Origin of the sequence: Enterococcus sp. AZ063 (genome assembly GCF_051715045.1) — a bacterium.
GTDB classification, from domain to species: Bacteria; Bacillota; Bacilli; order Lactobacillales; family Enterococcaceae; genus Enterococcus_D; species Enterococcus_D casseliflavus.
The window spans coordinates 1,099,855-1,985,000 of record NZ_JBIOTA010000001.1; the positions used below are offsets into that span (position 1 = coordinate 1,099,855).

825 protein-coding genes, 2 tRNA genes, 1 other RNA gene, 1 pseudogene, 2 riboswitches and 4 other annotated features (1 of these 835 running past the window's edge) are annotated in these 885,146 nt (G+C 42.3%); of the genes and pseudogenes, 546 read left to right on the plus strand and 283 right to left on the minus strand.

Annotated elements, in window-relative coordinates; genetic code table 11:
* Positions 1-229: 229 nt before the first annotated feature.
* Positions 230-424 carry a hypothetical protein gene (locus IGK61_RS05045; protein WP_438844724.1) on the plus strand — a complete coding sequence of 65 codons (195 nt, stop codon included), beginning with the start codon at positions 230-232 and terminating at the stop codon, positions 422-424.
* A gap of 261 nt (positions 425-685) precedes the next feature.
* On the opposite strand, the gene IGK61_RS05050 is transcribed toward IGK61_RS05045, so the two are convergent.
* Complete coding sequence (locus IGK61_RS05050; protein ID WP_438844725.1) at positions 686-1,081, minus strand: hypothetical protein; 396 nt, start codon at positions 1,079-1,081, stop codon at positions 686-688.
* 466 nt (positions 1,082-1,547) lie between these two features.
* Here IGK61_RS05050 and IGK61_RS05055 point away from each other — a divergent pair, with 466 nt between their 5' ends.
* The 30 genes from IGK61_RS05055 (at position 1,548) to IGK61_RS05200 (ending at position 24,434) form a co-directional block, all read left to right on the plus strand.
* Entirely contained in the window at positions 1,548-1,907 is a 360-nt protein-coding gene (locus IGK61_RS05055; RefSeq protein WP_438844726.1) for a hypothetical protein, read from the plus strand.
* Positions 1,907-2,068 carry a hypothetical protein gene (locus tag IGK61_RS05060; RefSeq protein ID WP_438844727.1) on the plus strand — a complete coding sequence of 54 codons (162 nt, stop codon included), beginning with the start codon at positions 1,907-1,909 and terminating at the stop codon, positions 2,066-2,068. The genes IGK61_RS05055 and IGK61_RS05060 overlap by 1 nt, the downstream gene beginning before the upstream one ends.
* Positions 2,069-2,307: 239 nt before the next feature.
* Positions 2,308-2,904: a DUF5052 family protein gene (locus IGK61_RS05065; RefSeq protein ID WP_438844728.1), complete on the plus strand. Its 597-nt coding sequence runs from the start codon at positions 2,308-2,310 to the stop codon at positions 2,902-2,904.
* 197 nt (positions 2,905-3,101) lie between these two features.
* Positions 3,102-3,866 carry a phage antirepressor KilAC domain-containing protein gene (locus tag IGK61_RS05070; protein ID WP_438844729.1) on the plus strand — a complete coding sequence of 255 codons (765 nt, stop codon included), beginning with the start codon at positions 3,102-3,104 and terminating at the stop codon, positions 3,864-3,866.
* A gap of 844 nt (positions 3,867-4,710) precedes the next feature.
* On the plus strand, positions 4,711-5,115 hold the full coding sequence (locus IGK61_RS05075; protein ID WP_438844730.1) for an ArpU family phage packaging/lysis transcriptional regulator: 405 nt from the start codon (positions 4,711-4,713) through the stop codon (positions 5,113-5,115).
* Positions 5,116-5,725: 610 nt separating this feature from the next.
* On the plus strand, positions 5,726-5,809 hold the full coding sequence (locus tag IGK61_RS05080; protein ID WP_438844975.1) for a putative holin-like toxin: 84 nt from the start codon (positions 5,726-5,728) through the stop codon (positions 5,807-5,809).
* 195 nt (positions 5,810-6,004) lie between these two features.
* On the plus strand, positions 6,005-6,331 hold the full coding sequence (locus IGK61_RS05085; protein ID WP_438844731.1) for a hypothetical protein: 327 nt from the start codon (positions 6,005-6,007) through the stop codon (positions 6,329-6,331).
* The gene (locus tag IGK61_RS05090; protein ID WP_438844732.1) at positions 6,331-6,648 is read left to right on the plus strand and encodes an HNH endonuclease; all 318 of its coding nucleotides are present in this window, start codon (positions 6,331-6,333) and stop codon (positions 6,646-6,648) included. Before IGK61_RS05085 ends, IGK61_RS05090 begins: the two co-directional genes overlap by 1 nt.
* A gap of 188 nt (positions 6,649-6,836) precedes the next feature.
* Positions 6,837-7,196, plus strand: coding sequence for a P27 family phage terminase small subunit (locus tag IGK61_RS05095; RefSeq protein WP_438844733.1), 360 nt, complete (start codon positions 6,837-6,839; stop codon positions 7,194-7,196).
* 4 nt (positions 7,197-7,200) lie between these two features.
* The gene (locus IGK61_RS05100) at positions 7,201-8,988 is read left to right on the plus strand and encodes a terminase large subunit (protein ID WP_438844734.1); all 1,788 of its coding nucleotides are present in this window, start codon (positions 7,201-7,203) and stop codon (positions 8,986-8,988) included.
* Between the two features lie 21 nt (positions 8,989-9,009).
* Entirely contained in the window at positions 9,010-10,212 is a 1,203-nt protein-coding gene (locus tag IGK61_RS05105) for a phage portal protein (protein WP_438844735.1), read from the plus strand.
* A complete protein-coding gene (locus IGK61_RS05110; RefSeq protein WP_438844736.1) occupies positions 10,209-10,781 on the plus strand; it encodes an HK97 family phage prohead protease in 573 nt (190 codons plus the stop codon). Before IGK61_RS05105 ends, IGK61_RS05110 begins: the two co-directional genes overlap by 4 nt.
* Positions 10,782-10,793: 12 nt before the next feature.
* Complete coding sequence (locus IGK61_RS05115; protein ID WP_438844737.1) at positions 10,794-12,062, plus strand: phage major capsid protein; 1,269 nt, start codon at positions 10,794-10,796, stop codon at positions 12,060-12,062.
* A gap of 2 nt (positions 12,063-12,064) precedes the next feature.
* Entirely contained in the window at positions 12,065-12,226 is a 162-nt protein-coding gene (locus IGK61_RS05120; protein ID WP_438844738.1) for a HeH/LEM domain-containing protein, read from the plus strand.
* 10 nt (positions 12,227-12,236) lie between these two features.
* Positions 12,237-12,503, plus strand: a complete 267-nt coding sequence (locus IGK61_RS05125) for a hypothetical protein (RefSeq protein WP_438844739.1) — start codon at positions 12,237-12,239, stop codon at positions 12,501-12,503.
* Positions 12,504-12,505: 2 nt separating this feature from the next.
* Positions 12,506-12,826: a phage head closure protein gene (locus IGK61_RS05130; RefSeq protein ID WP_438844740.1), complete on the plus strand. Its 321-nt coding sequence runs from the start codon at positions 12,506-12,508 to the stop codon at positions 12,824-12,826.
* The gene (locus tag IGK61_RS05135) at positions 12,819-13,202 is read left to right on the plus strand and encodes an HK97 gp10 family phage protein (protein WP_438844741.1); all 384 of its coding nucleotides are present in this window, start codon (positions 12,819-12,821) and stop codon (positions 13,200-13,202) included. Before IGK61_RS05130 ends, IGK61_RS05135 begins: the two co-directional genes overlap by 8 nt.
* The gene (locus IGK61_RS05140; protein ID WP_438844742.1) at positions 13,199-13,516 is read left to right on the plus strand and encodes a hypothetical protein; all 318 of its coding nucleotides are present in this window, start codon (positions 13,199-13,201) and stop codon (positions 13,514-13,516) included. Before IGK61_RS05135 ends, IGK61_RS05140 begins: the two co-directional genes overlap by 4 nt.
* Positions 13,517-13,533: 17 nt before the next feature.
* Positions 13,534-14,133 (plus strand): major tail protein, encoded by a 600-nt coding sequence (locus tag IGK61_RS05145; RefSeq protein WP_438844743.1) that lies wholly within the window; start codon positions 13,534-13,536, stop codon positions 14,131-14,133.
* 2 nt (positions 14,134-14,135) lie between these two features.
* Positions 14,136-14,498 carry a hypothetical protein gene (locus tag IGK61_RS05150; RefSeq protein WP_438844744.1) on the plus strand — a complete coding sequence of 121 codons (363 nt, stop codon included), beginning with the start codon at positions 14,136-14,138 and terminating at the stop codon, positions 14,496-14,498.
* 8 nt (positions 14,499-14,506) lie between these two features.
* Positions 14,507-14,710 (plus strand): hypothetical protein, encoded by a 204-nt coding sequence (locus IGK61_RS05155; protein WP_438844745.1) that lies wholly within the window; start codon positions 14,507-14,509, stop codon positions 14,708-14,710.
* An 18-nt stretch (positions 14,711-14,728) separates the two neighbouring features.
* Entirely contained in the window at positions 14,729-17,251 is a 2,523-nt protein-coding gene (locus IGK61_RS05160) for a phage tail tape measure protein (RefSeq protein WP_438844746.1), read from the plus strand.
* A 5-nt stretch (positions 17,252-17,256) separates the two neighbouring features.
* On the plus strand, positions 17,257-18,006 hold the full coding sequence (locus IGK61_RS05165) for a phage tail protein (RefSeq protein ID WP_438844747.1): 750 nt from the start codon (positions 17,257-17,259) through the stop codon (positions 18,004-18,006).
* Positions 18,003-20,771 carry a phage tail spike protein gene (locus IGK61_RS05170; RefSeq protein ID WP_438844748.1) on the plus strand — a complete coding sequence of 923 codons (2,769 nt, stop codon included), beginning with the start codon at positions 18,003-18,005 and terminating at the stop codon, positions 20,769-20,771. Before IGK61_RS05165 ends, IGK61_RS05170 begins: the two co-directional genes overlap by 4 nt.
* 17 nt (positions 20,772-20,788) lie before the next feature.
* Positions 20,789-21,598: a phage baseplate upper protein gene (locus tag IGK61_RS05175; RefSeq protein WP_438844749.1), complete on the plus strand. Its 810-nt coding sequence runs from the start codon at positions 20,789-20,791 to the stop codon at positions 21,596-21,598.
* Positions 21,591-22,208 carry a hypothetical protein gene (locus tag IGK61_RS05180; protein ID WP_438844750.1) on the plus strand — a complete coding sequence of 206 codons (618 nt, stop codon included), beginning with the start codon at positions 21,591-21,593 and terminating at the stop codon, positions 22,206-22,208. Before IGK61_RS05175 ends, IGK61_RS05180 begins: the two co-directional genes overlap by 8 nt.
* Positions 22,209-22,211: 3 nt before the next feature.
* Positions 22,212-22,571 (plus strand): hypothetical protein, encoded by a 360-nt coding sequence (locus tag IGK61_RS05185; RefSeq protein ID WP_438844751.1) that lies wholly within the window; start codon positions 22,212-22,214, stop codon positions 22,569-22,571.
* A complete protein-coding gene (locus IGK61_RS05190; RefSeq protein WP_438844752.1) occupies positions 22,571-23,068 on the plus strand; it encodes a phage baseplate protein in 498 nt (165 codons plus the stop codon). Before IGK61_RS05185 ends, IGK61_RS05190 begins: the two co-directional genes overlap by 1 nt.
* A 79-nt stretch (positions 23,069-23,147) precedes the next feature.
* Positions 23,148-23,591 (plus strand): phage holin family protein, encoded by a 444-nt coding sequence (locus IGK61_RS05195; protein WP_438844753.1) that lies wholly within the window; start codon positions 23,148-23,150, stop codon positions 23,589-23,591.
* A 36-nt stretch (positions 23,592-23,627) separates the two neighbouring features.
* Positions 23,628-24,434 (plus strand): peptidoglycan recognition protein family protein, encoded by an 807-nt coding sequence (locus IGK61_RS05200; RefSeq protein WP_438844754.1) that lies wholly within the window; start codon positions 23,628-23,630, stop codon positions 24,432-24,434.
* A 157-nt stretch (positions 24,435-24,591) separates the two neighbouring features.
* Here IGK61_RS05200 and IGK61_RS05205 read toward each other — a convergent pair whose 3' ends face one another.
* The gene (locus IGK61_RS05205; protein WP_438844755.1) at positions 24,592-25,083 is read right to left on the minus strand and encodes a hypothetical protein; all 492 of its coding nucleotides are present in this window, start codon (positions 25,081-25,083) and stop codon (positions 24,592-24,594) included.
* Between the two features lie 618 nt (positions 25,084-25,701).
* On the opposite strand from IGK61_RS05205, the gene IGK61_RS05210 reads away from it, so the two are divergent.
* The 3 genes from IGK61_RS05210 (at position 25,702) to IGK61_RS05220 (ending at position 27,313) form a co-directional block, all read left to right on the plus strand.
* The gene (locus tag IGK61_RS05210) at positions 25,702-26,586 is read left to right on the plus strand and encodes a hypothetical protein (RefSeq protein ID WP_438844756.1); all 885 of its coding nucleotides are present in this window, start codon (positions 25,702-25,704) and stop codon (positions 26,584-26,586) included.
* Positions 26,567-27,151 (plus strand): hypothetical protein, encoded by a 585-nt coding sequence (locus IGK61_RS05215; RefSeq protein WP_438844757.1) that lies wholly within the window; start codon positions 26,567-26,569, stop codon positions 27,149-27,151. Before IGK61_RS05210 ends, IGK61_RS05215 begins: the two co-directional genes overlap by 20 nt.
* Before the next feature lie 88 nt (positions 27,152-27,239).
* A tRNA-Ile gene (locus IGK61_RS05220) sits at positions 27,240-27,313 on the plus strand.
* Positions 27,314-27,404: 91 nt separating this feature from the next.
* Here IGK61_RS05220 and IGK61_RS05225 read toward each other — a convergent pair.
* The 3 genes from IGK61_RS05225 to IGK61_RS05235 all read right to left on the minus strand — a co-directional run bounded on the left by IGK61_RS05225 (position 27,405) and on the right by IGK61_RS05235 (position 30,144).
* A complete protein-coding gene (locus IGK61_RS05225) occupies positions 27,405-28,700 on the minus strand; it encodes an ISL3-like element ISEfa11 family transposase (RefSeq protein ID WP_271822259.1) in 1,296 nt (431 codons plus the stop codon).
* 233 nt (positions 28,701-28,933) lie between these two features.
* Positions 28,934-29,314 (minus strand): PH domain-containing protein, encoded by a 381-nt coding sequence (locus tag IGK61_RS05230; protein ID WP_368263953.1) that lies wholly within the window; start codon positions 29,312-29,314, stop codon positions 28,934-28,936.
* Positions 29,315-29,688: 374 nt separating this feature from the next.
* Positions 29,689-30,144 (minus strand): type II toxin-antitoxin system HicB family antitoxin, encoded by a 456-nt coding sequence (locus tag IGK61_RS05235; RefSeq protein WP_074535002.1) that lies wholly within the window; start codon positions 30,142-30,144, stop codon positions 29,689-29,691.
* 311 nt (positions 30,145-30,455) lie between these two features.
* Between IGK61_RS05235 and IGK61_RS05240 the strand changes: the two genes are divergently transcribed.
* The gene (locus IGK61_RS05240; protein ID WP_005234725.1) at positions 30,456-30,749 is read left to right on the plus strand and encodes a hypothetical protein; all 294 of its coding nucleotides are present in this window, start codon (positions 30,456-30,458) and stop codon (positions 30,747-30,749) included.
* Positions 30,750-30,890: 141 nt separating this feature from the next.
* Here IGK61_RS05240 and IGK61_RS05245 read toward each other — a convergent pair whose 3' ends face one another.
* Positions 30,891-31,097: a hypothetical protein gene (locus IGK61_RS05245; RefSeq protein WP_034857684.1), complete on the minus strand. Its 207-nt coding sequence runs from the start codon at positions 31,095-31,097 to the stop codon at positions 30,891-30,893.
* A gap of 128 nt (positions 31,098-31,225) precedes the next feature.
* Positions 31,226-31,534, minus strand: coding sequence for a DUF5960 family protein (locus tag IGK61_RS05250; protein ID WP_240934852.1), 309 nt, complete (start codon positions 31,532-31,534; stop codon positions 31,226-31,228).
* 159 nt (positions 31,535-31,693) lie between these two features.
* Here IGK61_RS05250 and IGK61_RS05255 point away from each other — a divergent pair, with 159 nt between their 5' ends.
* Positions 31,694-32,044, plus strand: coding sequence for a hypothetical protein (locus tag IGK61_RS05255; RefSeq protein ID WP_074535004.1), 351 nt, complete (start codon positions 31,694-31,696; stop codon positions 32,042-32,044).
* A 119-nt stretch (positions 32,045-32,163) separates the two neighbouring features.
* On the opposite strand, the gene IGK61_RS05260 is transcribed toward IGK61_RS05255, so the two are convergent.
* Positions 32,164-32,907, minus strand: a complete 744-nt coding sequence (locus IGK61_RS05260; RefSeq protein WP_074535005.1) for an NADPH-dependent oxidoreductase — start codon at positions 32,905-32,907, stop codon at positions 32,164-32,166.
* Positions 32,908-33,256: 349 nt separating this feature from the next.
* Between IGK61_RS05260 and IGK61_RS05265 the strand changes: the two genes are divergently transcribed.
* The gene (locus IGK61_RS05265) at positions 33,257-35,908 is read left to right on the plus strand and encodes a cation-translocating P-type ATPase (RefSeq protein ID WP_074535117.1); all 2,652 of its coding nucleotides are present in this window, start codon (positions 33,257-33,259) and stop codon (positions 35,906-35,908) included.
* Between the two features lie 58 nt (positions 35,909-35,966).
* Here IGK61_RS05265 and IGK61_RS05270 read toward each other — a convergent pair whose 3' ends face one another.
* The 5 genes from IGK61_RS05270 to IGK61_RS05290 all read right to left on the minus strand — a co-directional run bounded on the left by IGK61_RS05270 (position 35,967) and on the right by IGK61_RS05290 (position 43,152).
* A complete protein-coding gene (locus IGK61_RS05270) occupies positions 35,967-38,105 on the minus strand; it encodes a transglutaminase-like domain-containing protein (protein ID WP_074535006.1) in 2,139 nt (712 codons plus the stop codon).
* Positions 38,102-39,145: a DUF58 domain-containing protein gene (locus tag IGK61_RS05275; RefSeq protein WP_074535007.1), complete on the minus strand. Its 1,044-nt coding sequence runs from the start codon at positions 39,143-39,145 to the stop codon at positions 38,102-38,104. The genes IGK61_RS05270 and IGK61_RS05275 overlap by 4 nt, the downstream gene beginning before the upstream one ends.
* A 2-nt stretch (positions 39,146-39,147) precedes the next feature.
* Entirely contained in the window at positions 39,148-40,086 is a 939-nt protein-coding gene (locus tag IGK61_RS05280) for an AAA family ATPase (protein ID WP_005225502.1), read from the minus strand.
* A gap of 191 nt (positions 40,087-40,277) precedes the next feature.
* Positions 40,278-42,119 (minus strand): FAD/NAD(P)-binding protein, encoded by a 1,842-nt coding sequence (locus IGK61_RS05285; RefSeq protein ID WP_074535008.1) that lies wholly within the window; start codon positions 42,117-42,119, stop codon positions 40,278-40,280.
* A 37-nt stretch (positions 42,120-42,156) separates the two neighbouring features.
* Positions 42,157-43,152, minus strand: a complete 996-nt coding sequence (locus tag IGK61_RS05290) for an ROK family protein (RefSeq protein WP_005225505.1) — start codon at positions 43,150-43,152, stop codon at positions 42,157-42,159.
* A 172-nt stretch (positions 43,153-43,324) separates the two neighbouring features.
* On the opposite strand from IGK61_RS05290, the gene IGK61_RS05295 reads away from it, so the two are divergent.
* A complete protein-coding gene (locus IGK61_RS05295) occupies positions 43,325-44,131 on the plus strand; it encodes a Cof-type HAD-IIB family hydrolase (RefSeq protein ID WP_074535009.1) in 807 nt (268 codons plus the stop codon).
* A gap of 85 nt (positions 44,132-44,216) precedes the next feature.
* Here IGK61_RS05295 and IGK61_RS05300 read toward each other — a convergent pair whose 3' ends face one another.
* Together IGK61_RS05300 and IGK61_RS05305 are read right to left on the minus strand one after the other, a co-directional pair.
* Positions 44,217-46,367, minus strand: a complete 2,151-nt coding sequence (locus tag IGK61_RS05300) for a GH92 family glycosyl hydrolase (RefSeq protein ID WP_074535010.1) — start codon at positions 46,365-46,367, stop codon at positions 44,217-44,219.
* Positions 46,368-46,372: 5 nt separating this feature from the next.
* Positions 46,373-47,425 (minus strand): GntR family transcriptional regulator, encoded by a 1,053-nt coding sequence (locus tag IGK61_RS05305; protein WP_074535011.1) that lies wholly within the window; start codon positions 47,423-47,425, stop codon positions 46,373-46,375.
* Positions 47,426-47,580: 155 nt separating this feature from the next.
* Between IGK61_RS05305 and IGK61_RS05310 the strand changes: the two genes are divergently transcribed.
* The 17 genes from IGK61_RS05310 to IGK61_RS05390 all read left to right on the plus strand — a co-directional run bounded on the left by IGK61_RS05310 (position 47,581) and on the right by IGK61_RS05390 (position 68,580).
* Positions 47,581-48,870, plus strand: a complete 1,290-nt coding sequence (locus IGK61_RS05310) for a glycoside hydrolase family 125 protein (RefSeq protein ID WP_074535012.1) — start codon at positions 47,581-47,583, stop codon at positions 48,868-48,870.
* A gap of 73 nt (positions 48,871-48,943) precedes the next feature.
* A complete protein-coding gene (locus tag IGK61_RS05315; RefSeq protein WP_438844758.1) occupies positions 48,944-51,622 on the plus strand; it encodes an alpha-mannosidase in 2,679 nt (892 codons plus the stop codon).
* 3 nt (positions 51,623-51,625) lie between these two features.
* Positions 51,626-52,501: an ROK family protein gene (locus IGK61_RS05320; protein WP_081091708.1), complete on the plus strand. Its 876-nt coding sequence runs from the start codon at positions 51,626-51,628 to the stop codon at positions 52,499-52,501.
* Positions 52,494-53,885, plus strand: coding sequence for a glycoside hydrolase family 1 protein (locus IGK61_RS05325; RefSeq protein WP_074535015.1), 1,392 nt, complete (start codon positions 52,494-52,496; stop codon positions 53,883-53,885). Before IGK61_RS05320 ends, IGK61_RS05325 begins: the two co-directional genes overlap by 8 nt.
* A gap of 240 nt (positions 53,886-54,125) precedes the next feature.
* Positions 54,126-55,007: an ABC transporter permease gene (locus tag IGK61_RS05330; protein WP_086294872.1), complete on the plus strand. Its 882-nt coding sequence runs from the start codon at positions 54,126-54,128 to the stop codon at positions 55,005-55,007.
* 13 nt (positions 55,008-55,020) lie between these two features.
* Positions 55,021-55,941 carry a carbohydrate ABC transporter permease gene (locus IGK61_RS05335; RefSeq protein ID WP_005225516.1) on the plus strand — a complete coding sequence of 307 codons (921 nt, stop codon included), beginning with the start codon at positions 55,021-55,023 and terminating at the stop codon, positions 55,939-55,941.
* Between the two features lie 27 nt (positions 55,942-55,968).
* Complete coding sequence (locus IGK61_RS05340) at positions 55,969-57,438, plus strand: ABC transporter substrate-binding protein (RefSeq protein WP_005225517.1); 1,470 nt, start codon at positions 55,969-55,971, stop codon at positions 57,436-57,438.
* Between the two features lie 279 nt (positions 57,439-57,717).
* Positions 57,718-58,338, plus strand: coding sequence for a DUF624 domain-containing protein (locus IGK61_RS05345; RefSeq protein WP_074535016.1), 621 nt, complete (start codon positions 57,718-57,720; stop codon positions 58,336-58,338).
* Complete coding sequence (locus tag IGK61_RS05350; protein WP_074535017.1) at positions 58,331-60,079, plus strand: sensor histidine kinase; 1,749 nt, start codon at positions 58,331-58,333, stop codon at positions 60,077-60,079. The genes IGK61_RS05345 and IGK61_RS05350 overlap by 8 nt, the downstream gene beginning before the upstream one ends.
* Positions 60,072-61,556 (plus strand): response regulator transcription factor, encoded by a 1,485-nt coding sequence (locus IGK61_RS05355; RefSeq protein ID WP_005225520.1) that lies wholly within the window; start codon positions 60,072-60,074, stop codon positions 61,554-61,556. Before IGK61_RS05350 ends, IGK61_RS05355 begins: the two co-directional genes overlap by 8 nt.
* Positions 61,557-61,663: 107 nt before the next feature.
* Positions 61,664-62,263 carry a YczE/YyaS/YitT family protein gene (locus tag IGK61_RS05360; RefSeq protein WP_005225521.1) on the plus strand — a complete coding sequence of 200 codons (600 nt, stop codon included), beginning with the start codon at positions 61,664-61,666 and terminating at the stop codon, positions 62,261-62,263.
* A gap of 188 nt (positions 62,264-62,451) precedes the next feature.
* Positions 62,452-63,672 (plus strand): MFS transporter, encoded by a 1,221-nt coding sequence (locus tag IGK61_RS05365; RefSeq protein ID WP_074535018.1) that lies wholly within the window; start codon positions 62,452-62,454, stop codon positions 63,670-63,672.
* A 123-nt stretch (positions 63,673-63,795) separates the two neighbouring features.
* Positions 63,796-65,127, plus strand: coding sequence for an APC family permease (locus IGK61_RS05370; protein ID WP_010747783.1), 1,332 nt, complete (start codon positions 63,796-63,798; stop codon positions 65,125-65,127).
* Positions 65,124-66,083 (plus strand): D-2-hydroxyacid dehydrogenase, encoded by a 960-nt coding sequence (locus IGK61_RS05375; RefSeq protein WP_074535019.1) that lies wholly within the window; start codon positions 65,124-65,126, stop codon positions 66,081-66,083. The genes IGK61_RS05370 and IGK61_RS05375 overlap by 4 nt, the downstream gene beginning before the upstream one ends.
* Before the next feature lie 168 nt (positions 66,084-66,251).
* On the plus strand, positions 66,252-67,283 hold the full coding sequence (locus tag IGK61_RS05380; RefSeq protein ID WP_074535020.1) for a YibE/F family protein: 1,032 nt from the start codon (positions 66,252-66,254) through the stop codon (positions 67,281-67,283).
* The gene (locus tag IGK61_RS05385; protein ID WP_074535021.1) at positions 67,280-68,041 is read left to right on the plus strand and encodes a YibE/F family protein; all 762 of its coding nucleotides are present in this window, start codon (positions 67,280-67,282) and stop codon (positions 68,039-68,041) included. Before IGK61_RS05380 ends, IGK61_RS05385 begins: the two co-directional genes overlap by 4 nt.
* Before the next feature lie 17 nt (positions 68,042-68,058).
* Complete coding sequence (locus tag IGK61_RS05390; protein ID WP_074535022.1) at positions 68,059-68,580, plus strand: GNAT family N-acetyltransferase; 522 nt, start codon at positions 68,059-68,061, stop codon at positions 68,578-68,580.
* Positions 68,581-68,662: 82 nt separating this feature from the next.
* Here IGK61_RS05390 and IGK61_RS05395 read toward each other — a convergent pair whose 3' ends face one another.
* Positions 68,663-69,661, minus strand: coding sequence for a LacI family DNA-binding transcriptional regulator (locus IGK61_RS05395; protein ID WP_016621569.1), 999 nt, complete (start codon positions 69,659-69,661; stop codon positions 68,663-68,665).
* 255 nt (positions 69,662-69,916) lie between these two features.
* On the opposite strand from IGK61_RS05395, the gene IGK61_RS05400 reads away from it, so the two are divergent.
* From IGK61_RS05400 to IGK61_RS05415, 4 genes are all read left to right on the plus strand, one after another.
* A complete protein-coding gene (locus IGK61_RS05400; RefSeq protein ID WP_081343845.1) occupies positions 69,917-71,188 on the plus strand; it encodes an extracellular solute-binding protein in 1,272 nt (423 codons plus the stop codon).
* Positions 71,189-71,327: 139 nt separating this feature from the next.
* Positions 71,328-72,563, plus strand: coding sequence for a carbohydrate ABC transporter permease (locus IGK61_RS05405; protein ID WP_016613570.1), 1,236 nt, complete (start codon positions 71,328-71,330; stop codon positions 72,561-72,563).
* Position 72,564: 1 nt separating this feature from the next.
* Positions 72,565-73,419, plus strand: a complete 855-nt coding sequence (locus IGK61_RS05410) for a sugar ABC transporter permease (RefSeq protein WP_438844759.1) — start codon at positions 72,565-72,567, stop codon at positions 73,417-73,419.
* A gap of 9 nt (positions 73,420-73,428) precedes the next feature.
* Positions 73,429-75,486, plus strand: coding sequence for a beta-galactosidase (locus tag IGK61_RS05415; protein WP_074535023.1), 2,058 nt, complete (start codon positions 73,429-73,431; stop codon positions 75,484-75,486).
* A gap of 91 nt (positions 75,487-75,577) precedes the next feature.
* Here IGK61_RS05415 and IGK61_RS05420 read toward each other — a convergent pair whose 3' ends face one another.
* Entirely contained in the window at positions 75,578-77,092 is a 1,515-nt protein-coding gene (locus IGK61_RS05420; protein ID WP_074535024.1) for a flavocytochrome c, read from the minus strand.
* Between the two features lie 572 nt (positions 77,093-77,664).
* Between IGK61_RS05420 and IGK61_RS05425 the strand changes: the two genes are divergently transcribed.
* Together IGK61_RS05425 and IGK61_RS05430 are read left to right on the plus strand one after the other, a co-directional pair.
* Positions 77,665-78,387, plus strand: coding sequence for a metal ABC transporter ATP-binding protein (locus IGK61_RS05425; RefSeq protein ID WP_010747795.1), 723 nt, complete (start codon positions 77,665-77,667; stop codon positions 78,385-78,387).
* 1 nt (position 78,388) lies between these two features.
* Positions 78,389-80,146 carry a metal ABC transporter permease subunit gene (locus tag IGK61_RS05430; protein ID WP_005225531.1) on the plus strand — a complete coding sequence of 586 codons (1,758 nt, stop codon included), beginning with the start codon at positions 78,389-78,391 and terminating at the stop codon, positions 80,144-80,146.
* Positions 80,147-80,174: 28 nt separating this feature from the next.
* On the opposite strand, the gene IGK61_RS05435 is transcribed toward IGK61_RS05430, so the two are convergent.
* The 3 genes from IGK61_RS05435 to IGK61_RS05445 all read right to left on the minus strand — a co-directional run bounded on the left by IGK61_RS05435 (position 80,175) and on the right by IGK61_RS05445 (position 82,233).
* Positions 80,175-80,348, minus strand: coding sequence for a hypothetical protein (locus IGK61_RS05435; protein ID WP_010747796.1), 174 nt, complete (start codon positions 80,346-80,348; stop codon positions 80,175-80,177).
* 134 nt (positions 80,349-80,482) lie between these two features.
* A complete protein-coding gene (locus tag IGK61_RS05440) occupies positions 80,483-81,343 on the minus strand; it encodes a metallophosphoesterase (RefSeq protein WP_015509322.1) in 861 nt (286 codons plus the stop codon).
* A 173-nt stretch (positions 81,344-81,516) separates the two neighbouring features.
* Positions 81,517-82,233 carry a hypothetical protein gene (locus tag IGK61_RS05445; RefSeq protein WP_015509323.1) on the minus strand — a complete coding sequence of 239 codons (717 nt, stop codon included), beginning with the start codon at positions 82,231-82,233 and terminating at the stop codon, positions 81,517-81,519.
* 185 nt (positions 82,234-82,418) lie between these two features.
* On the opposite strand from IGK61_RS05445, the gene IGK61_RS05450 reads away from it, so the two are divergent.
* The 15 genes from IGK61_RS05450 to IGK61_RS05520 all read left to right on the plus strand — a co-directional run bounded on the left by IGK61_RS05450 (position 82,419) and on the right by IGK61_RS05520 (position 96,655).
* On the plus strand, positions 82,419-83,189 hold the full coding sequence (locus IGK61_RS05450) for a TatD family hydrolase (protein WP_005225534.1): 771 nt from the start codon (positions 82,419-82,421) through the stop codon (positions 83,187-83,189).
* Positions 83,182-83,754 (plus strand): ribonuclease M5, encoded by a 573-nt coding sequence (gene rnmV, locus IGK61_RS05455; protein ID WP_016608225.1) that lies wholly within the window; start codon positions 83,182-83,184, stop codon positions 83,752-83,754. The genes IGK61_RS05450 and rnmV overlap by 8 nt, the downstream gene beginning before the upstream one ends.
* Positions 83,751-84,638 carry a 16S rRNA (adenine(1518)-N(6)/adenine(1519)-N(6))-dimethyltransferase RsmA gene (rsmA, locus tag IGK61_RS05460; RefSeq protein ID WP_074535027.1) on the plus strand — a complete coding sequence of 296 codons (888 nt, stop codon included), beginning with the start codon at positions 83,751-83,753 and terminating at the stop codon, positions 84,636-84,638. The genes rnmV and rsmA overlap by 4 nt, the downstream gene beginning before the upstream one ends.
* 117 nt (positions 84,639-84,755) lie before the next feature.
* Positions 84,756-85,367, plus strand: a complete 612-nt coding sequence (locus IGK61_RS05465) for a hypothetical protein (protein WP_167826808.1) — start codon at positions 84,756-84,758, stop codon at positions 85,365-85,367.
* 136 nt (positions 85,368-85,503) lie between these two features.
* On the plus strand, positions 85,504-86,274 hold the full coding sequence (locus IGK61_RS05470) for a C39 family peptidase (protein WP_074535029.1): 771 nt from the start codon (positions 85,504-85,506) through the stop codon (positions 86,272-86,274).
* Between the two features lie 398 nt (positions 86,275-86,672).
* A complete protein-coding gene (locus tag IGK61_RS05475) occupies positions 86,673-87,641 on the plus strand; it encodes a homoserine O-succinyltransferase (protein ID WP_074535030.1) in 969 nt (322 codons plus the stop codon).
* Positions 87,631-88,830 (plus strand): MalY/PatB family protein, encoded by a 1,200-nt coding sequence (locus tag IGK61_RS05480; RefSeq protein ID WP_074535031.1) that lies wholly within the window; start codon positions 87,631-87,633, stop codon positions 88,828-88,830. Before IGK61_RS05475 ends, IGK61_RS05480 begins: the two co-directional genes overlap by 11 nt.
* Positions 88,820-89,914, plus strand: a complete 1,095-nt coding sequence (locus IGK61_RS05485; RefSeq protein WP_074535032.1) for an aminotransferase class I/II-fold pyridoxal phosphate-dependent enzyme — start codon at positions 88,820-88,822, stop codon at positions 89,912-89,914. The genes IGK61_RS05480 and IGK61_RS05485 overlap by 11 nt, the downstream gene beginning before the upstream one ends.
* Before the next feature lie 256 nt (positions 89,915-90,170).
* Positions 90,171-91,001, plus strand: coding sequence for a MetQ/NlpA family ABC transporter substrate-binding protein (locus tag IGK61_RS05490; RefSeq protein ID WP_074535033.1), 831 nt, complete (start codon positions 90,171-90,173; stop codon positions 90,999-91,001).
* A gap of 50 nt (positions 91,002-91,051) precedes the next feature.
* A complete protein-coding gene (locus IGK61_RS05495; RefSeq protein WP_074535034.1) occupies positions 91,052-92,632 on the plus strand; it encodes an ABC transporter substrate-binding protein in 1,581 nt (526 codons plus the stop codon).
* A 72-nt stretch (positions 92,633-92,704) separates the two neighbouring features.
* Positions 92,705-93,664, plus strand: a complete 960-nt coding sequence (locus tag IGK61_RS05500) for an ABC transporter permease (RefSeq protein ID WP_005234830.1) — start codon at positions 92,705-92,707, stop codon at positions 93,662-93,664.
* Entirely contained in the window at positions 93,664-94,494 is an 831-nt protein-coding gene (locus IGK61_RS05505; RefSeq protein WP_005234832.1) for an ABC transporter permease, read from the plus strand. The genes IGK61_RS05500 and IGK61_RS05505 overlap by 1 nt, the downstream gene beginning before the upstream one ends.
* 3 nt (positions 94,495-94,497) lie before the next feature.
* On the plus strand, positions 94,498-95,376 hold the full coding sequence (locus IGK61_RS05510; RefSeq protein WP_074535035.1) for an ABC transporter ATP-binding protein: 879 nt from the start codon (positions 94,498-94,500) through the stop codon (positions 95,374-95,376).
* Positions 95,376-96,266 carry an ATP-binding cassette domain-containing protein gene (locus tag IGK61_RS05515; RefSeq protein ID WP_002316738.1) on the plus strand — a complete coding sequence of 297 codons (891 nt, stop codon included), beginning with the start codon at positions 95,376-95,378 and terminating at the stop codon, positions 96,264-96,266. Before IGK61_RS05510 ends, IGK61_RS05515 begins: the two co-directional genes overlap by 1 nt.
* A complete protein-coding gene (locus IGK61_RS05520; protein ID WP_010747810.1) occupies positions 96,263-96,655 on the plus strand; it encodes an OsmC family protein in 393 nt (130 codons plus the stop codon). The genes IGK61_RS05515 and IGK61_RS05520 overlap by 4 nt, the downstream gene beginning before the upstream one ends.
* Before the next feature lie 54 nt (positions 96,656-96,709).
* Here IGK61_RS05520 and IGK61_RS05525 read toward each other — a convergent pair whose 3' ends face one another.
* Complete coding sequence (locus IGK61_RS05525; RefSeq protein ID WP_008378905.1) at positions 96,710-97,366, minus strand: Crp/Fnr family transcriptional regulator; 657 nt, start codon at positions 97,364-97,366, stop codon at positions 96,710-96,712.
* 222 nt (positions 97,367-97,588) lie between these two features.
* Between IGK61_RS05525 and IGK61_RS05530 the strand changes: the two genes are divergently transcribed.
* From IGK61_RS05530 to IGK61_RS05545, 4 genes are all read left to right on the plus strand, one after another.
* Complete coding sequence (locus tag IGK61_RS05530; protein WP_074535036.1) at positions 97,589-98,854, plus strand: MFS transporter; 1,266 nt, start codon at positions 97,589-97,591, stop codon at positions 98,852-98,854.
* Positions 98,855-98,885: 31 nt separating this feature from the next.
* Positions 98,886-99,068, plus strand: coding sequence for a hypothetical protein (locus IGK61_RS05535; RefSeq protein ID WP_005225550.1), 183 nt, complete (start codon positions 98,886-98,888; stop codon positions 99,066-99,068).
* 229 nt (positions 99,069-99,297) lie between these two features.
* Positions 99,298-99,399, plus strand: a riboswitch (THF riboswitch).
* A gap of 26 nt (positions 99,400-99,425) precedes the next feature.
* A complete protein-coding gene (locus IGK61_RS05540; protein WP_005225551.1) occupies positions 99,426-99,956 on the plus strand; it encodes a folate family ECF transporter S component in 531 nt (176 codons plus the stop codon).
* A 130-nt stretch (positions 99,957-100,086) separates the two neighbouring features.
* A complete protein-coding gene (locus IGK61_RS05545) occupies positions 100,087-101,313 on the plus strand; it encodes a glycoside hydrolase family 3 protein (protein ID WP_074535037.1) in 1,227 nt (408 codons plus the stop codon).
* 72 nt (positions 101,314-101,385) lie between these two features.
* Here IGK61_RS05545 and IGK61_RS05550 read toward each other — a convergent pair whose 3' ends face one another.
* The 9 genes from IGK61_RS05550 to IGK61_RS05590 all read right to left on the minus strand — a co-directional run bounded on the left by IGK61_RS05550 (position 101,386) and on the right by IGK61_RS05590 (position 106,606).
* The gene (locus IGK61_RS05550) at positions 101,386-102,237 is read right to left on the minus strand and encodes an Rgg/GadR/MutR family transcriptional regulator (RefSeq protein WP_074535038.1); all 852 of its coding nucleotides are present in this window, start codon (positions 102,235-102,237) and stop codon (positions 101,386-101,388) included.
* A 404-nt stretch (positions 102,238-102,641) separates the two neighbouring features.
* Entirely contained in the window at positions 102,642-102,830 is a 189-nt protein-coding gene (locus tag IGK61_RS05555; protein WP_005225554.1) for a hypothetical protein, read from the minus strand.
* A 223-nt stretch (positions 102,831-103,053) separates the two neighbouring features.
* Positions 103,054-103,476 carry a glyoxalase gene (locus IGK61_RS05560; protein ID WP_074535039.1) on the minus strand — a complete coding sequence of 141 codons (423 nt, stop codon included), beginning with the start codon at positions 103,474-103,476 and terminating at the stop codon, positions 103,054-103,056.
* Positions 103,477-103,579: 103 nt separating this feature from the next.
* Positions 103,580-104,164, minus strand: a complete 585-nt coding sequence (locus IGK61_RS05565) for an AAA family ATPase (RefSeq protein ID WP_074535040.1) — start codon at positions 104,162-104,164, stop codon at positions 103,580-103,582.
* Positions 104,165-104,248: 84 nt separating this feature from the next.
* Entirely contained in the window at positions 104,249-104,758 is a 510-nt protein-coding gene (locus tag IGK61_RS05570) for a YybH family protein (protein WP_231434972.1), read from the minus strand.
* The gene (locus IGK61_RS05575) at positions 104,701-105,072 is read right to left on the minus strand and encodes a hypothetical protein (protein ID WP_074535041.1); all 372 of its coding nucleotides are present in this window, start codon (positions 105,070-105,072) and stop codon (positions 104,701-104,703) included. Before IGK61_RS05575 ends, IGK61_RS05570 begins: the two co-directional genes overlap by 58 nt.
* Positions 105,073-105,298: 226 nt before the next feature.
* A complete protein-coding gene (locus IGK61_RS05580; protein WP_074535042.1) occupies positions 105,299-105,784 on the minus strand; it encodes a tetratricopeptide repeat protein in 486 nt (161 codons plus the stop codon).
* A gap of 57 nt (positions 105,785-105,841) precedes the next feature.
* Complete coding sequence (locus IGK61_RS05585) at positions 105,842-106,369, minus strand: GNAT family N-acetyltransferase (protein WP_074535043.1); 528 nt, start codon at positions 106,367-106,369, stop codon at positions 105,842-105,844.
* Positions 106,370-106,393: 24 nt separating this feature from the next.
* A complete protein-coding gene (locus IGK61_RS05590; RefSeq protein WP_005225563.1) occupies positions 106,394-106,606 on the minus strand; it encodes a hypothetical protein in 213 nt (70 codons plus the stop codon).
* 675 nt (positions 106,607-107,281) lie between these two features.
* Positions 107,282-107,335: a sequence feature (sodium ion sensor (DUF1646 type); this cis-regulatory element may regulate processes involved in with the transportation of sodium ions), on the plus strand.
* Positions 107,336-107,444: 109 nt separating this feature from the next.
* Here IGK61_RS05590 and IGK61_RS05595 point away from each other — a divergent pair.
* The 10 genes from IGK61_RS05595 to IGK61_RS05640 all read left to right on the plus strand — a co-directional run bounded on the left by IGK61_RS05595 (position 107,445) and on the right by IGK61_RS05640 (position 117,318).
* On the plus strand, positions 107,445-107,777 hold the full coding sequence (locus IGK61_RS05595; protein ID WP_015509344.1) for a hypothetical protein: 333 nt from the start codon (positions 107,445-107,447) through the stop codon (positions 107,775-107,777).
* On the plus strand, positions 107,755-109,716 hold the full coding sequence (locus IGK61_RS05600; protein ID WP_074535044.1) for a V-type ATP synthase subunit I: 1,962 nt from the start codon (positions 107,755-107,757) through the stop codon (positions 109,714-109,716). Before IGK61_RS05595 ends, IGK61_RS05600 begins: the two co-directional genes overlap by 23 nt.
* A complete protein-coding gene (locus tag IGK61_RS05605) occupies positions 109,713-110,183 on the plus strand; it encodes a V-type ATP synthase subunit K (RefSeq protein ID WP_005225567.1) in 471 nt (156 codons plus the stop codon). Before IGK61_RS05600 ends, IGK61_RS05605 begins: the two co-directional genes overlap by 4 nt.
* Before the next feature lie 13 nt (positions 110,184-110,196).
* Complete coding sequence (locus IGK61_RS05610; protein WP_005225568.1) at positions 110,197-110,781, plus strand: hypothetical protein; 585 nt, start codon at positions 110,197-110,199, stop codon at positions 110,779-110,781.
* Between the two features lie 3 nt (positions 110,782-110,784).
* Positions 110,785-111,771 (plus strand): V-type ATPase subunit, encoded by a 987-nt coding sequence (locus IGK61_RS05615; RefSeq protein WP_074535045.1) that lies wholly within the window; start codon positions 110,785-110,787, stop codon positions 111,769-111,771.
* A complete protein-coding gene (locus IGK61_RS05620) occupies positions 111,761-112,069 on the plus strand; it encodes a V-type ATP synthase subunit F (RefSeq protein WP_005225570.1) in 309 nt (102 codons plus the stop codon). Before IGK61_RS05615 ends, IGK61_RS05620 begins: the two co-directional genes overlap by 11 nt.
* 15 nt (positions 112,070-112,084) lie before the next feature.
* Positions 112,085-113,872 carry a V-type ATP synthase subunit A gene (locus IGK61_RS05625; RefSeq protein ID WP_074535046.1) on the plus strand — a complete coding sequence of 596 codons (1,788 nt, stop codon included), beginning with the start codon at positions 112,085-112,087 and terminating at the stop codon, positions 113,870-113,872.
* Entirely contained in the window at positions 113,856-115,253 is a 1,398-nt protein-coding gene (locus IGK61_RS05630) for a V-type ATP synthase subunit B (RefSeq protein WP_438844760.1), read from the plus strand. The genes IGK61_RS05625 and IGK61_RS05630 overlap by 17 nt, the downstream gene beginning before the upstream one ends.
* Positions 115,234-115,863: a V-type ATP synthase subunit D gene (locus IGK61_RS05635; RefSeq protein WP_010747829.1), complete on the plus strand. Its 630-nt coding sequence runs from the start codon at positions 115,234-115,236 to the stop codon at positions 115,861-115,863. The genes IGK61_RS05630 and IGK61_RS05635 overlap by 20 nt, the downstream gene beginning before the upstream one ends.
* A gap of 78 nt (positions 115,864-115,941) precedes the next feature.
* Positions 115,942-117,318, plus strand: a complete 1,377-nt coding sequence (locus tag IGK61_RS05640; protein ID WP_034869953.1) for a TrkH family potassium uptake protein — start codon at positions 115,942-115,944, stop codon at positions 117,316-117,318.
* Positions 117,319-117,361: 43 nt separating this feature from the next.
* Here the strand turns inward: IGK61_RS05640 and IGK61_RS05645 are convergent, their stop codons facing one another.
* Complete coding sequence (locus IGK61_RS05645; protein ID WP_074535047.1) at positions 117,362-118,018, minus strand: hypothetical protein; 657 nt, start codon at positions 118,016-118,018, stop codon at positions 117,362-117,364.
* Between the two features lie 308 nt (positions 118,019-118,326).
* Here IGK61_RS05645 and IGK61_RS05650 point away from each other — a divergent pair, with 308 nt between their 5' ends.
* The 9 genes from IGK61_RS05650 (at position 118,327) to IGK61_RS05690 (ending at position 129,001) form a co-directional block, all read left to right on the plus strand.
* Positions 118,327-118,698, plus strand: a complete 372-nt coding sequence (locus tag IGK61_RS05650) for a MarR family winged helix-turn-helix transcriptional regulator (protein ID WP_010747832.1) — start codon at positions 118,327-118,329, stop codon at positions 118,696-118,698.
* 172 nt (positions 118,699-118,870) lie between these two features.
* A complete protein-coding gene (locus IGK61_RS05655; RefSeq protein WP_074535048.1) occupies positions 118,871-119,983 on the plus strand; it encodes an NADH-dependent flavin oxidoreductase in 1,113 nt (370 codons plus the stop codon).
* 171 nt (positions 119,984-120,154) lie between these two features.
* Complete coding sequence (locus IGK61_RS05660; protein ID WP_275851230.1) at positions 120,155-121,465, plus strand: ABC transporter substrate-binding protein; 1,311 nt, start codon at positions 120,155-120,157, stop codon at positions 121,463-121,465.
* Positions 121,466-121,495: 30 nt separating this feature from the next.
* Positions 121,496-122,380 (plus strand): carbohydrate ABC transporter permease, encoded by an 885-nt coding sequence (locus IGK61_RS05665; protein WP_074535050.1) that lies wholly within the window; start codon positions 121,496-121,498, stop codon positions 122,378-122,380.
* 21 nt (positions 122,381-122,401) lie between these two features.
* Complete coding sequence (locus tag IGK61_RS05670; RefSeq protein WP_015509354.1) at positions 122,402-123,217, plus strand: carbohydrate ABC transporter permease; 816 nt, start codon at positions 122,402-122,404, stop codon at positions 123,215-123,217.
* A gap of 241 nt (positions 123,218-123,458) precedes the next feature.
* Complete coding sequence (locus tag IGK61_RS05675) at positions 123,459-124,505, plus strand: hypothetical protein (protein WP_172462567.1); 1,047 nt, start codon at positions 123,459-123,461, stop codon at positions 124,503-124,505.
* Between the two features lie 227 nt (positions 124,506-124,732).
* Positions 124,733-125,569, plus strand: coding sequence for a BglG family transcription antiterminator LicT (gene licT, locus IGK61_RS05680; RefSeq protein ID WP_074535051.1), 837 nt, complete (start codon positions 124,733-124,735; stop codon positions 125,567-125,569).
* A 116-nt stretch (positions 125,570-125,685) separates the two neighbouring features.
* Positions 125,686-127,557, plus strand: a complete 1,872-nt coding sequence (locus IGK61_RS05685) for a beta-glucoside-specific PTS transporter subunit IIABC (RefSeq protein WP_218212784.1) — start codon at positions 125,686-125,688, stop codon at positions 127,555-127,557.
* A 16-nt stretch (positions 127,558-127,573) separates the two neighbouring features.
* On the plus strand, positions 127,574-129,001 hold the full coding sequence (locus IGK61_RS05690) for a 6-phospho-beta-glucosidase (RefSeq protein ID WP_074535053.1): 1,428 nt from the start codon (positions 127,574-127,576) through the stop codon (positions 128,999-129,001).
* 81 nt (positions 129,002-129,082) lie between these two features.
* Here the strand turns inward: IGK61_RS05690 and IGK61_RS05695 are convergent, their stop codons facing one another.
* Positions 129,083-130,030: an AraC family transcriptional regulator gene (locus IGK61_RS05695; RefSeq protein ID WP_074535054.1), complete on the minus strand. Its 948-nt coding sequence runs from the start codon at positions 130,028-130,030 to the stop codon at positions 129,083-129,085.
* Between the two features lie 117 nt (positions 130,031-130,147).
* Between IGK61_RS05695 and IGK61_RS05700 the strand changes: the two genes are divergently transcribed.
* The 4 genes from IGK61_RS05700 to yicI all read left to right on the plus strand — a co-directional run bounded on the left by IGK61_RS05700 (position 130,148) and on the right by yicI (position 135,527).
* Complete coding sequence (locus tag IGK61_RS05700) at positions 130,148-131,422, plus strand: ABC transporter substrate-binding protein (protein ID WP_074535055.1); 1,275 nt, start codon at positions 130,148-130,150, stop codon at positions 131,420-131,422.
* A 71-nt stretch (positions 131,423-131,493) separates the two neighbouring features.
* On the plus strand, positions 131,494-132,360 hold the full coding sequence (locus tag IGK61_RS05705; protein ID WP_008378847.1) for a carbohydrate ABC transporter permease: 867 nt from the start codon (positions 131,494-131,496) through the stop codon (positions 132,358-132,360).
* The gene (locus tag IGK61_RS05710; protein ID WP_008378845.1) at positions 132,357-133,232 is read left to right on the plus strand and encodes a carbohydrate ABC transporter permease; all 876 of its coding nucleotides are present in this window, start codon (positions 132,357-132,359) and stop codon (positions 133,230-133,232) included. Before IGK61_RS05705 ends, IGK61_RS05710 begins: the two co-directional genes overlap by 4 nt.
* A gap of 12 nt (positions 133,233-133,244) precedes the next feature.
* Positions 133,245-135,527 (plus strand): alpha-xylosidase, encoded by a 2,283-nt coding sequence (gene yicI / locus IGK61_RS05715; RefSeq protein WP_074535056.1) that lies wholly within the window; start codon positions 133,245-133,247, stop codon positions 135,525-135,527.
* A gap of 109 nt (positions 135,528-135,636) precedes the next feature.
* On the opposite strand, the gene IGK61_RS05720 is transcribed toward yicI, so the two are convergent.
* A complete protein-coding gene (locus tag IGK61_RS05720; RefSeq protein ID WP_074535057.1) occupies positions 135,637-137,340 on the minus strand; it encodes a sensor histidine kinase in 1,704 nt (567 codons plus the stop codon).
* Positions 137,337-138,860 carry a response regulator transcription factor gene (locus tag IGK61_RS05725; RefSeq protein ID WP_438844761.1) on the minus strand — a complete coding sequence of 508 codons (1,524 nt, stop codon included), beginning with the start codon at positions 138,858-138,860 and terminating at the stop codon, positions 137,337-137,339. Before IGK61_RS05725 ends, IGK61_RS05720 begins: the two co-directional genes overlap by 4 nt.
* A 168-nt stretch (positions 138,861-139,028) precedes the next feature.
* Here IGK61_RS05725 and IGK61_RS05730 point away from each other — a divergent pair, with 168 nt between their 5' ends.
* From IGK61_RS05730 to IGK61_RS05755, 6 genes and pseudogenes are all read left to right on the plus strand, one after another.
* Positions 139,029-140,318 carry an ABC transporter substrate-binding protein gene (locus IGK61_RS05730; protein ID WP_016608159.1) on the plus strand — a complete coding sequence of 430 codons (1,290 nt, stop codon included), beginning with the start codon at positions 139,029-139,031 and terminating at the stop codon, positions 140,316-140,318.
* Between the two features lie 61 nt (positions 140,319-140,379).
* On the plus strand, positions 140,380-141,255 hold the full coding sequence (locus tag IGK61_RS05735) for a carbohydrate ABC transporter permease (protein ID WP_010747841.1): 876 nt from the start codon (positions 140,380-140,382) through the stop codon (positions 141,253-141,255).
* A gap of 2 nt (positions 141,256-141,257) precedes the next feature.
* Positions 141,258-142,073: pseudogene (locus tag IGK61_RS05740) on the plus strand (carbohydrate ABC transporter permease); the annotation flags it as partial.
* Positions 142,074-142,113: 40 nt separating this feature from the next.
* Positions 142,114-144,306 carry an alpha-galactosidase gene (locus tag IGK61_RS05745; RefSeq protein ID WP_074535059.1) on the plus strand — a complete coding sequence of 731 codons (2,193 nt, stop codon included), beginning with the start codon at positions 142,114-142,116 and terminating at the stop codon, positions 144,304-144,306.
* A gap of 191 nt (positions 144,307-144,497) precedes the next feature.
* Positions 144,498-144,776: a (4Fe-4S)-binding protein gene (locus IGK61_RS05750; RefSeq protein ID WP_015509363.1), complete on the plus strand. Its 279-nt coding sequence runs from the start codon at positions 144,498-144,500 to the stop codon at positions 144,774-144,776.
* Positions 144,764-145,036: a GNAT family N-acetyltransferase gene (locus tag IGK61_RS05755; RefSeq protein WP_010747845.1), complete on the plus strand. Its 273-nt coding sequence runs from the start codon at positions 144,764-144,766 to the stop codon at positions 145,034-145,036. The genes IGK61_RS05750 and IGK61_RS05755 overlap by 13 nt, the downstream gene beginning before the upstream one ends.
* A 67-nt stretch (positions 145,037-145,103) precedes the next feature.
* Here the strand turns inward: IGK61_RS05755 and IGK61_RS05760 are convergent, their stop codons facing one another.
* From IGK61_RS05760 to IGK61_RS05780, 5 genes are all read right to left on the minus strand, one after another.
* Entirely contained in the window at positions 145,104-146,858 is a 1,755-nt protein-coding gene (locus IGK61_RS05760; RefSeq protein ID WP_438844762.1) for an ABC transporter ATP-binding protein, read from the minus strand.
* On the minus strand, positions 146,855-148,585 hold the full coding sequence (locus IGK61_RS05765) for an ABC transporter ATP-binding protein (protein ID WP_074535061.1): 1,731 nt from the start codon (positions 148,583-148,585) through the stop codon (positions 146,855-146,857). The genes IGK61_RS05760 and IGK61_RS05765 overlap by 4 nt, the downstream gene beginning before the upstream one ends.
* 15 nt (positions 148,586-148,600) lie before the next feature.
* On the minus strand, positions 148,601-149,140 hold the full coding sequence (locus IGK61_RS05770; protein ID WP_074535062.1) for a GNAT family N-acetyltransferase: 540 nt from the start codon (positions 149,138-149,140) through the stop codon (positions 148,601-148,603).
* A gap of 149 nt (positions 149,141-149,289) precedes the next feature.
* Positions 149,290-149,649, minus strand: coding sequence for a hypothetical protein (locus tag IGK61_RS05775; protein ID WP_074535063.1), 360 nt, complete (start codon positions 149,647-149,649; stop codon positions 149,290-149,292).
* A 74-nt stretch (positions 149,650-149,723) separates the two neighbouring features.
* On the minus strand, positions 149,724-150,656 hold the full coding sequence (locus IGK61_RS05780) for a helix-turn-helix transcriptional regulator (RefSeq protein WP_074535064.1): 933 nt from the start codon (positions 150,654-150,656) through the stop codon (positions 149,724-149,726).
* 77 nt (positions 150,657-150,733) lie between these two features.
* Between IGK61_RS05780 and IGK61_RS05785 the strand changes: the two genes are divergently transcribed.
* The 8 genes from IGK61_RS05785 to IGK61_RS05820 all read left to right on the plus strand — a co-directional run bounded on the left by IGK61_RS05785 (position 150,734) and on the right by IGK61_RS05820 (position 159,000).
* Positions 150,734-151,198, plus strand: a complete 465-nt coding sequence (locus IGK61_RS05785) for a VOC family protein (protein ID WP_074535065.1) — start codon at positions 150,734-150,736, stop codon at positions 151,196-151,198.
* A 193-nt stretch (positions 151,199-151,391) separates the two neighbouring features.
* A complete protein-coding gene (locus IGK61_RS05790; RefSeq protein WP_034868433.1) occupies positions 151,392-152,546 on the plus strand; it encodes an LCP family protein in 1,155 nt (384 codons plus the stop codon).
* A gap of 175 nt (positions 152,547-152,721) precedes the next feature.
* A complete protein-coding gene (locus IGK61_RS05795; RefSeq protein ID WP_074535066.1) occupies positions 152,722-153,636 on the plus strand; it encodes a cation diffusion facilitator family transporter in 915 nt (304 codons plus the stop codon).
* A 766-nt stretch (positions 153,637-154,402) separates the two neighbouring features.
* Positions 154,403-157,069 (plus strand): cation-translocating P-type ATPase, encoded by a 2,667-nt coding sequence (locus IGK61_RS05800; RefSeq protein WP_074535067.1) that lies wholly within the window; start codon positions 154,403-154,405, stop codon positions 157,067-157,069.
* A 209-nt stretch (positions 157,070-157,278) separates the two neighbouring features.
* Positions 157,279-157,686 carry a MarR family winged helix-turn-helix transcriptional regulator gene (locus tag IGK61_RS05805; RefSeq protein ID WP_074535068.1) on the plus strand — a complete coding sequence of 136 codons (408 nt, stop codon included), beginning with the start codon at positions 157,279-157,281 and terminating at the stop codon, positions 157,684-157,686.
* A 14-nt stretch (positions 157,687-157,700) separates the two neighbouring features.
* A complete protein-coding gene (locus tag IGK61_RS05810; protein WP_008378805.1) occupies positions 157,701-158,336 on the plus strand; it encodes a nitroreductase family protein in 636 nt (211 codons plus the stop codon).
* A gap of 14 nt (positions 158,337-158,350) precedes the next feature.
* Complete coding sequence (locus tag IGK61_RS05815) at positions 158,351-158,638, plus strand: putative quinol monooxygenase (protein ID WP_005225610.1); 288 nt, start codon at positions 158,351-158,353, stop codon at positions 158,636-158,638.
* Between the two features lie 2 nt (positions 158,639-158,640).
* Complete coding sequence (locus tag IGK61_RS05820; RefSeq protein ID WP_016613516.1) at positions 158,641-159,000, plus strand: DUF1304 domain-containing protein; 360 nt, start codon at positions 158,641-158,643, stop codon at positions 158,998-159,000.
* A 132-nt stretch (positions 159,001-159,132) separates the two neighbouring features.
* Here IGK61_RS05820 and IGK61_RS05825 read toward each other — a convergent pair whose 3' ends face one another.
* Positions 159,133-159,735 (minus strand): ECF transporter S component, encoded by a 603-nt coding sequence (locus IGK61_RS05825; protein ID WP_005225613.1) that lies wholly within the window; start codon positions 159,733-159,735, stop codon positions 159,133-159,135.
* Between the two features lie 110 nt (positions 159,736-159,845).
* Here IGK61_RS05825 and IGK61_RS05830 point away from each other — a divergent pair, with 110 nt between their 5' ends.
* The 3 genes from IGK61_RS05830 to IGK61_RS05840 all read left to right on the plus strand — a co-directional run bounded on the left by IGK61_RS05830 (position 159,846) and on the right by IGK61_RS05840 (position 164,236).
* On the plus strand, positions 159,846-160,466 hold the full coding sequence (locus tag IGK61_RS05830; RefSeq protein ID WP_074535069.1) for a TetR/AcrR family transcriptional regulator: 621 nt from the start codon (positions 159,846-159,848) through the stop codon (positions 160,464-160,466).
* Between the two features lie 368 nt (positions 160,467-160,834).
* The gene (locus IGK61_RS05835) at positions 160,835-162,325 is read left to right on the plus strand and encodes a PcsB-like coiled-coil domain-containing protein (RefSeq protein WP_074535070.1); all 1,491 of its coding nucleotides are present in this window, start codon (positions 160,835-160,837) and stop codon (positions 162,323-162,325) included.
* Between the two features lie 33 nt (positions 162,326-162,358).
* The gene (locus tag IGK61_RS05840; RefSeq protein WP_074535071.1) at positions 162,359-164,236 is read left to right on the plus strand and encodes a glucosaminidase domain-containing protein; all 1,878 of its coding nucleotides are present in this window, start codon (positions 162,359-162,361) and stop codon (positions 164,234-164,236) included.
* 61 nt (positions 164,237-164,297) lie between these two features.
* On the opposite strand, the gene IGK61_RS05845 is transcribed toward IGK61_RS05840, so the two are convergent.
* Positions 164,298-164,921 (minus strand): hypothetical protein, encoded by a 624-nt coding sequence (locus IGK61_RS05845; RefSeq protein ID WP_074535072.1) that lies wholly within the window; start codon positions 164,919-164,921, stop codon positions 164,298-164,300.
* A 487-nt stretch (positions 164,922-165,408) separates the two neighbouring features.
* Here IGK61_RS05845 and IGK61_RS05850 point away from each other — a divergent pair, with 487 nt between their 5' ends.
* The 3 genes from IGK61_RS05850 (at position 165,409) to IGK61_RS05860 (ending at position 168,097) form a co-directional block, all read left to right on the plus strand.
* Entirely contained in the window at positions 165,409-165,786 is a 378-nt protein-coding gene (locus IGK61_RS05850; RefSeq protein ID WP_005234961.1) for a DUF7006 family protein, read from the plus strand.
* A gap of 138 nt (positions 165,787-165,924) precedes the next feature.
* On the plus strand, positions 165,925-166,692 hold the full coding sequence (locus IGK61_RS05855) for a putative ABC transporter permease (RefSeq protein WP_034868446.1): 768 nt from the start codon (positions 165,925-165,927) through the stop codon (positions 166,690-166,692).
* 205 nt (positions 166,693-166,897) lie between these two features.
* The gene (locus IGK61_RS05860) at positions 166,898-168,097 is read left to right on the plus strand and encodes a 3D domain-containing protein (protein ID WP_015509381.1); all 1,200 of its coding nucleotides are present in this window, start codon (positions 166,898-166,900) and stop codon (positions 168,095-168,097) included.
* Positions 168,098-168,319: 222 nt separating this feature from the next.
* Here the strand turns inward: IGK61_RS05860 and IGK61_RS05865 are convergent, their stop codons facing one another.
* Positions 168,320-169,789 (minus strand): helix-turn-helix domain-containing protein, encoded by a 1,470-nt coding sequence (locus IGK61_RS05865; protein WP_074535073.1) that lies wholly within the window; start codon positions 169,787-169,789, stop codon positions 168,320-168,322.
* An 854-nt stretch (positions 169,790-170,643) separates the two neighbouring features.
* On the opposite strand from IGK61_RS05865, the gene IGK61_RS05870 reads away from it, so the two are divergent.
* The 21 genes from IGK61_RS05870 (at position 170,644) to IGK61_RS05970 (ending at position 191,198) form a co-directional block, all read left to right on the plus strand.
* On the plus strand, positions 170,644-171,513 hold the full coding sequence (locus tag IGK61_RS05870; protein ID WP_074535074.1) for a hypothetical protein: 870 nt from the start codon (positions 170,644-170,646) through the stop codon (positions 171,511-171,513).
* 49 nt (positions 171,514-171,562) lie between these two features.
* Positions 171,563-172,495, plus strand: coding sequence for an LCP family glycopolymer transferase (locus tag IGK61_RS05875; RefSeq protein ID WP_074535075.1), 933 nt, complete (start codon positions 171,563-171,565; stop codon positions 172,493-172,495).
* Between the two features lie 15 nt (positions 172,496-172,510).
* Positions 172,511-173,290, plus strand: a complete 780-nt coding sequence (locus IGK61_RS05880) for a YveK family protein (protein WP_008378786.1) — start codon at positions 172,511-172,513, stop codon at positions 173,288-173,290.
* A 9-nt stretch (positions 173,291-173,299) separates the two neighbouring features.
* Positions 173,300-174,007 (plus strand): CpsD/CapB family tyrosine-protein kinase, encoded by a 708-nt coding sequence (locus tag IGK61_RS05885; protein WP_005234973.1) that lies wholly within the window; start codon positions 173,300-173,302, stop codon positions 174,005-174,007.
* A 23-nt stretch (positions 174,008-174,030) separates the two neighbouring features.
* Positions 174,031-174,795: a tyrosine-protein phosphatase gene (locus tag IGK61_RS05890; protein WP_074535076.1), complete on the plus strand. Its 765-nt coding sequence runs from the start codon at positions 174,031-174,033 to the stop codon at positions 174,793-174,795.
* Positions 174,796-174,807: 12 nt separating this feature from the next.
* Positions 174,808-176,625, plus strand: a complete 1,818-nt coding sequence (locus tag IGK61_RS05895) for a polysaccharide biosynthesis protein (RefSeq protein WP_074535077.1) — start codon at positions 174,808-174,810, stop codon at positions 176,623-176,625.
* Positions 176,609-177,283 carry an acetyltransferase gene (locus tag IGK61_RS05900; protein ID WP_074535078.1) on the plus strand — a complete coding sequence of 225 codons (675 nt, stop codon included), beginning with the start codon at positions 176,609-176,611 and terminating at the stop codon, positions 177,281-177,283. The genes IGK61_RS05895 and IGK61_RS05900 overlap by 17 nt, the downstream gene beginning before the upstream one ends.
* Complete coding sequence (locus IGK61_RS05905; protein WP_074535079.1) at positions 177,270-177,761, plus strand: hypothetical protein; 492 nt, start codon at positions 177,270-177,272, stop codon at positions 177,759-177,761. The genes IGK61_RS05900 and IGK61_RS05905 overlap by 14 nt, the downstream gene beginning before the upstream one ends.
* A gap of 2 nt (positions 177,762-177,763) precedes the next feature.
* A complete protein-coding gene (locus tag IGK61_RS05910; RefSeq protein ID WP_074535080.1) occupies positions 177,764-178,882 on the plus strand; it encodes a DegT/DnrJ/EryC1/StrS family aminotransferase in 1,119 nt (372 codons plus the stop codon).
* Positions 178,875-179,501, plus strand: a complete 627-nt coding sequence (locus tag IGK61_RS05915) for a sugar transferase (RefSeq protein WP_074535081.1) — start codon at positions 178,875-178,877, stop codon at positions 179,499-179,501. The genes IGK61_RS05910 and IGK61_RS05915 overlap by 8 nt, the downstream gene beginning before the upstream one ends.
* 12 nt (positions 179,502-179,513) lie before the next feature.
* Complete coding sequence (locus IGK61_RS05920) at positions 179,514-180,665, plus strand: glycosyltransferase family 2 protein (RefSeq protein ID WP_074535082.1); 1,152 nt, start codon at positions 179,514-179,516, stop codon at positions 180,663-180,665.
* A 10-nt stretch (positions 180,666-180,675) separates the two neighbouring features.
* A complete protein-coding gene (locus IGK61_RS05925) occupies positions 180,676-181,458 on the plus strand; it encodes a glycosyltransferase family 2 protein (RefSeq protein WP_081343846.1) in 783 nt (260 codons plus the stop codon).
* A 15-nt stretch (positions 181,459-181,473) separates the two neighbouring features.
* Complete coding sequence (locus IGK61_RS05930; protein WP_238703026.1) at positions 181,474-182,673, plus strand: hypothetical protein; 1,200 nt, start codon at positions 181,474-181,476, stop codon at positions 182,671-182,673.
* Positions 182,674-183,029: 356 nt separating this feature from the next.
* Complete coding sequence (locus IGK61_RS05935) at positions 183,030-184,139, plus strand: glycosyltransferase family 4 protein (RefSeq protein WP_137231623.1); 1,110 nt, start codon at positions 183,030-183,032, stop codon at positions 184,137-184,139.
* A 115-nt stretch (positions 184,140-184,254) separates the two neighbouring features.
* Complete coding sequence (locus IGK61_RS05940; protein ID WP_016628439.1) at positions 184,255-185,115, plus strand: glycosyltransferase; 861 nt, start codon at positions 184,255-184,257, stop codon at positions 185,113-185,115.
* 47 nt (positions 185,116-185,162) lie between these two features.
* Positions 185,163-186,329 (plus strand): nucleotide sugar dehydrogenase, encoded by a 1,167-nt coding sequence (locus IGK61_RS05945; protein ID WP_074535084.1) that lies wholly within the window; start codon positions 185,163-185,165, stop codon positions 186,327-186,329.
* Between the two features lie 36 nt (positions 186,330-186,365).
* A complete protein-coding gene (gene rfbA / locus IGK61_RS05950) occupies positions 186,366-187,235 on the plus strand; it encodes a glucose-1-phosphate thymidylyltransferase RfbA (RefSeq protein ID WP_074535085.1) in 870 nt (289 codons plus the stop codon).
* An 11-nt stretch (positions 187,236-187,246) separates the two neighbouring features.
* Positions 187,247-187,819 carry a dTDP-4-dehydrorhamnose 3,5-epimerase gene (gene rfbC, locus IGK61_RS05955; RefSeq protein WP_308169238.1) on the plus strand — a complete coding sequence of 191 codons (573 nt, stop codon included), beginning with the start codon at positions 187,247-187,249 and terminating at the stop codon, positions 187,817-187,819.
* 18 nt (positions 187,820-187,837) lie between these two features.
* The gene (gene rfbB, locus IGK61_RS05960) at positions 187,838-188,866 is read left to right on the plus strand and encodes a dTDP-glucose 4,6-dehydratase (protein ID WP_074535087.1); all 1,029 of its coding nucleotides are present in this window, start codon (positions 187,838-187,840) and stop codon (positions 188,864-188,866) included.
* 55 nt (positions 188,867-188,921) lie between these two features.
* Positions 188,922-189,764 (plus strand): dTDP-4-dehydrorhamnose reductase, encoded by an 843-nt coding sequence (gene rfbD, locus IGK61_RS05965; protein WP_074535088.1) that lies wholly within the window; start codon positions 188,922-188,924, stop codon positions 189,762-189,764.
* Between the two features lie 15 nt (positions 189,765-189,779).
* Entirely contained in the window at positions 189,780-191,198 is a 1,419-nt protein-coding gene (locus tag IGK61_RS05970) for a lipopolysaccharide biosynthesis protein (RefSeq protein ID WP_074535089.1), read from the plus strand.
* 320 nt (positions 191,199-191,518) lie between these two features.
* Here IGK61_RS05970 and IGK61_RS05975 read toward each other — a convergent pair.
* Positions 191,519-192,681 (minus strand): IS3 family transposase gene (locus IGK61_RS05975; protein ID WP_139152374.1). Its coding sequence is split into 2 segments (ribosomal slippage): positions 191,519-192,405 and positions 192,405-192,681, totalling 1,164 coding nucleotides; the frame shifts between segments, so codons are not numbered across the junction.
* 70 nt (positions 192,682-192,751) lie between these two features.
* Here IGK61_RS05975 and IGK61_RS05980 point away from each other — a divergent pair.
* Positions 192,752-192,949, plus strand: coding sequence for a MucBP domain-containing protein (locus IGK61_RS05980; RefSeq protein ID WP_275855253.1), 198 nt, complete (start codon positions 192,752-192,754; stop codon positions 192,947-192,949).
* A gap of 81 nt (positions 192,950-193,030) precedes the next feature.
* Positions 193,031-193,240 carry an LPXTG cell wall anchor domain-containing protein gene (locus IGK61_RS05985; RefSeq protein ID WP_438844763.1) on the plus strand — a complete coding sequence of 70 codons (210 nt, stop codon included), beginning with the start codon at positions 193,031-193,033 and terminating at the stop codon, positions 193,238-193,240.
* A gap of 78 nt (positions 193,241-193,318) precedes the next feature.
* On the opposite strand, the gene IGK61_RS05990 is transcribed toward IGK61_RS05985, so the two are convergent.
* The gene (locus tag IGK61_RS05990; protein WP_074535092.1) at positions 193,319-193,993 is read right to left on the minus strand and encodes a CPBP family intramembrane glutamic endopeptidase; all 675 of its coding nucleotides are present in this window, start codon (positions 193,991-193,993) and stop codon (positions 193,319-193,321) included.
* Positions 193,994-194,227: 234 nt separating this feature from the next.
* Between IGK61_RS05990 and IGK61_RS05995 the strand changes: the two genes are divergently transcribed.
* On the plus strand, positions 194,228-195,790 hold the full coding sequence (locus IGK61_RS05995) for a polysaccharide deacetylase family protein (protein WP_175445270.1): 1,563 nt from the start codon (positions 194,228-194,230) through the stop codon (positions 195,788-195,790).
* A 69-nt stretch (positions 195,791-195,859) separates the two neighbouring features.
* Here IGK61_RS05995 and IGK61_RS06000 read toward each other — a convergent pair whose 3' ends face one another.
* Both IGK61_RS06000 and IGK61_RS06005 read right to left on the minus strand, forming a co-directional pair.
* Complete coding sequence (locus tag IGK61_RS06000; RefSeq protein WP_074535094.1) at positions 195,860-196,744, minus strand: helix-turn-helix domain-containing protein; 885 nt, start codon at positions 196,742-196,744, stop codon at positions 195,860-195,862.
* A gap of 216 nt (positions 196,745-196,960) precedes the next feature.
* Positions 196,961-198,979 (minus strand): hypothetical protein, encoded by a 2,019-nt coding sequence (locus tag IGK61_RS06005; RefSeq protein WP_275851111.1) that lies wholly within the window; start codon positions 198,977-198,979, stop codon positions 196,961-196,963.
* 986 nt (positions 198,980-199,965) lie between these two features.
* Between IGK61_RS06005 and IGK61_RS06010 the strand changes: the two genes are divergently transcribed.
* The 20 genes from IGK61_RS06010 to IGK61_RS06105 all read left to right on the plus strand — a co-directional run bounded on the left by IGK61_RS06010 (position 199,966) and on the right by IGK61_RS06105 (position 238,499).
* Positions 199,966-209,358 carry an Ig-like domain-containing protein gene (locus tag IGK61_RS06010; protein WP_438844764.1) on the plus strand — a complete coding sequence of 3,131 codons (9,393 nt, stop codon included), beginning with the start codon at positions 199,966-199,968 and terminating at the stop codon, positions 209,356-209,358.
* A gap of 102 nt (positions 209,359-209,460) precedes the next feature.
* Positions 209,461-210,930 (plus strand): adhesive domain-containing protein, encoded by a 1,470-nt coding sequence (locus IGK61_RS06015; protein ID WP_074535097.1) that lies wholly within the window; start codon positions 209,461-209,463, stop codon positions 210,928-210,930.
* 14 nt (positions 210,931-210,944) lie between these two features.
* Positions 210,945-211,253 carry a hypothetical protein gene (locus IGK61_RS06020; RefSeq protein ID WP_074535098.1) on the plus strand — a complete coding sequence of 103 codons (309 nt, stop codon included), beginning with the start codon at positions 210,945-210,947 and terminating at the stop codon, positions 211,251-211,253.
* Complete coding sequence (locus IGK61_RS06025; RefSeq protein WP_074535099.1) at positions 211,250-211,897, plus strand: WxL domain-containing protein; 648 nt, start codon at positions 211,250-211,252, stop codon at positions 211,895-211,897. Before IGK61_RS06020 ends, IGK61_RS06025 begins: the two co-directional genes overlap by 4 nt.
* A gap of 111 nt (positions 211,898-212,008) precedes the next feature.
* Positions 212,009-213,052, plus strand: a complete 1,044-nt coding sequence (locus tag IGK61_RS06030) for a DUF916 and DUF3324 domain-containing protein (RefSeq protein ID WP_074535100.1) — start codon at positions 212,009-212,011, stop codon at positions 213,050-213,052.
* Positions 213,053-213,710: 658 nt separating this feature from the next.
* Positions 213,711-214,439: a LytTR family DNA-binding domain-containing protein gene (locus IGK61_RS06035; protein ID WP_005235024.1), complete on the plus strand. Its 729-nt coding sequence runs from the start codon at positions 213,711-213,713 to the stop codon at positions 214,437-214,439.
* A 28-nt stretch (positions 214,440-214,467) separates the two neighbouring features.
* The gene (locus tag IGK61_RS06040) at positions 214,468-220,398 is read left to right on the plus strand and encodes a bacterial Ig-like domain-containing protein (protein ID WP_074535101.1); all 5,931 of its coding nucleotides are present in this window, start codon (positions 214,468-214,470) and stop codon (positions 220,396-220,398) included.
* Between the two features lie 259 nt (positions 220,399-220,657).
* Positions 220,658-222,334, plus strand: coding sequence for a potassium-transporting ATPase subunit KdpA (gene kdpA, locus IGK61_RS06045; RefSeq protein ID WP_074535102.1), 1,677 nt, complete (start codon positions 220,658-220,660; stop codon positions 222,332-222,334).
* Between the two features lie 12 nt (positions 222,335-222,346).
* The gene (gene kdpB, locus IGK61_RS06050) at positions 222,347-224,377 is read left to right on the plus strand and encodes a potassium-transporting ATPase subunit KdpB (RefSeq protein ID WP_074535103.1); all 2,031 of its coding nucleotides are present in this window, start codon (positions 222,347-222,349) and stop codon (positions 224,375-224,377) included.
* 41 nt (positions 224,378-224,418) lie between these two features.
* Positions 224,419-224,955: a potassium-transporting ATPase subunit C gene (locus tag IGK61_RS06055; protein ID WP_074535104.1), complete on the plus strand. Its 537-nt coding sequence runs from the start codon at positions 224,419-224,421 to the stop codon at positions 224,953-224,955.
* A 12-nt stretch (positions 224,956-224,967) separates the two neighbouring features.
* On the plus strand, positions 224,968-227,568 hold the full coding sequence (locus tag IGK61_RS06060) for a sensor histidine kinase (RefSeq protein ID WP_074535105.1): 2,601 nt from the start codon (positions 224,968-224,970) through the stop codon (positions 227,566-227,568).
* 11 nt (positions 227,569-227,579) lie between these two features.
* Entirely contained in the window at positions 227,580-228,272 is a 693-nt protein-coding gene (locus tag IGK61_RS06065) for a response regulator transcription factor (protein ID WP_074535106.1), read from the plus strand.
* A gap of 219 nt (positions 228,273-228,491) precedes the next feature.
* Positions 228,492-229,514 carry a LacI family DNA-binding transcriptional regulator gene (locus IGK61_RS06070; RefSeq protein WP_074535107.1) on the plus strand — a complete coding sequence of 341 codons (1,023 nt, stop codon included), beginning with the start codon at positions 228,492-228,494 and terminating at the stop codon, positions 229,512-229,514.
* A gap of 136 nt (positions 229,515-229,650) precedes the next feature.
* On the plus strand, positions 229,651-230,916 hold the full coding sequence (locus tag IGK61_RS06075) for an ABC transporter substrate-binding protein (protein WP_074535108.1): 1,266 nt from the start codon (positions 229,651-229,653) through the stop codon (positions 230,914-230,916).
* Positions 230,917-230,966: 50 nt separating this feature from the next.
* Positions 230,967-231,863 (plus strand): carbohydrate ABC transporter permease, encoded by an 897-nt coding sequence (locus tag IGK61_RS06080; RefSeq protein WP_074535109.1) that lies wholly within the window; start codon positions 230,967-230,969, stop codon positions 231,861-231,863.
* A 14-nt stretch (positions 231,864-231,877) separates the two neighbouring features.
* Entirely contained in the window at positions 231,878-232,699 is an 822-nt protein-coding gene (locus IGK61_RS06085) for a carbohydrate ABC transporter permease (RefSeq protein WP_008378727.1), read from the plus strand.
* Between the two features lie 19 nt (positions 232,700-232,718).
* Positions 232,719-234,029: an alpha-glucosidase/alpha-galactosidase gene (locus tag IGK61_RS06090; protein ID WP_438844765.1), complete on the plus strand. Its 1,311-nt coding sequence runs from the start codon at positions 232,719-232,721 to the stop codon at positions 234,027-234,029.
* 228 nt (positions 234,030-234,257) lie between these two features.
* A complete protein-coding gene (locus IGK61_RS06095) occupies positions 234,258-235,097 on the plus strand; it encodes a PRD domain-containing protein (RefSeq protein ID WP_074535111.1) in 840 nt (279 codons plus the stop codon).
* A 95-nt stretch (positions 235,098-235,192) separates the two neighbouring features.
* Positions 235,193-237,079, plus strand: coding sequence for a beta-glucoside-specific PTS transporter subunit IIABC (locus IGK61_RS06100; protein ID WP_074535112.1), 1,887 nt, complete (start codon positions 235,193-235,195; stop codon positions 237,077-237,079).
* A gap of 13 nt (positions 237,080-237,092) precedes the next feature.
* Positions 237,093-238,499, plus strand: coding sequence for a glycoside hydrolase family 1 protein (locus IGK61_RS06105; RefSeq protein WP_074535113.1), 1,407 nt, complete (start codon positions 237,093-237,095; stop codon positions 238,497-238,499).
* 158 nt (positions 238,500-238,657) lie between these two features.
* Here IGK61_RS06105 and IGK61_RS06110 read toward each other — a convergent pair whose 3' ends face one another.
* Positions 238,658-239,089, minus strand: coding sequence for a GNAT family N-acetyltransferase (locus tag IGK61_RS06110; RefSeq protein ID WP_074535114.1), 432 nt, complete (start codon positions 239,087-239,089; stop codon positions 238,658-238,660).
* Positions 239,090-239,373: 284 nt separating this feature from the next.
* Here IGK61_RS06110 and IGK61_RS06115 point away from each other — a divergent pair, with 284 nt between their 5' ends.
* The gene (locus IGK61_RS06115) at positions 239,374-240,714 is read left to right on the plus strand and encodes a peptidoglycan DD-metalloendopeptidase family protein (RefSeq protein ID WP_010747909.1); all 1,341 of its coding nucleotides are present in this window, start codon (positions 239,374-239,376) and stop codon (positions 240,712-240,714) included.
* A gap of 95 nt (positions 240,715-240,809) precedes the next feature.
* Here IGK61_RS06115 and IGK61_RS06120 read toward each other — a convergent pair whose 3' ends face one another.
* Positions 240,810-242,105 carry an ISL3-like element ISEfa11 family transposase gene (locus IGK61_RS06120; RefSeq protein WP_074536952.1) on the minus strand — a complete coding sequence of 432 codons (1,296 nt, stop codon included), beginning with the start codon at positions 242,103-242,105 and terminating at the stop codon, positions 240,810-240,812.
* A gap of 208 nt (positions 242,106-242,313) precedes the next feature.
* Positions 242,314-242,682, minus strand: coding sequence for an iron chaperone (locus tag IGK61_RS06125; protein ID WP_005225664.1), 369 nt, complete (start codon positions 242,680-242,682; stop codon positions 242,314-242,316).
* Between the two features lie 418 nt (positions 242,683-243,100).
* On the opposite strand from IGK61_RS06125, the gene IGK61_RS06130 reads away from it, so the two are divergent.
* From IGK61_RS06130 to IGK61_RS06240, 23 genes are all read left to right on the plus strand, one after another.
* Positions 243,101-243,613 (plus strand): hypothetical protein, encoded by a 513-nt coding sequence (locus tag IGK61_RS06130; RefSeq protein WP_034878497.1) that lies wholly within the window; start codon positions 243,101-243,103, stop codon positions 243,611-243,613.
* Positions 243,597-244,952, plus strand: coding sequence for a PTS cellobiose transporter subunit IIC (celB, locus tag IGK61_RS06135; protein WP_010747912.1), 1,356 nt, complete (start codon positions 243,597-243,599; stop codon positions 244,950-244,952). Before IGK61_RS06130 ends, celB begins: the two co-directional genes overlap by 17 nt.
* A 101-nt stretch (positions 244,953-245,053) precedes the next feature.
* The gene (locus IGK61_RS06140; RefSeq protein WP_074536894.1) at positions 245,054-245,782 is read left to right on the plus strand and encodes a GntR family transcriptional regulator; all 729 of its coding nucleotides are present in this window, start codon (positions 245,054-245,056) and stop codon (positions 245,780-245,782) included.
* 789 nt (positions 245,783-246,571) lie between these two features.
* The gene (locus tag IGK61_RS06145; protein WP_167826742.1) at positions 246,572-247,657 is read left to right on the plus strand and encodes a DivIVA domain-containing protein; all 1,086 of its coding nucleotides are present in this window, start codon (positions 246,572-246,574) and stop codon (positions 247,655-247,657) included.
* Positions 247,658-247,794: 137 nt separating this feature from the next.
* Positions 247,795-249,102 (plus strand): hypothetical protein, encoded by a 1,308-nt coding sequence (locus IGK61_RS06150; RefSeq protein ID WP_422704420.1) that lies wholly within the window; start codon positions 247,795-247,797, stop codon positions 249,100-249,102.
* On the plus strand, positions 249,099-249,473 hold the full coding sequence (locus tag IGK61_RS06155; protein ID WP_005235091.1) for a hypothetical protein: 375 nt from the start codon (positions 249,099-249,101) through the stop codon (positions 249,471-249,473). The genes IGK61_RS06150 and IGK61_RS06155 overlap by 4 nt, the downstream gene beginning before the upstream one ends.
* Positions 249,406-250,785, plus strand: coding sequence for a glucosaminidase domain-containing protein (locus IGK61_RS06160; protein ID WP_438844766.1), 1,380 nt, complete (start codon positions 249,406-249,408; stop codon positions 250,783-250,785). The genes IGK61_RS06155 and IGK61_RS06160 overlap by 68 nt, the downstream gene beginning before the upstream one ends.
* Positions 250,778-251,821: a hypothetical protein gene (locus IGK61_RS06165; protein WP_061054321.1), complete on the plus strand. Its 1,044-nt coding sequence runs from the start codon at positions 250,778-250,780 to the stop codon at positions 251,819-251,821. Before IGK61_RS06160 ends, IGK61_RS06165 begins: the two co-directional genes overlap by 8 nt.
* 13 nt (positions 251,822-251,834) lie before the next feature.
* On the plus strand, positions 251,835-253,289 hold the full coding sequence (locus IGK61_RS06170; RefSeq protein ID WP_422704418.1) for a hypothetical protein: 1,455 nt from the start codon (positions 251,835-251,837) through the stop codon (positions 253,287-253,289).
* Positions 253,290-253,327: 38 nt separating this feature from the next.
* Entirely contained in the window at positions 253,328-253,651 is a 324-nt protein-coding gene (locus IGK61_RS06175; protein ID WP_016610400.1) for a hypothetical protein, read from the plus strand.
* A 25-nt stretch (positions 253,652-253,676) separates the two neighbouring features.
* Complete coding sequence (locus tag IGK61_RS06180) at positions 253,677-254,372, plus strand: type IV pilus modification PilV family protein (protein WP_061054319.1); 696 nt, start codon at positions 253,677-253,679, stop codon at positions 254,370-254,372.
* Positions 254,373-254,415: 43 nt separating this feature from the next.
* Positions 254,416-255,102: a type II secretion system protein gene (locus IGK61_RS06185; RefSeq protein WP_074536892.1), complete on the plus strand. Its 687-nt coding sequence runs from the start codon at positions 254,416-254,418 to the stop codon at positions 255,100-255,102.
* Positions 255,089-257,137: a phage head-tail adapter protein gene (locus tag IGK61_RS06190; protein WP_074536891.1), complete on the plus strand. Its 2,049-nt coding sequence runs from the start codon at positions 255,089-255,091 to the stop codon at positions 257,135-257,137. The genes IGK61_RS06185 and IGK61_RS06190 overlap by 14 nt, the downstream gene beginning before the upstream one ends.
* A gap of 14 nt (positions 257,138-257,151) precedes the next feature.
* Entirely contained in the window at positions 257,152-258,726 is a 1,575-nt protein-coding gene (locus tag IGK61_RS06195) for a GspE/PulE family protein (protein WP_008378687.1), read from the plus strand.
* A 91-nt stretch (positions 258,727-258,817) separates the two neighbouring features.
* Positions 258,818-260,128 carry a type IV pilus twitching motility protein PilT gene (locus IGK61_RS06200; protein ID WP_081343911.1) on the plus strand — a complete coding sequence of 437 codons (1,311 nt, stop codon included), beginning with the start codon at positions 258,818-258,820 and terminating at the stop codon, positions 260,126-260,128.
* A 3-nt stretch (positions 260,129-260,131) separates the two neighbouring features.
* A complete protein-coding gene (locus IGK61_RS06205) occupies positions 260,132-261,343 on the plus strand; it encodes a type II secretion system F family protein (RefSeq protein ID WP_074536890.1) in 1,212 nt (403 codons plus the stop codon).
* An 80-nt stretch (positions 261,344-261,423) separates the two neighbouring features.
* Positions 261,424-261,942, plus strand: coding sequence for a prepilin-type N-terminal cleavage/methylation domain-containing protein (locus IGK61_RS06210; protein ID WP_074536889.1), 519 nt, complete (start codon positions 261,424-261,426; stop codon positions 261,940-261,942).
* A 71-nt stretch (positions 261,943-262,013) separates the two neighbouring features.
* Complete coding sequence (locus IGK61_RS06215; RefSeq protein ID WP_008378680.1) at positions 262,014-262,766, plus strand: prepilin peptidase; 753 nt, start codon at positions 262,014-262,016, stop codon at positions 262,764-262,766.
* Between the two features lie 107 nt (positions 262,767-262,873).
* Positions 262,874-263,920 carry a type IV pilus biogenesis protein PilM gene (pilM, locus tag IGK61_RS06220; RefSeq protein WP_074536888.1) on the plus strand — a complete coding sequence of 349 codons (1,047 nt, stop codon included), beginning with the start codon at positions 262,874-262,876 and terminating at the stop codon, positions 263,918-263,920.
* Between the two features lie 2 nt (positions 263,921-263,922).
* A complete protein-coding gene (locus IGK61_RS06225) occupies positions 263,923-264,546 on the plus strand; it encodes a hypothetical protein (RefSeq protein ID WP_438844767.1) in 624 nt (207 codons plus the stop codon).
* On the plus strand, positions 264,539-265,165 hold the full coding sequence (locus IGK61_RS06230; protein WP_015509438.1) for a hypothetical protein: 627 nt from the start codon (positions 264,539-264,541) through the stop codon (positions 265,163-265,165). Before IGK61_RS06225 ends, IGK61_RS06230 begins: the two co-directional genes overlap by 8 nt.
* 21 nt (positions 265,166-265,186) lie before the next feature.
* Positions 265,187-269,230 (plus strand): pectate lyase-like adhesive domain-containing protein, encoded by a 4,044-nt coding sequence (locus tag IGK61_RS06235; RefSeq protein ID WP_074536886.1) that lies wholly within the window; start codon positions 265,187-265,189, stop codon positions 269,228-269,230.
* Positions 269,231-269,478: 248 nt separating this feature from the next.
* Positions 269,479-270,186 (plus strand): demethylmenaquinone methyltransferase, encoded by a 708-nt coding sequence (locus IGK61_RS06240; protein WP_074536885.1) that lies wholly within the window; start codon positions 269,479-269,481, stop codon positions 270,184-270,186.
* A 103-nt stretch (positions 270,187-270,289) separates the two neighbouring features.
* Here IGK61_RS06240 and IGK61_RS06245 read toward each other — a convergent pair whose 3' ends face one another.
* From IGK61_RS06245 to IGK61_RS06265, 5 genes are all read right to left on the minus strand, one after another.
* The gene (locus IGK61_RS06245; protein ID WP_074536884.1) at positions 270,290-272,095 is read right to left on the minus strand and encodes an ABC transporter permease; all 1,806 of its coding nucleotides are present in this window, start codon (positions 272,093-272,095) and stop codon (positions 270,290-270,292) included.
* 13 nt (positions 272,096-272,108) lie between these two features.
* Entirely contained in the window at positions 272,109-272,861 is a 753-nt protein-coding gene (locus IGK61_RS06250) for an ABC transporter ATP-binding protein (RefSeq protein WP_074536883.1), read from the minus strand.
* Positions 272,862-272,868: 7 nt separating this feature from the next.
* Positions 272,869-273,231, minus strand: coding sequence for a YxeA family protein (locus IGK61_RS06255; RefSeq protein WP_074536882.1), 363 nt, complete (start codon positions 273,229-273,231; stop codon positions 272,869-272,871).
* Positions 273,232-273,398: 167 nt separating this feature from the next.
* Positions 273,399-273,749 (minus strand): hypothetical protein, encoded by a 351-nt coding sequence (locus IGK61_RS06260; RefSeq protein ID WP_005225673.1) that lies wholly within the window; start codon positions 273,747-273,749, stop codon positions 273,399-273,401.
* Positions 273,746-275,047 carry a DUF1576 domain-containing protein gene (locus tag IGK61_RS06265; protein WP_074536881.1) on the minus strand — a complete coding sequence of 434 codons (1,302 nt, stop codon included), beginning with the start codon at positions 275,045-275,047 and terminating at the stop codon, positions 273,746-273,748. The genes IGK61_RS06260 and IGK61_RS06265 overlap by 4 nt, the downstream gene beginning before the upstream one ends.
* A gap of 376 nt (positions 275,048-275,423) precedes the next feature.
* Here IGK61_RS06265 and IGK61_RS06270 point away from each other — a divergent pair, with 376 nt between their 5' ends.
* On the plus strand, positions 275,424-277,217 hold the full coding sequence (locus tag IGK61_RS06270; RefSeq protein WP_194194713.1) for an oligopeptide ABC transporter substrate-binding protein: 1,794 nt from the start codon (positions 275,424-275,426) through the stop codon (positions 277,215-277,217).
* A 169-nt stretch (positions 277,218-277,386) separates the two neighbouring features.
* On the opposite strand, the gene IGK61_RS06275 is transcribed toward IGK61_RS06270, so the two are convergent.
* Positions 277,387-278,937: an IS1182 family transposase gene (locus IGK61_RS06275; RefSeq protein WP_074536951.1), complete on the minus strand. Its 1,551-nt coding sequence runs from the start codon at positions 278,935-278,937 to the stop codon at positions 277,387-277,389.
* 312 nt (positions 278,938-279,249) lie between these two features.
* On the minus strand, positions 279,250-280,113 hold the full coding sequence (locus tag IGK61_RS06280) for a helix-turn-helix domain-containing protein (protein ID WP_074535630.1): 864 nt from the start codon (positions 280,111-280,113) through the stop codon (positions 279,250-279,252).
* 1,063 nt (positions 280,114-281,176) lie between these two features.
* Here IGK61_RS06280 and IGK61_RS06285 point away from each other — a divergent pair.
* From IGK61_RS06285 to IGK61_RS06295, 3 genes are all read left to right on the plus strand, one after another.
* Positions 281,177-282,019 carry a PRD domain-containing protein gene (locus IGK61_RS06285; protein ID WP_005225677.1) on the plus strand — a complete coding sequence of 281 codons (843 nt, stop codon included), beginning with the start codon at positions 281,177-281,179 and terminating at the stop codon, positions 282,017-282,019.
* Positions 282,020-282,189: 170 nt separating this feature from the next.
* Complete coding sequence (locus IGK61_RS06290) at positions 282,190-284,091, plus strand: beta-glucoside-specific PTS transporter subunit IIABC (protein WP_074535631.1); 1,902 nt, start codon at positions 282,190-282,192, stop codon at positions 284,089-284,091.
* Between the two features lie 91 nt (positions 284,092-284,182).
* Positions 284,183-285,652 (plus strand): glycoside hydrolase family 1 protein, encoded by a 1,470-nt coding sequence (locus tag IGK61_RS06295; RefSeq protein WP_438844768.1) that lies wholly within the window; start codon positions 284,183-284,185, stop codon positions 285,650-285,652.
* Positions 285,653-285,703: 51 nt separating this feature from the next.
* On the opposite strand, the gene IGK61_RS06300 is transcribed toward IGK61_RS06295, so the two are convergent.
* Together IGK61_RS06300 and IGK61_RS06305 are read right to left on the minus strand one after the other, a co-directional pair.
* On the minus strand, positions 285,704-285,889 hold the full coding sequence (locus IGK61_RS06300; RefSeq protein ID WP_010747923.1) for a hypothetical protein: 186 nt from the start codon (positions 285,887-285,889) through the stop codon (positions 285,704-285,706).
* A gap of 331 nt (positions 285,890-286,220) precedes the next feature.
* On the minus strand, positions 286,221-286,478 hold the full coding sequence (locus tag IGK61_RS06305) for a hypothetical protein (protein ID WP_005225681.1): 258 nt from the start codon (positions 286,476-286,478) through the stop codon (positions 286,221-286,223).
* Between the two features lie 572 nt (positions 286,479-287,050).
* Between IGK61_RS06305 and IGK61_RS06310 the strand changes: the two genes are divergently transcribed.
* A complete protein-coding gene (locus IGK61_RS06310; protein ID WP_005235175.1) occupies positions 287,051-287,938 on the plus strand; it encodes an SDR family oxidoreductase in 888 nt (295 codons plus the stop codon).
* An 82-nt stretch (positions 287,939-288,020) separates the two neighbouring features.
* Here the strand turns inward: IGK61_RS06310 and IGK61_RS06315 are convergent, their stop codons facing one another.
* Positions 288,021-289,526 (minus strand): helix-turn-helix domain-containing protein, encoded by a 1,506-nt coding sequence (locus tag IGK61_RS06315; protein ID WP_074535633.1) that lies wholly within the window; start codon positions 289,524-289,526, stop codon positions 288,021-288,023.
* A gap of 184 nt (positions 289,527-289,710) precedes the next feature.
* Here IGK61_RS06315 and IGK61_RS06320 point away from each other — a divergent pair, with 184 nt between their 5' ends.
* The 5 genes from IGK61_RS06320 to IGK61_RS06340 all read left to right on the plus strand — a co-directional run bounded on the left by IGK61_RS06320 (position 289,711) and on the right by IGK61_RS06340 (position 295,222).
* A complete protein-coding gene (locus IGK61_RS06320) occupies positions 289,711-290,286 on the plus strand; it encodes a WxL domain-containing protein (protein ID WP_205821223.1) in 576 nt (191 codons plus the stop codon).
* A gap of 16 nt (positions 290,287-290,302) precedes the next feature.
* Positions 290,303-291,352, plus strand: coding sequence for a DUF916 and DUF3324 domain-containing protein (locus IGK61_RS06325; protein ID WP_074535635.1), 1,050 nt, complete (start codon positions 290,303-290,305; stop codon positions 291,350-291,352).
* Positions 291,353-291,370: 18 nt separating this feature from the next.
* Positions 291,371-293,533, plus strand: coding sequence for a lectin-like domain-containing protein (locus IGK61_RS06330; protein ID WP_074535636.1), 2,163 nt, complete (start codon positions 291,371-291,373; stop codon positions 293,531-293,533).
* 680 nt (positions 293,534-294,213) lie between these two features.
* Complete coding sequence (locus IGK61_RS06335; protein WP_015509452.1) at positions 294,214-294,582, plus strand: DUF7006 family protein; 369 nt, start codon at positions 294,214-294,216, stop codon at positions 294,580-294,582.
* A 277-nt stretch (positions 294,583-294,859) separates the two neighbouring features.
* Positions 294,860-295,222, plus strand: coding sequence for a hypothetical protein (locus IGK61_RS06340; RefSeq protein WP_074535637.1), 363 nt, complete (start codon positions 294,860-294,862; stop codon positions 295,220-295,222).
* Positions 295,223-295,297: 75 nt separating this feature from the next.
* On the opposite strand, the gene IGK61_RS06345 is transcribed toward IGK61_RS06340, so the two are convergent.
* Entirely contained in the window at positions 295,298-295,732 is a 435-nt protein-coding gene (locus tag IGK61_RS06345) for a MarR family winged helix-turn-helix transcriptional regulator (protein WP_010747933.1), read from the minus strand.
* Between the two features lie 58 nt (positions 295,733-295,790).
* A complete protein-coding gene (locus tag IGK61_RS06350; protein ID WP_026008061.1) occupies positions 295,791-296,201 on the minus strand; it encodes an organic hydroperoxide resistance protein in 411 nt (136 codons plus the stop codon).
* A 185-nt stretch (positions 296,202-296,386) separates the two neighbouring features.
* On the opposite strand from IGK61_RS06350, the gene IGK61_RS06355 reads away from it, so the two are divergent.
* Complete coding sequence (locus IGK61_RS06355; protein ID WP_016620494.1) at positions 296,387-296,662, plus strand: hypothetical protein; 276 nt, start codon at positions 296,387-296,389, stop codon at positions 296,660-296,662.
* On the plus strand, positions 296,659-297,618 hold the full coding sequence (locus IGK61_RS06360) for an SPFH domain-containing protein (protein ID WP_074535638.1): 960 nt from the start codon (positions 296,659-296,661) through the stop codon (positions 297,616-297,618). Before IGK61_RS06355 ends, IGK61_RS06360 begins: the two co-directional genes overlap by 4 nt.
* Before the next feature lie 66 nt (positions 297,619-297,684).
* On the opposite strand, the gene mprF is transcribed toward IGK61_RS06360, so the two are convergent.
* Entirely contained in the window at positions 297,685-300,231 is a 2,547-nt protein-coding gene (mprF, locus tag IGK61_RS06365; RefSeq protein WP_074535639.1) for a bifunctional lysylphosphatidylglycerol flippase/synthetase MprF, read from the minus strand.
* Between the two features lie 2 nt (positions 300,232-300,233).
* Complete coding sequence (locus tag IGK61_RS06370; protein WP_438844769.1) at positions 300,234-300,959, minus strand: alpha/beta fold hydrolase; 726 nt, start codon at positions 300,957-300,959, stop codon at positions 300,234-300,236.
* A gap of 266 nt (positions 300,960-301,225) precedes the next feature.
* Here IGK61_RS06370 and IGK61_RS06375 point away from each other — a divergent pair, with 266 nt between their 5' ends.
* The 3 genes from IGK61_RS06375 (at position 301,226) to IGK61_RS06385 (ending at position 303,628) form a co-directional block, all read left to right on the plus strand.
* Positions 301,226-302,251: an NAD(P)/FAD-dependent oxidoreductase gene (locus IGK61_RS06375; protein WP_074535640.1), complete on the plus strand. Its 1,026-nt coding sequence runs from the start codon at positions 301,226-301,228 to the stop codon at positions 302,249-302,251.
* 199 nt (positions 302,252-302,450) lie between these two features.
* A complete protein-coding gene (locus IGK61_RS06380) occupies positions 302,451-303,326 on the plus strand; it encodes a cation diffusion facilitator family transporter (RefSeq protein WP_074535641.1) in 876 nt (291 codons plus the stop codon).
* Positions 303,327-303,457: 131 nt separating this feature from the next.
* Complete coding sequence (locus IGK61_RS06385) at positions 303,458-303,628, plus strand: hypothetical protein (RefSeq protein ID WP_005225698.1); 171 nt, start codon at positions 303,458-303,460, stop codon at positions 303,626-303,628.
* A gap of 116 nt (positions 303,629-303,744) precedes the next feature.
* Here IGK61_RS06385 and IGK61_RS06390 read toward each other — a convergent pair whose 3' ends face one another.
* Entirely contained in the window at positions 303,745-304,008 is a 264-nt protein-coding gene (locus IGK61_RS06390) for a hypothetical protein (RefSeq protein WP_074535642.1), read from the minus strand.
* Positions 304,009-304,176: 168 nt separating this feature from the next.
* Between IGK61_RS06390 and IGK61_RS06395 the strand changes: the two genes are divergently transcribed.
* The 8 genes from IGK61_RS06395 to IGK61_RS06430 all read left to right on the plus strand — a co-directional run bounded on the left by IGK61_RS06395 (position 304,177) and on the right by IGK61_RS06430 (position 311,607).
* Positions 304,177-304,662 (plus strand): GNAT family N-acetyltransferase, encoded by a 486-nt coding sequence (locus IGK61_RS06395; protein WP_074535644.1) that lies wholly within the window; start codon positions 304,177-304,179, stop codon positions 304,660-304,662.
* A 306-nt stretch (positions 304,663-304,968) separates the two neighbouring features.
* The gene (locus IGK61_RS06400) at positions 304,969-306,264 is read left to right on the plus strand and encodes a PTS sugar transporter subunit IIC (RefSeq protein ID WP_074535645.1); all 1,296 of its coding nucleotides are present in this window, start codon (positions 304,969-304,971) and stop codon (positions 306,262-306,264) included.
* 28 nt (positions 306,265-306,292) lie between these two features.
* Positions 306,293-306,544: a hypothetical protein gene (locus IGK61_RS06405; RefSeq protein WP_005225703.1), complete on the plus strand. Its 252-nt coding sequence runs from the start codon at positions 306,293-306,295 to the stop codon at positions 306,542-306,544.
* Between the two features lies 1 nt (position 306,545).
* Complete coding sequence (locus tag IGK61_RS06410) at positions 306,546-307,640, plus strand: DUF871 domain-containing protein (protein ID WP_074535646.1); 1,095 nt, start codon at positions 306,546-306,548, stop codon at positions 307,638-307,640.
* Between the two features lie 4 nt (positions 307,641-307,644).
* A complete protein-coding gene (locus tag IGK61_RS06415; RefSeq protein ID WP_074535647.1) occupies positions 307,645-308,757 on the plus strand; it encodes an amidohydrolase/deacetylase family metallohydrolase in 1,113 nt (370 codons plus the stop codon).
* The gene (locus tag IGK61_RS06420; protein WP_438844770.1) at positions 308,741-309,847 is read left to right on the plus strand and encodes a DgaE family pyridoxal phosphate-dependent ammonia lyase; all 1,107 of its coding nucleotides are present in this window, start codon (positions 308,741-308,743) and stop codon (positions 309,845-309,847) included. The genes IGK61_RS06415 and IGK61_RS06420 overlap by 17 nt, the downstream gene beginning before the upstream one ends.
* Positions 309,844-310,593: a 2-dehydro-3-deoxy-phosphogluconate aldolase gene (gene dagF / locus IGK61_RS06425; RefSeq protein WP_074535649.1), complete on the plus strand. Its 750-nt coding sequence runs from the start codon at positions 309,844-309,846 to the stop codon at positions 310,591-310,593. Before IGK61_RS06420 ends, dagF begins: the two co-directional genes overlap by 4 nt.
* 9 nt (positions 310,594-310,602) lie before the next feature.
* Positions 310,603-311,607: a sugar kinase gene (locus IGK61_RS06430; protein WP_074535650.1), complete on the plus strand. Its 1,005-nt coding sequence runs from the start codon at positions 310,603-310,605 to the stop codon at positions 311,605-311,607.
* Positions 311,608-311,713: 106 nt separating this feature from the next.
* On the opposite strand, the gene IGK61_RS06435 is transcribed toward IGK61_RS06430, so the two are convergent.
* The 8 genes from IGK61_RS06435 to IGK61_RS06470 form a co-directional block, all read right to left on the minus strand.
* Positions 311,714-312,292 carry a TMEM175 family protein gene (locus IGK61_RS06435; protein ID WP_074535651.1) on the minus strand — a complete coding sequence of 193 codons (579 nt, stop codon included), beginning with the start codon at positions 312,290-312,292 and terminating at the stop codon, positions 311,714-311,716.
* Positions 312,293-312,391: 99 nt separating this feature from the next.
* Positions 312,392-312,952 (minus strand): TetR/AcrR family transcriptional regulator, encoded by a 561-nt coding sequence (locus IGK61_RS06440; protein ID WP_010747950.1) that lies wholly within the window; start codon positions 312,950-312,952, stop codon positions 312,392-312,394.
* A 2-nt stretch (positions 312,953-312,954) separates the two neighbouring features.
* Positions 312,955-313,878 carry a phytoene/squalene synthase family protein gene (locus tag IGK61_RS06445; RefSeq protein WP_074535652.1) on the minus strand — a complete coding sequence of 308 codons (924 nt, stop codon included), beginning with the start codon at positions 313,876-313,878 and terminating at the stop codon, positions 312,955-312,957.
* Entirely contained in the window at positions 313,868-315,355 is a 1,488-nt protein-coding gene (locus tag IGK61_RS06450; RefSeq protein WP_005235239.1) for a phytoene desaturase family protein, read from the minus strand. Before IGK61_RS06450 ends, IGK61_RS06445 begins: the two co-directional genes overlap by 11 nt.
* Positions 315,352-316,068, minus strand: coding sequence for an ABC transporter ATP-binding protein (locus IGK61_RS06455; protein WP_074535653.1), 717 nt, complete (start codon positions 316,066-316,068; stop codon positions 315,352-315,354). Before IGK61_RS06455 ends, IGK61_RS06450 begins: the two co-directional genes overlap by 4 nt.
* 11 nt (positions 316,069-316,079) lie before the next feature.
* Positions 316,080-317,144 (minus strand): ABC transporter permease, encoded by a 1,065-nt coding sequence (locus tag IGK61_RS06460; protein WP_074535654.1) that lies wholly within the window; start codon positions 317,142-317,144, stop codon positions 316,080-316,082.
* Between the two features lie 314 nt (positions 317,145-317,458).
* The gene (locus tag IGK61_RS06465) at positions 317,459-318,118 is read right to left on the minus strand and encodes an HD domain-containing protein (RefSeq protein ID WP_010747954.1); all 660 of its coding nucleotides are present in this window, start codon (positions 318,116-318,118) and stop codon (positions 317,459-317,461) included.
* Positions 318,108-319,031: a dihydrodipicolinate synthase family protein gene (locus IGK61_RS06470; RefSeq protein ID WP_074535655.1), complete on the minus strand. Its 924-nt coding sequence runs from the start codon at positions 319,029-319,031 to the stop codon at positions 318,108-318,110. The genes IGK61_RS06465 and IGK61_RS06470 overlap by 11 nt, the downstream gene beginning before the upstream one ends.
* A gap of 336 nt (positions 319,032-319,367) precedes the next feature.
* On the opposite strand from IGK61_RS06470, the gene IGK61_RS06475 reads away from it, so the two are divergent.
* From IGK61_RS06475 to IGK61_RS06485, 3 genes are read left to right on the plus strand one after another with little or no spacing between them, the layout of a single operon-like run.
* The gene (locus tag IGK61_RS06475) at positions 319,368-321,200 is read left to right on the plus strand and encodes a beta-glucoside-specific PTS transporter subunit IIABC (RefSeq protein ID WP_074535656.1); all 1,833 of its coding nucleotides are present in this window, start codon (positions 319,368-319,370) and stop codon (positions 321,198-321,200) included.
* A gap of 47 nt (positions 321,201-321,247) precedes the next feature.
* Positions 321,248-322,711: a glycoside hydrolase family 1 protein gene (locus IGK61_RS06480; protein WP_015509472.1), complete on the plus strand. Its 1,464-nt coding sequence runs from the start codon at positions 321,248-321,250 to the stop codon at positions 322,709-322,711.
* A 20-nt stretch (positions 322,712-322,731) separates the two neighbouring features.
* On the plus strand, positions 322,732-323,580 hold the full coding sequence (locus tag IGK61_RS06485; protein WP_010747958.1) for a PRD domain-containing protein: 849 nt from the start codon (positions 322,732-322,734) through the stop codon (positions 323,578-323,580).
* A 65-nt stretch (positions 323,581-323,645) separates the two neighbouring features.
* Here the strand turns inward: IGK61_RS06485 and IGK61_RS06490 are convergent, their stop codons facing one another.
* Positions 323,646-324,050: an HIT family protein gene (locus IGK61_RS06490; RefSeq protein WP_438844771.1), complete on the minus strand. Its 405-nt coding sequence runs from the start codon at positions 324,048-324,050 to the stop codon at positions 323,646-323,648.
* A gap of 171 nt (positions 324,051-324,221) precedes the next feature.
* Between IGK61_RS06490 and IGK61_RS06495 the strand changes: the two genes are divergently transcribed.
* From IGK61_RS06495 to IGK61_RS06510, 4 genes are all read left to right on the plus strand, one after another.
* Positions 324,222-325,202: an aldo/keto reductase gene (locus tag IGK61_RS06495; RefSeq protein WP_005225721.1), complete on the plus strand. Its 981-nt coding sequence runs from the start codon at positions 324,222-324,224 to the stop codon at positions 325,200-325,202.
* A gap of 75 nt (positions 325,203-325,277) precedes the next feature.
* Positions 325,278-325,685: a MerR family transcriptional regulator gene (locus IGK61_RS06500; RefSeq protein WP_074535658.1), complete on the plus strand. Its 408-nt coding sequence runs from the start codon at positions 325,278-325,280 to the stop codon at positions 325,683-325,685.
* A 60-nt stretch (positions 325,686-325,745) separates the two neighbouring features.
* Positions 325,746-326,306, plus strand: coding sequence for an NAD(P)H-binding protein (locus tag IGK61_RS06505; protein WP_074535659.1), 561 nt, complete (start codon positions 325,746-325,748; stop codon positions 326,304-326,306).
* A gap of 164 nt (positions 326,307-326,470) precedes the next feature.
* Positions 326,471-327,094: a YitT family protein gene (locus tag IGK61_RS06510; RefSeq protein ID WP_016610336.1), complete on the plus strand. Its 624-nt coding sequence runs from the start codon at positions 326,471-326,473 to the stop codon at positions 327,092-327,094.
* Positions 327,095-327,196: 102 nt separating this feature from the next.
* Here the strand turns inward: IGK61_RS06510 and IGK61_RS06515 are convergent, their stop codons facing one another.
* Genes IGK61_RS06515 through IGK61_RS06530 form a run of 4 tightly spaced genes read right to left on the minus strand, consistent with a single transcriptional unit; the run spans position 327,197 to position 330,276 of the window.
* Positions 327,197-327,961, minus strand: a complete 765-nt coding sequence (locus tag IGK61_RS06515) for an ABC transporter permease subunit (RefSeq protein WP_074535660.1) — start codon at positions 327,959-327,961, stop codon at positions 327,197-327,199.
* Positions 327,958-328,869 carry an ATP-binding cassette domain-containing protein gene (locus IGK61_RS06520; protein WP_438844772.1) on the minus strand — a complete coding sequence of 304 codons (912 nt, stop codon included), beginning with the start codon at positions 328,867-328,869 and terminating at the stop codon, positions 327,958-327,960. The genes IGK61_RS06515 and IGK61_RS06520 overlap by 4 nt, the downstream gene beginning before the upstream one ends.
* On the minus strand, positions 328,866-329,093 hold the full coding sequence (locus IGK61_RS06525; RefSeq protein WP_010747962.1) for a PLD nuclease N-terminal domain-containing protein: 228 nt from the start codon (positions 329,091-329,093) through the stop codon (positions 328,866-328,868). The genes IGK61_RS06520 and IGK61_RS06525 overlap by 4 nt, the downstream gene beginning before the upstream one ends.
* Complete coding sequence (locus IGK61_RS06530; RefSeq protein ID WP_074535662.1) at positions 329,086-330,276, minus strand: helix-turn-helix domain-containing protein; 1,191 nt, start codon at positions 330,274-330,276, stop codon at positions 329,086-329,088. The genes IGK61_RS06525 and IGK61_RS06530 overlap by 8 nt, the downstream gene beginning before the upstream one ends.
* Before the next feature lie 170 nt (positions 330,277-330,446).
* Between IGK61_RS06530 and IGK61_RS06535 the strand changes: the two genes are divergently transcribed.
* Positions 330,447-331,598: a glycerate kinase family protein gene (locus tag IGK61_RS06535; RefSeq protein ID WP_074535755.1), complete on the plus strand. Its 1,152-nt coding sequence runs from the start codon at positions 330,447-330,449 to the stop codon at positions 331,596-331,598.
* 74 nt (positions 331,599-331,672) lie between these two features.
* Here IGK61_RS06535 and IGK61_RS06540 read toward each other — a convergent pair whose 3' ends face one another.
* Positions 331,673-332,011: a RidA family protein gene (locus tag IGK61_RS06540; protein WP_074535663.1), complete on the minus strand. Its 339-nt coding sequence runs from the start codon at positions 332,009-332,011 to the stop codon at positions 331,673-331,675.
* Between the two features lie 269 nt (positions 332,012-332,280).
* Here IGK61_RS06540 and IGK61_RS06545 point away from each other — a divergent pair, with 269 nt between their 5' ends.
* On the plus strand, positions 332,281-334,845 hold the full coding sequence (locus IGK61_RS06545; RefSeq protein ID WP_438844773.1) for an HAD-IC family P-type ATPase: 2,565 nt from the start codon (positions 332,281-332,283) through the stop codon (positions 334,843-334,845).
* 16 nt (positions 334,846-334,861) lie between these two features.
* On the opposite strand, the gene IGK61_RS06550 is transcribed toward IGK61_RS06545, so the two are convergent.
* Positions 334,862-336,313 carry a helix-turn-helix domain-containing protein gene (locus IGK61_RS06550; protein ID WP_074535665.1) on the minus strand — a complete coding sequence of 484 codons (1,452 nt, stop codon included), beginning with the start codon at positions 336,311-336,313 and terminating at the stop codon, positions 334,862-334,864.
* 862 nt (positions 336,314-337,175) lie between these two features.
* Positions 337,176-337,388, plus strand: a binding site (T-box leader).
* A gap of 66 nt (positions 337,389-337,454) precedes the next feature.
* Positions 337,455-337,701: a binding site (T-box leader), on the plus strand.
* A gap of 58 nt (positions 337,702-337,759) precedes the next feature.
* Here IGK61_RS06550 and trpE point away from each other — a divergent pair.
* From trpE to trpA, 7 genes are read left to right on the plus strand one after another with little or no spacing between them, the layout of a single operon-like run.
* Positions 337,760-339,166 (plus strand): anthranilate synthase component I, encoded by a 1,407-nt coding sequence (trpE, locus tag IGK61_RS06555; protein ID WP_074535668.1) that lies wholly within the window; start codon positions 337,760-337,762, stop codon positions 339,164-339,166.
* Positions 339,147-339,725, plus strand: coding sequence for an aminodeoxychorismate/anthranilate synthase component II (locus tag IGK61_RS06560; RefSeq protein ID WP_074535669.1), 579 nt, complete (start codon positions 339,147-339,149; stop codon positions 339,723-339,725). The genes trpE and IGK61_RS06560 overlap by 20 nt, the downstream gene beginning before the upstream one ends.
* A gap of 17 nt (positions 339,726-339,742) precedes the next feature.
* On the plus strand, positions 339,743-340,777 hold the full coding sequence (trpD, locus tag IGK61_RS06565; RefSeq protein ID WP_074535670.1) for an anthranilate phosphoribosyltransferase: 1,035 nt from the start codon (positions 339,743-339,745) through the stop codon (positions 340,775-340,777).
* Positions 340,778-340,803: 26 nt separating this feature from the next.
* Complete coding sequence (gene trpC, locus IGK61_RS06570; RefSeq protein ID WP_074535671.1) at positions 340,804-341,562, plus strand: indole-3-glycerol phosphate synthase TrpC; 759 nt, start codon at positions 340,804-340,806, stop codon at positions 341,560-341,562.
* Positions 341,559-342,206 (plus strand): phosphoribosylanthranilate isomerase, encoded by a 648-nt coding sequence (locus IGK61_RS06575; RefSeq protein ID WP_074535672.1) that lies wholly within the window; start codon positions 341,559-341,561, stop codon positions 342,204-342,206. Before trpC ends, IGK61_RS06575 begins: the two co-directional genes overlap by 4 nt.
* The gene (trpB, locus tag IGK61_RS06580; RefSeq protein WP_074535673.1) at positions 342,203-343,396 is read left to right on the plus strand and encodes a tryptophan synthase subunit beta; all 1,194 of its coding nucleotides are present in this window, start codon (positions 342,203-342,205) and stop codon (positions 343,394-343,396) included. The genes IGK61_RS06575 and trpB overlap by 4 nt, the downstream gene beginning before the upstream one ends.
* Entirely contained in the window at positions 343,393-344,169 is a 777-nt protein-coding gene (gene trpA, locus IGK61_RS06585) for a tryptophan synthase subunit alpha (RefSeq protein ID WP_074535674.1), read from the plus strand. Before trpB ends, trpA begins: the two co-directional genes overlap by 4 nt.
* A gap of 148 nt (positions 344,170-344,317) precedes the next feature.
* Here the strand turns inward: trpA and IGK61_RS06590 are convergent, their stop codons facing one another.
* Positions 344,318-345,175, minus strand: a complete 858-nt coding sequence (locus tag IGK61_RS06590) for a PhzF family phenazine biosynthesis protein (RefSeq protein ID WP_074535675.1) — start codon at positions 345,173-345,175, stop codon at positions 344,318-344,320.
* 114 nt (positions 345,176-345,289) lie between these two features.
* On the opposite strand from IGK61_RS06590, the gene IGK61_RS06595 reads away from it, so the two are divergent.
* Positions 345,290-345,826: an AAA family ATPase gene (locus IGK61_RS06595; protein ID WP_074535676.1), complete on the plus strand. Its 537-nt coding sequence runs from the start codon at positions 345,290-345,292 to the stop codon at positions 345,824-345,826.
* A 39-nt stretch (positions 345,827-345,865) separates the two neighbouring features.
* Here IGK61_RS06595 and IGK61_RS06600 read toward each other — a convergent pair whose 3' ends face one another.
* The 3 genes from IGK61_RS06600 to IGK61_RS06610 all read right to left on the minus strand — a co-directional run bounded on the left by IGK61_RS06600 (position 345,866) and on the right by IGK61_RS06610 (position 347,546).
* Complete coding sequence (locus IGK61_RS06600; RefSeq protein WP_074535677.1) at positions 345,866-346,288, minus strand: HIT family protein; 423 nt, start codon at positions 346,286-346,288, stop codon at positions 345,866-345,868.
* A 340-nt stretch (positions 346,289-346,628) separates the two neighbouring features.
* Positions 346,629-346,702, minus strand: a tRNA-Arg gene (locus IGK61_RS06605).
* A gap of 145 nt (positions 346,703-346,847) precedes the next feature.
* On the minus strand, positions 346,848-347,546 hold the full coding sequence (locus IGK61_RS06610) for an O-methyltransferase (protein WP_005225745.1): 699 nt from the start codon (positions 347,544-347,546) through the stop codon (positions 346,848-346,850).
* Positions 347,547-348,122: 576 nt separating this feature from the next.
* Here IGK61_RS06610 and IGK61_RS06615 point away from each other — a divergent pair.
* Genes IGK61_RS06615 through leuD form a run of 4 tightly spaced genes read left to right on the plus strand, consistent with a single transcriptional unit; the run spans position 348,123 to position 352,654 of the window.
* Positions 348,123-349,643 carry a 2-isopropylmalate synthase gene (locus tag IGK61_RS06615; RefSeq protein WP_074535678.1) on the plus strand — a complete coding sequence of 507 codons (1,521 nt, stop codon included), beginning with the start codon at positions 348,123-348,125 and terminating at the stop codon, positions 349,641-349,643.
* Positions 349,640-350,704 carry a 3-isopropylmalate dehydrogenase gene (gene leuB / locus IGK61_RS06620; RefSeq protein ID WP_438844774.1) on the plus strand — a complete coding sequence of 355 codons (1,065 nt, stop codon included), beginning with the start codon at positions 349,640-349,642 and terminating at the stop codon, positions 350,702-350,704. The genes IGK61_RS06615 and leuB overlap by 4 nt, the downstream gene beginning before the upstream one ends.
* Entirely contained in the window at positions 350,685-352,067 is a 1,383-nt protein-coding gene (gene leuC, locus IGK61_RS06625; RefSeq protein ID WP_074535680.1) for a 3-isopropylmalate dehydratase large subunit, read from the plus strand. Before leuB ends, leuC begins: the two co-directional genes overlap by 20 nt.
* Entirely contained in the window at positions 352,067-352,654 is a 588-nt protein-coding gene (gene leuD / locus IGK61_RS06630) for a 3-isopropylmalate dehydratase small subunit (protein WP_074535681.1), read from the plus strand. Before leuC ends, leuD begins: the two co-directional genes overlap by 1 nt.
* 17 nt (positions 352,655-352,671) lie before the next feature.
* Here the strand turns inward: leuD and IGK61_RS06635 are convergent, their stop codons facing one another.
* Positions 352,672-353,325, minus strand: coding sequence for a uracil-DNA glycosylase (locus IGK61_RS06635; protein WP_005225750.1), 654 nt, complete (start codon positions 353,323-353,325; stop codon positions 352,672-352,674).
* A gap of 169 nt (positions 353,326-353,494) precedes the next feature.
* Positions 353,495-353,565, plus strand: a sequence feature (ribosomal protein L21 leader region).
* Between the two features lie 19 nt (positions 353,566-353,584).
* Here IGK61_RS06635 and rplU point away from each other — a divergent pair.
* The 17 genes from rplU to IGK61_RS06720 all read left to right on the plus strand — a co-directional run bounded on the left by rplU (position 353,585) and on the right by IGK61_RS06720 (position 368,028).
* Positions 353,585-353,893, plus strand: coding sequence for a 50S ribosomal protein L21 (gene rplU / locus IGK61_RS06640; RefSeq protein WP_005225751.1), 309 nt, complete (start codon positions 353,585-353,587; stop codon positions 353,891-353,893).
* Between the two features lie 26 nt (positions 353,894-353,919).
* Positions 353,920-354,264 (plus strand): ribosomal-processing cysteine protease Prp, encoded by a 345-nt coding sequence (locus IGK61_RS06645; RefSeq protein WP_005225752.1) that lies wholly within the window; start codon positions 353,920-353,922, stop codon positions 354,262-354,264.
* Between the two features lie 12 nt (positions 354,265-354,276).
* A complete protein-coding gene (gene rpmA, locus IGK61_RS06650) occupies positions 354,277-354,570 on the plus strand; it encodes a 50S ribosomal protein L27 (RefSeq protein ID WP_003126181.1) in 294 nt (97 codons plus the stop codon).
* 109 nt (positions 354,571-354,679) lie between these two features.
* Positions 354,680-355,144: a GNAT family N-acetyltransferase gene (locus tag IGK61_RS06655; protein WP_074535682.1), complete on the plus strand. Its 465-nt coding sequence runs from the start codon at positions 354,680-354,682 to the stop codon at positions 355,142-355,144.
* Between the two features lie 460 nt (positions 355,145-355,604).
* The gene (gene phnD / locus IGK61_RS06660; protein ID WP_005235326.1) at positions 355,605-356,540 is read left to right on the plus strand and encodes a phosphate/phosphite/phosphonate ABC transporter substrate-binding protein; all 936 of its coding nucleotides are present in this window, start codon (positions 355,605-355,607) and stop codon (positions 356,538-356,540) included.
* 95 nt (positions 356,541-356,635) lie between these two features.
* The gene (gene phnC / locus IGK61_RS06665) at positions 356,636-357,424 is read left to right on the plus strand and encodes a phosphonate ABC transporter ATP-binding protein (protein WP_016610305.1); all 789 of its coding nucleotides are present in this window, start codon (positions 356,636-356,638) and stop codon (positions 357,422-357,424) included.
* Positions 357,421-358,203 carry a phosphonate ABC transporter, permease protein PhnE gene (gene phnE, locus IGK61_RS06670; protein WP_074535683.1) on the plus strand — a complete coding sequence of 261 codons (783 nt, stop codon included), beginning with the start codon at positions 357,421-357,423 and terminating at the stop codon, positions 358,201-358,203. Before phnC ends, phnE (IGK61_RS06670) begins: the two co-directional genes overlap by 4 nt.
* On the plus strand, positions 358,200-358,991 hold the full coding sequence (gene phnE / locus IGK61_RS06675) for a phosphonate ABC transporter, permease protein PhnE (protein ID WP_010747988.1): 792 nt from the start codon (positions 358,200-358,202) through the stop codon (positions 358,989-358,991). Before phnE (IGK61_RS06670) ends, phnE (IGK61_RS06675) begins: the two co-directional genes overlap by 4 nt.
* Positions 358,992-359,138: 147 nt before the next feature.
* The gene (locus tag IGK61_RS06680) at positions 359,139-360,047 is read left to right on the plus strand and encodes a diacylglycerol/lipid kinase family protein (protein ID WP_074535684.1); all 909 of its coding nucleotides are present in this window, start codon (positions 359,139-359,141) and stop codon (positions 360,045-360,047) included.
* A 96-nt stretch (positions 360,048-360,143) separates the two neighbouring features.
* A complete protein-coding gene (locus IGK61_RS06685; RefSeq protein ID WP_005225759.1) occupies positions 360,144-360,677 on the plus strand; it encodes a GNAT family N-acetyltransferase in 534 nt (177 codons plus the stop codon).
* Positions 360,678-360,907: 230 nt separating this feature from the next.
* A complete protein-coding gene (locus IGK61_RS06690; RefSeq protein ID WP_074535756.1) occupies positions 360,908-363,682 on the plus strand; it encodes a sigma-54-dependent transcriptional regulator in 2,775 nt (924 codons plus the stop codon).
* A 229-nt stretch (positions 363,683-363,911) separates the two neighbouring features.
* Complete coding sequence (locus IGK61_RS06695) at positions 363,912-364,406, plus strand: PTS system mannose/fructose/N-acetylgalactosamine-transporter subunit IIB (protein ID WP_026008065.1); 495 nt, start codon at positions 363,912-363,914, stop codon at positions 364,404-364,406.
* Positions 364,407-364,475: 69 nt separating this feature from the next.
* Positions 364,476-365,468 carry a mannose/fructose/sorbose PTS transporter subunit IIA gene (locus IGK61_RS06700; protein WP_005225763.1) on the plus strand — a complete coding sequence of 331 codons (993 nt, stop codon included), beginning with the start codon at positions 364,476-364,478 and terminating at the stop codon, positions 365,466-365,468.
* A gap of 30 nt (positions 365,469-365,498) precedes the next feature.
* Entirely contained in the window at positions 365,499-366,302 is an 804-nt protein-coding gene (locus tag IGK61_RS06705) for a PTS mannose/fructose/sorbose transporter subunit IIC (RefSeq protein WP_438844775.1), read from the plus strand.
* 20 nt (positions 366,303-366,322) lie between these two features.
* Positions 366,323-367,234, plus strand: a complete 912-nt coding sequence (locus IGK61_RS06710) for a PTS system mannose/fructose/sorbose family transporter subunit IID (RefSeq protein ID WP_005225765.1) — start codon at positions 366,323-366,325, stop codon at positions 367,232-367,234.
* Between the two features lie 114 nt (positions 367,235-367,348).
* Positions 367,349-367,714: a DUF956 family protein gene (locus IGK61_RS06715; protein ID WP_005225766.1), complete on the plus strand. Its 366-nt coding sequence runs from the start codon at positions 367,349-367,351 to the stop codon at positions 367,712-367,714.
* Positions 367,715-367,788: 74 nt separating this feature from the next.
* Positions 367,789-368,028, plus strand: a complete 240-nt coding sequence (locus IGK61_RS06720; protein ID WP_005225767.1) for a GlsB/YeaQ/YmgE family stress response membrane protein — start codon at positions 367,789-367,791, stop codon at positions 368,026-368,028.
* A 147-nt stretch (positions 368,029-368,175) separates the two neighbouring features.
* Here IGK61_RS06720 and IGK61_RS06725 read toward each other — a convergent pair whose 3' ends face one another.
* The gene (locus IGK61_RS06725; protein ID WP_081343870.1) at positions 368,176-370,119 is read right to left on the minus strand and encodes a BglG family transcription antiterminator; all 1,944 of its coding nucleotides are present in this window, start codon (positions 370,117-370,119) and stop codon (positions 368,176-368,178) included.
* A 186-nt stretch (positions 370,120-370,305) separates the two neighbouring features.
* Between IGK61_RS06725 and IGK61_RS06730 the strand changes: the two genes are divergently transcribed.
* The 25 genes from IGK61_RS06730 to IGK61_RS06850 all read left to right on the plus strand — a co-directional run bounded on the left by IGK61_RS06730 (position 370,306) and on the right by IGK61_RS06850 (position 393,246).
* Positions 370,306-370,629: a PTS sugar transporter subunit IIB gene (locus IGK61_RS06730; protein ID WP_074535685.1), complete on the plus strand. Its 324-nt coding sequence runs from the start codon at positions 370,306-370,308 to the stop codon at positions 370,627-370,629.
* A 58-nt stretch (positions 370,630-370,687) separates the two neighbouring features.
* Positions 370,688-371,935 (plus strand): PTS sugar transporter subunit IIC, encoded by a 1,248-nt coding sequence (locus IGK61_RS06735; protein WP_074535686.1) that lies wholly within the window; start codon positions 370,688-370,690, stop codon positions 371,933-371,935.
* 21 nt (positions 371,936-371,956) lie between these two features.
* On the plus strand, positions 371,957-372,295 hold the full coding sequence (locus tag IGK61_RS06740; protein WP_074535687.1) for a PTS lactose/cellobiose transporter subunit IIA: 339 nt from the start codon (positions 371,957-371,959) through the stop codon (positions 372,293-372,295).
* Entirely contained in the window at positions 372,292-373,728 is a 1,437-nt protein-coding gene (locus tag IGK61_RS06745) for a glycoside hydrolase family 1 protein (RefSeq protein WP_074535688.1), read from the plus strand. The genes IGK61_RS06740 and IGK61_RS06745 overlap by 4 nt, the downstream gene beginning before the upstream one ends.
* 25 nt (positions 373,729-373,753) lie before the next feature.
* A complete protein-coding gene (locus IGK61_RS06750; protein ID WP_074535689.1) occupies positions 373,754-375,193 on the plus strand; it encodes a glycoside hydrolase family 1 protein in 1,440 nt (479 codons plus the stop codon).
* Between the two features lie 157 nt (positions 375,194-375,350).
* The gene (locus IGK61_RS06755; RefSeq protein ID WP_005225769.1) at positions 375,351-376,415 is read left to right on the plus strand and encodes a M24 family metallopeptidase; all 1,065 of its coding nucleotides are present in this window, start codon (positions 375,351-375,353) and stop codon (positions 376,413-376,415) included.
* A 209-nt stretch (positions 376,416-376,624) separates the two neighbouring features.
* The gene (locus tag IGK61_RS06760; protein ID WP_005225770.1) at positions 376,625-377,050 is read left to right on the plus strand and encodes an Asp23/Gls24 family envelope stress response protein; all 426 of its coding nucleotides are present in this window, start codon (positions 376,625-376,627) and stop codon (positions 377,048-377,050) included.
* The gene (gene nusB / locus IGK61_RS06765; RefSeq protein ID WP_034858046.1) at positions 377,043-377,507 is read left to right on the plus strand and encodes a transcription antitermination factor NusB; all 465 of its coding nucleotides are present in this window, start codon (positions 377,043-377,045) and stop codon (positions 377,505-377,507) included. The genes IGK61_RS06760 and nusB overlap by 8 nt, the downstream gene beginning before the upstream one ends.
* Before the next feature lie 293 nt (positions 377,508-377,800).
* Entirely contained in the window at positions 377,801-378,652 is an 852-nt protein-coding gene (locus tag IGK61_RS06770; RefSeq protein ID WP_005235351.1) for a bifunctional methylenetetrahydrofolate dehydrogenase/methenyltetrahydrofolate cyclohydrolase, read from the plus strand.
* Positions 378,653-380,005: an exodeoxyribonuclease VII large subunit gene (xseA, locus tag IGK61_RS06775; protein WP_010747995.1), complete on the plus strand. Its 1,353-nt coding sequence runs from the start codon at positions 378,653-378,655 to the stop codon at positions 380,003-380,005.
* Complete coding sequence (locus tag IGK61_RS06780) at positions 379,986-380,207, plus strand: exodeoxyribonuclease VII small subunit (protein ID WP_005225774.1); 222 nt, start codon at positions 379,986-379,988, stop codon at positions 380,205-380,207. The genes xseA and IGK61_RS06780 overlap by 20 nt, the downstream gene beginning before the upstream one ends.
* A complete protein-coding gene (locus IGK61_RS06785) occupies positions 380,204-381,100 on the plus strand; it encodes a polyprenyl synthetase family protein (RefSeq protein WP_074535690.1) in 897 nt (298 codons plus the stop codon). The genes IGK61_RS06780 and IGK61_RS06785 overlap by 4 nt, the downstream gene beginning before the upstream one ends.
* Positions 381,097-381,918 carry a TlyA family RNA methyltransferase gene (locus IGK61_RS06790; RefSeq protein ID WP_074535691.1) on the plus strand — a complete coding sequence of 274 codons (822 nt, stop codon included), beginning with the start codon at positions 381,097-381,099 and terminating at the stop codon, positions 381,916-381,918. The genes IGK61_RS06785 and IGK61_RS06790 overlap by 4 nt, the downstream gene beginning before the upstream one ends.
* A gap of 97 nt (positions 381,919-382,015) precedes the next feature.
* The gene (gene argR / locus IGK61_RS06795; RefSeq protein ID WP_005225777.1) at positions 382,016-382,465 is read left to right on the plus strand and encodes an arginine repressor; all 450 of its coding nucleotides are present in this window, start codon (positions 382,016-382,018) and stop codon (positions 382,463-382,465) included.
* A gap of 15 nt (positions 382,466-382,480) precedes the next feature.
* Positions 382,481-384,154 (plus strand): DNA repair protein RecN, encoded by a 1,674-nt coding sequence (gene recN / locus IGK61_RS06800; protein WP_074535692.1) that lies wholly within the window; start codon positions 382,481-382,483, stop codon positions 384,152-384,154.
* A gap of 95 nt (positions 384,155-384,249) precedes the next feature.
* The gene (locus tag IGK61_RS06805) at positions 384,250-384,981 is read left to right on the plus strand and encodes an alpha/beta hydrolase (RefSeq protein WP_175445282.1); all 732 of its coding nucleotides are present in this window, start codon (positions 384,250-384,252) and stop codon (positions 384,979-384,981) included.
* 401 nt (positions 384,982-385,382) lie between these two features.
* Positions 385,383-386,237: a phosphate ABC transporter substrate-binding protein PstS gene (locus IGK61_RS06810; RefSeq protein WP_010748000.1), complete on the plus strand. Its 855-nt coding sequence runs from the start codon at positions 385,383-385,385 to the stop codon at positions 386,235-386,237.
* A gap of 97 nt (positions 386,238-386,334) precedes the next feature.
* Positions 386,335-387,255 carry a phosphate ABC transporter permease subunit PstC gene (pstC, locus tag IGK61_RS06815; RefSeq protein WP_005225781.1) on the plus strand — a complete coding sequence of 307 codons (921 nt, stop codon included), beginning with the start codon at positions 386,335-386,337 and terminating at the stop codon, positions 387,253-387,255.
* Positions 387,255-388,139 carry a phosphate ABC transporter permease PstA gene (pstA, locus tag IGK61_RS06820; RefSeq protein WP_005225782.1) on the plus strand — a complete coding sequence of 295 codons (885 nt, stop codon included), beginning with the start codon at positions 387,255-387,257 and terminating at the stop codon, positions 388,137-388,139. Before pstC ends, pstA begins: the two co-directional genes overlap by 1 nt.
* Positions 388,140-388,152: 13 nt before the next feature.
* Positions 388,153-388,959, plus strand: a complete 807-nt coding sequence (pstB, locus tag IGK61_RS06825) for a phosphate ABC transporter ATP-binding protein PstB (protein WP_005225783.1) — start codon at positions 388,153-388,155, stop codon at positions 388,957-388,959.
* A gap of 31 nt (positions 388,960-388,990) precedes the next feature.
* Entirely contained in the window at positions 388,991-389,749 is a 759-nt protein-coding gene (gene pstB / locus IGK61_RS06830; protein WP_005235379.1) for a phosphate ABC transporter ATP-binding protein PstB, read from the plus strand.
* Between the two features lie 11 nt (positions 389,750-389,760).
* Complete coding sequence (phoU, locus tag IGK61_RS06835; protein ID WP_005225785.1) at positions 389,761-390,438, plus strand: phosphate signaling complex protein PhoU; 678 nt, start codon at positions 389,761-389,763, stop codon at positions 390,436-390,438.
* A 528-nt stretch (positions 390,439-390,966) separates the two neighbouring features.
* A complete protein-coding gene (liaX, locus tag IGK61_RS06840) occupies positions 390,967-392,529 on the plus strand; it encodes a daptomycin-sensing surface protein LiaX (protein ID WP_010748005.1) in 1,563 nt (520 codons plus the stop codon).
* A gap of 49 nt (positions 392,530-392,578) precedes the next feature.
* Positions 392,579-392,887 carry a PspC domain-containing protein gene (locus IGK61_RS06845; RefSeq protein WP_005225787.1) on the plus strand — a complete coding sequence of 103 codons (309 nt, stop codon included), beginning with the start codon at positions 392,579-392,581 and terminating at the stop codon, positions 392,885-392,887.
* Positions 392,887-393,246 (plus strand): phage holin family protein, encoded by a 360-nt coding sequence (locus tag IGK61_RS06850; protein WP_005225788.1) that lies wholly within the window; start codon positions 392,887-392,889, stop codon positions 393,244-393,246. The genes IGK61_RS06845 and IGK61_RS06850 overlap by 1 nt, the downstream gene beginning before the upstream one ends.
* Positions 393,247-393,308: 62 nt before the next feature.
* Here IGK61_RS06850 and IGK61_RS06855 read toward each other — a convergent pair whose 3' ends face one another.
* On the minus strand, positions 393,309-395,009 hold the full coding sequence (locus tag IGK61_RS06855; RefSeq protein ID WP_016610290.1) for a M3 family oligoendopeptidase: 1,701 nt from the start codon (positions 395,007-395,009) through the stop codon (positions 393,309-393,311).
* 157 nt (positions 395,010-395,166) lie between these two features.
* On the opposite strand from IGK61_RS06855, the gene hprK reads away from it, so the two are divergent.
* The 6 genes from hprK to IGK61_RS06885 all read left to right on the plus strand — a co-directional run bounded on the left by hprK (position 395,167) and on the right by IGK61_RS06885 (position 400,267).
* Positions 395,167-396,102 carry an HPr(Ser) kinase/phosphatase gene (gene hprK, locus IGK61_RS06860; RefSeq protein WP_005225790.1) on the plus strand — a complete coding sequence of 312 codons (936 nt, stop codon included), beginning with the start codon at positions 395,167-395,169 and terminating at the stop codon, positions 396,100-396,102.
* Between the two features lie 14 nt (positions 396,103-396,116).
* Complete coding sequence (gene lgt / locus IGK61_RS06865; protein WP_074535694.1) at positions 396,117-396,947, plus strand: prolipoprotein diacylglyceryl transferase; 831 nt, start codon at positions 396,117-396,119, stop codon at positions 396,945-396,947.
* A 75-nt stretch (positions 396,948-397,022) separates the two neighbouring features.
* Positions 397,023-398,051 carry an NAD(P)H-dependent glycerol-3-phosphate dehydrogenase gene (locus tag IGK61_RS06870; RefSeq protein ID WP_167826706.1) on the plus strand — a complete coding sequence of 343 codons (1,029 nt, stop codon included), beginning with the start codon at positions 397,023-397,025 and terminating at the stop codon, positions 398,049-398,051.
* A 17-nt stretch (positions 398,052-398,068) separates the two neighbouring features.
* Positions 398,069-398,986, plus strand: coding sequence for a UTP--glucose-1-phosphate uridylyltransferase GalU (gene galU, locus IGK61_RS06875; RefSeq protein ID WP_074535696.1), 918 nt, complete (start codon positions 398,069-398,071; stop codon positions 398,984-398,986).
* Between the two features lie 160 nt (positions 398,987-399,146).
* Positions 399,147-399,572: a DUF948 domain-containing protein gene (locus tag IGK61_RS06880; protein WP_005235398.1), complete on the plus strand. Its 426-nt coding sequence runs from the start codon at positions 399,147-399,149 to the stop codon at positions 399,570-399,572.
* 14 nt (positions 399,573-399,586) lie between these two features.
* Positions 399,587-400,267: a YtxH domain-containing protein gene (locus IGK61_RS06885; RefSeq protein ID WP_074535697.1), complete on the plus strand. Its 681-nt coding sequence runs from the start codon at positions 399,587-399,589 to the stop codon at positions 400,265-400,267.
* An 83-nt stretch (positions 400,268-400,350) separates the two neighbouring features.
* On the opposite strand, the gene IGK61_RS06890 is transcribed toward IGK61_RS06885, so the two are convergent.
* The gene (locus tag IGK61_RS06890; protein WP_074535698.1) at positions 400,351-401,229 is read right to left on the minus strand and encodes an NAD-dependent epimerase/dehydratase family protein; all 879 of its coding nucleotides are present in this window, start codon (positions 401,227-401,229) and stop codon (positions 400,351-400,353) included.
* A gap of 54 nt (positions 401,230-401,283) precedes the next feature.
* Positions 401,284-402,384, minus strand: a complete 1,101-nt coding sequence (locus tag IGK61_RS06895; RefSeq protein WP_005225797.1) for a M24 family metallopeptidase — start codon at positions 402,382-402,384, stop codon at positions 401,284-401,286.
* A 194-nt stretch (positions 402,385-402,578) separates the two neighbouring features.
* On the opposite strand from IGK61_RS06895, the gene ccpA reads away from it, so the two are divergent.
* The gene (gene ccpA, locus IGK61_RS06900; protein ID WP_008378470.1) at positions 402,579-403,577 is read left to right on the plus strand and encodes a catabolite control protein A; all 999 of its coding nucleotides are present in this window, start codon (positions 402,579-402,581) and stop codon (positions 403,575-403,577) included.
* Between the two features lie 144 nt (positions 403,578-403,721).
* On the opposite strand, the gene IGK61_RS06905 is transcribed toward ccpA, so the two are convergent.
* The gene (locus IGK61_RS06905; protein ID WP_074535699.1) at positions 403,722-406,166 is read right to left on the minus strand and encodes a transglycosylase domain-containing protein; all 2,445 of its coding nucleotides are present in this window, start codon (positions 406,164-406,166) and stop codon (positions 403,722-403,724) included.
* A 262-nt stretch (positions 406,167-406,428) separates the two neighbouring features.
* Here IGK61_RS06905 and tyrS point away from each other — a divergent pair, with 262 nt between their 5' ends.
* From tyrS to IGK61_RS06925, 4 genes are all read left to right on the plus strand, one after another.
* Positions 406,429-407,691, plus strand: coding sequence for a tyrosine--tRNA ligase (gene tyrS / locus IGK61_RS06910; RefSeq protein ID WP_010748012.1), 1,263 nt, complete (start codon positions 406,429-406,431; stop codon positions 407,689-407,691).
* Between the two features lie 69 nt (positions 407,692-407,760).
* Entirely contained in the window at positions 407,761-408,672 is a 912-nt protein-coding gene (locus tag IGK61_RS06915) for an AEC family transporter (RefSeq protein ID WP_074535700.1), read from the plus strand.
* An 89-nt stretch (positions 408,673-408,761) separates the two neighbouring features.
* Positions 408,762-409,655, plus strand: a complete 894-nt coding sequence (locus tag IGK61_RS06920) for a deoxyribonuclease IV (protein WP_005225802.1) — start codon at positions 408,762-408,764, stop codon at positions 409,653-409,655.
* Positions 409,656-409,700: 45 nt separating this feature from the next.
* A complete protein-coding gene (locus tag IGK61_RS06925; protein ID WP_074535701.1) occupies positions 409,701-410,087 on the plus strand; it encodes a cytidine deaminase family protein in 387 nt (128 codons plus the stop codon).
* Between the two features lie 135 nt (positions 410,088-410,222).
* Here the strand turns inward: IGK61_RS06925 and IGK61_RS06930 are convergent, their stop codons facing one another.
* Positions 410,223-410,840: an FMN-dependent NADH-azoreductase gene (locus IGK61_RS06930; RefSeq protein WP_005225804.1), complete on the minus strand. Its 618-nt coding sequence runs from the start codon at positions 410,838-410,840 to the stop codon at positions 410,223-410,225.
* 162 nt (positions 410,841-411,002) lie between these two features.
* Between IGK61_RS06930 and IGK61_RS06935 the strand changes: the two genes are divergently transcribed.
* From IGK61_RS06935 to garR, 11 genes are all read left to right on the plus strand, one after another.
* Entirely contained in the window at positions 411,003-411,698 is a 696-nt protein-coding gene (locus tag IGK61_RS06935; protein ID WP_167827428.1) for a response regulator transcription factor, read from the plus strand.
* Entirely contained in the window at positions 411,695-412,642 is a 948-nt protein-coding gene (locus tag IGK61_RS06940; RefSeq protein WP_154694402.1) for a sensor histidine kinase, read from the plus strand. The genes IGK61_RS06935 and IGK61_RS06940 overlap by 4 nt, the downstream gene beginning before the upstream one ends.
* An 89-nt stretch (positions 412,643-412,731) precedes the next feature.
* Complete coding sequence (locus tag IGK61_RS06945; RefSeq protein ID WP_016610278.1) at positions 412,732-413,508, plus strand: ABC transporter ATP-binding protein; 777 nt, start codon at positions 412,732-412,734, stop codon at positions 413,506-413,508.
* Positions 413,480-415,570: an ABC transporter permease gene (locus IGK61_RS06950; RefSeq protein WP_074535704.1), complete on the plus strand. Its 2,091-nt coding sequence runs from the start codon at positions 413,480-413,482 to the stop codon at positions 415,568-415,570. The genes IGK61_RS06945 and IGK61_RS06950 overlap by 29 nt, the downstream gene beginning before the upstream one ends.
* A 305-nt stretch (positions 415,571-415,875) precedes the next feature.
* Positions 415,876-417,777 (plus strand): Ig-like domain-containing protein, encoded by a 1,902-nt coding sequence (locus IGK61_RS06955; RefSeq protein WP_430606482.1) that lies wholly within the window; start codon positions 415,876-415,878, stop codon positions 417,775-417,777.
* Positions 417,778-418,462: 685 nt separating this feature from the next.
* Complete coding sequence (locus IGK61_RS06960; protein WP_074535706.1) at positions 418,463-419,815, plus strand: enolase C-terminal domain-like protein; 1,353 nt, start codon at positions 418,463-418,465, stop codon at positions 419,813-419,815.
* A 109-nt stretch (positions 419,816-419,924) separates the two neighbouring features.
* Positions 419,925-421,235: an SLC13 family permease gene (locus IGK61_RS06965; protein WP_010748022.1), complete on the plus strand. Its 1,311-nt coding sequence runs from the start codon at positions 419,925-419,927 to the stop codon at positions 421,233-421,235.
* A gap of 120 nt (positions 421,236-421,355) precedes the next feature.
* Positions 421,356-422,684: an enolase C-terminal domain-like protein gene (locus IGK61_RS06970; RefSeq protein ID WP_175445283.1), complete on the plus strand. Its 1,329-nt coding sequence runs from the start codon at positions 421,356-421,358 to the stop codon at positions 422,682-422,684.
* 49 nt (positions 422,685-422,733) lie between these two features.
* Positions 422,734-423,630, plus strand: a complete 897-nt coding sequence (locus IGK61_RS06975) for a dihydrodipicolinate synthase family protein (protein ID WP_074535710.1) — start codon at positions 422,734-422,736, stop codon at positions 423,628-423,630.
* Between the two features lie 32 nt (positions 423,631-423,662).
* On the plus strand, positions 423,663-424,808 hold the full coding sequence (locus IGK61_RS06980) for a glycerate kinase (protein ID WP_074535712.1): 1,146 nt from the start codon (positions 423,663-423,665) through the stop codon (positions 424,806-424,808).
* Positions 424,809-424,820: 12 nt separating this feature from the next.
* Positions 424,821-425,705 carry a 2-hydroxy-3-oxopropionate reductase gene (garR, locus tag IGK61_RS06985; RefSeq protein ID WP_074535714.1) on the plus strand — a complete coding sequence of 295 codons (885 nt, stop codon included), beginning with the start codon at positions 424,821-424,823 and terminating at the stop codon, positions 425,703-425,705.
* Between the two features lie 319 nt (positions 425,706-426,024).
* On the opposite strand, the gene IGK61_RS06990 is transcribed toward garR, so the two are convergent.
* On the minus strand, positions 426,025-427,152 hold the full coding sequence (locus IGK61_RS06990; protein ID WP_074535717.1) for a CdaR family transcriptional regulator: 1,128 nt from the start codon (positions 427,150-427,152) through the stop codon (positions 426,025-426,027).
* Positions 427,153-427,455: 303 nt separating this feature from the next.
* Here IGK61_RS06990 and IGK61_RS06995 point away from each other — a divergent pair, with 303 nt between their 5' ends.
* The 9 genes from IGK61_RS06995 (at position 427,456) to IGK61_RS07035 (ending at position 439,605) form a co-directional block, all read left to right on the plus strand.
* Positions 427,456-428,508, plus strand: a complete 1,053-nt coding sequence (locus tag IGK61_RS06995; RefSeq protein ID WP_438844776.1) for an LPXTG cell wall anchor domain-containing protein — start codon at positions 427,456-427,458, stop codon at positions 428,506-428,508.
* A 297-nt stretch (positions 428,509-428,805) separates the two neighbouring features.
* Positions 428,806-430,329, plus strand: coding sequence for a helix-turn-helix domain-containing protein (locus IGK61_RS07000; protein ID WP_074535722.1), 1,524 nt, complete (start codon positions 428,806-428,808; stop codon positions 430,327-430,329).
* Between the two features lie 240 nt (positions 430,330-430,569).
* Positions 430,570-431,478: an ABC transporter ATP-binding protein gene (locus tag IGK61_RS07005; RefSeq protein WP_074535724.1), complete on the plus strand. Its 909-nt coding sequence runs from the start codon at positions 430,570-430,572 to the stop codon at positions 431,476-431,478.
* A gap of 2 nt (positions 431,479-431,480) precedes the next feature.
* A complete protein-coding gene (locus IGK61_RS07010) occupies positions 431,481-432,284 on the plus strand; it encodes an ABC transporter permease (RefSeq protein ID WP_010748033.1) in 804 nt (267 codons plus the stop codon).
* 107 nt (positions 432,285-432,391) lie between these two features.
* Positions 432,392-432,613: a YneF family protein gene (locus tag IGK61_RS07015; protein WP_005225816.1), complete on the plus strand. Its 222-nt coding sequence runs from the start codon at positions 432,392-432,394 to the stop codon at positions 432,611-432,613.
* Positions 432,614-432,813: 200 nt separating this feature from the next.
* Positions 432,814-434,562 carry an ABC transporter ATP-binding protein gene (locus IGK61_RS07020; protein ID WP_060792801.1) on the plus strand — a complete coding sequence of 583 codons (1,749 nt, stop codon included), beginning with the start codon at positions 432,814-432,816 and terminating at the stop codon, positions 434,560-434,562.
* Positions 434,562-436,337, plus strand: a complete 1,776-nt coding sequence (locus IGK61_RS07025; RefSeq protein ID WP_010748035.1) for an ABC transporter ATP-binding protein — start codon at positions 434,562-434,564, stop codon at positions 436,335-436,337. Before IGK61_RS07020 ends, IGK61_RS07025 begins: the two co-directional genes overlap by 1 nt.
* A gap of 305 nt (positions 436,338-436,642) precedes the next feature.
* Positions 436,643-437,485, plus strand: coding sequence for a BglG family transcription antiterminator LicT (gene licT / locus IGK61_RS07030; RefSeq protein ID WP_005225819.1), 843 nt, complete (start codon positions 436,643-436,645; stop codon positions 437,483-437,485).
* Between the two features lie 200 nt (positions 437,486-437,685).
* Positions 437,686-439,605 carry a beta-glucoside-specific PTS transporter subunit IIABC gene (locus IGK61_RS07035; RefSeq protein WP_438844777.1) on the plus strand — a complete coding sequence of 640 codons (1,920 nt, stop codon included), beginning with the start codon at positions 437,686-437,688 and terminating at the stop codon, positions 439,603-439,605.
* 78 nt (positions 439,606-439,683) lie between these two features.
* On the opposite strand, the gene IGK61_RS07040 is transcribed toward IGK61_RS07035, so the two are convergent.
* Positions 439,684-440,604 carry a MurR/RpiR family transcriptional regulator gene (locus IGK61_RS07040; protein WP_074535728.1) on the minus strand — a complete coding sequence of 307 codons (921 nt, stop codon included), beginning with the start codon at positions 440,602-440,604 and terminating at the stop codon, positions 439,684-439,686.
* Between the two features lie 259 nt (positions 440,605-440,863).
* Between IGK61_RS07040 and IGK61_RS07045 the strand changes: the two genes are divergently transcribed.
* On the plus strand, positions 440,864-442,255 hold the full coding sequence (locus IGK61_RS07045; RefSeq protein ID WP_005225822.1) for a 6-phospho-beta-glucosidase: 1,392 nt from the start codon (positions 440,864-440,866) through the stop codon (positions 442,253-442,255).
* 20 nt (positions 442,256-442,275) lie between these two features.
* The gene (locus tag IGK61_RS07050) at positions 442,276-443,709 is read left to right on the plus strand and encodes a 6-phospho-beta-glucosidase (RefSeq protein ID WP_008378424.1); all 1,434 of its coding nucleotides are present in this window, start codon (positions 442,276-442,278) and stop codon (positions 443,707-443,709) included.
* A 237-nt stretch (positions 443,710-443,946) separates the two neighbouring features.
* Here the strand turns inward: IGK61_RS07050 and IGK61_RS07055 are convergent, their stop codons facing one another.
* Together IGK61_RS07055 and IGK61_RS07060 are read right to left on the minus strand one after the other, a co-directional pair.
* Positions 443,947-444,417 (minus strand): glutathione peroxidase, encoded by a 471-nt coding sequence (locus IGK61_RS07055; RefSeq protein ID WP_074535729.1) that lies wholly within the window; start codon positions 444,415-444,417, stop codon positions 443,947-443,949.
* A 152-nt stretch (positions 444,418-444,569) separates the two neighbouring features.
* Positions 444,570-445,955, minus strand: coding sequence for an MATE family efflux transporter (locus IGK61_RS07060; RefSeq protein ID WP_010748039.1), 1,386 nt, complete (start codon positions 445,953-445,955; stop codon positions 444,570-444,572).
* Between the two features lie 185 nt (positions 445,956-446,140).
* On the opposite strand from IGK61_RS07060, the gene trxB reads away from it, so the two are divergent.
* The 6 genes from trxB to thrB all read left to right on the plus strand — a co-directional run bounded on the left by trxB (position 446,141) and on the right by thrB (position 452,783).
* On the plus strand, positions 446,141-447,073 hold the full coding sequence (trxB, locus tag IGK61_RS07065) for a thioredoxin-disulfide reductase (protein WP_015509534.1): 933 nt from the start codon (positions 446,141-446,143) through the stop codon (positions 447,071-447,073).
* Positions 447,074-447,220: 147 nt separating this feature from the next.
* The gene (locus tag IGK61_RS07070; protein WP_074535731.1) at positions 447,221-448,948 is read left to right on the plus strand and encodes a phospho-sugar mutase; all 1,728 of its coding nucleotides are present in this window, start codon (positions 447,221-447,223) and stop codon (positions 448,946-448,948) included.
* Between the two features lie 247 nt (positions 448,949-449,195).
* Positions 449,196-449,489, plus strand: coding sequence for an ArsR/SmtB family transcription factor (locus tag IGK61_RS07075; protein ID WP_005225828.1), 294 nt, complete (start codon positions 449,196-449,198; stop codon positions 449,487-449,489).
* A 116-nt stretch (positions 449,490-449,605) separates the two neighbouring features.
* Complete coding sequence (locus IGK61_RS07080) at positions 449,606-450,856, plus strand: homoserine dehydrogenase (RefSeq protein ID WP_438844778.1); 1,251 nt, start codon at positions 449,606-449,608, stop codon at positions 450,854-450,856.
* 2 nt (positions 450,857-450,858) lie between these two features.
* Positions 450,859-451,917: a threonine synthase gene (gene thrC, locus IGK61_RS07085; protein WP_005225830.1), complete on the plus strand. Its 1,059-nt coding sequence runs from the start codon at positions 450,859-450,861 to the stop codon at positions 451,915-451,917.
* Positions 451,914-452,783 carry a homoserine kinase gene (gene thrB, locus IGK61_RS07090; protein ID WP_005225831.1) on the plus strand — a complete coding sequence of 290 codons (870 nt, stop codon included), beginning with the start codon at positions 451,914-451,916 and terminating at the stop codon, positions 452,781-452,783. The genes thrC and thrB overlap by 4 nt, the downstream gene beginning before the upstream one ends.
* A gap of 84 nt (positions 452,784-452,867) precedes the next feature.
* Here thrB and IGK61_RS07095 read toward each other — a convergent pair whose 3' ends face one another.
* Positions 452,868-453,755: a pyruvate, water dikinase regulatory protein gene (locus IGK61_RS07095; RefSeq protein WP_010748043.1), complete on the minus strand. Its 888-nt coding sequence runs from the start codon at positions 453,753-453,755 to the stop codon at positions 452,868-452,870.
* Positions 453,756-453,850: 95 nt separating this feature from the next.
* Here IGK61_RS07095 and IGK61_RS07100 point away from each other — a divergent pair, with 95 nt between their 5' ends.
* The 9 genes from IGK61_RS07100 (at position 453,851) to recO (ending at position 461,121) form a co-directional block, all read left to right on the plus strand.
* On the plus strand, positions 453,851-454,282 hold the full coding sequence (locus tag IGK61_RS07100) for a Fur family transcriptional regulator (protein WP_005225833.1): 432 nt from the start codon (positions 453,851-453,853) through the stop codon (positions 454,280-454,282).
* A 160-nt stretch (positions 454,283-454,442) separates the two neighbouring features.
* Positions 454,443-454,619, plus strand: coding sequence for a 30S ribosomal protein S21 (gene rpsU, locus IGK61_RS07105; protein WP_002356740.1), 177 nt, complete (start codon positions 454,443-454,445; stop codon positions 454,617-454,619).
* 33 nt (positions 454,620-454,652) lie between these two features.
* Positions 454,653-455,102 (plus strand): GatB/YqeY domain-containing protein, encoded by a 450-nt coding sequence (locus IGK61_RS07110; protein WP_005225841.1) that lies wholly within the window; start codon positions 454,653-454,655, stop codon positions 455,100-455,102.
* 171 nt (positions 455,103-455,273) lie between these two features.
* Positions 455,274-456,248, plus strand: coding sequence for a PhoH family protein (locus IGK61_RS07115; protein WP_005225842.1), 975 nt, complete (start codon positions 455,274-455,276; stop codon positions 456,246-456,248).
* A 21-nt stretch (positions 456,249-456,269) separates the two neighbouring features.
* Positions 456,270-458,471, plus strand: coding sequence for an HD family phosphohydrolase (locus tag IGK61_RS07120; RefSeq protein WP_005225843.1), 2,202 nt, complete (start codon positions 456,270-456,272; stop codon positions 458,469-458,471).
* Positions 458,471-458,947: an rRNA maturation RNase YbeY gene (ybeY, locus tag IGK61_RS07125; protein WP_005225844.1), complete on the plus strand. Its 477-nt coding sequence runs from the start codon at positions 458,471-458,473 to the stop codon at positions 458,945-458,947. The genes IGK61_RS07120 and ybeY overlap by 1 nt, the downstream gene beginning before the upstream one ends.
* Complete coding sequence (locus IGK61_RS07130) at positions 458,931-459,320, plus strand: diacylglycerol kinase family protein (RefSeq protein WP_016610244.1); 390 nt, start codon at positions 458,931-458,933, stop codon at positions 459,318-459,320. The genes ybeY and IGK61_RS07130 overlap by 17 nt, the downstream gene beginning before the upstream one ends.
* A 34-nt stretch (positions 459,321-459,354) precedes the next feature.
* Positions 459,355-460,254, plus strand: coding sequence for a GTPase Era (era, locus tag IGK61_RS07135; RefSeq protein WP_005225846.1), 900 nt, complete (start codon positions 459,355-459,357; stop codon positions 460,252-460,254).
* Between the two features lie 93 nt (positions 460,255-460,347).
* Entirely contained in the window at positions 460,348-461,121 is a 774-nt protein-coding gene (gene recO / locus IGK61_RS07140; protein ID WP_074535734.1) for a DNA repair protein RecO, read from the plus strand.
* Here the strand turns inward: recO and IGK61_RS07145 are convergent.
* Complete coding sequence (locus tag IGK61_RS07145) at positions 461,115-461,921, minus strand: AraC family transcriptional regulator (protein WP_005225848.1); 807 nt, start codon at positions 461,919-461,921, stop codon at positions 461,115-461,117. The two genes, recO and IGK61_RS07145, sit on opposite strands and share 7 nt — an antisense overlap.
* Positions 461,922-462,042: 121 nt before the next feature.
* Here IGK61_RS07145 and IGK61_RS07150 point away from each other — a divergent pair, with 121 nt between their 5' ends.
* The 5 genes from IGK61_RS07150 (at position 462,043) to glyS (ending at position 469,351) form a co-directional block, all read left to right on the plus strand.
* Entirely contained in the window at positions 462,043-464,055 is a 2,013-nt protein-coding gene (locus IGK61_RS07150) for a beta-galactosidase (RefSeq protein WP_074535735.1), read from the plus strand.
* Entirely contained in the window at positions 464,055-465,812 is a 1,758-nt protein-coding gene (locus IGK61_RS07155; RefSeq protein WP_074535737.1) for a glycoside hydrolase family 35 protein, read from the plus strand. The genes IGK61_RS07150 and IGK61_RS07155 overlap by 1 nt, the downstream gene beginning before the upstream one ends.
* 298 nt (positions 465,813-466,110) lie before the next feature.
* Positions 466,111-466,350: a hypothetical protein gene (locus IGK61_RS07160; RefSeq protein ID WP_015509542.1), complete on the plus strand. Its 240-nt coding sequence runs from the start codon at positions 466,111-466,113 to the stop codon at positions 466,348-466,350.
* A gap of 15 nt (positions 466,351-466,365) precedes the next feature.
* Complete coding sequence (gene glyQ, locus IGK61_RS07165; RefSeq protein WP_005225852.1) at positions 466,366-467,277, plus strand: glycine--tRNA ligase subunit alpha; 912 nt, start codon at positions 466,366-466,368, stop codon at positions 467,275-467,277.
* Between the two features lies 1 nt (position 467,278).
* Entirely contained in the window at positions 467,279-469,351 is a 2,073-nt protein-coding gene (gene glyS / locus IGK61_RS07170) for a glycine--tRNA ligase subunit beta (RefSeq protein ID WP_074535738.1), read from the plus strand.
* 146 nt (positions 469,352-469,497) lie between these two features.
* On the opposite strand, the gene IGK61_RS07175 is transcribed toward glyS, so the two are convergent.
* Together IGK61_RS07175 and IGK61_RS07180 are read right to left on the minus strand one after the other, a co-directional pair.
* Positions 469,498-470,175 (minus strand): response regulator transcription factor, encoded by a 678-nt coding sequence (locus IGK61_RS07175; RefSeq protein ID WP_005225854.1) that lies wholly within the window; start codon positions 470,173-470,175, stop codon positions 469,498-469,500.
* An 18-nt stretch (positions 470,176-470,193) separates the two neighbouring features.
* Positions 470,194-471,339: a sensor histidine kinase gene (locus IGK61_RS07180; RefSeq protein WP_074535741.1), complete on the minus strand. Its 1,146-nt coding sequence runs from the start codon at positions 471,337-471,339 to the stop codon at positions 470,194-470,196.
* 244 nt (positions 471,340-471,583) lie between these two features.
* Here IGK61_RS07180 and IGK61_RS07185 point away from each other — a divergent pair, with 244 nt between their 5' ends.
* Genes IGK61_RS07185 through IGK61_RS07200 form a run of 4 tightly spaced genes read left to right on the plus strand, consistent with a single transcriptional unit; the run spans position 471,584 to position 475,259 of the window.
* Entirely contained in the window at positions 471,584-472,813 is a 1,230-nt protein-coding gene (locus IGK61_RS07185) for an efflux RND transporter periplasmic adaptor subunit (RefSeq protein ID WP_016610234.1), read from the plus strand.
* Positions 472,797-473,471, plus strand: coding sequence for an ABC transporter ATP-binding protein (locus IGK61_RS07190; protein WP_074535742.1), 675 nt, complete (start codon positions 472,797-472,799; stop codon positions 473,469-473,471). Before IGK61_RS07185 ends, IGK61_RS07190 begins: the two co-directional genes overlap by 17 nt.
* Positions 473,468-474,673: an ABC transporter permease gene (locus IGK61_RS07195; protein WP_438844779.1), complete on the plus strand. Its 1,206-nt coding sequence runs from the start codon at positions 473,468-473,470 to the stop codon at positions 474,671-474,673. Before IGK61_RS07190 ends, IGK61_RS07195 begins: the two co-directional genes overlap by 4 nt.
* 16 nt (positions 474,674-474,689) lie before the next feature.
* Positions 474,690-475,259: a hypothetical protein gene (locus IGK61_RS07200; RefSeq protein ID WP_254777448.1), complete on the plus strand. Its 570-nt coding sequence runs from the start codon at positions 474,690-474,692 to the stop codon at positions 475,257-475,259.
* 71 nt (positions 475,260-475,330) lie between these two features.
* Here IGK61_RS07200 and rlmD read toward each other — a convergent pair whose 3' ends face one another.
* A complete protein-coding gene (rlmD, locus tag IGK61_RS07205) occupies positions 475,331-476,707 on the minus strand; it encodes a 23S rRNA (uracil(1939)-C(5))-methyltransferase RlmD (protein ID WP_074535747.1) in 1,377 nt (458 codons plus the stop codon).
* Between the two features lie 114 nt (positions 476,708-476,821).
* Between rlmD and recX the strand changes: the two genes are divergently transcribed.
* The 4 genes from recX (at position 476,822) to IGK61_RS07225 (ending at position 480,510) form a co-directional block, all read left to right on the plus strand.
* Positions 476,822-477,616 (plus strand): recombination regulator RecX, encoded by a 795-nt coding sequence (gene recX / locus IGK61_RS07210; protein ID WP_074535748.1) that lies wholly within the window; start codon positions 476,822-476,824, stop codon positions 477,614-477,616.
* Positions 477,609-478,760, plus strand: coding sequence for an A/G-specific adenine glycosylase (mutY, locus tag IGK61_RS07215; protein WP_074535750.1), 1,152 nt, complete (start codon positions 477,609-477,611; stop codon positions 478,758-478,760). The genes recX and mutY overlap by 8 nt, the downstream gene beginning before the upstream one ends.
* A 93-nt stretch (positions 478,761-478,853) precedes the next feature.
* Positions 478,854-479,387, plus strand: a complete 534-nt coding sequence (gene ntdP, locus IGK61_RS07220; protein ID WP_005225863.1) for a nucleoside tri-diphosphate phosphatase — start codon at positions 478,854-478,856, stop codon at positions 479,385-479,387.
* Positions 479,388-479,547: 160 nt separating this feature from the next.
* Complete coding sequence (locus tag IGK61_RS07225; RefSeq protein WP_074535752.1) at positions 479,548-480,510, plus strand: N-acetylmuramoyl-L-alanine amidase; 963 nt, start codon at positions 479,548-479,550, stop codon at positions 480,508-480,510.
* A gap of 67 nt (positions 480,511-480,577) precedes the next feature.
* Here the strand turns inward: IGK61_RS07225 and IGK61_RS07230 are convergent, their stop codons facing one another.
* Complete coding sequence (locus IGK61_RS07230) at positions 480,578-481,012, minus strand: GNAT family N-acetyltransferase (protein WP_016610225.1); 435 nt, start codon at positions 481,010-481,012, stop codon at positions 480,578-480,580.
* Between the two features lie 143 nt (positions 481,013-481,155).
* Here IGK61_RS07230 and IGK61_RS07235 point away from each other — a divergent pair, with 143 nt between their 5' ends.
* Both IGK61_RS07235 and IGK61_RS07240 read left to right on the plus strand, forming a co-directional pair.
* Positions 481,156-482,271, plus strand: coding sequence for an AI-2E family transporter (locus IGK61_RS07235; protein WP_010748066.1), 1,116 nt, complete (start codon positions 481,156-481,158; stop codon positions 482,269-482,271).
* Between the two features lie 112 nt (positions 482,272-482,383).
* Positions 482,384-483,760, plus strand: coding sequence for a hemolysin family protein (locus IGK61_RS07240; protein WP_074535754.1), 1,377 nt, complete (start codon positions 482,384-482,386; stop codon positions 483,758-483,760).
* Between the two features lie 215 nt (positions 483,761-483,975).
* Here the strand turns inward: IGK61_RS07240 and IGK61_RS07245 are convergent, their stop codons facing one another.
* Together IGK61_RS07245 and IGK61_RS07250 are read right to left on the minus strand one after the other, a co-directional pair.
* Positions 483,976-484,842, minus strand: coding sequence for an IS3 family transposase (locus IGK61_RS07245; protein WP_311776546.1), 867 nt, complete (start codon positions 484,840-484,842; stop codon positions 483,976-483,978).
* A 26-nt stretch (positions 484,843-484,868) separates the two neighbouring features.
* Positions 484,869-485,561, minus strand: coding sequence for a helix-turn-helix domain-containing protein (locus IGK61_RS07250; RefSeq protein WP_205821544.1), 693 nt, complete (start codon positions 485,559-485,561; stop codon positions 484,869-484,871).
* A 264-nt stretch (positions 485,562-485,825) separates the two neighbouring features.
* Here IGK61_RS07250 and IGK61_RS07255 point away from each other — a divergent pair, with 264 nt between their 5' ends.
* The 6 genes from IGK61_RS07255 to IGK61_RS07280 all read left to right on the plus strand — a co-directional run bounded on the left by IGK61_RS07255 (position 485,826) and on the right by IGK61_RS07280 (position 492,191).
* Entirely contained in the window at positions 485,826-486,842 is a 1,017-nt protein-coding gene (locus IGK61_RS07255; RefSeq protein WP_074536447.1) for a lipoate--protein ligase, read from the plus strand.
* Between the two features lie 11 nt (positions 486,843-486,853).
* Positions 486,854-487,579: a methionine ABC transporter ATP-binding protein gene (locus IGK61_RS07260; RefSeq protein ID WP_074536446.1), complete on the plus strand. Its 726-nt coding sequence runs from the start codon at positions 486,854-486,856 to the stop codon at positions 487,577-487,579.
* Complete coding sequence (locus tag IGK61_RS07265; protein WP_074536445.1) at positions 487,566-488,234, plus strand: methionine ABC transporter permease; 669 nt, start codon at positions 487,566-487,568, stop codon at positions 488,232-488,234. The genes IGK61_RS07260 and IGK61_RS07265 overlap by 14 nt, the downstream gene beginning before the upstream one ends.
* Before the next feature lie 5 nt (positions 488,235-488,239).
* Entirely contained in the window at positions 488,240-489,055 is an 816-nt protein-coding gene (locus IGK61_RS07270; RefSeq protein ID WP_074536444.1) for a MetQ/NlpA family ABC transporter substrate-binding protein, read from the plus strand.
* A 191-nt stretch (positions 489,056-489,246) separates the two neighbouring features.
* Positions 489,247-490,827 (plus strand): peptide chain release factor 3, encoded by a 1,581-nt coding sequence (locus IGK61_RS07275; protein WP_005225872.1) that lies wholly within the window; start codon positions 489,247-489,249, stop codon positions 490,825-490,827.
* 797 nt (positions 490,828-491,624) lie between these two features.
* The gene (locus IGK61_RS07280; RefSeq protein ID WP_270266580.1) at positions 491,625-492,191 is read left to right on the plus strand and encodes a hypothetical protein; all 567 of its coding nucleotides are present in this window, start codon (positions 491,625-491,627) and stop codon (positions 492,189-492,191) included.
* Positions 492,192-492,375: 184 nt separating this feature from the next.
* On the opposite strand, the gene IGK61_RS07285 is transcribed toward IGK61_RS07280, so the two are convergent.
* The gene (locus IGK61_RS07285; protein WP_167827391.1) at positions 492,376-493,434 is read right to left on the minus strand and encodes a hypothetical protein; all 1,059 of its coding nucleotides are present in this window, start codon (positions 493,432-493,434) and stop codon (positions 492,376-492,378) included.
* Positions 493,435-493,455: 21 nt separating this feature from the next.
* Positions 493,456-493,950 carry a hypothetical protein gene (locus tag IGK61_RS07290; RefSeq protein ID WP_074536442.1) on the minus strand — a complete coding sequence of 165 codons (495 nt, stop codon included), beginning with the start codon at positions 493,948-493,950 and terminating at the stop codon, positions 493,456-493,458.
* Positions 493,951-494,982: 1,032 nt separating this feature from the next.
* On the opposite strand from IGK61_RS07290, the gene IGK61_RS07295 reads away from it, so the two are divergent.
* Together IGK61_RS07295 and IGK61_RS07300 are read left to right on the plus strand one after the other, a co-directional pair.
* On the plus strand, positions 494,983-495,450 hold the full coding sequence (locus tag IGK61_RS07295) for a hypothetical protein (RefSeq protein WP_016610197.1): 468 nt from the start codon (positions 494,983-494,985) through the stop codon (positions 495,448-495,450).
* A gap of 472 nt (positions 495,451-495,922) precedes the next feature.
* On the plus strand, positions 495,923-497,242 hold the full coding sequence (locus IGK61_RS07300; protein WP_254777464.1) for a helix-turn-helix domain-containing protein: 1,320 nt from the start codon (positions 495,923-495,925) through the stop codon (positions 497,240-497,242).
* Positions 497,243-497,404: 162 nt separating this feature from the next.
* Here the strand turns inward: IGK61_RS07300 and IGK61_RS07305 are convergent, their stop codons facing one another.
* Both IGK61_RS07305 and IGK61_RS07310 read right to left on the minus strand, forming a co-directional pair.
* Entirely contained in the window at positions 497,405-497,716 is a 312-nt protein-coding gene (locus tag IGK61_RS07305) for a DUF1827 family protein (RefSeq protein WP_005225878.1), read from the minus strand.
* A 148-nt stretch (positions 497,717-497,864) separates the two neighbouring features.
* Positions 497,865-500,129 carry an ATP-dependent Clp protease ATP-binding subunit gene (locus IGK61_RS07310; protein ID WP_205821503.1) on the minus strand — a complete coding sequence of 755 codons (2,265 nt, stop codon included), beginning with the start codon at positions 500,127-500,129 and terminating at the stop codon, positions 497,865-497,867.
* Between the two features lie 270 nt (positions 500,130-500,399).
* On the opposite strand from IGK61_RS07310, the gene IGK61_RS07315 reads away from it, so the two are divergent.
* From IGK61_RS07315 to IGK61_RS07345, 7 genes are all read left to right on the plus strand, one after another.
* Positions 500,400-500,591, plus strand: coding sequence for a hypothetical protein (locus IGK61_RS07315; RefSeq protein WP_005225880.1), 192 nt, complete (start codon positions 500,400-500,402; stop codon positions 500,589-500,591).
* 160 nt (positions 500,592-500,751) lie between these two features.
* Entirely contained in the window at positions 500,752-501,018 is a 267-nt protein-coding gene (locus IGK61_RS07320) for a phosphocarrier protein HPr (RefSeq protein ID WP_003126335.1), read from the plus strand.
* Positions 501,018-502,745: a phosphoenolpyruvate--protein phosphotransferase gene (ptsP, locus tag IGK61_RS07325; protein WP_005225882.1), complete on the plus strand. Its 1,728-nt coding sequence runs from the start codon at positions 501,018-501,020 to the stop codon at positions 502,743-502,745. Before IGK61_RS07320 ends, ptsP begins: the two co-directional genes overlap by 1 nt.
* Positions 502,746-503,011: 266 nt before the next feature.
* A complete protein-coding gene (locus tag IGK61_RS07330) occupies positions 503,012-504,022 on the plus strand; it encodes a glycosyltransferase (RefSeq protein ID WP_010748077.1) in 1,011 nt (336 codons plus the stop codon).
* 31 nt (positions 504,023-504,053) lie between these two features.
* A complete protein-coding gene (locus tag IGK61_RS07335) occupies positions 504,054-505,286 on the plus strand; it encodes a glycosyltransferase family 4 protein (protein WP_005225884.1) in 1,233 nt (410 codons plus the stop codon).
* 74 nt (positions 505,287-505,360) lie between these two features.
* A complete protein-coding gene (locus IGK61_RS07340; RefSeq protein WP_074536438.1) occupies positions 505,361-506,236 on the plus strand; it encodes an NAD(P)-dependent oxidoreductase in 876 nt (291 codons plus the stop codon).
* Between the two features lie 83 nt (positions 506,237-506,319).
* Positions 506,320-506,550 carry a YkuJ family protein gene (locus tag IGK61_RS07345; protein WP_005225886.1) on the plus strand — a complete coding sequence of 77 codons (231 nt, stop codon included), beginning with the start codon at positions 506,320-506,322 and terminating at the stop codon, positions 506,548-506,550.
* A 68-nt stretch (positions 506,551-506,618) separates the two neighbouring features.
* Here the strand turns inward: IGK61_RS07345 and IGK61_RS07350 are convergent, their stop codons facing one another.
* Positions 506,619-507,560, minus strand: coding sequence for a GIY-YIG nuclease family protein (locus IGK61_RS07350; protein ID WP_016610190.1), 942 nt, complete (start codon positions 507,558-507,560; stop codon positions 506,619-506,621).
* 320 nt (positions 507,561-507,880) lie between these two features.
* Between IGK61_RS07350 and fabT the strand changes: the two genes are divergently transcribed.
* From fabT to IGK61_RS07470, 24 genes are all read left to right on the plus strand, one after another.
* Positions 507,881-508,321 carry a fatty acid biosynthesis transcriptional regulator FabT gene (fabT, locus tag IGK61_RS07355; protein WP_008378199.1) on the plus strand — a complete coding sequence of 147 codons (441 nt, stop codon included), beginning with the start codon at positions 507,881-507,883 and terminating at the stop codon, positions 508,319-508,321.
* A 9-nt stretch (positions 508,322-508,330) separates the two neighbouring features.
* Positions 508,331-509,293 (plus strand): beta-ketoacyl-ACP synthase III, encoded by a 963-nt coding sequence (locus IGK61_RS07360; RefSeq protein WP_005225889.1) that lies wholly within the window; start codon positions 508,331-508,333, stop codon positions 509,291-509,293.
* Between the two features lie 52 nt (positions 509,294-509,345).
* Complete coding sequence (locus IGK61_RS07365; RefSeq protein WP_005225890.1) at positions 509,346-509,570, plus strand: acyl carrier protein; 225 nt, start codon at positions 509,346-509,348, stop codon at positions 509,568-509,570.
* A gap of 123 nt (positions 509,571-509,693) precedes the next feature.
* Positions 509,694-510,617 (plus strand): ACP S-malonyltransferase, encoded by a 924-nt coding sequence (fabD, locus tag IGK61_RS07370; protein WP_074536437.1) that lies wholly within the window; start codon positions 509,694-509,696, stop codon positions 510,615-510,617.
* A gap of 9 nt (positions 510,618-510,626) precedes the next feature.
* Positions 510,627-511,364, plus strand: coding sequence for a 3-oxoacyl-[acyl-carrier-protein] reductase (gene fabG, locus IGK61_RS07375; RefSeq protein ID WP_008378189.1), 738 nt, complete (start codon positions 510,627-510,629; stop codon positions 511,362-511,364).
* Between the two features lie 12 nt (positions 511,365-511,376).
* A complete protein-coding gene (gene fabF, locus IGK61_RS07380; protein WP_005235583.1) occupies positions 511,377-512,615 on the plus strand; it encodes a beta-ketoacyl-ACP synthase II in 1,239 nt (412 codons plus the stop codon).
* Positions 512,616-513,098, plus strand: coding sequence for an acetyl-CoA carboxylase biotin carboxyl carrier protein (accB, locus tag IGK61_RS07385; protein ID WP_074536436.1), 483 nt, complete (start codon positions 512,616-512,618; stop codon positions 513,096-513,098).
* 4 nt (positions 513,099-513,102) lie between these two features.
* Positions 513,103-513,531 (plus strand): 3-hydroxyacyl-ACP dehydratase FabZ, encoded by a 429-nt coding sequence (fabZ, locus tag IGK61_RS07390; RefSeq protein ID WP_005225895.1) that lies wholly within the window; start codon positions 513,103-513,105, stop codon positions 513,529-513,531.
* 7 nt (positions 513,532-513,538) lie between these two features.
* On the plus strand, positions 513,539-514,903 hold the full coding sequence (locus tag IGK61_RS07395; RefSeq protein ID WP_074536435.1) for an acetyl-CoA carboxylase biotin carboxylase subunit: 1,365 nt from the start codon (positions 513,539-513,541) through the stop codon (positions 514,901-514,903).
* 12 nt (positions 514,904-514,915) lie between these two features.
* A complete protein-coding gene (gene accD, locus IGK61_RS07400) occupies positions 514,916-515,785 on the plus strand; it encodes an acetyl-CoA carboxylase, carboxyltransferase subunit beta (protein ID WP_005225897.1) in 870 nt (289 codons plus the stop codon).
* The gene (locus tag IGK61_RS07405; protein ID WP_010748087.1) at positions 515,778-516,563 is read left to right on the plus strand and encodes an acetyl-CoA carboxylase carboxyl transferase subunit alpha; all 786 of its coding nucleotides are present in this window, start codon (positions 515,778-515,780) and stop codon (positions 516,561-516,563) included. Before accD ends, IGK61_RS07405 begins: the two co-directional genes overlap by 8 nt.
* 190 nt (positions 516,564-516,753) lie before the next feature.
* Positions 516,754-517,599, plus strand: a complete 846-nt coding sequence (locus IGK61_RS07410; protein ID WP_074536434.1) for a transporter substrate-binding domain-containing protein — start codon at positions 516,754-516,756, stop codon at positions 517,597-517,599.
* Between the two features lie 22 nt (positions 517,600-517,621).
* On the plus strand, positions 517,622-518,311 hold the full coding sequence (locus tag IGK61_RS07415; protein ID WP_005225900.1) for an amino acid ABC transporter permease: 690 nt from the start codon (positions 517,622-517,624) through the stop codon (positions 518,309-518,311).
* 16 nt (positions 518,312-518,327) lie between these two features.
* On the plus strand, positions 518,328-519,053 hold the full coding sequence (locus IGK61_RS07420; RefSeq protein WP_005225901.1) for an amino acid ABC transporter ATP-binding protein: 726 nt from the start codon (positions 518,328-518,330) through the stop codon (positions 519,051-519,053).
* Between the two features lie 359 nt (positions 519,054-519,412).
* On the plus strand, positions 519,413-519,937 hold the full coding sequence (locus tag IGK61_RS07425) for a YqeG family HAD IIIA-type phosphatase (protein WP_005225903.1): 525 nt from the start codon (positions 519,413-519,415) through the stop codon (positions 519,935-519,937).
* A 1-nt stretch (position 519,938) separates the two neighbouring features.
* Complete coding sequence (gene yqeH, locus IGK61_RS07430; protein WP_010748089.1) at positions 519,939-521,057, plus strand: ribosome biogenesis GTPase YqeH; 1,119 nt, start codon at positions 519,939-519,941, stop codon at positions 521,055-521,057.
* 15 nt (positions 521,058-521,072) lie between these two features.
* The gene (yhbY, locus tag IGK61_RS07435) at positions 521,073-521,384 is read left to right on the plus strand and encodes a ribosome assembly RNA-binding protein YhbY (protein ID WP_005225905.1); all 312 of its coding nucleotides are present in this window, start codon (positions 521,073-521,075) and stop codon (positions 521,382-521,384) included.
* A 12-nt stretch (positions 521,385-521,396) separates the two neighbouring features.
* Positions 521,397-522,038, plus strand: coding sequence for a nicotinate-nucleotide adenylyltransferase (locus IGK61_RS07440; RefSeq protein ID WP_005225906.1), 642 nt, complete (start codon positions 521,397-521,399; stop codon positions 522,036-522,038).
* Positions 522,028-522,627, plus strand: coding sequence for a bis(5'-nucleosyl)-tetraphosphatase (symmetrical) YqeK (gene yqeK, locus IGK61_RS07445; RefSeq protein WP_005225907.1), 600 nt, complete (start codon positions 522,028-522,030; stop codon positions 522,625-522,627). The genes IGK61_RS07440 and yqeK overlap by 11 nt, the downstream gene beginning before the upstream one ends.
* Before the next feature lie 11 nt (positions 522,628-522,638).
* The gene (gene rsfS / locus IGK61_RS07450; protein ID WP_034695537.1) at positions 522,639-522,980 is read left to right on the plus strand and encodes a ribosome silencing factor; all 342 of its coding nucleotides are present in this window, start codon (positions 522,639-522,641) and stop codon (positions 522,978-522,980) included.
* Positions 522,980-523,708, plus strand: coding sequence for a class I SAM-dependent DNA methyltransferase (locus IGK61_RS07455; protein ID WP_034695540.1), 729 nt, complete (start codon positions 522,980-522,982; stop codon positions 523,706-523,708). The genes rsfS and IGK61_RS07455 overlap by 1 nt, the downstream gene beginning before the upstream one ends.
* Before the next feature lie 27 nt (positions 523,709-523,735).
* On the plus strand, positions 523,736-524,902 hold the full coding sequence (locus tag IGK61_RS07460; RefSeq protein WP_074536432.1) for a nucleotidyltransferase: 1,167 nt from the start codon (positions 523,736-523,738) through the stop codon (positions 524,900-524,902).
* 79 nt (positions 524,903-524,981) lie between these two features.
* A complete protein-coding gene (locus IGK61_RS07465) occupies positions 524,982-525,704 on the plus strand; it encodes a YebC/PmpR family DNA-binding transcriptional regulator (protein WP_074536431.1) in 723 nt (240 codons plus the stop codon).
* 215 nt (positions 525,705-525,919) lie between these two features.
* Entirely contained in the window at positions 525,920-526,579 is a 660-nt protein-coding gene (locus tag IGK61_RS07470; RefSeq protein WP_005225912.1) for a hypothetical protein, read from the plus strand.
* A 57-nt stretch (positions 526,580-526,636) separates the two neighbouring features.
* Here IGK61_RS07470 and helD read toward each other — a convergent pair whose 3' ends face one another.
* Positions 526,637-528,919, minus strand: coding sequence for an RNA polymerase recycling motor HelD (gene helD, locus IGK61_RS07475; RefSeq protein ID WP_438844780.1), 2,283 nt, complete (start codon positions 528,917-528,919; stop codon positions 526,637-526,639).
* Between the two features lie 140 nt (positions 528,920-529,059).
* On the opposite strand from helD, the gene IGK61_RS07480 reads away from it, so the two are divergent.
* From IGK61_RS07480 to rbfA, 12 genes are all read left to right on the plus strand, one after another.
* Positions 529,060-529,932: an aminoglycoside 6-adenylyltransferase gene (locus IGK61_RS07480; protein ID WP_074536429.1), complete on the plus strand. Its 873-nt coding sequence runs from the start codon at positions 529,060-529,062 to the stop codon at positions 529,930-529,932.
* On the plus strand, positions 529,902-530,399 hold the full coding sequence (locus tag IGK61_RS07485; RefSeq protein WP_074536428.1) for an ASCH domain-containing protein: 498 nt from the start codon (positions 529,902-529,904) through the stop codon (positions 530,397-530,399). Before IGK61_RS07480 ends, IGK61_RS07485 begins: the two co-directional genes overlap by 31 nt.
* Before the next feature lie 88 nt (positions 530,400-530,487).
* On the plus strand, positions 530,488-530,664 hold the full coding sequence (locus tag IGK61_RS07490) for a 2-hydroxymuconate tautomerase (RefSeq protein ID WP_005225916.1): 177 nt from the start codon (positions 530,488-530,490) through the stop codon (positions 530,662-530,664).
* Between the two features lie 311 nt (positions 530,665-530,975).
* Entirely contained in the window at positions 530,976-532,916 is a 1,941-nt protein-coding gene (thrS, locus tag IGK61_RS07495; protein ID WP_074536427.1) for a threonine--tRNA ligase, read from the plus strand.
* Between the two features lie 151 nt (positions 532,917-533,067).
* Positions 533,068-533,502 carry a DUF4234 domain-containing protein gene (locus IGK61_RS07500; RefSeq protein ID WP_008378150.1) on the plus strand — a complete coding sequence of 145 codons (435 nt, stop codon included), beginning with the start codon at positions 533,068-533,070 and terminating at the stop codon, positions 533,500-533,502.
* Positions 533,499-533,840: a DUF2752 domain-containing protein gene (locus tag IGK61_RS07505; protein WP_225582180.1), complete on the plus strand. Its 342-nt coding sequence runs from the start codon at positions 533,499-533,501 to the stop codon at positions 533,838-533,840. The genes IGK61_RS07500 and IGK61_RS07505 overlap by 4 nt, the downstream gene beginning before the upstream one ends.
* 207 nt (positions 533,841-534,047) lie before the next feature.
* Complete coding sequence (gene rimP, locus IGK61_RS07510; protein WP_005225920.1) at positions 534,048-534,521, plus strand: ribosome maturation factor RimP; 474 nt, start codon at positions 534,048-534,050, stop codon at positions 534,519-534,521.
* 21 nt (positions 534,522-534,542) lie between these two features.
* Positions 534,543-535,757 carry a transcription termination factor NusA gene (gene nusA, locus IGK61_RS07515; protein ID WP_074536426.1) on the plus strand — a complete coding sequence of 405 codons (1,215 nt, stop codon included), beginning with the start codon at positions 534,543-534,545 and terminating at the stop codon, positions 535,755-535,757.
* Between the two features lie 16 nt (positions 535,758-535,773).
* On the plus strand, positions 535,774-536,070 hold the full coding sequence (gene rnpM, locus IGK61_RS07520; RefSeq protein ID WP_005225922.1) for an RNase P modulator RnpM: 297 nt from the start codon (positions 535,774-535,776) through the stop codon (positions 536,068-536,070).
* A complete protein-coding gene (locus IGK61_RS07525; RefSeq protein ID WP_015509584.1) occupies positions 536,063-536,365 on the plus strand; it encodes a YlxQ-related RNA-binding protein in 303 nt (100 codons plus the stop codon). Before rnpM ends, IGK61_RS07525 begins: the two co-directional genes overlap by 8 nt.
* 12 nt (positions 536,366-536,377) lie before the next feature.
* Positions 536,378-539,083 (plus strand): translation initiation factor IF-2, encoded by a 2,706-nt coding sequence (infB, locus tag IGK61_RS07530; protein WP_074536425.1) that lies wholly within the window; start codon positions 536,378-536,380, stop codon positions 539,081-539,083.
* A 33-nt stretch (positions 539,084-539,116) separates the two neighbouring features.
* Positions 539,117-539,467, plus strand: coding sequence for a 30S ribosome-binding factor RbfA (rbfA, locus tag IGK61_RS07535; protein WP_005225925.1), 351 nt, complete (start codon positions 539,117-539,119; stop codon positions 539,465-539,467).
* A 51-nt stretch (positions 539,468-539,518) separates the two neighbouring features.
* On the opposite strand, the gene IGK61_RS07540 is transcribed toward rbfA, so the two are convergent.
* Positions 539,519-540,097 (minus strand): phosphatase PAP2 family protein, encoded by a 579-nt coding sequence (locus IGK61_RS07540; RefSeq protein WP_015509588.1) that lies wholly within the window; start codon positions 540,095-540,097, stop codon positions 539,519-539,521.
* A gap of 122 nt (positions 540,098-540,219) precedes the next feature.
* On the opposite strand from IGK61_RS07540, the gene truB reads away from it, so the two are divergent.
* Together truB and ribF are read left to right on the plus strand one after the other, a co-directional pair.
* Entirely contained in the window at positions 540,220-541,146 is a 927-nt protein-coding gene (gene truB / locus IGK61_RS07545; RefSeq protein WP_074536424.1) for a tRNA pseudouridine(55) synthase TruB, read from the plus strand.
* 2 nt (positions 541,147-541,148) lie between these two features.
* On the plus strand, positions 541,149-542,102 hold the full coding sequence (ribF, locus tag IGK61_RS07550) for a riboflavin biosynthesis protein RibF (RefSeq protein ID WP_010748099.1): 954 nt from the start codon (positions 541,149-541,151) through the stop codon (positions 542,100-542,102).
* Between the two features lie 145 nt (positions 542,103-542,247).
* Here ribF and IGK61_RS07555 read toward each other — a convergent pair whose 3' ends face one another.
* Positions 542,248-543,543: an ISL3-like element ISEfa11 family transposase gene (locus IGK61_RS07555; RefSeq protein WP_074536952.1), complete on the minus strand. Its 1,296-nt coding sequence runs from the start codon at positions 543,541-543,543 to the stop codon at positions 542,248-542,250.
* A gap of 320 nt (positions 543,544-543,863) precedes the next feature.
* On the opposite strand from IGK61_RS07555, the gene yfcC reads away from it, so the two are divergent.
* Both yfcC and iadA read left to right on the plus strand, forming a co-directional pair.
* On the plus strand, positions 543,864-545,555 hold the full coding sequence (gene yfcC / locus IGK61_RS07560; RefSeq protein ID WP_170927566.1) for a putative basic amino acid antiporter YfcC: 1,692 nt from the start codon (positions 543,864-543,866) through the stop codon (positions 545,553-545,555).
* Between the two features lie 30 nt (positions 545,556-545,585).
* A complete protein-coding gene (gene iadA, locus IGK61_RS07565) occupies positions 545,586-546,770 on the plus strand; it encodes a beta-aspartyl-peptidase (RefSeq protein ID WP_074536423.1) in 1,185 nt (394 codons plus the stop codon).
* Positions 546,771-546,907: 137 nt separating this feature from the next.
* Here the strand turns inward: iadA and IGK61_RS07570 are convergent, their stop codons facing one another.
* On the minus strand, positions 546,908-547,774 hold the full coding sequence (locus tag IGK61_RS07570; protein WP_074536422.1) for an aldo/keto reductase: 867 nt from the start codon (positions 547,772-547,774) through the stop codon (positions 546,908-546,910).
* A gap of 117 nt (positions 547,775-547,891) precedes the next feature.
* On the opposite strand from IGK61_RS07570, the gene IGK61_RS07575 reads away from it, so the two are divergent.
* The 11 genes from IGK61_RS07575 (at position 547,892) to IGK61_RS07625 (ending at position 560,115) form a co-directional block, all read left to right on the plus strand.
* Positions 547,892-548,539 (plus strand): hypothetical protein, encoded by a 648-nt coding sequence (locus IGK61_RS07575; RefSeq protein WP_015509594.1) that lies wholly within the window; start codon positions 547,892-547,894, stop codon positions 548,537-548,539.
* 441 nt (positions 548,540-548,980) lie between these two features.
* Positions 548,981-550,171: a radical SAM family heme chaperone HemW gene (gene hemW, locus IGK61_RS07580; protein ID WP_074536421.1), complete on the plus strand. Its 1,191-nt coding sequence runs from the start codon at positions 548,981-548,983 to the stop codon at positions 550,169-550,171.
* A gap of 183 nt (positions 550,172-550,354) precedes the next feature.
* Positions 550,355-551,398, plus strand: a complete 1,044-nt coding sequence (hrcA, locus tag IGK61_RS07585; protein WP_074536420.1) for a heat-inducible transcriptional repressor HrcA — start codon at positions 550,355-550,357, stop codon at positions 551,396-551,398.
* A gap of 38 nt (positions 551,399-551,436) precedes the next feature.
* Positions 551,437-552,024, plus strand: coding sequence for a nucleotide exchange factor GrpE (gene grpE, locus IGK61_RS07590; RefSeq protein ID WP_005225935.1), 588 nt, complete (start codon positions 551,437-551,439; stop codon positions 552,022-552,024).
* A gap of 52 nt (positions 552,025-552,076) precedes the next feature.
* The gene (gene dnaK / locus IGK61_RS07595; RefSeq protein WP_005225936.1) at positions 552,077-553,906 is read left to right on the plus strand and encodes a molecular chaperone DnaK; all 1,830 of its coding nucleotides are present in this window, start codon (positions 552,077-552,079) and stop codon (positions 553,904-553,906) included.
* A gap of 126 nt (positions 553,907-554,032) precedes the next feature.
* Positions 554,033-555,202, plus strand: a complete 1,170-nt coding sequence (dnaJ, locus tag IGK61_RS07600; RefSeq protein WP_005225937.1) for a molecular chaperone DnaJ — start codon at positions 554,033-554,035, stop codon at positions 555,200-555,202.
* A 187-nt stretch (positions 555,203-555,389) separates the two neighbouring features.
* Complete coding sequence (locus IGK61_RS07605) at positions 555,390-556,490, plus strand: glycerol dehydrogenase (protein WP_074536419.1); 1,101 nt, start codon at positions 555,390-555,392, stop codon at positions 556,488-556,490.
* 409 nt (positions 556,491-556,899) lie between these two features.
* The gene (locus tag IGK61_RS07610) at positions 556,900-557,865 is read left to right on the plus strand and encodes a PLP-dependent cysteine synthase family protein (RefSeq protein WP_074536418.1); all 966 of its coding nucleotides are present in this window, start codon (positions 556,900-556,902) and stop codon (positions 557,863-557,865) included.
* Positions 557,855-559,000, plus strand: coding sequence for a cystathionine gamma-synthase (locus tag IGK61_RS07615; RefSeq protein WP_074536417.1), 1,146 nt, complete (start codon positions 557,855-557,857; stop codon positions 558,998-559,000). The genes IGK61_RS07610 and IGK61_RS07615 overlap by 11 nt, the downstream gene beginning before the upstream one ends.
* 2 nt (positions 559,001-559,002) lie before the next feature.
* Positions 559,003-559,647, plus strand: coding sequence for a class I SAM-dependent methyltransferase (locus IGK61_RS07620; protein ID WP_010748111.1), 645 nt, complete (start codon positions 559,003-559,005; stop codon positions 559,645-559,647).
* Positions 559,648-559,659: 12 nt separating this feature from the next.
* Entirely contained in the window at positions 559,660-560,115 is a 456-nt protein-coding gene (locus IGK61_RS07625) for an S-ribosylhomocysteine lyase (protein WP_074536416.1), read from the plus strand.
* 95 nt (positions 560,116-560,210) lie between these two features.
* On the opposite strand, the gene IGK61_RS07630 is transcribed toward IGK61_RS07625, so the two are convergent.
* Together IGK61_RS07630 and IGK61_RS07635 are read right to left on the minus strand one after the other, a co-directional pair.
* The gene (locus IGK61_RS07630) at positions 560,211-560,966 is read right to left on the minus strand and encodes a Tat pathway signal sequence domain protein (RefSeq protein WP_074536415.1); all 756 of its coding nucleotides are present in this window, start codon (positions 560,964-560,966) and stop codon (positions 560,211-560,213) included.
* Between the two features lie 105 nt (positions 560,967-561,071).
* Positions 561,072-561,614 carry a hypothetical protein gene (locus IGK61_RS07635; RefSeq protein ID WP_074536414.1) on the minus strand — a complete coding sequence of 181 codons (543 nt, stop codon included), beginning with the start codon at positions 561,612-561,614 and terminating at the stop codon, positions 561,072-561,074.
* A gap of 398 nt (positions 561,615-562,012) precedes the next feature.
* Here IGK61_RS07635 and IGK61_RS07640 point away from each other — a divergent pair, with 398 nt between their 5' ends.
* A complete protein-coding gene (locus IGK61_RS07640; RefSeq protein ID WP_074536413.1) occupies positions 562,013-562,252 on the plus strand; it encodes a hypothetical protein in 240 nt (79 codons plus the stop codon).
* A gap of 48 nt (positions 562,253-562,300) precedes the next feature.
* Here IGK61_RS07640 and IGK61_RS07645 read toward each other — a convergent pair whose 3' ends face one another.
* Together IGK61_RS07645 and IGK61_RS07650 are read right to left on the minus strand one after the other, a co-directional pair.
* Entirely contained in the window at positions 562,301-563,038 is a 738-nt protein-coding gene (locus IGK61_RS07645) for an amino acid ABC transporter ATP-binding protein (protein ID WP_005225946.1), read from the minus strand.
* A 1-nt stretch (position 563,039) separates the two neighbouring features.
* Positions 563,040-565,193: an amino acid ABC transporter substrate-binding protein/permease gene (locus IGK61_RS07650; RefSeq protein ID WP_010748161.1), complete on the minus strand. Its 2,154-nt coding sequence runs from the start codon at positions 565,191-565,193 to the stop codon at positions 563,040-563,042.
* 270 nt (positions 565,194-565,463) lie between these two features.
* Here IGK61_RS07650 and uvrB point away from each other — a divergent pair, with 270 nt between their 5' ends.
* From uvrB to whiA, 7 genes are all read left to right on the plus strand, one after another.
* Positions 565,464-567,455, plus strand: a complete 1,992-nt coding sequence (gene uvrB, locus IGK61_RS07655) for an excinuclease ABC subunit UvrB (RefSeq protein WP_074536412.1) — start codon at positions 565,464-565,466, stop codon at positions 567,453-567,455.
* A 13-nt stretch (positions 567,456-567,468) separates the two neighbouring features.
* Entirely contained in the window at positions 567,469-570,285 is a 2,817-nt protein-coding gene (gene uvrA / locus IGK61_RS07660; protein WP_074536411.1) for an excinuclease ABC subunit UvrA, read from the plus strand.
* A gap of 308 nt (positions 570,286-570,593) precedes the next feature.
* Positions 570,594-571,847 carry a carboxylate--amine ligase gene (locus IGK61_RS07665; protein WP_016610145.1) on the plus strand — a complete coding sequence of 418 codons (1,254 nt, stop codon included), beginning with the start codon at positions 570,594-570,596 and terminating at the stop codon, positions 571,845-571,847.
* A 3-nt stretch (positions 571,848-571,850) separates the two neighbouring features.
* Positions 571,851-572,561: an amino acid racemase gene (locus IGK61_RS07670; RefSeq protein WP_005225951.1), complete on the plus strand. Its 711-nt coding sequence runs from the start codon at positions 571,851-571,853 to the stop codon at positions 572,559-572,561.
* A gap of 113 nt (positions 572,562-572,674) precedes the next feature.
* Positions 572,675-573,565 carry an RNase adapter RapZ gene (rapZ, locus tag IGK61_RS07675; RefSeq protein WP_074536410.1) on the plus strand — a complete coding sequence of 297 codons (891 nt, stop codon included), beginning with the start codon at positions 572,675-572,677 and terminating at the stop codon, positions 573,563-573,565.
* Entirely contained in the window at positions 573,562-574,563 is a 1,002-nt protein-coding gene (locus IGK61_RS07680) for a gluconeogenesis factor YvcK family protein (protein WP_074536409.1), read from the plus strand. Before rapZ ends, IGK61_RS07680 begins: the two co-directional genes overlap by 4 nt.
* Positions 574,564-574,581: 18 nt before the next feature.
* The gene (gene whiA / locus IGK61_RS07685; protein WP_005225954.1) at positions 574,582-575,517 is read left to right on the plus strand and encodes a DNA-binding protein WhiA; all 936 of its coding nucleotides are present in this window, start codon (positions 574,582-574,584) and stop codon (positions 575,515-575,517) included.
* Between the two features lie 86 nt (positions 575,518-575,603).
* On the opposite strand, the gene IGK61_RS07690 is transcribed toward whiA, so the two are convergent.
* Complete coding sequence (locus tag IGK61_RS07690) at positions 575,604-576,119, minus strand: DsbA family protein (protein ID WP_074536408.1); 516 nt, start codon at positions 576,117-576,119, stop codon at positions 575,604-575,606.
* 227 nt (positions 576,120-576,346) lie between these two features.
* Here IGK61_RS07690 and nifJ point away from each other — a divergent pair, with 227 nt between their 5' ends.
* The 4 genes from nifJ (at position 576,347) to glmM (ending at position 583,663) form a co-directional block, all read left to right on the plus strand.
* Positions 576,347-580,030, plus strand: a complete 3,684-nt coding sequence (gene nifJ, locus IGK61_RS07695) for a pyruvate:ferredoxin (flavodoxin) oxidoreductase (RefSeq protein WP_074536407.1) — start codon at positions 576,347-576,349, stop codon at positions 580,028-580,030.
* Between the two features lie 268 nt (positions 580,031-580,298).
* Positions 580,299-581,180 carry a diadenylate cyclase CdaA gene (cdaA, locus tag IGK61_RS07700; RefSeq protein WP_005235688.1) on the plus strand — a complete coding sequence of 294 codons (882 nt, stop codon included), beginning with the start codon at positions 580,299-580,301 and terminating at the stop codon, positions 581,178-581,180.
* Positions 581,177-582,268 (plus strand): CdaR family protein, encoded by a 1,092-nt coding sequence (locus IGK61_RS07705; protein WP_074536406.1) that lies wholly within the window; start codon positions 581,177-581,179, stop codon positions 582,266-582,268. Before cdaA ends, IGK61_RS07705 begins: the two co-directional genes overlap by 4 nt.
* A gap of 39 nt (positions 582,269-582,307) precedes the next feature.
* A complete protein-coding gene (gene glmM, locus IGK61_RS07710; protein ID WP_074536405.1) occupies positions 582,308-583,663 on the plus strand; it encodes a phosphoglucosamine mutase in 1,356 nt (451 codons plus the stop codon).
* Between the two features lie 291 nt (positions 583,664-583,954).
* Here the strand turns inward: glmM and glmS are convergent, their stop codons facing one another.
* Positions 583,955-585,766 carry a glutamine--fructose-6-phosphate transaminase (isomerizing) gene (glmS, locus tag IGK61_RS07715; protein WP_074536404.1) on the minus strand — a complete coding sequence of 604 codons (1,812 nt, stop codon included), beginning with the start codon at positions 585,764-585,766 and terminating at the stop codon, positions 583,955-583,957.
* 445 nt (positions 585,767-586,211) lie between these two features.
* Between glmS and IGK61_RS07720 the strand changes: the two genes are divergently transcribed.
* The 8 genes from IGK61_RS07720 to IGK61_RS07755 all read left to right on the plus strand — a co-directional run bounded on the left by IGK61_RS07720 (position 586,212) and on the right by IGK61_RS07755 (position 593,964).
* Positions 586,212-586,502 (plus strand): hypothetical protein, encoded by a 291-nt coding sequence (locus IGK61_RS07720; RefSeq protein ID WP_005225961.1) that lies wholly within the window; start codon positions 586,212-586,214, stop codon positions 586,500-586,502.
* Between the two features lie 31 nt (positions 586,503-586,533).
* A complete protein-coding gene (gene sppA / locus IGK61_RS07725; protein ID WP_074536403.1) occupies positions 586,534-587,565 on the plus strand; it encodes a signal peptide peptidase SppA in 1,032 nt (343 codons plus the stop codon).
* A 2-nt stretch (positions 587,566-587,567) separates the two neighbouring features.
* Positions 587,568-588,398, plus strand: coding sequence for an RDD family protein (locus tag IGK61_RS07730; RefSeq protein WP_074536402.1), 831 nt, complete (start codon positions 587,568-587,570; stop codon positions 588,396-588,398).
* A 37-nt stretch (positions 588,399-588,435) separates the two neighbouring features.
* The gene (locus IGK61_RS07735; RefSeq protein WP_015509612.1) at positions 588,436-589,383 is read left to right on the plus strand and encodes a hypothetical protein; all 948 of its coding nucleotides are present in this window, start codon (positions 588,436-588,438) and stop codon (positions 589,381-589,383) included.
* A 119-nt stretch (positions 589,384-589,502) separates the two neighbouring features.
* Positions 589,503-590,786 (plus strand): trigger factor, encoded by a 1,284-nt coding sequence (gene tig / locus IGK61_RS07740; protein ID WP_005225965.1) that lies wholly within the window; start codon positions 589,503-589,505, stop codon positions 590,784-590,786.
* A gap of 226 nt (positions 590,787-591,012) precedes the next feature.
* Positions 591,013-592,257 (plus strand): ATP-dependent Clp protease ATP-binding subunit ClpX, encoded by a 1,245-nt coding sequence (gene clpX, locus IGK61_RS07745; RefSeq protein WP_010748174.1) that lies wholly within the window; start codon positions 591,013-591,015, stop codon positions 592,255-592,257.
* A gap of 69 nt (positions 592,258-592,326) precedes the next feature.
* Complete coding sequence (gene yihA, locus IGK61_RS07750) at positions 592,327-592,911, plus strand: ribosome biogenesis GTP-binding protein YihA/YsxC (RefSeq protein ID WP_005225967.1); 585 nt, start codon at positions 592,327-592,329, stop codon at positions 592,909-592,911.
* Positions 592,912-593,082: 171 nt separating this feature from the next.
* Positions 593,083-593,964, plus strand: a complete 882-nt coding sequence (locus IGK61_RS07755; protein WP_074536401.1) for a helix-turn-helix transcriptional regulator — start codon at positions 593,083-593,085, stop codon at positions 593,962-593,964.
* 112 nt (positions 593,965-594,076) lie between these two features.
* Here the strand turns inward: IGK61_RS07755 and IGK61_RS07760 are convergent, their stop codons facing one another.
* Positions 594,077-594,253 (minus strand): SPJ_0845 family protein, encoded by a 177-nt coding sequence (locus IGK61_RS07760; RefSeq protein WP_254777463.1) that lies wholly within the window; start codon positions 594,251-594,253, stop codon positions 594,077-594,079.
* A gap of 128 nt (positions 594,254-594,381) precedes the next feature.
* On the opposite strand from IGK61_RS07760, the gene IGK61_RS07765 reads away from it, so the two are divergent.
* On the plus strand, positions 594,382-595,713 hold the full coding sequence (locus tag IGK61_RS07765; RefSeq protein ID WP_074536399.1) for a hypothetical protein: 1,332 nt from the start codon (positions 594,382-594,384) through the stop codon (positions 595,711-595,713).
* Positions 595,714-595,801: 88 nt separating this feature from the next.
* Here the strand turns inward: IGK61_RS07765 and IGK61_RS07770 are convergent, their stop codons facing one another.
* The 5 genes from IGK61_RS07770 to IGK61_RS07790 all read right to left on the minus strand — a co-directional run bounded on the left by IGK61_RS07770 (position 595,802) and on the right by IGK61_RS07790 (position 600,910).
* A complete protein-coding gene (locus IGK61_RS07770; RefSeq protein ID WP_317756472.1) occupies positions 595,802-596,689 on the minus strand; it encodes an IS3 family transposase in 888 nt (295 codons plus the stop codon).
* Positions 596,647-597,213: a helix-turn-helix domain-containing protein gene (locus IGK61_RS07775; RefSeq protein WP_016249831.1), complete on the minus strand. Its 567-nt coding sequence runs from the start codon at positions 597,211-597,213 to the stop codon at positions 596,647-596,649. Before IGK61_RS07775 ends, IGK61_RS07770 begins: the two co-directional genes overlap by 43 nt.
* An 88-nt stretch (positions 597,214-597,301) precedes the next feature.
* On the minus strand, positions 597,302-599,227 hold the full coding sequence (locus tag IGK61_RS07780) for a PTS fructose transporter subunit IIABC (protein ID WP_010748178.1): 1,926 nt from the start codon (positions 599,225-599,227) through the stop codon (positions 597,302-597,304).
* 13 nt (positions 599,228-599,240) lie between these two features.
* The gene (pfkB, locus tag IGK61_RS07785; protein ID WP_015509619.1) at positions 599,241-600,158 is read right to left on the minus strand and encodes a 1-phosphofructokinase; all 918 of its coding nucleotides are present in this window, start codon (positions 600,156-600,158) and stop codon (positions 599,241-599,243) included.
* Entirely contained in the window at positions 600,155-600,910 is a 756-nt protein-coding gene (locus IGK61_RS07790) for a DeoR/GlpR family DNA-binding transcription regulator (protein ID WP_074535983.1), read from the minus strand. Before IGK61_RS07790 ends, pfkB begins: the two co-directional genes overlap by 4 nt.
* Positions 600,911-601,115: 205 nt before the next feature.
* On the opposite strand from IGK61_RS07790, the gene IGK61_RS07795 reads away from it, so the two are divergent.
* From IGK61_RS07795 to coaE, 27 genes are all read left to right on the plus strand, one after another.
* Positions 601,116-602,582 carry an alpha-amylase gene (locus IGK61_RS07795; RefSeq protein ID WP_074535981.1) on the plus strand — a complete coding sequence of 489 codons (1,467 nt, stop codon included), beginning with the start codon at positions 601,116-601,118 and terminating at the stop codon, positions 602,580-602,582.
* Positions 602,583-602,796: 214 nt separating this feature from the next.
* Positions 602,797-605,040 (plus strand): DNA helicase PcrA, encoded by a 2,244-nt coding sequence (gene pcrA / locus IGK61_RS07800; protein ID WP_074535980.1) that lies wholly within the window; start codon positions 602,797-602,799, stop codon positions 605,038-605,040.
* A 13-nt stretch (positions 605,041-605,053) separates the two neighbouring features.
* Positions 605,054-607,084 carry an NAD-dependent DNA ligase LigA gene (gene ligA / locus IGK61_RS07805; protein WP_438844781.1) on the plus strand — a complete coding sequence of 677 codons (2,031 nt, stop codon included), beginning with the start codon at positions 605,054-605,056 and terminating at the stop codon, positions 607,082-607,084.
* 215 nt (positions 607,085-607,299) lie between these two features.
* The gene (gene gatC / locus IGK61_RS07810) at positions 607,300-607,605 is read left to right on the plus strand and encodes an Asp-tRNA(Asn)/Glu-tRNA(Gln) amidotransferase subunit GatC (RefSeq protein ID WP_005225977.1); all 306 of its coding nucleotides are present in this window, start codon (positions 607,300-607,302) and stop codon (positions 607,603-607,605) included.
* Positions 607,605-609,077, plus strand: a complete 1,473-nt coding sequence (gene gatA, locus IGK61_RS07815; RefSeq protein ID WP_438844782.1) for an Asp-tRNA(Asn)/Glu-tRNA(Gln) amidotransferase subunit GatA — start codon at positions 607,605-607,607, stop codon at positions 609,075-609,077. The genes gatC and gatA overlap by 1 nt, the downstream gene beginning before the upstream one ends.
* Positions 609,074-610,504 (plus strand): Asp-tRNA(Asn)/Glu-tRNA(Gln) amidotransferase subunit GatB, encoded by a 1,431-nt coding sequence (gatB, locus tag IGK61_RS07820; protein WP_074535977.1) that lies wholly within the window; start codon positions 609,074-609,076, stop codon positions 610,502-610,504. The genes gatA and gatB overlap by 4 nt, the downstream gene beginning before the upstream one ends.
* 10 nt (positions 610,505-610,514) lie before the next feature.
* Complete coding sequence (locus IGK61_RS07825; protein WP_005225980.1) at positions 610,515-611,549, plus strand: diacylglycerol kinase; 1,035 nt, start codon at positions 610,515-610,517, stop codon at positions 611,547-611,549.
* A gap of 370 nt (positions 611,550-611,919) precedes the next feature.
* Positions 611,920-612,219, plus strand: a complete 300-nt coding sequence (locus tag IGK61_RS07830) for a YlaN family protein (RefSeq protein WP_010748186.1) — start codon at positions 611,920-611,922, stop codon at positions 612,217-612,219.
* A 2-nt stretch (positions 612,220-612,221) separates the two neighbouring features.
* Positions 612,222-613,385, plus strand: a complete 1,164-nt coding sequence (locus tag IGK61_RS07835; protein ID WP_074535975.1) for an FtsW/RodA/SpoVE family cell cycle protein — start codon at positions 612,222-612,224, stop codon at positions 613,383-613,385.
* A gap of 22 nt (positions 613,386-613,407) precedes the next feature.
* Entirely contained in the window at positions 613,408-616,836 is a 3,429-nt protein-coding gene (locus tag IGK61_RS07840) for a pyruvate carboxylase (protein ID WP_074535973.1), read from the plus strand.
* Positions 616,837-616,851: 15 nt separating this feature from the next.
* Positions 616,852-617,982 (plus strand): CAP-associated domain-containing protein, encoded by a 1,131-nt coding sequence (locus IGK61_RS07845; RefSeq protein ID WP_015509623.1) that lies wholly within the window; start codon positions 616,852-616,854, stop codon positions 617,980-617,982.
* On the plus strand, positions 617,969-618,397 hold the full coding sequence (locus tag IGK61_RS07850) for a YlbF family regulator (protein ID WP_074535971.1): 429 nt from the start codon (positions 617,969-617,971) through the stop codon (positions 618,395-618,397). Before IGK61_RS07845 ends, IGK61_RS07850 begins: the two co-directional genes overlap by 14 nt.
* Positions 618,384-618,728, plus strand: coding sequence for a YlbG family protein (locus IGK61_RS07855; protein WP_005225986.1), 345 nt, complete (start codon positions 618,384-618,386; stop codon positions 618,726-618,728). Before IGK61_RS07850 ends, IGK61_RS07855 begins: the two co-directional genes overlap by 14 nt.
* Before the next feature lie 100 nt (positions 618,729-618,828).
* On the plus strand, positions 618,829-619,383 hold the full coding sequence (gene rsmD / locus IGK61_RS07860; protein ID WP_074535969.1) for a 16S rRNA (guanine(966)-N(2))-methyltransferase RsmD: 555 nt from the start codon (positions 618,829-618,831) through the stop codon (positions 619,381-619,383).
* Between the two features lies 1 nt (position 619,384).
* On the plus strand, positions 619,385-619,879 hold the full coding sequence (gene coaD, locus IGK61_RS07865) for a pantetheine-phosphate adenylyltransferase (RefSeq protein ID WP_005231326.1): 495 nt from the start codon (positions 619,385-619,387) through the stop codon (positions 619,877-619,879).
* The gene (locus IGK61_RS07870; protein ID WP_438844783.1) at positions 619,869-620,921 is read left to right on the plus strand and encodes a SepM family pheromone-processing serine protease; all 1,053 of its coding nucleotides are present in this window, start codon (positions 619,869-619,871) and stop codon (positions 620,919-620,921) included. Before coaD ends, IGK61_RS07870 begins: the two co-directional genes overlap by 11 nt.
* 92 nt (positions 620,922-621,013) lie before the next feature.
* Positions 621,014-621,427: a DUF1149 family protein gene (locus IGK61_RS07875; RefSeq protein WP_074535967.1), complete on the plus strand. Its 414-nt coding sequence runs from the start codon at positions 621,014-621,016 to the stop codon at positions 621,425-621,427.
* A gap of 22 nt (positions 621,428-621,449) precedes the next feature.
* Positions 621,450-621,821, plus strand: a complete 372-nt coding sequence (locus IGK61_RS07880) for a VOC family protein (RefSeq protein ID WP_015509625.1) — start codon at positions 621,450-621,452, stop codon at positions 621,819-621,821.
* A 165-nt stretch (positions 621,822-621,986) separates the two neighbouring features.
* Positions 621,987-622,721, plus strand: coding sequence for a metallophosphoesterase family protein (locus IGK61_RS07885; RefSeq protein ID WP_074535964.1), 735 nt, complete (start codon positions 621,987-621,989; stop codon positions 622,719-622,721).
* 137 nt (positions 622,722-622,858) lie between these two features.
* Positions 622,859-625,045 carry a Tex family protein gene (locus IGK61_RS07890; RefSeq protein ID WP_074535962.1) on the plus strand — a complete coding sequence of 729 codons (2,187 nt, stop codon included), beginning with the start codon at positions 622,859-622,861 and terminating at the stop codon, positions 625,043-625,045.
* Positions 625,042-625,506 carry a SprT family protein gene (locus IGK61_RS07895; protein WP_074535960.1) on the plus strand — a complete coding sequence of 155 codons (465 nt, stop codon included), beginning with the start codon at positions 625,042-625,044 and terminating at the stop codon, positions 625,504-625,506. The genes IGK61_RS07890 and IGK61_RS07895 overlap by 4 nt, the downstream gene beginning before the upstream one ends.
* Positions 625,507-625,620: 114 nt before the next feature.
* Positions 625,621-626,955: a UDP-N-acetylmuramate--L-alanine ligase gene (gene murC / locus IGK61_RS07900; RefSeq protein WP_005225995.1), complete on the plus strand. Its 1,335-nt coding sequence runs from the start codon at positions 625,621-625,623 to the stop codon at positions 626,953-626,955.
* A 141-nt stretch (positions 626,956-627,096) separates the two neighbouring features.
* Entirely contained in the window at positions 627,097-627,561 is a 465-nt protein-coding gene (locus tag IGK61_RS07905) for a MaoC family dehydratase (protein ID WP_074535958.1), read from the plus strand.
* Between the two features lies 1 nt (position 627,562).
* Positions 627,563-628,255, plus strand: coding sequence for a Bax inhibitor-1/YccA family protein (locus IGK61_RS07910; protein ID WP_074535957.1), 693 nt, complete (start codon positions 627,563-627,565; stop codon positions 628,253-628,255).
* A 125-nt stretch (positions 628,256-628,380) separates the two neighbouring features.
* The gene (gene polA / locus IGK61_RS07915) at positions 628,381-631,026 is read left to right on the plus strand and encodes a DNA polymerase I (protein WP_074535955.1); all 2,646 of its coding nucleotides are present in this window, start codon (positions 628,381-628,383) and stop codon (positions 631,024-631,026) included.
* 15 nt (positions 631,027-631,041) lie between these two features.
* On the plus strand, positions 631,042-631,884 hold the full coding sequence (gene mutM / locus IGK61_RS07920; RefSeq protein ID WP_060792046.1) for a DNA-formamidopyrimidine glycosylase: 843 nt from the start codon (positions 631,042-631,044) through the stop codon (positions 631,882-631,884).
* Positions 631,881-632,474, plus strand: a complete 594-nt coding sequence (coaE, locus tag IGK61_RS07925) for a dephospho-CoA kinase (RefSeq protein WP_074535954.1) — start codon at positions 631,881-631,883, stop codon at positions 632,472-632,474. The genes mutM and coaE overlap by 4 nt, the downstream gene beginning before the upstream one ends.
* A gap of 175 nt (positions 632,475-632,649) precedes the next feature.
* On the opposite strand, the gene IGK61_RS07930 is transcribed toward coaE, so the two are convergent.
* The gene (locus IGK61_RS07930; RefSeq protein ID WP_074535952.1) at positions 632,650-633,429 is read right to left on the minus strand and encodes an ABC transporter ATP-binding protein; all 780 of its coding nucleotides are present in this window, start codon (positions 633,427-633,429) and stop codon (positions 632,650-632,652) included.
* Between the two features lie 168 nt (positions 633,430-633,597).
* Here IGK61_RS07930 and IGK61_RS07935 point away from each other — a divergent pair, with 168 nt between their 5' ends.
* The 12 genes from IGK61_RS07935 to IGK61_RS07990 all read left to right on the plus strand — a co-directional run bounded on the left by IGK61_RS07935 (position 633,598) and on the right by IGK61_RS07990 (position 643,830).
* Positions 633,598-633,936 (plus strand): hypothetical protein, encoded by a 339-nt coding sequence (locus IGK61_RS07935; protein WP_016609515.1) that lies wholly within the window; start codon positions 633,598-633,600, stop codon positions 633,934-633,936.
* A 248-nt stretch (positions 633,937-634,184) separates the two neighbouring features.
* Positions 634,185-634,826, plus strand: coding sequence for a FusB/FusC family EF-G-binding protein (locus tag IGK61_RS07940; protein WP_015509634.1), 642 nt, complete (start codon positions 634,185-634,187; stop codon positions 634,824-634,826).
* Between the two features lie 203 nt (positions 634,827-635,029).
* Positions 635,030-635,500, plus strand: coding sequence for a transcriptional regulator NrdR (gene nrdR, locus IGK61_RS07945; protein WP_005226004.1), 471 nt, complete (start codon positions 635,030-635,032; stop codon positions 635,498-635,500).
* 13 nt (positions 635,501-635,513) lie between these two features.
* Complete coding sequence (locus tag IGK61_RS07950) at positions 635,514-636,890, plus strand: replication initiation and membrane attachment family protein (protein WP_074535950.1); 1,377 nt, start codon at positions 635,514-635,516, stop codon at positions 636,888-636,890.
* Positions 636,890-637,819, plus strand: a complete 930-nt coding sequence (dnaI, locus tag IGK61_RS07955; protein ID WP_074535948.1) for a primosomal protein DnaI — start codon at positions 636,890-636,892, stop codon at positions 637,817-637,819. The genes IGK61_RS07950 and dnaI overlap by 1 nt, the downstream gene beginning before the upstream one ends.
* Before the next feature lie 26 nt (positions 637,820-637,845).
* Positions 637,846-638,307, plus strand: a complete 462-nt coding sequence (locus IGK61_RS07960) for a hypothetical protein (protein ID WP_010748202.1) — start codon at positions 637,846-637,848, stop codon at positions 638,305-638,307.
* Between the two features lie 95 nt (positions 638,308-638,402).
* A complete protein-coding gene (locus IGK61_RS07965; protein ID WP_074535946.1) occupies positions 638,403-639,098 on the plus strand; it encodes a tRNA (adenine(22)-N(1))-methyltransferase in 696 nt (231 codons plus the stop codon).
* Positions 639,095-640,213, plus strand: a complete 1,119-nt coding sequence (locus IGK61_RS07970) for a Nif3-like dinuclear metal center hexameric protein (RefSeq protein ID WP_322745109.1) — start codon at positions 639,095-639,097, stop codon at positions 640,211-640,213. Before IGK61_RS07965 ends, IGK61_RS07970 begins: the two co-directional genes overlap by 4 nt.
* An 11-nt stretch (positions 640,214-640,224) precedes the next feature.
* Entirely contained in the window at positions 640,225-641,457 is a 1,233-nt protein-coding gene (gene pepT / locus IGK61_RS07975) for a peptidase T (RefSeq protein WP_074535941.1), read from the plus strand.
* A gap of 99 nt (positions 641,458-641,556) precedes the next feature.
* The gene (locus IGK61_RS07980) at positions 641,557-642,465 is read left to right on the plus strand and encodes a diacylglycerol/lipid kinase family protein (protein WP_010748206.1); all 909 of its coding nucleotides are present in this window, start codon (positions 641,557-641,559) and stop codon (positions 642,463-642,465) included.
* A 33-nt stretch (positions 642,466-642,498) separates the two neighbouring features.
* A complete protein-coding gene (locus IGK61_RS07985; RefSeq protein WP_010748207.1) occupies positions 642,499-642,771 on the plus strand; it encodes a DUF1294 domain-containing protein in 273 nt (90 codons plus the stop codon).
* Positions 642,772-642,798: 27 nt separating this feature from the next.
* Positions 642,799-643,830: a lysylphosphatidylglycerol synthase transmembrane domain-containing protein gene (locus IGK61_RS07990; protein ID WP_074535939.1), complete on the plus strand. Its 1,032-nt coding sequence runs from the start codon at positions 642,799-642,801 to the stop codon at positions 643,828-643,830.
* Between the two features lie 38 nt (positions 643,831-643,868).
* Here the strand turns inward: IGK61_RS07990 and IGK61_RS07995 are convergent, their stop codons facing one another.
* On the minus strand, positions 643,869-645,395 hold the full coding sequence (locus tag IGK61_RS07995) for an ABC-F family ATP-binding cassette domain-containing protein (protein WP_438844784.1): 1,527 nt from the start codon (positions 645,393-645,395) through the stop codon (positions 643,869-643,871).
* Positions 645,396-645,704: 309 nt separating this feature from the next.
* Between IGK61_RS07995 and clpB the strand changes: the two genes are divergently transcribed.
* From clpB to lepB (IGK61_RS08015), 4 genes are all read left to right on the plus strand, one after another.
* Complete coding sequence (gene clpB / locus IGK61_RS08000; RefSeq protein ID WP_074535935.1) at positions 645,705-648,308, plus strand: ATP-dependent chaperone ClpB; 2,604 nt, start codon at positions 645,705-645,707, stop codon at positions 648,306-648,308.
* A 167-nt stretch (positions 648,309-648,475) separates the two neighbouring features.
* On the plus strand, positions 648,476-650,017 hold the full coding sequence (locus tag IGK61_RS08005; protein ID WP_074535934.1) for an ABC transporter permease/substrate-binding protein: 1,542 nt from the start codon (positions 648,476-648,478) through the stop codon (positions 650,015-650,017).
* On the plus strand, positions 650,014-650,967 hold the full coding sequence (locus IGK61_RS08010) for an ABC transporter ATP-binding protein (RefSeq protein WP_438844785.1): 954 nt from the start codon (positions 650,014-650,016) through the stop codon (positions 650,965-650,967). Before IGK61_RS08005 ends, IGK61_RS08010 begins: the two co-directional genes overlap by 4 nt.
* Positions 650,968-651,134: 167 nt before the next feature.
* Entirely contained in the window at positions 651,135-651,704 is a 570-nt protein-coding gene (lepB, locus tag IGK61_RS08015; protein WP_074535930.1) for a signal peptidase I, read from the plus strand.
* A 61-nt stretch (positions 651,705-651,765) separates the two neighbouring features.
* On the opposite strand, the gene IGK61_RS08020 is transcribed toward lepB (IGK61_RS08015), so the two are convergent.
* From IGK61_RS08020 to IGK61_RS08035, 4 genes are all read right to left on the minus strand, one after another.
* Entirely contained in the window at positions 651,766-651,951 is a 186-nt protein-coding gene (locus IGK61_RS08020) for a hypothetical protein (RefSeq protein WP_005226019.1), read from the minus strand.
* Between the two features lie 276 nt (positions 651,952-652,227).
* Entirely contained in the window at positions 652,228-652,893 is a 666-nt protein-coding gene (locus tag IGK61_RS08025) for a hypothetical protein (RefSeq protein WP_005226020.1), read from the minus strand.
* Positions 652,894-653,379, minus strand: coding sequence for a nucleoside 2-deoxyribosyltransferase (locus tag IGK61_RS08030; protein ID WP_010748216.1), 486 nt, complete (start codon positions 653,377-653,379; stop codon positions 652,894-652,896).
* A gap of 51 nt (positions 653,380-653,430) precedes the next feature.
* The gene (locus IGK61_RS08035; protein WP_008380051.1) at positions 653,431-654,645 is read right to left on the minus strand and encodes a GNAT family N-acetyltransferase; all 1,215 of its coding nucleotides are present in this window, start codon (positions 654,643-654,645) and stop codon (positions 653,431-653,433) included.
* A 145-nt stretch (positions 654,646-654,790) separates the two neighbouring features.
* Here IGK61_RS08035 and lepA point away from each other — a divergent pair, with 145 nt between their 5' ends.
* The 3 genes from lepA to IGK61_RS08050 all read left to right on the plus strand — a co-directional run bounded on the left by lepA (position 654,791) and on the right by IGK61_RS08050 (position 658,282).
* Positions 654,791-656,626, plus strand: a complete 1,836-nt coding sequence (gene lepA / locus IGK61_RS08040; protein ID WP_074535928.1) for a translation elongation factor 4 — start codon at positions 654,791-654,793, stop codon at positions 656,624-656,626.
* Between the two features lie 181 nt (positions 656,627-656,807).
* A complete protein-coding gene (locus tag IGK61_RS08045; RefSeq protein ID WP_074535926.1) occupies positions 656,808-657,758 on the plus strand; it encodes a zinc-binding dehydrogenase in 951 nt (316 codons plus the stop codon).
* 272 nt (positions 657,759-658,030) lie between these two features.
* Positions 658,031-658,282: a hypothetical protein gene (locus IGK61_RS08050; RefSeq protein ID WP_074535924.1), complete on the plus strand. Its 252-nt coding sequence runs from the start codon at positions 658,031-658,033 to the stop codon at positions 658,280-658,282.
* A gap of 213 nt (positions 658,283-658,495) precedes the next feature.
* Here IGK61_RS08050 and IGK61_RS08055 read toward each other — a convergent pair whose 3' ends face one another.
* The 3 genes from IGK61_RS08055 to IGK61_RS08065 all read right to left on the minus strand — a co-directional run bounded on the left by IGK61_RS08055 (position 658,496) and on the right by IGK61_RS08065 (position 659,448).
* Positions 658,496-658,741: a hypothetical protein gene (locus IGK61_RS08055; RefSeq protein WP_438844786.1), complete on the minus strand. Its 246-nt coding sequence runs from the start codon at positions 658,739-658,741 to the stop codon at positions 658,496-658,498.
* A gap of 120 nt (positions 658,742-658,861) precedes the next feature.
* Positions 658,862-659,005 carry an AAA family ATPase gene (locus IGK61_RS08060; RefSeq protein WP_228094995.1) on the minus strand — a complete coding sequence of 48 codons (144 nt, stop codon included), beginning with the start codon at positions 659,003-659,005 and terminating at the stop codon, positions 658,862-658,864.
* 182 nt (positions 659,006-659,187) lie between these two features.
* Entirely contained in the window at positions 659,188-659,448 is a 261-nt protein-coding gene (locus IGK61_RS08065; protein WP_438844787.1) for a hypothetical protein, read from the minus strand.
* A gap of 429 nt (positions 659,449-659,877) precedes the next feature.
* Here IGK61_RS08065 and IGK61_RS08070 point away from each other — a divergent pair, with 429 nt between their 5' ends.
* From IGK61_RS08070 to IGK61_RS08130, 13 genes are all read left to right on the plus strand, one after another.
* The gene (locus tag IGK61_RS08070; RefSeq protein WP_074535988.1) at positions 659,878-661,911 is read left to right on the plus strand and encodes a glycosyl hydrolase 115 family protein; all 2,034 of its coding nucleotides are present in this window, start codon (positions 659,878-659,880) and stop codon (positions 661,909-661,911) included.
* Between the two features lie 378 nt (positions 661,912-662,289).
* Positions 662,290-662,652, plus strand: coding sequence for a DUF2620 domain-containing protein (locus tag IGK61_RS08075; protein ID WP_074535920.1), 363 nt, complete (start codon positions 662,290-662,292; stop codon positions 662,650-662,652).
* Between the two features lie 24 nt (positions 662,653-662,676).
* The gene (locus tag IGK61_RS08080; protein ID WP_074535919.1) at positions 662,677-663,993 is read left to right on the plus strand and encodes a YhfT family protein; all 1,317 of its coding nucleotides are present in this window, start codon (positions 662,677-662,679) and stop codon (positions 663,991-663,993) included.
* A gap of 13 nt (positions 663,994-664,006) precedes the next feature.
* Complete coding sequence (locus IGK61_RS08085; RefSeq protein ID WP_074535918.1) at positions 664,007-664,879, plus strand: phosphotriesterase family protein; 873 nt, start codon at positions 664,007-664,009, stop codon at positions 664,877-664,879.
* Positions 664,880-664,889: 10 nt separating this feature from the next.
* A complete protein-coding gene (locus tag IGK61_RS08090) occupies positions 664,890-665,993 on the plus strand; it encodes an aminotransferase class V-fold PLP-dependent enzyme (protein ID WP_010748295.1) in 1,104 nt (367 codons plus the stop codon).
* 4 nt (positions 665,994-665,997) lie between these two features.
* On the plus strand, positions 665,998-666,921 hold the full coding sequence (gene yhfZ, locus IGK61_RS08095) for a GntR family transcriptional regulator YhfZ (protein WP_074535916.1): 924 nt from the start codon (positions 665,998-666,000) through the stop codon (positions 666,919-666,921).
* 105 nt (positions 666,922-667,026) lie between these two features.
* Positions 667,027-667,380, plus strand: coding sequence for a PRD domain-containing protein (locus IGK61_RS08100; RefSeq protein WP_010748297.1), 354 nt, complete (start codon positions 667,027-667,029; stop codon positions 667,378-667,380).
* Position 667,381: 1 nt separating this feature from the next.
* A complete protein-coding gene (locus tag IGK61_RS08105) occupies positions 667,382-668,536 on the plus strand; it encodes a YhfX family PLP-dependent enzyme (RefSeq protein WP_074535914.1) in 1,155 nt (384 codons plus the stop codon).
* Between the two features lie 4 nt (positions 668,537-668,540).
* A complete protein-coding gene (locus IGK61_RS08110; protein WP_074535911.1) occupies positions 668,541-669,755 on the plus strand; it encodes a phosphopentomutase in 1,215 nt (404 codons plus the stop codon).
* Between the two features lie 60 nt (positions 669,756-669,815).
* Complete coding sequence (locus IGK61_RS08115) at positions 669,816-670,850, plus strand: amidase family protein (protein WP_074535909.1); 1,035 nt, start codon at positions 669,816-669,818, stop codon at positions 670,848-670,850.
* Positions 670,851-671,144: 294 nt separating this feature from the next.
* Complete coding sequence (locus tag IGK61_RS08120; RefSeq protein WP_074535986.1) at positions 671,145-672,248, plus strand: hypothetical protein; 1,104 nt, start codon at positions 671,145-671,147, stop codon at positions 672,246-672,248.
* Positions 672,245-673,444 (plus strand): Tat pathway signal sequence domain protein, encoded by a 1,200-nt coding sequence (locus IGK61_RS08125; RefSeq protein ID WP_074535905.1) that lies wholly within the window; start codon positions 672,245-672,247, stop codon positions 673,442-673,444. Before IGK61_RS08120 ends, IGK61_RS08125 begins: the two co-directional genes overlap by 4 nt.
* Positions 673,438-674,127 (plus strand): ABC transporter ATP-binding protein, encoded by a 690-nt coding sequence (locus IGK61_RS08130; RefSeq protein ID WP_074535903.1) that lies wholly within the window; start codon positions 673,438-673,440, stop codon positions 674,125-674,127. The genes IGK61_RS08125 and IGK61_RS08130 overlap by 7 nt, the downstream gene beginning before the upstream one ends.
* 174 nt (positions 674,128-674,301) lie before the next feature.
* On the opposite strand, the gene IGK61_RS08135 is transcribed toward IGK61_RS08130, so the two are convergent.
* From IGK61_RS08135 to IGK61_RS08145, 3 genes are all read right to left on the minus strand, one after another.
* Positions 674,302-674,802, minus strand: coding sequence for a hypothetical protein (locus IGK61_RS08135; protein WP_005226030.1), 501 nt, complete (start codon positions 674,800-674,802; stop codon positions 674,302-674,304).
* Between the two features lie 225 nt (positions 674,803-675,027).
* Positions 675,028-675,531, minus strand: a complete 504-nt coding sequence (locus tag IGK61_RS08140; RefSeq protein ID WP_074535902.1) for a GNAT family N-acetyltransferase — start codon at positions 675,529-675,531, stop codon at positions 675,028-675,030.
* Between the two features lie 137 nt (positions 675,532-675,668).
* Entirely contained in the window at positions 675,669-676,322 is a 654-nt protein-coding gene (locus IGK61_RS08145) for a GntR family transcriptional regulator (protein WP_074535900.1), read from the minus strand.
* A gap of 336 nt (positions 676,323-676,658) precedes the next feature.
* On the opposite strand from IGK61_RS08145, the gene IGK61_RS08150 reads away from it, so the two are divergent.
* From IGK61_RS08150 to IGK61_RS08200, 11 genes are all read left to right on the plus strand, one after another.
* Positions 676,659-677,612 (plus strand): catechol 2,3-dioxygenase, encoded by a 954-nt coding sequence (locus tag IGK61_RS08150; RefSeq protein ID WP_074535898.1) that lies wholly within the window; start codon positions 676,659-676,661, stop codon positions 677,610-677,612.
* A 54-nt stretch (positions 677,613-677,666) separates the two neighbouring features.
* Complete coding sequence (locus IGK61_RS08155) at positions 677,667-678,410, plus strand: PIG-L deacetylase family protein (RefSeq protein ID WP_081343875.1); 744 nt, start codon at positions 677,667-677,669, stop codon at positions 678,408-678,410.
* Complete coding sequence (locus IGK61_RS08160) at positions 678,410-679,111, plus strand: 4-carboxy-4-hydroxy-2-oxoadipate aldolase/oxaloacetate decarboxylase (RefSeq protein ID WP_074535896.1); 702 nt, start codon at positions 678,410-678,412, stop codon at positions 679,109-679,111. Before IGK61_RS08155 ends, IGK61_RS08160 begins: the two co-directional genes overlap by 1 nt.
* A 9-nt stretch (positions 679,112-679,120) precedes the next feature.
* Entirely contained in the window at positions 679,121-679,501 is a 381-nt protein-coding gene (locus tag IGK61_RS08165; RefSeq protein WP_074535895.1) for a RidA family protein, read from the plus strand.
* A 28-nt stretch (positions 679,502-679,529) separates the two neighbouring features.
* Positions 679,530-680,258, plus strand: a complete 729-nt coding sequence (locus IGK61_RS08170; RefSeq protein ID WP_074535893.1) for a DUF554 domain-containing protein — start codon at positions 679,530-679,532, stop codon at positions 680,256-680,258.
* Positions 680,259-680,935: 677 nt separating this feature from the next.
* On the plus strand, positions 680,936-682,513 hold the full coding sequence (locus tag IGK61_RS08175) for an ABC transporter substrate-binding protein (RefSeq protein ID WP_438844788.1): 1,578 nt from the start codon (positions 680,936-680,938) through the stop codon (positions 682,511-682,513).
* Between the two features lie 61 nt (positions 682,514-682,574).
* Positions 682,575-683,504: an ABC transporter permease gene (locus tag IGK61_RS08180; RefSeq protein WP_074535889.1), complete on the plus strand. Its 930-nt coding sequence runs from the start codon at positions 682,575-682,577 to the stop codon at positions 683,502-683,504.
* 11 nt (positions 683,505-683,515) lie between these two features.
* Positions 683,516-684,412 carry an ABC transporter permease gene (locus IGK61_RS08185; protein ID WP_074535887.1) on the plus strand — a complete coding sequence of 299 codons (897 nt, stop codon included), beginning with the start codon at positions 683,516-683,518 and terminating at the stop codon, positions 684,410-684,412.
* Positions 684,413-684,418: 6 nt separating this feature from the next.
* Complete coding sequence (locus IGK61_RS08190) at positions 684,419-685,849, plus strand: ATP-binding cassette domain-containing protein (protein ID WP_074535885.1); 1,431 nt, start codon at positions 684,419-684,421, stop codon at positions 685,847-685,849.
* Positions 685,850-685,952: 103 nt separating this feature from the next.
* A complete protein-coding gene (locus IGK61_RS08195; RefSeq protein ID WP_074535883.1) occupies positions 685,953-686,894 on the plus strand; it encodes an ABC transporter ATP-binding protein in 942 nt (313 codons plus the stop codon).
* Between the two features lie 192 nt (positions 686,895-687,086).
* On the plus strand, positions 687,087-687,791 hold the full coding sequence (locus IGK61_RS08200; protein WP_175445284.1) for a flavodoxin: 705 nt from the start codon (positions 687,087-687,089) through the stop codon (positions 687,789-687,791).
* A gap of 212 nt (positions 687,792-688,003) precedes the next feature.
* On the opposite strand, the gene IGK61_RS08205 is transcribed toward IGK61_RS08200, so the two are convergent.
* Positions 688,004-688,192, minus strand: a complete 189-nt coding sequence (locus tag IGK61_RS08205; RefSeq protein WP_074535879.1) for a hypothetical protein — start codon at positions 688,190-688,192, stop codon at positions 688,004-688,006.
* A gap of 288 nt (positions 688,193-688,480) precedes the next feature.
* Here IGK61_RS08205 and IGK61_RS08210 point away from each other — a divergent pair, with 288 nt between their 5' ends.
* From IGK61_RS08210 to IGK61_RS08225, 4 genes are all read left to right on the plus strand, one after another.
* Positions 688,481-689,362: a LysR family transcriptional regulator gene (locus IGK61_RS08210; RefSeq protein WP_074535877.1), complete on the plus strand. Its 882-nt coding sequence runs from the start codon at positions 688,481-688,483 to the stop codon at positions 689,360-689,362.
* A gap of 166 nt (positions 689,363-689,528) precedes the next feature.
* On the plus strand, positions 689,529-690,095 hold the full coding sequence (locus IGK61_RS08215) for a flavodoxin (RefSeq protein ID WP_074535875.1): 567 nt from the start codon (positions 689,529-689,531) through the stop codon (positions 690,093-690,095).
* Positions 690,064-690,408: a carboxymuconolactone decarboxylase family protein gene (locus IGK61_RS08220; protein WP_074535874.1), complete on the plus strand. Its 345-nt coding sequence runs from the start codon at positions 690,064-690,066 to the stop codon at positions 690,406-690,408. The genes IGK61_RS08215 and IGK61_RS08220 overlap by 32 nt, the downstream gene beginning before the upstream one ends.
* Positions 690,409-690,828, plus strand: coding sequence for a cupin domain-containing protein (locus IGK61_RS08225; RefSeq protein ID WP_074535872.1), 420 nt, complete (start codon positions 690,409-690,411; stop codon positions 690,826-690,828).
* A 211-nt stretch (positions 690,829-691,039) separates the two neighbouring features.
* Here IGK61_RS08225 and IGK61_RS08230 read toward each other — a convergent pair whose 3' ends face one another.
* Positions 691,040-691,894, minus strand: coding sequence for a LysR family transcriptional regulator (locus tag IGK61_RS08230; protein WP_010748320.1), 855 nt, complete (start codon positions 691,892-691,894; stop codon positions 691,040-691,042).
* A 117-nt stretch (positions 691,895-692,011) separates the two neighbouring features.
* Between IGK61_RS08230 and IGK61_RS08235 the strand changes: the two genes are divergently transcribed.
* The 8 genes from IGK61_RS08235 (at position 692,012) to IGK61_RS08270 (ending at position 700,368) form a co-directional block, all read left to right on the plus strand.
* Positions 692,012-692,926 carry an ACP S-malonyltransferase gene (locus IGK61_RS08235; RefSeq protein ID WP_074535870.1) on the plus strand — a complete coding sequence of 305 codons (915 nt, stop codon included), beginning with the start codon at positions 692,012-692,014 and terminating at the stop codon, positions 692,924-692,926.
* A gap of 5 nt (positions 692,927-692,931) precedes the next feature.
* Entirely contained in the window at positions 692,932-694,578 is a 1,647-nt protein-coding gene (gene mdcA, locus IGK61_RS08240; protein WP_074535869.1) for a malonate decarboxylase subunit alpha, read from the plus strand.
* A gap of 25 nt (positions 694,579-694,603) precedes the next feature.
* Positions 694,604-694,903, plus strand: a complete 300-nt coding sequence (locus IGK61_RS08245) for a malonate decarboxylase subunit delta (protein WP_005226050.1) — start codon at positions 694,604-694,606, stop codon at positions 694,901-694,903.
* Positions 694,893-696,575 carry a biotin-independent malonate decarboxylase subunit beta gene (mdcD, locus tag IGK61_RS08250; protein ID WP_074535867.1) on the plus strand — a complete coding sequence of 561 codons (1,683 nt, stop codon included), beginning with the start codon at positions 694,893-694,895 and terminating at the stop codon, positions 696,573-696,575. Before IGK61_RS08245 ends, mdcD begins: the two co-directional genes overlap by 11 nt.
* Positions 696,576-696,578: 3 nt before the next feature.
* Entirely contained in the window at positions 696,579-697,172 is a 594-nt protein-coding gene (locus IGK61_RS08255; protein ID WP_074535866.1) for a malonate decarboxylase holo-ACP synthase, read from the plus strand.
* A gap of 24 nt (positions 697,173-697,196) precedes the next feature.
* On the plus strand, positions 697,197-698,282 hold the full coding sequence (locus IGK61_RS08260) for an acyltransferase family protein (protein WP_074535864.1): 1,086 nt from the start codon (positions 697,197-697,199) through the stop codon (positions 698,280-698,282).
* A gap of 12 nt (positions 698,283-698,294) precedes the next feature.
* Positions 698,295-699,152: a triphosphoribosyl-dephospho-CoA synthase gene (locus tag IGK61_RS08265; protein ID WP_074535862.1), complete on the plus strand. Its 858-nt coding sequence runs from the start codon at positions 698,295-698,297 to the stop codon at positions 699,150-699,152.
* 172 nt (positions 699,153-699,324) lie between these two features.
* On the plus strand, positions 699,325-700,368 hold the full coding sequence (locus IGK61_RS08270) for an AI-2E family transporter (protein WP_034857450.1): 1,044 nt from the start codon (positions 699,325-699,327) through the stop codon (positions 700,366-700,368).
* 71 nt (positions 700,369-700,439) lie between these two features.
* On the opposite strand, the gene IGK61_RS08275 is transcribed toward IGK61_RS08270, so the two are convergent.
* The 4 genes from IGK61_RS08275 to IGK61_RS08290 form a co-directional block, all read right to left on the minus strand.
* A complete protein-coding gene (locus tag IGK61_RS08275; RefSeq protein WP_074535861.1) occupies positions 700,440-700,916 on the minus strand; it encodes a GNAT family N-acetyltransferase in 477 nt (158 codons plus the stop codon).
* 177 nt (positions 700,917-701,093) lie between these two features.
* Positions 701,094-701,318, minus strand: a complete 225-nt coding sequence (locus IGK61_RS08280; RefSeq protein WP_074535859.1) for a hypothetical protein — start codon at positions 701,316-701,318, stop codon at positions 701,094-701,096.
* Positions 701,319-701,478: 160 nt separating this feature from the next.
* Positions 701,479-702,444, minus strand: a complete 966-nt coding sequence (locus tag IGK61_RS08285) for a Gfo/Idh/MocA family protein (RefSeq protein ID WP_074535858.1) — start codon at positions 702,442-702,444, stop codon at positions 701,479-701,481.
* On the minus strand, positions 702,441-703,334 hold the full coding sequence (locus IGK61_RS08290; RefSeq protein WP_074535856.1) for a MurR/RpiR family transcriptional regulator: 894 nt from the start codon (positions 703,332-703,334) through the stop codon (positions 702,441-702,443). Before IGK61_RS08290 ends, IGK61_RS08285 begins: the two co-directional genes overlap by 4 nt.
* A gap of 204 nt (positions 703,335-703,538) precedes the next feature.
* Here IGK61_RS08290 and IGK61_RS08295 point away from each other — a divergent pair, with 204 nt between their 5' ends.
* The 3 genes from IGK61_RS08295 to IGK61_RS08305 all read left to right on the plus strand — a co-directional run bounded on the left by IGK61_RS08295 (position 703,539) and on the right by IGK61_RS08305 (position 706,078).
* On the plus strand, positions 703,539-704,564 hold the full coding sequence (locus IGK61_RS08295; RefSeq protein WP_005226060.1) for a Gfo/Idh/MocA family oxidoreductase: 1,026 nt from the start codon (positions 703,539-703,541) through the stop codon (positions 704,562-704,564).
* Positions 704,565-704,678: 114 nt separating this feature from the next.
* Complete coding sequence (locus IGK61_RS08300; protein WP_080542651.1) at positions 704,679-705,077, plus strand: heme-binding protein; 399 nt, start codon at positions 704,679-704,681, stop codon at positions 705,075-705,077.
* Between the two features lie 23 nt (positions 705,078-705,100).
* Positions 705,101-706,078 (plus strand): Gfo/Idh/MocA family protein, encoded by a 978-nt coding sequence (locus IGK61_RS08305; RefSeq protein ID WP_074535855.1) that lies wholly within the window; start codon positions 705,101-705,103, stop codon positions 706,076-706,078.
* Positions 706,079-706,140: 62 nt separating this feature from the next.
* Here IGK61_RS08305 and IGK61_RS08310 read toward each other — a convergent pair whose 3' ends face one another.
* The gene (locus IGK61_RS08310; RefSeq protein ID WP_005226063.1) at positions 706,141-706,329 is read right to left on the minus strand and encodes a hypothetical protein; all 189 of its coding nucleotides are present in this window, start codon (positions 706,327-706,329) and stop codon (positions 706,141-706,143) included.
* Between the two features lie 183 nt (positions 706,330-706,512).
* On the opposite strand from IGK61_RS08310, the gene IGK61_RS08315 reads away from it, so the two are divergent.
* Positions 706,513-707,838, plus strand: coding sequence for a dihydrolipoyl dehydrogenase family protein (locus IGK61_RS08315; RefSeq protein ID WP_074535853.1), 1,326 nt, complete (start codon positions 706,513-706,515; stop codon positions 707,836-707,838).
* Between the two features lie 717 nt (positions 707,839-708,555).
* Here the strand turns inward: IGK61_RS08315 and IGK61_RS08320 are convergent.
* The 3 genes from IGK61_RS08320 to IGK61_RS08330 all read right to left on the minus strand — a co-directional run bounded on the left by IGK61_RS08320 (position 708,556) and on the right by IGK61_RS08330 (position 710,333).
* Positions 708,556-709,350, minus strand: a complete 795-nt coding sequence (locus IGK61_RS08320) for a hypothetical protein (protein WP_016609351.1) — start codon at positions 709,348-709,350, stop codon at positions 708,556-708,558.
* Positions 709,340-709,879, minus strand: a complete 540-nt coding sequence (locus IGK61_RS08325; protein WP_016609350.1) for a sigma-70 family RNA polymerase sigma factor — start codon at positions 709,877-709,879, stop codon at positions 709,340-709,342. The genes IGK61_RS08320 and IGK61_RS08325 overlap by 11 nt, the downstream gene beginning before the upstream one ends.
* A 61-nt stretch (positions 709,880-709,940) precedes the next feature.
* Complete coding sequence (locus tag IGK61_RS08330) at positions 709,941-710,333, minus strand: hypothetical protein (RefSeq protein WP_074535847.1); 393 nt, start codon at positions 710,331-710,333, stop codon at positions 709,941-709,943.
* 162 nt (positions 710,334-710,495) lie between these two features.
* Here IGK61_RS08330 and IGK61_RS08335 point away from each other — a divergent pair, with 162 nt between their 5' ends.
* Complete coding sequence (locus IGK61_RS08335) at positions 710,496-711,746, plus strand: glycosyltransferase (RefSeq protein WP_074535846.1); 1,251 nt, start codon at positions 710,496-710,498, stop codon at positions 711,744-711,746.
* A 35-nt stretch (positions 711,747-711,781) separates the two neighbouring features.
* Here IGK61_RS08335 and IGK61_RS08340 read toward each other — a convergent pair whose 3' ends face one another.
* Positions 711,782-712,267 (minus strand): AmiS/UreI family transporter, encoded by a 486-nt coding sequence (locus IGK61_RS08340; protein WP_005226071.1) that lies wholly within the window; start codon positions 712,265-712,267, stop codon positions 711,782-711,784.
* A 340-nt stretch (positions 712,268-712,607) separates the two neighbouring features.
* On the opposite strand from IGK61_RS08340, the gene IGK61_RS08345 reads away from it, so the two are divergent.
* On the plus strand, positions 712,608-712,886 hold the full coding sequence (locus tag IGK61_RS08345) for a LexA family protein (RefSeq protein WP_074535845.1): 279 nt from the start codon (positions 712,608-712,610) through the stop codon (positions 712,884-712,886).
* 34 nt (positions 712,887-712,920) lie between these two features.
* Here IGK61_RS08345 and IGK61_RS08350 read toward each other — a convergent pair whose 3' ends face one another.
* Positions 712,921-713,907, minus strand: coding sequence for a DNA/RNA non-specific endonuclease (locus IGK61_RS08350; RefSeq protein ID WP_074535843.1), 987 nt, complete (start codon positions 713,905-713,907; stop codon positions 712,921-712,923).
* A 409-nt stretch (positions 713,908-714,316) separates the two neighbouring features.
* Between IGK61_RS08350 and mgtE the strand changes: the two genes are divergently transcribed.
* Together mgtE and rsgA are read left to right on the plus strand one after the other, a co-directional pair.
* The gene (gene mgtE / locus IGK61_RS08355) at positions 714,317-715,681 is read left to right on the plus strand and encodes a magnesium transporter (protein WP_074535841.1); all 1,365 of its coding nucleotides are present in this window, start codon (positions 714,317-714,319) and stop codon (positions 715,679-715,681) included.
* A 152-nt stretch (positions 715,682-715,833) separates the two neighbouring features.
* Positions 715,834-716,775, plus strand: coding sequence for a ribosome small subunit-dependent GTPase A (gene rsgA / locus IGK61_RS08360; protein ID WP_074535839.1), 942 nt, complete (start codon positions 715,834-715,836; stop codon positions 716,773-716,775).
* A gap of 315 nt (positions 716,776-717,090) precedes the next feature.
* Here rsgA and IGK61_RS08365 read toward each other — a convergent pair whose 3' ends face one another.
* The 4 genes from IGK61_RS08365 to IGK61_RS08380 form a co-directional block, all read right to left on the minus strand.
* Positions 717,091-717,444 (minus strand): DUF2200 domain-containing protein, encoded by a 354-nt coding sequence (locus IGK61_RS08365; protein WP_015509694.1) that lies wholly within the window; start codon positions 717,442-717,444, stop codon positions 717,091-717,093.
* Between the two features lie 95 nt (positions 717,445-717,539).
* Positions 717,540-717,827 carry a hypothetical protein gene (locus tag IGK61_RS08370; protein WP_005226077.1) on the minus strand — a complete coding sequence of 96 codons (288 nt, stop codon included), beginning with the start codon at positions 717,825-717,827 and terminating at the stop codon, positions 717,540-717,542.
* Positions 717,824-718,102: a hypothetical protein gene (locus tag IGK61_RS08375; protein ID WP_010748343.1), complete on the minus strand. Its 279-nt coding sequence runs from the start codon at positions 718,100-718,102 to the stop codon at positions 717,824-717,826. The genes IGK61_RS08370 and IGK61_RS08375 overlap by 4 nt, the downstream gene beginning before the upstream one ends.
* A 36-nt stretch (positions 718,103-718,138) precedes the next feature.
* The gene (locus IGK61_RS08380; RefSeq protein ID WP_074535836.1) at positions 718,139-718,507 is read right to left on the minus strand and encodes a hypothetical protein; all 369 of its coding nucleotides are present in this window, start codon (positions 718,505-718,507) and stop codon (positions 718,139-718,141) included.
* Positions 718,508-718,720: 213 nt separating this feature from the next.
* Between IGK61_RS08380 and IGK61_RS08385 the strand changes: the two genes are divergently transcribed.
* Positions 718,721-719,107 (plus strand): hypothetical protein, encoded by a 387-nt coding sequence (locus tag IGK61_RS08385; RefSeq protein ID WP_074535834.1) that lies wholly within the window; start codon positions 718,721-718,723, stop codon positions 719,105-719,107.
* Positions 719,108-719,266: 159 nt separating this feature from the next.
* Here IGK61_RS08385 and IGK61_RS08390 read toward each other — a convergent pair whose 3' ends face one another.
* The 24 genes from IGK61_RS08390 to IGK61_RS08505 all read right to left on the minus strand — a co-directional run bounded on the left by IGK61_RS08390 (position 719,267) and on the right by IGK61_RS08505 (position 742,661).
* On the minus strand, positions 719,267-719,677 hold the full coding sequence (locus IGK61_RS08390; protein ID WP_074535832.1) for a hypothetical protein: 411 nt from the start codon (positions 719,675-719,677) through the stop codon (positions 719,267-719,269).
* Positions 719,678-721,125: 1,448 nt separating this feature from the next.
* Positions 721,126-721,278 (minus strand): hypothetical protein, encoded by a 153-nt coding sequence (locus IGK61_RS08395; RefSeq protein ID WP_010748347.1) that lies wholly within the window; start codon positions 721,276-721,278, stop codon positions 721,126-721,128.
* A gap of 120 nt (positions 721,279-721,398) precedes the next feature.
* Positions 721,399-722,247: a sce7725 family protein gene (locus tag IGK61_RS08400; RefSeq protein ID WP_074535827.1), complete on the minus strand. Its 849-nt coding sequence runs from the start codon at positions 722,245-722,247 to the stop codon at positions 721,399-721,401.
* Positions 722,248-722,262: 15 nt separating this feature from the next.
* Complete coding sequence (locus tag IGK61_RS08405; protein ID WP_074535825.1) at positions 722,263-722,931, minus strand: hypothetical protein; 669 nt, start codon at positions 722,929-722,931, stop codon at positions 722,263-722,265.
* Between the two features lie 87 nt (positions 722,932-723,018).
* Positions 723,019-723,657, minus strand: coding sequence for a hypothetical protein (locus tag IGK61_RS08410; protein WP_074535823.1), 639 nt, complete (start codon positions 723,655-723,657; stop codon positions 723,019-723,021).
* 137 nt (positions 723,658-723,794) lie between these two features.
* Positions 723,795-726,062: an AAA family ATPase gene (locus IGK61_RS08415; RefSeq protein ID WP_438844789.1), complete on the minus strand. Its 2,268-nt coding sequence runs from the start codon at positions 726,060-726,062 to the stop codon at positions 723,795-723,797.
* An 18-nt stretch (positions 726,063-726,080) separates the two neighbouring features.
* Positions 726,081-726,560, minus strand: coding sequence for a DUF6530 family protein (locus IGK61_RS08420; protein ID WP_005235941.1), 480 nt, complete (start codon positions 726,558-726,560; stop codon positions 726,081-726,083).
* A 188-nt stretch (positions 726,561-726,748) separates the two neighbouring features.
* Positions 726,749-727,006, minus strand: a complete 258-nt coding sequence (locus tag IGK61_RS08425; RefSeq protein WP_074535818.1) for a TfoX/Sxy family protein — start codon at positions 727,004-727,006, stop codon at positions 726,749-726,751.
* Positions 726,999-727,541: a GNAT family N-acetyltransferase gene (locus tag IGK61_RS08430; protein WP_074535816.1), complete on the minus strand. Its 543-nt coding sequence runs from the start codon at positions 727,539-727,541 to the stop codon at positions 726,999-727,001. The genes IGK61_RS08425 and IGK61_RS08430 overlap by 8 nt, the downstream gene beginning before the upstream one ends.
* 177 nt (positions 727,542-727,718) lie before the next feature.
* Positions 727,719-728,567 (minus strand): DegV family protein, encoded by an 849-nt coding sequence (locus IGK61_RS08435; RefSeq protein WP_005235946.1) that lies wholly within the window; start codon positions 728,565-728,567, stop codon positions 727,719-727,721.
* 93 nt (positions 728,568-728,660) lie between these two features.
* On the minus strand, positions 728,661-729,935 hold the full coding sequence (locus IGK61_RS08440; RefSeq protein ID WP_074535814.1) for an LCP family protein: 1,275 nt from the start codon (positions 729,933-729,935) through the stop codon (positions 728,661-728,663).
* A gap of 116 nt (positions 729,936-730,051) precedes the next feature.
* Positions 730,052-730,522 (minus strand): GNAT family N-acetyltransferase, encoded by a 471-nt coding sequence (locus IGK61_RS08445; protein ID WP_074535813.1) that lies wholly within the window; start codon positions 730,520-730,522, stop codon positions 730,052-730,054.
* Positions 730,497-731,378 (minus strand): prephenate dehydratase, encoded by an 882-nt coding sequence (gene pheA, locus IGK61_RS08450; protein ID WP_074535812.1) that lies wholly within the window; start codon positions 731,376-731,378, stop codon positions 730,497-730,499. The genes IGK61_RS08445 and pheA overlap by 26 nt, the downstream gene beginning before the upstream one ends.
* 1 nt (position 731,379) lies before the next feature.
* Positions 731,380-731,886 carry a shikimate kinase gene (locus IGK61_RS08455; protein ID WP_074535810.1) on the minus strand — a complete coding sequence of 169 codons (507 nt, stop codon included), beginning with the start codon at positions 731,884-731,886 and terminating at the stop codon, positions 731,380-731,382.
* Positions 731,883-733,172: a 3-phosphoshikimate 1-carboxyvinyltransferase gene (gene aroA / locus IGK61_RS08460; RefSeq protein ID WP_074535808.1), complete on the minus strand. Its 1,290-nt coding sequence runs from the start codon at positions 733,170-733,172 to the stop codon at positions 731,883-731,885. The genes IGK61_RS08455 and aroA overlap by 4 nt, the downstream gene beginning before the upstream one ends.
* Before the next feature lie 9 nt (positions 733,173-733,181).
* A complete protein-coding gene (locus tag IGK61_RS08465; RefSeq protein WP_074535806.1) occupies positions 733,182-734,264 on the minus strand; it encodes a prephenate dehydrogenase in 1,083 nt (360 codons plus the stop codon).
* 44 nt (positions 734,265-734,308) lie between these two features.
* On the minus strand, positions 734,309-735,475 hold the full coding sequence (aroC, locus tag IGK61_RS08470) for a chorismate synthase (protein WP_074535804.1): 1,167 nt from the start codon (positions 735,473-735,475) through the stop codon (positions 734,309-734,311).
* Positions 735,476-735,494: 19 nt separating this feature from the next.
* On the minus strand, positions 735,495-736,550 hold the full coding sequence (aroB, locus tag IGK61_RS08475) for a 3-dehydroquinate synthase (protein WP_015509713.1): 1,056 nt from the start codon (positions 736,548-736,550) through the stop codon (positions 735,495-735,497).
* A 36-nt stretch (positions 736,551-736,586) separates the two neighbouring features.
* On the minus strand, positions 736,587-737,612 hold the full coding sequence (gene aroF / locus IGK61_RS08480; protein ID WP_074535802.1) for a 3-deoxy-7-phosphoheptulonate synthase: 1,026 nt from the start codon (positions 737,610-737,612) through the stop codon (positions 736,587-736,589).
* 39 nt (positions 737,613-737,651) lie between these two features.
* Positions 737,652-738,521, minus strand: a complete 870-nt coding sequence (locus IGK61_RS08485; RefSeq protein ID WP_167827274.1) for a shikimate dehydrogenase — start codon at positions 738,519-738,521, stop codon at positions 737,652-737,654.
* Between the two features lie 413 nt (positions 738,522-738,934).
* Positions 738,935-739,693 (minus strand): ABC transporter ATP-binding protein, encoded by a 759-nt coding sequence (locus tag IGK61_RS08490; RefSeq protein ID WP_005226102.1) that lies wholly within the window; start codon positions 739,691-739,693, stop codon positions 738,935-738,937.
* Positions 739,693-740,577: an ABC transporter permease gene (locus IGK61_RS08495; protein ID WP_010748362.1), complete on the minus strand. Its 885-nt coding sequence runs from the start codon at positions 740,575-740,577 to the stop codon at positions 739,693-739,695. The genes IGK61_RS08490 and IGK61_RS08495 overlap by 1 nt, the downstream gene beginning before the upstream one ends.
* 78 nt (positions 740,578-740,655) lie before the next feature.
* Positions 740,656-741,708, minus strand: a complete 1,053-nt coding sequence (gene trpX / locus IGK61_RS08500; RefSeq protein WP_010748363.1) for a tryptophan ABC transporter substrate-binding protein — start codon at positions 741,706-741,708, stop codon at positions 740,656-740,658.
* Positions 741,709-742,082: 374 nt separating this feature from the next.
* Entirely contained in the window at positions 742,083-742,661 is a 579-nt protein-coding gene (locus tag IGK61_RS08505; protein WP_010748364.1) for a hypothetical protein, read from the minus strand.
* A gap of 126 nt (positions 742,662-742,787) precedes the next feature.
* Here IGK61_RS08505 and IGK61_RS08510 point away from each other — a divergent pair, with 126 nt between their 5' ends.
* Positions 742,788-743,186: a DUF1622 domain-containing protein gene (locus tag IGK61_RS08510; protein ID WP_010748365.1), complete on the plus strand. Its 399-nt coding sequence runs from the start codon at positions 742,788-742,790 to the stop codon at positions 743,184-743,186.
* 108 nt (positions 743,187-743,294) lie between these two features.
* Positions 743,295-744,995: a fibronectin-binding protein EfbA gene (gene efbA, locus IGK61_RS08515; protein ID WP_074535799.1), complete on the plus strand. Its 1,701-nt coding sequence runs from the start codon at positions 743,295-743,297 to the stop codon at positions 744,993-744,995.
* Between the two features lie 252 nt (positions 744,996-745,247).
* Here the strand turns inward: efbA and IGK61_RS08520 are convergent, their stop codons facing one another.
* From IGK61_RS08520 to IGK61_RS08610, 19 genes are all read right to left on the minus strand, one after another.
* A complete protein-coding gene (locus IGK61_RS08520; RefSeq protein WP_060791939.1) occupies positions 745,248-745,736 on the minus strand; it encodes a pyridoxamine 5'-phosphate oxidase family protein in 489 nt (162 codons plus the stop codon).
* A gap of 14 nt (positions 745,737-745,750) precedes the next feature.
* Positions 745,751-746,653 (minus strand): AraC family transcriptional regulator, encoded by a 903-nt coding sequence (locus tag IGK61_RS08525; protein ID WP_074535797.1) that lies wholly within the window; start codon positions 746,651-746,653, stop codon positions 745,751-745,753.
* A gap of 307 nt (positions 746,654-746,960) precedes the next feature.
* Positions 746,961-747,638: a carbonic anhydrase family protein gene (locus IGK61_RS08530; RefSeq protein ID WP_074535795.1), complete on the minus strand. Its 678-nt coding sequence runs from the start codon at positions 747,636-747,638 to the stop codon at positions 746,961-746,963.
* 157 nt (positions 747,639-747,795) lie between these two features.
* Positions 747,796-748,431: an orotate phosphoribosyltransferase gene (gene pyrE, locus IGK61_RS08535; RefSeq protein WP_074535794.1), complete on the minus strand. Its 636-nt coding sequence runs from the start codon at positions 748,429-748,431 to the stop codon at positions 747,796-747,798.
* Positions 748,428-749,147, minus strand: coding sequence for an orotidine-5'-phosphate decarboxylase (pyrF, locus tag IGK61_RS08540; RefSeq protein ID WP_074535792.1), 720 nt, complete (start codon positions 749,145-749,147; stop codon positions 748,428-748,430). Before pyrF ends, pyrE begins: the two co-directional genes overlap by 4 nt.
* Positions 749,147-750,070 (minus strand): dihydroorotate dehydrogenase, encoded by a 924-nt coding sequence (locus IGK61_RS08545; protein ID WP_005226113.1) that lies wholly within the window; start codon positions 750,068-750,070, stop codon positions 749,147-749,149. The genes pyrF and IGK61_RS08545 overlap by 1 nt, the downstream gene beginning before the upstream one ends.
* The gene (locus IGK61_RS08550) at positions 750,070-750,846 is read right to left on the minus strand and encodes a dihydroorotate dehydrogenase electron transfer subunit (RefSeq protein ID WP_005226114.1); all 777 of its coding nucleotides are present in this window, start codon (positions 750,844-750,846) and stop codon (positions 750,070-750,072) included. Before IGK61_RS08550 ends, IGK61_RS08545 begins: the two co-directional genes overlap by 1 nt.
* A gap of 21 nt (positions 750,847-750,867) precedes the next feature.
* Positions 750,868-754,053 carry a carbamoyl-phosphate synthase large subunit gene (carB, locus tag IGK61_RS08555; protein WP_074535791.1) on the minus strand — a complete coding sequence of 1,062 codons (3,186 nt, stop codon included), beginning with the start codon at positions 754,051-754,053 and terminating at the stop codon, positions 750,868-750,870.
* Position 754,054: 1 nt separating this feature from the next.
* A complete protein-coding gene (locus IGK61_RS08560; RefSeq protein WP_005235984.1) occupies positions 754,055-755,134 on the minus strand; it encodes a carbamoyl phosphate synthase small subunit in 1,080 nt (359 codons plus the stop codon).
* Position 755,135: 1 nt separating this feature from the next.
* Complete coding sequence (locus IGK61_RS08565; RefSeq protein WP_074535789.1) at positions 755,136-756,419, minus strand: dihydroorotase; 1,284 nt, start codon at positions 756,417-756,419, stop codon at positions 755,136-755,138.
* A gap of 36 nt (positions 756,420-756,455) precedes the next feature.
* The gene (locus IGK61_RS08570) at positions 756,456-757,382 is read right to left on the minus strand and encodes an aspartate carbamoyltransferase catalytic subunit (RefSeq protein WP_005235988.1); all 927 of its coding nucleotides are present in this window, start codon (positions 757,380-757,382) and stop codon (positions 756,456-756,458) included.
* A gap of 47 nt (positions 757,383-757,429) precedes the next feature.
* A complete protein-coding gene (locus IGK61_RS08575) occupies positions 757,430-758,710 on the minus strand; it encodes a solute carrier family 23 protein (protein ID WP_005235990.1) in 1,281 nt (426 codons plus the stop codon).
* A 19-nt stretch (positions 758,711-758,729) separates the two neighbouring features.
* Positions 758,730-759,266 (minus strand): bifunctional pyr operon transcriptional regulator/uracil phosphoribosyltransferase PyrR, encoded by a 537-nt coding sequence (pyrR, locus tag IGK61_RS08580; RefSeq protein WP_005231374.1) that lies wholly within the window; start codon positions 759,264-759,266, stop codon positions 758,730-758,732.
* A 243-nt stretch (positions 759,267-759,509) separates the two neighbouring features.
* On the minus strand, positions 759,510-760,418 hold the full coding sequence (locus IGK61_RS08585) for an RluA family pseudouridine synthase (RefSeq protein WP_074535788.1): 909 nt from the start codon (positions 760,416-760,418) through the stop codon (positions 759,510-759,512).
* Positions 760,402-760,887, minus strand: a complete 486-nt coding sequence (gene lspA, locus IGK61_RS08590) for a signal peptidase II (RefSeq protein WP_005226122.1) — start codon at positions 760,885-760,887, stop codon at positions 760,402-760,404. Before lspA ends, IGK61_RS08585 begins: the two co-directional genes overlap by 17 nt.
* On the minus strand, positions 760,884-761,591 hold the full coding sequence (locus IGK61_RS08595; RefSeq protein WP_074535786.1) for a CBS domain-containing protein: 708 nt from the start codon (positions 761,589-761,591) through the stop codon (positions 760,884-760,886). Before IGK61_RS08595 ends, lspA begins: the two co-directional genes overlap by 4 nt.
* A complete protein-coding gene (locus tag IGK61_RS08600) occupies positions 761,584-761,991 on the minus strand; it encodes a hypothetical protein (protein ID WP_074535785.1) in 408 nt (135 codons plus the stop codon). Before IGK61_RS08600 ends, IGK61_RS08595 begins: the two co-directional genes overlap by 8 nt.
* A 228-nt stretch (positions 761,992-762,219) precedes the next feature.
* Positions 762,220-763,890, minus strand: coding sequence for a formate--tetrahydrofolate ligase (locus IGK61_RS08605; protein WP_074535783.1), 1,671 nt, complete (start codon positions 763,888-763,890; stop codon positions 762,220-762,222).
* 209 nt (positions 763,891-764,099) lie between these two features.
* The gene (locus tag IGK61_RS08610) at positions 764,100-764,510 is read right to left on the minus strand and encodes an EbsA family protein (protein ID WP_074535782.1); all 411 of its coding nucleotides are present in this window, start codon (positions 764,508-764,510) and stop codon (positions 764,100-764,102) included.
* Positions 764,511-764,575: 65 nt separating this feature from the next.
* Between IGK61_RS08610 and IGK61_RS08615 the strand changes: the two genes are divergently transcribed.
* Positions 764,576-764,992, plus strand: coding sequence for a ribonuclease HI family protein (locus IGK61_RS08615; protein ID WP_005226128.1), 417 nt, complete (start codon positions 764,576-764,578; stop codon positions 764,990-764,992).
* On the opposite strand, the gene cls is transcribed toward IGK61_RS08615, so the two are convergent.
* The 4 genes from cls to IGK61_RS08635 all read right to left on the minus strand — a co-directional run bounded on the left by cls (position 764,972) and on the right by IGK61_RS08635 (position 771,928).
* Positions 764,972-766,438 (minus strand): cardiolipin synthase, encoded by a 1,467-nt coding sequence (gene cls, locus IGK61_RS08620; protein ID WP_015509734.1) that lies wholly within the window; start codon positions 766,436-766,438, stop codon positions 764,972-764,974. The two genes, IGK61_RS08615 and cls, sit on opposite strands and share 21 nt — an antisense overlap.
* Before the next feature lie 24 nt (positions 766,439-766,462).
* On the minus strand, positions 766,463-767,605 hold the full coding sequence (locus IGK61_RS08625) for a cation diffusion facilitator family transporter (RefSeq protein WP_074535780.1): 1,143 nt from the start codon (positions 767,603-767,605) through the stop codon (positions 766,463-766,465).
* Between the two features lie 277 nt (positions 767,606-767,882).
* Positions 767,883-770,525: an alanine--tRNA ligase gene (alaS, locus tag IGK61_RS08630; RefSeq protein WP_074535779.1), complete on the minus strand. Its 2,643-nt coding sequence runs from the start codon at positions 770,523-770,525 to the stop codon at positions 767,883-767,885.
* Positions 770,526-770,875: 350 nt separating this feature from the next.
* On the minus strand, positions 770,876-771,928 hold the full coding sequence (locus IGK61_RS08635) for a DUF7278 family profilin-like fold-containing protein (protein WP_074535777.1): 1,053 nt from the start codon (positions 771,926-771,928) through the stop codon (positions 770,876-770,878).
* Between the two features lie 70 nt (positions 771,929-771,998).
* Here IGK61_RS08635 and IGK61_RS08640 point away from each other — a divergent pair, with 70 nt between their 5' ends.
* Positions 771,999-772,436 carry a GNAT family N-acetyltransferase gene (locus IGK61_RS08640; RefSeq protein WP_074535776.1) on the plus strand — a complete coding sequence of 146 codons (438 nt, stop codon included), beginning with the start codon at positions 771,999-772,001 and terminating at the stop codon, positions 772,434-772,436.
* Between the two features lie 37 nt (positions 772,437-772,473).
* Here IGK61_RS08640 and IGK61_RS08645 read toward each other — a convergent pair whose 3' ends face one another.
* Both IGK61_RS08645 and IGK61_RS08650 read right to left on the minus strand, forming a co-directional pair.
* Positions 772,474-773,820 (minus strand): DEAD/DEAH box helicase, encoded by a 1,347-nt coding sequence (locus IGK61_RS08645; RefSeq protein ID WP_005226134.1) that lies wholly within the window; start codon positions 773,818-773,820, stop codon positions 772,474-772,476.
* A gap of 58 nt (positions 773,821-773,878) precedes the next feature.
* Positions 773,879-775,042 (minus strand): VanZ family protein, encoded by a 1,164-nt coding sequence (locus IGK61_RS08650; protein ID WP_074535775.1) that lies wholly within the window; start codon positions 775,040-775,042, stop codon positions 773,879-773,881.
* 93 nt (positions 775,043-775,135) lie between these two features.
* On the opposite strand from IGK61_RS08650, the gene IGK61_RS08655 reads away from it, so the two are divergent.
* Positions 775,136-775,462 carry a hypothetical protein gene (locus IGK61_RS08655; protein WP_010748384.1) on the plus strand — a complete coding sequence of 109 codons (327 nt, stop codon included), beginning with the start codon at positions 775,136-775,138 and terminating at the stop codon, positions 775,460-775,462.
* A gap of 156 nt (positions 775,463-775,618) precedes the next feature.
* Here IGK61_RS08655 and IGK61_RS08660 read toward each other — a convergent pair whose 3' ends face one another.
* From IGK61_RS08660 to IGK61_RS08695, 8 genes are all read right to left on the minus strand, one after another.
* Positions 775,619-775,852, minus strand: coding sequence for a hypothetical protein (locus IGK61_RS08660; protein ID WP_010748385.1), 234 nt, complete (start codon positions 775,850-775,852; stop codon positions 775,619-775,621).
* Entirely contained in the window at positions 775,849-776,229 is a 381-nt protein-coding gene (locus IGK61_RS08665) for a hypothetical protein (RefSeq protein WP_005226138.1), read from the minus strand. The genes IGK61_RS08660 and IGK61_RS08665 overlap by 4 nt, the downstream gene beginning before the upstream one ends.
* A gap of 83 nt (positions 776,230-776,312) precedes the next feature.
* The gene (locus IGK61_RS08670) at positions 776,313-776,972 is read right to left on the minus strand and encodes an HD domain-containing protein (protein ID WP_005226139.1); all 660 of its coding nucleotides are present in this window, start codon (positions 776,970-776,972) and stop codon (positions 776,313-776,315) included.
* Between the two features lie 146 nt (positions 776,973-777,118).
* A complete protein-coding gene (locus IGK61_RS08675) occupies positions 777,119-778,633 on the minus strand; it encodes a carboxypeptidase M32 (protein WP_074535773.1) in 1,515 nt (504 codons plus the stop codon).
* Entirely contained in the window at positions 778,630-779,793 is a 1,164-nt protein-coding gene (locus IGK61_RS08680) for a THUMP domain-containing class I SAM-dependent RNA methyltransferase (RefSeq protein WP_010748389.1), read from the minus strand. Before IGK61_RS08680 ends, IGK61_RS08675 begins: the two co-directional genes overlap by 4 nt.
* A gap of 66 nt (positions 779,794-779,859) precedes the next feature.
* Positions 779,860-780,225, minus strand: an RNA gene (rnpB, locus tag IGK61_RS08685) — RNase P RNA component class B.
* Positions 780,226-780,249: 24 nt separating this feature from the next.
* A complete protein-coding gene (gene gpsB / locus IGK61_RS08690) occupies positions 780,250-780,660 on the minus strand; it encodes a cell division regulator GpsB (protein ID WP_005226142.1) in 411 nt (136 codons plus the stop codon).
* A 71-nt stretch (positions 780,661-780,731) separates the two neighbouring features.
* Positions 780,732-781,277: a DUF1273 domain-containing protein gene (locus IGK61_RS08695; RefSeq protein WP_005226143.1), complete on the minus strand. Its 546-nt coding sequence runs from the start codon at positions 781,275-781,277 to the stop codon at positions 780,732-780,734.
* Positions 781,278-781,347: 70 nt separating this feature from the next.
* On the opposite strand from IGK61_RS08695, the gene recU reads away from it, so the two are divergent.
* Both recU and IGK61_RS08705 read left to right on the plus strand, forming a co-directional pair.
* Positions 781,348-781,974, plus strand: a complete 627-nt coding sequence (recU, locus tag IGK61_RS08700) for a Holliday junction resolvase RecU (RefSeq protein WP_015509744.1) — start codon at positions 781,348-781,350, stop codon at positions 781,972-781,974.
* 1 nt (position 781,975) lies between these two features.
* Positions 781,976-784,297 carry a PBP1A family penicillin-binding protein gene (locus IGK61_RS08705; protein WP_034857413.1) on the plus strand — a complete coding sequence of 774 codons (2,322 nt, stop codon included), beginning with the start codon at positions 781,976-781,978 and terminating at the stop codon, positions 784,295-784,297.
* 77 nt (positions 784,298-784,374) lie between these two features.
* Here the strand turns inward: IGK61_RS08705 and IGK61_RS08710 are convergent, their stop codons facing one another.
* The 17 genes from IGK61_RS08710 to IGK61_RS08790 all read right to left on the minus strand — a co-directional run bounded on the left by IGK61_RS08710 (position 784,375) and on the right by IGK61_RS08790 (position 803,435).
* Positions 784,375-785,571 carry a hypothetical protein gene (locus IGK61_RS08710; protein WP_438844790.1) on the minus strand — a complete coding sequence of 399 codons (1,197 nt, stop codon included), beginning with the start codon at positions 785,569-785,571 and terminating at the stop codon, positions 784,375-784,377.
* A 2-nt stretch (positions 785,572-785,573) separates the two neighbouring features.
* Positions 785,574-786,425 carry a hypothetical protein gene (locus IGK61_RS08715; RefSeq protein ID WP_438844791.1) on the minus strand — a complete coding sequence of 284 codons (852 nt, stop codon included), beginning with the start codon at positions 786,423-786,425 and terminating at the stop codon, positions 785,574-785,576.
* Positions 786,426-786,546: 121 nt separating this feature from the next.
* Positions 786,547-787,026, minus strand: a complete 480-nt coding sequence (gene lepB / locus IGK61_RS08720; protein WP_142973028.1) for a signal peptidase I — start codon at positions 787,024-787,026, stop codon at positions 786,547-786,549.
* 18 nt (positions 787,027-787,044) lie between these two features.
* Positions 787,045-789,096, minus strand: coding sequence for a glucosaminidase domain-containing protein (locus IGK61_RS08725; RefSeq protein WP_438844792.1), 2,052 nt, complete (start codon positions 789,094-789,096; stop codon positions 787,045-787,047).
* Positions 789,097-789,393: 297 nt separating this feature from the next.
* A complete protein-coding gene (locus IGK61_RS08730; RefSeq protein WP_438844793.1) occupies positions 789,394-792,447 on the minus strand; it encodes a WxL domain-containing protein in 3,054 nt (1,017 codons plus the stop codon).
* Between the two features lies 1 nt (position 792,448).
* On the minus strand, positions 792,449-793,576 hold the full coding sequence (locus IGK61_RS08735; RefSeq protein WP_074535770.1) for a DUF916 and DUF3324 domain-containing protein: 1,128 nt from the start codon (positions 793,574-793,576) through the stop codon (positions 792,449-792,451).
* A gap of 13 nt (positions 793,577-793,589) precedes the next feature.
* On the minus strand, positions 793,590-794,402 hold the full coding sequence (locus IGK61_RS08740) for a WxL domain-containing protein (RefSeq protein ID WP_074535768.1): 813 nt from the start codon (positions 794,400-794,402) through the stop codon (positions 793,590-793,592).
* Positions 794,403-794,443: 41 nt separating this feature from the next.
* Positions 794,444-795,247 carry a WxL domain-containing protein gene (locus tag IGK61_RS08745; RefSeq protein WP_008379814.1) on the minus strand — a complete coding sequence of 268 codons (804 nt, stop codon included), beginning with the start codon at positions 795,245-795,247 and terminating at the stop codon, positions 794,444-794,446.
* Between the two features lie 14 nt (positions 795,248-795,261).
* Complete coding sequence (locus IGK61_RS08750; protein WP_074535766.1) at positions 795,262-795,636, minus strand: LPXTG cell wall anchor domain-containing protein; 375 nt, start codon at positions 795,634-795,636, stop codon at positions 795,262-795,264.
* A gap of 593 nt (positions 795,637-796,229) precedes the next feature.
* Positions 796,230-796,886 (minus strand): endonuclease III, encoded by a 657-nt coding sequence (nth, locus tag IGK61_RS08755; protein WP_074535765.1) that lies wholly within the window; start codon positions 796,884-796,886, stop codon positions 796,230-796,232.
* A 24-nt stretch (positions 796,887-796,910) separates the two neighbouring features.
* A complete protein-coding gene (locus IGK61_RS08760; protein ID WP_074535763.1) occupies positions 796,911-797,612 on the minus strand; it encodes a DnaD domain protein in 702 nt (233 codons plus the stop codon).
* A gap of 111 nt (positions 797,613-797,723) precedes the next feature.
* Entirely contained in the window at positions 797,724-798,110 is a 387-nt protein-coding gene (locus IGK61_RS08765; RefSeq protein WP_015509753.1) for a RidA family protein, read from the minus strand.
* On the minus strand, positions 798,107-798,547 hold the full coding sequence (locus IGK61_RS08770) for a Fur family transcriptional regulator (RefSeq protein WP_005226158.1): 441 nt from the start codon (positions 798,545-798,547) through the stop codon (positions 798,107-798,109). The genes IGK61_RS08765 and IGK61_RS08770 overlap by 4 nt, the downstream gene beginning before the upstream one ends.
* 168 nt (positions 798,548-798,715) lie before the next feature.
* The gene (cysK, locus tag IGK61_RS08775; protein WP_005226159.1) at positions 798,716-799,645 is read right to left on the minus strand and encodes a cysteine synthase A; all 930 of its coding nucleotides are present in this window, start codon (positions 799,643-799,645) and stop codon (positions 798,716-798,718) included.
* A 198-nt stretch (positions 799,646-799,843) separates the two neighbouring features.
* Positions 799,844-800,722 (minus strand): glucosaminidase domain-containing protein, encoded by an 879-nt coding sequence (locus tag IGK61_RS08780; protein ID WP_074535762.1) that lies wholly within the window; start codon positions 800,720-800,722, stop codon positions 799,844-799,846.
* A gap of 375 nt (positions 800,723-801,097) precedes the next feature.
* Positions 801,098-803,095, minus strand: coding sequence for a transketolase (gene tkt, locus IGK61_RS08785; protein ID WP_438844794.1), 1,998 nt, complete (start codon positions 803,093-803,095; stop codon positions 801,098-801,100).
* A gap of 100 nt (positions 803,096-803,195) precedes the next feature.
* Positions 803,196-803,435 (minus strand): DUF896 family protein, encoded by a 240-nt coding sequence (locus IGK61_RS08790; protein ID WP_005226164.1) that lies wholly within the window; start codon positions 803,433-803,435, stop codon positions 803,196-803,198.
* Between the two features lie 136 nt (positions 803,436-803,571).
* On the opposite strand from IGK61_RS08790, the gene lexA reads away from it, so the two are divergent.
* Together lexA and IGK61_RS08800 are read left to right on the plus strand one after the other, a co-directional pair.
* Positions 803,572-804,192: a transcriptional repressor LexA gene (lexA, locus tag IGK61_RS08795; RefSeq protein WP_005226165.1), complete on the plus strand. Its 621-nt coding sequence runs from the start codon at positions 803,572-803,574 to the stop codon at positions 804,190-804,192.
* A 129-nt stretch (positions 804,193-804,321) separates the two neighbouring features.
* Positions 804,322-804,534, plus strand: a complete 213-nt coding sequence (locus tag IGK61_RS08800; RefSeq protein ID WP_005236082.1) for a hypothetical protein — start codon at positions 804,322-804,324, stop codon at positions 804,532-804,534.
* 76 nt (positions 804,535-804,610) lie between these two features.
* Here IGK61_RS08800 and IGK61_RS08805 read toward each other — a convergent pair whose 3' ends face one another.
* The 7 genes from IGK61_RS08805 to obgE all read right to left on the minus strand — a co-directional run bounded on the left by IGK61_RS08805 (position 804,611) and on the right by obgE (position 811,902).
* Positions 804,611-805,123, minus strand: a complete 513-nt coding sequence (locus IGK61_RS08805; protein ID WP_005226167.1) for an adenine phosphoribosyltransferase — start codon at positions 805,121-805,123, stop codon at positions 804,611-804,613.
* An 11-nt stretch (positions 805,124-805,134) separates the two neighbouring features.
* Positions 805,135-807,435 carry a single-stranded-DNA-specific exonuclease RecJ gene (gene recJ / locus IGK61_RS08810; protein WP_074536927.1) on the minus strand — a complete coding sequence of 767 codons (2,301 nt, stop codon included), beginning with the start codon at positions 807,433-807,435 and terminating at the stop codon, positions 805,135-805,137.
* Between the two features lie 146 nt (positions 807,436-807,581).
* Positions 807,582-808,019, minus strand: coding sequence for a lipopolysaccharide assembly protein LapA domain-containing protein (locus tag IGK61_RS08815; protein ID WP_005226169.1), 438 nt, complete (start codon positions 808,017-808,019; stop codon positions 807,582-807,584).
* A 12-nt stretch (positions 808,020-808,031) separates the two neighbouring features.
* Entirely contained in the window at positions 808,032-808,820 is a 789-nt protein-coding gene (locus IGK61_RS08820; RefSeq protein ID WP_015509761.1) for an SDR family NAD(P)-dependent oxidoreductase, read from the minus strand.
* Positions 808,804-809,760, minus strand: coding sequence for a ribonuclease Z (gene rnz, locus IGK61_RS08825; RefSeq protein ID WP_034857404.1), 957 nt, complete (start codon positions 809,758-809,760; stop codon positions 808,804-808,806). Before rnz ends, IGK61_RS08820 begins: the two co-directional genes overlap by 17 nt.
* Before the next feature lie 72 nt (positions 809,761-809,832).
* A complete protein-coding gene (locus IGK61_RS08830) occupies positions 809,833-810,408 on the minus strand; it encodes a DUF456 domain-containing protein (protein WP_010748409.1) in 576 nt (191 codons plus the stop codon).
* A gap of 180 nt (positions 810,409-810,588) precedes the next feature.
* On the minus strand, positions 810,589-811,902 hold the full coding sequence (obgE, locus tag IGK61_RS08835; protein WP_005226173.1) for a GTPase ObgE: 1,314 nt from the start codon (positions 811,900-811,902) through the stop codon (positions 810,589-810,591).
* 248 nt (positions 811,903-812,150) lie between these two features.
* Here obgE and gap point away from each other — a divergent pair, with 248 nt between their 5' ends.
* Positions 812,151-813,161 (plus strand): type I glyceraldehyde-3-phosphate dehydrogenase, encoded by a 1,011-nt coding sequence (gene gap / locus IGK61_RS08840; protein WP_074536926.1) that lies wholly within the window; start codon positions 812,151-812,153, stop codon positions 813,159-813,161.
* A 52-nt stretch (positions 813,162-813,213) separates the two neighbouring features.
* Here the strand turns inward: gap and IGK61_RS08845 are convergent, their stop codons facing one another.
* On the minus strand, positions 813,214-814,164 hold the full coding sequence (locus IGK61_RS08845; protein WP_074536925.1) for an alpha/beta hydrolase: 951 nt from the start codon (positions 814,162-814,164) through the stop codon (positions 813,214-813,216).
* Between the two features lie 178 nt (positions 814,165-814,342).
* Positions 814,343-815,434, minus strand: a complete 1,092-nt coding sequence (locus IGK61_RS08850) for a DUF871 domain-containing protein (RefSeq protein WP_074536924.1) — start codon at positions 815,432-815,434, stop codon at positions 814,343-814,345.
* Between the two features lie 182 nt (positions 815,435-815,616).
* Between IGK61_RS08850 and IGK61_RS08855 the strand changes: the two genes are divergently transcribed.
* Positions 815,617-816,366 (plus strand): peptidylprolyl isomerase, encoded by a 750-nt coding sequence (locus tag IGK61_RS08855; protein ID WP_008381897.1) that lies wholly within the window; start codon positions 815,617-815,619, stop codon positions 816,364-816,366.
* 50 nt (positions 816,367-816,416) lie between these two features.
* Here the strand turns inward: IGK61_RS08855 and fabZ (IGK61_RS08860) are convergent, their stop codons facing one another.
* A complete protein-coding gene (gene fabZ, locus IGK61_RS08860) occupies positions 816,417-816,857 on the minus strand; it encodes a 3-hydroxyacyl-ACP dehydratase FabZ (RefSeq protein ID WP_005226178.1) in 441 nt (146 codons plus the stop codon).
* Positions 816,858-817,063: 206 nt separating this feature from the next.
* Here fabZ (IGK61_RS08860) and fabI point away from each other — a divergent pair, with 206 nt between their 5' ends.
* From fabI to IGK61_RS08875, 3 genes are all read left to right on the plus strand, one after another.
* Positions 817,064-817,819 carry an enoyl-ACP reductase FabI gene (gene fabI / locus IGK61_RS08865; RefSeq protein ID WP_005226179.1) on the plus strand — a complete coding sequence of 252 codons (756 nt, stop codon included), beginning with the start codon at positions 817,064-817,066 and terminating at the stop codon, positions 817,817-817,819.
* 140 nt (positions 817,820-817,959) lie between these two features.
* Positions 817,960-818,877 carry a mechanosensitive ion channel family protein gene (locus IGK61_RS08870; RefSeq protein ID WP_015509767.1) on the plus strand — a complete coding sequence of 306 codons (918 nt, stop codon included), beginning with the start codon at positions 817,960-817,962 and terminating at the stop codon, positions 818,875-818,877.
* 147 nt (positions 818,878-819,024) lie between these two features.
* Positions 819,025-820,575, plus strand: a complete 1,551-nt coding sequence (locus tag IGK61_RS08875; RefSeq protein WP_074536951.1) for an IS1182 family transposase — start codon at positions 819,025-819,027, stop codon at positions 820,573-820,575.
* A gap of 114 nt (positions 820,576-820,689) precedes the next feature.
* On the opposite strand, the gene cbpB is transcribed toward IGK61_RS08875, so the two are convergent.
* From cbpB to IGK61_RS08915, 8 genes are all read right to left on the minus strand, one after another.
* The gene (gene cbpB / locus IGK61_RS08880) at positions 820,690-821,193 is read right to left on the minus strand and encodes a cyclic-di-AMP-binding protein CbpB (RefSeq protein WP_005226181.1); all 504 of its coding nucleotides are present in this window, start codon (positions 821,191-821,193) and stop codon (positions 820,690-820,692) included.
* A gap of 109 nt (positions 821,194-821,302) precedes the next feature.
* The gene (locus IGK61_RS08885; RefSeq protein ID WP_074536749.1) at positions 821,303-821,815 is read right to left on the minus strand and encodes a metallophosphoesterase; all 513 of its coding nucleotides are present in this window, start codon (positions 821,813-821,815) and stop codon (positions 821,303-821,305) included.
* A complete protein-coding gene (gene rph, locus IGK61_RS08890) occupies positions 821,812-823,164 on the minus strand; it encodes a ribonuclease PH (protein WP_005226183.1) in 1,353 nt (450 codons plus the stop codon). Before rph ends, IGK61_RS08885 begins: the two co-directional genes overlap by 4 nt.
* Positions 823,165-823,980 (minus strand): glutamate racemase, encoded by an 816-nt coding sequence (gene racE, locus IGK61_RS08895; protein WP_015509769.1) that lies wholly within the window; start codon positions 823,978-823,980, stop codon positions 823,165-823,167.
* Positions 823,981-824,212: 232 nt separating this feature from the next.
* Positions 824,213-824,869 carry an amino acid ABC transporter permease gene (locus tag IGK61_RS08900; RefSeq protein ID WP_005226185.1) on the minus strand — a complete coding sequence of 219 codons (657 nt, stop codon included), beginning with the start codon at positions 824,867-824,869 and terminating at the stop codon, positions 824,213-824,215.
* Positions 824,870-824,886: 17 nt separating this feature from the next.
* Positions 824,887-825,534, minus strand: coding sequence for an amino acid ABC transporter permease (locus IGK61_RS08905; RefSeq protein ID WP_005226186.1), 648 nt, complete (start codon positions 825,532-825,534; stop codon positions 824,887-824,889).
* A gap of 11 nt (positions 825,535-825,545) precedes the next feature.
* A complete protein-coding gene (locus tag IGK61_RS08910; RefSeq protein ID WP_438844795.1) occupies positions 825,546-826,355 on the minus strand; it encodes a transporter substrate-binding domain-containing protein in 810 nt (269 codons plus the stop codon).
* 18 nt (positions 826,356-826,373) lie between these two features.
* Positions 826,374-827,111: an amino acid ABC transporter ATP-binding protein gene (locus IGK61_RS08915; protein ID WP_008381909.1), complete on the minus strand. Its 738-nt coding sequence runs from the start codon at positions 827,109-827,111 to the stop codon at positions 826,374-826,376.
* Between the two features lie 267 nt (positions 827,112-827,378).
* On the opposite strand from IGK61_RS08915, the gene trpS reads away from it, so the two are divergent.
* Positions 827,379-828,386 carry a tryptophan--tRNA ligase gene (trpS, locus tag IGK61_RS08920; protein ID WP_438844796.1) on the plus strand — a complete coding sequence of 336 codons (1,008 nt, stop codon included), beginning with the start codon at positions 827,379-827,381 and terminating at the stop codon, positions 828,384-828,386.
* Between the two features lie 398 nt (positions 828,387-828,784).
* On the opposite strand, the gene pheT is transcribed toward trpS, so the two are convergent.
* The 6 genes from pheT to lepB (IGK61_RS08950) all read right to left on the minus strand — a co-directional run bounded on the left by pheT (position 828,785) and on the right by lepB (IGK61_RS08950) (position 840,951).
* Positions 828,785-831,205 carry a phenylalanine--tRNA ligase subunit beta gene (gene pheT / locus IGK61_RS08925; RefSeq protein ID WP_074536747.1) on the minus strand — a complete coding sequence of 807 codons (2,421 nt, stop codon included), beginning with the start codon at positions 831,203-831,205 and terminating at the stop codon, positions 828,785-828,787.
* Positions 831,206-832,252, minus strand: a complete 1,047-nt coding sequence (gene pheS, locus IGK61_RS08930; protein ID WP_005226191.1) for a phenylalanine--tRNA ligase subunit alpha — start codon at positions 832,250-832,252, stop codon at positions 831,206-831,208.
* 352 nt (positions 832,253-832,604) lie between these two features.
* Positions 832,605-832,925 (minus strand): winged helix-turn-helix transcriptional regulator, encoded by a 321-nt coding sequence (locus IGK61_RS08935; protein ID WP_005226192.1) that lies wholly within the window; start codon positions 832,923-832,925, stop codon positions 832,605-832,607.
* A gap of 67 nt (positions 832,926-832,992) precedes the next feature.
* Entirely contained in the window at positions 832,993-836,670 is a 3,678-nt protein-coding gene (gene addA, locus IGK61_RS08940) for a helicase-exonuclease AddAB subunit AddA (protein WP_074536746.1), read from the minus strand.
* A complete protein-coding gene (locus tag IGK61_RS08945; protein ID WP_074536745.1) occupies positions 836,663-840,280 on the minus strand; it encodes a PD-(D/E)XK nuclease family protein in 3,618 nt (1,205 codons plus the stop codon). The genes addA and IGK61_RS08945 overlap by 8 nt, the downstream gene beginning before the upstream one ends.
* 122 nt (positions 840,281-840,402) lie before the next feature.
* Positions 840,403-840,951: a signal peptidase I gene (lepB, locus tag IGK61_RS08950; protein ID WP_005226195.1), complete on the minus strand. Its 549-nt coding sequence runs from the start codon at positions 840,949-840,951 to the stop codon at positions 840,403-840,405.
* Positions 840,952-841,165: 214 nt separating this feature from the next.
* On the opposite strand from lepB (IGK61_RS08950), the gene IGK61_RS08955 reads away from it, so the two are divergent.
* Positions 841,166-842,617, plus strand: a complete 1,452-nt coding sequence (locus IGK61_RS08955) for an NAD-dependent succinate-semialdehyde dehydrogenase (protein ID WP_074536744.1) — start codon at positions 841,166-841,168, stop codon at positions 842,615-842,617.
* Positions 842,618-842,729: 112 nt separating this feature from the next.
* Entirely contained in the window at positions 842,730-843,326 is a 597-nt protein-coding gene (locus tag IGK61_RS08960) for a nitroreductase family protein (RefSeq protein ID WP_074536743.1), read from the plus strand.
* A gap of 63 nt (positions 843,327-843,389) precedes the next feature.
* On the opposite strand, the gene IGK61_RS08965 is transcribed toward IGK61_RS08960, so the two are convergent.
* Positions 843,390-843,884: a hypothetical protein gene (locus tag IGK61_RS08965; RefSeq protein ID WP_005226198.1), complete on the minus strand. Its 495-nt coding sequence runs from the start codon at positions 843,882-843,884 to the stop codon at positions 843,390-843,392.
* 137 nt (positions 843,885-844,021) lie between these two features.
* On the opposite strand from IGK61_RS08965, the gene IGK61_RS08970 reads away from it, so the two are divergent.
* On the plus strand, positions 844,022-844,549 hold the full coding sequence (locus tag IGK61_RS08970; protein WP_005226199.1) for an HdeD family acid-resistance protein: 528 nt from the start codon (positions 844,022-844,024) through the stop codon (positions 844,547-844,549).
* A gap of 120 nt (positions 844,550-844,669) precedes the next feature.
* A complete protein-coding gene (locus IGK61_RS08975; RefSeq protein WP_016609260.1) occupies positions 844,670-845,113 on the plus strand; it encodes a hypothetical protein in 444 nt (147 codons plus the stop codon).
* 31 nt (positions 845,114-845,144) lie between these two features.
* Here IGK61_RS08975 and IGK61_RS08980 read toward each other — a convergent pair whose 3' ends face one another.
* Complete coding sequence (locus tag IGK61_RS08980; RefSeq protein ID WP_438844797.1) at positions 845,145-847,079, minus strand: heavy metal translocating P-type ATPase; 1,935 nt, start codon at positions 847,077-847,079, stop codon at positions 845,145-845,147.
* A 185-nt stretch (positions 847,080-847,264) separates the two neighbouring features.
* Between IGK61_RS08980 and rsxC the strand changes: the two genes are divergently transcribed.
* From rsxC to IGK61_RS08995, 3 genes are read left to right on the plus strand one after another with little or no spacing between them, the layout of a single operon-like run.
* Complete coding sequence (gene rsxC / locus IGK61_RS08985; RefSeq protein WP_074536742.1) at positions 847,265-848,602, plus strand: electron transport complex subunit RsxC; 1,338 nt, start codon at positions 847,265-847,267, stop codon at positions 848,600-848,602.
* The gene (locus IGK61_RS08990; protein WP_015509781.1) at positions 848,595-849,665 is read left to right on the plus strand and encodes an RnfABCDGE type electron transport complex subunit D; all 1,071 of its coding nucleotides are present in this window, start codon (positions 848,595-848,597) and stop codon (positions 849,663-849,665) included. Before rsxC ends, IGK61_RS08990 begins: the two co-directional genes overlap by 8 nt.
* A 24-nt stretch (positions 849,666-849,689) precedes the next feature.
* The gene (locus IGK61_RS08995; RefSeq protein ID WP_074536741.1) at positions 849,690-850,262 is read left to right on the plus strand and encodes a hypothetical protein; all 573 of its coding nucleotides are present in this window, start codon (positions 849,690-849,692) and stop codon (positions 850,260-850,262) included.
* Positions 850,263-850,298: 36 nt separating this feature from the next.
* On the opposite strand, the gene IGK61_RS09000 is transcribed toward IGK61_RS08995, so the two are convergent.
* On the minus strand, positions 850,299-850,496 hold the full coding sequence (locus IGK61_RS09000; RefSeq protein ID WP_074536740.1) for a hypothetical protein: 198 nt from the start codon (positions 850,494-850,496) through the stop codon (positions 850,299-850,301).
* A 135-nt stretch (positions 850,497-850,631) separates the two neighbouring features.
* Between IGK61_RS09000 and IGK61_RS09005 the strand changes: the two genes are divergently transcribed.
* Positions 850,632-850,904, plus strand: coding sequence for a hypothetical protein (locus IGK61_RS09005; RefSeq protein ID WP_005226206.1), 273 nt, complete (start codon positions 850,632-850,634; stop codon positions 850,902-850,904).
* An 89-nt stretch (positions 850,905-850,993) separates the two neighbouring features.
* Here the strand turns inward: IGK61_RS09005 and IGK61_RS09010 are convergent, their stop codons facing one another.
* The 3 genes from IGK61_RS09010 to IGK61_RS09020 form a co-directional block, all read right to left on the minus strand.
* Positions 850,994-851,365, minus strand: a complete 372-nt coding sequence (locus IGK61_RS09010) for a hypothetical protein (RefSeq protein ID WP_005226207.1) — start codon at positions 851,363-851,365, stop codon at positions 850,994-850,996.
* 169 nt (positions 851,366-851,534) lie between these two features.
* A complete protein-coding gene (locus IGK61_RS09015; protein WP_015509784.1) occupies positions 851,535-852,080 on the minus strand; it encodes a metal ABC transporter permease in 546 nt (181 codons plus the stop codon).
* Positions 852,064-852,483, minus strand: a complete 420-nt coding sequence (locus IGK61_RS09020; RefSeq protein ID WP_005226209.1) for a DUF4430 domain-containing protein — start codon at positions 852,481-852,483, stop codon at positions 852,064-852,066. The genes IGK61_RS09015 and IGK61_RS09020 overlap by 17 nt, the downstream gene beginning before the upstream one ends.
* Positions 852,484-852,648: 165 nt before the next feature.
* On the opposite strand from IGK61_RS09020, the gene IGK61_RS09025 reads away from it, so the two are divergent.
* Positions 852,649-854,049, plus strand: a complete 1,401-nt coding sequence (locus IGK61_RS09025) for a C69 family dipeptidase (protein ID WP_074536739.1) — start codon at positions 852,649-852,651, stop codon at positions 854,047-854,049.
* 185 nt (positions 854,050-854,234) lie between these two features.
* Complete coding sequence (locus IGK61_RS09030) at positions 854,235-854,405, plus strand: aldo/keto reductase (protein ID WP_074536738.1); 171 nt, start codon at positions 854,235-854,237, stop codon at positions 854,403-854,405.
* Positions 854,406-854,464: 59 nt separating this feature from the next.
* Here the strand turns inward: IGK61_RS09030 and IGK61_RS09035 are convergent, their stop codons facing one another.
* The 4 genes from IGK61_RS09035 to IGK61_RS09050 form a co-directional block, all read right to left on the minus strand.
* Complete coding sequence (locus IGK61_RS09035) at positions 854,465-855,625, minus strand: MalY/PatB family protein (RefSeq protein ID WP_438844798.1); 1,161 nt, start codon at positions 855,623-855,625, stop codon at positions 854,465-854,467.
* A gap of 30 nt (positions 855,626-855,655) precedes the next feature.
* Entirely contained in the window at positions 855,656-857,218 is a 1,563-nt protein-coding gene (gene malX / locus IGK61_RS09040; protein WP_074536736.1) for a maltose/glucose-specific PTS transporter subunit IIBC, read from the minus strand.
* A gap of 103 nt (positions 857,219-857,321) precedes the next feature.
* Complete coding sequence (locus IGK61_RS09045) at positions 857,322-858,107, minus strand: MurR/RpiR family transcriptional regulator (RefSeq protein WP_074536735.1); 786 nt, start codon at positions 858,105-858,107, stop codon at positions 857,322-857,324.
* Between the two features lie 167 nt (positions 858,108-858,274).
* Positions 858,275-858,460 carry a hypothetical protein gene (locus IGK61_RS09050; protein WP_074536734.1) on the minus strand — a complete coding sequence of 62 codons (186 nt, stop codon included), beginning with the start codon at positions 858,458-858,460 and terminating at the stop codon, positions 858,275-858,277.
* Between the two features lie 165 nt (positions 858,461-858,625).
* Between IGK61_RS09050 and IGK61_RS09055 the strand changes: the two genes are divergently transcribed.
* A complete protein-coding gene (locus tag IGK61_RS09055; protein WP_074536733.1) occupies positions 858,626-859,291 on the plus strand; it encodes an NAD(P)H-dependent oxidoreductase in 666 nt (221 codons plus the stop codon).
* Positions 859,291-859,464, plus strand: coding sequence for a hypothetical protein (locus IGK61_RS09060; RefSeq protein WP_167823327.1), 174 nt, complete (start codon positions 859,291-859,293; stop codon positions 859,462-859,464). The genes IGK61_RS09055 and IGK61_RS09060 overlap by 1 nt, the downstream gene beginning before the upstream one ends.
* 96 nt (positions 859,465-859,560) lie before the next feature.
* Here the strand turns inward: IGK61_RS09060 and dat are convergent, their stop codons facing one another.
* From dat to IGK61_RS09165, 21 genes are all read right to left on the minus strand, one after another.
* The gene (dat, locus tag IGK61_RS09065; RefSeq protein WP_074536732.1) at positions 859,561-860,418 is read right to left on the minus strand and encodes a D-amino-acid transaminase; all 858 of its coding nucleotides are present in this window, start codon (positions 860,416-860,418) and stop codon (positions 859,561-859,563) included.
* Between the two features lie 121 nt (positions 860,419-860,539).
* Entirely contained in the window at positions 860,540-861,640 is a 1,101-nt protein-coding gene (locus IGK61_RS09070) for an AI-2E family transporter (RefSeq protein ID WP_010748435.1), read from the minus strand.
* 162 nt (positions 861,641-861,802) lie between these two features.
* Positions 861,803-862,231, minus strand: a complete 429-nt coding sequence (locus tag IGK61_RS09075) for a hypothetical protein (RefSeq protein WP_228077459.1) — start codon at positions 862,229-862,231, stop codon at positions 861,803-861,805.
* 76 nt (positions 862,232-862,307) lie between these two features.
* On the minus strand, positions 862,308-862,724 hold the full coding sequence (locus IGK61_RS09080) for a GNAT family N-acetyltransferase (protein WP_074536730.1): 417 nt from the start codon (positions 862,722-862,724) through the stop codon (positions 862,308-862,310).
* 211 nt (positions 862,725-862,935) lie between these two features.
* A complete protein-coding gene (locus tag IGK61_RS09085; RefSeq protein WP_005226221.1) occupies positions 862,936-863,859 on the minus strand; it encodes an LCP family glycopolymer transferase in 924 nt (307 codons plus the stop codon).
* Position 863,860: 1 nt separating this feature from the next.
* Complete coding sequence (locus IGK61_RS09090) at positions 863,861-864,514, minus strand: phosphatase PAP2 family protein (protein WP_074536729.1); 654 nt, start codon at positions 864,512-864,514, stop codon at positions 863,861-863,863.
* A complete protein-coding gene (locus IGK61_RS09095) occupies positions 864,511-865,704 on the minus strand; it encodes an FtsW/RodA/SpoVE family cell cycle protein (protein WP_005226223.1) in 1,194 nt (397 codons plus the stop codon). Before IGK61_RS09095 ends, IGK61_RS09090 begins: the two co-directional genes overlap by 4 nt.
* Positions 865,682-866,836, minus strand: coding sequence for an FtsW/RodA/SpoVE family cell cycle protein (locus IGK61_RS09100; RefSeq protein ID WP_074536728.1), 1,155 nt, complete (start codon positions 866,834-866,836; stop codon positions 865,682-865,684). The genes IGK61_RS09095 and IGK61_RS09100 overlap by 23 nt, the downstream gene beginning before the upstream one ends.
* Before the next feature lie 126 nt (positions 866,837-866,962).
* Positions 866,963-867,138: riboswitch (M-box (ykoK) riboswitch) on the minus strand.
* 287 nt (positions 867,139-867,425) lie between these two features.
* Positions 867,426-869,321: an endonuclease MutS2 gene (locus IGK61_RS09105; RefSeq protein WP_074536727.1), complete on the minus strand. Its 1,896-nt coding sequence runs from the start codon at positions 869,319-869,321 to the stop codon at positions 867,426-867,428.
* A 347-nt stretch (positions 869,322-869,668) separates the two neighbouring features.
* Positions 869,669-871,198, minus strand: coding sequence for an alkyl hydroperoxide reductase subunit F (ahpF, locus tag IGK61_RS09110; protein WP_074536726.1), 1,530 nt, complete (start codon positions 871,196-871,198; stop codon positions 869,669-869,671).
* A 9-nt stretch (positions 871,199-871,207) separates the two neighbouring features.
* Positions 871,208-871,771, minus strand: coding sequence for an alkyl hydroperoxide reductase subunit C (gene ahpC, locus IGK61_RS09115; protein ID WP_005226227.1), 564 nt, complete (start codon positions 871,769-871,771; stop codon positions 871,208-871,210).
* A gap of 309 nt (positions 871,772-872,080) precedes the next feature.
* Positions 872,081-872,284, minus strand: coding sequence for a hypothetical protein (locus tag IGK61_RS09120; protein ID WP_074536725.1), 204 nt, complete (start codon positions 872,282-872,284; stop codon positions 872,081-872,083).
* 152 nt (positions 872,285-872,436) lie between these two features.
* Positions 872,437-873,396: a permease prefix domain 1-containing protein gene (locus tag IGK61_RS09125; protein ID WP_074536724.1), complete on the minus strand. Its 960-nt coding sequence runs from the start codon at positions 873,394-873,396 to the stop codon at positions 872,437-872,439.
* Positions 873,393-873,725 carry a PadR family transcriptional regulator gene (locus IGK61_RS09130; RefSeq protein WP_060791991.1) on the minus strand — a complete coding sequence of 111 codons (333 nt, stop codon included), beginning with the start codon at positions 873,723-873,725 and terminating at the stop codon, positions 873,393-873,395. Before IGK61_RS09130 ends, IGK61_RS09125 begins: the two co-directional genes overlap by 4 nt.
* Before the next feature lie 190 nt (positions 873,726-873,915).
* Positions 873,916-874,887, minus strand: coding sequence for a siderophore ABC transporter substrate-binding protein (locus IGK61_RS09135; RefSeq protein ID WP_074536723.1), 972 nt, complete (start codon positions 874,885-874,887; stop codon positions 873,916-873,918).
* Positions 874,888-874,911: 24 nt separating this feature from the next.
* Positions 874,912-875,670 carry an iron ABC transporter ATP-binding protein gene (locus IGK61_RS09140; protein WP_074536722.1) on the minus strand — a complete coding sequence of 253 codons (759 nt, stop codon included), beginning with the start codon at positions 875,668-875,670 and terminating at the stop codon, positions 874,912-874,914.
* Complete coding sequence (locus IGK61_RS09145; RefSeq protein WP_074536721.1) at positions 875,667-876,611, minus strand: iron chelate uptake ABC transporter family permease subunit; 945 nt, start codon at positions 876,609-876,611, stop codon at positions 875,667-875,669. Before IGK61_RS09145 ends, IGK61_RS09140 begins: the two co-directional genes overlap by 4 nt.
* Positions 876,608-877,558 (minus strand): ABC transporter permease, encoded by a 951-nt coding sequence (locus IGK61_RS09150; protein WP_074536720.1) that lies wholly within the window; start codon positions 877,556-877,558, stop codon positions 876,608-876,610. The genes IGK61_RS09145 and IGK61_RS09150 overlap by 4 nt, the downstream gene beginning before the upstream one ends.
* Before the next feature lie 318 nt (positions 877,559-877,876).
* A complete protein-coding gene (locus tag IGK61_RS09155) occupies positions 877,877-878,077 on the minus strand; it encodes a hypothetical protein (protein WP_017144376.1) in 201 nt (66 codons plus the stop codon).
* A gap of 119 nt (positions 878,078-878,196) precedes the next feature.
* Positions 878,197-879,561 (minus strand): FAD-dependent oxidoreductase, encoded by a 1,365-nt coding sequence (locus IGK61_RS09160; protein WP_074536719.1) that lies wholly within the window; start codon positions 879,559-879,561, stop codon positions 878,197-878,199.
* Complete coding sequence (locus IGK61_RS09165) at positions 879,558-881,027, minus strand: helix-turn-helix domain-containing protein (protein WP_010748448.1); 1,470 nt, start codon at positions 881,025-881,027, stop codon at positions 879,558-879,560. The genes IGK61_RS09160 and IGK61_RS09165 overlap by 4 nt, the downstream gene beginning before the upstream one ends.
* 162 nt (positions 881,028-881,189) lie before the next feature.
* Between IGK61_RS09165 and IGK61_RS09170 the strand changes: the two genes are divergently transcribed.
* On the plus strand, positions 881,190-882,293 hold the full coding sequence (locus IGK61_RS09170; RefSeq protein ID WP_074536718.1) for an SLC13 family permease: 1,104 nt from the start codon (positions 881,190-881,192) through the stop codon (positions 882,291-882,293).
* A 132-nt stretch (positions 882,294-882,425) separates the two neighbouring features.
* On the opposite strand, the gene IGK61_RS09175 is transcribed toward IGK61_RS09170, so the two are convergent.
* The 3 genes from IGK61_RS09175 to IGK61_RS09185 form a co-directional block, all read right to left on the minus strand.
* The gene (locus tag IGK61_RS09175) at positions 882,426-883,139 is read right to left on the minus strand and encodes a class I SAM-dependent methyltransferase (protein WP_074536717.1); all 714 of its coding nucleotides are present in this window, start codon (positions 883,137-883,139) and stop codon (positions 882,426-882,428) included.
* Positions 883,140-884,147: a zinc-binding alcohol dehydrogenase family protein gene (locus IGK61_RS09180; protein WP_074536716.1), complete on the minus strand. Its 1,008-nt coding sequence runs from the start codon at positions 884,145-884,147 to the stop codon at positions 883,140-883,142.
* Between the two features lie 71 nt (positions 884,148-884,218).
* Positions 884,219-885,146: the 3' portion of a hypothetical protein gene (locus IGK61_RS09185; RefSeq protein WP_060793107.1), read on the minus strand. 134 nt of this gene lie beyond the right edge of the window; only the last 928 of its 1,062 coding nucleotides appear in the window; the start codon falls outside the window, past its right edge — the gene reads right to left on this strand; it ends in the stop codon at positions 884,219-884,221.

Consider the following 885,146-nt stretch of genomic DNA (forward strand, 5'->3'; position numbering starts at 1 on the left):
AAACGAGTGAATAAAAGACAAAAAAAGAAATTTATCAAGAAGTGGTTGATTAAATCAGGGTTTAGCACTGACGGATATTTGTATTGTGTGAATTGTGGGAAGAGATTGGACCTTATTGACAAATGGCAGATGGGGTATCAAGCGTGTGACGACTACTGCTACGGGAAAGCTGTGGGTGTTTACTAGGTACCAAAATAGGTGGTTTTTACAACCGAAAGGAGAATAAATTATGGATGCAACAGAAGTGATGAACGAAATTAAATCTTTAAAAGAGGATTTTGGCGACAATGAGGTAATGATAAAAGTTAAAAGTCCGAACGATGGATTCTTTAAGAAAATCACAGGAATTGATATCCAACAAGGCATGATAGACGACGAAGGTGATTTTGTAGATGAAACAGTTATCCTAGTGACTTGCGATTGAAAAAGCGTTAGAAACAAATGACCACGAATTTATCACGAAATGGCATGGGAATAGAAAGTACGCTGAGAAGGATTTGGAAGAATTGAAAGTGAGGAATGAATGTGATCAAATTAGGCTTAAGTTTGATATTAGTATTTTCAATAATGATTCAAATCATCCAAATAATTTATAATTTACGATTATTTAAAAAATATGCAGGCGTAAAAAAAATAGACGTGTTAATGAATCCGTCTATTTTAAAATGGTTAAAAGAAAATGATATTAGTTTTCATCGTTAAGAAATGTATCAAGAATATCAGATATAGACAAATCTTTAGAGGGTTCTTCATACTCGATCAGTGCTTTTAGTTCGAATAATTTTCTTTGATTGGTGGAGATTGTTATAAAATGTTTATCGCTTTTTTTGAAACCTAATAACAGTTTTGTGTCCAATCTGTTATTTTTAGAATCCATTTTTTTGAAAGTAGCTAGAAAAAAAGAGCCATCTTCCGAAATGCTGTCAGGAGAATATAGATAAGATTCCTCCATAACAAGGTGTTGGTGATCATAATAGGGCATTGTTTTATCATCTGGAAAAGAGCCGTAACTATACCATCGCTTGTTATCTTTAGCAGTTTGTTCTAAGAGTTTGTTAATAACTAATTCTGATTTTTCCATTTCAGACAATCCTTTCTATTTCTGTCATTAGTCGTTTTAGTTGTTCTATAGTTTCTATATAGTTCAATTTATCTGTTTCTAGTCTTTTTAACAATTTATTTTTATGGATTTTAACTATATCGGGATAACTAGCTCGGAGATCTGTGAGTACTATAAGTATTCTCGTCTTGCTTTCTTTAGAAATACGTTCGTCAACTTCCAATTTTCGAGTTATGGAGTCGAGAGTACCGAGTATTTGTTCTTTGTCTAATTTCAAACGTTGTAAATCAACTGCACTATTAATTTTTCTATTAATCCGCCACGTAAAACAGAAATTGATTAGAGTAATAAAAAACAAAAAAAAGCCAGTAAGCAAGTTGAATTTGTCAAGGAACGTCCACATTTTATAAACCACCTTTCATATAAAGGGTATCACATATATTAAAAAAATATAAGAGGACAAATAAGCAGAAAGCGAGGGATGAACGTGAATGGAAAATTAATCATCCAAGGCAAAGCTTGGGGAGAATTTGAAAGTGCTAAGCGATCAAAAGGAAATATTGAAATCAGTGGATATCGTTCATATGGCGGCACACACACTGTGAGGATGGTAGACCAACCGAAACTCAACGAGAACCAGCAGATTGTGTTGGAGTGGTTGAAACTAAATTATGATTGCAACGGCGATCACGATGCAATGCGGAATATTTTCATGATGTATTACTACCATACACGAGATAGTTTTACGGAGAGATTGTCTCAAGCAATCGAAAATTTGACCAATGATGAACAAATTGAAATTCTTCGAGAATATTCTCGATGGGCACAGGAACAGGAGGAAGAATGATGAATAAGAAGCAACTAGAAATTATCAAATCATGGGCGAACTTAAAAGCTGGGGAATTCGCTCAAGAATGGACTGAAGATGATGAATTGATTTATCGTAGTTTGTTTGGGGAGTCATTGATGGCTTTACCAGATGAGGTAGAACAGGATGATGAGGAATGATCCGCTATTACTGGCTCCGTTTAAGAATGAAATATCATTACTATGTAACTCAAAATATGGACAAGTGGGAAGAACTTTGGAAACAGAAAAATAAGTTGAAATATTTCCGCAATCGTTAGCGGTAGCAAAAAAGGGGGTCTGAAAATGACAGTTGCAGTGTTAGGAGTTGCAGCGTTTATAGCGCTGATGTTTGTTGGCGTAGTTTTAGGTAAGAAAATAGATGAGAGGGAAGATAATTCATGAAAAAAAGATTTTTGCTATTGGCATTTTCATTGGTAGGACTGATTGCTTTAGCAGGGTGCCAAGATATGTCAATGTGGTTTAAAGGGTTCGAGGAAAGCTTCAAAGGCTTAGAGATGGTAATTCAGACATATGACGAAGAAAGCCAAATGATTGATAAAGTTATTGGGAAATCAATAATGATTGAACGTGATTCTACATTTGATAGTGATTTTGAAAGTGCTGATTCTGCAGTCATCCAAGTCACTATAGGAGATAAAGAAATACACCATGTAGGATCATCAATGATAGTCGCAGAACGAGGCTTGCAAAATGTCTTTGATGATTTTGCTAAAACAGTGAATCTGCAAAATATGCAGCGTGGAGTTCCAATTGTCAATTCTTTGGTAAATGACTTTCGAAATTCCTTTACAGGTAAAGAGAAAGTAATCCTTATACGAAGTCAAAACGGTACTCCGCTTGCAACGTATGCTGGAAACAATGTTTCTCTTTATAAAACAGATGTGCCAAAGAGCACCGGATTCTTGATTGATGGTAAATATTTGTTTGTTTATCGGTGTGATTACACTGTATACGATTTGGATTTGATTAATTAAAAGAGAGGAAGAGTTGATTTGGGGAAGACGAAATCAAAAATCAAGAAGAAAAAGCGGAAATTATTAGAGAAAGCCCAAATGAATGGGACAATCAGCAGTAAATATCTAAAAAAGGAAGACAAATCAGCTGGGAGCAAAATTGCTCCCAGTAAATAGTACTTTGAGTAGTAAACATCTAAAGAAGGAGAAGACATCAAATGGAAACACCACAAATTTTTAGTTTTGAAGACAGTCAAGTAAGAACGATTTTAGTGAATGATGAGCCATATTTTGTAGGGAAAGATGTAGCTGAAATTCTTGGTTATAAAAACACGAGTAAAGCACTTAAAGATCATGTCGACAATGAAGATAAAAGGGGGGAACGAATCGTTACCCCCTCAGGAGAACAAGTTGCCACCATAATCAATGAATCCGGACTATACAGCTTAATCTTAAAATCAAAACTTCTAAATGCAAGGAAGTTCAAGCGTTGGGTCACAAGCGAAGTGCTGCCACAAATCAGAAAACACGGTATGTATGCTAAAAATGAAATACTTGAAAATCCTGATTTGTTGATTGAAGTAGCTACGAAACTGAAAGAGGAACGAACGAAACGATTAATTGCGGAACAAAAAGTCGCTGAATATGAACCGAAAATCATTTATCTTGACACGATTTTAGCATCGAAAGATGCAGTGACTACCTCACAGATTGCAGCGGATTATGGGATGTCAGCAGTTAAATTGAATAAGCTATTGCATCAATTAGGTATACAGCGAAAAGTAGGCGGTCAGTGGTTACTTTACAAGAAGCACATGAATTGTGGATACACAAAATCTCATACAAGCGAAATTGTCCAGACTGACGGAACCAAGAAAATTGTGATGAGTACCAAGTGGACACAAAAAGGAAGATTGTTTATCTACGATTCACTGAAAAAAGAAGGCTATTATCCTCAGATGGATTTGTGGGAAACAGCATAAAAAAAGAACCTTCTAGGCAAGGGAAAATAAACGGGTGACATTGCCTTGGAAGGTTCAAAAAAAGGCTAGCCAATTGATTTTGATGGAAAAGGAAAAATACTTTAGTTTTGTGCACTGCGAAAAAAATAGCCTTTTTTTCTAGAATAATACGTTTTGTTTAATTGTCAATGTTATTTTATATTGGGATGAAAACGAACCTTCTACCAGAGAGTGACCAACATGCTTTTACGCAAAACGAGTAGAAGGTTCGAAGAAGGCTAAATAAAGATTGAAGGTACATTCTGAAAAAATCTGCTTGGATACTTTGTTGCTTGTTGGAAATTTAGCCTTCAATTTTATAATAATAAATTTTAAAGGAGTGTCAATATTTTTTAGAAAAGTACTAAATAACAATAAACGAACCTTCTATAGGAATGAAACGGGTTAGGATGATAGAAGGTTCGAATAAAGACTAAATGTTGAGCGCCCTAAAGATATTTTGTATTCTTTAATTTGTAAAAACATTTAGCCTTTGATTTTATGATAATAAATTCTTAATAATTGTCAATAATACTAAGGTAAAATTCATTCTAATTTTTGTGTCTAAAATAACAAAAAAACGAACCCTCTAAAGAAAGTGATCTGGTCTCTTAGAATGCAGAGGGTTCGATAAAAGCTAGAAAGTATTTTGCTATAGTAAGGATTTTTTATAAACGTAGATGCTCTAGCTTTTGATTCTATAATAATAAATCAACGTTAGTTGTCAAGATTATTTAATAAAAAAACAGACAGCCGACCACTGGCTGCCTTTAAATAGAGTATTGTATCAACATGTCTTTTCTAATTATAACATATTTTGGAGTGATTGGGAATGATACAAGAGGCTAATATCAAGCAGACAAAGGCAAATGCAATGGCTATTTTAAAGCAGTATCGTGGATTGGAGCGTAAGGCAGGACGAAGTCCTATCGATATCCGTTCTCCGTTTTTTAATGATATGCCTAAAGCCCCGAAACATGGAAATAGAGTAGAAGATGCAATGATCCAACATATTGAAATAAAAGAAAAAATCCAAGCGATTGAATATGCGTTAAGTCGGTTGGGGTTAATGAGTAGGCAGGTGTTATATTATACATACTGTGTAAAAGATGTTCTCACAAACGATGAAATTGCGGATAATCTCGGTGTAGCAACTCGCACACTGAATCGGATGAAGTCGGAGGCTTTGTTGGAGTTTGCGGATGTATTTGGAATAGTTGCTTATCGCTGAAAAATTTTGGCGTAAATGGCGCAAATATGGCGTTTTTGGCGTAGATTTGGCGCAAATTGTCCGTTTTCACGTGTTATTATGATAGTGTCGAAAGAGTAGGTGGTCGGTGATTGGACTACTCACAATATTCCATCAACCGAAAGGAGGCAATCTTCTTATCGCTTATTCTTCTTTGACAAATGGCGGCAAATTACAATAAAGGAGTTGATACGCTCCTTATCTTCATTCGCCGTCTTTTCTTATGTCACTGTGGCGGAAAGGGTATACGCTATAAGCGGGCAGAAGTGATAGACCTGCCCTGATGTACGGCTATCAAAACGGTGCAAGGTTCGATTCCTTGCCAGTGACATAGGGTTCATAGTTATCCCGACTGCCAGTCAGCGAAAACTTGTTACATAAGCCACCTGCGGAAACAGGAAACGGCGAGCAACCTAGTATTGTTATATACGTGCCAGATTGGCTAGGCAGTTTGGTACAATTTAATCTAGTCTGAGAAAGAAAGTTTCGATACAATATATTTTGTAGAAAAGTGAAAAGATGGTGGCAATCCATTTCTAGGAGGTGGTGCTTATGTGTGTAAGTATCAAGTTTAGAGAAAGAAGAGCCTGAGTTGTCAACTTTTGAAGTGTTAAGCCTGATGATTGCTTTTGCAATGTTAGTCTTGGCTATCAAAGATGACAATAATAAAAAATAAACCATCTTTTACTTTGGCGAGTAAGATGGTTTAAAAAAATAAATTATCTAAAAGCCACCGTCTTTTTAACGGTTTTACTTAGGGCGTGTTTGCAGCACGTCCTTTTTCTATGTTTATTATATCATGTGAAAATAGAAAATCAATCAAGATCGCTTCGGCGGTCTTTTTTATTTTAATTCGATAGGAGTGTATTGGATGGATAATTTTTACGAAGCAATCCTTACTATTGAAGTTGCACCGATGATGGCTAAAGTATACAAAGCGATTGAAGATGAAAATAGCAGATATTGGTCCAAGAACATAGTTAAAGATGCGATTGGTAATGAAATAGTCAATGAGATAAAACCTGTTTGGAATGGAAATTATTGTCATGTAGAAATAGCAGAAACTCTTGGCGAGAATTCAGAGTTAATTATCAGCTTGATTTCTAGAACACTGCCTAATCTGAAGAAACAAGTTGATTATTATGAACATATGGGAGCTGCTGTTTTAAAAAAGAATTATAAGGATGACGTAATGTAATGTCGAACGATTCATTTTATAAAAGCAAAAAATGGCTGAAAAAGAAATCTGTAATTCTTAGAAAATATGAATACGAATGCCAAGAAAGCAAACGATATGGCATCAATGTCAAAGCAGAAATGGTACATCATATTTATCCAAGAAAGCAATATCCTGAATTAGCATTAGTGGACTGGAATTTATTGCCATTAACAAATAAAATGCATAACTCGTTTCACGATCGTGAAAATGATTCAATTATTGGTCAAGGAATATATTGGCAAAGAAAAAGAAGAAAAGAATTTGATAGATGGAGAGAACAATCCCCCCCTCAATAGAAAAATCCAAAAAAGCCTTGGAGAAACGGTTAGTGGAACTCTTTCCAATAGCGAGGACTTTTTGAAAAAAATTTTTTCTGCATGAAAAGTGTTTATCTATCAATGTTTAGCATTGTTTTTAATAGTCAAAACTGTGCATAAAAAAGCCTTTTATTGCGCACTACTATATTTTTCGAGGAGGTGAGAACTTGACTAAAAATATTCCGAAACGAGAAAGTATAAAAAAGCGGACAATTAAATATATGAAAGAGTTAGGAACATATAAGCCGCAGTACAATCAAATTATTGAAGTTTATTCTGACATGGTTTATCAGTATAACTACCTAAGTCGTGAATTTGAAAGACAAGGTTATGAGATCATTTTGGAAACCGAAAAGAGTGGTGGAAAAAAATCCCCGATTTTAGCAAGTTTAGAAAACCTTCGGAAAGATATAGGTACCTATTCGGATAGATTGATGTTAAATGCTAGAACCTATCAAGCAGAAGTAGAAGTTCCAAAAAAAGAGAAATCAGCTTTTGCTAAACTCTTAGAACAACAAAAGATGTGATTAGATGGATTTATCGAAAATTACTTCTAAGCATTTTAAAATAGCTTTAAATTATGCAAAGTCAATCGTTGGTTTAAAAGTGTTGGCTAATTTAGATAGGAGATTAGCGTGTGAGCGGTTTTTAAAAGATTTAGAACGTACAGATATTGATTTCAGGCAAGAGCAATTCGACTTTGTCATCAATCTAATTGAAGGAACAATTCATCATGTTCAAGGGGAAGATAAAAATGGTGTAAGTTACAAAGGACAACCACTATTGTTAACGGATTGGCAGAAATTTGTTTGTGTTAATTTGTTTGGCTTTTTTGAGAAAGGAACAGATATTAGGCGTTTTAAAGAAGCGCTTATTTTTTTGCCTCGAAAACAAGGGAAAACTGCTTTTAGTGCAGCACTAACAGAAGCTAAAAGTATTCTAGATAGGCGGTCAGGATCAAAAGCGTATATTGTAGCAAATTCTGTAAAACAAACTTTAGAGTGCTTTAATTTTCTTGTTGATAACGTTAATGAACTAAAAGATGAAGTTGAAAAGCTAAGAATTCGAGACAATAACCAAGAACATTCTATATCGATTAATTTTGGAGATGGTACAAGCGATATATATGCAATTGCTAACCAAGAAGATAAACTAGATTCTTTAAACTGTAATTGTCTGGTACTGGATGAATTACATTCTTGGAAAAGAGCAGGTGCCAAAAAATATACTTTGATGAAGAATGCGATGAAAGCTTATCGTAATAAATTATTGATTGGTATTTCAACAGCCGGAGATATTCCCGATGGCTTTTTAGCCAATCGTTTAAAAACTTTGCAGAAGGTATTGAACGGTTCAATCACCGATCCCGCTTATGACTCTTATTTCATTTTTATTTGTAAAGCAGATCAAGATGAAGAAGGGAACATTCTAAATAGTAAAGGAGAAATCACCACAATTGATGACCCTGAAGTTTTGGAAATGTGTACGCCATCAATTAATGTCACAGTTACCTTGGAAGAGTTATTGGATGATGCTTCCCAAGCAATGAATGAACCACAACTAAAAACAGAGTTTTTAAATAAAACGCTGAATGTCTTTACGAATGCAATGGATGCCTATTTCGATATTAATGAGTTTAGAAGCTCCGACATGCAATACGATTGGACATTAGATGATTTAGCAAGATTACCTATTGTTTGGTACGGCGGTGCGGACTTATCAAAACTACATGATTTAACGGCAGGTGCTTTATACGGCTCATATAAAGGAATAGATATTTGTATTACGCATGCTTTTTTCCCGAAATTAGCTGCAGTAAAGAAAGCAGAAGAAGATGGTATTCCTTTATTTGGTTGGAAAGAAGATGGTTGGTTAACGATGAGTAACACGCCTACCGTTTTACATGATGATATTGTGAATTGGTTTATTTTGATGAAACAAAAAGGCTTCAAAATTAAACTTGTTGGTTTTGATAAAAAGTTTGGTCGAGAGTTCTTTTTTAAAATGAAAAAAGCAGGATTTAAAATTAAAGATCAACCACAATACTTTTATAAGAAATCAGAAGGCTTCCGTCATATCGAGGTTAAAGTGAAAAATAAAAAGTTTTATTATCTGCATTCTGATGCCTATGAATATTGTGTTCAGAATGTGAGAGCGATTGAAAAAACAGATGATATGATTCAGTATGACAAATTAGATGGTGATGGCGGAGTACAACGGATTGATTTATTTGATGCTAGCGTATTTAGTTGCTGCCAAATGCTTGAAGATATGGCGATTGGAGATATAGGTACCAATTGGTTAAATCGCAAATACTAATTGACGGAAGGATGAGTTTAAGTGTCCAAAAAAAAGAGAAAATCAAACAATATTCGTTCGGAACCCCAACCATCAGGCTCAAGTGATCCTACGGTTGGTTTTTTTATGTCTGATATTGCGCGAGAGATATTAGTTCCCGGGTATACGAGATTATCAGATAATCCCGAAGTAAAAACAGCATGTCAAAAAATTGCTGATTTAGTTTCGGGAATGACAATTCACTTGATGGAAAACTCAGATAACGGTGATATTCGGATTAAAAACGAATTATCCAGAAAGATAGATATAGAGCCTTATTCTTATATGACTAGGAAAAATTGGGTTTATAACATTGTTTATTCTATGTTACTTCCCGGTGATGGCAATGCCATTGTTTTTCCCGAAATGAAAGATGGGCTTATTCATGAATTGAAACCCCTAAAGCCTTCTAAGGTAAGTTTTATAGAATTGGAAGAAGGATATCAAGTGAAGTATGGGTCAACAATTTATTCTCCGGATGAGATTCTACATTTTGCAATTAATCCGGACCCAGAAGAGCCGTGGAAAGGAACTGGATATCGAATTCCACTAAAAGATGTTGCTCATAATTTGCGTCAAGCCAATGCAACAAAAAAATCATTTATGAGTGGACAGTATATGCCGAATGTCATCGTTAAAGTAGATGCGATGAATGAAAATCTTGCGAGTGAAGCGGGAAGAAACCAAATTAAAGAAAAATATTTGGGAGAATCTAGACCAGGAGAGCCATGGGTTATCCCAGCGGAATTATTAGATGTGCAGCAAGTCAAGCCTTTGTCATTAAAAGATATAGCAATTAATGAATCGGTCGAACTCGACAAAAAAACTGTTGCAGCTTTATTAGATGTTCCATCGTTTATTTTAGGAGTTGGATCATTTAACAAGGATGAATACAACAACTTTGTGCGTACAAGAATTAAAGCAATCGCAGATATTTTTCAACAAACCTTGACAAAAGGACTTCTTGAAAATCCTAACTGGTATTTCAAGTGTAATTCTAAGAGTTTGATGGCTTATGATACGAAAGAATTAGCAGAGATAGGAATGAATCTGTATATCAGAGGAATTTATACGGGAAATGATGTATTGAATATGATTGGAGATTCTCCTAAATCTGGCTTGGATGAGTTGATTATTTTAGAAAACTTCATTCCACAAGGAATGATAGGTGAACAAAAAAAATTGAAGGGTGGTGATTCTGATTGACTGTAAAAGAAAATCAAACACGTTCCATGGCAACTAATTTTTCTACCAGAGAAGAAACTTCAGGGGAAAAAATCATTGAAGGATATTTTGCTGTCTTTAATCAGGAAACAGAGCTTTGGCCGGGAGCTTTTGAAGAAATATCGTCAGAGGCATTTAATGGGTCTTTGAGTAATGATATCCGCGCTTTGACAAATCATGAGACGACTTTAGTTTTAGGACGAAACAAGTCAGGAACTTTAAAACTAAGTGTCGATTCTAGAGGTTTGTGGGGACAAATTACTATTAATGAAAATGATTCAGATGCTTTGAATTTATACGAACGTGTGAAACGTGGAGATGTGGACCAATGTTCATTTGGTTTTAATATTTTGAATGAAGAAACTGATTGGAGAGAAGATGGAACCGTTAAATGGCTGTTAAAAGAAATTGATCTCCATGAAGTTTCGGTGGTGACATTCCCTGCCTATGAAGATACTGGGGTACAAGCTAGACATAAGCAATTAGAACAATATCGTGAAAAACAATTAGCACAATGGCGAAAAAAAACATTAGGTCAATTAAAGAAATAGGAGGAACTTATCATGGCATTAAAACAAATTATGCTACAAAGAAAAATTACTAGTAAAAAAGAACTACTTTCTTCATTAAGGGAGAAAGATGCTGAATTCCAAAAGCGAGAAAAGGATTTAGAAGCCGCCATCGAAGAAGCTGAAACAGAGGAGGAACAACAGGTAGTTGAAGATGAAGTGAATAAATTTAATGAGGAAAAAGAGCCTCATGATCAGCAAGTCCAAGAATTAGAAGAAGAGATTAATTCGTTGGAAGATGAATTAACCCAATTGAATGAAAAGAAACCTTCAAATAAGGGAGAGGAAAGAAATATGGCAGAAAAACAAATTACCAGAGCAAAAAACAATACAGATTATCATGAACGTTCAGATGTAAAAGAATTTTATAATGAACTGCGTGAAAGATTACAAATGCGTGCAAATGGACAAGTTTTACCCGATGGACCAAGCGGCGCGGAATTAATTATTCCAGATATCATTGTCAATCGTATTCGCGAACGTATTGGTGATTTTACTACACTATATCCATTAGTTGATAAAGTTGTTGCTAAAGGACGTGTAAAACTCATTTTAGATGTAGATACGAGCGAAGCGACATGGTTAGAAATGAGAGGTGCATTACCAGAAACCGATGATTCAGAACTATCTGCTGTCGAATTTGATGGATTTAAAATTGGACGTGTTGTTTATATTGATAATTCTTTGTTGGAAGACTCTATTATCAATTTAGATGATTATTTAACGAAACGAATTGCTCGCTCGATTGCGAAAGGATTGGATAAAGCAATTGTTGCTGGTACTGGTAAAAATGATAAACAGCCCGATGGAATTCTTCCTAAAATCCCCGGTGGAAATAAAGTTACGAAAAAGCCAACCTATGAAGAACTTATTCCTGTTCTAGGATTAATTGATACCGGGGAGGATGCAACTGGTGAGATTGTAGCGGTTATGCATCGTCAAACTTACTACAATCGAATTGCAACATTAACATTGCATGTTAACGCTAATGGAGTAGATGTAGTTCAATTGCCTAATTTAGCGCAGCCTAATTTCTTAGGTTTGAAAGTAGTCTTTAATAATTATTTGCCTCAAGATAAAATTTTGTTTGGTGTATTTGACAAATATACTTTAGTAGAGCGTGAATCAGTTCGAGTGGATATGTCTGGACACTACAAATTCCGAGAAGATCAGACCGCAGTGCGTGGATTAGGACGTTACGATGGAAAACCGGTAATTCCTGAGGCTTTTGTGGAAGTGACATTAGATACAGCGGGGGAGTAATAATGCCAGAGTCAAGACTGGCACAAAGTAATTATCAAAATTTGACAATTCCAGAAATAAAACAAATTCTTGACGAAAAACAAATTAGTTATAAGACAAATAGTAGCAAAAAAGAATTACTAAAATTATTAGAGGAAACAGCTGAGTTTCCTCTTTTTCCTTAGGTGATTTTTTATGAATATTCAAGTACTAGATTTATTGAAAATGAATTTAGGTATTATGACAGATAAGCGAGATGATTACTTGCTGTCAGTAGTTGACAGTGTAATAACTGAACTAAAATTAGAACAAGGAATTGCACTTGATATGAATAATGATCATCATATTATGTTTGTTATTGATTATTCTGCTTGGCGTTATCGTTCAAGAGGCGAAGGAAGTATTCCAAGAAATTTACAATTTCGGTTGCATAATTTAGTACTTTCAATGAAGGAGGGATAAAAATGGATAAAACATGGGATTTAGATATCGTCCTTTTAAAAAATGACGGTTTTACAAGTGATGAAGTGGGAAATCAAGTACCAAAATATAAGAGTAATACCGTAATGGCTTGTAAAGAGAATGTTAGTCGTGGTGAATTTTATCAAGCTGGACAAAATGGTATTGAAAATATCCATCTGTTTATTATCCATCCTTATGAGTACTACGGAGAGAACTATCTCAAATTTGATGGGAATAAATATAAAATTATCCGAACCTATCAAAGAAATTATGAAGAGTTAGAGATAGTCTGTCGTTTGACTCTGGGTGATGCGAATGTCTAATACAATTCACATTAGTGAATTATCCAAAGAAATTGCCAAGACTGTTAAAAATTATACAAAGGAAGTTGAAATAGCAACTGGCGAAGCTACTGAAGTAGTAGCGAAAGAGACTCTCCAAGAATTAAAACAAACTAGTCCAAAACGTTCAGGAAAATACGCAAAAAATTGGCGAAAGAAAAAACAAAGTGTTACACAGCAGATTATTTACCAAAATGATCCTACCTATCGCTTAACCCATTTATTGGAAAATGGACACGCATTAAAAAGAGGTGGTCGGTCAATCGGAAATGTAAGTGCAATACCGCATATTGAAAAAGCAGAAGAAAAAGCAATTATTTCTTTGGAAAAAGAACTGATTAGGAGATTAAATCGATGAAACTGCCAGAATTGAAAAGTTTATTGGATAAAATGAATTTACCAATTTCTTATCGGGAATGGCAACCGGGGCAAGTTCCGGAGTTACCGTATTTGCTATATTATGAAAAGTCTACTAGCAATTTTCTTGCAGATAATACGGTCTATTGTAAAAAAACTGATTTTGTCGTGGAGCTGTATACAAATACAAAAAATATTCGAGAAGAAAATCGACTAGAAGAACTGTTTATTAAAGCAAAGCTTCCTTTTGAATCTTATGAAACTTATTTGTCATCTGAACAGATGTATTTAAAAGCATATGAAATTACTATATAAAACAAGAGGTGAATAAAATGGCGCAGAAAGCAAGAACTGCAAGTGCTGAAAAAAATCGAGTAGAATTTGGATTGGAAAATGTTTACTATGCTAAAGCAACATTAAATCCAGAAACAGGGGAAATTACATATGATACGCCTGTGCGATTTCCGGGGGCTGTAGAACTTTCAATAGAACCTTCGGGAGATTTGATTAAGTTTAAAGCAGATAATGTAGATTATTATACTTCGCCAAACAATCAAGGATACGATGGTACGTATACATGTGCCAGAATCCCCGAAGAGTTTGCGGTAGAGATTTTAGGAGAAAAAGTAGATGATACAGATAAAGTACAAACAGAGTATGCAAATGCTGAAACCTCGCCTTTTGCGTTGATGTTCCAATTTGAAGGGGATAAAACAGCGACTCGTCATGTATTGTATTATTGTACAGCTAACCGTCCAAGTATTGGATCAACTACGAAAGATTCAGGCGATCCTAATACATCGGAACTGACTTTTAGTGCTGGACCTCGTCCATCTGACAAAGCAGTTAAAACTAAAACAAGACCTGACACGCCATCAACTGTGTACGATAAATGGTTTACTAAAGTATATGAAAAAGGAGCAGCTAGTTAATTATGGAAAAAACAATTACAGCTGGTAACAATAAAATTCGGTTAGCTTCCAATGCAGCGACTCCATTGCGTTACAAAATGCAGTTTGGTAGTGATTTTTTTGCAGATTTATTGACTTTAGCTAAGGCTTTGGATAATCAAAAGGATGATGGTACGTTCGATTTAAGTAAGATTTCATACGATGATTTAAAAAGGGTAGAGTTAACACTGCTTTATAACTTTGTATGGACGTATGCCAAAGCTGCTAATCCCGATATTCCTGAACCGATTACTTGGCTAGAAGGGTTAGATGCCTTACCATTATCAGAATTTGCGGGCGAGCTACAAGAATTGATTTCACATAGTATTCAAACAAAAAAAAAGTAAATGACGAAATGGCTTCTAGTGATGAAACACTCACAACGGAGTCATTTCTTTTTATATGTAAACAAGTGGGCTTGTCTAATGAAGAAATGCAGTTAATGGAAATCGGTGCATGTTTGGATTTTGTCCAAGAATGGATCGATAATCATCAAGAAAAAACATCTTCTAAATCTATGACTAGAAAAGCAACACAAGCAGACTTTGATGCATTTTAGAAAGGCGGTGGGGATAATATGGCTAAAAAGAAAATTTCGGGCATTACGATTGCGCTTGATGCAGATACTAAAGGCGTAACATCTGGGCTGAAAGATATTGTTAATCAGTCGACAAATGTATCAAAAGAATTGAAAGATGTAGAACGTTTGTTAAAACTCAATCCTAATAACGTTGAATTACTCTCACAGAAGCAAGAATTACTTTCTCGGCAAATCGAATTAACCACTAATAAGTTGGAAGCGTTGAAAGGCGCTCAAGTTGATGTAGAAAGGCAATTTAAATCTGGAGAAATTGGTGAGGAACAATATCGGAAATTTAAACGAGAAATTGAAGCCACTGAAGGTGCTTTAAAAGGATTTGAAGGTCAACTATCAAATATGAAAGTTGAGCAAGAAAAATTAGCTCAAAATACACAGCGTTTATCTACTCTTTTTGAATCTACTGGTACGGATATTGATGATTTTACAGATATCTTAGGCACACGCCTAACATCAGCAATCAAAGAAGGTAAGGCAAACTCCTCACAGCTTGAAGATGCATTGAACAAAATTGGTAGAGCGGCATTAGGTCAAACTGCAGATATCAATAGGATGAAACAAACTTTGGATACTATTGATGATGGAAATTCTGTACAAAAAATTTCTTCCGATTTGAACGGCTTAAAAAGTGATGCCAATAAAGCTGATGATGCATTGGATAAAATTGGTGATACTTTAGAAGAAGTCGATGACAAAATAGGTAAAGGAAATTTGTTAGATGCAGGAGAAGCTTTAAGCGGTATGTCTGATAAAGCCAAAGATATGGCTGGAAAAACAATTGAAGCTTTTACAGAAGTAGAAGATGCTCAAAAGAAATTAAACGCTTCTATGGGTGTAGCAGGCACGGCATCTGCTAAAAAATACGAACAAGCATTAACAGATGTTTTTCGTAGTGGTTTATTTGAGGATATGTCAGAAGCAGCAGATGCCGTTGCTTTAGTGTCTAAAAATCTTGGGGATATGAGCAATCAAGATTTAAGTCAGTTAGTTCAAGATGCCAAAGTATTAGAAAATACTTTTGAAGTAGATTTAAAAGAAACAATTCGTGGTGTTGCAGCAATGCAAGAAAACTATGGAATTACTGGAAAGCACGCCTTAGACATGATTACAGTAGCACTTCAAAGAAATGGAAGTACATGGGCAGATGAAGTTGGCGATAATATGGCAGAGTATTCTCAATTATGGGCTCAAATGGGCTTCACTGCTTCTGAAACTTTTCAGATTTTAGAAAATGGTACTCGAAATGGAGCGTACAACTTAGATAAAGTAAATGATGTTGTTAAGGAAATAGGAATTTCTTTAACAGATGGGAGAATGGAAGAAAATATTGATTCATTCTCTCAAAAATCAAAAGAATTGTTTGAATCATTTAAAAATGGTGGAGCTTCTCAAGCAGAAGTTATCCAGTCACTTCTTACTGATTTAGGTGAGATGGAGAATAAAACTGAGGCATTATCTTTAGCTTCCACTGTCTGGAGTGCTCTAGGAGAAGATAATAGTCTAAAAGTATTAACTTCTCTAATGAGTGTTAAAGGTGGTTATGAGGATGTTCAAGGAACAGCAGATAAATTAAATGAAGATACGACAACGACTAGTCAAAAAATGCAAGGTGCATGGAATGATTTAAAGCTAGCATTAGTACCAATAGGAGAAGAGTTAGCTCTTGCATTGCAACCATTATTATTAGGATTAACAGAAATTCTTAAAAGCTTTCAAAATTTACCAGGGCCAGTTAAAATTTTTATAGCGGCTTTTTTAGGTGTAGGAACAATAGTAGGAATTTTAGCTGGAGTTACAGGTGCATTAACTGCTTTAGTAGGAATATTAGGCGGACCAGTCACTTTAGCACTTATTGCTGTAACAGGAATTATTGCAGGAGTAATTGCTGTGATAAAAAATTGGGGTTCAATAACAGAATGGTTCTCAAAACAATGGGATAGGCTACAGAAATGGTGGACTGAATTTTGGGCACGTTTTTCAGACCCTGCTGATTCGGCATTTAAAATCTTATCTTCTTCAGTTAAGACAGTTACTAGCTTTTTATTTGGTTCTTTCGAGGACAAAGTAAATGCTGTAAAAAATATTTTTAAATCTTTAAGGTTAAAATTTCCAAAAATTGAACTACCACCAATGCCTCATTTTGATTTGAAATGGAGTTCGAAAAAGATATTTGGTAAAAATATTTCTTATCCATCAGGTATTGATGTGAAATGGTTTGCTGATGGAGGGATTTTAACTAAGCCAACAATCTTTGGCGCTTCTGGAAATAAGTTGTTAGGTGGCGGTGAAGCTGGAAAAGAAGCTGTCGCACCGTTAGATAAGTTAATGGGCTATATCCAAACAGCGGTAGATAAAAGTTTATCTAAACAACAAGTAAGTGATGAAATTCATTTACATTTAACAGCTTACGGGAATTTACCAAAAGAGACATTGGATCAAATTGCAGAATATTTGACCTATAAATTTGTGGATATAAAAAATAGAAATGTTTTTAGTGGGTGATAGGAATGAGAGATGGATGGTTTAAACTCGGAAATCGTTGGAGTGAGGAATTCAATGCCTTTATCTGCGAACGCCCCCCAAAAAAGAAAGCAAAAAGAATGTTCACTTTAGAAGAAGTGTCAGGATTAAATAAATTAGCTGTGAATGATGCAGGATATTATACGAATATCGAACAGACGTTGAATTGTTTTTACTTATCACCTACTTTAGAACATGTTCAACATTATGAAGACGTGATTACTGAGGCTTTGGATACAAGAGGAGAATACGTAGATTTTGTTCCTTATTGGGATCCTAGCTACGTTTACCAAGTGATTGTAATAAATGAACCTAATTTCGAAGGGACTTTCCATACGTTAAGGGGAGTTCCTTTTTCATTTGATTTAAGCATTGCACCATTCAAAAAGAATATTCTCGGTATGAATCCTATTGTGTTAGAAAGTCAAGATTCTGTATATAACCCTGAAAGATATCCTGCTTATCCTAAAATAAAAATTTATGGCTCTGGAAATTTAACAGTATCAATCAATGGTAGGGAAACAAAATTTTCTGATGTTACTTCTGATATTATTATCGATTCCGATCCTGATGTAATGGAAACTTATCGGGAGGTTGATGGGATTTTAGTGAACGAACATAAGAAGTTATTAAGCAATCAAATTTATCCTTATTTTGATGCAGGAGAAAATCGTATTACTTGGAGTAATAATGTGAAAAAAATTGTAGTTGAACCGAGGTGGCAGACTAAAGTATGAAACCAGTTTTATATGGTCCAACGGATACAGATTTTTCTTCTGGAGGTATCGGGGTTTTATCTGACTGTAAAAAATGCTTGGTAACCGAAGAAGCGAATGGTAGTTACACCGTTGAAATGGTCTTTCCGATTACTGCCAAATTTAGTAGTGAATTAGAAGACCACAATTATCAAGTTAAATGCAAGCCCAATGCAATTGATGATTTTCACGTTTTTTATATTTATAACCATTACAAAGATTTAGCAACAGGTCTATTGTACGTTTACGGAAAATCTAGAACGATGAAATTAGGAAATAGAGCAGTGAAAAAGCTAGAATTCGAACGTGCAACTGGTCAAGAAGCGATGAATTATTTAGAAAAGGCAATGGATCAAGCGAGTGACATTATGTTATTTAGTGATATCACTCATGTGGGTTCTACATGCATTGAAGTAACAAATCCTTTGCAGTGTATAAAGGGAGTAGATGGTTCGCTAAATCAAATTTTTGGTGGAGAAATAAAACATGAGCCATTTCGTTTATCATTATTAAATCGTCGAGGACGAGACCATGTTACAACATTTAGATATCGCAAGAATTTAACAGGCTTGAAAGTTGAAACAAATTTTGACGGCTTGCTAACTCGTATTTTCCCATATGCTGATATACAAAATAACGAAGGAGAAACAGAACGAATCTATGGCAATCCAGTAGATTCACCAAATATCGATAAATTCGATGGTGAGATTTATTCGGAATATATCCAATTTACAGAAGAACAAGGTGTCACAGATACAAAAAGTTTAAATGAAGTATCGAAAAAATATTTTAGTTCTATGAATCCTAATTGTGACCAACCGAATATATCAATTGAGCTGAATATTCGAAAAATGGAAGACTCAGCTTTAGCTAAAAAGTTCAAAAAGTTTCGTGAGGTAGGTTTGTTCGATACCTTTGACGTTTACCATGAACGTTTCAATATAAAGATTACAGCACAAATTACAAAAGTTGTATTTGATTCGTTGAGCGAACGTGTAGAATCTTTAGAAGCTGGGGATACAAAATATACTTTTTTTGAAAAGCAAAAGCAAGAAATTTCCGAAACATTGAAAGGATTCACTGGTAAGCAATATGCAAGTAACTTTATTGATGTTGTAACATCTATTATTTCTGGAAATGATGGAGGGCATGTTATTTGGTGGCCTAAAAACAGACCGACTGATTTGTTTTTTTGTGACTATCCTAAATTAGATGAAGCAAAACAGGTGTTAAGGATAAATAAAAGCGGAATTGGATTTTCCTCAAAAGGATGGCAAGGTCCTTTTGAAACAGCATGGACTCTAGATGGAAAGTTCAATGCCAAATTTATCAAAACAGGAATCATTCAAGCAGATGTTTTTGAGAATTCGTTCAACAAAACCGGGGATGTACTCAGGTTAGTAGATGGTTTGTTAGAAATTAGAAATAACAATCAGAAGATTATGCAGTTAACCAAAAGAGGTATGGAATTTTGGAATAAATCAGGAGTGAATATTGGGATTATAGGAACTACAGATTCAGCTGGAAATCCTTTCCCCGATGCTGTAACGCCCACTCCTTTAGAAGAAAATTCATTAGTTATCAGAACTAATGGAGATGGAAAATATATATTGATTTCCTCAAAGACTGGATATGGTTTCACTTTACTCGGTAATGGCAAAGCTGTTTATCGAGGTGACATGGATATACAAGGTGACCTAACTATCAATGGTCAAAAAGTTGTTGCTGGTCAAGGTGGGGGGCCTTCCACAGGAGGCGGAACAGGAACAGGCGGTTATCCTCCTGAACTTACTACCGATGCTGAAAAGTTTGCTTGGGATTGGTGGAGCTTTGCTTTAAATAATGGCTATTCTGAGGAAGCAGCTGCAGGTGTCTTGGGGAATATCCAAGGTGAAGTTGGACCATCGATGAATCCTGACACCGCTCAAGTTGGTGGTCCTGCTTATGGTTGGGTTCAGTGGGATGGGTCCGCTTATCCGTTGGTTGGTGCTCCAACCTATGATGGTCGTGAATACGTCCAACGCTTAATGGCAGCGGCAGGTATCAAAGAAGACTACACAACGTCATTAGCACAAGCAAAATTAATTGAATGGTGTATGTATAACGGACAGTGGATTGGAAAAGTAGCTCCAACGACAGTAGCTGGGTTTAAAGCAATCACGAATGTAGAACAAGCCGCAACAGCATTCGAGTTGAATTTTGAAAGACCTGCCGCGGCTCATCCAGAACGCCAAGGATATGCTAGATATTGGTACAATAAGCTTCATGGCTTGAAAGCAAGTCAATTAGTTGGAGAAGAAGGATTGAAACATCTGGACAGCCTTATTGGAAGGCGTATAGGAAACGGACAATGTTATGCAGCAGCAGCTGAGTATTCAGGTTATTTAGGCGGATGTGGGCTTGGAGCCGGTACTAAGTATGGTTTGACTCATGTTATCGGGAATACTTCTGCAGCCGCTGATATTGGGATTGCTTATGACTGGTCAGCAGTTGGCTGGAAAGTTATTTTAAATCCTACTTATGAACAATTAGCAGTCGGAGCTATTATCAATATAACTCGTGGTGTTTATTGGGGCGGGTGGTATACAGATACTACTTATGGACACACAGGAGTTATTCGAGGACTAGAAAATGGACGTATTTTAACTTATGAACAAAATACTGAAAAAGGACAAATCATTGAACGGTTTGACCGAGAATATCTTGGAACAAGTCAAATTTCATCTATTGTCATACCGCCTAAGTGAAGTAAGGAGGGAACCAAATGAACAAATGGACTGTGACTTTGAGTACAACAGAGCCATTTAACTATGTAGGAATTTTAAAAGTCCGGCAAGGAAATAAAAATACCGAACGATTAGAGGCAACCATTATCCAGAATGGCTTGCCTATCGATTTAACTGATTGCCGAGTAACATTTCAAACGATTATTGGCGGATATCCAGTTGAAAGACCATGTAAGATTTTGAGGATTAAAGGTGTTGTCGAATACGTTTTCGATGAGTATACGATGCAAAAGACAGGAAGACATATCGCTAATATTGCTTTTTATAAGGGCGATGATCTAATCGGTACCACTCAAGATTTTAGTTATTTTGTGATCAATGCGGTTTCTAAAACACCAGGAGAAATGGGTTCCTATTGGCAAACGGTAGAAGATTTACTAAATGACATGAGAGAGTATCTCAATGCAAACAAAGGCGATTTTGAGAGCTGGTTTGAATCGATAAAAGAAATTTTAGCAACGATAGATCCGGGTGGAACTTTATTAAATGAAGTACTTGATGCGAGAGTAGACAGTACAGGTAAACGCCATGACTCTATTCAACAGAGATTGCATACGGACTTTTTACTTATGGAACAACGAATCAAAGAAAAACTGTATGCTTTGCCAGAAAAAGAAATTTCCATACTGACGATTTTGCAAGATGATCAGTTTTCCAAAAACCATACTGTAGAACGAGTAGGAACCGTTAAAGATGCGGATTGTCGTGGAGAACTTGTTATAGCACATATCGGTATTTCTTCTAACGACTATTTTCATTATAAACGAGTAGGTGAAATTGATGGCTGAAATCAAGAAATTGATGGAAAAAGATGAGAATAATATTGATCGACAGTTTTTTCCTGAAACCGTACCTGAGGCTATTATCGGGTTAGAAACGATTGTTAAAGAAGGAGCAGCCGTTTTATCTGTGAATGGAAAGATTGGTGCTGTTATTATCACAAAAAAAGATTTGGGTTTGGAACACGCTCTGACTGAGTTGCCATATGCTAGTGAGGAAAAGGACGGAATTATAACGTCTGAACTGTTTCGAAAGATCCTGAATGGTACGTCTGGAACCTATATTCTTCCAGTTGCGAATGCAGAACGACTGGGAGGAATAAAAATAGGTTCGTTATTAGAAATCACTGAAGAAGGAGTATTATCTGCGATAAAACAAACAGAAGCTAATTTTACGGAAGAACTCAAAACCAAGCTAACCTCACTAAAAATGCTGAAAGCTGGTGCGAATATTTCAATCAGTGAAGATGGCGTGATTAGTTCAACTGGTGGAAGTGAAACAGGTGGTGTGAATCAAACGTATGTTGATCAGAAAATTCAAGAAGTCTTAGAACAAGCCCAAAATTATACAAATGGTAAAATCCCTAATTTTACTTTTGAGAAAATCGAGGAGGTATAGAAAATGACAGATATTGTAAAAGTAAAACAAAATGATGTGCAAGTTTATCCACAAACGCATTGGAATGCGATAGAAGGAAGACCTTCAATAACCAAAGGAGACAAAGGTGACCCTGGTCAAGCTGCAACAATCACGATTGGTACAGTGATCAGTGGAACAACTGCCTCAGTTACGAATGCTGGAACAGCGAATGCAGCACGGTTAAATTTTGTTTTGCCGAAAGGAGACAAAGGTGATCCTGGACAAAATGCAACAACAACAGCAGTTGCAACTAGTTCTTCAAATGGTTTGATGTCAAAAACAGATAAAGTGAAACTTGATTCATTATCAAACATTGTATTTGAGAAAGTGGGGACAGTGTAATGGCGGATATTGTTCAATTAGTTGAAAATGGCGTAAAAAAATACACGAAGACACATGCAAAAGCAGTGGATGGACTTAAAGAGGAATTGATAGAGATGATTTACCCTGTAGGGTCGATTTACATTTCTGTAAATCAGACGAACCCAGGTACATTTATAGGGGGAACATGGGAACGTTTTGCGGAAGGGAAAACATTATTTGGTGCAAGTAGCAGTGACACAGATTTTTCGGCAGGAAAAAGTGGCGGAAGCAAAACGCAAGAATTAAAAGCAAAAATTGGAATACCAGGAACGAACTTAGCTCAAATTTATGGAGATTTTGGGGCATTGCCTTCCTCAAATCGAAACGGTACGCATGTTGCTAGTATAACTTGGAAAGCAAACAGTGCGGTTGCTGGAGCTGGCTCTGGCGGAGCAAAGGTTATTGATTCAAATGGTAAAAATCCGAGTAATATACCGCCTTACATTGCGGTATATATGTGGCGTCGGACAGCCTAATCATAAAAGAGCAATTTGTTTGAAAGGTTGCTCTTTTTTCGTTGCTAATTGTCAAAAATAGAAAAGGAAAGTGAGAAAGATGAATATGGAAATGTTGCAATGGGCACAAGAAATGATGCAAAAAGAATATGGAAAAATTGTGATATGGTTGGTGTTTATCTTAGTTTTGATGGCAGTTGACACAATCACTGGGTTTATTCAAGCATATGCGAATCACGATTTGAAGTCAGGGAAGATGAGTACAGGAATTTTGCGTAAATTCGCTTTATTACTTGTGCTAGTGGCAATTGTTCCATTAACAGTTGTATTACCTAATATTGTGTCAGTGACAGTAATTGTTAGTGTGTATACGCTGGAAATGATCAATGAATTTGTGAGTATATTCGAAAATCTGAATAAACTTGGCGTTGTAACAAATATCTTTGATCCTATTATGAAGCGTTTAAAGGTAAACAACGAAACTTCAACTGAAGAAAAAAATGATTATAGCGATGGTCAGGAATTCACAGAAAAGATTGAATAACTGCTGTCTACTCATTTTAATGAACGGAGGAGAAACATGAGTTTTATCAAATACGAGTACATCCGAAACAATCCGTACTCACGACCAGGGACTGCCAATAGCGGGATTAAAGGAATCGTCATGCACTATACCGCAAACAATGGCGGCACCGCACGTAATCACAAAAACTATTTTAACAATCTTAGTGGCAGTTATGCTTCAGCTCATATCTTTGTAGATGACAATGAAGCCCTTTGTATTATTCCGCTAAATGAGATTGCGTACCATGCGAATGATATTCAGAAATATGTAAATGGTCAACCCTATTATCCGCTACGAAGCATTTTGGGAAATGCCAACTACACAACGATGGGTATTGAAATGTGCTTGGATAAGAATGGGAATATTACCGAGAAAACCTTCCAGAATGCAGTGAAGGCCGTCAAAGAACTGATTGTCAAATACCCGCATATTACACGGGATAAGATTTGGCGTCATTATGATGTAACAGGAAAGAATTGTCCGGCTTCTTGGGTAGCGAAACCAAGCGAGTTAGAACGGTTCAAAAATGCGGTGTTTAGTAACAGCGCAACACAACACACTCAATCAAACATAGAAAAAGTAATTGGAGGAATGGGCATGTTTATTTATTGGCAACCACAAGCAAAAGGAAATATCAGTGATGCATATGGCGTATGGGGGAATAAGCGGTTTTATTTAAATAGCGGTGACAAGTTGAAACACTTCCGCGAACTGGTAAAATATCAGACCGGCAAGGATTGTAAAGAATACCGTTGGGCACGTGGAAGTCAGCAGATCAAGACTGTAGAAAGTTTCACTGAATTACAGAAAACAGTTGTCTAAGCACACATGAGCTATTTGTTCTTAAAATTCTGGAGTCTATGTACGTTTTTTATTGAAAACATATGATGATTCCTTATTCATAAATGGTTAAGAAGTCCTAGTTCAAACAGGAGAACCGGGACTTCTTTAAACGAAAAGATGTAGTTATTTGGTACAATCACTTAGAGAATGTTTTATCTTCTTTCGAGTTATTAAGCATTTGATTAAGGTTTGACTGGTATTTTTCTTCTACTTCAATAGGAGCATTCTTATGAATAATTGCAATAGATTTTGACATCGTAGAATAGTACTTTTCAACGGATTTTTTATATTGTTTCGGAGTGAGGTATTCATTCGTTTGATACTCAGCGATTCTTTCTAGTGCTACTAAGGCAGCATAATAATTCTCGAATGCATCTCTTAATTCGAGATTTTTTATTTTTTTCGAATCATCCGTACTTAGTAAGTCGGTATGTTTATTAAGAAAATTCAGTTCAGCTCTTAGGCTTTTTTGTATTAGATTCCAATCATTCTCATCTTTTACTGCATATGCCCATCTAGTTTCTAGCGATTGCTTCATGATGTTCGATAACTTATCGTCCGAGGTTTTTGAACAACTCGCTAGCAAGAGGGATAATGATATAAAGCCAGTAATCACATGTTTTTTCATAATCTACCTTCTTTCTGTACGTTGGTATCGTTCACATTTATTTTTTAAGATATCAGATAAGTATGAATTTTTTCTAAAAAATATCTAAGAAGAAAACAAAATTGTTATTTCAACAGATGATGTTGAGATAATTGAAAATATGTAAACAAATAGCCCGCTTCGGCGGGCTTGTATATAGATGATATTCGTTTTACTTGCAGTAACCAAGTTTATCCTATAGATTAATAGGTGCGTGCAATACTCTACGAGGAGTATTAGGCGGTAATGCTTGGGGAAGTGTGCCTAGTACTCTTCGATTTTTTTATTTTAGCATTATTTCAATGTAATAGATATTATTGATTAGAAAACCGTCATAAATTTGTTGGGTTTGATCAATAGTTACATAACTTGTATAAAGCAGTTAGCCGTAGTTAGGACTATTTTTTTCAAGTATACTCTCTTCGATAGCTTGTATATAATCTGTAATTACTATTGAAAACAGAACGTGTGTTTGGTATAGTTATACTGTAATCCTCAATAGATTATATCTGCTATAGGGCATCAAGAAAACTCTTGTTTTTCAGATGTCCTTTTGGTTTAATTAAATAAGCAGATATTATTATTATGAGGAGTGTTATTATGTCAAAGATATTTTTTGCAAAAATGAACGTAAATGAAGATATCTATGAAGTATATAATAATAAAAAAAGTTTGAACAGTCTCTTGCAAAAGATTTATCTAAATGTGAGAACTAAGACCATAATTTATGATGATAAAGGCGGAAGATTTAAATTTTTTGATTTAGATAAGGCTGATGATAATTCAATAATTATGGGGCGTTTAGGCTACATTAAAAAAGGAGTACATTCTTCATACGATCCTGAAAATGATACTGCCATTGATACCCTCGATGACAACAAAATTGAATATATAACTTTTTATTTTGATGTTTACAAAGAAATGCTAGCATTTACTGTTACCCCAATTCTGACGAAGAAAAAAGTTTTAAAATATTTTGAAGAACTTATCAAAAAAGAGTCTAATATAGGCGTAATTTTCATGTTAGAATCGGATATTGCCGAGCTAAAGATACAATTAAGAAAAGTTGATGTATTAAGAAAAGTCATCTTGAATCTTGTTCCTCCAAATGGAGACAAGGACCAATTTGCAAAATTGTTTAGTTTAGATGCAGAAAAAGTTTCGGAAGCAGGTGCTACATCAATTAAGCAAGAATATAGGAATAGCAGTAAACAAGGGTTAAAAAAGGACAGCGATCTTATCGAAGATGCTACAACCGGTATCGCATTAGGCTATGCTGAAGGTGTATTTTACGGGAAAAATAATCAGGGTGAGCCAGTAGAAATTCACACAGAAGATAACGCTCCATTTGTTAAACAAATTGACAATGCTCAGAATAAAGATAAATTGATTATTGCTGAAAAAGGAAGAGCTGGAATAGTTGATTTATTAGCGTACAAAGCTAATATAAGGGAGAAAAACAAGAATGGAGAATCCCAAAAATAATAAAGGGAAAATAGAATATTACTACTCGAAAAATAGTTTTTTTGATTTTTTAAGAAATACTGATACGCACAAAGATCTTTATTGGTCTAAAGAAGCATTTTTCTGCTTGATACTTTCTTGCTTTGTAACTTATCTGCTATTTTCACTGATTAGTATCTCACCAACAGAGCAAACTAGTGAACAGCTTCGCGATTTACTAGGAATTTTAATCGGAGCTTTAGTAGGGCTGTTGGGATTTGTTATTGGTGGTCTAGCTTTAATTGTTGGTTCAATTGGTAAAAAAATGATAGATTTTATCAGTAGCCAAGAACAATTTTCAGAATTGTTAGGTATTGTTTTTCGTTTTTACTATATCGGAAGTATATTAGGAACTGCAACTGTAATTCATCTGGTTTCTTACATAATTTTACTGTTACCAGCAAACTTTAATTTTGTACTATCAGCAATAGTTGTATTTCTAAATAGTTATGCGTTTTTGTTCTCTTTGTTATCTTCCATTATGTTGATGGGTTCCTGTATAAGGCTGATGTTACTACAATACAGAATAAACGATATAATAAAATAATTATACGCTATAATCTCTGGTTAGATTAATATCTATAAATTGAATTTTTCTTTATTTAACCTACCTCCTACATAAGAGGTAGGTTTTCGTACCTTTAGCTCAGTTGGTCAGAGCAGATGGCTCATAACCGTCCGGTCGTAGGCTCGAGTCCTACAAGGTACATAGTAAAACGGCTCTTTGTCAATAAGGACTGATGAGTTGTGCAAAATCAAATCTGGGTCAGAATGAACCTCATTCTGGCTCAGATTTTTTGTTATCTTACTTTGATTAATTGATTGATCAAAAAGATTCTAATTCTCATGTTCTCGAATGATTTAAATCCGTAGGATACTCGTTTCATTGTCTTTATGTGGGTATTCTTCGCTTCTATTTTTCCATTGGAATAAGGATAGATCATTGCGTTGGTGATGCCTTCTTCATAGGTCAGAAGGTTTTGAAGCTTTTCCCGAAAGCTGTCATCCAACGTTTCGGGAAGTTCTGCTAATAAGGAGAAAAATAAGTCAGGGTCTTTGTCTCGAAAGGCTTCAACTAATTCATGAAAAAAGGGATACGCCTCCTTTAGGGGCGTAGAAAACTCAAGCAATCGATCAATCATCATTGCTTCAGTAAGAAATGGGTATTTTGGTGCTCGGAAACTTTTCCATGTTTTGTATTCATAATGGTTGATGTTTGCACGATTTTTTAGCAAAAAGCGCCAGTTCTTTTTCAGTTTTTCTGCCTGGCTTTTCTGTCCTGCTTTACGAAGTTCATTCATTTCACGGATACGCAACTCATTGAACGCTTGATTCATGTGTTTGACAATATGAAACCGATCAATCACTACTTTCGCATTTGGCAAAACACGTTTGGTGAGCTGGAAGTAGGCGGCGTTCATGTCTGTCACCAAGAATTCTACTTCTTCTGGATTGGTACACTTTAAGAAATAGCTTGTTAATCGAGGTAATTTACGCGTAGGCAAAACATCTATTAATTTTCCTGTTTCGCCATCCGCGCAAATAAAGCTCATCTTATCTTCTATGGAAGCATGCGAACGAAATTCGTCAACCATCAATACTCTGGGGAGGATCTTCTTAGATTGCTTTGGTAAATAGCTTTTAAACTCTTTCAATGTACGAATAACGGTGGTCAAAGATACCTGACAGCTTTTCGCAATAAAAGATAAAGATACTTTTTCAGTCAGTAAAGAAGCAATTTTATATCTAACATGATTTGCGATTGAATGTCTGGGTTGGACAAAATAACTTTGAGCCGTCCAATGGGTGCGACAGTTTTTACAGGTATAGCGTTGCTTTTTTAGGCGCATAACCAAAGGCATATGATTGTATTGTTCAAAACGGACAATCGTTTCCTTTTTTCCATTTTTCACTATAATTGCTTTCCCGTTTCCATCTACCACAGTAGAACCACAACTTCTACAAGCACGAGGAGTAGGCGAGAGAACAGCATCGACGACCAACGTCTTTTTCTTCTGAAGGGTCTCGTAAGAGACCTCTGTAATCATCAAATCTTTCTCTGTTATTCTCAGCATTTTTTTGATAGAATCATTCATATAGCATATCGTCCTCTCAGTTTGTTTATTTTGTCGTGATTTAATCATACTAGAGAACGATATGTTTTTTAATACCTAAAATGAAAATGGGACTGAAGAATCAATTCTGATTCATCAGTCCCATAAATTATAGAGCCAGTAAAACCCTCTTACTCAGAATCGAGTAGGAGGGTTCTTTGTTTAGCTATGATATATTCCCAGAATATTTTACTGAGAAAAACTGTTTTGTTTAATTAATGCAACACAGCAGAGGCTAAAGCTTGTTGAATAGCAATGATATTTTTGTCTTTACGGAATTGAAGTGTTTCTGCTGGGAGTTCTGCGCTAGAGATCCATATTTTTAGCTCAGCATCTAAATCAAAATGTCCACTAGTTTCAACGGAGAATCTAGAAATTGATTTGTAAGGAATTGATTTGTATTCTACTTTTTTTCCAGATAAACCTTGTTTATCAACAATAATTAGACGTTTATTAGTAAATACTATCAAATCACGAACTAATTTAAATGACAAATCGACTCTTTCATCCATAGTTAGGACACCTTGTAATTCTTTTGACACAGATTCACTTGAAAGTTGGGTGGCATTTCCCATTAATCCATCAAATAATCCCATTATAATCCCTCTTTTCATATTTTTCTTTTATTTTATCAAATATTCACAATTGAGGTAAAGGTAAAAATAGTTTGTTTCAATCCATTAAAAATAAAAAGCATTTTGTCCAGGAAATTTAGTGTGATTTTGGTGTGATAAAATAATATTTTTGGGGCTAATCGTTGATTTATTAACGTTTATATAGTTTTGCTATCTACCGTTTGGCGAAATAAAGAGAGATTGATTGGGTCTGTTCACTCGCTAAATAAATACAATTGAACGTTTCGTGCGGCATTCTCGTATCTTTTTCATGTGAGAGAATGCCGCACTTTTTTAGTATGGAACAGGGGGATGAGTAGTAAAAAACACCTCATAGTGATGAGGTGTAGAAGCAATCAGTCTTTACATTTTTTCTTTAGGATTGCGTCAGTGAGGATTTCTGAAAAATCTAAATGCATAGTTCGTCCTAGTTTATCCGCCCATTGAGGAATCGCCAGTTTTTTCTCGACGAAGGTTTGATTCTCTAAATATTCTGAAACATCAACAAGGACCATCGATAGAAATGATTTTTCTTTGTCGTAATCGAATTCAAAATCTAAATCGTCTATAAATGGATTGTTCGCTTCCAGTGATAAACAATTAATGGGGGTAGAGAGCGGAATCTCCCGATTATTTTCAATACAATCTGCCAAAACGATTCCGAGCCAATCGGATGCCATGAATAAAGCATCGGCGATGTCTAAGCCTTGAGTGTCGACTTGCTCAGGAAAATCAGGAAAAGAAATAAAATACTTCACTTCGCTTTCGTCTGTATCGGTGTAATAAAACAATGCAGGGTAACTTGTTAACATAGTGTACAACTCCTTTTTCGCGATTCTCTACAGATCTGATTGCAATGGTAGCGCTCTTATTTTTCACTAGTACCTAGTAGTCTTAAGCAAGAGTTGTTGCTTTTTTTATTGTACCAGTGTCATAAATACTGAACAATAGGCAATATTTTTTTAAGAGGAGAGTATCAATTCAGAAATTCTGATGATTGAAAGAACATCATCTTTTGTGGTAATTTAAAAATCTTTGTGTCTATTATTACTGAAAATGTCCCAATTTATTATTGACATCAAATCATCTGAATGATTTACTTTTTGTAAGGAGTTGAAAAGTGATGCCTGATTTGGTGAAATTTATTTTGGTTATTCTGGCGATTTGGGTGGTTTATCAAGTATTTACGACGATTTTATTTACCCTTTCCCAAAAAGCAGTTGCCAAACGAATCAAAAGCGGGAAGATGTCTGATCAGCAGTTGGCGAATTTGTACCACGCTGTAGCACGAGCAAATCAAGGAAGCAATTTCCAAGCGATTTTCTCTTATGGGCTCTTTTACCGCAGCCATGCAAAGCAAAGTGATGCGGTCTATGAACTGTATCGCGCAGAAATGGCGAAAAGAAATCTGCTGTAACCAACTGTGAAGCAGCTGCTTTCGAGAATATTGCTCGAAGTAAAAAAGCCTAGGTCCTGCACAACAAGTGCAGAACCTAGGCTTTTTTTGGTATTTACTGGGCAGCAAGCTATAACAGATAAACACAGATCCTTGCTACAGCTATTTCTTGTCTTTACTGCTTTTTTGATCCATGCCCGCACCGATCGCTACACCTAGTGCGATGCCTAAACCCATGCCTAATGCTAGATTGTCAAAAAACAGCAGTCCAAATGCAGCACCTAATGCCATTCCGACACCGATCCCCAGTCCCATATTGTTAGAAGCGGCTTCCTTTTCTTCAGACGTTTGCGGCGGTTTTTTCGTCATTGTGAAAAACCCCTTTCTTTTTAGTATAGAGGGGTTTCGTTTTGATGACAAATATTCGAACTGCTGCTCGGTGATATGCATCAGGAGAGTGCAACCGCTAAGTATGGCAAACGGGTTGAACCATTGGTCTATCTTCCGCCGGGCAAATAGTTACGCTCGGGGTTGTAGCGGCGAATGATCTTATTTTCAGCGAGTACGTGCTCATAATAATAAACAGGCGCATCCTTAGTCTCTAGTCGAAAAACAAAGACGAGCGGAACCTTTAAGACGGAATAGCGTGCGGGGATCGCAATATACGATTTTTGATTGCGCTCCATCGTCAGTGAGAATTCATCAAACAAAAGCGCCACTGGTGTGGGAAAGTTTACCAATTCATAATAGTGTTTTTCAAATGCATAGGTTTCTTGTTTTGCATAAGCGATTTTTGCAGCTGGCATACGCATTCACCTCACTTGAATTATACGAACGTTTGTTCTGTTTGTAAAGTGGAAAATCACCAAACGAGGAAAAGGAGGCGTTCTCTATGAAAAAGATGTTATGCTAACAAGAAATTTGCTACACTAGAGAAAAGAAGGAATCAAAAAGGAGCAGATACCATGGATTACGAACGTTTCGCACGATTACAGGCACGCTTTGCCGATGAAAAACTGCTGACCAAAGAAGGGGTCTATCGGTTGCGTTTGTCAGGGAAGGCGCAGTTCGAACTAGCCTTTATCAAAACCGGACCCTGTGGCGAGTCTGTCTACCAGCCGCTGATCAAGGGCACTTTTGCTGAAAAAGAAGCAATCCCTACCTATTTGCTGGATCTTGCGGCGCAGCCTATGATGCAAATCAGTCAGCGAACCTCCGAAAATGAAGCAGTGTTAGATAAAGCGTTAGTAGCATTAATAGAAAAATGTGAGCAGGCAGTTGCCGTCAACGAAACCGCACAAGAAGCCGCACGTTAATTAGCGCGACAAAGATACAAGAGCAGCCTGAACCTGATTTTTTACACTAAGCAAAAAACGATCCTGACAAGATTCCTTGCCAAAGATCGTTTTTTATTTTCCCGTGGTAATTAGTGTCCTCATTCACCGAAGTAGTCTGAGAAGCCTTGTTGCTTCATAAAGGCAGCGACATCTGGACGTCGCGGTTCACGGAAAAATTCCGTCATTTTCGTTTGCCAATTGGTTTGCTGTTGATTGCTGCTGCGCTGTGCATAATAGGCTTCTGTCGTTTGGTTGTACTGGGCTGTTTGCTCCTGCGTCAGCGGTTGATACTGATCGACACTTACGATCGCTTCTTGGGGCAAGCGGACTTTCGGCTCATTTCTGTGTTGCGGATAGCCGATCGTTAAACCGAATAACGGAAACGTCAATTTTGGTAAGCCGACGAGTTCTGCGATACGAGGCAAATCATTGCGGATGCCGCCGATGTAGCAAATTCCTAAGTCTTGTGCTTCAGCATATGCTACCATATTTTGGGCAGCGATGGTCGTATCAACGACAGACACAATAAATGGTTCCATCGTGGTTAAGTGGGTATCAGGCACCCCTACTTGGGTCAGCAGCTGCTGGTGTTTATGTAAGTCGGCGACAAAAAGATAGAAGACGCCCGTTCGAGTGATGTAATTTGGGGCACCGGCAATTTCTTCGATGGCAGCCAGTTTTTCAGGATCACTGACCTCAATGATCGAATAGGCTTGAACAAAGTTCGAACTGGAACCGCTCTGGGCAACCGTTACTAATTTTTGCTTGAGTTCCTTTGATAGTGGGCGGGGTTGAAAATCTCGGACAGAGCTATGGCGGGTAAAAGTATCAAAAAGATCCATCGTTTTTCCTCCTGTAACGTACAAATTTCTTTCTTCCTTAGTGTAACAGAAAAAAAGGAATGGGAACAAAAAGAATGTTTTCAAAAAATTTTCAAATTGATGTTTTATAGTTGCCAAGCACAAAAGTTTCCGTTATGATAATGATACATTCTTATTATTATTCCTTAGGGGAGTAACCGGTGGCGCAAGCTGCGATAATATCAACAGTAAGTAAGCTGGCGACAGCTTTCTGGTATTATTTGAAATGGTGAGACCTAAGACAAGCGTATACTTGTCTTAGGTCTCTTTTTTTCTAGCAGAGTGCCTAAGGAAAATAAAATTAAAAGGGGCAAAAAAATTGGCGAAAGAAATGTATCAAAAAGAAATCTCGGAAATTATGGCAGAGGTCCAGAGCAGTCCAGAGGGGTTGACGCAGCAAGAGGCAGCCAAGCGGTTAGAAAATGGCTTGAACCAGCTGAAGGAAGCACCTAAGAAATCTAGCTTTGCCTTATTCTTAGATACCTTCAAAGATGCGATGGTGATCGTCTTGCTGATCGTGGCAATCATCCAAATGGTTATGGGTGCCCACGTTGAGTCGATCGTTATCTTCGCAGTACTCTTGTTGAATTCCGTCGTCAGTGTGATTCAAACGAAAAAAGCCGAAGGGTCGTTAGACGCTTTGAAAAGCCTGTCGGCTCCAGATGCTAACGTCATTCGGGATGGCAAAGAACAAAGTGTGCTGGCGAAAGAATTGGTTGTCGGCGATATCGTTATTTTAGAAGCTGGGGATTATGTACCAGCAGATGGTCGATTGATCGAAGAGGGTTCTTTGAAGGTCGATGAAGGAATGCTGACTGGGGAATCAACGCCAGCGGAAAAAGAATTAGGTGTGATCGATCGTACCGCACCGATCGGCGACCGTGACAACATGGTCTTCAGTGGAACGATCGTCACTTATGGGCGTGGTCGGTTTATCGTAACTGCGACTGGTAATGTGACGGAAATCGGTCAAGTGGCTGGCTTATTGGAAAGTACAGTTGAACACAAAACACCATTGCAAAGAGGATTAGACAGCTTCAGTAAAAAACTGAGCTTGGCGATCTTAGTCCTTTCATTGATTATTTTAGGGGTTCAAGTCGCACGGTTGTTCTTAGGTGACGGAACAGGTGATATGACTGAAGACTTAGTCAACGCCTTTATGTTTGCGGTAGCCGTAGCCGTTGCAGCGATTCCAGAAGCCTTGCAATCGATCGTGACGATCGTTCTTTCGATCGGAACAAAACAAATGGCGAAGCGTCATGCCATCATTCGAAAACTACCAGCGGTTGAAACATTGGGTTCAACGAGTATCGTTTGTACCGATAAGACCGGGACTTTGACTCAAAACAAAATGACCGTTGTTGACTACTATTTACCAAATGGGCAAACGGGCACGTTCTCCGATGAACCAACTACCTGGACATTGCCTGAAAAACGCTTAGTAGAGATCAGTGTCTTGGCCAATGATGCTGCCATCAGTGAAGATGGGGCGAAGCTAGGAGACCCTACTGAAATTGCTTTTCTGGATTACAGTGAGAAACTAAATCAGCCTTATCGGGCAATTCGTCAACAGTTTCCTCGTTTGCAAGAATTGCCTTTCGATTCTGATCGTAAATTGATGTCTACCTTACATGAGATCGATGGCGAACATTTATTGTTGACCAAAGGTGGGCCAGACATCGTCTTTGGCCGCAGTACCAAAGTCTTGATCGATGATCAAGTCGTGCCTTTAACAGATGAAATCAGAAATAAATTGCAGCATCAAAACGAAGAATTCTCAAAACGGGCATTACGGGTCTTGGCGTTTGCTTACCGTCCATTGACCGATGCCCAATCACGAGAATTGACACTTGAAGATGAAAACGAGCTGATTTTGGTTGGTTTGATGGCAATGATCGATCCTCCTCGTAAAGAAGTCAAACAAGCCGTAGCAGATGCCAAATCTGCCGGTATCAAAACAGTGATGATCACAGGGGACCACAAAACGACAGCCGTGGCGATCGCACAAGAGATCGGTATTTCAGCTGAGGGCGACTTAGCCTTGACTGGTACGGAATTGGATGCTCTTTCTGAAACCGAACTAGCGGATCAATTAGACAAAATCACGGTTTATGCTCGTGTTTCGCCGGAAAACAAAATCCGTATCGTGCGGGCTTGGCAAGACAAAGGCAAGATCTCTGCCATGACCGGAGATGGGGTCAATGATGCACCCGCCTTGAAACAAGCGGATATCGGGATCGCAATGGGAACCGGAACGGACGTTGCCAAAGATGCAGCGGCGATGGTCTTGACGGATGATAACTTTGCCTCGATCATTCGTGCCGTAGAAGTTGGCCGAAACGTCTTTGACAACATCAAAAAAGCCATTTCGTATTTGTTTGCTGGAAACTTAGGTGCGATCATTGCGATCGTCTTTGCCTTAGTGATGGGTTGGGACAATCCATTTACTGCCTTGCAGCTACTCTTTATCAACCTAGTCAACGACTCATTACCAGCAATTGCTCTGGGAATGGAAAAAGCCGAACCAACCATCATGCAACGTCAGCCTAGAGATCCAAATGCAGGTATCTTCACTGGAAAAACTTTGATCTCAGTAACGTATCGCGGTATTTTGATTGCCGCTGTCGTGATTTTGGCACAATGGTTAGGGATGAGCCAATCACCTGAGTTAGGTGTAGCGATGGCCTTCTCAACACTTATCTGGAGCCGGACATTGCAAACATTGCCAGCACGCTCAAATACCGAGACTGCTTGGCAAGCTGGCCTTTTTGCCAATAAAATGGTGTGGTTGGCGATCGTCGTTTGTGGTGGACTATACAGCATTACCTTGATTCCTGGCATCCGTGAAGTCTTTGCGATTCCAGCAACCTTCACTTTAGGACATGTCGGTCTATGTATCGCAATGGCTGCTGTGGCAGTTGTTTTGATGGAAATCACAAAACTGATTATTATTGCCGTTCAAAAACGTCAAGGAAACGCCTAAAGCAAAAAACGTATCGATCCTTTGATCGATACGTTTTTTTGTCGTTTCTCCTCACTGCTTAGTTGATTTTTTTCAGCTGACTGATTTGGGCAGCGACTTGCTTCAAAAAGGCTTCTTGACCAGCCGGCTGTTCTTGGCTGTAAAGGTAGGCTTCGTATTGCTGCGTCAAGCGGATAAAATCACCATGAAACAGTGGATAGAATGCTTCGAGTCGTTGGGCATAATCAATCAACGGCTCCGCCTCGTTACGGTACAAAACTTTCGTCGTTTGCCTTAAAAACAAAGGATAGGCAGCAACTAGCGGCTGTTTGTTAAAGCGGCAGATCAACCATAAATGAATACGGAAAAACGAATGGCGGAAATAGAAAAGCAGGCCAAGTCCTAGGAGAGCTAAGCCTCCAAAGAAGCCATTACGCAGCGTTTGTTTCAGCTCCTCAGTCAACCAAACATCATCGGTAACCGCGGCTGTTGCAGAACTGCTGGTCGTGGTTTCACTACTTTCTGTTTCCCTGCTGCTCGTTGGTGTTGTCTCGCTGCTAGCGGTCGGTGTTTCTTCGGAGCTAGTAGATTCTTGAGTCAACACGGGACGATCAGGATTTTGGAAACTAGGTGTCGGTTCAAAAGGCACCCAACCGTATCCGTCAAAGTAGACTTCCACCCACGAGTGGGCATTCAAGTTGCGAACGGTATAGGTAGTGATTCCGTTTTCTGTCACGGGGGATCCAGGAGAAAAGCCTTTTGCCCAGCGAGCAGGGATCTCTAAACTCCGTAGTAGAACGACCATTGCCGTGGAAAAATTGTCGCAGTAGCCGACTTGTGATTCAAATAAAAATTGATCAACGTAATCTTGCTCTTCTGCAGGCACGACGGCATCGGTTTTGGAATAGCGGAATACGAGCGGATCTTTCAAATAGCTTTCAATTGCGGTGACTCGGTCAAACAGACTGTTGCTGTCAGTGGTGATCTCAGCGGCGAGATCTCGTACCCGCTGCGGCAAAGAATCGGGTAATTGGATATAATCGATCGGAGAATCCGGATAGATCAAAGGCAGATTTTGAAGATTTTCTGCGGAAAAATCTGGATGGTCCCAATCGAGGGTCAAGGCCGTGTCTGGTAGCGAATCAATCAAATCGACCCGTTGAATAGCGTCGCTGATTTGAAAGCCACGCGCGCCGCTTTCAAGGGATAACCTACTGCGGCCATAGGGCAATGGCACATAGTCTCCATGGTTTTGGAATTGGATCCGCACTTGTTCATTCTCAGGATAGGTTTGTTGATAGCTCTGGTCAGCGATGGTGACATCGTCTGCTTCCAAGCGAACGTCTTCGCGGCTCGTACTGATCCAGCCTTTACCAGAATAAAAGTCTTTGCTTTCCACCCGCCAGTAATGCGGGGTTTCTTGTTGCGCTTCAAATAAAATCGTCGCATCATCAAGTAGTGGTCCGCCTAATTGACGATCATTTTCACTGAAACCCGTGCGAGAACCAGTGGGGGTGCCATGTTCTTCAATAAATTGATAAAAACCCAGCTGATTCAGATTTGTCCGTATAGGCGTGGAACGGGCTGCCAACTGATCCCGCACGCTCGTCTGCGGCAAGTAGACAGCAGTGACGGCTAAGCCACCAATCAATAGCATCACGCCAAACCAAGGGGCGATCGTTTGACTGGATTGAAAGGCGCTGCGCTGGATCATGGAAGAAGCCAGCGCGCAAAGAAAAATACCGATCAAATGCCACGTCAAATCAAATTGATTAAAAATCACGACTGTCAGCAAGTAGCCGATCATGGTACCGTAAATCAAGAAAAAGCGTTGATAAGCAATCGGTAAGATCGCTAAAAACAAGACCCAACTAACGATCAATGTCACCGCCGCCAGTTCGGTGATATAGCCGACCTCACCACTGAGGATCTCTTGAAAGGCACGGTGCAGGTCTAGCCAAAAACGCAGTAGCCAATCAAAAGAAAAGGCAGTCCCATAAGGAAAGATCCGATACAAGACGATCAGCCAAGCGGCTGCCAGCAAAGGCAAACTGTAACGGACTTTCGGCACGATGGTCAAAATCAAACAGACACTAAAGGCATAAGTTAAAAGGGTGAACTGATTGCCAAGGTCATAAACTGCGATAAACGGCAAGATCACCAGTGATAGACTGAGAAAGGTCAAAAGACCAATCAGTGTTTTCTTAATAAATCTCATCCTACCACCTCCTCAAGTTCATTCAACTGCCTCATTAAATCAGCGTAGGTAAACACTTGGCAGCTGTTTTTTGCTTCCAACTGACTGAGGTAGTTTTCCAGTTGTGGGGTGAAAACCGGGGTAATGAAGATAAGATGGCTGCCAGTCAAGAGCGGTACCCCTTCAGGAACTTTCTCGAAGGGAAGGATCTGGGCATAGGCAGCGGCATCCGTTTGGTAAGGAGAAGTCAATCCGTCACCAATCAAGAGCGGCTGAAAAAGTCGTTGATTTTGTGAGAAATGGTGGATCGAATAAAACAGTGTCAAGGTCTCTTCAAAAGCAGGATGATCTTCTCCCCAAAAGAGCAGAAAGATGTCTTGTTCTTCTTCGTATTCTCGTTCGCGATAGATCAATTCCTGTTGTTTGCTGGATAATTTCCAATCGATATTTTTTAATGAATCCCCTAACTGGTATTGACGGAACTGTCGAATAGAAAAATTGGGTTCCCCATGGGTTTGGCTGCGGACTTGCTGTTTAAAAAATGGCAATAGGGCAACGGCTTCTAGCTTCAATTTCGGCAGGATCAAAATCGATTGTTTCGCAACTGCAGCGTAGCTTTTTTCAAAAAAGCCAAAGAGATCATGGCTGTACAATTGAACGGGCAATTCTTCATAGATGCCTCGCTCCTTTGGGGTCCAAGGCAGCTGCAGCCGAATCAGATTGCCTCGATAAAAGGCGCTGTGATGACTTTCCTTGAAACGATCGTCAAACTGTAAGGTGAAATCGACCAGCGGCAGCAGCGTCGGGCGATACTTGAAGACTTGCAGCGGTAAGGTGATCGCTGTGTGTGTTTCAGCTTGGATCGATTCTTCTAAAATGATTTGAACCTTCTTGAGGGAGGGGAGCAAGAATACTGCATCAAGCAACAATAACAAAGTCAGTAAAAACCAAAGGCTCCAGCCAGCATTATTATTGAAGATCACACAGTAAGCCAGCAGCAGAAAATAGGCAGCGCTAAACAACAGGAGGCGCAGCAGGCGTTCAAGCTTCTTTTTCTTCATCGCTATCTCCTCGTTGGGACAGGCACTCGTTGGATCATCTGTTTCATCAAGTCTGAAAGGGTCTCCGTGCTGGCATGAACGCCACCTTTCAGTAATAAACGATGACCGAAGACTGCTGGTAAAATTCGCTGCAAGTCTTGCGGCGTGACAAAGGTCCGACCTTCCGTCAACGCTAACGCTTTTGCCCCTTTTAAGAAGGCGATCCCACCACGAGGACTGATACCAAGGTCAATGGCATTATGCTGACGGCTCGCTTGAACCAGCTGCAATGCGTAACGGGCGACCCGCTCATCGACATACACGTCATCGACCATCGCTTTTAAAGCGGTCACTTCATCAGCATGTAAAATGGTTTGGATCTGATCCAAGCTTTGCTGTCGTTTTCCAGTCAAGAGGGCGAGCTCATCTTGAAAATCTGGGTAACCGATATGCAGGCGGAACAAAAAACGATCCAATTGGGCTTCAGGCAAAGGATACGTTCCTTCATACTCGATTGGATTTTGCGTGGCTAAAACAAAAAAGTGGGGACTCAATGGGTACGTTTGATTGTCGATGGTGACATGATTTTCTGACATGGCTTCTAAGAGTGAGGCTTGCGTCCTTGGTGTGGTTCGGTTGATCTCATCTGCCAAGAGGACGGAGGTGAAGATCGGGCCAGGACGAAACTCGAACTGGTGGCTTTGGGAATTAAAAATCGACACACCTAACACATCGTTAGGTAAAAGGTCTGGGGTAAACTGTACCCGTTTGTAGTCACTTTGAATGGCTTTGGCTAACGATTTGACCAACATCGTTTTCCCAACACCAGGGATATCTTCGAATAAAACGTGTCCGCCAGCAAGCAGCGCAGCCACGGTAAATTGGATCACATCTCGTTTGCCTAAAATCACTTTTTCCACTTCTGCGATCAAGGCATCTATTTTTTGTAATTCAGCGGTCATCTGATAACCTCCCTACGTTCGTTTCTTCCATTGTAACGGTTTTCTAGGACAGTCGCAATTTTCGTGTAACAATTAAAGAAAATTTCAAGAATATTCAAAAAAGAGAAATCCTTTCTGCGGATTTGCGAAAGAAAAACAAAAAACTTCCGAAGCGTTTCCTCGGAAGTTTGCGTTTGATAGAACAGAAGCGACTAGAAGGTGTGGTGCAAGAGGTCAGCGGCGATCTGGTCTGCCTGCCGTAAATTCCAAGCATCGGTTCCTGGCTGAGCAGTGGCAGCCGTCAGCCAGTGGATGCCTTCTGTGGGAATCCCAAAACAATAGAGGGTAGGGTAAGGGCGGTCATCTGGCCCAAGGATCTGATTGGTCTCAGGATCGATGGCGATCGCACCCGTCTCAAAAGGCACCTCATTGGGGATCGCCAACTGGTGCGGGTGAATAATCCGATCGTTTAGCAGTTGCCGCAACAAGGAATTGTTGGTTCGACGAATCGCTGTCGATGGAATGCGAGCCTCAATTAGTTGCGTCGCGTGATAGCGTGTGTCGTCAAATCGCTTTGAATACGTACAGTAAGCCTCCTCGATCTCAACAGTCATGTCAGGACCTAGTAAGGTCACCACTCCCGCTTCCATCAATGCCACCAGTTCCTGCAGTCGCTGAACCGGCGGACCGATCGATAAAAAGCTGTTCAAGGGAACGAAAGACTGCCAAAAGAGTGTTTTCAAGTCTTGTACTGGCATTAGCTGATGATCGAGAACAAACCGAATCGGGTCCCGCAGGTCTTTGAAGACTTCCAAGGCACTGCTGATAGGTCCTGTTAGATTGCCTTTTTCGGCATCTTGGATTTGGGTACGTAATAGTGCAATGAAAAAGTCTTGCAACGACTGTTGCTTTTTCTGAGCAAAGGGGTCGGCTAGTTGTTGCCATGACCACCACTCCGTCGTAGGAAGCTGCCATTTTTTCAGCAAGTCTTCAGATCCTTCAGAGGCAACAAAGGCGGCGGTAAAAGCGGCAAGCTGATCTTTGTCCAGCAGCTGTGTTTCTAAAAGCAGCGTCTGATAATAGACGAGTTCTGCCTCTTTTTTTAAATAGAAGAGCAGGGTCTTGCCAGCAACCGTTTTGGCTGCTTGCCAAGCAGCGAGGCGTTCAGGGGTCAAAAAAACGGGCTTTCGCTGCTGCGTCGGTGTTTTTTGATTGCGGCCACGAGGATGATACGGGACACCCCGACGAGAACCTGCGATGATTTGTGGTTCTTCACCAGAAGGTTGATAGACGAGGGATCCATTGACTTTGACGAAGGTGCCGCCCCGACCGCTGGTCAAGCGGGTGACGTAATCGTAAAGGGCAAGTCCTAGTCCCCGTAAAATCACAGGTTCGCCAGCTTTCACCGCCGTTAGATCCGTATCTGCCGCATTGGCTGGCGGTGCATAAAACCAGCCATTATTTTCTGCGGCAGCCGCCAATCGTTGTTCTGCTGCTGACAGTTGGGCTTGTGAATGGCCTGTAGCTAAGACGACGGCATCAACAAGAAATGTTTGGTGAGCCGTCGTCAACTGGTAGCGATTTTTGGAAAGAGGGGTCAAGGAGCTGACACTGTCTGACAGATGGTTGACGGTAATGGATTCAGGCAGCTCTTTTAATAGCTGCTGATAAAACCACTGCTGATAGAGGCCATATAACGCCCGCGAGCAATGCCCGTTAGGATCAAGTGAATCAAGTGCTGTGCATTCCGCAACGAGCTCAGGAGCATGCGTGGCTGCGAAATGTTTCCCTTCTGTCACTGCCCATTCGTATAAGGTAGGTCCTTTGACCACGGGACCGCCGGTGCTTAATGTGTCATCCGTGAAAAGGGTGACTTGACTGGTTACAGAATTCAATAGCAGATCCGCCGATTGGTCCGTGCGCCAAACTGCCCCAGGAAGAAAGGGATCAAACAGCAGCAAGTCGATGGCTTGTTTGTTTTGTTTGCTATGAGCGATCAGTCGTTCTGAAAGTGAAAGTCCACGAGGACCAGCACCAATGATAGCTATTTTCATATCACACCGCCTCAATTATTCTATGGTCTTTGTGTCATCAACGGGCTAAGTCAAAAGGTGTCTTGCGGAAAATCAGCCAGTGCATGCCTAGCACCATGGCTTCCTCGATAGCATCGATATAATGGAAAGCAGGCTGATTGGGTTGTTGCTGCAGCAATGGATTTTTTTGGATCGCGTCTAAGAGATCGGTTTTTACTGCATCACTGCTGGCTAAAATAATACAGTGGGGGGCAAAAGCTGCATTGTAAAATGGCAGTAAGCTTGTCAGACGCTGAACCAAAGCCGTGCGGTCTTGCGGTGCCCCTTGATCCAAGTAGCCGGGCAAAAATTTTGCTTCTCCTGCTAGGGCATCTTTTCCTTCTAAAAGTGCACCATTGACCAGGAGCGTGATACCAGGCATGCTTTTTTCGGGATTGTACATGCCGACGATGGTTTGCTGCAAAGAGATCTGTTGGGCGATGCAATAGCCGATCGTTAAAATATGGGCATCGTTTTGACAGTAGAAGGGCAGTGCAGTGACCTCTGCCACGAGAGCTGCCAGCTGCCAGCCATTGAATTTTTCATACCAGCTGGAAGTCACGGTTCCTCCACTGATTTTTCCTGGTAAAAAGAGGGCGATCTGTTCCACAGAGGGAAATAATGCTAGCTCGTTCGTTACACATTCTTGAAAGCGATGAGGGGCAACATCAGGAAACGGCTGGTCGTGTTTTGCCAAAACCTTCCCCTTGCGGTCGATCAGCATGGACCAAAGAGCCAAGGAACCATCGTGATCAATAAAGCTAAGCAAAAGAGAATGGCCTCGGTCTTGGTTGAGCTGATAGGTCACAGCAGGCCGCCCTAGCTCTTTTTGCTCCAGCGGACCTTTAGTGATTTCTTCCTCTGCCAACAATTCTTTTAATAATGAGTTAGTGGTGACCATGCTGATGCCGGTTTTCTTTACTAAATCGGAGGCGAATAATGCCCCGTTTTGAAATAAGGTTTTTAAAACCAGCTGTTTGTTTTGCTGGCGAATGGAATGGGTGGTAGAAGCCATAGGTGTTCTCCTTAATGAAGTGATTTAATTAAGTATACCGACGGGATGAAACGATGTAAAGTTTTTAAAAGACTGACTTGACGGAAAACTTGAAAATAAGTATACTTAATTAACAATGTTAATTAAGTGATTCGCCATAAAGAGGACACGAGGTAGAGGGGAAGAGAAACGTATGATCAAATTAGTCATCACAGATTTAGACGGCACATTTTTGAACAGCCAAGGCAGTTTTGATCGGCCTTATTATGAACAAGTCAGCCAACAAATGAAAGAAGCGGGTGTTGCTTTTGCTGCGTGTACCGGCAAACAGTGTGAACGAGTGGAAGAACTGTTTGGTGAAGCAGCAGCGGATGTTTGGATTCTTGGGGATAGCGCGACCCGCATCAAACATCAAGGCGAATACATCTTTGAATCACTGCTGCCAAACGAATTAGGGCGGCGGATCATTGCGAGGCTCGCTGCGATTGCGCAAGATCATGTGATCATCGCCTGTACACCGACTGCGGCGTACATTGCGGAAACGACCAATGAAGCAGATGCCCAGAAAGTTCGGGGCTCTTATCGGGTGGTCAAAACGGTGGCGGATTATCAAACCATCACAGAAGATTTTGTGAAGCTCACTATTTTTGATCCCAAACTACGTTGCTTTGAGCATGTCCAACAGTTAGGCGAGTTTACAAACGACGCCTACATCGTGGCTTCGGAAGCCGCTTGGATCGATATCACCAATCAAGGCGTCCACAAAGGAACGACTGTGGCACACTTGCAAGAATTGCTGCACGTCACACCAGAAGAGACTATGGTCTTCGGCGATGGCTTGAACGATTTGGAGTTGATGGCAGCTGGCACGTTTAGTTTCGCCATGAGCAATGCCTTTGAGGAAGTCAAGGCAGCGGCAGCGTTTGTGACCAAGTCAAACGATGAAAATGGCGTGCTGAAAACCATCGAACGTCTGTTACCGCTACAAATGAACCAATAAAAAAACCGCTCCCTAGCAGGGATAGCACGTACTTTCATTTGACTGAAAGTAGAGTGCTGCCTGTTGCTAAGGAGCGGTTTTTTCGTTATGCATGTGGTTGACTGACGCTATAAGGATAGGCATCGGCTGACCACTCTTTGCTGCGAGGGACGATACCTAGCTGGAAGTTCAATGTACCACCGGCAGTCAATTCTTGGTGGGTGAAAAACAATCGCTCGAAGGGGTCTTCGTTCAATGTGATTTTATCCACGAAGAGCTGTTGCGGCGCATTGGGCGTGCTCTTGATCACTAAGTCTTTGCCTGAAGCAAGATGTAGTGTTGCTTGATCAAATAATGGCATGCCGATGACATATTCCCCCGTCCCTGGTGTGACTGGATAAAAGCCCAAGGAGTTGAAGATGTACCAACCAGCCATGCTACCGTTGTCTTCATCGCCAGGAAAGCCTTTGGGCGAGTCATTGAAGCATTGTGTCAATAGCTGCTTAATCAAGGGCTGTGCCATTTCTGGTTTGCCCAAATAGCTGAATAGATACGGATAGTGGAAGCTTGGTTGATTGGAGATCGCCAGCTGACCAAAATCGAGTGCGGCCATCTCGCTCATTTCATGGATCTCAAAGCCGTAGCCTTCTGTTGTATAGCGAGGTTCTTGATTGCACAAGTCGATCAGTTTTGCTTCAAAAGCCGCTTTGCCGCCGTGTTCGGCGATCAAACCAGCGAAATCATGGTAAACAGCAAAACTGCTTTGCCACGCACTGCCTTCTGCATAATCCAAGCCCCAGCGTGTGTCACTGAATTCTGGACGAAAGGCACCATCGGGATCTTTTGCCCGCATAAAGCCAGTTTCCTGATCGAAAATGTTGCGGTAGTTTTGCGATTGCTGCTGATAATAGTCTGCTTGCTCGTCACCCAGCTGTTGCGCGACTTGTGAAATACAAAAATCACTGTAACAATAATCAAGGGTGTGATTGACCGATTCATGATGCGTCAATGGCACATACCCGTAAGTCAAATAGTCCGTCGTGCCGCGCCGACCATAATTGGGATTTTCACTTTGGACGGTGGCGCCTTTTTTCATCGCTGCTAAAAATTCGGGCATCAAATCGGGACGAATGCCTTTTACTGCGGCATCAGCGATCACGGCATCGATCAGCGTCCCTGGCATCAATCCACGCTCATCTGGCGATAGCCATTTTGGTAAAAAGCCGCTTTCACGATAACTGTTCAAAAAGCCTTCCAGCATGTCTTCCAATTGTTCGACAGCCAAGAGTGAAAAGAGCGGGTAGACAGTTTTATACGTATCCCAAAAGCCGTTGTTTGTATACAGTGGTCCTGGTTTGATCGCTTTTGCCAAGGTATCCCAATGCATTTTGCGGCCCTCTTGATCGATTTCGAAGAAGGTTTGAGGAAACAAGAATAAGCGATAAAAATTATGATAAAAAGTAGAAACTTGTGTTTGATCGTGATGCTCAATCTCGATTTTTTGCAAAAAATGATTCCATTGCTGTTGGACAGAAGCCAGATAATCGGCAGGAGCCCATTGCTGTTCCCGTTGCAAGTTCAAACAAGCTTGTTCGCGGCTGAGAAACGAGGTCGCAAAACGGATCGTCTGTGTTTGGCAATCATCAAAGCGGAGAACGACGAAGGCTTCTTTGCCTGTCAAGGCACCTTCGATCGCCATGATGGGTGTTTCAAAACGATAGACGAAATGGAAGGTGAAGCGTTCATCTTCGCACCCTGAAAATACGATCAGTTGACCAGCCACTGTCTGTTCATCCAACTGCTCTAAGACATAGTCACCCGGCAGTGACAAGCCAAGACCCGGCTGATCCCCGCAGTTTTCAATAGTCAGCACACCGCCATACATGCTGGGGATCAAAGTCGTTGTTGTTAAATACCGCTGCGTCTTGATTTTAAGAAAGGCTGGATTAAAGGTGCTTTCTTCGGGACGATACGAGCTTTGCGCATGGAAAAGGGTATTTTCAGAAAGCGTGCCGTTTATCGGCAGCATCGTCAGATGGCTGAAATCTCCCATCCATGGGCTAGGCTGATGGGTGATGCGAAAGCCCTGAAAGGTTCGATCTTCTGGATGAAACCACCAACTGCCGCGTTGATCGCTGGTTTGCGGGGCAAAGTAGTTCATGCCAAAAGGAACCCCTGTATAAGGCAGGCAGTTGCCGTGGGAAAAACTATATTGGTTGTCTGTTCCGTGTCGTGTGTCGATCATTGATACGTTCACTTGGTTCACTCCTTTAATTGGGTTGATTCTCTTTTGATCAAAGAAACCGCCACTAGATGGGTGGTCGTCTCCGTTGGTACTGGGGTTGCTGCCTTCGCAGCGTTGATTTTCTCAATCACTTGGTTTCCTGCCAAGCGCCCCATCTCGGCAAAATTCTGCCCGATAGTCGTTAGTGCTGGATCAACGAGGCCAGCGGCTTGGATATTATCGAAACCAACCAGGGAAATGTTGGCAGGGACGTGCAAATCTGCTTGGCGCAAAGCACGCATCAATTCGATGGCGATCAAGTCATTTTCACAGACGGCTGCCGTGACCTGATGTTCTTCCAAGTAGGCAAGCGCATTTGCGATGCTGGCAGCCGTGTCGTCGAGCTTGGTGCGAAAGGTTCTTTGGGCTTTTTTCAGCGCATCGATGTAACCTAGATAACGCTGACGGACGGATTGCGGATGATGGGTATCACCAAAAATATAAGCGATCCGTTGATGCCCCAACGCAAGTAAATGCTCCGTGGCTAGCTGTCCACCTTGAAAGTTATCTGGCATCACCGCTGGAAAATCAAACTCATGCAGCTTTTTATCTAAGGTCACGATAGGAAAGTGCTTTTCAGCACATTCGAACAGCAAGTCATAGTAAGAAAACGTATTGCTGGCGTAATAGATCAGGCCGTCGAATTCTTGCATCAGCTCAGCTGCCGTCGTTTTTTCCAAATAATCCACTGGTGTCATCAAAAGTTCAAAGCCGTGTTCTTGCATCACGGGGTAAATGCCTTCGGTAAAGTTTCCTAAAGAGAGATCATTGGCAAAGGGCAAGACAAACAAAATTCGTCCAGTCGCTTTTTTTTCCTTCAATTCTCGGACAAAGCTACCGCTGCCTTGCACGCGATAGATCAGCTGATTTTGTTCCAGTTCCGTCAAGGCTCTTTTAGAGGTGATCCGACTGACTTGGTATTGTTCAGATAGTTCTTTTTCAGTAGGGACACGACTGCCCGGCGCTAATCGCCCTTCAACGATGGCTTCGTGAAGCTCCGCGTAAATTTTTTTATATAATGGTTGTTTCATAAGAAAACCCCTTTTGATATATCATATTTGTTAGCATACCATAAACCAATAAAAATGAAAACCCTTTAATTATTTTGAAAAAGCTCTAGACATTCAATTAATTCATGATATACTAGGTTCGTAAATTGATATATCAAATCAGGGAAGGTGATGGAATGGTTTATAAAGAAATACCAACTTCAGTAGCAACATTTATGGAAACGATTACGGATCTATGCGGAGAAACGCATGCCGATTGGGCGAAAAATTTTAACGCAGCTTTCGCCAATACACTATTAACGACGGTCAAGCGTCATGAGGATGGCACGACCTTTTTACTGACGGGGGATATTCCAGCGATGTGGCTGCGAGATTCCACTGCACAAGTTCGTCCGTATTTGGTGATCGCCAAAGAAGATGAAGACTTAGCAAGCATGATCAGCGGGTTAGTCAAGAAGCAATTCTACTATATTACGATCGATCCTTACGCAAATGCCTTTAACGAATCAGCCAATGGCGCTGGCCACCAAACAGACGATACAGAAATGAACGATTGGATCTGGGAACGCAAATATGAGATCGACTCTTTGTGTTATCCGATCCAACTGGCCTATCTGCTATATAAAAACACAGGCAGAACCGATCAGTTCAATGATGATTTTGTAACAGGCATCAAAAAAGCCTTAGAGGTGTTTGTGACAGAACAAAACCATGAGGAATCTCCATATCGCTTTGAACGGGATACCTGGCGAAAAGAAGATACCTTGACTCATGACGGCAAAGGCGCACCAGTGAAACCCGTCGGCTTGACTTGGTCAGGCTTTCGACCAAGTGATGATGCCTGCAAATACGGCTATTTGATTCCCTCCAATATGTTTGCGGTGGTGGTCTTAGGCTATATCCAAGAAATCTTTACGACAGTTTTAGAAGACACAGCGGTCGTGGCACAAGCGAAAAAACTACAAGCAGACATCGAAGCAGGGATTAAAGCATATGGGTTGACCACGAACCAAGCTGGCGAAGAAGTCTACGCCTATGAAGTGGATGGATTCGGCAATGGCACCCTGATGGATGACAGCAATGTGCCGAATTTGATCGCCGCCCCTTACTTGGGGTATGGCAGCATGGAAGATCCCCTTTATCTTCAAACCCGTAAAACGTTGTTGAGCAGTGAAAATCCGTATTTCTATGAAGGCAAATACGCCAAAGGCATTGGTAGCTCTCATACGCCAGAAAATTATGTGTGGCCGATCGCCATGGCAATGGAAGGCATGACCACCACTGACAAAGAAGAAAAGAAACGAATTTTGGATCAGTTAGTGGCGACAGATGCGGGTACAAATTTGATGCATGAAGGGTTCGATGTCGATGATCCTTCGCAATACACGAGAGAATGGTTCTCGTGGGCGAATATGATGTTTTGTGAATTGGTCATGGATTATTTCGATATCCGAGTGGAAAAATAAGCAGCACGACCCACCACCATTCGAGTGACACAAAAAGCAGTCCAACGACGCAAACAGCGAGGAGTAAAAATCAATGAAGAAACAAGTTTATATCATCTCACACAGCCACTGGGATCGGGAATGGTACATGCCTTACGAACAGCATCACATGCGGCTAGTTGAATTGATGGATGATCTTTTAGAGTTAATTGAAAATGACCCTGAGTTCCACAGCTTCCATCTAGATGGGCAGACGATCATCTTGGATGACTATTTAGAAGTGCGACCTGAAAAACGCGAAGCGGTCAAAGCGGCCATCAAACAAGGAAAATTACAGATCGGTCCGTTTTATATTTTGCAAGATGACTTTTTGATCAGTGCTGAATCAAACACCCGTAATATGCTGATTGGAATGGCAGAAAGCAAAAAGTGGGGCACCCCTGTTATGTTGGGGTATTTCCCAGATACTTTCGGCAATATGGGGCAAACCCCGCAAATGATGCTGCAAGCCAATCTTGAAAGTGCTGCATTTGGACGTGGCGTCAAACCGATCGGCTTTGACAACGAAGTTTTACCCGATGATCAATTTACTTCCCAATATTCTGAAATGCATTGGGAAGGTCCAGATGGCAGTCAAATCTTTGGTCTACTCTTTGCCAACTGGTACTCCAATGGCAATGAGATTCCAGTGGATAAAGCAGAAGCCAAAGCTTTTTGGACACAAAAACTGCAAGATGTAGAAAAATTTGGTGCCACCAATCATTACTTAATGATGAATGGGGTCGATCATCAACCTGTCCAAAAAGACATTTCGGCAGCGATTCGTACAGCCAACGAGCTTTTCCCAGAGTATGAATTCAAACACGCCAGCTTTACCGAATACCTTGAAGCGGTGCAAGCAGATCTGCCAGATGACCTAGGAACTGTCACAGGTGAATTGACCAGTCAAGAAACCGATGGTTGGTATACTCTAGCCAATACCGCCTCTTCCCGAGTCTATCTGAAACAATGGAATACAAAGGTTTCCCGCCAATTAGAAAATGTCGCTGAACCATTAGCAACTATGGCTTATGAAGCAAGCGGCAGCTATCCTCACGATATGTTGGATCATGCGTGGAAAACCCTGATGCAAAATCATCCTCACGACAGTATCTGCGGCTGTTCAGTGGACGAGGTACACCGAGAAATGATGCCGCGGTTTGAAAAAGCCAATGAAATTGGTAAGTTCGTGGCAGATGAAGCGTTACGCAATTTAGTAGCCGCCATCGACACGAGCCAGTTTCCTGAGGAGAGTCGTCCCTTTGTGGTCTTCAACACCACTGGCAGCACCCGTTCTGGTTTAGTGGAAGTCGTGATCGAACTTGAGCGTAAAACATTCCGTGAAGGATTGCCAAGCAAGCTTTACCACGAATTATTGGCGAAGCCAAAAGGTTCTTATTCGGTGATCAATGAACAGGGGAACCCTGTTGCTGCGATCATCAGTGAAGAAGAGGTCCTTTTTGACTATGAATTGCCTAAAGATGCCTTTCGGATTCCTTTCATGAAACGCTTTGTCACGGTTCAAGTAGAAGCAAACCAGTTGCCAGAATTTTCATGGCAGACCTTTGCCCTAGTGGAAAAAGCCGCTACGCCAGTAGAGAGCGCACCGATCGTTTCAGAAGGAGGGCGTAAACTTGCCAACGCACATTTGGAAGCCGTCATTACTGAAAACGGCAGCTTGGCGATTACAGACAAAGCAACCCAAAAAACGTATCGCAATTTACTGGTTTTCGAGGATGTGGGGGATATCGCCAATGAGTACATCTTCAAACAACCAGAAGGGGATCAAGCAATCTTATCGACGCAATTTCCGCATCACGTGACGATCGAACAAAACGATCCATTGGTTGGAATCGTGCGACTGACGCAAGAATTGCAGATTCCCGTTTCAGCAGACGACCGTTTGTTAGAAGAACAAAAAGCTGTTGTCGATTTCCGTTTCCGTAAGGCACAGCGGAGTCAAGAATTGGTTGCTTTCAAGATCGAGACGGAGATTCGCTTAGAACGAACCAGCAACCACCTGGCATTTAAAACCACCGTCAACAACCAAAGCAAAGATCACCGACTGCGGGTGTTATTCCCAACAGGGATCATCACGGATTTCCATGAAGCGGACAGCATTTATGAAGTCGTAAAACGGCCGAATCAGGTTTCCAGTCATTGGGAAAACCCAACAAATCCGCAGCATCAGCACGCCTTTGTCAACTTGCATGATGAAACTAGCGGCATGACGGTTTCTAATTTTGGTTTGAACGAATATGAAATCGTGAAGGATCAGATCTGCTTGACCTTGTTGCGCTGTACGGGAGAGCTAGGCGATTGGGGCTACTTCCCAACACCAGAAGCGCAATGCTTAGGCAGCCACACCTTTGAATACGGCGTAGCCTGTCATGGGGCTCCTGAAGAACGTTATGAAACGTATCGCCAAGCACAAGCTGCCCAAGTTCCTTGGACGGCAAGTCAGACCGACAAGCATCAAGGCAAGCTAGCTAGCAGCAACCAATACATGGAAGCTCATGGATCGACGGTAGCTATCACCGCCTTAAAACGCAATCGCCAAGACCAGCAGATCGTTTTGCGGGGCTATAATTTGGCGAATCAAGCCACTGCCTTTCACGTGCAAAAAGAGCAGGCGACGCTCTGTCTGTTGAACCTTTTAGAGGAAGAACAAGCATCGACCGTCAATGAGCAATTACACCCATATGAAATTCGTACCATTGGAGTAAAGGAGTGAGTAATGATGGTTTATGGAGGAATTGAAGCCGGCGGCACCAAAATGATTTGTGCCGTTGCCGATGACCAGTTGACGATTATCGCCCAAGAGTCGATCCCAACGACAACACCAGAGGAAACGTTAGCGGCGATCTTTGCCTTTTTCGATCCCTACGATCTCGTGTCATTAGGGGTCGGTTCCTTTGGTCCGATCGGGATCGATCCAACCCAAGCGACCTATGGCCACATATTAGCGACGCCGAAACAGGGCTGGCAGCAGTTCGATTTTCTCGGTGCATTGAAGAAGCGCTACCCAGAGACAGCATTTGCTTGGACAACAGATGTCAATGCTGCCGCTTATGGGGAATTACGCCAAGGAGCGGCGCAAGGCAAAGACAGCTGTGTCTATTTGACAGTAGGAACCGGCATTGGCGCAGGAGTCGTTCGTGAAGGAAAGATTTTCGAGGGGATCGGTCATCCAGAAATCGGTCATACCTATGTCAAACGCCACAGTGAAGATACGTATGCTGGCACCTGCCCGTATCACGGCGACTGTCTGGAAGGATTAGCCGCAGGGCCTTCTTTAGAAGGACGTACGGGGATCAAAGGACAAGACTTGCCGCAAGCGCACGAGATTTGGGGGTTGCAGGCCTTTTATCTAGGGCAAGCGCTGGTCAATATCACGTTGACCTTAGCACCTGAGAAAATCATTTTAGGCGGCGGGGTCATGAATCAGCCGCATCTACTCGCTCAAATCCAACAAGCCTTCCAAAAACAAATGGCAGGCTATATGGAGACACCACCAGTGGAAGACTACATCGTCACTTGGGGCTTGCCGAACAAAAGCGGGATTATCGGCTGTCTCTTGTTAGGCAAAGAGCAGGTGACTGCCCATGACTAACTTGCATTTTCCTAAAGATTTTTGGTGGGGAGCCGCCGCCAGCGGTCCGCAAACTGAAGGACGAACGGCCGATGATGGCAAAGGCGATTCGATTTGGGACTATTGGTACGCAACGGAGCCAGAACGTTTTTATCAAAAACGGGGACCAAAAGATACCGTCCAGCTGCTGCAGCGTTACCCAGAAGATGTGGCGTTGATGAAAGAGATCGGCTTTAATTCTTTTCGAACCTCGATCCAGTGGAGTCGCTTGCTGCCAGAAGGAAGAGGGGCGGTCAATCAACAAGCGGTGACGTTTTATCGCGAGTACTTCGCCACTTTGATCGATCATGGCATCGAGCCCTTCATCAATTTGTATCATTTTGATATGCCGATGGCACTGCAAAAAGAAGGCGGCTGGCTCAATCGCGAGACAGTCACAGCATTTGCAGATTATGCCGCTTTGTGTTTTGAATTGTTCGGTGATCAAGTCCGTCATTGGTTCACGCAAAATGAACCGATCGTGCCAGTGGAGATGGGGTATTTGTATCAACAGCATTACCCAGCAGAAATCAACATGGCACATGCGGTGCAAGTCGGCTACCATGAAGCACTCGCCAGCGCCTTAGCGATCCAACGCTTCCGTCAATCTCAGCAATCAGGCGAAATCGGCATCATCTTGAATTTGACACCGACTTATCCGAAAGATCCGAACGATGAAAAAGATGTCCAAGCGGCGCAACTGGCAGATGCCTTTTTTAACCGATCCTTCTTAGATCCAGCGGTCAAAGGCACCTTTCCTGTAGAATTGATCGCTGTCTTAAACGAGTTGGCGATCATGCCAGAAACCAGGGCAGAAGATTTGCAGATCATTAAAGAAAACACGGTCGATCTCTTGGGGGTCAACTATTATCAGCCACGGCGGGTGCAGCAAAAGCGTTCTGCCAAAACAGCGGACACACCAATGCCAGAAGATTACTTCGATGTGTATGATTGGCCAGAAAAGAAAATCAATCCCCATCGAGGCTGGGAGATCTATGAACGAGGCATCTATGATACCTTGATCAACCTACGAGACAACTACGGCAATATCCCCTGTTATATTTCAGAAAACGGCATGGGGGTCGAAGATGAAACACGCTTTATCGATGCCAGCGGTCAGATCCAAGATGAGTACCGCATCACCTTTATCAAAGATCATTTGCGGTATGTTCACCAAGCGATCCAAGAAGGCAGCCAGTGCCGCGGGTATCACATGTGGACCTGCATGGACAATTGGTCTTGGCTGAATGAATTCAAAAATCGTTACGGGTTTATTGCTGTCGATTTGGCTACCCAAAAACGGACCATCAAAAAGTCTGGTGAGTGGTTCCACGAAGTGATTCAGCAAAACGGCTTTGTCGACTGATCATTCATAAAAAACAAATCAATGAAGCGTCCTATCTTGCAAAAGGTAGGACGTTTTTCAGGTTTTTAGAGAATAAAAACAAAATATAAACAAAGACCTTTAATTTGTTTCATTTTATCTTTAGTTTGTTCCTTATTTTTTAGGGATGAAAGCGTTATTCTAGTAGCATGAAGGAGATGATGAGATGTGAAGAAAAAGGGGTTTTGGAGGAATGTCTGGCAATACAAAGCATTGATATTGATGGCTTTGCCAGGTGTTGTCTGGTTTATCTTTTTTTTCTATATACCTGTATTCGCAAATGTGGTGGCGTTCAAAGATTTCCACATTTCACCAGACGGCTTTTTTGCCAGTTTGAAACAAAGCCCATGGGTCGGCTTTGATAACTTTAAATTTTTATTTGCATCTAATGATGCTTGGCTGATCACTAGAAATACCCTACTCTACAATATCGTATTTTTAGCATTCAACCTATTCTTTGCGATTGCCTTTGCCATTATTATGAGTGAGCTGCGCAATAAGCGCTTGGTAAAAGTGTATCACACGATGTCCCTGTTGCCGTACTTCCTTTCTTGGGTGGTTATTTCGTACTTTGTCTATGCCTTTTTGAGTCCAGACAAAGGGATCATTAACCAATGGATCACGGGTATGGGCGGTGAAGGAATCAACTGGTATGCTGATCCGAAATGGTGGCCGTTTATTTTCGTCTTTATGAATGTCTGGAAGAGCTTAGGCTACAACAGCATCATCTATTATGCGTCAGTGGTCGGGATCGATCAGACGTATTACGAAGCTGCGATGGTCGATGGCGCCAGCAAATGGCAGCAGATCAAAAATGTGACGTTGCCACAACTGATTCCAATGATTTCCGTCTTGTTGATTTTGAACATCGGTGGGATCTTCCGTGCCGACTTCGGACTTTTCTATCAAGTCCCACGAAACTCTGGGGCATTGTACCAAGTCACCTCCGTTTTAGATACGTACATTTATAATGGACTGACTGCCACAGGCGACTTCGGGATGACCGCAGCTGCCGGCCTTTATCAATCAGTGGTTGGGGCATTATTATTACTAACAGCGAATTTGGTTGTTCGTAAACTAGAACCAGATTCAGCATTATTCTAAGGAGGATGGATAAATGAAGAAAAAAGTAACGAAAGTCGAGATCCGCTCCTTTAACCCAACGGTCAACCTGATTTTTAATATCGTGATCGGTCTGTTCGCGATTTCCTGTGTCTTGCCGTTTCTCTTTGTGATCGCGATCTCATTGACCAGTGAAACCTCTTTGGCAGAAAACGGCTATCGCTTTTGGCCACAAGAATTTTCCTTCGCAGCATATACCTACCTGTTTAGCGGACAAATGAGCAGCAAAATTTTCCAAGCATTTGGCGTATCTATTTTTATCACTGTTTTTGGTACCTTCGTCAATGCAACGATGACTTCGCTATATGCCTATGTCATCTCTCGCTCAAATTTTCCATTCCGTCGGTTCTTTACGATCTTCGCTTTGATCACCATGTTGTTTGCGCCAGGGATGGTTGCCAATTACTTAGTGATGGTCAACTTGATCCAATTGAAAGACACGATTTGGGCATTGATTTTACCCCTTGCCTTAGGGCCTTTTAATATCCTTGTTATGCGGACCTTCTTTAAAAAGACGGTACCAGATAGTATTATAGAATCTGCACGCATCGACGGTGCCAGCGAAATGAAGATTTTTCTGTCCATCGTGTTGCCGTTAGCCGTTCCAGGGATCGCAACGATCAGTCTATTTGCCGCTCTTGGCTATTGGAACGACTGGTTCAATGCATTGTTGTATATTCAAAAAGACTCTTTAGTGCCGTTACAAGCACTTTTGATGCGGATTCAAAGCAACTTGGACTATCTAGCCAAAAGCTCCGGCATGGCTGCCCAGATCCAAGGCGGTTTGGCCGCTTTGCCAAGCGAAACTGCTCGCATGGCAATCGTTGTTGTTGCAACTTTACCGATTGCGATCACCTATCCATTCTTCCAACGGTATTTTGTCGGTGGTCTGACAATTGGTGGCGTCAAAGAATAATCAAATAAGTATAGGGAGGAAACAAAAATGAATTTGTGGAAAAAAACAGCTTTTGCTGGGATGGCCGCAGCGGCAACTTTGGGAATGGCTGCCTGTGGGTCGAACGGCGCAACATCTGATTCAGAAAACAATGCAGACGGCGTAACGACTTTATTGATGTATCAAGTCGGGGACAAGCCAGAAAACTTTGATCAATTGATGGAGATCGCCAATAAACGCATTGAAGAAAAAACCAACGCTCGCATCGATCTGCAGTACATCGGCTGGGGAGACTGGGATCAAAAAATGAGCACCATCATTTCATCGGGTGAAAACTACGATATTTCCTTTGCCTCAAATTACGTTGCGAATGCGCAAAAAGGCGCGTATGCAGATTTGACGGAGTTAGCACCAAAATATGCCAAAGAAGCGTATGATCAATTAGACGAATCTTATATCAAAGGCAATACGATCGACGGAAAATTATATGCCTTTCCAGTCAACGGCAATATTTATGCCCAACAAGTCTTGACCTTCAATAAAGAGTATTTAGATAAATATGATTTGGATATTAGCGGGATCGAATCTTATGCAGATGCCGAAGACGTGTTGAAGAAGTTTAAAGAAGAAGAACCAAACATCGCACCGTTTGCGATCGGACAAACCTTTAATGTTTCTGGAAACTATGATTATGTGATCGGGAAAGATTACCCATTTGCTGTTAAATTGGACGGCGATACAACGAAGATCATCAATCAATACGAAGATGATGAACAAATGGAAAACTTGAAATTGATGCACAAATGGTACAACGAAGGCTTGATCCCAACTGATGCAGCCACTAATACGACTGGTTACCCATTAGAAGGCAACACATGGTTCATGCGTGAAGAAACCCAAGGACCAATGGATTACGGCGATACGATCTTAAGCAATGCCGCAGGTCATGAATTGGTTTCACGTCCAATCACGAAACAATTAAAATCAACCGGACAAGCGCAAATGGCAAACTTTGTCGTAGCGAATGTTTCGAAAAACAAAGAAAAAGCAGTAGAAGTGTTGGGCTTGTTGAACAGCGATCCTGAATTGTTGAATGGATTAGTTTGGGGTGTCGAAGGCGAAGCATGGGAAAAAATCGAGGGCGAAGACAACAAAATCCGTCTCCTTGATGGCTACTTGCCAAATACCCGGATGGCTGCTTGGAACACTGGGAACAACATGATCCTTTATACACAAGAATCCATCACAGACGATATGATCAAAGAGCGTGATGAAAATATTGCTAACGCTGAAGCATCACCAATCTTAGGGTTCAACTTCAAGACTGATAATGTGAAAACAGAAATCACGAATATCGCCAATGTCATGAACCGTTACAAAGCAAGTTTAGCAACGGGAACGATCGATCCAGAAGAAAATGTTCCGAAACTAAACGAAGAATTAAAAACCGCTGGCTGGGAGAAGGTCCGCGATGAAATGCAAAAACAATTTGATGAGTATCGTGCAAGCCAAGAATAAGCAACAGGCGCCGCTCACCAATCAATAGATCAAGTAAGCCGGAGGCTAAACGCATCAGGACCAATGGTTCCCACGTCTAGCTTCTGGCTGCTTTTTCTTTAAAGTAAATAGCGAAATTTTTTGATGGAAAAATAACGTTACTTTTGTTTTTTAACCTTCAAGCAGCAAGCATGGAGCATCTAAAACGTACATAGCATTAAAAGATTCTCAGGTAGCTTGAGTAGGAAGCTAAAATCATGCTACATTTTCGATAGGGAACAAATAAGGGAGGAATTTTAAATGGAAGAAACAGCAAATAGTGGGTTGGTCAAGGGCTTTCGCTTGATTTGGGCGATCGTGAAGTTGAATTTGTTTTTCGTTGTATTGACATTGGCAGGTGGCGGAATCTTAGGGATCGGTCCAGCGTTTCATACCATTAGTACCTTGATCCACGAAGACGGTTTAAATTATGAGCATCAAAGCTTTCGCAGCGCATGGCGCATTTGGCGCAGCGTCTTTGTCAAAGCCAATAAACAGTTTTATCTTTTCTTCCTATTGACAGGTTTCTTAGTGTATAACTTGTATTTAGCTACCCAGATCCAAGGCTTGATTTGGCTGATGATCTCTTTTGTTTTAGTTGTCGTCAGCGGATTGAGTATCTTATTGTACTTACTAAGTGTGGTTTTTGACACATCCTATGAGATTTCCTTGTGGAATAACCTGAAATTGTCCTTCGTGTGTCTGTTTCTTCATATGGCGACCTTTCTAAAATTGTTAGTGGGGATTGCCAGTATTTTCGCTTTTACTTGGATGATGAAAGGGCTCTTGCTCTTTGGAACCTTCAGTCTATTGATTTTGTGGTGCCACGTGGCGATCAGTCAGGAAAAAACCGTCATTGATCGGGACTTGGCACATGACTAAGCAGCGCTTTCGTTTGTTTAAACATGACTTTTTGATCAATCAGTTGATGCAGTTGTATAGCGTCCTTTTGGTGATCATCTCGATTATTATCATGCTGGTTCTGACGGCATATACTGGGGCAGACCGCTTCAATAGCAGCGAACGCCTCGTGGAAGCTACCAGTATGCAGCTGGATGCATACGTGCAGGATCAAAACGCGGTCGTTTCAACGGTATTAGGCGAATTTACTAGTTCGGATACTGCTTTTGAATCGCTGCGCAATTATTTACAGCTTTCATTGCCAGACTATTTTTCCTATAGTAATGATATTTTTCGCCAGACGGGACAAAGTGTGTATTTGCCAAACATCCTCTATCGCTTGATCCGTAATCATCCTAGTATCGAAGAGATCATTATTCAACTAGATGAAAGCAATGAGACACTAGTGGCAACCCCAGATACCCCTTATGGAGAAAAACGCAGCGGCAAGCAGATCGATTTGAAAAATCGTCTGTTTTTTGTTCGTTCGATCGCCCAACCAAGTAATTATGCGCAACCGTTAGGGCAAGTCTACGTGATTTTTCACTCAGACGATGTCTTAGCCAATCGACAAGAAGACAACCAAGCGCATGGTATTAACAGTTTTTTGTATACCTCCAATGGTCAGCGGCTATACAAGGATGCCGCGAACCTTAGCAAGCAGACCTTAGCGAAAATTGATCAGGCGGTGGCTCATGGAACGATTCACGACACTCTGTCGAAAGACTTTTATATCAAAAAACAAACGACCGTCAGCGGAGAGTTGTCACTGATCTTGTTGTCAAAAGGCGTGATCTGGCGGGATATTTTTTCCAGCGCCATTTGGATTTTTAGCTTTGGGATTGGGATTCTCTTATTGGTCCTATGGGTGCTCCATCGGACCTTCAAGCGCTATACCTCGCAAGTACAGCAGATCGTCTATGCGACGAAAGAAGTCAGTCAAGGAAATTTTGATAAGCGGATCGATACCGCCAATGTCCAACAAGAGCTGAAAGAAATCGCAGAAGCCATCAATCAAATGACTTACAGTATCAACGAGTATATCAAAGACATCTACACGTTAGAGATCAAGCAGCGAGACGCCGATATGCGGGCGCTGCAAGCACAGATCAATCCGCATTTTCTGTATAACACGTTAGAATACATTCGAATGTATGCCTTGAGTCGCAACCAAGAAGAGCTGGCGGATGTCGTCTATGCCTTTTCGGCACTGCTACGGAACAATACGACGCAAGAAAAGACGAAGACCTTAAAAGAAGAAATCGATTTTTGTGAAAAATATGTCTACTTGTTTCAGATGCGCTACCCAGATAAGATCGCCTATCATGTAACCATCGATTCGGCATTAGAACAGTTGGAATTGCCGAAGTTCACGCTGCAGCCGCTTGTCGAAAACTATTTTGTTCACGGCATCGATTATCAGCGCAATGATAATGCCATCAGTATCAAGGCTTATAAAGAAGTCGATCAGATCGTGATTGAGGTCAAAGACAACGGCAAAGGCGCAGATGCACAGCAGTTGGCGATGATCCAAGAAGAACTGCAAAATCAGGAGATCGGAGCCCAAACCTCGATCGGGATCAAAAATGTTCACGAACGGTTGCGGGGCATGTTCAACAGCGCCTATCAAATGGACGTTACGTCTCAGGCAGGTGCTGGGTTTACGGTCAAGATCCGCTTAGATGAGAAACGTTTGCAAAGGGGGCATGAGACAGATGTATAAAGCAATGTTCGTTGATGATGAATACATGATCTTGCAGGGGCTGCAAATGATCTTGCCTTGGCAAGAACTGGGCTTTGAAGTGGTGCATACAGCGAAAAGTGCTAGTGAAGCCCTCGAGTACTTGCAAGAGCATTCCGTTGATTTGCTGATCACGGATATTCGGATGCCAGAAATGAATGGCATCGATATGATCCGCCAAGCACAAGCGTTTGGGAATCGATTTTTCTCGATCATTCTATCAGGCTATCAGGAGTTTGCCTTTGTCAAACAAGGCATGGCGTTAGGTGTGCGTAATTATCTCGTCAAACCTGTTAACAAAGAAGAACTACGCAGCAGTGTACAAGCAATTGCAGCTGAGTTAGAGGAGCAGCAAAAACTGTTGGCAGAAAAAGAACTGTATCAAGAATCAAGCCTGCTGCTTTGGTTGAATGATGAATTGAACGAAAGCGAGTACCTCCATTTGCTGGCGCAACAGCGGGTGCCACTAGCAGCACCCTTTACCGTTTTGCAGTTCAATGGGACTGCTGAGATCTTACAAAAAATCACGACGTTTTTTCAGCAACACGATCAGCCATTGATCTTACCAGGGCGATTAGATGAAAACCAAGTGATCATTACTGCTGCTGGACCAAGGCAGCAAATCAACGCTGATCTAAAAGCACTGGCACAGCAGCTCAATAGTACTGACTGGCAGTTGATTATGAGCGAGACCATCAACGAGTGGGAGAATTTGTATAAAGCCTATGAAAAAATCAAGCAGGTTCAGTCACTGCAAGCCTTCTACCCAGATCTGTTCTTACAAGAACAGACGATCCACGTGGATATTTTAGAGCGAAACGAAGAACTCCCGTTTCTGTCTTTTAACAAAGCACTGACCATTGGGGATGTCAAAACGATCCAACATGAGCTGGATAAAATGTTCGCTATTTTGGAACAAACCCAAGCAGACCCTGAGCATGTTCGCTATGTTTCGTTCTTGTTGTTCAACGATATTTATCGGCAGCTACCAGTACTTTCCCATGAAAACCATGAACAGATTTTGGCACGGATTCGGGAGTCTAATACACTGGCAGATTTGCGGCAGCTCTTTGATGATGTGCTGGAGCTGGCGAAATCGCAGCCACCGCAAAAACGCTATTCGGAGATCGTTCAAAAGACGATCCAACTGATCGAAGAAGGCTATACCCATGATTTGACGGTCAAATCAGCGGCAGAAGAACTGCATGTCAGCGTCGTTTATTTAGGCCAGCTATTTAAGAAAGAAACGGAAATGAGTTTTAATCAGTACGTCAATCTGGTGCGGATCAAGCAAGCCCAGCAGCTGCTGCTTCATTCGAAAGCCACGATCAGTGAGATAGGCGATCGTATTGGTTACAACAATACCAACTATTTTTCCAAAATGTTTAAGAAATTGAATGGTCTGACCCCCAAAGAGTTTCGCGATACCTATGAACAGCATTATGAATCCCTTGATTGAATTTAGATTTCTTCAAAAAAAATCTGGTTTTTGTGATTAAATGATAGTAATTGTGACGCTTTCACGGTAAACTAAGAGAGGAAAAATAAAGAAGAGAGCGTGATGTTGTGAAAGAAACCAAAAAATTTGCACAAGTTTTGATAGGTACCGGGCTGATTGCGTTGGCCATTTCCTTATTGATCACCGCCCATCAAGGTTATGATACGATCAGTACGTTTTTACTAGGAATTTTGAATTTCGTCGATGTCCCTTTTTGGATTGCCAGTTTGTGTTTTAATATTATTGTTTTGTTGATCGTTGCAGTCTTTGATCGTGCCGAATTAGGCATTGGCAGTTTTATCAATGGGATTGGCTTAGGCCTGTTGATTGGGATCTTTGAACCAGTGATGGACAAAGTATCGATTCATTTGCCTTTTTATCCTTGGATCGCTATTTTCGCAGCACCGATCTTATTTGGGATCGGCGCTGGTATCTACGTTTCTTCCAACAAGGGATCAGCGGCGTTAGAAGCCTTGACTGCCTTGATCTACAAACGAAGCAAATTGACGCAAAAAACGATCCGTATCGGCTTGGATGCAGCCATGGTCTTGATCGGTTTTGCGCTAGGCGCCAGTGTTGGGTTAGGTACTCTCTTGTGTATCGTCTTTATTGGCCCAATCTTTGAAGCGACCATGAAAACCATCGCTGCTCGGAAGAAAAACGCCTAGCCTTGAGAATAAGTCGGAAAAAGCTGTCTGTGAGGACAGCTTTTTTGCTGCTTCCATTTAAGGGAATTATCTGAAGGAAGAAAAATCCTGATTTCCTTAAGATTCTCTGGGTAAAAAAAGTGTTTTCTCCATGGTTACTGTCTTATTGGACTTGGTATACTGATAAGACGAGTAAAGGAGAAGTGAAAATGAAAAGTTATCGTTCGACGATTGCGGCTTGCTTTGTAGGGTACATCGTTCAAGCTGTCATCAATAATTTTGCCCCCTTATTATTTTTGACCTTTCAAAGCCAATACCAGCTACCGATCAGCCAGATTACTTTGCTGGTTAGTTTTAACTTTTTGACCCAGTTAGCCGTCGATTTTGCAGCAATCTTTTTTGTAGACCGCATCGGCTATCGAGTGTCGATCGTAGCCGCGCACTTTTTTGCAGCGATCGGCTTGATTGGTCTAGCCGTTTTTCCCTTATGGTTTTCGACCCCGTTTAGCGGATTGTTAGCAGCGGTTTTGTTGTATGCCATTGGCGGTGGCTTGCTGGAAGTCTTAGTCAGTCCCATCGTTGAAGCCTGTCCAACGGAACATAAGGAAAAAACGATGAGCATGCTGCACTCGTTTTATTGCTGGGGGTACGTGGGGGTCGTTTTGTTCTCAACGGCGTTCTTCATGGTGTTCGGTATTCAACAGTGGCCGATTTTGGCGATCATCTGGGCACTGATCCCGTTGGTCAATTTGTTTTTCTTTACCAAAGTCCCGTTGGCGCCAATCGTTGCCGAAGGAGAACGAGGGTTGACCACTCGGCAGCTCTTTTCCTTGAAAAGCTTTTGGCTGTTTCTGGTGATGATGGTCTGTGCTGGAGCCAGCGAACAAGCAGTCAGCCAATGGGCATCGACCTTTGCCGAACAGGGCTTAGGCGTTAGTAAGACGCTAGGCGATTTAGCAGGGCCAATGGTTTTTGCCTTGATGATGGGGATCTCCCGCTTGCTTTACGGCAAGTTTGGGGAACGCATCGATTTGAAACGCTTTATGTTTTTGAGTGTTTTGCTTTGCCTACTGGCGTATATGATGATCGGCTTTGCTTCATTGCCATTGATCGGGTTCCTTGGCTGCGGCTTAAGCGGTTTTGCCGTAGGGATCATGTGGCCAGGGGTCTTTAGTCTTTCTGCGCAATACATTCGCAACGGCGGAACGGCGCTATTTGCTTATTTGGCATTAGCAGGAGATTTAGGGTGTTCAATCGGACCCGCTGTCGTCGGCAGTATCGTCGAATGGACGGGACAACAGTTGCAGGTTGGGATTCTAGGGGCGATCGTTTTCCCGATCATCTTGCTGGCAGGAATTTATTTGGTTCAACAAATGCACAAAAAACGACAGCTTCCGTTGCTGGTTTTTCAAGAATCCACAAAAGAATAAAAAAATTTTGGAGCAAATGCCGTCTTTTCATGGTATTTGCTTTTTGTTTTCTGAAATTCCTCTAGTCAAGATAGTTTCTATCCGCTATACTTTGACTTATTCATTTAAAAAGGAAGTGATGTTGTGAAAAGTCAATTGAAAAAAGAAATCAGTTTTTTTGGGGCATTATCGACAGTAATGGGAACGGTGATCGGCGCCGGCGTGTTTTTCAAAGCAGCGGCTGTGGTCCAGCAGACCCAATCCACCGGTTTGACCTTGTTGGTCTGGCTGCTTGCCGGCTTTCTAACGATTTGCGGCGGTTTGACGGTGGCGGAGTTAGCGACGGCGATTCCTGAGACTGGCGGACCCATTCGATATATTGAAAGAATTTATGGGAAATTACCCTCCTTTTTATTAGGCTGGGCACAAAGTATCATTTACTTTCCAGCAAACGTGGCGGCTTTAAGTATTATTTTTGCGACCCAGTGTTTGAACTTATTTCATCTACCCAGCAATTATTTGCTTCCTTTATCGATTTTGACCGGAACGAGTGTGACCTTGATCAATCTTTTGGGAACAAAAGCCGCTGCTCAAGTCCAGTCCGTCACGTTAGCAGTCAAGCTGATTCCGATTGCGGTGATCATCGTGGCGGGCCTGTTGACACCAGGGCAAGTATCGGTCTCATTGGTGGATTTTTCTTCCAATACTCAAGGATCGCTTGCAGCTGGCATCAGTAGTGCCCTCTTAGCAACCCTTTTTGCTTATGACGGCTGGATGGGAGTCGGTAATGTCGCTGGGGAAATGAAGCGACCCGAAAAAGATTTACCAAAAGCCATCATCTTTGGGTTGAGTTTTGTTACCTTGGTGTATGTGTTGATCAATGTTGCCTTTTTAAAAACATTGCCGATCGATCAAATCGCTGGTAATTTGAACAGTGCTTCAGAAACTGCGATGGCCTTGTTTGGCAGCTTTGGCGGAAAACTGGTCACGATCGGTATCCTGATCTCTGTGTATGGCGCATTGAACGGCTATACAATGACTGGCTTGCGGGTCCCATATGCCATGGCGTTGGAAGATGAGATTCCTTTCAGCAAGACCTTTGCCACTTTAAGTAAAACCACCAATGCACCCTATGCGGCGGCTTTTTTACAATTAGGGATCGCGTGTATCATGATGCTTTTAGGCACCTTTGATCTCTTGACCGATATGCTGGTTTTTGTTATGTGGTTCTTTAGTGTATTATTATTTGTAGGAGTTTTTCGTTTGCGAAAAACAGAACCGCAGATGAAGCGTCCGTATAAAGTTCCCTTCTATCCAATCATTCCCTTGATTGCGATCTTAGGTGGCTGTTTTATCTTGATTATGACCTTGATCACTGATACGTGGTTAGCAGTCGTGGGAATTGGCGTGACGCTACTAGGAATTCCCGTTTTTTATGGAAAAGCAAAAGGAAAAGCGAGAGGAGCGAAAGAATGAAGATCGTTGTACTTGATGGCTATGCGTTGAATCCAGGAGATTTGTCTTGGCAAGGGTTTGAAGAATTAGGAGAGGTGACGGTGTATGATCGTACCTCGTATACAGATAAACAAGAAATTATTGAGCGAATCGGCGATGCCGAAGCAATTTTGACAAATAAAACGCCGATCACCGCAGATGTGCTCAAAGCATGTCCGCAATTGACCTACATTGGGGTCTTGGCAACTGGATACAATGTCGTTGATTTGGCAGCAGCGAAGGAACAGGGAATCACCGTGACCAATATTCCTAGCTACAGTACCAATGCAGTGGCACAAGCGACCTTTGCTTTGCTGCTGGAAGTGACGAATCAAGTGGGACACCATAATCGTTCCGTGCATCAGGGCGACTGGCAAATCAGCAAAGATTTTTCTTATTGGCAGACACCATTGATGGAATTGGCAGGCAAAACGATTGGGCTGATTGGATATGGTGCGATTGCTCAAGCCGTTGCCACGATCGCTCATGCGTTTCAGTTGAAGGTGATCTACTTTAATCATCGACCAAAACCAGCACAAGCGGATTGGGCAAAACAAGTTTCGCTGGCGGAATTGTATCAAGAAGCAGATATCATCAGCCTTCATGTTCCGCAGTTTCCTGAGACAGAAAAAATGATCGATCGCACCGCATTGGCACAAATGAAATCTTCTGCGATCCTGATCAATACCGCCCGTGGCGGCTTGATCGATGAAGCGGCAGTTGCTGAAGCGCTGAAAACCGGGCAGATCGCAGCCTTGGCGGCAGATGTCGTCTCGAAAGAACCGATTGCAGCGGACAATCCCTTGTTGCAAGCACCAAATTGCTATTTGACGCCGCATATCGCTTGGGCGCCAGTCGAAACCCGACGTCGTTTGATGGGGATCGCTGTGGCGAACTTAAGCGGCTTTAAAGCAGGTACAGCGCAAAATGTCGTGTAAGCAAAACGAGCAATTAAAAGGACTTTGACAAAGCAGGCGACTAGCAAAGCAGTTAGTATCGCCAACACAGTAACCATTTCGACCAGTCAGCCAGCCTCACAAGGTGATTGGTCGTAGGACTGGTGGTTTGTCTAAGTCTTTTTTTGCTGAAAAAGAAAGGAGACGGTCTTGAAAAAGTATTATTATCTAGCGGCCTTTGTTAGCTTGCTGGTCTTGAGCTGGCTGATCCAAACCCAAAGCAGTCGCTTTTATACACAGCCGATCATAGAAGTACAAACGGTTCAAGTCACCGCCGACCAGCAGCAGATTCAAGGGATCCTTCGCAACGGAGAAGAAGCTGGGGCACTGCGGACAGTCACTACGCAATACACCCCCAACGGTGCGATTCATCCGTTGTATCAGAACGGACAACAGCTGCTTTTGCAAAAAGAAGGGGATGGCTGGCAGGTACAAGCACAAAAACGGGATGGGTATCTCTTTTTCTTCCTTGCCTTATTCCTGATGGCAGTAGTCGCAATTGGTGGCAAAAAGGGCTTACGGGCTTTGCTTAGTATCTTTGTGAATACTGGCTTGCTGCTCCTTTTTCTTTGGTTTCACAAAGGCAACAGCTCCTTTTCATTGGTCTTTTTGATGATCGTTTTTACGATCGTCTCGTTGGTTTTGACGATGGGGATTTCCTATGGCTTTCGTACGATCGACAGCCGCAAAATCATTGCCTCCTTAGCCAGCGTTCTCTTGGCGTTTTTTCTCTGTCGGTTCGCCATGGATCTTTTGCAAGATCATGGGTTGCGCTATGAAGAAATGTCGTTTCTGACCCGTCCGTATCGCAGTGTCTATCTAGGGAGTCTGCTGATTGGCGCGATTGGTGCCAGCATGGACAATATCGTCATGCTGATTGCCAGTTTAGATGAGATCCAACGCATCAATCCCCAGACGAGCCGCAAGGAACGATTAGCGATCGGTCGGTCCATCGCGCAAGATACGACTTCTTCGATGATCAATGTCTTGTTGTTTGCCTATTTAAGTGGGAGTATGCCAGCGCTATTGTTTTACCTAGCCAATGGCTGGCTGCTTTCGCAAGCATTGCCGATGCATCTTTCTTTAGAAATAGTGCGTACAGTATGCGGCGGCTTTGCGTTGGTTTTATCGGTACCGTTGACGCTTCTATGTTTTGAAGTGCATAGGAGGAAAGCAAAATGACTGTTTTGTTTGTGTTGATCTTGCTTTTTCTCTTGCTGACTTTCGCTGTTTTTCGGATCGAAGGGCTGTTTCAAGTCACTGGTCTGTTTATGAATGTGGCTGTCTTTCTAGCGCTTCTGGTCCTGATTGACCGAGGGGCACCGATCATACCAGCGGCTTGTGTTGCCTTTTTAGCCGTGGCGGCGATCACCTTGTTTTTCGTGAATGGCGTCAATCAGAAAACCAAAATTGCCTTTGTCTGTGTGTTGGTCTTTCTAGGGCTTTTTCTACTATTATTTCCGCTTGTGCTCGCTGCAATGAATCTGCATGGGTTTTCGGCAGAGGAACTGGATGAGTTGGCGATGTATTCCTTTGATGTAGCCATCGATTTTAAGACATTGATGACTGCGATCATTTTGATGAGTTTTTCGGGGGCGGTGGCAGATGGGAGTATGGCAATCAGCACTGCGACCTATGAACTTTTTCAAGCAAACCCGCAAGTCTCGATCAAGGCATTAAGTAAAAGTAGTATGACAGTAGTATCAGACGTATTGTCCTCGACGATCAATACCTTATTGTTTGCCTTTATGGGAAGTAATCTGGCGTTGATTGCGTGGTTTCAAGATTTGTCGATCTCCTTTGGTGAAATGATCAATTCGAAGGCGTTCGTCTCAGAATTGGTCGTTTGTTTGATCACGGGTCTGGCAGCGGTGATTATTTTACCCATCACCGCATGGGCAGCAAGTTGGTATTTTTTGAAAAGAAACCGAATGGAATAGGAAGGAGCGCAACCACCATGGAACCACTAATTGAAACTAAGCGATTAGTGCTGCGAGAAATGAGTCATGACGATCGACCAGCGATTGAAAAGATTTTGCAAGATCCAGAAGTTATGATTGCCTATGAAGGACCCTTCAGTGAGCAAGAAGTCACTGGTTGGATCGACAAACAGCTGCAACACTATCAAAACGATCACATTGGCTTGTGGCTAGTGATTGAGAAAGCATCCGGGCAAGCGATCGGTCAATGCGGGTTGACATGGCAAGACGTCAAGGGAGAAGCCGTTTTAGAAATTGGGTACTTGTTTCAAAAGAACTTCTGGCATCATGGGTTTGCCACAGAAGCCGCCCAGGCCTGTAAAGACTATGCGTTTGCAACGCTGAATGCCGCCATTGTTTATTCGATCATTCGTGAGACCAATCAAGCCTCCATAAATGTGGCATTGCGCAATGGAATGAAGCTGGTGGATCGCTTTGTTAAACACTATCGACAAGTGGACATGCCGCATCTTGTGTATGCTGTGGCGAAAGAGATGTGAAAAACGAAAGAATGCTTTTTTCGATTTAGACAATGAAATGCCCCTAGGAAGTTAGCTTTTTCTAACTTTCTAGGGGCGTTTTTTAAGCTTGCGTAAAGCTTTTTCGCTCGATGAGTTCAGCCCCTAAAAGGACTGTTTTGGTGATCGCTCGAGGATGAACGATCTGATCCACCAGCAAATCGATCGCGGTTTTGGCGATTTCCTCCACATCGATGTTAAACGTTGTTAGTGGGGGAGCCACAAATTTTGCGATCTCATTGTCATTGATACTGATTAATTCCAAGCGATCAGGAATGATGATAGATCGTTCATTTAACGCTTGGAGCACACCAACTGCGACGGTGTCAGAAGCCACAAAGAGCGCCTCTGGCAAATTGTCACCAAGGGATTCCACCATTTTTTTCGCCAAACGATAGCCGGTTTCAACGGAAAAATTGCCACCACTAAATAAGAACGCCTCATCGAACGCATCTCGACGAGCCAGCGTTTGACGGAAGATGATCTCGCGACTATCCATTTCTGCACGTTGAGTATCAGGATTTAGATAAGCGCCACCAATAAAGCCGATCTTTCGGTATCCTTTTGTTAAAAACAGATCGATCGCCAGTTGCGTCATTCGATCAGTATCGGGTTTGACCGTATCGAACAGCTCTGGACAGGGGTTGATTTCCAAAAGGACACCATAGGGGCAAACGGATTTGAACTGCTGCGTTTCTTTCTCAGTGAAAGAGCCAATCCCAATAAACCCCGCGACCTCTTGCAATGTTTCTAAAACATCATCTTCATGGGTGATCAGTTGAATTTCCAAATTGTTGATTTTCGCATATTTTTCTAAAGAGATTCGCAATTGTCGAAAATAGACATCTTGAAGCTCTTCTTGTTCTGTCAGCCAGAAAAGGACGGCGATTTTTTCTAGTGTTGTTTTTATTTTTGAGCGATCATAACCTAGTGATAAAGCGGTATGAATAATTTTTTGACGCGTATCGGCTGCGATCGACAACGATTCGTCGCCTTTCAATAATCGGGAAACAGTCGCTTGTGAAAAGCCTGATTGCTCGGCAATTTTTTTTATTGTAACCAATCTTCTTCACCTCTTTCTTCTAGTATACGCTAACAACTTTACTAAGTAAATGAATTTACTAAATATATTTACTGAATAGTGGAAGTTTGTAACATAGAGGTATTTCGAAAAAAATATTTGTGTGATAAACCTTGATTTTATCCGTTTATTTACTCCATTGAAGAAATTAATTTAGTAAAACTATTTACATATTAAGTAAAATAATTTATTATAAACGAGAAGATAGCGTTTGCAAAATAAAGAAAAGGTGGAGAAATGATGATGAAAAAAATGTCTCGAGTTCTTTTTTTAAGTGTAGCAGCTTTAGGATTAGGTGCTTGCGGTCCACAAAGCGAAGGGACAGATAGTACTGCAGCAAATAGTGGCAGCGGTAAGGACTATGATCTATTGGTCTGGGAAGACCAAGCAAAATCAACTGGGATTGAAGAGGCAGTCAAACAATTTGAAGAAGAACACGATGTGACGATCAAAGTGGTCGAAAAAGCCTATGGTGGACAGATCGAAGATTTACGATTGGATGGCCCCGCTGGTACAGGTGCGGATGTCATCACGATTCCTGGCGATCAAATCGGTACAGCCGTTACCGAAGGGTTGTTGAAAGAATTAACAGTCGATCAAACGCTACAAGATCTGTATACAGAATCAGCAATGCAATCGCAAATCGTTGACGGCAAAGTTTACGGCTTACCAAAAGCGGTTGAAACACAAATTTTGTATTATAACAAAGAACTAATTTCCGAAGAAGACTTGCCACAGACAACGGATGAGTGGCTGGAGTATTCCAAGTCTGTCTTAGGTGCTGACAGTTATGGGTTACTGGCATTATGGGATCAAATTTATTACGCACAAGGTGTATTGAGCGGTTATGGCGGTTATGTTTTTGGCGAGAATGCCGATGGATCCTATGACCCTGAAGATATTGGATTAGCTAATGAAGGTGCGATCGAAGGAGCGGACTATATCCAACAGTTTTATGATGCAGGTGTTTTTCCATCCGGATTGGTCGGTGAACAAGGAATCAATGTGTTGGACTCTTTATTTACGGAAGGAAAAGCTGCAGCTGTCGTCTCGGGACCATGGAACTTGTCTCCTTATAAAGAAGCGGGCATCGACTATGGTGTGAAAGAATTGCCATTATTAGGGAATGGTGAACATATGGGCTCCTTTATCGGTGTCAAAAGCTACAACGTAAGTAGCTATTCCCAAAACCCTGAATTAGCTGAAGCGTTCGTGAAATTTATCAGCAATGAGGAGAATTCAAAAGTCCGTTATGAAAAAACACAAGAAGTACCAGCGGTTGCTTCTTTGGCAGATGATCCATCAGTTCAAGAAAGTGAAAGTGCTGCAGCCATCGCCGCTCAGTCCCAACACGCAGAACTAACACCAGGGATCACTGAAATGAATTCAGTATGGGAACCAATGGATGCCGCATTGCAAACCATTGCTACTGGAAAGGCTGAACCGAAAACAGCTCTACCACAGGCAGTCGATCAGATCAAATCAGCCATTGCAGCAATTCAAAACTAAAAAGTCGTTACGAGGACAAACGTTTCGGATGGTGATTCAGCACTAGGAATCAAGTAATGCCGAACGAAACGTTTGTCAGCGGCTTTTTCTTACAGGGGGCGAAAATGTGAAAAACACGCAGTCGTATGCAAAACGAGCAATGCTATTCTCGATAATACCAGGATTCGGTCAATTTTATAATCGGCAAAAAATCAAAGGCGCTTTATTTTTCTTCTTTTTTGCTATGTATCTTGTCGTCTTTAAAGATTTATTTAATATGGGACTTTGGGGCATCGTGACATTAGGCGTGGAAGTGCCGAGAGACAATTCCATCTTTTTATTAGCAGAAGGATTAGTTGCCTTGATCGTCATCGGTTTTGGTCTGTTGTTCTATTATTTAAACATCCGTGATGCCTATAAAAACGGCGAATTAAGAGACAATGAGCTACCAGTCAACTCTATCCGTGAAAGCTACCAGGCACTATTAAGAGAAGGCTATCCTTATTTAATGAGTAGCCCAGCATTTTTCTTACTCGTGTTTTCTGTTATTTTTCCGATTCTCTTTAGTATCGCGTTAGCTTTTACGAACTATGATCTGTATCATTCTGCACCTGCCAATTTAGCAGATTGGGTGGGATTAGAGACCTTTAAGAAGATTTTTACTGTCGATATTTGGCGTAGTACCTTCTTCAATGTTCTAGGCTGGACAGTTATCTGGACCTTGATCGCCTCAACGTTACAAGTTTCTATCGGAATATTTTTAGCGGTGCTGGTGCATCAAAAAGAACTACGATTCAAAAAGTTCTTTCGAACGATTTTGATCCTCCCATGGGCAGTTCCGGGATTTGTTACGATCTTGGTATTTTCAGGAATGTTCAATGATTCCTTTGGTGCGATCAATAATACGATTTTGAATTTCTTCCAGATTTCACCGATTCCTTGGCTAACGAGTGCGAATTGGACCCGTTTAGCTTTGTTACTGATTCAAGGCTGGCTAGGCTTTCCGTATATTTTTATCGTGACTACAGGGACGCTGCAATCCATTCCTGATGATTTGTATGAGGCGGCGACCATCGATGGTGCTTCAGCTATGCAAAAATTCCGACGAATCACATTGCCATTACTGCTTTATGCAATGGCACCAATTTTGATTACGCAATATACGTTTAACTTCAACAATTTCAATATCATTTATCTGTTTAATTCTGGTGGGCCGGCAGTTCCTGGTTCGACCGCTGGTGGTACCGATATTTTGGTTTCATGGATCTATAAGCTCACGATGCAAAATAGTCAATATGCACTAGCAGCAGCATTGACGATTCTCTTATCGATCGTCGTAATCGCGATTGCTTTATGGCAATTCCGTCGAACAAATTCATTCAAGGAGGTTGGATAACATGAAGGCAGCAAGTATGAAAAAACAAAAATTTGTCCGCCTATCCTTGACATATCTCGTACTGATTTTTACGGTAGTGGTGATCGTCTACCCTTTACTATGGACGATCGGTGCTAGTTTTAATCCTGGGAACAGTTTAATAAGTACGAGTCTGATTCCGACGAGTCCGACATTAAGTCACTACACGAAATTGTTTGCTGGCGACAACTCGCTATATTATAGTCAATGGTATTTGAATTCATTGAAAATCAGTGTATGCGCTATGTTCCTGTCACTGATCTTTGTCTCCATGACGGCTTATTCCTTTTCACGGTTTCGTTTTACAGGCCGTAAAAATGGATTGATGCTGTTCTTACTACTACAAATGATCCCGCAGTTCTCTGCCTTGATCGCAATTTTTGTACTGGCGCAAATGCTCGGCTTGATCAATAGTCATTGGTTGCTGATCTTGATTTACGTTGGGGGTCAGATTCCCATGAACACGTACTTATTGAAAGGATATTTTGACTCGATCCCGTTAGATTTAGACGAGAGTGCCAAGATAGATGGCGCAAGCAATACGCGAATATTCTGGCAAATTTTGATTCCATTATCTCGACCAATGCTGGCAGTGGTTGCCATGAATGGTTTCACCGGACCACTGGGAGACTTTGCCCTGTCTTCAGTGATTTTACGTAATCCTGAGTACTATACATTACCCATCGGGTTATACAAATTAGTCACGGATAAAATGGGTGCCAGCTATACGACTTTTGCGGCAGGGGCCATTTTGATCAGTATTCCGATCGCGCTCGTCTTTATTGCATTACAAAAACATTTTGTCTCCGGTTTGACCGCTGGCGGCACAAAAGGATAGGAAGAGAAGATGACAAGATATAACTTAGAAGAACGCTTTTTACATGGTGGGGATTATAATCCTGACCAGTGGCTAAATTATCCCGAGATCTTAGCCAAAGATTTAGAACTAATGGAAAAAGCTCATGCTAATACATTTTCCCTTGGTATTTTTGCTTGGAGTGCCTTAGAGCCAGCAGAAGGGGTGTTTCAATTTGAATGGTTAGACAAAATCATGGATGAGCTTGCCGAACGAAACAGTAACGTCATTTTAGCGACGCCAAGCGGCGCGCGTCCTGCCTGGTTGTCTAAAGCATACCCTGAAGTTCTCCGGACCAATGAAAAACGGGAAAAAATGTTACACGGTGGGCGACACAATCACTGCTTTTCTTCGCCAATCTATCGTGAGAAAGTGGCGATCATCAATCGGAAATTAGCTGAACGCTACCACGATCACCCAGCACTATTGATGTGGCATATTTCCAATGAGTATTCTGGAGATTGTCATTGTCCTATTTGCCAAGAAAACTTTCGTCAGTGGGTCAAGCAGAAGTACCAAACGCTAGCAGCCTTGAATGAGGCCTGGTGGGGACCGTTCTGGAGCCATACCATCACCGATTGGTCGCAAATCGAATCTCCTTCACCGATCGGCGAAATGCAAGTTCATGGACTAAATCTAGACTGGCATCGTTTTGTAACCGATCAGACTATTGATTTCTATGAACATGAGATCAAAGACATTCGTCGTTTGTCTCCAGATGTGCCGATCACAACGAATTTCATGGCAGATACCCGTGATTTGATTCCCTTTTATAGTCTTGATTATGGAAAATTTGCCCAGCATGTGGATGTCATTAGTTGGGACTGTTATCCTGCTTGGCATAATGATTGGGGAACGACAGCTGATTTGGCAAGTAAGGTTGGGTTTATCAATGATCAATATCGTAGCTTGAAAAAGCAACCATTTTTGATCATGGAATCAACCCCTAGTGGTGTGAATTGGCATCCAGTCAATCGCACGAAACGTCCCGGGATGCATCTTTTGTCTTCTATGCAATTTATTGCTCACGGTTCAGACAGTAATCTTTATTTCCAATGGCGGAAATCTCGAGGCTCGTCTGAGAAGTTCCATGGGGCCGTCGTGGACCATGACAACGACGAGCAAAATCGTGTTTTTCAAGATGTAGCAGAAGTGGGGAAAGCCTTAGAAGAAATCAAAGAAATCAAAGGATTGCACAAAAAAGCCAAAGTGGCGATCATCTATGATTGGGATAACAATTGGGCGCTCAATGATGCGCAAGGTTTTGGTTTGGAGAGCAAACGCTACCCACAAACGTTGCAAGAGCATTATCGCTATTTTTGGGATCATGACATCGCGGTTGATGTCATCACGAAAGACCATGACTTTGATGCTTACCAATTGATCATCGCTCCGATGCTTTACCTCTTACCAAAAGAAACTATGAAAAAATTTCAACAGTATACGAAAAATGGCGGGACACTGGTTTCCACTTATTTGACGGGGATCGTGAATGAAACGGACTTGACCTATTTAGGGGGCTGGCCCCAAGAGTTAGAAGAACTGTTTGGTGTGTCTGTGAAAGAAATCGATACGTTATATCCGAAACAAAAAAATCTGCTTTTAATGAAGGAGCAGCAGTACCAAATTCATGATTATTGTAGTATTGTCCAAACAAACACCGCCCAAACGTTAGGGGTGTACGGTGCAGATTTTTATCAAGGTCAAGCTGCAGTGACCGTAAATGATTATGGTGAAGGAAGTGCCTACTATCTCGGGGGACGGACGGATCAAGCCTTTTTGGAAGACTTCTATCAAGAAGTAACACAACAGCTTCGCTTACAAAATGAGTGGGTCAGCCAAGGTTCAACGAACGTGTCGATTCAAAGTAGAGAAAGTCAGCAAGAGCAGCTCGCTCCGACTACCTATTATTTTGTGATGAATTTTTCCGAAGAAAATCAAGAAGTAGAGGTAGCAACTTCAGGAATCGACTTGCTTACAGGAAAAACGACAAACCAACTTCTTCAGTTGGCGCCTTATGAGGTGCAGATCATCAAAGTGACAGCATAAGATCAATAAAACTATTGTGTCAATTATATGAGAAAAAAGAAGTACTAACGCTGATGAAAAGCGTAAGTACTTCTTTTTTATAGAGAGTGTTTTAATTTTCTTGCGCAAATTCGGCAGCTTTTGTTCCTGCTTGGCGTCCGAAGATGATGATATCGGCAACGGCATTACCGCCAATTCGGTTTTCACCATGCAACCCACCAGTTACTTCACCGGCTGCAAAAAGACCTGGAATGATCTCGTTATCCGTAGCGATCACTTCTGTGTTGGTGTTGATCTTCACGCCGCCCATCGTGTGGTGGATACCAGGAGCGATGGCAATGGCATAGTAAGGTCCTGTTGACAAATCGTTGTCCATTGCTGTGCTGCGTCCAAAGGCTTCGTCTTCACCAGCAGCTACACTGCTGTTCCAGGTAGCGATCGTTTCAGCAAGCGCTGCTTCTGGCATGTCCAATTCTTTTGCCAATTCTTCAATCGTGTCAGCGGATTTGACTAACCCTTGTTGCTCGTAAAAATCAATGGCTGTTACGCGTTCTTTGACACCTGCATCAAAAACTAACGTTGCCGATTTTTCAGGTAGGGCAATAATCGCTTCAGAGACTTTGTCTCGTGTTTCCATTTCATTGAAGAACCGTTCGCCTTCTTGATTGACCAAGATCGCGCCTTCTCCACGGACAGCTTCAGTGATCAACAGTGATTTAGACTGATCCACTGTTGGGTGGATTTGGATTTGCTCTAAATCAACCGTTTGTCCGCCTAACGCTTCGATCATTTTGATTCCATCACCAGTCGAACCCTCTTGGTTCGTTGTCACGTAGTCTGCCAATTCTGGTTTGTACTCGGTGATCATGTCGAAATTGGCACCGAAACCGCCTGTTGTAACGACAACTGCTTTGGCATCAACGGTTTGTTCGTTTCCTTCTACTTCAACGGTCACCCCGTTGACTTGACCATCTTCTTCATTGATTTCTTTGACATCGGCATTTACAAAAATTGGGATTTCCAATTCATGGATGTTGCGCATCAAGCCATCAACTAAGTATTCCCCAACCGCGGAACCATCAGATGGACGGTGCGTTCTTTTTTCACTCATCCCGCCAGTCGTTGTTAAGTTGTCTAAAGTGATACCCATGGAATCTAACCAATCGATCGCTTCTGCTGAATGATCCACAAAGTAGCGCAACAATTCTTCATCATTGGTGTTGTGACCGCCAGCTAATGTTTCTTCATAGAATAGATCGTTTGAATCTTCAATGCCTTCTGCTTCTTGGAATTTGGTTTCTGAAGCGTTCATTCCTGCAGAAGATTTCAATGTATTCCCACCAGAAATTGGCATTTTTTCTAAAATAACTGGGTTTGCGCCAGCTTCCTTTGCTTGGATCGCAGCGGCCATTCCAGCGCCACCCGCACCGACAATCACGACATCGTAGCTGTCTGCAAGTTCGCTAGGGTCTGTGTATTCTTGACCAGATGCAGCTGAAGTTGCATCTGTTTCTTCATTAGCAGATGAACCAGTACTTGTGCTGCTGCTTGTTTGTGAATCAGCGCCACAAGCACTCAAAGTTGCTAACGAGGTTAGGACTAATAGTGTTTGGAAAATTTTCTTCATTGTTTTTATTCCTCCTAAAACTTTTTCCAAATCAAAGACTAACATAGTTGTCATGTTATTTTTAGCTTTTGTTCGAAAAATCACATAATAATTAGAAAAGTTTAATTTATAAAGCGTTTTAGTCGAGATGAAAGGGTTTCTTGGTCATCATAAAAGAGAGTGAGTTCGTGAATTTATGGAAATAGAAGAATTGTTGATTCTTTGATTTGTTTGGTATTAATCATAAAGGGAGAAAGCGAAGAGGCTTTGATTCGCCTCTCTTCTGTTATTGAAAAACGTACGTCACTGAGGTGCCGAGGAATGATCTCTTTTATTAAGAATAAATCCAATGCTTTGCGCTCAAAGGATAGAAAGAAATTGATGGCATCCGTGTTTGTGGGCACCAACTTTTACTCAATAAATAAAGATAGAATCTTAGTTTTCAAGAGTCATTGCCAAGAAACTGCGGTGTTTCTTAAAAAAATCAAGAGAACTGTCTTGCAAAACCAATCCTTTCTTGTATAATAAAAATAAGTTAGGTCTACCTAAAAAATAAATAAACTATCCTTAACTATGGAAATGGAGTGAAAATAATGATTACTTTTTCAGAAATATCCGCAGCCTATGATGGCGATCATCAAGTGATCTCGGATTTGTCGTTTCAAGTAGAAAAACCGTCGATCGTAGGGATCATTGGTCCAAATGGGGCAGGGAAGTCGACGCTGATCAAAGCGGCGTTGAAATTGATCCCTTCCAGTGGGAACATGAGTGTCGACAAAAAAGCGTTAAAAGACTTTCAAAAGGAAATTGCCTATGTCGAACAAAAGACCGCGGTTGATTACACGTTTCCGATCACAGTCAAAGAAGTCGTATCTTTAGGCTTGTATCCTAAGATGGGCATGTTCCAAAGGATGTCGGCAAACGATTGGCAGAAAGTGACAGCCGCTCTGGCAGCGGTAGAAATGGAATCCTTTGCGGAACGTCAGATTGGGGAATTGTCCGGCGGGCAGTTTCAGCGGGTCTTGATTGCTCGAACGTTGGTGCAAGATGCCAACTATATTTTCCTCGATGAGCCCTTTGTAGGGATCGATGCCACCAGTGAAGCGATCATCGTCGGCCTGTTGCGTAACTTGCGAGATGCTGGCAAGACGATTTTTATCGTTCACCATGATCTGGGGAAAATCACCGAATACTTTGATTACTTGGTTCTGCTCAATCAAACCCTGATCGCTGCGGGACCAGTCAGTGAAGTCTTTACCGAGAGCAATTTGAAGCAAACATTTGGCGATGCGATTATCGTGAAAGGAGGCGTTTAACATGTTGACAAGCTTTTTTACGAGTTTAAGTAACTATCATTTCTTGCAAAATGCCTTGATCACGGCAGTCGCGATCGGGATCGTGGCAGGGGTGATCGGTTGTTTTATTATCTTACGAGGGATGTCCTTGATGGGGGATGCAATCTCTCATGCGGTCTTACCAGGGGTAGCCTTGTCTTATATCTTCGGCGTTCATTTTTTTGTCGGGGCGATCTTCTTTGGGATCTTGGCTTCCATGATCATTACCTATATCGCCAATAACAGCCTGATCAAAAGCGATACGGCGATCGGTATCACCTTTAGTTCGTTTCTAGCTTTAGGGGTTATCTTGATTGGAGTAGCAAATAGTTCGACTGATTTGTTTCACATTTTGTTTGGGAATGTGCTAGCGGTGCAAGACAGCGACAAATGGCTGACGATCGCTATCGCTATCCTTGTGCTGGCAGTGATCATCCTCTTCTTCCGTCCACTGTTGATCACGTCTTTTGATCCGATGATGGCAAAGGCCTTTGGGATGAAAGTGCAAGCCTATCACTATTTATTGATGTTCTTGTTGACTTTGGTTTCAGTGACAGCGATGCAAAGCGTCGGAACGATCTTGATCGTGGCTCTGTTAGTCACTCCAGCAGCAACGGCTTATCTTTATACAAAACAATTGAAGCATATGATGGTCATCGCAGGGGTTTTAGGTGGTTTCGCCTCATTTATCGGCTTGTTTATCGGGTACAGCTTTAATATTGCCGCAGGATCAAGTATCGTTTTGACCGCAGGAGCCTTTTTCGTGATCGGTTTCTTGTTCTCACCAAAACAAAAGACCAGTCCAGTCAAACGCTGGTCAGCGACGGCGGTTTTAGCAACGGCAGCTGTAGCTGGTGGCTTCTTTTTGGCACAGCAAAACGGACAGATGGCCCAAACAGAAGGGAAACTTTCAGTAGTAGCGACCAATTCGATCATTGCTGATATTACGGAAAACATTGCCGGTGATCGAATCGATCTTCACAGTATCGTACCAGTGGGGCGTGATCCCCATGAATATGAACCTTTAGTGGAAGATGTTCGAAAAGCGACCGATGCCGATCTTATCCTTTACAACGGCTTGAATCTAGAAACTGGCGGCAATGGCTGGTTTACCAAATTGATGAACAATGCCAATAAGGTAGAAAATGAAGATTATTTTGCCGTCAGTGATGGCGTGGATGTGCTTTATCTTTCTGATGATGAAGACCACAGCAAAGCCGATCCTCATGCATGGTTAAATCTAGAAAACGGTATGATCTATGCCCGCAACATTGCTCAACGCTTGAGCGAAAAGGATCCTGACAATCGCTCTTTCTATGAAGAAAACCTTGAACGCTACTTGGCTTCATTAGAAGAACTGGATCAGCAAGCGAAGGAAAACTTCCAATCGATTCCCGAAGAGAAGAAATTGATCGTCACCAGTGAGGGAGCCTTCAAATACTTCTCCAAAGCCTACGGTGTACCGTCTGCCTATATCTGGGAAATCAATACCGAAGAAGAAGGAACCCCTGCGCAAATCAAGAACTTAGTGGATCAGCTGCAAAATTCAGCCGTCGCTTCCTTATTTGTCGAAAGCAGCGTCAATACTCGTCCGATGCAAAGTGTTTCTCGTGATGCAGGTATTCCGATATTCGGAACCGTCTTTACCGATTCGATTGCAGAGCCGGGAGAAGAAGGCGACAGCTACTATAACATGATGAAATGGAATCTCGATACGATTTATCAAGGCTTGAATCAATAATGCAAAAAACATCCTTAGCTCGTTCTGGCTAAGGATGTTTTTTCGTCGTATTTTTGTGCTGGAGAAAAGCAAAGAGATAAAATCCGCAGCCCATCAAAGCAGCAAGAAAAGCGATGACAGGAAAGTACAACCCCTGACCGTATACATAGGCTGTATAAGCGAAGAAGGCGATCAAAAACCAAAGCGTTCCCGAGATGAGCATTTTTTGGTTCCTCCTAATTGTTAAAAAGTGTTTATTTAGTATATTTTAACACGGTAGGCGCAAAAAGAAAATCAGCGAATCGAACGTTTGCTGAAACGAGTCGCTGATTTTTTCCCAATTGCACCGATGAACAGTTAAGAAACGTTCAATTGCTGTTGCGGTTCTAAATGGTAATAAAGGATCTCAGGTGGGACACCGAGTCGGGCGGGAATCTTGGTCATACCAACCCCGCTGGAAACACTTAATAAGGTCTCATTGCCTAAAAGGTAGAGCCCATCGGTATATTTCAACGCGCCCTTTGTTTTCGCGTAATAAAAAGGCAAGCGAATCTGCCCGCCATGGCTATGGCCAGAAAGAATCAAGTCGTAGTTTGGCAGATTGGTGATCCGAGAAACATAATCGGGTTCATGGAGCAAAAGCAGCTGCCACTCTGCTAAGGTTGCTTCATAGGTAAAACTGACTTTCGGACTTTCTATATCGATACCGACAATATTCATCGACGTCTTGTCATCAGAACCAAAAACCGACTCATTATCAAGTAAGGTAAACCCTGCATGCTGGTATATTTCCTTAACAAAGTAATGCCCGTCATTCAAATGGTCATGGTTCCCCATAACTGCGATCTTACCCAGAGGCGCTTGCAATTTTTTCAGCTTTTCGATCAGTCGCTTGGTTGAACGATGCGGCCATTTTTTATAATTATCGATCAGATCCCCCGTAATGATGATCAGATCCGGCTTGTTTTGGATCGTTGATCGAATGATGCGATTCATTCGCCGTGGTTTGTACCAACGAGAAAAATGAAGGTCGCTGATATGGGCGATCACGAGATTGCTTTCTGCTTGATAAAGATCGTAAGCCTTTGAAATATCTAAGACGGTGCGCTTGTCTTTTTTTATGAGGTAGTGCCGTTGTTTGAGAAGATGCGGTTCAATAATAAAGGAGTAAACTAGCAAGCCCGTAAGGAGGAATGCAATAAGAATGAGGGTGTACATGGCGTGGCTCCTTTTTTGATTTGCTAGTTTCTAGCATAGTAGATTCTTACAAAAAAAGCAATCATGCGAAAGCAAAAATAACAAAAAATATCCATCGTATTTCGTTTGTTTCTTCCATGAAAAAAAGATACAAAAGGGGCGGCAATAGCCGACTTTTGTATCCTAGATCGTAATTATTTGATTTTCACCAAACGTTTAAAGCGTGCTTTGTGTTTGACGGGGATCAAAGCCATGACACAATCATAAGGGACGGAGATGATCGCCCATGCGAGACTTTTACTTGAAGCAAAGGGATAGTTTTGCTTTAAGACAAAATGGCCACTGATCAAGGCAAAACCGATACTGCCGACCCACAGCCATTGCGGGTCCCAATTCGTAAAATGTTGGAGGGCAGTGATGACAAAGGGATAGCCGTAAAAGTACAATGCAGTCAAAACGAAAGTGACGTTTTTGGTTAATTGACGCAGGGTCAGTAAGAAAAATAAGCCAGAAAGAACGATACCCAATGGCGGGAACAGACTAACTAAGAAGGAATATACGATGCCCCATACGATCATGCCAGGTCCTTTGACGAGAGCGGCTAAGACAAAGACAAAAAGTAGGAATAAGAGCTGTTGCGAAAAACTTGCTGCTGTCAAAAGTCCGAAGAAACCAACCAATAACCAGTGAGAAAAAGTCGCTGTTTGATTCTTTTGTGGTGTCTGTTGCTGCAATTTTAGCCAGGTAGCAAAATTCGGGAAATCATGCTGGAAATTTCTCTGAAAATCGCTGTTGAATGCTTGATGGGCATTTTGCTGCCGATAGTAATGATATTGATGTTTTAACGTGCCTTTCGTGGCTGCTTTTTGGCCAGAAAAAAAGCGGCCGGGATCAATTTTTGATCGTTCCATATTTCCACCTCCATACGATTTCGTTACCCTCAGTATAGAGAAAATCAACTTCGGCGTCCTCCAACTTTGGGCGGATTTTTTTTGCTTGCTGAAAGTTTTCTTAAACTGATGAAAAAAGCGAAGAGGATTCGTTTCTTAAACCGTCAAAATATGCTAGAGTATAGAAGGACTAAGGAGGAGATTTCATGATTTTTGATTCTCATACACATTTGAATGCAGAACAGTTTAACGAAGACATTCCCGAAACGGTCGCCCGTGCGCAAGAACTAGGAGTAACGGAGATGGCGGTCGTCGGTTTCGATCAGCCAACGATTGAAAAATCGTTAGCATTAAGCAAAGAATATCCTGGCATTTACAGTATTATCGGTTGGCATCCCACCGAAGCTGGTTCTTATACCCCACAAGTGGAAACCTATTTGCAAGAGCGCTTGGAACAACCAAAAGTCGTTGCCCTAGGTGAAATCGGTTTAGACTATCACTGGATGGAAGATCCGAAGGAAGTTCAAGAAAAGGTCTTTCGTCGGCAAATGGCGATCGCCCGTGAACATCAGCTGCCCATCAGTATTCATACCCGTGAAGCCTTAGAAGATACCTATGCGATTTTAAAGGATGAAAAAGTCCAAACGATCGGCGGCATCATGCACAGCTTTAGCGGGGACGGCGAATGGGCGAAAAAGTTCTTGGACCTAGGAATGTATATTTCCTTTAGTGGTGTCGTGACCTTCAAAAAGGCGACGGAGGTACAAGAAGCTGCGCAAGTCGTGCCACAAGATCGGCTGCTCGTTGAGACTGACGCGCCGTATTTAGCCCCTGTTCCTTATCGCGGCAAGCGCAATGAACCGGGCTATACTCATTATGTAGTGGATAAAATCGCGGAGCTGCGGCAAGAAGCGGTGGCTGATGTTGCGGCCTACACGACAAAAAATGCCCATCGCTTGTTTAGGATCAATGACTAATAAACCGAAAATCGAAGAAATCATTGTCGTCGAAGGCAAAGACGACACCCGTCGGCTGCAAGAAGTGTTCGATGTAGATACCATCGAGACGATCGGTTCGGCGATCGATGACACGATCCTTGATCAAATCGAGCACGCCCAAGAGACACGAGGGGTCATCGTGTTTACCGATCCCGATTTTTCGGGAGAAAAGATCCGCAAAATCATTATGGAAGTCGTTCCTGATGCCAAGCATGCCTTTTTACCGCGCAGCCAGGCAGCACCGAAAAGCAAGGGCAGTTTAGGCGTGGAACACGCCAGCCATGAAGCGTTGAAAGAAGCCTTGCGAAAAGTCGTAACCCCGATTGCTTCAAATGAAGTCAGTGAGGGAACCATTGATCGGCAACAGTTGTTAGCGTATGGCTTGATCGCAGGGGCTGGAGCGAAAGAGAAACGAGAGCGGTTGGGGGATCTTTTACGCATCGGCTATACGAACGGCAAACAATTAGAGAAGCGGCTGACAATGTTTCGTATCACCGATGCAGAGTTGGCAGAAGCAATGAAAATAGTGGAGGAAGAATTGTGAAGGAAGAACGGGATATAGCAACCCCCTCAAGAACCAAAGAGATTTTAGCGAAACATGGCTTTACCTTTAAAAAAAGTTTAGGGCAAAACTTCTTAACAGAACCGAATATTTTACGGAAAATCGTAGAGACTGCAGGCATCGACGAGACGACAAACGTCATTGAGGTTGGTCCTGGAATCGGTGCGCTGACCGAACAGTTGGCAAAACATGCCAAGCAAGTGTTGGCGTTTGAAATTGATGATCGGTTGATCCCAGTGTTAGCCGACACAATGCAGCCATATCAAAATGTGAAAATCATTCATCAAGATGTCTTGCAAGCAGATCTGGCAACGACCATTCAGTCAGCATTCAGCGATACGGCTGCTTCATTAAAAGTTGTCGCAAATTTGCCCTACTACATCACTACGCCAATTATGATGCACTTTTTAGAGTCTCAGGTAAAAGTAGATGAAATGGTCGTGATGATGCAAAAAGAAGTGGCAGATCGAATCTCAGCAGTTCCCGGGACTAAAGCCTATGGCTCGTTGTCGATCGCTGTGCAATACTACATGGAAGCAAAACTGGCATTCATCGTCCCGAAAACCGTTTTTGTGCCCCAACCGAATGTTGATTCGGCTATTTTGAAATTGACGCGTCGATCACAACCAGCAGTCGCAGTCACCGATGAAAAAGAGTTTTTCAAATTAACGAAAGCAGCCTTTCAGCTGCGTCGCAAAACCCTTTGGAACAATTTGCAAAATAGCTATGGAAAAGATGAAACAACCAAACAGTGGTTGGCAGACAGTTTAGAAGCAAGTGGGATCGATCCAAAACGTCGTGGAGAAACGCTGTCGTTAGCGGAATTTGCCAAATTAAGCAATGAAATGCAAGCGCGCAAAGAATAACTTCTATCAAAACGGATGTTGAATAAACATTCGTTTTTTGTGTCTTGACACCTCGTGGAAATACCAGTAGAATAAGCAAGACAGAACTGTCATGACACATTGAAGGAGAGAGTATAAATGAAAAATCATTCCATCCGCCATTTAACGATCGCTGCATTGTTGATCGGCATGGGGATCGTCATTCCCATGGTAATGCCCAAAATCGTCATTGGACCAGCATCCTTTACTTTAGCTAGCCACGTTCCCGTATTTGTGGCGATGTTCTTTTCACCAGCGATGGCGATCGCGGTAGCTTTAGGAACAACCTTTGGCTTTTTCTTAACACTGCCACCAATCATTGCTTTACGGGCATTGTCCCATGTTGTTTTTGCAGTCATCGGTGCCTTCTATTTACAGAAGCACCCAGATATTTTACTGAAAAATGGCAAACCCTCTTTATTGAATATCAAATTTCAGAGCTTTAACTTGATTATTGGACTGATTCATTCTGCCGTTGAAATGGCAGTCGTTGCCGCCTTTTACTTCACAGGAAATGTACCAGGAACCTCATTCGACGGCAATTTCTACTATTTTTTGTTCGTTTTGATGGGGATCGGTGGCTTGATCCATAGCTTGATCGATTTCAATTTGGCTTATTTTGTTGCAGGTGCCTTAAGCAAACAATTTGATATTCGTTCTTTTTCAAAAGCAAAAGGACGCTTTATTCAGAAACAGAAGAAAGCGGCATAAGCGCCAGTTTGAATAGACCCGCTGCCTAGACGGGTCTATTTTTTGTGTTTAGATTAAGAAAATACTCCTTCTTAAAAGTTTATTATAGTGAAATAATAAACAGAAATAAGTTATAATATACAAGAGGAGGAAGTAGATGAAGAAGATAAAGTTAAAACGGTTACTTTTAAGTATGTTCGTCTTGATGCTCTTCTTTCTGCTGATATTTTATGACAGTAAGAACGGGCAGTCCCCCTTTAAAGTGATAGAGGATGAATTGACACTAGCACTTTCGGATGAGGAACAAACACCAGAGCCGGAATACAGTGAGGTTATTCAATTAGATGTTCCGTTAGAAAATCAATTCGATGAAGTTGCGTTAGGGAATGGCTGTGAAGTAACAGCTTTATCGATGCTCTTGAATTTTTACGGATTTGATACCAATAAAAATCAATTGGCAGAAGAATTAGCCTATGTCCCGCTTTATGAAGATTACGATCACCATGGAGATCCACGAGAAGGTTTTGTTGGAAACATTTATGGCGGCGATAGCGCGATGGGTGTTGACGTTGAGCCGATCACCGATGTTGCCGAAAGAATTGTGAAAGAGCAATATGAAGTCGTTAGTGGACGAGACAAAAGCTTTGATGAGATCGTCAAAGTATTGCAATCTGGGAAACCAGTTTGGATGATTGCTACGTTAGAATTACAAGTACCTGCTGATACGGATTTCTTTGAATGGGAGACCAAAAGTGGGCAAATCCTTGTGACGGCATTGATCCATTCGGTGGTGATCACCGGCATTGATGGTGATATGATGTATGTCAACGACCCTTATGGATATAAGGATCGTGAAGTCAGCAAAGAAGACTTAGCAACGATTTATGAAAAAATGGGGCAACAATATTTATATTTAGAAGAACTATAAGAAAAAAATAAACTTGCCGTTGACAGTAAATGAAAAAACAATTATAATTTTTTAAAATTAAACAAAGATTTCGATAACGTTGAAGAGAAGAGTAGCAGATCAACAAAGGTACAGAGACTCCGGTTGGTGAAAAAGGAGACATGCGGTGATCAGTGAAGATGAGCTCTGAGTTTTTTTGTTGGTTCACGCCAGCAAAACGGCATGCGCCCGTTACAGCGCCAAGTATCATAGTGTACTGTTGAGGTGTTATTTGTGAGAATAGCACGAATTAGGGTGGTAACGCGCATCAAGTCGTCCCTTTTATCCGTAAGGATAAAAGGGCGGCTTTTTTTGTTTTTCTCAGCCGAAACTGTTCGCCTTCTTTTCAACAAGAAATTTATCTGTAAGGAGTTGAAGCAATGCCCATCATTATTCCCAAAGAACTACCCGCTGCAGCGGTTCTCCAAAAAGAAAATGTCTTTGCCTTACTGCAGCATAAAGCGGCGAAACAAGAGATTCGTCCCTTGAAGATCGCAATCGTCAATTTAATGCCGAAAAAGATCGCCACAGAAAATCAATTGCTGCGCCTGCTTTCTCAAAGTCCGCTGCAAATTGAAGTAACTTTACTGAAAATGAAGTACCACGAAAGTAAAAACACGTCTGTCGATCACATGGAAAAGTTCTATCAAGAATTCTCAGTGATCCAGTCCCAACGATTCGACGGCTTGATCATCACTGGTGCCCCTGTTGAAAAAATGGCCTTTGAAGCCATTGATTATTGGCAAGAACTGCAAGAGATCATGGATTGGAGCCAGACGAATTGTACTTCAGTCCTGCATATTTGTTGGGGGGCACAAGCAGGTCTTTATTACCATTATGGTATCGACAAAGTGTTGTACCCAAGCAAGTTGTTTGGCGTCTTCGAACAAGCAGTCACGCATTTTCATCCGCTCGTTCGCGGTTTTGACGACGTCTTTTATACGCCGCATTCACGCTATACTGGCATCGATGAAGGCCAGCTCGCCCAAGCGCCTTTAGAAATATTGGCAGCGGGTGTTGAAACAGGGCCTTCCATCTTCGTATCAGAAGATCATAAAAATGCCTTCTTGCTAGGGCATTTTGAATACCACACAACGACCTTGAATGAAGAGTACTTGCGAGACATGGAACGGGGCTTAGCTACCGCATTGCCCAAAAATTACTTTGCGTATGACCGTTTAGGCGGAAAGATTACCAACCGTTGGCGGGGACATGCCTCTTTGTTTTTCAGCAATTGGATCAATGAAACCTATTTGCGAACGCCGTATGACCTGTCCGTCAAGCCGACGAAAGAAGGTTACCGAATTGGCAGTGAGCCAGAAGGTCGGGTGAGTATCAATGACGATTGAGCATTTTCTCTCCCACTATGCTAGACAGCGAAAAGGCACTGATTCTTTAAAATGGGATCTTGTGGATCAACGGTTCCAAGGAGAAAAGCTTTTGCCTTTATGGGTAGCTGATATGGATTTTGCTGCGCCAAAGGCAGTGGAAGAAGCCTTGCAGCAACTGGTTGCTCAAGGAACCTTTGGCTATGCGATTCCCCCCTCAGGCTATTTTTTAGCCTATCAGGGCTGGCAAGATCGCCACTGGGGGACGAAATTCGAAGAAAAATGGCTCTCGTTTTCCACAGGGGTCGTCCAATCTTTGTTTGATTTGCTTCATTGTTTCACAGAACCAGACGATGGCATCTTGATCCAGCCGCCCGTCTATTATCCCTTTTTTGACAGCATCAAAGAGACGAAAAGGCGCTTGATAGAAGCACCCTTGCAAAAGGTGGGGAATTCCTATCAAATCGATTTTGCTGCTTTTGAAGCCAAAATCATTGAAGAAAAAGTGAAACTATTTATTCTCTGCTCCCCCCACAATCCAGTAGGGCGGGTCTGGCAAGAGAAAGAATTGTATCAGTTATTAGCCATTTGCCAAAAACATGAGGTTATCGTGATCGCCGACGAGATCCATCGTGAGCTGATACTTGGTGAGCAGCAATTTGTTTCAGCCGTGACAGTGGCACAGGAGTTCGGCTTTGAGAAGCTGATCGTTCTGGATTCGCCCTCAAAAACCTTTAACTTAGCAGGGTTATTGCTGTCTCACGTTTGGATTCCAGATTTAGAGATGCGCACAGCCTATCAGGCGTGGTGCCGACAATACAAGCAGACGGAAGTCAATCGTTTGGGATTGGTGGCTGCGAAAGCCGCGTATGAATCGGGGGATCAATGGCTAGCGAACCTGCTTTTGGTGATTGCTGCCAATGAACAAATGGTCCGCCAGCAACTGCAAGAAGCATTTCCCAAAATTGAGCTCCTGCCATTAGAAGGAACCTATCTTCTCTGGGTGGATCTGCGGCAAGTCATTGCCAAAGAACGAACCAAGCACGTGATCCAAGTTACTGCCGGTCTGGCAGTCGATTATGGGGAATGGTTCGCCAAAGATGGTCAGGGCTTGATTCGTCTGAATCTTGCGACAACACCGACGATCATTCAAGAAGCCCTTGATCGCATGATCGAGGCAATCAAAAAGGAGGAACGACATGACGATTGATACAGCAACTTTTCTGGCACAATTAGGCAATCATTCGGATCAGCAAACTGGGGCGATCAGCCCACCGATCTATCTTTCCACGACCTTTGCTCATCCCGAGTTAGGGCAAAGTACCGGCTATGATTATACCCGTACCAAAAACCCGACCCGTGATATTTTAGAAGCGGGTCTTGCCGAATTAGAAAAAGGAGCTCGGGCAGTAGTGACCAGCTCTGGCATGAGTGCGATCGCTTTGATTTTTGACTTGTTTACCAGCGGCAGCCGCTTTTTGGTTTCTCGTGATTTGTACGGCGGCAGCTTTCGCTATTTTGCGGAATTGGAAAAAAGCCAGCGGGCCTTTTTCGATACCTTCAGTACTGTAACAGAATTAAGTGAAAAATTAACTGACGAGGTAACGGCTGTCTTTTTAGAGACCCCAACGAATCCTTTGATGACCGTGACGGATATTGCTGAAACCGCCAAGCTTGCTCACGAACATGGGGCACTATTGATCGTAGATAATACCTTTTTGACCCCATTACGGCAGTTGCCATTAGAAGAAGGCGCGGATCTGGTGATCCACTCAGGTACCAAATTCTTATCTGGCCACAATGATATTTTGGCAGGCGTCGTGATCGCCAAAGATGCGCCGCTGGGGGAGCGCTTGAACTATTTAGCCAATACTTCTGGCCCTACCTTGAGCAGCTTTGATACGTGGTTATTTATTCGAAGTTTAAAGACGCTGCCGTTGCGCTTTGAACGGCAGGAAGCCAACGCTAAGGAAGTCGGCCGTTTTTTACGAGCCCATCCGGCAATCAAAGAGGTGCTGTACCCGAATGCCGGCGCGATGATCAGTATTCGGGTGCTTGATGAAACCAAAATCAGCGGCTTCTTAGCGACATTAAAGGTTTTTACCTTTGCAGAAAGCCTAGGTGGTGTGGAAAGTCTTATCACGTATCCAACGACACAGACTCACGCCGATATTCCTCAAGAGGTACGAGAATCTTATGGATTGACGCCGGATCTTTTACGGATCTCCATTGGGATCGAAAGTAGTAAAGATTTGATCGATGATTTAGAAAATGCACTGAAGATATTCAAATAACCCAACCACAGATCAGCTAGTGAAAAACTTACTTTTGTAGAGTAATTTTATTGACAGTTTTAGTTGTATAGGATAAAGTTACACTACATATGAATAGTGAGTCCGATGTTTTCGGTTGATGGCAACAGGGATTAACCATTTCTCCTTTGAAAAAGTAGGTTGTTTTGAGAAACTGAGGGGAAATTGGTCTAGTTGGGCCATTCTACAAGGAAATAGGATGATTGATCTGAGGAGGGAACAAAAGGGGAAAAAAGGGATGAAAAGAAATGTAGTAAATGTGTTGACGACAGGAGTGATTGGGCTGCTTGCCTTGTTTAGCTTGGCTGCCTGTGGCAACAACCAAGCGGATGAAGAAACGACCGTCGTCAAATTAGGTGTCGTTGGCGAACAAAATGAAGCCTGGGAACATGTGCAGGAAGAATTGAAGGAAAACGAAAATATCGACTTGCAACTGGTGAAGTTCACCGATTATCGCCAACCAATCGTCGCACTAGAGGATGGGTCAATCGATCTTCACGCAGCATTGACGGAAATTTTTATGGATAATGTCAACGAAGAAAGTGGTTATTCCAACACGACGATTGCGTATACGACATTAAACCCACTTGGTATTTATTCCGATAAAATCAATGATGTCAGCGAATTGGCAGATGGTGCTACGGTGGCTTTACCCAATGATGTGTCAAATGAAAGCCGTGCACTATTACTCTTACAGACCGCCGGTTTGATCACTTTGGATGAATCCAAGGGTCTACTGCCGACAACTAGTGATGTGACTGACAATCCCAAAGCTTTGAAATTTGAGCTGCTTGATTCCAATCAAACGGCTCGGGCAATGACCGATGTCGACATCTCTTTGATCAACAACGGCATGGCAGTTGATGCTGGCTTGGTTCCTACAGAAGATGCGATTTTCTTAGAACCTGTGGCTGATTCCTCCAAGCCTTATTATAATGTGATCGCTGCGCGAGCAGACGAAGCAGACAATGACGTTTACCAAACGGTCGTTCGATATTATCAGACCGATGAAGTAAAAGCAATCATCGAGGAAGTAACAAAGAAATCTAGTATACCTGTATGGGAATAGAAAGGTAAAAACGACTATTACTATATAGGAACAGGAAGTAGGATGGAAAAATGATAAATTGGAAAAAAGGTTTAGCAAGTGTTGCCGTCGTCGGACTAGGATTTGTTCTAGCAGCCTGCGGTGGATCAAATACAGAAGAAACATCAACCAGTAGTGCAGCTGGAGCTGGGGATGATTCAACATTCACTTATGCCATCAGCGGGGACCCATCGTCCACTAACCCGATCAACACCAGTGATCGTTGGGGCTTGACAGTGACAAACATGATCTATTCTCCACTCGTTACAGTGGAAGCAGACGGAACAACACAAAATGCGTTGGCAGAATCAGTGGAACCGGCGGAAGACGGCCTTTCATTGACCGTGCATTTGAAACAAGATGTGAAATGGTCAGATGGCGAAGACTTTACCGCCGATGACGTTGTTTTCACGTATGAACAAAAAGTCAAAAAAGAAAACGGCAATGCCGATTCGCTTTGGGTCGACGACCAGCCGATCGCGATCGAAAAAGTGGATGAATACACCGTGAAATTTGTGTTGCCAACACCGAGTGCAGCAGCGATCAGCAACATCGCAACCGAAACGTACATCATTCCCGAGCACATCTTTAAAGATGTTACCGACTTCTCGGTCAGTGAATTGCCTGAAAAACCAGTCGGCACTGGTCCGTATCAACTGAAAGAATACAAACGTGGTGAGTACTTTACTTTTGAAGCCAACGAAAACTATTATGGCGGCAAGCCTTCGATTCAAAATGTGACGTTGCGGATCATCGAAAGTACCGATACGGCGAAAGTCGCTTTGCAAAAAGGGGAAGTGGATGCAGCCGTTGTCTTGCCTTCAGATATTGAAGACTTAGATGATGAGCAGATTTCTGTTTATCCTTATACTGAAAACCGTGTTGGTTATCTAGGCTTGAACACTCACTCAGATGCTTTGCAAGATGTGAAAGTTCGACAAGCAGTTCTCTATGCGTTGAACAAAGATGAATTAAATCAAGCAGCATATTTAGATGAAGAGTATTATGCAACACCATATTCATTCTTGCCACCGAACAACCCATACGTCACTGATGATGTTGAAAAATACGAGACAAATGTCGAAAAGGCTCAAGAACTTTTACAAGAAGCTGGCGTGACTGATTTGTCATTGAATTTGGCTTTCAACTCAACTGATCCAGCTCAAACGATCCAAGCTACGTTGATCCAACAACAATTGCAACAAGCAGGCATTACAGTTACCCTTGAAGGTGGCGATGGTACAGCGATCTTTACCGAGTTGAAGAAACCAGATTCAACGAAGTACAACTTATTCCTTGGCGGGTATATCATGGGGAATGACCCTGACTTATATGGCAGTTTATTCGAAACTGGCGGTAGTGCCAACTACTTCCAAAGCAATAGCGAAACCATTGACAATTTGTTCGCCCAAGCAGCGGTTGAATTAGACACGGACAAACGTGAAGCATTGTATGATGATTTGCAAAAAGCCATTGCTGACGAAGCGATCATTTACCCAATCGTTGACAACAAGAAAATCCTAGCGGTCAATAACCGAATTGGTAATGTAGAAGATGCAGGTTTGATCCCAATCTATACATTCGAAGATATGTCTAAATTGACAATCAAGTAAATCCATTGGCTGTGATAAAGAGGAATCTTTTTTATCACAGCTTTTTTCTATGAAAAAGAAAGTAGGTCAGTTATGTTTCGATACATTGCAAAACGAGTATTGCAAGCAATTCCTTTGCTGTTTGTGATCTCTTTTATCGTTTTTTCACTTATACATATCGCACCGTATGATGTGATCGACTCCATCACGACACCCAATATGTCGCAAGAGCAAATCGATCTTTTGCGGCAGCGCTATGGCTTGGATCAACCCTTTTTGGTTCAATATTTTCTTTGGATCAGAAATATTCTTACCGGTAATCTTGGCTTTTCTTTGGTGTCTCAAAGTAGTATTTCACAAGAACTTGCGACTCGGATCCCGAATACGATGCGTCTAGTGATCCCTGCATATTTGACAGCTTTATTGCTGGCGATCATTTTGGGTCTGTTAGCTGCTGCCAACAAAGGAAAGATTTGGGATCGGATCATTGACGCTGTGGCATCTCTAGGGATCGCTGTGCCGACCTTCTGGTTTGCGATGATCTTGATTTATGTGTTTGGTTACTTATTAAATATGTTTCCAATCATTGGCATGTATACGGTCGGTAAAGAAGGGGATTTTGGCGATTTTCTGCAGCATTTTATTTTGCCTTATACCACATTGACAGTCGCCTTCTTTCCAGATTTGACGCGGTATATCCGCGCATCAGCGACACAACAAGTTTCAGAAGACTACGTGATGGTGCAACGGGCATTTCATGCCAGCAAATGGCAGATTTTCAGCCGTCATATCAGTCGAAATATTTTGATTCCCGTTGTCACCCAAATCGGCTTGGCGTTGCCGATGTTAGTTACCGGTGCGATCATTACAGAAACGATCTACGGCTGGCCGGGCGTCGGACCTTACTTGATGAGTGCGACGAAAAGCCTCGATTATCCTGTGATCATGGCCATCATGCTGCTGTCAGCAACACTGGTCATCTTAGGGAATTTGTTAGCGGATGTATTATACTCCGTGGTTGATCCACGTATCCGTAAAGGAGGGAGCAAGTAATGAAACGTTTCAAAAAAATCAGTGAAGTCATGCTTGCTTCGCCCATCTATACCTTTTCTGTCGTTTTCCTGACGTTATTGATTATTTTGTCGCTTGTTGCGCCTTTGATCCCCATCGATCCCAATGCAACGGATGTCAGCAACATGTCACAGCCGCCGAGTTGGTCTCATTTATTTGGAACCGATGAAGTGGGGCGAGATTACTTTATTCGGGTCGTCTACGGCGGTCGGGTGTCCTTGTTTGTAGGTGTCTTGGCAATGATCACTGCGACGTTTATTGGGACTCTTGTCGGTCTTGTTTCTGGCTACTTTGGCGGATGGATCGATAACTTGCTGATGCGGCTCGTCGATGTGTTGTCATCGATTCCTTGGCTGGTGTTAGTGATCGTTTTGAGCGTCTTTTTACGTCCCGGACTAACCACGATTATTATTGTGATCGGCGGCTTCTCCTGGATGAACATCGCTCGTTTGATTCGTGGTGAAACGTTAGCAGCGAAAGAACGGGAGTATGTTGCTTACGGGAAATTTATCGGCCGTTCTTCATTCAGTATTATCGTGAAGCATGTTTTCCCAGCAGTACTGCCAACCTTGATCGTTGCGGCATCCGCAAGTATTTCTGGAGCGATCATGACCGAATCAGCGTTGAGCTTCCTCGGATTAGGCATTCAGCAGCCGATGGCTTCGTGGGGCAGTCTGTTGCAAAACGCGCAAAACAGCTTGCAGCGGGCACCATACATGGCGATCCTTCCCGGGCTTTTTGTTATTTTCACCATCTATTCCTTCAACAACATCGGCGACATGATCAAACATGTCTTGCAAAGGGAGGTGTGACCGATGAAGACAGAATTATTAGCGATCGAAGCGTTGAATGTGACGTTTCACAGCAAAACCGGTCCGAAACCGTTAGTCAAAAAGCTGGATCTAGTGATTCCAAAAGGCAAAGTGGTTGGGATCGTCGGCGAATCTGGTAGTGGCAAAAGTATGACCATGAAAAGTGTCATGGATCTTTTGCCTGATAAGGTGACCGATCACTATGCCAGTTATACATTTGAAGGAGCAGCAGTGACCGATCGTCGAACCTTACCGATCGCCATGATTTTTCAAGACCCGATGACTTCGTTGAATCCTTTGCGTACGATTGGCTATCATTTGATCGAAGTGATTCGCCGCACACAAAAAGTATCGAAAAAAGCAGCACAAGAAATCGCCGTCAAAGAGTTAGAAAAAGTCGGCATACCTTTTCCAGCACAACGTATGAAACAATATCCCCACGAGTTATCAGGAGGGATGCGTCAGCGGGTGATGATCGCCATGGCTTTATTGGCGCAACCGAAATTACTGATCGCAGATGAACCGACGACGGCTTTAGATGTGACGATCCAAGCACAGATTTTGGCATTGATCAAAAACCTGCAAAGAGAGAACCAGCTTTCCGTCGTCCTTGTGACCCATGACTTTGGGGTCGTTGCAGGAATGTGCGACTTTATTAAAGTGATGTATCAAGGTCGAGTCGTGGAAGAAGGCACCACAGAAGAAATCTTTTATCAACCTGCGCATCCTTATACGAAACAATTATTGCAGGCGGCCCATTTAGGCGACAAGCATGCCGAATTAAAAGTCTTTGACTATCATGAGACATTGGCAGATGAGTTGCAAGAAACGCAGTTATCTAAGACCCATCGCGTTTGGCGCAATCAGGAGGTGACAGAATAATGGAAGAACTGATTCGCGTAGAACATGCGACGAAAACCTTTCGCAGCAAAAACTGGCGCGGCACTGTCAGTGAAGTCCGAGCGGTCGAAGATGTCAGCCTAACGATCCATCGGGGCGAGACATTGGGGCTAGTAGGGGAATCTGGGAGTGGGAAAACCACTTTAGGACGCAGTATTTTAAATTTAGAGACCTTAACAAGCGGGGAGATTTTCTTTGAAGGCAAAGAGCTAACAGCATTGACGGCAGAAGATCGCAAAGCAGCGTATCAGCAAATGCAGATCATTTTCCAAGATCCGTATTCATCATTGAATCCCCGCATGACGGCACTTGAACTGGTGATGGAGCCGTTGTATCATGAAACGAAAGATGCTGCCCGAGCGAAAGCCAAAGAAATCTTAGCGATCGTCGGGATCACGGGTGATGATGTCCATAAACTGCCCCGCAGTTTCAGCGGCGGACAACGACAACGGATCGGCATCGCTCGTGCGGTGGTCAATCGCCCGGCGTTCGTCTTGTGTGATGAACCGACTTCGGCATTAGATGTCTCCATTCAGGCTCAGATCATCCAATTGCTGCTGCGTCTGCAAAAAGAGTTTTCGTTGTCTTATTTGTTCATTTCCCATGACTTGTCCGTGATTCGTCATATCAGTGACCGAACAGCCGTCATGTATCAAGGGAAATTAGTTGAATTGGCACCCACCGACCGTTTGTTTGACAATCCGCTGCATCCTTACACGAAGAAATTATTAGCAGCAGCGCCGATCGCTGATCCTGTGTTAGCAAGAGGTGCGATGGAACAAACGGAAATTCAAAGCACGATTACTTTGACACCATTGTATGAATGGGTCGAAGTTGAACCAGATCATTTTGTGAGGAGAGAAAAACGATGACAGTAGAAACATTGACGATCCATCAAGGAAGCGACAAATTTGAAATGACGACCCCAACTGGCAATTGGGTGTTAGCACGGGAAAAAGGCTATTCGCCAGTCCAAATGCTGGTGAGTGCGGTCGCTGCTTGCGGCGGCTATGTATACGCATCCGTCCTAGAGAATTCAAAAATCACAGCAGAAATCGAAAAGATCGAAGTCAGCTATGACCGGGACGACAACAAAAAAGCCCAACCAGTCAGTGCCATCCACATTCAGTTTTATGCGAAAATCGCTGAAGCCGACCATGACAAAGCGACCCGTTGCCTAAAACTCGTTTCACCAAATTGCCCCGTGATCCAATCATTAGATCCAGCGATCGAAGTGACGGAAACGGTGACGTTTATTTAATCGAAAAAGACTTTGTGTGCCTGAAACCAATAGGCGTACAAAGTCTTTTTTTGATCAATAAATAATATTCTCCCGAATAAAGTCGATATCTGTCACTAATAGTTTGCGATCGACACTTTTTAGGGCGCCAGATTCTCGTAATTTTTGCATCATTCGATTGACACTGCTGGCAGAGGTAATGCCGCAAAAGCGAGCGATCTCCTCATTGGTGACTTCAAAGTCAATCAAGACACCATCTGTTGTCTGGATTCCGAACGTTTCATACAGCTCATTGATTTGGGTACAGACAGCACCAAATTTGCCGTTCATCAGCATTTGCTGCATCTTTTTCATCGTGTCCATCAAGTTTCTTCGATAATACTCTTTGACATAATCCTGCAGCAGGCGATCACGATTGACATCTGCCCAAAATTGATCCCGCACGATTTTGTATAATTCGGCTTCTTCTGATTCAACCCGCACATTAAAAGGGGCTTCGACTTCTTGAGAGGATTCGTCTTTAAACAAAGAGACGATCTCAAAATCCGTCAAATAGCGCAAGTTGAATTCGCGCCCTTCATGGGTCACTACGCTAGTTTTGATGATACCTTTTTTTAAAATATAGACGTACCGATCCGGGATGCCTTCATATGTCAAGTAACTCTTTTTCTTACGGATAACGACCGGTATTGCTTGTTTTTCTAAATAATCACGTAATATCTGTTTCTCCACCCACGTTACTCCTTCACTTCATGCCAACCCAACATTTTCTGAAAAAAATCTGAAATTTCCTCTATTCATGCTTCATTAAAAGACATTTCTGGTGAAAAAGCAATAACAAATGTTAATGTTTCTTGTTAATGCTCTTTTTTAACAGCAAAAGCGCATTTCAAGCAGAGGAAGTTTCGGTATAGTAAAACGCATCACAGCACAAACAGGAGGAATGGAAGAAACATGTCAGATAGGGAAACCAATCAAGAAGGAGTCGTCAGCTCGTTGCCGTCAACTAAAAATGAAAAACTATGGAACAAAGGGTTTATCACGATTACCTTGATCAATTTTATCGTCTTTCTCGTGTATTATTGTTTTGTCGTCATCACCGCGAAATTTGCCACGCAGGAGTTAGGGGCATCCACTGCACAAGCTGGCTTGGCAGCGGGGATCTACATTATCGGGACCTTGATCGCTCGCTTGTATGTTGGGAAAATTTTAGAATTAGTTGGTCGTAAAGCCGTTTTGCGCTGGGGGATATTGTTTTATGTCATTACCACCGCTGCTTATTTGGTCTCAGTCAACATTTATATTTTAAATGCAGTGCGCTTTTTCAATGGCTTTGCTTATGGTGCCGTCTCGACTGCGGCTAATGCGATCGTCACCGCTTATATCCCAGCTTCCAAACATGGCGAAGGGATCAATTACTATGGATTAAGTACTAGTTTAGCAGCGGCGGTCGGACCTTTTATTGGTATGCTTTTACTACCGACAGTCGGCTTTGATTTCATTATTTGGTTAGCAACTATTTTATCGATCGCAACAGCCATCGCTTGTTTCTGGTTCCCAGTCAAAAACATCCCATTGACGGAAGAACACAAAGCACAACTAAAAAAATGGTCCGTCAAAAGTTTTGTCGAACCAAAAGTCTTTTTCATTTCTGGGATTGCCTTTTTGATCGGGTTGGCTTATTCCAGCGTTCTCGGCTTCTTGTCGATCTACGCCAGTGACCTTGGGTTAGAAACGGCCGGTGCCTTTTTCTTCATCGTCTATGCACTTTCTGTGACCTTCACACGGCCAATGACTGGCAAACTATTTGACCGCCATGGCGCAGATGCGGTCATGTATCCTAGCTTTCTATTCTTGACCCTTGGTCTTTTCTTATTGAGTATTACTGGCAACAGCTGGATGTTGTTGCTTGCGGGTTGCTTTGTCGGCTTGGGCTATGGCACCTTCATGTCTAATGGCCAAGCCGTCTGTCTGAAAGAGGTCGATCCTCACCGTGTCGGCGTAGCGCTCTCCACTTATTTCATCGGGCTGGATCTCGGCTTAGGCGTAGGTCCCTATGCATTAGGAAGCTTGCACGGTTTGTTTGATTACTCGCAGATCTACATCTTATGCGGACTGATCCCAGTCGTCGTTCTTGTTTTATACAAATTGTTTTATAAAACGAAACGCGCAGTTGCCGCCGTTGGTACGATGAAGCAGCCAATCAACGAAGAAGACTAACCTCAACCATTACAAAAAGGAGTGTTTCACCATGGATAACAATCAATTGATTATTGAAGCATTGAACAAATTAGTAACGAATATCAACGAATTGAATGAAGAAATGCATGCCATGAAAGAGGTTACCGCAACGATGACCCATGAACAACTTGCTATCGATCATCAATTACGCGACATCAAATCGGTATTGATCAATGACAATCTGATTGGGTAAATTGTCATAAGGCTTGAAATGAAACAAGAAACAAGCATGAACGCTTTTTTTGAGAATGTTTGCTGCTCACTTACTGGTGGTAGAAAGATTCACATGAGAAAAGCGTTTTTTTGATGCACAAAAACGAAAAGCGAACATTGACAGATTTTGTACAAGAAAATAAGCAAGAAAAATTGTAGCAGTCCGCGCTTGTATGCTATAGTGTGTCTGGGTAGCAATACCTAAAAAAATCAGAGTAGGAAATAAAGCGTCAAGTGCTGAAAGGATGGGATGTTGCCTTTCGGACGAAGAACGATCATTCGTTCGCGGTTTTATTTTCGCATTCGCTGCATGAATTTGTAGCAACTCTAAAAGGAGATGCTCGCTATGAAAAGAAAAGTCGATGCACACATGATTGCGGTCATGGGACTTTTGATTGCCTTAATGGTCGTCTTGTCGCAAATCTTGGGGTTTGAAACCTCCTATATCAAAATCACATTTTCCTTTGTACCCCAGCTGATCATGGGTATGCTGTTTGGTCCATTTTGGACAGCAGTTGGCTCGTCATTAGCTGATATCGCAGGAATGGTGATTTTTCCAAAATCAGCCTACTTTTTTGGCTTTACCATCAATGCCTTCGTTGGTGGACTGATTTATGGCTACTTCTTTTATCGGAAAGAAGTCACATTAAAACGAGCGGCGATGGTCGTCTTGTTAAATACACTTTTAATAACCTTGATCTTAACACCGATCTGGTTAGCTATGATGCTGAATATTCCTTTGACAAGCTGGGCGATTTGGTCGGTCCGCTTGCTAAAAGCAGTCATCATGTTCCCGATACAAACTGCGTTGATTTACATCGTAGGGCGTGCGGTACCATACAAACGGCTGATCCGACGGTTCGTTTAACGAGTAAAAAAGAACGATAACATCCATTGAAGTGAATCATCTGCGAATATTTCGTCAGTGGTTCACTTTTTTCTTTCTAAGGATTGGCTTAATCATTCTCAATAACTTGTTTAGAGGGGAAGGGGAATCTATGAATAAAAAAGGACTCGCTATGGGACTGTTTCTTTTCTTGGTCTTAGCAGCAATGGGAGGGATGAAGTGGATGATAGAACAGCAAAAACAGCAAACCGAAGAGCCAGCCATGATCCAGCAAAGCAGCTTGAGGGACGAAACACAGGAAGAAAGCAGGGAAAGCCAGGAAACTACCTCAGTTTCCACGTCAACTTCTGTTTCAACTTCCACGCAAGAACAGCCAGAAGAGGCAATAGCAGAAAAAATCGCCACGATGAGTTTGGAGGAAAAGGTCGGGCAATTGTTTTTTGTGCGTGTGCCAGAAAGCAATCAAATCGAAGAGCTTCAAAAGTATCATTTCGGTGGCTATCTGTTATTCGGCCGTGATACCGAAAATGAGACGGCGGAGAGCTTGAAACAGAAAATTTCAGATTACCAAGCAGCCAGCGCCATTCCGCTGTTGATCGGTATGGATGAAGAAGGGGGCACAGTGACTCGCATCAGCCGCAATCCGAACCTTACGGATCAGCGTTTTCTCTCACCACAACAGCTGTATGCCCAAGGTGGATGGTCGGCGATCGAAGAAGATACAGCAAAGAAAGCGGAAATTTTAAAAGCTTACGGCATCAATGCTGGGCTGTTTCCCGTTGCCGATGTTTCCACTGATCCGCAGTCCTTTATCTACGACCGAACCATTGGCATGGATGCGCAGGGCACGAGTACGTTTGTAGAACGTGTGGTTCATGTTTTACAGAAACACCACGTTGGGTCTACCTTGAAGCATTTTCCTGGCTATGGCAACAATCGTGACTCGCATGTCGAAATCGTCACCGATGACCGCCCGCTATCTGCACTGCGGGAAACGGATTTTCTGCCTTTTGCCGCAGGGATCAAAGCTGGTGCCGATAGTATTTTGGTGGCGCATACGATCGTCAATAGTATCGATAAGACCGTACCCGCCTCTATTTCAAAACCCGTGCATGAGCTGCTGCGAAATGAATTGCATTTTGAAGGGGTCATCATGACGGATGACTTGGATATGGCAGGACTTTCTGAGTTCATTCCGCAAAAAGAAGCCGCATTACAGGCGTTGCAGGCGGGAAATGATCTAGTGATCTCCTCTACCTATCAAGAACAGATCCCTTTTGTGGTACAAGCGGTTGAAGATGGCCGCTATTTAGAAGCTGATTTGAATGCTTCCGTGAAACGAGTCTTGCTCTGGAAAGAAGCATTGCATTTACTTTAAGAAAAAAATAAACCTGCTGTTTCCTCCGTGTAAGAGAGTTGTTCTCTTACTGAGAGGAAGCAGCAGGTTTTTTTAGATACTCTGAGCCAGTGCCTCTAATTCTTTGGCAAAGGCTTCTTGACCAATAAATCGCAAATAGTCCAATGCTTTTTCAATCGTGGCCATTCCCAACGTACGATCGCCTTGGAACAAGGCGTAAATGCCTTCGAAATAACGAATCATCAAGCGGATACGATCATTGTCCGGCGGCAGGTGATCGGCTAGATACGTCAGCACATGCGCCAACTCGGCAGGTTTTTTGCGATCGATAAACAAGAAAGCCGCATTTGTCAGCAATTTTGTGTAGATTTGATAATTGATACTTAATGCATTGCTGTAAAAAATTTTTTTATTCAGGTGTTTCATTTGATACAAGATGTACTCGTCAGAAAAAAGGAAAAGCAGATTGGTAAATAAGGAGATTTCAAACTTTCCCCACGTGTCGATTCGTTCCAAGTATTTCTTGATGGTCGCTTCGATGATGCAACGTTCTTCCTCGTCGGTAACCACGCCTTTTTTCTCTAAAATCAAAAAGAATTGACTATACAGGACATAATAGAAGAAATCCTTCGTGGTTTTATACAGCGCTTGGGCTTTGTTAATCAAAGAGAGGACTTCAGAATACTTGCTTTCATAGTAAGCGGTGGTCAACTGTTTGGATAGCTGCTTTTTCTCGCTGACTTGATTGTCATCCAAGCGATACTCAAATTCCTCCAAAGTGACATTTAAGCGGTCCAAATACTGGTGCAAAATATCAAAGGCGATGCGGTGCCCTTTTTGTTCAAAGGTTGCCAGTGTACTGCGTTCTGAAATGTTCTCAACCAATTTTCGCTGTGAGATATTTCGTTCCGTTCGTAACTCTTTTAACAAGTCATTGGCCTTCAAAAAATCCCTCCTAAAAAAAGTGGACGGAAAAATAGTCCAAATATGTTACAGCTTTATTTTGCGGGTAAACTTGAAGAAAGTCAATTAAAGGAGGAGAAATGGATGTTTGATTTTTTTAGTTTTCCCTGGGAAGTTGTAGAACTAATGGCTAACGTTTTTTCTTTCTTCAAATAATCGATCCTTTGTGATTGGTTAGCAATTGATTTTTTAACAGGAAAAAAGTATAAGTGGTTTCACGTAATAAGTTACTGTTCATTCGCGCATTCAAACGCCCTCTCCCCAAACAGCTTACCCTGTCCAGGTGCGTAGGTCTGCCGAATCCCTTTTAAAAAAGGAGCAAACACAACAGCGAGTGATTGCTCTTTTTTTGTTGGTCAAAAAACCTGCATACGGCATCCCAACAGTCAGTTTTGTTTTTTCTTGAACATTGGTTCATTCGGATCAGAATAGTAATCAGGATTGAATTCATCATCGATCGAGACCCCGAAAAGAGAGACGAGACTGGGAAGAACCCCAATCACGCCGAGGACGACGGCAACTGGAAGGTAGAACTTTTTGCGCTTGTACCACGGAAGCTGCGATTTTTTTTCCATAGGAACTCCTCCTTTTTAAATAGTGTAGCATGTTCTGAGTTAAGTGTGTTAATAATTACCTTCAATATTTAAAAATATACTAAAAAGGTATATTGGTATATCTGATGGGGAAAAGGCTTCCTAGTAAAATTTAGGGAGCGTTCGTTTTTGTCATTGTTGCCAGAATCAAGTTTTATAAAAAAGGAACCGAGTAAGAAAGCCATCCTTCTTACTCGGTTCCTTTTTATTGTAAGTAATCCTTGGTTTGGTCCATCAAGGTTTGAAAGTCTGATTCGTTTTTTCTTATCGCCTCTGTTAGGGTAAACAAATAACCGTTGGGGTCTTTGATGGTCATTTCAAGGGCATTCCAAGGCTTTTCCATCAAAGGTTCCACTATCCACTTTTCGGGAATTTTTTGAGCGATATTCTTAAGATCAATCATCGCTACATTCAAAATTGCCCCATCGCCAACAGTGAACGAGTCTGCGGCAATCAGCATCAAATCTTGGTAGTCAGCAAGACGCAGATGGTCCATCGTCACTTGATTTTCTTGATTGCGAAACTGATACAATGACTGGAAACCCAAGATTTCTGCAAACCATTTTGATGATTGTTCAATATCTTTTGTCTTCAATTGATAAAACATTGGCATAACATATACTTTCATTTTGACACCTCCTCTTAATTAGAGGATACCGCTTGACGCAGCGTCAAAGTCAATAGACAATTTCGTATTGAAGCAAAGCTTGAGAATGGCGTTTCTTTGGCACTTAAGTCAAGGAAAAATGGGCAATAATTGTTTGACTCACTTCATCAGGTGATAAGTGGGTATTGTTGATTTTCAGCGAAGGAATCGTTGGAAAAAGGGTAGTTAATTCCTGTGGCAGGCTTTCTAAGCGATAGTTTTCAAACGAAGACAAAAGCTCGTTTCTAGAAAAATCCAGCGCTCTTTTTGACGGCTTTGCGGCTAAACGGTCCTCATGGCAATTGCGCTTTAAGCGTTCCTCAATATCAGCCACTAGTTCGATAAAATAGACCTTTTGCTGGGCATCGGTAAATAGTTGGGCGATCTCTTGTAAAAAAGCTAAATCTCCCGCTTGATCGAAATCAATCAAGACCGTAAAAATGATTGATTTTGTCGTATTATTGGCTTCATTTTGAACAAAGGCTTTGAAGAGTTCGATCCGTGTTTGATTAGACAAAGCGAATGCTGCGGGACTATAGCTAAGAAAGTTCGCAAAAAGATCAATGGTCTGGTGATTGAATAAAAGCTTTGCATCCAATCGTTTTTCCAGTTCTTTGCCCACAGTCATTTTCCCTGCGGCTTGTGCGCCAATCAAGACGATCAATGACATCACAACACATCCTTTTTATCAATCGTAACAAAGGTGGTTTGCAATGTAAATCAGTTCTTGTGATCATTTAAATCATGACGTAGGCTAGGGGGTAACTGAGGAGCTTAAGTGTTCGTGGACCAAAACCCAGTTTCCTTCGATCTTTTCAAAAATATTCGTGGCTCTACCCGAGCCTTCAATAAATTCTTCATTCAGAAAACCTTCATAGTGATACGTATAAAGACAGACTGCGGATTGAGCAGATTTGTGGAGCCATTGTACATCTGAAATATGATAATGTTCGTCTTTGATTAAGTCCCAAGCATTCTCAAAATATTGGCAAATTTCCATAGGTGTTCGACAGGTTGCATCAGAAAAGTAATAGATCGCCTGTTTTCCAAGGAATGGCTGAACTTGACGAAAATCGTGGGTATTGGTTGCTTGAATATAACCTTCAAGAGCTTGTTCCGGTGTGTGGATACGCGCACTTCCTTTCGCAAATAGATAAGGATAGTGTATCAAGGAAACCGAAAACTGTGAACCCTTCTTCTCACTGACTATGTAAATAAGAAACGTCGGAACTTCTCCGACAAAGGGAAGAAAACCATGCAGCACAAAAGCACAGTCTGGAACAACAAAATGACTAGTAGATTGATCGTTTCAAATCGTGAATAAAGATAGAAGTGGATCAGCCACTCGAAGACATTGACAAAGACTAAATAAAGGTAGTGCGCTTTTTTGACCTTGCAGTTTTTTAACCAATAATAGCTTAAGTAATAATCTAGCAAGATCATCAATAATAGAAAAAGTTTACTGAAAGCCGTCAGATTGTCATGCTGCGAGGCGAGTTTTTGAAAAAACAACAAAAGGGTTGGTGTCGGAATATAAATGATCAATAAGGATAGGAAAAAATAGACAATAAAGGGCATAGTCATTCCTCCAATCTGTTATTAAAAAAACATAGATAAACTAACAGATTTATTGAGAGCCGTCAACTGGTTTTTCATCGAAAAATTCGATAATGATGGGTAGCGTTGCTTGGAGGAAAAGGTTCAAAGGACAGTCGGTGGTAGCAAAGGATGATCGCGAGATATCCAAAAGAAAGACTCCCTTTTACGAGAAAAGGGAGCGGAGGAGTTGCTTCATGGGGTATATTTATGCCCATGTCTCATTGAGTTTATCCGCATAAAACAAAAGTGCCTGTCGGTAAGACTGGATGTCTGGATCGCTAGAGGTTTCGGCAAGCAGGGTCAATAATCGTTTAGTGGCTTGCTCATACTCGGCGAGATTAAACAGTGTCATGGCATAGAAGGTTTGCAAAGCATGATTTTTTGGAAACTGCTTCATCGCTTGTAAAAACACGTCTTCGGCTTTTTGATAATTGCCGAGGGCACGATAGGTGCTGCCTAGACCTAGGTAGGCATCTGGCAAGTCGTTTTCTGATAACCCTAACGCGATTGCTTGTTCATAATAAGGAATTGCCTGTTGTTCTTCCCCTAAAAGATCATAGCTCCAAGCCGTTTGGTACTGCACAAAGGCATCTTGGGGATTTTCGGCAGCTAATTGAATCAATTGTTCATTTGATTGTTGGAGTTTTTTTTCAGTCCGCAGTTGGATCGCAGCAGCTAGTCGTTCATTCATTGGTTGGAAGCTCCTTTTCAAATAGTAGAAAATGACTTAGATAACTTGCAAGCTTAGCTAAGGAGAAAGATCAGCCCAGCTTTCACCTGCAAAAGAAAAACCGCATGCTTCATACAGCTTGTAGGCTGGCTGGTTTTCAACTGTCACTACCAAGTAAAGGTGAATGAGTCCCATGCCTTTTGCTCGTTGGATCACTTCCTTCATCAGCAGCTTGGATAAGCCGTTGCCTTTAAAGGCTGCGTCCATAACGACAAATAATAGCAGGGGAAGCTCTTGAAACGTGCTGGTTACTACGGCACCGATAGGATGATCATCCTTTTGTAACTGAAAAGAAAGCTCTGGAATCAAGGGACCGTATTTTCCGTCAGCGGTCTCTCTCAGCTCTCTTTGCCAGTCAGCAAGCGATTCCCCTTCGTCATCTGACGTTTCATGATAGGCGGAATAAAAAAGCTCTGCGACACTTCGAGAATTCGGGAGAAAAGGCTCAAAAGAAAGGGCGGATTCTTGTAAAGCTTTGGGGGCATGTTGTAAGTCACAAGCCATAATGATTCGTTTCATAGAAGCACTCCTCTCTGCTCGTTTCATTTATTATAGCAGAGCCAAGCTTTTTCACGCTCGTTTTTTTCTAATAAAAGCCCAGATCCAACGAATTCCTTCGTAGATTGCAGTGAAGACAGCTACCAGAAACAAAAACGACATGTAGTGGATCAAAAAAGCGAGCTGAAACCATAAGCCATAGACCATCGGCAGGACGACAAGCAAACAAAGAACCAATTCGATGTTTCGCTTTCTTCTAATTTGAAACCAACGTTCATCTGACATCCTTTTTTCCTCCTGTTCATTCTTTACACACACATTTCGTTAAATATCCATCTTTATATAAAACAATCGATATAGTTGCGATATTTTGATTAAAAAACTAGGAAATTGATTTAATTTTTGGTAATCTTGAAGATAAGATTAGAAATAGCTGTTGTTTTTTATTTTGACTGATTTTCCCACGAAAGACAAGGTGAGCACAATGGAAAGAAAACCGATGTATTTAAAAAATGGGCTTCCTTTAACAATGGAACTAGGTAAAATTTACACATGCCTTTATCGAGGCGGTTATTTCATTTGTGAAGAAAAGGGCCAACCGCTGCCACCGATAAAAAGAGAAGCGAAATAAGCGAACTTCTCACTTAAGATTTGTCAGGGATCGAATGGGTTGTTGGAACTGTTATCTCCTTTTGGGTACCAATTAAATGATGTCTAGCATTTTCAAAAAATCTCAACGTTCTTCATTCATACCATTCTAAGTCTTAAATTGATTTTGACCGATTTCAATTTAGTAAGAACAATCCGATCCCTGGCAAATGTTAGGTGGAAAGTTGGGCAGGTAGCAAGTGAATCAGTAATAGGTGAAAAACACTTTTTTCTCACAAAAGATGATTTCACTTGAATAGAACGCCGTTTTTTGCTATAATAGTTCAGGAATTGAAAAATAAAATAGACAAAGGTTGAGCATTTTTTATGCTTCAAGGATCAGGTTTGCCAAGGGGTGAGGCAAACATTCTTGGAGGAATGCTGGCCTTTTTTCATATCAGCATACTTCTTCGTGAGGTATGCTTTTTTGTTTATTTTTCAGTTGAGAATACAAATCATTATAGGAGGGGAATCGATGAGAGAAGCTTTGACTCGTTTACGAGAAGCAGAAGAAGCCAATGAACAGCAATTGCGCGCTTTGAAAAAAGAATTGCAGTCGGAAGAAGCGCAGCAGCAACAAGCATTGCAAGAGCGATCAGCCGCTTTAGAAGAGGCGCTTGCTCAAGAACAAGCAACAATCGAAGAGCAGTTGCAACAGTCACTAGCAGCACAAAAGCAGCAGCTGGCAAAAGAGAATCAGCAAGTGTTAGATCGTTACCAAAAAAATATGCAAAGCTTCCAAGAGCAAGCGGTTCAACAGATCGTTGAAGGAGTGATCGGGACTTATGGCAGTAACCAAACTAAATAAACTAACGTTGATCACCCCGAAGCACTACCAAGAAAGGTTATTGACGAAGCTGCAAACGATGCAGTTTGTTGAAATCGAGAACGTATTTGAGCAGGAAGCGAACGAAACTTGGCTGCGGGAATTTTTTGCAGGAGCCACCCCAGAAGGTGCTTCTCATCAACCAATGATTCGTCGATTGCAAGAAGCGATCCGCTTTATTCGCCAAAATGGTGATGCGAAAAAAGGCACGGAATGGCAACGAGATGCCTTGCGGCTGTCGGACTTTGAAACAAGCTTCGATGAAGCAGCAGCATTAACGGAGCTGGTTGAAGTCGAGAATTTGCAGGAGCGCTGGGTAGAGACGATCGAAGCGATCGAAGCAGCGACGCAGTCGGAAGAATGGGCGACACAATGGCAAAATCTTGACGTACCCTTGGAGATCGAAGCGCCTGCACATACAAGTTTTTTTGCTGGGAGTGTCGAAGGTCCACGCTGGGAAGATCTAGCTGAAGCCTTGCGTCAATTGGAAGAGGTTCATATCGAAGTGATCTATTCTGAACCCAAAAAAGTCAATTTCAGCTGCCTGTTTTTAACAGCGATCGAAGAGCAAGTGTTCCAATTGTTTCACCGATATGGGGTGAAGAAAGAAACTGGCCTGACATCCGAATCACCAAAAGTGGTTTTGCAAAATACGAAACAAGCCTTGTCTTCCTTGACGCAGCAGCGCAAAGAACTGATTACAGAAATGAGTCAGCACAAACAACGGCTGATCCTGCTGCAGCAAGCGGAAGAACTGTTTTTGACTCGTGAGAATCGGGCAATGATGCAACAGCGCTTAGCAGCTGGTCAGACCTTTGCCCTCTTGCGCGGCTGGATCGAAGAAAAGGATCAGCCGTTAGTGGCGGAAATGGTCCAAGAATCCTTTGCCAACGAGATTTACTATTCATTTGAAGAACCCACTGCAGAGGAGATCGCTGCCAATCAAGTGCCAACGAAACTAAAAAACGCCTCGTTTATTCAACCCTTTGAAATGTTGACGGAAATGTACAGCTTGCCAAAATACGATGAGATCGATCCAACCCCATGGATGACGCCTTTTTACTATGTTTTCTTTGGTATGATGGTGGCTGACTTAGGTTATGGTGCATTAATGGCTGTCGCGACCACGATTGGGCTACACGCCTTGCGTTTGCCCAAAGGGACCAAACGGTTTCTGAAATTGTTCCAGATTTTGTCTGTGCCAACTATGATTTGGGGCGCAATCTACGGCTCCTTCTTTGGTGCTACATTGCCCTTCCAACTTTTATCGCCCTCCGAAGATTTTATGGCGATCTTTGGTCTATCCATGATTTTTGGTGGGATCCAACTGTTTACAGGCCTTTATTTAGCAGCCAAAGAAAATATCCGCAAAAAGGATCTTTTAAGTGCAGTCAACGAAGGCTTTGCGTGGCTAGGACTTTTGAGTGGTCTTTTAGTGGCAGCCGCAGGCAATCTTTTGATCGATGTCCCAGCACTAACAACCGTCGGCTTGATTTTAGCAGGCTTTAGTGCCTTATTGATCATCGTGGTACCGATTCTGAAAGGGAAAACCAAAGTGGGCGGCTTCTTTTTAGGCTTGTATGACTTATACGGTGTGACCAGTTACATCGGCGACTTTGTCAGCTATAGCCGCTTGATGGCATTAGGGATCTCTGGTGGGAGTATCGCAGCAGCCTTCAACTTATTGGTGGGCTATTTGCCGCCAGCCGCTCGTTTTTCTGTAGGCATTCTCTTATTGGTTGTCCTACAAGCTTTAAACATCTTTTTATCGTTACTGAGTGCGTATGTGCATGCCGCTCGTTTACAATATGTAGAGTTTTTCGGAAAATTTTTCACTGGTGGGGGGCGCCAATTTGAAACCTTTAAGCCAAGTGAGAAATACGTTGATTTTGATAAAGAAAATGGAGGAGACAATAAATGATTGATTACTTAATTAATAATAATGGTGGTATGGTGTTTGCAATTATCGGAATGGGGATCGCTACGATCTTTTCTGGGATCGGTTCAGCCAAAGGGGTGGGCCAAACTGGTGAAGCAGCGGCAGCCTTAACGACGAATCAGCCGGAGAAGTTTGGACAAGCCTTGATTTTACAATTGCTTCCCGGAACGCAAGGACTATACGGATTCGTTATTGCGTTTATGATCTATGGTAGCTTAAGTGGTGAAATGTCGACAGTGACTGGTATGGCGTACTTGATGGCATCACTGCCAGTTGCCTTTACTGGCTTATTCTCAGGAATGGCCCAAGGGAAGGTCGCTGCAGCTGGGATTCAAATTTTAGCGAAGAAACCAGAGCATTTCTTTAAAGGGGTTATGTTCTCAGTAATGGTTGAGATGTATGCCATCTTAGGCTTTGTTATTTCTTTCTTACTTTTAGGAACGATTTAAAGGGGGCGAAGGTATGGATGCAATCGACAAAATGATTGCTGAACTAGACCAAGAAGCGCAGACAAAACGGGAACGTTTGGCTGCCGCTGAACGTGCTAGGATCAGTGAAACGATGGCACGTGACTGGGCGAAAAAAGAGTCGGACTTGCAGCTTCGTGCCCAGCAAGCAAAAAAGCAAGCCGAAAAAAATTATCAGCAAGCGCTGAATCGCCAAGCAAGTGCCGCTAAGCAGCAGCAAATGGTGAAACAAAACGAATACCTGACACAACTTTTTGAGCAAGCGTATCAACAAATGGTTGCCTGGACGCCAGAAGAGCTGCAGTCATTTGCTGAAAATGTGCTGCAACAGCTGCCGATCAGCGGGACGGTGACCTTCCACGCTGGTCCTGAGCAAGCAGCCCATCTAGATGCCGCTTGGCTTACGTCTTGTCAATCAAAACTACCGTATCAAATCAAAGCAGGCGCACCATTGACAGAAGCAGGCTTTTTGGTGGATGACAACGGCATTCAATACAATTTTACCTATCAGGTACTGCTTGATGAATACAAGAAAGAAACCCGAGAACGGTGGTTGCAGATCATACAACAAGGAGGTTGATCCATGAGGAACTATCATCAATTGAATCCAATCATTCGGCTGAAAGAGATGACGTTGCTAAAGCCGCAAGAAGTCGAACAAATGATTGCGGCAGAAGGGTTTGCTGAAGTCGAGGCTGTCTTGCAGCAGACCCATTATCAACGCTATTTGAAGCCAGATTTTCATGAACGATTCGAAACCTATCTCGATGAAGAATTGTTAAAGACGATCAAAGAATTGGCCGAGCTGGTTCCTGATCAAGAGATCCTCCGACTGTATATGATGCCTTTTACTTTCCATAATCTAAAAGTCTTGACCAAAGAGTCAGTCACTGGAAAAGATTATGATCATCTACTGATCGAAGATGGTTTTTACACGATCGATGAGTGTCGGACCGCCATCAAAACGGGAACCTCAGAGGTATTGCCTGAGAAAATCGTGACTACGATCCAAGAAGTGCGGGAGTACTTAGAAGGCGGCGCCGTGCTGCAAGGCATCGATATCATTTACGATCGCCGGTATTTACATGAACAACGGCGACTGGCAGATGAAATCAAGATCCCTGAGCTACAAGAAGCTGTCATCAAGATGATCGATTTGACCAATATAACGATTGCCGCACGTTGTGTACTTCAAAAACGATCGCGCAGTTTTATGGAGGCAGTCTTAGTGAGTGTCGGCAGTATCCCGAAAGAAGAATTTTTAGCGTTTGCGGATGCGTCCTATAGTGACTTTTTAGCCTTCTTATTAGAAAGTGATTATCAGGAAGTGTTGCGGCCTTTGATTCATGAACAGGTGATCGACTTTGCTGGCTTGGCACTTTTGCAAGACAATTTGATCACAGAAAGCTATGGCCAAGCCCAAACGGATGCTTTAGGACCACTGCCTTTACTCGCATTTTTGAATGCTAAGGTTTTGGAACTACAAAATCTGCGTATCTTGCTAGTAGGCAAACGCAGTGGCTTTACGGAAGAACAACTCAGAGAAAGGATGCGGCACTATGACTCATAAAATCGGCGTAATCGGCGAGAAAGAATCCGTCATTCCTTTTCAACTATTTGGCTTTCAGGTCTGCTATGCCTCGGAAGAAAAAGAAGTGAAGCAGGCGCTGGCAAAATTAATGAAGAACAGTACGATCATCTACCTGACTGAAAAATGTGCCGAGCTGATTCCCGATGAATTAGCAAAAGTCCAACAAAAAATGACACCTGCAGTCATCTTGATTCCTGATTATGATGGTTCCCGAGGAATCGGCAAGCGAATGATTCAAGAAAATGTCGAAAAAGCAGTTGGACAAAACATACTATAGAGAGGAGCCGATGTTGTGGAAAAAGGAACAATTATTAAAGTATCTGGTCCATTGGTGTTAGCCAAAAATATGGGCCATGCAAGTTTAGAAGATATCTGTTATGTAGGAGATTTAGGCGTGGTCGGTGAGATCATCGAAATGCGCGGCGACGTCGCTTCGATCCAAGTCTATGAAGAAACGTCTGGGATCGGACCTGGTGAACCAGTCGAAACCACCGGTGAACCGCTATCCGTCGAATTGGCGCCTGGGATCATGTCACAAATGTTTGATGGCATCCAACGTCCCTTAGAAACCTTCATGTCTATCACCCAAAGCAACTTCTTGACGCGTGGGGTGCAATTGCCTGCGTTGGATCATGAGAAAAAGTGGCCCTTTGTACCGACAGTCGAAGTCGGTGCAGTAGTCAGTACCGGGATGGTCATCGGCACCGTGCAAGAAACACCGTTGATCAATCACAAGATCATGGTTCCTCATGGCGTTTCAGGAACAGTCAAGGCTGTTTATGCGGGGGAATTTACCATCGATGAAACGATTTATGTTTTAGATACACCCAAAGGAGAACGGTCTTTCACGATGCTGCAAAAATGGCCCGTGCGTCATAGCCGTCCAGTAAAGCAAAAACTGAATCCAGTCGAACCAATGATTACTGGCCAGCGAGTGATCGACACCTTCTTTCCAATCGCTAAAGGCGGGGCGTCAGCCGTTCCAGGACCATTTGGTGCAGGGAAGACTGTCGTTCAGCACCAAATCGCCAAATGGGCGGATGTCGATCTGGTCGTCTATGTCGGCTGCGGCGAACGCGGCAATGAAATGACCGATGTAATGAACGAGTTTCCAGAGTTGATCGACCCTCGTAGTGGTGAATCTTTAATGGCGAGAACCGTGTTGATCGCTAACACCTCCAATATGCCGGTAGCCGCTCGGGAAGCGTCGATTTATACTGGGATCACGATTGCGGAATACTTCCGAGACATGGGGTATTCAGTGGCGATCATGGCGGATTCCACCTCACGTTGGGCAGAAGCACTGCGAGAAATGTCTGGTCGTCTGGAAGAAATGCCTGGTGATGAAGGGTATCCAGCTTACTTAGGCAGCCGCTTGGCAGAGTATTATGAGCGTTCTGGAAAAGCGATTTGCTTAGGTTCTGATCAAGAAGGCAGTATCACTGCCATCAGCGCCGTTTCACCATCAGGCGGCGATATTTCAGAACCAGTTACCCAAAATACGTTGCGGGTCGTAAAAGTCTTTTGGGGCTTAGATGCCACCTTAGCGCAAAAGCGTCATTTTCCATCGATCGATTGGTTGAAGAGCTATTCTTTATACGAAAACGAATTGGGTGCCTTTTTGGACCAACAAATGCAAGTGGATTGGTCCAAACAAGTAACAGAAGCCATGCGGATGCTGCAAAAAGAATCTGAGTTGTCAGAGATCGTTCGACTTGTCGGTATCGACGCTTTATCCGAAAAAGATCAGTTATTGCTGGAAACCACCAAATCATTGCGAGAAGATTTCTTGCAGCAAAACGCTTTTGACGACGTCGATACGTTTACCTCTCGTGAAAAGCAGTTCAAAATGCTGGAAACGATCTTGCTGCTCCACAAAGAAGCGGAAGATGCGTTGACGCTAGGTGCGTATCTTTCAGAAATCTATGCAGGAACCGAAGAATTGCGAGACAAAGTGGCACGTATGAAGTACCTGCCTGAAACGGAATTAGCAAAAATTCCTGCTTTGCATCAAGAGATCAAAGCAACGATGAAAGAAATTTTACAGAAAGGAGACCGCACCGATGATCAAGGAATATAAAACGATTGGAGAAGTAGTCGGACCATTGATGGCCGTCGATCGCGTCTCCGGTGTCAAATACGAAGAGTTGATCGAAGTCCGCATGCAAAACGGCGAAACGCGGCAAGGACAAGTACTGGAGATCCAAGAAGACAAAGCGTTGGTCCAAATTTTTGAAGGAACCGGCGGGATCAATTTGCGGGAATCTGCGGTGCGTTTCTTAGGACATCCTTTGGAATTAGGCGTTTCCGAGCAAATGATCGGGCGAGTCTTTGACGGTTTAGGTCGGGTCAAAGATGGCGGAGTAGAGATCGTCCCAGAAAAATTTATGGACATCAACGGCGAAGTAATCAATCCAGCAGCGCGGGATTATCCTGATGAGTTTATTCAAACGGGGATCTCATCGATCGACCACTTGAATACGCTTGTTCGGGGACAAAAGCTGCCGATTTTTTCTGGTTCTGGTCTGCCTCATAAAGAATTGACTTCGCAAATTGCGCGTCAAGCACAAGTGTTGAACTCGGAAGACGATTTCGCTGTTGTGTTTGCTGGCATCGGGATCACCTTTGAAGAAGCAGAATATTTCATGGAAGATTTTCGTCAAACTGGCGCCATCGACCATTCTGTCGTCTTTATGAATCTAGCCAATGACCCAGCGATCGAGCGGATCGCTACTCCCCGAATGGCACTGACGGCAGCCGAATACTTGGCTTATGAAAAGGGCATGCATGTCTTGGTGATCATGACTGATATGACCAACTACTGTGAAGCTTTGCGGGAGATCTCCTCTGCTCGTCGTGAAGTGCCAGGACGTCGGGGTTATCCTGGGTATCTTTATACCAATTTATCCACGTTATATGAACGTGCGGGACGGATTCGCGGCTTGAAAGGTTCAGTGACCCAGCTACCGATTTTGACCATGCCAGAAGATGACAAAACCCATCCGATTCCCGATTTGACCGGCTATATCACCGAAGGACAAATCATCTTGTCTCGTGATTTGTATAAAAACGGCATCCAGCCACCCATCGATGTCTTGCCGTCATTGTCACGGTTAAAAGATAAAGGGACCGGTGAAGGAAAAACCCGTAAAGACCATGCCGCAACGATGAACCAGTTGTTTTCTGCCTATGCTCAAGGAAAGCAAGCCAAGGAATTGGCAGTCGTTTTAGGAGAATCGGCATTGTCGGAAGTAGATAAAACCTATGCCAAATTTGCGGAACGCTTCGAAAATGAATACTTGAACCAAGGGTATCGCACCAACCGTTCGATTATCGAAACCTTGGAATTAGGCTGGGAATTATTGGCGATGCTGCCAAAAGTCGAGCTGAAGCGGATCAGCGATGCCCTACTGGCGGAATACTTACCGGGAGAGGAGAACAATGGCGCAAAAAACCGTTAATCCAACCCGCATGGAGCTGTCGCGCCTCAGCAAACAATTGGCGACAGCCAAACGCGGACACAAATTATTAAAAGACAAACAAGACGAACTCATGCGTCAATTTATTGAATTGATCAAAAAGAATGACCGCTTGCGTAAAGAAGTCGAAGAACAATTGCAGCGTGCCATGAAGGCATTTCGCTTAGCCAATGCCACAATCAATGAAAAATACATTGAAGAAATGTTTATTTTACCAGCAACTGAAGTCTCCCTTGAATTGTCCACGAAAAACATCATGAGTGTGGAAGTGCCAGTGATGCATTTTGATTACGACGATACGGTGATGCAAGCGCCGATCGAGTACGGCTTTTTGAATTCCAATGTTCCGTTAGATAATGCTGTCGCCCGTTTTACTGACGTCATGCCGAAGCTGTTGGAGCTAACGGAAATCGAAAAGACCTGTCAATTGATGGCAGGGGAAATCGAACGGACGCGCCGACGCGTCAATGCCCTAGAATATTTGACGATTCCCGAGCTGGAAGAAGCCATTTATGGAATCAAAATGCGGCTGGAAGAAAATGAACGAGCAAACGTAACAAGAATGATCAAAGTGAAGAATAAATCAAAATAAAATGGTATGATAATAGAAAAAACAAATGCAATAAACTTGGATTACTAAGACATTGGTTTTTGCAAAAGGTCAAAGGAAATGAAAATGAAAAAAAGAAATCGTTTGAAAAAAAAGCTGGCATCGCAACGCTTTTTGATTCCGCAGATCGTCACACTGGTCTTCGTTTTGCTGATATTGGCAGGAACTGGCTTGCTGATGCTGCCGGCTGTCACCCAAAGTGGTGAAGGCACCAACTTTTTAGATGCGCTGTTTACTGCCACATCGGCTGTTTGCGTGACGGGTCTTTCGACCTTGACCGTAGCCGATCATTACAACCTGTGGGGCCAAGGGATCTTGCTGATGCTGATTGAGATCGGTGGGATCGGCTTCATGTCGATTCCCGTCTTCTTTTACATCTTGGCGAGAAAAAGAGTCCATCTTAGTACTCGGATGATTTTGCGGGAATCATTGAATCTGGACCGAATGTCTGGAGAAATCCATTTGGCATGGTACCTGATTCGGATCGCCTTTTTGATCCAAGTCAGTGGGATCATCTTGCTGGCTTTTGCATTCGTGCCCCGTTTTGGTTGGGAGCAAGGCCTTTGGTACAGTGTTTTTCATGCGATCTCGGCCTTTTGTAATGCTGGGTTTGATTTGTTCGGCAACAGCATGGTAGGGTTTCAAAACGACCCATTTGTGCTGGGGGTCATCAGTTTCTTGATCATCGCCGGTGGTCTGGGGTTTCTCGTTTGGTTCGATCTCCTGCATACGGCGTCCAAAAAAAGGTCTCTGCATAGCCGCTTGGCATGGATCGCTATGATCGTTTTGGTGGTTTTTGGAACGGCAGGGTTCTTTTTGACCGAAGCCAATTCACAGTTGATCACGGGTGACTCGGTCATCGAACGTTTTTTCCAATACCTCTTCTTAGCGGTCACCCCAAGAACCGCTGGATTTTTCAGTATTGATTACGGACAAATGAGTCAAGCAGGCCTGATGCTGACGATGATTTTAATGTATATCGGCGGCACCTCTGGATCAACTGCTGGGGGATTGAAGACAACGACATTTGCGGTCTTGATCATCAAGATCCGCAGCTTATTGAAAGGGCGCAGTCGAGCGGAAGTTTTTGGTCGCACGATCAAAGAATCTGCTGTATCGCGTGCCTTTACGTTGTTCTTCCTTACCTTGACGTTATGCTTCGTAGCGATTTTCTTGTTGTCGATCACTGAGAGTATGCCGCAAACCCCAAACTTTGGGTTGCCAACCATTGCCTTTGAAGTTTTTTCCGCTTTTGGAACGGTGGGGTTGACCATGGGGTTGACGCCTTACTTGTCGGTTTTTGGCAAACTTTTGATCATTTTTTTGATGTTCATTGGTCGAGTCGGCATCATGACCGTTGCTTTTTCATTGATGAAAAAAGCCAACAAACAAGAAGCTGGCTACAAATATCCTGATGAAACCGTGATGATCGGGTAACGAAACAGGGAAACGAAGCACGCTTCGTTTCCCTGTTTTTCGTTTATTGAAGTACTTCTAACATCACATCTCGTTGGTCATCGCTGACATTTCCCGCATAGTTCGGCGTGATCAAAGATAGACCACCCTCCTTATTTGTAAATAGGTACAGGTTTTGGTTAAAATCAGGATTGCTATTGGGTGTGATCTCTTTTGCAAAGGTCAACTGGGTATTCACTTTTACTGTACGAATCCCATTGTCATTTGCTGAAAAGATGCGAATCTCCTTTGTCGCGATCGTATCGACTTGTGCTTCATAACTAATTCTGTCGGGAATCGAAATGATCATTGGAGTCGTATTTTGAATCGTGACAGTATCTGGTACATTGAAACCGTTGAAGTGAAAAGTCAGTGTAGGGCCATATTGGGAAAGATCAACGGCATATGGAAACTCGTTGGAAGCTGAGCTTGCTGTCGTTTGCATTGTGTCAGAGTGGCCCGTCGATTGCTGGCTTGTGGTCGAAGTTTTTGAAGTAGAGGTTGACGCTAAGGAGCTGCTTTCAGTCGTTTGCGTCGACGTACTTTGTTTGCTTTCAGTAGACACACGACTCTGGCTTAGCTCGCTGGTTGACTGAGCAGTATCTTTTTCGTTGTTACAACCTGTCAAAAGCCCCAAACTGACGAGTGTTAGTGCCCCAATCAAAGAAAATGTTTTTTTCATCGTTTGCTTCATCCTTTCCTTAGAATATTAGAACATCTAAAACAAGCAAATTATTGTGTCGGAATGCACAATTTTGCTGATATAGTGCTTAAATATTCTTTGGTGTTAAAGCTATTGTAGTATAGAATATTGAGAAAGAACAGGAAGTTTTTGCTGAATTTTTCGTCAATTCTATCATAAAACATTCATGAACGCCCGCAGTAGCTGGCTAATTTTGTATAATAAAGTGTTAGCCTTTTCTGGCGACTTGCGTAACGCAGGGATCTAGATTAAAATACCTTGGTATAGAAGAATGGGTGGTGAAGAGGATGGAAAAAGAACGGATGGGGCAATGGTTAGCCTTTACGAATCAGCATCAAGCGATCGAGGCTCGTTTGGAGCAAGCCCTCAAAGCAGAAAGCAATCTGTCTTTGAATGAGTATTACGTGCTTTATTACTTAGAAAAGACCCCCAATCATAGCATGCGCCTCAATGATTTGATCGCCCATTTTGATCTTAGTCAAAGTGCGATGTCACGTATGATCATGCGCATGGAAGACAAGCTGTGCGGTGTGATCGAACGGCATTCTTGTCAAGATGATAAGCGGGGAATCTATATTGATTTGACCCAATCAGGTGAAAAGAAACTGCAGCGTTCAAAAGTCGTTTTTGAAAAAGTCTTGGAGGAAATGCTGGACTAATGATGTTTTTCACTTGTTTTCTCCTTGATTCTTTTGTAATATAGATGCATGTGCATGTATATTTTGATAAAAAGAAAAAAGATGCACCGATTTGTTTTAAGGATCTCCTTGGGCAACTAAGCCAGTCAGATCTACAAAGCGAAATGAATCCAATGGAAAAGGTGGGAAACCCATGCGAAATGTAACAGACAAAGCAACATTTAAGCGCGGATTGCAGTTGAAAAATCGAATCATTATGGCACCAATGACGACCAAGATGTCCTTCTTTGATGGGGTGATTACGAAAGATGAGTTGGCTTACTATGGCTTACGCTCTGGGGAAGTCGGAGCAGTCATCACAGCGGCAGCCAATGTCCAAGAAGATGGCAAGGGCTGGGAAGGGGAATTAGGCGCTTACGACGATGCCTTTTTACCTGGATTAAGTAAATTAGCCAGCACCATCAAAACCAATGGGACCAAAGCTATTTTACAGATTTTTCATGCCGGTCGGATGACGGATGACTCGGTCCTACGAGGAACACAACCGATTTCTGCCAGCGCAGTTGCTGCCGAACGACCAAATGCCCAGGTTCCCCGAGAAGTCACAGTAGATGAGATTTTAACGATTATTGAAAACTTTAAAAAAGCTACCGAACGGGCGATCAAGGCGGGGTTTGATGGCGTAGAACTCCACGGAGCCAATACGTATTTGATCCAACAATTCTTTTCTCCTCACTCAAATCGTCGGTCCGATGAATGGGGTGGCTCACTAGAGAACCGTTATCGTTTTATTGAGAAGCTCGTCGATGAAGTATTGGAAACAGTGGACCAATCAGGTGTGAAGGAGTTTATCGTCGGTTATCGTTTTTCACCGGAAGAATTCGAAGAACCAGGGATTCGCTTTGAAGATACGTTGTTCTTAGTGGACCAACTGGCAGAAAAAGGATTAGACTATCTGCACATCTCCCTTGCGGATTATACCCGCAAATCGATTTCAAAAGCGTACCAAGAAAAATCGATGTTGGCGTATGTCTATGAAAAAATCGCTCAGCGGGTTCCTTTGATTGGTGTAGGGGATGTCCGAACATCGAAAGATGCCGCGGGCTTGCTAAAACATGCAGACTTTGTAGCAGTGGGCCGGGCATTGTTGATCGATCCTCATTGGGGACAAAAAGTCTTAGACGGTCAAGATGAATTGATCCGCACCACGGTTTCTACTTACGAACGTGAGGAACTCGTATTACAAAACGGCGTTTGGGGTTTTATGGAAAACATGATGCCAGATCGCCTAAATGAAGAAAAATAAGCAGATAACCACCTTTGCCTTGGGCGAAGGTGGTTTTTTGGTAAAACGAGAGGAACGATCCAATTATTTTCAATTATGAACATCATTCTTTATAATTGGTGTAATGGTAAGCGCTTACTTTATTTTTATGCTATCGGGGGATGAGGAGAGAATCATATTGGAGGGAGAAAAATGAAAAAAAGTAGCTTGTTCTTGCTAGTAATTGTCACAGGGTTGTTGTTCGCTGGTTGTGGAGGAAATCAAGAAACAGCAGATTCACAAGATTTTGCCAGTACAGATGAGAATACGCTAACTGTTTGGGCTTGGGACACAAATTTTAATATTCCAATTATGGAAAAAGCCGGGGAATATTACAATGCGGACAATGACGCAATCGACCTTAATGTCGTCGAGATGTCCAACGAGGATACCAAGCAAAAAATGGTTTCATCCTTTACTTCAGGGGTCTCCGAAGGTTTGCCTGACATCGTTTTGATGGATGACTATGACGTGCAGAACTATTTGCTGAACTACGAAGGAAAATTTGCAGAATTATCGGAAGACATTGACTTTGACCAATTTGCTCCTTACAAAGTAACGAATGCGACCTATCAAGACGGCGTTTATGCGGTTCCCTTTGATTCAGGTTCTGCTGGACTCTACTACCGCAAAGAGTATTTAAGTGAAGCGGGGATCGATGAAAGTGAACTCACCAATCTAACCTGGTCCAAATTTGTGGAGATTGGTGAGACAGTCAAAGAAAAAACGGGGAAATGGTTCGTCGCGTTTATTCCAAATCGCGGCACTCATTATATCCAGATGGCGATGCAGTCAGCCGGATTATGGTATTTTGATGAAGACGGAAACATATTCTTGAAAGACAATCCTGCTATTCGTGAAATGCTGCCGATCCTGAAGACGATCGAAGAAAAAGAGTTGGCAAAACCAGTAGATTATTTTGCGCCAGAAGGGATCGGTGCAGTGACGAGTGGAGAAGTGGCAGCAGTCAATTCAGCCATCTGGTTTTCTGCGACAATCCGATCCGCAGAAGATCAAAAAGGAAAATGGGGCTATACGAATCTTCCCCAATTAGAGACAGTGTCTGGAGCGACACCTTACTCGAACTTGGGTGGTTCTAGCTGGTTGGTGCTCAATGACTCACCAAATAAAGCGTTGGCCATTGATTTTCTCAAACAAGAATTTGCTGGGAATGATGAATTCTATCAAGAGATTTTAGTAGAAAATGGGGCAGTGGGGACTTACCTACCCTCACAAGAAGGAGAAGCTTATCAATATGAAGATCCTTTCTTTAATGACGCCCCAATCTATAAAGATTTCTCTAGTTGGATGGCGGACATCCCCGCCGTTGATTACGGGGTAAATACCCAAGCGGCAGTGGATGCCTTGCGTGGGGGAATGCAAAGCTATTTTGATGGTGCCATGTCCTTAGATGATATGTTGACAGAAGCAGAAAACACCTACAAGATGCAAGTCGGCGAATAGCCGACTTGTGTTGCTTAAGGAGTGATGAATATGCAAAATACGATCAGAAAAAAGCGCCCCAAAAACCAACAAGTCTGGGGATTTATTGGCCTTTCTTTAGTATTCAGTAGTGTCTTTTTGCTGTATCCCATCGTCTATTCCTTATATCTTTCCCTGCATCGTATGCAGGGACTGCAATCGGTTTTTGTCGGCTTCGGCAATTACCTGCGTATGCTGCAGGATACGATTTTTCAAAAAGCTTTACTCAATAATTTTATCTTTCTGATCTTTCAAGTACCGATCATGGTGTTGTTGGGTCTTCTGCTGGCGTTTGTTTTGAACACGCCGAAGCTTGTAGGACGCTCCTTCTTTAAATTGGCGTTGTTTCTACCCTGTGTCACCTCGCTGGTTTCCTATGCAGTTTTATTTAAAATGATGTTTCAAATTGGCGGGATCGTTAATCAAGGGCTGCTGAACATTGGCTTGATCACGCAACCGCTAGATTGGCTAAATAATCCGTTTTTAGCAAAACTGACCGTTATTATTGCCCTGTGCTGGCGTTGGACAGGCTATAACATGATTTTTTATTTGGCAGGATTGCAAAATATCTCGGATGACACTTTAGAAGCTGCTGCGATCGATGGGGCGAATGGGTTTCAAAAGTTCTTTTTCGTAGTGATCCCGCAGCTGAAGCCGGTGATCGTTTTTACAACCATCACCTCCACCATTGGGACGATCCAACTCTTTGATGAAGTGGTTAATCTAACAGGTGGTGGCCCATCCAATGAGACGTTGACTGTCGCCCAACTGATCTATAATCACTCCTTTGTCTATACGTCAAATTTTGGGTATTCGGCTACGCTGTCGTGGGTCTTAGTGATCATCATCGCTCTTTTATCTGTGATCCAGTTGAAACTCTCGAAAACGAATCAATAAAAGCGATAGAAAGGAGCAGCTATGAAAGTTACTTTAAGTGGATGCATAAAATATGGTTTTTTACTGATCGTCTCGTTTTTTTCGATTTTTCCGTTTTACTGGATGATGGTGGGCTCTACCAATACCGCCAATCAAGTTGCCGAAGGGAAGCTGACTTTTGGGAATCAGCTAGCAAGCAATTTTCAGGTGCTGTTCAGCAATTACGACATCCCATTGATCATGTGGAATTCCATCAAGATTTCATTGATCACCGTCCTTGTCAGTCTACTGGTCACTTCTTTGGCTGCCTTTGGATTTGAGAAGTTTCGAACGCGGGCGAGTGAAGGGATTTATGCGGTTTTTCTGCTATGTATGATGGTGCCACTGGCAACTTTGGTGATCCCATTGTTTAAAATGATGGCAGGAATGCAGCTAGTCAATCAGCACGTGGCGGTCATTTTGCCATTGGTCAATAACCTGTTTCTGATTTTCTTTTTTCGCCAGAACTTCAAGTCTTTTCCTGACGGTATTTTAGATGCGAGTCGCATCGAGGGGGCAACAGAGTACACGATATTTTTCCGGATCGTTTTCCCTATGATGCGCTCGACCTATGCTGCCGCTGCCATCTATGCCTTTATGAACGCATGGAACAGCTATTTGCTACCACTGGTCTTTTTGCAAACGGAAAGTCGTCAAACCATGACATTGCTGATTTCCAATTTATCGTCAGCCAGTTACGTACCAAATTATGGCGTTCAAATGCTGGCAATCGTGATTGCAACGATCCCAACGTTGGTATTGTTTTTGTTTATGCAAAAAGGCTTTGTGAAAGGCATGACAGGTTCTTTGAAACTATAAGTAGCAATAACCAGCTTGGCTACTTTTCCATAAGGTTGGGGAAGGCTTGACGCAGGGGGTGAAATAGCTTTCCTCAGATAAAAAACAATTGCCTTGAGAGGCATTATTTTAATAAATAGTCAAACAATTCAGATTCATTCATTTTTCTTACAAAAAGATAGCGCAAGTCGAGTTGATTGATAAAAAAACAATCAATTGTTAGACTTAATTCAGGTTAAAAAAACAAAAAGGGGATGTAATGATGAAAAGAGGATTTAGAAATTATTTAGGTTCAGATGAGCGGGAGGCAGGCTATAATTTGTCTTGGGGGTCTATCTTTGCAGGGGTCGTAACATTTATCGCATTGTTCATGACACTGTCAATGATTGGCTCAGCAATCGGTTTTGGTATGGTGGAACCAACCTCTAATAACCCATTAGATGGTGTTGGGACAGGATTATTGATTTGGACAGTGATTACCTTCGTCTTGGCATTATTCGGTGCTGGTTTTGTTTCTGGTGTTGCTGCTCGACGTGTCGGATTGGTTCATGGTTTCTTAACATGGGCAACAAGTATGATCGTGATGATGGTTATGCTTTCTTACTTAACGATCGGTGCTTTTTCTGTAGTCGGGTCACTTTTAGGAAACGTTGCTTCTGCTGTCGGTAGTGGTGTTGAAACAGTGGCCTCTGGTGCTGGCGATGTCGCTTCAAAAGCCTTCGATGAAATAACAGGAAACATGGAAGACGTCAATACAGATGAATTACAAGCGAACGTCAATGATGTTTTACAAGATACCGATGTTCCTGAATTGCAACCAGACTACTTGCAAAACCAATTGTCTGACGCGACAAATGATATCAAAGATGCTGGCAAAGACATTGCAACCAATCCAAATGATGCTGATAAAATCATTGATGATTTAGCAAGCAAATTACAAGATCGTGCTACAACGATCGGTGATTCAGTCGATAAAGAAGCAATCTCAAATGCAGTGGCTCAAAACACAGATCTAAGCCAACAAGAAGCAGAAGAAGCAACGAACAATATCGTGAACGGCTTACAAGATGCTTCTGATGAAGCGCAAAAACAAATCGAAAATGCGCAACAAAATCTTGAACAAGCCAAACAAGACATTGACCAAGCAGTGGAAGACGCTCGTCAAAAAGCGGAAGAAGCAAGTGATGCAACAGCCAAAGCATCCATTTGGGGCTTTGTGGCAATGGTCTTAGGACTCGTTCTTACGTCAATCGGTGGGTTGGTGGGTGCAAACTTAGTCAAAACTGCTGACCACGAAAATCGTATCTAATTCATCTCTCACAAAGAGAGTTAGTGAGCCATAAACCAGTGAACAGCGTTCTGCCAAAGACTCAAATGGCAGCAGCGCTGTTTTCTGCTTTTAAACAAGCGGTTAAAAATCCCCATTGACGAGTGATTTTTCTCATGCTACACTGGCTCTGAGGATTGTTACCGCTTTAGGCGGGCTATACCTATTTTTTTGTGTGAAGAAATCTAAAGAAGAATAGGGTCGTTAAAATGAACGTAACAAAAGTGATCAATAACAACATTGTGATTTCTGAGAATGAGGAAAAACAAGAATTGGTCGTCATGGGCAAAGGCTTAGGCTTTAAGAAAAAGCCAGGCGATGTGATCGACGATACCAAGATTGAAAAAGTCTATCTCAGTACACAAGAGTGGAATGTCACAAAACTAACCCAATTACTTTCTTCTATCCCTATCGAACATATTCAAGTAGCGAATGAGATCATCAGTTTTGCAAAAGTTTCCCTTGGGAAAAAATTGAGCGAAAAATTATTTCTGACGCTGACCGATCATATCAATTATGCTATCGAGCGCTATCAAAATGGCATGGAAATCAAAAATGCCTTGCTATGGGAAATCAAGCGGTTTTATAACCATGAATACCTCATTGGCAAAGAAGCGTTATCGATCATCAAAAATCGCTTGGCGATCGAGCTGCCAGAAGATGAAGCCGGCTTCATAGCATTGCACATCGTCAATGCGGAGTTGGATATGGCGCAGGTCAGTCAAGTATCGGAAATGGCGAAGATCATTCAGCATATCCTAAACATCGTTAAATATCATTTTTCAATGGAGCTTGATGAGTATTCATTGAACTACGAACGCTTTGTGACCCATTTGAAATTTTTTGTCCAGCGCTTATTCAGCGGAACAAAGCTCGATGATGCAGGAACCGGCAGTTTTATTTTTATGTTGAAAGACCGCTATATGAAGGAATATGCGTGTGCGCTGAAAATCAGCGACTACATCAACAAAGAATTCGGTAGACCGTTAGAAGAAGACGAATTGATCTATTTAACTATACACATCAAACGAATAACAAGTGCTTAGGATTGTTACTGGATTGGCAGGCTATACCTAAATGAACTCCCAAGGGGTTCGTTTAGGTATTTTTTTATGTTTTGACACACGAAAAGCAAACGAAGGACCAAAATAGGAGGAACGACATGAATTACAAAGAGTTAGCAAAAACGATCATCACCAATGTTGGTGGGGAAGAAAATATCCAAAGCTTGACCCATTGTGCGACCCGCTTGCGCTTCAACTTGAAAGATGACAGCAAACCACAAGAAAGCACTTTAAAACACACACCAGGCATCATGGGTGTGGTCAACAAGGGCGGACAGTACCAAGTGATCATCGGCAGTGATGTTGGCAATGTCTACAACGAAATCACTGCCCAAACCAATTTGACTAGTGATCAAGAAACAGAAGAAGACGATCGGGGACGTGTAGCGAAAATTATCGATACGATCACAGGGATCTTCACCCCGATCTTGCCAGCCATCACGGCAGCTGGGATGTTAAAAGCGGTCCTTTCGTTGTTGGTGGTCTTCAATGTCTTGACGGCAGAAAGTCAAAGTTACCAAATCCTAAACTTTATGGCAGATGCTGCGTTCTACTTCTTACCGATTCTACTGGCTGCTTCTTCTGCGCAAAAGTTCAAAGCCAACATGTATCTGGCGATGATGGTGGGTGGAATTTTACTGCATCCCAACTTCATCGGTATGGTGACAGCAGTCAATGAGTCAGGTGGCGGCATCCATTTGTTCGGTTTGCCGATTTCACCAGTGACCTATTCATCATCGGTGATCCCCATCATCTTAAGTGTCTGGTTCATGTCTTACGTTGAACCGATTGCTGATAAGGTCTCACCAAAAGCAATCAAATTCTTTAGCAAACCGTTGCTGACGATCTTCGTCGTAGGGACGGTAGCATTAGTTGCTTTAGGTCCTCTAGGCTATATGATCAGTGAAGCGATTTCCGCAGGGATCCAAGCCTTAGAAACGGTCAGCCCATGGATCGTTCCGTTATTGATCGGTGCCTTCACCCCATTGTTCGTGGCAACGGGTACCCACTATGGATTGGTTCCTATCGGTATCAACAACCGAATGACCACAGGTTATGATACAGTGATCTATCCTGGCATGCTGGCTTCAAACGTCAGTCAGGGAGCTGCAGCTATCGGCGTTGGTTTCAAATCAAAAGATTCTACGATCAAACAATTGGCATTTTCTGCAGGTCTGACAGGTCTATTCGGCATCACTGAACCAGCGTTGTATGGGGTCAACTTACGATTTAAAACACCTTTGTATGCAGCAATGATCGGTGGCGGATTTGGGGGTCTGTTTATGGGAATCATGCGTGTCCGTAATTTCTCAGGCGGCTCACCAGGCCTATTGACTTTGCCAAGCTATATCGGCGATGACACCTTACGTCATTTGACCAATGCCTGTATCGGTGCGGCAATCAGTATCGTGGTCACATTTATTGCGACATTATTCTTATACAAAGACCCTGTTACAGAAGAAGCACCTGAAGCAACACCAGCTGACAAAGAACAAGAACCAACCCATCAAATCAGCGGCGCGGAGATCAAAGCACCTTTAAAAGGGGAACTAAAAAGCCTACAAGCAGTCAATGACGGCATGTTTTCAGAAGAAATTCTTGGACAAGGGGTAGCGATCGAGCCAACCGTTGGAGAAGTGCTAGCACCAGTCAACGGGATTGTCACAGCAGTCTTTGATTCCAAGCATGCCATTGGCTTGACCAGTGAGGAAGGCATTGAGCTGTTGATTCATGTCGGGATCGATACAGTGCAATTGAATGGCGAAGGCTATGCCTATCAAGCAGAAAAAGGGCAAAAAGTATCAGTTGGTGATCCATTGATTACATTTGATATCGAGTTTATCAAAGAAAAAGGCTATCCAGTGATCACGCCAATCGTTATCACTAACAGTGCAGAAGTGGGCGACATTTTGACGGCAAACAGTGGTCCGATTACGTTTGGCGATCAAATCATCAAAGTGATCGGCTAAAAAAGGAGAATAAGACATGGGATTTCCAGAAAATTTTTTATGGGGCGGCGCAACAGCCGCCAATCAATGTGAAGGCGGTTTTGATCAAGGGGGGCGTGGACTTGCCAATGTCGATGTGATTCCGACTGGCAAGGACCGACGAGCAGTCATTACCGGCAATCGTGAGATGCTTGCCTTTGAAGAAGGGTATTTCTATCCAGCAAAAGAAGCGATTGATATGTACCATCATTTCAAAGAAGATATCGCCTTATTTGCGGAGATGGGCTTTAAAACCTATCGTTTATCGATTGCTTGGTCAAGAATTTTTCCGAAGGGCGACGAAGAAACCCCTAATGAAGAAGGCTTGCGCTTTTATGAAGAACTGTTTTTGGAGTGCCGTAAATACCAAATCGAACCCTTGGTGACGATCACGCATTTTGACTGTCCGATCCATTTGATCAAAGAATATGGCGGTTGGCGCAACCGTAAGATGATCACCTTTTATGAAAATCTTTGTCGGGCGATCTTCACTCGCTACAAAGGATTGGTGAAGTACTGGCTGACCTTTAATGAAATCAATATGATCTTGCATGCCCCGTTTCTCGGTGCAGGGCTGACCTTTGCTGAAGGCGAAAATGAAGAACAAATCAAATACCAAGCTGCTCATCATGAATTAGTCGCTAGTGCGTTGGCAACGAAAATCGCCCACGAGATCGATCCAGAAAACAAAGTAGGCTGTATGCTGGCAGCGGCTAGTTATTATCCTTACAGCTGCAATCCGAAAGATGTCTGGGAAAGCAAAAAAAGCGATCGCGGCAACTATTTCTTTATCGATGTGCAATCGCGAGGAGAATATCCAAATTATGGTTTGAAGATGCTAGCGGAAAAAGGAATCACTTTGGAACAAACCGCCGAAGATGCGGCTTTATTAAAAGCCCATACCGTCGATTTTATTTCCTTTTCTTACTATGCCTCTCGGGTCGCAGCTTCAGAAGATTCTGGTGTTGAGAAAACGGAAGGCAACTTGTTCCCGACCATTAAAAACCCGTATTTAGAAGCGTCGGAATGGGGCTGGCAGATTGATCCGCTTGGCTTACGGATCACAATGAATGATCTTTATGATCGTTACCAAAAACCGCTTTTCATCGTCGAAAATGGTCTAGGAGCGGTGGATACACCAAACGAAGATGGAAAAATTAATGATGTGTATCGCATCGACTATTTACGTGCGCATATCGCTGCGATGAAAGAAGCCATTGACCAAGACGGTGTGGAACTGTTGGGCTATACTTCATGGGGCTGTATCGATTTGGTTTCTGCAGGAACCGGAGAAATGAAGAAACGCTATGGCTATATCTATGTCGATCGCGACAATGAAGGCAATGGCACATTAGCCCGCAGCAAAAAGCAATCCTTTTATTGGTACAAAAAAGTGATTGCCTCAAATGGGGAAGATTTGGCTTAAGCCAGTTCATTTATAAAAAGTAAACAAGGGTGTTCCGCTTTTTCAACTAGCGGGATACCCTTGTTTTATTGATTTTCAGAATTATAAACTCGTGGTGTTGCTCGGTCGTTTGCGATAGTTGGAAGGGGTCAAAGTGGTCTCCCTTTTGAAAAGTGTCGTAAAGTAATTCGGATCATCAAACCCAGTTTCCAATGCGATTTCGATGATTTTTAAATCCGTATGGAGTAAGAGATACTCCGCTTTTTTGATGCGGAACTTATTTAGATAGGTAAAAAAGCTCATCTGGAAATTTCTTTTAAAAAAACGGCAGAAATGTTCTTTGCTATAGCCAATATATTGACTGATTTCCTCAAGTGCCACTGGACGTTGATAATTTTCTTCAATAAAAAGTAGGATTTTCTTGCATTTGTACGTATTGAGTTTGCTTTTACTGTCGATAGGTTTCTTATTGCGGTTAATGTATTGGGTATTTTGACAAAGATATTTAATAAATAAAAAGAGTTCCGCTTTGATCGCCAGCTCATACAATGGTTCCTTTAATGCAAATAAATCTATAATATGAGTCAATGCCTGTTGAATGTTCATATGAGAAACGAAATCACTTGTGATATGAATCGCTTGCTGATCCGCGGAATGAAGCAACGGGTCCAGATAGGACTGCTGGATCAAATCAGAGACGCGGCTCTCAATAAAGGTCGAGTCAAAGACGATAGCAAAGAAGGTACAAGCTGTTTGCTGATAATTTAATGCCTCATGTAGCTGATTGGCAGGGATAAATACAAGCTCGCCTTCTTTAGCGATATAAGAAACACCTTCGACCTTTATTTCCATCTTTCCTCGAAAAATATACAGGATTTCGAGCTCGCGATGCCAATGGGTGTGAATCATATTTGCTTGATCAGCAGGATGATTTGTCAAATAAACACTGACTGGAAACAAGCTGTCACCATGTTCCGTGATCTCTTTTAAAGAAGTATCAATATCATATTCACTAGGGTTTGGCGTAAAAATATAGGGTTGGGTTACCATCTGTCTCCTCCATTTTCATCAATATTACAAGGTATTTCGGTTAAGATAACGATTACAGAAGGGCCGAAATATCAATATAATCAATTTGTGATCGAATTGATTGAGGAGGGAACAATGATGAAAAAGAGAATTTTGTTGACGGCTGCTACTATGTTAAGTGTGATCGGAATTGCTGGTTGCGGAAATTCTGGAAGCGGTACCTCAGATGATGGTAGTGTAACACTAGAAGTTTTTAACATCAAGACAGAGACTGCAGAACAGATGGATCGATTGGTTGCGGCTTTTGAAGAAAGCCATGAGGATATAAAAATCAATATGACTACTGTAGGTGGAGGAACGGACGCCACAGCGGCTCTCCAATCAAAATTTTCATCTGGTGATGAACCGGACATTTTTATGCTGGGGGGACTAGCAGATACGCAAACATGGGAACACAAGTTATATGACCTTGGGGAAACAGAATTAGCCCAAAAAGCAATTGAGGGAACGTTGGAAGGGGCAACACTGAATGAGACAGTCTATGGCTTGCCGATGAATATCGAAGGCTACGGTTGGCTGATCAATAAAGAGCTGTTTCAGCAAGCGGGAATCGATAGTGAAGCGATTGAAACATTTGCCGATTTTAAGGAGGCAGTAGAAACGTTAGATAGCAAGAAAGAAGAGTTAGGATTAGACGGTGTATTCGGCTTCAGCGGCGGTGAAACATGGGTTTCCAGTCAATTCAGTTCGAACTTTTTTGCACCTGAATTTAATGATAGCTTGAAAGAAACACTGGAAGCCAAAGAGCTTCATTTAACTTATGAGGCACAACTGAAAGATTACGCTGATCTGGCGATCCAATACAATGCTCAACCGTTGGAATCAATGGATTACAGCACTTCAGTCGAAGAATTATTTGCCAGTGAGAAGGTTGCCATCATTCATCAAGGCAATTGGATCGTTCCTACATTAAACAGCTTGGATGATACATTTGCAAAAGAAAAATTAGCGATCGTCCCAATGCAAGTGGGAGACGGCAGCAAAATCGTAGCCGGACCAGCTTGGTATTGGGGTGTCAACAAAGATAAGGAACAAGAAGTGATCAATGCCTCCATACAATTTTTGACATGGATGTATACCGATGAAGAGGCGATGACCGCGATCATCGATGATTTTGAGTTTATTCCAGCTTATACGAACTTCTCCAGTGACGATATTTCTGATCCGTTGTCCAATGACATTTATACGTATTTAACGAATGGCCAAACGGTTCCTTGGGTCCATAACTCTTATCCAGATGGATACGGACAAAATATTTTTGGGGTTCAGTTCCAGGCTTATGCAGCCGATCAAATCTCATGGAATGAGTTTACTGATCAGCTGAAAAGCAGCTGGGCGCAAGAACGTCAATAACCAAAGTGATGCCTATCCTGCAGTGATGCGCGCAGGATAGGCAAAATCAAGGAAATCATAGGAGGAGCTGTATGTTAACAAATCGTTCAAAATCATTTTGGCTGCTGCTAGCACCGGCATTCGTCGCATTATTGGTCGTTCTGTTTATTCCTTTATTTACAGGGGGATATTACTCACTGACCAACTGGAACGGCAATACGATCAGCGACTTTATCGGATTGGAAAACTACTTGCGCGCTTTTAAAGATCAGGCGTTCATTAACAGCTTGTTGTTCACGGCGAAATTTTCTGTTTACAGTGTGATCTTGATCAATGTCATCGCGCTGTTGTTAGCAACTTTAGTCACGCAAAAACTGGGACGCTGGACCACTCTATTTCGGACCGTCTTTTTCATGCCGAACTTAATTGGTGGGATCATACTAGGATTTATATGGCAATTTATTTTTAACAAAGCATTCGAGAGTATCGCCGATTTGACTGGGATCAATTTTTTTAATGGCTGGTTGAATACACCAGAAACAGGTTTTTGGGGTTTGGTTATCTTGTTCGTCTGGCAGATGAGCGGGTATATGATGTTGATCTATATTTCGTTTCTAAATAATATTCCAGAAGAAATTTTAGAAGCAGCAGATATGGACGGCGCCAATCCGCTACAAGTCTTTTTCCGAATCAAACTACCCATGCTGATGCCCGCGTTTACCGTAACATTGTTTTTGACGCTGTCAAATGCCTTTAAAATCTATGATCAAAACTTGGCGTTGACACAGGGCGGACCGTTCAATTCGACTCAGATGGCAGCCATGAATATTTACAATGAAGCTTTTTCAATGAGAAAAATGGGCTTTGCTCAGTCAAAAGCGATGATATTTCTGGTGATCATTGTCATTATTTCTATTATTCAAATCTCAATTACCCGCAGAAAGGAGATCAGCGCATGATCGAGACTCGTCACTCCTCTACTAAAAAGGGGAATACAAAAAGTAGACGGCAGAAGAAAAAAAAGCTGCAGCACAGTCTGCTGATCGTAAGTGGTCTTTTACTTGCGTGCTTATGGTTTTATCCGTTTTTCTTGATCGTGATCAATTCATTTAAAACAAAAGCAGAGATCTTTCAGAGTACGTTGTCGCTGCCTGGCGGATTGTCCTTTGAGAATTATCAAGAGGCGTTAGAAAAACTGGATTTCATCAGAAGTTTAATGAATTCATTGTTGATTACTGTCGGTTCTTTGATCTTGGTGGTCTTTGTTTCTTCAATGGCAGCATACGCTTTATCGAGAAATACCAGCCGCTTAAGTTCAGTCCTCTATTTTGTTGTTGCCATCGGCTTGCTGATCCCTTTTCAAGGGATCATGATTCCACTGATTTCTCTTTTTGGACGAATGAATTTGTTAAATCAGCCGGGTCTAATGATAATGTACTTGGGATTGGCTGTCAGTATGTCGACTTTTTTGTATTATGGTGCGTTAAGAGGCATTCCACGTTCGCTGGATGAAGCAGCGATCATTGATGGGGCGAATACCTTTCAGATTTATTGGAAAGTAATATTGCCTTTGTTGAAACCAACGACGGTAACGGTGATTGTTTTGAATACATTGTGGTTTTGGAATGACTATTTATTGCCTTCATTAAGTATTAATAAAGCCGGAATGTATACGATTCCCTTGCGGATGTTTTATTTCTTCGGCGAATTTAACAAGCAATGGCATTTAGCGCTAGCCGCTCTGGTGATCGTTGTTCTGCCAATCATTCTCTTGTTTATTGCCTTGCAAAAACATGTAGTGAAAGGCATCTCAGATGGTGCAGTAAAGTAGGAGGAAAAGAAGATGAAATTTACAAATGGCTATTGGCTGGCAAAAGAAGGCGTCCAACTCGAACATCCCCGAATTGCTTATGATCATAAGGTAGAAAAGGAGCAATTGACCCTTTATCTGCCCTATCAAGAGATTCAGCGGCGTGGCGATACCTTGAACCTTGGTTTAACCACACTCACGTTTTCGACTCCGCAAAACGATGTGATCAAAGTCAGCTTGGTGCATCATGACCAGACGATGCAGGCCCCGTCGTTTGCACTAGATACTCAACCGGCAGACGTGAAGATCGATACCGATAACGAAGACATGTATATCTTCAAATCTGGATCATTGGAAGCGAAAGTCCCTAAACAAGCGGCTTTTAAAATCGACTTTTTCGGAGAAGGTAGCTTGTTGACTTCTTCCATGCCTAAAGCACAGGCTAAAATTTCGGGAAATGATGGCAAGCAGTATATGCGAGAACAGCTTTCGCTAGATCCTTATGAACTTGTTTACGGATTAGGGGAACGGTTCACTCCTTTTATCAAGAACGGTCAAACCGTTGATATTTGGAATCAAGACGGTGGTACGGGTAGCGAGCAGGCATACAAAAATATTCCGTTTTATTTAACGAATAAAGGCTACGGTATTTTTGTTGATCATCCCGAAGCGGTTTCCTTTGAAGTGGCTTCTGAGAACGTTTCCCGCACGCAATTCAGTGTCGAGGGGCAGCGTCTGGACTATTACATCATCTATGGACCAGATATGAAAGCCATTCTAGAAAAGTACACCGACATGACAGGAAAACCCGCCTTACCGCCAGCATGGTCTTTTGGCTTATGGCTATCCACTTCATTTACGACTGATTATAGTGAAGAAACAGTGATGCACTTTATCGATGAAATGCAAGCTCGTGATATTCCTTTTGATGTCTTTCATTTTGATTGTTTCTGGATGAAGGAATTTGAATGGTGTGGGTTTGAATGGAATGACGAATTGTTTCCTGATCCGAAAGGATTACTAAAGAAAATCCATGAGAAAGGATTAAAAGTCAGTTTATGGATCAACCCTTACATTGGGCAAAAAGCCTCTGTATATCAAGAATGCAAAGAGAAAGGGTACTTTATTAAGAACCAAGCAGGTGAAGTCTGGCAGTGGGATCTTTGGCAAGCTGGACAAGGGATCATTGATTTTACCAACCCAGAGGCTCGTCAATGGTATAAAGATCGCTTAAAGAAATTGATTGAATTAGGTGTTGATTCCTTTAAGACGGATTTCGGTGAGCGGATCCCTGAAGATGCCGTCTATTATGACGGATCAGATCCGAAAAAAATGCACAATTATTACGCCTATCTATACAATGAAACCGTCTTTGAACTGCTGGCGGAAATGCGGGAAAATCAAGCCGTTCTTTTTGCCCGTTCTGCTTCTGTCGGTTCCCAAAAATTTCCTGTCCATTGGGGAGGCGACAATTTATCTGAATATTCTTCGATGGCAGAGTCTCTGCGTGGGGGCTTATCCTTTGTCTTATCTGGTTTTGGATTTTGGAGCCATGATATCGGCGGGTTTGAAGAACAAGCGACCCCCGACTTGTATAAACGTTGGACGCAATTTGGTTTATTGTCGACCCACAGTCGTTACCATGGCAATGTTGAATATCGGGTACCATGGAATTTTGGCGAAGAAGCAGCAAAAGTCAGTCAATCTTTTTCAAAATTGAAAAACCGCCTAATGCCTTATATTTATCGTCAAGCAGCAGCCACTGCAAAAACGGGCATTCCCCTGATGCGTCCATTGATGCTAGAGTTTCCAGAGGATCCGACAGTTTATGCCATTGATAAGCAGTATATGCTGGGGGATCGCTTACTAGTTGCGCCGATTTTTAATGAGCAAGGAAAGGTTCCGTTCTATCTGCCAGCTGGAACTTGGACAAATTATTTAGACAACAAACGCTATGAAGGCCAAAAATGGTGGGAAGAACGCTATGACTATTTCAATCTACCGTTGATGGTACGACCGAATTCACTGATCATTGAAGGAAGCGTTGAACAGACCGCCGCCTATGACTACACCAAAAACCTGATCGTTCATGCCTTTGAAATAACGGAAGCAGTTTCTGCTGAAGTCTGTGATCAGCAGGGCGTGCCAGCTGGAACAATTTCTATTGAACCAGAAGGAAGCGGTTATCGAATTTGTATGGAAGGGTTGGAAAAGGTTCAGGTGCTGTTTCGCAATCGAAGCTTTGCAAATGCGCAACGATATCCTTTTGGCAGCTTGATCACTATTGACGGACAAGAAATGACCGTCTTTGAATAAGGAAACAAAACCTACCGTTCTTGATGGGTATCTATCAAGGACGGTAGGTTTTTTGTAGTGAACGAAGCATTGAAGAACTAACGGCAAAGTGCAGAACCAGTTCTTTGGCTCAGTTTTGTTCCTCCCGCTGGATCGGCAGCAGCAAGCGAACGGTGGTTCCTTCGTTGATGCGTGATTCTACAGTCAATCCGTATTTTTCCCCATAGAGCAGCTTGATACGCTGATCAATATTGTCCAAGCCAATACCCGAATAGTGTTCAAAATGGTTGGCGGTGCTGGTTGGGTGCTCTTCATTGAACCCGATGCCCGTATCGATGATCTCAATTTTCAGACCTTCCTTACTGACGCGAGAAAAAATCTGGATCAAACCTGAATCCTCTTCGGGAAAGGCATGCAGGTAGGCATTTTCGATAATCGGTTGCAAAATCATCTTCGGTACGAGAATATCTTCGCAGCCATCTTCTGAAAAAATCGTTGATTGGATGCGATTGCCGTAACGTACGTTCATTAACACGAGGTATTCTTCTACGATCGCTAGCTCATCCTTTAAGGGGACGATCTCTTTGCGGTTAAAGGTGTGCCGCAACAATTGGACAAAGCTTTCAATCGCTTGTGTGGCGGCTTCTTGTTCGTTTTGCCAGATCAAAAACTTGATGGCAGTCAATGTGTTGTAGACAAAATGCGGTTGGATCTGCATTTGCAACGAGCGGATCTCGAACTTGCGTTTTTCGGCTTCTGTAACCATTAAATGGTCGACATAAGATTCCAAGTCCTCTAGCATCAAGTTATACGCACGCCCTAATTCTCGCGTTTCGTACGTCCCGTTGATGGTAACCTTGTCGCTGAAATCGCCTTGTGTGACCGCAGGCAGCTTGGCGATCAGCTGATAAATCGGTTGGGTGATGTTGCGGATGATCCAAAATGCCAGCAGACTAAAGAGTAAAATACTGACGACAGAAATCAAAAGAGCTGGCTTGATCAGATTCATATTGCGTACTAGATGCGATTCATCCAAAACATCGTAAAAAGTAAAATGATACGAATAAAGGGGCAGCTGATTGATGCTAGTATCTCTTTTGACCGTGACGAGGCGATCTTCAAACGGCTTGCCTAAAAGGCTCGGATCAGAAGTGGAAAGAATTTGATTTTGTTCATTGACGATATAGATCGAGTGGAGACTGGTATCTAAGAGTTGACGATAGATCGAAGAAAAATCGGATTCTTTTAAGAAAATCAGGGCATAGCCGAAAATCGTTTCTTCTTTCATTAATTTGCGCACGTACATCAAGCCAGGGGAGTCGCTGGTGGAGGTACTTAATCCTTGGTCCAAGAAATAATATTGACTGATGGCGTCATTGTTATTGATCTGCTGGATAAAGGCACTGGCGAGAAAATCATCTACTGATTGATTGCGAACCGCATCGTTTTGAAAGAAAGTGCCCCCGTTGACCCCAATCAACACTAAATTCGAGGGGATGTCTTGAAACAAAGAGCGAGTGTCTTTTAATTGCTCGTTTAATTCTAAAATCGTACGGCCTTGATTCATGTCGCCTTCTAAGTAAGTTTCAACGGCTTTGCTTTCATCGACGATATCAAAAATTCGATGGATATTCTCGTTCAGACGCTCATAATCTTCTTGGATTTTTTCCAGTAGCAGCTGATTGGAACTCTGGTACGAAGCAACATAGGCATCTTTCGAGCGACCATAGATCACGACGACAGTTAGCAGACAAACACTAATGACCCCGACGACAACAAAGAGGAAGATCCGACTGAATAATTCATTTTTCTGAATCCATTGGTTGATTTTCATAATTGATTCAACCGCCGATACTTCGATGGGGTGACCTGACATTCTTTCTTAAAGATGCGAGAGAAATAGCTGATATCCGAATACCCGACCGCTTCACTGATTTCAGATAGATTCAGATCAGATTGTGTCAGTAGTTCTTTGGCTTTATCCAAGCGGGTTTTCTTTACATACTCAGAAAAGCTCATTTTCAGTTTCGCAGAAAGAAAAGCCGAAAGATAGGTGTAACTAAAATGAAAGGTTTCAGCTAGTTCAGACAAAGACAGACTTTTGGTGTAGTTGTCTTGAATAAAGCGCTGAATCGCAACGAGTAGATCATCTTCATCCAGCGGTGATAAGGTCGTCAACTGTTGACGAATATCATCAATGGTCGCCAACAACAAATCAGAAAAATCTTCCAAATACTGCACGTGACCGATGGCATGCAAAAATTCGACTTTTAAGCGGCTAAAGCGTGGAGCAGTGGGAAATTCTTCTTCCAAGCGGGACAGTAACGTGTAAAAAATACTGCTGGCCTGTTGTTTTAAGAATGTCGGATCGACATTGGATAAAATCATGTCATTAAAATATTCCTCGATTCTGGTGATTCCTAACAAAAAGTTGTTGTCTAACAAAGCCCGCAAGAACTTCTTCGTATCAAAGCGATCACTTTCGATGTACAAAAAGAGTTCTTGTTCTGGCACCAACCGTTGTCGTTTATAAAAAAACGATTGTCCTTGGCTTTTGGCTTTAAGGGTCACAAAATGGTCCCGCAACTGTTCAATCTTTTGAAAGGGCACACTGAGAGTAAAGAAGGCGTCTGGCTCGGTAAAACGCAATTGTTCCAACGTTTCTTTCAAAGAAGAATAAAAATTCGTTCCTTCTGGATAACTGATCACTAAGCCGGCATCTTTGTTACTGGTTTGAAAAAAGAGCGTCTTTACCTGCGGTTGTGATTGAGTAAATTCCGTCAATGCATGTAGCAGCTGATCATTGGCACGAAAGCCGCTAAAATTGGTGGTCAAAATTTGGGCTTGCTGTTGCGACTGATCTAATGCAAGGTAGTCCGCCAAAGGAGCCAACGGTTCTTCATACCCTGCTAAATAGCGATTCAACGATTCTTGCAGCTGCGTCTCCTCAGTCACGGAGCCTTTCGTATGTGACAGCTTTTGTGAGATGTTGTGCAGCGTCTTCAACAAGAGTGTCGGTGTCAGTGTCGGTTTTAAAAGATAATCTACGGCACCATTTCTAAAAGACTGACTGACGTATTGGAAATCATCGTAGCTGCTCAAGACCAAAAAATGGACTTCAGGATATTGTTGTTGAATGATCGTTGTGAGTTGAAGACCATCCATTTGTGGCATTTTCAAATCTGTGATCACGATGTCGGGATTCAGTTCATGGATCAGCGCCAATGCTTCTTGCCCGTTCGCTGCATCGCCTAAGAGACGGAACCCTTCTTGCTCCCAACGTATCATATGTTTCAACCCATCTCGGATCGTTGCCTCATCATCAACGACTAAGACCGTGCGTAAAATCGTCATGGTATCCCCCCTATATCTCTTCTTTATTATAAACGCTTTCAAAAAAGAAAGGTATTGTAACTTTTTTCTATTTTTGGACAAATTTAGTAAGCTCTTTCATAATCATTGAATACGGTTACAAAATCAGTGTATAGTTAGCCATGTAAATAAAAGGAAAGAGGGATAAAAATGAAAAAACTACTTGCATCGATGGTAACGGCGGCTGCAGTGCTGACTTTGGCGGCTTGCGGAAACAGCAACACAAGCTCAGGGGATTCTGGCGAGTCCTCAAACAAAGTCACGGTCTGGGCATGGGATGAGACCTTCAACATCAAGGCAGTCAATGAAGCCAAAAAAGTATATGAAAATCAAGATGTCGATGTGGAAGTCGTGACGATGTCACAAGATGACATCGTTCAAAAATTAAATACGAGTCTGGCATCTGGAAATACGGACGGACTACCAAATATCGTTTTGATCGAAGACTACCGCATCCAAGGATACCTTTCTTCTTATCCAGATGCGTTTAGTGATCTAACGGATATCGTGAATGAGGAGGATTTCTCCAGCTATAAATTTGCGGTCAATAAAGTCGACGATGTCATTTATGGGGTGCCATTTGACAGTGGCGTCGCAGGACTATTTTACCGCACAGATTATTTGACCGATGCAGGCTATGAGCAGGCTGATCTCCAAGATATTACTTGGGATGATTTTATCAGCATCGCCAAAGACGTCAAAGAAAAAACGGGTCACGCTATGATGTCGTTAGACCCAAGCGATCTTGGCTTGGCACGAATCATTATGCAATCGGCAGGCGAATGGTATACCGGTGAAGATGGCTCCACCGTAACCATCAAAGACAATGAATCCTTCAAAGCTGGTCTAACTGTCTTAGCAACATTGTTGAATGAAGGCTTAGTTGAACAAGTTTCTGATTGGGATGGCGGAGTCAATGCCGTTCAATCGGGGAATGTCGCTTCTGCGCCAACTGGTGCGTGGTATTCCAGCACGATTCAAGGCGCGGAAGACCAAAGCGGCAAATGGGCGATCGCTCCAATCCCATCTATCGCTGGCAACAGCAATTCAGTCAATGCTTCCAGCATCGGCGGAGCAGGCTGGTACGTGATCAAAGGGGTTGACGGCGAAGAAAATGCCAAAGACTTTTTAGCCAATACCTTTGCTTCAAATAAAGAATTGATGGGTACATTAGCTACCGAGATCGGTTTGGTTTCAACCATGAATGCTGCAGAAGAAACGGAAGAATATACGTCGGGGCTTGATTTCTATGGCGGTCAAAAAGTCTTCCAAGATTTCTCTCAATGGTCACAAGAAATTCCAGCCGTGAACTACGGCAATCACACCTATGCCATTGAATCTGTCTTGACTGAAAGCTTGCAACGAGTGATCAACGGCGAAGACATCGATAAAGTATTAGAAGAAGCACAATCACAAGTGGAAGCACAAATTGCAAACTAATCGAACAACTTTGCAGAAACTCGTGAGCGATCGCGAGTTTCTGTGTTAAGGGGGAATTACAATGAAAAACAAAACAAAAAATTGGTTTGCAAACGGCAATGCCTTTATTACCTTACCCGTCATTTTGATCACGATGCTGGTCTTTATTCCGATGGTCTCGGCATTGTTCACGTCATTCCAATCAGGACCACCGACAGCGATGACCTTTAACGGTCTTGGCAACTATCAGCGGATGTTGAGCGACTCAACCTTTAAAAAAGCCTTTGGCAATACGTTTTTATACTTATTAGTCCAAGTTCCGATCATGCTCTTTTTGGCGCTGATCGTATCGAACATATTGAATGACAAAAAATTGAAATTTAAAGGGCTGTTCCGCACCGCCTTGTTTTTACCCTGTATCACATCCTTGGTTTCTTATTCCTTGATTATGAAAAGTCTCTTTTCGGCAAATGGGTTAGTCAATAACTTTTTGACACAGCTACACCTGATCGATGCACCGATCCAATGGTTGACGGACCCCTTCTGGGCAAAAGTACTGATCATTTTTGCCATCACGTGGCGTTGGACTGGCTACAATATGATCTTTTTCATCTCAGGCATGCAAAATATCGATCCAAGTATTTACGAAGCGGCAGAGATCGATGGTGCCACGAAATGGGATCAATTCTTCAAAATCACGATTCCCAACTTGCGTCCCATCATCTTATTTACCACGATCACCTCAACGATCGGTACGCTGCAATTATTCGATGAAGTTCAAAATATCACTGGCGGTGGACCAGCCAATGCCACGACGACCTTGTCACAATACATCTACAATTTAAGTTACAAATTCACGCCAAACTTTGGGTATGCCGCTGCGGTTTCCTTTGTCATTGTGATCGCGATCGTGATCCTATCGATCATCCAAACGAAAATAGGAGGAAAAGAAAATTGAAAACAATCTCACTCACTTTAAAATACGTCTTTCTGGCGATTTTGGCTTTCATCTCTATTTTTCCATTTGTTTGGATGATCCTAGGGATGACCAATCAAACCTTTGATATCGTTGCCGGGAAAATCATGATTGGGGATCAGTTGGTCATCAACTTCCAAAATCTTTTTTCTTCCGATTTGAATTTTACTCGAGCATTAGGCAATTCCGCAGTGATTGCCGTGATTACGACCGTCTTTGCGCTGTTGTTCTCCTCCATGGCAGGGTATGGCTTTGAGATTTATCGGACGAAAACCAAAGACCGCATCTTTAATATTCTCCTGCTGTCGATGATGGTGCCTTTTGCCGCGCTAATGATCCCGCTCTATCGGATGTTTAGCAAACTTAGCGGCACACCGATCGGGATCAATACCTTCGCTGTCGTGATTTTGCCCTCAGTCTGTACCGCCTTTTTGATTTTCTTTTTCCGCCAAAACATCAAGGCATTCCCTAGAGAATTAGTCGAAGCTGCTCGGATCGATGGCTTGAATGAACTGAGTATTTTCTTTAGAGTCTACATGCCTACGGCTAAAAATACTTATGCAGCTGCTGCGATCATTACGTTTATGGGCAGCTGGAACAATTATTTGTGGCCATTAGTTGCCCTACAATCACCAGACAAACGGACCGTTCCACTGGTTCTTTCGGCTATGGGTGCTTCTTATACCCCTGATTATGGCATGATGATGTGCGGCATCGTGATCGCCACACTGCCAACGGCCATCATTTTCTTCGTTTTACAAAAACAATTCGTCCAAGGGATGCTGGGCTCCGTGAAATAAGCGGGACATCAGCAAGCAAATACAAAGTAGAGGGTACGATATGATTCTTTTTGACAAACAACTAAACGTCTTTCATTTAAGCAACGATCAAATCAGCTATCTCTTACAGATAGAGGAAGGGGGCAATGTGGCGCACCTTTATTTTGGGAAGAAAATCGCCCATTATTCTGGTGGCTATCGCTACCCACGCCTTGATCGGTCCTTTTCACCTAATCCCCCAGACAGTAGCGATCGGCTTTTCTCATTAGACACCTTGATGCTAGAGTTTCCTGGTAATGGCTTCGGGGACTTTCGAGAAGCTGCCTATACGATTCGCCAGTCTGACGGCAGCCGAGTCAGCCATTTTGTCTTTAGTGATTACCAGATTCAACAAGGCAAACCAGCCTTAGCAGGATTGCCTCAGACCCATGGGGCTGACGACGGCATCGAAACACTGATTCTGTCCTTAAAAGATGATGTGGCGGGACTCGAACTGCAGCTGTTTTACACGATTTTTGAGGATGCGGCAGTGATCGTCCGCTCAAGCAAAGTGATCAACCACGGTAACCAGCCTGTTACGATCGAGCAGCTGGCGAGTCAAGCGCTGGATTTTCCTAACCGGCCCTTTGATTTGATCCACTTGCCGGGGGCGTGGGCGAAGGAACGCCAAATTACCCGAGAACCCATCCATCGCGGCATCAAGCGTTTAGACAGCAAGCGGGGTTCCAGCAGCCATCAGCAAAATCCCTTTGCCGTCTTGCTGGAACCTAATGCTACGGAGTTTGCTGGGGAGTGTTTTGGTTTTAGCTTGCTATATAGCGGCAATCATGAAACCATCATCGAAAAAGATCCTTACCAACAAACCCGTGTGATCATGGGGATCAACAGCCATCAATTTGCCTGGCAATTGGCGCCAACTGAAAGCTTTCAAGCCCCAGAAGCCGTGATCGCTTATAGTGAGGCTGGCTTGAATCAGCTGTCAGCCACCTATCATGATTTTTATGACGAGCATTTGATTCGGGGTAAATACAAAAAGCAAGAACGGCCGATCTTGATCAATAACTGGGAAGCAACGTACTTTGATTTCAATGAAGAAAAACTGGATGCCCTTGTTGATGAAGCTAAGGAGCTGGGAATCGAACTGTTTGTTTTGGATGACGGCTGGTTTGGTCAGCGAGAAGATGACCAAACCTCATTAGGCGATTGGTTTGAAAACGAAGGCAAGCTAGCTTCTGGCTTGGCAGGATTTGCCCAAAAAGTCCATGACAAAGGGCTGCAATTCGGGCTTTGGCTGGAACCAGAAATGATTTCTGGTGACAGTGAACTAAACCGACAGCACCCCGATTGGCTGTTACAAGTACCCAATCGCAAGCCAGCGCTTAGCCGCAGTCAGTATGTGTTGGACTTTTCTCGACAAGATGTCAGAGACCATCTCTATCACCAGTTAACCCAACTGTTTGATACGGTTGCCATCGACTATATCAAATGGGACATGAACCGCAGTCTGTCGGATGTCTATTCCTTGCTCCTCGATCCTGCCCAGCAAGGGGAGGTCGCGCACCGCTATCTGCTGGGCTTGTATGAGTTCCTAGAGAAACTGACCACTGCCTATCCGACGATCCTGTTTGAAGGTTGTTCTGGTGGCGGTGGGCGCTTTGATGCTGGCTTCTTGTATTATATGCCGCAGATTTGGACCAGCGACAACACCGATGCCATCGCCCGCCTGAAGATCCAATACGGAACCAGTCTGGTCTATCCGCCATCCACCATGGGTGCCCATGTCTCAGCGATCCCGAACCATCAGACCCAACGGGCAACGGACCTAGCGATTCGCGGCAATGCTGCGATGTCTGGCTTGCTGGGCTATGAGCTTGACTTGACACAGCTGACACAAAAGGAAAAAGTGCAGATCAAAGAACAAATCGCTTTTTATAAAAAACATCGGCGCCTGCTGCAGTTGGGTCGCTTTGTTCGATTGCTCAGCCCTTATGAAGGCAATGACACCGCCTGGCTGTATGTTTCCCCAGATAAAAAAGAAGCGATCGTCTTTTACTTCCGAGTCTTAGCCGAAGCCTCTGCACCATTGGTTACTTTAAAACTGGCTGGCTTAGATCCTGACCTTACCTATCAAAGTGGGGGAGAGACCTTCGGTGGCGATGAATTGATGCAGCTCGGGTTGTATATCGATCCTCATTTAGCAGGGGATTACGCCACGCAGCGGTTTCATTTTTTTGCAAAAGCGCCTCACGAATGAAAATCAGCGTCCCGTCAAAGCAACATGTTTTGACGGGACGCTTTATTGTGCTGCCGTAAACGTTTGGCTAATGATCGGCAACTGAGAGGTTATTTTTGAACAAATGATTTATTTTTTTCTCGAGAAGTCGTATGATGAAGGAGGAGGCAGGCAGTTTGCTTCTGACAATCAATAAGAGGAGGGTGTTCAACATGGACGAACAGCCACTAGGCAAGGAAACAGAAGCAGGGTTGATTGCTGCAGGATATCGGAAGTATCGTGGCGAAGCGATCGATATTTATTACAATAAAGAAATTTGCACTCACAGCGGCAATTGTGTGCGGGGCAATCCCGCTATTTTTGAAGTTGGACGGCGCCCATGGGTGATTCCTGATAACGGGGAAGCAGCGCAAGCGGCACAAGTGATCCACACTTGCCCCAGCGGTGCATTAAAGTACATATTAAAGGAGGAAGAACCATGGAAATCTTAGAAGAAAACACTCGATTTGTGTTAAAAGACGGCGACAAAGAAATCGGTGAAATGACCTGGTCGGAAGCGGGCGAAACACGCTTGATCATTGACCATACCTTTGTCGATCCCGCATATCGGGGCCAAGGTCTGGCCGAAAAACTAGTGGCAAAAGGGGTGGAAAAAGCCCGCAAAGAACAAAAGAAAATCATTCCTTTGTGTCCCTTTGCCAAAAAAGAATTTGAACGCAAACCAGAATATGCCGATGTTTGGAACCAATAAATAAAAGAAGACCCCCGTCAGCTCAAGCAGGTACCTTTGAGCTGATGGGGGTTTGTGGTATGGCTGATCAATGTTGGAATTGAGCATGGTACAGGCGATAGTAATAGCCTTGTTCTGCCAGTAATTCTTCATGGGTTCCTTGCTCCACGATTTGACCGGCATCCATCACCAGGATCTTGTCTGCTGCTCGAATCGTTGATAAGCGATGGGCGATCACAAAGCTGGTTTTGCCTTCCATCATTTTCAAGAAAGCATCTTGGATTTTTTTCTCAGTCAGAGTATCAACCGAACTGGTTGCTTCATCCAAAATCAGCATTGGTGGGTTGCTGATCATCGTGCGGGCGATCGTCAAGAGCTGCCGTTGCCCGTCAGAGATCTTGATCCCTTGATGACCGATCGGTGTATCTAGTGTTTCTGGTAGGCGCATCACATACTCAAACATATAGGCATGCTTTAAGGCATCATAGATTTCTTCATCTGTGGCAGTGTCATTGCCGTATTGCAGGTTTTCTCGTAAAGAGGCATCAAAGAGCCACGTATCCTGCAAGACCATTCCGAAGCTTTGCCGTAATTCTTCTCGTTTCAACTGACGAATATCGGTGCCATCGATCTTGATTGCCCCTTTATCGACATCATAGAAACGCATCAGTAAATTGACCAACGTCGATTTACCAGCACCAGTTTTTCCGACGATCGCGACGGTTTCTCCAGGTTTTGCGGTAAAAGTGAAATCTTCAATCAATTTTTGACCAGGATCATAAGCAAAAGAAACCTCATCAAAGGCAATCTCGCCTTTGATCTCACCCAGTGATTGAGATTCTTGGTCATCGGCTGTTTCTGGCTCTTGATCCAATAGCTCAAAGGTTCTTGAAAGTCCAGCTAATGCCGTTTGGATCTGGGTGGTAATTCCCGACAATTCAATGAATGGCTTCGAAAACTGACTGGAGTAGATCGTAAAGCTGGAGATCACCCCAACCGTGACGGCACCTGAACCAGAAAAGTAAAGCAGACCGCCGACAAAGCCGACTGACAGATACGCCAAGTGATCGACGAATCGTGAAAGGGGATTGGTCAAAGAAGAAGAAAACTGTGCTTTTTGCCCCCGGACATTCAATTCTTGGTTGATCGTTTCAAAACGGTTTTGGTTGATGGTTTCTCGATCAAAGGCTTTGACGATTTTTTGATTGCCGATCATTTCCGTAACAAAGCCAGAAATTTCGCCGACGATTTCTTGTTGGCGAGCAAAATGCGATTGAGACGTTCGTGCCACGATCCAGTTGACCAAAAAGATGATCGGGGTCGAAACCAATACGACCAACGTTAAGGGCACACTCATTTGCAGCATGACGACTAAGGCGATCAAGACGACCGAAATACCAGAGAACAACTGGTTAAAGACTGCAGCGACGGCAATGGAAATATTGTCCATGTCGTTGGTAAAGCGACTGACGATGTTGCCGTGGGAGTTTTGGTCATAATAGCGCAACGGCAATGTATTGAGATGGGCAAAGCCTTTTTTACGTAAGTCGGCGACGGATAAATACGCCACGCGGTTGCCTAGTCGCTGGATCAGCCATTGACTGACCACAGTCACTAAAACCACTCCGGCAAACAAAAGCAAAATGCGATAGAGGGCGCTGAACTGCACTTGATCGGCACCTATCAGCTGATCGACGGCTTGACCGATCTGATACGTCATATAAACCGAGGAAACACCAGCTGCGATCCCGAGGACAACTGCCGCCCAAGTTTCCTTCGCGTAGGCGGTCAAATAAGGGAGGTAGCGACGAAAGGCCGACCAATCGAATGATTTCTTTTTCATGCTTCTTCCTCCTCTGCCTGTGATGCCACGATTTCTTGGTATTCTTTTGACGTTGCCAGTAGCTCTTCATGGGTCCCTTTGCCTACCAAATTCCCTTGGTCTAAGACTAAGATCTGCTGCGCATCTTGGATGGAGCGAACCCGTTGGGAGATGATGATGACCGTACCACGAATGCTTTCTTTTAAAGCTATCCGCAAATCAAGATCGGTTTGATAGTCAAGGGCACTTAAAGAATCATCCAAAATCAAGATATCTGGTTTAGCGATCAATGCTCTGGCAATCGTTAACCGTTGTTTTTGTCCTCCAGAAAAGTTCTTGCCCCCTTCAAAAATCGGGGTATCCAATTGCTGCGGCAAGGCTTCAACGAAGTCGCGGCTTTGAGCGATTTCGAGTGCTCGCCAACACTCTTCATCGGTGGCATCTTTTTTGCCCCATTGCAAGTTTTCTCGAATCGTTCCCGTAAACAGCACAGCGGTTTGAGGCACCATGGCGATTTTTTGGCGTAATTGCTGTAAAGGCCATTTCCGCACATCGTGCCCGTCAACGATCACTTTGCCATCAGCCACATCGTAGAAGCGGGGGATCAATTGGGTCAAGGCAGATTTCCCACTCCCGGTTGGTCCAGTGATACCTAAAATAGACCCCGGTGCGACTTGGAAATCAATGTTTTTCAAGGCTAATCCGTATTCTTTTGAAAAGCGGAAATCAACGTGCTCAAAGCGAATCGCTCCCACATTGTTTTTCGGCTGATCCATAAAGACTTCTGAAAGCTCATCGCCGATCGACGGCTCAGTGGCTAACACTTCAGTGATCCGTGAACCAGATGCTGCGGCACGGGTAAAGATGATCACTAAGTTGGAAACCACGATCAATGCTAAGAGCATTTGATTCATGTAATTGACCAGTGCCAACACTTGTCCTTGCTGCAAATTGCCAATATTGACCTTGAATCCACCGATATAAAACAACGCGATAATGCCGACATTCATGATCAAGGTGGTGGCAGGCGTTAATAAGGCGGAGAGATTTGTGACCCGTAAATAGACATCACTTAAATCATCAGTTGCTTTATCAAAACGTTTCGTTTCCGTCTTTGTGCGGGCAAAGGCACGAATCACCCGAATCCCGCTTAAATTTTGACTCACTAGTTCGTTCAATTCGTCGAGATGAATTTGAACTTTCTTATATAATGGTACGGTTTTGGCGATGATCCAGAATAAGACGATACAAAAGAGCGGTAAGACGAGTAGGAAAATCAAGCCAGCTTGCCAATCAATGACAAAGGCCATAATCACCGAACCGATACTTAAGAAGGGCGCACGGACCACCAGCCGAATCAGCATCGCCAAAGCAATCTGCATCTGATTGATGTCGTTGGTCATTCGGGTGATCAAGGTATCCGTCCCGAATAAGTTCAGTTCGCTATGGGAAAGGGTGTTGATTTTTTTCATCAAGCGATTGCGTAATTCCGTCCCGAAGCCTTGAGAAGCGACGGAAGCATAATATTGACAGATGACGGCACAGATCATGCCTACCACGGACATCACGATCATCCAGATCGTCATTTCAACGACCTTCGACCAATTGTTTTGCCGCAGCCCCTCATCGACTAAAGCGGCCATCTGCAAAGGCAGGACCAATTCAAACACCGCTTCTAAAAATTTGAAAAACGGACCAAGAATAATCTGTTTGCGATAATCCTTGGCATAGCGTAACAAGCTAATCATAAAAAACCTCCTAAATTATTTCGGATGAGCAGGATGTTCACTGGCCAAACAGGCAAAAACCAAACTATCGGTCCATTCCCCCTTGTTCCACCAGTCTTGGATAAAATGTGCTTCTTGGCGTAATCCAATGCGTTGGCAAAGCTTAGCTGAGGCCTGATTGCGGGCGTCTAGCGTCGCTTGGACCCGATGGATCTTCTGACTGGCAAACAACCAGTCCAACAATTCTTTCAATGCTTCTTGAGCAAACCCTTGTCCGCCAAATGACGGATGGAAGGCATAGCCGATTTCAACGGAAGACGGCTGACCAGTAAACCACACCGACAAATCGCCGATGACCGTTTGATCGTGTAGTACCGCCAAAGAAAGGCCTGCTTGGTCCGTCAAGGCGTGCTGTTGGCATTTTTTGGCAAAAGCCGCAGCTGCCGTTTCTGTCTGCCAAGGCTCATGAAGTAAGAATCGGCAGACTTCCGCTTGCCGATAAATAGCAAAGGTATCGGCAAAATCACTTTCTTGAAACGGACGGAGCAGTAAACGTTCACTTTCAATAAAACCCATAACAGCCTCCATTTCTTTAGGGACATCTTACCATAGAACGAAATAGCCGAAAACATCCCCTGAAAAATCTATTCATTTTCTTGCAAAAAAAATGTAAATCACTTGAAAAGTCTTTTTCTAGGAAACGAACCTTGCCAGTTGCTGCTCATTTACCACGACTGCCAGCGGGCAAGAAAGTTTTTTTGCCAATCTCCCAAGGGCAAGATCACTCGCTGCATTTGAAAACGGTAGGTTTCCCCTTTATAAGTAAAGCGAATCGGGACGAGCATCCCTACAACAGGATCTTTGTGCTGTTTTTTCAGCTCAGCAAGCGGTATGCTTTTGTGCTGCACGACCTTTGTCGAGAAAAGATTCAATGCCAAAATCGTCAATTGCTGATTATCCAAGACGAGCAGGCTACGGCTGGTGATGGCGTTGAAGGACTGCCATTTGGCATAGCCGATGGCAGCCCCTTCTGTCCTATAGGGGGCAGCCAATGCTTGGAAGGTTTTTTTATTTAAAAGAAACATAGGTAGAAAACTCCTTATCAATTAGTATCAGTTTCGGCGCAAGCAAGCAATCAGTAATCAATGCAGGAAAGCGGTCAGTCCGTTGCAAATGGCTGCAGCATTTGCCGAACTTTTTCAGTATACGCTTGTTTGAGGACTAACGGGTGGATTTCTTTAATAGTTGGACCAAATTGTAAGAGAAAATCAGCCAGAAAACCCAGCTCATTGTCGGCAATGTGCCCCTCTAAGCAAAGCTCGCTAGGACGTTCCACCACTGCCATGTCAGGATATTTTTCTTGCCACAAGCGTTCCTTTGCCGATAGATCAAAGCGGATGTGATAGCCCAGTGTTTGTGTCAACACTTGTTGCTGCAGCTGTTTTTCAGCTAACTGCTGCAAGGTATAGCCTGTTTTTTCAGTCGGAGCAAGTCCCTGCATTGCATCACAGCGATAGCGGCGAAAAGCCTGCTTTTGACAGTCATAGGCCAAACAGTACCAGTAGCCAGCACGAAAATCCAGCTGATAGGGTTGTACGATCTTGTTCGTTTTTTGATAACGCTGATAGGTAAATTGGATGACCTGTTCTTGTACGATTGCTGAAAAAAGTGCTGAGAGGATCGGCGCACTCGTCAATTGAGGAACCCCTTGAAACGAAACCGCCGTCTCCATTTTTTCTAACCACACGGTGTCTCCTTGATAAAAAGACTGCAACAGTTTTCGCCGTAGCCCTTGGTAGCTCCGATCAAAAGGAGAATCGGTTAATTTTTGTAAGAGCTGCAAAGCAAAGAAAAGGGTATACCGTTCATTTTTGTCAAAGTACAAGGGGGTCAGTTGATTTTTCAAAATCTGATAGCCGCCATAACGACCGGTTTCTACCACGAGAGGCAAGCCCAGCTCTTCCAAAGATTGGACATCACGGACGGCTGTACGTTTTGAGATTGCGAAGGTTTCCATCAAATCGGCTAGATGAAAAGTGGTTTTTCCTTGTAAATACAATAGTTCCTGTGTTAAGCGTTCTGATTTTTTCATTTCTTTCTCCAATGGTGCCAAGTTTTGGCAATATTCACAGTTACACTTATGGTAACAAGAAAAGGAGGAACCAACAAATGATCGAACCAAAAATCGCTTTGTTTTTAACGTTAGACGGCAAAGCCCAAGAAGCCATTCAATTTTATCAAGAAACACTAGACGCAACCCTCTTATTTGCGATCACCAACCAGGAGTATCGTGAGAGACTTGATCCAACGCTGGAGATTCTTGCGGGACAAGAACAGTATCTTTCTCACTCCATCCTACAGATCGGAGATTTCCAGTTGCAGCTGGCAGACAATCCACTAGTTGAAGGAGAGACGATTCAGCGAGGCAATCACTTGTCACTGAGTTTGACGCTAGCGGAGAGCCAAATAGCTCAGAAGCTTTATCAACGATTGATGCAAAAAGGCAGTCAGACGATCCAAGCACCAAGTGAGAATGCTTTTGCGTTTTTTTATGCAAGTGTTCGCGATCCATTTGGTGTAATTATTCAGCTGACTGTCGAAAAAGAAGTTGATCCATCCAAAAAGGGTGAATGAAAAAACTCGTTTTTTAATAAAATATCCATAGAAGTTGACTAATTATCCAAGTTTCTTTCAATTCCAGAATTATTTTTAAGGAATGTTTAAAGGACTTCACAGAAAAAGAATAAAACTTCTTAAAAAAATAGGCGGATCGTAAAAATTCTGGTACAATCGGGGAGAGCAATTCAGGAGAAATGAAGGAGGCACTATGGATAGAAAGACGAGATATAAACAGCAAAGAGCCCACAAAGCGCGCAACAAACGCGTGATTATTGGAGGAATCTTTCTTTTCGCCATTGCAGGCATCGTTTTATTTGCCGGCTATACGTATTATGCAGCAAAAAATTCAGTGGATAAAATGTTTAAAGAATCCGCTGTGATAACCTCTAACAAAGAAAAAGAGGATGGATCACTCAAAACATCCGATGTAAGTTCCAAATTCGGTGTTTTATTGATGGGTGTCGATAATGATGAGGAACGTGAACAAACAGATCATTTAGACAGTGCACGTACAGACAGCTTGATTTACATGGTTTATGATGGCGAAAACAAAAAAATCGATATGGTGAGCATCCCGCGGGATATTTGGACGAATATCTATGATGGAACTGGAACGGGTACAATTTATACGACAGCAAAAATCAATAGTGCCTATACAGTCGGTGAAGAGGATGCAACAATCGAAACCGTTCAAAATTATTTGCAGCTCCCAATCGATTACTACGTAAACGTGAATTTTATTAGTTTTAAAAAAATTATTGATGCAATTGGTGGTGTAACTGTAAATGTCCCTTACGACATAAATCAAGATTATGCCGCAGATAACTCTGGGGAAACATTGATTCCGGAAGGTCGTCAGTTGTTGAACGGTGAGCAAGCTTTGATTTTTGCGCGTATTCGAAAAATGGATACCGATGTTGATCGGGGAAATCGTCAGCAAGAAGTCATTGAAGCAGCAATTCATCAGGCTTTAAAAATTAATAACGTGACGAAATATCAAGAAATTTTAGATTCTGTAAGTAATGACGTAAATACAAACTTTAAATTTGAAGATTTAGTTTCCCTTGCTGGAAATATGATTTCGGGATTTGAAATCAATAGTCATACCTTTGAATGGTATGATGGGGAGTCTTACGATGGTCAGTCCATTGTGTACATCCAAGACTACTCTTACAATGAAATCCGAAACGACATGCTTAAGGCATTAGGCAAGCAGACAGAAGAACAGAGTACCCAAAATCAAAATACAGATGCTCAGACAGGATACGACGATGGGTCTCAAGGCACAGGCTATGGCAGCGAGTACGGTACTGACAACGGAACGGGCTATGGCACGGAGTATGGATCAGATTCAAATTATTAATGAAGTATTATTGTCAGAAGCAAGCCAGGAGAAATCCTGGTTTTTTTGCGTTCAAGAGGGGAGTAAATGGTAAATCTATATCACGAGCCACTTTCGTTTTCATCTAGGAAGTGCAGTGCTATGCTTAAGAAAAGAGACAGCTTGTTACAGCGAGTCCGACACCGAAGGAGGAAGTATGATGGAAAAACAGCAAGAGCAAAAAGCCCGTAGAATCGTTTTGCTGACCCATGTCTTAGGGTTGATCATGAAAGCCATCGGCTACTTCTTTAGCGGCAGTGCAGTCTTGATGAATGAAAGTATCCATAGTCTGATCGATTGCATCAATCAAGGACTTCTAGCCATCGGTGAAAACCGAGCACAGCGAGGACGCAGCGAACTGCATCAGTTTGGTGAAGGACGAGCGACCTATTTTTTTAGTACTGTAGTTGCCATGACAGTTTTTTTAGGTGGTGGAATTTTAGCGGTGGTTGAAGCCAGCCGTGACCTGCTAGACCCCACCCACGAAGTGGAACAGCTCCAGCTGGTGGCAGCGATCTTATTTGTCAGTTTGTTCATTGAAGTGACCGCTGTTCAAGAGGGGTGGCAAGAAGTCAAAGAACAAAACAAGCAAAACCAGCCCCTCGTTCGTTTCTTAAAAGAAAGCCGCGATTCCGATCTGCTTTTAGGCTTCACGGAAAATTTGTTTGCCTTAGGTAGTGTGACGATCGCCATCGCAGGAATCTTATTGACCGCATTGACGGATAATCCGATATTTGATTCCCTCGGCGGCATTTTAGGTGGATTGTTGCTGATTGCTGCTGCTGTCTTTTTAGCCAAAGAATTTTATAGCCTCTTGATTGGAGAAGGCGCCTCTGCTTCTGATTTAATGGCGATCAAACAAATTTTAGCCGATCCTGCCATCATTCAAATCAAAGATTTGCGAACCCTCCATCTAAGTCCAGAAGAACTTTTGATCGTCGCCGACCTTACCTTGAAGCTAGGACCCGAAGAACCAAGCGTATTTATCGATACCATCGAACAGCGGATCAAACAGGCTTTGCCTAATCTGCGAGTCTATTGCTACATCGAGAGTGAGGAAGTTCCCTCTTAAATTAGAATAGATACGAAGTATTCCTCGGTTGGTGATTTATCATTCAAACGAGGAATGCTTTTTTGGGGTATTGGCGTGCTTGTTTTATATGAACACAATGGATCAATGGCTTGTTTTGCTTCAATCTTTTCTGGCGATCAGGAAGGAGAATGTCAGCGAGAGGTCGCAATTTAATTGTTTTTTTAGCAATAAACGTTTTTTTTGTTCAAAAGTTTGTTGTTTTTTGTTAAAATAAAGTAAAGACAGCAAGCGTTCTCTTTTTAAAGTTATTTTTTTGCTAGAGTTGTAACATTGTAAATCACAACATAGCAAAAGTTTAGTTTATTAAGAAAACACCGAAACGAGTACCTGTTTGGCATTACTGACATGCTGCCCAATCGTCACCAAAAGCGGTGGTGCTAATTTTGTTACGACTGTTTTTTTACACCACTTGTGAAGCAAAATCCTTTGCGAACATCTTCATCCATGATAGGTTAGAAGTAGGCCGGATGGTTTTTTCACAAAGTACGTACATAGAAAGATCACTTGCGACGATTAAAAGAAGCGACTTCATTGCTCGCAAAATGATCGATGCTCAACACACATACCTTTTCCCTCAGCCAGTCAACCTGCGCTTGCTTTTCTTATTGGTTATATTCCCTTCACTCAGCAATTGCCTGAACCGATTCAAATCAAAAAATGACTGTGCAAGGTATCTGTACCGATTTATCCCTTCAGAAACGTGGAAACCCTCGGCAAGAAGTTTATAATTTAAAGGAGGAATTTGATGGAAAAATTTTACCAGCAAAAGACTGAAGAGACCTTGAAACATTTTGAAAGTGACCGCAAGCAAGGCCTAAGTGGCAAAGAAGCCGACAAACGCTTAGAAAAATACGGAGAAAACACGATCCAGCAACAAGAATCCCTTTCTGTATGGGAATTGCTGTGGCATAACTTGAACAACTTGATTGTTTATTTATTGCTAGCAGCTGCGTTACTCTCTTTTGCGATGGGGGAAACGATTGAAGGAATTGCAGTATTGATTGCCGTGGTGATTGCTGTAATGACAGGTTTTATCACAGAATTACGAGCACAAAAATCAATTGATTCTCTTCAAAGCATGATTTACACTACCGCAAAAGTGATTCGTGATGGAGAAGTAATGGAGATCGAGTCGGCAAAAATCGTTCCAGGCGATATTCTCGTTCTGGAAGAAGGGGATGCCATTGCGGCAGATGCTCGCTTACTTGAAACGAGCAACTTTGCCTGCATCGAATCAGCGCTGACCGGTGAGTCAGAAGCTGTTGAAAAAGATGCACGAGAAACCTATGAAGAAGATGTTCCACTAGGCGATCGCCGCAATGTCGTTTTCGCAGGAACTGCCGCAACTCGGGGAAATGCCTATGCGGTAGTGACAGAAACCGGTATGAAGACCGAGGTCGGAAAAATCAGTGACATGCTGACGGGTGACAAAAAGCGTCAAACGCCGTTAGATATCGAATTGGACAAGCTAGGAAAAGCAATCATTATTGCCGCGCTTTTTGCTGCGGTGGCAGTTTTGATCGCTGGGGTCTTGACGAATCAACCATTTGTCGAAATGATCCATATCTCGATTATTTTGGCGGTCGCAGCGATACCTGAGGCAATGCCAGCCGTTTCGACGATCACATTGTCCCGAGGCATGCGGACGATGGCCGAGCACAAAGCACTGGTCAAATCGTTATCAGCTGTTGAGACCCTGGGCGCCACCAGTATCATTGCCAGTGACAAAACGGGGACGCTGACAGAAAACCAAATGACGGTTGCTGAGATCATTTTAGGTTCAGGAGAAATGTTCAAAGTGACAGGAAATGGGTATGAACCCAACGGAAAATTTTACAAGGCCGACTCGGAGGATGAAACCGAGATCGATGCAGCCAATCATGAGGCGCTGCAAGGGATGATCGAAAACGGTGCTTTATGTACCACCGCCACTTTACGTGAAAACGAAGGGCAATACGAGATCCTCGGTGATCCAACAGATGGGGCGTTCGTCGTTTTAGGTCAAAAAATCGGCATCGATCGCCAAAAAGAGCAGGACAGCGGGCTGAAGAAAATCGCAGAAATGCCCTTTGATTCCGACAACAAATACATGGTGACCGTGTATGAAGGAAAGCAACGGACATTGATCATCAAAGGGGCACCAGATGTCTTGATTGATTTAGCCGATGCGGATGCCCAAGAAAAAGAACAGCTTCATGAATACAATGACACGTTAGCCAGTCATGGGCAGCGGGTGATCGCTGTCGGTTGCATCAAGGATTATCAAGGTGGAACGGACGAAGCAGAGCTGAAAGCAGCACTGCAGGAAATCAAGATTCAAGGCTTTGCGGGCATCGTCGACCCGCCGCGAACAGATGTCAAAGAAGCAGTGAAGGTCGCACAAGAAGCGGGGATCCGAGTGAAAATGATCACCGGGGACCATCCGAAGACGGCATCCATGATCGCCAAAGAAATTGGCTTAAAAGACCATGAAAAAACCATGACGGGTCGTGAGATCGATGAATTGGCAGGGCAAGAAGGCTTTAACGAAAAAATCGAAGAAGTCGCTGTCTTTGCTCGAGTTTCACCAAAAAATAAATTACAGCTTGTGGAAGCGTTGCGTGAAGAAGGCGATATCGTTTCAATGACTGGCGATGGGGTCAACGATGCGCCAGCACTCAACGGCGCCGATATCGGGATCGCCATGGGGATTCGTGGGACAGAAGTAGCCAAAGAATCTTCCGATATGATTTTGACGGATGACCGTTTTGGAACGATCGTCGATGCCATCAAAGAAGGACGCATCATTTTTGACAACATAAAAAAATATGTTTCCTTCCTGTTCTCTTGTAATATGGTTGAGATCGTGACGATCTTTTTAAGTGTCATCTTCTTGATGCCCATGCCGATCCAACCGCTGCATATCCTTTTCTTGAATCTAGTCATCGATATTGCTCCAGCCATGGCGTTAGCCTTTGAACCAGCTGAAGACGACATTATGAAGCGCCAGCCACGGTCGAAAGCTGATGGCCTCGTTAACAAGCGCTTCTTAGGACGCATTATTTTAAGTGGGGTCGTGATTGGTTTGGTGGCGTTTGGCTTCTTCAACTTCCTGATGCTGACGGATCACGAGTTGCTTTATGCACAAACAGCAACCTTTACCTTTATGGCAGTGGCGCAATTGATGCATATTTTCAACGTTCGTAAGAGCAGCGGTTTTGGTTTAGACAAAACCCTCTTGAAAAACAAACCGTTGATGGGGGCATTGCTCCTTTCCGTCGGCTTACAGCTTTCAGCGGTCTATGTACCGTTTATGAATGAGCTATTGGATACGATGCCGATTCAAGCTGGCACGTGGGGCATTATCTTCGCTGCTGCTGCGATCTCTACACTGATCGTGATGGGCTTGAAGAAACTCTTCCAATTAAAATAAAATAAATTCTACCGTATTTTCTCAATACTGGAGTAACGAAGACCCGCAGCCTGATGGTGTACCTTCATCAAAGAATTTCTGATTCGATTCTTGAGGAGGTTCGCCTAGCTGCGGGTCTTTTTTGCTTACTCTTTACAAGCAAAAGAAAATGGTTTATACTTGACTAGTCAACAATTGACAAGTCAATTATGAAAGGAGCGGTTGATGCAATGAATTTACGTGAGCTAAGCGGATTGCTGTATCGGATGAAAATCGTGAATCAAGAATTAACGGCGATCTTTGAAAAAGAGACTGGCTTTAGTCTGACGCGTTATCAGTTGCTGCAGTTTTTGAATGAACAAGGACGCTGTACCCAAAATCAAGTACAGAATGAATTGAAGATCGATAGTGCAGCGGTCACTCGGCATTTGAAGATTCTCGAAGAAAAACAATTTGTGACACGGGAACGAAACAAAGACAATAACCGCGAGATTTTTGTTTCTTTGACACCGAAAGCACAAGCCGATTTGGCTAGTTGTGCTTCAAAGCATGCCAGCTCTGAGGAGTCGTTAGGCATCAATTTGACCGAAGAAGAAGAAGCACAGCTTCTAACATTACTTATGAAATTAGTTCTATGAAAGAAGGCAAACCCATGACAGAATACAGCAATAACAATTTTTCAGAGATCACCTTTGGCCGAAAATCGGTTCGTGTCTATGATGAAACCTACAAAATCCCCCATGAAGAAATGTTGACCATGATCCAAGAGTCAACGACAGCACCTTCCTCAGTCAATATGCAGCCTTGGCGCTTTGTCGTTGTGGAAAGCGATGAGCAAAAAGCAAAATTGAAACCATTGATTCGTTTCAACGTCCGTCAAAATGATACCTCTTCTGCAATGGTCTTGATTTTTGGCGATATGCTTTGTCATGAACTAGGAGAAGAAATTTATAACAAAGCAGTAGCAGAAGGCAAAATGCCAGCGGAAGTACGTGACCAACAATTAGCAGCGATCATTCCGCATTACGAAAATCTTACAAAAGAACAAATGAATGATGTGGTGAAGATCGACGCTAGTTTAGCAGCGATGCAATTTATGTTAGTTGCGCGGGCGCATGGCTATGAAACCAACCCAATCGGCGGCTTTGAAGCAGATCAATTAGCCGAAGCTTTTGGCTTAGACAAAGAACGTTATGTTCCTGTCATGATCCTTTCAGTCGGAAAAGCCAAAGAATTAGGCTATGAATCCGTTCGTTTAGACGCAGAACAAATTACGACATTTCTATAAGAGGAGGGAAAACGATGGAAATCATCAATGCAACGTTTTACATCAAAGAAGAAAAGCGGGCAGATTTTTTAGCCGCTGTTACGCCATTATTAGCATCGGCGAGAGCTGAGGAAGGCTGCCACGGCTATCATCTCTATGAATCATTGGAAGAGAACAATCGGTTTGTCATGGTCGAAAAATGGGCGAACCAAGAAGCGATCAGCGCGCACAATCAAAACCCGCTGCTGCAACAATTATTCCAACAAATGCCTGACTTTGCAGCCAAACCGAGCGAGATCGTTGTCGCTCATCAAGGAGAATAAGGATGACGATTTTATCGACGATTTTGATTGTACTGGTTGCCTTAGAGTTTTTCTATATTCTCTATTTAGAAACATTTGCCACTACGTCCAAAGCAACAGCGCGGGTCTTCAACGTGACGAAAGCTGAACTTGAACGGCCGATCGTCGTGACCTTGTTCAAAAACCAAGGGGTTTACAATGGGCTGATCGGTTTGGGGTTACTGTATAGTATTACCTTTGCTTCAGCGCCATTGGAAATCAGTCGCTTGCTGTTGATCTACATTATCTTAGTGGCTGCATATGGCAGTGTAACTAGCGACAAGAAAATTATTTTGACCCAAGGCGGTCTAGCGATCCTTGCCTTGCTGTCCACCTTTTTTTAACCAATAAAAGAAGAAGCCCCCTAATCTAAGAAAGCCTTTCTATACAATAGAAGCTTTCTTCGATCGGGGGCTTTTAATGTTTGGGCAAAGAGTACTCAGAACGTGAAAAAAATGATAGGATAAGAGAAGGGACTAACGATTTTCTGGACGTAAGCTAGTTGCTGCAAATAAGGCTTTTACTAGAATGGGTGTTAAGATCGCAGCTGTGATCACCTCAGAAATTCCATTCGTTACAGCAATTCCACCGAGGGTCACGAATAAAGCCGAAGCATCGACACCATAGGTAGTGGCAACTAAGCCAGTATACAAGGTTCCCATTAGGGTTAAGACCAAAACTGTATTGGTGATGGTCCCAAAGATTGCTGCAACAATCGAAGCAGCGACGACTTTTTTGGTCTTTTTGTAAATGATCGTAAATAAGAGACCAGCCACTAAGCCAACCAACACACGGGGGACCACCGAGATGATTGGGTTGGTGAAAACGGCAATGTCCAAGGGCGTTGTCGGGGAGGTAAACGCACGGATCATGGTAAAAATGCCCCAGACTAAGCCAATGAACATCCCGTCTTTTGTCCCTAAAACGATGGCAGCGACGATTACCGTGATATGGATGATCGTCAAACTAGTGATACCGATCGGAATAAATCCAAGAAAAGGCACCATCGTCTGTAAAATAATAATAGCAGTCAAAATGGCACGAATGACAAGGCGATAGGTTTTGCTTTTTGTATTCATTGTAAAAACTCCTTTTTTTATAATGACACACGTGTCATTTTTAAGTTAGGTTGATTATACAACAAAATGACACGAGTGTCATTAATAATGTGATGAAAGGAGCCAAAAAAATGGCGAAGAAGCAGCAGAGCGAATTGACTACAGCGGAAAAGAAAAAACAACAAAAGCGTGATTTGATTCTTGAAAGTGCCAAAGTCGTCTTTAGTAAGAAAGGTTTGATTGATGCGACAATGAAGGACATTATCGAAGAGTGCGGCATTAGTCGCGGCGGCATTTATTTGTATTTTCGTTCGGTGGATGAGATTTTTTTGGCAGTGTTAGAGCAGCGCTCCAAACGAAAATTTGATGATGTACGAGAGATGATCATGGAGCAAGTGCCCTTTGAAACGATTTTAAACAAATATTTTTCCGACCATCGCAAGCGTCTACTCCACAGCATTTCTGACGGTATGCTGCGAGCCGTCTACGAGTATTACTATACGCATAAAACCGAAGCCTCCAGTTCACTGCAGCAAGCACAACTTTCTGAGACGAAACGGACGATCCATGAGATCTTTCAAGTCGGCGTTCAGCAAGGTGTGTTAAAAGATGAAAACTTGGCAGTGATTGCAGAAAACTATATGTTCGTGATTGAAGGATTAGGGATTTTGGCTCTGACCGGTCACATCACAGAACAGACCATTGATGACCAAATCGCCGTAATGAGACAACTACTCCCCTATCGCGCATAATACAGACAAAAAAAGCACGCTCTTTTCTAGAAAACACTAGGAAGGAGCTTTTTTCGTCTGTTTAAAATTTTGTGAATCAAGCATATTTTGCAGAAAATTAATGTAATAAAAGTGAAATCTACAACATTATTTATTTTTTCTTAAGAAAAAGGACTTTTTCTATGAAATTTTCTTGAACACTTGATACATAGGGATTCACTCTGCGTGTTGGTGGGATAGTAGTGGGGAACATGTAATAAAAAAACAGATCTTATTTATGTAACTAAAATGTAAATCGCTTACGGATTGGGTTTGCTGCTGAACTATGGTAAAATGAAAATGGTCAAATAAATGAAAAAAAAGTTTTAAAATTGAATTTGGAGGATCAGATGAAGAAGAAAATCTTTGCAACAGTGTGTATGTGCGGCATTGTATTGTCATCATTCGGCGGACCTGTGACCGTTTTTGCTACGAATCACGATCAATTGATCGAACAAAAAAATAACGAAATTGATCAGTTGAGACAGCAACGTCAAAGCGTACAAGGGGAAATTGATGGATTGTCTGCAGAAATTGATTCATTAAATCAAGAAGCAGCAATCATTTTAGCGCAGCAAAGTGATTTGTTGCAAGCGATCGAAGGATTGGATCAGGAAATCAGTCAGTTAGAAGAGCGCATCGCCAAACGCTCAGAAAACATTGAAAAACAAGCCAGAGAAACACAAGTCAATGGGAAAGGCGACAATTTTTTAACAGCCGTACTAGAAGCTGATTCTGTCAGTGATCTAGTGGGTCGGGTACATGCCATGACGACGATCATTCGAGCAAATAATGAAGTGATCGAACAGCAAAAAGCCGACCAACAAGCAGTTGAACAAAAGCGTGCGGAATCACAAGAAAAAGTGGCAGAATTGCAAGCAGCACAGAGCCATCTGGAAGCACAAAAAGGTGTCTTGGAAGCAAGCCAAGCAGAATTAAATGTCTTAGTTAGTAATTTAGCCTACGAAGAAGCAACGAAAGAAGAAGAAAAAGAACAGCTGCGTGCAGAAAAAGAAGCCTATGAAGCGGAGCAAGCAAGAATTCGTGAAGAAGCTGCCCGTGTTGCTGCTTTACAAGCCCAAGCGGAACAAGCGGCGCAACAGCAGGCAGAACAAGCTGCAGCAGAAGCAGCAGCCTTGAATGAAGCGGCTGTTCAAGCAGAGGGCACCGAATCTGACGCAGAAGCAGAGAGCCCAACGCCAGTGGAAGAGCCAGAAGCACCAGCAGAAACGCAGCCAGAGGAAACGCAAGAATCTGAACCAGTTGAAACACCAGAGGCTCCAGAAGAAGCACCAGTAGATACACCAGAAATTCAAGAGCCAGAAACACCAGTGACACCTGCAGCACCAGAGACGCCAGCAGACAGTGCACCTGCAGTTCCTGCACCAACGCCAGCACCGACGCCAGTTACACCCACACCGGCGCCAACGCCTGCTCCGTCACCTGCACCGATCGTGACGCCGCCAGCACCTTCTGCACCAGCATCAACAAATGGAGCTGCAATCGTGGCAGAAGCTTATAAGCATATCGGAAAACCCTATGTTTGGGGTGCCAAAGGACCGGACAGCTTTGACTGTTCTGGTTTTACTCGCTATGTCTTTTTACAAGTAACAGGGAGAGATATTGGTGGATGGACGGTACCACAAGAAACAGCAGGTACAGTGATTTCCGTGAGCCAAGCACAACCAGGAGATCTATTATTCTGGGGTTCATCAGGCAGCACCTATCATGTAGCCATTGCTTTAGGTGGCGGACAATACATTCATGCACCACGCCCAGGACAAAATGTTTCTGTTGGCAGTACCGCTCATTTTACACCTAGCTTTGCAGTAAGAATGTAAGAAATAGCTAGCTGTAGTTTTAAGGAGAGACAAATGGAAGAAAGAAAACAGCTTCGTTATCGTGCGAAGAAACAAAAAAGAGGGCTTCTTTACCGTAAAAGTGCGGCGGCAACCGCTGCACTTGTTAGTACGGTGAATATTTTGCCGATGAATGTCTTAGCAGATACACTTGAGTCAGCAGAAACCCAAAATGGTGTTCAAGTAGTTGAAACAGCAGAGTCAACCCAAGACACATCGACGCAAGATTCCGTGAGCATTGTAGAAGATCAAGAAGTGAACGAGGGATCACCAGCAACGCAAGATAGTACCGAACCATCAGAAGCTGAAAGTTCGGATGTAGTAGAAATTCAAGACGTACCCGAAAATGAACCAGCAGATGATGCTTCTGAACAGAATGAAGCAGAAATCGATCGTGACATTCCTGTTCTGTCAGAAGAAGAGCGGATCGCCATTGAAACGAAGGTCATGCCCAACTACAACAATCCAATGGCACGTTCTAATAATCAGCAAGCATTTATTCAGCAAGTAGGACCAATGGCACAAGAAGTGGCGGGGGCAAATGACCTCTACGCTTCAGTCATGATTGCGCAAGCGATCTTAGAATCAGGTTGGGGGCAATCCACGCTGACTACTCTTGCCAATAATATGTTTGGTATCAAGGGATCTTACAATGGACAATTTGTAGAGATGCAAACCTTGGAAGATGACGGGAATGGCAACCTCTATCCGATTATTGCGAAGTTTCGTAAATACCCTTCATTAAAAGAATCTTTTCAAGACAATGCGCACGTTTTGAGAACCACCTCATTTTCGCCGGGTGTTTTCTTCTACCATGGGGCATGGAAGTCTAATACGAATTCTTATCGTGACGCGACACAATGGCTGCAAGGACGCTATGCCACCGACACGGCTTATGCAAGTAAGCTAAACAACTTGATTGAAACGTACAATTTGACCCAATACGATACATCAAGTGGTGGCGGTTCAAATGATAACAATGATAACAACAATAACAATTCTGAACAGGCGATCAATAAGCAATTCAGAACAAATGCAGCACTCAATATCCGTTCAGATGCTTCCACCAGCGCCTCGATCGTGGGTTCATTGGCTGCCAACGCAACATTTGAAGCAGTAGCGCAAAAAAGCGGCACCAGTGTGAACGGCAATACGACGTGGTATCGAATTCAAGGACGTGGTTGGGTAAGTGCCGCTCACGTGACGGAGATCTCATCGAATACGGGTGGGAATGATAACAACAATAATAATGATAATAACAACGATAATAATAACAATAACAACAATGCCGAACAAAGCATCAACAAAGAGTTTCGCACCACCACCGCCTTGAACATCCGTTCCGACGCATCGACTAGCGCTTCTGTTGTCGGCTCCTTGGCAAGCAATGCAACATTTCGAGCAGTCGCTCAAAAGACGGGAACGAGTGTCAACGGCAACAATGTGTGGTATCGAATCCAAGGACGCGGCTGGGTGAGCGCTGCGTACGTGACAGAAGTGACCGCTGGAAGTAATAGCTCTGAACAAAGCATCAATAAAGAGTTTCGCACCACCGCAACATTGAATATTCGCTCTGATGCGTCTACCAGTGCTAGAATTGTTGGTTCTTTGTTAAACAACTCCTCTTTTCGCGCAGTTGCGCAAAAGACCGGAACTAGCGTCAATGGTAACAATGTCTGGTATCGAATTGAAGGGCGTGGCTGGGTAAGTGCAGCGTATGTTCAAGAAACGAACGCTTCCTCATCAAACAGCACCACCTATACCGTGCGTTCGGGAGACACTCTATGGGGGATTTCGCAACGCTATGGTGTGACTGTCAATCAGTTGATGCAGTGGAATAATCTTTCTGGCCCATTGATTCTTGTAGGGCAACGACTTGTAGTCCGTAGATAAAAAGAAAAAACATCTGCAACCATTTTTGCGGCTATTTGCCAAAATGGTTACAGATGTTTGTTTATTCTTCTTTGAAGCTGTTCATGATCGCTGTTAGTTCCTCTTTTGAAGAGTCGTACAAGCTTTCTAACGTCCAACCATACAACTGAACGTAATTATTTTCGGTTTCAAGTACATAATAAATATAGTGGATATTTAGCCCTTCAACTGTCGCTGGGAAATCAACGAAATAGGCCTTCGTGTCAGGAATTGGTAAAAAGGTGGCAGTCGTATCGAAGCTCGTTGCCAAATTTTCTTGAACCAATCCGAGATAAGTTTCTAAATCGGCAAAATCTTGTTTCGATTCAACGACTGCAGCTAAGTATTTCGTTTCTAACGCATCGGACAACATGAAATCATTGTCAGGATTCAATGAAGTGAAATCAGGTACCTCTTGCCAATTGCTAGGTAAATCGATGGTATAGTTTGTTCCGCTCACGCCTGTGATAGTTTGTTCCGAACTCGGTAAAGCCGCTTCGCTGGAAGAGACCGTTGATTCTTGGGCGACTTCTGTTGACGAAGTCATAGATAAGCTTGTAGCGCTTGCATTTTCCGTACTTTCTGAAGCTGGTTTCTCCTCTTTTGGCGTGCAGCCAGCAAAAAGAAGTGTGAACCCCAATAAACTAAAAACAACACTTTTTCTCATTATTCTCACGTTCCCCTTTGTTTTTTATTTTCAAATAACCAACATTATTTAGTTAATCGTATAATAGGAAAGGAAATAACGCAATAAAATATTCTCAGTTATTGCATGAATCGAAAAAAATAAAGGAATGTTAAATAGTAAATTTAAAAAAATGAAGCGGAAATAACTGACTATTACCGCTTATTTTCACTTTTTTCTTAGATTGATGCAAAAGTTGATTATAAATACGGGGCGACTTTTGCTATGCTTTAGAAAAGAAAGGAAGCATTAAAAGAATAGTGAAGTTAAAAATTGTGTCGGTTATATCTATAAAATAATAGTGTGTTTTTTATGTATCTATTTGTTTTGAATAATTGTCAGAATTTTGTTGCGAAATACTATGGCTTCTTTCGATACAAAAAAGGCGACATCAGCAACAGTCGGATAGAGAAAGATAGCTCAAAGCGGCGAGGAAATAGAAGAAACATAGGATCAACGTTTAAAAATAATGGAACTAGGGGGAAGGAAATTGTTTTATCAATCAGTAAATGAGTATCTAGTAAAAATGAGAGAAGGATTATCTGCTGAAACCATTAAAGGTGAAATGCCATCAGTCTATGCATACTGGTTAGCACAGGAAGCAGAATTGAAAAAAATATTGAAAAACAAAGACATGGCTTTTTGGATGGACATCCAACGAGTTCTCTTGATTGATGCAAAATTAGTATTACTTCGCAGTTACATCAATGACTACGATTTTCACGGATTTTCCGAAGATGAGATCATTGCCAATGTGGAACAAGATCATTTTACCTTTAACAAAGAACTGTGTGGCTATAGTTTGAAAGAACAAGTGCACCCATCAATTATCTTTGGTGATCAGTAAGCAACGAAAAAAGAACGTTCAAACGAGGAATAAGCTCCTACACTGATTCAAAATAAGAGCGATTGATTTGTGGTATGATTGTGATGACAAGTACGATTGCACAGATCATTGCAAAAGTTTGAAAAGGAGCGGATAGGTATGGTTCAATTTGAACGGATCATTTTATTGTTTTTCTTGTATTCATTTATCGGTTGGCTTTGGGAAACTATTTATTGCTCACTAAAAGCTAAGCACTTTGTGTATCGGGGCTTCCTTATTGGTCCAATCACACCCATCTACGGCTTTGGGATTCTTGGCGTTGTCTATTTTTTACGGCCATTGCATGAGCAAGTGATTCCACTGTTCTTTGCGGCAGCGTTGTTGGTTACCGTGCTTGAATATGTGACAAGTTATTTACTTGAGCGTTTTTTTCATGCCTCATGGTGGGATTATAAAGAAGTCCCATTGAATATCAATGGACGGGTGGCATTGCCGATTTCTCTTTTTTGGGGCGTGTGCTGTGTGCTGATTGTTCGATTTGTTCATCCGCAAATGCTGGAGATTGTTCAAACATTGAGTGCTCGAGTAGGATTCTTATTGCCAGTTTTCTTATTAATGGTTCTCTCTTTTGATATGGGCTATACCCTAGCTAACTTGGTTGCCTTTCAGAAAGCGGTGCAACAAGTCAATCAAGCCTTTGAACAGCACAAAAAAGAATTGGCTGAAAATATTGAGCAATATAAAAACGATTGGCAAGGGCGCTTCGCAGCGTTTCCAGAAGAATGGCGCGTTTTAAAACAAAATCTACCGAGATTGAATTTCCATCAAAGAAGACTCTTAAAAAACTTTCAAAAGTTAGAAATCAATCAGATAAAAAGCAGTCAGGAATTGTCTCGATTTATTGAAGCCATTCGTAGGAAAAAATAGGTTTGTTACGGTTAGATTACAAATAATAAACCCTTATCAATGCTGATTCTTCCCGCTTCTGACTAATTTCAGTCGGAAAAGACGATGAAAACACCCACTTTTACGATAATTTGTAATAAATTGTAAAGGTCCTGCAATAAAATTCTTCTTAAGAATTTGTATAATAGGATATGTTGGAAACCATAGTGAGAAGTGAGGGAATTTTTTGAAGGCAAAGAAACTACGAACAATCGTTGTCGCTGTCTTTGCGGCAGGAATCGTTTCTCCAATCTTTGCGCAGGCTGAGTCACTTGAATCATTGCAAGAGCAAGAAAGTGCCGTCATGCAGCAAAGTCAGGAAATCAGTACGGAAGTACAGATTGCATTGACTGATGTGAATGCGAAATACAGTGAGGTAGAAGAGCTAAAAGCTCAAATCGCTGAAAATGAAGAATCATTAGCAACAACCAAAGCAGAAATCAAAACTGCACAAGAAACAATTGAAAAGCGTGAAGCAGTCGTTGCGGAACGTATGAAAGACATCCAAGTCAATGGCGGGGCAACCAGAGACTGGACGGTACTGTTAGAATCATCCAACATCCAAGATTTTATCAATCGTGCCTATGCAATGACGATGTTACAAAACTTGGAAAAAGAAAAGATCGATTCATTGACAGCAGAAAAAGAAAAGCTGGAAGCTTTAGAAGAAAAAGCACAGTCAACACAGCAATCATTGAAAGAAAATCAAACCGCATTAGAATCAGAAGCCAAAACACTGGATTCAAAAATTGCGAATCTACAAGCCCAATTGAAAGAAAACGAAGCAACTTTGGCACAAATTGCTTCCAGCAAAGAAGCTGAAACAGCTCGCTTAGCTGCTGAAAAAGCAGCAGAAGAACGAGCAGCCAAAGAAGCGGCGGAACAAGCAGCGAAAGAAAAAGCTGAAAAAGAAGCAGCCCAGGCTGCCGAACGTTCAAGCGCTTCTGAATCACAAGCGTCTGCTTCATCGAGCAGCAATACGACTGAAAGCAGCAGCTCATCATCGAGCAGTTCTTCAAGCAACAACAATAGCTCGAACAGCAGCTCAAGCAATACAACTAACAACAGTAATAACAATAGCAACAACAGCAATACTAGTAGTGGTCGAACATTGATGATGGAATCAACTGCTTACTCGTATAAAGAAGCTGGCTCTAGTTTCTTTACAGCAAGTGGTACAGACTTACGTAAAAATCCAATGGCAGTTGCCGTTGATCCAAGCGTGATTCCATTAGGCACCTTAGTCAATGTTGAAGGCTATGGCGTAGCACTAGCGCTTGATACTGGTGGCGCGATCAAAGGAAACATCATTGATGTTCACTTTGATAATGTCGCACAATGTATCCAATGGGGCCGTCGTCAAGTAAAAGTAACGATCCTCGATTAATCAATCAACTAGCAAGAAGCAGCTCACTGAATGAAGTGGCTGCTTCTTTTTTTACTTATAATGTAGGAAGGCATAAGAAGAGAGCCTATCGCTGCGTCAGTGACGACATAAGCGATAGGCTCTGGATTTATTGTTAAACTGCTCACAAGCTCTTACACTCATTCTCAGGAGCATTTTTTGAATAGCTTGGTCAGATCGAGGGAAACGGCGGGTGTTCGCTAATCAAGGATTGAAATTAGCGTTTAGCGTTTCCTCTAAAGCTTCCCAGTCGTGCTCATCGGGAAAGGTTTTGAATAGCAAATAATCAATGTCTTGGGCATATTCGGTAATGTATTCCGTATAGTTGGTAACGATCAAATCAATCTGATTTTTTTCCAAATAGCCTGCCGACAATTCATTGGAGTCTGGGAAATAAAAGGTCCGAGAACTGCGCAAATAACGAACAGATTTGCATTTTAATAATTGGCATAAATAAAAGGGGCCTTCGAACAAAAAAGCGATATTCTTCTTGGCTTGCCAGTACAACGATTTAATAGAAGTAACGTACATCGTAAGACTCGTTCCTAAGTGCTCCAGTGTGTTACTGTCCCAAATTTCTCTAGCTAATGGTTGCGTCAACAGATAGTTTTTAAATAGATGGTAATCGTCCGTATACGCCTCTTCGACAAATTGAACGGTATCAGAAATCATATGATTTAATAAGGGGGATAATAATTGCTTGATTTTTGCTACCGTAAAAAAGGACTCCACTAAGAGTCGATCGCGAGCGCTATCTTGTGTATCCGGCAAACAATCTTTGACAAAGGCTGCCGCAAGCTGCTTAATTTCAGGCCAATGATTATACTCTCTGCAAAAGGTTTGTTCGATCGCCAAGTTGCTGATTGAGCGACGGGTTTTCACTAGTAAGAACAAATAAAGGACTTCCTCATAGGGAAGTTCTTTTTGGTATTGTTCACTCATTGCCTCGTTGATTTCAGAAAATAGCCGAAAATCATTATACTGCTCGAATATTTTTTTTATTTGCTTAGGCAACTCGATACGTTGACCTGCACAATGGCGCTCAAAGGTGATATACAAGTAATAATTGAATTCACCAAATGAACAAGCATGTTGGTCGAGTTGATAACATCTTGAAAAAGCACTAGCAGTGATATTTTGGATGGCGATCGGCGGAAAGATCGTATGGGCAGTAATTTCTGATTCATAATAGAAATCATGGAAAAACTTGCGAATATTGATCTCCTCACCGAGGAAGCAAATAGGATTGGTTTGAATCTCTAAACGATAGAAAGAAAAAATCGGTTGCACTTTCCGTAAATAGCGAAGAACAGTGCTTTCTGATATATGGTATTTCTCTGCCCATTCCGATGAGCTATAAAGATCATTGTGGAAAATACTTTCGATGATATGGAACAGAATCTCATTGGCAATCAGCGCACGTTTTTTCGTTAAATACACAGCGGAGTGTTTGATTGAAAAAATATACCCCTTGTGAGAAGAGTCGATCGATAAACAGTCGCCAAAATACTCTTTTAGATCCGTTACATCCGTCACGATCGTTCGCGTGGTACTTCCTGAAATCTTTGCCAAACCTTGAGTCGAACATTGATAATTTTTCTCGAATGCCATCAAAATTTTCAGCCATCGAATCGTTGCAGTGTTGGTAATAAAATTTATTTGAAAATTTCTCAAGACGTGGCTCCTTTCATGAACAAAATCGTAAATCTTACTTATTCATCTTAAAGAAGATAGGGAAGAAAAAACAAATCACGTATTTCATCGATTGGTGAAATCTATACCTGAGTATGCGCAAGATTTTTTGCATTTTCTATAAATCAACTGAAAATCGGCATATATATAGGTAGAAACACGTTTTTACAGTGCAAAGAAGGAAATTAATTGGCATTGAATAGTAAGATAGGAGGGATAATTTTATTACGATAAAATAAAAATTAATTGATTAACTATATTTGAAATAAACCGATAGAAGTTGGTGAGGTGAAATTGAGGGGGAAAGTCAGTTTTCTGAAGATAACTTATAATTTTAACAGGAACGATTGGCGTAAAGAAATAGTAACCGCGAAAGAAACCCTTAGTGCACCAAGAAAAATATTCAGTTTTGCCAAACCGATTTATAATAACAAGAAAAGTATTTAACTTTTCTTTCTGAAAATCTTATCTTTTCTATTTATAATGAAAAGATGTTGAGAAAATGAACGAATGTAATCGCTCGAGGTTATTTTTCTATGATATAACAACTCTCAAAGACGATGAGAACAACGATTATCACTGAATTATTTATTATTTAAAATGAGGGTTTAAAAAAACTGTCAAGTATGCTTCACGTTATTTATGTATATTTAAAATAACTGATGTTTGCCACTGTATAAGTCTTTTATTGACGAAAAATATACCTTTAAAAAGAAAAAACAGGAATTTCCTTTATTTAATGATACATTTCTCTTATAATAAACTAGAATTGCCTTTATTATGTGAGACGAAGGCAGCATGCTTAAACAAGCACAATTGAATTAGGGAGTGTGTTCATGGGAAAGCCGTTAATAAAGACTTTGACTGTGTTAGCTGTGGGAATCGGAGCCATCTTAATATGTTTGATAGGTTACCGACAAAATAACCAAAGACAATATCAGCAACGAGTCGAATACGCACAGACAGCGATTGCAAGCGAGCGAGAGCGCTTAAATGAACTGTCCGGAGAAATTGCTGGTATGTACAGCAACGAAGAGCAAACGTTTTTACGAAGTGATCTTAGCGAAGAAGAGGTTTTGAAAACTGTCGCGAAACTATCAGCAGTAAAAGTATCTGCAGATGATTACGGAATCGAAGAGAGCGCATTGCCGGGCGAATCTGTTGAGATTCAAGAAAAGAAACAAGCGCTGGATGATCAACTAAAAGTGATTGAGGCAAAAGTGAAAGTACAAGCTAAGACAGCAGCGTTGTTTACTGAAGGTATTTCGAATTGGCAAGCTGCTGAGAACAATGTCACTATTAAAGAGGATTTAAAAGAAGCGGACTTAGGGAATGTCCGTGAGGATTTAAATTTTCTTGAAGATGGTCCATGGAAAGACCTTGTTTCTGCTTATTTAGAGTTTGCGACCGCTCAATTGGATCGCATTACTCAAATTCAAGCCAGCTTGAATGCTATGCTGCAAGAAAATGTTGTAACTAGCGAAGTGACTTTGGATGGCTATTTAGCTCTGATTGATAGCATCAATCAAGTGCGAAATCAAGTACTCAAAGATTCTTTTACAGAGTCCGCTAATTCAATTGCGGCACAAATGGGGTATACAGGCTATACCAGTTATATTCCCTCAGCTTCAACTGAAAGTTATTCTGACGAGACATCAACAGGAGACGGTACTGGAACAGACATGAGTTCAGCGTCTTACTATTAAATAAGTTGAATTGTGCTGAAGGAAATTTAAGATAACTGGAGGAAAGCAAATGTCAAAAGGAAAAAAAATCTTTTTAATTATCTTTTCAATCGTTGCAGTGTTAGTCATCGGATTGATCGGTGTCGCTGCCAAACTATATTTTGATGTGTCAAACTCAATTAACGAAACTTATCAATCAGTCGAGCGTGATCGAGAAGTTCGCCTACGTGAAAATGATGTCGATCTATCCCAACAAGAGTCCTTCTCGGTTTTACTGATGGGGATCGATACTGGTGATTTAGGCAGAGTGGAACAAGGCCGTTCTGATACCATGATGGTTGCGACCATCAGCCCACAAGACAATCAGACGACGGTGGTGAGTATTGGACGAGATTCCTATGTTGATATCGTTGGACATGGGACGACAGATAAAATTAATCATGCCTATGCTTTTGGTGGACCAGCGATGGCAATGAATACCGTAGAAAAATTCTTGGATATTCCGATCGATCATTATGTATCAATCAATATGGCTGGTTTGAAAGAATTGGTCGATGCGGTTGGCGGCATTGAAGTTGACAATGAAATCACCTTTTCGCAAGATGGCTTTGATTTTGCCATCGGACGTACGTCACTAAATGGCGAACAAGCCCTTGCCTATTCAAGAATGCGTTATGAAGATCCAAACGGCGATTATGGACGTCAAGAACGCCAACGGAAAATCGTTGAAGGGATCGTTAAGAAAGTCTTGAGTCTTGATGGAATCACCCAATATCAAACGATCTTAAATGCTGTTGAGCAAAACATGAAAACAGATATGAGTTTCGATGACATGCGAACCTTAGCATTTAATTATCGCAGTGCCTTTCAAACGATCAAACAAGATCAGTTGCAAGGGGAAGGATTCATGCAAGATGGCATCTCATATCAGCGTGTGAGTGACGAAGAACTAGCAAGAGTTCAAAAAGAGTTGAAAGCTCAATTAAATCTAGAGAATGAATAGGAAAGTGGAGAAAAGATGGAAGAAACAATTAGCTTAAAAGAAATATTCGCAATTCTACGGAAACACTTAGCTGCTATTTTTATTTCAATGTTTGCTGGCTTAGCTTTAGCAGGGATATTCACCTTCTTTGTCATTACACCCAAATACAGTTCCCAAGCTCAGTTGATTGTGACATTGCCTCAATCCGAAACTACCAATGCCAACGATGTGAATACAAACTTGCAAATGATCAATACGTATAAAGATATGATCGTCAGTGACTTAGTTATGACACAAGTAAAGGATCGTTTGGAATCTGAAAATAACCTTGACTTGACTGTCGGACAATTGAAAGAATCCATTTCAATCAACCAGTCACAGAACTCACAAATGTTTTCCATTCAGGCAACTAGTACCAATGCAGTGTCAGCGCAAAATATTGCCAACACGACTGCATTAGTCTTTCAAGAAAATGCCCAAGATGTTATGAATGTTGATAAAATCTCAATCATTTCAAGTGCGGTAGCTAGTACCACTCCAGTTTCACCTAACAACAAACTAAACTTAGCCATTGGTCTAGTACTAGGCATCATGGTCGGTGTTGGCTTAGCCTTCTTATTGGAGCTGCTAGATCGAACTGTCAAAGATGATAAATTTGTAACTGAAACATTAGGCTTTACCGTATTAGGTACTGTACCCCAAATGTCACCAAAAGAATTGGCTGCGACCATTCAGAAAAAGCCAAGCGCACCATTTATTAAGAAACCGCAAGGCGACAAAACGGCAGAATCACGCCGTAGTCGTAGCCGGGTCTAGGAGGGAACAATGATGGCAAAAAAACAAGAACGTACTGGGACACAGACACATGCAGTAAGTTTGATCACGCTAATTGATCCTTCTTCACCAATCTCAGAGCAATATCGTACGATCCGTACAAATATTCAATTTGCGTCTTCAGCAGATAAACAAATCAAGACCATTGTTGTTACTTCTTCTGGTCCAGGTGAAGGGAAATCGACAACTTCAGCCAATTTAGCGGTTGTTTTTGCAAAATCAGGACAACGAGTATTGTTAGTTGATGCCGATATGCGAAAGCCTACTGTATACAAAACATTCAGCTTAAACAATGCGAGTGGATTGAGTACCGTATTAAGTACCTCAACGAGCGTCCTTGAAGCAGCTCAAAAAACGGTGATTGATAATTTATCTGTCTTAACTAGCGGACCAAAACCACCAAATCCATCTGAGCTACTTGGGTCAGCACGAATGAACCAAGTGATGGAAGAAGCGAAAAACCTTTACGATGTGGTTATCTTTGATATGCCACCAGTTGTAGCAGTCACCGATGCACAAATCATGGCATCTAAAGCAGATGGGACGATCTTAGTGGTTCGAGAAAATGTTGCACGTAAAGAATCCTTAACAAAAGCGAGAGATCTTTTGAATATGGTTCAAGCAAGAATCATTGGGGTGGTCTATAACGGTGCCGAACACTCGAAAGATTCAGGTTACTACTATTATTATGGAAATTAATTAATTTGAAGGAGACGAGAGAAATGATTGATTTACATTGCCACATTTTACCAGGAATTGATGATGGTGCAGAAGACATCAATGCGAGCATTGCTATGGCTGAAAAAGCGATTAGCCAAGGAATTACGCATATCCTTTGTACCCCACATCATAACAATGGAAAATACCGCAATCCGAAGTCAGAGGTCATTTCTCTCGTTACCTCTTTACAAGAAGAATTAGACGCACGGAACCTGCCCTTGACAGTTCTTGAGGGGCAAGAGGTGAGGATAACAGGAGATTTAATTGAGGATATACAGAAAAATGACATCCTTTTTACAGATCTTGATGATACGTATATCTTGATAGAATTTCCTACGATTGAAGTGCCTACGTATACAGAACAAATATTCTTCGATTTACTACAGCTGGGAAAGATTCCAGTCATTGTCCACCCCGAGCGGAATGCTCATTTTAGAAAAGACCCTAACAATCTCATCCCTTTTTTAGATATGGGCTGTTTGGCACAGTTAACTGCGCCAAGTTATGTCGGCGTATTTGGAAAAGAAATCCAAAAAACAGCAAAAACAATGGTTGAACATAATCTTGTTCAGATGGTCGCTTCGGATGCGCATGGCGTTACAAAACGCACCTTTAATTTAAAAGAAGCTTATGAGGAAATTGAGCAAGATTTTGGCATGCTCAAAGTAACATTGATGAAACAAGTAGCAAAAGATTTGATTAACGGGGATCAGATCAATTTTCCAGCTTTTACAGAAGTGAAAAAAAAGAAATTCGGGTTATTTTAGGGGGCAACTGGGTTGTTTGAATTAACGAGAAGAAGAAAAATTGTAACTTTGATAGTTTTAGATAGTTTATTGATCATAGCAGCGAATATTGCAGCAGTTTATTTTATGAGACCCTTTGTGGAGATTCCAAGGGAATTTACAATGATCTCTGTGAGTCTGTCTGTCGGCTTCTACCTGTTTTATGGTTCCGTGTTCCGTGTTTTTTCTCGGATCAATCGTTACACGAACTTGAAAGAAATGATTGCTATCTTCCTGGCTATATCATGCAGCGCTTTTACATGTAATGTGATCTTATTTTTCGGTGATGAAACCTATAGCGTGCGGTTAGTGATCTTTACGTACTTTCTTTCGCTCTTTTTGATCATAGCTAGTCGATTGATTTGGCGGATCTTTATTGAAAGAAAAAACATGAGGGGGACGTCCAATGAGGTTGTCAAGAATACCCTGATCGTCGGCGCAGGGGAAGGCGGTCGTATTCTTTACAATAGCTTTGTAGGTTCGAAAACGGCAAGTGACATTAATATCATTGGCTTTGTCGATGATGATCCGAATAAACGAAACACGTATCTTTCTGGAAAAAAAGTCTTGGGTTGTATTAGTGATTTACCAGAATTGATTCAAAAATATGAGATCAATATGGTTACGATCGCTATTCCATCCTTGTCACGGAAAAAATTGCGGAGCATTTTTAGCTTAATTGAACCTTTGCATGTCAAAGTCAACACGATGCCATCAATGGAAGAAATCGCCTCTGGAAAAATCAGTACATCACGTTTGAAGAAAATCGATGTCGTTGATTTGCTAGGCAGAGATGAAGTCAAATTGGATATCGACTCCATCAAAGATCAAATTACTGGAAAGACGATATTAGTGACTGGCGCTGGCGGATCGATCGGTTCCGAAATTTGTCGCCAAGTGATTCAATTCAATCCTAAAAAACTAGTTTTATTAGGACATGGCGAAAACTCGATTTACTTAATTGACCGTGAGTTGAAAATCAATTTTAAAGACAATATTACCGAAATCGTTCCCGTTATAGCCGATATACAAGATCGAGAAAAGATGTTTGAAATCATGAACGAAGTCAAACCGGATATCGTTTATCATGCGGCAGCCCATAAACACGTACCGTTGATGGAATACAATCCAAAAGAGGCAGTCAAAAATAATATTTACGGAACCAAGAATACTGCTGAAGCTGCCAAAGCCGCGAAAGTTAAGAACTTCGTAATGGTCTCTACAGATAAAGCCAACAATCCACCAAACGTCATGGGAGCGACAAAACGGATCTCTGAGATGATTGTTACCGGCTTAAATGAAAAAGGTTGCACGAAATTTTCTGCTGTTCGTTTTGGCAATGTCTTAGGTTCAAGAGGCAGTGTAATTCCAGTATTCCGTGAGCAAATAGCAAAAGGCGGACCAATCACATTGACTGATTTTCGCATGACCCGCTATTTCATGACGATTCCAGAAGCTAGCCGCTTGGTTATTCAATCAGGGGCACTTGCTAAAGGTGGCGAAATCTTTATTTTAGATATGGGCGAACCGGTGAAAATCGTCGATCTTGCGAAGAATATGATTCGTCTAAGTGGTTATAGCGAAGAAGAGATTGAGATTATTGAGACTGGGATTCGACCTGGTGAAAAATTATACGAAGAACTATTATTGGATAAAGAACGGAATGATGAAGCAGTCTTTGAGAAAATTTTTGTTGGAAATATCAAAGGATATTCATTGGAAGAGGTACTTTATTTTGTAGAAGCACTTCCTAAAGAGAGTGCTACATTGGCTAATGAAATCGTGAAATTTGCAAATGAATCAAATAAATGAGGTGATTCAAACGGAATTGATTATAGTTGGTGCTGGTGGATTTGCAAAAGAAATCTTATTTTTGTTAGATAGAGTTGGAACTTTTACAGTTTTGGGTTTTGTTGATGATAATTATCAATCTCTCCCAAAAAAAATGCTTGGCTATCCCATTCTTGGAAATTTAAATTATTTAAACAGGATAAGTAAAGGTACTGCAATTGCTATTGGAATTGCAAATCCTAGAATCAAAGAAAACATTTATAATCAACATAAAAGCAATGAAAATTTGTTTTTTCCGAATATCATCGATTCTACAGCATTAATTGGGAAAGATGTTAAGTTTGGAATTGGAAATATAATTTCACCTTATACCACATTTACTGCAGGAATTCGTATTGGGGATTTTAATATGATCAATATTCATTCTACAATAGGACATGATTGTGAGATCCAAAACTATAATTCTATTTATCCAAATGTTAATATATCAGGCAATGTTAAAATAGGATCATATAACGAAATTGGTGTTGGAACAAAGGTCATTCAAAACATTAAAATAGGAGATGAAAATATTTTAGGGGCAGGTAGTGTAGTAATAAAAAAAGTAAATGATAAAAAAAAATTAGTGGGAGTGCCTGCGAGAGTTATAGAAAGTTGGGATTATAATGGGCGCAATTGATAAATTAGTAAATTGGAAAGAACCCATTGGTGTAGCTATTGGAGTCGCCTCACCTAAAATTAAAGGGATAATTCTAGAGAAATTAAAGAAAAACAAAAATTTAAAGTTTCCAAATTTAATCGATCCTACAGCATTAATAGGATTCAATATCAAGTTTGGTGAAGGTAATGTAGTAATGGCTAATACAACTTTTGTTGCTGATATTAATATTGGAAATTTTAATATGATTAATATCGGTTCTACTATTGGACATGATTCAACAATTGGTGATTTTAATTCTATATATCCAACAGTAAGTATTTCCGGACACACACTTATTCAAAATAATATAGAAATTGGAGTCGGAGCAAAACTTATTCAAAATATTTCTATTGGTGACAGTTCTATTGTTGGTGCGGGTAGTGTTGTTATTAGAAATATTGATAAAAATACAAAAAATGTAGGAAATCCTACACGTGTAATAGAAAGTTGGGAGTAAGAATGGAAAAAGAAAGAATTTTATTAGCATCACCTCATATGAGTGATAAAGGATATGAACAAGAATTTGTAAAGGAAGCATTTGACACTAACTGGATTGCTCCACTAGGCGCAAATGTAAATGGGTTCGAGCAGGAATTAGCTTCGTTTGTAAAAATTGGACATGCAGCTGCATTAGCTTCAGGTACTTCTGCTATCCACATGGCTCTGAAAGCGGCGGGGGTTGGACAAGGTGATATTGTTGTTTGTCAATCATTGACTTTTTCTGCGACTGCAAATCCAATTATTTATCAAGGTGCTACTCCTGTCTTTGTAGATAGTGATTTAGAAACTTGGAATATGGATCCTGTAGCGTTGAGAAAAGCATTAGAAAAGTATCCAGAAACAAAAGCTGTCATTGTTGTGCATTTATATGGATTAGCTGCACAGTTGGATGAGATTCTTTCTATCTGTCAAGAATTTGATGTGACATTGATTGAAGATGCGGCAGAATCTTTGGGAACCACTTATAAAGGGAAATATACAGGTACTTTTGGTAAATATGGTATCTATTCATTTAATGGAAATAAAATTATCACTACCTCTGGTGGTGGGATGCTTGTTTCTGAGGATGCGGAACGAATTGAGAAAGTTAGATTTTGGTCAACTCAAGCAAGAGATAAAGCACGTCATTATCAACATAGTGAAATAGGCTATAATTATCGGATGAGTAATATCGTGGCTGGAATTGGAAGAGGACAGTTAAAGGTTCTTAATGACCGTGTTGCTAAGAAAAGATACATTCATGACTTTTATAAAGAAGAATTAAAAAATCTGACACAAATAAACTTTATGCCGGAAAATGATTATAGTGTTTCTAACTTTTGGCTATCCGCAATCACTCTTGATGGAATAGATCCAAACTATTTAATGGATGAATTAGAGAAAGAGAATATTGAGTCTCGTCCTATTTGGAAACCAATGCATCTACAACCTGTATTTGAAAAATATGACTATATTGGAAATAATGTAGGACAAAAATTATTTGAGACAGGTGTTTGCCTGCCTTCAGATACAAAGATGACAGATGAAGATTTACAACGAGTAATTACAACAATTAAGCGAGCGATTAAAAATGCATAATTCTTTAGGAGTATATGAAAAATATTTTAAAAGAGGTTTGGATGTACTTTTATCGGGGATAGGGTTAATAGTATTGAGTCCTGTTATGCTGATAGTTGCTATATTAGTTCGAATAAAGTTAGGATCACCGGTTATCTTTAAACAGCAGCGTCCAGGATTAAATGAAAAAATATTTTCAATGTATAAATTTCGAACAATGACTGATGAAAGAGATTCTGCGGGAAATTTATTATCAGATGAAATCCGCCTAACTAAATTTGGAAAACTTCTGCGGGCAACTAGTTTGGATGAACTTCCAGAATTGATAAACATTTTAAAAGGTGATATGAGCATTATTGGACCGCGTCCGTTGCTTGTGGAGTATTTAGAGCTTTATAATGCAGAACAAAAAAGAAGACATCTAGTACGTCCGGGGTTAACTGGGCTTGCACAAATTAATGGCAGAAATGCAATTAGCTGGACAGAAAAGTTTCAGTTAGACTGTGAGTATGTCGATAGCGTGACTTTCAAACAAGATATTATTATTTTCTTTTTAACTATTAAAAAGGTGCTAGTTAAAGAAGGTATTTCTTCGACAACCAGTTCTACCAAAGAAAGGTTTACTGGTAACGAAGAGTAAAGTGGGAGAATTATGAAAAGCTTATTTTATCTATTTCTAATATTAATTGTATATACCATGATAGGTTATCCTATATTGCTTGAACTTTTGAATAAATTTATCCATAAAAAGCAAGTCAAATTTGATGATAGTTATCGTCCAAGTGTATCTATAATAGTTCCAGCCCACAATGAAGAATCTGTCATTGAAAAAAAAATATTAAATTTGTTGAGCTTGGATTATGAAGCTAATAAACTAGAAATAATCGTTGCTTCTGATAATAGCACAGATACAACGAATGAAATAGTTAACCAATATGTAGCAAGATTTCCAGAAATAGTTAAGTTACATGTTGTGAAAGAACGAAAAGGAAAAACAAATGCACAGGATGAAGCAGTAGAAGTAGCTCAGGGGGAAATTATAGTTTTTACTGATGCTAATTCTATGTTAGAAAAAAATTCAGTTACCGAGCTTGTGTTATCATTATCAAATTCAGAGATAGGATATGTAGCAGGTAAACTAGTTTACACTAATAATAGTGTAAATTCAACAAGTGAATCAGAATCCACCTATTGGGATCTGGATCTTAGGATGAGAAAAATCGAATCAGATTTAGCCTCTATAACAGCTGGTAATGGAAGTATATATGCTGTTAGAAAAAAAGAATATATGAAAATCAATCCAATTTATAGTCATGATAGTATATTTCCACCTAAATTTGTTAATTTAGGAAAAAAAGCTTTTTACAATGAAAAAGCAATAGCATTTGAAAAAGCAGGAGAAACAGATAATGATGAGTTTAATCGGAAAATTAGAATGTCACGTAAAATAATAATGATTAATTTTATTGATCTCAATAAATATAATTTCTTTGACCATGGATTATTTACTCTTTTTTATATCTCACATAGAACACTTAGAAATAATCTATATCTAATGCATGTAATTGTTTTTATAACAAATCTGTTTTTAGCAATTGACAGTTTTAACTCAATATATGTTTTTTTGTTTATTCTACAGCTCATGGCATATTTACTAGCATTAGTTGGTCGAAATTCAAGTAATAAATATTTAAAATTTCTTTCTTACTATGTAATGACAATATTGGCTCAGCTAATTGGTGGCTACAGAGAGATTACTGGAAAATCCAAACCATTTTGGGAAAAAGCAGAAAGTACAAGGTAGAGTAATTATTATGGAAGTTTTAGTATCAAGTATGAATAAAGATATGTCTTTATTAGAAAAAATGAATATTCAAACAAATGCAGTTGTCATTAATCAAACCCCAAATATATCAGAAAATTTTTCATATAAACAACAAGTTATAAATGACAGGACTTGGAAATTCTATTCTATGTCTGAAAAAGGAGTAGGTCGTAGTCGAAATAATGCCTTGATGAGGGCTTCTGATGATATCATTGTAATGGCTGATGAGGATGAAGTTTTTGTGGATGGATATGAAAAAATAATTAACGAAGCCTATTCAAAATATCCAGATGCAGATATGATTATATTTAATGTTAGAGTTCATCAAGGAAATAAAATCCGAGAAACTACAAAAAAAGAAGGAAAAGTAAAGTTTTATAATTCACTGAAATATGGAACTGTCACTTTTACATTTAAAAGAAATAGCATACTAAAAAAGAACCTATCTTTCTCACTATTATTTGGTGGAGGAACACGATACGGTTCTGGAGAAGACACACTATTTTTATGGAGTGCTCTAAAAACTAAATTAAAAATTTATTCAATCCCTATAACAATTTCTGATGTTTATAATGACACGTCTTCGTGGTTTGAGGGATTCAATAAAAAATATTATGTAGATAAAGGAGCATTATACCAAGCTCTTGGTGGAAAGTTATCTTTTTTCCTTATTTTACAATTTTGGCTGAGAAGATACGATAGTAGTAATAACGTAAAGAGAATAGAAGCATTAAAATATATGTTGCAAGGAGCGAAAAACTTTAAAGAGTAAAGGAGGTAAGAGCTAGTGAATTATCCTAATGTGACCATAGATAAATCCATAAAAAGGGATATACCCGTGCTGAATAAATTTTCTGAAACTATGGCCCATCTTTCTATACATTTATTATGTCTTTCATTTTTTCTAAATGATTTGATGCTTTCTCCTACATTTGGAGGAACTTTCTCAGATATTTTTTTGATCTTGGGATTGATTTGCTCAAGCGTATTTTTCCATAAAATTAAAATTTCTCAAATATTTATTTTTATTTTATGTATTTCAATTGTTATTACTAACATATTTTATGGAATAAATATATCTACTACTAATTATGATTTAAATAGTTCTTTGATTTATTTGATAAAAATACCTGTCTTTTTACTTTTTACATTTAATGTATATAATTTTGTAACCGAATTTAATTTACAAAAAAAAGTAATTGAGATATTTATTAACTATACATTGCTAATGTGTATTCTCTCTCTCTATATATACGTAGCTCAATTAATTGGGTTGCCTTATAGGGCTCTCTGGTATTTTTCTAGACAGGATGCTGAAAGTTATACTTATCGTGGAAGTTCAATTATAAGATTGCGTGGATTATCAAATGAGCCGCAAGGTTTAGGGATGATGTTGACGGTTTCATTAGCTCTTTCATATTTTAATCAGGTAGGCTTTAGAATTAGTAATAAAAAAAATTGGTTTATAATTTTTTGTTCATTACTTACGTTTTCGTTCTCTACGATACTAACTGTAGCAATTCTTCCCATAATACAAATGATAAAATCAAAATCATTTAAGAAATTATTCAATAGAAAAATTATTTTATTTTTTATTGGTATTGTTGTGTTAATTTTAATATTCAGAGAAGAGTTAACTCAAACGATAATTATTAGATTTAATGAAATTATAAATGGTAACGATGGTTCTGGAACGGCTAGGATAGTGGGTAGTTGGCAATATGTTTCTGATTATATTGGAGGGATTGGTATTGGCAATTCCCCACCTATTTTTAATATATTTGCATATTTATTAACAGAATTAGGACTGATTCCACTTATTCTTTTTTGTTTGTTGATTTTTTATATGGGGAAGACAAACTTTTGGTTAGCCTGTATGCTTACAATCTTTTCATTTCAAAGAGGTGGCTATCTTTCAGCAGGGTATTGGTGTACTATCTTACTGCTCTTTATTGCTAGGAAAAATGTAAATAATCAATTAAAATAGGTGGTTATATAAATTTTTCATGTATAAGAATTTAATAACGTTGTTGTATAATAATTAATCTAAAAAATCGTTACTATTAAAAATTCAAAAATAGCTATCTTGAAGATAAGCCACTCAAAATAAATGTAAGGTAAGTATTTTCATCAAACGAAAGAATGATAAAAATTTAAGTAAGTTCATTTTTGAACAGTGCTTTTTGTAATAGTTGAATTATTTCTTAGGATTCTTAGAAGAATTAAAATTAAGAAAGTACAAATATTTTTTTGAATGCTAAAAAATAAATAAAGTCTTTTCAAAACATAAAGCAAAGTATTGTAATAATTCTGTATTAAAAATAAAAGGAATGATTATTAACTATGATATTTGTAGCAAATTGGGATAAAAACAAAAAAAAAACTTGGTCAGGGACGACATATTCTTTAAAGGAATCGTTAGAAAAAACTAACCAAATTAAAAATATCGAAGTACATCAAAGTTCAAAGTTAAATAAAATTATATTTGGAGCTTATTCTTTTATTAAATATGGAGAATTTGAGAAAAATATGAATTTTAACTGGCCTTTTTTAAATAAGGTCTCCAAAAATATAAATAGAGAAATAAAAGATAATAAAGCAGAGGAATTTATTTTACAAATTGGTGATCTAGCAGAAATTGAAGATTCTTACATTTATCAAGACTTATCTGTAGGATTTTTACTTCATGTTAGAAAAAATGATCCTGAAGCTTTTAAATATAGTAATTTTCAAGATATCCCAATTGCTAAATTAGAAAAAAGAGATCAAATACAAAAAAAAAGGTATGAAAAAGCTAAAGGAATCTTAACAATGTCTAAAACACTTGAAGATTTTTTGGTTAACGTTGAACAAATTCCTGCTGAAAAAGTTTTTCATGTTGGAGGGGGAATTAATTTACCTTTGCCTCTAACTGTCAGAAAAAAGAATAGACGTAGAATTTTATTCGTTGGTCGTGATTTTGAGAGAAAAGGCGGACCCGTCTTAGTCCAAGCCTTTAAAAAATTAAAAAATGATATATTTGATGAACTAGAACTTTATATAGCAGGACCTAAACATTTAAATGGTTATGAATTGGATTCAAATATCATTTTTTTGGGAGATTTAAGTCAAGAAGATTTAAAATACTATTTTGAAATATGCGATATATTTTGTATGCCTTCAAAGTTTGAAGCGTATGGTTTAGTTTTTATAGAAGCATTAAGCTTTGGCTTGCCTTGTATCGGTACGAATAAATTTGAAATGAGACATTTTATTCAAAATGGAGAAAATGGATATTTACTGGAAGAACCTGACTCAGCTGAAGAATTGTCAAATAAAATTCAACAATTGCTAACAAATGAAGAAATTTTTTCTAAGGTTAGACAAGAAGCCGTAAAATATCATGAAGAATATTCATGGGAAAATGTTTCAAAAAAAATTAATCAAATTAGTATGTTTAATAATAAACCATAATTTTTATTTTTAAGCTCATATTTCTGAAATTTTATGAGATTAACGGTTCATAGGGATTCCAATAGAAATAAAAAACCCTAAATATAAAATATAAGGTGGATTTCCCTTGAATATAATGATTATTTTGAACTACAATGATTGGTTGATGACCAAAGAATATGTAAAGAATATAGAGAAGTACAAAATTTTAGATAAGATTATTATCGTCGATAATAAGTCTACTGATAATTCGTATGAATTTTTGACTAGCATGTCTAATGATAGAATAGAGGTTCTTTCAACTCAAGAAAATAGAGGGTATGCAGCAGGAAATAATTTTGGATTGAATTATGCTTTAAAAAATTACGAGGTTAATAATTTTATTATAAGTAATCCAGATATAGAAGTTGATGAGAATACAATTAGGAAAATTTGTGAGTGTTTAGATACTAACAAATTTGTTGCTGTAAGTGGATTGATAAAGAATAAAAGTGGGGAAATTGCTAAAAATTTTGCATGGAGGCTTCCAAAATACTACCATATATTATCTGAAACTTTCGCTTTTTCAACATTTCTTATGAATAAATTGAATCTCTCAAGATTTTACGATTCAGATTTTAATTCAGATATCAAAGAAGTTGACGTAATCTCAGGGTGTTTTTTTGGGATTAAGGCTTCTGTTTTTCAAAGTATCGGATTGTTTGATGAAAGAACTTTTTTATATGGTGAGGAGAATAATCTTTTTTTTAAACTTAAAAAAAAGGACTATAAAGCTGCTATTATAGTTAAACAGCAAGTAACACACTTTGGTGGGAATACTGTTAAAAAAAATATAAAAAGCTTTTTTAAACGACAAAAAATTATTAAATATTCTGAAATAGTCTATTTAAAAGAATATCTGGGAATAAGTGTTTGGAAACTAAGCGTTTATAAAGTTCTTTTTTCAATGGGTACTTTAGAAAAGTATATTATATTCAAACTAACTAATAGAATTTAGATGATAATAGTAGATAACTAAACTACTATTAATAGGAGTGAACATTTATGAAAATTTCGGTTTTTGGACTAGGTTATGTTGGTTTAGCAAATGCACTTTTAATGAGTCAAAAAGAAGAAGTAAAGGCATACGATATCGTTGAAACAAAAATCGATATGCTGCAAAAAAGACAATCACCTCTGGAAGATAAAGAAGTTCATGAATTTCTTGAACGAGATGATTTGAACGTAGAATTCACTAAAGATTTTGAAGAGGCTGTTTTATTTGGAGATTACTTAATTGTCGCAACACCAACGGATTACGACGAAAAGAAAAACTATTTTAATACATCTACAGTAGAAGATGTCATTGAAAAAGCTTTATTGATTCGTCCAGATGCAACATTTATCATAAAATCTACTGTACCGGTAGGATATACATTGGAATTGAAAGCAAAATTCCAAACTGAAAATATTATTTTTTCTCCGGAATTCTTACGGGAAGGTAAAGCATTGTATGACAATTTGCATCCTTCACGGATTGTTGTTGGAGAGTATTCTGATCGTGGACAAGAAGTTGCGAATATGTTTAAAGAGAATGCATTAGACGAGGATATTTCTGTTTTGTTGACACATTCAACAGAAGCAGAAGCCATCAAACTATTTTCAAATACGTATTTAGCTTTGCGTGTAGCTTATTTTAACGAATTAGATACCTATGCAGAGTCTCGTGGTTTAGACAGCCGACAAATCATTGAAGGAGTGGGATTAGATCCACGTATTGGATCACATTACAATAATCCTTCATTTGGTTACGGCGGTTATTGCCTACCTAAAGATACGAAACAGCTTCGAGCAAATTATGAAGATGTACCAAGCAACATTATCGGAGCCATTGTGGAAGCAAATACAACTCGTAAAGATTTCATAGCAGAACAAATTATTGCTAAAAATCCTAAAGTGGTCGGAATTTATCGATTAACAATGAAGGCCAATTCTGATAATTTCCGTTACTCATCAATTCAAGGTGTTATGAAACGGATCAAAGCAAAAGGAATCGAAGTGGTTGTTTATGAACCAACACTAGATGCGGAAGATTTCTTTAATTCTAAAGTGGTTAAAGACTTTGAAGAATTTAAAGCTATTTCAGATGTGATTGTATCAAACCGTGTTGAACCTTTTCTTAAAGACGTAGAGGACAAAGTTTATACGAGAGATATTTTTAGAAGAGACTAATCATAATAGCTTGATTTTTAGGAAGAGGAAATAATAATGAAAGGTATAATCCTAGCAGGTGGTTCAGGCACTCGTCTGTACCCATTAACTAAAGCGACATCGAAACAACTAATGCCCATCTACGACAAACCAATGATCTATTATCCGATGTCCGTCTTGATGTTGGCAGGGATCCATGAGATCTTGATCATTTCAACACCGCAAGATACACCAAGATTTCAAGAATTATTTGGTGATGGGAATGAATTAGGAATCCATATTGAATACGCAGTACAACCAAGTCCGGATGGTCTAGCCCAAGCTTTTATCATTGGAGAAGAATTTATCGGCAACGACAGTGTTTGTCTGGTATTAGGTGATAATATTTATTATGGTGGTGGCTTGTCACAAATGCTGCAACGTGCAGCGCAAAAAGAAACGGGTGCCACAGTGTTTGGCTACCATGTAAATGATCCGGAACGGTTTGGAGTTGTTGAATTTGATGACCAAAGGCAAGCCATCTCGATCGAAGAAAAACCGGAAGAGCCCAAATCAAATTATGCGGTGACAGGTCTTTACTTCTATGATAACGACGTGGTAGAGATCGCGAAAAAAATCAAACCATCGCCTCGTGGAGAATTAGAAATTACAGATATCAACCAAGCTTATTTGGAAAAAGGTAAACTGTCTGTTGAAGTAATGGGACGCGGCTTTGCTTGGCTAGATACCGGAACCCACGAATCATTGTTGGAGGCTTCGACGTTTATTGAAACGATTGAGAAACGACAAAATCTAAAAGTCGCTTGTTTAGAAGAAATCGCGTATCGGATGGGCTATATCACTAAAGAAAAACTGGTAGAATTAGCACAGCCATTGAAAAAAAATCAATACGGACGCTACCTGCTCCGTTTAGCAAATGAGGCGTAATCATGGGGAAAATCAAAGTAACCACTACCAAACTAACCGATGTGAAAATCATCGAACCTGCTGTTTTTGGCGATCACCGCGGCTTTTTTACAGAAAGTTATTCAGCGGTCGATTTTGAAGAAGCAGGTATTGCCTATGACTTTATTCAAGATAACCATTCTTTATCGACACAACCAGGCGTTTTACGTGGGCTTCATTTTCAAAAGGGTGAAGCGGCTCAAACAAAATTGATTCGTGTAGTGACTGGTGTGGTCTGGGATGTGATCGTTGATATCCGCAAAGGCAGTCCTACCTATGGGCAATGGGAAGGGTATCTTCTTTCGGAATACAATCACCGTCAATTACTGGTACCAAAGGGCTATGCGCATGGTTTTGTGACACTGACTCCAGATGTGAACTTCCTTTACAAATGCGATAATTATTACAATGCTGAAGCGGATGGTGGAATTGCCTTTGATGATCCAGATCTAGACATTAATTGGCCGATTGGTCGTGAACAAGCGATTATGTCGGAAAAAGATCATCATCACCCAACATTAAAAGTGTTCGAAGCAGAAAATCCATTTGTATATGGTGAGATCTAGAGTGAGGAGCAAGCTGAAATGAAAAAAATTATTGTTACTGGAGGAGCTGGGTTTATCGGTTCTAACTTTGTTCATTATGTCGTTAACAATCATCCGGACGTTCATGTGACGGTTTTGGATAAGTTGACCTATGCCGGCAATAAAGAAAATCTAGCCGGATTACCAGAAGACCGGGTAGAATTGGTGGTTGGTGATATCACTGATGCACCATTGGTAGATAAACTTGTTCAAGATACAGATGCTGTAGTGCATTATGCGGCAGAATCTCACAATGATAACTCATTGAAAGATCCGTTTCCATTTGTACAAACAAATCTGATCGGTACGTATACTTTGTTGGAAGCTTGTCGTAAGTATAATGTGCGTTACCATCATGTATCGACGGATGAAGTTTATGGCGATCTCCCACTGCGAGAAGATCTTCCAGGTCATGGAGAAGGAGCAGGAGAAAAATTCACCGCGGAAACAGCGTATAATCCTTCAAGTCCTTATTCTTCTACGAAGGCAGGTTCAGATCTTTTGGTTCGTGCGTGGGTTCGTTCATTTGGCTTACAGGCGACGATCTCTAATTGTTCCAATAATTATGGTCCATATCAGCATATTGAAAAATTTATCCCTCGTCAGATTACGAATATCTTAAGCGGTATTCGCCCTAAATTGTATGGTGAAGGAAAGAATGTCCGAGATTGGATTCATACAAACGATCATTCTTCCGCTGTTTGGTTAATCCTAACAAAAGGAAAAATCGGGGAAACTTATTTGATCGGTGCTGATGGTGAACAAGACAACAAGACTGTCTTAGAAATGATTTTAGAGGCTATGGGACAGCCGAAAGATGCTTATGATCAAGTCAAGGATCGCGCAGGACACGATCTCCGTTATGCCATTGATTCCACAAGACTCCGTGAAGAGTTAGGCTGGCAGCCAGAGTTTACTGATTTCCGAGAAGGCTTGGATGCTACCATCCAATGGTATACTGAAAATCAAGCATGGTGGCATGCGGGAAAAGCAGCTGTAGAAGCGGCTTATGCCAAGAACGATCAATAAAGAGCAACAGCAAATAAAGCAGGAGTGATCCTGCTTTTTTGAAAGGATGGGAAAAATGTTTTTAATCACTGGCAGTAATGGACAACTAGGGACAGAATTACGTCATCTGTTAAATGAACAGATGCCTCAACAAGAAGTAGTGGCGACGGATCGAGATGAATTGGATATCACCGATGCCCAACAGACAAAGACATTTATTAAAGAATTGAAGCCTTCAGTCATTTTTCACTGTGCCGCTTACACCGCAGTAGACAAAGCTGAGGACGAAGGCAAAGAGATAGATGAACGAATCAATGTCGAAGGAACGAAAAATGTTGCTTTGGCCGCAAAAGAAGTCGGAGCAACATTGGTGTACATCAGTACCGATTATGTGTTTGACGGCACGAAAAAAGACGGCGAGTATCAGGTCGATGATCCGACACATCCATTGAATGAATATGGCCGTACCAAGTTGTTAGGAGAACAAGCTGTTCAAGAAACCTTGGAGGATTATTATATCATTCGAACATCATGGGTATTTGGTCAGTACGGACATAATTTTGTATTTACCATGCAAAAACTAGCGGAGTCACGGGATACATTAACTGTGGTCAATGACCAATTTGGGCGACCAACATGGACCAGAACTTTAGCGGAATTCATGCTTTTTGTCATTGAAAAGAAAGCGCCATATGGTGTGTATCATTTGTCAAACGACGGGGTGTGTTCATGGTACGAATTTGCTAAAGAAATCCTCAAAGACAATCAGAAAGTTACTGTTTTGCCTGTCACCTCTGAAGAATTCCCACAAAAAGCAGAACGTCCACAATATTCAGTGATGGATCTGAGCAAAGCAAAGAACATAGGTTTTGAGATACCTAGTTGGCAAGAAGCTTTGGCGAAGATGCTTCACCATTGAGGATGATAAATATAAATGAATAATAAAGCAAAAAATTTATTTAGAAATCTTAGATATACAATATCGGCTAATTTATCGATATTAATAATATCAGTAGTTTTAAATTTATTTGTTCCTCGGATTTTGGGAATCAAGGAATATAGCTACTGGCAATTGTATGTATTTTATTCAAGCTATGTAGGTTTTTTGCATTTTGGTTGGCTTGATGGAATATACCTAAAAATAGGTGGGGAAGAGTATGACAATTTAGATAAGGTTAGTTTAAATGTCCAGTTTTGGTATTTATTTGTATCGCAAATATTTATTGCTTTCGGAATCGTCCTATATGTATTATTAAGACATGACTCTGGAGAAAAGAGTCTAATCTTACTCTGTACAGCTGTAGTTACCATCATTACGAATTTAAGAATGTTCATCTTATATATTTTTCAATCAACGAATAGAATTAAAGAGTATGCTAACCTTTCTCGCTTCGATAGATATATATATATAGTCTTTATTTTTATATACTTGTTTCTAGGGGGAAGAAGTTTTGTTGTTTTAGCAGTAAGTGACATATTTTCAAGATTAATAGTAACCTTATGGGGAATATATCAGATTAATGATATTGTTTTTAATAAGGTGAAAAGGGGGAAAAAATATTTTTCTGAAATACTTGAAAATATAAAAATTGGTAGTAACCTAATGATTAGTAATATTGCAAGTATGCTGATTATTGGGATTACAAGGTTACTTGTGGAAAATAAATGGGATATAGAAACTTTTGGTAAACTGTCATTTACTTTAAGTATTTCGAATATGTTTATGACTTTTATAAACGCTGTTGGTATTGTGATTTTTCCTTTATTACGACGTACGAATCGTAGTAATTTAAAAATTCTTTATGAGCAAATCAGAACAGTATTTGTTCCACTTACTTTTTCGTTGTTACTCTTTTTTAATCCTATACGAATAATTTTAGAAAACTGGCTCCCAGCATATAAAGACAGTCTAAGATTTATGGGCGTTTTATTTCCAATGGTTATTTATGAAGGAAGAATGTCTCTGTTAATAAATACCTATTTAAAAACAATCCGAAAAGAGAAATATATATTGCTGGCCAATATGGCTTCTTTATTGTTAACTATAGTTCTTTCAGTGATTACTATTTTTTATTTTAACAATATTGATTTAGTAGTTTTAGGAATAATGATCTGCTTAGCTTTCCGATGTATTTTAGCTGAATTATTGTTAAGCAAAGTACTAGAGATAAATATTGTGGGTAATCTTATTCAGGAAATAATTATAACAATTATTTTTATAGTATCAAATATGTTACTTTCTAATTTAGTAAGTTTTATTTTATTTTTGATTTGCTTCTCTATTTATATTGCCATTAATACTAATAAAATCAAAGTTAGTTTCAAGCAGTTAGTATCGGCAATACGTGGATAATATAAGGAATTTATTGATGTAACGCTACATTTTTATGTGAGAGATATGTTTTAAACTAGTTGAAAAAAGACCACGTTGAATACTCGATGATATGCTCCCCCTATATAGGACACTGAAATATAAAAGTCCTGTATAGGGGGTATTTTGTATGCCAAAAAGAAAGATGAAACTCACTCCAGAAAAACGAGTAGATGGAATGGCAACAGTTTTTTTGACAAATTTTATAAGGTGCAGAACTTCTTTCCGTATGCTATTCCGATTGTCCTTGACAATGAGCCTCCTCGGATGTGACGATCTTCGGCAGGAGCTAACAGTTAAAGTTAGACTGCCTCGCTAGCGTTAGCACATCCGAGCTCATTATCAAGGATTCGCTGCGCCAATCTCTGGTTACGGTAACCAACCGGTGTCTCGTAGCCAAGTGTACCGTGCAACCGAAGGTGGTTCCACCAATTGACATAGTCAAATAACTCCAAATCCAATTGTTGTAAGGTTTCAAATGTGTATTGATAGACAAATTCTACTTTCAACGACTTATAAGTTGGTTCAGCTACGGCATTATCAAAAGGACAGCCTTTATGACTTAATGATCGATTGATATCAAAAGTTGTTAATAATTCATCAATAGCTTGGTTATCAAACTCTTTTCCACGATCAGTATGAAAAATCTCAACCTCTGTCAGAGGTTGTTTGATACGGCTAAATGCTTTTTTTACTAGAACGGCATCTTTATGTTCTCCACAAGAATAGCCGAGAATTTCTCGATTGAACAGATCCAAAATGAAACAGACATAATTCCATTTTTTCCCGACTCGTACATAAGTCAAGTCTGTTACGATCGCTTCTAATGGGTTGTCTCTTAAGAATTTACGATTCAATACGTTTGTCGTTTTGGCTTCATTGCAAGTAGAATGATGTACTTTAAAATAAGCAACAGTATAGCTCGATTTTAATCCTCTATTTTTCATGATTCTACTAATTTTTCGTCGGCTGATCTGAATGCCTCGTTTTGATAAGGCTTTTTTTATTTTTCTTGAGCCGTAGGCCTTTCGGCTGCGGATAAATTCTTCAGCGACTACTTCTTCAAGTTCTGATTCATCTTTCTTTGGTTTTGATTGATAATAATAGGACTGACGTGATAGACCTAATATTCTGCACATCGCTGATATAGGGTAAAGATGCTTATTCGCATCGATTACTTGTCTCTTCGTCCGAATATCAGCGCTGCTTGCTTTAAAATATCATTTTCCATTTCTAATTGCTGGTTTCTTTTACGTAGTTCTAACAATTCTTTTTGTTCAGGCGTAAGATTATCTTTTTCTTTGAATGAACCACTCGTTTTAGATTGCTTTACCCATTTGTCAAATGCTGAAGCCGTTAGTTCATATTCTCGAATGATTTCTACACGTGGCTTTCCAGCTAAGTAAAGATTGACGATTTGTTGCTTGAATTCTTGTGAAAAAGTTCTTCGTGTTCTCTTAGACATAAAAATTCCTCCTGGTATGTTTTCTTCTAGTCTACACACCTTAATTTTTCTGTCTAGTTAATTGTAGCCTATCCAATTACCAAAAAACAGTAAAGGTGTGTTTAGCGAAACAGCGCAAACAGTCACCTACATCTACACAAAAAGTCCGGTACCAGCAGCGGATGTAACGGTGGAGTATGTAGACACAGAAGGTAACGAAATTCATGCTTCCCAAATCCTATCAGGAAATGTAGGCGAACCTTACGATGCTAGCACAGAAAAATACTAAATATCAATCAACGACTACGTCTTAGATCGAAGTCGTTTGCCACAAAATGCGAAAGGAACATTCGGCAAGCTGGGGGCAACTGTGACGTACGTTTATACAAAAGAACAAGCTGCAACAGTTGATAGTTCTGATAATAGAGAAAAAGCTCCTGTGCAAACTGTTGTTTCGAAAAAAAGCGCTTCTGCACAAAGATTGCCGCAAACCGATGAGCAGGGGACGTTGTTCCCGTTTGTAGTTGGTTTGTTCTTTATCGCCACGGCAAGCTGGCTTTATTTCAGAAAGCGAAAATAGTGATTAAGTAAGCCATTGGGGAAAGTCGTTACCAACTATCAAAAAGGACAGCTAGGCTTCAGCTGTCCTTTTTGATGCTTATTTACCTAAAAATGAAATGAATCCCAGAGAGTCATAGAGAAAATGGCAGATCCCGCTGACCCATACGCTATTGGATTTTTTCCAAACGTAGTTGAGTGCCAATCTGGCAGGCATCAAGGTGATCAATAATTGAGCTGGATGAAAGCCGTACGCTGGGATGTGCCATAAAGCGAATAGCACACTGCAAATGATGGATGACCAGGCAAAAGAAAAGCCTCTTTTCTGCAACGCCAACAAGAGGTTGGTGCTAAGCAATTCTTCTCCCATCAGCATAAAGGGGACTTGCAAAAAGACCATTTGGACAGTGATGGTTTCGCTGATCGAGTTGGTTGTTGGTTGTCCAAAAATAGCGGCATAAATAAAGGAAAAGAACACGCCAGTCAAAATGACGAAAGGGACACCCCACAATAAAACGGTGAAACGAAAATGTTTGAACTGCTCCAAAAAGGTCGTTCGTAAGAGAAAATACCCTGCACTAAATGCGAAGACCAGATTCCAGATGGTACCGACGATCGATAACACGGAATCGTTTAGTGGGGTATAAGGAAGTAATTGATAGGTTAATCCTATGATTAAGGTAAGAAAGAATAAATAAACTGCTGATTTGTGTTTCATTTTGAACACCTCCTTCATAGTAATTGCCACATGCTGAATTATAAACAGAAAAAACATCAAAGTACAAAAAGATATCTCTCATTATTTTTAAACAAAAAGAAAAAGCAGTGAACACGATATCATACTTGGCAGAATTGGTTTTCTTAAAAGCAGAATAAAGGATTTCTAAGAACAATTCTCAAAATTTGTGAACAAAAAGAGAAGTTTATAAGAATCTCTGTAACACTGTTGAAATATTATTACGCTTATGTTACATTTTGTTTACGTTATTATGTTTGAGGGAGAATGTTTATGAAGAAATCAAGCAATGATTCAAATAATTCACAACATAGAGAAGCGACTTCTGAAAAACAAGCACCTATTTCGAGGGTCGAATCACATCAAAAGCAAACAACGGGAACGACAAGACGCACGCCAACTGCCAATCGTCAAGTTTCTAAAAAGAAGCCAACCCATCGCAAATATCTCTTTTCATTGATGACGCTGCTGACAATTGTCATTATCGCCACTGGGGGCTATATCGCTTTTACTTTGAAGCAGCAAGAAGCATTGGCACGCGAAAAATATGAAGCTGCCGCGCAAAAGCTATTAGCATCGATCCAAGAAGAACAAGCCAAAGAGGGAATTCCCGCAAAACTTGAAACATTGTCTGATGGCGACAAAAAAGAATTGATTTTCCGACCAAAAGAAGAAAATGCCATCCCTGTAAAGGATGCAAGTAAGAAATTATCGACCATGGCGAACAAGCTATGCAAAAAACACGCCGACAAAGAGACCGTTACGATCGCTCGGATTCAAGCACAAGCAGTTGCATCAAAAGTATCAACCTATTCCTTAAAAGCGGACAGCTATGTTTGGAATCGGGAGACTGGGCGGTTTGAAGATGCGGATAGCGTGGTTGCCGATCCAATTTTTATTTCCGAGAAAACCGGCAATGAATTATCCTTGGAAGACTTGGTTCCAGATGAAGGCAGCTTGCTAGGGATCCAGCAAGTGATTCAACAAAAGCTTTTGGATCAAGCCAAAGAACCGGCTAAAATCATTGATGCGGTCTTGGGGATGGACCGAATCACCTATGATTCAAAGTTTACTTATGATCCTGAAAAAATAACGCTCCAGTTGCCGCAAAATCAAACAGGCGTATCCGAGATCACTTTGGCTTACAAAGAGATTGCGCCCTTTATTGATCCAGAGCTGGTCAATGCGGATCAATTGAAAGAGCAACAAGCGATGTTAGACGAAAACAAAAAATATGTTGCGTTGACTTTCGATGATGGACCAAATGATACCTCGACACTGGATCTCTTAAAAATCTTGAAAGACAATGATGTGAAGGCAACGTTCTTTGAATTAGGCCAAATGGTGGATCGATATCCTGAAGTCGCGAAAAAAGTCCATGAGGAAGGGCATGAAATTGCCAGTCACTCCTATTCACATCCCCAATTAAATACGTTGTCGCCAGAGGAGGTCAAAGCGGAAATAACCAAAACGGACAAAGCCATCTATCAGGCGACAGGGGTCTTGCCTAAAAATTTGCGCCCGCCATATGGAGCGATCGATCAACAAAGCGCCCAAGCGGCAGGAAAATCGATCATTCAATGGAGTGTCGATACCGAGGATTGGAAGCTAAAAGAACCAAACAAAATTTTGAAGGTCGTCCAAAATAATGTCTACGATGGTTCAATAATTCTGCTCCATGATATTCATCCGAAATCCGTTCAAGCCGTACCTGGTATTATTCAAACGCTGAAAGCGCAAGGCTATGAATTTGTGACGGTGGATCAATTGCTCAATGGCAACCAAAAACCAATGTATCAATACTTTGGAGCGACAGACGAACGTAGTGTTAGCTAATAGCTGAAAAAGGAAGTGATGGCAATCATCACTTCCTTTTTATTAACGAACGCTGCAGTTGCCGCTTTATCACTCGGAGGAGGCAAATGCTCGGAGATAATCTTCATCCAATAGCAAAGCAAAATCATCGGCAAGGGCACCTTGATCCAATTCTCGCATGATAGCCAACATCTTTTGCGTGATCGTTTCACCAGCTTTTTGATCGCCGGTTCTTATGAGCAACACGCCTTGGAAAAACTTGCAGACGGTTTGGTGGAAAAATTCTTTGTAGTCTGTCGCCAAAAGTTTCAATTGGACGACGAGAACTTCCGTCGCATCGTATTGCTGGTGTTTTAGTGTATATTCGATCAAATTGATCAATAGCGCGCAATAAATTTCCCGACCTTTTTCCATATCGATGTAGTACTCGAGCATCTTGGATACTTTTTTGAAAAAGAGGAAATTATGGTCGTTGTCCAAAAGATCGATGGTGTTGCCAAATAGTTGGATTTCTTGTAACGTCCAGCTCTCAACATCAACGAGATAGGAAATAATCGTTTGACGATCACATTCCAAAACCGCACGTTTCCGATAGACCCCATGCTCTGCCAAGCATTGCAGCATGCGGATCCGTGAGCGAACCTCTGCGATGCGGACATTGTTAAGTCGGCTAGAGGTTTGCTGCAGTTCCTGTAACAGAATTTGTAACTGGTTGATATCGTGCTTGTTTGAATATTGCGTGTACCGATGGTTGTAGCTGTTTTGCTCATCCAGCCGATAGCCATTCGCGATATAGAGAAATTCATCGATATCCATTGATAGATTTTCTAAGATTTGCAACAGCAGGTTGGCAGCAATCTGATGCTTGCCTTTTTCAAATTCGATGGCATAAGACTTTGAAATAATCGTGCCATAGACTTCTTTTTGGGTGAAGCCTTTTTTCAATCGGATTTGTCTGATCGTTTCGCCATACATAAGAAAGCCTCCGCTCTCGTTGAATTAATGAAATCATGTATCCCTATTATAGTAAAACAAGCCCGGTGTAGGAATTAAAAAGGTCTTATATTTCAGACCTCTTCTGATTTCATGAGAAAACAGTTGGCAATTTTTGTGATGATGGTTGGTTAGACAGATACAAAAATAAACTAAGCCAATTTAAAAACGTGAGAACGCTGGGTTCTCACGTTTTTTTTATTTCTCATGGCGACCTTTCTTTCGAAAGAAAAGTAGACCAGCAATTCCAATGACCATTATCCCGACAGCTTGCATCAAAAAGGATAAAAGTCTATTTTCGCCTGTTTTGGGTAAATAGCGATTGTCAGCTGCAGTGTATGAATTGATCTGTTGCTTATGATTTAGTCGGGTTTTTTCGCGCTCTTCATTATTGTCAAAGCTTTTCTTAGATGGTTCTTTAGGTTTTTGTTGAACAAGTTTTTTTCTGATCGATTTGACTCTAGAAGGAGTGTTGCTTTTCTGTTGTCTATGAATGCCGTTATCCAAATTTTTCGTTTTCATTGCTTCAGATGACGGAAGGGCTGCAATCTGTTCTTTTCCGTTAGGGTGAACAATCGTCAATGCTTTAGGTTCAGCATTGACAGGAATTCCAGGTTGCGGGAATTCCGTTTGGCTTAAAGGTGTCGGTATCTTACTAGGTCCAGCCATCGGAATTTTCGTCGGAACCAGAAATTCCTGCTTCTGGTTGATCGCAGTTGGTGTAGCGCCAGGTTCTGCATAAGGTATTTGATTCGGCACTAAAGAATCAAAGGTTACTAAAGGAGCGGGAATTTTCTCAGGTACAGCCATCGGAATTTTCGTCGGAACCAGAAATTCCTGCTTCTGGTCAATCACAGTTGGCGTAGCGCTAGGTACAGCATAAGGCACTTTATTCGGCACCAAAGAATCAGTGATTACTAAAGGAACGGGAATTTTCTCAGGTACAGCAATTGGAGCTTTTGTCGGTACAAGAAATTCCTGCTTCTGGTCAATCAAAGTTGGCGTAGCGCTAGGTACTGCATAAGGTATTTTATTTGGCACCAAGGAATCAAAGGTTACTAAAGGAGCAGGAATTTTCTCAGGTACAGCCATCGGAATTTTCGTCGGAACCAGAAATTCCTGCTTTTGGTTAATCACAGTTGGCGTAGCGCCAGGTACTGCATAAGGTATTTTATTCGGCACCAAGGAATCAAAGGTTACTAAAGGAGTCGGACTTTTCTCTGGTACGGTCATAGGAGCTTTTGTCGGTACAAGAAATTCCTGCTTCTGGTTAATCAAAGTTGGCGTAGCGCTAGGTACAGCATAAGGCACTTTATTCGGCACCAAAGGATCAGGGATTACTAAAGGAACGGGAATTTTCTCAGGTACAGCAATTGGAGTTTTCGTCGGTACAAGAAATTCCTGCTTCTGGTTAATCACAGTTGGCGTAGCGCTAGGTACAGCATAAGGCACTTTATTCGGCACTAAAGAATCAAAGGTTACTAAAGGAGCAGGAATTTTCTCAGGTACAGCCATCGGAATTTTCGTCGGAACCAGAAATTCCTGATTCTGGTTGATCGCAGTTGGTGTAGCACCAGGTACAGCATAAGGCACTTTATTCGACACTAAGGAATCAAAGGTTACTAAAGGAACAGGAATTTTCTCAGGTACGGCTATCGGAGCTTTTGTCGGGACAGAATCGTCTTTCTTTTTTATTGAAGATACCGCTGGTTCATCAGGTACAGCATAGGGAGCGCTCGTAGGTACTACCTCTTGCTCTACTTTTCCTGAGGGTTTTGGAACAGCAGGAGGTACGGCTTGTGGTGTTCTTCTGGGTTCTTCAGTCGATCCTTGTTGCTCTGGTTTGTCAGGTTTCATTTCTGGAACGGCGAATGGTTCTTTTGAAAGGGGAACTGTTTGCTCGTTTTGTTTTTTCAGCGCTGGTATCTGTTGCGGTTCACATGCTGGTTGTCTTTGCGAAGGAACTTGCAAAGTCGGATGAGGATCGGGCGCCTGTGCAGGTTTGCTTAATTGCTCGTTTGCAATCAATTGCTCCGCGTATTCCTTAGGAACGGCTTTGCCTTCGTCATACCAATAGTCACCATCTTTTAATAAGACGTGATGGGTGGTTGGATCGGTCAAATAGGATGGATCTTTTTCCTGTGCGAAGCAGGTTTCAACAGTGAAGGTTCCTAAAATTGCAGTGGTCATTAAACTTGTTACTATTTCTTTTTTCATAATCTTCTCCCTTACATTTCTTTCTCAGACAAAGCTAAGACATATCAATACAAGAATCATTACTAGCCAATCCATCTTCTTATGCTCCTTATGTGGTATTAGAAGAAGACGATTGGGCAGCTGCGTTTCCTTCTTACCAGCAAGTATAATCAAAAAGAATCTAATAAATGCTTAGGTCCAAAATGTAAGACCAAATAGCTACTGAAAAATTTAGCACAGATAAACAAGAAGCAAATGATATCTGAAGAAATTCTATTTCATGATGGCGCATGCTCAATTTTAATTGGGGATTTTCATTCCTTTTTTCACAGAACTTTTTACGAGCGTTTCGATTCCTTTTTATCATTAGTATGAGTTATTTTAGGGGATATCGTGAAAAATGGCTTAAATATTTTTGTTTTTTTATTTGCAGAGGTAAAAAACGAGGTTGAAGACAAGAAAAAACAACATCATCGTTTTTCTCGTTTTTAATGCATAAGTATACAAATGTAATCGTATTCATTATGTTGATTAAATATAAAAAATGAAATGATTTTATGATAAAAAATGATAGTTTTTTATCGTTATGCACTTATTTATCAGAGAAATATAAATAATTTTTGCTCGTTTATAAAATAAATGTTTTATGTTATGTAAGGTTAATTCCAGTGTTTTTTTAATTATTTATCGTGTTTATAATTTGTTGGAAAGAAATAAATTTGCTAGAATTTTGGTACACAGTGTGTTCGACTAGTTATTTTATTTCTCGGTTTTCACAAGTGCATTTTAATGTGCTTCGAAACTATTTGAACAAAAATCACTGGGTTTTTCAGAAAGCATGCGAAAAAATCTTCGCTTTGCGATCGGTAACTTTTGTTTTCTCTCTATGCCTTTGGGTGTTGGGTTGAAATAGATTTTCATCTGGTTTTAAAGGGGGCAGGAAACATTCCAGAGATCATCAGTTTTATCTTTTGTCGGTTAAATTATTTCGAACAGGAGGAGAATGAATGAAAGGCATAAATTACAAAAAGCTCATGGATTCAAAGAAAAACACACGCGTTCGAACAAAGAAAAATATTATTGCGAATTTAACTGTCAGTGGGATGTTGTTGACGAGTACGGTGGTCGTGCCAGCAAGTTTGTTATGGGCACCAACGACGGTTGAAGCTGCTTTGGTTTCAGCTGAACTTTTCTCAGATATCACAGCGTCTAATAACTCAGGCACGAGTGCGTCTGCACCTTACGCAACTCCTGGTGCAACGAACCAAGTCAATTTCTCGATTTCTGGATCAAATGCAGTAACGGTTGATGTCTTGAATGGGGATAAAGTCGCAGTTGTTGGGGTTCCTCAAGGGCTTACTGGTTTGGTTCAACCGGCAGGAAATGCCTCGATTTCCACCAATGTGACACTACAATTGGGAAATTTCCCAGCCTTGCAAACATTGATCGGGACAGTCACACCAGCAGTCAATACCTTGATCAGCACGGTGGATGGGATCGTCAATCAAAACTTAGCTGACGCATTGGATATTCCGCCAACAATCCTACCCGGCGTACCAAATCCGTTGTATACGGCGGCTTCAATCGTGGATGTTAGCCAAGTGATTTCCGTCAACTTAGCTGAAATTACGACCCAGTTAGACTTATTAAATCAACTTGGACAATTTGGCCAAGCGAATTTTGAAGTTCCAGCTGGACTAACCGAAAATGAACGTGCCCTGATTGCCAATGTGGATGATGGTTTATTTATCGTTGTCAATCAGCGCATCAATCAAATTCTTGATAATTTACAAGCGGCACAGATCCAAGTCAGTATTCTAGATGGTGCCAGCGGCATCCCAGGAATTGGTACCTTGATCAGCGGGATCAATACACTGGTTCAAACCACGGTCAATACCGCCAAAGCAACGCTAAATGGTACTGTTGAAACTGCTCAAAATGTCTTAAATGCTACGACCAATCTAGCAGATCAGGTTGCTTCTGCTTCTGTTTTAGGTCAAACCAACGTGGTGATTCCAACGAATGTTACCAGTCCGACCTATGCGCAATTGGTTGAAAATGGTGTGGCGAATCCTTCCACTCCTTACGAAGCTCGCTTCGAAGCAACGATGTCTCAGCTTGACCTCATCACCATTGATTTATTTACGGATGCTGACGGCAATAACTCGATTTGGTTTGCACCAGACACACCAGAAGATCAAACCGATACACCAACGATCAATCCATTGACAGCAGGGGAAACGACGATCAGCGGAACAGCTGAGCCAGGCGCAGCCATAACATTGGCGATCAACGGCGGTGCACCTATTACCACAACCGCAGATGGTGACGGCAATTGGACGACCGATGTCCCTGAATTGGTAGAAGGTGATACAGTCACAGCAGTAGCGGAAGCGGATGGGGAATCAGCGAGTGAACCTGCGACGGCAACGGTAGCAGCACCAGTGGTCAATGCCCCAACGGCTTCGATTACAGGAAACAGCACCGATGGGTATCCTGTGACGGGGACAGCCGCAGCAAATGCAGCCATTGAAATCACCAATGCCGAGGGTGAAGTCGTTGGCACTGGGACGGCAAATGAGAACGGCAACTACAGTATCACGTTGAACCCAGCAGATGTAGCAGAAAATGAAAACTTGAATGTTGCTGCAATCGTTACTGCTGGCGGTCAAACTTACCGCAGTGGCAATACGCCAATCGTCGTTCCAGCAGACGATGCCGAGCAACAAACGGGAACACCAACGATCCAACCAGTGACTGCTGGGGATACAAGCGTTAGCGGAACGGCTGAGCCTGGTGCCTCGATTACTGTGACCGTCAACGGGGCAGATCCGATCGTGACAGAAGCCGATGAAGAGGGCAATTGGCGTGTTGATGTGGACGAGGTGTCAGAAGGCGATACGGTTTCAGCTGTCGCCGAACTAGAAGGACAAACACCGAGTCAGCCAGCAAGCACCACCGTGTCCGCCTTAACGGTCAATGCCCCGACGGCTTCAATCACAGGAAATAGTCAAGAAGGCTATCCAGTGACTGGAACAGCTGCACCAAATGCGGCCATTGAGATCACCAATGCGGATGGCGAAATTGTCGGAACAGGTACTGCCAATGAGAATGGCGTTTATACGGTGACGTTAGATCCAGCAGATGTTGCCGCGGAAGAAACCTTGAATGTGACGGCAGTTGTGACCGCTGGCGGCGAAACCTATCGAAGCAACCCGACACCTGTTGTGGTGCCTGCAGATATCCTGCAGACGGAAACACCAACGATCGATCCAGTCAGTGCTGGAGATACGACCGTTAGTGGGACAGCCGAACCGGGGGCAACGGTAACGATCACGCTTCCTGAAGGCGATCCAATCACGGCGGAAGCCGATGATGAAGGCAACTGGGAAGCAACGGTTCCTGAATTGTCAGAAGGCGATTCCGTGACGGTCGTAGCTGAGTCTGAAGGCAAAGATCCGAGTGCCCCAATCACCGTGAGTGTAAACGGTTTAACCGTGGCGGCGCCAACAGCTACGATCACTGGAAATAGCACAGATGGGTATCCAGTAACGGGAATAGCGACTGCCAATGCAGCGATTGAAATTTTGAATGAAGCAGGCGATGTCGTTGGTAGTGGAACAGCCGATGATGAAGGCAACTTCACGATCACCCTTGATCCTCAAGAGGTGGCAGCTGGCGACAACTTGCGGGTGGAAGCGATCGTGACGGCTGGTGGTGAAGACTATCGCAGTACAGGCACACCGCTTGTAGTTCCTGCAGATGATGTAGAAAACTTGACGGAAACACCAACGATCAACCCAGTAACAGCTGGGGATACGACTGTCAGCGGAACGGCTGAACCAGGGGCAACAGTGACGATCACGCTGCCTGAAGGCGATCCGATCACGGCTGAAGCCGATGACGAAGGCAACTGGGAAGCGACGGTTCCTGAATTATCAGAAGGCGATACGGTAACAGTCGTTGCCGAAGCTGAAGGCAAAGATCCAAGTGCACCGATTACCGTGACCGTGGATGGTGTGACTGTCAGTGCACCGAGCGCTTCCATCACAGGCAATAGCACGGATGGCTATCCAGTCAGCGGAACAACGACACCGAATGCGGCAATTGAGATTTTGAATGAAGCAGGCGATGTTGTTGGTAGCACGACGGCGGATGACACGGGTGCTTATACCGTGACCTTAGATCCAGCCGATGTGGCGCCAGAAGAAGCCTTGCGGGTAGTGGCAGTTGTGACAGCGGGCGGTCAAGACTACCGTAGTAATGCCACACCAATCACGGTACCAGCAGACATTGAACAAACAGGGACACCAACGATCGATCCGGTTACAGCGGGTGATACCACGATTAGCGGAACGGCAGAACCAGGGTCGACGGTTACTGTGACGATCACGGATCAAGAACCAGTAACGGCTGAAACGGATGACGAAGGAAACTGGCTTGCAGAAGTGCCAGCAGTTTCTGGTGGCGATACAGTCACAGTCGTTGCGGAAGCTGAAGGCAAAGAGCCAAGCGCGCCAATCAGCGTCGGGGTCGCAGGAGTGACGGTGGCAGCGCCGACAGCGATCATCAGCGGCAATAGTACCGATGGTTATCCAATCACGGGGACTGCACCAGCGAATGCAGCGATCGAAGTACTGAATGAAGCAGGCGATGTGATTGGTACTGGCACAGCCGATGGGGATGGAAACTATACGGTAACCATCGCACCAGCCGATGCAGCACCAGAAGAAACCTTGTCTGTCGTTGCGATCGTAACAGCTGGCGGGGATGAGTACCGCAGTCCTGCCACACCAGTGACGGTCCCAGCAGATGAGCTTGAACAAACAGAATTACCAACCATCGACCCAATCAATGCAGGGGACACGACGATCAGTGGGACTGCCGAACCAGGCGCTACGGTGACGGTAACGATCCCAGGTGAAGAACCTGTGACTGGTGAAGCCGATGACGAGGGCAACTGGACGGTTGAAGTTCCTGAAGTTTCTGAAGGAGAAACCGTCACAGTGGTCGCACAAGCACCAGACAAAGACCCAAGTGCACCAATCAGTGTTGGGGTCAATGGGTTGACGATCGCTACGCCAACCGCGACGATCAGTGGCAATAGTACCGATGGGTACCCAGTAACGGGAACGGCACCAGCCAATGCAGCCATCGAAATCTTGAATGCCGATGACGAAGTAGTAGGTACTGGCACTGCCAATGACGAAGGCCAATATACGATCACGTTGACGAGTGATGATGCGTCTCCAGCTGAAACCTTACGGGTAGTGGCGGTAGTCACAGCCGGTGGTCAAGATTACCGCAGTGCGGCTGCACCAATCACAGTACCTTTGGATCAAACTGCAGTCCCAACGATTGAATCAGTGACAGCCGGCGACACGACCATCAGTGGTACAGCTGAACCTGGCGCAACAGTCTCGGTAACCATTGGTGACGCAGAGCCAGTCACTGCCGAAGCAGATGACGAAGGCAATTGGACGGCAACGGTGCCCGAGGTTTCTCAAGGAGAAATAGTTTCCGTGGTAGCGACCCTTGATGGGGAAACACCAAGTGATGCAGCAACGGTCGTCGTAAATCCACTTAGTGTGGCGACACCGACAGCAGCGATCAGCGGCAATAGTACCGATGGGTATCCAGTTACAGGAACGGCCACGCCGAATGCAGCGATTGAGATCTTAAATGCAGCCGATGAGGTTGTCGGCAGTGGCGAAGCAAATGGGGAAGGTGCTTACAGCATCACCTTGAGCAGTAGTGATGTTGATCCTTCAGAACCACTTCAGGTGGTGGCAGTGGTAACAGCTGGCGGCGATGAATACCGCAGTGCGCCGCTTTCCATCGTGGTCCCAGCAGACCAGACGACCACACCAACGATCGAGCCAGTGCAAGCAGGGGATACATCAGTCGGAGGAACTGCCGAACCTGGTTCAACGGTAACGGTGGAGATTCCTGGAGAAGATCCAGTGACTGCCGAAACGGATGAGGAAGGCAATTGGACGGTCACCGTACCAGAGCTTTCAGAAGGCGACACGGTCACAGTGGTTGCTGAAACTGAAGGCAAAGACCCAAGTGAACCAATCAGTGTCGGTGTCGGTGCCTTGAACGTGGCAGCACCAACGGCAACGATCACTGGCAACAGTACTGACGGCTATCCAGTCACAGGGACAGCACCAGCCAACGCAGCCATTGAAATCTTAAATGATGACAATGAAGTGGTGGGCAGTGGGACTGCCAATGGAGACGGTGAGTATACGATCACCTTGACAGAAGGTGTTTCTCCAGCAGAAAACTTGCGAGTGGTAGCAGTGGTAACAGCTGGCGGTCAAGAATACCGCAGTCCAGCAACTACTATCGTGGTGCCAGAAGATAACGCAGAAGACCAAACAGCAGCACCGACTGTCGCACCCGTGGTTGCTGGGGCTACAACCGTTAGCGGAACGGCTGAACCTGGGGCAGATGTAACGGTTGAACTACCAAATGGCGATACTGTTACAGTGGCAGCGAATGACGAAGGTGATTGGACGGCAACTGTGCCGACGGTTTCTCTGGATGATGTCTTGACAGTTACTGCCTTGGCAGACGGCAAAACAGAAAGTTTACCAGTAACAGTGACGGTGCAAGGGCTGATCGTGGCAGCACCAACGGCAACGATTTCTGGCAATAGTGCAGATGGCTATCCAGTAACTGGTACAGCACCAGCTAATGCGTCAATCGAAATCTTAAATGCTGATGATCAAGTGATTGGCACAGGGACAGCCAATGAGAATGGCGTTTACACCGTTACCTTGACCAGTGAAGAAGTATCAGCGGGGGAAACGGTTCGTGTCGTTGCCATCGTTTCAGCAGGTGGGGATGACTTCCGTAGTCAACCAACGGCTGTCGTGGTGCCAGCGGATCAAACGACGACACCAACGATCAATCCAGCAGTGGCTGGCGCAACAGAAATCAGCGGAACAGCCGAACCAGGAGCAACAGTCAGCGTGACGGTCGGTGAGGAAGACCCAATCACCGCTGAAGTTGACGATGAGGGCAATTGGCAAGCTGAGGTACCAGCGCTTTCCGAAGGAACGACTGTTACGGCAGTGGCAGAAATAGAAAATGAAACACCAAGTACACCAGCAACGATCACGGTCGGGGCATTAACGGTGACAGCGCCTAGTGCGTCCATCAGCGGCAATGCAGCCGATGGCTATCCAGTGACTGGAACAGGAACAGCGAATGCGACCATCGAAATCTTGAATGAAGCTGGCGAGACAGTTGGAACGGGTACAACCGATGATGCAGGACTTTACACGATCAATTTGACCAGTGAAGACGTCTCTCCTGAAGAAAACTTGACGGTGGTTGCGGTGGTCACAGCTGGTGGCAAGGATTATCGCAGTCCAGCGACACCGATCATGGTGCCAGCTGAACCGGGTGAAAATCAAACAACGGCACCAACGGTTGATCCAATCAAAGCAGGCGATGAAACAGTTAGCGGAACGGCCGAACCAGGCTCAACTGTGACTGTGACACTACCTGACGGCACAGAAGAAACCGCCGAAACAGATGACGAAGGCAACTGGAGTGTCGATGTGCCTGAATTGTCTGAAGGGGATACCATCACAGTTGTCGCAGACAGTGACGGCAAAGACCCAAGTGATCCAATCACTGTCATCGTTGAAGGAATGACTGTCGCAGCACCAACAGCTTCCATCAGCGGCAACAGCACGGATGGCTACCCATTGACTGGTACAGCACCAGCCAATGCAGCGATCGAGATCTTGAACGCAGCCAATGAAGTCGTAGGAAGAGGCACTGCCGATGGAGACGGCAACTATACAGTGGCCTTAACTGCTGAAACTGTCGATCCAGAAGAAACCTTAAACGTCGTTGCCATCGTTACAGCTGGTGGGAAAGAGTATCGCAGTAATCCAACAGCGGTCATCGTACCAGCAGATACGGTAGTTGATCAGACAGCAGCACCAACGATCGATCCAATCACGGCGGGGGATACCAGCATCAGCGGAACGGCTGAACCAGGTTCAACCGTGACGATCACCGTACCAGATGCGGAACCAATCACGGCTGAAACGGATGATGAAGGCAATTGGACGGCAGAAGTACCAGAAGTTTCTGAAGGCGATGCAGTCACTGTTGTGGCACAATCACCTGACAAAGAGCCAAGCGCTCCAGTCACAGTTGGCGTGGGTGCGTTGACGGTCACTGCTCCTAGTGCAACGATCACAGGCAATAGCACGGACGGCTATCCAGTAACTGGAACGGCACCAGCCAATGCCGCCGTACAAATCTTGAATAGCGATGGACAAATCGTCGGTTCAGGAACTGCAGACGCGGAAGGAAACTACAGTATCACTCTTGAACCAACAGCTGTTGCACCAGCGGAAAGCTTAACCGTCGTTGCAGTTCTGACAGCTGGCGGCAAGGAATACCGCAGTAATGCGACACCGATCGTGGTACCTTTAGATCAAGAAGAGCAACAAACTGCAACACCAACGATCGATCCAGTCAAAGCTGGCGATACGACGATCAGCGGGACTGCCGAACCAGGTTCAACGGTGACGGTAACGATTGGTGAAAATGAACCGATCACGACCGAAACGGACGAAGAGGGCAATTGGACAGTTGAGGTACCTGAAGTTGCGGAGGGTGATACCGTCACTGTTGTGGCCCAATCACCTGAAAAAGATCCTAGTGCACCAATCACAGTGAGTGTGGATGGCATCACGGTTTCAGCACCGACCGCGTCCATCACTGGCAATCCAGAGGATGGTTACCCAGTGACGGGGATGGCAGCACCAAATGCAGCGATTGAAATCTTGAATGAAGCGGGAGAAGTCGTGGGATCAGGCACTACCGATGAAAATGGCAACTACACGATCACGCTTTCTGGTGAAGCTGTTTCTCCTGAAGAATCATTGAATGTCGTTGCGATCATCACCGCTGGTGGCAAAGACTATCGGAGTAATGCGACACCAATCGTAGTGCCCGTTGAGAATACGATCGATCAAACCGCTACACCAATCATCGAACCAGTCACAGCTGGTGACACGACTATCACTGGTACTGCTGTACCGGGAGCGATGGTCACCGTGACGGTAACGGGCGAAGAAGCGGTTGAAACCGAAGCAGATGAAGCAGGAAATTGGTCAGTGGACGTTGCCGAAGTTTCTCGAGATGAAATCGTAACAGCAGTGGCGCAAAGCGAAGGAGAAACCGCCAGTGAACCAGCAACGACCGTTGTTAATGGCATCACGGTCAACGCACCTTCAGCATCCATTACTGGGAATTCCCAAGAAGGCTATCCAGTAACTGGGAACGGGCCTGCCAATGCAGCGATTGAAATTTTGAATGAAGCGGGGGATGTCGTTGGAACAGGCACTACCGATGAAAATGGTGACTACACGATCACATTGACTAGTGAGGATGTCGCACCAGAAGAAAACTTATCGGTTGTGGCGATCGTCACTGCTGGTGGGGATGACTACCGCAGTAATGCGACGCCAATCGTCGTACCTGTCGATGATGAAAGCATCAAGACAGATACACCAACCATTGACCCAGTTACGGCTGGTGATACAGCGATCAGCGGAACGAGTGAGCCAGGTGCTACGATCACCGTTACCATCAGCGATCCGTTAACAAGTAGATTCCTGACCATCTTCGCGGCTGAAGGACCAATCACAACGATCGCCGATCAAAATGGCGACTGGCGTGTTGAGCTATCCGCGGAAGCGACGGAAGGTGAAACCGTTACGGTTCTTGCTTTAGCAGATGGCGAAACCCTAAGTGATCCGACGACGACCGTAGTCGATGCTTTGACGGTTGATGCACCGGTTGCTACGATCACTGGCAATCCTACCGATGGCTATCCAGTCTTCGGGAATGGACCAGCCAATGCGACAATCGAAATCTTGAATGAAGCGGGTGACATTGTCGGAACAGGAACGACCAATGGAAATGGTGCGTTTAGCATCACATTAGATCCAGAGGATGTTTCACCAGAAGAAACCCTTAACGTTGTGGCGATCGTTACAGCAGGTGGCAGAGAATACCGCAGTGCAGCTACACCAATCGTGGTACCAACGGGTGACAATGGCACGGATGGTTCAGATGGTACTGACGGCACGGACGGTACCGATGGCACGGATGGCACCAATGGTTCAGATGGTACGAATGGTACCGACGGAAGCAACGGCGCTTGGGGCAACTGGGGCAATTGGGGAAACAATAATTGGAACAGCAACAATAACAACCAAAGCTGGTGGGGAAGTAAATTCTTACCGAAAACGGGATCAGAAGGAACCTGGTACGCTTCAGTAATCGGAGCAGCAGTCTTCGTTGTCGGAGGAATCGGCTTGTTCTTCAAAGCAAGAAAGAAAAAAGACCAGCAAAAATAGCATGACTTTACCAGCGGAGTGGACATCCTCCGCTGGTATCTCTAGTGAATCAAAACTTTGAAGCATTGATCATCGTTTCGTAAAGAAAGGGTTAGAAATGGTATGGAAAGCAGAAGGAGGGAAAAACGCTTTTACAAATGGACGATCGCTCAGTTGATTTTCTTGTTGACCAGCATCAGTTTCGTCAATTTGTATCTATTAACAACGACCAAAGAAGCCGAGGCGGCTGTGAACGTATTAGATGTGGAAATTTTAAGCAATTTGACGAGTGCCAATACAAGTGGTACTTCAGCAAGTGCCCCTTGGCCAGGCAGTGTGACAAATCGACCAGTGACTTTTTCGATCAAAGGGAACGGGGGCTTGAATGCTTCTGTCAATGTCAACGGTGAGGATAAATTTGCTTTATTGGCGATCCCCACAGAGTTGAGAGCTAGCATCAGTGCCAATGGATCAGCAGCTATCAAAACGTCGACCACAGTCAATATTGCCAATGTCCCGCTTTTGAATGCGATTTTAACAGCGCTTGATTCCTTGACCAGCTCCTTAAATCTCAATCTCGGGATCGTGCAAATCGATTTAACGGCTGTCAATCAGCAAATTTCCTTGCTAAAAACCGTTGGTAATTTAGGAAATGTAGAAATAAGCAGTCCGTTGCAGTTCACCACCCAAAGAGAAGCGTTGTATGCCAATATGAGTTCGAACCTCGGTGTCGTTTTAGGAACCAATGTCCCGCAAATTTTACGGAATTTAAGCACGGCGATTCAAAATACCCAGATCCGAGTGATCGGCATCGATATTGGTGGTGTCGTTCGTGCATTGCTGCAAGGGTTGCTGAATACCTTGCTTAGCACCGTAACGTCAGCGTTGAACAATTTGGCAACCGTCCAAGAACAAATGGCGGATGCAGCCGTTTTAGGAGCAACGGATGTTCAAATTCCTACGCTACTTTCGGGTCCAGGACAGTTGACCGCAAATTGGACCGCCAATTTTTCGGCTTCTGTGTTGAAGGCAAAGCCGACGGACATCAATCTCTTGAACTTTAGTGCGCTAAATATCAGCAGTCGCCAAACTATGATTTATTTTATGGTCGAAGCACTGACGATGGATCGGACGAATCTGCCGACTCAGCTGAATTTTGGTCGACATGCCATTCAAACGAAAAAGAGTGAGACGTGGCGGGCAACCGCCAACGGCGACCAAAGCGCAGTAGCTACAACTGGGATTTTACGGATCAATGATACCCGCAATCGTCAGAAAAAATGGCAAGTCAAGGTCAGACAATCCACCAATTGGGTCAATGGCACGCGAACATTGCCAGCTGCCGAATTAAGAGTTCAGCTTGGAACTGTCAATTCGACATTTACAGATGGTCGAGTGGTTTTACCTGATAATGCAACGATTGCCCTGCAGCAAAATGTCGAAAAAAATGTGGTGACGTTGGAAAATGCGGCATCGACTGGTGGACTGACTGTTAATTTTTCCCAGTTCAATTTATTTGTACCTGAGAAAACACCTAAATTTCAAGGTCAGTATCGCGCCACAGTCGTGTGGACCGTTTCTGATACACCTTGAAAAGGAAGAGCAGAATGAAAAAAAATTCCCTTGTGCTGCTTCTGATTTTGATGATCGGCAGTTTCTACAGTATCGTTCCATCAGCAGTAGCCAATACGACGACCGGCAACATTGAGTTTTATGAAGGACCAACGGAAACATCTAGCAGTGATTCCATTGATGAGGAAATTGAACCACCGACCAGTCAAGAAACGGTTACTAACGCAGAAGAACCGCTGCCACAGCTTGCAGAAACCAATCACTTTTGGCTGACCGTAATAGGCGGATTCTTCATTAGTCTGACATTGATCATTTGCATCAAAAAAAGGAGGATGGCAAAATGATTTCAAAGAAAACGATAATAGGCGCATTGGGCGTATTGACTGCCCTTAGCATTGGTGCGACAGTGCAAGCAGATGACACGACCGGTGTCGTAGAATATACCTCTGGGGGCATCGTGTTTGACCCGGATAAAGGCGGGAGTGATCCCAATACGCAGCTACCAACGAATTTAGATTTTGGTGCACATGAAATCCAAACAGAAAATGCCGAAACGTGGGTAGCTACTACGGATGGAACTGGACTACCTGGGGATGGGTCAACGCTGCAAAGAGGGGCAGTTGCGGTCAGCGATAACCGAGGACAGGCGAACTCTTCTTGGGCGATCAAAGTACGGCAAGCAACCCAATTTACGGCAGGAGACAGCACGTTGGACGGTGCGGTATTAACGGTAGATACGGGGACGTTGACCAATAACTTGAGTTCGCCGCCAACAGGAACCAGTGATATTGCCAATGGCGAGCTTGATTTTGCGGCGATCAACAATGAGTATGCGTTCTTGACCGCCAATGCTGGCGAAGGGATCGGTGAAACGTCGATGCCTTTAGAACAATTTACCCTTTCGATCCCAGCCAATACGGAAAAACAATCAGCAACCTACCAAACGACCCTCGTTTGGACGATCAGCAGTGCGCCGACGACCCCATAGGGCAGTAGTCATTGCGTAACAGTTAGCAGAAAAAGAGCAGCTTGCCTGAGCGGCTGCTTTTTATGCTAGCTGATTTTTCTTTCCTATTTTGTGTAGAAAGGATCTGACAGGATGCATCAGAAGAAAGTTCGAGGCAAAGGATTTCAGTATTGGGTAGTAAGTATTCTAACGGTCTTATTTTTCATTGGTACGAGCAGTACGGGGGCAGCAGATTCACTGGATACCTTCGATGTTCAAATCAAATTGCCAGAGTCACAGCGGGACAAAGAGCTGATGTACTATGATTTGTTGCTGGAGCCCAAGGCAGAAGAAAAACTAGTGGTCATGGTTTCCAATAAAAGCGAGCAACCAATCAATCTACAGCTATCCTTTAATCGAGCGGTCACGAACATGACGGGTGTCGTTGAGTACTCTGGGGCAAATGAAGAAGCAACGCCTTCTGCTCCATACGCGATCGAAGAACTCGTCACTTTAAGTGATGAAACCCTCTCATTAGCCCCTAATGAGCAAAAAGAAATCACCTTGACAGTCCAGATGCCATCTGAATCCTTTGATGGGATTTTGGCAGGGGGACTATACGTCCAGCAAACCGGCAGTGAAAAATTTCAAGGAAATGTCCAAAACCTACTAGCCAGAGAAGTGGCGGTGTTGCTCCGTAACAAAGAGACCGACATCCCACCAGCGGTTCGAATTGAGGAAGCCCATCTGGAAGAAATCAATCGCCGCAATGTCATTATCGTAGCGGTGGAAAATACAGCGGCAAATTATCTTAGTAAGGCCACGCTTGCTTATGAAGTGTTTCATGATGGACAAGCAACAGCGATCAAAGGGGAAAAAGAGATCCAATTAGCGCCCAATGCGTTAATGAATTACGCACTGCCATTAGATGGAAACGAACTGCAATCAGGAGAGTATGAAATAAAAACGACCCTCAAAGCAGCTGATCAACAATGGCAAGGAGAGCCTACCTTCCAAGTTGCAAGGCAAGAAGCGCAAGAAAGAAACGAGCAAGATGTCAGTATTGAAGAAACCTCTTCGCCGATCCTTCTCTATTTATTGATCGGTGGTGTTTTATGTCTGATCATCGCCTATTTGATTTGGCATAATCGAAAACTAAAACGAGCATTAAAAAAAACAGATGATAAAACCCCATGAGCACTTGTAAGAAATTCCTTATTAATATAGAAGGAAAAAAAGAAAACAATTAAAATTCACGGGATGCATGTAAATCAGAAGCATAATAAAAGCAGCAAACAGGCCATTTATTGTTCGAAATAAATGGTTTTTTGTCGTGTCCATGAAGATTCGATATGGTAAATTAAGTAGAAAATTTTTTTTGATTGCATCTTGCAGCAGTGAACGATCACTTTTATTTTGATGGAAAATCTTCAGAGGAAACAGTTGATTACCCTTAACCGGACTGTCCAAAGAGAAGGGTAGCTTTTTTTTGCGAAAAAACGAAGAATAAATAACGATTAATATTTTATTTGAACGAAGGTTATTATTTTGAAAATCATTAGAAAGGTTGGGCAGTAGTCGTTAAGTTTTGGAAATGTTAACTAGTTAAACTACTTAAAAAAACATAAGTTTTTATTGTTGTTTGCGCTTTCTGTCTTATAAATGTGTTAAGAAAGCAGTACGACGGGAACTCCTTTACTATAATAGGTTTAGACCAATTATAAAGTCTTTTCTTACTTTGTTTTTAATTTAAACTACCTTTTTTGCATAAACGTTTCGCTAATTCGTTTGAAAGTGCAAGCAGGCATTTTTAATTAAGAATACAATTAGAAATGATGTGAAAAGGAGAATTAAGATGTCTGCAAATTTGAGCAATTTCGCTGTTTATATAGTAGATGACAACTTTTTTAATGGAAATTTGATGAAAAAAATGATCACTGAAAGTCATGTTCCTTATTCTATGGTGGAGATCATTTCACCGGAAGAACTAGATTCTTTTCTTGAAGGGTACCTAACAGATGTGAACGATTTATTTTTATTTTCCATTGAAATGATGGGATTTGATCGAAGTTTTCAATTAGCAGGGCGATTGAGGGAGCAGTGCAAAAAGTGTCAGATCGCCTTTTATGGTGCCTATGCCTCCAAAATCGAAATCAAGAAACTGAATCTTATCTGTCCTTTAGGAATCATCGATACAGAAGAAAAGGATGTGGCAATGCAGTTAAGAAATTTATTAACAGAAGCAATTGAAGTGAAACGATCATTGCTGGGAAAAAAGCACTTATTAAAAATTGTCAGTAAACGAGAGTTGATGATCGTTGATGCAGAAGCAATCAACTACATAACAACGATCAAAGGAGAGCGAAACCGAATCGTATTCCATCAAAAGAAATCAGTTGAGTGCATTGAAACTTCGTTAAAGGTCATCAAACAGCTAGATTTGCCTGAGTATTATAAAGTATTCAAATCGTATATTATTAATGCGCGACAAATCAAAATGATTGATCGAACAAACAATGTTCTTTGCTTTTTTAATGGGGAAGAATTAGAAGTTGGAAAAAAAATCCGTAAAGCAATCAGTTAAAACTACATATATTTAATGGAGGAAAAAAATGAAAAAGAGAAATAAAAGAATTCGTCATGGCATTGTTGTTACCGCTTTAGGTCTGTCCCAAGTGATCACTCCGGTCATGGCGCTTGCGGAAACCACGGAACAGGAACAGACCATTCGTACTATAGATAACTCAAATCATCTGCTGGAATCAACCAGCGGCGTTGCCAATGAAACAAACACAAGCGACGCGCAAACAACTGAGACTACTCAAACGGATCGTTCTTCAGAAGAAAGCGGCGAAGCAACCTTAAAGACGGATGCAGCAACAACGAGTCAAAGTGAAACGCCTGCTACATCTTCATCAACGCATACAGCAGATACTACAGATTCGACGCAAACAAGTTCTTCAGAAACTGAATCGAAAGAGGCCAAAGAAACCGAAAAAAGTTCCCGTGTCAGCACGCGCATCAATGACCAAGAACTTTTGGAAAAAGGCACATTGCTGACGATTGCTGGTGATGAGTTCAGTCAAACGGAAGAAACGCGGATTTTAAACAATAGTCCGGTGAAACTGAAATTAGACTTTGAAATCAATGACGAAGACTATTTAGCCGGCACCACTGCTGTTTTTGACTTGCCGCAAGGCCTTGGCTTTAGTGATGTGCAAGGAACCAATGAAGCGATCAATGCATCGTGGGCTGTAGATAGTGCAGCTCATCAACTGATGATCACGTTTAATCAATCGGTTCATGATGCCTCTTTTTCGATCGAGTTGACTAGTTATCTATATTCAGAAGATAAGCCTCAGCTAACGATTGAGATCGGCGATCGAAACCAGACAAGCTATGCGATTGATTTGTATGAAGAGGTCGATCCGATTCAATATGTGTCAGAAAAAAATGTCTTTGGGATGGAAGGAATGGTCTACTACAATACCGATCGCACATTATCTGGAACGGAAACTCTTTCACTGAATTTGGTTGATACGCCGGGAGCTTCCTTCAAAAAGATTGAGACCCAACCGTTAAAAGTTTTCAGCTATGAGGTGGATATCAAAGGAAAGATCAAGCCAGAAACACAGAAAGCATTAGTCGAAGGGACGGACTATACGATCACCTCAAATAGTCTTTACAATACTGCTGTTGAAATCAAACAGATGGACAAACAAAAGGCTTATGGGGTTTCTTATCAATTTACGATGAGCCTGACCGAGCTGACGGATTATACTGCTTCTTTTTCAAAAGGGTATCCAACGACCGGATTTGGTTCGGTACAGCTAAAACAAACAACTGCCCAAAACAGAGGGTTTTCCTTTATCGCAAAAACCAGCAAAGATGAAAAAGAAGTCGATTCTAGGTATTATATGGGGGTTGCTTCTGCCAGTTTTATGAATGGCCTTTCTAAAGGAAACTACTATGTATCAATTCATCAAATGCCGACGGAGATGAAAGCTGGTCAACAAATCATCCTTTCGAGTCAAAACGGACAGCCGATCACGGCGAAACAGTTAACAGCAAGAGACGCCTTCTATCAAAATGTGACTTTTTCGGATTATTTTTCTGTCGAAAATAACGGGAACAAACTGATTGTGACTGCTACAAAAGACAGCAATCTCACTCTTGGTTCCACGAACATAACCGTACCCTTTGATCAGAAAGATATCATTCTCAATGTCTCGACACCGTTGATTGCCAATAGAGAATTCAAAATCGTTGAAGACAACTATGTCGAACCAATCAGTGTCCTTAATCCCAACAATGCTGAAACGGCTTGGGGAAATTATGATCAAAATGGTGCTTACATGAGTGATACCTCCATCAACATCGAAGGCAGCAACTCACAACCAATCGAAAACTTACAAATGTTTATTGAACACCCAGAGTATCTTTCTTTGAGAAAGGTATCAAAAGTCAGTTTTTACTACACATTAGGAAAAGATTATACGATTGAAGAAGTATCAGGCGGAACGATGGTCACTTTTACGTCGCCCATTACCTATTCCGTTCAATTTGATATTGGCTTCAATTACGTGCCAGACAGTTTAGCACCGACAAAATCGATTCCTAGTGATACAATTCCAATCACGATTTCCGCAACGGGACTTGACACGGTTCATACCTCCGTCTATACCGGAAGAAAACTGTATTCTGAACGCACGCTCCAAAGTAGTAAAAATCAGTTTTTAGTCAACGCGCGTCAAGATACCATCAGTGATTTGACCGTTGAAACTCATGTACCGAAAAATACCGATGTCGTGTTTTCGATCATCGATGTTTCCAATGAACAAGTCAGTGGCATTTATCCACAGTATTGGGATCGTGGCTATTATGATAACCAAGCCATGAAGGAAAGCGATCCGAATTATCCAACGATCACCCATGATGAAGAAACCAACTATTACACCTTTGACTTTGGGACGACGAATCGACGCTACATTATTTCCTATCAATACGCCAATGGATGGCAGGAAATGAGTACGATTTATGTACCTGGTTATGCAAAAGAACCGTTATCTAATAATCAACAAGGCACAGCCACTGTTTCAGTATCCAATACGGCGACAGATATTATTGGCATTACGCAAAATACCGTGAATAATACGAAAAACATGACGCAGGTCAAAGTCACGACAAAAAATATTGATGATGGCTCGAAAAAAGTAGCAAATCCAACGATCCTTCTAAAATCGTTAGGGAACACCAATGGCGAAATCGATTTAGGATCGATCACTGTTTCGAATGTGCCAGATGACAGCTATGAAGTCAAAGAAGTTGATGGGGACGTACAGCTTGTCTTTTCAAACTATGTTTTAACGAAAAATATCGAAATCAGCTACAACGTCCTTTCACAAAACGCCGGCCAAATCTCAGCCTCAGCCACGATCGTTTCTGATACGATCGATACCTTGTCGGAAGCCAAACGGACGGCTACCTCGACGGTGACCAATCTGCAATTTTCGGCAGGCGATTCCAGCGGGATCATCTACAAAACCAATGCGACGCTTGATGTTTATAATACCGAAGAGCCAACTGAGAAGATTGCGGGGGTTACTTTGACGCTTTGGAATCAATTGACAGGAGATATCGTTTCTGTCGTAACGGATGAAAATGGGGAATACCAATTAACTGATATTTATACGGGGAACTATACGCTTTATGTTTCCTACGTCCCAGAAGGTTACGTCATACCACAGGAACTTCAGCTTGGTAAAGAGGTGCAAGTGAACCGGACGGGCAATCATCTTTCTGTCGGTATCACACCAGAAGAAGATTTGTCGACGATCGACGCCAAGGATAGCACGATCTACGTGGGAGATGAATGGCATGCTGAAGACAACTTTGTTTCAGCAACAGACAAGCATGGCAATGCGATGATCTTCTCGGAAATCACAGTCAATGGCGAGGTCGACACGACAAACGTTGGCACCTATGTGGTCAAATACATCAACGGTAGTGTTAGCCAAACAGCGACGATCACCGTGGTTGCCAACCAAGAAACGGTAGCAGCCAAAGACAGCACGTTATATGTAGGCGATGCATGGACAGCAGCTGATAATTTTCTAGCGGCAACGGATAAAGACGGCAACGCAGTGACAATCGCAGAAGTGACCATCAACGGCGAAGTTGATACGGACACACCTGGAGAATACCAAGTCATTTATCGCAATGGTAAAGCCGAAGCAACAGCTACGATCACGGTCTTAGCAGACCAAACTTCGGTTAAAGCCAAAGACAGCACCTTATACGTCGGGGACGACTGGCATGCGGTGGATAACTTTGTTTCGGCAACGGACAAAACAGGAGCGAATGTACCATTTTCAAATGTGACCGTTAGGGGATCAGTTGATACTTCCAAAGAAGGTCAATATCCAGTGGTTTATCAAAACGGCAATCAAAAAGCAACAGCGACGATCACCGTGGTTGCCAATCAAGAAACAGTCGTTGCCAAGGATAGTACACTTTATGTTGGAGATGCATGGGAACTTGCGGATAATTTTGTTTCAGCAATGGATAAGAAGGGACAACCGTTAAGCTTGGCAGAGCTCACCACCAGTGGTGACGTGGATACGAAAGTACCAGGAGAATACCAAGTCATTTATCGCAATGGCAAAGCTGAAGCGACAGCCACGATCACCGTGTTAGCTGATCAAACATCGGTCAAAGTAAAAGATAGCACTTTATACGTCGGGGGCGACTGGCATGCGGTTGATAACTTTGTTTCGGCAACGGACAAAACAGGAGCGAATGTACCATTTTCAAATGTAACCGTTAGTGGCTCAGTTGATACGAGCAAAGAAGGTCAGTACAAAGTTACTTATAGCAATGGTAAAACAGAAGCTATTGCTACGATTACGGTTGTTGCGAACCAAGAAACGGTGGCAGCTAAAGATAGTACGTTGTATGTAGGTGACTCATGGGTAGCCGCGGATAATTTTCTTTCCGCAACAGACAAAGACGGCAAGGCATTGCCGCTAACAGAAGTAACCGTTGATGGCACAGTTGACACCTCTAAAGCAGGGAAATATGAAGTGGTTTATCGCAATGGCAAAGCCGAAGCGACTGCCACGATCACCGTATTGGCAGATCAAACGAGTGTCAAAGCTAAAGACAGTACTCTGTATGTCGGCGACGATTGGGAAGCTGCCAACAACTTTGTCTCAGCCACAGACAAAACGGGAGCAAACCTACCATTTTCAGGAGTAACGGTTAGTGGCTTAGTCGATACCTCCAAAGCAGGCGAGTACCCAGTGGTTTACCAAAATGGTCATGTCAAAGCAACGGCGACGATTACAGTCGTTGCGAACCAAGAAACCGTAATTGCTAAAGACAGTACGATTTATGAAGGCGATGACTGGCAAGCTGCCGACAACTTTGTGTCGGCAACAGATAAAGACGGCAACGCAGTAAAACTGGCTGACATCACAACAGTAGGTACAGTCGACAGCGCCACACCAGGGAAATATGAAGTAATTTACCGCAACGGCAAAGCTGAGGCGAAAGCGACGATCACCGTATTGGTTGATCAAACATCAGTTAAAGCCAAAGACAGTACCCTATACGTCGGCGATGACTGGCAAGCTGCCGACAACTTTGTCTCAGCCACAGACAAAACGGGAGTAACGGTTGAATTATCAGGAGTAATGGTTACTGGTACCGTCGATACCAATCAAGAAGGCACATACGAAGTCACTTATACGAATGGAAAAGTCAGCGACATAGCGACAATCACTGTGGTTGCTCACGAAGAAACGGTCGTAGCAAAAGATAGTACAATCTATGAAGGAGAGAAATGGCAAGCCGTCGATAATTTTGTCTCGGCAACAGATAAAAGCGGACAAGCAGTCGATTATGATCAAGTATTGATTAGCGGTACAGTCAATACTGATGTGCCTGGAAAATACCAAGTCATCTATCGAAATGGCAAAGCCGAAGCAACTACCACAATCACCGTGTTGGCAGATCAAACGTCTGTGACTGTGAAAGATAGCGTGATTTATGTCGGTGATAACTGGACAGCAGCCGACAATTTTGTCTCCGCTACAGATCGTGACGGTAAGTCACTCGCATTGGAGCAACTGCTGGTGGGCGGTTCGGTGGATACGAAGAAAACGGGCACCTATCAAGTCACTTATTCAATCGTCACTGATGAAGCAGCAACTCCTAACTTTTTCGCACGTTTATTTGGTACTCGCTCACAAGAAGCAGTCACCGCCACAGCGACGATCAAAGTCGTTGAAAAAGCAGAAGAACCAGAGGAGAACGATCAGCAGCCAGAGAAAGATGATTCTGACAAAGGGCAACAAAAACCAACGGATGAAGGGCAGACTGACAAACAAACCAAAGCGACCGCAAAGGACAAACGGGTGCTACCAAAGACTGGTACAGCCATCACTCAAGGCTATTCGATTGCAGGAGTGAGCCTTGTTGCTCTAGCGGGGATTGTCTTCTTTCGTAAGAAACACACGAACAAAAGCAGAAAAACGAAATAAGTCGCAATGACTCTAGCAGCGGATATCGTGAAGGATATCCGCTGTTTTTTTTAATACCTGTTGTATTGAGGTTTTCTTGTCCGATAAGCAGCCGTATAAAGAAGATATAAAGATGCTAGTAGAAGATTTACACTATTTTTATTTCTTTTTGCGTATGCTTACGTCATGAAGGAGTGAAGAATATGAATCTTGTTTTAGGAATAATCGGAGTGATCGTAATGATCTATCTCTTTTGGTACTTGTTTGAGGGGGGAGAACGATGAGTAGCTATTTTGTACAAGGCTTTTTATTTTTACTGATCTTACTAGCAGCAGCGGTTCCTTTGGGCTGGTATATCAAAGAAATCATGCAAGGAAAAACACCGCGGTTTGTCCGCTTTATTCAACCCATTGAACGGTTGACCTATCGAGTGATTGGTTCGGTCAGTAAAAAAGAAATGACCGCCAAAACCTATCTATTTTCCGTCTTGGCCGTCAGTGTCTTTTCCATCATCGGCTTGACCGGATTATTGATGGTTCAGCACTGGTTACCGCAAGGGGCAGCCGTTGAGAATATGTCCTTTGACTTAGCATTGAACACAGCCGTCAGTTTTGTGACGAACACGAACTGGCAAGCTTACGCTGGGGAAGAAGCACTGACCAATCTTTCCCAAGCATTAGGATTAACGGTGCAAAATTTCTTGTCAGCGGCAGTAGGACTAGCCGTATTGTGTGCCTTGATTCGTGGGCTGCAGCAAAAACAAAAACGTACGGTAGGGAATTTTTGGCAAGACATCACCCGTTCCTTGCTCTATATCCTTTTGCCACTTTCATTGATTTTAGCGATCTTGCTCCTGTCTCAAGGCGTCGTCCAAACGTTGAGCAGCGGCATGGAAGTCAATGGATTTGAGGGAGAATCCTTTTGGATGGCGCTCGGACCAGTAGCGAGTCAAATCGCCATCAAGCAATTAGGGACCAACGGCGGCGGGTTCTTTGGCGCCAACGCTGCTCACCCATTTGAAAACCCAACGATGTTCAGTAATTTTTTAGAAAACTTAGCGATCTTGTTGCTGCCAGCTGCTTTGATTTTTGCCTTTGGCTTTTGGATCAAAGAATGGAAGCAAGGACGTACGATCTTGATCGCCGCAACCGTCTTTTTGATCCTAGCTTTTATTGGCGTAGTGATCAGTGAAGCTTATGGACCGCAATTCAGTCAAGTGCTTGGGAATGCCAATCTAGAAGGCAAAGAAGTACGCTTCGGTGTCGGTTGGTCGAGTCTCTGGGCAGTGAGTACCACCGCTGCTTCCAGTGGATCAGTCAATGCCATGCTGGATAGTTTCACACCACTCGGGGGTGCGATTCCGATGTTCTTGATGCAGCTGGGGGAAATCATCTTTGGTGGTGTCGGAAGCGGACTTTATGGCATGATCGCTTTTCTATTATTGACGGTCTTTATCGCTGGTTTATTAGTCGGACGAACACCCGAATATATCGGCAAAAAAATCGAAGCTTTTGACATTAAAATGACGAGTATCGTTATTTTGACGCCATTGCTACTGACGCTTTTCGGGGCTATGTTGATGACCTTGCATCCTGACATCATGAGCTGGCTAACCAACCAAGGCGCCCATGGCTTTAGCGAACTGTTGTATGCAGCAACTTCCTTCAGCAACAACAACGGAAGTGCCTTTGGCGGCTTGACCGCAGATACTGTTTTCCTAAATAGTTTGGGTAGTATCTTGATGTTCGTTTCACGTTTCGTTCCCATCGCAGCCATTTTATATCTGGCAGAAAACATGGGGGCCAAAAAGAAAACCGTTCGTAATGAAGGAACCTTGTCAACCACGAGTCCAGTCTTTGTCACGATGCTGATCATTGTGATCATCGTGATCGGTGCACTAAGCTTTTTACCAGCGATGGCTTTAGGTCCAATCGCAGACTTCTTTACAACGAAATAGGAGAGAGAAAAAATGAAAAAAATCTATCAATGGGCGATCGGCGAATCCTTTAAGAAATTGGATCCTCGCCAACAAATCAAAAACCCCGTAATGTTTGTGGTTTACTTAGGGGCGATCTTGACAACGATTTTATGTTTTCAAGAACAAACGGTCCCGTTGTGGTTTAGCATCAGTGTGACCGTCTTCTTATGGTTGACCTTGTTGTTTGCCAATTTTGCCGAAGCAGTGGCAGAAGGGCGCGGCAAAGCACAAGCGGATAGTTTGAAGCAAGCCAAAAAAGAAATCATGACCTACAAAGTCATGTCCTTGGAAGATGTCGCCAAGGAGGCTTTTATCGAAGTCCGTTCCTCCGATTTGAAAAAAGGCGACTTGGTGTACGTTCCATCTGGCGAACAAATCCCTGCCGATGGGGATGTCGTGGAAGGTGCTGCTTCGGTGGACGAAAGTGCCATCACAGGAGAATCAGCCCCTGTCATTCGTGAGTCTGGTGGCGACCGCAGTGCAGTCACGGGAGGAACGTTAGTCGTTTCCGATTACTTGGTCATCAAAGTGACCGCTGAAAATGGTCATTCTTTTTTGGATAAGATGATTGCGATGGTGGAAGGGACACAGCGGAAAAAAACACCCAATGAGATTGGCTTGCAGCTGTTCTTAGTGACACTGACCATCATCTTCTTGGCTGTTTCCATCACATTAATTCCTTTTACCGATTTTAGCAGTCAGTTATCTGGTCGGGGAACGGCGATTTCCAGTGTGATCGTGATCGCTTTATTGATTTGTCTCGCACCGACCACGATCGGCGCCTTGATTTCCTCGATTGGGATCGCTGGAATGAGTCGTTTGACCAAAGAAAACGTCATCGCCATGAGTGGCCGCGCGATTGAAGCAGCAGGAGATGTGGATGTTTTGCTGCTGGATAAAACAGGAACCATTACTCTGGGAAACCGCCGTGCCAGTGAGTTCTTGCCGGTACCGGGGGTCACCGCCAAAGAGTTGGCAGATGCAGCGCAGTTGGCATCTTTTGCCGATGAAACGGCAGAAGGCCGCAGTATCGTGATTTTAGCCAAAGAAGCCTTCAATATTCGTGAACGGGAATTTCAGCAAGCCGATGTTCATTGGATCGATTTTAGTGCCAAAACACGGATGTCTGGGATCGACTATCGTGGTGATGAGATCCGTAAAGGAGCTGCGGATACGATCAAGCAATATGTGACGGCAAAAGGGCAGACCTATCCCACTGCGTGTGACGAGATCGTAGAAAAAGTCGCTAAGGCTGGTGGAACTCCATTGGTCGTAGTGAAAAATGGCCAAGTACTCGGAGTCGTTTATTTAAAAGACATCGTGAAAAACGGGGTTAAAGAAAAATTTGCCGACATGCGCAAGATGGGTATCAAGACGATCATGATCACTGGGGACAACCCTTTGACGGCAGCTGCTATTGCCGCCGAAGCGGGCGTCGATGATTTCTTAGCCGAAGCAACACCAGAAAACAAAATGAACCTGATTCGCGAATATCAGGAAAAAGGGCATTTGGTGGCGATGACAGGGGATGGAACCAACGATGCACCCGCACTCGCCCAAGCCGATGTGGCAATGGCGATGAACACTGGTACGCAAGCAGCCAAAGAAGCGGGCAATATGATCGACCTTGATTCCAGCCCTACCAAATTACTGCAAGTAGTCCAAATTGGTAAACAGCTGCTGATGACCCGTGGGGCATTGACGACCTTTAGTATCGCGAATGATATCGCCAAATATTTCGCAGTGATCCCTGTTCTGTTTTATGCGATTTATCCAGAACTCGCAGCGCTGAATATCATGAATCTTGGTAGTCCCTTAACTGCGATTTTGTCCGCAGTCATCTACAATGCAGTCGTGATCATCGCCTTGATCCCTTTGGCGTTAAAAGGGGTCAAATACCAAGAAAAACCAGCCAGCCAAATGCTGCGGCACAATCTGATCGTCTACGGCCTAGGCGGCATCATCGCACCATTCATTTGCATCAAGCTAGTAGATTTGCTTTTATCAGCTGTTCTGCTATAAGAAAAATCCATCAGAGTCAAGGAGTCATTTAGGAGGAAAACATGATGAAGAACACCCTCTTTGCCAGTATCAAATTTTTACTAGTTAGTACCGTGCTATTTGGCGGTCTCTATACATTGTTGGTCACCGGTATCGGTCAAGTCTTTTTTGCCCATCAAGCCAACGGCAGTCAAATCGTGGAAGATGGAGCGGTCAAAGGGTCTGAGCTAATTGCGCAACCCTTTGACCAAGCAGGTTACTTCCAAGGCCGTGATCAAACCGTTTCACAATTGTCGCCCTATGATCCGACCCAAAAAAAGACTGTAGCTGAGCGGACAGCGACGTTGCTGGCAGAAAACCCAACCCAAACCAGTGTGCCGATCGATCTCGTGACCGCTTCGGGTAGTGGCGTTGATCCTGATATCAGTGTCGAAGCGGCACTTTTTCAACTGCCGCGGATCGCTGACACAAGAGGCATCGATGAACAAACAATTCATGATATAATAAACAGGAATAAAGTAGCTGATTTGTTCTCCACGAGAGAATACGTCAATATCATGACCTTGAATCAGCAGCTCGATCAATTACCCGAGGAATAGGGGGAAGCATCTATGAGTAAAAACAACCAGCAGACGATCCCAGAAGAGATGCTGCTGCAAGCCGGATTTGGCCCTAAACGTGGCAAACTACGGGTGTTTTTCGGTTTTGCTGCCGGTGTCGGAAAAACCTATACGATGCTAACCGAAGCCCATGAGTGTTTGCTCATGGGCAAAAATGTGGTGATCGGCTATATCGAACCCCACAAACGTCCCGATACCAATCGATTGCTTGAAGGGTTACCACAAGTACCATTAAAGCAATACCAGCACAAGCAATTGACCCTATATGAGCCAGATATCGATCGACTGATCCAACTAAAACCAGATATCGTCTTGATCGATGAGTTGGCACATACCAATCCCATTGGTGCGCGAAACAAAAAACGTTACCAAGATGTCGATGAATTACTGAATGCAGGAATCACCGTCTACACGACCATCAATGTCCAGCATATCGAAAGTCTGAATGACATCGTGGAAAAGGTCACGGAAGTGGAAGTCAGAGAAACGGTCCCTGACACCTTTTTCCAGCACGCCAGCTTGCGGGTGGTGGATGTTGAACCAGACGAACTGATCGATCGATTGGAACAAGGAAAAATCTATGCCGATGAAAATGCCAAACGAGCGCTAAAAAATTTTTTTACGCCAGAAAAACTGGATCACTTACGTGGATTAGCGATCCAAAAAGCTTCCAATCATATCAATCAAATGAACGGCGGTAGAAAACGAGTCCAAAGCAAGCTTTTGACGATTATTGATGATCGCTTGCCGAAAATGGCAGAGAAATGCATTCGTTGGACCGCCCGCTTAGCCCAAGGAGTGGGGGCGGAATGGACAGTCATCCAAGTTCGATCGTTAGGTGATACACCTACCGAGGTGCCATTGGCAGAGCGTTTGGGAGCAGAAGTCATCAACATCGAAGCGGATGACAGTTTTGAGACAATCGTAGAGTATGCCAAAATGACGGGTGCCAGTGACATTATCATGGGGAAACAGGTTTCTCAGAAGTGGTTCCAAAAATTGTTTGTCGAGGATTTAGAAGACCGCTTGATTCGGCGCCTTGATGACATTGAGATCCATTTGATTCCTTTTAAAGAAAAAATGCAGCGACCACGGCTGACGTTTTCGCAATTATTTGAAGGCGGCGGTCGAGATTTCACCTTGACCTTTGGGCTGATCATGCTCGCCACCTTAGTGACAGAAGGCATGCAGTATCTGCATTTCGGTGAGCAGAACTTGATGCTCGTCTATATTTTCTTTGTTCTTTTAGTGGCACGTTACACGAGTGGCTATCTTTGGAGTGCCATGGCATCGATCATTAGTGTCCTTTCTTACAATTGGTTCTTTGTCGAACCCTTGTATTCCTTGACGGTCTATAAAGCAGGCTATCCAATCACATTAGTGATCATGCTGATCGTTGCCTTAATGATCAGTAACTTGATGGTTCGATTGAAGACTCAGGCAGAAAATGCCAAGGAAAAAGAGCATCAAATGGAGATATTGTATGAGTTGAACAAACAATACATGGAAACGCGGAATGAGCAAGACATTTATGAAAGTACGACCACCTATTTGGCACGCTTACTCCAGCGAGAAGTGGCGTTATATGACAGAGAAGGTCACTTGAGAAGTCTGCATTCTTCAAGAGAAACACTGTCTCAACTGACTGGCAAGGATGAGAAAGCCGTCGCTTTTTGGGTCGTGAAAAATCAAAAAGAAGCCGGTCGCGGCACAGATACTCTGATTGGTGCCAATGGATTTTACTTACCGATCGTTTTAAACGGCAAACCACTAGGCGCCCTTGGGGTAGAACGCAACGAGGAGCATCAGTTGGCCAATAGTCAATTGAATTACTTACGTTTAGTGATCACCCAAATCGCTACCGTGTTGGAGCAAGTCTCTCTGGCGAGTGAGAAAGAACAGATCCAATTGGAAAACGAACGGGAAAAAGTCCGCAGCAATCTACTGCGTGCGGTTTCTCATGACTTGCGGACGCCACTGACGACGATTTCTGGCATTGCCGAAACATTGAGCGAAACCGAAGGCGCGATCAAAAAGGAAACGAAACAAAAGCTGCTAGGAGATATCCAAAGTGAATCCCAGTGGTTGATACGCATGGTCGAAAACTTACTGTCGGTGACCCGCATCAATTTGACTAACATGGCGGTCAAGCGCAGTGAAGAACCAATCGAAGAAATTATCGAAGCGGTTTTAACGCACCTAAAAAAAGTCTATCCGCAACAAAAAATCATCGTGAAGATGCCCGATCAGCTGATTTTTGTCCAAGTCGATCCAATCTTGATCGAACAAGCTTTGTTTAATCTGATTGAAAATGGCGTTCGCCATGGAACCGCCGATACACCGATTTTCTTGCGAGTTTCTCAAGAGCAAGAAGTGGTCATTGAAATCGAAAACCAAGGGGAGATCCCCTTAGGACAATACCAAAAAATCCAAGCGAATTTGATCAATGACACCGAAGTGCCGGTGGATTCAAAAAATGGATTAGGTATCGGACTGAGTATCGTGAAAACCATCATCCATGCCCATGAAGGCAAATTAGCAATCGAAACGAAAGCAGGCAGTACGATCTTTCGTATTTATTTAAAGCAGTAAGGAGGGAGAACATGCAGCGACATTTTTTATTGATTGAAGATGATTCGAATATCGTTGATTTTATGGAGGTCGTCTTGCAAAGAGAGCATTACAACTTTACATCAGTCGGCACTGGCATGGAGGCATTGATGCTCTTGCAGGAAGAAACCATCGACTTCATCTTGCTGGATCTGGGCTTACCGGACATTGACGGCATGGAGCTGTTGAAAATCATTCGTAAGCGCATGAACACACCGATCATCGTGATCTCTGCCCGCAAAGATGAACAAGACAAAGTGCAAGCATTAGACCTCGGTGCCGATGATTATGTAACGAAGCCCTTCAGTACCAATGAATTATTTGCCCGTATCCGCACGGCACTACGACACAAGGAGTCAGCTGCCTTTAGCAGCAGCCCGATTCTCGTAAACAAGGAGTTAACGATCAATTTTGAGAAAAAAATCCTGTACAAGAATCAAAATGAGATCCATTTGACCAAAAACGAATACCGTATCATGGCAGTAATGTTCAAGAATTTAGGCAAAGTCGTCACTTACGATACGCTGACCAGTGAAGTCTGGGGACCTTTTGCAGCGGATGCACAAACCTTACGAGTCAATATCTCAAACATTCGCAAAAAAATCGAAACCAATACGCTGCAGCCAGAATATTTGATCACTGAAATCGGTGTTGGGTATCGCTTGCGGGAGTATCCAGCAGAGTAGCGGTCGTCATTGGAAATAAGGAGGAAAAACGTGCAGCGGCTCTTTGGTCGCTGCACGTTTCTATTTTTTGTTAATTGGGAAGAGACGTTGAACTGATTGCTTCTCCATAGATGATTTGAAACTGTAGGTAAACAAGTAGGTAGGTTGTTAACTAAAATTTCTTTTCATTCTGATCATTTTGTGTTTATATCATAGTATAAAGTAAAAAAGGAGAGTATTATGGCAGGAATTAGAGACGTCGCAAAACGAGCGGGTGTATCGATCGCAACTGTATCGAGGGTGCTCAATGAAGATCCTACGTTATCTGTCACGCAAGAAACAAAAAATAAGATCAATGAAGCCGTGGAATTTTTTCACTATAGTAAGAAGAAAGTACCTGTGAAAAAGGCAATGAATATTGCAGTGGTATCCACTGTTTCGGAAGAAGCTGAACTAGAAGATCCCTATTTTCGGGCGATTCGTCGTGGCATTCAAGCACAAGCAGAGCAAAATAAGTTTCGCATAAAAAAAACGTATTATATGTCTGAACGCCCCGTTGCCATTGAGGAGCTAAGAGAGTATCAGGGAGTCCTTGTCATTGGTCAAGTCTTGCCAACTTTTTTAGCAAAGATCGCAGCAGTCAATCCTCATATCGTTGTGATCGATGATCCATCTTTGTCTTCAGAATGGGAGGCGGTATATACGGATTTCTCTATAGCAGCAACCGAGCACTTAGAGCGTTTGTATAAAAAAGGGCATCGAAATATCGCTTTTATTGGGGGATATCGGGTACGTTTGGATGCATCCAGTGAGAAACATCAATCGCCAGATGATATGCGGATGAACACTTATGTGTATTGGATGAAAGAAAAAGGATTGGAAGAATACATCAATGTCTACCTAGAAGGATGGAACACATTAGACGGTATCAAAGCCACTGAGCAATTGCTTGAACAATGCAAAGAGAGCCTTCCTTCAGCTATTATGGTCGCCAATGATTCGATTGCAGTTGGTACATATCGCTCCTTGCAAAAACGTGGGTATCGGATACCAGAAGATATTTCAGTAGTCAGTTTCAACAATATCGAAGTTGCAGAATTTTTGACCCCGTCTTTAAGTACCGTTGCCATCGATATGGAAGAACTGGGAAAAATTGCTTTACGGATGGTAGAAGAGCGGATCAAAGGCATTCGTCAAGTACCTGTTAAAATCATGGTAGCCAGTAAGATGATCGTCAGAGAAAGTGAAAAAGAAAGAGATTAATGTTCGAGGTAAACACTTTAATGTGTTTACCTTTTTATTTTAGTTAAAAAGTATTGACAAATTTATTAGTAAACAGTATATTTGTTTTGTGAAAAGAAAGCGGATACATGAATCAGAACTAGAGGAGGAATGAAAGATGAATTGTTTCAAGAGAGTAACACTTGTTAGTTTGAGTCTTTTAGGAACTTTGGTTTTAGGAGCTTGTGGTAATGGCAACGGTGATAGTGGTGGTCAGGTCACGTTAAGTTATGCGAGTTGGGATACTGAACAAGCACCGGGGCTGCGAAAAATGCTTGATGCTTTTGAAGAACAAAACCCAGATATTAAAGTCGAAATGGAAACCACCCCATGGGATCAATATTGGGTGAAGCTTGAAGCTGCTACTACTGGAGGAAATATGCCTGATATTGTCACGATGCATTCAACTGAATCATACAAATATATGTCTCAATCGATGCTGATGGGTCTAAATGAATTGATTGCAGAAAATAACATTGACATGACAAACTTCACCGAAGGAATCGCAGAGTCTTATACGTATGAAGAAGAACTTTACGCGATTCCTAAAGATGCCTCCGTTATTGGATTGTGGTACAACAAAGAGCTCTTTGATCAAGCAGGAATTGCATATCCAGACGCAACGTGGACATGGGATACATTGAAGGAAGCAGCTGTTCAGTTAACAGATGAAGAAGCAGGTATTTATGGATTTGCTGCGGACAATTCAACAGAGGGGGGCTATTGGCCATTTATTTATCAAAATGGTGGAGAAGTCTTTATTGATGAGAATACGAAATCGGGAATGAATAGCGAAGAAGTACAAGAGGCATTAAGATATTATATTGATTTTTATCTAAATGATCAGTCATCACCTTCAGCGAAAGAATTGCAAGATACGAATAAAGTGGGTCGTTTTCAAGCAGGAAGATTGGCGATGATCGTGGAGGGCAACTGGCAAACACCAGGTTTTTTAAAGAATGAATACTTGGCTGAACATGAGGATGTTGCCGTTTTACCTAAAGGAAAAGAAAATGCGACGATCACAAATGGTTTAGGTTGGGCAGCTAGTGCCAATACCAAGCATCCTGAAGAAACAAAAAAATTATTAGCATTCTTGGCAAGTGAAGAAGCCAACCAAATTCAAGCAGAAACAGGGGCATCGATCCCAGCGCTAAAAGGATTTGAGGAAGTTTGGGCAAGTTCTGCGGATACTTTCAATTTAAGTGTTTTTGCAGAAATGCTAGAGTATGGCGTGCCTCGTCCCTATAACAAAAATGGCTTGAATGCGGAAAAAATAGAGACAGAAATTATGAACCGGGTATTTTCTGGAGAATTAAGTGTCGAGGAAGGGACTGCACAGATTGCGGAAGAAGTTGATGCAATTTTAGCTGAAAGTAATTGATCAAAACGGAAAATTAGCTAATCAACTCACCTAAACAAAAGGAGACCTCTATGAAAAATCGTATGCTTGGAAATTACCAGAAAGACCACCTTTTCTGGGGATACTTATTTATTCTCCCAACAGCAGTCGGATTGATTTTATTGAATATTTGGCCAGCGATCCAAACAATCATTCTAAGTTTTCAACGAACAATTGGTTTTGGTAACACCGAGTGGATCGGCTTAGCCAACTATCAGAAACTTTTGACGGATCGAGAGGTGTTGCAATCCTTGATCAATACCTTGATCTATGCAGTGGTATCAATTCCATCAATCATAGTGTTATCACTTTTAGTCGCGGTCCTAATGAATAAGAAAATCAAAGGCGTGTCGATTTATCGAACGATTTATTTTCTACCTGTAGTTGCAGCCCCCTCTGCAGTCGCCATGATCTGGCGTTGGATGTTCAATGATGATTATGGATTAGTCAACGAGCTATTATCAAAAATTGGTCTAACGGGTCCTGCATGGCTTAGCGATCCGAATGTTGCGATTTATTCCGTCATTATTGTCGGCATATGGAGTGCTATTGGCTACAACATGGTGCTTTTCTTAGCGGGGCTACAGGAGATTCCCAAAGATTATTATGAGGCAGCCGATATCGATGGTGCTTCTTCATGGCAACAATTTTTTCAAATCACTTTACCTCTTGTGACACCAACGCTATTCTTTGTCGTGGTCACAACGGTTATCAATGCCTTTCAAGTATTTGATGTGATTTTTATGATGATCGCACCTTCAAGTGAGGCAATGCTGAAGACACAATCATTAGCATACTTGTTTTACAAACATTCCTTTATTTTAAATGATAAAGGGTATGGTTCAGCAATCGTCGTCTTTCTTCTATGTATTATTTTGCTGATCACAGCACTACAAATGAAGTTGCAAAAAAAATGGGTCAACTACTAAAAGGAGGTTTCTTGATGCAACGAATTAGCAAGAATTGGCTTATCCATCTACTTTTGATCAGTGGCGGAATAATTATGGCATTGCCTTTTGTATGGATGATTCTGACTTCTGGAAAAACACTTGTTGAATCGACTCAGATTCCACCAACATGGTTTCCTAAATCCTTTCAACTTTCAAATTATCAGGCAGTTTTAAATCTTTTACCCTTTGGTGCCTTCTATCTCAATACTTTTTTGATGGTCATTGGACGTGTGATCGGTTCCGTTTTATTTTCAGCGATGGCAGCATATGCCTGCGCACGCTTGCGCTTCCCTGGACGAGATCTTTTTTTTGCTCTAGTCCTTATCCAAATGATGATTCCCGCATCAATCTTTATCACACCCCAATATTTATTAGCGCAAAGATTAGGAATTCTAAATTCAGTACCGGCATTGATATTGCCAGGTGTTGTCAGCGCTTTTGGAACCTTTTTACTTAGACAGTTTTTTCTAGGCTTACCAAGTGAGCTGGAGGAAGCAGCCCACCTTGAAGGAGCAAATGTATGGACGATCTTTTTCAAAATCATGCTGCCATTGGCGAAATCCGGGTTGATCGCACTAGGTATTTTTACAACCCTCTTTGCTTTCAAAGATTTAATGTGGCCACTGATCGTCAATACATCAATTCGACAAATGCCATTGGCAGCAGGGTTAGCCAATCTTCAGGGACAATATGCGACCAATTTCCCACAATTGATGGCAGGCTCGCTACTAGCGATTTGGCCCATGGTTGCTGTCTTTATCATTTTTCAACGTAAATTTATTGAAGGAATTGCCACTACTGGCGGTAAATTATAAAAGAATGGAGCAATAGAAAATGACAAAAATCACCTTTATCGGAGCAGGAAGCACTATTTTCGCTAAAAATGTTCTAGGAGATTCAATGTTGACCCCGAGCTTAGCAGATTCCCACATCGCCCTTTACGACATCGATGAGAAACGACTTCGTGAATCCGAGGCAATGTTAAAGACGATCAATAAAAATGCCAATCAAAACCGAGCAGCAATACAGGTCTATCATGACCGCAAAGAAGCACTAAGAGATGCCGACTTTGTAGTAAACGCCATTCAAGTAGGTGGCTACAAACCTTCCACCGTCATTGACTTTGAGATACCGAAGAAATATGGCTTACGCCAAACAATAGGTGACACGATGGGCATTGGCGGAATATTTCGGACGTTGCGTACGTTACCAGTCATGTTGGAATTTGCTCGAGAAATGGAGGAAGTTTGTCCAAATGCATGGTTGCTGAATTATACGAACCCGATGGCGATGCTGACGATGGGGGTATTGAAAGCAACATCCATCAAAACGGTTGGGCTTTGTCATAGTGTGCAAGTATGTGTTCCAGAATTATTCGAGCATTTAGGGATCAAAGAACAATATGATCTGGCTGACTTCCAGTGGAAAATTGCTGGGATCAATCATATGGCATTTTTATTGGAAATTACCAAAGATGGGGAAGATTTCTATCCAACGATCCGTCAGTTGGCTGAAGAGAAAGAAAATCCCCACCGTGATTCAGTCCGCTTTGAATTGATGAAACGTTTTGGCTATTATATTACAGAATCTAGTGAGCACAATGCCGAGTATCACCCTTATTTCATTAAATCAAAATACCCAGAATTGATCGACGAACTGGGGATTCCGTTGGATGAATATTTAACCCGTTGCGAAAATCAGATTCGCGATTGGGAAACGATGCGGGAGGATATCGTCGATAATGGCGATTTGACCCATAAGAGAAGTCGGGAATACGCCTCTTATATCATGGATGCCATTAAGACTGGCAATCCAACCGTTATTGCTGGAAACGTATTGAATAAAGGCTTGATCACCAATTTACCAGAGGATGTCTGTGTGGAAGTTCCATGTTTGGTGGATAAGAACGGCATCCAACCAACCTACGTCGGCGCTTTACCAACGCAGCTTGCTGCATTGAACCGAACCAACATCAATGTGCAAGAATTGACTGTCGAAGCAGCGTTGACCCTTGAGAAAGACAAAATTTATCAAGCAGCTTACCTCGATCCTCATTTATCATCAGAACTATCATTGGCAGACATTACCCAATTAGTCGATGATTTGATCGAAGCCCATGGGGATTATTTACCAGATTATCACTGATAAAAAATGGACGCGCATTTTTTTACGAATACTGATAGCGCCAACATTTCTTTGGTTTTTTTGAAAAGATATGGCAAAAGAGTTGTTGACAACCAAATTGGTCAAAGCTATAATCGGACTTAGGATTGCTACTGAAAAGGCGACACCGACAAAATATACACTAGCTTATTTATGCTCGGAGTGTATATTTTTGTCGGTTTTTTTGTCTGTTTGAAGGGGGGAGAAAAGATGAAACCAATCACGATCTACAATAACAATGCCGTCCTCGTGGAGGATAATGGCACAGAATGTGTAGTGATTGGCAACGGTGTTGGTTTCGGTGTAAAAGGCAGTGGGGTGATTGATCAAACGAAAATTGATAAAAAATATGTCTTAGATGCAGAATTTACCCAAAACAAATTTGGGTCGCTGATGGCAGGAATGGATGAACGGCATGTGATTCTGACCGCCAAAATTATTGAAGAAGCAGAAAAGGATCTTGCGCGAACATTTGATTCCAGCATCTATCTATTTCTTGGTGATCACATTAATTACGCAATTGAGCGTAATCTTAAAGGAGAAGCGATCACCAATGACTTAATGTGGGAAATCAAAAAATATTACCCACGAGAATTTGCAGCAGCAAAGCGGTCGTTGCAGTTTATTGAACGATCAGAGAAAATTCGTTTTATTGAAGATGAAGCTGGCTTTATAGCCCTGCATTTTGTAAACGCTAGCTCAAGTTCACGATTTAAAAATGAGACGATTTTTACGACAAAAGTAATTGCAGAGATTGTTCAGATCGTGGAGTATGATTATGGGATGAAGTTGGATGAGACGTCCATGAACTATGATCGATTCTTGACCCATATACGCTATTTTGTAAGCCGAATTTTTTCAGAAAGTAAAGAAGTAAAAGATGAAGCTGATTTATTGCAACATGTGAAGCAATTATATCCGAAAGCTTACGAAACTGGCTTGAAAATCAAGAAGCATATTGCTGGTCAATATAAAGTGAAAATTACAGATTCAGAATTGTTATATTTTGTCATTCATATCAATCGAGTGACCACAAGAGAACTAGATTAAATGTTTTGTTACCGAATGGGCAAGACCAAATAAAGATTGAGCCAAATATGGGCTTAGTTTTTATTTGGTCTGTTTTATTTATAAGGAGGAAAAAAATGACTAAGTATCAAGAGCTTGCACAGAATATCGTTGAAAATATTGGTGGAACGTCAAATATTGAGTCTGTAACGAATTGCATGACACGGTTACGATTCGTATTAAAAGATAATTCAAAAGTCAAAGAAGATCATCTTAAAGCAACACCAGGTGTTCAAGGAACAGCCTTAAAAGGCGGACAATATCAGGTAATTATTGGAACAGATGTAGCAAATGTTACGGAAGAAATCAACAAAATGGGGGACTTTGGAAGTGATTCTTCAGAACCAACGTCACCGAAAGAAGAAAAAGTCATCAATCGAGTTTTAGGAGCGATCACCTCAATTTTCCAACCGATTATTCCAGCAATCTGTGGGGCAGGAATGTTAAAAGCTGTTTTAGCTTTACTTGTTTTCTTTGAAGTATTAAATGCTGAAGCTCAAACGTATCAGCTATTAAGTTTACTAGCCGATTCAGCATTTTATTTTCTTCCAGTAATGTTAGCTGTAACAAGTGCACAATACTTTAAAGCAAATCCATTTTATGCAGCGGTTTTAGGCGCTATGCTGATTCACCCAGCTTTTACTGCTATGGTTGCAGCTGGTGAACCTATTTCATTTGCAGGTCTTTCTGTCAGAGCTGTATCCTATGGTTCGGCAGTTGTACCGCCAATTTTGATTGTATGGGCAATGGCGCACATTGAACGTTTAGCAAAAAAAATATCGCCTAATCCTGTGAAGATTTTTCTGGTCCCATTATTGGTTTTCTTGGTTACGGCTCCGTTAGCTTGGATCATTATCGGTCCACTAGGAGCATTAGTTGGTGATGTGTTATTAGTAGTCTTTGAATTCTTCAATGAACAAGCACGCTGGGTTTTACCAGTCCTGATGGGGGCGTTCACCCCATTTTTCGTCATGACAGGGATGCATTACAGTTTTATGCCTGTTCAACTAGCACAATATGCCACATTGGGCTATGGAACGTTATTAGGACCGGGAATGTTGGCATCAAATATTGCTCAGTCGGGTGCTTCACTGGCAGTAGCATTAAAAACCAAAGATAAAGTGATGAAGCAAACGGCTTTTTCGGCTAGTACTACAGCGCTATTTGGAATCACCGAACCTGCTTTGTATGGGGTGACGATGAAACTAAAAACGCCTTTATGGGTCGTGGTAGCCTCTGGAGGAGTAGCTGGTTTATGGGCAGGTTTGACCAACATGCGAACTTATGCATCAGCAACTGCAGGTGTTTTGGCGTTGCCAGTCTATTTAACGGATGATCTGTCAAATATCGTTAACGCAGTGATTTGTATTGTTATTGCATTCGCAATGTCCTTTGCACTTACTTTGTTTTTTGTGAATGCAGAAGGAAAGAAAAAAGCAGTAGTGTCTTCACAAAGTCAAACGTTAAATCCGAATCAGGTTGCTGAACCACTTCGACCATTACGGACACCTTTAGAGATCAGCAGTCCTTTGGCAGGGGATCGGTTGGCGACTCATGAAATTCCTGATAGTGTATTTGCCAATGAGATTATGGGGAGAACAGTGGCTATTCAACCTAAAAACGGTCAAGTAGTTGCCCCATTTGATGGTGAAGTAGTGACGATTTTTCCCACCAATCACGCAATTGGGATCAGAAATAAGCAAGGAGTTGAGCTGTTGATCCACATTGGGATCGATACGGTCGAACTTGATGGCAAAGGTTATACTGCAGCAATCAAAGTAGGAGATACCTTTAAAAAAGGCGATTTGCTAGTGACTTTTGATCCAGAATATATTACTAGTCAAGGATATTCAACAGTGACACCGATCGTAGTGACAAACACAGCAGATTTTACAGACGTTATTGTCCATTCTGAGGATGAAACCATCAAGCAGGGTGATGTTTTAGTATCGATTTTTGAATAAAGAGGGGACAAACATGGCAAAATTTCCAGAAACTTTTTTATGGGGTGGTGCGATTGCCGCCAATCAAGCAGAAGGTGCCTTCAACGAGGATGGCAAAGGACTTTCCATTCAAGATTTTTTATCAAATGGAGTCACAAAGCCACTAGATCCTGAACTAAATCTACAAAACTTAAAACTAGAAGGCATCGATTTTTATCATCGTTATCGAGAAGATATTCAAATGTTCGCTGAGATGGGCTTTCAAGTCTTACGATTCTCGATTGCTTGGACACGAATTTTCCCTAATGGCAATGAAGAAAAACCAAATGAAGCTGGATTGCAGTTCTATGAAGAGGTGATCGATTGCTGCTTATCTCATGGGATCGAACCGCTAATTACACTTTCTCATTATGAAACACCTTATTTCCTTACAAAAAGTTACGATGGTTGGCGTAATCGGGCATTGGTAGACTACTTTAATCGTTTTTGTCGGACTGTGTTTACTCGTTACCAAGGGAAAGTGAAATATTGGTTAACTTTCAATGAAATCAATGCGCTTTGGAATTTTCCCTTAATGGGAGCAGGAGTGATGACAAAAAAAGATTGCTTATCTAAGCAAGATCTCTTTCAAATAGCACATCACGAGCTTGTTGCCAGTGCCCAAGCAGTCAAAACCGCCCATGAAATTGATCCACAGATGCAGGTAGGGAATATGGTGTTAGGGATCTATAATTATCCGATGACTTCAAACCCGAAAGACACCTTGGCTGTTTTGGAGGCGGATAAAAACTTAAACTATTTTATGGATGTTCAAGCTCGTGGATATTATCCTGATTGGATCAAAAGAGAATGGCAGAGGTATAATGCAACTATCGAGATGGAACCTGACGATCTCGAATTATTGAAAAATACCGTTGATTTTATATCGTTTAGTTATTATATGTCCCTATGTGTTTCTGCTACGCCTGAAAAGTACCAACAGGGAAAAGGAAATATGACAAACGTTCTAAAAAATCCCTACCTTGATGAAACGGAGTGGGGATGGGAGATTGATCCAGACGGATTACGTATTCTCTTGAACCGTTTTTCGCATCTCTATCAGTTGCCACTTTTTATCGTTGAAAATGGTTTAGGTGCTGTTGATCAGTTAATTGAAATTGACGGAGAATTAACCGTTGTTGATGATTATCGCATCAATTATTTAAATGATCATCTATCAGCCGTTGCTAAAGCCATCGATGATGGTGTCAATGTATTGGGTTATACCATGTGGGGGTGTATTGATTTAGTAAGTGCTTCGACCGCAGAGATGAAAAAGCGTTATGGGTTCATTTATGTAGACCGAAACGATGATGGAACTGGTTCACTTAAACGGTATCGAAAAAAATCCTTTGATTGGTATCGCGAAGTGATTGTCACCAATGGGGGAACCATTGGTTGAAATACCGCTAGTAAATAAAGAAAGCATTGCCGATCCAGCAAATGGAAGGCAATGCTTTTTGTCGTTTACTGTATTCATTGATTCGACGGGTAAGCCGATCAGCGGTTATGGTCGTACGATTGATCAAAAGGGGAAAAAGAAGGTGAAAAAAAGCAGCATCAACGATGCCACTCCATGGTGTTTTCGATTTCATTGGTATCAGAGTCCAGTTGTTCAGAAACGATGGTAAAGCCATGTTTGAGATAAAACGCAATAGCAGCTGTATTTTTTTGGTAGACGTTCAGAGTCAGCTTCTCGTGTTCTGCTTGTACTTTTTGTAAAAGCTGCTTGCCAATGCCGTGGGCACGATGGTCTTTCAAAACGAAAATACCAGCGATATACTCATCCAACATCCCGATGAAGCCGACGGGCTGATCATCCACCAAATAGGTGTAGATAAGGGCATCGGCAAAGGCTTTTTTCACAAAGTCATAGTTATCTTGCCAATGGGCAGCTGAGATAAAGTCATGGGCTTCCAAATTGCTTTGCAGCCAAATCTGGGCGATAGTTTCTAATTCAGCAGCGGTAAATTTGGTCACTTGTTGTATCATGAGAGCCTCCGTTTTTTAATCCAGTATAGCATAGGTCCACTGCTGATTACTGCAAATCGCGGCATTTTCATAGGCAATCGGACAGGAGATGAACCAATTGATAAGTAACGAAGGTTAAATGACGAAGAAAAGCAATCTTTTTCGGTGAAATATTCTAACAACTTTGTTTCAGCTAGATGTCAATTTCTTGCAGCCAGATGTTATTTGTGTGAAAACAGCCCCAAGAGTGACATCTTTCGGTATGCTAGAGAAAGCGATAAGACACATCTAGTTAAGGAGAAAAAATGAAAAAGACACTTTTGGTTGCAAGTTCACTTGTTTTGCTGACGCTGCCTGTCGTGACGGTATCCGCAGACAGCTTTGATCAGAAGATCCAGCAGCAAAATGAAAAAATCAATGACATAAAAAATGAATCCACCTCATTAGAATCACTGAAACGATCTACAGAGGCAGAGATTCAATCGATTGAAGGAGAAATCCAAGCAATCCTACAAAAGAAAACGGCGACGGAAGAAGAAGTCAATGCCTTGGCACAAGAGATCCAAGTCCTTGAAGAGAAAATCATCAAGCGCACAGAAGTACTGGCGAATCAAGCGCGTGACATTCAAACGTCGGAACCTTCCAATCGTTTGTTCCAAAAAATCGTTGATGCGGAATCCATCGGAGAAGCCATTCAACGGGCGATCGCTTCTGTAACGATCATGAATGCCAGCAATAGCATTGTCGAACAACAGCAAGAAGATATTGCAACAAGCCAGAAATTGGAAAAAGAGTTGCAGGAACAATTGGTTGCAATCGAAGAGCAGTCAAACGCATTGCAAGGAAAACAAGCGGAATTAGCTGATGTCAAGTTGAATCAAGAAGTTGCACTAGCCGACCTTGCCTTGGCGTTGAACACCGAAGAAGAGAAAAAAGACCAATTGGAAGCAGACAAAGCAGAAGCACAACGGCAAAAAGAAGCAGCGTTGAAGCAACTGGCTGAGCAAGAAGCACAAGAAGCAAAAGCGCGCAAAGAAGCAGAAGAAGCAGCAAAACGTCAGCAAGCAGCAGAAGCCAAGTCAGCTGAAACCGCCGAAAGTCCTGCCGTTCAACAAGCAGCAGTGGCAGCAGCCCAGCCGAAGACGGAAGCCGCAGTGGCGCCAGAAACATCGGTGTCGTCAGAAAAAACTGCAGCTACGCCTGCACCTGTGCAGCAAGCAGCTGAGCCAAAGGAACAAGCAAGCACAGGTGGATGGCAAATGCCAGTCGATTCGGTTCATATTTCGAGTCGTTTTGGGTATCGAACAGATCCAACAGGTGCATCAGGAAATCAACATAATGGCATCGACTTTACTGGGGGGACAGGAACGCCGATCTATGCGATCCAAGCAGGCGAAGTCGTTGAAGCGGGCTATGGTCCGTCAACTGGTAACTATGTGATCATCAAACATGCCAATGGCGTTTACAGCTACTACATGCACTTTAGTACGCTGCCAGCTGTCTCGGTCGGACAAAGCGTCTCAGCTAGACAATATGTTGGCGGTATGGGAACGACTGGGAATTCAACTGGCGTCCATCTACATTTAGGGATGTCAACAAGCTTATGGTCAGGATTCTTTGATCCGGCGCCAGAATTAGGCTTATAATAGTCAGAAAAACGGCTCTTTGTCAATAAGGACTGATGAGTTGTGCAAAATCAAATCTGGGTCAGAATGAACCACATTCTGGCTCAGATTTTTTGTTATCTTACATTGATTAATTTATTGATCAAAAAGATTCTAATTCTCATGTTCTCGAATGATTTAAATCCGTAGGATACTCGTTTCATTGTCTTTATGTGGGTATTCTTCGCTTCTATTTTTCCATTGGAATAAGGATAGATCATTGCGTTGGTGATGCCTTCTTCATAGGTCAGAAGGTTTTGAAGCTTCTCCCGAAAGCCGTCATCTAACGTTTTGGGAAGTTCTGCCAATATGCAGAAAAATAAGTCAGGGTCTTTGTCTCGAAAGGCTTCAACTAATTCATGAAAAAAGGGATACGCCTCCTTCAGGGGCGTAGAAAACTCAAGCAATCGATCAATCATCATTGCTTCAGTAAGAAATGGGTATTTTGGTGCTCGGAAACTTTTCCATGTTTTGTATTCATAATGGTTGATGTTTGCACGATTTTTTAGCAAAAAGCGCCAGTTCTTTTTCAGTTTTTCTGCCTGGCTTTTCTGTCCTGCTTTACGAAGTTCATTCATTTCACGGATACGCAACTCATTGAACGCTTGATTCATGTGTTTGACAATATGAAACCGATCAATCACTACTTTCGCATTTGGCAGAACACGTTTGGTGAGCTGGAAGTAGGCGGCGTTCATGTCTGTCACCAAGAATTCTACTTCTTCTGGATTGGTACAACCTAAGAAATAGCTTGTTAATCGAGGTAATTTACGCGTAGGCAAAACATCTATTAATTTTCCTGTTTCGCCATCTGCGCAAATAAAGCTCATTTTATCTTCTATGGAAGCATGCGAACGAAATTCATCAACCATCAATACTCTGGGGAGAATCTTCTTGGATTGCTTTGGTAAATAGCTTTTAAACTCTTTCAATGTACGAATAACGGTGGTCAAAGATACCTGACAGCTTTTCGCAATAAAAGATAAAGATACTTTTTCAGTCAGTAAAGAAGCAATTTTATATCTAACATGATTTGCGATTGAATGTCTGGGTTGGACAAAATAACTTTGAGCAGTCCAATGGGTTCGGCAGTTTTTACAGGTATAGCGCTGCTTTTTTAGGCGCATAACCAAAGGCATATGATTGTATTGTTCAAAACGGACAATCGTTTCCTTCTTCCCATTTTTCACTATAATTGCTTTCCCGTTTCCATCTACCACAGTAGAACCACAACTTCTACAAGCACGAGGAGTAGGCGAGAGAACAGCATCGACGACCAACGTCTTTTTCTTCTGAAGGGTCTCGTAAGAGACCTCTGTAATCATCAAATCTTTCTCTATTATTCTCAGCATTTTTTTGATAGAATCATTCATATAGCATATCGTCCTCTCAGTTGTTTATTTTGTGGTGATTTAATCATACTAGAGAACGATATGTTTTTTAATACCTAAAATGAAAATGGGACTGAAGAATCAATTCTGATTCATCAGTCCCATAAATTATAGAGCCAGAAAAACCGCAGAAGCGAACAGGCTTCTGCGGTTTTTTGGGTTGCTCTTCTTTTACAAAGTCTCAATTGGCTCAGCGCCAAAAACGGGTCATCTCCGCTTTGTCTTTCAGGTTGAAAGCGATCATGTCCTCAATCAATGCTTGATCGATCGGCTCAGTCCACTTGATGCGAAAAATGTTATCCGTATGGCTGTAACCGGCGTTTTCAATGGCATCGGCAAACTGTTCAAGACACTTGGTTTCAGGGGAGACAGAAAAATGCGGTTTTGAAACGCTGAAACCGATAATAAAGGTCTCATGGGCGGTGAACATCGGCTGATTCCACTTGATGACTGGAACGAGGTCAGGAAATTTCTTGGTAATAGCGGCAAATAAGGCACGCAGTTTTTCTTGCTTTACTGGATCTTCAATGCTGGTTAAGTAAGTTTCTAATACATCCATTGGGAGGATCTCCTTTCGTTTTAAGGAACGAGCACAGGGAATGTCGATCACTAAAAATAACGCGTGTTCGAAATCAAATATTTTGTTACTTAGAGTGTACTGTAAAGTTAGTAAGTTGACAAACCTGTTGCCTTGCATGGGGGATAAAGCCTTCAGAAACAAACATTTTTTGCAAAAAGTAACGCTAAAAACAACTTTTTTCTGCTCGAACAAAAGCCAAACATCAGTAACATTCCAGTATTATCCTGCACGGTTCCTTGAGATCAGCTTAACTTTTCAGAAATAACAAATGAAAAAGCAGATTATTTTCAGAGAAAACTTTCAAAAAGAAATCGGTTGCATTCAACAAGAATTCTGCTAGAATATAACTTGTTCGAACAAGTTGTTGAGCGAAAGCAAAAAGAAAGGAGGAGGACTTGTGACCAAAAGGAAACCGGTAACCCAAGCAGCCAAGAAAGAATATGCAAACAAAAGTATGCGGTTTAATCGTTTTTTACTTTTTCGTTATATGACGGCGATCTTTTTCTTTGTCAATCTTTATTGGACCCTATTGAGTCTGTCTCAATGGACATGGGCTGGTTTGATTCCCATTGCCTTATTGATCGTTGATGGACTTATACTTATTGAACAAACTCAAAAATATTGGCAGCAATCGAATCGTTTACTGGTGACAAAAATCGGATATTGGCTCCAATTCGGTGTCAATCTGATTGCAATTCTATTTATTTTGATCGGGCAGCAAGCAACATTGATTCCTTTTATGAATCAATCGGGTAGAGGCATCTTACTTGCCTTGTTTACTGTCGGCATGATCGCGTGCCTGTTCATCCAGCGTAAAGCGTGGTTGATCGAGCATGACCGCGACAAATATTTCACGTATTTGACTACATTTGAAACTCAAGGAGGAACAGTCAATGGATTCAGAAAATAACAAAATGTTTGCCTTCTTGGACCGCTACTTAATGGGTCCAATGGGGAAAATCTCACAATTACGGATCGTTCGTGGGGTCATGGCAGCCGGGATGGCGTCGATTCCTTTCACTATTGTAGGATCTATGTTCTTGATCGTCAGCGTTTTGCCACAAAGCTTCCCTGCATTAGAGGGCATTTGGAGTGCGTCATTCGATAAGATCCAAAATCTTTACATGTTAGGTAATACCGCAACGATGGGGATTTTAGCACTTTACTTCTGTGTCGTGTTTGGTTACGAGTACACCAAAATCCAAGCACAAGAAGAAAAAATCGTTCTTAGCCCAGTCAATGGCGCGTTGCTTTCAATGATGGCGTTCTTTATGTGCTTGCCACAATTAGTTTTTGAAGGCGGTATGGCAACATTAGTCAATGTCATTTCTGATGACCAAAAAATCATCGATGGTTGGGAAATGGCTGGCGGGGTGACTCGTTTAGGAACAACTGGGATCTTTACAGCGATCATCATGGCGATCATTGCCGTAAAAATCTACGCATTCTGTGTGAAACGCAATATTGTTATCAAAATGCCTGACACAGTGCCAACAGGAGTATCTTCCTCTTTTACAGCATTGATCCCAACGGCACTGACTTCATTAGCTGTAATCGTCATCAATGGTGCATTAGTCGCAATGGGCACAGATATTTTCAAAGTGATTGCGATTCCATTTAGTTTCGTGACGCAATTGACTAGTACCTGGATCGGACTGCTTGTTATCTACTTCTTCATGCATGCACTATGGATCGTCGGTATTCATGGGGCAACGATCGTGACCTCATTCTTGACGCCAATCGTGTTGTCAAATATGGTGGAAAACCAAAATGGTGCCAACATTGCCTTTGCGGGTGAGTTTAACAATAGTTTCGTAACGATCGGTGGTTCAGGAGCGACGTTAGGAATGGTGATTTTCATCGCCTTCTTTGCAAAATCAGCGCAGTTAAGTGCTTTAGGAAAAGCAGCGATCGTGCCATCCTTCTTCAATATCAATGAACCGATTTTGTTCGGGATGCCAGTGGTATACAACCCATACACAGCGATCCCATTCTTCTTAGCACCGATGGTTTCAATGTCCGTTGCTTATTTTGGCATCAACTTAGGCTTTGTTAACCCACCGATTGCCCAAGTAGCGTGGCCGACCCCAATTGGCTTATCCGGCTTTATTGGTTCAGGTGGTGACTGGCGTGCCTTTGTCTTAGCAATCATCTGTGCAGTCGTTGCTTTCTTGATTTGGTTCCCATTCATCAAAATGTATGATGGCAAACTATACAAGGACGAACAAGCAAACGCAACGAAGGCATAATCAATCCGTTTTTTTGATAAGCCGGCTATGAAAAATAGCTGGCTTTTTTTACGCCAAAGATGATAATAGTAGTAGAGAATCCGAAGGAAAGGAGTAGGCAAATGACGAAACTCAGTATTGAAGACTTAGCAGCAGAATTGATCAGAAAGATCGAAGCGGGTGACATTGGAAATGAGCAGGGGAAGATGCCTAGTGAACGAGAGCTTTTGGCGATTTATCCAGTTTCTCGTTATACGTTACGTCAAGCCCTCAATAAATTGAGCAAGATGGGCTGGATCTACCAGATGCAAGGCCGCGGCTCGTATATTCGCTTTCAAAACAACCAAAAACCGACCATTGAACAAGGAGATCTTGGCTTCAATGAAGACTTGACACGGGGCGAGAAAAACATTCGAACGGTCAAAGCCTCAAAGCGGCTGGTCAAAGTATCAGAGGCGCTGTTTCTTCCAAGTCAAAAACAATTTGCGAAAGATCAACACTTTATCGAAGTCCAACGGTTTCGCACGCTAGATGACAAACCCTATTTGATTGAACGCTCCTATTATATACCTGAAATCGTAGGGGAGATCTCCGAAACGATGATGGAGGGGTCAATGTTCCAAGCTTTGGCAGAAGAAAAACAACTGTCAGTCGCCTTCATCGACAAGTTCATCCAAAGCAAACCGCTAACACAGGAACAAGCTGCGTTCTTTCATCTAGAAGAAGGAATGCCCGCACTGATCGTACGAGACGACAGCTATCTGAGAAATGGGGAGCTATTAGCCTTTTCGATGATCCATTATGATTATCGGATGGCGACATTATACATGCATAAAAAGTTGTTCGTTTAAAGAAAACGGATTTTCAAGAAACGGTTCTTTCTTTTTTTGAAGGCAAGAGAAAAGCAGCCCATTAGGGAGAAAAAAACTTACAGTTGCGGAGCAGCGGACTGGAACTTGCTTTCAAACTGAGAAAAAAGGGATCGCTTCCAATGGCTGAACCCTGACTGAGCAGTAAAACTATATAATAGGTAAAGTATCGATCAGCGACCTTGGCTTATAAGGACGCTGATTTTTTTGTGGGGATTGATCAGCGGTTAAGAAGGCGTGATTGTTGATTCAAGATAAAGATCGTTTAAAGAAGACCATTCGTTTCCTTAATACGAGGATATTTTGCTCATTTTTTAACAATATCATGTGGATAATCGGCTTGCTCTGACAAATATTTCATCAAGTGAAGAAATATCTGATTTTTCAATCTGTTTTTGCTTTGATACTATCAAATAGACAACAGATGTTCTGCGAACGGAAGCCGTCTTTTCGTTTAATGGCTATTTTATTGAGAAACAGGCCGATTCACTTACTTGATTTCTATCTTCCAAAATAATTGGAGATCGTGGAAATGATGGGATGTGGTGGTTTTTGCTTTCTTTTTTGAGCGAATGACGGCAAGAAGGAAACGGACATCACTGCTCAAAAGGTCACAGCAGAAACGTCAGCTCGTTTGAAAGAACGACCGCGGATAGAACAGCCAAAGTGCAAACTTTCACGAAAGTAGACGTTCAAGCAGACCCATTTGTAGACACACTAAATTGTTCAACGAATCAAATCATCGATTAGTGAGGAATCAGGAGGGGTAACATGGCATTATTTCGCAAAAAGAAAGATGAAGAAACTTACGAAGGCGTTCATGTCTACGACGAGGAATATGATGAAGAAGAGTACGACGAAGACGAGTACGATGATGAAGAATATGATGACGATGAGTACGACGATGAAGAATATGATGACGACGAGTACGAGGATGATGAGTACGAGGAAGAGGAATATGAGGAAGATGAGTATGAAGATGATGCCCAAGAAGAGCTACTGGCATTAGAAAATACCGTTTCACAACTGACCAAAACCGTCGAACATTTGACCAAGCAATTGGAAAACAAACAAGAATCCATCAATCGGATGGCTTCACAAGCGACGCAACAAGAAAGTATCATTTATGAAAACAAGCAACTGCAAATGCGTTACAACGAGTTACAGCAGCAGTTAAAAGAAGCAGAACGTCAACAAGAAGCCCTCAAAACCAATTATGAGCAGGAAATTGAGCAGTTGACAAGTCAAGAAGACGAATTGATCGAAGTAGAAGAAGAACTCGAACAATTGCGTCAAAGAGAAGATGAACTGCTAAAAGAATTAGAAGAGAAAAGCAAGCAAGTCCAAGCTTTTGAAGAAAAAGCGATTCATTTAGAAGAAAAAGCAGCGATTATCGAAAACTACAAATTAAAAGAAGTCGAAAGCATGCGGCGGATCACTTCGCTTGAAAATGAAAATCAACAGTTGAACTTGCGCTTGCAAGAAGCGGAAGCGAAATATCGGGATCTTGAACGTTCAAGAGTCGAACAACTGGCAGATAAGAATGTTTTACAGCGTGACTTGGAACGTGAACTGGCTAAGGTCGAACAAATGAAGGACGAGCTGGCGACGATTTTGATCGAAGCAAAAGAAAAAGCACGGGAAACCGCTGCTGAAGCAGAACTGGAAGCCGACAGAAGACGTCAAGTGGCGGAAAATGAAGCTCACAAAATCATTTCAGAAGCATCGATGGAAGTGATGAAAATCCGTCAAGAGATCAAGCAATACCAAGAACGACTTACGGCGTTTCATCATGAGTCGAAAGGGTTGTTTGAGCAGTTGATCCAGCATAGCAAAGTGTTGAATCTTCCAGACTAAAAAGAAGGTTATGAGTCGGAATAGACGAAAAGGTCTGCTGAATAATTTCCGAGAGCGACACGACAAAGGAGGGAAACCCACTAGGACCATACATGCTGTATAAGAAATCACGAGCATCAACTACGACTTGATTTCTTATGAGCATGTTGGTTATTGGGACGAATGTGACGAATGATATTTTAAAAATTGCCATCTATCCAACCTTGAGTCCAAATCTTGAGGAATTATTTTACAAACAAGAGGCACTTCCATCAGTAATCACTGCTTGTGATAACCTCTATCAAAAAAAGTGGCCGCTCAAATCGTCGATTCGCAAACAAGTGACGCATTACTTTGAGCAATTTTATTCCATCGAAGCTTTCACCCATCATATCGAGATGGAGATCTTACGGAAAAAAATTGATTACTCAAAATTACGCATTCCCTTGGAACAGCAATTTCCTCAGTTTGTGTGGACGCAAATCGGCATTAATCATGTGTCCGATGAGAAAAGCAATTTGTTTTTAGAGTTTGTACCAATCGCTTACACAGAAGAAGAGTTTCCCTTTACGATTCAGTTGGATGCCAGCTTGCAGCAGCAAGCCCCCGCTGGTGTAAGTGATGCGAACGACTTTAAAGAGCAACTGGCAAAAATCGTTCAAAGCGTGATCGACGAACAAAATGTCACGTTCGTGAGTCGCCCGAAAGCGCAAGTCCATGAAGAAAAACGTCAAGGCAAAACCGATGCAGTGAAAAAAGAGCTGGAAGACACGCTCGAGTTCCAAAAGGTCAGTGCGGATGAGCCACCAAAGTTCAAAAAGAAAGTTCGCAAAAAAAGCAGCAAAAAAAAACAGTCAAAAAAAGGCAAGCAATTGCCCAAAGTCAACGCCAATGAATTAGCGTTGGAAGAAGAGGCGAAACGAGAACGAGCAAGCAAAGAGCGCTTGCGCTTGGCCAATCAAAAGCTTGAGATCTACATCGAAAACTTAGAAGCTTCTTTGATCAAAAATAGTATCCACTATTTAAACAGCTTGACCGATGAAGAAGACGAGAACTGGCATACGCAATTGAAGATTAGCTTACGAGAATATACCTATCTTTTTCAAAAAGCCAAATACCTGGAACAGGTTTGGCGCATCAATGACAATCTCGTACAAAAGATCGAAAAAATGACGTTGAACGAAAAAGAGTTGACCTATGAGAGAGGACAAGTGCAGCAAGTGGTCGACAATAACCTTTCTGCTAAAGATATCAGCTTGGTTTTTTATGAGTGCAGCGTGATTGAGTCACGGGTCAAATTGTATGAGCGACCATGGTTTAGAAAACCCTACGCACGTATTATGAAGATGGACTATGACAATCTTTTACGAAAAGCCGCGTACTTTGATCTTCTCCAAAGCGAAAGTTATTTGTTAGAAAAAAAAGCATTGATCGAAGGCAATACAGACGTTAGGAGCAGCCTATGAGAACCCAAAAGCAAAAACAACGATTCTTATTCTTATACCGCATCTACTTTATTGCTTCTTTGATCCCATTAGCGGTATTTTTGCAGCTGACCGCCTATTTTTATCTCTCTGCCTTTCGAGAATATGTCACTATCAGTCACTTGTTTTTACTCGCTCTTTTGCTAGGTTTTACGATGTATTTGCGGAACAATGCCTTTCATTATCAATTGCTACTTGTGCAGCTCGAGAAAAATGAAAGCAAAGACCATGAACGACCAAAAAAAGGCACCAGCAAGAACAGCCCCAAGGAGGAGGATCAAGAAGATGAAAAAGCCCAGAAGAAACGTAAAAAGTCTGTTAGCGATCGGAGCATTTATCGGAATCATCAATAATCAAACGATTTCTGAAGCCATGGTTCGATCGATCTTAGGTGTAGAACCATCTACTTATATGGAAACCATCGATGCACAACGAGAAAGTCGTGGGCAATCGATAATGGATGCCCTCCGACCGGTATCCTACGAAGGAGCTGACAGGATAACGGAGCCACTTGATACTCCTCCAGAACAAACAAATGAAAGCCTCCCAGAAGAATCGGAGCAGGCCGAAAAAGGAACGGAAGTCCAAGTCGTAAATGATGTTGAACGACCGGCAGATGATGGGCAGACAGACGAGGAAGAAACAGAGAGCGGCACCGATGAAACAGAAGATCAAGAGGCCGAAGACGTTCCGTCGATGCCAGAGCCTTCAGAAGGCGATCAACAGCCGAATCAGCCTGCTGGACCAGAAACAAATGAGGAAGAAACCAACGATACCAACAGCAGCAACAATAGCGGAAACAACCAATCAAATGGGAATCAAACCAATCAGGACAAAGAAAAAGATCCCGATCCAATCACTGAAGAACCCGAATCGCCGATTGATGAAGAAGAGCGGGAAAGCAACTTTCAGTTTTCGGTTTCTCGTAATCTAACGACACAACAATTCATCAATGAGATTGGTTCTGACGCGCAAGATGTTGCCTATAACAATGATCTTTATGCCTCAGTGATGATCGCACAAGCTATCTTGGAGACCGGCTCAGGAAACAGCGCCTTATCCAGTCCGCCAAACCACAATCTCTTTGGCATCAAGGGCAGCTTTCGTGGGCAAAAAGTGACCTTCAATACGCAAGAAGATGATGGAAGTGGTGCGTGGTATACGATCTCTTCCAATTTCCGTAAATACCCAAGTTACCGTGAATCCATCGAAGATTACGCTCGCTTACTAAGAGGAGGCATCACAGGCAATACGCGCTTTTATGCCCCGGTTTGGAAAGAAAATGCCCCAACCTATCGGGAAGCAACTGCATGGTTGACAGGGCGCTATGCCACGGACATCCATTATGACCAAAAGCTGAATGCGTTGATCGAGGCCTATGATCTAACCATCTATGACAACGAGCCGACCGAAGAGGTCTTGGAAGAGATTGAACGCACACGTGCACAAGCAATCGAAGCAGCCCGCAAGGAAGAAGCTAAGACGACCCGTTCGTTGTTTGAAGACTTGCAAAGAAGCTCGGCAAATCGTCGAGGCTCAGGGAATTTGCCAGCGTCCATTCGGACCGTCAAGGATCGCTTGCAGGAAAATGCCAATGCCAATACTTATGCAAACCAATTAAGAGGGATGGAACGAGCGGGCAGCGAGGTAGATGCCAATGAGTAATCAGTCGCAAGCACCTAGAAGAAAAAAACGTCCGCCACAGCCTGCCAAACGTGAAAAAAAACGAGAACAACCAGAGGACACACCGAGAAATCCCCGAATCGAAAAGTTTCAAGCGCAAGGCAAGCAAGCCAGCCCTTCAAGTGGCAAGAAACGACCAAAAAAGCCACCTCAAAAAGAACCGACAGGACAGGCGCCTGCGAAAAAGAAACGAAAAAAAGCGGCTAGCACAGCGAATCGCCCCAAATTACCGACCGAAAAGCAGCATCCTAGCAAGCAAAAAGAAAGAGCAGCTGCCAGTACGACCAGTGAAGCACCACGCAAAAAGAAAAAGCGTCCACCGCAGCAAGCACGTCCAAGCCAGCGCAACGAGCAGGGGAAAACTAAGAAATCAAGTAATCCGAATGCCAAATCAAAAGGGACCCACAAGCAAGGCAAAAAACCAGCGGAGGTTTCCCAGAAACGACCAACCCCGCAAAAAGGCAAAGCTGCGACGAAGAAACCAACAGCTAAAAAGAAATCTGGTGATCTCGTACTGAAAATCATTTATCTGATTTTCTTGGTTTGTAGCATGACTGTCCTCTTTACGTTTATCGGCTTATATGTAGCTGATCAAAACGAGATGACGGTTTTCAATCATCGGGTGGTGCGTTTATCTGATAATGGGATGGCGAATCTTGACAGCTCTGCATTACGCACACAAGATTTGATCATTTTAAGAGAACAAGCCTTCACTCAAGTACAGCCAAACGGGATCGGAGTCTTTACAAATAGCTCAGGAACAGGCTATATTGCCCGCCGAGTGCTATCGATCGAGGCTGACGAAGAGCAAGGCTATCATTTATCCGTCATTGGTGATGGACAGGCATTTGGGGAAGAAGCCATCGAAGCAGACCGTTTCGTTGGGGAAGTCTCAATGAGTATCAACCATGTAGCAGATGTGTTTCGTTTTATTGATCAAAACTTGATATTATCTATCATCTTCTGTGTATCATTGATCGCCTTATTCATTCTATTAGGCATTTATCTCTTTACTTGAGAGCCGTCATTACTTGAGAAAAGAGGAAACAAGGTTGCAAAAAAAAATAGTGCTAAGAAATAGTATCGCGGGTCTGCTTTTCTTTCTTTTGTTGCTTAGCATCTTGATTTGGCAGAATAATCAGTCTATTCACATTCGTCGTTTAGCGGATGAAAATGAAGTGTTCGAAAAAATCGAGATTTTGGAAGAATGGCAGGAACGAATGACCCTTACAGGGACGACGATCCAACGATCCGTTCGGGTAATGAACGCCAGTGAAGTGCCAGTGTTTGTTCGAGCAAGCTTTGAAGAAGTGCTGCGCTATATCGCGCCAGACAGTGAGGAAGCAGCCTTTGAGCAGGCGGCTGATGCGAGTGATGCGCCAGACTTATTACCAGTACTGTCTCGCTTTGATGAAAACGAAATTTTAGCAAGAGGGTATCAGAACGTGACCCAGCAGATCCCAGAACTCATTGGAAATGCTCTTGATGGTCAAGTGATGGTTTGGATCAGCGATGAGACGATCGAAGAGTTGGCACCCACGCCTGCCTTGGATGCCTTCGATAGCGAAGAGATGCAGGAGTTATTGGGGGGATTAGACGCTGAAGGACAGGATAATCCTGAGAGCTTCTACGATCACACCGAAGGCAATGAAGAAATGGAGGAGCAACCGTCATCAGACTTGATCGATGGTCCGCCAGATCTCTGGCAAGAACCGGTCCTTGTCGAAGCGCACTTCAGCTATTCCTTTCGACGAAACCAACAACCGGTCATGCAGAAAATGAGTGGGGAACTGCTGCTGCTCAATCCTGCTGATCCGGTTGCTGAGTGGACCTTTGAAGCAGCCAACTTGACCTATAGTTATTATCTTGAAGGGTATCGTTATTTTGTTCGAAACTGGGCGGAGTCGCAGCTAGCCAGCCCCTTTTCCACCAATGAAGAACCTACGGGATTCACGTATCTCGGAGAACAAGGAACGATTGACCAGTCGTCATTTGATTACACGACGACAGAATCTGGGTTAGGCAGTGCCTTTCAATTGCCAGAGATGATCAGTGCGTTTCCCGATGCTGCTGGGTTGTATCCGACCCAAACGGTGAAAACGCTAAGCAGCTTTGTGTCTGAAAGTCCCGCCCAGATCGACTCAGAAGCCATCATGATCGAATTCGGCTCTTTGAGCGATTACCGTCAGATCGATCGAAATACTTGGATCTATAATCCCGATGATGGCTGGTTTTATTATAGTTTCCCTTTGGACCGATCCTATCAAAGTGAAGACGGTTATGGCGTCACCCGTTCACTGATCGAACAAGTGATGATCGATACAAGTGTCGCAGACGATAGCCATCTTGCCTACGAACTTTTACCGAAAGTCGAAGTCATTCAGGCTTCTGATCGACAATCATTAAAGGAGGTCTTTCAGTTAGACAATGATCGGCCAGAGAGTGCCACTGCGATCATCTATCGGCATTTGCACTCACTTCAATAAGTTGCTAGAAAATAAGTCAAGGAGAGATTCACGTGAAAATGGTCATTGAAGAAATTGAATACCGTTATTTTCTTCAATACGGGAAGTATTTGGATTATTTCTACCAACAATACATGCAAGCGAATGTCGAAGATCCTGATGTTGAAAAAGGGATCGCCGAGATTCAGCGACTGGTTGAAGAAGAAAGGTATCATTATATCAGGGAACGAATTCGCATCACACGCAAAGCCAAAAAAAGTATTCCATTAGCTGACTACCCTGATTTCAATAAACTGATTCACTGGGGGTTCACCCTTAGCAAATTATCTTTTCTTGACCCAGATACAAGTATCAACCAGCTAGAAGAAAAGGATTCTCCTTGATCGGGGGTTAGGCAAAAAGCAGGTGATGAAACTGAAAAACGGCAGACAAGCACATAGAGTACTTGATGAATCAGGGTTCAGCCTTGTTGAGATCCTTGGAGCGATCGTCATTCTCGGGATCGCGATGGTCATGATCGCCATGCTGATTATCCAAAACAACCTGATCCTTAGCTACAATACCCGAATGGAAGAGGCCATCGCAGCACGAGATGACGTCAAGGAATGGCTAATCTACCGAGCGCAGACCCAAGATTTGGCGGATTTGAATATCGGGATCTTTACTGCTCGCCCATCTTGGATGATGGGCGATCCAGATGACCCCTCAGAAATTCGCAGACACCATTTGGTCCTCGATAATTCAGGGATTCAATACAATGCGCAAGGGCAACCGATGTATGAAGAAATCCCGATTGCTGTAGATGATCTCAATCGGGGACGATTTATTCGCAAAGTGGTATACGATCATTCTGGCGCTCATTTGCCGCAGCCCTTGGCAAATTCGGAAGAAAATCGCCTCTATATGGGAACGTACTTGTCGGAGAATGAAGAAACCACCAACTATTTAGTCAAGGTCTCCATTCGTGAAGACCCCAGGCATGGACTGCGAGAAGACAGTTATGATCGTCGGCAGCTGGGCATCGGACTTATTATTCAGGTCTTCGATAAACAAACGGGCGCATTTTTGACAGAAACGTATCTGCATTGGGTAGTTGACTATTGAAAGGGCTGGCTGTTCTTGCGGAAGTTGCAAAGGAGGGGCGCAGATGAAGCATCGGTTACAAGATGAGCAAGGAGTCACGCTTGTCGAATTGTTAGGGGCGATCGTGATATTCGGCATTATCATTGCTCTCTTTTCTGGGACACTTTTTCTGATCGTCCAAGCCTCTGTCCGTCAAGGTCGAATTGCTGCCTTTCAAGGGATAGCGAATGAAATCATGGCGCAAGCAGATCAAATCGCCAAAATTGACGGCATCTATGAGCATGCGGGGTATTTAGGAAAATATGATAGTCTTCTTTTCCACGAGGAACATATTGTCAAAACCATGCCCGAAGGAACCTTAGGGGCAGCAATTACGGAAGAGGGCAGTCCGCGAATGGTTGTGACGGATATCACAGATACCAACAATATCCGTGCCAGAGTCTATGATACGAAAGACCCTACCATCAAGTTAAAGATCATTCAACAAAAAAATGAGAATGAAGCGACGCTGACCCATCACTATACGCCAAATTATCGCGATACGTTCAGTATCCAGACCAAATTTTTCGTTTTGTTTTACACGGAAACGATCAATTTTGCGGATTATTATGATGATTTGACTGGCTGGTGGCAGATGGAGGATCTGGTCACTGATTACCACGAGCAGATTATCTATAGACGAGAATTTACGATCAATTATCGGGACAATGAGAAAGCAAGAGGGGGGGTACCGGGGAATGGACGATGGTAGACAAAATGAAGCGGGTTTTGCGCTGATTTATGCCCTCGCGGCGATCATTCTTTCCTCTTTGATGATTGGCTTGGTTTTCCTAGTTGCTCGAAATGTCAATTCACAAATTCGAACGGTAGATAGCTTCCGTCGCGTGGAAGATGTACACGAATATTCCTTTCAACTCGCTTCTCAAGACCTAAAACTGAGAATAGATGATTTAATCACTCGAACCATGCAGAATGGCGGCTTCTATTCTAATAATAATGACTGGCAAGACAATCTAGATAACGAATTGAGATTTGTGCTGGATGAAGTCAATGTGAATGAGACCATCGATAATAAATTTTCTTTTACCTCCTCTATCGTTGACTATGAATATAATGAGATCGCCCCTTATGTAATGACGAAATCTGGTGGGGAGCAAGGATGGATCCAAGCAGCCTCGATGCTGCCAGATAAAACCAATCTTCAAATCATTATTCAAATTCAATCGCAAGTCACGGATCAGACGCAACTGACTGAAGGACAGCCGCGAGTACATACAGCTTCTGCCGAATATATCTATGAAATGCAGCTTGAAGAAGAAGACCTCGAACAAAGACAAACACAGCTGGATATTTGGCGAAACATTTTTTATCCTTATTACTTACCCTCTACAGTAGGACAAGCGGTATCCGCCGATACTTGGGTTAGAAAATTATTCGAAGTCGCCGATTTCCAGCGCATACGCCCATCATTTGATTATCTCGCCTTTGAATCGGATGACTTCCTGCAATTTGGGTTTGCCAACAATGTCCTGCAAGATTTTCAAGACGGCAGATTTTTAGATTTTCGAACAAAGCCGATTCTTAACTGGCTGCATTTCGATGGTTCCTTTTTCTTTAATCATGGGATCCAGATGGAAGGACAGGGAAGCGGGCAGTTTTCGGCAAAAAGTCTGCTTGCGATCCAGAATGACGGCGGGCAGCCTAGCAACGGGTTGAACTTGATCAAAGACGTCTTCTTGCAAGCGGGTCTAGGAATGTATATCGATTTGGGCAGTCGAGCTGGTAGCCGCTTGGTCTTATCACAAGCCTATACGGATATTTTTGCTGGAAACCTTTGGATCAACAATACTAATAGTTCGGCTTCGAGAGTTGAGCAAGAGGGGGTTCTCTTTGCTGAAGGCCATCTGAATGTTTCCGTAAATTCACCAGATGCAGGCTCTGGATTAGGCGAATTAAATAGCAATTATTTTAATTTCTATCATCGAGAAGCCACGAAACAGAATCCTGCTGCAGATGGTAGTTTGACGTTTATGAAGCCGTCGATGGTTCTGACGAGCAGCAATTTTTATGCAGGGCCAGTCACGGAAGGCTCGATCGTGCATAGTACCGAAGATACGGAACGAAGGATTACTGTTTATGGTGATTTTATGCTGACGAATACGATGATGCCTAGTGGTGGAACGATCGATGATTTCTCGTATTTTCAGAATCAAAATCAATTCACAGTGCCTCATGACCCGTCAAGAATCACTTTGGATGGCAGCAATACCATGATGGAGGTTCACGGGCTTTCATTTATTGATGCGCCGAAGACTGCTCGAAGACTGGCATTAGCAGAAGCAGGCAGCTCAGCGGTTTTTGATTCTTACTATGAAGATCCAGCGTATTGGAATCAAATCACCTTAAAAAATGGTGCCCAGCTGATCTTGGGTCATACAGGCGTTGAACCCTTTCATTTAGCTGTGGATAGAGAGTCGACCTTTGTCATGGAAATCCTGCCAGATTTGGCATTATTTGACCCGACTTTTTTAGCGACAGGGGCTCATAACCGTCGTCTTGAAGGAACGGTCGTTCTCGTACCTTACTATATGGATGACCAGGTGGAACTGGAAAATCAACTGCAACAATTAGGCGTCAATTATCGCGTCCGCGACTTTGAAAGTCAGGCGCAACCGGGGGAGGTAACGATCCTCAGAAGCTTTTTGGATCGAAACATGTGGTCTGATGATGAAGCATATTTAACCGTTACACGAATGTTTGACTATATCAACAAACTCGATTATTGAAAGGAGGGCGCCAGTTGCCGCAATCAAGTGAAAGAACGCCACGTAGAAAACCTAGAAGGCCTCTCAAAAAGTCAGAGAGCAGTCCAAGTTCAACCACCGCTGAGAAAACACAAACAGGCAACCTGTTTGACTTAGAGATCAGCTCAGAGGTTTTGTCCCTGATCCCCCGCTCGTTTGCCAAACAGCACAGCGTCTTTCCGTTAGAGAAAAAAGGCAATCGTTTGACCGTTGCGATGGCAAACCCTGGGGATTATGCGGCGATCAATGAAATGCGTTTGATCACTGGGTTATTGATTCGTCCGCAAAAAGCCCACAATGCCGATATCCAACAACTGATCGTTCGCGATTACCCTTCTGAGATCAGTTTGGATGGCTTGAGCGACTCTCTCGTTGAAACCATCGACCCAGAAGGCGACTCAAAATTAGATGATTCGCCGATCGTCAAATTGGTCAATACCCTGCTGCAAGATGCAGTGGATCGTGGCGCCAGTGATATCCATTTCGATCCCCAAGAAAAAGGATTAGTCGTCCGCTTACGGGTCGATGGGGAGCTTCGTACCCATGAAAACTTGCCTAAGAGTATTCAGACTGGAGTTACTTCACGACTGAAAATCATTTCCTCCTTGGATATCACCGAAACACGTGTGCCACAAGATGGTCGGGCAATGATTCGTAACGGGGGCAACGTGGTTGATTTGCGGGTCTCGGTTTTGCCTGTCATTCATGGGGAGAAAGTCGTGATTCGGGTGTTGGATCGCTCCAGTGGCATTCGGCGCCTAGATGAGTTTCGCTTTGAACCGAAGGTATTGGCAACCTTTAAAGCGATTTTGCATAAACCCCACGGGATCATTCTGGTCACTGGGCCGACAGGATCAGGGAAATCATCTTCCCTGTATGCGGCGTTGCAAGAGTTGAACACGCCGGAGATCAATATTATCACCGTCGAAGACCCAGTAGAGTTTCAGCTGCAAGGCATCAACCAAGTGGCAGTCAACAGCAACGTCGGTTTGACCTTTTCCGCTGGGTTACGGTCGATCTTGCGGCAAGACCCCAATGTCGTGATGGTGGGAGAGATTCGGGATGGCGAAACGGCGGAGATTGCGATTCGAGCTTCCATGACTGGGCACTTGGTATTATCCACCCTTCATACCAACGATTCCGTCAGTACCATCAATCGCTTAGTCGATATGGGGGTAGAACCGTTTCTGGTCGCTAATGCGTTAGAAGGCATCTTAGCTCAACGGCTCGTCCGAACCCTTTGTTCTTCTTGTAAGACAGTAGGACCAGCCAGCGACAAGGACAAGCAGTTATTTGAATCCTATGGCATCACGGTTACGGAACTGGCACAGCCTGTGGGCTGTCCAAAGTGTGGCAATACAGGATTCAAAGGGCGAATGGCCGTCCAAGAGCTGTTGACGATCGATGCCAAGCTGCGTCGTATGATCACGAACAAAGCGACCAACGACCAGCTGATGGATTATGTTCAGGAACGAAAGATGCGCTTTTTGTTGGATGATGGGTTAGACAAAGTGCAACAAGGCTTTTCCACCATCGAAGAAGTCTTGAAGGTGGTCGCCGCAGAAGAGTGAGGCACGGATTGATTTATCGGTGATCTAGGGATCACCGAAGAACTACATACATTGTTTTAAAAGGAAATGCACATAGAAAGGGGCTGGTTTAATGGATCAAACGAGAGTGGCAACACAAGAGCGAGCAACCAAAAGGGCGACGAGAGAAAAAACAGCTCCGACCCGTACCCGCATCCGTGAAAATCGTGAACTGAGAGAAAAAAAACGTGCCCGTAATCGCCAGAGCGATCAAGACCGATCTGTCTCGACGCGGGAGATCATTCAAAAAGCAGAACGGCAAGCAGCGACAAAAACGACGACTGCCAGCAGTGCACAAGACGTCAATCGCAACGAAGCGGCGCAGTTTGCTGCCATGTCACCTAAAGAGCGGATCGATCATTGGCTGATGATCGCTGTGGAACAAAAAGCATCGGATATCCATTTAGTCGAAGGCGTCCCACCGATTTTTCGTCGCCACGGCGACTTGCTACCGATTGAAGGGGTGCCGACCATCGACACCAAGGACATCGAAGCCATTGCCGAAATCCTTTGCAACCAACGGCAATGGGAGGAATTCAAGGAAAAAGGCGAAACCGATTTGGCCTACGAATTAGGCGACATCTGCCGCTTTCGGGTCAATATTTTCCGTCAAAAAGATACCGTTTCGATCGCCTTGCGGCAGATCCCCATCGAGATCCCGAAATTAAGCAAACTCGGTATGCCGACCGTCCTGCGGACCCTGATCCATAAAAGCCAGGGCTTGTTCTTAGTTACAGGGCCGACCGGTTCAGGGAAATCAACGACACTGGCTGCGATGCTGGACTATTTGAATGACACCAAAAAGACGCATATTTTGACGTTGGAAGATCCGATCGAGTACATCCATAACCACAAGAAAAGCATCGTTGCCCAGCGGGAAGTCGGCAGCGACACCATGTCCTTTGGCAATGGCTTACGAGCTGCCCTGCGGCAAGATCCAGATGTCATTTTAGTAGGGGAGCTGCGGGATTTTGAAACGATCTCGATTGCCTTGACGGCAGCGGAAACGGGACACTTGGTATTAGGAACCTTGCATACGTCAAGTGCCCCAGCGACCATTGAACGGATCGTCGATGTCTTTCCTGCCGATCAGCAGACTCAGATTCGTACACAGCTTGCTGGCGCATTACTAGGGATCTTGTCCCAGCGCTTGCTGCCAACGATCGATGGCAATGGACGGGTAGCAGCAACCGAAATGATGCTCAATACCCGAGGGATCGCCAGTTTGATCCGTCAAGGGAAAACCCACCAGATCCATAATATGCTGCAGATGGGGAAAAACGAAGGCATGCATACCATGAGCGCCTCTTTAGAAGAACTGGTTGCTGCGGAACGGGTCGATGCTGATGTGGCAGATAACTTAATGGAGGAAGGGGGCGAATAGCCGATGGCACTCTTTGCCTATCAAGGCACCAATGTCCGAGGCGAAACGTTTTCTGGCAGCTTGCGTGCCAATTCCTCCGTCGAAGCCCGCCAAAAACTGCGCCAAAAGCACATCAAAGTCAGCAGCTTGATCGAACAGCCAGAAACCTTGGCGAATAAAGAGATTCAATTATTCAACAAAGTATCTCTAAAATTATTAGTTGCATACTTACGCCAGTTTTCGACATTGATCGCTTCGGGGATTACGATTGTTGATGCTTCACGAATGCTGGAAGAACAGCAAAAAAATCCGAATTTCAAGAAAATTCTTGGTGAAGTTCGGGATGAGATTGATGGCGGACGACCACTTTCAGAAGCCTATAAAGCCCATCCTAATGCTTTTCCAGTTTTGTTGACAAGTGTTATTGCCGTATCGGAAATGTCAGGGTCTTTGGAAAAAAACTTAAAGGATATGGCGGATTATTATGAAAAAAGTGCTGAGAATCGAAGTGGTCTTATCACAGCGATGGTCTACCCAATCATTTTGATCTTGATGACGTTTGTCGTAGGTATCATTTTACTAGTCATGATCGTCCCGATGTTTGTCGAAGTATTTGAAAGTTTTGATACAGATTTGCCAGCTATTACCGTGGCTACCATGGCAATCAGCGACTTTCTTCAAACTAAAGGATGGGTTTTAGCAGTCTTTATTGTAGGCATTATGATCGGCTTTTGGCTCATTCGTCGAAATGAAAAAATCGATTTTGCTGTTCATCGTTTCATTTTAAAAATACCGTTGTTCGGTGAATTAGCGATAAAAAATAATTATTCACTGTTTATGACAACTTTGTCGACTTTACTTGGTAGTTCGGTTGGTATGGTCACGGCATTGAATATGAGTCGGGATGTTGTGTCCAATAAATCAATCAAGCGAGTCATTGACGATTGCGCCTTTCAAATAGAAGAAGGGGGCAAAATGAGTGATGTTTTTCGTGGGAACCTAACCGTTCCTTTATTAGTCACTCAGATGGTAGAAATCGGTGAAAGTACTGGATCCCTTGAAGATATGCTAAAAAGACTAAGCATTATCTTTCAAAAAGAAGTGGACGAATCCAGTAAACGAATCAAAACAGTCCTTGAACCGACAGTGATATTAGTTATTTGTGTCATTGTTGGATTGATCGTCGCTGCGATCATGGTACCAATGTTTGATCTTTTTGGTGCCGTACAGGGGTAATCATTTGTGATATTAACAGAATTCCTAGACGTTCTGTTTGATATATATTTTTTAGGAAAAGTAGGAGGAGTAAATAACATATGCTTGATGCAATTTTAGTAGAAGAAAAAACAGAAAATCGTTTTAACAAATTAATGAAAGATGAGACAGGTTTGTCGCTGGTTGAGTTACTTGCTGTTGTTGTTATCATTGCAATCATTGCAGGTATCGGGGTAATTGCTATTGGAAATATCATCCAAAATGCGCGTGAAGATGCGGCTATTTCAGATGTTCAAACAGCATACTCTGCAGCGGTACTGTATCAGTCGACGGAAGTAACACCTAACAGCGGTTCTGGAGCTAACCCGAATCCGAATGAATTCACACTGCAGGATGTTATAGGTGCTAATCTTTATAGTGGTGGAGGTTTTGCTGATGTAGACGAAGTTGAGTTTGAAATTCAGGATGATGGAACTCTGCTCATTACATTAGAAGACGGTGCTTTGACTGCCGGAACAAAACGCTCCGTAGGAATGACGTTAACACAAACACAAGTTAGTGATCTAGGTCGTAAAACATTATTCCCAGATCCGCCAGCTGGCGGTGGCGGCGGAAACTAAAAACACCTTAAGTCACTAACCTGACCTAAGGTGTACGGCAACTCAACCCCCCAGGAAAAAAGGAGTTTTTTATGAACGAAATTTTGCAACAGATCCCAATGGGCCTAATCATTGGTTATCTTTTCATCATAGGAATGTGTCTAGGTTCTTTTTTCCTAGTGGTTGGTTGGCGGGTTCCCAAAAAGGAATCCCTACTGACTCGCTCGCACTGTGATGACTGCCAACAGACATTAGGTGCAAGGGACCTCATTCCAGTTTTATCATACCTTATTTTAAAAGGCAAGTGCCGCAAGTGTCAAAAAAAGATCCCGCTGATTGCTTTTCTTTATGAAGTGTTGATCGGCATGCTATTTACGGGTACGACCTTGCTGTTTTGGGGCACTGCTGAAGTGATTGCCGCTTGGTGTTTATTAGCCTTATTAGCCATTATTTCTGCCAGCGACATCTTCTATCAGTTGATCCCCAATAAAGTGTTAGCCCCTTTTTTCGCCGGAGGGATCGGTTTACGGTTGATCCAACCGCAAAATGAATTTTGGTGGTATTGGCTCGTTGGCTTCTTTGCTGGCTTCTTGCCATTGTATCTATTAGCGGAGCTCAGTAAAAAAGGCATGGGTGGCGGCGACATCAAATTATTTGCCGTCTTAGGCGTGTATATCGGCCCAGTGCAAGTCTTGACCGTTTTATTTGTCGCTTCTTGCTTGGCAGTGATCTTTTACGTGATCCAAATGCTACGGGGCAAAGTCAAAAGCCGGTACATTGCTTTTGGTCCCTTTATCGCCATTGCTACTGGCATGGTTTATCTTGGCAGCGGCTGGTTCCTTTAAATCGGGTTGCTGACCTTGGCGTTTGCTTGATTTGCTAAGCAAGCGTTGTACATAGAAATAACGTTGGTTCCTTCATAAAAACCAACAAGAAGAAAGCAGGTCCTCGTATGTTTGGCAAAAAAACAATTCCCCGCTTAGTTGGGATCGACATCCAAAAAAACTGCATCCGTTACTGTACCAAAAAAGGTGATCGCCTCAAATACGGCGAGCTGGTCGTGAATGGTACGATTTTTAAAGATGATAAGCTGCGCAATCCTGATAGTCTTGAAGCCGCCTTCAATGAGATTGCCAAACGCTTGGGATTACGCTCTATGAGTGTGGTGATCACGGCGCTAAATTCTCGTCTGCTGATCAAGCAGATCCCAATCGGCAAGATGAACTCGGAAAAAGAGATTCGCGAGTACTTGTATTTTGAATTGGGGGAGTCCATCTCCTTGCCTTTTGAAAACCCGATCTTTGATCTACTGATCCTAGGCAAAGGCAACAAGCAAAAAGCACCAAAAGCACAAAAGAGAAAAGCCAGCAAGAAGGAAGAAAAAGCAGAGCCGCAAGCTGTGGTCATCCAGCGGAATCGGTTTACCATCAATGGCAATGTGCCAGTCGTGGTCACATCAGAGCCGATTTTGATTCAACTAGGCGACACATTGAAAAAAGGCGGCCATCAGCTGATGGGCGTCGATTGCAGTTTTTTGGCGTATAGTCGCATGTTTCAGCGACAGATCAACTGGAGTGAAAATTTCGTGCTGGTCGAGTTAGATGCTGGTATCGCCAATATCACCTTTTTTGAAGAATTGGTGCCGACTTACCTGCAGTATGAAGATTATAATCAAGCCAACTGGAAATATATTGAAAAAGCCCAATCTGTGCAAGTGAACTTTAGGGAAAGTGCGGAGATCCAAGCACTGGAAGGGTTGGCAGAAACCCTGAATTCGGTGATTGCTTACTATTATCAGGAAATCTCGCCTGATTGTGAACTGAAAAAAATCTACTTAGTCGGCGGTCATCCAATGCTGCGCAAAGAAGTCCAAGAAATTTTTCTCGACGTATCTTCTTTGCCAGTCAAAACGATTTCTGCAAAAGTAAGTGAAACCAGCAAGAAAAAAATTCCCGACCGCTATGTCTTGGCTGCGGGATTAGCGACGAAAGAGGTGTAACCATGAACATCAATCTATTGCCTAATAAATTTATTCGTAATCGGGCGTTTGAAGTCATTCTTTCGGTTTCACTTCTCCTTTCGTTAGTTGTCGTTGGGGTTTGCGGGTTAGGCTTTTGGTATTATCAGCGTTTGGTGACCAATAATCAAAGCAATATCATGTCTAGTCAAGCAGAGCGTATCGTCTTTCAGCGCCAGTTAGAAGAGATGCTGGCGTCAAAATCTCAAGACCTACAAGAATTCATCGCCCTGCAAAAGCAAGAGAAATATTTCACAGCGCCTATTATGGAAACCTTTGAGGAAGTGGTATCAGGGATCGATGTGACCATCAATTCGTATAATTTGCTGCTAAATAGCGATGGGGGAACGTCCGAAACAGCCCAAGACGGCACGCCATTGTTTCCTTCGGTGAACTTGGCGGTCCAAGGGGATGTTTATGAAAGTCTGATTCGCCTCAAATCAGCTTTTGAAGCAATCGATTGGGTACATCATGTGACCTATCAATCCTTCTCTCATAGTTCAACGCCGCAAGATGGGCGCATCACTGTTTATCTCTCACGAATCGATGCACCACAAGTGATCAGTGAAGACAGCGAAGAAGAAAGCGAGGTGGAAGCGGATGACTAGAGTCTTTTTCTCCAAAAAACACATCATCATCTCCGCGGTGATTGCACTAGTTCTCGCTACCTCCGTATTCATTTTCTGGCTATTTTTGCTGAACCCCAAACGTGCCGAAGGGATCGAATTGGCTCAGGAATTAGCTGGGATCGAAGCTGAGATCCGCGACATTCAAGAACAGTTGGTCTACCTGCAAGGGGAACCAGACCTTCTTTCATCAGAGACGGTCAATGAGGTGCCGATCATTCCCAATGGCATGGCGATCGAGTCTTATTTTACCGATCTCGCTGCCCTTGAAACGGAATTGCCGATCACGATTTTGCAATCGACCTTTAATGAGGAGATGCTTTACCCTACACCAGAACAAATGGCAGATCAGACTGGTGACAATCCTTTGGCTACGCAATTTCGGGTCACAAGGATCGGCTTTGACCTCCTGAGTGAGACGAATGAAGGAATCGTGCGTTTTATTGATCGGATGGAAAACCTGAATCGCTTTTTAAAAGTTGAATCAGTCGAATATCGGCAAGGAAGCAATACGTCAGGAGCAGATGCGTTTTCGGCAAGTGTCGTTATCAAGCTGTATTATCTATCGAGCTTTGAAACGGGACAAGAACTGTTGGAGTAATCAAAGGAAAGGGGTGCCTAGATGAAATCATTTACTGTTCTAGCGACTGTCTCGAAAATCAAACTGGCTGCCGCTGCATTAGGGATTTTTATCGTTATTTCTGTCTTGTATGCGGTCTTTGCAATCCATGGTGGCAATTCTTATGAAGTGTCCGGTCACTTTGACCCAGAAACAGGACAATATGTATTGACGATCGAATCGGAACAAGCCGCGGGCGAGACGCTTTTCTTGATGGCGAATCATGAAGCGCTGGTGTCATTAGAAATGTTTGAAATGCTTGAGCTTGAGGAAGCGACCTTGCATCCAGCAGAACAAGAGGGTGTTTATGGTGTGGCGATCGAAGTGGCGCCTACGGAAGAAACGTTGTCCTTGGCATTACCAGTCTCTTTAGGAGAAGAAGACGCCATCGAATTTATTCTAAAGCGGGGAAACCGGACGCTGCAAAAAATCGCTCCGCCTTCTCTCGAAGAACGACAAACTTTGCAATTGGAAGCCGACAAGGCTGTAGAAGAAGCAGCCTTGCTTGACGTTCAGCAGCAGGAAACCAATGAGTCAGCGGCAGTCGAACTACTTTCAGAACGGGCGACGCAAGGAGAGCGTGCCGAAGTTTCGAACTATCAAGAGCTGCGGGTTGCTTTTAGTAATTCATCGATCTCTGAAATCGTGTTTCTCGCTGACATTACCGCTGATTATACGAATGAGGCCAACAATCGTTTAACGGCGTTGAATCGGTCAGTGTCCATCGATGGGAATGGTTTTACCTTAACCACACCGAAGCGTTTCAACACGAACGGGACACCAAACTATAGCACGAATCCTACTGGACGTTTCTTTGAACTGACGACTACCCATGATCGTCAGCCAGCGGTCTTTGAATTAAAAAACATGACGATCGATTTTCAGGGGAACAATCTAGGATCAAACGCGTTGATCTATAAACAATCGTTGGCAGCTTCAGCTTTTTGGACGGTCAAAATAGAAAATATCGAGGCAAAAAGTGGTGTGCTAGAGGGAAGTACGGGCAATAATTTCCTTTATTTACAGCAAGGAAATCTCGAGATTCGCGGAACGTTCCATTGGGTGGCTCACAGGAATTCAGCCGCGGGCAACAGTTCAGATACTGGCAGCTTTAATGTCAAAAGTGTCTTGATCACGGATGAGGCGGATGTCAAGATCTCAAATACTCGGCCGATTTTTCGACTTCATCCAAATAACAACAACATTTCAACCTCGTTTCGAGTCAATAAGGGTTCCAAAGTAGACCTCTACAGCGTCCAGCGACAAGTAATTTGGGCGAATCTTGAAGGACGTACCAACGAGGTTATTTTTGAAGTCGAAGGTGAAGGCACCGTCTTAAATGCCTCGTCACAAATGGACTTAGCAGGAGCTGACGGTGCAATCATTTCCTTGATTGGACGGCGGGATGAGACGCAAAATAAGTTTTCTCGTACCATTATTTCTGGTGGGGCGGTCGTAAACTCGTATTCTAGAGCCCCCAGTCCCACGAATGGTGTACCGCAAGGAACCCCTTCTTTTGTCAATCAAATTTCAAAAGCGGGAGCGACCACCAAACTCGGTGGCAATGTGACGGTGACGGGAGAAGGGTCGCAGTTCAATCTGTTTGGCGATGGGCAAAATCATGACTATGCTTCTGTCATGCGGTTTCGCTTAGTAGGGGAACAGACCTTTGTGCTTGCCGACCAAGGGAGAATGAATATCGTCAAATACCATGGCAATGCGGCTGCAGTGCGGATGTATGGTCGAGATAACGAGTTCTATGTGGAGTCAGCCGGCCAATTGAACATCTTTAACCATGCAGGCACCAGGACTGCGGCAGATGACGGCATCTATATTGATGAAACAGGCTTTGCCGTATTCGATCAGTACAATGATGAAGAACGAGAATTTGATCCGTCAGCCGCTTCCACCATTACTGCCAGTAATGGTGCAGATAGAGCAGGTCGACAAGGGATTCAGTTTCCCCTTGATGGCAGTGGAACCTCGGTCTTTAATGCAAAAGACGAAAACAGTCGAATTCATATTTATGCTCACAGGGGACCAGCAGTTTGGGGACAAAGTGGTGGGTTCGAATTTCTAGCTGGCAAAGATGCTACCTTTCGAATGGAGGGGCATACAAGTGGAGCCAACAATGGTATTATCAGTTCCACCAATGTAAGTAATTTCACTATCGACGAACCACTGTTTTATGACTTCCGAAATAACCGTCCGAATGGCGGACAAGCATTCTCAAACACAAATCGCAACAGTACCTTTACGTCTAATCGTGTTGGACTAGCGGTTTGGGAAAAACGCAACGGAGTGAATCTAGATGGTGATCCGGACAATTTCTGGAATCCATTGAGCTATCAACTAGGCAATGTCAATTTTGCACAAATCGTTAGTCCGCAGCCGGGAGAGCCTTTTTCAAATGAATTCAACAGTACGACTTTTAGGGGCGGGAATGCCTACACGCGATTTTCTGCCAATAATTATCCGCCAATGATCCAGCACTTAGTGACCCCGACCAATGCCGACAAAACCTTTTATGCCAAAGCGGTCGTTCCGTATGAATATACGGGGGCGATTCGTGATGCCTGGGAAGATGAAGTCTGGGTGGAAGTTGCTTTGAAGGACGAAGCAGGCAACCAGCTTGAAACGCAATGGCTTTCCTCCAAATCAACTGTCGATGTTTTTGGTGAGGTGCATAATGGTGTGATCGCATGGACGCGGGACGACTTTTTCAAGACAGGTCAACGTTTTGAAGTGCTGCGTGCCCATCGGGGATTAGACCCCACGATGGAGGGTGTTGACGATTCGATTTTTATTCATGCAACAGAAGAGAGTATTGCCGCTTTGCCTGATGCGGTCGTCGTGGATGTACGACCACCGACTGGTCTGCAAGTGGCAGAGGATCAGGTCTTTAATGAACGGACGACAACAGTTTCGGGGATCATGGATTTTCATTCTCCGCAAGACGATCAGCCAAAAGAGCGGGTCGCCATTTATGCGAGTACCGCGCAAGGATTGATCCGTGATGCTTCAGGTGACCCATATGTCATTACGCTTGATGCCGAACAAGGCAATTCCGTACCATGGCAGTATCAATTACCTCGTCGCCTTGTTCCTGAAGAGGATGTGTATATCGAATTTTACGCAAAAGATTTCGCAAAGGATCGCTACGACGATTTCGTAGGAACCTTACCAGATACGACCACGACGGAACCCAATGGTCAGTTGGGGAGCACGAATCCGTCCGCCAGCGATTACGAGGACTATTTAGGGTATCGTGATGCCATTGGCGATGATCGTTTCCCACCAGCACTATCCTTTGAAGTCACCAGTATTCGACCTTCTGACCCATCGATTACGTTGCGAGTACCGCAAAGCTTTGATCGTGATGAAGAAGGCAATCCGATTATCACCGTCGGCAATCAATTGATCTTGCGGACGATCGTAGAAAGCAACGATGCGCGAAATTCTGGGAAAGACGATATTGAGAATGCTGTCGTGACGTTAGATATCTCGCCGAATTTATTGACGTTCTTAAATGTCGATGCGCTCGTGTACCAAGACAATATAGCCTCGGCTAGTCTTTCTGGCGATCGTATCACGATCCACTTAGAACGACCAATCGCACCGGGGGATCGCATGGAATGGAACTTGACTGCTCGAGTGGATGAACAGGCAGCTGCTGGTAATGTTCTGACCTCGGTAACGATCAACGGAAGAGTTTCGGGGAATCAACCAGAGACGGAAAACATCCTGATAGGGGAAGACAGTCTCACGCTTCAGACCGGTACACGCGCTGTCACTGGTGAGTTGATCAACCTTGCTGTTCATAACAATCAGCTGCAGATTTTTTATTCCAATCTTAGTACCTTTGACGTCTATATGGATGGAACATTTTATCGAACATACAACGTGCAGCAAAGACCCGTCACGGATTCTGTCACCCTTGATATTCCTGTCCATGACATCCGTAATCTGATCTCTGTGCGCTACAAAGATGAAAATGGCGCAGACCGTGTTTCTTATTGGAACAATATCTGGGACTTTATCGATTAAACGTGAATAACCTGTTTTAAAAGCTAGAAAAACAGTCTTTCACTGCTGGATCCACTTGTTGCTGACCGAATTGCCTTGGTCAACAACGTGGGGATCTATGTAGGAACGGCTGTTTTTTAGTGGGAAAATGACTGGAGGAAAAGGAGAAAGCAGGGTTTTTGTTCCGCAGGTTTTTTCGTGCTAGACTAAAAAGCAGAAGCACGTGAAGCAACAGCAAAACGAAGGGAACAAAGAAAGGACGTGCCGCAATGGCGACAACAGCCAAAGAAACCAAAGTACATGATGTATTTGAATCGATCGCTTCCCGTTATGATCGAATGAACGGTATTATCTCCTTTCAGCTGCACAAACGGTGGCGCAAGGACACCATGAAACGGATGGCAGTACCAATGGGTGCTGAGATATTGGATTTATGCTGCGGCACCGGGGATTGGGCGTTTGCTTTAAATGAAGCGGTCGGTCCGACAGGACAAGTGACCGGCGTTGATTTTAGCGAAGAAATGTTAACGGTTGCCAAAGAAAAGGCACAGAAAAAGCAACAAACGCAGATCCAGTGGCAGACGGGCAATGCGATGGCATTAAGATTTCCAAACGAGCACTTTGATTATGTGACGATCGGGTTCGGGTTGAGAAATGTCGCAGATCGCCAACAAGTCTTGGCGGAGATCCATCGGGTGTTGCGCCCAGGCGGAAAACTCGTTTGTCTCGAAACATCACAGCCCACACTGATCGGCTGGCGGCAGCTGTTTACTTTTTATTTTCACCATGTCATGCCGTTATTTGGCAAACTGTTCGCCAAAAGCTATCAAGAATATTCCTGGCTGCAGGAGTCTGCACGGGATTTTCCTGACAGGGAGGCATTGAAACGAGAATTTCAGGCAGCTGGCTTTGATGTGCTGCAAGTCAAAAGCTATGCAGGAGGTGCGGCGGCGATGCATCTAGGGGCCAAACCCTAAGCTTGCTTTCCCTTTGTCCGAGAAAAACGAAAAAATGAAAGAGACCATCATGCCCTTTATGGCTTGATGGTCTCTTTGCGTTGAGCAATTCAGAGAGTGATTGTTATTTTTTCTTTGGATTTAAAACAATGTTGGTGTATAACCCAATGGTCACCACGTAATAAATGGCGTAGAGGGCGATAAAGATACCAAAAGGTAGCCATAGGTCATGGTACGGATCGATCATCAAGGTGGTGAACATTTTTAGACCGAACAAGACATGGATCATTCCTAAGATACCAGGAACTAGAAAGAGCACGCCGATCTCTTTGCGGATCGAGCTTTTCAGTAAACGCGTGCGGGTACCGATTTTTTTCAACATCGTGTAACGTTGAATATCGCTGTTTGCCCCCGAGAGGATTTTGAACATCAGGCAGCTAGCTAACATCGTCAAGAAGGCGATGCCTAGGAAGAAGCCCATAAATTCAAAACCAGAGAAAATCCCGTTATAGCTGTCGTAGGCGAAGACCCGTTGTGAGAAATTCATATCGGCGGTTTCTGAAGAATTTGCGTCTTGATTTGCTTGCGCCAAATCACGCAGCCCATCGTAGCTTGCTTGGAAGTCTTTGACTTGTACCATTCGCAAGCTGGTTTCCGGTGCATTGACCGCACCAAAAGCGGTTTGATCGACGACTTTGATCTCCTTACCTCGTTGTTCTGGTAAGAGGTAGCTACGCAATTGGTCTTGGGCGGTCACATCAGAAGCTAATTGATCGCCGGTCAGCTTGTTGTAAGTGACATCGACACTCAACTGATCCATACTGGAGACGAGCAAGTTGTTTTCGTTGAATTGTTCCTTCACGTAATAAATGGTGTCATCCGTTTCTTTCATGCTGTAGGTCACATCAAGGGTCGGATTTAACGCATTGACTTTTTCGTCAGAGGCGTTTTGGGCATTGTTCAAATACAAGTCATAAGGGGCAACAGTTTTTGCCAAGATAGGGATCTCGTTTTTAAAGCCAAGACCAACCGTCAAGGCACCTAACGCTAGAGCAAAAAGCATCGCCACCATCGAAAGCATCTGGGTATACTCACGAATCCGAAAGCTTAATTGAGACAAGGTGAAATTGTTTAACTTTTTCAACGCGATCGTATCGTTCTTCTTTAATAGGGATAAAAGAGCGATGATCACCGAACGAAAGACTAGGTATGTGCCAAGAACAATCGTGACAAGGGCGATGCCGATCCCGATCAATTGGAAGGTCATCAAATCGCTCATCATATAATAGCCGATGGCTAAGGAACAAAGTCCTAAAATGGTTTGCAAGAAGAGCAAGAATGGCCGTTGTTTGACTTGTGCCGGCGTGCTTGTTTCTCGTAATAATGCTAAAATCGATTTTTTGGCAATTGCCCGTGCATTGAAGATGGCAGCAATCAAAAAGAGAACCGAGAAGAAGACGACGGTTACGATCAATGCCTCTGGACTAAATGCTGCATAATGGGTGATCTGCAAGTTTAATTGATTGACTAGCAAAGTATTGACACCACTTGCTAAGCCGATCCCTAAGATAGAGCCGACGGCGGTGGCAACGATACCTACCATAAAGGTTTCGATAAAAATCATTTGGGCGATCTTTCGTCCTTTGGCTCCTAACATCATAAACATGGCATAATCCTTTTGGCGCATCGCCATCAAGAAAGAATTGGCATATAAGATGTAGGCAAAGGTAATGATCCCTAAGAGGACCGAGCCAAAACGAAAGACGAAGACCACCATACTGATGATCGAGTTGCTTTTTAAAAAGGCTTCATTGCTCGCCATTGATTCGAACATATAAAAGATGGCTGAAGCCATGACTAAACCAGAAAAGAGGACGATATAATCCTTCAACCGAGCTTTGATCCCGGTAAGTGATAATTTCCAAAGCATGTGTTCTTCCTCCTTATTGTTCCAAGTTTCCTAGAATGACAAGGATCTGGCGGTAAAATGCTTCGCGGCTTTGATCCTCACGTTTGACTTCTTGATGGATCTTTCCGTCCTTGATAAATAAAATACGTTGGCAATAGCTGGCAGAAAGGGGATCATGAGTGACCAATAAAATCGACACTTGGTCATTGGTATTCAAGTCGTCCATCATATTCAATAAATCTTTCGCACTTTTTGAATCCAAGGCACCTGTCGGTTCATCCGCAAAAAGGATCGTTGGTTCTGTGATCAATGCTCGAGCGGCTGCCACCCGTTGCTTTTGTCCACCAGAGATCGCTGCTGGATATTTGTCGAGAATATGTGTGATGGACAAGCGTTCTGCGACTCGTTTGATCCGTTGTTGGATGATCTTTGGTTTGACTCCTTGTAAAGACAATGGGACAGCGATGTTTTCTGAAGCCGTTAAGTTTTCTAATAGATTGAAGTCTTGGAAAATAAAGCCGATTTCACGGCTGCGGAAATCTGCCAAGGCATCGCCTTTTAGTTTGGTGATATCGCTATTGTTGATGCGAATGGTACCTTTTGTCGGATGATCCAAAGTTGAAAGAATGTTTAGTAGGGTGGATTTCCCTGAACCAGAAGCCCCCATGATCCCAATGAATTCGCCTTTTTCAATATCAAAGCTGATGCCTTTTAAGGCTTCGGTTTGTTTTTCGTTGGCTTTTCCGTATACTTTGGTCAGTTCATTTGCTTGAATAATTTTTTCCATCGTTGCGTTACGCTCCTTTTAATTGGGTTAATGCTTTGGCTGGGATGTCTTTTTCTTTGACCTCTTCATAGCCAGTTACCCCTTTTTTTTCATTCCAAGTAAGCTTCAAATAGGCTTCTTTGCGCAATGGTCGTTCTTGGAAACCGTTGAAATCAAGGGTTTTGTTTTTGCCGTTCTCATCATACCCTGGCAATTCGTAATGGTATTGCGTATAGACATTCCCATTGTCATCCTTAGAAGTCGTCTTTTCACCATCTGTGGTGATTTGGACATAGTAGCTGTCGCCGCCCATGATGACGGTTTGTGCGACTTGCAATGCGCCGAACCCTATGAGGAGGAGCGCTGCAAGTCCAATCAGAAGTTTTTTCATCTATCGGTCACCTCGTTTTTTATTATGATGAAAGTATAACGCTGGTTTTCTGAAAAGTAGTGTGAAAAATCTATCAATAAACTTTCATTTTTGTCACGACAAACGAACAAAAAACGTTTCTGAAGGGTGAAGGTCACCGCTTAGAAACGTTTTTTGCGTAGGGCTTTTCAATTGTATTTTTTGCGAAATAGTTCAACGATTAGTTGGCCCTCGTCATACATAATGGCGGCTTCGTCGATCATTAATCCTAATAGATAGTAATCTTTTTCTTCATGGATCGTTTGATGACCGCCTAACAGCTCCACATAATAATTTTCTAACGTGCTATCTCTTGGTGTGTTGAGCATGTCGATAAAATGTTCTAAATCAGAGGGCTGCTCTGGAAATTGACCTTGCACAACTGCTTTAAACCCCTCTGCTTCAAAGGCCATCTCACTTATTATCTTTTGACAGTCATGGGACAAAAAGTAGGTGACCACTTCATCGACGATTCGCCGTGCCCGTTCTTTTTCAATCATTTTCTTCTCCGCCTTCTGATTTGCTGGTATTCATCTAACAATGGTACCATTGCTGCCGCGACAAATCCACTGGAAAAGCCATTATTGTATAAGTTCAATCCTCCATGTAAATAGGTGATATTTGTGACCAAGGCTGCATGGACCACCCCAGCGATTACGCCAGCAACTGGACCATAATACCCACTGATGGGGGCTAGACTGGTGCCGAAGATCGCTGTCAGCAATAAACTGAAGGTCGATACATCAGAGGTCAAACCGACCTTGGTTGCTAAAACCACCCCAATCATGACAGGCAAACTATTTCTCCAGTGATTCCCGAATGCACTGAAGCCAATCACGGTCAGTATTGCGCCTAAAAGGGGACCAGATAGTTCGCCTTGTAAGAAGAAGACAAAGAACAGCATCATCATCCCCATCATCGCCATGTTCATCATCGTGACCCCAAGGGAAAAAATCGTGACATAGTCCGTCATTAATTTCCCTGACGTTTGAAAAAGCTCAGGCAAGCCTTTGAGGGATCGCTGATTTAGAAGATACCCGATAAGAAACATAGCAAGACAAAGAATGAGCAAGAACCCAGTCAGATAATAGTGATACTCCGTTGTCAACTGTTTGTTTGAATAGACTTCTAAGTCGAACAGGCGTAAAAAACTCGTGAAAAACATAGTGATGATGCCAGCAGCAAACCCGATATTATACAAAGAAAAACCTTGGTGGAATTGTAAAAATTGTGCTGCTAGAGGAGGGAGCGCCAAACCAATCAATAGACCGATCCCATAACCGAAAGCGATCCCGACGGGTAAAGGCAACCCTAAACCGAATGCTAAGTAACTAATGACCGGCGAGGCGGCACTGCCAAATAAGGCAACCAGTGAATATTGTGTAGAGGGGCGTTGCTGTATGTAAGAATATAAATAGACACCAAGTGGAATGGGAATCGAGTTAAAGATGTTTTTTCCAAAAAAAGAAAAGCCAGATATGGTAAAAAAAGCAGCGATCATTGGTCCACTAATAATCGTTCCTTGCTTTTTCGCAAGGAGGATACTGATCAATGTCAATAAGCCACTGTTTAAAAAGGCGCTTCCAAGATTGCCGATCGCAAAATAATCAGAAATCAAATTGCTGGGGGCATTTAAGATTGCCAGCGAGCCTTGCCACAAAGCTTGAGGAGGGGAAGCAACCAAGCCAATGAGGATCAAGACGATGCTATACGCTAAAAGCAAGCGCTGGGTTAAGAGCTGTGAGATAGGTGCAAAGGGTTTCGATTTTGTTTGTAAGAAAACTCGTTTATCTGCCATAGTTTCATTGAACGCTCCTTTTTTTCATAGTATCACACCTTTTAGCGACAAAAAAGTATTTTTTGACAGTTTTAAGTAGCGGGAGAACATGAGAAATGAGAACCAAAAAAGGGAGAAAAAGAAAAATTTAAGAAAATGCGAATAAAAATAACGGCGATGTATCAAGGAGAATCGCCCTTTTGTCAATAATTTCATCAATCGGTGAAATTATTGACAGAAAGAATTTTACGAAAATTGTTATAATTTAGTTAATCTCGTTCAGATTTTCTAATAAAAAAGCCATTTTAAGATAAAAAAAACTGTTTGCTTGGTTTTTTATTCGAAGATCGAGTGATCACTGAATCACGAGGAAGGGATTTAAATAAGGAGGAAGAGTATGAAGAAAACGAAGTTTGGCATGATTACTTTATTGGCAGCGCTTGTTTTAGGGGCTTGCGGACAAAGTAACGAAGGTGGAACAGGTTCGACAGATACACAAGAATCATCAACTGAGGCAGCTGGATTTGATATCAATGATTTGCAGCTTGCAGTTGAAAATAACGATGAAGTGATCGATGGGGGCGTCTTAGATGTTGCGGTAGTAACAGATACGCAATTCCAAGGGTTGTTTCAATGGGAGTTTTATCAAGATGCTTATGACCGTGACTTCATGTTACCAAGCCATGAATATTTGTTCCTACAAGACGAAGATTTCCGAATTGTGAATGGTGGACCAGCTGATTTAGAATTAGATGTCGATAACAACAAAGCAACGATCACTTTGCGTGAGGACTTGAAGTGGTCTGATGGGGTCGATGTAACGGCTGAAGACGTGATCTTCTCTTATGAAGTCATCGGACATCAAGACTATGATGGCGTTCGTTACAACAATGATTTTACAAATATCGTTGGTATGGAAGAATACCACAGCGGCGAAGCTGATACGATCTCGGGGATCACAGCAGTCAGTGACAAAGTCGTTGAAATCGAGTTTAAAGAAATGCATCCAGGTATGCAGCAATCCGGTGGAGCGATCTGGAACTCTGCACTAGCGAAACATGCCTTTGAAGGCATTGAAGTGGCAGATATGCCTTCAAGTGATCCCGTTCGAACCAATCCAATCGGTTTTGGTCCATACAAAATGAGTAATATCGTACCAGGTGAAACGGTGGAATACGTACCGAATGAACATTACTATGGCGATACACCAAACTTAGAAAAAATCGTGATGCGTAACGTCCCTTCGGCTTCAATCAATGAAGCGTTAAACGCGAAGCAATACGATTTAGTTTTGAAAATGCCAACAGATACCTTTGATACGTATCAAAACATGGATGGCTACCAAATGTTAGGTCGTCCAGAACAGTCTTACACGTATCTTGGCTTTAATTTAGGTTCATGGAACGATGAAACAAACAGTGTTGATTTTGATCCAAATGCAAAAATGGCGAACAAAGCATTGCGTCAAGCAATGGGCTATGCCATTGACAATGATGCGATCGGTGAGCGTTTCTACCACGGCTTGCGTTCAAATGCTTCAACATTGATCCCACCTGTTTATGGTACGTTGCACAATAGCGATGCCGAAGGATACCATTTAGATATGGAGAAAGCAAACCAACTTCTAGATGACGCTGGCTTTATCGACGTGGATGGCGATGGCTTCCGGGAAGATCCAGATGGCAACAAATTGACCATCAACTTTGCGTCAATGTCTGGTGGGGAAGTTGCCCAACCATTGGCGGATTACTATGTTCAACAATGGCAAGAAATCGGTTTAGATGTTCAATATTCAACAGGTCGTTTGATCGATTTCCAAGCCTTCTACGACAAGTTGAAAAACGATGATCCAGATATCGATGTCTTCCAAGCTGCTTGGTCTACTGGTTCAGATCCATCACCAACCAGCTTATGGGGACCAAATTCAGCATTTAACTACACTCGTTTTGAGTCAGATGAAAATACTGAATTGTTAGCTGCGATCGATTCAATCGATTCCTTTGATGAAGCAACACGGAAGGCTGCTTTTGATGCATGGCAAGAATATGCGATTGAAGAAGCTTTTGCGATCCCAACGTTGTATCGGAATCAAATCTTACCGATCTCTGATCGTGTCGCAAACTTTACCTGGGCATTTGACGCCGATCATAACCCATGGGCAACCATCGGTGTGACTTCAGAATCTCGTTAATCGGTTAGTAAATTACACAAATGAATCGGCAGCAGCATGCTCGTTGCTTTTGCCAAACAAAGGGGGCGTGACATAAGTTAACTAGTTACGCTCTCCAAAATATAAGGAGTACTCGAAAATCATGTGATTTTTCGAGTGCTCCTTGTTTTTTTTATTCATTTTGGGTAGTTCAAGTACCTATTTTTGTCAATTTCATCATATTGATTGCCGTAATGAGTAAACCCGTCTGTTTTCTGACTTTTTCTAAGCCCCGAACCGTGTATCGAGTGAAACCCAAACAAGCCTTCATAAATCCGAAGACTGTTTCCACGTCGATCTTTCTCCGACCATATATTTTTTGAATTTCAGGCGTTGATAAGCGCTCTTTTTGTTTTTCTTTATGGTATTCCCAAGACGGATTTACAGTGATCTTTCTGCGATTCCCCTTTGGGGTTAAGGCTTCAGGAATGAGCGCTTGGTTCGCATCCGTTTTTTCTGCTTGGTATTCTTTAAAATCTCGGACAAAGCCATCCGCATCTGTTCGTTGACGGTAAGCATGAAAATTGAATCGTACCCCTTTGGGGTCGATGTAAAAGTCCTCCTTAGGCTCATAATCCCAATTCATTACTTTCCGATCATCTGTCTGCCATTTCTTGCTTTGTTCTTTAAACATCGTTCCATAAGGAATCAGTGCAGTATGCTGGGGAAGTTCGTCTTCTATATAGCGGTAATTGCTTTCTGAACCATAGCCTGCATCGGCGACCAAATAATGAGGGGACTTTTGTGCGATCTTCATCTTTTCCAGTAATGGTTTCAGCGTCTTAGTGTCTGTTGGGTTTTGAAAGACATCGTAGCCGAGTACAAATTGATTACAAGTAGCGATCTGCAGGTTATACGCAGGCTTAAGTTGGCCATTTTTCATAGGGTCTTCTTTTACGCGCATGAATGTCGCATCATGATCAGTTTTTGAATAACTGTTTCTTGTCCCATAAGTAGAAAACTGCGTTTGATGTTCCAGAAGTTTTTCTCGTTTTGTATTTAATTTGCGTACTTGGCTTTTCAACGTTCGCCGTTGTTGTTTCGCTGGATTTGGCGAAAGACGTTTCGTTGCCTCAACTTCTTTTTCTAGTTCTTCCAGACGTAGTTCCATCCGTGTTAACAGTTCATCTATCATGTCTACTGTCAAGGTCGTCCCTTCGGGAATCTGTTTCAGGGCATACGCTTCTCTTAGTTCCGTCATCATAGTAAGCAGTTTTTCGCGATTCATTTGATCGAATCGGATCGTGTTTTTCTTCCAGACAAAGCTGTACTTATTCGCATCTGCCAAAATTTTTGTACCGTCAATAAACAACGCATCATCAATCAGATTCCGTGCACGCAGATACTCTGTCAACTGATCTAAGCCTTTATTGGTCAACTCCTGCACATCGTTAGATACACAAAAACGGGCGATCGTTCGATAAGTCGGAACCCGTTCTTGCGTCAACCAGCGAGCATATAGGTTTTCTTCAGCTAAGCGTTCAATCTTGCGACTTGTAAAGGTTTCTCGCGTATACGCAAAAAGAACCAACTTCAACATGGCACCTAAATCATATTCTCTTGGTCGACCAAAAAGATAGGGGTCATTAATCTGAAGCGCTTCGACCAGTTCATGGATAAAAACGGCGACATGATTTTCTTTTGGAGAAAATGAAGTAGATAGATCCAAAGTGAGTTGATTCATGTTATAATTAGTATACATTTTGTTTAGTCCTTTCAGGATTAAATGATGGGGCATTGGCGGCAACCGGTGCTCCTTTTTATTTTACCCAAAAAACCGCAAGAAATGAACGATTTCTCGTCATTTCTTGCGGTTTTCTTCTATGGACTTATGTCACAGTCCCTTTTTTCTTGGTCCATGCAGACGGAAGAAGCAAGTCGAATGTTAAACCCTTCATTTCGAGCGGCTGTTTCGTGGGCGGGTTGGAGTGACATTGACGAAAAAGCTGAGCTCCGTTGGAAGATCAGCTTTTTTTGTTAGATAACATTACATAAATGCCCATTTAATAAGCGGCTAAATCGCACGATTGGTAACAGCAGCAAGCAACTGTTGGAGATCGTCTTTATGGTTCTGGTAACCCGCTTGTTCAATAACGATTAAGGTGTTTTTTAGAATCTCTTTGTTCAACTGAGCGGATTGCAAATACGAGTAAATTTCCTGATACAGCACTTGGTGAATTTTCAAATAAAAATAGAGGGGTGTATTGGGGAGCGGTTCAGACAAGAGCAGAAACTTATTAAGTAGATAGGCATCTTTATTTTCGCTGGCAAAGGCACAGCCGTTTAAGATCACGACACTTAACAGATTTGCATAAAATGGATCATTGGCGTAGTGAAGGATTTTTTTGATCCCATGATCTAAGTAATAACTGATCGTTTCTTGGTCAAAAATAAATAACAAATTTGAGAATAAATTTAACTCAAAGCGCCCCCAAGTTTCGATATCAAACAAGTATTGCTTTACCAGTTCGACTTCTTGGGTGTAAGCTCCTTGATTCATCAGAAATGATTCACGGTTGAGCAGCAGCAATCCTTGGACATACAAAGAATAATAGAAAAAATTTTGTGTCTCAAAGTAGCGTTTTTCCAGGCTAGTCAAGTAGTCGAGAGTCAGTGTTCGCTCATAGTAACGGGTATAGAAATCTTGCACCAGCTGACGTTTCTGATCCGTGGCTTCGCTGTCGATCAACAGACTGAACTCATGAACCGTAATATTCATTTTGTCTAAGTAGTCAAACAGGGTTTGTGAAGAGAGGTTTGTTTTACGATTTTCGAATGAAGAAAGGGTGGTACGTGAGGAAATACCTTCGGCAAGCTTGGCTTGCGAGATTTTGCGATCTGTGCGCAGTTTTTTGATTAAAGAGCCTTGCTGTTTCATGGGGGACCTCCTTAATTGTGACGCATTTCTGAACAATGTGATTTTAATAACATGTTATCAAATATAATAAGGTATAGCAAATAATAAAGGAGGTAGTTTTTCATGGAATTTGAACCATTCGGCCCTTGGGAAATCAACCCATTTAAAAACTAGTACTGCCTTTTCTGCGAAACCTTATCGTTGACCTTTCAATGATAAGTCTTGTGACTGTTTCCTTTATGATAGGAACAGCATTTTCCTCGCTCTCTGCGGTTTTTATCGCAGGATCGAGCAACATCTTGAAGAATCGAAAGGTTATTTGATTGCTTCCCCCTCTCAAAGACACCTTTTCGTTTGTGGAAGTCATGAAGCGCATGAATCGCTAAAAGCGGTCAGTCACATTGAATGTCTGTCATGCACCAGACCTTCCCCAATTCTTTGATTCTTTGTGATTGATCGTTTTTTGTAAAGCATCATCCTTCTAGCTATGACCGTAATGTACGAAGATTACGGTTTTTTTGTTGTGTGCTGTTGGATAAAATCTGCAAGAGTTGTCACAGAGGGTTTATACAGAAAAACCCCTCACTATCAGTAAAAAATCCACTTCAAATAAGAGTGAAACAAAGCCGAAAAGGAAAAAAGAAAAACGTTTGCAAAAAAAGTGTTGACATTTTTTCTCAGAATGAGTACTATTATCTCAACGGAACATGAGAGTGTTCTCATTACTGGATTCGTTACTGTTCGGCAGGCAAGACCAGAGGAAAAAAGTGCGTTGATTACCCAAAGTTTCTTGGGTTGTACACTTTTTTGCTTTGGTCTTCTTTTTTTGCTCCATTATTTCTAATAGCTAAAAAAAGAACCGGTTCCAAGGTAAGGTCCAGTCATTGATCAGCAAAGGAGGGGAGAAGTAAAACGCAAGGAACTGCCAGCTAGGTTTGACGATAGCCTGCAACACTTTCTAGAGCAGTCAATCACCTTGTCACTTAACGGCACGTCAGAGAAAGAAAAAAATACAAGACCTTCTGCATAGACGTCAAAGGATGCAACGTTTTTTACGGGCTATGCTGATCAAGGAGGATCGTTCGTGAAGATTATCAAGAGGATCAACAACAATGTTGTACTTTCAAAAGAAGATGAAGTTGAAGTGATCCTAATGGGAAAAGGGATCGGCTTTCAAACGAAACCGGGTGACCCGATTCCAGCTGAGCGAATCGAAAAAAAATACTATCCAGAAGATGATTTGACAGTGGAACATATGTCGAAAGTCATGACAAAGGCTGACGAAAAACAAATGGCCGTCATTTATGAAATCGTGCGTCTTTTTCGGGATAGTGTTGGAACCGATTTCAATCCAAATGTTTATTTCACACTGATGGATCATATCTTGTTTGCCATCAGTCGTCAAAAGCAAGAAATTGTTTTGACCAATCCCATGCATTGGGAAATCAAGAAAATTTATGCCAAGGAATATGCGGTCAGTGTCCAAGCGGTCGAGTTGATCCGCAAAGAGCTGTATCCCGATTTTTCACAAGAAGAAGCTGCGTTTATCACTTTGCATTTCGTCAATGCGCAAATTGAAAAAAGCGCCAATCAAAGTGCTTATGAGCACACCGAGTTGACGAACAATATTTTACGGATCGTTAAGTACAGCATGAACATCGAGTTTGATGAGAATTCTTCCTACTTCCAACGGTTCGTGACCCACATTCGCTATTATTTAATTCGACAAAGTCAAGAAAAAGAAGAGCCAGTATTGGCAAATCCAATGATTGCCTTGGCCTTCAGCAGCTATCCAAAAGAAAAAGAAACCGCAGATTCGATCAAAGAATACTTATTTGAACAAAAGGGCTGGCATGTCAACGATATGGAATTGATGTATTTGATTCTGCATATCGGTAACTTAGCCGCTCACTCAAAATTAACCTAAGAATGGAAATGGATTCGTTACAGTTCGGCTGGCAAGACCTGCACTTTCTTACAATACTCGATGAGGAAACCCGTCGCTCTTTTTTTAGGGGGTCTCTCATGCTTGTTTATTGTAGAAATGGCTGGTCTTTTTATTTTTATTAAATGACCAATAAAAAAGGAGCAATCAAAATGGCAAAATATACTGAATTAGCGCAAGACATTTTGGCCCACGTTGGTGGCAAAGAAAATGTCTCATCTGTAAAACACTGTGTGACTCGCTTACGATTCCACTTAAAAGACGAAAGCAAAGCGGACACTGATTATTTGCAAAAACGTGACGGTGTCGTGACCGTCGTCAAAGCAGGCGGACAATACCAAGTCGTTATCGGCAATCATGTGCCAGATGTTTATGATGAAGTGTTGAAAGTCGGCGGATTAGCCGATGGTGGCAGTCTTGATATCGATGAAGGCGACGGGCAAAAAGGCAGCTTGTTTGACCGCTTTATCGATGTTATCTCAAGCCTGTTCCAACCGTTCTTAGGTCCATTAGCGGCAGCCGGTATCTTAAAAGGGATCACGGCGTTGCTGGCAGCAACTGGGATGGAAGCGACCAATGGTATCTATGTAGTAATGAATACTCTAGGCGATGGTTTGTTCCAATACTTACCAATGATCTTAGCCGTCACTGCAGCGAAGAAATTCAAGATGAACACCTATACAGCATTAGCGATCGCAGGGGCGATGGTCTATCCTGGCTTAGCAGAAAGTGTGGCTGAAGCGAGCAAAGTCTTCGGTCTAACCTTGACCTTACCAGCAGGTGGCTACTTTAACAGCGTACTGCCAATCATTTTAGCGATTTTTGTCGCTTCGAAAATTGAACAGTTTATGCGCAAAGTCACACCTGACGTAGTCAAAATGTTTGTGGTTCCGTTTGTAACGATTTTGATCACTGTGCCGTTGACCTTCTTTGTGGTAGGTCCAGTCGCAAATACAGCATCTAGCTGGATCGGTGTTGCTTTCCAAGCGGTGTACGATTTCAGCCCAATCATTTACGGCTTTGCTTTAGGGGCATTATGGCAAGTATTAGTTATGTTTGGTCTTCACTGGGGTCTTGTACCATTGGCGATCATGGATATGGCACAAAACGGCTCTTCGATTATTTTGACCGCAGCAGTGCTACCATGTTTCACGCAAACGGGTGTGTTAGCAGCGATTTGGTTGAAAACGAAAGAACCAAAAGTCAAACAAGGCGCAATGCCAGCATTGATCTCATCGATCTTCGGTGTGACTGAACCTGCGATCTACGGGTACACGTTGCCAATGAAAACACCATTTATCGTTTCTTGTTTAGTTTCAGGTTTCGTCGGTATCTACTTGTCAATCTTTAACGTCACTGGTTATGCAATGGGTGGTATGGGGATCTTCTTGTATCCTGCATATATTGATCCAGCAACAGGCAGCTTCCATAGTGTGATCCACTTGGCGATCGGTACAGTGATTGCGATCGTAGCGTCATTTATCATCATGATGTTGTTGAAAGTACCAACATTGTATACAACTGTTGATTCACCAGTCGACGGTCAAGCAACACCAGCAGCGCCAGCGCCAAAAGCAAAAACCGTTTCTGCCAGCGTCAAAGACGAAACAGTCAAAAGCCCAGTAACCGGTCAAGTGGTTGCTTTAGCAGATGTGGAAGACAAAGTCTTTTCTTCAGGTGCTATGGGAAAAGGGATCGCAGTTGAACCAGCGATCGGTGAAATCACTGCGCCAGCAGATGCAGAAGTCAAAATCTTGTTTCCAACAAAACATGCCATCGGTTTAGTGACAGAAGATGGAACAGAACTATTGATCCACATCGGCATGAATACGGTAGAACTTGAAGGCAATCACTTTACTGCCTACATCAACCAAGGAGACAAAGTCAAAGCTGGTCAAAAATTGATTTCTTTTGATACAGAGGCGATTCGTGCGGAAGGCTATTCCTTACTGACACCAGTCATCGTCACGAACTCTAACGACTACAGTGACATCCAAACCACACAGTCAAAAGAAGTAACAGCGCAGGACGATTTGATCGAAGTCGTAAAATAAATGCGTTTAACGGCACGTCGCAGGATCAGTAAGAATGCTTTCTTACTGATCTGCTGTGTCGATTATTAAAGAAAAAGAAAGTAGGCTAATCATGACAGAAAAACAATTTCCAAAAGGCTTTTTATGGGGCGGCGCCACTGCAGCCAACCAATTTGAAGGAGCATGGAACGAAGGCGGACGTGGTCCAGCGACATCCGATACAGCGATCGCTGTCAAACCAGAAGACCGCAAAAACATGGCAGAATTTGCTGCACCAATGACACGGGAAAAAGTTTTGTTTGCCTTAAATGACAAAGAAGGCTTGTATCCAAAACGTTGGGGGTCAGACTTCTACCATCGCTACAAAGAAGATATCGCCTTGTATGCAGAGATGGGCTTCAAAACCTTCCGTCTGTCCATCGCTTGGTCAAGAATTTTTCCAAATGGTGACGATGCTCAGCCAAATGAAGAGGGCTTGCAATTTTATGACAATGTGTTTGATGAGTGTGCGAAATACGGGATCGAACCCTTAGTGACCCTCTCTCACTACGAAACACCTATCGGGATCGCGTTGAACTATGGCGGCTGGAAAAATCGCCAAGTGATCGATTTGTTCGTCAAATACGCAGAAACCGTGTTGACCCGCTACAAAGACAAAGTCAAATATTGGTTGACCTTCAATGAAATCAATATCATGGGGATCTCTGGCTATGTTGGTGGTGCCTTGTTATCCGAAGACGGCACACAAAACCTTTCTGACATGTATCAAGCCGTGCATCATCAATTTGTGGCTTCTAGTTTAGCAACAAAATTTGCCCACGAAATCAATCCTGACATCAAAGTAGGGATGATGTTGGCACGGATGCAAGCTTACCCAGCTACACCAAATCCAGCAGATGTGATGGAAGAAATCAAGCGTGACCACGAGAATCTCTTCTTCTCTGATGTCCAAGTTCGTGGGAAGTATCCCGCATATACGAAGCGCTTCTTTAAAGAAAACGGCATCAAAGTGACCTTCGAAGACGGCGATTTAGACATTCTTGCGCAATACCCTGTCGACTTCATGTCCTTTTCTTACTACATGAGTTCTATTGCTCGCCACAATCCTGAAGAAGGCGGCGAAGCAACTGCTGGCAATTTTTCTTTAGGCGAATCAAACCCTTACTTGGAAGCCTCTGACTGGGGGTGGCAAATCGATCCAATCGGCTTGCGTGTGACTTTGAATAACTTGTACGACCGCTACCAAGTACCGTTGTTTATCGTTGAAAACGGCTTAGGTGCCTTGGACACGGTGGAAGAAGATGGTTCAATCCATGACAGCTATCGCATCGATTATTTGAAGGCGCATATCGAGCAAATGTATGAAGCGATCGAAGATGGTGTGGAATTGATGGGCTATACGCCTTGGGGTTGTACCGACTTAGTTTCGGCTTCCACGTCAGAAATGTCGAAACGCTACGGCTTTGTCTATGTAGACGCGGATGATGAAGGAAACGGCAGCTTTGACCGTTCCCGCAAAGATAGTTTCTACTGGTACAAAGAAGTCATTGCCACCAATGGCGGTAGTTTGTTACAGAATTAAAAACTACACCAAAGCGGATCTCTTTTGTGAGAGCCGCTTTTTTTGCTGTGTTTAGAGAACAAAGAAGAAAAAGGGAATCAGCAGCTGCCATGCTAGATAGATCAAAGAGACAGTCAGCGCCCACTTCTTCATTTTTGGCTTAGGCACAACGGATTCAGGCATCAAATACACAAGGGAAAAAACCGTGAGAAAAAATAGCAGGGTCAGTGGTTGGACGACAAAGGTCAGCCAGCTCATAGGAAACGCTCCTTTCAAGAGGTTTGATGATTCTTTGTTATGATGTGGTAATTTACAATTTTATTATATATTTAATTATTTAGGAAGGCAATGTGTTCTTAGGGATCGCAAGTGTCGCAACGAAAGGAATCAGAGAGAAAGGCTTGGCATGCCGTGATCGGCGAAAAGTGATTTTTTCATCAAAGCAGACTGAATAATAATGAGTGAGGATGAAGAATAAAAAATCCCCTCGAAAGGGGATGAAAGGAGCTACTTCATAGGTATAGCTCGTCTTTGTTGTAGTCAAAAGGCATTAAGAGGGTGTTTTGGCGCGAGTCAGGCGCAGCTGTAGTCAACGTTTTCTACTACGCAAATAAAAAATATACCCAAGCAGACTAGCAGAAATCAAGAAACCCATAAAATAAACGGTTAGTTTCATATCTGGCATGACATAGGAGTATTCTAAGATTTTACAAACAAAGATGATCAAAGAAACAGTGATCGTTAGAGAAACCCATGTGAAACGCGGCAGTCGTTTCGTTAGGAAGACCAAACCTAACGAAAAAAAGATGACTGGTACCCAAAAGATCAAGCGAGCAAGTTGGATCATTTTATCTCTCCTCATTCTTTCTTATTTGAGTAAAAGGATAACGTAAATATTCATTTTTTTTAAATAATATCCATTGGTTGTGAAAAAAATAGTTAATAATCAGAAGGGTATGTGAAGACCCGCTAATGTTTTTAGTGCCGCGAATAAACAGCATTTTTTTTAGAAAACGAGCATGCTTTTTATTACTTTAGAAAGTTTCAGCACATATTACAGACACCAAACACTGGATGATCGACAGCCACCACAGTCATCCCGATGTTTTTCTACAGACCGCAAAGGAGATGGAGGCCTTTCGTCGGGCACTCCTCGAACTGCTAGAAAAGTAGCAAAATCAACCACTGCACACAAAAATTTCATTACGATTTCCCAGCAGAATGATGAGATACCTGGGGGCGTTTTCACTACTGAGTCATGCAGCATTTTCGTTTTACTAAGCATCTGTTTTCTTACAGATGCTTTTTTTCTGGTGAGCGTTTCGTTTCTCATTCGCTCCATCTTCCTTTACACTTTTAAGTAAGGTCATAACAAACGATGACAAATAAGAAGTAGAAATAATCAAGGAGGAAACGAGCATGTCAGAAAAAATCAACAATCCGTTAACGAAGTATTATGATGGCAAATTTGAAAAACAGGTGCAAGAAGCACCGGCGATTCAAGGAAAGATGCAGCCAGTACCTGATTGCGGGGAAGAAAGCTACGCAGGTTCAGGCAAATTAGCTGGACGCAAAGCATTAGTGACCGGTGGTGATTCTGGTATTGGTCGAGCAGCAGCGATTGCTTTTGCCAAAGAAGGCGCCGATGTTGCAATCAACTATCTTCCTTTTGAAGAAGAAGACGCGCAAGAAGTCAAGGCAGTCATTGAAAAAGCCGGACGCAAAGCAGTTTTGATCCCAGGAGACTTGAAAGATGAAACTTTCGCTCGTCAATTGGTTCATGAAGCAGCCAAAGAATTAGGCGGGTTAGATACGTTGGTTCTAAATGCTGGGATGCAACAAGCGGTGAAGGACATCAAAGAGTTGACTACGCAACAAATTCAAGACACCTTTACAACGAATATCATCTCGATGTATTGGACAGTCCAAGAAGCATTGGATTACTTACCAGCTGGTGGAAGCATCATCACGACCACTTCGATCCAAAGTGCGGAACCAAGCGCCCATCTTTTAGACTATGCAGCCACGAAAGGTGCCATTACTTCCTTTAGTAAAGGGCTAGCTGCGCAATTAAGTGAAAAAGGCATTCGGGTCAATACCGTTGCGCCTGGTCCAATCTGGACGCCACTTCAAATTTCTGGTGGACAACCACAATCTGCGATCCCAGAATTTGGTCAAAAAGAATTGATGAAACGTGCTGGACAACCAGTCGAATTAGCACCAGTCTACGTTTTCCTAGCCTCTGATGAAGCAAGCTATGTAACTGGTCAAGTGTACAGTGTAACGGGTGGTAGCTTCTTCGCTTAACAATCCCTGGATAAACTTGTAGGAAAAAAGCTCGAGCAAAGATGCTCGGGCTTTTTTTGCGGATGAAAAGGGAATCGGCAGCTTACTTTCCTTGTTTGGCAAACATCTTGGTCATCATCAGTTGATTGATCTTTGCAAAAACGGCTGCCCACTCTTGTTCGGCTTGTAGGTTAGACAGTAAGACTAATTTTTCGGAAAACATCACTTCTTCATAGCTATCGGTGATTAAAAGATCGGCTGCTTCCATCTGGTTAACAAAAGTCACTGATGCTTTGGAATAAATCGAACGGATCCTTGTCTCGATCATTTGCTTTGTGCGGTATTGGATCGTCGTTTGAATATAGATCGACACGGTCGGGGGCGTATTCATCTGTGTTTCCAAATACAAGAGATGCGCGAGATAAGGCAACTGTGTCTGTTCAAAATACTCTTTGTCCAAGTCAGCAAATGGATACCTTTCAACATGGGTCAGTAAAAGTGTGCAGATTGCTTCATAGGTTTTGTCTTTCGAAGGAGTGTTTTCGGTCAACAGTTGGTGTTCGAGCTGCCACACTTCCAGAAGATCGATGCCGATAATGATCGATAGATTGAAGACCAGCAGACAGCTGCTTAATAGTTTTTCAAATTCGGCGACTTCTTGACTTGGAGCAAAGGTATCGTGCCAATCTTTGATCATTGCAGTGAAAAAGCGCACAAGATCGGTATCAGAATGTTTGATCTCTTGGATGATCGCTTGATTCTTCGCTTGGGGAATCACCCCTGGCAAAAACACATGCAAAAAGAAATTTAAGTAAAGATATTCTGACTGAAGCGTCTTTTCTGAGGCATAATCGGCACTCAAAAAAAGCGATTCGAGGATTTCCTCTGGTAAAAAACAATAAAAATTCATCAATCCCATGTATTTTTCAGGGATCGCTGGCAAATATTTTTTCTGGATCGTTCGGCTGACCACTGCTTGCCAAAATGCAGCGAGTTTATTTTTCGTCAACGGATCAAAGTGAGAAACAGCAAAGAACGCTGTAAACTCTTCGACATTCTTATGGGAAACGCTCGGCAATAGCCACAAATCAGCAGGCGCACTTTGGGTCAAGAAACTGTAGGTGAAAATACGGATATCAAGCTCTTTTCCAGCAAGAACGATGCGATTATTCAGGTCTGTTCGAATTTGGATTTGAAACTTTTCCAATAGTTGATTGATTTTCTTGATCAACCGATACATATGCGATTGGCTGACATGCAAATCCAAACATAATTGCGTCAAGGTCATTTGCGGGCGCCCAATCAAGTAATGAATCAAGGTATATTGTGTGGAGTTGAGCAAATAATGATACATCAATTTTGCATAGAAAGGTTCATCGTCATCTGCTCGATCAACAAAATACTGATTGTAATGATTTTTTGATAGAAGCAGGTGAGGGGAGAGCAGCTGCAAATCTTCATTTAAAAAATAAATATATTTTTGCAGACTTTTTTGTGGGATGTTCAAAACTTCTGACAGTTGGACCAATGTCACACCATTGGAATTACAGACAACTTTGAAAATCTCTAATTTCTTTTCTTCTGCGGGAGAAATGAATTCTCGATACATAAGGGATTCTCCTTTTTGGCGTTTTTTTTACGCTAAATCTGTGAACCGTATGATAACCATGATGGATTATACTTATGATAGATGAGAATAGAATGAAAAAACACCAATTAAATTATTATTTTTTAAGGCTGTTTTTTCGATTAACCTCGGTTTCTCATTAAAAAAAGTGAAGGAAGAGATGAAAATGAACAAAAAGGCAGTAATGTTAGGTTTGGTCGGAATGGGTTTAGGAATGGCGCCGACTGCGGCAGCTGCAGCAGAAGCGAATCCAACGGCTTCAATGACGAGTCAAGCAACGCTAACGATCGAACAAGGAATCTTGTCACTGGATCAGGTGACTAATTTTAACTTCGGTACAAGCAGTATCCAAGAGATCGCTACCGATGAACAAGTGATTCAAACAACGTCGAATGAAGTGACATCGATCACGGATTACCGTGGGCCGAATCAAGCTGGCTGGCAGTTGACGGCGCAATTATCGAAAATGACGAATGCGAGCGATAACGAGCTGGCAAATGCCAAAGTCACTTTAAATGGTACAACGGCTTCTGGCGATGCAGCGCTAGTCTCGGGCACCGAATTGATGGTAGGGGCAACAGATCCAACGCTGATTGCTTCTGCTAATGGCACAACTGGCTTAGCAACCAATGACTTTAACTTTTCCAATGCTTCATTAACCGTACCGAAGCAAAATGTGAACAGCGGCACTTATAGCGGCACGATCACTTGGACATTAGCGAACACGTATCAAGCAGAGTAGGAAAGAAAGGGCGACAATGAAAAAACAAATCAAGTGTTTCATACTCATTAGTTTTTTTATCAGTTTGTGTTGCGTTACGAAAGTCACCGGTCATGCACAGACCACACGGTTCACTGTAACCCCTGAACTTCCCCAAAATCAAGTCAGTGACGTCACTTATTTCGACTTACTGGTAAATCATGAGACCGAACAGAACTTGACCGTTGCCCTTCATAATACAAGTCCAGACCCGTTGACCATTAAAGCATCCGCACTAAATAGTTATACGGCCTCTACTGGGATTATTGCGTACCAAGCAGAACAGACCGCCGAAGAGAATCAAGGAATCTCTTTTAGTGAATTGATTGAAAATCCAAGGCAGACGATCCAACTTGCCCCTGGAGAAAGCTATCAGGTTCATTTTACCCTTTCAATGAAAGGAAAAGAATTTGCAGGAGAAATACTTGGTGTGTTTGCCTTTGAAGAAGAACCGTCAGAGACAACTGAAAGCCAGCAAACAAATCTGCAAGCCAACTATAAAATTCAGCAAGGGGTCCGCTTGCGTCAGAATGTGGCAACCATGCCTGATCCCCAATTGTCTTTGATTAATTCTGAGGCGGCGGAAAGAAATGGTTCTGCTGCTCTCAAAAGCAGTATCCGCAATAGTCAGCCCACAGCATTTGGCAAAATATCTGTGAAAACGATCATACGTGAGCAAGACAGCGGCAACAAAGTTGGTGGTTTTTCTGCAGAGAATTTTCAAATAGCTCCAAATTCGGTTTTGGAGCTATTTAGTGCCTTTGATCAGAACATTCTCGAACCGGGGACCTATCTGTTACGGATCGAGTTGAATGCGCCTAAAGGAACGTGGGTGTTTGAGGATTCGGTGGTGGTTGATCGCAAGCAAGCCAACCTTATCAACCGTCAGACAACATTAGGTGCAGCGTATCTTCAAAAACAGTACTGGTTCTATGCTTTAGGGATACTACTCTTCCTGCTTGTCTTGCTTCTTTTGTTCTTTTTGTACAAGCGACGCAAAAAAGCAGAAGCAGATGATGCACCGGCAATGCAAGAAGAATCAGAATGAAGAAAGTAGGGGACAGCGATGAAAAAGTTTGGCATTAAACGATGGTTCTATGTACTTCTTTTTAGTTTCTTTCTGATGGGCTGGCGGCAAGAGACAATCTATGCTGCGGTATCTGTTCCGGACTTTCCTACGTTGGCGATTGACGATTCTTTGATCACTCCTGTGGGGCAAGCGGGTTCGCCACAAGGAGAGTCAGGATTCAATTATGTTCAGATCAATGATGGAACTACTACCAATTCCAGTGGTGGTGTTTGGTTTAATAAGCCAGTTTCCTTTACTCGCTCCTTTCGCTTAGAAATGGCATTTTGTATCGATAATACAGCAACGGACAGTGATGGGATCGCTTTTGTGATGCAAAGCAATGGTTTAAATGCACTGGCGCAACAAGCGGGACCGACGATTGGTGTCTGGTCAAATTCGGGAGGAGCGACTCCTTTAAGTACTGGGGCGATCCCCCAAAGTTTTGCGATTGAATTCGATACATTTTATAATAATGCAGGGTTGACGGGGGACGGAATGATGGATCTTGATGTTCCTTCCGGCCATCATATCGCTTGGAATTTTCCAGGTTCAAATGACGCATATACCACCGATGGTTGGCTGATTATTGACAAAGTCTTAAACCATCGAGATACGGTATCCGTACCAGATATTTCCGATGGGCAGTGGCATATTTTTACAGTAGTCTTTGATCAGCCGACGCAAACGTTGCGTTACACCGTACCAGATTTCGGTGTTGATGTGACGGTTCCTGTTGATGACACCTTCAAATCGAATTTGAATCTCACCAATAGTGCACCGGTCTATTTTGGTTTTACAGGTGCAAACGGGGGCTATGTTCAAGAAAAAGCTGTGGCCTTTGTCGATGTTGAAGGACTAGTAGAACTTGATATGCGAACCGGTGTTTTTGAAAAAGACCCAGTCAAACTATTGTTGGATACTGGTACGACACTTGCCCAGCCAGCCACTGTCGACAATAGCAAAACCATTACTTATGCGACCTATCTCTCCTATAAAAGCACCAGTGATCTAGCTGACTTGGAATCGGGAATCTTGCTCTCATCGCTTTTTCCAGAAGGACTATCATTAGTTCCCGAGGCGGTTTATTTTGGGAAAGCCAGTGAAATCATGGTTAATGGCATGCCTGAAGGCGGAACTGCCCTGCCCTTTGCCATTGAAAATGGACAATTGGTTGTGACACTGCCCGACATGGTCAAAGGGAATGAATACATCGTTCACTTTTCCGTCAATTACACAGAAGCTCCGCTCGATCAGAATTTAGATGTAGCCATCCCTGTCCAAACTGTTTTTAATGGAAATGCTTTTGTTTCCAGTATGACATCAGGTGATCCAGAAACTCATTATTATCAAATGACCGGATCCTTTCCACCGACTCTTTCAACAGGTTCGGCGTCATTGGCAGAAGCAAAAGCAGACCTGCAGATCGTGCGGCAAAAGCGCAATTCCTACATACCGATCACGATTGATGACCAAAATTCGACCCAAGCCAAAATATATGTCACGGATTTCTTTACGGAGGATAAGACAATCACCGAAACGGATTTCTCTGAAGCAGCGTTGGTTGAACGGGGAACATTGTCGGAGCCATTGTCGGATACATTGGCACTAGACACCTCAGATCTAGAACCGGGCACAACCTATTATCTTGCGTCTTATGTGATCGATACAGAAGGCAATCGATCGGCGACACGTTATTATGGCATTGACTTTCGAGGAATCGTGGTATTTGAGCGTGCGCCTGCTTCAATCAACGCAGCGGCAGTGACCTTGAATGAACTCGCAAGATCCATCAGAGACGATGGCTTTGCTTATTTAACGATTTCTTTTGATCAAGAAGCCCTTTTGTCTGTCAGCAATACCAGCGAAGGGACCTGGCAGTTAAGCGGCCAGATGACTGATTTTATGCAAAATCAGCAACAATTAGCGGAGGAAATCCAATTGGTCCTCTATGATCCGGTGACCAATCAGCTGGTGGCTTCTGTCACTTCTGAAGAACAAGTGATTTTCCAACAGCAGCCAACAGGATCAACGGACTTAACTCTGGATCTTCAGGAATATGATTGCTACTTTCGCTTTGTTCCCAAGTTGGATTTGATAGAACCTGGTACCTATTCAGGTACGGTCAATTGGCAGTTGGAGAGTACGATTGTAGACAAATAAAAAAACGCCATTACGGCGTTTTTTTTATTAAAGTTCTCAGTCGATCACTGCTAAGCTTGTCGACTTTTCGCAATTTTTAAAACTAATGATAGGCCTGCTAAAGCAAAACTGCCGTATTTAACGAATTTTTCCAAGGAATCTAAAGTTTGCTGTTTTTTGCGTTTGCAGTCCGGACAGCTTTTTTCATTGCCAGTTAACTTCTTGCCGCATTTACAATGGTTCTTCATCTTTGCTCCACTCCTCGTCTCGTTTATTTTGATGATTTTCTCTACTTTAATTATACATGTTGCTGAAGGTTCTGTCTGAAATTATGCTGTCTCCGTTTTTTGTGAAGGGCAATAAGGGCTGCTGGTTGTTTGTTTCAAATCGATCGCTGATAAGGGATGCGATCCTTGGCGGTTGATTTTTCGTATAGAAGAGAGGCAATCTATCTAAAAAAGGAGGGAAATCTGACAAATTTCTCATTTTCAGATGTTGCTGATTCGCTTTGCTTATCAGTTCAGCAAAATTTTGCTATTGTGGAGTAAGATTGAGGAATCAAAAAACGACTTCTCCTTTTTTTCTTGATTCTATCCTTAATCTGAGAACGAAAATCACCGATAGTATGCTATATATAGGAACAGGGAGCCATCCTTGACGATGTCGAATATGGCATTTGAATGAAAGGATTGATGAAATAAGTGATTTCTTCAATAATCTATACGGACACAAAGGCTTATTTGGATAAGGTGGTCGATCAAGCACTGTTGGATTTGTTAAAATCTGATTATCCCAAAGTCTATGATCATGTACAACAATTGATTGCTAACTTTGAAGAAACGATCCAACAAATTGATCACTCAAATTTTTGGCAATTGATGCCAGAGATTTTAGGCTATGATTCACGCTTTGTCTTGTTGAACTCGCTGCAATTGTCAGAAGACAAATTTTTGACGGAAATCGAGGTTATTCAGATGATCGAACGCGATTATCCGAATTTGAATAAAGAGTTTTGTGGCTATTCCTTAAAAGAAAAAGAGCACGAAAGCCTGATCTTCAACATCCAATAAGCGGTTCTTCTTAGGATCACTTGATAGAAAAGAAAGCGACTAGCGCATCTAGTCGCTTTTTTTTTATGGAGAAGAAGGAGAATTAAACGTGTTATTTATCATTAAAATAAAAATTATTTTGAAATTATGAATAAAATAGATTATTATTGGTATATAATCCTTTTAGTGAAAGAAAAAACAATCGTAAAATGAAGAGGATAGATAGCTTATGTCAATAGCTACGATTGTTTTGATTAGAAAATAAGAACCAGCCTGATTGGCATGGAAAGGAGCAGTTATGGATTACTTGAGTTTTTCAAAAAAAGAGTGGGAAGTCTTAGTTTGTTTTTGGGCTGTGGATGAGCCGCTATGCTGTACCGAATTTAGTGAACGCTTCGGCTTGAATCGCAACACGTCATTGTCAGTGATTCGTAAGTTAGTTAATAAAGGGATACTTGAGATCGCAAGTATCAAGATGAGTGGATCAGTTTTGGCTCGTCGTTTCCAACCAGCCGTCACCGAATTGGAGATTTTGCAAAGTGGTTTGACGGAGGAACAAATTTTTGAACTGGTAAAAATTGCGATCAAAAAAATTGAAGACCCAGAACAATTAACTCAGTTGCGAAGTGTTATTGGCGAATTGAAAACCAAAGCTTCGTAGGTCATCCCGTTTTCTTCGCTGTTTGTTAGTGAAGGTTTAAAAGATAAAAAAATGATCCACTGTGAAAACAGCGGATCATTTTTCTTGTTCTTGAAATTTTTGGACCATTTTGGTCGTCAATTCGTGGAGGACTGACAGTTCTTCCGGTTCAAGGGGCAAGAATTCAGTTACTTTGTAGGGGATCTCTAGCGCTTGTTCATGGAGTCCTTTGCCTAAATCAGTCAAAGTGACCCGCAAGGAACGTTCATCGTCTTGATTTCGATTTCTTACTAGGTATCCTTTTGCTTCAAGCTTTTTTAAAACCGGTGTCAGTGTACCAGAATCTAGACATAATTGCTTCCCCAATTCTTTGACACTGATCGCTTCATCTTCCCATAACACCAACATCACTAAATATTGGGTATAGGTCAAATTCAACGGGTCCAGTAAGTCTTTGTACTGTTTGATAATTTCTTTTGAAGCGGCGTATAGAGGAAAACATAATTGGTTTTCTAACGCTAAGACATTCATGTTTTCACCCCTTTTTCTAACATCCGCCTCTTATCATAGCTGTTTTTTCAACGAAAGTCTACTCGCTAACGGCTTTGACAGTCACTTCAATGTTGCCAGCTGTAGCTTTTGAGTAAGGACATACGGTATGAGCGATTTCAAGCAATTCTTGTGTTTCTTCTGTTGATAAACCTTCGATTTGACCTTCGATCTCAACGCCTAAAACAAAGCTTGATTCACTTTCTGCGTATAAAGTCACTTGTGCACTGACAGTTGAAGCACCGTCGATTCCTTTGTTGCTTTTCACTAATTCAAGGGCACTATTGAAACAAGCACTAAACCCAGCCGCAAAAAGTTGTTCTGGATTGGTGGCATTTTCAACACGTTTGCCAGGTGCAGTGATGTTTAGCTCAAATGAATGATCGGGACTGTGTACTTCTCCTGAACGGCCACCAGTGTTAATCATTTTAGTAGAATACATTTTTTTCATCATTTCTTCACTCCTATTTTTTATATTTTGTACAATTAGATTGTATGCAATTTAATGAGAAAATGCAAGGAATTGGTTTTCGTTCTATGTTTTTTTTCTAAAAAAAAGCGGAATCTGCATAAGTTTACTGTTCTCTTGGGTGAAACGTGCTATCATAGTTAGTAACACTTGTAATAGATTAACAAATGAGTTTGAAGCTTCAAATTTACTGCATGAAGGCAAAGAGGGTGAAAATCATCGTAGATTATATGGAAAAACGAGCGGTTGGACGTTATTTTCGATCGCTGACGGATCATTATTCAGGCTATATCCGTCTTTATGGCACCTACACAGAATATCGGGTGATTGCAGGGATTCCTGCTGAAAATGTCATGTTAGAAATTATCGGGGTTGAAAACGGTGTCTTATTGACCCGTGTTAACAATACATTATTTGAAAATGGAAGAGGGTTTTTACAATGATCATTATCCAAATTATTTTAGTTATCTTCGTATTAGTGGTTCTGATTTGGCTGATCGCAAGCACTGCTGTGATCGTTCGTCAAGGGGAAGTCAAAGTTGTGGAAAGTTTTGGGAAATATGTTCGAACGTTGGAACCAGGTCTTCATTTTCTTGTTCCGATTTTATATACCGTAAGAGAAAGAGTGTCCTTGAAACAGATTCCTCTGGAGATCGAACCGCAAAGTGCAATTACGAAAGACAACGTAATCGTGCAGATCGATGAAGCAATCAAATACCACGTCACAGATGTTCGTGCCTTTGTTTACGAAAATGAAAACTCCGTTATCTCAATGATTCAAGATGCCCAATCAAACTTACGGGGGATCATCGGGAAAATGGATCTGAACGAGGTTCTAAATGGAACTGAAGAAATCAACGTGGCTCTATTTACTTCAATCAAAGACATCACTGCTGGCTATGGGTTAGCGATCGACCGGATCAATATCGGGGAAATCAAAGTTTCCCAAGAAATCATTGAATCAATGAATAAATTGATCACAGCTTCAAGAGACAAAGAATCCATGATCACAAGAGCCCAAGGGGAGAAATCTTCTTCAGTCTTAAGTGCCGAAGCCAAAGCTTCTCAAATGACGATCGACGCGCAAGCTCGGGCAGAACAAACCCAAATCGATGCAGAGGCGCGGGCAAAACGTGTACGGATCGATGCTGAGGCAGAAGCGGAACGAATCGCGAAAATCACTGAAGCTGAACGCAAACGGATTTTAGCTATCAATGAAGCAATCAAAGAAAGCCAGCTAGACGAGCGCTCCTTATCTTATCTAGGGATCGAAGCCTTTAAAGACGTGGTCAACAGCAATACCAACACGGTCATTCTACCATCCAATATGACGGAACTAGGAAATATTCCAGTCGTCAAACAACTTTGGGAAAACGCACCATCTAAATCAGCAGAATAACTTCTAAGCGCAACAAATGAAAAAAGCTCAAATGCACCGAGAACAAACCGGCGCATTTGAGCTTTTTTATTTCGTTTTGTCTGCCGATTGATTATCGACGATCAACAGGGCAATCATGACATAACCGATCCAACTGTCCCGAGAATATAAGATGTAGCGAGGGGACCAAGAAGCGGCATATTTCTGTTTGTATTCTCGTAGCCCTTCAAAAGAATAGAAGCGAGAACCAAACGTGTAAACGAGATAGGCGATCCGCTCTTGCAAGAAACTACTGCGGAACGTACCAACATTGGCTAATGGTGCCATACCTAAATCGAATTGTTGGTAGCCTTGTTCTTTAAAATAATCAAACAGCTGAATAAACAAGAAATCCATCGTTCCGTTCGGGGCTTTTTCAGGATCGTGACGCATCAGATCAATGGAAGCTAAGCCTGTCTGATAGGTTGGCATAAAGGAGGCAAACGCGACGATTTCTTGTTGCTGATTACGGACGACTGCAATTGGTGCGGTACTCAGATAGGATTCTGAAAAGAATCCAAGGGAGAACCCTTTTTCTTTCCGTCCATCTAGCCAGTTATCAGAAATTTCCTTAAGAGTGGCAAAGGTTTCGGCTGAAAAGGGTGGGGTGAGCACATCAAAGGTAAAGCCTTCTTTGGTGATCTTGTTGTTCAAAGCCCGCTGTCCCTTCATTTTCTTTCCTGAGAGGGTGAAACTAGGCAGATCCACATAGGCTTTCTCACCGAATTTGATAAAGTCATACCCGAATTCATGCAGCAGCATCACCATTTCTTCACTACTTTCATAAAAGACTGGCAAGTAATTCCACTGATCCATCTCTGTTAGAAAAGTTTCCAGTGCCTGGGGAAAGTCTGCTTGCTTCCCAGAAGGATCACCCATGACTAAGCATTTATTATTAAAGGTCGTAAATTGAAAAAAGACCGTCGGCTCGCCGATTTCTGGATAAACGTACACTTGCTTGTCTTTTAAATAGACAAGATGGCTGTCGCTATTGCCGCCATAAGTGTTCAAAACATGCTTCACTTTATCGGTGGCGGCACTGACGCCGAGTTGGTGCTTTGGTCCCATCAAGTAGCGTGCAAACAACAGCATCGCAACGGCGACGAATAAAATCGCAACGAAGCCTTGGAGCCATAATTTTTCAGAAGGGAAAAGCAAAAAATCCATCGAATGGTGATGTGTCGGATGCCGATTGATATGGGGCATATTGTAGACCCCGATAATGACATAGAGGATCGTCAACGAACCAATCAGCAACCCATCGATCGTTAGCCATTCCCAAGCGAAAACCAGTTGTTTTCGGAATAACTCGCTTTTTGAAAAAATCATGATCGCCAGTAATAATAGAAGAAACAGCATGGTCGAAAAGCGGAAACCCGCAAAAATAGCATAGCCGATCGTTGCTGCAATCAACAAAAGCGTCGGCATATACGCGCGACTGACACGGGCAGAGATGCCGCGACCGGCGATCAAAAAGAGATAGCCGAGAAAGATACTCGGGTACTGCATCACAAAATTCAAGCGAATCGGATTGAGGTGGGCTAACCATTTGATTTGATCAAAGGCTTCTGGGATCGTGGCGGAAAGCACCAACATCGTTCCAGTCAGATAAAGCAGCAACACTTCGATCTTGTGGAACACTTCCAACAACAAGCTTTTTGGAATACCAGAAAAGCGCTGGTTGAGGGAGACACCGACATTTTTTGAGAAAAAAAGCAAACCGATCAAAAAGGGAATGATGTAATAAAACAGACGGAACAGCAAGAGCCAGGCAATGACACTTTCACGGGGAATCTGTAGTGAACCCATTCCCATAATCATCATGACATCAAAGGTTCCCAGTTCGCCAGGAATCATCGAGACGATCCCAATCACGGAAGCAGCGATGAAAAGCGGCAACAGTTGAAACACATCGACCGAGAGACCCATCAACAGACCCGTCGTAAAGAAGGCGGCAAAAACACCTAGCCATTCCAATAAGGAAGCGGCGATCAGCTGCAGACGATCACGTCGTTGCAGCCCACCTAAGTAGGCATTTTTTTTGGAAAAACTAAGCGCATAGACGATTGGAAAATAAAGACTGCCGCCTAAAAGCCAGATCCAATACTGTTGGAGATAATCGGTCGTGGGACCGAAGAGGACGAATGCCAGCGCTGCAAGCGATAAAATCGAAAGACCAGACATCAAGTAGATAAAAATCTTCGATATTGCTTGGGCAACGTCTTTGCCTTTTTTTCCTTTGCCATAAAATTCCGACCGTAACCCGATACTGATGAAACCGCCAAAGCCGATCAAATTGTTCATGGTATTGATGATCCAGCTGGTTTCTAGTAAATAACGGCGATCAGGCTTGTCCCCTAGCAAGCGATTCAAGACGATATCATATAAGACCATGGGAAAGACACACAGTAAGCCAATGGCAGCCATTAAAGCCACTCGCCAAAGAGATAGCTGCGCAAACAATTGTTTTAGTTGATCAATCGAGATCGTCTTGCTTAACGAAAGCAGCTCGCCGAACACGATCACGGCGACTGCAATTAAGAAGAGTGTTTTAAACAGTGAGCGGTGGTCGCGGAGCCAAGTAAAGATTCTCATAGTTATTCACCGACCTTTTCTAAAAAAGATAATACTTTCGTGTTAAATACCTCTGGATTCTTTCGTGCAAAACTATGTCCTTGTCCTTTGACGACGATAAAATTGGACTGAAGGATACTGTTTGCAATATAAAAAGAATGGGAAAGCTTGATCGAATCACGTTTGCCGACCAAAATCAATGTCGGCACACTGAGGTGATTCAAATCGGCTGTAGATAAACCGATTGGACGAAACAACAATCCCAAAATAGGCAGAAAGCCCCGCATGCCTTTGGAGAATGGGGAACAAAGCCAAACGATCAGATATTGCAAGACACTGCCGATTCGAGAAAAGAGCCTCACACCTCGCGGTTCCGTGTTGCCAGAGTTTAAAATCATGCAGCTGACATGCTCTGGGTAAAGATGGCAAAAGACCATCGCCAGATTGGCACCATCGCTAAATCCTAGTAAGGCGATTTTCGTTAGCTTTTCTTGCTGAATAATTGCTAAAAGATCTGTTGCCATTTTAAAAAAATCGATTTTCTTCTGCGTATTAGTGGATTTGCCATGCCCTCGACTATCGATTAAATACAGTTGATGTTTTTGACGCAAGGCGTCGACCTGCTTTGAGAAATAGGCACTGCTGCCGCCATTTCCGTGCAGTAAAAAAAGAGGGCGTCCTGAACCGGTTTTCTCGTAATAGAGGACAGACCCGTCCGGTAAGGGCGCGTAACATTTTTCAACTTCCATTTTTTCACCTACTTTCTAAGAGTATACCTTGAAGTCAGGGACGATCACAAATATATCACTAGATAAAATGAGAAAAAATAACAATCTGCTCATCTTTTTTTTACCAGAAGTTCAGGAAAAGGCTTTTTTCTTTACAATGTAAAGAAAAATAATTGGTAAACATAATTAATTTGTTTTCAGAAAATTCTTTACAAATGGACGATCGTTGTCTATAATCGAACTAACTAATTGAGAATGATTTTCATTTACGAAAGAGAGGCTAGCCAATGACCACTATAGCAGATGTTCTGATTATCGGCGGAGGACCCACTGGACTCTATGCGAGTTTTTATGCTGGATTACGTGATCTATCGGTCGTATTGTTTGAAGCACAAGCCGAATTAGGCGGGAAGATCAATTTCTATCCTGAAAAAATGGTCTGGGATGTGGGTGCATTGCCGCCAACCAAGGGAAAGAAAGTCAAAGAACACTTGATTGAACAGGCCAAGTTGTTTGATCCAACGATCTATCTGAAAACGAAAATCATTTCATTGACCAAGGAAGACGACCTTTTTTATGCAGTGGATGACCAAGGAAGGACCCATCTTGGACGCACCGTTTTAGTCTGTATCGGCGGCGGTGTCGTTTCTCCGCAAAAATTGCCATGTTTCATCCATAATAATGTCGACAACTATATCCACTATCAGTTTCCTGACCAGCAAGCGATCCAAGGCAAGCATCTAGTGATCTCTGGCGGCGGTGATGCGGCAGTGGATTATGCGATCGAAGCAGTGTCTTATGGTGCCAAAGTCACCCTGTGTTACCGAGGAGAAAAATTGAAAGCCCATGAAGCACAAGTAAAGAAGATGAAAGCAGAAGGGATTCAAGTGCTGATGAATCACACCATCGATGGGGTGAATCAAGCAGAAACATTCAATATGGTTCTACGACTAAAAAACAGTGCCAACCATGAGACGATCGATTTTTTATGCGATCATCTACTGATCCAACACGGGTATGACCGTGACAGTGGCTTGTTAGATAAAGTCTCCTTTGATCTTGCACGCCATGAAGACTTTTACCTCAATTGCGAGATTCCTACAAAAACTAGCCATCCCGGTGTTTTTGCAGCTGGCGACATTCATTATTTCAAAGGCAAAGTGAATCTTTTGGCGGGAGCCTTTCAAGATGCTGCGCAAGCAGTCAACCAAATCAAACACTATTTAGAGCCGACCAGTGTCCCGCAGGCGATGGTTTCTTCCCATAATGAGAAATTTAGTGAAAGAAATCGACAGCTGCTGGTGAACGAGTAGCAGCGATTCTTTGTGAAAGAAAAAAAGCAAAAAACAGGATTCCCTTTGGAGTCCTGTTTTTTGGTAGCCTCAGAACAGAAATTCGTTTCACTAGAAGTGAATGTTTGCCACTCCTAAAAAATAAAATCTCTCAAATAAATGATGCAATTGATGAAAATTTCAGCTATTATTTTCAAGTTGACTATTTGGAGGGGATGACATGAATCAAACAAGATACGCAGAATTAAAACAAGCAGAAAGAGGCGCCATCTTAAGTATCGTTGCTTACATTTTGGTTTCCATCGCCAAACTTGCCATCGGTCGTTTGGCAAACTCTGAAGGACTATGGGCAGATGGGTTGAACAATGCGACGGATATCGTAGCGTCGATCGCTGTCTTGATTGGTTTGCGTTTGGCTCAAAAGCCAGCAGATGAAGACCATAAATATGGTCATTGGAAAGCAGAAAGCGTGGCGAGTCTCGTAACGTCCTTGATTATGCTGGCAGTCGGTCTGCAGGTCTTATGGTCTTCCATTCAAACGATTCTACTCGGAGAAACGCAAAGTCCCGATATGATCGCGGCAGTCGTCGGTATCATTTCAGCTATTTTGATGTATGGCATGTATTATTATAATAAGCGATTATCCGCTCGCGTAAAAAGCTCCGCTCTGCTAGCAGCTGCTAAAGACAATCGCAGCGATGCGTGGACGAGTATTGGAACGGCGATCGCTATTTTTGCCGCCTCATTTGGTATCGGTTGGTTGGACAGTTTGACTGCGATCGTGGTTGCTCTTTTGATTATCAAAACCGCCGTCGATATTTTTCGTGAGAGTGCCTTTTCACTTTCTGATGGGTTTGATGAATCGTTAGTCGTGGAGTATGAAGCGGCAATCGCTGGTTTTTCTGAAGTGAAATCTGTCAAATCGATTCGAGGAAGAATGTATGGCGCCAATGTTTTTCTCGATGTCGTCGTGACGATGGACAAATCTTTGACGGTTGAAAAGAGTCATAACGTTGCAGATGCTATTGAAGATCTCTTAGCTGATCGTTTTCAGGTGTTTGATACTGACATCCACATCGAGCCTGCTACCGAATAAATTTTCTGGCAAAACCTTGATAGGACAAGGATGTAAACCACCCGTTTCCTGTTTGTAAACTGAAAAGTTCTTACGGAACCTGCTCATTCATGGCAAACTAGAGGTAACAAAGGAAGAAAGTAGGGAGCCCTATGAATAATAAGCAGGTAGTAGAAAATGAATTAGTTATTTCTTTAGATAAAATGGATGAAACAGAAATGATGGCACTTTGCCAACAATATATTGCGGCTATTGATGATAGCCAAGTCCTCTTCGCTTTACTGAAAAAAGTTCAAGCCTCAAAAGCAGCAGTAAGTAAATAAAAAACAAACCGGCATCTTATGCATTGATGTTCCCCTCAGCGAAAGCGAAAGGCGCATTGATCAACAGGAAAAGATGCCGGTTGTTTTTTAATTTATTTGAGTCTTTTTAAAAACTTTTAAAGGACGTTTAATAGTGCGATTAGCCCATAGATGATCAAAGAGGCTATTCCTAGAGGAACAATGCGTCGGAATATAATCTCTTTCAAGCGCTTGCCTGCTTGTCGTTCTTTTTCATAGTTAGGATCATGGGCATGCGCTTTAAATTGCTGAGGAGAACGAGAGAAGATCAAGCCGTTGGTCATCGATAAAACCCAGCCAATCAACGCCAGGAAGAACGAAACAAAAATGATTGCCAGTAAAAGTAGTTGCAAGAGCTGCATGGTGTTGCTACCTCCTTTTCGTCACCATTTTTTCACTTCTAGTTTACCATCTTTTGAGACATTTTGGGGTCTTTGTTCCACGTGCCCTTTCTTTTTTTTCCTTATCCCTTATAATAGAGATATTTATAAACGAGTTTTTGTTTCGTGCAGCAGAAAGAAGGGGTTCTTATGGCAATCACAAAAAAAATCGTTCAATCACCTGAAGATTTCCAAACGTTGGATCGTTTGATCAAAGAAATCTGGCCAGAAGTGTTTACACCTATCATAGGGTCCGATCAAGTCGCGTATATGCTGGCTCATTACCAATCACCAGCAGCGATTCAAAACGAAGTCCAGCAAGGAGCAGTCTATCTTTTGTTATTAGAAGGAGACCGAGCAGTAGGATATACAGCGTATGAAGAAACACAGCAGCAGATTTATTTAAGTAAATTGTATCTCCATCAATCCACTAGAGGCAAAGGCTATGCCAGCCAAGTCTTTGATTGGTATGAGGAGATCGCCTCAGGCAAAACACTGCATTTAAACGTCAACAAACAAAACCAGCAGGCGATCGCTGTTTATGAGCATCGCGGCTTTACGCGCGTTTCTGAACGTACTGTTATGATTGGTTCGGGATTTGTGATGGATGATTTTATTTATGAGAAGAAAGTATAATTAAGTAGAAAATTCATTTGAAAAACTAAAAAACATTAAATGAATCAAGAATACTATTTTTGATTTTAATATCGTGCCTATTGGAAAACATTGCCAATAGGTTTTTTTGTATCAAGCTATTCAAAAATCCCTTATCAACACATAAATTTTTAAGTTTTGATATTGTGTAAAATTACGATGAATAAATGTTATTTTGAGTTGTTAAAAATAGTTTCGTCTATTCGTAAAAAACATATTTACTCCCAGGAAGCACTGTGCTATTATCCTTGTATAAACATTATAATGTTATAAACTAAGGAGGCAATTATGAAAGGGTTTGTAGAATTTATTGAACAGAAGTTGATGCCGATTGCAAATAAAGTGGGGATGCAACGGCACATGGTAGCGATTCGTAAGGGGATCATCGCTACGTTACCATTAACGATCGTTGGGTCTTTCTTCACGATCTTACTGAATTTTCCCATCGAATCAGTCGCTGCGGTGATCGAACCGTATCGGGAAGTTTTGGATATTCCCTTTCGTTATACAGTCGGATTATTGGCATTGTATGCAACATATGGGATTGCTTCATCGCTAGCCAAAAGCTACAAGCTGGATTCATTGACTGCGGGTATCTTAGCAACGATGTCCTTTCTTGTAACCGCTGCACCACCATTGCGAGTCTTTGATTCTGTGGAAGGCATCATTGATGCGGGACGTTATATCAATGTGGCAAACTTAGGATCAGGCTCTTTGTTTGGCGCGATCGTCACGGCGATCTTGTCCGTTGAAATCTATCGTTTCTTTATCGTAAAAAACATTACCATCAAAATGCCAGATGGTGTGCCACCAGAAGTAACGAATTCATTTATGGCGTTGATTCCTGGAGGAGCGATCCTGATTTTGTTCTGGGTGATCCGTCATATGTTAGGCTTTGATATCAATGGCTTTTTAAGTAACTTGTTGATGCCGTTAAAAGACGTGCTAGCTGGTAACAGCTTGTTTGGTGGTTTATTGACTGTCTTCTTGATCTGTTTCTTCTGGGTACTGGGGATTCATGGACCAGCCATCATGGGTCCTGTCATTCGTCCATTCTGGGATATTTCCATTGCTGAAAATATGGAAGCGTTCCAAGCATCTGGCAATGCGCATGAATTGCCTAATATTTTTACGGAACAATTTTTACAATGGTTCGTCTGGATCGGTGGAGCCGGTACGACCTTAGCGTTGGTCGTTTTGTTCTTCTTCTCCAAATCAAAATACTTGAAACAATTGGGCCGTTTGTCCATCTTGCCAGGCCTATTCAATATCAATGAACCAGTGATTTTCGGTGCACCGATCGTAATGAACCCAATCTTAGGCATTCCGTTCTTGGTGGCACCATTGATTACGACAACGATTTCTTACTTCGCGACTATTACGGGTGTCGTACCGATGATGGCTGCCAGACTTGGGTTTGCCATTCCAGCACCAATCGCCGCCTGGATGAGTACGGACTGGAGTATCGCAGCAGCGATTTTAGTAATCGTCAACTTCTTTATCACACTCGCAATCTACTACCCATTCTTTAAAGTCTTTGAGAAACAGCAGATTGCCCGCGAACAAGAAGAAACAGCCGCTTAAGCAAGACAAAAAAGAGTGAGGTGCAAACATGGGGATTTATGCCATTTGTTTATTTTTTGGTTGTCAAATTTGGTTAACAAAATCAGCACAAGGGAAAAAAATTCAAGAAGTGCCGTTTTGGCGGATGCTTTTGTTCGGGATTCTTGGCGTTGCTGCAGCGATCCTACTGAGCCGTCAGTTTCCGTGGGGACCATTTTTGACGATAACGGCGACGATTGTTTGCAGTTCGCTTTTACTGACACGTTTTACTGCTTTTTATGAAGAAATGAGGATGAGATAAGTTGAAAAGACAACTAGGAGTATCGGTGTATCCCGATCACAGTGATTTTGAAACAGACAAAGCCTATCTGCAATTAGCCCATGATTATGGCTTTAGCCGCATTTTTATGAGTATGCTGGAAGTGAGTGACGGCAAAGAAAACGTGCAGAAAAAATTTAAAGCGTTGATTGATTTTGCCAAAGGATTAGGCTATGAAACGATTTTAGACGTGGCACCAGCCATCTTTTCGGAACTAGGCATCTCCTATGATGACTTGACCTTTTTCCATGAACTAGGTGCCGATGGGATTCGTTTAGATTTAGGCTTTGACGGCAATAAAGAAGCGATGTTGACCTACAATCCCTTTGGTTTAGCTGTTGAATTGAATATGAGCAATGATGTGGCGTATTTAGACAATATTTTGACCTATCAAGCCAACATTCCTTACTTATACGGCTGCCACAATTTCTATCCGCAAGAAGGGACTGCCTTACCCTATGATTTCTTTGAAAAATGCAGTCGTCGTTTCAAGGAAAAAGGCATTCGAACCGCCGCATTTATCTCTTCTCAAACGGGAACGATCGGACCTTGGGATATTAATGATGGCTTACCGACCTTAGAAATGCACCGAAGAATGCCTGTAGAAACTGCCGCAAAGCATTTGTTTGCCACAGGCTTGATCGACGATGTCATTATCGGAAATGCTTATGCTTCTGAAGCAGAATTGGCAGCGTTAGGAGCGATTGATCGCTACCAGACTGCATTTGCTATTGAATTTGTGCCTGAAATCAATGAAGTTGAACGCCAAATCGCCCTGGACGAGCAGCATTACCGTCGAGGCGACATCACCGATCGGATGATCCGTTCCACAGAAGTTCGTAAAAAGTATAAGAACCATGACAATCCTGTCCATGACCACGAAGGCGTCTTTCAACGAGGGGACGTTGTGATTGGCAATGATCGTTTTGGCAAGTACAAAAACGAGCTGCAAGTCGTGCTAGAGCCTCACTCAGATCCACGAAAAAATAAAATCGGTTCGATCGTCGAACAAGAGTTAGTTCTGCTGCCCTTTATCCATCCGTGGTCGAAATTCACTTTCACAGAGAGGAAGGTGTAACGAAATGTTTGATTTGATTATTCGTCAAGCCCGCACGATCGATGAAGAAGTATTTGATATTGGGATTCAAGACGGCAAAATCACTGCTCTGGCACCCACGTTGCAGGAGCAGGCGAAACAAGAGCTGACCTTAGCAGAAGGGGAGTTCTTGTCAGCTGGTTGGATCGATGACCATGTCCATTGTTTCGAGGAAATGACGCTCTATTATGATTATCCAGACGAGATCGGTGTCAAACAAGGCGTCACGACCGTTATTGATGCGGGGACGACTGGCGCCGAAAATATCCATCGGTTTTATGATTTAGCCAAAGAAGCCAAAACCAATGTCTTTGCTTTAGTCAACATTTCCAAATGGGGCATCGTAGAGCAGGATGAACTTGCGGATCTGTCAAAAGTCAAAAAAGAATTGGTCAAAGAAGCGCTGCAGAAGTTTCCTGACTTTATCGTCGGGATCAAAGCCCGAATGAGCAAAACGGTGATCGGCGAAAATGGCATCACGCCGTTGAAATTAGCGAAAGCGATCCAAGCTGAAAATCAACCGCTGCCTTTGATGGTCCATATTGGTTCAGCACCACCGAATTTAGCAGAGATTCTTGCTGAATTGGAAACAGGCGATGTGGTGACCCATTGCTTTAACGGCAAAGCCAATGGGATTTTGGATCAGACGAACCAAACCATCAAGCCTTTCGTCTTTGGTGCCTATGAAAAAGGCTTGGTCTTCGATATTGGTCATGGGACAGACAGTTTCAATTTTGACGTGGCGGAGACAGCCTTTGCCAATCAGCTGAAGGCTTCTTCCATTAGTACAGATATCTACATTCGCAATCGTACCAATGGACCAGTCTTTGATTTAGCGACGACTATGGAAAAATTAGCGGTCGTAGGGTATGATTGGCGTGAGATCATCGAGAAGGTGACCAGTGCCCCTGCGAAGCAATTTCATTTACAAAACAAAGGCGAGATCGCATTGGGATATGATGCTGATTTTACGATTTTCCGCTTTGAAGCGGGCGAAAAGGAATTGACGGATTCTAACGGCAATCGTCGAATCACGACACAACAGATCGTGCCGCAAAAAGCGGTGATAGGAGGGGAACTTTTTGACACTGAATATTGAAGAATTAGGCTTGAAAGAAGTCATCAATGCTTCTGGCAAAATGACGATTCTAGGTGTCTCGAAAGTCAGCGAAAGTGTGCTTGTAGCCCAGCGCTATGGCGGGGAGCATTTCTTTGAAATGGCAGATCTAGCAGAAAAAACTGGTGCCTATTTAGCAAAATTGTTGAAAACGGAAGATGCACAGATCGTTTCTTCCGCTTCAGCGGGGATCGCCCAATCAGTGGCGGCACTCATCGGTCAAGGCGACAGCTATCATTTGTATCATCCATATAGTGAGAAAATCAGTAAGCGGGAGATCATTTTGCCCAAAGGCCACAACGTAGATTATGGCACACCAGTGGAAGTGATGGTGACACAAGGTGGTGGGAAGGTAGTGGAAGCAGGCTATGCCAATATGTGTACACCCGAGCACATTGAAGAGATGATCACACCCGAAACGGCGGCGATCCTCTACATAAAGAGTCATCACACCGTTCAAAAAAGTATGCTGACGGTAGCAGAAACGGCCCAAGTTGCCAAGGCACACGATCTTCCATTGATCGTTGATGCGGCTGCTGAGGAAGATTTGTTTGCCTATACCCAAGCTGGTGCTGATTTAGTGATCTATTCAGGTGCCAAAGCATTTTCAGGACCGAGTGCTGGCTTAGTGATCGGCAAGCAGCCCTATGTCTCTTGGGTGCGCCTGCAATCCAAAGGGATAGGTCGAGCAATGAAAATCGGTAAAGACAATATTCTCGGATTTACCCAAGCCGTGACGGATTATCTAGCGGAGGGAACAGAATCTGGTGCTTCGATGCAAGAGCGTCTGCAACCATTTATTGCGGCAATCAATGAAATCACTGGTTTCGAAGCAAAAATCGTTCAAGACAGCGCTGGCAGAGACATTTATCGGGCGAGTGTTAAAGTGAAAGAACCAAGTGCCAAAGCAGTGATCGACGCGCTAAAAGCAGGAGAACCAGCGATTTATACCCGTGAGTACCAAGCCAATAACGGCATTATTGAATTTGATATCCGAGCAGTCAATGAACAAGAAATGGCAGTGATCACTGATCGCTTACAAGAAATTATGTTAGGAGCAACCCAAAAATGAAAACTTCACCCAATTATTTCGCTGACCGTATCTGTCTAAATGTGTTAGCAAACTCCATCGACAATGCGAAAGCTTGTTACGAAGCAGCAGAGGGCAACATCGTCCTAGGTGTTTTATCAAAAAACTATGATAGTGACGAGGCGGCTATCGCTGACATGAAGAACTATCAAGTGGCAACAAATAATGCCCTTTCTGTAGGGCTTGGTGCTGGCGACCCCAATCAAAGTGAAATGGTCTCCCGAATTTCCGCTGTTCTTCAACCACAGCATGTTAACCAAGTGTTCACGGGAGCGGGGACCTCACGAGCTTTGCTAGGACAATCTGAAACGATCGTCAATGCCCTTGTTTCACCAACGGGAAAAGTCGGCTATGTCAATATTGCGACTGGTCCATTGAGTTCACAAACTCCAGCTGCAGAAGTCCCAGTTGAAACAGCGATCGCTTTATTAAAAGACATGGGCGCTAGTTCTATCAAGTATTTTCCAATGAAAGGGTTGGCTCATAAAGCAGAATATCAAGCGGTAGCCGAGGCTTGTGCCGCGAATGATTTTTATTTGGAACCGACCGGCGGTATCGATTTAGAAAACTTCGAAGAAATCTTGCAGATCGCTGTTGATGCAGGCGTGAAAAAAATCATTCCGCATATTTACAGCTCGATCATCGATGGAGAAACAGGGGACACACGCCCTGGAGATGTACAGACATTAGCAGAAATGACGAAAAAGGTGTTGGCAGCAGCCAAATAGGGGGGATCAATGATGCGGATCGGTGCTTACGGTGAGGTAATGATGCGGTTGACGCCACCAGAATATCGAACATTGGAACAGACTCACTCTTTGCGAATGGATTTTACGGGAACAGGGGTCAATCTGTTAGGTAATTTGGCGCATTTCGGCTTGACGACGTCGATGCTGACACAGGTGCCAGCCAACCGATTAGGAGATACGGCAAAAGCCAGCTTGCGTTCCTATGGAATCCAGACGGCATTTGTTGGCAAAAAATACAGTCATATCGGCAGTTATTTCGCCGAGATCGGCTACGGCGCTCGTCCGACCTATGTGACGTATCAAAATCGCCATCATAGTTCCTTTGGCGTTTCTGGTCCAGAAGAATATGCTATCGATGGATTTTTAGAAACGGTCGATCTCATTCATATTTGCGGGATCTCTCTTAGTTTGACTGAGAAAACCTGGCAAACAGCTTTGGCTTTGGCGAAACAGGCCCATGCCAAGCAGATTCGCGTCTGCTTTGATTTCAACTTCCGTCCAAGCTTGAATGAAGAATTAAATCGGGAGGTACTGAAACAACGGTATGAAACGATCCTACCCTATTGTGACCTAGTTTTCGGCTCTGTCCGTGACTTGGAGGAGCTATTGGCTTATCCCTTAGAGGAAACAGAAGGCGCAGAGCTTGCGTTGATCCAATCCTTTATTGACCAGTATCAACTCGAATGGTTCTGCGGGACACGGCGTCTAGCCGTGGAAGACAAGCAGTTTATCAGCGGAAGGATCATTACGGCACAAGATGCCTATGAAACGGCACCGCAGCTGCTGCAAGTATTGGATCGGATCGGGGCAGGGGATGCCTATGCTGCTGGCGTATTATTAGGCTACGCCGAAAAATGGTCACTCCAACGCACCGCTGATTTTGCTATCACGAATGCAGTATTGGCTCATACGATGCTGGGAGATGTCCCCTTAACCACCAAAGAACAAGTGGAACAAGTCTTACAGGCACCTGGGAAAGACTTGATTCGCTAGAAAAAACACTTGCGTCCTTCTCTTGATGGATGACTGCGCAAAAGTACACCAATCGGCTGCTTTTGCGCAATCATTCACCGCTTTTAGGAGAAGGACGCAAGTGTTTTTATTGTTTTAAAAAGGCTTCTACTTTTTTCTCAGGGATCACCCACAACAATAGCACGAGACTATCCAGTGTGATGATGAATAGGGGATGGATCAGCCAGCCGAGGAGCAATGCCAGCACGTTGATAAACAACGTAAAGTAGAGTTTCTTGTATCCGCGAAACAGTTCTACGATGGCTTGATTATCAGGGTTGGCACGCACCAAGGACTTTCCTACAAGGAAATAGCTGAAATCCGTCAATAAAATGACAGCCCCGTATAGCAGCTGAGGGGCAAGAGCGACTGGATAACGACTGACCCATGACGTTACAAAAGGAAAGAGGGTCAGTGCCAGGATCAACAAATGATTCGCCCACAAGGTCCAACCGTCGATTTTAGACACTACTTGAAACAGATGATGGTGATTGTTCCAGTAGATCGCTAACATCACAAAGCTGATCAAATAAATAATAAATTGCTGTTCCACTCCTAAAAAAGAAGCAAAGGTATCGCCTTCGGGCTGGTGCAATTCCAATACTAATAAGGTCATTACGATCGCAATGACCGCATCGGTAAAGGCTTCGATTCGATTTTTTGACATGTACATCCATCCTTTTAAGTTTCTGTTTACTGGATCAGTGTACGCGATTGTCAGAAATTCGTCGAATGATTATTCTCGGGACAAAAGCCAACGTTCCAGCTATTTCGCAATTGGCCCATTGCCTAGTGCACCGAATAAAAACAAATCGATCGCTTCTGGCATCTTGTCTTCTTTTTCTGGTGAGTCCAAATGAGCCGCCATCAGTACTAACAACTGACTGGTGACAAATTCTGGGTCGACATCCGAACGGAGATTGGAATCACTGCGACGAAACAAGTCAAGAAACGGTTCTTTATAATTTTTCCGCCAAAGCAAGTACAGTTTTTTAGAAGTGTCCTCAGAAACGGTATGCTGAATGTCGTGCATCATCATATAAAAATTGATCCGATGCCGACTTCTTAAAAAAAGAAACATGTTCAAGATTTTTTCAGAGATCGTCAAGGAAGTATCTTCAACGGTCTGATTTAGCTTTCCAGAAACCTCTTGTGCCAAAGAGACCATCACTTCATAATAGATGGCTTCTTTGCCTTTGAAGTGATAATAAAGATTGGGTTGGGTGATGCCGACGGCTTCTGCGATCTGTCTAGTAGAAGTTGCTTGATACCCCTGCTGCATAAACAGGTTCTCTGCCACTCGTAATATTTTTTCTCGCAAGTTCAAAGTCAGCCCTCCCAACGTTCCTGACGAAGCATTTTTTTCGCGGTAAACAAAAGTTGGATTTTCCGTTGTTTCGGTACTGCTGTTTTTTCAGCAAATACTTGATAGTTGTTTTTGCGAATCACAGTCAAGATTTCCCGATAGATCAAAGCAGCTGCTAATAGAGCTTCACGGCAATCTTCATCGATTTGCGGCATCATGACAAAAGATTCTTGATAAAGCGTCTCTGCCAGTTGCGCCTCGTGTTCCCACATCTCGATAAACTGCGGGTTTTGATTGCCAGCGGCTAAAGCCTCTCGCGAAAGGTTGTATTGCGCCAAGACCGTTTGCGGCAAATAGATGCGGCCCATCCGCAGATCCTCGCCAATATCACGTAAAATATTGGTGCGCTGCATCGCTTCACCCAATTTGATGGCGGGCTCTTGAATCGCAGCGGCTGCTTGCGAGAGAATCGGCAAGAGCATCAGACCTACACTGCCAGCTACGTAGTAACTATAGTCAGAAAGCTCTTTTTCAGAGGTGGGCTGCTGGAAGTCAAGGTCTTGTTTTTGCCCCACCAATAGGTCGAAAAAGGGTTGAAATTGCAGGTCAAACTGTTGGAAAGAAAGGGTCAATGCCCGCCAAATGGCTTCATCAGGATTTTCTTCCTTGACGGCTTGCGGCAAGTCGATCGCATCGTCTGATACTTGTTTTTGCATTTCTTCCAAGCGTTTTTTCATGGCTTCGATCAACAATGGGTCTTGCTTTTCATCGACGGCATCATCGGCACGTCGGCAAAAGGCGTAGACGGCATAGACGGCGCGGGCTTTGTCTTTTGGCAATTGAGAAAAGGCGGTATGAAAATTTTTCGAATGCTTTTTTATGATGGCCTCACAGTATAAAAAATCGTTGTCGTATTCATCAAAGATGCTTAATGATTTAACGGTCATCTTTTAACAACTCCTCCACAGCTAACTTGGCACTTTGCATCACGATTGGCACGCCCGCTCCCGGATGCGTACTGCTGCCGCAGAAGTATAGGCCTTCTGCATAATCAAATTTATTATGGGGACGATAGTAATTGCTTTGTGCCAAGGTCGGTTTCAAGCCAAACGTCGCACCGTTGTAAGCATTGAACCGATCATTGAACGTATCTGGCGTATACATTTTTTCATACACGATGTGTTCATCAATATCCGTAAAGATCGTTTTTTCTTTTAATAATCCAATGATCTGCTGGCGGTAGCTTTGGATCGTTTCATCCGTCCATTGATCAAATTTAGATAATTCAGGCACTGGGACTAAAACATAAAGACCTTCTTGACCATCAGGTGCTAAGGAAGCATCTTTCAGGGTTGGACGATACAAGTAGAAGGAAGGATCTTCTGGCAGTTTGCCAGCCTCGAAAAGATCGTCTACATTGCGTTTGAAATCATTGGCAAAATAAATGCTGTGGAGTGCGCTATCCTCATATTTTTTGTCCAGACCTAAATAAAGCAAGAAACAAGAACAAGAATAATCCATCGAAGCGATTTTTTGATTGGTGTATTTGCCGCGTTTTGATTCATCAGGAATCAAGCTTTCCATGGCATAAGGAAAATCAGCCGCACAAATCACGGCATCTGCGGTGATCGTTTCTCCATTGACACGAACGCCTTTGGTTTGCTTGTTTTCGATCAATAATTCATCGATCGGCGTATTGTAATGGATCGTACCGCCTAATTCTTGGAACAAACGTGCCATACCAGTGGCTAACGTATACATGCCGCCTTTGATGAAATAGACCCCATACATCAACTCGATCATAGGGATGATCGTATAAAGGGACGGCCCTTGGTAAGGGGAGACACCGATATACAAGGTTTGAAACGCCAATGATTTACGCAGGCGATCATCTTTGACAAATTTAGAAATGGAAGAGTAGGCGTCACTAAACGTTCGCAGCTTTAACCCTGCCCATAATGATTTGGGATTGTAAAAATCTCGCCATGTCCGAAACGACTTGGTGATGAAGGACTCTTTGGCGATCACATAGCGTTTGTAAATATCTGCTAAAAAGGCAAAATAGCCTTGAGCATCTTCTTCTGAGATCGCTTCTAGCGTTTTGGTCAATTCTACTAAGTCATTTGAGAAGGTCAGCGGTTCGTCTTGGGCAAAATACAGCTGCAGCATCGGATCGACTTTCTCCATAGGAATATAGTCATTCGGATCAACGCCAGCAAATTCAAACACTTCACGATAAATTTCAGGCATCATCACGATGGTGGGGCCCACATCAAAGGTAAAGCCGTTTTCCTTGATCTGATTCATTTTGCCCCCAGGTTGACCTTCTTTTTCGTAGAGGGTGACGTCATAGCCAAGTTTTTGCAAACGGACAGCAGCAGCTAATCCTGACACGCCCGCACCGACAACAATAATTTTTTTCATGCTTGCTCCTTCTGCGAATCATCTGATTCGGCTTCTTTTTTCGTGTGTTCTTTTTCTTCTAAAACGCCATCCTTCATGACGAGGACCCGATCACAATAATCTGTCAAACGGGTATCATGGGTCACCATAATGGTGGCTTTTTGTTTTTCTTTGGTTTCTTTCGCTAAGATTTTGACGACTTCGACGGCTTTTTTTGAATCAAGACTCGCCGTTGGTTCATCTGCCAAAATGATGGTGGGATCATGATAGAGCGCTCGGGCAATAGCCACACGCTGTCTTTCTCCACCAGATAGTTCATCGGGGTATTTGTTCTGCAGCTTTTCAATCCCTAGTTGTTCAAACAATTCAGTAGCTGATTGCTCTTGGGGTTCTTTGCTGACCTTATCCACCAATTGGAGTTGCTTTTTGACCGTCAAAAAAGGGACAAGGTTGGAAGCTTGTAAAATAAAGCCGATCTTTTTGAAACGAGTTTTTGCCCGTTGCTTTTCTTTTTGATTACTGAAGGGTTCGTCATTGATAAACACTTCGCCTTCAGAGGGGGCTTGTAGACCACCGGCAATCGTCAGAAAGGTACTTTTCCCAGAGCCGGAAGGACCGATGATGGCGACAAATTCGCCTTTTTCTACTGAAAAGTTGGTTTCTTTCAAGGCTTCGATTGTCGCGTCCCCATCTTTAAATGTTTTTTTGACTTGTTTGAATTCAATGGCACTCATGTTTTTTCCTCCTATCCGATTGCTTTCAATGGGTCGATTTTTACAATCGTTCGCACCGAGAAGAAAGCACCTAGCATCGCGATCAGAATCATCATGATACTGATACTAGCAAAGAATAATAGATTGATTTGGAATGGCACTGCCGCAGGTAACACGAGGGCGGTACCGATCGTTGCCAAACCACCGATCAAAACACCCGAGGTTGCCAATAAGAACGTTTGGGCGATCACCGAAAAAGCAATGTAGCGGCTAGAGATCCCTTGAGCTTTCATGACACCAAAAATTTCTGATTTTTGCATCGTTAGCACATAGATGAAAATTCCGATAACGATGGCAGCGATCACGATCAAGAACCCGATCATAAAGCCAAAGGTCAGCACTTGCGCGTTGTAACCAGGCAATTCATTAATAAATTTGCTGATATCCGTAGCGACCAGATCATCTGGCACTTCTTTGATTTTGCCACGAGTCACGATCGCGTTGATACGGGCATTTTCAGAATCATCTTCTTTTTCAAAACGAATTTCTTGATAGGCACCGATCGAGGTGTAGAGGACCGGAGCGACACTGAAGCGGGCGTTATCTGTAAAACCGACGATTTTTAATTTTTTGTCACTGCCTGCTAATTTGATGGTGTCACCAATGGAAATCCCGTATTCTTCCTCAATACTGCTGTCGGCGACCGCTTCATCATCTGACGCAAACATCTCGCCATCGGTAATATTGGGTGCTAAAAATTGATCTGGATCAATGCCGAAAAAGGTGACATCGACTTTTTCACCGTTGTCTTCTTTGGTCACAACTCCAGCGGTTTGCGCCAAAACTGCTTTTTCTGGTGCATCGACTTCATCATAAAGACTGCGAGGAAGCATCGACATGTTTAAATTATCATTTGCTTCTTCGGTCAACAAAATTTGATCTGCCTCCCATTTGTCGACCGCCATCCGATTATCTTGAGCCAACCCATAAGCTAACCCAGTTAAAAAAAAGACCAAATAGGCGATTAAAAACATGACCCCTGTGACTAGGGCGTAACGCAATTTGGAATGGCGTATTTCATTGATTGCCAAAAACATAACGATTCCTCCTAATATTTTATCACTTGATAAAATAAAAATACCATTTTTTTTATTTTCAGCAAACTATCTTGCTTACAAAGAGTAAATTCGGTGAAGAAAGGAAGGTTATTTAGAAGGGGTGTCTGTTGATTGAAGAAAACCACTTGCTGCCCTTTGATTTGAATAGGCGCGTAGGAGCAGCGAAGGGGCGGGGGATTTTAGTGGAGAAAGAACGTTTAGAATAACAGTAAAAGCCCTCTGATTCAGTGCAGGCACAACTGCGGCGCTGAATCAGAGGGTTCCTATTTGAAGTTTGGTGCTGGATCAAAGTGTCAATCGTCAGTTTCTTTGCTTGTAGCGATAACTAACGGCACGATTTTTTCAAAGGAGTGACGGAAGCTTTCAGGTTGTGCTAATTTTTGATAGATGATCGCCAAACCGTCTTGGTTTTTGCGATAATCCAACCAAACCTTCAGCTTACTTTGAGGACCGTATTTCTTTGAAATGTACTGATACGCTTCATGATGCAATTGTTCTAAATCTGTCAGCTGCTTTTTCTCATAAGCAAAAAGCAAGGTACGCTTGAGGATTCGCTCAAAATCTAAGTCGCGATCGGCTTCGGAAATAATTTTGCCATAAAGCGAGCGAGGCTCATAGGGCAGCGAGGCGCGATGATCTTCTACAGCTTCGCCGATCATTGAAATGACTGGAGGAGAGAAAAAGCGTGGCAACACAGCATCTTGTTCAACGATCTTGCGGGAATTGCTTTCGTGGTTTTTGCGGCCATAGAGCAAGCCGATATCATGGTAGGCAGCTACCGTATAGACGATATTCAGGTCAACGGGCAATGTTTCAGCAATTTCAAAACTATTTTGGATCACTTGGTGGACGTGCGCTGGGGAGTGACTGCTATCCAATTGGTTGTATTGCGGGATGATGGAGCTTTCAATATAGTGCTTTAGTTGTGGATCAATCGGTGCATCAATCTTCATTTGTCTGGTTCTCCTGCCTTTCATGTGCTAGATGAGGGGGAATTGAGCCAGTGCCAAACCGATCAATTGTTTCTAGACCTAGCGGCTGACGACAAAAGCCAAAGGGCTGTCCATCAATGGTGATTTGCTGCTTGAGCCACGGAAGGTAACTGATGGTATTGGTTGGATCGCCAGCAGCTGCTTGTTCCATATTCTGCCATTCATTCGACGTAGAAATCGTTGCATCACCTTTCAATAAGCCCTGCCAAATCACCTGGATCTCCTTGGGACAAAGGTTTCCTGCCATTGATGACAGCCCGTTAAACCCTAGTGCGACCTTTTCCGCCAAGTCCGCTTCACCACCAGCATAAAAGCGAAAATCGGCAGCCGTCTTTGTTTTTAGTTGAGGCACTCGCTCCTTCCTGCCAGCTTCTTTTAAGCCGATCACCCGAGGGTCAGCGATCAAGGTCAAGATACTTTCTGCAGATAAATCAAAGCCCGTGCGGCGGGGATTGTTGTATAAAATAACTGGTTTTTCGCAAGTATGGATCAATCCCTGAGCATAGAGCACAGCTTCCTTTTGGGTCAGGCAAAGATAAGGGGGAAAGCCTAAAACCACACCATCGATTCGGGGATTTTTGCTAATTGCTTCTGCCAACGCGAGCGTTTCATGAAATACGATGCCAGCTAAACCGAAGAGGACTTCGAAATCGGCTGCCCAGCTGGTTTCTTGCGCTAAGGCATGTAGAAGCTGCTTTTTTTCTGTTAAGGTCAATGAGTGCTGTTCACCGGTGGAGCCGCACACCAAAACCGATTTGATCCCTTGCTTTTGCAGTTGCAAGATATGAGCGATCGTCCTTTTCGTGTCAAGTCTTTCTGCATGATCAAATGCTGTTGGGACGGCGACATGCAGTGAGTGATTCAATGAAGTCATCCGATTCATCCTTTCTTGTGATACGTTTAGCCAGCGATATTCTTCTTGCTTCTGGTGCAAGCCAAGGAAGACGAAACAACTGATTATCCACTAAGTGTAGCAAACTTCTCGTTTCAGCAAAAGGCTTAGCAAAATATTTTTCAAACGGTGGTTGCGTTTTCAAATAAAGCATGGTATTATGCAAGTAATAAAACAGGCATGTGACTGGTAATGCAGGCAGGACCTATAAAAAACATGGAAGGGATCGTTGGATTCCGTTCAATGTTTTTGTAGGTGCTGCCTGCTTTTTTCTTTGTTTGGCCAACAAAGGAAAACTAATTAAAGGAGAAGAAAATTATGAATGTAAAAGAAACGGCAACTGCCATCGTTGAGTTGATTGGCGGAAAAGAAAATATCGCACATTTGGAACATTGCTCCACACGCTTGCGCTTTACCTTAAAAGACAATAGCCTCGTACAAAAAGATGCCTTGGAAAAAGTCGATGGCGTGATTGGGGTGCGACAAAATGTCCAATGCCAAGTCATCATCGGCAATGATGTCGTCGAAGTGTATGATGAGGTTATGAACGTGTTAGGTCATGAGCTAACAGCGGATGGAGGAAGTGAAGGCAAACAAAAACAATCGTGGGGTGCGGTCCTGCTTGATTTTATTATCTCGATTTTTCAACCGTTGATTCCAGCGGTCGCTGGTGGGGGCGTCTTGAAATCCTTACTGTTACTTGCTTCTGTCACTGGATTGATGGACAATACGAGCCAGACGTATCAAATTTTGAATCTGATCGGTGGCGCACCATTGTATTTCTTACCGATTTTAGTGGCGATCACCACGGCAAATAAATTAAAGGTCAACCAATTGGTGGCGGTTTCCGCTGTCGGTGCCTTGATTTTGCCTGAACTAACGACACTATTGACAGATGGCGCAGCGTTCATGGGCTTCGGTTTACAAAATATCGCCTATGCGTCACAAGTATTTCCAGCAATTTTAACGGTTTTATTTTACGCTCAAATTGAAAAGCTATTTACCCGAATCTCACCAAAACCGATCCGTATCTTCTTTGTTCCGATGATGAGCTTAGTTATTACGGTTCCAGTTGCTTTATTGATTTTAGGCCCATTAGGCTTTGAAGTCGGAACGATTTTTTCAGCAGCGATCATTTGGCTGTATGCCCATTTAGGTTGGGTGGCAACAGGGATTTTAGCCGCTGTTTTACCATTGATGGTGGTTACTGGTATGCACAAAGCCATGATTCCCTATGCTGTTTCGTCCATGAGTGAGATGGGGGCAGAGCTGTTATACTTGCCTGCCTCATTGGCACATAACATTGCAGAAGCTGGTGCTTGTTTTGCGGTGAGTGTTCGGACCAAAGACCAAAAACTTCGTTCAACCGCTGCTTCTGCAGGCATCTCCGCCCTTTTTGGCATCACCGAGCCTGCTTTGTATGGGGTGACGATCCTGCATAAACGAGTGCTTTACGGCGTGATGGCTTCCAGCCTAGTTGGTGGAGCGGTGGCTGGTTTGTTTGCCATCAAGGCCTTCGCATTAGTTGGCCCTGGTCTAGCAAGTATCACTATGTTCGTGGATGAAGCCAACCCGATGAATCTTGTGTGGGCATTGGTCACGTTAGGGGTATCCTTTGCTGTTTCTTTTGTCCTTGTCCTTTTCTTATTCAAAGACAAAGTGGTAGAAAATAAGACGACTGTTGCCGATTCCAAAGCCGAAGTATTGAGCAAACCAGTAGATGGGCAAGTGGTAGCTTTATCTGAAGTCAACGATGAAGTCTTTTCAAGCGGTATGATCGGAGAAGGGTTCGGGATCATTCCGACGTCTGGCGAATTGATCGCACCAGAAGATGGCGAGATCACGATGTTGTTTGAAACCAACCATGCGATCGGGTTAAAAACCCGTAATGGCGCAGAATTGCTCTTTCATATCGGCTTGGATACCGTTCAACTAGAAGGCAAACACTTTACCCCTTACGTAAAAGCGGGGGATCAAGTGAAACAAGGGCAACCGCTGATCCAATTCGATCTAGATGCCATCAAAGCAGCTGGTTTTGATCCAATCGTGATCTGTGTGGTCACCAATCAAGAAAACTTTACGGTCAAAACGATCGAATCAACCGATGAGCAAAGCGACCAAGGTGTCCTATCGATCGCACCGCTCGTCTGAACAAATGAGCAATGCAACAAAAACAATGTAAAAAGGGGATTGAAAAAATGACTGAAACAACTTTTCCAAAGGACTTCTTATGGGGTGGCGCTATCGCCGCAAATCAAGTAGAAGGAGGTTGGAATCTTGGCGGCAAAGGCTTGTCGGTGGCGGATGTGGCGACCTACAAACCTCATGTCGATAACAAAGATTATGCGGCGCACATGAGCGTGACCGTAGAAGCCGTCAAAGAAGCGATGGCAGATCCAACAGATACCATCTATCCAAAACGGCGAGGAATCGATTTCTATCACCGCTATCCAGAAGATTTGGCTTTGTTTGCGGAGATGGGCTTTAAAGTGTTGCGATTGTCGATTGCGTGGACCCGTTTGTTCCCAACCGGGGAAGAAACGACACCCAATCAAGAAGGGATCGCTTTTTACCGCAATGTCTTTCAAGAAATGCAGCGCTTGGGGATCAAACCGATCGTAACGTTGTCTCACTATGAAATGCCGCTAGCCCTTAGCTTGAAGTACAATGGCTGGGTGGAACGTAAAGTAATCGATGACTTTGTCCGCTTTGCAACCGTCTGTTTCGAAGAATTTGGGGAGTATGTGGAATATTGGCTGACCTTTAACGAAATCGACAGTATCCATCGTCATCCCTTTACAACAGCAGGCATCATTCCAGAACAATCAGAAGCAGGCAAAGAAGAGCAAGAGGTGTATCAAGCGCTCCATCACCAATTTGTTGCCAGCTCATTAGTGACCAAAATCGCTCATGAGAAAAACCCAAACAATAAAGTTGGCTGTATGTTAACGAAACTAATGACGTATCCATTGACTTGTGACCCATTGGATGTTGAATTGACCTTAAAGAAAAACTTGGAAAATGATTTTTATGCGGACGTTCAAGTCAAAGGGGCTTATCCGCGAATGATTGAAAAAGATCTGGAAAAACGCGGGATCAAGATTGAAATGGCACCAGAAGACCGCCAAATCTTGAAAGATCACACCGTTGATTTTCTTTCCTTTAGTTATTATATGTCTATGGCCGAATCAGGTGATCCAAATGCCGAACGGACACCGGGCAATACGGTTTTAGGGGTAAAAAATCCCAAGCTGCCATCAACTGAATGGGGCTGGCAGATCGATCCTAAAGGCTTGAAAATCTCCTTGCTTTCATTGTATGATCGGTATCAAGTGCCATTAATGATCGTTGAAAATGGTATGGGCGCCGTGGATGTCCTTGAAGACGGCCAAGTGCATGATCCGTATCGGGTCGATTATTTCAAGGCACACTTCAAACAAATGAAGGAAGCCATCGATGAAGGGGTCGATTTGATTGGTTATACTTCTTGGGCACCGATCGATCTGGTCAGTGCGGGTACGTCACAAGTGACGAAACGCTACGGCTTCATTTATGTGGATGCCGATGATGAAGGAAACGGGAGTTATGACCGTTTGAAAAAAGATTCCTTCGATTGGTACAAAGAAGTGATCGCTACCAATGGCGCAAGTTTGGCAGAATAAACAGTGAGGAGCGAGAGTGCATGATTTACATCAAGAAAGTCTTAAATTCAAGTGTCGTACTTGTTGATAAGGAAGGCCAGGAAATGATTGCACTTGGGAAGGGGATCGGCTATGGAAAGAAAGTCGGCGACAGCATAGCCGATACCCAGATCGATCAAGTTTTTCTGCCAATCGATGAAAAAAAATCGGGTCAGTTTGCCGATTTAGTGGATGAGATTCCGTTGTACTATTTTGAAATGACCAAAGAAATCGTTCAGCTGGCGCAAAAAATGCTGCCGTATCCGCTAAATTCAACGATTTACCTTACCTTATCGGATCACTTGCACTTTGCTGTGGAACGTCAGCAAAAAGGCTTGAGTGTGACGAATCGGCTCTATTGGGAAATCAAGAATTACTATACAGAGGAATTTCGAGCCGCCGAACAGGCACTGCGCTTGTTGAAAGAGAAGTATCAGATTGAGCTGCCAGAAGAAGAAGCCTCCAATATCGCGTTTCATTTGATCAATGCCCAGTCGAACACCGAGGAAAATCAAGATGGGTTGAAAAAGGCCAAATTGATCGGGTTGATCGTCAATATGGTGCGCTACTCGATCCAGCAAGACGTCAACACCAATTCGATCCATTACAATCGCTTTATCACCCACGTGCGTTTCTTCGTTGACCGATTCTTTTTGGATGGTCTGCTGCAAGAAGAAGATGAAGGACTATACCGTCAAATGTGGGCTCTTTATCCGAATGCTATGGAGATTGCGACAAAAGTCAAAGCCTATATCGATAAAGAATACCAAACGAAGATCCCTGTCAATGAAATCGTCTATCTAGGCGTTCATATCAATCGATTGATGAATCATTCAGCGATCAATTCCTAAGCGTCCTCATTTTAACAAACATAATCAAGCCGTTTTCCTTTGCTGGAGAAACGGCTTGTTTGTGTTTAGTAGGCTTGCTTGTTAGGAATCACGCCTCGAACGCCACCTTTTGGCCGCTCCACGTCGCCTTGGTAGCGTGGGATCAAATGACAATGGCAATGAAAGACCGTCTGTCCAGCAGCCTCCCCGCAATTGAAGCCGATGTTGAAGCCGTCTGGTCGATAGGTTTCCAATAAATAAGCTTTGCCTTCCTGCAACAAAGCCTGCAAGTCTTGTAATTCCTCTTGGGTGAGAGCAAAATAATCCCTGCGATGCGCTTTGGGGATCACTAGCAAGTGTCCAGGGGTGACGGGGTACTTATCAGGGATCGCATAAAAGCGTTCGTTTTCAATGATCGCATGTTTTGAGGCAGTACAAAAAATACAAGTCAAAATTTTCCGCTCCTTTTTTTCAGCTAAAAAGCGTATCAATATCTGATCTTAGTGTACCAAAAGCTGATTTGAAATGAAACGCACGACAAAAAGCATGTCCTTTTGAGTCAATTGACAGTAAAATAAAAAAAAGTTTATAGATTCGCTTGACTTAGAGTGCACTTCAACCTGTATGCTTAGTGTAACTTAAAAAAACAGGAGGACGTAAAAATGGACTATGTAAAATTTGGCAATACAGGACTTGATGTGTCACCTTTGTGTTTAGGGACAATGGGATTTGGCGATCCCAACAGCGGGTTTCATGAGTGGGTGTTAGAAGAAGACGACAGTCGTGAAGTCATCAAAAAAGCCTTGGATCTGGGCATCAACTTTTTTGATACGGCAAATGTCTATTCTTATGGAGCGAGCGAAGAAATCGTCGGTCGAGCATTGAACGATTTTGCGCCCCGGGATGAGATCGTGGTTGCCACAAAACTATATTCTAAAATGAAACAGCGACCTAACAGTGGAGGCTTATCCCGAAAAGCGATTTTTTATCAAGTCGAACAAAGCTTAAAACGCCTGCAAATGGACTACATTGATTTGTATATCATCCATCGTTGGGATTACCACACGCCAATTGAAGAAACCATGAAGGCATTACATGATTTGGTAGTTTCTGGAAAAGTACGCTATATCGGCGCATCTGCGATGTACGCTTGGCAATTTGCCAAAGCACAAGCAGTCGCCGAAAAAAATGGCTGGACCAAATTTGTTTCGATGCAAAATCACTTGAACTTGCTTTATCGAGAAGAAGAGCGGGAAATGATGCCCTTGTGTGCCGATCAAAAAATTGCCGTGACGCCATATAGCCCATTGGCTGCTGGACGGTTAACAAGAGATTGGGGTGCAGAGACTAAACGGTACTTAACGGATAAAACCGCCAATCAAAAGTACGACAAAACGATGGAACAAGACCGAGAGATCGTGGCGCGGGTCGCACAGATCGCTGACAAACACCAAAGCAAACGGGCGCAAATCGCCTTGGCATGGTTATTACAAAAAGAACAAGTGGTCGCACCAATTATCGGCGCAACAAAAGAAAGCCATTTATTAGATGCATTACCTGCCCTTGATCTAAAGCTGACTGCCGAAGAGATTGCGTATTTGGAAGAGCCTTACTTGCCTCATGCAGTGGTAGGAGCGGAATAACGAGTAACAAAAGGGCTTCTGGCTCGTAGCATACAAAACGATCTAGGAAAAAACGCAAAACAAGGAAGTGAAGCCATGAATATCAAAAAAGTCAGTGAACTGAGCGGTGTCTCAGCTGATACCATCCGTTATTATGAAAAAATTGGGCTGATCCCGGCAGTCAAACGCAACAAAAATGGCGTTCGTGAATTCGATGAAGATGATTTAAAATGGATCACCTTTACCAGACAAATGCGCAACGCTGGACTATCGATTGATGGGCTAAGTCATTACCTGGCTTTATTTGAAGAAGGGCGAGGGACGGTTCCTGAGCGCAAGCAGCTGTTAGCCGAACAAATTGCAGTTTTGCGGGAGAAAATCTCAGATATGACGGAAGCTGTTGAACGTTTAGAATACAAATTGGAACATTACGACGAGCATGTTCTGCCGACTGAAGAACGACTGCGTCAACGCAAAGCCAATCTCATCAACCAGACTTTATGACAAGCCATTTTTTCTACTCAAAGAACGAGGCTTGAATTTTTCAAAAATGAAAGGGAGCTTATGAAACGACTTGCGATTTTAGGTGCTGCTGGCACGATCGGTCAGCGATCACGGCAAATACTTTTGGAAAGAACCAATCGACCACTCGTACTCTATGCCCGCCGTGCAACGGAGCGTTTGCAACAGGTTGATGCTGCGCGTGAGACGATCATTGATGGTGACTTTCTCGATTTAGGACGACTCGTTCGAGCATTGCAAGGTTGCCAGTCGGTTTTTTTGACGGATATCCATGATCCGCGGGCAACGCTGCGGGTGATCGAGGCGATGAAATTAGCAGAGGTCAGCCAATTGATCAGTGTCGCACCAGAAAGAAACCTTTGTCATCCAGAGGCATTAAAGCAATTGGTGTCCGCAACTGATCTTTCCCTTTCCCCGAAAAAGCATCAGCTGCTCTTGCAGCAAAAAAATCGCTTAATGTCCTACCAATTGATTGTAGGCTCAGAGTTGGCTGTTCGCTTTGTTCATTTGCCATCAATGGAAGAATGCACGGTACAGCCAGGGGGATGGCAAGAAGCAGTCGCAGAAGAAATGCTTGCGATGTATCACTCCTATACAGCCTAAAGCCTGTGCATTTGTGATGAAAACCAACATGCTTTCTTGAAGTTCAGAATCATTTTTTTCATGTTTTCATGAAAAAAATGGTTCTTTCTTTTGAGCTTTTTTTGATAGAATAGACAGAAGCTTTTATCCATTAAATTAGTTGCCAGATTGAAAGGAGAACGTTGATGGAATCACTTATCAAAAAAAATCTTGCTTTATTGCTTGGGGTGCTGTGGATCTGCATCGCATTAAACTTTTTCCTTTTGCCTCACAGTATTGCTTCTGCTGGTGTCGGGTCGATCGGCTACCTGATCGAAACCGGCTGGTCGATCAATCGTCATATCGTTGTCTGGGGGATTAATTTATTGATGCTGGCGTTGGCATTTTTGCTTTTAAAGCGAGAGGTCTTTGTCAATACGGTTATCGGTAGTCTGGCATTTCCCGTTCTTCTGGCGCTTTTACCAGAGATCATGCTCTTGCGTTTTTATTCTGTTTCCTTGATTTTAGGTAGTTTCTTCTTTAGCTTCGGTATTTTTTCACTTTATAAAATCGGTGCTTCCAATGGTGGGGTCACGATTCCGCCGCTGATTTTGGAAAAATACTATGGCATTCGAAAGTCTAGTGGTGTCTTCTTAACCAATCTGATCATCATCTTGTTGAATCTCCTGATTTTTTCTTGGCAAGAAGCCCTCATTTCCGCTTTCTCTATCTATTTGATTGCCTTTTTCATGCGCTTCTTTATGCGGATCGAGCAAAAAACACAGGCAAAAAAAGCAGTGAACGTTCAAGAAACAGCAGAACTAGAATAAACTAGCAGAAGCAAACCATCGGTGCAACAGGTAGTGACCCCCAAGAGTTAGACGAAACGTCTACCTACAGGAGGTCAGTACAACATTTGCACCGATGGTTTTTTAATAGTTTCTTTTTCTCAAAACAGCAATAGCCCCCGCTAGGCAGCTGATGATCAATAAGCAACTCAGCAGCAGCGCTGGCATCAGTTCTCCTAGTTTGATTTGGTTGGTTAAGTAGTTAGGAAATTGGCTAGAAAGAGAATAAGGGTTCCAATTTGTTAATTGGCTCCACAAACTACCTAACAGTCCGATCAGATAACAAGCGCCAATAAACAACAGTCCTTGATAGATACTTTTAGCAAAGCTGGAACCTAGCAGCAGGATGCTGATCGCTAATAAACCAAACAGCCAATAGTTGAACAATGCGCTAGGGACTTGGGCAGCGCTGGAGTCATCGAAATAAATCATCGTATAAAAAGCACTGACACTGGCACTTAGGAGGTAACTCAAAGACCACAGAATCGTTAAATAGCCAGCTTTGGCACAGACGATCGTCGTTTTCGGTAATCCTTTCGTAATCAGCTGAATAAAGGTCCCTTGGGCTATTTCGGCAGAGAGCGTATCGGTAAAAAGAACTACAAATACCAACAGACCAATCGTTCCAATATTGTTGTAAAACTGCAGCCATGCATCGATCGCAGTCGGATCAGCGATCGTGATCTCAATCGATTCTGGCATCATGCTGGCCATCAAATCGGGCATGATTTTCGCGGTAAAGGGAGAGAGCATACCAATCAGCGCAAACAGAATCAAACAAATCAGCAGTTTTTTGCTGCGAAGACCACCGAGAAATTCTTTCTTTAAGAAAACAAGAAACACCTTCATTTGATCACCTCCAAATAAATCGCCTCTAAAGTCGGTTCGATCCGTTGAAAGGATTCAGGTACTATCTGTAGTTCATTGAGCAATCGCAGCAACTGCTTTCCAACATTCGTGTCGGCAGTTTCGTCGATCAGTAATTGATTGTTCTTTCTTTCTGCCGCAATGCCGTGGGATGCTAACAGATTGGCAAATTTCGAATGGTCACCTTCGTTGGTAAAGACGATCCCAAAGGCGGTTTTTCGATAATGTTTTTTTAAGGAATCCATCGGTTCAAACGCCTGGATCTGGCCTTTGTGCAAAATCGCAATGTAATCTGACAGCTGCTCGACATCTGCGAGAATATGGGATGAAAAAAGAACTGTCGTTTCTTCTTTGATTTTAGCCAATACATCAAGAAAGGCCTTGCGACCTAAAGGATCGAGTGCAGAGGTCGGCTCATCACAAATCAAGATAGCTGGTCGGTTGATCAATGCTTGAGCTAATCCAAGACGCTGCTTCATGCCTCGAGAAAAGCCAGCGATTTTTTGTTTCGAAGCTTCCAGGCCTACCAACGCTAAGACTTCCATCACCCGCTGAGGCTGAAAAGGTTCTTGATTGGGCTGGATCTTTCCGCAAAAAGTCAAATATTCTACAGCTGTCATAAACGAGTAAAACTGCGGTACATCTGGTAAATAGCCGATCCAGCGATTGGTCTTGGCTGAGCCGAATTGCACCACTTCGCCGCAAACGGTGATTTCGCCTTCATCAATGGGGAGCAATCCTAAAATTGCCTTCATGGTCGTTGTTTTGCCAGCACCATTTTCCCCGACAAACCCCACAACGCTGCCCTTTGGAACCGAAAAGGTTAGGTCTTGCAGCACTTGTTTGCGCCCAAAACGCTTGGATAAATGGTTAATCTCGATCATCTTCATTGTTGGTCCTCTTTTCCGAAAGCAAAATAAAGGATAGGACCGATCAGGCTAACAAAACAGGCGATGAAAAGCCAAAGAATACGGGAGCCAAATTTAAACTGTTCTTGTTTTAAAATATCGCGAACCGCCAAGATGATCAGGACCAATTGCAAAACAATCAAGGGGATCAGTACGGGCAAATAATCAGACATATTTTCTGGTATATTTAGTGAAACACTATTCATGTGAAGCCCTCCTTTGTGGCTCATTTTCTTGTTCGGACAGTTTTTGCAGCTGCTGAAATAATTCTTCAAATAGTGGTTGCTTCAGATAAGGTTCAAATAATGGTGTGAACTGCGCGATTTCGAGAAATTGTTTTTTGACATTGTCTGAGTTCCGCGGGATCTGACTGCCTAATTCTAATTCGCTGATCCACTCATCGATGCTGTTGAAATAATCGTCTCCTTTCAAAACGATTTCCTCAGGCGTGTCTGCTAGTGTTTTGACATACAGCGTTAATGCTTGCAGCAATAAGCTTTCTTTTCCTAAAGCGGCAAAAGAAACCATTCCAGCGGCTAGAAAATTTAGTAAAGAGAGGGGATGCAGCTGGGCCAGTTGGAAGCTCTCGCTGAGTGCCAGCCCACGTGCAAAGGTTTTTTCCAGTTGCTCCTCGTCTTGTGTGAGCATTGCCAAATAATTTGTCAGTAAGCTCATAAAAAGAATCAAGTATTGGTAAATCGCACTTTGCGTCACAATCTCAGCTTGTTGCAACTGATTTTTTTGCTGAAATGCGGCGGCAATTAACGGTTCCCTAGGTAAAAAAGAGAGAGTTTTCGTGCCAAGGATCGCCAAAACCTCATCGGGTTTGTTTCTCATCAGCAGACAATAGGCTTCGATTTGTTGCGCTTGTTGTGCCAACGCATTGTCACCATGCGCAATGATCCGTTGATAAAGGATTTCTGCTTCTTTCAAATAGGTAGTTTTCTTCGCTTCCATCAAGGCTTCTTCAGAGGGGTGCCCTTCTGTGCTATCTGCTACAGGGACATCTGGCAAAAGATCCCAATGATTTAAGTAAAAGGAGCCCATCTGTAACAAGAACGGGTAACAAGAGTAATACCGTTTGGTAAAACTTTGTGCCAGCGCGAGGACTTCGCTTGGTGTTTTTGTTTGAAAGGCGTCTTTTAGTAATTGATAGATGCGTTGGATCTCTTTAGGGGATAGCTGCGAGTCCAAAATTAATAATTCATCGACGCTGCAATCAAAATACGCGGCTAATAAGGGCAGCGAGGTGATATCTGGATAAGACTGTCCCGTTTCCCATTTCGAAACGGATGCTTTGGACACATTCATAAACACTGCTAATTCTTGCTGGGTAATACCTCGTTGTTTTCTTCTCCGAGCGATTTCCTCGCCAATTGGTAAGTCCATAGTGCACCTCCGATAGGTTTGTTTGGTATACTTCTATCATAAGAGGATAAGAGATGACTTACAATGGATTGCTAGTTAATTTTTGGTTGATTTAATTAACTAAAAGTTGATTATAAGGCGAAGTATTCCAATCTTTGGGAAAGAGATGATCGTAAATGAGAGGTAGAAAATTGAAAGTTGTAGCAGCGATCGATTCCTTCAAAGGAAGTGCCACTTCCGCAGAACTAAATCAAGCGGTCTTAAGCGGGTTTTCAGACCAGTGGGAAACACGCAGTATCCCAATCGCTGATGGGGGAGAAGGGTCAATGGCAGCAGTCATTGCTGCGCTGGGAGGCAATTACGAAACGGTTTCAGTGACCGCTCCATTAGGCGGTAAGTTGCAAGCCCGTATGTTGGTCACAAAAATCAAGGAAGAAAAAATTGCCCTGATTGAATCTGCAGAAGTGATTGGGTTGCAACTCGTGGAACCTAGTGACGAGACCACCCGCAATAGCTCTTCTTTTGGTTTAGGCCAAATGGTCTTAGCAGCTTGCAGGCAAGGTGTGAAAAAAATTTACCTGACCCTTGGCGGTAGCGGCACTTCTGATGGGGGTGTAGGCTTTTTACTTGCGCTAGGAGCAACCATTCAAAGAAACGAGCGGATGGAAAACAATCCTTTGCTGCAAGCAGAATCTCTGGCGCTCAGCCAGTTGAACCCTCTGCTTGCACAAATTGACCTACTTGCATTAGCCGATGTAACGAATCCCTATTTTGGCAATCAGGGATTTGCGCAGGTTTTTGGTCCGCAAAAAGGGGCATCCCAAGAAACGATCCAGCAGTTGGATCAGCAGGCAAAGCGTTTGGCTGAGCACATCAAGCGGACCACGGGGATCGATCTGGAAGTCCCTGGTGCTGGTGCGGCAGGTGGGCTTGGTGGTGCTGTTCGTTTGGCAGGTGGTCAATTGGTTCCAGGATTTGCGACGATCGCTTCATTGGTTGGGTTTGAGGAAAAAATCAAAGGAGCAGATTTGTTGATCACGGGTGAAGGACGCATCGATGGGCAAACCGCTGGGGGAAAAGTACCCTATGGCGTCGCGTTGCTCGCCCACAAATATCAGGTCCCAGTTGTTGCCATCTGCGGCTCCCGAAGCGACGATCTAGGAAAACTATCGCAACTACTATCTGCCGTCTTTTGTATCCAGCAAGGTCCGATTTCGTTGACAGAAGCGATGGAGAAAAAGCGGACCTTAGTGAATGCTCAACAGACTGCTCAAGCCATCGCTGGTTTTGTGGAACAGTGGCAAAAAAAGACTGAATCAGACGCTTCAAATAGGACTGAATAAGAAGATAACACCAAAAAAACTTCGTATTGGCTACTGCCTTTTGTACGAAGTTTTTTTGGTGTTTCTCTCTGTGCTTAAGCCAAGGTAGCTTGTGCTTCAATCTCTACTTTAAATTCAGGGGCAACCAAGCCGGCAACAATTACGAGACTCATGGCTGGTTTGTTTTCTGCCAAAATAGTTGTAAACGCCGTACGGACAGCAGCTAAGTAGGCAGCATCTGTTAAAAAGACGGTCATTTTGACCACTGATGACCAAGTCAACTGATTGGCTGATAGTAGCTGTTCGATCTTTTTCAAAACGATGGTTGTTTGCTCTTGCGGGTCCTCAGGTGTGGCTCCGTCTTGCGACGGCGTTTGACCAGAAATGAAAAGAAAAGGTCCTTGAGCGATTTTTGTATCGGTATAGATTGCCATTTATTTGGCTCCTTTCTTCTATCTTACCTTTGGATGATGGGGACAGATAGCAATTGATTGGGTGTGTCTTAGTTTACTTGATTCCACCTGCAAAAACAATCAACAAACGTTTTCTGTTGGTTTTGTGAAACCACGGGACGAAGCCGCCCTTCCCCTTTAATAAAAACACTCATTTTTTTCAGGCTCCACTGAAATTATCGCCAGAATTTTATGGTTTTAATGTCTTATACTATGTTCAGATCAAATAAATAAACAAGGAGGAAAAAAATATGAATTGGTACAAAAACACAACAGAAGAACTATTACATACGTTGCAAACAACACGGCAGGGCCTTTCCTCCGAAGAACGCAACCAGCGTTTAGCAAAGCAAGGTGAAAATAAAATTAGTGAGGCAGCGCAGATCCCTACATGGAAGAAAGTCGGCAAGCATTTTACAGACTTACTGATGTTGGTCTTAATCGTCGCAGCCGTCTTAAAAGGGGTTTCGGGTGATTATATCGAAAGCGGCATTATTATGGCGGTCGTCGTCATCAATGGATTAGTCGGCTACTGGCAAGAGCGTAAAGCCCAAGAGTCACTGGATGGGTTGAAGCAATTCATGGGGCAAGAAGCAACAATTTATGTTCATGGCCGCAAGAAGAAAATTGCTGTTTCTTCCTTAGTAAACGGAGATTTAGTCGTTTTAGGACCAGGAGATGTCGTACCAGCAGATATGCGCTTGATCGAAACCCATGATCTTGTGATTGAAGAGTCTATCTTAACTGGCGAATCTGAGCCTGTTCAAAAAATGACCGAGCCTATTACTCAAGAAAGTACGATTGGTGACCAGCGGAACATGGCGTTTTCTGGTACCCATGTAGAAAGCGGAACTGCCAGCGGGATCGTCGTTGAAACAGGCGACGATACGCAAATCGGCCAGATCAATCAAGCGATTCAGTCTGTGAAAGCGCAAGAAACCCCGTTGATCAAAAAAATGAAGCAATTGAATCACCAAATCTTTAAAGGCATTATCGGATTAGTGGTTTTCTTGATCTTCTTTACTACCTTCCGCTACGGCTTTGATCTTGATCTCTTGTTCTCATCAGGTATCGCCTTAGTGGTAGCGATGATTCCTGAGGGCTTGCCAGCCGTGCTGACCATGATTTTATCGATGGGTGTCAAGGAAATGTCTGAGGAGCAAGCAATCATCAAAACGATGCCATCAGTAGAGACACTAGGTGCCATGACGGTGATTTGTTCAGACAAAACAGGAACCTTGACCAAAAATGAAATGACGGTCGTCGATGTCTTAGTTGAGTCAAACGTGGATAAAGCAACGGTGCTTGATATCATGGCAAATTGTCAAGATTTGAAGCAAGACGAAGGACAAAAGGCGGCTGAACTCGTTGGAAATCCAACCGAAAAAGCCTTGTTACAATACGCAGAATCAGCGCAGCAACCATTGCGTAAAACAGTCGATAAAATTCCTTTTAGTTCCTCTTACAAGTACATGGCAACACGCCATCAAAATCAAGAAGAGCCGAATGCCTCGGTAGTGTTTGTCAAAGGTGCGCCCGAAGTGTTGCTTGAGAAAAGCCAACTGACTTCAGATCAAAAGCAATGGTGGTTAGATGAAAGTGCAAAATTAGCAGCGAAAGGGCAGCGGCTGATCGGCTTTGCGCATCTGACGCTGTCGGCACAGGAGTCCTTGTCCCACGAAGGGCTAACCAATTTAACCTTTGTCGGGATCGCTGGTATCATTGATCCTCCGAAAGACAGTGCCATCAAAGCGGTAAAAGAGTGCTTGCAAGCGGGCATCCAAGTCAAAATGATCACAGGAGACCATGGCAAGACCGCTCAAGCCATCGGCAAGCAAATTGGCTTGAAGCACACGAATCACGTGTTGGAAGGGTTAGAAATCGATCTGCTGTCGGAGGAAGAGTTGCAGCAAGCCGTCCAAAAGACAGATATCTTTGCTCGAACGACCCCAGAGCATAAATTACGGATCGTTAGTGCCTTGCAGGCGAATGAAGAGATCGTCGGAATGACCGGTGATGGCGTCAACGATGCACCAGCGCTGAAAAAAGCCGATATTGGGATCGCTATGGGGATCAAGGGCAGTGAAGTAACCAAGCAAGCAGCCGATATGGTTTTGGCAGACGATAATTTTCATACGATCGCCAATGCCGTCCGAGTGGGTCGTCGAATCTACGATAATTTGAAGAAAACCATCAACTTCTTCTTACCAACTGCGGTTGCCCAAGGATTGATCGTTATTGCGGCACTCTTGTTGAACCGACCACTGCCACTAACACCTGTCCAAATTTTATGGGTAAATATGGTGACAACCATCACGCTTTCTTACGCACTCGGTTTTGAAAAGGCAAGTGCGGATGTCATGAATCGACCACCACGGCAAATCAAAGAAGGTATCTTATCTTGGTACAGTCTGTTCCGCATCTTCTACGTCTCGCTGTTGATCATGATTCCTTCCTACGTCTTAGCGATTCAGTTTGAAGGAACGGTCCTTCAGCAAAGCATGCTACTGCAAAGTATCGTCTTTGCTCAAGCAGTCTACTTGTTGAACTGTCGGGAGCTGGTCAAGCCAGCCTTGAATCGCCAACTCTTTGCCAATAAAGCACTCTTAGTCTCCCTGGCACTGCTGATCGTATTGCAGGCAGCGATTTTCCTAACCCCTCTTGGGCACCAGCTTTTAGGGATCGGTTCTTTGACCTTGATGCAGCAGTTGAGTATCGCTGCTAACGGCGCACTCCTTTTCGCAGTCGTCGAAGGTGAGAAATTTATTACAAACAAGCTGCAAGGACGGCAAAAAGCCGCCCCAGTGAAACAATAAAGGCAGCTTGATGATTCTAGTGATAACTTAAATAATAGGTTTGGATGAGCTCAGTCACTTGATTGAGCTCATTTTTCGTTGGTACCATCGATAAGTAAAAAACTGGAACAGATACTTCCTCTAAAGGGAAATTTGAGAGAATAAAATCAACCTCGATTTTCGCCAACGCTTCTAGTTGACCAGGCTCGATCGCCGATAAAAGGATGCGGGCACCGAGGAAGTCATTCAATTCTTGCAGGAGATAAGCTTTCCAGGCAGGCTCACCTTGGAAAACAAAATATCCTTTTGCGCGAATGGGATTGATTTGTAAAATCGCTTGTTGGATCAGTAAGGTGGTGGTTGACCATAATGGAAAACTCATTTCCGATTGACTGGCTGTTTGCTCTTCTAAAAAGTCATGGATCGTCGCTTCGATCGATAGCGAATAGGGTTGATTTAACCGTTGGATCTCGTGAAATTCTAGCCCGAACAATTCTGAGAGCTTGGCTGACTCTTGCGATTTGATCAAAAGCAACAGTAGATTCTCAATCAGTTGTGTATCACTAGCTAAAGACAACTGCAACAAGCGGTCTAGTTTTCCAACAAAATGGGTCGTTTTCTGATAAATAGTTTGGTAGGATTCAAGGGTTGCTTGGATCGTTGCGGACCAGTCGTTATTGTAGTTCCAACTTTCTAAGAAGCAGTAGAAGCTAAAGAAGTGTTCGCTGCGTTCTAAATAAACGCCTTCTTTTTGATACAGCTGGCTTAATGGCTGTTGGAAAAGGCTATAAAGGGGATCGTCCCCTTGAAATTCAAAGGAATCGATACGGCAATTGGCTTTGATGCGAATCGTATTGATAAAAAACCAGCAGGTACCGTAGATTTGTTCCACTTCGATCTGCAGCTTGGCTTTTGCTAAGCGATCCAAGAAATGAAAATAGTGGGACTCATGAATCGTATATTCCTCAAAAAAGTAATTATTATGGGTGTATGGCAGTAACAGGCGATGAAAAAAAACACGGATGTTGATCTCACTTCCTTCAAAGCGGATCATGCGATTGGTGATCCGAATCCGCAACGAAAAATCAGTGAGACTTTTGTTTAATTTTGTCACATGTCGTCGCAAGGTCTCATAGGATGTCCCTGTTTGGCTAAGAATATCTTGCGTACGGAGTTCGCTGGAAAAAAGCAATGCTTTCATCAAAGAAACACCGATCGATTGAGGGAAAAACGTTTCCCAGAGCTGACTCATCAACAATGGCCCATCATGGGTCAGAGCAAAGCCACTACTGGCAGCTTCGATCTGCCAACCATCAGGCAATTGTTGGCGAATATAGGTTAGATCGGAAAAAACGGTTCGCTCCGTCGTATCGATCAATTTTGCTAGTTGCTTGGCAGTGATCATTTTGTGATTCGCCAGTTGTTCCAAGAGAAGGATCTGACGTAATAAATCCTTCTCCGTAATGATTTTTTTCATCATCCCATCCATGACAAAAACTTCCTTTCCGAGTCTTGAAGGTCAAAAGAGTCACATTGACTGTTTTGATGAAAGACAACTCTTTCGTGTTCTTTCTAATTTTATACGAAAAAGGCAAGTTTTGCTATTTCCAATTCACTGGATGATGTTTTTTTTATTAAAAAAGATGGGATCGGCAACCTTCTGAGTAACTGTCTAAAGGAATGCGTTTGTTTTATGTGTTTTAACGGTTAGAGGTCTATCATGTGTTCGTATTTCTTCATTCGCAAATACATAGAATAACTTTCTTTCGACAATTTTATTTTTGAGGAAAAAAGACTCTTTTTGCGAGAGGCGTAGAGTTTTCGATGGAGCGCAGAATTGATGATCCATTCAATTTCTGCTTGTTCTTCCTCGGATAATTCGACTTTTTTCTCATTGGATCGAATGAGAGAGTAAGTAAATTCTAAGCAGCTCATTTTATAAATAAAGGTGGAAAAATATAATTTGTCTATGTGCATTTAATCACCCTTTCTTACATTCGGTTCAATCATATAGAAGAATATTTCAAATAACAACTTTGTTTTTTCATGATGTTATGAAAATTTTGGATAAATGTCGATTTTTTGGCAAAATTATAGCAAAGTTTTCACTCTTTGATCTTCACGCAAGGGTTATAAAAAAACAAATATTATTTAAATAGAGTGGCAGCTATAATAAAGTACGCTGAAAGAAGTGAAGGAGATTTTTGTCCTAAAGAATGTCTTTTTATTTTGGTTAAGGCAACCCATTGTAGGTTGTTTTCTTGTATTGTCAAAAGGAGTCAAAAAAATAAAATTCGCTTTTTTCTGTTGACAGATCTGCAAAAGCCACGTAATATAGCTACCAATAACTAGTAAAGACCAAACAAAAGAGAAGTATGAGGACGTTCGTCTTGCAGAGAGCTGATGGTGGTGTAAATCAGCAGATTGACGCTTCAGAAATGGACTTTTGTGTCGAAAGGCTGAAATCAGTAGGCTTTTTTCGGGATCTCCCGTTACAGAGAACGATCGTTGATAGACGATCTAGAGAACCAATTGAGGTGGCACCGTGAGTAATCGCCCTCATGCAGACGAGTTTGTTTGCATGAGGGCTTTTTTGTTTTTCTTGCCCTTCAACCAATAGAAAAATAAACGTAAAATCAAACTAAGAGAAGTACTTGAGTCTTTTTTGGTTACAGAAAGTCGGCGGTGATGAGAGTCCGATACCAAGAAATCAAGGAAATGGCCTTAGTCGATCATTTTTTGAACCCTTTTTTGGCAGTAGGAAAATGCGGGAACTCCCGTTATAGAGGAAGACCGTTGTTAGACGGTTGATAGAGAAGAAGTTGTTTCTTTAGGCAACTTTCAATTGAGGTGGTACCGCGGTCATTCGCCCTCAAGCAGACGTTTTTATGATGTTTGCATGAGGGCTTTTTGTTTACAAAGAAAGGAGCAGCTTATGTATCGAATGGAACGAATCAACAGCGATTGTTTGACACCTGTCTCAGTGTTTTTACGGATTCAAGGGGCGCATAAATGTTTACTGGAAAGTATTCCCAGAGAAGAAGATACCGGACGCTATTCGATCCTCACTTTTGATCCTGTTCAGAAACTGACCTTTAAGGATGGTGTTTTTCAAGTGGAGGATCTTTTGGAAAAAACGGTCAACAAGTATCCCTGTCAGGACCCTTTAAAAGAAATGGAGCGGTATGTAGTCAAAAAAGAAATCACCGCTTTATCGGATCTGCCGTTGCAAAGTGGGGCGATCGGGTATGCGGGCTATGATATCGCCGCTTGCTATGAAGATATTGGACAACTGCCCGCAGATGAATTGCAGGTGCCTGATATGGCCTTTTGGCTTTTTGAAACTTTTCTCGTTTTGGACCATCAGACGGAAACTTTAACGATCATTCTTGAAAATTGCTACAGCCAAAGGGGGACCGCCGAGATGAAGCAGGTACTCCAAGCGGTGCAGCAGCAATTAAGGACACCGGTCGCAGCTGAGACCCGTGGGTTATCGAATGAAAAGCTGCATTTTACAAGTAATGTTACCCAACATGCCTATGAAACGATCGTTCGTGAGGCAAAAGCCCGAATTACGGCAGGGGATATGTTTCAAGTGGTTCCTTCCCAACGTCTGCAAGCAGCATTTACACAAGATCCTTTTGACTATTACCGAAAACTGCGAGTGACGAATCCGTCTGCCTACCTTTATTATCTTGATTTCGATCACGGATTCAAAGTGATCGGCAGTTCACCTGAAAGCTTGATTCGGGTTCAAGGAACAACGATCACCACAAATCCAATCGCTGGTACCCGCAAACGAGGGGCAACCAAAGCAGAAGACGAAGCTTTGGCGGCGGAACTATTAGCAGATGAAAAAGAACGTGCAGAGCACCAAATGCTGATCGATCTGGGGCGCAATGATTTGGGACGAATCGCTGAACATGGCACGGTTCATGTTCCTTTATACATGGTGATCGAGAAATACCGCTATGTCATGCATATCGTTTCGGTGGTGGCTGCTAAGCGCAGAGCAGGTGTGACGGCAATGGATGCCTTGAAAGCAACCCTGCCAGCAGGCACGGTCAGCGGGGCACCAAAGATTCGTGCCATGACTCGCATCTATCAGTGGGAAGCTGTTCGAAGAGGGGTCTATGCGGGAGCCGTTGGGTATTTTTCTCGAAATGATCAAGCGGATTTTGCCATCGGGATTCGGACATTGGTATTGAAAGACGAGATTGCTTATGTCCAGGCAGGGGCGGGTGTCGTTTATGATTCTGATCCCTCATCGGAATACCACGAAACCTTACACAAAGCCAAAGCACTATTGGAGGTGTCAGCCAATGATCTTACTCGTCGATAACTATGATTCGTTTACTTACAATCTTCTCCAGCTCTGTCCAGAAGAAACAGTCGTCTTGCGAAATGATGATCCAGACCTTTTCCTTGTTGCTAAAGAAGCAGATGCCATCATTTTTTCCCCAGGACCAGGACGGCCCGCAGAGGCAGGATTCATGATTCCTTTGATCAAAGCCTACCACGATAGCAAGCCGCTTTTAGGTATCTGCTTAGGTCATCAAGCCATTGGGGAAGCGTTTGGTGCCACAGTGATCCAAGCACCAGCTATTATGCACGGCAAGCAATCGAGCCTTACGTATCAGAAAAAAGGCGTGTTCGAAACCTACCTAGGAGATATGACGGTCATGCGCTATCACTCGCTGGTTATTGAGCCAGCGACCCTTCCTGCACAATTTGAGGTATTGGCTGAAACAAAAGGGATCATCATGGCGATCCAGCATCGACAAAAGCCGATCGTAGGACTCCAGTTCCACCCTGAATCAATGGGGACAAACGAAGGGGCGTTTTTTATCCAACGGTTTCTTGAACTCATTTCAGAAAACTCAGCAAAAAGCAGCAAATGAAAAAGGAGGAACTTTTTATGGAAGCAGTCAAAATACAGCAGCCACAGCAAATCACCCAGCAGCTTTTTAATGGCCGTCATTTAAGTTATCAGGAGATGCGTCACTTTGCTCAAGGAATTTTAAGCGGGGTGTTTTCAGAAAGTCAATTGGGCGCAGCATTAGTTGCTATGAAGATCAACGGCATCACAGCTGCCGAATTGACTGCTTTAGCAGAAATTATGTTAGAGCATGCCGTGACCATTCCTTATGAAGGAGGAGACGCCATGGACAATTGCGGCACTGGCGGCGACCACTCCAATAGTTTTAATGTCTCCACTACGGCTGCCTTCGTTTTAGCAGCCGGGGGAATCACGATGGCAAAACACGGCAATCGCAGTATTTCTAGTCGTTCAGGCAGTGCCGATGTCTTAGCCTGCTTGGGGGTATCGATCCAAGCATCACCAGAAAAAATCGCTGAGCTATTAACGACTGTCGGCATCGCGTTTCTCTTCGCTCCCTCGTTGCATCCAGGCATGAAAGCAGTGATGAAGATACGGCAAGAATTAGCGACGCCAACGATTTTCAATCTATTAGGCCCCTTGATCAATCCTGTTCCGTTGACTACGCAACTGATTGGGACATACGCAGGCGAGAGCTTGGCCGACACCGCTCAGGCGTTAGGCAGTCTTGGTCGGCAAAGAGCAATGGTGATCCATGGATGCAACGGAATGGATGAAGCCAATTTGGCAGGTGAAACGGCGATCAGCTTTTATCAAGGAGGAGCGGTAGCCAATTTTTCTTTGGATCCACAAGCATACGGCTTTAAGCCAGCACCGATCGAGGCGATCGTCGGCGGGGATGCCGTTCAAAACGCCGCGATCTTAACTGCGGTGTTGAAAAATCAACCCTCCGTTTATCTAGAAACGGTGGTCTTAAATGCAGGGTTAGGTTTTTACGCTAACGGCAAAGCCGCCACGATAGCGGAAGGGTTTGCGATGGCACGGGCGTGTATCGCTTCGGGCGCCGCCTATGACAAACTGCAGGAGTTGATCCGCCAGTCAAATAGTCAATAATTACGAAAGCTGTAAGGAGGAGAATCATGGATTTTTTAGAAACGATCATCCAGAAAAAAGTTGAAGAAGTTGCCGCGATGCCACAAGAAACCGAAAAGGTCGTAGCGAAACGCCCATCATTTTATCAGCAAGTCAAGGAACGACCACAAAAGATGCACCTCATTGCTGAAATCAAGCGAGCTTCACCTTCAAAAGGAGACATTAATCAAGCGATCGACCCAGTCACGCAAGCGCAAGCTTATGAAGCCGCGGGTGTCAGCGGGATTTCCGTTTTGACCGACCAGCAGTTTTTCAAAGGGTCGCTGGCAGATCTTGAAGCAGTCAGTAAGGCTGTTTCGGTGCCTATACTATGCAAAGACTTCATTATCGACAAAAAACAATTGATTCGCGCCAAGAATGCAGGTGCCAGTATCGTTTTATTGATCGTGGCTGCGTTGGAGCCAGCCCGTTTGGTCGCGCTGTATCAAGAAGCCGAAGCACTAGGGTTGGAAGTACTCGTTGAGACTCATAATGCGGCTGAATTTCAACAAGCCCAAACATTAGGTGTCAAAATCATCGGCGTCAACAATCGTGACCTAAAAACCTTTGACGTTTCCTTGGATGTCAGTGTTGCTTTAGCACCTCAGCCGTCAGAGGCGGTTTACATCAGTGAATCTGGTATTCGAACTGCCTCCGATGTGCTGCAGCTTGCACCGTTTTATCATGGAGTTCTCGTTGGAGAAACGTTGATGAGAAGCAATCGAATTGCTGAAACAGCTGCAGATTTGCAGGTGAGCCGCCGATGACCAAAGTGAAAATTTGTGGACTCACCGAACGGCTGCATGTCGAAACTGCCATCAGTGCAGGAGCAGATTACCTTGGCTTTGTTTTTGCCGAAAGCCGTCGGAGAATCGATCCGACCCAAGTCCGCAAGATAACGGAGCAAGTACCCCAAAATGTAGGGAAAGTCGGGGTTTTCGTTTCTCCAAGTGTTGAAGAAGTGCAAGCGGCAATTCAAGCCGCCCAACTGACAGCGATTCAGCTCCATGGAAAGGTTCTGCCATCTTTGCAAACAGCCATTCAGAAGGGCGTTTTTGCTCATCAAAAGATCGCAGTGATCCAAGCCTTTGATGGAGAAGCAGAGACTTTAGAGCAAGATTTCCTGAGCTGCCAGGCAGATTTTGGGTTATTGGACGCTCCGGTAAGAGATCACCCTTATGCTGGCGGCAACGGCCAGTCCTTTGATTGGCAAAAAGCGGCGAGAGAACCGTTGCCGTTGTCTGAGCGATTTTTTATTGCTGGCGGGTTGCACGCGGAAAATGTAGAAGAGGCGATCCAACTTTTTAGGCCTTATGCTGTCGATGTTTCTTCAGGCGTTGAAACCCGGGGCAAGAAAGACAGTCGGAAAATCGAACAATTTATTCATTTAGTAAAGGAGAAAAAAAGATGACTCAGTATCCCACAAAAGCAGGATTTTATGGTTCTTTTGGCGGACAGTTTGTGCCAGAGACATTGATGTATGCAGTCAAGCAATTAGAAACTGTCTACCGTGAAGCACAAGCGGACCCAAGTTTTCAAGCTGAATTACAGGAATATTTGCAAGAGTATGTAGGAAGAGAGACCCCCCTTTATCATGCACAGCGCTTGTCACAACACTTAGGCGGTGCCAAAATTTATCTGAAGCGAGAAGATTTGAATCATACGGGTGCCCATAAAATCAATAATGCACTTGGCCAAGTCTTATTAGCAAAACGGATGGGGAAAAAGAAAGTGGTAGCGGAGACCGGTGCTGGGCAGCATGGCGTCGCCACAGCAACTGCGGCCGCGTTGTTCGGTATGGAATGCACGATTTTTATGGGCGCGGTAGATGTTCAGCGGCAAGCACTAAACGTCTTTCGAATGGAATTGTTGGGAGCAAAAGTGGTTTCAGTCACATCAGGCAATCAGACATTGAAAGATGCTGTCAATGAAGCGCTGCGCTACTGGGTCGCAACCGTCGAGGACACTCATTACGTGATGGGTTCGGTACTCGGTCCGCATCCTTTTCCAGAGATCGTTCGAGATTTTCAAAGTGTGATTGGCAGTGAGACACGGCGGCAACTATTAGAAAAAGAAGGACAACTGCCAACGACAGTCGTTGCGTGTATTGGCGGCGGCAGCAATGCGATGGGAATGTTTTACCCTTTCATCAACGATCAAACCGTTCGTTTGATTGGCGTTGAAGCAGCTGGAAAAGGCGTGGATACTACCGAGCATGCGGCGACTTTAACGAAAGGCAGTATCGGTATTTTACATGGTACCAAAATGCATTTGCTGCAAGACGATGATGGGCAAGTGATTGAACCCTATTCGATTTCAGCTGGTTTGGATTATCCAGGGGTCGGTCCCGAGCATTCTTATTTGAAGGAAATTGCACGTGCGGAGTATTTCGCGGTCACTGATGAAGAAGCTGTTGACGCCTTTTATCTCTTGTCTCAAATCGAAGGCATTATTCCCGCTTTGGAAAGTGCTCATGCCGTTGCCTATGCTTTAAAGTTAGCGCCAACGATGACAGCAGAAGAACGCTTAGTTATCTGTTTGTCTGGGCGAGGGGACAAAGATGTTCAACAAATCAAAGATCGGAAAGGGGAAGCGAAATGACCAGCAAAACATTGACGATGAAACTAAAGGAGCGCCAAAAACAAGGCAAGCCTTTGTTTGTACCTTATATTATGGCGGGAGCCAACGGACTGGAACGCCTGCCAGCAGAAATTGAGCTATTGACGACACATGGCGCAGCCGCCATTGAAATCGGCGTGCCCTTTTCAGACCCAGTCGCAGATGGAGCGGTCATCCAAGCAGCTGGAACGCAGGCATTAGCCAATGGCACCACTTTAAAAAAGATCATTGTTGCACTGCAAAAGATCCATTCTGAGGTTCCGCTGGTATTGATGGGGTATGCCAATTCATTCTTTCATTATGGGATTGAACAGTTAGCAAATGAGTTAAAAACGACAGATGTGAAAGGGTTGATTATTCCAGATTTGCCATTTGAACATCGATCACTAGTAACGCCTACGTTTGATGTGGCGGATCTCGCGCTGCTCACACTGGTCTCTTTGACCAGTCCTCCAGACAGAATTCAGACGCTGATCGAAGAAGCGGAAGGATTCGTTTATGCTGTGACAGTGAACGGTGTCACTGGAGAAGATCGCCAATACAACGAACAGCTGGATCAGCATTTGCAAGCCATTTCGGAAAAAAGTCCGATTCCTGTACTAGCTGGTTTCGGGGTCTCGACCCACGCAGACGTGCAGCGCTTTGCCCGAGTGTGCGATGGGGTAGTGATCGGTTCAAAAATCGTAGCAGCCTTACAGAACGAGCCACTGCCTAAAGTCAGTGAGCTGTTAGCAGAACTTGTCGGTATTTCATAGAAAATCAAGGTGAAGGAAAGAACCCGAGTTGGGTTCTTTTTTTTATGAGAAAACTAGTATTCGAGATACTGATGGGCTGCTATGGAAAAAGAACACGATGTGTGAAGAGGAAGAAAGGCTGATGGAAGATCAGCCTAAATTGTTGTGATTATGCCAGTGTATCGGTGTCGATGGTGACTGTCTCGCAAAAATGCCCTCTGCCCCCAACATAAACACGTTGGATTTCCTTTCGCGAGGACGTAGCTAGTTTGACAAAGATTTCAGAAGGTTCACCTAAATTGCTGCCTTGTTCAAAGCGATACACTTCTTTTTCAAGGGAACATTTTTGATGCAAGAAGCAAGCCAAAGCGGCATTGGAAGTACCTGTGGCAGATTCTTCATTGATGTCAAACAATGGGGCAAAGTTACGGCAAACGATTCGTTCTTTTTCCATTGCATATAAGTGCATGCCAACTACTTGTTGCAGCGCACTTACTTTTTTTATTTCCTCAAAATCAGGTGAAACATGCGGCAACTGGGCCGTTGTTTTGATTGGAACAAGGATATCTTTTAATCCTGTAGAAACGATTTGAATAGGAATTTGATCATTGATAGCATTGATATCGAAACAGTCAGCTAATTGTTCTAGTGAAAGGACATCTGAAAACAGCGGTTTGTTCTGTTCCATGAAAATGACACCGTCTTTGATGGTGATCGACAAACGTCCGGCGTTGGTGTCGATGCGATACTGTTGCTTGGAAAGTTTGTTCAAATATGACAATAGAGCAAAGGAAGCAATTGTTGCATGTCCGCATAAGTCAACTTCTTCTTTTGGTGTAAAATAGTCAAATCGGAAATCGGCCTCCGGGGATTTCGATAAAAAAGCTGTTTCTGAAAAGCCTAACTCTTTTGCGATGGCTAACTTTTGTTGTGGTGTAAGGGGCTGTTCCAGCAAAACGACTCCAGCCTTGTTGCCACCTGTTTGATTTTTACTAAACCCGCTTGCGATATATACCGTTATCTCCATAGGACACCTGCTTTCTTTATTCTTGTCAAGCATAGCATAATTTTTGCAGGGGGAGGATAAGAAAAAGGATTGGTTGAGCGTGTTATACTGAAGGTACGACAGAGGAGGGACTTCATGAAGAGAGGGAAAGTAATTGTAGTCAGTGGTGTTACAGCGTCCGGCAAAACGACATTGGTTCGTGAATTGAGTAGATTGGCAGATGGAATAGTGATCTCCTTTGATGATTATAGTATCGATGCATTGCCCTCAGCACCATCTTTTGATTATTTTTTACAAGATCCCCGCGCAGCGATCAATCAATATGACATCAGTCTGCTACTGAAAGATCTGAAGAGAGCGATGCTACTTTACCCAATCATTTTTGTGGACTTTCCCTTCGGATATGAGCACCAAGATTTGCGTCAGTTGATCGATACGGTGATTTATTTGAAAACACCACTAGATATTGCTTTTGCTCGTCAGATTAAACGGGATTATACGAACGAATCAAAAGAAGCGATTTTGACTTGGGCAGATACTTATCTTTCCTATGCAAGGGAGCTATTTGTTTTACACGAACAGATCATTGCTGAAACAGCCGACTATGTACTGGATGGTGCTCGACCAGCTGATCAGCTAGCAGAACAAGTAAAGTATTATCAAGTATTTTAAGAAGCGCTTTTAAGTAAGATTTAGTCTACTGAGTTTTGTTTAAACTCCCTTACTATCTGTTTCAAAGGTCAAAAATGCCGCTGCTTCCTCTAAAGAGAGCGCTGCTCCATTGAATGTGGACCACGCATTGATACCGTCACATTTTTTTCTCGGAATCAAGTGAAGATGAAAGTGAGGGACTGATTGACCCGCTGCTTGATTTGCTGCGCTTAGCAAATTAATCCCATCAAATCCTAAGCGAGTGACACAATGATCTGCTATTTTTTGAACCGTTTGAATGAGGTGAGCAAGAAGAACGGGGTCGCAGTCTAAAATACTGGTGTAATGTTTTTTAGGAATAACCAGCATATGATAATCCACGTCTTTGGCATGATCAAGGAAGGCGCAAACACTGTCATCTTCATAGATTACATGGCTTTTTATTTTTCCAGAGACGATACGGCAAAAAGGACATTCTTCCATCAAAATTCCTCCTACGGAATAAATTTTGTTAGTTGTGTTCGAGAAGTATAATATCTAAAAACGTGAAGCTACTGGATTATGGGAAACCATAAACGAGCTTTGCAATTAAGCCGCTCTTTGAGAGGATAATATCATATTTATTTAGCAGTTAAAACTATATGTGATAATTAATGATGTTTTAGATAATTAGTTAATAGGTTGTTTGCAAAAGAAAAGCACCGTGCTGCTGATTTGTGGTAAAAGTGACGTTTGAAAAAAGTGGCTTTTAAAAAATTTGTCAAAAAAATCGCTAGGAATAAAGATTCCTAACGATCTGCTAGCGCTATGCACGATAATATAACGTTCCAGGAGGGATTCGAACCCCCGACCGTTCGCTTAGAAGGCGAATGCTCTATCCGGCTGAGCTACTGGAACAAATAATTTTCAGCGAATGCTCACTTCGCCTAAGCTGTTGAAATCAATCAGCAACAAATAACATTATAGAAAAAGGGCGCAGCAATGTCAATCTCTTTTCGCCCTTTTCTTATTTTTTCTTTGAAAAAAGGAAGCGCAGCTGCCCTCAACCTTTCTCAGGTTCCTCAAGGATTACGCTATCTGCTTCTTTCGTAATGAGAATCACGCCATCTCCTAAAGGGACGAGGGTGGAGGTCAGCTGAGGATGGTTCATCACGGTATCCAAGAAAAGATTCAACTTGCGATGGATCGCTCGCTGGTTGCGAGGGATGTCTTCGATGGGTTGTAGAATCGTTCCAGCTTGAAACACGTCATCCACCATCAACACACCGCCTTTGCGTAATAGACGCAGACATTCTGGTAAAAATTCAATGTATTTCGATTTGGCGCTATCCATGAAGATAAAATCATAAGGACCACTCAATGTAGGCAGGACGTCTGCCGCTTGTCCTTCTAATAGCGTGATTTTGTCTTCATTTCCTAAGCGAGCATAGGTTTCTTTGGCTTTGCGGATCATGACGTCAAAGCGATCGATCGTTGTGACATGGCCCTCTTTCACACATTGCGCCATCAAGCTTGAAGAAAAACCGATCGCTGTGCCGATCTCAAGGATTTCTTTTGGCTGAAGCTGTCCCAATAAAAACTGCAAAAAGACCACAGTTTCATGTGGGATGATTGGCACTTCTTTTTCATGAGCGGCTTGCTCGATTTCACCAAGTTCGCCGGGTAATTGTTTTTGTTTTTCACGCATAAACGCCACTAGTTCTGGTTTGACTACTGGACGATGCATCATTTCGTTGCGCATCTTCATCCTCCTCATTTATCGCTGCCCCTTATTATACGAATAACTCACCTTAAGTTCAATCTTTTCGAGTCTTTGGAACAACAAAAAAACCAGTCATACGACTGGCAGGATAAAGGGGTGAAAAATATTTTTGGGATATTTCTATCATAACGGTGTTATGTGGAGGTTTGGTTAAAATCCTGTGAAGATCTCGTCAGGTTCTGCTTAAATTTTCATCAAGGAAGAAAAGCAACCCATCATCAGGGCGAAAACGAACTTTTTATCGAAATATTCAGAAAATTCAGGGAAAAGTGTTGACAGAGGAACCTGCTGTTTGGTATCTTCATAACAAGATAAAAAAAGTGATAGGTGACGACGATGGATAAACGATTGAAACAAACAGCTGCATTTTTATTATTATTATCGTAAGGACTCTTTTTCTATGACCCGCCTTTTTTAAGGCATCATTTGAAGAGTCCTATTCGCATTGCATGAAGGAAACCCTTTATGGAGTGCTTTTTTTATACCATTTTTTCAATTGTGTTTGAATGAGGTCGCGCCAAGCGTGCTCCTACCACTGCTAAGGAGGAAATAGTGATGAGAAAAATCCAGTTTTTTGATACGACATTGCGAGACGGTGAACAGACCCCGGGAGTCAACTTTAATACGAAAGAGAAGGTTCAACTGGCGCTGCAATTAGAAAAATGGGGCATCGATACGATCGAAGCAGGTTTTCCGATTGCATCAGAAGGAGATTTTCAAGCAGTCAAAGCGATTGCTGGGGCGGTGACGAAAATGACCGTTGCAGGACTTGCCCGTTGTCAGAAAAAAGATATTGATCGTGCCTATGAAGCTCTTTATCAAGCCGTCGATCCACAGATCCATGTCTTTCTAGCAACGAGTAAGGTGCATCGCCAGTACAAGCTGAATATGACGAAAGCAGAAGTACTCGCTTCCATCAAAGAACATGTGACTTATGCGCGTGAACGCTTTGAAAAAGTTCAATTCTCGCCAGAAGATGCCACCCGCACCGATAAAGCCTTCTTGCTTGAGGCGGTTCAAACAGCGATTGATGCCGGCGCGACGATCATCAATGTGCCCGATACAGTAGGGTTTACCAATCCTACAGAATATGGTGCGCTTTTTGCCTATTTGATCGCCAATATCAAAAGCGAGCAGCAGATCATTTTTTCTTCCCATTGTCATGATGACTTGGGAATGGCGACAGCCAATGCGCTGGCGGCTATTGAAAATGGTGCTGATCGGGTGGAAGGAACGATCAACGGGATCGGCGAACGAGCGGGCAATACCGCACTAGAAGAAGTGGCGCTGGCGTTGCATATTCGCAATGATTTCTATCAGGCTACCTCCAACATCAAGTTAAACGAAACAAAACGCACCAGCGATCTGGTGGCACGTTTGTCTGGGATCACGGTACCGAAAAACAAAGCAATCGTCGGCGGCAATGCCTATGCTCATGAATCTGGGATTCATCAAGATGGCGTCTTGAAAAATCCTGAAACTTACGAAATCATTACCCCGCAACTGGTAGGCGTACAAACCAACTCACTGCCTCTTGGCAAACTTTCTGGCCGCCATGCGTTTGTCGATAAAATGCAGCAGCTGGGGTACCAGTTTGACCAAGAAGAAACCAATGAATTGTTTAAACGCTTCAAAGAGTTGGCAGATAAGAAAAAGCAAGTGACCGAACAAGATTTGCTGGCTTTGGTGGCCGATCAAGGCCGCAGCCAAGAAGGCGGCTGCGAGTTGGACGCCGTTCAGCTACAATACGTGTCCAATGGCCATCAAGGAGCAGTGGTTTCTATCATCAAAGACGAGGAAAAACAAGTGGCATCAGCCATCGGTGCCGGCAGTATCCAAGCTATCTACAACTCGATCGATCAGATTTTCCAGCAGCAGCCGAAGTTGTTGAATTATGAGATCACTGCCTTGACCAGTGGGGAAGATGCGCAAGCGGAAGTGCACGTGGTCATTGAATGCCAGGAAACCAATGAAAAAATCAGCGGGATCGGCTTAGACTTTGATGTCTTGCAGGCGTCAGCCAAAGCATATGTACAGGCTAGTGAAGCTCTAAAGAATCGAGGTGTCCTTGTTTGAAAAAGATCGTGGTTTTAGCAGGAGATGGCATCGGACCAGAAATTATGGACAGTGCCCTTGCGGTATTGAAAGCGGCTTGTCCGAACCATCTCCAACGCTTTCATTTTGACCAGCGGCCATTTGGTGGGGCGGCGCTGGCACTTACTGGAGAGCCATTGCCGCAAGAAACACTACAAGCTTGCCAGCAGGCGGATGCGATCCTTTTAGGAGCCATCGGTGATCCAGCTTGGGAAAACGCACCGACAACACCCGAGAAAGGACTTTTGAATCTGCGTCAAGCGTTAGGGCTATACGCCAATATTCGACCCATCAAAGTAGTTGATGCGGTGATTGCTTTGTCTCCCATCAAAGAAACGATCCTTCGAGGGACAGATTTTGTCATCGTTCGTGAGTTGACTGGCGGTATCTATTTTGGCGAAAAAGCAGAAAAACCTGAAGAAGCCTACGACATCAATCATTATCACCAAGCAGAGATTCGACGGATTTTGCGTAAAGCCTTTGAGATCGCCCGTACGCGGAAGAAGCGGGTTCTCTCTGTCGATAAAGCAAATGTGTTGGCGACTAGCCGGCTTTGGCGCCGATTAGCGGAAGAAACGGCACAGGAATTCCCGGATTGTCAGTTGACTCATCAATATGTTGATTCCGCCGCTATGAAAATCATCCAAAATCCCAAAGACTTTGATGTAATCGTGACCGAAAATCTCTTTGGCGACATTTTAAGTGATGAAGCCTCGGTTTTGCCGGGGTCATTAGGGGTGCTACCAAGCGCAAGCCATGGTGCAGAAGGGGTTTCTTTATATGAACCGATTCATGGCTCTGCACCTGATATCGCTGGGCAAAATTGCGCCAATCCGGTTTCCATGATTTTATCTGTCGTCATGATGCTAAGAGAGTCCTTTCAAGAGGAAGAGCTGGCGGATACCATCGAAAGTGCTTGTTACGAGGTAATGAATGCGGGGATCTTGACCCGTGATCTAGGTGGTACAGCAACGACAACTACCTTTACAGAAGCGGTTATTGCACAGTTAGGAGTGAGCAATTATGGGGAAAACGCTGTTTGATAAACTATGGGATCGGCATGTCATCACAGGAGAAGAAGGGCAAGCGCAGCTGCTTTATGTCGATCTGCATATGATCCATGAAGTGACGACACCGCAAGCCTTCGAAGGATTACGGCAAGCGGGACGGACAGTCCGTTGTCCCGAAAAAACCTTCGCAACGATGGATCACAACGTGCCTACCAAAGATATTTTTACCATCACTGATCTGGTTGCAAAAAAGCAAATGGACACGTTACGTAAAAACTGTCGAGATTTTGGGATCGAATTGTGTGACAATGGCTCTGCCAACCAAGGAATCGTCCACATGGTTGGCCCAGAAGTTGGCTTGACCCAACCAGGGAAAACGATCGTTTGCGGGGATTCCCACACTGCCACCCATGGTGCTTTCGGTGCGATCGCGTTTGGGATCGGTACGAGTGAAGTAGAGCATGTCTTTGCGACACAGACGATTTGGCAGACAAAACCGAAACGCATGGGAGTTGAGATCACCGGTCACCTGCAGCCGGGAGTGTACGCCAAAGATATTATTTTGGCATTGATCGCGACCCATGGCACTGATTTTGGTGGTGGCTATGCCGTAGAATTCTTTGGCGAAACGATCCGTAGCCTGACGATGGAAGAACGCATGACCATTTGCAATATGTCGATCGAAGGTGGGGCGAAAATGGGCTTGATCGCCCCTGATGAAACGACCTTTGCTTATGTGAAGGATCGACGCTTTGCGCCACAAGCGTTTGCCAGTGCGGTGGCTGATTGGCAAAGCCTTTATACCGATGAAGATGCTAACTATGATGCTCTGATCACCCTAGACGCAACAACCTTAGAACCCTATATCACTTGGGGAACCAATCCAGAAATGGGGGTACCAGTCAGCGAAGCGTTTCCTGAAGTGCGGGATCACAATGATCAGCAAGCCTATGAATATATGGCGCTGCAACCTGGACAGACAGCTGCTGATATCCCCATTGAATACATTTTTATTGGATCGTGTACCAATGGTCGTTTGTCTGATCTGCAAGAGGCAGCGGCGATTTTGAAAGGTCAGACCATCAAAGAAGGGGTCACTGGTATTATCGTTCCTGGTTCACGCCCTGTTCGTAAAGCAGCGGAAGCGATCGGTTTAGACAAAGTCTTTATTGACGCTGGTTTTGAATGGCGGGAGCCTGGCTGTTCCATGTGCTTAGGAATGAATCCTGATAAAGTACCAGAAGGCGTCCACTGTGCCTCCACATCAAACCGCAATTTTGTTGGACGGCAAGGGAAAAACGCGCGGACGCACCTCTGTAGTCCAGCGATGGCGGCAGCAGCTGCGATTCATGGGCGCTTTGTCGATGTACGAGAAGTGTTTGGAGGTGTTGGTTAATGGAAGCTTTTACGCAATTTGAAGGTACGACGCTGCCTTTGATGAATGACAATATCGATACCGATCAAATCCTACCGAAAAATTATTTGAAACGCGTTGAAAAAACGGGCTTTGGCGAATTTTTATTTGACGATTGGCGCTATTTGCCGCAACGCAAGCCTAATCCAGCATTTATCTTGAATGATCCAGCATATCAGACCGCTCAAGTCCTCGTCACTGGTGATAATTTTGGTTCTGGCTCTTCTCGAGAGCACGCGGCATGGGCGCTGTTGGATTACGGCTTTAAAGCCGTGATTGCTGGCAGCTTCGGTGATATTTTCTATATGAATGCCACCAAAAACGGGCTGCTGCCCATCGAGCTGCCATTGGATGTTCGCCAAAGGATCGCTTCGCTGCCTGCTTCAGAAAAAATCAGCATCGACTTGCCGAGGCAATGTGTGACCGTTGCCGGGGAGGAGCATTTCTTTGCAATCGATGCTACCTGGAAACACAAATTGATCCACGGTCTCGATGAGATCAGTATCACGTTGCAGGAAGAGGCGAAAATCACCGCCTATGAGCAGACGATTCCAGCGTATTGGCAGTAGGGCTAGGGGACTGGTCGTTATTCGTCGGCTGGTATTTGTGAGAGAATGTTTCTTAACCCTCGCCAATCGGCTTCGATTTGCGGAGTCAACGTTCGATTGTAAAAGATCGCAGCGGGATGATACATCGGCACGATCAAATATTCTTTTTCCGACCATTGATAGCCATCTTTTGTTGGATTGCTTTCTTGTATTTTGGAACGGATCACTTCGCCATGGTGATCTTTGATATAATAGGCGTTGCCTAATAATCGCTGCAGTCCGATATTGCCAACAGTTGCAATGACGGGTGGATCTACAACGGACAACTCGTAGTCAAGCAGCGGTGCGTGTAGCAAGACTTCTTTTTTGGTAGGTGTCCGATTGGGATGGACGATCTCATGGGCACCGCTGCGTTTGTTGATTCGTTCTTTGATGGAATATGGGCGGCTGCGGACAGCACTGGTGATGTAGACATCCTCACGGGTCAAACCGGCTAAAGCCAACGATTTCATCAATTCTTTTCCTGCTTGTCCGCTAAAAGGAATAAAATTCTCGATTTCGGTTCGACCAGGGGCTTCCCCGACGATCATCAATTTGGGCTGCAGCGGTCCTTGACCGGGAACAAATCCTTCCAACGGATAACTGCGGGATGCCTGTTGAACGGCAGTGGCTAATTCTTTTGGGTATTGCATGAAAACTCCTCCAATTCTGTTTCACTTGTGCTCTTTCTTCTATAGTAATAGAAAACAAAAAATGCACAAAAGGAAATGACTAGTAGCAAAAGAATTCTGTCTTTTCCTTAATTAGTGATTGACTTTAGGAAAACATTTTGATAAAGTTAATCTGTTGTAATTGTGGACTCCACAGCTACAACCGCACAGAACAAGTAGTAAGTACGAAAGTCACTTGGGATGGCGAGTCTAAGTATATTATAAGGAGGTGCTGTAGAGCATGTACGCAATTATCAAAACTGGTGGGAAACAAGTAAAAGTTGAAGTGGGTCAAGCAATCTACGTTGAAAAATTGGACGTTGAAGCTGGACAAAAGGTTACTTTTGATGAAGTTATCTTAGTAGGTGGCGAATCAACAAAAGTTGGTGCCCCAATCGTTGCAGGAGCAACTGTTGAAGGGACTGTTGAAAAACACGGCAAACAAAAGAAAGTCGTAACTTTCAAATACAAACCTAAAAAACATTCACACCGTAAACAAGGTCACCGTCAACCTTACACAAAAGTTGTTATTGACGCGATCAACGCTTAATTCTTACGAAAAGCAGGGTAACGAATATGATCAAAGGGACATTCAAACGAAATGACTCTGGTCGGATTGTTTCTTTTGAACTAGCTGGACACGCACAAGCAGGAGAATACGGCAAAGACATCGTCTGTGCTGCAGCATCCGCTTTAGCGATCAGTGCAGTCAATGGGATCGATGCTTTGGCTGGCGTTGCGCCAAAAGTTGAAGCAGATAACGAAAATGGTGGGTACTTATTAGTCACACTGCCTTCTCGTTTAACCCAAGAGCAGTCGAATATCGCACAAATTCTTTTAGAAAATTTGTTGATCGGCTTGCAATCAGTTCAAGAAGAGTACAACGATTATATCCAAATCAAAACTACTAAAGAAAACTAGGAGGTGCATCTCATGTTGATGAAAATGAATTTGCAATTCTTCGCTCACAAAAAAGGTGGGGGTTCTACTTCTAACGGACGTGACTCTCAATCAAAACGTTTAGGTGCGAAACGTGCTGACGGTCAAACCGTTTCAGGCGGATCAATCCTTTATCGCCAACGCGGTACTAAAATTTACCCAGGGGTAAACGTAGGTATCGGTGGAGATGATACATTGTTTGCAAAAGTTGATGGCGTTGTTCGTTTCGAACGTAAAGGCCGCGACAAAAAACAAGTATCTGTTTATCCAGTAGCGCAAGAAGCATAAGAAAATGACATCCAGATTACGTAAAAGTAACCTGGGTGTTTTTTTATACACCAATGAAACCGTTTTAATGAAATAGTTATTTGTAATGGCTTAGATAAGGAGAGAAGCAATGATTCAGTTAAAAGAAATCACGAAAGAAAACTATCGTGCGTGCATGAATTTGAAGACAGCGAAGGAGCAAGAAGACTTTGTTGCGCCCAATTGGTACTCAATGTTAGAGGCGATCTATGAGGAACCTCGTCAGGCATTTGCCCTATACAATGGTGAGGAAATGGTCGGCTTTATCCTATTTAGTTTTTACGAGGCGGATGAGGATTATCCAAAAGCTTCGTGGTGGATCGAGCGGTTTATGATCGCAGAAAAATTCCAAAATCAAGGGTTAGGCACTCAGGCGTTTCTTGCTGGGTTAGATTGGTTCAAAACCCATATCCAAGCGCAAGAATTAAGGATCTCCGCTGTGGATGGCAACGAGATCGCAACGAAGCTTTACGAACGCAATGGCTTTGTTTTGACGGGTGAAATGATTGAGAACGAGCATGTACTCTTGTTGCAGCTGCCAACGGATCAAGGGTAAATGACTCTTTTTACAGTAAGAGAATGAGGTCAAAAGCAGAGGTGCTTAAGGGAATCCTCTGCTTTTTTTGTATTGTTTCGTAAAAAAAAGTGTGCGGTCATCTTCTGGTTAGACGTTTCAAGAAAATTTGTGCACTCGGGGTAAGAATGACGAGTGTGTCCATGCTTTGTTGTTCACAAAGTTCCTTTTGCTGTTAACAGAATCTTTACACGTTGACAACACAAACCTTATATTCATTTGATACTCTGAAGAAGTAGAACAAATGGAAAGAAACTTTCGAAAAACGTTGATTATTGAGAATGTGCTCACGAATGATTTCGGTCAAAACACGAACATTGTCAAAAAAGAAAACGTTCGTAATTCGAAAAAGATTGTTTTTAATTCGGTGGTTTTTTATAATCAAAAAGGAAAGTTCGGAATTCCATGAGTTCGATTTTTTATATGAAAAGGAGAAAAAGTGATGAAAGTTTGGAAGAAAACGGCAATGTTTGGTTTAGGTTTGGTGGCAGCAGTTACGCTGGCGGCATGTGGCTCAGGTGGAGCAAGTACTGACTCGGCGGCTGAGGAAGCAGGATATGTACCAGAAAAGTTGACCGTTCAATTTGTCCCATCACAAGCAGCAGAAACATTAGAAGCAAAAGCAAAACCACTTGAGCAATTGTTAAGTGATGAATTGGGGATTCCAGTTACAGTGAGTGTTTCCACTGACTACAATACAATCGTCGAAGCAATGGCTTCGAAACAAGTAGATGTCGGCTTTTTACCGCCGAATGCCTATGTTTTAGCAAATGAGCAAAGCAATGTAAAGGTGTTATTGCAAGCACAGCGTTATGGCATCAAGCAGCCTGGTGGCGAATCAACGGATGAATTGGTTGATAGCTATCGTTCAATGATCGTCGTAAAAAGCGGCAGCGACATCAAAGAGTTGGAAGATTTAAAAGGCAAAACGATTGCCACGCAAGATGTTACTTCTTCTGCCGGTTATGTTTGGCCAGTAGCAGAAATGAAAAAAGCAGGCATCGATATCAATACGGATGTGACGACTGTTCAAGTCAAAGGCCATGACCAAGCGGTCTTATCTGTCTTGAATGGCGACGTTGATGCGGCGTTCGTTTTTGAAGATGCCCGTAACACGGTCAAAAATGATTACCCAGAAATCATGGATGAGGTAGAACCAATGTACTTTACCGAACCGATTCCGAACGATACGATCAGTGTTCGCAGCGATATGAGTGAAGAGTGGGACAAAAAAATCCAAGATGCCTTTATCGCGATCGGAAAAGATGAAGAAGGAAAACAAATCATCTCTGATATTTACTCTCATGAAGGATACGTTGTTTCACAAGACAGCAATTTCGACATCGTAAGAGAGTATGCGGAACAAGTCGGACAATAATTAATAGATGAATAGATCGGGAGGGTACCGGTAGTTGAGGTACCCTTTTCGAATGGACAGCAATTTTTACCTAATGGAAAGAAAGTAGGAGAATCATGGCTCTAGAGAACGAAACGATTATTTCATTTCAGAATGTGACCAAGCAATACCCAAATGGGGTGTTGGGGTTGAAGGACTTGAACATCGATATCAAAAAAGGGGAATTTGTCATCGTAGTGGGTTTGTCCGGTGCAGGTAAATCGACGATGCTGCGCTCCATCAATCGACTGCACGAGATCACAAGCGGCGAGATTTTAATCGATAACAAGTCGATCACAAAAGCAAAAGGAAGAGAGCTGCGCTTGATTCGTCGAGACATTGGCATGATTTTCCAAAGCTTCAATTTGGTGAAACGTTCGAGTGTCTTGCGAAACGTCTTAACGGGGCGGGTGGCTTATCATCCCACGATCAAAATGCTGCTTGGTCTGTTTCCGCAAGCGGACAAAGAGTTGGCGTACCAATCACTGCAGCGGGTCAATTTAGCAGAAAAAGTCTATACCCGAGCCGATGAATTGTCTGGCGGTCAGCAGCAGCGGGTTTCGATTGCCCGGGCGTTGACGCAAGAGCCGAAGATTATTTTAGCGGATGAACCAGTTGCTTCATTGGATCCGTTAACCACTGAAAAAGTCATGAATGACTTAAAACGGATCAATCAAGATCTGGGGATCACCATCGTAGTCAATTTACATTCTGTCCAATTGGCAAGAGAATACGGCACGCGGATCATCGGGTTGCGAGACGGAGGCTTGGTTTTTGATGGCCCTGTCAGTGAAGCGACCGATCAGCGATTGAAACAGATTTATGGCAGTGAGATCATGGAAGAGCAGGAAGGGGCGGGACAATGACGACAAATACGTTGCCGAAACGCAGCGGACTATGGAAAAATGTTCTTTGGCTCGTCATTTTTTTAGTGGTATTGTTCGTTAGCGGCTCTATTTCAGGTGTTGATTTGGCACGGTTCTTTAGCAATAGCAGTCAAATGAATGTCATCTTACAAAAGATGGCTCATCCTGATTGGGCATATGCCAAAATCATTGTTGAGCCGATTTTGCAAACGATCCAAATGGCGATCATCGGCACAACCTTTGGTGCACTGGCGGCCTTTCCGTTTTCACTTTTAGCAGCACGAAATATCATGACCAATCATTGGATCAGTGGTTGTTTCCGTTTTGTTTTGAATATCATTCGGACGGTACCCGACTTGATGCTGGCGGCTTTATTTGTTGCCATTGTCGGAATTGGTCCCGTTGCAGGGGTGATCTCCATCTCTGTGTTTTCTTTTGGGATGATCACCAAATTGTTTTATGAATCGATTGAAACGATTGATGAAGGTCCGATCGAAGCGATCACGGCTTCTGGAGGATCGAAGTTTGATATCATCCGCTATGCAGTCGTACCGCAAGTCATGAGTCATTTTCTTAGTTACTTGCTTTATGCCTTTGAGATCAATGTGCGGGCATCGACGATTCTTGGGTATATCGGCGCAGGCGGAATCGGTGTTTTCTTACAACGATCTTTAAGCCAATTTCGATATGACCAGACGTCGATCATCGTCTTAGTGATTTTTGCAGTTGTTTTGGTGATTGATACCATTAGTAATAGAGTAAGGGAGCGATTATTATGATGTTGCCAGCAGAACCGAAAAAGAAAAAAATACGGAATTGGCTGATCGCTGTAGTCGTTATCCTCCTTTATATCTGGGCTTTTGCTGGCGTGCCCTTTGCTGGTGTTAAAGAAAATGTCGGTCAAATTGTCGGCTCGATCTTTTATGGCCTGATCCATCCTGATTGGGGCTATGTTTATACCGGTGATGGCGAAGATTTGATCAGTCTGATGATCGAAACCGTCGCGATTGCCTTTGTTGGGACCTTTTTGTCATCGATTTTAAGTATTCCTTTTGCCTTTTGGGCGGCGCGCAGCAAAAACAGCCCTCGCTGGTTATCGGGATTTGGGAAAATCGTGCTGACGGCGATTCGAACGTTTCCAGAAATCGTCTTAGCCATCATGTTTATCAAAACGGTAGGTCCGGGCTCCTTTGCTGGTGTCTTGGCGGTCAGTGTCCATTCCATTGGGATGCTGGCAAAGCTTTACAGCGAAGCGATCGAAAACATGGACCATGGTCCCTCGGAATCCGTCATTAGTGCGGGAGGAAGCCGCTGGGATGTATTAGGCTTTGCGACATTGCCGCAACTGATCCCGGAATTTCTTTCTTTTACCTTGTATCGATTTGAACTGGCTGTCCGTTCAGCTTCGATCTTAGGGATCGTAGGGGCAGGTGGGATCGGTACACCGATGATCTTTGCCATCAATGCGCGTTCATGGAGCCGTGTAGGGATCATTTTATTAGGGATCGTGGTGACGGTCACGATCATTGATTTTATTTCTGGGCGTTTGCGTAAACGATTGGTTTAATAAAATGAAGTGAGTACTCGAAAAAACACAGTCTGATTAGGCTGTGTTTTTTTTGTAGGGGGATAGGCGGAGGTCGTTTAAGACAGGTTTCGTGAAACTTGTTATACTGGATTCATAGAAAATGAACCCAAACAAGGAGGCTGTTTTATGAAAGCATTATTGATCGTCAATCCAAGCTCTGGTGGGGAAAAGGCCCAGGAATATGAGCAGCTGGCAGAAGAAAAGTTGCGGGAAGCTTTTTCAGAAATCGTGGTCAAACATACCGAAAAAGAAGGAGATGCCACACGTTTTGCCTCTGAAGCGGCAGCAGAATTTGACAGTGTCTTTGCAATGGGCGGTGATGGTACCGTCAATGAAGCGGTCAATGGCTTAGCCCCTCATGACAAACGACCAAATTTTGGTTTCTTCCCGCTGGGAACAGTAAATGATTTAGCCAGAGCATTAGCGATTCCACTAGATCCTAAGGAAGCTATCGAATCATTTGCAGTGGATCACACCCGCAAAATCGATATTGGGCAGGTCAATCAAGACTATTTTACCAATGTGGTGGCGATTGGTATGATTCCAGCGGCGATCAACAATGTGGAAGTTGAAGAAAAAACCAAGCTGGGAAAAATGGCCTATTTTGTTTCTGGTCTACGGGAAGTGCGGAAAAATGAAAGTCATCCGTTTGAAGTGACCGCCGAAAATAATGGCGAAAAAACGACAATCGAGGTTGAAAGCAGTACGATGATCGTTGGTTCATCCAATACGATCGGCGGTTTCGAATCTCTTTTGCCTAAAGCGAGTACCGATGACGGCAAATTACATCTGATCTACTTAAAGGATACGAATCTTTGGGAAACTGTCAAAAGTGTGCCTGAGCTTCTCAAAGGAGTTACGGAATCAAATGATGTTCTTGGTTATCAAACTTTTGATAAAGCTGCGATTCGTTTGACGAATGGGGCAACGATCGAAACGAATGTCGATGGTGATCCAGGGCCGGAATTGCCAATCACAGTAGCGGTACTGCCACAGCATCTTACCGTGTATTGCGGAGCTGAAAAAGCCCGCTAAATCATTTATCACTAGGAAACGATCCGTCAAAAGCGGATTGTTTTTTTTGTTCAGAAAGAGTATACTGGGAAAAAATTTACTGAAAGAAGGGATTCTATGACGATACGTTCTGCCACGATTGCAGATGCCCAAGCCTTGACAGCGATCTATGCTTATTATGTAGAAAATACACCGATTACCTTTGAAACGGAGGTGCCATCGGTTCAAGAATTCGCGGAACGCATCGCCAAGACCTTGAAACGCTACCCGTATCTCGTTGCAGAAGAGGCTGGTGAAATCGTCGGTTATGCCTATGCGTCAGCTTATAAAGAACGGGCTGCGTACGATTGGACCGTTGAAGTAACCGTTTATTTAGCACCGGATGCCAAAGCAAAAGGGCTCGGCACCGCTCTTTATCAAGCGCTTGAAGAAAAATTAAAAGCGCAAAACGTGGTCAATCTGACTGCATGCATTACAGGAGGCAATCAACAAAGCGAGGCTTTTCATGAGAAGCTTGGGTATCGGAAAGTTGCTGATTTTGCGCAGGTCGGCTATAAGTTCAATCAATGGCACGATGTGATTTGGATGCAAAAAGAACTGCAATGGTTTCCTGAGAAGGTACCAGCGTTCATTCCCAATGAAAAAGCCTAACGCATCCTGACTTTTGAATATCTTTTTTTGGCAAAATGCTTTATGCTGAGAGTAGCATGTGATAGGACGTTCTATTGCTCTTTCGAACAAAGTATTTTGCTTTTTCTGTGCGGAAAAAAAGTTGCTTTTTTATAGAAAAATGAGTAAAGTATTCAAGTGGAAAAAACAAGGAGGCGAAGCTGTTGGGCAAGCGAATCGAACGGATTTATCAATATATCGTCGAAAATACGATGAGCGGCTTAGGGGAAAAGAAAGGGTTGTCTACTTCAGAAGTTGCCGATCATTTAGCCATTCAGCGCAGTAATGCCAGTAAGGATTTAAATAAGCTTGTCAAAGAAGGGCGCGTCGAAAAAAGCGACTCGCGGCCTGTTCGCTACTGGGCGGCAGGGGTCGATCCCAGCAGTAGGGAAAAGTATGTGCCAAGCTACAAAGAAAGTCGCCCGCAAAGAGAAAAAGCCTTCCCTCAACGGGTACAAGGAAAACCCTCTGACCGAGATATTTTTGCGACGATCATCGGTGCCAACGGAAGTATGAAAAATGCCGTTGAGCAGGCGAAAGCAGCGATCTTGTATCCGCCAAAAGGGCTAAACTGCTTGATCACAGGGCCTACTGGTTCTGGGAAAACCTACTTTGCCCATGCAATGTTTCAGTTTGCCAAAAGCAATCAAGTAATTGCCGATGACAAAGAATTGATCGTCTTTAACTGTGCAGACTATGCAAATAACCCAGAGCTTTTGATGAGCCATTTGTTTGGTTATGTACGGGGGGCCTTTACGGGTGCCGATCAAGAGAAGATCGGTATTATTGATCAAGCGGATGAGAGTATGTTGTTTCTCGATGAGATCCATCGATTACCGCCAGAAGGGCAAGAAATGATTTTTTACTTTATGGACCATGGAACGTTTAGTCGTTTAGGGGAAACGGGCAAAAATCATCAAGCGAATGTCCGAATCGTTGGAGCGACTACCGAAGACCCCAACTCAACGCTATTAGATACCTTTACCCGACGCATTCCTATCAATATTCAACTGCCCTTCTTTGAGAAACGACCCGCATCAGAAAAAGTCGATCTCGTTCGGGTGTTAGTCGGGCAAGAGGCGTCCCGTATTCAGCGGACGATCACCTTGACAGAAGATGTAGTCAAAGCGTTGATCGGCAGTGTCAGTTTTGGGAATATCGGTCAATTGAAATCCAATGTCCAGCTCGTCTGTGCTCGGGGCTTTTTGAATCATATGCAACAAGATGAGATTGAGATCGATTTGATCGATTTGCCAGAAGGAATTCGTTCGGGATTGATCGTTTTGGGGAATCGCCGCAATGAGCTGGCGGAGCTTTCTAAAATCCTTGAACCGAAGATCAGCATTCAACCGAATCAAAACTTAAACAATATTCAATCAGATTCCTATGAATTGCCTTACAATCTCTACGACATCATCGGGGATAAAGCAGCCTTATTAAAAGCAGATGGTTTGGATCAAGAAGCAATCAATCATTTTATTTCAACCGATATCAATGTTCATTTGAAATCTTTTTATAAAGATCACGGCTTCTCTTTTAATTCTGTCAATAAACTAAGTGAATTTGTCGATCAGAAAGTGATCAGTGTAACAAATCAAATTTATGAGATGGTTCGGAAACGGTTAAATTACGATTTCCAGCAAAACTTTATTTACGCGATGAGTTTGCATATCAGTTCTTTTTTGAAAAAGATCCATTTGGGAGAAGAACGGCAAACCAACGACAACATTCGTCAAATGGTGGCGGATTACCCCCAAGAGTTCGAAGTTGCCAAAGAAGTCCGCGACTTCATCGGCGACAGCTTTCACGTGGCGATTCCTGAAAGTGAATCCTATTACTTGGCAGTTCTATTGGTTTCACTGCGTACGACACATTCCTCTGGGAAAATTGGTGTCGTTGTGGCAGCTCACGGCAACAGTACGGCTAGTAGTATGGTACAAGTAGTCAAGCAGCTGTTGGAAGTCGATCAAGTGACAGCGGTGGACATGCCATTAGATATGCCACCGGCTGTGGCGTTGAAAAAAATCGTGGATAGTGTACGAGCAGTCAATGACGGCAGTGGGGTGATCCTCTTAGTCGATATGGGGTCCTTAGCGACCTTTAATAATGAAATCCAGCGAGAAACGGGTGTGGCTGTTCGAACAGTCGATATGGTGACTACCTCCATCGTCCTTGAGACGGTCCGTAAAGCATCAGTGATCGGCACAGACCTCGATCAGCTCTATGATTCATTACGGAAGTTCCGCGGATACGGAGCGGTCACTGTGGAAGAACCAGTGACACAAAACCACCACCCTAAAGCGATTCTAGCGGTCTGCGCTTCGGGAAAAGGGACAGCGGAGCGCATCAAAGAATTGATCCAAAGCTCATTGTCAAAACGCCAAAATCAAAATGTTGACGTAGTGACCTTATCGGTGGCGGATCTGAGAACGGACTTGGATCAGATTCAACAGCGCTACCGGCTGATTGCTGCAACGGGGATCATTGATCCGCATATCGATGCACCGTTTATTTCATTAGAACGTTTTATCGACCAAGATGTTGATCTTTTGTTGGATGATATCTTATTGGAAAACGATTTGAGTTTTGAAGATGAAGTGCAGCTAGATGATCGGCAGGCAAAGGAAATCTGTGTTCGGTATTTAGAGGAAAACTTTACCTATATCAATGCGAAAAAAGTGGTAGAGCCGTTGTGGAAATTTGGCGAAGAGATCATTCACGATTTGGATTTGGTAGGGGCGCAGCAAGGCTTTCAGATCAATTTTGTGATGCATGGCGCAGGTATGCTAGAGCGGATCTTACTGCGGCAGCCATTGACTGTTTCTGAAATTGATTTAGCAGCGATGGAGGAGAATCCTCTTTACGGCCAATTGCATGTGCATGTCCAATCGTTTTCGCGCTTGATGAATATCGAAGTGCCTAAGACAGAAGAGTATTACCTGCTGGAGCTGATCAAAAACCATCACGAAAAAGAAATGTATTTTTAAATCCTGCAAATAATACAGATACACTAAAAAAGATACAGTATTTTTTAGTGTATCTTTTTTAGTGTATTGTCCGAATGCTGATTCTTAAGGTTTTTTCAAGAATAGTGTATCGAAAAAACTTGGCACGCTTCTTGCTTCTATATAAGTGGATACAGGAGGTGATTGAAAAAAGAACAGATCCTCAATATGAAAAGCGGATCGATGGATGTAGGAGGCTTGCACAATGGGAATGGATATACGTCTTGCCCGAATCGACGATCGGTTGATTCATGGTCAGGTCGCCACAGCTTGGTCGAAAATGACTGGTATCAATCGAATCATCGTGGTCAGTGATGAGGTCGCAAATGACCAATTACGGAAGTTTCTCTTGAAAGAAGCTGCTCCACCAGGAATCAAATCCAATGTGGTGACAGTAGCAAAAATGCTTGAGGTGGCGCATAACACATTATTTAATACGCAAAAAGTCATGTTATTATTTACCAACCCTCAAGATGTCGTGACTCTGGTCAAAGGAGGCATTGACATTCGTTCCGTCAATATCGGCGGCATGAGCTTTTCAATGGGAAAACGGATGATCACTAATTTCGTGTCAGTCAATGATCAAGATCTTGCTTCGCTGCTTTATTTGCAAAATCAAGGCATAGAAGTAGAGATACGCAAAGTTCCAGCTGATCGTAAAATCTTTTTGAAGGATATTTTGGAAAAAGAAGGTAGTCACCCTTAATTTTTTCGATGTTGTTTTTTCTTTCGTATTCGTGTCACATTTTTCAATTTTGATATAGGAGGTAAAAAGATGGTAGGAATTATCCTAGCAAGTCATGGAGAATTTGCTAACGGCATTTTGCAATCTGGTTCAATGATCTTCGGCGAACAAGAAAATGTTAAAGCTGTTACATTGATGCCAAGTGAAGGTCCAGATGACATCAAGGCAAAAATGCAAGAAGCAATTGCTACATTTGACGATCAAGAAGAAGTATTATTCTTAGTTGATCTTTGGGGTGGTACTCCTTTCAACCAAGCAAACAGCTTGTTTGAAGATCACAAAGACAAATGGGCAATCGTTGCTGGTATGAATTTACCAATGGTGATCGAAGCCTATGCTTCACGTTTTTCAATGAACACTGCGCATGAAATCGCTGCGCACATCGTTGAAACAGCTAAAGAAGGGGTTAAGGTCAAACCAGAAGAGCTTGAACCAGAAGAAGCGACAGCACCAAAAGCTGTGCAAGACGATCAACCTAAAGGATCACTTCCTCCGGGAACTGTTCTAGGCGATGGCAAAATCAAAATCGTGCTTGCGCGTGTGGATTCTCGTTTGCTACATGGTCAAGTCGCTACAGCTTGGACAAAATCAGTCAATCCATCTCGGATCATCGTTGTTTCTGATGCAGTGGCAAAAGATGATTTGCGTAAAAAACTGATCGAACAAGCAGCTCCTCCAGGAGTAAAAGCGAACGTCATTCCAGTGGACAAAATGATCGAAGTTTCTAAAGACCCTCGTTTCGGGAATACGAAAGCTTTACTATTATTTGAAAACCCACAAGATGTATTGCGTGCAGTTGAAGGCGGCGTTGACATCACTGAAGTGAACGTTGGTTCAATGGCTCACTCTGTTGGGAAAGTTGTTGTAAGTAAAGTATTGTCGATGGGTACGGACGATGTGAAGACATTTGAAGATCTAAAAGGACGCGGCATCAAATTTGATGTGCGTAAAGTGCCAAATGACTCTCGAGACAACATGGACGAAATCTTACGCAAAGCCAAAAATGAATTGGCGAATAAATAGAAACGTATTCAACTAAATAGGAGGTCTATCATGACTATTATATCTATGGTATTAGTAGTACTCGTTGCCTTTTTAGCTGGTATGGAAGGAATCTTGGATGAATTCCAATTCCATCAACCGCTAGTCGCGTGTACTTTGATCGGTTTAGTGACCGGTAATTTGGAAGCATGTATCATTTTGGGCGGATCATTACAAATGATCGCACTTGGATGGGCAAATATCGGTGCCGCTGTTGCACCTGATGCTGCATTGGCGTCTGTTGCATCTGCAATTATTTTAGTTTTAGGTGGACAAGGAACTGGTGGTGTTGATACAGCGATTGCCGTTGCGATCCCTCTAGCTGTTGCTGGTTTGTTCTTGACAATGATCGTTCGTACATTGGCTGTGCCAATCGTTCACTTTATGGATGCGGCTGCTGAAGAAGGCAACATTCGTAAAATCGAAATGTGGCATGTGATCGCTGTATGTATGCAAGGGGTTCGTATTGCGATTCCTGCAGCTGCATTGTTGGCAATTCCTGCTGCAACTGTTCAAAACTTCTTAGAATCAATGCCTGCATGGTTAACTGATGGTATGGCTATCGGTGGTGGTATGGTCGTTGCCGTTGGTTATGCAATGGTTATCAACATGATGGCAACTCGCGAAGTATGGCCATTCTTCATTATCGGTTTCGTTATCGCAGCTATTTCTCAATTGACATTGATCGCTATCGGTGCTTTGGCAGTAGCAATCGCATTGATCTACTTGAACCTAACTAAAATGGGCGGATCATCAAATGGAGGCGGCGGCAGCAACACTGGCGACCCTCTAGGCGATATCTTGAATGACTATTAGAATCGAAGGAGGAGAAAAAAATGGCAGAAAAAATTCAATTAAATAAAAAAGATCGTTTAGCCGTAGCATGGCGCTCTACCTTCATTCAAGGTTCATGGAACTATGAACGTATGCAAAATGGTGGTTGGGCATTCTCAATGATTCCAGCAATCAAAAAATTATACAAAACAAAAGAAGACCGTGCCGCTGCATTGAAGCGTCACTTAGAATTCTTTAACACTCACCCATATATCGCATCGCCAATCTTAGGGGTAACTTTAGCGCTAGAAGAAGAACGTGCCAATGGCGCGCCTGTCGATGACGTAGCGATCCAAGGGGTAAAAGTTGGGATGATGGGTCCTTTAGCCGGTGTCGGTGACCCTGTGTTCTGGTTTACTGTACGTCCGATGTTAGGTGCTCTAGGTGCTTCTCTTGCTTTAGCTGGAAACATCTTAGGTCCAATCATCTTCTTCGTTGCATGGAACATCATCCGTTGGGCATTTATGTGGTACACACAAGAATTCGGCTACCGTGCTGGTTCAAAAATCACTGATGACCTTTCAGGCGGATTGTTGCAAGATGTAACAAAAGGTGCTTCAATTTTAGGGATGTTCGTATTAGGGTCACTCGTTCAGCGTTGGGTATCGATCTCATTTGCGCCAGTTGTCTCAAGCGTACCGCTTGATGAAGGTGCTTATGTCGATTGGGCGAACTTGCCTTCTGGCTCTGCTGGTTTGCAACAAGCCTTCCAACAAGTTGCTGAAGGCCGTGCGTTGACTGATACAAAAGTAACAACATTGCAAAACAACTTGGATCAATTGATTCCTGGTCTAGCTGCACTATTGCTTACTTTATTATGTATGTGGTTATTGAAGAAAAAAGTTTCTCCAATCATCATTATTATCGGTCTATTCTTAGTCGGTATCGGTGGACACTTGATCGGATTGTTATAATCTTTTCAACGAAAGGTGCTTGGGGCAACCCAAGTACCTTTTTATTTATTCGCCAAACCTGCTGCAAAGACGTATAATAAGATAATAAGACGATATAGAATGGAGTAAGCGCAAATGGTACAATCTCTTAATACAAAAGTGGATTTGACGATCGATGCTACGTCTTTTTTAGGGATCAATGAGTACGGCAAAATCATGATCGGCGATAAAGCCTTTGAGTTTTACAATGACCGTGACAAACGCAAGTTTATTCAGATCCCATGGGAAGATGTCGACTATGTGATCGCTTCGGTCATGTTCAAAGGACGTTGGATACCACGCTATGCGATCCGCACCAAAAAGAATGGCACGTATACCTTCTCCTCAAAAGAACCAAAAAAAGTCTTGCGAGCGATTCGTGAATACGTCGATCCAGACCATATGGTGCATTCATTAGGCTTTTTTGATGTATTAAAACGAGCCTTCACTCGCAGAAAATAACAAGAGAGCATATATTTTTCCAATTGATTCTCAATATGGTACCCTTTTTATAAGAAAGTTTAGGAGGGGTTAGTATGCACTTTTTATGGACATTGATCGTTGGAGCGGTCATCGGTTCAATCGGTGGTGCCATTGCAGGCGAAAAACGCGGTTGTATTTTTGATATCGTTGCAGGACTTGTAGGCGCATCGATTGGTCAAGGACTTTTTGGCACTTGGGGACCGCAAGTAGCAGGAATGGCTATCGTGCCAGCGATTATCGGCGCGGTCATTTTCGTGGCAGTCGTATCGTTCTTTTTGGGACGTAAAAGATAATCTAGTAAAACGGAGTAAAAATGATCTAAATATACTCCAAATTGCATGAAAGACTAAACCTGATTTCAACCAGTCATACATTGGTATGTCTGCTGCTTGAAATCAGTTTTTTTTGTTGTCCAAATTTTCTTAATTACAGGAGAATGATTATTTGTAAACATCTATGCGACTGTATATTAACTTTTTGAAATCTTCAAATGATTGACAATTACGAACTTCCTGAATTGTAGGCTGGTCGTTAAAAAGCGCAATCAGCGATTCATATAATTCACGAAACGTTTGTTTGTCTGCTTTATTGATCGCAATTAACAAAACTAAATAAACCGTGTGTTTCCCCCAGCGGATTCCTGTCTTGGAAATAGTAACAGCGATACTAGTTTTTATTGCATCCATCTGTACTGAATGAGGAATGGCAATATTTTGAAAAGCAGTCGCAGCAGCTTCTTCTCTTCGATAGACTTGTTTTTCAAAAGCAGGATCGACATATCCCTTTTCTTCCAAACGTCTGCAAAGAAGTGAAAGAACTTGATTTTTGTTTTTCATGCTTGATTTTGCCACAAATAAATCGCTCTCGAAAAACTCGTCAAAATGTTCTCTTAATTTCTGGTTTTTATAATTATTTTGGTTTTTTAGAATGGCTTCTTGAATCAGATCATACTGTTCATGAAGGTTAAATGGAGAGATATGAACGATGGTATCGCTTTTGATCCTGGTGACTGGAATCGTACTGATGATCATATAGTGTCGACAGTCGGATACCTCTGATTTAAGTGATTGCAAAGCTTCCTCAGATTGAATACTGTGGACGATGTTTATTTGGTTGCCAAAATCAAGTAATAACGTATTCAAAAGATTAGTACGCAATGAATGATAATCAGGGCACAGCAAAATAACCGGGATCTTCGATTTGTTTTTATTTTGGCGTTCGATTTCAGCACCGATATGCATAGCGATAAAAGCAGTTTCGTCTTCATTGATAATTACTTCGTAGGATTCCATTAAATCCAAGCTAATATATATAGCCATGTCAAAAATTATCGGGCTATTCAACTTGATATAGTCAGCCATTGGATTGTTGGTGAAACGCTGATTTCTTGATCGAAAAAGCAGTCCTTTGATATGGAGTGAAAACGGTATGGTGAAATCTTCACTTGAAAGATCGATCATATACATTGTGTTGATATCTTGCACATAGCGATTAGTCAAAGAAAGAATTTCCGTTCCAATCAGCTCAGTCACTTCTTGTTTTGTCGTGGACAATGAATAATTGGCGTTTGCTCGAAATAAAATTGACAGTTCTGCTAATTCATAAGGATTTAAATGAATATCAAATTTTTTTTCTATAGAAAGATATAAATCATCCAGTAAGTTTTGTTCTTGTTCAGTTATTGTTGGCAGTAAATATTCATTAGAGCGTAATGGGTTACCTTGATATTTCCGAGTAATCATGATCACAAGATGGAATAGCAGATTTGAGAGAGCAAAATCGTTTAAATAGTAATTATGATTTTTAAAGACATCTTTAATAATACTGTATAAAGCATCGGTATCAAAGTCAGGAAAACAATGTTTAATTTGTGTAATGTCCGTAAAACTGTTGCCTGATTCTTCGCTTATGACATAGCGAATAAGTTTTCGTTTGTCCTTTTCATCGCCAATAATCTGTAAACAATCATTGTTAGATGTAAATTTAACATTGTAGGTTTTGTACATTGTGTTCATTTTTGTCAGTAATGATTTAAGTGTCGAATAGCTGATGCAAAGTGATTCACATAAATCAAATAAATGTAGTTCAGTTGAGGAATGAAAAATTAGCTGCTTAATTATATAAAAGGATCGATCTTCATTGGATTGGGGAATCTGTTGATTAGTTTGCGCTAATAAACTTGGAATAAGCGAATGATTGCTGAGTAGATAACCGTTTCTTGAAGAGATGATAATTTTACTTTCAAAGAGTGTATTTAGTTGAGATACATAATTTTTAATTGATCTTGTTGAAATATTTAGAGCATTTGCTAACTCAATACTGGTTACAATTCGGTTTTCATTGCTGAGGTATTTCAGCAATTCTTGCTGTTTTTCATTAATCATGATGCTCCCGTTCCTTTCTTCATTTAATTCTAACTATAGTTAGAATTGGAAAGCTGCGTCAAGCGTACTTTTGCCCCTTAATGGGAAAATGCTTAGAAGATTCCTTGCCCTTTAAAGTGAAAAAGTTCGGTTGAAGGTCGTAGTACATATTTCCTATAGTGGAGCTATCAAGAAGGAGGAAAAAATATGACTAATTTAAAAATACTTCTATGTTGTGGAGCTGGAATGTCGAGCGGATTTCTTGCTAGTAACGCCCGTAAGACTGCAAAGAAAAGAAAATTATCCTTAAATGTAGAGGCAAGGAGTTATACAGAAGTGAATGATTATTTATCATCTATTGACATTTTGATGATTGGCCCGCATTACGCAAGTGAATTATCAAAATATGAAGCATTGGCATCCCCCTACAATGTTCCTGTTGTGGTAATCCCGCAAGATGTATACGCGCAGTTAAATGGAGAAAAACTTCTGGATATTGCTCTTCATAAAATCAATGAGCGCAAGAGTTGATCGTTTCTAAAAGGCAAAATATCTGTTTTTACTGAAACTAAAAAAGGAAGTTATGAATATGAAAAAATTTATGAATTGGCTGACGAATTCGTTTGCCCCAACCATGAACACTTTTTTCTCAAAGCCTTGGCTGGCTGCTCTTTCAAGCAGTATGCAAAAAATCATTCCATTTATTTTAACCGGGTCACTTATCTATTTTTATAATGTGTTTGTATCGTTTTTTCCAGCATTACCTGATCTTTCTCCGATTTTGAATTTTAGCTTTGGACTGATTTCATTAATTGTCGCTTTCATGATGGCAAATCAGTGTATGGAGAAACTTAACCATCCGTTTTATATTACCAATGCGGGCATTACTTCAGTCTGCGTATTATTGATGGCGGTCATTCCACAAGAAGAAAATACAGATAGTTTATCTGCCTTTCTGGGAAACTTGGGACCATCTGGAATTGCTGTTGGGATGGTTATCGGTCTTTTTGTATCGCTCGTGTTCCATTTATGGGCTAAGGTTCGTTTCATGGAAGGGAGCAGTGTACCCGACTTTGTGACTGGTTGGATAAACACCATTGTGCCGAACGTTATTGCTCTAGGAATTACAATGGTTTTGGTGAATGTTCTTCATGTGAATCTCTTTGAAGTGATATTAGCTGCTTTTCAACCAGTTGCCTCAATAGGACAAACCTTACCTGGGTTTATATTAATCTGTTTTGTTCCGGCATTCTTCTATACGATGGGGATTTCAAGTTGGCTTTTTGGTGCAGTTACCACACCAATTTTTCTAGCAGGTATCCAAGAAAACATCGAGGCTGCTGCTGCAGGAGGAGTGGCTCAAAATATTGCAACAAGTGAAGCGGTTTTTACGCTAGCGTTTATCACAATGGGTGGTATGTGTGCAACATTAGGTCTGAATATCTTGATGTGCTTCTCAAAATCCAAGCAGCTGAGAACTTTAGGTCGTGTCTTTCTTGCCCCGTCAATTTTCAATATTAACGAACCAGTTATGTTTGGGGCTCCAGTGGTATTCAATCCGCTGTTGATGCTTCCAGCTTGGATAAACTCTATTGTCGGAGCGTTGTATGTTTGGTTTCTGATGAGCACTGGCTTACTCAACATCCCTTCTAAAATGATCCAAGTCGGACAAGTGCCTGCGCCGATCTCAAGTGTGATGGTAACAGAAGATTTACGAGCTGTGTTGTGGTGGGTACTCTTATTTATTTTATATTTGGTTATCTGGTATCCATTTTTTAAAGCTTATGAAAAAGAAAAGCTCATAGAAGAATCACAAGCAGTAGAACTAGAAATTTAGGGATTGGAGACGAGCAAGTTTATGGAAGAGCAATACGAAAATGAACTAATACCAATAGCTATGCAAATCATTATTCATGCCGGAGATGCTAGAAATCTATTAGTTGATGCAATGAAAATGGCAAAAATATTTGATTTTTCTGCTGCAGAAAAAAAGCTTTTTGAAGCTGAAAAAAAAATCGTGTTAGCACATAAAGCACAAACAGAAGTTATTCAAAAAGAAGCCAACGGACACTATTATGAGATATTTTTGCTGTTTGTTCATGCACAGGACACCTTAATGACAATTAATTCCGAAGTTAAGATGACAAAAGAGATGATTGATATTTTGAGAATAGTTGAAAGAGGGCAAAAAGAATGAAACAATTTCCAAAAAATTTTTTATGGGGCGCAGCCACGAGTGCTTATCAAGTGGAAGGCGCGGCATTGTTAGATGGCAAAAAAGCATCTCAGCAAGATGTGATCAATGAAAAAAGCTTTGAAGAAAAGGGGTTTGCTTCTGCAGAGATCGCGAGTGATCATTATCATCATTACAAAGAAGATGTTGCATTGATGGCAGAAATGGGGTTTTCAACCTACCGATTTTCAATTTCTTGGTCTCGAGTTTTTCCTGATGGTGTTGGCGAAGTAAACGAAAAAGGAATTGAGTTTTATCGAAAATTGATTGATGAGCTTTTAACTTATGGAATAGAACCAATCGTTACACTGTATCACTATGATTTACCATGGGCTCTTTTCGAAAAGTATCAAGGGTGGCTGGATAGACGAATTGTTGCAGATTTTGAATATTATGCGAAGTTTGTTATCAACGAGTTTAAAGATAAAGTTAAGTATTGGACGACTATTAATGAGCAGAGCATTATCGTCCAGTATTGGACACAAAAATGTTATATCCCGAAAGAGCTTCAGTCACAAAATCAGTTGCGTTATCAAATCAACCATCATATGAACCTTGCACATGCGACGGCCTGTAAATTGGTGCATGATTTAGTGCCCGACGGATTAGTAGGAGCTGCTTTAGGGTATGCACCGATTTATCCTCTTACATCTAAACCAGAAGACGTATTGGCTGCTTTAAATGCCCATGACTTAAGAAATGCTTTCTACTTAGATATTTATTTCAAAGGCATTTATACAGAGTCGGCAATGACTTATCTCCAAGAAAATCACTTGGCACCAATTGTTGAGCCAGGGGATATGGACTTAATTAGAGAAGGATATTCAGATTTTCTTGCATTAAACTATTATGCAAGTGAATGTGCAAAAGCTTGTCCTAAGGAGTCAGGGAAAGCAATACGATACAGCGGCGTTAATCTTTCTGGAAAAAAAGGCGAGATTTCTGGTTTTGAAACACATCCTGGTTTTTACGAAATGTGTAAAAATCCCCATCTTGATACAACTGATTGGGATTGGGCGATTGATCCATTTGGATTAGAATATGCGTTCAGAGATATTTATACTCGTTATAATAAACCCTTGATGATTACAGAAAATGGCTTAGGAGCATTCGATGAACTTACTCCAGAAGGAAAAGTGCATGATGAGTACCGCATCTCCTATTTAAGAGACCATGTTAAAGCGATAAAGAGAGCAATGGAAAAAGGGGTTGAGGTCTGGGCTTACTGCCCTTGGTCAGCGTTGGATTTACTGTCCACAAGTAACGGAGTCAAAAAACGTTACGGTTTTATCTATGTTGATCGGACTGATGATGATCCGAAAGATTGCGCTCGTATCAAGAAAGACTCTTTTTATTGGTATCAAAAGGTTATCCAGTCTAATGGAGAAAATTTATGATTGTGAATCATTTAGGAGGAGAAGAATGACAAAAAAAAGTTTTCCAAAAAATTTTTTATGGGGCGGAGCAGTTGCAGCTTGCCAAATTGAAGGTGCTTTTGACAAAGATGGACGCGGTTTATCAACTTCTGATATTCATGCGTTTGATCCTGAATTAAATAGAAGCAACATAAAAAAAGAAGGCGGCGGGACATTAGCTGAGATAAAGTTTGCTGTAACAGATTGTACCAACTATTACCCTAAACGGTTGGGAATTGATTTTTACCACACGTATAAAAAAGATCTTGCCTTGTTGAAAGAGCTGGGATTAAAAGCATTTCGAACAAGTATCTCTTGGTCAAGAATTTTCCCTAATGGCGATGAAATGCGGCCAAATGAAGCTGGGTTAAAATTTTATGATGATCTGATAGCCGAAATTATCAGTTGCGGTATGGAACCAATTATAACAATGAGCCATTATGATATGCCGCTTCATCTGGTGACAGAATATGGTGGTTTTGCAAATCGTAAAGTAATCGATTTTTTCGTACGCTACGCAAAAGTATTACTAAGTCGATACAAAGGAAAAGTTAAATATTGGATTATCTGTAATCAAATCAATTTGGTACCAACCGTTCAGTTTGGTAGTTTAGGTATTTATGATGACCAATCTGATAATATGGAACAACTGATGTATCAGGCGGTACATCATCAGTTTGTAGCTGGAGCCAAAGTTATCGAATTAGGGCGAGAAATTGATCCAGATGCTAAACTAGGAACAATGGTCGCAGATGCAACATTTTATCCGGCTAGCTGCAAACCAGAGGATATAGTCTTAACGATGAAAAAAAACCGTATGCAGTACTATTTTACTGATGTCCAATTGCGAGGAACATATCCAGAATTTGCGTTGCGCTATTTTAAAGATCAAGGGTTTTCTATCGAGATGCATCCGGCAGATCTGCCATTACTAAAAGAGAATACGATGGATTTTCTAGCGATTTCTTACTATTATTCACGTATCGTCGACGCATCCAAAAATACGATGGCACCATTTGATGGTGAACAAAATCCATATTTGAAGCCCACTGCATGGGAATGGCGAGCAGATCCTTTAGGTTTTTACAATTGCTTATCTCAATACTGGGACCGCTATCAAGTTCCTCTCATGATTGCCGAAAACGGCTTAGGTGCAATCGATACAATCGAACAAGACGGAACCATTCGAGATCAATATCGTATTGAGTATTTGAAACAACATATTGTACAACTAAAAGAATGTATCAAGGACGGTGTTGATATTCTTGCTTATTTGAGCTGGGGCCCTATAGATTTAGTCAGCTCTTCCACTGCAGAAATGAGCAAACGTTATGGGTATATTTATGTTGATTTAGATGATTATGGTAAAGGAACCAGGGAACGCATCAAAAAGAGCTCCTTTTATTGGTATCAAAAAGTAATTGAAAGCAATGGAGAAGAATTGTAGAGCAAAGACCGTCTAGTTTTCTAGATGGTCTTTTTGATAACTTGAGGTCCCAAGTTTCTGAAGGTTCATTTTTTAGAAAACTTTTCGCTTGCTTTCCGCTTTTTCTGGAAGTTTGTTATAATACTATCGTATAGAACAAGAAAGTAGGGAACGATACATGTTAAGAGTTGAAAAATTACGTGAAGCAATGAGAAAAGATTCGATTGATGGGTTCTTGATCACCAGCCCATACAATTTGCGTTACTTGACAAACTTTACTGGGACAACTGGTTTAGCAGTCATTACGTTGGACAAAGCTTTTTTTGTAACAGATTTCCGATATACAGAGCAAGCAGCGGCCCAAGCCCAAGGATTTGAGATCGTAAAAAATAGTGGACCGATTTTTGAAGAAGTTGCAACTATCTGCCAAAAGGAAGAAATCAATGTCTTAGCTTTTGAAGAAAGTTTCGTCAGCTTTGCCGAATACTCCGTCTTAGAAGACTTGATCGAGGAATCATCCCTTGCCCCTGTATCGGGTATGATCGAGGCTTTGCGGGAAGTCAAAGATGAGGAAGAGATCGCATTGATCCAACAAGCCTGCCATATCGCTGATCAAGGATTCGAACATATTTTGAAAATGGTCCGCCCAGGAATGACAGAAATCGAAGTGGCGAATCAGTTAGATTTCTTTATGCGTTCATTAGGTGCCACAAGCGTATCTTTTGAAACGATCGTTGCTAGTGGTCTGCGTTCAGCAATGCCCCATGGGGTTGCCAGTGAAAAAGTGATCGAACAAGGCGATCTGATCACGTTAGACTTTGGCTGTTACTATCAAGGCTATGTGTCTGATATGACTAGAACCTTTGCAGTAGGAGATCCTGGCGATAAATTGAAGGAAATCTATCAAATCGTACTTGAAGCGCAAGAAAAAGTCTTGGCCGCAGCAAAACCTGGAATGACCGGAATTGAACTAGATGCGATCGCTCGGGATCACATTGCTTCCTTTGGCTACGGAGATGCCTTTGGTCATTCAACAGGTCATGGGATTGGTTTAGAGATCCACGAAGGACCAAATGTATCCTTCCGCGCTGATAAAGCATTTGTTGTCGGAAACGTCATTACAGATGAACCAGGGATCTATCTTCCAGGAATTGGCGGCGTTCGTATCGAAGATGATCTTTTGATCACCGAAACTGGTAATAAAGTGTTGACACATTCACCGAAAGAATTGATCATTCTCTGATTCATCGACCTTGTTTTTCAGAAAATTCATTGAGAATAGTGGGTTATTATAGATTCTCAGTGCAGAAAATGATAAACTTAGAGCGAGAAGAAACACTGTGCCATGGATGTTATTGATTGAATCAAGCGTTGGTTTGCTTCAAACGGAAAAAACGAGCGGTTTTTTTACAAACAATACGGTACAGCTGTTTAGAATGGAGGCAAAAACGTATGAATGAAGATAAAAACCTTGTATTAAATGCAAGTCCTGAATTAGGCGAGATCGTCATCGCACCAGAAGTGATCGAGATCATTATTGGGATCGCTGCTTCTAAAGTGGAAGGTGTCTATGGGATGCGAGGAACACTGGCAAACAGTGTCACTGAATTATTAGGTCGCGCAGCTCATGGCAAAGGGGTCTACTTAACGATCGATGAAACAGGGATCAAAGTGGATATCTACTGCTATATTACTTATGGGATGTCAGTGCCTAAAGTGGCAATGGAGATCCAAGAACGGGTCAAACAGCAAGTCTTATTTATGACAGATGTGCAACTGGCTGAAGTAAATGTTCATGTTGTGGCAGTCGTGCCAGAAAAAGTAGATTTACCAGACATCGAAGAATTATTTGGAAACGACGAGGAAGAAAATGAGTAAAGAATTATCACGGCATGAAATACGGAAAATGGCGTTACAAGCTTTATTTCCACTAGACTTTAATAAAGATTTAACGAAACAAGATGCCATCATGCATGCCATCGAGTTGGAACACCATGAATTGATCGATGAAGAACAAGAGCATTTTGTGCCTGTTTATTTAGATCAATTAGTGGCAGGTGTCTGTCATTACAAAGAAGCCTTGGATGAAGTCATTCAAAATCATTTAAAAGCTGGTTGGAAAATCCAGCGTTTATCAAAAATGGACGTGACGATTTTACGAATTGCTTTGTATGAAATGATCTATGTGGATAATGTGCCGAATCGTGTGGCTTTGAATGAAGCGATCGAGTTAGCGAAAACTTTTAGTGATGATCAGTCCAGAAAGTTTGTCAACGGTATTTTATCGACAGTCAATCAAGAGCTAGAAACAAAAACCAACCAGGTAAGTGAGTAATTTTCAGCCCTAACACGATCGATCAAAAGAGATCAGCTTTTTTTCGATCGAGTCAGAAACCGAACGATTTATGAGCAACCGCCTTGTTTTGACGGTCCTGCTTGATCGTTCGGTTTTTTTGCACGCACTTTGTCGGTTTACCCTCGTTTTTTCCGAAAAAAGGGAGCCTTAGACGGTGTTTTTCTTTTCAGAAAATGCTATGATAGAAAACATGAAGAAGCATATCGACAAACGATTGGTGCGTTTCTTTTTACAAAATAAGTCCGTATAATCAGGTTGGAGGAGTTGTCAGAATGGGTACATTAATCAATGGAAAAGAATTGGCTGAAAAAATGCAAGCAGCGTTTCTTTCAGAGACAGCAACACTAAAAGAGCAGGGTGTGACACCGGGATTAGTTGTTTTGCTTGTTGGAGAAGACAAAGCAAGTCAGACTTATGTGAAAAATAAAGAACTAGCTGCGGCGAAAATCGGCATCAATTCCCGTGTTGCCCGCTACCCTGAATCCATTACTGAGGCAGAATTATTAGCAGAAATCGAACAGTTCAATAACGATGATGCCTTTCATGGAATTTTGGTTCAACTTCCTTTGCCAAAACATATCAATGAAGAAAAAGTACTGTTAGCCATCAAACCGGAAAAAGATGTCGACGGCTTTCATCCAATCAATTTAGGAAAATTATTCGCAGGTGTACCTGACCGAATTCCTTGTACCCCTTATGGCATCATGAAAATGTTTGCTGCGTATGGGATCGAATTGGAAGGGAAAAATGCCTTAGTGATCGGTCGCAGCAACATTGTCGGAAAACCAATGGCGCACTTACTCTTGGGGGCAAATGCCACCGTGACTATTGCTCATTCAAAAACCAAAAATCTGCCCGAGTTGGCAAAACAAGCGGACATTTTAGTCGTGGCGATCGGCCGCGGTCATTTTGTCACAAAAGACTTCGTAAAAGAAGGGGCTGTGGTGATTGATGTTGGGATGAATCGTGATGCCAACGGCAAGTTGATCGGCGATGTGAAATTTGATGAAGTCGAACCGATCGCTAGCTATATCACACCGGTACCTAGAGGTGTAGGTCCAATGACGATCACGATGTTGATGGCCCAAACGATCGAGGCAGCAAAGGAGACAATGAAAAACTAAATGGCGCAAGAATATTTAACGGTAACCGCATTAACAAAATATATCAAGCGTAAGTTTGACGTCGATCCGTATCTAGAGCGGGTTTATTTGACGGGGGAGATCTCCAATTTTCGTCGTCGCCCCAATCACCAATACTTTAGTTTGAAGGATGATGGTGCAAAAATTTCGACCGTCATGTTCAAAGGCGCTTTTGACAAGTTGCGCTTTCAACCAGAAGAGGGCATGAAAGTCATGGCGGTTGGGCGTATCACTCTGTATGAGGCAAGCGGAAATTACCAGATGGTGATCGATCATATGGAACCAGACGGTGTCGGCGCTCTTTATCAAGCCTATGAACAATTAAAGCAGAAATTGGCAGCAGAAGGTTTATTTTCTGCACCGAAGCAGTCCTTGCCGAAATACCCGAAACGCATCGCAGTTTTGACCAGTCCTAGTGGGGCGGTGATCAGAGATATCATCACGACGACACAGCGGCGTTACCCCATTGCTCAGATCGTTTTGTATCCAACCGTGGTACAAGGCAATAAAGCTGCGGATGATGTGGTGAAAAATATCCAACGAGTCGAAGCCGATGGGACCTTTGATACTATGATCATCGGACGTGGGGGTGGATCGATCGAGGACCTCTGGCCTTTCAATGAAGAACGAGTGGCAAGAGCCATTTTTGATGCAAAAACCCCCATTATTTCTTCAGTGGGGCATGAAACCGATACGACGATTGCCGATTTAGTGGCGGATGTACGGGCGGCAACTCCGACCGCCGCTGCCGAATTAGCGGTGCCAGTGCTGTCGGAGGAGATTTTGCGGATCGAAGAAAGACAAGCCCGATTAGAGCAAGCATTTATGCACCAGATCCAGTACAAACAAGAACGCTATCAGCGAGTGATTGGATCGTATGTTTTTCGACAACCAGAGCGCTTGTATGAGGCACAGTCCATCAAACTCGATCAGTTGCAGCAGCGGATGCAGCAAGGCTTGCAAACCTTGCTTTATGACAAGGATCGCCAGGCACAGCAATTGATTTCACGGTTGGCCCAGCAACAACCAAAAGCGCGATTACAAGCCAGCAATCAAGAGGTCAGCTATCTTTCTCAACGCTTAACGAAAGCCATGAAAGATATTTATGCGGCAAAAGAAAATCAATTTGCAAATGCAGTCCAATCCCTTGATTTGTTAAGCCCACTAAAAATCATGGGACGCGGCTACAGCTATACCACGAAAAATGAGCAGGTGATCAAATCGATTGATGCGATCGAGCCAGAAGATCAGCTGACGATTCATTACCAAGATGGCCAAGCGCTTGTTGAAGTTATTAGTACAGAAGGAGTTAATCATGGCAAATCCAACATTTGAAGAATCATTACAAGAATTAGAACAAATCGTAACCCGTTTGGAACAAGGTGATGTTCCATTGGAAGAAGCGTTAGATGCTTTTCAAAAAGGCATGGTTTTGAGCAAGCAATGCAAGGACACCTTGAGTAAAGCGGAAAAATCCTTAACAAAAATGATGACTGAATCCAATGAAGAAGTCCCCTTTGAAGAGGAAAGCCAATGAGTGCTTTGAAGGAATTTACGAAAGAACACGCCCCATTGATCGAAGAAGTTATGGAACGTTTTGTCAAAGAACACACTTCTGATCAACGACTATTTGAAAGCATGCAGTATTCGATCCAAGCTGGCGGCAAACGCATTCGCCCGCTTTTATTGGCAGCAACAGTCGCCGCTTTTCACAAACCCATCAATACCGCGGTGTACCAGTGTGCAGCAGCCCTAGAAATGGTGCATACGTATTCGCTGATCCATGATGATCTGCCTGCTATGGACAACGATGATCTGCGCCGAGGCAAACCCACCAACCATAAGGTTTTTGGTGAAGCTTTAGCGATTTTAGCTGGAGATGGTCTTTTGACGGCTGCGTTTCAATTAGTCGCTATGGCGGAAATCGAAGCCAATCAAAAAGTCTTGCTGCTGCAGCAGTTGAGTAAAGCAGCGGGCACGCAAGGGATGGTCGCCGGCCAAGCAGCTGATATTCAAGGGGAGAACCAAGCCCTTCGTCTTGAGGAGCTGATGTCGATCCATGAACGAAAGACTGGAGAATTGATCCGCTTTGCGGTGATTGCTGGTGGTGTCTTAGCCGACCAGACGGAAGAGGTTCTGCATGAATTGGATCGCTTTGCCCAGCATATTGGGTTAGCCTTTCAAATTCGCGACGATCTGTTAGATGCCACTAGTACGACCGAAGAGCTAGGCAAAGTTGTCCGCCGAGATGACGAGTTGGCGAAAAGTACCTACCCTGCTTTACTTGGCTTAGCAGGCGCGCAGCAAGCCTTGACTGAAGAATTGAGCAAAGCCAAAGAAATTCTGGCACAGTTAAGCCGATACGGTCAATTTACGCCAGATGTTTTGTTGGCATTTGTGGAACGATTTGAGATTCGAGGGAACGCATGAAGAAAGAACGAGTAGATGTTTTAGCAGTCCAGCAAGGCCTCTTTGAGACCCGCGAGCAAGCCAAACGAGGAGTGATGGCTGGATTGGTGTACAAAGAAAAAAACAATGAGCGCCTAGATAAGCCTGGAGAAAAAATTGCCGCAGATACACTGCTGCAGATCAAAGGGAAGAAGCTGCCTTATGTTTCTCGTGGTGGTCTCAAGTTAGAAAAAGCACTCAAAGTTTTTGATTTTGACGTAACCGATAAAATCATGTTAGATATCGGCGCTTCCACCGGTGGCTTTACTGATGCGGCGTTGCAAAATGGCGCCAAAAAAAGCTATGCACTGGATGTCGGTTACAATCAGTTAGCATGGAAGCTGCGGCAAGATGAGCGAGTGATCGTAATGGAACGGGTCAACTTCCGTTATGCAAAACCAACAGACTTCCTGGATGGTCTTCCTGAAGCCGCTACGATCGATGTTTCTTTTATTTCACTTAAACTGATCTTACCTCCCCTTTATGATATTTTGGTAGCGGATGGCGAAGTGATGGCGCTGATCAAACCACAATTTGAAGCGGGCAAAGAAGCGGTCGGAAAAAATGGGATCGTTCGTGACCCCAAAACCCATGAACGAGTGTTGGAGGAAGTACTGGCATTCGCTAAGAAAACAAACTTCGATGTATTAAACCTAAGTTTTTCACCAATCACTGGTGGCGAAGGGAATATCGAGTTTATCGTACATTTAAAGAAAAGCCTGCAAGAAGGCACCGCAGCAGGGATCGACATCCCGAAAGTTGTTGCATCAGCACATGAGACCTTTCATCAACCAAAATAAAGAATGGAAGAGAGTGGACATTTTACTTGTCGGCTCTCTTTCTTTCTTGCGCAAAATAGGATAAAATTAGTAGGAATTCATTCAGGAGGAACAAGAGATGAGAAAAAAAGAACGGCATCGCTTGATTACACGTTTGTTAAGTGAACAAGATATTCAGAAACAAGAAGATTTTGTCGAGTTGTTAAAAGATCGCGGCGTCTCAGTCACACAAGCAACCATATCAAGGGATATCAAGGAATTGAAGTTAGTGAAAGTTCCTTCCCAAAAAGGCGGCTATCGCTATAGTATTCCACAAGAGACAACGGAAGACGTGAGTGGTAAACTAGATAAAATCCTAAAAACGGCGTTTGTTTCTGTCGATCGAATGGACAAATTTGTGATCCTGCGCACACTGCCTGGCAATGCTTCGGCTTTGGCGAATTTGATCGATAAGCGTTATGCCAAAGAATTATTTGGCACGCTAAACGATGATGACAACGTCTTGATGATCACCAGAACAGAAGCAGATACCGAGAACCTATTCAAGGATTTCCAACGTTACGTATAAAAGAGGAGGCAAGGGATGCTTTTAGAATTGTCGATCCAAAATTTTGCGATTATCTCCAATCTGCACCTGTCTTTTCATGAGGGGATGACGGCTCTAACAGGTGAAACAGGTGCTGGGAAATCAATCATTATCGATGCGATGGGCTTACTAGCAGGTGGCAGAGGATCCAGTGACTATTTGCGTCAAGGCGCAGAAAAATGCCGTTTGGAAGGGATTTTTGAATGGCCGAATCAGCAGGAGTTCAAAGAGCTGACCGCGGATCTGGGTATTGATGAAGAGGAAGTTTTGATCGTACAACGAGATATCTCTCAATCGGGGAAAAATATTTGTCGTGTCAATGGTCGAACCGTTACCTTGTCGGTTTTGCGTCAAATTGGTTTATTCTTAGTCGATATCCAAGGACAAAATGAGCATCAGGAGCTACTGCAGCCAGAAAAACATTTGGCGTTGATGGATGGTTTTGGAGATGATGCCTTTAAAGCGGAACTTGCAAGTTACCGTCAAGCCTATCAAGCCTACCGCTCCTTAGAAAAGCATGTGCGGACCATCCAAGAAAATGAGCAGCTCTATGTCCAGCGAATGGACATGCTGCGTTTTCAACAAGAAGAGATCGCCCAAGCGGAATTGATGGAAAATGAAGAAGAGCAGCTGATCGATGAACGAGAAAAACTGACCAATTATCAAAAAATCGTGGATGCTCTAGGGCAAAGCTATGGCGCTCTATCCGCCGAAGAAGTAAATAGCCTAGATGGAGTCAGTGTGGCATTATCAGAGATCCAGTCGATCGCCCATCTTGATCCTGCGTATGAAAAAATCAGTGAAGCGATCCAAAGTGCGTATTACTTGTTGCAAGATGCAGCCACTGATATTTCGCGGCAAGTCGACAACCTTGAATTAGATGAAGGCCGACTGGAAGAAGTCATTTCACGACTAGAAACGATTCGTCAATTGAAGCGCAAATACGGGGAATCGATTCCTGTGATCCTTGCTTATTATGACGAGATCAGCAAAGAAATCAGCGAATCTGCCTATACAGAAGGTCAGTTGGAGCAATTAAAAGAAGAGCTTGCCCAAAAAGCTGAAGCAGTTTGGCAGCTGGCGGAAGCCTTGCACGTCAAACGACGTGAATTGGCTCATCGTTTAGAAAAAGAAATCGTTCAAGAGTTAAAAGAGCTGTATATGGAGCACGCGCAATTTGAAGTACGGTTTGCATCTGGCTCAAAACAATTAAGCAGCAGCGGCTTTGATACCGTGGAGTTTTATTTGACAACCAACCCCGGTGAAGGCATGAAACCGTTAGTACGAGTTGCTTCTGGAGGAGAGCTTTCCCGGATCTTATTAGCGCTTAAATCGATTTTCTCCCGTAAGCAAGGAATCACTAGTATTGTCTTTGATGAGGTGGATACTGGGGTCAGTGGCCGAGTAGCTCAGGCGATCGCCGAAAAAATCGCCAAGATCGCTGCGAATTCGCAAGTCTTGTGTATCACCCACTTGCCGCAAGTAGCGGCTGTGGCGGACAATCAATATTTTATCGAAAAAGCAATACAAGAAGGTCGGACAGAAACCCATGTCCGTAAATTATCAGAAGAAGAACGAGTGGCTGAGATCGCCCGTATGCTCTCAGGTGCAGAAATCACCGATTTAACAATCGAACATGCACGAGAACTATTGGCGCTGGCTCACCGATAAAAATTGGAAACACTTATAAAAAGATTCAGGAGATGATGGACCCGCAAGTTTCGTCTGCCATCCTTTCCTGATCTTCTTTTTTGCAGGAGGATATGATGAGAAAAAGAACAAAAGTTTTGATCGGTGTATTGATCACCGTTGTTATTTTAACTATTGCCGGTTGGGTCGGTTGGCAACAACTGCATTACCCAGCAGTGGATGCTGCAGTTACAGCTGCGAAGGAGGCAGATGAGGAGGGGAATGTCCTTTATTTTGCTGGAGATGAAGAAAAGCCATTGGTTATTTTCTATCCTGGTGCTCTTGTCGATGCGGAAAGCTATAGTGTATGGGCAGCAGGTTTAGCTGAAAAAGGCTATCCTGTCGCGATCGTTAAAATGCCCTTTAACATGGCTGTTTTAGCAGGCAATCGTGCAGAAGCGGTTTTGAAAGAAATTCCCCATGACTCCTATGTGATAGGTGGTCATTCATTAGGTGGCGTCATGGCAAGCCGTTTTGCAGCGAATCAGTTGGCCGCAAATGACAAGGATTTAAAAGGGGTCTTTTTCTTTGCAAGTTATCCCGATGAAAAAGGTTCGTTAGCTGATCAATCGATTTCTGTGTTGTCACTATCAGGTAGTCAAGATCAAGTAGTAAATCAAGAAAATTGGCAAGCCGCCCGCAGCTTCCTACCAGATTCGACCATCTTCGAAACAATTGAAGGCGGCAATCATGCTGGCTTTGGTACCTATGGGTTACAAAAAGGAGAAGCAGCAGCGGATCTACCAAATGAAGCACAGCAAGAAGCCATCATTGAGCAGATGGCGGCATGGTTAAGTGAATTAGAATAAAAAAAAGACGGCAGAAGATGCATAGGAATGCTTCTTTCTGCCGTTTCGATTCAACAGACATTTTGGGGAAATGTTGATGAAATCGTGAAAACGCTGAACATAACAACATATTGTACTTGATTGGGGAAGCAAGATTAATAATTATGTTCTTTTTAAAATACGTTTCCTCTCACAGTATAGCACAGCATACCTTCTGGATGCACGTAATTTAATTAAGAAATCTTGTCATTTTATTTACAAAATAGTTATTTTGTAAAAGAAAAAAAGCGTTTTAAATAAAGGGACAGACTCAGCTCAAGAAAAAAAAGCAAATAATAATTTTCATTGATTTCAACTAATGGTAAAATGAAAATAATTGATTTTTATAATCAATGACTTTCGAAAGTACAAGGAGCGTTATGATGAAAAAATTAAAACTTCTAAGTCCTATCATCGGATTGGTTATTTTACTCTCAGGATGTGCCAGCTGGGCAGATCGAGGAGAATCGATCACAGCAGTCGGGTCTTCTGCCTTGCAGCCACTCGTAGAAACAGTTGCGGAAGAATTTCAAAACTCAAATCCGGGACGATTTATCAATGTCCAAGGAGGCGGGAGCGGCACTGGGTTAAGTCAAGTCCAAGCAGGTGCAGTCGATATTGGGAATTCTGATTTGTTTGCAGAAGAAAAACCGGGGATCGATGCCGATGCACTCGTTGACCATCGGGTGGCAACGGTGGGTATCACACCGATCGTCAACAAAGGCGTTGGGATCACGGATATTTCAACAGAGGACTTAAAAAATATCTTCTTAGGAAATATTACAAATTGGCGTGAAGTTGGCGGAAATGATCTGCCCATCGTTTTGTTGAATCGGGCGACTGGAAGCGGCACGAGAAGTACGTTTGAAAAATGGATCATGGATGGTGAAACAGCGATTCCTTCCCAAGAGCAAGATTCTAGTGGGATGGTCCGTTCGATCGTTTCAGATACACCAGGCGCCATCAGTTATGTTGCATTTTCTTATGTAACGGATGAAGTCAACGTCCTTTCGATCGATGGGGTTCAACCAACGATTGAAAATGTAACGACCAATGATTGGAAAGTTTGGGCTTACGAGCATATGTATACAAAAGGAGAACCAACGGGATTAACCGCTGAATTTCTAGAATACATGCTTTCTGATGAAGTACAAGAGCATATCGTCGGGGATCTGGGTTATATTCCAATTTCCATCATGCAGGTGGAAAGAGATTGGGAAGGCAACATCGTCGAGTAATCTTTACACAAAATTTACACAAGCTTTAACAGAAATTGATGTTGAACCGATAAACTAATGGTTATGAGTTTAGTTTGATTTTTGAGGAGGAACCCTCGTGGAAAATGTAAAAGAAGTGTTAACAAAAAAATCCAAGCGCGCAAGAATGGAACAAAGAGGAAAGCTGGTTAGCTTTCTATGTATTGCGTTGATTGTATTGGTTGTGATCTCCATTTTTTATTTCGTTGCTAGCCGTGGATTAGCGACATTCTTTGTAGACAAAGTCAATGTTTTCGACTTTTTGTTTGGTACGCAATGGAACCCAAGTGCTGTTGGTCCTGATGGCCAACCATTAGTAGGTGCTTTACCGATGATCCTTGGTTCGTTCTTTGTAACCTTCCTATCAGCGATCGTCGCAACACCTTTTGCGATCGGTGCAGCCGTCTTTATGGTGGAGATCTCCCCTCGTAACGGAGAGAAGATTTTACAGCCCGTCATCGAACTATTAGTCGGTATTCCTTCTGTAGTTTATGGTTTTATCGGTTTGTCTGTCATTGTACCAGCAGTCCGTTCTGTTTTTGGCGGTACGGGGTTTGGGATCTTGGCGGGGACCTTTGTCCTATTTATCATGATTTTGCCGACAGTGACCACGATGACTGTCGATGCGTTACGGGCAGTCCCTCGGCACTATCGTGAGGCATCCTTGGCTTTAGGTGCAACGCGCTGGCAAACGATCTATAAAGTTGTTTTACGAGCAGCTGTCCCAGGGATTTTAACGGCGGTTGTTTTCGGAATGGCTCGCGCATTTGGGGAAGCATTGGCGATCCAAATGGTTATCGGTAATGCGGCATTGATGCCGACGAGCTTAGTGACACCTGCATCAACATTGACATCGATCTTAACCATGGGTATTGGGAATACGATCATGGGAACAGTCCAAAACAACGTTCTATGGTCATTAGCATTGATTCTCTTATTGATGTCCTTACTATTTAACATTGTCATTCGCTTTATTGGGAAGAAAGGAGCATTGAAATAATGAATGCAAAACGTTCAGATAAAATTGCTACCGGCGTCTTGTATGCTGTTGCTGGAGTCATTGTTTTGATTTTGGCTTCCTTACTATTGTACATTTTGGTACGTGGTATTCCCCATATCAATTGGGAGTTTCTGACTTCTTCTTCAAAAGCGTATCAAGAAGGTGGCGGGATCGGCATCCAATTGTTCAATTCCCTATACTTGCTTTTAGTGACAATGATCATTAGTTTTCCGATTTCTTTAGGAGCGGGGATCTACTTATCAGAATATGCGAAGAAAAACTGGTTGACGGATATCATTCGGACATCGATCGAAATCTTGAGTTCACTGCCTTCTGTGGTTGTCGGTCTTTTTGGTTTCTTGGTCTTTGTTATCCAGTTTGGTTATGGCTTTTCGATCATTTCAGGTGCCTTGGCATTGACTTTCTTCAATTTGCCACTATTGACTAGAAATGTGGAAGAATCTCTACAAGCGATTCATTACACACAGCGTGAAGCGGGCTTGTCTTTAGGCTTATCCCGTTGGGAAACTGTTACACGCATCATTGTTCCAGAAGCAACACCAGGGATTTTGACTGGGGTCATTCTAAGTTCTGGTCGGATTTTTGGTGAAGCGGCAGCGCTGATCTATACTGCAGGACAAAGTGCACCGGCCCTTGATTTTACCAACTGGAATCCATTGAGTGTTTCCAGCCCAATCGGTCTTTTCCGACAAGCGGAGACGCTGGCAGTCCATATTTGGAAAATCAATACAGAAGGTACGATGCCTGATGGCGCTCAAGTTTCAGCCGGGGCTTCGGCGGTATTGATCATTGCCGTCTTGCTATTTAACTTTGGCGCCCGTGCAGCTGGCAAACGGTTGTACAAGAAAATGACGTCAGCATAAGGAGAATGACAGTATGAACGATTACAATTGGGACGATCGAAATATCATTACCTTCGATAAACCAGAAGATGTGGCGCTTTATACCACTGACTTGCATGTATGGTATGGATCAAATGAAGCCATCAAAGGCATTGATCTACAATTTGAAAAAAATAAAATCACCGCATTGATCGGACCTTCCGGTTGCGGAAAATCAACGTATCTGCGTTCTTTGAATCGAATGAATGACGGGATCGCAAACACGAGAGTCACAGGAAACATCATGTATAAAGGAGTCGACGTCAATACCAAAGAAGTCGATGTCTTCGAAATGCGTAAGCGTATCGGCATGGTTTTCCAACGACCAAATCCTTTCAGTAAATCGATCTATGACAATATCGCCTTTGCTTTGCGACGTCATGGAGAAAGAAACAAAAAGAAATTGGATGAAGCAGTCGAAACCAGCTTGAAACAAGCCGCACTTTGGGATCAAGTAAAGGACAGCTTAGATAAAAGTGCTTTGGCATTGTCCGGTGGACAGCAGCAACGTCTGTGTATCGCTCGAGCAATTGCGATGAAACCAGATATCTTGCTTCTAGATGAACCAGCTAGTGCCCTTGATCCAATCTCAACAGGGACAGTGGAAGAAACTCTTATCAACTTGAAAAACGACTATTCAATCATCATCGTGACCCATAATATGCAGCAAGCTGCTCGGATCAGCGATTATACTGCCTTTTTCTACTTAGGAAATGCGATCGAGTACGATGAGACCCGTAAGATATTTACTCGTCCAAAAATTAAAGCAACAGAAGATTACGTATCCGGTCATTTTGGCTGAGCCGATTCGATCAGTAAACGGAGGCAAAACAATGGCAGAAGAAATTATTACATCGAAAGATCTGCATTTATACTACGGAAAAAAAGAAGCATTGAAAGGGATCGACCTTTCCATCAAAAAAGGCGAGATCACTGCAATGATCGGACCTTCAGGTTGTGGGAAATCGACCTACTTGCGTTCTCTTAATCGAATGAATGATTTGATCCCTGGTGTGACAATTACAGGAAGTGTTGTCTATAAAGGGAAAGACATTTATAGTCCAAAGCAAGACATCGTTGATTTGCGCAAAGAAATCGGGATGGTTTTTCAACAACCGAATCCTTTTCCCTTTTCAATTTACGAAAATGTGATTTATGGGTTAAAATTAAAAGGAGTCACGGACAAGGCGATTCTTGATAAGACGGTAGAAGAAAGCCTGAAAGCAGCTTCTGTCTGGGAAGATGTCAAAGACAAACTTCACCAAAGTGCGCTTTCTTTATCAGGTGGACAACAGCAGCGGGTTTGTATCGCTCGGGTATTGGCTGTCGATCCAGAAATCATTTTGCTGGATGAACCAACCAGTGCGTTAGACCCCATTTCATCAGGGAAAATCGAGAATACCCTTCTAGCACTGAAAGAACGCTACACCATGATCATCGTGACCCACAACATGTCACAAGCTTCAAGAATCTCAGATAAAACCGCGTTCTTTTTGGACGGCAACTTGATCGAGTTCAATGACACGAAAAAAGTGTTCCTAAGTCCAAGCAAAAAAGAAACAGAAGATTATATCTCAGGAAGATTTGGTTAGGAGGAAAAGGGATGTTGCGTACACAATTTGAAGAAGAATTATTAAATTTACACAATCAATTTTATGAAATGGGGATGCTAGTCAGCAGTGCCATTCATAAATCTGTGCGAGCATATGTCAGACATGACAAAGAAATTGCGCAGGAAGTAATTGAAAATGATTTGGCGATCAACAATATGGAAGTTCGTTTAGAAAAAAAGAGCTTTGAGATGATTGCTTTGCAACAACCAGTAACGACCGATCTACGAATGATCATTACCGTGATGAAAGCCAGCTCTGACTTGGAGCGGATGGGGGATCATGCGGTATCCATCGCGAAGTCAACGATTCGGGTCAAAGGCGAAACGCGGATCGCCGAAATCGAAAAAGAAATCTCAGATATGTCGGATTACGTCAAAAAAATGGTTGATAATGTCTTAGTGGCGTATGTAAAAACCGATCAAGATGATGCCCGCATGATCGCTCAAATGGACGATCGGGTCAATGAATATTACAAAGACATTTATTACAAAACGATCGAGAGTATGAAAGAAAATCCAGAAACAGTTGTCAGCGGGACCGATTATTTATCCGTTGCTCAGTACCTAGAACGTATCGGTGACTACGTAACGAATATTTGTGAATGGATCGTGTATCTTGCTACTGGGAAAATCAGTGAATTGAATACAAACCGTACGGAAATGATTTAAGAAACCAGCTTGGGTTCTTGATCACATATCTCTTTTAAAAGAGATGGGACGGACCGTCGAAAGAAGTTGTCCTTTAAGGAGTAACTTCTCTCGGCGGTCTTTTTGATTTGGAAGAATCGCTTCAATCGATGACGTGAACAGGATAGGCAAATTAGAAAATGGCTCCTCCATAAAGATGGCCAATGGAAATCGATTCTATCGTCCCTGAAATTTACTAGTTGAGCCGTCTATGCTTTTCGTCGCCGACCTGCAGTGAAAGGAGCAATCACTCATTTACTCTAGCAGGCCTATTCCTTAAGAATTCTACTAGCTGAAACTTTTGTTTCTATTGGTTTTTCGTGGTACTGTTAATAATAGGAAGATCGTTTTGAGCCTAGTGTAATGAAGAAAAAGTGTCGGTTTTGCTTGCCAATCTGCAGATTGAGAAAAACTTGGTACTTAAGACCTATGACACTTTTGTAAAAACAAGGCATAATAGGTTCGTAAGCTAAACTTGCAATCACACATTTGCTGAAGGAGGCAATTTCCATGAACGAAAGAGAACGTATATTGGATCTAGTAAAAAAAGGTGTGCTTTCTACAGAAGAAGCCTTGGATTTACTAGAAGGTATGGCAAAAGCCAAAGACGAAAAACAAATTAACAAAGCTGCTGCTGAGGTAACCGCGGATAAGAATGCGACAAGCCCATTTGATGATACTGAAAACGACGATGAGATGTTCACGTTTGACAGCGAAGAAAAACTTCGTCAAAACGAAGCGCAAGACAAAGAAAATCTTGAAAAGATTCTCGATGGTTTAGCAACGGAAGCCAACCAAGCATCTGCTGAGTTGGACGAAATCAATGCTGAAATTCTTGGCGTCAAAGAAGAATTAAAAGAAGCACAAGAAACACTGATGCAATTGAACACCAAAGAAGAGTTGGATCAATTGTCAGAAGATGAATTGGCTACGCGTCACGAAACAGAAGCGACTATTACTGCCTTGGAAGAAACCTTAGATGGTTTATCTGAAGAAAAAGCAGAATTGGAAGCAAAATTAAAAAATATTCGCAAAGACCAATGGTCTCAAACAAAAGAAAAAATTTCTCAAAAATTAGATATTCCAGAGGATTGGAAAGAGCAAGCGACTGACACCTTCAACCAAGTAAGTGAAAAAATGGTCGATGCCAGCACACACTTCGGACACTTCTTGAAGAAAACGGTTCGGGCAGTGACAGAGTCAGTCAATGACAACATGGAATGGAAAGACATCAACTTGAAAGTTCCTGGTGTTGCAGCGACAAAATTTGAGCACACATTTAGCTATGATGAAACGGCAGCGACATTGATCGATGTGAAATTGGCAAACGGCAATGTTTCCTTCCAATTATGGGATGAACCAGGTGTCAAAGTAGATGCCAAAATCAAACTATATGGTAAAATGGATGCGGCGGAGCCTTTCGATGCTTTTGAAGCAAGAAGCCAAATCAATGTCGATGATGAACGCATCTCTTTCCAAATTCCCAACAAACGCATTCGTGCCGATCTCGTTTTCTACTTGCCAAAACGTACCTATGATCATGTGGCAGTGAAATTGTTGAACGGCAATGTTACATTCAATGAATTGGATGCGAAAGATGTCTATACAAAATCAACAAACGGCAATATCGATTTCCGCAAAGTAAACGCATCGATGTTAGAGATTGAAGGCGTGAATGGAACGATCACTGTTCAAGAGGGTGAGATTTTAGATGCCATTATTGAAACGGTGAACGGCGACGTTACGTTGACAGCAACGCCACAAAATACCGGTATTTCTTTAGTTAACGGCAACATCCGTGTGACCTACAAAGAAGAAACGGTCCAAAAATTAAACGCCAGCTCTGTAAATGGGAATGTCAAAGTAGCATTACCGACAGGAATCGGTTTTGAAGGGATCGCAAAAACAAGTTTAGGTAGCATCAACAATCGTTTAAGCGAGATGGAAGTTGTGCGTGAGAAAAAAGAACGCCTAAACCAACTATTGCAATTCCGTCGGGTTGCCGATAAAGTCGCTCAAATTGATCTATCTACAACAACAGGAAATGTCTTTATCAAAGATACAGACAAATAAGAATCGCTGGGTTTACACTCATTAAAGAAAAGAAGGAAGGTGTAGATAAATGAACAAAAAATTAACAAAATCAGCCAATAACGTTGTCATTACAGGTACTCTAGGGGGTCTGGCAGAATACTTGCGAATCGATCCAACCATCGTTCGCGTGATCTATGTCTTTCTATCTTTAGTGACTGCTGGGTTCCCTGGAATCACTTTATATATCATCATGGCGGTCTTGATTCCTTCAGGACGCAAGAGCACCTCAGGATATGGTCACGACAATCACTACTACAAACAAAACAAATACAATGAAGCAAATCGTCCCCGTAAAGAAGCGGAAAAGGTGGAGGATGAGGACTGGAGTGACTTCTAGTGTCTTATTTTCAACGGCTTATCATGAATACACTGACGTTTGTCACATTGGCGGTTCTATTACCAAATATGATCCACGTTCAAAGCATTATGACTGCAGTGATCGCCAGTTTCGTACTGTCGATCCTGAATGCTTTGATTAAACCAATTTTGATCGTCATTTCATTTCCATTGACTTTACTGACGCTTGGGTTTTTCACCTTTGTGATCAATGCGCTCATGCTGAATTTGACTTCATATTTTGTTGGGTCAGCCAACTTCGGCTTTTCCTCGTTTGGGGCTGCTTTATTAGTGGCACTGATCATGTCAGTGATCAATATGATCGTGACCGAACACCATATCGAAAAATATTCACGTTAAAAAGACGTTTCACGTTTTCTCCCACTAGCTATCAAGCTAGTGGAGAAACGGAAACGTCTTTTTTAGTTTAACTGTTCTTCTTTGATAGCAGCAAGGTACGTATCTACTGCCTGTAACGTCTCATCAAGCGCCCCTTTTTCAAAAGGTGAACGCAAATGAGCAAGAGACAGGATCTCAAGGAATGTTTTCGTGCCGCCGACTTCGCAGATGGCCAAATAATCTTGCCAAGCGGTTTCGTCTTTTGCCACGATGAATCGATACCAAAATTGGAACGCACACACTTGCGCCAATGTATAATCGATATAATAGAAAGGTGATTCAAAAATATGCCCTTGTCTAAACCAATACAAGCCACGATCAAGGTCTGGATATTCTGAATAATCCCGTTCTGGGCAATATTGGCGCTCTAATTCCCGCCAACGGGCTTTGCGCTGTGCTGGTGACCATTCGGGATGCTCATAAACATCTTGTTGGAAGTGATCCACTAAAACGCCATAAGGCAGAAATTGCAGGCTACTAGCAAGATGCGCAAATTTGTATTTTTCTGTTTCTTCTTCAAAAAAAGCATCCATCCATGGCCAGGCGATAAACTCCATCGACATTGAATGGATCTCGCAAGACTCATAATTGGGAAAGAGAATTTCCGGTTCTTTGATCCAACGAGAGCGAAAGGCTTGAAACGCGTGGCCAGCTTCGTGGGTCAAAACATCGACATCGCCAGAAGTGCCGTTAAAGTTGGCAAAGATAAATGGCGATTGATAGTCTTGGATAAACGTACAATAGCCGCCAGATTGTTTGCCTTTTTTGCTTAGTAGATCAAGTAGGTCATGCTCGACCATAAAATCAAAAAATTCGCCAGTTTCAGGGGATAGTTCCTGATACATCACACGGGCTTTTTCTACTAGTTCTTCAGGAGTTCCTTTAGGCTCTGCGTTACCACTAGGATAAACAAGCGGCAGGTCGGTAAAGGTTGCCTGAGTTAATTGATTACGCTGCGCCTGTCTTTGGTACAGTTTTTGGGTAATTGGGACGACTTTTTCTAAAATTTCCCGACGATAGGTCTCGATCATTGAACGATCATAGTCCCAACGATTCATTTGGGTATCCGCAAAGGCAACATAATTTTCAAAGCCGAGCTTGTGGGCGATCTCGGTACGAACCTTGACCATCTCGTCATAAATTTGATCAAAACGGTCTTCATTTTCCGTGAAGAAAGCCGTTTGTTTTTCAAACGCTTCTTTTCGAACACCGCGATCTTTGTTTTCGGTAAATGGTCGCAGTTGTGCGAGGGTATAGGTTTCTCCTTGGAAGTCGATTTGGGCAGAAGCGACCAATTTGCTGTAATCGGAAGCCAATTGGTTTTCTTTTTGAAATAATTCGATCAAGGCCTCATCAAAAAGCTTCACACGGCTTTCGGCAAATAAAAAAAGTGTTTCTGGATATTCGGCTTTTAATTCATCTAAGACAGGTGAAGCCAGGAGTGCTTGATAGAATTGAAAATCCAGAGCTTCAAAATGAGGCTGGTATTCATTCCAAAAAGTGTCTTCTGCTTCATAAAAGGCATCGTTGGTATCGATCGAATAGCGGATCGAAGCCAAGTTCATTGCAGTATCGATCGTTCCTCTTAGTTCGTTCAAAGCATCAAGGGCTTGCTTCGCCTCCGAGAAGGTATCGGCTGACTGAAGGTTTGCTAATGCTTTTTTGAATGTTTCTTGATAGACTGGAAAATCAGGGCGTTGATACTTGTATGCTGAAAATTTCATTAAAAATCCCTCCTTAGTAAAATAATAACACAAACGAAAAAGAATGAGGACTTCTATTGGCGAAGGTAGTAACTTTACTGATAGAATGATAAAATAGAACCAGAGTGTCGTTTAAAAGAAGCAGCGGCAAGAATCATTGAGAAAAGAGGGAAAACCTATGGCAGAAACCGTCAAAGTCAGCGAGCTGGCGGAGGCTTTAAATTTAGAGATAGTTGAAGGAACTGAAAACAGTTTAGAAAGAGAAATCATTACCGGCGATATTTCCCGACCTGGTTTGGAATTGACGGGTTATTTTAATTACTATTCCCATGATCGTCTGCAATTATTCGGCAGCAAAGAGATCACCTTTGCGGAACGAATGATGCCAGAAGAACGCTTGATGGTGATGCGCAAAATGTGTGCTGAGGATACCCCAGGGTTTATCGTTTCTCGCGGCTTGGAAGTACCAGCAGAAATGATTCAAGCCTGCAAAGAACACGAGATTACGATTCTACGTTCACCCATCTCAACGTCACGTCTGCAAGGAGAGCTGTCTAGTTTTCTCGATGGGCGTTTAGCAACAAGAACCAGTGTCCATGGGGTATTAGTGGATGTCTATGGTTTGGGCGTTTTGATCCAAGGCGATAGCGGAATTGGGAAAAGCGAAACAGCCTTAGAGTTGATCAAACGTGGGCATCGGTTGATCGCTGACGACCGTGTGGATGTGTATAAGCAAGATGAGTTGACTTTGGTAGGGGAACCGCCGAAAATCTTGCAGCACTTGATCGAGATCCGCGGGATCGGGATCATCGATGTCATGAATCTTTTTGGTGCCAGTGCCGTACGAGGGTATATGCAGGTTCAAGTAGCAGTGTATTTAGAAGCTTGGGCGAAAGACAAAAAGTATGACCGACTAGGAACCGATGATACGACGGTTGAAATTGGTGGCGTCGATGTACCACAAATCAAGATCCCCGTAAAAACTGGTCGAAATGTTGCGATCATTATCGAAGTCGCTGCCATGAATTTCCGAGCGAAAACGATGGGCTACGATGCAACGAAGACCTTTGAAAATCGATTGACGCAATTGATCGAAGAAAATTCTGGAAACTAGAGAGGATAAGATAGATGTTAGGTTTAGTAAATCGAGTCGCATTTGAACTATTTGGTTTGCCGATTTATTGGTATGCGATCATTATCGTATCAGGCGTGATCATTGCTATGTGGTTAAGCACGAGAGAGGCGGTTCGTGTCGGGCTCAAGCCAGATGATGTGACTGATTTTATGTTGATTGGATTGCCAGTATCGATCATTGGTGCGCGGCTTTATTATATTCTGTTTGACTTGCAATACTACATTGATGACCCAAGTCAAATTTTCAATATTCGCTCTGGTGGGATCGCCATCTACGGCGCATTGATCGCTGGGGGGATCTGGCTGTACTTTTTCTGTCAACGAAATTTTATTTCTCCCTGGACCTTCTTAGACATCGCCGCACCAAGTGTCTTATTGGCTCAAGGCATCGGGCGTTGGGGCAACTTTATGAACCATGAAGCATTTGGAGCAGAAGTCAGCCGCTCTTTTTTAGAAAGTTTGTATATACCGAAATTTATTATCGATAATATGTATATCGATGAAGCGTTTCGGCAGCCGACCTTTCTTTATGAATCGGTTTGGAACGTGATTGGATTTGTCGTTTTGATCTTCTTGCGTAAGAAAGCTGGGTTATTAAAAGAAGGCGAAGTCTTCTTAAGCTACTTGATTTGGTATGGATTCGGGCGCTTCTTTATTGAAGGAATGCGTACCGATAGTTTATACTTATTTGGTGGAATCCGTGTGTCACAGGCACTTTCCGCTTTATTGTTCTTTGGAGCGATCGCTTTAATGATCTGGCGCAGGAAAAAACAAGCGTTAAAGGATTACAACCGCAGCTTTGGTAAGAACCAAGCGATTATCTAAACAGTTATTTTATCGAAATTATGGTAAAATGATGAAGTGCATGAATTTGCGAAAAGGATAGAGGAGGTTTCCATAGTGAAACAGAAAATCGCCGTCTTAGGTCCCGGATCATGGGGGACTGCTTTGGCACAAGTCTTGTCTGAAAATGGACATGAAGTGACTATTTGGGGGAACAATCCCGCCCAAATCGATGAAATAAATACGTATCATACGAATCGGCATTATTTGCCAGATCTGAAGCTTCCTGAAAATATTCTAGGCTGTAAAGATTTAGAAGAGGCGATCCAAGGGGCAGATGCCGTCTTGTTTGTCGTACCAACTAAAGCGATTCGTGCCGTGGCACAAGAATTCACTAAGAAAACAACTGGCAAGCCAGTCATTATCCATGCCTCAAAAGGGTTAGAACAAGGCAGTCATAAACGAATCTCAGAAGTACTTGCCGAAGAGATCCAAGCTGATAAACGGCAAGAAATCGTTGTTTTGTCAGGACCATCTCATGCTGAAGAAGTCGCTGTCCATGATATCACGACGATCACGGCAGCTTCAGAAAATGAAGCGGCTGCTAAGTATGTACAAGAGCTATTTATGAATGATTACTTTAGAATCTACACGAATAACGATGTGATCGGTGTCGAAACTGGCGCCGCTTTGAAAAACATCATCGCCATTGGTGCCGGTGCTATCGCAGGACTTGGCTTTGGGGATGATGCGAAGGCAGCGATCATGACCCGTGGGTTAGCAGAAATCAGTCGTCTTGGTGTGGCAATGGGTGCCAATCCTTTAACCTTTATCGGATTGAGTGGGGTTGGCGATTTGATCGTCACTTGTACCAGTGTCCATTCACGGAATTGGCGTGCAGGAAACCTATTAGGAAAAGGCCATAGCTTAGATGAAGTATTAGACAATATGGGGATGATCGTTGAAGGAGTTTCAACCACAAAAGCTGCCCGCGAATTAGCAGAAGCTTTGTCGGTGGAAATGCCAATCACAGAAACGATTTATTCGGTCTTGTATGAAGGCAAAGACATCAAGCAAGCAGCGAAAGATATTATGCTGCGAGACGGCAAAGAAGAAAACGAATTTTCGGTAGATCAATCATTATGATTAAAGGAGCGAGTCACATGAATGTTAAAAAAGCAGTTATCCCAGCAGCTGGTCTAGGTACCCGATTTTTACCAGCTACAAAGGCAATGGCAAAAGAAATGTTGCCGATTGTTGACAAACCAACGATCCAGTTTATCGTGGAAGAAGCTTTACAATCGGGGATCGAAGATATTTTGATCGTAACAGGGAAAGCAAAGCGTCCAATCGAAGACCATTTCGATGCCAATTTAGAATTAGAGATGAATCTAAAAGAAAAAGGCAAGACGGAGCTTTTGAAATTAGTGGAAGAAACAACTGACGTAAATCTTCACTTCATTCGCCAATCTCATCCGAAAGGATTAGGCCATGCCGTATTACAGGCTCGGGCATTTGTCGGAAATGAACCGTTTGTAGTTATGCTAGGTGATGACTTGATGGAAGATCAAGTACCATTGACGAAACAGTTGATCGATAATTATGAAAAAACGCATGCATCAACGATCGCTGTCATGGATGTTCCTCATGAAGATACATCAAAATACGGGATCATTGATCCTGGTATGGAAGTTGAAAAAGGCTTGTTCAATGTCAAAAACTTTGTTGAAAAACCAGCGCCAGAAAATGCGCCAAGTGATTTAGCAATTATTGGTCGCTACTTGCTGACCCCTGAAATTTTTGATATTTTAGCCAATCAAGAACCAGGTGCTGGTGGCGAGATCCAATTGACGGATGCCATCGACACATTAAATAAAACCCAACGCGTGTTTGCTCATCAATTTAATGGCAAGCGTTACGATGTTGGAGACAAATTCGGTTTCTTAAAAACAAGTATCGAGTATGGTCTAGTGCACCCTGAAGTCAAAGACAGCTTGAAAGAGTATTTGATCGAGTTAGGAAAAGAACTAGCTCCGGCTCAAAAAGAAGTCAAAGAAGCACCGAAAGCGTCAAAAAAATAACAAAAACTCCTAAACAAGGCGATTTCTGATGAAATTGCTTTGTTTTTTTATTATTTCCTGTTGAAAGCGGATAATTTTCTTAAAAATGCAGTCTTTTATTTGTAGAAAGTGCAGTGAAATGCTATTCTTAATATAAGTAAATGGGGAAAGGAGCCATTCTATGTCAGGAGGAGAACTAGCTGCATTGATTGCTGCGATTGCATTTGTCGTATTGGTCATTTTCGTCGTTCGTTTGTTGATGCAAGTCAGCAAGACAATGACCAAAGTAGACAAAACGGTCGAAGAGGCAAACACAACCATCCGTGTCATTACCAAAGACGTTGATATTCTTTCAAAAGAGGTTGAAGGTCTTTTGGTAAAAACGAATGAGCTTTTACAAGATGTGAACGGAAAAGTCGCAACCATCGATCCTTTGTTCACAGCAGTTGCAGATCTAAGTACCAGTGTTTCAGAACTAAATGTTTCTGGAAAAAATTTAATTACGCGCGTGGGTAGTCTTGGCCGGACCACTGCCAAAGCAACGGTAGCTGGAAAAGTCGGTCAAACAGCCATGAAATTTTTCAAAGACAAAAATAACCAAAAATAAAAGGAGGACTTTCAATGAGTAAAAAAGGCGGATTTTTATTAGGAGCAATCATCGGAGGAACAGCGGCAGCAGCAGCAGCACTTTTGTTGGCGCCAGAATCTGGTAAAACATTAAGAAATAAATTAGCAAAACAAGCAGACGATTTATTAGATAAAGCATCTGATTATGGTGATTTAGCCAAAGAAAGAAGTACGGATCTTGTCGATATCGCTAAAGACAAAGCGGCAAAACTAAGCGAGCAAGCATCTGACTTCACCGGTTCTTTAACAGCGAAAGTCGATGACTTAAAAGAAACAGCAGCTGGTTCATCAGAAGAAACCGTTGAAGAGTTAAAGAAACAAGCAGGTGATCTATCAGAACGCTTCAAAAAATCAGCGAACGAGGTCAAAGAATCAGCGAAAGATGCCAAAGTAGACGCTGATGACACGGTGCAAGATATCATCATTGATGCAAAATCTTCTGCAGCGGATATGAAACAAACCGTCAAAGAAGGGGCACAAGAAGCAAAACCTGTCGTTGAAGAAGCCAAAAAAGACGGTCAAGCAGCCGCAGCTGAATTGAAAAAAGAAGCTGGAAAAGCAGCAGATGATGCCAAAAAAACAGCGAAAGCAGAAACAAAAGATGCCAAAGCTGACTTAGAAGATGCGAAAGAAGAATTAAAAGATACATTAGAAAAAAACAATCCTGAAGCATAAGTAAGGATACAAAAATTTGATTACTTCAAAAGATAAAAACGTTCGCCAGTTAAATCGGCGAACGTTTTTTGTGATTTTGGTAGTTATTCGTTTGATGCTTGGGCGATTTCCCAATCGCAAAGTTGATAGAGCCAATCCTGCAGTTGACTGAATGAAAAACCAATTTCCTCAGCGAGCTCCACATTGATCGAATAAGCAGGTGTACCATTATAAGGGCCTTGATCGCCTGTTTCTGAAAAGAGCGGGGAAAGACCAGTTTTTTTCGTTACGTATTGCAGCACTTCTTCTAAGGAAACTGTACCTTTTGACGCACCATTGATGGGTCCTGTGAACGAGCTAGTACCTAGAAACGCTAAAAATTTACCAGCTTCTTGGGCATCCACAAAGCCCATTTGATGCGTTAGATTATCGACAGCCATTGGCTTTTGCTTTATCAGATGGTCAATGTAAAAGGTAAAACGTTTTGTGTAATCATCTGCACCGATCACATAAGGAAAGCGGACAAAAACGGACGGGATCTGACTGTATTTTTGGGTCAGGATCTCTTCCACGGTTCGCTTGCCTTGTGCATAATCGACCTCCTCAGAGCTGACCAGTCTGAAGGGTTCTTTAGCAGGGTCAAAATCCGCTTCAATCAAATCGAAGTGTAATTCATGGTACGCAGACATTGAGCTAGTAACGATGTAGCGCTTCGGTGTGACATGACGCAGTAGAATCTCAATGTCGTTGGAAGTATAAGCAATATTGTCAAAAATGACCTCATAGGTTTCTTTTGTTAATGCCGTTTTGATACTTTCTTCGTCCGTGCGATCGAAGATGATTCTGTTGACTTGATCGCCAAAGGAATCTTTTGTGTTCCCTCGGGTAGCGATCGTCACGTCCAATCCTTGATCAATTAGTGATTGGACCAAATATTTACCGAAAAAACGCGTACCGCCTAAAACCAACACTTTTTTACTCATAAGAACACTCCTTTTCATGTAATGCCAACATGTTGCACCGTTTCATTAGGAAAATCAAGATAAGATCAATAATTCTTTTGCTGTCTTGGTAAAAGGTACACAGCCATCTGCTGTGACATACACACAGTCTTCAATGCGGACACCGACCTGATCTGGTAAATAAATGCCCGGTTCGATAGAGAAGCACATGCCTTCTTCGATCACTAAATCATTGCCAGTGATCAAAGAGGGGAACTCATGAACCGTGGTCCCGATGCCGTGACCTAGACGATGGTTGAAGTAGTCGCCATAGCCATAGCCAGTAATCACATCACGAGCAATCTTGTCTAATTCTCCAGCGGTAATCCCAGGTTTGACCGCTGCTTGCGCTGCTAGTTCTGCTTCAAGAACGATGTCATAAATTTTTCTTTGTAATGCAGTCGGTTCTTTATAGGCAACCGTTCTGGTTGCATCACTGCAATATCCTTTCCAAACGACCCCTAGGTCAAACAAGACGAGTTCATTGGCAGTCACTTTGCGGTCACCAGGTACGCCATGAGGACTTGCTGCATTGGCACCAGCTAACACCGTTGTATCGAAGGACATATGGGAAACCCCACGCTTTTTCAACTCGTACTCAATTTCTGCCACGATTGCCATTTCGCTGACGCCTTCTTTGATGGCAGCAAACCCAATCTCAAAAGCAACATCTGCCCAGTTGCCAGCTTCTAGCAAGGTGTCGATCTCAGCAGCCGTTTTAGTTAACTGCATTTTTTGAATGACCGGAGTCACATCTAAAGAAAAATCGGTCTGTGGCAAAAACCGTTTCAATGCTTCATAGCGCTCGACGGAAAGGTCATTTTTTTCTAGTGCCAAGGAAGAAACTTGGTAACGAGAGGTCAATTCCTGACAGATTTTCGCCCAAGGGTCTTCGCTATCGAGATAACCGATAATGTCAAAAGGCCAGCCGCTATTTTTTGCTTCTTCTACTTCCAGAGCTGGTGTGAAAAGAAAGGGATCTTTTCCAGGTGCGACAAACAAAGCAAGGACCCGTTCATGAGGTTCACTTTTAAAACCTGAAAAATAAGCGATTGTTGCTGGATTAGAAATATAGGCAACATCTGCGCCATTGGTTTTCAACCAGCCATTTAACTCATTGATTTTTTTATCATTCATTTGAAAAAACCTTCTTTCAAGTATTCTTTTTCTATTTTATCATGCTTTCGAAGAGAATAGGGGCGGGGAAAGTAGGAAATTGCTAAGTTTTCATGAAAACAAAATTAAAACGGTTGCAAATACGGAAAAAATTTGCTATCCTAACAAAGAAATGTAAATAAGATTTTCTGAAAATAGAATAAGGGAGATATATCATGGAAAAACAAACAATTACGATTTATGATGTTGCACGGGAAGCGAATGTATCGATGGCAACTGTTTCACGGGTAGTCAACGGAAATCCAAATGTAAAACCAGCAACTCGTAAGAAAGTGCTGGAAGTGATCGACCGCTTGGATTATCGTCCAAACGCAGTTGCTCGAGGGTTGGCAAGTAAAAAGACCACGACTGTTGGTGTCATCATTCCTGATGTCAGCAATATGTTCTTCTCATCACTTGCTCGTGGGATCGATGATGTAGCGACCATGTATAAATACAATATCATCTTAGCCAACTCTGATGGCGATACAATGAAAGAAGTCAACGTTTTGAACAACTTGTTAGCAAAACAAGTGGACGGCGTTATCTTCATGGGTCATCGCATCACGGATGAAATTCGCGGAGAATTCTCTCGCTCAAAAACACCAGTCGTTTTAGCTGGTTCGATCGATCCTGATGAACAAGTAGGAAGCGTCAATATCGATTACACAGCAGCTGCCAAAGATGCTGTTTCATTATTGGCGAAAAACAATCAAAAAATCGCTTTTGTCAGCGGTGCTTTGATCGATCCAATCAATGGCCAAAACCGCTTGAAAGGCTATAAAGAAGCCTTGAAAGAAAACAACCTTGACTATTCTGAAGGGTTGATCTTCGAATCACCATACAGCTTTAAAGAAGGCTTAGCCTTAGTTGATCGCATCATCAACAGTGGTGCAACAGCAGCTTATGTCACAGACGATGAGTTAGCCATCGGCGTCTTAGATGGTTTGTTAGACAAAGGTGTTAAAGTTCCTGAAGATTTCGAGATCATCACCAGCAACAATTCATTATTGGCTGAAGCAGCTCGTCCACGCTTATCAAGTGTGACGCAACCATTGTATGATATGGGTGCCGTTGCGATGCGTCTATTGACAAAAATGATGAACAAAGAAGATGTAGAACAAAAAACGATCGTCTTGCCTTACGGTATTTCAGAAAAAAGCTCTACGAAATAAGCAACGATTTGATCAAACGATAAGTGGAACAACGCCTTGTTGTTCCACTTTTTGCTTCAACGATCGTTCGTGTGAGGAGAAAATCTATGGATTTTCTCCTCACACTTTTTTTTTGCATAAAAAAACTGATCAGCACAAGGCTGATCAGTCATCATCATTGTTAGTATTTTGTTGATTATTGTCTTGCTGTTCCTCATCGTCATCCTCATCATTTGCCGTAGGTGTAACATTGTTGGATCCGTTATTCGATGATGTATTCGACGAACGATTGGTTGAACGGCTAGAAGATGCTTTTTTCCAATAGTCAGCATAGTTTGCATCTGAACCACCGAGTCCAAATTTGAAATCGACCGTATCTGGTCCGCCAGTGGCCCAATACGAAGTAACGGTACTGCTTGGATTGGTATAGGTTCGATTATCGACTCGCACGGTTCCTCCTGGTTGGGTACCAGTAAACTTGGAAACTTGAGCTTTTTTGACATCACTAGAAAGTTCAAACTTCTGATTCACACCAAAGACTTCTTGGTTTGTTTGATAAATACGATTGATCAAGTAAGCCATATAGTTGGCTGTCCGAGTTCCTGCAGCGCTATCGGTCCCTTTATTGTCATCTCGACCTGACCAGCTGCTGATGGTGATCGATGGGGTGGAGACGACTAGCCAAGAGTCCGACCAGTTGTTGGTGGAACCAGTTTTTCCGACCCAATCGGCATTTCCGAGGTTCCAATCCAATCCGCTGATAACCGATTTAAAGGAACTGGTTTTTTGCTCATCGATGACACTACGCATCATGTCGGTCATGATGGAAGCCGTCGCTTCTGAAAAGACTTGGACAGGTTTGGCTTCATGCTGGTAAAGCACTTCGCCTTCATTGTCTTTGATTGATTCGATGATATAGCCTTGCTGATAAACACCATTATTGGCAAATGTTTGGAAGCCATTCGTTTGATTCAAGACTGTGACATCTGTAACCCCTAACGGCGCTGATTCATACGCCCAGCTATTATCTTCGGGATAGCCCATTTTGCTTAAATAATTTGTGTAGGCATAAAAATGATCGCCTTCTTTTTCCCAAAGATCTTGGAAAATATTTGTCGCTGCGATATTACTGGAAACCTCCAATGATTCACGAATCGACATAAAAGTATTGGTTCCACGGTTTGTGGCATTGACGATCGGCTCACCGGCGTTTTCTCCTGTCCGCCATTTTGCGGCATAGTCAGAAACCATCGATTCAGAGCCCATTAAGCCACTTTCGATCGCCGGTCCGTAAACCAGCATGGGTTTGATACTTGAACCTGCTTGGCGTTTGGCATCAAAGGCATGGTTGAATTGATTGTCAGCATAGTTACGACCGCCAATAAAGCCTAGTACTTTCCCAGTGGCGTTGTCCATCATGACATTGCCGACTTCGATGGTGGAGTCACCCCAGTTGTCTAGCATATAGCCGTATTTGTCGACGGCATCTTGCATCGCATTATAAATATCTTTATCGATCGTTGATGTGACGGTATAGCCGCCATTAACAAGTTTTTGCTGCGCCAATTCGAAGTATTTTTGATAGGTTTCCTCTTTGGCGTATTCTTCGTCACTGACATCATCTTCATCTGCCAGCTGTTTGGCAATAATGTCTTTTGCTTCATTTAACACAGTGTAATAAAGGAAGCTTTGATCCGTTTGTTCAATGGCTTCTTGTTTTTTGAAGTCTTGTTTCAAGTCATAATTAAGCGCCTCTTCGTATTCTTCTTTCGTGATATCGTGGTTACGATACATACTGAAGAGCACGAAGTCTTTTCGTTCTAAGCCAGCGGTCAAGTTTTCCTTGATCTCACCCGTATTTGTATAAGGGCTGTAGACGATCGGGCTTTGTGGCAGACCCGCAATAAAGGCTGCTTGCGGTAAAGACAGGTCAGCTGCGTTGACGCCAAAAATTCCTTGCGCCGCTTCTTGCACACCTGCGATATTTTGCCCTTTATTGTTTCGACCAAAAGGGGAGATGTTTAAATACATAGTGACGATCTCATCTTTATCGAAAAATTTTTCCACTTCCATGGCTAATAAAATCTCATTGGCTTTGCGTTTAAAGGTCGTTTCACTGGAAAGGATTTGTTGTTTTACCAGCTGCTGGGTCAAAGTGGAACCCCCGCTGCCGCCAAAGCCTGTCGCTTCTGATAATAATGCCCGCACGACTGCTTTTGGTACGACCCCATTATGAATATTAAAATATTCATCCTCTGTTGCGATGATCGCTTTTTTCAAATAATCTGAAATTTGATCGGAATTAACCGACGTTCGCATTAGATCCGAGCGAATCGTTGCGATTTTGCTGCCATCAGCGTATGCGAGTTGAGAAGTCTCTGTGATGTCGGTCAATTCTTTTTGTAACTCATCTTTAGAAGGAGCTGCGGTATCTTCCACAAGAAAAGCAAAGTAGCCGGCACCGATCCCTAAGGCTAAAGAACCGCCTAGAACCAGCAAAGAAATAGCAACTAAGAACAAGGCATGTAAAACCCTAAGACTGATGTTGAAATAGAACCAGCCTCTATTTTTGTTTTCTGTATTCTTTTGATTTTTCGTTTTCTGGGACAAAAAGAGTCACCTCAATAAATTAGAATAGATTCCGTGTAATTATAGCAAAAAACAAGGCGCTTGGGTAGCACCCTATCTGTTATCGAAAGAAGTGTGCGAGAAAATGCCAGTTGGTGTTTGTATTGAACCAGCGATAATAAAGGAAAATGAACGGATTTGCCTAAAAGTTTCTTTTTTGGTAAAGGACTTTGAGAGAAAGACTTTTCATTGACCTCTTTTTCAGTTAAGATGAACAATGAAGCAATTATTAGGAGGAGAAAGAATGAGTACAGACTTTTTTGAAGAGCTAAAGCAACGCGGATTAGTTCATCAGACCACAGACGAAGCAGCCTTGACCAAACAATTAAATGAAGAGTCTGTGAAACTATATATCGGCTTTGATCCTACCGCAGATAGCCTGCATATTGGTCATTTATTGCCTATTTTGATGTTGCGCCGTTTCCAACAAAACGGACATGTGCCGATCGCATTAGTAGGCGGTGGTACAGGAATGATCGGTGACCCATCCTTTAAAGATCAAGAACGTCAATTAAACACACTAGATACCGTTTTAGAATGGTCACAAAGTATCAAGAGCCAATTATCTCGCTTCATTGATTTTGATGACCAAGAAAATCCTGCCATCATTGCCAATAACTATGAGTGGCTAGGGGAATTGAAACTGATTGATTTCTTGCGCGACACTGGGAAAAACTTTACCATCAATTACATGATGAGCAAAGAAAGTGTCAAACGTCGGATCGAAACTGGGATCTCCTACACGGAATTTGCATACCAGCTATTACAAGCCTATGACTTTTTGAATCTTTACGACAACCACGGTTGCTTGTTGCAATTAGGCGGTAGCGATCAATGGGGCAATATCACCTCTGGGATCGAATTATTACGTCGTGAGCGTGAAGTCCAAGGGTTCGGTTTGACTATGCCATTGATCACAAAAGCAGATGGAACGAAATTTGGGAAAACAGAAGGCAATGCGGTTTGGCTAGATGCCAAGAAAACGACGCCTTACGAGTTCTACCAATTCTGGATCAATACGGATGATCGTGATGCAGTCAAATTCTTGAAATATTTCACCTTCTTATCATTAGAAGAAATCGCTGCGATCGAAGCAGAATTTAACGCTGCACCAGAATCTCGAGCAGCACAAAAAGCCTTGGCAAAAGAAGTCACTACTTTGGTTCATGGGGCAGAGGCTTATGAACAAGCCGTACGTATCTCAGCAAGTTTATTCAGCGGCAATATCAAAGAATTGAACGCTGAAGAGATCGAACAAGGCTTCAAAGGGGTGCCAAGCCATCAGGTAACAGCAGATGATTCTTTGAACATCGTTGAAGTGTTGACGACTGCTAAAATCGAACCATCAAAACGTCAAGCAAGAGAAGACGTTCAAAATGGTGCCATCTACATCAATGGGGAACGCGTCCAAGACCTAACGTACGAGCTCCAAGCAAGTGATCGGATCGGTGGAAAATACGTCGTGATTCGTCGTGGCAAGAAAAAATATTTCTTATTAACATTTTAATCGCAAAAAGCGAACCGCCTTGTTGGTTCGCTTTTTTCAAATTTTTGTAGAGGAAGGGTTTTTGTTGGAATGGGAAATATAGTGTTGAATGCCACCGGTTTATTTGCCATGATCTTCTTAGGGTATTTTCTTAAGCGGCTAAATGTCCTTTCAAAAGCGGATGGCTCGATCTTATCCAAAATTATTTTGAATGTGACGTTACCGGCAGCAATCATTTTGAATTTAGCTTCAATGCAAGTACAAGTCAGTGCGCTTAGTTTGATTGTGATCGCGTTGATCATTACGATCGTTCAGATCCTCTTCGCATTTTTCTTGACCAAAAAAGAATCGAACACGCTGCAGCAGTTTGCGATGTACTGCGGTTCAGGCTTTAATATCGGCAATTTTGCGATTCCTTTTGCCCAAAGCTTTTATCCTTTAGGGATTCCGTTGATTTCGCTGTTTGATATGGGGAACAGTATCATGTTGGCAGGGGGAACGACGATTTTCATCGAATTCTTGATTGGAAAGCGGACGACGTTTGAACCAGGGAAAATCTTTTTGAATCTCCTGCGTTCGCCAACGTTTACTATTTATCTAGTGATGCTGATTATCCGCAGTGCGGATTGGAGGATTCCCGAAGCGGCATTGGCGCTTGTCCAACCAATCGGGATCGCAAATACGTTTTTGTCCATGTTTATGATTGGCTTATTTTTGGATTTCCGCTTACCGAAGCACACCACCCAAACCGTGATCAAAATTTTAAGCTTGCGGTACGGACTGGCATTCGTGCTGTTCGCAGCTTTCTATGTTTTACCAATCCCAGTTTTATTAAAGCCAGTTCTTTGTTTGTTAGTGTTTGCTCCAATTCCTTTATTCGGTGTCATTAATTCCGTGATTGCTGGAATGGAGGAAGAAGCGGTGGGGTTCGTTTCTTCCATTAGCTTTTTGATAAGTATGCCGCTAATGACGGGTGTTCTGATGTTATTTGGACTCGCTTGATAAAAAAAATACGGCAATGAGCAAAATAATCGCTTTACAAGGCGCTTTTATCGATAATAGAGAAGACTAGATTTAGGAGGAAAAGAAAAATGTTGATTGGTTCACACGTTTCAATGAGCGGCAAAAAAATGCTTTTAGGAGCAGCAGAAGAGGCAGCTAGCTATCAAGCTACTACGTTTATGATCTATACCGGAGCTCCGCAAAACACGCGGCGCAAACCGATCGAAGAGATGCAGATCGCAGCTGGACAAGATTTTATGACGGAAAAAGGAATTTCGAATATCGTCGTCCATGCCCCGTACATCATTAATTTAGGCAATACCATCAAACCAGAAAACTTTGGCTTTGCTGTTTCGTTCTTACAAGAAGAAATCCAACGAGCCCAAGCTTTAGGTGCAACTCAAATCACATTGCACCCCGGTGCCCATGTCGGTGCAGGACCAGAAGCTGGGATCAAGCAGATCATTAAAGGCTTGAACGAGGTCCTTGAAAAAAATCAAACTGCCCAGATCGCATTAGAAACAATGGCAGGTAAAGGCACCGAGATTGGTCGCAGCTTTGAAGAATTGGCAGCAATTATCGATGGTGTCACCTTAAATGAAAAATTATCCGTTACACTAGATACTTGTCACACGAACGATGCTGGCTACAATGTCAAAGAAGACTTTGACGGCGTGTTAAACGAGTTTGACAAAATCATCGGGTTGGATCGCTTGAAGGTCATCCATGTCAATGATTCAAAAAATCCACAGGGCAGCCACAAAGACCGACATGCGAATATTGGTTTTGGCACGATCGGCTTTGAAGCCTTGAATAAGATCGTTCATCATGAGCAATTATCAGCGTTACCGAAAATTTTGGAAACACCCTATGTTGGCGAAGACAAAAAGAATAAAAAAGCCCCTTATGGCTATGAAATCGCGATGCTGCGGGAAAAGACCTTTGATCCTGAGCTATTGACGAAAATCATGGCGGGTGCTTAAACGGTTCATTTAACCATGAGCCAGCTTATTATTGGAGGAAGAAAAATGGACTTTCAGTTGCTGATCGATGCCGCGAAGCAAAAACTGGGATTCAGACAGCTCTCTCAATTTGTAGAAGCAGGGAGTGTCGCGGCAGCTCTGGCTACTGCAGATGGACAGATTTATACAGGGATCTGTATCGATACCAGCTGTTCTATGGGTTTTTGCGCCGAACAGGCTGCGGCTGCGCAAATGATCACTGATGGTCAGCAGCGGGTGTTACAGATGGTTGCAATCAATTCGGTAGGTGAGCCGATCCCACCTTGTGGTCGTTGCCGTGAATTCATCAGCCAGCTGGATCCTGCCAACCATAACACGCAGGTCATGATCGCAGCAGGAAAAATCATGACGCTAGAAGAGCTGTTGCCTGTTGATTGGAAAGCATCAAAATAAAAAGAGTCCCCTTAGACCGCTGTGTTCTAAGGGGCTTCTTTATTTTATCGATCCCATGGACGAGCTACGTTTTTGGATAAAAAAACTCCTCAACAAGCAATAGCGCTTTGTTGAGGAGTTGATTGATAGCAATGATTAGAATTTTTTCGCAGCAGCTGCTACGCGTTCTAAACCTTCAGCAATGATTTCTGCTGTTTTAGAAGGATCTGCATTGTGGCCTTCAATGATTACTTCTTCTGTGATGTTCATGCCGAACATACCACCGAAAACTTTTTCCATAAAGGTTACAGCGTTTTCCATTGCGCTCATTTCGCCTGAGTAAACACCACCACGGGCATTCAATAGAACGATTTCTTTGTCTTTCAATAATTGGTTCATTGAACCATCTTCGTTATAAGAAAAAGTAAAGCCAGCTTGGAAGATATAGTCGATGAATGTGTGCAAGGCAGCAGGAATCGTTAAGTTCCACATTGGGAAAGCGAAAACGATGGTATCCGCTGCTGCGAATTTGTTCATCACGTCTTGACGGACAGTCATCAATTCTTGTTCTTCTTGGTTTAATTCTTGTTCTTGTGAAAGTTTGCCAAATGCTTCAAATAACGTTTGACCGATATAAGGCATTGGTTGTGCGTACACATCAAAGGTTACAACGTCCACATTGTTGGTATCAAGATTTTCAACGAACGTATCAAACATTTTTGCAGATACTCCATCAGGACGGTTATTGGCTTTAACAACTAAAATATTTTTCATTTTTTTCCACCTTTACTTTAAGTAAGTTTTAATCACAAAACGTAGTATACTATAAAATAATTTTGCTTACAATAAATAAGTACACTTTTTTTAAAAAAGCTGGAATTTTGCAGTTTTTTTCACGCAGTTTTGGTAAACTTTAGAGAAAACAGGAGGATTTCTATGAAAATATTCGTGGTCGAAGATGATAAATCGTTAGTCAAAATGATGGAAAATCAATTATCCCGCTATGCGTATCAAACCTTTGTTCCAGAAAATTTCGCTGCGGTTTTAGATGAATTCTTGATGATCCAACCTGATTTGGTTTTGTTGGATGTCAATCTACCTTATTATGATGGGTTTTATTGGTGCCAAAAAATCAGGGAACGTTCGTTGGTTCCAATTCTCTTCATCTCCGCCCGTGACGGCAATATGGATCAAGTGATGGCTCTAGAATATGGTGCGGATGATTATCTAGTCAAACCTTTTTCTTATGATTTGCTGCTGGCAAAAGTAAAAAGCCACATTCGTAGAGTCTACGGGGATTATGCACAGTCTGATCGGGCGAGAAGTTTGAAAGCTGGCGAATTGATCTACTATCCCGAAGCATTGAAGATGGTCTATCGTGAATCCAGTGAATGGCTGACTGTTCGAGAAGGAGAATTATTGACCCTGTTAATGTCGGCACACCCAGAGATGGTCAAACGGGAACGGATCTTAAATCTATTATGGGATGATGAGCGCTTCGTTGATGACAATACGCTTTCTGTCAATGTCGGCCGTTTGCGAAAAAAACTGGCGGCAATGGGCATCAATGATCCGATCCAAACGATTCGCGGAAAGGGCTACGCCTTATCAGTGATAGGTACGGAAGAATGAAAGCATATGCAAGTGTTCATTTACCTAAACTACTCGTTACGTTCCTAGCCATTTCATTGTTCGTTTTAGTGATTTGGTTGGATGGCTATCGAAATTACCTCGTAATTGGTTATGGTCTGCTTCTATTCGGGCTGTTCATTGTTCTTGTTTATTTGGTAGATTACCTTTCCAATACTGCGTTTTATCAGTATATCAAGCATGGAAGAGCGACACACCGAAGCAATGGCTACCTTTCCAAGCAATGGCGCAAGCAGTTCGATGCCCATGAACAGCAAGAGCAAGAGCGGCTGACAGAATTAGATCAGCACCATCAAAATCATATTCGTTTCATGAATATCTGGGTTCATCAAATGAAAACACCTGTCTCAGTTTTGGCGCTAATGGCTGAAAGTGAAGAAGTCGATAGCTATGATCTTTTGGCTGAAACAGATCGCTTAAAAAGTGGCTTGGCGACTGCGCTGAATTTTGTGCGCTTGGAAGATTTCACGGAGGACTTCGTTATCGAATCAGCCTCATTGTTGGAATTGTTAAAACACAGTATCGGTGACCAGAAGCGAAATTTTATTCGCAGTGAAGTCTATCCGAAGCTGATGAGTGAAGCAGATATCACGGTGACAACAGACAAAAAATGGCTAGGTATTTTGCTCTTTCAACTCATCAGCAACGCCATCAAGTACTCAAAGCCAGACAGTAAAGTCTATTTTGAGATCGATCCTTTTTCTAGAAGCTTAACGATCGCAGATGAAGGCTGCGGGATTGCAGCAGCGGATCTCCCCCGGGTTTTCCGCCCCTTTTATACAGGTCAGAATGGGCGGCAAACAGGAGAGGCAACTGGGATCGGTCTTTATTTAGTTGAAACGATCAGTACGCAATTAGATATCGATGTATCGCTTGCCTCTAAGGAGAATCAAGGCACGACGGTTACCTTAACATTTCGGAGGTGAAGGCTTTCTTACAATTTTGTAAGCTTTCTATCATGAAATCGATAACTGATTGCGGTGTCGCCTGCTAAACTGGTAGCAAAGGAGTGAAGATGATGGCTTTACTAGAATTGAAAAATGTATCGAAAACCTATACAGGGGAAGTGTCTGTTGAGGTTTTACAACAAATCGATCTCAAAGTGCCAGAAGGAGAATTTATCAGCATTATGGGTCCATCTGGCAGTGGCAAGACCACCATGCTGAATTTGGTGGCAACATTGGATAAACCGACTTCAGGTTCGGTGATCCTCAAGGGAGAGCAGCCACTAGAATTATCTAAGCAAAAACTCGCGGAGTTTCGTCGTCGGCAACTAGGCTTTGTTTTTCAAAACTACAATTTACTTTCGCCATTGAGCGTGCTTGAGAATGTGATTTTACCACTGACATTGGATCGGGTGGCAGTTCCTGAGATGAAAGAACGTTCGGAGCAGCTATTACGTGAACTTGGGATCTATGAGAAAAAAGACAAACGTATCTATCAGCTTTCCGGTGGAGAGCAGCAGCGAGTTGCGATTGCTAGAGCTTTGATCCATCAACCAGAATTGCTTTTAGCAGACGAACCGACGGGTAATCTTGATTCCAAGGCAGCACGAGATGTCATGGAAATACTAAGTCAGATGAACAAACAGCGAAAAGTCACCACTATGATGGTCACCCATGATCCGTATTCCGCCAGCTTTTCTGATCGGGTCGTTTTCATCAAAGACGGAAAGCTGTATAACGAAGTCTATCGTGGTGCTGATCAACAGCAATTTTATCAAAAAATTCTTGAAGTCCTAGCACATTTAGGAGGTCGCCGTCATGAATTTCAGACAGTTGATCATTCGTAATCTGCAGGGGAATTTTCGAACCTATGCAGCATACTTCGTCAGCAGCGCCTTTGCGGCGATGGTGTTTTATATCTTTAGTCTTTTGCTCTTTCATCCGCAATTGGAAGAAAACTTATCTAATAGCGATACACTTTCAAGCTTAGCTAAGGTTGGTCTATCCGTCGCACTCGTGGTGATCGCCTTACTGTCGCTGTTGTTTTTATGGTATACATTTGTGGTCTTTTTGAAACGACGCAAACGTGATCTGGCGATCTACTTGATTTTGGGGATCGAAGAAAAAGATCTGCGAAAGATTTTGTTTGTCGAAAATGCCCTTTTAGGAGCCGGCGCCACAGTGACCGGTATTGGGTTGGGGATTTTAGTGACGAAATTGTTGCTGCTGATTGCGCAAAATGTCATGTACTTAACAGAAGGACTGAAATTTATGGTTCCTATGGAAGGTTTAGGATTGACCTTTGGGATCTATGTCTTTATTTTCCTCTTGATCTCCTTTTTCAGTACTCGGGCCTTGCAAGGAGAACAGATCATCTCATTGATCAAGGAAAATGAAAAACCACGTCCTGAGCCAAAAAGTCATTGGGCATTGGCATTTTCAGGAATTGTGCTGTTACTAGTTGGCTATGGATCGGTCTTTTATTTTAGCTACCAAACCTACTCAATGCTGCCACTTATGCTAGGAGTCTTGTTGACTGTTGCAGGCACGATTTTGTCATTCCATCAGTTCAGCGTATTTCTGTTGAAACGATTAAAAAAACGCCCGACCTTCTTACGTGGGACTCGGATGCTGACTATCAGCGAATGGATCTTTCGCATGCGAGACAATGCGGCGATGTATAGTTTGATCGCTATTAGTACCTCCGTGGCATTCGTTGGGATTTCCGTGATGCTGGCGATCGGCAGTTCTTCTTTTTCTTCAATCCAAGGAATCAGTGTAGCCTATGTGTTTCCGTGGTCTGGGCCAGAAGACCTCGATCATTCTGAGGGGAAAATGAATGAAATTAAAACTGCCATAGAAGAAAAAGGGTACTCACCTGTAACGGATAGTGTTTCCTTACTATGGGCCTATGCGAATCTTGATGAATCTGCAGTTATGAATGATTCATTTTATACGACGAATGGCTTTTCAATTATGCGAGAAAGCGACTATCAGAAAATGATGAAACAAATCGGTGAGGAAGCTGATTCCGTTGCAGATAATCAAATAATGACACTTAGTGCTAATTATTCACGTCGAAAACAGCTTCTAGAAGTCCCTGAGAACGAACGCACAAGTATCTATCCACTTGAATTGGGTTCAGAAACCGGTATAAAAAAGGATATTACGATTGTCCACAGCCCCTCAATGCTTTCTCTGGATTACTTTGGATTGTCAGTTGTGACAGATAAGACCTTTGAGGAATGGCAAGCTCTCTTACAAGAATCTAACGATGATATAGAATCTGGTTTTATTTGGTTAGACTATCCAGAATGGGCTGAAACACCTGAATTGGTATCTGATTTCAATGGAAAGTTAGATAAAGAAAATGCCTTGATCGATCAGCAATACGAAGAACTCAGTCGGGAGTTTGAAGCCAAAGGTGACTATACAGATGAAGAGTGGTCAGAAGCGGCAAAAGACATTCCGATGCGTACGTCTTATACCTCGAAATACCAAGTTTTCCAAGAAAATCGTCAAGGAAATGGCATCATTTTAATGATCACGGTATTACTAGGTTCGGTTTTCTTTATTTTCTCCGCTTCGATTATCTATTTCCGTTTATTTGCAGATTTAGATAAAGATGGTGCGTATCATCGTTCCTTGCATATTTTAGGTGTGTCGCCCAAGGAGCGTCACAACGTTCTGAGACGCCAGCTGCAAGTGATGTACTTCTTGCCAACAGTCGTGGCAATGATCCATTTTGCGGTGGCAATGACCGCTTTGCGTATTTTAGTAGAATTGCCTGTTTGGCAATACTATGGTGTGATCGTTAGTCTCTTTTTGATTTTCCAAATCGTTTTTTACTTTGTTTGTCAGTACCGGTACTTCCAGCAAATTGATCGAATCGCCGATCCGACAGAGTGATTTATTTTTTAGCCAAATCCCTTTCAATCAACACGGATTGGGATTTGTTTTTTTTGTTTGCTGCATTGTTATTTTCTTTCACCAATGAAGCGTTTTAATTGTGTAAATCACCGAAAAGCAGATAAAATTAGGTAACACTGATTCTATTAGGCAGTCGCGGATACGCGGCAAGAATGTGGCAACTGGAAGTCTATTTTTCTTACCGTGAAACGAAAAGACAACTGTTAATGAAAATATTCATGTCGAGTACAGTAATTGCTGTGACCGATGGGTTTAGCTAAGCGATCACTTAAGGGAGGAAACCAATGATCAAACGTTTAGGAAAAGCATTTGCTGTCTTGCTGCTGTTGATTCCTGTTTTTGCTGGTATGCGGGTTGTTTATGGGGAAACCGATGTGGGTGCCAAGCTGATCACCAATGTATCGATCGTTAATAGCCACAACGAGGTCATCACAAGTATTGAAAAGGATGATTCCTTTAAAATAGATATGACCTGGAGTTTGGAGGACTTAGGTGATTTAAAAGCAGGTGACAAAGCGACCGTCACCTTGCCAGCTGAGATTGAAGGCGTCAATAATACGTATGCTTTATACGATGAAAATAACAACTTAGTGGTCAATGTTACCCAAGTTGGCAATCAGCTGACCTTTGTTTTCACGGAATTTGTCGAACAAAATACCAATGTACATGGGGACTTTTATTTTTGGACAAAGTTCAGTGATGACGTGATAGAAAACCAGATCAACAACATCAACTTTGAAACGGCAAATGGGACGCAATCGGTGCCTATTTTTATTCAAGCAGTGGATGATTCAGGGGAGGGTGCCTTACTCACCAAACAAGGACTGTATTTAGGTACGCAACAACCCAAACGGATCATTGATTGGCGAGTGTATATCAACTCGTTTGACACGGACCAAGTGAGGATCAAAGATGGAACGTTTATTGACTTTTTAGGTCCTCATCAGACACTAGTCAGTACGAGTGCTCGAGTGGTCTATGGACCCAGCGTTTCCAACCCAACGTATGTCGAGCAAGTACCGATCGTTTTAAATAGTGACGGCTCCTTTGAAATTCCTTTGCGGGATACAGAGGAACGGATCTACATTACCTACAAAACAGAAACGGATGGTTCATTGGAACAATATACCAATCGGGGCATCCTTGATGCTTTGGTCAATGATGTGCCAAGAACAAGCAGTATTACTGGCTATACGCCACGCTATGGTGGCGGTGGTGGCGGAACCGGTGAACCAGGAGAGTCCAGCAGCACGGAACCAAGTAGCGAAAGTAGTACAAGTAGCAGCACGGAACCAAGTAGTGAAAGTAGTACAAGTAGTACAAGTAGCAGCACGGAACCAAGTAGTGAGAGCAGCACCAGCAGTAGTACGGAACCAAGTAGTGAAAGTAGCACCAGCAGTAGCACGGAACCAAGTAGTGAAAGTAGCACCAGCAGTAGCACGGAACCAAGTAGTGAAAGCAGTACAAGTAGTACTACCGAACCAAGTAGTGAAAATAGCACCAGCAGTAGCACGGAACCAAGTAGTGAAAGCAGTACAAGTAGTACTACCGAACCAAGTAGTGAAAATAGCACCAGCAGTAGCACGGAACCAAGTAGTGAAAGCAGTACAAGTAGTACTACCGAACCAAGTAGTGAAAGTAGTACAAGCAATAGCACGGAACCAAGTACTGAAAGCAGCACCAGCAGTAGCACAGAACCAAGTAGCGAAAGCAGCACTAGTAGCAGCACGGAACCAAGTAGCGAAAGCAGCACTAGTAGCAGCACGGAACCAAGTAGTGAAAGCAGCACTAGTAGCAGCACGGAACCAAGTAGTGAAAGTAGCACCAGCAGTAGCACAGAACCAAGTAGTGAAAGCAGTACAAGTAGTAGCACGGAACCAAGTAGTGAAAGTAGCACCAGCAGTAGCACGGAACCAAGTAGCGAAAGCAGCACTAGTAGCAGCACGGAACCAAGTAGTGAAAGTAGTACAAGCAATACACTGGAAGGTTTGCTAAATAATAGTGGATCAAGTCACTCTTCCAGCTCGGCAAGAAGTGATGGTGCCAACCATAATAAGCAGAAGCTTCTCCCGCAGACGGATGAAGTCTTGAATGATCGGTTGATTTTCTTAGGGATAGTCATACTGTCTATCGTTACCTATGTGACGCTAAAAAAATCAATGGGGAAAAGTCCCTTCAACAGATAACAAAAGTCTACAACGGGCAAAAACAAACATAATTATTCAATGGGGACATGGGTTAGCAGAAAACAGAATAAAAAGTAGCGACAAAACCGTTCATGTGTTTTGATCGACTGATTCAGTAAAATTTAGTTCTTTTTGCTGAAAGAGGTCATCAAGGGCATTATCGGTTTTTTTTGCTATTTTCTCGATGGGGTGACCTACCGTTTTTACGCTTGTAGCCCGCCGATTACAGAAAAAATTTGGCTGTTTTGGAATTCTTAAAATGGTTTCTGTAACATTTATCAAGCAGAAACGATGCGGATAACTATCTCACATACCCTTTTTATTCGCGAAGAATATTTGTATTCTTAGAGCAAGTTAATAATCATAAACCGCTTCCATACGCTGACGCTTTTTCGACATATGACTGGAAATGTGCGAGAAATATCAGAAGTTCCCTTAGTCTAGTTAGTGTTTCGGACCCTTCTTTCTAGAAACTGATTTTTGTTTCGATTGCTCGGAAAATGAGCAGAATTCTTCAAAAACATTTACTGACCAAAGGATTGTGATTTTGTTAACAAGAATGAGCGAAGAAGGGTTTAGTGGTATGCACAGGAAGCAATTTATAAAAACGTAAAGCGTTTTGATTACGAAGCATGTTTTTCTTCAAACTGAACAAACCAAAAATAATAGAGAAGGTGGAATGAATATGAGTAAAAATGGTTCTCCAAAAGTGACAAAGATGCAGGTGTTTCCGATTGCTGGGTATGACAGTCCGACCCTTACCTTAAGCGGGTGTCATGCACCTTATTTTACGAGGAATATTGTTGTATTAGAAGACGAAACTGGGAATAGAGGCATTGGTGAGATCCATGGCGGTGAAGACATCACCAAAATGCTGGAGAGTTACATTCCTTTTGTCGTGGGTCAAGAAATTGCCAATTATCGTAATGTGATTACAACGATTCGCAAAAATGCAGCGGCGATGAAAGGAAACGATGGGGAAGGACTTCAAGGGTTGGATTTAAAAAATCTGAAATTTGTCGTCCAAGCGGAGGCAGCGGTTGAATGTGCGATGCTGGATCTGCTTGGCAAGTTTCTAAATAAACCGATGTGTGCATTATTAGGTGATGGTCAGCAGCGTAATGAAGTTGAAGTGTTGGGGTATTTGTTTTATATCGCCGATGCAGGGAAAACCGATCTGCCTTATCGCGTAGAGGAAGAGCCCAAAGATGAGTGGGAGCGCATTAGAAGACAGGAAACCTTAACACCAGAGGGAATGGTGCAGCAAGCAAAAGCACTTGAGGCACGCTATGGGTTCAAAAATTTCAAAGTCAAAGGTGGCGTGCTGAAGGGAACAGAGGAAATGGAAGCAGTAGTTGCTTTACATGAGGCGTTTCCAGAAGCGCGAATCAATATTGATCCTAATGGTGCTTGGTCGTTAGCAGAGGCAATCGATCTTTGCAAAGACAAACTAGACACGATTTCTTATGTGGAGGATCCATGTGGTCCTGAAGCAGGTTTTTCAAGTCGTGAGATCATGAATGAATTCAAAACAGCCACGAGACATCAAGTGGCAACAAATATGATTGCGACCAACTGGCGACAATTTTATCATGCATTAAATTCAAAAGCAGTAGATATCGTTCTGGCTGATCCGCATTTCTGGACATTAAACGGAAGTGTTCGCATGGCCCAAATCTTGAATGACTGGGGATTGACTTGGGGTTCTCACTCCAATAACCATTTTGATATTACGTTGGCAACATTCGCACAGTGTGCCGCAGCTGCACCAGGAAATATTACACCAATCGATACACACTGGATTTGGCAGGATGGACAAGAACTTTGCGATGACACTGTCTTGATTCAAGATGGCGTGATCAAAATCACCGATAAACCTGGCCTAGGTATTGAAATCAATATGGAGAAATTGCTGGAAGCACATCAATTGTACCAGTCAATGGACCCCAAATACCGTGATCGTGATGATTCAATTGCGATGCAATACTTTATTGAAGATTGGCAGTTTGACTCAAAAAAACCTTGCTTTGTGCGCTAAAGGTATTTATTGAAGGACTACTTGATGTCAGAGATATAGCTGAAATTTTTGCTTGAAGTTTCAGCTATATTCCTCTTTGACTGATCTATTATTCGGAGGGATATAAAAAATGAGCTATTTAGCTATTCTTGGCTTTGTCATGATGACATTGATCACGGGTTTATTACTAAGAAATAAAATAAATATACTTGTCTGTTTTGCATTGATACCTGTCGCATTTTCTTTCTTAAGCGGGGCAAGCTGGACAGCGACGGAAGGATATATCGCTGACGGTCTTGATATGACACGAGACATCTTTTTGATGATCATGTTTTCATTACCTTATTTTTCTCTGATATCTGATGCAGCAGTCTTCGATATTATGGTATTCAAGTTTTTGAAAAAAGTAAAAATCAAAGCGCCGATTCTCTGCAGCTTGACTGTGTTTATTTCGGTGATCACCACATTAGATGGAAGTGTCATGTCGACCTATCTAATTGCGATCCCGTTGTTTTTGCCGCTATTTAAGAAGTTGAAAATCGATCCGGTGATACTCGTTTTTCTTTGCTCAGTCGGTATCATGTTAGGATCGATCACACCATGGAACGCACGGATCTTACGGGCTGCAAGTCTGCTTCCAGATGTACCCAATGCACCGATGACCTTATTTACCACCTTACTACCTGTTTGGATCACTGTCTTTATCGGAACGATGATCCTTGGTTATTTCTTAGGTTTAGGTGTCCATAAAAAGCATATGGCAAATGGAGAAAAATTTGAAGGGATCGCTGATTCATTAGCGAAAGAACAAAACTATGGACCGCTTGCTCGTCCCAAGCTATTTTGGTTCAATCTGATCTTGACCATCCTCTTAGTGATCGCTTTGTCGTTTTCAAACCTGCCTTCTTACTATATTTTCGCAGCTGGCTTGATCATCGCTTTGTGCGTGAACTATCCGGACTTCAAAGATCAAAATCAATTGATCAGCAAATATGCTTCAAAAACATATCCGATTGCGCCCATCGTTTTGCTTTCTGGGGTTGTCGTGGGGATCTTGCAAGGAACGGGCATGATGGATGCGATGGTTCAAGTTCTCGTGAATATTATTCCCGCAGCTGTTGGTCCCTATGTTCATATTGCGATCGCTATCTTTAGCACACCATTGATGCTGTTGTTTACCAACGATACTTGGTTTTTTGCGCTCATTCCGATCATTGCAGCTTTAGCAGGAGAATATGGCGTTGCTCCAGATATTGTTGCCTTGACATTATTCTTTAATATTGGTGCGTTTGCTTCACTGATTGCCCAACCACAAATCATTATGGCTTGTGATTTAGGGGAAACCAATGTACGAAAATTCTTGCGTTATTCCTTCTTTAAATTCTGGGGAATCAGCTTAGCATGGACGCTAGTAGGGATCTTATTGGGGATCTTTATTTAAAAATGTTCTTTAGCACAGAAATTCACTGTTTTTCGACGAAAAGTCTGCACTCGATACTCTGTATTCTTTTTTGGGGAAACAGTATATTAAAAACTATCAATTTGACTAGGAGAGATTTTGATGATTCCAAAAATCGTAAAAATGGAAGTTGTCCCTGTAGCAGGACATGACAGTATGCTATTAAATCTAAGTGGAGCCCATGGCCCTTTCTTTACTAGAAATATCGTTATTTTAACTGATGACACGGGTAATACGGGTTTAGGAGAAGTGCCAGGTGGTGAGAAAATTCGTCAGACATTGGAAGACTGTCGTGAATTAGTTGTGGGTCGGACTTTGGGCGAATACAAAAACATCGTAAAAGAGATTCACGAACGTTATGCGCAGTTGGATGCTGGTGGGCGCGGGAACCAAACATTTGATTTGCGAACGACGGTTCATGTTATGACTGCTGTTGAAGCGCCATTGTTGGATTTACTAGGACAGCACATGCAGGTGCCCGTTGCCGCTTTGTTAGGTGAAGGACAAGTGCGCGAATCAGTGAAGTTTTTAGGTTATCTGTTTTATGTAGCAGATCGCAACAAAACAGACTTGCCTTATGCTTCTGACAATACGCTCGATGATTCATGGGGAGCACTACGTCGTGAAGAAGCGATGACCCCAGAAGCAATCGTCAAGTTAGCGAAAGCTGCCTATGAGCGCTATGGTTTTGAGGACTTTAAATTAAAAGGCGGCGTGTTATCAGGGCAAGAAGAAGTACAAACCGTCAAAGCGTTGAAAAAAGAATTTCCCAATGCTCGGATTACCCTTGATCCGAATGGCGGATGGTTACTAGATGATGCAATTGCGCTTTGCAAAGACCTTCACGGCGTATTAGCGTATGTAGAAGATCCTTGTGGTGCAGAAGGTCGCTTCTCTGGTAGAGAAACGATGGCAGAATTCCGCCGAAAAACAGGATTGCCGACGGCGACGAATATGGTAGCAACGGATTGGCGAGAAATGAAAGCAGCGATTCGCTTAGATAGTGTGACGATTCCGCTGGCAGATCCGCATTTTTGGACGATGCAAGGCAGTGTGCGTGTGGCGCAGTTATGTCATGACCTAGATTTGACTTGGGGTGTGCATTCCAATAATCATTTTGATATTTCTTTGGCGATGGTCGCTCATACTGCAGCGGCAGCACCTGGGGAAGTAAATGCCGCAGATACCCACTGGATTTGGCAAGATGGCGAAGGCTTGACCAAAAATCCGCATCAAATCAAAAACGGTGAAATTACTATTCCTAGAAATTCCCATGGCCTTGGGCTGGAACTTGACCGAGAAAAGCTTGATGCGGCGCATCAACTGTATTTAAAAGAAGGCTTAGGGGCGCGCAATGATGCGATTGCCATGCAGTACTTGATTCCTGGCTGGACATTTGACAATAAGAAACCAGCTTTAGTCAGAGAGTAATCGAGCGAATACAAATTAATCGAAGCTTTGAGTGAGAGGATTGACCATAATGGAAAAAGAAAAGATTAAAGGGATCATTGTTCCTTTACTCACGCCAGTGAATGAAGAAGAAATGATTTGTGAAACTAAGTTGCGAAAGATCGTACGGCACGTGATCGATCATGGTGTTCATGGCATTTTGGCTTTTGGCAGTAATAGTGAGTTTTATATGTTCGAACATGATGAAATGCTTGCAGCAACAGAAATCATTTTAGATGAAGCCGCTGGAAAAGTACCTGTTTTCTTTGGGATGGGCCCAATACGTACGAAACATGCGGTGGCGCTTGCCAAACAGGCAGCAAAATTGCCGATCGCTGGTATTTCCGTTTTACACCCAATGTTCATCAAACCCACAGAAGAAGCACTGTACAATCATTTTAAAGCAATCGCAGACGCGGTTTCCGATACGATGGTGCTTTTGTATAACAATCCAGCAAGAGCTGGGTATTCGCTGAGTCAACCATTGATCGAAAAGCTGGCGCATACCGTTGAGAATATCGTAGGGATCAAAGATTCAAGCGGAGATTTGACCTTCCTAAGCGAACTGGTTCGACGGAATGCTGATGTTGGCTTTCGAGTGATTGCAGGAAAAGATACCATTGTTTATCCTTCACTCTGTATGGGAGCAGTCGGCGGTGTCTGTTCAACGGCAAATATTTATCCTGAATTGGTTTGCGGTATTTATGACCAGTACGTATCTGGTGATTTCCAAGGCGCGCTAAAGAACCAATTTACCCTGAACCCGATCCGTTTATCGCAAGATGCAGCAAGTTTCCCTTCAGCTACCAAAGATATGGCAAACTTGATGGGCTTGAATGTGGGACCTTCGATTTTGCCGACGGAAGCAAGTAAGGGCGTTGTCTTAGACAAGATGATTGATGAAATGAAGAAGGCGGGTTTCTTATAATCAAGCCTAACTATAGAAAAGGGGGTGGATTCATGGAAGAACAGCGAATTGTGATTGCAGCAGATTCTTTCAAAGGAAGTGCCTCCAGTAAAGATATCTCAATGTGGTTAGAAAAAGGGATTCGTCGGGTTTTGCCCCATAGTCCTATCGATAAATTTTCAGTCGCCGATGGTGGAGAAGGCACAGTCGAAGCTTTAGTTGATGCCTTGGCAGGAAAACGAAAAAGGATAACTGTTCAAAATCCATTGGGAAATCCTGTGAAGGCGCAATATGGTGTTTTACCTAATCAAATCGTCGTATTAGAAATGGCAGAAGCAAGCGGGATTACTTTAATCGAGCAAAATGCTGAGAATGCCTTAAACGCTTCGACTTACGGGGTAGGGGAGTTGCTTTTGGCTGCCCTCGATGAAGGCGCAAAAGAGATTTACCTTGGCATAGGCGGCAGTGCAACGAGTGATGGCGGGACTGGAATGGCAAAAGCATTAGGGGTCTCCTTTTACGACGATCAAGGAAAGGACATCCCGAGAGGATTAGCTGGATTAGCAAAGCTTGCTTCGATAGATATTTCTAAAATCGATCCACGATTAAAGGATGTAAAAATCAATATTTTATCGGATGTAACGAATCCGTTAGTCGGTGAAAAAGGTGCCATTGCTATCTATGGTCCTCAAAAAGGCATTCCGATTGACCAAACGAAAACCTGTGATCAGTGGATGAAACATTATGCCTCTGTGATCAAAAAAGAGATGCAGATTGATATTGCTGACGCACCAGGTGCAGGGGCAGCAGGCGGTCTAGGGGCTGCATTGCAAGTGTTTTGCCAAGCCAAAACGTGCAACGGTATTGAAACGATCTTAGATTTAGTAGAAATTGAAAAGAAAATTGCCCAAGCTGCTCTCGTCATAACTGGCGAAGGCAAGCTTGACCAGCAATCGCTGAATGGCAAAGTTCCTGTGGGAATTGCCGAGCTAGCCAAAAAGCACCATAAACCGGTGATTGCTGTGGTCGGTAGTCGGGAGAAAGAGGTTTCGGCAGCTTATGCCGCTGGAATTGACCTTATTTTGCCAATTATCCATCGACCAATGAGTTTGCAAGAAGCAATGACACAAGTAGAGGAAAATGTGGTGATCGCTGGAGAAACCGCGATCCGAGCATATTTATTAAATCAACGAAAGTAGGAGATGGTATTGATGAAAGTAGGATTTGTCGGTTTAGGAATCATGGGTAAACCAATGGTGAAAAATATAGTAAAGAATGGCTATGAGGTTATTGTGTTTGATTTTAACCAATCCGCAATCGATGAAGTTGTTTCAGCTGGTGCACTTGCAGCCGAGTCAGGCGCCAAGGTGGCAGAAGCAGCAGAAGTGATCATTACGATGCTGCCGAATTCTCCAAACGTAGAAGCGGCACTATTCAATCCTGGAGGGATCGCTGAAGGCTTGTCAGCTGGTAAAACAGTCATTGATATGAGTTCAATTGCACCAAAAGCCAGCCAAGACTTTGCAGCTCGTTTGAAAGAACAAGGAGTCCATTTTATTGATGCGCCTGTCTCTGGTGGAGAACCAAAAGCCATTGATGGGACGATCGCGGTAATGGTTGGCGGAGAAAAAGCAGTTTTTGAGAAATATGAAGCTTTATTGAAGACGATGGCTTCTTCTGTGACACGAGTCGGTGAAGTAGGTGCTGGAAATATTACGAAACTAGCCAATCAAATGATTGTAGCGATCAACATCGCAGCTATTTCTGAAGCTTATTGTCTAGCCAAAAAAGCAGGTGTTTCTCCTGAAGCAGTTTATCAAGCCATTCGCACAGGTTTGGCAGGAAGCACAGTCATGGATCAAAAATCAGAAAAGATTTTTTCTGGTAACTTCGATCCTGGTTTCCGTATCGAATTGCATATCAAGGACTTGCAAAATGCATTAGACACCTCACATGATAGTAATGTTTCTACACCATTTACAGCATCTGCAATGGAGATTATGCAATCACTGAAAGCCTACGGATTAGAAAAAAGGGATCATTCTGCAATCGCAAACTATTATGAAACGATCAATGATTTAAAATTGCAAGGTTAACAGTAACGAATCGAGGTCATTTGTTTTCCTTTTCACTGAAAAGAGAGCACGAGCTGTTCACAACTAAAGGACATAATAAAAGAGCGTTTCTTCTCAGAGGAGCGCTCTTTTTGTTGCGTGTATTGAAACTCAAAAATACAGTGTAAAAACAATTTTGCGTCAACTGGAAGACAGAAAACAGGGAAACGTTGCTGGTGCTATGAGTTAGGCTGTTGATGGATGATCAGGCTGATTGGAAACAGATGACTTGAACAACAAATGATACCATCGATTTAAAATGCGAAGTTTGTTACGCTGAAGCATTTGCTTGTTCAACAAATTATCTCTCTAGATTAGACAAGCGATAACTCATAAAAGCCGCCGACAACACAGTAAAATCACTCAAATTACGTGGATTGTAGCCCGTCTTTTCCGTGATGCGATTCAGTTTGTTTTGAAAAGTATTCTTGTGTAAAAAAAGTGCCTCGGCACACTTCATAATACTACCATTATAGCGTTTATACGTTTCAAAGATCAATTGGAACTGCTTAATCTCCTCAACAGTCAGACTGCCAAGCACTTTCTTTTGCAATTGTTTATTATCTTCTGCAGAAATCCCGACAAAGAGCAACCCATAATCCATTTCTTGATAAGAAGAGATGGTCGCACTTTTTTGATTGATCAACCAATTGACGGTTTTTTGCGCCTTTTCATAACTAGACCAATACTCATCGATGGTTTCTGCTAAACCGCCGATCCCAAAGGACATTTGACGATCAAAACGCTTAGAAATATCCTTTTGCATTTGCATCAGTAAGGGGATCAGCGAAGCTTCTTCCTGCTTTTCGAAAAACAGGCAAATTTCTTGATTGATCAGCGAGAAGAAACTACCTGGAAAAATGTGCAAATGCGATTGGATGGTATGGAGCAGTTTTTCATAATTCAGATTATTTTTTTCTCTAGTAAAAAGAAATTTCCCTATCACGAGGATGCGAGGTCGTTCCAAATCAATGTCTAAGAGCGAGGCTAAATAAGCCGCCAAGCTATCATCTCTTTGAGGAGCGATCAGCATCGTAGCTAGACTGTGGTAGTTTTGCCGTTGATGGAAATTTGTCAATTGAATCCAGTTTTCTCGGATCAAAATCTCCGTCATTTTTTTGATAATATTCCCCAAAGGCTCTACCTTTGTACGCTCGCCAGTAATTCCAATAATTGCTACAACGGATTGATTAAAAAGGACCGGGATATTGATTCCTTTTTTTGCTCCTTTAAACTGATTGTCATGTTCAATCGTTAATGTCTGTTGATTTTTGGCTGCTAAACGGGCGCCTTCATGACTGGTACCAATCCGCACGGTATCTGTACTAGCTATGATCGTACCCGAGGTGTCAAAAAGATTGATTTCATGGTTGATGATATCTTTTAAGCTTTTAACAATCAATTTTGCTACTTTTGGCTCTAATTCCATCGATCACGTACTCCTAAAGGTTGATTTGCTTATACTTGAATTTTAGCACAAAAATGGTCATATATTATATATGATATATATTTAAATGATAAATAATAAACTGTTTTGTTGGCGGTGGTAAAAGTTCGAGAGAGTTTCAAATGCGGAAGAGGATGGTAAATATCTTTTCTATATATAATACTCGAAATTAAAGATGCCATTTTATTGGGTCTTTCCTTTTTTTTTCGGCGCATGTTTTCTCTGAGAATTTATTATAATTTCCTTATCAAGTTATCTTGAAATATTCATTTAGGAAGTGAGGAAATGAGAAAACTGGTTGGAATTGTGTTGATTTTGCTGTTAGCGGGATTATTGCTGCTGGTGTTTGGTTTCGATCATACTTCAGCAAAAGAACGAGCCGGAGGGAATTTATCGTTTTCTGTTCAAACGAATCGAGTGATCTATGATGAAGCCTTGAAAGTCATTACGATCCCGGTACGGCCGAACAAAACGATGACTTCACAAAACGTTTGTATCCGTTTAACTTATGGTTGGGATGGCAATGGACACAGTGAAAAGGTGATTGGTGAAACGTATCTAACAAATGTCGATTGGTTTTCAGGTGTTGAAAACTACTTAAGGATCTATGCTGAGATGGCCATCGATGAGATCAAAAGTGTGGATAAAGTAGATTTAGTTGTGATTTATGACGGTGAAACAACGATTACTGAAAACTTGAAGCCTAGTCAATGGCAGGTAATCACACCCCCGAGCTCTAGTGAGACCACGAACTCTGAGATAAGCGCAAGCTCTAAGGTGTCTGAAGAAACAAGCTCTTCCTTTAGTAGTATCGAACCGAAATTTAGCGACTCTCAATCGACGGATCCAAGGACTTCTACTACGGAAAACACAAGTCAGGATTCTCAAAGTATCGAAAGTAGTCACTATGCAAGTGAGTCAGAAAACTTCAACACCCAACCAGTTAGTGAGAGTGAATCGAGTCAGACAATTAGGAGTCAAGAAACCACCGCAACAACAGGAACAATGACCGTTAGTGAAGCGGCATCTGAGGATCTTTCAGATTCAGAAACGAAACCAAACAAATTAGCGCCTAACCAAAGTCAGTCAAGCAAGCGAAGTGTTTCCTCCAATGATCCCGTAGGCAAACAACTCGCTAAAGCATCGTCTTCAGTGAAAATGGAACAGGAACAACGTACGGAGACAAGCAGTGCTAAGGAGGTCAATGGAGCCTTACTACCGAAAACCGGCAGCAAAAATACGAGTATTCGCTATTTACTCTTTGGTCTAGGCGTGGTTATCCTTACTGTCTTCCTTTACTGGCTGAATCGAAAGTTATTTTCTGATGAGAGACAGTAAAGAAAAAAGCCGAGGATAATGAGAGAATTGATAACCCACGATTGGAATTTTCTTCCCCAGAAAGCACAATCACGTTTTGTTTTACCGTTTTTAACAAAAAGTCTGACGATCGTTTTGAGGCGTCAGACTTTTTTTATGAAAATATACAGATAACGAAAGGAAAATTTGTTAAAAGTGATTTGACAGAAAAGAGCGCACGGTGGTACGATCACCAAACACTGCCAGCTTACAATTTTGTAAGATGACAAATTTAGGATAAAAACAGCGTTTGCTGATTATACAAGCGAGGGAAATTTCATGTTACAGGCACTTTTGGATACGACAGAAAAACAAATTTATGCGTTTCTAAGTTATTGTTACGAAACGAACAAGAAAGACTATACAATTAAAGAGCTCTCAGGTGTTTTCGATAGGAAAACCAACAAAATGCAGTCGATCGTTCAGCAAGTAGAGGTGTTTCGTGCACGCTATCCTCAGTTTACTTTGACCTATGATCGGCTGGAAAAAGAAGTGTCGATTGCTTTTTCTCCACGATTTCTATTGAGCCAAGCCTATAGTGTATTGTTGCAGGGAACCGTTGGGTTTATCTTGCTGGATGCACTCTTTCAGGGGGATTATCATTCCCTTGAACAACTCAGCCACAAAACCTTTAGCAGTCCCCGCACGATTCAACGAAAATTGCAGGAGTTAAATCATGTTTTGGCGAACTATCATTTGTCCTATAGTTTAAAAAAAGGTGATCCTTTAGCAGGTGCTGAATATGCGATCCGCTATTTTTATCATCTTACCTATTGGCAAATTTTTGATGAGAAGGACTCACAAGTCTTGGCATCGATCAAGGAGAAAGCGCAGGCTGAAGCGTTGTTTGAAACCCATGCTTCTTATATGAGAAAAATCGATATCGATAAATTTCTTCATCTATTCGCTATAACCGTGCAAAGAATCCATCAAAAGCATCCGCTTTCGTTTTTACCCAACGAAGTACTGACGTTTGAGCACCCATTAATTGAAAAAAATCAGTTTGATCAGGTCTTTTTGAACCCATTGTTTAACAGGAGTCATCTGCCGTTTTCTGAAATTTCGGAGGTTGAACGCAGCTTCTTGTATTATATGTTTGGGGTAATGAACACCTATCTTGAGGAGGATCTCGATGCTGCTAACATCTCGTGGCTGACTCAGCCAAAGTACCAGCAAGAAGCGCAGCTCGTTGAAAAACTAGCCGTGTATTTTCGGTTGACGTTTACAGAGGCCGAAAAAAACTATTTACTGGTTAATCTGGTAATGATCCATTCCGCCTCTGGCTGTTTTGGTACGCGACAAAAAAGCGATAGTTTTGGCAAAACAACCGACGAGCAAGAGCTGCAAGCCGCTTTTCCAGTGCTTTATCCAACCATGAAACGGTTTTTTTTGGAAGCGACTGTTTCTTTACCAGAGTTGCGTAGATTACTGCAAATGAATGATCGTTTGATTTTCCAATACTGTATGTTACTGAGAGTTATTTTTATCAAATATGAACAGCCGGTCACGTTCTCGATCCATTCGAAATACGGAAAAACGCAAGAGCTTTGGATCAAGAACCGCTTGATGAATGCCACGCATCGAGCGATGGCCCATTATTCGCTGTCTCAAAAACCAGATTTGGTGATCAGCGATTATCCGATCCATCAGGAATTTTCCGAGGAAGAACAGCCTTACCTCTTTTATTGGAATGGTCACCCAAGCGCAAAGGAGTGGAAACAGCTCAAGCAAGTGATCAAACAGATCAGAAGTGCCAAGAACAAGGCAGCGTTCGCCCAACTGGCATTCACCCAAACGGAGTGAACCCGCTATAAGATCGAGCAAATAGAACTTATAATTTTGCCAAGCTTTTGACCAGCAGCAATAGGGCAAACGTGAAAAGCAACAGTGATACAGGAAGTTGTCAAGAAGCAAAAACAGGAGCATCGATGTTCCTTTTTCACTTCTTGACTTTTTTTTACAGAGATGGCATGGTATACATATTATCATAACGTTTTTTATTTAAAATCGTTGCAGAAATGGTGTTAGGAAGAAGGGGTAACTTTGACAGAAGTATTAGCACTGCAAAATGTTTCCAAATTGATTGGAACCAAACGAATCATTGATGATGTTTCCTTTGTGGTGGACCAAGGACAAGTCGTTGGTTTATTAGGGCCCAATGGGGCTGGGAAGACGACGATCATCCGAATGATCGTTGGCTTGATGAAGCACAACACAGGATCGATTGCCATTATGGGAAATTTATTGGATTCTTCTTTTAAAACAGCGATTGCCTCAGTCGGAGCGATCGTTGAGAATCCTGAGTTTTATAATTATATGACCGGTTATGAGAATTTGATGCAGTATCAACGTATGGCGAAGAAAAAAGGCACAGCCTCTGAGCTAGAAGCCCTGATCCGTCAGGTGCATTTAGAAGGACATATCCATCAAAAAGTCAAAACTTATTCTTTAGGGATGCGTCAGCGTTTAGGTGTTGCCCAGGCGCTGGTCCATCAACCAGATCTATTAGTTTTAGATGAGCCGATGAATGGTCTGGATCCTAAAGGCATGCGGGAGTTTCGGGAAATGATTCTTTCTTTGCGAGCAAAAGGGGTCTCTGTTTTAGTTTCCAGTCATCAGTTAAGCGACATCGAGCAAATTGCGGATCATTTGATCGTGGTGCAAAAAGGAAAAGTCACCCATCAAGTAGCAATGGCAGAGTTGAAAGCAGAGAAAAATGTGTTGATCATCAAAACCGATGATAACTTGCAAACAGAAGCACTGTTAAAAGCTTCCTTTGACGTCGAGGTCTTGCACGTAGAAGACGAATTGCACGTCACGCTGCAAACAGATCAGCGTTCTGAAATCGCTGCAGCGATCGTGACGGCGGGTATCGGCTTAAAAGAACTACGGACAAAGCAATCTTCTTTGGAAGATACATTCTTGGCTTGGACCGAAGAAGGAGGTTTGTAAGCATGCTGACATTGATAAAAAATGAATGGATCAAATTAACCAAAAAGCGTTCTACTTGGATCATGCTGCTTTTATTGGTTTTAATGACGTTTGGCTTGACCTATGTTGTACGCTTAGGTAGTCCAGAAATTGGAGCCAATGATTTATTTGCTTCTTTAAGCGATATGACGTCGTTCTTAAACTTATTTGTAGTGATTGTGGCGGCTTCTTCAGTGGCAGAAGAGTTCAGTCGTGGAACGATCAAGTTCTTATTGATTCGGCCTTTTTCCAGAAGCCAAATCTTAGCAGCAAAAGCCATCAACACGTTTTTATTTGCGCTGTTAGGGACCGCTGTTTTACTGATCAGTAGTTTAGCAGCTGCCAATTTATTTTTAGCTGCTGAATCACCTTTTGCTGCTACTGGCTACAACGGGCTAGCGGCGATTCTCGTTGCCCTTGTTTTTGCGGGAACCAACTTGCTATTGATTGTCTTTTATATTGCATTGACCATCTTTATCTCAGCCGTGATTCGCTCCCAAAGCTTGGCGGTAGGCTTAGGCTTGGGTATGTTGTTTGGAAGCAGCATCATCAACTCGATCATGCTTTTTGCGCAAGAAAAATACCCATGGCTGAAGTGGAATCCATTTAATTTTATGAATATTAAAGAGCAAATACCGAGTTTATTAAATAGTCCTGACATGCAGATGACTGCTTTTGATCCGGGATTGGGCTATTGGGAAATGGCGATCGGGATCCTTGTTTACAGTGTTTTAATCTACCTTTTAACAAATTGGTTATTCAACAAAAGAGATGTCGCATTAAGTTGAGGAAACGAGTGAAAGTTTTTGGATAAATCCAGCTTTCACTCTTTCTTTTTGTGTTTTTTTCTAGTAAAATGATTCATTGAGAGTACAAGAGAAAGGAGAGTTTTCAAATGACTATTAATATAGGAATCGTAATCGTGATCGCTGTTGTTGCAGCATTACTAGGCGCTGTCGGCGGCTTCTTTTTGGCGCGTAAATATATGCAAGATTATCTAAAGAAAAATCCTCCCGTTAATGAGGATATGCTTCGCTCGATGATGATGTCAATGGGTCAAAAACCTTCTGAGAAAAAAATTCGTCAGATGATGCAGCAAATGAAAAACCAAAAGTAGGTTTTTTTCTAAAAAGCGGGCTGATTTTATCAGCTCGCTTTTTATTGCGGCAAAACGCAGCAACGAATCAAAAATGTCCCCAGGCTACTTTATTTATTTCTGTTCTGTGAATAGCGGGGGAGTGAATGTAACTGAATCCAATGAATATTCGGAAAAATCGCAAAATTTAGGCAACAGGTCATAAAGAAATGGAGAGTGTTATGTCAATATTTAGGAAGTTAGGTTGGTTTTTTAAACAAGAAAAGAAACATTATTTGTTAGGCGTAGGCTCTTTAGTCTTGGTCGCCTTGGTACAGTTGGCACCTCCGAAAGTTATCGGGATCATCATCGATGAGATTGCGGAAAAAGAGATCTCGATGCAGACGATCTTTTTTTGGGTCATGATCTTGATTGCTTCAGCCATCGCTCAATACGTGTTTCGTTTTGTCTGGCGAACGCATATCTGGGGCAGTGCCGCTCGGCTAGAAAAAACGTTACGCAGACAGCTATTTGCACATTTTACAAGGATGGATCAGTTGTTTTATCAAAAGCATCGGACAGGTGATTTGATGGCCCATGCCACCAATGACTTGAATGCCATCCAAAATGTGGCAGGGGCGGGGATCTTGACCTTTGCCGATTCTTTCATCTCGGGAGGGGCAACCATCATTGCGATGGTTCTCTTTATCGACTGGCGGTTAACGATCATTGCTCTATTGCCGCTGCCTTTCTTAGCAGTCATGGCAAGGGTTCTTGGCAGCAAATTGCATGATGCGTTTCGTGACTCGCAAGAAGCATTTTCTTCCATCAACGACAAAGCCCAAGAAAGTATTACTGGGATGAAAGTCATCAAAACCTTTGGACAGGAAAAAGAGGACATCGCTGATTTTCAAACCAAAATCGACCATGCCATCATCAAAAACCGCAAAGTCAATTTTCTGGATGCCTTGTTTGATCCGTTTATTACGATCATCATCGGAATCTCCTATGTGCTGACGATCATCGTCGGTGGCAATTATGTCATGGACGGTACCATCTCGATCGGTCAATTGGTATCTTTTATCAGTTATATCGGCATGTTAGTTTGGCCGATGTTTGCCATCGGACGTCTGTTTAATGTGCTGGAACGAGGCAATGCTAGTTATGATCGGGTTGCCGAATTGTTGGCGGCCAAGACCCATATCATTGAAGCCAAAGATGCGGTCGATGCCCCAGCCCAAGGAACGGTTGACGTTCAAATCAATGATTTTCACTATCAAGGAGATGATTTTGCTCTGCAAGACATCCACTTTACTTTGCCTGCCGGGCAAACACTTGGTGTCGTCGGGAAAACCGGTGCTGGAAAAACCTCTTTGATGAAACTTTTGTTGCGAGAGTATGATTCATTTGATGGAGCGATCACCTTCGGGGGCATCGATAGCAAGCAATACTCCTTGAATGCTCTTTTGGGTTCGATTGGCTATGTTCCGCAAGATCATTTCTTGTTTTCCATGACGATTCGAGACAATATCCGCTTTGCGCAACCACGGGCTTCTCAAGCAGAAGTGGAAGCAGCTGCTGGATTGGCAGTGATCCACGAGGATATCAGTCAGTTTCCTGAAGGGTACGAAACGATGGTGGGGGAACGTGGTGTTTCTCTTTCTGGTGGACAAAAACAGCGGTTATCCATTGCCCGTGCTTTGATCACTGATCCAGAATTATTGATTTTAGATGACGCCCTTTCAGCAGTAGATGCCAAAACAGAAGAAGCTATTTTACAACAGTTGCGGACGTTCCGTCAGAATAAAACAACGATCATTGCTGCCCACCGCCTAAGCAGTGTCAAGCACGCAGAAGAAATTCTCGTGATCGACAATGGGAAAATCAGTGAACGTGGGACCCATGAACAATTATTGGCTGCAAATGGCTGGTATAAAAAAATGTGGGACAAACAGCAACTAGAAGCCAAAATCGAAGGGAGTGAAGCCTAATGCAAGAATCAGAATGGAGTAAATCGATTCCCTTTAAAGAGCAAAAAAACATCATCAAACGAATGTTTCTTTTTGCCAAGCCATTTCGAAAAACCTTCTATGCAGCGATCTTTTTTGCTTTTGTGCTATCGATCGTCAATATCCTGTTGCCTTTGATCATTCAAACCTTTATGGATAATTATTTGACCAATCAAACGGCGACCCAGCAAGTCATTTATTTCTTTGCTGCATTGTATTTCTTTGGGGTGTTGGTAAAAGCTGTGATTTGGTTTTTCCAATGGTTCCTTTATTCGATGGGTTCTTTAAAAACCTATCAGTATATTCGAGCAAAATTATTTGAAAAATTGCATAGTCTTGGGATGCGCTATTTCGATCAGACGCCAGCGGGTTCGATCGTTTCACGGGTCAGCAACGACACAGAAACGTTGTATGAATTTTGGTATGTCTTCTTGATGGTATTGACAGGAATTTTTGCGGTGGTTTCTTCTTTTGCCGCCATGTTCCGCATCAACGTCAAAATTGCCTTACTGAACTTGATTTTTCTGCCGATCCTAATGGTAGTCATCTGGTATTATCAAAAATTCAGCTCTCGTATCTATCGTCAAATGCGGGAAAAACTGAGTCAGCTGAATACGAAATTGAATGAATCGATTTCTGGTATGCAAATCATTCAGCAATTCCGTCAAGAGGCGCGGCTGAATGAAGAATTCGAAGCGACCAACGATGATTATTTGAAAACTAGATACGCTATGATCCGCACGAATGCGCTGCTATTATCACCAATCATTAGTTTGTTGTATGCCTTAGCGATCGCCTTGTCGTTGACGGTCTTTGGGTTTGATGCCTTAGAATCGCCCATTGAAGTCGGGTTGATTTTCGCCTTTACGACCTATATTCAAGGATTTTTTAATCCCATGACACAGATGATGGATTTTCTCAGCGTCTTTACTGATGGGATGGTCGCCGGCAGCCGTATTCTAAAGATTATGGATAACGAAGAATACACGCCCCAGCAAAACCCCGATGCGAGTCAAACCATCACCAAAGGAAAAATCGAATTTCGCGATGTCAGTTTTTCCTATGATGGTAAAAACAACGTATTGAATCATATTTCTTTCATCGCCTATCCAGGTGAGACCGTGGCTTTAGTCGGTCACACAGGAAGTGGCAAGAGCTCGATCATCAATGTGTTGATGCGTTTTTACGAATTCGGGGAAGGGCAAATTTTGATCGATGATCAAGATATCCGCGACTTCACGATGGAAGAGCTTCGGAAAAAAGTCGGACTCGTATTGCAAGACGCCTTCATGTTTTATGGGGACATCGCTGACAATATCCGCTTATTGAATCAGGACATTCGTGAGGAACAGATCGAAGCAGCAGCAAAATTTGTTCAAGCAGATGCCTTTATTCAAAAATTACCTGGTAAATACCACGCCAAAGTGATTGAACGGGGCGCCAGCTATTCAAGTGGGCAGAGACAATTGATTTCCTTTGCCCGCACCATGGTGACCGATCCGAAAGTGCTGGTCTTGGATGAGGCGACTGCCAATATCGATACTGAAACAGAAGGACTGATCCAAGAAGGGTTGGCAAATATGCGTCAAGGGCGAACCACGATCGCGATCGCCCATCGATTGTCTACCATCCGCGATGCCGAGTTGATTTTGGTGCTTGATAAAGGCTCGATCGTCGAACGAGGCACCCATGATGAACTTTTGGCTCAAAAAGGGTTGTATGCCGATATGTACCGTTTGCAGGCAAGTGAAGTTTAATAGTTTTAATAGTAACGCTAACCTTAAAGACTTTCGTTTTTAAGGTTTTTTTGCACGAAAAAAGAAAGAAGGGATGAATATAAAAATAACGAACAACGATTGACAGCGCTTTCCACCTTTGCTATGATAAAGATAATAAAACTGGTTCTAATGGATAGTGATTGTTGATTTTTAACAAGCTAAACCTGATGAAGCTGCGGTATTTGCGCTGCTTTCATGAGGTTTTTTCTGTGTTGACTGTTGGCTCAGCAATAAAGACAAGCAATGAACCATATCCGCAATGATAAAGTAAGTGGGGGTAGGACATGAAAATCAGTAAAGTGTTAAACAATAATGTTGTGATCACTACCGATCAAAGTCAAAACGAGATTATTGTTATGGGGCGGGGGATTGCATTTAAGAAAAAAGTGGGAGATGAAATTTCTTCAGAAACGGTCGATAAAGTGTATCGCTTAGAAAATCAGACGATCTTATCTCAATTTCAAGAGCTGCTTGCTGACTTACCACTGGAATATCTTGAATTATCCAATGAGATCATTGAGTATGCTCGGCGAGAATTGTCATCCCCAATCAATGATTCCATTTACATCTCGTTGACGGATCACATGCACTGTGCCATTGAACGATCGAAAAAAGGAATGACGGTCAAAAATGTCTTATTGTGGGATATCAAGCGTTTTTTCCCCGATGAGTACCAAATAGGCTGCAAAACAGTAGAGAAAATCAAAGAACATTACGGGATTCAGCTGCCAGATGACGAAGCTGGCTTTATTGCTCTGCATCTCGTCAATGCGCAAACTGAGAATGGTGACCAAGGCAATATTGCTGAACTAACCCAAACGATGCAAGACATCATAAACATTGTTAAATATTTTTTCAAAACAACCTTTGATGAAGAGTCCGTTTATTTTTATCGCTTCACTACGCATTTGAAATTTTTTGTTTCAAGAATGCAAAACCATACTACTCATGTGGATGAAACCGATGAAGATCTTTTGGCTATGGTCAAAGTGAAGTATCGAAATGCGTATCAATGCGTACAAAAAATCGCTGAGCTATTAGAAAATCAGTATCAGTATCAAATGTCCAGTGACGAAAGTTTGTATTTAACGATTCATATTGCCAGACTTGTGCAAAAGAATCGTTGATTGAAAAAAACAAGAAAGGAGAAGGATTTCTTGATTCATGAGAAGGTGTCGAAAAAGAAAAATTTCTTCGCAATGATTCTTATCAAACGTCAGCTTCAAGGCATCTGACCATGTAGCAAGAAATCAAAATAAGAAAACATTTTGGATAGTGACATTCAGTTGGCTAAACCTTCAATACAAAAAAATTGGAGGAATCAAAAATGGGAAAATATCGTGAATTAGCAGAAAAAATCGTAGCAAATGTCGGTGGAAAAGAGAACATCAATAGCTTGACGCATTGTATCACACGCCTGCGTTTTAAATTAAAGGATGAAGGCGTCGCAAATGATGAAGTCTTAAAGAACATGGATGGGGTAGTGACGGTCATGAAGAGTGGCGGTCAATACCAGGTGGTTATCGGAAACCATGTACCTGATGTCTATGCAGAAGTGATCGATGTAGCAGGAATCAGTGGTGATGCTGAAGAAACAGCTTCAGGTGGCAACTTGTTTGATCGTTTGATCGATATTTTGAGCGGCTGCTTCCAACCCTTCTTAGGGGCTTTGTGTGCGGCGGGGATGATCAAAGGACTAAACGCACTGTTGCTTTTTATTGGTACAACAGGCTTGATCGATTATACAACGACGACTGGTACCTATGTGATGTTCAATGCGATCGGCGATTCGATCTTCATGTTTATGCCAGTGATTTTAGGATATACGTCAGCGAAAAAGTTTCGCTTAAATCCAATGGTGGGAATCGTGATCGGGTCAGCGCTTTGTTACCCAACAATTCAAGGATCTGCTTTGCAAGCCGCATTTCTTGCAGGCGCTGGCGAGGGAGCTGCTGCACCGTATAGCTTGTTAGGCTTGCCTGCGTACGAAACGTTTTTAGGAATTCCGTGGGTTGGCGCAACGTATACTAGCAGTGTGGTGCCGGTCATCTTTATCATTGCCTTTGCTGCGCAAGTTCAAAAATTTGCGAAAAAAATCATTCCTTCTGTTGTCCAAACGTTCTTAGTGCCGTTCTTGGTTCTCTTGATTGCATTGCCAATTGGGTTTTTGGTGATTGGACCTGTAATCAGTATGTTGACGGACCTTTTGAGCTCAGGATTTGAAGCGTTGATGGACTTTTCACCAGTTGTCTATGGCTTGTTGCTAGGTTTTTTCTGGCAAGTATTGGTTATTTTCGGTCTTCACTGGTCAGTTGTTCCGCTACACATTATGCAAATCACGCAACTTGGTTATAGTCAGATTTTGGTAGCTACGTTTGGTGCCAGCTTTGCTCAAACAGCCGTAGTGATGGCGATGTACTTTAAACTGAAAGATAAAAAACTGAAAGCACTATGTCCACCAGCTATTATCTCAGGGCTTTTCGGTGTAACGGAGCCAGCGATTTATGGGATCACGTTACCGAAAAAAATGCCGTTCTTCTACTCAATGATCGGTGGTGCGGTCGCAGGTGCCTTCTTGATGATCAATGGAACAACGAGCTACACCTCTGGTGGGTTAGGGGTCTTTGGCATTTTCAACTACATCACTCCAGAAGGCGACGCTAGTGGCATGTGGTTCTCTGTCTTCGGAATCTTGATCGCTGCAGCGATTGGCTTTGGTTTGACCATGGCTTTCTGGAAAGATGATGCAGTGGAAGAAGAAATCGCAGAAGGACAACCAGCGATGACTGTTCGAAAAGAAGTGATCACTTCTCCAGTAGAAGGAACGATCGCGCCACTAAGCAGTGCCAAAGATGAAGCCTTTGCTCAAGGAGTGCTAGGAAAAGGCATCCTGATCCATCCTTCAAAAGGCGAAGTTGTGGCTCCTTTTGATGGTACTGTGATGACATTGTTCCCAACCAAACATGCCATCGGGTTGATTTCTGAGAATGGTTTAGAACTTTTGATCCATATTGGTTTGGATACTGTTCAATTGAATGGTGAGTTCTTTGAAGCGCATGTGAAGCAAGGCGATAAAGTCACTCGTGGGCAAAAATTGATCAGCTTTGATAAAGATGCATTGATCAAAGCAGGATTCAATATTGAGACCCCAGTGCTAGTGACCAACTCAGCGGATTATTTGGATATCATCGAGTCTGACAAACGAGAAGTTGGTTGTTCCGATGATTTGATCACGGCTTTAGTTTAGGAAACATTTTCCTGCAAAACAGCTATATAAGGATAAAAGCGATCGGTCGTGAAGGCTCGATCGCTTTTTGACAGTCATTTAATTGGGAAATAGTGAGTCTTTATAATGAAGGTTTTTATCATAGGTTGGTTCAGCGATTATCGTTGATGAAGTGGGGCGCTTATCATACGCCATCCCAATATCGATCAAATGCTGCAGATTTTTCTCATAATGTTCCGAAAAGACGACTGCATACAACAAATCTAGTAAGTAGCAAACCGAGGTATTGATCGTAAAATTCGCAATCTTTGAATAAAGCCTTTCTCTTGTTGTGATATTTAAGACACAATCGCTTAATTTCGCTAACGCATTCTCGCCAATACTGGTCATCCCAATGATGGAGACCTGCCGTTCGGCGAGGATCTTACCGATTTCTTTAACCATTTTATTTTCACCTGTGTAAGAAATCAAAATCGCGGTCGTATCGGAGGTACAGTTGGATGCCTCATAGGCACTTTCGCCGAAGGTATCGCAGACGTGGATACTTTTTCCTAAACGCCGCATCTTCAAAACAAAGTCTTGAGAAATCAAGGTGTTGGCATTGCTGGCGAAAATCCTGATATGGTTGGCATTGAGCAACGATTGTTTCGCTTTTTGTAATTCATCATGATGGATCAAGGAAAGCGTATCTTCAATCGTTGTTTGTTCAAGCTTTGCCAACTTTTTGGCGATGGTCATAATCCCGTCATGGGAAGAGAAGGGAAAGTTCGCATCCACATCGGTAAAATGGCTGCTCATATAAGTTTGCTCTTTCACAAAGGCCGTTTTTAAGTCGAGCCAACCATTGAAGCCTAATTTTTTGGCGATCCGAATAAAAGTAGAAGGATGAACATAGGTTTTTTCAGATAATTCCTTGATGGTTTGATCCGCCATCGCGGTCGGATTGGCTAATAAATAATCAATCAACGATCGTTCGGCGGGTGCTAGTTTGATTTGGCGCATTTTTTCTTGTAACAACATGGTATATATGCTCCTTTTTACATTTTTTATGATTATTTGTAAATGGTTTTTACAGAAATTCGTTTTTATTCAGTACCTAGCGAATCGTTTACATCCTAATTATTCCTTATTTGATGCTCTTTGTAAATCTTTTTTACAAAACATCTGCAAGAAGAAGCGAGATTTGCAAACGCTTTTTCTAAATATGCTATTTACATTGAATCAAATGTTTTTATGAATGATAATAAGAATGTAAATAAAATAGCAAAGGAGCAATACAATGACAAAAGGAATTAAAATTGCAACCATTGGTGGCGGCAGCAGCTATACCCCGGAGTTAATGGAAGGCTTTATCAAACGCTATGAAGAATTGCCGATTCGTGAGATTTGGCTAGTAGATATCGAAGCAGGAAAAGAAAAATTAGCAATCGTTGGTGCGATGGCACAACGGATGTGGGATGCGTCACCCTACGATGTAAAAATCCACATGACATTGGATCGAGAAGAAGCATTAAAAGATGCTGATTTCGTTACGACACAATTCCGAGTAGGATTGCTGAATGCCCGTATCAAAGATGAACGAATTCCTGCCTATTACGGCATGATTGGTCAAGAAACCAACGGCCCTGGTGGTATGTTCAAAGCGTTTCGTACGGTTCCAATCATTCTTGAAATCGTTGAAGACATGAAACGCTTGTGTCCCGATGCCTGGTTGATCAACTTTGCGAATCCAAGTGGTATGGTGACTGAAGCAATCGTGCGTTACGGAAAATGGGACAAAGTCATCGGGTTGTGTAACGTGCCTGTCATGGCAACGATGGTTGAACCAGCGTTGCTTGGCAAAGAACCTGACGAATTGATTTACAAATTTGCAGGATTGAACCACTTCCACTGGCACAAAGTTACCGACTCACACGGCAATGACGTTACGATGGACATTATTGATAAAATGTATGAAGAAGACAATGGCTTACCGAAGAATATCTTTGATGTACCATTTTACAAAGAACAGCTGGAACAAATGAAGATGATTCCTTGCGGGTATCACCGTTATTACTATCGTCAAGAAGAAATGTTGAATCATGCGATCGAAGAGTACAAGACTGTCGGTACACGCGCACAGCAAGTGAAACAAACCGAAGCCGAATTGTTTGAGTTGTACAAAGATCCTGAATTAGATCATAAACCAGAACAGCTGCAAAAACGTGGTGGTGCTTACTACTCAGATGCAGCGTGTGAAACGATTGCTTCCATTTATGCTAATAAAAATACCCAAATCGTCGTTTCAACCAAAAATGAAGGCGCCGTTCCAGATCTTCCTGCCGATTGCGTAGTCGAAGTAACAGCTTACGTTGGCGGACAAGGGGCTAGAAATGTTGCCTTTGGTGAGTTACCGACAGCTGAAAAAGGTTGGTTACAGGTAATGAAAGCAATGGAATTATTAACGATCGAAGCAGCTGTGACGGGGGATTACAATATCGCATTACAAGCCTTCACCATCAACCCATTGGTTCCATCAGGTGATACGGCAAAACGTGTCATGGACGAACTGTTTATTGCCCACAAAGATCACTTGCCTAAATTTAAGGAAACGATCGCACGTCTTGAAAAAGAAGGCGTAGAAGTACAAGATGAAGTAGCCCGCGAACTTGATCGCGAACTAGTTAAATAAAGAGAAAGTAGGAAAGAAACATGGCATTTAGAAAAGACTTTTTATGGGGCGGCGCAACAGCTGCCAATCAATGTGAAGGAGGCTACCAAGAAGGCGGACGCGGCTTGGCAAACGTTGACGTGGTACCAATCGGCAAAGATCGTTTTCCAGTCATTACTGGTCAAATGAAAATGTTCGATTTTGATGACGAACATTTCTACCCAGCAAAAGAAGCGATCGATATGTATCATCGCTACAAAGAAGACATCGCGCTATTTGGCGAAATGGGCTTTAAAACCTACCGTTTGTCGATCGCTTGGAGTCGGATTTTCCCTAAAGGGGATGAAACAGAACCAAATGAAGACGGCTTGAAGTTCTATGAAGATCTTTTCAAAGAATGCCACAAATATGGGATCGAACCATTAGTAACGATCACTCACTTTGATTGCCCAATGCATTTAGTTGAAAAATACGGGGCATGGCGTTCTCGTGAATTGGTCGGATTCTATGAAAACTTGTGTAACGTGATTTTCAACCGTTACAAAGGATTAGTAAAATACTGGTTGACCTTCAACGAAATCAACATGATTCTCCATGCGCCATTTATGGGAGCAGGTCTTTACTTTGAAGAAGGCGATAACGTTGAGCAAGTGAAATACCAAGCGGCTCACCATGAGCTATTGGCCTCTGCGATCGCAACGAAAATCGCTCATGAAGTCGATCCTGAGAACAAAGTAGGCTGTATGTTAGCTGCTGGCGCATACTATCCATATACAAGCAAACCAGAAGATGTCTGGGAATCACGCAAAGCAGATCGCGAAAACTATTTCTTTATTGATGTTCAATCACGTGGGGAATATCCACAATATGCGCTGAAAGAAATGGAACGCAATGGGATCGAAATCAAAATGGAAGAAGGCGACCTTGAGCTGTTGAAAGCTCACACCGTAGACTTTATTTCCTTCTCTTACTATTCTTCCCGCGTATCAACCACGGACGCTGAATTATTAGAACAAACGGCTGGCAATATTTTTGCCTCTGTGAAAAACCCATACTTGGAAGCAAGTGAGTGGGGGTGGCAGATTGATCCACTTGGTTTGCGCATCACAATGAATGACATTTATGATCGCTACCAAAAACCATTGTTTATCGTTGAAAACGGCTTAGGAGCTGTGGATACACCAGATGCAGATGGCTATGTGGAAGATGACTACCGGATCCAATACTTGGCAGAGCATATTCAAGCAATGAAAGATGCGGTTGAACAAGATGGTGTCGACTTATTGGGTTACACGACTTGGGGTTGTATCGATTTAGTTTCAGCTGGAACAGGTGAAATGAAAAAACGCTATGGTTTCATTTATGTGGACCGTGACAATGAAGGAAACGGCACCTTGAAACGAACAAAGAAAAAATCATTTGATTGGTACAAACAAGTGATTGCTTCAAACGGTGAAGATTTATCGAATAACTAATTATAAGAAGCTGCAGTTGATCCCTTAGAGAAATCTAAGTAGATCGACTGCAGTTTTTTTAAAGTCTTTTTAAAAACTATTGAAACGAATGATTTGTAAATAAGTAGAAATGGCTGTTCAGAGATTATTGATAACCGACAATGAGAGTGCTGTAAAAGGCTTGCGTTGCAGCAATTACAAAAAAGGGCGACCTTAAGCATGACATGTTTTGTCCTTAAGGTCGCCTTTATCCATTTTTTAAAGAACTTTTTCAATTTCTGGAATCATTTTTTGAGGATTGGTTTGTGGAGCAAAACGCTCCACGACTTTACCTTGGCGGTCCACCAAGAATTTCGTGAAATTCCATTTAATGGCTTTGCCTAATGTACCCGGTGCTTCTGCTTCCAAATAGCGAAACAAGGGATCTGCGTCTTTGCCATTGATCACCGTTAACTTGTGCATCGGAAAATCAACACCATAGGTGGTTCGGCAAGAGGCTGCGGCTTCTTCGGCTGAGCCGACTTCTTGTTTGAACTGGTCAGAAGGAAACCCTAGAACGACCAACCCTTGGTCTTTATAGGTTTCATAAAGACTTTGTAATTCTTTGAACTGCGGGCTCAACCCGCACTTTGTAGCTGTATTGGCGATCACCAGCGGTTGACCTTCGTAGTTTGCTAGCGAATAAGTTTCGCCGTTTTCTAATGTTGCTTGGTAGTCATAGATTGACATAGCAAACGCTCCTTTTAATGTAAATCATAGTCGATAGTTTCTGAGATAAGTATAGAGCAAAGTCTTCAAAAAAACCAAGCAAACTTCTTGGCGCATTTTATTTCTTATAAAAATCAAAAAATCCAGCGGCCGTTGGGACCACTGGACTCTTATTATGCTTCTGGTAAGACTTCTGGTTCTGCTTCTTGTGGATGAACGACAGATTTAGTTTTCCATACCCCAGAATGCCAGCGATAGATCATTAAGACGCTGCGCAATGCTTCGTCAATGGCATAAGCGATCCAAACGCCGATCAAGCCAAATTTAAAGACGATGGCCAGTGAGTAGGAAAACGGTAAGCTGATGACCCATAGAACAATTAGGCTGCAGATCAATGGGAACTTCACGTCACCACTTGCATTTAATGAACCAACTAGGATCATATTGACTGCACGCGCTGTTTCTAAGACGATCTCTACTAAAAAGACACCTTTAGCAATCTCGATTACTTCGGTATTGGAAGTAAAGATCCCCATGATCGGTTCAATAAATAGATAGGTCAATAAGCAGATCGTTACCGAGGCGATGATCCCGATCACCATCGTGCGCATGCCTCGCTGATGCGCACGATCGAATTCACCCGCACCGACATTGCGGCCAATCATGATTTGGTTTCCTTGACTTAATGCGGAGGCGATCAAATAAACAAATTGGGTGATAGCTGTTACGTAAGATTTTGCAATCAAGACACTTGCGCCAAGTTGAGCCACGATCATCGTCACCACGACTTGCGCTCCTTGATAGGAAAGAGACTCGCCAGAAGAAGGCAATCCGTAAGTCAAAATGTTTTTCATCACGCCCCAAGAGACATTCGAGAAACGGGCAGATAAAACAGAAAAATTCACATGTTTCTTCAGCAACATGGCGGCAATTAGTAAACCGATCGAATTACCAAAGACGCTAGAAAATGCCAATCCAGTCACACCGAAATTCGGTAAACCAAAGGGGCTGTATAAGACAAAGTAATTGCCAATGACGGCTAGGATGCTAGCAAACATCGGTACCAATAACGCTGGTTTTGTGAAACTGTGGCTACGCATGACAGCAATTATGACCGCCGTGATCGATGAAAGGAACAGACTTCCGCCATACACTTGTAAGTATCCATGACCTAAAGCAACTAATTCAGCATCTAAGCCCATGAATCGCAAAAGGTAGGTTGAGCCGAAAAGAAACATCAAGCTGATCAAAATCCCGATGAACAATGACCCAAAAAGAGCGGTATTGATGACTTTCGGTATCTGGTCGCGTTTTTTCGCACCAATCAATTGTGCGATAATGATCTGAGTACCCACGGTGATGAAACCGTAAATAAAGACCGTTAAATTCAATAGTTGATTGGCAGCACTGACGGCCGCTACTGCTGGCTCGGAATAATGAGAAATCATCCAAACGTTGACATTCCCAATAACGACCCGCAAAAATAGCTCAACAAAAATCGGCCAGCTGAGAAAAATCAGTTCACGGTCTGATTTTCCTAAAAGTTTTTTCTTATTCAATTGTAAGGACTCCTTATTTTCTATATAATAGACGTATCGTGAAAATTTTACAAAAATTGAAAAGAAAGTCAATGTAATTTTCAAAAGTAAAAGCAGGAATATCTTATTATTTTTTGTAAGCAGATGAGTTGAAAGAATTTGCTTTTGAAAGTAAAGTATGGGTAGTCCAAATTGGAGGGAAATATATGTATGATGTAATTATCATCGGCGCAGGCCCTGCGGGGATGACAGCAGCGCTTTATGCGTCAAGATCGAATTTATCAGTACTAATGATTGAACGAGGAGCACCTGGCGGACAAATGAACAATACGGCTGAGGTTGAAAACTATCCTGGCTTCGAATCAATCTTAGGCCCTGAATTAGCATTTAAAATGTATGAAGGTGCCATTAAATTTGGTGTTGAAAATGCCTATGGGATCGTTCAAAGCATCACGGATCAAGGTGAGTTCAAAGAAGTTGCCACCGAAGACAAAACCTATCAAGGGAAAACAGTCATCATTGCCACAGGATGTGTACATAGAAAGTTAGGCGTCAAAGGCGAAGAAGAATTCGCAGGACGCGGAGTTTCATACTGTGCGGTTTGTGACGGTGCCTTTTTCCGTAACAAACGCTTGATCGTTGTTGGTGGAGGCGACTCAGCAGTCGAAGAAGCTATCTACTTAACGCAATTTGCTTCTGAAGTAACGATCGTTCACCGTCGTGATGAATTACGAGCACAAAAAATCATCCAAGACCGCGCATTTGCCAACGAGAAAATCTCTTTTATTTGGGATTCTGTTGTGGAAGAAATCAAAGGCAATGAGATGGTCGTAACTGGCGTGCAAATCAGAAACGTAAAAACGGATGAAGTGACAGAAGAAGCTGCTGGCGGTGTCTTTATCTATGTTGGTTTAGATCCGTTGACAGAACCATTCAAAGCTAGCGGTATCACGAATGATGCTGGCTGGATCTTAACAAATGATCAGATGGAAACTTCAATTCCTGGTGTTTACGCGATTGGCGATGTTCGTGAAAAAGGCTTGCGTCAAATCACAACGGCAGTCGGCGATGGCAGTATTGCTGGTCAACAAGTGTTTGATTTTATTGAAACACAAAAGGATGCGCAATTAACAAAATAATCTAATGGAATTAGCTGTTATTTTTAAAGTGTCAATCACTTTTGATAGCAGCTTTTTTTATTTTTCGTTTGGTTATTCTTTGAGAAATCTGTAAGTAGTGTTATACTAATTTTAGAGCATTTTAACGGAAAAAGGAGAGGTTATTTTATGGCATGGGAACAAACATTTAATCAATGGAAAAACAGTGAACACTTAGATCCACAATTAAAAGAACAATTGACCGCATTAGAAACAGATCCTGCGATGTTAGAAGACGCTTTTTATATGCCTTTGGAATTTGGGACTGCTGGCATGCGAGGGATTTTAGGACCTGGTATCAATCGGATGAACATTTATACGATTCGTCAAGCAACGGAAGGTTTGGCTCGCTTTATGGATACACAAGATCCCGAAACAAGACGTCGTGGCGTAGCGATTGCCTATGATTCCCGTCATTTTTCACCTGAGTTCGCGATGGAAGCAGCAAAAACATTGGCAAAACATGATATTCCAGCCTTTGTCTTTGAAAGCTTACGTCCGACGCCAGAATTATCTTTTGCTGTGCGTTACTTAAAAACTTTTACTGGAATCATGATCACTGCTTCTCACAATCCAGCCGAATACAATGGCTACAAAGTATATGGGGAAGATGGTGGGCAAATGCCACCAGCAGATGCGGATGCATTGACAAAATTTGTTCGGGAAATTGAAAATCCGTTGGAGATCCCTGTATTAAGTGAAGAAGAAGCCAAAAACAGCGGCTTGATCTCTATTATTGGCGAAGAAATCGATACTGCCTATCTGAAAGAAATCAAAGAAGTCACGATCGATCAAGAATTGATCGATACGGTGGGCAAAGATTTGAAACTTGTTTATACACCACTTCACGGAACAGGGCGGATGCTTGGCGAGAAAGCGTTGAAACAAGCTGGTTTCCAACAATTCATTATTGAACCCTCACAAGCGGTTGCTGATCCAAACTTCAGTACAGTAAAATCACCGAATCCAGAAGAGCGCTCTGCCTTTGAATATGCGATTGCTTTAGGAGAAAAAGAAGGTGCTGACCTATTGATCGCAACAGATCCAGATGCCGATCGCTTAGGGGCTGCAGTAAGAATGCCAGATGGCAACTACCAAGTCTTGACAGGTAACCAGTTAGGTGCATTGATGATCCGTTACATTTTAGAAGCCCATAAAACAGCTGGAACATTGCCAGAAAATGCAGCAGTCTTAAAATCGATCGTTTCTAGTGAATTGCCAACAGCGATCGCTAAATCCTACGATGTTGATATGATCAATGTTTTAACTGGCTTTAAATTTATTGCCGAAAAAATCCAACAATTTGAAACAGACCATTCTCAAACTTTCATGTTTGGCTTTGAAGAAAGCTATGGCTACTTAGTTAAACCATTCGTACGGGATAAGGACGCGATCCAAGCGCTCGTTTTATTAGCAGAAGTGGCTGCTTTTTACAAACAATCAGACAAAACATTGTATGATGGTCTGCAAGATATTTTTGAAGAGTACGGCTACTATGCAGAAAAAACGATTTCTGTAACGATGAGCGGCATGGAAGGGGCAACTAAGATTGCTGCCTTGATGAAGACTTTCCGTGAAAAAGCACCTTCCGTCTTCGCAGGAACCCCTGTCGTGCAAACAGAAGACTTTAAATTGTTGACTCGTGTGGGCTTAGATGGTCACCAACAAAAAATGACCACACCGCCTTCTGATGTTTTGAAATACACCTTGGAAGATGAAAGCTGGATTGCTGTTCGTCCTTCTGGGACCGAACCTAAAATCAAGTTTTATATTGGTGTAAAAGGCGATACGGCAGAAGCAGCAGAACAAAAAATTGCTGATCTGCAAGCAGCGATCGAAGAAATCACAGGTGAATAAAGTCATCTGATGTCTTCATAATCAAAAAAATTGCAATTGACTGAATGATCCGAGTGGTAGAAAAAGAAGCGTTCGCTTCCCTCAGCAAACAGGTGTTGAGGGACCGAAGCTTCTAAAGGGAATTTTCTGACGCTTGGATCTATTCTTGTCTTTTAGCTCGTTTCTTCTCCTTGATCGTCGAGCATTGATTGACAAGCTGTCTATCAAGGGCTAAAATGCAAAAGGAAATAAGAGAGGATGTGGCGCGATGACTACGCCGAAACTAGAAGAAATTCAGCAAGTAACACAGATTTTTAAAATGCTTAGTGATCCCACTAGACTAAAAATTTTGTTGTCTCTTCAAGAAGGAGAGCGCAATGTCACTTCGATTGCAGAACAAGTACATATGGAACAATCAGCAGTTTCTCATCAGCTGAAACTTTTGAAAGATAATCGGATCGTAAAGTCGGAAAGACAAGGAAAAACCATCCTTTATAGTCTTGATGACAAACATGTTGTGGATATTTTGCAAAAAACATTCGAACATATCCATCACCGTTAAAACTAGGGCGAGAATTTCTCAAAAGTCCTAGTTTTTTCTTATTGTTTTTGGTATGCTAGTGGAAATATTAAAATTAGATGAACGGTTTTTAATAACGTTTTCAGTTAGGGGGCATTATGGGTAAGCAATTGAACATTGGATTATTAGGAATGGGTGTTGTCGGCATCGGGGTATGCCAAGTGTTGGCAGAGCAAAAAGAAGCCATTCTGGCACGCACAGGAGTCAGTGTGCAAATCACGAAAGCATTAGCTTCGCCTTACGAGGATAAGTCTGCGTTAGCGGCTAAGTACGGGTTTGCGTTGACGAATGAGGCAAATGAGTTGTTTGAAGATGAGACCATCGACGTAATTGTGGAATTGATCGGGAAGATCGATCCGGCAAAAGCGTTTATTTCAGCTGCTTTAGAAAATAAGAAGCACGTTGTGACGGCAAATAAAGACTTGATTGCCACCCATGGACCTGAACTGCTGGCAATCGCTGAAAAAGCCGGGGTGTCTCTTTATTATGAAGCCAGCGTGGGTGGTGGCATTCCGATCTTGCGTACATTGAGCACCCACTATCTGCCTGATACCATCACAGGGATTTTTGGTATCGTCAATGGGACGACCAATTATATGCTGACAAAAATGACGGAAGATGGCATGACCTATGAAGATGCTTTGTCACAAGCCCAAGCAAAAGGTTTTGCCGAATCAGATCCTACTAATGATGTTGACGGTATCGATGCGGCCTATAAAATGGTGATCCTGTCCAAATTTGCTTTTGGGAAAACGATCCATGTTGCTGATGTGGCAACAAAAGGCATCCGCGGCTTAGCTGTGGCAGATATTAAGCAGGCACAAGCCTTTGGTTATGAAGTGAAGTTGATCGGTGCAGCACAAAAGACAGTTGACGGTTCCCTTACTGTGTCAGTTGGACCTGTATTAGTGCCGAAAAACCATGCGTTAGCGACGATCCAAAACGAGTTTAATGGCATTTTTATCGAGAGTGAAGGCATCGATCAATCAATGGTTTATGGACCAGGAGCAGGATCACGACCGACGGCCACCAGCGTGGTAGCGGATTTGACCGTTTTAGCAAAAAATAAAAGCTTTGGGATCGTTGAACCTTTTCTAACTTTTGAAAAAGAAACAGCATTAGCATCTGTAGAAGAAGTCCCTAGCCAGCATTATGTGTCTTTTTCAAGTCAAGAGATCAAAGGGAACGCTCTTCCAGAATGGTTTGCGTTTGAGCAAACGGTGTTCAACGAAGCAGACCAACGAATAGCTGGAATCACCAATCCAATGAGCGAAAAAGAGTTAACAGAAAAACTCGCAACTTATACCGATGCACAAGACATACAAATAATGAAAGTGATGGAGGAATAAACATGTATCAAGGATTATTGCATCAATACAAGGAATATCTGCCAGTCAACGAAAATACACCAGCATTGTCGCTGGCTGAAGGCAACACGCCGTTGATTCCCTTACCAAGCCTTTCCAAGGAATTAGGGATTCAATTGTATGGAAAATACGAAGGGCTGAATCCGACAGGCTCTTTTAAAGACCGAGGGATGGTCATGGCGGTGGCAAAAGCGGTGGAAGAAGGTGCCAAAGCAATCGTCTGTGCATCGACAGGAAATACCAGTGCGGCAGCAGCAGCTTATGCGACCAGAGCGGGGATCAAAGCCTATGTTGTTATTCCAGATGGCAAGATCGCTATGGGAAAATTGGCGCAAGCAATCGTTTATGGAGCCGACATCATTTCGATCCCAGGAAACTTTGATGAAGCGTTAAAAGCAGTACGAGATATTGCAGAAACCGAAGCCGTGGCGCTAGTAAACTCAGTCAATCCTTATCGTTTAGAAGGACAAAAAACAGCGGCCTTTGAAGTATGCGAACAATTAGGACAAGCACCGGATGTTCTTGCGATTCCTGTCGGTAATGCAGGGAATATCTCGGCATATTGGAAAGGGTTCAAAGAATGGCATGAGAAAAAAGGCACCGCGTTGCCAAGAATGCATGGGTTTGAAGCTGAAGGTGCTGCTGCGATCGTCCGTGGTGAAGTCATCGAACAACCAGAAACGATTGCTACAGCGATTCGGATCGGCAATCCAGCCAGCTGGCAGTTGGCAGAAGCCGCTCGTGATGAATCAAATGGACACATCGATGCAGTAACCGATGAGGAAATTTTGAATGCTTACCGTAAAATTGCTGCGCAAGATGGTGTGTTTATTGAACCAGGCTCAGCTGCCTCGCTGGCTGGTGTCATCCAGCACGTGAAAGCAGGGAAAATCAAACCAGGTGAGACTGTCGTTGCCGTCTTTACTGGAAATGGTCTGAAGGATCCTGATACAGCTATCAAAGCGACAGAAGTAACCATCAATAAGATGAGTGATTTAGAAGAAATGCGTCAGCATCTTCGTGAAGGAGTTGCCAATCTATGAAGATCCGCGTTCCTGCAACCAGTGCGAACTTAGGGCCTGGTTTTGATTCCTGCGGGATTGCCCTGTCAAAGTATTTGTTCATTGAAGTTTTAAAAGAAAACGATACGTGGGAAATCATCCATGAGCTAGGTTCAGAGATCCCAACGGATGAAACCAACTTGCTTTTGCGTGTGGCATTGAAATTAGCACCAAACATGAAGCCTTTGAAAATCCGAATGAGTTCGGACATTCCTTTGGCAAGAGGCTTAGGCAGCAGTTCCTCGGTGATCGTCGCCGGGATTGAACTAGCCAACCGCATGGCCCACATGAATCTGAGTGCAGCACAAAAGCTTGAGATCGCAACTGCCATCGAAGGGCATCCTGACAACGTTGGACCAGCGATTTATGGAGATTTTGCGGTTGCTGCTTACGACCATCAGCACAAGCATACGTATTTAGTCAAGCATCATTTTCCAGAGTGCGAGATCATTGCCTATATTCCTCATGAAGAACTGTTGACTGAAGCAAGTCGTCAAGTCTTGCCGCAGACCCTTTCGCACGAGCAAGCTGTCGAAGCCAGTGCGATCGCCAACGTGATGATCGCAGCGGTCATCAATGGCAATCTGCCTCTTGCAGGAAAATTGATGCAACAGGATCGTTTTCATGAAGCCTATAGGGAAAAGCTTGTGCCGCACTTGTCGACTATTCGCCAAATCTGCGAAGAAGAAGGCGGCTATGGCTGTTTCTTAAGCGGCGCAGGTCCTACGGTCTTAGCGATCGTCCCAGAGGAACGGGCAGAACGAATCTCAAAACTTTTGCATGCCTTGGAGAGCAATGCGTATATCGAACAATTACAAATCGATCGTGAAGGGCTGCAAGTGTTCTAAAAGAGAATAATAATAAATGAGCCACAGACCAAAAACGGTGAGCAGAAGATTTTCTGCTCACCATTTTTCATTGCTTCATCGATGTTAGTCTTTCGTTTCTGACGTGTAATAGCTATGATCTTCTAAGTTTAATGCATTTAAAATCATAGAGGCGGTTTCTTCGATGGAAAGAGAAGCGACATTGATCACGACACAGCCTAGTTTTTCATACAGATCATTGGCAAACGTCAGCTCCGCTTTGATTTTTTCGATATCGGAATACGCAGAATCTGGGTTCAAGCCGTAGGAGCGCATCCGTTCTTTGCGAATACTGTTTAACACATTCGGATCGTTTGTTAGCCCGACGATTTTTTTCGGATCGATTTCCCAGAGCTGTTTTGGGATGTGGGCTTGCGGTACTAAAGGCAGGTTAGCAACTTTTAAATTTTTGTTTGCTAGAAATAGACTCAAAGGCGTTTTTGACGTCCGAGAAACCCCTAGTAACACGACATCTGCTTCCAAGAAGCCACGAGGGTCTTTCCCATCATCGTACATAACCGCAAATTCCATGGCTTTGATGCGTTTGAAATAATTTTCGTTTAAGTGGTGCAAAGCCCCTGGCTCTCGTGAAGGTGCTACGCCAGTTCGTCGTTCTACTTCACTTACTGGAGGGGTCAATACGTCGAAATGGTAAAGGTCAGCTTCTTCACAAAAATGATTCGTCAAATCCACAAGTTCTTCTTTGATCAAGGTATGAAGAATAATGGCGTTGTGTTTTTTTGCATCAGACAAAGCTTTGATCAAATGCTCTTTTGTGTGGATAAACGTGCGTCTAAAAAGGTTAAATTCGACGCTGGGGTATTGGGCCATTGTCGCTTGTGCAAGCTTCGATGCCGTTTCGCCGGCAGAGTCCGACAACACGAACATCGTCACTGCGGCACTGGTTTGCAATTTTTCTTGCAAGTCTGGTTGTTCAGGTTCAGTTGGCTTCATAAGAAAAATCCTCTCTTGCTTTTTTATTGATTTCATTATACCATACTTAAGATCGATAGAATCGGAATGATTTTGATTTATCAGGAGGGCCTACGATGAAAAATCAAACACTTATTGAGCATGCCATGACTACATTGAAAGAAAATGGCTTTAAATACACCAAAAAAAGAGAAGCGATCATCACCTATTTAGTGAAACGCAATCGCTATTTGCCAGCCAAGGAAATTCATGAATACATGTCAGAAAAGTATCCTGGCTTGAGCTATGATACGATCTACCGTAATCTGCATGATTTTTCTGAGATCGGTATTTTAGAAGAAACAGAGCTGAACGGGGAGATGAAGTTTCGCTATAACTGCTGTGCAGAATTAGAGGACCATCATCACCATCACTTTATTTGCACGGTTTGTGGCAAAACAAAAGAACTGCATATTTGCCCGATGGACTTCTTCCAAGAACAGCTTCCTGGCTGCTTGATCGAGGGACATCGCTTCGAGATTTTGGGCCGTTGTGAAGAATGTCAATGAAAACCCAAACAAACTTGATGGGATCGAAGACTTTTTTAACAGAATGCCTTGACACTTTTTCAGGGGTTAGCTATAATTTTTAAAGGACAGTCGTGTTTTTTGGGATTTTATTTCAATAACAACTACGGTTACTTTTTAAGCTCGGAGGGAGGGAATTTACATGTCAAAAACAGTCGTTCGCAAAAACGAATCACTTGACGATGCTCTTCGTCGCTTCAAACGTTCCGTGTCAAAAGCGGGTACTTTACAGGAATCTCGTAAACGTGAATTTTACGAAAAACCTAGCGTAAAGCGTAAGAAAAAATCTGAAGCAGCTAGAAAACGCAAAAAATTCTAATTTTCTACTGTTTTGAGAATTGGAGCTGGTAGTGTGACACTACTAAGTACACTGAATGATGACATGAAGACAGCGATGAAAGCCAAAGACAAGGAAACCTTGCAGGTGATCCGCATGTTGAAAGCATCCATTCAAAATGAGCAGATCAAAAAAGGTTCTGACTTGAATGAAGAAGAAGAGTTGACCGTTTTGTCTCGTGAGATGAAACAGCGTCGTGACTCTTTAAATGAGTTTGAGAAAGCTGACCGAAATGATCTAGCAGAGAAAGTCAAAGTTGAAATTGCAGTTGTTGAAAAATATTTGCCAGCACAACTCGATGAAGCGGAAATCCGCCAAATCGTCGCTGGAGCGATTGAAAAGACTGGTGCTTCTTCTTCCAAAGAATTTGGAAAAGTGATGGGTGCTGTAATGCCACAAGTTAAAGGCAAAGCAGACGGCAATCAAGTCAATGCGATCGTTAAAGAATTATTGGATCAAATGTAAGCTCACGCCGCAAGTATGGATGACATGCTTGCGGCTTTTTTTTCTGATTTCGAAAACTTAAAAAAAGCATAAGGACAAGGGGAAACGACTGTTGTGCTTGATAAGTAATTTTTCTTTTTTCCATCTTATGTTATTATTAATAAGAACGCCAAAAAAGGAGCTGTAACATATTTGACAGACAAAACAATAACGATCGAGATAACACTTAGTGAAAACGATGACGTTCGTTTATTATTAGGTGCCCACGATAAGAACATCAAAATTATTGAAGACTCCACAGGAACGGTCATTCACACTCGTGGTGAGCTGATCCAAATCGTAGGAGAAACTGAAGCCGCTGAAAAGGCACAATCCGTGATTCGGGCTTTGCAAGAGTTGATCAAACGAGGCATCAATATCAGTACCCCTGATGTGATCACTGCGTTGAATATGGTGAATAAGGGCAGTCTTGATTATTTCAAAGATATGTATGAAGAAGAGATCATCAAAGACCGTAACGGCAAACCGATCCGAGCGAAAAATGCTGGGCAAAAAAAATATATCGAAGCCGTCCGTAAACATGATGTAGTGTTTGGTGTCGGCCCCGCTGGAACCGGAAAGACCTTCTTAGCAGTCGTAATGGCAATTGCAGCTCTAAAGAAAGGCCAAGTGCAAAAAATCATTTTGACACGTCCCGCCGTTGAAGCAGGAGAAAATCTTGGTTTCCTACCAGGAGACTTGAAAGAAAAAGTCGATCCTTACTTACGCCCCGTTTATGATGCGTTGTATCAAATTTTTGGGATGGATCATACGAACCGTCTCATGGAACGAGGCGTCATTGAGATCGCACCATTGGCATATATGCGTGGACGTACGCTAGAAGATGCCTTTGTCATTTTAGATGAAGCGCAAAATACGACGATTGCTCAAATGAAAATGTTTTTGACCCGTTTAGGATTCAACTCTAAAATGATCGTCAATGGCGATACCAGCCAGATCGATTTGCCAAAAGGGACTTTAAGCGGCCTGATCCACGCCGAACGAACGTTACAAGAGATCCCTAAAATTGCTTTTGCTAATTTTGAAGCAGGAGATGTCGTGCGGCATCCAGTTGTTGCCGAGATCATTCGCGCATATGAAGAAGCAGATCTTAAAGACAAGCGCTGATCGTCTTTTAGGAGGAGAACTATGATCATTCAACCACTACGGAAATTTAGAGAAAGACTTGGGAAATTCTATCTACCAGTTTTGATGTTCCTTTTCTTTCTTTTTTCGATTGGTATCATGTACACCAGCGTCAAACAAAACAATGTCGATTATAGCGAAGGTCAAGTGGCGGAAGAAAATATCCGTGCCAATAAAACGATCGAAAATACCGCTGCGACGGAACAAAAACGTAAACTGGCTGCCGAAGCTGTACCACCAGAGTACACGTATCAGGATACACTGGCGCAAACGCAGCATGATCGTATCGATCATTTATTTGACTTAGTTGCTTCAGTCAAAAAATCAGTGGATGAAGCTCATGAAAAAAAAGTGGCTGAAGCCGATGAGGATGAAAATATCCCTAAACCTAGTACAGATGAATATATCGCAGCCTTAAAACAAGAATTTGAAAAAATGAGTGATGATGAACTAGATTTTTATCAGTCATTTACCAATAATTTTTTGACGACGATGTTCTCATTAAGTGATGATGAATTAAATACAGTGCGTACCTATGCGCTACAATTAATAGATGAACAAATGGCGAAACAGATCCGCCAAACGGAACTAAGTACGTTCCGTTCTGAGGCGGAAGATAAGATCCAGTTCTTAGATGTTAGCTCAGATATGGCTTCTGTCTTACGTTTCTTAGTCAATCAAGGAATCGTCGTGAACGATATCCCAAATGAAAAACGGACAGAAGAAGCACGGCAAACCGCCATGGATGCTGTTCCTCCAGTGATGATTTATCAAGGAGAGATCATTGTCCGTGAGGGCTCGCAGATCGATGCCAATGCCCTAGAGAAGCTGCAGCTTTTAGGAATGACCAATCAGACCTTTTCTGTTTTTCCATTGATCGCTTTAGTGTTAGCAACAGTCTTACAGATGCTGATGGTGTTTTATTACACGAAACAGACGAAAGACGTGGAAAAACGGATGAATGCGGTCACGTTTTATATTTTGGCAATGGCATTCAGTATTTTGATCATGAAGTTTTTCCAACTTTTCCAATCTGAATTAGTGACCTTTATCCCGCTGTTTTTCCCAGCTGCGTTTACACCGTTGATCCTGAGTATTTTCTCCAGCCGTCGTTTGGGGATTTTGTCTGCGATTTTCCAAGTAATCAGTGCACTCTTTATTTACTTTGATTCTAGCGGAACCAACTTGTTGACGACCGTCTTAGTCACCTATTTGTTCTCTGGCTTGATGGGAACGATGATCAAGCGCGCCCGCATCGCTAGTCAAGGGAAAACGGCAGTAGCGTGGGTGATCGTCTTTCCGCTCTTACTGAGTTTTGTGCTGGTGATTTTCCAAGGAATGGATTTTGCTCGCGGGAACACTTGGACCACGATCATTTGTGGTTTAGCAGGCTCTCTCTTAAGCTATTTGCTAACGATGGGACTACATCCTTACATCGAATTGTTGGTGACGGATGAGAGTATGATCGTGTTAAATGAATTGAGTAACCCGAATCATCCATTGTTAAAACAGTTGCTGGAAGAAGCGCCAGGAACGTATCATCACAGTATGATGGTTGCCAATCTTAGTGCCAATGCCGTTGCCGAAATCGGCGGGCAAAGCTTACTGACTCGTGTGGCTTGTTATTACCATGATATCGGCAAGGTCAAACATGCCAATTTCTTCGTAGAAAATTTACCTGCTGGTGCCGAAAACCCGCATAATTTCTTGTTGCCTGAAGACAGCAAACAAATCATCTTCGGTCACGTGATCGATGGGGCGGAAATTCTCGAAGAAGCCAAAATGCCGCGCATGGTGATCGACATTTGTCGTCAACACCATGGCACGACCTTGATGCGTTATTTCTACGTAAAAGCCAAAGAGCGTAATCCCGAGGTGACGGAAGAAGATTTCCGTTATCCTGGTCCAAAACCGCAAACACGAGAAGCTGGCGTTGTGAGTATCGCGGATAGTTGTGAAGCAGCTGTTCGAGCGATGGAAAATCCAACAAATCAAAAGATTCAAGAATTTGTTGCAAATCTCATCAATGATCGGATCTTAGACGGTCAACTGGATGAAACAGGCCTGACTTTGAAAGAAATCCGAATGATTGAAAAATCACTGGTCAACGGACTTTGCAGTACCTTCCATTCACGGATCAAATACCCAAAAATGAAGTCGGAAGCAGAGAAAATGAAAGAAGAACAAGAAAGAAGAGAGCGCTAATGGAGATTACCTTTTTAGATGAGACAAATTCAGTGGGGGAAACCAAGATCAAAGAGATCGAAGGACTACTGCAATTTGCTGCAGGACATTTAGAACTTCCAGAGGATACGGAAATGTCCGTCACATTTATGGACAATGCGGCGATCCAAGAAATCAATCGGGAGTACCGCGGCAAAGATATGCCAACAGATGTCATTAGTTTTGCCTTTGAAGAAGAAACTGACGAAGAGCTGTCGATCATTTTTGACGAAGCCCTTGAAGAGCTGCCGCGTGATCTTGGAGATATTATGATCTCCATTGAACGAGCGAAAGAACAAGCTGCTGAATACGGGCACACCTATGATCGGGAGCTGGGTTTCTTGGCGTTACATGGTTTCTTGCATATCAATGGCTATGATCATATGACACCTGAAGATGAAAAGGAAATGTTTGGACTGCAAAAGGAAATACTGGATGCCTATGGACTCAAAAGATAAGAATATTGGGAAAAACAAACAATTTATTTCGTCGATCGAATTTGCTTTCACTGGTATAAAAACCGTCTTTAAAGAGGAACGCAATATGCGTAAACATGTTGCACTAGGAATCGTTGCGATCATTGCAGGCTTTATTTTCCGTTTGAGTCAAATGGAATGGCTCTGGTTGCTGCTAGCTGTTTTCTTAGTCTGGATCGTTGAGATCATCAACACCGTCTTTGAAAACGTCGTAGATATGTTTACAGATTTCCATTTCCATCCTATCGGAAAAAAAATCAAAGATATGGCAGCTGGTGCCGTGCTGATGACCGCAGTTTTTGCGTTAGTCGTCGCAGCGATCATCTTCTTGCCAAAATTGCTGCAGCTCTTCTGATGCGCACCAAAACACAAGATAAAGGGGAACAACAATGACAACACACAAATCAGGCTTCGTTGCGATCGTCGGGCGGCCAAATGTTGGGAAATCAACACTACTAAATCGAGTCGTAGGACAAAAAATCGCGATCATGAGTGACAAAGCGCAAACGACCCGTAACAAAATCCAAGGGGTCTACACGACGGATGACGCACAGCTGATCTTTATCGATACACCAGGGATCCACAAACCCAAACACCGTTTAGGCGATTTTATGGTTGAAACCGCCTATAGTGCACTGCGAGAAGTTGACGTGACGCTATTTATGATCAGTGCGGACCAAAAGCGTGGGAAGGGCGATGATTTTATTATCGAACGATTGCGCCAAAGTCAGACACCGGTTTTCCTCGTGATCAATAAAATTGATAAAGTCCATCCAGATGCCTTATTGGCAATTATTGAAGACTACTCCTCACAAATGGACTTTGCTGAGATCGTACCGATTTCTGCAACAGAAGGCAATAATTTCGAAACGTTAATGAAGCTACTGATCGATGAAATGCCAGAAGGGCCTCAGTACTTCCCAGAGGATCAAATCACGGATCATCCAGAATACTTTATCGTTTCCGAATTGGTGCGGGAAAAAGTCTTGCTACTGACCAGAGATGAAGTACCTCACTCAGTAGCGGTCGTGGTTGACTCCATGAAACGAGACCACAATGACAAGGTGCATATTCAAGCGACGATCATTGTCGAACGTGACAGTCAAAAAGGCATTATCATCGGCAAAGGCGGAAAAATGCTGAAACAGATCGGTACGAAAGCTCGTTTAGACATTGAACACTTGTTAGATGACAAAGTCTTCTTGGAATTATGGGTAAAAGTTCAAAAAGATTGGCGCGACAAGCAAACATTCTTAACAGATTATGGCTATCGCAAAGATGAGTATTGATGACATGCAGATCAAACATGATCTGTTTTAATGAAGAAAAACTGATGCAGTTAGCGAACTGGATCAGTTTTTTTAAAGAAATGGGGTGCGACGATGAATCTTGTTGAAACAAAAGGAATCTTACTTTTTTCAAAAGACCATAAAGAAAAAGACAAGCTAGTCAAAATCTTTACGGAATCTGCTGGGAAGCAAATGTTTTATGTCAAGGGTGCCCATCGGAAAAACAACCCCTTGGCACCAGCGCTGCTCTCCTATACTGAAGCCACCTACATGGGAACCATCAAAACGGAAGGCTTGTCCTTTTTAAACAATGCCAAAGACATCCATCCTTTTCGTACGATCCAAAGTGATATTTTTATTGCTGGTTATGCAACCTACTTATTGAATTTGGCTGATTCTGCTATTGATGATCGGGTCTATGACCCACATCTATACCAATTTTTACATGAGGCCTTGCAATTAATGGACCAAGAAAACGACGCAGAGATCATCACCAATATCTTTGAGATCCAGATTTTGCACCGTTTCGGGATCACCCCGAATTGGACCCATTGTGCGATCTGCGGAAAAACCGACGGTCGGTTTGACTATTCCTCAAAATATAGCGGTATTTTATGTGAACAGCACTGGGGGATGGACGAACGTCGTTATCATGCTGATTCTCGGGCTATCCATTTTATTCGCTTATTTTCGCAAATATCCTACGAGCAGATTGCTTCAATCAAATTAAAGCCAGAAACGAAAGCCGCGATCCGACGAGTGATTGATTTATTATATGATGAATATGTGGGCATTTATTTAAAAAGTAAGAAGTTTATCGATCAGATGGGGCAATGGCAAGACGTCTTAAAACCGAAAAATCAATGATAGAGTTGGCGAAACTTTAATGGAGTTAAGCCGACTCTTTTTTTGAATAATGCTGTAAAGTGACTTGCATCTTGAAACCCCACTGCGAAGGCAGCTTGTTGAATGGGCAGATCTGGCTGTGCCACCAAAAGCTCTTTGGCTCGGGTCATGCGGTAGTTCAATAAATATTGTGCAGTAGATTGCCCCAAAAAACGTTGGAACAAACGTGAGAGATACTGTGGTGACACATAGACGAGCCCTGCTAGTTCTTTGATCGTGATCGCCTGATCGTAATTCGTTTCGATTTCTTGTATAACGGGAACCAGATATTGTTGGAACAGCGGGTGTTTTTCTGTTGGATTCCCTGAGCGTTCTTGCATGATCGCCAATAAAAAGCGGTAACATTCGCTAGAAGCCCGTAGCGGGTCCCAACTGATTTGTTGGTCTTCTTTGATCCGTTGATTGATCCAGGTGACATAAGAAAAGGTTTCTGACTCTTCAGCTAATATATAGGGCTGATTCGTGTACTGCTTTAACACCTCAGCTGCCAAAGGGCCTTGGAATGTGGCGAAGGATGTTTTCCAGTTAGTCAATGGATAATAGCGATGGGGCGTAAAAGGAAAAATCAAAATGCCTTCATTCGGACGTAAGATAAACGATTCCTGACCAAATGTGATTCGGCCTTCCCCTTGCTCGGTTTGCAGCCAATGGAAGTAGGGATAGCCATCAGGACGAGCGACGTCATCTTGCGCCCAATCGTTGCCGATGCTTTCCAGAGATAAAGGCAGCTGCTGATTGGTTTGATAAAAGTAGATAGGCATAGTGTACCTCCGTGTTTCGAAAAGTTATAAAATAGTGTTTCATGTATTATACTACAACAGAATGAAAAGCCTTACAATAAGAGAGTAGAAATCATTTTATTTTAAAGGAGCGTTCACTTACATGACAAAATTTTTTGATAGAATTCTATTTGGCGGCGATTATAATCCAAATCAGTGGCCGAAAGAGATTTGGGAAGAAGACATTCGAATCTTTAAAAAAGCAAGTATCAATAGCGCGACCGTCAATGTTTTTTCATGGGCAAAGATCCAACCCTCTGAAAATTGTTATGATTTTGAGGAATTGGATCAAATCATCGAAAAATTAAGTACGGAAGGTTTCGACATCGTCTTAGCCACTTCCACAGCTGCTTTGCCAGCTTGGATGTTTAAGAAGTATCCAGAAGTCGCTCGCACCGATTATGATGGACGCCATCATAAGTTTGGGCAACGGCACAATGCCTGTCCCAACAGTTTGGTTTATCAAAAATACGCAGAACGCTTGGCAACGAAATTAGCCGAACGTTACGGCGAAAATCCACAAGTGACTTGTTGGCACATCAATAATGAATACGGCGGCGAATGTTATTGCGACAACTGTGAAAAAGCGTTTCGTGTCTGGTTAAAGGATAAATATCATACGATCGAAGCACTGAATAAAGCCTGGAATATGGAATTTTGGGGTCATACCGTGTATGAATGGGATGAAATCGTGTTGCCAAATGCGCTGTCAGAAGGAATCGGCTATGACAAGACGGCATTTGCAGGAATTTCTATTGACTACCGGCGGTTCAACTCGGATAGTCTTTTAAAAAACTACATGATGGAGCGGGACGCTATTCGGAAAATCGATCCCACAACACCGATTACAACGAATTTGATGGGAACCTTTAAAGGACTGGATTATTTCAAGTGGGCAAAGGAAATGGACCTTGTTTCGTGGGATAATTATCCATCGTACAATACGCCATGGAGCTTAGTAGCCATGACCCATGATTTGATGCGCGGGTTAAAACAGCAACCCTTTATGCTGATGGAACAAACACCTTCCCAACAAAACTGGCAGCCTTATAATTCATTAAAAAAACCAGGACAGATGCGGGCGCAAAGCTATCAAACGATTGCTCATGGGGCAGATACGATCCAATACTTCCAATTGCGACGTTCCTTTGGTGCTTGTGAGAAATTCCATGGTGCGGTCATCGAACATGTCGGTCATGAAGACACGCGGGTTTTCCGAGAAACAGCAGCTCTAGGTGCCGAATTAGCGCAGCTTTCAGACATCATTGGCACGCAAACCCAAGCACAGGTTGCTGTGATTTTCGATTGGGACAATTATTGGGCATTAGAATATACGAGTGGTCCAACCGTTGACCTGAAATATGTAGAACAGATCCATCGCTACTATCGCTATTTTTACGAACAAAATATTGCGGTCGATTTGGTTCCCGTGGATGCTGACTTATCAAAATACAAGCTAGTCGCAGCTCCGGTTCTGTACATGATCAAAGAAGGGATGCAAGAGCGGCTAACTGATTTTGTTAAGCAAGGCGGTGCTTTACTTACAACGTATATGAGCGGCATCGTTGATCAATCAGACAATGTTCACTTAGGCGGTTACCCTGGCCCCTTGCGGGAGTTAGCTGGCATCTGGGTGGAAGAAATCGATGCATTAGCCCCAGAACAATCAAACGAGGTTTCGTTAGTCAATGAAGACCTTACAGGAACAAGTAATTTAGTCAGCGATTTGATCCATTTAGAAAACGCCGAAGCGCTAGCGCATTACACGAGCAATTTCTATGCAGGAATGCCGGCAGTGACCAAAAATACATTTGGCGATGGCACCGTCTATTACTTTGGTGGACAGTTGGAAGATCAGCTGCAAGATCAGCTTTTCAAAACGATCGTCAAAGAGACCGATATTACCCCAGTGATCGAGGAGGCAACAAAACTAGAAATTGCCTGTCGTGAAAATGCAGAGGCGAAATTTTTCGTCATCATCAATTTCCACGAAGAAGCACAACCGCTGCCAGAAATGTTTGTTGGAAAAACGGATCTTCTGACGGGTAAGGTTCTTTCTTCAGAAATGATGCTGACGCAATACACCACCTATATCGTCAAAGAGGGGCGTAACTGATGCGAACTTTTGCTATTGAAGATGACTTTTATCTAGACAACAAGCCTTTTAAAGTGATCTCTGGAGCGATCCATTATTTTCGTGTCGTTCCTGAATATTGGCAAGATCGCTTAGAGAAACTACGCTTAATGGGCTGTAATACCGTCGAAACCTATGTTCCTTGGAATCTTCATGAAGCACAGGAAGGTGTCTATCAATTTGATGGGATCCTTGATTTGCGGCGATTTATCCAAACGGCACAAGAAGTAGGGCTTTATGTCATTTTGCGACCAGCACCTTATATTTGTGCGGAGTGGGAATTTGGGGGACTGCCTTATTGGCTATTGCAAGACCCTATGATGAAGCTTCGGTTTGATTATCCCCCATTTATGGAAAAAATCACTCGTTATTTCGCCCATTTGTTTCCACAAGTGCGGGATCTGCAGATCACCCAAGGCGGTCCGATTATAATGATGCAAGTAGAAAATGAATACGGCAGCTACGCCAATGATAAAGAGTATTTGCGGAAAATGGTGGCTGCGATGCGGCAGCATGGTGTAGAAACGCCGTTAGTGACCTCTGACGGACCTTGGCACGATATGCTAGAAAACGGCAGTATCAAAGACTTGGCATTGCCTACGATCAACTGCGGCTCCAACATCAAGGAAAATTTTGAAAAACTTCGAAAATTTCACGGAGAAAAACGGCCACTGATGGTCATGGAATTTTGGATCGGCTGGTTTGATGCCTGGGGTGACGACCAGCACCATACGACCTCAACACAAGATGCAGTAAAGGAATTGCAGGATTGTTTAGCATTAGGTTCTGTCAATATCTATATGTTTCATGGCGGGACCAACTTTGGCTTTATGAACGGGTCAAACTATTATGAACGCTTAGCGCCGGATGTCACTAGCTATGATTACGATGCCTTGTTGACAGAATGGGGAGAACCTACTGCCAAATACCAAGCCTTCAAAAAGGTGATCGCTGACTATGCGGAAATTCCTGAGTTTCCATTGAGTATGGAAATTGAGCGAAAAGCTTATGGAACATTCTCAGTGAAAGAACGAGTCTCCTTGTTTTCGACGATCGACACGATCAGTCAACCGATTATAAGTAATTACCCGTTATCGATGGAAGCCTGCAATCAAGCGACGGGTTATATCTATTATCGCTCACTGATTGGGCCTGCTCGGAAGATTGCCGACTACCGTCTGATCAATACGATGGATCGTGCCCATACGTTTATCAACCAGGAACTTTTGCGCATCGATTACGATCAAGAAATCGGTCAAACCTACAGTTTCGATTTATCAGTATCAGAAAACGAGTTGGGGATCTTGGTGGAGAATATGGGGCGGGTCAATTATTCCGTAAAAATGAACCATCAGCACAAAGGCATCAAAGACGGTGTGATCATCAATGGCGCCTTCCAAAGCAACTGGGAAATCTATCCCTTACCGATGGATAATTTGCATGCCATTGATTTCCAAGGAAAATGGCAAAAAGGACAACCAAGTTTCTCACGCTTTGAATGTGTTTTTGATGAATGTGCAGATACTTTTATCGAATTGCCAGGCTGGGGTAAAGGGTTTGTCCAAGTCAATGGTCATACGATCGGCCGTTTCTGGGAAAAAGGACCGCAGCAGCGCTTGTACGTCCCAGCACCGTTTTTAAAAATCGGAATGAATGAGATCATCGTTTTTGAAAGTGATGGGAAAATCGCTGATGAGATCGTCTTTCATGACCAGGCGGATTTAGGCCCAGAAGCATAAAAGTTCAAATTAATCATTGACAAACCCTAGCTTCAACTACTATCATAAGGGTAATCGAATCCGTGCTATGATCGGAAGAAAGAAAGAAGACCATTCCATGAAGCGAACTTGGGAGAGTGAAAGCCAAGTTGGAACCTTATTTCGCAGGCGTCCGTGAGCATGATCAATGAAGCTGCCGACTTGTCGGAAGTAGGGTGGAACCGCGAATTTATCGTCCCTATATCTATACAAAGTGTATAGATATAGGGACTTTTTTATGTTTCACACCAAGAATAGCCAAAAACAAAGGAGGGTTTTTATGTTATTTGATATGACGATTCCAGCAAGTGCGTTTACCGAAAAAAAGCTCAAAGTATTAGCAAGTATTCCACTGCAAGTTCGCCTTTTAAAGGATGAACAGCTTTTACATGAATTTACAACGAGTCCAGACCAAATGCTTTACGACTTATCGGATGTTTTAGAAGCAGATGTCGTGGTCGAAGTGAAATTGATCCCTGGATCAGTTGTCGAATTTTATCCTGTCGTCAATGCGTTATAAGAAAGGAAGAAAAAGATGAGTAAACTAACTGTGCAAGAGATGATTTTGACCCTGCAAAAATTCTGGTCTGAAAACGGCTGTATGCTGATGCAGGCCTATGATACAGAAAAAGGGGCTGGGACCATGAGCCCATACACATTTTTACGTGCAATCGGTCCAGAACCATGGAACGCCGCTTACGTAGAACCTTCTCGCCGTCCAGCTGATGGCCGCTACGGGGAAAACCCAAATCGTTTGTATCAGCACCACCAGTTCCAAGTCGTGATGAAGCCTTCTCCTGAAAATATCCAAGAGCTTTATTTAGAAAGCCTGCGTCTTTTAGGGATCGATCCATTAGAACATGATATTCGTTTTGTCGAAGATAACTGGGAAAATCCTTCGATGGGTTGTGCAGGTCTTGGTTGGGAAGTGTGGTTAGACGGGATGGAGATCACTCAGTTTACGTACTTCCAACAAGTCGGCGGCTTAGCATGTAAGCCAGTGACATCAGAGATCACTTACGGCTTAGAACGTCTAGCATCTTATATTCAAGAAGTTGAAAGTGTCTACGATCTTGAATGGTCTGCAGGTGTCAAATATGGTGAGATTTTCCGCCAACCTGAGTATGAACATTCAAAATATTCCTTTGAAGTCAGTGACCAAGACTTGCTTTTAGGGAACTTCGATCGTTTTGAAAAAGAAGCAAAACGCTGTATCGATGAACGCTTAGTTCATCCAGCTTACGACTATATCTTAAAATGCAGCCATACCTTCAATTTGTTGGATGCACGTGGTGCAGTCTCCGTCACTGAACGTGCTGGGTACCTCGCACGTATCCGTAACATGGCACGTCAAGTAGCAAAACTATTTGTAGCAGAACGGGAAAACCTCGGTTATCCATTGCTTGATCCAGAAGTGGCGCAAAAACTGATTGAGGAGGGAAAATAAGATGGCACAAAACCTATTATTAGAAATCGGCTTAGAGGAATTACCTGCGCATGTCGTAACCCCAAGTATGAAACAATTACAAGAAAAAACGGCAGCTTTCTTAGATGCTCATGCGTTGCCTTATACAACGATCGAAGCCTATTCCACACCTCGCCGCTTGGCTGTCTATGTCACCGGTATTCCTGAAAAACAAGCGGATACGCAAGAAGAGGTCAAAGGACCAGCGAAAAAAATCGCGTTAGATGATGCAGGCAATTGGTCGAAAGCAGCTCAAGGGTTTGTTCGTGGACAAGGATTGACAACCGATGACATCACCTTCCGTGAATTAAAAGGTGTTGAGTATGTCTATGTAACGAAACATACCCAAGGTCAACCAACCGTTGAGGTATTGAAAGGATTGCAGGAAGTAATCACGAGTTTGACGTTTCCAGTAACGATGCACTGGGCAGACTACGATTTTGAATATATCCGACCAATTCATTGGATCGTAGCACTCTTTGGTGAGCAAGTCATTCCTTTCCAAATCCTTGATATTGTTACCGGTCGCGAGTCAAAAGGTCATCGTTTCTTAGGTGAGGCAGTCACATTTGATCATGCGGACGACTATTTGGAAAAAATGAAGCATCAATTTGTCATCGCTGATCCAAGCGAACGTCAACAAATGATCACCACACAAATCAATGCGATCGCTCAAGAAAACAACTGGCGGATCGATTTAGATGAAGATTTACTAGAAGAAGTGACAAATCTAGTTGAATACCCAACAGCCTTTGTAGGGGACTTTGAAGAAAAATATCTTTCTGTCCCTGAAGAAGTATTAGTTACTTCTATGAAAGAACATCAACGTTACTTCGATGTTCGCACCCTTGACGGAGAATTGCTGCCGCACTTCATCTCTGCCCGCAACGGGGATGCTGTGAAAATCGATAATGTCATCAAAGGAAACCAAAAAGTCCTGACCGCTCGTCTAGAAGATGCTGAGTTTTTCTACAATGAAGACAAAAAGCTGACCATTGACCATTGCGTAGAAAAACTTAAGCAAGTCACCTTCCACGAAAAAATCGGCAGCTTATATGAAAAAATGCAACGTGTCGGACTAGCAGCGCAAATCATCGGGAAGACCGTTGGTTTAACACAAGAAGAACTGACCGACCTTCAACGGGCAGCTCAAATCTATAAATTTGATTTAGTGACCAATATGGTAGGGGAATTCCCTGAGTTGCAAGGGATCATGGGGGAAAAATATGCCCTGATCCAAGGAGAGAAACCAGCAGTTGCCCAAGCGATTCGTGAACACTACATGCCGATCTCAGCAGAAGGCGAGCTGCCACAATCAAAAATCGGGGCTGTTTTAGCGATTGCGGATAAATTAGACAGCTTACTTGCGTTCTTCGCTGTTGATATGGTTCCAAGCGGTTCAAACGATCCTTATGCTTTACGCCGTCAAACCTACGGGATTATCCGCATCTTAGCTGAAAAGCGCTGGTACTTCCCATTTGCTCAGTTGCAAGAAGAAATTCGTGAAGCCATTAATGCTCAACCAGAAGTTTTTGGGATTCAACTTGCCGCTGGTCAAGAACAAGTGACCGATTTTGTGAAAGGTCGTCTGCGTCAATTCTTACTCAGCAAAAATACGCGTCATGATGTCATCGAAGCTGTCTTAGGCGCACGTCAAGCAGACATCAGTACGTTGTTTGAAACGGCTCAAATGTTAAGAGAACATCTGCAGGACAACGACTTCAAACCATCGATGGAAGCTTTGACACGGGTGATCAATTTAGCGAAAAAAGCCGAATTGGATCAAGCAGCAATTGATCCTGCCTTGTTTGAAAACGACTCTGAAACTGCCTTGTATGAAGCGGTCTTAACAGTAGAGGACAAGTTCCCACATCAAACGATGGAAGAAAACTACCAAAGCTTAGTGGCACTGCGCCCATTGATCGAAGCTTATTTTGATCAAACAATGGTCATGGTGGAAGATGAACAGATTCGCCGCAACCGTTTTGCCTTGTTGGATAAAATCGCGAAGATGAGTCTGGCAGTGGCTAGTTTAGATGCTTTGATTACGAAATAAAAGAAGCTTGCAAGTTGCACGTTTCTAAATAAAAAAAGCTGGAACTGAAAGAATCAGTTCTGGCTTTTTTCTATGTTTCTCGATGTACTTGTGTTCAGTCCCAAGAAAACCGTCCTTTTTGTACAATGAAAGGACGGTTTTTGGTGTTAAATTTTATAGCCGATCCCCCAAACGGTTTTGATATAAGAGGACTTCTTGTGGGTATCGTGCATTTTTTCCCGAAGGTTTCGAACGTGGACCATGATGGTATTATTGGAAGACGTGTAATATTTTTCGCCCCAAACCTCTTGAAACATTTCCTCAGAGCTTACCACTTGGCCTTTTCGCTCCATCAATAATTTTAAAATGGAAAATTCGATCGGCGTCAGGGAAAGTTCTTCTTCTTGCAAGAAACATTTTCGCTTATTGACATCTAATTCCAACTCCCTCACGATCAATTTGTTTTGATCTGAGCCGTTGTATTGAGTCGAGCGGCGTATCTGAGCTTTCACCCGAGCGATCACTTCCAACGGACGAAAGGGCTTGGTGATGTAATCATCGGCACCAATTGTCAAACCAGTGATCTTATCGATTTCCTCAGATTTAGCTGTCAACATAATAATTGGGTAATGATGCTTCTTGCGGATGATTTTACACAGGTCAAAGCCTGTGATATCTGGCAGCATGACATCAAGAATCGCCAAAGAAAAGCTGTTTTGCTCGATCTGTACCTGAGCTTCATGCCCATCTGCACAAGTGATGACAGAAAAATTTTCGTTTCGTAAATAAAAGGCAATCAAATCTGAAATTTCTTTTTCATCTTCAACTAAAAGTATCTTTTCCACTCGTATTGACCTTCCTTTTCAGTTAACTGACTTTCTAGTTTTTTCATGTTGATTTGTCGCTAAAGGCAATGTGACGATCATTTGAATCTCATTGTTCTTGCTAGCAGCTCGGATCGTTCCCTGATGCGCCAAAATAATTTCTTTGGCGATCGCCAATCCGAGACCTGCTCCACCTGTCTTGGTTGAACGAGCTTGATCCAGACGATAAAATTTTTCAAATAATGCCTCCAATTGTTCTTGTTCGATCGGCTCACTTTGATTCGCTAGGATAAAAGTTGCTGCTTGTTCGTCCACGGTTAGCTGCATTGTGATCGTGGTTTGATCAGGCGCATAGGCAATGGCATTTTTTAACAGATTGTTTAACACTCGCGCCAACTGTTCACTATCGGCTTTTAATTTCAAGCTCTCTGGTCCAGAGTAGCAGATGGTTTGTTCTTTTTCTTTCAGCAGCGGATAGAATTCTTCTTGGATTTGCTTCAGTAAGAAGACGAAATCAAGTTCCCGTTGATACAATTGGATGTCTTGTAGATTAAAACGGGTGATGTCGAAAAATTCATTCATCAGCGTTTCCAAACGCTCAGACTTTTCTAGAGCAATCGTCAAGGATTGCGTCATTTGTTCATTGGTCAAGTTTTTCGTATCCAACAATAGGTTGAGATAGCCGATCACTGAAGCTAAGGGAGTCTTCAAGTCATGCGCCAAATAGGTGATCAAGTCCTTGGTGCGCTGTGTTTCTTCCTTTAAAAGAGCCTCATTGCGGTTCATCGAATCTTTTATTTTTAATAATTCATGATCGATCGCTAGGCTGCCCGTCGAACTTGCTTCCGATTGAGAGAAAAAGAGCTGAATTCCTTCGGCGATCCTTGCAATTTTTTTCCTTGAAACATAACGATAGATAAAATAGCAAATCAAGGTAACGGCAAAAACGAGAAAGAAGGAGAATGCCAAGAACAATTGTTTAATAGGGCGCCAGTCGACAAAGGTACCAACGATCATCCCGCCTTCGCCATCACTTGTTTCCACAACGCCATCTGTAACAAGGTTTGACAAAAAATTATCTAGCACCATTTGAATGAGTCTCGTTTCCTTTAATAGCCATAAGGCTCCTACCAATAAGAAGAAGCCAACCAGAAAAAAGACAAATGAAGAATATTTACTACGCATGAAACAGTCCTTTCTAACTCGTTCTTGATTCTTTCTTGATTATAGCAAAGAGGAGTAAGAGCGAATAGCTAATTCTTCTTAAGAATTCTTCATATTAATAAAAAAAGAATGGAGAAATTCTATTTTCTTAAGAAATCTTCAGCAGATATTAAGAGAAACGTTCAAAACGGAAATTGATTCAATGGTTAAATAAAGGTGGTCATTCGATTAACCAATCAGGAAGGTGAGATGTTTGAGAAAGCATATGAACAAATCAAAAAAGAGTTTTATGATCATCAGTAGTTTACTGATCATCGGCAGTTTAGGCTGGACGAGTGCCTGGGGGATTGCTCGTCGTGAAGAACCTTCCATCACTCAAATAACTTTGCAAGATCTGCAACCGAGAGCAGATTTTTACTTAGTAGGAGTCGTTGAACCAGCAAGAACGGTTGAAGTCAAGGTGGATAGCTCAAGAGGATCAGTTGTTGAGAAAAAAGTAGAGGCAGGGGATCAAGTCAAAGCAGGGCAAGCTCTTTTTGTTTACTCTAACCCTGAGGGGGCTTTGGCCATTAAAGAAGCAGAACAGGCGACGGCAAATCGCTCGAGAGCTGTGGAACAAGCAAGACGGCAAACGAATCAAAAATGGGAACAATACAATAAGGTCACGAATCAGCTGGAGGAGACGAAACAAAAAATTGCCAGTGCGGAAGAAGAGGACAAAGAAGGGCTGGAAGATCGTAAAACCGATTTGGAAATGCAGCAAAGTCAATTACTGCTAGAAGCGCAAAACTTGGAAAGCAGCATTGGCGATGCCGAATTAGAGCTGGAACGGGCAGAATTAGAACTACGTTCAGTCAAAGAGCAACATGGCTCAGACGTCGTGGAAGCCGAAATTGATGGAATCGTTAAAGACGTGGACGAGCGACAAATGAATCGAAGCGCAAGTGAAGCGGCTCCAGAGAATCCTTTTATGACGATCGTTGATACCAGTCGGCTCTTTTTAAAAGGGACTGTGGATGAATTTCGCCGCAATCAACTTGAGCCTGGTCAAAAGGTGGAACTTAGAGACCGTAATGGCGGCAGTCAGCGATGGACTGGAAAGATCACCCGAGTTGGGGATATGAAAGAGCCTTCGGTAGTGGTTGAAGAACAAGGCGCAAACCCCAATTTGTCGCAATTTAGTTTTGAGGTCGTTTTAGATGAAAGTGAAGAGCCACCTAGTATTGGCATCCATTGTTTTGTAGAACGCATTGAGGAAGAGCAAACCGCGATCAAGCTGCCCAAATCTTTCGTGTTTTATGAAGAAGATAGGCCCTTCATCTACGTCGTTGAGGACCATAAAATCAGTAAACTATCCGTGGAAATCATGGAAGATGAAACGGATGAAGCCATGTATCTGTTAGAAAGTGAACTGGATATGCAAGTGGTGCTCGTCTTCCCAACAGTTCGGATCCAAGAAGGAATGGATGTGAAACCAAATGATCCAACTGATTGATGTCTGCAAAACGTTCCCACAGGGCACTAGCGAAATTCACGTTTTGAAAAAAATCAACTTAACAATCAATGCTGGCGAGTTTGTTTCCATCATGGGCCGATCAGGATCAGGCAAGTCGACCTTGATGAATATTATTGGCTGTTTAGACACGCCAACAACGGGTAGCTATCTACTTGATGGTAAAAATACCAGTCATTTGAGTGAAGTTGAACTGTCCGAGATCCGCAATCAAAAAATCGGCTTCGTGTTTCAAAATTTTGAACTGTTGCCCAAACTATCCGTTTTACAAAATGCTGCCTTACCGCTCTTGTATGCTGGTGTCAATCAGGAAGAACGAACGACTCGAGCAATTCACGCCTTAGAAAGTGTCGGATTGAGGGATCGGATCGATTTTAGGATCAATCAGTTGTCAGGAGGGCAAAAACAACGAGTAGCGATCGCTCGGGCATTAGCAGGAGAAGCAAATGTGATTTTAGCGGATGAGCCGACGGGTTCTTTAGATACCGCTAATAGTCATGAGATCATGGCGCTATTTACTAAGCTGAATCATCTAGGAAAAACAGTGGTTTTGATTACCCACGAACAAGAAGTCGCGGACTATGCAAAGCGGCAAATCGTCATTAAAGATGGTGAAGTTGTTGAGGAGGGCACAAGATGACCGAAAATATTCGCTTAGCCATTCAGGCAATCTACCAGCATCGTTTGCGTTCCTTGTTGACGATGCTAGGAATCATTGTCGGGATTGCCTCCATCATTTCCATTGTGAGTATCATCAACGGAAATACTGAGAACATGAAAAAGCAGCTGATTGGTGGTGATACTAACTCGATGCGGATCGAATATGACGCCAGAAGTGCTTTTTTAGCGGGCGAAAGCGGCAGAAATGATCGTTTGCCTGATTACGCCCCGCAACTATCAGAAGGAGAGCTGCAAAAGCTGTTGACTATTGATCATGCCAAGAACGTTAGCTTGTTCTATGAAGCCAATCTGACAGTTTTCCAAAGAGACCAGCAAACCGATACGATAGTGCTAGGCATGGATCGCGGGTTCTTTGAAATTTTGCCCCATACGATCCTTGCTGGCAGAGCAATGAGTGAAACCGAATTGCAGACACAAAAACAAGTTGCGGTGATTACGAAAGATTTGGCGGAAATTTTTTTCTCGTATCGTGATCCTATCAATCAACTGATCGAAATCAATGGGACGCCCTTTCGCATCGTTGGCGTAGCTGTTTCTGACACGGAGCAACTGTCAGGAAAATATGTCTTCATCCCTCGAGGCAGCCAAAGTTTCGTCGAAGGAAAGCTCAACCAAAGGCCAACAGTGCTGTTTCAGGCGACGAATGCGGACGTCTTAGAATCAGCAGTCGTCCAAGCCAGCCATGAATTGACCAAGAGTATTCCGCCTTCAGATTTTGTTTTTTCCATCCGCAACTATGATGAAGTGCAGAAAATGACCGATGATGTCAATCGATCGAATATGATTTTACTGGGGGGGATTGCTAGCATTCCCTTACTCGTCGGTGGTATCGGAGTAATGAATACGATGCTAGTCAGTGTGACAGAGCGTACCAGAGAGATCGGTTTGAAGAAAGCATTGGGTGCCAAACGTAAAGTGATTTTGCAGCAATTTTTGACAGAAGCAATCGTTTTATCGGTGATCGGCGGGCTGATTGGCATCTTCGTCGGTCTGTTGATCAGTCTGATCGCCTTGCGTCTGTTAGAGTATTCGATGACGATCTCATTGTTATCCATTTTGATCAGTGTGTCATTTTCAATGCTGATCGGTACTATTTTTGGTTACTTACCCGCTTATAAAGCGTCGAAATTAAAACCGATCGAAGCATTACGCTATGAATAAAAGGAAGGTGTTTTTTATGATAAAAAAACAAACAGCAATTATCTTGTTTGTGGCATTACTTAGTGGTTGTGGTGTTGCTACGAATGACCCACAGACAAACAACGACAACGTACCCATCAACAACCAAGTCAATACGCCGCAAACGCAAACACAATCAAGTCAAAGTGGAGACGAGACGCAAAATAATCACGATCAAATCGATCAAACCGATCAGACAAAAGCACAACAAGTGACTCAGACAGATGCAGAGCGAGCGAATGAGGAATTGGCACAAGCAGATGAAACGGGCACACTCATTTTTATTGATGGTGATCGTTTTGAGATGGAGTTGACGAACATTTCTCAAGGAACAGGGGAAGACGGCGAAGTCTTTGATATGGCGATCGCATCTGAGGAAAGATTATCCTTTACGATTACTAGCGAGACTGAGATAAAAGTAATTCTATATGATGCGCAATCACATAATTCTCGAATCGTGGAGGGGTCACGTGCGGATCTGCAGCTTGAACGATCGGTAAGTCTTTATGGGCAGCGAGTAGGGGACACCTTTATTGCCACGAAAGTCCTCGTCTTACAAATCAATTAATCGTTATACTTAAAAGACAACGAAAACAGCATTCGCCCGACAGATCACAAGATGATTTGTCAGGCGAATGCTTATTTGCGGGTCAATTTTACCACTACTTCGCAGCGGGCGGTTTGTGGAAACATATCTACTGATTGCAGATATTCTACGTGAAACACTTTGGCTAATTGGACCAAGTCTCTTGCTAAAGTAGAAACATTACAAGATATATAGACCATCTTCTTCGGTGGTTGTTTCAGCAAAGCTTGCAATAATCGTTCATCCAAGCCTGTCCTTGGCGGATCAACAATGATGCTATCAGGTTTGAAGCCTTCATTGAACCATTTTGGTAAGAGCTCCTCAGCAGTTCCCGTTTTATAATGGGTATTTTGGGCACCAATGCGGCGTGCATTTTCTTGGGCATTTTCAATTGCTTGAGGAATAATGTCCATGCCGCGGACTTCTTTGGCATAAGGAGCCACGCTCAACCCAATCGTTCCCACACCGCAATAGGCATCAACGACTGTTTCATTTTTGCTCAAGTCAAGGGCTTTTAACCCTTCTTGATACAAGATGCTGGTTTGCTGTGGATTCAGCTGGAAGAATGCGCGGGCGGACAAGTCGAAGGTCAGTTCATTCAACCGTTCTTCGATCGCTTCTTTGCCCCAAAGATGAATCGTTTCCTCTCCCATGACGACGGACGTTTTTTTGTTTTGCACATTTTGCATGATGGAAACGACTTGCGGCAAGCGCTGATTGATCTCGCGAATCAGCGCATTTTTTTGCGGCAGTTTGACAGAGTTGGTAATAAACACGACTTGAACTTCGCCAGTCGCGATCCCGATACGAACCATCAATGTCCGTAGAATCCCGCTGTTTTTGCGTTCATCGTAAATCGGGATCTGGTATTTATTCAACAATTGGACGATGCCGTTGATCACTTTTTGCGTATCTTGTTCTTGTACGAGGCAATCATCAATGGCGACTAAGCGATGAGACTCCATTTCGTATAAACCCGCTTCGATTCGTTTGGTTTGACTGTTGTAACGCAATTGAAATTGTGCTTTGTTGCGGTAATGCCAAGGAACATCCATGCCTAAAGTATCCCTTAGTTCAAACTGTTGGTAGCCTTTTGGCTTAAATTTTTCAAGTGCTTGTTTCAATAGGTCTTTTTTGAAGTCTAATTGTTTGTCGTAGACTAAGTGCTGCAATTGGCAGCCGCCGCACCGGTCGTAAAACTTGCAGGGTGGTTGGATGCGATCGCTGCTTGGCTTGATGATTTTGGTCATCTTGGCTTCCGCAAAGCGGGGAGATGCTTTGGTGACTTCGGCAATGACCTGTTCCCCCGGCAGAACACGGGGAACAAAGATGATCAGCTTTTTGTAATACCCGATGCCTTCTCCGTTGATCCCCAAGCGTTTGATCGTTAGTTGTAGTTTTTGTCCAAGCTGGACTTGTGTATTTGCCATGTGAACTCCTTAAATAAAATAGTCAGTTCATTTTACCACATTTTTTCAGCTTGATTAGAAGGAATTTCATCGTAGTTGTGGTAAAATAGAATGTACGTTCGCGAGGTGAAGAAGATGAATACAATTATTCGTATCAATAAAGGAAAAGGACCATTTTATGAAGTGGCGACATCAGAAGGTGAAACACTGCGGGTCTCAGAAGATCTTTTGGTCCATTTTCGGCTATTAAAAGGCAAGGAACTGAGTGAAGAAGAATTAAAAGAAATCAAAAAAAGTGCGGGGTTTGATTTAGGATTGCAGCAAGCCATGAACTATATCAGCTATCAGCTGCGTTCTGAAATGGAAGTCCGTACCTATTTGAAAGACAAAGAAATCGAAAAACAAGACAGAGACTTAGTCGTTGAACGTCTGAAAGAGCTGAATTTGATCGATGACAAAAACTACGGAGAGAGCTACATTCGCACCCAAGTCCGCATGAGTGACAAAGGACCCGTGGTCATCAGTCAGCAATTGAGAAAAAAAGGATTAAAAGATCCCGTGATTCAGGAAGTATTGCCTTTGTATACCGAGGAAATGCAGTTTGAAGTCGGTTATCATACGGCTGAAAAAGCGATGCGTCGTTTTCACAACAAAAGCCATAAGGAAATGATCCAAAAGATAAAAATGCATTTGATGCAAAAAGGTTTTCATCAAGGAGTCATTCAAATGATTTTGGATGAATTACCAATGGAAAAAGATGAGGACCAAGAAAATGAAGCGCTCCAAAGAGAAGGTGCTCGTCTTATGCGGCGGCATCAGCGATTACCGTTGATGAAACGAAAAATGAAAATCAAGCAAGGCCTTTATCAAAAAGGGTTTGCCATCGATGATATACAACGATTCTTAGATGAGGAAGTAATGGATGAGTAAGCAATGGGAAACTTGGGATGTAGAAAAAATCAAGACGTTCCAAGAAACATTTTTAACTTGGTATCATAAAGAAAAACGCAATCTGCCTTGGCGGGCGACCAACGATCCGTATGCAATCTGGATCTCAGAGATCATGCTTCAACAAACACGAGTGGAGACAGTGATTGGCTATTTCTATCGTTTTATGGAACAATTCCCGACGATCCAAGACTTGGCGGCAGCCGAAGAACAAAAGCTTTTAAAGGTTTGGGAAGGTTTAGGTTATTACTCTCGTGCCCGTAACCTTAAGGCTGCCGCCCAGCAAATCGTTGCCGAATTCGACGGAGAAATGCCCCAATCAATTGAAGAGATTCGCTCATTAAAAGGAATTGGTCCCTACACAGCTGGAGCCATTGGCAGTATTGCTTTTGGCTTGCCAGAACCGGCAATCGATGGAAATGTGATGCGGGTCGTCAGTCGGTTATTTTGTATCGAAGCAGATATTGCGAAAGCCAGCAGCCGAAGACCATTCGACGAGGCGATGAGAACGATCATTTCCCCCGATGAACCTGGTGAGTTTAATCAAGCCTTGATGGATCTTGGCTCACGAATCTGTACACCCACCACACCGAAATGTGAAGAGTGTCCCATCAGTCAGTATTGTCTTGCTTATGCGGAGAATCGACAAACAGACTTTCCAGTGAAATCGAAAAAAGCAAAGCCAAAAGATGTCTATTACATCGCAGGCGCCATCGAAGATCAAGGCTCGTTTTTACTCGTGCAGCGACCTGAAACAGGCTTATTGGCTTCTATGTGGCATTTTCCTTTGGTGGAAGTGACGAAAGAACAGTACGAGGCTCTGCAGCGAACATGGGCAAAAGAGGAGCAGCTGCAGTTGGATTTGATTGCCGAAGATGATGCGCTCGAGATTTTTCCTGATCTGCCTGTCGTTTGGCAAAAACGACATTTTGGCGAAATCACTCATATCTTTAGTCATTTGAAATGGCACGTCCTTTTATTTTACGGCAGAAAACGTGGAGAGCTCACGTTACAAGACAGCGAATGGGCAGCAAAAGAATCCTTTCAAAACTATGTTTTCCCAAAACCCCAGCAGAAATTGGTGGATCAATTAAAGAAATATCAGAAACTCGATAAAGATTTCTAGGCAAAGCTTTCTTTTATTGCTATAATATTAACGATGTCGGTGTAATGAACACCCAAACAAAACGCAAGTTTTCTTGCTGAGGGAAGGGTTGCTATGCGAGTTCCAAAAGAAGGAGAGTTTGTCAGCATTCAAAGCTACAAACATGACGGCAATTTGCATCGAACGTGGCGGGATACGATGGTCTTAAAGACCAGTGAATTCTCAGTGATAGGGGTCAACGATCATACATTAGTGACCGAATCAGATGGAAGACGCTGGGTTACCCGTGAACCAGCAATTGTATATTTTCATAAAAAATACTGGTTTAATGTTATTGCAATGATTCGAGAAAAGGGGGTTTCCTATTATTGTAATCTTGCTTCACCGTATTTACTTGATGAAGAGGCATTGAAATATATCGATTATGACCTTGATATCAAAGTATTTCCTGATGGCGAGAAACGTTTACTAGATGTGGATGAGTATGAATTGCACAGTAAGATTATGCAATATCCGCAAGACATTGATTTTATCTTGAAAGAAAATGTCAAAATTTTAGTAGATTGGATCAATAATGGCAAAGGACCCTTTTCGCAAGGGTATGTGGACATTTGGTATGATCGCTACAAGCAGTTGTCTCAAAAATAAGTGAAATGGGTCGGATCGCTCATTTTTCCCGAGAAACTTCAACCATTTCGGTTGAAGTTTTTTTGTGCTGTGAGAGGGTTGCTTCTAGCAGTTGCCTTTAAGTTCTGTTTAAGCTGCTAGTCCCATGATAGAAAGACCAAGAAAAAAGTGGGGGAAGCAAATGAAGAAAAAAGGGAAGCTTGTTATCGGTACTACCATGATTCTACTTTTTGCGGCAGGTTTTGCTGTGTTGAGAAATGATCATTTTGTTCAAGAAGAGACCCAAGAAAGCACGGCTCAAACCGAGTCGGACGCTCAAGCAGAAGAGGTCGCACAAACGGCAAGCATGGTCCAAATTTACGTGGATCCCTCAGAATACGATGCAGCGATTGAAAGTGAGAACGATTATGTATCGATTTATCAGACAACAAGTCAAGAAACCGTCATCGGGAAGATCCACCGTGGAAGTTGGGCAACCGTACTTAGTCAAACAGAAGAGATGGTTGAAATCCAAACTGACGATGGAATAACGGGTTACATTGAAAAGCATTCTGCATCCATCCAAGAAGTTCCACTTTCGGAGACTCCAAAAAAATTGTCAGACTTTAAAGTCGTTCTTGATGCGGGGCACGGCGGCGAAGATTCTGGGGCACTGTCAACGGATCAAACGATCATGGAAAAAGATTTGACGTTAGCCACCGTCCAAACGATCGGCGAAGTACTGACCCAAGCGGGAATTCAAGTCAGATATACACGCACCGAAGATCGCTATTTAGCGCTGTCTGAAATTACTGCAGCTTCACTCTCGGAGGAACCAGATCTATTTATCAGCATTCATTTCGACAATTCAGAGCTACCAAACAGCAATCAAGGACTGACAACTTACTATTACTATACTGGGGCAAAAGAGATGGCAGAAACGATCACTTCCAGTTTGAGTAGTTCAGTGGCATTGAGTTCCAACGGCACTCGTTTTGGTAACTATTATGTTTTACGAGAGCAATATATTCCAGCAGTTTTGTTGGAGTTAGGCTATTTGAACAGTGACACTGATTTAGCGGTGATTACAAGTGAAGGCTATGATCAAAGGGTGGCGCAAGCGTTGCTGACAGCGATTGAAGAGATCGTTGAAGCAGAGGAATAAAAAGCAGCGACCACAAAACAGAGGAAGGATCTGTTTTGTGGTCGCTGTTTTAAGTAATCACTGCTCGTTAAAAGGTTTTGCTCATTTTGATATGGGGCATATCCGCGTCTAAAAAAACATCGCCTTCAGGCTGATAGCCTAACTTCAAGTAAAATTCTTTGGCAGTTAACTGTGCCCCTAACGTGACTTTTTTGATTCCTTGTTTTTGAATGAAAGCTTCCGCTCCCTCGATCAACTGCCTGCCGTAGCCTGAACCTCGATGAGCAGCTGGCACCGCCATTCGCTGTAATTTCACCTCATGATCAGAGATCGGTAAAAAACGTAAGGTTGCGACTGCTTCATTGTCATCGTCATATAAGACGAAATGAACAGCCAATGCCTCATTTTCATCTACTTCTAATGCTAATGGAACCCCTTGCTCTTTCACGAACACTTGATTTCGTATTTTCAATGACGCCAAATAGATCTCACTTAGCGTATCTTTTGTTTGTGCGATATGCATAAAAAAACTCACCTCAGCTATGATTTCTCCGTTATTTTTATTAGTATACCACTTTTTTTACAAATTTCTTTTTTTTGCGGCTAAAGTCGCAAGCTTTTTTTTACAAAATCAACTATAATGTTATAAAAAAGGGAGGGAATCTTTTGTTCGACAAATTCAAACAATCAAAACTGTTCTTTTGGTCATTGGAAGCATTGGTTTTAGTGACACTCGTGTTTGTGTTAAGTAAAGTCAATTTTCTATTTGCACCGATCGGCACGTTTTTTTCTACTTTATTTGCACCAGTATTGATTGCTGGCTTTCTGTATTATCTGCTAAATCCAATCGTCCTATTTTTGATGAAAACGACAAAAATAAAACGACTGTTTGCTGTCATATTGGTTCTATTGTTATTAGTAGCAGCAATCATCTTGATTTTCGTCAGCGTTATTCCTAATCTGGTGAGTCAGATTACTTCATTGGCGGAAAATATTCCAACATTTGCCAAAAATATGGAAAGCTGGATCTCAAGAATCGCAGATGATCCATTTTTCAAACAAATCGATATCGCGCAGCAGTTAGAAAACCTAAATCTTTCTTATGGTTCTTTGCTGCAGCAGTTTCTTAGTGGGTTATCCACTAGCTTAGGATCGATCGTCAGTACGATTGCTTCCGCGACGATGATCATCGTTACAGTCCCATTCATCCTTTTCTATATGTTGAAGGATGGAGAAAAGCTAGTTCCTAATCTGAAAACAGTCTTTCCAGAAAGAAGACGAGATCAGATTGTTGGGTTGCTAGGTGATTTAAACAAGACACTATCCAATTACATTAGTGGGCAAGCGATCGAATGTATTTTTGTCGCTACCTTCACGTTTATTGGGTACTGGATGATCGGCGTCAACTATGCCTTTCTTTTTGGGGTGATCGCAGGGGTCACAAACTTGATTCCTTATTTAGGTCCGTATCTTGGCTTGATTCCAGCAGTCTTAGTAACGGTCTTTGATGAACCGTTCCGCGCATTGCTGTGCTGTGTCGTGGTACTAGTCGTCCAACAATTAGATGGAAATGTTATCTACCCGAATGTGATCGGAAAATCATTAGCGATCCATCCATTAACGATCATCTTGGTTTTATTGGTCGCTGGAAATCTGGCAGGTTTGCTGGGAATTTTCTTAGGAGTACCGTTTTACGCAATTTGTCGGACGATCGTGGTCTTTATTGTTCGTCTGATCAAAGATGACAAAATCAAGAAAAATCAAGAACGGTTGATCGAGTAATCAATGACTGGTGTTTTTTATTGCAAAGAAAAAAACTTTGTGATAGGATTTTATCGTGGGCTAAGCCCACGATTTTTTTTAGAATATGAAAAAATAAGGAGAGAATGCTATTATGAATGCTGACCCCGAGAGTCAGTCGCTTCTAGCGCAAATTTTATTATTGATCGTTTTGACATTGATCAACGCTTTTCTAGCGGCCTCTGAGATCGCAGTCGTCTCAGTCAACAAAAACCGTGTGGAGCAAAAAGCGGAAGAAGGAAATGTCAAATCACAAAAATTATTGAAAATCATTGATAATCCAACAAATTTCTTGTCAACGATCCAAGTTGGGATTACCTTGGTGAATATCTTATCTGGGGCATCTCTGGCAGATACCTTGTCGACCCGTCTGGCACCTTTATTAGGTGGAGGAACGGCGGCTAAAAGCTTAGCGAACATTATCGTTTTAGCGATCTTGACCTATGTGTCGATCGTTTTCGGTGAGTTGTATCCAAAACGTATCGCCATGAACAAATCAGAAGAAGTTGCCCAGTTCACTTCTGGTGTGATTCGAACGATCGGGATTATTGGAAAGCCCTTCGTCTGGTTCTTATCTGCTTCAACAAGCTTATTGGCGCGGATCACTCCAATGGAATTTGACGATGAAGACACAAAGATGACCCGTGATGAAATGCGGTATATGTTGGAAACAGAAGGGGTCTTTGAAGAAGATGAATTAGAGATGTTGCAAGGGATCTTTTCATTAGATACGAAAGTCGCCCGTGAAGTCATGGTTCCTCGAACCTCTGCCTTTATGGTGGATATCAATGACTCAGTAGAAGAAATTTTGAATGAAATTTTAGCAGAAAATTATTCTCGTATTCCTGTATATAATGAAGATAAAGACAAAGTCGTTGGGATTTTGCATACCAAAAATCTTTTGAAATGTGCCTACAAATACGGCTTTGAAACAATGGACATCAAGCAGATCTTGCAAGAACCACTGTTTGTTCCAGAAACAGTCTTTATCGATGATTTGCTTTATGAATTAAAGAAAACCCAAAACCAAATGGCGATCTTGCTTGATGAATACGGCGGAGTCGTTGGGTTAGTTACGTTAGAAGACTTACTTGAAGAAATCGTCGGTGAGATCGATGATGAATCCGATGAGGTCGAAGAGCTTTATGAAAAAATCTCTGATAAAGAATACGTGATCCAAGGTCGGATGCTGATCGATGATTTCAATGAAGCTTTCAATATGAGCTTGCATATGAGCGACGTCGATACGATGGCAGGCTACCTGATCACTGCTTTAGGAATGATTCCAGATGAAGGAGAAAAACTTTCCTTTGAAGTCGATAACGTGAAATTGATTTCTGAAGAAATGGAAGGATCACGTGTCTTGAAGATCCGTGTAATCTTCCATGATCCAGAAGAAGGCGAAGTGGAACCAGAAGAAGAACGCCGCTATTTCCGCAAAGATTTTGAGGAAGATGAGCCTCGCCGTTAAAGTTCCGCATGAATGAAATGAGAAAGACCAAGGCAACTGCTGGGCTCCCCGTCAAGTGGACAATGAAATAAAATAAAATTATTTTGACGACTGTCTACCGAAATTCGGTAGGCAGTTTTTATGTTTTTTACTTTGTTTAACCTCAACTTTGCTCGACTGGCCTCCTTTTTGGTTAAGCGGATTTATTCTATTCGCTTGTCCAAGAGGGGGAGTGATTAAGCTGCCATTAATAATTCTTGATGAACTTGGATCGGTGTTTTGCTCTTCAAACATCGTTGATAGCGACCATTGTTGTAATAGTTCATGTATTTCTCGATCATTTCAACGAGACTTTCTCTACTGATAAACTTTCGCCGATAATATTTTTCTCGCTTAAGCATTCCCCAGAAGCCTTCCATTGGACCATTATCGGTACAACGGGCGACACGAGACATACTCTGCTTCATTTTCGCTTTCTTTAGCTTTGTGCAAAATACTTTACTTGTATATTGAAATCCGCGATCGCTATGAAATAGCGGATGAGCGGTTGGTTCGGCGGCGACTGCTTGATCGAAGGTATCAAAGACTAATTTATTGTCATTTTTGTCGCTGATGACAAATGAAACAATGCGACGATCGGCGAGATCGAGAATAGCGCTCAAATAGATTTTCTTCACTTCGGCCCCTTCATAATACTTGAATTCACTCACATCTGTTAGCCATTTTTGATTCGGTTGATCCGCATAGAACTTTCGATTCAAATAATTTTTCGCAATATGATACGGAGTCTTGGATGCCTTAGTGATACTATTGCCTGAATGCTTGATGGTTGATTGGATTTGAAGTTTGCGACAGATTCGAAGAATACGCTTGTCATTCACTTGAAAGCCATAATCATTCACGAGATCTTCACAGATTCTGCGATATCCTTTATCGTTGTCTGCTTCATAAATATAACGAACAAGGTCTGCCAACTGTTCATTCAATACCACTTCAGGCAGTTTGGGATTTTTTAACCAACGATAATAGGCCGATCTTGTGACATGGAGCAGGGTACACATGGTGTTAATTGGATAGCTTTTTGTCTCGTGCAGCTCTTTGATCGATTGGTATTCAAACGTATGACGAACTAATTCAAATCCCGCCTCCTTTCTAACTCGCTGACTTTTTTTAACAGGTCATTTTCCATTTCAAGCAACTTGATCCGTCGTTCTTGTTGAGCCAGTTTATCGCGCATTTCTTCTTCGGGTGTTCTGGCAGGTTTACTTCCCGCTCGTTGCCCTCGACGGTCTTCTAAGCCTTTTTCTCCCATCTCGTCGTATTTCAACACCCAGTTCCGAACTTGTTGGTAAGAGACTTGGTACTGAATCGCGGTTTTCCCATAGTCTCGACCGTTGATAATACAGTCATGCACAATTTTAATTCGTTCATTCAATGTTGTTTTTCTGGATTTACTCATTCTACTTCCACCACTTTCTGATTTGAAGTTTCTATGAGTATTATATATCTTTAACCAGTCTTCTAATTGTTTTTTGTTACGAAGCCCGTATTTCTTGGCGACAGCTCTTAAGCTACCATGTGTTCCAGCTAAATAATCATGGACCGCATTCAGTTTCAACTCTGTTGAGTATGATTGATTCCTTTTTGTAGGGAGTAAACTTGTGGGTCCTTCATTCTCATAAAGAGTGATCCACCTTTCTATAGTACTGAAACTTACTTGTGCTTCTTTGGCCAGGCTGTTTATGCTAGCTTCATTTTTTAAAGCTCTTTCTACAAAAGCTAGCCGTTCTTCTGAACTTAATTTCATTTTTCCTCTAGACATACAAACTCCCCCTATATAAGCCACTTTATATTTCAGTGTCCTATATAGGGGGAGCATATCAACTGCTTTGGTCTTTTTTGTTCTTTTTTTTACTTATTCCCCTTGATTTGTTTGTAAGAAACGGTTACGATAAATCTAATCAATAATACAGTTTAAAAACAGATAAAAAAACACGTGTATCTTATCGTTAAGCAGTTTGATTGCAATTTTCCGTAAGAAAAGCGAGAATATCCATAGAAATCTAATAAGAACGAGGGGCTTGAAATGAAATTTTACCGTATGCTTAGTGAGGATATCCGTTACAATTTGGCAACTGAAGAGTATTTAATGAATAACGTAGATGTTTCAGAACCTTGTCTTCTGTTATACATACAAAAACCATGTGTTATAATCGGCAGAAATCAAAATGCGTATCAAGAGATTGATTTTGACTATTTAAGGAGTCGCAATATCGTGTTGACTCGCAGGACATCTGGCGGTGGAGCAGTTTATGACGATCTAGGCAACATGAGCTTTAGTTTTGTCACCAAAAAAGATGCCACGAGTTTTGGTGACTACCAAAGTGCAACACAACCGATCATGAAAGGCTTAGAGGCAATGGGAGCCAAGGAGGTAGAAGTGCATGGCCGCAATGATCTGTTCATTGATGGGAAAAAGTTTTCTGGCAATGCGATGTATACAAAAAAAGGTCGAACGTATTCTCATGGCACATTGATGTATGATGTGGATCTAGAAGAATTAACAAAAGTCCTACACGTTGCCCAAGAAAAAATTGCCTCTAAAGCAACGAAATCCGTACGGAAAAGTGTGACGAATATTAAACCGTATTTGGCAGAACAATACCAATCAATGGATACCAAGGCATTTCGAGACACACTCCTTTGCCGAATCTATGAAGTAGAATCGATTGATGAAATCAGTGAGCAAGAGATCGTCTTGACGGATACGGATCGCCAAGCGATCCAAACGTTGTTTGAAGAACGTTACGCGAACAATGAGTGGATTTTTAATGAAGCGCCTGCTTTTGAATGGCAAAAAAGAAAGCGGTTTGCGCAGGTTGGGATCGTTGAAGTCGATTTTACTGTCAACAAAGGCAAGATTGCAGCGATTCAAATTACCGGTGATTTTTTTGGACAAAAAGAGATCAGTGAACTTGAAGCGATGCTGCAAGGTATTGATTTTGAACAAAACACCATCAGCCGCTTGCTAAAGGATATTGCCATCGAGCAATTTATCCATCAGATGACTAACGCTGAATTTCTTGCGTTGCTGTTTGATTAGGAGGAAAAAAGATGTTAGAAGCGATCAACATCAAAAAGCGTTACGATCGAAACGTCCTAGATGGTCTTTCTTTTGCTGTTCAGCCGGGGGAAATTGTTGGGGTCGTCGGCAAAAGCGGCTCGGGGAAATCAACGTTGCTTCGGCTTTTGAACTTAATTGAGACACCTGACAGTGGGGAGCTGCTCTTTGACGGGAAACGAATCGATCCCTTAAACAAAAAGCAACTGCTACATGCGCAGCAGGAAATCGGCATGATTTTTCAAAATTACAATCTGCTACACAATCGAACCGTTTTTGAAAATGTCTATTTGCCCTTGAAGTTAATGGGGAAATCATCAAAGAAGGTGTTGGAGATGCTTTCATTTGTTGGGATGGAAGACAAAGCTGACAGTTATCCAGCCAAGTTGAGCGGTGGGGAGAAACAACGAGTAGCTATCGCACGGGCGTTGATCCGTGAGCCGAAAATCTTGCTGTGTGACGAACCCACTAGTGCGCTGGATGAAGATACGAAAGCCGATGTACTTGCTTTACTGCAAAAAGTTCAACAGACGTTTCAGCCAGCAGTCATTTTCGTTAGTCATGAGCTAACCGCAGTCAGACATATTTGTCAACGTGTGTTTGTATTGGAAGATGCCGTCTTTGCGGCGGAATTTGTCAATCATCCGCAGCCAATTGTCCGCAAAGAAAGCTCTTATGTGGACAAAGTGGAGAGGAGTTTGCTGCATGACGATCAGTGAGAGTATTTTGTATTATCTGCCTGAACTACTTCAGTCTTTGAAAGAAACAGCGATCATGATGGGGATTTCGATGCTCGCAGCCATTGTCTTAGGACTACCGCTAGGTGTCTGGCTCTTCCTTAGCCGCAGTCGTGGAAAAATAATCTCATTTCTTTATGAGGGTTTGAATCTCGTTGTGACGATCATCCGCTCGTTTCCGTTTCTATTATTTGTCGTAGCCTTGATCCCACTGACGCGAATGCTTTTAGGCAGCTCATTTGGACCGATTCCCGCCAGTTTCCCTTTGAGTATCGTTGCTATGAGTATTTTTGCTCGCTTGACGGAGCAAGTACTGCTGGATGTCCCAGAAGAAGTTTCTTATTTGGCGAAATCCCTTGGCGTCAGTCAATGGCAATACGTTTGGTCGTTTTTACTAGTGGAAGCTAGAAGCGGCTTGATTTTATCTTTAACGACGACAGCAGTCAGTATGGTTTCTTATTCGACGGTGATGGGGATCGTCGGCGGTGGTGGTATCGGCGATTTTGCGATCCGCTATGGCTATCAACGATATGAATATGGCGTCATGTATTTTGCAATTATCATCATGATTCTTTTGGTCTTTATCCTGCAAGGGATTGGCAATCAAGCAGCAAGAAAACTTGATAAACGAAAATAGGAGGAATGAAAGTGAAAAAAGGATTTGTTTTAGGATTTAGTGTATTGGCATTAGGTGTATTGGGGGCTTGCGGTACGGGTTCGGATGAGGCGAGCGAAGAGAAAATCATCAAGGTCGCTTCGCAAACGACGCCAATGACCGATGTCGTAAAAGTTGCAGCGGAAGCAGTGGAAGATGGCTGGGAAATCCAGTTGGTCCAAGTCAATGACAATATCCAGTACAATGAGCTGCTGAATAATGACGAGGTCGATGCCAACTTTGCGCAACATGAACCATATATGCAAATGTATAATGAAGAAAAAGATGCAAACCTAGTGGCATTAGATAAAATCTACAACGCAAAAGTCGGTTTTTATTCCAAAGAGTATACGGATATCAATGATATTCCAGAAGGAACAAAAGTTGCATTGCCGAATGATGTGTCTAACGAAGGTCGAGCGTTAGCGATTTTAGCAGAAGAAGGATTGATCACCCTTAAAGATGGCGTTGGTGTTAATGGAACACTTAAAGACGTTACCGAAAATCCCAAAAACTTTGAATGGTTATCTGTTGATTTACTGAATCTTGCGGAAGCCTATGATGAACCGAATGTATCCTTGGTATACAACTACCCAACCTATATCGCGAAAATCGGTTTGAAACCAGCCGATGCCCTTTTCTTAGAAAAAACGATCGATGATCGCTTTGCTATCTCATTGGTTGCTCGAGAAGACAATCAAGATTCTGAAAAAATCGCCGTTTTGCGCCGTGCCATGACTAGCGATAAAGTTCGCGAATTTTTAGAAAACGACCATAGCGATACCTTATTGCCAGCATTTTAATTTCTTTCCATCAAATGGAAAGAACGCCCTTTGCCTAACTCTGTAAAAGAGAGTAGTCAAAGGGATTTCTTGTCTTTTTTTGCTTTTTTATCACCCTTATCCATGATATACTGATTTGGTCAGAAAACTAGCGACAGGTTAAAATAGACACTGTTCGCATTGTAAATACAAGAAATGGAGCAATAAAATCAATGGATAATCCAAAATTAAAACAACAAGTAGATAGTCGCCGTACCTTTGCGATTATTTCCCACCCGGATGCGGGGAAAACAACCATTACAGAACAATTATTATTATTCGGTGGCGCGATTCGCCAAGCTGGTACGGTCAAAGGGAAAAAGACTGGGAATTTCGCAAAGTCCGACTGGATGGAAATTGAAAAACAACGGGGGATCTCCGTTACCAGTTCTGTTATGCAGTTTGATTACCAAGGCAAACGGGTCAATATTTTAGATACCCCTGGGCATGAGGACTTTTCTGAAGATACCTACCGTACCTTGATGGCGGTGGATAGTGCGGTCATGGTGATCGATAGCGCAAAAGGGATCGAAGCGCAAACGAAAAAACTCTTCCAGGTCGTTAAAAAACGCGGTATTCCGATTTTTACCTTTATCAATAAACTCGACCGTGATGGCCGCGAACCATTAGAATTATTAGAAGAACTAGAAGATCTTTTAGAGATCGAATCATTTCCAATGAATTGGCCGATCGGCATGGGGAAAGGCTTAGAAGGACTGTATGATATCCATAACCAACGGGTCGAATTTTATCGTCCAGACAATCACGGTGGGGAACGTTTAGTTGCCCTAGATGAAAATGGTCAATTTCCTGCAGATCATCCATTTGCCGAAGATGGGCTGTTCCAACAAGTTTTAGAAGAAGTAGAATTACTGCAAGAAGCTGGCGATGCCTTTGATACAGAAAAAATCGCACGAGGCGATCAAACACCCGTGTTCTTTGGTTCCGCCCTTACGAATTTCGGCGTGCAGACCTTTTTGGAAACCTTCTTGTCCTTTGCACCAGCGCCTTACGGTCACAAAACTTTGGCTGGTGATGAAGTCAGTCCTTATGAACCAGAAATGTCTGGGTTTGTGTTCAAGATCCAAGCAAATATGAACCCTGCCCATCGTGACCGGATCGCCTTTGTCCGTATTTGTTCAGGAACCTTTGAACGAGGCATGGACGTGACACTTGAGCGTACTGGCAAAAAAATGAAACTCAGCAATGTGACACAATTTATGGCAGACACCCGAGAAAATATTGAAGAAGCAGTCGCTGGAGATATTATCGGGGTTTATGATACGGGAAATTACCAAATTGGCGATACGATCTATGAAGGAAAACTAAAAGTTGCTTACGAAGAGTTGCCATCGTTTACTCCGGAACTCTTTATGAAAGTCACTGCAAAAAATGTGATGAAGCAAAAATCTTTCCACAAAGGAATCTATCAGTTGGTCCAAGAAGGGGCTATCCAGTTGTACAAGACGTATCTGAGTGATGAGTATATCATCGGTGCTGTCGGGCAACTGCAATTTGAAGTTTTCCAATATCGCATGATGAATGAGTACAATGCCGAAGTCATTATGACCCCAATGGGCCACAAGATCGCCCGTTGGATCGATCCGAAAGACTTGGATGAGCGTATGAGCTCAAGCCGTAACATTTTAGCGAAAGACCGTTTCGACCAGCCATTGTTCTTGTTTGAGAACCAATTTGCGATGCGCTGGTTCGCAGATAAGTACCCAGACGTCGAATTGAAGAGTTTGATGTAAGAGTCGTTTCCCGCGAGACTGTCTAGGTATGCGCAACATTGTACGTAAGGCTGATCTTTTTTAATTGAACGATCGTAGAAAGTCCTTTCTTATCCAAATGGATAAGAAGGGGCTTTTTTTGCTGAAAACGTGCTTTTGATACAGAAGGAAGGTTGCGTGATTGGGGGCAATCGTCCAATGATCAGACAATTATCCTAATTCATAACCATTCTTTTAAAAGAAGATAAAATGAGTCGGAAAAAGAGCGTAGTATTAAAGGTGACCACAAGGAAATACACTTGAAATGAATAGAAAAAGATCATAGGCACATTTGATGGTTCAGGAAATTTTCTCCTTGTTTGAAAGTAGGGGGAAAGCAGAGAATAGATTGCAGTGATAGAGGTCGTTTAATCATTTGATCGAGGGACATGTTCTTTTTGTCAGATGCTACTAGTGAAGCCTAAGCTTTCTTTATCTGAGCATGAATCGGTGATAGCCCTTGAAACTTCATTTGAAGCACTTCTAACAGATGGTTTAAGTATTCAGTTGGTGTACCATGGCTTCGGGACGCCAAAATGAATTAGTCTTATTGCTAGTCTACTAGTTATCTATCTATCGATTTTGCTAAAGCAAATGATTATATATTAAATAAAAGTGATTTCTGAAAGCAGAAAGGGGACCAGGTAGTGCTAAAAAGCTTGTTATTCATATTTTCGGCGATATTTTTCTTTCCAACAGTAGAGGTTGCGGCTGATGAGGTTTCCAAAATTTTAATTTTTGATTTGAACACGATTGACTTTAAGGACGAACACTATTATTTGTTGAAAACCACACAAGATCTTCAGCTGACCGTCAATAGCAACGGCAGTGAAGGTGCTTTTGACGTAACGATCACGGCTGTCGGAGAAGGATTTTCAGCAGAATTAAACAGCGTGAACGGTTCGGAAGAGAAGATCATTCAGATTGAGGATACTGATGAAGCATCAATGATTCTTAATGTAGCCGCAACATTGAACATAAAGGAATATCTTGATGCCAACTCTGAGTACTACCTATCAGTCACGTTTACAGCAATTGATGATTCAGAGACCTTTACGAAAGATATAAAAATGAATCAGTCGGATGAGGAAAAAGAAGAGACATCGGATGAAAACTTGACAGATGAAGACCAAGAGGATGAAAAGAAAGAAGACGATGGCATTGAAGATGAATCTGAACGCCCAGAGGAAGAAGACTCATTAGAGAATGATTCATTCAGCCAAGAAGAATCACTTGAGGATATCAATGATGATACTGTCCATGAGGATCGTTTAGAGGAAGAGTGCCAGTGCGAGATAGAGACAATTTTTATAAAAGAAGTGATTTTTGATAAAAGATATGTTTAAAACTAGTGTAGGAAAAACCGCTTAGCTGAATAGGAGCGGTTTTTTGCTGCACATCTTTTTCTAATACTAGGTGATAAGTGCTTTTGCTGGAACAAGTTTGTGACTAATTGGTGGTACTAAAAAAAGGAGCTTTGAAGCGACCTCCAAAAGTTAGTCCTAAAAGCTAACTTTTGGGGTCACAACACTAGCCCTCTCTTTTTCTTTTTGATTTAAAAATATAGATGACTGCAGCTGCCAACGCTGCAACGAGAACAAAGATGATCCAGATAAGGATTTGATTATTTTTCTGAACATCGGCAGTGTTCGTTGGACGGTTCTCTTTTTTGAAGTTATCCAAGTCTTCTTTCTCATAGGAAAAAGTAGTCGTGATCGCTTTTCTAGTTGTTTCTATAGTTAAACGGTATTCGCCTTCAATAAGTTCACTATCGTCTATTAAAGGAATCTGCATTCTTGATCTGGTTAACGGCGTTAAAAGAACGGAATCTGCTAACTCCCCAGAGGCAATTGTTTCTCCATTTGGGTTTATTAGTTCGTAGAGCGCATTGTTTAAGTTGCCTAAAATAGGATTATAGTTGAGGGCATAAAATTGTAGGTTTACCGTATCTTGAAGCGCAACAAAGAAGAAATCTTCATAAACGACGTCTTTGAGCTCTTCTACATCACTAAAAAGTAAGTTGATAAAAATAAGTGACTCATACACAGATTTGATACCAACTGAATCTTCTGCTGTTTCAAGACCCATGATCTGACTAAAATTGATTGCCCCCATCACGGTTCCTTCACGTGCAGGCTCCTCTGGAAGAGTGATTGTAACGGTCACAAGAACGGATTCATTTGGGAGAATCTCGATTTGATCATCGTCATCTAATGCTTCTGATTCGATCAATGCATAATTTGAAAAGTTATACTTATCATCTAGCAGTAAAGTCAAGTCATCGCTATAGATGATAGCCGATTCTCGTGAGAGAGCAGTAGAGGTGTAAGGCGTGACAACAATGGATGAGTCACCAGATCCAACATTTTCTAGAAAAATTTCAACAGTATACGCCGTCTCCTTTTCCGGAGAAATACTCAAGGTATTATCTGAAATTTTGTACTCCGTTTCTCTCAGAGTAAGTTTCAGTGAGTTCGTCGTCTCATCGGCATTTGCATTACGGATGTTTGTATTGCTGACCAGTGTTAGTAAGAGAAGCAACACAGAAATCCTTAGAAAAGGATTTCTGTGTTTGAATGTATGATTCATGATTTTTTTTCCTTCTGAAAATTATAAAGGTGGAGTTTCACCAGTATCGGTAGCATCTTGTGCAGTTATTGTAATGACAGGTCTGTTTTCGTCATCATATGCTATGGCGGAGACTCTATCAATCGTGAACGTTACTTCTTTACTTTCGTTTGCAGCAGAATATGCCAATGCCTCTACAGGAATTAGTGCATTTTCTGTGATGCTGATTGTATTTTCTGGTGCAGTAGTCACAATATTAACTGTTTTTGCAGCAGAAGTTAAGTTTTGTAATGTACCCCCAACGTTTGGTATGGCTCCAGAGACTTTTCCGCCGTTTTCTTCCAATATATCAGAAGTAATTTCTACAGAAGACGTTTCTTCTGGCATTAGTTCATTAAACTGGAATGTTGCAACACCATCAATAACTTCAATTTCAATAGGTTTGGTAATTGTTGGTATAGTATTGGCAAACGCGTTGACTCCTCCGGCTAACAACAAAGATGCAATGAATGTAGTACCCAAAATAACTTTTTTCATAATAAAACCTCACTTTAATTTTTGCAGATGAATTACTGCTTAAATAAAGTATACAATGATGGTGTATTATGTTATTATCCGTTTTTTCGCTATTTTTAATGAAAAAGTAGAAAGTATTTTATTAATCTGATTTTTTTATACAATAATTTAATTAAATATTCTAGTGGTCAAATGATGCTGATTATCAAGTCGACCTATCTTTCTGTCTACGAATTATCAATTCGGTAATAATGACTATGAAAGTAAATTTGTTGCAGGGTCATATTTTGGCTTTTATTTTAAGTCAAAGCCTTCTCAGAGTTGAAAGAATTGTCGTTCCAACTAGGATTGGACCTAAAAAACGAAAAAAATGTTATTCGTAGTCTCTGAGAATTTGCTCTGAATCAGTCGCTGTCAGAGAAACGAGTTCTGAAAATTCATGTTTAATATTTCTTTAGTGAACCCCTGCAATTCAATAGAAATCAACTTTCTATCATTTTTAAGAAACTATTTTGGAAGTAGCTTTACGCGTATGAACAGTTGCGTAGGGTGGTGATTAAAAAGTATGATTCTATATATGTATTCCTATTGGATAGGTATATCAAAGTTACTTATTTAAAAAATATCAATTAACGTTTTCATTCAATTTGTAATCTGCCCCTACAAATCTTCTAGCTTCAAGCGACAGAGACATCAAGGGTTACTCCTGTGTTAATAAACGTTCATGTTTGTTTCATTATAAAGAAATCTCAAAAAACTAACTGTGTGGGATGGCTATCTCATGAACCATAGATTTTAATAGGAAGCATATTTTTTTAAGAATATACAATCAGACTCTTTGAAGAAAGCTTTGAAAGAGTTTTTTTGTCTTTCTTAATTTTATGAAGTTGCTACCCGTTTCTAATCGACAGGTCTTTTAGTCAGTAGAAAGAAAAAGAGTGACAATGATTATTTTATTTGTAGTTTTTTTGAAAAAAAGACGATAAAAATCAGCTGGTTCTTACTATATCCTTAATAGCAGAGGATCAAAGTTCTTTTAAGGAGTGAATCAAAATGCTGCAAACCAGAATAAATTTCAGTGGACAAAAGAATGCTACCATGTTGACTGTGCGCTTTTTCAGCAACAAGACGAACACGATTTTAGAGAGAAATTTAATTGTGGATCAAGAGGATGATCGTCAATCGGTTCTTGACTACTTAGCAGAATCACTAGGGGAAATCAACATCTTGCAATACTCTTCGAAAAACGTTTTGTGTATCGCTGAACGTTCAAGGCTAGAAAAAGCAGGAGGCACGCATCGATTGGAACATTTTTGGGGAGATGTCATCAGTTATATCGTTGAGTGCGTGGATAAATCTGGTATTCATTATGATTTGCATGTCATTGGCAATGTTGATTCGGATGATGAAGAAATTATGCGGGCAATTAATGAGATGAGTGATGAATTGTCGATCATCAACATTTATGAATACAAAGATTGCTGGCTAAAAAGAGAAGATATTTTATTACAAGCTCTTTGAAATGAACTTGATTCCTCAAAGAAGTTTGTCCAGCTAGAAAATGATTTTACTCTCCAAGTCACTTACCAATCAATGAAAGAATACGAATTTTTTCTAAGTCTATGGAAACAGCTAATTCACAGGATCTTTTTAATGGTTTCCTACACTTTTTTGTTACAAAAGGTAAGAATCGTTTCACAAGTTTTTCTCACCCGTTCTGTTTTAAGAAGCGGGAATTTTTCTGAAGTTTTTATTAAAATTGTCCGTTTAATGAAAAAAGAGGCTCAAATTTAAGTTTATTTTACTATAATTGGAAACTAGGATACTTTTTAAATAAGGCGGGTAAAAAATTTTGGAATATATAGAAAAGTTGTATAGGTTTTATTTAACCAAAAAACAGGTAGATAAATTAACTATTATTAGAAATATCATTTTGGAGAAGCAGCTGTCTCTTGATAAAATATGTGAAACGATAAACAAATCTTTGTATCAGGTGAAAATATTGATCAATGAAATCGCCGAAGATATGAGAGAGTTTACGACCTTTGACGAGTCTATTTTTTTGTTGAAAAAGAGAACCGTTTATTTGTCACGAGAATTAAACGAAGAACAAAGCCTGCATATTTTTGTGAATCTAAAGAAGAAGTATTTCTTAGAATCTCCTTATTATCGTCTATTATCCTATTTGTTAAGAAAAAGAAAGACCCGTATGGTGGACATCTCAGAAGAATTGATTTTTAGTATTTCTTATTGTTATAAATTGATCAGCTATCTGAAAAAAATGCTGGTTATCCAAAATGTCCCGATTACTATCAATAACAATACAGATTCCATTGATCTGACAGGGGCAGAGCCTTGTGTGCGGATGTACCACTATTTAGTTGAGATCATGGCTTGTAATGTTTACATCAATCAGCGCACCCGTGCAAGCGTTGAATTAGCTGCGAAAGAATATGAGCCGTTGAAAACTACAAAAGTGAAGCACGACATTATGTTTTCAATCATTGAAAATGCGGTGTTGAGGGGCTATATCGTCAATGAATTAGACGAAGCTTCCATCGCTATTTATGAGCAAATCAAGCAACTCAATGGGGAAAAACAAGTGATCAAGCTGCTGCCGATCAGAAGTCAGCAAGATATCGAGAAAGAACAGATTTTTTATCATTTCTGGGTTTTTCTCTTCATACCTGAAACGATCTCGGATCAAGAGAAACTTCTTTTAGGAAAACAGCTGCGAAACCTCTCGGGGAATCCATTGGTCGAATTTTCTGCCGATGTTGTGGCTGTCTTGTCGCAAAAGTATGATCTTTCCAAAGCGATCGAAGCGTTTCTTACCTATGAATTAGTGATGAATACATGGGGCTGTCTTCATCTCTTTTTGGATAGTTTTGTGTCTACTGAAGATTTGTCCTCTACGAACGAACGCGTATTAGAGGTGGAGGAGCTGATTGGGACCGTCTTGCAGCGCCATTCGTTTGTAATAGAAAAAGAAGCCCTTTTCTTAAGGAAAATCGCTCAGATTACAGCATCTTATTTACCTATCCAAAAAGAGGAACCGATTCGCATTGGTATTTCTCTTTTGAACCACCCAGAATATATTCCGGTCATTAAGAACAAACTATTGAAAATTTACAATGAAAATGTGATTCACTTTAGTTCGAACTTAGGAGACTCAGACATACTGGTTTCTGATGGCGTGCTGATCCATAATGAGTCACAGAAATTTACATTTTTTGGCAATGTTCATAGTACCAAGGATTGGCACAATCTACATGTGATGATCCAGTCGATGATTTCTAATAAATATACTTGAAAAAGAGAGCGTAACGCTCTCTTTTTTTGCTTGACTATCAGGTAGCGTTGGTCGAAGTACTAGGCGAAAGAAGGAGGAGAGAAGACAAAAAAAGATATCTATAAAAGAGGGCTGCGACAGTCACCTTTTATAGATATTTTTTAAACACGTGATTAGGCAAAGCTAACGTGAGGAAGACAACGTTTTTTTGATGGAGATTTCTACCACTTCGGGCATTTGGATCACAGAGATCGTAGCAGGATCATAGGAGCCATCAGGTAATTTTTTCAAGAAGTAATTTTTGATTTCTTCTACTTCCGTCGGGCGAATATTCCGTTTTTTATTGATCAGCAAAATTTCATTGTGGTTCGGCGCTGAGGTAAAGATCACGGTCGTGTCTCCGGCAGTGTAAACCTTTACAAGTTCTGCGTCGGTATTTTCAAGTTGATTCAATACTAGTCGAGAATGGCTGTTTGTAACGTTGATTAATTTCACCAGACTCACCTCACATTCTATGTATTTATTAATAACATTATAGGTCGTTTTTTTTCAAAAGAAAAGCCAGACAACTCGGAATTACCCAATTTTTTGGCAAAACATGGTTGTCTGGCAAAACGAACGGATTGGTCACCGTTTTGACACGTTATTGCTCATCTGTTTCCGATGGTTTTTCCTCTTCAGCAGAAGGTGTTTCTTGAGGAAGTGCAGAGGATTCGGCTGAAGTTACAACGATTTTATCGGAATCCTCCAATTGTGCTTTTAATTGACGAACTTGAGGATGCTCAAGATAATATTCAGCAATCCCGTCTTCGATTTGATCTTGGATGGTCCTGCGCAATGGGCGAGCACCCATCGTTGCACTGTAACCTAGATCGACCAGTTTTTCTTGCACGTCTTGTGGAACATCGATATGCAATTTTTGATGACTAAGTGTTTGATTGACATCATGCAGCATAAGGGACACGATCGATAACAAGTTTTCCTTGCTTAGTACCTTGAATTCGATGATCCCGTCAAAGCGATTGAGAAATTCTGGCGTAAAGTAATTGTTCAATTGATTTAACACGGAACGAGTGATGCCTTCACGCGCTGCGCCAAAGCCGACGTTGGCTTCAACTTTGCCAGTTCCAGCATTACTTGTCATGATGATCAAGGTATCTTTAAAGCTGACTGTACGTCCTTGGGCATCCGTCAAACGACCATCATCGAGAATTTGCAAGAACATATGCAATACATCAGGATGGGCTTTTTCCACTTCGTCTAATAAAATCAGGCTATATGGATTCCGACGAACTTTTTCCGTCAATTGACCCGCTTCTTCATAGCCAACGTAACCAGGAGGAGAGCCAATCAGTTTGGATACACTGTGTTTTTCCATGTATTCTGACATATCGAAACGAATCATCGATTCTTCAGAACCAAACATCTCATAGGCTAATTGTTTTGCTAATTCGGTTTTCCCGACACCGGTTGGACCGACGAATAAGAAAGAGCCAATTGGACGGTTTTGTTTGCCTAAACCGACCCGATTTCTGCGGATCGCTTTGGCTACTTTATCGATCGCTTCATCTTGTCCGATAACTTTAGCTTTCAAGTCATCCGCAAGATTTTTCAATTGCGTTTGTTCTTTTTCTTTCAATTCACCAACTGGAATATTTGTCCGTTCTTCAACGATTTGTTCCATGTCTTTTTCGGTAATGACTGGCGTTTCTTCTTCGCTGATTTGGCGTTCCTTCATTTTTTGCAATTTATTGATTTGATCGCGATAGTAAGCAGCTTTTTCGAAATCTTCTTCTCGAGAGGCAGCTTGTTTTTGCTCTTCCGCTTCTTGTAATTTCTTTTCGATCGTTTTTGGATCAACGATTTGGATCGTTAAGTTTTTCTTAGAACCTGTTTCATCTAGTAGATCGATTGCTTTATCAGGCAAGAATCGGTCTTGGATGTATCGGTTAGAAAGGGTAGCGGCAGCTGCGATCGCTTCATCAGTATATTTCACATGATGATAATCTTCATAACGTGGTTGCAAACCTTTTAAGATGCGGATCGTTTCTTCCACAGAAGGTTCATCCACCCGTACTGGTTGCAAACGGCGTTCTAAAGCAGCATCTTTTTCGATGATGCGGTATTCATTTAACGTCGTTGCTCCGACCATTTGTAGTTCTCCACGGGCAAGAGCTGGTTTTAAGATGTTTCCAGCATCCATATTTCCGTCGCCAGCTGCACCAGCGCCAACGATTTCATGGACTTCATCAATGAACAAAATCACGTTTTCTGCTTGCTTGATTTCTTCAATCAATTTTTGGATGCGTTCTTCGAATTGGCCACGAATACCTGTGCCTTGAACAAGAGACGCAACGTCCAAACGAATGACTTCTTTGTCCATCAGTTTTTGTGGTACATCGCCATCGACGATTTTTTGGGCTAACCCTTCAACGACGGCAGTTTTCCCAACCCCAGGTTCTCCAATAAGCACAGGGTTGTTTTTTGTTCGGCGATTAAGGATCTCAATCACTCGTTTGATCTCTGAATCACGACCTACGACTGGATCGACTTCGCCATCACGAGCCATTTGGGTAATATTGATACCGTATTCTCCTAACAGACCTGCAGCTGCTTGGTTATTGCGTGGAGGCTGACCGCCGACAAAACCATTACCGCCGGTTTGCGTCGGAGGGGTTTGTTCATAAGGGTTATTTCCTTGCTGCATCTGGCGAGACATTTGACGAAATAGATCATCAATATTGCCGAATCCAAAAGGATCTTGCGCCATTGCAGCTGCAGCATTCCCAGATTGAGCTTTTAATTTTTGGTAACAACTTTGACAATAATCGAGTTGTTTTCTTTGACCATTGACACTGGCATATAAATGAATAGACGCTTCATTTTTGCCGCAATTTTGACAAAGCATAGATTCACGACCTTTCATATTTGTTCCAACACCCTTATTTTACGGCGCTTTTTTACACTTGTAAAAGAAAAGGGGCTGTGTGCATAGAAACGGTCATCTTCGAGGTAATGTGTTATTGACCTTTACTGACCATAATTCTATTATACTAACTTTTTGTCAGACTGCAAGAATTTTACTCGTAAAAATTTTTGCCGCTCTTTCATTAGCAGAAGCGTCTTTTAAATAAAAAGTAATTCCATTATAATAGAAAGAAAGAGGTGAGAATTGAGGATGGAGAACAGAGATTTTGCTTCAGAAATAACGCGTTTGCGCAATGGAGAGATCCAAGAATTGATTGTCCAACAGCCAGAATTCCTGGCGTTTAGAGATGTCTGGCTCCAGTTGGAAGATCGGTCTTCTTTTGTCGGAGAAGCGGGTTTAAATGGGAAGATCATCTACCGTTATGTGCAAGAAAATAAATAGGACATTTATTTCAATCGTTTATTTAAGAGAAAACGGTTGTCTATCGAGGAAAAAAATGGTAATCTTAACAGTTGAAAGGGCGATTTTTTTCGGGTGTCATTGCATGCATGAAAATTTTGCCTTCACACAAAAAAACGTATCATAAAGGAGATTGATCAATATGGAAAAGAAAGATTTTCACGTAGTTGCTGAGACAGGGATTCACGCACGTCCAGCTACATTATTGGTTCAAACAGCAAGCAAATTCAACTCTGATATCAACTTAGAGTACAAAGGTAAATCAGTAAACCTTAAATCAATCATGGGCGTAATGTCATTAGGCGTTGGCCAAGGTTCTGATGTAACTATCACTGCTGAAGGTGCTGACGAAGCAGATGCAATCGCTGCAATCGTAGAAACAATGAAAAAAGAAGGTTTGTCTGAATAATGGTTGAGATGCTAAAAGGAATTGCTGCTAGTGATGGTGTAGCCGTTGCGAAAGCCTACCTGTTAGTACAACCTGATTTATCTTTTTCAAAAGTATCAGTTGAAGATACTGCAGCAGAGGAAGCACGCTTAGATGATGCGTTAGCGAAGTCAACAGCGGAATTACAACAAATCCGTGACAAAGCAGCGCAAACTTTAGGTGAAGCAGAAGCACAAGTATTTGATGCTCATTTAATGGTTCTTTCTGATCCTGAGATGATTGGTCAAATCAAACAAAACGTGACAGATAACAAAGTCAATGCAGAAGCTGCGTTGAAAGAAGTTACTGACATGTATATTGGTATGTTTGAAGCAATGGATGACAATGCTTACATGCAAGAACGGGCAGCTGACATTAAAGATGTCGCAAAACGTATCTTGGCGCATTTGCTGAATGTGACTTTGCCTAATCCTTCAATGATCAACGAAGAAGTAGTCGTTGTTGCGCATGACTTGACACCAAGTGATACTGCACAATTAGACCGCAACTTTGTAAAAGCTTTTGTAACAGATATCGGTGGACGTACTTCTCATTCCGCTATCATGGCACGTTCTCTTGAAATCCCAGCAATCGTTGGAACAATGGAGATCACTGCAAAAGTGAAAGCGGGCGACATCTTAGCTGTTAACGGTATTATCGGTGACGTTATCGTCAACCCGACAGATGACCAAGCAGCTGAATTTGTTGAAGCTGGGAAAGCCTACGCAGAACAAAAAGCAGAATGGGAAAAATTGAAAGATGCTGAAACAGTTACCGCTGATGGTAAGCACTTTGAATTAGCTGCGAACATTGGAACGCCTAAAGATTTAGAAGGTGTCCACAACAATGGTGCAGAAGCAGTCGGTTTATACCGTACTGAATTCTTGTACATGGATTCTCCTGATTTCCCAACAGAAGAAGACCAATACAAAGCATACAAAGCAGTTTTAGAAGGAATGGCTGGCAAACCAGTGGTTGTCCGTACAATGGATATCGGTGGCGATAAAGAACTTCCTTACCTAAAATTGCCTCATGAAATGAATCCTTTCTTAGGCTATCGTGCATTGCGTATCAGCTTATCTGAACTTGGGGATGACATGTTCCGTACCCAACTTCGTGCGTTGTTACGTGCCTCTGCTCACGGCAACTTACGTATCATGTTCCCAATGGTGGCAACATTGAAAGAGTTCCGTACTGCGAAGAAAATGTATGAAGAAGAGCGTCAAAAATTGATTGACGAAGGCGTTGAGGTTTCTAACGAGATCCAAGTCGGAATCATGATCGAAATTCCAGCAGCTGCTGTCTTAGCAGACAAGTTTGCGAAGGAAGTTGACTTCTTCAGTATTGGTACCAATGACTTGATCCAATACACAATGGCTGCAGACCGCATGAACGAGCGCGTGTCTTACTTGTACCAACCATACAACCCATCAATTTTACGTTTGATCAAAAACGTGATCGACTCAGCGCATGCTGAAGGCAAATGGGCTGGTATGTGTGGAGAAATGGCGGGCGATCAAACTGCTGTGCCGCTTCTTGTAGGTATGGGCTTAGATGAGTTCTCAATGAGTGCAACATCTGTTCTGAAAACACGCAGCTTAATGAAACGCTTGTCAACGACTGACATGCAAGAATTAGCAAAACGTGCTTTAGAAGATTGCGATACAATGGAAGAAGTTGTTGAGCTAATCGAACAGTATGTAAACTAATCATTTCTAGGCAACAAGCAATTTTGCTTGTTGCCTTTTTTTTTATAATAAGAAGCCTTCTTGTTCGATTTGACTTGCAACAGCCTGCTCGTTTTTTCAGAAAACGAACAATTTTGTCATATCTTTGTATAAAGCTATGATTCCGTAGGTTTTTCACGTATCATGATTAAATGGGGAACAAAATCTAGGACCATGGTAGGAGTATGTCTCCGATTGCCTATGGTATACTAATATCAGATATAAGCATTTCCAAGGAGGAATCATCTTTGAAAGTACTTCTTTATTTTGAAGGAGAAAAATTATTAGCTAAATCAGGTATCGGTCGAGCGTTGGCCCATCAGCAACGAGCACTGACATCTGTCGGGATTCCTTTTACTCTTGATAAAAATGATGAGGACTATGATATCCTTCATATCAACACGTATGGGATCAATAGTATGCACATGGTCAACAAAGCCAAAAGACAAGGGAAAAAAGTGATTTATCATGCCCATTCTACAGAAGAGGATTTTCGTAATTCATTTATCGGCTCAAACCAGCTTTCGCCATTATATAAAAAATATTTGATCAATCTTTATTCTAGAGCCGATCAGTTGATCACCCCGACTCCTTATTCGAAAGAACTTTTGGAAGGGTATGGTATCCAAGTACCGATCGAGGCAATCTCAAACGGCATCGATCTTGACAAATATCAGCCGGATCAAGAGAAAGAAAAAGCCTTTCGCGAGTATTTCAATCTCTTACCAGATCAAAAAGTCATTATATCCGTCGGTTTATTTTTTGAACGAAAAGGCATTCTTGATTTTGTAGAGATAGCTAGACAGTTGCCTGAGTATACGTTTATCTGGTTTGGTCATACACCAATGATGACGATTCCTAAACAGATCCGCGACCTCGTCAATGAAGACCATCCAGAAAATGTGTTGTTTCCAGGTTATATCAAAGGGGATATCATCGAAGGCGCATATTCCGCTGCCGATTTATTCTTCTTTCCTTCTTATGAAGAAACAGAAGGGATCGTAGTCCTTGAGGCGTTAGCCAGCCGCCAAAATGTGCTTGTTCGGGATATTCCTGTTTATAAAGGGTGGCTAAGTAATGGGCGCAATGCATACATGGAAAAAACCAATGAAGGATTTATTGAGAAAATCAAAGGAATCGTGGAGGGCACGTTACCACCATTGAGTGAAGCGGGTTATGAAACAGCAAAGCAAAAGAGTATTGATGAAATTGGGTTTAAATTACAAGAGGTTTATACAAAAGTGATGAATACGGAATGAAGAAACTAATGTAAAGTTTGGAGGTACCGTTTTGAAAATCGGATTTTTTACTGACACCTACTTCCCCCAGGTAAGTGGTGTGGCGACATCGATCAAGACATTGAAAGAAGAGCTTGAGAAAAAAGGCCATAAAGTGTATATCTTTACAACGACCGATCCAAATGCTGATCTGGATGAAGAAGATATCATTCGCATGCCAAGTGTCCCGTTTGTGTCCTTCAAAGATCGGCGAATCGTGGTTCGCGGCATGTTGTATGCCTATTTGATCGCCAAAGAATTAGAATTGGAATTGATCCATACCCATACAGAGTTTGGTTCTGGGATGTTGGGGAAAATGGTGGGGCGTAAATTGCAGATTCCTGTGATCCATACCTACCATACAATGTATGAAGATTACTTGCACTACATCGCAAACGGAAAGGTCTTGCGGCCATCTCACGTGAAATATCTTTCACGGCTATTTGCCAACCACTCGACAGGTGTTGTTTGTCCAAGTGAACGGGTCATCGATACGCTGAGAGGGTATGGTGTGGTTTCACCGATGCGGATCATCCCCACAGGGATCGAAGTTGAGAAGTTTCGCCGACCGGACATTACAACTGACATGAAAAAAGAATTGCGGGAGAAATTGGGCATCACTGAGAATCAGCCCATGCTGCTTTCCCTCAGCCGTATTTCTTATGAAAAAAATATCCAAGCAATCATCGACGGCATGCCAGAAATTTTAACGAAGATTCCTGATGCGCAATTAGTGATCGTTGGGAAAGGTCCGCATAAAGAAAAATTAGAAGAAAAAGTGGTGGATATGGCTCTATCTGACCATGTTCAATTTGTTGGCGAAGTGGCAAATGATAAAGTGGCGATCTATTACCACGCTGCGGATTACTTCGTTAGTGCGTCCACATCAGAAACACAGGGACTGACTTACACGGAAGCAATGGCTGCTGGAACCCCGTTAGTCGTTGAAGGCAATGACTACTTAAATACCTTGATCGACGATCCGTCTTTAGGCGTAACCTATGAGAGTGATCGGGATTTCGCAAAAGCATTTATTGATTATTATGAACGAAAGATTCCTGCTGATCCCGAAGTTCTTGCTAGAAAAATGTACGAGATCTCGGCATTGCGCTTCGGTGAGTCGATGCTATCTTTCTACCATGACATGGTCGCTTATTATGAAACAGAACGCATCGAAAAAGAAACCGAGCAGACGCTAGAAAAATTCAAAGTAAAATTAAAGGCCTTTCGCCGAACGATCGATTAAACAGAAAATTTTCGCAAGTTCATGTTTTTAGCGTATACTAAAGACATGAACTTTTTTATTTTGGAGGGATCTGCATGAAATTAGGATTTATCGGTACTGGTGTCATGGGTCAAGCGATGGTTGGTCATCTTTTAGCTGCAGGACATACAGTGAATGTTTACAATCGGACGAAAGCAAAAACAGATGAACTCGTTGCGAATGGAGCAATTTGGTGTGACACCCCAACAGAAGTTGCATCAGAAAGTGAAATCATCTTTACAATGGTTGGTTATCCATCCGACGTTGAAGAGGTTTACTATGGGGCACAAGGGATTTTTCAAACGGCTGTGACGGGCAAAACACTGGTGGATTTTACCACCAGTACACCTGATTTGGCAGAACGAATCTACCAGACAGCGAAGGAAAAAGGAGCAGCGAGTATTGATGCGCCAGTTTCTGGTGGTGATCTTGGTGCGAGAAACGCCACGCTAACGATTATGGTTGGTGGCGATGAAGAAGCTTACCAACAAGTAAAACCACTTTTTGAAGTATTAGGAAAGACGTTTCAACTTCAAGGAGGGGCAGGGAAGGGTCAGCATACGAAAATGGCCAATCAGATCATGATTGCCGGAACCATGACGGGGATGACAGAAATGCTGGTCTATGCGAATCAAGCCGGTCTTGATTTACCACGAGTGATTGACACGCTTTCTGGCGGTGGGGCAGCCAATTGGTCCATGACGAATTACAGTCCTCGTATCCTAAAAGAGGATTATTCTCCAGGCTTTTTTGTCAAACATTTCATCAAAGATTTGGGGATCGCTTTGGATGAGGCCAAGAAGATGGGATTGGATTTGCCAAGCACCGCTTTAGCTAAAAAATTGTATGATCAGTTAGCTGAAAAAGGCTTCGAAAATGACGGAACGCAGGCGCTGATTAAACTTTGGTGGCAAGATGGAAAAAAATCTTAAAATGACAAAAAAAATACGAAAAATCAATGCAAGATAGAGGATGTTTTGATACAATATAACGGACAGAAAAAGGAGGCTTACGAATGAAAAGTTCGCAATTAGTCGCTATCATCAAACGTTTAGAAGCGATGGTCGAAGCGCAAGACAATGAAGTTCAAGTACGTCGTTTTGAAAAAGAAGGCGTCGAAAAATGTACCGTTACTTATGACAATTCGACAGAAACGTTTGAATTAACGGAAGCAGAATCAAGTCAATCTTATCAATTTGATAATGTTGATATTGTAGCCATGGAAATCTATGATTTGATCCAATAAGAATGAGTGGGACGTTCGTCGTCGCTTTCTCATTTCTAAACAGCAAGCCTACTTGGGCTTGCTGTTTTTTATTTATCTGCTGCTTTTTCTTGGCGATACAGGTGATTAAGGATGATCCCTAATGGATCGAGATCTTCCGGGGCTAAAGGAAGCGCAGCGCTTGCTGGCGGGAGTGGCTGGAATGTTTCCTCGGGAGAAAGAACTTTTGTTTGGATCAACTTGCCAAAGCTAACTTGATAGTATTTGATTTGAGTCGTCTGTGATCCTGGCTCCTCTAAGTCAAGGAGAATAGAAAAAATCACTTCTGGTTCTTGAATAAACTGATTGACCCTCACGATTTCTTGGTAAAAGCTTTGTGCTAAATGGATCTGGCGCTGCAGTACACTAGCTTGTTCAAACAATAGGTGATCAATCAGATATGCTAAGCGTTTTTTAAGGAGTGAAAAACAGTCGGTCTTCTTTCCTGCAAAAAAACAGCCGATTTCTCGCCACTTCTGTTCCAAGGGATACGCATCCATTTGAGGGAGTTGCTTACGTAAGGTCAATAGCGTCAGTTCGTTGACAGTCGGCAATTGAAAGGTTTCTGACAATACTTGAAACAATGCTGGCAATTTTTTTGTTTGCCGAAAGGGACCATAACTGCCAATTTGTGGTGTTTGAGTGATCGTGAAGGTATGATTCGTCAAGTCAACAAAGCAATAGTTGGCTGAATGGTTCATTTGTCGGTTGTAGATAGGATGAAAAGCTTGGATCAAACGACATTCAAGTAATAGTGCATCCAATTCTGTATCTGTTTCGATCGTTTCAAAATCAACGACATTATAAACAAGTCGAAGCACCTTATTGGCATGCTGCTGATTTTTTCGGAAGTAAGAAACGACACGCTGTTTCAATGATTTGGCTTTTCCTACATACAAGACTTCGTTGTGCTGATCCTTCATTAAATAAACACCAGGCTTTTCAGGCAGTGCATTTGCTTTGTTTTTTAGAAACTCTTTGTTCGGATTCATCGATCGTTCCTCTCCTTCCTTCAAAGAGTAGCAGATGAAGCGTAAGAGAGCAACGTTTGTTGGCTATCGACAATAAAAAATTAGAAATAGAGTGGAGGCAACAAAATGATAAACTTTGACATTCAAAGGAAATTTCTCTATAACAGAAACGGATTATTTTGTCAACTTGCAGCTTTTAAAATCTTAGAAAATCAATTCTTAAATAAAAATGCGCTTAAAAATAAAAAAAGTTCGAAAAAATTCTTGCATTTCTCAATAACTTCCGATATAGTTTGACTATCAAATGATTTGATTATCAAAGTATTCGGATGGTGAAGGTTATGGAACCCAATTTAGAAACAGTTAATGACTACTTAGTCAGCGTCTTTAATGACATCTTAGTGATTGAAGAATCTGAATTGAAAAAATCTCAATTCAAAGACCTTTCAATTACCGAAATGCATACCATCGAAGCCATCGGGATGTACAAAAAAAAGACCACGACTGAAGTTGCCAAAGAGCTTTCGATCACTGTTGGGACTTTGACCATCGCGATCAATCGTTTGGTGAAAAAAGAATATGTAGAACGGATTCGCAGTGAAGATGATCGGCGAGTCGTCAAACTAGGTTTGACGAAAAAAGGAAAACTCCTTTATCGTGTTCATCAGCATTTTCATCGTGAGATGGTGAAGGGTGTCTTGAGTCAGATGTCTCCTGAAGAGGAACAGGCACTGTTGAAAGCACTGAAAAATCTGCATGACTTTTTACAAGATTATAAGTGAGAATAATGGATGAATATGTTTGGAAAAATTACCGCGACTGCAAGTTATGTTCCAGAAAAAATCGTAACAAATGATGATCTATCAAATTTGATGGATACTTCAGATGAATGGATCCATTCTCGCACGGGAATCAAACGAAGAAGAGTCGCTGTCGGCGAAAACACTTCAGACCTTTGTATTCGCGTCGCTCAAACGCTCTTACAAGATGCTCAGCTTTCAGCAGAAAGTCTAGATTTTATCTTGGTAGCGACGATCACACCGGATTTCAATACACCGGCGGTTGCTTGCCAAGTCCAAGGGGCGATTGGGGCAGTCAATGCCTTTGCTTTTGATATCAGTGCAGCATGTGCTGGTTTCGTTTATGCATTGTCTATGGCTGAAAAACTGATTCGAACGGGCGCTAAAAAAGGATTGGTCATCGGTGGAGAAGTACTTTCAAAAGTCTTGGATTGGAACGACCGTTCGACGGCTGTTTTATTCGGAGATGGTGCCGGCGGTCTATTGTTGGAAGCATCTTCAGAGCAGCATTTGCTCAAAGAGTCTTTAAAAGCAGATGGGACGCGAGGCATGTCCTTAACATCTGGTTTTCGAACGAATGAGAATCCTTTTTCACAAAACGCTCCGGCGTATAGTGCTTGTATGCAAATGATTGGACGAGAAATCTTTGATTTTGCGACGCGTGATGTGGTCGCCTCGATCAATGATCTGACACAAGATGAAGCAATCGATTATTTTTTGCTTCACCAAGCAAATTCACGTATTTTAGACAAAGTTGCTCGCAAGCTGAAGCAGCCCCGTGAGAAATTTTTGCAAAATATGCAAGATTATGGCAATACTTCGGCAGCCTCGATTCCGTTATTGCTAGATGAAGAAATCAAACGAGGTACACTGTCACTTGGCAGTGGTCAAAAAGTGGTGTTCTCAGGTTTTGGCGGCGGATTGACATGGGGAACTATGTTAGCCACCTTATAACTTGTTCACGAAACAAAATTACTATTGAAAAACACATTGGAGGAATATACACATGGTATTCGAAAAAATTCAAGAAATCGTAGCAGAAGAATTAGGAAAAGAAAAAGAAGAAATCAAATTGAACACAAACATCCAAGAAGATTTAGAAGCAGACAGCTTGGATCTTTTCCAAATCATTAACGAGATCGAAGATGAATTCGATGTGAAGATCGAAACAGAAGATGGTATCACAACCGTTGAAGATCTAGTTAAATATGTAGAAAAACAACAAGCATAAAACAAAGGCTAGGCAGACAGCCTAGCCTTTCCTTTTTAAGAACGTGTTTTTGCTGATTCATAGACGAACTGCAAGAAGCCATGTTCTCCAACGACAACGATCAAAGTAATGAAGGAGTGCAAGATGAAGACAGCCTTTTTATTTAGCGGTCAAGGCGCACAGTACCCCCAAATGGGAGAAGAGCTCTATCACCAAGAAGCAATCGTTCGTGAGACGTTTGAACAAGCCAGCACCATTCTAGGATATGATATGGCCGAGCTATGCTTTACTGAAAACGAACGTTTAAACCAGACGGAATATACGCAGCCTGCCATCTTAACGGTAAGTACGGCTTTTTGGCGACTTTTGGATGCGCAAGGAATCAAAGCAGATGCTGTTGCTGGCTTGAGTTTAGGCGAATATACAGCCTTAGTCGCTAGTGGTGCGCTTGATTTCCAGACAGCAGTCGCATTGGTGCAAAAGCGCGGTCGGTATATGGCAAGTGCGGCGCCAGCAGGTATTGGGAAAATGGTCGCTGTGATGAACACACCCGCTGAAACGATTGAAGAAATCTGTAAAGAAGCAAGTCAAGTGGGGATCGTGACACCAGCGAATTACAATACGCCGCAGCAGATCGTCATTGGCGGTGAAGCGCCGGCAGTGGATAAAGCGGTGGAATTGTTACAAGCTGCTGGAACCAAACGGGTGATTCCTTTAAATGTCAGCGGTCCTTTCCATACTGCTTTGTTGGAACCCGCATCGCAGCAATTAGCACAGGAATTAGCTCAAATCACCTTTGATGAGTTACAAGTACCTGTCATCAGCAATACGACCGCGCAGCCAATGCAGCAAGACCAAATCAAGGAACTGTTGACGCTGCAAGTGAAATCGCCAGTGCGTTTTTACGAAAGCATTGCGACACTGAAGCAGCTTGGCATCCAACAAGTCATCGAGATCGGACCAGGAAAAGTATTGAGCGGTTTTATGAAGAAAATAGACAAAGAAATACAGACTGCGCGTGTAGAAGATAGCCAAACGTTGGCAGATACACTAGCCCGATTCAACTAGGAGGAATTTATGGATCTGCAAAATAGAAACGTCTTTGTAACTGGTAGCTCGCGAGGGATCGGTTTTACCATCGCGGAAGCCTTTGCCAAAGAAGGAGCGAATATCGTTTTAAATGGACGAAAAGAAATTCCCCAGTCACTGATCGATCGCATCACCAGCTACGGCGTGAAATGTGTAGCGATCAATGGGGACATTTCTGATTTTGATCAAGCGGCAGCCATGCTTTTAGAAGCAGAAGCGGCAGTCGGACCGATCCACATTTTAGTCAATAATGCCGGGATCACGAATGACAAATTATTGTTGAGAATGAAACCCGAAGATTTTGATTCAGTGATCAAAATCAATTTGACTGGTACCTTCAATATGACGCAGCACGCGTTGAAAAAAATGATGAAGCTGCGAGAAGGCCGCATCATCAATTTGACGAGTGTGGTCGGCTTGACGGGAAATATCGGGCAAGCCAACTATGCGGCAAGTAAAGCTGGCGTGATCGGTTTTACGAAATCTGCCGCTCGTGAAGGTGCCGCTCGGGGGATCACCTGCAATGCGATCGCCCCAGGATTTATCGAAACAGAGATGACTGAAGTGCTGTCGGATAAAGTCAAAGAACAATCATTGGCAAATATTCCATTACAGCGTTTTGGTTCCACACAGGATGTTGCGCAAACAGCAGTCTTTTTAGCAAAAAGCCCCTACATCACTGGTCAGGTGATCAGTGTAGACGGCGGGATGGCAATGCAAGGGTAGGAGGAAGAATAGATGAATCGAGTAGTAGTTACAGGATACGGCGTCACTTCTCCAATCGGAAATGACCCAGAAACATTTTTAGCAAGTTTACAAAACGGGACCAACGGCATCGGCCCGATTACAAAATTTGACGCAGAAGCAACAGGGATCTCAGTTGCCGCTGAAGTCAAAGATTTTCCGTTAGAAAAGTACTTCGTTAAAAAAGATACGAAGCGGATGGATCTTTTTTCCATTTATGGAATTTATGCGGCGTTAGAAGCGATGGAAATGGCGAAGTTAGATACAGAAACCATTGATGTGGATCGTTTTGGCGTGATGGTTGGTTCAGGGATCGGCGGCTTGCCAACGATTCAAGACCAAGTAATTCGGATGCATGACAAAGGAGCAAATCGGGTATCACCAATGTTCGTACCGATGTCGATCGTAAATATGGTTGCCGGCAACATTGCATTACGGGTAGGTGCGAAAGGCATTTGTACGACGACTGTTTCCGCCTGTGCTTCTGGTACCCATTCAATCGGTGAAGCTTTTCGGAACATCAAGCATGGCTACGCAGATGTCATGATCGCTGGTGGTTCAGAAGCGACGATCTGTGAAATCGGTATCGCTGGTTTTGCGTCTCTGACGGCGTTAACCACTGAATCAGACCCTGACAAAGCTTCCGTTCCGTTTGATAAAAATCGTAGTGGGTTTGTCATGGGTGAAGGCGCTGGCGTCTTCATTTTAGAATCATTGGCGCATGCGCAAAAACGTGGGGCAACGATTTTAGGTGAAGTCGTAGGGTACGGTGCGAACTGTGATGCCTACCATATGACTGCGCCAAATCCTGATGGATCAGGTGCTGGAAAAGCAATGAAATTGGCGATGCAAGAAGCATCGATCACCCCAGCTGAAGTTGGCTACATCAATGCCCACGGTACAAGCACGCCTGCCAATGACAGTGCAGAAGCGACATCGATCCAATACGGATTGGGCGAAGACTATAAAAAACCATATGTCAGCAGTACAAAGTCAATGACTGGTCATTTGCTTGGGGCGGCTGGTGGAATCGAAGCCATTGCTTCACTATTAGCATTACAACATCAATTTATTCCACCAACCATCAACGTGACAGAACAAGATCCTGAGATCGACTTGAACGTTGTTATCAATCAAAGCCAACCAGCAGAATTGACCTATGCCATGAGTAATTCACTTGGGTTTGGCGGTCATAATGCAGTGATCTTGTTGAAACGTTGGGAGGAAGCGTAATTGGAAACACATGAGGTAAAAGAGCTGCTCAGCCAATTCGATCAATCGACGTTAACTGAGCTTCAATTAAAAAAAGAGACATTTGAACTTTATTTTAATAAAAATACGACAAGTGGGCTACAAAGTGCATCCTCTGCACCTGCATCTGCTCCTGCAGCGAATGCTGCGCCAACTCCTACTGCACCAACGCCTGCTGTCTCAGCAACACCGGACACAGTAGAAACGGCAAAACCTGTCTTAGAGGGCAAAGAAGTTGTCTCTCCATTAGTGGGTGTCGTTTATTTGAAACCAAGTCCTGATAAAGACAACTTCAAACAAATCGGCGATCACGTGAAAAAAGGTGATATTCTCTGTATCGTTGAAGCGATGAAAGTCATGAATGAAATCGTCAGCGACGTCGATGGCGAATTAGTTGAAGTCTTGGTTGAAAGCGAACAAATCGTTGAATACAATCAACCATTATTCCGTGTGAAAGAAGGGTAAAGCAATGAGCGCATTAACGATTCAAGAAATCAAAGAAATCATCCCTCATCGTTATCCGATGCTTTTAGTGGATCGGGTAGAGGAGTTAGAAGAAGGCAAACGGGTCGTTGCGAAGAAAAACGTTACTATCAATGAGCCGTTTTTCCAAGGTCATTTTCCCCATGAACCAGTGATGCCCGGAGTATTGATCGTGGAAGCAATGGCACAAGCAGGTGCTGTGGCATTGCTATCATTGGAAGATTTTCGTGGGAAAACTGCCTACTTTGGCGGTTTAGACAAAGCGAAATTCAGAAAAAAAGTAACACCAGGCGATACCTTGATCTTAGAAGTAGAAATAATCAAAGTGAAATCTGCAGCTGGCATCGGCAAAGGAATTGCCTATGTTGATGGGAAAAAAGTGGCGGAAGCAGAATTGACTTTCATGATTGGATAGGTGAGACATGTTTTCTAAAGTATTGATCGCAAACCGTGGCGAAATCGCCGTACGTATCATTCGCGCTTGTCGCGAATTAGGTATTCGAACGGTCGCCGTTTATTCAGAAGCAGATAAAGAAGCGTTGCATACAGAGCTTGCCGATGAAGCGATTTGTATCGGACCTGCCAAAGCAGCCGACTCTTATTTGAATGTACAGCAGATCCTAAGCGCTGCGATCGTCACAAAGGCTGAGGCGATCCATCCTGGATTTGGCTTTCTTTCAGAGAATAGCCGCTTTGCTGCGATGTGCGAGGAATGCAATATCGTCTTTATTGGGCCAAAGAGTGAGACTATCGATGCAATGGGAAACAAAATCAATGCAAGACGCTTGATGATCGAAGCAGAAGTACCGGTCATTCCCGGAAGCAAAGGCGCGATTTCTGATGTGGAAGAAGCTTTAACGATCGCTGAAGAGATTGGTTACCCAGTCATGCTCAAAGCTGCGGCCGGCGGTGGCGGTAAAGGGATACGGAAAGTCGCCGATAAAGAAGCGTTGCCGCATCATTTTGCTTCGGCGCAGCAAGAAGCAAAAGCGGCATTTGGCAACGATGAAATGTACATTGAAAAAATCATTTATCCTGCTCGACACATAGAAGTGCAAGTGTTAGGTGATTCTTTTGGTAATATTATCCACCTTGGTGAACGCGATTGCTCGCTACAACGCAACAACCAAAAAGTGTTGGAAGAATCCCCTTCTGTGGTGATTTCTGAAAGCAAGCGAGCAGAACTAGGAGAAGCAGCGGTGCGTGCCGCACAAGCGGTAGGGTATCGTAATGCTGGCACGATCGAGTTTTTAATGGCGGACACTGGGGAGTTTTATTTCATGGAAATGAACACTCGAATTCAAGTGGAACACCCGATCACCGAAATGGTGACAAACATTGATCTAGTCAAAAAACAACTTGAAGTCGCTAGTGGCGAACCGCTAGGCTTGACGCAAGCAGACATCAAGATGACGGGCGCGGCGATCGAATGTCGGATCAATGCAGAAAATCCAGCCTTCAATTTTGCACCGTCACCAGGCAAGATCAACAATTTGTTTTTACCAAGTGGCGGCCTAGGCGTTCGTGTAGACAGTGCCATGTATTCTGGCTACACGATTCCACCTTATTATGATTCTATGATCGCTAAAGTGATCGTTCACGGCGAGAACCGTTTCGAAGCGTTGATGAAGATGCAGCGGGCGTTAGCCGAATTAGTGACCGATGGTGTCATTACGAATGCAGAATTCCAAATGGACTTGATCAGTCACCCGAAAGTGATTGCGGGAGACTATACAACCGCCTTTTTACAAGAGGAATTTCTGCCAAATTGGACACCTGAACAATAGGAGGGAAGATGAGTGGCTTTATTTAAGAAGAAAAACTACATTCGCATCAATCCTAATCGAGGTCAGCTGCCAACGAACGAACCAGTCGTACCAGATAATCTTTGGGCGAAATGTCCTAGTTGCAAACGAACGCTTTATACGAAGGAGATGGGGGCAGAGAAAGTCTGTCCTCACTGCGGGTATAATTTCCGAATCAGTGCCTGGGAACGGATCGCTATCACGATTGATGAGAAAAGTTTTGAAGAATGGGACACAGATGTAACCACAAAAGATCCTCTTGATTTTCCTGGATATTTGGATAAAGTCGCCCAAATGCAAGAAAAAACTGGGTTGCATGAGGCTGTCCTCACAGGAGAAGCAAAAGTTCAAGGATTGCCGTTAGCGATCGGAATCATGGATGCGAATTTCATCATGGGCAGTATGGGAACGGTCGTAGGGGAGAAGATTACCCGTTTGTTTGAACGTGCGATCGAAAAACAGCTACCAGTTGTTCTTTTTACCGCTTCAGGTGGTGCGCGGATGCAAGAAGGAATTTTGTCACTGATGCAAATGGCAAAAATCTCTGCGGCGGTAAAACGCCACAGTAAAGCTGGCTTGTTTTATCTAACGGTTTTAACGGACCCGACAACCGGTGGCGTCACCGCTAGTTTTGCGATGGAAGGGGATATCATCCTGGCAGAACCGCAAGCCTTGATCGGTTTTGCTGGACGACGTGTGATTGAACAAACCATTCGTCAGGAACTACCTGAAGACTTTCAAAAGGCAGAGTTTCTGTTAGATCATGGCTTTGTCGATCAAATCGTTCCGCGGACGAACTTGCGGGAGAAAATCCACCATTTGATTTCTTTGCATACGCGGAAAGGATGGGATCGTAATGACTAGAGCAGCCCACGAAATCGTTGAACTCGCTCGCAGCAAAGACCGTTTGACGGCACTGGATTACTTTGACGGCATTTTTTCTGAGTTTGAAGAGTTTCATGGAGACCGTCTGTTTGGCGAAGATGAAGCCGTTGTTGGCGGCATTGCTTGTTTAGATGGCAAGCCAGTGACCGTGATCGGTATTCAAAAAGGCCGTAATCTGCCTGAAAATTTACGCAGAAACTTTGGCTCGCCACATCCTGAAGGTTATCGCAAAGCGTTACGCTTAATGAAGCAAGCAGAAAAATTTCAGCGACCTGTGGTCACATTGATCAATACAGCAGGGGCGTTTTGCGGTATTGGCGCGGAAGAGCGCGGAGAAGGCGAAGCGATTGCCCGTAACTTGATGGAAATGTCCGATTTAACGGTGCCGATCTTGGCAATCATCATTGGTGAAGGCGGCAGCGGCGGTGCCTTAGCACTGGCATTAGGCGATGAGGTTTGGATGATGGAACATTCGATCTATGCCATTTTATCTCCCGAAGGCTTTGCTTCGATCCTATGGAAAGATGGCAGCCGTGCCAAAGAAGCTGCTGGCTTGATGAAGATCACAGCTCAAGAACTATATGAACTCGGTGTTATTGAAAAAGTGATTGCTGAAACCCATGAAGAGGCCTTTTTACCGAAAGAGCAATTGATGGAACAGATGAAAGCGGCAATTTCAACGAAACTTGCCGAACTTTCTACCTTGCAAACAGATGAATTGCTTGAGGCAAGGTATCAACGTTTTCGCCGATTTTAAAAACTAGGATATCCACTCTGATTAGAGGATGGGTATCCTAGTATTTTTTTATTAAAAGTGTTATTGAATAAATCGTACAAATGGCGAAGTTTTTAGTTTAAAATTTAATTATTCTGTGCTATTATGTATATATTCTGAATATAAGAAGATTATATTGCATAAATATTTGTTTTGAAGAGGAGCGTTTTTAATGAAAAAATTATTTGGAGCACTTGTTGTATTGACGGGGATTTTGGTTTTAGGAGCTTGTGGGAATGGCGGCTCATCGAGTACTGGAAGTTCTAGTGCCAGCGGTTCGTCGGATAATCAATTGGAAGCCATCAAAGCAGCTGGTGTGTTAAATGTGGCAACTTCTGCTGACTTTGCCCCGTTTGAATTTCATGCCTTGATCGATGGCAAAGATACGATCGTGGGCGCAGATATCGATATGGTCAATGAGATCGCTGATCGTCTTGGTGTCGAAGTGAATATTTTGGACCTTGATTTCAATGCTGTTTTGACTGCTTTGCAACAAGGGAAAGCCGATATCGCTGTTTCAGGCATCTCAGCAACTGACGAACGTAAACAGACTTTTGATTTCACCGATAACTATTTTACACCAGAACAAAAATTAGTTGTTAATAAAAACAATGAATCGGCATTTGATTCAATCGAAAGCTTGTCTGGCAAAAAAGTAGGCGCTCAAAAAGGCTCGATCCAAGAAATGATCGTTCAAGATCAATTAGCTGATTCGCAATTGGTTTCCATCGCCAAAGTTCCGAATCTAGTCAATGAATTGAAACAAGGCTCGATCGACGGTTTGGTCCTTGAAAGTGCGGTTGCTGAATCGTATGTTGCACAAAATGATGACCTCGTGATCACTGATGTAGCATTAGAAGCATCTGAAGGCGATTCTTATGCAATTGCTTTACCTAAAGGGAGTACCGAATTACAAGAAGAACTAAACAGTATTTTGAAAGAATTGATTGAAGATGGTACAATCGATGAGTATGTACAAAAGAACACAGATCTAGCCAACGAAAATGCGGCGCAATAGATAGAACGGAGTAGACACAATTATGGATTTATCCTTTTTAGCGATATATTACCCTTATTTTCTTTCTGGTGTGGTGATCACCATCGTGATCTCTATCATCACCGTGATCTTTGGAACGATTCTAGGGGTGATTTTCGCCCTGATGAAATTATCAAAAGTGACGCCTTTGCGCTGGTTTGCTAATGCGTATATTGAAGTCATCCGCGGCACACCGATGCTGGTGCAGATATTGATCGCTTTTGGTCTTTTGCAAGGAATGTTTGCCTTGCCGACGGTCTCGATCGGCGTGTTGAGTCTTGATTTTGGGCGGCTATTTCCTGGGATCATTGCGCTCTCGCTTAATTCTGGGGCATATGTTGCTGAGATCGTCCGAGGGGGAATCAATGCCGTTGATTACGGTCAAACAGAAGCGGCTGGTTCTTTAGGGTTGCGGCCTTTTCAAACGATGCGTTATGTCGTATTGCCACAAGCACTACGCAACATTTTGCCGCCACTAGGCAATGAATTTATCGTTTTGATTAAGGATTCCTCTTTGCTTTCAACGATCGGCATCTACGAGCTGATGAACAGTGCGCAGATCGTTGTCACCAGTTCTTTCCAACCATTAACGCCTTTCTATGTGGCGGCGGTCATTTACTTCATCTTGACGTTTACGACTTCGCGACTATTGAGTTTATGGGAAAAGAAACTAGGCAAAGGCTATCGTCGTTAAAAGGAGAAGACAAGCTATGATGTTAGATATTCAAGATTTACACAAAACCTTTGGCAGCAATCAAGTGCTAAAAGGGATCACAACGACGATCGATCAAGGAGAAGTCGTAGTGGTGATTGGGCCATCTGGGTCAGGAAAAAGCACGTTTTTACGCTGTTTGAACCTATTAGAAGTACCGACAAGCGGAAAAATCTTTTTTGAAGGAACCGATATTACCGATCCAAAGAATGATTTGTATAAGATGCGTGAAAAAATGGGTATGGTATTTCAAAATTTTAATCTTTTTCCGAATATGACGGTTTTAGAAAACATTACTTTGTCCCCGACGAAAGTCAAGAAGGTAGCAAAATCGGCGGCTGATCAGTTGGCAAAACAACTACTAAATGATGTTGGCTTACCAGACAAAGCAAAAGCCTATCCTCAAAGTCTTTCTGGTGGACAAATGCAACGAATCGCTATCGCACGTGCCTTGGCGATGGAACCAGACGTGATGCTCTTTGATGAACCGACTTCAGCGTTAGACCCAGAAATGGTTGGCGAAGTATTGTCCGTCATGCAGCGTTTGGCTCAGCAAGGAATGACGATGGTCATCGTCACTCATGAAATGGGCTTTGCGAAAGAAGTCGCGGATCGGATTTTATTTATGGATCAGGGAATCATTATGGAGGAAGGAACGCCAGAACAGATCTTTGATCATCCGAAAAATCCACGAACCATTGATTTTTTGAGTAAAGTATTGTAAACTGCGAGAAGTTCGCAGTTGTTAGTGATAAATTTGGACCTTTCCTAAGCATCCTTTCAGTAAAAGGATGCTTTTTTGACGGAAAAAAGACTACTTTAAAGAAGTGATAGAACAAACGGTTGTCTTGGCAGGTTCCTTTTTCAGTTCTTTTACAAGAAACCTGCAGAAACTGGCGCACTTGCTAGTATTCAAAAAGATTCTATTGTATAATTACAGGTTGAAGAGGTCTGATCTTGATAGAAACCATCTGCGTGATTGTAGGCAGATCGGACTGTTTCTTTTTAAGGATCGACAATTTGGATCGATGACTAGTCGCCGATTTTTAATACGTGAAGAAATCATGCAGCAAAGGAGATTTTATGTTTTCAAATTATAAACCGACTTGGATGGTCGATGCGATTTATAAAATCACCCCTAGCCAACTAAAGGCACAGGGGATCAAAGGGATTTTGACCGATCTTGATAATACCTTGATTGCTTGGAACAATCCTGACGGAACCGAAGAACTAAAAAACTGGCTACTGGAAATGAAAAATGCTGGGATACCGGTAGTTGTCGTTTCCAACAACAATAGTGAACGAGTGGCACGGGCAGTTGCGCCCTTTGGCTTGAAATACGTACACCGCGCATTAAAACCTTTTTCAAGAGGGATCAAACAAGGCTATCAGCAATTAGGCTTGAAAAAAGAAGAGGTCGTGATGATCGGCGATCAAATCATGACGGATGTACGAGGTGCCAATCGTGCCGGTGTTCGCAGTATTTTAGTGAAACCAGTGATCCCAACGGATTCTTGGAAAACCCAATTTAATCGAGCCGCAGAAAGAAAAATCATGAACTATTTATTGAAGCACAACCCAGAGTTAAAATGGCGTGGAGGAATTTAATATGACAGAAGGAATCGAAGAAATTCACTGTATCGGCTGCGGGGCAGTGATTCAGACAACGAACCCCAATGAATTGGGCTACACCCCGCAATCCGCATTAGAAAAAGGACTTGAATCAGGAGAAGTCTATTGTCAACGCTGCTTCCGTTTGCGCCATTACAATGAGATCCAAGATGTTTCCCTTACAGACGATGATTTTCTGCGTCTACTGAATGAAATTGGGGAAAAAGAAGCCTTGATCGTTAATGTCGTCGATATTTTCGATTTTAATGGTTCATTGATCCCAGGACTGCACCGCTTTGTCGGCAATAATCCTGTTTTATTAGTGGGCAACAAGGTGGATATTTTACCAAAATCTTTGAAAAAATCGAAGATGACCCAATGGATGAAGGAACGTGCCCATGAAGCTGGTTTAAGACCAGTGGATGTATTATTGACGAGTGCCAAGAAGCCAGGTGAAACGGAAGCTTTACTGCAAGCGATCGAAACGTATCGTGAAGGACGCGATGTCTATGTGGTGGGTGTGACGAATGTTGGAAAATCAACATTGATCAATCAAATCATCAAACAAACAGCGGGGATCAACGAATTGATCACGACTTCGCGTTTCCCGGGAACCACATTGGATAAAATCGAGATTCCCTTGGATGACGGACACTTCTTGATCGACACACCAGGAATCATTCATCGTCATCAAATGGCGCATTATTTAGGTAAAAAAGATCTAAAAATCGTGGCACCAGCCAAAGAGATCAAACCAAAGGTGTATCAGTTGAATCCAGAACAAACTTTGTTCTTAGGAGGACTTGCCCGATTTGATTTCATTCAAGGAGAACGCAGTTCATTTATTGCTTATGTAGCAAATGATGTGGCGATCCATCGGACCAAATTAACGAAAGCCGATGAGTTTTATGAGAAACATGTTGGTGGGCTGCTGCAGCCGCCGCGAGCAGATGAAGTGGCGGATTTTCCTGAACTCGTCCGTTTCGAATTTTCAATCAAAGAAAAAACCGATATCGTTTTTGCGGGACTTGGCTGGATCACGATCACCAAACCGTGTGTCATCGCTGGGTGGGCGCCAAAGGGTGTCGATGTGCTTAGACGTAAAGCATTAGTATAAGGAAGAAGGAAGAATATGGACTTACGAGGAAAACAAAAAAGATTTTTACGAAGTGAAGCGCACCATTTAAACCCGATTTTTCAAATCGGCAAAGGCGGCTTGAATGACGCGATGATGGCGCAAATTGAAGAAGCGCTAGAAAAACGAGAATTGATCAAAGTCTCATTGCTCCAAAACACCGATGAGGTTGCTGACGAAGCAGCTGAAACGATCCGTGAGAAAGTCGGCTGTGAAGTGGTACAGATCATCGGACGAGTGATCGTTTTATTCAAACCGTCAAGCAAAGAAAAATACCAAACGATTTCAAGCAAAGTTCGTTCAATTTAGGAGGGAGAAGGCATGCAAGGACAAACATTTGGAAAGGTACAAACGGTTTTAGAGACACAAACACAAGAACTTGTACCGAAAAAGCAAGTGGGCATTCTTGGTGGGAATTTTAATCCAGTACACTACGCACATCTGGTCATGGGTGAGCAAGTAGGGCAAGCATTAGGGCTGGATAAAGTTTATTTCATGCCTGAGTATTTACCGCCTCATGTTGATGAGAAAAAGACGATCCCAGCTGAGCACCGCTTGGCGATGTTGGAGTTGGCGATCGCCGATAATCCGCGATTTGCTGTAGAGACCATTGAGTTGGAACGAAAAGGTAAGAGTTACACGGTTGATACGATGCGGGAATTGACAGCTAAGAATCCAGATACCAATTATTATTTTATCATTGGCGGGGATATGGTGAACTATTTACCAAAATGGCATCAAATCGATGAGCTGATGGAATTGGTGACTTTTGTGGGGGTTCGTCGTCCAGAAGTGCCGATCGATAGCCCATACCCGATTATTTGGATCGATATCCCGCTAATGGATGTCAGCTCAACAACAATTCGTAAAAAAGTGCAACAAGGTTGTTCGGTTCGCTACTTATTGCCAGATAATGTGTTACACTATATTCAAGAAAAGGGGTTGTACTTGGATGAAGAGTGAACACTACACACAAGCAGAACGGGAACTTTTGATGCAAAAGGTCCAAATGCAGATGAGTCAAAAGCGCTTTGAGCATGTGTTAGGTGTCGAAAAAACGGCCGTTGCCCTTGCGGAAAAATATGGTGCTTCACCGGTCAAAGCCAGCATCGCCGCCTTGACGCATGATTATGCGAAAGAACGCAGCGATGAAGAATTTCAATTAGTCATTCGTAGAGACGGATTCGACTTGGATCTCTTGAACTGGAACAATGCCATCTGGCATGGACTTGTCGGTGCTGATTTCGTTCAACGAGAATTAGAAATCGATGACGAAGAAATCTTACAAGCGATCCGTTTGCACACCACCGGAGCTGCTAAGATGAGCCTGTTAGATAAAATCATCTATGTGGCAGATTATATCGAACCCGGACGTACGTTTCCTGGAGTCGTTGAAGCCAGAGAGATCGCAATGATTGACTTAGATGCCGCTGTTGCTTACGAAACGAAACATACCTTGCTTCATTTGATCGAAACAGAAGCAGTTATCTACCCAAAAACGATCGAAACCTACAATTTTTGGGTAGCCAAATATAGGAGGGAATTACCATAGATAGTCAGAAAATATTAGAAATTGCTGTAAAAGCCGCCGATTCAAAACATGCCGAAGATATTATGGCATTAGATGTGCGGGAAATCTCTTTGCTAGCAGATTACTTTGTGATCTGTTCAGGAAATAGCGAACGTCAAATCAATGCGATCATTGATGAAGTCATCGATAAAGAAGAAGAAAATCAAGTATCTGTTCGTCGTGTCGAAGGAAAAGATGGTGGAAAATGGGTCTTGATCGACTTAGGTGACGTGATCGTTCACGTATTCAGTGCCTCAGAACGTGCTTTTTACAACCTAGAAAAATTATGGTCTGATGCGCCGCTTGTGGATCTTAATGAATGGGTCGTGGCGTAATGGCTTACGAAACCTTCGCATTTGTCTATGACGAAGTAATGGATTCCAGTCTCTATAAAAAGTGGCTGGATTTTTCTTGTCGTCATTTAGGAAAAAGAAAACAGCTGTTAGAATTGGCTTGTGGAACTGGTGCGTTAGCCGTTGAGTTTGCCAAGGCTGGTTTTGACGTGACTGGGTTAGATCTTTCAGAAGAGATGCTGATGATCGCTAGTCAACGGGCTGAAAAAGAAGAGGCGGCTGTGCAATTTGTTGCGGGTGACATGCTGGATCTCGTAGATGTTGGCACCTATCAAGCAATTACCTGCTATTCTGACTCCCTTTGCTACATGGAAGACGAGCAGAGTGTGCAGCAAGTGTTTGATGGTGTTTACAGTTGTTTAGAAGAAGATGGCGTCTTTTTATTTGATGTGCATTCCGTATATCAAATCGATGAAGTCTTTCCTGATTATAGCTATCATTACCAAACCGATGAATTTGCCTTTCTTTGGGAAAGCTATCAAGGCGAAAAAGACCATAGCATTGAACACTTCTTGACCTTTTTTGTTGCACAAGAGAATGGGTTGTTTGAACGCTTAGATGAGCTTCATCAAGAAAGAACCTATCCTCTTGAAAGCTATTTAAGAATGTTAGAAAATGCTGGTTTTGCTAATGTTGAATGCTATGCCGATTTTATCGATACGAAGCCAAATGAAAAAAGCCGTCGCTGGTTTTTTGTCTGCCATAAGTAACCGTTATGTAAAACAGGAGGGATGTCGATGAAGGCTTGCGGACTAGTCGTAGAATACAATCCTTTTCACCATGGACACCAATACCATGTGGAAAAAGCACGGCAAGTAACGAACGCTGATGTCGTCGTTGCGGTGATGAGTGGGAATTTTTTACAGCGTGGCGAACCAGCAATCATCGATAAATGGCAGCGAGCTCAAGCAGCACTACAACATGGCGTAGACTTGATCGTCGAATTGCCCCCCGCTTGGGCCGTCCACTCTGCTGATTTTTTTGCAGCGGGAGCGATTAGGATTCTGCAGGATCTGCAATGTGAGTTGTTATGCTTTGGCACAGATACGAAACAACCCTTCGACTATGCCAAGTTTGCTCACTTTGAAAAAGAAAATCAACTAATGATCGATGACGCATTTCAACGCTTAGCGAGGCAAAATGCTACCTATAGTCAAAAAATGAGTGCGGTTCTCAGTGAGCTTTATCCTGAGTACCATGCAGAAAAAGATCAGCCGAATCATCTGTTGGGTATGGCGTATGCACGGGAAGTGTTACATTATGAAAAACCATTGCGCTTGGTCCCCATCCAACGTGTTGCGGCGTCCTATCATTCAGAACAATTCGATCATCCCACGATCGCCAGTGCAACAGCCATTCGCCAAGCAATCAAACAAGGTGCAGCTGTTGCGGATTTTGTTCCGGAAGCTACACAAAACTTTCTTTCACAAGCAACAGTCGACTGGGAAGCTTTTTGGCCGTACCTTCAATACCAGATCATTTCTGCCCCTCTTGAAAAATTAGCGGCTATTTACCAGATGGAAGAAGGACTAGAATATCGACTGAAACAATATGTGACGGCGGCGGATTCTTTTGCAGATTTCATCAAGTTGTTAAAGACGAAGCGTTATACCCAAACGCGGCTGCAGCGCCTTGCTTGTTATGTATTGTTCCAAGTGACAAAAGCTGAAATGAAGGAAGCCCAAGAACATTCCTTTATTCGAGTCTTAGGGTATACGAAGCAAGGGCAGCACTATTTAAAAGAGGTCAAAAAAGAGCTGACCCTGCCGCTGATCGCTAAATTCGGTAAGCAAGAAGCACAGCGCTACGGCTTGTCATTGCGGATCGACCAGATCTATCAGCAAGGGAATCCTCAAATCACAGAACAAAATTTTCGAAGAATTCCGCTTTTTATTGATAAATAAGTGAAAATTACTTCACAGAACGCCATTTGACAAGTATAATGAATAAGGATTTTTAAAAACAAGAAAGCGAAGTGAAATCATGGGTCGTAAATGGGCAAATATCGTAGCGAAGAAAACTGCTAAAGATGCAAACAATAGCCGAGTTTATGCAAAATTTGGAATCGAAATCTACGCAGCAGCAAAATCGGGTGATCCTGATCCTCACGCGAACCAAAAATTACGCTTTGTTATCGAACGTGCGAAAACCTACAATGTGCCAAAACACATTATTGACCGTGCGATTGAAAAAGCCAAAGGTTCTGGCGATGAACAATACGCAGAACTTCGATACGAAGGATTTGGACCAAATGGATCAATGGTGATTGTCGACACGTTGACAAATAACGTCAATCGTACCGCAGCCGATGTTCGGGCCGCTTTTGGTAAAAACGGCGGGAATATGGGTGTTTCAGGGGCTGTTGCTTATATGTTTGATAACACGGCACTCTTTGGCTTTGCCGGTGACGATGCGGATGAAATCTTAGAATATTTGATGGACAAAGAGATCGATGTTCGTGATGTTGTTGAAGAAGATGGACAAATCATCGTTCACGGTGAACCAAGTGACTTCCATGCCATTCAAGAAGCCTTGAAAGAAAAAGGAATCACTGAATTCTCAATTGCAGAAATGCAAATGATTCCTCAAAATGAAGTAACCTTGACGGGTGACGATCTAGAAAAATTCGAAAAAATGATCGATGTGTTAGAAGATCTTGAAGACGTACAAAACGTCTATCACAATGTGGCAGATGCGGAAGAATAAGTGTCACTTGGCAGCCTAGAGACAATCTGGCTGCCATTTTTTTAGTATGTTTTTTTATGTAGAGACTTTGTCGCTTATGCAAGAGAAATAATGAAGCGGTAGCGTTGCTCATTTACTGAAAATTCTTCTGTGTTGATCATCTTTTCAGTTGGTTTCTATACATTTTATGTGTTATGATTTACTACATAAGCAAACAAATCGTTAGGGGGGCAGACATGGAAGAAAAAATCGTTTTAGAGCCATTTAATCGAATCTTAAGTGGTTTTGAAAAGCTAGCAGAAGTGTCTGTATCGATTTCTGACTGCTCGGCTCTTTGTCGGAAATATCAAAAGTATGGGGTGGAAGGGTATCGTCTAGGTGATTATCGTGGCTCTTCTTATTTGAATCGTTATTTAAATGTCGTCGTTGATCGCGCACCCTTATTAATATATAAAGAGCGATTCTTGATTCCTTTAGTCTTTCGCATGTCGGAATACTCTGAACGGCTCTTTATCGATGAGTATCGAATGGAAGGGTTCTTCTTGCTGTTGGATTGGCTTTTAGAGCACCGACCAGAAAAAGCAATTATTGATTATAAACGAACGCGTGCTTTGCCTCATAGAAAAGAATTTGTCATCGACAGTTCCTATGTACTTTTTCGATTGACAGAAATTCTGGATGGCGCTGGCTTTCCTCTTAGTCGCTTTACGACGATTGAAGAATTTAGTGAGTGGAATCGTACCCATCGCTTGATCGATAACGGCAGCATTGGACGACATACAAAATTATTCGTTCCAGAAGATCCCGAACACGTTTCTGAGCTGCAAATGATTTTAACCATCGTAGGGATGCGCTATCCAGAAACCCGTTTATTTATTGGCGAGTTAAAAGGCTAAAAAAACATCACTTTCGGCTTGTTTCCTTTGGGAACTCGCCGAAAGTGATGTTTTTTGTTATACGATCGTTGATGCTTCTTGGAACTGATAAGTGGTAGGATCAGCTTTTGCTAGCAGCGGCAATTCCTCTTGGGTGAGGACGGTCAACTGATGCATCGCCCGTGTCGCCATTGTATAAAAAATCAATTGGTCTTGTTCAGTCACGAAAGTGGCACCTGGTGTCCAGACAAATACTTGGTCAAACTCTAGCCCTTTTGCTAAAAAGGCCGGGAAGATCATCACATTGCGTTTCATGAAGTCTTCTTCAGAGGTGATCAGCTGCACTTGTTCCTGCATTGTTTCTGCCAGCTGGGCATATAACTGCTGGCAATCCTTTGCGGTTTTACAAATGATCGCGGTGCGCCAACGCTGATTCTCAGCGGCGTCACGAATACTGGTTTCTAGGAAAGCCAGATTTTCAGTTGCAGTTCCTTTAACAATTGTTGGTACCGCCCCTTTACGAGCCGTCAATTCCACTTGATCACTGCCAACTAAAAATTGATTGGCGAAATCTGTGATTTCCTTAGTCGAACGATAGCTGGTTTTCAATTGATAACGTTTCACACTTTCGCGGGGGAATAATTCTGCTAATGCCCCGACGATCGTTTCATTGCCATACACTTTTTGATTCAAATCGCCGCACAGGGTGATGCCAGCCTTTGGATAAAGCTGACGCAGTAGAGCCACTTGTGCTGGTGGAAAATCCTGCATTTCATCGATAAAGATAAACCGAGCTTTTTCTTCGACGTGAACAGGATAAAGCTGTTTGATCAGTAAGAAAAACAAAACGGCGTCTTCTTGTTTGATCTGTCTTTGGCGCATGCCTTGTCGAATATCGGCAATACTTTGCTGCCAAGCCGCAGCCTCGATGCCAGTTTCTTTGACTGCAGCAGACTCAACCGATTGTAAAAAGTGTAAGTATTGCTTGGCTTGGTTGATAAACTGAAAGTTTTTCACTCCCCGCGTCAAGGAACGGAACTTCTTGCGGACGATCTGCTGTCTAAGTTTCTTCCGCAAACGGCGTTCGTTTTCTTCGCTGTATTCTTGATGAGGATCATTGGCAAATACTTGTTGCAATTGTTCTTCGGTCGCTTCTTTGACCCAGTCTTTTTTGGCTTCATCTTTTTCCAAGCCGCCGATTTTTTTTAATAATTTCGTTTGAAGCAGTTGGGTTCTTTGGTAAATCGGCAGTTCGTTATTGGTTTCTTGATACCAGCGGCGAATCTGTTCTTTTGTCAAATAGGTTTGCCCTTGGATTTTTAGATCACGGAACAAGGGACCGATCGGTGCAATCGAACGGACATAACGGTTGATTTTTTCCACCAAGAAAAGACTACTTTTGATTTTTTCAATGGCATCATCATCGTCGCCGCTTAAAAAGGTTTCTTCTTGTTGGGTTTCTTTCGTCACTTCATAGCCAGTCAGAATCAATTGGATAAAGTGGTGGAAGGTTCTTGTGGGCACTTCACTTTCACCTAAAGAAGGCAGGACCATGGAAATATAGTCAGAAAACAAATGATTGGGTGAAAACAGCAAGACTTGTTTTTCGTCCAACCATTTGCGATTCCGATAAAGTAAAAAGGCGACCCGCTGCAACAAAGCAGAGGTTTTCCCACTTCCAGCAATCCCTTCGATCAGTAAGAATTTATTGGTGGTATCACGAATGATTTGATTCTGTGCTTTTTGGATCGTTGAAACGATGTTACGCATTTGAGAAGAAGAGGCTTCATCCAATATTTCCAACAAAAATTCGTCATTGATGATCTCCGAAGTATCGACCATCGACAAGATTTCACCATTTTGAATTTTAAATTGGCGTTTCAAAAGCAATTCTACCGTAAACCGATCAGTGTCTGTTTCGTAGAAGGTCTCACCAAGCTCTCCTTCATAGTAAAGATTGGCGATCGGTGCGCGCCAGTCAATGACGATCGTTTCTTCATCTTTGTCTCGCAATGAAGCGATCCCCAAATAGAGGGTCTCGGTTTCTTGTTCTTCTTTGAAATCGATTCGAGCAAAATACGGATTGCCCGCCATCGTTGTTAAGGTTTTGACGCGTTTTTCTTGTGATTCAGCGGTTTGGTATTTTATCAGCAATTCTTGTTCATGCTGCTGGTACTCGATAACTGATTCATAAAAGGCTTCACTGTCGCCCCCGCGAATTTTCTTATCGGCGATTTCTTTTAATTGATCATCCATTTTAGCGGCTAACTCTTGTTTTTGCTGCGAAAGGATCGCTTGTTCTCTGTGGATCAGAGCAATGGTTTCATTGACATGTTGTTGTTCTTTTTGACGTTCGTTCACGAAGGATCCTCCTTAAAAAAATTGCGACATAAAATTATAGCATATTTTCCCTGCGAATGTCGTGGAAAAAAAGAAACTATGCTAATATTTATAAAAAGAGCTTAGGTGTTCAAAAACGAAACGAAAAAGAGGTGGAGACGGTGAGGGAAGAAGCAGAATTGCACCAATTGATCCTGTCTGTGGGGAAACGTGTCGGGGCACGTGCCATCGGTTTATCTGGTTCACGGACCGATCCACAGGCGCCAAAAGATTTTTTGCAAGACTTTGATGTGGTTTACGTTATGGATGATATTCAGCCCTTGGTCGATGATCCTTCATGGTTAGAAGCCTTTGGGCCGATCATGATCAAGCAAACACCTGAAGCAAGCACTATCTATCCGCCAAGTTTGGGCGGGTGTTTTACGTACTTGATGCATTTTTTAGACGGAGTAAGAATCGATCTCATGCTATGTCCACTTGCACTGGTCGATCGTCTGGCTAACGAACCAGGCTTGCAGCCGCTGCTTGATCCAGACCAAATACTAAGTTTTGCTAATCAAGCAAATCATTCGCATTACTGGATCAAGCGCCCGACCCAAGCCGCTTTTCAGGAACACTGCAACGAATTTTGGTGGGTAAGCACGTATGTCGTCAAAGGGCTGCTTCGAAAGCAGCTGATTTATGCTGCGGATCATTTATACACCATTTGTTGGCAAGAATTGTTATGGATTGAAGATTTGTTCGTTGCCCAAGCTCAGCAATTTCAGGTGAGTACTGGGAAAAATCATAAATACCTACAGTCGTTTCTAACGGAAAAGGAGTGGCGGGAATTGACCTCATTACTTGATTTTTCCACGATCACTGCCTGCGGTCAGTCCCTCTTGAAGATGCAAAAACGTTTTGATGGCCAAGCAAAGAACATCAGCGAGAAATTAGGGTTGGCCTATGATTGGCAAGAAGCTGAGAATGTCCAAGCATATACGAAGTATTGGAGTGAAAAAAATTGGCAGATGGAACCAGAGAATCAAAAATAAAAGACAGTCAGATTCAGGCGTTTTGGCAGCGGTTTTTAATAGCAAATCCAAGAAATCAATCTCCTTTGACCTATGAAGATGCTTGGTCCTTTGGTGATACACCACAAATGGCCGATGAACTGGCAGCACTGGTTTTAGCTGGCAAAAAGACGGCAACGACATCTGCCGCTGCGCTCTATGAAATCGAGCAAGAAGCATTGCCGCAATCAGGAACCTATAGTGTCCTTTTAAATGGGTCGGATGTACCAAAAGCTGTTCTTTACTTAGAGTCAGTGTCGATCGTGCCTTTTGATGAGGTGACAGCAGCCTTTGCCTTTTTAGAAGGGGAAGGAGATCGCACTTTGGCTTATTGGCGCCGTGTTCATGAAGCTTTTTTTCGACGAGCCTATGACTCAGCGGGTTTGTCTTTTCACGATCAAATACTGTGTGTTTGCGAAAAGTTTTCTGTCGTTTATCAGGAAGAATAAAGTCATGGTTTTCTTTGGAAACCAAGGCAATAGTTTTTGTCTTTTTGAAAAAGGTGTATAATCAAAAGCAAACAAAGGAGGAAATCGTATGCCATTTATCCATGTCGAACTAGTTGAAGGACGTTCGCAAGAACAATTGACGAATATGATGAAAGAAATCACTGAGGCGGTCCATAAAAATACAGGCGCCCCTAAAGAGCATATCCATGTTATCATCAATGAAATGAAGCAAGGAACCTATGCTGTGAATGGCGATTGGAAATAATTCTCTTGCTTTTTTATCAAGAGAGTGGTTTAATTGAGCCATAATCGATCAATAAAAAAGACACCTGAATTTGAGAGTCTTCGATAAGAGAGGGAAATCTTGGCTGAAAATTTCCTGGAAGAAAACCAAAGGATGACCACTTTTTTAAGACCTCTGTTGAAACGGAGGCGGTTGAACCGTTATCTCATGAAGAGGAAAACAGACTTTTTCTGTTTTTGAAGAATAGGTGGAACCACGAGTGATCGTCCTAGTATCGTAACCGATACTAGGACTTTTTTTATTGATTGAAATCATCAAAGGAGGACATTCATATGTCATTATTTATTACATTTCCTGATGGCGCAAAAAAAGAATTTGCTGTTGGGGTAACAACCAAAGAGATTGCTGAAAGTATCTCGAAAAGTCTTGCAAAGAAAGCCTTAGCTGGAAAAGTCAATGGACAACTGATCGATCTTTCACGTCCGATCGAAGAAGATGCAACGATAGAGATCGTGACACCCGATCATGAAGACGCCTTAGGCTTACTTCGTCATTCGACAGCTCATTTAATGGCTCAAGCTATGCGCAGACTCTATCCATCGATCCATTTTGGGGTAGGACCTGCAATTGATTCTGGTTTTTACTATGACACAGACAATGGGGAAAACCCAGTAACTACAGAAGATTTACCAGCAATCGAAGCAGAGATGATGAAGATCATCAAAGAAAATCTGCCAATCGAACGCCGCGTGTTAACAAAAGAAGAAGCGTTGACCCTTTTTGCCGAAGATCCATACAAAGTAGAGTTGATCACTGAATTACCAGATGATGAAACGATTACTGCCTATCAGCAAGGTGAATTTGTCGATCTTTGCCGCGGTCCTCACGTCCCATCAACTGGTCGTATCCAAGTGTACAAATTGTTATCAGTGGCAGGTGCTTACTGGCGTGGAAGCTCTGACAACCAGATGATGCAACGGGTATACGGAACAGCCTTTTTCGATAAAAAAGACTTGAAGGAATTTATCCGTTTACGGGAAGAAGCAAAAGAACGCGATCATCGCAAATTAGGAAAAGAATTAGAATTGTTCATGTTATCACCTGAAGTCGGCGCTGGTTTGCCTTTCTGGCTGCCAAAAGGAGCTACGATCCGTCGTACGATCGAACGGTATATCGTGGACAAAGAAATCAGCTTAGGGTACCAACATGTGTATACACCAATCATGGCAAACGTGGATCTATACAAAACCTCAGGGCACTGGGATCATTACCATGAAGACATGTTCCCGCCAATGGATATGGGTGATGGGGAAATGTTAGTATTGCGACCAATGAACTGTCCGCATCATATGATGGTTTATAAAAATGACATTCATTCGTATCGTGAGCTACCTATTCGGATCGCTGAATTAGGCATGATGCACCGCTATGAAAAATCAGGGGCATTATCTGGATTGCAACGGGTTCGGGAAATGACTTTAAACGATGGGCATACATTCGTCCGTCCGGATCAAATCAAAGAAGAATTCAAACGGACACTTGATTTAATGATCGGTGTTTATGAAGACTTTAATATCACCGATTATCGTTTCCGTCTAAGTTATCGTGATCCACAAAACAAAGACAAATATTTTGATGACGATGCAATGTGGGAAAATGCGCAAACGATGCTAAAAGCCGCTATGGATGAATTAGAATTGGATTATTTTGAAGCAGAAGGCGAAGCAGCTTTCTATGGACCAAAACTAGATGTCCAAGTGAAAACAGCTTTAGGCATGGAGGAAACCTTGTCAACGATCCAATTAGATTTCTTATTGCCTGAACGGTTTGACCTAACGTATGTTGGTGAAGATGGTGAAAACAACCACCGTCCAGTGGTGATCCACCGCGGAATCGTTTCAACAATGGAACGCTTTGTGGCTTATCTGACGGAAGTCTATAAAGGCGCATTCCCAACTTGGTTGGCGCCGATCCAAGCATCGATCATTCCAGTTTCAGTCGAAGCTCACAGTGACTATGCTTACGAAATCAAAGAACGCTTGCAGGCACAAGGACTGCGGGTAGAAGTGGATGACCGCAACGAAAAAATGGGGTATAAGATCCGCGCATCACAAACCCAAAAAATTCCTTACCAAATCGTTGTTGGGGATCAAGAAGTCAATGACGCGACAGTCAATATCCGTCGCTACGGCAGCAAAGAGACTCAAGTCGAAGAATTGAATCTGTTTGTTGATGCAATGGCTGCAGAAGTGAAAAACTATAGTCGAAAATAGTTTTATGATGGATGAAGCGAAAAAGCACCTTCTTTAAGACGGTGCTTTTTTGTCTAAATTCATAAAAATAAATAAATAGGTTTTGTTATGATGATTATATTGTAGTATAATTGATAAGTGGCAAAAATGAAAAAAAGAAAAGGAGTTTGTGATGAATTATAATTACGGAGTTAGAAAGAAATCGGTTGTATCGGTCATTTTATTAACATTTATTACTTGTGGCATTTATACATTCTTTTGGATGTACCAAACAACCAAAGAGCTGGCAGAGTACAGCGGGGATAATCGTCTTTCGCCAGAAACGTCGATTTTACTCACGATCCTTACTTGCGGATTGTACCAAATTTATTGGTGGTATCGAATCGCGGATATCTTTATGAGTGCACAACAACGAGCGAATATGCCTCGTCTAAGTGACAACAAAATCCTTTTTGTCGTCTTGAGCCTTTTTGCTTTTGATTTCATCAACATGGCGATTTTACAAGGAGATATGAACCAAATGTGGGAAGCAGCTGATCAAAATGCCATGACCTCATCTAACAATACAAACGATTCGTCTGATTCAGATGATTGGGTCGATTATTGATTTGTCCGTTTAAATGGTTAACGGGGTTTCCTTGTCCAGGTTGTGGCATGACGCGCGCCTACTTGCACTTATTTCAGGGTGATCTTGAAGGAGCGCTGCATTTTCATCCCTTGTTTTGGTTAGTGCCGATCGTATTCGGAATCGTTTTGTTCAAAAAAAATCCGAAAATCAGCAAACTTTACCACAGTCACAACCTGTGGCTGACCTTGACACTTTTGGTACTAGTGGTTTATGGTGGTCGGCTCTGGCTTCATTTCCCACATGACGCGCCAATGGACTTTGATCCAGAGAGCATTTTCCCACAACTACTACGTCGGATTGGTCAAGTGATTCACTAACAGCCATTCACCCAAGCATTAAAAATCTTTAAGAAAATGCTTTGTTTTTTTCTGAAAGCGAAGGGAACATGCGACAGTAGTTGAATCTTTATGAAAATTGTGTTATATTTACAATGTAATGATACTTAGAGTGAGTGAGCGGTTTTTTCGCTCACTCTTTTTAATGGAATGAAGTTCGTTTCGTTGAGAAATAAAGGAGGCGATGTTGTGAGTACGGTAGTGGAAACTGTTACAGATATAGTGACCCCTATTCTGGATGCGCAAAAATTTGAATTAGTTGAAGTAGAATTCGTGAAGGAAGGGAAAAATTGGTTTCTTCGTGTGTTCATCGATAAAGAAGGCGGAATCGATATCGAGGAATGTGCCTTTGTCAGTGAACAACTTAGTGAACAATTAGACCAATGCGAACCTGATCCTATTCCACAGGCCTATTTCTTGGAAGTTTCTTCCCCTGGCGCCGAGCGTCCATTGAAGAAAGAAGCAGATTATCAACGGGCAGTCGGCGAGTACATTCATGTTTCTTTATATCAACCGATTGATGGAGAAAAACAGTTCGAAGGCTTTTTACAGTCATTCGACGAAAATCAGCTAGTTATTAAGACCCGAATCAAAACCAGAGAAAAAGAACGAACGATCGACCGGAAAAATATTGCCAAAGCTCGTTTAGCCATTCAATTTTAAACACGGAGGAATGAAAGAATCATGAGTAAAGAAATGTTGAATGCATTGGATGCATTAGAAGCAGAGAAAGGCATTTCAAAAGAGATTGTCATCGATGCCTTGGAAGCGGCATTGGTTTCAGCCTACAAACGTCATTACGGGCAAGCACAAAATGTGGAAGTTGAATTTGATCAGAAAAAAGGCAACATCCACGTCTATGCAGTCAAAGAAGTGACAGAAGAAGTCATGGACTCGCAACTAGAGGTTTCATTAAAAGAAGCGATGACAATCAATCCCGCTTATGAAATCGGCGACAAAATCCGTTTTGAAGTAACGCCTAAAGACTTTGGTCGTATTGCGGCGCAAACGGCAAAACAAGTCATTTTGCAACGGGTCCGTGAAGCAGAAAGAAACATTATCTATAACGAATTTAGTGCGTACGAAAAAGACATTCTGCAAGGAATCGTTGAACGCCAAGACAATCGTTATATCTATGTAAACTTAGGCAAAATTGAAGCCGTGCTTTCAAAACAAGACCAAATGCCAAATGAGTTTTATCAACCCCATGATCGGATCAAAGTATTCGTTTCTCGTGTTGAAAATACTTCGAAAGGCCCTCAAGTATTCGTTAGCCGTAGCCATCCAGATTTGCTACGCCGATTATTTGAACAAGAAGTGCCAGAAGTATATGATGGTACTGTAGAGATCGTAAGTATTGCTCGTGAAGCAGGGGATCGTGCCAAAGTCGCTGTTCGTTCCTTTGATGCCAACGTCGATCCAGTCGGCACTTGTGTCGGCCCTAAAGGTCAACGGGTTCAAGCGATCGTCAATGAACTAAAAGGCGAAAACATGGACATCGTGGAATGGAATGAAGATCCAGCGATCTTTATCGCCAATGCGTTGAATCCAGCAGAAGTCAGCGACGTTATTTTCGACGTTGATAATCCGAAAGCATGTACTGTTGTCGTTCCTGATTACCAATTATCATTGGCGATCGGTAAACGCGGACAAAATGCTCGTCTAGCAGCCAAATTGACTGGCTTCAAAATCGATATCAAATCAGAAACAGATATGGAAGAGTTTTATGCGAAGCTGGATGAAGGCGACTATATCGATGAGTATGATGCAACTGCTTCAGAAGCTGCTGAAGAAATCAGCACAGAAGCAACAGAATCTGCAGAAACAGTTGATGAAGCGATCCTTCCATCAGACATGACTGCGGATGATTATGAAAATGTTGAGTTTGACGAAAAATAGTTGAGGTGAGATCGTGATGAAAAAACGAAAAATTCCTTTACGAAAATCAGTGATTTCAGGCGAAATGCTACCTAAGAAAGAAATGCTTCGTATCACTCGTTCAAAAGAAGGCGTTGTTTCCATCGATCCGACAGGAAAAATGCCAGGTCGGGGAGCTTATATAGCGATCGAACCGGCTGAAGCCCAGAAAGCATGGGATAAGCGTATCTTGGATCGAGTGCTGGAAACGAAATTGACAGATGAATTTTACCAAGAACTATTGGACTATGTAACGCACCAAAAAGCGCGAAAAGAGTTATTTGCAAATGAATAAAACCAAAGCATTAAATATGTTAGGACTAGCCATGCGTGCTGGGAAATTAGTGACTGGTGAAGAAATGACTTTAAAAGAGATTCGCAATGAGAAAGCTGCTTTGGTCATTGTCGCCAGTGATGCTGGTAAAAATACACAAAAGAAAATTAAGGACAAAAGTTCTTATTACGAAATTCCGCTCCTAGATGCATTTTCTGCTGATGAAATCAGTGCGGCCATTGGGAAACCAAGAATGGTCATTGGCATCTTAGATCAAGGATTTGCAAGGAAGGTGCAGGAATTAATATTAGGTTAGGAAGGTGATTGCATGGGGAAAAAAAGAATTTATGAACTTGCAAAAGAATGGAACAAATCGAGCAAAGAGGTTGTTGAAAAAGCACAATCTTTAGGCTTTGATGTCAAAAATCATATGGGCGCGATCTCAGATGGAGAGGCGCAGAAATTGCAGCAGTCATTAGGCGGCAATCCAAATGGTAAAACATCTGCAAACTCAAATCCCGCAAATCAGAAACCAGCCAACCAGCCGGAAAAACAAGAACAAAAGAAATTTAAAACGCAAAGAAATAATCCTAACTTCCAAAACCGTCATAACAATCAAAGTCAACAGCGAACTACGCAAAGCAATAACCGTCCTGCTGGTCAAGGACAAGTAGAGCGCACGAACAGTCAAGGAAGTAACAGACCAAATAACCAAGGAAGTCATAATCGAGTGAATAACCAAGAGAATCGTAACAATCAAGGGCAACAAAACCGCCCAACAAACCAAGGACAACAAAACCGTCCGAATAATCAAGGGCAACAAAATCGCCCAAACAACCAAGGACAACAAAATCGTCCGAACAATCAAGGACAGCAAAACCGTCCGAATAACCAAGGACAACAAAATCGTCCGAACAATCAAGGACAACAAAACCGTCCAAACAACCAAGGGCAACAAAATCGTCCGAATAACCAAGGACAGCAAAACCGTCCAAACAACCAAGGACAACAAAATCGTCCGAACAATCAAGGGCAACAAAACCGTCCAGCCGCTCAATCTGCAGGAAATACGCAAGGGGCAGACCGCAACAACAACCGTACGCAAGGCTCGAATGATTCCCGTGGAGGAAATCAAAACCGCGGCAAGTCAAATTACGGTGGACGCAATAACAATTTCAACAACAACAATCGCAATAAATTTAACAAAAAAGGGAAAAAAGGCCGTCAGCAGACGGAAAAGAAACCGCCAGTTCCAGCACGTAAATTCCGTGAACTGCCAGAAGTATTGGAATATACAGAAGGCATGAACGTAGCGGATATCGCGAAAAAAATCTACCGTGAACCAGCAGAGATCATCAAGAAGCTCTTTATGATGGGGGTTATGGTCAATCAAAACCAACCTTTAGATAAAGATACGATTGAACTGCTTGCTACCGATTACGGAATCGAACCACAAGAAAAAGTTCAAGTGGATATCGCAGACATCGATAAATTCTTCGAAGCAGAAGAACAAATTGAAGAGAATTTAGTATCACGACCACCTGTTGTTACCATCATGGGTCACGTTGACCACGGGAAAACAACATTGCTTGATACGTTACGTCATTCACGCGTAACAAGTGGTGAAGCTGGAGGAATCACGCAGCATATTGGGGCTTACCAAATCGACATCAATGGCAAACCAATCACTTTCTTAGATACTCCTGGACACGCGGCGTTCACCAGTATGCGTGCACGGGGAGCAAGTATCACTGATATTACGATTTTAGTTGTCGCAGCTGATGATGGTGTCATGCCGCAAACGGTGGAAGCGATCAACCATGCGAAAGCAGCAAAAGTGCCAATCATCGTTGCAGTTAACAAAATCGATAAACCAGGTGCTAACCCTCAACATGTGATGCAAGAATTAAGTGAACATGAGTTGATCCCAGAAGCTTGGGGTGGGGATACGATCTTCGTTGAAATCTCAGCGAAATTTGGGCAAAACATTGAAGAATTGCTTGAAATGATCCTCTTAGTAGCAGAAGTCGAAGATTTGAAAGCTGATCCTACCCAACGGGCGATCGGTACCGTTATTGAAGCGCGCCTTGATAAAGGCAAAGGTCCTGTAGCAACACTATTGGTACAACAAGGAACTCTTCATGTTGGTGATCCAATCGTTGTGGGGAACACTTTCGGTCGTGTCCGCGTGATGACGAATGATTTAGGTCGTCGTGATAAAGCAGCTGGACCTGCAACGCCAGTCGAAATCACAGGATTGAACGATGTCCCTCAAGCAGGTGACCGTTTCGTTACCTTTGAAGATGAAAAAACGGCTCGGGCAGCAGGTGAAGAACGTGCAAAACGTGCCTTGATGGAACAACGTGCATCAAGCAGTCGTGTGACATTGGATAACTTGTTTGAAAGTCTAAAAGAAGGCGAACTGAAAGAAGTGAACGTCATCATCAAAGCAGACGTACAAGGTTCAGCCGAAGCGTTAGCTGCGTCATTGAAGAAAATCGATGTTGAAGGTGTGCGAGTAAACATCGTCCATTCAGCCGTTGGTGCCATTAATGAAAGTGACGTAACGCTAGCAGCAGCAAGTAATGCTATCATCATCGGATTCAACGTCCGCCCTACACCGCAAGCCAAACAGCAAGCAGAAGCAGAAGAAGTCGATATTCGTTTGCATCGCATTATCTACAAAGCGATCGAAGAAATCGAAACAGCGATGAAAGGGATGCTTGATCCTGAATTCGAAGAAAAAATCACCGGTCAAATGATCGTTCGTGAAACCTACAAAGTTTCTAAAGTTGGTACGATCGCTGGTTGCTACGTAACGGAAGGCAGCATTCGCCGTGACAGTGGTGTACGGGTGATTCGTGACGGTATCGTCATCTATGAAGGCAAACTTGCCAGCTTGAAACGCTTCAAAGACGATGTCAAAGAAGTGAAGCTTGGGTTTGAATGTGGCGCGATGATCGAGAAATTCAACGATGTAAAAGTCGATGATGTGATCGAAGGCTATGTCATGGAAGAAGTACCAACAAAATAAACGAAATGACAACTACACAAGGAGGCTTTTTGAATGGCTAACTATCGAGATCGCCGAGTGGCGCAAGAAATCTTAAAAGAAGTCAATCAAATTCTTCGTAAAAAAGTTCGTGATCCTCGCGTGCAAGATGTGACGATCACAGATGTACGAGTAACTGGAGATTTGCAGCAAGCAACGATCTTTTACAGCACCTTGACGGACTTGGCTTCAGATAAGCAAAAAGCCCAAGCAGGACTGGAAAAAGCAACTGGGTTGGTTCGTCGTGAACTAGGCCAAGCGCTAACGCTCTACAAAGTTCCAGAAATCCAATTCGAGTTGGATGAATCTGTACAATACGGGAATAAAATTGATGAAATGATTCGCGCATTGCACTCAGAAGAATAAAAAAAAGAGCAGCTTCCAGTCGAAGCTGTTCTTTTTTATTTGGAAAAAGCATCAGGAATTCATCAGTAAAGTAACCAGTCCAGCAACACCTGCCCCTAAGAGCCAACCACCGATCACATCTGTTAAAAAATGGATCCCTAAGTAGACTCTGCTAAAGCCAATCATAAAGCTAAGCAAAATTGCCAGTAAGGTCATCGGGATGACAGCTGAGGGAACCAATTGTCCAAGATTCAAGGCGATCGTTCCATACATGGCAGCGGATGTGGCAGCATGAGCACTAGGAAAGCTGTGATCTTTTTCTTCAACTAAACGATGATCGATGGGACGATCTCGTCGGACGATTCGTTTGATCAAGTAAGCAGCTGCTGATACTATGAAGATACTGACTGCTGTTTTTGGTGCAAGATCCGCCCGCGATGATGGAAAGGCAAACAACAGTAAAGCGATCGCAACTGTCGGAAAGGCTTTTCCTAAATTGGTAAAAAAGTGCATCATGCGCGTCAAAGAGGGCGTACGGCTTTGGATGATCTGCAAAGCAAACGCTTCTTCCCAACGCTGCATCGTGCCGAGCTGAATCATGATCAAAAAAATGGCAAATCCAATAAATGACCCTATCGTTAAAACAACCATTTTAGGACCTCCTTATATGCTTAGTTTATCATGTAATGAGAAAGAGCGAAAAGGATTTTGTCGTGCAATGAATTTTTTTTATATGTTATAATAAGCAAGTTGAAGTGAAATGGAGGAATACGATGGACGGGATTTTACCATTATGGAAAGAGCGTGGACAAACAAGTCACGACTGCGTGTTTAAATTGCGAAAAATATTAAAGACAAAAAAAATCGGACACAGCGGCACACTAGATCCTGACGTGGATGGTGTCTTGCCCATTTGTATCGGAAAAGGAACGAAGATCGTCGAATACTTGGTTGATTCTGGAAAAGTCTACACGGGGGAAATCACTTTGGGCTTCAGTACCACTACAGAAGATCGGTCGGGGGATATCGTTGAACAACAAGCACTAACTCGTCCGTTTACGAAGGAAGAGATCGATCAGGCAATGAAACAGCTGACGGGGACGATTACCCAGATCCCGCCGATGTATTCGGCGGTCAAAGTCAATGGCAAACGACTTTACGAATATGCTCGCAACAATGAAACTGTCGAGCGGCCACAGCGCAAAGCAGAAATTTATTCCTTTGAACGAATTTCAGAGCCGATTATTCATGAGGACAATACGCAAAGCTGGCGTTTTGAAGTTGCTTGTGGAAAAGGGACTTATGTTCGCACATTAGCGGTCGACACAGGGAAATTGCTGGGTGTACCCGCGCATATGTCTGATTTGACTCGCCTAAAAAGCGGTGGTTTTTCAAAAGAACAATCCTACACGATTGCTGAGGTGCAAAAGGCAGTCGATGAACAACGTGTTTCGGAACTACTACTACCTTTAGAATACGGGGTATCAGAATTTCTTCAAGTGACGATCGATGCAGACCTCTGGCAGAAAGTAAAAAATGGCATGCGTTTGCCCTTCAGCGCGTTTGGATTACCAAAGCGCCCAGAGGAATTAGTGGCGATTTTTTATCGAGAACAATTGATCAGTATCTATAAAGCTCATGACAAATACCAGGATATGATGAAACCGGTAAAAGTCATCCGTACAGAAATAGGAGAATGAATATGGAAATCATTGAAATAAGACACCCTTATGATCACGCAGCGATTCCTGATGAGGAGATCGTCTTAGTTTTAGGCTTTTTCGATGGCGTGCATTTAGGTCATCAAAAAGTCATTGAAACAGGACGAAAGATTGCAGAGGAGAAAGGGTTAAAATTGGCGTTGATGACCTTTAATCAGCATCCCTCGATCGTTTTTCAAAAGGTTGATCCTGAAAAAATGCAATACCTGACCAGTTTGCCGCAAAAAGAAGCGCACATGGAACAACTTGGGGTAGATATTCTTTATATCATTGAATTTACTTCTGCTTTTGCAAATTTGGCACCGCAAGTATTTGTAGATGAATACATGATCGGACTGCATGCAAAAGTTGTTGTTGCAGGTTTTGACTATACCTATGGCAAGAAAGAGATAGCCAACATGGCGCTTTTGCCAACCTATGCAGAAGGACGTTTTGAAGTCGTGACTGTCGCGCAAGAATCGTTTCATGAGGAAAAGGTCAGCTCCACACGCATTCGCTCTGCACTACAAAATGGTGATATGGCGCAAGTCAATCGCTTGTTAGGGTATATTTATGAATTTGAAGGAACCGTCGTTCACGGTGATGCTAGAGGACGAGAACTTGGGTTTCCAACCGCAAATATCAAAGTGAAGAGCACCGTTCGGTTGCCAAAAGAAGGCGTCTATGTGACGGAAATCAAAGTTGGTGACAAGTGGTATCCATCGATGGGATCGATTGGTCACAATGATACGTTTGGTCAAGGTCGCCAGTTAACAGTAGAGATTTATATTCTCGATTTTCACCAAGATATCTATGGTGAAACCGTGGCGATCCGTTGGCATCATTTCTTACGTGATCAAGTCGCTTTCAATGGCGCACAAGCGTTGATCGAGCAATTAAAGCAAGATGAACGAGACACTGAAGCTTATTTTGATGGGCTTTCTGAAGAAAACTAGTCATTCGTAGTGAAAAGAAGCGTTTCTGGCTTCTTTTCACTTTTTCTTTTTCTCTCTTTTTATGGCTCTTTGTCAATAAGGACTGATGAGTTGTGCAAAATCAAATCTGGGTCAGAATGAACCACATTCTGGCTCAGATTTTTTGTTATCTTACATTGATTAATTTATTGATCAAAAAGATTCTAATTCTCATGTTCTCGAATGATTTAAATCCGTAGGATACTCGTTTCATTGTCTTTATGTGGGTATTCTTCGCTTCTATTTTTCCATTGGAATAAGGATAGATCATTGCGTTGGTGATGCCTTCTTCATAGGTCAGAAGGTTTTGAAGCTTCTCCCGAAAGCCGTCATCTAACGTTTTGGGAAGTTCTGCCAATATGCAGAAAAATAAGTCAGGGTCTTTGTCTCGAAAGGCTTCAACTAATTCATGAAAAAAGGGATACGCCTCCTTCAGGGGCGTAGAAAACTCAAGCAATCGATCAATCATCATTGCTTCAGTAAGAAATGGGTATTTTGGTGCTCGGAAACTTTTCCATGTTTTGTATTCATAATGGTTGATGTTTGCACGATTTTTTAGCAAAAAGCGCCAGTTCTTTTTCAGTTTTTCTGCCTGGCTTTTCTGTCCTGCTTTACGAAGTTCATTCATTTCACGGATACGCAACTCATTGAACGCTTGATTCATGTGTTTGACAATATGAAACCGATCAATCACTACTTTCGCATTTGGCAGAACACGTTTGGTGAGCTGGAAGTAGGCGGCGTTCATGTCTGTCACCAAGAATTCTACTTCTTCTGGATTGGTACAACCTAAGAAATAGCTTGTTAATCGAGGTAATTTACGCGTAGGCAAAACATCTATTAATTTTCCTGTTTCGCCATCTGCGCAAATAAAGCTCATTTTATCTTCTATGGAAGCATGCGAACGAAATTCATCAACCATCAATACTCTGGGGAGAATCTTCTTGGATTGCTTTGGTAAATAGCTTTTAAACTCTTTCAATGTACGAATAACGGTGGTCAAAGATACCTGACAGCTTTTCGCAATAAAAGATAAAGATACTTTTTCAGTCAGTAAAGAAGCAATTTTATATCTAACATGATTTGCGATTGAATGTCTGGGTTGGACAAAATAACTTTGAGCAGTCCAATGGGTTCGGCAGTTTTTACAGGTATAGCGCTGCTTTTTTAGGCGCATAACCAAAGGCATATGATTGTATTGTTCAAAACGGACAATCGTTTCCTTCTTCCCATTTTTCACTATAATTGCTTTCCCGTTTCCATCTACCACAGTAGAACCACAACTTCTACAAGCACGAGGAGTAGGCGAGAGAACAGCATCGACGACCAACGTCTTTTTCTTCTGAAGGGTCTCGTAAGAGACCTCTGTAATCATCAAATCTTTCTCTATTATTCTCAGCATTTTTTTGATAGAATCATTCATATAGCATATCGTCCTCTCAGTTGTTTATTTTGTGGTGATTTAATCATACTAGAGAACGATATGTTTTTTAATACCTAAAATGAAAATGGGACTGAAGAATCAATTCTGATTCATCAGTCCCATAAATTATAGAGCCCTTTTTATAACGTAGTTTATTTGAATTCTAATGCTTTCCCCATGAGGAAAAAACGTTTTTTCGATATACTAAAAAATAGGCTAAAATGATAATTTATGCAGTACGCTGCAAAGGGAAAGGGAGAGAAAAAGTGACAATTGGAAAAAAAGCGAAAAAGGGGAAAGAAAAGAAAGATTTAACCAAAATGAAAACGCCGCATACGTATGTCATCATTTTTGGGGTCGTGCTGTTGGCTTGGTTGCTGACTTTCTTAGTTCCTGCTGGGAAATTTAGTACACAAGAAATCGAGTATACCGATGCAAATGGTGACATAAGTACTAGAACGGTCTTGATGCAAGATTCGTTTCGTTATGCCTACCCGTTAGATAACGAATACGTCTATCAACAGTTGAATCAATTGGAAGACGATCCACAAGAGCTGGAAGAATTAGATGTCGATCCTGAGGCTTTAGCAGCTGTTCTAGCTGAAGGGCCTAAAGAGTTGTCCCAGAGTCAATTAGATGAGGTCGGGCTAACGGATGACACCCTTTACAGCCTTTATGGCGAAAAGATTTATGATACTTCTGAAAAACTGCATAAAACAGCCAAGGTTTGGGGAACCGATGACTTTGGCGGTTTCGGCTTTTTAAATTTTGTTTTTGAAGGGTTGGTTTCTGGCGACAAATACGGCTCAGCAGTTGGGATCGCAGCACTGATCTTAGTGGTCGGTGGTGCATTTGGTATTATCATGCAAACGGGAGCGATCGATGCGGGGATCTTTGCATTTATCAGCAAAACCCGTGGATTAGAACGTTTGGCATTGCCGCTGTTGTTCTTTGCTTTTTCATTTGGTGGTGCTACTTTTGGGATGGCAGAAGAAGTCATTCCGTTTTCGATGGTCATGGTGCCTTTCGTGATCGCATTAGGGTATGACTCGATCGTGGCGGTCACTGTCACCTATGTCGCCTCCCAGATTGGGAATGCCACCTCGTGGATGAGTCCATTTAGTGTGGCAGTGGCTCAAGGGATCGCAGGTATTCCCGTTCTTTCAGGCGCAACGTTCCGAATCATCATGTGGGTCGTGGTTACCGCATTATCCGCAGGATACCTCATGATCTATGCCGAAAGAATTCGCAAGAATCCTGAGAAATCGCTCACGTATCAATCAGATGCGTATTTTCGAAATCATCTTGAAAAAACCTCCAGTGAGCAAAAACCATTTTTATTAGGTCATAAATTGATCTTGGTTGAAATGTTGGCGGTCTTGATCTGGATCGTATGGGGTGTGACACAAAAAGGCTATTATATTCCCGAGATCGCTTCTCAATTCTTTGTTATGGGCTTAGGGGCAGGAATCATAGCGGTTCTTTTCAAATTAGAAAATATGGGCTTGAATGATGTGGCGAGTGCCTTTCAATCAGGGGCCTCAGAATTGGCAGGAACTGCAATCGTTGTAGGGATGGCCAAAGGGATTCTTCTGGTTCTCGGCGGTTCTGATGCCAATGTGCCATCAGCGTTGAATACGATTTTGCACAGCATCGGCGGTTTGTTAAGCAATGTTCCAGCTTTTATTGGTGCCTGGTTCATGTACATTTTCCAAAGCTTCTTCAATTTGATCGTGACTTCAAATTCAGGTCAAGCTGCATTGACCATGCCGATCATGGCGCCATTAGCTGATCTTTTGGGAGTTTCAAGACAGATCGCTGTATTGGCTTATCAATTAGGCTCAGGCTTCATGGATGCTTTCACTCCAGTATCGGCAAGTCTGATCGGTGTGCTAGGTGTCGCAAGAATCGAATGGGTGAAATGGGCGAAATTCCAGATCAAAATGCAAGGGTTCTTATTTGTATTAGGAACGATCTTCATCTTTATTGCAGTCGCGATCGGCTTGCAATAAGAAGCAATCAGACACGAGGAGGAAGCACTCATGAAGGTGATACGACAAGCGGAGGTTTATGCGCCTGACTATTTAGGAAAAAAAGATATTCTTTTAAGCGAAGACAAGATCATTGCTATTGAAGATTCGATCGAAGGAGGATTCTCAGGGGTTCCTCTTGAAGAAATCGATGGCACAGGGTTACTTGCTGTTCCCGGCTTTATTGACTGCCACTTTCATATCTTAGGAGGTGGCGGGGAAGGCGGCTTTCAGAACCGGACACCAGAAGTGAAATTGTCTCAGCTGACCTCTGCGGGGGTAACGACAGTGGTTGGGTGTTTGGGTACTGACGGAGTAGGCAGAGATATGACTGCCTTGATCAGTAAGGCCCGTGGACTAGAGGCAGAAGGCATCACGACGTACTTGTATGACGGTTCTTATCGATTGCCATTGACTCCGGTCACCGATTCTATCATTCAAGATTTTTTGACTATTGACAAAATCATTGGTATCGGTGAAATTGCCGTTTCTGACCATCGTTCTTCACAACCGAGTTTCGAAGAATTTACCCGCGCGGTGGCGGATGCCCGTGTTGGTGGGATGCTTTCTGGAAAAGCAGGGATCGTAAACGTCCACTTAGGTGGAGGGAAGAGAAAATATGAGCTGCTTTTACGAACCATCGAAGAAACAGAGATTCCAATCAGCCAATTTTTACCGACACATGCCAATCGGACCAGCGAGCTTTTCGAAGCAAGTATTGCTTTTGCAAAAATGGGTGGAACGATTGATTTTACAGCGAGTGAGGATCCTGATTTCTGGGAAAAAGAAGACGATGAGGTTCGCTTCAGTAAAGGATTGAAGCGTTTGTTAGCAGAAGGGATCGGGCTGGATCAATTTACCATGACCTCTGATGGGCAAGGCAGCCTCCCGTACTTTGATGAAAACAATCAATTCATAGGTCTGGGTGTCGGTAGTTCGCGAGCCTTGATCGTAGGCATTAAAGAAGCAGTCCAAAAAGAGCAGATTCCATTGGAGATCGCCATTCGAGCAATCACTTCTAATCCAGCGAAAGTATTGAAGCTTGATCAAAAGGGACGTCTTGCAGCAGGGATGGATGCTGATATTTGCTTGCTGAACAAAGAAACATTAGTAGTAGAAACGGTTCTAGCGAAAGGCAGAACGATGGTAGAAAAACAAGAAGTGAAAGTGTGGGGTACCTTTGAGCAACTAACATAAGAAGATTCCAGCTTTGACAAACTAAGAAACGGTTGTTTTTCTAAACAGAGTTTTAGAACAAAATAAGCAGCCCGATCCATGACCAGCATTTACTGGACTTGATCGGACTGCTTTTTTTCAATTAAACGTAAGCATTCTTAAGCTTGCAACGCATCTAATTTCTTCATGTCTTCTTCAGAAATTTCAAAGTCAACTTTAGCATTGTCAGCAATGTATTCTTCATGAACGGATTTTGGCAATGGCAGAATGTCTTTTTGTAGCAAGTAACGAATTGAAAGTTGTGGAATAGATTTTCCATAAGCTTCCGCAATCGTCTTCACGGCATCGTTATCGAGTAAACGACCGGTGGCGATTGGAGAATAGCCTTCCACTAAAATTTCGTGGTCTTTACAAAATGCCAATAACTCTTCATTTGTACGTCCAATATGGTAAACAAACTGGTTGACCATCGGTTTCACATCGCAATGATCAAAAATATTCTGTAAATCTTTTTGATCGAAGTTGGAAACACCAATTGATTTTACTTTCCCACTTAAGTAGGCTTCTTCTAGTGCTTTCCAAACATCGATGTTTTCAAGATAAAAATCTTTGTTTTCTGGATTGTTTCCCATGATTTTCCAAGGACGAGGAGCGTGGATCAAAATCAAATCGATATACCCTAAGTCAAGTTTTTTTAGAGAAGCATCAATGCTATCAACCGCTTCTTGATAGGTCTTCAACTCAGCAGGTACTTTCGTGGTAACAAAAATTTCTTCGCGGGCAACGCCTGAATCGCGCACAGCTTTCCCAACCGCTTCTTCGTTTTTGTAAGCTGCCGCTGTATCGACATGTCGATAACCGTTTTGAATGGCAAATTTTGTGGCGTTGTAAGCATCTTCTGGAGAAGATTGCCAGGTTCCAAGGCCAATCTTAGGAATAGTCAGTTTGTTCTGCAAGGTAAATGTTTCTTGTAATATCACGTATCTCAACCTACTTTCATCGCTTTTTTTTGTTACATCTTCCATTATAAAACGTTTTCTTGTTTGAAACAAATCAGACGCTGAAACTTTTTCGGTAAATTGACTTTCAAAAGGATCTTTGATACATTATCAGCAACCTAAACGCAGAAAGATGTGGAAAAAATGGATTTTGTAAAAGAAGATTTTGCCTATTATCGGCGCTCTTTTGAATTGATGTATCGCAGTTATTTCCGTAGAAGAATGATTGCCCTGGGTGTGGCGATTTTGATTATCTTAGGTTATTTATTTTTGTTACAAGAAAGTTTGCTTTTAAATATCATCTTGCTAGGTATTTTGCTAGGGATGATGGCGTGGCTGGTTTCACTTTCTCAGAAAGCGAGTGAGGTCGTACGTGCATTTGAAGAAGAAAATCAGGTGCCGCAAATTCATCAACTGACAGAATTCGAGGATCATTATGCGTTCCCAATGAACGATGGAACAACGATGCGCGTGAAGAAAAACGGCAATCGCAACTTCCCTTCCAATAATAAGCAGTACACGTTGATGGCAGGCTATAAAAAAGTTTTCTTTGTGCAACAACCCTTGATGATTTTTTACTATGACCTCTTGGAAATGAAGTATGATGAAGCGTATCGTTTGAAACGAAATCGCCAAAACGGGTTCAATCGTTGGTCGCGTTATTTCAGCTTTCGCTCCTTTAAGGGATCGATCGGCAATGTTTTTCAATTCTTGCTGGGAAATATTTTCTTCTTATTTATTGCGTATCGGTTGATCCGCTATCTGATCGATATTTTGCTGCACATTCTATAACGGTCGCCAAGGGGATAATTCTCATCGTTTTCATAGACTGGTGAAAAAGATGATAGGACTTAATTTTTTAAAAAAGGTATACTTAAGTCAGATAAGACAAGCAATTGTCTTTCAAGAATAAGAGTCCTGCTCTTGTTAAGTAAGCCGTCAGCAACAGCTTATCTATTGTGGCGCTAACAGTTTGGGGGAAGTGTTAGTTCTTGTAACAAACAGATTTTTTTCTGGGTGGGATAAGAACAAAAGCGGTATTTTACCGTACTTAATAAGAGTAGTGCTCTTAATTTTTGCTATGACTATTTGAAGACATCACTTCTTGGAAGTGGTGTTTTTTCTTGCCCAAAATAGTCCAAGTGATAGGAGAATTCTAAGAACTATGCTACAATGAGTGCCGATGCTCTCAGCGATGGGAGTAAAAAGAAGGTAGAGGAGAATCACTTAGGAATGCCTGAAGGTCAAACAATAAACGATCCATCTACAAAAAGCGCGCAAAATATTTCTGCGTATATACATATACCATTCTGTGAACATATCTGCTATTACTGTGACTTCAACAAAGTGTTTTTAGAAGGGCAGCCAGTGGATGAGTACATTGAAGCGTTACTAAAAGAAATTGAGCTGAGCCTCTTGCGTCAGCCTATCAATGAGGCGGAAACAATTTATATCGGCGGCGGGACGCCAACGTCGCTTTCGGCGAACCAGCTGGATCGATTGCTTTCAGGTGTGCATGAATTGCTGCCGACCCACACAACCAAAGAGTTTACCGTGGAAGCAAATCCTGGTGATTTGAGTGAAGAAAAAATGCTGGTTTTGAAAAACCATCAAGTCACTCGCTTGTCGATGGGGGTCCAAACCTTTGATAATCGCTTGCTTAAAAAAATTGGCCGCAAGCATACCGCTGAAGATGTTTATTCAACCATTCAGCTGCTGGAAAAACATGATTTTCAGAATGTGACGATCGATTTGATTTATGCACTTCCGGGACAAAGCATAGAAAGCTTCCGTGATACACTGACGCGAGCGATTGATCTCGGGTTGCCTCACTATGCGATGTATTCCTTAATTTTAGAAAACAAAACCATGTTTATGAACTGGGTTCGCCAAGGGAGAATGGCGCTGCCTTCTCAAGAAGCTGAAACGCAGATGTTTGATGAGGCGATCGCCGCGATGACAAAAGCTGGCTTGAATCAATATGAAATCAGTAATTTTGCACGACCAGGGTATGAGTCCTTGCATAATCTAGTGTATTGGAACAATGAACATTATTTTGGCTTTGGGGCAGGCGCCAGCGGGTATCTTGGACAGACCCGCTACAAGAATAAAGGTCCAATCCAGCATTATTTGAAACCATTACAGGAAAATCAATTGCCAATCCATGAAACCGAAGAATTGACAACCAGTAATCAAATGGAAGAGGAACTGTTTTTAGGCCTTCGTAAAAAGGCTGGCATTTCAAAAATACGCTTTGCAGAAAAATTCGGGAAGTCTTTTCAGGAAATCTATGGTTCAACTAGCGAACAGTTGATTCAAAAAGGCTGGTTGGCTAGTCAAGGTGATCGTGTCTTTTTAACGAAAGCTGGGATGTTCATTGGCAACGAAGTGTTTGAAGCATTTCTCTTGGATGGAGAAAAATAAGAAAGAACAAGGAAGAGAAGTAGCCATTTCGCGCTGCTTCTTTTTTTGATTTCTTTTTTTAGCACTCTCTTAGAAAGAGTGCTAAAAAAGTGATGCAAATACTTGACATTCCTAGCAAATATGGTATATTTATAATCGTGTTAGCACTTAATAGGAATGAGTGCTAACGGAGGAGTGGATAAAATGTTGACACCTAGACAACAAATGATTTTACACCTCATCATCCAAAACTATACGAATACTGGTCAGCCCACGGGCTCGAAGCGATTGATGGAAGATGGGGTTGAAGCTAGCTCTGCCACCATTCGTAATGAGATGAAGGCGCTGGAAGAAGCTGGACTTCTGCTAAAAACACATTCATCTTCAGGGCGTGTGCCATCAATAAAAGGGTATCGCTATTACGTTGATCACTTATTGAAGCCATCTGAAGTTGACCAAAACGAAATTCAAACCATTCGTCATTCTTTTGGAAAAGATTTTCATGAAATCAATGAAATCATCCAGCAGTCTGCCACGATCTTGTCCAACTTGACTAGCTATACAGCGTTGTCTCTCGGACCAGATATGAAGGAAAGGAAATTGACGGGCTTTCGAATCGTCCCTTTGAATGCACGACAGATCATCGCGATCATCGTGACGGATAAAGGAAATGTCGAAAATCAAGTCTTTACTCTTCCTGAATCGATGAGCAGCGAAGATTTGGAAAAAATGGTAAGGATCATCAACGACAAATTGATCGGTGAACCTCTAATGACGGTCTACCATCGATTAAGAACCGAGATTCCTATGATTCTGCATAAGTATTTTCAAACGACTGACGGAATCGTTGATCTCTTTGATACGATGCTGAGCCATATTTTTGAAGAAAAAATCTTCGTCGGCGGGCGAATGAATCTTCTGGATTTTGAACCGACGCAAGATGTTAGTCAGTTCAAATCGATGTATTCATTTATGAAAAACGCAGATCAGCTGACACAGCTGCTGGCGCCAAGAGATTCTGCGATTCGAATCAGAATCGGCTCTGAGCTTGGCAACGACTTGTTACAAAATATGAGTTTGATCCAAGCCAGCTATGAAATCGAAGGTCATGGACAAGGAACGATCGCTTTATTAGGTCCATCAAGTATGCCGTATTCACGGATGTTTGGATTGATGGAAGTTTTTCGAGGCGAGTTAGCAAAAAAATTGGCCGATTATTATCGCGCATTAGACGCTGCCAATGAATAAGCGGCAATGAAACAAATCGTAGAAGGGATGGTTGAAACGTGACGGAAAAAGAAGAGCGTTTAGATGAAGAATTAGATAAAACTGCTGAAGAAACCGCAGAAACAACTGAATCTTCAAATGAATCAACTGAAACTGAAGCACAGACTCCTCAACCAGAGGAAGAAGCAGTGGAAAAAAGCGAATTGGAACTTTTGCAAGAAAAGAATAACGAATTGGAAGATCAATTCCTGCGTGCTCGTGCAGAGATCGCAAATATCACTTCACGTAACCGCAACGAGCGGGAACTTTTACAAAAATACCGCTCGCAAGATCTTGGCAAAAAACTGTTGCCAGCAATCGACAATTTGGAACGAGCGATGGCCGCAGATGTCGATCAAGACCAAGCTGCGAATTTGAAAAAAGGCGTTGAAATGGTTCTTGAAAGTCTGCGCCAAGCCTTAAAAGAAGAGGGAATCGAAGAGATTCCTGCTGAAGGTGCAATGTTCGATCCGAACTTGCATCAAGCGGTGCAGACTGTACCTGCCTCTGATGAAACACCGGCAGACACAATCGTTACTGTCTTGCAAAAAGGGTATAAATTGCATGATCGTGTCTTGCGTGCAAGCATGGTCATCGTTGCACAATAGTTCTTTCTATCTATAAGTAGATGTTTAAATTAAAAAAGGGAGTGTATTACTTATGAGTAAAATTATCGGTATCGACTTAGGAACAACAAACTCAGCTGTTGCTGTCCTTGAAGGCGGCGAAGCAAAAATCATTACGAATCCAGAAGGAAACCGTACCACACCTTCTGTTGTCTCATTCAAAAACGGTGAGATCCAAGTAGGGGAAGTTGCAAAACGCCAAGCAGTAACAAACCCGAATACGATTTCTTCTATTAAACGCCATATGGGTGAAGCTGGATACAAAGTAGAAGTTGAAGGCAAATCCTATACACCACAAGAAGTTTCCGCAATGGTTCTTCAATACATCAAAGGATTTGCTGAAGACTATTTAGGTGAAAAAGTTGAAAAAGCAGTCATTACTGTTCCTGCATACTTCAACGATGCGCAACGTCAAGCAACCAAAGATGCTGGTAAAATTGCCGGTCTTGAAGTAGAACGGATCGTCAACGAACCAACTGCCGCAGCTTTAGCTTATGGATTAGATAAAACAGATAAAGATGAAAAAATCCTAGTCTTTGACTTAGGTGGTGGTACTTTCGACGTATCGATCCTTGAATTAGGGGATGGCGTCTTTGACGTATTATCAACTGCTGGGGACAACAACCTAGGTGGGGATGACTTTGATAACAAAATCATCGACCACATGGTAGCAGAATTCAAAAAAGAAAACGGCATTGATCTTGGAAAAGACAAAATGGCCTTGCAACGTTTGAAAGATGCTGCTGAAAAAGCGAAAAAAGACTTGTCAGGTGTAACAAGTACTCAAATCAGCTTGCCATTTATCACAGCTGGTGATGCTGGTCCATTGCACTTGGAAATGACCTTGACTCGTGCGAAATTCGATGAATTGACCGCAGACCTAGTCGAACGGACAAAAATTCCAGTACGCCAAGCTTTGAAAGATGCTGGCTTGTCACAATCAGAAATCGATGAAGTCATCTTAGTTGGTGGTTCAACACGTATTCCAGCAGTAGTTGATGCTGTTCGTAAAGAAACCAATAAAGAACCAAACAAATCAGTAAACCCAGATGAAGTGGTAGCGATGGGTGCTGCGATCCAAGGTGGCGTGATCACAGGTGATGTGAAAGATGTCGTCTTACTAGACGTTACACCATTATCATTAGGTATCGAAACAATGGGTGCCGTCTTCACAAAACTGATCGATCGTAACACAACGATCCCTACAAGTAAATCACAAGTCTTCTCAACTGCAGCAGACAATCAACCAGCCGTTGATATCCATGTCTTGCAAGGAGAACGCCCAATGGCAGCTGACAACAAAACATTAGGTAGATTCCAATTGACGGATATTCCACCAGCACCTCGTGGCATCCCTCAAATCGAAGTAACATTTGATATCGATAAAAATGGGATCGTCAATGTTTCTGCAAAAGATTTAGGTACACAAAAAGAACAAAAAATCACGATCAAATCATCTTCAGGTTTATCAGATGAAGAAATCGAACGCATGGTAAAAGATGCTGAAGCAAACGCTGAAGCCGACAAACAACGCAAAGAAGAAGTTGATCTACGCAATGACGTCGATGCTTTGTTGTTCACTGTTGATAAAACATTGAAAGAGCTTGAAGGCAAAGTGGATGCAGACGAAGTCAAAAAAGCGGAAGAAGCTCGTGATGAGTTGAAAGCTGCACTTGAAGCAAACAACTTAGAAGAAATGAAAACGAAACGTGATGCTTTGAATGAAATCGTACAAAACTTAACTGTTAAATTATACGAACAAGCAGCACAACAACAAGCACAAGAAAATCCAGAAGCTGCACAAGGCGGCGCAGACGATGTGGTTGACGCCGACTTTGAAGAAGTAGACGGTGACGATAAATAATCGCTGTTTGTGAAAAAGCCAAAGTCACCGCTTTGGCTTTTTCTTATGAATTTGCGAAACGTATTTTTCTAGAGCGAATTATATGCTAAAATACGAGAGACGCAAGAATAGAGTGGAGGGAAGCCAATGGCAGACAAAAGAGATTATTATGAGGTCTTAGGTCTACAAAAAGGGGCTTCGGATGACGAAATCAAAAAAGCTTATCGTAAGCTTTCAAAACAATATCATCCAGACATCAATAAAGAACCTGATGCAGAAGCAAAGTTTAAAGAGATTTCTGAGGCCTATGAAATATTAAGTGATTCCCAAAAAAGAGCTGCTTATGACCAGTATGGTCATGCTGGTACCGATCCGAACTACGGAGGCGGTTATGGCGGTGGATTCGGCGGCTTTAACAGTGGCGGATTCTCCGGTGGCGGTTTTGGTGGATTTGAAGACATTTTCGAATCGTTTTTCGGTGGTGGAGGCGGCAGAGCAGCCAATCCTAATGCACCTCGACAAGGAGCGGACTTGCAATATGCGGTTGATCTTTCCTTTGAAGAAGCGATTTTCGGAGTGGAAAAAACTGTTCAATACAATCGTGAAGAAACCTGTCATACCTGCGGTGGGAACGGGGCAAAACCAGGTACTTCACCAGAAACCTGTCATAAATGTCATGGTGCAGGTACCATCAATGTTGAACGTCAAACACCGCTTGGTCGTGTGATGAGCCGTCAAACTTGTGATGTTTGTCATGGAACTGGGAAAGAAATCAAAGAACCATGTACAACATGTCATGGTACTGGCCATGAAAAGAAAAAACACAGTGTGAAAGTCAACGTACCTGCAGGTGTCGAAGATGGACAACAAATGCGCTTGTCTGGTCAAGGAGAAGCTGGCACCAATGGTGGTCCTTATGGCGATCTGTACGTTGTTTTCCGAGTGGAAGAAAGTGATATTTTTGACCGTGATGGGTCGGAAATTTATTACGAACTGCCGTTAAACTTTGTCCAAGCTGCTTTAGGCGACGAAGTCAATGTACCAACGGTTCATGGGAATGTGAAATTAAAAATTCCAGCTGGTACGCAAACAGGCACAAACTTCCGCTTACGCGGTAAGGGAGCCCCTCGCTTACGGGGAGGCGGCAATGGCGATCAACAGGTCAAAGTGAAGCTGATCACACCTAAGAACTTAAATGAGGAACAAAAAGAGGCATTGCGGGCTTATGCAAAAGCCAGTGGCCATGAAACGAACGAACAACAACCAGAAGGATTTTTTGATAAAATGAAAGATGCTTTTGGTGGGAAAAAGAAATAACCATGAAAAAATCCAACTCATGCCCTTATAAAACCATCCGTTTTATAAGGGCATGAGTGTTTGTATGGCTATAAATGTGCAGTATGGGCAAGAATCGAATCTTCTTAGCCATCTTTTTTTCTTTTCCTTTGAAATCGCTTGCTTAGTGTGTCACAATAAAAGTAGACCAATTAAAGGAGGAGATACAATGGAAAGAATATTTGCGAGTCCGTCACGATACGTTCAAGGAAAAGGGGTCTTGAAGCATGGGTTATCCCATATCAAAGATTTAGGAAAGAAAGTGCTTCTTTTGACCGATGAAACTGTTTGGAAAATTGCCGGTGAAGAACTATTTGAGAACCTGAAAGCAGCCGAGTTAGATCCGGTAAAAGAAATTTTTGGTGGAGAAGCTTCTGCAAATGAAATCGATCGTATCGTCTCTAAAGCCAAAAGTGAATCAATCGAAGTGATTGCCGCATTAGGTGGTGGGAAAGCCATCGATACTGGGAAAGCTGTTGCGGATGAATTGAAAATACCGATTGCTGTTTTGCCAACGATTGCCTCCACTGATGCACCAACTTCGGCACTTTCTGTTATTTATACTGATGAAGGTCGTTTTGAAAAGTATCGTTTTTATAACAAAAATCCTGAACTTGTCTTAGTGGATACCGCTGTGATTGCCAAAGCGCCTGCCAAATTGCTAGCCGCTGGTATTGCGGATGCACTCGCAACCTATGTCGAGGCACGTGCTGTTGCTCGAAGCCATAGTAAAAATATGGTCGGCGGGGTGCAACCAATTGCCAGCATGGCGATCGCTGAAAAATGCGAAGAGATCCTTTTTGAGAATGCCTTAAAAGCCTATCAAGCGAATAAAAAACAAGTCGTTACCGAAGCTTTTGAACAAATCGTGGAAGCCAACACTTTGCTTAGTGGATTAGGCTTTGAAAGTGCAGGTCTGGCAGCAGCTCATGCGATTCATAATGGTTTGACAGCCCTTGAAGGAGACGTTCATGATCTGACCCATGGTGAGAAGGTTGCTTACGGAACACTCGCTCAATTGATGCTGGAAAATGCAGATCCTGAAGAGCTCGACCAATATATAGAATTGTATCAGGCATTAGAATTACCGACGACATTATCCGACATGCATCTTGCGGAAGCCAGCGATGCAGACCTATTAAAAATTGGCGAGCAAGCAACCATCGAAGGGGAAACGATCCACAATATGCCATTTCCGGTTTCTGCAGAAGATGTTGCAGCAGCGATCAAAGCCGTGGATGCCTATGTGAGTGCTTACTATCCTCTATGATGTTATTTTATTAAAGATCATCAATGTGTGCTCGGTGATTTCAAAAAACGTTTGACAATAAAAAAGAGTCGTGCTATTTTGATAACAAGCAAATTAAAGGAGGGAACAAGACATGACCAACGTCAACACACAAACTACCTGTTGTTGTTGTATGGTGCAAAAAGCAGCATACCGATTTGTCATGCCTATTATTAGTTCCTTTGTCGCAGAAGATCGCTGAAGTTTCTTTAGTGATTCACTTCTATCCGGATAAGACGACATTTTTTTGGGGTACTGATGTAATAGTCAGTACCCCTTTTTGTTTGCTGTTTTTTACCGCTTTCATTGGCGACGGCTGATGATTGCAAATGAAAATGAGTACATGAAGCATATGAGTTGTGCCAAACAAAGTTGAGCGAGGAGTCGAGCGATGATCGTTAATAATATAAAAGCATTGATTGGGCACACCCCATTCTTTGAATTTGATGCCGCAGCATTTGGCGGCAAAAAGGGAAGTACCATCTATGCGAAACTTGAGTATTTAAATCCTGGTGGAAGTATCAAGGACCGCTTAGGAAAGTATTTGATCGATGAAGCGTTTCGCGAGCATGTGATCGATCATGAGACAACCGTTATCGAACCGACAGCGGGAAATACTGGTATTGGTTTAGCTTTAGCTGGAATCGAGTATGGCTTAAAAATGATTTTTGTCATTCCTGAAAAATTTAGCCTTGAAAAGCAGCAACTGATTGAAGCGTTGGGCGGGACCATCGTTCATACGCCCACTGAAGCAGGCATTCAAGGGGCGATTGAAAAAGCAAAGGAAATAGCAAAACAGCTACCAAATAGTTATATGCCAATGCAATTTCACAATCAAAACAATCCTGCAGCCTACCAAGCAACCTTAGGCCCAGAGATCTTTCAGGAGTTATCTGGAAAAATTGACAGCTTTGTTGCTGGAGCTGGCAGCGGGGGGACCTTCGCGGGTGTCGCAACATACTTAAAGAAGCAAAAATCAAGCACTCGACTTGCTGTCGTTGAACCAGAAGGATCGATCTTAAATGGCGGGCCTGCCCATGGACATGAGATTGAAGGGATCGGTGTTGAGTTCATTCCACAATTTTTTGACGATTTGCTTATTGATCAAATTTATACGATCAGTGATGCGGAAGGCTTTGCTTTTACTCGTTACTTGGCAAGAAACTATGGTTTGCTTGTTGGAAGTTCAAGTGGAGCGGCGATGGCAGCAGCAGTAAAAGAAAGCCTCGAATTACCAACTGGAAGCTCGATCGTTACCGTCTTTCCAGATGGAGGCGATCGCTATCTATCAAAACAGATTTATGCGGGTGAATCAGCAATCACCCCATTCATAGGAGGAGTAAACCATGCATTTTAATACAAAAGTAATCCACGGCGGTATCAGCGAAGACGAAATGACTGGTGCTGTTAGTGTGCCAATTTACCAAACATCAACCTATCGGCAAAATGCTCTTGGTCAGCCAAAGCAATATGAATACAGTCGTTCAGGCAATCCAACTCGATTTGCCTTAGAAGAATTGATTGCGGATCTGGAAGAAGGCGCCCAAGGGTTTGCTTTTGCCTCTGGATTAGCAGCCACCCATGCGGTCTTCTCGCTGTTTCAGACTGGAGACCATGTCATTTTAGGGGATGATGTATATGGCGGGACGTTTCGTTTGCTCCATCAAGTATTAGAAAAAAGCGGATTGTCTTATACACTTGTCAAAACAAATGAGCTAGCTGCCGTTGAAGCAGCCATCCTTCCAGAAACCAAAGCGATCTTTCTGGAAACGCCGACTAATCCATTATTGAAGATCACGGACATCGCAATCGTTGCCCAACTAGCTAAAAAACAGGACATTTTGACGATCGTGGATAATACCTTTGCGACCCCTTACTTTCAAAAGCCGCTACAATTAGGCGCAGATATTGTGATTCACAGTGCTACCAAGTATCTCGGTGGACACAGTGATGTAGTAGCTGGGTTAGCGGTTGCCAAAGAGCCAAAAATCGCCGAAAGAATTGCTTTTTTACAAAACGCCATTGGTGGTGTATTGGGGCCTCATGATAGCTGGTTGATTCAACGAAGCATCAAAACTCTTGCTTTGCGGATGGAAGCACATCAAAACAACGCGATGAGAATTGCCCACTACTTACAAGCACATCCAGCTGTCGCAAACGTGTATTATCCAGGATTGATTGCCCATGAAGGACATGAGATCGCCAAATCACAGATGTCTGGGTATAGCGGTATGATATCTTTTGAACTAAACGATGAATCGAAAACAGCAGAATTTGTTGAATCATTAAAGATTTTTACTTTAGCAGAAAGCTTAGGTGGCGTGGAAAGCTTGGTAGAAGTGCCAGCCGTGATGACCCATGCCTCGATCCCTAAAGAAATTCGTGAGCAATCTGGGATCAAAGATGGCTTGATTCGGTTGTCTCTCGGCATCGAAGACGGTGAGGATCTGCAGGCAGATTTAGAGCAAGCGTTTGAAAAGGCAGGTAGCTAGTGATGGGGAGAGAGTTTATTCCAATTTTTTCTGACTGGGCAGCTGAGTACGATGAAACAGTTGCAGGTAAGGATGAAGAATATCGAGCGGTTTTTTTCAAATATGAACAGTTACTCGCTGAAATAGCTGAAAAAGCAGGGCAGTCTGTGGTAGAATTTGGTAGTGGAACTGGAAATCTAACACAAGCTCTGCTTGATCAAGGAAAAAACGTGCTGGCAATCGAGCCATCGCCAGAGATGCGGCGAATCGCCAAGTCAAAACCCAGTCTTTCTAAAGTGACTTTTGTAGATGGTGATATGGAGGTTTTTCCTGAGATCACGGATGTGATTGATACGATCGTTTCTACCTATGTTTTTCATCATCTTACGGAGGACGAAAAACAACGGGCAATCGGCAAATATGCTGCGATGCTGCCCAAAGGCGGGAAAGTGCTTTTCGGGGATACGATGTTTCTTTCTCTAGCCCACCAAATGGAACGAATCGATGAAGCACGGCAAGCTGGTCACCAGCGACTAGCCGCTGATCTGCAAAGAGAGTACTATCCAGTTATAGCGGATATCGAACGATACTTTCGTCAGCATGGGTTTACCAGTCGTTTTAAGCAGATCAATGAGTATGTTTGGCTTGTGGAAGCACAAAAAGAGTAGGAGAGAAGTACAATGAAAATGAATGTTGAAAGCTTTAATTTGGATCATAAGAAAGTCAAAGCACCTTATGTACGGGTTGCCGATAAAAAACAAGGAACGAATGATACCATCATCAAATATGATGTCCGTTTGAAGCAGCCGAACCAAGCGCATATGGATATGGCAAGTCTGCACTCGCTAGAACATTTGACGGCAGAATTGATTCGTAATCATGCGGATTATATCGTGGACTGGTCACCAATGGGCTGCCAAACCGGCTTTTATTTGACTGTCTTGAATCACGACGATTATGAAGAGATTTTGACCGTCCTAGAAAAAACCATGAAGGACGTTTTGCAAGCAACTGAAGTACCTGCCAGCAATGAAGTGCAATGCGGTTGGGCGGCGAACCATACCTTAGAGGGTGCGCAAAAATTAGCGCAAGAATTTCTTGATGAACGTGACAATTGGTCGACCGTTTTTGCCTAAATAAAAATAGAAGTAGAAAAAAGGTGCCTGCGTTTGGATTCGCAGACGCCTTTTTTGTTAAACCCGCAAAGAGACGGGGGTTCGATAGTTTTTGTTTATGGTTCTACTGCTTGGACAGTGATGCCGACTCCGTTTGGATTATAGGTTTGACTAATGTAAAACTCAAATCCTTCATGAACAAAGAAAAGTCTCCGAATGGCGCTAACGTCTCTGATGTGAGCATCTAAACCATACTGTTCGATCAATGTCTCTTTGATCTCCTCAATATCATCCTCTTTCCCGAATTGTGAGAAATCAATACCGAAAAATTCTGGGACATCAACCAATGTGATTCTCGATAAATGTTCATTTCCCGCGTTATCGGAGTCAAAATCAAAGCTGATTTTGGACAGTTTGTCCCTTGAACCTAAAGGAACTCTTTTTGTCTCGAGAGCGCTGCTGTCAGCCATCGTTGATAACAAATCAATGGCTGAATCAGGTAAACGAGTGGTTACTTTTCTTACTTCATCAACCATTGCTCCTTGATCGGGAGAAAAAACTTTTCTAGTCTCTTCCGTGACGATCACATTTTCGCGGCGCCGCTTTCGGTTAATGGCACTGCGCTCTTGGTTTACCCGATCACTACGTTTGATGAGATCGAGGCCAAGATCACTGATGGATTCAGGGGAAGGTCTTTCTTCCAGTAAAGCAGTTAAGTAATCGATCTCTAAAAACTGCTCGTAGGCAGCTGCTGGTTGATTTTCGCTGTAGAAGAGGACAGCTCCGAGTAAAAAACAACTAATGCCCAAACAAAGAAAAAGACTTCTTCTGCGATGCTCCCGGATTTTTTTCATAGGACGATTCAGTTTCATTTTATCCTTCAACTCCTAAGTTTTTTAGACGACTCATGATAATAGAGGTGTTTGAATTTCATCACGTATTTTACCAATCTTAGTTATGAGAGGTCGCTTAATGGATTACTCAATTTCTGTTTCAGAAAACTGATCATGCCAGGCCACATCAGAAACGGTTCGGTTAATAAGAGTGACAATGATTGCCTCACCATCGGAATTGATCCATGCATTAGATTCCACACCTACAACCGCTAGTCGCCAAGAAGGCAGTCCACCCATGATCTCAAGAACTTGATCGCAGGACATTCCTTCTTGCAATTGGTGGAGTAAGTCTTTGTTGACTGTTCGGTTCCACCGTCGCGGCAGCCCGATCTGCAATTGTTCACAATACGAAAATTGAGGGGCAGCTGTTTCGGTACTGCTCTGAGCTTGTGCAAAGTCATCAGAAGAACGAGCTGTTTCAGATGTGGGTTCGGATGTGTGGTTCTCAGTTCTGGAAGAAGAAGCTATAGTTTCAGAATCAGCTGACAAAGATTGAGAAGACGACGTTGCTTCTGGTAAAAAACTGCTCTTGGTGGTGTTATCCATGATTTCGTCAATTAAGGTACAGCCAGTGAGAAAGAGGGAGAGTAGCATTAGTAAGGGAAATAAAAAGATGATTTTCATAAGATAGGTTCCTCCAAAATGATTTTCGCTACTTTTCTTTGTTATTTTAATGTTGGTTTTTTATTAGAAAAATCCCGTCAGTTGCTATAAAATAAAAAAGAAAAATGTTTGTATGCCTATTTAGGTTTGGAGGGAGTGTTGTTTAATAAGTGTAACATGTTGCTTCCGTTCTGGCTACTTGATTTCCAATATCCTTTCGTGGTTTTAGTAAAATTGGTATCTGCAGCTTACGATGGTGAAAAGGAAATGTTATAATAGATTTAACTACTCAATAAAAATTTACTATTTTAAAGGTGAATCCTGTTTACTCTTACCAGATCAACAGGAACCAGCATACCTTTTGCTAAGAATTTATGTAAGGAATGATTTTTTTCATAACACGGAGAGGAGGAAGGAATATGAGCATCTTAAAGCAATGGCAAGCAAAACATCAAGCGAAAAAAGAAGCAAAAAAACAGGCGTTACGTTTAAAAAATGCCAAGCTTCGTGCAGCGGGGAAAGAGCCGTTGAAGGGCTGGGGGAAAATGGTTGATACTGGCATCGGCGGGGCGAACAAAGCAAACCCCATCGATACAAAAGTGTTTTTGGGGGAAAATCAAAAGCGGATCGCAGATGAAACGAAACGGAACAAACAATAAAGAAAACCTCTGCAACAGTTCCTTCGTCGGACTGTTGCAGAGGCTTTTTTAAATATTCAATACTTTGTCTAAGAAGTCTTTGGTACGCTCATGCTTAGGATTGGTAAAGATTTGCTCAGGTGTACCGTCTTCCAAGAAGTTCCCGCCGTCAATAAACATCACACGGTTTGCTACTTCTTTGGCAAAACCCATCTCGTGAGTTACGATCACCATGGTCATTCCTTGTTTTGCCAAATCCTTCATAACATTGAGTACATCGCCAACCATTTCTGGATCGAGTGCGGAGGTTGGTTCATCGAACAACATCACATCGGGATTCATTGCTAAAGCTCTAGCGATCGCCACCCGTTGTTTTTGTCCTCCAGACAGATTGTCAGGGTACATGTCTTTTTTATCTGCCAAACCGACCGTTTCTAATAAACGAATTGCGTTCTTTTCCGCTTCTTGCCGAGAAGCATTTTTTAGATCCATCGGTGCTAAAATGATATTTTCTAAAACCGACAAATGAGGGAAGAGATTGAAATGCTGAAACACCATGCCGATATGTTGACGAACAGCATTGATATTGGTGTTTTTATCCATCAGATGTGCGCCGTCAACGATAATATCGCCGCTGGTTGGTTCTTCTAAGCGGTTCAAACAGCGTAAGAACGTCGATTTCCCGGATCCTGAAGGACCGATCACACAAACGACTTCTCCTTCAGCGATTGAAACATTGATATTGTTCAATACGGTATTATCGCCGTATTTTTTTACAAGATTTTCAACTAAGATTTTTTCTTTCATGCTATTTCACCTTCTTTTCTAAAACTTTTGCAAGTTTCGTTAAAGCTGTGATCACGACTAAGTAAATAATCGCGATGATCAAGTAAACATAGGTACTTTGCGTAGTCCGAGCAACGATGATTTTCCCAGTTTGCAATAATTCTACGACTCCGATAACCGAGATGATCGTTGTATCTTTCAACGAGATAACGAATTGGTTAACGAAAGATGGAATCATGATTTTGATCGCTTGCGGTAAAATGATTTTCTGCATTGTCCGAGTGTAGGTCATCCCCAAACTACGAGAGGCTTCCATCTGACCTTTTGGCACCGCATTGATCCCGCCACGGACGATCTCAGCGATATAGGCACTGGCATTTAAAGTCAATGTAATGACCCCGGCTGCAAAGTCGGGAATCGTGATACCAATGGCATCGGAAAGGCCAAAGAAGATGAAGAAAGCCAATACCATCATAGGAATACCACGAATGATATCAACATAGATCCCTGCAAAAACCCGCAATGCTTTGATTGGAGCAACACTAAATAGTCCAAAAATGATGCCGATCACTAATGCTAAGGCAAAAGAAATCAATGCTAGTAAAAGGGTATTCCATAAACCTTTTAATAAGACGTTATAGTTGTTGCTGATCAAACCAGTGATCGTTGATTCATCCACTCGTTTTTCTGTGGCAGAGCCATCTTCAATGTATTTATTGATGATTTGATCGTACTCGCCAGTCCGTTTCATTTCTTTCAATGCTTCATTGAACATTTGGATCAGTTCAGGATTTTGGCCTTTTTTCACCGCAAAACCGTACTGACCGCCAGATTCTTTTTCAATCGGTGTCACTAGTTTTTGACCTTGGCTGATGGCATAACCGATCACTGGATAATCATCCATCATGGCATCGATTTGTCCGCCGTTAACAGCCGCATATAATTGATCGGCCGCATCATAATATTTGATCGAATAGCCATATTTTTCTTCGTTGGCGATCAAGAAGTCTGCACTTTCTGTCCCCACTTTCGCACCAACGGTTTTTCCATCTAGATCTTCATAGGAATTGATGGAATCATTGCCTTCTTTTACAGCGATCTGAATGCCGCTTTCAAAGTAAGAGTCTGAGAAGTCGTAGGATTGGCGACGCTCATCAGTGATCGTCATCCCAGCGATCATCCCATCTGCTTGGTTACCATCCAAGGCTTGCAAAGCTCCTGAAAAGCCGATGAAATTGAATTCGATATTGAACCCTTGTAATTCTGCCGCTCGGTTCATTAAATCAACATCGATCCCTACATATTCATTGTCTTCATTTTGGAATTCAAATGGAGCGAAGGCTGAGTCACTGGCAATTCGGTAAACATCTTTCTTTGGTTCAACTTTCACCATTTCACTGGTGTCTGCATCTGAATCAGACGTTGTGATGTAAGTATTGACGATTTCATCGTATTTGCCAGAAGCTTTCATGTTGGCTAAACCAGCATTGAATTTTTCAAGGAGTTCTTGATTTTGGCCTTTTCTGACAGCGAATCCGTAAGAAGCACCTTTTTCAGGTTCGCCGACAAGTTTCATGGGTTCGCCGTTGTTGATGGCATAGCCAAGCACTGGATAATCATCAAAAGCGGCTGCCACAGTACCATTGCGTACAGCGCCATACAACCCAGTAGCGTCATCATAAAGTTTGATGTCGTAGCCATATTGGTCTTTATTTTCTTCTAAAAAGCGGGCACTTTCGGTACCAACCTTTGCACCGACCGTTTCGCCCTCAAGATCTTCGTAGCTAGTAATGCTGTCATTGTCCGCAGCTACCGCCATTTGAATCCCACTATCAAAATAAGGATCTGAGAAATCAAACGTTTCTTTACGTTCATCAGTGATGCTCATCCCAGCAATCATGCCATCTAACTGATTTGATTGCACGCCTTGAATGGAGGCGTCAAAACCTAAAGGACGTAAATCAACTGCAAAACCTTGATCTTCAGCGATCGCGTTTAATAAATCTATATCGATCCCAACGTATTCATTATTTTCATTTTGGAATTCGAAAGGAGCAAATGTTAAATCTGTTCCTATCTTATACGTAGTTTCCTCCGCACTTGCTGACTTTACTGATAGCGTAAAAATGCTGATAATCAGCGCGATTAAAGCGAAGGACATGTGTTTTCTTTTCAAGAAAATTCCCCCTTTAGATATAACGTATTTATAGATTATATGGATTTTTTCTTCAACACACAAGTCTTTCTCTTTAAAAATATGACAAAATTGCTTAAACCTCACATCAGATGTTAGAAAATCAAACATGTTAAGTTATGCTTAATCGCATGAAACTTTCATAGCAAATGATGGCGAAAGTATGTTCGCTATGATATACTTATTTATGGAAAAGCGGCAGCGAGTTTTTCTTTTTTTGTTGTCGTTTAGAATAATCGAGGGGGAATGAAGATGATCGAAAGAACAACTTCCCATGAATTTGACTTAGTATCAAAATATCAACCAGCTGGGGATCAACCAGAAGCGATCCATCAATTGGTTGACGGGGTGGTCGGTGGAAAAAAAGCACAGATTTTGTTGGGAGCCACTGGGACCGGTAAGACTTATACGATTTCTAATCTAATTAAGGAAGTCAATAAACCGACATTGATCATTGCCCATAATAAAACACTGGCTGGACAATTATATGGCGAGTTTAAGGACTTTTTCCCAAATAATGCGGTCGAGTACTTTGTCAGTTACTATGATTACTATCAACCAGAAGCGTATGTTCCTTCTAGTGATACATACATCGAAAAAGACTCCAGTGTCAATGATGAAATCGATAAGCTGCGTCACTCGGCCACAAGTTCTTTATTAGAGAGAAACGATGTGATCGTTGTAGCTTCTGTCTCTTGTATTTTCGGTTTAGGTTCGCCGATCGAGTATGCCAGACAGGTTGTTTCTTTACGAGTAGGGATGGAAAAGTCTCGCGATCAACTATTAAAAGAATTGATCGAGATCCAATTTGAACGAAACGACATCGATTTTCAACGGGGGCGTTTTCGCGTGCGCGGCGATGTTGTGGAGATTTTCCCAGCTTCTCGTGATGAGCGAGCGTTACGCATTGAGTTTTTTGGCGATGAAATCGATCGGATTCGTGAAGTCGATGCCTTGACGGGCGAGATCATGAGTGACACCGAACATGTGTCGATTTTTCCGGCAACGCACTTTGTGACCAATGAAGACCATATGGAACATGCGATCGCTTCGATCCAAAGTGAACTCGATGAACGACTGAAAGTTTTGCGAGCAGAAAATAAGCTGCTGGAAGCACAGCGTTTAGAGCAGCGAACCAACTATGATATTGAAATGATGCGAGAAATGGGGTATACCTCAGGAATCGAAAACTACTCTCGCCATATGGATGGACGAAAAGAAGGCGAACCGCCTTATACGTTATTGGATTTCTTCCCAGATGATTTTCTATTAGTAATCGACGAATCACACGTAACGATGCCCCAAGTTCGTGGGATGTATAATGGTGACCGTGCTAGAAAACAAATGTTAGTGGATTATGGCTTCCGTTTGCCTTCTGCACTGGACAACCGTCCGTTACGCTTGGAAGAATTTGAGAAGCATGTCAATCAAATCGTCTATGTGTCAGCAACCCCTGGACCATATGAATACGATCAAACCGATACCGTCATTCAACAAATCATTCGTCCGACTGGTCTGTTAGATCCGGTGATCGAAGTACGACCGATCATGGGTCAAATTGACGACCTAGTAGGAGAAATCAATGAGCGAGTCGAGCGAAATGAACGGGTCTTTGTCACGACCTTGACGAAAAAAATGTCTGAAGATTTGACGGATTACTTTAAAGAATTAGGGATCAAAGTCAAATACTTGCACAGTGACATCAAAACATTGGAACGAACAGAGATCATTCGCGACCTGCGTCTCGGTGAATTTGATGTACTGGTCGGAATCAACTTACTGCGAGAAGGGTTAGACGTCCCAGAAGTTTCCCTGGTTGCGATCCTTGATGCCGATAAGGAAGGTTTCTTGCGCAGCGAGCGTTCATTAGTCCAAACCATCGGACGAGCAGCTCGTAACTCAGAAGGAAAAGTAATCATGTACGCCGATAAAATGACCGATTCGATGCAGCGAGCGATCGACGAAACAGCGCGACGCCGAAGTATTCAAGAAGCCTATAACGAAGAACATGGAATCGTACCGAAAACCATCATCAAAGAGATTCGCGATCTGATCGCGATCACGAAAGTGGCGGAAGAAACTGGCGAATACACCACGACTTCTTATGAAGAACTGAGTCGTGAAGAAAAAGCAACCTTGTTGCTGAAATTAGAAAAAGAAATGAAAGATGCTGCGAAAGCATTGGATTTTGAAACGGCTGCTACCTTGAGAGATACTATTCTTGAGCTAAAAGCTGCTGATTAGAAGGAGAAACAATATGGCAAATGATAAAATCGTGATCCATGGGGCACGGGCCCATAATTTAAAAAATATCGATGTGACGATTCCCAGAGACCAGCTCGTTGTTGTAACTGGTCTTTCGGGTTCAGGGAAAAGCTCCTTAGCATTTGATACGTTGTATGCCGAAGGACAGCGCCGGTATGTCGAAAGTCTATCGGCGTATGCCCGTCAGTTTTTAGGGCAAATGGATAAACCCGACGTAGATAGCATTGATGGACTTAGTCCAGCGATTTCTATCGATCAAAAAACCACCAGTAAGAACCCGCGATCAACAGTGGGGACGGTTACTGAAATCAATGATTATCTGCGGCTTCTTTACGCCAGAATCGGTCACCCAATCTGTCCCAATGATCATATCGAGATTACTAGTCAGTCGGTTGAGCAGATGGTGGATGAAGTTTTGGCATTACCAGAACGCACCAAGATCCAATTGTTGGCACCTATCGTTTATCAAAAGAAAGGGCAGCACAAAAAAGTCTTCGAACGTATCCAAAGAGAAGGTTATGTTCGGATGCGGGTGGATGGCGAAGTCTATGATGTCTCTGAAGCGCCTGAATTAGAAAAAAATAAAAAGCATGATATTGCCATCATCATTGACCGAATCGTTGTAAAGGAAGGCATCCGTTCTCGTCTGTTTGATTCCTTTGAAGCGGCATTACGTTTAGCTGATGGCTATGCGGTAGTCGATGTGATTGGTCAAGAAGAGATGCTTTTCAGTGAACATTATTCTTGTCCGTATTGTGGCTTTACAGTTGGTGAATTAGAACCACGGCTCTTTTCATTCAATGCGCCTTTTGGTGCTTGTCCAGACTGTGATGGTCTTGGTGTGAAGCTAGAAGTCGATGTCGACCTAGTGATTCCCGATCAAAGCAAAACGTTGCGTGAAGGTGCACTATTACCTTGGAACCCAATCAGTTCACAGTATTATCCGCAAATGCTGGAACAAGCCTGCCAAGAGTTCAATATCGATATGGACACACCCTTTGAAGAACTGCCAGAAGAACACAAAGACATTATTTTGAATGGTTCGAATGGAGAAATTTTCCATTTCCATTATGAAAATGATTTCGGTGGCGTACGTGATGTTGAGGTCGCTTTTGAAGGGATCGTACCAAATATCAAACGCCGTTATCATGAAACCAACTCTGATTTCACCCGTGATCAAATGCGTTTGTATATGACGGAATTGACTTGTAAAACTTGTCATGGCTATCGTTTGAACCCTCAAGCGCTGTGCGTGCAAGTCAACGGAAAACACATTGGTGAAATGAGCGAGATGGCAATCAACGATGCGTTGAACTTTGTCGAAGAATTGAAACTATCGGAACAAGAGCAAATGATCGCACGTCCGATCGTGAAAGAAGTCGATGATCGTTTAAGCTTCTTGAAAAATGTCGGATTGGACTATTTGACCTTGAGCCGTGCATCAGGCACACTCTCTGGTGGGGAAGCGCAACGGATTCGTTTGGCAACACAAATCGGCTCCAATTTGTCTGGGGTGCTTTACATTCTTGATGAGCCATCGATCGGTCTTCACCAACGGGATAACGATCGCTTACTAGATTCATTGCGGAAAATGCGTGATCTTGGGAATACCCTGATCGTCGTTGAGCATGACGAAGACACGATGCGGGCAGCGGACTACTTGATCGATGTCGGTCCAGGTGCAGGACACGCAGGTGGTGAGATCGTCGCTGCAGGCACTCCTGATGAAGTCGCAGCCAATGCGTCTTCCTTAACAGGTCAGTACTTATCAGGAAAACGACAAATCCCGACACCAACGGAACGCCGCAAAGGCAATGGTGAAAAGATTCGTGTGACCGGTGCTTCTGAGAATAACTTGAAAAACATTTCGGTCGATTTTCCATTAGGAAAGTTCGTCGCCGTTACTGGGGTCTCTGGCTCTGGTAAATCGACATTAGTCAACGAAATTTTGAAAAAAGCCTTGGCGCAAAAAATCAATCGGAATTCGAACAAGCCTGGTCGCTTTAAAACCATTACTGGTTATGAAGCGATTGAGAAATTGATCGATATCGATCAAAGCCCTATCGGTCGGACGCCTCGAAGCAATCCAGCAACGTATACCAGTGTCTTTGATGACATTCGCGATTTATTTGCTAAAACCAATGAGGCGAAAGTCCGTGGTTATAAAAAAGGCCGCTTTAGTTTTAATGTAAAAGGTGGACGCTGTGAAGCATGTAAAGGGGACGGAATCATCAAGATCGAGATGCACTTCTTACCTGATGTCTACGTACCTTGTGAGGTTTGTCATGGCAAACGTTATAACTCAGAAACGTTAGAAGTTCATTACAAAGGAAAAAATATTTCGGAAATCTTAGATATGACCGTGGAAGATGCAGTGGAATTTTTCCAACATATTCCTAAAATCCATCGAAAATTGCAAACGATCGTCGATGTCGGTCTAGGTTATGTCACGATGGGACAACCAGCGACTACTATGTCTGGTGGGGAAGCGCAACGGATGAAGCTTGCCAGTGAACTGCACAAAAATTCCAATGGCAAGAGTTTTTATATCTTAGATGAACCGACGACTGGTCTGCATACGGATGATATTGCCCGTTTGTTGAAAGTTTTGGAACGATTCGTCGACGCTGGCAATACCGTTTTAGTGATCGAGCACAACTTGGATGTCATCAAATCAGCGGACCATGTGATTGATCTAGGTCCAGAAGGTGGCGAAGGTGGTGGAACGATCATTGCAACTGGTACACCAGAAGAAATTGCTGCGGTTTCTGAAAGCTACACCGGTCATTATTTGAAAAAAGTCCTTTAAGCAAGGAAAAGAGCACTCACTTTTTTACTTGTCTGTCAATAGGTTTCGCTAAAGTTTAAGGAAGCGTGAAATATCTGCAAATTTCATGATAAGGGCTTGAAATCAAAATTTTATTTGATAGAATAGCAATAGGTATACGTATATTCGCATTGAATAAACTGCCTATAAGTTCTATCCGTTCAAAGTGGGAGAAAGCAATCAAAGATAGATACTTTGATTGCTTTTTTCTTTGTGGTATTATAATTCTATTGTAATTAAACGAAACGAGAGAGGTCGTTTTTCGTATTCAAAAGAGAGAGTGATTTTTGATGAGTCAGGAAAATTTTCTTCCCATATTATTAGGAAGCGATATGAATGTTTATGGTATGGCCAGAGCATTCCACGAAGCATATGGCATTCAATCAGTTGCTTATGCTGGTGCGGAACTTGCGCCAACCCGCTTTAGTAAAATTGTTACAATCAATCAAGTGGAAGGTTTTGACCATGATCCAGGATTCACTGAGACGTTGATCAAGTTAGGTAAAAATACTTACAACGATCCTGCCATGAAATATTTATTGATTCCCTGCGGCGATGGCTATGCAGAACTGTTAGCGAAGCATAAAGAAGAATTGAAGCCTTATTATACCTTTATTGCCAATGACTATTCCTTATTAAAACGGTTGATCAATAAAGTCAGTTTTTACGAAGTTTGCGAGGAATATGGCTTGCCTTATCCTAAGACCTTCATTTTAACACCTGAACTGTTGACGGAAGGAACGTTCAAAGGAGAGCTGCCTTTTGATTTTCCTGTGGCTTTGAAACCAGCAAATAGTGTCGCGTGGCTGTCAGTTGATTTTGAAGGGCGCAAAAAAGCTTTCATTATTGACAATCGAACAGAATTTGAAGAAATCGTTTCTCGCATTTATCAAGCGGGTTATCAATATGAAATGATCGTCCAAGATTTTATTCCTGGCGATGACAGCAACATGCGGGTCTTAAATGCCTATGTTGATGAGAATCACGAAGTTCGCGTGATGGGCTTAGGTCATCCTTTATTAGAGGATCCAACGCCTGGAGCTGTTGGGAATTATGTCGTGATCATTCCAGATGAAAATGATCAAATCTATCAAATGATCCGTAAGTTTTTAAAAGAGATCGAATATGTTGGATTTGCCAATTTTGACTTGAAATATGATGCGCGAGACGGTCAATATAAATTATTTGAAATCAACTTGCGTCAAGGAAGAAGCAGTTTCTTTATTACCTTAAGCGGATTGAATCTGGCGAAGTTCATCACAGAGGATTTAGTCTTCGAAAAACCTTATACAGAAACGGTTTATGGCAAAGCTGACGCGCCTGAAGCGAAATTATGGCTAGGAGTACCAAAAAACATTTTCTTGACTTATGCAAAAGAAAATCCTGCGAAAGAACGAGCAAAAAAATTATTAGCAGAAAATCGCTGGGGAACGACTGTCTTTTACAAAGAAGACTTATCTCTAAAGCGTTGGATTCTATTAAAGAGAATGTTCCATCTGTACAACAAACGATTCAAAACGTATTTCCATACGAAAGAAGGCTAGAAGATGGAGAATTTTTTTAGTATTTTAGGCGGCATGGGAACGTTAGCGACGGAAAGTTTTGTCCGCATTTTAAACCGACGGACACAGACCCATAAAGACCAAGATTACTTGAACTATGTTTTATTCAATCATGCGACAGTCCCAGATCGGACGGCATATATTTTAGACAACACGTTAGAAAACCCTGTTCCATATTTAATGGACGACATCGAAAAACAAAATTTGTTAAAGCCAAATTTTATTGTGTTGACTTGTAACACCGCCCATTATTTTTTTGATGAGCTGCAAGCTGCCACTGAGATCGAGATTTTGCATATGCCTCGTGAGGCTGCGAAAGTCGTTTTTGAAAAAGGCGTTACTGGAAAAGTGGCCTTTCTTGGGACAGAAGGCAGTGTCAAAGCCGGCATCTATGAGAAAGAATTGCGGAAGTTCGGACTTGACGTCTATCTTCCAGAGCCGACGATCCAAAAAAAGGTCAATACATTGATCTATGATCGAATCAAAGAAAATGATCATTTGGATCAAGAACTTTACTTTGAGATACTGGAAGAAGTCACCGAACGTATCGGCTGTGAAAGCGTAGTGCTTGGATGTACCGAGTTGTCCTTGATGGATGAATTTGTGACTGATAATCCGTATCCAGTCGTCGATGCCCAATCGATTTTAGTTGATCGGACGATCGAAAAAGCATTGGCAAATCGCCAAGCAATCTAAAGCTGATAGCGACGTTAGCGGCATTTTTTGAGCTAACGTCTTTTTTTATGCCGGTGTTCCAATGATACGCCCGGCATGATATAATAGAGTTGTTTCAGAAAGGAGTTTTACCTATGACTGAAGTGGATCATTTAGAATTGGTCATTATTACTGGGATGAGCGGAGCCGGCAAAACGGTCGCGATCCAGAGTTTTGAAGATATGGGGTACTTTTGTATCGATAATATGCCCCCAAGCTTGATCCCTAAATTTTGGGAACTGATCAAAGAATCAGGAAAAGTGACAAAAATTGCCTTAGTTGTCGATCTGCGTTCAAGATCGTTTTTTGAAGAAATCCAAAGTATGCTGATCGATATTGAAAACACGAATTTTATCGACACACGGATGCTCTTTTTAGATGCATCGGACAATGAATTGGTGTCAAGATACAAAGAAACGAGAAGAGCACATCCATTAGCGATGGATGGATTAGTTACGGAAGGCATTCGCAAAGAGCGAGCGATCTTAAACGATTTGAAGACGCGTGCCAGTATTGTTATCGACACAACGACGCTGACCCCACGGCAATTGAGAGAAAAAATCAATCAAGAATTTCGTGCTTCTCATGAGACAGGGTTTCGTATTGAAATACTTTCGTTTGGCTTCAAGTATGGCTTGCCGATCGATGCTGATATTGTGATGGATGTTCGTTTCTTACCGAATCCCCATTACATTCCAGAGTTGCGTCCTTTAACGGGTAAAGATGAACCCGTGTATGAGTACGTCATGTCTTTTCCAGAAACGGAAGAATTCTATCAGCAATTTAGTACACTGTTGCAAACGATCATGCCAGGCTATGTCAAGGAAGGCAAAAGCAGCTTGACGGTGGCTATCGGCTGTACTGGGGGCCAACACCGTTCAGTTGCATTATCTGAGCGCATCGGTGCGGTTTTGGCAGAAGGCTATCGCGTCAATATTACTCATCGCGACAAAGATAAGCGTAAAGAGACGGTGAATCGTTCATGAAAATGAAAACGTACCGGATCAGAAAGCCGAAGATCGTTGTGGTAGGTGGCGGAACTGGGTTACCAGTCATCCTGAAGAGCTTGCGGAATCAGGGTGTCGACATCACAGCGATCGTTACGGTCGCTGATGATGGCGGTAGCAGCGGCGAGATTCGCAATTTGGTTTCCTCTATCTCGCCACCGGGGGATCTGCGCAATGTTTTGGCGGCTCTATCTCATATGCCGCAACTGTATAATGATATTTTTCAATACCGTTTTAAAGCCGAAGACAAATTTTTAGCCAATCATGCCCTGGGGAACTTGATTATTGCGGCGATTGCTGAAATGCGCAGCAGTACCTATGAAGCCATTCAAATTTTGTCAAAAATCATGCATATCGATGGACGAGTTTATCCTTCGTCAGATCTGCCATTGGTGTTGCACGCTGTTTTTAAAGACGGCACCGAAGCGGTAGGAGAGTCCAAGATTGCGGTTGATCGCAAAACGATCGATCGGGTCTTTGTTCGTAATCAAGAAAATAATGATGAGCCGAAAGCAGCTCGTAAAGTTGTTTCTTCAATTATGGAGGCAGATATGATCGTCTTGGGTCCTGGTAGTCTCTTTACTAGTATTTTGCCCAATCTCATGATTAGCGAGATCGGCCAAGCAATGTTGGAAACACAAGCTGAAACGGTTTATATTTGTAATATCATGACCCAAAAAGGTGAAACTGAACACTTTAGTGATGCCGACCATGTGCGGGTCCTGCATAAGCATTTAGGCAAACCCTTTATTGATACGGTGTTAGTCAACACCGAGAAAGTTCCAGAAGGGTATATGGACCCAGAGATTTATGATGAATATCTTGTACAAGTGAAACACGATTTCCAAGGACTGCGAGAAGAAGCCAGCCGTGTCATTTCAGCTGACTTTCTGGAGCTTAGAGATGGCGGAGTTTTTCATGACGGAGATAAAGTGATTGAAGAACTTCTACGTATCGTTTACGGGGCCAAAATCTAAGAAAGGAGGGATTTTTTTATGTCCTTTGCAGCAGAAGTAAAAAAAGAATTGACCGCATTAGAAGTTCATCGCGAACATGCCAAGGCAGAATTGGCCGCTTTGATTCGGATGAATGGGTCATTAAGTATCAACAACCAACAATTTGTTTTAAACGTTCAAACAGAAAACGCGGCGATCGCCAGACGCATCTATTCGTTACTAAAAGATCATTACGACGTGCGCAGCGAATTGCTGGTCCGTCGTAAAATGAAATTAAAAAAGAACAACGTTTACATCGTTCGTTTGAAGCAAGATACACAGCGCGTGCTTTTGGACTTAGATATCATGGACGGGCTGATGTTTCAAAGCCATGTTTCTGATGAGATCATGGGCAATACTCAAAAAATGCGTTCCTATTTACGAGGCGCTTTCATGGCATCTGGGTCCATCAACAATCCAGAAACCAGCCGCTATCATTTAGAGATCTATTCCATCTACGAGGAGCATAACCAAGATATTTGCGATATGCTAAACGCATATGGATTGAATGCCCGTGCATTAGAACGCAGAAATGGGTATATCTCTTACTTGAAAGGCGCTGAGAAAATCGCTGATTTTTTGACACTGATCGGTGCCACCAATTCCATGCTGAAATTCGAGGACGTGCGGATCGTGCGTGATATGCGTAACTCAGTCAACCGTTTGGTGAATTGCGAAACCGCCAATATGAACAAAACGATCGACGCTGCTTCGAAGCAGATCGACAATATCGAATTTATTCAAGATCGAGTTGGCTTGCAAGCTTTACCTGAAAAGCTGCAAGAAATCGCCGAATTACGTTTGGAACATCCCGAGGTCAGCTTGAAAGAGCTAGGAGAAATGATTCCATCAGGAGCGATCTCGAAATCAGGAATCAATCATCGCATTCGCAAAATCAACGAATTTGCGGATCATCTTCGGGAACAAGTCAGCTAGTCGAATGGAATAAAAATGAATCAAAAAACAGGAGCCGATTTGACGTGGAAGTTCGCGTCAAATCAGCTCCTGTTTTTTGTTAGAGGTTATTCATTGATCAATGCAGTTAATTCCTCAGCAGAGATCGATTCATCAAAAATGTGCCCATCTAAGACAATCGTTGGCACAAATTGAATGTTGGCGTTTTTCGCTTCTTCCACAATTTCTCCTGCGATCGCAGGATGGTTTTGTTCAGATAGCCCTAAGGTATTTTTCGCATATTCTGCCACTTCAGGTAAAGATAAATGCCCCCATTCGTCTTGTGTTTGATAAATTTTTGTGATCTCAGCGATCGTTGCCTGAGGATCTGTACTGGAAACAAAGCGGTGCATCACATTGCCTCGTTGCAATGATTCTTTTTCTTTGTCGAATAATTTGATGACACGGCGTAGTTTCCCAGCTGCGACAGCTTCACTTAAGATCGGTAACGATTCCTCAAACCATTGCCGACAATAAGGACAGCGCAAATTCATAAATTCGACGATCGGTTTAGCTGATGGGTCTCCGATATGTATCCCTGTTACCGCATTTGTTTCCTGTGCTTTGATGATTGAAATATCCATTAAGATTCCTCCTTTTTCTTTTAGTTTACCGAAGTTTCTACTGAAAGAAAAGCCTCAGGTCTTTTGATTTAAGTCTGTGAAAAGAGGAGGAGAATGAGCTAAATACTATGTATTTCGTTTCACGAAATTAAGAAAAATCCCCTGACTGTGCTTTTATATTCCTTGATTTTCAGCTATAATGAATTGTGTTTTATTGTGCAAAATGATGATTAAAGGAAGTTATATAGATGAGAAAAAGAAAAACAATGGATGGCAATACGGCAGCAGCCTATATTTCCTATGCCTTTACGGAACTTGCGGCGATCTATCCGATAACCCCTAGTTCAACCATGGCTGAATTAGTGGATCAGTGGTCTGCTCAAGGAAAGCATAATCTTTTTGGGCAGCCGGTGAAAGTGGTTGAAATGCAATCTGAAGCAGGGGCGGCCGGTGTGGTTCACGGCTCATTAAAAACGGGCGCCTTAACGACGACCTATACGGCATCCCAGGGACTTTTATTAATGGTACCAAATATGTACAAGATTGCTGGGGAAATGCTGCCAGGCGTCTTTCATGTCGCCAGCCGAGCAGTGACCACCAATGCTTTGAATATTTTTGGAGATCATACCGATGTAATGGCCACCCGACAAACAGGCTTTGCTATGTTAGCGGAAAGCAGTGTCCAAGAAGTAATGGATTTAGCGCCAGTCGCTCATTTAGCAGCTATCGAAGCCAATATCCCATTTTTAAATTTTTTTGATGGGTTTCGAACCAGTCATGAGATTCAAAAAATAGAGGTCTTAGATTATGAGGAATTGGCACAGTTGGTCAATCATGAAAAATTGGCTACTTTTCGACAAAAAGCCATGAACCCGAATCACCCGACGACGAGTGGAACGAATCAAAATCCTGATATCCATTTTCAACAGCGGGAAACGATCAATCAGCATTATCAAACATTGCCTGAGATCGTTCGTTTTTACATGAAAAAAATCAATGCTTTAAGAGGAACCAACTATGATTTAGTGGATTATTATGGTGCTTCGGACGCCGAAGAAGTCATCGTTTCGATGGGGTCCTCAACGCAAACGATCCAGCAGACGGTGGATCATTTATGCGCTTCAGGCCGCAAAGTGGGGGTCTTGTCGATCCATTTGTATCGACCATTCCCACTAGAAGTCTTCTTAGAAAAACTGCCTGCTACCGTTAAAAGTATCGCTGTATTGGATCGCAGCAAAGAACCTGGTGCCAATGGCGAGTCTTTGCTTTTGGATGTGCAAAGTGCCATGTATGATGCAGCGATTCGGCCGACGATCATTGGTGGACGCTATGGTCTTGGGTCAAAAGATGTGACGCCTGATCAAATCGTTGCCGTATATGACGAATTGCTCAAGCCAAAAGCGAGCCAAAAGAAACGCTTCACCATTGGGATCACGGATGATGTGACGCAATTGTCGTTGCCATCAAAGGGCACGCTAGATCTAACTGATCCATCCACCTTCCAAGCGAAATTCTGGGGATTCGGCTCTGACGGGACCGTCGGGGCAAATAAGTCAGCAATCAAAATCATCGGTGACCATACCGAAAAATATGTACAAGGCTATTTCCATTATGATTCGAAAAAATCTGGTGGTCTAACGGTTTCTCATCTGCGATTTGGGGATACCCCCATTCGTTCTACCTATTTGATCGAACACGCGGATTTCGTTGCGTGTCATACGCCTGCGTATTTGCATACGTATGATTTGCTGAAAGGACTCAAAAAAGGCGGAACCTTTTTATTAAATACGACCTGGTCACAGGAGCAAATCTTAAAAAATCTACCGAAGAAAATGAAACGTTATCTTGCTGAAAACGAGATCCGTTTTTATACCATCAACGCCATGCAGTTGGCAATGGAAGTCGGCTTAGGTGGGCGGATCAATACCGCGATGGAAACAGCCTTCTTTTACTTGGCAAACATCATTCCGACCGAGAAAATCTTGCCGATTTTAAAAGAAGAGGCGCTGAAAAGTTATCGGCACAAATCGATGGCGATCGTTGAAAAGAACCAAGCAGCCATCGATCGCACCATCGAATTATTACAAGAAATCCCTGTTCCAAGCAAGTGGGCAACGATCGAAGTGCCGAAGAGGACATCCACTGCTACAACACAATTTGTGCGGGAAATCGTGGAACCCATCAACCGTCAAGAAGGCAACCAACTAAGCGTGGGAACCCTCGTACGAAATCAAATGACTGAAGGGGTGATCCCTGTCGGGACAACAGCGGTTGAGAAGCGGGGCATCGCTGTTGAAGTGCCCGAGTGGCTATCAGATCGCTGTACCATGTGCAATGAGTGTGCCTTTGTCTGTCCTCATGCGGCGATCCGTCCGTTTTTGGCAGATGAAGATGAATTAACCGAAGCACCTGAAGGCTTTATCGTCAGAGAGATGCGAGGCGCGAATGGGCAAAAATATCGAATTCAAGTTTCCGTTGAAGATTGTACAGGTTGCGGCCTTTGTGTGGAAGCATGTCCCGCCAAAGGGAAAGCTTTGACGATGCGTCCTTACGAAGAACAAAAAGAACAAGCTTTAAATTGGGCTTTTGCGATGACTTTACGTCAAAAAGAAAATCCAGCAAAACCAGGAACTGTTTTGGGCTCTCAATTCAATAAACCTTTGTTGGAGTTCTCTGGTGCTTGTGCGGGCTGTGGGGAAACCCCCTATGTGAAACTATTGACCCAAATGTTTGGTGATCGCATGATGATCGCCAATGCGACCGGCTGCTCTTCGATTTGGGGTGGAACCTCACCAGTATCTCCTTATACAACCAATCACTTAGGACAAGGGCCAGCTTGGTCAAACTCGTTGTTTGAAGACAATGCCGAATATGGCTATGGCATGTTCTTAGCCAACCAAACCCGACGGGAGAAATTAGCGGCCCAGCTGCAGTCGTTGAAAGCCAATGTATCAGAAGAATTGCAGACTTTGATTGATGATTGGGACCTTCATCGAGAAGAAAGTGCTGGGACGCAACAGCGAGCAGCAAAATTGATCGCCGCCTTAGAAGCTGAAGCTGCCACAACACCTCAGCTGAACAAAATCTTGCAGGAGAAAGATTTGTTTGTTAAGCCAAGCCAATGGATGATAGGCGGTGACGGCTGGGCATATGATATTGGGTTTGGCGGTATCGATCATGTTCTCGCTTCTGGTGCAGACGTCAATATTCTCGTGTTAGATAATGAAGTCTATTCTAATACAGGGGGGCAAGTCTCTAAAGCGACACCGACTTCGGCCATTGCTAAATTCGCTGCGAGTGGCAAGTTTGTTTCCAAAAAAGATTTAGGAATGATGGCGATGACCTACGGACATGTCTATGTCGCACAAATCGCATCTGGTGCAAATCAAATGCAAACGATCAAAGCCTTTGAAGAAGCCGAGCGGTTCCCAGGACCGTCAATCATCATTGCCTATACGCCATGTATCACCCACGGTCTTGCAGGCGGAATGCGTCAATCCTTGAAAGAAGCACAAGAAGCAGTTGCATCGGGGTATTGGAGTCTCTACCGCTATAACCCGCTGTTGGCAGAAAAAGGGAAACAGCCAATGACACTCGATTTCAAAAAGCCAGCATTTGATCAAATGCCTGCCTTTATGCAGACACAAGTTCGATTTGCATCCTTGCAGTCTGCCAATCCGAATGCGGCGCAAGCGTTGTTTGAAAAAACCGTTTCAGATGCGAAAACTCGTTTCTACAACTATGCCCGCTTAGCAGGTCAAGAAGAAAAAATACGAGCAAAGCTTGAAAAAAAGGTAAGTACTGATGCAGAACAACCAACGGCAGTAAAAACGGAGCGTGTACGAAGAGAAAAACAGCCGTTAAGCGAAGAACAGCTCGCTGAAAGAGCAGCACGGCGTGCAGCGCGCGCAAAGCGCCGTCAGCAAGAGTAATCGCTCGCTGAGGAATGACCCTGAAAAACGGTTTGGCCCGTTTTTCAGGGTCATTTGTTGTTTTTCCTAAGAAATGAGTGCAAGAAGCTCGTTTAGATGAAATCTTCTAAGACCTTTGACAAACAATGATTTCAGGATAATGGTAAACTAAGTAAAAGAGCTGTTTATTTTTTCAAAACTTTTTCATAAATTTGTTTTTTTTCAAATCTTTGAAGAGGTCCTATGTTATACTATTATCTGAAGTCTTAAGAATAAAGGAAGGCTGTTTATGTTGATAAATTTCAGGGATTTTTTTAATTTAGATTATTGGAGAGAATTGCTCTCATTTGATATATTTTCTTGGTCATTTTTAGTAAATGTTTTAGATGTGATCGTTGTTTGGTACTTGGTTTATAAGCTGATCCAGCTTGTGCGAGGAACAAAAGCGATCCAGTTGTTTAAAGGCGTCGGCCTATTCATTGTTCTAAGGTTTTTGGCAGGTATCGTAGGATTAAAGACGCTATCTTGGTTGATGGATCAAGTCATCACGTATGGGGTGATCGCCGCGATTGTTATTTTCCAACCAGAAATTCGACGAGGGCTGGAGCATCTTGGCCGTAGCTCTTTCTTCAAGACTTCTAAGAATGAAAAACGACGGGATGAAGTGTTGGTCCAAGCGTTGGACAAAGCTGTTCAATATATGGCAAAACGAAAAATTGGTGCATTGATCACGATCGAACGGACGACGGGGTTAGAAGAATATATTGAAACGGGGATTCCTTTAGATGCGGACGTGACGGGCGAATTACTGATCAATATTTTTATTCCCAATACACCGCTACACGATGGTGCAGTCATCTTAAGAGATGATAAGATCGCTGTTGCTAGTGCCTACTTACCACTGTCAGAAAGTCCGTTGATTCCCAAAGAATTTGGGACGCGCCATCGAGCGGCTGTCGGGATTTCAGAAGTTAGTGATGCGTTGACCATTATCGTCTCAGAGGAGACGGGAGACGTCAGTATTACCCTGAATAATCGGATGCTTACTGAGCTTTCGCGACAAGAGTATCTCGACGTGTTGAATCGCGAATTAGTGCCAGAAGAAAAGCCTGGTAAACGCAACTTGCTGCAATCTTTCTTTGAAGGGGTCAACAAAGGAGGAAGAAAATGATCAAGAAAGAACGTCGTCAAAACGTATTTTATGGTATACTAGCGCTGTTCTTTAGTCTGGTTCTGTTTTTCATCGCCAGCGGATCAAGCCTGCAAGTCAACCTTGCAGGAACTTCAAATCCTTATGAGGAAGAGATCGATAATGTACCGATTCAGACCACCTATGACACAGATGAATACTTTATCCAAGGATTTGAAACAACAGTAGACGTGACTTTGTCTAGTCGAAATCGGGTGCAATTGAATGCTGAACGTAGCGAGGAAACGCGGAGCTTTCGAGTAGTTGCTGATTTGACTGGACTTGATGAAGGAACCCATGAGGTCCCTTTAGAAGTGAAAAATCTTAGCTCAAGTGTGACAGCCGAAATCGAACCCAAAACCGTCACTGTGACGATCGAGAAAAAAGTCACCCAAACGTTTACCGTTGAGCCAGTCATCTCGACTGATGGAGCAACGAGTGGTTACGGCGTTGATTCAATGAGTGTTGAACCGCAAGAAGTAGAGATCACTACTGGCGACAAGACACTGGCAGAAATTGACCGAGTGGTAGCGATCGTGAATCCAGATGATATTACTGGCGATTCGATCACGGTGGATGGAGCGATCGAGGCTTGGGATAGTGAAAACAATCCTTTAGCGATCATTCCTGAGCCAGATTCGGTCGATGTGGCATTGATGATGGAAGCACCAAGCAAAGAAATTGAATTGTTTGTCACTCAACAGGGGACAACACCAGATGGGATCTCTCATTACATCTACCGGATGAGTAGTATCAGTGCGGTGCTAACAGGACCACAAAGTATTTTGGATGAGACCCAGCAGATCGGTGTCCCAGTGGATGTTAGTGAGATCACAACCACGACCGAACGGACAGTAACGATTCCAGTACCAGAGGGAACAACGATCAATCCAACAGTAGTGACGATCCAAATCACTCCGGTTGCAGAAACAACTACTGAGAATCAATCAAACAATGATGGCGATGAAGCAACGAACAGTGCGAATTCTCAAGCCAATTCTTCGACAGTCGACACGACGCAAGAACAAACAGAGAATTCCGCAAGCAGCACGACGACAAGCAGTTCTTAGTCGTTTGACTGTAGAGAATGAATAAGAGAGGTTATTAAAATGGGAAAATATTTTGGTACTGATGGTGTTAGAGGAGAAGCAAACAAGGAGTTGACACCTGAATTAGCATTTAAATTAGGTCGTTACGGCGGCTATGTATTAAGTCAGCATGAAACTGGGGACCGCGGTCCCCGTGTTTTGGTGGGACGGGACACACGGATTTCTGGACAGATGCTAGAAAATGCATTGATCGCTGGACTATTATCTGTCGGGATCGAGGTATTCCAATTGGGTGTTATTTCTACACCGGGTGTTGCGTACTTGACGAAAGTGCAAAAAGCGAGTGCAGGTGTAATGATCTCTGCCTCTCACAATCCTGCACAAGACAATGGCATCAAGTTTTTCGGGAATGATGGCTTTAAATTAGTCGATGAACAAGAAGCTGAAATTGAAGCATTACTTGATGCACCGGAAGACACACTTCCACGTCCTTCTGCCGATGGCTTAGGAACGGTGGATGAGTTTCCAGAAGGGTTGTTGAAATACTCTCAATTTCTACGTCAAACGATTCCTGATGATTTGGAAGGAATCACGGTGTGTGTTGATGCAGCAAATGGCGCAACAGCAACAAGTGTCAATCGTTTGTTTGCCGATCTAGAAACAGAATTCTTCACAATGGGGACGTCTCCAGACGGGTTGAACATTAATGATGGTGTGGGATCGACTCACCCTGAAGCGTTAGCTGAATTTGTCGTTGAAAAAGGGGCGGATGCTGGTCTTGCGTTTGATGGAGATGGTGATCGGGTCATCGCAGTAGATGAACTAGGAAACATCGTTGATGGCGATAAAATCATGTATATCTGTGCGAAATATTTAGCGGAGCAAAAGCGCTTGAACCAAGGAACGATCGTGACAACAGTCATGAGCAATTTAGGGTTCCATAAAGCAGTGGAAGCAATTGGACTGAAAGATGTCATCACACAAGTCGGTGACCGTTATGTCGTCGAAGAAATGCGTAAAAACGATTATAATTTTGGTGGCGAGCAATCAGGTCACATGATTTTCTTGGATTTCAATACGACAGGTGACGGTTTGCTATCAGGAATTCAACTATTGAATATCATGAAACAAACGGGCAAGAAACTGTCGGAATTAGCAGGAGAGGTAACAATCTATCCACAAAAACTTGTCAACATTCGAGTGACAGATAAAAATGGCGCGATGGATGTTCCAGCTATCCGTAAAATCGTGGAAGAGACAGAAGCAGAAATGAACGGCGAAGGCCGTATTTTGGTTCGTCCTTCAGGAACAGAACCATTGCTTCGGGTGATGGCAGAAGCGCCAACCATTGAAAAAGTCGACTACTATGTTGAAAAAATCGCAGCGGTCGTTCGAGAGGAAATCGGTGCGGAATAAATGAAGAAGTAAGACGATCAAAGACATCCTTTGGTCGTCTTTTTTGTCTACTTACCAGCAAGAAGCCAACTTGCGAATTAGAGAAACTTGTCAACGATTTTGTCGGCAACGCTTAACAGAGGAGACGCAGCGGGCAAGCCTTGCGAAGGATAGTTGCTTTTAAAAGTCTTTTCGGATTTGTTGTGCAGAAAATAAGAAAAAAAGAACCCCTATGAACGATCGAGTCATCGAACGAGGAGTTCTTTTTATTATACAGAAAATAACCAATTCGGTTTCAATCTTTTAAAAAACTTATTCAACGGTAACGGATTTTGCTAAGTTTCTTGGTTTATCAACGTCGAATCCGCGCTGTAAAGTGGCAAAGTAAGCCAGCAGCTGTGTTGGAACGACTGCCACTAAGCTGGTTACCAATGGGTGAACGTTTGGTAAAATGATTTGATCAGTCGCTTTTGCTAATTCTTGGCTAACGATCACAAGGGTATGAGCCCCACGAGATTCGACTTCTTTCAAATTGCCTCGCGTATGAGAGCCGGTCACTTCTTCCGTGATCACACCGATCACTGGTGTACCTTCTTCGATCAACGCGATGGTGCCGTGTTTTAATTCACCAGCCGCAAAGCCTTCCGCTTGGATATAAGAAATTTCTTTTAATTTCAATGCCGCTTCCATCGATACATAGTAATCATTTCCACGTCCAATGTAAAACGCATTACGGGTTTCGGAAAGGAAATCCTCAGCAAATTGACTGATAACAGCTTTTTCATCCACTAAAGCCTCCATTGCAGAAGCAACGATGCTTAGTTCATGGAAAACATCAAAGTCCAATGCTTCAGGAACAGCTTTTTCATCACCAATGGCTTTTGCTAATAACGTCATCACTGCGATCTGTGCAGTATACGCCTTTGTAGAGGCAACAGCGATTTCTGGACCAGCATGAAGCAATAAGGTATGGTTCGCTTCTCGAGAAAGAGTAGAACCAGCAACGTTGGTAATCGTCAGACTAGGAAGACCTAACTGGTTGATCGTCACTAATACTTGACGGCTATCTGCCGTTTCACCACTTTGTGATAAGAACAAGAAGAAGGGGTTTGCTGACAACAATGGCATGTTGTAGCCAAACTCACTAGATAAATGAACCTCAACAGGAATCTGTGTTAGTTTTTCTAAAATGGCTTTTGCTGCCCAGCCCGCATGATTGCTAGTACCACAAGCAATGATGTAGATCCGATCGCTAGCTAAAAGTTCGTTTTTTAACGCTGGATCGATCACTACTTCACCAGATTCTCCTTGATATTCTTGAATCAAGCGGCGCATCACAGTTGGTTGATCATCGATTTCTTTTAACATGTAGTAAGGGTATGTTCCTTTTTCGATGTCAGTCAGATCTAGTTGTGCTTCATAAGACTCACGGTACACAAGGTTTCCTTTTGGATCTTCGATTTCGATCGCATCGGCTGTTACGGTCACCATTTCGCCATCTTCGATCTCAACAAAGTGAGTCGTTTGATCGAGCATTGCTAAGGCATCGCTGCAGATGACATTGAACCCATCTCCCAAACCGATCAATAAAGGACTTTTGTTTTTGGCAACATAAATGGTTTCTGGATCATTTTTTTCTACTAAGGCAAAGGCATAAGAGCCGCGAATCAAGGACAAAGCTTTTTTAAAGGCTGCTTTGGTCGTGCTGTTGTCTTGCTCCTTCAATGCTTCAATCAAATGAACAACGATTTCCGTATCTGTTTGACCTTCAAATTGGTGGTTGTTTAAATATTCTTGATGAAGCTCTTCAAAGTTTTCGATCACACCGTTATGAACCAACACGAGTGCTTGGTTTGCTGAAGTGTGAGGATGAGCGTTCATTTCTGATGGCTTGCCGTGGGTCGCCCAACGGGTATGTCCGATACCGATCGTTCCTGTTACTTCAGAAGTCACTTTTTCTTCCAAGTTTTTGATTCTTCCTTGGGCTTTAATTAAGTGATCCGAAGTCCGATCAGCGACATAAAGACCTGCTGAGTCATAGCCGCGATACTCTAAGCGTTCCAATCCGTTCAAAATAATTCGTTCTGCATTTGATTTTCCTACGATTCCTACAATTCCACACATAATGATAATCCTACTTTCAAAAAATTTAGTTTGGCATTATGTATTTCTATCTGCGTAGCAAGTCTTTGTCATCACCTTACGATGAGATTTGTTCTTGCCTGTAGAGTGCAGTCCCTAGAGTCATCCGCCGAATGTTTCGATAAACTCTTTCCTCGTCATCTGTTTCCAGATCAGGCGCTATCCTTATTGGTCTATCTATCCTCCTTGTGAGATATTTTATAGAAATACAAGCAATATCATAATATTTATTCCTGTTTCTGTCAACTCAAAGTTATATAAAAATAATTGGTATAGTTATTGGTAAGGTTGATTTGAACCTGTTTAAAGGAAATCAAAACAGCTGACATAGCTTTGTCGAATAAGATTCCCAAGAAATTTCCTCATAAAGCTATGCTTTTTTTTTTAAGTTCGCTACAATAAAAAAGTAAGAAAGTGAGGGAATGAAATGCCAGAATTTGTAAATTGTATGACTTTTTCAGAGCTAAAGAAAATGGTAGCTGCGATAGAAAAAGATCCTAATGTCACAGATGAAACAAAGGTCATGTTGGATACGGGCTGGGACAGCTTGCAAGAAATTTTGCCTGGATCAGTCACCGTGGAAACCGCGCAAACATTCGAAGTCCAGGATGAACTGACAAAGGAATTTTTTGGTGGCTACGTCTTAGCTGAAAAAAGCGAGAAATTTGATGCGGTTGGAGACGAAGAAGCAGTGATCGTCATCAAAAATCTATACTAAAAATGGGAAAGGTGAAAAGTTAGGTGGGAAAATGAATAAAAGAAGATGGATCGCAGCGGCGATCGCAGCTGGGTTATTTATCTGCTCGGGGGTTTTTTCAGTAATCACAAATCGTCCAGAGCAAGAGGAAACTCAGACGCTACAAGGGTTAAATGCTTTGCTCTATGGAAGTAATGCGATCGAAGAGACAACGTTAGTTGCCGGAGATCAAGACAATCGTATTGTTCGCTTATCTTTAGAAGGAACCATCGCCAGCAGCTCCAGTGGTGGCTTATTCACAACAGAATCTTATGATCATCAGCGATTTTTAGAAGAACTACGGATGATCCAAGAAGATCCAACTATTGGGGGCATCTTGATGGAAGTCAATACCCCAGGAGGCGGCGTCTATGAAAGTGCGGAGATCGCTCGTGAGTTAGCAAAAATCAAAGAGTTAGGGATTCCAATGTATGTCAGTATGAAAAACATGGCAGCCAGTGGCGGTTATTATATCTCGGCAGGTGCTGATAAAATTTTTGCAACGGATGAAACCATTACTGGTTCAATCGGGGTGATCATGTCAGGGCTAAACTATGCTGGCTTATTCGAAAAGCTAGGGATCGAAGACAATACGTATAAAAGTGGCGCACTAAAAGATGTAGGTTCATCAACGAGAGAACCCACAGAAGCCGACAAGGAAGTCTTGCAGACCTATGTCGACAATGCCTATGGTCGGTTCGTAAAAATCGTAGCAGAAGGACGTGGCATGACAGAAGAAGCCGTTAGAAAGATCGCTGATGGCCGTATCTATGATGGTCAGCAAGCAGTGTCTGTTGGTTTAGTGGATGAAATCGGTTTTCCTGAAGATACATTAGCAGCAATGCAAGCAGATCTAGGCTTGGAAGATGCCGAGATTTTCAGCTATGATGTTTCCTCTACTGGATTTGCTTCTACTTGGTTAGGTTCAAGTTTAGCCGAACTGCAAGGATTAAAAGAATCAAACACAGAGCGAGTGATCCAATTGATGGAAAGCCTTGGAACCAGCGATGCTCCGAAACCTCTTTATTACTATGGAGGTGAATGACTATGACAGAGAAAAACAAGTATTCCGCTGGCACATCATCAAGGGATGACAATCACACAAGTTCGTCAATCGATCAAAGGGAACAGCGGGAAACCTCGACACCGTCAACCAATCATACGGATGTGCAAACTGAAGCGCAGGTTTCAGAAACAACCGAACCAGTAACTGCCAACAAAGCGATGAGGAACGCACAAGTAAATCATCCCGATGATTTTTACCAACAAGTCTTGACGTCTTTTAGGGAAGAAGAGTATACCCAAAGCGAGATCGAGGAAAAACAACAAGCCTGGCAACGGTATGAAGAACCTGAAAAACAGGCAGAAGACAAACGGTTCTTCAATGATTTTCCTAGCTACTTTTTTGCTGGGTTTTGGATTCGTTTCTTTGCTTATCTCGTTGATGTGTTGGTGATCCGAGCGATTACCCAAATAACGATCGGTAGTATCTACAATCTAGCGAATTTAACGGCAACCAATCAGCGGTTTGGCCTTTACAACATCTGTGCCTTAGCAATCTATCTAGGCTATTTTGTTCTAATGACAAAGCTAAATCATGGTCAAACGATTGGAAAAATGCTTTTTGGCATTCGAGTGGTTTCTTTTGTAGAGGAAGAACTCAGCTGGCAAACTGTGTTGATTCGCGAGCTTTGCGGACGCTACGTATTACAATTCAATCTTTTCTTTTATCTTGGTTATTTACCGATCGCCTTTAATAAAAATAAGCAGCAGGCTGCGGATTATTTTGCAGAAACCAGTGTGGTGACCATTAATCTGATCAAAGCTTTCAATAAACAAGTGGATGCCAATCACGTAATGATTGGCGCACAAAACTAACTAGCAGATCAAGCAAGTAGTAAAGGAGGGATCGAGAATGGGTGAGACGATTGATTTCCCAGGACCAAATGAACGGCTTCGGCTGGCGGCAGAAAAAGCCTACCAGTCAAAGGAGTTTTTGCAAGCTTTTCGCCTGTACAATGAACTCTATCAAAAAAATGCCAGTTTTGAGATCAATCAATGGCTGGTTGAATGTCTGCAGCAGTTGAATGATTTTGCCAAAGCGTTAGATCTGGCGGAAGACTATTTGGATGATTATCTAAAAGAAACCGACGGGTATTTACAAATTGGTCATCTGCTGATCTTGGATGGTCAGTATTTAAAAGCTCGGCGCTGGCTTACATTAGGTAAAAAAACAAAAATTGCAAGCCGCTATCAGGAACAGTTAGCAAGTGAATTAGCAAAGGTAGAAGAAGTTCAGCAAATTTTAGGACTGGAAGATTTTCATGGGAAACGCAAGCATTTACGTGCATTAGATGAAGCCAATCAACCGGTGAGTGCAACAGAATGGCACGTTTTTACCCAAGCCATTACCAAACCACAATTTGTCACGCTGATGCATGAAACGTTAGCTTCCATCAAAAATCCATATTTACTGCCCAAATTAGTGGATGAGCTCGTGCGTCTTGAAGTGGACGAACCTTTTGAACTGATCGATTACCTTGGGAATATGCAGCAAATCGTTCCGAAAGAGTTAAAACTTTTGCAAGAAGATGCCGCTGTTAAAGCGATCCAGAAAGAGATTGACGAAACGATCGCCCAAGAAGATCCGATTTTAGCAGAAAGCGTCTCAGCAGAGATCAATGATCATTTAGCCATCAGCTACCCATTTTTACCTGCAAAAGAGGAGGCAAAAGCATGGGTGGCAAGCTACATTGAAGATTATCGTGGGTTATTTGAAGAAAAAGAACAGCCAAAAGCAGTGAATGAAATAGAAGAACGCAAACGACACCTACGCAATATCCTACGATTGAGCATTCGCTGAAAGAAAAATTCGCAACTTTCATGGTAAAATGTTTACAATTAAACAACGTTAGTGTACTATTTAAAGGTATGCATGAAGCTATTTCATATGTAAATCAATTAATATTCGGAGGGAAATAAATGACTGCAAAATGGGAAAAAACAGGCACCAATGATGGTGTTTTGACATTTACGATCGCTCAAGCAGAAATCCAAAAAGGCTTGACGACTGCATTCAATAAAGTGAAAGGCAATCTTAACGTACCTGGCTTCCGTAAAGGGAAAGTTTCACGCCAAGTATTTAACCGTATGTACGGCGAAGAAGCGTTGTATGAAGATGCATTGAACGCTGTTCTTCCAGAAGCTTATGAAGCTGCTGTAAAAGAAGCAGGGATCGATCCTGTTGCGCAACCAAAAATCGACGTTGACAGCATGGAAAAAGGCCAAGATTGGGTTATCAAAGCAGAAGTTACTGTAAAACCTGAAGTAAAACTTGGTGATTACAAAGAATTAACAGTTGAAAAACAAGACCGTGAAGTAACAGAAGAAGACGTGGATGCACGCATCAAACGTGAACAAGAAGCGCAAGCTGAATTAGTTATCAAAGAAGACGAAGCAGCTGAAAATGGCGACACAGTCGTTATCGACTTTGAAGGCTTCTTAGGGGAAGAAACATTTGAAGGCGGCAAAGGTGAAAACTACTCACTTGAACTTGGCTCAAACTCATTCATCCCTGGTTTTGAAGAACAATTAGTAGGAACAAAAGCTGGTGATAGCAAAGACGTTACCGTTACTTTCCCAGAAGATTATCAAGCAGAAGATTTAGCTGGTAAAGAAGCAGTCTTCAAAGTAACTGTTCACGAAGTAAAAGCAAAAGAACTTCCTGAATTAGATGATGAATTCGCAAAAGACGTTGATGACAGCGTTGAATCATTAGCTGAATTAAAAGAAAAATACCGTGCTGAATTGACTGAAACAAAAGAAAAAGCAGCTGAAGATGCAAAAGATGAAGCTGCGATCCGTCAAGCAGTTGAAAACGCAGAAATCGTTGAATTACCACATTCAATGGTTCATGATGAAGTACACCGTTCAATGGATGAATTCTTGAACAACATGCAACGTCAAGGAATCTCACCAGAAATGTATTATCAATTAACTGGTTCAACTGAAGCAGATCTGCACACACAATTTGAAGGTGAAGCAGAAACCCGCGTGAAAACAAACCTTGTTATTGAAGCAATCGCTAAAGCAGAAGGTTTGGAAGCAACAGAAGAAGATATCGAAAACGAAATCAAAGAACTTTCTGAAGCTTACAACATGCCAGTGGATCAAATCAAACGCGTCTTAACAGAAGACATGTTGAAACATGATATCACGATGAAGAAAGCAGTTGAACTTGTCACAGGTACTGCAAAAGAAGCGTAAGCAAAATGCTTAAAAACGGCGAACATCTAGCGGTGTTTGCCGTTTTTTCTTGGGAGTAAGAGGGGCTAGTTTAACAATTACTAACAAATGATAAGAAAACGTTAGGCAACGTAAAAAGAACTTTTTCTTTCAAAAAAGTTATGATATGATTGTTTAAGACTGCAAAGTTAGTAAACAAAATTCCACTCCTTTAAATAGGTTGGAAAATTTTCAAGGGGTGAACAGTATGTACGATAATACAAACGGTAATGAAGCTGTTCGTTGTTCTTTTTGTGGCAAAACGCAAGAAGAGGTGAAAAAGATCGTTGCAGGTCCTGGGGTCTATATCTGTAATGAATGCATCGATTTGTGTAAAGAAATCATTGATGAAGAGTTTTACGAAGAAGCAATTCGTGAATTTACCGAAGTGCCGAAACCGCAAGAACTACTGAATGTTCTCAATGAATATGTGATTGGACAAGATCGTGCGAAACGGACATTGGCTGTGGCGGTTTACAATCACTACAAACGGGTCAATGTAGAAACGACAGCAGAAGATGTAGAATTACAAAAAAGCAATATTTGCTTGATCGGACCAACAGGTTCTGGGAAAACATTTTTGGCACAAACGTTAGCACGTTCACTAAACGTGCCTTTTGCAATCGCTGATGCAACCAGTTTGACAGAAGCCGGCTATGTCGGTGAAGATGTGGAAAACATTCTTTTGAAACTGTTACAAGCTGCTGATTATAACGTAGAAATGGCAGAAAAAGGAATCATCTATATTGATGAGATCGATAAAATCGCCCGTAAGAGTGAAAATGTATCGATTACTCGTGACGTATCCGGTGAAGGCGTGCAGCAAGCATTGCTGAAGATCCTAGAAGGAACGACTGCTAGTGTACCGCCACAAGGTGGACGGAAACATCCACATCAAGAGATGATCCAAATTGATACCACCAATATTCTCTTTATCGTTGGCGGGGCGTTTGACGGAATCGAAACCATCGTTAAAAACCGTTTAGGTGAAAAAACAATTGGTTTTGGCACGAACAATAAGCGTCTTGAAGAAGGCGAAAGTGTGATGCAGCAAATCATTCCTGAAGACTTGCTTAAATTCGGTTTGATTCCTGAATTTATTGGCCGCTTGCCAGTGATGGCTGCCCTAGAGAAATTAACAGTAGATGATTTAGTGCATATTTTGACTGAACCAAAAAATGCGCTGGTCAAACAATACCAAAAGTTAATGGCATTAGATGACACCGAGCTGGAATTTGAGCCAGAGGCTTTGCGTGCCATTGCTGCGCAAGCCATTGAGCGAAATACCGGTGCTCGTGGGTTGCGTTCGATCATCGAGAATATCATGATGGATGTCATGTTCAATGTCCCTTCTGATGAGTCGATCCAAAAAGTCACCATCACGGAAGAAGCGGCAAAAGGACTTGGTGAACCAAAAATCATTTACAATGAAGAGACCAAAAAAGCAGTCTAATCGAGACCAAGTCGGATAGTTTCATTGCTATCCGGCTTTCTTTTTGAAAAAATAGAAAGGAGCGATTCGATGAAAGTACATGATGCTGAAATCGTCATCAGTGCCGTTTCTCCAGCACAATATCCAGCTACACCTTTACCGGAGATTGCCTTAGCAGGCCGCTCAAATGTCGGAAAGTCATCCTTCATCAATACATTGATCAATCGTAAAAATTTAGCCCGTACCTCATCAAAACCTGGGAAGACGCAAACGCTGAACTTTTATTTGATTGAAAATACGCTGCATTTTGTCGATGTCCCCGGCTACGGCTATGCAAAAGTATCGAAAACAGAGCGAGCGAAATGGGGGAAAATGATTGAGACATATCTTGAACAAAGAGAGCAGCTGCGTGCAGTCGTATCTCTTGTTGATTTGCGTCATGCCCCCTCACAAGAAGATATTCAAATGTATGAGTTTTTGAAATACTACGAGATTCCAGTGATCGTGGTCGCCACCAAAGCAGACAAAATCCCTCGTGGGAAATGGAACAAGCATGAAAGCATGATCAAAAAAGCATTATCCTTTGATCCAGCAGATACGTTTATCCTCTTTTCTTCCATTACCAAACAAGGAAAAGAAGAAGCGTGGAAAGCGATTGAAGCAGCAATAAAATAATTATCATTTAGGAAACCGAAGCAAGAAAGTCCTTTGCTTCGGTTTTTCTCATTTTACATTGGAAATCAGCTGATTTAAGCTATTCTACGCAGCGTAGAGTGCTGAATTTGCTCCATTTTAGCGAAAATCTCCTTGTTATTTGTTAAACTTGTAACAAGGAGGTGTGGTCGAATGCATGAATCATTAAGTAAAAAATTAAAAGAGTATCGATCAAGACATAATTTAACACAGAAGGAATTAGCTGCGAGGTTATTTGTTTCTGATAAGGCCATTTCAAAATGGGAACGAGGAAATGGGTTGCCAGACATCGAGACATTGGTCCGTCTAGCCGATTTATTAGGCACACCAGTGGAAGAGCTATTAAAAGAAAAAAAAGAAACCTACTATTATGAATACAAAAGTGAACGGACGGTTCTGCGGCTTCCGTTAATGCACATTTTGATTCCCAATTTATTCTTATTACTGAATCAAGTGACGAGTGTTCGAGCGTTTTTTGTGCTGATGAAAGAGCTACCAACTGCCAGCGGCTGGTTTAGCCTTGGTGTCAAAGCCAAAGGGATTATTGCTTTGGGGGTTGTCAGTTTAGGCTTTTTATCGATTGGCTTATTGTCCTTCGGAATGTTGGGAATTGGGACAGTCAGTATCGGTGTCATTGCAATAGGGAATCTCTGCTTTGGCTTATTAGTTGGGATTGGCAATCTTGCGATCGGTTCGATCGTTGTCGGTAATCTTGGCGTTGGCTGGCTCGCTCTAGCAAACGTCGCAATTGCTTGGATTGGGGTCGCAAATTATGGTGTAGGGAGTTTTATGGCTGTTTTGCCCGCAAATTCATCAACGGAAGATTTTAACCAAGCGATTCAACAACTCTTAGTCTCAGAGATCCCTGACTTGATTAAAACCACTATCTTTGAACCAATGATTCGTTTTACAAGCTCACCGATTTTTGTGGTGATCTTCGTGGTGACGATCTTAGCAACCATCTTTTTTATTCTTTGCTTGTTGACCATTGGCTTGGTGCGATTACGTCAAAGCATGTTGTATGAAGAGCTATAAGAAAACCTCTAGATGCCGTTTCTGATCGTTGAACATATGTAGCTTCAGGGGCTCATTTTCTGTTACCACAAGTAAAAAAGGCAAGGGACTATGGAGTCCTTTGCCTTTTTTATTAGTCTGCTTTCTTACTATCTTTAGGTTGTGTTTTTTTCTCTTCAGCAGGTTCGTTTTTCAAGAAACGCTCAATATCGTTTTCCTGTTTTTTCTTGTCTTTGTCGTTATCGGGAAGAAAGGCAAAATCATCAAACATTTTATCTAGCGAGTCTTCTCGTTGGAATTTTAAGCCCATAGGTTCACCTCCAAGCGCCTTAAGTTTACCACGAACGGTGGTAGATTTCATCAAAAAAAGCGAAATAGTGTTCAATCGTTTCCCCCTTTACTATAATTAAAGAAAGGGGATAGAAAAGAGGGATAGCGATGATCAAAACTGAAAAAATCTATGGCTTTCTACAATCGACCCAAATGGAAGCAGCACAGTTGCGTTTGTTGATTGAAAATTGGTTCGCTTTGGTTCGTCTTAGCTATCAGCCGACGGAATACTACTACAATCAACAAGCAAAGAAACCTTATGATTTTGATGAAATCAGTCGGTTGTTGCATAACGCCCCTGAAGAAATCAATACAGAAATTATTGTCACGGATGGACAAAATGAGTCTAGTATCCATGTCATTCAAGAGGCAGTTTTACAACGGCATCTGTTTACAAAAGAGGTGTTTTCCGCGCAAAAACCAGTGATTTTAAGTTACTTTGATGAAACGATGCAAAGAGATGGCTTGTTCGGCTATTTGCGTTCATATGACGAGTACTTGATGCATAACGTCGAAGGAATCGAGAAAAGACAAAATTTTCAATCGATTGCTGAAATCAACGCGTTACCGAAGCGGAAAAATTTTGAACAAGAAATCGTCATCGACTGCAATCAATTTGCTGGGTACGATGTTTTTTACAATGGCTATACATTGACTTCTTGCTGGCGCATGTACTTTTCGGCATTCTACGCGCATATCATTCCTCAAGTGATCATTACTGATGCGCAACAGGTGGAGCAAGTGCAGGTAAGAGACCAAGGGGTCGTGATGGTGGAATTGTATCGCGATCCTTTCCAGTGGGATCACGAATTGAATCTATCCTATCAGCGATTGTTTCGCGATCAAACTGGAATCGATCAATTGACTTGGGATAACGGGGTCGGTATTTTGAGAGAACCATATATTGAATATGCCTTTGGGGATCACTTGATCCAAACCATCCAATACCAAAATGATCGACTGCAGCCGACAACAAAACGCAGCGCGACACATTTTGTCACCAGAAGCTTCGACCTCGTGAACGAAGAGTATCAAGAGCGACGAGTGAAAGGGTATCTGAATGCCCAAGCGTATTTTCCTTGGGTGGATCAAGAGCGGTTGCGAATGATGGATTATATCGTATTAAAGCCAGAACTAACGATAGACGATGGAGTAGAGGCTTATTCATTCTATATTCGTAGCCATCTTGAGATTGAATATTCAGAGGATCGTTTTAAAGACTATACTGCTTGCCTGCAATTTTATTTGCCGGAGACTGCTTTGAAGCACTTACCGCTAGATGCTTTGAAAGCGGCCATGCCTGATGTTCATTTTGGCTATCTGCACCGCACGCGCAAATATACATGGGTCAATCTAAAGAAGGATGGGAAAAAACTACGAGTGTATTTTATGAACACCCAAAAGCTAGTCGAGCAGCAGCTTTTTACCAATCAAGAATGAAAAAGACCCGCAAGTGTAGTGACCCCAAAAAGTTAGACTTTTATGGAGTGGAGAAATTCACTCCTTTTTTGTACGATAAGATTAACTGTTAGACAGCTGTTTTTACAGCTTCTCGAAACTGAACCGGACTTCGCCAATTTAATTTCTTTTTGATGCGTTTATGGTTGTAATAATAGATATATTGGTCAATTTTTGTTTTCAATTCATCTAAACTCCGATAGACTTCTCCATGAAAAATCTCTTGCTTTAATAAACCAAAGAAGTTTTCCATAGGTGAGTTATCTAAACAATTCCCTTTACGAGACATACTCTGGAAGATTTTATGTTGCTTCAATTTATTCTTATAAGCATTCATTTGATAGGCCCATCCTTGATCTGAATGGAAGGTTCTACGAAATGGACAATCATTTGTCATCTGGATTGCTTCTTCTAATCCTTCCATTATGGCTAGTGCGTTTGGTTTTTCAGAAATCCGATAAGATAGAATTTCACTATTGTAGAAATCCATGAAAGGATCTAAATACAGCTTTTTCTGACGAACGACACCTGTGGTGTCTACTTCATAATACTTAAACTCTGTGGTATCAGTTGTAATTTTTTGGTGACAGATATTTGTATAAAACCGACGATGAATACGATTTTTGGCGACAGTACCAACCTTCCCACGATAAGAATTGTACCGTCGAGATTTTCTAGTGTAAGACTTTACTTCGATACCTAGTTTTTTTATCAGACGTTGAATCTTCTTTTTATTGACATGAATCCCTTGATTCTCTAATTCTTTTTTTAGTCGCAGACAGCCATAGTCTTTATGCTCTTTGCGAATTTCAAGCATTTTTTCTTCAATTTCTTGGTCTGGGTTTGGTCTGTCAAACCGTTTCTGCCAATACATATAGGTTGCTTTAGGAAATTTCAATGTTTCAAGAAGCTCAACTAGTTTGAATGATCCTCGGAGGCTGGCGATGATTCGTGCGATTGATTCTTGCGTCTTTGCTGGGCTTCCTGTTTTCGCAGCTTCCTCAACTCTTTTAAAAAGGCATTCTCAATTTGAAGGGATCGGACTTGCTTTTCTAATGCCTTGATACGCTCGCGTTCTTCAGTTGTTGTATTTTCTTTTTTGTTTTCTTTTTTTCTAGTCAAAGTAAGTGGTCGCCCTTTCTCTTTTGAGAGCCCCTCAATACCTGCTTCTCTGAAATTACGCATCCAATTGGCAATAAGCGCAGGGTTGTTCATTTCTAAAGTGCTAGCAACTTCTCGATAGGACATCTCACTTGTTTGATATAACTCTAGCGCATTTAACTTAAATTGAACAGAATATTTCTGATTTTGATGCTTTCTCAATAGACCTTCCTCTCCGTATTCACGATAGGCATTCACCCAATTACTTACTTGAGACTTGCTTGAAATACCGTATTTGTTGGCAAGATACCGATATCCGCCCACGCCACTAAGATATTCTTTAACGATTTTTAGTTTTAATTCAAAAGGATATTTTGCCATACAAATAACGACCCCCAAAAGTTAGATTTTTTGGTCTAACTTTTGGGGGTCGCTTCAAAGATCACGAGGATCTTGTGGGTCTTTTAAATTAGGCTGTTTGCTCAGGTGCTTTTTTCAACAAACCGAATACGACGCCAGAAACGATCGCACCGATCAAGATGAATAGCAAGAACAAAATTGGTTTAGATAATAATAGGACAACGAAGATCCCACCATGTGGCGCCATCAATTGGATATCAAAGGCACCGACAAGTGCACCAGTCAGGGCAGAACCGACGATAAAGCTTGGGATCGCTCGCAGTGGATCTGCTGCTGCAAATGGAATCGCACCTTCTGTGACGAAGGACAGCCCCATGACGATATTTGTCAAACCTGCTTCTTTTTGGTCTTTTGTAAATTTATTTTTGAACAATAACGTTGCGACAAAGATTGCTAATGGAGGAACCATTCCGCCCGCCATTACAGATGCCATCACGACGCTACCACCTTCAGCAACGGTCGTTGCCAATGTTGCAGTACCAAAAACATAAGCGGCTTTGTTGATTGGGCCGCCTAGATCGGCTGCCATCATCGCTGCTAACAAAGCGCCAAGTAAAGCTGCGTTGGTACCACTTAAGCCAGTCAAGAAGCTGTTCAAACCGTCGTTGATAGCTTTCATTGGCACGTTGATCAGTAACATCAAGAAGCCAGTGATCAATAGGCCGAAAACAGGGTAGAAGAGGATCGTTTTGATTCCTTCTAATGATTTTGGTAAGCCTTTGAATAATGAACGTAAGAACTTGATGACGTAACCAGCTAAGAAACCGCCGATCAAGGCACCTAAGAAACCAGCACCACCTGTATTTGCTAACGCACCTGCTGCAAAACCGACGATCAATCCAGGTCGGTCACTGATACTTGAAGCGATAAATCCAGCTAAGACAGGTAGCATAAAACCAAATGCCGCGCTACCGATTTGATTGAACCAAGAAGCTGCTTGGTTGTAGTTTCCTAATTGACTCAAGGCATCTTGAGGGACACCCATGAACTGGTCCACCATGAAGGAAATAGCGATCATGATTCCACCGGCAATAACAAATGGCAGCATATGAGAAACACCATTCATCAAATCTTTATAGATTCGTTGACCGACTGAACCATCAGCAGAAGCGTCCTCTTTATCAGAAGCTTGGCCGCTACCATGAAAAACAGGAGCAGTACCGCTCATTGCTTCATTGATTAATTGCTCGGTTTTACGGATACCATCACTGACAGGACGGTTTACTAAATGTTTGCCGTCAAAGCGATCCATTTCTACTTTTTTATCAGCAGCTACGATTACACCAGTAGCTCGGGCGATATCAGCTTCTGTTAGACGATTTTTGATTCCTTCTGAACCATTTGTTTCGACTTTGATGTCAACACCCAGCTCTTTGGCTTTCTTTTTCAAAGCATCTTCTGCCATGTAGGTATGGGCGATTCCTGTCGGGCAAGCTGTAACTGCGACGATATAGGGACGTTCGCTAGCGGGTGCTGCTTCTTGGTTTGCCGCTTCTTCTGCTAAAGCATCGGCTTCTTGCTGTGCCTCAGCTTCTGAGAAAAGTTGCTGTACTTGATCAGCAGTCGTCGCTGTTTTTAATTTAGCAACGAAATCCGGATCGATCAACAAGCGAGATAGCGCTGCTAATGCTTGTAAATGAGTATCATTTGCTCCTTCTGGTGCTGCGATCATAAAGAAGAGGTACGTTGGTTGTCCATCTAACGCCTCATAATCAACACCCGCATTACTTTTTGCGAATAAGACCGTCGCTTCTTTGACCGCACTGTTTTTGGCATGAGGCATTGCGATGCCGTCACCTAGCCCTGTTGATGTTTGAGCTTCTCGGGCAAGAATTCCTTCTTTGTAGACCTCGATATCTGAAATTCGTCCGACAGCATATAATTTTGCTACCATTTCATCAATGGCACCTTTTTTGTCTGTTGCTTGTAAGTCCATGATCATGGCATCTTTCAGCATCAACTCATTGATTTTCATTTTTTCCATCCTCCTATAGATTCACTTGTTCAATTATGACTTCCGGTAGTAATTCTTCGATAAATGACGCCTCAGCTAAATCATCTGAAAACGCAGTGGCACTGCCACAAGCGACTCCCCATTTGAATGCTTCAACCACATCTTTGGTCTTTGCATAACGCCCAATGAATCCAGCAATCATGGAATCTCCAGCGCCAACTGAATTTTTCAATGGCCGTTTCAACACATTGGATCGATAGATCTCATTGCCAGTAAAGAGCAGGGCGCCATCGCCGCCTAGAGAGACAATGACATTTTTAGCGCCATCCTTTAGCATTCTTTGACCATAAGGCAAAATATCTTCGATTGTTGAAAAAGAAGTTTCATAAAGTTCGGCTAATTCATGATTATTTGGTTTGATCAGCAAAGGCTGATCGGATAAAGCATCAAAAAGTTCCGCGCCGGTCGTATCAATGACAAATTCCGCACCCGCTTCTTTAACGATTTTGATCAATTCTTTATAAAAGTCGGTTGGAAGACCAGCTGGTTTACTTCCTGAAAGGATGACGATGTCTTCGGCAGAAAGAGTGGCTAACTGGTGTTTTAATTCAGCAATTTCTTGCTGGCGAATGACTGGACCAAGACCGTTGATTTCTGTTTCTTCGCCGGATTTTAGTTTGATATTGATTCGTGTGTCCGCAGCGACTTGGGTAAAGTTGCTGTTGATTTCCTCTTTGGTCAGCCACTCTTCAATAAAACGACCAGTAAATCCGCCAACGAAACCAAGGGCAGTCGAGGCGATGCCGATGCGTTTCAAAATCCGTGAGACATTGATTCCTTTGCCGCCAGGTAGTTTAAAGTCTTGTTTCATTCGATTAAGGGCGCCGATTTCCAAATGATCGACATGGACGATAAAGTCGATCGATGGATTGAGTGTTACTGTGTAAATCATTGTATTACCTCCATAATGGTTGTTTTTGCTCTGAATTTCGCTAAATAGTTTTTTGGGCAATAATCGGTGATGATCGTCGCACCTTCGATAAAGGCAACTTGAGCAAAAGTCGTTTGCTGAAATTTGGAATGGTCTAGCAAGACATAGGCTTGTTGACTGTGCTCTAAAGCGATCTGCTTGATCAGGGCTTCTTCAGGATCAGGTGTTGTGAATCCACCCTCAGAATGAGCCCCGTTCATGCCCATAAAGCAACGATTAAAGCGTAGTTTTCGCAGTTGTTCACCAGCATTGATCCCTAACACAGCGTTCGTCGATATCTTAATGGTTCCCCCTAAAATCATGGTGTCGATCCCGTGATCGATCAATAGGGAAGCGTGTTTGACGGAGTTTGTGACCACCTTAAGGCCTGTGATAGCCGATAGGAAAGGAATCATTTCGAGGGTCGTTGTTCCAGCATCTAAGTAAATGACTTCACCATTTTTGATCGTCTGGGCAGCTGCTCTTGCTATCTTTTGCTTTTCCGTTTGAAACTTCGCCGTTTTTTCTGACATGTTTGGTTCGAAGCCTAATTGCTGACTTTTCTTGGCTCCACCGTGAATTCTGACTAAAAATCCTTTGTCTTCCAACTCTTGCAGGTCTCGACGGATCGTTGATTCTGAAGCATCCAACAGTTGAATCAGTTCACTGACCTTGACGATCTCTTCTTGTTCCAATCGTGCCAAAATCGCTTGATGACGCTCCTCTGTAAGCATTTTCATCACCTCTTCACCTGCCATGATACCATATGATTCGTTCAAAATCAATCATAAACAGTAAAAAACATTCAAAACGAAAGCGTGAATAAATGTATTCGGTCATAAACGGTCATGATAACCGTCATTTTGATTTAGTAGCTATCCTTATATTTGACAATTTTTACTATTATTTGGCTTAATTGAAGTAAGGGGGGATAAATAAATGAATAACAAAGTCATTTTACAAGGGTTCGAATGGGACCTGCCGGCAGATAGCCAGCACTGGAACAAATTGAAAGAAATGAGTAAAGAAATCAAAGAGTATGGATTTACCGCAATTTGGCTGCCGCCTGCCTATAAAGGGACAGCTGGGTCCGAAGACGTTGGCTATGGTGTCTATGATTATTATGATCTAGGCGAATTCGATCAAAAGGGGTCGGTGCCAACAAAATATGGGACAAAGGATGAATACCTAGAAGCCATCAAAGCACTGCAAGAACAAGGAATAGAGGTTTATGCCGACATCGTTTTCAATCACTTGATTGGTGCCGATGAAAAAGAAGTCGTTCCAGCGGTTAAATACAATACCGAAAACCGTAATGAACCGATCAGTGATGAGGAAGAAATCGAAGCTTGGACCAAGTTCACTTTCCCAGGACGTCAGGGGACGTACAATGATTACGTTTGGACGTGGCATAATTTTTCTGGTGTCGATTATGATGACCGCAACAAAGACCACGGGATTTTTAACTTCGCTGATAAGGGCTGGGAAAACCAAGTGGATGATGAGATGGGTAATTACGACTATTTAATGGGCTGTGATTTGGACATGGAAAATCCCGAAACAGTGGAACAACTCAATAAATGGGGCCAGTGGTACCAAGAACTGACCGGCGTTGACGGGTATCGACTAGATGCGGTCAAACACATTGAGTTCAACTATTACGCGGATTGGATCTTAAACCGACGTGAGGAAAAAGGCAAACCACTATTTGTTGTCGGAGAATATTGGTCAGGGGATCTGCCAAAATTAGAAGAGTATTTAGATTCTTCAGGAAATTTGATTTATTTATTTGATGTGCCATTGCACTACAATTTATATGAAGCATCTCACTCAAATGGCGAATACGATATGAGCCAAATTTTTGCAGGTACGTTGACCGCCGCTCGCGAAGATTATGCAGTGACTTTTGTGGATAATCATGACACGCAGGTTGGGCAAAGTTTACAATCTTGGATAGACGGATGGTTCAAAGTCCATGCCTATTCATTGATCCTTTTACGTAAAGCTGGCGTACCAGTAGTTTTCTGGGGGGATTTATTTGGGATTCCCGCGCAAGAAATCGCCCCTGTCGGGGATGCGCTGGTCCATATGCTGAAACTTCGGGAGAAGCTTGCATTTGGGAATCAAGTGGACTATTTTGATGATTCTAATTGTATTGGTTGGGTATTAACGGGGGATTATGAACACGAACTTTCTGGATTGGCGGTCGTGATGACCAATGCTCAAGGTGCGGAAAAAGAAATGACCATCAGCGCGATCCATGGTGGAGAGACATTCGTAGATATATTGAGAAATAATGAAGCGAAAGTTGTTTTAGATGATACCGGAAAAGGACTTTTCCCGGTAAATGATGGCCAAGTGTCAATCTATGTGAATGAAAAGCTAGTAGAGAAATACTTTAGCTGATCTCTTGCAATAGACATAATAAAAAGGCTGTGAGTTTACAGCCTTTTTATTATGTAAACAAACAATAGACTGACTTTTTTCTTTCAAAACTGATGGCTTCGTGAGTACTAAAATCAAAGCGCTTTTAATTAAAAGTTTTCAAAGCGTTCGGTTTTCCCCATTCACGGATAATGCTATAATTGAGAAGATTGAGAAAGAAAGGATGTTTAAAAGCATGTCATCCAAAAGTGAATTACTTAAACGCATGAATCCACGGCAAAAAGAAGCCGTTATGCATACGGAAGGGCCGTTGCTGCTGATGGCAGGTGCAGGAAGCGGGAAGACCCGTGTCCTAACCCATCGAATCGCCTATTTAATAGAAGAAAAAAATGTGAATCCATGGAATATTTTAGCCATCACATTTACCAATAAAGCGGCACGTGAAATGAAGGAACGGGTCAGTCAACTATTAGGATCGGGTGGAGAAGACGTTTGGGTTTCAACCTTCCACTCGATGTGTGTCAGAATCTTGCGCAGGGACGTTGATCGTATCGGCTATTCGAAGAATTTTACCATCATTGACTCTTCTGAGCAAAATACACTGATGAAACGGGTATTAAAAGAATTGAATATCGATCCCAAAAAATATGATCCTCGTTCTATTTTGGGAACGATCTCTCATGCAAAGAACGAGCTGTTGACACCTGAAGCTTACCAAGCCATGGAAGGTAGTCTATTTGAGCAGATCGTAGGTCGTTGCTATGAAAAATATCAAAAAGAGCTGCGCAACAATCAATGCATGGACTTTGATGATTTAATCATGAATACGATCCGCCTCTTCCAAGACAATGAAGATGCGCTGCAATTTTATCAACGGAAATTCCACTATATCCATGTCGATGAATACCAAGATACCAACCACGCCCAATACACGCTGGTCAATTTATTGGCCGCTCGTTTTCGAAATCTTTGTGTTGTTGGGGATGCGGACCAAAGTATTTATGGTTGGCGTGGTGCCAACATGCAAAATATTTTAGACTTTGAAAAGGACTATCCAGATGCCGCAACGATTTTGTTAGAGCAAAACTATCGTTCAACGCAAACAATTTTAAATGCGGCAAACCAAGTAATCAAAAATAACCGCAACCGTCCAGATAAAAATCTGTGGACAGAAAATCGTGATGGGGAAAAGATCACTTATTATCGCGGGGATAGTGAACGAGATGAAGCGCGATTTATCGTCAGTGAAATGCAGAAACAAATTGCAGAAAAGAACCGTAAATTCGGTGATTTTGCGATTTTGTATCGGACCAATGCCCAGTCACGGATCATTGAAGAAATGCTTTTAAAAGCCAACGTTCCTTATACGATGGTCGGCGGCAGAAAGTTCTATGACCGCAAAGAAATCCGTGATATTTTGGCTTATCTATCCGCGATCGCCAATCCTCGTGATTCCATCAGCTTGGAACGAATCATCAATGTACCAAAACGTGGGATCGGTGCGACATCCGTCGAAAAACTACGAGATTTTGCGAATCTTCATGAGTGGTCATTGCTAGAAGCAGCCATGAATGTCGAGTTGGCGAATATTTCTGGAAAGGCCGGCAAAGAATTAGGAAGCTTTGGGATGATGATGGATGGCTTCGCCCAAATGGTTCCTTACCTATCAGTAACCGAACTGACCAAAGAAATATTAGAAAAAACGGGTTATCGTCAAGAGTTAGTCAACCAGAATAATTTAGAAGCACAAGCTAGACTTGAAAACCTGGAAGAATTTTTATCGGTTACCCAAGAATTCGATAAACGATTTGAGGCGCAAAACGAAGACGATGCAGATGCACCAGATGAGAAGTTGAGTGTTTTCTTAAATGACTTAGCTTTATTGTCAGACGTCGATAGTTATGAAGAAGAAAGTAGTCAAGTGACGTTGATGACCTTGCATGCTGCAAAAGGACTAGAGTTTCCAGTGGTATTTTTGATTGGGTTGGAAGAAAATATCTTCCCGCTTTCTCGTGCCTTAATGGAAGAAAGCGAGCTCGAAGAAGAACGGCGCCTTGCTTACGTGGGAATCACTCGTGCCGAGGAAGAGCTCTTTATGACCAACGCTTTTTCCAGAACATTATACGGTCGGACCCAATACAATCGTCCGTCTCGGTTTATCGAAGAGATCGAACAAGATCTGCTGCAATCATTAGGCGAGCGTTCACAGCCGAAAGCTGCTGCACCGTTTCAACCAAAAGTTTTCAAACCGAGCTATACACAACCGCGTCAAACGACCGTCGCTTCTAAACAACAGACTTCTGCAGCTGGTAATACTTGGCAAGTAGGCGAGAAAGTTCAACATAAAAAATGGGGAATCGGTACGGTCGTTCGGACGACTGGCAGCGCGCAAGATGTTGAATTAGATGTGGCGTTCCCACAACAAGGCGTCAAACGATTGTTGGCGGCCTTTGCGCCGATTGAAAAAGTTGAAAAATAAGGAGGATATTAGGATGGATGTCCCTTCAAAAGAAATCCAATCACGAGCAGAAGAGCTGCGCACACAATTAAATCAGTATGCTTACGAATACTATGTAAAAGATCAGCCTTCCGTGGAAGATTATCTCTATGATCAGCTATATGCAGAACTGGTTGAAATTGAAACAAATTATCCGCAGCTAGTAACCGAAGACTCACCCACCCAACGAGTAGGCGGTATCATTTTACCTGGCTTTGAAAAGGTCACGCATGATATTCCGCTGTATAGCCTGAACGATGTCTTTGACAAAGAAGGAATCGTGGCTTTTGATGCCCGTGTTCAAAAAGCACTGGGGAAAGCGGTAGATTATGTCTGCGAGTTAAAGATCGATGGATTGTCAATTTCCTTGAAATATGAAGAAGGGCGCTTTGTTCGTGGAGCAACTCGAGGAGATGGTACGGTAGGTGAAAACATTACAGAAAACCTAAAGACCGTCAAATCGATTCCACTGAAATTAAAAGAACCGATCTCGTTGGAAGTTCGTGGCGAATGCTATATGCCAAAGGCTTCGTTTTTGAAATTGAATCAACAGCGAGAAGAAGAAGGGGCGGAAGTTTTTGCCAATCCTAGAAACGCAGCGGCTGGAAGCTTGCGACAATTAGACACACGGATCGCAGCCCAAAGAAACTTAAGCACCTTCTTGTACACACTAGCTGACTTTGGACCAATTGAAGCCAATGATCAATTTTCAGCATTGAATGAACTGGATAAATTAGGCTTTCGTACAAATCACGAACGCAGAGTGTGTCACACCATCGATGAGGTTTGGGCATATATCGAAAAGTTTCATGACAAGCGCAGTGAGCTTCCCTATGAGATTGACGGCGTAGTCATCAAAGTCAATAATTTCAAAGATCAAGATGCGCTAGGCTTTACCGTAAAAGCACCCCGATGGGCGGCAGCATATAAGTTTCCACCGGAAGAAGCGGAAACAGTGATCGAAACGATCGAATGGACCGTGGGACGGACGGGTGTTGTGACACCGACCGCTGTTATGACCCCTGTTCGTGTTGCTGGAACGACGGTCAGCCGTGCCAGTCTCCATAATGTAGATTTCATTAAAATGAAAGACATCCGCATTGGCGATTCGGTCATCATCTATAAGGCGGGGGACATTATTCCAGAGGTTGCGAAAGTCTTGGAAGAAAAACGAACAGAAGCAAGTCAACCCTTTGAATCGCCTACACATTGTCCCGAATGTGGGAGTGAGCTGATCCATTTAGATGAAGAAGTTGCCTTGCGTTGTATCAATCCAAAGTGTCCAGCACAGATCAAAGAAGGACTCAGCCATTTCGTTTCACGGAATGCTATGAACATTGACGGTTTAGGGCCCCGTGTTTTAGAGCAAATGTTCGATAAATCCTTAGTTAAAGATGTGGCCGACTTGTACTTTTTAACAGAAGAACAATTGTTGACCCTTGATAAAATCAAAGAGAAATCAGCCAATAACCTGTTGCGGGCGATTCATCAAAGTAAAGGAAATTCGGTTGAACGTTTGATTTTTGGGCTAGGCATCCGTCATGTCGGTGCGAAAGCGGCTCGGATTTTAGCAGAACATTTCGGTGATCTGCGGGCGCTCAGCAAAGCCAAGGAAGAAGAAATCATTTCGCTAGAAGCTATCGGCGCAACGATTGCTGAAAGTGTCGTCACGTATTTTGACAATCAAGAAGTTCACGACCTGTTAGATGAACTTGAAAGAGCGGGTGTCAACTTTGCTTATTTGGGGCTTAGAAATGAACAGTTGGAAGACGTCGAATCACCATTTAAAGAGAAAACCGTCGTTTTAACAGGAAAATTAAGTCACTTCACTCGTGAAGAAGCCAAGGAACGAATTGAAAATCTCGGTGGGAAGGTAACAGGGAGTGTATCGAAAAAGACCGATATCGTTGTTGCTGGGGAAGAGGCAGGCAGCAAACTGACCAAAGCACAATCCCTAGGTGTCACCGTTTGGGATGAAGCTCAAATGGTGGCTGCGATCGAAGGCAGTCATTCGGCAGATCAATAACCTTTAAGCATTGTCACAGACGAGAAGCAGTTGTTTTTTCTTGTCTAATTGAAATCATTTCTTCCCTGCACTACGAGGAAAGAAATGATTTCTGCTTTTATTTGCAATTATATTTGATAATTTTCAAATTCTATTTCATGATTTGTTAAAAAAATGATACAATACATTGGAAAAACGTAAACGTAGATTACGGATACGAGAAAGAGGAGGATTTTATGGCGATCAGCGAAGAACAAGTCAAACACGTTGCCAAACTAGCAAAACTTTCATTCTCAGACGATGAATTACATGAGTTTACCTCTCAGCTAGGGAAAATTATTGATATGGTTGAAACACTTGAAGAAGTGGACACCACAGGAGTACCATTCACATCGAATGTCGCAGAAACGATTAACGTGATGCGTGAAGATGTAACGACCGGCGGCTGGGACCGTGATGAATTAATGAAAAATGTTCCAGAATCCGAAGAAGGCTTTATCAAAGTGCCTGCAATCATTGATAATGGGGAGGCGGGTGCCTAATGACTGAATTATATAAAAAAAGCTTAGAAGAATTACACAGCTTATTAGTGTCAAAGGAAATTACTGCAACAGACTTAACGAGCGAAACCTTTGCTCGCATTAAAGAAACAGAGCTGAAAGTCGATGCGTTTCTAGCGTTGAATGAAGAAAAAGCGCAGGAATTGGCACAAGCCATCGATCAAAAAGGTATCACTGAAAGCAATGTGTTGGCGGGAATTCCAATTGGAATCAAAGACAACATCGTTACCAAAGATTTGCGGACAACAGCTGCTTCAAAAATCTTAGGTAATTTTGATCCAATTTACGATGCGACCGTTATGGACAAAGTTTACCAAGCGGACATGATTCCAGTTGGTAAGTTAAATATGGATGAATTTGCCATGGGCGCAAGTACCGAAACATCGTTCTTTAAGAAAACGAAAAACGCTTGGGACGAAACAAAAGTACCTGGTGGTTCATCAGGTGGCTCGGCAGCTGCCGTTGCAGCTGGACAAGTCCCCCTATCATTAGGTAGCGATACGGGTGGTTCGATTCGTCAACCAGCAGCTTTCAATGGGATCGTCGGGATGAAGCCAACCTACGGACGGGTTTCTCGTTTTGGTCTGATCGCGTTTGCATCATCTTTAGATCAAATTGGTCCGATGACGCGTGGTGTGAAAGACAATGCCTTTGCATTAAATGCCATCAGTGGGTTTGATGCGAAAGATAGTACGTCAGCAGGCGCTGCTGTTCCTGATTTTACAGCAGGTTTGACTGGTGATATCAAAGGAATGAAAGTCGCTTTGCCTAAAGAATACTTAGGTGAAGGGATCCAAGCAGGCGTTCGAGAAGCAATCTTAAAAGCAGCGGACACTTTCCGTGCGTTAGGAGCGACTGTGGAAGAAGTCAGCTTGCCACACTCAAAATACGGGGTAGCCGTTTACTATATCATCGCTTCTTCTGAAGCAAGTTCTAATTTGCAACGTTTTGACGGTATTCGTTACGGTTTCCGTTCAGAAAATGTCAGCAATCTAGAAGATGTCTATGTCAATTCTCGCAGTGAAGGATTCGGGGAAGAAGTAAAACGCCGGATCATGTTAGGTACGTTTTCACTAAGTGCTGGTTACTACGATGCCTACTTCAAAAAAGCCGGTCAAGTACGGACGTTGATTAAACAAGATTTCGATAAGGTCTTCAGCCAATACGACTTGATCATTGGCCCAGCTTCCCCAACGGTAGCATTTGGTATTGGAGAAAACATCAATGATCCGATCACCATGTACTTGAATGATATTTTAACCATTCCTGTGAACTTAGCAGGACTGCCAGGGATGTCGATCCCAGCAGGTTTTTCTGAAGGACTGCCAGTCGGCTTGCAGATCATTGGGAAACATTTTGATGAAGCAACCATGTATAAAGCGGCTTATGCCTTTGAACAAGCAACTGATTTCCACACGAAAAAACCAGTGATTTTAGGAGGGGATAAGGCATGAACTTCGAAACAGTCATTGGGCTTGAAGTCCACGTAGAATTAAAAACAGAATCAAAGATTTTTTCTCCAGCACCTGCTCACTTTGGCGCTGAACCAAATAGCAACACGAATGTGATCGACTGGGGCTATCCAGGTGTTTTACCAGTAATGAACAAAGCAGCTATCGAATTTGGGATGAAAGCAGCGCTTGCGCTGAATTGTGAAATCTCAAAAGAAACGCATTTCGACCGCAAAAACTATTTCTATCCCGATAATCCAAAAGCGTATCAAATTTCGCAATTCGATCAACCGATCGGTCATGATGGGTGGATCGAGATCGAAGTGGAAGGCAAAAAGAAAAAGATTCGCATCGAGCGAGTTCATTTGGAAGAAGATGCTGGGAAAAACATGCACGGCAAAGGCGGTTATTCTTATGTTGATCTAAATCGTCAAGGAACCCCTTTGATCGAGATCGTTTCCGAAGCGGATATGCGTTCACCAGAAGAAGCATATGCGTATCTAGAAGCGTTGCGTTCAATCATCTTGTTTACAGAAGTATCCGATGTGAAGATGGAAGAAGGTTCCATGCGTTGTGATGCGAATATTTCGTTGCGACCTTACGGCCAAGAACAATTCGGAACAAAAACAGAACTGAAAAACTTAAACTCTATGTCCTTCGTGAAAAAAGGGTTGGCATTTGAAGAAAAACGCCAAGCCAAAGTATTGCTTTCTGGAGGCGAGATCCAACAAGAAACTCGACGTTTTGATGAAGCAACCAGCAAAACCTTATTGATGCGTGTCAAAGAAGGTTCTTCTGATTATCGTTACTTCCCAGAACCAGATATCCCACGGTTTGTGATCGATGATGAATGGATCGAACGTGTACGTCAAAGCTTGCCAGAAATGCCGCAAAAACGTCGTGCCCGTTACATCTCTGAATTGGGCTTACCAGAATATGATGCAATGGTCTTGACTTTATCAAAAGAAATGTCCGATTTCTTTGAAAAAACCATCGATGCTGGTACTGATCCTAAACAAGCATCTAACTGGTTGATGGGTGAAGTTTCAGCGTATCTGAACAGCGAGAAATTGGAACTGCCAGAAACGAAATTAACCCCAGACAATTTAGCGGGAATGATTCGTTTGATCGCCGATGGCACGATCAGTTCGAAGATTGCGAAAAAAGTCTTCAAAGAGTTGATCACAAACGGCGGCGACGCTGAAGAAGTCGTAAAAGCCAAGGGATTGATCCAATTATCAGATCCTGCGCAATTACTACCAATGATCAATGAAGTATTAGATAACAACCAACAATCCGTCGATGACTTCAAAAACGGAAAAGACCGCGCAGTCGGTTTCTTAGTTGGTCAAATCATGAAAGCAACCAAAGGACAAGCGAATCCAGGTGTTGTGAACAAGCTGTTGCAAGAAGAACTAGCAAAGCGATAAGAGGCAAGCGATGAAAAGAGCAAGAGTAATCTACAACCCGACATCTGGGAAAGAATTGATTCGAAAAAACTTAGCAGATATTTTAGATGTTTTGGAAACTGGCGGTTATGAGGCGAGTGCATTTGCCACGACCGCTGCGCCATTTTCCGCTCGTGATGAAGCAAGAAGAGCCGGCGAAGCTGGTTTTGATTTGGTGGTAGCTGCCGGTGGGGATGGCACGATCAATGAAGTCGTCAATGGGATCGCTCCTTTAGAAAAGCGACCAAAAATGGCGATCATTCCTGGAGGCACGACCAATGACTACGCACGAGCACTAAAGATTCCCCGTACGGATATCAAAGCAGCTGCGGAAGTGATTTTGAAGCAGCAGACAGTGAAAATGGATGTCGGAAAAACACCCAACATGTATTTTATCAACATTGCTGCTGGTGGGCACTTAACGGAATTGACCTACGATGTTCCTTCTGAACTGAAAAGTGTTTTTGGCTACTTAGCTTATCTAGCAAAAGGAGCGGAATTACTGCCTCGTGTCAAACCAATCAAAATGCATCTAAAGTATGAAGACGGAGAATACATTGGCGGAGCGTCGATGTTCTTTTTAGGGCTGACGAATTCAGTGGGGGGTTTTGAACAGATTGCGCCTGATGCAAAGCTTGACGATGGGAAATTTTCGTTGATCATTGTCAAAACGGCCAATATTTTTGAGATCGTCCACTTAGTTGCTTTAATGATGAATGGTGGAAAACACATCAACGATCGTCGTCTGATTTATACGAAAACATCTTTTCTTGAAGTAGACGCACCAGAACAGGTCAATCGTTTAATGATCAACCTTGATGGCGAATACGGCGGAGATGCTCCTATGCGCTTTGAAAACCTACACAATCATATTGAGTTTTTTGCAAATGTCGATCAAATCCCTGACGATGCGGTCGTTGGTGAGCAAAATTATCAAGAGATGAGCGAAGGGTTTATTAAAGAAGTCGAACGTCTTTCCGATGAGGACATCAATGGGGATGGCAAGATCGGCGACGAAACAAAGTAAACGATTTTTCTTTTCATGCGAGTTGAAAGAACAGGGACTTTTGGACCTGTTCTTTTTTTAAAACGTAATTGTGGAAAAGCAGGCACCGATTTTTTTTCGAATACTTGATAGAATAGCTTTTCTTAAATTTTAGTAAAGGACGTTTTTTATAAAGTGTTTCACGATTTACCTTTGTTTCACGAGATCGGGCGCGGATCATATAAATAAAACGAATAAAATTTCCAAAACACGAATGATAATCATCAAAAAGCGAACTTTTCGAATATATGCTCATTAAAGTTCGTTATTTCCGTATTTCTATCCAATCTATGGATGCAAAAGCGAATAAGAATATGCTATAATGGTGAAACGAAGAAATGGGGGGACCGGAATGGAGCAAATCGATTCTACAAAAGCGCTTGATCTGCTGAGAGATGACGCAGAACGAATCAAAAAGCTGATCCGAAACCAAGAAAATAGTTTATGTATCGCACAATGCAAAGCATTTGAAGAAGTGGTTGATACCCAGATGTATGGTCTATCACGACAAGTGGCATTTGCGATCCGCTTGGGGATCGTTGATAATCAAACAGGGCAGCAATTGATGGCGGATCTTGAAAAAGATTTGAACCAATTGTATAGCGAGGTCTACGAGGACCAGCGGACACCTGACATCGGCAAGGAGGCATAAACTTGCCAGAGAAAGTAAAGAAAAGACATTTATTAGATTATAGTATTTTATTACCATATATTGTTATGTGTGTCACGGGCTTGATGATGGTTTATAGTTCCACATCTTACGTTGCGATGACCGCCACACAACCGACCACAGCTGCTTCTTACGTCATCAATCAAGCGATTTTCTGGTTGTTGAGTCTAGTAGCGATCACTGTCATGTATAAAATGAAAACGGATGTTTTTCGGAATAAAAAATTTGTCCAGATCGCTATGATCGTCATCTTGTTTTTATTGATCGCTGCCTTCTTTTTCCCAAGAAGAAACGGGGCCCATGGTTGGTTAACGATTGCGGGCTTTTCTATTCAACCAGCTGAGTACTTGAAATTTATTGTGATTTGGTTTTTATCGGTGACGCTATCTTATCGTCAAAAAGGCATCCAACAAGAGTTTTGGAAAACGGTTTGGCGTCCAATCGGAATCGTTTTCGTCTACACAGGGATTATGGCCTTTTATCCCGACTTAGGGAATGCTGTGATCGTCATGCTACTGGCTTTTGTCGTTTTATTATCTAGTGGATTGAATTACTTGTACACTTTGATATTGGGGTTGGCAGGTATCGTTGGGAGTATGTTGATTGTCCTATTTGTGAATCTAACTGGCGGTAAGCTTTTACCAGCTTATGTTTATAGTCGCTTTTCATCCTTTTTGAACCCGTTTGCTGATGAATACAATACAGGTCATCAAATGGTCAATGGGTATTACGCAATGTTCAACGGTGGGCTGTTCGGGCGCGGGCTTGGAAATAGTATCCAAAAACGTGGCTTCTTAAACGAAGCGCACACCGATTATATATTTTCGATCGTTATGGAAGAATTAGGGCTGATCCCATCGATCATCATTTTAGGTGTTTTGTTCTATATGGTGGGACGGATCTTTCTTGTCGGTATCCGTTCAAGAGATCCCTTTAATTCCATGATGTGTATAGGTATAGGGACATTATTTATGTCTCAGATTTTTATCAACTTAGGTGGAATCACTGGTTTGATCCCATTGACGGGAATCACTTTCCCATTTCTAAGTCAAGGTGGATCAAGCTTACTGATGCTATCGATTTGTATCGGTTTTGTGTTAAATATCAGTGCCGAAGAAAAGAGGAAACAATATTATTTGAATTATTGATCAATTGAATGGAGTGGATTAGATGAAGAAAATTCTTGTTGCCAATCGTGGAGAAATCGCGATCCGTGTCTTCCGCGCATGTGCGGAGTTAGGAATCAAAACAGTCGGTATTTATGCTGCGGAGGATGAATACTCCGTCCATCGCTTTAAAGCAGACGAAGCGTATTTAGTGGGGAAAGGCAAACGTCCGATCGATGCGTATTTAGACATTGAAGATATCATTCGCACGGCGAAAAAGGCCGGTGCCGAAGGAATCCATCCTGGATACGGCTTTTTATCAGAAAATCTGGGATTTGCTCAGCGCTGTGAAGAAGAAGGTTTGATTTTCATCGGACCATCCACCCATCATTTAGATATTTTTGGCGACAAGATCAAAGCAAAAGCAGCAGCGATCGAGGCAGGGATTCAATCAATTCCTGGCTCTGACGGTCCAGTTGCATCGATCGATGACGTTTTAGCATTTGCAAACGAACATGATTATCCAATCATGATCAAAGCAGCCCTTGGGGGCGGTGGGCGAGGCATGCGTGTCGCTCATGATGAAAAAGAAGCAAGAGACGGCTACGAACGTGCCAAAAGTGAAGCCAAAGCGGCATTTGGTAGCGATGAAGTCTACGTTGAAAAATACATTAGTAATCCAAAACATATTGAAGTCCAAATTTTAGGAGATACGCACGGAAACGTCGTTCACTTATTTGAACGTGATTGCTCGGTTCAGCGCCGCCACCAAAAAGTAGTCGAGGTGGCACCTTGTGTGTCAATGACTGATGAACAACGGGAAAAAATATGCCAAGCAGCCGTTCAACTAATGAAGCATGTCGGGTATATCAATGCTGGAACCGTGGAATTCTTAGTAGAGGGCGACAAATTCTACTTTATCGAAGTAAACCCACGGGTCCAAGTGGAACATACGATCACTGAAATGATCACCAATTTAGACATCGTGACGACACAAATTTTGATTGCACAAGGCAAAGACTTGCATAAAGAAATCGGAATTCCTGAACAAAAAGACATTCGCTTTGAGGGTGTTGCGATCCAATGTCGCGTGACGACAGAAGATCCAGCGAATAATTTTATGCCAGATACTGGTAAGATCGATACCTACCGCTCTCCAGGTGGGTTTGGGGTTCGTTTAGATGTCGGAAATGCTTATGCCGGTGCAGTGGTAACCCCTTATTTCGACTCGCTACTTGTAAAAGTCTGTACGCATGCTGCTTCGTTCGACCAAGCAATTCAAAAAATGATGCGCTGTCTGAAAGAATTCCGAGTACGTGGTGTGAAAACAAACATTCTCTTTATGCGTAATGTTGTTTCTCATCCAGCCTTTCGTTCAGGGGAAGCCAAAACCACCTTTATCGACAATACGCCAGAACTATTCAATTTCCCTCGGATTCGTGACCGTGGAAACAAAACCATGAAGTATATCGGTGAAATCACGATTAATGGATTCCCGGGAATCGAAAAACAAAAGAAACCTTTCTACAATGAACCACGGATGCCACAACACATCCAAGCAACGCCTGATTTTGTCAGCGCCAAAAATATTTTAGATACGAAAGGTGCCGAGGGTGTCGTTGAATGGATCGGTCAACAAAAGAATGTCTTACTGACGGATACAACCTTCCGAGATGCCCATCAAAGTTTGTTGGCAACTCGTGTAAGAACCCATGACTTTAAGAAAATTGCCGCGACGACGGAAGCTGGCCTACCACAATTGTTCTCAAGTGAAATGTGGGGTGGGGCAACCTTTGACGTTGCGTACCGTTTCTTAACAGAAGATCCATGGGAAAGATTGCGGATGTTCCGGAAAAAAATGCCGAATACACTCTTACAAATGTTGTTTAGAGGCTCCAACGCTGTCGGGTATTCCAATTATCCAGACAATGTTTTGGAAGAATTCATCAAAGAATCTGCGGCACAAGGAATCGATGTATTCCGAATCTTTGATAGTTTGAATTGGGTCCCACAAATGGAGAAAAGTATCCAAGCCGTTCGCGATACGGGCAAAATTGCAGAAGCGACGATTTGTTATACAGGGGATATCAATGATCCATCCCGCCAAAAATATTCGGTACAATATTACAAAGACATGGCAAAAGAATTGCAGAATCTTGGTGCCCATATTATTGCTATCAAGGATATGGCTGGATTATTAAAACCGCAAGCGGCTTATCGTTTGATCAGTGAGTTAAAAGATACGATCGATGTACCGATCCATCTGCACACCCATGATACTAGCGGGAATGGGATTATTACTTACTCAGCAGCTACCAAAGCTGGCGTTGATATCGTGGATGTCGCTATGTCAGCTATCAGTGGCGCAACGAGTCAGCCAAGTATGAGTAGTTTGTATTATGCTCTTTTAAACGGCGAGCGTTGCCCAGAGATCAATGTGGATAATATCCAACAATTGAATCACTATTGGGAAGATGTCCGCATGTACTACCATTCCTTTGAAAATGGCTTGAACGCCCCTCAAACGGAAGTGTACAAGCATGAGATGCCAGGAGGACAATATACCAATCTCCAGCAGCAAGCCAAAGCCGTTGGTTTAGGCGAAAAATGGGATGAAATCAAAGAAATGTATCATGAAGTCAATATGATGTTTGGAGACATCGTGAAAGTGACACCTTCTTCGAAAGTCGTGGGCGATATGGCGCTCTTCATGGTACAAAATGGCTTGTCAGAAAAAGATATTTTTGAAAAAGGCGATACATTGAGTTTCCCAGAATCAGTGATCACCTTCTTCCAAGGCGAGTTAGGTCAGCCAGTCGGTGGTTTCCCGAAAGAATTGCAACGCATTATCTTAAAAGGACGCCCAGCCTTTACGGAACGTCCAGGAACCTTTGCCAAGCCAGTTAATTTTGCCGAAGTGAAACAAGAACTAGCTGAAAAAATCGGCTATGAACCAAAACACGAAGAAGTTTTGAGCTACTTGATGTATCCGCAAGTTTTCCTTGATTATCGAAAAGCGTATGAGCAGTTTGCCGATGTAAAAGTCCTTGATACACCAACCTTCTTTAATGGTATGCGCTTAGGCGAAACGATCAATGTCGAATTAGAAAAAGGCAAAATTTTGATCATTCGTCTCGATGAAATCGGTGAACCAGATATCGAAGGCAATCGGACCCTCTTCTTTAACTTGAACGGTCAACGACGAGAAATCGTTGTGAAAGATAGTTCGATCATCAGCTCTGTTCAAACAAAACGCAAAGCAGAGCCAACGAACAAAGAACAAATCGGTGCGTCTATGAGTGGTTCAGTTTTAGAAGTATTAGTCAAAAAAGGTGATCGAGTGGCACGTGGACAGACGTTGATGGTCACTGAAGCGATGAAGATGGAAACTTCCGTCGAAGCTCGCTTCTCTGGTGTAGTTGAGCATGTTTACGTAACCGATGGGGAACCAATCCAGTCAGGAGATCTTCTGATTGAAGTCAAAGAAAAATAAGGAGTCGATCAGCAGATGAAGCGAAGGGGATTATTATTTTGCGGCTTATTTGTCCTAGCCCTGATAATCGTGTATTTGCAGCCAGTATTCATGCAAAACGCTTCAGATTCAAGAATGACGATCGAGAACCCAATCAAAGCACCAACGACCATGAATTACGAACCAATCGCAGCTCAAGGGTTAGCTGAATTGATTGGGGAGCCCGTTTCTGATTTTGAAGAAATCTATGGGCTTCCAGTTCAAACGTATCGCTCGGGCTACGAGTTTGAAATTCGGGTCTACAATCAATTAGACGATCAGCAATATGTTGAGATCAATACTGATGGTGAGAGTGTGCAGGCAATCAAAGTGATCGGCGCCGGGGGATCTTCCCTAGCGCCCTTTGCGATGGGCATGACCTTGACTGACTTGACTGAGCTGACCATGATTTATCCAAATTTCACCTTGACACAAAATGATCGCACCATCAGTTTTGAATTGATGGAAGAAGATATGAACTACCGACCCTTAGTAGCGTTTGATAATGGGACATTTGCTGTTTTATTCTTTGATCAAGAGACGGCTCAACTGCAGGCGATCACTTACTTGGATCAGACGACCCTGCTTAAGTTAGCGCCCTATCCCTTGACGGAAGGAGAACGACCGCTGTTTCAAGTTTCACAAACGATTGACCAAGCACAAGCTGATCTTGAAAAAGAGACGTTAGCCTTTGTCATTATTGATAAGCTTCGTAATCAAATCGGTTTGGAAAGCTTTGTACAAGATACCCAGACGCATCAAGATGCGGTCGGACTTTTAGCAGATTTGACGAATAATCTATCGGATCATTTGACCTCTCAACGCATCCATTCCTATCAACGTGCTCTTTCTTCGGAAAAAACGAGTAATTTTGTTTTGACGAACGATGAGTGGCAGGAGTTATTAGCAGCGAAGGAGTTAGAGGCTTCAGCTTCGATTTTTGAAGCGCCTGTCTATGATCCAACCTTTACTATTTTATCTTGGTTCAGTAACCCAAGATTTACTGAGCGTTTGACCCATGAACAATCAGAAAAGATAGGAATTGCTTTTTCTGAAGCAAATATGGTAGTCTTAGTGCAAGAAGATGTAGAAGGGACCGAGGATAGTACATCAGATGATTTACGATGAAGCCTTTTTCGAGATTGAAGATCAAATCGATTCGCTTGTGATGGCAATCAAAGCGAGTGAAACGTGTAGAAACTATCAAATAGCGAAACAAACCATGCATCAAGATCCTGTTGCTCAGGAATTGATGCGATCGTTTATAGAAAAAAAGCTGGATTTTGAAAGAATTGAAGCGTACGGCGCATATGCCCCTGATTTCAAAGAGAAAAAGCGTGCGATGCGCACAGCTAAGCGACAGCTGGATCTCAATGAGCAAGTGAGCGAGTACCGCTGGAGTGAAACGCAGCTGCAGCGTTTGCTGGATGAACTGACCGTAGCGATTTCTACGTGTTTTTCACCAACTGTCAAAGTGGATGCTGGAAGTCCTTTTTTTCAATCAAAATCAAGTTGTGGAGGAAATTGTCATGCACGAGGATAAAACGCCTTTTACGATGCAGAAGCGTCGAGGATTGATCGTATGGGTCTACAGCCTACGTCAACTAAAAAATTTGCGTCGTTTTGGCTTCGTTCATTATGTGTCACGCAAAATGAAATATGTGGTCATGTATTTGAACGAAGAAGAATACGAAAGCAAAAAAACAAAAATCGAGCAGTTTCACTTTGTTCGACAAGTTGAAGCTTCCTATCGACCAGATGTCGAAATGGATTTTGCTGAAAAAATTGGTACATCAGCAGCCTATCCAGTGAAAGATGAAGGGTTTGATATCGAAGAAAAAAATACGATGATTCGATTGGCAGAAAACGTGTAATAGAAAAGTGGGGGTGCCTTGAGTCACCGCCATTTTTTTATTGCTATTTATAGAAACAGTGCTATATTTGTATTTACGAAGATCTTGGAGGGAAAAACGCATGCGTGTAGTAGCCGGAGAATATGGTGGCCGCAGATTAAAAAGTCTTGCTGGAGATAACACTCGCCCCACGACAGACAAAGTAAAAGGGGCGATCTTTAACATGTTAGGGCAATATTTAGATGGAGGAGTTGTACTGGATCTGTTTAGTGGGAGCGGGGGCTTAGCGATCGAAGCGGTCTCTCGTGGTGCGGAGCATGCCGTTTGTGTCGACCGTAGTTTTCCAGCTATTAAAGTGATCCGTGAAAATATTGCAATAACCAAAGAACCAGAAAAGTTCACGGTACTAAAAATGGATGCCAATCAAGCCTTACGCCAGTTTACAGCTGAGGGACAAAGTTTTGACTATCTATTTTTAGATCCACCTTATGCAAAGCAAGAGATCCTGCAACAGCTAGAAGCTATGCTTAAGGATGAATTGATTCGTCCGTTTGCTTATGTGGTTTGCGAAACAGATAAGTCCATCGTCTTGCCAGAAAAGATTGGTTCTTTGCATTTGATGCGCGCCCAAACCTATGGCATATCTGCGGTGACGATCTATAGAAATGAGGGATAACATGAAAAAGATTGCTTTATTTCCAGGAAGTTTTGATCCGCTGACGTCAGGTCATGTGGATCTGATTGAGCGAGGCGCAACGCTTTTTGATGAGCTGATCGTGGGTGTTTTTACAAATACCAATAAAAAAAGTTTTTTTACAAGTGAAGAAAAAGTTCATCTAATTGAAGAAGCCCTCGCTCATATTCCAAACGTCAAGATTCTGGCGCAAGAAACGGAGCTGACGGTCACGATCGCGAAAAAACTAGGCGCCCAGTTTCTGCTTAGAGGCATTCGCAGTGTGAAAGATTATGAGTATGAGCGGGACATCATGGAAATGAATCATCACTTAGAACCTTCCCTGGAGACCGTCTTTCTTTTAGCAGATGCAAAGCATAGTTTCATCAGCTCCAGTTTGTTGAAAGAAATCTTAACCTTTAACGGCGATGTTGCGGAATATTTACCACAAAATATCTACGATGCTATAGTAAAGAAGCGTGATACCAATGAATCTTAAATCAACGATCAAATATGTTCTCCTGTTTGTTTTAGCGCTGATCATCGCAGCCTGTGCCTTTTTGCCGATTCCTTATTATATCGAGCAACCTGGTGCAACGATCGATTTAAAAGAATTGATTACCGTCAATCAAAAAGAAGACACCTCAGCCGGCTCCTTTTCTTTAACCAGTGTCGGGATTCGACAGGCTACCGTGTTTACGGCGATTGGAACGAAATTCAATGAATTTCAAGACTTGATCAGTGAGGAAGAACTTTTAGGCGGTGCGACAGATGAGGAGTACAATCGCATCCAGCGCTATTATATGGAATCCTCGCAAAATAGTGCGATTGAGCAAGCATTAAAGCTGGCAGACTTGCCTTATGAAATGACCTATAAAGGGGTCTATGTCATGGGGATCGATCCAAATTCCAGCTTTGCGGGGAAAATATCCGTTGGAGATACCGTCACCGCTGTCAATGGCAAAGAATTTAAAAGTAACCAAGACTTTATCGACTATGTACAAAGTCAAACCATTGGTGATGAGATCACCGTAACTTACTTGCAAGATGGTGAAGAAAAAGAAGCAACAGGCAAATTAATTGAACTGGAAAGCAATCAAAAAGCAGGTATCGGTATCTCACTCGTCGATCATACAGAGATCACTTCTGATGAAGAGATCGTGATCGATTCTGGCAATATCGGTGGGCCTTCAGCTGGGTTGATGTTCACCCTTGAAATCTATGAACAGCTAACTGGAGATAACTTGCGTAAAGGCCATAATATTGCTGGAACCGGAACGATCTCAGCTGATGGGACGGTTGGTCGAATCGGTGGGATTGACAAAAAAGTAGCGAGTGCCAGCGAAAGTGGAGCAGAAATCTTTTTTGCTCCGGACGATGAAATCACTGATGAAGAGCGTGAAATAGATCCTTCCATTAAAACGAATTACGAAGAGGCAGTGGCAGCAGCGAAGAAGTTAGACACAGACATGAAAATCGTTCCGATCGCCAATGTCCAAGATGCATTGGACTACCTAGCAACACTAAAAGAAGCAAATTAAAACGGCACTTGCCGTTTTTTTTATTGTCTAAAGAATACAGTAGGCTCAAAGAAAAGGTTATGCTATACTTTTAGATAAGGAGTGTGAATCTAGTGGAATTAAAAAGACAACAACCGATCGTTGAAGCATATCATTTTGATATGAAACCGAAAGACAAAGAAATGGAAACAAAATTGAATGTCGGCTTTGCGCCGTTAAAAGTCAAAGATGAAGAATATATGGAAGAAAACAGTATTATTGGTGCCCGCTTAGAATTCCAATTGGTGTTCCCTGATTACGTTTTGTCAGGACGTGTCGGACAAGTCAATCATATTTTGAATCGCAAAGTCAATTCTGGAGAGGATTTGACGAAAGCCGAAACAGATCGCTTGGTTGAGCCCTTGTTTGATATCGTCAAACGCTTGACTTATGAAGTGACAGAGATCGTGACCGACAAACCAGGTTTACAATTGAACTTTAATACCAATTCGAACGCTGCGCAAGAAGCGAAGGAAGCAGACGAATAACGAGAAATAGGAGGGATGCCCATTGTTTTCCAATCAAATGCAAGTGATGCTATACGTTGACGATGTGACGAAAGCAGTTGAGTTTTGGCAAGAACTAGGGTTTGTGATCATTGAACAACAAACCGTTGATGGAACATCCGTCGTTGAAATCGCGCCATCAAAAGAGGCGGAGGCACATTTTGTCTTATATGACCGTGAGTTTATCGAAACACATTCACCTGAAGTCGCTTTGAATTCCCCATCGATCATGTTTTTTGCAGAAGATATTACGATACTTTATAAGAAGCTTTTAGAGATGGAAGCAGAAGTGGGTGAATTGATTCAGATGGAAGAACAACTGGTTTTCAATTTTGCCGATCCGGATGGCAATTATTTTGCTGTATCAGGAAAATAGCTTTTGTCGATCGTAACCAATCATTCGTCCTTTTGAACCCGACTTTATGTTGTCGTACTGTTCAGGACAAATGGTTGGTTTTTTCGTTTTATTGCAAGACATTTTACAGGCAAAGGTCTAAAATTGATAACAAGAGAATCAATTGCCTTTAAGGAGGAAATGACTATGCAAAACTATCTATATGCAATCAGTGATATTCATGGAATGGCCGATCTGTTTAAAAAACTTCTTACCGATTATGACCCTAAGCTCCATCAGCTGCTTTTGATTGGAGACTTAAATGATCGGGGGCCGAAGTCAAAAGAGTGTTTTTTTCTGGGAAAAAAGTTAGTCGAAGAATACCAAGCGATTTATTTACGCGGCAATCACGAGGAGTATTTTCTGCAATTTCTAAATGCCCCTGAGGATTGGTTTGCCGCTTACGTACGCAATGGCGGCAAAGAAACGATTGAAAGTCTTTTGCATACAGGCGCTACTGAGGAGTATTCGCCGACGGAAATCGCCTTAATGATCCGCAGTAGCTATCGAGACTTAATAGAGTTTTTGATGGAGCGACCGCTTTATTACGAATGGGGAAAGTATCTCTTTGTTCATGCGGGCGTGGATTTAAGTAAAAAAGATTGGCGTAAGACCGCAGACCATGATTTTATCTGGATTCGCGAGCCGTTTCATAAAGGAAAAAACCGTACAGGAAAAACGATCGTTTTTGGCCATACCATCACGCCCATGCTGCATGGAGATATGCAGACGACGGATCTATGGCAACAAGACGACAAAATCGGCATCGATGGCGGGGCAGTATTTGGTGGATCGGTGCATGGCGTGATTTTTGATGGCAAAGGGATCGTTCAGGACATCGAATACCAAAATTTAGCAGGTCCTTGGCAACCAGACTTTTAAAAGTCTTTTTGAGAAAAGACAAAAGCAGCCATAACAAGAGTCGCGAAAGCAACATTGTTTTCGTGCAATCTTGTTCGCTCAATGGCTGTCTTTTTTATGTTAAAATAGCAAAAGCAACAAAGGAAAGGTGAGAACAAATGGCAGAAATGAATCAAGAGGTACTTGATTTAGTAAAACAAGAATTAACCGCTTTTACCCAAAAACAAATCAGTACGGTGTTGCAGTTATTGCAAGAAGGAAATACCGTCCCCTTTATTGCCCGCTACCGTAAAGAAATGACGAATGGACTTGACGAAGTTCAGATTCGAGAAATTGAAGAGCGATACCAATACTTAGAAAACTTAGAGAAGCGCAAGCAAGAGGTTTTGCGTTTGATAGAAGAACAAGAAAAGCTAACGCCTGAACTATCTCAGGCGATTTTAGCTGCAACAAAAATGCAGGCCGTCGAAGACCTGTATCGTCCTTATAAACAAAAACGACGCACCAAAGCGACGATCGCCAAAGAGAACGGCTTGGAACCATTTGCTCAGTGGCTGTTAAGCTTCCCAAAAGCAGGTGACGTTCAAGAAAAAGCGGCCGAATTTATCAGTGATGCTGTTCCTACTGTAGAAGATGCCTTAGCAGGCGCGCACGAGATCATTGCAGAAAGCGTTGGTGATACTGCAGAGTTTCGTAGTTGGATCCGCAGCTATTACACAAACAAAGGACTGTATCAAAGCACGGTCAAAAATGCTGAAAAAGATGAAAAAGGCGTTTATGAAATGTATTACGATTTCCAGCATCCTATCAATAAGATGGTATCCCACCGAATTTTAGCCACTAATCGTGGGGAACAAGAAGACATCTTGAAGGTCGCCCTTGTGGCAGATGAAGAAAAAATCATGGATTACCTACGTCGCAAATTGATCACGAATAGGGATTCACCCGCAGCCGGTTTTGTTGAAGCTGCAGCTGCTGATGCGCTGAAACGGTTTATTTCACCAGCCATCGAACGAGAGATTCGCAATGAATTGACAGAAAAAGCCGACGAACAAGCAATTGCGATTTTTGGAGAAAATCTTCGCAATCTGTTGCTGCAGCCGCCATTGAAGGGCAAAGTCGTTTTAGGTTTTGATCCAGCGTATCGTACAGGCTGTAAACTAGCCGTCATTGATGAGACTGGAAAAGTACTAGCGATCGAAGTGATCTATCCTCATAAACCAGCGCCTATGAATAAGCGAGAAGCTGCCGGACCAGCGTTTCGTCGCTTATTACAAACCTATAAAGTCGAGATGGTCGCAATCGGTAATGGGACGGCGAGTCGGGAATCAGAGCAATTCGTCGCTGAACAATTAAAATTGATCGATCAAGAAGTATATTATGTGATCGTGAATGAGGCAGGCGCTTCTGTTTATTCTGCCAGTCCGATCGCTCGTCAAGAATTCCCTGATCTGCAAGTGGAAGAACGCAGCGCCATCAGTATTGGTCGCCGTCTGCAAGATCCCTTGGCAGAATTAGTCAAAATTGATCCACAATCCGTGGGCGTCGGACAATACCAGCATGACGTTTCGCAAAAACGCCTCGCTGAACAATTGGATTTTGTTGTTGAGACTGTTGTCAACCAAGTTGGCGTTGACGTCAATACCGCAAGTGCGGCACTCTTGCAGCATGTAGCTGGTTTAAATAAAACCACTGCTCAAAATATCGTGACTTATCGAGAAGAAACTGGTGTATTTACGCAGCGGAATCAACTGAAAAAAGTCCCTCGCTTAGGACCAAAAGCTTATGAACAGGCGATCGGCTTTATGCGGATACCTGGCGGAAAAGTCATTTTGGACAATACCGGGATCCATCCAGAAAGTTATGACACTGCCAAAGAAATTTTGGCGATCGCGGGTATTTCTTTAGCGGAGCTAGGGAAAGAGCAAATGGAAGAAAATAAAGCGAAACTTGCCCAACTACGCCCAGCGGAGCTTTCCGCAAAATTGTCAGTCGGCAAAGAAACCATCACGGATATCCTAAAGGCGTTAATGCAGCCTGGACGCGATATGCGTGATGAAATGCCAGCGCCATTATTGCGTAAAGATGTGTTGAGTATGGAGGATTTAAAACCGGGAATGGAACTGAAGGGAACGGTTCGAAATGTGATCGACTTTGGTGCTTTCGTTGATATCGGTGTCAAACAAGATGGACTGGTGCATTTATCGAAGCTGAGCCGTTCGTTTGTAAAGCATCCGAAAGACGTTGTTTCCGTCGGTGATGTCGTAACCGTTTGGATCGAGCAAGTAGATGTCAAAAAAGGCCGTATCAGTTTAACGATGGTCGATCCGGGAAATGCAAAATGACCCAACAAGAACTGCAGCGGTTGGTGGAAGAGCTATCGCTGTCTGTTTTCAACAAACCATTCACGCATCGAGCGGTGTTTAATTCTCGCTTAAAAACAACCGGTGGCCGCTACCATCTAAGTGATCACCACTTGGATTTCAATCCAGCGATGCTCACAGAACACGGGATGGAGGTTTTTATCGGCATTATCAAGCATGAATTGTGTCACTATCATTTGCACTTAGCAGGTCTTGGTCACCGTCACCAAGATCCTGCTTTTAAAGCACTGCTGGCAAGAACGGGAGGCTTGCGTTATGCACCTCCTGCCAAAAGGTCAGCGAAACATCGCTATCGATGCCAAAATTGCGGCTGCGAGATTCGGCGGCAGCGACGCGTGGATATCAAAAAATATGTTTGTGGAAAATGTCGTGGACGTTTGCTAGAAATAGGAAATGATGAGAAAAGTCAAGTCGAAAAATAAAACTCGTTGCTATTTTTTTCATTTTGTATGATAATGTAGGTCGTGTGACAACCTGATATTTGTCAATACACGCGTTTTTTTACGACGCGGATTTGAGAAAAGAGGATTATAATAATGGAAAATCAAAACAAAATACATCATTTTGTTGGAATCAAAGGTTCCGGTATGAGTTCATTGGCTTTGATTCTGCACGAAAAAGGCTACCAAGTACAAGGCTCTGATGTGGAAGAATATTTCTTCACTCAACGTGATCTAGAAAAAGCAGCAATCAAATTGTTGCCTTTTGATAAAGCAAACATTCAACCAGAAATGGTCATTATCCAAGGGAATGCTTTCCCTGACACCCACGAAGAAATCGTACGGGCAAAAGAACTTGGTTTAGAAGTTACTCGTTATCATGACTTTATTGGCCAATTCATTCAGCCCTATACGAGTATTGCGGTGACTGGTTCTCACGGGAAAACCAGTACGACAGGATTGCTTTCTCATGTCTTAAGCGGCATCCGTCCAACAAGTTTCTTGATTGGCGATGGTACTGGTCATGGGGAACCTGATGCGGAATTCTTCTCGTTTGAAGCTTGTGAATACCGTCGTCATTTCTTAGCGTATTCACCGGATTATGCAATCATGACCAACATCGATTTTGATCACCCAGACTACTTCCACTCGATCGAGGATGTCTTCTCAGCCTTTCAATCGATGGCAAGTCAAGTGAAAAAAGGCATCTTTGCTTTTGGTGATGATGAATACTTGCGTAAACTTGAAGCCGATGTCCCAATCTACTATTACGGCGTCAACGATAACGACGATGTCCAAGCAAAAAATATTGAACGCACCACCCAAGGTTCAGAGTTCGACGTCTTCATCCATGGTGAAAATATTGGCCATTTTGTCTTACCAGCGTTTGGTCAGCACAACATCAACAACGCATTAAGTGTGATCGCTGTGGCTTACAAAGAAGGATTGGATATGAAAGAAGTTGCTGCTGAGATGATTTCATTTCCTGGAGTGAAACGCCGCTTTAGCGAAAAAATCGTGGCGGATATGACGATCGTGGACGACTACGCCCACCATCCTGCAGAAATCAAAGCAACGATCGATGGCGCTCGTCAAAAATATCCAGAGAAAGAAATTATTGCTGTCTTCCAACCACATACCTTTACCCGCACGATCGCTTTGATGGATGAATTTGCGGAAGCATTGGATCTTGCAGACCATGTCTATCTATGTGACATTTTTGGATCTGCTCGTGAATCACGAGGAGATGTTAAAATTGAAGATCTAGGCAAGAAAATCCAAAAAGGCGGAACTGTGATCAAAGAAGAGAACGTATCTCCGCTATTGGATCATCAAAATGCTGTCGTGATTTTCATGGGAGCAGGCGATGTGCAAAAATTTGAAACAGCCTATGAAAAACTATTAAGCAATACAACTCGTAACGTATTGTAATCAAAGACTCTTGTGGCGTGTTTGCTGCAAGAGTTTTTTACATCTGAAGTTTTTGCAAAAGCAGCACCGCGAACTTGCACTTTTGTCGGCATCTGATAGAATATACTCAGATGAAACTATTCTTTTTGGAGGAATTAAATTTTGAATATAGGGAAACCGCGAAAAATAGGAAAAAGTATTGAAGATATCGAGGAAGGCGATTCGTTATCCTTAACAGAATCGATCGAAGACAATCAACTGCTGTTATATTTAGGGCTGACTAATGATGCCAATCCTTTGTATATACAACATGACTACACACAAAAAACTGAGTACCAGCGTCCCATCGTACCATCCATTATGTTGATGGGGATCATTACCAGTGCCGTATCGAAACATTTGCCTGGTCCTGGCTCTCATGTAGTCAATTTTTCGGTAAACTTTATTGAACCTGTATATCATTATGAAACGTTGACCTTTGAATTCGAAGTGATCAAAGTGGATAAAATGAAAGACGTGGTAACTATTTCGGTTGAAGCGATCAACATAGAAGATCATCGTATTTTAGATGCTGTGGTCATGGTCCAGCCGCCAAAAGCAGTAGCAGAAAATGAGGAGGAACAATAAGATGAATAATTTAAATAATGAAACCGTCCAAGCCCAAGGCTTAAATCGCTTTTATTCAAAAGTGTATTTATTCTTCGGTGTTGGGCTTGCGATCAGTGCGATCTCAGCCTATATATTTGGGGAAGTCTTTCAAGCGCAAACCCTGCAATTTATCAGCAACTTTCCGCTAGGATTTACTGGTCTTTGGATCTTACAGATCATTCTAGTTATTGTATTAGGGGTGAAGGCGCAGAAAAATCCGTCCTTGACCGTTGCTGGCTTTTTAGTCTATTCGCTCTTGAATGGATTGACCTTGTCTGTGACACTGATGATCTATGACTTTGGATCGATCGTGGGAGCATTTGTTTCAGCAGCTGTCACTTTTGGTGTCATGTCAGCATTTGGGATCATGACTAAACGTGATCTAAGTGTGGTTGGTCGTATCGGCTATGGTCTGTTGATTGGGATCATCATCTCGACGCTCTTGAATGTATTTATTTTACGCAGTCAACCGGTTGACTTTTTCTTATCGATCGTGACCGTCTTTGTCTTTATGGGGATCACCGCTTATGACAATCAGCAAATCCGCAATGTATACTTCGCAACGAATGGTGGCGCAAATACAGGAGTGGCCGTTTTCATGGCATTACAACTGTATTTGGACTTTATCAACTTATTCCTTGCGTTATTGCGAATCTTTGGAAAAAACAACTAAAAAAAGTGCGAGGAAACTCGCCTTTTTTTTTGTATAAAATGAGAGAGAAAACAAAGCAATTCATCGCTTTTGTGCCCGTTCTTTGATAGAATAAAGAGGAACTTTTTGAGAAAAGGAGTAATCAAATGCCAAAAAATAAATTACTACTCGTTGATGGAAATAGTGTGGCTTTTCGCGCGTTTTTTGCGTTGCATAATTCATTAGAACGGTTTAAAAATGCCAATGGGCTGCACACAAATGCCATCTATGCGTTTCATACTATGTTTGAAAATGTGATGGCAAAAGAACAGCCAACACATGTTTTAGTGGCTTTTGATGCTGGAAAAACCACCTTCAGGACAGCGATGTATGAAGACTATAAAGGCGGACGTTCAAAAACCCCTGGGGAATTTAAAGAACAAATGCCTTACATTCGCGAATTGATCAACGCGTTAGGTGTTCAATATTACGAATTAGATAACTATGAAGCCGATGATATCATTGGCACATTGGCAAATAAAGTCGACAAAGAGCTATTTGATGTCGTCGTTTTATCTGGTGATCGCGATTTGACCCAGCTGGCAACGGAGCACGTGAAAGTTGACATTACGGTCAAAGGAGTTAGCGAAATTGAAAGTTATACGCCCGCTCATGTGGCTGAAAAATATGACGGCCTAACGCCTTTACAAATCATCGACATGAAAGGACTAGCCGGCGATGCTTCCGATAATATTCCTGGTGTCACCAAAATTGGTGAGAAGACAGCCATCAAGCTATTGAAAGAATATGGCTCTGTTGAGGGGATCTATGAACACATCGATGAAATGAAAAAAAGCAAGATGAAAGAAAATTTGATCAATGATCGTGAGATCGCCTTTCTTTCAAAACAATTAGCAACCATTGATGTGGATGCGCCCATTGAGGTCGATGTTGACAAACTGAAATATGAAGGCAAAGATTTAGAGAAGTTAGTGCCATTCTACCAAGAAATGAACTTTAATAGCTTCTTAGATAAGTTGCAGATTACAGCTGAACCAGTTGAGATGGAAGACATTTTGTTTTCCGTCGTTGAAGAAGTAACGGAGGATATGTTCCAAGGAGACATGGCATTGTATGTCGAAATGATGGGGGATAACTATCATTTGGAAGACATCGTCGGTGTTGCTTGGGGCAATCAAGAAAAGATTTATGTCAGCAATCGTGAAGAATTGTTTGAAAGTCCAGTCTTTACCGATTGGTTAAAAGACGAGAAACGTAATAAATTCGTCTATGATGCCAAACGCACGTACGTGGCGTTAAACCGGTACACGACAGCACCAAAAGGAATCGCTTTTGATGTTTTATTGGCAGCTTATCTTTTAGACACGAATGATACGAATAATGACATTGCAGGTGTTGCCGCTCACTATGGCTATGATGCGATCCAATCGGATGAAGCGATTTATGGAAAAGGTGCAAAAAAAGGTTTGCCAGCGGATGAGGAAGACTTCTTTGCTCATTTAGCCCGTAAAGTAGCAGCGATTACGAACCTAACACCAAAGCTTACGGAAGAATTGGCAGCGAAGAATCAAACAGCGCTATTTGAAGAAATGGAATTGCCTTTATCAATGATTTTAGCTGATATGGAGATTACTGGAATCAAAGTTGATGCGTCTCGCTTGCATCAGATGAAGGGCGAATTTGCGCAACGGTTGCATGAAATTGAAGAAAAAATCTATGCCGAAGCTGGTGAAACCTTCAATTTAAACTCACCGAAACAATTGGGTGTGATCTTATTTGAAAAAATGGGCTTACCAGTCATCAAAAAAACCAAAACTGGCTATTCGACAGCAGTCGATGTGTTAGAACAACTAAAAGAGCAAGCACCGATCGTTGAAGACATTTTGACTTATCGTCAAATCGCTAAGATCCAATCAACCTATGTAGAAGGTTTATTAAAAGTGATCCAAGGGGATGGCAAAGTCCATACACGATATGTACAAACCTTGACCCAAACTGGTCGATTAAGTTCTGTCGATCCGAACCTACAAAACATTCCGATTCGCTTAGAAGAAGGTCGAAAGATCCGTGAAGCCTTTGTGCCACGAGAAGCTGATTGGGTGATCTATTCTTCTGACTACTCTCAAATCGAATTACGGGTGTTGGCACATATTTCAGATGATACCCATTTGAAAGAAGCTTTTATCGAAGGTCAAGATATCCACTCAAGCACAGCGATGCGAGTCTTTGGTATCGAAAAAGCAGAAGATGTGACACCAAATATGCGTCGTCAAGCCAAAGCGGTCAACTTCGGTATCGTTTATGGTATTTCCGATTATGGCTTATCCCAGAATCTAGGGATCACCAGAAAAGCCGCCCAACAATACATTGATACGTATTTTGAAAAATATCCTGGTGTGAAAACGTATATGGAGGATGTGGTTCGTGAGGCGAAGGACAAAGGGTACGTTGAAACCTTGTATCATCGCCGTCGTTACCTACCTGATATCAATTCGCGCAATTTCAATATTCGGACTTTTGCGGAAAGAACCGCCATCAATACACCGATCCAAGGCAGTGCGGCGGATATCTTAAAGATTGCCATGATCGATTTGGCGAAACGTTTGAAAGAAGAAAAATTAGCAGCAACGATGCTGCTGCAAGTACACGATGAACTAGTCTTTGAAGTACCTGAATCTGAATTGCCTCGTCTTGACGCTTTAGTGAAAGAAGTGATGGAGCAAGCCGTTGCATTACATGTCCCTTTACTGACAGACAGCAATTGGGGCAAAACATGGTACGATGCAAAATAAATGAGGTGAACAGAGGTGCCGGAATTACCAGAAGTTGAAACGGTCCGCAAAGGACTTGAAAAACTTGTTTTAAATAAAACGATCGAATCGGTCGAGATCCTTTGGCCGCGAATCATCGAAAGTCCTGAAGTGCCGATCTTTTCGGCACTGTTGAAAGGGCAACGGTTTGAAAAATTTGAACGACGTGGAAAATTTTTGATTTTTAAATTGACAGATTATGATCTGATCTCTCATCTACGAATGGAAGGTAAGTACGAGTATTTTGAGTCAGACCCGATTGTCGATAAACATACACATGTCATTTTCCATTTTACGGATGGCAGTCAGTTAAATTACCATGATGTAAGAAAATTTGGTCGTATGACTTTAGTGGATAAAGACCAAAGCGCAGCCTATAAAGGCATCATGCAATTAGGTCCTGAGCCTAAGCCTGAATTGTTTTTATTAGAAGCATTTGAACAAGGCTTAAAGCGGTCTAAAAAAGCCATCAAACCCCTTTTGTTAGATCAAAAACTTGTGACTGGTTTGGGCAATATTTATGTAGATGAGGCGCTATGGCAAGCGAAGATCCATCCTGAACAACCAGCAGATTCGCTAACTCCAGCAGAAGCCAATGTGTTGCATCAAGCGATCATCGATGTCTTGGAACGCGCCGTTGAAGCAGGGGGGACAACCATTCGGACCTATCTCAATGCGTTGGGCGAAGCAGGAAAATTCCAAATGTCATTAAATGTCTATGGCCAAACGGGCAATCCTTGCGGGCGATGCGGGACACCAATCGTCAAGACCAAAGTTGCCCAACGGGGGACGCACTTTTGTCCTCAGTGCCAAAAATTGCATGTGAGGTCTAGCAAATGAGCTTTGTCTTAGGGGTCACTGGCGGGATCGCCACTGGGAAAAGTACCGCAGTCGCACATTTTCGCTCATTGGGCTTACCGATTATTGATGCCGATATCATCGCCAGAGAAGTCGTTGAACCGAATACGGAGGGCTTGCAGGCGGTGACACAAGCCTTTGGTCCGCAGATTTTGACCGATGACGGACACCTGGATCGGCAAACCCTCGGTGCCCTGATATTTAATGATCCAGAAAAACGTCGCTTGCTGAATCAGACGCTGTCGCCATTTATTCGACAAGAGATTTTGTCTCAGATCGAAGAAAAAAAGCAGCAAGTGCCCTTGTTGATCGTTGACATTCCTTTGTTATATGAAGCCGACTACGACCAATACATGGATCAAACCGCAGTCGTCTATGTGCCAGAAGCGCTTCAAAAAGAGCGGTTGATGGCACGTAATCAACTGAGTGAGCAAGACGCGCAACAACGAATCGACAGTCAGCTTTCAATTGAGAAAAAGAAACAACGGGCCGATATTGTCTTTGATAATCAAGGAACGATCGCTCAACTCCATCAGCAGATCGATGAATGGTTAGCATCCTTAAACAAATAGATAAGACAGCAGGTTCCCTTCAGCAAAAGGGAACCTGCTATTTGTCTTTCAATAGCAAACCTAGCCCTATCATTTTCTAAAAAACAACTGGCGCTGAATCACGTCGGAAACTGTTTGGTTTGGAAAGTAAGACGATCGTGTATGAATGGTTAAACATCAAAGTACCAGGCCTGATTTATTTTGGGGTCACGATCACGCGATTGCTGGAAAAGGGGTGAAGAACGATCGGCTGATCATAAAAAGAGGTGAGAACCTCCTCAGTAAAAATCGTCTCTCGTTGACCAGCGGCGTGGACTTCGCCGTTTTTTAACATCAGCAAATGAGTGAAAATCGGTAGTAGCTCTTCTGTATGATGGGTAACGTAAAGAAGAGTCGGCGTATTCGGCAGCTGTGAAAAAGCCTCTAGACGGGTTAGCAGTTCTTCTCGCGCAAATAAATCAAGGCCCGTACAAGGTTCGTCCAAAATGAGGATCTCTGGTTGTGCCATCATGGCCCGTGCGATCATGACAAATTGTTTTTCCCCTTGAGAAAGGACGTGATAGGAACGATGGATCAGATGCGACAAACCTAAGTCAGTCAAAAGCGCTTTTGCTTGGATCAGCTGCTCTTCTTCGTAGGACTCATAAAGACCAATACTGGAATAAAGCCCCGAAAGAACGATCTCTTCGGCAAGATCGCGACCATAAAACTTGCTTTGCAGCGCTGAACTGACCCAACCAATGCGCCGTTGAAGATCGGGCACAGACGTTTTTCCGTAACGCTCACCTAAGACCGTTCGTTGACCAGAAGAAGGCCATAAACTTCCCGTGATCATTTGGAGTAATAAACTTTTGCCAGCACCATTCAGACCTAAAATCGCCCAATGCTCATTTTTTTTCACTTGCCAATTGATCGCTTTTAATAAATAGTTCTTGTTGCGAACGAAAGAAACCTGTTGGAAATCGAGGATTGTCATCTATTGTCGAACCTTAAACAGGTTCTTCACCTCCAGTTGTAAGAAAATTCAGAAAATAATCGCTCATATTATAGCATAAAGAAAAACATTTTGCTGACTGTTTGGTATCGTATTCATATCTTTTGTCAGAAATCAGAATGCTTGTTATGATGAAAGTATACAGGAGGGATGATAACTATGGGTACTTTTAAAGATGAAAAAGATGTGATCGTTGGCAAAGCCAAAGAAAAAATCGGTGAGTGGACCAACAATGAAGAACTTGCCCACTCTGGGAAAGAACAAGCACAAGAAGGTCAAATCAAGAAAGAGCACGATCAAAAACGAGTCAATGAACTAGATGATCAAAATGATGAGCGTGATGCCCGCAATGATCGAACCACCCCTGAAAATGTCAGCAGCGAAGAACTATTGCGAGCTGAAAATCCCGATGCGAATAAAATTTCTTCGAATGATCGACGGGATGCAGACCAGCTGAAGCATTACACAGGAATTGAAGATAAATTATAAACGACCATGGATGCCTTCGTCTTCTAGACGAGGCATTTTTTGTTAATGAGACCAAAGAGAGGTTGAAAGACAACCACCTGCACAGTTGACAATTTCTCAACCTCTCATTATAATCCATTAAGATCGCATGGAAAGCAGCAAAGAAATTGGGAGGTGGTCATCAAATGCTTATTTATGCATTGTGTACGACTGTCAAGAAAGTAGAACAGCCGCAATAGGAAACGGAAAATTAGAAAGAAGGCTTTTTTATGATCGAACCTTACCAATTTCATTCAATTAAACATCAAGTATACCAATTAGTACGAACGTATCAATCGGTCAATGATCCTCGAACGATCAAAACGGTTGAAACGATGACAAAAGACGCCATAGAACAATTTTTTCCTGAAGAAGAAACAGCACCACGAGAAATTTTAGCTGCTTTCTTTCAACCGGGGATGACGATCAGTCGCAGCAATGAGCTGTTAACAGAGCTCAAAGAGTACGTCCGACCCTTTCAGGTACCGACAACAAAACAAATTGAAAAAATGTTTCGGAAAGTAAAAAAACTGAAAATACCTGATTTTGCTTCCGTTGATTTAAAAGAGACCACCTATCTTTCTTGGGATGATATCGGTAGTCAAAGCAAGTTTATGATCATTGCCACTGAACAAGGGTTTACAGGACTTCACGGTCATGTCTCAACCGAGGTCAAGAAAGGAATCTGTCCCTTGTGCCAGCATGAAGGGAATGTCTCGATGTTTCTTTCTCTGACGAAAAGCAATGGCGATGGAACGTATACCAAACGGGGGAACTATATTTGCCGTGATAGCCAACGGTGCAATCAGCAGATGGAACAGCCAGCAAATTTGCATGACTTTGTTTCTTTGCTGCAAATGAAAGATAAATAACGAAATGAAACGGCAGAAAAATTTCTGCCGTTTTTTCAAATTCAAAAAAACAGTAGTTATAACATTATTTAAATTTTGTAATAAATGAACAGAATAAACCACTTTGGCTATTGTACCAACGGATTTCATGTTATAATTAATCATAGAAACCGATGACTTTACGTGAATACGTAAGCGCATAAGAGAGAAAATGAGGTGGAACTATGCAATGTCCAAAATGTCATCATAACAATTCTAGGGTAGTTGATAGTCGACAAGCCGATGATGGACGTGTGATTCGCCGCCGTCGTGAATGCGAAAATTGCGGCTATCGCTTTACAACATTTGAACGTATCGAAGAGGCACCCCTACTTGTCATTAAGAAGAATGGTGCCCGTGAAGAATTCAATCGCGAAAAAATCCTACGGGGCTTGATTCGTTCTGCTGAAAAACGTCCAGTGACAATGGATCAGATGGAAACGATCGTCGATCATGTGGAAAGTCGTGTTCGTGCTCTTGGTGAAAATGAAATTTCTACAACACAGATTGGTGAGTATGTGATGGAAGATTTAGTTGATTTAGACGAGATCGCTTATATCCGTTTTGCCAGTGTCTATCGCCAGTTTAAAGACATGTCAGTTTTCTTGAAAGAACTACAAGACATCGTCGAAAAAGCGAAAGAACCACAAGAATAGAGGGGGACAACAAGTGGGCAATAGTTTACCGAATCAATCGTACAAAGTGTTCAAAAGCCGTCCACTTACAACGGAAGGGAAAGACGCCCTCATTTATTTGTATCAACCAATTATTGAAAGTGATGCTTTAGCGTTGTATTTGACACTAGCAAGCGATGTCCAAGCCCAAAGCTTTTCTGGCGAGGAGTCGATGACGACCGTGCATCTAGATATCTTGAATGCCATGAATGCGGGAATGCCTCGCTTCATAAAAGCCAAGCAAAACTTAGAGGGCATCGGCTTGCTAAAGTCTTATGAGAAAGCAGATGCTCAAAACGGGAGCTCGTATCTGTATTGGTTGCAAGAACCGGTCCATCCAGCAGCGTTTTTTCAAGATGAATTGTATGCCTATCTGTTGTTGGAAAGAGTCGGGGAGCGTAAATTTAATCAGCTGGTCAAGCTGTATCAGCCAAAGCAGTGTTCCTTGACCGATTATCAGGAAGTGACTCAATCCTTCTCAGCCGCCTATGGGTTAAATACCGCACGTTTTGCTTCACATGAAGAAACGTTACAGGCAGTCAGTGATTCTTTTCAAGAAACCAAAGCGAACTTGGTGCTTGACGAAAAGCAGTTGGATTGGGACTTTCTTTTATATGAAGCGCAGCGTCGGTATATCCGTGCCGCTAATTTCACGCCAAGTTTTCGACAAAAGTTAGTTCTATACCATTCTTTATATGGCTATGATGTGTTGGAATTGTTGGATTTGATGGCGGACAATGTTTCTTTGACAACAGGCGAGGTCGACCAGAAGAAGTTGGAACAAGCCATCATGAAGAAATCACGACAAACATTCACGAAAACATCAAAAAGAGAAGATCCCCAAGCGGAAAGCCAGTTGCGCCGCTTCAATACCTTAAAACAGAATGGTTTTTCAGAAAATGATGTCTTATTGATTCAAGAAAGTGAGAACAATGCACCGATCGCTTTTCTAAAGGCGATCAAAGCGGAGAAAAACAGTTTTATGACGGATTCAGAACAATGGCTGATCAAGAGCCTTGTCGAACGGTCACCATTGCCTAATAGTGTGATCAATGTTCTGGTTCATTATGTCTTGGTGGTCCAAAACAATGCCGCTTTGTCAGGGAATTATGTGAACAATATCGCCGCCCAATGGTCAGAATTAAAAATTGGCACGGCAGAAGATGCCATCAAACATGTTCGGAGCCTTGTTCGAAGTGCCAAGGAAAAACGCAGCCGACCACAAACCAGCGGCAAAAAAATCATTCGCGAAGAAAAGCTACCTTCTTGGGCTGAAAAACCAGTGGAAGAGACAGCCTTAACGCCAGAGCGACAAGCAGAATTAGATAAAAAACTGCAAAACTACTTGCATAAGAAAGCTGGTGACAAGTAATGGAAGATGTAGGGAAAAACTTAGGAAAACTATTGGATAAACGCAATTACCGTGATCAGTTTTCAGCAATGATGGCAGAGGTTTTACAAGATCCTGATGTCAAAGCGTTTATTGCCGAAAATGAAGAGGTATTGACCGAAGCAGATATTCAAAAAAGCTATGCGAAACTGTATGAGTTCGTCCAAGAAAAGCGGAAATTCCGCATCAATGATCCATCCATGATCGCACCGGGCTATGAGCCGCGCTTAGCATTAAATTTTCATTTTATTGACGTCACCTATGTACCAACGAAAGAACTACTGGCATATCAAAAACAAGAAGAAATTCGCAGTCGCATCAAAGCGATGGATATGCCTAAAGATATACAAGAAGCAAGTTTTGCAGATTATCAGCAAACGCCTGGCCGAATGGAGGCCATCGCAGCTGCCGTTGATTTTATTAGTGAGTTGACAGCCAATCCACAGGAGTTTCATAAAGGACTTTACTTTGTGGGGAGTTTTGGAATCGGAAAAACCTATCTGCTTGGCGCGATCGCCAGAGATTTAGCGGAGGCAGGCTACACGACGACATTGGTTCACTTCCCGACATTTGCAGTAGAGATGAAACAAGCAATCGGCAAAGATCAGGTGGGGGATAAGTTGAATGCAGTGAAAAAAGCCCCAATCTTAATGATGGACGATATCGGTGCGGATGCGATGAGCAGTTGGATTCGTGACGAAGTCTTCGGTGTGATTCTACAATACCGAATGCAAGAGCAACTCCCGACGTTCTTCACCTCGAATTTTACTATGCATGAGTTGGAGCAGCATCTTTCAGTAACGCAACGCGGCGAATCTGAACCATTGAAAGCCAAACGTATTATGGAGCGTATTCGTTACTTGACACAAGAGATCCAAATGACTGGCAAAAATCGACGAAATGATGGCTAAAAAGTGACCATTACTGGAGGAAGAAGATGATGAAAAAACAAGTGATTCTAGGTTTGTCCTTAGCAGCAGTGCTGCTATTAACAGCTTGTGGCAGTCCCGAAAACAACAACGCATCAAGTGGCGATAACACGCCTTCTGAATCAAGTGAGAATGCTAGTTCTGTTGCCAATAGTTCTTCAGAGAGCGAAACAGCGACGGTTTTTACTGGTATTATCCAAGAAGATGCCCGAGCAGGTTCAGATGATACCTTTCAATTATTTTTGAAAGACGTAGCGGCAGTTGAAGATGAGGATCAAGTCGTCCAAAGTTTTCAAAATGATGGGGTCATTCTCCATGTCCCTATCGAGGCCTATTCAGGAGAGATCGAGGAGTTAGTTGAAGGAGACAAAGTCCAAGTGTCGCTGCAAGGCGTCCCGATCATGACGATGTCGATCCCACCACAAATTCCCGGTAACTCGATTCAAAAGGTTGAATTAGTGAACGATTAATGCAATGTGCGCCTTGGCAATGGCACCACAGTCAAGACGCACATTTTTTTCTATTTATGGAAAGCGTGTTATACTACGAAAGAAGGAGTGACAATATGAACGAACATGCATTATCGGATCGTTTGGCTTGCGTGGGCGAACAAATTCCCGACCAAGCACGTATCGCCGACATCGGTTCCGACCATGCTTATTTACCTGTGGCATTAATGCTGCAGAACAAAATCACTTATGCTGTAGCTGGAGAAGTTGTTCAAGGACCTTATGATTCTGCCAGTAAACAAGTGCGTAAAAACGGGCTAACAGAGAAGATCGTGGTGCGGTTAGCAGACGGATTGGACGCTATTCAGCCAGCAGATAAGATCGACACGGTTGTTGTTGCTGGAATGGGGGGGACTTTGATTCGCTCTATTTTAGAAGAAGGCAGCAGAAAAAATCGCTTAGCGGGGGTCAAACGTTTGGTCTTACAACCGAATGTTGGCGAAAGGACCTTGCGGGAATGGCTCGTTGATCACAATTTTACGATCATTCATGAAGTGCTGTTAGAAGAAAATGACAAAAATTATGAAATCATCGTTGCGGAAACTGGAAAAGCGACGTACACGACCCAGCAATTATTTTTTGGTCCCTTTTTATTAAAAGAAAAAAATCCAGTTTTTTATAAAAAATGGCAGCATGAATTGAAGCAGCGTCAACGAGTGGTCAAAGAGTTAGAGAAAGCCAAAGAACCACCTGCTGAGAAAATGAATGAATTGAAAGAACAAATCGAATGGATCAAGGAGGTACTGGCATGATTTCTGGTCAAGAATTTATCAAACGCTTTGAAGCATATTGCCCATTATGGTTGGCAGAAGAAGGCGATCCTGTTGGTCTGCATGTTGGTACATTAAACAAACCGCTCGAGCGAGTCATGATGACCCTTGATGTCCGTCCAGAAGTGGTAACCGAAGCCATCGAGAAAAAGATCGACTTGATCATCGCGAAACATCCACCGATCTTTCGCCCTTTGAACCGCTTGTTGACCGATGATCCGCAACAAAAGATGTTGATGGATCTCGTTAAGCATGATATCGCCGTTTACGCCGCCCACACCAATATGGATATTATTGAAGACGGTTTGAACGATTGGTTTTGTGAACTGCTAGAAGTTGAACCAGATACGTACTTGAAGCAAACCCATCAAGTAAAAATGAAGAAACTAGCTGTATTTACACCTGTTGAATCGGCACCAGCATTGCGAAAGGCATTAGGAAAAGCTGGTGCTGGTCAGCAAGGCAATTACCAAAACACCAGCTATTCATTGATTGGCACCGGTCGCTTTACGCCACAACAAGCGGCGCATCCTGCCATCGGTGAGATCGGAAAAGAAGAACAGGTGCAAGAAGCGAAAATCGAAGTCATTTTTCCAGAAACGATCGAGAAAAAGGTCCTTTCGGCAATGATCGCTGCTCATCCTTACGAAGAGCCAGCTTATGATCTGTATGCCTTAGACAATTTGCCGAAGACCTATGGAATCGGACGAGTTGGCAACCTCGCTGAGTCTCTTTCCATAGATCAGTTTGTCGCACGTGTCAAAGAGCGGTTTGGTTTGACTGCTTTACGTGTTGTCAGTTTTCCTAATGCACCTGAAAAAATTCAGCGAATCGCCATTTGTGGCGGCAGTGGTCAATCCTTTTATTCCGATGCCTTACGCCATCAAGCGGATGTGTACATCACTGGCGATATCAGTTACCATTTCGCCCATGACATGCAAGCCAATGGGTTGATCGGGATCGATCCAGGGCACAATATCGAAAAGGAATGTATTCCTCGGTTTATTGAGAAATTCAATCAGTGGAAAGCAGAAGAGAACTGGGCTGTGACCTTTGTTCCTTCCACCACTTCAACAAATCCATTTGACTATAGATAGGAGAATCTTTTATGTACGAAAATTTATTGCCTCGCTTTTTAAAATATGTCAAAACAGAAACACGTTCGGATGCAACAAGTACGACAACACCTTCCACCCAAACACAGGTCGCGTTTGCTAAAGAACTGCAAAAAGAACTTGAAGAATTAGGATTAAGCGATGTTCATTACAATGAATCCAATGGTTTCGTGATCGCAACATTACCAAGTAATGTCGAACATGACGTGCGCTCCATCGGTTTTATCGCCCATATGGATACCGCCGATTTTAATGCAGAAAATGTCGATCCGCAGATCATCGAAAATTACGATGGCGAATCGACCATTAAATTAGATAAAGAAGGAAAATACACATTAAACACAAAAGATTTTCCAAATTTGAAAAATTATGCTGGCGAAACCTTGATCACTACTGATGGTACCACTTTATTAGGTTCTGACGATAAATCAGGTATTGCAGAAATCATGACAGCTATGGAAATCTTACTGAAAAACACAACGATCAAACATGGGGAAATCAAAGTCGCTTTTGGCCCTGATGAAGAAATTGGTGTTGGTGCCGATAAATTCGATGTGGAAGATTTCAATGTTGATTTTGCCTATACAATGGATGGCGGTCCAGTAGGAGAATTGCAATACGAAACCTTCAATGCGGCGCAAGCTGAAATTACGATCCAAGGAAAGAATGTCCACCCTGGAACAGCTAAAGACACCATGATCAACGCCTTGCAACTAGCAGTCGATTTTCAAAATGCGCTACCTGCTGATGAAGTTCCTGAGAAAACCGAAGGAACAGAAGGGTTCTTCCATTTGATGAGCTTTAGTGGTTCAGTAGAAGAAGCGAAAATGGCATACATTATTCGAGATCATGACCGGAGTCGTTTCGAAGAAAGAAAAGCACAATTATTAGCGGTTCAAGAAAGCTTGAATGCCTGCTTTGATGAACCACGAGTGCACGTACATCTATATGATCAATACTACAACCTGAAAGAAATCATCGAAAAAGATATGAGCATCATTGATTTAGCGAAAGATGCGATGAAAGCAGTTGGAATCACACCGATGACAGAACCTGTCCGTGGTGGTACGGATGGCTCGAAAATCTCCTATCTAGGGATTCCAACCCCGAATATCTTTGCTGGTGGAGAAAATATGCATGGACGTTATGAGTTCGTCTCACTACAATCAATGATGAAAGCGACCGATGTGATCGTGAAAATCGCCGAACTGAATGCGCAAGCATAGCAGCAGCTTCATCATTGAAAGAAAAGAACAACTTTAGGGCTGGGAACTCTTCACGCAGGTCTTGCGTAAGGCCCGGCCTTTTATTAGGATGTGAATAGGATGAAAATTCTCGTATTATACAATGATACAGCGGGGAAAAGTGAAGCAAAAGAAACAGCAGAAAAATTCCAAGCCTATGTGAACGAACAAGGCGATGAGCATCAAGTGTTTTTACAAGCATCAAATCCCGATGTTGACCCTGAGGATGTTAAAGAGGCAGCCAAGAAACATGCGGTCGATACGATTGTTATTATTGGTGGGGATGGAACGATCCATCATGGGCTGCAAACATTCAAAGAAAAGCTGGATGAGCTGAAGATCGGGATCATTCCTGGAGGAACGGTAAATAACTTCGCTCGAATGTTAGGTATTCCAGTCAAGCCAGAAGAAGCGTTTGAGAATATTTTAACAGGGGTTGAACGTCCGATCGATTATGGGATGGTCAATGATCAAGTAATGATCTCGACGATGACCATTGGTCTTTTAGCAGATACTGCAGCAGCAACTTCCCAAGAAGAAAAACAACAGTACGGTCCGTTGGCGTTTATGAAACGGTTCATTCATCTGTTGATCAAAAAGAAACAATACAAATTGGAAGTCATCGCTGACGAACGGAAATGGCAGGGGAAAAGTCAATTACTGACGATCGTCATGTCGAATTCAGCAGGTGGGTTTAAGAACTTTGATGAAGAAGCAAAACCTGACGATGGCTTGTTCCATGTTATTCTTTTGCCAAAATTGAACATTTTACGGTTTATTTTGTATTTGCCAAGAATTATTCGTGGTAGAATTGCCAAAGTACCAAGTGTTGAATATTTCACTGCCGCAAAGGTCTCGATCAAGGCGAAAGAAAAAACGGTTCATACTCGGACCGACGGTGATCCAACGGATGATCTGCCAATCGAGATGAAAGTCATTAAGCACGGGTTGACGATGTTGGTACCTGAGGAAGCACAAGAATCAAAATAATGGTCCCTACGATCAATCATATGGAGGAAATGGATGGATGCACTGATTTACAATCCATTGTGGTTTTATTTAATTGCAGTCAATCTTTATCTTTTCTGTCTGATGGGTTATGATAAATATCAGGCAGTAAAACAAGGTTGGCGGGTTCCCGAAGCAAATCTCCTTTTTATGGGGGCGATTGGCGGCGGATTAGGCGGTTTGATCGCGCAACGCGTGTTTCGCCATAAAACAAGAAAGAAGAAGTTTTATTTCTTTTTTGCTTTCGGCACCGTTTTTGCTATCCTGCTGATGGTCTTTTTTGCATAAATTCGGTATAACAAGCAAGGAGTTAATATGAAAACTAAAGTGAAGTTCGCCCTTAATTTACTTTTACTAGTAGGTATTCTGGGTGTGATGTATTTTTTTGTCCGTAACTCGATGATGGAAATTTTAGCGGGGCTAAGAGAGACCAGCTTTCTCGTCGTCTTACTGGTTATGGGGCTTGGCACATTGTACCTAGTGATTGAAGGACGAACGGTCAAAGAGATTGCTGTGACTTTCCAACCGGAATTCACCACCAAGGCGGGGTTTCTGACCGTCTGTTACAGTGGGTTTTACCGAATTGTGACCTTTGGCGCGGGCACCTTGATCTCAGAAGTGAATTTTTATCGTAAAAATGGCTTGCAGTTGTCGCAAGGGGTTGGGGTCACCACCTTACACATGGTGATGTATAAGTTTGCCATATTGACTTATGCGATCGCTGGGTTGATCATTCAATTCTCGCTATTTTATGACAATGCGCCGAATATGATTTGGGTGATATTGGCGGGGATCGTACTCGTCTTTTTGATCATTGCCGCTTTATTGGCACTTTCTGTCAGTATCAACATTCAAGTCTTTTTTGTGATCGTCAGCAATAAGCTATTCAAAAGTGCAGCGTTAAGAGGGATCGTTGACAAATGCAACACCCAGATCTATTCTTTGCGAGAAACGGTCAATGCGATCATTACCGACCGCACCGCTTTCTTACGCATCTATCTTTGGAATCTTTTGAAGATGCTGCCTTGGTACGTGATCCCTTATGTGATTCTTGTCGTGCAGCACCCAGAGATCGATTTCTTGTTGACGTTATCCTTCATCAGCTTTGCAGTCGTCTTGTCCGGGGTGATTCCAACACCGGCAGGGATCGGTTCCTTTGAATTTATTTATATGCTGCTTTTTGGGCCATTAGTCGGCACAGTCGATGCAGCATCTTCTATGCTGCTGTATCGCTTAGCGACATTCATTTGGCCCTTCATTATTGGCTTTGCATATGTAATGAAAGAAAAGCGCAAAGACATTAGCCAAGAGCTGACAGAGCTTAGAAAAGAAAAAGTGGAAAGTTAAAAAAACGCTTATCTTCGAGTAGAGGATAAGCGTTTTTTTTAGTCTTTCAAATCAATTATCCGATCAACAAAGGATTCATAGAATTCAGCTTCATGGGAAACGATCAGAACGGTTCCGGGAAAAGCTGCCAGGGTTTCTTCCAAATTGTTTTTCGTGTCTTGATCGATATGGTTGGTCGGTTCATCAAGAATCAAAAAGTTGCTTTTGATCAACATCATTTCAGCTAACTTCACTTTTGTCTGCTCGCCACCACTTAATAATTTCAATTCCTCTTGAGCAAGCTGGCTAGGTAATCCCGCACGAGAAAGTTGTCGTCGCAATTCTTTGTTGGTTGCCTTTGGGAAAAGATCCGCGAGGTATTGCAGAGGCGTCTGTAATGGATACTCCCAGTCAAGATCTTGAGAAAAGTAATTAAACTTTGTATGCTGTGGGTAAGAAACGGTTCCTTCAATTGCAGGGATCACACCAAGTATTGTTTTGATCAACGTCGATTTACCGATCCCATTAAATCCCCGAATCGCAATTTTTTCGCCATAGCGGATCGTTAGGTTGATTGGCGATAGTAAAGGCTTTTGGTCATAACCGATCACTAGATTGGTCGTCTCTAATGCCAAGGTCGTAACGATCAGTGCCAAATCAAATCCTAGATGCGGTTTAGGGACATCTTGGGGTGGGGTCAAACGTTCGATTTTTGCCAATTGTTTTTCACGACTCTTTGCCATTGTTGAACGAGAACCAGCTTTGTATTTACGGATATAGCTTTCGGTTTTCTTGATATGCTCTTGTTGTGCTTCGTATTGCTTCATATAGCTTTCATTTTGCAGCGTTTTTAGCTTTAATGCTTTGTCTAAATTCCCTGTATACTTAGAAAGCTTGCCAAATTCGATATCAATGATATGGGTCGTGATTTCATTCAAAAATTGACGATCATGAGAAACGACTAAGTAAGTACCAGTAAAGTCCTGTAAAAACTCAACCAGCCATTTGATATGCTCATCATCTAAATGGTTGGTCGGTTCATCTAAAATCAGCATGTCGGGTTTTTCTAGCAGCATTTTTGCTAAGATCAATTTTGAGCGTTGACCACCACTTAAGGAAGCAAGGGGGGTATCCATGCCGAGAACCGAAATACCTAATCCTTCTGCTAAATCATCGATCAATGTATCCATTTGATAGAAATTTCCTTGATCCAATTGATTTTGCAATTCGCCGGCTTTTTCTAAAAGCTTATCGTCAAGACTTTCGCCATAAGCAGTATAAAGATCTGCGATCTGTTGTTCTTTTTCGAAGTCTTCTGCAAAGGCAGAGCGCAAAAAATCGCGGATCGATTGCGTTTCATCAACATTGACATATTGATCCAAATAGCCCATTTTCAAATTTTTCGGAAATTGAACAAAGCCATCGTCTGGGAGAATTTCTCCTGTAATGATTTTGATTAAAGTACTTTTGCCAGCGCCGTTCCGTCCAATCAACCCGACTTTTTCCCCACGGTTGATTTGAACGGAAACATCTTCGTAAAGCAATTTGTCGCCAAATTGTTGGCTAATATTCGTTAATGTTAACATCGTTTCCTCCATATAAAAAAGCTGTAAACAGTAGACGTTACAGCTAAGTAGATAATCTTACTGAATAACTATCGCCAAAGAGCGATCAAAAGGATCAGGGAAATCAATAGTTCCTGACTAATCAGGACCTAGCATACCATTGCGGCTTCCTATCTGTCAATTTTCATGAAAGAATACTGAAAAAAATCTTGATCTTCGAGGGAAATCTTTTGACCATTACTGACCAATATTGTATAATAGAAGAGTAGAAAAAAGGATGCTGTTTGCAGCGTACTTATTTTTCTGACTACCATTTTGGGAGGGAAAAGTATGAACCCAGAAAAAATGACGACTACCTTACAGAGTGCCATCGCGGAAGCACAGCAGATTGCCATGACGCGTCACCACCAAGAAATCGATATTCCGCATTTATGGAAGATTTTATTGCAAGCCAATCAATTCGGCCGCAATTTTTATACGGATACAGGCCTTGATGTCGATGTATTTGAAAAAGAAGTTGACCAGCTACTAGATGAACTGCCTTCGGTTGAAGGAGGAAATGTTCGTTATGGTCAATCCATGAGTCAAAATCTGTTTCATCTTTTGTCTGAGGCAGATCAATTAAAAAATGAATTTCAAGACGAGTATCTTTCCACAGAAATCGTCCTTTATGCGTTGATGAAATTGAAAAATCATCCATTGACGGTGTATTTAAAGAAACAAGGAATCACCGCGAAAGAAATCAAGCAAACGATCGAAACATTAAGAGGAGGGGATCGTGTGACCTCACAAAATCAAGAAGAACAATACAAAGCATTAGAAAAATACGGCGTTGACTTGGTCCAACAAGTCCGCAGCGGGAAAATGGACCCCATTATCGGACGAGACGAAGAAATTCGCGATGTGATTCGCATCCTTTCTCGGAAGACAAAAAACAATCCCGTTTTGATTGGTGAACCGGGGGTTGGTAAAACAGCCATCGTTGAAGGATTGGCTCAACGGATCGTGCGAAAAGACGTCCCAGAAAACCTAAAAGACAAAACGATCTTTTCTCTGGATATGGGTGCCTTGATCGCAGGTGCTAAATTCCGAGGTGAATTTGAAGAGCGTTTGAAAGCCGTCTTACAAGAAGTGAAAAAAGCCGATGGACGGATCATTCTCTTTATTGATGAGATCCACAATATTGTAGGTGCTGGTAAGACGGAAGGCAGCATGGATGCTGGAAACTTACTGAAACCAATGCTGGCACGGGGAGAATTGCATACGATTGGCGCAACCACCCTTGATGAATACCGTCAATACATGGAAAAGGACAAAGCCTTGGAACGTCGTTTCCAAAAAGTGTTGGTACAGGAACCAACCGTTCAAGATACGATTTCGATTTTACGTGGCTTGAAAGAACGGTTCGAGATCCATCATGGCGTCAACATCCATGACAATGCGCTTGTTGCTGCTGCGACCTTATCCGATCGGTATATCACGGACCGCTTTTTACCAGACAAAGCCATCGATTTGATCGACGAAGCAAGTGCCACGATTCGGGTGGAAATGAATTCGATGCCTACCGAGCTCGATCAGGTCACTCGACGTTTGATGCAACTGGAGATCGAGGAAGCCGCACTGAAAAAAGAATCCGATGATGCATCGAAAAAACGTTTAGGCATTTTACAAGAAGAATTGGCGGAATTGCGTGAAGAAGTCAATACCATGAAAATGCAGTGGGAAACGGAAAAAGAAGAAGTCAATGCAGTTTCCAATAAACGGGCAGAGATCGATAAAGCCAAGCATGAGTTGGAAGATGCTGAAAATAACTATGATTTGGAACGGGCAGCTGTTCTTCGTCATGGGACGATTCCCCAACTGGAAAAAGAACTCGCTGAATTGGAAGAAAAAAACCAAGACGAAGGCATTCGGATGGTTCAAGAGTCAGTGACAGAAAATGAGATCGCCTTAGTCGTGGGCCGTTTGACAGGAATCCCTGTTGCGAAATTAGTGGAGGGCGAACGAGAAAAACTGTTGAAATTAAACGAGACCTTGCATCAACGAGTGATCGGACAAGATGAGGCAGTCGATGCCGTCAGTGACGCAGTCATTCGTTCCCGAGCTGGTCTGCAAGATCCAAATCGACCATTAGGTTCCTTCTTGTTCTTAGGACCGACCGGCGTCGGTAAGACCGAATTAGCGAAAGCGTTAGCGGTCAACCTCTTTGACTCTGAAGAGCATATGGTTCGGATCGATATGAGCGAATATATGGAAAAACATTCGGTGTCTCGTTTGGTCGGTGCCCCTCCAGGCTATGTTGGATTTGAAGAAGGCGGACAATTGACCGAAGCCGTTCGACGCAATCCATACACGATCGTCTTATTGGATGAGATCGAAAAAGCCCATCCAGATGTCTTCAATATCTTATTGCAAGTGCTTGATGATGGCCGTTTGACAGACTCAAAAGGACGCGTCGTTGATTTCAAAAATACCGTCTTGATCATGACTAGCAACATCGGCTCTCAAGTCTTGCTAGATGGCGTGACCGCAGAAGGGACGATCCCAGAAACTGTCGCAGAAACTGTCCGTAATCTCTTGAGAGGCCATTTCAAACCAGAATTCTTAAATCGGATCGACGATACGATTTTATTCACACCGCTTAGTCTAAGCGATGTGACAGGCATCGTCGACAAGATCATCGCACAGCTTTCACAACGACTGGAAGTCCAAGATATACTGTTGACGATCACTGAAGAAGCCAAACGCTGGATCGCTGAAAATGCTTATGAGCCAGCGTATGGTGCGCGACCTCTCCGTCGGTTTATCACAAGAGAAGTCGAAACCCCATTGGCAAAAGAAATCGTTGCTGGCAGAATCTTACCAAAGACCCAAGTCACGATCGAATTATTGAACGATCAGCTGGTTTTTGAAAATACGCCAATGACCGAGTAATAAAAAGAGAACAAATGAATAAATACAAAACGATGGTTGCCATTTCATTGGCAGCCATCGTTTTTTTGTCTCTCAACATATGACAAAAAAGTTCTCCTTGCTTGTTGTTTGGAGGAAATTCGCACTTCGATTATACTGTTCTTATGGAGTAGGAGAGGAATGAAAAGATGAATACTTTTTTTGAAACGTTGAATGAGCGAAAAGGGGAATTGCTGACAGCTGTCTTTGAACATTTGTCATTGTCGATCATTGCGCTGCTCGTGGCGATCGTTATTGCTGTTCCTTTAGCTATTTGGCTGGTTAATCATAAACGGGCAGCGGAAGTCGGCCTACAAATAACGAGTGTGTTACAGACGATTCCATCACTGGCACTGTTAGGTTTATTGATTCCATTCGTGGGGATCGGAACACCGCCTGCGTTGATCGCACTAGTTATTTATGCGTTATTGCCGATCTTTCAAAATACCTATATTGGCCTTTCGGAGATCGATCCATCAATCGAAGAAGCTGCTGCGGCATTTGGTATGTCTCGGATGCGCCGATTGATCAAAGTCGAATTGCCGATTGCTTTGCCTGTCATAATTTCTGGGATTCGCACGGCGCTGGTCTTGATCATCGGAACAGCGACCTTAGCCGCTTTGATTGGCGCTGGCGGGTTAGGTTCCTTTATTTTGTTAGGGATCGATCGAAATGCACCTGAGTTAACGTTGATTGGTGCGATCGGGTCTGCCTTGTTGGCGATTGTTTTCAGTACCCTGATCCGTTACCTGCAACATTTAAAACCGCGCTATACCTTGATCACGTTGGCAGCAATCATCTTGCTGATTGGTGGGGTTTCCTTCTCACAAAGTGGATTTTTTGCTCCCAAAACTATTACGATCGCAGGGAAACTAGGGTCTGAACCAGATATCTTGATCAACATGTACAAAGAATTGATTGAACAAGAAGACCCTGATGCCCAAGTTGAACTAGAGCCAAATTTTGGAAAAACCTCTTTCTTATTCAGCGCATTGGACAATGGTCAAGTTGATATATATCCAGAGTTTACTGGTACCGTGTTGGAGAGCTTAGTTGAGGTACCAGAAGAGCTTGCGAGTCAAAAACTTGACTCCGACGAAACCTATACCGAAGCAGTCAATCTATTGAAGGATCAGTTTGAGATGACCTTGCTTCAGCCGATGGCGTATCAAAATACCTATGCGTTGGCTGTGAAAAAAGAATTTGCTGAGGAAAATGGACTAACCACGATCTCTGATTTGAAGAAAATCGAAAATCAAATCAAAGCTGGCTTCACCCTTGAATTCATTGATCGGACGGACGGATATGCGGGGATTCAAGAACTTTATGGGCTAGATTTTCCAAGTGTCCAAAGTATGGAACCAGCATTGCGTTACCAAGCCATCAATAATGGTGATATCAATCTACTGGATGCCTATTCCACGGACAGTGAATTGCGTCAATATGGCTTAGTTATTCTAGAAGACGATCAGGAACTATTTCCACCTTATCAAGGAGCGCCTTTGATGAAAGAAGCCTTTGCCAAGGAACATCCAGAAGTCGTCCGTGCATTGGAAAAGTTGGCAGGGAAAATCACCGAAGAACAAATGAGTGAAATGAATTATCAGGTCAATGTCGAAGGAAAAAATCCAGCAGAAGTCGCACGTACCTTCCTGATAGATGAAGGATTAATTAAGGAGGGACAAGAATGACACCAATTATTGAATTTAAAAACGTCAGTAAAAAGTTTGATCAAAAACTAGTGATCGATCAATTAGATCTGAATATCAATAAAGGAGAAATCTTTGTTTTGGTCGGTCCTTCTGGGAGTGGGAAAACGACGACTTTGAAGATGATCAACGCGTTGTCAGAACCGACAGATGGTAATATTTACTTCAAAGAAAAACGCATCAAAGAATACAATATTCAAAAGATGCGTTGGCAAATGGGGTATGTTCTACAACAAATCGCTCTGTTTCCGACGATGGATGTCAAACAAAATATCGAAGTAATCCCAGAGATGTTAGGGTGGTCAAAAAAAGATCGCTCAGAAGCCGTGGATCGTTTGCTGACACAGGTCAAACTTGACCCAGAGCAGTACCGTCATCGAATGCCGAAAGAATTGTCTGGTGGAGAACAGCAACGGATCGGGATCTTGCGCGCGTTAGCTGCCAATCCCGAAATCATTCTGATGGACGAACCCTTTAGTGCCCTTGATCCAATTTCTCGTAATTCTTTACAGGAGCTAGTCCTCGATCTGCACAAAGAGCTTGGGACGACGATTATTTTTGTCACGCATAACATGAAAGAAGCGGTAAAACTAGGGACGCGCATCGCTGTGATGAATCAAGGGAAGATCGTTCAATGCGATACACCAGAAGTCATCGTTTCACAACCGAAGACCGCTTTTGTGAAAAGCTTCTTTGAAGAAACCGGGGAAGATGAAGCAAAACTGGTCACAGCAGGAGATTTGATACGGATGAACTTTTTCAGCAATGATATCAATCAAGCTGACCCGAAAATTGCAGCATCTACGCCATTAAATGAGTTGTATACTTTATTTTCGAGTCATGAGACGGTGGTGATCGAAGAAAATCAACAAGTGATAGGGAGTCTACGTCGAAAAGATGTGTTTGCTTTCTTGAGTCGTGATCGAACGTAAAAGGTTCTTTATGGCCACTAGAAATGTCATATTTTTTTAAAAATCGATGATTTCTCTTGCTCAAAGCAAAAATTCCACGTAAGATTGAGGAAGATATCTTTTGTCAAAATGGCAGAACAAGCTTTCGCTGATGACAAAAGATGCAGTAAAGGAGCGAAAGAGCAGCTATGGTAAAAATTCTCAAAGAAAATTGGTTACTGCTTTTCTTTATCGTCGCCGTGGTTCTCATCCGTCTGTTTGTCCTGACCCCTGTTCAAGTCAGTGGCCATTCTATGGACCCGACGTTGGCAGATAAACAGCGTTTGATTGCATCAAAAATCTCCTCCTATGACCGACAAGACATCGTGATATGTGTTGAACCAGATGATCCAAGTAAAATCGCTGTCAAGCGGTTGATTGGTTTACCCGGTGATACCATCGAGATGAAAGATGATGTCCTAACGATCAATGGAGAAGTATATGAAGAACCCTATTTAGATGAGTTTAAAGAGAAATTTGCAAACGATCAATTACAAGACGAATATTCTTATCGCGAAATGTTTCAGCAAATCGCCGCTGGTGCGGAACAGTTTACGGAAGATTTCTCAGTAACGGTGCCTGAAGGCAGTTATTTTGTGATGGGAGACAATCGTTTGATCTCTAGAGACAGTCGCAGTTTCGGGGTTGTAACGGAAGATCAAATGGAAGGGAAAGTGCTGCTGCGCTTTTGGCCATTGAATCAAATCAAACTATTTTAATCAAAAGAAAAAACATTCTTGCCAATGCAGCGAAAACGCCGCAACTGGCAAGAATGTTTTTTTAGATGACCCAAGCGACAAATGCAACCATTGAAAAGAACATTGTCCAAACCGCAATAATAGCTGATGCAATAAAAATAATTTTGATTGATAAAGGTTGGACAAATTTTCGGGCATCTTTAGAGAACGCATAGGTGATCGATGAAAAAATCAAGCAGCATAAAATAAAAAACACTGTTAGAACCATAAGCCTCTCCTTTACTGACGCAACGTCAAATGAATAATGTAATTATAACAGACCATGGTTTTTTGGGGAAATAAAAATGATTAAACGAGGGAATTTTTTTGTGGTTGTAATCGTTTTATAGGGAAATGTAAGAAAGGTCAAACCTTGATAGACAGCGAATCTATAAAAATAAGATGTGTTATTTAAGTATTTTTATAAATTTTTCTTTATGAATAAAAGAACAAAAGAAAAAAGCTTGTTGAAAAACGCTGGTTTCAACAAGCTTTTAAAGGTCGTTTATGATAATTTTTTAATCCGATAACTTTCAAAATAATCAGGTTTGCCTCGACCTTGCACATATGCGATCACGCCCATCAAGGCAGCACCAATCGTGTTGGTCAGTAAATCGCCCATCGTATCCATCAATGCTTCACGACCGATAAATGGGGTGCCATCTAAGGTTGCATAACGTTGGAGGTTCATTCCACCAACGGAATCGCAGATAAACTCCCAAAACTCCCAGAAGATACCACACAAGCCAGCAAAAGCAAAGCCCATCAGTAGGAATAACCAGGGAGAGACGTTTGAAACTTTGACTTCTTTCAACAGCAGACAGATCAACCCATAGCCGACAGCCGTCAAGACCATCGGGCTTACCGCATGCAGAATTTTATCCCAGAAAGCAATGGTTTCGATCAAATGTAAGATCGTCCCCATAAATACAGAGATCAGCAAGAAAAACCAATAAAAGTAGACGGTGGCATTTGGTAGCTGGATTTTCAAGAACTTTTTACTCATTTCTGGGACAAAGATCAATAAAATCCCAAGCAAGGCTTGGGCGAGGAAAATCAATCCTTGTGTTTGCGGATAGACCCCACGGAAAAATTCCCACAAAGAAAAACAAAACACGAGAATACCGAAAATAGTGAATACCTTTTGCAGTCGCTGATAATTTTGCCCCATTTAATTGTCCTCCGAAAGATAGTCGGCTAAGCCAGCTAAAAGGGCTGCTTCAGAGGAATAAATTTCCCCGTTTAGCTTGATCAAACCCACCGTATAAAGATTGACATAATGGAACTGATTTTCCGCAACGGTTTGTAATGCTGCCAGCTTTTGCTGATTGTCGGCACCTTGTTGGCGACTATCCGTATAAAGCCCTAAAACAGGAATGCCTTTTGCATAAGCGACACCGATCTCAGAGGCAACCCCAGCATCGATGGTCAAACCATCTAGCAATGCGATCATCAAATCACTTTCCAGCACTTTTTCGGTATCTGCCAAAGCGATCATTTTGCTATCCGCATAGGCGGATTTATCATTGATCGCGGCATTTTCTTGAGGTAAATAAATCTCCAGCTGCGGATACTGCTGACGAATCGACGCAACGAGTTCGGCGTTGTAGCGCAGGTCACTAGCAGCAAACAGGGGAGCAGCAAAATATAGTTTCATTCAAAAACACTCCTTAATCATTCATAGTTGTACGTTTTGTTGATTCGTTGTTTAGAAATAATCACTGAAATAGGCTTCCATATCAGGGATGATCGATTCCAGTAATGCCAGTGTTTCTGAATCGGTATTTAGCCGTTCCACACGCTCTAAGTAAGCCGGACGGCGGTAATTCATCAACAGACACGACAATGTCTGAATATCCAGTTGGACCGCTTTTCCGATAGCTTCTCTTGAAACCACGATCTCCCCGTGATTGTATTGGACACCGAAGATCCCGTTGTTCCAATCGGCAACTGGGTCGGAAACAACAAAGTGAAAGGGTGTTTGGAAGGCTTCAAATGGGAAGTTTTTCAAAAACTGTTCAACATCGACGATCCGCGCCATGTAATAAGGCTCGATGGTTTCTTTGATTTGGCTATCGTCCAAGTAGAAGGACAGGGGTTCATTTGAATAAATGTCTCCTTTGACCCAATAAACCATTGAGAAATGGGCAGAGATAAAATTCCATAGACCATTGCGGGCTTCTTGATTCAAGTAGAACATTTCCTTTACATGGAAGACTTCTTCGGCTACCCAATAAAAAAGTACACCAGTCGGATGACCACTGGCATTGTAATAAACAGCCGCGGTGCGCTCTTCTTCATTTTCATAGCGCCAATACTCTTCCCAGTGAAAAGAGGTCCGCTGCAAGGCACCATGGTTGTCGCGGGAGAATTGGTTGTAGACAGTAAAGACATCAGGGTCATCCACTTCTTTGCGCTCTACGATCCCAGGGACTTCTTTGGTTTTCGGAAGCTGGGTATCACGAATTTTAAAGGTCAGCTTGTCGGACATAATCTCCCAGCCTTTGCGACGATAGTAGGGCACATTATAAGGATAAAGGTAGGAGATCCATTGCTGATCTTCCCGCATCGTTTCTAAGGCAAGCTTGATCAAGTCTTTCATCAGGCCATGGCCGGCATATTCAGGGTAAGTCCCAACACCGGTCACTCCGCCCATTTTGATCAATTTGCCGTGTATATTGACTTCACAAGGATAAACGGCGATTTGCGAGATCAACTTGTCTTCATTGAACCAGCCAAAGACCTTGGAAAGCTCTAAGATCGGGCGCTTGGATTTGATCATTTCCCGTTTGCTCTCATAGCCGCTTTCTTCAATATCCGATTCAGTGATCTGAAAAACGTAGCTTAACAGTTCGTTGAACTGATCAACGTCTTTTTCATCCACCGCTCGAATATGTAGATTTTGATGAAAATTATTGTCCATTCTTTCAACTCCAATTTATTTGCTAGCTCTAGTATAGCAAAACCTGAATGAATATGTCTAAATAACGGTTAAGAAAAATACTTTAACTATTGGCGTTTCGTTGGTATAATAGAAAAGCTGACTAAAAGAAATGAGGAACGTATCCATGAACATAGAAGAAATGAAAAAACGACAGGAGAAGATTCGTAATTTCTCCATTATCGCCCATATCGACCATGGGAAATCAACATTGGCGGACCGTATTTTGGAACAAACCCATACGGTGACGTCACGAGAAATGCAAAACCAACTATTAGACTCCATGGATCTTGAACGTGAACGAGGAATCACGATCAAATTAAATGCCGTTGAACTTAACTATACCGCCAAAGACGGCGAAACCTACATCTTCCATTTGATCGACACCCCAGGGCACGTCGATTTCACCTATGAAGTTTCCCGCAGTTTGGCTGCTTGTGAAGGCGCCGTGCTCGTCGTTGATGCAGCTCAAGGGATCGAAGCACAGACATTGGCAAACGTCTACTTGGCGTTAGACAATGATTTAGAGATCCTACCAGTCATTAATAAAATAGACTTGCCAGCTGCCGATCCTGAGCGAGTACGAACAGAGATCGAAGATGTGATCGGTATCGATGCCAGTGAAGCTGTTTTAGCAAGTGCCAAAGCAGGTATTGGGATCGAAGACATTTTGGAACAAATCGTTGAGTATGTCCCAGCTCCAGCAGGTGATATTGAAGCACCGCTAAAAGCGTTGATCTTTGACTCCGTGTACGATTCCTATCGTGGGGTGGTCTTAAACGTCCGCATCATGGACGGGATGGTCAAACCTGGAGATAAAATCAAAATGATGAGCAATGGCAAGACCTTTGATGTTACGGAAGTTGGTGTCTTTTCACCAAAAGCCATTCAACGAGATGCGTTGATGGTGGGCGATGTTGGGTATATCACTGCTGCCATCAAGACCGTTAAAGATACCCAAGTCGGGGATACGGTGACATTAGCCAACAATCCAGCAGAAGAAGCCTTAGCTGGTTATCGTCAAATGAATCCGATGGTTTATTGCGGATTGTACCCAATCGATACTTCACGCTACAACGACCTTCGAGAAGCATTGGAAAAATTACAATTGAATGACGCAGCATTGCAATTTGAACCAGAAACCTCTCAAGCGTTAGGATTTGGGTTCCGTTGCGGCTTCTTAGGCCTATTACACATGGATGTCGTGCAAGAACGGCTAGAACGTGAATTTAACCTTGAGTTGATTACGACTGCACCATCCGTAATCTATCATGTCAACAAGACAGATGGCTCAATGGTCGTCGTTGATAACCCAGCAGAGTTTCCTGAACCAGTCACGATCGACAACGTGCAAGAGCCTTACGTCAAAGCACAAATCATGGTCCCTAATGATTACGTCGGTGCTGTAATGGAATTGTCCCAACGCAAACGGGGAGACTTTGTCACGATGGATTACTTGGATGATTATCGAGTAAACGTCGTTTATGAGATCCCACTATCGGAAATCGTCTTTGATTTCTTTGATAAATTGAAATCCAGCACCAAAGGCTACGCATCACTGGATTACGAAATGTCTGGTTACCGAACTAGCAAGCTAGTGAAGATGGACATCTTGCTGAATACTGAAAAAGTCGATGCGTTAAGCTTTATCGTTCACCGTGACTTTGCGTATGAACGCGGCAAAGCCATCGTTGAAAAACTGAAAAAACTGATTCCACGACAACAATTTGAAGTACCGATCCAAGCAGCCATCGGACAAAAAATCGTTGCGCGTTCCGACATCAAAGCCTTGCGTAAAAACGTATTGGCGAAATGTTACGGCGGTGACGTTTCTCGAAAACGCAAACTCCTAGAGAAACAAAAAGAAGGGAAGAAGCGGATGAAACAAATCGGCTCCGTCGAAGTACCGCAAGAAGCCTTCATGGCAGTTCTGAAGATGGACGAGGATGAACCGAAGAAATAATCTGTTTTGACGGATACCAACAAGAGGAATAAAATGAAAGTACCTTCGAGAGAAGGTGCTTTTTTTGAATAAAAGGAAAAATCTAAAATGACCGAAGGAACATTCACTGGTTGTTTAGTAGATAGTTTCAATCGATTGATGCGTGGCTTTTGATGGATTGAAGATCGGAGATGATTTGCGCATGAAGGCGTTGTATTTTAATGAATTCGGTGATTCAACTGTTTTAACATATGGGGATTTGCCTGATCCCATCATTCATGAAAATGAGCTATTGATAGAAATGATGTATATTGGGTTGAATTTTGCAGATATTTATCGAAGAAAGGGCAGCTATCATATTGAATCCCGAGACCCTCTTATTAATGGCTATGAAGGGGTAGGGAGGATTATTCAAAAAGGAACATCTGTCTCCAAGTTTCAGCTAGGGGAAACGATTCTTTTTGTGGATGTTCCTTTTGCTAATGCAGAATTGGTGGCTGTTCCTGAGGAAAATGCCATCCGTATTCCATCAGATATACCACCTAAATTAGCAGCCAGTATTGGTCTGCAAGGGTTGACAGCTGATTTTTTAGCTCATGATCTTGGCAATAATGTGAATCATAGTAAGGTCTTCGTCCATGGGATAAGTGGTGGCGTCGGACAAATTTTATCGCAATTATTAACCGCAGATGGTCTAGAAGTTTATGGCGTCACTTCTACGGAAGAAAAGCGACAACTGGCTTTAGACCAAGGAGCAAAACAAGTCTTTTTAAGAAATACAGAATGGCAAGATACCTACACTTCTTTCTTTGATACCGTTTATGATGGCATTGGGCATACATTAGCCGAAAGTGTCGACTTGCTCAAAAATAGAGGGAAGGTTGTCTTTTTTGGCATGGCCGGCGGAAATCCTCCAGCGATCGACTTTATTCCCTTGCTATCTAAATCAAAAAGTATTTTGACAGGAGATCTGTGGGATTACTTGACGAGTTTTCAAGAGCGGGAGAGAAGAAGCACCCGATTGTTTGACTACTTTAGCAAGGATCAAATGAAAATCAGTCAACCAACCATTTTTTCATTAGCTGACGGAAAAGCTGCCCATGATTATTTAGAATCTGGAAAAAGTATCGGTAAAATTCTGCTGCAACCATAAGAAGGTAAAAAACTAGATGTTTTTATTGCAAACGATACACCGAATGTTTGATTTTTCACTAAGGAATTTTTTTATATAATCGATAGTTCTCTTATGATACATCTTTAAGGATAAAAATAAATGTAAAATGAATAGAATATTGCAAAAAAATTATAGTTTATATCTATTCAGTGAGAATAAGATAAAACTTTGTGATACACAGTACATTTAATTTGAAAATATTTAATTACAGCGGTAAGATAAATATATCAAATACTTAAGGAGTGATATCTATGACAAACTATGAAGAAAAGGAAGCAAAAGCATTGGTAAAGATTGCAGAGGTTCTTGATAAGTTAGATGAAAATTTAGCTGAATTAGACACACTAGATGCAGATGCAAAAAAACATAGTATGAAGAAATGGATCGTTGAGAAAAAAGCGATTCATAAAATCAAAAAGATCGCACACGAAGCCGGTAAGTATGAAAAGTACGATGAAAAAGCACTACAAAAAGAAATTGATGAAGTTGAGAAGTATATGTAATTGAAGAATAATAAGAAATTGTCACCATTATTCAGCAATTGAAATCTGAATTGATAAAAGCCAGATTTCAATTGAAGATTTAGAATTGACAATGATCTCAATAAGCCCATGCTCTTATGAGTGTGGGCTTATTTGTGTCAGTCACAAGAAGTAGCTCTCTGAGAATAGTTGCGTTAAAAAACATGGGCCAAAATTTACTAATTGAAGGAATATTTAAGAAGATGCCAAAATTATTTTTCTTATTTTTGAAACGGTCTCCGCAACAGAGTAATGGGAAATATCAATTTTTCTTGAACGCAATTCAGTATATTTTGGTAACCTATCCAGTGAACGCTGTAAATCAGATAGTGTTCGTTTCCCGGTGGTTATATCTCCTTCAAAGTTTTTCTGCAATTTTTCTGGCGAGGCAATTAATGAGAAGTGTTGCACGTCAATATCTTCCAATGCGATGCCGTTCAAGACTCGATCCACAATTTTTTGCTCATCCATAACCCAGCAAAAATAAATGACGTTGATCATAGAGTTATTGATAAAAGAGTTTAACAGAAAATGGCTATTGTTGATCACCATATCCTTAGTTTATTCATTGACGACAAACAGATTCATCATCCAGCACCAATCCCCGTCAAGGTAAACAGACTGCTTTGTTTGTTTGGATAGTTCTTCAGTTATAGTTGATTTACCAATTCCCATCGTACCACTGATCAATATAAGCTTTTTCATCAGACTACCGCCAGCTTTCATATAAAAAGTATTTTTTTCTCAATCCAAAAACGTGTTTAGATTTTTAACTGTGATCCAACCATTCTCTTTCCACAGCCCAATCTCTTCAGAGCAAGCTACTTTTTCACTCGGTTCCTCATGCAAAAACAATTGGATTTTCTGTCCGTACAGTAGTTTTCGAGTCAAAGCAAAGGTTGCTTCCACAAAGCCAGCTGCACCGATATAACCACAGATGCATTTTTTTCTTTGTTATACAAATAAAAAATCTCGGCTTTTTCTATGTCTTTATAAAAGTCTACGAATAAGGTTGGAAACTGAGTAGAAAGATCGTCCGTGGCTTTTGGATAATTGATCACCTGATGACCGTTTTCAGTAAGTGTATTCGTTAGCTCTTCAAAATCCTTTTGAAAAGCGATACTTCCAGAAATAATTATTTTTGACATGCTATGGCTCCTTGTCGTTTATTTACTTTATTATATCAGGATGAAGGTGCTAAGCGAGAGAAATTTTAGATAACTTGTATCGCCTATTTGGTGATGAGAAGGACAAAATTATTGATTGAGTTAAAGCAATTTGTCTATGAGAGACGGGTTTGCTTAAAAGAAGACGATTAAAACCATAATATGAAAAAAGTCTGTTTTTTTTGTTTTTTCATCGATTTTCTCTATTTTTTTGGGTAAGGTTTTCATTTATTCTATATTTGTAAACGATATCAGAGCGTTCAAATGAGAATTATTTGAATGAGGTTCTGTTAATTCTAAGAGAAAAGTAGATTGACTGTGAAGCTACGGATAGAATGTTAGATACGGTGCAGTAGTTGGATTTTCTGTAGAGTTAAAATAATGAAAGAAATAGATGAAACGGGTGATTACATGGAAACAACATTTTTCATTTCGAAAAATACTTCTGTCACGTCAAAACAGTTGGAAAATGAAGTGATTGGACATGCTTGCAAGATCTTGCAGCGTGACATTTTAACCGTTGTGACAGACACGAGGAAGGCAAATGAAATTGAATTGGTTTTACTTGATGAAAAAAATGAAAAGGATGATTTTCAGATACTTTTCGTATCGCCAGATAAAGTAAAAGTGTGTGCTGAAACACCGTTAGGATTAATGTATGGGGTTCTTGAAATCTCACATAAAATTTTAGATGTTCAACCCTTTTGGTATTTCATGGATATTCCTCCAATAAAAAAGCAATTTGTTGAATGGATAAATTTTGATTTAACATTGCCTGATTTTGCAACGGACTATCGGGGCTGGTTCGTTAACGATGAGTTGCTGCTTGATCAATGGGAAGATAATGGTTCAAATGAATATGTATGGGAACGGATTTATGAAACATTGTTACGTTTAGGCGGAAATGTCATCATCCCTGGAACAGATAAGAACAGTCATAGACATCGAGAAAGTGCGCAAGCGATGGGGTTGATCTATACACATCATCATGCCGAGCCACTAGGCGCTGAGATGTTTGCTAGAAGGTATCCTGGTTTGAAGGCTTCATACGAGGAACATTTTGAGTTGTTTCAGGAATTATGGAAAAAAGCCTTACACGAGCAAAAAGGTACCAAGGTTATCTACACACTTGGTTTTCGCGGACAAGGGGATTGTCCTTTTTGGGCAGAAGATCTCGATCGACAGTGGTCAGCAGCGGAAAAAGCAGCAGTGATCAACGAAATCGTCCATCTGCAATATCATATGGTTAAAGAAGTCGATCCTCATGCAGTATGTTCAATGAACATTTATGGTGAGATGACGGAATTATTTAATCTTGGCTTACTTGAGCTTCCAGATGATGTGATTGAGATTTGGGCGGATAATGGTTATGGCAAAATGGTTTCTCGTAGACAAGGGAATCACGATCCACGAGATGAGGTGTTAACAAACACACCAAAACCAAATCAATCAAGAGGAATCTATTATCACGTTGCCTTTCATGATTTACAAGCATCTAATTTCTTGACGATCTTGCCTAATAGCCCAGAATTTGTTTCTAGAGAGCTAATGGCGGTTAGAGAAGTCAAGATGGATAAGTTTGTCTTAGTCAATACAGGCAACATAAACCCGCATATTTTGTTCTTACAAGAAATAGCGAATTTCTGGCGAGCAGATTATCAGCTACGAACCAAGCAAGAGATAATTTCAGAACATGTAACACAATACTATCAAAATCAGCAAGAAGAGATCCAAGCTGTCTATGAAGCTTACTTTGAAGCGGTTATCCGCTATGGAACACATGAGGATCAAACCGCTGGGGACGAGTTTGCCTGTTATTTGATTCGAAAAATTATTCAATCATGGCTCAAGCAAGAAACAAAAATCCCGAGATTAGAATGGTTGACGGGTAGTCGGAAAATCAAGGAGCAAGTCACAGAAATTTTCTCTATGGTAGGAGAAAAGATAGCAGCCTGGGAGAATCTATTGCTGAGATGCCAGCAGATTACATTATCCCTTCAGGATAAACATGCGCAAAATGCTCGCTTTTTTAATGATATTTACCTCTCAGTAGCTGTTCAATGCAAAACATTAAAAGCACTGCTCCACTTGTTAGACGCTTATCAGATGCTTGATCGGGAAGAAATGGTCTTTGTATTTGCAAAAGTTTTCGATGCGTTAGAAGAAATCCACCAATTAATTCAAATATTGAAGGAAAATCCTAGTGATAAATGGTATGATTTTTATGAAAACGACGGCTATACTAATCTAACATTGACAAAAGAGATAATCAAGAGTCTGTTGTCTTACATTCGCATCATTGGCGATGGTCCAGATCAAGACCAGTGGGAGAGAAAATATATTATGGACTCCACTGAATCAAGAGTTATGTTGCTTTCAAATACTAAAAAAGCGTTGACGGATGAAAAGTTAGCAAGAAAAATCAGAGTAGCCTTAATGTATTGAAATAAGTACTTTTAAAGACACGAGTAGACATCCTTGCATTTTTTATTTATAAAGTTGCATTTTGTTTCTAGTTGCAAATAAAAACTATGACAACACAACAGTCAAAGTTATACTGCCCAAGTAATTCGAGAATAGAAATATAGGAATAAGTGACTAAGAGGAACAAAGAAACCTACTTTTTTTGGTGTGAGTATACGCTAAGCGAAGTAGGTTTTTCATAAAAAAGTTTTAAAAAAGGGCAGAGTTGAAACAAACTTCCATTCAAATGATTTTTAGAAAGGGCTTGCAATTGATTGTGTCTCCGGTTACAATCAATTTGTAATTATTGATTATTTATCAATATACAAAAAATTGTACATTCGTAAGGAGGAAATTGTGATGAAAAAAATAGTTATCGGCGGTCAAATCGATAAGGACGAGGTGAAAGCATTAGTCGAAACGTTTGGTGATGATCAGTTCGAGATTGTTATCAAAAGTGATTTAGATGCTGCGATGGCAGTCAAAAATAAACAAGCTGACTACTACATCGGGGCATGTAATACTGGTGGTGGGGGTGCTCTGGCAATGGCATTAGCTTTATTAGGCCATGATAACTGTGTAACTGTTTCTATGCCTGGAAAAGTGATGCCGGAATCTGAAATAAGAGAACATGTCAGTTCAGGAAAAAAAGCTTTTGGATTTACCGCTCAGCATAAAGAAGCAGTAGTACCTATCATTATGGACGAACTAAAAAAACAATAGATTATATAATTTGGGGGAAAAGAGATGGAATCGTCGAAAATTGTTGAATTAATTGCTATTGCACTTTTAGGGGGACTTTGTGCAGTGTTAGCAAATAAAGGAATCGCTGTTTTTAATGACGGATTAAGGCCAATCATTCCGGAATTTTTAGAAGGTAAAATTGGTAAGAAAGAAATTGCAGCGACAAGTTTTGCTTTAAGTTTTGGATTAGTCATTGGATTTGGCATTCCTGTTTCAATAGGTGCATCTATTCTATTAGTCCATAGTGTATTATTAATGACAGATATTATCGGATCTTGGGCACCGGAAGGCAAAATCGGAGTTATTGTTGCTGCTAGTGTAGGAGCTATTTATGGTGTTGGATTAGTTATTGGACTCCAAGCGGTTGTTGATCTCTTTGCAATGATGCCGGTGAACTTTATGGACTCACTTTCGCAAGTAGGTGCTCCTGTAGTTATTGGTTTTAGTATTTTTCCAGCGATTGCAATCGCTAGTCAACATGGATTCAAAAAAGGTGTGATTTCATTCAGCGCTACGCTTTTAACATTGTTTGTTGTAAAACGTTTTGGTACATTTGATTTAGGAAATGGCGCAACATTAACACTTAGTGCAGAAGGAATGTCCTTACTTGTTGGGATGCTCTTCATGATTGTTTATGCCATTCAAGTGAAAAGCGATGGTAGTAACTCAAATGAGAGCCTTGTAAGTGTATTTTTAGAACGTGTGAATCGTATTAAGAAGAACTGGTTATGGTTATCCGTTACAGGGGGCTTAGTGGCGGCATCAACAAGTTTGATGATTATTGCAGGTGATCCTATTTCATTAAATTTGCTTTCAGAAGGAAAAATGAGTGAAGCTGCATTAGCTGCTTTTGCTCGTGGAATTGGCTTCATTCCCTTAGTTTTTTCAACTGCAATCGTTACAGGTGTGTATAGCCCAGCTGGCACGACTTTTGTATTTGTCGCAGGAATCTTATTGAATGGTAATCCTCTTGTTGCTTTTCTAGTGGGCGCACTGCTAATGTTTGTTGAAGTACAATTGTTGACCTTAATGGCAAAAGCCCTTGACAAATTTCCAGGCATACGCGAAATGGGTGAACATATTCGTACAGCTATGAATAAAGTATTAGAAGTTGCTCTTTTAATTGGGGGAGCGATGGCATCTGAGCAAATTGCACCAGGAATAGGTTTTTTCTGGGTCATCGGTTTGATGCTTTTGAATAGAAAAGCGAAAAAACCAGTCGTAGAATTAGCCGTGGGTCCTATTGCTGCAATCAGTTTAGGCGTTATTGTCAACATTTTGTATTTATTGGGATTATTCGCACCAATAGTTGCAAACTAGGAGGATTGAAGTGATGTTGTTAGACGGTATAACTTATATGCATGAACATACTACGATTGATCTTTCACGTTTGAAGAAAGATGATGATACGAACTTAAATTGTTTTGATGAGACTGTTTCAGAATACAAAAAATTGTATTCTAAGGGAGTTCGTAATATAGTAGACCTGACAAATATGGACATGAGAAGAAATCCTGAATATGTTCAGCAAGTATCTGAGCTATCTAAAATCAATATTGTTCAAGCAACAGGATTTTACCAAGATAAATTTTTACCCGAATTTGTGACGTCAGCTACGATTGAAGAGTTGACTGATTTTATGGTAAATGAGATAGAAAATGGAATTGCGGAAACCAGTATCAAAGCACAACTTATCGGTGAAATAGGGACAAGTAAAAACCATATGACTGAACGAGAAAGAAAAATATTTATCGCTGCTGTCCTCACTCAAAAACATTGTAATGTTCCTATATCGACTCACACAACATTGGGAACCTTTGGCCATGAACAAGTAAACTTTTTTAAAGAGCATGGGGCTGATTTAAATAAAGTGGTGATTGGACACGTGGATTTGACCGGTAATAGTGATTATATTTTAAGAATGTTAGATCAAGGGGTATATGTAGAATTTGACACGATTGGAAAAGAGAACTATCAACCAGATCTGCTAAGAATAGAGATGCTAAAAGAGATTGAAAAACGTGGTTATCAAGACAAAGTATTTCTTTCAATGGATATTACTCGAAAGTCAAATTTAGCATATCGAGGTGGAATAGGGTATTCTTATTTATTGGATACATTTGTTCCACTTGCACTTGAAAATGGTTTATCTGAGAATTTTATCGATAAAATGCTACGAGATAATCCAAGAATATTTATGAATTAGGAGCGAAATTATGGAGACATTCCCTTTAGAAAGTTTGTCGATAGAAGAAGCGACTCAAATGCAGTTTCGCTTTGTAGATGCTATAACCAGAAACTTCTCAGGTGAAGAAATTCTAACACGAGGGGATCTTGGTGTTGTAAAAGGGTTAAATCAGCCGAGGACTACTCAAAAAGTTGAAAAGGTTTTGGCAGATTTTTTTAATGCTGAGGCTGCGATGCTTGTACGCGGTTCTGGTACGAATGCCATTAGGTTAGCATTATATTCTCTTTTAGGAACTAACAAAACTTTAATGGTTCATGATGCACCAATCTATCCTACGTCAAAAGTATCGATTGAGATGTTAGGATTAAAAACAATTTTTGCTGATTATAATCATCTCGAGGAAGTCAAAGAAAAACTTTTGAATAATAAAGTAGACGGAATATTGATTCAAGTAACAAGACAAAAATTTGATGATTCCTATGATTTAAAATCATTGATTGCCTTTATCCGATCGTTTGATGAAACTATCCAGATCATTACTGATGACAATTATTCGGCTCTAAAAACTAAGGGGTTAGGTTCCGAATTCGGTGCCAATCTATCTTGTTTCTCTACGTTCAAATTGCTTGGTCCTGAAGGTATTGGTTGTATTGTTGGTGAGAAAAAAGCGATTCAACGCCTGAAGAATGACAACTATTCTGGTGGTGGGCAGGTTCAAGGTCATGAAGCAATAGACGTTTTAAAAGGATTGATCTATGCACCGGTCTCATTGGCTATATCAGCAAAAGTAAGTGAAGAGGTTTGTGGTCGAATCAATCAACAAGAAATTGGAGGGATTGAAAAAGCATTTCTAATCAATGCTCAGTCGAAGGTAATTGTCGTCAAATTAAAAAAGCCAATTGCAAAAAAAGTCATTGAACAAGCTACAAGTTTTGGTGCCTTACCCAATCCAGTAGGAGCAGAATCAAAATATGAGTTCTCTCCACTTGTCTATCGGGTTTCTGGCACATTTAGAGCAGCTGATCCAGACGCTGAACAATTCATGATTCGTATAAATCCCAATCGATCAGGTGCGGACACGATCATGCGGATTTTAAAACAGGCAATGGATGTTGTTGAAAAAGAGGTGTGAGTCTATGGGAGAAGAATTTTTAAAGAAAAAAGGAATCATTGTTAACTACTTAGCATCAGATCTTTTACAAAAGAAAAAGGGCGATCGAGTTCAAAGTGTTACGGAATATCAAAAGAAATATAAAGTAGCCAGAGGGACTGTTCAAAATGCTTGGAGTTTTTTAAAAGAGATTGATGCAATAAAAGTTAAAAGTCACGGTCATATGGGTACATTTGTAGAAGAAATTAATTATAATATTTTGCAAGAATATGCGTTATCAGATACGATTCTCGGTACAATGACCTTACCATATTCACGTTTATATGAGGGATTAGCAACAGGAATATATGAAGCCTTCAAAGAAAATAAAATCAAACTAAATCTTGCATATATTCGAGGATCAAAAGAGCGTGTTCGATCAATCTTGAATAAAACGTATCGTTTTGCAATTGTTTCAAAATTTGCGGCAAATCAAGCAATAAAAAATGGAGAACCGATTGAAATCACATTGGACTTTGGACAACATACTTATCTTAGTGAGCATGTGTTGCTATTTAGGGACAAGAAAAAAAAGTCAATTGAAAAAGGGATGAAGATTGCTATTGACTATAGTTCAATTGACCAACAATTATTAACGAAAGCAGTCGTTAATGAGACACAAGTTGAATTTGTTGAAATGCAAGGGCATCAAATCGTATCTTCTTTACAAAATGGTAGTATTGATGCTGGGATCTGGAATTTTGATGAAATTAGAGACAAAAACCATCAAGGGCTCTATGCTGTTCCATTAGAAGGAAGTGAAATGGAGCAAGAAATGAGTACTTCCGTTATCATTACCCATACGGAAGAAACGTCTATGAAAGCATTCTTCCAAAAAAGCGTAGATAAAGAAAAAATTCTTACTATTCAAAAAGAGGTTTGTGAAGGGCGTTTAATTCCTCAGTATTGATTTCATTTATAGTTTTATACCAGGGCAGGCAATCAGGAAACCTAGTTTCTTATCCATTGCTTGATAGAATATGTTTTTGTGTTTTGAGTGAAATAGGGGGATTAGATGATTAGAGAAAAATTAGCAATATTACTAAGTTCAAAAGTAATCGATGAAAATACTTATGAGTATGTTTTGCGCGTATTAGATTATTTATTACAGCAAAAAATTATTGATAATGATAAAAAAGCGGATGTCTTTTTGACTCATCTAGCGATGGCAGACCAACGACGAAAGCAAAATGAGACGATAAATGACCTCGAATCTTTTATCAGTCAGGAAATCCAATCTGATCCAAAATTTCTTCACTCGAAAGAATTATGGCAGGATCTTCAAAGAATGACAAAAGGAAAGCAATTTGCTGAAGCTGAGCTTGATTACTTTTATCTTCATATCATCAATATGTTGAGGGAGGAATAACATGTTTTTGAATGTTACCATCCAAAGAAATCAAAAATTGGTTGACGCTGCAATCTCTCTCCATAAAGAAGGGAAAATACTTCCAGATACCTATGTCTTGGACCTTGATATGATTGAAAAAAATGCTGCAAGCTTAGCAGAAGATGCCAAGACACATGGAATAAACTTGTTTTATATGACCAAGCAATTTGGTCGCAACCCATTAGTTGCACAAAAGATACATGATTCGGGAATCAAAAAAGCGGTGGTCGTGGATTATAAAGAAGCATTGATTCTTATGGAACAAAATCTACCATTAGGAAATGTGGGTCATTTAGTTCAAATACCACGGAATCTTTTAACTAGAATCATGAATTACGGAACTGATTATATCACGGTTTATTCTTTGGAGGCGTTACAACAAATCATTCAAGCAGCTGAAGAGCTTACTAAAAAACAAAAGATTCTAGTAAAAATTATTGAATCTGATGATCAGATTTACGAGGGGCAATTTGGTGGATTTCATTTAAACGAGTTATCTTCAATTGTTGAATTAGTTAGACAAACAGACCATGTGACCATTGAAGGTGTGACCTCTTTTCCTTGTTTCTTATTTGATGGCGAATCGAAGTTATTACCTACCAATAATGTGAAAACGATCCAGCAAGCGAAAAAAATTTTTGAAGAGTTAGGGATCGTAATAAAAGAAGTGAATATTCCGTCAGCAACTTGTCACGAAACTATTCCTTTCATAAAAAAAATTGGGGGAACACAAGGCGAACCCGGACATGCACTTACTGGAACTACACCATTACATTCAAAGATGATGTTACCGGAACATCCAGCTATGATTTATGTGAGCGAAATATCGCATAACTTAGATAATCATGCTTATTTTTATGGTGGTGGATATTATCGACGTGGACATCTTGACTCGGCCCTGATTGTAAGTTCGGAATCAGTTAAAAAAGACCGAGTTCGACCTTTTAGCAATGAAAATATTGATTATTATCTTTCAACAGAATCCACCCACCCTGTGGGAGCTACCGTTATCGCTGCATTTCGAACACAAATTTTTGTTACTAGAAGTGATGTAGCAGTTGTTTCAGGTATTCAAAATGGCTCGCCAAAAGTCGAAGGTATATATGATAGCCTTGGAAATATAGTTAGAAGGTGAAAAAATGGGGAAATTTGTTGTTATCGTTTTAGATAGTTTTGGCGTTGGCGCAATGGATGATGTTAAGGAGGTTCGACCTAGAGATCTAGGAAGCAACACTGCTGCACATATCATTGCCTCCAATCCGTCAATTAATATACCAACGTTGGAAAGCTTAGGTTTGATGAATGCTCTTGGTTTTGAGATAAAAAATCATAAATTTTCACCGACAGCAAATTATGGCACAGCTGACCTAGCACACTATGGAGCCGACTCATTCTTAGGACATCAAGAAATTATGGGCACAACACCTAAGATTCCATTGATTCAACCATTCAATCAAAAAATCGATGAAGTCGAAGCTAATCTGATAAAGTATGGTCATCAAGTTCGAAGAGTGGGTGAAAGCGGGACACAGATTTTAGTTGTAGATGAACTTGCAACGGTCGGTGATAACTTGGAAACAGATTATGGACAAGTTTATAATGTTTCCGCTTGTCTGGATTTGATCTCCTTTAATGACTTGGCAAAAATTGGGCATGTTGTAAGGGAAGTGGTTGAGGTTTCTAGAGTCATTACTTTTGGTGGTGAAAACATAACATTAAAAGACTTACTCGGAGCAAGAAAAACAAGGAATGGAGAAATTGCAGGAGTAGATGCTCCACAATCTGGCGTATATAATACTGGTTATCAAGTCGTTCATCTTGGATATGGTATTAATAAAAATGTTCAAACTCCCACAATCTTAGATCATGCAAATATCCCAGTTTCTTTTTTGGGCAAAGTCGCTGATATTATCCAGACGGATAGTAAACGCTTATTTCCAGGAGTTGATACAAATCGTCTTTTTGATGATTTGATCAATGAAGTGAAAACGCTTGATCATGGTTTTTTTGCGCTGAATATTCAAGAAACTGATTTGGCTGGTCATGCGGAAGATGTAAATCGTTATTCTGATCGTTTAGAAATTAGTGATAAACGAATCAAAGAATTGCTTCCATCCTTAAAAAGGGGGGATATCCTAATTGTTATGGCAGACCATGGGAACGATCCCACGATAGGGCACAGCAATCACACTCGAGAAAAGGTTCCTATATTGCTTTATAGTCCAGGTATCCATAATAAATATTTAGGAAATAGACAAACCCTTGCAGATGTTGGCGCAACTGTAGCAGATTACTTTAACGTTTCGCCTCCTCAAAATGGTCAGTCATTTTTGCCAGAATTATTTATTAATTAAATGTAATGGCTCGATTAATGGTAGTAAAACCAAAATCGAGCCTTTTAAGGAGTTTATAACATGGAGCAGAATAAAGTTCAAGAGTATTCCAAGCGAACAAGTTTAGCAATGGCAAATTTTTACAACTCCGTCATTAAAGTATTTCCCAATTGCATAGAGAAAATCAGTTCCTCTTCTGGATATTATATTGGACTGAAAGATTCTATAGTTTTCACATCTTTCTTTATAGATTTTTTGGAGAAAAATGGCTTCCATCTTCACACGATTGACAAAGCAAGTCATAAAGGAAGAGGGATAGATATAGATTTAAGAAATCCAATTACTGGTGGTGTAATGACTGGTTCATCGAGTGGAACAGCTGTGAACGTTTTTTTAGGTATTAATGATGTTGGAATCGGTACGGACGGAGGTGGTTCAGTTTTAGCTCCAGCAGCAGCTTTAAACTTAGTTGGTTATATCCATCCGGAAGTGGGGAAGATAATGCTCAGTTTAGAAAAAATGGTAAAATCTTCAACAGATGGCATATCTTTCACACCATCCATCGGACTTATTAGTCGTGAGATAGATCTCATAAAGCAATTAGCACAAATCTTTACTGATCATAAGGACCAAGAAAAGACAGTAATCGTTGCTGTAGACTCAGAAATAAATAAGGATCTTTTATCAGTAGACATGGAGACTATGAAAATAATTACGAAGGATTTTTCCTATAAGTATCAAGAAAGTCGTAAAAAATTAATTGATGAAGTAGAACGATTGTTTTTAGATGTAGATATAATTATTTCGAAAGAAGGACCAATTGACATTTACGGTATTGGTGAAACACTCATCGGACATTTTGATGATCAGACGCGAGAAAATCAAATTGCTGGTAAAAAAGGATTTATCAGAGTTGTCAATATGTGTAATGCTATCGGGTTGATCGTTCCAACTACAAGTCTAGCTACTGGGTACTTAATAATCGGAAAGCCTCAATCAGGAATTGAGCAACAAATGTTTCATTTAGCAAAAAAACTTATCGCCAAAGAAGATAGATTGTTGAAGAATTATTTTCTCGATCATCATTCTTATTTTGACGATGGATATAATTTGTAAAACGAATATCTTTGAAATTATAGCAACGAGTCGAAATCCAATAAGATTTAGTCAAACCATTGACATTTATTTGTCTTTGGTTTTTTTCGTTCAAAATGTGTTGACTGATGAAATAGAAAATATTAAGGTTAAAATAGCTTTTTATATAAAATATAAAGATGAAAGTTTTGAAATGTGATGAAAATGCTTTGGTTTATCTTTAACTTTAACTAAAAAATGGACTTAAATACATCAAACTTTTTGTAGAAAGTAGTGATGTTGAAGTTTATCTATGAAAATCATAAGGAGCGTCTTTTGAAAAACACCTTACTCTTTTACCTAAAATTAGAAACAAACAGCCTAAAGCATCGCTTTATAGTAGTATTCTTGCTGTTATTGCCACTATTTTTTGTTTTCATTCAAAAAAATGTGACAGAAACGGTCGCAGATATTGCTCAGGCACGACTATCATCTATCGATATCGCCTTGCAAAGTTATCAAAAAATTGATTTGACCGATGTCGAGAATACCGATGAGCGTTATCTTAGTCTTATTGATCAATCCAACGCTTTAGCAACCATGACACAATCTGCTATGTTAGAAAATCGCCAACGGTATCTGTTTGCCAGCATAGATTATGGTGAAAAAATGGGAACTTTCTATGAGCAGTATGCCGCTGAAAGTGACCGATCCTTGTTTCCAAAACAGTCAACAGTGGTTCAAGAAACAAGTGAGTTCACACAAGTACTTGCCAAAAACAAAGAATTTCATTGGAATCAGCAAGGATTCAGTGACTACTGGAAAACCGTCTTTTTACTCTATGGCGCACTACTTTTTTATTTGACTGTTTTCTGGTCAGCAGATCTTTTTCTTTCAGAAGTGAAACGACCGCAGTTTTCCAACAGCTTACCTTTTAGAAAACGAGACCGAATTTTTATTCCTATCATCATTCGACTGGTAATTTGCACCATAGGGACCAGCTTGTTTTTGATCAGTGCTGTTTTTTGTTCTTTCTTTTTTGATCATGTTGATTTTTCATATCCTTTTGCCTATTGGTTGCGGGAAATTCAAGCAGTTGGATTTCTTCTCTTTTTGCTCTTGTATTTTCTGATGACGATTGTCATCACTGGATTTGCTATTTGTTTGACCTCGTTCATTTTTACTGTAACGAAAGACGTCTTACAAACCTGCTTACTTGCTAGTTTACTTGGGGCATTACCGCTGATTGTTCCTAGTCGGATCTGGCTGCTTACACCGTTTCAATTTCTGAATGTCTTCCAGCTGCTTCAAGGAGACTATGCTTTTGCCAGTGATTGGTCATTTTATTCTTTTTATTTCGCTCTGATCCTCTTGCTCATCTTTACGGTCGCTCTTTTTTTGTTGACCACACAACGATTGAAAGGGGGATTAAGGAAATGACTATCTGGATGTTCGAATTAAAGCGACAGTTTCGCCAAAAAAGAACGTATGTCTCTTTTTTCCTGCTTTTCTTCTTAGGTGTCTACTATACATTGCAGGTCGCCTCCAACTTCGAGCCGATCGATAAAATCAATCGACCTGTTATCAACACCAGAGTTGCGGAAAGACAGACATTTCTAGAAAATACTACTGTGGATGAAAATACTCACTTTTATGTTCATTATGCGCTGAGTGTATTTCCGATTTGGAACAAATGGGATCAAATGCGATTAGCAGCGATCGATGATCATGATTGGCGGCAATACGCTGAAGCCACGAGTGAATGGTATCGATTTTCTGACGAGCAGCTATTCGCAAACGATATTGGGGTTCTACGTTACGACATTCCTTATTATTTAAACAATAATCCGAATGCAAAAATCGATGGACATTACGACTATCAAAAAAATATCTTGAAATATCAGGAATTTGCCCGCTATGAGGGGGAGGTGACAGCACAAGCCTTGGAGGAAAAAACGGCTTTGCAGGCATTGCTCAGAAGCAGTGAAACGATCTTGCCAATGGCTTTGCTTTTCTTTTTCATTTTAGGAATTAGTGATAGTTTTACACGGGACCAAAAACATGAGACACTGCTTGCGACATTTCCATTGCGCAAGTCTCGCAGATTTTTAGCCAAAGCTGCAGCTGGGTTAGCGTATGGACTCAGCTTGCTTTTACCAGTCATGGCTTGCGTTTTTCTCTATAGCTTTACTCATGAAGTTGGGCGCTTAGATTATCCAGTGGCGGTTTATTGGACGAGTGGTATCGAAGTGAATTTTGTTTTATCGACGTTGGGAAACGTGTTGCTTCGTTGCCTTGCTCTCTATGTGTTGTTCCTGATTCTTGGTTTTCTATTTGCGTTTTTACTAAATAAGTGGTTTTCTTCCCAGATTATTAGCGCAATGTTTTCATTGCTGCTGCTTGTTTCCAGTAATTTTTATCTGGTTCGAGGTGGCGGAGCATACAATAGCTGGCATTTTTTCCCCACTTCTTTTGTTAGTATTGGGAAGGTCGTATTGGGGAGAAGCTGGTTTGATTATTATGATCCTCGGATGCGTTTTGATTTCGGAGTCAGGGTCTTATTAGCCTGGATCGTTAGTTTAACGGGTTTGCTTTTGCTTACTTATCTGATTGAAGGGAGACGAAAAAAATGTTGAGCATTCAGAATTTATCCGTCAATTTTGGAGATAAGCAGATCCTAAAAAATATTTCCTTTGATTTGCCAGAAAAGGCGATTATTGGTTTAGTAGCGCCAAATGGTACTGGCAAGACCACAATGATGAAAGCAATCCTGGGACAAGTATCGCGCTTTTCTGGCGAGATAACGTTAAACGGCGAAGATTACACTTTGCTAAAGAAAAAAAGCCGCTTATTAGAAAATGTATCTCTATTGCCAGATCAAAGTGAATTGTTCGAGGAATTTACCGGTATTGAACATCTTGAGCTATACAAAAGTATTTGGAAGTCATCAAAGAAGGTTGAAACGATCATTACTCTGCTACAAATGGAAGATTATGCAAAAAACCGCGTAGCGACCTATTCATTAGGCATGCGTCAGCGGCTCTGTTTTGCGATGCAAGTAATCGGGGATACGTCATATATGTTCATGGACGAAGTGATGAACGGACTGGATCCTACCAATGTTTTATTGGTTTCGACCATTTTGCAGCAGCTGGCTGCAGAAGGAAAAGCGATCATGGTTTCTTCTCATATTTTGTATAATTTGGAGGAGATCTCTCAGCAGATCTTATTTCTGAAAGATGGGGTTATGTTTGAATACAATGATCCTAAAAAATCATTGATGGAAAAATATCAGGAGATTTATGTGAAGGTCCAATAATAAAAGGACAACCGTCAATTAAAAAGAGAGAAGCAAAAGACAACTCTTTTTTGCTCTCTCTTTATTCATTTTGTTCTTCGAAAAATGAAAAACATATCCAACTATTCGGTTCTGGGGATGTTGAAATCCGCAAAACTTTTTAATAGTAACTTTGAATCATTAAGAACGGATGATTTAGTAAGGATTTCCCGATGAGTCGGTATCGATCACAGCACCTTCAGGTGTTACTCGGAAAAATCCTATTGTCCCCGATCCGCCTTGATTACGAATCGAAATGCTTGTACCTCGGAAAAGATAATCAGCACCAACCATCCCGAAAAATGCGAATGTATAATCGTCATTTTTCATTTCTGGTCTAGCGGCATACAGCATTTCTAATGCTTGATCTTCCATAGAAAGCGTACCGTCAGCATTCGCTTGTGTATTTGAATCAGTCGCAATATCTGATGATTGGATTTGTGTGTTCTGTGTAACAGATGATTGGCTGGGAATTGTTCCAGTTGTTGTTTCAGCTATTGATTCATTTGTAGAAGAGGAACTGGAAAGAGTACTTTCACTTGTAAGCGAAGTGCGAGTAGTGCTTTCTTTGGTTGATACACTATCCGAGGTACCTGTGCTACAAGCTGCAAGACCCAACATTGAACATAAAAAATAGGCAATAAATATTTTTTTCATGTATTTTCTCCTTTTAAGTAAAATTATACCAACTTATTTCTTTTATCTTAATAATACATCTATCTCATTCTAATTACTAGTAAATAGAATGAAGAATCTCAGATTTTTTTTACTATGTCTCATTTGCTTAAACAGTATTCTCGCTTCCTCAGGTTTCACAAAGGAAACGATTATCGAGCTCTTTAGACGAAAAAGAGCCATTACAGATCGAAGTGATCTCTTTTTTTATTCATTTCGTTTCAGTTCTAAAACCATATTAAACCAAGGGACATTTGCGTGCTGTGAAGCAGAAAGACCTTCTAAACTAAAACCGTGTTTTTTGTAGAAAGGGATCAATGGCTCCAAACAGGTCAATGTAATTCCAGTTCTTTGCTGCTCCTTACACTGCAGGATAAGTTGCTTCAAAAGTTTTCCACCAACCTTCAACTGTCGGTACTCGGGTGCAACAGCTAAACTAAGAATGCTTTGATAACCGCCAGAAGGAGGATTTAGACTGGTTTTTTCGAATAGTTCATCATATAAATACCGCTCCTGGATAATCGGTCCAACAACATAGCCAATCGGTTGATTGTCGTTATTGACTGCAACCAAAAAACTATCTTTAATGATTGAGATACGCTCTTTCATCGCTTTTTCTGATGCTGCTTCATCTACCGTAAAACTAGCTCGCTCAATTTTCATTATAGACTCAAGGTCTTGTAATAGCGGGGGACGAAAAGAAATGTTCATGTGTGCTTCTCCTTAATTTTCCTAATAGGCGGATTGATTGCTTATCAAAAAACTCATATTCAAACATATAGCCGAAACGAAAGCGATGGTTCATCTTGTCTAGTCGCTATGGTTTATCAGAATAGACGTTTTTCTACTTAAATCAGCTGTTGATAATTCGCATCGATCGTTTCTATTAAATGGGTGATATGGGCAACGACCGCTTTTTGAGCAGCACTGCCATCATTTGCTTTCAGCGCTGCCAATATCTGCTGATGTTCTTGGATCGATTGCTCAATTCGTCCGGGAACGAGATTCGTTCGAAGCTGCAATCGCTGCAATTGTGTTTTGATTTGTTTGACTAAGGCAACTGCCTCCTGATTCTCTGAGGCACGATAAATAATTTCATGAAACTGCTGATTGCATTGTGAATACCCATTCAGATTATTGGAGGCAGCAAATTCCTTCATTTGCTCAATCAGATCTTCAAGTGCTTTGATATCGGAGGTAGAAATCGTCTTGGCGGTCCGACGCAAAATCGCACCTTCTAGAACCTCCCGAATTTCCAAATAATTCTTGATTTCCTGCAATTCAAACGCTTTAATTTTTGCTCCTTTGTTTGGTTCCAAAATAACTAGATTTTCTTGTTCAAGCTTAAGCAACGCTTTTTTTATGGTATTACGGCTGGCACCAATACTTTGTGCTAAATCGTTCTCAATTAATTTTTGAGAAGGATGAAAACGACCATCCATGATGCGTGTTTTTATATATTCATAGGCTTTATCAACGGGTAATGCTGCTTTTTGTTCCATCTAGTTCACCTGCTTTTTTTATTGTTGAAAAATGTTGTTCAACAATCTTCTAGACTTACTATACAGGGATTTTCCGTTGTATGTCAATGATTTCCTCTAGGGGGAACAAAAATGGATCAAAAAAAGAATCACCAAAAGCTGTTGACAAAGAAAAAAGCGAATTGTAGAATTAAATTGTTCAACAATAATGATTAACGTTATTCGTTGTTGGATCGTTGCTAGCAAGGAGAAAAACCGTTGTTTTATTTTTAGACTTTTGTAATCGCTTACTATCCGGACGTAAGAAGGTTGGTACTAGAAATAGAACACAAAACTATTAAATAATGAGGTGGAAAAATGAAACAGAAAATGAGTCATGAAATTGCACACTTAAGTCATGTAGAACTGTTGACACCAAAGTTATCCGAAAGCACCAAATTCTTTATTGATGTATTAGGAATGGAAGAAGTCCATCAAAAAGACGACTCTGTCTATTTACGTTGTTGGGGTGACTATGAGCTTTATTCTGTCATTTTGACTGCTTCAAATACTGCTGGAATCAAGCACACAGCGTATCGAACGACTAGTCCAGAAGCGTTAGAAAGACGAGCGAATGCCTTAGAAAAAGCTGGTTTTGGTGTTGGCTGGATCGAAGGGGATTATGGTCATGGTCGAGCTTACCGTTTTAAAGGTCCCGATGGACATCTCCACGAGCTCTACTACGAAACAGTAAAATATGTTGCGCTACCTGAACTTAAGCCTTGTTTGAAAAATCAACCGCAGAAATTTACTGGTCGGGGAGCAGCTGTAAAACACTTAGACCACATCAATTTCTTGTCCTCAAACCCACCGGCTGATGGCGACATGATGGAAGAGTTACTTGGAATGCGTCTCACGGAACAGATCAAATTTAAAGACGGATCACGTCAAGCTGTCTGGTACAGTCCAAATAACAAGTCTTATGAGGTTGTTTTCACAAAAGATGCAACCGCTTCAAAAGGACGTTTCCATCATATTGCAATGGCGGTCGATTCGTTTGCTGAGATCGCACGTGCGGCTGATATTTTCTGTGAGAATGACATTCACATCGAATTTGCACCAAGTAAGCATGCGATCAATCAAACGTATTTTGTTTATTGTTATGAACCAGGTGGAAATCGCATCGAGATCGCCGCAGGAGGATATTTAGTATTGCAACCGGACTGGGAAGTCATCTCATGGGACGAAGAGGAACGCGCTCGCGGACAGGCTTGGGGCAATAAAACTGTTTCGACCTTCCATACGTACGGCACACCTCATGTCGAGGAATAATCCTTATAAATAAAAGTAGCATTTCCACAGAGAACATAGAAAAGAGGAATAAAATTGGAAGCATCATTGATCAATGAAAAGACACGCCTATTAGTTGTTAGTGCCCATGCCGGAGACTTTATTTGGCGCAGTGGCGGAACGATCGCCAAATACATCAAGTATGGCGCGCACGTCTCACTGGTTGTTTTGAGCTATGGCGCTCGAGGTGAGTCAAACGACTTATGGAATGAACCAGGTCAAACGCTGGAGCAGGTCAAATCAGTTCGGCGTTCAGAAATTATGAAAGCGGCAAAACATTTAGGGGTTACGGATTATGAGCTATGGGATTTGCAAGACTATCATATGTCGGTAGGCGAAGCCGAAATGGATCGAATGGTTCGTAAGATGCGCGACGTTCAACCACATATCATTTTGACCCATGGACCAAAAGATGCGTTTAATCCTGATCATGAACTTGTTTCTAACTTTGTTTTTGAGGCGAGCGTTTTGTCCACCTCAAACGGTGTCCAGATCGATGACACAAAACGATGCAAGCAAAGTCAGCTTTTCGGGTTTGAACCACACCAATCAGAGATCAGTGGCTTTCAACCAGAAGTAATCATTGATATTACTGAAACCTATGAGCAAAAACAAGCAGCAATGAACTGCTTCAAAGCACAAGAACATTTGATCAACTATTACAGTGCCAAAGCTTTGCTGCGGGGCAATCAGGCAAGACGTTGTTCAGGAAATAACGACTATCAATATGCAGAAGCATTCACACGTTTCTTTCCATATGTAGGAGGTGCCTTTAACTAATGAATAAATATATTTTAAAAAATATCTACCGCCCATCAGAAGATACGTTAAAGGACTATCGGAAATATGATGTTTCCACTGTCTATGAAGCACAGGACAAAACTGGCCTGATGTTGCCTTATATGCGACCATTGATCGAAGGTCAGCAAATCGTCGGGCCTGCGGTGACAGTCATCTGTCCACCAGGGGATAATCTTATGGTTCATGCAGCGATCGAGGTTTGTCAGCCAGGAGATATTTTAGTAATCACGACGACCAGCGGCGAATATGTCGGCGGTATGATCGGCGAATTGATCGTTACTGCTTTGATGAAACGCGGTATACAAGGAGTAGTGATCGATTCCGCTGCTCGGGATGTTGCGCAAATTCGTAAACTAGGTTTTCCAGTATGGACAAGAGCGATTTACTCCAAAGGAACGTTTAAAAATAAAGGTGGTTGGGTCAATGCACCGGCAGCTTGTGCTGGACAAGTCGTGCGGGGCGGTGATTTGATCATGGCTGACGATGATGGGGTAGTTGTCGTTCAAAAAGAAAACCTAGCGGCAACTTTAGCAAGCGCAGAAAAAAGAATGCGAAAAGAAGCAACGGTCAAGGAGCAAATTGCGGCAGGTATCTTAAGTATGGATTTCCATAATTTGCGTGGGCGTTTATCAGAGCAAGGGGTCGTTTATCTTGACCAAGTCGATGATGAAATCAAGTAGGTGATAACCATGACAAAAAGACAAGTGATTCAAATCAACGGTTCTGCGCATGAAAATCCAATACCAACAGCAGTTAAAATTGGAAATATGGTCTATACTTCTGCACTTATGGGTACCGATCCTTCTTCGGGACAAATGCCAGAAACTGTAGAAGAAGAAGTCGCACAACTATTTACCTATATCCTTGAGATTATGGAAAAAGCAGGTGGGAGTAGCGAAAATATTGCCCATCTCAGCGTATCAGTGACAAATCGTTCATACAAAGAAATTGTAAACAAAGAATGGCTGAAACTATTCCCTGACCCTGATAATCGACCTGCAAGACATACCACCGTTCATTCATTGAAACCGGGGGTTCACGTTCAAGTGGAGATGGTCGCTGTTCTTTGATATTAAGTGAAAGTAGGGGAAACCAAGCATGCCCACAGGAGTACTAATTAATGTTTCATCTGTTATCGTTGGAGGAATCGTCGGCGGGATAGCAGGAAAAAAGCTAAGTGCAGAATTTAAGACCCAGATTACCTTGATCTTTGGGGTTTGTTCAATGTCGATGGGGATTTTTACTTTAGGTTTAATGCAGAATATGCCAGCCGTGGTCTTTGCGGTGGTGATTGGAACAGGGTTAGGATTGGTTATGAAATTAGGTAAGTGGATCAATCACGGTGCCTCTTTGATGGAGAAACCGATTGCTGCTATGGCAAAGAGCAAAGAAAGCACACTATCACAAGAAGAGTTTGTCTCCGCGTTAACTACAGCGATCGTTTTATTTTGTGCCAGTGGAACCGGCATATATGGTTCTTTAGATGCTGGGATGACAGGGGATAACACTATATTGATCTCAAAATCGATTCTGGATCTTTTCACTGCTGCGATTTTTGCCGCAAATTTAGGTTATGTGGTTTCGATCATCGCTCTACCGCAATTTATTATCTTTTTCCTGTTGTTTTTGGGGGCGAAACAGATTTTGCCTTTGACAACGCCAGAAATGATCAACGATTTTCGAGCGGCGGGGGCATTTCTTATGATCGCTACTGGATTTCGGATGATGAAAGTCAAAGAATTCCCAGTAGCAGATATGATCCCAGCAATGATTTTAGCGATGCCTATCAGTCATCTTTGGACCAACTTCATTGTTCCACTGATCTAATGGTCCTTGTTAGAAATAACTGATTCGGGGGATCGTTTTTACTAAAAAGTACAGTGAGGCATATTTTTGCCCATTGTACTTTTTTCTGCTTAAAAGGATCGTTTGGTCATTTAAAGGAGCGTTAGTTAAATGTAACTGAAGAAAGTTTGCATAACGCTTCTTTCGATCAGTTCTTGTCAAATGAATAGCTATTTCAGCTCTTCCAAATAGTCTAGAGGGATCGGGGTTCTGGTGAGATGGAAAAAACTCGCAAAGCTTCCTGTGTTGCTAAAGACACTGATTCTCTGTGCGAATCATCGTTCGCTCTATTTTAAAGAAGGGAATTAGGAATAAAGCGGCATCTAAAAAAGAGGAAGCTTATAAGAAAAAGTCAAATTAATGATAATAAATCGCAATTCTTCATTTTATTCTAACAAAATGACAATTTTATTAGGTTTTCATCACAAATCTATCACATTTCCAAGCTAAAGTTTGTTATTATCTGAAAATTTTCATCATTCAGATAAAAGCTTCTTCATTATGAGCAAATTTTTTATAGGTAGTTGATAGAAAACAGGACGAGCGTATGTGTTTTCGATCCAAGTTACACGCCAATGCGTCTAATTTCTATATTTGCTGGTATGAAGAAGAGCGCAAAAAAAAATCCTTAAGTTACAGGGGACGAAATGGAGGATAACATGAAAAAAAGGAAAACAAGCTGGGCTCTCGTATTGTTAACAAGTCTGATGGTATTAGGTGCTTGTGGTAGTGGAGGCCAAGACCCAACAGATAGTTCGGGAGGGAATGTGTCAGGGGGAGCTAGTTCTGATCCTAATGTATTAGTGGTCGCATCAGGTGCGGATCCAGTGACATTAGATATCCATCAAACGAACGACCAAGCAACTACCAGGGTAGCAAGACAGATTTACGAAACACTGATCAAACAGACCAACGATCTTGAGTTAGTGCCAGGGTTAGCAACAGAGTGGGAAGAAATTGAAGAGAACCTTTATGAGTTCAAGTTGCGAGAAGATGTTGTCTTTCATAATGGGGAAGCGATGACAGCTTCTGATGTTGCCTACACCCTTCGACGGGCGGTGGACTCACCTTCGATCAGTCATATCATTGGTTCGATCGATCCTGATACGATCGAAGTGATCGATGATCATACGATCCATATCGGGACAAATGGTGCCTTCGGGCCTTTCTTGACTCATTTAGCACATCCTGCGGTTGGAATTTTGAGTGAGAAAGCGGTGGAAGAAGCTGGTGAAGATTATGGTATCAGCAGCGTTGTGGGAACGGGTCCCTTTGAATTTGTTGAATGGGCAACCGGTAGTCACGTGACGTTAGATCGATTTGACGATCACTGGGATGAGCCAGCGGGAATGGAAAGAATTGAGTTTCGGACAATTACAGATTCAAGTGTTCGTTTGATTGAACTAGAGTCAGGAACCGTCGATATTGTTTATGATATCGCTCCTTCTGATAATGAAAAGGTTGAAGAAAACGATGAATTGACTTTATTAGCGACAGAAAATTTAGGAACGGAATACTTAGGTTTCAACGTTCGAAATGATACACCATTGCAAGAAGTAGGGGTACGTCGCGCGATTGCCCATGCTATCGATGTCGAATCGATTATCCAAACGGTTCATATGGGGATCGGGACTCAAATGAGTGGACCGATCAACGAATTGGTTTTTGGATATAATGAAAACTTGGAAGCTACTCCTTATGACTTTGAATTAGCAAAAGAACTATTAGCAGAAGCTGGTTATCCAGATGGCGGGTTCTCTCTTTCGTTGTATGTCGGTGATAACAATCAAGAACGAATCCGTGTCTCGCAGGTTGTTTCCGCTGCTTTAGAAGAATTAGGTATCACTGTTGAGGTCAACCAAATGGAGTGGGGAGCATTTTTAGATGCTGCAGCAGCTGGTGAACCAGATATGTTCTTACTAGGTTGGACAACGATCACAACAGATGCTGACTATGGATTGTATCCACTGTTCCATTCAACTAGCTTTGGCGAAGCTGGAAATCGTACGTTCTATCATAATGAACGGGTAGATGAATTACTTGATGCAGCTCGCAGCACTTCTGACCAAGAGGAACGCTTGGCCTATTATCATGAGGCGCAAGAGATTATCAATGATGAGATGCCATGGGTTTACTTACAAACCAGAGAAAATGTTTCAGGTATCCGCAACTGGGTGCAAGGGTTCGAACATCATCCAACTGGAAGTTACTTCTTAGATACGGTGTCAAAAAACTAAATTGGATTGAGAGTATAAAATAAAGAGCCGCAATGGCTCTTTATTTTGAGGAGATGAATAGATGTTCCAATATATTGTAAAACGAATTCTGTGGTTGTTTCCTATCCTGCTAGGCGTCTCTTTTATTGTATTTACGATTATGTATCTATCACCTGGAGACCCTGTAACGATGGTGTTGGGGGAAGGAGCGACTCCTGAACAATATGAGGCCATGCGTGTGCAAATGGGGCTTGACCGTAGTTTTATCGAACAATTTTTTCATTATATAAAAAATGTTGTCGTCGAATTTGATCTTGGGAGATCGTATGTTTCTGGCCGGGTGGTCATGGATGAAATCCTAGTCCGTTTGCCCAACACAATCAAATTATCAGTATGGAGTGTGTTATTTGCCTCGCTGATTGGTATTCCACTGGGAGTGATCTCTGCTTCGAGACCTTATTCCAAGGTTGATAATTTCGTGATGTTTCTTTCACTAGTTGGGGTTTCTATGCCAACCTTTTGGCAGGCACTCCTTTTAATTATTCTTTTTACTTCTACCCTGGGCTGGTTGCCAGCATCTGGTTTTGATACTTGGCAGCAAATGATCATGCCAGTATTTGCATTGGCTTCCTCGTCAATTGGCACGATCGCCCGGATCACAAGGTCGAGTATGATGGACGTTTTAGACCAAGATTATATTCGCACGGCAAAAGCCAAAGGAGTAAATGGTTCAAAGGCGACGTTCCATCATGCTTTAAGAAATGCCTTGATTCCCGTAGTGACAGTCATTGGTTTGCAGTTTGGGGCTTTATTAGGTGGGGCTGTATTGACCGAGACTGTTTTTAGTATCAATGGGATCGGGACATTGATGGTGAATGCGATCCGTACAAGAGACACAATGATCGTCCAAGGCGGCGTTTTATTTATTGCATTTATTTTTACGATGGTTAATCTATGTGTCGATATTCTCTATGCATATATCGATCCGCGAATTAAAACCTCATATGATTAAGGGAGGAACTCATGTTTTCTAGAAAAAAGGCCATAGCGAAAACGCAAGCACTTGCAGGCGTACCAGAAGGATCGAAACAAGAGATTTGGCTTTCCTTAAAAGCAAATCGCCGAGCAATGTTTGGGTTACTATTTATCACGTTACTGACGATTACTGCGATTTTTGCAGACTTTATAGCTCCCTATGGTATGCGGGAGCAAAATCTAGCCAATGCATTGCAATTTCCAAGTCGTTCTCATTGGTTTGGGACAGATGACTTGGGACGTGACGTATTGTCTCGTTTGATTTACGGCACGAGAATATCGCTTACTGTAGGTGTTTGTGCGGTGTTACTGGCACTCTTTTTAGGTGGCATCTTAGGTGTCTTATCCGGTTATTTCAGAGGGTGGATCGATACGCTGATTATGCGTTTTTGTGACATTTTACTATCCATCCCTTCCATTTTGTTGGCAATCGCCATCGTGGCTTCTTTGGGATCCAGTCTGCCGAACATGATCTTGGCGATCGGGTTGGCGAATATCCCCATTTTTGCTCGTATTATTCGGGCAAGTGTGATGGCGGTCAAAGAGAAGCAATTTATTGAAGCTGGAAAAGCGCTGGGCGCAAATAATGGATCGCTGATTTTTAAACACATCTTGCCAAATATCCTTTCACCAGTCATCGTGCATTCATCAATGGGCGTTGCCACAGCAATTTTATCTGCTGTTGGCTTAGGATTTATTGGCTTAGGTATGGAGGCTTCCGTTGCGGAATGGGGAACGATGTTAAATTTTGGACGAGGCTATATCCGAACACATCCCTACCTGACGATTTATCCAGGGATCGCGATCATGTTGACCATTTTATCCTTCAATTTGATCGGTGACGGAATCCGAGATGCCATCGATCCGAAGATGAGAGAGAGGTAAGCAGTTATGGACACGATCATGCGCGTCAAGAATCTACAAAAGTATTTTCCTGTGAAGAAGAAAAACTTTTTTGGGGTGGGAAAAGACTATGTGAAAGCAAATAAAGATCTTACGATCGATATCTATGAAGGAGAAACATTAGGCATCGTCGGTGAAAGTGGTTGTGGAAAATCGACCTTTGGACGCACGATTATTCAGCTCCAACGACAAACCGGAGGCTCGACCCTTTACTATGGAGAGACGATCGAAGATTTCATGCCTCGTTACGTAAAAAAAGTCTATCAACAACTGCCACAAAAGATGAAACAGTTTACTGATTCTGTCAATGAGCTCCAGTCGATCGAATCAAAACTCGCTGCCGATTCAGCTGCTGATGTAGAAGCAACAACGGAACGGTTGCGTCTAAAGAAAATCGCTTTTGAAAATGAATATGGCAATACCCTACGATTAGTCGGAGGCTTGATTTTGCATGATGATCTGCAAAAGGTCAGTAAGCTTCTTTCGTCTCGTTACGAAGCTGCAGCAAAAGTTGCCGCTAGCAAGCGAGCGTTAACATTTAATCAGCAAAAACAAGCGATGAATGGGGCAGTGGATCAAACAGAGCTCATGAACTTGGAAAAAACGATCGCTGAACAACAAAATGATTTAGCAGCTATTGATAAGCAAGTCGCACAACTAAAAAATGAAGTCATGAACAAAAAAGACTTTTCATACTACGAAGAGCAGCTTGATTCTGGCATCGATCTAGCTGCTTTGACTCAAAAGGAATCAAGAGTTTTACGAAAAGACCTGCAAATTATCTTTCAGGACCCTTACTCCTCACTAGATCCACGGTTAACAGTGGGTGATATTATTGGAGAAGGTTTGTTGATACACAAATTTTTTACTAGTAAAAAGGACCCAAACTATGAAACCTATATTCTTGATATCATGGAAAAATGTGGGTTAAAGAAAGAATTTATTCATCGCTATCCGCATCAATTTTCTGGTGGACAACGACAACGAATCGGGATTGCTCGTGCCTTAGCTTTAAAGCCCAAATTCATTGTTTGCGATGAAGCTGTTTCAGCATTAGATGTTTCGATTCAGTCACAGATCATCAATTTGCTTCATGATTTGCGGGAAGAACTCAATTTGACTTACTTGTTTATCACCCATGATCTTGGAGTCGTAAAATTTATTTCTGATCGGATCGGTGTGATGTATTTTGGGCATCTTGTAGAATTAGCTTCAGCTGAGACGATTTTTTCTAACCCGATCCATCCGTACACACGGCAATTATTAAATGCCATTCCAACGCTAGACGAAGAGTATCGCCCATGGGCTCTTGATGAAACCCATCCTGATTTGGCATTCAACTATTCAAAAGAAACTGATGCTGATCCAGATTGGGTAGAAGTCGAGCCAAATCATTTTGTGAAGTGTACGCGAAAATAGTTTTTTTAGAACATAGGAATTGAAACATGGTTGAGGAGTCAATCAAACGAACTATAAGCATGATACGATTGGTTTAATGGGAAAAAATCAAAAGGAGACCAAGATGGATTTACTAGAAGTTGATAATCTGCATACGTATTTTGATACGAAACGGGGAACTGTCAAAGCTGTCAAAGGCGTTACTTTTTCATTAAAAAGAGGGAAGACATTAGGAATCGTTGGAGAAAGTGGGAGTGGCAAAAGTCAAACAGCCATGTCGATCCTTCAACTTTTTCAACGAAATCAATATATAGCGGAAGGGCAGATCCGTTTTGAAGGAAAAAATATCCTCGAATTAAGCAAAAAAGAGCTTTTGAAAATTCGTGGAAATGATATTTCAATGATCTTTCAAGAGCCTATGACAAGTTTGAATCCGGTATTTACAATCAAAGCACAACTGACAGAAGCCTTGAAACTTCATCAGCACGTCGACAATAAGACGGCGACTTTACGGGCATATGAGCTGTTAGAAGCTGTCAAGATCACAGATCCTAAACGAGTAGCCAAGCAATATCCTCATCAGTTATCTGGAGGAATGAGTCAGCGAGTAATGATCGCAATGGCATTAGCCTGCAATCCGAAGCTATTGATTGCCGATGAACCGACTACCGCACTCGATGTGATCATCCAAGCAGAAATCCTTAAGTTAATGAATGAGTTAAAAGACAAGCTGGATACAAGTATTTTGTTTATTACCCATGATTTGGGTGTCATTAGTAAAATGGCCGATGATGTGATCGTGATGCATGGGGGAAAAATCGTCGAGAGTGCCCCAATCAATGAGATATTCAAAAATGCTTACCATCCGTACACAAGGCGCTTACTTGCTGCATTTTTAAGAACCGACATTCGAAACAAGAAAACAGCGCCTGATGATTTTTACAGTAAGGAAAACAATGTCTTTGATTTCACCACATTTAAAACAGAAGAAACAGCGGACCCCGATTGGGTTCAGGTAGGAACAAATCATTTTGTCGCTGCCAGTTTGAGAAAAATCGATAACTAAACGAAAAAGTCGTAAAACAAAGCTTTGTTTACGGCTTTTTTCAGTATGCTGGGAAGGAAATTTTTTTGTGAGGAAGTTGTGAGAAAGATGTAAAAAATAGGGGAAGGTTTGCTCAAGAGCCTTGCCTTAAAGTCCACTTCAAGAATTATACTGGAACTACCATTTTTGATGGGAAAAGAAAGGAGCAATTCAATGAACAAATGGACAAAAGGACTTTTTCTGACAATGATTTTTCTAGCAGGATGCAGCAGTGATTCAATGAATGACGAGCCAGACATCGGTACAACGGAAACAAGTACTAGTGACACCGTTACGCAACAAATGAGAGAAACAGGGATTGATGGGGAGGCCGATATTTTGATTGCCTATTTCACAAGACCAGAAAATTTAGAGCATGAACCAGCGGTCGAAGCAGTTTCTGGAAGTAGTTTTAATGTAATCGATGACACCTTAGTAGGAGATGTCCAGGTGCTAGCAGAAATGATCGCTGAACAGACCGGCGGTGCGTTGTTCTCGATTCAAACAGAAGTAGGTTACCCTAACGTTTACGATGAACATACAGCTTTTGCCACTAGAGAGGTGGAAGAAGATGCCAGACCAACGTTGAAGGCTGACGTTGCCCAAATGACTGAAGTGGATGTTCTCTTTATCGGCTTTCCCGTTTGGTGGAACCGTGCCCCAAGAGCCGTTTTAACATTTCTTGAAACCTATGATCTTACGGATAAACAAATCATTCCTTTTGCAACCCATGGGGGAAGTGGACTGACCAATAGTCAAAATGAACTTCAAACGTTGTATCCAGCGTATGACTTTCTTGAAGGCTTTGCAGCAAGAGCGGGAAGTGTTGAAGACGCTGAACCGAATCTGTTGAATTGGCTCGATGAACTAGGATATTAGCAAAATTCAAGTTTAGTAGCCGTTTCTCAATTAGCTAAATGTTCATGATGTACCACAAACCGAAATTATCATAATATAATTATGGTAAACTAATCCAGTTGATTTATGAATCATTTGGGGATGCGCTGATGGATTAGGAGCAAGAGCTTCTACTTATTCCCGAGAATAGTCAATTTTTCCGATTTATTCGTTCTAGGTTGACTACAATTCTGTTATTTAGGATAAGAAAGGTAGATCATGACCAAAGAGACGATGAAAAGAATCACACCAATAACCGACAATGGCAATACAGGACCATTCCACGGACGTTTGTTCAGCAACGCGCGCACTCTAAAGATGAATCCCGCAAGTCCGAGTAAAGCGATCGCTACACAAAATAAAAGAATTGATAAATTTAACATCGTATTCCTCCAAATCATTGTATGAGTACTCATACCAAGATACTCATATATCCTACGCCAAAAGCCGTAAAAAGCAAGCAGCTGACAAAACTGTTCGTTTAAGCGAACAGTTTTTACATGTTGTTGACGAATTTTTTTACAATTCTGCAATTTCCTACGCTTTTTTAGCTAGATTCGCTGGAACAGTGATTCTTTGTTATCATAAGAATTGAAAAGGAGACTGGAGAGGGAGGTTCTCTTTTGTTTCGAACACTTTGAATGCAAAAGACAAAATGAGGAGGAGATTTTGTGGAAATTCGGTTATTAAAATATTTCTACACGATTGCGGAGGAAGGGACGATTTCTCAAGCTGCAGAAGTGCTCCACATCACACAACCGACATTGAGTCGACAATTAAAAGAATTAGAAGACGAGTTAGGGACGGCACTATTCACTCGCGATAATCGTAAAATGGTTTTAACGGAAGCGGGGCGTTTTTTAAAAAGCCGTGCAGAAGAGATTTTGAGTTTGACAGACCAGACAATGCAAGCGTTTGAAGACCGTAAAAAACATTTATTTAGCGGTCACTTCACGATTGGTTGTGTGGAAGCAGATAATTCCGATACGCTTTCCTTGATGTTGGAAGAATTTATCAATGATTATCCTGATGTTCGCTTTCATATTCATAGTGGTACAGGAGATGACATCAGCGATCGTCTGGAGAAAGGCTTGTTGGATCTAGCGATCTTGATCGAACCGATTGAAATCGAGAAGTATGAAAAAATCGTTCTTCCACGAAAAGAAACATGGGGCTTTTTGACATCGGCTGATTCTTTTCTTGCGCATAAAGAAGAAATAACACCCGAAGACATCAAAGGTGTGCCTTTATTGATCTCCAAGCGTCCAGAAGTACAACAAATGTTCAGCCAATGGTCGAAGACACCAGTGGAAGAATTGCCGATCGTGGGCACCTACAATTTAATATTCAATGTCTTTTCCTTAGTAGAAAACCATGTTGGCTCGGCATTGACCATCAGCGGAGCAGTCGGAGAACGAAGGAGTGAAGCAATTAAGTTTCTGCCTTTAGTACCACAAATCGAGACCAGCTGTGTATTGGTTTGGAAAAAGAATCGGGTGCTGTCGCCAGTCGTTATCGAGTTTATTCGGCGATTTCACGATTCCTTTCAATAAGCTCAGTGTAAACATCAAAAGAAGCGGTGATATCCGCTTCTTTTTTGTATATCGAAACCAGCTATGCTTTGTAAGCATAAGGTCTTGTGTGAAAAAGCATTAGCCAATCCAACTCGATTGGCTTACCATTAAATCTATCAGGAAACAAAGAGTAGGAGGTGACAAAATGGCGGCAATACTTGTTTGTTCACGAGCTGGTGAAAATCTGATTGAGGGACAGCTCAAAAAACTGGGCATAGGAAATACGCAGATTTTAGCAGAGAAGCTGTCAGAGCAGCTGCAATGCCCCCTTTATCCCCTTGCCCCTGTGGAACCTTATCCTGAAAGCTATCAGGCGATGGTCGAACAAGCACAAAAAGAAAAAGCTACGAATGATTTTCCCCGCTATCAAACAGTACCGTCTGCGTTTTTTAAAGAACGGATACTATTTGTTGGATTTCCCAACTGGTGGGAGAGCTATCCGAGGATCGTGGCGAGTTTTTTAAAAGACCATTATTTCGATGGGAAGATTATTTTTCCCTTTTGTACTCATGAAGGCTCAGGATTCGGCAATAGCCTGGAAGACTTTAAAAAAACTTGTCCTGAAGCCCTCATATATCCTGGATTAGCCATCCGTGGTTCACGAGTGAATAAGGCGGATACTGCCATTCAAAATTGGGTGAACCAGCATTTCATCACAATAGAAGAAGGAGTCGATCGATATGGTAAAGAAACAAACTGCAGGAAGAGATAACCTAGGGACATTTGCGCCGAAATTTGCGCAATTAAATGATGATGTGTTATTTGGTGAAGTTTGGTCACGTGAGGCAGAGTTGGCTCCTCATACGAGAAGTTTATTAACGATATCGGCCTTGATTTCGGGTGGGAATTTTGAACAATTGACTGCTCATCTAACGATTGGCAAGGAAAACGGGATCACTGTAGAGGAAATTGCAGAAGTAATCACTCATCTGGCTTTCTATGTTGGCTGGCCTAAAGCTTGGTCTGCTTTTAACATCGCCAAAACGGTTTATCAAGAAGAGCTAGCTGAATTGGAGGAAAAATAAATGTCAGAACTCGATGCAGCAAAAGAAGCTGGAATCTTTTCACTGGGCAACACAAATGACGCCTATGCACAATATTTTAGCGGTCAGAGTTACTTGAATCCTTTAGTAGCTGATCCAGCGATTCCAGTCAACGTTGGCAATGTGACTTTTGAACCAGGTTGCCGCAACAATTGGCATCGGCATATTGATGGTGGGTATCAATTGTTGTTGGTGACTTCAGGAGAAGGCTGGTACCAAGAAGCAGGCAAGAAACCGCAAAAACTTACTGTTGGGGATGTCGTAGTCATCAAGGAAGGGGTCAAACATTGGCATGGTGCAGCAAAAAATAGTTGGTTTGCCCATGTAGCGATTACTGCTGGTGCTTCAGAATGGTTAGAAACAGTCAGTGATGAAGAATATGATCGATTGCCTAATGCATAAGCGATGATAAGTCAGCCGTACTGGAAGGCGTGTAACAAATCTTATGGGGTCTCACCTGACTGGCAGCCAATAGTGTGGCGAGTCAAAAGAGATCGAAGTGATCAATGTGAATGAATGTACGGTCGAGCCGATGATTCAACCGTTGTAAATAGGAAAGAAAAAGGAAGTGTCCACTTGCACAACTAACGTGCGAATGGACGCTTCTTTTTGTTTAGCCAAGATAAAATTCAATCAACGTTTTTGCAATCAATTTTGTCATGGGATGACCTTTAGTAAAGCTTGATGCTAAATAGATCGTCCTTGATAAGGGGAAATCTGCTAGTTCACGTAAAACGAAAGGTGCCTCATCTTCATAGCCCCAAGTAATTTTAGGAAAGAACGTGATTCCTAGCCCTTGATTGATAAGGGAGCGCAACGTCGCCGGATCGTCCGTCGTTGAACCGATAGCCAAACTGATTTTTTTTGCTTCAAAAGCTTCGTCGATGGTTCTACGCAGCGGGCTGTTTTCAACCAGCATCAGCAAAGGCACGTGTTGGATATCGGCAACTTGCAAGTCTTTTTTTTCTGCCAAGGGATGCTTTTTGGGGATCGCCAGTAAGATGGGTTCCGTGAATATTGGCAGATTGGTCAAGCCGTTCTTTGGCTCAGAGGTAATGTAGAAGGCTTGTTCTTTGTTGGTCTCCTTACTGCCGTGCTGCTTGATCGAAAGTTGGATCTCAGGGTGCTTTTCAACGAATGTCGCCACCAAGTTGGGCAAGGAAACAGAAGCGACTTCAGAGTAAATCGTCACTGCAGGGACCATTTCTCCATTTAAGGCTTGGATCGCACTCATTCCTTCGTCGAAACGTGCTAACGTCTCAACGACATAGGGATAAAATTCTTCAGCATACATCGTCAACTCGATATGCCGACCGGCATGATAGAACAAAGGAACGCCTAGTTCACTTTCTAGGTGTTTCATGGCACGGCTCAAGGCAGGTTGTGAGATGTATAATTCTTGTGCAGATTGGGTAATATTTTTCGATTCGGCTACTTTTTTAAAGTAGCGTAAATGATCAAGGTTCATCAGATACTCCTCTTTCCATACCTTTTGGTTATGGATATTCACGAAACTGGTATTTTTTATTATAACAAACTTCCGTTATTATGACACAGGAAAGAGAAATTGTTTAGGAGGTGTTTCATGAGTACAGGTTTCTTATACCCAGGACAAGGCAGTCAGACCAGCAAGATGCTTGAGGACGTGCCTGCCAGTTATTTCCATCGGCTAGAACAGGCGACAGGCTTTGATTTACACCCTGTATCGGGGGATCTCAAACAAGATACCGTCTCTATTCAGTTGGCGCTTTTAGTAAAAGCGGCTTTTTACACGGACCAGATGAAAGCATCTGGTGTGCAACCTCAGCTTGTGGCGGGGCATTCGATTGGCGCTTTTTCCGCTGCGTTAGCTTGTGAAAGCTTGAGTTTCGAAAATTCCGCTAGCTTGGTCTATCATCGGGCGACATTGATGAAAGAAGCCTATCCGACTGATTATGCCATGGGGGTACTGGTTGGTGTAACGAGAAGTGAAGCAGAAGCGCTCGTGGCAAAAACATTTGATCCTGCTGCTCCCGTCTATTTATCAAATGAAAATTGCCCCATGCAGCATACGATCTCTGGTCATATCAAAGGCTTGCGCAAGACGCTAGCTCAAGCGAAAGATTATCATGCGCAAACCGCCAAACTTTTAGCAGTGCCTGTCCCGTCCCATTGTGTGTTGATGACAGAACCCGTGAAACGGTTTGCGCCATTTATGAACACGGTATCCCTTGATGTGCCTATCTGTCCGTACCTCAAAAATACGGATGGGCGGATGACCATGAATCCTGAAGAGATCCGTCGTGATTTGCTGCAAAATATTGCTTATCCGGTGCAGTGGAACAAGATCATGGATGTTGCCTACGAAGCAGGACTTGATTTGGCACTTGAATTTCCTCCTGGCAATACCCTAACAAAACTGATCCAAGCAAAATTTGGTGAAAACAAAGCGATCCGTGTGATCAATTTGGATCAACATGGCTTGGATGATGCTTTATTCCTATATAAAAAATGGAGATGAATAGAATGGAAAAACCTGCAAGAAACTGGGCAAGTAAACGTGAAAAGAAAGCCCAAACCATGAAAAAAATCGAGCATCTTCTCGATGGAAAATATGTCCCAACGGAAGCGATCATTGAAGTCTTAGAACAGTTGATCTGTCCGGGAGACAAAGTGGTCCTTGAAGGCGACAATCAGAAACAAGCAAGCTTTCTATCAAAAAGCTTAGAACAAGTCGATGCTCAAAAAGTCAACAATTTGCATATGATCATGTCGAGTATCTCCCGTCCAGAACATTTGACGATATTTGAAAAAGGCATTGCAGCGAAAATCGATTTTTCTTATGCAGGCGCACAAAGTACGCGCGTTGCCCAAATGATTGAAGACAAAACCATGAAATTAGGGGACATTCATACGTATTTGGAATTATATGGTCGCTTATTTATCGACTTGATTCCGAATGTGGTCCTTGTGGCGGCGGACAAAGCCGATCGCCAAGGAAATCTTTATACAGGTTACAATACGGAAGAAACGCCAACGATCGTCGAAGCAGCAGCCTTTAAAGATGGGATTGTGATCGTCCAAGTTAATGAAGTGGTCGATCGTTTGCCGCGGGTCGATATTCCCAGCGATTGGATCGATGTTGTCGTGGTAGCAGATCAACCGTATCAATTAGAAGCCCTCTTTACGAGAGATCCGCAAAACATTACGGAATTACAAATTTTGATGGCGATGATGGCATTAAAAGGAATCTATGCAGAACATGAAGTACAATCGTTGAATCATGGGATCGGTTTTAATACCGCTGCGATCGAGTTACTTTTACCAACCTATGGAGAAACGCTTGGAATCAAAGGAAAAGTAGCGAAAAACTGGGTCTTGAATCCTCATCCAACGATGATTCCAGCTATCGAATCTGGTTGGGTCGAAAGCATCCACAGTTTTGGTGGGGAAGTTGGTATGGAAAAATATATTGCCGCTCGACCCGATGTATTCTTTGTCGGAAAAGACGGCACGATGCGCAGCAATCGAGCATTATCACAAACTGCAGGTCAATATGCCATCGATATGTTTATCGGTTCGACCTTACAACTAGATTATCAAGGAAATTCTTCTACAGTGACGAAAGGCCGCTTATCTGGGTTTGGTGGTGCACCAAATATGGGGCATAATCCGGGGGGCCGTCGGCATTCGACTCCAGCTTGGCAATCATTGCGGGATGAAACAGATCCTTTAGCAAAAGGACAAAAATTAGTCGTTCAAATGGTTGAAACGTATGGTTCCAATAAAAAACCTGTTTTTGTAGAAACGTTAGATGCGTTGGCTGTCCAAAAGCAAGCTGGTTTAGCCAATGCCCCAATTATGATCTATAGCGAAGATACGACGCATATCGTGACAGAAGAAGGCATCGCTTATCTTTATAAAGCAAACTCAAAAGAGGAAAAACAAGCAGCAATCGCAGCAATCGGTGGTGTAACCCCACTAGGAATGACCAGCACAAAAGCTTCTCTGGATGCCTTGCGCAAAGCGGGAATCGTGAAATTACCAGAAGACTTAGGGATCAAACGCAGTGATGCCAAACGATCATTGCTAGCAGCTCAAACCGTTGATGATTTGATCGAATGGTCCGATGGGTTGTATGAACCGCCAATGAAATTCAGAACGTGGTCTTAATAAGAGCAAGAGGAGAGAAGAAGAGATGGAAAAATTAGCTTATACGTATCAAACAACGAAACCAGTCACCAAAAAAGTCCATGTTGGCGTGGTTGGTTCTGGAGACTTGGAAATTCTGCTTTTTCCAACAGACAAACAAGAAACCACCGTTTCAGTGTGTACAGGAAGTGACGGCTTTGGCGATGTGTGGCAAAATGTCTTGACGCGTTTTTTTGAGCGCTATCCAATCAGTGCGCAAATAGTGATCAACGACTTTGGCGCCACTCCCGGTGTGGTTTACCTACGATTAACCCAAGCAATGGAGGAACTAGCAGATGAAGAATAGTTTTGTAGAATTAAATGCTCGAGAACGGGTGCACGCATTATTGGATGCCAAGAGCGGTCGTGAATTGATCGATCCATTCGACCAAATGATCGCACCCAATCTGGTGGCTCAAGACATCGTGCCACAAAGTGATGATGGGATCGTTGTGTGTCGTGGAACGATTTCTGGAGAAAACGTGGTCGTGATCGCTATGGAAGGAAAATTCCAAGGTGGCGGGATCGGTGAAGTTTCTGGTGCTAAAATCATCGCTGCATTGACGCATGTGTTGGAAGAAAACCAAAAGGGCAATCCGATCACACCGATCATCATCCTCGATACTGGTGGCGTACGCCTCCAAGAAGCGAATTACGGCTTATTGTCGATCGCAGAAATCGGCAATTTGATCGTTGCAATAAAATCGTATGTGCCAGTGATTGGGTTAGTGCCAGGTCGGGTGGGTTCTTTTGGCGGTATGTCGATTACCTCAGCACTTATGAGCTACTTGATAGCGACGAAGAAAGCTCGTATCGGTTTGAACGGTCCTGAAGTCATCGAACAAGAAGCTGGCGTGAGAGAATTTGATTCCAGTGATAAAGATTTGATTTGGAATACCATTGGCGCCAAACAACGTTTGGAAGCACAAATGATCGATGAACTAGTGACTGACAGTGTCGAATCGATCCAAGAAGCTGTGATTGCGGCGATGGTTGAAAAGAAAGACAGTCATCGCAGCGAAAAAAGTGGTTTTTATCTTTCTCTTTTAAACGAACTTGATCTATCAAAGCCGCTGACTATCGAGGCATACAATAAGGCTCTTGCAGCGCATAAAGCAACTGAAGTGGCACCTATTACTGTAACAGAAGGCCAAGAAGCTGCTGCTGACAGTATCGGTTATCATTGGTTTTCAGCATTGACGAATCTGCAGTTCCCAACCTCAACTAGTGCAACAGTCTATGCAGCTGCATCTGACCTTTTTACTGAAGAAGTCGTTGTTACAGCAATCGTGCCAAACCCAAATAATCCGATGTATCGGGTACGCAATGGAGAAGTTGGGTTAGTCGAAGGGTATGAGATGGGCCACCTGTTAGAGACTGTTTATCAAGAAGACAAAGAGAAAGCAATCAAACGGCCAATCATTGCGGTCATCGATGTCCCTAGCCAAGCGTATGGCTATAATGAAGAATTGATTGGTATTCATGCAGCTTTAGCAAATAGTGCGGCAGCTTATGCCAAACTACGCCAAGCGGGTCATCCAGTGATCGGTTTTATCGCTGGTAATGCGATCTCTGGGGCTTTCTTAGCGCATGGCTTGCAATCAAGTCGTCTGATCGCATTAAATAGTGAAAAGATCACTGTTCAAGCAATGTCGAAAGAAAGTGCAAGTCGGGTCACCAAACGGTCGATTGCAGCGATTGAAGCCGCGGCGGAAAAAGTACCAAGTATTGCTTATGATATCAAAAATTATACGAAACTTGGGGCAATCTTCACTTTCTTATCCTCCATTACGGATCAGTCTGTCACCTCTGAAAGCAAAGCGACTGTAATTGAAGCGATCAATGAGGCGATTGATGATGTGCGTAAAACGAATGACACGATGTTGACCAGTCGCTACACCAATCCGATCGCTAAAAAGAGCGGCCGGCTTGAAACGAATAACGTATTTGAAAAAATGAATGCAGAATGGAATGAGTAACGAATGAACCGTGCCCACGATATCGTTCAATTGGATAAAGAAGTTCTTGATATGATTGATATTCCCAAATGGTTTTCTGAAAAAGAACAGCTTTTTGCGACCGTCCGTCGTGGGAAACCCCGTAACCCCAGCTATTTACCAGTGGGGTTGCGCGGGGAAAAGCGGCAAGAACGGTTTGCCTTTGAGGCGCCCTGCAACATGATCAAACGAACGATCCATCCTTGGGAATTGATCACTCGTGAGAGCTTTCGATTCAATGAAGTAGCCAATTATCCAGTTTACCGCAACTATCAACAAGCACAACTTTTATTGAAGCACTATTCTTGGGGAATCGGTGGCAGCTTGGGTTTTGAATTGGCTGCAAAACAGGCAGCAATCAAGCCGACAAGTGATTTAGATCTGTTGCTTTATGCCGACACGAAAGAAAAGCTGCCACTGGAACTATTGGAAAAGCAGGCAGCCTTTTTTCAACAGATCGATGTTCAAGTTATCACAAAACAAGGCGGGTTTGCCTTAAAGGAGTATTTGGACCATCCATCAAAAAAAATCTTAGTAAAAACAGACGAAGGGCCAAAACTCACCACTGAGATTTGGTAATTATTAGAAAAGTGAGCGAAAAACATGTTTGAGAACAACGATTTAAAAATCAACATCAGTGATTTCCAAAAAGTATTTGCCGTGACAGCAGTAATGATGCAAACGATTTTGACTTTTGCCTTATCCAATACCCAAGATGAAAAGACTGCAGCATTCATCGGTACCTTTTATGTCTTGGTGAAATTTACCGCACCCCTGTTTATTTTTGCTATTGTTTATAACATGGTTAAGACAAGTCAACATCTGTCTTATCTAGAATTTTTGAAAGAAAAGTTTTTTGAACTTGTCGTGCCATATGTGCTTTGGACGACGGCTTATTTATGGCTCTTTCCCGCTGTCCAACAAGGAAAACCTTATACTGATACAGCAACGTTTTTACTGAAATATGTGACAGGGGATGCGGCGCCACACTTATGGTATACGATCATGATGCTACAGATCCAATTGTTGATGCCGTTTTTTGTCTGGTTAGGCTACAAAGTGTTGACGAAGAAAAAAGCTGTTTGGCCGGTGTTGATCGTCGCAACTGCTTTGTATGTCGCTTGGTATGTGTTTTACGATCGCCAAGTTTTTGAAGGACCGCATCATGAAAGCTGGTATTTATTGGATCGGTTTGTCTTTAGCTTTGTGATCTATGGGATCTATGGCGAAGCCGCTTTGATTTATCACGAAACCGTCTATCGCTTCCTATACAAGATTCGCTACGCTTTCTTGCCAGTGGGCTTAGCATTAGGGCTATTATCTGCCAATCATCTGCTACATTATGCAGGTGATCTAAGTTTCGCTCATGCACCGTATTTAAATACATTACAAAGCTTATATAGCTTAGCATTGATTTTTGCAGTTTTTATGTTTGGGTCAACTATGATCAAAAACAATGCCCCACAGTTAGGGACATTTAAGTGGCTGTCTACTTATGCGTATCGAACCTATCTTGCCAATGTTTTTGTCTTTCAAGTCTTGTTGCTATGCTTCAAAGATTTGTTGCTGCAACTGCCGATGGGCATCATGATCATCGTCGCTTATTTGGCAACTGCCAGCTGTGGTTTTTTAACAAGCTATGTTTTGCATGTTTTATGGGTAACGATCAAAGGTCAAATCAAAAACTAGAGGAGGAGTTGGATGATTGCATTAGCTGTAGGAGAAAATTGTCGACGACTCTCCCAATTGGTAGAAGAAGCCTTGATTGCAGAAGTGACATTGTCCCCAAAACCGGGATTAGTGGATGCCATTGATTCAGGTGCCCATCACGATATGGATCAAGGACTATTTCTGCGATCAGCTCGAGCATTGACGCCATACTTTGAAGAAATGGCCTTGGTGTCTTGGGGAAGCAGCATGTCTCAAGAGTTGCGGGAAGCAATCGCTGCAATCGGTCGGAAGGCAGAACAGGCGATGTTGGCAGCCACTGGTGGCATCAACACTCACAAAGGAGCCATCTGGGCATTAGGCTTGCTCATCAGCGCCGTCAGTAGCCAACTTAGTCGCAAACAGCGGATTTTTTTACCAGAAGTCTTTTCTGATATCCAATTTCTCACTGCATTTCCTGATCGTGCGCTGACTCAACAAACAGAAAGTCATGGCAAAACTGTTCAAGCCAAATATGGACATCTCGGTGCGTATGGGGAAGCTGCTGCTGGGTTCCCTCATGTTCAAATCGCTCTAGCAGATTACTTTTCTCGGGATTGTTCCAATGAGACTGAAAAAAGGCTCCACATGCTGTTGGCGATCATCGCTACGCTGGACGATACGTGTATTTTATACCGCAGCAATCAAAAGGTACTGGCACTAGTTCAGCAACTCGCACAAAAAGCCAATCAGCAAGCGTTGCCGAACCCAGCATTTCATGCACTAGCAGCCTTCTGCCAGTCAGAAAATGTGTCTCCCGGCGGCAGTGCTGATCTGTTGGCTGCCAGCTTCTTTTTATTGTCCATCAACTCGGTTTTACCCGTAAACGAAGGAAAGACCGTTTACCAATAACTCTTTTCCTTAGAAGAAAGGCAACGATTCTTCTAAGGATTTTTTGTTTCATTTTTTCGCTCGATTAAGAAAAATAAAATCTCTTGCTATTTGCATAGTTTAATGATTAGATAATTCTTAGGCACTACTGAAATGCTTCGTTGCTCCATTGCAACGAATAAAGGAGTTACAGATGAAATACTATAATGCTTTTCTTCAAAATCTTGTGTTGCGGCGCTGGACGGTCCTGTTTATGCTTGCGGGCATTCTTTTTTTGTTTCGCAGTCTGATGACCATTCTTTTGCTGACCTTTATCTTTACGTATCTGATTTATCGGCTGGTTCTTTTGCTCCATCGAAAAAGTCATCTGCCCATTAAGCTTACGAGCATCCTGACTTACAGCTTGATTGTTTTTATTCTTTATTTAGTAGCAACAAATTATGTACCCATCATCATCAAACAATCCGTCCAATTAGTCAATTCCGTTGCTGATTTCTACCAACGGACAGACTCCAATAATGAATTGATCGAATATGTCTTGAATTTATTGCAGACCAGCGAATACATCCAGAAATTACAAAGCGGCGTTCTAGTCGTGATCAATTATCTGTATAATTTCGGTGAGTTGGCATTGACGGTGCTGATCTCCTTTCTGCTTAGTTTCTTCTTTATGATCGATAACAAAAAGACCGTTGCGTTTTCTCGGCTGTTTTTGCAAGGGCGAGGGGCGTGGTTCTTTGAAGATGTTTACTATTTAGGAGCTAAGTTTACGCGGGCTTTCGGAAATGTTATTGAGACGCAGTTGGTGATCGCCTTAGTCAATACAGCGATCACTGTCTTCGCCTTAGCGGTGATGGGCTTTCCGCAACTATTGAGTTTGGCGTTGATGATTTTCTTTCTCAGCTTGATTCCTGTTGCTGGTGTGATCATCTCGTGTATTCCATTAACGTTTATTGCCTATTCTATCGGCGGATTTAATGATGTGATCTACATTTTACTGATCATTGTGTTTGTTCATGCGTTGGAATCCTATATCTTAAATCCCCGCTTGATGGCTAATAAAACAGAGATCCCGATGTTTTACACGTTTATTCTCCTGTATCTTAGCGAACACCTCTTTGGTTTGTGGGGCTTGATCATCGGGATCCCATTGTTCACTTTCTTTTTAGATTTAATGAATGTGAAAGAGATTCCGCGATTGCGTAAAAAAACCGATGACACCTTGCAGGACCAATAAAAATGATTGCTGTAAAGGATGGCAATTGATAGAAAAAACCATCTCTGCCGATGAAAGGCGAGATGGCTTTTTTATTTCGCAGCAATTTTTTTCGTAAAGGAGACAAAGCAGATTGCTGAAGAAGGGCTTTGAAACCTGCCTGTTGGGGAATACCCCAAAGAATGATAAAAGTGAACCAGCTTGGGTTCTTGCAGGATCGTATTCAAACGAATCGTATTTGTTTGTACGTTCCTTTCAATCAAGATCATTGTTTGTCTACCAATCCCGCGGTTCTCGTAGGAGGGAAGAAGGGCGATGGAAGATAGCTTCGTCGTATGTTCCTGCTCAACCGTCAGTTTTAGGAAGCCCACGGTTTTCTGAGCGGTCATGATTAAATAATAAGTGGTATTCGACGCAGAAAACTTTGCGTTTAGCTTCTCGAAACTTTGTAAATAGGGAGAAGTTTCTTTGTCTTGATAACGGAGAAAGAGTGGTTTGAAGGCCGCTTTTTGTATCAAGTAGATTGAAAGCAGATCGGAAAGCTTCGCTTCTTTAAGCTGAATGAGCATGCACACCTCCATAAAAAATCAGACATCATTTATTGAAAGACATTGATTCGGCTTAGCAGATCCTGATGGAAAAGCCATCGATTAGCAGTCTTTCATTGGCTCGTTTCTGTTTTGATCCTTCCCTCAACCACAGGTTCACAAACGAAGAGATCCGCAGGGGTTCGTGCCGTCGTTGTTTTATTGAAAAAGATCATTTATCGATGTCACTAAGTCGTCATAGGTTTGACCGGTAGCGATTGCATAAACGGAAAGCAAAAAGACGAGTGCTGCTGCCAACACGTAAAAAATACGGAGGCGATAGTCGTCACCTGTCCGGCGATTTTTTACAAAAGTAAAAACCGTCACAGCTAGATAAGCGAAGGTCAATAAACAAATAAGATACGTTATAATTTCTGGTGTCATGGGCGTTTTCCTTTCTTTTTCTATTTGTATAAAAATATACTCAATAAATATAATATAACCATTTCGATACCGTCAAAGAGAGCGCTCGATTTTTGATACAAAAAAACTGACCGAGTGTTAGCCACTGGTCAGTTCTATTCAAAAACGATGGGGCATGATCTTAATTGTCTTTTTTTTCCGCATCTAGTAAGCTTCTTAGTTCATCAGCTAAAGCGATACAGGTAATGCTATCTGTTAAGGACATCAGGGGATTTTCGAGTTGTCCTTGTGCAAGAGCGGTATGAACTGCTTGAATCTCCGAATGGAAATCATCGATCTCGTACCCTATATCATAGACCGTGTCTTCTTGGTCAATCGTCACGGTAAAAGAAGCGGGGCGATGGAAGTTGGGGATCGTGATTTTCCCTTTTGTTCCTTGTAATTCCGCCACCGTCTCTTTTGTTTGGTCAAATCCAGTCTCAATCACTGCAACAAAGTCTTCACTGACAAAGCGTGCTTCAACGTAGGTATCAACCCCAGTTTCATAAAGGCTGTAATCGATCAGTTCGGCAGTTAAATTTTCTGGTGAAAAATCCTGGATAAAGGCTAAGTTATAGATCCCCATATCCAGTAAAGCACCCCCTTGTTTTGGCAGATAATGGTAAGAACTGCCTTCGACTGGTAAATGGCGGCGAAAAGTAGTCGTGACACTTGTTAGTTCACCGATATGACCACCTCCCACAAGTTCTTTTAGTTTGCGATACGCCGGCGTGAAGCGTGGCTTCATAGCTTCCATAAAGAAGACTTCGTGTGCTTGGGCTTGTTTTTGTACGTCGCGCATTTCTTGTGCAGTCAAGGTTGCTGGTTTTTCACATAAAACAGCTTTTTTCGCTTGAAAGGCTTTGATGATCCATTCATAGTGATACAAATGCGGCAAAGCAATATAAACGACATCGATAGTTGGATCATCTAATAGGTTTTGGTAGTCATCAAAGACGACGTCACACGGAAATTTTGCTTGAAACGCTTGCGCTTTTTCCATCGTACGACAAGCAACCCCATAAAGCTGGGCGTCTTGAAAATTTTCTAAACTTGCAGCAAAGCGATTGGCGATATTTCCGGCACCAATAATTCCCCAATTGATCATTTCATTTCCCTCTTTTCTTCAGTTGACGGGTATTCTGAGAGAATCCCTGATTCCAAAACAGTTTGTTTTTTTCTTAACTCGACAATATTTTTTTGGTATTCTTTGGCATACAGCAAGGCAAACAGTGAATCTAAAATATACTCAAAGGCGACCTGTGAAGAAAAGGTGCCGACTTTGAGAAAATCACGTTCATCATGAGAAGCGATGATCGCATGGGTCGCTAATGGGATGATTTTCGCATAGGCGTTTCCAGAAATCACGATCACTGGTACCCCGACATCACGAAAGTGCTGCATGATTTTTTCGTATTGCGTATTTTTCCCACGGTAGGTAATAAACACGGCACAATCATTTTGCGTGACGTTCGATGCATTCCACGCATCATCCCCATATTCATCAGCTACGATCAGATACTTATTGATTTTGACCAACTTATTTTGAAAACTTCTTGCTCGGATCTGAGAATCGCCGCGAGCAAATAAGAAAATCCGCTGTGCAGCTTCCAACGATTGTACCACTGCTTCCATCGTTTCTGGGGCGACCTGAGCATGGGTTTTGTGGATCGAGTTGATCGTTAGATCGGCCATTTTTTTCAAAATATCAGGTGTTTGATCCTTAGGCGAAAAGGGAAAATTCGCGTCAACAAAGGTTGGGTTGAACATCTGATTATGGGCAATTTCAGCCAGACCTAAGCGAAAACTTTTAAATCCTTCATACCCCATCTTTTTGGCTAGACGAATGACGGAAGAGTGGGATGTGTATGTATGCTTGGCGATGACTTCAATCGTCAACGAAGGCACATCATTGATATTTTGCAAAATATAATCGGCAATCCGTTTCTCCGTATTGGTCAATCCTTCTTGAAGCCGTAATTTATCTCCTAATAACATCAAACCACCTCTTTCTAATCATAGCCTAGGACAAAGAAAACCAAAAGCAAAAACTGTACCTTTTTGTCAATTTGGTAAAAATGTTCAGAACCACTCAGCAGTTTGCGAAAAAGTCTGGTCAAAAGAACCTGTTTTTGGCAAAAGACTTCTCATTTCGAAGGATATCAGCAATAATCAAGCTATCAATTCATAGGAGGCGTCATAATGTTAACTATCGCATATCTCGGAAACGGAAAAAGCACCAATCGCTACCATCTGCCTTTTTCAACCAAGCTGCAGGATAAGATCAAAGTAAAGACGATCTATTCACCAAGCGGAAAGCTTACCTGGCCAACACTAGAAGGTGTTCATTACACCTCTGACTTAGAGGATATCTACCGTGATCCTGAAATTCAATTAGTTGTGGTCACGACCCCCAGTCATTTGCATTATGAATTAGGCAAGGATGTCTTGCTTCATGGGAAAAATGTCTTGATCGAAAAACCTTTTACGGAAACTTCGGCACAAGCAAAGGAATTGTTCGCACTGGCGCAGGAGAAAGGCTTGTTTGTGCAATGCTATCAAAATCGCCGCTTTGATTCCGATTTTTTGACCACGCAAAAAGTGATCGAAAGCGGCGTGCTCGGAGATCTCTTAGAAGTAGAGATGCATTATGATTATTTTCGTCCAGAGATTCCACGGTCAGTGACCGAATTTTCATTGAATACTAGCTACTTGTACGGACACGCTTGTCATACACTGGACCAAGTGATCTCCTATTTTGGACAACCAGACGATGTCCATTATGAGGTTCGGCAATTGCTTGGAAAAAATCGCATGAATGATTACTTCGATTTGGATCTGTTTTATGGTCGAATGAAAGTCTCAGTCAAATCTAGTTACTTCCGATTAAAAGAGCGGCCTAGTTTTGTCGTTTATGGCGAAAACGGCGTTTTTGTAAAACAAACCAAGGATCGACAAGAAGAGCATCTAAAACAGTTTTATCTCCCAGATCATGCCGATTTTGGGATCGATTTGCCAGAGCACTATGGCACACTAACTTATATGGATGCTAACGGGAACTACCATGAAGAAAAAGTCATCTCTGAAATTGGTGATTATAGCCGTGTGTATGAGGGCGTCTATGAAACGATCATCCATGGCAAAGAGAAAATCGTGAAAGACGAAGAAACGATTTTACAAATCGAAATGCTAGAAACAGGCATCAATCAAGTGATTACTGAGTCATAAGGCAGGGTGATTATGGGGCTTTTGACAAGCAAAGCGCCTGAAGGCATCAACTGACTCAACGTAAAGGAGTAGATCCGAATCGAACCTTCAGAAATCCTGCAAGAAGAACAGCAGCTGCAGTTTGCTCATTTTGACAATGACCTCGCATTGCGGTTGGTTATTGCCATCGATCAGTACGTTAAAAGGAACTACCCGAAGCCGGTAGGGATCAAAGTTGTTCATCAAGGCTTGCCGATCATTCGATTTTTAATGGCAGGGCGAAAAGAGAGCCCTTGGCTTGAAAGAAAAGAACGAACGGTACTAGAAAGCGGGCATAGTTCACTGTACGTCTATGCGCAAAAAGATAGAGATATACAATTTGCTAAATGGGCACAAGACGAACATTATGCAATTTGTGGTGGTGGTTTTCCAATTATCGAAGACAGAAAAGTCACTGGTGCTATCTGTGTGTCAGGTTTGGCTCATTTAGAGGATCATAAAGTGATCACCGAAGTATTGAAACAAATGATTTAAGAAGATAGAAAAGGGGAAGCAAGATGAACTTAGCGATTTTAGGGGCAGGCATGATCGTCCATGATTTTTTAACGGTGGCAGGGGATGTCCCACAACTTGAACTGTCCGCTATTTTTGGGACAGAAAATGATTTAGAAAAAATGAATCACTTAAAACAGCAATACAAGATTCAAACCGTCTACACAGAGTTAGGGGCATGTTTGGCGGATCCATCCGTTGACACCGTGTATGTCGCACTGCCCAATCATTTGCATTATTCCTTTGCCAAAGAAGCAATCCTCGCTGGCAAACACGTCATTTGTGAAAAGCCATTTACGTTGCAGACACGAGAATTAGTAGAATTAGCAGAATTGGCTGCTGCCCACAAGGTGCTTTTGATCGAAGCCATCACAAATCAGTACTTAGCCAACTATCAAGGAATAAAAGCGCAGCTTGAAACATTGGGAGAGCTGAAAGTGATTGAATGCAACTATTCGCAGTATTCTTCTCGTTATGATTTATTCAAAGAGGGGACCGTTTTACCTGCTTTTAACCCGAAAATGGGTGGTGGGGCATTGATGGATATCAATATCTATAATATTCATTTTGTCGTCGGGCTTTTAGGAAAACCAAAAAGTGTCCGCTATTTTGCTAATGTCGAACAGGGGATCGATACTTCTGGTATGCTGTTTTTAGACTATGAACAAACAAAAGTCGTTTGTATTGGCGCCAAAGATTCGACAGCGACGATTCGTTCAACGATCCAAGGGACGAAAGGATCGATCATCGTCAATGGGCCGACGAATATGCTTGCCAGCTATGACGTTGAACCGGTCCATGGGGCAAAAAGCCATAAGGATCGCAGCGTTCACGGACATCGTATGTTTGAAGAATTTGTCCGTTTTGCACAAGCCATTCACGAAAATGATCAGGCCTTTGTCAAGGAACGTCTTGCCCATAGCAAGCTGGTGATGGAAGTCGTGGAAAAAGCATTGGCAGATGCCCAGATCGTATTAGGATAATCGCATCAATGAGGAAAGACACCAGCTTCTTAGAAAAGTTGCTGGTGTCTTTGTCTGTTGTCTTATTTTTTCTTCTTTAAACTCAATAAGGTTAGTGGGATACCCAAGGTGAGGTAGCCGACAATCGTCATCAAACAGACCACCAGCCAAAAGTTATCTACTGCTAGAAATGCAATCAGGCCATATGCCACCAGAATCGAGAGAAAATAAAAAAGAAAGAGCTGAAAAAAACGTTTAAAACTCACAGTCATTCATTCTCCTTTGTCGTTAAACTGACAAGAAAAGTATACCACATCAAACGCAACTTCAAGGTCTGATTGTGATCATTCGCAGGAGCCGCAAAAGGCGAATTATTTTGTTGGCTGACCGTGATTCGCTATACTTGAAGGGAAGAGCAAGCGCAGGAATATTTTTTTAGGAGAAGGAGGAGACAGATGAAAAAGGTGGATGTACTGATTATCGGAGCGGGTCCAGCTGGAACGGCTGCTGCCTACGGGTTAAAAGCCAAAGGTAAGACAGTGGCGATCGTTGAAGCCGATTTATGGGGTGGCACTTGTCCCAATCGCGGGTGTGATCCGAAAAAACTACTGATGCGAGGTGTAGAAGTCAAAACAGAGGCGAAACGTATGCAAGGCAATGGTGTTCAAGGACAGGTAGCCATTGATTGGCCGGCACTGATGGCGTTTAAGCGCTCGTATACCGATCGGGTGCCAGAGTCAACCAAACAAGGGTTACTAGCAGAAGGGATCACTACTTACTACGGACAAGCCGCTTTTCGTGATGCCCATACGGTCGTCGTGGACGCAGAAGAGATTCAAGCAGAAAAAATAATTATTGCGACAGGACAGCGTCCAGCCGTACTGCCCATCGTCGGCAAGGAGCATCTACAAAGCAGTACTGATTTTCTTTCCTTTGAAAAGATGCCAGCAACGATTGCTTTCATAGGTGCTGGGTATATTACCTTCGAATTGGCGATGATCGCTCAAGCAGCAGGTGCTGAAGTTCATGTGATCCATCATAATGACCAGCCGCTAAAAGGATTTGATGCTGAATTGACCGCAGAAATGGTTCGTTCAATGCAGGACCAAGGCGTTTCGTTCCACTTTAATCAGAACACGCAGCGAATCACGAAAGAACAAAACCACTATACGATCCAGACACAAGCATTGTCTCTCACCGTAGAAGCAGTGATTGGTGCCACGGGACGCAGACCCAATAGCGACCAGCTGCAATTGGAAAAGGCAGGGGTAGAAACGTCAAAACAAGGGATCGTAGTTAATGAGTTTTTGCAGACTAGTCAAAGACACATCTATGCAATCGGGGATGTGCTAGCGAAAAAGCAGCCCAAACTGACGCCTGTTGCCAGCTTTGAAGCCGCCTATCTTGTCGAGCATATAGATGATCAGAAAACACCCATCCGCTATCCGCTGATCCCTACGCTGGTTTTTGGTGCGGAAAAACTGGCAAGAGTCGGGATCAGTGAGCAAGAGATTGCCGATAATGCCTCAGAATATCATAGCGAGGTGATGGATCTTTCTTCTTGGTATACCTATCGACGAATCAATGATCAAGATGCAAAAATCAAATTGGTTTATAACACATCTGATACCATCGTTGCGGTCACGATTGTTTCTGCATTGGCCGATGAGTTGATCAACCACTTCGTTTTTGTGTTGGAGAATCAGCTATCGAAAGAAGCGCTGGCCCAAATGATTTTTGCCTACCCAACACCTGCTAGCGATTTGTCCTATTTTCTATAAATAATCAAACAAGCCTGCGCTAGTTTCCGCTAGCACAGGCTCTAAATTATTATGTCCGTATTGACTATAGTCCGTGAACCTTAAATGAACCTTAAAGTTAGGCTGGATTTCATTTAGGCAATGTCTTTGTTTTCTAGTAACCCTAGGTTTAGGCTTTTTTTGACAGCCGGCGGACAGCAGCAATCAGTAAGATCGCCGACAAGAAGAGCCCGACCAAATAGATGATGAAAATAGAATCTGGCTCATAGTGCCGATAATTGAATATTTTTACCATAAAAAAGAGAAATGGGATCGCTGCAATAAGGGTTGAAACGAAACGTTTCCGCCATTGTATGAAAAACGATCCAATCACTAGAAAAAGACAAAACGGGATCCAAAAGACCAAATGTCCGATAAGTTCGATTTTTCACACCTCCTAGCAAGTAAAATCATCATAACGTTTCTTCCTAAAAAGCAAGCGTGAAGGAAAAAATAATCCCATTAGGCATGTATGAAATTATGAGTGGAGTCTTCTGAAAAGTTCACAAGAAATCTGAGAATTTCAAAAGGAAATGAAAAAACGAACGGTTAGGAATATCCCAATTGTCCGAGACGAAAAATACCCCTTGCAGCATTCATTTTGACTTGAATCCTGCAAGGGGTACTCTTTTGTAGAAAATCTGGTGCTTTATTCAATTGATACCAAAGAAATGCTTAGGAAGGAGCAGCAGTCCTTTTTTATGGCAAAATGTTCTTACTATAAAAAAGGGAAATGACCATACCTATGTCCAACAGATCCTTATAATAAAATCCTTTCAGTGGGCCAATGTGTAAGAAAAATCCGAGAATCATTAATACAAACAGCAGCAGGAAAAGCAGGTTGAAAGCGGTCATCAAGCGAAAACTGAAATGCCAATTACTCAGGAAATACTGATATTTCGCTGCTCGGTAAACTTTGTTTTGAATCGGAATTTTCTTGAGTGCAGGGATCGATTCGTGATAGGACGTAAATAATTCGTAGTCTTTTTTCGTCAGTACTTCTGAGAAAATGTGCGTCCCTGCCTGAAAGTCGAAATAGCCCCAATGGAATTGTTCTTTATCCTCTGGTGATTCGTGCTTCATCAGCTTTCTTGGCTTGATCGTGAACGCCTTGATGGTCTCATAGGGGTAACTGAAATAGGTGTTACTTTCTAAATAGTCGATGATGACCAGAAAAAGCATGCGGGTTTCTGTGAAAACCAACAAACGATTCCCGCGGGTATCATGAAAGATGTCACGGTATGCTTTTGCTTTCTCGGTTGTTGCATAGGCATAGGCGCCAAGCCCTTGATTGGCGAAGGCGAGGTTTCCATCTGGCGTCAAAGGCAGATAGCCAAGAATCGTTTCGTCTTTTGCTAAAAGCGTCCGAAGCTCCTCTAATAGATCTTGCAAGAAAACATATTGTTTGGACAGCTCGAAGGTTGCTGCTTTTTCTTGTTCAGATATTTTTGTCAGTGAATTGTTTTCATTTAAGACTAACTGTTTAAAATCCATCGATAGTCATCCTTTCTTTTAAGCGTTTGCGGCCACGGGAAAGACGATTGTAGATCGCTGAGACATTTAAGTCCGTCTGCTCTGCGATGGTTTCGGGTGACTCTTGGTAAAAATAGTAGAGCAGAAAGATCCTTTGATCGAGGGCTTCAAGGTCTTCAATAAAGCCCAAAAAGTTTTCCTTTGTCAAAGGTGATTCTTCAATAGCTAGTTCCTGCTCATCAACAGGTTTTTCTTCCAGTGAGCGCTTGTTCAACTTCCGCTTGTGGTCAATCGCACGACTACGACTGATCAAAAGCAGCCAAGTAATCAAGCGGCTTCTTTCTGGTTGGTACGCAGCAATCTTTTGCCAAACCTCGTAAAAAACTTCGTTCGCTACATCTTGGCGCTCGCTCACTTCATGCGGTTGGGAGAGGACACTATGAATCGTCCTCAGCATGCTATCACCATAAACAGCTAACAGTTCTTCTAAGCCGGCATAGTCTTTCTTTTTGATTCGTTCAATGATTTCTTCATCCTGCACCTTTTTCACCCCTTCACACTATATACGAAGAATGTTTGCCTTTTCTATCAGAAAAAGAAAAAAACCTCTGTTAACGAGGTTCATGTTCTTTGGCCAGAAGATCTGTTGACAAGCGCTGGGCCAAATATTCCCAAAGAATGCCGCCAAAAAAAGCGCCTATCATATAAAGAATGACTGCTTGCAGCTCCAATGGATTATTTGCTAGCCAGAAAGAAAATAGCGAGCCGATGATGAATAGGTAGCTGCCAAAAAGCACTTGCCGCCACGAGCGTTTTTTAACAAACTTGCTAATGAGAAAGGTTGAAAGGATCATCAAGAGAATTTGGATGAATGCCAGCGAAGGCAAAAGTGCAAAGTCAGAAACAACCATTTCCCAAAATTGTTGAATCAAGAAAAAGAAAGCAAAGAGAATGAGCCCGCTTGATAATGTACTAAGCCGCAAGGAAGATTTTTTTTTTCGCATTGGTTTACTCCTTGAAAGGTTTTCTTTATTATAGCAAATTTTTAATTAAATAATGTAAAAAGATGAACGAGAAGATCTGCAAAAAAACTTCTCCTACATGTGCCTACTTTTAGTATACTTGAAAGAAACGAGTGGATGGACTCGATACATAAGGAGGATTTCATGCCAACGATTCTTTTTGCGCCTGCGGTATTCAACTTGGCTGAAACGACAAGGATGATCGAAGTCGCTAAACAAATGCAAGGAAATCACCACTGCGAGTTCTTTGGTTTTTCAAAAACCTTTGCTTCACTTATCACTGAAAGTGGCTTTACGTACCATTTGCTGACGCCGACTCTGACAGAAAAACAAGAGGAACAGATCATAAAATTAGATCAACTACGCTCAATCAAAAATCCCTTCACCAAAGAGATGGTTGCCGCGCGTATTCTGAGCGAACAAAAGCTGATCGATAAACTTGCTCCTCAGGTCATTGTAACTGGATCGAATGTCACGATCTTTCTATCTGCTCGCAGCAAACAGATTCCCTTAGTCTACGTAAAACCCTATGCGATGAGCGATCCCTTTTTTCGATCAGATAGCGCATTTATCCCTTCTAGTTTGCGTTTCTTCGGACCGCTAAGGAAACCACTTTGGTATTGGATAAGAAAACAATTGGTAAAATCCCGCTGGATGCCCCGAGCATTCAAACACGCTGCTCAAACAGAAAAACTTTTTATGCCTGAAACGAGCTTACGAATGATGGACGCTGATTTAAATCTCATCACCACTCCTGATTTATTTTTAACGAAAGAGCAGCTGCCAGAAAATTATCAAATCGTTGGGCCGATTTTTGCGAAGCTCGGGTCTTCTTTACCAGACGAAGTGTTGACTTTTATTCAACAAAAGCGGCGGGAAAGAAAACGAATCGTTTATTTTGCGATGGGCAGTTCGGGGAATCCGCGCATGGTGCGAAAAATCTTAGCTTTCTTGCGAAACCGTTCGGAACTAGCGATCATTGCTCCGGTTACACATCTACTCAAGGGGAAACACAACGACTCAGAGAATCTGTTCTTGACCGAATATCTGCCAAGTCATCTATTGCATGAGCATATCGATTTTTCTTTTATCCATGGTGGGGAAGGGACTGTTCAAACAGCTTGTGCATCTGGGAAGCCGTTTATCGGAATTGGGATGCACTATGAGCAATGCTGCAATATTCAGTACTGCGTGGCGTATGGCAATGCAATCGCGCTGACAAAACCATTAACTGAGAAAAAGCTGGAAGCTGCCCTGACTGAGGTTGGTGCTCCGAAGATTTGCCAACAAGCCTATCAGTTAAAGAAGGATTTCCCGACAAATGGTCCTCAGAAAGCGATGCAGGAGATTGAACACTTTTTAGAAAAAAACAATTTTTCTAAATTTTCCTATTAAAAAAGAGCGATTATCATTGAGATAATCACTCTTTTTTAATAGAGATCTACTAGCATCAGCAAGCCTGGGACCCACGTAGTGAAGATACCACAAGCGATCGCAAAATAATGAATCTTACGACCAAAGTTTACCTTCACGATCGTATCCAAAAAGCCGCAAAACCATAACGCTCCCCATGTTAACCAAATCAATGCAAAGAGGGGATCTTGCTCCCATTGCCAAGAGACCCAAGCAAAAGGTAAGGTATTGATGGCTACGAATAGTGCGAAAATCCCATAAATACGTAGATCTAAATCAAAAAGGTAAATGATCCCTACCAACAAATACGTGAAGGCAAAGAGAAAGCCAGTGCCTGCTTCATAATAAGCGCCTTGAAGCATATAGATTAGATTGATAATAAAAGATAACGTACCTGTAAAAAGATTGATCAAAGCAAGTGAGCGGTAGTCAATGTGAAGTAAGCTGCCCCAGCCGTTGATTATCAAAGTAATTCCTACAAAAAATAAACCGATCCCTAACATAAAATCCTCCTTTACTTAAATTTAGAATAACAAATTCTAAGAAAAAATAATAGCTCTATTTATTTTTAGGTCAATAAAAAGGAAAATAATTTTGAAATTTGCTATTTTTTGCTGCTAAATTTGATAAAATCAATACCAAAGAGCGCTGCTAGCCGATGCTTTTCTCGTTAAGGGGAAAATTTCAGCGTATAAAAAGAACTTTTACTCGTTAGAAGAAGGGGAAAAGAGACAGATCAATAGATTTTCAGTGTATTGATCGGACAAAAAGCAGACCAGGTAGCAGTTTATCGGTTTTTACGAATTTGCAGCAGTGAAGACTGTTTTGCGGAAAGGAGGACTTATGCCTAGAAAAGATCGAATCTTACTTTTCATTGACGAATATATGCAAGCTCAAGGTTGCGCACCTACCATACGAGAAATCTGTGCCAATGAAGAAATAAAAACGACCTCTTTGGTTTATCGTCATTTGCTGCGTCTCGAAAAAAGAGGCCTAATTTACCGAGCTTATCGCTTTAAGTCACGTTCGGTTCGTTTTACAGACGAAGGGAAGGCCTATGTCAAAGCGTTGCGACAAGCACTTTTAGCAGACGAAAAACAAACGCATGACAATGAAGAATAGCTTAACACCAAAATAAAAAAGCCTAGAGGCTTTTTTATTTTGGTGCACGGTAGCCAGCAGCTTCCGCTTCAGCGATCGTTTTGAACCATTCTTTCGGATTCGTCGTATCATCATAGTATTTAGATCCTGGCAAATGATAGATGCCGCTTCTTGATCCTTTGATCAAACCATTTCCTTGTTGATCGACATATTCTTTCTGTTTCTCCTCTGTTTCACTGTTTTGAGAAGTGGCTGTTGTCGTGTTGTTCTCACTACTTGTAGCATTCTCCTGTTGCGTCATATCTTCATTTGAAATCTCGCTGCTGCCATCCGCATAGTTGATCGTGACACCATCTTGGATGTTGAAGATATAATAGTTGAATTGGATCGTATCGTCGCCAATAGATTGGGCTTGCATCTGTACCCCACGGGCAACCAGCTCGTCATCACGATAGATTGGAGTGACAGAATATCGAACATAATGGTTTTTGTCTTGCTTGAGATAGTAGTTGATATCCATTTCTAACCGCAACATCTCTGGATTGTTCAATTGACTAGTTCCCGTGATCAAATTCTTCCAGTTTGCATTTTCGCCAGCTAAAGCAAACCCAATCAAATGCGTCCGATTATATAAATATTTCCCATTGGGGAGCTGTTTATTACGCCAGCCTGTCGGTTTCACGCTGGAGATATCGCCACGTTTTTCCGTAGGCATTAAGGATTGATTCAACATTGCTTCAGCCGAAGTCGCTCGATTGAGGTGGTCAAGGTCGCCGTATGCTTCCCAGGCACCATTTTCAAGTGAAAGGTCGTCTTCTGAAAACTCAGGGATGTTCTGATTGACTTCAATCGTTTGGGTGCCTTGGTAAGTTAACTGTGCCAGCTCATCTGCACGAATATCCTTAGCAGAAGTGACTGCCACTTCTGATGATGGTGTTTTGTGATTTGGGAATAGATCATTACTGTGTAGGAAACTAAATCCGACTGCTGCGAGTGCGAGAAGCGCAGTGACCGATCCGATAAATGTTTTTTTCTTTGCCATCTTTTTTTGCCTCTCTTTTCATTGATGTATAGTTAGCATAAACGGGGAGTAAAAAAACTGCAACCCATTCATCATACCATTTGCATGGAGCGTTTTACAGAACTTTCAGGTTTCTTTTGCTTTTTGATCTCAAATGTTCTTAACCCACTTTCTTTACCAAGGGAACATGCCTGAATGGTTTTTTTTATTTGCAAGTCATATTTTTCATGTTTTAAAAAAACTATGTGATATAATGAATAAAGTTGTTGCTATTTCCCTTTGATGCTTGTTTTAATAACAGGCATCTCCAGCTGCGGAACGAAATTTCAGCTGTATAGCACGCAACCTTCAAACGAAAGAAATCTGGACAATTTTCTGAACGATTTCCTTTCTTTCTTTGAGCAAAATTACAGGAGAAGGAGTGTATCCCATGAACCAGCAAGAAACCATCTTACATTATTTAAATCAGAAAGACTCTGAAAAATTAAAAGAACTCGTATCAGGAATGGAAGAGCTGCCGTTGTTACAATTGTTCAGCAATTTATCCGCGGATGAAAAAGTGATCGTTTTCCGACTATTACCGAAAGATAAAGCACTTATCCTGTTTGAAGATTTGACACCAGCTACACAACAACACTTATTACGCTCTTTCACCGATGAACGGGCAACCGAGTTTGTGAACGAAATGGCACCAGATGTCCGAGTAAGACTCTTGGATGAGTTGCCAGCGACCGTAACACAAAAACTTTTACAATCAATGGCACCGGATGAACGTGCTGCAACAAACCTCTTACTAGGGTATGAAGCCGAAACTGCGGGTCGTTTGATGACACCGGAATTCATCACATTGAAAAAAGATATGACGGTCAATCAAGCGTTAGAAAAAGTGCGAATGCAAGCCAAAGAAAAAGAAACGATCTATACGCTTTATGTTACTGATCAAACGAAAACGTTAGAAGGTGTTTTGTCGCTGAAAGATCTCTTAATGGCACAAGGGGAGCAACGCATCAGTGAGATCATGTCCCAAAAAGTTATTTATGTGACCACGGACACCGACCAGGAAGAAGCAGCCCGTTTGCTAAATGAACTAGATATCATTGCGCTGCCAGTCGTAGACAAGGAATCACGAATCGTTGGGATCATTACCGTCGATGACGCGATCGATGTCATCGAGCAAGAAACAACGGAAGACATGTTTAATGCCGCTGGTTTAGTCGATGTTGCTTCTAATGAAGCAGACCGTAGTAATGTTTTGATCAATGGCAGCCTGTGGCAAATCTGGAAAGTCCGCTTGCCATTCTTAGTGATCACGCTTGTTGCTGGGCTTTTAGCTGGGGTCGTCATTGATGAATTTGAACAAACGTTGGAGTCGGTGGCAGCCGTTGCGATTTTTATTCCTTTGATCATGGATATGGGTGGAAACGTTGGTACACAATCCTCTACTGTATTTGTTCGGGGAATGTCGTTAGGGCATATTGATCTTTCAACCTTCACCCGCCATTTCTTTAAAGAAGTTTGGATCGGTTTGAGTCTAGGCTTGATCGTCGGGATCATCTCTGGAACCGCTGCTTCACTTTGGCAAGGGATCCCGATGTTAGGGGTCGCTGTTGGGATTTCATTAGTTTTTGCTATGACCTTAGCCGCAGCACTTGGCTTTTTAGTCCCGTTTGTACTTATTAAACTAAACATCGACCAAGCAGCCGGTTCGGCACCGATCATCACCTCGATCAAAGATATTGCTGGCTTGTTTATCTACTTCGTTTCAGTAAATGTTCTTTTGGGTCATTTGCTTTAGCATACTGTCCGTTCCAGTGGTATAATAAAGCGACATCGCATGATGAGCACAACATAGAAAGGGGAAATGTCCTATGACAAATCAAATGAAGCAACATCAACTCGGAGGTTTCTCTTTTTAAGTGCGGCCTCCTAATTAACTGGAGGGAAATCATGGAAAAACAAGGAATCGTGGTCTTTCAGGCTAAGGATATCGCAAAAGTCCGCCTGACCACAGGAGAAGAATGTTTAGCAACCGTTTCAGGAAAATTTCGTCAACAGGCACGAGTGCCAAAGGATTATCCTATTGTTGGTGATTTTGTCCAAGGGCAGGTGTATGATCAAGATCATTTCTTGATTGATGCTTTGCTCCCACGAAAGAGTTTTTTACAACGAAAAGTAGCTGGAAATCGGACGGATGAACAAGGGATCGCTGCGAACATCGACACGGTTTTTATTGCAACCAGCGCCAATGAAGAATTCAATTTCGCTCGGTTAGAGCGCTTTGTCACGATCGCTTGGGACAGTGGCGCTAACCCAGTGATTCTCTTGACCAAAGCCGATCAAGTCACAGCTGATGAAAAAGCAGAGCTGTTGCAAGCATTAATCGATGCTTTTGGTGTGAAAGCATTCGCTACTTCTATTTATGAACCGAACGAATTGCTGACAGAAGCCTACTTTTCAGACGGAAAAATCAGTGCATTTATCGGTTCGTCAGGCGTTGGGAAGTCCAGCTTATTAAATCAGCTCATGGAGCAAGCCGTTCAAAAAACCAATGACATACGAGAGGATAGTCGAGGACGACACACGACGACGAGTCGCCAGTTGTTCACACTGCCCTCTGGCGCAATGATCATCGATACTCCTGGCATGCGGGAAGTTGGCATCAGTACCGTTCGGTCAGCTTCGATCGAGCAATCCTTTGAAGCGATCAGTCAATATGCTGAAGGTTGTTTCTTCAGAGACTGTCAGCATGAAACAGAACCGAAATGTGCGGTCAAAGCAGCTATTGCTGCCGGTGAGCTTTCAGAAGCAGCCTTCGCTCGCTATCGCAAAATGGAAAAAGAGCTGGCGTATTTGAAACGAAAAGAACAGATCAAAGAAATGAAAAAGTAATAGTTAGCACTCCTTTCTATAAGAGGAGTGCTTTTTTGTACGTGTCAAGAGCGCCTTGTTGAGTAAAGAAGAGGAGAGCCGCAGCCAACGTTCTTGTGTTTTCACGAAAAGGCGGCCAATTCCAAAGGGCACTACATGCTAAGTGGTTGAACTAAACTAAGATCGCCTGCCTGGTTACAAGCTGTCGTCAAGAAAAGCAGGATAAAAAAACACAGTGGGGTGTTGTCCCACTGTGTTTTGAGCAATGATTTGCCCCTGCCAAGGTATTTCTAGTATAAAGCGTTGATTCTTAAATAGCAACTCGAAAAAAACGCCTCATTCAGCAGAGCGCAGAATTTTCGTCATGGCTTTTCCTTTCGCCAATTCATCGATCAGTTTATCTAGGTAACGAATTTCTTGAACTATTGGCTCTTCGATCTCTTCTACCCGAATCCCGCAAATCACACCAGTAATCTGTTTTCGTGCAGGATTGAGCTGAGGGGCTTGCTTAAAAAAGCGTTCAAAAGAAACATCATCAGCCATCTGTTGGAGTGTTTCTTGGTCATACCCAGTCAGCCAGGTAATAATCTGATCTACTTCTTCTTTTGTCCGATTTTTCCGTTCTGCTTTGGCAATATACAGAGGATAGACTTTCGCAAAACTCATTTGGGTAATCTTTTGATTTTTCATGATAAACTCCTTTAGTCTTTACACAAAGTATACTTCATTTTTTTCTTTTTGCCGAGATTTTCAACTTTTGTTGTGTGCCAAAATAGGCGAGGGGACTAAAGGATGATTTTTTCTTCTTGTTCACGAAACCCCAATACCTTTTGTCGTGACTCGCCATCCCAATAGAGCAAGTCCAAATTCTTATGCAGCATTAGCTGTGTATATAATTCTTTCAGAGTCAAAGCAGGCTTTTTGGGTTCGAAAAATAAAATCAATTGGTTATGACTATCTTGTGCGATCGTCGTAAAAGGAATCAGGTTTTCTTTGTAAGTTAAATAAATTCCTTGGTAATCTGCTGCACTCGACGACGTTGTCAGTGCTGTCAAGAGGTCTCTTGCTCTCATAATGAACCCGCCTTTACTGTTTTTTGTCGATAGGCATCGATATCCAACATGATTTTTGTTTTGCCGTATACCGTATACTTTTGCACCACGAATTGGTGGCGCTTATTCCAATAGCCACCCACAGTTAGAAACATGCCCTCATCAACATCGCCTAAAAAATTCAAACTGTGCTTCGCAATCAAACAGTTGGTGGTGCCTAGTGTAAAGCGGACCAAAGGGGAGGGGGCAAAGGAGACGATCCTTATTTTTGAGACAGCGCCTTTTTGTGTTTGCATCAGGTATTCCTCCTTTAGTAAGTAGTAAAAAGCGGATCATTCGTTGAGATCAAACCATTTTTTCTCTTCATAAAAAGCAACATGACGAATCTCATCATAATGAATTTTTTCTGTGGTTTCTCCCGTCAAATAAATGCCCAATGTGTCGTATCCGTTGATTTTTCCGACAATATCTGGGGGATAGCCACCTTCTTCATTGACTTCTTCTCGTTGGATCGCCACAGTTAGATTCTTTTTCATCGCTTCGAATAAGCATTGATTGATTTCTTCCGTTGTGAGTGACGGCTTAGGCGGACAATCAAACGTGCGTGTCGGCTCTTCTTCAATTTCAGTTGTATGCTCAGATAAAAAGAATCCTTGCCACTTTAGCTTTTTCCGATCTTCATATGGTTGCAGCATACCCATAGCAATCACCTCTTATCTATATAATACAAACATACGTTCTCTTTTGTAAAGCGAACAGATTTTTAAATTTCTGATTCTTCTATGAAACATCTAAAAAGTGCATCAAACAAGGGGATAGTGGCGGGTATCGTTTTTTTATACTATATATGTTATAATTTATCCTGAAGTAATCATGAACGTTTTAGAAAATAGCTGGCGAAAAAGGAGAATAGTATGTCTGGATTAATCGTGGTCCTGCTTACGATCTACTTTGCAAGTAGGAAAGATAAAGAACAGTGGCTTTTTGATCCCAAACGATTGACTATTCTGGCGCTTATGTTTGTGATCGTCGGCATAAGTTGGGGCTTAAATGACAAAATAATGAAGGATCCTCGGAACCAAAATATTAGAAGTGATTTACTGTTTAATTATTCGTTCCCCTTATTGATAGGTATGCTAGGTCTATTTATCAAAGAAATACCACGGTGGGGACGGATCGTGACTTTGTCATTTGGCTTTATGATTTTTGGGTATTTAGCTATGCACTATTTGATAGGGTTTCACAACCCGTATTGGGAAAATCTACAGCTAAGTCCATTGTATTGGCTACCAAGTGACTAGCCATACGAAAGTATCGCCAATGGAAACGAAAAAAAGCACTCCCTTTATTGAGTGCTTTTTTCGGCTAAATCACTGCAGCAAGATGTTTCTTTTCCCAAAAAATGGGTTGAACCTAAGTAGCAAGGGGGATCATATAAGGAGAAGTCACGACTGTTTGAATCAAACCGATTGATTCTTGACTAAACCGTGTCTTTTGATCATTGCCAAAGTAAAATATGCGACGAGCGTTCCTGCAATCCCAAAAAGTAAATCGATTCGATCAGGGGTGTTCATAAAGCCCAAGACAGTCTCGCTCAATAGATTGGCAATGAGTAAGAGCAGGGTCAATAGCGTGACGGCTTTAAATGGCGCACCTACGAGAAGCCAAAAGTACCCCAGTAAGCCAATAATCAAACTAATCGAAAAATTGGAGATATGAAGATAAAAGTCAGGATACATCGAAGTAAAGAAAGAAACGTCCAAGTACTTTGATAAGTAGAGGAAGAGGGCTGTGAACACGAAAAGCAAGTAGAGGAGTGACGCCCAGATTTTTGGTAAAAAGACTAGCTTTAATTGCTTCTTCTTTTTCATTATTATTCTCCTTTTAAAATTGTCAGCTTATACGGATGGAATTGCTTTTATCGGGTGTTAATTACACAGTGGAAAAAACAAGCTGCAAACCAGGCAAATCAGTAGTCTGCAACTCATTAATGGTAAAATGAGTTGAGGTGATAAAATGACAATAATAAACAATCAGCGATTATGGTTAGGTATAGGGATAGAAATTATTTTGCTCATATCATTCAGCATGATTATGTATTTCATCCTGACGAGTGGCAACTTGAAGCAAAACCCGTTCAGCAGTCGACGAAAAGGAAAAATAAGCTTATGGGTAGCTGCTGGTTTGATTTTACTTGCCATGATTCTAGTATTCCAAGGAATGATCAACGGCGCTTTATTCAGACTTTTTTAGCAAAATATGGACGTTTATGTCGACCTATGAACATTACAATTATATTAAATAACGAAATACCCTAAATTATCTACATGATTTTAGGGTTCTTTTTTATCGAATCATGTAATAGATATTTGCTGGCATTTGCAACGTCTAACTACTTGTGTAAGAACTTTGAAATGGATTGGCTATATATGAATAAAGTTCTAGGTAAAAGCTCAAAGATTTTCAACATGATTATAGCATACAATCAAACCGATTGGTTCGTGAATCAAGGCTGATAGCTTGATTCTGTATTTGCTGAGATAAAAAAGACGAATCCGTATGTAACTTGCTACAAGACCGTTAACAATCTGTTGATTAGTAAATCCAAAAAGAATCTGAAGAAACTTGTAAAATAAGAAATTCTTAGCTTTAGTTAAATTTTAGATGAATTAGAGACAATTTTCTGATAAAAGTCATTCGGAGGGAGGTAAAATGATGCAAAATTGACTTGAACTGTCTAAAATATCACGAACTCTTTTTCGAATATAACTTTGTATAATATATATTATGTAAACTAAAATATAAAATTTTTCGAACACCGTATTTAACTGGTAATTTTACGGCTCTCCTCCCTCTTATTTAGGAATATTTCCTTTAAATTCACCTAATTGGCAGCATAATCCAAAAAAATGGTTATTTGAGCGATAGTTTTTGTTTGTTCTAGGTCTGATAAGAAAATCAACTGACAAATTATACCTGTACCTTTGTCTGTATTTGATCTTGTTGATTCTTGAATCTTTGAATTCAAGGTTTGTTTGCAGCTGCTGGCCAAACTCAATGAATCAGTCAAGTATCGTTGTTCACGATCTTATCAGTAATGATTCGCACTTAACCCAGCAAATTTGTGCTAACTAATAGCCTAATGGGAATCTTGATCACAGGCAAACCAGCAACGATAAACAAGAAACATTTCGTTGCGTTCAGTTTTCACTTAAACGGATCAGATTCCCATAGCGAGTCCTAATCAAGGGTGCACAGTCATCTAAGTACAAGTTTCGTTTTGTTGCTGCCAATAAAGCAATGACAGCTACGGAAAGTTTCAAACTATGTAATACAGGATCGCCGAAAAGACAATGATCAAAATGACCAAGACAACGATTAGTTGATTTAAACGTCGAATAAGCAGGTTTTTCTTGTTTTTTTCAAATTCTTTTCCTTCATTTCGATAATATTCTCTATCTTTTGTTCCCACGAGCGCCAACTCCTTTTCCCTGATTTTATCACTATCCTGAAAACAATGGGTGCAATCAAGGTGTTTTGTACAATAAATGGCAGTATTTTGTTAGAGCCTACAATCGTATGCGTATAGCGACTAAATAAGACGACTGACGAGTTCCAAGTGATTCATAACGGCAGCTTTCCGAATAACGCCCATACCAGGAAACGCCCCTTGCTGATAAGCAGCAACTAATAGCTGCAGCCCAGCTGTTTGCGTAGGATACTCTTCCTCATGCTGTAACAAAGCTTCCATGACTTCGAAAAACTTTTCTTTCTGACTTGGTAATTCTTCCTCAGAAAATAAGTGAACGATTCGCAAGTCTTGCTCTGCTGTCGGATAGATCCAATGCAAAACCAACCGTTTTGAGGGATAACTGTGCTCATAATAAATTTTGCTATCGACAGAAAAATCACTAAATCCCGCATAGCCCAATTTATGATAAAGATGATGGGTTTTTGAAAATCCTTCGTCTGGACATTCTGTATAAAAACTATTTTTAGGTAAACGGGTAAACGGATCTTCCATCAGTAGTTTCGGGCCGTTGATTTTATTTAACAAACGAAACTCTTTGCTTACCAGCACCGGCAGCGTATTTTCCCGCCAATCACTAGCGAGTGCTTGGTCCGCTTGATGGATGATCCAAAGATCAGGCTTTTCTTCCACTGTCTCAATGGGGCGATCTACGATCATTGCTTTAGGGGCAGCAACATTTTGCATCTCTGCTAACCCCTCTGCCGTCAGAAAAGCTCCCGCCTGTGGATTGCGAACCAGATAAAAAGGATGCTGCTTCCTTTGAAACAGGTCAATGGTCGTCCAAAACGTTTTTGATTGCTTGACTGGTTCAATGATCGGCTGGATCGCGTCTGACAAACAATCTTGTTCCAACAGTGCTTTCAACGCCAATAAATCAAATTGTTTTCCACGAATATACGGGAAGTACATCTTCTTCTCTCCTTCTTACTCGCCTGATAAAAAACGTTTTTCCAGCGCTTCATAGGCTGATCTCGTAGCGGCCAATTCTTCTTTCAAGGCTTCGATCGCTTGCAGCTGAGTATCTTCAATAAATCGATCATAGTAATTGACTCCACCACCGAACAAGTCATACTCAGGCTGACGTTTCTTCAGTTCTTGGTACAAACGTTCTGTTGAAAATACCCGCAATCCTCGAGCAGTCTGTTTTGCTTTGCCGACTTCTCGCGCTTGTGCCGAAATCAACCGAAACAATAAGGCATTTTCTGGAACCTGCAGCTCTTGCCGTTGGGGCTTCTTTTCGACACTGAAATACCCTTTGCTGCCCGATTCTTTTTCAAGAAATGCATGATAGACCAGAACACCAATTGTAGGTCCAATCTGATCTTTGACTTTCTCATACAATGCCTTGGGTAAGACAAAATAATTATAATTCCCAATAAAGGATAGTTTTGCTTTTGAGCGAAAATCTGCCAAACTAACTTTGAGTTCGTAGCAACGCCATTCAAACGTGTTTTCAGTCGTCAAGCGACAACTCAAAGTATCCACGATGCCGTGATCATCTGGCATGACTACCTCTTCTACCACAATATCACTGTTTTCCCGACAATAATAATAAAGTGCCTCTTCCATTTCTAAAGTTAAGGATGTCTTCACAAATTCACGACCTTTGTCTTGTTTCACCTATTATAAAACATATGTTCGCATTTTGGAAGAGGGAAATAAAAGCAGCCTATCATCCTCTCACCCATTCGGGCATCCGTTAACGAGAATCTCTTCAACCGTCTTCTTTGTACCGCGGAATCGTAACAAAAAAAGCAGCAAGAGCACACCAAGTTGAGCGATTAATAGACCTTTAAAGGGAAATTCAAAAGTAAAGCCTGCGGGAAGATGAAAGAAATGGAAAAAATCCTGCAGTGCTTTTTGACTAAGCCACAGACCGCTGACAAGCCCTATCAAACTAATAACAATGCTTTGAATGCCTACAAAGAAAAGCTCTTCAAAGGTGATTAACAACGGAGACTGTCCTAACAACAACCGAATACTCAGAGATTGCTGCTCCTCCCCCATCAAATGAAAACGATACATGTGATTGCAGTGCCATAAAAAGGCGGCGATCAAGCCTATAGTTAGAACGCCTAGTACGAAGCGTAGCAACTGCAAAAAGAAAAGCCAACTGGCATACGTGAGATCCATCTGATTCTCACTGCTATTTGTTTCATATTGTAGCCATTGATGAAAAAACACTAGCCAATGCTCTGCAAAGATGGCGATGATCAGTAGAAGAATCGCCAATACACCACTCATCAGCAAACTGCGCCTACGAAGTGCTGCGTGCCAGCCGAATTGGCAAGGATAGTAGAAGTACCGCCATTTGTTCATGATAACCCTCCTTTTGGCGTCTATTTTACAGAACTTTCCAAATTTAGACAAATATCATCTTGTTTACATAATATAATTATAATCAAAAAAAGAGTGCGGCATGCAGTCCACACTCTTTTCCCTTTAGCTATCGACGTTTACAAATACCTTGTCAGTAGCTGCAACAAACGCTGCGGAAATTCTGTTAGATTGGAAAGATCAATAAAGCGTTCTTCCCCATAAATCGCTTTGATCACCTCTTTGTCTTGCCCAATAGCAGCTGCAAGAAACAGCACCCCTTGTCGTTCATAGTCAGCGATCACCTGCTGAATATCTTCTTTGGCTTTTACCCCTGTATAATCAGGAAGAGCTTTTGGCTGGCCATCACTGATATTCAAGAGTAATTTAGTGGTTGCCGGCTGATGAGCGAGCTTTTCAGCTAGCACACGCAAGACAGCTCCATCACGGTTATTTTGCCGAGGCTTCATTGTCATGAGTTTCTCTGGCACAAATTCAAAGCCTTCATTAAATTCTTTGTATGCAAAAAGCGAGGTTTTTTCACGAGCGGTCACGTCCGCTGTGTCGCCATAGATCATCAATGGCAAAGATAAACGTTCGGCAAAAGCATTCACCGCTAAGACCGCCTGTTGGGCATACAATATCCGATCTTCTCGAATCATCGAACCTGATTCATCGATGCGCAAAGCAAGAGCTAAGGAAGGCTGTTCGTGAGGTGGATTCTTCTTGTCAAAGGTCCGGAAATCCTGATACGCAATCTTGCTGGCATCAAAGCGTGTACCACTGTACTTACCTTTACTGTATGCCGAAGCTTGTTCGTTTTCCAATACTTCTTGGGTTTGCTTGATCAATGACTCTACGATCGGCAGCAACGGCTGCAAACGCTGTTGGGCTTCAGTCGCTTTTTCTAAATCGACGGGTGGTCGATGAACGATCAGCCCTTCTTTGGCATGGATCGATTCTTTCAATGCTTGTCGTGCTGCCTTTGATGCCGTGGTTTTCTTTTCTTTCTCCTGGGCTTCATACGCTTCTATGGACAAAGAATGAGAAGCAGGAGCTGCCTCTTGTGTCTCACTCCCAGCTTTTGCTTGGCCATCATGACTATTGCGTTCTAGTTCTTCTGAAAACGTCGCCTCAGTTGCTGCGCTTTTCGCTTCTTGTTTGTCAGAATCACTGGTTTCCATCGTTTCCGCCTCAGTTTCTTGATTGACGGTCTCAAGGACTTGCTCATTTTTTAGGATGGGCGTGCCTTCTTCCACTACATTGCGTTGGTCAGCCTCTTCGCTGCTGATTCGGCGTCCTTTGATTTGTTCTTTAAAGGCATTTAGCGGTTGTCCAGAAAACAAAAGCCGCAATTGCGCCAATAATCCTGAAGCTTCTAACGCCTGTTGTAACAGAGAAAGCTCATTTGGATCGGTAGTGATTTTGTAGAGCACTTTGCTATCAATTGCTGTAAAGGGATCTTGTCCTTGTTTGACTGCATTTAACCAATAAAAATAAGAACGCATGCCCGCCACCCCTTTGATGGCGTTGGCTTTGGCGGTCACGTCTAGTAATCGTATGATTTCAGCCATTTTCTCTGCAGTCGTTTTGTCCGGATAATTGGTTTTGGCAATGCCTCGCTGCACCATGACTGCTAGCTCAGGTAAATCCATTTTTTCAGCGTGCTGCATCCGATCTCGCAAGGATTCGTTCAAGGGGCGGTTACCTTGGTAATTCCGATTCGTTGTGATGATCACCACACAGTCAGGGTGTCGTCGAACAAAGCCAGTCGGGATATTTAGCATCCCGTTTTGTTCAAGGGCCGAGTTTAGTGCCACTAGTACCGAAGCATCACGAATGACCGTTGGCTCTTGAATCTCAAGCAAATAGCCTTTTTCCAGCGCCCGTACGATTTCGGAGGGATAAAATTTGTATTGAATCGTCGGTTGCTGATCACTGGTTTCAATCCGTTCGATCAGTTCCGCAAATTTCGCCCGTGCCCGCTCACGAGTCAAGGAAAAATGCCGCTGGATCAATGCTAAGACATCTTCAAAACAATCACTTTGATAAATCGCATCCAGCAAGTCCTTGTCCTCTTCTTGGTCGGTGTTGATCACTGGCAATAAAGCACCAAACACATCTGACTTATCCATATCCGCAAAGCAGGTGATTTTGGTGTAGGGCAGTTGCAGGTCGGCAGAAAGTGCCTTTGCCAGCTGGGTCTTACCCGACCCAGCATCGCCTTCCAGCAACACATTGAAGATCTTCATCTCTGGATCCGCCCAATTCAACGCGATCTCTGAAGCAATTCGTAGTTCTTCAGCACTGGTCTGATGACTTTGTGGTTTTTTCCAAATCATGGTTTGTTCTAATTTGCTAAAAGCGCGTCCTTTCGTTACGACAAAAGACGGTTGATTTTGTGTCATGGCAATCTGCTCCTTTTCTTAATAACCTAGCTCATCTAAAAGCCGCTTTAGGATTTTGAAGCGTTCGCCGTATAGCTCGCCATCTTTTTGCAAGGAATCATAAAAAAGCAGAATGTCTTCATCGATTTTAGGATTTTCGGTGTCTACTTCAACGGTCATACGATTTCCTTGCAGGCCAATGATCTCGATCAACGGATTTTCAGGATCGTAAAACTTTTCATGGCGATAGGCCTCTTGAAAATACAAACTAGATTGCGCCACTAAGATTGCTAGATCTAAGATTCTAGTGAGGGGTAGTTCTTCTGACTGACGAGACCATTTTTCACCTGTATGGCGCCAAACCTTGCCTGAGATATCGACTTTTCCGCGATCATTCCATTGTGCTAATCCGAGGGAAAGGCCTTTTGCATCTGTATGTAACGCATTTTTTCCGTCAACAGTATCATAGTCTTCCACTTTAATGACGGGCTTATGTTTCAAGTTTTCTGGTATTTTCATTATTCTCACTCCTTGTTTAGTAAATTAGTAATTTACTAGATAGAGTAAGTATAATGAGGAAGCTGGTTTGGAACAAGCAAAAGGTCTTTTCTAGTAGCTAGGGACAGATGTTTATAGAAAAAGCACTTGATAAGAAGCATCTAAAAACAAACGCTCTTAAAAAGTGCTTTTTATGACGCATTACTTCACTAACTCAATTGATTGAAAAAAAGGCGCAATTCTTGCTTTCTCTCACTTGCAAGCTGCGCTTTGGGAATGCCTTGGATCGCCCCTTCAATGCCGTAGAGCATATGCAAGCAAGCGTCCGCATCACATTGGTGGCGGATAGCTAGAAAAACCTCTTCGGCCGTTTTTGTGCGTAGTTGTTCAGGGGTATTGATGCCGATACGAACCAGGTGATCCGCTAAAACCTGACCTACATTTGGTAATTTTTGCAGTTCATTCATAGGTTTCTCCTTTTTTATTGTGGTCATCTTGCCCCTCTTTCTCTTGACGAATCAACGCATAGAGCTTCATGTCGAACAGCTGTTGGTTTTTCTCCGCATGCTTTCGCAAAACGCCTTCTAACGTAAAACCTGCCTTTTCCAACACACGACAAGAGGAATGATTCTTCGCAAAAGATTCAGCAGAAATACGAACAATAGTTGATGTACTAAATACATAGTCACATAGTTGCCGAACAGCTTGGGTCATCAAGCCTTTTCCCCAATACTCTTGTGCAATCGAGTAGCCAATCTCAGCCGTTCTATAATGGATATTTTCTTTGCGAACAGCACGGATACTGCCGACTGCTCGGTCATCCACAGTGATCGCAAAGGCAAATTCTGCTTCCTCCACAGATCGAATATAGGCTTGTGCATCTGCGACCGTGTAGGGGAATGGCAACCCATCTCGTAAATAATCGTGGATGGTTTGATTATTTAACGCATGGGCTAAATCTTGCGCATCGCTCATTTGCCACCTTCTTAAGGAACACTTCATAGCAATTCCTCCTTTGTCAGTCCTTCATTTTGATCCTATTGTACGAGTTTGTGTGATTTTTTACAAGCGAATCTCAAAAAAGCAGAAAAAAGAACCAGCTAGACAAACGTCTAACAGGTTCTAACATACAATGTCTTGAAAAGATAAAGGCGTGAATGAACATAGAAAAAATAATAATTATTGCGCTGAAATAGCGATCCCAATGGCTTTTTCTCCTAAATGCGTGCCGATAACTGGTCCGAAGTGACCAATCTCAATTTCTGCATTTGGGTATTTCGCTTGTAGCTTCGCTTTTTCTTCTTTCGCTACTTCTAAATTATTGGCGTGGATTACATAAAATTTAACAGGCAATGCGATTTCTTGCTCCCGTTGACCAATGATATCTTCTGCGCGATTGAATGCTTTTTTACTGGAACGAATGCGTTCGTAAAGCACAATTTTTCCTTGATCAAAGGTCAAGATCGGTTTGATTTTTAATAATCCGCCAATCAAGGCTGCCCCATTGGTTAAGCGACCGCCGCGAACCAAATTATTCAAGTCGTCCACGATCAAATAGGCATAGGTATTGTCTCTGATAGTGTCCAGATGGGAAATGATCTCTTCGACGGTTTTGCCTTGACTTGATAGATCAAGAGCGGTTTCTACCATGTGGCCCATCGGCATACTTGTGATCTTCGAATCGTAAGGAATGATTTGAACGCCTTCGATTTCATCGGTGATTCCATAAAGCGTTCCGATAAATCCAGAGATACCGCTTGATAAGTGGATACTAATGATCGTGTCGTAACCGCGATCTTTCAATGACTCATATAAGGCTAACACTTCTCCTAATACCGGTTGAGAAGTGGTTGGGAATTCTTTGCTGTTTTTCAGCAAAGCGTAATACTCATCAGCTTCAATGTCGATACCTTCATTGTAGACTTTTCCATCTAAAATAACAGGAATCGGTATGATAAACAAATCTTCATGGTTTTTGATCCGTTCCGGCAGATAAGCTGTACTGTCAGTAACAACGGCTAATTTCATTCTTTTTCCTCGTTTCAACAAATTTCAAACGTCATTAATAATATAGCATAAATTTACTTACTTTCAAATGGTTTTCAGAACTTTTCATTCTGCTTACTCATTAAGAAAATTCCTGATCGCTTGTTGATTGGTTTCAAGATTGACGACTAACACACTTCCAGCACTCGCACTTGAACCGTATTGCCAAGAGTCAGCGACTGGGACAGTCAAGCTGTCGACTCCTCCCGCCCCTCGAGCAATCGAGAAGGTATTTTTTAATAGGAAAGACATTGGCAGGTTGGTGGAAGCATAGCCTAAGACTTTTCCTGCTGCATAAGGCAATTTTAAAATAGCTAAAGGATTTTTCATTTCGCTAAAGATCGCATCCATTACTTGCTGCTGTCGTCTTACACGACCGAAGTCACCTTCTTCGTCCATCCGAAAGCGTGCGTATTGCAACAGCTCAAGCCCATTCATTTGTTGTTGCCCTTGTTTGATGGCAACTTCAAGATTTTTACTCATATCTTTTTCCGCGTTGATAGCAACACCTGAGGGAAACAGTGTGTCGATCACTTTTTCAAAGGAACGAAAGTCAACTTTTGCATAATAGTTGGTTTCTAGCCCGAAATTCTCCGCTAATGTTTGTCTGACTAAATCAGCACCACCAAAGGCATACGCCGCATTGATCTTGTTTTCGCCATAACCGGGAATCGTAACTAAAGTATCCCGCATAAAGGAAAGCAGCTTCGGTTGCTTACTGGGACCTTCTAATTGCAAAACCATAATAGTGTCTGCGCGTCCAGCTTCTCCTTCACGACTATCACTACCAATGAGCAATATATTCCGAGCACCATTAGCAGCGGCCGTACCATTAAAGGTCTCTTCATCAGTCGTAGCAAAAGCAGCGTCACTTCTTGCGACTTGCTGACCGACAAGAAACGCAATCAATGAATAGGCAAAAAGCACCAATAGTACCCGAACCACAATACGTAGAACTGGGTGCTTCCGCTTTTTCTTTTGTTTGGGTTGCTTGGTCTTCTTAAGCTTTTGCGGTTTTTGTTTGCTTTGTTCCTGGCCTTGATGCATCGCAGGCCTCTGAGCAGATAGCGGAGGGATCGCGCTTTTTCGTCCCTCAGATTTTATTGCTCCTACTTGTGACTGTTCTCGAGAACTTTTAGCCGCACGAGAGTCGCTTGCACTAGGATGCTCGGTGTTTTGATACGGAATGTCTCCTACTCGCTCATCAGCAGAAGAAGTAGAATCACTCGGTCTGACGCGCTGGTTTCTTCTTTTGGCTTCTCGACGGGCAAAGATACTTTCTTTGGCTGCCTGACTGGATTCCTTTTCTAGCCGTTCATGCAGTTTTTTATTTTTTTCCATCCTGCTCATTGCTTCTGATCCTCCAACTAAAAAATAGCTCTCTGTCTATAAGGATACCCTAGACCTTATAGAAAGAAAGCTATTTTCTGAAATTTTAACCTTTTTCTAGGAAATTTCTTCATATTTTACCTTAGATGCTTTGATGCGCCTTGTCGTATGCTCACAAATCCTGCTTGCTCATAAAATGATTTCACTTGGTTTGCCGACCAAAAGTTTAGTGAGAGATCATCGAAGCCTTTTTCCAGCGCAACATTTTCAGCAAATGCCAACAATTGTTTTCCAATATGCATCCCTTGGTACCGAGGGTCAACAGCGATCGCTGCAATTTCCAGCCACTTTCGTTCATGCATCATCGCATTTTGTGGCAAACAGACCTCTTGAAGATGCACAAAGCCACAAGGCTGGTCCGCCAACCAAGCGATAAAAAAGTGGTGGCTTGGCTCTTGCAGCTGCTGTGTGATTGCTTGTTCAAATCTTGACTGATCAAAGGGCTTAAAAATCGTTGGGTACCATTGATGGTGCTGTGTTTGGATCTCTTTATGAAACGTTGCTAAAAGTGTTTCATCTTGGCTAATTTTTATTTTGACTTGAGTCATTTTTTGTCACTTCCTCAACAACATTTACGGAATACACGCCGAGAAGATGGACGTGACCACCCAACAACTGAATCTCTTCAAAGGCATTTACAATCAGTTGCCACGGTTTGTCCATCACCAGATCGATCACGAAAAAGTATTCCCCTAAGGTGGTTTTTGACGGCCGCGATTCAATTTTGCTTAAATCAATTTCTCGCCAGCCAAAGGTTGCTAAGATTTTGTGCAAGATCCCCGGGCGATTTGCTGGCAGTGTCACAAAAATCGTTGCTTTCTCAGCGGTCTGCTCTGGTAATTGGGTATTTGCTGCTTTCTTCGTCAAAACCCAAAAACGGGTTTGATTAAAGGCAACATCTTGAATATTGGGTTCTTTGATCGTTAACTGATAAGCCAAAGCGGCTTCTTTGGAAGCAATCGCCGCAACTGCTTCTTCTGGATGTTTTGCTACGTAGGCTGCTGCAGTCGTTGTGGAAGCAACCGCCTCAACAATAGCACCAGCAAATCGGGCTTCGATGAAGTCGGCACATTGCGCCAAAGCTTGCGGATGAGAAATTATCTTAGTGATGGGACGGTTGTCTTTTACTGTTTGCTGAGAAACTAACAATTGATGATTGATCGGTAAAATAATTTCCTGTTCGATGCTCAATTGATTTTGACGAAACAGTGTATCAATAGTGGCATGAACGGACCCTTCTAATGAGTTCTCGTTCGGAACGACCGCGCGATCGATCACGCCGTTAGCTAGCGCTTGAATACAAAGTGGAATCGATCCATAAGGGATACAGGCATTTTCTGGATACGCTTCTTGCGCAGCTAAATGCGTAAAGGAACTTTTCGGTCCTAAATAACCAATCTTCATTTTATGCACCTGCTTTGATCAAAATTTCCTGTACGATTTCTTCTGGTGTTTTGTTCGTCGTTTCAACGATCAATGAAGCAGTTTCTTCATAAAGCGGGATCCGAGGACGGTAAACAGCCAATATTTCTTCTGGTGATTTTGAGACGACTAAGGGACGAATGCTGCCAGTATCCGCCTTTAAGCGGTGGATCAGTTCCTCGGGATCTGTTTTTAAATACACGACGAGCGGCATCTCTTTTAAAAGTTGACGATTTTCTTCTTTTAATACAATGCCCCCACCTGTGGAAATAATCTGTTCCTTTGCCAAAGTTTTAGCTAAAATATCCGTTTCGATTTTGCGAAAGGCTTCCTCACCGTATTGGTCAAAAAATTCTTGAATGGTCATGCCGATTTCAGCAACGATCAAATCATCAAAATCCACATGAGACTGGTTCGTTTCTTCAGCCAAAAGACGACCAATCGTGGTTTTTCCAGCACCCATAAAGCCAATTAATATCACTTTTTTCACTCGCTGTTTCCTCCTTTAGCCAAACGTGCGACATCCTCAAAAAAATCAGGATAAGAAACTGCTACGGCTTCAGCTTTTTCTAATTCTACCTCTTCATCTGTCAATAAGGCGGCAATTTGCAGCATCATGCCGATGCGATGGTCCCCCCGACTTGACACACGTCCGCCATGCAAAGGGGTTGGACCGTTGATGATCAAGCCGTCCTCGGTGGGAGTGATGTCCGCCCCAAGTTTTGTCAACTCTTCGGCAGTTGCATCAATTCGATTGGTTTCTTTTACTTTTAGTTCTTCCGCATCTTTGATCACTGTTTTGCCATGCGCCTGCGTGGCTAACAACGCAATAATCGGCAATTCATCGATCAAGCGTGGGATAATATCGCCGGCGATGGTTACTGCCTGCAAGGTAGAACTTCGAACGGTAAGGTCAGCTGATTGATTCTGATCGTCTTGATTAGAACAAGCAATCGAAGCACCCATCTCCTCTAGCACGTCAAGAATTCCTGTACGAGTGGGGTTGATCCCGACATTTTTTAAAACGATCTCACTTTCTGGCATAATCGCGCCGGCTGTTAGGAAAAAAGCAGCGGAGGAAATATCACCAGGAACAATTACTTCTTGTCCTTGGAGTGTTTGAGGTCCCGTCACAGTGATCGTTTTGCCTTGTGTTGTGATGACGCCACCAAATTGACGGATCATTTCTTCAGTATGGTTACGGCTCGCCTCTTTTTCAATGATCGTCGACGTACCTTGTGCTTGCAATGCCGCAAAAATCAACGCTGATTTTACTTGAGCACTTGCTACGGGCATCTGATAATTGATGGGCTGTAAAGAAGCAGTACCATTAATGGTGATCGGTGGGAACTCCGTCTGTTCATGACCTGTAACGTTTGCCCCCATTTCTCTTAATGGCAGCATCACGCGATTCATTGGTCGTCTATTCAATGAGTCATCACCGAATAAGGTAGTTGTAAATGGCTGTCCAGCCAAAATCCCCATCATTAGACGAATCGTTGTACCAGAATTACCGATATCGATTGGTTCGTGGGCAGGCTTAAGGCCATTGAAGCCCTGTCCTTCAATCGTGATCGTCTGACCGTCATCATGGATCGGAACCCCTAATGATTGAAATGCATGAAGGGTGCTATAGCAGTCTTCTCCACGTAAGAAATTTTGGACAGTCGTTGTTCCTTCAGCTAACGCCCCGAACATGATACTGCGATGCGAGATCGATTTGTCAGCAGGGACCGCTATCGTCCCTTTTAAATGTGTTGCTTTTTTTAGTTTCATCCCAGCCTCCTATTTTTTTCGACACGAATAGGTCGTCTTGTTTTGGATCAGCTGCTCTGCTTGCAGCAAATCATTTTGCGTTTTGAATGAAATCTGTAAAACACCAATGATGTCTTCTCGAGTTTCAAGAATTTTTAAGTTGATCAAAGAGAGCTGATGTTCGCTCAATAGTCCCGTCACTTCAGCGACAACACCGGGATGATCCGGTACATCGATGAATAGATCATAGAATGCCGGGATCGCGCCATTTTGATGAACCGGCAATTGATCCCGTGTTTCCTTCGCGGATTCAAAGAACCGAAAGATCGACCCTTCGTCTTTTTCCTGCAACCAGTGAGCCATGGTCGTCATTTGTTTTTGCCACTCATCGATCAGCTGCAGCAGTTCCTGTCGATTACTCAATAAGATATCGGTCCACATGCGAGGATCTGAAGAAGCGATGCGAGTGATATCGCGAAAACCGCCTGCTGCAAGTTGTTGCGCTCTGGGGTGTTCGTGGTTGAAGGCATCTGCCTGATTGACTAATCCCGAAGCAATAATATGGGGCAGATGGCTCAACATCCCTGTAATTTGATCATGTTCTTGGGGAGCAAGTGCCACATATTTGGCTCTAGTGCCGCGAAAAAGCTCTTGCAGCTCTTCTATCCGCTGACTTTTCGTCGGTGTGAAGATATAGTAAGCATTCTCGAAAAGGTTCTCATCGGCTGCTGTGATCCCTGATTTATGAGAGCCAGCCATCGGATGGCCCCCAATAAAATCAAAGGAAAAGGACTCGGCGAATTGGGTGATTTCCGCTTTGGTACTGCCGGTGTCTGTTACTAGCACCGAAGACTTTAATGAAAGTGCCCCCAGTTCAGCAAGATATTTTTTGGTGATCTCTACCGGCAATGCCAACAAAATCACGTCGGCACGGACAGCACCTTCAGAAAATGAAGGGGGCACTTCGTCTACTAAATTTGTTGCTAATGCGATCTCATTGGTTTCCTGACAATCCCACCCCATCAAATGCACTTGCGGATGTGCCTTTTTGATACATTTTGCTAAGGAAGCGCCGATCAATCCTAGACCGGCGACAAAGATATTTTGGTTCATGAAAAGAATCCTCATTTCTACTGGAATTTTTGTTGGTTCTTTAATCAGTAGGTTAACAAGTATTCTCGATACGCCTGAACAGATGCGGTCAATTCTGCGAATGAATCACTTGGGAACTTTTCTAATAGTTCATTGGCCACCACTGTCGCCACCACACTCTCACAAACAACACTGGCTGCTGGTACAGCGGTGCTATCTGAGCGTTCGACGCTTGCTTTATACGGTTCTTTGCTGTCGATATCCACACTTTGCAAGGGCTTGTACAAGGTCGGGATCGGCTTCATAACACCACGAACCACGATTGGTTCACCGTTCGTCATGCCGCCTTCAAACCCGCCAAGGTTGTTGCTGCGACGGGTATAGCCTCGTTGTTCGTCCCATAAAATCTCATCCATGACTTTGGAACCTGACAAAACACCAGCCTCAAAGCCAACGCCGAACTCAGCACCTTTAAAGGCATTGATGCTGACCACGGCTTGGGCGATTTTCGCATCAAGTTTTTTGTCCCATTGCACGTAACTGCCTAAACCAGCAGGAACGCCGCCAACAAGTACTTCCACTACACCGCCGATCGTATCGCCATTTTTCTTCGTTTGATCGATCAGCTGCTTGATTTCTTCTTCGACTGACGGATCTAACACCCTTACTTCTGAAGCTTCAGAGCGTTCTGCGATTTCTTTGACGGTCAACCCTTCAGGAATTTCCGCTTTGATGCCGCCTAACATTGTTACATGACCTGCCACATCGATGCCAAGCTTCTTTAAAATTTTCTTCGCGATTGCTCCGATGGCTACCCGCATAGTCGTTTCCCGGGCAGATGAACGTTCCAAGACGTTTCGTAAATCTTGATGATGGTATTTCATGCCGCCGACTAAGTCAGCATGACCAGGTCTTGGTCGTGCCACTCGTCTTAGTTTGCGGTCTTTTTCTGGTACCTCTTCGATCGCCATGACCTTGGTCCAGTTTTTCCAATCTTTGTTCTCAACCACTAAAGTCACAGGAGAGCCTAGTGTTTTTCCATGACGGATACCCGAAGTGATACGGACTTGGTCTTTTTCAATCAGCATCCGTCCCCCACGGCCATAGCCGGTTTGTCGTCTCGCTAATTCAAAATTAATGTCTTCTGCTGTTAATGGCAATCCTGCCGGTAAACCTTCGATAATGGCGGTCAACTCTGGTCCATGTGATTCGCCTGCTGTAATATAACGCATGATCCGTTACCTTCCTTTCTTATAATAGGTAGTCTTTGATTTTTTCAGTCGGGATCGTCACGATTTTCGCCTGTCCGATCGCTTCTAATAGAATAATCTTCAATTGTTGCCCGCGGGCTTTTTTATCATGAGTGATTGCTTGGTATAATTGCTCTTTATCTATTTCACTTGGTGTGATCGGCAAATGAAACTTCTCAACCATTTCTGTAAGCTGCTGGGTCGTACCTTTTGGTGTTAATCCGATGGCTTCTGCATGACGGGTGATCATGATCATCCCCATTGCAACCCCTTCGCCATGACTGGTGTCAAACGCGGCTGTTCTTTCTAAGCCATGCCCGATCGTATGACCGAAGTTCAGTGTCAGACGACTGCCATGATCAAAAGGATCTTCTTCTACTACTTTTTGTTTTACCTTTAAAGAAGCAGTGATTACTTTCTCAGCATGTGCCAAAAGATCGACTTCATCTTTCAAACCTGCTAACGTTTGCCAAAGCTCAGGATCTGCAATAGCGGCTGACTTGATGATTTCAGCAATGCCTTCTTGGACGCGTTTGAGGGGCAAACTTGTAAGTAAATCTGGATCGATCATCACACCGGCTGGTTGTGCAAATGTCCCGACGAGATTCTTGGCACTGCCAGTATTTACAGCTGTTTTTCCGCCGATACTTGAATCGACCTGTGCCAATAACGTCGTTGGAATCTGCAAGAAATCAATGCCGCGCATATAAGTAGAAGCAACAAATCCTCCAAGATCACCAATCACACCGCCACCAAGGGCAATGATCCCATCGCTTCTGGTCATTCCGAGTTGGGCAAGACCATCATATAAATTAGCTGCTTGCTCTAGTGATTTGCTTTTTTCGCCAGCTGGTACGACTAACAGTGTTGCCTCAAACCCTGCAGCGGTTAAGGAATCGACGATTTGTCCGCCATACAGGGGTGCGACGTTGCTGTCTGTAATGACGGCAATACGCTGTTTGTCCCACAACTGTTGCACCCAGGTTCCGACTTTTTGAAACGCCCCTCGTTTGATGAGGATATCATAGGAATGTTCTTCTAAATGAATGTGTAACATTGATTTTTGCACCTCTTTTATTGGTTGTCTTGACGCTTAGTCTTGCAACGCTTTGATTTCTTTCATCGCTTTTTCTATGATATGGACTTCTTTCATCATGTTCATGTACGTTTTTTCATTAAGTGATTGAGGACCATCAGACCAAGCATTGGCTGGATCTGGATGGATCTCAACGATCATCCCATCGGCGCCAGCAGCAACACCCGCTCTAGCCATAGGCGGTACGAGATCCCAGATACCTGTTCCATGACTAGGATCAACGATGATTGGGAAGTGGCTCAGTTTTTTGATGATTGGTACCGCACTTAGATCAAAGGTATTACGGGTTGCTGTTTCGTAAGTTCGGATCCCACGTTCAATGAAAATCACTTCACTTTTATCTTGAACGGCGATGTATTCCGCTGCATTCAACCATTCGTCGATCGTGCCAGAGATGCCTCGTTTAAGGCCAATTGGTTTCCCAGTTTTCCCAACGGCAGCTAGCAATTTGAAGTTTTGCATGTTCCGAGCACCAATCTGCAAAATGTCACTGTATTCCGCAACCATATCGATATGTCCTTCGTCCATGACTTCTGTGATGACTTTCATGCCCGTTTCATCCGCTGCTTGACGAATGTATTTTAGCCCTTCTTCTTCCAGCCCTTGGAATGCGTATGGCGACGTGCGTGGTTTGAAGGCACCACCACGTAAGATTTGTGCACCACCAGCTTTAGCGATTCGGGCACATTCACGAATTTGGTCTAAGCCTTCAATCGAACATGGACCAGCCATCGTAACAAAGTTGCCGTCACCGATTTTCACGCCATCTACATCCACAACCGTATCTTGCGGATGGAACTCACGAGAGGTCAATTTGTAGGTGTTTGAGATCCGAATGGCATCTTCGACACCCTCGTAGCTGCGAAAAGCAACATCTTGGATGCGGCGGGTATCCCCTTTTAAGCCGATAACGACCTGTTCTTTTCCTTGGTTGACTTGAACATCTAAGCCTTCTTTTTTGATTCTTGTTACAACAACTTCAACTTGTTCTGGCGTAGCGCCTGGTTTCATAATTACGATCATTTTTTCTTCCTACTTTCGTTTTTTTCTGTTTTTTATTTTTTACATGGATTCGATGAGTGCTTTGACTTTTTCAACAGGCATCGCTTTGCCAGTCCAAAGTTCAAATGCGGCTGCACCTTGATAGAGTAGCATGCTTAAGCCGTTTGCAGTTTTGGCGCCGACTGCTTTCGCATCTTTCAAAAGCTGCGTTTCTCTTGGATTATAGATGACATCATAGACAGCTAATGATTCCCGCAGGAGTGTTTTATCTTTCAGAGGACTTTCGGTATCATTTGGTTTCATTCCCACGCCCGTGGCATTTACCAATAAGCTGCTTTGATCGATGGCTGTTTTTAAAGCCATCTGATCTTCTAAGTCGGTTAAGGTAATTTCACAAGCTGTTTTTTGTGCAATCTGTGTTAATTTTTCTTGGATGATTGGATAAAACTCATCCTTGCGGTTAAAGACATGGATCGTTTTGACGCCGTCTAGTGCGGCTTGGCTAATGATCGCTGTCGCCGCTCCACCAGCTCCAATCACCGTCATGGTGTCGCCAAGGATGGATACTTGAATGTCCTCAAGAGCTCGCATAAAGCCGATGCCGTCTGTATTGTGCCCAATCAAGCGTCCTTCTTGATTGACGATCGTATTGATTGCGCCGATCAACTCGGCTGCTGGTGAACATTCATCCATCAGCGCTACAGCCGCCATTTTATGAGGCATCGATAAATTGACACCTAAGAGGTCCAACTGACGGATGCTTTGGATACTAGCGGCTAAATCATCCGGCTCAACATCAAAGGCCAGATACACGGCGTCGATCCCTTGTTCTTCAAAAGAAAGATTGTGCATCGCTGGAGAGATGCTGTGTTTGGCTGGTTTGGCAAATAGTGCCGCCAACCGTGTGTGTCCGGTTATCATTTGTTTCATCTGGTTCATTCCTTTCAACAAAAAAAGATGTCCACCGTAAATTTAAGAATCTACAGTGAACACCTTCAAACATTACATAACGACAGAGCCGATATGTGAATATAAAAAATAGCCACTATAGATTTTACGATCTACGTGGCTGCGAATTCATTACGAAATGCTCTAGCCATCATAGATACAAACTTAGCGTTTGTACCCATGCCTTCATGAATACAAACCTATCTAAAATAGCTAAAGTAATATTTATTCAGTTGTGTGGGGTTCGTTAGCAATAATTTTTGCATAGTCGTTCGCTCCAAACTGATGTAAGATTGACCTAAGTATAGGTTTAACTTTGAAAGATGTCAATGATTTTTTCTTATTTTTTTCATTTATTTGATTGTTTTTTTTGAAAACACTGTTCTATCAAGGGTTTATAAGTCATCCTCAAAGAACAATAATAGTTCAGGTAAGCTTAATTGCGCTTTTTCCTCTGCTGAAAGATCTTTGACGATCTCCCCTTTTCTGAGCAGGATCAAGCGGTCTCCGTATTTTAATGCATCTTCCATCCGATGGGTGATCATTAGACAGGTCAGGTTTTGTTCTTCCACGCGTTTTGCAGTGATTTGCATCAGCTGTTTGGAGGTCTTTGGATCTAACGCAGCCGTATGTTCATCTAGCAACAACAGTTTTGGAGTTTGGATCGTTGCCATCAATAAACTTAGTGCCTGTCGTTGACCACCAGATAAACTGCCCGTTGGCGTATCCAAATGATTTTCCAACCCGTTGCCGATTTCTTTACAAAGTGCAAAGAACATTTCCCTTTGTCCTTGGAGTTGTCGAAGACCAAGTGACCGTTTTTGCCCTCTTTTTTGGGCTAACAGCAGATTTTCTGCCACTGTCATACGGGGAGCAGTGCCCATTTTCGGATCTTGGAAAACCCGCGCCAAAAAGCGTGCGCGTTTTTCTTCCGAAAGTGTAGTCACATTTTGATCATCGATCATCACTTGCCCACTCGTCAAGGGCATGGTGCCTGAGATGCAGTTGAATAACGTGCTTTTGCCGGCGCCGTTTCCTCCAACGACCGTGACAAATTCTCCTGGCTTTAAAGAAAGATCGATTTTATTCAAGAGTACTTTTTTCTCATTTGGTCCGTTGCCGACAACTTTAAAGGCTTTTTTTAAGGCTAACATTATTCGTCCTCCGTTTCAAAACCAGTGCGTAGATGCAAGGCTTGTTTAAATTGAGGGATCAACAAGCAGATCGTCAAGACGATTGCAGAGAAGATCTTCAAGTAGGTCGTATCAAATCCAGCTTTGATCACAAATAGGATCAATAATTGGTAAATAATGCTGCCAATCACAATAGCGATCAAACGTTCCAGCAAGGTCAGTTCCCCGTATAACACTTCACCAATGATGATTGACGCCAGTCCGATAACGATCACACCGATACCTTTGCTTATGTCGGCATAGCCGTCATTTTGCGCAATCAATGCGCCTGAGAGTGCGATCACGCCATTGGAGACGATCAATCCAATGATTTTCATTCGATCGGTATTGATCCCCATCGATTTTGCCATATGCTCATTATCACCTGTAGCGATGTAAGCTTGACCCAAATTTGTATGGAAAAAGTAAACCAAGACGCCCCCGATCAACAAGACCATGATCAATCCAATGATCACCGTATCATAATAATTCGGTAAATTCATTCTAGTAAAAAAATCTTGAATTTTCGGTTGGTTTAATAAAGAGAGGTTGGGTGAGCGCATCACAAACAGCATGACCGAGTTCAATGAAGACATCACCAAGATTCCAGCTAAAATCACGGGAATTTTGCCTTTTGTATAAAGAAGTCCTGTCACACAGCCCGCACACATCCCAGCCAATACTCCTAAACAAGTCGCTAAGACGGGCGACACCCCATGGGTGATCGCTGTCACACAGACAGCACCGCCTAACGGAAAGGACCCTTCCGTCGTCATATCCGGGAAATTTAAAATTCGATAGGTCATAAAAATCCCTAATCCCAGGATTCCCCAAAGTAGTCCTTGCCCTATTGCTGAAACAATCATCATTCTTCCTCCATATTCTTACAAGTTTTCTCTTTCAAGACCCTCTCGATGATCGCAGGTGGTCGCTGTTCTTGGTTGTTACTCGTCACTTGCTTCGCTTTCTGGCGTCGTTGTAATCAGTTTCGCCTCGTCTTTGAGGTTTTCTGGGATAGTGATGCCCAATAACTGCGCCTGAGTTTCATTGATGATCGTTTCGCCATCGCTGAATGTATAGATCGGTGTTGTCGCAGGTTCTGCTGTCCCATCAAGAATTGCTGCCACCATCTTCCCAGTTTCCACGCCTATCGTAAATTGATCTTGTCCGACCGTTGCCAAACCGCCTTGTTCCACCATCGTGTCTACGGAAGTAATGATTGGTGTTTTTGATTTATTGGCTTCTTGAACTACGGTCTGCATAGCATTTGCGATCGTATTGTCTAACGGAATATAGATAAAATCGACTTCCCGTGCCATCACTTGGACCATTTGCGCAATTTCATTACTTGAAGGAACGGCATACGATTTGCTGGTCAAGCCATTTTCTTCGGCAGCAGCTTCTGCTTCTGCCACTTGGTATTTCGAATTGTCTTCGGTCGAAGAATACAAAATACCGACTGTTTTTGCCTCTGGCAGCAAATCTTTTGCTAGTTTGATTTGTGCAGCAACTGGTGCTTTATCGGAAACACCAGTGATATTGCCGCCGGGTTGATCCATATCTGCCACCAGATTTGCCCCAACTGGATCAGTGACCGCTCCTAAAACGATCGGTACATCCTGAGTGACATTCGCCAACGCTTGTGCTGCGGGTGTTGCTACCCCAACCAAAACGTCGGCATCTTTATTTAGCAGCTGCTGACTCATCGTTGCCAATTTGCTTTGATCCGCTTGACCGTTCTGGAATTCGATCGTCAAGTTGTCCCCTTCGGTATAGCCTGATTCTTTAAGGCCTTCTTTGATCCCCTCGGTGATCGCATCCAGTGCTTCATGACTGACAAATTGTAGGATCCCGACTGTTTTTTCAGCTTTTTCTACTGGTTCCGAAGTCTCACTAGCTTGATTGGTCCCACTTCTCATTCCTAACTGATAGACAAATGTCGCTCCTAAAAATAATAAAATAACGGCAACCGATGCAATTAATCCCTTGTTTTTCATTTTTCATTCTCCTTTTTCTGCTTACGTTTTTCGTGTTTTTCATTTTATGGTTTTTGAGAACAAAAAAAGCAACTGCCTATGTGACGGCAATTGCAAGTAAGCAAAAGCCGCATAGAAGCTTGTCCTATGCGGCGATAAATTCAACTACCAGCATAGATACAGCACTTTAGAAGGTTCTCTAAAAAGTTGTATCTATGGAATGAGGTCCCATCAATACAACTATCTACGCCAGTTTTGCCATGATTTCACTTGCAATGGAATAAATAGTTTCATGATTGTTCCTCCTTCTCAACTTGTTTTCTTTCTTGATTGAATTCAGTTTAGCTTATTGATAAAAAAACGTCAACAATTTTCTGTCAAATTGTCAGATTTTTTTATCGATCATTGGCCGAAGAACGAATCGTCCACATCGGTAAACGATTCAATTCTGGGATGAATTCCGTCGTTGGCTGCTCAAATGAATCAAAGGTAAAGCGATTTTTCTCAACCCCTTCTTCATAAAAAACAAACGTCACTTTATCAGGGTCAACGCTGTATTCATTGGAGAAAAAAGCCGCATCATAGACGATTGGATAATAAAAAAATGTCCGATTCAGCTCATCTTCTTGCGCTTGGATCAGATCAAATACTTGATCGAGTTGAGGTCCGTTGGGCTTACTAAACATCACCGAGATCGCTCGTGTTTCACGAATCGTCTTGTCTGCAGTCAGATAAGGCAATGGCTGTACTTTTTCTGACGGCAGCTTGTCAAAAGCGATCCGATCCACTAAAGAAGCATTGATACGATTTTGAGAAAAGACGATCAAACCTGCGAAGACCAGTGCGAAAAGAATTCCCCCGATCAGCGTGAAAATCGTTTTTTTCTGATCTCGATAAAGATCATCTAAAAAAGCTTGCCAGCTTTCAACTATTTTTTCTTTCGTGTAATGAACAAAGTTCCTAACTTGTTCCATAATTTGCCCACCTTTTTTTAAAATCCTACTATTAATTCATACTATCAATTCCCTTCTAGAACGTCAAGAAACTTCACATTTCTACGATTATTCGGTAAGATAAAAGAAAACGGTAAAGGAGTCATTATGCATAATCTAGCTGATTCATTGATGTCTGGAGCCAATCCAATCTTCGATTTCATCGTTGTCTGTTTGAACTTTCTCTCCATTTTTGTCATCGTTTGGGGTGTATTGATCGCAGGCATTGACTTTGTGCGCTACGAATTAACAGAAAAGGATCGATTGGTGGCAGCCAGAGAGAATAATTTTATCCGCAATTATTTAGGGAGCTATGTTTTATTAGGTCTGGAGATCTTGATTGCAGCAGATATTATTGAGACGATCATCCACCCTACTTTCGAAGACATCGTCCGTCTAGCTGCCGTCGTTATTATTCGGACAGTCATCTCTTATTTCTTGAATAAGGAAATCGAGCGTGCACTGCAAACCACCGATCACCAACCTACCAAGAAAAAGGAAAGCTAGCTGCCATGGCTTTTCTTTGGATTCTTCGGTATAATAGATAGGAATATTTGACATTGGAAGGATCAATCCCTCAGTCAAACTATCCTTAAAAGAAAAGAGGGAAACAATATGTCTTTTGATGGTGTCTTTACCCATTTAATGGTCAAAGAATTACAAGATCAATTAACCAGTGGACGTGTAAACAAAATTCATCAACCTTATGAAAATGAGGTCGTATTTGTGATCCGTTCCCAAGGGAAAAATCACAAACTTTTGCTATCCGCACACCCCACCTATGCTCGTGTACAATGCACAACGATCGCCTATAGCAATCCAGAAACCCCACCGAATTTCTTGATGATGCTACGGAAATATTTAGAAGGGGCGATCTTAGAATCAATCGAACAAATCGACAATGACCGTGTGATCCATTTTCATTTCACGCGACGAGATGAATTAGGTGATTTGCAAGCCCTCGTCTTGATCGTCGAACTAATGGGCCGTCACAGTACGATTTTATTAATGAATAAGACGAGTGGAAAAATCGTCGATACGATCAAACACATTGGTCATTCCCAAAATACGTATCGTACCTTATTGCCAGGTGCTGTCTATGTTGCACCACCAAAGCAATCGACGCTTAATCCTTTCACAGCCTCTCGCACCAAGATTTTTGAAGAATTATCTACTCTTGATCCATTGACGGCAAAAGAACTTCAACAACGATTCCAAGGCTTAGGCCGCGATACAGCAGAAGAATTGATCGCTCGAATCAATGCCAATCCCAATGAAAAACTGCGTCAGTGGGAAGCTTTCTTTACAGAGCTTACCCAGGAGCTAGCACCAAGTTATCTCCAGTCAGAGAAAAAGGAATATTTTACACCAATTCCCTATCCATCATTGATCGATGCGACCACCACTGTCACCCATTATCAGAGTCTGAGCGAGCTTTTAGATGCGTTTTATCACGACAAGGCGGAAAGAGATCGGGTCAAACAACAAGGTGGCGAATTACTAAAGAAGATTGAGAATGAACTGAAACGGAACCAATTGAAGTTAAAGAAACGCCAACAAACGTTGATCGATTCAGAAAACGCCGAAGAATTCCGTCAAAAAGGTGAGCTTTTGACGACCTTTATGAATCAAGTCCCCCGTGGTGCTGCATCAGTTGATTTGGAAAATTACTATGATGAGAATCGACTTTTGACGATCAAACTCGATCCTGCTCTTTCTCCCAATCAAAATGCTCAGAAATATTTTCAACGTTACCAGAAATTAAAAAATGCAGTGAAACTGATCCATCAACAGATTGCCGAAACGAAAGAAGAAATCGCGTATCTCGAATCCGTGTTAGCCCAATTAGAAATAGCCTCTCCCATGGATCTGGCGGTTATTCGGGAAGAACTGATCGCACAAGGCTACGTCAAAAATCGGGCGAAACAGCGTAAAAAAGCTGCTCCTTCGCAACCAGAACGATTTCTTTCTTCAGACGGAACTGAAATTTTCGTCGGAAAAAACAATTTACAAAATGACCAACTGACCTTAAAAACAGCTCGTAAGAGTGATATCTGGCTGCATACCAAAAATATTCCTGGCTCTCATGTCATCATTCGTTCGGATGATCCTAGTGAGACAACCTTAATGGAAGCTGCAGAGCTTGCCGCATATTTCTCAAAATATCGTCAATCTGCCCAAGTACCAGTGGACTACGTGCAAGTCAAACATATTCGGAAACCGAATGGTGCCAAGCCTGGATTCGTCATTTATGAGAATCAAAAAACACTTTTTGTGACACCTGATGAGGGAATTTTGAGATTAAAACAGTCCTAGCTGTTTCTAAGTTTATTCGGATCAAAAAATCATAAAGTAATCAATCAAAAAACCGATCACAAGCGCGTGCCTCTTCGCAGCGCTTGTGATCGGTTTTTATGCTTTTTCGTTCTATCTACTGCTCTTTCAGCAACAATTTTGCTTAGCTTGTATCACAAAAGGCAAGCCTTCTCAGAATTCAGCCATCAACATATCTGCTAGATTCGCTAGAATGGCAATTGAACATCACCTGCAGCTAATAGGCTCTGCTGGCTAATAAATCCCGCCATCCTCCATAGTGACTTTCTTCTCAAAATCAAAATGATACAGCTTTTCCCAGTGATTGATATTCAACGTTCCTTTGGTCAAACGGATCGCTAGAAAACAACAGCCTTTATCATCCTCATTGTTAACTTCGTCGTACCAGACAAAGGCTTTGCGAATTTTGCTTCTTAATTCTGCATTTTTAGGGTCTAGCACCCACCCTAAATTCTCTCCTTGACCGATCGCAGTAAACCATTCACCACTGACAGCAATCGCAACTGCTGAATTCTTACTGATTTGCTTCATTTTGTTTGATTGCTCATGAGTTGACACGTAAAAAACGCCGTCTTCATAAAAAGCATCTACTTCTCGGACGACTGGCTGTGTTTCTCCCTTGTCATTCTCGTTACAAGCAGTCGTGGCAAGGGCGATCACATTGTCTTTAAAATGTCCGAATTTTTCTTCAAGTAGTTTTACTCCTTCTTCAAACTGAGTCATTGTACTGTTCCTCCTTACATCTCACTTCTTTTTTTAAAAGGAATCCATAATTCAACATGAACGACATGATTTTCTCTTTCTTGATAAAGCTCAGGGAAAAAATCCTCAGCAATCCACCCATTCTTCTTTAACCAGAAACGGGTATAGCGCATCGCTTTCCCCATATTGATGATCAGTTGCTCTGAAATCGTATCAAAACTGCAAACAACGTAATCCCGAGCCGGTAGCGTCCATTCACTGAAGGTCGATCCCTGTGAGCAATCACCTACTTGGCCAACAAAGTAACTTGAATGACCTTCTGGCGCATCTCCTGGAAACGAAACACCGATCTGACAGGTGGCTTTTCCCGGTTGATTGGCAATTTTTTGAAGAAATTCATGCCAAATTTCTTCAATCGGGTCGATCCCTGTTCGTTGCCCCAGCATTTTCCCATAGTTGAATGGATAGTAACCGACAATACCATAGAAGACCAGCGGATGCGGATTGCTTTTTTTCTGGATTTCTAAAACAACCCCTTCACTGATCAATGGGATACCCTCTTCCGTCACAATATAGCCTAATGAAAGATCTGGCTTATCAAAGTTTTGTAAGCCAATGGGCTTTCTCTGGTAAAGCGAGGGTGAAATTCTATAGACCGTTTTAAACGTTCTCGAAAAAACGGCATGACTGCTGAAGCCGACTTCAAAAGCGACATCAATGACTCGCTTCTTTTGGTCTTTCAATAAAAGCGCACCTCTTGCCAAACGACGCAGTTTTATATATTCTCTAATAGAAATTTTAACCAAACGAGTGAATAAGCGCTGATAATAAAAAACGGACAATGATGCAACTTGCGCCAACGTTTCGATCTCTAATGGCTCGGTAAGATTGTCTTCAATATAATCGATTGATTTTTGGATTGCATCCCATGCATGCATATGAATTTCCTTTCTTTTACTATAAAATAATTCGCTAAAAAAGCTTTACCGTGTCTGCTCTTTTTCAATTAATTTAATTGTGTTTTATTTCACAATAAAACGAATACTTAAAACCTGCTTATTGATTAGTTTAGCATAGCCTTTGTGCTCGATGGCTATGAAAATAAAAAAAGACGAGGATTTTCGTCTTTTTTTCGTTCGTTTTTAAACGATTGTATTGTTAGAAGGTTCCCACTACGTCGGGTTTTATAGGATAATCAGAAGAGAAGTCCGAGAAAAACTACGCAAAAGGGACCATTTTTATAAATCAATAGAAATAAATAGGCCGATCTTTGCGGTCTTGTAATGGGCGATTATTATTTTCTAATACTTCTTCGCGGAATTCTAAAATGAAGCGACGACTCATCTCACCAATCCAGTCAAAGACAAACCAGTTGATTGGCCCTTTCGTTGGCGGGGTCGTCAAGGAACCCACATAATGAAAATGATGAGTGCGCTCTGGCAAGAACATGCTCGGATCAAACCATTGGGTATGGTTCTCAAAGTCCCAGATGCTGTCGTCTTGCTGATTGCAGATCCAGTTGAGTTTATCCGTCAGTTTGAATAAGATACCCACCACCAAGTTTTCTCCGTCCTCATTCATATGAACGAGGTGAAACTCTAACTCTTGCTGCTCGTCATCGATAATGTGTTCAGACGGCATGTGAAAATGAATATCCGTCAAATAGTAGTTGATCCCTTTAAATGTGACATAGCTTTCTTTGTTATAAGGAACGAAGTGAATCGTATTTTTGAATTCTTTTTCCGTGAACCGCTCTCGTTTATAGTGAAAAGCCAAGTCCTGATCGATGGGTTCTTCGGTCTCATCGTGGACTAAAGCGATTGGGGATTGGTAAGGAAATTCGGCACCTTGTGCATACCAGTCGCACAAAGTGTGCCAATGTTCAGGTCCATTGTCTCCAGAATAACTCCAGGGAACGTCCATATTTCTTTTCAAAAAAAACAGCCTCCTAATTCAAGTTGACAGCAAGGTATAGCCCTTCCTATCAAAAAACTTTCTCCCAATGCTATCAGAAAATAGGTAAAAATAAAACGAATATGCTTGGTCATTCCCTCACATATCCGTTTCTTATTTCAATTCCTTATTCACTCAACCAGGCAGCAGGATCTTTACGCCACTCTTGTAACAGGGCAACATCAGACTCTTGAATAGCACCCGTTTCTAAAGCCGACTCAATCAACGCTGTATAGTTTGTCAAAGTCACATAGGATAAACCTGCTTGATCAAAATTTTCTTGGACTTGAGGCAGCTCGTAAGTAAAGATCGCAGCGACGCCTAATACATCGGCTCCTTCTCTTTTGGCTGCTTCACAAGCTTCTAAGACACTGCCACCTGTTGACAATAAATCTTCAATGACGACCATTTTTTGATTTGGTTTAATACGCCCTTCAATTTGATTGCCTTTACCGTGTTCTTTTGCTTTGCTGCGAATATAAACCATTGGCAAATCTAACAATTCAGCGACCCATGCAGCATGGGGAATCCCAGCTGTTGCGGTCCCTGCAATCACTTCTGCTTCTGGGTAAGTCGTTTTGATGACTGCAGCTAAGCCTTTCGCAATGGCGCGACGTACATGTGGATAACTCATAGTGATTCGATTGTCGCAGTAAATAGGGCTTTTGATGCCGCTTGCCCAAGTAAATGGTTCATTCGGTCGTAAGAAAATCGCCTCGATGTCTAAAAGATCTTTGGCAATTTGATTGGATTGTTCTTTCATTGGCTATCTTCCTTCCATTCTTGTTTTATTTGCAGATAACTTTCATACGGTGCCTTAGATTGGGTGATTGGACGTCCCACAACGATCATGGTAGCCCCTGCTTTACGAGCTTGTGCAGGTGTCATGATCCGTTTTTGATCACCAACTTCACTGCCAGCTGGTCGGATACCAGGCGTCAAGCGGATGAAGGCATCCGTTGTCCTTTGTTTGATCTGCTTTGCTTCGTGAGCGGAGCAAACAACACCGTCTAACCCAGCTTTTTGGGCACAAGTGGCGTAATGGATGACACTTTCTTGCAGTGACGTCATGATCTGCTGATCATGATGCATTTGTGCCTCACTAGTGGAGGTCAATTGGGTAACTGCAATCAAATCAGGAACTTTGTGTCCTGCGGGGGTTCCTTTTTGTAGGCCTATTTTTGCAGCAGTCATCATTTCGATCCCGCCGGCTGCATGAACATTCGTCAAAGCAACTCCTAACGAAGCTAAGCGTTCCATTGCTCGTCCTACTGTATTGGGAATATCATGTAGTTTTAAATCTAAAAAGATATCATGGCCACAGTCTTTTAACCAAGTAACGATCGCTGGTCCTTCTTGGTAGAAAATCTCCATTCCCACTTTCACAAACAACTTTTCCTCTATAGGAAATTGCGCTAAAAAAGTTTCAATAGCCTGTTTGTTAGGAAAATCTAAGGCAATAATTGGCCGTTCACTCATCACATGTGCTCCTCTCTCACTTCTTTTATCAGCTGTTCCAAAGAAGGGATCCCTAATTCTGCCATTCGGATAGGCAATTCTTCAATCAACTTTGGGCAAATGTAAGGATCGGTAAAGTTTGCGGTTCCGACTGCGACAGCACTAGCACCTGCCAGATACATTTCAAGGACATCATCCACTGACATCACGCCCCCCATGCCAATAATTGGTAATTGAGAAACTTGCGCCACTTGTTTGATCAGGCGAATCGCCACTGGTTTGATTGACGGACCAGACAAGCCCCCCGTTTGGTTAGCTAAAATTGGTTTCCGTGTTTTTAGATCGATCCGCATGCCTAAAAGTGTATTGATCATCGTAAACCCGTCGGCGCCGCCTGCTTCGATCGCTTGCGCAATTGGGACGATATCCGTCACATTCGGCGAAAGTTTGACATAGATCGGCACTTGCGAGACTTTTTTGACCGCTTCAGTCAATGCACCAGCAACCGCAGGATCGGTTCCGAACGTGATGCCGCCATGCTTGACGTTCGGGCAAGAGATATTCAATTCGATCGCTTTGACATTTTCTGCCTGACTGATTTCCTGACACACAAGAACATAATCTTCGACGGTCGAACCAGCAACATTCGCGATGATTGGCAAATCGGGGTGTTTTTGAGCTAAGTCGGGTAAAATTTGATTCATGACCGCTTCTAACCCAGGATTTTGCAACCCGATGGCATTCAACATACCGCTAGGCGTTTCTGCTACCCTTGGGGTCGGATTGCCGAAACGCGGTTCAGGTGTGGTCGCTTTGATCATCACCGCACCTAATTGACTGATGTCATAATATTTATCATATTCTGCACCAAACCCAAAACAGCCGCTGGCAGGCATGATCGGATTTTTCAGGCTCAATCCGGGTAGCTCGACATTGATCGACATTAAATGACCACCTTTCTCGCCTGAAATACAGGCCCTTCGTCACAAACTTTGACACTTTTTGTGCCTTGTTCATCATCTTTCGTATGGCAAACACAGGCATAACAGGCACCCATCCCGCAAGCCATTCGCGCCTCCATTGATAATTGAACATCTGGAAGGTCTTCGAAAAGCTGGGCGGTGGTTTTTAAAAGACCGTTATTTCCGCAAGCAAAGACCGCCGCAGGTGTTTGCTCTGCAGCTAATAACAGGTTGCCAACATTTCCTTGTAAACCCGCGCTGCCATCATCGGTAGCGATCCTCGTATCTCCCAGTGCGCGAAATTCCTCTTCATAATACATGACGTCTTTGCTGGCAAAGCCCAAAAAGTGAATGACGTGGACGCCTTGTTGCGTCAGGCGTTTCGATAATTCATAGAGCGGCGGTACACCGATACCGCCACCGACGATAAATGCAGTGTCCCCCTGGTTTAAATGATGATAGCGAAACCCATTTCCTAACGGCCCCATCACATCGATTGGATCACCAACAGTCATTTCTGAAAAAATTCTTGTGCCATCTCCTTCGACCCGATAAATGATTCGGCATTCTTTTTTCTCAGCATCAATATGATTGATACTGATCGGTCGGCGAAGAAGAAAGGCATTTTGAGGAACCCGCAGGTGTAGAAATTGCCCTGGGGTCCTCATCTCATTGACTAATTCACCCGTCAATGTCATTTCAAAAATCCGCGGTGCCAGTTGACGCTGTTTGCTGATGGTCATGATTTCTTGCTTCATCAAAAAACTCCTTTATCTGCGTTAAATTGCTTTTGTTGAAAAACTGCGGGATTCCATCACTTTTAGAATCGCATCCGCTGTATCAAGAGAAGTAAAGGTCGGTACACCATGTTCCACCGCTTCTCGGCGGATGATAAATCCGTCTTCCGTTGCATTTTGGCGATCTTTGTCCATGGTATTGACTACTACTTGGGTCGTTCCTTTACGGATCAAATCAACAACCGTTTCTTCTGCTTGCTGTTCGGAAATCTTGGCAACCCGAGTCACTTGTAGTCCTTTTTCTTCAAAGTAATCGGCGGTTCCATTGGTAGCCAATAAGGTAAAGCCGACCTCTACGAAACGCGCTGCCAGCGCTGTGGCCTCTTCTTTGCTTTCGTCTGCAACGGTGAAAAGTGCTTTTCCAAATTCAGGAATATGCAGGCCTGATGCCTCAAAAGCTTTATAAAGTGCTTTTGCCAAATCTTTGTCTGATCCCATTACTTCACCCGTTGATTTCATTTCAGGGCCTAAGTAAGTATCGACTTTTAAAAGTTTTGTAAAGGAGAAGACAGGTGCTTTGATGTGTACTTCATTTGGTGTTGGCGCAAGTCCGTCTTGATAACCTAACGCTGTGATCTCATCTCCGAGAATCGCCTTCGTGGCAATTTGTGCCATTGGGATCTCTGTTACCTTGCTTAAAAATGGTACGGTTCGGCTAGCACGAGGGTTTACTTCAATGACATACACTTTGTTCTCATGGATGACAAATTGGATATTCATCATACCGATACAATTTAAACCTAATGCCAAGCGTTTGGTATATTCTTCGATCGTTGCAATTAATTCATCCGAAAGATTTTGCGGTGGATAGACCGCCATTGAATCTCCTGAATGGACCCCTGCACGCTCGATATGTTCCATGATTCCAGGAATCAAAACAGTTTTGCCGTCACAGATAGCATCGACTTCACATTCTTTACCGACCAAGTAACGATCGACCAAGACAGGATGTTCTGGTGATGCTTTCACTGCATGACGCATATAATCTTCTAAATCGGCTTGGTTTTCCACGATTTCCATCGCACGTCCCCCTAAGACATAACTTGGGCGGACTAAAACAGGATAGCCGATTTCTTGAGCGATGGCGATCGCTTCTTGTTCGTTCGTCGCTGTATCCCCTGGTGGTTGCGGAATATCTAGCGCTTGTAATGCTTGCTCAAAGAGATCACGATTTTCGGCACGATCAAGATCTTCAATGCTGGTGCCTAAGATTTTGACCCCAGCTTTTACTAAAGGCTCTGCTAAGTTGATCGCCGTTTGCCCGCCAAATTGGACGATGACCCCAATGGGTTGTTCCAAATCGATGACGTGTAAGACATCCTCTAAGGTCAATGGTTCAAAGTACAGCTTGTCGGAGATAGAAAAGTCAGTCGAAACCGTTTCAGGATTACTGTTCATGATGATCGCTTCATAGCCAGCAGCTTGGATCGCTTTCACCGAGTGCACTGTCGCATAATCGAACTCCACCCCTTGTCCGATTCGGATCGGTCCAGAACCTAGGACAAGAACAGATTCTTTTTCACTGCGCTTGCTTTCATTCTCAAACTCATAGGTGCTGTAGAAATAAGGTGTTGCAGATTCAAATTCGGCGGCACATGTATCTACCATTTTGTAGACGGGCAAAATCTTTTGCTCATGACGCAGCGTACGGATCTCAGCTTCCGTGGTTTCCCACAGCTCAGCAATCTTTTTATCCGTAAAGCCATTTTGCTTGGCTTTTTTCAACACATCAAGGGATTGTGGTTCGTTTGCTAATGCTCGTTCGATCTCAAAGATGTGAAGCATCTTATCCAAGAAGAACAAGTCGATTTTCGTCATTTCGTTCAAATCTTCGATGGTGTACCCTCTTCGGATGGCTTCCATGACGTAGAATAGGCGATCATCCTGCGCCTTGATGACTTTTTCCATCAGATCATTGTCAGAAAGAGCTTCTAATTCTTTCATTTCGATATGGTGTGTGCCGATCTCCAATGAACGAACGGCTTTTAATAATGACTCTTCAATATTACGACCGATCGCCATCACTTCACCAGTCGCTTTCATTTGTGTTCCTAATCGACGTTCCCCAGTTTCAAACTTGTCAAACGGCCAGCGAGGAATTTTTGCGACGACATAGTCAAGGGCGGGTTCAAATTCTGCATACGTCGTTTCTGTGACTGGATTTTTCATTTCATCCAATGTTAAACCGACGGCAATTTTCGCTGCCAGTTTGGCAATCGGGTACCCTGTAGCTTTACTTGCTAACGCAGAGGAACGTGAGACCCGTGGATTTACTTCAATGACATAGTAGTTGAAGCTATGAGGATCAAGCGCCAATTGAACGTTACAGCCACCTTCGATTTTTAACGCGCGGATGATTTTTAATGAGGCATCCCGTAACATTTGGTATTCATGGTCTGACAAAGTTTGGCTCGGCGCAAAGACGATGGAATCGCCGGTGTGGATACCGACTGGATCGAAGTTTTCCATATTACAAACGACGATCGCGTTGTCAGCAGAATCTCGCATCACTTCATATTCGATCTCTTTATATCCAGCAATACTCCGTTCAATCAAGCATTGGGTCACTGGCGAGAGCTTCAAGCCGTTTTCAGCGATTTGGCGAAGTTCTTCTTCATTGTTACACATGCCGCCGCCCGTTCCCCCTAGCGTAAATGCTGGACGAACAATGATTGGAAAGCCGATTTTTTTCGCAAAATCAACTGCTGCTTCCACCGTTGACACGATTTCGGATTCTGGGATCGGTTGATCCAATTCTTCCATTAATTGTTTGAATAGATCTCTGTCTTCTGCCTGGTCGATTGCTGCTAATTTGGTTCCTAGCAACTCAATTCCTAATTCATCCAAAATACCTGAGTTGGCTAATTCCATCGCCATGTTCAAGCCCGTTTGTCCACCTAATGTCGGTAAAATTGCATCAGGTTGTTCTTTACGTAAAATCCGTGAGACAAACTCAAATGTGATTGGTTCAATGTAGACTTTGTCAGCAATTTCTTTGTCCGTCATGATCGTTGCGGGATTCGAATTGACTAACACCACTTCGTAGCCTTCTTCTCGTAATGCTAAACAAGCTTGTGTACCAGCATAATCAAACTCTGCCGCTTGTCCTATAATAATCGGTCCAGAACCGATAACCATGATTTTCTTGATATCTGTACGTTTTGGCATATTAGTTCTGCTCCTTCCATGCATCGATCATCTCTAAAAATTCGTCAAATAAGTGGACTGCATCATGCGGGCCCGGTGCCGCATCTGGGTGGTATTGGACACTGAATGCTGGGTAGCGGCGATGACGAACCCCTTCGATCGTGCCATCGTTCACTTCGACGTGGGTTACCATTAGTTTTTCTGGATCGATGGATGCTTCATCCACAGCAAAGCCATGGTTTTGTGAGGTAAAATCGATCCGACCAGTGGCGATCTCTCTTACCGGATGGTTTAATCCGCGGTGACCGAATTTCATTTTATAGGTATCTGCCCCATTCGCTAATGAGAAGAGCTGATGGCCTAAACAAATCCCGAAGATCGGTACCTTGCCTTGAATCCCTTGTATCATTTTAATTGCTTCTGGCAAGCTTTTAGGATCACCCGGTCCATTTGTCAGCATTACACCATCTGGTGCGAGGTCTAAAATTTCTTGCGCTGTCGTATTGTATGGCAAAATCGTTAAATTGCAGTTGCGGCGTGACAACTCCCGTAAAATACTGTGCTTCAAGCCGAAGTCGATGACCACGATATTGCGACCCGTTCCAGGACTTGGATAAGGTTTTGAGGTAGAAACTTGTGCCACTTGATTGGTTGGTAAAACCGCCGCTTTTAATTGATCAAAGGCATGGTCAAAGACATCTCCTGCATCAACGATACTCGCTTTCATGGTCCCATGTTGACGGATCTTTCTTGTCAGCGCGCGTGTATCGATTCCTGCGATCCCTGGAATATTTTTGCGTTTTAAAAATTCATCTAACGTCAGCTGTTTCCGCCAATTGCTCGCTAGACGCGCGTGTTCTTTCACAACGACCCCTTTACAAGTCGGTGAAATTGATTCGTAGTCGTCTCGGTTGACGCCGTAATTTCCAACCATCGGATACGTAAACGTAATGATTTGTCCGTTAAAGCTTTGATCCGTAATGGCTTCTTGATAGCCCGTCATGCTGGTGGTAAAAACAATCTCACCAAAAACATTGATACTGGCACCAAAGCCTTCGCCTTCAAAGTATGTTCCATCTTCTAAAATAAGCCAACGTTTCATATTATTGCCCACCTTTTTGCCATACTAATTTTCCATTTACAAATGTATAACTTGTATCCCCATATAACGTCCATCCACCGAAAGGCGTATTGACTCCTTTTGATAGAAATTGCTTAGGATCCACGTTATAAGCTGATTCTAAGTCAAAAATCGCGAGATCGGCTTTGTCTCCGACCATCATCGTTCCGGCGCTTAGACCAAAGATTGATGCTGGTTTCACGGTCATCCAATCCACTAGTTGTTGCAAGGTAAAGCGTCCTGTTTTGACAAAATGAGTGTACAACAATTGGAAGGCATATTCTGATCCGACGATGCCAAATGGTGCTTTTAAAAAGCTTTGCATTTTTTCTTCATAGCCATGTGGGGCATGATCCGTCGCGATACAATCGATCGTGCCATCCAGCAGACCTTCGATCAACGCTTCACGGTCTTCTTGCCCACGTAACGGTGGGTTCATTTTCCAAAAGCCTTCATCGGCAGGAATATCTTCATCGATTAGAAGTAAATGATGAGGAGAAACTTCGGCTGTCACATGGATACCAGCTTTTTTGGCATCTCGGATCACTCGAACACTTTCTTTGGTCGAGACATGGCAGACATGGTAATGAGCACCCGTTGCTTCCGCCAAAAGTACATCACGAGCGATTTGAGAAGCTTCCGTTACACTCAAGATCCCCGGTAGTCCAAGTTCTTCTGCTTTTTTACCAGCATGCATCACGCCGCCAAAGAGTAAGGAATCATCTTCTGTATGGGCAACCAAGGCCAAGTCATTTTCGGCGGCTTGCTTCATTGCCAAATACATTGTGCCAGCAGTCTGAACCCCGACACCGTCATTTGTTAAGGCAAATGCCCCCGCGGCTTTCATTCCAGCTGCATCCGTCAACGTTTCGCTGCGCAAGTTTTCGGTGATCGGGGCGTATTGTAAGACATTGATTGACGCATCTGCGTTGATTTTTTCGTAAACAGCTGCTAATTTTTCCGGTGTATCGGGAACTGGGTCAAGGTTTGGCATTGCGCAAACTGTCGTGAACCCACCGCGAGCTGCTGCCATGCTGCCCGTTTCAATTGTTTCTTTGTATTCAAAGCCTGGTTCTCTGAAGTGTACATGAACATCCACTAAACCTGGCGTGATCAATTGCTCTTTGGCATCGATGACTTCGTCAAAATCTGTTTCGGGAAATGCTGTACCGATCCCGCGAATGATTCCTTCTTCGATCCAAATTGCTGCAGGAACACAGTGATTGTCTTTTTTGATGATTTTACCGTTTTTAATGAGTGTTTTCATGTAAACTTCCTCCTCTAATTCTTTCCTTTTTGCCTGTTAGGCCTTACCGTTCAACACCGCTTCAAGAATCGCCATTCGAACAAAGACGCCATTGGACATCTGTGTGATGATTCGTGAGCGTAAGCTTTCAACTAAGGCATCAGCCAATTCCACATCGCGATTGACCGGCGCTGGGTGCATTATGATCGCATGCTCTTTCATTCTTGCGGCGCGTTCGACGGTCAACCCGTGATTTTTTAAGTATTCTTCTTTTGAAAAGCTTTCCGTTCCATCATGGCGCTCGTGCTGGACACGAAGCATCATCATAACATCGACTTCTGCGACCAATTCGTCTAATGGTAGCCAATGACCGTATACTTCAAATTCTTCGTCATACCATTCCTTTGGACCTGAGAAGAAGACTTTCGCTCCGAGACGCTTCAACATTTGCATGTTTGATTTTGCGACCCGTGAGTGGGTGATGTCACCTACGATTGCGACTTTCAAGTCGTCAAAATGCCCAAACTCTTCATAGATCGTCATCAGATCTAGCAAGCATTGAGTTGGGTGTTGGCCGCTGCCGTCCCCGCCATTGATGATACTGCACTGGATCGTTTTGCTTTGGATCAAAGCGTCGTAGTAATTTTCATCGCCGTGGCGAATGACCGCAACGTCTACACCTAAAGCCGACATCGTCAAGACCGTGTCATACAAGGTCTCGCCTTTTTGAACAGAACTGGTGGAGGCTTCAAATTCGATGACTTCGATCCCTAGTTTTTTCTCAGCAACATCGAAGCTTTTGTGGGTTCTGGTACTGTTCTCAAAAAAGAGATTTGTTGCGAAATATTGTTCTTTTTGGGGCATCCATTTCGCCCCTCTTTTGAATTCTTGTCCTCTGCGGATGAGTCCCATCACTTCACGGTCCGTCAATGCTTCTACCGTCAAAAGATGCTTTAAGCTGATTCTTTCGGATTGAATAATCATGAATGAATTCCTCCTTTGATTCTGTTTAAACGATGAGTTGGCACAAGTTATTTTTCTTCGCTGCGAGAGCTGTCAGGTAAAATAAGATTCAAGAAGATCCCTAGGACAGTTGCTAACGCCATTGCGGATAATGTGAAGGTACCGACCGTGAAGACAAGACCGCCGATTCCTACCACAAGGATCACTGACGCAATGATCAAATTCTTCTTACGATCAAAATCGATTTTGTTGTCGATCAAAATTTTCAACCCGCTGGCAGCGATGACGCCAAAGAGCAGGAAGCTGATCCCTGAGATGACTGGACCAGGAATACTTAAGATCAATGCGCTTAGTTTTCCAACGAAGCCTAGTACGATGGCTAGAACTGCTGCACCACCGATAACGAACACACTGTGGACGCGTGTAATTGCTAAAACCCCAATGTTTTCTCCGTAACTTGTCACTGGGGGGCCCCCAACGAGACCGGCTGCAATTTGAGCAAACCCATCTCCCAATAGTGTTCGGTTCAAGCCTGGCTCTTCAAAAAAGTTCCGCTTCGTTAATTTGTTCAAGACCATCAGATGACCGATATGTTCGGTCATGGTAACAAAAGCGATCGGCGCCATCGTAGTGATTGCATTCAGATACAGTTTTGGTTCATAGTTAATGAAGGGAATCTCGAAGCTCGGCATGCCAAACCAGTTGGCGTCAATGATGGGCTGTACATCGACGATTCCCGCTGCTAAGGCGATCAAGTATCCGCCCACGATCCCCAGAAGGATCGGAATCAGTCCTAAGAACCCTCGCAGAAACATATTGAAGAAAATCGTTAATCCTAAGGTAGCCAAGGCTACCAGAATGTACTTGAAATCGTAGACTGAGTCATTGTACATCGCATTCTGAGCTGCGTTAGCGGCTAACCCTAATCCAATCACCATAATCACAGGACCGACAATGATCGGTGGTAAGATCTTATCCAACCAAGCAGCACCCGCACGTTTAATGATCATCGAAACGATCACGTAGACCAACCCAGTCGTGATGGCGCCTTGTGCGATAGCTGGGTAGCCGTCAGATTTCATCAGCATCTGCATCGCTGCGATAAACGCAAAGCTGCTGCCTAGATACGCTGGAATCTTCCCTTTCGTCGTAACCAAGTAAACCAATGTTCCAATACCTGAACTAACTAGAGCGATGCTGGGGTTGATCCCAACGAGGATCGGAACTAAAACGGTTGCCCCAAACATCGTGAAAAGATGTTGTAAGCTTAGGCCTAACCAAGGCAGTGCTTTGGGCCGATCTTTGATGTCTAAAACTGCGTCTGGATTACGAAATTCTTGCTTCTGCATGTTGCTGTCACTCTTCTTCCTAGTCGTTTTCTTTATTGATCATGATCCGGTCAGAACCATCGGATTCTTCCATCTCCACGATAATTTCTTCACTTAAAGCAGTTGGAATATTTTTTCCAACAAAATCTGCCCGAATCGGCAATTCACGATGACCGCGGTCAACTAAAACGGCGAGTGAGATTCTTTTTGGTCGACCAATATCCATGATGGCATCCAAAGCTGCCCGAATCGTCCGTCCTGTAAACAAGACATCATCGATCAAGATGACTTCTTTGCCATCAATGGCAGTCGGGATGTCTGATGAATGGATCTCTGGATCATCTTCTGTCTTTTTGTCATCTCGGTACAAGGTGATGTCCAATTCACCGACAGGTACTTCTACGCCTTCTAGTTGTTTTAAACGTTCTGCTATTCGTTGCGCGATATAGATGCCGCGGGTTTTGATCCCTACCAGCACCAAGTTATCAATGCCTCGATTTCTTTCAATAATTTCATAGGTGATCCGCGTTAACGCTCGTTTCATTGTTACTGCATCTACTACTTCTTTCGCTGCCATATGTTATTCCCTCCTAATTTTGAACATAAAAAAACTCCTACCTGCTTGAGGTAGGAGTCATGTTTTCCGATCGTTGCCTAAAATCCCATTCTGTGGATTTTGGGTACACGTTATCATCTAGTAAGGGTTCGAATCTCCAACGCGGGAGTCGTCTGCTTACTCATTCCTTCTTAGCCTCACGGGACTACATTTAAAGGAGCTATTTAGTTGTTACAATTACTATACAGTTCTCACACAAAAAAATCAATCATTTTTTCGCAATTTTTTTAACGTGTCCGCGAACAGCTCTGGTAATGGCGCTTCAAAGACCAGCGACTCGCCTGTTGTTGGGTGGGTGAAGCCTAGAAGCTTGGCATGTAAAAACTGCCCATTGCCTTTTAGCGTGCGCTTAGGTCCATATAGCGGATCGCCAGCTAGCGGAAAACCGATGTACTGCATGTGGACTCTTATTTGATGGGTTCTTCCAGTTTCCAATTGCAATTCCACCAAGGTAAATTGATCAAAGCGTTCCAACACGGTGAAATGAGTCACTGCGGGTTTGCCATTCTCGATCACGGCTTGCATTTTCCGATTAACTTTCGAGCGGCCGATCGGTGCATTGATGGTGCCTTTTTCGTGGCTGATATTGCCATGGACCAATGCTACGTACTTGCGTAACGATGTTTTGTCTTTCAATTGTTTCGCTAACGACTCATGTGCCTGATCATTTTTGGCGATCATTAACAGACCCGACGTATCTTTGTCGATTCGATGAACGATTCCTGGCCGAACAACATCATTGATCGTGGATAAATCATCCATATGGTACAATAACGCATTGACCAAGGTGCCATTGGGATGCCCAGCGGATGGATGAACCACCATCCCTTGCGGCTTGTTGATGACTGCCACATCAGCATCTTGATAGACGATCGTCAAAGGAATATTTTCTGGTTGTAAGTCTACAACTTCAGGTTCTGGTACTTGGATGATCAAGTGATCACCTGCTTTTACCTTATAATTTGCCCGAACCGTTTCGCCCTTCAATGTGACCGCATCTTCTTTTAGCCACTGCTGGATTTGTGACCGACTATGATTTGGCAAGCGTTCAGCCAACACTTTGTCGACCCGCCCTTTTTCTTCTTTAATGATTACTTCAATTTGCTTTTCCATTTGATTCTCCTTGTTTCCCTTTTGCTTCGTCATCTACCAGTGCATAAATAAAAATCAAGATCACCCCGAACACTAATGACATATCAGCGATATTGAAAATTGGGAAATTGATAAAATCAAGCTGGAACATATCGACCACAAAGCCATGCTGCAACCGATCGATAAAATTACCGATCGCCCCACCTAGAACAAACGCCAGTCCGAAACGAAACCATAGACTGCTTTTTTGGTAGCGAAACAATAGGTAAACAACAACAGCAACCGCGATAACGGTGATGATCGCAAAAAAGGTGATTTTTCCTTCTAGAATACTCCAAGCTGCGCCCGTATTCTGAAGATAGGTCAGGGACAACACATTGTCGATCAGAGAATGTGTTTCACCCAGTTGATAATTGGCAACGATCCAAATTTTCAGCCATTGATCCAAGCCAATGACAACAGCACTTAACAAAAAAAACAACGCGATCATAAATTTTCCACTCTTTCTTCTTTAAAAATATCTCGCGGACGGATGATGCCCAAGAGATTTCCATTCGGATTTTTATCCTTGGTGATCAAAACCGCCTCAAGCAGGGCATTTTTTTGAAACAATTCTTCCACTTCTACGATGGTCGTTTCAGCCGACACGAAACAATAATTCGATCGTTTCCCATCTCCTGCTAATAATTCATCTGCCATTCTGCCTGCCAACTTGATTTCACCATGGAGGCTTTCTTTCGCTAACCAGTATCCCAGCATCCGCAAGGTGATCAATCCCAAAAATCGACCATTATCATAGATCGGAAATTGTGAATAGCGCTTTTGGGCAACGATTTTCAATAACTCTGGTAATGGCAGGTGCTTTTCAAAACCAGTCACTCGTTTCGCAAAACGCGGCATGACTTTTTCAGGTGCCAGTAAGGAGCGTTCAATTTCTTGGATGCGATTGACAACCCATTCATTCGGTTCTGCAATGACAAAGTTTTCTCCGATTTTTTCATGTACGATGGCATTGCGCAGCTGAGCCATTTGTAATAGATCATCTTCTGCTCTTCTGACATTGATATTTTTGCTTTTTGACAAGCGACGAACCATTTCAGAAAAACCCATATTCCGCGGATTATCCAATTCGTCACGAAGCCGCTTTTCGATTCGATTAAAACTGCTCAAAAATTGATCTGCACCACTAGCCATGAGGAACCTCCTTGATAAGATACGCTTTTTTTAAATAAATCAAAACAAAGACAAAATATGCCACTAAATACACACCGACAAAAAGCAACGAGTAAAGGGAGATGGATAATAAGCCCAATACCCCCATCATGAGAAAAAGGCTTAAATAAAAGCCGATATATATTCTTTTAAGCGCAGGATTCATCACGACCTCCAGCTTGAGCGCTGATTGGTCTTTTGGTAAATGAAAAGGCTGACTTTCTAAAAAAAACATGCGCACACGAATCGGCGTCTGCTCAGCCAGCGCCAAAAAAATCGTTTGCTGATGATTGATGGCAGCGATTCTTTTTTTTCCTTGCATGACCTCCAAGGGACTGCCCATTCCATAAAAACCAGTCCTCCTAGTTAGTTGTAGCTCCATTGACAAAGATCACCTCAATTGGTTAAGTATACTTGATTATCAAAAGAAAGAAAATAGACTTTTGCTTGCTTCCTTGATTATTATAACAAGAATCCCTACTTTTATCTTCCATCACGTCTAATGAACGAGAAAAAGACGAATGCCGCTTGCACCCGTCCTTTCAAGTCATCTCTTTCCGTTTTTCCGTTTCAAATGCCGCGAATGCCTTCTTTGTTTGTGATAGCTCTTTTAAAAAAGACCGATCGCTTGGCCATCAGAAGTCACGTCCATATTGATGGCGGCAGGTTTCTTCGGTAATCCTGGCATCGTCATCACGGCACCAGTCAAGGCTACGATAAAGCCAGCCCCTAATTTTGGCACGAATTCGCGAATCATTACTGTAAAGTCATCTGGTGCGCCCAATCGCTTTGGATCATCACTAAAGGAATACTGGGTTTTTGCCATACAGATCGGCAGCTGATCCCAGCCTTGTTCTTTGAAGCTTTGCAACTGTGCCTTGGCTTTCGGCGCAAACTCAACCTCTGCCCCGCCATAGATTTCCCGCACGATCAAAGAAGCTTTATCCGCTAAAGGCAAATCGTCGGTATACAAGCGTTGATAGTTGGCAGGTTTTTCCTCGATTACTTGAACCACTGCTTTTGCTAAATCCGTTCCACCTGCACCACCGTCTGCCCAAACGGCTGTCCGTGCGATGGTGACGTCGATTTTCTGGCACATGGTTTCGACTAATGTTCGCTCCGCTTCGGTGTCTTGTGAGAACTCATTAAGCGCAACGACAACTGGAATCCCGTATTTACGCATGTTTTCAACATGTCGCTTTAAATTACTGAAGCCTAACTCTAATGCTTTTAAGTTTTCTGTCCCTAAATCAGCCACAGCGACCCCACCATGCATCTTCAGTGCTCTGATCGTCGCTACTACTACGATCGCATCTGGTGCCTTTGATAAGTTCGGTGTTTTGATATCAAGAAATTTCTCTGCCCCTAAGTCAGCACCAAACCCAGCTTCGGTCACCGTGTATTCGCCTAAGTGCAAAGCCGTCTCGGTTGCGATGACACTATTACACCCATGAGCGATATTTGCAAAAGGTCCGCCATGGATCAGCGCAGGGGTTCCTTCAATCGTTTGAACGAGATTCGGTTTGAGGGCATCTTTTAAAAGTAAGGCTAAAGCACCTTGGACCGCCAGATCTTTTACGTAAATCGGTTGTTTCTCAAAAGAATAACCAATTAAAATCTTTCCTAATCGCTCTTTTAAATTATGAATGCTTGTTGCCAAGCACAAAATCGCCATGATTTCACTAGCAACGGTGATGTCAAAACCGTCTTCTCGGGGAACGCCTTGTAACGGTCCCCCTAGACCGACGATCACTTGTCGTAACGCTCGATCATTCAAATCGACAACCCGTTTCCATGTGACCCGACGTCCGTCGATCCCCAACTCATTGCCTTGCTGGATATGATTGTCGATCAATGCAGACAAGGCATTGTTTGCTGCTGTGATCGCATGTATATCGCCAGTGAAGTGTAAGTTGATATCCTCCATCGGCAACACTTGTGCTTTGCCGCCGCCGGTGGCGCCGCCTTTGATGCCCATTACTGGTCCTAAAGATGGCTCACGTAAGGCGATGACGGTTTGCTTGCCGATTTGATTTAACGCATCTGCAAGTCCAATGGTCACGGTTGACTTGCCTTCTCCAGCGGGTGTCGGACTGATCGCTGTGACTAAAATGAGTTTACCCAGCGGATTGTTTGCTTTTTCGTTGATTGCCGACCATTCGATTTTTGCTTTATACTTGCCATAAAGTTCCAGGTCATCGCCTGTTAAACCAAGTGGTTCAGCAATTTCAATAATCGGTTTAGGCATTGATTCTTGTGCAATTTCGATATCTGATTTCATTTTTACCCTCAATTCACGAACTATTTAGCACTTTAAAATGTATTTTGTTTGCTATGCTCTTATTATACTTGATTTTATTCAGAAAGAAAGAGAGATTTTTCACACTTTTACAAGAAGTTTCACGAATCCTTAATGTAAACAAAAAACAACGTCCCTCCTAAGGCTGTAACGCCAAAAGGAGTGATCGCTGCTTTCTAGATTCCTATGAATTACTCGTTGGTTTCGACCTGCACCCTTTTTTCAGGGATTTTTTCTTGAAAAAAAGTTTCTAACCATGCCACATCTTTTTTACGCAACGTGAAGGTATATGTTTTTTGATGATCGGTAATGCTTATTAAACGGTTTATAATTTGCCATTTTTCTATCTCAGGTAAAGAAATAAGGCTTTTCTTCCATAAGCGCGCATAGCGAATCAGGAGCAAATCATTTCTGATGAGCATGCTTCGGTGAATCCCTAACCATACAAAAAAGAAAAAGACGGCTAATACGAGGTTGCTTTTCCAATAAGGTCTGGTATTTTCTAACGAAAGAATCAAACTGATAAATAATATCATCATAGTAAACGACCAATAAATGATCGCTGTAGCAGCTTCCGGTTGCCAATACAATTTACGCTTCATAAAAGTTCCTCACAACATAAAATTTCTAGTATACTATCTTTATCATATCAAAAAAGGGTGAGACAATGTTAAAAGTTTATCTTGATGCTTCCACGAAAGGCAACCCCGGCCCTAGTGGCGGTGGAATCGTCATTGTCGGTACTGATCTGCATGAACAAATTGCGTTTCCGCTACCTGATTCAACCAACCACCAAGCAGAGTTCGCTGTGATGGTCAACGCGTTGCAGCTGCTGATTGACAAAGGTTTACAGGAACAAACAATTATGCTCTATACCGACAGCAAAGTCGTTGCGCAGACCATCGACAAGAATTATACCAAAAACCCTGCTTTTTCTGATTATTTAACAGAAATTCAATACTTGTTGAAACAGTTCGCTTTAGCAATCATCCAATGGGTCCCTGAGAGTCAAAACAAAGGTGCCGACCATTTGGCACGCCAAGGATTAGCAAAAGCGATGAAATTAAAGGATCGGAGACAATAACCGAGAGAAGTTTTGTTTGAAGCGCAACCAGTAAGATTGCTTCGCCAAAATTTCATCCGTCAGTAATGTTGATTGTGCCATATCCTCTTCAAAGAAGCCTTTCAACGTTTGCGTGACATCGTGATCGTAGGCGAAGGCATTGACTTCAAAATTCAAGGCATAACTCCGAATGTCTTGATTCGTCGTCCCAAAGGAACTAATGGTATCATCCATCATGACCGTCTTCGCATGGAGGAAACCGTTGTTATAGATGTAGATTTTTGCACCACGACGATGCAAGTAATTGGCATAATGCTGCGTTGCCCGGTAAATAAATGGGTGATCCGGCATACATGGAATCATGATTCGGACGTCTACACCTGAGTGAATCGCAATTTCTAATGCATTCATCATACTGTCATCGGGAATCAAATAAGGCGTTTGGATCCAAATCGATTCTTTGGCAGCCAAAATCATTTTTACAAAACCGCCTTTGAGAATTTGGGTCTCACTTTCCGGCCCATCAGCGACGATCTGCAAATCAACATTTCCAGATCGCTCTTTCGGCGGTAGAATAAAGTAGCGATCCTCGTATTCCAGCTGATCCTCTTCTCTTTTTACAGATGCGTTCCAGTCACGAATAAAAATCTCTTGTAGTGTAAAACTGGCAGTACCTACGATTCTCGCATGGGTGTCTCGCCAATAGCCAAATTTGGCCTTTTTCCCTAAATACTGATCGCCGACATTAAAGCCGCCAGTCCATCCGATTTGACCGTCGATCACAACGATTTTTCGATGTAGATGGTAGTTCAATCGTGTGTTGCGGATTAGGTTCTTCGAAGTGATGAAAGGCACGACTTTTCCACCGGCATCAATCAACGGTTGAAAGAATTTCCGATTGGCCTTCGGTGACCCCCATGGATCATAGACCAAACGCACTTCAACACCTTCACGGGCTTTATCGATCAAGATTGACAAGAATTGGCCACCGATCTCATCATTAAAAAACGAATAATACTCCACATGCAGATTATCTTCTGCTTGCTTCATGTCCTCAAACAATGCTGCAAATTTTTCTTTTCCATCTGTATAAAATTCTACTTTGTTTCCTTTCGTCAAGGGCGATTCATCAAGGTTCTTAAAATAGCGCTCTAATAGATGATTGTCATCTGAGTAAGGATGTTCAGGAAAAGAATAATTGTGCACTTTGATGATTTGATTCAACTCATTGATCCTACTTTGGTGGTGCTCACTAAATTTATAAATAATTTCTCCGTCGATCCCCCGACCACAAAACAAGTACAACAAGAACCCGATGCCGGGGATGAATACCAACGTCATCATCCAAGCAAAGACACTTGCAATCGAGCGTGGTTTCCGAAAAACAGTAATAAAGGCAGCGATCGTATTAATAAACAAAAGTGCCAATAATACTGTGGAAATCATGCTCATATCCATTTTTATCATAGTTTCCTCCTATATCCTGTAACCCTATAATAGGTAACTGTGATCGAAAGCAAGCTTCAATTCATAGTCCCCTAGTGTTTCTTTGATTTTTTGTTTCAGCATTTCTTCGATTTCTTGATCACTATACGCCGATTTTGCGGGAATCACTAAATCAAAAGCCAACAGATCTCCTTTGACCTGAAAATCATGCATCCGTAACTGTGGGTCAACGAAGCGAATGATCTTTGACACTTCTTTTTTTAAATGCCGATACTGCTGATCTTGAATTGGTACTGGATCAAGATGACAGACCAGGTCGACCTTTAAAGATTGGCGAAAATCTTGTTCAATCGCATCAATCACCTCATGCGCTTCTCGTAAAGACCACGTTTCATCCACTTCGATATGCACACTAGCAAAGCGATTTTTCGGTCCATAATTATGAACCAGTAAATCATGGTAACCGAGAATCGTCGGATAGTGATCCAAGCGTTGCTCCATGGCAGCTACTTCTTCTTGGGTTGGGCGTGCCCCTAATAATTCGTTGATAAAGGAACGAATCATTTTGATTCCGCTAATCAAAATATACAAGGCAATCAGACAGCCGACAAAGCCATCGATACGTAGGCCAGTCAGCCACTCGATCGTCGCTGAAAACAAAACTGCCCCCGTTGTATACACATCGTTGAGACTGTCTTGTCCGCTGGCTTTAAGTGTTTGAGAGCCGATCAGGTTCGCCAGTTTGCGGTACATCGCTCCCTGCCAGATTTTGATCAAAATCGATAAGACCAAAACGATAAACAATAGTGGGGAAAGACGGATACTCGTCGGTTCCATGATGCGTTGCACAGAGCTGATGAGAAATTGGCCGCCAACAAACGTGATGATCAAAGATACTACAAACCCACTGATGGCTTCAAATCGCTCATGACCATATGGATGTTCACTATCGGCTGGTTTCGCAGAGATCCGAAAACCGATCAATGTTAAAATAGACGAAGCGGTATCTGAAAGACTGTTGATGGCATCTGCCATAATCGAAACAGACTGGGCAGATAAGCCAATGATAAATTTCCCAGCAAATAATAGTAGGTTGGAAAGCAACCCGAGGCTGCCTGCTAACTTCCCGATGGCTGTACGTTCGTAGACACCATTTTTTTTGCTACGATCTAAAAAAAAGTTTAGCAAATCATCACCCTCTCAAAAAACCATCTTTCTTATTTTACCCCGAAGGAATTCAATTAAACAACTATTCGTATCGTTTTTTCGAAAAAAAAAGCGAATTCCCTTCAATTATCAAACGCATTTTCAGATAACACGTAGGAAAAAAGGAAAAAGATAACGGAAGGGTCTCCCCCTCCGTCATCTTCGTTCAAAAAAGGAATGTGTTAAAGACCTACGCTCCTCTTTCACCTATCTTCTTAAAGGAAAGGAACTCGCGGGTATAGATTCAACCATAGTGTGCTTACTTGGCAGCTAACCACGCTGCTGCTGTCTCAAGTGCTGCTGCGATTCCTTCTGGATTCTTCCCGCCGGCTTGTGCCATATCAGGACGGCCGCCACCGCCGCCGCCAACTTTAGGTGCGATCTCTTTGATCAAATCGCCCGCTTTCAATCCTTTTTCGTTGGCTGCTTTCTTCATGGCAGCTAAAAGATTCACTTTGCCATCATTCGCGGTAGCTAACACTAAAATATCAGAATGGTCTTTTTGTTTCCATTGGTCAGCTAGTTGACGTAATTGGTTCATGTCCTTTACAGTCACTTTTGCTGTGATCAGACGCAGACCATTTACTTCTTTGACATCCTTGAAAACATCCCCTGCTTGCTGGTTTGCTAACTTGCTGGCAAGAGCTTCGTTTTCTTTTTGCAATTCACGCAGCTGCGCTTGCAGTTGTTCTGTTTTGGCAACGACTTCTTTTAATTGGGCGGATTTAACGATCCCTGCAATTGCTTTTAATTGCGCTTCTTCTTCATGCAATAACGTATAAGCTTCTTGACTAGTCACTGCTTCAATCCGACGAACACCAGCACCGATCCCTGATTCAGAAACGATTTTGAAAATACCGATATCCTCCGTATTTGCTACATGGGTTCCCCCACATAATTCGATCGACCAATCGGCAACATTGACGACGCGAACGTCATGCCCATATTTTTCACCAAAGAGTGCCATCGCTCCCATGCCTTTTGCGGTATCGATATCCGTTTCGATCGTCACAACAGGAAGAGCTTCCCAAATTTTCTGGTTTACGATTTGTTCCATTTGGCTCAGCTCTTCGCTGGTCACTTGCCCAAAATGACTAAAGTCAAAGCGCAAATGTCCTGGAGCAACTAATGAACCTGCTTGGTTCGCATGGCTGCCCAATACTTCTTTTAAGGCTTTATGCAATAAGTGAGTCGCTGTATGATTTTTAATGATCTTATTGCGACGATGCTGATCCACTTGTAAGAAATAGTTCATGCCTTCTTGTAGTGGCGCTTTGATTGTAGCAGTATGCAAGAACTGACCGTTCGGTGCTTTTTTGACATCCGTCACTTCCGCTACGATCGTACCATCTTCTGCTACGATCGTGCCTGTGTCCGCAACTTGTCCACCCATTTCTGCGTAAAATGGTGTTTCGGCAAAAATCAGTTTTGCTTCACCTGTCGAAACAGAATCATGTAACGCTTCGTCTTGGATGATCACTAATAATTCGCTGTTTGCTTCAAGTGAATCATAGCCAACGAAACGGCTGTCTACTTTGATATCTGTCAATAAAGCGGATTGTACGCCCATTGAAAGCTCCGTTTGTCGAGCTGCACGAGCACGGGCACGTTGTGCATCCATTTCTTGTTCAAACCCTTGGTGGTCCACTTTCAACCCTTCGTCTTCCGCCACTTCTTCTGTCAATTCAACTGGGAAGCCGTAAGTGTCATACAATTTGAAAATATCTTGACCAGCTAACGTATCTTGACCGTCTGCTTTTACTTGGGCGATCACTTGATTTAAAATATCTAACCCTTCATTGATGGTTTCATGGAAACGTTCTTCCTCGTTGCGGATCACTTTCTCAATAAATTCTTGCTGCTCTAGTACTTCAGGATAGTAGCTTTCCATGATCTCGCCAACGATCGGTACTAATTTGTATAAGAAGGCAGCATCGATCCCTAATTTTTTCCCATGCATGACTGCACGACGTAATAAACGACGTAAAACATAGCCACGGCCTTCATTTGAAGGAAGTGCCCCATCGCCGATCGCAAAAGAAAGCGCGCGGATATGGTCTGCAATCACTTTAAAGGAGATATCTGTCGTTTTGCTGTCGCCGTAGTTCACACGACCGCTTAAATCTGCCACTGCATTAATGATCGGCAGAAACAAGTCTGTTTCAAAATTGGTTGGTGCATTTTGAACGATGGAAACCATTCGTTCCAGCCCCATCCCCGTATCAATGTTTTTATGTGGTAGTGGTTCATAGGAGCCATCTGGTTGATGATTGAATTCTGAAAAGACCAGATTCCAGATTTCCAAATAGCGTTCATTTTCGCCACCAGGATAGTTTTCGGGATCATCTTCCGCTACGTCATTAAACTCAGGACCACGGTCATAGAAAATCTCTGAATCTGGTCCACATGGTCCTGCACCGATGTCCCAAAAGTTGTCTTCAATCTCAACGATATGCTCTGGTGTCAAGCCGACTTCTTCTGCCCAGATCCGTTTTGCTTCTGTGTCTTTTGGATAAACCGTGACATATAATTTTTCTGGATCAAAAGCCATCCATTCTGGTGATGTCAAAAACTCCCAGGCCCAATGAATCGCTTCATTTTTAAAGTAATCGCCGATCGAAAAGTTGCCTAGCATTTCAAACATCGTATGGTGTCTCGCTGTTTTCCCAACATTTTCAATATCGTTGGTCCGAATCGATTTTTGCGCATTGGTAATTCTTGGGTTTTCAGGAACAACACTGCCATCAAAATATTTTTTTAGCGTTGCCACTCCTGAATTGATCCATAATAGGGTTGGATCGTTGACTGGGACAAGGGACGCACTTGGTTCAATTGAATGACCTTTTGATTGAAAGAAGTCCAAAAACATTTGGCGTACTTCTGCACTGGATAATTGTTTCACGTTATTCTCCTACTTTCTTCTGTGTTCGCTTAAGATACAGGGGCTGACAAAATTGCTGGTAAGGCGCTCTTATGCCTGTCGAGTCATTTTGACGAAAAAAAACACCATTGCAGAGCAAGGACGTCGATACGCGGTACCACCTTGCTTGCAATGATGTGACTCATTACCTCTTAGACTCGTTAACGCGGAGTGGACGGCAACATTTCTGCTACAGTTGAGCACCAAAGGGAGCAATCCGTCTGAATTCATGTTTTTCTCTCAGCAATGAAAAACTTTCTGTAATGAATCATCAAACCGACCATATCCTTCGTCATTCAAAGTATAAGGAAATGTGTCGAAAAAGTCAATCCTCAAATCCGTTCTTTGTTGATCAGAATCGCTTTGCGGTAACGATAGCTTTGCGGAGAAAGCTTTTGATCTGGCTGCAGCATTTTCCGTGAACGGTAATAACTGGCATATGGCAAGGCATCGAATAAAGGATGCCCACAAATCTGCCAGTTCTCCATTTTTAAAGACAAGCCATCTGTCAGCTCCCACGCATCCGCAAGCCCATAGGTGCAGCCAAATAAATTCGGTTCAAGCAATTCAGCGGTTGACAAAGAGACACCATCGTCGCAGGACTTTTCATTGCCCCAGCGAAAAAGTCGCCGAGTCGCAGCACCGCAAACGTATTCCCATTGATCCTCTGATAGTAGCTGAAAGCCTTGTTTATCTAACTGCTGTTTCAATTCTGTTTGACTGACGGATTCGTGGGTAAATAACTGATAGGTTTCCGATAACGGCTCTAGTGCAGCAAAATAGCGATTCTCTTCGTGGTAAAAAGCGGGTAATTCCCAACGCAAGCTTTCCTCAAAGGACGCTGGTGCTGTGAATTGTGCCTTTAGCTCTTTTTCGAAAACACTGAATTGATCGACTAACCCGTGAAACTCCCCAGTGATTGTATTTAACTGCCCGATATACCTTGCGCCAGCAGGCAGAGAACTTTTTTGGACTAGCATAGGATCAATCACAGCTTTGCGCAAAGGGCTCGTAGACTCATTGACAAAAATCCCCCAATCCTGGCTGGTTTCTAACTCATAGATTGTTTCCAGCTGGCGAATGATCTCGTTGGGGGCTGACTGCCAATTTTTACTCCAGCAAGTAGCTGGTAATCCTTGCACACCGAGATCCCAACCTAAGATCGCCTCAGAGTTCCCTGGTATAAAGACAAAGTCTTCGCCATCGATCGTTAATTCAAAGGTCGCACATTTCAACCCTGCATACGTCAACTGACTAAAATGGACATCGGTGATCTCCTTTAAAGGACTGACAAAATACATTAAAATTTGCTGGATCAGCTGTTCTTTGATTTCAAAGGACAGTGTCTTCCAATTTGACCATTGTAACGCCTCAAAAAAATCCACGTCATTTCTCCTCTCATCTGCTACAATTACTATATAACGAGTATACCACGAAAAAGGAGGAAAACGACTGATGCTTTATTTTGGACGCAGTCCGTGGATGCTACAAGCGGTTTTCGCCCTGCGGCAAGCCGTTTTTGTGGAAGAACAGCACATCCCTATAGAATGGGAATTTGATGAAAAAGACCAATCTTGCCCATACTTTCTTTGGCTAGATGGACGCATCCCGATCGCGACCATTCGCTATCAATTCTCTTCACCGAACACTCTGCAACCTGATCGCTTTTGCGTAGCCAAGGCCTATCGGCACCAAGGATACGGCACCAAATTATTGCATTATCTCGAAATGCGTGGTGTCCAAGAGGGTGCCCTCCAATCAGTGTTATCCGCAGAGATCGACGCTTGTGCGTTTTATGAATCCTGTGGGTATCAAAAAAAATCCGAGCCCTATACTGAAGATGGTGTATTGTGTGTAGAAATGACCAAACAATTAAAAACAGCAGTCAAGTAAGAGAACACCCCTTACATGACTGCTGTTTTGGTAACCATTAACTATTCGAATTTTTCTTGTTTTTGCGGGCGGTTCGAGTCGTTTGACGACGTTCGATCTTCCGTTTTTCTTTGTTCTTCTTATCAACAGCCCATTGAATTTTTTTCTTGTAGCCAGGCTTGATTTTTTTCTTCTTTTTCTTGACTAAGCCAATCAAGGTTGGGTCTAATTCGTCACGAGATTTTTCCCGCTTTTGCCGACGATTCCGATCGTAAGTCGCAACGATCTCGCCATTTTTGATTTCCTTCGGTTGGAAAACAACCCCTAAATCTTCGATGGCTTGGATTGCTCCTTCATCGCTTGGATCATATAACGTGATCGCGGTCCCATCCATTTGGTTTCGACCGGTCCGACCAACACGGTGGATAAAGAAGTCTAAATCAGCTGGAATCTCAGCATTGATGACATGAGAAACCCCTTCAATATCAATTCCTCGCGCAGCTAAATCTGTTGCGACAACATATTGGTAGTCCAAATTTTGCACTTGGCGCATGATCCGTTTTCTTTCACGAGGACTGATGTCGCCGTGGATCTTCGCTACTTTTAAGCCTTGTTCCTTTAAGTAATCCGTAATTTCATCCACACGGCTCTTCGTGTTGGCAAAAACGATGGCAAGATAGGGATGGCCTGTAGTCAATAATTGGTAGATCAATTTATTGGTATTTTTCCCTTTGGTAGAAATCAACCAATTCTCGATCGTATCAGAGATGACTGCTTTCGATTTGATTTCTTCGATCAATGGATTGGCCATGTATTTTTTCAAGAATGGGCGCAATTTCTCTGGAATCGTTGCGGAGAAAACCAGCATTTGTAGTTTCTCAGGCAAACGTCCCGCAATTTGATCGACTTCTTCTAAAAAGCCCATATCCAAGGTCATGTCTGCTTCATCCACGACAAATACATTGGCAGTGTGAACCCCTAACGCTTGTTCGTTGATCATATCCAGGATACGACCAGGTGTCCCAATCACGACATGGGGCTGTTGATTTTGCAGACGGCTTAATTGACGTTGCTTATCCGTTCCTCCGACGAAATTTGACACTCGAATTTCAGGATCATGAAATCCGCCGATTTGTTTTGCGGCGTGATAGATTTGCGTGGCTAATTCACGACTCGGTGCAGTGATCACTACTTGCACTTCATCTTTTTCGGCATCGATTTTATCCATCAATGGCAGTAAAAATGTGTGGGTCTTACCACTTCCGGTCTGTGATTGCCCTACAACACTGCGTCCTTTTTGGATAACAGGTATCAGTTTTTCTTGCACTTCTGTTGGCTTAGAGAACTTTTTATCAGCAAGTGCTTCATAAATAAATGGTTGAAATTTAAATGACTCAAAAGACATTCAAACACCTTCTTTCTTTTAGCATCCTTTGGATTATAGCATATGTTGCCTTGTTTTCCTAACTTTCTTTTGTAATCGATTGATGATCGATCGTACTGATAGTATACGTTGCACTGCGGCGTTCATAGAAAAAGCGGCTTTCTTTTTTTATTGCTGCCCACAAGAGATTCAAGTAAAAACCAAACTGGATCAACCCAAAAATAACTACCATCAACAAACTAACGACTAAAAGCAGCAGATTGTTGGACTCAAGAAACGGTGCGAAAAAGATATTGACCCGACTGATGCTGGCATAAATCAGATAAAACAAACCATAGCGTTTCAATAAAGCCCCCAAGCTGACACGCTCACGGCCTTCTTGCATGATTTTGATTCGTACGAGTTTTTTTCCAATCGTTTGTCCTTTGGCAAGGTAAGCCAACAACACAAAGTACAGCAACACTTCAAGAGCAAAGTACCAATAGTCCCCACTAAAGTCCCGTACCGTCTGTTGAGTGAGCAAACGAACAGCGATCACCACAATAAAACTGACCACTTTCAGTATTCCCCAGTCGATCAACCAAGCAAACACCCTTCGTGTCACAGTCACCCGAGTGCCTTTGGCGTAAGAATCCGCATCCATCTCTTCCCTTGATGGCAATAAGAACGTAAAAAGTGGGGCGATCGTCCAGCCCACAAGCCCTCCAACTGTATTGACAAAGAGATCATTGACATCGAATAAGCGATACGGACGAGGATAAATAAAATACAGTCCCGTCAACTGCGTTAATTCAAAAAACAACGTCAAGCAAAACGTAATAACGAGTGTTTTTAAAAAGGAACATTTGAAGTAATAACGCAAATAGACCCCAAATGGTAAGGTCAACAATAAATTAAAGAGTGGCTCAAGGAAGACCCCCTGCTTCATAGCGGGAAGATAGGTTTGCGGATCGTGAATGTTTAAGACGGTCTGTTGGACAAAATGTTGCCACGATGCCCCTAACTGCAATTCCATCTTAGGACCAGTCATCTGTGCTACCTCTTCGATCGAGGGCAATGGTAGGATAACTAAGAAATAGGCGCACAATAAATAGAAGACAAATGAATACAGAACCAGTGCGCGTGACAAGATAAAACGACCGTATTTTCGATATTGGATAACAAAAAAAATCATTGATATCGCCAATGCTAGGAAAGGAAAAACCAGCAAGGCAACCTTTATTGGGGTAATATAAGCGGACATAAAGAACTCCTTCACGTTTTCTTTTTATCTTACACGCTATTTCCCAAAACGTAAATTTTGGAGTATCATAAAAGAAAAGGAGGTTAAAAAACCATGTTAAATCCCTATTTTGCCTTTGGCGTACCGGCATTCCTTTTGGTTTTATATGCAGCTTTTGCTCTTTTTCGCCGGTCTTCCGATATTCCCTATTTAGGCTTCGTCCTTTTCATCATTGCTGGTTTTCTGACAGGATTTAGTTTACAAGTCATTCAACAAGCCATCAATGAAGTGGAGAAAACATCTCTTGAACACGTGCAAGAAACCCACCTTTACTCGCCTTACTTATTAGCGATTCCATTGATTGTGGGCATTCTTTTACTGATTGTCAACTTGATTCGCGGCTATTTAAAAGTCAAAAACGTTCGTCTGCGGACAAAATAAAAACAACTTACCTAGAAATACGAATTGATCTTGCTCCTCTTGACGGGAAATGAGATCGCTTCGTATTTTTTTGGTAAGCTGCCTAGATTGCTAGACCCCTTCTAAAGATCCATCCGCCACTTTCGTAGTAAAACAGTTTATCAACTAAAAAAAGGTTTATTCGTCGGCTAGTTCTTCATCCAGGTCTGTCTCTGAGGTATCAGCAAAAGACTCTTTCACATCATCATTGACTTGCTCCAATAAATATTGCCAATCACTATTCGACACAACCACCACATCGATATTCTTTTCTTCATCGATCAGCTCGAGATTCGAAACATCCTCTCCTAACTGCTGGAATAGGTCGATCAATGTTTGGTCTTGTAGCGTTACGTATTCAGTCCGTTTCATCCTTCTTCCCCCCATGAGTCAAAAAATTCATAAAACAAGATATCGAAACTAGTAAGATCGGTCATCTTTTGTAAAGTAGATAGATCTAAACGAATAAACGCTTTTTCCACTAATAAATAATGGTTTTCTTCCAGCGCTTCTTCGATAAATGGTAAAATCTCTTCTTCATCCCCTAATGTTTCACTAGAGATTTGGTCGATTTGATCAAACAAGCGATCATCTTGCAACAAAAAGAATTGATCGTCGTAAAGATAGACTGCGATTTGATATTGCCGGATGGGTAGCTCAGCCCGAATGACAAAAAAGCATTCCCCTGAATTGGAAATCGCTGGCAATAGTTCATTCGGTTGTAATGCCTGTTGGTAGTACATTTCCATCCCTCCTTTGTACTTATTATTATAAAGAACAATGGAGGAAAAAGGAAATAATCGAATTTCAGTTTAAAAAACTCTAAACAAAGTTAAACATCCCACTCTGCATAGAATTCTTCTAAAAAATCCTTCATGAAAGCCACACGTCGTTGGGCTTCTTTTTTGCCATACGCCGTGGTCATCTTTTCAGGAAGCAAAAATAGTTTCTCATAAAAATGATTGATCACCGTCGTTCCTTTTCGGTAATCTTCATGATTTTGAAACGTCTTTGGGGCTAAGTCACTGACATGGATCGGGTGTTGATGACTGCCACCAAAATAACTCGTCCGTAAAATACCGATCGCACCTAAAGCATCGAGACGATCTGCATCACGAACGACGCGGCCTTCTACTGAGACAACTTGCGCGCCTTGCAAAAGTTCTTTTGAAAAAGACAGATTCTCGATAATAGAAAAAATTTCTTTCGTTTGTGCTTCACTGGCTCCCGCTGTGGTCAAACAAGCTCGCACTTCATTAGACGCCGCTGTGACATCCGCCACAACTTTGTCATCCACCGTATCATGGAGATAGGCTGCCGCCTGTACGACAAAGCAATCAACTGCCAATTCGTCGGCATCAATGATGGCTTGACTTAACCCAGCCACTCGTTTGACATGATCAAACCCATGTCCTGTGTAATCATTCCCCAGAATACTTTCGGCATAAGCAATTACTTTGCTAAGATCGGCAACATTGTATTCTTCCTTCATTTTTTTCCTTCTTTCGATATGAAAGCAGCTAGCCTTCTTTTTTCGATGGTGTTTGATACAAAAGGAAAAGAAGTTCAACAAGACGAGCACCCCATGAAATAATTGGGGCGGCAACGTCTTGCGAAGCTTCTTTCCACTCGTTACTTTTAAGCGAAATCTTGCGTCTCGCTGATTTTATAGACGCTAAAATAGATCTTGCGTAAATAGTCTAATAGATATTGAGGATTCAATAATTCATCCGTTGCATCTAAAATCAATTCATTTGGTTTCTTGGATGCGCCATATTGATGGATATTTTCAGTCAACCATTTACGAATCGGTGAATAATCATCCGAAGCCAACACTTCATCGACATTGATTTCTTTTTCCATGGCATGGAGTAATTGCGCTGCATACATATATCCTAGAGCATAGGATGGGAAATACCCGAAGCTTGAACCTGACCAATGAACGTCTTGTAAGATCCCTTCCAAGTCATTTTCTGGACGAATCCCTAAATATTCCTCGTATTTGTCATTCCAGATTTTTGGCAGTTCATCGATCGATACGGTTTCGTTAAAGATCATTTTTTCGATCTCGTAACGAATAATAATATGAATGACATATGTCAGACTATCAGCTTCAATACGGATCAAGCTAGCTTTTGAATGCTTTAAGGAGTCATAGAAAGTGTCAAAAGACACATCATCAAACGTGCCTTCCGCACATTCTTGGAAAAATGGGTATTGCTTTGCCCAGAAATTGCGGTTGCTGCCGATAATGATTTCATTAAACAGCGATTGGGATTCGTGGATTCCCATGGACGCCCCTTCATGAACAGGCGTGCCTTCGTATTTCTCATCGATGTTTTGCTCGTACATCCCGTGACCAGCTTCATGAATCACACCGAACAGTCCCATCGAAAAGTCAGTTTCGCTCCAGCGTGTGGTCAACCGTACATCATTGTGGTTGATCCCCGTAGCGAATGGGTGGACCGTATTATCCAAACGGCCGCGAGAAAAGTCATAGCCTAAGTCGGCGATCACTTTTGAGATAAATTTACGTTGTTGCGCTTCGGTCATCTTACGTGAAAGGATCGAAGTGTCTGGCGCTGTTCCTTTTTCAGCCAATTGACGACGAATATCCATGATACCATCTCTCACTTGTGAGAATACGTTATCCAAGATCTCAACCGTCATATTCGGTTCGTATTGATTTAATAAGACGTCATAGTTCGTCAGCTCATTTTTCTTCCAATAAGGAATCAATTCTTTCGTTAAGCGAATGTTTTCAGAAAGAGCATCTTTAAATAAAGAAAAATCTTTTTCTTTACGGGCTTTGAGCCAAGCAGTATGTGCTTTTGACGTAGCTGAGGAAGCCGCCATCGCCAACTCATTGGGCACATCTTTTTGCAATTCATATTCTTCTTTGACTAATTGATACGCCGCTTTCCCTACTTCTGATAATTCATCTGGGTGTTTCCCGAAATAGCTGATTGCTTCTTGGATTGGTTCCCCCACTTTTTTATCAAAGTATAGACCATATAAATAGCTGTCAACTTCCGCACGGTAATCACTGGCTTTTTCTGGCATCCCTGTTTGATTATCCCAACCTAAGATCCCCATTGCTTGTTGTAATAGATCGATTTCTTTTAATTCTTTCAGAAATTCTTGTTCTTTCATTCAGCAGACTCCTTTTTGCGTGGCGGACGTTGTCCCCAGTATTGGAAGAGATCGGTACGAATGGCACCGTTGTATAATTTGCGTTTTTTTGTCGCTTTTTCGCCGTAATGGGTCTCAAAAGTCAAGTCACTGGTCAAAAAGTACTTGCTCCAGGTTTTAAGCGGTCGAAACACTTGGCCCATTTCCTGATACAGTCGCTGAACGGACGCTTCTTCTCCTAAGCGTTCGCCATAAGGAGGGTTAGCCACAACGACACCATACTCTTTTTCTGTTTTAAAGTCTTTAACGGCTTGTTGTTTGAAGGTGATCGAGTCTCCTAGACCGATTTCTTCCGCATTTCTGCGGGCGATCTCAATCATTCTACCATTGATATCCGAACCGGTAATATCTAATTCGACATCATAATCTGCTGCTTCATCTGCTTCTTTCCGTACTTTTTCAAATACTTCTGCTGGGAACCAATCCCACGTTTCGCAAACAAATTCCCGATTAAAGCCAGGGGCGATATTATGGCCGATCAACGCTGCTTCAATGCACAATGTGCCTGATCCACAAACGGGATCGACAAACGGCTTGTCTTTGTACCAATTTGTCAGCATCACTAAAGCCGCAGCCATGTTTTCTTTCAGCGGCGCGCCTCCTTTTTCTAAACGATAGCCACGTTTAAACAAACTAGGGCCAGTCGTATCCAATGTGATCATCGCATGGTCTTTCAATAAAGCGACTTCTAATTGGAAAAAAGCGCCAGTTTCAGTCAGCGGCACACTTGCTGGACGATGGTATACTTCTCTTAAGCGATTGACGATTGCTTTTTTGGTGATCGCTTGACAATCAGGTACGCTATACAATTTTGATTTGATTGATTTTCCAGCTACTGGAAATTCAGCGTCTAAAGGTAAAAAGTCTTCCCACGGTAACGCTTTAACTTCTTCAAACAGCTGATCGAAAGTCAATACGTCAAATTCCCCGACGACAATTTTGATACGGTCCGCTGTACGGAGCCACAAGTTCGCGGTAGCAATGGTCTCCATCGTCCCTTTAAAGCGCGCTCGGCCGTTTTCAACCTCACACTCGATCCCTAAATCCCGTAATTCTTTGCCCACTAGTGCTTCTAAACCGCTCGCAGCGGTGGCAATACAATTAAATGTTTTTTCAGTCATAACGCTCTCCTTCTTGGTATAAAAAAACCTTCCGTTGATGGAAGGATTCCCTGATAGGTTGTGATTTTCTATAAGCCATGTTTTGTCCGTATTTTCCTCAGGGAGAAGAAAACACTGGGTAATTATCTATCTGCAATTACTTGCCTTCTTGCTCCGTTCATTTCCGTGCAAAAAGTGCCCCTACCATTGTTTGGGTTGCTCGCTCGAGGGGTTTACCGCGTTCCACCAAGACGGTTTCCCGCCTTGCTTCGTCACTGTGGCACTTTCAAGGATACTTTGGCATAGCTTACACCTTAGCCATTTTTCCTGCCGTTACTTTCTCAAGTACCCTAGCTTATGGTTTCGCTAGGCACGAACACTACAAGCATCTCAGCTTGTGCGAGCATGGACTTTCCTCAGCATAATCGAGTTATGCCGCAATTACCCGAAAACCACAACTATCTTTTCTACATTAGATTAGAATTGACGGGTTTTTTCGTTGTCATCTTCAAAATCAGCATTTGTATAGTTGCTGTTGTAGGAAGAAGAACGAGTGACAGGTTCTGATTCACGATCAAGCTTTTTGCCAAACACTTCTTTTTCAAGATTCGACAAACGTTTCAAAATATCAAAGTTTGTAACGGTTTGGCTTTTCGGCGCTTCTTGTTGAACACGAGATGCGATCGCTTGGTTTTTCGACAATTGATCGATTTTCGCTGTCAGACGGTCATTTTCTTCTTGCAGGGCTAAGATCTCTTTATTGTAGCTTTCGTAGTCTTTAATGATATTATCTAAAAACTCGTCCACTTCAACTGGATCATACCCGCGCATTTTTGTTTTGAATTCTTGTTGCAGAATATCTTTTGGACTATAAATTAAATTTGCCATTATTTACACCTCATTGTTTATTCCAAATGGTTTTCACTTTCTAGACCATTCTATCAAAAAATATACGAAAATCAAAGTAAATTACTATCAAATGTTGCGTTTTGTAGGTCATCCATTGTTATTTGATGAATAAAGTAGGGATTTTGCTCACTATAAGCTTTGGCATCTCTTAAGAAATAATTAGGTTTTCCTGGAAATTCGTCATCATATAACACAAGTGCGCCTTCGGTATGCTCCAGTAAAAATGCCGTGTGATTTCTTAATTGACTGGGGTCTTGGTAAGGCTTATGGCTGGTGGCATTGACATAATCGGCAAATGACTTCGCTGTTTGCAGTGCCTGCTGATTTGTTTCGTTCCAATTTTCACCAAACCCTTCAAAAGGAAAAATAATTCCTAGTTTCAGTTCTGGGTATGTTTGTTTTAATTGTTCAACGGCTTCGGCACACCACAGCTCCGCTCCAAGATTCCCGCTGATCAAGAGCCATTCTAACCCTTCTTCGACATAATTGGTCAAAGTCGACATTATTACTTTCTTAATAACTGCAATCTTGGGATCTTTTGCTTGAAAGACACCTAATTCATAATTACGATAGCCAGTAAAGTATAAGGTTTTCATTGTTTCTCTGGTCATCTCTTTTCTTTCCAAACGACTTTTTGGTATAATGTTGCCTAGGAGTGTGAACAACATGGTTATTCGTTACCCGAATGGACAATCTACTACCTATGATGACGGCAAAAAACAAAAAATGCAAGAGAAACTAATAAAGCCAAAAACGTATGCCAATCGTGGGATGCGTTTTGAAGAAGCGATCAATGAAAGCAACCTTTATTATTTGAATCGTAAACTTGCTGTCATTCATAAGAAACCGACACCAATTCAAATCGTGAAGGTAGATTATCCAAGAAGAAGCGCCGCCGTAATCAAAGAAGCCTATTTCCGCGAGGCATCCACCACTGATTACAATGGGGTTTATCAAGGGCAATATATCGACTTTGAAGCGAAAGAGACTCAAAACAAAACGTCATTTCCCTTTAAAAATTTTCATCCACACCAAATCAAGCATATGGAAGACTGTTTGGAACAAGCGGGTTTATGTTTTGTTCTTTTATGGTTTTCTAGTCTACAACGCTGCTTTTTTCTCGATAGCAAGTGCTTAGTTTCTCAATGGCACCTGCAAAAAGAAACGGGAAAAAAATCAATGACACTGGCCTATATTGAAACGAATGGGATTGAAATTATCCCTTCAATTGCGCCACGTATTCCCTATTTAAAAGCAGTTGATCAATTTTTAACGATGAAGGAGAATGATTAGTATGGCAAATGGATCACAATCGAGGACCTCTCGGCATGATTCTAAAAAAGGTACAGCTAAAAAAGCACCAAAGCCTCCTAAGGCAAAAGGCAAACGAAGCATTGGGAGTATTCTTTTAAAAGTATTTATGGGGCTGTTTTTCTTGGGCTGTATCGGGATTCTATCCGGGATGGGGTTATTCTGGTGGTATGCCAAAGATGCGCCTGCACTTGATGAAACACGCTTGGATTCAACGGTTTCTTCTCGTTTCTATGCGTCAAATGGCGAATTGATCACTGAATTCGGTAGTGAAACCAGAGAGAAAATTACAGCAAGTGAGATTCCTCAACTGCTGGAAGACGCGATCGTCTCTGTCGAAGATCGCCGCTTCTACCAGCATATCGGAGTCGATCCGATTCGGATCGTCGGTTCCGCATTATCCAATGCCACAACCGGCGGTATGCAAGGCGGAAGTACGTTGACACAGCAATTGATCAAGCTGTCCTTCTTTTCTACCAGCGCTGAAGACCAAACATTACGTCGAAAAGCACAAGAAGCATGGATGGCGGTTCGTCTTGAACAAATGAAATCAAAACAAGAGATCCTCACTTACTACATCAATAAAGTATATATGTCCAATGGTGTATATGGGATGCAAACGGCCGCAATGAAGTTTTACGGCAAGCCGTTAGCTGAACTAGACCTTGCGCAAACCGCTTTGATTGCGGGTTTACCAAATGCCCCTTCAGCTTTTGACCCATTTGCGCATCCTGATAATGCGAAAAGTCGGCGAGATGTTGTTTTAGGTGCGATGCTGGAAAATGAAAAAATCACGCAAGCGGAATATGATGCGGCCGTTGCCGAGGATATTCAAGAAGGCTTGCAAGACAATCCCCGTGAAAACCAAGAGTGGAAATACTTTGACAACTACTTTAACGAAGTGATCGCTGAAGTCAAAGAAAAAACTGGGAAAGATGTGTATACTGACGGCTTAGATATTTATACTAATGTCGATATCGATGCACAAAAACGATTATATGACATCGTCAACAGTGACGACTACGTTGATTACCCAGATGACAAGATGCAAGTTGCCGCTACCTTAGTTGATGTCAACACAGGCAAGGTGACCGCTCAGATCGGTGCCCGTAATGTTGATGATGTTCTAGCAAATAACCTGGCTGTCAATGTCGCACGAGACTTTGGTTCGACCGTCAAACCAATCACAGACTATGGCCCTGCCTTTCAATTTCTACAAGATTCCACGGGTAGAATGATTTTAGATGAACCTTACACGTATAAAGGGACGAATATTCCTGTTTACAACTGGGATCGCCAATATATGGGCAATATCACCTTGCGGACCGCTCTAGCAGAGTCTAGAAATGTGCCGGCAGTGAAGCTGTTTGATGAAGTCGGCGCGGACAATATCGCAGACTTTCTCAGTGGTTTAGGAATCGAATATGATACGATCACCCAATCCAATGCGATTTCCAGCAATACAGATAAATTGGATGGCACAAAGTATGGGATCTCCAGTCTGAAAATGGCCGCTGCTTATGCTGCGTTTTCAAATGGTGGCACCTATTATGAACCACAGTACGTCAATAAAATCGTCATGCAAGATGGTACAGAAGACGAAGAATCCTTTAAAGTTTCTGGTCAAGAAGCAATGGATGATACGACAGCTTACATGGTGACCGATATCTTGAAAGATGTTATTTCAGTCGGAACTGGAACCAACGCGCAAATCGATGGTTTGTACCAAGCAGGGAAAACGGGAACGTCCAACTACACCGATGACCAGTTAGCACAACTGGATACATCGAATGGTGCCTACCCTGATATTACCTTTGCCGGCTATACTCCCTCCTACTCATTGGCGGTTTGGACAGGCTACAACGACAAAATGACACCGATCACTGATAGTAGTACCCATGTGGCTTCAGATGTCTATCGTGAATTGATGCGCTATGTTTCTGCTTCTGTAGAAAACACGGACTGGACAATGCCTGACGGATTGACACGGATCGGAAGAGAGCTTTATCTTGAAGGGACGTACACCCAACCAAGCTATTCAGCACCAAGTTCGTCCAGCAGCAGTTCCTACGTTGAACCAACGACACCTTCTACAGAAAGTAGCGAATCAACACCATCAAGTACAACAGAATCATCAAGCGAAGTAACACCACCAGTGACAACACCTGATGAGGATGATTCATCATCGGTCGTTACGCCTCCTGCTTCTAGTCAGGATCCCGGTTCAACAACACCTTCCAGCAGTGAGGATAATCCTTCCTCACCACCGGACCCGCCGGAACCAAACGATGGTAGTGTCGAATAATGGAGAATCGCAAAAAAACAGTAGATCAAAATCTGATCTACTGTTTTTTTTAATTCCTGCCATATAAATGTAGAAGCTTACTTTTCAAGCTCTTCAAACAGCAATTTTTTATCGGAAAGCTGATAAACTTGATTATGCAGATCGTCAAATAAATGAATCACATTTTCTTTCGTCTCGTTCACTTCAAAAAGAATCTCTTTGGCACGATCATGAATCCCATCGATCCGCATTTCTGTCGTACGGATCATTCGTTCAGATTCGATCTTCGCTTCTTGAATCGTGCGATTTGCTTTTCTTCTAGCAAAGACTAAAACCTCACTGATTTCTGTTTGGAACTGCTCGTTTTCGATTTGTAGGGTTGCATTTTCTTCCCGTAGTGCTTCGATCTTCGCCTGAAGCTCTGCGACTTCTTCATTTGATTCGCTAGCTGAAACTTTTGCTGCAAGCTCTTCTTTTTCTGCCAATTGCTGTTTCAAATCAGCAATTACTTCTTGCAACTGCTGGATTTCTTGCCGCTTCAACGTCCATTCAGCGCGTTCCTTTTCGTAAGTTTGTTGCTCTTGTTGCTCTTTTTCTTGCTGAACAGCTAACTTGGCCTCTAATTGCTGGATTTTTGCTTCAAGTTTTTCTGTATCTACTTTTGCAAACTGTTCTTCTAGGTCTTTGACTTTCTTATTTGCTTCTACTAGCGAAGCTTTTAATTCTTTTGCCTCTGCTTCTTGTTGAACCATTATCTTCTGCTGTTTTTTCAACTGATTTTTTTCTTCCTGTAGTTGCTCATTTTCTAAAATCAATTCTTTGATTTCAAAAGATAAATTTTCAATCATATGATCCTTTTCTTGTTCTTTTGATTCTTGCTTATTTGTTTGGTTTGTACTCAATTCTTTCTCCATACGTTCTCCTTTATCTTCAACGAGTTGACTATCCTTGGCGTAGCTATCACGGTTGCCAGAGGACTTTTGCTGCACTGCTACCTTTTTGACACTTTGCTCTTTCTGCTGATCTCCAGCCACTCTTTGGTGAGAAATCGGTTTTGCGAAAGTTTGTGCGACAGGTTTTACTGCTTCTTTCTGGGTTTTAGGGGGTTCATTGTCCGCTGGTCGATTGGTCTCGTCCTCTTTTTTTTCAGGCGTAGCCTTTGCGGACCCTTGATCCTCAACGATTCCCTCTTCTTGATTTGTCTCCTCAAATTCATTCAGCTCTTCTATGGATAATTGATTCACTTCATCCATTAGCTTTTGGGCAGAAAACCAACCTTTGTTTTTCTTTTTCATCATTAATTTTTCACACTGCCTTTTTGTTCATTTGTATTGATCGTTTCACTTTGATCCGTTTGAGGAGTAGACGATATGCTCTCGCTCCCCTCGTTGTTGGCTACTTCTTGAGCATCAGTGTTTGGGAATCTGCGTTCTAAAAGGGTCCAGACCCCATTCTCGTCACGAATGATCGTCTGCTCAAAGGACTGATCAGAATCCTTGGAAAATTGGACAGAGAAGGTTCCTTGGGTGATCAGGGGAACGTTCTGCATATCATGGAGTAGACGAGAAAAATTCTCTTCCCATCCGTTTAAGTCATCAATTGATGGTAATTTGCTAGATAGAACAATCGAGATTTCTTGCAAAGGCTGATCAACAAAAATCATCGCTACAGTGCGACCTAGATATGGTGATAACTGATAGGCCAACTCATATTCAGCTGCAAATTGTGCTTCACGATCATTGGATACGAGTAAATGCTCCCAATCAATCGCTTCAAAAGAAAAGCCGTTCTCAGGATATGCAAAAATCGGCATCCGCATCCATTCCGTTTGCTCAGTTCTAAGCGCGAAGACTTCCTCTTTTAATTGACTGGTTTCTTCTTGCAGCTTTTGCACATGAATGCCGCCTGTCAGCTGAAAAACTGTTAGTAGCAAGACACTTACGATTATGGCACTACTGCAGCCCAATACAATTAGCAGGTGCCCACTGCGCAGGTTGTGCTTAAATAAACGCAGTTTCCTTTTGGCTAAAGCATCTGACGACAGCTGCTTTTCAACTTTTCTTACTAAGTATTCTCGATACAATCGCCAACCGATGATACTACCTGCTCCAATGGCAAGTAGTATCATCCCAATATAGATAAAAATCACAGTCTCTTCCTTCCATCAAAACTAAAATTCGTTTTATTCATCCATTTTGATACAAACTTAGTCTCGTTGATATGTTGCAAGAAATGAATCATCGCAAACTTCCTTTCAAAAAGCTGATGTGTCAGAAGAACGTGGTCACCACACCATAAAAGGTTTTACTTGAAATGATTCCAAATTCTCTACTATCACTTGAAGTGAGCAGTGCATCGCCAACGACAAAGTACTCATCTTCTTTGAGGTACCCCCGAATCGGCAACGCCTCAACGGCTTCATCCTTCACAGTGATCATAAATGAAAAATCAAAGTCAGTATCCTCCGCCCCAATCAACAACCGCTCCTGTGTACGAACGAAGGAATCCCCTGGCACACCAATCACTCTCTTGATCAAAAATTTTCCTTCCTGTTCGAAAGCGATCAGCTGATAGCGATTTGGCTGGCGCTTTTTATGAACCAGCACAACTTGTCGATCCTCGATCGTCGGCAGCATGGACGTTCCTCTGACTAACGCCAGTCGATACGGCTGAAGAAACGCAATAAGCAAAAGGACCATCAAAAAGATACCGCTGATAGGAAGACCTATTTGTCTATGCCTTTTACTCATATTGCCAGCCCTCCATCCTTATTTTGGCATAATATATGAAACACTTGATGAGTGCGCCAATTCATTGCTGATCACGCGATAAGAGATTGTGGTTCCACCATAGACATTTCCTTCTGAAACCAAAATACCATTTGGACCAACGGCTTCAACAAAAGCGACATGACCATAACGAGGATCAGATCCAGCTGTTCCAGGTGCAAAAGAGATCATACTACCTGCTTTAGGCGTTTGACTGACGTTGTAACCTAAACGTCGTCCGGTATTGCCCCATTGACCACCATTTCCCATGTAGTCATCTACTTGACCGCCTAATTGACTCACCCGATTGAACACATACCAAGTACATTGTCCAACAGGATACGAACCAGAAAGATTGTAGTCACGACCGTTGTATTCTGGAAATGTCATGAGGGAGCGATACTCTTCTGGAATTTGTTCTTTTCCTTGGATAAACAAGCCTGTTTCTGTTGCGATCACTTGGTCATATTGCGTCAATCCATAGACCGCAATCAGTGAATTGATTTTTTTACTATAATTAACATCGGTCGCATAAGTGCCCGTCAAAGCATCTGCTGCCCGAAGATAGTTTTTTGATTCAGAGCGCCACACATCTTGATAAAAGGTTGGATTTCCAGTGATTCCTCCGCGAATCAATTTGACATAATCTGCCATCGAATCTCGATAACTTGAATAGGAACGAAAGGCTGCTTGAATTTGGAATAGTTCTCCGTTGCCTTTATCTTCCATTGTTGGTAAAGTCACGCTGCTTCCTTGATAACTGCCTTTGATCCCAAAAAGGTTATAATGGGGACTGCTGGAAAGCCCGCTGTCGCCACTGCCGCTTTCAAGGATCGCTTGCGCGATTAATACAGAAGCAAAGACATCGTATTCTTGCCCTAAGCTTTGGGCTTCTTGTGCCAATGTTTCAATAAACGTCTGGGTCTTTTGATTCACTGTAAATTCGTAAGGGGCTGGATATTCAGTAACTAGCTTTTCGCCATATGTAGCCAATTCAGGATTTGATAGCCGTCTGATCGATAGCGGCTCTTCGATTGAAACCCGCTGAACTTCGATGACAGTTTTCGTTGGCTCTTCTTGATTTGTCACTAAACTTGCTTGGTAACCATCTGCGAGGTAGATACCGATTAACTGATTTGCGTCATATAAAAGATCCCCCGGTTGTAATTGTTCAACCTGCTGTTCTTTTTCTATCCAGCTAGCTTTTCCTTCTATAACCGCTTTGATCCGTTCATTGATCCATTCGTCCATTGTCGATGGTTCTTCTAGTTCACCAATTTGCCCGATGATCTCGTAGACCAATGCCGCTTGCCATTGGGCATCATAATCAGCTAATATCGGCAAGGTGAAATCTAACAGATTCGAATCTGCGATCTTCGCTGCCCGAAAACTCTCTGGTAAATCAATGGTACGTCCATCATAAAAAGAATTTTTCAAGTGAGAAGTAGCATCTGGTGATTGAACGACAGGGTTTATTACTTGCTCAGGTGCAATAATCGGAGGTGTTTTCGGCTCCTCTTTTTTTGCATTTTCAGTATTTTCGTTGCTCTCAGTTGAAATTTCATTTTCTTTTGGTGCCAATGAATCATCAATCAAGTCGGTCTCTTTTGGCTTGTTCTCTGTTTCTACTTCTAGATCGTCCGTTTCAGCATCTATTTTTTCCTCTTCCTCGGAAGGTTCCGTGGACTCTAATTCCTCTAGTTCGGTCGTTTCCGCTGACTCGGTCGTTTGTGTTGAGTCTACTTCTTCAGACGAATCAAGAGATTCTACAACGGGATCTGCTGTTTCTGAATCCATAAGCGGTTCATTTGATTCGGAGGATAACTCGGTCGAGTCCTCCGTTTGCTCTTTGCTGACGTCTTCTTGACTCTCTTGGTCTTCTGCTGCCGATGAATCTTGGTCATCAAGTTGCTGTTCGACATTTGTATTTTCTGAATAGTTATCAGGCTGAGGGCTTTCTTTCGCCAGTAATACGGGAGAAACAAAAAGTTGACTTGCTAAAATCCCAGTACTGAATACTGTCAAATATGACTTCTTTTTTCTTCGTTTCATATAGTTTCCTTTCTTTTGTTTCAGCCGGCATCATTGGTTTCGAATAAAACCTGACGAACTGATTCAAAGTTGCTGAATATTTTTTGCACGAGTTTAGGTGAACTCTGTCTCTTCGCGATTATTTTGAAGCAAACGATTGATTTAGCTAGCTCAAGCGGATTTTGCTCAGCAGCGTGATCTACCACAAAAAAGCGTTATAATCCACTACTTTCCAAGTGATTTACTCACTGTCTTCCTATCAAGAATGGAAGCTGTCAAAGGCGCTAACAGCTTCCATTTGATAAGATTGAGTATCGATCATTCGACAGATGGAACAAAACTTAACTCCCATTCAATCGTTGCTTGGTAAGTCATGTTACGAGGATTTGATCCAATGGGTACTTCAAGTTTGACACTATTCCCCATCGTCTCCATATCCCCGTAGCGTTGAATCCAAGTACCGCTTCCTTCGTTTGCATCCGCTTCAGCGATCATAGCAAGTACCCCAGGATCAAGGAACATTGTTTCACTATAAGTGGGAGGAATTGCTGAGTTGGCGGCATTCGTCAGCATAACTGCATTTTCTAAAATAATTCGTGCACCCCGAAGTTCTTCTCCTTGATCGTTACGAAATCCTGCAGCGGATAATGTCGCGTTTAGTTCCCAGCCTGTAAAATGAGCGCGACGGTCAGAAATCTGCACGTAATTTGGTCGTTCCTCAGTTACTGAGCCATCGGCACTGCTAAGTCGTTGCGGCAATGCATTGTACTGTTTGGTATCTGCACTTATTGATACATCTCCAAAGCTATACTGGGAGATGAAATCGATACTGATAAACCCTAAATGGTCTGGTATATCCGGTTTATTTTCTGGGTTCACTTCAATATCTGGCGCGATCGGATCTCGTGGATTCATTGTGGCAATCTCTTGAACAACTGTTTCATCTGTATCGAATTTTCCATTTAAGAAAGCGTAAGCCGTCACCGTATTATGTTTTGTAAACCGATCCCCCTCGGCTAAGGTCAAGCTGAAATCACCATTGGCATCTGCTTGAAGATGAAACAAGCTGTTATCATCAAAAGAGGGTGATTGCAGTTGCGGTGCGGGAATAACTGGATCTCCGTCAAAACGAATCACACTATAAGGTGTGGCTTTTCCTCTAATGATTCTTGATCCATCTAGTGCCGGGTCTTCCGTTAATGGTTCTAAATGAACTTCGACATCTGGAATATATTCAAATAGGATACGTTGTGCTCTTGTGGTAAAATTCGCGCGAAAATGATCAACGATCTCTTGTGAGATGGAAGAAACATTCGAAATCGATGACAAGGTAGAGGAAAAATTCACTTTTAAATTGAAGATTGGACTCCAACTGAAGTCTGGTTCCTCCGTCAAGTTTCCATGCCGCCATTGCTTCGCTGCTTGAATATCCACATCTAATAACCCGCCACTGCCAGAAATCGAAATAAGGCTACTATTTGCTGCATTTCCGGTAACCGCCCTTGTTTTCTCTAAATTGATGCGTTGTGCATCCGCAAAAGTGAAGGTTGAGGCCGAGCTCAAAAATGTCATCAAGGAATGAGAGGGATTGGTTCCGTCTGACTTAATATCCAAGATTCCTTCTTTAGCAACAATAAATGTGGCGGCACCGGCTACATGGATCACTCCGGAGGTGGTGGTCCCTTGATTCACTGCATCAATTTCGACACTGCTTTTATTTCCAATAAGCATCGTGCTTCCAGCACCCATGTAGATAATGTTATAGGACCATCCATTGAGGCTTGTGGTACGTCCGTCAGCTTTGATTACCACTTTGCTATCCTCAGACATTTCAAAGTGGGCGCCGCTTGCATACATACTGATTGCGGGGGAGTTGGCTCGGGCATTCAAATGCAGCTCTGATCGATTACCGATATTGATCCGTCCATTCGCAATATAAATATTTGCTCCAAAAGCCTCACCGGCTGTTCCAGCTGCACGCAGGGACATCTTTGCATCATTGCCAATAGTCATACGCCCCGTTGCATAATATAAATAGATATTGCCGGAATTTATTGTTGACATATCAACTGTTGCGTTATCAAGAATTTCCAATTGTGTTACTTCCATATTCGCTTGGTTGGTTGCATTGATCGTTTGCACACGTCCAGATCTGGAAGTATATGTCGGAGTTTGATGCGATATTACTTCGCCAGACATAACAACAGGTGTCGCTAACGAGTGGATCAACTGATTGCCCGCGTTGGTTAAATTGTGGTAGCGCATTCTGGATAGATTTTGCTGAGGAATACTCATATTCGTAAAATTCATAAACCCATACCAATTTCCATGAACGACATCGATATTTTGATACGTAATGTCCCATGGCGTTGCACTATTGACTGTACTATCATAAAATCCGACAGCAACTGCTCTAAAGTCGATTTGAAACCCATTGCCTTCGATCACAAGCGTTCTTGAAATTCCAGAAGCATTGGTCCAAATATAGGCTAATCCATTTGTTGGGTTGGAAGTTGCACTTCCCGCAGCCACTCCAGAAACTCCTTGAGTAGGATTATCCGAAGATTCAAAGTCGTTTACGATATTGATATAATTTACATCTTTATTCACAATTGCCGCCATAAATTCTTGCCAGTTGGATACATCCCGATGACTGATTTCGTCTAAAGGTGTGACCGGTTCTGTCAATTGGGCAATCGCTTCCGCTTGATCAGCTTCTGTGTCTTCCTGATTCTCATTTGGGTTCGCGTCATTGGAAGGTTGCGTGGTTCGTTCCCCTTCCCGTGGAGTGTCTGATGGTGAGACCTCCGTCTCGATCCTTTCATTATCTGTATCATCATCCGAGTCATCTTCTGCGACATCTTCTGTCTGTACTTCGATCGTTAGTTCCGCTTCACCTATAACAAGTTTATAATCACCTATTTTATTAAAGACGATAGGAATTTCGAACTCCATAAGCTCTTCATCAAAGGTAAGCGTCCATTCCTGTTCTTCTTCAGACAGCTTCTTACTCTTCACTTCTGCAGCAAATTCTTCTTCCACGATCGCTGCTTCTTTCGCTACAACCAGCGTAATCTCATCTAACGGTTGGCTTGATACGACGAAAACGTCGATCGGTTGATTCACGACCCCTTCAATCACACTAACTGGAAACTGAAAAAAACGTTTATGGTTGTCATATTCTTTTGTTTGGATCGGTTGTGTTGCTTTATCAAGCAAGGACATATTCTGCGTTTCGTCCAACGGTTCAATCGTGTGATCGATGGCGTGGATTTCTGGCAATAGTAAATTGCTCAGACTTGGAAAAAAAGTTTGCACACTTAGTAATCCAATAATGATCGCAATTATTACCTTGTGTGGTGTATTCTTCATTTCAACTATTCCCACCTTCCTTTGCCTTTTTTTTCTTATGAACAATTAGGATGATCACAAGCAATAAAAACAAGCTGATTAGACCAACCGTGGCTATCATCCACCAATTGAGCGACGTATCTACAGTGACATCGAGTTCATTTAAGCGGCGAGCATCTTCTGCCTCCACGCTAAATGTCTGTTCCCAAGACCACTCTTCCTCTCCTGACCGTGCAGTAAGATTTAATACATACTCCCCATTACGAAAACGATCGCCATTCAAGGGAATTGGGAAATGCATATGTGAATTAGGAGCCATTTGCATCGCTGATTGACTTGCTTCATATAAGATCGTCTCACTGCCAACAGATCGAATTTCAGCTGTTACTTCCAATTGATTGACAAATGTCGATGTATAATTTTGGATAACAGCACTAAATACGTTTCGGTAATTTACTTGATCGGCGAAAACATCAAGCAGTTCCAATCCCGGATCCGTTGCAGACCGATTGTTGCTTACTACCACACCAATGACATAGGAAAATGCATTCCGTATGCCTAATCCTTCTTCAGCAGATTGTGTTTGCTCCTCTTTAGAAATAACTTCTTTGATTCGAATGCCACCTGCCAAAACCCCTTTGAATTCCTCTTCTGGCATCGCAATCGGTAAAGAAATGATTCTTTTTTCTAATGGATCTAACGATATGGTTTCCGGCACCTCTACCAGTTCATCAATTGATGCAGGTAAAGTCGGATCAGGGGATTCTGCATCCCTGCCATATTCCACAACACCATTCACATTCGTAAATGCCGTATGGGCAGAAATTTCTATTTCGATCGCTTGATCAGAACCATTTTCGATCTCTAAAGCCAATTCATCACGTTCTCCTGCCCCAAGATTTAAATCGAAATACCCCAACGCCCCTCCTTCCAGCTGACTTTCTGGTAAGATAGGCGTCACATAGAAGTTTAATTCTGATTCTGTCTGAGCATAGCTCAATCTTGGTGAAGAAAAGAATGATAGCAGGATGACCGCACAGGTAACCGTTTTTATCCATTTCATTCTTATACGTTGTTCAGTCAAAAGTGGTTCTCCTTCCAAAAAAGGCAGGAATAATTTATTATTCCTGCCAGTTGTTTCTTGTTGCAAGCTATGATCCTTCTTACGGATTTACTGTTTCGCCGCCACTATCAACAGAAGCAGTTAGCGTCCATGTCATTTCCGCAGTATAGTTGGTTGCTAGCTGCGTGGTAGAGCCTGGTACAAATAGTTGAATATCATCATTTCTGATAATTTCGTCTTCTTGTTTATTAAGATTTTGTTCCGTCAATTTTTCTTGATCTCCCCAGTAAATCGATGAAGCGCCCGCGCCTTGACCGACCGAAGCACGCATGACAGGAATGTCTTGATCGTTGACATCTAGGATCAACGCATTTTGTTCTTCACTATTGATAACGGCACTTGGCTGTAAGTCTCGATCACCTTCGCCTTTGTTGAACACGATCTCAGGGTTCGCCAACTTGATTTTTGCCCCAGTCAAGACATCCCCTGATTCAGAAGTAAAATCAGTTAGACTAACATTTAATGTCCAACCAGCATGCGTTCCTCGGGTATCTTGCACTTGGGCAAATGATACATACGGTGTCGTACCTGATTGATCAGCCAAATTACGCTCATCTGCAACCATTGAATACCAACGATCACTGGTAGAGATAGCATTCTGACCAAAATCAAAAGTTTTTGGTGCATAAGCAATGGTAAACGGACCCGTTTGCCCTGGCGGTGTTGGTTCGATTGTTTCTACTTCTGGGTTTACGACTGGTGGCTGTACCTCTGTTAGATCGCTTCCGTCTGAGGTAAATCCTATAACGTTATCGGTAGTCGTTTCTAATGAAGATTGGGCAAAGGCTTGAACGCCTCCGGCTAGTAAAGTGGTGGATAATACAGCGACCGTAGCTAAACGAATCTTTTGCATTTCTAGTTCCTTCTTTCTTTTTTATTCAGTACAAAACCAAGTTATTGAACCGTTTCTCCGTCCGGTCCGGCTGTTGCAGCTAATGTCCAAGTAAGGGTTGCTTCATAAAGAGCAGCGTCTTTTGCTGTTGATCCAGGAACAAGTAATTCGATTCCGGCATTTTCAACAACCTCTGCGCCTGCTTCCACTTGTCGATTGATTTCTTCCTGATCGCCCCAAACGACTGACGAAACGCCGGCACCTTTTGTTTGAGCGGCGGTCAGAACCGAACGCTCACTATTTGTAGCATCTAAAATCAATCCATCCGCATGAATTTGTGGTTCATTTTCTTGGTTGCTTCCGTTATATTCCAATTTCGGCGAATTAAAACGAATTCTTGCTCCAGTCAGTTCATTATTTTGTGTTCCTGATTCAAAAGCACTTAATGAAACTTTTAAATCCCAACCAGCATTTGTCCCGCGCGTATCTTGGACTTGGGCAAATGAAACATACGGAACTCTTTCTTCACTATCTTCCGCGTCTTTTAGCTTGTGTAATTCAGCCACTAGCTTATATTCTTGATCGGTATTAGAAATCACTTGCTCACCGAAATTAAGCGTAGGTGCGTAAGCAATCGTCAATGGTCCTGTTTGTCCTTCAGGGCCGACTGGATTGATCTCTACATCTGGACCATTAGGACCAGGATTTGGTGGTTGAACCACTGTCGCTTCGCTATCGTTTGGTACAAAGAGAACTTTCCCTTCTGTATCATGGTTTGTTACACTTTCAGTAGCGAAGGCTTCCGCGCTAATAGTAAATAAAGTTGCAGCTAAAACAGCTGCCGATGCAAATCGTACGAATTTCAAATTCATCCCTGCTTTCAAATTATTTGTCTTTTCTTTTTAACCATCATAAATTTTGATCGATGTTTGGTATATTGCGCATACAATGCAACCAGTACGAGCAGTAATCCAAGCAAGATTACGCCGTAAGTTTTTGTCTCGTTGGTCTTTGGTAAAATGCCACCTGGTTTTGCTACCTCTTTTGGTGGCGAGATATTCTCTGTAGGGCCTGCTGGCGGTGCTGGTTTGGGTTGGCCAATAGGCTCATAAACACCGGTAAAAAGCACAGAGCTTTCTGTTTCAACCGACTGCACTTCCTGAGCATTCACCGCTGCCGTAGAAATAGTTATCCCATAAAAAAGAGTGCAAAACAGAACCATACGAACTAATTTCCATACATTTTCTCCTTTCATTCTCCCTCCTCCTCTATACTTGCCACATCTTATAAGTGATCTTTTCAAAACTGCGTTTGTCTAGTATCCGTAACAAAAATGATTATGAGATTGTTAAAGAATCATTTCGAAATTTGCAACGCTTTTTCTGTCATTAGCAAAATAGCAGAGAAAGACTTATAACCTTTGACAAAGTTCACTATACTGATGATTTCCACAGATTTGAAATACTATTTTTCACCAATAGGTGAATTTTCTTATTAACGTTACTTATTATTGACCAAAAATAGGATTTTATAAAAAAGAGAAGTTAAAATTTTTGCGAAAGAATCCCATCATATTAAGCCTACAAACACTTTCATAAAAAGGCGTATTGGAAGGTTTAATCTCGTATCGAGCAACAATCGTCACACGCGCTCTTTGTGAAAAACCACCTGTTTTTGAGTGGTGTAATCAAAAAAGTTCAGTAAGCTTATGTTTTTCCAGTTACTTGAAACGGCTTTATCAAAGGTTGTTACGTTAATCACCTGTTCTTTTATCAACTTATGCAAAAAAAACGCTAAGCGATTTCGCTTAGCGTCTTGATCCTAGTTACTTTTGGTTTATGTTCACCATTAAATGGTTTTCTTCCCCTTCATCCGAAGTTTTCCTTCTTGGCACATTGTCAACAATGGACAAACCTCACACTTAGGTGCCCGTGCTGTGCAATGATAACGACCAAAGAAAATTAACGTGTGATGCGTTTTGACCCACAACGTATCTGGAATCTTTTTCATCAATGTTTGTTCGACTTCTAATACGTTGGCGTCTAGTTTACAGATGCGCAGCCTTTTTGATACCCGCTCGACATGCGTATCGACAGCGATTGCTGGAATGCCAAATGCATCGCCAAGAACGACGTTCGCTGTTTTTCTGCCGACACCTGGCAAAGAAATTAAGTCTTCTCTGGTTTGAGGCACTTCGCCTCCAAAACGCAGCAACAATTCAGAGGCACAAGCTTTGATATTTTTCGCTTTGTTTCGATAGAGGCCAATCGATTTGATTTTTTCAATAATGTCTTCTAACGGCGCCTCGCTGAGAGCCTGCGGCGTTGGATATGCTTCAAAAAGTGCCGGTGTCACTTTATTGACTGACACATCCGTTGCCTGTGCGCTTAGGATGACAGCAATCAGCAATTCAAAGGCATTTTTTGACACTAGTTCTCCATGTGCATCAGGAAACATCTCATACATTATTTCTATCGCAGTCATTGTTTTTTCTTTACTGATCATTGGACGAATTAAACTCCTTGTATCTTACTCTCCTTCTAACCAATTATGCATAGGGATTTTGGGCATTGGGCCATCTTCTTGTGGCGTAGTTTCATTTTGAAGAAACTGTTTTTTTCTTCTTTTTTGCTCTTCTTCTACTTGCGCTTTTGAGGTAATATTCTTGCGTTCCCACGAAAGCAAAATACGATCGATATAGTTTAAACTATACGCTTGATTCAAGACCGCTTCTCGCAAAGCAAACTGGACCAGCTCGGGATCATAGTGGTCCTCATCCAACCACTGCCCGATCCGTTGGTATTCGATCGCCGATAAGGGGCGACCAAATTCTCCTTCAAATAAGCGATACAACTCGCGTATCTTCTCTTCATTTGTTTCAGCGGATTCCTTTTTAGATTGCTGCTTCAAAAGAAACTCGAGCCGTTCATAAATGCCAGTGAAATCATAATAATCCACCATTTTTCCTGCGTCGTCTTTTTTTGAACCCATTCGCAGCACATCTTTTTTCAGCAATTGATTCAACCAATGATAGATCTCTTTTTGGTCGCTGCCCATCACCGAGGCGATCTCACGTAAATCTGGAAAATCATTGCCTTGCTCATGGCTGCGATACAGTTGCAGCCATAACAAAAATTCATCATTCGTCAAACCAAGATGATGGTAATTCTCTAAAAGCAAATTTGAAATCGTCGTTTGCCCTTTTGCCAAATATTCCTTTAATGAAACCATACTACATCCTCTTCTCCTTGGCTCATCTGAAACATAAAGATTCATCCTATCAGGATCGAATCAATAAAAAGGGGACGACGCAAATGCGGACGTCCCACGATTCTTTGTTGGTTACGCTTTTTCTTTGACTGCTGCGATGATCTCAACTTCAACCAAAACATCTTTTGGTAAGCGAGCAACTTCGACAGCAGAACGTGCAGGTAACGCTTCATTGAACAATGTGCTATACGTATTATTGAAAGGAACGAAATCATTCATATTTTTTAAAAAACATGTCGTCTTAACGATGTCATCTGGCGTAAGTTCCGCCGCTTCAAGAATCGCGTTGATATTTTTCAATACTTGCTGAGTCTGTACTTCAATCGTCGTACCGACAACTTCCCCCGAAACAGGATCTAATGGCACTTGACCAGAAGCAAACAAAAAGCCGTTTGCGATTTTTGCTTGAACATAAGGACCGATTGCTTGTGGTGCTTGATCTGTAGAAATTATCTTCATTTTGTTTCCTCCTCTTTCACTTGGCATTCGGGACATAGGCCATAAACTTCTAGTCGATGGTTATTTATTTGATACCCAGTTAATTTCGAAGCCGCCATTTCGACATCTTCCAATCCTGGATAGTAAAAATCAGCGATCTTTCCACACTTTTGACAGATAGCATGATAATGAGGCTCCGTTGTAAAATCAAAACGACTGGAGGCATCTCCATAATTCATTTCTTTTACAAAGCCAATTTCTGTGAACAAACGTAAGTTATTGTATACCGTTGCGACACTTATACCAGGAAAATGAACTTCGATCGCCCGATAAATCTCTTCAGCGGTCGGATGGGCATCGTGACTGGCTAAAAATTCTAATATCGCTACTCGCTGCGGTGTAATACGAATATTTTCATGTTTTAATCGTTTGATCGCTTCATCGTAGATCGTACTCACAGGAGTTCCTCCATTTCTCTTATCTTACCTATCATACTATGTAAAACCTAAAAATTCAAACAGCTTTCCTTGTTTTTTTAAAGGAATAACGCATTTGCCCAGCCCATCTTCCCTCAGTTTTTCGAGAAAGAAAAGCAGACAAACGAATGCCTGCTTTCCCCCTCTTTGTTAGTCTTCAAACTGATACAGTGCCGTAGACAAATAGCGTTCACCATTATCTGGTACGATCGCTAAGACTTTTTTGCCTTTTCCTAAGTCCTTAGCAACCTCTAATGCCGCTTTGATCGCTGCACCAGAAGAAATTCCTACTAAGATTCCTTCTTTCATCCCAACTTGACGCGCAGTTTCCATGGCATCCTCACTAGCGATGGCAATGACCTGATCATAAATCTCAGTGTCTAGTACTTTAGGAACAAATCCCGTGCCGATCCCTTGGATCTTATGGGGACCAGGTTTGCCACCTCCTAAAATAGCTGATTCTGCAGGCTCAACGCCCACGATCTTCAAATTAGGATAGACGCGCTTCAATTCCTTCCCCGCACCAGTGATCGTGCCACCTGTGCCGATCCCAGCAACAAAAGCGTCTAACCCTTTAGATTCAAACGCATCCTCAATTTCTTTCCCTGTCGTTTTTTCATGGACTTCTGGATTGGCTGGGTTTTCAAATTGTAATGGCATATAATAGCCGTCTTGTTCTGCTAATTCTTTTGCTTTATTGATAGAACCAGTGATTCCTTCAGACCCAGGGGTCAAAATCAACTCTGCGCCATAAGCTTGAACAATTTTACGTCTTTCAATACTCATGGTTTCTGGCATAACCAGCACGACACGATAGCCTTTTGCCGTACCGATCATGGCTAAGCCGATCCCAGTATTCCCAGATGTTGGTTCGATGATGGTATCACCAGCTTTTAACAAGCCATTTTTTTCTGCTTTTTCAATCATGGCTAAAGCAATTCTGTCCTTGACACTTCCCCCAGGATTGAAGAACTCTAATTTCAGATACACATCCGCAGAACCTTCTTCTACGATGTGATTTAATTTGACGATTGGCGTATGCCCAACTAACTCATTGACCGATTGATAGATTTTTGTCATTGAAAATCCCTCCCGTTCTTATTCTTCCATTCTACCTAAAATAACCCCGAGTTGCGAATAAAAAGTAAGCAATTTCAAGTTTTTTCTTATTTTTTTATATTTGTTTGTATTCACTTTCTTGATTTTGTTTTTCCATTACAAAAAAACCTTAAGAATGATGCCATTTAGAGCAATCATTCTTAAGGCGGTATCAGATAATTAAACGATTAATTCTTGGCCAACAACAATGACCTCACTAGATAACCCATTTGTTGCCATTAGAGCGTCGACCGTTGTGCCAAATTTATTGGCGATATCCCAAAGTGTATCGCCTGAAGCAACGTGATAGCTCTGCGCTGTAGATCCGCTGTTTACCTGAGTCGTCGTTGTAGTTTGCGTAGTACTCGTGCTAGTCGTGCTCGTTGTACTTGTCCATGCGGTACTTTGCGTTGTCCCAGTATCAAAGCGTGTGAGCTGATACGTTTCAATTAACCAGTTCAGTTTTTGTGCATACCCTGGATCGGTAGCATAGCGCCCCGTCAAGTAATTCGTTGCATCATAAAATGAGGTTGTTTGGCTTTTCCAAACACCACTGTAATGAGCAGTTCCTGTCGCGAAACTCGTGCTGAGCAAGACATTCGCATGATCCTGAAACGATTCCCAGTAAGAGTTATATTGACGAAACGGTTCATTCATCTCTACCCACTGACCATTCAAATACTCTTGTGTAGGCATATAGACACTTTGTCCGTTGTAACTGCCTTTGACCCCAAACAAATTGTAATAGGGTGCATTGGATAACGCGGAAGAACCATAGCCGCTTTCCAAAATCGCTTGAGCAATCATCACAGAAGCATAGAGATCATTGTTGGCAGCAACATCTTGTGCTGACCAGCCAATTTGCTCAATAAAACCTGAGATGTCCTGCGTCGCGTATTGATTCTCAGCAGCTTGTACCTGTTGAGGAACGAAAGTGACCGTCATTGGCGCTAACATCATTCCTGCCCCCATCAAAGAGACCACCGCCTTTTTAGTAGGTCTTTTTATCGTCTTCTTTGGTTGATGATGTCTTTCACTTCTTGTTTGATAACTTCCCATTTTTTTCCTCCAGTAACTGTACGTTTTTTCAAATAAATCAATACAGCTATTATACGGAAAAACATCTAACAGTGCAAACAATGATCACTTTGCAAACAACAAAAAACTTTTAAAAAACTGTATGGGTATCCCGCTTGGATTGCTAACTACTGAGAAGTTTTTTTAAAAACTGTTAGATTGCTATTTTATCGATTCCCTCTTACTATTCACAAGTGCTTGTGCCTTGCGGTACAACCATTTTTTGGAAATCTTAGCCACTATTACTTTAAATAAGTCACTCTAACACGTTTAAAGTGGCAAGAATCCAGACAAAAAAACACGCTCGAAAATCGAAAAGATTCTCGAACGTGCTATTTTTGATTGATTGTCGATCAATTAATCGATTGATTTGAAAGTATTCACGACATTCTCAACACTGAAGCCGAATTCCGCTAAGACTTTGTCACCAGGTGCCGATGCACCGAAATGATCGATCGCGATCACTTTTCCATGGCAACCGGTGTAACTTTCCCAACCAAATGGGGAAGCTGCTTCGATCGCTACCCGTTTCTTCACTGCTTTTGGCAAGACGCTTTCTTTGTATTCTGAGCTTTGTGCTTCAAACAGATCAAAGCTTGGTAAGGAAACCACCGATACATCGATGCCTTCTTCTGCCAATTTAGCTTGTGCTTGGACCGCAAGATTCACTTCAGAACCTGTGGCGATCAAAATCCCCGCTGGTGTTTCACCAGCTTGTTTTGAAATCACGTAGCCACCTTTTGCGACATTTTCATCCGCACCGGTTTGCGTGCCTTCGATCACTGGTAGATTTTGTCGGCTTAAGACTAAGACCGTAGGTTTATCCGTTGTTGTCATGGCCAATTTCCAGGCAGCACGGGTTTCATTGCCGTCTGCTGGACGAATCACTTGGACATTTGGCATGCAACGGACGCTGGCTAATTGCTCGATTGGCTCATGCGTCGGTCCATCTTCTCCCACCGCCACGGAGTCATGCGTCAAGACATAGATCACAGGTGCATGCTGGATCGCAGACAAGCGCACCGCTGGACGTAAGTAATCAACGAAGACGAAGAAGGTTCCGCCATAGATTCGCGTACCGCCATGCAATTGGATGCCGTTCATCGCTGCCGCCATCGCAAATTCTCGGACGCCAAACCAAATGTTGCGGCCTTCGTATTGGCCAGGTTCAAAGTCTTTTTCTGCTGCCACCATCGTGTTGTTGGATCCAGAAAGGTCAGCCGATCCACCCCAGAGACTAGGGACGGCTTTGGATAAGGCTTGGATCATCTCTTTGCTAGATACTCGACTAGCTTGTGAGCTGCCAACTTCGTAGCTTGGTAATGCTGCATCCCAATCTGCTGGCAATTCACCCGCAAAGGCTTGTTTGAATTGCGCAGCAAGTTCTGGGTAGGCTGCTTCATAGGCAAGGAAGGTTTCGTTCCAAGCTGCTTCAGCTTTTTGCCCTTCATCGATCATGGTTTCTTTGAAGCGCGCGGCAACTTCTTCAGGTACGGTAAATTCTGGGTATTCCCAACCATAAATCGCTTTGGCTGCAGAAATGCCTTCGGCACCGATCGGCGCACCATGAACGGCAGAGGTGCCTTGATTTGGCGCACCGTATCCGATCACAGTCTTGATTTCGATCAAGGTTGGTTTGTCGCTTTCAGCTTTTGCTTCGTCGATCGCTTTCGAGATCGCTTCTAAATCATTGCCGTCTTCAACGAGAATGTGTTGCCAGCCATACGCTTCAAAACGCGCACCGACATTTTCTGTAAAGGCTTTTGAAGTTGGGCCATCTAGGGAGATGTCATTTGAATCGTACAAGACGATCAGTTTGTCTAATTTCATGTGACCAGCCATGGATGCAGCTTCTTGCGAAACACCTTCCATCAAGTCGCCATCGCCACATAAAGCGTAGGTATAGTGATCAATGACTTGATACTTGTCGCGATTGTAGGTTGCAGCCAAGTGGGCTTCGGCCATTGCCATACCGACTGCCATGGCGATCCCTTGTCCTAAAGGTCCAGTGGTTGCTTCCACGCCGTCTGTGTGATCGACTTCTGGATGTCCTGGCGTGCGGCTATCCCATTGACGGAAGTTTTTTAGATCCTCAATGGTCACATCGTAACCAGACACGTGCAACAAGCTGTACAATAACGCCGAACCGTGTCCAGCAGACAAAACAAAGCGGTCACGATCCACCCAGTTGCGAGAAGTCGTTGGATTGACTTTCAAGTGTTTCGTCCACAAGGCATAGGCCATGGGTGCTGCCCCCATCGGTAATCCTGGATGTCCTGAATTGGCTTTTTGTACGGCTTCGATACTTAATGTACGAAGGGTGTTCACTCCTAATTGATCGATTTTATCAAACAATGGTAGTTCCTCCTAATTTAGGTTTTTTTTACCTTTATTACATCTTTCATTATACGTGATTCAGAAGCTTATTTCAATAGCAATGAAAAGGAATTCACAATTATCTGCCGTGGAGACCTTTTTTCTTTTGAATCTCTTTTAACTTCTCTGGTGTTACATCAGCACCTTCAGGGTCAACGATTTTCATTCCTTCGATATGGTGTCGCATCCCTCCACGAAAGGCGGTTAAATACTCTTCACGCAGAACTTTTTGTTCGTGGGTCTCAGCCTCAGTCAAGCCTTCTGTTTTTTTCTTGTTGGCAAGTTCATTGATTCGAGCTAATTTTTCTTGAGATAGCATAGTTGTTCCTCCTTTTCCCTCTTGATTTTACTACAAACTAGCGAGCAAAAACAATAGCACAAAAAGCGAACATTTGTTTGAATAATCGATATAGCTATGGTACACTAAGGTTATCAAATGAAAGAAGGTGTCAGTTTTGGCAAAACGAACAGAAAATCGACAAATCGAAATTCTTAAGTTCATTCATACACGTGTCACTGAAAAAGGCTATCCGCCGACTGTTCGCGAAATTGGCGAAGCCGTTCAGTTATCTTCTACCTCAACTGTTCATGGCCATTTGTCCCGACTTGAAAAAAAAGGGCTGATCTTACGAGATCCTACAAAACCCAGAGCCATTGAATTAACTGCTTCCGGTCTTGAAAAAATCGATGTTCAACCAGCATCCATTCCGATGCTTGGTGTCGTAACTGCAGGAGAACCGATTTTAGCCGTGGAAGATGCATCCGATTTCTTTCCGATTCCGCCAGATTTAGCGAATAGCACAGGAAGTTTATTCATGTTGACGATCCGAGGAGAAAGTATGATCAATGCTGGCATTCTCGACGGTGATCAAGTAATCGTTCGTAAACAACAAAGTGCTCAAAATGGCGATATCGTGATTGCTATGACAGATGAAGACGAAGCTACGTGCAAACGATTCTATAAAGAAAAGAATTACATTCGTTTACAACCAGAAAATGATTATTTAGAACCAATCATTTTGCCTGACGTAACGATTTTAGGATTGGTTGTTGGATTGTATCGCCATCTGCTTTGATGCTCAACGAGCTGACTAGGAAATCTTCGTTTTTACGAAGATTTTTTTTCTTTCCTCTTTACAAAGCGAACAAACATTCGTATAATAAGTATACAAACATAAGTTCGTATTATTTAAGGAGTGAATGAGATGAAAGCAGTTCGTCGATTTGGTTTTATGTTGTGGGTATTATTGATGGGAATTGTTATTGGCTATTTTGGCGTTTTAAGTGCTGTTCTGATTTTTTGCCCTCTAATGATGCTTTGGTTCATGCTTTGGGATGAAAAGAAATTCCGCCAAGCAGAGCGCAAACGTAACCGCCATTATTATCACGATCATGATTTTTATCGTTATGAACCATGATCCTTCCCCTACATACGCCCATAAGGCAGCAGAAACAAAAAAGGACTCCAGCGAGTCCTTTTTTGTTTCTGCTTTTTTAGTATTCCATTAACGTCTTGATTTCGACACCTTGGATCTTGTCTCTTCCATGTAGATCCATCAGTTCGATCAAGAAGGCACAGCCAACAACGATACCACCTAGTTTTTCTACGAGTTCGATCGTTGCTTTGATCGTTCCACCAGTTGCTAGTAGATCATCACAGATCAAGACACGTTGACCTGGTTTGATGGCATCGGCGTGCAGCGTCAAGACATCCACACCGTACTCTTTTTCATATTCTGCTTCAATCGTTTCCCGTGGCAATTTGCCTTTTTTACGTACTGGGGCAAAGCCGACACCTAATTGATAGGCAACTGGACAACCAACGATAAAGCCACGGGCTTCAGGTCCTACCACCATATCGATGCCTTTTTCTTGTGCATACTCAACGATTTGTTGTGTCGCATACCGATACGCTTCTCCATCTGCCATCAATGGCGAGATGTCCCGAAAAATAATTCCCTCTTGGGGATAATCAGGAATACTAGCAATATACTCTTTTAAATCCATTTTCTTTCCTCCTAGACTGTCAACCACTGACGAAGGGTTGATAAATCACTCATTAATAAAAATTCTTCTGTTTTGATCAGTTTTTGTCGTTGCTGATACAAATGACTCTCCGTCAATGGACGGGAAACAGGATCAGCAGTTTTATTCAAAACACCATCTTGTATTGTAACAAATTCCAGCTCAGAAAACACCTGAATCATGAAAATAAGTAATTTTTGTGGAATTTTTAGATAGTCAGCGACCATCTTTAGTTTGTAACGAATGTCCAAACGAGGCTGCTGTTTGATCAGTTGAAAGAGACGACTGTATTGCTCTCTTGTCCCTACCCCATCTAAATAAGCATCTTCTGTCGAGTAGAAAACAAAAGCAACTCTTGACGCCTGGAGCGCTTGAACGATCTCTTTGATCACTGCAGGGTCAGCAGGACAATCTAAAAATGCAATCTCTTGGAACTGACCAGCACGAAAAGTATCTTCCAAGGCTGTAACTGAGTCAAATATGGTGGTTTGCCCACAAAAGCCTTGCAATTCCCGAGGAAGTTTCTGCTTGAAAAGAACGCCTAGTGTTTGACTGCCCAGAGAGACACCTTGACGGCTTCTTTTCGAACGATAATCAAATAGCTGAATCCCTTCCACTGCAAAATCATCCAACATGAGCTGCGGTTTTTTGTTGCCATTCCATTCATTGATGGAAAGCTGACCAACGATCGATAAGCGGTCGTTTTCAAACGCTACTAAATCTTTTCCAAAACCAAACCCAATGACATCCAGCTGCGTGTTAGACTCATCGCTCATCACTAACTTCAAATGCTGATTTTCTGAACCAATCTGGCGAGCATTTTGAGTCATCAGATTAGAAAATAAAAATTTCGGTAAGGGGTTGTCCGTTCCAAAAGGCGCTAAGACTTTTAATGATTCAATAAAACTGATCGAAACTTCTGTTAACGGTAGCTCCTCATCGATCGCTAAGGGGATGCCCTGACTGAGGTCAATGGCATTTTCTTCAACGTAACGATTCATTTGGGCTTGCAGCATATCTAAATGATCGATGGGGATACTTAATCCAACTGCTGCATGATGGCCGCCAAAGCTAGTAAACATGTCTTTCATCGTCGACAGCATTTCAAACAGATTCAACGCAGCAATGCTTCTTCCCGACCCTTTGGCTAAGCCATTTTCTTTTTTGGTCAAAACGATCACTGGTTGTCCTGTACTTTGCATGATTCGCCCTGCCACGATCCCTAAAACGCCTTCGTGCCAATGATCTCCCACCACCAAATGAACATGGTTCGCAGGATCGATTTTTACTTGTGCTTCTTTCATGATTTCTTCAACAAAGGTTTTTCGCTGCTGATTGATTGTATCTAAGGTTTTCGCTAAGCTTACTGCCTCTTCTTCATCGAAGGTAGTCAACAAGCGAACAGCCGGATTGGGATCCTCCAAACGACCGATCGCATTTAACCGTGGTCCAACGGCGAAGCCAATATCTGTTTCGTTGACTGTTTGTTTTTTTAAACCGCTGACTGACAGCAACTCATTCAGTCCGATGCGATCCGATTGCTGAATCATTTTCAACCCGTTGCTGACTAATAGCCGATTCTCATCGGTTAAAGAAACCATATCAGCGATCGTCCCAATCGCAACAAGATCAAGCAATTCCACTGGCACTTCTTCTAACAAAGCGCAAGCCACTTTAAATGCAACGCCGACTCCAGCCAAATCACCAAAAGGATAGTTTCCTTGAGGGTGACGGGGATGGACAATAGCAAACGCCTCCGGTAGTTCTGCAGGTAGTTCATGGTGATCTGTGACGATCACGTCAACTCCTTGTCCTTGAGCATAAGCAATCGCCTCATGACCAGACACCCCATTGTCGACGGTGATGATCAATTGCGTCCCTGCTGCAATTTTATCTTGATAGACAGTTAGATTGGGCCCATATCCATCTGTAAAACGATTAGGCAAATAATACTCAGCTTCCGCCCCTAGCAATTCCAACGTTTCCTTTAACACGGTAGTGCTCGTAATCCCATCCGCATCGTAATCACCATAAATCAAGATTCGTTCGCCATTTAAAATCGCTTCATGGATTCGTTCCACGGCTTTAGCCATATCATGAAACAAAAACGGATCATGAAGATATTGCAGGTCCGTTGATAAAAAAGCATCGAGCGCCTCTGCTGTTCGAATATTTCGCTGCCATAGCAACGCGCCGATCCGCTCAGGGATCTTTCTTTCTTGGATCAGCTCTTTAAATACTGGGGTCGTTTCGCTTTCTTGCGGACGCACCCAATGAAAATTTGCACGTTTCACCAAATCACTCCTAACTAGGATATTATAGCAAAGTTTATGCAAAAAAGAAAAACAACGAGAGAAACAGCACTCGTTTTACAACACAAAAAAAGAGCTTGCAGCAAATCTTGCACTAGCAAACTCTTTTTTTGTGAAATGTCATTCTTTTAGGCTTGCGATTCAAAAGACTTCATTTCCTCATCGATCGTTGGCGGCGTGGATGCGCCCGCAGCACGTGAGGAAAGCTGGGCTTCTTGATCATCGAGCTGCTGCTGTCTTGCCGCTAACTCCGCCTGCTTGTTCGTGTATTCCCGTTCCAAAGCTTCTCGCTGTTCTTGGAGAACCTTCTCGTTATTCGAACGATAATCTGAGAGCTCTTTTCTCAATTGCTTTAGTTCTTTTTTTTGGCGGAACATTGCGCTTGTGGAAACCAGCAGCAAAATCAATGCGCCTAACAAAGCAGAACCAATAATGACTAAGATCAGTGGCGATTGAATCGTTGTGAAGCCAAAGTTGATCGGGACAGTCATATTGTTTGCAACGGCAAATAAAACGATCACTAAAATCAGTAAAATACCAACGATAACACGCCATTGATTTTTCATGGGCTTCAACTCCTATTTTTTGTTGAACATCGTTCCCGCCATATAATCGCCGATTGAAGGAAACAGCGTATATAGTTTCGCAGCAGCGCCTAAAATATGTGGGCGATTGATTTCTCGTTTTGGATGGATCATCGCTTTGACGATCGTTTGCGCTAATTTGTTCGGTTCGAGCACTAGGCTGCCCACCGACGATAAGTAACTACCGCTTGGGTCTGCTTGGTCAAAGAATGCCGTTTCGATCGGTCCAGGATTGACCGTTGTTACGTTGATCCCTAATGGTTTTAGTTCTAAACGTAATGCGTTAGAAAAACCGAGCACAGCAAATTTTGTTGCAGAGTAGACGGCCGTTTTTGGCGTAGCGATCTTACCTGCGATCGAAGCAACATTTATGATATGACCATGCTTTTGTTCAGCCATTTGGATCGCTACTTGCTGGGTCAAAACCATCATGCCAAGCACATTGACTTCGAACATATTTCGGATGACCGCCGGGTCCATCTCTGTAAATTCTTGAAAGATCCCGTAGCCAGCATTATTGACGAAGACATCGATCTTACCAACTTTTTCATTGATTTTTTCTAGTAAGCGCTCCACACTTTCAGGATTTGCTACATCCAATTGAAACGCATACGCTTCTTTGCCGCTTAATTCCATACATTGTTCTTTGACTTTCCCAATCAGATTCGTTCTTCGGGCACAAGTCACGACGATCGCACCACGTTTTGCGGCTTCATAACAGATTTGTTCTCCAAGTCCAGCAGAGCCACCTGTTACAACGACAACTTTATTCTCTAAATTCATCTGTTTCTTCCTCTCCGGCAAAAGGGATCTCGACAATATCAAAATCTTTGACGATCAACGTATTCGGAAATACTTCTTTTGCTTCATTTACTAAATTTGTAATATCTTTGCCAACGTAACGCGCACTGATATGGGTCAACAGCAAACGCTTCGCTTGAGCTTCTTGTGCCACTTCGGCAGCTTGCCGCGTCGTCGAGTGAAAATAAGCGCGAGCCAACTTGGCTTCTTCTTTGTTAAAGGTACTTTCATGCACCAATACATCCGCATCTTCTGCTAGCAGTACGGCGTTTTGACATTTACGCGTATCACCTAATATCGCCACGATCCGACCTTTTTTCGCTTGGCCCAAGAAATCAGCCCCATTGATTTGACGTCCATCGTCAAGGGTAACTACTTCACCTTTTTTCAAACGACCGAAGAGCGGCCCAGGTTTCAACCCAAGTTCCAGTAAAGCCTGCACTTGCAATTCCCCTTGATGGCTTGCTTCAACAATCCGATAACCAAAACTGTCAATGCCATGATCAAGACGCAGACACGATACTTCAAATTGCTGATCTTTAAAAAGAATCCCTTCTTCTTCAATCTCGAAAAAATGTAAGGGGTAGCTGACTTTGGTCTGAGAAATCCGCAAAACGGTTTGAACGTATGCTTTGATCCCCTTGGGTCCATAAATCTCTAGAGGCGTGTCGCCTCCTTGAAAGGAGCGGCTGCTGATCAATCCTGGCAACCCATAGATATGGTCACCATGAAGATGAGTGATAAAGATTTTTTCAATCTTTCGTGGACGAATCGTAGAATGCAAAATCTGCATTTGCGTCCCTTCGCCACAATCAAAAAGCCAAACGGCATTCCGTTCATCTAAAAGTCGTAACGCAATGCTGGTCACGTTTCGATGTTTCGCAGGCACACCCGCGCCTGTTCCTAAAAATTCTAATTCCATAAGCTTCTTTCCTTTCATCTCTTTCCAATTTTAGCGGAAAAGAAATCAAGTTGCAATTGAAGCTTGTGGATTTTATTTCTCAGATTGGCGATCTTCTGCGTCGTTATGAGAGTTTTTCCAGTCTTCTTGAACGCGTGCTTTGGTGGATTCTTCGACTTTCTTAGCCGTTTCAATCTCTGCTTCCACTTCATCGTAGTCAAAGCGCGTGATGTCACCGCCTAATTCATTCATGATCAATTGATTCAAAGGACGATTGTCTTCTTCATCTGCGATCAATAATAACCCCGTATCACCAACACCAATTTGGTTTCCGACATGTTCAAAAAGCATTTGCGCATTTTGGATCTCTTTTGCATCACGAGTAGCACCGATCATACTGCCACCAAACCAGCCCAGCATGATTCCTAAAGGTCCGCCTAGCACGCCAACGAGCATCCCGATCAATCCACCCGTTGATGTCTTATTGTTCCCAGTAAAATCGAGAAAGTCCTCGACTTTAAATTGATGCACGCCTTCATTGGTGTGGGTAAGAACTGCCATTTGTTCCCCTTTGATCTTCCGTTCCATATGCATCCGTTTCACTTCCGAAAAGGCTTGGTACGCTTTGGCACTGGCATCAAAATTCATTACAATGACACGTTTTGACATAAAAATCGCTCCCTTTGGTTTATTTGTTCTCTTCTTTATTTTAACAGTAAATCATTTAAATGAAAAAAGAAACCAAAAAGACTACCGATCATTGATTTCTTAGTGAAAATCAATGATCGGTAGTCAAATCCACTGCAGCTAAAAAGGTATTTTTTAGGCAAATGATGTTCTTTTAAACGATTATTCGACAAACTCGAACTCGAAGTTGCCGATCCGAACGATATCGCCGTCTTTGGCACCGCGCGCCCGTAATGCTTCATCGACACCTAAACCACGCAGCTGACGAGCAAAACGCATCACGGTCTCATCATGATCAAAATTCGTCATCTGGAATAGTTTTTCGATTTTTTCACCGCTCAAGATCCAAGTTGCATCAGGATCGCGATCAATTGAGAACTCTGGTTCATCCGATTGGAAGCCATAATGAACAACATCTTCTTCCATTTCTTCATCGTATAAAAGAAACTCAGGGGTGACTTCCAATAGATCCGCTGTCGCATTCAACAAGGCATCGATTCCCTTACGAGTGACACCAGAGATTGGGAAAATCATTGGTTCATCCGCGAACTCATCCGTTTTTTCTTTTGCCAGCTGCTCTTTGAAAAGGGCTAGGTTTTCTTCAGCATCCGGCATATCCATCTTATTGGCAACGATGATTTGTGGTCGCTCTAGTAAGCGCAAGTTATGGGTCGACAATTCATTGTTGATGGACAAATAGTCCTCGTATGGATCGCGTCCTTCCATGCCACTCATATCGATCACATGTAAAATGACGCGGGTCCGTTCGATATGGCGTAAAAACTGAGTCCCTAAACCAACCCCTTGTGAGGCTCCTTCGATCAGACCAGGTAGATCAGCGACCGCAAAACTACGGCCATCAGTAGTTGTTACCATACCTAAATTTGGTACCAGCGTGGTAAAATGATACGCACCAATTTTTGGTCGAGCAGAGGAAATCACAGAGAGTAATGTAGACTTCCCAACTGAAGGGAAACCAACTAGACCAACATCTGCTAAAACTTTCAATTCGAGCTCGATTTTTCTTTCTTGACCAGGTTCTCCATTCTCAGCTAATTCTGGGGCTGGGTTTTTCGGAGAGGCAAACCGAATGTTGCCACGGCCGCCACGGCCACCTTTAGCAATCACTAATGTTTGGCCTTGCTCAATCAAATCACCTAATAAGGCACCTGTTTCAGCGTCACGAACGGTCGTTCCCTGTGGTACTTTGATGTAGGTATCATCTGAGCCACGACCGTGCATTCCTTTACTCATGCCGTTTTCCCCGGGTTGCGCTTTAAAATGACGATTAAAACGGAAATCCATTAATGTACGCAGACCCTCGTCTACGACTAAAATGACATCACCACCACGTCCACCGTCACCACCTGCGGGTCCGCCGTCTGGGACATATTTCTCTCGGCGAAAAGCAACCATTCCGTCGCCGCCTTTTCCTGCTTTGACATCGATTGTCACTTGATCTAAAAACATGGACATTATTTGTCCTCCATTCTTTTTTTACTACCTTCTATACTTTTTGATTATCAGTTATCTCACCTTAAGTGGTTACTATTTCTCTAATAAGAAAGTCTATTTTATTGTAACGACCGAAACGTCTTTTGTCTATCTTTTCTCATGGGTTTCCGTAAGAAATCGCGAATTCTTAAGGGTTATTCTTTGACAGTCACTTGAAATCGTAGCAAACTTTTAAGTGTACCAGACACAATCAAAGGAGGAAACAAGAAATGACAGTAAAAGTTGGAATCAATGGTTTTGGACGAATTGGACGTTTGGCTTTTCGTAGGATCAAAGAAGTTTCTGCCGATATTGAAGTTGTGGCAATCAATGATTTAACGAGTCCAGTCATGTTAGCACACTTATTGCAATTTGACTCGACCCACGGCACGTACCCTGGAACTGTTACTGCAACGGATAATGCTATTGTTGTCGATGGCAAAGAGACCCGTGTGTACGCTGAACCAGACGCAAGCAAAATCCCTTGGGCAAAAGAAAATGGCGTCGATATCGTTTTAGAATGCACGGGTTTTTACACTTCCACAGAAAAAGCACAAGCCCATCTTGATGCGGGTGTCAAACGCGTCGTTATCTCCGCACCAGCTGGTAATATGAAAACGATCGTTTACAATGTCAACTCCGACACGTTAACACCAGAGGATACTATAATATCCGCAGGTTCTTGTACGACCAACTGCTTAGCTCCGATGGCCTACTTTTTAAATGAGGAATTCGGGATCGAAGTTGGTACGATGACGACGGTACATGCCTATACTTCTACACAAATGCTATTGGATGGTCCGGTAAAAGGCGGAAACTTAAGAGCCGCTCGGTCCGCTGCAGATAACACGATCCCTCACTCGACGGGTGCTGCTAAAGCGATCGGTCTAGTTATCCCAGAATTAAATGGCAAATTACAAGGACACGCCCAACGGGTTCCTGTCGTCGATGGTTCTTTAACAGAATTAGTCTCAATTTTGAAAACCAAAGTAACCGCCGATGAAGTCAATGAAGCGATCAGAAAACACACCGTCGATAATCCGTCATTCGGTTACGATGACCGTGAGATCGTCTCTGGAGATGTGATTGGTACCACCCAAGGTTCTATCTTTGATCCGACACAAACAGAAGTAACCACGGCTGGCGATTTCCAACTGGTGAAAACCGTCGCTTGGTATGATAATGAATATGGCTTTACTTGCCAAATGATTCGTTTACTAGAAGAATTTGCTCGTTTGTAAGTCAATGAGTAGGCAAAAAGTGCCGGTTCTGAAAAAAGAACCGGCACTTTTTTTATTCACTTGCTGGATGATCGTATTTTTCCAAGAAAGCCGCGATTTTTTCTTTGTAAAGCGCTGGATCTGTTTTGTAGCTTTTCGCATGCTCGGCACCTGAAACAACCCACTTTTCTTTTGGTGCATCGGTCGCGTTATACAAAATTTCCAGCATCGAATAAGGAACAAACGTATCCGCATCGCCATGGATAAAAAAGATTGGACGCGTATTCTTTTGCAGTTGTTTGACTGCATCTGCTTCACCAAAGAAATACCCCGCTCGGATTTTTGTGACAAGACTAGTGACATTCATCAATGGAAAGGCCGGTAGACCAAACAATTGATCGAGTTGATACCCCAATTCTTCATTGACGTTGGTATACCCACAATCTTCAATGATAGAAGTGACATTTTTCGGCAAGTCTTCCCCACTGGTCATCATTACCGTGGCAGCCCCCATACTGATGCCATACAAAGTGATCGTCTCTTCAGGACCATTTTTTGCGAGTACTTCATCAATCCATTGCAGATAATCCTTACGTTCGTGCCACCCAAAACCAATATAATCTCCTTCACTTTGACCATGCCCTCGAGCGTCTGGAACCAAGACATTATAGCCTAAATCATGATACATCTTAGCATAGTCCGCCATCGTTTCTGCATTCCCCATGTAGCCATGCGCGATGATCGCCGTTTTTCCTCGATTCTTCTCCTCTGCCGGTAGATAAATGGCGGATAATTTTAAATCGTCTTCAGAAGTCAGCTGCCACATCTCACGATTTGCTGGATCTGTAAACCAATTTTGCGATTCATTTCCTGTCTGATTTTCATCCGTACCAGGGGTATCTCCTTCCAAAAAATCTTTTTCTGAAGGAACCACCGCATAATCGTAAAAATAATTTCCTGCATACCCTAATCCTGCAATTGCTAATACAGCCACTCCGATGGCAATCTTCCAGCGCAATTTCACACTTGTCACGTCCTCTTGTTATATAGTTTACATAATATTATTATGGTTTCATCGTTCTTCATGGAAAGAACCCACTACATAAATTACCGTTTTTTGCTCGTGTTTGTCAATTGCAAGCGCCCAAAAAGAAAACCATTGCCAACACGCTTTGTTGGCAATGGTTGATTTCTCGTGATAATTAGTTATTTTCGACCAATTTAAAACTTGACCAAGGTTTCAAAAATTCTAATAAGAATAGTTCCTCATCAGCGATTTTCCCAACGACATTGACGCGGCCATCATTTTTCATTGCTTTCAAGGCGATTTGCGTCTCACCTTTGTATTGTCCATAGCCAGCATTATCGATCAAGACATCCCCTCTTACCATATCACGGGTATCATGAGGTGGAAATTCCTTGTCTTTATAATAGATCCGCGTCATCGTTGAACGCAAGATGTACTCTGAGCGATCTCCTCGATAGCTTTGCAGATTATCGAAGAGACAAATTCGTTCATCTTCAGTGATTCCGTCAACGACATCGACTCTTAATGTCGGATAATCAGCATGAAACGCTTCAGCCATTGCTGCCAATTCTGCTTCTGAAGCATAGGCATTTCCAATAGAGATATCATCGATCAAACCAGTCAACACTAAATGTTTGACTTGTGTAGCTAGTGGCAGATCACGATGGTCTTCCAAAGAGCACAAACCATCTTGTGTTGGCCATGGACCGAAATCAGCTTCGTGAGAATTCACGAAAGCCATCGTATTTAAATTATATTTGCGGAATTTTTCCGAACAAAAAACAAAATGGTCATAGCCTAACCCTGAATAGCGATGAGGATAGAAGTTATGCGAACCGAGTAAATTTTCAGTATTAGGTGAATAACTCATGATGTTATCCACGTAGCTCGTGCCGCTGCTCATATTGATTTCGATTTTGATCCCGTAAGGATTACGGGTCATTTTGGCTTCTTCTGAACCAGTGAAACCAATATCTAACCGAACACCGTAAGCCCCCATCTCATCAAAGAAGGATAAATCATCATAAGAAATACCTAACTGTTCGAATAAACCAGGATTGATATCTACCATGACTTCCATTCCTAACTGATTGGCATAATCCACGACTTGTTTAAAGTCTGCCAAGACTTTTTCTTTATCATCGTTGATTTGCAGCAAACTGGTAAATACCCGTTTAAAGCCGTATTTGTGTGCCAAGTCTAGATACGCTTTGTCCTTTTCAAACGTTGAGCGCTCTGGATAAATCGATATCCCTAATTTTCCCATCAAAAAAACCTCCTGTAAATTCTATCCGTTTATTATAATGAATCCTCTTTCATTATAGCAAACATCTAAAAAGTGGTCTACACCTTTCCGTCTGTTTCTTTCTCATTCCACAAAATCTGCGCTTTCTTCTATGTCTCTTTTTTGTTATGATTATCATTAAGAAAACTGGAAGGAATGAAAGAATGAAAAAAATCCTATTCACACTGACAGCAGCTGCTAGCCTTTTATTACTAGCTGCTTGTACAGGTTCAAGTACCACCGATCCCTCATCAAGCAATTCGGCAGAAAGCACGTCAACCTCAGAATCTGTTGACTTGAATGCCCTGGAATTGCCGCAATTATCAACGGATGTGCAAGAGAATGAAGCTTTAGTTGAAATGGTAACGGAAGAAGGCTCGATCAAAATCAAACTTTTCCCAGAGATCGCGCCCAAAGCAGTCGAAAACTTTTTGACCCATGCCAAAGATGGGTATTATGACGGCTTGACTTTCCATCGTGTCGTAGAAGAGTTTATGATCCAAGGGGGCGACCCTAATGGTGATGGCACTGGCGGAGAAAGCATTTGGGGCGAAGGATTCGGCGAAGAATACTCGAACCAGCTTTATCACTTGCGAGGCGCATTAGCAATGGCAAAATCAAGTGCGCCAAACAGCCAAGGCAGTCAATTCTACATCGTTCAAAATGATCAAGATGTATCTGACGGTCTAGCGATCCAACACTATCCTGAAAAAATCATCGAAGCCTACAAAAATGGTGGAACACCACAATTGGACGGCAGCTATACCGTTTTTGGTCAAGTGATTGAAGGCATGGATGTCGTAGATAAAATTGCACAAGCAGAAACCCAAGACTCTGGCAATGGTGAGAATTCTCAACCGGTTGAGCCAGTGAAGATCGAAACGATCAAGGTCTTACAAGAAGCCAAAGAATAAATAAAAAACCGCTGAAGTCTCCGATATTCGGGAATTTCAGCGGTTTTCTTTTATTTTTGGTCGCCAACGATAAAGGTGAATTCGCATTCCGCAGCTTTTTTGCCGTCCACTGTAGCGACCGCATCAGCAGTTCCTACAGAGCCTTTGATTTTAGTGATCTCGAAAACAAGTTTCATGGTATCTCCCGGAACAACTTTTTGACGGAATTTGGCTTTGTTGATGCCGCCGATATACGCCGTTCTACCTTGGAATTCCTCGGATTTCAAGATCAGGATCGATCCTGCTTGTGCCAATGTTTCTAAAATCAAGGCACCTGGCATTACTGGATTTCCTGGGAAATGTCCTTGGAAAAAGTCTTCGTTGATGGTGACATTTTTCGTTGCGATAATCTTTTTGCCAGACTCGATTTCATCGACGTAATCAATATATATAATTGGATAGCGATTTGGAATCAAATCCATGACTTCTGTTTCAGTCAATAGTTTTTTCATGGTTTCCCTTCCTTGCTTAAGAATTTATTATAGTTTGATTATCAAAGTATCATAGTTCAGCGAAATTCGCAACTAAATATTTATTAAGAAAAAAATAGTTTGACAATCAAACAATTATGCTTAATAATTAGAAATCAAGATAGTTTGATTTACTATTTGTCATTATACGTATTTTATTATTGTTGAATTTATTAAGGAGTGGAATTATGAGTTTTTTAACCGGTAAAAAAGTTGTCGTCATGGGCGTTGCTAACAAACGCAGTATCGCTTGGGGCTGTGCACAAGCATTAAAAGCACAAGGAGCCGAAGTGATCTACACGTATCAAAACGACCGCATGAAAAAGCCTTTAGAGCGCTTATTGGAATCTGATGAATTTGTAGTGGAATGTGACGTCGCCAATGACGAAAGCATTGCTTCCGCCTTTGAAACGATCAAAGAATATGCAGGTGAGATCCATGGTGTTGTCCATGCCGTTGCTTATGCCAATAAAGAAGATCTATCTGGCGATATTTTGAATATTTCTCGTGACGGTTATGCTTTGGCGCAAGACATCAGCAGTTATTCATTGATTGCCGTCACTAAATATGCCAAACCAATCTTAGCTGAAAATGCTGGAATCGTTACCCTTTCCTACTTAGGTGCCGAACGGGCAGTACCGAACTACAATATGATGGGGATTGCAAAAGCCGCTTTAGAATCAAGCGTTCGCTATTTAGCTGCCGAACTTTCACCGCAAAAAATCCGCGTCAATGCGATTTCAGCTGGTGCCATCAAGACGCTGGCAGTAACTGGTGTAAAAGACTATCAAAAACTGATCCAATTGTCAGAGGATCGAACACCTGATCATATTGGTGTGACGATTGAAGAAGTGGGCAATACTTGTGCCTTCTTGATCAGTCCATTATCAAGCGGGATTATCGGCGAAGTGATTTTCGTTGATAAAGGCGTTCATTTATCTTAATCAATGATTGTCATAGAAAAGCCTGCCTACCCGTTGGCTAAGCAGGCTTTTTCTGAAAAAAACAGGTATTTCAGAAAACCTCCTTTGCATTTCTATTTTATCTTCGTTAAAATAGATGCAGTAAGACTTGGAGGGATTTTATGAAACAACTGCTACTTGCAGCTAGCACGACCGATTCAAGTGGTTCCAGCATTACCGAACCAGCAGCTGCTCAGCTCAATGCATTACAAAAATGGTGGGCATCGATCGACTGGGAATCGATCATTGGCCTACTGATCCAAAAAGCACTGATGCTGCTTTTTTTGTGTATCTTATTCGGAATTTTATTAAAAATAAGCAACATGATCATTGACCGGATCTATCGGTCCTATGAAAAAAAAGCCACCTTCAATGTGAGTCGAATCAACACGATCCATACTCTGATCCGCAATACGGTTCATTACACATTAGGCTTCTTTTTTGTCTATGCACTCCTTTCTACCATCGGTGTACCTGTAGGCTCGCTACTAGCCGGTGCCGGAGTCGTCGGTGTCGCCCTCGGTCTCGGTGCCCAAGGCTTTATGAATGACTTGATTACTGGCTTCTTTATTATTACCGAACAACAAATCAACGTTGGTGATTACGTCCGCTTGACCAATCTGACGCTTGAAGGTACAGTGACGGCCGTCGGTATTCGGACTGTTCAATTAAAATCCGTTGATGGAACCGTTCATTATATCCCAAATCGTAACATCACAACCATCAGTAATACATCCAGAGCCAATATGCAAGTCGTGGTAGACGTACGTATCTTACCATCTGAAGGCTTAGATGAAATACGTGCCATCATTGAAGAAGTCAATGAACAGATTGCTCAGCAGCACGAAGAAGAGATTCAAACGGCCCCTACGGTCTTCGGTCTGGTGGATCTAGGAAACAACAACTTTGCAATTCGCACGACCATGTATGTGACCAACGGTACGCAATGGAAAATCAAAGAGGAATTTTTGGCCGCATCGATCGATGCATTAACTGCCAAAGGCTATACGATCCCCAATGCGCCGATCGTCGGTATTTAAAAAAAGGGACTGTGACATAAGTCCATAGAAGAAAACCGCAAGAAATGACGAGAAATCGTTCATTTCTTGCGGTTTTTTGGGTAAAATAAAAAGGAGCACCGGTTGCCGCCAATGCCCCATCATTTAATCCTGAAAGGACTAAACAAAATGTATACTAATTATAACATGAATCAACTCACTTTGGATCTATCTACTTCATTTTCTCCAAAAGAAAATCATGTCGCCGTTTTTATCCATGAACTGGTCGAAGCGCTTCAGATTAATGACCCCTATCTTTTTGGTCGACCAAGAGAATATGATTTAGGTGCCATGTTGAAGTTGGTTCTTTTTGCGTATACGCGAGAAACCTTTACAAGTCGCAAGATTGAACGCTTAGCTGAAGAAAACCTATATGCTCGCTGGTTGACGCAAGAACGGGTTCCGACTTATCGAACGATCGCCCGTTTTTGTGTATCTAACGATGTGCAGGAGTTGACCAATAAAGGCTTAGATCAGTTGACAGAGTATCTGCGTGCACGGAATCTGATTGATGATGCGTTGTTTATTGACGGTACAAAAATTTTGGCAGATGCGAATAAGTACAGCTTTGTCTGGAAGAAAAACACGATCCGATTCGATCAAATGAATCGCGAAAAACTGCTTACTATGATGACGGAACTAAGAGAAGCGTATGCCCTGAAACAGATTCCCGAAGGGACGACCTTGACAGTAGACATGATAGATGAACTGTTAACACGGATGGAACTACGTCTGGAAGAACTAGAAAAAGAAGTTGAGGCAACGAAACGTCTTTCGCCAAATCCAGCGAAACAACAACGGCGAACGTTGAAAAGCCAAGTACGCAAATTAAATACAAAACGAGAAAAACTTCTGGAACATCAAACGCAGTTTTCTACTTATGGGACAAGAAACAGTTATTCAAAAACTGATCATGATGCGACATTCATGCGCGTAAAAGAAGACCCTATGAAAAATGGCCAACTTAAGCCTGCGTATAACCTGCAGATCGCTACTTGTAATCAATTTGTACTCGGCTACGATGTCTTTCAAAACCCAACAGACACTAAGACGCTGAAACCATTACTGGAAAAGATGAAGATCGCACAAAAGTCCCCTCATTATTTGGTCGCCGATGCAGGCTATGGTTCAGAAAGCAATTACCGCTATATAGAAGACGAACTTCCCCAGCATACTGCACTGATTCCTTATGGAACGATGTTTAAAGAACAAAGCAAGAAATGGCAGACAGATGATCGGAAAGTAATGAATTGGGATTATGAGCCTAAGGAGGACTTTTACATCGACCCCAAAGGGGTACGATTCAATTTTCATGCTTACCGTCAACGAACAGATGCGGATGGCTTTGTCCGAGATTTTAAAGAATACCAAGCAGAAAAAACGGATGCGAACCAAGCGCTCATTCCTGAAGCCTTAACCCCAAAGGGGAATCGCAGAAAGATCACTGTAAATCCGTCTTGGGAATACCATAAAGAAAAACAAAAAGAGCGCTTATCAACGCCTGAAATTCAAAAAATATATGGTCGGAGAAAGATCGACGTGGAAACAGTCTTCGGATTTATGAAGGCTTGTTTGGGTTTCACTCGATACACGGTTCGGGGCTTAGAAAAAGTCAGAAAACAGACGGGTTTACTCATTACGGCAATCAATATGATGAAATTGACAAAAATAGGTACTTGAACTACCCAAAATGAATAAAAAAAACAAGGAGCACTCGAAAAATCACATGATTTTCGAGTACTCCTTATATTTTGGAGAGCGTAACTAGTTAACTTATGTCACGCCCCCTTTTTTCTATACCACATGTAGTTCATCTGTCATCTTTGGGGCATCTTCTTTCGAAATCAGCAAATAGCGTCTTTCGATTTCATGCGCCAAATGATTGACGGATTTTAAAATCTCTTTGCGGGTGATAATCCCAACAAAGACATTGTCATCATCAACGATCGGCAAGAATGCTTGATCCACTAACAGATGCAGCATACTTTCCAACTCATCGTTTTCTTTGATGCAATTCACATTGACTTCCATGACATCTGCCACAGTCAGCCCTTCAATATTTTCCATACTGAAGCCAGTGAGATCCATCATTCGTTCTACGATGTTTGAGAGGCTGATTAAGCCGACTAAATGGTCCTCACTATCTAGTACTGGGATCTTTGAATAGCCCACTTTTGATAAAACAAGCAATGCGTGACTCAAAGGGTGGTTATAAAATACCGATGCCACATTCTCTGCCGGCACCAAGAAATTTTCTTGATTCTCGAGTAATATTTTTTCTACGGTCTGTCCTATCAATCTAATTGCCTCCATTTCACAGCTACTCTTCTATTTTACTTGAAAATGAGAATAGAAAGTAGAAACCTGCAAAATTATAATGAAATTTTTACTTTTTGATTCCGCTTACTTAACGTGTAAAAACGAAAGCTAGCTCTGGGACTTTATGAAAGGAACGATCATAGTATTGGATTGCCCATTGTTCTGGCGTACTTTCAATAATCGCAAAACTTTTGATTTGAATTTGCCCTCGCGGTTGGGAAATACTGCCGGGATTCAAGAAAAGTCGATTCCCGACTTTCTCACAAGCAATTTGATGCGTATGACCAAACAAAGCGATCGAGGCATCTGCTTGTTGCGCTTTTAAGCCTAATTTGGTTACGCCAAAACGAACATCCGCCAAATGGCCATGGGTCATATAGATGATATCCAGCGGCGTTTTAACGATACGCTCATTCGGAAAACCACCACCGTAATCGCAATTCCCACAAACGACTTGGAATGTTTCCCATAAAGGATCCGTTTCAGGAAGTTCTGAATCCCCACAGTGAAGGAACAAATCGACTTGATTTTCGAATTCATTTTTAAGATCAACAAGAATCTCACGATCTGAATGATTGTCACTGACAACTAAGTATTTCATACATTTTCTCCTTCTAACCACTCCTGCCACTGTTCCTGCAGTTTTTTGATTGCTAGACCACGGTGGCTCACTCGGTTCTTTTCTTCTTGACTCATTTGGGCTGCGCTTTGCTCTGAACCATCAGGAATAAACAATGGATCGTAGCCGAACCCATTTTCTCCGCGAGGGATGCGACCGATTCTCCCCGGCCATTGAGCTTCAACCACCAAACTCTCTTTTCCTGGCGCTGCAAAAACTAACGTACAGTGAAATTGGGCACTGCGTTTGTCATCTTCGACATCCGTCAATTCATAGAGCAATTTTGCATTATTGGCAGCGTCACTTTTTTGCTCACCAGCAAATCGAGCAGAGTACACCCCTGGCCGCCCCCCTAGTGCATCGACTTTCAGTCCTGAGTCATCAGCTAACACCGGTCTTCCCAAAATTCTGGCGATGGTTTCGGCTTTAAGGCGGGCATTTTCTTCAAAGGTGGTGCCGGTTTCTTCAACATCTGGCAAGGAAGGATAGTCTTTTAAGGTACGGACATCGTAACCTGCTGCGCCAAATACGGCTTTAAATTCCTTGGCTTTTCCTGGATTGCCTGTAGCAATGACGATCGTTTTTTCGGGAATCTCATAAGGGGGTTCATCTGGTAAAAACAGTGCCTCTTTTTGATAGGCAATCAATTCTTCGATAGCCGTTTTTCCGTAAATCAGCATCTCATTCAACTGCTGACCATCAAAGGTCGCTTCTTCCCCAGTTCCTTGCAATTCGACAAATCGACCAGATTCCGTCATCACCAAATTCATGTCAACAGCAGCTGAAGAATCTTCTTGATAATCGAGATCGGTCACACAGGTGCCATCTGGTAAGATCCCGACACTAATTGCTGCCAAATGCTCCTTGATTGGATCTTCCGTCAATGCTTTGTCACGCAACAAGGTATCGATAGCTAAACGCAACGCGACAAATGCGCCGGTAATACTAGCTGTTCGGGTACCGCCATCTGCTTGAACGACATCACAATCGACCACGATACTGCGCTCCCCTAATTTTTCTAAATCGACTACTGCGCGCAAGGAACGAGCGATCAGCCGTTGGATCTCCATCGTCCGACCAGAAAGCTTGCCTTTGGCACTTTCTCGACGATTACGAGTGTTGGTCGCTCGTGGGAGCATACTGTATTCGGCTGTGACCCAGCCTTTTCCCGTATCTCGTAAAAACGGAGGGACCCGATCTTCAATCGTTGCCGAACAGATCACGGTTGTGTCACCAAAAGAGATCACAACCGATCCTTCGGGGTGTTTGTAGACGTTGGTTTGAATTTTAACTGGTCTTAACATTGTTTCTTTTCTGCCATCATGTCGCATTTAAAAGCCTCCTAAATCAGTGTGAATCGATGAGATCGTGTCTAAATCAAGCCAATCATTGGCAATCTCATCAAACATTTTCGGTGAACCAGTAGTAAAAAATGCATGTTGCGGATGCGGATCGTCCTGACTCGTTGCTGCAATGGAAAAATAGTCCAACAAGGTACTGACTTCCCCCACCGTTTCTGCCCCTGAATCAATCAGCTGGATATGAGCGCCCAATTCATTTTGAATCAAAGGACGCAATAAAGGGTAATGGGTACAACCCAAAATCACTGTATCTAACCGTTTGTTTTTCAATGGTCGCAACGTTTCTGCCACGATTTTCTTGGCGACCGAGCTATGGTATTGTTTGCTTTCTACGATCGGCACAAACTTCGGGCAAGCCAAACTGACGACGGACGCATGGGGCGCTTTGCCATGAAGCGCGCGCTTGTAAGAGTCACTTTTGATCGTTCCGTTTGTCCCGATGACACCGATTCGTTGGTTTTTGCTTGCTTTGACTGCTGCTCGACTGCCAGGCAGGATCACGCCGATCACTGGGATCGCTAGTTGTTCTTTGATTTCTTCAAGGGCGACCGCTGTCGCTGTATTACAAGCGATCACCAACATTTTAATGTTTTTTTCTAATAAAAAACGGGTCATTTGCCACGTATACTCGATGACTTGCTCAGCAGGTCTCGGACCATACGGGCATCTGGCTGTATCTCCCAGATAAAGAATCGATTCGTTGGGTAATTGCTTGATTGCTTCTTTGACGACCGTCAACCCACCAACACCAGAATCGATAAAACCAATTGGTCTGTTGTTTGTCATAGTTTCCATCCTTTACATGAAAGAAAGAGTTTGGTGCATTTTTCTCTCTTATTCATTTTGGACTTTTTTTGTCTATTTTTCAAGTATTCCTTTCGCTTGCTAAAAAAGCTTTCCAAAAAAACCACGAAACGGTCAAAAATGAAAAAAGCCCCCACAATTGGCTTACACCCCACAAGTTGCACTTGCATGGGTGAAAGACCGATCGTGGGGATGTTTTTGACGATTATTCTTTTTAGTAATCGTACTGACGTTTTTCCAAAAAGCCAGAAAGCAATGACAAGGCATAACAAACCAAAAAGTATAAAACAGTCATTGCCAAAAACATAGGCAAAACATAGTTTGTGTTTTGACCATAAATGATTCGAGCATGATGAGTCAGCTCTGGTAAAGAAATAATCACAGCTAATGACGTATCTTTGATCAAAGAGATCAACTGACTGACGATCGCTGGCAGCATCGCTTTAAATGCCTGCGGCACGACGATGCTCCGCAATACTTCGACATAGCTTAGCCCTGTAGACAAACCAGCTTCCATCTGCCCTTTTGGCACAGAATTCAAACCAGCACGAAAGATTTCAGAAAGCATCGCTGATTCAAAAATCGTCAACGCCACAACCGCTGACCAAAAAATATTAAAGCGGATACCGATCTGCGGCAATGCAAAGTAAGTGAAAAAGATGATCAAGAGCAAAGGCAAGTTACGAATAACATCGATCACGACACCTAATACTTTAGAAAAGACTGGGATCGAGCTGAAGCGCAAAATACCGGCGATCCCTCCGATAATAAAGCTAAATAAAATCGATAGGATCGACACTTCAACTGTTACCCGCAAGCCATCGATCAAAAAGCGAATGTTAATCGCTGAAAAAGCTTCAAAAAAGTCCATAGTTCGTTAGCTCCTTTCTATGAGCGGACAGCCCAACGCCGTTCCAAGTAAACCATCAAATAAGACAATGGTAGGGTAATGATCAAATAGAAAAGACCAACAATGATATACGTATCAAATGTATTGAAGGTCTCACTTGCGATCAAATCGCCTTGATACATAATATCTAATCCTGCGACCATCGCCAAAATTGATGAATTTTTGACAAGATTGATAAATTGATTGCCTAACGGCGGTACGACGATCTTAAATGCTTGTGGCAGAATAATGTAGCGCATCGCTTGGCTGTAAGTAAAACCAGAAGACAAGGAAGCTTCCATCTGGCCTTTAGGGACCGTTTGAATCCCTGAACGGATCGTCTCAGCGATAAATGCCGATGTATAGATCGTTAAGCCGATCGTTCCTGCTTGAAAGCCGTCAAAAGAAACCCAATACATTGGCACAACGACATAAAAGAACATCACGATGATCAATAAGGGAATATTTCTAAAAAACTCAACATACGCTTTGGCAATCCCTTTGATGAGGCGATTGTCTGACAACTGAAAAATTGCCATTAAGGTTCCGATCAAAAGACTAAAAAACAGTGCGATCAAACTCGCCATGACTGTGTATTTAAAGCCTTCAATAAACTGACCGGTATACGTTTGAAATAATTCAACCATTCAGTTTCCTCCTACTCTACTTTTCCTGATTCGTCTTCAGGGAACCACTTGTTGTAAATCTCATCATAGGTTCCATCTTCACGCATTTCCCGCAAGGCTTTATTCACTGCATCAAGAAACGGCTTTTGTCCTTTATTGATGGCAATACCATAAGGTTCTTCTGTAAAAGTTTCGCCAACTAAATGGTAATTGGGATTTTCACTCGCCATCCCTAATAAGATCGCATTATCCGTGGTCATAGCATCCCCTTGACCAGATTGTAAAGCGGTAAAGGCTTCCGCATAATTCTCAAGTTCCAAAATTTGCGCTTCTGGTGCTGCTTCACGGATGTTGACAGCTGAAGTAGAGCCCTTCACGACCAATACAGTGGTGTCTGCGGTCAAATCTTCGATCCCTTGGATTGGACTATCTTTTGCGACTAATAAAGATTGTCCTGCATCAAAGTAGACATCGGAAAAATCGACCTGTTTTTTACGTTCTTCCGTGATAGTCATCGTGGCGATGATTGCATCGATGTTGCCGTTTTTCAAAAGAGGAATCCGGGTTTTTGAGGTAACTTCAACAAAGATGGCATTGCCATCACGACCTAAAATTTTCTCAGTGATTGCACGAGCGATATCAATATCGAATCCTCGTACTTCTCTGGTCGCGATATCCATTAATCCAAAAAGACGGGTATCGTTTTTTACGCCCCAAACGATCTGATTCGTCTCTTTGCTGTTTTCTAAAATATCGATCTCTGCGGCACTTTGTCCTTTACAACCTGAGAAAGTCACAAGGGCAAAGGCTAAGACTAGAAAGGAAAATATTTTCTTTCTCATAAGGGCTCCTCCTATGGCTTAATGATTTGTGACTTTGCTCAAGAATTGTTTTGCACGTTCGTCTCTTGGTGCATCAAAGAATCCATCGACATCGCGTCGGTCTTCTAAGACCTGTCCTTCCGCCATAAAGACGATTCGATCTGCTACTTCACGGGCAAAGCTCATTTCATGGGTAACAACGATCATGGACATGCCTTCACTGGCAATTTTTTTCATGACATCCAAGACATCACCAATCATTTCTGGATCCAATGCAGACGTTGGCTCATCAAAAAGCAGCATCTCTGGTTTCATCGCAAGCCCTCTGGCAATTGCGACCCGCTGCTGTTGTCCGCCAGATAACATGGAAGGATAGGAATCTTTTTTATCTAACATCCCTACCCGATCAAGAAGCTTTTCCGCCAAATTGATGGCTTCTTGCTCATTTTGTTTTAATACTTTGATCGGTGCCAACGTAATGTTTTCTAACACGGTTTTATTTGGATACAAATTGAAATGTTGAAACACCATGCCGATGTTTTTTCTAATTTCTGTCATTTTGACATCTTTGTCAAACAAGTTCTTGCCATTGACCAATAATTGACCACCTGAAATGGTTTCTAGACCATTAATCGTACGGAGCATTGTACTTTTACCAGATCCTGAAGGTCCGATAACAACAACGACCTCACCTTTTTCAAATTCAAGGTTGATGTTTTTTAATGCATGGAACTTTCCGTAATATTTCTCTACGTTCTTAAATTCGATCATTGCCATTGATTCACACTCCTAGCTTTTTTTAAAATTAAATGAGTAATTGGAAAGATTTGATTCATATTATAGCTCAATCTTTTTTCATTTGTAAAGGTGCTTTTCCAATGTTCCCCCCTTATTTCTGAAAAGACAAGTGCTATTTTACTTTGATGTGAGGTTTTTGTCCATGAAAATTTTTCTCACCCCATCAGATCACAAGGAGAACCGGTTGTTTCTTTTGCTAAAAAAAGGTAAGATAAACCATATAACAAAGGAAAAGGTGGAAAAAAAGTGAATACGATTTTAACTGGCGACCGCCCAACTGGCAAATTGCATCTTGGCCATTATGTGGGGTCTTTAAAAAAACGGGTCGAAATGCAAGCTGACCCTGAAAATCAGCTTTATATCATGGTCGCTGATATGCAGGCACTAACAGATAATGCAAAAACACCTGAGAAGGTCTCAGCGAATATTTTAGAAGTCGCTTTGGATTATTTAGCCGTTGGATTGGATCCAACAAAAACAACGATGTTTATTCAATCGCAAATCCCTCAGCTCTCTGAATTGACGATGTACTACCTAAATTTAGTCAGTGTAGCACGCGTGCGACGCAATCCAACCGTTAAAGCCGAAATTGAACAAAAGAAATTTGGCGAAGGCGTCCCTTCTGGTTTCTTCATCTATCCAGTCTCTCAAGCAGCGGATATCACCGCTTTTAAAGCAAATTTAGTCCCCGTTGGAGAAGATCAAAAACCAATGCTGGAACAAACGCAAGAAATCGTGCATAGTTTTAATTCTACGTATAGTGAAGTATTAGTCGAACCAAAAGCGGTTTTACCGCCAAAAGGCATGGGACGTTTAGCGGGGATCGATGGGAACGGGAAAATGAGCAAATCACTGAACAATGGTATTTACTTAGCTGATCCAGCCGATGTATTACAAAAGAAAGTGATGAGCATGTACACGGACCCAAATCACATTCATGTCAACGACCCTGGACAAGTCGAAGGCAATATGGTCTTTACGTATCTTGATGTATTTGGCACTGAAAAAGAAAAAATTGCTGAATTAAAAGAACATTACACCCGTGGTGGATTAGGCGATGTCAAAATCAAACGCTATTTGATCGATGTTCTAGAAGCCGAATTTGCACCGATTCGTGAACGCCGTGAAGCTTTTGCAAAAGATCCCGGTGAAGTGATGAACTTATTAAAAATTGGTAGTGAAAAAGCAGAACAAGTTGCCGCCCAAACGTTAGCTGAAGTCAAAAATGCAATGGGCATCAATTACTTCGCCTAAAAAACAAGCCTTTACGGCTTGTTTTTTTGTTTACAAATCGGAATGAATTCTTTCATACAAAACCTATGTGTCTACTCTGTGTTAGATTTCACGAGAACCCTTCCTCCCCAGACTGACACTTTGTGTAATTTGATTTGATACTGTTTCTTGTACAAAAACCAAGAGAGCTGCCCTAAAAAATAACTTCATAAAATGCGGATTATAAAATCCTTTTTCCAAACCTTGCCAGGGTTTAAAAAAGTTGTACCTAAAAACTGGATTGCCTTTTATAGTGAAATCTTTTACGGCTCTCACTCAACTCCTAACATTCTTGTGTCATCTGAGCATCCATTATAATAGTAGAAAACGTTCCCCACCCAACTTCTTTGTATGGTGGAGAACGTTTTTCTCTTATTTGATTAGCGGATTTCTGCTTGAACTTTTTCTTCTAAGTTACGAGTAATTTTCGCTATTGCTTGATTGATCTCTTCATCCGTCAGGGTAGCTTCCGGATTGCTAAAGGTCAGGCTGTACCCTAATGATTTTTTGCCTGCTTCGATGTTTTTCCCTTGATACACATCGAATAAACGAATATCACTTAAGAAGCGACCTGCACTTTCGCGAATGATCTCCATCACGGACTGGTTATCGATCGTTTCATCAAGCAAGAGTGCCATATCCCGCGTTACTGATGGGAACTTAGAAACTGGCTGATAGACCAATTGTTCTGTTTTCGCTGCTAACAGTTGATCTAAGTTCAATTCAGCAACATAGGTTTCACTCACTTCATAATCTTTGGCGATCGACGGGTGGACTTGTCCCAAGAAGCCGATTTCTTGGTCATCTAGCAAGATCATTGCCGTACGGCCAGGATGCATCTCTTTGATAGCTGCCGTTTTTTGATAACATATACGGTCGGTTAATGCCAACGAATCAAATAGATTTTCTAAAATGCCTTTCAAATGGAAGAAATCAACTTTTTGAGCTTGGGTTTGCCAGTCTTTCTCATGGATATTTCCTGTCAAAGCTAGCCCTAAGTGATTGACTTCTGTTGGCAGCTCGTGCTTACTGTCGCCTGTTTGATAGAAGACGCGACCAATTTCATACAAAGCAACACGATTATTTTTACGTGCCAAATTGTACGCAACGTCGTCTAACAAACCTGAAATCAGATTCAAGCGCAAGACGGCACGCTCTTCGGTCATTGGCCAATCCAATCGAGTCACTTGGCTCGATTTATCCGTAAATTGTTGTGCCTTCTCTTCAGTGGTCAAAGCATAGCTGATGGCTTCACTGACCCCGTTGCCTTCTAATAGCGTCCGAACTTCTCTAGTCAGACGTTGCGCTTTGGTTAGATGACCGGCAACCGTTTCTCCTTGCGGTAAAGTCGATGGCAAACGATCATAACCGTAAATACGCGCCACTTCTTCAATGATATCTGCTTCGATCGTAATATCCCAACGACGAGGCGGTACAGAAACAATATAGCTGTCTGCTTCTTGACGATGACCAAAGCCTAATGCATCAAAGATTTCTTGCACTTCTTCATCCGTGATTTCTGTGCCTAAATAGCTATTGATTCGAGCTAGAGTGATTGTAACCTCCACAGGTTCTACTGCTACTTGGGAACCTATTACTGCTCCTTTTAAGACCGTTCCGCCAGCAAGTTCTGCAATCAGTGCTGCTGCTGCATCACAAGCTTTTGCAACCGTTGCTTGGTTGATCCCTTTTTCAAAACGAGCAGAGGACTCACTTCTTAAATTGAATTTCTTTGAGGTTAAACGAATCGCTAATGGATCGAACAAGGCCGCTTCTAAAGCGACTGTGGTCGTTGTTTCCGTGATTTCAGAATCAAGTCCTCCCATGACGCCTGCGAGCGCAACGGGTGTCGTTCCGTTGGTGATCACGATGTCTTCTGGGGAAAGCTGACGTGTTTCTCCATCTAAGGTAACCAGGCTTTCATTTTCTTTGCCGCGACGTACCAGTATTTCCTTGCTGTCTAGCTTTTGATAATCAAAAGCATGCAATGGTTGGCCAAATAATAGTAAGATATAATTCGTCACGTCTACGACATTATTGATTGGACGAATGCCTTCATTCATCAAGCGATTTTGCAGCCATTGTGGACTTGGGGCGATCGTTATACCATCAATAATTCGAATTTGGTAGGCGGGTGCATCTGTTGCTTCAGTGACCTTCACCTGAATTTTATCGGCAGCAGCTACTTCACTTTCAGTAAGTGCAATTTCAGGAAACTTCGGTGTTTGGCGATAGATCGCACCGACTTCATAAGCAACCCCCCGCATGCTCAACGCATCCGCACGATTCGGAGTGATCGATAATTCGATAATGTGATCATCCATATCAAGATAAGGAAAAACTGGTGTTCCTACTTCTGCTTCTGCTGGTAAGTAATAGATTCCTTCCGCGTATTCTTTGGGAATCACGCTGTCGGCGTATCCCAATTCTTGCAATGAACAAATCATGCCGTTCGAAACTTCTCCCCGCATCTTGCCCTTTTTGATTTTTACATTGCCCGCGATTCGAGAGCCTGGTAATGCCACAATGACTTTAATGCCGCTTTTGACATTTGGTGCACCGCAAACGATCTGTGAGTCTTCATCCTCACCAATATTTACTTGGCAAATCGATAGATGATCAGAATCTGGATGTGGTCGGCAGTCGGTCACTTCTCCGACAACGATTTTTTTTAAACCCTCTTCAGGCACGTCAATACCTTCGACTTCGATCCCCGTCACTGACATTTTATCCGCCAGCTCTTTTGGTGTGATCTCAGACAGATCAAGGTATTCATTTAACCATTTGTATGATACTAACATTTATTGTTCCCCCTTGAACTGGCGAATGAAACGCACATCATTTTGATAGAATTGGCGAATGTCGTTCACGCCGTAGCGCAGCATTGCCACTCGATCAGGACCTAAACCAAAAGCAAATCCTGAATATTGGGTTGGATCGATCCCTGACATTTCTAAGACGTTAGGATGCACCATTCCAGCACCGAGGATCTCGATCCAGCCAGTTTGTTTACAAACATTACAACCGGCACCACCGCACTTGAAGCAGCTGACATCGACTTCGACCGATGGTTCTGTGAAAGGGAAATAGCTTGGTCGCAAGCGAATTTGGCGATCTTCACCAAACATTTTTTGCATCATGACTTCTAAGGTTCCTTTTAAGTCACCCATCGTAATATTTTTATCGATCACCAAGCCTTCAATTTGATGGAATTGGTGGCTATGGGTCGCATCATCTGTGTCACGACGGAAAACTTTCCCTGGTGAGATCATCCGCAGCGGCCCTTTAGAAAAATCATGAGTCTCCATTGTTCTCGCTTGCACTGGTGACGTATGGGTCCGAATCAGCACTTCCTCTGAAATATAAAAAGTATCCTGCATGTCTCTGGCTGGATGATCTTTTGGCAGATTCATCCGTTCGAAGTTGTAATGATCTTTTTCCACTTCGTAGCCTTCAACTACTTGGTAGCCCATACCAACAAAGATATCTTCGATTTCTTCCATGATTTGCGTTAGCACATGGCGTGTTCCTCGGTCCATCTTTTTACCAGGCAAAGTCACGTCGATGGATTCTTCAGCAAGGGCCTTTTCCAAGTTTGCTGCTTCGATAGACGATTTTGCTTCTTCGATCGCTTCTGTCAAGATATCACGAATCTCGTTGGCATAGCTCCCCACCTTCGGCCGTTCTTCCGCAGAAAGATCTTTCATCCCCCGTAGAACTTCAGTAATGGGACCTTTTTTCCCAAGCACTTCCACTCGAATCTGATTCAAGTCATTCATGGTTGGACTTTCTTTGATTTTAAGCAATGTCGTTTCCTTCAATGCTTCTAATTTTTCTTGTAAAGACATGTGTTTCCTCCTTCTATACAGTGAATAGTGTAAAAAACGATTTGACTGGAAAAAGTGACGATCTTTTGATAAAAAGACAAAAAAAGACGTCATCCCTAAAAAAAGGAACGACGTCTCGTGTTACCATCCTCATTCGCGGAAAGTTCCGCGCACTCACTTCGGCTAACGACAGCAACACTGCCGACTGATTGTTCTCAGCAAGCTCCAGAAGTGAAATTCATTTTTCGAATACAGGACTTGCTTTCAGTCTGTGACAAGTCTCCCTTTTTCTGATCCAGCCAAATTACTAGTTTCTATCAACGCTTTTTTTACTATTCATTTAAGCCTAGTTTACCTAATTTCCGTTGAGAAATCAACTGCATTCTTCCTCACGTACCCAGGTTTCTGCCCAACGCTTCACACTCATCATACTCTTTTCAAGAGCAATACCTCTTGGCGTCAAGCAGTAAAGATTGTTTTCTTTGCAGACAATTTCTTCCCGCTCTAATTCTTTCAAGCGTTCGACTAACACCCGATCACTCACTTGAGGAATCTTGTTTGCTAACTCAACAAATCTTTGTTTGCCGTCTTCAAGAAGGACATCAATGATCAAGCCGTTCCACTTTTTGCCTAAAATAGAAAAAGCTTTTTCAAATTTAGGACAAAGGGCATAATCCGATTCTACTTTTATCATTCTCCATCACCTCTTTTACCTATTATAGCATATGACTTACGAAATGTAAGAAACTAGGATCGATCAGCTAGAATGCCACGATCATCTTAGGTTTTAACAGCACTAAATAGGTCTGTTTCACTGGTTTGTTCAATGCTTTCTCCAATGCTTGGCAATAGAGTTTTAATTGACCATAATATCGTTCGCGCATTTTCTGTTCAATCTGAGCCTGACTGCCGAACACATCATCTGTTTTAAAGTCATACAAAATGATTTCATCCGCCAATTCAATATAGCCGTCAATAATACCATGGATCAAAAGCGGCGCATCTGGTTCGTCAAACCCTTCAAAGATCGTATCGGCCTCTTTTAGCATCGAAAACGGCTGCTCCCGCTTCACCACATTAGAGAATTGGTTCAGCAGTTCACCTAGTTCAGTTTGATAAAACCACAAAATACTCGATCGGTCAATTTTTTTGGCGATTTCTTCAGAAAAAAATTGCTTTTTCACGAGTTCAGCAATCAGGAGCGCCAAAGTATCTTGTGTTGGCTTCATTCCTAAGGGGATCATTTGCAAAACCGTATGTGTTGCGGTTCCGATACTGCTGGCGAGAGGCTTCGTTTCTTGCAGAAATTTGGGTTTCGCCAATTCATCTTGTACGTAGCGATATTGCTGAGGATTCGTCTTCTCGGAAACCGACCGCCATTCCAACAAAGTGGTCTGTTGATCATCAGGATCGTTATAGAGTCTTTTCAATTCTGAAACAGATTGATAACTAGTCGTTTGGGTCGCTTTTTGATAAGGATAGCGATAGGCTAGGCGTTTCAAAAGATCATCGATATTGCTATCTGGCGCAATCAATCGTTTAGGCTCCTCGACTGGTGCAAGGGTCTCTTGGACTTCTTGCGTGATCGTTTCTTGATTCCACCATGACAGACGAAAATGAGCAGGATGATCGATCGTCCGCTTGCGCTCTGACGCTTCGGAGAATACTGCTTCCATATCTGGATGGCGCATCAGGGTCCGTCCGACCCAATCCATCAAGCTCCCCCGAGCAACAAGGCGCAACGCTGGATCAAGAACCATCTCGGATTGTGTCAAGCCAGATTGCCACGTCTTAAAGGCATCCGCTTGATTTTTATAGGAGCCTACTAAGAAAAGCTTCTGCTCTGCTCGTGTCAATGCTACGTATAATTTTCGCATCTCTTCTGACAAGGCTTTTTTCAAACGAACTTGCTTGATGGCTTGAAACGGCAGTGTTTCAAATTTAAGGTTTTCTGCGGGTTCCACATATTGGATCCCAGCCCCCAGCTGTTCTTCAAAGATATAGCGTTTTTGAAAATCTTGGTAATTAAAGAATTTTGTTGTATCCAATAAGAAGACTACAGGAAATTCCAAACCTTTACTTGCATGGACGGTCATCACACGAACCGCATCTTCTACTGGTGTAGCTAATGGCTCTGCCAAGTCCTTGTTTTTTTCTTGCATCTTTTCGATGAAGCGAATGAATTGGTACAACCCACGGAAACTGCTCTTTTCGTATTTCTCCGCTCTGTGGACCAATGCCGCTAAATTGGCATAGCGCTGCTGACCTGCAGGCAGTCCCACGACATAATCCAAATAGGCAGTATCTTCATAGATTTGCCAAAGTAAGGTCGGGATTGGTAATCGTCGTGCTTCCTCTCGCCATTGTTCCAGTTTTGTTAAAAACCCATCCACCGTTTGCCACAAGGGTGACGCTTCTTGTTGCCCATGGTAATCCAATACTGCATCGTAGTAGTCGCTGGAACGATTCGCCAAACGGATCTCAGCCAATTGATCTTCTGTTAGGCCGACGATTGGCGAACGCAAGACCGCCACAAGCGGGATATCTTGGTACGGGTTATCAATGATCTGCAGCAAAGAAACGACGGTTTGGATCTCCGTTGCCTGAAAATAGTTTTGAGCATCATTGACCGCCATCGGAATCCCAAACTGCTTAAAGACATCCAAAATGACAAGATTGTTTTTACGTGTGGGGGTCAACAAGACGATATCGTTGTAAGTGATTGGTCGATTTGTTTTGGCTTTTTTGTCATAGATCATGAATTTTGATTCAATCAGCTCCTGAATCTTCAAGGCAGTGATCTGCATTTCACCTTCTGTTTTGTCATCAATCAATTGTTCTTCGGATTCATGCTCTTTTTCATATAACAAGAGCTCTGTGGCAAAGGCCTCGCTTTCTGGAAAATCAGGAAAACCGGTAATCAAGGCTGCCGCCTCATCGTAAGGGATTTGTCCAACCCGTTCATCCATCAGTTGTTGAAAAACTAGATTCGTAAAATCCAATACATCGGAACGAGAACGGAAATTTTCTGCTAAGACGATTCTCCGCCCACCATTCTCTGTTTCAAATGCCAAGTATTTTTCGATAAATAGCGTCGGATCTGCTAGTCGAAACGAATAGATCGACTGCTTCACATCCCCCACCATAAACATGTTGCCAGGGTTATGATCGACTTGTCTCACCCAATATAAAATTGCCTCTTGCAGCCGATTGACGTCTTGGTATTCATCGACTAAAACTTCTTCAAAGCGATCACGATAATAGGTCGACGCCTCACTTCCACTGCCATCTCCTTGTAAAATCTGCAAGGTGAAATGTTCCAAATCATTAAAGTCTAAACGGCCTTTTGAAAGCTTTCTTTCTTGAAATGCTTTCATAAATGCTTCGGTCATCGCTGCCATTTTTTCAACGACAGGTGCTGATCGATGAAGCAGCTCCATCATTTCAGCTGGTGGATACGGGAAGGTGGATTTCAATTGCTCGACCAATTTTTTCGCATCATCGCGTAAGGGCTTGATTTCTTGGGACAATTCCTTTTGTTCTGGTTTGCGAAAAGCTGGGTAACGACCAAAACGCAATGTTTGGATCTGCTCATAGAAGCCATCGACATCGTCTGCATCCAGCAGAGCCTTTAAGGTTTCCACCATGCCCAATTCGGTATCGATCAACTGTGCCGCTTTTTCCATCGCTTCATCAGAACGGGCATAGTCTTGCGCCGCCTGCAGCAAATGCGCCGCTGTCTTCAAATTTTCTTGCAAAGTCGGTTTGATTTGCGATTGATACAGGATATTTTCAGCAAAGGTTTCTTTGCCGATATAGTGATCACTTAGATGAGCTAGCCAGTTGACTGGATCTGGATTGGCTCGGGCAAAGTCATAAAGAGACAGGATCAGATCCCCGACGCCTTCATCAGAACGATCACTTGAAAAATTTTCCGTCAAACGAAAGAAGGCTTCATCATTGGCTTCATATTGTTGATCTCTCAGCTGTGTCCAGATTTCTTCTTTCATCAATAAAATTTCGGTTTCATCGGTCATCATGCGGAAATTGGGATCTAAATCGATCAAATAATAAAAACGCCGAATCACAGTTAAACAAAACGCATGCAAGGTAGAAATGTTAGCTGTCGGCAACAGTTGCAGCTGACGAACGAAGTGCTGGCGCTTTTGCTCGTCACTTTCTTGATTGATGGCCTGTTGCAATGCCACTTGAATCCGTTCTTTCATTTCTCGAGCAGCTGCTTCGGTAAAGGTTACGATCAGTAAAGAATCGATCGTCGTTCCTGCTTTTAGCTTTTCGATCACTCGCCGAACCAAAACGGTGGTTTTGCCTGAACCCGCTGAAGCGGAAACGAGGATATTATCCCCTTTATCAAAAATGGCTTGCCATTGGGTATCCGTAAAGGTTTCATTTTGCGGTTTTAAAGGGATCTTACTCATCTTCTTCCTCCCTTAAGCGATGGATAATCTCATCTTTAGATAAGTTTTCTAAACGGTGGTACTCATTTTCTTTCAACAATACATCAAAGTCACAGATGCTGCGAAACGGACAAAATTCACACGCCCGTTTTTTGTCTTTTATTTTATAAGACGGGTTTAAGGCGATTTCACCGCTCAACAGCTTCTCACCGCTTTGCTGCATGTTTTTACGATTGTGTTTTCTTAACAGTTCAAGCTCTTCTTCTGTATAAAACTTGTTTTTCGCCTGCGTTGTTTTTTGATAATTGCCGTTTTTGTCTTTTCGAACAGGAAATATCGGTGAATTTTTGCTGGCTTCAACATCCTCATCTAGCAACGGGAAAACAGCCGGTTCGTCAATAAACAACCCGTCATACTTGAAACGTTTTAAACGTTCTTCTTCACTGGCTTCTTGTCCGTCCAAAAGCGGATTATGCACATGCAGATAATAAGCCCCCGCTGGTCGCACATTTGGCGAACCAACCAGTTGGACAGCATCCGTCAATGCGACATCGAGATAGGTGATCAACTGCATCGCAAGTCCGTAGTATGCTTCAGAAAGGTCAAAATCTCGGCTGCTAGATTTATAGTCAACAACAGAAAGCCATTGTTCTTCTTCCGTTTTCGCCGTATCGACACGATCGATCTTCCCCCGCACATGCAGTTTCCCGCCAGAACTTAATGGTAATTCGATCCCATTGATCCCATTTGAGCCAGCGATCTGTCCGAATAGCACCTCCGTCTTTTCAGGACTAAAATGCATTTTTTGTCCTTGTTTCGCTAATGCCCACGCTACTCGCTGAATCGTCTTGCCTAATTGATATCGAATAAAATTCATCCGAGCAGAGCTCGTCAGTAAGCGATAACGGCTTTCGCCAAAAATTTCCTGCAAAACGACTTCCACAAATTGCACGCGTTGGTCAGCAGTTAACTGGGTCAAGGAAATATTTTCAGCAATCAGGACTTTGACAAAGCGGTCCAAAGCATCATGGAAAAACTCACCGGTCATTGCTGGATTTAAGCCATAAACTTCCCGTTCTTTTAACCGTAATCCGTAGCTGACGAAATACTTGTATTCACACTGATAGAACGTCTCCATCTGAGAAATGGAACTGTAGATCGACGGTCCATATAGTGCCGCAGCTTGTGCTTGAGACAAAGGAATCGGAATATTTTGATGAGTTTGGCTTTCAAATACTTGGGCAGCTAAATTTGTCCATTCCGAACGCAGCAGTGCTTGTTTCAGCTGCTCCCAAACCCTAGGCAAATTCTCTTTGTTTTTTTGCGCTTGCTGACTGAGGTTATTGATTTGATAGATCAGGCCACGGTAACTGCCGACATAGTTTCTTGGATCGCTGACTAGCGTCAATATCCCTCGCTCTTGCAGTGGGACATCCAAACGTTTGACCACTCGATCTAAATAAGGCGACATTTTGATGTTTTGCTGGGTATCAAAATTAACGGCATAGGACAGTGATAAGTGTTCCGTTGCTGAAAGCAAGACAGAGTAAAAAGCAAATGGCTCTTTGACACTGCCTTCCACCACTGTATCTCTAAGGTATTTTTCACCATTGAACAACTGATTGAAATGCTGACGTTCTTCATTCGTCAACAACGTTTTGTTCTCTATTTTTCTTGGCAACGCCGTTTCATTCAATCCCGGTGCAAATGTGATCTTTGCTTGCTTTGGACGTGCCAGATCAAGGCGATTGATGTTGACTTGGTCGATCGCTGTTGGGATCTTCCCGAATGTGACATTTTCTAAGCCAGTCAATAAGACATCCTCAAAGAGCGCAAAATCAAAGGACTCTTCTCCATAGATCGCAGCATATTCATCCAGCAAATCCATCAAGGCTTGCCATGCTTGTTCATGATTACGGGCTTGATCCAACTTCCCTTTCTGGATCGCTTGATCTCGCCAATGCCGCAGTTGTTCTTCAACACCGGCATTCAGTAAAAAGCGATACAGCAGTTCGACCGCATCGCGGTTCGTTCTAGCAGCCGTCAGCCAGTCAAGAGTATCAGCAACATCTTGCTTAAAGGCCCTGCGCAACTGGTTGGTATACGCTGTCAAATCCACTTTATCCGTCTGCTCTTCTTCCGATTGTAAATACTCGATCAGTTCCCAATCTTCGTTTCTCGTCCAACTCGCTCCTTGGAAATCATGAGCCAACGCTTTGTTCTCGGTAATATCCACCAACTTACGAAACTGGTCACGGCCGACGAGCCAATCTGCTTCGGTGCGATAGGCTGCCGGTAAGTAAAGTTCCGTTCTAAGCAGCCGCAAAATATCATTTAAGCGAAAGCCATAGGATTGACAAGCAAAAAAAGCATTCAAAAACTCAACCAATGGGTGTTGCGCCATCATCTGCTCTTCATCGATATAAAAAGGAATCTCAAACTCAGTAAAAATTTTAGGGATATATTGATGATAGATTTCTGGTTCGGCGATCAATAATTGGATCTCCCGGTAACGTAATGCTGGATACCGTTTGTTATCGCTCATCATCCCACGGATCGACGCTGCAATCTGACGGATCTCTTCTTCTGGATTCCCAACTTTCCAAACTGCCAGAAAGTCCTTCACAGAGGACTGTTGCTGATAGCTGACTTGTGACTGGGTATGCCGCCAAAATGTTTCAATTTCATTATACGCCTGTTGCATCGATCCCTTGGCTTCCTCGTCCACCTCTTGGTTGACCGAAAGTTTCTGATCCAAATAAATCGGCACTTGATTTTCTCGGGCAAAACTAATCAATTGATAATAGGTTCGCCCTGCTTCATAAAACAAATTCAACGGTGAAGGCAGCTCTTGTGGATACCCACGATCCAGAAAAAGATCAATAATGACATGACTTTTTTTCATCAACACTTGAATCAGCTGCTGTTCCTGTGTTGAAAAAGCGGAAAACCCACTGATAATAAATAAGGCATGGGAAAGATCTGGCGCTTTGTTCATTGACACTGCGTTAGGCATTGCTTGCTCCACTGGAGAATCATCCAGCAAGGAACCTTCAAGAAAGCGTGTCAACAAGGTGATCGGTTGTTCGACTTGTAATGCACGCTCCAGAAGTTCTTGTTCAAATCGTTGAAATATTTTCGCTAATTCACTGTATTTTTTCTCCTCGTCTTGGGTTGCGCTTGGTGCAGCACCACCTGCCAATAAATCTTCGATCCCCAATCGACTTGTATGCATTTCTTGATAGAACGCCAACAATTGTTGGATAAAACCCGCTTTATTGATCTCACCACGGTATAAGACGAGTTCTTCTTCTAGTTCCAAAAGCAGCTTACGCATGATCATGGAGGCACCATTTTCAGTGATGGCATTTTGAGAAAGCAAGCCGGTTTGTTGCAGATAAAACCAAGCCAAACGGTGAAAACTGTACACTTGCGCGCGAATAGAAGCAAAATCTTCTACGCGATCCTCTCTCAGTAATTGAAGGATCTCGCGTTCTCGTTCAAATTTGTTGTAGTTAGGCACCAAAAAAAATACTTCTTGATGGTCTTTTTCTAACCAGCTTTTTGCATTTTCTATCACTGCTTGATCATGACGACAACGGCCATCGCCAAGGATAAATCGTAAACTCATGAAAGGACTCCTTCTCTCCATCGTCTTTTAAAAAAAACACTAAAAATCAGCGGCACGTTTTTTCAAATGCGTCTTTGTTTTTAAAAGAATCTCCTTAAAAACAAAAAAACGGTCGCAGAATTTCACTCTTTGCCTAGCATACCAAAATCGGCAATTGGCCAGAATACAAATTTTACATCACCCAAAATCGTTGCTTCATCGATCAGACCTAATTGACGACTATCTTTGGAAATTCGGCGGTTATCCCCTAACACTAAAATTTGACCTTCAGGAATGACTTCAACACCAAATAACCCCATATCAAAATCACTGGTCAATGGAAAGCCATCTGTGACAGCTGCTTTGAATTCATCCAAGTAGGGTTCATCATATGCTTGTCCATTGATATAAAGGGTATCGTTTTGATAGGAAACCTGGTCGCCAGGCAAACCGATCACGCGTTTGATATAGTTTTTGCCTGCTTCATCCGGTGCTTCAAACGTTATGATATCGAAACGTTCGATCTCGGTATTTTTCAAAGCAATTACCCGCTCACCATCATGTAATGTGGGGTCCATCGAATCTCCTTTTACGATCACAGGAGTAAAGACATACTGTCTTAATAACAAGAGGAATAAAGTGAAGATCACGACAAATCCTACTGTTTTTAAAAGCTCTTTTACTTGTTGCACGCGTCCCTCACTCCTTGAATATTTTACTATATTTCCCAAGAATCGAACAAACATTCTTATTTTTCTATTCTACCATAAAATGATAGGAGCAGGACATTTCCCCTTTGGTTCTTTACAAAAATTTGGAGAATCAAGAGACTTGCATATGAATTGTCATCCTTTCTGATCCGTGCTAGGGTTTAATAAGAACCCATTATTGAAAGGAAGTGCCAAGATGAACCAACAGTTACCACAAGTACCAACAAAGTTATTGATTAACGGAAAATGGCTTGAAGGAACAAAAGAGTCGGTTTCGGTTACCAATCCTGCCACTAATGAAGAACTCGTAAAAGTCAGTCAAGGAGGGATCGAGGAAACCAAGCAAGCAATCGATGCCGCAGCGATTGCTTTTCCCGAATGGTCAAAACGCTCCCCTCGAGAACGTGCCGATTTGATGAACGTCATTGCTGATTTGATGGAAGAAGAAAGCGATCGTTTAGCAAAAATCATGAGTATGGAACAAGGAAAACCATTAAAAGAAGCGGAGGCAGAAATCCAATCCAACGTTGACAATTTCCGTTGGAATGCAGCTGAAGCGCAACGGGTCTATGGCGAAGTGATTCCAGCCCCTGAACACAATCATTGGCTGGTACGCAAAGAAGCGATCGGGGTTGTTGGCGCGATCACGCCTTGGAACTTTCCTTCTAACATGATTGCAAGAAAAATTGCGCCTGCTATGGCCGTTGGCTGTACCCTTGTTATGAAACCATCTAAAGAAACACCCCTATCAGCATTGGCTTTAGGTGAACTTTTTCAACAAGCGTGCCTTCCTGACGGGGTCGTCAATATCGTCTTAGGAGATTCTTCTGAAATTGGGAAAGAATTGACCGAAAATGAACAAGTCAAAAAAATCACCTTTACTGGCTCCACGAAAGTTGGGATGAAATTATACGAACAAGCTGCACCAACTCTGAAAAAAGTTTCATTGGAGTTAGGTGGTCATGCCCCGTTTCTAGTTTTTGCTGATGCTGATTTAGATTTAGCTGCTGAAAAATTAATTGCAGCAAAATTCCGTAACAACGGTCAGGTCTGTACATCCCCCAATCGAATTTTTGTCGAAGAGTCCGTCAAAGACGCCTTTACCAAAAAATTACTAGCGAAAATGGAATCCGTAACGGTCGGCAATGGTCTGGAAAACCCTACTGTTGGTCCTTTGATCAACCAAGCAGGCGTTGAAAAAGTCATCGAGCAGTTGGAAGATGCAGTAAATAAAGGAGCTAAAGTTTTACTCGGTGGTAAGAAGCTTACTGAAGGTGAATACGAAAAAGGCAACTTCTTCGCACCAACGGTCATCGATGGGATTACTTCTGAGATGGCTATCTACTATGAAGAAACCTTTGGACCCGTGATCCCATTGATCTCATTTACGGATCGACAAGCAGTCATCGCTGCGGCAAATGATACGGAATTTGGACTAGCTTCCTACTTCTTTTCAACGAATTTGCAAACGATCTCGGATGTAGCCCAAAACCTCCAATATGGGATGGTTGGGGTTAATGACATTGCGATCTCAAATCCGGCGGCTCCCTTCGGTGGCGTCAAGCATTCCGGTTTTGGTCGTGAAAACGGCAAATATGGTCCTGAAGAATACGTGACCGTTAAATTCATTGCTATCGATGCCCAATAAGAAAAAGTCAGGTGCGTTTGCCTGACTTTTTGACGTCCCAAGCATTTTCTTTTACTAACATTAAGTAAGAATGTATACTTCACTCTATGACAATAGAAAAGGTGGGAATACGATGACAAAATTTCTTGATACGATCAAACAGCGCCGCTCAATCTATGGGCTAGGTAAAAATGTGGCTCTTTCCGACACTGAAATCGAAGACATTGTGAAAGAAGCAGTGAAAAATAGTCCAACTGCGTTTAACGCACAATCACCAAGAGCCGTGATTTTATTTGGCGAAGCCCACGAAAAATTGTGGACATTAACAGAGGCTGCGTTAGAACCATTGACACCACCCGAAGCGTTTGAAGCGACAAAACAAAAGCTTGCTGGTTTTAAAGCGGGTTACGGAACCGTTCTATTCTTTATTCACACGGATACCGTGAAAAATTTGCAAGAGCAATTTGCTCTATATGCAGAGAACTTTCCCGTTTGGGCAGAACAATCGAATGGGATCGCTCAAGCGAACGCTTGGACCGCTTTAGAAGAAGCTGGATTAGGTGCCAACTTACAGCATTACAACCCTGTCATCGATGACGCTGTTGCAGCTGAATGGTCAATTCCTGAAAATTGGCAACTGCGGGCGCAACTAGTCTTTGGTTCAAAAGAAAGCGAACCGAACGAAAAAGAATTTCTAAGTGACGATGAGCGCTTCCGCGTGTTCCATTAATCAATTTTCGACCTAAAAAAAGACCCTTGATTACGCCTTAAACTGGCAGTAATCGAGGGTCTTTTAGTCCTTTGTTCCTTGATCATGATCGACTAAAATATCGATCGGTGTCCCTTCATTCAAGTGTTCTGACAAGAAAACAACCAATTCTGCTAATGGCTGCTTGAATTTCATCAATGGGCCTCTCATCCCTCTTCGAAAATAGTTCATCTTGATGGGCTGCCCTTCCTTTTCTTGAAATAAAACGACTCGATCGATCTCTTGGTAGAGTACCCCTTTGATACTCATTGGATGGACAATGATTCGATCAAGTGCTAAGCCGCGGCTATCTAAAACAAAGCTCAAAAAGACCAAACCCGAAACGATCCCCCGCACCCGATTATCAAGTGCCTCTTCCATCATCACCATAGATAGGATAATCATTACTGAAAAAATCGTAATGGCGACCTTGCTTAGTTTGCGCTCCACAGCAAGAAATTGAATGTCTTTCCTTACCACGAATAAATAAAGGTATAAAACGATCGTAAAGGCACACATCACTAGCGTTAACCCACTCATAATACTCTCCGTTCTGTTTTCTTTTCCTTATTTTACCAAAAAACCCTCTGATACAAAAGGCTTAGCCTATTTCGTAGGTTTTTTGATATCTATTTTAACAAGAATTCGGTACAATAGGAAAAAAAGGAGGAATTATCATGAATGCATTTTTTGATAAATTACAACGCTATGATTTACTTCGTGCCGTCGTATATATCGTCTTTGGCTTCATCATCTTGATTGCACCACGATCTGTCTTCAACACGATCGTTTATCTTGTTGCCGGGTATATTGCATGTTTAGGGATCATTAGCTTGTATACGAGCTACAAAGAAAAACAAAAGGGCTATCGCAATGTGCAATCCGTCTCTGGTATCTTACTGTTGATTGCGGCAGCTGCGATTTTAGTTTTTGCCAAAGGGTTACTTGCCATCGTGCCATTTTTCTTAGGAATCATGATCACCATCAGCGGTTGCACCCGATTGATGGCAAGCTTTAACCAAAAACGCATTGGTTTACCTTATATCACTAGCTTGATCATCAGTCTATTGATCATTGCTGCAGGGATCATCCTAGTATTGAATCCCTTCGCCACTTGGTTGTTATTCTTCCAAATTTTTGGCGGGATCTTGATTTTCATGGGTGCCTCCGATGCGGTCAACCATTTTCAACGAAAAAGAGCCTAATAAATGAGAATGTTTTAAAATTTCCTACGAATCTAACATCTACATGTAGACTTTTCCCGCTATTCCTTTTAAAATAGGAGATATCAAACAGTCAGTCCATTGACACGCGGGAGGTGCGACATGAAGAAAATCAAGCAAGCAGCAAAACATCCAAACGATGTACCGGTAATTTTTTTGACCGATGCAACTGGCAAAGTCGTACGAAAAATCTCGATCAATGAGTGGCGTGCGCTTAAAGCAACCCCTGACCAGATCGAAGAACTTGATATCAAATTGTATCGTGAAGCAATCAGTTTCTATCTTCAAGAAGACTACGCAAAAGCAAAAGATCTTTTGCATTTCTTGATCAACAAAACAGACTATAGTCATTATGAATACGTGGAACGACTAGCAAATATCTACCGCATCGAAAACCGTCCCGCTAAAGAAAAAGACCTGTTACTGACTGCTTATCATGCAATCAAACCGTTGGATTCCTCTGAAGGGATTTTAAGAAGGATCGAAAATCGATTGCAAAAAATCGATGCCTTTGATTTTCCAACTTCGACACAATTCAGTCATTAAAAAAGCAGCTATCCTTCGATAGCCGCTTTTTTTATGCATCTGGCAGTTTGCGCAAAAGGCGCAACCCGTTAAACAATACAATCAACGTACTTCCTTCATGGGCAAATACCCCCAGCCCAATATTCATTTTTCCAAATAGATTCAACCCGACTAATAACGCGACGATAAACATGGAGAAGAAAATATTTTGCCAAATGATTCGATCCATTTTCTTCGCTAAGCGATAGGCATACGCGAAGCGTGAAAGATCATTTTTCATGATCACGGCGTCCCCCACTTCGATAGCAACATCTGACCCTTCGCCCATCGCAAAACCGATGTCTGCCTGAACAAGTGCGGGCGCATCATTGATGCCATCCCCCACCATGGCGGTTTGTCCGTAGGCTTCTTGGAGTGCTCGAACCGCTTCCGCTTTGTTCTCAGGTAACACATTAGCCGCCACTTGATCAACGTTTAGCCGCTTTCCGATGGCTTCCCCAGCAGACGCACTATCTCCGGTGATCATAACGGTATGGATCCCTTCATTTTTTAAATAACGAATCACAGAAGCTGCCTGTTCGTTCGGCTCATCCATCAAAGCGATGATTGCGACAACCTCTTCATTGATGGAAAAAATGACCATCGTTTTTCCTTGCGCTTCCAGGTGACGGTACTGTTGCTCCAACGAACCTGTTAACTGGGAGTTTTCGGTTCTTTTTCCTAATCGATAGGTTTTTGTTCCTGAGACGGCTACTAAACCGGAACCAATCTCATTCGTAACCGTCAGCTGTTCGTTTTGCTGCCCTTTATTGTTCTTCTCAAAATAAGTAACGATCGCATCTGCCAATGGATGATTGGCTTGTTTTTCCAGCGAAACGATGATGGAAGCGGCCTCTGCTTGATCGATGGCTTCTGCGAAAATGACATCCGTGACCGTTGGTTTTCCGACGGTCAACGTGCCCGTTTTGTCAAATGCCACCGCTTTGATCTGAGCAAAATTCGTTAAGTAGTTGCTGCCTTTAAAAAGAATCCCTTTTTTTGCTAGATTTGAAATCGCAGATAAACTAGCAGGTACCGCACTTACCGCTAACGCACAAGGAGACGCTGCAATCATCATCACGATCCCGCGATAAAAACTGGTATACCAATCCCAACCAAGTAGAAACGGTGCTGTTAAGATGAACAAAGGGACTGCAATGAAAACAATGGTTACATAGATTGGTTCGATTTTTTTGATTCGTGTTTCTGTTGGTGACTGATTCGACTGTGCCGCTTCAACGACTGAAAGAATTTTGGCAAAGACCGTTTCCGAGCTGTCTTTTGTGACTTCCATCAAAAATGTTCCATTGCCATTGATGGTACTGCCATAAACTTCGTCTCCCGCTGTTTTTTCTCGCGGTATACTCTCGCCATTGATGGAAGCTTCGTTGATGGCACTCGTGCCAGAAAGAATCACCCCATCTGTTGCTAACTGATCACCAGGCAAAACTTGTAAAATATCCCCTTTTTTTATCTCTGAAGCAGCAATTTTTTTGGCTTTCCCATCTGGGCCCATCAAACGTGCTTCCGTTGGATTCAATTTGAGAAGATTGGTGATTTCTCGTCGGCTTTGCCCTTCCGCGTATTCTTCTAAAAAGTGAGCACCAGCAAAAATCAAAATCAGTAAGGCTGCCTCATTAAAATTGCCTATGATCATTGACCCTATCGCTGCTAATAACATCAATAGATGTACATTTGGCGTAAAGCGACGATTGATTCTTGTGCTTTTTACGGTATCCTCGATCCCTTCCCACGAAATGTGGTAGCCCGCTAATAAAACTGCAGCAAAATAAACCCCGTCTTTTACCCATTGATTCGAAATAAACAGCGCCACTATAAAGAAGATTACCCCCGCGAAGTAAACTTTACGAGGAAACGTCCCATGATCATGGGTATGCGTATGTCCCTTCGTTTTTGTGTGCTCGTGTTGACAAGTATGTTTAGCCATCATCAAAACCTCCTCTATTCCATCGAACATATGAACGATCAAACATGTTTATACCCTGATTATATATGAACAAACAATCATATGTCAACCGAAATAAGTTTTTCTTGTGAAATGTAAGCGTTTATGGTTTTGAGAATGCGGATGGCATGCTAGAATAAAGTTAGGAGAAAAAAGGAGTGTTGGCTATGAGAACATTTACTGGTGGAATTTCACTAAGTCCCCCGTTACAAATGTTAAAAGAAAAATTAATGATCGAACAAGATGAAATCCTTACCTTTTCACCCACGATGGTCTTTATCCCTTTGGCACAACATATTGGTGCCCCTGTCGAACCGACGGTTTCCGTTGGTGAGTACGTCAAGCAAGGGCAAGTGATCGCTGAAGCAGATGCCTTTGTATCTGCGAAAATCCATGCATCTGTTTCGGGCAAAATCGTCGATATTGTCGATTGGCCAAATCAAAACAATGAAGAAGGAAAAACCATCATCATTGAAAACGATTATGCCTTCGATAATGATTTTTTGTCTACCCCATTCAACTGGCAATCTGCTGCTAACGAAACGATCCTCAAAAAAATCCGTCAAGGCGGTATCGCCGGCAAAGGCGGTGCAACGTTTCCCACCCATGTCAAATTCAGTATTGATGAAAATAAAAAAATCCATACCTTGATCTTAAACGGATCTGAATGTGAGCCCTTTTTGCGCAGTGATGCCTTCTTAATGCAAAAAGAAGCCCAAAAAATCATCCAAGGGGCAAAAATTGCCCAAAAATTGTTAGCTGATCCAAAAATCATCATTGGCATCGAGGATGATAAACCGCTAGCCATTTCAGCGATGCAAGCCGCAAGTGCAGAGGATGACACGATAGAAGTCGTTACTGTCCCAACTGTTTATCCAACCGGTGGTGAAAAGCAGTTAGTAGAGTTATTGACCGATCAGGAGGTACCTTTAGGCGGCTTGACTGCCGATATTGGGATCGTATTGATCAATGTTGCCACCAGCTTTGCCATCGCTGAAGCGGTCTGTTATGACAAACCGCTGATTGAACGCTATACAACCGTGACTGGTGATGTTCAACATCCACGCATCGTCAAAAATCCTTTAGGAACACTCGCAGGAGAGTTGATCGATTTTGCTGGCGGCTTTCAAGGTGCGCCCAGCAAGCTGATTCTTGGCGGCCCCATGATGGGGAAATCCGTTAAAACATTAAAGGTTCCGGTCACCAAAGGCAGCAACGGGATCGTTGTTTTTAATGAAGAAACCGATTGGCTCTATGCCGAAAACCCCTGCATTCGCTGCAATAAATGTGTCGAAGCTTGTCCGATGCGCCTGATGCCGATGGAGATCGATCAATTCTATCGAGCAGGCGATTATCAAAAATGTGAAGAATTGCTGGCAGAAGCGTGTATCAATTGTGGTGCTTGCACCTTTGTCTGTCCAGCCAAACGTTCCTTAGCTGCCAACATCACTGCCGCAAAAGGCAAGGTTGCACAGCTGCAGAAGGAGGCGAAGGAAAGTGCCTGATTACTACAAGGATTCCGATAGCGAGCGCCTCTTTCAGCAACGAAAAAACCAAGAAACACCACCAAGCCCCCATATTCGCAGCAATGACGAAACAGTCAAAATCATGGGCTGTGTAGTGCTAGCCTTACTACCAGCAGTTTTATTCTCGGGCTACCTTTTCGGGCTCAAGGTATATGGGTTGTTTTTCATTGCGTTAGCCACGGCGTTTGCCGCCGACGGAATTTGGTCCTACCTCATCAAACGGCCATTTCGTTTCGATCTAAGCATCGTTGTGACGGCATTGCTTTTAACGATGAATCTTCCACCGACCGCACCTTGGTATTTCCCAGTGATCGGGGTGGCGTTTGCCGTGATCATCGTCAAAGAATTTTTTGGCGGTATCGGCTATAACTTTTTAAATCCAGCCCTTGGCGGTCGCGCCTTGTTGATTGGCTTGTTTTATAACCAGATGTTTTTGATCAGTTGGCCAGATCCACCTTTTGGCAGCATCGCTCCTGATGTGGTTTCGCAAGCTACGGCGAACGATGTCGTTTCCGGTGCTACGCCATTAGCTGTTATGAAGGCCGGGGACACCTTAAGCGGTTCTGATCTGTTGGATGCTTTTTTAGGATTTACTGGGGGACGAATCGGTGAAACCAGTGCCTTGCTTTTACTGCTGGGTGGAATTTTTCTCGTTTACAAGAAAATCATCTCCCCTCGTATCCCGCTGATTATTTTTGCAACGATCGGGCTCTTTGCTTTTATCCTTGGTCCAGAAGGACTTTTTACTGGCAGTTGGCAAACGGTGATCGGGCATATCATCAGCGGTGGTGCCATGTTGGGTGCGATCTATATGGCGACTGATTATTCTTCGACTCCAGGAACAAAAGCAGGAGAAAATCTTTTTGCCTTAGGCGTGGGGCTTCTCGTTGTCCTCTTCCGTTTCTTTGGTTTCACAAACGAAGGCATGAGCTATGCCATCTTGATCATGAATTGTTTTACTCCACTCATCGATCGCTTCTTACGCCTTCGCATTTTAGGGGAAGGAAAAAAGACCCCGTTCAACCTTAAAATCATGAGCTAAAACGCAAGAAAGGAGCGTTCTCATATGATGATCGCCAATCGACTAGTGGTCTTCCTAGTCATTCTACTCACAAATTACGCCTGTCAAAATTTGGCGCCGACCGTCAAAGAAAAAAAACCGAACGTGACGACACGGGTGGTTTTCCTGTCAGGGATCATTGCAGTCGCATACTTGTTGAGCGGTTTAAGTTTTTATCTTTTGCTTCAAAATCGCTTTGTCTATGGCAATCAAGTGGTCACCAATTTGGTAAGTGCTGCCATCATCGCCCTGATTGCCGCCAGTTTATGCTTACTGATCGTTCCAGCAAAAAAACGTTTCTTGACGAATGATCTAAAAAAGACGACCCTAGTCAGTGTCATCTTGCTGACGATCGCCACTGTGACCCAATTTCCCTATACCGATTATTTAACCAATTTATTTGTTGCTGTAGGCATGTATTTTCTCTTTTCCTGTGCTTTGTCAGGGGTTCATACACGAAATCAAATTGCCGCAATTCCGCCAATTCTGAAAGGCCTACCCCTGGACATCGTGACACTTTTTCTATTTTATCTGAGCTTTTCCTTTCTCAACGGTGTCTTCTTCAATTATTTATTCTAAACAAAAAGCAAGTTCCGCTTTGGCAGCGGAACTTGCTTATTTCTTGCGGAACATTTCTCTGAAGGAACCGATCAAAAAACCAGTCGAAAAAGCATTTTGTGCTTTTTGTTCTTTTTCAGCAGCGATTTTTTGTCGTGTTCGCAGCCCTTTATTGGCATTTTTGGACTTCTTCCCTTCACGGAGTTCTTTCGCAGCCTTTTGAAACTCTTTTGAGAAACGGTTATACCCAACCATTCCTTTTGCCTCCTTTCTTTTTACGTGGCACATAATAACGAGGATTTATTATAGGAATTGCCTTTCTGATGCAAATCAGGTAACATAACAGACAGAAAGATGATTTATCCCAGGTTTGTCAGAAAGGAAGATCCCATGAACGAAACCCACACTGGATTGTTAGTCAATAGCCGTGTTTTTCAAGAAACGCCAATGATGCTAACAGGTATCCAACTTTTAGAAGACCACAAAATCGTGAATTGCATTATTAAGGATCGCTACTTAGCCAGTTATGTCTTACGCCTTCCTTTAAATAAATACCAATTAGAAGTCGAAGGAAAATGGAACAAGCGGGAACAGTTAGTGATCAAGCATATGAAAATCAAGAATATCGATGAGTTTATTAAAATCGTCGGTACACCAGAATAACAGGACTCACGAAAAGCAAGTGCAGGCAACTGCCCTTGCTTTTTTTTTGAAAAAATCCAGCTGATTTTTCCCGCGTGTTCCTCCGATGTTTATCGCGACATTCTAGTAAACCGATCGATCAAGGCTTTTTGCTCCTCTTTGATACCGATCGCCAACGGTTTGATCATTAGTTTGACAGTGGTTGAAGGTGTCTGAATCTGGACTTTTTTATTTACCACACCGCCTAGTTGTAATTTTGTGATCTCGTGGATCATAATTGTCTGCATCCCTTTTTCATGAAATTGCAGATCTAACTGAATCAAGTGGATTTTTTCTTCGTCAACCACCACGATAAAATATTTTGGTGTTGGCAGGGCAATCATTTTGGCTTCCTCGGCATAACCAGCCAGTTTTCCATGGAACTTCGCACGGTAGCTTTCTAAATCATCTTTTTTCACGATCCATTTCATCAAAAGCCACATCCTTCCTTAGATACCTTAAGGATACCTGCAGAAACCGCTTTTGCACAACAATATGCCTGCTTATTTCCTCACACACCCCCTTTCACCTCATTTGATCGTCAAAGACTTTTTCCTCTAGTCATGGACGTTTTGCCCGACACTAGCTAACTCAACAAAAAAAGCGAAGCGCTTAGTGCCCTTCGCTGTTGTTCTTTGGATAGTAGTGTTGGAAAAGCCGCAGAAAGATCGGTGCTAGTAACAGATAAAAAATGCCATTGCCTATTGCGTGGAGGGCATCAAAGCTCAATCCTTGAAAATAATAAGCCCAAAAGCTAGGAAACCCATAAAGTTTGACACTGATCCAAGATATCACAAAGCCATAAGCAAACCCTGCAAATACACTGTAGCTGACTTGTAAAAGCAACCGTTTCATAAACAGCTTGCTTTTTGACAACAGATACATCCCCAAAATAATGATTGCATAGCTAACTAATTGAGCAATCGTCCATATTCCCATTCCCATGTAAAAATTGGTAATCAGCATCGAGAGCAGACAAACGATCAATCCACGACTAAGACCTAAATGGATGGTTACTAATAAAAAGATCACCGTCATTGGTTGAACATTGGGTAAGGGTTGAAAAAGTGACCTGCCGACGACGGCCGCTGCCACAAGCAGCCCTAAATAAGCAATTTCTTTTCCAGCAAATGCAAGTGGTTTATTCGAATTTTTCATAGGTGAAAACCACTTTATCGTTGTTTCCTAAAAAGGTATCATCTGCCCCAGTTGTAATCATTTCATCATTGATCGTATATGTCCAATAATAGCCAGCTTTTTCATCTTGCGCTAAACCGTCAATGCTGGTGATCATCCCTTGATTTTCTTCCAAGTCAAAGTTCTCTTTCATGATAGTCATCAAAGAAACCCCTTCTTTAAAAGTGACCGTTTTGGTTTCGATCTCCTGGTCTTGCTCTTCACTTTTATTATTGAAGCTGATTTGGGCAGTGCGCTCTTCGGCGTTTTGTTGGACTGACGAAGATTCACTGGAGGAGTTTCCCGCATCCATCGATGGTTTGGCACAGCCGGCAAAAACCAGACTTAGTAAAAAAATATAACTAAAAACAACTGTTTTCTTCATAATAATGGCTCCTTTGATTTTTTTTACAACACCTTATTCTACTAAAAATTAATAAAAAAGGCGAAATTTTTTTGTTCCTCTCTATAGAAAGCATTGTAAAACCATGAGACTATGGGTATACTAGCTTCAATCATTCGTAAGAAGAAATGAAGGAGTGTTGGAAAGATGGATAGAAAAAAAGCGTCCTGTACCACTTTACTAGTAGGAAAAAAAGCATCGATCGACGGCTCGACCATGATTGCCCGCAATGAAGATTCTGGAAGCGGTTCGGAACCGCAAAAATTCGTCGTCATCACTCCAGAACAGCAAGGAAATGAATTTTACGCCGTTTTAAGCGACTGTCGAATCAGTTTGCCAGCAAAATCATTACGCTATACTTCAACCCCTGAAGCAGATGAATCGCAAGGAGTTTGGGCAGCTTCAGGAATCAATGAAGAAAATATCGCCATGACTGCAACAGAAACGATCACAACCAATTCACGCATTTTGGCTATTGATCCATATGTGGAAGATGGTATCGGGGAAGCTGATTTCGTCAGCATCGTACTGCCTTACATCCATTCCGCTAAAGAAGGTGTTTTACGCTTAGGGGAACTTTTAGAAACCTATGGGACCTATGAAGCCAACGGGATCGCTTTTTCTGATGCCGAGGAAATCTGGTATATGGAAACCATCGGTGGACATCACTGGGCAGCTGTTCGCATACCAGATGATGCCTATGTCGTGGCACCAAATCGCTTAAACATTGATCACTTCGATTTCGCCTCAGAAATGACGTTGTGTTCGCAGGATCTCGAACAGTTGATTGAAGACTATCAATTAAATCCTGATTTTGAAGGCATTAATCTACGCCATATTTTTGGCAGCTCCTCAAAAAAAGATACCCGTTACAATAACCCGCGGGCATGGTACATTCAAAAACACTTTAGCGGAACAGCCGCTGAACCGATCGATCAAGAGCTCCCGTTTGTATGCTACCCAAAACAAAAGCTATCCGTGGAAGATGTAAAATGGGCATTGAGCTCCCACTTCCAAAATACGCCTTTTGACCCTTACGGTACAGGGAGCGAGACACAAAAAACACAATTCCGATCGATTGCTCTCAATCGCAACCAGCAAGTCCATATTTTACAGATCCGCAACCACGTGCCCGCAGCAATCGCTGGAATTCATTGGCTTGCCTTTGGCCCCAATACCTTCAATGGCGTTGTGCCCTTTTATGCAGCTATCACTAAGACCCCACCTGGCTATTGCGATACGACAAAGACCTACGATCCATCAAATAGCTATTGGTTAGGACGCACCTTGGCGTTGATTGGGGACAGCGACTACGATCGCTATAGTGATCTTGCCAACCGTTTTGAAATGGAAACGATGGCGGCTTGTCGCCGCATCCAACAAGAAACTGATCGTAAAGCTTCCTCTGACAAGCAGCCTACTCGTCTGCTTGAAGAAGCCAACGCTGAGATGGCCGAACTGTATTTAAAAAATGCAACAACGTTACTAGGAAAAATGGTGGAGTCTGGCAGTAATAAAATGGCCTTGCGTTTTTCTTTAGCCGATTAGTCAATCGCTGAAAATAAAAGGATTAACAAAAACTTTACATGGAATTGCAGCAATCTAAACATTGCTCTCCTATACTAAAGATACCAATTCGTTTTCTTTTTCCTTGCTGGTACAAATCAAGCAATTGATTTGTACTAGTCCCCCTATTGAAGATCAATTGGTAAAAACCGTTGGGAGGAATGAACATGACTACAAGCATTTATCGGACTGTCACCAACGAAATTGTTAAAGGTGAGATCATCAAGAGCAAGAGTCAGCAAGATATGCTGATCATTCAAGACAAAGAAGGTTATTTCCATGTCGTTGAACCAATCCCCGTTACTACTGCAATGGCTCCCCGCACGACGAAAGACTAAAAAACCACTGGCGATCAGAAAGAATACAGGATCTTTCTGATCGCTCAGTGGGTTCTTTTTTATGTCAAACTCAATGTGAATCGCTTCAAGCCATCAATGAGTTTTTCTCGCGAACAGCCAATATTTAGGCGCAAAAAATTTCTCCCCTCTTTCCCATAGATCTCTCCTGACATAATCGCGACTTTCCCCTTTCGAATCATTCGTTGCTGCAATTCTACCATCGTTAAACCCAGTGCTGTACAATCAATCCACATAAGATACGTGGCTTCGCTTTTCGTGACCACGAGTTCTGGGTGATGTTCCTGTAAATAAGCGATCACATAAGCAATGTTACCATCAAGATAGTCATTGAGCTGATCCACCCACTTACTTTCATTATCGTAGGCAGCAATCGTTGAGGTCATGCCAAAAATACTGGTGGAGCTCAACCCATCGGCTTCTTTTAACTGAGTTAAGAAGCGCTCACGCAACTTGGGATCAGGAATGATTCCATAAGAATAAATCAACCCTGGGAAATTAAATGTTTTACTTCCCGAAGTAACAAGGGCTACATTTTCTTGCAACAAATCAATGATCGGTTGATGCCTTTGTCCTTTTCTTACAATGTCCATATGGATCTCATCAGAGATGATAAATACATCATGGGTTTTCGCCAATTCGATGATTCGTTGCAACTCATCCTTTTGCCAGACTCTCCCAGTTGGGTTATGAGGACTACAGAGGAGAAGAACTTTGTTTTCAGGCTGTGCCATCAATCTTGTTAGCTCTTCGAAATCAATGCGATACGAGTTCGCATCATAGATAAGTGCATTAGGTACGATTTTTCTTTTGTTCTCTTTGATCATTTTATAAAACGCATCATACGCTGGCGTCTGAATAATGATCCCATCTCCTGGTTCACTGAGTAGGGTGACGAGCTGTTTAACGCTATACATAACGGAAGGACTGTAGACCAGCCAATCGCTTTTGATCATGCTGTTAAAACGTTCAGAGTACCATTTGCAGACCGCTTGCTTGAATTCATTATGATTCCAACGTGTATACCCAAAAACCGGGTGCTGCATCCGCTTGATAAGTGCCGCTTCAACTGCAGCTGGCACCTTGAAATCCGTATCGGAAATCGTAAATGGCAACAAGTTTTTTTCACCAAAACGGTCTTCAACATAATCCCACTGAGTACACTGGGTTCCTTTACGATTGATTGGTTCATCAAAAAACATTTTCTTCACTCCTACTGCTTGACAATTTTGCTAAAGAATCGCATCAAGTTGATTTCTGACTGTTGTTACTTTCGTTCCAATGATTACTTGAACATTAGTATCATCTAAGTGAACGACCCCAAGCGCACCTAGTTTTTTCAGCCGTTCATCATCAACCAATGTACCATCGTTTAGAACGAGGCGTAGCCGTGTAATGCAATTGTCTAAAGAATCAATATTGCTTGCTCCCCCTAAAGCTGCCAAAATACCATGGGCATCGTAGCCACTCTTTCCAGAATAGGTCATTTCCTCTTCCGACTCATTCGTTTGATCACTGTTCTCTTCTCTACCAGGTGTCTTCAAGTTCTTGCGAAGGATTACTGTTTTAAAAACAAAGTAATAAAGGGCAAACCAGCAAGCTCCTACGATCAGAACGAGCCACCATTTTGTATATGCGCCTTGCATCACGCCAAAGATAAGAAAATCAAGCACGCCCCCATCGGTATTTCCAATCGTGACACCTAATAGACTCATTACCATAAATCCAGCACCTGTCATGATGACATGAAAGATCCATAATAAAGGGCTGATGAATAAGAATAAAAATTCGATTGGTTCAGTAATTCCTGTCACAAAAGTTGCAATGACGCCTGAAATCAATAAGCCTTTTATTTTTGAACGATTCTCAGGTTTTGCCGTGTGGTACATAGCTAATGCTGCTGCCGGTAAGCCAAACATAAAGGTTGGCATCTTCCCTTGAGACAAGAACGCAGTTGCACTTGGTGAGATGCTTAAACCGTTTTGTAATTCCGCATAAAAAATATTTAACGCCCCAAAGACTTGCTGACCATCGATCAGCTGACTTCCCCCGGCTTCGGTAAAGCGAATCATGGAAACCAAAATATGGTGTAATCCAAATGGCAGTAACAAGCGCTCACCTGATCCAAATAAGAACGGACCGAAAGGACCAGCTTGTTGGATCAGATGTCCGATTCCTGTGATGATCATAGCAAACAACGGCCAAATCATCGGAATGATCACCCCGACCACAGCTAAAGTAAGCGAGGTGATGATTGGAACAAAACGTGCTCCTGAAAAGAATGCAAAACTATCTGGCAATTGAAAATGGTAGAAGCGCATATGCAATTTATAAACGATCAATCCTGCGATAATACCTCCTAGAACACCCATTGATAATGTTTGAATGCCAAAAACGATCTCTTGCCCTGCTTCTCGTAGTTGATCTGCAGCAGCTAATTGATTCGTTTCTTGTAAATAAAAATTGATGGATAAATGCATCACGACATAGCCCACAAAGCCTGAGAATGCCGCAACTCCCTTCTCTTTTCTTGCTAGACCTAAAGGAATCGCCATCGCAAACATGACGGGTAAGTAACTAAAGGCAAACCCACCGATCGTTGACATGAAACGAAAAACCACTTGGAGCCAAGGGGCACCTAAAAATGGGAAAACGTCGATCGTTGAAGAAGATGAAAATGAACTACCAATCCCTAAAAATAAACCCATGAATGCGAGTAAAGCGACTGGCAACATAAATGTTTTCCCAAGTCCTTGAAAAATTTCCATCCAGCTTGCTTTCTTTCCTTTTTGCATATCATTTCCTCCTAACACTTTTATCTCTTAAAATGTAAACGATATCAAGAAGGCTTACAATACAGTTCCCCAAAGAAGAATGACCATTCACAAAATGGAATGGTCATTCAGGAGCAAGTCCTGCTTCGATTTGATTGGCGTATTGAATAATTAAAATATCCAGTAACGCCGCTAAGGAGATCCGCGGGCTCAGATCGACTTCATGATGATAAATCGCTGACATTTCAACAGGAAAAGAGAAGGTGGCAAGCTTTTCTAACGTGCTTTTTGGTTGACCAATACAGGCTAAAATCGGAACGCCTCTTTGTTTCAAGCGAGTAGCATAATTTAGCATCCCGATCGTTTCTCCACTATGACTAATAAAAAGAGCTAAATCATTTTTTGATAGTTGGTTCGCGATGGTTGTCAATTCATCCCAATCCGTTGATGCACCCACTGTTTTACCTAAAAAGCGCAATTTTCGACTTGCAGATAATGCGACCGGCGCACTTTGCCCTAATGCGAAAAATTCGATTCGTTGTGCTTGCTGCAGCATTTCCACGGCACGCTGAAAGTCAGCTTCTTCAATCATTGATAAGGATGTCGTCAGCTGGTCAATCATTTGCTTGATCAGTGGGGATAAGCCAAGAGAGGCTTGGGTAGCAGACTCGTTTCTTTCAAGGCTTTGATAACTTTTCAATGAAAATTTGAATTCTTGAAAACCCGTAAAGCCAAGCTTTTTCGCCATTCGACTGATCGTTGCTTGACTAGTATAGGTTTGAGAAGCTAACTCATCGGCCGTCATTTCCGAAACTTTCTCAGGCGCCCTCAAACAATAGTTAAGGACGGTTCGTTCTACTCGGTTTAGCTCAGGGATTTTGTATTGGATTCGTTTGTATAAATGGTTCATCACCTGCTTCTCCTCTCTACTGTTACTTCATTCTTCCCTCTCCGCTATGCTTTATCTCCTCATTATACCTTCCCTCAAGAAAAGTACCAACTGATGATGAAGAACTTGACAGCAAAAAAGCGGCTCACCTTTTATCTGGTGAGTCACTTCTTCTATTTTCTCTCTATCTATCTTTTTTGCGCAGTCAATTCTGTAAACTCTTGCCCATTACCATAGTCACTTTCTTTTGAGGGTTGCTTTCCAGATATTCGTTGTCGGCAACTGGCAAGTTTATTTTCGACATATTCCACTGTATTGGCAGCGAGCATTAGTACATTTGCTAGACCTTTGATCAAGGGATCGTTTGGTTCCATCCTCTATTCCCCCATTTCCTTCACGTGTAAGTTGTTACTGACACTTCCTTATCAATGAATATAGACGAGGTACCTTAAATCAAACTAAAAGAGGACGAACACTACGAAAAGCAAAGCAGACTAGTTTCCCTTTCTGGTAAAATATGGTAAATGTAGTAGGAAAGGATGATCAATCTCATGATAAAAACCTTAGTGGTGGCTAGCCACCCAGATTTCCACAACTCACTTTCCCAACGTTTTTTCAGTGAAAGTGCCAAACTTCCTAATGTCACCATACACTTTCTTGATGATTTTTCTGACTTTTCCCTTGCCGATGAACAGGCGCTGCTGCAAAACTGTGACCGCTTGGTTTTTCAATTCCCCTTATATTGGTACAGTGTTCCAGCAAAAATGAAAGCTTGGATCGACACGGTGTGGGAAAATTGCGCGCCTGCATTGGTGGGAAAAGAAATCAGTTTTGCCGTTTCTACTGGTGTTGCTGCCAAAGAATTTCAGTTAGGTGGTCGAGAAAATACGACCTTTAACGAAATTTTGCATCCACTCGTACTGATGGCAAAAAAACACCAAATGACCGTGTTACCCATCGTTGTCCTTGACCAACTGATGTATAAAACGGAAAAAGAAAAGCGTGCCTTTGTCATTGCCTATCAGCAATTATTATCGATGCCCGCTCCCTTTACGTTTGATCAAAAGCAACAATGGTTTGCTGAGAAGCTGGCGCATTTGGTTTCTGAAAAACCACAGCTTTCTCCTTTGCTATCCCTGTTGCAGGAAAACCATGAAACATTGATCGAATTAGAAGATGCTTTAGCTGAATTGGAGGTGCTTTGATGGGTCATGATTGGCTAACACCGCTGATAGAACAATCCATTCAAGAAACCATTGATTACCACGAAAAAGCATTTTTGCAAGAGCTGGGACAGTTGTTGCAGCAGCAAGAATCCCGCATCGAATTGAAACAAGGAGAACTTGATGGGAAGTTGTGGAACCCTAGTGAATGGTAAGAAATAATTTTCAACGCAAGAAAAAGCTTTGGTCCCACCCAGCCTTAAAAATACTGGGTGTTGCCAAAGCTTTTTTAGGTGGTTTCTATTACATAATCACAATGAATCGCTTTTATTCTTTGTGGCAGCGATATACGCTGCTTGCAATTGCTTCGTGATTGAACCCAATACGCCAGTGCCAACTGGTTTCCCATCAATGGCAACGATCGGAACGATTTCCCAAACCGAGTTGGTCAAGAAACACTCTTGCGTGTTGCGTAGTGCCTCAATCGGGACGGGTTCTTCTCGATAGGGAATTTCTAATTGCCGACACAACTGAAGCACCTTCATTTTCGTGATCCCCGGTAACACCAAGCGCCCGTCCGGATGAGTACAGACGATTCCATCAATGACAAACCAGAGATTGGATGCAGATGCTTCTGTAAAAAAGCCATCTCGTTGCAGTAACGCATCATCGAAACCAGCTTCGATCGCTTGATCCAGCGCCAAAAGGTTCCCTAACAAACTCAATGATTTGATATCACAATGCAACCAGCGTTCATCAGGAAGGATGGTTGCCGAAAGCCCTGCTTGCTGCATTTCATCTGGTCGTTCAAAGGGGATCACATTTGCCGTCACCACCCCTTTGACCGATCCAGCTGGTGGAAACTCGTGATTTCTCGGAGAAGCGATTCCTCGGGTGATCTGAAGATAGATTTCTCCTTCTGTGATTCCTTCAGTCTTTATGAGTAACTTTAGATTTTCAGTCAATTGGGGAATCGAATAGGGTAACGTTAGCTTAATTTTTTGTGCACTGCTTTCCAATCGAGCCATATGCTCCGCTAACATAAAACAGTGGCCATTATATATTCGGATAACTTCATAGATCCCATCACCATACTGATAGCCACGGTCTTCGATATCAATTCTCACTGCCTCTCGATCAACGATCTGATCATTCCACAAAACCTTCATTTCCTCACTCCTATCGTCGTTTTCGTTTCAATCAGTATAGCATGAGTCTTTGTACCGTGCTATGTGTCATCTAAAACAAAAAACTTGCTGATGAAGATTTCTTCAACAGCAAGTTTTATTGTTACAATGACTCCTTATCGATCACAGAACGTTCTAGTTTGCGTTCCTGGAAAAAACGGAGTAGCGTGCCAGACATCGCCATAATGATCGAATACACTGGAAGTGCAACGATCATACCAACAAATCCCAGCAAGTTGCCGGCGATCAATAATAAGAACACCGCAATAATCGGATGGATATGCAACACTTTATTCATTACTAGAGGTGAAACTAGATACGATTCACCCAATTGAATGATCGTGATGCCCACTACCAATAAAATGGCGGTACGGATATCTAAACTTAAAGCAAATAGAAATGCGGGTGCCGCTCCGATAAATGGTCCGAAGTATGGGATGATATCCAAGACACCGCAAATCAGGCCTAAAAGCAACGCATTCTGCAAACCTAGCAAAGAAAAAATCAAATAACTGGAAACGGCAACGTACGAACATACAAGCAATTTCCCGCCAATATAAGCAGATGCTGCTTGGTGGAAATCACTGCATAATTGACGCATCAAACCTTGGTACTTTTTCGGTGTTTTGTTTGCTAAAAAGTCTGGCACTTTCTCACCGTCTTTAAACATATAGACTAAGAGCAGTGGGATCGTAAACAAAACGATCGCTGAGTGAGAAACGATGGAGATCAAACTCGTCAGACTATTCGTTGCCCCTGTAATAAACTGCAAAGCGAAATTACTCGCTTGCGAAATATCGATCGAATCAATGAAAGGACCGAAAAGTTCCTCCAAATAGGAATGATCGATGTTATCGATCACTAAATTGATGATAACGGGTATTTGATTGATAAAGCGTCCCATCTCATAGGCTAATGCGGGTCCAATCACCTGAATGATCAAATAAGCTGCAAAAACGATCAACAACAGTGTCGCATACAGCGCGATGCTTTTCTTTTTCGTCCTTCTTTTTACCCAATTAAAGAAAGGCAAAAAGATATAAAAAATAAAAATTGATATCAGTACAGGTAAAAAGACACTAGAAAAGATTGCTTCTAATGGTCGAAAAACAAACAGTATATTTGAATAGATCCAGACGGCGATCCCTAAAAGGCAGACGATCACCAGACCTGCAAAAATTTTTGATTTTTTAAGAAACTCCAATAATTGATCCTCCTGATTCTAGAAAATACGTTCACTTCTTTCAGTTTATCATAATTTTTTAAGCGAATGATCCTTTTGCGAATATTTTTTCAAAAATCCACGTTTTTCACAGGAAACTTTTGATTAATTTAATTATTTTACCCATAAAACCCTTCTGCAAAATCAATTTTGATGAGCAGAAAAAGGAACCGAGAGTTGCAAGTGTTTGATACAGTAAGCTGCCACACCGAGCTGGAGTAAACCTAACATTAAGAAAATCAGATGCAAAACATTCCCGCCCCTTAATAAAATCACTTGAACAATGATCCAGATAACTAAACAGATGCCTAAAAGCAATTCGCCATGATACCCTTGGTTGCGCCACAATCGGATAGCTGCCAATAAATTGCCCAGTCCTAACACAATTAGCAAAAACACCCCGGGAATCAAAAATGTTGTAAATGGCGTTCCTTGGAGCATGGACGATTCCAATCCAGCAAATGACTGTCCTTTCCTTAATGGCTCAATACTCATAAACGCCAGTATGCTTCCTCCACATGCGCCAACACCAATCACTAAACTTAACACAAATAACGCAAATCGCAGCTTCATTTCTCCCACTCCTTCATCAAACATAAAACCGTTAATAAATTGACCATTTTCAACTAGCGATCGGATTCCTGGCTGTCTACTCGTTTTTAGGTGAATAAATAAATGCTGCAATTTGCTGCGTTTCTACAGAGGAAAAGCCGCAAGACTCATAAAATCGGCGCGTTTTCTCTGTGTTGTCCGTGATCAAAACCTTTTGTCGAATCGATGGATAATTCGCCAGCATTTTTTTGAGCAATCGCTGGCCAATTTTTTTACGTTGGAACGCTGGCGCTACTAACAGATCCTGAATATAAAGAATGGTTTGTCCATCGGTTATACATCGAATAAGTCCGACTAGCTGCTCTTCAACATAGGCAGTGATCACCTGCGACTGAGCTAGGCCATTTAATAGTCGCTCTGGCTCTTTCGTATAGGCGAACCAGCCAAAACATTTATACAAAGCGAGTATCTGATTTGAATCCGCTGGTAATTGATCTTTAAAGATGATAGTCATTCTTTTCCCCCTTGTAACTTTTAACCAAACGATGCAGCAACAAATAAAGAGTTAACAGTCCTTCTCCGAACAGGCTCTTGCTACCCTTCAAGCCGAATTGCTTTGCTTGACTAAAGAGTATCCTGAGGAAAAGCAGCTGTCAACTCTAATCACGATTTACTAGAGGAACAAAGAGGAAGTGGTGTTATTACTAATTAAACCCAAGGCTTACTTAATCAAGCATTAATTCGCTTTTTAAACGCTGACTCGTCGCTTGTTGTTCTTCAGGCGACACTTCTTGATAAGAGATACCGTATTCACCTCTAAAGCCATCGCCAGTGAACCCAGTACCCGCCATTTGGTAAGATTCGACAGTAACGAGTGCCGATTGATATTGGGTGAATAGTTGACTCATCTGAGAAAACGTTAAATCTGTTTCACCATTTTCCCCAATAATCGTTAACAGATCCTGAATCCGCATCACGCTTGATAGAGAAACTAATTCATTGGCCAAAATCTCTGTCACTTCTCGCTGACGACGTTGGCGTCCATAGTCACCTTCAGGGTCTTCTTTGCGCATACGGGTATATTGAAGTGCTTCCCAGCCATCCAAATCAAGGATACCTTCTTCAAAATAGATATCCTCAGCAGTAAATGCAAAATCGTTTTCAACGGTAATACCGCCAATCGCATCAACTAGATCTGCCATACCATCCATATTTAAAGAAAAATAATGATGAATCGGAACATTAAGGTATTGTTCCACTGTTTCAATCATCATCTTTGCTCCGCCAAAGGAATGTGCGTGGTTGATTTTATCTTCATATCCTTGACCAACAATTTCAACATACGCATCCCTGGGAATACTCGTAAGTGTCGTTTTTTTCGTAACTGGATTCAACGTTGCAATCATGATCGTATTGGCACGATAATCTGTTTGCCGGCGAGCATCATTGGCAATTCCTAGCAAAAGCAGACTTAAAGGCTCTGTGTTTTCTATCACCTCTGCTTCTTGTCTTCCTTCTATCGGCCGATGAATCGAGTGCGCAACATTTTCAACTTGAAAATATACTTTGATTCCGTACGCAGTCCCCGATGCCACAACCACTGTAAGCAAAGCCAAAAATACAATAATTATTTTTTTTACCAAACTCAATTTATTCCCCCCTAAGCACCCTTTTTTTTATTGAAAAAACTATTGAACACGTAATCGAGCTGATTCCACTTGCCAATAAGATACTCGCTAACAAGTCACTAGGATAGTGAACCCCAAATAGCAGGCGGCTCATCATAATAAGCAGTAAATAAACCAATCCCAAAAACATAGCTATTTTTTGGCTAATAGGTCGTTTGCCTCTTTTGCCAGAAGCTATTTGTGCGAAGAAAAAGAGGAGAGAAATAATTAGCGTGGTCGCTAATAGTGTATGCCCACTTGGAAAACTGGCGGACGCCCGTTCCATACTGTCAGCAAACTCCGGTCTTGGGCGATCAACGAATTTCTTGATCACTTGGCCAACACCACTGATTATGATCATATTTCCCATCAACCAAAAACTCTCGATCCGTTTCTTCCGAAGAAACAAAATTGCTGCCAATAGAAAATGAATAGCCGCTATCGGGACGATCGTTGCCGTGCTAGCAAGCGGAACAAAAATCGCTTCTACTGTAGCCGTCCGCCATTGAGGCACGTGGGAAAACAGGTTATCAAGCGTTTGGAACCACTGCGGCTCTAGTGCTACAAGGAAAAACAACCATGCGAAACAGCTACAAAGCAGTCCACCTATCACCCCTTGTTTTGCTGTCTTGCTCATGTTAATCCCCTACTTTCTTTTAATGCGTACGATCGTTTCTTCGCTTTAGTCGGGAATTTTTCTAACCCGAAAATAATTCCCATCGCAATACTGATCGCAATCAACGAGGTTCCTCCTTGGCTTAAAAATGGCAGAGGAATTCCCGTTAATGGCAGCAACCCAATCGCCGCGCCGATATTTTCAAAGATCTGAAAGACTAAGCCAAAAACGTACGTGATGGCGATATAGACCGACGCCTTGTTATTCGTTTTTAACGCAGCGAAAATGATTTGATAGATGAGATAAAAATACAAGAAGATCACTAAAGTACTTCCTAAAAAGCCATAGGTTTCACCAATAACTGTAAAAATCATATCTGATTCACGAACCGGCACGTACACTGTTGTATGGGTGTCAGGTGCTCCCAATAAGCCTCCTGAGCCAATCGCCCACATACTGCGAACTTGTTGGAACGCGATAGAGTCTTGATACGCTAGGGGATCTGCCCATGCTCGCACCCGGTCTAATTGATACTGCGAGAAATGAAGTCGAAACAAGACACGATTGCCCCATTCCGTAAACACGAGCAGCAATAAAATAGCGCCAAGGGCTGCAATCAAACCGATCACTACGGTCAAAATTTTCCAATGAACACCAGAGATAATAAATAAAGCCCCTAACATCACGATAAACACTAAACTCGTACCAAAGTCCCGTTGCATAAACATCAATAGAAATGTCGGTATACTATAAAGCAAGATCTTAGTGACATAGATCAAATCGGATTTAATGGTCCGTTCGGCTTTTCGTTTTTCATACACTAAGGTGAGATAGACCATAAAAAGCATAAAGGCCACTTTCATAAACTCTGAGGGCTGAATGGTAAAGTCGCCGATTCTGATCCAGCGTTTGGTATGCGTCTGCTCAAACATCGTTTGATCGTAGAACCAATGAAGAGAAGCCATCAGACCTAGTGCCAATACATACAAAAGACCCGAAAAGCGTAAGAGCAAATTGGTTGGGATCAAACTTGTAACGAAGAGCGCGATGGCGGATAGAACACAAAAAACGATCTGTCGAAAAACGATTCCAGAAGGATCATTGCCATCCATTACAGAAGCTTGATGCTGGACCCAAATGCTTAGCAAAAAAAGCAGAAAAACGGGTAGCAACAAGGCATAGTTTGCATCATGTCGTTTGAGGAACTTCATTTCGTTTGCCCTCCTCTCGCTCTAATTTCAGGCACATACTAAAGGCAAATGAAAGAATAAAGTAACTGGAGCCACCATAGCTGATAAATGGTAACGGTACCCCCGTCATCGGCATCAACCCTAAAATACTGGCTATATTGATACTTGTTTGCAACAAAAGTAATGTACTTGTTCCTAGCAATATCAACCCAATCTGAGGGTTTTCAATAGCGGCGGAACGAATAAATAAACGTAAGATGATTACGTACAATAAGCCAATAACAAAAATCCCGAAAAGCAAGCCAAGCTCTTCTACTAAAACGGAAAAAATAAAATCGGTTTCCGCAACTGGTAAAAAGCCTTTTTTCGTAATACTGTTTCCTAAACCGAGACCAGTAAGCCCTCCGTTAAATAAAGCATAGTAAGAATGGATCATTTGGAACCCCTGATTGTAAGGGTCGGAGAATGGATCGCCTACTAAGCGAATTCGGTTATATACGTGCATAAAAATATGAGGCAATAAATCATTGTCGCCTAAAAACATGATCAACAGGGCAGCCAAGAACAGACTAACCAATAAGCCGCCAAATAAAAGAGCCGTCAGCTTCACGGGCACTTGTACCGTAGTTATCATGACAAATGCTAAAAAAAGCAAAATCATCACACCGGCTATTTTCGGTTGAAACAGGATCAACACACAGCACAAAAACAAAACGAAAAGCGGACGTTTCATTTCCTGCAAGGTGGTTTTTGCTGTTTGAAAGTAATGAGCAAGGTACAAGACCATCCCTACATTCACGATCTCTGATGGTTGAAATTGAATCCCTGCGATCGAGACCCAGCGTTGTGCCCCATTAACAGAGACTCCAAAAAAGGGCAAACGAGCTAAGAGCAAGGTAAAGATCCCAAATGCTAGCAGACCGATCGCTAAGTATTTGCTAAGCAAAATCTCTCTTCGCGTCCGCTGAATAATGAATAAAAGAACCCAGCTAAGTAACAAAAAGACCAATTGACGGATAAATAGCGACGCTGGTGGTTGATCTCTCGTTAATAAACGGTATGAACTTGCACTATAAATCATTAAAAGACCGATAAGGCTCAATAGCAAATAAGCTATGATCAGCAGCCAATCGATCTTCTTTTTTTCTATCATTGCTTCCACTCCTCTTGCCTTGGAGTAGGTGTTCAGACGGTACCAGTTATTTTGCTCTATGAGCTTCGTCATCCATCAGAAAGAAAAGCAAAAAAGTCTCACTTCTCTTAGGACGTCAGACTTTAGCAGCAATCTCATCGTCCGAGTTTTAGCACTATACAACGTAAAGAAAGTCATTTGCTCTCTTAGCTATTTTATGAAAAGCCTTAATCCGACAATTCCTGTTTTACACATTGGCGTCTTTCGACGTTTCTGCGCAATAGCTTGTGTTTGTATAGGAGCCTCACCTAACAAGGTTATATGTTATTTTTCAATCCAATATGAATGGTACCCTTCCTCGAATAAAGATACAACCAATTCTCTGTTATTTTTATTTTTCTTTAACTTTTCTTAAAGAATTTAGATATTTCGAATATTTTCTGCTCTATAAAGAAAAAACAACCAAAATAATCATCCAAACAAAGGAACGGCATCGATAAAGGACGTTATTAAAAAAACGAACATAAAAAAAAAAGCAGTCCTTTTTCTAGGTGCTGAAAAAGGACTGCTTGCTTGATTTTGGTCTATCGAATGAAATTTTCTTTATCTATCAATCCACGGGTCGATTGGTTTGCCGTTCTTGCGCTGCTTTTCGTAACTGCTTCTGCGCTTTTTTTGATCCCCGTTCAATATCTCGAGTAAACTTGCGCTGCGCAAACTCAACGAATAGCTGATCAAGATCATAACCTGCGGGATAGAGCACCTCTCGCTTTGTGAGGAGTTGCAAGCGACGTGCGGCAACAACAAAAAATTGTTTCTCAATTGAAATTTTCGCTTGTCCTTGTTCCAAATACTCATAAAAAAGCCCGCGCTGGTTATGTTCTGTTGAAAAGACCAAGTCTCCTTTTTGAAAAATAAGATCTATCTTGGCTTCTTGTTGAGGGGTTTGTTTCTTCCCCTTTTCAAAAGGTTCCTTCTCAAAAGAATAGGTTTTATGCTTTAAATATTCCTTTGCTGTTTGGACTACGTCAGCGGGGATCGCCATCTTTTCGGCAATCCAAAACGCATTACTATCACCGACTGCATTCGTCAGCAAGCGATATTTTGGTGTCAAGGTTTTGGCATCAAAAGCCATTGCCGCTGTTTCGAAATCTTGATGATCGACGGCAAACTGCTTGATTTCACCATAATGCGTTGTTGCGATCATTAAAGCTCCTGAGCGATAGATGGATTCCATGATGGCGATCGCCAAAGCAGCCCCTTCATTGGGCTCAGTGCCGCTGCCGATTTCGTCCAATAAAACAATACTGTGTCGGGTAGCATTCTTCATAATCTGAGCAATGTTCGACATGTGTCCAGAGAAGGTACTTAAAGAATTTTCCAAACTTTGTTGATCGCCAATATCCATCCAAAGACTTTTTAAAAACGGTACACTGCTCTTGCCGTTGTGCGCTGGAAATAACCCATAATGAGCCATTGCGCAAACAAGTCCGACGGTTTTTAAGACAACGGTCTTGCCCCCAGCATTGGGCCCCGTGATGACCATGCAGCGGTTTTCTTCACCAAGTTTTAAAGAAAGAGGAACCGCATCACGCCCCAGCAAAGGATGGCGGACTTGATCAAGAAGCAAGACTTCTTCCTCAGTCATAGTTATCGGTTGCCCATTGATTTCCCGGCAATATTTTCCCCGAGCAAAAATAATATCCAGCACAACTAAAATGTCAAGACAGGCAAACACGGCATTCATTTGTTCGGCGATCGCCCCTGTCAACTCTGACAACACTTGGTATTGAGCGGCTGTTTCTTCTGCTTGCGCCAAGATCAATCGATCATTTAGACGGGCAGCTGCCTCCGGTTCAATAAAGACAGTCGCTCGTTTATTGGAACGTTCAATGATCGTTCCTTTGAATTGCTGTTGGAATTCAGCACGCACGGGTAATGTATATCGGTCGTTCTTTTTGATGACACGATTTTCTTGTAAATAGCGACTTTCCTTAAAAAACTTTGCAAAAACTTTTTTCAGATCAGCTTCATATTTTTCGATCGTACCGCGAATTTTCCGCAATTCTCGACTGGCATTACTATCAACCTGACCATTGCGAATCTTTTGGAAAATCATTTCGGCGATTTCAGAAAAGTCTTCTAAACCTTGCGCATATTGATGTAATTTTGGGGCGATCGATTGATTCTTTTCGAACAATTGACGGATGATTCGAAAAGACCGTAAAAAGTCTCCATATTCAATAAGCTCCTGTGGTTCTAAAACAAACCCTTTTTCAATTTTCTCCGTATGGTGTAAGACATGCTGCAGCCCCATGAAAGGGACTTGACGACCGGCGGCTAATAGCGCCATCGCTTCAGTGGTCTCTGTCACTCGTTTTTGCGCAGAGTGGATCGTCGCTGCTGGTTTTTCATTCGCAAAGCGCGCTTTGCCGTAATCACTGATTATTTTTTTACTTACTTGTTCTTTGATTTGTTCAAATTCAGTTGCTTTTGGTATATTCATGAGTAATCCTTTCTTGTGCCTGAGGATCCCGGTAACATCCCCGTCCAAAAAAGTGTACAAAAAAAGCGACAGTCTCCCATCACCTGATTCATCAATAACGATTTTTATCGGTATCTACAGGCACAACAAATAAACAGTCTGTTTTTGCTTATTTGTTTTAATTGGCTGGTTAGATACCTACGACACTCATCAATATACCTCTTTCTTTTTTGAACGAGTTTTTTTCATTGTAATATAGAAGCTGTCCGTCTGTCAACTGCACCCAAACTGCCCTTACAAAAAGAAAAAACGCTCAGCAGCTCCTAGAAGCCCCTGAGACGTTTTTAGATTTTAAATGATGCAGATGCTTACGAGCGAATCAGGTGATCAAAGGCACCTAATGCCGCAGTGGCACCTGAACCCATTGAAGTGATGATCTGTTTGTATACACTATCGGTACAATCTCCCGCTGCAAAGACCCCTTCAATGTTGGTTGCACCGTGTTTGTCTACCACGATCTCATTACGCTCGTTTAAAACGATACGGTCTTTTAACCATTCAGTATTCGGCATTAAGCCAATCAAAATGAAGACACCCTCAACAGCTAATGTGAATTCGCCATTCGTTTCACGGTCAATGTAGGTCAATTGTTCGACATGATCGGATCCAGCAATTTCCTTCGTTGCCGCATTCGTAATAACAGTCACATTTTCTAACGTGTTCAAACGGTTTTGTAGCACAAGGTCCGCTTTTAGTTCTGGTAAAAATTCAAGAACATAGACGTGTTTTGCCATGCCAGCTAAATCGATCGCTGCTTCGATCCCAGAGTTTCCGCCGCCAATGACAGCAACCTCTTTCCCAGCAAATAACGGGCCGTCACAATGTGGACAATAGGCAACACCTTTATTTTTGAATTCTTTTTCTCCTGGAACATTGATGTTACGCCAGCGAGCGCCAGTTGCTAAAATGGCCGTTTTGGTTTTTAATACTGCACCATTTTCTAATTCAACTTCGATGACGTCATTGCGGCGAATATCTTTCGCACGCTGCCCTTTCATCACATCTACATTGTATTCGTTGATGTGCTCTTCTACCTGACGCATTAATTTTGGTCCTTCGGTATAAGGAGTACCGATCATGTTTTCGATCCCCAGGGTTTCCATTACTTGTCCACCCATTGTTTCGACGACCATCCCAGTATTGATGCCTTTACGCGCTGCATAAATCGCTGCGCTTCCGCCTGCAGGTCCGCCACCGACAACTAACACATCGAAAAGCTCTTTTTCAGCAAAGTCATCTTTACTCGTCGGACCAGCTGCTTTTTCCAACAACTGTTCGATCGTTTGACGGCCGCTTGCAAATTCTTCACCGTCTAAAAAGACGGTTGGCACAGCCATAATTTTTTTCTTGTCAATTTCTTCTTTGAACATCCCACCTTCGATCATAGTGTGACTGATGGAAGGATTTAGCACTGCCATGATATTTAACGCTTGAACAACATCAGGACAGTTATGGCAGGTCAAACTGACATAGGTTTCAAAATGTAATGGCTTATCGATCGCTTTGATGCGCTTTTGAAGTGTTTCGTCAATTTTCGGCGGACGACCGCTTACTTGAAGCAACGCTAAAATAAACGAAGTGAACTCATGTCCTAACGGTAAACCAGCAAAAGCGATGCCGCTTTCTTCACCGGGACGATTGATCGAAAAGCTTGGTGTCCGTTCACTTGCTACAGCTTGGATCGTGATTTTTGGCGACATTTCTGCGATTTCTTCTAAGAATTCACGTACTTTCGTGGAAGAATCATCCTCACCTAAAGTTGCCGCAAAAACAACCTCTGATTCTAGCATCGCGAGATACTGTGTCAGTTGGTCTTTGATTGCCTTATCTAATGCCATGAGAGCCTCCTAAATCTTGCCTACAAGGTCTAAGCTTGGCGTTAAAGTTTCTTCGCCTTCTTTCCATTTTGCAGGACATACTTCACCTGGATGAGTACGGACATATTGTGCAGCACGGATTTTATCGATCAAGCCACTAGCGTCACGACCGATACCGTCCGCATTGATCTCAACTGTTTGGACTACGCCATCTGGATCGATGATGAATGTTCCACGTTGAGACAACCCAGAAGCTTCATCTAGTACATCAAAGATCTCTGAAATCACATGAGAAGGATCTGCAATCATGATATATTCGATTTTATTGATGGCATCAGAGTGATCATGCCATGCTTTATGGGTGTAATGAGTATCTGTTGATACAGAATAAACTTCTGCGCCTAATTCTTTTAATGATGCATATTGATCTTGCAAATCTTCAAGCTCTGTCGGACAAACAAATGAGAAATCTGCAGGATAAAAACAAACAACGTTCCATTTTCCTTTAAAATCTTCTGATGAAACATCGATAAATTTTCCATTGTGGTAAGCTTTCGCTTCGAATGAACCAATCTCTTTTCCAATTAATGACATATCATTTCCTCCAATTAGAATAATTATTTGAGAATAATCTCTATTAATTATTAGTATATCTAACTATAAAAAGCAATAGTTTATTCAGAAATAGTCAAAAAAAATGTTATCCTCCTCAGAAATGAGCATATTTATTTTCTATCCAACACAAATAGAGTATAGTAAAAAAGTTTGGTTAATCATATCTAAGCAAAGTTCCTACCTGTTAGATTCTCAATTACATCTCCTATTCTCAATTAAACAAAAAAAGATTGCCTCTTCCTATGATTCCTCACAAAGTAACGTGAGTCATAGAAAAAGACAATTTTTTTATTTAGTATTTAAATAGTTGAACAATCCACTGATCGTTCGCTCCCTCAACGTGATCCGCTTGCCGTCTAAAAAAACTTCTTCGACTGGGTAATGGTCTTGAAAAGGTGGAACTTCCAAGTATTGGCTCGCAAGAAAGCGCTCCGGGGATTCGACTGTTGCTATTTCTTTGCTGCCATTTTTCAGATAATGAATTTCTAACATATCCATTGCCTCTTTTCTTGTTTTCTGAACTCTTAAAAAGCATTGAGAGAACTTCATTTCTCGCTGTTCTTTTTTGATGGGTTCAGTTACAAGGCGTATTATAATCTTCCTTTTTTTAAAAGTAAAGAAAGCACTCTCGATTGAAGTGTCTCTTATTTTTTTGCTTTCGTATGTCCGATAAAGTAGTCCTCTAAGACACCACCAATAACAAAAATGACCCAAGAGTAAGCCCATGCATGAAACATGAAGGACCAAAGCATGTAAACGACCAAAATCACTGGCCAGTAGACTGTTCGAAAAAAGGTAACTCTACCAGCGGATTCGCCATATTTATGACGTGTTGCTCGATCCCCCGGATGGTCTTCGTCGCGAATAAAATACGTCTCAGTTGCCAGCTTCGCAAAGCCTGTACGGATAATACTTACATAAATAATAAAGAAAACACCTGCTGCAACCGTCAAGAAAAACAAGGAAATCCCAAATTCAACAGAATAATAAAACACTTCACTTAAAAGTACAGGCGCAATTGATAAAATACAGGCACCAATTCCTAAAACAAGACCAATCCGAAAACTTTTTTCATAATTTGCGAGTTGCTGAGCGGCTTCTCGTTTGGCATCCCTTTTGATTGGACGATCATCCAACTGTTTACGAGCACCGGAAAAGTGCAAGCTGCTAGAGATAATAAAACCGACCCCGATGGCGATAAAAAGAAACATCACCATTATTCCAAAGGTCTCAGCATATATACTAACAAAGAGCATCAAGGCTGCTAGGGATGCGATACAAAAACCGATTCCTATAGATAACGAGAAAGCAAAGTGTCGCACAGTTCCCCAATAATCAAACGCATCGTCTTCTGTGATGGCATCGGACCAATCATCAATCGGCGCTTCTTCTTTTGAAACATTTAACTCTTGCAACAGCTCGTCTACGGAACCAAACTCACTGATTACTGCACCAATGGCTTCATGCTCACTTTTCCCTTGGTGAATCAGTTCCAAGTAGTGGTCTTCCATAATCGCTAAGAGGTCTTCTTTTGCCTTCTTGGTTTCTGGTGTGATGGGTACTGATAAAAATAAGCTGTCTAGATAGTCATGAATGGTTTTCATTTGTCTCCTCCTTGTAAGAACTGGTCAACGACGATCTTTGTCTGCTGCCACTCCAATATTTTCTCCGTAAGGCTTGCTTTTCCGTCTGCAGTTATCTGGTAATAGGTCCGCTTTTTGCCATGTGTCACTTCTCCTGGATACGAACGGATCAATCCTTGTTTTTCTAGCCGAGTAAAAGCGGAATACAACGTCGTTTCTTTGATCACATATAAAGCATCTGTTCCTTCGCGAATACGCTTGGATATTTCATATCCATAAGAATCTTCATTGGAAAGAATGGATAAAATGATTGCGTCGTTATAGCCGCGAATTCCGTCACTCGAGATCACGCAATCGCCTCCTAAATTACTTCATCTGTCGTACTAATTATAAAACAATTACTACGACAGGTAAAGTAAAGCTGATAAAGTTATCAAAAATCAGTCGCAGGTCTTAGAAAAAAGGAAAATAAAAAGGGACACGCGTTCTCAGTCTACTGATAAGCGTTTCCCTTATTACTTGATTGCTTTTCTCACCTATTTATTCAACGGCTGGTTTGACATCGTCCATCATTAGTTGGATCGACTCCAAGCCTGAACCTGCTAAATACCAAACCGCAGCGTCCAATTCAATGACTTGATCGTTTTGCCCAGCATTTGTTTCTTGGACGATTTCATTTGCAACAAATTCACTTTCACTTTCATTGCCACCGATCGCTTTTGTCCGATCGATCACGAAAATGATATCAGGATTTTTTTCAAGCAAATACTCATAAGATATACTTTGTCCATGTGTCGACGCCTCTAATTCCTCATCTACTGCAGGGAAACCAAATGTATCATACAAGATACTGTAACGAGAACCTGGACCGAAAGCAGAAAGATTGCCTTCATTTACCATAACAACCAAGGCTTTCTCGTCAGCATTTTGCGCTTGCTCCTTCAAGGTATCGATCTGACCTTGTAACGATGCTAGTTGTTCTTGCGCTTCCTCTTCCTTACCAAAAATTTGACCAATGGTCGTAATGTTGGCTTCGATCGATGCCCAAGTATCACTATTGTCAACGCTTAAGATAACAGTTGGCGCGATTGCAGACAATTCCTCTTGGAAATCACGTTGTCGCCCAGAAATAATGATTAGGTCTGGCTGCAGTTGATTGATTTTTTCTAAATCAGGCTCTTTGATTCCCCCTGCTGATTCAACATCTGCATACGCTGATAAATAATCTGGTAAATTGCTGGTCGCAGCAGCAACGATTCGATCCCCAAGGCCAAGCGCATCCATCGTGTCTAAGGCACTATTGTCAAAAACCACCACTTTTTCTGGTGCATAAGGAACAGTAACGGTTCCATTGCTATCAGTGATTTCAACCTCTGTCGGTGTCTGTTCACTCTGAGCAGTTTGGCTTTGCTGTGTCCCTGTCGATTCGATTGTACCAGTATTATTTGATCCGCATGCGGTCAACCCCGCTAATACGAAAATACTCATAAAGCTTACTACAATTTTTTTCATTTTTTTCCTCCTTAGAAATACATTTTATTGGAAGGTATAGCAAAATTGCCGACCATCCACTTGTACCAGTTTGATTGGAATCTCATATAACGATGCCAACACTTGCTCCTGGATCACAGCCTCAGTGTCGGCCGCTTTAAAAATCTGACCGTTTTTCATGGCAACGATGTGATCGGCGTAGCGAGCGGCAAAATTAATGTCGTGCAAAACGATCACAACGGTTTTTTGATAGTCTTCCACCAAGGTGGTCAATAGCTTCATCAGCTGGTTGGCGTGCTTCAAATCTAGATTGTTTAACGGTTCGTCCAACAGCAGATAATCTGTATCTTGAGCCAAGATCATCGCCAAGTAAACTCGTTGTAGCTGACCACCAGAAAGCTCATGGATCGATTGATTGGCGTATTCGGTAAGGGATAGCTTAGCTAAAGAATCATCAATGATCCTATCATCTGCTGCCGATTGTCGCCCGCGGTTATACGGATAGCGACCAAATGCCACCAGTTCTCTTACAGTCAGATTGACTGCATAGCGATTGCTTTGTTGCAAAAAAGCCATTTTTTTGGCTAGCTCTTTGGATTTCCATTGGCGAATCTCAGTTCCATCTAAATAAATATCACCAGTTCTCTGGTCCAGCATCCGACTGACCAAGGAGAGTAAGGTACTTTTCCCCGCACCATTAGGCCCGATAAAGGCAATCATTTTCTGCTCAGGTAATGCTAAAGAACATTCGGTCAACACCTGTGTTTTCGCATAATTTTTGGATACATTTTTTGTTTCGATCATGATTTTTTCCTTTCCAGCAGCAATTTGCTTATAAAGAAGACGCCGCCTACTAATTGGATCACGGTGCCGATGGTCGTTTGCCATTGAAACACTTGTTCCACTAAGAACTGCCCTCCTACTAACAGGAGAAAACCAATCAGGCTGCCACCCGCAAACAACCACCCATGGCGATAGGTGGGAAAAAGCTGATAGGTGATCGTTGCCACTACAAAGCCGAGAAAAACAGCTGGACCTACGAGTGCCGTAGCGGTACCTGTCAGAAGCGCAATCAAAAATAAAATACCTCTATGAAGCCATTGAACAGGAACGCCTAGACTTTTGGCTTGCCCGCTTCCTAAATGTAATAGATTCAATTCTGGAATCAACAGAATCAGGCAGCTACTACCGATCAAAATGATCACAGCAGCAATTAAGAGATGTTGCGTATTGATATTGCCAAAGCTAGCGAATAAGCGTCCTTGCAGTAAATCATATTCATTCGGGTCCATCAAGACTTGCAAAAACGTGCTCAGACTACTGAACATCGTGCCGCATACCATTCCAGCCATCAACAACAAAAACAACCCGTTGACGGCTTTTTGATAGAAAAAACCGATCAATAAACTTCCTAGAATGGCAGTCAGACTGACAGAAAATAAAAACATCGCTGCTGTTTCTTGGCTTAGCATCTGGATCCCGCCAATATAAAAGAAACACAGGGTCTGAACCAGGACATATAGTTGATCCAAGCCTAAGATTCCTGGTGTTAAATAGCGATTGCTCGTAATAGTCTGTAAGGTGATCGTACTAAAGGAAATTGCGATCGCCACCAGAGCAAAGGCGAAGATCCGACGGCCCCGCAATGCAAAAGCAAATGACCAATTACCATAGGTGTTATAGGTCAGATAGGCAGTAGCGGCACAAAGGATCAGAAAGAACAAAAGAAAGAGTTTTTTCTTCATTGAAACTTCCTCCCCAGCAGCAAAATCAAGAAGCAGCAGCCACCTAGTACACCGGCAACCACACTTACGGGCATCTCATACGGAGCAATCACGATGCGTGCCAATACATCACATAAAAGTAAAAATGCACTTCCAGCAAAGCTGATCAGCAGTAGATTATTCTTCAAATGATCCCCAAAGACCATGCCGATCATATTTGGGATAACGATTCCTAGAAAAGGGATTTGTCCAACGGTCAATAAAACGACACTACTGGCAAACGCCACCAGAGCGAACACAGCAAAGCGTAAAAACAGATAATTGATCCCTAGACTCTTGGCGGCACCTTCTCCTAAACCAGCAATCGTGATTTCATAAGCTAGGAAATACAACAGACCGAATACTGGAATCGTCAAATACAAAAGTTCATACTGGCCAGCCATAATGGTAGCGAAGTTTCCTTGAAGCCAAGAAGAGACATTTTGAACCAATTGGAAGCGATAGGCCAAGAAGCTGCTAATGGCACCGATGATATTACCGAACATCACCCCTGTCAAAGGGAGCATCATTGGATCTTTCTTTGGTAGAAATTGGCTTAAAAATAAAAAGAACAAAACACCTGCATAAGCAAACACAAATGCTGCGGTTGTCCGAATCAAGTTTGAAGCATTTGGCAGAAAAAGCATGACTAGCAAAATTCCTAAACGAGCACTATCAGATAACCCGATCGACTCAGATGCCACAAATTTATTTTGCATCATATGTTGCATGATTTTCCCACATAAACTAATGATTCCACCTGCAATAATCAAACTGATTGTCCGTGGGAGCCTAACTTTTACCAAAACAAGCCAATGATTCGGATCACCCTGCTGTAAACCACTTAATGATAATTCATGAGTTCCTACGAGTAAGGAACAGCCCACAAGAAAAATCAAGATCAGCAGTAATCCGATTTTTTTCAACATGCCCCGCCCCCTCCTTATTGAGAATGATTCTCACTCTCTTTAATAGGGTACCGTATTTCACTTAAAATCACAAGAATTTTTTTTAAAAATCCCTTTACCAACGCAATTTCAGTGAAAACGAATCTGCGAAGGCAAGGGATTATGTGATATTTTTCTCTTATAAAAGACTGCGAGCACGTCTTTTTTTCTCAACGGAGCCTATTTAATCGCTTAAATCAAATAAATACTTGAGAAGGCTAGATTCAACTTCTGAGTTTCATTCAATAACAAATCATTCACACGTTCATTCGTTTCAATTTGTTGAACCCCCTGTGTAGTTCACACATGCTCATCCCATGCTAGGCGTAGCTTTTCAGATAAAGAGTACTGATGAGCTAACGTTTCCATCCAAGGAACATTCGTCTGCCGATAACAATCCTTTACCAAAAATCGTTCAGTCATAAAACGAGCGTCGTCATATTTTTTACGAGTTTCTTCATCAAAAAGATAGCGATACCAGTTGGCATCAAAGTTCAGCACAACCCCACCTGGTTTAATACGCGATACCTTTCATGGGCGCAATTGCTATTTTCTCTCGATTAATGTCAATTCACAAAAATAAACCTGCGATCATCGCAGGTTTATCAAGACTTACTATTTTACTTTAACAAGCCATCAAGGGCCAATTGATTCAAAAAGTGCAGTGGAAATGAGATGGTTGGATTGAAAAAATAATCCATTGTTGCTAACTGGTGCAAGGTCGTCTTGCTATTGATCAAGGTTGAGATCGTATTGATGATCTCCAAACTTCCACGATCACTCGTAATGATTTGTCCCCCCATGATCACTTTCGTTTGCTGATCAAAAATCAGTTTTAACGTTACTTCAAAATCCTCATCTGTCGCGAAAAATGTCCGAGAATGAAATGTTTGCGTCACTGAATCTACTTCAAAGCCGTAATACGGTGCCTCGGTCTCATTAATACCTGAACTGCTGACGAAATAGCCAAACAATTTACTGACGACGGTCCGTTGCATTTTTGGAAAAGGAATTTTCGTTGTTCCCCGTTCATTTGCCAATAAATTGGTGGCAGCAACGATCCCGGTGCGGTAAGCATTTGTTACTAAAGGAATATACAAGGAGCTATCCGAATGATTAAATGGGATCGAAACAAGATCCCCAATTGCATAAATCGCTGGGTCAGACGTTTGCAAATACTCATTTGTCGATACCGTGCCATCCAGATTTAATTTCAGAAAATCTTCTACTAGCGCAACATTTGGACGTGGATTGACAGCATAAACGACCACGTCAGCTTGAATTTCCGTTCCATTTGACAGCTCAATTCCTTGATAATCGCCTTTCTCATTTTTGATCGTATGAGCGACATTGCTGTTAAGATAGATCTGCAAATTTTTAGGAAAGCGTTCCATCAAAATTTTGGCAATTTCATGATCAAAATAACGGAACAACAGCGTATCCATGCGATCGATCAAATGAACGGCTTTTTGTTGTCCGCTTAAAGATTCCGCTAATTCAAACCCGATCAGACCAGCGCCGACGATCGCAACGGTTTGGGCATTCTCGATTTTTTCTAATGCTTGCTTTGATTGACCAATGGTTTTGTAGGTCGTTATATGTGCTTCGACATCTGAGGCAAACTCCGAACGGAAAGTACTCGATCCCATCGCCAAAATCAAGCCATCATAACTCACTTCATCTTCTTGCTGATAAGATTCCGTTGATGTGACAAAATGAACCGTTTGTTCTTGCGGAAAGATTTTTGTGACTTCACTGTTTAGCATCACATTGATTCCTTCTGAAAGAAGTTCACTGGCAGTTGCCGTTTTGGAATCTTCCAAACGCTGAATGTAACCTTCCAGTACTAAATTCAAACTGCTGGCAACATAACCAAGAACGCTTGATTTTTCTATAATTATCACATCGGCTTTTGGGTCAACTTTTTTTAAATGACGGGCAGCAGCAATTCCTGCATGAGAGCCTCCAATAATCACTATTCTCATATCTTTTCCAACTCGCTTTCAAGGTTCTCATTTCGTATTTCATCCACGATTTGATGAAGCCGCTCTTCTTCAAATGGGGTTGCACCACCTGTTAAAATCAATCGTTTTTTATAACGATAGCCTTCCGAGATCTCAGAATGATCAACGATCAATAGATCATAGTCCTTCTCCTTCGTCCCATCGAAGTGAATATTCGGATAGCCAGCCAATTCTTTGATCAAAAAGCGCCGTAAAAAGCCACTGCGTAATCGTGATTGAGTCAGTAAAATCCCTACCGTAAATGCTTTTTCCTGTTTTACTTGAATCCATTGACGGATCAAAAGCAATTCATTGGTCAAATGCTGCTTTTTCTCAAGAGAAAAGGACTGGTTTACGTTTTTCTCCAACTGTTCGATTGCTTGCTGTGCCACTTCGATCAAGCTCTCATTCGCAACACTTTGCGGCTGAAATTCAGCAAAGGCAATAATGCCGCCATGAATATACAACGCTTGGATCGTCACACTCGTCAAGAAGACGCGTAATTCCGTAGAAGTTTCTGTAGTCTTTCTTTCACTATCACCAATGGCCTGCAGCAGCTCCCCATTTAACGCATCGATCTCTTGGAAGAAAAGTGATTTTTGCAAGGAGTCATCCAGTGAAGGGCGAATCAAGCCTTCAGCTAATAAAAATAAATAGAAATATACCGTTTCATAATCGCTCCAGGATACGGCAAAACGACTGAGATAGCGCCCTAATATATTCCGCAAAAGCTGGAACATCGCTTCATTTTCCAATGACTTCAACAATGGATACGAGGCTTCATGCTGTTGCGAGCCGCGATAATCAAAACGGGCTTCCATAATGCCTAACCAAAGCCCGACTTTCCAACGCTCTGCTTGACTAAACGTTGTCTGCAACTGTTTTTCAATGACTCGAATCAAATTGTTGATGGCTGGTGCATTCAAGCGAGCGATCAATTCTTCATTGGGATAACTTTGTGAAAAAAACTGATAATAGAAAAAGCGAATCTGTTTTTCATCCCCAATCAATTTTTTATTTTTTAATTGGATGTCGAATTCTTTCAATAACTGATTGATCGCTTTGAATCGACGAAACAATGAAGCTTCACTCAACATCAGTTCTAACATCATTTTTGTCGTTGACTCATCTCGATGAAAAAACAAATACGACAATATCTGAAAATCGATTGCTTCTGAAAGATACGCATAAAAAAATTGCTTCAGGGAAAAATCAAGAGGCAATACCAATTGCACTTGATCATTTTCTGAATAGATCAAAGCTGCGTCTTCATGGAAAGCAGCTAAATTTTGATGAAGATTTTGAAGTTCTTTTTGCAAAGTGGGCGCGGAAATGGATAACGTTTTTGCAAGTTTTTTATAAGAGACTTCTGAGCCATTCTGAAAAAAAACAGCCAAAATTTGAAAATGTACCTGCTGATTTTTTTCAAGCAGCTGCATCACATTCATTCTTGAACCTCCTTCACCTTTCACATACTAATTTCCCAATTAATGAGTCGTTTGTCAACTATAAAAATTGCCTGAATGTCTTTGAGTTCGATTGAAAAAGCGTTATTTATTGTTCCTAAAGCATAGGAATGGTAAAATTCTTGAGAAGAAAGGTGGTGAACTATGGGAAAACGAATGTTAGCATTTTTTCGAACGGATCGATTATTTTCGATTTCCCTGCTACTAGCACTTATTGCGTGTTTTTTCGGCACCTTCCGTTGGTCGTTTATTGACTTTAAAGTGATTTTATCACTGTTTGGATTAATGTTAGTAATCAATGGGTTAGAAGAAGCTGGTCTTTTACGAGCATTTGGACAAAAATTAGTGGAAAAAAGTCGCAATCTGCGTGACTTGATCCGCGCAATCGTCTTGCTAAGCTTCTTAAGTTCGATGTTTTTAACAAATGACGTGGCTATCTTAACTTTATTGCCCATCTATTTACTCTTAACGAGGAAAGAACAACAGCACACCAGTGTCTTATTAGGCGCTGTCTATTTGATCGTAGCAGCCAATTTAGGAAGCAGCCTGTTTCCATTTGGAAATCCGCAAAATCTATTTTTATTTTCTTACTATCAGATTTCGCTGCCACAATTCATGTGGACTACCGGCACCTTTGTGGGACTTTCATTACTATTACTCCTTGTTTCGATCCAGCTCATCCCAAAGACTCCATTGGAAATCGCCCTGCAAGAAGAACCCTTTGAAAAAAAGCCAGCGCTGCTTAATGCAGGATTATTTGTCCTTATGATTCTTGGTATTTTTAGTGTTCTCCCTATTTCAATCGTCGTGCTTGTCGTCGCAGCCGTGGTTTGGTTTAGCAATAAACGATTATTTGCAAAAGTTGATTATCGGTTACTACTTACCTTTCTCTGTTTCTTCTTGATCGTCGGGAATATTCAAGACCTATCTCTGGTCACCGATCACATTCGACCGTATTTTCAAGAAACGCATCGCGCTTTTTTAGGTAGTATTTTACTCTCCCAAGGAATATCTAACGTTCCAGCAGCAATTTTGATTGCTCCTTTCACCGATTTAGAAAAAGCCGTTCTTTTGGGCGTCAATGTTGGTGGTTTGGGTACATTGATTGCTTCTTTGGCGAATTTGATTGGGTACAAATTATTGAAACAAGCCAGACCAAAAGAAGCGAGAACGTTTCAAAAGCTGTTTTTTATCGTCAACATCGTTTTTTTACTGTTATTAGGCAGCATCGTATACCTTCTATTGTAGCAAATTCTCTGTAAAACGAGATTCCAGCATAAGATGTTTCCAGTCAGCAGCCAAAAGAAGCCTAGCTCCTGTACCTGTTTCTTGATCTTATGTCAGAATCTCGTTTTTTTGATACCCATTGTGTGATTTTACTTAAGCTAAAAGAAGCTCAAAAGTGATTTTCGTTTGGCTTTCGACAGTCAATGCCTCACCAAAGACATGTTGAACCATTTGTTTCCGTTGTTCCAATGAATACTCCTCCTCAAAATAAAGATGAAATATTTCTTGATCGATCTCTTCCTTCAAAATATACTCGAATTGCCGACTCTGCCAATCGATCGCTTCTTCTGAAAACCACTTCTTGTACCAAGTGTTTAGGTTCAGGTCATTCTTCGCTGAAAGATTTTTTTCATAAGGCTGAAACACGTTTTCTTCTTCTGCGATCATTCTTAGAATAATCAATTGATGGGCCTTTTTTTGAAACTGAAGCAATGCTTCTTTGTCTCTGACTGCTGGATTCATTGCCATAAAAATACAGGGCCAGTGCTGGTCTGCAGATAAAAAGTCTTTTTGGCTCTGCTGAACCAGATGGAGCTTGTTCATCGGATCTTCCATCGTTTCTTCAATGATTTTTAACATTTCTTTTGAAAAATCAATGGCGTAATACTCATCTACATAAGGATAAAATGCTGAAATGTAGCGGCCAGTCCCCGCAGCAAAGTCAACGAAGGCCGATATCGGGAACACTTTTTGCTCCACCAAAAAAGCTGCTACCTCTTCGGCAATTTTCAATTGGGATTCTCTTTGAATCTGTGCATATTCTTGGGCAAATTCATCCCAAAACAGCATCGCTTCCTCTTCTTCCATCTAGCGGACGCCTCCAGCGATCACTGTCTTTCCTTTCGTTCCTTGCTCAACCGCTTTTGTAGCGAGCTTTAAGGTCTCGATGGTAATTCCTCCATCAAACGTTTGGACCGCAGTCGTATGAATCTTTTTGTCAGCAAGCAACGAGGCGATCCGTTGCAAAGTGCTCCCTTGTGTTTCAATCATCAACTGAGCATCTGTTTTTGCGAACATATACTCCCAATAAAAATCGATGCCGAGGTTTTTATATGGATTTAAATCTAGCGCTTCTTTCGTATTCACGATCATTCCGACTTTGCCAAACGGCAAGATTGCTTTCGTTAATTGTGGCAAATAGGCCGAGGCGTCATAAAAAATGGCAACGGCTGAAAAAGGCTCAGTGATTTGTTCAGCCAACGGCAAGCGATGATTAAGTACTTGATCCACTTGATTGTTTTTAAGCCACTGATCGTTCTTAGGACTCGCAGTGCCATAGACTGTCAATCCTGCCCATTTTGCTAGTTGCGCCGCAATTGAGCCAACACCACCGCTAGCATTGACCAATAAAATCGATCCTTCATTCGCGTTTTCTTCAGGCACGTACCCAAATTTTTCAAAAAGCAATTCCCACGCCGTAATACTCGTTAATGGCATAGCTGCAAGATCGCCATCAGAAAAGCCGGCTGGTGCCTTTGCTGCGATCCGAGAATCAACCGTTTGGAACCTTTGATTCGCACCAGGTCGTTGTGTGGTTCCAGCATAAAACACCCGATCACCAACGGCAAAGCCATTAACTGCTGAACCGATTTCTTTAACGATCCCAACGGCGTCATACCCTTGGATCTGGAACGCTTCACTTAAAGCAGTCATTTGCCGTCGTTTTGTATCGATTGGATTGACCGAAACTGCCTGTACTTCCACCAATAAATCATTTGCTTGGCAATTGGGTATCGGAATTTCCTTTTCAATAAATACATCGGACTCATCTAAAGATCGTCCTTCATAAAAACCTAGTGCTTTGTTTTTCATCATACTGCTCCTTCCAAAAAAAGTGCTGAATAGTTATAAAAACCATTCTAGCACTTTTAATGAATTTAGAACATTTATTCTTCACCTTCCACGACAAGCGGAACCAAAAATGGATAGCTTGTGAAGAAATCTAATAAGGATCGCTTCCATTGATCTGAATCAATCGTTAGTAAAGTGGACTCTGTATACAAATGAATCGTCAATCGTTGATTTTTATCAAGTAAAACAAGAATTTCGCCTTTGTTTTCTGTGATAAAATCATATTGCTGATTCTCCATTGTAATAATGAAAATTTGATCGAGAACTTCTGCTGCAACAGCAAAGTCCGTCTCCATATCGACAGCCAATGTTTGGGTATTGTCGATCAAGCTTGGTGAAACCGTAAAGCCTAATTCTTTTAAATGCGCCAATACCAAGTTGACATCATAATTAAAGAGCGACAGCTGATTGACCGAGAAAATATTCTCCGCATGCCATTGACTGATTAAATGCAAAATCTGTTCATCATTGACAACCACCGACTGGGAGTTTGAATTGATAGTCAACAATGGCAAATAATTAGATTGATACGTAGAATTGACTGGATTAAGTTTGAAACTAAACTCGAGCTCCTTTGTTTCTGTTAAACGAAAACGGACATTGAAATGCTTTGTCTTCCATGTGTCATAGTTATCAGTAGCAGTTAAATGAATCGTTTTTAATGGTTTCAAGAATTCATAGGCATAGTATTCAAGCAATGTCTTTTTGGCGATCACCGAAATATCTTGATCTGTTAAAATCAACTGGCGGTAATGAGCAAGCAATCCAGAAAAATCAGCTTCCATAATTGATTTTCTCAATTTTAAATCAGCTAGTTCGTTTTCGGCTTGCTCAATAAGCGATTCGATTCGTTGGTGATCTTGCGCTTTTACAGCATAATAATCATCTTCGTAGTCAGTTTCTTCTTTTGCTGAATCAAAAGAATCATCCACTACATTTCCACTATCTTCTACTAAAGGACCG

What these genes read in the sequence shown, in the direction of transcription:
- IGK61_RS05045 (WP_438844724.1), top strand. Translation starts at nt 230, where the DNA reads ATGGATGCAACAGAAGTGATGAACGAAATTAAATCTTTAAAAGAGGAT.
- IGK61_RS05050 (WP_438844725.1), bottom strand. Translation starts at nt 1,081, where the DNA reads ATGGAAAAATCAGAATTAGTTATTAACAAACTCTTAGAACAAACTGCT.
- IGK61_RS05060 (WP_438844727.1), top strand. Translation starts at nt 1,907, where the DNA reads ATGAATAAGAAGCAACTAGAAATTATCAAATCATGGGCGAACTTAAAA.
- IGK61_RS05065 (WP_438844728.1), top strand. Translation starts at nt 2,308, where the DNA reads ATGAAAAAAAGATTTTTGCTATTGGCATTTTCATTGGTAGGACTGATT.
- IGK61_RS05070 (WP_438844729.1), top strand. Translation starts at nt 3,102, where the DNA reads ATGGAAACACCACAAATTTTTAGTTTTGAAGACAGTCAAGTAAGAACG.
- IGK61_RS05085 (WP_438844731.1), top strand. Translation starts at nt 6,005, where the DNA reads ATGGATAATTTTTACGAAGCAATCCTTACTATTGAAGTTGCACCGATG.
- IGK61_RS05090 (WP_438844732.1), top strand. Translation starts at nt 6,331, where the DNA reads ATGTCGAACGATTCATTTTATAAAAGCAAAAAATGGCTGAAAAAGAAA.
- IGK61_RS05100 (WP_438844734.1), top strand. Translation starts at nt 7,201, where the DNA reads ATGGATTTATCGAAAATTACTTCTAAGCATTTTAAAATAGCTTTAAAT.
- IGK61_RS05115 (WP_438844737.1), top strand. Translation starts at nt 10,794, where the DNA reads ATGGCATTAAAACAAATTATGCTACAAAGAAAAATTACTAGTAAAAAA.
- IGK61_RS05120 (WP_438844738.1), top strand. Translation starts at nt 12,065, where the DNA reads ATGCCAGAGTCAAGACTGGCACAAAGTAATTATCAAAATTTGACAATT.
- IGK61_RS05125 (WP_438844739.1), top strand. Translation starts at nt 12,237, where the DNA reads ATGAATATTCAAGTACTAGATTTATTGAAAATGAATTTAGGTATTATG.
- IGK61_RS05130 (WP_438844740.1), top strand. Translation starts at nt 12,506, where the DNA reads ATGGATAAAACATGGGATTTAGATATCGTCCTTTTAAAAAATGACGGT.
- IGK61_RS05135 (WP_438844741.1), top strand. Translation starts at nt 12,819, where the DNA reads ATGTCTAATACAATTCACATTAGTGAATTATCCAAAGAAATTGCCAAG.
- IGK61_RS05140 (WP_438844742.1), top strand. Translation starts at nt 13,199, where the DNA reads ATGAAACTGCCAGAATTGAAAAGTTTATTGGATAAAATGAATTTACCA.
- IGK61_RS05145 (WP_438844743.1), top strand. Translation starts at nt 13,534, where the DNA reads ATGGCGCAGAAAGCAAGAACTGCAAGTGCTGAAAAAAATCGAGTAGAA.
- IGK61_RS05150 (WP_438844744.1), top strand. Translation starts at nt 14,136, where the DNA reads ATGGAAAAAACAATTACAGCTGGTAACAATAAAATTCGGTTAGCTTCC.
- IGK61_RS05155 (WP_438844745.1), top strand. Translation starts at nt 14,507, where the DNA reads ATGGCTTCTAGTGATGAAACACTCACAACGGAGTCATTTCTTTTTATA.
- IGK61_RS05160 (WP_438844746.1), top strand. Translation starts at nt 14,729, where the DNA reads ATGGCTAAAAAGAAAATTTCGGGCATTACGATTGCGCTTGATGCAGAT.
- IGK61_RS05165 (WP_438844747.1), top strand. Translation starts at nt 17,257, where the DNA reads ATGAGAGATGGATGGTTTAAACTCGGAAATCGTTGGAGTGAGGAATTC.
- IGK61_RS05170 (WP_438844748.1), top strand. Translation starts at nt 18,003, where the DNA reads ATGAAACCAGTTTTATATGGTCCAACGGATACAGATTTTTCTTCTGGA.
- IGK61_RS05175 (WP_438844749.1), top strand. Translation starts at nt 20,789, where the DNA reads ATGAACAAATGGACTGTGACTTTGAGTACAACAGAGCCATTTAACTAT.
- IGK61_RS05180 (WP_438844750.1), top strand. Translation starts at nt 21,591, where the DNA reads ATGGCTGAAATCAAGAAATTGATGGAAAAAGATGAGAATAATATTGAT.
- IGK61_RS05185 (WP_438844751.1), top strand. Translation starts at nt 22,212, where the DNA reads ATGACAGATATTGTAAAAGTAAAACAAAATGATGTGCAAGTTTATCCA.
- IGK61_RS05190 (WP_438844752.1), top strand. Translation starts at nt 22,571, where the DNA reads ATGGCGGATATTGTTCAATTAGTTGAAAATGGCGTAAAAAAATACACG.
- IGK61_RS05195 (WP_438844753.1), top strand. Translation starts at nt 23,148, where the DNA reads ATGAATATGGAAATGTTGCAATGGGCACAAGAAATGATGCAAAAAGAA.
- IGK61_RS05200 (WP_438844754.1), top strand. Translation starts at nt 23,628, where the DNA reads ATGAGTTTTATCAAATACGAGTACATCCGAAACAATCCGTACTCACGA.
- IGK61_RS05205 (WP_438844755.1), bottom strand. Translation starts at nt 25,083, where the DNA reads ATGAAAAAACATGTGATTACTGGCTTTATATCATTATCCCTCTTGCTA.
- IGK61_RS05210 (WP_438844756.1), top strand. Translation starts at nt 25,702, where the DNA reads ATGTCAAAGATATTTTTTGCAAAAATGAACGTAAATGAAGATATCTAT.
- IGK61_RS05215 (WP_438844757.1), top strand. Translation starts at nt 26,567, where the DNA reads ATGGAGAATCCCAAAAATAATAAAGGGAAAATAGAATATTACTACTCG.
- IGK61_RS05225 (WP_271822259.1), bottom strand. Translation starts at nt 28,700, where the DNA reads ATGAATGATTCTATCAAAAAAATGCTGAGAATAACAGAGAAAGATTTG.
- IGK61_RS05230 (WP_368263953.1), bottom strand. Translation starts at nt 29,314, where the DNA reads ATGGGATTATTTGATGGATTAATGGGAAATGCCACCCAACTTTCAAGT.
- IGK61_RS05235 (WP_074535002.1), bottom strand. Translation starts at nt 30,144, where the DNA reads ATGTTAACAAGTTACCCTGCATTGTTTTATTACACCGATACAGACGAA.
- IGK61_RS05240 (WP_005234725.1), top strand. Translation starts at nt 30,456, where the DNA reads ATGCCTGATTTGGTGAAATTTATTTTGGTTATTCTGGCGATTTGGGTG.
- IGK61_RS05245 (WP_034857684.1), bottom strand. Translation starts at nt 31,097, where the DNA reads ATGACGAAAAAACCGCCGCAAACGTCTGAAGAAAAGGAAGCCGCTTCT.
- IGK61_RS05250 (WP_240934852.1), bottom strand. Translation starts at nt 31,534, where the DNA reads ATGCCAGCTGCAAAAATCGCTTATGCAAAACAAGAAACCTATGCATTT.
- IGK61_RS05255 (WP_074535004.1), top strand. Translation starts at nt 31,694, where the DNA reads ATGGATTACGAACGTTTCGCACGATTACAGGCACGCTTTGCCGATGAA.
- IGK61_RS05260 (WP_074535005.1), bottom strand. Translation starts at nt 32,907, where the DNA reads ATGGATCTTTTTGATACTTTTACCCGCCATAGCTCTGTCCGAGATTTT.
- IGK61_RS05265 (WP_074535117.1), top strand. Translation starts at nt 33,257, where the DNA reads ATGTATCAAAAAGAAATCTCGGAAATTATGGCAGAGGTCCAGAGCAGT.
- IGK61_RS05270 (WP_074535006.1), bottom strand. Translation starts at nt 38,105, where the DNA reads ATGAGATTTATTAAGAAAACACTGATTGGTCTTTTGACCTTTCTCAGT.
- IGK61_RS05275 (WP_074535007.1), bottom strand. Translation starts at nt 39,145, where the DNA reads ATGAAGAAAAAGAAGCTTGAACGCCTGCTGCGCCTCCTGTTGTTTAGC.
- IGK61_RS05280 (WP_005225502.1), bottom strand. Translation starts at nt 40,086, where the DNA reads ATGACCGCTGAATTACAAAAAATAGATGCCTTGATCGCAGAAGTGGAA.
- IGK61_RS05285 (WP_074535008.1), bottom strand. Translation starts at nt 42,119, where the DNA reads ATGAAAATAGCTATCATTGGTGCTGGTCCTCGTGGACTTTCACTTTCA.
- IGK61_RS05290 (WP_005225505.1), bottom strand. Translation starts at nt 43,152, where the DNA reads ATGGCTTCTACCACCCATTCCATTCGCCAGCAAAACAAACAGCTGGTT.
- IGK61_RS05295 (WP_074535009.1), top strand. Translation starts at nt 43,325, where the DNA reads ATGATCAAATTAGTCATCACAGATTTAGACGGCACATTTTTGAACAGC.
- IGK61_RS05305 (WP_074535011.1), bottom strand. Translation starts at nt 47,425, where the DNA reads ATGAAACAACCATTATATAAAAAAATTTACGCGGAGCTTCACGAAGCC.
- IGK61_RS05310 (WP_074535012.1), top strand. Translation starts at nt 47,581, where the DNA reads ATGGTTTATAAAGAAATACCAACTTCAGTAGCAACATTTATGGAAACG.
- IGK61_RS05315 (WP_438844758.1), top strand. Translation starts at nt 48,944, where the DNA reads ATGAAGAAACAAGTTTATATCATCTCACACAGCCACTGGGATCGGGAA.
- IGK61_RS05320 (WP_081091708.1), top strand. Translation starts at nt 51,626, where the DNA reads ATGATGGTTTATGGAGGAATTGAAGCCGGCGGCACCAAAATGATTTGT.
- IGK61_RS05325 (WP_074535015.1), top strand. Translation starts at nt 52,494, where the DNA reads ATGACTAACTTGCATTTTCCTAAAGATTTTTGGTGGGGAGCCGCCGCC.
- IGK61_RS05330 (WP_086294872.1), top strand. Translation starts at nt 54,126, where the DNA reads ATGGCTTTGCCAGGTGTTGTCTGGTTTATCTTTTTTTTCTATATACCT.
- IGK61_RS05335 (WP_005225516.1), top strand. Translation starts at nt 55,021, where the DNA reads ATGAAGAAAAAAGTAACGAAAGTCGAGATCCGCTCCTTTAACCCAACG.
- IGK61_RS05340 (WP_005225517.1), top strand. Translation starts at nt 55,969, where the DNA reads ATGAATTTGTGGAAAAAAACAGCTTTTGCTGGGATGGCCGCAGCGGCA.
- IGK61_RS05345 (WP_074535016.1), top strand. Translation starts at nt 57,718, where the DNA reads ATGGAAGAAACAGCAAATAGTGGGTTGGTCAAGGGCTTTCGCTTGATT.
- IGK61_RS05350 (WP_074535017.1), top strand. Translation starts at nt 58,331, where the DNA reads ATGACTAAGCAGCGCTTTCGTTTGTTTAAACATGACTTTTTGATCAAT.
- IGK61_RS05355 (WP_005225520.1), top strand. Translation starts at nt 60,072, where the DNA reads ATGTATAAAGCAATGTTCGTTGATGATGAATACATGATCTTGCAGGGG.
- IGK61_RS05365 (WP_074535018.1), top strand. Translation starts at nt 62,452, where the DNA reads ATGAAAAGTTATCGTTCGACGATTGCGGCTTGCTTTGTAGGGTACATC.
- IGK61_RS05375 (WP_074535019.1), top strand. Translation starts at nt 65,124, where the DNA reads ATGAAGATCGTTGTACTTGATGGCTATGCGTTGAATCCAGGAGATTTG.
- IGK61_RS05385 (WP_074535021.1), top strand. Translation starts at nt 67,280, where the DNA reads ATGACTGTTTTGTTTGTGTTGATCTTGCTTTTTCTCTTGCTGACTTTC.
- IGK61_RS05390 (WP_074535022.1), top strand. Translation starts at nt 68,059, where the DNA reads ATGGAACCACTAATTGAAACTAAGCGATTAGTGCTGCGAGAAATGAGT.
- IGK61_RS05400 (WP_081343845.1), top strand. Translation starts at nt 69,917, where the DNA reads ATGATGATGAAAAAAATGTCTCGAGTTCTTTTTTTAAGTGTAGCAGCT.
- IGK61_RS05405 (WP_016613570.1), top strand. Translation starts at nt 71,328, where the DNA reads ATGCTATTCTCGATAATACCAGGATTCGGTCAATTTTATAATCGGCAA.
- IGK61_RS05410 (WP_438844759.1), top strand. Translation starts at nt 72,565, where the DNA reads ATGAAGGCAGCAAGTATGAAAAAACAAAAATTTGTCCGCCTATCCTTG.
- IGK61_RS05415 (WP_074535023.1), top strand. Translation starts at nt 73,429, where the DNA reads ATGACAAGATATAACTTAGAAGAACGCTTTTTACATGGTGGGGATTAT.
- IGK61_RS05420 (WP_074535024.1), bottom strand. Translation starts at nt 77,092, where the DNA reads ATGAAGAAAATTTTCCAAACACTATTAGTCCTAACCTCGTTAGCAACT.
- IGK61_RS05425 (WP_010747795.1), top strand. Translation starts at nt 77,665, where the DNA reads ATGATTACTTTTTCAGAAATATCCGCAGCCTATGATGGCGATCATCAA.
- IGK61_RS05430 (WP_005225531.1), top strand. Translation starts at nt 78,389, where the DNA reads ATGTTGACAAGCTTTTTTACGAGTTTAAGTAACTATCATTTCTTGCAA.
- IGK61_RS05435 (WP_010747796.1), bottom strand. Translation starts at nt 80,348, where the DNA reads ATGCTCATCTCGGGAACGCTTTGGTTTTTGATCGCCTTCTTCGCTTAT.
- IGK61_RS05440 (WP_015509322.1), bottom strand. Translation starts at nt 81,343, where the DNA reads ATGTACACCCTCATTCTTATTGCATTCCTCCTTACGGGCTTGCTAGTT.
- IGK61_RS05445 (WP_015509323.1), bottom strand. Translation starts at nt 82,233, where the DNA reads ATGGAACGATCAAAAATTGATCCCGGCCGCTTTTTTTCTGGCCAAAAA.
- IGK61_RS05450 (WP_005225534.1), top strand. Translation starts at nt 82,419, where the DNA reads ATGATTTTTGATTCTCATACACATTTGAATGCAGAACAGTTTAACGAA.
- rnmV (WP_016608225.1), top strand. Translation starts at nt 83,182, where the DNA reads ATGACTAATAAACCGAAAATCGAAGAAATCATTGTCGTCGAAGGCAAA.
- IGK61_RS05465 (WP_167826808.1), top strand. Translation starts at nt 84,756, where the DNA reads ATGAAAAATCATTCCATCCGCCATTTAACGATCGCTGCATTGTTGATC.
- IGK61_RS05470 (WP_074535029.1), top strand. Translation starts at nt 85,504, where the DNA reads ATGAAGAAGATAAAGTTAAAACGGTTACTTTTAAGTATGTTCGTCTTG.
- IGK61_RS05475 (WP_074535030.1), top strand. Translation starts at nt 86,673, where the DNA reads ATGCCCATCATTATTCCCAAAGAACTACCCGCTGCAGCGGTTCTCCAA.
- IGK61_RS05480 (WP_074535031.1), top strand. Translation starts at nt 87,631, where the DNA reads ATGACGATTGAGCATTTTCTCTCCCACTATGCTAGACAGCGAAAAGGC.
- IGK61_RS05485 (WP_074535032.1), top strand. Translation starts at nt 88,820, where the DNA reads ATGACGATTGATACAGCAACTTTTCTGGCACAATTAGGCAATCATTCG.
- IGK61_RS05490 (WP_074535033.1), top strand. Translation starts at nt 90,171, where the DNA reads ATGAAAAGAAATGTAGTAAATGTGTTGACGACAGGAGTGATTGGGCTG.
- IGK61_RS05495 (WP_074535034.1), top strand. Translation starts at nt 91,052, where the DNA reads ATGATAAATTGGAAAAAAGGTTTAGCAAGTGTTGCCGTCGTCGGACTA.
- IGK61_RS05500 (WP_005234830.1), top strand. Translation starts at nt 92,705, where the DNA reads ATGTTTCGATACATTGCAAAACGAGTATTGCAAGCAATTCCTTTGCTG.
- IGK61_RS05505 (WP_005234832.1), top strand. Translation starts at nt 93,664, where the DNA reads ATGAAACGTTTCAAAAAAATCAGTGAAGTCATGCTTGCTTCGCCCATC.
- IGK61_RS05510 (WP_074535035.1), top strand. Translation starts at nt 94,498, where the DNA reads ATGAAGACAGAATTATTAGCGATCGAAGCGTTGAATGTGACGTTTCAC.
- IGK61_RS05515 (WP_002316738.1), top strand. Translation starts at nt 95,376, where the DNA reads ATGGAAGAACTGATTCGCGTAGAACATGCGACGAAAACCTTTCGCAGC.
- IGK61_RS05520 (WP_010747810.1), top strand. Translation starts at nt 96,263, where the DNA reads ATGACAGTAGAAACATTGACGATCCATCAAGGAAGCGACAAATTTGAA.
- IGK61_RS05530 (WP_074535036.1), top strand. Translation starts at nt 97,589, where the DNA reads ATGTCAGATAGGGAAACCAATCAAGAAGGAGTCGTCAGCTCGTTGCCG.
- IGK61_RS05535 (WP_005225550.1), top strand. Translation starts at nt 98,886, where the DNA reads ATGGATAACAATCAATTGATTATTGAAGCATTGAACAAATTAGTAACG.
- IGK61_RS05540 (WP_005225551.1), top strand. Translation starts at nt 99,426, where the DNA reads ATGCTCGCTATGAAAAGAAAAGTCGATGCACACATGATTGCGGTCATG.
- IGK61_RS05545 (WP_074535037.1), top strand. Translation starts at nt 100,087, where the DNA reads ATGAATAAAAAAGGACTCGCTATGGGACTGTTTCTTTTCTTGGTCTTA.
- IGK61_RS05555 (WP_005225554.1), bottom strand. Translation starts at nt 102,830, where the DNA reads ATGGAAAAAAAATCGCAGCTTCCGTGGTACAAGCGCAAAAAGTTCTAC.
- IGK61_RS05560 (WP_074535039.1), bottom strand. Translation starts at nt 103,476, where the DNA reads ATGAAAGTATATGTTATGCCAATGTTTTATCAATTGAAGACAAAAGAT.
- IGK61_RS05565 (WP_074535040.1), bottom strand. Translation starts at nt 104,164, where the DNA reads ATGTCATTGATCGTCTTGATTGGCGCACAAGCCGCAGGGAAAATGACT.
- IGK61_RS05575 (WP_074535041.1), bottom strand. Translation starts at nt 105,072, where the DNA reads ATGCCCTTTATTGTCTATTTTTTCCTATCCTTATTGATCATTTATATT.
- IGK61_RS05580 (WP_074535042.1), bottom strand. Translation starts at nt 105,784, where the DNA reads ATGAATGAACGACTAGCTGCTGCGATCCAACTGCGGACTGAAAAAAAA.
- IGK61_RS05585 (WP_074535043.1), bottom strand. Translation starts at nt 106,369, where the DNA reads ATGAAACGAGCAGAGAGGAGTGCTTCTATGAAACGAATCATTATGGCT.
- IGK61_RS05590 (WP_005225563.1), bottom strand. Translation starts at nt 106,606, where the DNA reads ATGTCAGATGAACGTTGGTTTCAAATTAGAAGAAAGCGAAACATCGAA.
- IGK61_RS05595 (WP_015509344.1), top strand. Translation starts at nt 107,445, where the DNA reads ATGAGAGAAGCTTTGACTCGTTTACGAGAAGCAGAAGAAGCCAATGAA.
- IGK61_RS05600 (WP_074535044.1), top strand. Translation starts at nt 107,755, where the DNA reads ATGGCAGTAACCAAACTAAATAAACTAACGTTGATCACCCCGAAGCAC.
- IGK61_RS05605 (WP_005225567.1), top strand. Translation starts at nt 109,713, where the DNA reads ATGATTGATTACTTAATTAATAATAATGGTGGTATGGTGTTTGCAATT.
- IGK61_RS05610 (WP_005225568.1), top strand. Translation starts at nt 110,197, where the DNA reads ATGGATGCAATCGACAAAATGATTGCTGAACTAGACCAAGAAGCGCAG.
- IGK61_RS05615 (WP_074535045.1), top strand. Translation starts at nt 110,785, where the DNA reads ATGAGGAACTATCATCAATTGAATCCAATCATTCGGCTGAAAGAGATG.
- IGK61_RS05620 (WP_005225570.1), top strand. Translation starts at nt 111,761, where the DNA reads ATGACTCATAAAATCGGCGTAATCGGCGAGAAAGAATCCGTCATTCCT.
- IGK61_RS05630 (WP_438844760.1), top strand. Translation starts at nt 113,856, where the DNA reads ATGATCAAGGAATATAAAACGATTGGAGAAGTAGTCGGACCATTGATG.
- IGK61_RS05635 (WP_010747829.1), top strand. Translation starts at nt 115,234, where the DNA reads ATGGCGCAAAAAACCGTTAATCCAACCCGCATGGAGCTGTCGCGCCTC.
- IGK61_RS05640 (WP_034869953.1), top strand. Translation starts at nt 115,942, where the DNA reads ATGAAAATGAAAAAAAGAAATCGTTTGAAAAAAAAGCTGGCATCGCAA.
- IGK61_RS05645 (WP_074535047.1), bottom strand. Translation starts at nt 118,018, where the DNA reads ATGAAAAAAACATTTTCTTTGATTGGGGCACTAACACTCGTCAGTTTG.
- IGK61_RS05650 (WP_010747832.1), top strand. Translation starts at nt 118,327, where the DNA reads ATGGAAAAAGAACGGATGGGGCAATGGTTAGCCTTTACGAATCAGCAT.
- IGK61_RS05655 (WP_074535048.1), top strand. Translation starts at nt 118,871, where the DNA reads ATGCGAAATGTAACAGACAAAGCAACATTTAAGCGCGGATTGCAGTTG.
- IGK61_RS05660 (WP_275851230.1), top strand. Translation starts at nt 120,155, where the DNA reads ATGAAAAAAAGTAGCTTGTTCTTGCTAGTAATTGTCACAGGGTTGTTG.
- IGK61_RS05665 (WP_074535050.1), top strand. Translation starts at nt 121,496, where the DNA reads ATGCAAAATACGATCAGAAAAAAGCGCCCCAAAAACCAACAAGTCTGG.
- IGK61_RS05670 (WP_015509354.1), top strand. Translation starts at nt 122,402, where the DNA reads ATGAAAGTTACTTTAAGTGGATGCATAAAATATGGTTTTTTACTGATC.
- IGK61_RS05675 (WP_172462567.1), top strand. Translation starts at nt 123,459, where the DNA reads ATGAAAAGAGGATTTAGAAATTATTTAGGTTCAGATGAGCGGGAGGCA.
- licT (WP_074535051.1), top strand. Translation starts at nt 124,733, where the DNA reads ATGAACGTAACAAAAGTGATCAATAACAACATTGTGATTTCTGAGAAT.
- IGK61_RS05685 (WP_218212784.1), top strand. Translation starts at nt 125,686, where the DNA reads ATGAATTACAAAGAGTTAGCAAAAACGATCATCACCAATGTTGGTGGG.
- IGK61_RS05690 (WP_074535053.1), top strand. Translation starts at nt 127,574, where the DNA reads ATGGGATTTCCAGAAAATTTTTTATGGGGCGGCGCAACAGCCGCCAAT.
- IGK61_RS05695 (WP_074535054.1), bottom strand. Translation starts at nt 130,030, where the DNA reads ATGGTAACCCAACCCTATATTTTTACGCCAAACCCTAGTGAATATGAT.
- IGK61_RS05700 (WP_074535055.1), top strand. Translation starts at nt 130,148, where the DNA reads ATGAAAAAGAGAATTTTGTTGACGGCTGCTACTATGTTAAGTGTGATC.
- IGK61_RS05705 (WP_008378847.1), top strand. Translation starts at nt 131,494, where the DNA reads ATGTTAACAAATCGTTCAAAATCATTTTGGCTGCTGCTAGCACCGGCA.
- IGK61_RS05710 (WP_008378845.1), top strand. Translation starts at nt 132,357, where the DNA reads ATGATCGAGACTCGTCACTCCTCTACTAAAAAGGGGAATACAAAAAGT.
- yicI (WP_074535056.1), top strand. Translation starts at nt 133,245, where the DNA reads ATGAAATTTACAAATGGCTATTGGCTGGCAAAAGAAGGCGTCCAACTC.
- IGK61_RS05720 (WP_074535057.1), bottom strand. Translation starts at nt 137,340, where the DNA reads ATGAAAATCAACCAATGGATTCAGAAAAATGAATTATTCAGTCGGATC.
- IGK61_RS05725 (WP_438844761.1), bottom strand. Translation starts at nt 138,860, where the DNA reads ATGACGATTTTACGCACGGTCTTAGTCGTTGATGATGAGGCAACGATC.
- IGK61_RS05730 (WP_016608159.1), top strand. Translation starts at nt 139,029, where the DNA reads ATGAAAAAACTACTTGCATCGATGGTAACGGCGGCTGCAGTGCTGACT.
- IGK61_RS05735 (WP_010747841.1), top strand. Translation starts at nt 140,380, where the DNA reads ATGAAAAACAAAACAAAAAATTGGTTTGCAAACGGCAATGCCTTTATT.
- IGK61_RS05745 (WP_074535059.1), top strand. Translation starts at nt 142,114, where the DNA reads ATGATTCTTTTTGACAAACAACTAAACGTCTTTCATTTAAGCAACGAT.
- IGK61_RS05750 (WP_015509363.1), top strand. Translation starts at nt 144,498, where the DNA reads ATGGACGAACAGCCACTAGGCAAGGAAACAGAAGCAGGGTTGATTGCT.
- IGK61_RS05755 (WP_010747845.1), top strand. Translation starts at nt 144,764, where the DNA reads ATGGAAATCTTAGAAGAAAACACTCGATTTGTGTTAAAAGACGGCGAC.
- IGK61_RS05760 (WP_438844762.1), bottom strand. Translation starts at nt 146,858, where the DNA reads ATGAAAAAGAAATCATTCGATTGGTCGGCCTTTCGTCGCTACCTCCCT.
- IGK61_RS05765 (WP_074535061.1), bottom strand. Translation starts at nt 148,585, where the DNA reads ATGATTAGCTTGTTACGCTATGCCAAGGATTATCGCAAACAGATTATT.
- IGK61_RS05770 (WP_074535062.1), bottom strand. Translation starts at nt 149,140, where the DNA reads ATGGGTTTTATTGAAAGTGAACGTTTACTGCTCCGTCCGTTTCAAGAA.
- IGK61_RS05775 (WP_074535063.1), bottom strand. Translation starts at nt 149,649, where the DNA reads ATGTTTCTTTTAAATAAAAAAACCTTCCAAGCATTGGCTGCCCCCTAT.
- IGK61_RS05780 (WP_074535064.1), bottom strand. Translation starts at nt 150,656, where the DNA reads ATGAAAAAATCAGAACGCTTAACACAGGAACTATTGTATTTACAAGGA.
- IGK61_RS05785 (WP_074535065.1), top strand. Translation starts at nt 150,734, where the DNA reads ATGATCGAACCAAAAATCGCTTTGTTTTTAACGTTAGACGGCAAAGCC.
- IGK61_RS05790 (WP_034868433.1), top strand. Translation starts at nt 151,392, where the DNA reads ATGGATAGAAAGACGAGATATAAACAGCAAAGAGCCCACAAAGCGCGC.
- IGK61_RS05795 (WP_074535066.1), top strand. Translation starts at nt 152,722, where the DNA reads ATGATGGAAAAACAGCAAGAGCAAAAAGCCCGTAGAATCGTTTTGCTG.
- IGK61_RS05800 (WP_074535067.1), top strand. Translation starts at nt 154,403, where the DNA reads ATGGAAAAATTTTACCAGCAAAAGACTGAAGAGACCTTGAAACATTTT.
- IGK61_RS05805 (WP_074535068.1), top strand. Translation starts at nt 157,279, where the DNA reads ATGAATTTACGTGAGCTAAGCGGATTGCTGTATCGGATGAAAATCGTG.
- IGK61_RS05810 (WP_008378805.1), top strand. Translation starts at nt 157,701, where the DNA reads ATGACAGAATACAGCAATAACAATTTTTCAGAGATCACCTTTGGCCGA.
- IGK61_RS05815 (WP_005225610.1), top strand. Translation starts at nt 158,351, where the DNA reads ATGGAAATCATCAATGCAACGTTTTACATCAAAGAAGAAAAGCGGGCA.
- IGK61_RS05820 (WP_016613516.1), top strand. Translation starts at nt 158,641, where the DNA reads ATGACGATTTTATCGACGATTTTGATTGTACTGGTTGCCTTAGAGTTT.
- IGK61_RS05825 (WP_005225613.1), bottom strand. Translation starts at nt 159,735, where the DNA reads ATGAATACAAAAAGCAAAACCTATCGCCTTGTCATTCGTGCCATTTTG.
- IGK61_RS05830 (WP_074535069.1), top strand. Translation starts at nt 159,846, where the DNA reads ATGGCGAAGAAGCAGCAGAGCGAATTGACTACAGCGGAAAAGAAAAAA.
- IGK61_RS05835 (WP_074535070.1), top strand. Translation starts at nt 160,835, where the DNA reads ATGAAGAAGAAAATCTTTGCAACAGTGTGTATGTGCGGCATTGTATTG.
- IGK61_RS05840 (WP_074535071.1), top strand. Translation starts at nt 162,359, where the DNA reads ATGGAAGAAAGAAAACAGCTTCGTTATCGTGCGAAGAAACAAAAAAGA.
- IGK61_RS05845 (WP_074535072.1), bottom strand. Translation starts at nt 164,921, where the DNA reads ATGAGAAAAAGTGTTGTTTTTAGTTTATTGGGGTTCACACTTCTTTTT.
- IGK61_RS05850 (WP_005234961.1), top strand. Translation starts at nt 165,409, where the DNA reads ATGGAACTAGGGGGAAGGAAATTGTTTTATCAATCAGTAAATGAGTAT.
- IGK61_RS05855 (WP_034868446.1), top strand. Translation starts at nt 165,925, where the DNA reads ATGGTTCAATTTGAACGGATCATTTTATTGTTTTTCTTGTATTCATTT.
- IGK61_RS05870 (WP_074535074.1), top strand. Translation starts at nt 170,644, where the DNA reads ATGGGAAAGCCGTTAATAAAGACTTTGACTGTGTTAGCTGTGGGAATC.
- IGK61_RS05875 (WP_074535075.1), top strand. Translation starts at nt 171,563, where the DNA reads ATGTCAAAAGGAAAAAAAATCTTTTTAATTATCTTTTCAATCGTTGCA.
- IGK61_RS05880 (WP_008378786.1), top strand. Translation starts at nt 172,511, where the DNA reads ATGGAAGAAACAATTAGCTTAAAAGAAATATTCGCAATTCTACGGAAA.
- IGK61_RS05885 (WP_005234973.1), top strand. Translation starts at nt 173,300, where the DNA reads ATGATGGCAAAAAAACAAGAACGTACTGGGACACAGACACATGCAGTA.
- IGK61_RS05890 (WP_074535076.1), top strand. Translation starts at nt 174,031, where the DNA reads ATGATTGATTTACATTGCCACATTTTACCAGGAATTGATGATGGTGCA.
- IGK61_RS05900 (WP_074535078.1), top strand. Translation starts at nt 176,609, where the DNA reads ATGAATCAAATAAATGAGGTGATTCAAACGGAATTGATTATAGTTGGT.
- IGK61_RS05905 (WP_074535079.1), top strand. Translation starts at nt 177,270, where the DNA reads ATGGGCGCAATTGATAAATTAGTAAATTGGAAAGAACCCATTGGTGTA.
- IGK61_RS05910 (WP_074535080.1), top strand. Translation starts at nt 177,764, where the DNA reads ATGGAAAAAGAAAGAATTTTATTAGCATCACCTCATATGAGTGATAAA.
- IGK61_RS05915 (WP_074535081.1), top strand. Translation starts at nt 178,875, where the DNA reads ATGCATAATTCTTTAGGAGTATATGAAAAATATTTTAAAAGAGGTTTG.
- IGK61_RS05920 (WP_074535082.1), top strand. Translation starts at nt 179,514, where the DNA reads ATGAAAAGCTTATTTTATCTATTTCTAATATTAATTGTATATACCATG.
- IGK61_RS05925 (WP_081343846.1), top strand. Translation starts at nt 180,676, where the DNA reads ATGGAAGTTTTAGTATCAAGTATGAATAAAGATATGTCTTTATTAGAA.
- IGK61_RS05935 (WP_137231623.1), top strand. Translation starts at nt 183,030, where the DNA reads ATGATATTTGTAGCAAATTGGGATAAAAACAAAAAAAAAACTTGGTCA.
- IGK61_RS05940 (WP_016628439.1), top strand. Translation starts at nt 184,255, where the DNA reads ATGATTATTTTGAACTACAATGATTGGTTGATGACCAAAGAATATGTA.
- IGK61_RS05945 (WP_074535084.1), top strand. Translation starts at nt 185,163, where the DNA reads ATGAAAATTTCGGTTTTTGGACTAGGTTATGTTGGTTTAGCAAATGCA.
- rfbA (WP_074535085.1), top strand. Translation starts at nt 186,366, where the DNA reads ATGAAAGGTATAATCCTAGCAGGTGGTTCAGGCACTCGTCTGTACCCA.
- rfbB (WP_074535087.1), top strand. Translation starts at nt 187,838, where the DNA reads ATGAAAAAAATTATTGTTACTGGAGGAGCTGGGTTTATCGGTTCTAAC.
- rfbD (WP_074535088.1), top strand. Translation starts at nt 188,922, where the DNA reads ATGTTTTTAATCACTGGCAGTAATGGACAACTAGGGACAGAATTACGT.
- IGK61_RS05970 (WP_074535089.1), top strand. Translation starts at nt 189,780, where the DNA reads ATGAATAATAAAGCAAAAAATTTATTTAGAAATCTTAGATATACAATA.
- IGK61_RS05990 (WP_074535092.1), bottom strand. Translation starts at nt 193,993, where the DNA reads ATGTTTTTTCTGTTTATAATTCAGCATGTGGCAATTACTATGAAGGAG.
- IGK61_RS05995 (WP_175445270.1), top strand. Translation starts at nt 194,228, where the DNA reads ATGAAGAAATCAAGCAATGATTCAAATAATTCACAACATAGAGAAGCG.
- IGK61_RS06000 (WP_074535094.1), bottom strand. Translation starts at nt 196,744, where the DNA reads ATGTATGGCGAAACGATCAGACAAATCCGATTGAAAAAAGGCTTCACC.
- IGK61_RS06005 (WP_275851111.1), bottom strand. Translation starts at nt 198,979, where the DNA reads ATGAAAAAAGAAATAGTAACAAGTTTAATGACCACTGCAATTTTAGGA.
- IGK61_RS06010 (WP_438844764.1), top strand. Translation starts at nt 199,966, where the DNA reads ATGAAAGGCATAAATTACAAAAAGCTCATGGATTCAAAGAAAAACACA.
- IGK61_RS06015 (WP_074535097.1), top strand. Translation starts at nt 209,461, where the DNA reads ATGGAAAGCAGAAGGAGGGAAAAACGCTTTTACAAATGGACGATCGCT.
- IGK61_RS06020 (WP_074535098.1), top strand. Translation starts at nt 210,945, where the DNA reads ATGAAAAAAAATTCCCTTGTGCTGCTTCTGATTTTGATGATCGGCAGT.
- IGK61_RS06025 (WP_074535099.1), top strand. Translation starts at nt 211,250, where the DNA reads ATGATTTCAAAGAAAACGATAATAGGCGCATTGGGCGTATTGACTGCC.
- IGK61_RS06030 (WP_074535100.1), top strand. Translation starts at nt 212,009, where the DNA reads ATGCATCAGAAGAAAGTTCGAGGCAAAGGATTTCAGTATTGGGTAGTA.
- IGK61_RS06035 (WP_005235024.1), top strand. Translation starts at nt 213,711, where the DNA reads ATGTCTGCAAATTTGAGCAATTTCGCTGTTTATATAGTAGATGACAAC.
- IGK61_RS06040 (WP_074535101.1), top strand. Translation starts at nt 214,468, where the DNA reads ATGAAAAAGAGAAATAAAAGAATTCGTCATGGCATTGTTGTTACCGCT.
- kdpA (WP_074535102.1), top strand. Translation starts at nt 220,658, where the DNA reads ATGAGTAGCTATTTTGTACAAGGCTTTTTATTTTTACTGATCTTACTA.
- kdpB (WP_074535103.1), top strand. Translation starts at nt 222,347, where the DNA reads ATGAAAAAAATCTATCAATGGGCGATCGGCGAATCCTTTAAGAAATTG.
- IGK61_RS06055 (WP_074535104.1), top strand. Translation starts at nt 224,419, where the DNA reads ATGATGAAGAACACCCTCTTTGCCAGTATCAAATTTTTACTAGTTAGT.
- IGK61_RS06060 (WP_074535105.1), top strand. Translation starts at nt 224,968, where the DNA reads ATGAGTAAAAACAACCAGCAGACGATCCCAGAAGAGATGCTGCTGCAA.
- IGK61_RS06065 (WP_074535106.1), top strand. Translation starts at nt 227,580, where the DNA reads ATGCAGCGACATTTTTTATTGATTGAAGATGATTCGAATATCGTTGAT.
- IGK61_RS06070 (WP_074535107.1), top strand. Translation starts at nt 228,492, where the DNA reads ATGGCAGGAATTAGAGACGTCGCAAAACGAGCGGGTGTATCGATCGCA.
- IGK61_RS06075 (WP_074535108.1), top strand. Translation starts at nt 229,651, where the DNA reads ATGAATTGTTTCAAGAGAGTAACACTTGTTAGTTTGAGTCTTTTAGGA.
- IGK61_RS06080 (WP_074535109.1), top strand. Translation starts at nt 230,967, where the DNA reads ATGAAAAATCGTATGCTTGGAAATTACCAGAAAGACCACCTTTTCTGG.
- IGK61_RS06085 (WP_008378727.1), top strand. Translation starts at nt 231,878, where the DNA reads ATGCAACGAATTAGCAAGAATTGGCTTATCCATCTACTTTTGATCAGT.
- IGK61_RS06090 (WP_438844765.1), top strand. Translation starts at nt 232,719, where the DNA reads ATGACAAAAATCACCTTTATCGGAGCAGGAAGCACTATTTTCGCTAAA.
- IGK61_RS06095 (WP_074535111.1), top strand. Translation starts at nt 234,258, where the DNA reads ATGAAACCAATCACGATCTACAATAACAATGCCGTCCTCGTGGAGGAT.
- IGK61_RS06100 (WP_074535112.1), top strand. Translation starts at nt 235,193, where the DNA reads ATGACTAAGTATCAAGAGCTTGCACAGAATATCGTTGAAAATATTGGT.
- IGK61_RS06105 (WP_074535113.1), top strand. Translation starts at nt 237,093, where the DNA reads ATGGCAAAATTTCCAGAAACTTTTTTATGGGGTGGTGCGATTGCCGCC.
- IGK61_RS06110 (WP_074535114.1), bottom strand. Translation starts at nt 239,089, where the DNA reads ATGATACAACAAGTGACCAAATTTACCGCTGCTGAATTAGAAACTATC.
- IGK61_RS06115 (WP_010747909.1), top strand. Translation starts at nt 239,374, where the DNA reads ATGAAAAAGACACTTTTGGTTGCAAGTTCACTTGTTTTGCTGACGCTG.
- IGK61_RS06120 (WP_074536952.1), bottom strand. Translation starts at nt 242,105, where the DNA reads ATGAATGATTCTATCAAAAAAATGCTGAGAATAATAGAGAAAGATTTG.
- IGK61_RS06125 (WP_005225664.1), bottom strand. Translation starts at nt 242,682, where the DNA reads ATGGATGTATTAGAAACTTACTTAACCAGCATTGAAGATCCAGTAAAG.
- celB (WP_010747912.1), top strand. Translation starts at nt 243,597, where the DNA reads ATGGATTCAGAAAATAACAAAATGTTTGCCTTCTTGGACCGCTACTTA.
- IGK61_RS06140 (WP_074536894.1), top strand. Translation starts at nt 245,054, where the DNA reads ATGACGAAACTCAGTATTGAAGACTTAGCAGCAGAATTGATCAGAAAG.
- IGK61_RS06145 (WP_167826742.1), top strand. Translation starts at nt 246,572, where the DNA reads ATGGCATTATTTCGCAAAAAGAAAGATGAAGAAACTTACGAAGGCGTT.
- IGK61_RS06150 (WP_422704420.1), top strand. Translation starts at nt 247,795, where the DNA reads ATGAGCATGTTGGTTATTGGGACGAATGTGACGAATGATATTTTAAAA.
- IGK61_RS06155 (WP_005235091.1), top strand. Translation starts at nt 249,099, where the DNA reads ATGAGAACCCAAAAGCAAAAACAACGATTCTTATTCTTATACCGCATC.
- IGK61_RS06160 (WP_438844766.1), top strand. Translation starts at nt 249,406, where the DNA reads ATGAAAAAGCCCAGAAGAAACGTAAAAAGTCTGTTAGCGATCGGAGCA.
- IGK61_RS06165 (WP_061054321.1), top strand. Translation starts at nt 250,778, where the DNA reads ATGAGTAATCAGTCGCAAGCACCTAGAAGAAAAAAACGTCCGCCACAG.
- IGK61_RS06175 (WP_016610400.1), top strand. Translation starts at nt 253,328, where the DNA reads ATGGTCATTGAAGAAATTGAATACCGTTATTTTCTTCAATACGGGAAG.
- IGK61_RS06180 (WP_061054319.1), top strand. Translation starts at nt 253,677, where the DNA reads ATGAAACTGAAAAACGGCAGACAAGCACATAGAGTACTTGATGAATCA.
- IGK61_RS06185 (WP_074536892.1), top strand. Translation starts at nt 254,416, where the DNA reads ATGAAGCATCGGTTACAAGATGAGCAAGGAGTCACGCTTGTCGAATTG.
- IGK61_RS06190 (WP_074536891.1), top strand. Translation starts at nt 255,089, where the DNA reads ATGGACGATGGTAGACAAAATGAAGCGGGTTTTGCGCTGATTTATGCC.
- IGK61_RS06200 (WP_081343911.1), top strand. Translation starts at nt 258,818, where the DNA reads ATGGATCAAACGAGAGTGGCAACACAAGAGCGAGCAACCAAAAGGGCG.
- IGK61_RS06205 (WP_074536890.1), top strand. Translation starts at nt 260,132, where the DNA reads ATGGCACTCTTTGCCTATCAAGGCACCAATGTCCGAGGCGAAACGTTT.
- IGK61_RS06210 (WP_074536889.1), top strand. Translation starts at nt 261,424, where the DNA reads ATGCTTGATGCAATTTTAGTAGAAGAAAAAACAGAAAATCGTTTTAAC.
- IGK61_RS06215 (WP_008378680.1), top strand. Translation starts at nt 262,014, where the DNA reads ATGAACGAAATTTTGCAACAGATCCCAATGGGCCTAATCATTGGTTAT.
- pilM (WP_074536888.1), top strand. Translation starts at nt 262,874, where the DNA reads ATGTTTGGCAAAAAAACAATTCCCCGCTTAGTTGGGATCGACATCCAA.
- IGK61_RS06225 (WP_438844767.1), top strand. Translation starts at nt 263,923, where the DNA reads ATGAACATCAATCTATTGCCTAATAAATTTATTCGTAATCGGGCGTTT.
- IGK61_RS06230 (WP_015509438.1), top strand. Translation starts at nt 264,539, where the DNA reads ATGACTAGAGTCTTTTTCTCCAAAAAACACATCATCATCTCCGCGGTG.
- IGK61_RS06235 (WP_074536886.1), top strand. Translation starts at nt 265,187, where the DNA reads ATGAAATCATTTACTGTTCTAGCGACTGTCTCGAAAATCAAACTGGCT.
- IGK61_RS06240 (WP_074536885.1), top strand. Translation starts at nt 269,479, where the DNA reads ATGGCGACAACAGCCAAAGAAACCAAAGTACATGATGTATTTGAATCG.
- IGK61_RS06245 (WP_074536884.1), bottom strand. Translation starts at nt 272,095, where the DNA reads ATGCTTTGGAAATTATCACTTACCGGGATCAAAGCTCGGTTGAAGGAT.
- IGK61_RS06250 (WP_074536883.1), bottom strand. Translation starts at nt 272,861, where the DNA reads ATGGAAAAAATTATTCAAGCAAATGAACTGACCAAAGTATACGGAAAA.
- IGK61_RS06255 (WP_074536882.1), bottom strand. Translation starts at nt 273,231, where the DNA reads ATGAAAAAACTTCTGATTGGACTTGCAGCGCTCCTCCTCATAGGGTTC.
- IGK61_RS06260 (WP_005225673.1), bottom strand. Translation starts at nt 273,749, where the DNA reads ATGATTGAAAAAGAACGGGCACGGCGAATCGTCGATGAAGTGGTCACC.
- IGK61_RS06265 (WP_074536881.1), bottom strand. Translation starts at nt 275,047, where the DNA reads ATGGCAGATAAACGAGTTTTCTTACAAACAAAATCGAAACCCTTTGCA.
- IGK61_RS06270 (WP_194194713.1), top strand. Translation starts at nt 275,424, where the DNA reads ATGAAGAAAACGAAGTTTGGCATGATTACTTTATTGGCAGCGCTTGTT.
- IGK61_RS06275 (WP_074536951.1), bottom strand. Translation starts at nt 278,937, where the DNA reads ATGTATACTAATTATAACATGAATCAACTCACTTTGGATCTATCTACT.
- IGK61_RS06280 (WP_074535630.1), bottom strand. Translation starts at nt 280,113, where the DNA reads ATGAAACAGCAAGGCTCTTTAATCAAAAAACTGCGCACAGATCGCAAA.
- IGK61_RS06290 (WP_074535631.1), top strand. Translation starts at nt 282,190, where the DNA reads ATGGCAAAATATACTGAATTAGCGCAAGACATTTTGGCCCACGTTGGT.
- IGK61_RS06295 (WP_438844768.1), top strand. Translation starts at nt 284,183, where the DNA reads ATGACAGAAAAACAATTTCCAAAAGGCTTTTTATGGGGCGGCGCCACT.
- IGK61_RS06300 (WP_010747923.1), bottom strand. Translation starts at nt 285,889, where the DNA reads ATGAGCTGGCTGACCTTTGTCGTCCAACCACTGACCCTGCTATTTTTT.
- IGK61_RS06305 (WP_005225681.1), bottom strand. Translation starts at nt 286,478, where the DNA reads ATGATCCAACTTGCTCGCTTGATCTTTTGGGTACCAGTCATCTTTTTT.
- IGK61_RS06310 (WP_005235175.1), top strand. Translation starts at nt 287,051, where the DNA reads ATGTCAGAAAAAATCAACAATCCGTTAACGAAGTATTATGATGGCAAA.
- IGK61_RS06315 (WP_074535633.1), bottom strand. Translation starts at nt 289,526, where the DNA reads ATGTATCGAGAATTCATTTCTCCCGCAGAAGAAAAGAAATTAGAGATT.
- IGK61_RS06320 (WP_205821223.1), top strand. Translation starts at nt 289,711, where the DNA reads ATGAACAAAAAGGCAGTAATGTTAGGTTTGGTCGGAATGGGTTTAGGA.
- IGK61_RS06325 (WP_074535635.1), top strand. Translation starts at nt 290,303, where the DNA reads ATGAAAAAACAAATCAAGTGTTTCATACTCATTAGTTTTTTTATCAGT.
- IGK61_RS06330 (WP_074535636.1), top strand. Translation starts at nt 291,371, where the DNA reads ATGAAAAAGTTTGGCATTAAACGATGGTTCTATGTACTTCTTTTTAGT.
- IGK61_RS06340 (WP_074535637.1), top strand. Translation starts at nt 294,860, where the DNA reads ATGGATTACTTGAGTTTTTCAAAAAAAGAGTGGGAAGTCTTAGTTTGT.
- IGK61_RS06345 (WP_010747933.1), bottom strand. Translation starts at nt 295,732, where the DNA reads ATGAATGTCTTAGCGTTAGAAAACCAATTATGTTTTCCTCTATACGCC.
- IGK61_RS06350 (WP_026008061.1), bottom strand. Translation starts at nt 296,201, where the DNA reads ATGAAAAAAATGTATTCTACTAAAATGATTAACACTGGTGGCCGTTCA.
- IGK61_RS06355 (WP_016620494.1), top strand. Translation starts at nt 296,387, where the DNA reads ATGAGTTTGAAGCTTCAAATTTACTGCATGAAGGCAAAGAGGGTGAAA.
- IGK61_RS06360 (WP_074535638.1), top strand. Translation starts at nt 296,659, where the DNA reads ATGATCATTATCCAAATTATTTTAGTTATCTTCGTATTAGTGGTTCTG.
- mprF (WP_074535639.1), bottom strand. Translation starts at nt 300,231, where the DNA reads ATGAGAATCTTTACTTGGCTCCGCGACCACCGCTCACTGTTTAAAACA.
- IGK61_RS06370 (WP_438844769.1), bottom strand. Translation starts at nt 300,959, where the DNA reads ATGGAAGTTGAAAAATGTTACGCGCCCTTACCGGACGGGTCTGTCCTC.
- IGK61_RS06375 (WP_074535640.1), top strand. Translation starts at nt 301,226, where the DNA reads ATGACCACTATAGCAGATGTTCTGATTATCGGCGGAGGACCCACTGGA.
- IGK61_RS06380 (WP_074535641.1), top strand. Translation starts at nt 302,451, where the DNA reads ATGAATCAAACAAGATACGCAGAATTAAAACAAGCAGAAAGAGGCGCC.
- IGK61_RS06385 (WP_005225698.1), top strand. Translation starts at nt 303,458, where the DNA reads ATGAATAATAAGCAGGTAGTAGAAAATGAATTAGTTATTTCTTTAGAT.
- IGK61_RS06390 (WP_074535642.1), bottom strand. Translation starts at nt 304,008, where the DNA reads ATGCAGCTCTTGCAACTACTTTTACTGGCAATCATTTTTGTTTCGTTC.
- IGK61_RS06395 (WP_074535644.1), top strand. Translation starts at nt 304,177, where the DNA reads ATGGCAATCACAAAAAAAATCGTTCAATCACCTGAAGATTTCCAAACG.
- IGK61_RS06400 (WP_074535645.1), top strand. Translation starts at nt 304,969, where the DNA reads ATGAAAGGGTTTGTAGAATTTATTGAACAGAAGTTGATGCCGATTGCA.
- IGK61_RS06405 (WP_005225703.1), top strand. Translation starts at nt 306,293, where the DNA reads ATGGGGATTTATGCCATTTGTTTATTTTTTGGTTGTCAAATTTGGTTA.
- IGK61_RS06415 (WP_074535647.1), top strand. Translation starts at nt 307,645, where the DNA reads ATGTTTGATTTGATTATTCGTCAAGCCCGCACGATCGATGAAGAAGTA.
- dagF (WP_074535649.1), top strand. Translation starts at nt 309,844, where the DNA reads ATGAAAACTTCACCCAATTATTTCGCTGACCGTATCTGTCTAAATGTG.
- IGK61_RS06430 (WP_074535650.1), top strand. Translation starts at nt 310,603, where the DNA reads ATGATGCGGATCGGTGCTTACGGTGAGGTAATGATGCGGTTGACGCCA.
- IGK61_RS06435 (WP_074535651.1), bottom strand. Translation starts at nt 312,292, where the DNA reads ATGTCAAAAAATCGAATCGAAGCCTTTACCGATGCGGTCATTGCGATC.
- IGK61_RS06445 (WP_074535652.1), bottom strand. Translation starts at nt 313,878, where the DNA reads ATGACCGTTAAATCATTAAGCATCTTTGATGAATACGACAACGATTTT.
- IGK61_RS06450 (WP_005235239.1), bottom strand. Translation starts at nt 315,355, where the DNA reads ATGAAAAAAATTATTGTTGTCGGTGCGGGCGTGTCAGGATTAGCTGCT.
- IGK61_RS06455 (WP_074535653.1), bottom strand. Translation starts at nt 316,068, where the DNA reads ATGAGTGCCATTGAATTCAAACAAGTCAAAAAAACATTTAAAGATGGG.
- IGK61_RS06460 (WP_074535654.1), bottom strand. Translation starts at nt 317,144, where the DNA reads ATGTTTTTGGCAATCAATGAAATACGCCATTCCAAATTGCGTTACGCC.
- IGK61_RS06465 (WP_010747954.1), bottom strand. Translation starts at nt 318,118, where the DNA reads ATGAAGATTGATGCACCGATTGATCCACAACTAAAGCACTATATTGAA.
- IGK61_RS06470 (WP_074535655.1), bottom strand. Translation starts at nt 319,031, where the DNA reads ATGACTTCATTGAATCACTCACTGCATGTCGCCGTCCCAACAGCATTT.
- IGK61_RS06475 (WP_074535656.1), top strand. Translation starts at nt 319,368, where the DNA reads ATGAATGTAAAAGAAACGGCAACTGCCATCGTTGAGTTGATTGGCGGA.
- IGK61_RS06480 (WP_015509472.1), top strand. Translation starts at nt 321,248, where the DNA reads ATGACTGAAACAACTTTTCCAAAGGACTTCTTATGGGGTGGCGCTATC.
- IGK61_RS06485 (WP_010747958.1), top strand. Translation starts at nt 322,732, where the DNA reads ATGATTTACATCAAGAAAGTCTTAAATTCAAGTGTCGTACTTGTTGAT.
- IGK61_RS06495 (WP_005225721.1), top strand. Translation starts at nt 324,222, where the DNA reads ATGGACTATGTAAAATTTGGCAATACAGGACTTGATGTGTCACCTTTG.
- IGK61_RS06500 (WP_074535658.1), top strand. Translation starts at nt 325,278, where the DNA reads ATGAATATCAAAAAAGTCAGTGAACTGAGCGGTGTCTCAGCTGATACC.
- IGK61_RS06505 (WP_074535659.1), top strand. Translation starts at nt 325,746, where the DNA reads ATGAAACGACTTGCGATTTTAGGTGCTGCTGGCACGATCGGTCAGCGA.
- IGK61_RS06510 (WP_016610336.1), top strand. Translation starts at nt 326,471, where the DNA reads ATGGAATCACTTATCAAAAAAAATCTTGCTTTATTGCTTGGGGTGCTG.
- IGK61_RS06515 (WP_074535660.1), bottom strand. Translation starts at nt 327,961, where the DNA reads ATGAAGGTGTTTCTTGTTTTCTTAAAGAAAGAATTTCTCGGTGGTCTT.
- IGK61_RS06520 (WP_438844772.1), bottom strand. Translation starts at nt 328,869, where the DNA reads ATGAAGATGATCGAGATTAACCATTTATCCAAGCGTTTTGGGCGCAAA.
- IGK61_RS06525 (WP_010747962.1), bottom strand. Translation starts at nt 329,093, where the DNA reads ATGAATAGTGTTTCACTAAATATACCAGAAAATATGTCTGATTATTTG.
- IGK61_RS06530 (WP_074535662.1), bottom strand. Translation starts at nt 330,276, where the DNA reads ATGGACTTACCAATTGGCGAGGAAATCGCTCGGAGAAGAAAACAACGA.
- IGK61_RS06540 (WP_074535663.1), bottom strand. Translation starts at nt 332,011, where the DNA reads ATGGCAATCTATACCGATACAAAAATCGCTCAAGGACCTTTTCTTTTC.
- IGK61_RS06545 (WP_438844773.1), top strand. Translation starts at nt 332,281, where the DNA reads ATGAATTGGTACAAAAACACAACAGAAGAACTATTACATACGTTGCAA.
- IGK61_RS06550 (WP_074535665.1), bottom strand. Translation starts at nt 336,313, where the DNA reads ATGGATGGGATGATGAAAAAAATCATTACGGAGAAGGATTTATTACGT.
- trpE (WP_074535668.1), top strand. Translation starts at nt 337,760, where the DNA reads ATGTATCGAATGGAACGAATCAACAGCGATTGTTTGACACCTGTCTCA.
- IGK61_RS06560 (WP_074535669.1), top strand. Translation starts at nt 339,147, where the DNA reads ATGATCTTACTCGTCGATAACTATGATTCGTTTACTTACAATCTTCTC.
- trpD (WP_074535670.1), top strand. Translation starts at nt 339,743, where the DNA reads ATGGAAGCAGTCAAAATACAGCAGCCACAGCAAATCACCCAGCAGCTT.
- trpC (WP_074535671.1), top strand. Translation starts at nt 340,804, where the DNA reads ATGGATTTTTTAGAAACGATCATCCAGAAAAAAGTTGAAGAAGTTGCC.
- IGK61_RS06575 (WP_074535672.1), top strand. Translation starts at nt 341,559, where the DNA reads ATGACCAAAGTGAAAATTTGTGGACTCACCGAACGGCTGCATGTCGAA.
- trpB (WP_074535673.1), top strand. Translation starts at nt 342,203, where the DNA reads ATGACTCAGTATCCCACAAAAGCAGGATTTTATGGTTCTTTTGGCGGA.
- trpA (WP_074535674.1), top strand. Translation starts at nt 343,393, where the DNA reads ATGACCAGCAAAACATTGACGATGAAACTAAAGGAGCGCCAAAAACAA.
- IGK61_RS06590 (WP_074535675.1), bottom strand. Translation starts at nt 345,175, where the DNA reads ATGGAGATAACGGTATATATCGCAAGCGGGTTTAGTAAAAATCAAACA.
- IGK61_RS06595 (WP_074535676.1), top strand. Translation starts at nt 345,290, where the DNA reads ATGAAGAGAGGGAAAGTAATTGTAGTCAGTGGTGTTACAGCGTCCGGC.
- IGK61_RS06600 (WP_074535677.1), bottom strand. Translation starts at nt 346,288, where the DNA reads ATGGAAGAATGTCCTTTTTGCCGTATCGTCTCTGGAAAAATAAAAAGC.
- IGK61_RS06610 (WP_005225745.1), bottom strand. Translation starts at nt 347,546, where the DNA reads ATGCGCAACGAAATGATGCATCGTCCAGTAGTCAAACCAGAACTAGTG.
- IGK61_RS06615 (WP_074535678.1), top strand. Translation starts at nt 348,123, where the DNA reads ATGAGAAAAATCCAGTTTTTTGATACGACATTGCGAGACGGTGAACAG.
- leuC (WP_074535680.1), top strand. Translation starts at nt 350,685, where the DNA reads ATGGGGAAAACGCTGTTTGATAAACTATGGGATCGGCATGTCATCACA.
- leuD (WP_074535681.1), top strand. Translation starts at nt 352,067, where the DNA reads ATGGAAGCTTTTACGCAATTTGAAGGTACGACGCTGCCTTTGATGAAT.
- IGK61_RS06635 (WP_005225750.1), bottom strand. Translation starts at nt 353,325, where the DNA reads ATGCAATACCCAAAAGAATTAGCCACTGCCGTTCAACAGGCATCCCGC.
- rplU (WP_005225751.1), top strand. Translation starts at nt 353,585, where the DNA reads ATGTACGCAATTATCAAAACTGGTGGGAAACAAGTAAAAGTTGAAGTG.
- IGK61_RS06645 (WP_005225752.1), top strand. Translation starts at nt 353,920, where the DNA reads ATGATCAAAGGGACATTCAAACGAAATGACTCTGGTCGGATTGTTTCT.
- rpmA (WP_003126181.1), top strand. Translation starts at nt 354,277, where the DNA reads ATGTTGATGAAAATGAATTTGCAATTCTTCGCTCACAAAAAAGGTGGG.
- IGK61_RS06655 (WP_074535682.1), top strand. Translation starts at nt 354,680, where the DNA reads ATGATTCAGTTAAAAGAAATCACGAAAGAAAACTATCGTGCGTGCATG.
- phnD (WP_005235326.1), top strand. Translation starts at nt 355,605, where the DNA reads ATGAAAGTTTGGAAGAAAACGGCAATGTTTGGTTTAGGTTTGGTGGCA.
- phnC (WP_016610305.1), top strand. Translation starts at nt 356,636, where the DNA reads ATGGCTCTAGAGAACGAAACGATTATTTCATTTCAGAATGTGACCAAG.
- phnE (WP_074535683.1), top strand. Translation starts at nt 357,421, where the DNA reads ATGACGACAAATACGTTGCCGAAACGCAGCGGACTATGGAAAAATGTT.
- phnE (WP_010747988.1), top strand. Translation starts at nt 358,200, where the DNA reads ATGATGTTGCCAGCAGAACCGAAAAAGAAAAAAATACGGAATTGGCTG.
- IGK61_RS06680 (WP_074535684.1), top strand. Translation starts at nt 359,139, where the DNA reads ATGAAAGCATTATTGATCGTCAATCCAAGCTCTGGTGGGGAAAAGGCC.
- IGK61_RS06685 (WP_005225759.1), top strand. Translation starts at nt 360,144, where the DNA reads ATGACGATACGTTCTGCCACGATTGCAGATGCCCAAGCCTTGACAGCG.
- IGK61_RS06690 (WP_074535756.1), top strand. Translation starts at nt 360,908, where the DNA reads ATGAGCGGCTTAGGGGAAAAGAAAGGGTTGTCTACTTCAGAAGTTGCC.
- IGK61_RS06695 (WP_026008065.1), top strand. Translation starts at nt 363,912, where the DNA reads ATGGATATACGTCTTGCCCGAATCGACGATCGGTTGATTCATGGTCAG.
- IGK61_RS06700 (WP_005225763.1), top strand. Translation starts at nt 364,476, where the DNA reads ATGGTAGGAATTATCCTAGCAAGTCATGGAGAATTTGCTAACGGCATT.
- IGK61_RS06705 (WP_438844775.1), top strand. Translation starts at nt 365,499, where the DNA reads ATGACTATTATATCTATGGTATTAGTAGTACTCGTTGCCTTTTTAGCT.
- IGK61_RS06710 (WP_005225765.1), top strand. Translation starts at nt 366,323, where the DNA reads ATGGCAGAAAAAATTCAATTAAATAAAAAAGATCGTTTAGCCGTAGCA.
- IGK61_RS06715 (WP_005225766.1), top strand. Translation starts at nt 367,349, where the DNA reads ATGGTACAATCTCTTAATACAAAAGTGGATTTGACGATCGATGCTACG.
- IGK61_RS06720 (WP_005225767.1), top strand. Translation starts at nt 367,789, where the DNA reads ATGCACTTTTTATGGACATTGATCGTTGGAGCGGTCATCGGTTCAATC.
- IGK61_RS06725 (WP_081343870.1), bottom strand. Translation starts at nt 370,119, where the DNA reads ATGATTAATGAAAAACAGCAAGAATTGCTGAAATACCTCAGCAATGAA.
- IGK61_RS06730 (WP_074535685.1), top strand. Translation starts at nt 370,306, where the DNA reads ATGACTAATTTAAAAATACTTCTATGTTGTGGAGCTGGAATGTCGAGC.
- IGK61_RS06735 (WP_074535686.1), top strand. Translation starts at nt 370,688, where the DNA reads ATGAAAAAATTTATGAATTGGCTGACGAATTCGTTTGCCCCAACCATG.
- IGK61_RS06740 (WP_074535687.1), top strand. Translation starts at nt 371,957, where the DNA reads ATGGAAGAGCAATACGAAAATGAACTAATACCAATAGCTATGCAAATC.
- IGK61_RS06745 (WP_074535688.1), top strand. Translation starts at nt 372,292, where the DNA reads ATGAAACAATTTCCAAAAAATTTTTTATGGGGCGCAGCCACGAGTGCT.
- IGK61_RS06750 (WP_074535689.1), top strand. Translation starts at nt 373,754, where the DNA reads ATGACAAAAAAAAGTTTTCCAAAAAATTTTTTATGGGGCGGAGCAGTT.
- IGK61_RS06755 (WP_005225769.1), top strand. Translation starts at nt 375,351, where the DNA reads ATGTTAAGAGTTGAAAAATTACGTGAAGCAATGAGAAAAGATTCGATT.
- IGK61_RS06760 (WP_005225770.1), top strand. Translation starts at nt 376,625, where the DNA reads ATGAATGAAGATAAAAACCTTGTATTAAATGCAAGTCCTGAATTAGGC.
- nusB (WP_034858046.1), top strand. Translation starts at nt 377,043, where the DNA reads ATGAGTAAAGAATTATCACGGCATGAAATACGGAAAATGGCGTTACAA.
- IGK61_RS06770 (WP_005235351.1), top strand. Translation starts at nt 377,801, where the DNA reads ATGGGTACATTAATCAATGGAAAAGAATTGGCTGAAAAAATGCAAGCA.
- xseA (WP_010747995.1), top strand. Translation starts at nt 378,653, where the DNA reads ATGGCGCAAGAATATTTAACGGTAACCGCATTAACAAAATATATCAAG.
- IGK61_RS06780 (WP_005225774.1), top strand. Translation starts at nt 379,986, where the DNA reads ATGGCAAATCCAACATTTGAAGAATCATTACAAGAATTAGAACAAATC.
- IGK61_RS06785 (WP_074535690.1), top strand. Translation starts at nt 380,204, where the DNA reads ATGAGTGCTTTGAAGGAATTTACGAAAGAACACGCCCCATTGATCGAA.
- IGK61_RS06790 (WP_074535691.1), top strand. Translation starts at nt 381,097, where the DNA reads ATGAAGAAAGAACGAGTAGATGTTTTAGCAGTCCAGCAAGGCCTCTTT.
- argR (WP_005225777.1), top strand. Translation starts at nt 382,016, where the DNA reads ATGAGAAAAAAAGAACGGCATCGCTTGATTACACGTTTGTTAAGTGAA.
- recN (WP_074535692.1), top strand. Translation starts at nt 382,481, where the DNA reads ATGCTTTTAGAATTGTCGATCCAAAATTTTGCGATTATCTCCAATCTG.
- IGK61_RS06805 (WP_175445282.1), top strand. Translation starts at nt 384,250, where the DNA reads ATGAGAAAAAGAACAAAAGTTTTGATCGGTGTATTGATCACCGTTGTT.
- IGK61_RS06810 (WP_010748000.1), top strand. Translation starts at nt 385,383, where the DNA reads ATGAAAAAATTAAAACTTCTAAGTCCTATCATCGGATTGGTTATTTTA.
- pstA (WP_005225782.1), top strand. Translation starts at nt 387,255, where the DNA reads ATGAATGCAAAACGTTCAGATAAAATTGCTACCGGCGTCTTGTATGCT.
- pstB (WP_005225783.1), top strand. Translation starts at nt 388,153, where the DNA reads ATGAACGATTACAATTGGGACGATCGAAATATCATTACCTTCGATAAA.
- pstB (WP_005235379.1), top strand. Translation starts at nt 388,991, where the DNA reads ATGGCAGAAGAAATTATTACATCGAAAGATCTGCATTTATACTACGGA.
- phoU (WP_005225785.1), top strand. Translation starts at nt 389,761, where the DNA reads ATGTTGCGTACACAATTTGAAGAAGAATTATTAAATTTACACAATCAA.
- liaX (WP_010748005.1), top strand. Translation starts at nt 390,967, where the DNA reads ATGAACGAAAGAGAACGTATATTGGATCTAGTAAAAAAAGGTGTGCTT.
- IGK61_RS06845 (WP_005225787.1), top strand. Translation starts at nt 392,579, where the DNA reads ATGAACAAAAAATTAACAAAATCAGCCAATAACGTTGTCATTACAGGT.
- IGK61_RS06855 (WP_016610290.1), bottom strand. Translation starts at nt 395,009, where the DNA reads ATGAAATTTTCAGCATACAAGTATCAACGCCCTGATTTTCCAGTCTAT.
- hprK (WP_005225790.1), top strand. Translation starts at nt 395,167, where the DNA reads ATGGCAGAAACCGTCAAAGTCAGCGAGCTGGCGGAGGCTTTAAATTTA.
- lgt (WP_074535694.1), top strand. Translation starts at nt 396,117, where the DNA reads ATGTTAGGTTTAGTAAATCGAGTCGCATTTGAACTATTTGGTTTGCCG.
- galU (WP_074535696.1), top strand. Translation starts at nt 398,069, where the DNA reads ATGAATGTTAAAAAAGCAGTTATCCCAGCAGCTGGTCTAGGTACCCGA.
- IGK61_RS06880 (WP_005235398.1), top strand. Translation starts at nt 399,147, where the DNA reads ATGTCAGGAGGAGAACTAGCTGCATTGATTGCTGCGATTGCATTTGTC.
- IGK61_RS06885 (WP_074535697.1), top strand. Translation starts at nt 399,587, where the DNA reads ATGAGTAAAAAAGGCGGATTTTTATTAGGAGCAATCATCGGAGGAACA.
- IGK61_RS06890 (WP_074535698.1), bottom strand. Translation starts at nt 401,229, where the DNA reads ATGAGTAAAAAAGTGTTGGTTTTAGGCGGTACGCGTTTTTTCGGTAAA.
- IGK61_RS06895 (WP_005225797.1), bottom strand. Translation starts at nt 402,384, where the DNA reads ATGAATGATAAAAAAATCAATGAGTTAAATGGCTGGTTGAAAACCAAT.
- ccpA (WP_008378470.1), top strand. Translation starts at nt 402,579, where the DNA reads ATGGAAAAACAAACAATTACGATTTATGATGTTGCACGGGAAGCGAAT.
- tyrS (WP_010748012.1), top strand. Translation starts at nt 406,429, where the DNA reads ATGAGTACAGACTTTTTTGAAGAGCTAAAGCAACGCGGATTAGTTCAT.
- IGK61_RS06915 (WP_074535700.1), top strand. Translation starts at nt 407,761, where the DNA reads ATGGGAAATATAGTGTTGAATGCCACCGGTTTATTTGCCATGATCTTC.
- IGK61_RS06920 (WP_005225802.1), top strand. Translation starts at nt 408,762, where the DNA reads ATGTTGATTGGTTCACACGTTTCAATGAGCGGCAAAAAAATGCTTTTA.
- IGK61_RS06925 (WP_074535701.1), top strand. Translation starts at nt 409,701, where the DNA reads ATGGACTTTCAGTTGCTGATCGATGCCGCGAAGCAAAAACTGGGATTC.
- IGK61_RS06930 (WP_005225804.1), bottom strand. Translation starts at nt 410,840, where the DNA reads ATGAAAAATATTTTAGTTGTTAAAGCCAATAACCGTCCTGATGGAGTA.
- IGK61_RS06935 (WP_167827428.1), top strand. Translation starts at nt 411,003, where the DNA reads ATGAAAATATTCGTGGTCGAAGATGATAAATCGTTAGTCAAAATGATG.
- IGK61_RS06940 (WP_154694402.1), top strand. Translation starts at nt 411,695, where the DNA reads ATGAAAGCATATGCAAGTGTTCATTTACCTAAACTACTCGTTACGTTC.
- IGK61_RS06945 (WP_016610278.1), top strand. Translation starts at nt 412,732, where the DNA reads ATGATGGCTTTACTAGAATTGAAAAATGTATCGAAAACCTATACAGGG.
- IGK61_RS06950 (WP_074535704.1), top strand. Translation starts at nt 413,480, where the DNA reads ATGAATTTCAGACAGTTGATCATTCGTAATCTGCAGGGGAATTTTCGA.
- IGK61_RS06955 (WP_430606482.1), top strand. Translation starts at nt 415,876, where the DNA reads ATGATCAAACGTTTAGGAAAAGCATTTGCTGTCTTGCTGCTGTTGATT.
- IGK61_RS06960 (WP_074535706.1), top strand. Translation starts at nt 418,463, where the DNA reads ATGAGTAAAAATGGTTCTCCAAAAGTGACAAAGATGCAGGTGTTTCCG.
- IGK61_RS06965 (WP_010748022.1), top strand. Translation starts at nt 419,925, where the DNA reads ATGAGCTATTTAGCTATTCTTGGCTTTGTCATGATGACATTGATCACG.
- IGK61_RS06970 (WP_175445283.1), top strand. Translation starts at nt 421,356, where the DNA reads ATGATTCCAAAAATCGTAAAAATGGAAGTTGTCCCTGTAGCAGGACAT.
- IGK61_RS06975 (WP_074535710.1), top strand. Translation starts at nt 422,734, where the DNA reads ATGGAAAAAGAAAAGATTAAAGGGATCATTGTTCCTTTACTCACGCCA.
- IGK61_RS06980 (WP_074535712.1), top strand. Translation starts at nt 423,663, where the DNA reads ATGGAAGAACAGCGAATTGTGATTGCAGCAGATTCTTTCAAAGGAAGT.
- garR (WP_074535714.1), top strand. Translation starts at nt 424,821, where the DNA reads ATGAAAGTAGGATTTGTCGGTTTAGGAATCATGGGTAAACCAATGGTG.
- IGK61_RS06990 (WP_074535717.1), bottom strand. Translation starts at nt 427,152, where the DNA reads ATGGAATTAGAGCCAAAAGTAGCAAAATTGATTGTTAAAAGCTTAAAA.
- IGK61_RS06995 (WP_438844776.1), top strand. Translation starts at nt 427,456, where the DNA reads ATGAGAAAACTGGTTGGAATTGTGTTGATTTTGCTGTTAGCGGGATTA.
- IGK61_RS07000 (WP_074535722.1), top strand. Translation starts at nt 428,806, where the DNA reads ATGTTACAGGCACTTTTGGATACGACAGAAAAACAAATTTATGCGTTT.
- IGK61_RS07010 (WP_010748033.1), top strand. Translation starts at nt 431,481, where the DNA reads ATGCTGACATTGATAAAAAATGAATGGATCAAATTAACCAAAAAGCGT.
- IGK61_RS07015 (WP_005225816.1), top strand. Translation starts at nt 432,392, where the DNA reads ATGACTATTAATATAGGAATCGTAATCGTGATCGCTGTTGTTGCAGCA.
- IGK61_RS07020 (WP_060792801.1), top strand. Translation starts at nt 432,814, where the DNA reads ATGTCAATATTTAGGAAGTTAGGTTGGTTTTTTAAACAAGAAAAGAAA.
- IGK61_RS07025 (WP_010748035.1), top strand. Translation starts at nt 434,562, where the DNA reads ATGCAAGAATCAGAATGGAGTAAATCGATTCCCTTTAAAGAGCAAAAA.
- licT (WP_005225819.1), top strand. Translation starts at nt 436,643, where the DNA reads ATGAAAATCAGTAAAGTGTTAAACAATAATGTTGTGATCACTACCGAT.
- IGK61_RS07035 (WP_438844777.1), top strand. Translation starts at nt 437,686, where the DNA reads ATGGGAAAATATCGTGAATTAGCAGAAAAAATCGTAGCAAATGTCGGT.
- IGK61_RS07040 (WP_074535728.1), bottom strand. Translation starts at nt 440,604, where the DNA reads ATGTTGTTACAAGAAAAAATGCGCCAAATCAAACTAGCACCCGCCGAA.
- IGK61_RS07045 (WP_005225822.1), top strand. Translation starts at nt 440,864, where the DNA reads ATGACAAAAGGAATTAAAATTGCAACCATTGGTGGCGGCAGCAGCTAT.
- IGK61_RS07050 (WP_008378424.1), top strand. Translation starts at nt 442,276, where the DNA reads ATGGCATTTAGAAAAGACTTTTTATGGGGCGGCGCAACAGCTGCCAAT.
- IGK61_RS07055 (WP_074535729.1), bottom strand. Translation starts at nt 444,417, where the DNA reads ATGTCAATCTATGACTACCAAGCAACATTAGAAAACGGCGAAACTTAT.
- trxB (WP_015509534.1), top strand. Translation starts at nt 446,141, where the DNA reads ATGTATGATGTAATTATCATCGGCGCAGGCCCTGCGGGGATGACAGCA.
- IGK61_RS07070 (WP_074535731.1), top strand. Translation starts at nt 447,221, where the DNA reads ATGGCATGGGAACAAACATTTAATCAATGGAAAAACAGTGAACACTTA.
- IGK61_RS07075 (WP_005225828.1), top strand. Translation starts at nt 449,196, where the DNA reads ATGACTACGCCGAAACTAGAAGAAATTCAGCAAGTAACACAGATTTTT.
- IGK61_RS07080 (WP_438844778.1), top strand. Translation starts at nt 449,606, where the DNA reads ATGGGTAAGCAATTGAACATTGGATTATTAGGAATGGGTGTTGTCGGC.
- thrC (WP_005225830.1), top strand. Translation starts at nt 450,859, where the DNA reads ATGTATCAAGGATTATTGCATCAATACAAGGAATATCTGCCAGTCAAC.
- thrB (WP_005225831.1), top strand. Translation starts at nt 451,914, where the DNA reads ATGAAGATCCGCGTTCCTGCAACCAGTGCGAACTTAGGGCCTGGTTTT.
- IGK61_RS07095 (WP_010748043.1), bottom strand. Translation starts at nt 453,755, where the DNA reads ATGAAGCCAACTGAACCTGAACAACCAGACTTGCAAGAAAAATTGCAA.
- IGK61_RS07100 (WP_005225833.1), top strand. Translation starts at nt 453,851, where the DNA reads ATGAAAAATCAAACACTTATTGAGCATGCCATGACTACATTGAAAGAA.
- rpsU (WP_002356740.1), top strand. Translation starts at nt 454,443, where the DNA reads ATGTCAAAAACAGTCGTTCGCAAAAACGAATCACTTGACGATGCTCTT.
- IGK61_RS07120 (WP_005225843.1), top strand. Translation starts at nt 456,270, where the DNA reads ATGATCATTCAACCACTACGGAAATTTAGAGAAAGACTTGGGAAATTC.
- ybeY (WP_005225844.1), top strand. Translation starts at nt 458,471, where the DNA reads ATGGAGATTACCTTTTTAGATGAGACAAATTCAGTGGGGGAAACCAAG.
- IGK61_RS07130 (WP_016610244.1), top strand. Translation starts at nt 458,931, where the DNA reads ATGGACTCAAAAGATAAGAATATTGGGAAAAACAAACAATTTATTTCG.
- era (WP_005225846.1), top strand. Translation starts at nt 459,355, where the DNA reads ATGACAACACACAAATCAGGCTTCGTTGCGATCGTCGGGCGGCCAAAT.
- recO (WP_074535734.1), top strand. Translation starts at nt 460,348, where the DNA reads ATGAATCTTGTTGAAACAAAAGGAATCTTACTTTTTTCAAAAGACCAT.
- IGK61_RS07145 (WP_005225848.1), bottom strand. Translation starts at nt 461,921, where the DNA reads ATGCCTATCTACTTTTATCAAACCAATCAGCAGCTGCCTTTATCTCTG.
- IGK61_RS07150 (WP_074535735.1), top strand. Translation starts at nt 462,043, where the DNA reads ATGACAAAATTTTTTGATAGAATTCTATTTGGCGGCGATTATAATCCA.
- IGK61_RS07155 (WP_074535737.1), top strand. Translation starts at nt 464,055, where the DNA reads ATGCGAACTTTTGCTATTGAAGATGACTTTTATCTAGACAACAAGCCT.
- IGK61_RS07160 (WP_015509542.1), top strand. Translation starts at nt 466,111, where the DNA reads ATGTTATTTGATATGACGATTCCAGCAAGTGCGTTTACCGAAAAAAAG.
- glyQ (WP_005225852.1), top strand. Translation starts at nt 466,366, where the DNA reads ATGAGTAAACTAACTGTGCAAGAGATGATTTTGACCCTGCAAAAATTC.
- glyS (WP_074535738.1), top strand. Translation starts at nt 467,279, where the DNA reads ATGGCACAAAACCTATTATTAGAAATCGGCTTAGAGGAATTACCTGCG.
- IGK61_RS07180 (WP_074535741.1), bottom strand. Translation starts at nt 471,339, where the DNA reads ATGCGTAGTAAATATTCTTCATTTGTCTTTTTTCTGGTTGGCTTCTTC.
- IGK61_RS07185 (WP_016610234.1), top strand. Translation starts at nt 471,584, where the DNA reads ATGAACAAATCAAAAAAGAGTTTTATGATCATCAGTAGTTTACTGATC.
- IGK61_RS07190 (WP_074535742.1), top strand. Translation starts at nt 472,797, where the DNA reads ATGATCCAACTGATTGATGTCTGCAAAACGTTCCCACAGGGCACTAGC.
- IGK61_RS07195 (WP_438844779.1), top strand. Translation starts at nt 473,468, where the DNA reads ATGACCGAAAATATTCGCTTAGCCATTCAGGCAATCTACCAGCATCGT.
- IGK61_RS07200 (WP_254777448.1), top strand. Translation starts at nt 474,690, where the DNA reads ATGATAAAAAAACAAACAGCAATTATCTTGTTTGTGGCATTACTTAGT.
- rlmD (WP_074535747.1), bottom strand. Translation starts at nt 476,707, where the DNA reads ATGGCAAATACACAAGTCCAGCTTGGACAAAAACTACAACTAACGATC.
- recX (WP_074535748.1), top strand. Translation starts at nt 476,822, where the DNA reads ATGAATACAATTATTCGTATCAATAAAGGAAAAGGACCATTTTATGAA.
- mutY (WP_074535750.1), top strand. Translation starts at nt 477,609, where the DNA reads ATGAGTAAGCAATGGGAAACTTGGGATGTAGAAAAAATCAAGACGTTC.
- ntdP (WP_005225863.1), top strand. Translation starts at nt 478,854, where the DNA reads ATGCGAGTTCCAAAAGAAGGAGAGTTTGTCAGCATTCAAAGCTACAAA.
- IGK61_RS07225 (WP_074535752.1), top strand. Translation starts at nt 479,548, where the DNA reads ATGAAGAAAAAAGGGAAGCTTGTTATCGGTACTACCATGATTCTACTT.
- IGK61_RS07230 (WP_016610225.1), bottom strand. Translation starts at nt 481,012, where the DNA reads ATGCATATCGCACAAACAAAAGATACGCTAAGTGAGATCTATTTGGCG.
- IGK61_RS07240 (WP_074535754.1), top strand. Translation starts at nt 482,384, where the DNA reads ATGAATGCTGACCCCGAGAGTCAGTCGCTTCTAGCGCAAATTTTATTA.
- IGK61_RS07250 (WP_205821544.1), bottom strand. Translation starts at nt 485,561, where the DNA reads ATGTCTAGAGGAAAAATGAAATTAAGTTCAGAAGAACGGCTAGCTTTT.
- IGK61_RS07255 (WP_074536447.1), top strand. Translation starts at nt 485,826, where the DNA reads ATGAAATTTTACCGTATGCTTAGTGAGGATATCCGTTACAATTTGGCA.
- IGK61_RS07260 (WP_074536446.1), top strand. Translation starts at nt 486,854, where the DNA reads ATGTTAGAAGCGATCAACATCAAAAAGCGTTACGATCGAAACGTCCTA.
- IGK61_RS07265 (WP_074536445.1), top strand. Translation starts at nt 487,566, where the DNA reads ATGACGATCAGTGAGAGTATTTTGTATTATCTGCCTGAACTACTTCAG.
- IGK61_RS07270 (WP_074536444.1), top strand. Translation starts at nt 488,240, where the DNA reads ATGAAAGTGAAAAAAGGATTTGTTTTAGGATTTAGTGTATTGGCATTA.
- IGK61_RS07275 (WP_005225872.1), top strand. Translation starts at nt 489,247, where the DNA reads ATGGATAATCCAAAATTAAAACAACAAGTAGATAGTCGCCGTACCTTT.
- IGK61_RS07285 (WP_167827391.1), bottom strand. Translation starts at nt 493,434, where the DNA reads ATGAATCATACATTCAAACACAGAAATCCTTTTCTAAGGATTTCTGTG.
- IGK61_RS07290 (WP_074536442.1), bottom strand. Translation starts at nt 493,950, where the DNA reads ATGAAAAAAGTTATTTTGGGTACTACATTCATTGCATCTTTGTTGTTA.
- IGK61_RS07295 (WP_016610197.1), top strand. Translation starts at nt 494,983, where the DNA reads ATGCTGCAAACCAGAATAAATTTCAGTGGACAAAAGAATGCTACCATG.
- IGK61_RS07310 (WP_205821503.1), bottom strand. Translation starts at nt 500,129, where the DNA reads ATGCTTTGTCAAAATTGCGGCAAAAATGAAGCGTCTATTCATTTATAT.
- IGK61_RS07315 (WP_005225880.1), top strand. Translation starts at nt 500,400, where the DNA reads ATGGAGAACAGAGATTTTGCTTCAGAAATAACGCGTTTGCGCAATGGA.
- IGK61_RS07320 (WP_003126335.1), top strand. Translation starts at nt 500,752, where the DNA reads ATGGAAAAGAAAGATTTTCACGTAGTTGCTGAGACAGGGATTCACGCA.
- ptsP (WP_005225882.1), top strand. Translation starts at nt 501,018, where the DNA reads ATGGTTGAGATGCTAAAAGGAATTGCTGCTAGTGATGGTGTAGCCGTT.
- IGK61_RS07340 (WP_074536438.1), top strand. Translation starts at nt 505,361, where the DNA reads ATGAAATTAGGATTTATCGGTACTGGTGTCATGGGTCAAGCGATGGTT.
- IGK61_RS07345 (WP_005225886.1), top strand. Translation starts at nt 506,320, where the DNA reads ATGAAAAGTTCGCAATTAGTCGCTATCATCAAACGTTTAGAAGCGATG.
- IGK61_RS07350 (WP_016610190.1), bottom strand. Translation starts at nt 507,560, where the DNA reads ATGAATCCGAACAAAGAGTTTCTAAAAAACAAAGCAAATGCACTGCCT.
- fabT (WP_008378199.1), top strand. Translation starts at nt 507,881, where the DNA reads ATGGAACCCAATTTAGAAACAGTTAATGACTACTTAGTCAGCGTCTTT.
- IGK61_RS07360 (WP_005225889.1), top strand. Translation starts at nt 508,331, where the DNA reads ATGAATATGTTTGGAAAAATTACCGCGACTGCAAGTTATGTTCCAGAA.
- IGK61_RS07365 (WP_005225890.1), top strand. Translation starts at nt 509,346, where the DNA reads ATGGTATTCGAAAAAATTCAAGAAATCGTAGCAGAAGAATTAGGAAAA.
- fabD (WP_074536437.1), top strand. Translation starts at nt 509,694, where the DNA reads ATGAAGACAGCCTTTTTATTTAGCGGTCAAGGCGCACAGTACCCCCAA.
- fabG (WP_008378189.1), top strand. Translation starts at nt 510,627, where the DNA reads ATGGATCTGCAAAATAGAAACGTCTTTGTAACTGGTAGCTCGCGAGGG.
- fabF (WP_005235583.1), top strand. Translation starts at nt 511,377, where the DNA reads ATGAATCGAGTAGTAGTTACAGGATACGGCGTCACTTCTCCAATCGGA.
- fabZ (WP_005225895.1), top strand. Translation starts at nt 513,103, where the DNA reads ATGAGCGCATTAACGATTCAAGAAATCAAAGAAATCATCCCTCATCGT.
- IGK61_RS07395 (WP_074536435.1), top strand. Translation starts at nt 513,539, where the DNA reads ATGTTTTCTAAAGTATTGATCGCAAACCGTGGCGAAATCGCCGTACGT.
- IGK61_RS07405 (WP_010748087.1), top strand. Translation starts at nt 515,778, where the DNA reads ATGACTAGAGCAGCCCACGAAATCGTTGAACTCGCTCGCAGCAAAGAC.
- IGK61_RS07410 (WP_074536434.1), top strand. Translation starts at nt 516,754, where the DNA reads ATGAAAAAATTATTTGGAGCACTTGTTGTATTGACGGGGATTTTGGTT.
- IGK61_RS07415 (WP_005225900.1), top strand. Translation starts at nt 517,622, where the DNA reads ATGGATTTATCCTTTTTAGCGATATATTACCCTTATTTTCTTTCTGGT.
- IGK61_RS07420 (WP_005225901.1), top strand. Translation starts at nt 518,328, where the DNA reads ATGATGTTAGATATTCAAGATTTACACAAAACCTTTGGCAGCAATCAA.
- IGK61_RS07425 (WP_005225903.1), top strand. Translation starts at nt 519,413, where the DNA reads ATGTTTTCAAATTATAAACCGACTTGGATGGTCGATGCGATTTATAAA.
- yqeH (WP_010748089.1), top strand. Translation starts at nt 519,939, where the DNA reads ATGACAGAAGGAATCGAAGAAATTCACTGTATCGGCTGCGGGGCAGTG.
- yhbY (WP_005225905.1), top strand. Translation starts at nt 521,073, where the DNA reads ATGGACTTACGAGGAAAACAAAAAAGATTTTTACGAAGTGAAGCGCAC.
- IGK61_RS07440 (WP_005225906.1), top strand. Translation starts at nt 521,397, where the DNA reads ATGCAAGGACAAACATTTGGAAAGGTACAAACGGTTTTAGAGACACAA.
- yqeK (WP_005225907.1), top strand. Translation starts at nt 522,028, where the DNA reads ATGAAGAGTGAACACTACACACAAGCAGAACGGGAACTTTTGATGCAA.
- IGK61_RS07455 (WP_034695540.1), top strand. Translation starts at nt 522,980, where the DNA reads ATGGCTTACGAAACCTTCGCATTTGTCTATGACGAAGTAATGGATTCC.
- IGK61_RS07460 (WP_074536432.1), top strand. Translation starts at nt 523,736, where the DNA reads ATGAAGGCTTGCGGACTAGTCGTAGAATACAATCCTTTTCACCATGGA.
- IGK61_RS07465 (WP_074536431.1), top strand. Translation starts at nt 524,982, where the DNA reads ATGGGTCGTAAATGGGCAAATATCGTAGCGAAGAAAACTGCTAAAGAT.
- IGK61_RS07470 (WP_005225912.1), top strand. Translation starts at nt 525,920, where the DNA reads ATGGAAGAAAAAATCGTTTTAGAGCCATTTAATCGAATCTTAAGTGGT.
- IGK61_RS07490 (WP_005225916.1), top strand. Translation starts at nt 530,488, where the DNA reads ATGCCATTTATCCATGTCGAACTAGTTGAAGGACGTTCGCAAGAACAA.
- thrS (WP_074536427.1), top strand. Translation starts at nt 530,976, where the DNA reads ATGTCATTATTTATTACATTTCCTGATGGCGCAAAAAAAGAATTTGCT.
- IGK61_RS07500 (WP_008378150.1), top strand. Translation starts at nt 533,068, where the DNA reads ATGAATTATAATTACGGAGTTAGAAAGAAATCGGTTGTATCGGTCATT.
- nusA (WP_074536426.1), top strand. Translation starts at nt 534,543, where the DNA reads ATGAGTAAAGAAATGTTGAATGCATTGGATGCATTAGAAGCAGAGAAA.
- rnpM (WP_005225922.1), top strand. Translation starts at nt 535,774, where the DNA reads ATGAAAAAACGAAAAATTCCTTTACGAAAATCAGTGATTTCAGGCGAA.
- IGK61_RS07525 (WP_015509584.1), top strand. Translation starts at nt 536,063, where the DNA reads ATGAATAAAACCAAAGCATTAAATATGTTAGGACTAGCCATGCGTGCT.
- infB (WP_074536425.1), top strand. Translation starts at nt 536,378, where the DNA reads ATGGGGAAAAAAAGAATTTATGAACTTGCAAAAGAATGGAACAAATCG.
- rbfA (WP_005225925.1), top strand. Translation starts at nt 539,117, where the DNA reads ATGGCTAACTATCGAGATCGCCGAGTGGCGCAAGAAATCTTAAAAGAA.
- IGK61_RS07540 (WP_015509588.1), bottom strand. Translation starts at nt 540,097, where the DNA reads ATGGTTGTTTTAACGATAGGGTCATTTATTGGATTTGCCATTTTTTTG.
- truB (WP_074536424.1), top strand. Translation starts at nt 540,220, where the DNA reads ATGGACGGGATTTTACCATTATGGAAAGAGCGTGGACAAACAAGTCAC.
- ribF (WP_010748099.1), top strand. Translation starts at nt 541,149, where the DNA reads ATGGAAATCATTGAAATAAGACACCCTTATGATCACGCAGCGATTCCT.
- IGK61_RS07555 (WP_074536952.1), bottom strand. Translation starts at nt 543,543, where the DNA reads ATGAATGATTCTATCAAAAAAATGCTGAGAATAATAGAGAAAGATTTG.
- yfcC (WP_170927566.1), top strand. Translation starts at nt 543,864, where the DNA reads ATGAAAACGCCGCATACGTATGTCATCATTTTTGGGGTCGTGCTGTTG.
- iadA (WP_074536423.1), top strand. Translation starts at nt 545,586, where the DNA reads ATGAAGGTGATACGACAAGCGGAGGTTTATGCGCCTGACTATTTAGGA.
- IGK61_RS07570 (WP_074536422.1), bottom strand. Translation starts at nt 547,774, where the DNA reads ATGGAAGATGTAACAAAAAAAAGCGATGAAAGTAGGTTGAGATACGTG.
- IGK61_RS07575 (WP_015509594.1), top strand. Translation starts at nt 547,892, where the DNA reads ATGGATTTTGTAAAAGAAGATTTTGCCTATTATCGGCGCTCTTTTGAA.
- hemW (WP_074536421.1), top strand. Translation starts at nt 548,981, where the DNA reads ATGCCTGAAGGTCAAACAATAAACGATCCATCTACAAAAAGCGCGCAA.
- hrcA (WP_074536420.1), top strand. Translation starts at nt 550,355, where the DNA reads ATGTTGACACCTAGACAACAAATGATTTTACACCTCATCATCCAAAAC.
- dnaK (WP_005225936.1), top strand. Translation starts at nt 552,077, where the DNA reads ATGAGTAAAATTATCGGTATCGACTTAGGAACAACAAACTCAGCTGTT.
- dnaJ (WP_005225937.1), top strand. Translation starts at nt 554,033, where the DNA reads ATGGCAGACAAAAGAGATTATTATGAGGTCTTAGGTCTACAAAAAGGG.
- IGK61_RS07605 (WP_074536419.1), top strand. Translation starts at nt 555,390, where the DNA reads ATGGAAAGAATATTTGCGAGTCCGTCACGATACGTTCAAGGAAAAGGG.
- IGK61_RS07610 (WP_074536418.1), top strand. Translation starts at nt 556,900, where the DNA reads ATGATCGTTAATAATATAAAAGCATTGATTGGGCACACCCCATTCTTT.
- IGK61_RS07615 (WP_074536417.1), top strand. Translation starts at nt 557,855, where the DNA reads ATGCATTTTAATACAAAAGTAATCCACGGCGGTATCAGCGAAGACGAA.
- IGK61_RS07620 (WP_010748111.1), top strand. Translation starts at nt 559,003, where the DNA reads ATGGGGAGAGAGTTTATTCCAATTTTTTCTGACTGGGCAGCTGAGTAC.
- IGK61_RS07625 (WP_074536416.1), top strand. Translation starts at nt 559,660, where the DNA reads ATGAAAATGAATGTTGAAAGCTTTAATTTGGATCATAAGAAAGTCAAA.
- IGK61_RS07630 (WP_074536415.1), bottom strand. Translation starts at nt 560,966, where the DNA reads ATGAAACTGAATCGTCCTATGAAAAAAATCCGGGAGCATCGCAGAAGA.
- IGK61_RS07635 (WP_074536414.1), bottom strand. Translation starts at nt 561,614, where the DNA reads ATGAAAATCATCTTTTTATTTCCCTTACTAATGCTACTCTCCCTCTTT.
- IGK61_RS07640 (WP_074536413.1), top strand. Translation starts at nt 562,013, where the DNA reads ATGAGCATCTTAAAGCAATGGCAAGCAAAACATCAAGCGAAAAAAGAA.
- IGK61_RS07645 (WP_005225946.1), bottom strand. Translation starts at nt 563,038, where the DNA reads ATGAAAGAAAAAATCTTAGTTGAAAATCTTGTAAAAAAATACGGCGAT.
- uvrB (WP_074536412.1), top strand. Translation starts at nt 565,464, where the DNA reads ATGATCGAAAGAACAACTTCCCATGAATTTGACTTAGTATCAAAATAT.
- uvrA (WP_074536411.1), top strand. Translation starts at nt 567,469, where the DNA reads ATGGCAAATGATAAAATCGTGATCCATGGGGCACGGGCCCATAATTTA.
- IGK61_RS07665 (WP_016610145.1), top strand. Translation starts at nt 570,594, where the DNA reads ATGAGTCAGGAAAATTTTCTTCCCATATTATTAGGAAGCGATATGAAT.
- IGK61_RS07670 (WP_005225951.1), top strand. Translation starts at nt 571,851, where the DNA reads ATGGAGAATTTTTTTAGTATTTTAGGCGGCATGGGAACGTTAGCGACG.
- rapZ (WP_074536410.1), top strand. Translation starts at nt 572,675, where the DNA reads ATGACTGAAGTGGATCATTTAGAATTGGTCATTATTACTGGGATGAGC.
- IGK61_RS07680 (WP_074536409.1), top strand. Translation starts at nt 573,562, where the DNA reads ATGAAAATGAAAACGTACCGGATCAGAAAGCCGAAGATCGTTGTGGTA.
- whiA (WP_005225954.1), top strand. Translation starts at nt 574,582, where the DNA reads ATGTCCTTTGCAGCAGAAGTAAAAAAAGAATTGACCGCATTAGAAGTT.
- IGK61_RS07690 (WP_074536408.1), bottom strand. Translation starts at nt 576,119, where the DNA reads ATGGATATTTCAATCATCAAAGCACAGGAAACAAATGCGGTAACAGGG.
- nifJ (WP_074536407.1), top strand. Translation starts at nt 576,347, where the DNA reads ATGAGAAAAAGAAAAACAATGGATGGCAATACGGCAGCAGCCTATATT.
- cdaA (WP_005235688.1), top strand. Translation starts at nt 580,299, where the DNA reads ATGTTGATAAATTTCAGGGATTTTTTTAATTTAGATTATTGGAGAGAA.
- IGK61_RS07705 (WP_074536406.1), top strand. Translation starts at nt 581,177, where the DNA reads ATGATCAAGAAAGAACGTCGTCAAAACGTATTTTATGGTATACTAGCG.
- glmM (WP_074536405.1), top strand. Translation starts at nt 582,308, where the DNA reads ATGGGAAAATATTTTGGTACTGATGGTGTTAGAGGAGAAGCAAACAAG.
- glmS (WP_074536404.1), bottom strand. Translation starts at nt 585,766, where the DNA reads ATGTGTGGAATTGTAGGAATCGTAGGAAAATCAAATGCAGAACGAATT.
- IGK61_RS07720 (WP_005225961.1), top strand. Translation starts at nt 586,212, where the DNA reads ATGCCAGAATTTGTAAATTGTATGACTTTTTCAGAGCTAAAGAAAATG.
- sppA (WP_074536403.1), top strand. Translation starts at nt 586,534, where the DNA reads ATGAATAAAAGAAGATGGATCGCAGCGGCGATCGCAGCTGGGTTATTT.
- IGK61_RS07730 (WP_074536402.1), top strand. Translation starts at nt 587,568, where the DNA reads ATGACAGAGAAAAACAAGTATTCCGCTGGCACATCATCAAGGGATGAC.
- IGK61_RS07735 (WP_015509612.1), top strand. Translation starts at nt 588,436, where the DNA reads ATGGGTGAGACGATTGATTTCCCAGGACCAAATGAACGGCTTCGGCTG.
- tig (WP_005225965.1), top strand. Translation starts at nt 589,503, where the DNA reads ATGACTGCAAAATGGGAAAAAACAGGCACCAATGATGGTGTTTTGACA.
- clpX (WP_010748174.1), top strand. Translation starts at nt 591,013, where the DNA reads ATGTACGATAATACAAACGGTAATGAAGCTGTTCGTTGTTCTTTTTGT.
- yihA (WP_005225967.1), top strand. Translation starts at nt 592,327, where the DNA reads ATGAAAGTACATGATGCTGAAATCGTCATCAGTGCCGTTTCTCCAGCA.
- IGK61_RS07755 (WP_074536401.1), top strand. Translation starts at nt 593,083, where the DNA reads ATGCATGAATCATTAAGTAAAAAATTAAAAGAGTATCGATCAAGACAT.
- IGK61_RS07760 (WP_254777463.1), bottom strand. Translation starts at nt 594,253, where the DNA reads ATGGGCTTAAAATTCCAACGAGAAGACTCGCTAGATAAAATGTTTGAT.
- IGK61_RS07765 (WP_074536399.1), top strand. Translation starts at nt 594,382, where the DNA reads ATGATCAAAACTGAAAAAATCTATGGCTTTCTACAATCGACCCAAATG.
- IGK61_RS07775 (WP_016249831.1), bottom strand. Translation starts at nt 597,213, where the DNA reads ATGGCAAAATATCCTTTTGAATTAAAACTAAAAATCGTTAAAGAATAT.
- IGK61_RS07780 (WP_010748178.1), bottom strand. Translation starts at nt 599,227, where the DNA reads ATGAAAATCAATGAGTTGATGCTGAAAGATGCCATGATCATGGACTTA.
- pfkB (WP_015509619.1), bottom strand. Translation starts at nt 600,158, where the DNA reads ATGATTTACACAGTAACACTCAATCCATCGATCGACTTTATCGTCCAT.
- IGK61_RS07790 (WP_074535983.1), bottom strand. Translation starts at nt 600,910, where the DNA reads ATGCTTACAGAGGAGCGTCATCAAGCGATTTTGGCACGATTGGAACAA.
- IGK61_RS07795 (WP_074535981.1), top strand. Translation starts at nt 601,116, where the DNA reads ATGAATAACAAAGTCATTTTACAAGGGTTCGAATGGGACCTGCCGGCA.
- pcrA (WP_074535980.1), top strand. Translation starts at nt 602,797, where the DNA reads ATGTCATCCAAAAGTGAATTACTTAAACGCATGAATCCACGGCAAAAA.
- ligA (WP_438844781.1), top strand. Translation starts at nt 605,054, where the DNA reads ATGGATGTCCCTTCAAAAGAAATCCAATCACGAGCAGAAGAGCTGCGC.
- gatC (WP_005225977.1), top strand. Translation starts at nt 607,300, where the DNA reads ATGGCGATCAGCGAAGAACAAGTCAAACACGTTGCCAAACTAGCAAAA.
- gatA (WP_438844782.1), top strand. Translation starts at nt 607,605, where the DNA reads ATGACTGAATTATATAAAAAAAGCTTAGAAGAATTACACAGCTTATTA.
- gatB (WP_074535977.1), top strand. Translation starts at nt 609,074, where the DNA reads ATGAACTTCGAAACAGTCATTGGGCTTGAAGTCCACGTAGAATTAAAA.
- IGK61_RS07825 (WP_005225980.1), top strand. Translation starts at nt 610,515, where the DNA reads ATGAAAAGAGCAAGAGTAATCTACAACCCGACATCTGGGAAAGAATTG.
- IGK61_RS07830 (WP_010748186.1), top strand. Translation starts at nt 611,920, where the DNA reads ATGGAGCAAATCGATTCTACAAAAGCGCTTGATCTGCTGAGAGATGAC.
- IGK61_RS07840 (WP_074535973.1), top strand. Translation starts at nt 613,408, where the DNA reads ATGAAGAAAATTCTTGTTGCCAATCGTGGAGAAATCGCGATCCGTGTC.
- IGK61_RS07845 (WP_015509623.1), top strand. Translation starts at nt 616,852, where the DNA reads ATGAAGCGAAGGGGATTATTATTTTGCGGCTTATTTGTCCTAGCCCTG.
- IGK61_RS07850 (WP_074535971.1), top strand. Translation starts at nt 617,969, where the DNA reads ATGATTTACGATGAAGCCTTTTTCGAGATTGAAGATCAAATCGATTCG.
- IGK61_RS07855 (WP_005225986.1), top strand. Translation starts at nt 618,384, where the DNA reads ATGCACGAGGATAAAACGCCTTTTACGATGCAGAAGCGTCGAGGATTG.
- rsmD (WP_074535969.1), top strand. Translation starts at nt 618,829, where the DNA reads ATGCGTGTAGTAGCCGGAGAATATGGTGGCCGCAGATTAAAAAGTCTT.
- coaD (WP_005231326.1), top strand. Translation starts at nt 619,385, where the DNA reads ATGAAAAAGATTGCTTTATTTCCAGGAAGTTTTGATCCGCTGACGTCA.
- IGK61_RS07870 (WP_438844783.1), top strand. Translation starts at nt 619,869, where the DNA reads ATGAATCTTAAATCAACGATCAAATATGTTCTCCTGTTTGTTTTAGCG.
- IGK61_RS07885 (WP_074535964.1), top strand. Translation starts at nt 621,987, where the DNA reads ATGCAAAACTATCTATATGCAATCAGTGATATTCATGGAATGGCCGAT.
- IGK61_RS07890 (WP_074535962.1), top strand. Translation starts at nt 622,859, where the DNA reads ATGGCAGAAATGAATCAAGAGGTACTTGATTTAGTAAAACAAGAATTA.
- IGK61_RS07895 (WP_074535960.1), top strand. Translation starts at nt 625,042, where the DNA reads ATGACCCAACAAGAACTGCAGCGGTTGGTGGAAGAGCTATCGCTGTCT.
- murC (WP_005225995.1), top strand. Translation starts at nt 625,621, where the DNA reads ATGGAAAATCAAAACAAAATACATCATTTTGTTGGAATCAAAGGTTCC.
- IGK61_RS07910 (WP_074535957.1), top strand. Translation starts at nt 627,563, where the DNA reads ATGAATAATTTAAATAATGAAACCGTCCAAGCCCAAGGCTTAAATCGC.
- polA (WP_074535955.1), top strand. Translation starts at nt 628,381, where the DNA reads ATGCCAAAAAATAAATTACTACTCGTTGATGGAAATAGTGTGGCTTTT.
- coaE (WP_074535954.1), top strand. Translation starts at nt 631,881, where the DNA reads ATGAGCTTTGTCTTAGGGGTCACTGGCGGGATCGCCACTGGGAAAAGT.
- IGK61_RS07930 (WP_074535952.1), bottom strand. Translation starts at nt 633,429, where the DNA reads ATGACAATCCTCGATTTCCAACAGGTTTCTTTCGTTCGCAACAAGAAC.
- IGK61_RS07935 (WP_016609515.1), top strand. Translation starts at nt 633,598, where the DNA reads ATGATAACTATGGGTACTTTTAAAGATGAAAAAGATGTGATCGTTGGC.
- IGK61_RS07940 (WP_015509634.1), top strand. Translation starts at nt 634,185, where the DNA reads ATGATCGAACCTTACCAATTTCATTCAATTAAACATCAAGTATACCAA.
- nrdR (WP_005226004.1), top strand. Translation starts at nt 635,030, where the DNA reads ATGCAATGTCCAAAATGTCATCATAACAATTCTAGGGTAGTTGATAGT.
- dnaI (WP_074535948.1), top strand. Translation starts at nt 636,890, where the DNA reads ATGGAAGATGTAGGGAAAAACTTAGGAAAACTATTGGATAAACGCAAT.
- IGK61_RS07960 (WP_010748202.1), top strand. Translation starts at nt 637,846, where the DNA reads ATGATGAAAAAACAAGTGATTCTAGGTTTGTCCTTAGCAGCAGTGCTG.
- IGK61_RS07965 (WP_074535946.1), top strand. Translation starts at nt 638,403, where the DNA reads ATGAACGAACATGCATTATCGGATCGTTTGGCTTGCGTGGGCGAACAA.
- IGK61_RS07970 (WP_322745109.1), top strand. Translation starts at nt 639,095, where the DNA reads ATGATTTCTGGTCAAGAATTTATCAAACGCTTTGAAGCATATTGCCCA.
- pepT (WP_074535941.1), top strand. Translation starts at nt 640,225, where the DNA reads ATGTACGAAAATTTATTGCCTCGCTTTTTAAAATATGTCAAAACAGAA.
- IGK61_RS07980 (WP_010748206.1), top strand. Translation starts at nt 641,557, where the DNA reads ATGAAAATTCTCGTATTATACAATGATACAGCGGGGAAAAGTGAAGCA.
- IGK61_RS07985 (WP_010748207.1), top strand. Translation starts at nt 642,499, where the DNA reads ATGGATGCACTGATTTACAATCCATTGTGGTTTTATTTAATTGCAGTC.
- IGK61_RS07990 (WP_074535939.1), top strand. Translation starts at nt 642,799, where the DNA reads ATGAAAACTAAAGTGAAGTTCGCCCTTAATTTACTTTTACTAGTAGGT.
- IGK61_RS07995 (WP_438844784.1), bottom strand. Translation starts at nt 645,395, where the DNA reads ATGTTAACATTAACGAATATTAGCCAACAATTTGGCGACAAATTGCTT.
- clpB (WP_074535935.1), top strand. Translation starts at nt 645,705, where the DNA reads ATGAACCCAGAAAAAATGACGACTACCTTACAGAGTGCCATCGCGGAA.
- IGK61_RS08005 (WP_074535934.1), top strand. Translation starts at nt 648,476, where the DNA reads ATGAATACTTTTTTTGAAACGTTGAATGAGCGAAAAGGGGAATTGCTG.
- IGK61_RS08010 (WP_438844785.1), top strand. Translation starts at nt 650,014, where the DNA reads ATGACACCAATTATTGAATTTAAAAACGTCAGTAAAAAGTTTGATCAA.
- lepB (WP_074535930.1), top strand. Translation starts at nt 651,135, where the DNA reads ATGGTAAAAATTCTCAAAGAAAATTGGTTACTGCTTTTCTTTATCGTC.
- IGK61_RS08020 (WP_005226019.1), bottom strand. Translation starts at nt 651,951, where the DNA reads ATGGTTCTAACAGTGTTTTTTATTTTATGCTGCTTGATTTTTTCATCG.
- IGK61_RS08025 (WP_005226020.1), bottom strand. Translation starts at nt 652,893, where the DNA reads ATGGGGCAAAATTATCAGCGACTGCAAAAGGTATTCACTATTTTCGGT.
- IGK61_RS08030 (WP_010748216.1), bottom strand. Translation starts at nt 653,379, where the DNA reads ATGAAACTATATTTTGCTGCTCCCCTGTTTGCTGCTAGTGACCTGCGC.
- IGK61_RS08035 (WP_008380051.1), bottom strand. Translation starts at nt 654,645, where the DNA reads ATGGACAATAATTTTCATCAAAATCTACATATTCGAGCGGTGGATGAA.
- lepA (WP_074535928.1), top strand. Translation starts at nt 654,791, where the DNA reads ATGAACATAGAAGAAATGAAAAAACGACAGGAGAAGATTCGTAATTTC.
- IGK61_RS08045 (WP_074535926.1), top strand. Translation starts at nt 656,808, where the DNA reads ATGAAGGCGTTGTATTTTAATGAATTCGGTGATTCAACTGTTTTAACA.
- IGK61_RS08050 (WP_074535924.1), top strand. Translation starts at nt 658,031, where the DNA reads ATGACAAACTATGAAGAAAAGGAAGCAAAAGCATTGGTAAAGATTGCA.
- IGK61_RS08060 (WP_228094995.1), bottom strand. Translation starts at nt 659,005, where the DNA reads ATGAAAAAGCTTATATTGATCAGTGGTACGATGGGAATTGGTAAATCA.
- IGK61_RS08065 (WP_438844787.1), bottom strand. Translation starts at nt 659,448, where the DNA reads ATGTCAAAAATAATTATTTCTGGAAGTATCGCTTTTCAAAAGGATTTT.
- IGK61_RS08070 (WP_074535988.1), top strand. Translation starts at nt 659,878, where the DNA reads ATGGAAACAACATTTTTCATTTCGAAAAATACTTCTGTCACGTCAAAA.
- IGK61_RS08075 (WP_074535920.1), top strand. Translation starts at nt 662,290, where the DNA reads ATGAAAAAAATAGTTATCGGCGGTCAAATCGATAAGGACGAGGTGAAA.
- IGK61_RS08080 (WP_074535919.1), top strand. Translation starts at nt 662,677, where the DNA reads ATGGAATCGTCGAAAATTGTTGAATTAATTGCTATTGCACTTTTAGGG.
- IGK61_RS08085 (WP_074535918.1), top strand. Translation starts at nt 664,007, where the DNA reads ATGTTGTTAGACGGTATAACTTATATGCATGAACATACTACGATTGAT.
- IGK61_RS08090 (WP_010748295.1), top strand. Translation starts at nt 664,890, where the DNA reads ATGGAGACATTCCCTTTAGAAAGTTTGTCGATAGAAGAAGCGACTCAA.
- yhfZ (WP_074535916.1), top strand. Translation starts at nt 665,998, where the DNA reads ATGGGAGAAGAATTTTTAAAGAAAAAAGGAATCATTGTTAACTACTTA.
- IGK61_RS08100 (WP_010748297.1), top strand. Translation starts at nt 667,027, where the DNA reads ATGATTAGAGAAAAATTAGCAATATTACTAAGTTCAAAAGTAATCGAT.
- IGK61_RS08105 (WP_074535914.1), top strand. Translation starts at nt 667,382, where the DNA reads ATGTTTTTGAATGTTACCATCCAAAGAAATCAAAAATTGGTTGACGCT.
- IGK61_RS08110 (WP_074535911.1), top strand. Translation starts at nt 668,541, where the DNA reads ATGGGGAAATTTGTTGTTATCGTTTTAGATAGTTTTGGCGTTGGCGCA.
- IGK61_RS08115 (WP_074535909.1), top strand. Translation starts at nt 669,816, where the DNA reads ATGGAGCAGAATAAAGTTCAAGAGTATTCCAAGCGAACAAGTTTAGCA.
- IGK61_RS08125 (WP_074535905.1), top strand. Translation starts at nt 672,245, where the DNA reads ATGACTATCTGGATGTTCGAATTAAAGCGACAGTTTCGCCAAAAAAGA.
- IGK61_RS08130 (WP_074535903.1), top strand. Translation starts at nt 673,438, where the DNA reads ATGTTGAGCATTCAGAATTTATCCGTCAATTTTGGAGATAAGCAGATC.
- IGK61_RS08135 (WP_005226030.1), bottom strand. Translation starts at nt 674,802, where the DNA reads ATGAAAAAAATATTTATTGCCTATTTTTTATGTTCAATGTTGGGTCTT.
- IGK61_RS08140 (WP_074535902.1), bottom strand. Translation starts at nt 675,531, where the DNA reads ATGAACATTTCTTTTCGTCCCCCGCTATTACAAGACCTTGAGTCTATA.
- IGK61_RS08145 (WP_074535900.1), bottom strand. Translation starts at nt 676,322, where the DNA reads ATGGAACAAAAAGCAGCATTACCCGTTGATAAAGCCTATGAATATATA.
- IGK61_RS08150 (WP_074535898.1), top strand. Translation starts at nt 676,659, where the DNA reads ATGAAACAGAAAATGAGTCATGAAATTGCACACTTAAGTCATGTAGAA.
- IGK61_RS08160 (WP_074535896.1), top strand. Translation starts at nt 678,410, where the DNA reads ATGAATAAATATATTTTAAAAAATATCTACCGCCCATCAGAAGATACG.
- IGK61_RS08165 (WP_074535895.1), top strand. Translation starts at nt 679,121, where the DNA reads ATGACAAAAAGACAAGTGATTCAAATCAACGGTTCTGCGCATGAAAAT.
- IGK61_RS08170 (WP_074535893.1), top strand. Translation starts at nt 679,530, where the DNA reads ATGCCCACAGGAGTACTAATTAATGTTTCATCTGTTATCGTTGGAGGA.
- IGK61_RS08175 (WP_438844788.1), top strand. Translation starts at nt 680,936, where the DNA reads ATGAAAAAAAGGAAAACAAGCTGGGCTCTCGTATTGTTAACAAGTCTG.
- IGK61_RS08180 (WP_074535889.1), top strand. Translation starts at nt 682,575, where the DNA reads ATGTTCCAATATATTGTAAAACGAATTCTGTGGTTGTTTCCTATCCTG.
- IGK61_RS08185 (WP_074535887.1), top strand. Translation starts at nt 683,516, where the DNA reads ATGTTTTCTAGAAAAAAGGCCATAGCGAAAACGCAAGCACTTGCAGGC.
- IGK61_RS08190 (WP_074535885.1), top strand. Translation starts at nt 684,419, where the DNA reads ATGGACACGATCATGCGCGTCAAGAATCTACAAAAGTATTTTCCTGTG.
- IGK61_RS08195 (WP_074535883.1), top strand. Translation starts at nt 685,953, where the DNA reads ATGGATTTACTAGAAGTTGATAATCTGCATACGTATTTTGATACGAAA.
- IGK61_RS08200 (WP_175445284.1), top strand. Translation starts at nt 687,087, where the DNA reads ATGAACAAATGGACAAAAGGACTTTTTCTGACAATGATTTTTCTAGCA.
- IGK61_RS08205 (WP_074535879.1), bottom strand. Translation starts at nt 688,192, where the DNA reads ATGTTAAATTTATCAATTCTTTTATTTTGTGTAGCGATCGCTTTACTC.
- IGK61_RS08215 (WP_074535875.1), top strand. Translation starts at nt 689,529, where the DNA reads ATGGCGGCAATACTTGTTTGTTCACGAGCTGGTGAAAATCTGATTGAG.
- IGK61_RS08220 (WP_074535874.1), top strand. Translation starts at nt 690,064, where the DNA reads ATGGTAAAGAAACAAACTGCAGGAAGAGATAACCTAGGGACATTTGCG.
- IGK61_RS08225 (WP_074535872.1), top strand. Translation starts at nt 690,409, where the DNA reads ATGTCAGAACTCGATGCAGCAAAAGAAGCTGGAATCTTTTCACTGGGC.
- IGK61_RS08230 (WP_010748320.1), bottom strand. Translation starts at nt 691,894, where the DNA reads ATGAACCTTGATCATTTACGCTACTTTAAAAAAGTAGCCGAATCGAAA.
- IGK61_RS08235 (WP_074535870.1), top strand. Translation starts at nt 692,012, where the DNA reads ATGAGTACAGGTTTCTTATACCCAGGACAAGGCAGTCAGACCAGCAAG.
- mdcA (WP_074535869.1), top strand. Translation starts at nt 692,932, where the DNA reads ATGGAAAAACCTGCAAGAAACTGGGCAAGTAAACGTGAAAAGAAAGCC.
- IGK61_RS08245 (WP_005226050.1), top strand. Translation starts at nt 694,604, where the DNA reads ATGGAAAAATTAGCTTATACGTATCAAACAACGAAACCAGTCACCAAA.
- mdcD (WP_074535867.1), top strand. Translation starts at nt 694,893, where the DNA reads ATGAAGAATAGTTTTGTAGAATTAAATGCTCGAGAACGGGTGCACGCA.
- IGK61_RS08255 (WP_074535866.1), top strand. Translation starts at nt 696,579, where the DNA reads ATGAACCGTGCCCACGATATCGTTCAATTGGATAAAGAAGTTCTTGAT.
- IGK61_RS08260 (WP_074535864.1), top strand. Translation starts at nt 697,197, where the DNA reads ATGTTTGAGAACAACGATTTAAAAATCAACATCAGTGATTTCCAAAAA.
- IGK61_RS08265 (WP_074535862.1), top strand. Translation starts at nt 698,295, where the DNA reads ATGATTGCATTAGCTGTAGGAGAAAATTGTCGACGACTCTCCCAATTG.
- IGK61_RS08270 (WP_034857450.1), top strand. Translation starts at nt 699,325, where the DNA reads ATGAAATACTATAATGCTTTTCTTCAAAATCTTGTGTTGCGGCGCTGG.
- IGK61_RS08275 (WP_074535861.1), bottom strand. Translation starts at nt 700,916, where the DNA reads ATGCTCATTCAGCTTAAAGAAGCGAAGCTTTCCGATCTGCTTTCAATC.
- IGK61_RS08280 (WP_074535859.1), bottom strand. Translation starts at nt 701,318, where the DNA reads ATGACACCAGAAATTATAACGTATCTTATTTGTTTATTGACCTTCGCT.
- IGK61_RS08285 (WP_074535858.1), bottom strand. Translation starts at nt 702,444, where the DNA reads ATGATCAATTGGGGAATTATTGGTGCCGGAAATATCGCCAATCGCTTT.
- IGK61_RS08290 (WP_074535856.1), bottom strand. Translation starts at nt 703,334, where the DNA reads ATGTTATTAGGAGATAAATTACGGCTTCAAGAAGGATTGACCAATACG.
- IGK61_RS08295 (WP_005226060.1), top strand. Translation starts at nt 703,539, where the DNA reads ATGTTAACTATCGCATATCTCGGAAACGGAAAAAGCACCAATCGCTAC.
- IGK61_RS08305 (WP_074535855.1), top strand. Translation starts at nt 705,101, where the DNA reads ATGAACTTAGCGATTTTAGGGGCAGGCATGATCGTCCATGATTTTTTA.
- IGK61_RS08310 (WP_005226063.1), bottom strand. Translation starts at nt 706,329, where the DNA reads ATGACTGTGAGTTTTAAACGTTTTTTTCAGCTCTTTCTTTTTTATTTT.
- IGK61_RS08315 (WP_074535853.1), top strand. Translation starts at nt 706,513, where the DNA reads ATGAAAAAGGTGGATGTACTGATTATCGGAGCGGGTCCAGCTGGAACG.
- IGK61_RS08320 (WP_016609351.1), bottom strand. Translation starts at nt 709,350, where the DNA reads ATGGATTTTAAACAGTTAGTCTTAAATGAAAACAATTCACTGACAAAA.
- IGK61_RS08330 (WP_074535847.1), bottom strand. Translation starts at nt 710,333, where the DNA reads ATGCGAAAAAAAAAATCTTCCTTGCGGCTTAGTACATTATCAAGCGGG.
- IGK61_RS08335 (WP_074535846.1), top strand. Translation starts at nt 710,496, where the DNA reads ATGCCAACGATTCTTTTTGCGCCTGCGGTATTCAACTTGGCTGAAACG.
- IGK61_RS08340 (WP_005226071.1), bottom strand. Translation starts at nt 712,267, where the DNA reads ATGTTAGGGATCGGTTTATTTTTTGTAGGAATTACTTTGATAATCAAC.
- IGK61_RS08345 (WP_074535845.1), top strand. Translation starts at nt 712,608, where the DNA reads ATGCCTAGAAAAGATCGAATCTTACTTTTCATTGACGAATATATGCAA.
- IGK61_RS08350 (WP_074535843.1), bottom strand. Translation starts at nt 713,907, where the DNA reads ATGGCAAAGAAAAAAACATTTATCGGATCGGTCACTGCGCTTCTCGCA.
- mgtE (WP_074535841.1), top strand. Translation starts at nt 714,317, where the DNA reads ATGAACCAGCAAGAAACCATCTTACATTATTTAAATCAGAAAGACTCT.
- rsgA (WP_074535839.1), top strand. Translation starts at nt 715,834, where the DNA reads ATGGAAAAACAAGGAATCGTGGTCTTTCAGGCTAAGGATATCGCAAAA.
- IGK61_RS08365 (WP_015509694.1), bottom strand. Translation starts at nt 717,444, where the DNA reads ATGAAAAATCAAAAGATTACCCAAATGAGTTTTGCGAAAGTCTATCCT.
- IGK61_RS08370 (WP_005226077.1), bottom strand. Translation starts at nt 717,827, where the DNA reads ATGAGAGCAAGAGACCTCTTGACAGCACTGACAACGTCGTCGAGTGCA.
- IGK61_RS08375 (WP_010748343.1), bottom strand. Translation starts at nt 718,102, where the DNA reads ATGCAAACACAAAAAGGCGCTGTCTCAAAAATAAGGATCGTCTCCTTT.
- IGK61_RS08380 (WP_074535836.1), bottom strand. Translation starts at nt 718,507, where the DNA reads ATGGGTATGCTGCAACCATATGAAGATCGGAAAAAGCTAAAGTGGCAA.
- IGK61_RS08385 (WP_074535834.1), top strand. Translation starts at nt 718,721, where the DNA reads ATGTCTGGATTAATCGTGGTCCTGCTTACGATCTACTTTGCAAGTAGG.
- IGK61_RS08390 (WP_074535832.1), bottom strand. Translation starts at nt 719,677, where the DNA reads ATGAAAAAGAAGAAGCAATTAAAGCTAGTCTTTTTACCAAAAATCTGG.
- IGK61_RS08400 (WP_074535827.1), bottom strand. Translation starts at nt 722,247, where the DNA reads ATGTACTTCCCGTATATTCGTGGAAAACAATTTGATTTATTGGCGTTG.
- IGK61_RS08410 (WP_074535823.1), bottom strand. Translation starts at nt 723,657, where the DNA reads ATGAACAAATGGCGGTACTTCTACTATCCTTGCCAATTCGGCTGGCAC.
- IGK61_RS08415 (WP_438844789.1), bottom strand. Translation starts at nt 726,062, where the DNA reads ATGACACAAAATCAACCGTCTTTTGTCGTAACGAAAGGACGCGCTTTT.
- IGK61_RS08420 (WP_005235941.1), bottom strand. Translation starts at nt 726,560, where the DNA reads ATGAAAATACCAGAAAACTTGAAACATAAGCCCGTCATTAAAGTGGAA.
- IGK61_RS08425 (WP_074535818.1), bottom strand. Translation starts at nt 727,006, where the DNA reads ATGAATGAACTGCAAAAATTACCAAATGTAGGTCAGGTTTTAGCGGAT.
- IGK61_RS08430 (WP_074535816.1), bottom strand. Translation starts at nt 727,541, where the DNA reads ATGAAGTGTTCCTTAAGAAGGTGGCAAATGAGCGATGCGCAAGATTTA.
- IGK61_RS08435 (WP_005235946.1), bottom strand. Translation starts at nt 728,567, where the DNA reads ATGAAATTAGCCGTTGTTACTGACAGTACAGCTTATCTGCCGGAACGG.
- IGK61_RS08440 (WP_074535814.1), bottom strand. Translation starts at nt 729,935, where the DNA reads ATGAGCAGGATGGAAAAAAATAAAAAACTGCATGAACGGCTAGAAAAG.
- IGK61_RS08445 (WP_074535813.1), bottom strand. Translation starts at nt 730,522, where the DNA reads ATGACTCAAGTCAAAATAAAAATTAGCCAAGATGAAACACTTTTAGCA.
- pheA (WP_074535812.1), bottom strand. Translation starts at nt 731,378, where the DNA reads ATGAAGATTGGTTATTTAGGACCGAAAAGTTCCTTTACGCATTTAGCT.
- aroA (WP_074535808.1), bottom strand. Translation starts at nt 733,172, where the DNA reads ATGAAACTAAAAAAAGCAACACATTTAAAAGGGACGATAGCGGTCCCT.
- IGK61_RS08465 (WP_074535806.1), bottom strand. Translation starts at nt 734,264, where the DNA reads ATGAACCAAAATATCTTTGTCGCCGGTCTAGGATTGATCGGCGCTTCC.
- aroC (WP_074535804.1), bottom strand. Translation starts at nt 735,475, where the DNA reads ATGCGTTATATTACAGCAGGCGAATCACATGGACCAGAGTTGACCGCC.
- aroB (WP_015509713.1), bottom strand. Translation starts at nt 736,550, where the DNA reads ATGTTACACATTCATTTAGAAGAACATTCCTATGATATCCTCATCAAA.
- aroF (WP_074535802.1), bottom strand. Translation starts at nt 737,612, where the DNA reads ATGATCGTAATTATGAAACCAGGCGCTACGCCAGAACAAGTTGAAGTT.
- IGK61_RS08485 (WP_167827274.1), bottom strand. Translation starts at nt 738,521, where the DNA reads ATGAAACAAATGATAACCGGACACACACGGTTGGCGGCACTATTTGCC.
- IGK61_RS08490 (WP_005226102.1), bottom strand. Translation starts at nt 739,693, where the DNA reads ATGTTAGCCTTAAAAAAAGCCTTTAAAGTTGTCGGCAACGGACCAAAT.
- IGK61_RS08495 (WP_010748362.1), bottom strand. Translation starts at nt 740,577, where the DNA reads ATGATTGTTTCAGCAATAGGGCAAGGACTACTTTGGGGAATCCTGGGA.
- trpX (WP_010748363.1), bottom strand. Translation starts at nt 741,708, where the DNA reads ATGAAAAACAAGGGATTAATTGCATCGGTTGCCGTTATTTTATTATTT.
- IGK61_RS08505 (WP_010748364.1), bottom strand. Translation starts at nt 742,661, where the DNA reads ATGGAACAAGTTAGGAACTTTGTTCATTACACGAAAGAAAAAATAGTT.
- IGK61_RS08510 (WP_010748365.1), top strand. Translation starts at nt 742,788, where the DNA reads ATGCATAATCTAGCTGATTCATTGATGTCTGGAGCCAATCCAATCTTC.
- efbA (WP_074535799.1), top strand. Translation starts at nt 743,295, where the DNA reads ATGTCTTTTGATGGTGTCTTTACCCATTTAATGGTCAAAGAATTACAA.
- IGK61_RS08520 (WP_060791939.1), bottom strand. Translation starts at nt 745,736, where the DNA reads ATGACTCAGTTTGAAGAAGGAGTAAAACTACTTGAAGAAAAATTCGGA.
- IGK61_RS08525 (WP_074535797.1), bottom strand. Translation starts at nt 746,653, where the DNA reads ATGCATGCATGGGATGCAATCCAAAAATCAATCGATTATATTGAAGAC.
- IGK61_RS08530 (WP_074535795.1), bottom strand. Translation starts at nt 747,638, where the DNA reads ATGGACGTTCCCTGGAGTTATTCTGGAGACAATGGACCTGAACATTGG.
- pyrE (WP_074535794.1), bottom strand. Translation starts at nt 748,431, where the DNA reads ATGAAAGAACAATCCAATCAAATTGCCAAAGATCTTTTAGACATCGAG.
- pyrF (WP_074535792.1), bottom strand. Translation starts at nt 749,147, where the DNA reads ATGAGTGAACGGCCAATTATTGCCTTAGATTTTCCTAACAAACAGGCT.
- IGK61_RS08545 (WP_005226113.1), bottom strand. Translation starts at nt 750,070, where the DNA reads ATGTCGATCAATGTCGAGCTACCCGGATTGAGCCTGAAAAATCCGATC.
- IGK61_RS08550 (WP_005226114.1), bottom strand. Translation starts at nt 750,846, where the DNA reads ATGAAGCAAGAAATCATGACCATCAGCAAACAGCGTCAACTGGCACCG.
- carB (WP_074535791.1), bottom strand. Translation starts at nt 754,053, where the DNA reads ATGCCAAAACGTACAGATATCAAGAAAATCATGGTTATCGGTTCTGGA.
- IGK61_RS08560 (WP_005235984.1), bottom strand. Translation starts at nt 755,134, where the DNA reads ATGAAACGTTGGCTTATTTTAGAAGATGGAACATACTTTGAAGGCGAA.
- IGK61_RS08565 (WP_074535789.1), bottom strand. Translation starts at nt 756,419, where the DNA reads ATGAAAACACTCATTAAAAACGGTAAAATCATCAAAAAAGACAATCAC.
- IGK61_RS08570 (WP_005235988.1), bottom strand. Translation starts at nt 757,382, where the DNA reads ATGATTATTCAATCCGAAAGAATCAGCTTAAAGCATCTTTTGACGGTA.
- IGK61_RS08575 (WP_005235990.1), bottom strand. Translation starts at nt 758,710, where the DNA reads ATGCAGAAGCAAGAATTTCGTAATCCAGACGCAGTTTTAGACATCAAA.
- pyrR (WP_005231374.1), bottom strand. Translation starts at nt 759,266, where the DNA reads ATGGCAGCGAAAGAAGTAGTAGATGCAGTAACAATGAAACGAGCGTTA.
- IGK61_RS08585 (WP_074535788.1), bottom strand. Translation starts at nt 760,418, where the DNA reads ATGGAAAAGCAAATTGAAGTAATCATTAAAGAAGAAAAAGGGCGGGTC.
- lspA (WP_005226122.1), bottom strand. Translation starts at nt 760,887, where the DNA reads ATGATCGCGTTGTTTTTTTTGTTAAGTGCTGTTGTCATTGGCTTGGAT.
- IGK61_RS08595 (WP_074535786.1), bottom strand. Translation starts at nt 761,591, where the DNA reads ATGGCTAGTGGTGCAGATCAATTTTTGAGCAGTTTTAATCGAATCGAA.
- IGK61_RS08600 (WP_074535785.1), bottom strand. Translation starts at nt 761,991, where the DNA reads ATGGAGCTACAACTAACTAGGAGGACTGGTTTTTATGGAATGGGCAGT.
- IGK61_RS08605 (WP_074535783.1), bottom strand. Translation starts at nt 763,890, where the DNA reads ATGAAATCAGATATCGAAATTGCACAAGAATCAATGCCTAAACCGATT.
- IGK61_RS08610 (WP_074535782.1), bottom strand. Translation starts at nt 764,510, where the DNA reads ATGAAGCGTAAATTGTATTGGCAACCGGAAGCTGCTACAGCGATCATT.
- IGK61_RS08615 (WP_005226128.1), top strand. Translation starts at nt 764,576, where the DNA reads ATGTTAAAAGTTTATCTTGATGCTTCCACGAAAGGCAACCCCGGCCCT.
- cls (WP_015509734.1), bottom strand. Translation starts at nt 766,438, where the DNA reads ATGATAAAAATGGATATGAGCATGATTTCCACAGTATTATTGGCACTT.
- IGK61_RS08640 (WP_074535776.1), top strand. Translation starts at nt 771,999, where the DNA reads ATGCTTTATTTTGGACGCAGTCCGTGGATGCTACAAGCGGTTTTCGCC.
- IGK61_RS08645 (WP_005226134.1), bottom strand. Translation starts at nt 773,820, where the DNA reads ATGTCTTTTGAGTCATTTAAATTTCAACCATTTATTTATGAAGCACTT.
- IGK61_RS08650 (WP_074535775.1), bottom strand. Translation starts at nt 775,042, where the DNA reads ATGTCCGCTTATATTACCCCAATAAAGGTTGCCTTGCTGGTTTTTCCT.
- IGK61_RS08655 (WP_010748384.1), top strand. Translation starts at nt 775,136, where the DNA reads ATGTTAAATCCCTATTTTGCCTTTGGCGTACCGGCATTCCTTTTGGTT.
- IGK61_RS08660 (WP_010748385.1), bottom strand. Translation starts at nt 775,852, where the DNA reads ATGAAACGGACTGAATACGTAACGCTACAAGACCAAACATTGATCGAC.
- IGK61_RS08665 (WP_005226138.1), bottom strand. Translation starts at nt 776,229, where the DNA reads ATGGAAATGTACTACCAACAGGCATTACAACCGAATGAACTATTGCCA.
- IGK61_RS08670 (WP_005226139.1), bottom strand. Translation starts at nt 776,972, where the DNA reads ATGAAGGAAGAATACAATGTTGCCGATCTTAGCAAAGTAATTGCTTAT.
- IGK61_RS08675 (WP_074535773.1), bottom strand. Translation starts at nt 778,633, where the DNA reads ATGAAAGAACAAGAATTTCTGAAAGAATTAAAAGAAATCGATCTATTA.
- IGK61_RS08680 (WP_010748389.1), bottom strand. Translation starts at nt 779,793, where the DNA reads ATGACTGAAAAAACATTTAATTGTATTGCCACCGCTGCGAGCGGTTTA.
- gpsB (WP_005226142.1), bottom strand. Translation starts at nt 780,660, where the DNA reads ATGGCAAATTTAATTTATAGTCCAAAAGATATTCTGCAACAAGAATTC.
- IGK61_RS08695 (WP_005226143.1), bottom strand. Translation starts at nt 781,277, where the DNA reads ATGAAAACCTTATACTTTACTGGCTATCGTAATTATGAATTAGGTGTC.
- recU (WP_015509744.1), top strand. Translation starts at nt 781,348, where the DNA reads ATGGTTATTCGTTACCCGAATGGACAATCTACTACCTATGATGACGGC.
- IGK61_RS08705 (WP_034857413.1), top strand. Translation starts at nt 781,976, where the DNA reads ATGGCAAATGGATCACAATCGAGGACCTCTCGGCATGATTCTAAAAAA.
- IGK61_RS08710 (WP_438844790.1), bottom strand. Translation starts at nt 785,571, where the DNA reads ATGAAAAAGAAAAACAAAGGTTGGTTTTCTGCCCAAAAGCTAATGGAT.
- lepB (WP_142973028.1), bottom strand. Translation starts at nt 787,026, where the DNA reads ATGAGTAAAAGGCATAGACAAATAGGTCTTCCTATCAGCGGTATCTTT.
- IGK61_RS08725 (WP_438844792.1), bottom strand. Translation starts at nt 789,096, where the DNA reads ATGAAACGAAGAAAAAAGAAGTCATATTTGACAGTATTCAGTACTGGG.
- IGK61_RS08730 (WP_438844793.1), bottom strand. Translation starts at nt 792,447, where the DNA reads ATGAAGAATACACCACACAAGGTAATAATTGCGATCATTATTGGATTA.
- IGK61_RS08740 (WP_074535768.1), bottom strand. Translation starts at nt 794,402, where the DNA reads ATGCAAAAGATTCGTTTAGCTACGGTCGCTGTATTATCCACCACTTTA.
- IGK61_RS08750 (WP_074535766.1), bottom strand. Translation starts at nt 795,636, where the DNA reads ATGAAAGGAGAAAATGTATGGAAATTAGTTCGTATGGTTCTGTTTTGC.
- nth (WP_074535765.1), bottom strand. Translation starts at nt 796,886, where the DNA reads ATGATCAGTAAAGAAAAAACAATGACTGCGATAGAAATAATGTATGAG.
- IGK61_RS08760 (WP_074535763.1), bottom strand. Translation starts at nt 797,612, where the DNA reads ATGGTTTCATTAAAGGAATATTTGGCAAAAGGGCAAACGACGATTTCA.
- IGK61_RS08765 (WP_015509753.1), bottom strand. Translation starts at nt 798,110, where the DNA reads ATGAAGATAATTTCTACAGATCAAGCACCACAAGCAATCGGTCCTTAT.
- cysK (WP_005226159.1), bottom strand. Translation starts at nt 799,645, where the DNA reads ATGACAAAAATCTATCAATCGGTCAATGAGTTAGTTGGGCATACGCCA.
- IGK61_RS08780 (WP_074535762.1), bottom strand. Translation starts at nt 800,722, where the DNA reads ATGGGAAGTTATCAAACAAGAAGTGAAAGACATCATCAACCAAAGAAG.
- IGK61_RS08790 (WP_005226164.1), bottom strand. Translation starts at nt 803,435, where the DNA reads ATGCTATCTCAAGAAAAATTAGCTCGAATCAATGAACTTGCCAACAAG.
- IGK61_RS08800 (WP_005236082.1), top strand. Translation starts at nt 804,322, where the DNA reads ATGAAAGCAGTTCGTCGATTTGGTTTTATGTTGTGGGTATTATTGATG.
- IGK61_RS08805 (WP_005226167.1), bottom strand. Translation starts at nt 805,123, where the DNA reads ATGGATTTAAAAGAGTATATTGCTAGTATTCCTGATTATCCCCAAGAG.
- IGK61_RS08815 (WP_005226169.1), bottom strand. Translation starts at nt 808,019, where the DNA reads ATGAAAAATCAATGGCGTGTTATCGTTGGTATTTTACTGATTTTAGTG.
- IGK61_RS08820 (WP_015509761.1), bottom strand. Translation starts at nt 808,820, where the DNA reads ATGAATTTAGAGAATAAAGTTGTCGTTGTAACAGGTGGCTCTGCTGGA.
- rnz (WP_034857404.1), bottom strand. Translation starts at nt 809,760, where the DNA reads ATGGAATTAGAATTTTTAGGAACAGGCGCGGGTGTGCCTGCGAAACAT.
- IGK61_RS08830 (WP_010748409.1), bottom strand. Translation starts at nt 810,408, where the DNA reads ATGTCAAAACGTGTCATTGTAATGAATTTTGATGCCAGTGCCAAAGCG.
- obgE (WP_005226173.1), bottom strand. Translation starts at nt 811,902, where the DNA reads ATGTCCATGTTTTTAGATCAAGTGACAATCGATGTCAAAGCAGGAAAA.
- gap (WP_074536926.1), top strand. Translation starts at nt 812,151, where the DNA reads ATGACAGTAAAAGTTGGAATCAATGGTTTTGGACGAATTGGACGTTTG.
- IGK61_RS08850 (WP_074536924.1), bottom strand. Translation starts at nt 815,434, where the DNA reads ATGGGAAAATTAGGGATATCGATTTATCCAGAGCGCTCAACGTTTGAA.
- IGK61_RS08855 (WP_008381897.1), top strand. Translation starts at nt 815,617, where the DNA reads ATGAAAAAAATCCTATTCACACTGACAGCAGCTGCTAGCCTTTTATTA.
- fabZ (WP_005226178.1), bottom strand. Translation starts at nt 816,857, where the DNA reads ATGAAAAAACTATTGACTGAAACAGAAGTCATGGATTTGATTCCAAAT.
- fabI (WP_005226179.1), top strand. Translation starts at nt 817,064, where the DNA reads ATGAGTTTTTTAACCGGTAAAAAAGTTGTCGTCATGGGCGTTGCTAAC.
- IGK61_RS08870 (WP_015509767.1), top strand. Translation starts at nt 817,960, where the DNA reads ATGAAACAACTGCTACTTGCAGCTAGCACGACCGATTCAAGTGGTTCC.
- IGK61_RS08875 (WP_074536951.1), top strand. Translation starts at nt 819,025, where the DNA reads ATGTATACTAATTATAACATGAATCAACTCACTTTGGATCTATCTACT.
- IGK61_RS08885 (WP_074536749.1), bottom strand. Translation starts at nt 821,815, where the DNA reads ATGAAATACTTAGTTGTCAGTGACAATCATTCAGATCGTGAGATTCTT.
- rph (WP_005226183.1), bottom strand. Translation starts at nt 823,164, where the DNA reads ATGCGACATGATGGCAGAAAAGAAACAATGTTAAGACCAGTTAAAATT.
- racE (WP_015509769.1), bottom strand. Translation starts at nt 823,980, where the DNA reads ATGACAAACAACAGACCAATTGGTTTTATCGATTCTGGTGTTGGTGGG.
- IGK61_RS08900 (WP_005226185.1), bottom strand. Translation starts at nt 824,869, where the DNA reads ATGGACTTTTTTGAAGCTTTTTCAGCGATTAACATTCGCTTTTTGATC.
- IGK61_RS08905 (WP_005226186.1), bottom strand. Translation starts at nt 825,534, where the DNA reads ATGGTTGAATTATTTCAAACGTATACCGGTCAGTTTATTGAAGGCTTT.
- IGK61_RS08910 (WP_438844795.1), bottom strand. Translation starts at nt 826,355, where the DNA reads ATGAGAAAGAAAATATTTTCCTTTCTAGTCTTAGCCTTTGCCCTTGTG.
- IGK61_RS08915 (WP_008381909.1), bottom strand. Translation starts at nt 827,111, where the DNA reads ATGGCAATGATCGAATTTAAGAACGTAGAGAAATATTACGGAAAGTTC.
- pheT (WP_074536747.1), bottom strand. Translation starts at nt 831,205, where the DNA reads ATGTTAGTATCATACAAATGGTTAAATGAATACCTTGATCTGTCTGAG.
- pheS (WP_005226191.1), bottom strand. Translation starts at nt 832,252, where the DNA reads ATGTCTTTACAAGAAAAATTAGAAGCATTGAAGGAAACGACATTGCTT.
- IGK61_RS08935 (WP_005226192.1), bottom strand. Translation starts at nt 832,925, where the DNA reads ATGATAAAAGTAGAATCGGATTATGCCCTTTGTCCTAAATTTGAAAAA.
- addA (WP_074536746.1), bottom strand. Translation starts at nt 836,670, where the DNA reads ATGAGTAAGATCCCTTTAAAACCGCAAAATGAAACCTTTACGGATACC.
- IGK61_RS08945 (WP_074536745.1), bottom strand. Translation starts at nt 840,280, where the DNA reads ATGAGTTTACGATTTATCCTTGGCGATGGCCGTTGTCGTCATGATCAA.
- IGK61_RS08955 (WP_074536744.1), top strand. Translation starts at nt 841,166, where the DNA reads ATGAACCAACAGTTACCACAAGTACCAACAAAGTTATTGATTAACGGA.
- IGK61_RS08960 (WP_074536743.1), top strand. Translation starts at nt 842,730, where the DNA reads ATGACAAAATTTCTTGATACGATCAAACAGCGCCGCTCAATCTATGGG.
- IGK61_RS08965 (WP_005226198.1), bottom strand. Translation starts at nt 843,884, where the DNA reads ATGAGTGGGTTAACGCTAGTGATGTGTGCCTTTACGATCGTTTTATAC.
- IGK61_RS08970 (WP_005226199.1), top strand. Translation starts at nt 844,022, where the DNA reads ATGAATGCATTTTTTGATAAATTACAACGCTATGATTTACTTCGTGCC.
- IGK61_RS08975 (WP_016609260.1), top strand. Translation starts at nt 844,670, where the DNA reads ATGAAGAAAATCAAGCAAGCAGCAAAACATCCAAACGATGTACCGGTA.
- IGK61_RS08980 (WP_438844797.1), bottom strand. Translation starts at nt 847,079, where the DNA reads ATGGCTAAACATACTTGTCAACACGAGCACACAAAAACGAAGGGACAT.
- rsxC (WP_074536742.1), top strand. Translation starts at nt 847,265, where the DNA reads ATGAGAACATTTACTGGTGGAATTTCACTAAGTCCCCCGTTACAAATG.
- IGK61_RS08995 (WP_074536741.1), top strand. Translation starts at nt 849,690, where the DNA reads ATGATGATCGCCAATCGACTAGTGGTCTTCCTAGTCATTCTACTCACA.
- IGK61_RS09000 (WP_074536740.1), bottom strand. Translation starts at nt 850,496, where the DNA reads ATGGTTGGGTATAACCGTTTCTCAAAAGAGTTTCAAAAGGCTGCGAAA.
- IGK61_RS09005 (WP_005226206.1), top strand. Translation starts at nt 850,632, where the DNA reads ATGAACGAAACCCACACTGGATTGTTAGTCAATAGCCGTGTTTTTCAA.
- IGK61_RS09010 (WP_005226207.1), bottom strand. Translation starts at nt 851,365, where the DNA reads ATGTGGCTTTTGATGAAATGGATCGTGAAAAAAGATGATTTAGAAAGC.
- IGK61_RS09015 (WP_015509784.1), bottom strand. Translation starts at nt 852,080, where the DNA reads ATGAAAAATTCGAATAAACCACTTGCATTTGCTGGAAAAGAAATTGCT.
- IGK61_RS09020 (WP_005226209.1), bottom strand. Translation starts at nt 852,483, where the DNA reads ATGAAGAAAACAGTTGTTTTTAGTTATATTTTTTTACTAAGTCTGGTT.
- IGK61_RS09025 (WP_074536739.1), top strand. Translation starts at nt 852,649, where the DNA reads ATGGATAGAAAAAAAGCGTCCTGTACCACTTTACTAGTAGGAAAAAAA.
- IGK61_RS09030 (WP_074536738.1), top strand. Translation starts at nt 854,235, where the DNA reads ATGACTACAAGCATTTATCGGACTGTCACCAACGAAATTGTTAAAGGT.
- IGK61_RS09035 (WP_438844798.1), bottom strand. Translation starts at nt 855,625, where the DNA reads ATGTTTTTTGATGAACCAATCAATCGTAAAGGAACCCAGTGTACTCAG.
- malX (WP_074536736.1), bottom strand. Translation starts at nt 857,218, where the DNA reads ATGCAAAAAGGAAAGAAAGCAAGCTGGATGGAAATTTTTCAAGGACTT.
- IGK61_RS09045 (WP_074536735.1), bottom strand. Translation starts at nt 858,107, where the DNA reads ATGAACCATTTATACAAACGAATCCAATACAAAATCCCTGAGCTAAAC.
- IGK61_RS09050 (WP_074536734.1), bottom strand. Translation starts at nt 858,460, where the DNA reads ATGGAACCAAACGATCCCTTGATCAAAGGTCTAGCAAATGTACTAATG.
- IGK61_RS09055 (WP_074536733.1), top strand. Translation starts at nt 858,626, where the DNA reads ATGATCAATCTCATGATAAAAACCTTAGTGGTGGCTAGCCACCCAGAT.
- IGK61_RS09060 (WP_167823327.1), top strand. Translation starts at nt 859,291, where the DNA reads ATGGGTCATGATTGGCTAACACCGCTGATAGAACAATCCATTCAAGAA.
- dat (WP_074536732.1), bottom strand. Translation starts at nt 860,418, where the DNA reads ATGAAGGTTTTGTGGAATGATCAGATCGTTGATCGAGAGGCAGTGAGA.
- IGK61_RS09075 (WP_228077459.1), bottom strand. Translation starts at nt 862,231, where the DNA reads ATGAAGCTGCGATTTGCGTTATTTGTGTTAAGTTTAGTGATTGGTGTT.
- IGK61_RS09080 (WP_074536730.1), bottom strand. Translation starts at nt 862,724, where the DNA reads ATGACTATCATCTTTAAAGATCAATTACCAGCGGATTCAAATCAGATA.
- IGK61_RS09090 (WP_074536729.1), bottom strand. Translation starts at nt 864,514, where the DNA reads ATGAGCAAGACAGCAAAACAAGGGGTGATAGGTGGACTGCTTTGTAGC.
- IGK61_RS09095 (WP_005226223.1), bottom strand. Translation starts at nt 865,704, where the DNA reads ATGAAGTTCCTCAAACGACATGATGCAAACTATGCCTTGTTGCTACCC.
- IGK61_RS09100 (WP_074536728.1), bottom strand. Translation starts at nt 866,836, where the DNA reads ATGATAGAAAAAAAGAAGATCGATTGGCTGCTGATCATAGCTTATTTG.
- IGK61_RS09105 (WP_074536727.1), bottom strand. Translation starts at nt 869,321, where the DNA reads ATGAATATACCAAAAGCAACTGAATTTGAACAAATCAAAGAACAAGTA.
- ahpF (WP_074536726.1), bottom strand. Translation starts at nt 871,198, where the DNA reads ATGGCATTAGATAAGGCAATCAAAGACCAACTGACACAGTATCTCGCG.
- ahpC (WP_005226227.1), bottom strand. Translation starts at nt 871,771, where the DNA reads ATGTCATTAATTGGAAAAGAGATTGGTTCATTCGAAGCGAAAGCTTAC.
- IGK61_RS09120 (WP_074536725.1), bottom strand. Translation starts at nt 872,284, where the DNA reads ATGTTAGAAATTCATTATCTGAAAAATGGCAGCAAAGAAATAGCAACA.
- IGK61_RS09125 (WP_074536724.1), bottom strand. Translation starts at nt 873,396, where the DNA reads ATGAAAACCATTCATGACTATCTAGACAGCTTATTTTTATCAGTACCC.
- IGK61_RS09135 (WP_074536723.1), bottom strand. Translation starts at nt 874,887, where the DNA reads ATGAAAAAAATTGTAGTAAGCTTTATGAGTATTTTCGTATTAGCGGGG.
- IGK61_RS09140 (WP_074536722.1), bottom strand. Translation starts at nt 875,670, where the DNA reads ATGATCGAAACAAAAAATGTATCCAAAAATTATGCGAAAACACAGGTG.
- IGK61_RS09145 (WP_074536721.1), bottom strand. Translation starts at nt 876,611, where the DNA reads ATGAAGAAAAAACTCTTTCTTTTGTTCTTTCTGATCCTTTGTGCCGCT.
- IGK61_RS09150 (WP_074536720.1), bottom strand. Translation starts at nt 877,558, where the DNA reads ATGTTGAAAAAAATCGGATTACTGCTGATCTTGATTTTTCTTGTGGGC.
- IGK61_RS09160 (WP_074536719.1), bottom strand. Translation starts at nt 879,561, where the DNA reads ATGAGAATAGTGATTATTGGAGGCTCTCATGCAGGAATTGCTGCTGCC.
- IGK61_RS09165 (WP_010748448.1), bottom strand. Translation starts at nt 881,027, where the DNA reads ATGAATGTGATGCAGCTGCTTGAAAAAAATCAGCAGGTACATTTTCAA.
- IGK61_RS09170 (WP_074536718.1), top strand. Translation starts at nt 881,190, where the DNA reads ATGGGAAAACGAATGTTAGCATTTTTTCGAACGGATCGATTATTTTCG.
- IGK61_RS09175 (WP_074536717.1), bottom strand. Translation starts at nt 883,139, where the DNA reads ATGGAAGAAGAGGAAGCGATGCTGTTTTGGGATGAATTTGCCCAAGAA.
- IGK61_RS09180 (WP_074536716.1), bottom strand. Translation starts at nt 884,147, where the DNA reads ATGATGAAAAACAAAGCACTAGGTTTTTATGAAGGACGATCTTTAGAT.